This window comes from Microbacterium laevaniformans, from assembly GCF_016907555.1.
In the GTDB taxonomy this organism is placed as follows: domain Bacteria; phylum Actinomycetota; class Actinomycetes; order Actinomycetales; family Microbacteriaceae; genus Microbacterium; species Microbacterium laevaniformans.
The window spans coordinates 742,381-1,656,791 of record NZ_JAFBCE010000001.1 but is presented as its reverse complement, the minus strand read 5'-3'; the positions used below and the strand labels follow the sequence as shown (position 1 = coordinate 1,656,791).

Below are 914,411 nucleotides of genomic sequence, written 5' to 3'. Positions count from 1 at the left end.
ATGGCGCGGGCGAAGGATTCGGAGAAGCGCCCGAACCGGTCGCGAGAGGGTTGCGGGCTGCGGCTCAGCATGCCCGCGCGCCCGCGCGGCGCGTCCAGCGAGAACGTGCGGCGCTCCTTCGCCATCAGAGCCTCCTCGGAAGCGTCGCGGTGGTCGCGGGAGTGGTCAGCGCATCATCGTCGCCGTCGTGAGAGCGCCAGTCCTCGGGCAGCAGGTAGTCCAGGACGTCGTCGACGCTGACCGCCCCGACGAGTCGGTGCGCCGCGTCGACGACGGGGAGGGACACGAGGTTGTAGCTCGCGAGCAGGCGTGCCACTTCGGCGGCGGATGCCGTCACGGGCACCGGGTCGAGAGTGTCATCAATGATCGCGCCGAGTCGCTCGTGCGGTGGATATCGCAGCATCCGTTGGAAGTGCACGGTTCCCAGCAGACGCCCCGTCGGAGTCTCGTACGGGGGGAGCGTCACGAAGACCGCCGCGGCCAGGGCGGGGTGCAGCTCGTGGCGGCGGATCAGCGCGAGCGCCTCGGCGACGGTCGCATCGGCCGACAGCACGATCGGCTCGCTCGTCATCAGACCGCCCGCGGTGTCGGGGCCGTACTTGAGGAGAGCACGGACGTCTTCCGCCTCCTCGGGCTCCATCAGCTCGAGGAGCTCTTCACGCTGCTCCTCCGGCAACTGCGCCAGAACGTCGGCGGCGTCGTCGGGCTCCATCTGATCGAGGATGTCGGCGGCGCGCTCATCGCCGAGAGCTTCGAGGATATGCACCTGGTCGTCTTCGGGCATCTCCTCCAGCGCGTCGGCGAGACGGTCGTCGGAGAGCTCCTCCGCGACTTCGAGGAGGCGTTCGTCGGGCAGGTCGAGCAGGGTGTTGGCGAGGTCGGCCGGCTTGAGTTCGGAGAAGGTCGCCACCAGTTGCTCCGCCGACTGCGCCTGCCCGGGTACAGCCTGTTCGCGCACATCGCCCCAGCTCGCGAACGTCGTCGGTCCCTTCGCGAACGGGGAGGCGCTCGTCTTGGGCTTGCGGAGGAAGAGCTGACCGATGTCCCACTCGCCGAGACGGTTGCGCTCGATCGCGACGTCCTCGATCACGGCGTGTCCCGAGGCGTCGGTGAAGTACACGCGACGACCGAGAAGCTCGCTCATGACGCGCACCTCGCCGCCGCGCTGCTGGAAGCGTCGAACGTTGATGAGTCCGGTCGTGATGACCTGGCCGGACTGGATCGAGGTGACGCGCCCGATCGACAGGAAGACGTGGCGACGTCCCGGGATCTCGACGACCAGGCCCACCACACGCGGCGGGTCGTCTTTTCGGTAGATGACGACCACGTCACGGACTTTGCCGAGCCGGTCGCCCGCGGGGTCGAAGACGGTGCAGCCCACCAGGCGCGCCACGAAAACCCTCTGCGTACTCACCTGACCAGCGTAGTCCGCGCCCATGGGGAACCGGGGCCACACGCACGATGCGCCGCGGCGGATGCACAGGGTGCGCATGCCAAGATGGTCGGGTGAGCATGTTGGGCGGAATACCCCAGGAACACGGCGAGAAGATCGCCGACTTCGCGACGTACCCGGCGGCGCAGAAGGCGGTGTCTCAGCTCGTGGAGGCGGATATCCCCGCCCGCGACATCGCGATCGTCGGCCATGGCCTGCGCTCCGTGGAGACCGTCACGGGGCGACTCGGGTACGCGGCGGCCGCGCGCTCGGGAGCAGTGAACGGCATCCTTCTGGGTCTGCTCTTCTCTGCCATCTTCGTGCTGGGTACGCCGAACGCGGCGATCCAGCTCTTCATCGGCGTCATGCTGGTGGGTATCGCACTGGGCATGCTGATGAGCATCATCACCTACTCGATCGTCCGCCGCCGGCGCGACTACACGTCGATCACGCAGGTGCTGGCCGACCGCTACGAGGTGACGGTTCTCCCGCGCAGCATCCACCGCGCCCGCGAAGTCGTCGGCAAGACGGTGACGCCTGCCGCCGCGCACCGCCCACCCGCGGCGCCGGTCCCCGCACCCACGCCCGACACGAGCACGCCTCCGCAGTACGGTGAGCGCGTCGATCCGCCGCAGTACGGCGAACGCCTGGCACCGCCCACGACCACTCCGGCCGAACCGGCGACCCCTCCGACGGACGATGCCGCTGTCGGAGACGGCGGCGAACAGGGACCGACGCCGCCGGAGCGGTGATGGAGGTCGCGCTGCCGACAGGCGCCGTCGAGGTCTCGACGTCGCTGGACAAGGCGCTCGACCCGTGGGCCGTGATGGCGCTCGCTCACGGCGCGGGGGCCGGAATGGACCACCCGTTCTTGCTCGGCCTGGCCGCAGCCTGCGCACGCCAGGGCGTGAGCGTGATGCGCTTCGCGTTCCCGTACGCGCAAGCGGGCCGGAAGATGCCGGGCCCCGCCTCGCACGCGATCGCGACCTGGACCGCCGTTGAGGCGGCAGCGCGCCAGGCGGTTGACGGTGTGCCGTTCGTCGCGGCGGGCAAGTCCTACGGCGGACGCATGGCGTCGATGGCTGCCGCCGACGGAGCGATCGCGCCCGCGGCGCTGGTGTACCTCGGCTATCCGCTGCATCCGCCCGGCGCACCGGAGAAGCTCCGCGCCGACCACCTTCCGCAGATCACCGTGGCCCAGCTGTTCGTCGAAGGCACGAACGACCCGTTCATCCAGCCCCGTGCGCAGTACGATCAGGCCCTCAGCGGATGCCGAGACGCCAGCACCGTGTGGATCGACGGCGGCACCCACTCTTTCGAGGTCAAGGGCCGCCGCCGACCCGCCGACCAGATCGGTGCCGAGCTCGCGGACCTGATCGTCCCGTGGCTCCGTCAGCGCTTCTGAACGCCCTCAGCTGGTGACGGTACGCCCCGCGACCCAGGCCTCGACCTCGTCGGCGGTGCGCGGAATGCCCGCAGACAGGTTCACCGGGCCGTCGGCAGTCATGAGGATGTCGTCCTCGATGCGCACGCCGATACCGCGGAACTCTTCCGGAACGGTCAGATCGTCGATCTGGAAGTAGAGCCCCGGCTCGATCGTGAAGACCATTCCCGGCTCCAGAATCCCGTCGTAGTACATCTCGCGGCGCGCCTGGGCGCAATCGTGCACGTCGAGCCCCAGGTGATGACTCGTGCCGTGGACCATGTAGCGGCGGTGCTGACCGCCGTTGTCGGCATCGAGCGCTTCCTCTGCGGTGACCGGCAGCAGGCCCCACGCGGCCACGCGCTCCGCGATGACACGCATGGCCGCTTCGTGAACCGAACGGAACGTCACCCCGGGCCGTGCCGCCGCGAAAGCGGCGTCGGCCGCCTCCCGAACGGTCTCGTAGATCATGCGCTGGACGGGGGAGAAGGTGCCGCTGACCGGAATCGTGCGGGTGATATCGGCGGTGTAGAGGCTGTCGACCTCGGCGCCGGCGTCGATGAGAATGAGGTCGCCAGGAAGGACGGCGCCGTCGTTGCGCGTCCAGTGCAGGTAGCAGGCGTGCGGACCGGATGCCGCGATCGTGTCGTACCCCTCGCCGTTGCCCTCGATACGGGCGCGATGGTGGAAGATGCCCTCCACCGCACGCTCGCCGCGCGGGGTCTGGATGATCCGCGGGAGATCGGCGACGATGTCGTCGAAGCCGCGAGCGGTGACCTCGACGGCGAGGCGCAGCTGGGCGATCTCGTAGTCGTCTTTGACGAGCCGCAGCTCGGAGACGACGCGCGTCAGTTCCGGGTCCTCGTCCAGAACGAGGTCGCTCTCTGCCGCCGCGAAGTCTTCGATCGGGGCGGTGGTCAGTCCCAGCTCGCCGGCGACGCCCGCCAGGGCGGGGCGCGGCCCGATCCAGAACTCGCCGATGGTCGCGTCGCTGTAGAACTCGGCCGTGGTCCGGTCGGCGCGCTCGCGCAGGTAGAGCGTCACGTCGTGGCCGTCGCCGCTCTCACGCGGATCGAAGACGAGGACCGAGTCGGGCACGCTGTCGCTCGCCCAGCCGGTGAGGTGGGCGAACGCCGAGTGCGCGCGGAACGGGTAGTCGGTGTCGTTGGATCGCTGCTTGTATGTTCCTGCCGGCAGCACGAGGCGCTGCCCGGGGAAGGCTGCCGAGACGGCCGCGCGCCGCGCCGCCGTGTACGGGACCTGCGGTCGCGGCGAGGGTGTGAGTTCGGGCCGTTCGGCCCAGCCGGTCGAGATGGCGTCGAGGAAGCCGCGCGGGAACGGCTGCTTGCGGTTGGCGTTCTCAACGGGTGCGCCGGCGGTGTCGGTCGTGGCGATCGTGTCGCTCTCGCTCGTGCTCATGGGACAAGTCTCGCACCTCCTCCCTTCGTCGGAGGGCGGCCGGCGGCCCCGGGGCCTACCCTTCGGCCTCGTACTGCACGACGAGCGGACGGTGGTCGCTGCCACTCCCATCCAGCGAGCCGAGCACGACCGATCCGGTCGGCTTCCAGTTCGCCGTCGCCATGATGTGATCGATCGGGGTGCCGATCAGTGGGGGCAGCGACGTGGACCACGTTCCCACCGCCCCGGAACCGGTGCGTGCCGCGGCATCCGTGCATCGGCCCAGGTCGCCGCCGTCGACGCCGAGACGGGCCATGTTGTCGACCGTGGCGTTGAAGTCTCCTGCCATGATCACGTCATCGCTCGCGCACTGATTGGCGATCCAGGTCAGGTCGCTGCGCCAGTCCGACATGCGGTCCTGACGCGGCGCGACCGCGTGGACGGCGACGATCGTGGGTCCGCTGCCGTCGATGGGCATCGCGACGACGCTGGGGACGGCCGAGGTGTTGGTCGCGCCGTCGGAGGTGGACGCCACGACGGCGTAGTCGCCGAGGGTGGGGGAGATGAGCAGGGTCGTCGAGTTCGCGGCCCAGTCCGGATATCCAGGACGCTCACCGTAGTTCTCGTGATGCGCCCACATCGGTGCGCCCATCTCGCGCATCGCGATCGCCACGGCTTCACCGGTCTCGATGGTCGTCTCCGGTAGAGCGACGACGTCGGCCTTCATCGCCACAGCGGTTCGGGCGATGAGGTCGGCATCGGTGGCGGCGCCGGCGGTGTTCCAGGTCATCACGCGGATGCTGGAATCCGTCGCCGGCGGCAGGCTTCCGGTTTCCACGCCGCGCACGAGGAGGACGCCGCCGTTCGCGAGGGCACCGAGCAGGGCGATGACCGCGATCGCGCCCGCGAACGCCCGGAGCGGGCGCACGAGGGCGAGCAGCAGACCGAGCACGAACACGACCCCGAGAACCACGACGACGACGGGGCGCAGGGAGACGATCTGTGCGAACGGGAAGGTCTGCTCGAGGCGGAAGAACTGCGGCCACGTGACGACCGTGGTGGCGATCGCGGCGGCCACCGTCACGAGGATTCCGGGCAGGCGCAGCACGTGGGGGACTCTACGCCAATGCTCCTGGGAGTTCCCGGACCGCGAATGCCGCAGGCGGGAGCCCCGCACGAGCCGGCGGTACGCTCGGGGGATGGTCGTGTCGTCGGTTCAGGAGCGGATGCCGCGGTTTCGCGGGCCCAGCGACCTGCACCTGCACTCCGACCATTCGGACGGTACTGAGCCTCCGGCGCGGGTGATGGCCGCGGCGCATGCGGTGGGTCTGCACACCGCCGCCCTGACCGACCACGACACCACGTCGGGCTGGTCGGAGGCCGCGGAGGCGGCCGCCTCGCTGGGCATGACGTTGATTCCGGGCATGGAGCTGTCGGCTCGTCACGAGTGGCGCAGCATCCACGTGCTCGCCTACCTGTTCGAACCGGAGCATGCGGGGTTGCGTGCGCTGACCGACCGGATCCGCCACTCGCGTCTGACGCGCGCCCAGACGATGGCCGAGCGGATCGGTCGTGACTACGACCTCACCTGGGACGACATCCTCGCCCAGACGACGGTCGGGGCGACCGTGGGGCGGCCGCACCTGGCCGACGCGCTCATCGCGCGCGGCTACGTCCGCGATCGGGGGGAGGCCTTCGCCGGCATCCTGCACCCCGGCAGCGACTACTACGTCGACCTGTATGCGCCGGATCCGGTGACCGCGGTGTCCGCTGTCGTGGATGCCGGAGGTGTGCCGATCATCGCTCATCCGGCCGGCCGCGGCGGGCTGCTCCCCGCCCAGCTGCTGGGTCGCATGCTCGACGCCGGGCTCGCGGGATTCGAACTCGGTCATCGGGAGAATCGCGAGCCGGCTCTCGGGGCGCTGCGCACGCTCGTGGCGGAGCGGGATCTCATCGTGACCGGCTCCAGCGACTATCACGGGTTGGGAAAGCCGAACCAGCCGGGCGAGTTCACGACCGCCGACGAGATGGTGCAGCGCATCATCGAGAGGGCGACGGGCAGCGCGCCCGTCTTCGCCTGACGGCGCGATGCAGCAATCCGGCCTGCTCGAGAGGCTGTGGTGGCGGCGCCGGGCCGGGACGCGCGAACTCCGCAGATGGTGACGAACTCCGCATCGGATCGCCGATGTGGATGCGGAGGACGTGCGATTCTGCGGAGTTCGTGCGGCGTGAGCGTCCGGCGCGGTGGCCACCGCGGGTCTTGGCGTCAGGCGCCGGCGACGGGGGGAGCGGCCGGCGCGCCGCCAGCCGCGCCGCGGCGGCGCCGACGGCGACGCGCGGGGGCGGGCTTGCCGTCGTGGTGCTCGCTGCCGGTGCCGTCGTGCGTACCGGCGCCGTCGGCGGAGCGGGAAGCGTCGTCGGACGTGGATGCGGCGGCATCGGCGCCCGCCGATGCACCCTCGGCGAAGGTCGATCCGACCGCTGACGATCCGGAGCGACGGCGACGGCGACGACGCGTGCCGGCCTCACCGGTCCCGTCGGCCGCGGCATCCACCGCCCGCTCGGGTGCCGGGCGCTGCGTGCGCACCGCCTCCGTCTTGGGCGCCTTCGCGATGCGGCCCTTGGTCCCCGCCGGGATGTCCAGGTCGGTGTACAGGTGCGGGCTCGACGAGTACGTCTCGACCGGCTCCGGCTGCCCGAACTCGAGCGCCCGGTTGATCAGGGCCCACTTGTGCAGGTCGTCCCAGTCGACGAAGGTGATGGCGATACCCGTCTTGCCGGCGCGGCCGGTGCGTCCCGCGCGGTGCAGGTAGGTCTTCTCGTCGTCCGGGATCGTGTGGTTGATGACGTGGGTGACGTCGTCCACATCGATACCGCGGGCGGCGACGTCGGTGGCGATCAGCACGTCCTTCTTGCCGGCCTTGAACGCGGCCATCGACCGCTCACGCGCCTCCTGGCTCATGTCGCCGTGCACGGCACCCGCATTGAACCCGCGGTCGTTCAGCTCGTCCACCAGCTTCTGAGCGGCGCGCTTGGTGCGGGTGAAGACGACCGTCTTGCCGCGACCCTCTGCCTGCAGGATGCGGGCGATCACCTCATCCTTGTCGAGCGAATGCGCCCGGTAGACGAGGTGCTTGATGTTGGCCTGCGTCAGACCCTCGTCGGGATCGGTCGCCCGGATGTGGATCGGGTTGCTCATGAACCGGCGCGCGAGAGCGACGATCGGGCCGGGCATCGTCGCGGAGAACAGCTGGGTGTGACGCACCGGCGCGACCTTCTGGAAGATCTTCTCGATGTCGGCGAGGAAGCCGAGATCGAGCATCTTGTCGGCCTCATCGAGCACGACCTCCACCGCGCCGCTCAGATCGAGCAGGCGCTGGTTGTTGAGATCGATCAGGCGACCCGGTGTGCCGACGACGATCTGCGCACCGGCTTTCAGCTGGTCGATCTGACCCTCGTACGCCTTGCCGCCGTAGATGGCGACCACGCTCGTCGAGCGGTTCTGGGTGAGCATGTCCATGTCTTCGTAGACCTGGACGGCCAGCTCACGGGTCGGAACGACGATGAGCGCCTTCACACCCGGCGCCGGGTCGAGGCCGAGACGCTGGACCACGGGAATGCCGAAACCGAAGGTCTTGCCCGTGCCCGTCTTGGCCTGACCGATGATGTCCTGGCCCGGCAGCCCCAGAGGAATCGTCTGCTCCTGAATGGGGAAGGCGTCCACGATGCCCTTGGAGGCGAGGGCCTCCACGATGTCGGGATCGATTCCGAGTTCAGCGAATGTCGTCACAATACGTGCCTGTCTGGCGGTGAGAAGCCGCCGGTGAGGAAGTCCACGCCTTCTACTCATCCGCAGGCGCGGGGGTCTCGATCCATCGCCGAGACCTGACCAGCCTACCGGAGGGTGTCGTGACTACCTCGGAAGCGGCGGGTCGCATCTAGGCTGGGGGCGTGGTGACCTGGCCCTGGCAGCGCGACCGCACCGTCGCACGTACGCTGCGCGTGCGCTCTCGCGGCGACTTCGGCGACGTCCGGCGCGTCGACTTCGAAGAGCTCGCACCCGACATCGACACCTTCCTCGGGCAAGCTGCGTACCTGCAGCTCGGCTACTTCGAGACGCTCAGCGAGCTGATCGCACCGACCCCCGAGCTGACGCAGAAGGAATCGATCTCGGTGGCGGCCGGAGCGGCCCTGCACAAGCACCGCGCGATCCTCGCCCTCATCCGCGAACGCGGCGACGATCCCCTCGACCTCATGCTGCCCTTCCGTGAGCCCCTCGACGCATTTCGTCGGTCGACGCACGGTGCACGCTCGCTCGAGACGATGCTCTCGGTGCACATCACGGCGGGCATGCTCGACGACTTCTACCTCGCGCTGTCTTCCAGCTACGGCGTGACCGGCCGGCGGGTCGCGGACATCCTGCGCGGCGACGACGACCGGCAAGCCCTCGTCGACATCATCGCGGGCGCGATCGCCGCCGATGAGCAGTGGAAATCGCTGCTCGCTCTGTGGGGACGTCGCCTCGTGGGCGACACGCTCCTCATCGCGCGCGCCGCCCTTCGTCCTCAGACCCTGGATGCCGCGGAGGAGCGCAAGGTCGAGCCGGTGTTCACCGACCTTCTCGGTGCGCACTCGCGTCGCATGTCTGCGATGGGGCTCGACGCCTGACAGAGGGGCCGCGCCGTCGGCCCGGCGAGCTCAGGAGATCTTCAGCCGCAACCGCTCGCGCGCGTCGTGGTTCGCGCGCACTCGCGTGAGGATGGCGAGGGCCGCGGGTACGACGACCGCGGGGACGGCGATCGAAAGGATCCACAGCCACGGGTCCAGCGTCGTCAGACCGGCCCAGGTGAGGGCCATCCAGACCACTCCGCCCAGGACGGCACCGAGCACGGGGGCGACGGCGCTGCCACGCGAGGTGCGTCCGGGCATGAGGTAGTGCAGGACGCCGCCGTAGGCGCCGCCGAAGATGAACGCGAGCAGGATGTCCACGGTGGGATGCCGGTGCTCAGGCGACGAAGCCGACGCGCCGGGACTCCTCCGTGCCGACCTCGATGAACGTGATGCCGGTCGTGGGAACGATGTAGGTGTTGCCCTTGACGTCGGTGAAGGTGACGAAGGACTCCGAGGCCTCGAGAGCCTTCTGGATCGTGCTCGTCACGGCATCCGCCGACTGGGCCGACTCGAAGCTGAGCTCCCGAGCGGTGTTCGCGATGCCGATGCGGATCTCCACGGTGACTGCCTCACTTCTGTTCATGACCCCGCCGCCGTCGGCGTGCGGAGCGGACCGGTACGCCGGCCGCACCTCGACTCTACGACACCGGATCGGGTGCGGGATCGCGCGCAGGGCAGTGCGCCGCTCGCTGTGCGCGAACGCTCGTGTCGGCGCCTCCGGCTAGCGTGAGAGGCATGGATCGTGTGACGTGGGATGCCGCTCAGCGTGCCGTCATCGACCTTCCCGCCGACGCGTCGGGCGTCGTGGTGGGCGCCCCGGGATCGGGTAAGACCGCGACCGCGATCGCGCGGGTCGGCGCACTCGTCCGGCCGCCCGCGGGCCACACCCGCGGTGAGTTGCTGCCGGACGAGGTGCTCGTGCTGACGCCATCGCGCGCCTCCGCGACTGCGCTGCGAGACCGCCTCGCCCTCGCCGTCGGCGTCGCCACACCCGGCGCGTTGGCGCGCTCGATCGTGGCGTTCGGCTACCAGATCGTCCGCGCCGAGGCCGTCCATCGTGGCGAGCCGGTGCCCCAGTTGCTGACCGGTCCGGACGAGGACCAGGTGATCGCCGATCTGCTGGCCGGAGACGCCGAGGATGAGATCGACGGGATCGTGCGGTGGCCGCTCTCGCTGCCGGCGGCCGTGCGCTCCACGCGCACGTTCCGCGGCGAGCTGCGCGCTCTGCTCGCCGAGTGCGCGCAGCTCGGAGTCTCCGCCGATCACCTGGCGGATCTTGCGGCGCGACACGGCGTCGCGGAGTGGGCGGCGGCGGCATCCTTCTCGCGGGAGTACCTGTATGCGCGCGACCGCATGCGCGGAGCCCATCGCGACGCCGCGGGCCTCGTCCGTGAGGCGCTGGGCCTCGTCCGCACGCTTCCGGCCGGCGCGCCGGGGCTCGCCGCGCTGGAGCGACTGCGGGCGATCGTCGTGGACGACGCCCAGGAGCTGACTCTCGGCGGTGTGGAACTGCTGGAGGCCTGCCGCGCGCGTGGCGTGGCGGTGCTCGCCTTCGGTGATCCGGATGTCGGTTCGGGAAGCTTCCGCGGGGCCAGCCCGGAGAACTTCTCGCGCCTGGCAGCCGCCGGGCCCGTGTATGTCCTCGACCACATGCACCGCGGCTCCGAGGCCCAGCGACGTCTGATCGCCGCGGTCACGGCCCGGATCGGTGCCGCCGGGGTCGTCGCGCACCGCCTGCGCCCTCTCGCCTCCGGTGATGCTCCGGAGGACGGTGGAGACGGCAGCGTCCGCGCCGTCACGGCTCGCTCCGCGTCGGAAGAGCACGACGTCATCGCGCGCCTGCTCCGAGAGCGCCACGTCCACGACGCGGTGCCCTGGTCGGCGTGCGCCGTCATCGCCCACGACAGCCGACAGGTTGCGGCGCTCGAAGCCGAGCTCGCCGCCCGAGAGGTGCCCACGCGCACCCGCGGGCAGCGACCTCTGGCTCAGGCCCGCGCAGTGGCGGATCTGCTGCGCGTCGCGCTGCTGGCCGAGCTCGAGCCCGCTGCCTGGACTCTCGAGGACGCCGTCGACGCCCTCCGCGCCGGAGGGATGGACCCGGTCGAGATCCGGCGACTGCGCGCCGCCCTGCGGCTGTCGGCGTTGGCCGGTGGCCCGCCGGTGGGCGAGCGGGCCCCCGACGAGCCGGCCACCTCCAGCGCCGATCTGCTCGTGTCCGCACTGGGGCATCCCGTCGCGTTCGCGCTGCTCGACACGCGAGAGGGACGCCGCGCCGAACGGATCGCGCGCACCCTCGCCGACGTTCACGCCCAATGGGACCTCGTTCATGCCGGCGGCGCCGAGGCGCCCACCGCGCACGAGATTCTGTGGAGCGCGTGGCAAGGTCTGGGCGTTGAGCGGGCATGGGTCGCCGCCGCGGAGGGCTCCGGTCCGCTCGCCGCGCAATCCGGCCGCGAGCTGGATGCGCTTGTGGCCCTCTTCCAGGCCGCCAAACGTCACGGTGAGAGAGCGGACGGCACCTCACCCGGGGCGTTTCTGCGCGGCATCCTCGATTCCGACGTCGCCGAGGACCGGCTGGCCGACGATTCGACCGCGGATGCCGTCGACATTCTCACCCCGGCCGGCGCCGTCGGCGCCGAGTACGACACCGTCGTGGTCGCGGGCGTCCAGGAGGGCGTCTGGCCGAACCTCCGCGCGCGGGGGAGCCTGTTGCAGACCTGGCGGCTGGCAGCACTCGCCGCCGGCGCAGCGCCCGATGCCACCGAGACACTCGATCGGCGACGCGGCGTGCTGCACGACGAGTTGCGGCTGTTCGCCCGCGCCTGCTCCCGTGCGCGCCGACGACTCGTCGTGACCGCGGTCGACGATGACGATACGGGGCCGAGTCCGCTCTTCGAGCTTCTTCCGCCGGCTCAGCCGGCGGCGCGCTCCGCCGCGCATCCCCTGACCCTGCGAGGACTCGTGGCGCAGCACCGGCGCGCGCTCTCGGAGCGTCGAGCCGACCCGTCCGCGCAGCGCGCCGCCGCCGAGCAGTTGCGGCTGCTTGCTGCGGCCGGCGTCCCGGGCGCCGCCCCCGAGGAGTGGTACGGCATAGCGCCCGTGACATCCACGGCACCGCTGCGCGATCTCACGCGGGAGGACGTGCGCGTCTCGCCGTCGCGGCTCCAGAGCGTGGAGGAGTGCCAGCTCAACTGGCTGCTCGCCGACCTGGGGGCCGATGACGGGGGAGCTGTGGCGGGCCTCGGCACGCTGGTGCACGCGGCGATGGAGCGCGCAACGGGCTCCGACGAGGACGCGCTGTGGGCGGTCGTGGACGCGCGGTGGAGTGAACTGGAGTTCGAGTCCGCCTGGCGGGAGCGTGCGGAGCGCGCACGGGCACGCGAACTCGTCCGACGACTGTCGGTGTATCTGCGGCGGTTCGAGTCCGCGGGCGGAAGCGTCATCGGTTCGGAACCGCATTTCGAGGTTCCGGTCGCCCTCGACCCGGTCGGCAGCCACGGCGCCATCGTCAGCGGGTACATCGATCGCGTGGAGCGCACCGCCTCGGGGGAGGTGGTGATCGTCGACTTGAAGACGGGTAAGCGCGAACCGCAGACCGACGCGAAGGTGGTCGACAATCCGCAGCTCGCCGCCTACCAGCTGGCGCTCGATGCGGGCGCCATCCCCGAGGCTGCCGGTCTCACCCCCGGCGGCGCGAAGCTGCTCGTCTTGCGCCCGTCCGCGGCCACGAAGGACTACGTGGAACCCCGCCAGCCGCCGCTGGATGATGCCGCCCGCGACGCGTTCCTCGCCCGAGTGCGTGAGGCGGCGACCGTCATGAGCGGCGCGGAGTTCTCGGCCCCGTATGAGGAGCACTGTCGTGACGATCACTCCTGCGGCCTCTGTCGGATTCACACGATCAACGCGGTGAGCGCCTCATGAGCGCCGTCTCTCCGACCGCCCTCGCGGCCGCCCTCGGCCAGTTCCCTCCCACGGACGAACAAGCCCGGGTGATCGCCGCGCCTCTCTCGCCCGCGCTCGTCGTCGCCGGCGCCGGCAGCGGCAAGACCGAGACCATGGCGGGGCGGGTCGTCTGGCTCGTGGCGAACGGCCTCGTTCCGCGTGATGCGGTGCTCGGTCTGACGTTCACCCGCAAGGCCGCCGGCGAACTCGCCGAGCGCGTGCACCGGCGACTGCAGCGGCTTGCGGAGTTCGAACGCCGCGGACTCGTTCCCCATCTCGAGGCCCTGCACGCGCGGGGGCAGCTGGGGATCCTCGGCGAGCTCGAGCGCAGCGGTGCACCGTCGTCGTCGCGGTACGCCGTGCTCGATGAACTCGTCGTCGCCACCGGCGCCGTCGCGGTCCCCGATGAGGTGTCGGCCGACGCGCTGCTGGAGCGGCCGACCGTCTCCACGTACAACAGCTTCGCCGACAGCATTGTCCGCGAGCACGCCGTCAGACTCGGCCGCGACGCCGAAGCCGCCGTTCTCAGCGAGTCCGCAGCCTGGCTGCTGATGCGACGTGTCGTGCTCGAGTCCGACGATCCGCGGCTGGAGGTACGCGAAGAGGCGCTGCGTTCGATCATCGATGCCGCCCTGCGCATCGCCCGTGACGCTGCTGACAACCGCGTCGACCTCGAGCAGCTCGCGCGCTTTCCCGCGCGCTTCTCGGACGTTCTGGAACGGCCATCGACGTCGGCGCGCGTCACGGTGTACGCCGACATCGCGAAAGCGCAGGTGGCCGTCGGCGCACTGGACGTCCTCGCGGATCTTGCACGGGAGTACGCCCGGCGAAAGCTCCGTCGAGGGGTGATCGATTTCTCCGACCAGGTCGCGGGCGCCTGCGAGATCGTCGAAGCGCATCCGACCGTCGGAGAGGAGTTGCGCGATCGCTATCGCGTCGTGCTGCTGGACGAATACCAGGACACGTCCGTCGTGCAGACCCAGCTTCTCGCCTCCGCCTTCCGCGACGCGGCGGTGATGGCGGTCGGCGACCCCCATCAGTCCATCTACGGCTGGCGAGGGGCCAGCGCCGGCAATCTCGGCGACTTCGCGACGGCATTCAGCACCACCGGTGCGGCCGAGACCTTCGCTTTGATGACGAGCTGGCGCAACAGTGTCGACGTGTTGCGTGCGGCCGACGCCGTGCTGGCGCCCCTCGCCGAGAGCGTTCCGGTCGCCGTCGAAGGCCTGCGGCCGCGTCCGGGTGCGGGCTCGGGCGAGGTGGAGATCCACATCGACACCGACATCGACGCGGAGGCCGATGCGGTGGCGGACTGGTTCGCGCGCGTACGGCATGAGCGCGCGCGAGCGGGCGCCGCGACGACGGGGGCCGTGCTCTTTCGCAGCAAGAAGCACATGGTGCATTTCGCCGATGCCCTGGGCCGGCGCGGCATCCCGCATCGTATCCTCGGCCTCGGCGGGCTGTTGTCCACGCCGGAGGTGGTCGATGTCGTCGCGACGCTCCGGGTCATCAGCGACCCGCGTGCGGGGTCGTCGCTGATCAGGTTGCTCGCCGGTCCGCGCTGGGGGATCGGCGTGGCAGATCTGCGGGCGTTGAGTGAGCTGTCCCGGCGGATCAGCCGTCACGACGGCGCCCTCCAGCCGCTGCATCCGGACATCGTCGCGCGGATGCGGACGTCGGCGGGGGATGATCAGGGCTCGCTCGTCGACGCTCTCGACTTCTTCCTCCGTCACGGCGCCGACCACGGCTGGCTGAGCGACTTCACCGCGGCGGCACGAGAACGCCTGCGCGAGGCGGCGGCCGTCTTCGCCAGTCTGCGTCGGCACGCGACACTGCCGATTCCCGAGCTCGTGCGGATGATCGAGCTCGAACTCCGGCTGGATATCGAGCTGGCCGCGAACGAGGCACGCGGTCCGGCGCGGGTGGCCGGTGACCAGTTGCGCGCCTTCGTCGACGAGTTGCACGGCTTTCTGGCGACCGACGAGCGCGGGTCGCTGCCCAGCCTTCTCGCCTGGCTCGACCATGCCGAGCGTCTCGATGAGTTCGCGCCGCGCACCGAGCCGCCGGAGGACGATGTCGTGCAGCTGCTCACGATCCATGGATCGAAGGGCCTCGAATGGGATGCCGTGGCCGTCGTCCGACTGGTCGAGGATGAGCTGCCGACCCGGCCCAAAGACACACGCGGATGGCTCGGGTTCGGCGTTCTTCCGTACGAGTTCCGCGGCGATGCCGACTGGCTCCCCGCCTTTCGCTGGGGTGCTGACCAGTCCCCGACGCAGCAGGACCTCTCCCGTGCTCTGGACGACTTCGTCGCGGCCGGGCGCGCGCGCCAGCGGGATGAGGAGCGTCGGCTCGCGTACGTCGCCGTGACCCGTGCGCGGGATCACCTGTTTCTGAGCGCTTCGCACTGGTCGGGGACGAAGTCGCCGCGTCGCCCGAGTGCCTTCCTGGAGGAGATGGCCGCTGCTCTGGGCCGGACGATCGTGCCCGACGTCGACCCGGGCGACAACCCCTTCGAGGGTCGCCGCCGCCTCCTGCAGTGGCCGCTCGATCCCCTCGGGGCCCGGCGCGGCACCGTCGCCGCCGCAGCCGAGGAGGTGCGACAAGCTGCGCAGGCCGAGCCCACGACTGAACTCGCCCTCCTGCTCGCCGAGCGTGCCGAGCGGGAACGCAAGGCGCGACCGGCGGCGCCGGTGCGCATCCCGGCATCCCGCTTCAAGGACTTCCTCGGCGACGCGCCGGCCCTGCGCCGTCCGCTGCCCGAGCGTCCCTATCGCCAGTCGCGGCTCGGGACTGCTTTCCACTCGTGGGTCGAGCAGCGCTCGGGCGTCGTGGGCGCCGGCACCTCGCTCGATGACGCGCTGTGGGATGAGGACGCATCCGATACCGCGGCCGTCTCCGACGGCGGTCCGGCACCGACAGAGCTCGCCGAGCTGCAGGAGCGTTTTCTGGCCTCCGAGTGGGCATCGTTGCGGCCGTTGGAAGTGGAGACGGAGATCGACGTCACGATCGAGGACGCTCTCGGAGACGGTCGACCGCACGTCGTGATCTGCAAGCTCGACGCCGTCTACCGGCGCGGCGAGCGCATCGAGATCGTCGACTGGAAGACGGGCCGTGCGCCGCGCACCGCCGCCGAGCGGGAAGAGCGAATGATCCAGCTGCGCCTGTATCGCGAGGCGTACCACGCGAAGCACGGCATTGCGCGCGAGCAGATCGATGTGGTGCTCTTCTACGTCGCGGAAGGCCTCATCCTGCGCGATTGAGGTCGCGGCGGCGCGCGCCGGGTGTCAGGCCGTGCCGGTCCAGCGGCGCAGAGCGTTGCGCGCGGCAGTGTCGCGGTCGATGTCGTCGGCCGCGGGCTCGCCGGGGGCGTCCTGCGTGGCTGCCTCGCCCTGACCGGCCGCGGGCGCGGGTGCGGTGCCATCGTGAACAGGGATGTCGGAGGTGTGCACCGGAACCCGCGTCGTCGACGGATGCGCCGGCTGCGCCCACTCCGACATCTCGATCGCGACGGTGTCCAGGCGGCTCGTCTCGACCATCCCCGTCGCGTTCTCATCGGCGAGGAAGGTGGCGAGGGTCTCGGGGTCGAAGCTGTCGGTCTGCATCGAGGTGTCGGCGGCCTCGCCCGCACCGGCAGGGACACGCTGGGTCGCCGCAAGCGCCTGATCGAGCGTGACATCGTCGCGCGCCCGTACCGGTTCGTCGCGAACGTTGGCGTCGAGCGACTCCAACAGTGCCACGGCGTCGCGCACGACGTCCTGCTGCCCGGCTTCGTGACCGTGCACCAGCCACTTCGCGAACTCCAACTCGGCATGCAGCCGGGCGCGCTCGGCGAGGAGGGCGTCGGGTGCGCGGTGCGAACGGTGCGCGTACTCGTCGAGCACGTCGGCTTGAGCAGCCGGGGCCGACGCCGTCCAGCGCACGTCGATCGCCGGATCGCCGACGCCGAGTGCGCCCCAGCTCAGAAGACCGGTGACGGCGGGTGTGCCCTCAGCATCGTCCTCGAAGACGAAGGATGCCGGGTCGACCCCGCCGAGAACGACGGTCGTCTCGAAGCGCCACAGCGGATCGGATCCGATGGCGGTGCTCCAGCGTCGCAGCAGCCCGAAGGGCAGGAGCCCGGTCGCTTCCGCCCGATCCAGGAGGCGCTCGGCCTCGTCGCGCACCTGCGCGGAGGTCCGCATGGGCAGTCCCGCGTCACGGATCACGGTCACCGGAAGATCGTGGACCGCCGCGATCGCGGCGGCCAGAGCGGTGGCGACGCCCCGGCCCGCGGGCACGTGGGCCGCATCGACCCGATAGCCCGGCAGCAGCGTCTGGACGAGGGCGCTGCGGCCGTCGACCGTCGTCTGGCCCAGAACATCGGGGGCGCCGAACGGCAGCACACCCCGCACGCCGGCGGTCAGCGACGTCAGGGCACGCGCCTCGGACAGCAGATCCTGCTCCGCCTGGTCGTTGACGGGCACACGCACCACGACCCGCCGGCCGTCGTCGAGCGTGGCGATGGCGCTGTCGTAGCGGCCGGAGACGCCCTCGGTCAGCGGCGCCACACCGACCACCGCGACGCGGGGAAGGGCCGACGTGACCGACGCGGCTAGAGTGAGAGGTGAGCGTGCCATGCCCCCAGGGTAGGTGTGCCGCGCCCCGTCCCCGTGTGCGCCACGCCCGTCGAGGAAGGTCCCGGATGTCGCCATCGGCTGAGCCGCCTGTTCCCGTGCGTCCTCCCGCGCTTGCGCGCGGCGGTATCGACCGCTGCGCCGACGAACGCAGCGCACCGGATCTGCTCGCGCGTCTGCGGGGCGAGGCGTCGACGCGGGTTGTCGCGGTGCACGGCGATCGCGCCCCGCTCGACGGCGACGGCGCTCTGCTGACGGTACCCGTCGGACACATCCGCGAGGGGGTGTCGTGGGCGTTCCTCGGGCGGGATGCCGAGGGAGCGGCAGTGCTGCTCGCGGCATCCGGCGCCGACGAGGACATCCCCGTGGCCGCGCATCCCGCCGATGCATGGGGATCGTTGCGCGCGATCGGCGGCGAGATGTCGGCCACGGACGCCGGGTTGCTCGTCGAGGCGGTCGCCCTCGGGCGTTGGCTGGTCGAGGCGCCCTTCTGCTCCCACTGCGGTGCGCGCACCGAGGAGCGCGCGGGTGGGTGGGCGCGTCACTGTCCGGTGTGCGGGCGCGAGCACTTTCCGCGCACCGACCCCGCCGTCATCGTCGCCGTGATCTCTCCGGACGGCTCGTCGCTGCTGCTGGGCAAGAACGCGCTGTGGGCGGATCGCAATCTCTACTCGACGTTCGCGGGCTTCGTCGAGGCGGGGGAGTCGCTGGAATCGGCGATCGTCCGCGAGGTGCAGGAGGAAGCCGGCGTGCTCGTCGAGGCGCTGCAGTACCGGGGGTCTCAGTCCTGGCCCTACCCTCGGTCACTCATGCTCGGCTTCCATGCGACGGCGGCGGACATCTCCGCGGCCCGCGCCGACGGCGAGGAGATCGTCGACGTGCGGTGGTTCTCGCGCGAGGAGATCCGTGCGGCGCTGCGCGGCGACGGCGACATCCTGCTTCCCGGCACGACGTCCATCGCGCACCGGCTGATCGCCGACTGGGCGGGGGACCCGGCGTGAGCGGACGTGCGCTTGAGGGCCTCGACGACGAGCAGCGGGTCGCGGCGGCGATGCTGCGTGGACCGGTCTGCGTGCTCGCGGGAGCCGGCACCGGCAAGACACGCGTGATCACCCACCGCATCGCCCACGGGGTCGACACCGGCGCCTACTCTCCGTCGCGGGTGATGGCGGTGACCTTCACGGCGAAGGCGGCGGGGGAGATGCGCGGGCGTCTGCGGGCGCTCGGCGTCGAAGGGGTCGCGGCGCGCACGTTTCACGCGACCGCGCTGGCGCAACTGAACTTCTTCTGGCCGCAGCTCGCCCGCGATACGGCGCCGTCGATCATCGACAACAAGGTGCGTGTGCTCGGGCAGGCCGCCGACAGCCTCGGCCTCCGTCTGGACGGCACCACTCTGCGCGACGTCGCCAGCCGCATCGAGTGGCGGAAGGTCGCGATGCGAACGATTGATCAGGATGCCGCTGCGCACCCCGAGGGCCTGGGCAACACGCTGGATGCGCAGGTGCTGGCGGATCTGCAGCGGCGCTACGAGAAGGTCAAGGACGAGCGGCGTCAACTGGACTTCGAAGACGTGCTGCTGGCGTGCGCCGGGATGCTGGAATCGGAGCCGCGGGTCGCAGCCGCGGTGCATGAGCAGTATCGCCATCTGACGGTCGATGAGTTCCAAGACGTCTCGCCCGTGCAGCACCGCCTGCTGGAGCTCTGGCTCGGGGATCGGCGCGATATCTGCGTCGTCGGCGACGCGAGCCAGACCATCTACTCGTTCGCCGGGGCCGACCCGCGCTACCTGCTCGGATTCCCGGACCGCTACGAGGAGGCCACCGTGGTGCGCCTCGAACGCAACTATCGCTCCGACCCGGCGATTCTCGGGGTCGCGAACGCGCTCATGCGCGGCCGACCGGGCGCCCTCGCGCTGCGTTCGGATCGTTCAGCCGGCCCCGTCCCGTCGGTCACCGCCTATGACGACGATCAGGCGGAGGCCGAAGGTGTGGCGACGGCGGTGGCCGCCCAGCTCGCGTCGGGCATCGAGCCGAACGAGATCGCCGTGCTGTATCGAGCCAACGCGCAATCGGCGCCCGTGCTCTCGGCCCTGGCCGCGCGCGGAATCGCCGCGACCGTTCTCGGCGGCAAGCGGTTCTTCGATCTGCCCGAAGTGCGTCAGGCGGTCTCGCTGCTGCGGGGCGCCTCCGTCGCGCCCACCCCGAACGGTCTGGTCGCGGCGGTGCGCGACGTGCTGCGCTCGGTCGGCCTGACCGATGATCCGCCTCCGGCCGGCGGAGCGCTGCGTGACGCCTGGGAGGCACGCGCCGCCGTCCTGCGTCTGGCCGAGCAGGCGCCGGAGGGCACCACTTTGCGGGCATTCACCGACGAGCTGATGGTGCGCGGACGCGGTCAGCATGAGCCCACTCTGCGCACCGTGACACTCGCCACGCTGCATGCGGCCAAAGGCCTGGAATGGGATCACGTCCATCTCCTCGGCCTCGCGGAAGGACTCCTGCCGATCTCCTACGCCACCGGTTTCGACGAGATCGACGAGGAACGACGACTCGCGTACGTCGGCGTCACGCGGGCTGCGCGTACCCTCTCGATGAGCTGGTCGCAACGGTCGGGATCGCGCTCACGTCAGCGCTCCCGCTTCCTTCAGGAGATCGGCACAGGCACTGTGCGTGCGGCCGGTGCGCATGCCACGTCCGCCGGACGTGGGCGAGGCTGAGCCCGACCGACATGCTCGTGTGTGCCTGCCCGGAGCGCTCCGTGGGCGCGTCCAGGGCGTCGCGCAGGAGCCGGCCGGTGAGGACTCCGGCTTCGATCAGCAGACCGGGATCCGTGCGCACCGGATCACGACCGAGTAACTGGGCGGCGATGAGCGGCCACTGCGGGTCCTCGGCGGTGCGGCGTGCGTGCTCGCACGCGGTGCACGCCGTCGCACCGGGGATGACCACGGGTCCGACGCGCACGCGGTCACCGGCGAGCTCGATGGGGATGTGGGTGACGTCGGCGCGCATGAGCCGCGCGGCGCGGCGCGGGTCCATGAGCCGGTCGGCGACGACGATCACCGGCACCCCGCGCTGCGGCGCGTCGACGGCCCAGGTGCTGATCGAGACGCGCGCCAGGCCTGCGGCGTCCCACCCTGCCAGCAGCGCTTCACGCTCGGCGCTCGTCAGCGACTCGGGCACCTCCACCCGCACGGCACGCGGGGTCGGTGGTTCTCGGATGAGGGCCTGCTCGATTCGTCCCGTGAACTCCGCGGCCTCCGCGGCCGTGGCCCCGAAGCTGCGTGCCAGAGGTCCCAGTCCCGCATCGGCCACGCCGTCGGCAAGGGCGTCGAGGAGGCGCTCCTGCCAAGGGAGCACGCCGTCGACGCGGATCGCCGGATCCGTGCCGAGCTGGAGACTCGAGGGCGTGCGCCACAGCGGCGGGGACGAAGCGGCCAAGCGGAGCATGTCCCGATTCTGAGGCGAGACGGGCCCCCGTGCCGCGACTTTCCACAGCCGCGACACGTGCGGGTGTCCAGACCGGTGAGGGGGAGGAGGCCTCGTCGGATCACACCGGGCGCGGATCCTCCGGACCGTCGTCGTCGGAGGCTTGCGCGCCGGGGTCGCCGGTGGCGTGCTCCGCCTCCTCGGCCGCTTCGGCCAGCAGTGCGTCCAGCGCCTCGTCGAGGGCGTCCCGTTCGGGGTCCTCGCCGCGCTCGTGGGCCACCAGACGCGCCACGAGCGCCTGCGGGTCGTCGATGTCACTCGCCCCCGGCATGAGGTCGGGGTAGTCCCAGAGTCGGTCGCGGGCCTCGATGCCCACGGCATCCGTCACGGCGCGCCACATCGCCGCCGCTTCGCGCAGTCGTCGCGGGCGCAGCTCCAACCCGACGAGGGAGGCCATCGCCTGCTCGGCGGGACCGCCCACGGCTCGCCGGCGACGCACGGCCTCGGCGATCTTCGCCGCGGCGGGAAGGCGCGAGGTCGCGTCGGCGGTCACGACATCCACCCAGCCTTCGATGGTCGCCAGGAGGTTCTCGAGCCGAACAAGCGCGGCATCCTGCGCGGGCGTGCGTTGAGGAAGCAGCGCCCCGGACTCGAGGGCGGAGCGCAGCTCCTCCGGTGAGGACGGGTCGAAGCGCGACGCGAGGTCTTCGAGGGCGGTGGTGTCGACGTGGATGCCGCGGGCGAACTCGGTCACCTGGGTGATCACGTGCAGCCGCAGCCATCGGGCGTGGCGGAAGAGGCGAGCGTGCGCGAGCTCACGGGTTCCGAGATACAGCGCGAGCTGGTCGTCGGTCACGTCCAGGTCGCGGGCGAAGTCGGCGAAGTTCTGCGGCAGGATCGCCGCGACGCCGTCGGGCATGACGGGAATGCCGACATCGCCGCCGGACACCACCTCCTGCGACAGGCGTCCGATGACGCCGCCGAGCTGAGCGGCGAACAGCGAACCGCCCACGCGTCGCATGAACGTGCCCGCTCCGGCGACGAGCTGTCGCATCTCCTCCGGGGTCTGCTCGTCGATCGCCGCCGTCAGCGCCCCCGCGATCGAGTCGGCGACGGGCTCGGCGAGCTCCTGCCAGACCGGAAGCGTCGTCTCGACCCACTGTCCGCGGGTCATGGCCTGCGCCGGGGCCGCAAGGTCCGAGATCGTCGTGGCCTCGCTCAGCCAGAGGGTTGCGAGGGCGAAGGCCTGATCGAAGTCGTGGCGAGCGCCCGTCGTGATACCGAGCCCGTCCTTGTTCGCCAGGTGCAGAGCCTGCGTCTTCGCCGCGCTCCAGTCGATGCCGTCATCGCTGCCGGTGGCGAAGGCGTGCTGCATCTGCGCCATCATCTGCTGCAGCATGGCGGGATCCACGCCCATGCGCGAGAGGTTCTCGAGCTGTTCGGGGTCAAGGCCTGCGCCTCCACCACCGAGCAGGTTCCGCAGCAGTTCTTGGAAGTCGTCTTCGGGGCGGTCGGGAGTCTCATCAGCCATATCAGGCGCCTTTCAGCAGGCGGATACCGTCGCGTTCTACGCTAATGGCTGGACTTCCCCGCACGGCCGCCTCGGCCCGCCACGGAGGATGTCCCGTGTACGCCGATCGCGAACGATCGGCCGGGAGGATCTGCTGTGGCACTGTTCGACGAGGGCACGACCGTTGTGCCCGCTCGCCGCCGTCCGGTGTCCCGCCCCCTGCGCGTCGGAGTCTGGGCTCTCGCTGTCGCCCTCGTGGCGTTGCTGACGCTCACACTGCTGCCGAGCACCTACGTCATTCAGCGTCCGGGCCCCGTCTTCAACACGCTGGGGTCGGCCCCGGACTCCTCGGGCGCCGATGTGCCGCTGATCACCGTGAAAGGCGCGCCGACCTTCCCCACCTCCGGTGCACTGGACCTGCTGACGGTGCAGGTCGTCGGCAATCGCGAACGCACCCCGTCGTGGTTCGAGCTCGCCCTCGCCTGGTTCGACCCCGCGAAGGCGGTGCTGCCGCTGGACGACGTCTTCCCGCAGGGGCAGACGACGCAGCAGCGCAACCAGGAGAGCGCGGTGATGATGGTCGACTCGCAGAAGGAGGCGACGGCTGCCGCTCTCACGCAGCTCGGCTACGACGTCAAGCCGATGGTGGAGGTTTACGCACTCACCGACGACTCCGCAGCGCAAGGCATCCTGCAGAAGGGTGACGTCATCCGCAGCGCGAACGGTCAGGCGATCACCGAGACCGATCAACTGCGCACCATCATCAACGCCGGTGCGGGCGCTCCCGTGCGACTCGCGATCGAGCGCTCCGGCGCGAGCGAGAACGTCGAGGTGACCCCCAAGCAGGCGACCGTCGACGGCAAGAGCACGTGGCTCGTCGGCATCTCGACGATGCACGACTACGACTTCCCGATCGACGTCACCCTCCAGCTCAACAACGTCGGCGGGCCCAGCGCCGGCATGATGTTCGCCCTGGGGATCATCGACACGCTCAGCGATGGGAACCTCAACGGCGGCGCACAGGTCGCCGGCACCGGGACGATCGACGCCGCCGGCACCGTCGGGCCGATCGGTGGCATCCGCCAGAAGATGTACGGCGCGGTCGGCGCCGGAGCGACGTACTTCCTCGCCCCCAGAGACAACTGCGACGAAGTGGTCGGTCACGTGCCGTCCGGTCTTCGCGTGTTCTCGGTCGCCACGCTCAAGGACTCGCTGCAGGTGCTGTCGACGATCCGCGACAAGGGCGACCTGGACGCGCTGCCGACCTGCCGCTGAGCTCACGGCATCCTGGAAGGTTGGTCGGCGTCCCGCCAGAATCACCCCACCTAGGATGGTGGTGTGACCACGACCTCAGCGCCGAATCAGGCCACGCCGAACCCCGTCCGTCGCGCGATTGCCATCACGCTCGCGGTCATCGCGGTCGTCGTGGTGGGCTTCTTCGTCTTCGCGAGCCTCTACGCCGATTGGCTCTGGTACGACCAGCTCGGGTTCTCGAGCGTCCTGTGGACGCAGTGGACGGCGCGCGTGATCATGTTCGTCGTCGGCTTCCTGGCGATGGCCGTGCCCGTCTTCATCGCGATCCAGCTCGCCTACCGTCTGCGCCCGGTCTACGCGCGTCTGACCTCTCAGCTCGATCACTACCAGGAGGTCGTGGAGCCGCTGCGTCGCCTGGCGATGTGGGGCATCCCGGTCTTCTTCGGCTTCTTTGCGGGCTTCGCCGCCTCGGCGCAGTGGCAAACGGCCTGGCTGTGGTTCAACCGCGTCGACACCGGCGATCTCGATCCGCAGTTCCAGATGGACACGGGCTTCTACCTGTTCTCGCTGCCGTTCTTCAGTTCCGTGCTCGGGTTCGCGTCGGCCGTGCTGCTCGTCTCGCTGCTGCTCTCGGCACTCGTCGCCTATCTGTACGGATCGGTGCGCGTCGGGCAGCGTGAGCTGCGCATCTCCAAGGCCGCGCGCATCCAGCTTGCGGTGCTCGCGGGCCTCTACCTGCTGGTGCAGGGTGTGAGCATTTGGCTCGACCGCTACAAGACACTGACTCAGCAGAGCGATCGCATCACCGGCGCGAGCTACGTCGATGACCATGCGGTGATCCCCGGCCTGACGATCATCGCCATCGCGGCCGCGATCGTCGCCGTCCTCTTCTTCGTGACCGCGATCATCGGGCGGTGGCGGTTCCCGCTGATCGGTGTGGGCCTGCTCGTCGTCTCTGCCCTGGTCGTCGGCGTGGCGTACCCGTGGGTCGTGACCAACCTGCAGGTGCGTCCGAATCAGGAGACGCTGGAGAGCCCGTACTACCAGCGCAACATCGACGCCACGAAGAAGGCCTACGGCATCGACGGCCTCACCAAGAACGACTTCCAGGCGGTCACGAACGTCGCACCCGGCCAGCTCCGCTCCGATGCCCAGACGACGGCGTCGATCCGCATCATGGACCCCGCGATCATCTCGCCCACGGTGCGTCAGATCGAGCAGTACCGCGCGTACTACCAGTTCACCAACCCGCTCGATGTCGACCGCTATCAGATCGACGGCAAGTCCCAGGACACGGTCGTGTCGGTGCGTGAGCTGAACATGGCCCAGCTCGGTCAGGCCGCGTCGTGGTACAACTCGACCCTGGTCTACACGCACGGCTACGGGATGGTGGCGGCCAAGGGCAATGAGCGCACGGCCGACGGCAATCCCGTCTTCATCGAGCGCGGCATCCCGACCACCGGCGCGCTCACCACGAGCGAGAAGTACGAGCCGCGCATCTACTTCGGCGAGAACTCGCCACCGTACTCGATCGTGGGCGCCCCGGAGGGCACCCCCGACATCGAGCTGGACTACCCGCGCGGCACGGGCGATGCGGCGCAGACGAAGACGACCTTCGAAGGAAACGGAGGGCCGAACGTCGGCAACCCCTTCAACCGTCTGATCTACTCGCTGAAGTTCCAGTCGACCGACATCCTGCTTTCCGACGGCATCAACGCGGACTCGCAGATCCTCTACGACCGCGATCCGATCGACCGCGTCAACAAGGTCGCGCCGTACCTCGAGCTCGACAACGACCCGTACCCGTCGGTCGTCGACGGACGCATCGTCTGGATCGTCGACGGTTACACGCTGAGCGCGAACTACCCGTACTCGTCGATCGTGAGCCTGCGCGACGCGATCAGCGACACGACGAACACGACGCCGCGCGTGGCCCTCGACGACGTCAACTACATTCGCAACTCCGTCAAGGCCACCGTCGACGCGTATGACGGCAAGGTGACCCTGTACGCGTGGGATGACACCGATCCGCTGCTGAAGGCGTGGCAGAAGATCTACCCGTCGACGGTGAAGCCGCTGTCGGACATGAGCGCCGACCTCATGAGCCACGTGCGCTACCCGACCGATCTGTTCAAGGTGCAGCGCGCCATGCTCGGCACCTACCACGTGGACGATGCGGGGTCGTTCTACCAGCGTGACAACGCTTGGAAGACCCCCAACGATCCGACGCAGAAGAACCCGGTGCTGCAGCCGCCGTACTACCTGACGATGAAGATGCCGGGACAGGATGCCGCGAGCTACTCCATGTTCACGACGTTCATCCCGGGCGGTGACGACACGCGCAACGTGCTGATGGGATACCTGTCAGTGGACTCGGATGCCGGAGCCACGGCGGGTGTCAAGGACCCGAACTACGGCAAGCTGCGCATGCTGGAGATCAACGCCGAGACACCCGTCCCCGGACCCGGACAGGTGCAGAACACGTTCGATGCCGATCCGAGCGTGTCGGCGTTCATCAACATCCTGAAACAGGGACAGTCGGAGGTCATCAACGGCAACCTCCTCACGCTGCCGGTCGGTGGAGGACTGCTGTACGTCCAGCCGGTGTTCGTGCAGTCCTCCGGGTCGACGAAGCTCCCGACCCTGCAGAAGGTGCTGGTCGCCTTCGGCAACCAGGTGGCCTTCGAGAGCACGCTTCAGGATGCGCTCGACAAGCTGTTCGGCGGCGACTCGGGCGCGAGTGCCGGCGACGGCGACGTCACCCCGTCCGCGACACCGAGCCCGGCTCCGACCGACGGCTCGGGCTCCGGCTCGGGTGCGACCGGCGGCGGCACCGGGACGAGCGTTGAGTTCCAGGCGGCACTCAAGGACGCCCAGCAGGCGATGATGGACCGGCAGAGCGCCCTGACGCAGGGTGATTGGGCCAAGTACGGCGAAGCCGACGCGCGGCTGACGGCGGCGCTGCAGAAGCTCATCCAGCTGGAGGGTCAGGGCTGAGATCCGGACGCGCATGCACACGGGCCGGAGGCGGTGACGCCTCCGGCCCGTGTGCATGGGCGCGAGGATTCTCGCGGAGGGGTCAGCGGCCGAGCGCGTACCAGATCAGCAGCAGCGTGACCGCGAAGCCCGTGAACTGATTGAGCCAGAGGAAGCGATCCCACCCGCGGGTGGCACGCTCGGCATCCTGGTCCGCGACGTTGCGGTACGGCCAGACGGTGACGATGTAGGGCAGCGCGAGTACCGCTGCCAGTGGGCCCGGCCATGCGGCGCCGAGCATCACGATGCCCGCGGCGGCGTAGCCGGCGATGGCGAGGCGGACGGTGGTGCGGGCACCGAAGACCGTCGCGATGGACGAGATGTCGGCCTCTCGATCCGCCACGACGTCCTGCACGGCCCCGAAAGCGTGTGAGGCGATGCCCCAGAGGGCGAAGGCGACGATCACGGCGCTCAGCTGCCACGTCCACGTCGCGCCGGCGAGCACCAACCCGTACACGGCGGGGGAGAAGAAGTGGATGCTGCTGGTCACCGAGTCCGCGACGGGACGTTCTTTCAGACGAAGCGGCGGCGCGGAGTAGAAGACGACGAAGAAGAGGCTGATCGCGAGCACCAGCCAGGAGATGGGTGTGCCGACCAGTACGAGGTAGACGACGAACGGCAGGCACGACAGAGCGGCCGCCCAGAGCGTGGTGGCGTGCAGGCGACGCTCGAGCACGGCGCCGTGGGCGCCACCCTTGCGGGGGTTGCGCAGATCGGACTCGTAGTCGAAGACATCGTTGATCCCGTACATCGCCAGGTTGTAGGGGATCAGGAAGAAGACGGTGCCGACGATGAGGGTCGCATCGATCCTTCCGGTCGTGAGGACGGTGGCCGCCGCGAAGGGGTAGGCCGTGTTGATCCAGCTGACGGGTCGAGACGAGAGGAGGAGCTGGCGGGCGGTGGCGGTCGCGGTCATCGTGCGGAATCCGTCTCGGTGTCGGTGGGGGAGGAGGGGTCGCGTCGAGGCGGGCGGAGGAGCTCGGCGACCGCGGGGACGGCGAAGGCGGCCACGATCGGATAGGACAGATCCTCGATGGGGGCCAGGCCCACACGGATGCCGCTGATGAGCGCGTCGGGATAGGTGAACAGGCCGGCGGCGATCATCGCGTTGTCGAAGATCACGGTGAGCACGACCAGAACCACAGCGGTGATCACGCTCGCCGTCAGTCGCATGCCGAGCCCTGGACGGCGAGCCGTCGCGGCGAAGGCGATCGCCCCGGCGAGGGCGAACGGCGCGACGATCAGGGGATACGTCACGGCATCCTCCGCACTCGCCGGGCCCGTGCCGTCAGCGCGCGGATCGCTGCAGCATGCACCACGAGGGCCAGATAGCACAGGAAGGCGAGGAAGACGGGCTCTTCGACCGGAAGGTGCGGGGCCAGATCGATCCCCAGGAGATAGGGGCTGTCACCCTTGACGAACACGCCGGTGGCGATGCCGACGGCATCCCAGAGCAGGAAGAACGCCGTCGCGATGAGGACCGCGGCGATCGCGCGCCCGCGGCGGCGCTCGGACGTTTGGGATGCCGGCCACAGGACGAGGCGAAAGCGTGCATCCAGCGCGATGATCCCGCCCAGCGACACCAGGAGGACGAGCAGATAGGCGCCGGGCATCTCAGGCGTCGTCTCGGCCGGGGCCGACGCCCCGTCCTGCCCCGACACCGCTCGGTTCTGGCAGGCGGGCCGCTCCGTCGTCTCCACGAAGTCTCTTGACGACCAGCTCGGCCGAGATCAGGCACATCGGAAGGCCGATGCCGGGCAGCACGGAGGTGCCGGCATAGAAGAGCCCGTCGACCTTTCGTGACGCGTTCCGAGGTCGGAAGACGGCACTCTGGCCGAGCGTGTGCGCGAGCCCGAGGGCGCCGCCCCGCCACGCTCCCAGATCGGCCTCGAAGTCGGCCGGTGCGATGGTGCGCCGCACCCGGATGCGTGCGGCGAGGTCCGGGATGCCGGTCCATGCCGCGACCTGCGCGATGACGCGATCCGCGGCTGCCTCGATCAACGGCGCTCCTGCCCCGTCGACGCCGCCGTGCCCGAGTGACGGATCGGCGGGCATCGGAACGAGCACGAAGAGGTTCTCGCTGCCCGCCGGGGCGACCGATGGGTCCGTCGCCGACGGGCGGCACACGTAGAGCGAGGCGGGGTCGGGGATCCGCGTGTCACGGCCGAACACGTCGCCGAAGTTCTTCTGCCAGTCGCGGGCGAACAGCAGGGTGTGGTGGGCCAGCTGCGGAAGCTCGCCTTCGACGCCGAGCAGCAGCAGAAGGGCGCCGGGTCCGGGGTTGCGCCGTCGCCACCACCGTTGCGGGTAGGTCTGCAGCGACTCCGGCAGCATCGTCGTCTCCGTCGCGTGCAGGTCTGCGGACGACACGACGATGTCGGCTTCGTGCACCGTGCCGTCGGCCAACCGGATGCCGATCGCGTGCGCGTGCTGAGTGAGGATCTCCGCCACCGGCGACGACGTGTGCAGCGTGGCGCCCTGGGCCTCTGCGACACGGGCGACGGCCGCGATGACCTCCGTGAAGCCGCCCTGTGGGTAGAGGACCCCTTCGTCCAGATCGAGGTGGCTCATGAGGTGGTACAGGCTCGGTGCGTCGAAGGGTGACGACCCGAGGAAGACGGCCGGATAGCCCAGGATCTGGCGAAGGACGGGATCGGAGAAGCGGCGTGCGACGTGATCGTGGAGCGAGCGGGTGAGCAGGGGGGCGAGGCGGGGGAGCTGGCCGGCGACGGCCGGAGATCGCAGACCCTTCGTGGAGGCGTAGGTGTCGTAGAGAAACCGCGACACGGCGAGGTCGTACGCATCGTGGGCCGAATCGAGGTACTCGTCGAGACGTGCTCCGGCGCCCGGCTCGCGGCTCTCGAAGAGCTCCCGCGCCTGCGCGCGACCGGACACCACGTCGATCGGATCGCTGAGTGCGGCGCCGTCGGGCTCGGGATAGACGCGATAGGCGGGGGTCAGCGGCACGAGATCGAGCTGCTCGGCCGCTGTGGTGCCGCACAGGCGGAAGAAGTGATCGAAGACCTCGGGCATGAGATACCAGCTCGGTCCCGTATCGAAGCGGAAGCCGTCGCGCTCCCACGACCCCGCTCGACCGCCCAGCTCGGGGGAGGCCTCGTGGAGGTCGACTCTCCAGCCGTCGCGCGCGAGCAGGGCGGCGGTGGCGAGCCCGGAGATGCCTCCGCCGATGACGAGGGCCGTGCGGCTCATGCGGTGCTCCGTTTCGGGGGGCGGCCGGCGAGGGCACGGGCCGCGATGGTTGCTTTGACGGGGGTGGGCACGGAGACGCGCGCGGTCTCGTCGTCATCGCGCAGGCGGCGGGAGAGCTCCGCGAACAGGCCGTGTGCGGTGGTCACCGCGCGCCGGCAGTCGGCGGGCAGGTCGGCGATCGCCCGCGCGGCGGCATCCAGGTCGGCGTCGATGCGGTCGAGGACGGTGATCCGGTCCCGGTGTCCGTCCTGGAGGCCGAGGTAGTCGCGGCGCAGTCGGTTCTCGTCGTCCGCGCGGTCGCGGAGGAAGTTGACGTCCTGGAAGGCGGCGCCGAGGCGGCGGGCGCCCTCGACCAGCGTCGGGTCGGGGCTCAGCGGCGTGCTGCGACCGGCATTGACGAAGATCTGCAGGCACATCAGACCGATCACCTCCGCCGACCCGTACACGTAGGCGTCGTGCGAGGCGTCATCATGCTGCGTGCGCGTGAGGTCGGTGCGCATGGAGGCGAAGAAGGGGCGGATGAGATCATGACCGATCCCGCATTCGCGCGCCGCCAACGCGAACGCGTGAACGATGAGGTTGGTGCTGAAGCCGCGCGCGACTGCCGCCAGCGTCTCGGCTTCGAGCTCGTCCAGCAGCAGCCGCTGGGTGGGCGCCGGCAGGCCGGTCGCCTCGGCCGCGCCGTCGACGACCTCGTCCGCGACCCGCACGAGTGCGTAGACGCTGCGCACATGCGTGCGCACGCGCGGGCCGAGCAGGCGGCATGCCAGCGCGAACGACGTCGAGTAGGCCGTGATCACGGTCGCGGCCGCATCCTGCGCGCACCGGTCGTACAGGGATCCACCGCTCACGGGATGCGCCCCTCGATCGTGTTCGCGACTTCGGCCAGCAGTGCGACGGCGGCAGGCGGCAGCGACGGCGACGCGGCCCGCGAGCGCGCTCGGCTGAGGCGGTCGTGAATGAGGGCGACCAGGTCGTCGCGTGCGCCGCTGGCCTCGAGTTCGCGCTGTGCGCGCCGCACGGCGATCGGACCCGTATGCGCGACGGCGAGAGCCGAGCTGACCCGCGGCCAGGCGGCGGTGTCGCGCGCGAGCGCGATGAGAGGAGTGCGCTTGGCTTCGCGAAGGTCGGCCCCCGGGTCGCGGCCGGCCTGGCGACGTGAACCGAACGTCCCGATGAGGTCGTCGACCAGCTGGAAGGCGAGCCCGAGGTCGGCCGCGGCGAGCGAGAGCTGCGCGCGGGCGGCATCGGTCGCCCCGGCCATCACCGCTCCGGCCAGCAGTGGTGCTTCGAACGAGTACGCGGCCGTCTTGTCGTGGGCGGCGCCGAGCAGCGCGTCGGTTTCGGGATAGTCCGCGCGGGCGGCGTGCTCGACGTCGGCGAGCTCGCCGGATGCCGAGACGAGGATCGCGTCGTCGAGAATCTGAAGCAGGGCGACGCGGGTCGGAGCATCCACGGGGGCGCACGCGACCAGTCGGCTGGCCTCGAACAGCAGGAGATCGCCGGCGAGCACGGCCGCGGCGTCGCCGACGGTCGCCGCCTGGTCGCCCGACGCTCCGAAGGCTTGCGCACGAGTGCGGAAGCGACCCGCGACGTTCGGGATGCCGCGTCGCTCCAGATCGCGATCGATGAGGTCGTCGTGCACGACGAAGGCGGTGTGCAGCAGCTCGAGGGCGACGGCGACGTCCCAGACGGCCGCATCGGCGGCGTCGGACGACCCGCCGAACGCGCGGTACGCCGCGACGACGAGCGCCGGCCGCAGGCGCTTGCCGTCGGCGGTGGCCGCGGCGGTAGCGGCTGCCAGCGCCCGGGCGCCATCGCCGAGCGGCGCGGCCCGCCGTTCGAGGCGCTCGAGCGCGCCGCCGACGGCGGCGTCGATGCTCTGCCGCGCGTCGTCGTCGAGGAGCGTGATCACGACGCTCTCCGCACGCTGGCTTCTTCGAAGACGCCGAGCTGCTCGGCCTGGAGCACCAGCCACGGGCTGAAAGCCCAGGGGGTCGCCCGCAGCGAGACGGCGAGATCGGACGGATCGACCCAACGGGCCTCGGCGACCTCGAGCGGGTTCAGTCGCGGTTCGTCGTCGACGAGAGCGGTGTAGACCGGGCAGATCTCATGCTCGACGATGCCGCTCGCATCGACCGCGCGGTAGCGGAAGAGCGGCAGGGCGATCTGCACGTCGCGCAGGGCGACACCGAGCTCCTGCTCCGCGCGGCGGTGCACTGCGTCGATCACCGGCTCTGCCGGTCGCGGGTGTCCGCAGAAGGAGTTGCTCCACACGCCCGCCCAGGTCTTCTTGTCGAGCGCTCTGCGTGTGACCAGGGTTTCGCCGCGCGAGTTGTACACGTGGCAGGAGAATGCGAGGTGGAGTGCGGTGTCGGTGCCGTGGACGCTCGCCTTGGGTGCCGTGCCGATCTCATCCCCGTTGTCGTCGAGCAGGACCACGTATTCTGTCGGGGACACGATCTTCTCCTTATTGCTAGTTTAGCTAGCGATTTTAAGGGATACTACCTTTCGAGTGAGGGGGTGTCCAGCGTGACAGACCGATGGATCCCGACGACAGACCGCGACCAGCTCGTGCGCGACGCGCTCGTCGCCGTGCGCTCGTTCAGCGATTCTATGGACCGCATGCACGGCGTGCTGCGCAGCGACATGGACATGAACGGATCCGATCTGGCGGCGCTGCGCATGCTGATCGTGCGAGAGCAGCGGGGTGAGTGGGTGTCGCCCCATGAGATCGCGAGACACCTCGCGATCTCGACGGCCTCGACGACGAAGCTTCTCGATCGCCTCGCCGAGCGCGGGCATATCGAGCGCCGGCCTCGCCCCGCCGACCGACGCGCTCGCATCGTGATGCTCACCGACCGCGCCCGGAGCGACTTCTTTCGTCACCTGGGCGCGCGCATGGCGAAGATGCGCGATGTGATGAACGCCTACAGCGACGACGAGCTGCGTGTCGTCGCGCGCTTCCTCGACGACATGGACGACGCGATGGTCGACTGAGTCGCGCGTCGGGCTCAGAAACGAAGAAGGCGTCCCGATCGGGACGCCTTCTTCGTTGACCGGATGACACATCCGATCGATTGGTTGCGGGGACAGGATTTGAACCTGCGACCTCTGGGTTATGAGCCCAGCGAGCTACCGAGCTGCTCCACCCCGCGGCACAAGGAATAGCCTAACACGGGTTTCGCGTGCCGGAGTACACGGGCGGGTACGGCCGGTCATTGCTCCCGACGCGGTGGTCGGGGAGGATGGGACGAACGCCCGGCCGCCCTCCGAGAGGACACCACCGATGAGAACGGATGCCGTGGGTGTCGCCGTCGCCCAGTTCGCGCCCACGGCGGACAAAGCCGACAACCTCCGCGTCATCGACGAGCTGAGCGGCGAGGCCGCCGCTCGTGGCGCCGCGGTGGTGCTCTTCCCCGAGTACGCGAGCTACTTCGTCGATCCGTTCGATCCCACGCTCGCTGCCAACGCGGAGGACCTGGACGGAGCATTCGTCGCAGGGCTGACGGAGATCGCGGCACGTCGCGGTGTCGTGGTGGTCGCCGGCCTGGTCGAACGCGGCGCGGCCGACCGCGTGCGAAACACGGTGGTTGCCGTGGACGCTGCGGGAGTGCGGGCCGTCTCGCGCAAGCTTCACCTCTACGACGCATTCGGACAGCGAGAGTCCGATTGGGTCGAACCGGCACCTGTCAGCGCTCCCGAGACCTTCGACGTGGGCGGTCTGACGATGGCGCTCATGACCTGCTACGACCTGCGCTTTCCGGAGGTGGGGCGCGTGCTCGCCGACGCGGGCGCCCACGTGATCCTGGTGGCTGCGGACTGGGTCAGGGGACCGCTGAAGGAGCGCCACTGGCGGACGCTTCTGCACGCGCGTGCCATTGAGAACACCCTGTATGTCGCCGGCGCCGATCACCCGCCGCCGCTGGGCGTGGGCGCTTCGGTGGTCGTGGACCCTCAGGGCGTCGAGATCGCCGGGATCGGAACGGCGACGGATGTCGCGGTCGGTTTTGCGGATGCCGGCACCATCGACCGTGTCCGACGCGTCAACCCGGCTCTGCAGTTGCGCCGGTTCACGGTCGCGCCGCGCTGATCAGCGCGAGACGGAAGCTTGCCTCGGCGATGACCTCCATCCGCTTGCACGCGGCGAAGCGCACCAGCGTCGCGTAGTCGTGGCGGCGTTCACGAGCGACGAAGGCCGTGAGCGGAATGGCCACGACACCCGCGCGTGCCGGCAGCTCGCGGCAGAACTGGGCCGCGTCGATTCCCGGTTCCATCAGCGCCGCGGCATCCGCCACCGTGAAGTACGAACCGGCTGGCGTCGACACCGTGAACCCGGCGGCGTTCAGCCCTTCGGCGAGTCGGTCGCGTTTTGCCCGCAGCGTGGCCGCAATGCCGGCGAACACCGCGTCGGGAAGCCCGAGCCCGACGGCGACGGCGTCCTGGAACGGGGTCGCACACACGTAGGTGAGGAACTGCTTGACCGCCAGGACGGCATCGATCAGATCGGCGGGACCGGTGATCCACCCGATCTTCCATCCCGTCGTGGAGAACGTCTTGCCCGCGGAGGAGATCGACAGGGTGCGTTCGGCGGCGGCCCGATACGTCGCGATCGGAACATGGGCGCCGTCGAAGACGAGGTGCTCGTACACCTCGTCCGTCACGATGAGAGCGTCGTGGTGCTCGGCGAGTCGGACGATCTCCGCCCGGACATCGGCGGAGAAGACGGCGCCGGTCGGATTATGCGGATCGTTCACCAGGATGATCCGCGTGCGGTCGGTCACGGCGGCCGCCAGATCGTCGAGGTCGGGCTGGAAATCGGGCCAGTGCAGCGGCACGGTGACCAGTCGCGCGCCGGCCAGCGCCACGGCGGCGGCGTACGCGTCGTAGTAGGGCTCGAAAACGACGACCTCGTCGTCGGGCGAGTCGATCAAGGCGAGGATCGTCGCGGCCAGGGCCTCGGTCGCTCCGGCGGTCGTCACGACCTCGCGGTCGGGATCAAGACTCACCCCGTAGAAGCGCTCCTGATGCGCCGCGATCGCCCGCAGCAGCGTCGGGACGCCGCGACCGGGCGCGTACTGGTTGCGGCCGTTCGCGATGGCTGCACGGGCGGCATCGATCACCGCGGCGGGTCCATCCTCATCGGGAAAGCCCTGGCCGAGGTTGATCGCCCCCGATCGTGCGGCCAGAGCACTCATCTCCGCGAAGATCGTCGGCGCAGCGACACCTTCTGCCGACAGCAATCCCGCACCCTGTGCCGTACGGCGCCACGCGCCGGGAATCTCTCGCATCGCGCTCAGGCTACATGCATAGGCTGGGCGAGGTGCGGGCATAAGCAACACACAGAATCGCGCGACATCCTGGTCAGGTCTTGGGAAGAAGGAAGCACACATGAGCGAGAACATCCCCACCAACAGCGAACCGCAGGATGACGCCGTGCAGGGCATCGACGCCGCACAGCAGGGCGAGACCGTGCCGGAGCGTCCGCCGCTGCCCGAGCAGTCGGCCACGCACGCGGCCAAGAATTCGCCGGCAGGCGCCGCGGCCTCCGCGCCCGCCGGTGTGCCGGAGCCGGGCACCGGCTACGCCGCGCAGGCGCCGTACACGGCCCCGACCCCGCCGACGGCTCATACGCCTCGCCCGCAGGCGCCCCACGCGTCCTACCCGGCCCCGTCGTACGGCAGCCCGGCCTTCGGTACCTCGGCGTTCGGCACTCAGGCCACGGCCGTCTACCCGGCTGCGACGAACGCAACGGAGCACGCGCCGTCGGCGAAGCTCGGTGCGGGCAAGATCGTCGGCATCATGGTCGCGGCGGCGCTCGTCGGCGGTGCGGCCGGAATCGGGGGAGCCGCGGCGGGGGCGTCGTTCTTCCCGCAGTCGCAGACCGTGGTCAGCGGAGCACCCTCGACGGTGACGGTGAACAACACGGCCTCGGTCAATCAGACGACGGCGATCGCCGCGAAGGTCGTCCCGAGCGTGGTCACGATCTCGGCGACCGCGGGCTCTTCGGGCGGCACCGGGTCCGGGGTGGTTCTCACCTCCGACGGCTACGTCGTGACGAACACGCATGTCGTGACGCTCGACGGTCAGACCGCCGACGCGAAGCTGTCGGTCACCGCATCGAACGGCAAGGTGTACGCGGCGACCATCGTCGGCACCGACCCGACCTACGACCTCGCGGTGATCAAGCTCACTGATGCATCGGGGCTGACTCCGATCGAGTTCGGCGACTCGTCCAAGCTCAACGTCGGCGACGCGACGGTCGCCGTCGGAGCTCCGTTGGGCCTGTCGAACACGGTGACCACGGGGATCGTCAGCGCTCTCAACCGCTCGATCCAGATCGCCTCGTCGGCCGCGCCGAAGGGTGACTCGCAGGATCAGACCCCCCAGCAGGGTGACGGCAACGGCTCGCCGTTCCAATTCGACTTCGGCCAGGGGCAACAGCGGTCGACCGCGCAGAGCTCCATCTCCATCGCCGTGATCCAGACGGATGCCGCGATCAACCCCGGCAACTCCGGTGGTGCGCTCGTCGACGGCGAGGGCAAGCTGATCGGCATCAATGTCGCCATCGCCTCTGCTGGCGGCTCGAGCTCCAGCGGTCAGTCCGGGTCGATCGGTGTGGGCTTCTCGATCGAGTCCGACATCGTCAAGCGCATCACCGACGATCTGATCAAGAACGGCACCGCCACGCATGGTCTGCTGGGGGCAGGTGTCCGTGACGCCGCCACCCAGGAGGGCGCCACGATCGCCGGAGCCTACATCGCGGACGTGACTTCGGGCGGTGCCGCTGCTGCGGCGGGTCTGAAGAAGGGCGACGTCGTGACGTCGTTCAACGGAGTGCCGATCACCGATGCCACCGACCTGACGGCGCAGGTGCGGGCGCTCGCCGCGGGATCGAAGGCGACGATCGTCTACGACCGCGGAGGAAAGACGAGTTCCGCCGAGGTCACGCTCGGCCAGCTCCAGCAGTAGCGTCGCTCCCCGCCCGCGGCAGCCGGGCGCCACCGAAGGCCACCGTGCGAGTTCCTCTCACGGTGGCCTTCGTCGTCGCGCGAGAGCGGAGCGGAGTCAGTCTGCGAGCAGACGCTCGATCGCCGAGAGCGGGATCGCGAGCCAGGCGGGCCGATGCCTGGCCTCGTAGATGGCCTCGTAGACCGCTTTGTCGAGTTCGAGCGCGTTGAGCAGGATCTGGGCGGTCGCGCCTCCGGTGTCGGAGTATCCGTCGAGAAAGGCGGTACGTGCCGAGCGGGCCCAGGCGTCGGCGGCCCCGTCGACAGCGCCGTCGTGCTGCTGGGGCGCGCGCTGCAGTCGCAGCGATCCCGCGACGTAGTCGAACGAGCGCAGCATGCCGGCGATGTCGCGCAAGGCGAGATCCGGTGCGCGTCGCTCGGCGATCGGTCGCATCGGTTCCCCCTCAAAGTCGAGCAGCATCCAGCCCCGCGTCGGCGAATGCAGGACCTGGCCGAGGTGGTAGTCGCCATGCACTCGCTGCAGGGCGGGCCAGGAGGAGGCCTCGGCGGCGGCGTAGATCCGGTCGATTGCCGCCGCGTGGGCGGCGAGCGCAGGCACTTCCACCGCCGCGATGGCACGTCGTCGCCGCCACGCCGCGCTGATGGCGCGCCGGGCGACCCCGTCCGCGCGCGGGGTGGGGAACAGGCGGGCGAGATCTCGATGGACCGCGGCGGTGACCTGACCGAGGGAGGCGGCTTCGGCGGTGAAGTCGGTGTTGACGGCCGCCGCGGCCAGCGCCACCCGCCAGGCGTCCTCGACGTCGGGCAGGAACTCCTGCGCGAATGCCAGCGATCCCCGCTCTGAACCGCCGCCCGGCGCCATCGTCCAGCGGCCGTCGAGATGGCCCACGACGGGGGGAACGTGGCGGCTGCCGGCGGCTGCGAGGGCGGACTGGAGTTCGATGTCCGGGTTGATGCCCGGATGCAGGCGGCGGAACACCTTGCAGATCGTCGGCGCGGCGTCGCGTGGACGGTAGATGATCGAGGTGTTCGACTGCTCGCCGACCAGCACCTGCGACGGACCGTCCAGATCGCTGCGACCCAGTTCGGCGAGCAACGCCGAGGCGAATGCCTGATCGTGCGGTCCGTCGATCAACGCACGACCCTCGTGGACCGCGATCGTCCATGGCTCCGTGACATCGGCGGGACGGGTCACGAGCGGAACCTGATAGACGATGGCGTTCTCGTCGTCGCCGTCGGCGACGATCAGGACCTGAACGGCCGCATCCGGGTCGCCGGTCGTCAGCTCGCGTTCGTCGAGAATCCGCAGGCGGGGTGAGCGTCCGGTCGGCGAGTACCACCGCTGCTGCGGCATCCACACAGCCAGGTGCCCCAGCGTCGTCTGCATGCGTCGAGGCTAGTCAGGGGGTCACGGGCTGTCGAGGTCGCCGGTCTGATCGTTGCCGTCGCGGTCGGCCTCCGTCGAGGGCGATGACGTCGTGAGAAAGGTCTCGAGCGGAACCGAGATCGCGACGCCAGCAGCGCCGAACACACCGAGATCGTCGAACGGCGGCGGCAGCACTTCTGCCGGCTGCGGCCGTTCCCGCGGGTCTGCGGGCAGCCCGCCCCACTCGGACGGATCCTCGGGCCGACTCTGGAAGATACCCATGCGCCCATTGTGCGCGATGCGGCTGCGACGAGCGCTCGCCGCGCGGGATCACCCGGGTTCGCGGTCCCCGTCATCCGGTGTGAGGGGCCGTCCGGACTTGCGCGCGCCGCGCCGCGGAACGAGACCGGCGACGGCCGTCACGGCCGATCGCCCGCGCTCGCCGATAGTGCTGCCGGTGCGCCGGACGAAGCCGAACGCGGTGCTCTCGAGACGTGTCGCGCCCGGCCGTGGCTCGAGTTCGGCGGGGTACTGCAGCGGCGCTCCTCCGAAAGCGCGCCGGGATCCGACCACGACGCGTCGCCCGAGCAGGTGATTGCCGGTGCCGCCCACGGCGGCACCGATACCGAAGGGGAGAGCCGTGCCGATGACGGATGCGCCGCCCTTGGCGGCGAACTGACGGATGAACGCCGACTTCAGCCGGTCGACGAGAGGACCCACCGCGGCTCGAGGCAGCGACTTCGTGACGAGCTCACCCCAGTACGCGGGCCGAGACGCGCCGGAGCCGGCGATCTGCCGCCCGAGCTGGGCGACGAGATCGACGCCCTCCTTGCCGAGCATGAGCGTCAGCACGAGAGCGCGTGCGCGGTCGGGGTTCTCCACGCGGATGCCGTGCAGCTCCGCCAGCGACTGCGCGAACAGCGCCGTGGCCTCGAGGAAGCCCACCGTCTCGACGCCGGACAGCGCGAGGGTCATGCCGGTGCCGATGCCGGGCACCACGGCGGTGGCCCCCACGGCTGCGCCGCCGGTGGTCACCGCGGCGAGGTAGCGGCGTTCGAGCATGCGGACGATGTCGCTGGTCGAAGCGTCGGGGTGACGCAGGCGGATGCTGCGCAGATGTGCGATCACGGCGGGACGCTGAACCTGAAGGACCCGGTCGAGTGCGCGAATGGTCCGGGGGTGCTCGGGGGACCCCTCCGGGGGCAGGCCGCCGGCCCACGGCGCGTCATCGGGGAGCGTGTGGATGCGGGGAATCTTGGCCATGACGGCACGATCCTATGGACGGCCGCTGAAGAGCGGCTGAGCGTTGACGCGGGTGTGTGGACGATCGGGGCGATCGTCGGGTCGGCTTGCTAGGTTTGACGGGTGAGCGCCCCCCATCCGACCCCCGCGGACGACGACGACGGCGTGCACGCACTGCCGCCGCTGCCTGTCGTGCCCGCCGCCGAGGCGGCAGCTCAGCTCGATCGCCGCGACGGCGGGCGCGAAGACGAACCGGTCGCGCCGCCGCGACCGCGCCGGCCCGCGGCCACGCCCGCCGCCAAACGCGCGCCCCGGCCTCGTAAGCCGAAGGCGACACCGAGACCGACACCGACACCGCCGCCGCCGGATGTGCCGCCGGCAGTGGCGGCCGCACGATTCGAGGCCGCCGCCCCGCTGTCATCGATCGAGCCGGATGAACTCCCGCCGAGGCCTGCCGCACGGGACACCACCGCCGTGAGCGGTGCGGAGACGACGGCCGTGGAGATTTCGCCCGTCGAGCGAGAGCCCCAAACGGAGCAGCCGGAGCCCGCCGTCGAGGTCGAAGTCGACGTCGAGCACGAGGGCGATGCTGTCGCAGTGACCGAGGCGGCTGTGAGCGTCGAGGACGAGCCGGTGGGTGCGGACGACGTCCAGGCCGCACCTGAGGTTTCGCCCGAAGTCGAGGCTGACGTCGAGTCCCTCGTGGACCCGGAGCCTCTGCCCGATCCGGACGACGCGGCATCCCCGCTCGCGGAGATCCTCGCCGTCACGGCGTCGTCGACGGCGGACGACGAACGCACCGTCGACGAGTCCGTCGCGGACGAGCAGGTCGACGCGGTCCGCCTCAGCGGCGTGACGAAGACCTTCGGTGCGACCGTCGCGGTCGACGCGATCGACCTCCGGATCGCCGCCGGTACCTTCTATGGGATCGTGGGGCCCAACGGGGCGGGCAAGACGACGACGCTGTCGATGATCGCGGGTCTGCTCCGCCCCGACAGTGGCGAGATTCGCATCGCAGGTGTCGACCTGGCCTCCGCGCCGCGTCAGGCGAAGCAGAAGATGGGCATCCTCCCCGATCGGCTGCGCACCTTCGACCGGCTGACCGGTCGACAGCTGCTCCACTACTACGGCGTGCTGCGAGGGCTGCGGTCGGCGGTCGTGGAGAGCCGCACGGCCGAGCTGGCACGGGCGTTCGATCTTACCGATGCCCTGTCCCGACCGGTGTCGGACTATTCGGCCGGCATGACGAAGAAGATCATGCTCGCCGGTGCGATGATCCACTCACCGCGCGTCCTGGTGTTGGACGAACCGTTCGAGTCGGTCGACCCGGTCTCGTCCGCCGTCGTCCTCGACATCCTGTCCGCCTACGTCGCGCACGGCGGCACGGTGGTGCTCTCCAGTCACGGGATGGAGCTCGTGGAGCGCGTCTGCTCCGGACTCGCAGTGATCGTCGGAGGCCGCGTGCTCGCCGAGGGGACCGTCGACGAGGTGCGGGGGGAGCTCACTCTCGAACAGCGCTTCATCGAGCTGTCCGGCGGCATCAGCGATGCGGAGGGCCTCGAGTGGTTGCACACGTTCTCCGACTGAGGCTCGACCTCCTCCTCGGCGCTCTGCGCGCAGGTCGACGCCAGACCGTGCGCACCCTGGTCGGCGGCGCGGTGATCGCGGTGGTCGTGGTGGCGGTGTGCATCGCCGCATGGCGCCTGCACGCCTCCTCGGAGGATGCGGCTTTCGCGGTGACGATCGTCGCGGCATCCGCTCTCACCCTCGGGTTCTTCGTGACAGTCCTGGTGGGCGGCGTGGACGACCAGCTCGACCCGCGACGATTCGCCGTGGTCGGAGCCTCGCCCCGCGAGATCGCCGGGGTGACGCTGCTGGCCAGCGCGATCAGCGTGCCGGCGCTCGCCCTGATCGTCGTCGCGGTGGCGCTGAGCGCGCTGTGGACCGATCGCGGAGCTCCGGTGTGGGTGTCCATCGTCTCCGCCGTGTTGGGTGTGCTCACCTGCCTGCTGCTTGCGAAGATCGGCCTCGCCCTGGCGAGCATGGTCCGCGATCGCCGCTCGAGAGAGCTGACGGGCGTGTTCCTCATCGCCCTGATCGTCGTCGTCGTTCCCGTCGTCGTCTTCCTCGCGTCCCTGCAGTGGACGCAAGGAGTCCCGTCCGCCCTCGTCGCGGCCGTCGACCTGCTCGCGCTCACGCCTCTGGGGGCCGCCTGGGCGCTTCCCGAACGCGCGCTGAGCGGCGGCGCCGCTGCCCCCGCCGTGATCGCGGTGCTGTCGGTCGCGGTGCTTGCGGCGCTGTGGTTCTGGCTCGTCGACCGGCTGATGACGACGACGGAGCGCCCGGGGGCCGCACGTCAGCGACGCGGGCTCGGCTGGTTCGATCTGACCGGCGGCACGGCTGCCGGCGGCATCGCGGCGCGCAGCATCATCTACTGGTTCCGCGATCCGCGATATCTGGTCAACATCATCATCGTGCCGATCGCGGCGGCCCTGACGATCATCCCGCTCCTGCTGGTCGGCGTGCCGTTCGAGTTCGCGGTGCTGCTGCCGGCGCCGCTGATCGCGCTCTTCCTGGGATGGCTGCCGCACAACGACCTCGCTTACGACTCCACGGCCTTGTGGATGCACATCGCGGGGGCCGTGCGCGGTGCGGCCGACCGGGCCGGACGTCTCGTGCCGATCGCGGTCGTGGGCGTGGTCCTGTTGGCGGTAGCGGTGCCGGTGACGATCTCCCTGCATGGTCGTTGGGCGATGCTCCCCGCGATGGCGGGCGTGTGCGCCAGCCTCTTCCTGGGCGGTCTCGGATTGTCCTCGCTCACCTCGGTCATCGCCCCCTACGCCGTCTCCCGGCCGGGCGACAGTCCGTTTCAGCAGCCGCAGCGCACGGGCGGCGGACTCTCGCAGGCGGTGGTCATGTTCGGTGCGGTGCTCCTCAGCGTTCCGGCGTTGTGGTGGGCCTGGCTCGCGTTGACGGTGGACGAGAGCTGGGCGTGGACCGCGCTGTGGGGCGGCGTGGGGATCGGCGCGCTGGCGCTTTTGATCGGGATCTTCGCAGGCGGGGCCGTGTTCGACCGCACGGGCGAGCGTCTGATGGAGTTCGCCGAGTCGACGTGACCCTCTGTGCACGAACCGGTCCGGGGGCGCCCTACCGCCGATAGAATCGGTCACCATGAGCCCCCTCGACAGCCCCGACGCACCCGGTGACGGCGGCGTCGCCACCCTTGATCGCGAGCTCGAAGAGCTTCTGCGCGAGGAGAACATCGAGCCCGGCGACCACGAGCGGTTCTCGCACTACGTGAAGAAGGACAAGATCCTCGAGTCCGCGCTCACGGGCAAGCCGGTACGCGCGCTGTGCGGCAAGAAGTGGACTCCCGGTCGCGACCCGGAGAAGTTTCCGGTGTGCCCCACGTGCAAGGAGATCTACGAGTCGCTCATGAGCTGACCCGTCCCGCTCACGCGTCGATGTAGACCGTGGGCAAAGCCGGGTCGGACCGGCTCAGTGCGAGCCCTGTGACGGGAAGCTCTTCGCGAACGAGCGCGTGATGCTCCCTCGCGCGAGCGACGCCCTCGGCCCCCTCGAATGCGGGGTCGGGCTCACCGGCTTCGACGAGCGCCACCTGCAGGGCGCGCGCCTCGGGATGATCCGCGGTCGTCTGCATCTGCTCGAACCCGTCGGAGACGGCGATGAGCTCGCTCGTCGCGGTACCGCGGGACAGGGTGCGGAACGCGGCCTTGCGGCCGCCCTTGGACCCCTTGTCGGTCGAGGTCTTGGCCACTGCGACCCAACCACCCGCGGCATCCTGCCGAGCGACGAGTTTGTAGACCATCCCTGCCGTCGGCGCGCCGGAACCGGTCACCACCGACGTCCCGACGCCGTAAGCATCGACAGGGGATGCCGCGAGCGCTGCGAGGGCGAACTCGTCGAGGTCGCTCGTCACCGTGATGCGCGTTCCGGTCGCGCCGAGCTCGTCCAGCTGCGCGCGCACCTCCGCGGCGACGGTGGGCAGGTCGCCGGAGTCGATGCGCACCCCGCCCAGGCCCGTGCCGGCGACGCGAATCGCGGTCTCGACGCCGCGGCGGATGTCGTAGGTGTCGATGAGCAGCGTCGTGTCGGTGCCGTGTGCCGCGATCTGGCTGCGGAAGGCGTCCTCTTCGCTGTCGTGCAGCAGAGTCCACGCGTGGGCGGCGGTTCCCATCGTCGGGATGCCCCACTCCCGCCCTGCCTGCAGGTTGCTCGTCGCACCGAACCCGGCGATGTAAGCGGCGCGCGCGGCCGCGACGGCGGAACGCTCTCCGGCGCGGCGGGAGCCCATCTCGGCGAGGGGACGGTCCCCGGCGGCGATGCTCATGCGTGCGGCGGCGTTGGCCACCGCGGAGTCGTGGTTGAGGATGCTGAGGGCCAGCGTCTCGAGCACGACCGCTTCGGCGAAGGAGCCCTCGACGGTGAGTACCGGCGATCCCGGAAAGTACAGCTCGCCTTCGCGGTAGCCGCGGATGCTCCCGGTGAAACGGTAGTTCTCCAGATAGCGCAGGGTCTCGGCTCCGACGACGCGGTTGTCGCGGAGGTAGCGCAGCTCGTCGTCCCCGAACCGGAACGCCCGCAACTCCTGCAACAGCCGTCCGGTGCCGGCGACCACGCCGAAGCGGCGCGCTCCCGGCAGGCGCCGTCCGAACAGCTCGAACACGCAGCGGCGGGCCGCTGTCCCGTCCCGCAGGGCCGCATCGATCATGGTCAGCTCGTAGCGATCGGTGAGGAGGGCGGACGACGGGGCCTCGGCGCGGGTCATGCCGTCACTCTAGCGACGGCGCTGGTGACGTCGCCGTCAGTGCAGCGGCGGGTAGGGTGGAGAACCGTGAATGACGCACCGATCGGGATCTTCGACTCCGGTGTGGGTGGACTCACGGTGGCGCGCGCGGTCTCGCAGTTGCTGCCGCGCGAGTCGGTGCTGTACATCGGCGACACCGCGCATTCGCCCTACGGCCCCAAGCCGATCGCGGATGTCCGCCGCTACAGCCTCGAGGTGCTCGACACCCTCCTGGATCAGGGCGTGAAGATGCTGGTGATCGCCTGCAACACGGCATCCGCGGCGGTGCTGCGCGACGCGCGGGAGCGCTACGACGTGCCCGTCGTCGAGGTGATCGGGCCGGCGGTGCGGACGGCGATCTCCACCACGCGCAACCGCCGTGTGGGCGTCATCGGCACGGTCGGCACGATCGGCTCGGGCGTCTACCAGGACATGCTCGGCGTCAACGAGGATCTGTCGGTGTTCACACAGGCGTGCCCGCGGTTCGTCGAGTTCGTCGAGGCGGGTGTGACCGGGTCAGCGGAAGTGCTCACCGTCGCCGAGGAGTACCTCGCGCCGCTGCGCCACGCCGGAGTGGACACCCTGGTGCTCGGCTGCACGCACTACCCCTTCCTGGAGGGCGCCATCAGCTACGTGATGGGGCCGGACGTCTCGCTCGTCTCGAGCGACACCGAGACCGCCAAGGACGTCTACCGCCAGCTCGTCTCGCGTGACCTGCTGGCCGGGCCGGATGCCGTGGCCACCCATGTCTACGAAGCGACCGGCGACTCCGCCGACGACTTCATCCGTCTCGCCGATCGGCTGATGGGCCGCGGCGTGTCCAGCGTGCGCCTGGTGCAGACCGGCGCCATCGACCTCCCGCACCCCTGGAAGGGGACCCCATGACTGATTCCACCACCCGCGCCGACGGCCGCACCCCCGATCAGCTGCGTCCCGTCACCATCGAACGCGGCTGGTCCGCGCACGCCGAAGGCTCGGCGCTGATCTCCTTCGGCGGCACGAAGGTGCTGTGCACGGCATCCTTCACCGGCGGTGTGCCGCGATGGCTCACCGGCAAGGGCAAGGGGTGGGTGACCGCGGAGTACGCGATGCTGCCGCGTGCGACGAACTCACGCAACGACCGGGAAGCCGTCAAGGGCAAGATCGGCGGACGCACCCACGAGATCTCGCGCCTGATCGGGCGCGCGCTGCGCGCCGTCGTCGACACCAAGGCGCTGGGCGAGAACACGATCGTCATCGACTGCGACGTGCTGCAGGCCGATGGCGGCACCCGCACCGCCGCCATCACGGGCGCCTACGTCGCCCTCGCCGACGCGATCGAGTGGGGGCGGGCCAAGGGGCTGGTCGGCAAGAACGCCAAGGTGCTGCTCGACTCGGTCGCGGCGGTGTCGGTGGGCATCATCGACGGCGAGCCCATGCTCGACCTCGCCTACGTCGAAGACGTGCGCGCCGAGACGGACATGAACGTCGTGGTCACCGGGCACGGCCTGTTCGTCGAGGTGCAGGGGACGGCGGAAGGTGCGCCCTTCGACAAGCGCGAACTCGATGCTCTGCTCGAACTGGGCGTGGCGGGTTGCGCCGATCTGCGCGACGCGCAGATCGAGGTGCTCGCGTCGTGATCGGTGTTGCGAACTCCTCCGCGGCGGGCGACGGCGTCCGCCGCATCGTGCTGGCGACCCACAATCCGCACAAGGTGGAGGAGTTCGGTGCGATCGTCGCGCGCGTGCGCCCCGACCTCGAGGTGATCGGTTATGACGGCCCCGAGCCCGTCGAGGACGGCGTGACCTTCGCGGCGAACGCCCTCATCAAGGCGCGAGCCGCCGCGGCGCACACCGGGTTGCCGGCGCTCGCGGACGACTCCGGCGTGTGCGTGGACGTGCTCGGCGGTGCCCCCGGTGTGTTCTCCGCGTACTGGGCCGGGCACCGCAAGGACGCGCGGGCCAACCGGGAGCTGTTGCTCGATCAGCTCTCCGACATCGCCGACCCGCATCGCACCGCTCAGTTCGTCTCGACCATCGCTCTGGTCGTTCCGGGGCCAGGCGGTGTCTTCCGTGAGGAAACGGTGGAAGGCGTCTGGCCGGGAAGACTCGCGACCGCTCCGTCGGGTACGGGCGGGTTCGGCTACGACCCGATCTTCCTGCCCGACGACCAGGGCGGGCGATCGGCCGCTGACCTGTCGCCGGCGGAGAAGAACGCCGCATCGCACCGGGCTCGCGCCTTCGTCGCGCTGGCTCCGCTGCTGAGCACGCTGGAGCGATAACCGCTTTCATTCCCGACTAGGCGAAAGCTGCCGCGTGAAGGCTGAGCGCGGCCTAGCCTCGTTCCTATGCACGATCACGCACCGACCGGCATCCGTGGCGCGAGCAATCGCCGCCTGCTCACGATCTCGCTCTGTCTCACCGCAACCGTCATGCTGGTGCAGGTCGTCGGCGCCCTCCTGACCGGGTCGCTCGCTTTGCTGGCCGACGCGGCGCACATGTTCACGGACTCGTCCGCACTCGTGGTCGCACTGATCGCCTCGACCGTGGCCGCGCGTCCTGCGAACGACCGCAACACCTACGGCTACCAGCGCGCCGAGGTGTTCGGCGCGCTGGTCAACGCGGTGATCCTGATCGCGCTGATGGTGTGGATCGCCGTCGAGGCGGTGCAGCGACTGCTCGCTCCGTCGGAGGTCGAGGTGGCCGGAGCGCTGATGCTGCTCATCGCCGCCGTCGGCCTCGTCGCCAACGCCGTGTCGATGTACCTTCTCAGCGCCGCGCAGCGCCGCAGCATCAACGTGCGCGGCGCGTACATCGAGGTGCTCGGAGATCTCATCGGCTCGGCGCTGGTGATCGTCGCCGCCGTCGTCATCTGGACGACGGGATGGATGCCGGCCGACGCGCTGGCGTCGCTGCTCATCGCGGTGATGATCCTGCCACGCGCGATCGGACTGCTGCGCGAGGTGTTCTCGGTGCTGGGCGAGCGCGCGCCGCGGGGGACCGAGGTCGCGGAGATCCGCGATCACATCCTCGGCGAGGACGGCGTCGTCGACGTGCACGACGTGCACGTGTGGCAGCTCACCCGTGGCGCTCCGGTCTTCACCGCGCACGTCGTCGTCAGCGACGATCTGCTTGCCGGGGGATCGGCGGGAACGGGCGCGCTGCTGTCCCGCCTGCAGGGGTGCCTGTCCCGACACTTCGACGTGGAGCACTCGACCTTCCAGTTCGAGCCCGCCGGTCATCGGGAGCACGAGGCGCACGTCTGACACGCGCAACGGCTGCCAGCGACGCATCGCGTCGACGATATGTCACGATGCAGAGCATGGATGCCGCCACACGCGAGGAGTTCGCGACGCTGCGCCGACGCGCGTACGGGCCGACCCCCGACATCGCCGACGACCCGCCGGCGCTCGCGCGGCTTCGCGAACTCGAGCAGCGCCAGGGCCGCGGTTTTGCCGCCGGGCAGTCGGCACGGATGGCGGAGGCCGAGCGCCTGTTCGGACCGCCGGTGCCGCGACCGGAGAGTGCCGTGCCGGAGACGCCTGCGCCCGCCGGGGACGCGGCCGCTGTCGGCGTTGCTGAGCCGCACGGGCCCGGGCAGCACTATCGCTCGTCGCCGACCCCTCCGCCGATCGGCCGTGCGCTGCTCATCGGGTGGGCTGCGTCGATCGTGGTCGTCGCGATCGTCGTGGGCGCGCTCGTGTTCGCACTGGCGTCGCTGCGACCGGTGTCGGCGGTCACCGGTGCCCGTCAGGTCGCGAGCCTGGACCAGCCGACGGCGGACGTGTCGATGGTGCTGCCGTGGGCGCGCAACGGCGACCGGGGTACCACCTACAGCTTCGCTGGTCTGCTCATCGTCGTGTCCTCCGGCGAGAACCGCGGGTTCGAGGGGGAGTGCGTCACCGTGCTCCAAGACGTGCCGGACGTCGCAGGCTCCCAGATCGGCAACAGCGCGTGCAGCGCGAGCCCCTTTCACCCGGCGGTGTCCGTCCACGTCGACCGCGGCAGCTCGGAAGAACTGACGGCAGCCTTCCCCGTCGGCACGGTGCTTCAGTTTGAGTGGGACGGCACCGCCGTGGGGGTCTTCGCCGCGGACCCGCCTGCGCCGACTAGTGCGCCGGCGTGAGGGCTACTCCTCGCGGCGAACGTCCATCGGCTGCTTGTCGGTGCGGAGCCCTCGCCACCGGGCGTGACGGAGTGTGCCGTTCGGAGTGAACTCCGCGAACTCGACCTCGCCGACCAGCTCCGGGTGTAGCCAGAGAGCGTCCGCGGCGTCGGCCGCAGGGACACCCACGAAGGGGTTGGCGTCGGTGCGCAGCGGCTGCAGCCGGCTCTCCAGGCGGGCGAGCTCGCGGTCGGTGAACCCCGAGCCCACGCGGCCGACATAGCGCAGGCCTCCGGCATCCGGGATGCCGAGCAGCAACGATCCGATGCCGCCGCGTCGTTCGCCCTTTCCGGGACGAATGCCGCCGATCACGACCTCCTGCGTAGCCGTCAGCTTGACCTTGAGCCATCGTTCGGAGCGGATGCCGCGTCGATATGGCGACTGCGGATCCTTCACGACGACACCTTCCAACCGCAGGTCGGCGGCAGCCGTCAACGCGTCGGCGATGTCATCGGTGACGGGCGGCACGACGAGCGGCGATGCGGCGTCTGCCGTCACCGACTCGAGCAGTTCTCGTCTTTCGCGGAGGGGTCGCTCTGCGATGTCGTCGTCGCCGATGCGCAGCAGGTCGAAGACGAAGTAGTGCACGGGCGTGGCGGTGGCTTCGCGGGCGATGTCGCGGGCGCCGGTGAGATGCATCCGCGACTGCAGTCGCGTGAAGCTCGGGTGCCCGGCGGCATCGAGCGCGACGATCTCGCCGTCGAACACGGCGGGCAGCGCGCCGAGCCCGAGGTCTGCGGCGGTGAGCTCGGGATAGCGCTCGGTGATGTCGACGCCGCTGCGTGCACGCAGCCGCATCCGCTCGCCATCCCATGTCGCGACGGCCCGGATGCCGTCCCACTTGAACTCGACCCACGGGAGGCCGCCCCAGCGTCGGGCCGCGGAGGTGGCCAGCGCGGGTGTCGACGACACGGCGAGCATCGGCGCCGCGCTGTCGCGAGACGAGCGAGACGGCATGCGCTGACCGGCGCGGGCAGCGGCCACGGCGCCCGTCGCCGCATCCTTCCCCGCCGGCTTCGTGCGGTGCAGCAGCCACTGCGACTTCTCGCCGGCGCCCGACGTGCGGATCAGGGCGAGGCGCACGCGTCCGAGCGGTCCGCCGGGACGACCGGTGAGGGTCGCGATGACCTCGTCATCCCGCCATTTCTCCACGGTGAAGGTGCCGGAATCCCACACGGTCATGGCACCCGCCCCGTACTCGCCGGCGGGAATCTCGCCGGCGAACGTCAGGTACTCGATCGGGTGCGGTTCGGTCATCACCGCCAGGTGGTTGCGGTCGGGAGAATCGGGGATGCCGCGAGGCACCGCCCAGCTCACGAGCACGCCGTCGCGCTCGAGCCTGAGGTCCCAATGCAGCCGCGACGCGTGGTGCTCCTGAATCACGAACCGCCATGTTCGCGCCGAGCCGCCATGATTCGGCGCGTCAGAACGTGGCGGCTCGACGGAAGAATGGCGGCTCGGCGGGAAGGGCTCGGGCGTTGCGGAGGGGGTGCGCTTGGCCACGTACTCGGCGAGCGGATCGGGGGCGGCGGGGGCGAGGGGGGCGAGCAGGTCGCCGTCGACCGCGACGCGCGCGAGCACCTCGTCCAGGACGAGATGGTGCAACTCGGGGTCGTCGAGCTCGGCCCAGGTGCGCGGAGCCGCGACGGTCGGTTGGGCGCGCCCGCGGAGCGAATACGGGGCGATGGTGGTCTTCGCCGCGTTGTTCTGCGACCAGTCGACGAACACCTTGCCGGGACGGGCGGCCTTGCTCATCGCGCTGACGACGAGATCGGGATCGTCCGCTTCCAGGGCGCGTGCCAGTTCGCGGGCGAACGCCGAGATCTCGTCGCTGGATCGCGTCGTGTCCAGCGAGGCATACAGGTGAATACCCTTGGATCCGCTCGTCACCGGCGACGGCTCCATGCCCATGTCCGACAGGATGCCGCGGGCCCGTCGTGCCACCTCCGCGCATTCGGCGAGCCCGACGCCGGGGCCCGGGTCGAGGTCGAGCACGAGGCGGTCGGGGTATCCGCGCCCGCCGTGGTCGAAGCGCCACTGCGGCGTGTGGAGTTCGAGGCTCGCGACCTGCGCGAGGTAGACGAGTCCGGCGACGTCGGCGACCAGAGGGTAGTCCTTCGCTCCGCCGGAATGGTCGATCGGGTGTCGCGGCATCCAATCGGGCGCGCCGGCTTCGAGGTCTTTCGCGAAGAAGGGCGCCTCGCCCGTGCCCTCCGGCCAGCGCAGCCGCGTCACCGGCCTGCCGGCCAGGTGCGGCAGCATCACGGGAGCGATGCGCGAGTAGTAGTCGATCACCTCGGCCTTGGTGGTGCCGGTGGCAGGATAGAGCACCTTGTCGAGGTTGGTCAGACGCAGGCGACGCCCGCCGACGTCGACCACCTGCGCTGACTGTGCCATGGCGCCAGGCTAGCGTCCAGCCCCTGGCGTCGGCCGCCGCGAGCCGGTTGGATGGCCCCATGAGAGCGATCTGGAAGGGCGCGTTGACGTTCGGCCTCGTCAACGTGCCGGTGAAGGTGTACTCGGCGATCGAGGACCACGACGTGCCGCTGCACCAGGTGCACGCGGCCGACGGCGGGCGTATCCGGTATCAGCGCATCTGCGAGCTCGACGGCGAGGTCGTGCCCTACGCCGACATCGACAAGGCATACGACGATGGCGAGCGCACCGTGGTGCTCACGGCGGAGGACCTCGCCGCACTGCCGTCGGAGCGCAGCCGCGAGATCGAGGTGGTCGAGTTCGTCCCCAGCGACCAGATCGATCTGCTGACGCTCGACCGGCCGTACTATCTCGAGCCCGACTCGTCGTCGCCCAAGGCGTACGTGCTGCTGCGCAAGACCCTGGAACGCACCGATCGGACGGCCGTCGTGCGTTTCTCACTGCGGCAGAAGACGAGACTGGCCGCCCTGCGCGTGCGCGGCGATGTGCTCGTCCTGCAGACGCTGCTGTGGGCCGACGAAGTACGCGAGGCGACCTTTGCCGCTCTCGACGAGCCGGTGAAGATCTCCGACAAGGAACTGGAGCTGTCGGCATCCCTCGTGGAGAGCTTCTCGGCCGACTTCGATCCCGACCAGTTCGTCGACGAGTACCAGCAGGAGCTGCGCACCCTCATCGACGCCAAGCTGGAGAAGGGCGATGCCCTCGACACGTCCGAGACCTTCGGCGAGAAGGGCGAGAGGGATGCCGGGGGTGAGGTCATCGACCTGATGGCGGCGCTGAAGGCCAGCGTCGAGCGCAGTCGCGCGGCGCGTGCCGGCAACGACGAGGTGGCCCCGCCCAAGAAGGGCAGGGCCACCAAAGCATCCTGAGTCAGGCCGCGGGAGTGCCGTCTTCGAGGGGCTCGACCGTCTCGGCCGGCGTACCGGACTGCTGCTCGTTCTTCACCTTGCGGCGCTCGGAGAAGTAGTGCCAGACGGTCACCAGTGCGGTGCCGCCAACAGCCGCGAGAAGGATCAGGTCGATGTAGTGCTCGACGAAGGTGGCCACCGGCGGGATGAAGCCGATCAGGTACCCGAACATCGTCAGGCCGAAGCCCCAGAGGATGGCGCCGATCAGGTTGTACAGCGAGTACTTGCGCCACGGCATGTGACCGACGCCGGCGGCCACCGGGGCGAAGGTGCGGACGATCGGCACGAAGCGGGCGAGGATGACGGTCAGGCCGCCGTACCGCTCGAAGAACGCGTTGGTGCGCTCCACGTTCTTGCGGCTGAACAAGCCGGATTCCTTGCGCTCGAAGACGGCGGGTCCGCCCTTGTGCCCGATGAAGTACCCGACCTCACCGCCGATGAAGGCCGCGAGGCCGATGAGCAATGCCACCCACCACACGCTGATGCCGAAGATGCCGTGCGGCGTGGTCGCGGTGGCGTGCGACAGCAGGCCCGAGATGACGAGCAGGGTGTCGCCCGGCAGCAGGAAGCCGACGAGGAGACCCGTCTCGGCGAAGACGATGAAGCAGACCACCAGCAGGGCCCACGGGCCCGCGTTCTGGATGATGGCCGCAGGATCGAGCCAGGGGATGAGGGCGAGAGCGTGCACAGAGTTCCCGTCGGTAGATCGGCGGTGGAGGGGCCCGCTCCGAGAGGTGAGCGGTCGCGGTCAGTCTACCGGGGCGGTTCCCGAGTGATTGCGGTGAATCGGCTGATCAATCCAGGCGCGAATCGTTGAGCGGTCCCAGCTAGATTGCTAGCATGCTGTCATGCCCCTCGACCCCATCGCCGGTCGCGCCGACAAGGCGCAGTTCAACGTCTATCTCCCGCGTGCGCTCATCACGCAGGTCAAACACCGGGCAATCGATGAAGGGCTGAGTCTCAGCAGCTTCGTCGAGCGGGTGCTGCAGGCCTCTCTCGACACTCCATCCTCGACCCGTCAGAAGGGAGATCTCTCATGATCGTCAGTCGTCCCGTGCAGTACACCTCCGACGTTGCCGGATACCGGCGCCTGTTCGCGGCGCTGGGGCTGGTCGCTCTCGTGGAGGAGGCGGACTGGTCGGTCTACGCGGCGGGAGACGGGCGCGTCGCGCTGCACCGCGTGGAGCCGGGTGACCCGCTGGACGGCCTCGCCGCGTTGGGCTTCGAGTCCGACGACCTGGATGCCGCGGCCAACGCCTTCGGTGATCCGGCCCGGCGCTTCGTCGCGGACAACGGTGCATCGGGCGTCGCGATCGCCGGCGAGCTCGAGCTCGTGGTGCTCGAGCTCGCCCCGGGGGAGCGGCGCGGAACGCAGGGCTTGCGCGCGCTCGGCCTCTGGGTGAGTGCGCATGTGGATGCCGCAGCATCCGTGCTGGAGCGTCTGGGACTGCGCGCCGAGGTGCGCAGCGACAGCGGCCGGTGGGTGCAGCTCGTGGCGGATGCCGGGCTTGCGGCCGTGCACGACGGCGATGTGCCTGCGGCGCAGGTGTCGTTCGAGTACGAGGGTGATGTGGACGAGCTGGCCGCGCGGGTGCGCGCGGAGGGAGTGGACGCGCACGTCGTGGACGAGTCGTATGGGCGGACGCTTCTGATCCCGCGACCGGAGGGCGGCGAGCCGATCTGGATCAATGAACGCCAAAGCGACCTTTACGGCTACACCGCGCTCTGATCGGGCGTCGGTGCGCCCCTCCGTCCATGCTTCTGTGCGGAAGGTGGGACTTGAACCCACACGCCCGAAGGCACAGGAACCTAAATCCTGCGTGTCTGCCGATTTCACCACTTCCGCGCGGGAGTCAGTCTATCCGGCGGCGTCGGCCGTTTCGGGGGCGTGGGTGGCAGTGAGGGCCGCCACGCGGGGGCGACCGCCCACGATCCAGTAGCCGAGTCCGACGACGATGCCGCCGCCGACGAGGTTGCCGAGCCCCACCCACAGCATGTTGTTCGCGAACAGGCCCCACGTGAAGTGGGGGTCGCCGCTGAACAGGCCGATACCGTAGGTGGTCATGTTCGCCACGACGTGCTCGAAGCCCGAGCTGATGAAGGCGAGGATCGCGGCGAAGATCAGCAGGATCTTGGCCACGTCGGAGCGCACGCGCGCGCACATCCAGATCGCGAGGCACACGAGGACGTTGCAGAGGATGCCGCGGACGAACAGCTGCAGCGGTGCTTCTTCCGCCTTGGCGGCGAGCATGTCGGCGAGCATCTTGCCGGCGGGAGCGTTGGCGTGCAGCACGCCCGAGGCCACGATCAGCCCGGCGAAGATGAGGGCACCGACGAGGTTGGCGACGAAGGTCGCGAGCATTGTGCCGATCGCACGCCACCAGCCCACCGCGCCCATGAGCGCCCCCTGGGGGAGGATCATCATCGCGCTCGTGAGCAGGTCGGCGCCGGCGAAGACGACGAGCGTGAGGGCGACGCCGAAGACGAGTCCCGACACGAGCTTCGCGAGCCCGTCTCCGGCGGCCAGGAGCGGCCCGGCGGTCGCGACCATCAGCACGACGCCGATGCCGATATACGCACCGGCGAGCATGCCGGAGACGGCGAAGCGGCCGGGGGAGCGCACTCCCTCGGACTTGTGGACCGCGGCGTCGGCCTGCACCTGCAGAGTCTCGGGAATCGTGAGCACGGTGTGAGTCTACGAAGAGTGGTCGGACCACATGGGATGGATGGGCTGTGGATAATCGCTGCCGCTGCTGAGGCGCGATGCCAGGATGCCGGGGTGAGCCCCACCACGTACACGCCTGACGCGCCGCTCGCGTCAGCGCGCGCGTCAATGGCCGTCGTCCAGGCCATCGCCGAACGGGTGCGGGACCGACTTCGTGAGGACGAGTCCGACCCGCTCCGGCATCCTGATCGCGTCCATCAGGTGGCCGTGTCGGAGGTGCGCCGTCACAACGACTACGCCCTCGCTCGGGGTCTCGAGTTCGTCGACGACGAGGCCGCCGCTGTCCGCGACGTGCTCGCCCGGGTGACGGGCTATGGCCCGTTGCAGGCGCTGCTGGACGACCCCGAGGTCGAGGAGATCTGGATCAATGGTCCTGGCGCGGTCTTCGCGGCGCGCGCGGGGCGCAGCGAACGCGTTCTGATGAGCATCAGCGATGAAGCGGTACGCGATCTCGTCGAGAAGATGCTGCACGCCACCGGGCGGCGGGTCGATCTCAGCCAACCGTTCGTGGACGCGTCTCTTCCGGACGGAAGTCGACTTCACGTCGTCATCCCCGACATCACGCGCTCACACCTCGCCGTCAACATCCGCAAGTTCCTGCCCGCGCGGCGGAGCCTGGACGACCTCGTCGGCGCAGGATCGCTGCCCGCGCACGTCGCTGACATGCTGCGCGACGCCATGGTGGAGGGGCGAAACGTCCTGGTGTCCGGAGCCACGCACGCGGGCAAGACGACGATGCTGGCGGCCCTCATCGGCGCCTGCCGACCAGAGCAGAGGATCATCACGGTTGAGGAGACCTTCGAGCTCGCCGTCACCGCCCCCGACGTCGTCGCTCTGCAGGGGCGCCAGCCGAGTCTGGAGGGGACGGGCGCGGTCAGTCTGCGTCGCCTCGTGAAGGAGGCGCTGCGCATGCGCCCCGATCGCCTGATCGTCGGGGAGGTCCGTGACGCGGAGGCGCTCGATCTCCTCCTCGCCCTGCACACCGGCGTTCCCGGCGCGGCGACGATCCATGCCAACAGCGCCGACGATGCGCTATCGCGGCTCGCCACTCTGCCGTTGCTGGCCGGACGGAACATCGACGCCGCCTTCGTCCAGCCTGCAATTGCGACCGGCGTCCACCTTGTCGTGCACTGCCGTCGCGGGCCGAGCGGCGAACGGTTCATCGAGGAAGTGATCGAGACGACCGGACGCATTCATGAGGGCGTCATCGACACCCGCGTGGTCTACCGACGGGGCCGCTCATGACGGTCGTCTGGGGCGCGGCGCTTGCGGCCGGCATCCTCCTCGTCTTGTCGCCCTGGCTGTGGCCGGCGAACGAGCGCCGCGAGGCACCGCGCCGAGACGGACGTGTGTCGCGGATGCTCGATGAGGCCGGCTTCGCACACGCCTCCACCATGCGTCCGGTGTTGATCGCCGTCGTCCTCTGCGCACTGTTCTGCGCCATCAGCTGGCTGGTGACCGGACTCGGCGCGGTGGCGGTGGTCGCGGCGCTGGCCGGGGCGGCAGCGCCGTTCGCCTGGCTCCGCGGGCGTGCGCGGCGGCTTCGGAGGTCGCGCCGCGCGTTGTGGTCCGACGTGTGCGACCTCTTGATCTCCTCCGCCCGTGCGGGTGTGTCGCTTCCGGATGCCGTGGCGGCTCTCGCGACGAGTGGTCCGCCTCCGCTGCGAGCTGCGTTCGAGCGCTTCCACTTCGACATGGCGGCGTCCGGACACTTCGACTCCAGCGCCCTGCGCCTCAAGGCAGCCCTCGCCGATCCGGTGGCCGACCGCATCATCGAGACTCTCCGGATGGCGCGGCAGGTCGGCGGAACCGAGCTGACCGCCGTGCTCCGCGCGCTCTCGGCATCCGTGCGTGCCGACGCCACCCTTCGCGCCGAAGTCGAGGCGAGACAGTCCTGGGTGCGCGGAGCGGCGATCGTCGGGGTCGTGGCGCCGTGGATCGTTCTCGGCCTGCTGGCACTTCGCCCCGAGGGTGCCAGCGCGTACGCGAGCCCTGCCGGCGTCGCGGTGATCCTCGTCGGTGCGGTCGTCTCAGTCGGCGCGTACCGCCTCACCATTCGCATCGGTCGCTTGCCGGAACCGCGGCGGTGGTTCGCGTGAGCATCGTCAGCCTCGCCGCATCCGCCGTCGTCCTCGGTATCGCGCTGGGAGCGGGGCTTGTGCTGGCCATCGGCCGGCTTCCGCGGTGGGCGGCGGTCTCGCTCTCGCGTCGCGTCGCGCCGTATCTGCGCGACATCGCCGATCCGCTCGGCATCACTCCGCTCCCGCCCGCGGCGGTGACGTCGTCGTGGCGGCTTCTGCGGGACCGCCTGGCCTCCTCCTGGGTGGCACTCGGAGGAGGAGGAAGTGTCGCGCGTCGCCTGCGTCAGGCGGGGTGGCGTCAGGAGGTCGTGACCTTTCGTGCCAGGCAGCTCGGATGGGCTGTGGGTGGGCTCGGAGCGGGTGGACTTCTCGTCGTCGCACTGACCCTTCTCGGGCGTGGCGGGCCGACGCTCGCCGTGCTGCCTCCGCTGTTCGCCGCGGCCGGAGTTCTCGGCTGCGACTACCGCCTGACGAGAGCGGCGCGCCAGCGGATCGCGCGCGTCGAGGAGGAGCTTCCGACCGTGCTGGAGTTCCTTTCGCTGTGCCTGGCTGCCGGGGAAGGTTTGCGTGACGCGCTGCGTCGCGTGGGCGAGGTCAGCTCCGGCGTTCTGACCGGTGAGCTCCGCGCGGCCGTGCTGGCGAGCGGCACCGGCTCGAGCCTGCCGGATGCGCTGCTCTCGGTGTCGAGGAACCTCGACGTGCCGGCACTCGCGCGAGCAATCGAGCATCTGGTGGCGGCGATGGACCGTGGAGCGCCCCTCGCGCATGTTCTGCAGGAGCAGGCCGTCGACGCGCGAGAGGACGCCAAGCGGGGGCTGCTGGAGCTGGCCGGGCGCAAGGAGATCTTGATGCTTCTGCCGCTCGTGTTCTTGATTCTGCCCCTGTCGGTTCTCTTCGCGATCTTCCCCGGCATCGTCATGCTGCGCCTCGGTGTCGGCTGACAGGCTGAGCCGCGCCAGTCGTCGTCGCGTAGCGCGATACCTCGCGTCTCGTTCCCGCTGCTGTGGATAACTCCCGCGTGCGAAATCTCATCCGATCAGACTCGACGCATGGACAGTTCACACCGATCCGCACTGCGCGAGTTCGTCGACGATGAGACGGGTGACGTTCCGGGCTGGGTGCTCGTCACATTGATGACGGCCGGACTCGTCGTCGCGATCTGGACTCTCGCCGGCCCCGCGTTGGCTGCGCTGTTCGAGCAGGCGCTGAGCCGCGTCTCCGGTCTCTGATTCCGGGAGCCGGCGTGGAGAGCCTCCGCCACGATCAGCGCGGCTCGAGCACCGTCGAGTTCGTGCTCGTCGGAACGCTTCTGACTCTCTTGACCCTCGGCGTGCTGCAGCTGGCGCTCGCCGTGTACATCCGCAACGTCGTCCACGACGCGGCGGTGGAAGGCGCCTACTTCGGCGCTCTCGCCGACACGGATGCCGACGCTGGCGCCGCGCGCACGGCCCAACTGATCGCGACGGCTGTGGGTGAAGGCATCGGCGCGCGGGTGAGCGCGTCGGACACCGACACGGCGCGCGGACCCGAGGTGGAGGTCCGCGTGGTGGCGACGCTCCCGCTGGTGGGACTGCTCGGAGTGCCCTCCGGGATGGAGGTGAGCGCCCGTGCCCCGCGTGAGACTTTCGACTGACCCACCGCGGGCGATTCGGGGCGCGACGCTCGGAGACGACAGCGGCTCGGCATCCCTGGAGTTCATCACCGTCGGGCTCATCCTGCTCGTGCCCATCGTCTACCTCATCGTCGCGCTCGGCAGCATCCAATCCCAGGCGCTGGGAGCCGAAACAGCTGCACGGCAACTCGCCCGCACGATCGCCTCGTCATCCGACCGAGCGACAGCCGATGCCCGCACTCAGCGGGTCGTCGATGCCATCGTCGCCGAATACGGCATCGACCGCTCGACTCTCGACGTTCAGGTGCAGTGCGCCACGCCCGGGCCGTGCCCCGCGGCCGGCGCGATGCTCTCGGTCACGGTGACGGCAGAGGTGCCGTTGCCGCTCGTCCCGCCGGTGCTCGGTCTCGACCAGGCGGCGCGCGTGCCGGTCACCGCGACCGGGGTGCAGAAGGTCTCCCGCTATTGGGTCGAGCCGTGAGGGCGTTCGTGTCGCGACGTCACGATGACGACGACGGCAGCGTGCTGATCCTGGCACTCGGCTATTTCGTCATCGCGGTCGTGCTGGTGCTCGTCTGTGTCGACGCGACGAGTCTCTACCTCACGCAGAAGCGCCTGGATGCCGCAGCGGACGCGGCGGCACTCGCCGGCGCAGACGGCTTCACTCTCACCGTCGACGCCTCCGGTCCGGCTGCACGGTTGACGGACGCCGGCGTCTACGATCAGGCCGAGGAGCTGCTCGCGGCCACCCAGACGGCCGAGCTGGTCGCGGCATCCACACCCGATGGTGTCTCGGCGCGCGTGACCGTCGCGACGACCTGGCGGCCGCCGGTGCTGACGTTGTTCGTGCCGGAGGGGTGGCCGCTGCAGGCCACCGCGACCAGCCGCACGGCGCTGCGATAAGGGCTACTCCGTCCTTGTCCGCCGAGGCCACGCGCGCCACCCGGATGACAGCCGCCGTAGAACGGGCTTCGCCGCAGCAAGGCGTTCCGCAGGAACGGTGATCGCGTTCGAGAAGCCTCCCGACGAGCCGTTCGGGTATCGCACCTGGTACCACACCGCCGCTTCTCCGTCGCGTCGTTCGACGCTCTCGCGGTAATTGCCGCTGACGACGGCGAAGACGTGCTCCTCCAGCTCGTCGGCCTCGCGCTGCCATGTCGTGTCGCAGGCGTCGCATCCGCACAGCGGATAGGGGAAGTCGTGCAGCAGGCCCGCGTGCAGGAGCAGGCCCGGGAAAGCCGTGAACACGAACGTCAGCCCAGCGCAGTCCGGCTCGCGCGGGCGCACCCTGACGGCCCGCGGCACCTTCCGTAATCGATGACCTGCCCGTCGGCGTCGACGAACACCTGCGGTGCGATCGACGGGCGGGTGTAGGGGCTCATCCCGTCATCCTGCCGCAGCCGTGATCGGCGCGCACTCACCGCGTGCGCGGCACGAACCTCGGCACCCAGCGGATGAACCCGGCCGCCCCCGCGAGGCCGATCACGCCGATGACGCCGGTGGCGACCGAGAGGGAGACCACCGCGGCGACGGCAGAGACGAGCAGGGGAGCGATCGCGCCCCCGGCATCCGTCAGCGTCCGCCACGACCCGAGGAAGGCCGCCGGGTCGTCCTGCGGTGCGACATCGGCGCCGAGCGTGAGCAAGATGCCGCTGGAAAGACCATTGCCCACGCCCAGAACCGCCGCGAACAGGGCGAACCACATCGCCGCCTGCGAGAGGTCGTGCGTGAACGCGAGCGCGAGGAAACCCGACCCCATCAGCACCATCGCGGGAAGCGCGGCCCAGAGGCGGCCGAAGCGGTCCATCACCTGGCCGCTCGCGTAGAAGAGGGCGAAGTCGATCGCGCCGGAGATGCCGACGACGAGCGCGATCGTCTGCGCGTCGAGCCCGATCGACACGCCCCACAGCGGCAGCACAACCTGACGCGCCGATCGCACCGCCGAGAGGGATGCCGCCGCGAGCCCCAACCGCGACAGCACGCCGCGGAAGCGCCACATCGTGCGGAAGACGCCCACGCGTTCGGGCACGGGGATCGACCCGGTGACAGGTTCACCGGTGTCTTCAGCGAGCCTCGAGTCGCCGGACGAGCGCGTGACGCGGGGGACCGGTACGGCATCCTCCGGGTCGGCGCCGAACACGAGCAGTGCGATCGTGGCGAGCAGGCACGCGCCGAAGAACCAGACCGTCGAGTGCTCATCGCCGAAGATCGCAATGAGGGCGGCGGCGAGGAAGGGCCCGACGAACATGCCGAGGCGGAACGTGCCGCCCAGCAGCGACAGCGCCCGCGCCCGGTAGGCGACCGGCACGCGCGTCGTCATGAACGAATGCCGTGCCAGACCGAACGCGGCCGCGCAGAATCCGATGAGGAACACCGCGGCCGCCAGCACCGGCAGGCTCGGTGCGAACAGCATCCCGGCGACGCCGCCGAGTGCGAGCACCCCGCCGACGATCATCGTCATCCGCTCGCCGATGCGGCTCACGGCCCAGCCCGCCGGGATGTTGCCGCAGAGCTGCCCGACGACGAGGGCCGAGGCCACGAGTGCTGCGGTCGGAACGTCGGCGCCCAGCTGCGCCGCGATCACCGGGAAGAGCGGAACGACGGCCCCCTCGCCGAGGGCGAAGAGCACGGTCGGACCGTAGATCATGGGGGCCAGGCGCCAGAGCATCGGTCCCACGCCCGGCGCGGACGCGGGATCTGGCATGCGGGAGCTCACCCGATCCACGTTAGTCTGGAGTGTCATGCTTGATTTCGATCCTTCCGCCGACATCCAGGCCCTGCGTTCCACCTTCTCCGACATCCAGGCGGTGGTCGACGTCGAGGGACTGCGTGCGGAGATCGCGCGCCTGTCCGACGAAGCCGGTGCCCCCGACCTCTGGGACGACGTCGAGAAGGCGCAGAAGGTCACGAGCGCACTCAGCCATCGTCAGGCCGACCTCAAGCGCGTCACCGACGTCGAGCAGCGCCTCGACGACCTCGATGTGCTCGTCGAGCTGGCGCACGAGATGGACGACGAAGACACCGCGGCCGAGGCGCGCCGCGAGATCGCCGCGCTGCAGGACGTCATCGGCCAGCTCGAGGTGCAGACGCTGCTGGACGGCGAGTACGACGACCGCCCCGCGGTCGTCACGATCCGTTCCGGCGCCGGCGGCGACGACGCCACCGACTTCGCCGAGATGCTCCTGCGCATGTACCTGCGTTGGGCGGAACGGCACAAGTATTCCGTCAAGGTCATGGACACCTCCTACGCGGAGGGAGCGGGCATCAAGTCCGCCACGTTCGAGGTGGACGCGCCCTACGCGTACGGCACCCTGTCGGTCGAGGCCGGCACGCATCGACTGGCGCGCATCAGCCCGTTCGGCGGCGCGGACAAGCGCCAGACGTCGTTCGCCGCGGTCGAGGTCATCCCCGCGCTCGAAGAGGCCGTCGAGGTCGAGGTGCCCGAAAGCGACATCCGCGTCGACGTGTTCCGCTCGTCGGGCCCGGGCGGTCAGTCGGTCAACACGACCGACTCCGCGGTGCGCATCACCCACCTGCCGACAGGCCTCGTCGTCTCGATGCAGAACGAGAAGAGCCAGATCCAGAACCGCGCTGCGGCCATGCGCGTGCTCCAGACGCGTCTGCTGCTGCTCAAGCGCGAAGAGGAGGCCGCGAAGAAGAAGGAGCTCGCCGGTACCATCACGGCCAGCTGGGGCGACCAGATGCGTTCCTACTTCCTCTACGGCCAGCAGCTCGTCAAGGATCTCCGCACCGGCTACGAGGTCGGCAACCCCGCCGTCGTCTTCGACGGCGACCTCGACGGCCTCATCGCCGCCGGCATCCGCTGGCGCAAGCGCAAGGACGACGACGACTGATCAGTCGCGGCCCAGCCATGTCGTGACCGCGTCGCGGAACGCGGCGGGCTGCTCCACCCAGGGGTAGTGGCCGCACGCGGCGAGCCAGACGAGTTCGGCCCCGATCGCTGCGGCATAGTCGGCCACGGGCTGCACCCCGGTGAGCAGGTCGGCGTCGCCGGCGATGACCGTCATCGTTGGAAGAGGCGCCGAGCGGATGCGCTCGGCCGCCTCGGCTGGAATGTCGTGGAACCACGCGGATGCCGCCGCGAGAGACACCCGCCCGACACGGGCATGGTCGCGCTCACGCTCCGTCCATTTCGCGTAGTTGGCCGGCGCCTGTCGCTGGAACTGCTCGTCGACGTCGGCGTCGGTGGTCGCGGTGTCCTCGCCCAGCGCGACGAGCGCGGAAACCACCTCGGGCTCGGTGCGGGCGGCGCCGATGGCCGCGGCGTCGGATGGCGATCCGCACAGCCAGGTCGCCGGCGGTGTGATCAGCGCCAGGGACGCGACGCGGCCCGGGTGGCGCGTCGCGGTCGCCAGCGCGAGCCGCGTGCCGGCCGAATGAGCGAGCACGGAGACCGAGGGAACGTGAAGCGCGTCGAGCGGAGCGACGACGTCGTCGGCATCCGTCCACCATCCGCGTGACAGGCCGCCGGTTCGGCTCGTGCCGCGTGGGTGCAGCACGATGACGTGCGCGCTCTCGCCGATGCCGACGATCGAGCATGCGCACCCGGCCACGCTGTCGGGAGTGCAGTCGACACGCGGCGAGTGTCGCACCCGGCATCCGCAGGGGGGCGACGTAGGCTCATCGAGTCATGATCCGGTTCGAGCACGTCACCAAGAAATACCGAGGGACCAGCAAGCCGGCGCTGAGCGACGTCGACTTCGAGGTGCAGCGCGGGGAGTTCGTCTTCCTCGTGGGCGCGTCCGGCTCGGGAAAGTCCTCCTGTCTGCGCCTGATCCTGCGGGAGGACGGCCCGAGCGAGGGCCGCGTCGTCGTGCTCGGTCGCGACCTCAAGAGCCTCTCGACACGCAAGGTTCCGTACTTCCGTCGGCACATCGGGTCGGTCTTCCAGGACTTCCGTCTGCTGCCCAACAAGACGGTGTTCCAGAACGTCGCCTTCACGCTGCAGGTCATCGGCGCATCCCGCGCGTTCATCCAGCAGGCCGTGCCCGAAGCGCTCGCTCTCGTCGGCTTGGACGGAAAGCAGAAGCGCCTGCCGCACGAGCTGTCGGGTGGCGAGCAGCAGCGCGTCGCGATCGCGCGGGCGATCGTCAACCGGCCGCAGATCCTGCTCGCCGACGAGCCCACCGGAAACCTCGACCCGGCGACCTCCATCGACATCATGCAGCTGCTCGCCCGCATCAACGCCGGTGGCACGACGGTGGTCATGGCCACCCACGAGGCCGGCTTCGTCGATCAGATGAAGCGCCGCGTCATCGAGCTGCGCGGCGGTGTGATGGTGCGCGACGACCGCCACGGCGGCTACGGCGACACGTCATCGCTGCCCTCGCTGCAACCGCAGACGGAACGCGGCGCGGCAGCAACGGCCGCCCTGACCGCGGTGCTCGAACTGCAGCGCGAGATCGCGGAAGCTCCCGTCGAGCCCGTCCCCGCGCCTCCGACGGCGCCGGATGCCGCGGCGACCCCGCCCCTCACACGCCCGGCCGCTCCCGCGCCTGCAGCCACGACGCCTGCCGACCGGGCGGCGGACGCGTCGCCGCGACCGGCCATGCAGCGTCCCGCGCCTCTTCCGGCGAGCGGGGAGCCGGTGCCGCTCACGCGTCCGATCACCATCGCCGCCCCCGAGGTCGACCTCGGCGAGCTGGGCGTGGGTGACATCGACCTCGGCAAACTCGGGGTCGCCGACCGCCGCGGCCGCGAAGCCGACGAGAACGACGAAGTGGGACCGACCTCATGAGGATGCAGCTGATTCTCGGCGAGGCGCTCACGGGACTGCGCCGCAACGCGTCGATGGTGATCTCCGTCGTGCTCGTGACGTTCGTGTCGCTGACGTTCGTCGGTGCCGCGATGCTGATGCAGATGCAGATCGGCAAGATGCGCGACTACTGGTCCGAGCGTGCGCAGGTCTCGGTGATCATGTGCCGCGAGGATTCCACGGCCACGACGTGTGCCGACGGCGCCGCGACGCAGGAGCAGATCGATCAGGTCTCGCAACGACTGTCGAGCTCCGCGCTGAGCGGGGTTGTGCGCGACGTGCGGTTCGAGTCCTCCGACGAGGCCTACCAGAACCTGCTGAAGCTCTACGGCGACGAGTACAAGGACTATGTGACCCCTGCGCAGCTGGGCAACACCTACTTCGTCGGCCTGATCGACCCCGAGAAGGCGGACGTCATCACCGAGGCGTTCAACGGGATGGCCGGGGTGGAAGAGGTGAAGAACCAGCTGCAGTATCTCGAGCCTCTGTTCTCCGCCCTGACGATAGCGACGTACATCGCCGTGGGCATCGCCGTGCTCATGCTCATCGCGGCTGTCCTGCTCATCGCGACCACCATCCGGCTGTCGGCCTACGCGCGAAGACGGGAGGTCGGCATCATGCGACTTGTCGGTGCCTCCAACCGGTTCATCCAGACGCCGTTCATCCTGGAGGGCGTTTTCGCCGCGTTCATCGGCTCGCTCATGGCGGGCGCCGCGATCGTCGTGGGCGTGCACTTCGGTGTCGGCCAGTACCTCAAGGGTCGCGTGAGCTTCATCACCGACTGGATCGACATGGGGGATGCCGCGATCGTCATCCCCGTCATCGTGGTCATCGGCCTGGTGCTCGCCGCGCTGTCGGCGAGCTTCGCGATCCGCCGGTGGCTGCGGGCGTGAGATAGACTGACGGGCTGCCGTGTCCGCGGCATCCCGTCGTCCATCGGCGGAACAACGCCATCCACCACAGAGGATCAACCATGCCCAGGGAACGCGGGGAGAAGGTCGTCGCGACCAACCGTCGCGCGCACCACGACTACACCATCGAGAAGACGTACGAAGCGGGCCTCGTGCTCACGGGTACCGAGGTGAAGTCGCTGCGTCAGGGCCGGGCCAACCTGTCGGACGGATACGCCTACATCGACGGGGGCCAGGCCTACCTCGATGCCGTGCACATCCCGGAGTACTCGCAGGGGCACTGGACCAATCACGCCTCCAAGCGCACCCGCAAACTGCTGCTGCACAAGGAGGAGATCGTCAAGCTGTCGCACGCCGTCAGCGCCGGCGGGTACACGTTGGTTCCGTTGAAGCTCTACTTCTCCGACGGGCGTGCGAAGGTCGAGATCGCGATCGCCAAGGGCAAGCGCGAGTACGAGAAGCGGCAGACGATCCGCGAGCGCGAAGACAAGCGCGAGGCCGAGCGGGCGATGCGCAGCCGCAACCTCCGCGGCGAGTAGAGCCCACGATCCCCGCAGCCGACAGCGTGACCGGACGCGGAGGAGGTGTCGTTCTGTGGAGTCGAAGGGATGCCGTGCGCCGCAGGCGGCGCGAACTGACGAGACCTAGCTGTACTTCCCCGTGACGTTGTGAACGCGGGCTGAGGGGGTCTGGCCTCCGATCCCGGTGTGGGGTCTGTGGTGATTGTAGTGATGCAGCCAGGTCTCGTAGGCCGCGGCTCGCTCTGCTTCGCTGGCGTAGGGCTTGGCGTAGGCCCATTCGGCGGCGAGGGTGCGGTTGAAGCGTTCGACCTTCCCGTTGGTCTGCGGCCGATACGGCTTTGTCCACTTGTGCTTCACACCGTCGCCGAGCGCGTCCGCGAACGCGTGTGACCGGTAGCACGCGCCGTTGTCTGTCATCACGGCGGTGACCGTGACTCCGAGGCTCGCGAAGAACGCGTTCGCGCGGGTCCAGAACCCTGCCGCGGTCTCCTTGCGTTCGTCGTCGAGGATCTCCGAGTACGCGACTCTCGAGTTGTCGTCGACGGCGTGGTGCAGATACCGGTAGCCGCGGGAGCCGGCCGCTCCTGACCGTGCGGCCTTGTCACGGACGGATCCCGCGGCACGGTCCTGCGCCGATCCGCGGCCGAAGACGCGCCAGCCGCCGCCATCAGGGATCCGGCCCTGCTTCTTGATGTCGACGTGGATCAGCTGGCCCGGTCTTGCGACCTCGTACCGCTTCGGCGTCGGCTTGCGGACTGGCAGCCCGGTGGCCTGATCGATGTTCACGAGCTTCGGCATCCCATACCTGGCCAGCACCCGGCCGACCGTCGAGCGGGCAAGGCCCAGGTGATACGCGATCCGGTGCGGACCCCACCGGCGGGGTGAACCGCAACGACACGATCCTCCGCTCCGTCTTCCGCGGGAGCCGGTTCGGCGAGGTCTGCGGCCTGAAGCTGCGGTCCGTCAACGGCAGCCCGGCCCGATACCGGTCGACCCACCGTTTCGCCGTCGCGGGCGAGCACTGGAACCGTTCCGCTGCCCGCCGCAACGACCAGCCCCGATCCACGACGAGGACAGCAAGACGACGACGCCCTTCCGGCGTCAAAGGCGCGTTAGCGTGAGACACGAAGACCTCCGTGGTCAGGATGCGAGTGTGGTAACCCACATCCTGCCCGGAGGTCTTCGCCTACCTCACCCGTTCACAACCTCCCGAGGAAGTACACCTAGCGTGCGATGAAGCGGGCCTCGACTCCCGCCGACACGACGATCTCGTCGGGCCGGAACTCGACGGCGGCGGTCCGATCGAACTCGGCCATGCCGGCGACCTTCGCCATCACCCGCGGCGCGGGACCGGGGGAGGATGCCGCGCTCAGCAGCCCCAGGTCGGCGATCTCGACCGGGACGACCTCTCGCCGTCCGATCGCCGCGGCATAGGCGGAGGCCCGCTCGACCGCGACGGCGACGGCGTCCGTGGCGACGTCGCGCGCGACACCCGCGCGCGTCTCGGGCGTGAGCTGCCACTCGACCGCTCCCACCTGCAGCCCGTCGGTTCCGGCGATCGCATTGAGCCAGTCCGACAGGGCGACCGTGTCGGTGAAGGTCGCGGTCAGCTCCACCGACGCGTGGTGGACGAGGTCGAGCTGGCGGCCCTCGGTGTTCCACGGCCGGTCGGCCCAGACCGACATGCGCTGACTCGCCCAGTCCGCGATCGTGCCCGCCGTTGCGAGCGTGGCGAGGTGGGTGCGGACCGGCTCCGAGAGGCCGGCGACCCGCGAGACGACGGCGGCGCGCTCGGGTCCGTCGGCGGATGCCGTCACGTGCGCGACGGCGCGCTCGGGCAGCACTCGGGCGTGGCTCTCGCCGCGGACGGTGATCGTGACCTCGCTCATGGGGTAAACTGTAACGCTCGGGTGCCGACGGCAACCGAGAGACAACTCCACAGCGTGACAGTGGCTCATTCGCCGCACGGCACGTCGCCGTGACGCACACGGGGCTGATCGGTTTCGACAGCGTCTGTGAATCTGCGAGAAGCGGGCCGAGGATGCAGGGTTATCTCGTTAACGATCTCTGCGAACCTATAAGTGCCGAATCCAAGCGCACTGACTTCGCCCTCGCTGCCTAAGCGAGCCCGATAGTCCGTCAGACCGTGTGTGACCCCGCCACGGACCCTGGCGTCATCTAGGGGTCTTGCCGCGTGACGGCGCCTGGACGTCACGCGGGACTCTTCCCAGGCTGGGCTCGTCGACTTAGGTGTCTGTGACAAAGGTCGGAGCCGAGCAGAACGTCTTCACAGACTGCGCCCGGAGAAGACGCAGTATCCCAGCGTTGGACGGGGGTTCGATTCCCCCCAGCTCCACGACGCCACTGTCACCGGCGAAGGCCCCGGCATCCGATCGATGGATGCCGGGGCCTTCGTCGTCTGCGGGTGTCAGCCCGCCGTGCGCTTCGTGCGACGGCGCGCGAGCAGGATGCCTCCGGCCAGCACCAGTGCCGCGCCGATGCTGCCGACGAGCAGCGCAGTAAGCGCGGCGCGTTGACCACCTGGCTGCCCAGCCCGGTGAACGATCCGAGTTCGCGGCCGTTGACGAGGCCGGGGACGTCGGTGATGGCGTGGTCCTTCGCCGTCAGCGGGGCTGACTGGCGGCGTCGGCGGCGCTGGCGCAGGTGGCGCCGAAGCCGATGGAGCAGACGACGGCGGCGGCGACGAGGGTGGTCGCGCCGAGTCGGTCGATGAATCCGCGTCGGGTGCGGTGCGAGATCACGATTTTCCTTACAGTCGAGAGGGAGATGTCGCCCGCCTTCGCCCGCACCGATCAGGTAGGAGGGGGAAGGGGCGGCGATCACCCAGACTGCGGGCCGTGCGCGGGGCGCGCGGCAAATGGGGCGTGAATCGCGACTGACGTCGGCTGATGGGTCTCGTGAGCGTCGGTTGTGGACGCGCTGAGAAGGGTGGTCCCGAGGAGCGGTCGGCGCGTCAGCCGGCGGTGACCGGCATGAGCAGCAAGTTCTGCTTCGTGTCCGATACAGCGACCCAGCCGTCGCCGAACTGGTACGTCATGCCGTATCCCTTGTCATCCACGGTGATCACGCGCGACGGGTCCTGCGTGATGTAGAAGCCCGAATCGGCCGGCTCACGGCGCCAGCCCTCCTTCTCGAGCTGTGCGGCCACCGTCTCGGCGTCGGCGGTGCTGACGGGTGCCCAGCCGAACTCGATGAGGTTGCCCGATGCGACCGAGTAATTCGCCCAGGTGCAGATCAGTCCGCCGTCGATCGGTGCGCTCGGCGGCTGGGTTTCGAACGTGAAGGGCGTCTGCTTGGCTGTCCATCCCTTGCTCTTGAACTCGGCGAGGGTGTCGGAGACGATCATGCTGTCGCAGGTCACGGCGCCGCCCGTCGTCGGCGAGGTGTCCGGCGTCGGTCCGGGCAGCGCCTCGGTCGGCGTGGGTGATACGGCGTTGCCGGTGGGGGCCGGGCCGGCCGAGGGCGCGGCTGACGTGCAACCGCTCAGCAGAAGAGCCGTTGCGAGGGCGACGGTGGACAGCGCGAGGGGTGCGAAGCGTGCACGTGTCATCGGCGGGGGTCCGATCAGGAGATGGCGGGCGAAGCGCGGAGGAGGGAGAGGAAGTCGTGATGAAGACGTCCGTTGGTCGCGAGCGACGAGCGCGACGACAGCGAGTCGGCTCCGTCGATGTCGGTGAACCTTCCACCGGCTTCGTGGACGATCGGCACGAGGGCGGCGATGTCGTACTCCTTGACGCCGAACTCCGCCACGAACTCGAGTCGCCCCTCAGCGAGGAGCATGTACGGCCAGGTGTCGCCATAGCCGCGGTCGCGCCAGACTGCGCGGCTGAGGCGCAGCAGATCGTCGGCGCGGCCGACCTCGTCCCACTGCGCGATGGACTGGAAGCTCACGCTCGCTTCGGCGACGGCGTCGACACCCGAGACGCCCAGGCGGCGCGTGCCGCCGTTGGCAGTGTTGGTCCAGGCGCCCTGGCCGGATGCCGCCCACCAGCGTCGCCCGAGGGCCGGCTGGCTGGCCACCCCGACGCGGGGCACGCCGTCGATGGCGAGGGCGATGAGGGTCGTCCACATCGGAATGCCCTTGAGGTAGTTGGCCGTGCCGTCGATCGGGTCGATGATCCACTGCCGGGCCGCGTCGCCCGAGGTACCGTACTCCTCACCCAGGATGCCGTCGCCGGCCCGCTCGGTCGACAGCAGCTCGCGGAGCACACGCTCGGTGGCGAGATCGGCTTCCGTGACGTGGGAGGCGTCGGCCTTCACCTGGACGTCGAGATCGGCGGCATCGAAGCGCGCCATCGTCACGGCATCCGCCGCATCGGCAAGACGCAACGCGAGCCGGAGATCCTCGGTCAGGTCGCCGTCGAAGGGCGTGCTCCAGGCGGACGCGGTGGCGGGGGAGGTCACACCCTCAAGGATAAGGGGCGCGCGTCGTCTCGATTCGCGGTGTGACGTTCGGGATGGTAACGTTGTCCCTCGGTTCGCCAGTGATCTTCTCGAGAGATTCAGCGGCCGACGGAACGCACCTCTAGCTCAATCGGCAGAGCAACTGACTCTTAATCAGTGGGTTCTGGGTTCGAGTCCCAGGGGGTGCACCACAGCAAGGCCCGGCCCGCGAGTGATCGCGGACCGGGCCTTCGTCGTCGCTGACGCCCCTGCCCGCGCGCAGAACGGGAGGAGAAATCACCTCCGGAGGATGAACGCGCCGTTGCGCTCCTCCCGGGGTGAAATCTCCTCCCGAACTGCCCTCAAGCTCCGGCGAGGACGGCCTATGCCGCGTCGCCCACGAGCACCGCGGCTGCCTCTTCCGCGGCATCCGCATCGTGCGCGTCGATGCGCGCGAGCGCCCGACGGCCGATCAGGATCGTCGCCGCCGAGATCAGCACCGAGATGCCGGCGAACACGAACGGCACCGAAGCGTTGAACGCGTGCCACAGCGCAGCGGCGATCGGGGGAGCGGCAGCCCCGCCGAGGAAGCGGACAGCGGAGTACGCCGACGAGGCCACCGATCGTGGCAGGTCGGTCGCCTCCATCACCGACTCGGTGAGGATCGTGTTCATGAGACCCAGGAGCAGTCCGCCGACGATGATGCAGACGACCAGCCCCGCAGCCGAGGCCACGACGACCGCGGCTACGAACAGGTCGATCGCCAGCAACGGCAGCACGATGAGCATCGCCGTACTGCGCGACAGTCGACGCAGCAGGATCGGTGCGATCCACACGCTCGTGATCGCGAGGGCCACGCCCCAGCCGAAGAAGGTCAGACCGATCCCCATCGCGCCGAAGCCGAGCGGAAACGGCGAGAAAGCCAACAGGACGAAGAAGCCGATGTTGTAGAAGAGGGCCGCGATCGCGAGCACCGCCAACGCGGGCTGGCGAAGCGCCTGGAAGGGGGCGGACAGCCTCACGGGCGTCCGCTTCTCCTCGCCGCCGCGCAGCAGCACGAGCACCGCGAGGAAGGCGATCGCCATCAGCGCGACGACACCGAAGAACGGCCCGCGCCAGCTGAGCTCGCCCAGGATGCCGCCCAGCAGCGGCCCGATCGCGATCCCCAATCCGAGGGCCGCCTCGTAGAGGATGATCGCCGCCGCGCTGCCACCCGAGGCCGCCCCAACGATCGTCGCGAGTGCGGTCGAGATGAACAGGGCGTTGCCCAGGCCCCACCCGGCGCGGAAGCCGATCACGGCATCGACGCTTCCCGACACGGCGCACAGCAGGGCGAACACGACGATGAGGCCGAGGCCGATCAGCAGCGTCGCCTTCGTGCCGATGCGGGAAGAGATCCAGCTCGTCACGAGCATCGCAAGACCCGTGACGACGAGGTAGCTCGTGAAGAGCAGCTCGGTCTCCACGGGAGTGGCGCGCAGCGACTCGGCGATGGCGGGAAGGATAGGGTCGACCAGACCGATGCCCATGAAGGCGATGACGCACGCGAAGGCGACGGCCCAGACCTGAGCGGGCTGGCGCCAGATGGTGACCTTGTGGGACGTGTGGGTGTTGTTCATCGAGCCACCTCCGCCACGCGTGTACGCGCGTTGACGATGTCCGCGGCGCGGCGGATGGTGTGCCATTCGTCCTCGTCCAGGTCGGCGAAGCGCGGTGCGAGGGCTGAGCTCAGCACTTCCAGCCACTCGTCGAGGGCGGTCATGCCGGCCTCTGTGGCCGAGACGAGCGTTGCGCGGGAGTCGTCGGGGTCGCTCGTTCGCTCCAAGAGCCCGGCATCCGCCATCTGTGCGACCAGCCGCGTCATCGCGGGTTGAGTGACCCGCGAGAGCGTCGCCAGGTCGCCGATGCGCAGCGGTCCGTTGTCGCGGAGGAGCACGAGCGTGCGCCACTGGGCGGAGGGGGCGTCGGTGCGGGTGTCCAGGGCCGCCACCCGTGTGAGGGCATGCGCGCCGATGAGCAGTCGCAGGATGTCGTCGGAGTGTTGCATACCGCAAGCATATACCCGAGGTATGCAAAGAGGTTGTCGGATCGTGACCGTGCGTCGGTGCGCGCTGTTTGACACGGGGCGTCCGCCTGAACATGATTGCAGTACCTGAATCGGTTCTCAGGTCTTCCTTCCAACGGTGAAAGGCACGCACATGCGGGTTACGAAGAAGTTGCTCCACGTGAGTTTTGTGGCCGTCGTCGCGACGACGGCTCTCGCCCTGTCGGCCTGCGCGCCGCAGGACGCGACGACGGGTGGAGCGGCGACCGCCGGCGGCGGACCCGCGGAGGTCACGGTCGGCGTCGTCACGAGCGAGACAGGTCCGCTCGCCGGCTACGGCAAGCAGTATCTCGACGGCTTCAAAGCCGGTCTCGACTACGCCACGGACGGTTCCAACGAGGTGGACGGCACCAAGATCACCGTCGACTACCGCGACGATGCGGGCGACCCCGACACGGCCGTCGGCGTCGCAAAGGAGCTCATCGGTCAGGGGGTGAACATCCTGGCGGGCAGCGCCTCCTCGGGTGTCGCCGCTGCCGTCGCCGAGCAGGCGGGGCAGAACAAGGTCCTCTTCATCTCGGGCCCCGCCGCCGCCGACGCTCTGACGGGTGTGAATGCGTACACGTTCCGCAGCGGTCGTCAGTCCGCGCAGGATGTCGCGACCGCGGGCACCTTCCTCGGCGACCTCACGGGCAAGACCGTGACGGTCTTCGCCCAGAACAACGCCTTCGGCAAGGGCAACGAGGCCGCCGTCACCGCCATCCTCGGTGCGAAGGGCGCGACGGTGGACAGTGTGCTCGTCGCCGAAGACGTCACCGAGTTCACGCCGTTCGCCCAGCAGGTGCTCGCCGCGAAGCCCGACCTCGTCTTCGTCGCCTGGGCCGGTGCCACGTCCGGCGCGATGTGGCAGTCGATGAGCCAGCAGGGCGTGCTGGACGCCGTTCCCGTCGTCACCGGTCTCGGCGACTCGGCGACGTTCGGTGCCTATGGTGCGGCATCCGAGAAGATCAAGTTCCTGAACTACTACTTCCCGGGAGCTCCCGACAACGACGTGAACACCAAGATGGTCGCGGCCGTCACCAAGGCCGGCGGAACGCCCGACCTGTTCACCCCTGACGGCTTCAACGCGGCACTCATGATCGTCCACGCCGTCAAGGAAGGAAAGGGCGACGTCGAGGCGATGGTCAAGAGCCTCGAGGGCTACGCGTTCCAGGGCCCGAAGGGTGCGCTCACCGTGCGCGCCGGAGACCACGCCCTCATCCAGGACATGTATCAGGTCAAGCTCGTCGCCAACGGTGGCAGCTTCACACCCGCGCTCGTCGACACCGTTCCCGCCGATCAGGTCGCCCCGGCGAAGAAGTAGATCGCGACACGGCATCCCGAAACGAGGCGCATCCGCATGAGCACCCCCGTCCCGTCCGCGCTGCTGATCGAAGGCCTCGGCCTGCAGATCGGTGGAGCGACCATCCTGAAAGACGTCGACCTCGACGTCGCGCCCGGCAGCATCGTCGGCGTGATCGGGCCGAACGGCGCAGGAAAGACCACGCTGTTCAACGTGATCTCGGGCGTCGCGCGGCCGACCGCAGGTCGCATCGTGATGGACGGTGTCGACATCACTCGCGCGTCCATCGCACAGCGTGCGCGGGCGGGACTGGGGCGCACGTTTCAGACCTCCAGCCTGTTCCCGCGCCTCAGCGTGCTGGAGAACGTGCGCCTGGCGGCCCAGGTCGGCCGCGGTGGCAACTTCTCATTGCTGCGCTTTCCTCGCAGAACGGATGCCGCGACGGAGCTCGCTTTCGATCAGCTCGTGAAGGTCGGGCTCACCCACAAGCTCGACACGGCGGCCGGCGACATCTCCCACGGCGACAAGCGCAAGCTGGAGATCGCCGTGCTGCTCGCCACCGAGGCGAAGATCGTGCTGCTCGACGAGCCGATGGCGGGGGTCGCCTCCGGCGACGTCGCGGGACTCGTGGACACGATCCGCGAGATGCAAAACGCGACCGGGTGCACGGTGTTGATGGTCGAGCACCACATCGACGTGCTCATGGGCTTCGTCCAGAAGGTCGCCGTCATGTACTCCGGGTCGATCATCGCGTTCGACTCACCCGCACGGATCATGGAGAACCCCGTGGTGCAGAGCGCCTACCTCGGCCGCGGCCTGGAGCCGGCGGGGGAGTCGGCCGCATGAGCGCACCGATCCTCACGGTCACGCACCTGTCGGCATCCATCGCGGGTCAGCAGGTCGTCGAGGACGTCTCCTTCGAGGTCCCGGCGGCGGGGATCACCGCCGTGCTCGGCCGCAACGGGGTCGGCAAGACGTCGACCATGCGCGCCGTCCTGGGGCTCATCTCGCGCAAGGGGAAGGTCCTGCTCGCGGGCGAGCGCATCGACGGGTTGCCCACCCACCGCATCGTCCAGCGCGGCGTGGGCTACGTCCCGGAGGACCGCGAGGTGTTCGCCGGCCTGACCGTCGCCGAGAACCTCGCCCTCGCCGAGCGTGACAGCAAGCCGCGCCGGGAGTTCGTCGCCGAGCTCTTCCCCGACCTGATGGCGCGGCGGTCGCAGCTCGCCGGAACGCTCTCCGGTGGACAGCAGCAGATGGTGTCGGTCGCGCGAGCGCTGCTCAACGACAACCGCATCCTGTTGGTCGACGAGCCCACGAAGGGACTCGCCCCGAAGATCGTCGACGACGTCGCGCGAGCCCTGCAGGAGGCTGCCAAGATCGTGCCCATCCTGCTCGTAGAACAGAATCTCGACGTCGTGCGCGCTCTCGCCGACGACGCCATCGTCATCGCCGGTGGGCGCGTCGTCCACACGGGGAAGGCGCGCGACATCCTCGACGACGACGCCCTGACCACGCGCCTGCTCGGCGTCAGCGCGGAGGTGCACTCTTGAGCAGCATCGTCCTCATCCTCCTCACCGGTGTCGGGCTCGGCGCGCTGTACTTCCTCGTCGCGTCGGGGCTGAGCCTCATCTACGGCCTGATGCACGTGCTCAACTTCGCGCACGGCGCCTTCCTCACCCTCAGCGCCTTCATCGGATGGCAGGTGGCGCAGGCTCTGGGCACGGCCTCGTGGGGCTCGTTCGTCGTCTCGATCCTCGTCGGTGCCGCCGTCGGCGCGGTGTTCGCGACGCTCACCGAACTGGTGCTCATCCGCCCGCTCTACGAGCGTCATATCGAGCAAGTTCTCGTGACGGTCGGACTCTCCTTCGCCGCGGTCGCGCTGTTCGAGGGCATCTGGGGGACGGATGCCGTGAACATCGCCGGTCCTGCGTGGTTGAAGGAGACCACCGAGATCCTCGGGGCGCGCATCCCGAACACGTACTGGGTTCTGATGCTGGCCGCAGCCCTCGTGCTCGTCGCCCTCGTGCTGTTCCTGAAGAAGACGCGATACGGGATGATCATCCGGGCCGGCGTCGAGAACCGCGCGATGGTGACCGCCCTCGGCATCGACGTGCGCCGCAGCTTCACCCTCGTGTTCGCGATCGGGGGCGCGGCCGCCGGCATCGGCGGAGTCCTCGCCATGCACTACACGACGTTCGTGTCGGCACATCTGGGCGCGACGCTGCTCATCTTCGCGTTCATCGTGACCGTCATCGGCGGCCTCGGCTCGCTCACGGGCGCCGCGATCGCGTCGGTGCTCGTCGCGGTGCTGCAACAGTTCGCGAACGTCTACCTGAGCGGCACGGGCGACTTCATCGTGGTGGTGCTGCTGGCCGTCGTGCTCCTCGTGCGACCCACCGGACTCATGGGGAGGAAAGCATGACCGTCACCACCGGGGTTCCCACCCTCGTGCCGGGCCGCACCGGGGCCTTCATTCCCTTCGTCGTCGGTGCCGTCCTCGTCGTCGTCATGGCCGTGTTGCCACTGCTGAACATCTCGATCCCCGGCATCCTGCAGGGAGCGACGTACACACCGGGCTCGCTCGCTCTGCTTTCGCTCTGCATGGTCTTCGCCGCGCTCGCCCTCTCGTACAACCTGCTGCTGGGCACCTCCGGGATGCTGTCCTTCGGCCACGCCTTGTACTTCGGTGTCGGCGCGTACGGACTCGGGCTCGCGCTGAAGTTCTTCGGGGTGCCGCTGTGGCCCGGTGCTCTCATCGCTCTCGTCGGTGGGCTCGTCATCGCCGCATTCACGGGCGCCATTTCGATGCGCGTTTCCGGCATCCCCTTCGCGATGGTGACACTGGCATTCGCGCAGGCCGGGTCGGTGCTGGTGCGTCGCAATCAGGACATCACCGGTGGTGAGGAGGGACTGCGGCTGCCCGTCGACCAGGTGCCCTCCTGGCTCGTGGGCGTGTCGAACACCCGCAACCTGTATTGGGTGACGCTCTGCGTGCTGGTGGTCGTCTACCTCGTCGTGCTCTGGGTGGACCGCTCGCGGCTCGGACATCTCGCACAGGCGGTGCGTGAGAACGAGCTGCGCGTGCAGGTGCTCGGACTGCGCCCCTACACCGCGAAGCTGCTCGTCTTCATCCTCGCCGCCCTCTGCGCCTCGCTCGCCGGCATCGCGTACATGCTGCTGCAGTCGGGAACGCAGCCCAGCACCGTCGGCGCCGATCTCACGATCACCGTGCTCGTGATGGTGGTTCTCGGCGGCGTCGGGTTCCGGTGGGGTGCCATCGTGGGCGGTGTGCTGTACACGATCCTCGACCAGCGGCTCACGGTGCTGGCGCGCGCGGAGTGGATCCGCGACCTTCCCGACGTGCTGCGCATCCCGTTGTCGGAGCCGCTGTTCCTGCTGGGCGTACTGTTCATCCTCGTGGTGATGTTCCTGCCTGGCGGCATCGCCGGCACGATCGATGCGGCGGTGCGTCGTCGTCGAGGTGAGCGCACACGCTCGCAGCTGCGCCAGATCGACGACGCGGACGAGACCGTCGCGGAGCCCGCGGGGGTGCGCGCATGAGCGTCCGAACGAGGTGGAGATCGTGAACGGCGACCTCGACGGCGCGCACACGATCGGCCGCTGGCTCACCGATCGCGCCGGCGGCACACCCGACCGCACCGCCATCGACGACCGCGGTGTGCGCATCGGCTACGGCGACCTCGAAGCCCGGGCCCGCGAGCTCGCGGCATCCCTCCGGCGCGCGGGCTACGGCCCGGGCGACCGGCTCGCGACGATCACCGGCAACTCGATCGACCACGTCGTGGTGTTCTTCGCGTGTGCGAAGGCCGGCATCGCGATGGTGCCGCTGTCGTGGCGGCTGTCGTCACGCGAACTGAGCGAGGCGCTCGTGCACGCGGCCCCCGCGCTCGTGGCGATCGAGGACGAGTACCTCGGGGTGGCCGACGACGCGCTCGCGCGGCTGGAGGCACCCCCGCCCACGACCCTGCTCGGAACGACCGGTATCGAGGCCGCGGTTCCGCGACGCGGAGACGGGAGGGATACCGCGCCCGCCCGGGCCGTCCGCGACGACGATCCGCTTCTCGTCATCTACACCTCCGGCAGCGAGGCCGCGCCCAAGGGCGTCGTCCTCACCCACGCGAACTGCTTCTGGAACAACCTCGCGCTGGCCGGTGTCGCCCAGCTGACCGCCGAGGACATCGTGCTCGCGGTGCTGCCGCAGTTCCATGTCGCCGCGTGGAACTGTCAGCCGCTGCTGGCATGGTGGGCCGGCGCGACGGTCGTCCTCGAACGCTCCTTCCAGCCTCGGCGGGTGCTGCAGCTGCTCTCCGAGCGGGCTGTGACGGCGATGATGGGGGTGCCCACCCAGTACCGGCTGCTGATCGACGACCCCGGCTTCGCCGCGCTCGCGCGCGGACGGCTGCGCCAGGCGCTCGTCGGCGGGGCGACGATCCCACCGGCACTCGCGGCGCGGTGGGCCGATGCCGGTGTGCCGCTCACCCAGGGTTACGGCCTGACCGAGGCCGCTCCCAACGTGCTGTGCCTGCCGGCATCCGAGAGCCGCGCGCACCCCGGCGCCGTGGGACGGCCCTACCTGCACGTGGACGTGCGGGTGGTCGATCCCGACTCCGGTTTGGAGCTCGGCGGTGAGGCGACCGGCGAGCTGTGGGTGCGCGGTCCGAGCGTCTTCGCCGGGTACCTCCACGATGCGGAGGCGACGGCGCGGGCGATGGCCGGGCCGTGGCTTTGCACCGGCGACATCGTGCACCGTGACCGCGACGGCGTGTTCCGCATCGTCGACCGGCGCAAGGACATCTTCATCTCCGGCGGTGAGAACGTCGCGCCCGCGGAGGTCGAGCGCGCACTTCTGCTGCACCCCGCGATCGCGGATGCCGCGGTCGTCGGCGTGCCGGACGATGTGTGGGGCGAGCGCGGCGTCGCGTTCGTCGTGCGCGCGGAGGGGGCCGCTCTCGGCGCCGACGAGGTGCTGACCCACGCGCGTGCGGAACTCGCGGGTTTCAAAGTCCCCGTGCGCGTCGCCTTCGTGGACGAGCTTCCACGGTCCACGATCGAGAAGTTGGCCCGTTCTCGACTGCGCGCACGGGCCGCCGACCTGGTGAGAGGAAGTGCTCGTGAGCACAGTTGAGCAGTTCGAGCCCGAAGCGGCTTTCTCCGCGGCCGGCAAACCACTGACCAAGCGCGGAGAGGCGACCCGCCGCAAACTCCTCGAAGCCGCTGAGGACGTCTTCGCGCGGCTTGGCTACCACGAGGCCTCGATCGTCAAGATCACCGAGAGCGCCGGCATCGGCCTCGGCACCTTCTACCTCTACTTCGACAGCAAGCAGCAGATCTTCGAGGAGCTCGTCGTCGATCTCAACCGGCGTGTGCGACACGCGATGGCCGAGGCCATGGCGGGTACCGACAACCGCATCGACGCCGAACGCGCGGGCTTCGAGGGGTTCTTCCGCTTCACGGCCGCGCACCCGGCCCTGTACCGCGTGGTGCGTGAGGCGGAGTTCGTCTCGCCCGAGATGCTGCGGCTGCACTACACCCGCATCGTCGAAGGCTACGAGGCCGGTCTGCGCGCCGCCCAGGCATCCGGCGACGTCGACGCCGGTCTCGACCCGGAGGTGACCGCCTGGGCCCTCATGGGCGCCGGTGAGCTGATCGGCATGCGCTTCCTGCTGTGGGAGCGCGACGATGAGGGGCAGCCCCCGGCGGCGATCCCCGACGCGGTCATCGACGGCATGATGCGCTTCATCCGCAACGCGCTCGCGGCACGCGGCGAGAGGGGACAGGACCATGACTGAGCAGGATCTCGCCGGGCGTCGCGCCGTCGTGACCGGTGGCGCGAGCGGCATCGGCCTCGCGTGCGCCGAGGAGTTCGCCGCGCGCGGCGCGCACCTGGTCATCGCCGACTTCAACGGCGACGCCGCACACGAGGTGGCGCAGCGCCTCGGCGGTGAGGCGTGGGTCGTAGACCTCTCCGCGACGGAGGCGCTGGACGACCTGTCGCTGGATGCCGACATCCTCGTCAACAACGCGGGCGTGCAGACCGTCGCGCCGATCACGGAGTTCTCGCCGGAGCGGTTCCGTTTCATGCAGCGGCTCATGGTCGAATCGCCCTTCCTTCTCATCCGGGCCGTGCTGCCCGGGATGTACGAGCGCGGTTGGGGCCGCATCATCAACATCTCCAGTGCGCATGGTCTGCGCGCAAGCGCGTACAAGTCGGCCTACGTGACGGCCAAACACGCCCTGGAGGGGCTGTCGAAGGTGACGGCGCTGGAGGGCGGGCCGCACGGGGTGACCAGCAACTGCATCAACCCCGCGTATGTGCGCACGCCTCTGGTCGAGAAGCAGATCGCCGACCAGGCGAGCGTCCACGGTATCGCCGAGGACGAGGTCGTCGAGAAGATCATGCTCACCGAGTCGGTCATCAAGCGCCTGATCGAGCCGACGGAGGTCGCCTCGCTCGCCGGATGGCTCGCGAGCGATCACGCCGGGATGGTCACCGGCGCCAGCTACACGATGGACGGCGGGTGGACGGCGCGATGAGCACCCGCGTGGTGCGTGCGGTCGATGTCGCCGTCCCCGGCGGTTCGCTGCGGGTCGGTGTGTGGGAGGCCGACCCCGGCGCCCCGACGATCCTCGCCGTCCACGGGGTCACCTCGTCGCACCTCGCGTGGGAGATGCTCGCCGAGGCGTTGCCGCACGTGAGGATCATCGCGCCGGATCTGCGCGGCCGCGGTCGCAGCAACGGCGTGCAGGGAGCGGCGGGCATGGCGGCCCACGCCGACGATCTGGCCGCTGTCTGCGCGGCGCTGCACGCCGTGCCCGACCTCGTGGTGGCGCACTCCATGGGCGCGTTCGTGTCGGTCGTGTTCGCGCACCGGCATCCGGACTTGGTTGCGCGTCTGCTCCTCGTCGACGGAGGACTGCCGCTGGCGGCTCCGGCCGACCTGACGCCGGACGAGCTCGTCGCGGCGATCCTCGGGCCGACGGCTGCGCGGCTCTCGCGCCGCTTCGCCGGCGTGGACGACTATCTGGCGTTCTGGCGCGCGCACCCCGCGTTCGCGGACGACTGGTCGCCGGCGCTCGAGCATTACCTCGCGTACGACCTCGAACGCGAGCCCGACGGCTCGTACCGACCGGCGACGAGCTATGCCACGACGGTCGAGGACACCGTCGACATGAACACGCGTGACACGGTGCGCGACGCGCTCGACGCGCTCACGACGCCGACCACCCTCGTCACTGTGCCGCGGGGACTGCAGGACGAGATCCCCGGGCTGTATCCGCCGGTCCACCTCGCCGCCCAGCTGGCGGCCTATCCGTCGGTCGCGCATGTTGCCTGGCCGGAGTTCAACCACTACACGGTGGTGCTCTCCCACGCCGGTGCCGACCGCTTGGCCGCGCTGGTGGAGGAGCAGCTCGCCGCCTCCGTCCCGCACGCGCCGTAGCTCCGCCGCGTCCCGCGGCATCCCGAGAAACCATCGGCGTCTCGACACATCACCGCTGCGGTGGTTTCTCGTCGTCGAGGTGGTTTCTCGGCGGGGATGCCGGCGCGGCGGAGGCGGCTAGCGCGCGCCGGCGGCGATGCGGGTGGTCAGCTGGTGCGCGTGGGCGAGGAGCGTGCGTCCGAGGTCGGGAATGCGCTCGGGGGAGAAGCGGAAGTCGACACCCGTGAGGCTCAGCGCCCACTGCGGGTGCCCCGCGCGCGTGAACACGGCCGCCCCGATGCCGTAGCTGCCTTCCACGATGAGCCCCGGGTTGAGGGCGTAGCCGCGGGCCTGCGTCTCGCGGAGACGCGCGCGCAGGCGCGGCTCGGCGTGCGCCGTGCCGTGACGCTCGGCGAGCTCGGGGTGCCGCTCGAAGTACGCGTCCACATCGTGGGAAGGCAGGAACGCGAGGATGGCGAGCCCCGCCGACGCGACGCCCAGCGGGAAGCGGATGCCCTCCGACAGGACGAACGACCGGATGGGGAACGCGCCGTCCTCGCGGATGAGGCACACCGTCTCGTCGCCACGGCGCACCGACAGGAACGCGCTCTCCTCGGTGCGCACCGCGAGCGCGCGGACGATGTCGCGCGCGATGGCGGTGATGTCGTAGCGGGATGCCGCGACCGTGCCCATCAGATAGAGCTCCGGTCCCGGCATCCAGGCGCCGGAGTGCTCGTCCTGGTCGACGAGGCCCTCGTGTCTCAGCGCGGTGAGCAGGCGGTGCGTCGTCGGGCGGGTCAGCTCAGCGCGGCGTGCGATCTCCGCGACCGAGAGGCCCTGCTCGCCCGCCGACGTGACGAGCCGCAGGAGTGCCGCCGCGCGCGCCACCGACTGCGCACCGGGGATGGTTCGTCGAGCGGACTCCACGATGTGGACAGTACGCGCCGCGGCATCCACATGGCAAGCGCCGACGTGCGCGGCCGTGCGGGACGGCGGAGGATGGAGGCGATACGCGGTGACAAAGGAGTGATTCGTGATCGACAAGACCTACCCGTCGGCGGCCGATGCGGTGGCCGACATCCCGGACGGCGCCTCGCTGGCCGTCGGCGGATTCGGCCTCTCGGGAAATCCCATCGCGCTCATCGGGGCGCTGCTGGCTCAGGGCACGCGCGATCTGTCGATCGTCTCGAACAACTGCGGCGTCGACGACTGGGGCCTCGGCGTGCTGCTGAACGCGAAGCGCATCCGAAAGATGACCTCCTCCTACGTCGGCGAGAACAAGGAGTTCGAGCGGCAGTTCCTCTCCGGCGAGCTCGAATTGGAGCTGACACCGCAGGGCACACTCGCCGAAAAGCTCCGGGCCGGCGGCGCGGGGATCGCCGCCTTCTTCACCCAGACCGGCGTCGGCACCCAGGTCGCGGAGGGCGGACTGCCGCGCAAGTACGACGGCGCCGGGGGCATCGCGGTGGCCTCGCCGCCGAAGGACGTTCGCACCTTCGCCGTCACCGGAGAGGAACGGGACTACGTGCTCGAGGAGGCGATCGTCACGGACTTCGCGCTCGTGCACGCCGCGAAGGGCGACACCCACGGCAACCTCGTCTTCCACAAGGCCGCCCGCAACTTCAATCCGCTCGCCGCCATGGCGGGGAGGGTCTGCATCGCGCAGGTCGAGGAGCTCGTCGCCCCCGGCGAACTCGACCCCGACGGCATCCACCTGCCCGGCATCTACGTGCACCGCATCGTGGAGGTCGGCACCGATATCGAGAAGCGCATCGAGCGCCGCACCGTCACGGTCGACGACAGCGCCGATCGCGACATCCCGGAAGGAGCCTGAGATGGCGCGCACCCGCAACGAGATGGCTGCACGTGCGGCCGCGGAGCTGGCCGACGGGTCGTACGTGAACCTCGGCATCGGCCTGCCGACGCTCGTGCCGAACTTCGTGCCCGACGACGTGACCGTCGTGCTGCAGTCGGAGAACGGCATCCTCGGCGTCGGTCCGTACCCGACCGAGGCGCACGTCGACCCCGACCTCATCAACGCGGGCAAGGAGACCGTCACCGTCCTTCCGGGCGCCGCGTTCTTCGACTCGGCGCTGAGTTTCGGCATGATCCGCGGCGGCAAGATCGACGCGGCCATCCTCGGCGCGATGCAGGTGTCGGCCTCCGGAGACCTGGCGAACTGGATGATCCCCGGGAAGATGGTCAAGGGTCCGGGCGGCGCCATGGACCTCGTCCACGGTGCGGAGCGGGTGATCGTCCTGATGGAGCATGTCGCCCGCGACGGCTCGGCCAAGATCGTGAACGCCTGCTCGCTGCCGCTGACCGGACGCGGCGTGGTCGACCGCATCATCACCGACCTGGCCGTCATCGACGTCACGGACGGCGGCCTCGTCCTCATCGAGACGGCCCCCGGCGTGAGCGTCGACGAGGTCGTCGCCGCCACCGAACCCGATCTGATCATCGCCGACGCACTCAAGGAGATCGCATGAGCACCGACGACATCGTCATCGTGGCCGCCGCCCGCACGCCGCAGGGGCGGCTCAAGGGGCAGCTCGCCTCCTTCACCGCGGCGCAGCTCGGCGGGTTCGCCATCGCCGGCGCGCTCGCGCAGGGCGCCATTGCCGCCGAGGCCGTGGATGCCGCGATCATGGGGCAGGTGCTGCCGGCCGGTTCCGGACAGAACCCGGCGCGCCAGGCGGCCCTCGCCGGCGGACTCGGCTGGGACGTCCCGGCATCCGCCGTCAACAAGGTGTGCCTGTCGGGCCTCACCGCGATCATCGACGCCAAGCGGATGATCGCCTCCGGCGACGCGAGGGTCGTCGTCGCGGGCGGCATGGAGTCGATGACGCGTGCGCCGCACCTGCTCATGGGCTCGCGCGAGGGCTGGAGCTACGGATCCGTCGAGGTGCTCGACCACATGGCCTACGACGGTCTGACCGACGCGTACGACCGCGAGAGCATGGGCGCCTCCACGGAGCGGCTGAACCCGCGCTTCGAGGTCACGCGCGAGCAGCAGGACCGCGTCGCCACCCTGTCGCACCAGCGCGCCGCGGCGGCGCGGGATGCCGGGGTCTTCGACGCCGAGATCGTCGCCGTCGAGGTGGCGCAACGCCGCGGTCCCGCGGTGACGATCACCACCGATGAGGGCATCCGCGACGAGACCACCGCCGAGACGCTCGCCGGTCTTCGCCCCGCATTCGCGCCCGACGGGTCGATCACGGCCGGCAACGCGTCGCAGATCTCCGACGGCGCCGCCGCCGTGGTGCTGACCACACGCGCGCACGCCGACGCGAGCGGATGGCCGGTGCTCGCCGTGGTGGGCGCGGCTGGTCAGGTCGCCGGTCCCGACAACTCGTTGCACGCGCAGCCCGCGCGCGCGATCGCGCAGGCCCTGCAGCGGCAGCAGCTCGCGGCATCCGATCTGGATCTCGTCGAGATCAACGAGGCGTTCGGCGCCGTCGTCGCCCGCTCGCAGCGCGAGCTCGGTGTGGGGGAGGACGTCGTGAACATTCACGGCGGCGGCATCGCCCTCGGGCACCCGATCGGCGCCTCCGGCGCGCGGCTCGTCGTCCACACCGTGCACGAGCTCGTCCGCCGCGGTTCGGGCACGGCCGCGGTCGGCCTCTGCGGCGGGGGAGGCCAGGGCGAGGCGCTCCTGCTCACGCGCTGACGCGCGACGCCGGCGGTTCGCCGCACACCGCGCGCCGGCCGGCCCGGCTATCGTCGGGGTGACGCACGGGGAGGTGACCGCGTGGGCCGAGCGCGCGACGAACGGTCTGCGGCGTTCGCCCGGTACTGGACGGCGGCTGCGCTGAGCTCGTTCGGCACTGCCATCACGACGGTCGCGATGCCCGTTCTCGTGGTCCAGCTGCTCGGCGCGACACCGCTCGAGGTCGGTGTCGTCAACGCGGCGCAGTTCGTTCCGTACGCCGTGCTCGGCGTCATCGCCGGTGTGTACACGGATCGCTGGCGTCGCCGACCCATCCTCGTCTGGGCCAGCATCGCGCGGGCGCTGTCGCTCGGGGCGGTACCCGTACTCTGGGCATGCGGCATCCTCCAGGTGTGGATGCTGGTCGTCGCGCTCCTGCTGTTCGGGTCGTTCTCGGTGTTCGGCTTCGCCGCGGCACAATCCCTCCTGCCTCGTCTCGTGCCGCGTGACGGGTAGCTTCGCGCCAACATGAGACTGGGCCCGACGGATGCCGCGGCCCAGACGCTCGGCCCGAGCATCGGCGGCGGCCTCGTGGGGCTGGTCGGCGCTCCCCTCGCCATCGTCATCGACGCGGTGAGCTACCTCGCCGAGGCCGTGCTGAACGCCACCGTGAGGGTCGAGGAGCCGCGGGCGCCGCATCGCCCAGCCCGACTGGGCACCGAGATCGGCCAGGGGATGCGGTGGACGTACCGGCATCCGATGCTGGGCCCTCTCACCGTATCGACTCACGTCTGGTTCGTCGCCAACGGCGCGGCGTTGACGGCGCTGTCGCTGCTGGCGCTTCGCGAGCTGGGATTCTCCGCGCTCACGTACGGGTTGCTGCTGACGGTCTTCGGAGTCTCGAGCCTGATCGGAGCGTCGAGCGCCGCCGTGCTCACGGGACGCATCGGCGCGGGACGCGCGATCGTGGGCGCACGCTCGCTCTACCCGCTGGCGTGGATCCTGGTCGCCGTGGCGCCGCCGTCGGAGCTCGGCGCGGCTCTTCTGTTCGTCGCGATCGGCGTGCAGGGCGCCGCGATGGGCATCGAGAACACGCCGGAGCAGCTCCTCTGGCAGACGCTCACCCCCGATCGGTTCCTGGGGCGTACCAACACGACCGACGCGCGGGCAACCGGACGCTCGCCGCTGTCGGGGCGTTGTCGGCCGGCGTCGCCGTCGGCCTTATCGGGGATCGGGGCGCTCTGGCCGCGACCGTCGTGGTGTTCGCCGTCGCCGCGGCGATCGCGTGGTTCTCTCCGCTGCGCCGCCGCGGGGAAGAAACTCTGGCGTTCGATTGACGTCTCCGCCAGTGCACGGTCCGTCGAGACGTCCGCGCGACCCGTCAGCCGGCGCGCGACCGGGTCGCGACCGACACCGGCTTCGTGCACGACGAGATCGGGCTCTGATCTCGTCGTGGCTCTCGGTGCTCAGCGCCGAAGGCGCGTCGCCAGCAGCTTCTGTTCGCTCCCACTGATGGGGGAGTCGGTCGAGACGACGCGCCCGCGCGAGGCGCGGTACGTGTCGACGATCGTGCCGATCGACAGTGCGAGCGTGATGCCCCAGCTCAACCAGGCGAGCGCCTGACGCCAGGTGAACGGCACATCGCCGCGCAGTCCCCGCAGCAGTGCGAGGCCGCTGGTCACGGCGGAGATGATCCCGGTCCCGAACAGGTACTTGCGCATGGGACCACGTTAGCCTGGAAGAACGCCTGCCGAGAGGAGCCGCGTGAGCGACCCGAAGTCAAAAGCCGACATGATCGTCGTGTCCAACCGTTTGCCCGTCGACCACGACCCCAGCGTCGAGGGCGGGTGGCGTCGCTCACCCGGAGGTCTCGTCGCCGCGCTCGAGCCGGTGCTCCAGCAGACCGGGGGCGCGTGGGTCGGCTGGCCCGGGACCGCGGGGCTGGAGCTCGAGCCGTTCGAGCTCGACGGTATGGAGCTCGTCCCGGTGACGCTCACCGACGAGGACGTCGAGCTCTATTACGAGGGCTTCTCCAACGACACCATCTGGCCGCTCTATCACGACGTCATCTCGCCGCCCGCCTACCACCGCGAGTGGTGGGAGGCGTATGTCCGCGTCAACGAGCGGTTCGCCGCCGCCGCGGCATCCGTCGCTGCTCCTGGCGCCGTCGTCTGGGTTCAGGACTATCAGCTGCAGCTCGTCCCGCGGCTGCTGCGGGCGCTGCGACCGGATGTGGTGATCGGCTACTTCCGCCACATTCCCTTCCCGGCATACGGTCTGTTCGCGCAGCTGCCGTGGCGCAAGCACGTGCTGGCCGGTCTGGTCGGAGCCGACGTCATCGGCTTCCAGCGGGTGCAGGATGCCGGCAACTTCACGAACGCGGTACGGCGCCAGTTCGGGTTCGAGACGAAGTCGGGCGCGATCCGCGTGGTCGCGGATGATGGTTCCGTGCGCACGGCCGTGGCGAAGGCGTACCCGATCTCGATCGACACGCAGCTCTACGACGAGATCGCCCGGCGCCCCGAGGTCCAGGCGCGAGCGAAGGAGATCCGTGCGAGCCTCGGCGACCCGCGGACCGTGATCTTCGGCGTCGATCGCCTCGACTACACGAAGGGCATCGGCCACCGGCTCAAGGCCTACGGCGAGCTCCTCGAGGAGGGCCGCCTGGACGTCGAGGACGTCACGCTCGTCCAGGTCGCGAGCCCCAGTCGCGAGCGCGTCGCCGCATACATGCAGCTGCGCGACGAGATCGAGCTCACCGTGGGACGCATCAACGGCGACCACGACACCGTCGGCCACACCGCGATCAGGTATCTGCATCACTCGTACCCGCGCGAGGAGATGGTCGCCCTGTATCTCGCGGCCGACGTGATGCTCGTCACGGCGCTTCGCGACGGCATGAACCTCGTCGCGAAGGAGTATGTCGCCAGTCGCATCGACAGTCGCGGGGTGCTCGTGCTCAGCGAGTTCACCGGCGCCGCCGACGAGCTCTCGCAAGCCGTGAAGGTCAACCCCCACGACATCGACGGACTCAAGGACGCGATCATGGCGGCGGTCGAGATGCAGCCCGCCGAGCAGGCCCGCCGGATGCGGGGCCTGCGCCGGCGCGTGCGCGACCACGACGTCGCCGACTGGTCACGACGCTTCCTGGCCGACCTCGACGCCGTCCGGAAGCAGGACGCGTGAGCGCCTGGGAGCCCATCTCCGCCCTGGCGCGTGTTCCGCGGTTGCTCGTCGCACTCGATTTCGACGGCACTCTCGCGCCCCTGGTCGACGAGCCGATGGCGGCGCGCATGAGCCAGGATGCGCGGGCAGCGGTCGAGGCGCTCGCACAGGCGCCGGGGACGACGGTCGCCTTGGTCTCGGGACGGACGCTGCGCGATCTGCGGGTGATCGCCGAGTACGACGACGACTCGCCGCTGCTTCTGGCCGGCTCGCACGGCGCGGAGCAGTGGCCGCCTCCGGGGGAGGCGCCTGCTCCCGTGGACCCTCTGCTGCTCACGCGGCGCGACGACCTGCGCGCGCGTGCCGAGGCCATCGCCGCCGACGCCGACCGTGCCTGGGTCGAGCCGAAGGAGTTCGGCTTCGCGCTGCACACGCGCCTCGTGTCGGATGCCGCCGTCGCGCGCGGCGTACAGGAGAAGATCGCGGCGCTCATGGCCGCGGAGGCTTCCGACTGGCGTCGTCGTGACGGCCACGACATCCTCGAGTACGCCTTCCGCGCCGAGGGCAAGGACGGCGCGGTCGCGCGGCTGCGCGCGCAGACCGGTGCGAACGCGGTGCTGTTCGCCGGCGACGACGTGACCGATGAGGATGCCTTGCGCAGTCTCCAGCCGGGTGACGTGGGTGTGCGGGTCGGCCCGGGTGAGACCGCGGCGACTGTTCGTGTCACCGGCATCCCCGAACTGGCGGCGCTGTTGACACGTCTGGCGCGCGAACGGGACATCCTGCGGGAATAGACTTCGAGGATGCCGGACAGCGATCCCTCCATCGACATCAAGCCCCGCAGTCGTGTCGTCACGGACGGCATCGAGGCGACGACCTCCCGCGGCATGCTGCGCGCCGTCGGCATGGGCGACGAGGACTGGGACAAGCCCCAGATCGGCATCGCGTCCAGCTGGAACGAGATCACGCCGTGCAACCTGAGCCTGGACAGGCTCGCGCAGGGCGCGAAGGAGGGCGTGCACGCCGGCGGCGGGTACCCCCTGCAGTTCGGCACGATCTCCGTGTCGGACGGCATCTCCATGGGTCACGAGGGCATGCACTTCTCGCTCGTGTCCCGTGAAGTCATCGCCGACTCGGTGGAGACCGTGGTCATGGCCGAGCGGCTCGACGGCACCGTGCTGCTCGCCGGATGCGACAAGTCGATTCCGGGCATGCTCATGGCCTCTGCCCGCCTCGATCTGTCGAGCGTGTTCCTCTACGCGGGATCCATCGCGCCGGGGTGGGTGAAGCTGTCGGACGGCACCGAGAAGGACGTCACGATCATCGACTCGTTCGAAGCAGTCGGCGCGTGCCTCGCAGGGAAGATGAGCGAGGCCGACCTCAAGCGCATCGAGTGCGCGATCGCGCCCGGCGAGGGCGCGTGCGGCGGCATGTACACCGCGAACACGATGGCCTCCGTCGCCGAAGCGCTGGGGTTGAGCCTTCCCGGCTCCGCCGCGCCGCCGTCGGCGGACCGTCGCCGCGACTACTACGCCCACCGCTCGGGGGAGGCGGTGGTGAACCTGCTGCGCCAGGGCATCACGACGCGCGACATCCTCACGAAAGAGGCGTTCGAGAACGCCATCGCCCTGGCCATGGCCCTCGGCGGCTCGACCAACGTCGTGCTGCACCTGCTCGCCATCGCCCGCGAAGCCGATGTCGAGCTGAGCCTGCACGACTTCAACCGCATCGGTGACAAGGTACCGCACGTGGCGGATATGAAGCCGTTCGGTAAGTACGTGATGAACGACGTCGACCGTCACGGCGGCATCCCCGTCATCATGAAGGCCATGCTCGACGAGGGACTGCTGCACGGCGACGCTCTCACGGTGACGGGGAAGACCCTCGCCGAGAACCTCGCAGAGCTCGATCCCGACCCGATCGACGGCACCGTCATCCACACCTTCGATGACCCGATCCACGCGACGGGCGGCATCACGATCCTCCACGGCTCACTGGCTCCCGAGGGCGCCGTCGTCAAGACCGCGGGCTTCGATGCGTCGGTGTTCGAGGGGCCCGCGCGGGTGTTCGAGCGGGAGCGCGCGGCGATGGACGCCCTGGAGGCGGGCGAGATCGCCGCGGGCAGCGTGATCGTCATCCGCTACGAGGGGCCGAAGGGCGGCCCCGGCATGCGCGAGATGCTCGCCATCACGGCGGCCATCAAGGGCGCGGGGCTCGGAAAAGATGTACTACTGTTGACGGACGGCAGATTCTCAGGCGGCACAACCGGCCTGTGCATCGGCCACATAGCACCCGAAGCGGTGGACGCAGGTCCTATCGCCTTCGTGCGCGATGGTGATCTGATACGGGTCGATATCGCGGCTCGCACTCTCGACCTACTCGTCGACGACGCAGAGCTGAACTCCCGCCGTGCCGGCTGGGAGCCGCTTCCACCGCGCTACACCCGTGGCGTTCTGGCCAAGTACTCGAAACTCGTGCGCTCCGCAGCGGAGGGCGCGACGACCGGCTGAGGCCGTGACACCCAGGGCGGGAAGCCGTCCTCACACGCATCTGACACCCGAGGTACCACTATGTCTCTCGACACCGCGGCCGTGCCGCGACCACCCGCCCGCGGAGCTGCTGCTCCGGTGATGACCGGAGCCCAGGCCGTCGTCCGATCCCTCGACATGCTCGGGGTCACGGACGTCTTCGGCCTGCCCGGCGGCGCCATCATGCCGGTCTACGACCCCCTGATGGACGATGAGGCGGTACGCCACATCCTCGTCCGCCACGAGCAGGGCGCCGGTCACGCGGCCGAAGGGTACGCCGCCGCATCCGGACGCACCGGCGTCGCGATCGCGACGTCCGGTCCCGGCGCGACCAACCTCGTCACCGCCATCGCCGATGCCTACATGGACTCGGTGCCCCTCGTCTGCATCACGGGCCAGGTGTTCAGCCACCTCATGGGCACCGACGCCTTCCAGGAGGCGGACATCGTCGGCATCACGATGCCGATCACCAAGCACTCGTTCCTGGTCAAGACCGCCGAGGAGATCCCCGGCGCGATCGCTGCGGCGTTCGAGATCGCCTCCACGGGGCGCCCCGGTCCCGTCCTGGTCGACATCACGAAGGATGCGCAGCAGGCCTCGGCACCGTTCGTGTGGCCCCCGAAGATCGAGCTGCCCGGCTACCGCCCGGTCACGAAGGCGCACGGCAAGCAGATCCAGGCGGCGGCGCAGCTGATCGCGCATGCGAAGAAGCCCGTGCTGTACGTCGGTGGCGGCGTCATCCGCGCCCGTGCGGCGGCGGAGCTGCGCGTGTTCGCCGAAGCGACCGGCGCCCCCGTCGTGACGACGCTCATGGCGCGCGGGGCGTTCCCCGACTCGCACCCGCAGAACCTCGGCATGCCCGGGATGCACGGCACGGTCCCGGCGGTGCTCGCGCTGCAGGAGTCCGATCTCATCGTCGCGCTGGGTGCCCGCTTCGACGACCGCGTGACCGGAAAGGCCGACGAGTTCGCGCCGAACGCGCAGGTCGTGCACGTCGACATCGATCCGGCGGAGATCTCGAAGATCCGCACGGCCGACGTGCCGATCGTGGGGGATCTGAAGGAGGTGCTCGTCGACCTGGATGCCGCGTTCCAGAGCGCCCGCGTCGACCACACGCCCGACATCGAGGAGTGGTGGGCCTACCTCGACGGTCTGGTCACCGAGTTCCCGCTGGGTTACGCCGAGCCCGAGGACGGCCTGCTCGCGCCGCAGTACGTCATCAAGCGCATCGGCGAGCTCACCGGACCCGAGGCCGTCTACGCGGCGGGCGTCGGCCAGCACCAGATGTGGGCCGCGCAGTTCATCAGCTACGAGCGGCCCAACGCGTGGCTCAACTCCGGTGGAGCCGGAACGATGGGCTACTCGGTGCCGGCCGCCATGGGCGCGAAGGTCGCCGAGCCCGACCGTGTCGTGTGGGCCATCGACGGCGACGGCTGCTTCCAGATGACGAATCAGGAACTGGCCACCTGCGTCCTGAACGACATCCCGATCAAGGTCGCGATCATCAACAACTCGAGTCTCGGCATGGTGCGCCAGTGGCAGACGCTGTTCTTCGCGGGCCGTCACTCCAACACCGATCTCAACACCGGTCACGGCACGGTACGCGTGCCCGACTTCGTGAAGCTCGCCGACGCCTACGGCTGCCTCGGCATCCGCGTCGAGAAGATCGAAGAGGTGGATGCCGCCATCACGCTGGCACTGGAGACGAACGACCGGCCCGTCGTCATCGACTTCGTCGTGTCGGCCGACGCGATGGTGTGGCCGATGGTGCCGCAGGGTGTGAGCAACAGCTTCGTCCAGTACGCCCGCGATCATGCGCCCAGCTTCGACGGGGAGGACTGAGATGAGCCGTCATGTCCTGAGTCTTCTGGTCGAGAACAAACCGGGTCTGCTGACCCGGGTGGCCGGCCTGTTCGCTCGCCGCGGCTTCAACATCGAGTCGCTCGCGGTGGGCGTCACCGAGGTGCCCGGCCTGTCGCGCATCACGGTCGTCGTCGACGTCGAGGAGCTGCCGCTCGAGCAGGTGACCAAGCAGCTGAACAAGCTGATCAACGTGATCAAGATCGTCGAACTGGAGCCAGCGGCGTCCGTACAGCGCGAACACATGCTGATCAAGGTGCGCGCCGACAACCAGACGCGCTCCAACGTGATCGAGGTCGTGAACCTCTTCCGTGCGTCCGTGGTCGACTATGCGACGGACGCCCTCGTCGTCGAGGTCACGGGTGATCGCGGCAAGATCGACGCCATCCTTCGCGCTCTCGAGCCGTTCGGCATCAAGGAGCTCGCCCAGTCGGGCCTGTTGGCCATCGGCCGCGGCGGCAAGTCCATCACCGAACGCGTCCTGCGCGGCTGACCCCCTCACGGGCGCCTCGACTCGCTGCGCCCGCTCAATGACCGGAAAGAAATCAAGGAGAAACACACACCATGGCTGAGATCTTCTACGACTCCGACGCCGACCTGTCCGTCATCCAGAACAAGAAGGTCGCGATCGTCGGCTACGGCTCGCAGGGACACGCGCACGCGCAGAACCTCCGCGACTCGGGCGTCGAGGTCGTCATCGCGCTCAAGGACGGCTCGAAGTCGATCGCGAAGGCCCAGGAGGACGGCTTCGAGGTGAAGAACGTCGCCGACGCCACCGCGTGGGCCGACCTGATCATGATCCTCGCGCCCGACCAGCACCAGCGCGGCATCTACAGCGAGAGCATCCTGCCGAACCTGTCGGCCGGCAAGACCCTGGCCTTCGCCCACGGCTTCAACATCCGCTTCGGCTACATCGACGCCCCCGAGGGTGTCGACGTGATCCTCGTCGCCCCCAAGGCGCCGGGGCACACCGTGCGTCGCGAGTTCGTCGCCGGCCGCGGCATCCCGGACATCATCGCCGTCGAGCGCGACGCCTCTGGCCACGCCTGGGAGACCGCGCTGTCGTACGCGAAGGCGATCGGCGGCACGCGCGCCGGCGTCATCAAGACCACGTTCACCGAAGAGACCGAGACCGACCTGTTCGGTGAGCAGGCCGTGCTCTGCGGTGGCGTGTCCCAGCTCGTCCAGTACGGCTTCGAGACGCTGACCGAGGCCGGCTACCAGCCGCAGATCGCGTACTTCGAGGTGCTGCACGAGCTCAAGCTCATCGTCGACCTCATGTGGGAGGGCGGAATCGCCAAGCAGCGCTGGTCGGTTTCCGACACCGCTGAGTACGGCGACTACGTCTCGGGCCCGCGTGTCATCGACCCGCGCGTCAAGGAGAACATGCAGGGCGTTCTGGCCGACATCCAGTCCGGCGCTTTCGCCGAGCGCTTCATCGGCGACCAGGATGCCGGAGCTCCCGAGTTCCAGGAGCTGCGTGCGAAGGCCGCCGCCCACCCGATCGAGGCCGTCGGCAAGGACCTGCGCGCCCTGTTCGCGTGGAAGCAGCAGGACGCCGACTACACCGAGGGCTCCGCCGCGCGCTGACCTCGTCCAGACCTCGGCACACCCGCCGAGCAGGCTTGCGAAAGCCATACCGGCCCGGCCCCCACACAAGGGGGCCGGGCCTTTCGCTTGCTAACGTGACGGCATGATCGTCGCGCTGGAGGTCGCCGTTCAGGACGCCGCGGGCGCCCGCGCCGCCATCGACGCAGGAGCGGACCGGCTCGAGCTCTGCCAGGCGCTGGCTGTCGGTGGGCTCACGCCGTCGATCGCGCTGGTGGAGATGACGGTCGCCGCTGTCGGCGGGGAACGCGTGAACGTCCTCGTGCGTCCCCGCGCGGGAGGATTCGTCTACGACGACGACGAGATCGCCCTCGTCGCCGCCGACATCCACGCGGTGAGGGTCGCCGGGGCGGCGGGTGTCGTCGTCGGCGCACTGACTCGCGACGGGCACCTCGACGCGGCGGCGCTGCGGAGGTGGAGGGATGCCGCCGGCGACGGCACGCTCGTGTTCCACCGCGCGATCGACGCGGCCCCCTCACCGCTCGCCGTCTTCGACGAGCTCGCCGCGATCGGCGTCGATCGCGTGCTGACCTCGGGCGGCGCCGCCCGCTCCGTCGACGGCACGGATATGCTGCGACTCCTGGTCGCGGCGGACACCGGTATCGAGATCATGGCCGGCGGCGGCATCCGCGTCGGCGACATCGCGCGCATCGTCGCCGTGGGCGTCGACGCCGTGCATCTGTCCGCCCGCGCCGTCACCGGTCTCGACGCGCCCTCGGGGCCCGGGGGAGGAGCGGGCGGCCACGACGTCACCGACCCGGTCGTGGTGGCGGCGGCAGCGGCCGCCGTCCGCAGTACGCTTTCGGAGTGAGCACGCCACGTGATGACGACGCCCTGAGCTGGGACGGCGACGATGACCCGACTCTCGAGGTGGGCCACCGACCCGCCGCCGAGCCGGTGACCGCCCCGACGGCCGCGCCCGAGCTGGCCGCGCTTCCCGACGGATTCACGGCCGTCGGCAAGGGCAGCACCACCGTCGGCCACATCGACGCGGACGGCACCGTCACGATGCCCGACGCGCCGACCCAGATGTCGAACGCGATGCTCGTGACCCTCGGCATCCTCGCCGGCGCTTACCTGCTGTTCACCATCGGCTGGATCATCGGCGGGTTGCGTCTGCAGGGCACGGCGGAGTTCCTCGTCAGCCCGGTCGGGTACGCGGCCGCCCTGTGGCTCGCCGTCGCGGCGGCGCCGGTGTGGTTCCTCACGGTGTTCGTCCTCACCCGCGCCGCGAAGGCCTGGGTGCGCGTGCTGCTGCTGGTCGGCGGTCTCGCCCTGCTCGTACCGTGGCCCTTCATCCTCGTCGGGGCGGTGGGACGATGACCACGAGCGCCCCCACGCCCTCCCGCACGCGTGCCCTGCCCACCTGGCTGATCGTCGCCATCTCCGTCGTGTTCGGGCTGTTCTACGCGTACTTCGTGTGGAACGCCGTCGGCTTCCTCTCGCAGGCCGCATCGGGTGCTCAGCCGCTGAACGCCTACGGCTGGTTCGTGCTGCTGCTGTCGGTCGTCTTCCCGCTGATCGCGTTCGGCGTCGCCTTCGCCGTCGGCTGGCGGCGGACGTGGTGGGAGTTCGCCCTCGTCCTCATCACCGGTCTGTGTGTCGTGGCGGTGTTCTGGCTGAACATCCTGACGTACACCGTGGGGCCCTCCGGCTCGTCGATGCTCGGCTGATCCCACGCTTTTGCCCGGCCGTCATACGGTCGGGGGCAGGGGGGTCTGACCGGTAGGCTGGCATCCTTCCACCCGCTCCGATCCTGCGCAAAGGTCCTGCCGCTGTGTCCAAGCCTGTCGTCCTCATCGCCGAAGAACTCTCACCCGCCACGATCGATGCCCTGGGGCCGGACTTCGATGTCCGTCAGGTCGACGGCACCGACCGTCCCGCGCTCCTTTCGGCTCTGGCCGACGCCCACGCCATCCTGATCCGATCGGCGACGAAGGTGGATGCCGAGGCGATCGCAGCGGCTCCTGTACTCAAGGTCGTCGCGCGTGCCGGCGTCGGACTCGACAACGTCGACATCAAGGCCGCCACGGCCGCGGGGGTCATGGTCGTCAACGCGCCGACCTCCAACATCATCTCGGCGGCCGAGCTGACGATCGGGCACATCCTGAGCCTTGCCCGTCACATCCCCGCCGCTCACGCGTCGCTGGCCGCCGGCGCCTGGAGGCGCAGCTCGTTCACGGGCACAGAGCTCTTCGAGAAGACCGTCGGCATCATCGGTCTCGGCCGCATCGGCGCCCTCATCGCCGCTCGTCTGCAGGCATTCGGCGTGAGCGTCGTGGCGTACGACCCGTATGTCACGCCGACCCGCGCCCAGCAGCTCGGCGTCACGCTCCTGAGCCTCGATGACCTGCTCGCACAGAGTGACTTCATCACGATCCACATGCCCAAGACGCCCGAGACGACCGGCATGATCGGCGCGGCGCAGTTCGTGCGCATGAAGCCCACCGCCTACGTCGTCAACGTCGCGCGCGGTGGACTCATCGACGAGGAGGCGCTCTACACGGCGTTGACCACGGGGGAGATCGCCGGCGCCGGACTCGACGTGTTCACGAGCGAGCCCCCGAAGCCCGACGGCACCGCGTTCCCGCTGCTGTCGCTCCCGAACGTCGTGGTGACCCCGCACCTGGGCGCCTCCACCGACGAGGCGCAGGAGAAGGCCGGCATCTCCGTCGCCCGATCGGTCAAACTCGCCCTCGAAGGCGACCTCGTGCCCGATGCGGTCAACGTCGCCGGAGGAGTCATCGACCCGTTCGTGCGTCCCGGCATCGCTCTCGTCGAGCAGCTCGGTCAGGTCTTCTCCGGCCTTGCGACCAGCGCCCTCACGAGCCTGGACATCGAGGTGCGCGGCGAGCTCGCCGCCTACGACGTCAGCGTCTACCGCCTCGCGGCGCTGAAGGGCATCTTCACGAAGATCGTCAGCGAGAACGTGTCCTACGTGAACGCGCCGTTGTTCGCCGAGCAGCGCGGCATCGAGACCCGTCTCATCGTCGAGGCCGACAGCCCGCTCTATCGCAACATCACGATTCTGCGCGGCACGCTGTCGGACGGAACGGTGCTCGAGGTTGCGGGAACGCTTGCCGGCACGCGGATGGTCCCGAAGATCGTCGGCATCAACGGCTACGAGATCGAGGTGCCGATCGACAAGCACCACATCCTCATGCGCTATGCGGACCGCCCGGGCATCGTCGCGATCTACGGGCAGAAGCTCGGTGAGGCGGGGATCAACATCGCCGGTCTGTTCGTCGCTCAGCCCGACGCCTCGGGTCGCGCTCTCTCGGTGCTCACGGTCGACCAGCCCGTGCCGGACGCGATCCTCGACGACACGCGACAGGCGATCGGCGCCGACCTCTTCCGTCAGCTGGAGATCGTCGAGGCCTGATCCCGCGGCGCGGGGTTTCGGGGCGCCACGGCATCCTGTCGTCGGGCCGCCATGATTCCTCCGAGCCGCTATGGTTTAGCGCGCAAAACCATGGCGGCTCGGTGAGAACGTGGCGGCTCGGCAGGATGCGGGGGTCAGCGGACGGCGCGCTCGACCAGGGCCACCAGCGCGTCGAGCGCGTCGCCGCGGGGGACCGGACCGGGGATCGATCCGCCCGAGAGCGCATTGTTGAAGTAGAGGCCGTCCCCGACGAGCATCACGAGATCGAGCGCCGCGCCCTCGGGGGCGTAGGGACGCAGCGCGTCGGCCCACTTCTCCCGCACCTCCCGCAATGCCTCGGCGGCGTGGCCGTTGCCGCCCTGCGCGAGACGCGAGGTGGCGAGGATGACGCGGTCGATCGGGTCGTTCGACATGACGGATGAATGCAGATAGTGGGCGATGGGGCCGCCCGGGTAGCTCGACATCGCCGCGACGTCCTCGTCGACGAGGCTCTGGAGGCGTTCGATCAGGCCCGCCTCGAGCATCTCCTTCGAGGCGAAGTGGTAGAGCAGGCCACCTTTGGAGACCCCCGCTGCGCGCGCCGTGGCATCCATCGTCGCCGCGCGTTCACCCTCCTCCACGAGGATCGCCTCGAAGGCGTCGAGCACCTTCTCGCGGGCCAGGGGAGGGCGACTCATGGTGTCGATCGTATCGAGCGCTCGGTGTCCACGTCTGTTACTATACCGGCTGGACGGTTTACAAATGATGACACTGACTGAAGAGATCACCCTGGCCGAGTCGAACGGGAAGCGCGTGGGATGGCGCGGCTGGCTCGCACTGATCGTGCTCATGCTGCCGGTTCTGCTCGTCTCTGTGGACAACACGGTGCTGAGCTTCGCCCTGCCCGACATCGCCCTGAGCCTGAACCCCTCCAGCGCCCAGCAGCTGTGGATCATCGACGCCTACCCGCTGGTGCTCGCGGGGCTCCTGGTGACGATGGGCACGCTCGGCGACCGCTTCGGGCGTCGAAGGATGCTGCTGATCGGCGCGACGGGCTTCGCCGCCGTGTCCGTGCTGGCCGCCTTCGCTCCCAGCGCCGCCTGGCTCATCGCCGCACGTGCCGGTATGGGCGTGTTCGGCGCGATGCTGATGCCGTCGACCCTGTCTCTGCTGCGCAGCATCTTCACCGACCGTGACCAACGCCGCATGGCGATCGCGGTATGGGCGTCGATGTTCTCCGCCGGAGCGGCCCTGGGACCGATCGTCGGCGGCATCCTGCTCGAGCACTTCGCCTGGGGATCGGTGTTCCTCATGTCGGTTCCGGTGCTCGTCCCGCTGCTGATCCTTGCGCCGCTGCTGGTTCCCGAGAGTCGCGATCCGCGACCGGGCCGCATCGACCCGGTCAGCATCGCCCTGTCGATGCTGACGATGGTGCCGATCGTCTACGCGATCAAGGAGGTCGCGGTGCACGGCTTCGGGGTGCTGCCGGTGGTGCTGACGGCGGCCGGACTCGGCTTCGGTGTCGTGTTCGTTCGCCGTCAGCTCGCTTCCGCGCAGCCGATGCTCGACATGCGGCTGTTCGCCCGTGGCACCTTCAGCGGCGCGCTGCTGGTGAACCTGCTCAGCGTCGTCTCTCTCGTGGGCTTCCTGTACTTCGTCGCGCAGCATCTGCAGCTCATCGTCGGTCTGTCGCCGATGGAGGCGGGGTTCGCGCTCGTTCCCGGCATGGCGGCGATGATCGTCGCCGGTCTGCTCGTCGTGCCGATCGCCCGCCGCGTCTCGGCGCGCGTGGTCGTGCCGGTCGCGCTGACGTTCTCGGTCGTGGCCTACCTGCTCGTCCCCGGCGCGGTCGGCGACGGCGCCCTGGCCCTGCTGATCGCCGCCTTCGTCCTGCTCGGCATCGGCATCGGTGCCGCCGAGACGGTGTCGAACGAGCTCATTCTCGCCAGTGCGCCCCCCGCCAAGGCCGGAGCGGCCAGCGCCGTGTCGGAGACGGCCTACGAGCTGGGCGCCGTCCTGGGTACGGCGGTGCTCGGCGGCATCCTGACGGCGGCCTATCGAACCGGCATCGTGCTTCCGGCGGGGGTCGAAGGGGCGGCGGCGGATGCCGCGCGCGAGACTCTGGCGGGGGCGATGACGGTCGCGGGCTCGCTCGACGGCGCCACCGCCGATGGGCTGCGCGCGGCGGCCGCACACGCCTTCGACGCGGGCGTCGGCATCACCGCGGTGATCGGAGCCGTGCTCGTCGCCATCGCCGCGGTCATCGCGGCCACTACGCTGAAAGGGTCCCGCAGCGCCCACGTCGATCACTGACCGTCCCGACGGACGTCGACACCGACGGCGCCGCGCATGCCCGAGTACGAGCAGTGTCGAGGAGTTCCATGTCGCGTGTCATCAAGCTGGCCGTCATTCCGGGTGACGGCATCGGTCCCGAGGTCGTCGCAGAGGCGGAGAAGGTGCTCGATGCCGTGACCGCGGCATCCGAGGTCACCTTCAACAAGACGCGCTTCTCCCTCGGGGCGGCGCGCTACCTCGAGACGGGAGACACGCTCACGCACGATGATCTGGCCGCCATCGCCGCACACGACGCGATCCTGCTCGGTGCCGTCGGGGGCGTACCGGGCGATCCGCGTCTGAAGGACGCGAACATCGAGCGTGGGCTGCTGTTGAAGCTGCGGTTCTCGCTGGATCACTACGTCAATCTGCGTCCTTCGAAGCTCTACACGGGAGCACCGGGGCCGCTTGCCGATCCGGGTGAGATCGACTTCGTCGTCGTCCGCGAGGGCACGGAGGGGCCGTACGTCGGCAACGGCGGCTCGATCCGTACCGGAACGGCGCACGAGGTGGCGAACGAGACCTCCGTGAACACGGCCTTCGGCATCGAACGCGTCGTCCGGTACGCCTTAGCCCAGGCGGAGCGCCGACGCAAGAAGGTGACGCTCGTGCACAAGACGAACGTCCTCGTTCACGCGGGGGGGATGTGGAAGCGGATCGTGGATGCCGTGGCATCGGAGCACCCCGAGGTGACCGTAGACTATGTGCACATCGACGCGGCCACCATCTATCTGGTCACGAACCCGGGCCGCTTCGACGTGATCGTCACCGACAACCTCTTCGGCGACATCCTCACCGACTTGGCCGGCGCCGTCACCGGAGGCATCGGCCTCGCCGCTTCGGGAAACATCAACCCCGACGGCGCGTTCCCCTCGATGTTCGAGCCCGTGCACGGCTCGGCGCCGGACATCGCGGGACAGCAGAAGGCCGACCCCACGGCCGCGATCCTCTCCGTCGCCCTCATGCTCGACCATCTCGGGCTCGCCGACGAAGCCGCGCGCGTCACCCGCGCCGTCGAGGAGGACATCGCCCACAGGGGCTCCGCACCCCGCACCACCGCTCAGGTCGGCGACGCCATCGCCGCCGCGGTGCAGGCGTAGCCTGGAACCGCCGCACGTACGCCGACCGCTCACACCCTCAGGACACGACATGAGCCTCATCTACGAACCCGACGCCGGACTTGCCCCTCTGGAGTTCGCGGTCACCCGCAACCTCGCCGCGAAGGCGCCGGCGGAACGCGAGCAGCTGCTCGCCGACCCCGCCTTCGGCACGACCTTCACCGACCACATGGTCGACATCTGCTGGTCGGTGCGCGGCGGATGGCACCGCCCGCGCGTGCAGCCCTACGGCCCGCTCTCGCTCGACCCCGCCGCGGCGGTGTTGCATTACGGCCAGGAGATCTTCGAGGGCATCAAGGCCTACCGTCACGCCGACCGCTCGGTCTGGACCTTCCGACCCGATCAGAACGGCCGTCGCCTGCAGCGCAGCGCACGGCGTCTCGCGCTGCCCGAGTTGCCGGTGGAGTACTTCATCGAGTCTCTGAAGGCGCTCATCGCCGTCGACGGAGCCTGGGTGCCCTCGGGCGCCGACCAGAGCCTCTATCTGCGCCCGTTCATGTTCGCGAAGGAGGCGTTCCTCGGGGTTCGACCGGCCAACAAGGTCGGGTACTACGTCATCGCCTCCCCGGTGGGCGCGTACTTCAAGGGCGGCGCGAAGCCGGTGTCGATCTGGCTCAGCGAGGACTACGCCCGCGCCGGCAAGGGCGGGACCGGTGCCGCCAAGACCGGTGGCAACTACGCCGCCAGCCTGCTGCCGCAGGCCGAAGCCTACGAGCAGGGCTGCGACCAGGTCGTGTTCCTCGATCAGGATCGCAATGTCGAGGAACTCGGCGGCATGAACGTCGTCTTCGTCTACAAGGACGGGACGATCGTGACGCCGAAGTCCGACTCCATCCTCGAGGGCATCACGCGCGACTCGATCCTGCAGCTGGCGGCCGACCGCGGTCACAAGGTCGAGGGACGCGCGGTGTCGATCGAGGAATGGCGCTCGGGCGTCGCCTCGGGCGAGATCGTCGAGGTCTTCGCCTGCGGCACCGCTGCCGTCGTCGCGCCGATCGGCGTGCTCAAGGGCCGCGACTTCGTCGACGAGCAGCCCCTCGGACCGCTCGCGCAGTCGCTGCGCGACGAGCTGACCGACATCCAGTACGGGCGCCGCGAGGACACGCACGGGTGGCTCGTGCGCCTGGACGAGCCGGCCGGCGACGCGGAGTCCGCCGCGTGAGGGTCGTCCGCTTCAGTCACAATGACGCGATCCGCTTCGGGATCGTCGACGAGACCGATCTCGTCGTCCTCGCCGGCGACCCGCTGTTCGCGGGCTTCGAGACGACGGGGGAGCGGGTTCCGCTCGGTGAGGTGGCGTTGCTGGCACCGGTCATCCCGCGCTCGAAGATCGTGTGCGTCGGCAAAAACTACCGCGACCACGCCGCCGAGATGGGCGGCGAGGCCCCGGCCGCGCCGCTGCTGTTCCTGAAGCCGAACACCGCGGTGATCGGACCGGGAGATGCGATCGTGCGACCTTCGCAGTCCGAGCGCACCGATTTCGAGGGCGAGCTGGCGATCGTGATCGGCCGTGTGGCCAAGAATGTCCCGGCATCCGCTGCGCTCGATTACGTGTTCGGGTACACGATCGGCAACGACGTGACCGCGCGTGACCTGCAGAAGTCGGATGGGCAGTGGGCGCGCGCCAAGGGGTTCGACACGTTCTGCCCGCTCGGTCCGGCGATCGAGACGGAGTTCGACCTCGAGGGCGGCGCGCGCATCGTGACGCGGGTGGACGGCGACGTGCGCCAGGATGGCCCGATCTCCGACATGGTGCACTCGGTGCCGGAGATCATCGCCTACGCCTCGGCCGCGTTCACGCTGCTGCCGGGGGATGTGATCCTCACCGGTACGCCGGCTGGCATCGGGCCGTTCGACGCGGGCCAGACCGTCGAAGTCGAGATCACGGGGCTGGGCACACTGCGCAACACCGCGCGAAACGCGTGAGCGCCCTGGCGCCGGCGATGGACCCCGTCGCCGTCGCGCGTATCCAGCGACGCACCGTCACCGTCCTCGCCGCCGGACAGGTGCTGGGCGGCATCGCCTTCGGCGCAACGGTCTCGCTCGGCGCCCTGCTCGCGGCCGATCTGTCGGGCCAGGAGGCGCTGTCAGGGCTGGCGACGGCATCCGTGACGCTCGGAGCATCGTTGTGCGCCATCCCGCTCGCGCGGATGGCGGCACGGCGCGGGCGACGGGTGGCGCTGACGCTCGGCAACCTCTTCGCGCTGATCGGCATCGGGATCGTCATCACGGCGGCCACCGTGCGCAGCTTCCCGCTGCTGATCGTGGGCGTGGTGCTCATCGGCGCCGGCAACGCGGGCAATCTGCAGTCGCGCTTCGCCGCGACCGACCTCGCTCCCGCCGCGCGCCGGGGGCGCGACCTCGGCACCGTCGTCTGGGCGACGACCGTCGGGGGTGTGGTGGGCCCGCTGCTTCTGACACCGGGAGAGGCCGTCGGCGCCGCGCTGCGTATGCCGCCGCTCACCGGCTCCTACGCGTTCTCGATCGTGGCGCAGCTGATCGCTTTCGCGCTCTACCTCGCGGCGCTGCGGCCCGATCCGCTGCTGCTGGCACAGCGTCTGTCGCGCAGCGGCGATGCGCAGCGGGAGCACATCGACGATCTCGATCGGCCGGTGGCGGCGCGCTACGCGATCTTCGCGGTGGCGGGATCGCACGTGGTGATGGCGTCGGTGATGGCGATGACGCCGATCCATCTTGCGCACCTGGCACCCGAGCACGTCACGCTCGTGGTCGGAACCACGATCGCGCTGCACGTGTTCGGTATGTACGGCTTGTCGCCGGTGTTTGGGCTGCTGGCGGACCGATGGGGACGTATCGCGACGATCCTCCTGGGCCAGGCGCTGCTGGCGGTGTCGCTGATCGTGGCGGCGACCATGCCCGATTCGCAATGGGCGGTGCTGGTCGCGCTGTTCCTGCTGGGAGCGGGGTGGAGCGCTGCGACCGTGTCGGGCGCAGCTCTGCTCACCGAGAGCTCTCCGACGAGCCTGCGGCCGCGACGGCAGGGGCTCAGCGACACGATCATGACCTTCAGTGCCGCTGTCGGCGCCGTGCTCGCGGGCGTCGTCCTCAGTCAGATCGGCTACGGCGGACTCGCGCTCGTCGCCCTCGTGCTCGTCGTCGCGGTCACCGTGCTCTCGCCGTACGCGCGCCGCGGCTGACCCGCCCGGGGTGCCGCGGTTGCGGCGTCGTTGGGGCGGCTTGCGGCGCGGGGCATGCCGAGGAGATGCCGGATGCCGAGGAGATGGCGGATGCCGAGGACGATCTGACACGGAGCTGTCTTCGGATCCCGACATCTCCGCGGAATCGGCGTCCCGCGCACGCCCAGCGCAGCGCGCACGCCCAGCGCGTCCAGCCGATGCCGGCGCCGACTCCCGTGCCAGCTGGTCCCGCTTGCGTGCCGTACTCAGTCAGGGCGGTGGCGGCGGGTCTCGGCATCCGCGTGATTCCGCGGATGCAGGCGATCGGTCCTCGCGCGCAGACTGAATACGGCACGTCCACGCCGTGCGGCGGGGGAGAGAGAACGCCGTCGCTCGGGGGTCAGCGGCCGAGGGCGGTGACGGCTCGCTCGACGTCGTCGTCGTCGTTGAACACGTGAAAGGCGACGCGCGTGCGCCCGTTGCGGCCGGATGCCGTGATGCCGGCGGCCTGCAGACGCGCGAGGTCCGCTCCCTCGGGATCGAGCCAGGTGACGATCGCCGTCGGGATGTCCGGCTGCTCCAGCTCCTGCGCCCGACGAAGGCGGGACGCGAGACCCGTGGCGTGAGCGTGGACGGCCGCGATGTCGGCCTGCGCGAATGTCCGCAGCGCGGGCTCGGCGCCGACGAATGCCTGCCAGGCGGGGGAGACGTCGAAGCGTCGCGCGCAGGCGGCGAGATCCGCGTCACCGCCGTAGCACGACGTCCAGGGATCGTCGCCGGCATACCACCCGGCCTGTACGGGCGCGAGCGTGCGCGCGTAGTCCGCGCTCACCGACATGAAGGCGACGCCGCGCGGGCAGCACAGCCACTTGTAGGCGTGACAGAGCAGCGCATCGAATCGCCCGGCGTCGACCGGCATCCAGCCCACGGCCTGCGTGGCATCGCATACCGTGCGTGCACCGACCGCGGCTGCCGCGGTGCAGATGGCGTCGACGTCGGCGACGTGACCGCACGCGGACTGCACCAGGGAGAACGCGACGAGCGTCGTACTGGAGGTGATCGCGTCGGCCAGGCGCGACAGCGGAGCGGTGCGGACGCGGATGCCGCGGCCTGCGTGCACGAAGGGCAGGACGAGCGAGGAGAACTCGTGTTCCGGTACCAGGACCGTCGAACCCGCGGGGAGCGCCGCCGCGAGAAGTGCCACCTGAACCGACGTCTGGGAGCCGATCGCGACGCGCTCGGGGGCGACACCCACGAGCGACGCGAAGTGTGCTCGCGACTGCTCCACCGCGCGACTGTAGCTCGCGATGTCGGGGCGTCCGGCGAGGTCCGCGGCGACCGCGCGCCGCGTCGCGTCCATCGGCAGCCCCACCGTGCACGCGGCCAGGTAGCCGTCGGCGGAGCCGAACTCGGCGCGCACCGAGGCGAGGGGGTCGTGGACGGCGGTGATCATGGTTTCAGCTTCGCGCGTCGCGACGTATGCGTCTACGGCAGGTATTGCATGAGAAACATGCCATGCGATGATGTGTGCGTGAAGGAGATCGCCCCGGAACTGGACGTCCAGAGCCTGCGTACCGTGCGCGCGATCGCCGACACCGGCTCGATCACAGCGGCCGCCGCCGCTCTGGGATACAGTCAGCCCGCCATCAGCCAGCAGCTGCGGCGTTTGGAGAACCGGCTGGGGGTTGCGCTGATCGAGCGCGTCGGTCGCGGCGTGCGGCTGACGGAGGCCGGCCGCGTGCTCGCCCGTCATGCGCCGGCCGTGACGCACGCCTTCGACGCCGCCGCCGAAGAACTGGCACAGCTGAGGGGGCTGCGCACCGGTGTCGTCCGCCTTGTCGCCTTCCCCTCGGCTTCGCCCGTGCTCGTTCCACGGTTGCTTGCGACGCTGTCCGCCTCTCACCCCGGACTCACGCTCACCTATGTGGAGGCGGAGCCACCGGAGGCGGTGGAAGCGATTCGTGAAGACCGCGCCGACATCGCGCTGACCTTCAGCTACCCGGGGGACCGCGACGACCCGCACGGATCGAGCGCCCGGGGGCTCACCGTACGCAGCGCCGGTCGCGACGACCTGCTGCTCGTGCTGCCCGGAGGCCATGCGGGTGTGGCGGACGTCGCGGCACTCGCCGACGCGACGTGGATCGCCGGTTGCCCTCGCTGTCGCGGCCATCTGCTGGAGCTCTGCGGTCGCGCGGGATTCGAACCGCGCATCGGGTTCGAGACCGACAATGCCGTCGCGGTCGAAGGACTCGTGGCGCAGGGGTTGGGCGTGGCGACGCTGCCGCGGATGGCGGTCGAGTCCTTCCCGTTGCTGCCCGGCGTGCAGACCTCGCCGCTGCCGCCGGCCGAGGCGCGCGGACTCCACGTCGTCACGGCACGCGACGCCGAACGGGTGCCGTCGGTGAGCAGCGTGCTCGAGATGCTCGGGCGGGAACTCGCTGCGGTGCAATCCGTATCAGCCTGACCCGCGGCGTGATCGCCGGACCGCGCCGCGCGCTCGTCGTCGCGACGCGGGGGTGACGATTCGCTGGGCCCGCCCGCCGCCTAGACTGGAGGCGATGTCTGCCGCGATCCATCCCCGTACCACCACCGCTTCCGGAACCGACGTCCGCGTACGGTTCTGCCCGTCGCCGACCGGCCTTCCGCACGTCGGCATGGTGCGCACGGCGCTCTACAACTGGGCGTACGCGCGACACACCGGCGGCAAGCTCATCTTCCGCGTCGAAGACACCGACGCCGCTCGCGACAGCGAGGAGAGCTACCGTCAGCTCGTCGACGCGCTCACCTGGCTGAAGATCGTCTGGGACGAGGGCGTCGAGAAGGGCGGCCCGCACGAGCCGTACCGCCAGTCGCAGCGCCGCGACATCTACGCGGGCGTCCTCGAGACCCTGATCGCCTCGGGTGCCGTCTACGAGTCGTACTCGACGGCGGAGGAGATCGATGCGCGCAACGAGGCCGCAGGGCGAGCGAAGCAGCTGGGCTACGACAACTTCGACCGTGACCTCACCGAAGACCAGAAGGCCGCTTTCCGCGCCGAGGGCCGCGAGCCCGCGTGGCGCCTGCGCGTGCCCGATGAGGACCTGACGTACGTCGACCTCATCCGCGGCGAGGTGACGTTCCCTGCCGGCTCCTTCCCCGACTTCGTCGTCGTGCGCGCCGGTGGCCAGGCGCTCTACACCTTCACCAATCCGGTGGACGACGCGCTCATGGGCATCACCCACGTGATCCGCGGCGAGGACCTCATGCCGTCCACCGCGCGCCAGCTCGCGCTCTACGGCGCGCTCATCGAGGCCGGCGTCACGGACTTCATGCCGCGGTTCGGGCACATGCCTCTCGTGCTGGGCGAGACCGGCAACAAGAAGCTGTCCAAGCGCGATCCCCAGGCCGACCTGTTCCTCCATCGTGAGCGCGGCTTCATCCACGAGGGGCTGTTGAACTACCTCGCGCTCCTGGGCTGGTCGATCGCGGCGGATCGGGATGTGTTCTCTCTGGAGGAATTCGTCGCCGCGTTCGACATCGTCGACGTGAACCCCAATCCCGCCCGTTTCGACCAGAAGAAGGCCGAGTCGATCAACGGTGACCACATCCGAATGCTCGCCGCCGAGGACTTTGCCGCCCGGCTCGTTCCGTATCTGCATGCCGCGGGTCTGATCGAGAATCCGCCCACCGCCGTGCAGCAGGCGACACTGGATGCCGCCGCGCCTCTCGTGCAGGAGCGCATGCAGCTGCTCGGTGAGGCGCCCGGGCTGCTGGGCTTCCTGTTCCGCGACGATGTCGTGTACGAAGACGATGCGCTGAAGGGTCTGCCCGCCAATGCGGGAGAGGTACTCGTGGCATCCGTGGGAGCACTCGAGCTGGTACCCGAGCACGGATTCACCGCTGCGGCGGTGCAGGATGCGCTGTCGGCGGCGTTGATCGACGGTCTGGGGCTGAAGCCGCGAGTCGCCTACGGCCCACTCCGGGTTGCCGTCAGCGGACGACGCGTGTCCCCGCCGCTGTTCGAGTCTATGGAGCTGCTGGGCAAGGCAGAGTCGGTGCGTCGCCTCGGCGCGCTGGTTCAGCACCTCGGCTGAGCCGGGAGCCGCGGCGCATCAGGAGCCGCAGGAGTAGAGGCCTGACATCGGGGCGTCAATGACTTCGGTGCAGTTCGCCACGACCCACGTGCGGATCTGACCGGCCGTGGTGCTCGCGTTGTCGGTGCCGCCGAGCCCGCCCGATGGGCCTCCGCCACCGCCAAAGCCCCCGTTGCCGGCGATCACGTACCGCAGCTTCCCGTCGGCGATGAGCGTCTGGAATGCCGCGAGCGTCGGTGCCGGATCACGCTCGTCGAAGCCGCCGATGGGCAGGAACGACCCGCCGTCCGAGGCCAGGATGAGCGACGCCGCGCTCTGCGCCCCGAAAGTCGCCGCCAGGTACGCGGTGCCCTGTTGGTGCTCCGTCAGCCAGGCCACGGTAGCGGCGGCGCCTGTGCCCGCCTCGCCGGACGAAGCGGCGAAACCGCCGGAGTTGCGAGTGCCCGTGCCCGGCCCGCTGGAACGTTCGCGTGCTCCGTCGGTTGAGGCTCCGGTCTGTCCGCCGGACCGCGAGAACCCGTCCCCGGGGTGCCCCGCCCCGAGCGGCCCCGAGGTACCGCTCCCGGATCCGGAGGCCCCCGAACCGGGTCCGCCGAGGCCTGTTGCTCCCGGTGCGCCGCCGCCGGTACCGGGTCCGAACCCTCCGAACCCGCCGATGCCGGACACACTGGCGACGCCGGCCGCGGTCGGGTTGGTCGAGTTGGGCGACCACATCGTTACGACGGCCCAGCTCGCCGGCGTCAGCAGCATGGCGATCGCCGCGACGACGGCCGTCAGCAGCCGCGGGTGTGCCCGACGGTGGTCCACCACGACGGCTGCCACCACGGCGACGGCGACGAGAACCTGTGCCACCGCGATCGGCAGTGAGAATGCGGCTCCCCGGTCGGAGGCGACACTCAGGCTGATGATCAGCGCCGTCGTGGCCGCGACAGCCGGGAGTGCGATCTGCGCCCACAGGATGCCGCGTCGCCGCGCCCAGGCGAACGCGGCGCCGGTCAGCAGCGCCATCGGGATGGCCATTGAGGCGGTGTAGAACTGGTGCATTCCGGCCACGAGCGAGAACATTCCGGCGAACGTGACGAACCACACGGCCCCGAACACCAGCAACGGCAGGCGGAAGCGAAGGACCGCGAGGATCACGATGGCGAGGATCGCGGTCGGGATCAACCAACCGATCTGATCGGCCAGTGAACCGTTCAGCAGCCGCACGGCCGAGGGCGTTCCCGAGAACGGCGGAGTGAATGAGCGGTAGGCCGCGCTGTCGGCGGTCGTGGAGCCGAACCTGCCGAGTCCGTTGTAGCCGAACACCGTCTCCCACGGATTGTTCGTCAACGTGCTGCCGATATAGGGGCGGTCGGATGCCGGAACGAGCGAGACCGCGATGATCCAGCCCAACGACAGCACGAGGCTGAGCGCTGCCGACACGGCGACATGCCAGACCCGGCGCCACCACGGCTGTCGGGTGCAGAGATAGGCGACGGCGAGTGCAGGCCAGACCGCCCACGCCTCGAGCATGTAGGTCTGGAAGCCGGCGGCGATGAACACGCCCGCCAGTACCAGCCATCCGAAGCTGGCCCGGCGCAACGCGTGCGTCGCTGCCCACGCCGTCAAGGCGAGGGCGAGCACGAAGAACGTCTCTGGCTGGTTGGAGCGCGCGACCGCGACCAGGATGGGCGTCGTGGCGACGACCGCCCCGCCGACGAGGCCCGAGGTGATGCCCGCCCATCGCCGTGCGGTGATCGCGGTCACCACGGCCGCGATCGCCGCGGCCAGCGCGTTGGGAATGATGACCGCGGCGGGGGAGAAGCCGAAGATGCGCACGGTGAGAGCGGGGATCCAGAACGAACCGGGGATCTTGTCCAGGGTGATCGTTCCGGCCGGGTCGAACGAGCCGAAGAGGAAGTTCGGCCAGCTGCGGCTCATCGACAGCGCGATCGATGCGTAGTAGTCGGACATCGAACCGCCGACGCCCCAGGCTGTGAGGATCGCGGCCGCGACTGCCATGACGAGGAGAGACCAGTGCCACGGCGTGCCCATCCGCCGCCGGGTCGTCGCGGGGGTGTGGACGGGCGAGAAGGCGGAGGCGGCGGAGGCGGGGAGCGCGGTCACAACGGTCACCGTAGGACCGCTTCACCAGCGGCGTCGTTGTGCGGCCTATGAAATCGCCCGGATCGCGCCCGTCAGTCCGACGCCCACGTCGCCCAGATGACGTTCTGGCCGTCGATCTGTTGGGGACCGGCCCCCACCGCGTACCGTGCCGAGCTGGCGTCCTCACCGTCGAGCCACCAGATGTAGGCGCCGTAGCCGGTGCTCTGCTGGTACCCCGCGGCCGTCAGCGTGGCACCGATCTGCGCGACGGCGGCATCCGCGTCCCCGACGAAGATCGCTCCCTTGCGCTTCGTTCCGCCGTAGTCGTCCTCGACGTAGCAGGCGGGGGAGACGCCGGGTCTTCCCGCTTCCGGGAAGACGAAGCGCGCGGGATCGGCGGGAGTGGGGTTCAGGTATCCGTTGGCGTCCATGAACGAGATCATCGCGTCGGTGCAGCCGAACAACTGACCGGCGCCGACGGCCGCCGGTGTGCCGGCCTCGGCGGTGGGACCGGCGTCGTTCTCGGTGGCGGACGGCGTCGATGCGGGCGAGACCGCGCAACCGGCGAGCACGAGGACGGCGATGGCCGTGGCGGGCAGGAGCAACGGGGATTTCACACGGCTCAGTGTCCGATCTGCCCGGCGACAGGGCAATGCGTGGTCCGGCTGGTTTGGACTCGGTCCGCGCGTGGGCTAAGCTAGACCCTCGGTACGACTTCGGTCGTCACCCCCTGGGGTATGGTGTAATTGGCAACACGGCTGATTCTGGTTCAGTTGTTCTTGGTTCGAGTCCAGGTACCCCAGCGCTATTTTCCGCAGGATTCCGCATCAGAATCCACCCTCGTTTGGGGGCTTCTCGACCTGTCTGACGGGGTCCGGGGCCAGACACCCTCCGGTGCGTCCGTGCGCAGAGTCGGTATCCCGATCTCCACGCTCTCGTGGCGTCCCGTACGGGTGTCCACGGAGGATGCCGGCGCACCTGATGTGCATGGACATCGGCATATTCGGCATCGCACCGCCGAACTTCACGACGCAGGCGGAGATCGCCGACATCATCAAGGTGAATCGGCCTGACTTTCGTTCCTATCGGAGCCTTGTCCGGCAGGTGCCGCTTGGCCTGATTCTTGGTCAGCGTAGTACGCGTCCTCGACCTCGACGAGGGTACGCATGCTGAGCTCGCCGTGGAGGCGGGAGTTGTTCCACCACCACACCCATTCGCAACGCGCGATTATCGTGGGGATCGAGAGGAAGTCCCACCGGCAACGTGCCCAGGACTCCAGGTGTGCGCGGAAAACGCAGATCAGCACCTGGTTTCGGTGAGCGTTCGCGGCTCGCTCGTCAGATCGGGTTCTTCGGGAAGCCCCTTGACATGTGGTTCGTGGGGGCGTTCGCTGTCTCGCGGAGGGCCGGCGTTGTCGAGGCCCTGCCGAAGAAGCATCGAGCAACGCATCGGATCGGAGTGGACATGAAAGCAGTGGTGTACGAGGGACCCCGTCAGGTCAGCACGAAGGACGTCCCGGACGCGAAGATCGAGCGCCCCACCGATGTCCTGGTCAGGGTGACGACGACGAACATCTGCGGCTCGGACCTCCACATGTACGAGGGGCGGACGTCCTTCGAAGTAGGCCGGACGTTCGGTCACGAGAACATGGGGGAGGTCATCGAGGTCGGTAGTGGTGTGGAGAAGGTCAGGGTCGGAGACCGGGTTGTTCTCCCGTTCAACATCTCGTGCGGATTCTGTAAGAACTGCGAACGCGGCCTGACCAACTACTGCCTCACCACCCAGCCCGAACCATCATTCGCCGGTGCGGCCTACGGGTTCGCCGACATGGGTCCCTACGGCGGTGGCCAAGCGGAACTGCTCCGCGTGCCTTTCGGTGACCACAACGCGCTGCGCCTGGGCGAGGATGCGGAGGAGAAGGAGAACGACTACGTCATGCTCTCCGACATCTTCCCCACCGGCTACCACGCCACCGAGATGGCCGGCGTGGTCCCGGGCGACAGCGTTGTCATCGCCGGGGCGGGTCCGGTCGGGCTCATGGCCGCCCTGTCCGCGATGATCAAGGGCGCCGCGAAGGTGATGGTGGTCGATCGTCACCCTGACCGGCTCGCGTTGGCCGAGCAGATCGGCGCGATCGCCATCGACGACTCCAAGGTCGATCCCGTGCAAGCCGTCCTCGACGAGACGATGGGGCTGGGAGCTGATCGTGGCTGCGAATGCGTGGGTTACCAGGCCCACGATCCTCAAGGCAACGAGGACACCGCCGCCACGCTGAACATGCTCATCAACGCGGTCCGTTTCACCGGAGGAATCGGCACCGTCGGCGTGTTCGTCCCCCAGGACCCCGGAGCCAAGGACGACCTCGCCAAGCAGGGAAAGGCGGCCATCGACTTCGGAACGCATTGGTTCAAGGGGCAGACCATGGGAACCGGTCAGGCCCCGGTCAAGCGGTACAACCGCCAGCTGCGGGACTTGATCGCGGCCGGCAAGGCGACCCCTTCCTGGATCGTCTCCCACGAGATCTCGCTGGACCAGGCTGCCGACGCCTACAAGAACTTCGACGCCCGGTCCAAGGGTTGGACCAAGGTTCTCATCAAGCCCGGGATGTCGACTGAGAAGAAGGGAAACTGATATGGCCGAGACGCTGCAGGGCAAGAGAGTCGCCGTCCTCGCTGCCGACGGGGTCGAGCGAGTCGAGCTCGAGAAGCCCCGCGAGGCGCTGGAGCAGGCTGGTGCACAGACCGAGGTTCTGTCGATCCATGACGGTGAGATTCAGGCCCGTGAGAACGATCTGGATGCAGCAGGCACGTTCACCGTCGACGGGTTGGTCGCGGACGCCTCTGTCGCCCACTATGACGCCCTGCTTCTCCCGGGCGGCACGGTGAACCCCGACCAACTCCGGATTGATCCCGACGCGGTCTCCTTCGTCCGCGAGTTCGTCGAAAGCGGCAAACCCGTTGCGGCGATCTGTCACGGGCCGTGGACGCTGATCGAGGCGGGTGTGGTCAAAGGTCGCACCTTGACATCCTTCCCGAGCATCCGCACCGACCTGCGCAACGCCGGTGCGGACGTCGTCGACCAGGATGTCGTGGTGGACGGGAACCTGATCACCAGCCGCTCGCCCGATGACCTGCCTGCGTTCTGCGATACGATCGTGGCGAATTTTGCGAGCAATTCAACCCAGGACGAGGTGACGTCATGAGCGTGACGAAGGGACTGCTTGTCAGGCTGGAGGCCCTGCCCGGCAAGGAAGACGAGGTCCAGGAATTCCTCGGCATCGGGCGAGGACTCGTTGAGGAGGAACCGTCCACCATCGCGTGGTTCGCGATCCGTCTCGGCCCGTCCTCCTTCGGGATCTTCGACGTGTTCCCCGATGACGCCGGCCGCGACGCGCACCTGTCCGGCGCAGTTGCTGCCGCTCTCGGCGAGCAGACCGGCAAACTGTTCAGCGAGCCGACGATCGAGAAGCTCGACGTCCTGGCCTCGAAGCTCCCCGCCTGAGACCCACGACCTCGTCGAGCGTGCCGCTGTCCGATCCTCATATCGCACAGCGGCACGCTCGTCACGATGGGGTGACTTTGGTTGCTGCCTGCAGTGCCGCGGCGAGGTAGCCCGCGGATGCACAGACGCCCTTATCCGCGACGCAGGCTGGCCTACCAGCTGCGACCACGGTCCCGCCGAGTCCCCTCAGGTCCACGAAAATTCCCGGTAAAGCACCAAAAATACATTTCCCGATCAGGGAGTTAGCGGCACCGGTGCGCGGCCTTGACCGATGGCGAGGACGCCGCAGCCGAGGCAGCCGACTGGTCCCGGCGGTGACTCGACCGTCACGGTCAGCGCATTGCGGCCGCGGCGCTCGACCGCGATCACCCGCAGCCCGTCCAGGCCGACCAGCACGTCGCAGTAGTTGCCATCGGCAAGGCAGCAGGTCGTAGGCTCGGTCATCGTTGAGGTCCTCTCGAGCAGATGAGGTAGAAGTCCTCTGATCCTCGGGGACCTCGACCCATCTCCCGAGCAGCCCCGGCTACCGGCGCGTCGCCCGATACCCACATTCAACGGCGAAGCGCCGGTTATGCCCCTGACCTTAGCGTCGCGGCCTCGGCGAGGGCGGCGGCGAGATACGGTGCTGAAGCGCTGTTTCTCGACGCGGCGACCTCTGCTGGCGTTCCGGACGCGACCACTGTGCCGCCGTTGTCGCCGGCTCCCGGCCCGAGATCGATGACGTAGTCGGCTGCGCCGACCACTCGCATGTCGAGTTCCACCATCACGACCGTGTTGCCCGCATCGACGAGAGTCTGAAGGTGGGTAACTAGACGGTCTGCGTCGGCACAGTGCAATCCGGAGGTCGGCTCATCGAGCACGTACAGAGTGTCGCCGCGCTGCGCTCGTTGCAGTTCGGTGGCCAGCTTCACACGCTGCGCCTCCCCACCCGAGAGCTCTGTGGCCGGCTGTCCCAAGCGCAGATAACCGAGCCCGACATCGACCAGCGAGGTGAGGGAGCGCATCACATCGTACTCGCCGGCGAAGAACTCGTGAGCCTCTTCGACGCTCATCGCGAGGATTTCCGCGATGTTGCGCCCTCGCCAGGTGATCTCCAGGGTGCTCGATTGATAGCGGGTGCCATGGCAGTCGGGACACACGGTATAGACCGAGGGCAGGAAGAGCAGCTCGACCATCACGGAGCCTTCACCCTCACAGGTCGGGCAGCGGCCGCCTGCGACATTGAAGGAGAACCGGCCGGGCTTGTATCCGCGTGTCCGAGCTTCCGGCGTCTCGGCGAACCGGCGCCGCACATGATCGAAGAGTCCTGTGTAGGTCGCGACGTTGGAGCGGGGCGTGCGGCCGATGGGCTTCTGGTCGATGCTCACCACACGCCGGACGGTCGTGAGATCGCCCTCGACCGACCCTCCGAGTTCGTCGGACTCGTCAGTGAGGAGCAGGGCGTCGGCGTCAGCGCTTTCCTCCTCGACGCGAGGGGCGTCTCCTTGCCTGGCGCCGATGAGGGCGGGCAGGACTTGACTGACAAGGCTGGACTTCCCCGACCCTGACACGCCAGTGACAGCCGTGAGCGTTCCGAGCGGTAGCGCCACAGATACATCCCGCAGGTTGTTGCGAGTGACGTGCTCCAGCTGCAACCAGTCGTGGGCGGCGCGGGGCTGGCGCGGTGGAAGGCCGCTGCCCCCGAAGACGTAGCCGCGCGTCACCGACTCGTCGACCTCCGCGAGGCCGTCCGTGGGTCCGCTGTAGATCACGCGCCCGCCGCGTTCTCCGGCTCCGGGGCCGATGTCGACCAGCCAGTCCGCGTGCCGCATGACGTCGACGGAATGCTCCACGACGAAGAGGCTGTTGCCGCGCTGCTTCAGCCCGTCGAGGATACCCAGCAGCGCGGTGACGTCGTGCGGATGGAGACCGGCTGACGGTTCGTCGAGGACGTAGACAACACCGAACAGTTCCGACGTGAGCTGCGTGGCGAGTCGAAGTCGTTGTAGCTCCCCTCCGGACAGTGTCGGCGTAGTGCGACCTAGCGAGAGGTAACCGAGTCCGAGATCGATGATGGGGCGCAGGCGGTCCAGCAATTCTGCGCCCAGGCGGGCTGCCGCGGCGCGCTTCTCGACAGACTGATTCGGTGTGCGACGGACATCCGGCGCAGCGGAGCGCGCGGAGCCGCCAGCAGCAACGCGCTGCTCGACGGCTTCACGTCCAGTCGCGACGTCTACCACGGCGCCGGAGGTCTCGCCCCCCCGGTCAGACTCGGCGACGACGGACTCGAGGAGCGCAGCCAATTCACGCAGTGGCAAGGCTGAAAATTCCGCGATATCGAGTCCTTCGAACGTCACCGTCAGTGCTTCGGGTTTGAGCCGCTTCCCATGGCACACCGGGCAGACCGCCGCGCTCATAAACTGGGCTACGCGGCGCTTCATAGACGCGCTCTTCGTGTTCGCGAAAGTGTCGAGCACGTACCTCCGCGCGCCGACGAAGGTGCCCGAGTAGCTCGGTTCGATTCCTGCTCGGATTGCCCGGCGCGCCTCAGCGAGCGTGAGTCGAGAGTGGACGGGAACGAAGGGGGTCTCGTCGGTATAGAGGATCCAGTCCCGATCCTTCTTCGGCAGATCCCTCCACGGTACGTCGACGTCATAGCCGAGCGCGACGAGCACGTCCCGCAACTGGTGGCCGTGCCAGGCGGTCGGCCACGATGCGATGGCGCGCTCCCGGATGGTGAGTGAGGGATCGGGCACCATCCGCTCCTCGGTCACCGCGTACACTCTGCCGATGCCGTGGCACTCGGGGCACGCGCCCTGCACGGTGTTCGCGGAGAAGTCCTCGGCGTAGAGCATCGGCTGACCATCTCTGTATTCACCGGCTCGCGAATAGAGCATCCGAACCACACTCGACAGCGTGGTGATGCTGCCTACAGAGGAGCGCGCGCTGCGCCCTCCGCGCTGCTGCTGCAAGGCGACTGCGGGCGGCATCCCAGTGATGGAGTCGACGTCGGGGACACCCGCCTGGTCGATCAGTCGCCGCGCGTACGGGGCAACTGACTCCAAGTAGCGCCGCTGCGACTCCGCGTACAACGTGCCGAAAGCCAAGGAGGACTTCCCGGATCCGGACACGCCCGTGAACACAACCATCGCGTCACGCGGAACCGTGAGATCGACGTCCTTGAGGTTGTGTTCGCGGGCACCACGCACCCGGACATCGGGCTGGACGTGGGTGGACACTGAGGAAGGGTCATCCATCTGGGAACTGTACCAAGCGGGTCTCGTGGTAAGCAGGTTCATCGACCGTGGGAGGCAAGATGATGCGGCAGTAGTGCCCCGTAGCGTGGTGTAGCCCGCGATGGCCGGCTCGTCGTTCGTCGTTGCGGACTGCTACCTCGCCGGGGTCTCCACCCGTCGGATGGACAAGCTCGTCAAGACCCTCGGGATCCACTCCCTCTCCAAGTCCCAGGTCTCGCGGATGGCGGCCGAGCTCGATGAGCACGTCGACCAGTTCCGGCACCGGCCCTTGGGCGATGCCGGCCCATTCACGTTCGTCGCCGCCGACGCGCTCACCATGAAGGTCCGCGAAGGCGGGCGCGTCACCAACGCCGTGGTGCTCGTCGCGACCGGCGTCAACGCCGACGGGCGCCGCGAAGTCCTCGGCCTGCGTGTCGCGACGAGTGAGACGGGGGCGGCCTGGAACTCGTTCTTCGCCGACCTCGTCGCCCGCGGCCTGGGCGGCTTCCGCCTGGTCACCTCCGACGCCCACCCCGGGCTCGTCGAAGCGATCGCCGCGAACCTGCCTGGCGCGGTCTGGCAACGCTCACTCGTCAAGATGGGTAGTGGCGGGATCGTCCCGCTGGTTCATCCTCACCGTCGGGAGAGGACCTTGGCAGCGTGACCTTCGAGGTCCAGCGGCAGACCTGTCCCTCCCGGCGGTGGCGGATTCCGACTGGCTAGTGGGAGTCGTGCCCCGACAGCGGGAGCACCTGAGTGAGCGTCCAGAGGGGTCCGTCACGAGGCGGGCCTCGTCTTCGAAGGAGAAGCGCTCATGCCAGACCTCAACTTGCCAGCGTGGCCGGTATTCGCCGGCATCGACTGGGGCGGTGAGAACCACCAGCTCTGCGTTGTCGCGCCCGACGGGAAGCGGCTACTTGAGACACGTGTCAGTCACGACGTCGCCGGGCTCCACCAACTCGACCTGCATCTGAACGGCTTCGGGCGGCAGGTCCCGATCGCGATCGAACGCTCCGAAGGTCTCCTCGTCGAGCACCTTCAAGCGACCGGGCATGCGGTGTTCCCCGTGTCTCCGCGGATCTCCGCGAGGGCGCGGGAGCGTTACAAGGTCGCTGCGGTCAAGGACGACCGGTTCGACGCGTTCGTACTCGCCGACACGCTCCGCTTCGACCATGCGCACTGGCGCCCGCTGTCAGTCCCGTCACCGCTGCTCGCCGAGATCAGGGCACTCACACGCGACCGGGACCGGCTCCTCGAGACGCAGCAGGCGACGGAGAGTCAGTTGCGGATGATCCTCGAGGCCTACCACCCCGCACCCGTTCGGTTGTTCTCGTCCGTCGACCGGCAGATCACGCTGTCGTTCGTAACGGACTATCCGACACCGGCGAACGCGTCCCGGGTGAAGACCACCAGGATGGCAGGGTTCCTTTCCCGACACCACTACACCGGCAGAGTCCCCGCGCAGACCCTCGCGGACCGGATGAGACAGAACCTGCTCTCCGGCTCGCCAGGAACGGTCGCGGGCAAGAGCTTCTCCGCTCTCGCATTCACCCAGGTGCTGCAGCTTTTGAACACGCAGCTCGCCGAGTACGACGACGCAATCGCCGCAGCCACCGCGGAGCACCCGGACGCCCTGATCTTCGCCAGCTTTCCCGGCATCGGCCCCGTGCTCACTGCGGTGCTGCTCGCCGAGATCGGTGAAGACCGCGCAAGGTTCCCGCAACCTGAAGTGCTCCTCGCCGAAGCCGGCCTCGCCCCGGTCACCCGCTCGTCGGGCAGGTCCCGGTCGGTCAGGTTCCGCTACGCCGCGAACAGCCGCCTCCGAGAAGCAACCATGTGGTGGGCGTTCAACTCCATCAAGATGTCACCCTGGGCGGCCGCCGCGTTCCGCGACGCCCGGGACCAGAAAGGCCAGCGCTACCACCGCGCTCTCCGCGGACTCGCCGCACGCTGGACCCGCATCCTCTGGCGCTGCTGGACCAACCACGAAACCTACGACCCCGCCCGCCACGGCTCAGCCGCACTGATCACCGCCGCCTGACCGCGCGCTTTCGACACCCCCGCCCGACACTCGAGGCCGAGCGGCGCCTTCAGCGCGCCCACGCAAACACACCAAGATCTGCACCCAGTTGACAGTGGGAGTCTGCAGAACCCACTACGCCGCGAACCTGATGAGCGTGACGCCGAAGACGATGTGGCCGGCGGTGAAGGCGATGCTCCACTCCGTCTACGACCAACCCGACGCCGACGCCGTTCACGCCCAGTTCGACCGGCTGCTGGACTACGTCGACGACAAGCTCCCCGACGCGCACGAGCACCTCGACAACGCCCGAGCAGACATCCTCGCGTTCACCGGGTTCCCCGAGGGCCTCTGGCAGCAGATCTGGTCCAACAACCCCAACGAACGCCTCAACCGAGAGATCCGCCGCCGCACCGACAGCGTCGGCATCTTCCCCAACCGCGACGCGATCATCCGCCTCGTCGGCGCGGTCCTCGCCGAACAGACCGACGAATGGGCCGGAAGGACGCCGCTACCTCGGCCTCGACATCCTCGCCAAGTCCCGCCTGGGCGGGCACCTGCGTGATCGAGGGGCGTGGCCTAGGATGCAGGCGCTTGGATACCTGATTCGCGATGAGGCTCGTGATCCCGATGGCGGCCACCCCCCTCGCCGCGGCGCGCCGTGCGCGTGGGCGCCCCGTCAGCGCGAGCAGACCCGCGATCGCGATCCACAGCACCGACCGATCGGCGGCGCGCGTCAGCGCCGGCATCGTCGCGTCCACCAGCGGGCTGCGTGTGCGCGCGACGGCGGCGAAGGTCGCGATGTCGAGCGCATCCACCTGTCGACGGACGTCGCGCCACCTCCGGGTCGATCCCGCTTCGACGCGGGATCGGCGAGGCGTGGACGGTCGACGAGGCATGGGCGCTCCGATCACTTCATCGCGTTGCCGATGTAGGAGTACTTGACGAACACCTCCGAGGCCCACCCGGCCTCGTCGAGCACGCCCTGGACAGCCGTGAGCATGTACTTCGAGTCCCAGCCCATGTAGAGGTACTGGCCCTCTGCGAGCTCGTCCCACTGCCCGTTCCAGGCTCTGGCGGGATAGACCGGTCCGCCGCGACGCGCACTGAAGTCGATGACGCTCTGGCGCGAATCGGCCCACAGCCGTTTGAAGATCCGGTTGAACAGGTACCGGATGTCCGGCACCTCCCAGTGCTCGCCGCGGAACTCGACGTAGTCGAACTCCCGCTGCCAGCCTCGCGGCCAGCCGCGCCGCTTCACGGCGTCCAGGATCGGCGTCAGGTTGTCGTCGTCGATGCCCACGACCGCCGGCCGCCGCCACACGCCGAGGAAGACGTCCGTGAGCGCCTGCGTGCGGGCGGCGATGGCCGCGGTGCTCCATGCCGGGGTCGCCGCGAGCGCGCGGGTGATCGTCACGGCGCTCTCGTCGTACACCCGGCGCTTCTCCGGGAACGACGCGTCGAACGCGCGCTCGAACAGCTGCTCCTCGAGCAGGGTGAGATTGCCGAGCGTCGGGGCCAGGGCACGGAAGCTGTTCTGCTCGTCGTCGGACAGTTCGGCCCAGCGTCGGATGCCGTCGGGAGACCAATCGTCGGACGGCGCTGCCGGCACGACGTGCTCCAGTCCCATGTCGGGGAGGTCGATGTCGCCCGCCAGACGCTTCAGGACATAGGGCGGGTGGGGGAGGGCCGTGTACTTAAGGCCGACGCGCGTGCGTTCGTCCGACGGCGTGATGCGAGCGATCGCGTGCACCAGAGCGTCGCGGGACACGGCGGCGGCGCGGCACAGGCGCGCGACCAGTCGGTCGGTCGTGACACCGACGACGGTGCGCCGAAGCAGGAGCGACTGCACGTGCTCGAGCGAGACGAGCAGCTCGGCGGCCGTGAGCTCGCCCTCGCCGTGCTCGTGCAGCAGCCGCAGCGCAAGCGGGTAGATGCCGCGGCCGAACGTGTTCAGATACGTCAGCTGACGTGCGATCACCGGATCGTCCGCGCGCGCGGGGTCGAGCAGGATGCGGTAGATGCCCGCGTATCTGCGCCACTGACCGGCCCGGTCGCGCAAGGTCGCGACGTCCAGGCGGGGGAACTGGGCACGGAACGTGTCGTAGACGCCACGCTCACCGACCACCGTCACCTCGCGCCCGGTCAGCATCACGAGGTAGTGGCGCCAGAAGTCGCCGATCTGCTCTCCGGTGTCATGCTCGATCGGCACCCAGTACTCGTCTTCGATCTCCCCCTGCTCGGCGTGCGAGAGCCCCATCAGGACGTAGTTGTGGATCAGCTCGTGATCGCGCAGAGGCTCGCCGGTGGAGTTCAGGCTCTCGAAGGTCTGCTGCGCGTTCGCCTCGGGACCGAGGGTGATGGAGACGTGCTCGAGTCGCTGCAGGCCGCGCCAGATGTGCGCCGCCTCGTCGGGGCGGATCTGGCTGCGGAAGAACGCGTAGTTGTCGTCGAAACGCGACTCGCGCATCTCCTCGCCGGGTGAGCGGCGTCCGAGCACGACGCTCTCGAAGACGTCCGCCCAGGCGCGATGCGGGCGCAGCTTCGTCCGGGTGGGGTCGTCCGCGCGCACCAGCACCCGTTCGAGCTCGGCCGCGAGTGCGGGGTCGTCATCGCGGAGGGTGTGGTGGAGCGCGGCGACGAGGAGCATCAGGGTCGTGATGCGCTGCTGCCCGTCGATGAGCACGAGGTGGGCGTCGTCCTCGGACGAGCTCGACGCGGTCGAGAGGATCGAGCCGATGAAGTGCGTCTGCCCGGTGCCGGCGTCGGCGACGGCGCGCACGTCGGACAGCAGCTGCTCGCAACCGCCGATGTCCCACCGGTACTGACGCTGGTAGACGGGCACGACGATGGTCGTGTCGGATGCCGAGAGCCAGTGGATCGTTGCGACAGCGGTGGCCGAGACGTGTGCCGCCGCGACCGAGGGGGCGAGTTCCGTACCGCTGTTCATGCTGTCCGTGTCGCCTCCGCGCTCGCTCTCGATGACCGCCGTCGAGTCTAATCGCGTTCACATGGGCGCTCTGTAGGCTTGCCTCAGTCGGGCCTGTAAAGACTTCGCTTGTCCGGCAGAAAGGTTGAATCCGTCATGGGTTACATCAAGAGCGCGGCTCTCGAGGAGACCGGTTACGTCGTCCTCGACCGCTACAACAAGGAGATCGACCCGAAGGAGTGGCTCGACGTCGAGTACGTCGACTGGAAGTCCTCGGGCGACACCCGTTTCGCACCGTTGGCCTCCGCCAAGGGCGAGATCGAGTGCAACGGCTTCTGGAACCACAAGCCGCCGCGCACCGACAAGGACGGGGTTTGGATCGACTCGCAGATCGCCATCGCGCCCACGCTGACGGCGCGTGCGCAGGAGCCGGGTGCGAACGTCGGTCGTTGCCGGATCATCGAGCTGCAGCCGAACACCTATGCGGACTGCCTCTACAACCTGCACCAGGACGACAACAACCGCCTGAACCCCGATGGCACGGGCTGGGTGGTGCGTGGCTTCTTCAACCTCACGGATGACACCACGAGCTACTTCGTCCTGCGTGAGAACCGCACCGATCCGAGCGAAGAGACGCGGATCGCGCTGCCCGCCGGCGCGCAGCTCATCGTCGACACGCAGCGACTGTGGCACGCCGCCGCCCATTACGGCACGGAGCCGCGGTACTGCCTCATCACCTCGTGGGAGTCGGGTCCCGAGCTGGACACCTACATCGCGAAGTACAACGGTGTGAACAAGGTGGACAGCTACCCCGTCGACCAGGAGACGCTGGACGCCGGTCAGATCGAGCAGGAGCGCCGCATCGCCGCACGCGCTGCGGCTCTGGCCGCTCGTGGTCAGCAGGAGGTCACGGTGATGAGCGAGGCCTGAACCTCGGCATCCTGCCGCGCACGCCGCGGAACAGGAAGGGCCCCGATCCTCGGATCGGGGCCCTTCCGCGTGCCGTGTGGTTTTATCCGGCTTCGGGTGTTGATGCACCTGTGTTTGTGTTGTACTGTGTGGCTATTCAAGGAGGAACCGTGTACGCAACGGAGCGACAGCAGCTCATCGAGCAGCTGATCACCACTGAGGGACGGGTCGTCGTCGTCGACCTCGCCCGCCGCTTCGGCGTGACGACCGAGACGGTGCGCCGCGACCTGGACCAGCTCGAGACGGCGGGACTCGTCCGTCGCGTGCACGGCGGAGCCGTAGCCCGCACGCGCGTGAGCACGGCGGAGACCTCGTTCGTCGAGCGCACACAGCGCCGCACTGACGCGAAGCTCGCCATCGCGGCGCGCGCGCTGGATGCCATCGGCACGCACGGCGACGGATCGGTGTACATCGACGCGGGGACGACCACCGCGGCTCTCGCGGGACTGCTGGCGCAGCGCACCACGACGTCGCACCCGCTCGAGGTGGTCACCCACTCGATGACGGTGGCTCATCTGCTCGCCGGAGCGCCGGCGCTGAACCTCACGGCCATCGGCGGCCGGGTGCGCGGGCTCACCGCCGCCGCGGTCGGTGCCCAGACGGTCGACGCGATCTCGCGGCTCCGTCCCGATCTGGCCTTCATCGGCACGAACGGGCTGTCCGCCGCCTTCGGCCTCAGCACGCCCGACCCCGACGAGGCTGCCGTCAAGCGTGCCGTCATCGCCTCCGCCCGCCGTGTCGTCGTCCTCGCCGACGCGGAGAAGTTCGACGGCGAGCTCCTCGTGTCCTTCGGCCGCCTCGCCGACCTCGACATTCTCGTCACCGACGCCGAGCCCCCTGCCGACCTGGTCGCCGCTCTGGGCGACGCCGATGTGGAGGTGTGGATCGCATGATCGTCACTCTGACCGCCAATCCGTCCCTCGATCGCACGGTGACCCTGTCCGACGCGCTGCGCGTGGGGGAGGTGCAATCGGCGCTGGCGGTCCGGGAGGATGCCGGGGGCAAGGGCATCAACGTGACCCGCGTGCTCACCGGTTCCGGAGCCGCGAGCCGCGCGGTCCTTCCGTTGGATGCCGACGACCCGTTCGCGGCCGTGCTGCGATCCGCTCATGTGCCGGTCCTCGCGGTGCCGCTGCCGGGTGCCGCCCGGGCCAACCTGACGCTCACCGACGGTGAGGGCGTGACCACAAAGATCAACCTTCCGGGAGTGACGCGCGGCGCGGCCGACGCGGCGACCCTCATCGACGCGACCGTCCGGGCGTCGGAGGGGGCGGACTGGCTCGTCCTCGCCGGGTCGCTGCCGCCGGGCCTCGCGGACGACTTCTACGTCGACGTGATCACCGCCGTTCGTGCGGCGGGAACCGCGGCGCCCCGCATCGCGGTCGACACGTCCGGCCCGGCGCTGCGCGCGGTGGTGGAGCGCGGACGCCCCGAGCTCATCAAGCCCAACGACGACGAGCTCGTCGAGCTGACCGGGACTCCTCTCGACGCGACCCGACCGCTGCCCGAGGCCGTGCTCGCGGTCGCTCGCGAGCTCGTGCCGGCCCGCGTCGGTGCCGCCTTCATCACTCTCGGCGGCGACGGCGCCGTACTCGTCGACTCCGAGGGTGCCTGGTTCGGAACCCCTCCGCCCACCCGCGTCCGCAGCACCGTAGGCGCCGGCGACAGCTCGCTGGCGGGCTTCCTGCTCGCGGACATCGCGGGGGGCAGTCCCGCGGAACGTGTGCGCAGCGGCATCCGGTATGGGTCGGCGGCGGCATCGCTTCCGGGAACCCAGGCGCCGACCCCCGCAGATCTCCTCCCCGGCGAGGTGCCGGTGAGGGCCCTCACCCTCTGAAAACAACCCTGAACCCAAACGACCACTGGAGGTCACCGTGTCAGAGATCATCACGCCGGCGCTCGTCAGCCTTGACGAGTCGCTCGGCACCGACAAGCGGGCCGTCATCGACGCCCTCGCCGCGCGCGTCGCGGCGGCGGGGCGCGCGACGGACGCCGCGGCCCTGGCCGCAGACGCCTGGAAGCGCGAGCAGACCGACGAGACCGGCCTTCCGGGCGGCATCGCGATCCCGCACGCCAAGAGCGCAGCGGTGCGCGAGGCGACGCTCGCCTTCGCGCGGCTGAAGCCCGGCATCGACTTTGGCGCCGACGACGGCCCCGCCGACCTCGTGTTCCTCATCGCCGCCCCCGACACGGCGGCCGAGGAGCACCTGGCCGTGCTGTCGCAGCTCGCGCGCAGCTTCATGCGCGAGGACTTCACGGCAGGCCTGCGCGCCGCCGCGACGCCCGAAGAGGTGGTCGCCCTCGTGACCTCGGCGGTCTCGGGCACCGGCTCTCCCGCAGCGGCACCGGCTACCGCAACGGCCGACAGCGCCCATCTCATCGACGGCCGGCCGGCGCGTATCGTCGCCGTCACCGCCTGTGCCACCGGCATCGCGCACACCTTCATGGCCGCCGACGCGCTCACCGCGCAGGGCGGCAAGGACGGGGTCGATCTGATCGTCGAGCCACAGGGCTCCAGCGGCTACAAGGCTCTCGACCCGAAGATCATCGAAGCGGCCGATGCCGTCATCTTCGCCGTCGACGTCGACGTGCGCGAGCCCCAGCGCTTCGCGGGCAAGCCCGTCGTGCGCGCCAGCGTCAAGCGCGGCATCGAGGCTCCGGCGCAGCTGGTGGCCGAGGCGATCGCCGCCGCCAAGAACCCGAACGCGACGCGCGTCAGCGGGTCGGCAGCCGCCGCATCCACCTCGACGTCCGGTGCGGGGGAGTCGTACGGCGCGAGCATCAAGCGTGCCCTGCTCACCGGTGTCAGCTACATGATCCCGTTCGTCGCGGGCGGCGGTCTGCTCATCGCGCTCGGCTTCCTGCTCGGCGGCTATACGATCGCGTTCGACGCCGACAAGATCCTCGGTGCGTCGACGCTGTGGAACCTCGGCGACACATCGCTGATCGTCTACCTCGGCGCGGTGCTGTTCAAGATCGGTGCGCTCTCGTTCGGCTTCCTCGTGCCGGCACTGGCCGGCTACATCGCGTACGGCATGGCCGACCGCCCCGGTATCGCACCCGGTTTCGTGGCGGGTGCCGTCGCGGGCTTCATGGGCGCCGGCTTCCTCGGCGGTATCGTCGGCGGTCTGCTCGCCGGTGTCGCCGCACGTTGGCTGAACGGCCTGGACGTGCCGCGCTGGCTGCGTGGCCTGATGCCCGTCGTGATCATCCCGCTGCTGGGTTCGATCTTCGCCTCCGGGCTCATGCTGCTGGTCCTCGGTGGACCGATCGCGTGGCTGACCAAGGCGCTCAACGATTGGCTGTCCGGCCTCACCGGAGCCGGTGTGATCATCCTCGGCATCATCCTCGGCCTCATGATGTGCTTCGACCTCGGCGGCCCCGTGAACAAGGTGGCCTATGCGTTCGCGACGGGCAACCTGGCCGCGGGTATCGCCGGTGACGAGCGCTACCTGCAGATCATGGCCGCCGTCATGGCCGCCGGCATGGTGCCGCCGCTCGCGATGGCCCTCGCCTCGACCGTCATCGATCGCAAGCTCTTCACCGAGCCGGAGCGAGAGAACGGCAAGGCGGCGTGGCTGCTCGGCGCGGCGTTCATTTCCGAGGGTGCGATCCCGTTCGCTGCGGCGGACATCTTCCGGGTCATCCCGTCGATGATGCTCGGCGGCGCGGTCACCGGTGCCCTCTCGATGGCGTTCGCGGTCACGAGCAAGGCTCCCCACGGCGGCGTCTTCGTCTTCTTCGCGATCGACAACTTCTGGCTGTGGCTCGTCGCCATCGCGGCCGGTACCGTCGTCGCCGCGTTCTCGGTCGTCGCCCTCAAGCGCTTCGCGCGCCGCGGGTCGGCCGTCGACGAGGGTATCTCCGGCGCTGCCGCGGTTTCTCCCGAAGCCGTCAGCGCCTAGGCTCGAAGACAGAAGAATACGACCGATCCAAGGAGGATCCCATGGCAGAACGCCAGGCCACCGTCGCCAGCAGCTCGGGACTGCACGCGCGCCCCGCGAAGCTCTTCGTGCAGGCGGTTCAGCAGACCGGCGTCCCCGTGACGATCGCGGTCGAGGGCGGTCCTGACCTCAACGCCGGCAGCATCCTCACGCTGATGGGTCTCGGCGCCACACAGGGCACCGTCGTCACGCTCAAGGCCGAGGGCGAGGGCGCGGATGCCGCGCTCGACACGCTCGTCGCGTTCCTCGAGACCGACCACGACGCCGAGGCCTGATCGGCGCACACGCACGGATGCCGCGACTCCCGGAGTGACCGGGGGTCGCGGCATCCGTCGTCTTCGGGGTGTCAGAGATCGATCGCGTCGCCCGGATCGAGGGGACTGAACCGTCCGCCGCCCTGTTCGGTGGCCCAGTGCAGACGCCCGCGGTGCATGTCGAGCCCGATGCGGGACAGCGTCATGTCGTGCGTCGCGAACGAGTGCTCCGGCTTCACGGCGAGGACGAAGTCCATGGCCTCGCCGACCTTCAGCCACGGAGCGCCGACGGGGGCGGCGAGCAGCCGGACGTCCGCGCCCGCGGGGACGGCGTAGGAGTCGCCGGGGTAGTAGAACTCCTCGTCGACCAGCACGCCCACGTTGTCGACCACAGGGATCGACTCGTGGATGACGGCGTGGCGCCCGCCGAAGAAGCGGAGCGAGAAGGGGCCGACCGTCACGGCGTCCCCGGGAGCGACGACGGTGAGGCCGAACTCGGCGGCCGCGTCTGCGACGCCCTGGGGGCCGTAGATCGGCACGTCGGACGCGTGCTCCCGGATGCGGCGGAGATGCTCGGGCGTCCAGTGGTCGGGGTGTTCGTGGGTGAGCACGACTCCGACGGTCCCGGCGAGATCCTGCAGCGGAAGCGTGAAGGTTCCCGGATCGATGATCAGCTGGCTGCCCTCGCGCTCCAGACGCAGGCAGGCGTGTTCGTGTTTGGTGACGCGCATGTCGCTCAGTCAACGCCTGTCGTGCGATCGGGGCAAGCCGGGCGCCCGGTCCGGTCTCGATTTGGTGAGGCGTCGATCGTCATGGCATAATCGAACGGTTGCTTACGCAGCGAAAAAGGTACGGCCCCATCGTATAGCGGCCTAGTACGCCGCCCTCTCACGGCGGTAACGCGGGTTCGAATCCCGCTGGGGTCACCACGACAGAAGCCCGGTCCAGACGGACCGGGCTTCTGTGCGTCACCGCCGTCGTCGTGGAACCGATCACCTCTCCGCCGAAGCGTTCCGTCGGCTGTGACGGCGTCGACGCGCTCGCACGGCGAGCACCACGACGGTTGTGACGACGAGCCCCACGCCGAGCCACGGGAGCAGGAACCCGACCGCGACGACCAGGGCGTTGAGCGTGGCGATGAGTCTGTTCCACCCGGCCGCGACGCCATCGCCGAAGCCGGCCGGGTCGGCGGTCACGGCGGGGGACGGCTCCACGAGCGAGACCGTGAGCGTCGACATCGCGACCTGCGACTCGGTCCAGGTCAACTGCTGACGCAGGGAGTCGAGCTCCGATTGGCGTTCGGAGAGCGCGGACTCAGCGGCGATGAGATCGGCCGTCGAGCTCGACTGCTTCATGAGGTCGGTCAGGCGCGCGACCGAGGTCTCCAGCGCGCTGACACGAGCTCGAAGATCGAGGGTCTCGGTCGTCACGTCCCGCCGGTCGGTCTGCGATGCGGTGACGGTGCCGAGTGTGGACAGTCCTTTCACGACCTGTGACAGCGCATCGGCGGGGACCCGAACCGTGATCCAGGCGCTCGCCGGAGCGGGCATCATCTTGCCCATGTCGGGCAGCGGAGCGGCCGGTTGCCCGGGCGAGGTCCCCGTGCTCTGAGATTCGACGTATCCGCCCGCATCAGCTGCCGCCGTCGCGATCGCCTGCGCCGCGGATGCCGCGTTCTGCACGTCCACGGTGGCGGACGCGCTCACGGCGATCTGCCGGTCCGCGGTGTTCACCGCAGCAGTACCAGCGGAGGCTGCCCCGCCGCCTGAGGAGTCTGCGCCGCTCATGCCCTCGGCGCGGGTGTCCGGGGCGGTGGCGATCGCGCTGCCAGCCTCCAGCGAGACGGACGTCAGGGACGACGCTCCCGACGAGCCGGAGACTCCGTGCAGCACGGACGGAGCGATGATCGCTGACACCGCGACGAGCGCCGCTGCGGCGGCACCGCCCATCCAGAGACGTCCGCGGCGCACGGCGCGCGCACGCTCCCTCTCCGCCTTCTGCCACTGGGCGCTGCGTTCCTCCGCGATCTGGGCGAAGAGTCGCTGCTCAATGACTTCGACACGGTCGTCGGCGAGCTCGGGCAGTGCGTTGTCTTCCGTGGTCATGACCCCTCCGAGGTGATGGTGGTGCGCAGCGAGCTGCGGATGCGGGAGAGGCGGTTTCGGACCGCACCATGACTGACGCCGAGTCGGTCGGCGGCTTCGCGGTAGCCGTAGCCCTCGGCCGCGCACAGGCGGAAGATCTCCTGATCCAGTTCGCCGAGCGTCGACAGCTGAGCCGCGATCCGATCGGCGAGGTCGGCGTCGATGACCGCACGCTCGACATCGATCGTCGCCGGAAGGGTCTCGTCGACTCCTGTCGCCAGGTGCTCGCGGTCGCGCTTCTGACGCCGGACGCGGTTCGCGGCCTGGAAGCGGCAGATGGTGACGAGCCACGGCAGGAGGGATTCGCTCTCCAGCTGCAGAGCGCCGATCTTGCGCCACGCCACGAGGAACGTCTCCTGCGTGACGTCCTCGGCATCGGTCGCCGTGCCCACCAGCGCGTGCGCGACGGCGTAGACGGCGCGCACGTAGGAGCGATAGAGCGTACGGAAGGCGAGGTCGCTGCCCGCGGCCGCGGCCGCGACCAGCTCCGCGTCGGTGCGCAGGCCGGAGTGGTCGGTCGTGGTGTCCTCATCGTCTCTCACTGGATGAGTGTCCGCGAGCGGCGAATCGTCTCAGAGAACTCGGCATCCTCGAAGCCGGTATCCTGGTCGCAGCGAGAGGGAGTATCCCGTTCTCGCGCGCCCGTCACCACGGGCCCGACGTCGGGTTCCCGGGCGCGCGCCGCAGCACTGCTGACGGGGGAGAGACTTTCGACGTTTCGTCATCCCCTCGAAAGGCCTGCATGGACCTCCCCGTCTGGTTCGAGATCGGTTCGCTGATCGTTCTGGTGCTGATCCTCGTCGCCGATCTCGCCCTCATCGCACAGAGGCCGCACATTCCGACGCCCAAGGAGTCGAGCCTCTGGGTCGTCTTCTACGTCACTCTCGCGCTGATCTTCGCGGGACTGATGTGGCTGTTCGCCGGCGGGGAGTACGCCGGCCAGTTCGTCGCCGGCTGGCTCACCGAGTACAGCCTGTCGATCGACAACCTCTTCGTCTTCGTGCTCATCATGAGCCAGTTCTCCGTGCCGCGGCGCTACCAGCAGAAGGTGCTGATGGTGGGCATCATCATCGCGCTGGTCCTCCGCGGACTGTTCATCCTGGCCGGGGCCGCCATCATCGAGCAGTTCAGCTGGGTGTTCTACATCTTCGGCGCCTTCCTCATCTACACCGCGTGGAGGCAGGCGTTCCCGGGCGGCGACCACGACGAGGAGATCAAGAAGGAGTCCGTCGTCGTGCGGCTGCTGCGTCGCACGATCGACATCAGCGAGGACTACGACGGTCCGAAGGTGCGCACGCTCGTCGACGGCAAGCGCATGTTCACCCCGATGATCATCGTGTTCGTCGCGATCGGCATGACCGACCTGCTGTTCGCGCTCGACTCGATCCCGGCGATCTTCGGCATCACGCAGAGCCCCTTCATCGTCTTCACGGCGAACATCTTCGCGCTGATGGGCCTGCGCCAGCTCTACTTCCTGCTCGGCGACCTTCTCGACCGTCTGAAGTACCTGCACTACGGCATCGCCTTCATCCTCGCCTTCATCGGTGTCAAGCTCATCGCGCACGCGATGCACGAGAATGAGCTGCCGTTCATCAACGGCGGCGAGAACATCGCGTGGGCGCCCGACATCTCGACGTGGATGTCGCTCGGCGTCATCGTCGTCTCGATGGTCGTCGCGACGGGGGCGAGCCTCATCGCGGCGCGGAGGGAAGGGCGCGACGTCACGCTCGACGAGCAGTGACGATCCGGCGCCGATCGTCGCGGTGGTAGTCTGAGCCGGTGCGGATCGCTCGCCTCCTCCTTAGCCGCCGCGACGAGACCTCGTTCTGAGCCCTCTCTCGTCGCGGAGTCCGTCGCGGGCTTGATCCCCTTATCTGGAGAACGAGACAGCATGAGCACAACGATTCCCGACCGCCCGCGGACCCTCGCCGAGAAGGTCTGGGACGACCACCTCGTGGTGAAGGGCGAAGAGGGGCAGCCCGACCTGATCTACATCGACCTGCACCTCGTGCACGAAGTGACCAGCCCGCAGGCGTTCGACGGCCTCCGCGCCGAGGGGCGTCCGGTGCGCCGGCTCGACCTGACGATCGCGACCGAGGACCACAACACGCCCACGCTCGAGATCGACAAGCCGATCGCCGATCTCACCAGCCGCACGCAGATCGAGACCCTGCGCCGAAACGCCGAGGAGTTCGGCGTACGGCTGCACTCCCTCGGCGACAAGGAGCAGGGCATCGTCCACGTCGTCGGCCCCCAACTGGGTCTGACCATGCCAGGGATCACGGTCGTCTGCGGCGACAGTCACACCTCGACGCACGGTGCTTTCGGCGCCATGGCCTTCGGTATCGGTACCAGCGAGGTCGAGCACGTTCTGGCGACGCAGACGCTGCCGCTGAAGCCCTTCAAGACGATGGCCATCACGGTCGAGGGAGAGCTGAAGCCGGGAGTGACCGCGAAGGACATCATCCTCGCCATCATCGCCAAGATCGGCGCGAACGGTGGCCAAGGCTATGTGCTCGAGTTCCGCGGCAGCGCCATCCGGTCGCTGTCGATGGAGGGCCGGATGACGATGTGCAACATGTCGATCGAGGCCGGGGCCCGCGCCGGCATGATCGCCCCGGACGAGACCACGTTCGCCTACGTCAAGGACAAGCCGCACGCTCCGCAGGGTCAGGACTGGGACGACGCCGTCGCCTACTGGCGGACTCTCCCGAGCGACGAGGGCGCGGTCTACGACGCCGAGGTCTTCCTCGACGCGAACGAGCTCGAGCCCTTCGTCACGTGGGGCACCAACCCCGGCCAGGGCGTCTCACTGAGTGACGTCGTGCCCGACCCGGCATCCTTCGCGGACGCCAATGAGCGCGCGGCCGCCGAGCGCGCCCTCGCGTACATGGACCTTGCCGCCGGGACACCGCTGAAGGACGTGACGGTGGATGCCGTCTTCATGGGTTCCTGCACGAACAGCCGCATCGAAGATCTGCGCGCCTTCGCCTCGGTCATCGAGGGCCGCCACAAGGCCGACGGCGTCCGCGTCATGGTCGTCCCCGGCTCGGCGCGGGTACGTCTGGAAGCGGAGGCGGAGGGGCTCGACAAGGTCTTCACCGCGTTCGGTGCGGAGTGGCGTTTCGCGGGTTGTTCGATGTGTCTCGGGATGAACCCCGACCAGTTGGCCCCCGGGGAGCGGTGCGCATCCACGAGCAACCGCAACTTCGAAGGACGTCAGGGCAAGGGCGGCCGCACTCACCTCGTCTCGCCGCTGGTGGCCGCCGCGACGGCGGTGCTGGGGCGGCTCGCCAGCCCGTCCGATCTGCCCGCCGTCGAGAAGGTCGAGGCCTGACATGGAGAAGTTCACGACGCACACCGGTATCGCCGCCGCGCTGACGCGGTCCGCGGTCGACACCGACCAGATCATCCCCGCCGTCTATCTCAAGCGCGTCACCAAGACGGGCTTCGAAGACGCACTGTTCGCCAACTGGCGTCAGGACCCTGATTTCGTCCTCAACCAGCCGGCGTTCGCGCGCGCCTCGATCCTCGTGGCGGGCCCGGACTTCGGTACCGGCTCGAGCCGCGAACACGCCGTCTGGGCCCTGCGCGACTACGGCTTCCAGGTCGTGCTGAGCCCGAAGTTCGCCGACATCTTCCGGGGCAATGCGGGCAAGCAAGGCCTGGTCACCGGTGTGATCTCCGAGGCCGACGTGGAGGCCATCTGGGCCCAGATCGAGGCGCAGCCGGGGATCGAGATGACGGTCGACCTTCTCGAGCGCACGGCGGTGATCGGCGAGCTCCGGGTCTCGTTCGAGATCGACGATTACACTAGGTGGAGGCTCCTCGAAGGTCTGGACGACATCGGGCTGACTCTGCGCAATGAGGACAAGATCGCGCAGTTCGAGGCGCGCCGCGAGGCGTGGCGCCCGCGGACGCTCCCCGTTCGCTAGGACGGATCGCGCCTTCACCGGCGCCGATCATCTGTCTTTCGCTTCCCCGTCCTCGACACACACTGTGAGGTCCGATCCATGAACACCCTTCTGAGCGCTTCGGCGTCGACACCCGCCGGAGGCGAGGTTTCGGTCCTCGAGATCCGCGGAGGACGGCCGCTGAAGGGGCGCGTCGAGGTGAAGGGCGCGAAGAACCTCGCGACCAAGGCGATGGTGGCGGCGCTGCTCGGGGAGTCCGAGAGCGTGCTGCGCGATGTCCCCGACATCAGCGATGTGAAGGTCGTGCGCTCTCTGCTGGAGGTGCACGGGGTCACCGTCACCGATGAGGGCGAAGGGGTCCTGCGTCTCGACCCGCGCGGTGCGGTCTCCGCGCACATGGAAGAGATCGACGCGCACGCCGGCGCGTCCCGTATCCCGATCCTCTTCTGCGGCCCGCTGCTGCATCTGCTCGGGCAGGCGTTCATTCCGGATCTCGGCGGATGTCGCATCGGCGACCGTCCGATCGACTTCCACCTCGACGCTCTGCGCGCCTTCGGTGCGACCATCGACAAGCTGCCCAGCGGCATCCGGCTTTCCGCGCCGAACGGACTCAAAGGCGCGAACATCGCCCTGCCGTACCCCAGCGTGGGCGCCACCGAGCAGGTCCTGCTGACCGCGGTGCGCGCGAAGGGCACGACCGAGCTGCGAAACGCCGCGATCGAGCCCGAGATCATGGATCTGATCGCCGTGCTGCAGAAGATGGGCGCGATCATCTCCTACGAGCCCAACCGCGTCATCTTCATCGAAGGCGTCGACACCCTTCGCGGCTACGACCACCGGAGCATCTTCGACCGCAACGAAGCCGCATCGTGGGCGTGCGCGGCCCTGGCCACCGACGGCGACATCTTCGTCGGTGGAGCCAAGCAGCAGGAGATGCTCACCTTCCTCAACGTCTTCCGCAAGGTGGGCGGCGACTTCGACATCCACGAGGACGGCATCCGCTTCCGCCGCGGGGGATCCCTGAAGCCCGTCGTCGTCGAGACGGACGTCCACCCGGGATTCATGACCGACTGGCAGCAGCCGCTCATCGTGGCCCTGACGCAGGCCGAGGGCGTCTCGACGGTGCACGAGACCGTCTATGAGAACCGGCTCGGCTTCACGCAGGCTCTGAACAAGATGGGTGCCGACATCGTCGTGCACCCCGAGGGCATCGCCAGCCCCGACCGGCGCGTGGCGCGCCGCGCGCTGGAGCAGGCCGCGGTGATCACCGGTCCGACGCCGCTGCACGGCGCCGATGTGGTCGTTCCGGACCTCCGCGGCGGCTACAGCTATGTGATCGCGGCGTTGGCGGCGCAGGGGCGTTCGCGCGTGGCGGGCGTCGACATCATTCGTCGCGGATATGAGAAGTTCCTCGAGAAGCTCACGATCCTCGGCGCCGACTTCGACGTCGTCGGATGACGGGCACGGCGCGCCCGGCGCCGCGGCGCCGGGCCTCTCCGGAGAAGACGCGTCCGTCGGTCTTCTGGCCGCTCGCGGCCATCATCGTGCCGGCGGTCGGCTGGTTCGCGAAGATCGAGATCAGCGGTGCGGAGCACCTTCCGGCGGAAGGCCCCTACGTGCTGGCCCCGAATCACTACAGCGAGTTCGATCCGCTGATCATCGCGGTGGGCACGTGGCGTATGGGCCGCGCACCGCGGTTCATGGCGAAGGAGAGCCTGTTCCGCGTTCCCGTGCTCGGGGCGGCCTTGCGCGCGACCGGCATGGTCCCGGTCGCCCGGGCCTCGTCGTCGGCCGCGGCGAAGCAGACCCTTCAGCAGTCGGAGGATCTGGTGACCCATGGCCGCGGCGTCATCGTCTACCCGGAGGGCTCGCTCACGCGTGACCCCGACATGTGGCCCATGCGCGGCAAGACCGGCGCGGTGCGCCTCGCGCTGGCCGCCGGTGAGCCGATTCCCGTCATCCCGGCGGCGACGTGGGGCGTGCAGCAGATCCTCCCGCGGTACGGCAAGCTCCGCTTCTGGCCGCCGCGCCGTCGCGTTCGCCTTGCCCTCGGCCCGGCGACCGACCTCTCGGCCTTCACCGGCCCCGGCGCGACGGGGTCTGCGAACCTCATCGCCGCCACCGATGCCGTGATGGCCGACATCGCTGCGCTGTTGGGCACCTTGCGCGATGAACGGCCGCCGAGCGAACGGTGGAACCCGTCTGCGCACGGGCAGAACGAGACGGGCCGCCTTGACGCGTAGGGGCGAGTCGGCATTGCCGCGGGTCGCGGTGATCGGCTCGGGCAGCTGGGGAACCACGTTCGGCAAGGTGCTCGCCGACGGCGGTGCTCACGTGGTGATGTGGGCTCGCCGCGCGGAGCTCGCCCAGGAGATCCAGGAAGGGCACCGTAACAGCGAGTACCTGCCCGGCATCAACCTGCCGCGCACGATGTCGGCGACGACGCACCTCTCGGAGGCGCTGGAGGGTGCGTCGCAGGTCTACCTCGCGATCTCGAGCCAGGCCCTCCGGCAGAATCTGAAGGCGGTGCGCCCCCTGGTGCGCGACACCGATGCCCCGATCGTGTCGTTGATGAAGGGCGTCGAGAAGCGCAGCGGGCGGCGGATGAGCGAGGTGATCGTCGAGGAGCTGCACTGCGACCCGGCCCGCATCGCCGTCGCGTCCGGCCCGAACCTTGCGCTCGAGATCGCCCGGGAGCAGCCCACGGCAGCCGTCATCTCCTCCACCAGCCGTGACACGGCCGAGGCGGTCGCCCGGCGCGCTCGCAACGTCTACTTCCGGACTTTCGTGAACACGGATGTGATCGGCACCGAGTTCGGCGGTGTGCTGAAGAACCTCATCGCCGTCGCGATCGGCATCGTCGACGGCGTCGGTTACGGCGAGAACACGAAGGCCTCCATCATCACGCGCGGTCTCGTGGAGATGACCGACTTCGCCGTGGCCCAGGGCGCTCAGCCGGAGACGCTGCAGGGGCTGGCCGGTCTCGGCGACCTGATCGCGACGTGTCAGTCTCCGCTGAGCCGCAACAACACCGCCGGGCGACTCCTCGGCCAGGGCTACAGCTTCCAGGACGTCGTGAAGCAGATGAACCAAACCGCCGAGGGACTCGCCTCGGTGGCACCGGTGCTGCAGCTGGCCCGCGCCTCCGGCGTCCAGATGCCCATCGTGGAACAGGTCAAGATGGTTCTGGACGGCACGATGAATCCTCGCGACATCGCGCCGCATCTGACCACCGACGACGACAAGCCCACGGGCGAGAGGACCCAGCATGGACAAAGCGGTAGTGGCGGTGCTCTTCGGAGGGCGTTCCAGCGAGCACGCGATCAGCTCCGCGACGGCGGGCGGCGTGCTTCGGGCGATCGACCGTGATCGCTTCGACGTCATCCCGGTAGGCATCACGCGCGACGGCGCTTTCGTGCTCGAAGACGACGACCCCGACAAGTTCGCACTCAACCCGGAACGTCTGCCGGAAGTCGTCGACAACGGCACGCGCATCCTGTGGCCGGACTCCATCCGCTCCCGTGAGCTGCGCGTTCAGGATGCCGACGGCATCCGCTCGCTCGGCGACATCGACGTCGTCTTCCCGATCCTGCACGGCCGCTTCGGCGAGGACGGCACGATCCAGGGCTTCCTCGAGCTGCTCGATCTGCCCTACGTCGGCGCTGGGCTGCTGATGTCGGCGATCGGCATGGACAAGCACACCACCAAGAGCGTTCTGAAGGCTGCCGGCGTTCCCGTCGTTCCCTGGGTCACCGTCACCGAGGCGGCGCTGGCGCGTGACCGCGACCTGTGGCACCGGCGCATCCGCGCGCTCGGGCTGCCGGCGTTCGTCAAGCCGGCCCGCGCCGGGTCGAGCGTCGGCGTGTCGAAGGTGTCCGAGTGGAGCGAGCTGGATGCCGCTCTGGCGACCGCCTTCGCGGAAGACGGCACGGTGCTGGTCGAGCAGGCGGTCGTCGGCCGCGAGGTCGAATGCGGCGTGCTTGCCGGTCGAGACGGCGACGCCCCGCGTGTCAGCGTCGCCGGTGAGATCGTGATCACGGGACGGGACTTCTACGACTTCGAGGCGAAGTACCTCGATGCCGCCGGCATCGAGCTCGTCTGCCCCGCCCGGCTGCAGGGCGGTGAGCTCGCCGAGATGCAGCGCGTCGCTGCCCGTGCGTTCGAGGCGCTGGGCGGCGAGGGTCTGGCTCGAGTCGACTTCTTCTTCACCGGAACCGAGTTCTTCGTCAACGAGGTGAACACGATGCCGGGGTTCACGCCCATCTCGATGTTTCCGAAGTGCTGGATCGCGACGGGAATGAGCTACCGCGACCTCATCAGCGAGCTGATCGATCTCGCGCGCGTGCGCTGACGACCGGCACGGATCGTCTTAGGAGGACGGGCGGGCGATGCAGCTGCGGCCATCCGTGGGCAGCTGCTGTACAGCGGAGGACAGTGCGCTGAGCACGTCGCGTCCGCTGACGACGTCATAGTCGAGGTACACCTGCACCGCGGGGGTACGGCCGAACGTGGTGAACCGGTACTTCGGCGCCTCGGAATCATCCATCAGCCAGTCGATGCCGTCGACGGTCTGGCAGACGAGCGTCGACGGTCCCGGCGCGTCGAGCCCGCACGTCAGCAGGACGCTGGCGGGGCTGCCCCACGCACCCGTGGCCTGGGCGTCGGTCCATCGGCGCGGCTGGCCGTCGACGGTGGCCGGCAGACGAGAGGTCACCGCCGCACATGCCGGGTCGTTGGCTCCCTTCGCCGGTGTCATCGAGACGGTGGAGCTGCAGCCGGCGGTACCGAGGGCGATGCCGAGCGCCACTGCCACGCTCAGAGGGGCGACGATCAGGCGCGAGCGGGACATCACTCCAGGCTACCGTGGAGCGGTGAGCACACCGATCGCCCCGACCGTCCGCGACCTGGGGGAGCGGCAGCTCTTGTCGCGCATCTTCACCGTCCTCGACGGCTCGTCGCGCGCGCTCGTCGGGCCCGGCGACGATGCCGCGGTGCTGGCGGCTCCGGACGGCCGCGTCGTGGTCTCGACCGACACGCTCGTGCACGGCCCCGATTTCCGGCTCGCGTGGTCGAGCGGGGAGGACCTGGGCTGGAAGGCCGCCGCGGTCAACCTCTCCGACATCGCCGCGATGGGCGCCCGCCCGACCGCGCTGGTGGTGGCTCTCACGCTTCCCGATGACACGCCGGTCGCGTTCGTCGAGGCTCTCGCGCGCGGACTGCGGGCGGCGTGCGACGCACTCGCGCCGGGATGCGCGGTGGAGGGTGGGGATCTCGCGGCATCCGACACGCTGACGATCGCGGTGACGGTGCTGGGCTCACTGGACGGCGAAGCGGCCGTGCTGCGTTCGGGAGCGCGTCCGGGCGACATCGTCGCCGTCACGGGTGAGCTCGGCGCGGCAGCACGGGGGCTCGCCCTGCTGTTCGATCGATTCCGGGATGCCGAGGGCCGCCCCCTCGCCGTCGATCCGTCGGTCCTCACCGACCGTGAGCGCGCCGATCTCGCTGCCCAGCTGCGTCCGCGCCCGCCGCTCGCGCTCGGCCCTCTGGCCGCGCGGTCGGGCGCGACCGCGATGATGGACGTGTCCGACGGACTTCTGCTGGATGCGACGCGTATGGCGGAAGCGTCCGGCGTGCGGATCGATCTGAGCCCGGAGCTGGACGACATGGCGCTTCGAGGCGGGGAGGATCACGAGCTGCTCGCCACGTTCCCATCCGGAGCCGCCCTGCCGGAGGGTTTCCGGCGTGTCGGCACCGTGATCGCCGACGCGACGCCACACGTCACCGTCGGAGGTGCGTCGTCAGCCGGCGTCGGCGGGTGGGATCCGCACCGGGACTGGGACGCGGCCCGCGGCTGATGCGGCCGAGGCGCCGCGCACCGCGGCGACGGCGCGGGCGATCGCCGTCGTCTCAGGACTGCGGGCGTACCCACCACAGCGTCGTGTCGCCGTAGCTCTTGTCGCGCTCGTACTGCAGCGCGTCGGGCAGCGTGGGGGCGCCGGAGCGGGTCGCGCGCTCGACGACCACGAGCGCGTCGGGCGCCAGTCGCGGCGCGAGCATTTCCAGCACGCGAGCGAGTTCGGTGTCGGCGAGGTCGTACGGCGGATCGATGAAAACGAGATCAAACGTGCGGGCGGTGGCCCGCAGGTACGCCTCGACGGAGCTGCGGTGCACTCGGATCGGCGTGCCCGGGAGCACCTTCGCGACGGTGCGAGCGTTGCGGTCGGCGACGGCCGCGGCGCGCGGCGCCTTCTCGACGAGATCGACGGATGCCGCGCCCCGGCTGGCTGCCTCGAGCCCGAGGGCGCCCGAACCGGCGAAAAGATCCAGCACGGCGGCTCCGTCGACGATGTCGGCCGCGTCGAGAGCGCCGAAGAGCGATTCACGCACGCGGTCGCTGGTCGGGCGCGTCCCGGCATCCGGGACACCGAGCGTGAGAGAACCGGCGGCTCCGGAGATGATGCGCGTCACGTGTTCACCCTAACCGTGGTCTGACGGACCCGCCGCGCCCGTCTCGTCGCGGAGCCGGGGCTCGGTGCGGCGCTCTGGTCGAAAGCCCGCCTTGTCGGCGTAGAAGGCACGGATCGCGTCCATGTCGCGGGCCACGTCCCCCGTGAGAGCGAGGGTCGGCCCGAGCCCGGTCGTCATCGTCGTACGGTCGACGTAGCCGAGCGTCAGCGGCATGCCGGTCTCGCGGGCGATGCGGTAGAAGCCGTTCTTCCAGAACGCGTTGCGCCCGCGGGTGCCGTCGGGAGTGACCACGAGGCCGAAGACCTCCCCGGCGCGAATGCGGGCGACGATGTCCTCGACCACGCGGCCTGCGTCGGCACGGTCGACGGGGATGCCGCCGAGAGCGTTCATGACGGGTCGTCGCCAGCCGCGGAAGAGCGTGTCCTTGCCGAGCCAGTGGATGCGCATCCCCAGACGCCACGAGATGGCGAGCATGAACACGAAGTCCCAGTTGGACGTGTGCGGCGCGCCGATGAGTACGGTGGGGCGCTCCGGAGCGGGGGTCGTCGCCAGCCGCCACCGGCTGCACGACCAGAACACGCGGGCAACGGTGCGGCGGATCACGAGCCGACTCTACGGGTGTCTCCTGGATGATCCGTGCATGTCTGATCGCCCGGGGACGGCTACGGCGTCGGTGGGCCTCAATAGACTCGGAGCATGCCCGCGATCACGCTCGACACCGCTCTTGTCGATGCGCTGGGAGCTGCGACCGCGAAGCTGTTCGATCGGGCATTCGGCATGAGCACGGTGGCCGATCTCCTGACGCACTACCCGCGGCGATACGCCCGACGCGGCGAGCTCACGCCGATCGACTCGCTGCCGCTGGGCGAGCAGGTCACGATCGTCGCGGAAGTGCGCTCGGTGTCGTCGCGACAGATGCGTCAACGGCGCGGTTCTCTTCTCGAGGTCGTGATCAGCGACGGCGCGGGAGCACTGACGCTCACGTTCTTCAACCAGGCGTGGCGCGCCAACGATCTCCAGGTGGGCCGTCAGGGGATGTTCTCGGGGAAGGTCGGCCAGTTCCAGGGGCACCAGCAGCTGGCTCATCCCGATTACACGCTCTTCGACGATGCCGACGCGGCGAGGTTGAACGCCCAGGCGCAGCAGCACACCCCGATTCCCATCTACCCGGCGACCAGCACGGTGGCGACATGGCAGGTGCAGAAGGCCGTCGCCACGGTGCTGGCTGCGTTGGCGCCGGTCTCCGACCCGCTGCCCGACTCCCTGCGCGCCGATGAGGGTCTGCTCGATGCGACCACGGCTCTGCGGCGGATCCACGCGCCTGAGAGCTTCGAGCAGATCGACGACGCGCGGCGTACGCTGCGCATGCACGAGGCGTTCATCCTGCAGACCGCGCTGCTCCAGCAGCGGCAGACCGTGCGGGCGATGGCCGCGACCTCGCGTCCGGGCGGCGCACTGTTGGACGACTTCGATTCGCGCCTGCCGTTCACCCGGACCCCCGACCAGGAGGCTGTCGGTGCGCAGATCGCCGCCGATCTGGAAGGTCCGTGGCCGATGAACCGTCTTGTTCAGGGAGAGGTCGGTTCGGGAAAGACGCTCGTGGCGCTGCGCGCCATGCTGCAGGTCGCGCAGTCCGGTGGGCAGTCTGCGCTGATCGCCCCCACCGAGGTGCTCGCGGCGCAGCACGTGCGCTCGATCGCGCGGATGCTGGGACCGCAGCTCGCTGCGGATCTGATGCCTACTCTGCTGACCGGGCAGCTGCCCGCCGCCGAACGGCGCAAAGCGGCGTTGCGGGTGGCGTCGGGACAGGCGCGCATCGTCGTGGGAACGCATGCCCTGCTGAGCGCGTCGACGACGTTCGCCGACCTGGGGCTCGTCGTCGTCGACGAGCAGCACCGATTCGGCGTCGAGCAGCGCGAGACGCTGCGAGCGAAGGGGACGGCGCCGCACGTGCTGGTGCTCACCGCGACACCCATTCCTCGCACGGTCGCGATGACCGTGTTCGGAGACCTGGACGTTTCCACCATTCGCACCCTTCCGAGCGGGAGAGCGGGCATCGCGACGCATGTCGCACCGCTCGCGGAGAAGCCCGGCTGGTTCGGACGCGTGTGGGAGCGCGCCGCCGAGGAGGTGGCCGCCGGACACCAGGTCTTCGTCGTCTGTGCCGCCATCGACGCCGAAGCCGTCGGTACCACGGCGAAGGATGCCGCGGAGGACGTTCCCGTCGATGTGGGCGCGCCCGAGGGCGAACAGCCGCGCACACGATGGGGTGTCGTCCAGGTCTCACAGATGCTCGACGGCATCTCCCTCTTCGACGGCCTGCGCGTCGAGATCCTTCACGGGAAGATGCCGGGGGAGCAGAAGGATGCCGTCATGCAGGCGTTCGCGGCCGGCCAGATCGACGTCCTCGTGGCGACCACGGTGGTGGAAGTCGGCGTCGACGTGCCCAATGCCTCGACGATGATCATCATGGAGGCCGATCGGTTCGGCGTCTCGCAGCTGCACCAGCTTCGCGGGCGGGTGGGTCGCGGTGCGGTCGCCGGCTTGTGTCTTCTCGTCACGGAGGCGCCGGAAGGGACGCCGGCCCGGTCTCGCGTGGAGGCGGTCGCGTCCACGACGGACGGCTTCCTGCTCGCCGAGATCGACCTCGAACTGCGCGGAGAGGGCGACGTGCTCGGAGATACCCAGTCGGGGGCGCGCACCTCTCTGCGGCTTCTTCGGGTCGTCCAGGATGCCGATCTGATCGCGCGAGCCCGTGCGGCGGCGGCAGACGTGCTCTCCCGCGACCCGATGCTCGAAGACCACCCCGGCCTCGTCGCAGCGATCGAGCGGCGCATCGGGCAACAGGAACGGGCGGCCCTGTCCAAGAGCTGATGGGGCTCGAAAGTGACGCCGCTAGGCTGACGGCATGAACAACCGCATCGCGGTGGTCCCCGGTTCGTTCGATCCGCCGACCCTCGGACATCTCGACGTCATCCGCCGCGCCGCGGCCCTGTACGACGAGCTGCACGTGCTCGTCGTACACAACCCGGGCAAAGAGGCCATGCTGCCGATCGCACAGCGGCTGAGTCTGCTCGAGCAGTCGATCGGGGAGGAAGGCGTCGAAGGCAATGTCGTCGTCGCCTCCTGGAGCGTCGGGCTTCTGGTCGACTATGCCCAGGACGTCGACGCCGGCGTGCTCGTCAAGGGCATCCGGTCCCAGATCGACGTCGCCTACGAGACGCCGATGGCGATCGTCAACCGGCACCTGGCCGAGATCGAGACGGTGTTCCTGCTGCCCGACCCTGCGCACGCGCTGGTGTCGAGTTCGCTCGTGCGTCAGGTTGCCGCCCTCGGTGGCGACGTCTCACCGTTCGTCCCCGGGCCGGTCGCCCGCTTCCTCGACACGGGAGCACGGGCGGGCTGACGGCCTCGGCTGCCCACGAGGCGGCTACCATTGCGTGGTGGTCAGAAAGCATGTGAGCGGTCCGTTCGTGTTCCCGGTGCGCGATATCTCGCATCGTGCGGGGGAGATGCGCGAGTTCGACATCGAGGTCCCCGCGCCGGCGAAATGGGGCGAGGGACTCGTCTCCGTTGCCGAGGGTGAGCCCATCGAGCTGGGCGTTCGTCTCGAGTCGGTCCACGAGGGCATTCTGGTGACCGCCGAGATCGACACCGAGTACTCCGGGGTCTGTGGCCGATGCCTCACTGACATCGCCCGGCCTGTCGAAGTCGAGTTTCAAGAGCTCTTCGGGTATCCTGGGACGGAAGCGATCGACTTCGAGGTTCAAGACGACCACGTGGATCTTGAAACTCCGGTCAGGGATGCGATCGTCCTCTCGCTTCCGTTCCAGCCGGTGTGCCAGCCGGACTGCCCGGGGCTCGACCCCATCACGGGTGAGAGGCTGGCCGCAGGAACCGTGCCGGAGATTCCGATCGACGAGCGCTGGGCCGCGCTGAAGGCCCTCACCCCAGACCCTGACGACGAGGCCTCGAGCCGCGTCGCCACCGATACAGAGAAGAGCTAGCCATGGCAGGTAACCCCCCGAAGCGGAAGGTCTCCCGCTCCAACACTCGTTCGCGTCGCGCACAGTGGAAGGCCGAGGCGCCCACGCTCGTCAAGACCGTCGAGAACGGCAAGGTCGTCTACAGCCGTCCCCACCAGGCGAAGGTCGTGACCGACTCGCAGGGTACCGAGCTGTTCCTCGAGTACAAGGGCCGCAAGGTCGCTGACATCTGATCGCGGCGGCCATCTGATGGCGGATGCCGTGATCGAGCACCGTGTGCTCTCCGACAAGCTCGGGGTCGACATCGACCCCGAGCTTCTGTCGGTTGCGCTGACACACCGCTCGTTCGCCTACGAGAACGGCGGGATCCCGCACAACGAGAGACTGGAGTTCCTCGGGGATTCGATCCTCGGTCAAGCGGTGACGGTGCACCTGTTCGTGACGCACCCTGAACTGGAGGAGGGTGCCCTGGCCAAGCGCCGGGCGAGCGTGGTCTCCACCGTCGCTCTCGCCGAGGTCGCCCGCGGTATCGACCTGGGCGCGCACCTGCGTCTCGGACGCGGTGAGGATCAGACCGGCGGGCGCGACAAGGACTCGATCCTCGCCGACACGATGGAAGCGGTCATCGGCGCCACATTCCTCTCCTCCGGGCCGGAAGCGGCCACGGCACTCGTGCTGCGCCTCGTCGAGCCGCTGATGGCGGACCCCGACCGCTACGGCGCCGCGATGGATCCGAAGACGAGCCTCCAGGAGCTCGCAGCGCGGCTCACCCTCGCGCCGCCGTCGTACGTGATCACCGCCGAAGGCCCCGATCACAATCGCGTGTTCACCGCGACGGTGAGCGTCGGCGAGGCGTCTGCGGCGGGCGTCGGGTCCAGCAAGAAGCAGGCGGAGATGGCTGCGGCGCTGACGCTCTGGCGCCTTCTCAGCGATCGTGCCTGAGCTTCCCGAAGTCGAAGTCGTCCGCGCTGGACTCGCCCCGGCGCTTGCCGGCGCCCGCATCATCGGGGTCGATGCGCGGGACCCGCGAGCGCTGACGCGCCACGACGGCGACGCCGTCTCGTTCGAACGCGAACTGGTAGGTCGACGGGTGGCGAGTGTGGCGCGGCGCGGGAAGTTCCTGTGGATGCCGTTGGCTCCGGCATCCGCTACGGCCCGTCGTGCGATCATCGCCCACCTCGGGATGAGCGGTCAGATGCTGCTGCGTGCTCCGGGCGCGCCTGCGGAGCGTCACGAACGCGTGCGTATCGATATCGATCACCCTGAGCACGGAGAGCTCGCCGTGGTTTTCTCCGACCAGCGGACCTTCGGATCCCTCGCGATCGACGAACTGGTGCCCACCGCCGACGGCCATGCCGGCGGGTGGGGGAGCGCCGAGGCGCTCGTTCCCTCGCAGGTCGCCCACATCAGGCGAGACCCGCTCGATGACGCCTTCGATGACGCCGCCGTCCGGGATCGCGTGCGGACGAAGCGTTCCGCGATCAAACGCGTGCTTCTCGATCAGACCGTGCTCAGCGGCGTCGGGAACATCTACGCGGATGAGGCGCTGTGGGCTGCGCGGATCCACCCCGAGTCGCCCGCCGCTGCCCTCAACGAGCGCGACGTGACCCGCCTGTTCGCCGAGGTGCGCGCCGTGCTGCTGAAGGCCCTGGCCGAAGGCGGAACCAGCTTCGACGCGCAGTATGTGAATGTCAACGGTCAGGCCGGCTACTTCGCTCATTCGCTCAACGTCTACGGCAGGGACGGCTTGCCTTGCCCGCGATGCGGACGTCCCATCGTGCGCGCATCGTTCATGAACCGGTCCAGCCACTACTGTCCACGCTGCCAGCGGCTTAGCTGAGACTCTTCTGTCACTCGCCGGCACAGGACGCCGGCGTGAACCCGATGGCCTCGTTGATCACGAGCATCGGTCGATTCTCCTCGGCGTTGTAGGTCTCGACGTGCGTCACCTGCGGAAAGAGCTCGCGCAGGCGCGCGAGGGTCGCGCACTTGACCCACGTGCCCAGCCGTCGACCGCGATGTTCCGCGCGTACGAGCGTGTCGTTCTGGTGCGCGATCGTCGGATCGGCCGGTGAGACGTTCAGCTCCTTCAGCGCGACGAGCACTCCTGGCGGCTCATGCCGCACCGCCCCGATCAGGCGCCGCACACCGCCGACGGCGTCGTGTGCCTCGATGCGTGCGATGCGCTCGGCATCCCACTCTCCGTCTTCGACGTCGACGTTGCCCGAGGGGGCGTCGGTGGCCATTCGCGACTTGAGGTCGGCCAGCGCGGGCGCAAGAGCTGCGGGCGTGGGCGAGAGCCAGAACAGGTAGCGATAGTCGTCGCCGGCGTGGGTGCGCGCACGCGCGCAGAGCGCATCCGTGTGAAAGGCAGTGGACCTGAGGTCGAGGGCGCTCTGACGATAGACCTGCTCCAACCGGAACCCCCGTCGCCGTGCGAACATCGCCGTCGCATCGCGGGGCACGGTTCCGAATCCGGTCGATGCCCGCAGGCCCGCACCGCCGGAATGCCTGTGTTCGGTCCAGGACTGCAGCACCGAGCGGCCCAGCGCGGCAGCGATGGCCTCGGCCTCGCGCAGCAGACGCGTGCCGATGCCCTGACGGAGGTGTTCTGCGTGCACACGTACCATCACGCCCGCGGTCCGAGACTGCGCATCGGGGAGATGATCGACGCTCGCCGTACCGAGGATGAGGCCGTTGCGCTCCGCGAGACGTCCGATCACCGGGCGATCCGACTGATCCTGCCACGCGGCCAGAACCTGAGGGAGCGTCAGGTCATAGGCGCTCGAGCCATGCACGTGAGCGGCGTGCGCATTGCGCAATTGCCGCACCGCCTCGAGGTCCACGATCTCCGGCGCATCGATCGAGTGCGGTACCCGGATGGAGCGGACGGTGACATCGATCACGTCAGCACCTTCTTCCATGCCCCGTTGTAGGCGACGGGCACGAAGCCGATTCGCTCGTTGATGTCGAGCATCGGCCGGTTCTCCTCCGCGTTGTAGGTGATGACCTTCGGCGACTGCGGGGCGACGTCGCGGCGCCACGTCTGCAGGCCCGCGCACTTGACGAGCTGTCCGAGCCGATGGCCTCGGTGCTCGCGAAGCACCAGGGTGTCCTCCTGGTGACTCGGACCGGTCGCATCGGTGCCGAGGACGAGCTCGTTGAACGCCACCAGGTGACCGCTGTCGACATGCTGGGCCGCGGTGACGAGTTTGGTGCGGCCGGACTCGACGTACTTGGCGTCGTGGCGAGCGACCCGCTCGGCATCCCAGTTCTCCTCGTCGAAGTCGAGATCGGCGCTTGGTGCGTCCGTCGACATGCGGGACTTCATCCAGGCGTAAGGCTCGACGTGCGCCACCGGCGTCACGCCCTGCCATTGGACGACGCGGTATCCGCCCGATGCCGTCACGGCCTCGGTGAGCAGGCGCTCGATCTTCGTGTCGGCGCCCGCGAGGATCAGCTCGCTCTGACGCTCGATCTGTTCCAGGGTGTAGCCGTGGCGCAGGTAGAAGCGCGCCGCATGGTCGCGCGGAATCGTTCCGTAGCCGGTGGGTGCACTCATCCGCTCGCCGTCGGCATCCGGATGCTGCGCCCACGACTGCAGGATCGTGCGATCGTGTTCGCGTGCGGTCTGCTCGATCAGGGCGTAGCCGGCGGATCCGATGCCGCGCCCGTGGTGCGAGCGGAGCAGTTCGACAAGCCAGAAGGCGGTGCGAGATCCGTCTTCCAGCGGCAGATCGACGCCGACGCGACCGACGAACTCGCCGTCGACGATCACCGCCCACGCACGACGGATCTCGTTCGGATCCGGCTGGTAATGCGGCAGCAGTTCTTCCGGCGTCATCGCGTCGTCGTCGTTGCCGGCGATCTCGCGATAGACGAGGTTGCGTACACGGGTGAACTCGCGGAAGTCGGCGGCGTCGCCGGCATCCATGGAGGCAGGGATCGTGAGGGGGCGGAACTGGAGTCCGGGAATCGCGGTGGTCATGAGATGTCCTTGAGATGCGGCCGGGGCGTCGCGGTCGGACGCCCCGGCCCGGGGCGGATCAGAGGTACGGAAGGATCTGTCGGCGACGTTGCCATTCGAGCTCGCGCTGCTCGCGCTCGCGCTCGGCGAGACGGATGCGGCGGCGTTCGGGATCGTTGGCGTGCAGGACCGACGCGATGAAGGTATGCATCGTGGTGCTTTCGGTGGGTGCGCGCGAATGCGCGGCGGGCAGAGTGAGAGGCCGGGCTACGGCGGGGGCACACGCGACGAGAAGACGTGGGTGCCGGAAGGCTGTGTGCGAGAGCGAACTCGGACCTCGACGAGGCGAGGGCGGAGTTCTCCTCTGATCGCGTCAGCAGGCGCCGCGGAAGGCGTCGAAGGAGACGGCCCCCGCGGGCTCACGGAACCAGAAGGAACGCATCGCGGATGCGATGCGGCCGGTGGCGTTCATACGAATCATGTCGGGGACCTCCTTTCTCGACTTCAGACGCGATCTGTGACGATAGCGGGTGTTCTCGACGCGCGTCAAGCGAGGATCCGCGTGTCGTTCCGCTAGCGTGGGTGGACGATCACCCAGGAGGACCCGCGGATGCACCTGAAGAGCCTGACGCTCAAAGGCTTCAAGTCGTTCGCGCAACCGACCACTTTCGCGCTCGAGCCCGGCGTCACCTGCATCGTCGGTCCGAACGGTTCCGGCAAGTCGAACGTGGTCGATGCCCTCGCGTGGGTCATGGGGGAGCAGGGCGTGAAGACCCTTCGCGGCGGCAAGATGGAGGACGTCATCTTTGCCGGCACCTCCACGCGTGGCCCGCTCGGCCGTGCCGAGGTGCAGCTGACGATCGACAACAGCGACGGGGCGCTGCCGATCGAGTACAGCGAGGTCACGATCAGCCGCACGCTGTTCCGCAACGGAACCAGTGAGTACGCGATCAACGGTGCAAGCTGCCGCCTGCTCGATGTGCAGGAGCTGTTGAGCGACTCCGGGCTCGGGCGCGAGATGCACGTGATCGTGGGCCAGGGCCGTCTGGACAGCGTGCTGCAAGCGAGCCCCGAGGACCGTCGCGGCTTCGTAGAGGAGGCCGCCGGCATTCTGAAGCATCGTCGACGCAAGGAGAAGACTCTTCGCAAGCTCGAAGCGATGGAGGCGAATCTCACGCGACTCAGCGACCTTGCCGGAGAGCTGCGTCGACAGCTGAAGCCGCTCGGCAAGCAGGCGGAGATCGCTCGCGAGGCGGCGACGATCGCGGCAGTGGTGCGTGATGCCAAGGCCCGCCTGTTCGCTGATGAACTGGTCGGTCTGCGTGCGCAGCTCGCCGACCACGCCCGCACCGAGCAGGAGCGCAGCGCCGAGCGCCTCGTGCTGCAGGATCAGTCGGAGCAGCTGAAGCTGCGCATCGAGGCGCTGGAGGCACAGCAGCGCTCGGAAGCCGTGGATGCGGCGCGGGCGGTCGCCTTCGGTTTGGAACGCGTGCAGGAGCGACTGCGCGGTCTCTTCTCGCTCGCGGGCCAGCGTCTCGCTCTGCTCGAAGACGACGGCACGCTCGGGATCGAGGTCGCCACGGTCAGCCAGGCCGCGATCGACGAGGCACGGGCCGATATCGATGAGATCTCGGCCGGACTCGGAGGCGCCCAGGATGCCGCGGAGGCGGCCGCGCGCGACGTGATGCGGGCACGTGCCGAACTCGACGCGCTCGACTCCGACATCGCCGCCCAGAGCGCGCTCGTGTCCGCGCACGACATGCGCATCACGAAACTCCGCGGAGCCGCAGATGCCGCAGCATCCCGGCTGGAGGCCGTGCGCGCGGGCGTCGAACGCCAGCAGCGTGCGCTCGACGCGGCCCTGGCGCGGCGCGCAGAAGCGGAAGAGGCACTCGCAGGGGTCGATCCCGAACTGGTGACCGAGGGATCCTCTGCCGAGCACGCTGCCGCTTACGAGCGTGCGCAGCACGACGCCACCGCCGCCGAGAACGAGGTCGGGGCGATCCGTGAGCGGCTTCACGCCGCCGAACGCGAACGCGAATCGCTCACGGCGCAGACCGCGGCGCTCGGACGGGCGCTGGATGTCCGCAACGCCGCGGCCGAGATGATCGCGGTCGGAGGCGCCGGCATCCGCGGCCTGGTCGGCGACGCGCTCAAGGTGCGCTCGGGATACGAAGCGGCGATCGCCGCCGCGCTGGGTGCGCTCGCGGAGGGCCTGCTCGTCGACGACATCGACGCGGGTATCGCCGCCGCTCGCGCTGCGCGCGACGCCGATCTCGGACGGCTCGACATCACGATCGCCGACGTGGAAGCGGGCGCGCCGGCGGCGGCGATCCCCGAGGGAGCGATCGCCGCTGCGGAGGTGGTGACTGCACCGGCCGGCATCCTCGGCATCCTCGCCCGTGTCCTGATCGTCGACGACCTCGATTCCGCGCACGCCGTTCGCCGCAGGATCATCGACGTTCCGGATGCCGCGACGACGATCGTCACGCGTGCGGGCGAGCGGGTGACGTCCTACACGATCCACGCCGGCTCCGGGGCCGGACGCTCGCGGCTGGAGTTGGCGGCGGAGCGAGATGCCGCCGCCGAACGCCTCGCGGAGATCACGGTCGTCGCAGACTCGCTCCGCGAGGCTCTCTCGGACGCCCAGACGACCTGGAACGACGCACGGGCGCGGACGAAGGATGCGCTTCAGAGCCTGCGCGAACACGATGCCGCCCTGGCGGCGCACACCGAGCAGGTCAACCGCGCCACCGTGCGTCATGAGGCAGCCGTCGCGGAGTGCGAGCGGTTGGAGGCCGGGCTTGCTCAGGCGTCGTCCGCGGTCGCGGATGCCGAGAGAGCAGCACGCGTCGCCAACGACGCCTTCGAGGGTGCCCAGCAGGCTCCCCGTCCCATCCTGGACGCCTCCGCGCGTGACGGTCTGCTCGACGCTCTGGAGAGTGCGCGCGACCGCGAGATGCGCGCACGTCTGGATGTCGAGACGCTGCGCGAGCGCGTGCGCGCCGGAGAGGGACGTGTCGATCAGCTCGTGCGCCAGCGGGAACGTGAGCGCGCGGCGGCGGCGGAGGCCGCCCGTCGCGCCGTGATCCGTCGTGCACAGCGGGCGCTCGCGGCCGAGGTCGCAGATGCGCTGCCGCCGGTACTGGACTCGGTCGATCGTTCGGTCACCCAGGCACGCGTGGAGCTTCAGCTCGCCGAGCAGGCACGCACCGCGCTGACCGCCGAACTGACCTCACTGCGCGCCGAGGAGGCGACCGCGCGCGAGCGGCTCGGGCGACTCACCGAAAGCGTCCACGGACTCGAGTTGCAGATGCACGAGAAACGCCTGCACGTCACGAGTGTGCTGGACCGCGTCCGATCCGAGTTGAGCCTCGACGAACATATTCTGGTTGCGGAATACGGCCCCGACGTTCCTCTGCCCCCGGACGAAGGCGAAGAGGGCGTGGTGTACGACCGGGCGGCGCAGCGCAAGAGACTGCAGGATGCCGAGCGCAAGCTCGGCCAGCTCGGGCGCGTCAATCCGCTCGCGCTCGAGGAGTATGCCGCGCTCGAGCAGCGGCACGCGTTCCTCACCGAGCAGCTCGCCGATCTCGTGCAGACGCGCTCCGACCTGCAGACGATCATCGCGGATCTCGACGAACGCATGCAGACCATCTTCCTCGGGGCCTTCGAAGACACGCGCGTCGCTTTCGGCGAGGTGTTCCCGATTCTGTTCCCGGGCGGCTCCGGCAGCATCTCCCTGACCGACCCGGACAATCCTCTGACGACGGGGATCGAGGTCTCGGTGCGTCCGGTCGGCAAGAAGATCGAGCGTCTGTCGCTGCTGTCCGGCGGAGAGCGCTCTCTCGCCGCCGTCGCGCTGCTGACCGCGATCTTCATGGCGCGACCGAGCCCGTTCTACATCCTCGACGAGGTCGAAGCCGCCCTCGACGACGCCAATCTCGGCAGACTGCTCGGCGTGTTCGAGAAGCTCCGCGCGTCCAGCCAGCTGATTGTGATCACCCATCAGAAGCGCACGATGGAGATCGCGGACGCGCTCTACGGGGTCTCGATGCGGCAGGACGGCGTTTCCGCGGTGGTCGGTCAGCGCGTCCGCGAACGCGCCGACGCGTGATCCCCAGAACGCCGGCGTACGTCGCGGCGAGAGGGGTGGAGCGCGCCGACCCGTAGGCTGAAGTCATGGCGGAGAACTCCTGGTCGCTCGGCCGCGCTCTGCGCGGCATGTTTGTGAAGCCGACGATCGACGACAACACGTGGGACGATCTGGAAACGGCACTGCTTACCGCCGACTTCGGTCCTGACATCACCGAGCGGATCATCGACGAGCTCCGAGAGAAGGTCGAGCGGTTCCGCACGACGGATCCGCGTGACCTCCAGCGGATGCTCAAAGAGACTCTCGAAGAGCATTTCGCGAAGTTCGACACGACGCTCCGGCTCACCGAGCGCCCTGCGGTGGTCCTCGTCGTGGGAGTCAACGGCGTCGGCAAGACGACCACGATCGGCAAGTTCGCGAAGTTCCTCCAGCGCTATGGTCGTTCCGTCGTCGTCGGCGCCGCCGACACCTTTCGCGCTGCGGCCGTCGATCAGCTGGCCACGTGGGCAGAGCGGGGGGGAGCTGCGATCGTCCGCCCCCAGCACGAGGGCCAGGACCCGGCATCGGTCGCCTTCCAGACCATCGACTACGCCAAGCAGAACGGTGTCGAGATCGTCCTCGTCGACACCGCCGGACGCCTCCACACGAAGGGTGGGCTCATGGACGAGCTCACGAAGATCCGCCGCGTCATCGAGAAGCAGGCGCCCATCAGCGAGGTGCTGCTCGTTCTCGATGCGACCACGGGGCAGAACGGCGTCATGCAGGCCGAGGCCTTCCTCCAGCACGCCGGCGTCACCGGTCTCGTGATCACGAAGCTCGACGGTTCGGCCAAGGGCGGCTTCGTTCTCGCCGTTCAAGAACGCACCGGCATCCCCGTCAAGCTCCTCGGCCAGGGTGAAGGCATCGGTGACCTCACCGGCTTCACCCCGCACGTGTTCGCGTCCGCGCTCGTCGACTGATGGCGCGGCGGGGTCGCGCACGGACGCCGAGGATGGTTGCATAGGGTCATGGCGATCGAGCACGACTACTTCGGGCTGTTGGAGTCCGGGCCGGACGGATCCATCTTCTGGTCCGAGGTCGTCGACTTCGCCGACCAGCGGGTCACCGTCGATCTGACCGCACCCGATCAGGACGACGTCTCCGCTGCCGCACTCGATGTCGCGGCCGCCTTGATCCATGCGCTGGAGCAGATCGACCTGCAGGCCCGCAACGCGATGGTGGCCGAGCTCGACGACCGTACCAGCGAGGTCACCGAGTACCTCCTTCAGCAGCAGGAGGCGCTGGGAGAGGATCTGGAAGACGTCCTCGTTGACATCTCCGGCGACACGCACATCGACATCATCCGGTCGCTGCAGCTCGTGAGCATGACGATCCTCGCCGACGAGCACGGTGGAACGGATCCCTTCGCCGTCCTCGAGTACGCCCTCGACCCCGACGCCACCGATGAAGTGCTGCTGGTGAACCTGACCAGCGACGGCGACGTGCAGTCGGTCACCAGCGCCGACTGACCGTCGTCCGCGGTGCTGCGCGCCTTACACCGCTTGCGCGAAGCCGAGCTCGGTGTCGGCGAGGTGCGACAGGTGTGCCGGGATCTCCCGCCCCTTGGCGACCATCGACTGGGCCCACAGTCGCCCCGCCCGGTAGGACGATCGAACCAGGGGACCGGCCAGAACACCGAGGAAGCCGATCCGCTCTGCCTCCTGCTTGAACGCCACGAACTCGTCCGGCTTCACCCACCTCGCAACCGGAAGGTGCCGAGGCGAGGGCCGCAGGTACTGAGTGATCGTGATGATGTCGGTGCCGGCCTCGTGCAGGTCCTGGAGGGCCTGGATGACCTCCTCCGGCTCCTCGCCCATGCCGAGGATGAGGTTCGACTTCGTGATCAGCCCTGCGGCTCGCGCCTGCGTGAGCACGTCGAGCGAGCGCTCGTACCGGAAGGCGGGCCGAATGCGCTTGAAGATGCGGGGAACGGTCTCGACGTTGTGCGCGAAGACCTCGGGACGAGCCGCGAACACCTCATCGAGGAGACGAGGCTCCCCGTTGAAGTCCGTGGCGAGCAGTTCGACGCCGGTTCCCGGATTGACGGCATGGATCTGCCGGATGGTCTCGGCATTGAGCCAGGCGCCGCCATCCGGGAGGTCGTCGCGCGCGACGCACGTGACGGTGGCGTAGCGCAGCTGCATCCGACGCACGCTGTCGGCGACGCGTCGCGGCTCGTCCGTGTCGTAGTCGGCCGGCTTGCCGGTATCGATCTGGCAGAAGTCGCAGCGCCGCGTGCACTGCGACCCACCGATCAGGAAGGTGGCCTCCCGATCCTCCCAGCACTCGTAGATGTTGGGACATCCCGCTTCCTGGCAGACCGTGTGCAGCCCCTCTCCCTTCACGAGCGACTGCAAGGCCTGGTACTCGGGTCCCATCTTCGCCTTCGTGCGAATCCACTCGGGCTTGCGCTCGATCGGTGTCTGCGCATTGCGCACCTCAAGCCGCAGGAGCTTGCGCCCTTCCGGCGCGTTCGCGGGACCGGCATCAGCCCCGCCCGGCGTGACCCCGCAGGCGCTCATGCGGCGACCTCCCCGGACGCGGCGAACGATGCGCGGAAGGCATCGGCGACCGTGTCGAGCACAGCGGCGGGAGAGACGTCGCGACCCAGCACCTCGCTGATGGTCGTCACCCCGGCATCCGAGATGCCGCACGGCACGATCTGGGAGAAAGGACGAAGCGAGTTGTCGCAGTTGAGGGCGAAGCCATGCATCGTGACGCCGCGCTGGACGCGGACGCCGATCGCTGCGATCTTGTCCTCGGAGAGCGGGCGGCGCACCCAGACGCCGGAGCGTCCCTCGACGCGGTAGCCGTCGACGCCCAGCGTGTCCAGCACGTCGATGAGGATCTGCTCGAGCCGGCGCACGTGGGCGACGACGTCCACGGGTTCGGTGAGTCGAACGATCGGGTAGCCGACGAGCTGGCCGGGTCCGTGCCACGTGATCTTGCCGCCGCGGTCCACATCGACGACCGGCGTACTGTCGGTGGGCCGTTCGTTTCGCGCCGTGCGCGCACCCGCGGTGAAGACGGCCTCATGCTCCAGGAGCAGCAGCGTGTCGGGGCGCTGCCCGGCGACGACGTCGGCGTGGATCTCGCGCTGTAGCGCCCATCCATCGGTGTAAGGGACGACGTCGGGCGCGAGGCCGACGGTCTGCACGTCGAGCATGGTGGGCTCCTTCGCGGGGGAGTTCGAGGTTTGTGTACCGCGTCCAACAATACGCCACGCTACAGTGGGCAGATGTCCTCCGGCCGCCCGCGCGCCACGTCGCGCTCCACGATCGCGGAGGCGGCGACAGAGCTCTTCCTCGAACGCGGGTTCGCCGAGACGACGATCGCCGACATCACGCAGCGCGCCGGCGTGAGCCGCTCGAGCTTCTTCAACTACTTCTCGTCGAAGTCCGCGGTTCTGTGGGCCGCGCTCGATGACGCCATCCACAGCGCGGTCGAGGCGCTGCGCGCCGGCGCAGCGCCGAGCGCTGCCCTGCGCGCGGCGGCCGTCCACATCCAAGCCGACAGCCTCGCGCTGGCCATCATCCACGGCTCCGTGATGGGTCTGTCGGACGAGCTCGCCGACGAGCGTGCGATCCGCACCGGGATCCTCAGCCGTGCCGTGTCCGACAGCCTGGTGTCCACAGGCATGGCGCGCCTCGAGGCCGACGTGCACGCCGCTGCGCTGTCCGCCGCCGTCTTCGCCGCCATCTGGGCCTGGGCGGCGTCCGACGCGCCCCGCCCCGCCCTCAGCGGACTGGTCGACCGCGCGCTCGGGGCCGCCGGCGCGTCACGATGATGCACGACGGCGACCAGAGGCCGCGGCGCAGAGCCGGCTGAGGGGATTCCCGTAGAATCGGGGCATCATGGCGACTTTCGGCACCCTCAGCGACCGGCTGACAGAGACTTTCCGCAACCTTCGCACGAAGGGCAAGCTCACCCCCGCCGATGTCGACGGGACCGTCCGTGAGATCCGGCGCGCCCTGCTGGATGCCGACGTGGCGTTGGTCGTCGTCAAGGACTTCACGGCGAAGGTGCGCGAGCGCGCCCTCGGCGACGAGGTCAACCGGGCCCTCAACCCTGCCCAGCAGGTCGTGCAGATCGTGAACGAGGAGCTGGTGGCCATCCTCGGCGGGCAGCAGCGCCGACTGCAGTTCGCCAAGAACCCGCCCACGGTCATCATGTTGGCCGGCCTCCAGGGCTCGGGAAAGACGACCTTCGCCGGCAAGCTCGCCCGGCAGCTGGAGAAGGACGGGCACACCCCGCTCCTCGTCGCCGCCGACCTCCAGCGTCCGAACGCCGTCAACCAGTTGCAGGTCGTCGCCCAGCGTGCCGGCGCCGCGATCTACGCACCCGAACCGGGCAACGGCGTGGGTGACCCGGTGCGCGTCGCGCGCGAGGGCGTGGAGACCGCCCGCCGCCAGCAGCACGACGTGGTGATCATCGACACCGCCGGCCGGCTCGGTGTGGATGCCGAGCTTATGAAGCAGGCGGCGGACATCCGCACGGCGACCAACCCCGACGAGGTACTCTTCGTCATCGACGCGATGATCGGACAGGATGCCGTCAACACGGCCAAGGCCTTCCAGGATGGCGTCGACTTCACCGGCGTGGTGCTGAGCAAGCTCGACGGCGACGCGCGTGGTGGCGCGGCACTCTCGGTGGCGTCCGTGACGGGTCGCCCGATCATCTACGCATCGACCGGCGAGAACCTCGAGGACCTTGAAGCGTTCCATCCCGATCGCATGGCCAGCCGCATCCTCGACCTCGGCGACATCCTGACGCTCATCGAGCAGGCGCAGCAGGCGTTCGACGAGGAGGAGGCACGCAAGGTCGCCGAAAAGCTCGCGACCGAGCAGTTCACCCTGGAGGACTTCCTCGAGCAGCTTCAGCAGATGAAGAAGATGGGCTCGATGAAGAAGATGCTCGGCATGCTCCCTGGCATGGGCCAGATGAAGCAGCAGCTCGAGAACTTCGACGACCGTGAGATCGATCGCACCGAAGCGATCATCCGCTCCATGACCCCCGGCGAGCGTCGCAACCCGAAGGTTCTCAACGGCTCGCGGCGACTTCGCATCGCGCGTGGATCGGGAATGACCGTCACCGACGTCAATCAGCTCGTGCAGCGCTTCGAGCAGGCCGCGAAAATGATGAAGACCGTCGCTCGCGGCGGTGTGCCCAACATCCCCGGGATGGGTCCGATGGGCGGCAAGCCCGGCGCGTCCAGCAAGCGCGGCAAGCAGAAGTCGCAGGTGGGCTCACGATCGGGAAACCCCGCCAAGCGTGCCGCCGAGAACGCGGGACTCGCCGCCGCCCACACGGGCGCCCCGACGGGCTCGGGCTTCGGACTCGGTGCCGCCGCGACGCCGCCGAGCGAAGCCGATCTCGCCGAGATTCAGAAGCTGTTCGGCAAGAACTGAGCGTTCACAGGACGATTCCCGCATCGTCCAGCGCTGCCTCCACGGCGTCACTGAGGACGATCTGCCCGTCGCTGTTCGGGTGTTCGCCGTCCCACTGGAGCAGTTCCGGTCGGCCTCGCAGAGGTTGACCGAGAGAGAGGAACACGCCGTCGTCGTCGGCGACGGCGCGTTGCAGCGCATCGGTGGACCACCCGATCGCGTCGGGCTCATCCCAATCCAAATGCCACAGCGTCGCGATCCCGATCAGCTGCGCGTCCGGCAGTGCGGCGCGCAACTCGTCGACCGTCGCGCGCGTCGACGCGTCGATGTCATCCTGCGAGGCGCCGCTGTCGTTGTCCGAGGACTGGATGAGCACGACCGCGGGGTGCAGGGCGATCGCCTGCTGAACGAGACCGGCATAGTCATCGCCGCAGTCGCCGGTGATCGTGAACCCCGCACCACTGCATCCGAGGTTCAAGATGTCCGCGCCCGTGTCATGGGCGACCAGAGCCGGCCACGATTCGTCGGCGTCGAGACCGAGACCAGCCATGATCGAATCGCCGATCGTGACCACGACGCCGCCGCTGGCGCGCGGGGGCGGCGTCGCGGCGTCGACCGCGGCCACCGACAGTGAATCTGCCGGGGACGCGGGAACGCTCCGACCCGGCGCCGAGGCGCTGCATCCCGCCATGGTCACCACCGCGATGCCGGCGACGGCAACGCGAATCGCGATCATCGGGGGGAACCTGCGGGCGGACACCACGTCACTCTACGTCGGGCGGGATATGAAAGCCCCTTGTCCGAGACCTGCTCTTGTCGGGAGCCGATCACGGCGCCGGCGCGAGCCCGACGGCCGCCCTCAGAGAAGGCGGGAGGCGAGATGTTCGTGCAGCGTCGGGCCCGCCCGGAATTCTCTGATCAGGTGGTGGACCACGGCGCGAAGATCTCCGTCGGCGGCATCGGCGACCAACAGCTGACGCGCCGAGCTGCCGCCCTCGTCGAGGATGGTCCCGACGCCGGCGAACTCGCGAGCGCAGTGCAGGTCGCCGGCGACGTCGGCCAGGGCATCGATCGTCTCGCGCAGGTGCTCCGACACGGGGCGCTGCGTGCCGTCCCTGTCGACGATGACGCGCGCCTGGGTGCCGTAGCGCGCCGCGCGCCATTTGTTCTCCCGGACGAACCACGGCTGCAGCGTGGGCAGCTCGCGTCCGGCATCCAGCTCGCGCGAGAAGTGCTCGACGAGGACCTGGACCAGCGCGGCCACCGCTGCCAGCTCCGGCAGCGTGGACATGCCGTCGCATGCGCGCACCTCGATCGTGCCCCACTTCGGAGCCGGACGGATGTCCCATCGCACCTCGGTGGCGTCCTCCATCACACCCGTGCGCACCATGTCATCGAGGTACGCCTCGTACTGCGACCACTCCGTCAGCGGCCACGGCAGCCCGGCGGTGGGAAGCTGCTGGAACACGAGCGCGCGATTGGACGCGTACCCGGTGCGCTCACCAGCCCAGAACGGACTCGACGCCGACAGTGCCTGGAGGTGGGGGAGGTACGCGGTGAGCGCTCCGATGATCGGGAAGACCTTGTTGACGTCCTCGACACCCACGTGGACGTGGATACCCCAGATCATCATGTTTCGCCCCCACCACTGCGTGCGTTCGATGAGCTTGTGGTATCGGGTCTTGTCGGTGACACTCTGCTCGTACCACTGCGCGAACGGGTGGCTGCCCGCGCAGAGCAGGGCAATGCCGCGCGGGTCGGTCGCGGTACGGATCTCGGCGATCGCGTCGGCGATGTCGTCGATGACCGCCGCCACGGTGTCGCCGACACCACTGGTGACCTCGATCGTGTTGGTCAGCAGCTCGCCCGTGATCGTGTGACGCTCGAGGGCGGCTCCGCCGCCGACGGCTGCAAGGATCTCCGGAGCGCGCGGGACGAGATCACCCGTGCGCTCGTCGGCGAGCATCAGCTCCCATTCGACGCCGACAGAGGAACGGCGGGATGTCGCGAAGGGCACCGTCATGGGCACAGTCTGACACGCCAACAGCGATGGTTCGCGGCATCCGTCACGATCTGGCAAAATAGGACGCTGGACCGTCCGCTCGACCCTCTATCCGGCGAACACGTCCACCCTAGAGCCTCCGCCGGGTGTGCACCCCACAGCCCGAGCGTCGTTCATCACCTCACAACAGCATTCAGGAGAATTGTGGCTGTCAAGATTCGTCTCAAGCGCCTCGGCAAGATCCGCGCCCCCTACTACCGCATCGTCGTCGCCGACTCGCGCACCAAGCGCGACGGTCGCGTGATCGAGGAGATCGGCAAGTACCACCCGACCGAGGAGCCCTCGTTCATCGAGGTCGACTCCGAGCGTGCGCAGTACTGGCTTTCGGTCGGCGCTCAGCCCACCGAGCAGGTCGCCGCGCTGCTCAAGCTCACCGGTGACTGGGGCCGCTTCAAGGGCGACGCCGACGCCGTGTCCATCGTGAAGACGGCGGCGACCAAGGAAGAGTTCCAGGTCGACGCCGCCAAGAAGTCGGTCATCAAGCCCAAGGCGGAGAAGAAGGCTGAAGAGCCCGCCGCCGAGGCTGCCGAGGTCGAGGCTCCGGCCGAGGCCGAGTCGACCGACGCAGAGTAAGTCCGTTGCTCTCCGCCGCGCTCGAACACCTCGTCAAGGGGATCGTCGATCACCCTGACGATGTCACTATCCGTTCCTCTTCGTCGCCGCGAGGCGACGTGCTCGAGGTGCACGTGCACCCCGATGATCGAGGTCGGGTGATCGGGCGCGGCGGACGCACGGCCAAGGCCCTGCGGACGCTCGTGTCGGCCCTGGCCGACGGCGCACGCGTGCGTGTCGATGTCGCGGACGACTGAGATGGCTGCTGCAGGACCAGCGCGCACCCAACTGCGCGTCGGGCGTCTCGTGAAGGCCCATGGCCTGAAGGGCGCCTTCAAGCTCGAGCTCTACACCGACGATCCCGACGGCCGTTTCGTGCCCGGAGCTGTCTTCACGCTTCAGGTGCCGGAATCGTCGCCGTGGCACGGCAAGACCGTCACCGTGCGCGAGTTCCGGTGGATGAACTCCCACCCGGTCGTCTTCTTCGAAGATGTCGAGGACCGCACGGCCGCCGAGAGCATGGTGCGCGCGATCCTGTGGGTCGATCAGGACGAGAACCCCTCCGCAGAGGAGGACGCCTGGTACGACCACCAGTTGGTGGGCCTCACCGTACTGCGAGATGGCACCGATGTCGGCCGAGTCGTTCGCGTCGACCACCTTCCTGCGCAGGATCTCCTCGTCGTGCGCACGCACGAAGCGGAGGCCGAGATCCTCGTCCCCTTCGTCTCGGCCATCGTGCCCGACGTCGATGTCGCCGCGGGAACCGTGACCGTCACCCCGCCCGCCGGACTCTTCGAGGAGCTGCCCGGCGATGGCGACGATCGTGAGCCGTCGACGTCGGATGAGGATGACGACGACGCGGATCCCCCCGCCGCCGACTCCGAGGTCTGACGTGCGGATCGACGTCGTCACGATCTTTCCCGCATTCTTCGACGTCCTGGAGGTCTCGCTTCTCGGGCGCGCCCGCGATGCGGGCATCCTCGACGTGCGTGTCCACGACCTGCGGGACTTCACGCATGACCGCCATCGCACGGTCGACGACACACCGTACGGCGGGGGCGCGGGCATGGTGATGAAGCCCGAGCCTTGGGGGCAGGCGCTGGACGCCATCGCCGCAGACGCCACCGAGCCGATTCGGTTCGTCTTTCCCTCGCCCGCGGGTGCGGTCTTCACACAGGCGGCGGCGCGCTCCTGGGCGGCCAGCGGAGAGCATCTCGTCTTCGGATGCGGCCGCTACGAAGGCATCGACGAGCGGGTGTTCTCGTACGCGGCGACTCTGGGCGAGGTCAGTCTGACCAGCATCGGAGACTACGTCCTCAACGGCGGCGAGGTGGCGGCGATGGCGATGATCGAGGCCGTCGGCCGCCTGATTCCCGGCGTCGTCGGCAATCCCGAGAGCCTCATCGAGGAGTCCCACGAAGACGGCCTGCTGGAGTACCCCTCCTTCACGAAGCCCGCGGCGTGGCGCGGGTACGACGTTCCGGACGTGTTGCTCTCGGGCCATCACGGCCGTGTCGCCGACTGGCGCCGAGAGCAGCAGATCGAGCGCACCCGCGCGAGACGGCCGGATCTTCTCCCGGACTGACCGCGTCCCCACCGGCGGCCGCGCCGCCACCGGCGGCCTCAGTCGACGCCGAGGAACGAACGATCGGTGAGGATGATCGGACCGTCGGCGGTGATCGCGACGGTGTGCTCGGCGTGCGCGCCGCGTGAACCGTCGGCGCTGCGCAGCGTCCAGCCGTCCGGGTCGGTGACGAGCTCGTCGGTGGTCTGCAGGAACCAGGGTTCGAGGGCCAGCACGAGACCCGGACGCAGAGGGTAGCCGCGACCCGGCTTGCCGTCGTTGGGGACGTGCGGGTCGCCGTGCATCGTGCGTCCGACGCCGTGGCCGCCGAAGTCGGTGTTGATCTGGTACCCGTCGGCGTGCGCGACCTCGGCGATGGCGTGCGAGATGTCCCCGATCCGCCCCTCCGTGGTGGCGGCGCCGATCGCGGCATCCAGGGCGCGCTGTGTCGTGTCGATGAGGGCGAGGTCCTCGTCGCGAGGCGTCCCGACGATGAACGAGACGGCCGAGTCGGCGACCCAGCCGTCGACGGCGACGGCGAAGTCCAACGTCACCAGGTCGCCGTCGCGCAGCGCGTAGTCGTACGGCAGGCCGTGCAGCACGGCATCGTTGACCGACGTGCAGATCACCTTTCCGAAGGGGCTCGCGCCGAACGAGGGGTGGTAGTCGATGTAGCACGATTCAGCGCCTGCCCGCCGGATCAGGTCGTGCGCACGGCGATCGATGGTCAGCAGATTGGTGCCCACCTTCGTCTCGTCCCGCAGCGTCGCCAGAGTCTCTGCGACGAATCGCCCCGCGGGACGCATCGCCTCGATCTCGGCGGGAGTGCGCAGTTCGATCATCGTGATCCTTTCGTCAGGATCCATTCTGTCTGACCGGCGTAGCATCGAAGGTATGTGGCTGCGTCAGACGTTCTTCCGGTGGCTGATTCCGGCGGCGTTCGTGCTGCCGTTGTGGCTCGTCGTCGGCTGGATCGTCTTCGGCGCCAGTCCCTGGGCGCTGCTGTGGGTTCTGCTGTCGGCGCCGATCGTCTTCGTCTGGCAGCTGGTGCTCGCTCTGCTCGTGCGCGCCCGCGGAACCGTCCGCGCCGAACGTGCCGTCTCGTGGACGGATGCCGGCCTCATCGGAGCCTGGCATGTGCTCGTCGTCGCGCTGGGCATCTTCGACGGTCGGTGGTGGTGGCCCACGCTGGCCGTGACCATCGTCCTCGGTGTCGTCGCACTGTCGTCGGCGCTGCGGCAGCTGTGGCGCGAGACGGGGCCGAGCGTCTCGATCCTGCGCACTGCCAGCGGGGTGGGCTACGTGCCGCCCGCGCGCCCTGAGCACACGGGTGGGTCGAATCCCGAGGAGATCATCGTCATCCGCGAGAACACGCCGCCCGGATCGTGAGACGCCGGTTTTGATGCGCTCGTCATCCATGGCAGAATGGCTGTTTGTGCCCTGAACAGGCTCTGCCTCAGGGGAGTACGGCGCCGGCAACGGATGCCTCGGGCACACGATACCTTTCCCAATCCCCATCTCGCGATCGACCTGTGGCGGTCGCAGGAAGTGACGATCATGCAGATTCTCGACGCCGTCGATGCGGCTTCGCTGCGCAGCGACATCCCCGTCTTCGCCCCCGGCGACACCGTCAAGGTGCACGTCAACATCACCGAGGGCAACCGTTCCCGTATCCAGGTCTTCCAGGGCGTCGTCATCGGCCGCTCGGGAGACGGCGTTCGCGAGACCTTCACGGTCCGCAAGATCAGCTTCCAGGTGGGCGTGGAGCGCACGTTCCCGGTGCACAGCCCGACGATCGACCACATCGAGGTCGTCACCCGTGGCGACGTCCGCCGCGCGAAGCTCTACTACCTGCGGAACCTCCGCGGCAAGAAGGCCAAGATCAAGGAGAAGCGCGACCGCTGACGCGCTCTCGCCTCGGATGCCCCGGACCCTGCGGTCCGGGGCATCTGTCGTCCGCACGCCACGGCGCATCCCGTCGGATGCGCGCTGCGCACAGCCGGCATGTGCGACCCTTGAGAGACGGCACAGACGGGTGCCGGGACCGAAGAAAGACAGGCATGAGCTCGGACAACACAACGGCCCCGGATACGGTGCTTCCCTCCCGTCAGCGCCGACGCCGCGGCGTCTGGCTGCTTCTGCGCGACGTGCTGGTGATCGTGGTGATCGCGGTGGTCGTCTCGTTCGTCATCAAGACCTTCCTGGTGCGCTCCTTCTACATTCCGTCGGGCTCGATGGAACAGACGCTGCTCATCAAGGACAGGATCCTCGTCGACGAGCTCACGCCGCGTTTCGGGGGGTACCAGCGCGGTGACGTCGTCGTCTTCCGCGATCCCGGCGGATGGCTGCCGCCGGCGCCGGCGACCCCCGCCCAGCCGCCCCTGGCGCAGGCCGCCGATTGGCTGCTTTCACTCGTCGGCATCACCGCCTCGGATAGCGATGAGCACCTCATCAAGCGGATCATCGGCGTGGGCGGCGATCACGTCGTCTGCTGCAACGCGATCGGTCAGGTCACGGTCAACGGGACACCGATCGATGAGACCCCCTACCTGAATCTGGCTCCCGGCCAGAGCGCGCCGCAGCCGGTACCGTTCGATGTCGTCGTACCGCAGAACTCGCTCTGGGTGATGGGCGACAACCGCGACCACTCCCGCGACTCGCGCTACAACATGGATCAGCCCAACAAGGGGTTCGTGCCGTTGGGCAACGTCGTCGGGCGCGCTTTTCTCATCACGTGGCCGTTCGACCGCTTCGGCACCATCGACGGGCACCATGCCGTCTTCGCGGGGGTGCCGGCCCCCGGCGCCGGATGAGTGTCGTCACGCCGCGGCTGACCGTCGAGCGGCGCCTGCTGCGCGAACACGAGATCGTCATCGCGTGCGACGAAGTCGGCCGGGGTGCGCTCGCGGGCCCCGTCGCCGTCGGAGCCGCGGCGCTCGGACCGGCGGCGGCCCGACGGCGGATTCCGGAGGGGCTGCGCGATTCGAAGCTCGTGGCCGCGCATCGTCGGCACGATGTCGCCGCACGAGCCGCCGCCTGGCTCGACGCCTCCGCGGTCGGCTGGGCGAGTTCCGCCGAGATCGACGAGGTCGGGATCATGCGGGCGCTGGGCCTGGCGGCCCTGCGTGCACTCGGCGAGCTACGCGCACAGGGCTTCGTCCCCGACGACGCGATCGTCATTCTCGACGGCAATCACGACTACATCACCGCCTCAGGCGGGTCGGGTCTGCGCGTGCATCCGATCATCAAAGCCGACCGCGACTGCGCATCGGCCGCCGCCGCCTCGGTCGTGGCGAAGGTCGCCCGCGACGACCTGATGATGCGCCTGCACGAAGAGCACCCGGTCTATCTCTGGGAGCGCAACAAGGGCTACGCCAGCCTCGAGCACCGCAGCGCGATCCGTTCGCACGGTCTGAGCCCCCATCACCGGGCGTCGTGGGCCATCGCCGACGCTCCCACACTGTTCTGAGCGGATGCGGCGGCATCCGCTCGGCTCCTCCGGCCGCATAGGATGGGACCACCATGGACGACGAGGGCTTTGACGACTACGACCGCGAACTCGAGCTGGCGCTGTACAAGGAGTATCGCGATGTCGTGTCGCAGTTCGCTTACGTGATCGAGACGGAGCGACGCTTCTACCTCGCGAACGACGTGAACGTCGTGCGTCGCGACACCGAGCACGACTTCTATTTCGAGATCTCGATGACCGACGTCTGGGTGTGGGACATCTACCGCGCGGACCGCTTCGTGAAGTCGGTGCGCGTGCTCACGTTCAAGGACGTGAACGTCGAGGAGATGCAGCGCAGGGACTTCCAGCTTCCTGACGAGCTCGCCCTCGACTCCTGACCTCTCCACCTGCACGTCGACTCTTCCTCCCCACCGCACCGTTGAGCGGGCCTGTCCACCGACTGGCTGACATGGCACGATGCGCGGTCGAAGCGGGGGCACGCTCTCTTCCATGGCAGCCAAGGACGAGCGTGGACGGTCGGGGGAGCAGAGAGCGGCGCAGTATCTGAGCGAGGCGGGGTACACGGTCCTCGCCCGCAACTGGCGTTGCGCGTTCGGAGAGATCGACATCGTCGCCCTGCGCGGCGAGGAGGTCGTCATCGTCGAGGTGAAGTCTCGACGTTCCGACGCGTACGGCCACCCGTTCGAGGCCGTCGATGCGCAAAAGCGCGCCCGTCTGTGGCGTCTGTCCACGACGTGGGCGGCGGCGCACCCCGCCGCCGCCCGTGGTCGCCGCCTCCGCGTCGACATCATCGGTGTCACGGGCCGCGACACCGCGACGGCGCGCATCGAGCACCTCGAGGATGTGCGATGACGGTCGGCAGGACGTGGGCGGTGGTGCTGACGGGGCTGCACGGCGATCTCATCGAGGTCGAGGCAGACCTGTCGAGTCAGACGCCGGCCTTCGTCATCATCGGGCTCGCCGACAAGGCGATCGGCGAGGCACATCAACGGGTGCACAACGCCTGCGCCAACAGCGAGCTGCCGCTGCCGCGGCGCAAACTCACCGTCAACCTCTCACCGGCGAATCTTCCCAAACAGGGCTCCGCCCTCGATGTCGCGATCGCGATCGCCGCGCTCGCGACCGAGCACGCCCTCGATCGCGACTCGCTCGCGCAGACGGCGCACATCGGTGAACTCGGACTCGACGGCCGGCTGCGGCCCGTCCCCGGCGTGCTGCCGGCGGTGGCGGCCGCGGCCCGGATGGGGATCCGCAAGGCGGTCGTACCCTTCGCGAACCGGGAGGAGGCCGCCCTCGTCGAAGGAGTCGAGGTTCTGGGGGCCGTCAGCCTCCGCGACGTAGCACGCTGGCACGGCCTCGACATGGACGAGGTGCCACTCGAACCCGTTCCGCACCCGGCTGCGGGCGGCGCTCGTGGCCACGCCGACGTTCCCGATCTCGTCGACGTCATCGGGCAGGCTGACGCCGTCGACGCGCTCACGGTGGCCGCCGCGGGTGCACACCACCTGTTGATGAGCGGCCCGCCCGGAGCCGGCAAGACGATGCTGGCGCGGAGATTGCCCGGCATCCTTCCCGGCCTCGATGACGAGGATGCCGTGCAGGCCGCGTCGCTGCGGTCGCTGGCCGGCGAACCCGTCGACACACTGTGTCGCACGCCTCCCTTCGAGGCACCTCATCACAGCGCGAGCGCGACGGCGTTGATCGGAGGCGGAAGTCGCGCCGTGCGCCCGGGCGCCATCGCCCGCGCGAGCGGGGGCGTCCTCTTTCTCGATGAGGCCGGCGAGTTCGCCCCGCACGCGCTGGACGCGCTGCGCCAACCACTGGAGTCCGGCATGATCGAGATCCACCGGGCCGGCTTCCGTGCGGTGTTTCCGGCGCGGTTCCAGCTGGTTCTCGCAACCAACCCCTGCCCGTGCGGCAACTACGGGGTGCCGGCCGCTGAGTGCACGTGTCCCTCGCTGGCGATCCGGCGCTACCTCGGCAAGCTCTCAGGGCCACTCCGCGACCGCATCGACATCGAACTGGGACTGCGGCGCGTGTCGAGCGCGCAGCCGGGGACGGCGGCCGGGGCCACGACGTCGGCGCAGGTCCGGGAACAGGTCGGTGCCGCGCGCGAGCGCGCCCGCCATCGCCTCCGTTCCACTCCGTGGGCCACGAACGCCCAGGCGTCCGGTCCCTGGCTGCGCAACGGTCCTCTCGCCCCGGATGCTGACATCCGCCGTCCGCTGGACGCTGCTCTGCAACGCGGATCGCTGACACTGCGCGGCTACGACCGCGTGCTGCGAGTGGCTTGGTCGGTCGCTGATCTCGCCGGTCACGATCGGTTGCGCGCGGCCGATATCGGACGGGCGCTGTACCTCAAGAAGGGTGTGGGCTTATGAGCCTCGTGCCTGACGCCGGTGTCTCCCGCACAGCCCTTCGCGGGCTGGTCGGTGACGGGGTCTCCGACGACGAGGCGCGCACCGCGTACGCCGCAGCGATCTGGTCGACGCTCGTCGAGCCGGGCGACGGGACGGCCGGTGCGCTGATTGCGCACTACGGTGCCGCCGAGGCGCTGGAGCGTGCCGTGGGCGAAGCCACATCGGGCCTCGGCGGTGGCGCCGGCGTGACCGAGGAGGATGTTCGTGCTGCGCGCGCCCGATGGCTGCCCCGCCGTGGCGAGGTCGACCGTGTGCTGGCAGCCGCTCGCCGAGCGGGAGCTCGGCTCCTCGTGCCGGGCGAGGAGGTCTGGCCGCGCGCGCTCGATGACCTGGGTGTGCACGCACCCGTCTGTCTGTGGGCTCGGGGCGACGTCCGCGCGCTGTCGAGTTCTGCCACGCTGGCGCTCGTCGGCGCGCGGGCCGCGACGGCGTACGGCACGCACGTCGTGACGGAGCTCGCCGCGGACTCTGCGGCGAGGGGGGTCGTCGTGGTCTCCGGGGCGGCCTACGGCATCGACGGAGCGGCACACCGCGGCGCGTTGCGCGCCGACGGCACAACGGTCGCCGTGCTGGCCGGCGGAGTGGACCGGCCCTACCCGGCCGGTCACGATGACCTGATCGCGGCGATCGCGACGTCGGGGCTGGTGCTCGCCGAAGTGCCCTGCGGCACAGCGCCGACCAAGTGGCGCTTCCTCGCGCGCAACAGGGTGATCGCAGCGTTGGCGGGTGCGACGATCGTCGTCGAGGCTGCCCACCGGAGTGGGGCATTGAACACCGCTCACCATGCCGCCGCGCTCGGACGCGCCCTCGGCGCCGTTCCAGGGCCTGTGACCAGCGCCGCATCCGCCGGCTGCCACCGGCTCCTGCGCGAGGCGGACGCGGTCTGTGTGACCTCCGCCGCCGATGCGTGGGAGCTCTTGGGGATCTCTGGCGACACAGCCGACGAGCCTGATCCCGGCGACGGCGGGCGTACCGATGAGCGCACGCGAGTACTGGACGCGCTGAGCGGTCGTCGGGCGCGCGCGACCACGGAGGTCGCGCGCCTGTCGGGCCTCTCCGTCGCTGAGGCGAGCGGGATCCTTGCGCTACTCGAACTGGATGGACGTGTCGAGCGCAGCGGCGACGGATGGCGACGCCGGTCGGAGCCGCGACCCGCGCGACTGTGGTGACGAGCGGTGCCATGCGAACCGCGGTACGAGCCACGCACTGCGGTGTGCCGCCCGCCGCGCACCCTCGAGACGAGGGATGCTGGTCTGGTGAGACTCTCCGAAGCAGCCGACGCCTACACGCGCGAGCTCTCGGACGTACGGCGGCTGTCCGCGGCGACGGTGCGCGCGTACGCGGGGGATCTGCGCGATCTCGTCGCGGTGATCGGAGACCGCGATCTGGCGGATGTCGATCTGGAGCATCTGCGGGAATGGCTGTGGACCGCGACACGACGCGGCGACGCACGGGCGACACTCGCGCGGCGCACAGCAGCCGTGCGCGGCTTCTTCGCGTGGGCTCGGCAGACGGCGCGCCTCGAGGTCGACCCTGCGCTGCGACTGGTGGCCCCGCGCCGGGGGCGCTCCTTGCCGAAGGTGGCGACCGCGCCCGCCATGACCGCCGTGCTGACGGATGCCGAGACGCGCGCGCACGGCGGCGATGCCATCGCGTTGAGGGACGCCGCGCTCGTCGAACTTCTCTACGCCTCCGCTCTTCGCGTGTCCGAACTCTGCGGGACGGATGTCGACGACATCGATCGCGAGCGCCGCACGGTCCGTGTCGTGGGTAAGGGCAGCAAGGAGCGTGTCGTGCCGTACGGCGCTCCTGCCGCTCACGCTCTCGACGCCTATCTGGCGCGCGGTCGTTCCGTGCTCGTGGGACGCGGCTCCGGAACGGCGGCGCTGTTCGTCGGAGCCCGCGGCGCACGGCTGGGCGCGCGTTCCGCCTACGACGTCGTCTCGCGCGTCGTCTCCCCGACGGTCGGGCAGAGCGTCGGTCCTCACACGCTGCGCCACTCCGCGGCCACTCATCTGCTCGACGGCGGCGCCGACCTGCGCACCGTGCAGGAGATGCTCGGTCATGCCAGCCTCGGAACCACCCAGATCTACACACATGTCTCGGCGGAGCGACTGGCGGCCGCCTACCGGCAGGCGCATCCTCGCGCGTGAGTGCGCCGCGGGCCTGCTCTCGTGAAGACCCGCGCGCCCGCTGTCGATGCCCCCGTCATCGCGGCGTCTGTGCTCACCGGCTGTCCAGATGAGGCCGCCAGGGTCGCCGGCCACACCTATCCCGGCTGTTGAGCGGGCTCGCAGCACGGAAGCAGTACGGCCCGCGGCACCTCGCCCAACAGCCGCAGCGGATTGAGATAGACGTCGTCTCTCCGCGCTCCCAGGTGGATCTCGCCGGGCGCCGTGTGACCGCCCGTCGCCACGGTGCCCACCTGTTCACCCCGTTGCACACTCGTCCCCACCGGCACGATCGCGCTGACGGGCTCCATCGTCGAGACCAGTCCATCGCCGTGGTCGATCGTGATCAGCGGTCGATCGACGACGACGCCGGCGAAGGCGACGACGCCGTCGTCGGGAGCCCGTACGTCCGCACCGACTGCGCTGGCCAGATCGATGCCCCGGTGTCCGGGGCCGTATGCATGAGCGGGCGCTCGGTAGGCGACCGTGATGCGCGGCGGCGAGACCGGCCACGACCACCGCGCAGACGCCGCGCCGGCGCGCCCACTCGCCGGACGCAGCTCATGCCCGTCCGCCCCGGCGGCACCGGATGCACCGGAGACGACGGCGAGGGTCACCGCCAGCACCGTGCCTGCCACCCGGAGCACGCGTTTCACCATGCGACGTTGTCGATCTGCGTTCATCGCTCCACCCTCGCGGCCGCCTTCCATCCACGGCGGCCGCGACGGGCATCTGTGGGCGGCCGACGTCAGCGAGCGTCGGGGGAGGAGGCGCTGCGGCTGATACACTTGCTGAGCACCCCGCTGGTCGGGGTGACTCCGCGTGCCCACAGCGGCCCCGTCCCCGGACGGATTCCGCGGCATCCACACCTCGAGGTCTCACCGCGATAGCGGTGAGCGGGTGTGCGCCGGGCACCAGGCGCTCGGGCCGATCGGCCCACGCGATCAACCCAAAGAGAAGGAGAACGGCCATGGCCGTCGTCACCATTCGCCAGCTGCTCGACAGCGGCGTCCACTTCGGACACCAGACCCGCCGGTGGAACCCGAAGGTCAAGCGCTTCATTCTGACGGAGCGCTCCGGCATCCACATCATCGACCTGCAGCAGTCGCTGGGGTACATCGACAAGGCGTACGAGTACGTCCGCGAGACGGTCGCGCACGGCGGCACCATCCTGTTCGTCGGCACCAAGAAGCAGGCGCAGGAAGTCATCGCCGAGCAGGCGACGCGCGTCGGCCAGCCATACGTCAACCAGCGCTGGCTCGGTGGCCTCCTGACCAACTTCTCGACGGTCAGCAAGCGCCTCGCCCGCATGAAGGAGCTCGAGGAGCTCAACTTCGAGAACCCCGCCGACAGCGGCTTCACGAAGAAGGAGCTCCTGCTGAAGAAGCGCGAGCTCGACAAGCTGCACAAGTCGCTCGGCGGTATCCGCAACCTCACCAAGACGCCCTCGGCGATCTGGATCGTCGACGCCAAGCGCGAGCACCTCGCCGTCAGCGAGGCGCAGAAGCTCGGCATCCCCGTGATCGGCATCCTCGACACGAACGCCGACCCCGACGAGTTCCAGTTCCCGATCCCGGGCAACGACGACGCGATCCGCTCGGTGGGCCTGCTCACGCGCATCATCGCCGACGCCGCCGCGGAGGGCCTCATCCAGCGTCACCAGCCGACCGACGAGTCCGCCGACGCCGAGCCCCTCGCCGACTGGGAGCGCGAGCTGCTCGAGACGCCCGTCGTCACCGACGTCGCCGAGGTCGAGACCATCGCCACCGAGTCGGCCGCCGATGTCGCGGGCGCCGAGGCCAAGGCCGAGGGCGACGCCGCAGCGACCGCTGCCGAGTAAGACCACTTCTCCGGTGCGGAGCCGCTCCTGACGGGCGGCTTCGCACCGGCATCCCACGAGAACTCACGACACGCAAGGAGCCACCACCCATGGCAAACTTCACCATCGCCGACATCAAGGCCCTGCGCGAGCAGCTCGGCACGGGCATGGTCGACACCAAGAAGGCGCTCGAGGAGGCCGACGGCGACCTCGAGAAGGCCGTCGAGATCCTCCGCCTCAAGGGCGCGAAGGGCAACGCGAAGCGTGCCGACCGCTCCACCAGCGAGGGCCTCGTCGCCGCCGCCCTCAACGACGGCAAGGTCACCATCCTCGAGCTGAACACCGAGACCGACTTCGTCGCCAAGAACGAGCGCTTCATCGCTCTCGCCGACCAGGTGCTCGCGGCCGCCGCCGCCGTCAGCGCCGACTCCGTCGAGGCCGCGCTGGCCGCGGATGCCGAGGGCAAGACGGTTGCCGAGCTCATCTCCGATGAGGCAGCGATCATCGGTGAGAAGGTCGAGCTGCGTCGCGTGCGCACGATCACGGGTGACAAGTTCGAGATCTACCTGCACAAGACGAGCAAGGACCTTCCGCCGCAGGTCGGCGTCGTGCTCGCCTACACCGGTGACGACGCCGAGACCGCGCGCTCGATCGCGCAGCACATCTCGTTCGCCAACCCGACCTACCTCTCGCGCGAGGACGTCCCGGCCGAAGAGGTCGAGAAGGAGCGCGAGATCGTCACGGAGATCTCCCGCAACGAGGGCAAGCCGGAGGCGGCGCTGCCGAAGATCGTCGAAGGCCGCGTGAACGCGTTCTTCAAGCAGGTCGCTCTGCTGGATCAGGACTACGCGAAGGACAACAAGCTGTCCGTCGCCAAGGTCGCCGGCGACGCCGGCATCACGATCACCGACTTCGCCCGCTTCAAGGTCGGCGCGTAAGTCGCGTCAAGGGGTCCGCATTCACCGAATGCGGACCCCTTTTCCGTGCACCGCCTTCGGTAGTCTGCATCTCGACGAGAGGAACCCCCCGTGACCGATGAGAACACCGGACGCCGTCGCGTCCTCCTGAAGCTGTCCGGGGAGGCCTTCGGAGGAGGCCAGCTCGGTGTCAACCCCGACGTCGTCGGTCAGATCGCACGCGAGATCGCCGCGGCGGTCGACCGGGTGGAGATCGCCATCGTGGTGGGCGGTGGCAACTTCTTCCGCGGAGCGGAACTGAGCCAGCGTGGCATGGACCGCGGGCGCGCCGACTACATGGGCATGCTCGGCACCGTGATGAACGCGCTCGCGCTGCAGGACTTCCTCGAGCAGGCCGGCGCTGCCACACGTGTGCAGTCGGCCATCTCGATGACTCAGGTCGCAGAGCCTTACATCCCGCGTCGCGCCGAGCGGCACATGGAGAAGGGCCGCGTGGTCATCTTCGGCGCCGGCGCCGGTTTGCCCTACTTCTCGACCGACACGGTCGCCGCGCAGCGCGCTCTCGAGATCGGCGCGGACGAGGTCCTGGTCGCCAAGAACGGCGTCGACGGCGTCTACACGGCTGACCCCAAGACGAACCCGGATGCCGTCCGGATCGACACCATCACGTATCGCGACGCCCTCCAGCGGGGCCTGAAAGTCGTGGACTCCACGGCGTTCAGCCTGTGCATGGACAACGGCATCGACATGCGTGTCTTCGGCATGGAACCCGCGGGCAACGTCACGCGCGCGCTCCTGGGCGAATCCATCGGCACGCTCGTCACCGTCTGAGCCGCTCAAGGCTGCGCACTAGACTTTTCCCTGACGTACCGAACGAATGGAGTGACCGTGATCGCCGAGATCCTGGCTGACACGTCCGCCCGCATGGACCGCGCCGTGGAGGCTGCGAAGGATGACTTCGCGACCGTGCGCACGGGTCGTGCGAACCCCCAGCTCTTCCAGAAGATCCTGGTCGACTACTACGGTTCCCCGACCCCGCTCGCCCAGCTGGCATCCCTGAACACGCCGGAAGCGCGCACTCTGGTCGTCACGCCCTATGACAAGTCCGCTCTCAAAGCGATCGAGCAGGCGATCCGCGACATGCCGAACCTGGGCGCGAACCCGTCCAACGACGGCAACATCGTGCGTGTGTCGATGCCGGAACTGACGGCCGAGCGTCGCAAGGAGTACGTGAAGCTCGTTCGCACCAAGGGGGAAGACGCCAAGGTGCACCTTCGCGGCATCCGTCGAAAGGCGAAGGATGAGCTCGACGCGCTCAAGAGCGAGGTCGGCGAAGACGATCTCGTGCGTGCCGAGAAGGAGCTGGACGCCGTCACGCGCAGCCACGTCGACGAGATCGACGAGGCGCTCAAGCGCAAAGAAGCCGAGCTTCTCGAGGTCTGAGGACGTGCCGACCACCGACTCGCCGGGAGATGCCGGGCTCGGAGGCGCTCCGGACCCGGGGGGGGACCGCGCGCGCTCCGCAAGCTCGGCGAGCTTCCAGGCTCACGTCCGCGCCGCGCGCACCGAGATCGAGCACCAGATGGACCGGGCTCGCGCCGACTTCGAGGAAGTCACCGACCGCATCAATGCGCGCACCGGTCGCAATCTTCTGATGGCGATCCTCATCGGGTTGGCGGTCGGAGCCGTGGTGTTGGGCTCGTTGCTGTTCATCAAGTGGCTCTTCCTCGTGTTCGCGGTGCCGGTGTGTCTGCTCGGCGTGTTCGAGTTCAGCCGGGCGCTGCAGACCGCCGGCCGGCGCGTCGATGTGTGGCCGCAGATCGTCGCCGGCGCGGTCATCATGCTGTCCGCTTTCTTCGCGGGTCACCTGACGCATTGGGCGCTGACCTTCGGGGCGGTGACCGCGGTGATCGTATGGCGGCTGCTCGCGCAGATGGTCGCTCGCGACGGGCGTCGATACGGCGAGGTCCTCGGCGATGTGCTGATCGCCGGCTTCCTCCCGCTGTACGTCCCGTTCCTGGCGAGTCTCGCGCTGGTCCTGCTGCGCCAGGACCAGGGCGAGTACTGGGTACTCGGCATGCTGATCGCCGTGGTCGCGACGGACACCGGAGCCTACGCGTCCGGGCTCGCCTTCGGCTCGCACCCGATGGCGCCGCGGATCAGCCCGAAGAAGACATGGGAGGGGTTCGCCGGGGGAGCCCTGGCGACTCTCATCGCCTCCGTCCTGTGGGCACTGTTCGTCCTCGGCATCCCCTGGTGGGCCGGCGTGGTCTTCGGGCTGCTCATCTTGGGGTGTGCGACCGTCGGTGACCTCGGCGAGTCGATGATCAAGCGCGATCTGGGCATCAAAGACATGAGTTCATGGCTGCCGGGCCACGGCGGCGTGCTTGATCGGCTGGACTCGATCCTGCCCTCGGCTGCCGCCGCTCTGGCTCTCTATTTCCTCTTCTCTCCTCTGGTGGTCTCATGAACGACGCCGTCGCGACGAGCGCGCCGCCGTTCCCGCTGACGTCCGGCCGCACCCGCGGCTATCGTCCCGATGCCGTCGACGATTTCCTGGCCCGCGCCCGCGCGGCGTTCGAGTCGGGGCAGTCGACAGACATCGATGCGGCCGCCGTCCGCACGGCCGCGTTTCCGCTCGTGCGGCGTGGATACCAGGTGGTCGCGGTCGATGCTGCTCTCAGCCGCATCGAAGACGCGTTCGCCGCCCGCGAACGCGAACAGGCACTGTCTCGTCGCGGCGCACGAGCATGGGTGGGACAGTCGCGCAAGCTGGCCCAGGAGGTGCTGGATCGCCTCACCCGCCCCAAGGGCCGTCGCTTCCGCCGCGTCGGAATGCTGCGCTTCGGCTACCGGGTCGACGAGGTCGATCTGGTCGCCGACAAGATCGCACGCTTCCTCGAGAGCGGCGAACCGGTGACCGTCGACCAGGTGCGTTCGGTCGCTTTCCGGATGCAGCGGCGGGGCTACAGCGAGGCGCAGGTGGACGCTGTCCTGGACGCCACCGTCGAGGTCATGCTCGCCGTCGTCTGATCAGGACAGCCTGGCGGGCTCGGAGCAGCGCGCTAGAATCGGAGGACTGTGACTGCCGACGCCGAATCGACGCCCGCCCGCGTCGATGTTCCCGAGACGCGCGCCGCGCGGAGAAATCAGGTTTCCCCGCGTCGCGTGCGTCCGCCTGCCCCCACGGCGAAGTGGTCGCGCCGACGCGGCGTCATGAGCGGATTCGCCGTGCTGGCCGTTCTCGGATTCGGCGTCGCGTACATCGGACCGATGACGGCCACGAGCCCGCGCGCCCAGGCCGCCGAGGTCGCCCCCATTTCTCTCTACGCGTCGACGATCGCCAACGCCCAGGCGTACCTCGCGGCATCCGACCAGACAGTCGGCCTCGGACGCGACGGCGTCGTGTACAGCGTCTACGTCACGCCCAAGCCCACGCCGACGCCCACGCCGTCGGCAGCGAAGGGATCGTCGTCGTCGAGCTCGTCGTGGTCGCCCCCGTTCGTGGCTCCCGACCCGGGCACGGCACAGTCCATCGCGTACGGGATGGTCCAGCAGCGCGGCTGGGGCGACGACGAGTTCGCCTGCCTGGTCGCCCTGTGGAACAAGGAGTCCGGATGGCGTGTGGGCGCCTACAACGCGGGAAGCGGCGCTTACGGCATCCCGCAGGCGCTTCCGGGAAGCAAGATGGCGTCGGCGGGCTCAGACTGGGAGACCAATCCTGCAACGCAGATCGCCTGGGGCCTCGGCTACATCGGGGGACGTTACAGCAGCCCGTGCGGGGCGTGGTCGCACTCACAGTCCACGGGGTGGTATTGAGCACATGCCGCGCGCGAACCGACGGCAGCCCTCACCAGCCGACGATTCGTTCGATCGGCTGTTGAGCGGCTGGAAGCGTACCGAGTCCCGGCGCGGCGCCGAGTGGACCGTGCAACCGGTCAGTGCCGTCCAGGCGCAGAAGACCTACGTCTGCCCGGGGTGCGGCCGATCTATAGCGCCGCGCACGGCTCACGTCGTGGTGTGGCGCGCGGACGGCGTCCTGGGCGACGCCGCGGATCTGGCCGCGCGGCGGCACTGGCACACGGCCTGTTGGAAGGTGGCATGAGATGGAGATTCGCGGACCGGTACTTCTGCCCGCGCGGCGCGAGGAGATCGAGCTCGAAACGCTCGACGGGCTGACTCTCGTCGGAGAGCTGGCGCTGCCCGCGCACCGCGACCCGGTCGCCACGCTCGTGACACTGCATCCGCTGCCCACAGCCGGCGGGTTCATGGATTCGCACATCCTGAGGAAAGCCGCCGGACGCCTGCCGGCCCTCGCCGACCTCGCCGTCCTGCGATTCAACACGCGGGGCACGACGTCGCCCCGCGGCACGAGCGAGGGTGCCTTCGACGGCGGACGCGCCGAGGAGTTCGACGTTGCCGCGGCGCTCGCTTTCGTCGAGGCGCGGGCTCTGCCGCATCCCTGGCTCGTGGGATGGTCTTTCGGTACCGAACTGGCTCTGAAGTACGGGCGGGATCACGCGATCGACGGCGTCATCCTGCTCTCCCCGCCGTTGCATCGCGCCACCGCGGCGGACGTCGCCGCGTGGCGGGGAGAGACCAGGCAGGTGGTGGCTCTCATCCCCGAGTTCGACGACTACCTCCGCCCCGCCGAAGCTCACGACCGTTTCGCCCCCATCGACCATGCGCGGGTCATCGCCGTCGACGGCGGCAAGCATCTGTGGGTGGGGGAGACGCAGACGCGCCGCGTTCTCACGGAGATCGTCGCGGCCGTCAACCCCGACGCGCTGCCCCTCGCCACCGAATGGGACGAGCAGTAGGACTCATCGCTCGTTCTGACGAGGAATGATCACCTGACGGTAGATGATCAGGATGCTCGCGGCAACGGGAATCGCGATGAGCGCGCCCAGGAGTCCGAGCAGGGCGCCTCCGGCCAGCGCTGCGATCACCACGACGGCGCCGGGCACCGACACCGCGCGGTTCATGATGCGCGGCGAGAGGAGGTAGGCCTCCACCTGCATGTACACCACGTACCAGACGAGCGCCACGATCGCCGTCAGCGGCGAGCTGAGTCCGGGGATGAGGCAGGTGAGCACGATGATCGCCGAACCCGTGAGTGTGCCCACGAGGGGGATCAGCGAGAAGAAGAACGCGATCACCGCCAACACGGCCGGGAACGGGGCCCCGATGATCGAGAGGAAGGCGGCGCTGAGGACACCGTTGATGGCACCGAGCGTGACCTGCCCCATGACGTAGTGACCCACGGATGCGGTGATCTGCTCTGAGAGGTCGACGAAACGTGCCCGCTTCGAGGCGGGCACGAGCTGTGCGACCGACGCCTTCAGCGACGGCGTCGACGCGGTGAAGTAGATCGTGAGGATCAGGATGATGATCGCCCCGGTGATGAGCGAGATGATCGAGGCGCCGATGCCGAGGATCACGTTGCCGGCCGATGTTCCGATCTGCGCGAAGTCCAGGCTGTTGAACCAGTCGGACACGTACTTGAACGCCATGTCGACATCCAGCGCGGGGAAGGTGGCGTGCAGCCACTTCGACAGATCGTCGACGGGGTTCCACGAGCCGTTGACCGCGCTGTCGATGAGTCGCTGCACCTGCGTGATCAGCTGAGCGATCTGCCCCACGAGGACCGGGATGACGATCAGCACGATGCCGGTGAACACCGCCAGCACTGCCGCGAAGGTGATCAGCAGCGCCGCCCACCGCGGCAGGCGACGACGCTCCAGCCAGCTGACGAGAGGATCGAGCCCGAGCGCGAGGAACAGGGCCGTCCCCACGTACAGCAGGATCGTCGACAGCGACTGCACGCTGGTGATGAGCAGGATGCCGACGCCCACGCCGAGCGTGGCGACGAGAGCCGTGCGGAACGGATGCTGCAGCTTCATGGTGATGTCAGAATACGCACCGCGCGGCGCTTTCGCGGGCGACACGGCCGCGGCGGTCGTCGGGGGTATCACGGTCCTCCCGGGCGACGCACAGCAGGATGTCGCTAGGCTGGAACGTCGATTGCGCGCCGCGATCCCGTCTGCGGTGCGCGCGGGAGGTGTCTTACGTGCGTTTCGTCTGGGCTGTGACGGCCTTCGTGCTGGCTGCGGTCATGATCGGCGCCGGTATCGCCCAGCGCACCGTGCTGCAGGGTCCGCGGACCGAGAGCGAGACGATCTCCGTCACCGGCGACGCGCCGTACATCCTGATCGATGGCAGCGTGCTCAACAGCCACGCCGGCTCACAGACCCTCCGTGTCCAGGAGGCGGGCACGATCTTCGCCTCGTACGGGCGCACGGCCGACCTCGAAGCCTGGCTGACGCCGTCCTCGTACACCCACGTGACCGTCGATGGGGGAGCCACCACGACGACGGCCGTCGCGGCGAAGAACCCGCCGGCCGCCGGCAGCGCGCCGATCACCCCCGTCGGCTCGGATCTCTGGCTGGATGAGTTCCAGCAGGATGACGTCCTCATCACCCCCCTGCAGCTTCCGGCGGACATGAGCCTGCTCGTGGCCACCGACGGTGTGAAGCCGGCGCCGAGCAGCCTCACCGTGACCTGGCCGACGGGAGCGACGACCCCGTGGGCGGGTCCTCTCATCGTCCTGGGCAGCATCTTCTTGCTGATCGGCATCATCGTGTACGTCCTCGGCGTGCGGCATGCACGCCGATCGCGCGGCCCGCGCCGCAAGGGTCTGCCGATGCCGGTGACCGAGCCCATCGACGTCGCGGTCGCGGGGGCCGACAAGGGCGTCATCAGCGCCACGCCCTCGCGTCGTCAGTTGACCCGCGGCAAGCGCGCACTGCTCGCGGCTCCGGCCGTCGGCGTCGCCGCGTTGCTGTTCACCGGCTGCACCGCGGACGCATGGCCTCAGCTGGCCGGCACCCCGACCCCCACGGCATCCGAGAGCGTCGTCGTGCCGCAGGACCAGGGACAGCCCGCCGTGACGCAGCAGCAAGGCGAGCGCATCCTCACGCGGATCTCCGAGCAGGTGGCGAAGGCAGACGCCGCGAAGGATCCCGGGGCGGCCGCGCTGCGGTTGACGGGATCGGCACTGGCGGCTCGAGAGACCGACTACAAGTTGCGCGACGTCGCCGCGCACACGGCGCTGAACGCCGTGCCGGACAAGCCGGTGAAGATCATTCTCCCCGAGGCCTACGACGGGTGGCCGCGCACGTTCTTCGCTGTCATCGAGACGGGGGACGTCATTCTGAGCGTCACCCAGGAGGACCCCTGGTCTCCGTACAAGGTGAGCAGGGAAGCCGAGCTGGTGTCGCAGGCCAGTCTCAACCTCGCGCCCTCCTACGTCGGCGCGATCTCCATCGACCCGGACTCGCCGTTCCTCGCGCTGGCTCCCAACAAGGTGGCCGCGGCCTACGCCGACATCCTCACCAACGGCGACAGCAGCGCGTTCGCAGCACAGTTCGACTCGACGAACGACCCCTTCCGCAAGCTGGTCGCGGACAACCGCGCCACGCGACTGCAGGCGTTCAATCAGACCGGGGCGCAGACCGGGACGCTGACGTACGCCGCATCCGCCGGCCCGGACGAACCCATCTCGCTCGCCACGCTGGATTCGGGAGCGATCGTCGCGGTGACCGTGCATGAGAGCGACACGGTCAAGCCCACGAACACCGACGCGGTCATCAAGCTCGACAACAACGCAATCGTGCAGACCCTCACCGGAGTGAATCAGTCCTCGACCGGTTTCACGACGACCTTCGTTGACCAGCTCTTCTTCTTCGTCCCTTCTCAGAGTTCCAGCAAGCGCATTCAGCTGCTGGGATACTCGACCTCCATCCTCGACGCGAAAGTAGCCCCCTAAGTGAGCGATCCCACCTCGGGCGCCGTGCTGCGCGGTGCCGTCGACCTGTCGTCTTTGCGTTCGCGCCCGTCGGCACCCGCCGGCTCCGCAACGGCGCCCTCAGCGGGCCCCGGCCCGTCGTTGATCTTCGATGCGACCGACGAGAGCTTCGGTCAGGTGCTCGAGCTGTCGCGATCCGTGCCGGTCGTGGTGGATCTGTGGGCCGAGTGGTGTGGCCCCTGCAAGCAGCTGAGCCCGATTCTCGAGAAAGTCGTGACCGAGCTCGACGGACGTGTGGTGCTCGCCAAGGTCGACGTGGATGCGAACCCTCAGCTCGCCCAGGGCTTCCGCGCGCAGTCGATCCCCATGGTCGTCGCCCTTGTTGCGGGGCAGCCCGTTCCGCTGTTCACCGGCGCGGTGCCGGAGCAGCAGGTCCGCGACGTCTTCGCCCAGCTGCTGCAGCTGGCAGCCCAGAACGGCGTCACAGGCACCGTCCCCGTCGACGGCGCCGAGTCGGCTGAACCCGATGAGCCCGTCCTGCCCCCGCGGCACCAGGAGGCGTTCGATGCGATCGAGGCGGGTGACTACGCGCGCGCCGTTTCGGCGTATGAGGCGGCGCTCGCGGAGAACCCGCGCGACGAGGAGGCTCGGGCCGGTCTCGGCCAGGTACGTCTCCTGCAGCGCGTGCAGGGCCTGGATCTCCAGCAGGCGCGGGATGCCGCGGCATCCGCGCCCACCGACATCGAGGCCCAGTTCGCCGTCGCCGATCTCGACATCGCCGGCGGTCACGTCGACGACGCGTTCGCGCGCCTGCTCGATTTGTTCGCGGCGCTGCCGTCCGATGAGCGCGGCGCCGTCCGCGATCGCCTCATCGAGCTCTTCGGACTCATCGGGAACAGCGACGCGCGCGTCATCCGTGCCCGCGGCCAGCTGAGCTCACTGCTGTTCTGACACCGACTGTTCCGGCATCGGCCGCCGGCACCTACGCCGGGCGGCCGAGCCAGAGCACGCCGAGCGGCGGCAGAACGAGCGTCGCGCGCCCGTTGTCATCGGCGTGCACGGTCCCGAAGTTGCCCACTCCGGAGCCGCCGTAGGATTCCGCATCGGAGTTGAGCAGTTCCCGCCACGCTCCGCCGGCGGGCAGGTCCAGGGCGTAATCGTGAAGGGGAACACCGGAGAAGTTGCAGATGACGACCACGGTGTTGCCCCGGTCGTCATCCCGCGCGAAGGCGATGACGTTCGGGTTCCAGGTGGGGGCCCCGAGGCGCCGGAAGGCGGAGCCGTCGCTGTCGCGCGCCCACAACGGTGAGTTCTCCCGGTAGACGCGATTGAGCGCAGCCACGAAGTCGAGGAGCTGACGGTGCGGCGGCTGATCGAGCATCCACCAGTCCAGTCCTCGTCCCTCCGACCATTCGGACAGCTGCCCGAAGTCCTGGCCCATGAACAGCAGCTGCTTGCCCGGATGACCCCACATGTACGCCAGGAAGGCGCGGGTGTTGGCGAGCTTCTGCCAGTGATCACCCGGCATCCGTGTGAACAGCGTCCCCTTCCCGTGAACGACCTCGTCATGGCTGATCGGAAGGACGAAGTGTTCGCTGAAGGCGTACACGAAGGAGAAGGACAGTTCGCCCTCATGATGGCCGCGGTACATGGGGTCACGCTTGATGTATTCCAGCGAGTCGTTCATCCAGCCCATGTTCCACTTGAGACCGAAGCCGAGGCCTCCGGCGCTCGTGGGCGCCGTGACGCCCGGGTAGCTGGTGGACTCCTCCGCGATCATGGCGATGCCGGGGTAACGCTTGTATGCGGTGGCGTTGACCTCCTGAAGGAACCGGATGGCCTCCAGGTTCTCGCGACCGCCGTAGATGTTCGGCTCCCACTCGCCGGCTTCGCGCGAATAGTCGAGATAGAGCATCGAGGCCACGGCATCCACCCGCAGACCGTCGACGTGGAACTCCTCCAGCCAGTAGAGGGCGTTGGCCACCAGGAAGTTGCGCACCTCATTGCGGCCGTAGTCGAAGATGAGCGTGCCCCAGTCCTTGTGCTCGCCGCGGCGGGGATCGGGGTGCTCGTACAGCGGGTCACCGTCGAAACGGGCGAGCGCGAACGCATCCTTCGGGAAATGGCCCGGAACCCAGTCCATGATGACGCCGAAGCCGGCCTGGTGCAGTCGGTCGATCAGGTGGCGCAGGTCGTCGGGACTGCCGAAGCGGCTCGTCGGAGCGTAGTAGCCGCTGACCTGATACCCCCACGAGCCACCGAACGGATGCTCGGCCAGGGGCAGGAACTCGACATGGGTGTATCCGGTCTCGGTGAGGTAGGCGATCAGGGGCTCGGCCGCGTCCCGGTAGCCGAGTCCGGGTCGCCACGACCCGAGGTGGAGCTCGTACGTCGACATCGGCTGGGACAGGACATCGCGGCCGGCGCGGGCGGCCATCCACTCCTCGTCGCCCCAGCTGTACGCGCTTTCGGTGACGACGGATCCGGTCGCCGGCGGAACCTCGGCACGCTGGGCCATCGGATCGGCCTTGAGAATCCAGCCGCCGTGGCGCGTGAGGATCTCGTACTTGTAGACCGCGCCGGCCGCGAGCCCGGGCACGAACAACTCCCAGACACCGCTGGAGCCGAGGCTGCGCAGCGCGTGCCCCTGGCCGTCCCACGCGTTGAAGTCGCCGACGACACGCACAGCGCGCGCATTCGGCGCCCAGACAGCGAACGACACGCCGCTGATGCCGTCGTAATGACGCACGTGCGCGCCGAGTGCCTGCCAGAGCTGCTCATGGCGACCTTCGGCGATCAGATAACGATCGACGTCGCCCAGGGTCGGAAGATGACGGTACGGATCGTCGACGCGGTAGTCGGCGCCGCCCTCGTAGGTGGCCACCAGTTCGTACGCGCGGGGCTGCGCGGGGCTCTGGCCCTCCCAGATTCCGGCGCGCACGTGCTCGAGCGGGATCTCGGTGCCGTCGTCCGCTACGGCCGTGACCGATGAAGCCATCGGCCGACGTGCGCGGATCACCCAGGACCCATCGGCGCGTCGATGCGGGCCGAGGATGTCGTGCGGGGCGTGGTAGGAGCCCGTCGCGACCGTGTCCAGGACCTGGTCGGAGATGTCGCTCATCGGGTCTCCTTCACGTGCAGGATGTGGACGGGTTCGTCGAACGCGTCCAGGCGGACGAAGTTGTCCTGGTTCCAGGTCCACGTCGCGCCCGTGACGAGGTCCTCGACGACGTAGTCGGCGCCGCGCGCCACGCCGAACACGGTGGAGTCGATGTGCACCGTGGTCTGGCGGGTCGAATGCGGGTCGACGTTCGCGACGACGATGATCGTGTCGTCGACCCCGTCGACGCTCAGCGCCGCGGGCAGGTGCTTGACGAAGACGAGGATCGCGTCGTCGTCGCTCCAGTGGATCGAGATGTCGCGCAGCTGTCGCAGCGCCGGGTGAGCGCGGCGGATCTCGTTGAGGCGCGTCAGGTAGGGGGCGATGGTCAGTCCCTGGGATGCCGCGGCATCCCAGTCGCGCAGCTTGTACTCGTACTTCTCGTTGTCGATGTTCTCTTCCGACCCCGGCCGGGCCACGTTCTCGATCAGCTCGTAGCCGGCGTACACGCCGTAGGAGGCGCCGGCGGTGGCGGCCAGGGCTGCCCGGATCTTGTAGGCGGGGCGCCCCCCGTACTGGAGGTACTCGGTGAGGATGTCAGGCGTGTTGACGAAGAGGTTGGGCCGCATGAAGTCCGCGGTGTCGTGGGACACCCAGCGAAGGAACTCCTCCAACTCCGCCTTGGTGTTGCGCCACGTGAAGTACGAGTAGCTCTGCTGGAAGCCGGCCTGCGCGAGCGCCTGAAGAGGAGCTGGACGAGTGAAGGCCTCGGCCAGGAAGATCACGTCCGGGTGCTCGGCATTCACCGTGGCGATGAGCCATTCCCAGAACTGCAGCGGCTTCGTGTGCGGGTTGTCCACGCGGAAGATCTTCACGCCCTGCGCGATCCAGTGCCGGACGATGCGGAGGACTTCGGCGCGAATGCCCGCAGGATCGTTGTCGAAGTTGATAGGGTAGATGTCCTGGTACTTCTTCGGGGGATTCTCCGCGTAGGCGATCGTGCCGTCGGGCAAGGTGGTGAACCACTCCGGGTGAGCAGCGACCCACGGGTGATCGGGCGCCGCCTGAAGAGCGAGGTCGAGCGCGACCTCGAGTCCCTCGGTCCGCGCCGCACGGACGAAGGCCCGGAAGTCTGCGAGGGTGCCCAGGTCGGGGTGCACCGTGTCGTGGCCGCCGGCTGCCGACCCGATGGCCCACGGCGAGCCGGGATCGCCCGCGGCGGCGGTCAGCGTGTTGTTGGGTCCCTTGCGGTTGACCTCGCCGATGGGGTGAATCGGCGGCAGGTACAGCACGTCGAAGCCCATCGCGGCGACCGCCGGCAGCCGCTTGGTGGCCGTGCGGAAGGTGCCGCTCTTGATCGATCCGTCCGTCAATCGCTTCGCGCCCTCGGACCGAGGGAAGAACTCGTACCAGGCGCCGACGCCCGCGCGCTCTCGCTCCACGAGCAGCTCGAGATCGGGGCCCACGGTGACGAGCGACTGCAGGGGACGTGCGTCGAAGTACGCGGCGATCGCGGGGTCGCGGACGATGGCCAACGCCTCGTCATCGCTCGTCCCCGGGTCGCGCAGCGCGCCGGCGGCAGCCCTCAACGCCTTGCGTTCGGCTGCCGGGCGATCCTTTTCCCGCGCCGCATCGGCGAACAGTCTCGCGCCCATCTCGCGCATGAGCGGGGTGTCGACCCCCGCCGCGATCTTCAGGTCGGCCGCGTGCTCCCACGTCGCGACATCGTCGCCGAAGGCCTCGAAGCGAAACCGCCAGATGCCCTCTTCGAGTGGCGCGATGTCGACGCTCCAGCGATCGAAACCGTCACCGAGCGGAGACAGCCGGTGCAGAGACTCCTCTCCCGAGGGGGAGAAGAGCCGCACGTGCACCCCGATCCGGTCGTGCCCCTCGCGGAAGGCGGTGACGACGAACGGAACCGCCTCGCCGGAGAATGCGGACGGTCGAAACAGCGCGTCCGGAACGGACGGGTGCGCCAGCGCCATCGGGATCCGTCCCGCCCGCGTGTCGGTCACACCGCGCCACGCGGTGACCGGGCGTATCGGAATCGGTGCAGCGCTGCGCAGCGTCGTCGCGCGAGGAGGAACGGAAGAAGTGGAGCGCGTCGTCGAAGCCACGACTCGAACTTACCGCCGAACACCGAATGGGCACACCACTCGGCGTCCGGTTCGCGTCATTGCATCCGGAACAGATGCAGAGCGGTTCCGGGGAGGGTGAGCACGGCGCCCGGCGCGAACAGCGGCTCGGTCGTGTCGGGACGGTCAGGCACGCTGGACCACAGTGACACGTAGCCGCTCACGCCCTCGATCGTGGGGAGCGTCACGTCCACCGCGCTCTCGGTGCCGTGCACGACCAGCAGGATCCGGTTCGGATCCTCCTCTTCCGGTGTGGATGCCGCGTCGTACTGCAGGGTCCGGTGCGCGGGATCGGTCCACCGCTCGATCGACATCGTCTCGCCGTTCTCGTCGTACCAGTCGATGACCGACGCGCTGGGGACGACGTGAGCGTCACGCGCGAAACGACGCGGCCGCAGAGCGGGGTTGTCGCGGCGCAACCGGATGAGTCGACGCACGTGAGCCAGCAGGTCGTCCTGCCACGGAGCATGCTCCCAGCTGAGCCAGGTCAGCGGCGAGTCGTGGCAGTAGGCGTTGTTGTTTCCTCGCTGCGTCCGCCCGAACTCATCGCCCGCGGTCATCATCGGCACACCGGCCGACAACAGCAGCGTTCCCATGAGGTTGCGCATCGCCTTTCGGCGCGTCGCCAGGATCGCCTCGTCGTCGGTGCGCCCTTCGGCACCATGATTGAAAGAACGGTTCGTGTCGGCGCCGTCGCGGTTCTGCTCGCCGTTGCCGAGGTTGTGCTTGACGTCGTAGGAGACGAGGTCACGCAGGGTGAAGCCGTCGTGCGCGGTGACGAAGTTGACGCTCGCGAGCGGTCCGCGCTCGGCGCTGAACGTGTTCGACGAGCCGGCGAGCCGGGTGGCGAAACCCCCGATGCCGACGGGCGACGTCGAGGCGCGGCGGGCGTAATCGATGTCGCTCAGCCAGAAGTTGCGAACGCGGTCGCGGTAGCGGTCGTTCCACTCGGCCCAGCCCGTGCCGAAGTTGCCCGTCTGCCAGCCGCCCATACCGACGTCCCAGGGCTCGGCGATCATCTTCAGGCCCGCGAGCGACGGATCCTCCACGATCGCCCGAAGCAGCGGGTGCTCAGGATCGAACGCGTTGTCGCCACCACGCCCCAGGGTCACGGCCAGGTCGAAGCGGAATCCGTCGATCTGCACGTTGCCGGCCCAGTACCTCAGGGAGTCCAGCACGAGACGCGCGGCGGCGCCCGTCGCCGTGTTGACGGCGTTGCCGCACCCGGTGACGTCGAAGTAGGCGCCGTCATCCTGCTGCCGGTAGTAGCCGCGGTTGTCGATACCACGGAAGCTGGATCGCGGTCCGCCCAGACCGAGCTCGGACGTGTGGTTGTACACCACGTCGAGGATGACCTCGATGCCCGCGGCGTGGAGATCGCGAACCATCGTCTTGACCTCGCGCAGCACCGCGTCGGGACCGGCGGCGACGGCGTCAGCGGTCGCGTAGGGTGCATGCGCGCTGAAGAAGTTGAGGGTGTTGTAGCCCCAGTAGTTCGTCAGCCCCTGATTGAGAAGGCGCGGCTCGGTTTCGAACGCGTGGATCGGCAGGAGTTCGACCGCGGTCACACCCAGCCCGCGCAGGTGCGCGATCATCGCCGGATGCCCGAGTCCCGCGTACGTGCCGTGCAGCGCCGGCGGGATGTCGGGGTGCCGTTTGGTGAGCCCCTTGACGTGGGCTTCGTAGATCACCGTCCGGTCCATCGGCGTCTGCGGACGCGCGATCCCGTTCCAGTCGAACTCGTCGTCGACGACGCTCGCGCGCCACTGGCCGATACGCACCGGTACCAGGCCTCGCGCGTAGGGATCGAGGAGCAGGCTCTCGGGGTTGAAGGTCTGCCCGGGGCCGGCCGGACCCGTGACGCGAAGCGCGTAGCACGCGCCGACGCGCAGGTGCGGCGTCGTCACCTCCCAGACGTCGTCGCCCGCGGGGGTCAGCGGGATGCTCGCGGTGATCCAGTCGAGATCGTCCGCGTCGAAGACGACCAGCTCGATCCCTGTCGCGTCCTCCGACCACACACGAAGGGTGCCGCCCTCGGGGGCGAGGGTGACGCCGAGCCGGTCATAGGCAGGCCCGAGGAACGGTGCGGGCGGGGCGGGGTGGGCTTCGACGATACGGGACGGCTTCGGGCTGGCCATGCGCTCTAGAGTAGTGACGCGGTGAGTCCGCGTCGTCACGAGTGCGGGAGCGTCATGTCGATCTATCTCGACCATGCGGCGTCGACGCCCCTGCGCGAGAGCGCCCGCGAGGCATGGCTGGCAGCGGCGACGCTGACGGGCAATGCGTCGTCGGTACACGGTGCCGGGCAGGCGGCTCGACGGCTGCTGGAGCACTCGCGCGAGCGTATCGCCGCGGTGCTGGAGTGCGACCCGATCGAGGTCGTGCTCACCTCCGGCGGGACCGAGAGCATCAACCTGGCGCTGAAGGGTCTGTGGTGGGGCCGCGCCGACGACCGTGAAGCCGTGCTGCTGCCCGACGGAGAGCATCATGCGAGCATCGACACCGTCGACTGGCTGCGCGCGCGGGGCGCGCGCGTGCGCGCCGTCGCGCTCGACCCGGTCGGCCGCATTCCCCTCGACGGATTCCGGACGGCGCTGACCGCCCCCGCTCCCGCGGCGCTGGCGACCGCCCTGGTCGCCAACAACGAGGTCGGAACCGTTCAGGATGCCGCTCAGCTGGCGGCCGCCGCCGCCGCCGCCGACGTTCCGCTTCACCTCGACGCCGTTGCGGCCATGGGCCACCTGCCGGTGTCGTTCTCCGCCTGGCGCGGAGGTGCCGCGCCCGGCGTCGGTCTCGTCGCGCTCAGCGTCTCGGGGCACAAAGTCGGAGCGCCCGTCGGCACGGGCGCCGTCGTCGTGTCGCGTCACGCCCGCATCGCGGCGCTCCTGCACGGCGGCGGTCAGCAACGCGGACTGCGCTCGGGCACGCAGGACATCGCCGGCGCCGCGGCGCTGGCTGTCGCCCTCGAAGATGCCGAGGCCGAACGCGTCAGCGAGCACGAGCGACTGGTGGCGCTCGGCGATCGGCTCTGGTCCGGCATCCGCGCCGCGATCCCGGCTGCCGAGCTGCTGGGCGATGCTCGAGACCGCCTCGCCGGCAACGTGCACGTCCACCTGCCGGGAGCGGTGGGGGAGACGATGCTGTTCTTGCTCGACCAGGAAGGGATCTCGGTCTCGACCGGGTCAGCGTGCCAAGCCGGTGTCGCGGAGCCCTCGCACGTCGTGCTCGCTCTCGGGCGCGACCAGGACGTGGCACGGTCGGTGCTGCGTCTCACGCTCGGGCGCACCACCGTCACCAGCGATGTCGATGCGCTGCTCGCGGCCCTCCCACGTGCGTACGCCCGGGCGACGAGTGCCGCCCGGCCGCGTCGGCTCGGAGCCGAAGGCCTGCAGCCCTCGTAGACTGGACCGATGCGTATCCTGGCAGCCATGAGCGGCGGCGTCGACTCCGCTGTCGCCGCTGCCCGCGCGGTCGACGCCGGTCACGACGTCGTCGGGGTCCACCTCGCGCTCTCGCGTGCAGGGGGGACGCTGCGCACCGGAAGCCGCGGCTGCTGCACGATCGAAGACGCGATGGATGCGCGCCGTGCGGCCGACCGGCTCGGCATCCCCTTCTACGTCTGGGACTTCTCCGAGCGCTTCCGCGACGACGTGATCGACGACTTCATCGCCGAGTACCGCGCGGGCCGCACGCCGAACCCGTGCATGCGTTGCAACGAGAAGATCAAGTTCGCGGCCCTGCTCGAACGCGCGCTCGAGCTCGGCTTCGACGCGGTCTGCACCGGTCACTACGCGATCCTCGTCGACGGGCCCGAGGGATGCGAGCTGCATCGGGCGAGCGACGAGGCGAAAGACCAGTCCTACGTGCTCGGCGTGCTCACCGCGCCCCAGCTCGCGCACACCTACTTCCCGCTCGGATCGACGCCGTCCAAAGCCCTCGTGCGCGCCGAAGCGGCCGAGCGCGGGTTGACGGTCGCCCAGAAGCCGGACAGTCACGACATCTGCTTCATCCCCGACGGCGATACCCGCGGGTGGCTTGCCGAAAAGGTCGGCACGGCGCAGGGCGACATCGTCGACCGCGACGGCGCTGTCGTGGGAAGCCACGGCGGAGCCCACGCGTACACGGTGGGACAGCGTCGCGGTCTGCAGCTGGGCGTTCCCGCGTCCGATGGCAAGCCGCGATTCGTCCTCGAGGTCCGTCCCGTCTCGAACACGGTCGTCGTCGGTCCGAAGGAGGCGCTGGCCACGGCGGAGATCTCAGGCTCTCGCCACAGCTGGGCCGGCCGAGCCCCGGCGGATGCCGAGTTCTTCTGCCATGTGCAGATCCGTGCTCACGCCGAACCGGCGCCGGCGTCCGCGGTGGTCCGCGAGGGCACCGTGACGGTGCGTCCCGAGACGCCTTTCGACGGCGTCGCGCCGGGTCAGACCGCGGTGCTGTACGACGGCACGCGGGTGATCGGGCAATTCACGGTCGACCGCACGGTCTCGGCCGTCCCCATCGCGGGTTGAGCTCGACCCCCGTCAGCGTGCGACCGCGGGCACCGGGCCACGCGCGGCGCGCAAGGGGCAGGGCGATGTCGGCCGCCCCACCTACACTGGCCGGGTGACGGATGATGAAGTCTCCCTTCCGACGAACCTCGACGACGCCCGCCTCGACGCGGAGCGATTGACCGACCTCATCCTCGGCGCCCGCGACGCGTACTACGGGCGCGACGCTGAGATCGTCGACGACGCGACCTACGACGGGTGGATGCGGCGGCTCGAAGCAGTGGAGCGCGCCTTCCCCGAGGTGCAGGGACAGGATTCGCCGACGCAGTCGGTGGGCGCGGCGCAGAGCACGATGTTCGCGCCCGTCGAACACGCCGAGCGCATGCTCAGCCTCGACAACGTCTTCAGCGCGGACGAGCTGCGAGACTGGTGCACGAAGACATCGGCTGCCGCGGGACGACACGTCCGTTGGCTGCTGGAGCTGAAGATCGACGGCCTGGCCATCAATCTTCGCTACGAGCACGGCGTTCTCGTGTCGGCCGCCACCCGCGGCGACGGCCGGGTGGGCGAGGACGTCACCGTCAATGCGCTCCAGGTCGCGGGCATTCCTGCACGACTCGCGGGTGAAGGGCATCCTCCGATCGTGGAGGTGCGCGGCGAGGTCTACATCCCCGTCGCGGCCTTCGACGAACTCAACGCTCTCCAGGCCCGGTTGCGCGAGCGTGTCATCACGGACGGTCGTGAGCGCGGAGGCGACGAGGAGAAGCTCACCCGAAGCGCCGCCCGCCGATTCCCGGCATTCGCGAACCCGCGAAACGCGGCCAGCGGCGGCCTTCGCCAGCAACTCGACAAGAAAAGCGGCATGGAGCTCGAAGCCGGACGCGCCCGGCTCGCATCGCTGCGGCTGCTCGTCCATGGGATCGGGGCGTGGCCGGAGCCGCCCGTGTCCTCGCAGAGCGAGGTCTACGCCCTGCTCGCGACGTGGGGGCTGCCGACGAGCACGTCTTTCCGCACCGCGGACGACATCGACGGCGTGGCGGCGTTCGTCGCGTACTACGGCGAGCATCGCCACGACGTCGAGCACGAGATCGACGGCGTCGTGGTCAAGGTCGATGAGCTGGCGTTGCACGGTGAGCTGGGCGCGACCAGTCGTGCCCCGCGATGGGCCATCGCGTACAAGTACCCGCCGGAGCAGGTCAACACGAAGCTGCTGGACATCGTCGTCTCGGTCGGCCGCACCGGCCGGGCGACACCCTTCGCCGTGATGGCCCCCGCCCGCGTCGCGGGCTCGGTCGTCCGGCAGGCGACGCTTCACAACCAGGACGTCGTCGTGTCCAAGGGGGTTCTCATCGGTGACACCGTCGTGCTGCGCAAAGCCGGCGATGTCATTCCCGAGGTGCTCGGTCCCGTGGTCGAGCTGCGCGACGGCACGGAGCGGGCATTCGTCATGCCGACCCGGTGCCCGGAATGCGGCTCGACGCTGGCACCCGCGAAAGACGGCGACATCGACCTGCGCTGCCCCAACACGCGCGCCTGTCCCGCCCAGGTGCGGGGACGCGTCGAGCACATCGGCTCCCGTGGCGCCCTCGACATCGAAGCCCTCGGCGAGGTCACCGCAGCGGCCTTGACGCAGCCGTCGGTTCCCGCCGTGCCCCCGCTGATCACCGAGGCCGGTCTGTTCGACCTCACACTCGAACAGCTCGTCCCGATCGAGGTGATCGTCCGCGACAGCGAAACGGGGGAGGCCAAACTCGATGACGACAGCGGCGAACCGATCACCCGCGCACCCTTCCGTCGCCAGCCCACGTCGGCGGAGAAGAAGGAGGGACTCACAGGTCCCCAGCCGTCGGCCCAGGCGCTCACCCTTCTCGAGGAACTGGAGAAGGCCAAGACAAAGGACCTGTGGCGGTTTCTGGTCGCGTTGAACATCCGCCACGTCGGCCCGGTCGCCGCGCGGGCACTCGCGCAGTGGTTCGGTTCGCTGGACGCGATCCGCGCGGCCGAGCGCGACGCTCTCGCCGACGTCGACGGCGTCGGCGGCATCATCGCGGACTCGCTCCTGGAATGGTTCGCCGTCGACTGGCATCAGGAGATCGTGGAACGCTGGGCGGCGGCGGGCGCGGTCTTGGAGATTCCAGGTCACCCCGGCCCGGGAGCTGCCGTCGCCGCCGGCGGCGTGCTCGAGGGTGTCACGGTCGTTGCGACCGGCACGCTGGAGGGCTACACCCGAGAGGGCGCGCAGGAGGCGATCATCGCCGCCGGCGGGAAAGCAGCCTCTTCCGTGTCGAAGAAGACCGACTTCGTCGCCGCAGGCCCGGGCGCGGGCTCGAAACTCGCGAAGGCGGAGGAACTCGGCATCCGCATCATCGATGCCGCGCAGTTTCGCATCCTCGTCGAGCAGGGGCCCGCCGCGCTCGAGGCACTCGATCCCGACGCGGGCTGATCGGTTCAGTCTCCTCCGGGATGCGTGAGCTCGAGCAAGGACTCACGCACCTGGCGACGCAGCACCTTTCCGATCAGCGACTTCGGCAGCTCGTCGACGATGAAGATCCGGCGGGGCACCTTGTAGGGCGTGAGGATGCTGCGGGCGTAGTCCCGGATGGAGTCCGTGTCGACGCCGGCTCCGGACCCGTCGAGCACCACGGCGGCGACGACCTCTTCGCCCGAATGCTCGCTTGGCAGGCCCACGACAGCGGCATCCACCACGCGCGGGTGCTGCCTCAGTGCGTTCTCGACTTCGGTGGGCGCCACATTGAACCCGCCGGTGATGATGAGCTCCTTGATGCGATCCACGATGCGCACGAACCCCTCGTCGTCGATCTGGACGATGTCGCCGGTACGGAACCACCCGTCCACGAAGACCTCCTCGGTGGCTTCCGGCTTGCCGTAGTAGCCCTGGAAGACCTGCGGGCCCCGCACGATCAGCTCGCCCCGCTCACCGGAGGGCATGTCCACGGTGGGATCGTCCGGATCGACCACGCGACACTCGGTGCCGGGGAGGGGGAGTCCGACCGTTCCCGCCTTGCGATTGTCGGCGACCGGGTTCGCCATGAGAACCGGCGAGCACTCGGACAGCCCGTAGCCCTCGACGAGGTAGCCACCCGTTGCCTGCTCGAACGGCACGACGAGGTCATGCGGCAACGCCATCGCTCCGGAGATGGCGACCTCCGTGCCGGCCAAGGAGACGCCCTCGGCGCGCGCCGCGGCGAGCAGTCGGTCGGCGATCGGCGGCACCAGCGGCAAGAACGTCGCCGGGTGCTTCTTCGTCACTTCGAGGACCATCGCGGGTTCGAAGCGGGGAAACAGCACCAGACGGGCACCCATCGACATCGCGAAAGTGAGGCACAGGGTCAGCCCGTAGGCGTGGAACATCGGCAGCACCGCGTACACGACGCATCCCTTGCCGCGCTGGATCGACGGGACCCACGCTTGAGCCTGCCGCGCGTTGGCCAGGAGGTTGCGGTGGGTGAGCACCGCGCCTTTCGGCGTTCCCGTCGTTCCGCTCGTGTACTGGATGATGGCGACGTCGTCGGTGACCGGACCGGGGAAGGATGCCGCCAGTGCTTCGTTGCGTGCCAGGTGTTCCCAGGGCACGGCTTGCGACACGCGCGTGGTGAGCGCGTCGCGCGACTGACGGGCCTTCGCGACGGGAAGCCGCAGCGCGAGACGCAGCGAGAGCGGCATGGCGGTCGTGATGTCGACGCTGACCAGCGTGGTGACGGCGAGATCGGCGGGGAACGCCTGCACGGTGGCGGCGACCTTGCTCCAGACGATGGCCGTGCGCGCCCCGTGGTCTTCGAACTGCTTGCGCAGCTCCCGTGGAGTGTAGAGCGGATTGTGCTCCACCGCGATGGCGCCGAGGCGCAGAATCGCGTAGAAGGCGATGATGTGCTGGGGACAGTTGGGCAGTACGATCGCGACCGTGTCGCCTTTGCCGACCCCACGCTCTCGGAGACCCGCCGCCACGCGATCGATCGCCCCGACGAGGTCGCGGTACGAGGTCGTGCGACCGAAGAATTGCAGCGCGGGCGCATCCGGGTAGTCACGCGCCGACGCGGTGACGATGTCCAGGAGCGAGCCGGTGACCGGTTCGAGATCATCGGGGACTCCGGCGGCGTAGCTGGCGATCCACGGGCGGGGCGGGTCGTACGGGGCAGCGGCACTCACGCGGGCCAGCCTATCGGCCGTGAGAAGCGGGCCGAAGGGGGCCGACTAGAATCGACGGGTGTCTGAAATCACCCCTGAACTCGTTCGCCATCTCGGCGTTCTGGCCCGGATTCAGCTCGACGAGCACGAGGTGCAGCGCCTGACGGGGCAGCTCTCGGTGATCGTCGACAACATCGCGAAGGTGTCCGAGGTGGCAACGCCCGACGTCCCCGCGACGAGCCATCCCCTCCCGCTCGAGAACGTCTTCCGTCCCGACGTCGTCGGCCAGATGCTGACGGTGGAGCAGGTGCTGCAGAACGCGCCGGACGCCGCCGACGGGCGCTTCCGTGTCACGGCGATTCTGGGGGAGGAGCAGTGACCGATCTCACACGGCTGAACGCCGCAGACCTGGCCGCACGACTGGCCTCCGGTGACGTGTCCAGCGTCGAAGCGACGCAGGCCCACCTCGACCGGATCACCGCCGTCGACGGCGATGTGCACGCCTTCCTGCACGTGAGTGACCACGCCCTCGAGGTTGCCGCCGACATCGATCGCCGCCGCGCCGCCGGTGAAGCCCTGGGCGAGCTCGCGGGAGTTCCCCTCGCGATCAAGGACGTGCTCGTCACGACGGACATGCCCTCCACCAGCGGATCCAAGATCCTCGAAGGCTTCCTCTCGCCCTACGACGCCACCGTCGTCGCGCGTTCGCGTGCCGCCGGCCTGGTGCCTCTGGGGAAGACGAACATGGATGAGTTCGCCATGGGATCGTCGACGGAGCATTCGGCGTACGGTCCCACCCACAACCCGTGGGACCTCGATCGCATCCCCGGAGGCTCCGGGGGCGGATCGGCGGCCGCCGTCGCCGCCTTCGAGGCTCCGCTGGCTCTCGGCTCGGACACGGGCGGATCGATCCGCCAGCCGGCGCACGTCACGGGAACCGTCGGCATGAAGCCGACCTACGGCGGGGTGAGCCGGTTCGGCGCCATCGCGCTGGCGTCCTCACTCGACCAGGTCGGTCCGGTCTCGCGCACCGTGCTCGACTCGGCGCTCCTGCACGACGTCATCGGCGGCCACGACCCGCACGACGCGACGTCGCTGACCGACAGCTGGCCCTCCTTTGCGGCGGCCGCACGCGAAGGCGCCGCCGGCGCCGGTCTGGCGGGCCTGAAGATCGGCGTCATCCGCGAGCTGCCCGACAGCGGCTTCCAGGCGGGCGTGTCGGCGTCCTTCCGGGCAGCGTTGGCTCTCCTGGAGGCGCAGGGCGCGGAGATCGTTGAGGTCAGCGCCCCACACTTCGAGTACGGCGTCGCCGCGTATTACCTGATCCTTCCCGCGGAGGCGTCGAGCAACCTCGCCAAATTCGACTCCGTCCGTTTCGGCCTGCGAGTCGACGTTCCGGGCGGCACGGTCGAAGACGTCATGGCTGCCACTCGAGACGCCGGCTTCGGCGAGGAGGTGAAGCGTCGCATCATTCTCGGCACCTACGCGCTGTCGGCCGGATACTACGACGCCTACTACGGCAGCGCCCAGAAGGTGCGTACGCTCATCCAGCGCGACTTCGACGCGGCGTTCGCTCAGGTCGATGTCATCGCGACGCCGTCGGCTCCCACCACGGCGTTCAAGCTCGGCGAGAAGATCGATGACCCGCTGCAGATGTACCTCAACGATGTCACCACGATTCCGGTGAACCTGGCCGGCGTCCCCGGCATCTCGATTCCGTCGGGTCTGGCAGAGGAGGACGGGCTGCCCGTCGGCATCCAGTTCATCGCCCCGGCGCGCCAGGATGCCCGGTTGTATCGCGTGGGTGCGGCCGCCGAGGCCCTGCTCGTCGACTCATGGGGTGGTCCCTTGCTGGACCGCGCCCCGCTGCTGGGAGGGAACCGCTGATGGCTAAGGCCGCACTGATGGACTTCGACGACGCGCTGAAGCTGTACGAGCCGGTGCTCGGCTTCGAGGTGCACGTCGAACTCAACACCGAGACGAAGATGTTCTCGCCGGCGGGCAACCCGGCGCACGCCGCGAACCACGATGCTGCCCCCAACACGCTCGTGGCGCCTGTCGATATGGGCCTTCCGGGTTCGCTCCCGGTGGTCAACGAGACCGCGGTGCGTTTCTCGATCAGTCTGGGGCTCGCCCTCGGCTGCCAGATCGCCCCGTCGAGCCGCTTCGCCCGGAAGAACTACTTCTACCCCGACCTCGGCAAGAACTACCAGATCTCGCAGTACGACGAGCCCATCGCCTTCGAGGGCCAGATCGAGGTGGAACTGACCGACGGGACGGTCTTCGAGGTGCCCATCGAGCGGGCGCATATGGAGGAGGATGCCGGCAAGCTCACGCACGTCGGCGGCTCCACCGGCCGCATTCAGGGCGCGGAGTACTCGCTCGTGGATTACAACCGCGCCGGCGTCCCGCTCGTGGAGATCGTGACGAAGCCGATCTTCGGCGCGGAACACCGTGCACCCGCGCTGGCCGCCGCGTACGTGCGGGCGATTCGCGACGTGGTGCTCTCGCTCGGCATCTCGGAGGCGCGCATGGAACGCGGAAACCTCCGCTGCGATGCGAACGTGTCCCTGCGCCCACGCGGGCAGGAGAAGCTCGGCACGCGCACCGAGACGAAGAACGTCAACTCGATGCGCTCGGTCGAACGCGCCGTGCGTTACGAGATTCAGCGTCAAGCGGCGATCCTCGCCGCGGGCGGGACGATCACGCAGGAGACGCGGCACTGGCACGAAGACACCGGCACGACCTCTCCGGGGCGTCCGAAGTCGGATGCCGACGACTACCGTTACTTCCCGGAGCCCGACCTCCTGCCCGTCGCGCCGTCCTCCGCGCTGGTCGAGTCGTTGCGTGCTGCTCTTCCGGAGCCGCCCGCCGCGCGTCGGCGACGTCTGAAGGCCGAGTGGGGCTTCGCCGACATCGATTTCCAGGGAATCGTGAACGCGGGCCTGCTTGCCGAGGTGGACGCGACCGTCGTAGCGGGCGCTGCGCCTGCGGCCGCGCGCAAGTGGTGGATGAGCGAGATCTCTCGCATCGCCAACGCTCAGGGAGTCGAAGCTTCATCGCTCGTCACCCCCGCGTCGGTGGCCGCGCTGCAGCAGCTCGTGGACGCCGGCACGCTCACCGACAAGCTGGCGCGTCAGGTGCTCGAGGGCGTCATCGCCGGCGAAGGCACGCCGCAGCAGGTCGTCGACGCACGCGGTCTTGCAGTCGTCTCAGACGACGGCGCGCTGATCGCCGCGATCGACGATGCTCTCGCCGCGCAGCCCGACGTGCTGGAGAAGATCCGCGACGGCAAGGTGCGGGCCGCCGGTGCCGTCATCGGCGCCGTCATGAAAGCGATGAAGGGTCAGGCCGACGCCGCACGCGTCCGCGAGCTCGTTCTGGAGCGCGCGGCGCAGTAGTCGCACACGCTGCCTTCTCGGTGGCGCCGTAATGTCGGCGGCGTCACCGAGAATGGACTCATGGGACGGGGTGACGGGTCGGGGCGGGTCGTCTCGCCGCCCGGTGCCGACGACACCGGCACGCGGATTCTTCACGTGGACATGGACGCCTTCTATGCGTCGGTCGAGGTCCTCCACGATCCCTCCCTGGCCGGCAAGCCGCTGATCGTCGGCGGTATGGAGGGACGCGGTGTGGTCTCCAGCGCCTCCTACGAGGCTCGTCGATTCGGCGTGCGGTCGGCAATGGGCGTCGCACAGGCTCTCCGGTTGTGTCCGCAGGCCGTCGTGGTCACTCCGCACTTCGAGCGGTATGCGAGCCTGTCACGTCAAGTGATGGCGATCCTCCACGACATCACCCCCCTCGTGGAGCCGCTCTCGATCGATGAGGCGTTCCTCGACGTGTCCGGCGCACGGCGGCTCTGGGGAACTCCGGGGGAGATCGCCCGGATGCTCCGGGCCCGCGTGAAAGCGGAGACGGGACTGATCTGCAGCGTCGGGGTGGCGGCCACGAAGCATGTGGCGAAGATCGCCTCCACGCGCTCGAAGCCCGACGGGCTGCTCATCGTCAGCGAACCCGACACCGCCGCCTTCCTCGCCGCGCTGCCCGTCTCGGCGCTGTGGGGGGTGGGGCCGAAGGCCGCGGAGACGCTGGAGGGTCGCGGCATCCGGCTCGTCTCCGACATCCTCGCCTCGCCGCGGGCCGTCCTGGATCGCGCACTCGGACCCGCCGGCGGGGAGCGCATCTGGCAACTCGCGCACGGCATCGACCCTCGGACGGTCCAGACGCAGCGCACGGAGAAGAGCATCGGACATGAGGAGACCTTCCTCACCGACGTCGCCGATGCGGCGGTTCTTCGCAGCGAGCTTCGCCGGTTGTCCGACCGCGTGGCGGCGCGTCTGCGGGGCGGCGGCTGGCGCGCGGGCACCGTCGCGCTGAAGCTGCGCTACGCCGACTTCACCACGCTTTCGCGCTCGCTGTCGCTGGCAGAGCCGTCGGACGTCGGCCAGCGGATCGGCGACGTCGCCATCGGCTTGTTCGACGCGCTGGAGCTGAGCCAGCCGGTGCGCCTGATCGGCGTGCGCGCAGAGAAGCTGCGCGGCGGTGACGGTGGATCCGTGCCGCTCTGGGATGAGGATGCCGAGTGGCGACGGGTCGACGCCGCCTTGGACGACGCGCGTGAGCGTTTCGGTGGGGGAGCGGTCACCCGGGCGAGCGTCCTCGGCCCGCGCCGTGATGTGAATGCTCTGCCGACGAATCCGCGGCTCCCTCGCACCGAGTGAGCTTCCCGGCTACGGTGGGAACATGCCCAATCTCGCACTCGAACTCGGCAAGCAGTCGGCATCGCTCGGCGTCAACAGCGTCTACGGCGAGCAGCAGGACGTCGACGGCATCCGCCTCATCCCCGTGGCTCTGTCGTGGTCGGGCTTCGGCGCCGGCCAGGATGAGAGCGGCAACAACGGCGGGGGCGGCGGCGGCTTCGCGGTTCCCCTCGGTGCCTACATCCGCAAGGGCGACGATCTGCGTTTCGAGCCGAACCTCGTGTCGCTGGTCGCGGTGGCGATCCCCTTCGTGTGGGTTGCGGGACGCACGCTCAGCCGCATCATCCGTGCCCTCAAGCGCTGACGAGGTCGATGCGGCGCTCACGAGCGGGGTCGACCGCATCGAGTCCGCCATTGCGGCCTTGGAGCCGGAGATCACACCGATCGTCCTGATCGACGGACGTTCCGGCGCGGGCAAATCGACCCTCGCGCGACGGGTGCGCGAGCGGTGGGGGCGCCCCGTCAGCATGATCGGCCTCGACGAGCTGTATCCGGGGTGGGACGGGCTCTCGGCCGGTTCAACTCTGGCGCGGGAGTTCATCCTGATCCCCGTCAGCGAGGCAAGGGCGGCCGTGTGGCGACGGTGGGACTGGGCAGCCGATCGTCCGGGGGCCGAGGTGGAGACGCCCGCCGACGTCCCCCTGATCCTCGAGGGAGCAGGGGTGCTCACCCCGAGCACCGCGCCTCTGGCGCACGTGCGCGTGTGGGTGGAATCGCCCGAGAGTGCGCGGCGCGATCGCGCGCTCGCTCGAGACGGCGACACCTACCGTCCGCACTGGCGTCGCTGGGCCGACCAGGAAGAGGAGCACCTGCGCGCGCATCGCCCGCAATCGCTCGCAACGATCGTCATCGACGTCCCGTGAGGGCTGGGGGCGGTCAGTCCTCGATCGCCTGGAGCAGGCCTTCGAGGCGGAAGCCCAGCCAGTTGTAGACACCGAAGCGGGGGTCGTCGTCCTGCTCCTCTTCTGTGGTGATCCCGAGGCGTGTCGCGATCACCAGCCGCACCGCGGTCAACGTTCGCAACCACGCCGCGACAGCACCGGCATCCAGTTCGACGATCACCTCGGCCTCGGCGTCCGCGCGGTCCAGGTCTTGCGGACGCCGTGTCTGGCCATCGCGTTGCAGCGTCGCCAGCACCAGCGCCGCATCATCACGACGCCGATCGAGGAGGTCGTCCTGGGTCAGACGACGAAACTCCGCGGCATCCTCCGCAGCGTCCCGGTAGCCGTCGGGAACGAGGCGCGCGACGCCCGGATCATCGACTCCGTCGATGGCCTCGGTGAGCAGATCCGTGAACTGCAGGACGATGTCCGTGAGATGCGCGGCTTCCAGCGCGGACACCGCCATCCGCACCCTCGTCATGTGTCGGCCCTCCTGACGGTCGCCCAGAGGCCGTAGTCGTGCATCGCCTGGACGTGGAGCTCCATCTGCTCACGCGCGCCCTCCGCGACGACCGCGTGGCCCTCGTGGTGCACCAGCAGCATCAGACGCTCGGCATGCTCGCGGGTGTAACCGAAGTAGGTGCGGAACACATGGACGACGTAGCTCATCAAGTTGACCGAATCGTTCCAGACCACCGTCTGCCAGGGACCGGTCACCTCCGAGCGCTCCTCCAGGCGGACATCCTCGAGGGGAATCGTCATGCCCAACCCAACTCGTGCAGGCGCTCGTCGTCGATCCCGTAGAAGTGCGCGATCTCGTGCACCAGTGTGGTGTGCACTTCGTCCCGGAGCTCCACGATCGAGCCGCAGGCGTGCAGATGCGGCTCACGGTAGAGGATGATCCGGTCGGGCAGCTCCCCGGTGCCGTAACGGTCGCGCTCTGTCAACGCCAGACCGTCGTAGAGACCGAGCAGGTCGAGGGAACCGTCCTCGGGCCGGTCCTCGACGACGAAGACGACGTTGTCGAGTCCGACGAGCATACGCTCGGGCAGCAGATCGAGTTCGTCGGAGACGAGAGCTTCGAACGCGTCGGCGTCCATCTCGATCATGTCGACATCCCGATCGGGGAGAAAGTGGGGTGGCTAACGGGGCTTGAACCCGCGACCCCCGCGACCACAACGCGGTGCTCTACCAACTGAGCTATAGCCACCATGCGCCTGCTTCCAGGCAACCAGACGATTGTATTACACACCGGAGGCATACGACGACACGACGGCGGCCGCCGCGTCGCGTGCCTGGTCGCTGGAGGGCCCCGGCTCCGGAACGAAGACGGCCTGCCGGTAGTACGCCAGCTCACGAATCGACTCGAGGATGTCGGCCAGTGCCCGGTGGCCACCGTCCTTCGCCGGCGCGTTGAAGTACGCGCGCGGGTACCAGCGCCGAGACAGCTCTTTGATGCTGGAGACGTCGACGCTGCGGTAATGGAGCCAGCGGTCGACACGCGGCATGTACTTCGCAAGGAACATCCGGTCGGTGCCGATCGTGTTTCCCGCAAGCGGCGCCTTGCCCTCAGGAGCGAACCTCTGGATGTACTCGAGAGCTTCGAACTCCGCCTCGGCCAGGCTGATACCGTCCGGGATCTCGGCGAGGAGCCCGGAGGTCTCGTGCATACGCGTGACGAAATCGTTCATGTTCGCCAGCGCCGAGGCGTCGGGTTTGATCACCACCTGGAAGCCGGGGTCGAGGACGTTGAGCTCGAAGTCGGTGACCACGATCGCGATCTCGACGAGTTCGTCGACGTCGAGGTCGAGACCGGTCATCTCGCAATCGATCCAGACGAGACGATCGTTCTCCGCGGCATTCACCATGCGTTCATCCTAATGAGGGCCTGCGACCTCGGCGCCGACGCGTCACGATCAGCGTCGGGCCGGCGACCACAGTACGCTGGAAGAGCGCCTCCGTAGCTCAGTGGAAGAGCGACGGCCTTCTAATCCGTTGGTCGCAGGTTCGAATCCTGCCGGGGGCACCGCATCGAGCCGCCCGTCACGAGTCCGCGCCTGCCAGCTCGGCGCGTACGAGTGCTGCTCCGGCGGACAGTGCGCTCAGTTTGCCGAATGCGACCTCCCGTGACAGCGGGGCCATCCCGCAGTTCGAACTCGGAATCAGCTTGTCGGCGTCGACGAACGGCAACGCCCGCCGCAGCACCGCCGCGACCTCTTCCGGGGTCTCGACGTGCGCGCTGGCCACGTCGAGGGCGCCGAGCATGACCTTCTTGCCGCGGATGAGTTCGATGAGCTCGATCGGCACATTCGAGTGCTGGCTCTCCAGCGAGACGATATCGATGCGCGAGCGCTGCAGAAGAGGGAAGGACTCCTCGTACTGACGCCACTCGGATCCGAGTGTCGCCTTCCAGTCGGTGTTCGCCTTGATGCCGTACCCGTAGCAGATGTGCACCGCGGTCTCGACGCGCAGGCCCTCCGCGGCGCGTTCGAGCGCAGCGATTCCCCAGTCCTTCAACTCGTCGAAGAAGACGTTGAACGCCGGCTCGTCGAACTGGATGATGTCCACTCCGGCGGCTTCGAGTTCGCGAGCCTCCTCATTGAGGATCGTCGCGAACTCCCACGCGAGCTTTTCACGGCTGCCATAGTGCCGATCCGCCAACGTGTCGATCATCGTCATCGGTCCTGGCAGAGCCCATTTGATGGGCAGGTCGGTCTGCCCGCGCAAGAACGCCGCATCCTCGACGAAGACGGACGCGCGACGACCGACCGCGCCGACCACCGTCGGCACGCTGGCGTCGTAGCGGTTGCGGATGCGCACCGTCTCGCGGTTGTCGAAGTCGACGCCGTCGAGGTGCTCGATGAAGGTCGTGACGAAGTGCTGACGGGTCTGCTCGCCATCGGTGATGATGTCGACGCCGCGCCGTTGCTGCTCGTGCACCACGGCGCGCAGCGCGTCGCGTTTGCCATCGGCGAGCACGTCGCCGTGCAGCTGCCACGGCGACCAGAGCACCTCGGGCTCGGCGAGCCAGGCGGGCTTGGGGAGGCTGCCGACCGTCGTCACCGGCAGCAGAGGAGCCTGATGGACGGTGCCGTCGCCGGTCATGCGACGGGCTCCGCCACGCCGGCGATCCACTGTTCCAGGGTCTGGAGGTGGGGCTTCACGAAGTACTCCTCGGCGTAGCGGCCCTGGGTGACGGCCAGCTGGCTGCGCTCCTCACGGTCGTAGTCGATCTCGGTGCGGACGAAGTCGACATGATCCAGGGTGGGACGGTAGACCTCGCCGGCGGGGGTGAGTGCGTTGTACACCTCGGGACGATAGATCTTCTGGAACGTCTCCATCGTCGCGATCGTGCCGATCAGTTGCAGATCGGAGAAGTCGTTCAGCAAGTCGCCGCGGAAGTAGAACGCCAGTGGTGCGACGGAGCTGCGCGGCATGAAGTAGCGCACCTGCAGACCCATCCGGGCGAAGTATTCGTCGGTGAGAGAAAAGTCATCCTGAACGTACTCGGTGCCGAGCACCGGGTGGACGAGGCCCGTGCGACGGTACGTGCGGCTTGTCGACACGCTGATGCAGATCACCGGCGAGCCCGCGAAGCGCTGCCGGTAGGCATCCGACGCCAAGAACCGTTGGAAGAGCTCACCGTGCAGGATGCCGAAATCCTCCGGAACGGTGAACGTCCCCGCGGCGGCTGTCGCTGCCGGCAGCACGACGCTGAAATCGTAGTCGCGCAGATATGAGGAGAAATTGTTGCCGACGATGCCGCGGTGGCGCTCACCCGTGCGGTGATCGAGGATGCCGACGTCGAGAACCTCGATGATGGGGAAGCGCTCGGCCTCGGCCGTGTCGTCGAATTGCAGCTGCACCGTGACGATGTCGAGTTCGACCCGATAGCGCTCGGCGCCCTGATCGTCGCCGGCGGCGAGCTCGTTGAACCGACGGTCGATCATCGCGAGCGCGTTGCGGAGGTTCTGGCGGCGCCCGGCGCCACGCGCCAGATTCGCGAAGTTCGTCGTCACACGCGAATGTGCGGCGGGTGCGTAGTCCTCGTCGAAACGAGTGGTCGTGATGCTGAAAGCGATGTCGTTCGCCATGCGAGGGCCAATCCTGGGCAGGGGCCGGTACGGCCGCGAATGATGCTGATCCGAGCATGCGGGACGAGCGCTGTCATCGAGTAATGCGCTCAAACTATGCGCCCATATAGTCTGTGGCTATGTCTCGGCCCCCGATGGGAATCACACTGAAGCACCTCCAGTACTTCATCGAGGTCGCTGCGGAGGGGTCGATCAGTGCGGCGGCCGACCTGCTGTTCGTGTCGCAGCCGACGATGTCCGCTGCGATGCGCGACCTCGAGAAGAAGATCGGACGCGACCTGCTGCTGCGAACCGCCCGCGGAGTGAGCCTGACCACCGACGGCATCGAGTTCCTCGGATACGCCCGGCAGGTCGTCGAGCAGGCTGCACTGCTCGAACAGCGCTACCTCGGCGCTGCTCCCTCGCGGCGCCTGCTGGGCGTCTCCACCCAGCACTACTCCTTCGCCGTCGACGCGTTCGTCCGCATGGTCAGAGCAACGGACGCCGACGAGTACGAGTTCTCGCTGCGCGAGACGCGCACCTTCGACATCATCGAGGATGTGCGCACGCTGCGCAGCGAACTCGGCATCCTGTTTCGCAATGAGTTCAACCGCAACGTCATCGGAAAGCTCCTGCGCGACTCGGGGTTGGCATTTCACACGCTCTTCGTCGCTGCACCGCACGTCTTCGTCTCGCGCCGAAACCCGCTCTCGCTGCAGCGGAGCGTGAGTCTCGAAGACCTCTCATCGTTGCCTCGACTCACGTTCGATCAGGGTGCGAACAACTCGTTCTACTTCGCCGAAGAGATCCTGTCGACGCTGTCGAGCTCGCGCGAGATCCGCGTCTCGGATCGCGCCACGATCTTCAACCTGATGATCGGCTTGAACGGTTACACCATCTCGACGGGCATCATCAGCGACGACCTCGATCCCGAGATCGTGGCCGTTGCGCTCGACGTCGACGAGCAGATCGAGATCGGATGGATCGGGCGCACGGCGGTGCCGTTGACCGACCAGGCCCAGCGCTACCTCACCGAACTGCGCCAGGTGGTGGCCGGCTTCGGAGTGTCGCTCGTCGGATGACGGTGAGCCGACCCCTCGATAGTTCCGCCGCGAGCGCGTACCGTCGGCGGTGACGAGAGGAGTCATCATGACCTCGGCATCATCCACCTTGTGGGTCGCATACGGCACTGACGGCAACGTCGTCGGCACGGTGAGAAAGAGCGAGGAGGGCTACACGCCCACGGTCGCCGGCGCCACCGCGAGTGTCGGCACGTATCCGTCCATGGAGGTCGCGAAGAGCGCCCTCCACAGCCACCTTGCTCCCGGGTCCGACTGGCCGCAGTTCCGCCAGCACTAGGCGCTCTGCTGCGCAGCCCGCACCGCCACGGCGCGCCTCCCTGCGCGATCGGATCAGCCCACGCGCGGGGCGCCCGCCGCCGCGACCGGGTCTCGACCGGGGTCGACCTGGGCCGCGGCCCCGCGACGTGACACGTCGAGCAGTCGCAGAGCGACGTGGACCAGGGGACCGATGCCGGCTGCGAACAGCACCGTGCCGAGGCCCACGGTGCCGCCGAGGAGCCACCCGAACAGAAGCACGGTCGCCTCGATCGTGAGTCGACATGCCCATACCGGCCACCCGAGCCGGGAGTTCATGCCGGTCATGAGGCCATCGCGCGGCCCCGGCCCCAAGCGCGCTCCGATGTAGATTCCCGAGGCCAGCGCGACCAGCGCCATCCCGCCGAGGAACACGATCACTTGCGTCACGAATCCATTCATCGCCGGAAGCGCCAAGATCGTCAGCTGCATGCTGGTTCCGACGAGGAGGATGTTGGCAAGGGTGCCGATGCCCGGCCGTTGGCGCAGCGGAATCCACAGCAGCAGCACGAGCAGGCCGACGAGGTTCGTGATCCATCCGATGCCCGCCCCCGTCTGCACCGACAGTCCCTGCGCGAAGACCGTCCAAGGATCCACGCCGATCTGGGCCTGCACCATGACGCCGCAACCAACGCCGTAGAGGATGAGACCGATGAGCAGGCGAGCAAGACGTGCAGTCATGCAGCAATCCAATCTCACAATTGGACATCTACTACCAGTCCAATTCGGATACTGTGGCCACCATGGACTCGAGGATCGGGGCGCGGACGTTCGCCGGGATGCTGGGCGGGTGGCGCACGCGGGAGCCGGCGTATGAGGCCCTCGCCGACAGCATCCGCATCCTGTGCCTCGACAACCGCATCGCCGCGCACACCGCTCTTCCCGCCGAACGAGAACTCGCCGCTGCACTCTCGGTGAGCCGAACGACGGTCGCTGCGGCATATCGCAGCCTGCGCGACACCGGTCATATCGCAAGCCTTCGCGGATCGGGAAGCGTGACGACGGCGCGGCCGAGCCGTGACATCGGAGGCGCAGCGGCCACGACCGGCGCCATCGATTTGCAACAGGCCAGTCCCGCCGCGTGGCCGGGGCTCGCCGGCATCATCGCGGAGGCCGCGGCGGATGCCGCACGCATCGTCGCTCGGTCGGGCTATGACATCCGGGGCGCCATCGAACTCCGAGAAGCGATTGCCGACCGATACAGCGCACGCGGCATCCCGACCGACCCGAGCCAGATCGTCGTGACGACAGGTGCGCAGTCGGCGATCCACCTCCTGTCGACCGTTCTCGTCGGTCGTGGGGATCGGGTGGTCATCGAGACGCCGACGTACCCCCATGCGGCCGAGGCGATTCGTGCCGCCGGCGCGCGACTGGTAGCTGTGCCGGTCACGATCGGCGGAGGCTGGGACCTCGATCGCGCGGCTCAAGTGTTCACACGAACGCAGCCACGGATGGCCTATCTGATGCCACGCTTCCAGAACCCGACGGGCCGCTCGATGACGGACGAGGAAGAGGCAGCCTTCGCACACGCTGCCCGCGCCTCGCGCTCCACTCTCGTCATCGACGAGACCACCGCCGATCTGACCATCGACGTTCCCGCCGCATCACCGGCGTTCGGCCACGATGCCGTGGTGCGCGTCGGCTCGCTCGGCAAGATCGTCTGGGGTGGTCTGCGCATCGGGTGGATCCGCGCGGACGGGGAACTCGTGCAGCGAATCGTCGCGGCGCGCCCCGCCAGGGAACTGGGCACACCGGATTTCGAGCAGGCGGTCGCCGCTCGTCTCTTCAGCCACCTGCCGGAGATTCTCACGCAACGTTCTCTGCTGCTCAGATCGGGCCGAGACGCTCTCGTCGATGCGCTCACCCGCCGCCTGCCGGAGTGGAAGATCCCGCAGGTGCACGGCGGCGTGGCGCTCTGGGTGGAGCTGGATGCTCCTCTGAGCACGGGGCTCGTCCTCGCAGCCCGCGCCCATGGCGTTTCTCTCTCGTCCGGGTCGCGATTCGGGGTCGACGGGACGCACGACCGTCATCTCCGCCTGCCTTTCACGGCACCACCCGAGGAGCTCCGACGCGCCGTCGACACGCTCGCCGACGCGTGGCCCTCGGTGCGAGCCGCCGCCCCCGTGCACGGCGGCGAGATCCTCGACGCGGTGGTGTGACGAGCGCGGCTTGCTCGTCAGCGCAGATACGCCAGGCACTCGACCGCCTCGTCGAGCCTGCAGAACGAGCCCAGCTCGCGCATTCTGGCTCGGGCGAGTTCGAAGCGCTCCGCGTGAAAACGCGTCCCCTGCGCCGACTGCTCGCGCCGGACGTGTCCGATCACGATGCCGCGTCTGTCGATGACCCTCCACCGACGGTCGGACACCGCTCGCAAGGAACACCCGCGCACGGACCGAGGTAGGGCCGTTGCCGCACTGATCATGTCGCCACTCCCGTCACCGCCACTGACACCGCCACTTTCGAAGATACGTTCTCCCTCCGACATCGTCGGCACCCCCGGGCGCCGCCGTCGGACGACCGATCGACGCCTCCTCCCCATCTCTGCGCTTCGGCGCCGTCTCCACAATCTGCTCGCGCCTCGCGTCGACGCTCTGCGGCGAGAAGGACGCTGAGGGTGCCGCGGCGCACGAAGGATACGCCGGTCGCGGCGCCAGCCGGATCGTCCGGGCATCGAAGACAAGGAGAGTCATCATGAGCGATCGCATCACCGTCATCGGCAACGTCGCGTCCCAGCCCGAGCGTCGGGAACTGCCGGGCGGCATCCCCGCCATCAGTTTTCGACTCGCGAGCAGCGAACGACGCCTCGAGAACGGTCAGTGGGTCGACAGTCACACCAATTGGTACTGGGTTTCGGCATACAGGAAGCTGGCCGATCACGCCCTGGCATCGTTGGAGAAGGGGCAGCGGGTCATCGTCACCGGACGGTTCCGCGTCAAGCAATGGGAGTCGGGAGGAAAGAGCGGATCCTCCGCCGAGATCGACGCCGAAGGACTCGGCCATGACCTCATGTTCGGCACCACGAGCTTCCAGAAGGGAACCACACCGTCGGCGTCCGCGACTGTGGCGCAAAGCACGGGGTGGGCCGTGCCCGGCGACGGCCCCTCCGACATTCCACAGAGCACGGATGCTTCCAGCGACGCGGCCTCCTCACCCGAAGAACCGGATGTCGCCCTCGTCAGTGCCAGCGGGTGGGCCACAGCGGGCGAGGACACAACCCCGTTCTGACGCCGCCTAGACTCGTGACGTGCGAAACGTCGGTCAGCGTGCGGTCCCTTTCTCCCTCGCCGCATGCGTCGGCGTGGTCCTCATGCTCAGCGGCTGCACCACCGCAGCCCCCACCCCGACACCCACACTGTCGGTGTCCCTCACGCCCACGGCGACACCCACACCGACTCCGACGGGACCAGCGCTGATGCCGAACGGCTCTGCCACCCAGAATCTGCCCTACTTCACGTCGATCGTCGACGCGGTGGCGTCCGGTCCACAGGCGGCGCAGGGGCGGGCATACATCGACGCGCTCACTGCGGGCGGCTTCGACAAGTCGGCTATGGAAGTCACGCAGGATCTGACGACGGTCGGAAATCAGGCCGACTCGATCCAGTTCTCCGTCAAGTGGAAGGGCGAGTGCCTGGTCGGACAGGTCGGCCCGTCGGTACCCGGCCCGCAGGCGCGCGTGCTTCCGCTCGTGCCGGAGGGCACGTGCCTGGTCGGACAGACACGCCCGATCGACTGGTGACCAGCCGCCCGCACGCCGTGGAGGTCACCACGGCCGCGTAGACTTGGCCCGTTATGGCCGAATACATCTACTCCATGGTCCGTGCCCGCAAAGCGGTGGGCGAGAAGCTCATCCTCGACGACGTCACGATGGCGTTCCTCCCCGGGGCCAAGATCGGCATGGTCGGCCCCAACGGCGCCGGCAAGTCGACGATCCTGAAGATCATGGCCGGTCTGGACGCGCCGTCCAACGGTGAGGCCAAGCTGACGCCGGGCTTCACTGTCGGCATCCTGATGCAGGAGCCCGAGCTCGACGAGACCAAGACGGTCCTGGAGAACATCCAGGAGGGCGTGGCGATCAAGGCCAAGGTCGACCGCTTCAACGAGATCTCGGCGCTGATGGCCGACCCGGACGCAGATTTCGATTCCCTGCTGGCCGAGATGGGCGTGCTGCAGGAAGAGATCGACGCGGCCGACGGCTGGGACCTCGACTCGCAGCTCGAGCAGGCCATGGACGCGCTGCGCACCCCGCCCGCGGACGAGCCGGTGACCAAGCTCTCCGGAGGCGAGCGCCGCCGGGTGGCACTGGCGAAGCTGCTGCTGCAGAAGCCCGACCTGCTGCTGCTGGACGAGCCCACCAACCACCTGGACGCGGAGAGCGTTCTCTGGCTCGAACAGCACCTGCAGTCGTACAAGGGCGCGGTCATCGCCATCACCCACGACCGGTACTTCCTCGACAATGTCGCGGAGTGGATCGCCGAGGTCGACCGCGGCCGGCTCATCGGCTACGAGGGCAACTATTCGACCTATCTGGAGAAGAAGGCCGAGCGCCTCGACATCCAGGGCAAGAAGGACGCGAAGCTCGCCAAGCGCCTCAAGGACGAGCTCGACTGGGTCCGTTCCTCGGCGAAGGGGCGTCAGACGAAGTCGAAGGCTCGTCTCGCCCGATACGAAGAGATGGCGTCCGAGGCGGAGCGTACGCGCAAGCTCGATTTCGAAGAGATCCAGATCCCGGCAGGTCCCCGATTGGGCAGCGTCGTCATCGAAGCCAAGAAGCTCCAGAAGGGCTTCGGCGATCGCTCCCTCATCGACGGGCTGAGCTTCAGCCTGCCCCCGAACGGCATCGTGGGTGTCATCGGCCCCAACGGCGTCGGAAAGACGACGCTCTTCAAGACGATCGTGGGCCTCGAGCCGCTCGACGGCGGCGATCTCAAGGTCGGCGAGACGGTCAAGATCAGCTACGTCGACCAGAGCCGCGCCAACATCGACCCGAACAAGACGCTGTGGGAGGTCGTCTCGGACGGCCTCGACATCATCACGGTCGGCAAGACCGAGATCCCCTCGCGTGCCTATGTGTCGAAGTTCGGCTTCAAGGGCCCGGACCAGCAGAAGAAGGCGGGGGTGCTCTCCGGCGGTGAGCGCAACCGTCTCAACCTGGCGCTCACCCTGAAGGAGGGCGGCAACCTGCTCCTGCTCGACGAGCCCACCAACGACCTCGATGTCGAGACGCTGAGCTCGCTCGAGAACGCCCTCCTGGAGTTCCCGGGCTGCGCGGTGGTGATCACCCACGACCGGTGGTTCCTCGACCGCATCGCGACCCACATCCTCGCCTACGAGGGCACCGACGAGCACCCCGACAAGTGGTACTGGTTCGAGGGCAACTTCGAGGCGTACGAGGCCAACAAGATCGAGCGCCTCGGCCCGGACGCGGCCAACCCGCACCGCTCGACCCACCGCAAGCTCACCCGTGACTGAGCGACTGCACGTCCCCATCCACCTGCGATGGGGCGACCTCGACGCCTTCAACCACGTCAACAACGCGACGATGCTGAAGCTGCTCGAAGAAGCGCGTGTGCGGGTGTTCTGGACGCCGGTCTTCGGCGACGAAGCACCCGACACGGCGGTGATCGAGGCGGGTACGGATGCCGGTGTGCTGACGCTCATCGCTCATCAGGAGATCGAGTACCTCGCGCCGGTGCCGTACCGGCGCGAGCCGCTCGACATCCAGATGTGGTTCGGAAAGCTCGGAGGATCGAGCATCGAGGTCTGCTACGAGGTCTACAGCCCGCGCGGCGACGAGCGTCAGACGCTGTATGCGAAGGCATCCTCATCCGTCGTGCTCGTCGAAGCAGACACCTTCCGACCGGTGCGACTCACCGACACGATGCGTGACGCGTGGGCTCCCTACCTCGGTGACCCGGTGTCGTTCCGGCGGCACTGACAGCCCGACGAGTCAGCCGGTGTCAGGGGACGCGGACCATGATCTCCTGCCCGACCGAAGCGACGAGTTCGCCCTCGCGCGTGAAGATCCGACCCGAAGAGAGCCCGCGCCCTGCGCGCGCGCTGGGCGAGTTCTGCACGTACAGCAGCCACTCGTCGACGCGCACGGGCCGGTGCCACCACATCGCGTGATCGAGGCTGGCGACCTTCAGCCCGGGCTGCGACCAGGCGATCCCATGACCGCGCAGCACCGGCTCCTGGATGGTCAGATCGCTCATATAGGCCAAGACGGCGCGATGCAGCGCGGGATCGCTCCCGATAGGCCGCTTCGCCCGCATCCAGACGTTCTGGGCGGGAACGTGCTCGCCATGCACCGCGTCGTAGATCGCTCCCTCGGCATGCACGACCTCGATCGGGTTGCGATCCAGAAGACGCTGCGACAGCGGATGCCGCCGCGTCGTCTCCCATCGCGCGAGCGCCTCTTCGGGACCGAGGACGTCCTCCGGCATGCGGCTCTGGTGGTCCAACCCGGCATCCTCGTGTTCGAAGGAGCCGATCATCGAGAAGATCGGCACCCCGTCCTGGTAGACCTGCGTGCGGCGCGTGGAGAAGGAGCGGCCGTCGTGGATGCGATCGACCGACAGGGTGACTCCCCGCGTCGCGTCGCCGGGGCGCAGGAAGTACCCGTGCATCGAATGGGGCACGCGATCGTCGCCGGTCGTCCTGTCCGCGGCGATGATGGCCTGGGCCAGCACCTGGCCCCCGAAGATGCGGCCCGTCGGCATCGGGTGGGAGATCCCGGTGAAGATGTCCTCGGTGGTCCGGGCGTCACCGGAGGAGATATCCAGGACGTCCAGCATTTCGGCGACCGGATCGGTCTCGCCGCGCATCCCTGCTTCCACACGCTCTCCGTCCGTGATCCGTACCGCTTGATAGTTTAAGTCGGATGTCTGCACAGCTGTGGTTCCCCGACCCTTCGACGACGTCGGACGTCCTCACTTTCGCCGACCGCGCTGCGAGACTCGGTGACGGCGCCGTGCGCCTGCGCGCCGCAGGGGGGACACTCGCGCTGACGTCGGCGCCGCTCGCACCCCAGAGCCTGCTGGAATCCACCCCGACCGTGCTGGGGATGCGGTTCGTGCGCGTCGACCCCGAACTCGAGTGCGATCTCGTCGTGGATGCCGCGTCACTCACGATCGGCGACGACCCGCGCGCGGTTGTTCTCCCCGACTCCGCCGTCACGGCACCGTGGGCGGGAGTGTCTCCGCCGCGGGGCGGCTGGGTGGAGGAGAGCAGCATCGAGGCCGCCACACTCGTCTCGCGCGCGCAATGGGGCATCGCGGCCGTGGCCGAAGCGGTCCCCGAGGCCGCCGGCGAAGACGTGGTCCGGCTCGTGCGCGCCCAGGTCTGGGGGGAGGCCGACGGGGAGCTGGGCCAGCTGCCCCGTGGGGTGGCGTTCGCCGCCTTCGCTCTGGGCTTCATCGCCGGTGGCGAGACGGCCGCGGTTCGGCGCAGCGGCCCGTGGACGCGGATCACTCTGCAACGCGGGCACGTGCTGACACGGACGCGCGTGCACACGGGGCTGACGGAGGTTCGGGCGACGGGCGTCGCCTGAAACGTGATCTGACCCGCCCCGCGGCGATGGCACACTAACCGACTGCCGCCCGTCCCGCGATGCGACCGGAGAAGAGGCATCCGCCGACGAAGGTGCCCTCCAGAGCCCGGTAGCCGTGCACACCGCCGCCGCCGAAGCCCGCCGCCTCACCGGCGGCGAACAGCCCCGGGATCACGGAGCCCCGTTCGTCCAACGCCCGTGCCGACAGGTCTGTCTTGATGCCCCCGAGAGACTTCCGCGTGAGGACGTGGAGCTTGACGGCGATCAGCGGTCCGTTCGCCGGGTCGAGAATCCGGTGAGGTGCCGCGGTGCGGATGAGGCGGTCGCCGCGGAACGCGCGTGCGGATCTGAGCATCGCGATCTGCGCATCCTTCGTGAAGTCGTTGGCGATCTCGCGGTCGCGCGCCTCGATCTCGCGGCGCACGAGCTCCGGATCGAGCACCTCGCCACCGGGAAGAGCCCGCATGCCCTCGATCAACTCGTCCAACGACCTGCGGACGACGAAATCCGCTCCCCGGTCCATGAAGGCTTTGACGGGACCTGCGGCTGACTTGCCGAGTCGCGAACGCAGCAGCAGACGCACGTCTTTCCCGGTGAGATCGGGATTCTGCTCGCTTCCGGAGAGCGTGAACTCCTTTTCGATGATCTTCTGCGACAGCACGAACCAGGAATGGTCATGTCCCGTGCGCCGCAGGTGCGCCAGTGTGCCGAGCGTGTCGAACCCGGGGTACAACGGCACCGGGAGGCGCGCACCCGTCGCCTCGAGCCACACCGACGACGGGCCCGGGAGAATCCGGATGCCGTGGTTCGGCCAGATCGGACTCCAGTTCTGGATGCCCTCGACGTAGTGCCACATGCGGTCCCCATTGATCAGGTGCGCCCCGGCCGCCCGCGCGACGGGCTGCATGGACCCGTCGACGTACGCGGGGACGCCCGTGATCATCCGCGTCGGCGGCGTGCCCAATCGCGCCGGCCACTGTGCGCGGACGAGATCGTGGTTGCCGCCAATGCCGCCGGAGGACACGATCGTGGCGGCCGCGAGGATCTCGAACGAGCCGACGACGTCCCGCGACGTCTGCTCTCCTCGCGCGGCCGCTGAGGGGGCGAGCACGTCGCCGTGCGCGCCCGTCACACCCCCCGCGTGGGTCCTCAGTGCCGTGACGCGGTGACGCGGGAGGATCGTGATGCGCCCGGTCGCTTCCGCGGCCTCCACGGATGCCTGGAACGGCGCGACCAGTCCTGGGCCCGTTCCCCAGGTGATGTGGAAGCGCGGCACAGAGTTTCCCGGGCCCGTCGCGTTGTATCCACCGCGCTCCGCCCACCCGACGACGGGGAAGAAGCCGACCCCCTTCTCCCTCAACCAGGCCCGGTTCTCTCCGCTCGCGAAGTCGAGGTAGGCCTCGGCCCACTGGCGCGGCCAATGATCATCGTCGCGGTCGAACTGCGCCGTGGCGAACCAGTCCTGACGGGCAAGCTCGAGGGAGTCGGAGATTCCGAGCCGTCGCTGCTCCGGAGAATCGACGAAGAACAGGCCGCCGAACGACCAGAACGCCTGGCCGCCGAGGTTGGCGCGTGGTTCCTGGTCGACGATGATCACGCGCCGCCCGGCGGCGGCCGCTTCCGTCGCGGCCACGAGCCCGGCAAGGCCCCACCCGATCACGAGCACGTCCGCCTCGTGATGCTGTGACTTTGCGATCGTCGACTCCTTCGTCGTGGTCCCGTGCCGGAGGGGGAGCGTCAGCTCGTCGGATCCGAGGGATGAAGCGGTAGCGAGGATGCCGTGGGGGTCCGTTCGGGACCGATCCCACTCGGCTCGAATGTGTTCACCATGGCATGCGCGGCGCGCTGGAGGTAGTCCCAGAGTGTGGCTTCGTGCAGCGGAGACAGCTCAAGCTCGTCGACGGCACGGCGCATGTGCGTCAACCATCGATCCCGCGCGTCCGGATTGACGTGGAAAGGCATGTGCCGCATGCGCAGACGTGGATGCCCGCGTCGTTCGCTGTACGTCGTCGGTCCGCCCCAGTACTGCTCGAGGAAGAGGGTGAGCCGTTCGGCGGCGGGGCCCAGGTCGTCCTCGGGATACATCGGTTTGAGCACGTCGTCGGCGGCCACGCCGCGGTAGAAGGCATTCACGAGCCGCACGAAGGTCTCGTGCCCGCCGACCTGCGCATAGAACGTCTCCGCGTCGTCGCTCACGAACTCTCCTCATCCGTCTTCTTCGGTGTCGTCGTCGAGCCGTCCGGGGACGTCGCGGCATCCGCCCCGCCGGAGGCCATCGACGCGGGGGCCTCCTTTCCGCCGCGCTTGGGCTTCCAGATGCCCTTGCCGTCCGCCGTCGCGACGGGTGTCGGCCGCGTGCGCGGCGGGTTGGCGCCGCGCACGCGCTGGGCGCCCTCGAGGCCGGCCAGCATGACCGTGTTCATCGACGGAAGGGTGACGCCCATTTCGTCCATCGCCCGCTTCAGACGCATCCTCAGTTCCCGGGCGACATCGTCCTTCGCGTTGGCACGCGTCTTCATGACGAGACGGATGACGAGCGCGTCCCCCGTGATCGACTCCAGGCCCCACACCTCGGGCTGCTCGATCACGCGGGTGCGCCACTTCGGATCCTTCGCGAGGTTCTTCGCCGTGGCGAGCATGGTCTTCTCGACCTGATCGATCTCGACGTCGACCGGCAGAGCGAGGTCGATGATCACACGAGACCATCCCTGGGACATGTTGCCGATGCGGGTGATCTCGCCGTTGCGTACGTACCAGAGTGTCCCGTTGACGTCCCGGACGTGCGTGATGCGGACGCTGACGTACTCCACGATGCCGGTGGCCAGACCCAGATCGACGACGTCGCCGATGCCGACCTGATCCTCGGCGACGATGAAGATGCCGTTGAGCACATCCTTGACGATGTTCTGCGCACCGAAGCCGAGGCCGGCGCCGATCGCCGCCGACAGCAGCGCGAAGGAGCCGAGCGCGCTGGGAGCGAGCACGTTGAAGGTCAGCAGGATGGCGATGGTGACGATCGCGACGTTGACGATGTTCTGCAGGATCGACCCGAGCGTGCGGGTGCGCTGCACGAGCCGCATGGCGGCCAGCGGTGAGCGCTCCAACGCCTGCGTGTCATCGACGTTCGCCTTGCTCTTGGCGCCGGAGACGATCCGGTTGACGATCCTCCGGATGACCAGGCGCAGCACCCACGAGGCGATGAAGGCACCGACGATGATGCCCGCGATCGTGAGGAGGTTCACCCCGGCCTCGCCCAGCCAGGTGAGGATCGCCGTCCACACCCCGGGGTCGATCACGGGGGCCGTCGCTCCGCCGCCGGAGTCAGAGAAGTACCGCATCTCCTCGATCCTAACGAGGCCGGCTCTGTCCGTTCTGGGAACCCGCGGGGGAGTCATCGGCCCACCCACCCCAATGGGCGATGATGACGGCCTGAATGCGATCTCGCGCACCCAGCTCGGCAAGCACGCGACCGACGTGGGTCTTCACGGTCGTCTCGCTGAGAAACAGCTCGCGCGCGATCTCGGCGTTCGTCAGCCCGCGCGCCAGCGCGAAGAACACGTCCTTCTCCCGAGGCGTGAGCTCGCCGCTGGCCCCGGCATCCAGAGCGCCGAAAGCGTACTCGTCGAGGTCAAACGTCGTGAGCACCAGCACCCGCGTCTCCGGCGCCTCGGCGACGACACGCGCCGTCGCCGCCACACCATCGAGTCGCGGCATGCGAACATCCATCAGCACGACGTGCGGTCAGAGCGCTGTGCACATCGCGACGGCATCGGCGCCGTCGACCGCCTCGCCCACCCCGGCGATGTCCGCCTCGGCGTCCAGTACCAGGCCGAAACCCAGCCGGATGAGCTGCTGGTCGTCTCGGCGATGACGACACGAATCGGGTCGGGCCCGTCGCCGCACGGGCGCGCGCCGCATCCTCCGTGGCCGTGGCGCCCTCGGCCAACGCGACCATCACCGTGAGCGAGTGCGCCACGACATCGTGCATCTCGCGAGCGATGCGCGCACGCTCGGCAGCGGCGGCGTGCTCCGCGTGCTGCGAGCGTTCGGCCCACAGCTGACCGGAAGTCTCCATCAGCGCCTCGACGTAACGGGCGCGGTTGCCGATGTTCACGCCCACGAGGCACCCGAGCAGGAGGCCCACCGCAAGAGCGGCGCACCCGTTGACCGCCGTCGACCACGGCAACGCCCCGAGCAGGACGGCGGTGCCCGCGGCCATCGCCGCCCCACCGACGACGATTCCCGACGCGATCCACGCGGCCGAGGGCCCCGCGTACACGGCGACGGCGTAGACGGCGACGGCCGTCGTCGCCGCCCCCACACCCGCACCGGATGACACGGCGAGAACGGCGCCGACCGCCGCGAGCGAAAACGGCACCAGTGGGAGACGGCGACGCCAGAGCATCGCCACGCACGCGAGGGTGAGCACGACGACGACGATGGGACGCACCCCCGTCCACAGCCGCGCGTCGCCGGCGAAATCGTCCCGTCCTGGGGCGGGAAACGTCACCAGGGCGGTGAGAAGAGCGACGATGACGTCGGTCAGGCGAGGATGGCGCGCCCAGAAGCGGCGGATCACGCCGGGTGGACGCGGAAGCCGTCATCTCCTCCAGCTCAGGCGTCCCGACCGCGCAGGCTCGCCCAGGCTCCGAGAAGCAGCGCGGCAGGCCATGCCGCGAGGGTCGCCACGCCTCGCAGCACGTCCTCGCCACCGGCGGTGGTCGCGGACTGCGCCCCCGACACCGGCAGATAGGCGCTGGCATCCACGATCCACTTCCAGCCCTCGCCGGCGAAGGAGAACATGCTGAGGACGATCGGCAGGACGAACAGCACGCCCACGGTCGCCGCGATCGCGCCGGCACCGTTGCGCACGATGAAGCCGAAGCCGAGACCGATCAGGGCGAACATCGCCATGGCGAACACACCCGCCAGCAGCGGGAACCAGGACAGCGTGGGATCCGACCAGTCGATCGCCGTCTTGAGGATCGGTGCCGTCGTCAGCACGGCGATCGCGTAGGTCACCGCGGTCGTCAGGGCCAGGACGACCGCCACGACGAGGGCCTTCGCGATCAGCACGGCGCCACGACGCGGCTCTGCCGTCAGAGTCGAGCGGATCATCCCCGTGGAGTACTCCCCGGTGATGGCGATCGCTCCCAGGATGCCGGCGACGAGCATCGTGAACTGCATCGGCATGACGATGACCATCACCGGCGCGAACCCCGCGTCGAAGTCACGCAGGGCCGAGGCCATCAGCAACGAGATGCCCACCGAGAGCGCGACGGTGATCGCGAGCGACCACCAGGTCGAGCGCAGCGACAGCAGTTTGAGCCACTCGCTGCGAACGACGCGGGCGAACGTGAGGTGGTAGGGCGAGGCCGCGGCACGTGTCTGCGCAGCGGACGATGCCGTCGGGGCGGTCGCGGTGGTCATGCGATCTCCTTCGTCTTGTACTGGACGGCGCCTTCGGTGAGCGCCATGTAGGCCTCTTCGAGCGAACCGGTTCGTGGTGTGAGCTCGTGCAGGGGGATGCCACGCTCAGCGGCGAGATCGCCGATCGCGCGAGCGCTGACGCCCGCGACGAGCAGGCCTCCGTCGCCGGCATCGGTCACCGTGACGTCCGGCGAGCCGAGCGCTCCGGCGAGATCGGATGCGCGCGGGGTGCGGACGAGCACCTCATTGCGCGTCCATGCCCGCACCAAATCGGGAAGGGGCGCGTCGGCGATCACGCGTCCGCGACCGAGGACGATCACGTGGTCGGCGGTCTGCGACATCTCACTCATCAGGTGGCTCGACAACAGCACGGTGCGGCCTTCTCCCGCCAGATGACGCACGAGCTGACGCACCCACCGCACGCCTTCGGGGTCGAGGCCGTTGACCGGCTCGTCGAGAATCAGCGTCTGCGGGTCGCCGAGAAGCGCCGCCGCGATGCCGAGTCGCTGCCCCATGCCGAGGGAGAACTTCCCTGCGCGCTTGCCCGCGACAGCCTCGAGACCGGTGAGGGCGATGACCTCGTCGACGCGCGTGTTCGCGATGCCGTGGGTCGCCGCCATGGCACGCAGGTGCCCACGGGCCGAACGCCCCGTGTGCACGGCTTTCGCATCGAGCAGCACGCCGACCTCCGTGAGCGGTGAACGACTCTGCGTGTACCCGTGCCCACCGACGCTCACGCGGCCCGCCGACGGGGCGTCGAGCCCGACGATCATGCGCATGGTCGTCGACTTTCCGGCGCCATTGGGGCCGAGAAAGCCGGTCACCTGCCCGGGTCGCACCGTGAACGAGACGTCGTCGACGGCGGTGGTGCTTCCGTATCTCTTCGTGAGGTTCTCAGCAACAATCATGCTTCGACGCTACGGCGACCCAGGTCGGCACCACATCCTGCGAGAGGATGAGATCAGCCGCGCACCCTCGTCCGGACGGAGGATGCGCGGCTGAGCGTGGCGGGACGCGATCAGCTGTCGGCGTCGCGCTCCTGCACAGCGAGGGCGCGCTCGACGCCCGCGAGGTTCTCGTTCACGAGCCGGCGGAGGGCCGCCGGGGCCTCGGTGTGCGAGGCGAGCCACTGACGGGTCGCGTCGCGCAATGCCAGGGAGGCGAGCGGCGCGGGATACAGCCCCGTGATGAGGTAGTTCGCGATCTGGTAGGTCCGCGACTCCCAGACCGGCAGCAGCATGTCGAAGTACGGCTGGACGAACGATTCCAGCGCCGCGATGCCGGCGGGGTGCACGAATCCGAGAGCGGCGGAGCGCACGACGGTGTTCGGCAGGTCGGCGCTGTCGACGAGCGACGCCCAGGCCGCACGCTTGGCCTCGACCGTGGGCAGGGCCGCTTTCGCCTGAGCCGCGAACTCTCCGCCCTTCGCCGTGTTGTCCGCGGCCAGCGCCGCATCGATCTGCTCGGACGAGACGACCCCGCCGGCTGCCAACGACACCAGCAGCGCCCACGAGAGGTCGGCGTCGATCTCGAGTTCAGGCAACGTCAGCTCACCGTCGCGCAGAGCGCGCACCGTCTCCCACTGTGTGGCCGTCGCCGCTGCGGAGGCGAAGGCCGTGACGAACTGGAGCTGGCTGTCGCTGCCCGCCTCGGCGCCCTGAGCCAGCGCCCACAGGCCGTCGGCGACGCGCACCCGCGCAACCTCACGCTTGTCGGGGGCGACGTACGCGTTCGCCGCGAGCTGCAGCTGCGCGAGGGTGGTGCGCACCGTCGTGGACTCGGTTTCGGCGCCGATGTTGCGCAGGACCAGATCGATGTAATCGGATGCCGACGCCTCGGCATCCCGTGTCTGATCCCAGGCCGCACCCCACACGAGCGAGCGCGCCAGCGGATCGCTGATACCGGCGAGGTGGTCGATCGCGGTGGTCAGCGAGCGCGGGTCGAGACGGATCTTCGCGTAGGCGAGGTCCTCGTCGTTCAGGAGGATGAGGTCGGGTTGGCGCTCACCGACGAGTTTCGGCACCTCCGTGAGGTCGCCATCGACGTCGAGTTCGATGTGGCGTGTGCGCACGAGCGCCCCACCCTCGAGCGCGTAGAAGCCGACGCCGAGGCGGTGCGGTCGGATCGTCGGGTAATCGGCAGGCGCGGTCTGCACGATGGCGAACCGCGAGATGACGCCGTCATCGCTTACGCGAAGCTCCGGCGCAAGCGTGTTGACGCCCGCGGTCTCGAGCCACTTCTGCGACCAGCCGGACAGGTCGCGGCCGCTCGTGGCCTCCAGCTCGACCAGCAGGTCGGACAGCTCGGTGTTGCCGAACGCGTGCTTCTGGAAGTACTGACCGACGCCGGCGAAGAAGGCGTCGATGCCCACCCACGCCGCCAGCTGCTTCAGCACGGAGCCACCCTTGGCGTAGGTGATGCCGTCGAAGTTGACCTGCACGTCTTCGAGGTCGTTGATCGTGGCGACGACCGGGTGCGTGGAGGGCAGCTGGTCCTGGCGGTACGCCCAGGTCTTCTCCATCGCGTTGAAGGTCGTCCACGCCTCGGTCCACTCGGTCGCCTCCGCGGTGGCGATCGTCGACGCCCACTCGGCGAAGGACTCGTTGAGCCAGAGGTCGTTCCACCACTTCATGGTCACCAGGTCGCCGAACCACATGTGCGCCAGCTCGTGCAGGATCGTGACGACGCGGCGCTCCTTGACGGCGTCGGTCACCTTGCTGCGGAAGACGTACGTCTCGGTGAACGTCACGGCCCCGGCGTTCTCCATCGCGCCGGCGTTGAACTCGGGGACGAAGAGCTGGTCATACTTGGCGAAGGGATAGGGGACGCCGAACTTCTCCTCGTAGTACGCGAACCCCTCACGCGTCTTGTCGAAGATGTACTCGGCATCCAGGTGCTGCCAGAGGCTCTTTCGGCCGTAGACACCGAGCGGGATGACGGCGCCCGAGGCGCTGGTCAGCTCGCTGAAGGTCGCTTCGTACGGGCCGGCGACGATGGCGGTGATGTAGGACGAGATCCGCGGGGTGGGCTCGAACGCCCAGATCGCGGCGCCACCATCGCCGGCCAGCGGCTCGGGCGTGGGGGAGTTGGAGATCACCTTCCAGGCGGCGGGCGCCGTCACGGTGAAGCGGAACGTCGCCTTCAGGTCGGGCTGCTCGAACACGGCGAACACGCGACGGGAGTCGGGAACCTCGAACTGCGAGTAGAGGTAGACCTCGCCGTCGACCGGGTCGACGAAGCGGTGCAGGCCCTCGCCGGTGTTGGTGTACAGGCAGTCGGCGTCGACGATCAGCTCGTTCTGGGCGCGCAGACCCTCCAGGGCGATGCGGGAGTCGGCGAAGGCGGACACCTCCACGGCGTCACCGTTCAGGGTGATCTCGCGGACGTCGCGGGCGATCAGGTCGATGAACGTCGACGCACCTTCGGTGGCGCCGAAGCGCACGACCGTGCGTGAGCCGAACACCTCCGGGCCACGAGTGAGGTCGAGCGCGATGTCATACGACTGCGTGTCGACGATCGCGCGGCGCTCCTGCGCCTCGATGCGGGTGAGGTTCTCTCCAGGCACTGCGGTACTCCCGTGGGTGAGGGGTGGGGTCTGAACCATCCGGCACTGCTGGCGCCGACGGCAACCCATCCAGCCTACGCGGTCGTCGTTTCACGCTGCACGTGGCTGCGGGCGTGTGCGATGGCGGAGGGGAGGTCGGTGAACAGGTGGTTGTGGTGGCGCAGAGCGGCGAGCACGCCCACCGTGCGGAACAGATCCTCGTGTCGGGGCTGCACGCCCTTGATGAGCACGGTGATGCCGCGGCGCTCCAGCGTCTGCGTGATCTCGCCGAGCATGTGCGCCCCCGTCGCATCGACCAGTTCCAGCTGACTCATCCGCATGATGACGACCGAGACGCCGCGAACCGCGTCGACTTCGGCCGACACCCGATCGGCGGACGTGAACGACAGTGGCCCGTCGAAGCGCAGGATCGCGATACGGTCGTCGCCCGGTTGCGTCTGTCCGCGCACGTCTTCGCGCCGCACCTGCGACGCCTGCGACATGCCGCGCAGCGCGAAGAAGCCCGCGAAGGCGACGCCGATCACGACCGCGACGATCAGATCGAACGAGACGGTGATGACCGCCGTGGCGACGAAGGCCACGGCATCCGCCCGCGTGGAACGCAGGATGGCGCGGACGGTGTCGAGATGCACCATCCGGACGGCCGTGACCATGAGCACGCCCGCGAGGGCTGCCAGCGGGATCTGCCCGACGGGGCCGGCGGCCACGAGCACGACCAGCAGCAGAACGACGGCATGCGTCACCGCGGCCAGGCGACTGCGCCCACCCGATCGCACGTTGACGGCGGTCCGTGCGATCGCGCCGGTCGCCGGCATCCCGCCGAACAGGGACGAACCGATCGATGCGAGCCCCTGCCCGATCAGCTCCCGATCCGGGTCATAGGTCCCCGTGTCACCCAAGCTCGCGGCGACGCGCGCCGACAGGAGCGACTCGATGGCGGCCAGCGCTGCGACCGTCGCAGCCGGGGCCGTCAGGGCCGCGAGGCTGGAGAGGTCGAGCGCCGGCGGCGCGGGAGCGGGCAGTGTGCCGGGGAGGGCACCGATCCGGGCCAACGGGGCGCCGACGACGAGGGCCGCGACGGCGACGACGACGATGCCGACCAGAGACCCGGGCACACTGCGGTGCAGCCGGGGCGCACCCCACATACATGCCGTGACGACGGCCACTGCTCCCAGCGCCCACGCGGCATACGCAGGGTCGAGAGTGGCGAAGGCCTGCACGGCCGCGACGATCGCGTTGGAGCTGTGCTCGCTCGCACCGGCGACGTGGGACGACACGAGCGCGGGGATCTGCTGGGCGAAGATGATCACCGCGATGCCGAGCGTGAACCCCTCGATGACGGGCCACGGGATGAAGGAGACGGCGCGCCCCAGCCGGAGCACGCCGGCAAGGACCACCAGGACGCCCGCCAGGAGCGTCACCACCACGACGGCGCCCGGGCCGTGGCCGGCCACGATCGGAACCAGGACGACGACCATCGCCCCGGTGGGCCCGGACACCTGCACGTGCGAGCCGCCGAAGACCGCGGCGATCACGCCGGCCACGACGGCCGTCACCAGGCCCGCCTCCGCGCTGAGACCCGAGCTCACACCGAAACCCAGCGCCAGCGGGAGCGCGACGATGCCGACGGTCACGCCGGCGACGAGGTCACCGCGCCACGTGCGCCGCAGCCCCGCGTAGTCCCGACGCGAGGGCAGCAGGTTGCGGATCCGGACGTTCACGAGCGCGCCGCAGGCAGTGCGGGCAGGGACTGCGCATCGACGAGAAGCTCGCCATCCGCGCTCAGGATGCCGAGAAGCAGCTCACGAGCCGCGGTCAGCAGGTCCGCGACGCGGGGATCGGCCAACCGGTAGTAGACGTGGCTGGCGCGACGCTCGGACTCGACGAGTCGGTGACGGCGCAGCACGGCGAGGTGCTGGGACAGATGCGAAGCCTCCAGGCCCGTTTCGGACTGGAGGTCCGCGACGCGGACCTCCTCAGCCCCTGCGAGCAGTTCGAGAAGACGGATGCGGAGGGGATGCGCCAGCCCCTTGAACAGGTTCGCCTTGACCTCGTAGAGGGGGCGCTGGCTCTGAGTGAATGGCATGATAAAGCCATCATATCGTCTCTTCGCGCGCCGCCGCAGGCGCCCCGGGGGCTCCCTAGGATGGGGGCATGCGCATCCACATCGCCACCGATCATGCGGGTCTCGAGTTCTCCACGCAGCTGCAGCACCACCTCGCGGGACAGGGCCACGACGTCGTGGACCATGGGCCGATCGAGTACGACCCGCTGGACGACTATCCCGCGTTCTGCATCCGTGCCGCCCAGGCCGTCGTGCGCGACCAAGCCGCAGGGATCGAGACGCTGGGCGTCGTGTTCGGCGGATCGGGTAACGGCGAGCAGATCGCCGCCAACAAGGTGCACGGTGTCCGGGCGGCGCTCGTGTGGAGCATCGCCACGGCCGAACTGGCTCGGGAGCACAACGATGCCAACGTGATCTCCATCGGCGCCCGTCAGCACACCGTCGATGAGGCGATCGCCTTCATCGACCGCTTCATCGCGACACCGTTCTCGGGCGAGGAGCGCCACGCGCGCCGCATCGCCCAGCTCGCCGCATTCGAGACGGACGGCACTCTGGTTCCCGACCCGCGGGCGGGGACGCCGGCGCCGGCCGGTGGCGAGTCCGTCGACGCGATGGATCCCGAAGCCGGCTGATGCCCGAAGGTCACTCCGTACACCGCATCGCGCGCCAGTTCGATCGGAACTTCGTCGGACGAGAGATCTCGGCATCCAGTCCGCAGGGCCGCTTCGCCGAGGGCGCCGCGGTCATCGACGGCCGCGAAGCGATCGAGGTGCGCGCTGTCGGCAAGCAGATGTTCCTCGCCTTCGACGGAGACGTCTGGCTCCGGGTGCACCTCGGCATGTACGGCGCGTGGGACTTCGCGGGCGAAATCGAGATCGATCCCACGATCGCCTCGGCCAACGGGCGCATGGGCCAGACCAATCAGCGCGGGACCGATCTGGACGCCGTCTACGACGCCGCGGGCGAGAACTCCCTGAGCTCGATCGGCGCGCCGCGCAAGACCCGCGTGCATGTGCGGATGAGTGAGCAGACGCGCGGCCTGGAAGGCGCCGACGACACCGAGTGGCCGCCACCGGTCGTCGGCCAGGTGCGGCTGCGACTGCTCACCGCCGTCACGTCTGCGGATCTGCGCGGCCCCACCGCCTGCGAGCTGCAGACGCCGGACGACGTGCAGGCGACGATCGCGAAACTCGGACCCGACCCTCTGGTCGATGATCTCGCCGAGGGGGAGGAGCGCTTCGTCGCGGCCGTCCGCCGCAAGGCGACGCCGATCGGCCTTCTGCTCATGGACCAGTCCGTCGTCAGCGGCATCGGCAACGTCTACCGCGCCGAGCTGCTGTACCGCGCACTGCTCGACCCGCACACGCCCGGAAAGATGGTTCCCGAAGAGCTCGTCCGACAGCTCTGGCGCGATTGGACGCGCCTGCTCGTGATCGGAGTCGAGACGGGTCAGATGATGACCATGGACGACCTCGATCCCGAGGCCTACCGGCGCGCGATGGCGAGTCGCGATGATCGGCACTGGGTGTACCACCGCGCCGGGCTGCCCTGTCGCGTCTGCGGCACCGAGATCGTGCTCGAGGAGATGGCCGCCCGAAAGCTCTACTGGTGCCCGAACTGCCAGAAGTGAGGCATCGATGAGACAGAACCCGAGCTTCACCGTGACCGACGTCGCGGAGCTGTGTCGCATCCTCGACGAGAACCCCTGGATGACGCTCGTGAGCCACGGCCCTGACGGTCTGGTCGCCTCGCATTACGCCGTGCTCCTGGACGACCACGACGACCTCACGGTCGTCGGTCACGTCGGCAAGCCGGACGATGCGATCCACGGTCTGGGACAGCACGAGCTGCTGGTGATCGCCCAGGGGCCGCACGGGTACATCTCGCCGCAGTGGTACCTGCCGGGGCCGAACGTCCCGACCTGGAACTACGTTGCCGTGCACCTGTCCGGCATCCCCGAGATCCTCACCCCGGACGAGAATCTCCGTGTGTTGGAGCGGCTGGTGGCACGCTTCGAGAGCGCACTGCCCCAGCCGCGGCCGATGTGGCAGCCGCCCAACGACGAAGACTTCATCCGCCGACTGGAACGGGGCACGGTCGGCTTCCGCCTGACGCCCACGAAGGTGGTGGCCAAGCGCAAGCTGAGTCAGAACCGACCAGACGAGACCGTTGACGAGATCGTCGAACAGTTGGAAGCCGGCAGTCCCTACGCCGATCCACGGCTGGCGGGGGAGATGCGCCGCGCGCACGAGACGCTCCGGGCCGCGCGTGGTGCACAAGTCCGCCTGAACGGGCCGGGAGAGGCCTCACCTGCGCCGTCGACGCGTCCTGAGGAGGAGTTGTGAACGGGATGCCGCCGCGAGGCGCGACCGTCGACGTCATCGCCAACGCCCGCCTCACCGGTGCCGACCGGCTCGACCCGTTCGGTGACGACCCGGTCGACATCCACCTCGCCCAGGGGCGGATCGTCGACATCGCCCCGGTGCGCGCCCTTCCCCGACGCGGCGAGGTGCTCGACGCGGATGGCGGCTGGGTGATCCCGGGGCTCTGGGACCACCACGTGCACACCGTCCAGTGGGCGCTCGTCGCGCAGCGCGTGGCGCTGGGCGGAGTCAGATCGGCCGCAGAGGCCGCCGCTCAGATGGCCGGTGCGGCGCCGCTCGGCGACGGTCGACGTATCGGCACCGGCTTTCGCGATGCGCTGTGGCCCGACGAGATGACCGTCGCGGCTCTCGACGCGGCGACCGGCGATGTGCCCACGTACCTGATCAACGCCGACGTGCACAGCGTGTGGCTCAACACCGCGGCGTTGCGACGCGAGGGCTTCACGGCCGATGAGACCGGTGTGCTGCGGGAAGAACCCGCGTTCGAGATCTCCCGTCGACTGAACGCCGCCGATCCTCGCGTCGGCGACCGGCTGGTGACGGCGGCACTCGACGACGCCGCTGCGCGCGGGATCGTGGGCATCGTCGATCTCGACATGGCGTGGAATGCGGATGCGTGGCGCCGCCGCCTGGATGCCGGGTTCGACGCCGCCCGCGTCCGCTTCGGCATCTATCCGGCGCAGCTCGACCGCGCCCTGGCGGAGAGGCTGGCGTCGGGCGACGCGCTGGATCGGGCGGGGCTCGTCCGCGTCGGGCCGCTGAAGATCATCACCGACGGCTCGCTCGGCACCCGCACGGCAGCATGCTCGCACCCCTATCCCGGCGACCCCCACAACCACGGGCTGCTCACCGTGCCCCCGGAAACGCTCGCGGAGCTGATGACCCGCGCCACAGGGGGAGGGCTGGCGTGCGCCGTGCACGCCATCGGCGACGTCGCGAATTCGCACGCGCTCGACGCCTTCGCGACCACCGGTGCGACCGGCACCATCGAGCACGCACAGCTGGTCGCCCACGTCGACATCCCCCGCTTCGCGCGCCTCGGCGTCGGTGCCAGCGTGCAGCCGGAGCACGCGATCGATGACCGCGACATGACCGACACGATCTGGGCGACGCAGACCGGCATCCCGTACGCGCTGCGTTCGCTGGCGGCATCCGGCGCCAACCTCTTCTTCGGATCCGATGCGCCTGTCGCCCCGCTGGATCCGTGGGCAGCGATGGCTGCCGCCGTGTTCCGGACCCGCGACGGGCGCCCGGCCTGGCGCCCCGAAGAGGGCGTGGATGCCGCGACCGCCCTCGCCGCCTCCACCGACGGCGGATCGCACACCGGCTCGGCCCTGTTCCCCGGCGACGTGGCCGATCTCGTCGTGGTCGACCGCGACCCGCTGAGCGCCGATGAGGCAAGCCTGCGCGCGACTGTCGCCCGGGCGACCACGATCGAGGGCCGTCTCACGCACGTGTCATGAGCCCCGACGAACAACGAACGCCCCGGGATCTCGTTCCGGGGCGTTCGTGTCGAGCTGTGATTACGCGGCGAGGTGGGCCGAGAGGAACCAGCGGTCCTTCTCGAGGCCGGCCTTGATGGCGATCGCGACGTCCTGGCTGGTGAGGTCGGTCTCGTCGAGTCCGTCGATCGCGGCCTGCACGTCGGAGATGACGGCATCCATGTCCGAGACGATGGCGACGATCTCGTCCTGCCACTGCGCGAAGCCAGCCGGCACCGAGGTCGCTCCGGTCTTCTCGGCGACCGTGGACACACGCGCGTCGACCGGCAGACCGAGGGCGACGATGCGCTCCGCTGCGAGGTCGGCGAAGCCCTGAGCGTTGCTGACGACCTGGTCGAGGAGCTCGTGGATCGCGATGAAGTTCGCGCCGCGCACGTTCCAGTGCGCCTGCTTGCCGTTGACGGCCAGGGCCTGCAGTCCGAGCACGACGGGCGTCAGGAACTGGGCGGTGCCGGCGGCCGCCTCGGGGCCGGCAGCGGTCGTGGAAATGTTCTGCGTCTTGGTCATGATCTCGTCTCCGTTCGTCGGGGTTCTCCCACGTTGATGACAACGCTACCGAGCGCCCTGCATTCCGCAAGGTAGAAAAGGCTGGGCTTACGGATGGGCCGTGAATATGCCGCCGCGACTATCGTCGGCCAAATGACGATCGCCGAAGACGCCTCGATCCTGTCCATCCCGGCCGGTCGGCCGGTCGTACACGCGACCGCGTTCGTCGCCTCCGGCGCACGCCTGGTCGGCGACGTCACCCTCGAAGAGGGCGCAAGCGTCTGGTACAACGCCGTCGTCCGCGGCGACAGTGCTTCGATCACGCTGGGAGCCGGAAGCAACCTGCAGGACAACGTCTCGGTGCACGTGGATGCCGAGCACCCCGTGGTCATCGGGCGGGATGTGTCGGTGGGTCACAACGCCGTGGTGCACGGGTGCACGATCGGCGATGGCTCGCTGATCGGCATGGGCAGCGTGGTGCTGTCGGGTGCGGTCATCGGTTCGGGGTGCCTGATCGCCGGGGGAGCCGTCGTGCTCGAAGGGTCCGTCATCCCGGAGGGGTCGCTGGTTGCCGGCGTGCCCGCCAAAGTCCGCCGCGAGCTCACCAACGAGGAGAAGGCGGGGATCCTCCGCAACGCCCAGATTTACCGGGCGCACTCGACCGCGCACGCGACGGCATCCGACGGGCGCTGATGTTGCCGCGTTCGAGTTTCGTCGAGGAGTTGGCGCGGTTGCTGCCGGCTCCGGCCCCGGGCACGGCGTGCACCTTCATCGCCATCGACGGTGTGGACGGCGCCGGCAAGACCACGCTCGCGGACAACCTCGCGGAGATCATGCGACCGGCGAGAGCGGTCGTAAGGATCTCCATCGATGGGTTCCATCGGCCACGCGCAGCGCGACACGCGCGTGGTCGCGACTCACCCGAAGGCTTCTGGCTCGATTCCTACGACTACGCTGCCTTTTGGCGTGAGGTCGTCGTGCCGTTCCGCTCGGGGACGGGCACCTATCTAGCCGCGGTCCACGACGTCGACAGCGACGCGCTTGTGTCCGCTCCTCGGCTTCCGGTGATCGCCGGCGCAACGGTGATCACCGACGGAATCTTCCTCCACCGTGACGAGCTGCGCGACGTCTGGGATACGACTGTCTTTCTCGACGTCCCGGCCACGGAGTCAGTGCGGCGGCTCGCCCTCCGCGACGGCTCCTCGCCGGATCCCCTGCACACCAGTCAGCGACGGTATGTCGAGGGTCAACGTCTCTACCTCACGGCGTGCTCGCCTCGCGAGCGCGCATCGATCCTGGTCGACTACTCCGACATCGCTGCGGCGTCGATCGTTCGTGGATCCCGCGGTGCTGACCGGGTCGGGCCGCTGGCGTCGAGAAGGGCCAGTGCTCCGGATCAGTCATGTGGAGGGGATGACGGGAATCGAACCCGCACCATCAGTTTGGAAGACTGAGGCTCTACCATTGAGCTACATCCCCGAGGCCGCTTGCGAGCGGCATCCCGAAGAGTCTACAAGGTCTTGTCGGCTAGACTGACCAACGGCCGTTATTCGGCGCACGCGACCTGAAAAGGTGAGTGCGCGCCCGGGGCGTAGCTCAGCTTGGTAGAGCGCCCGCTTTGGGAGCGGGAGGCCGCAGGTTCAAATCCTGTCGCCCCGACACGAACGACCCCCAGACCTAAGAAACCACGGACGCGCACGTGTGCGTCCGGACACGAGGAGAACACAGGCATGGTCACCAGCACCGTCGAGAAGCTCAGCCCCACGCGGGTCAAGCTGCACATCACGGTCACCCCGGACGAGCTCAAGCCGAGCATCTCGCACGCGTACGAGCACATCGCCCAGGACATCCAGATCCCCGGTTTCCGCAAGGGCAAGGTTCCCGCCCCGATCATCGACCAGCGCGTCGGCCGCGGTGCCGTCATCGAGCACGCGGTCAGCGAGGGACTGGATGCCTTCTACCGCGAAGCCGTCACCGCCAACGAGGTGCGCATCGTCGGCCGTCCGTCGGCCGAGGTCATCGAATGGCCCAGCGACAAGGACTTCTCCGGTGACCTCAAGGTCGAGGTCGAGGTGGACGTGCGTCCCGAGTTCGATCTGCCGGCCCTCGACGACGTCACCGTCGAGATCGACGCCGTCGAGACCGACGCGGCCGCCGTCGATGCGGAGCTCGACCGCCTGCGCGGCCGTTTCGGCACGCTGGTGACCGTCGACCGTCCCGCAGCCAAGGGCGACTTCGTCGAGCTGAACCTCGTCGCAACGATCGACGGCGCGGAGATCGACCGCGCAGAGGGCGTGTCGTACGAGGTCGGCTCGGGCGAGCTGCTCGAGGGCATCGACGAGGCCGTCGAGTCGCTCACCGCCGGTGAGGACACGACGTTCCGCAGCTCCCTCGTCGGCGGCGACCACGCCGGCCAGGAGGCGGAGGTCTCGGTGACCGTCACCGCCGTCAAGGAGCGCGAGCTGCCCGAGGCCGACGACGACTTCGCGCAGATGGCCAGCGAGTTCGACACCATCGCAGAGCTGCGCGAGAGCCTCGCCGAGCGCGTCTCGGAGCAGTCGGTGTACCTCCAGGGCGCTGCGGCGCGCGACAAGCTCATCGAGGCGCTGCTCGCCAAGGTCGAGATCCCGGTGCCGGCGCAGCTGGTCGAGGACGAGGTGCACACGCACCTCGAGGGCGAGGGCCGCCTGGAGGACGACGAGCACCGTGCCGAGGTCACCGAGGCCAGCGAGAAGCAGTTCCGCACGCAGATGATCCTCGACAAGCTTGCCGAGGCGCACGACGTGCAGGTCTCGCAGGAGGAGCTGACGCAGTACCTCATCCAGTCGGCCGCGCAGTACGGTATGGCTCCCCAGGAGTTCGTCGACGCTCTTCAGCAGGGTGGGCAGCTGCCCGCCATGGTCGGCGAGGTCGCCCGCAACAAGGCGCTCGCGATCGCCCTCGGCAAGGTGTCGGTCGTCGACACCAACGGCAAGGCGGTCGATCTGACCGGCTTCGTCGTCGAGGATGAGGCCGACGCCGAGGCCGAGGTCGTCGCGGAGGCGGAGGAGATCGCCGACGAGGCTGCCGCCGCAGAGGCGAAGCCGGCCAAGAAGGCACCGGCGCGCAAGCCCGCCGCCAAGAAGGCCGACACGGATGCCGCCGAGGAGCCGGCCGCGAAGAAGCCCGCCGCCAAGAAGCCCGCTGCCAAGAAGGCGCCGGCGAAGAAGGCCGACGCGGAGTAAGTCCACGGGGACGCGTCCCCACGAAGGGTCGGATGCTGCGGCAACCGGCCCTTCGTCGTTCCCGCTCGTGACACCTGCGACACGAGGCTCCGCCGACGGCGAACACGGGCGAGGCGGCGTGCCTGCCCAGATAGATTCAATGGCGTACGGAAACCCGGAATCAGGAGTATCCATGGCTGAACCACTTGTCGCTACGAGCGTCTTCGACAGGCTGCTGAGAGACCGCATCATCTGGCTGGGGTCGGAGGTGCGCGACGAGAACGCGAACGAGATCTGCGCCAAGATCCTGCTCCTCGCGGCCGAGGACAGCGAGAAGGACATCTACCTCTACATCAACTCGCCCGGCGGCTCGATCACCGCCGGCATGGCGATCTACGACACCATGCAGTTCGTGCCGAACGACATCGTCACGGTCGGTATCGGCATGGCCGCGTCGATGGGCCAGCTGCTGCTGACCGCGGGCACGAAGGGCAAGCGCTACATCACGCCCAACGCGCGCGTGCTGCTGCACCAGCCGCACGGCGGTTTCGGCGGCACGGCGAGCGACATCCAGACGCAGGCGCAGCTCATCCTCGACATGAAGAAGCGCCTGGCGGAGATCACTGCCGCCCAGACCGGCAAGTCCGTGGAGCAGATCAACGCCGACGGCGACCGGGATCGCTGGTTCTCCGCCGAGGAGGCCCTGGCGTACGGCTTCGTCGACCACATCCGCGAGTCGGCCACCGATGTCATCGGCGGCGGCGGCACCAAGAACTGAAGGAACCGAGAATGAACATGCCCACCGCCGGCATCCCGCAGGGCTTCCAGATGCCCTCCAGCCGCTACATCCTGCCGCAGTTCGAAGAGCGCACCGCCTACGGCTACAAGCGCCAGGACCCGTACAACAAGCTGTTCGAGGATCGGATCATCTTCCTCGGCGTCCAGGTCGACGACGCATCTGCGGACGACGTCATGGCGCAGCTGCTCGTGCTCGAGTCGCAGGATCCCGACCGCGACATCATCATGTACATCAACTCGCCGGGCGGCTCCTTCACCGCGATGACGGCCATCTACGACACGATGCAGTTCGTGTCTCCGGAGATCCAGACGGTCGTGCTCGGCCAGGCGGCCTCTGCCGCGTCCGTGCTGCTCGCCGCCGGAGCCCCGGGCAAGCGTCTGGCGTTGCCCAATGCCCGCATCCTGATGCATCAGCCCGCCGTCGGCGAGTCGGGACACGGTCAGGCATCGGACATCGAGATCCAGGCCGCCGAGATCATGCGCATGCGCACGTGGCTGGAGGAGACGATGGCGCGCCACACCAACCGCACGCAGGAGCAGGTACACAAGGACATCGACCGCGACAAGATCCTTTCGGCCTCCGAAGCGCTCGAGTACGGCGTCGTCGACCAGGTGCTGACCTCGCGCAAGCGCGTTCCGGCTGCGCTCACCTCCTGACCGGACACCACCCGACACAGGCCCCGCCGTCACTTCGACCGCGGGGCCTCGTCAGGTGCGCAGAGTTTCACAACCGTGTCGCAATCCGGCGAGATGTCGGTCGCAGCGGTTAGGCTCGAAGCGCATCCCTGAGAGGTCTCTGGAGGAGGAGCATCATGGCTCGCATCGGTGAGAGCGCCGACCTGTTCAAATGCTCCTTCTGCGGCAAGAGCCAGAAGCAGGTGCAGCAGTTGATCGCCGGCCCCGGCGTGTACATCTGCGACGAGTGCGTCGAACTCTGCAACGAGATCATCGAAGAGCGCATGGCGGAGTCCGCCGACGGTGTCGTCAGCGACTTCGACCTCCCGAAGCCTCGCGAGATCTTCTCCTTCCTGGAGGAGTACGTCGTCGGTCAGGAGCCGGCGAAGAGGGCTCTCGCCGTGGCCGTGTACAACCATTACAAGCGGGTCCGCGCCCACGGGACCCTGCAGTCGGCCGAGCAGCGCGCCGACGAGGTGGAGATCGCGAAGAGCAACATCCTGCTGCTCGGCCCCACCGGGTGCGGGAAGACCTATCTCGCCCAGACGCTCGCCAAGCGACTGAACGTGCCCTTCGCCGTTGCGGATGCGACCGCACTGACCGAGGCCGGCTACGTCGGCGAAGACGTCGAGAACATCCTCCTGAAGCTCTTGCAGGCCGCCGATTTCGATGTCAAGCGCGCCGAGACCGGCATCATCTACATCGACGAGGTCGACAAGATCGCCCGTAAGGCCGAGAACCCGTCGATCACGCGCGACGTGTCCGGAGAGGGCGTCCAGCAGGCGCTGCTGAAGATCCTGGAGGGAACGGTCGCCTCCGTGCCGCCGCAGGGCGGCCGCAAGCACCCGCACCAGGAGTTCATCCAGATCGACACCACCAACGTGCTGTTCATCGTCGCGGGCGCCTTCGCGGGCCTCGAGGACATCATCTCCGCGCGTGTCGGCAAGCACGGCATCGGTTTTGGTGCACCACTGCATCGCAAGTCCGAGGACCTCAACCTCTTCGGCGAGGTCCAGCCCGAAGACCTCCACAAGTTCGGCCTGATCCCCGAGTTCATCGGCCGCCTGCCCGTGGTGACGTCCGTCGCGCCGCTCGACCAGGCGGCACTCATCGAGATCCTCACCGGACCGAAGAATGCGTTCGTGAAGCAGTATCAGCGCATGTTCGAACTCGACGGCGCAGAGCTGGAGTTCGAGGACGACGCCCTGCGCGCGATCGCCGACCTCGCCGTCGCCCGCAAGACCGGTGCCCGTGGACTTCGCGCGATTCTCGAGGACGTTCTCGGTCCGATCATGTTCGAGATCCCCTCTACCGAGGACGTCGCGAAGGTCATCGTGACGCGGGCGTCCGTCACCGAAGGAGCTCCGCCGACCCTCGTGCTGGAGCACAAGCGCAAGAGCGCCTGACGCGGTGTCCGCGCCGTACACGTCACGCGAGCAGCCCTCCAAGGCCGTTCGCGTGCTCCGCGTCACCGTGGCGATCGTGATGGCCACCCTCATCTTCGTCGGTGTCGGAGCCGTCACCTTCATGCACGCCTTCGGCCCGCGCGACGGAGAATCGATCGCGCATGCGCGCGTCGACATGGCGGCACGCGAGCTGCAACGGCGGGTGAACCAGCCGGGCCCGGGTGTGGATGCACAGACTCTCGCCGCCGCCGAGTTCATCGGGACGGTCGGGGGAGCCGACGTCCACGCGTATTCGTGGCGCGGGTCGACGTCCGATCCCGACGGGGCCCGCATCGACGTCCGCCTGCGCGTGAGCGTCCAACCGCAACCGTCCCGCGAACTCTTCCAGCCCGGTGTCGCCGCAGGAAGCGCCACGGAGTGCTTCCGGTTCCACGTGCGGCAGGGTCGCTCGTCCTATCGGCCGATCGAATGCCCCGCCTCGATTCCATCCTCGACGCCGACCCTCCCCGCGTCCGCAGCCCCCTCGCCGTCAGCGACGCCCCTTCCGATTCCCTCGGCGACACCCTGAGCGAGGCAGCGGGAGGTAGCGCCATCGCACACCGCCTCCCGCGCGCTCGTCAGCTTCCGAGTCCTCGCCGCACCAGCAGAGGCGCGATGTCGGCATCCCGCCCGCGGAAGTCACGGTACGCCTCCAACGGGTCCTTCGAGCCGCCCACTCCGAGCACGCGGTCGCGGAAGCGATCGCCACCGGCGCGGGTCAAGCCCCCGTTCTCCGCGAACCACTCGACCGTGTCGGCGTCGAGCACTTCGCTCCAGATGTACGAGTAGTAGCCCGCGCTGTAGCCGCCCGAGAACACGTGAGCGAAGTAGGTGGACGAGTACCGCGTCGGCACGACCGGATTGTGCAGACCGATGTCCGCCAGCGCCGCTGCCTCGAACGCGGCGACGTCCGTCACCGCATCGGCCTCCTTGACGTTCACGCCGTGCCATGCCTGGTCGAGCCACGCCGCGGCCAGGTACTCACTCGTGGCGAACCCCTGGTTGAAGGCTTCGGAGGCGTGCAGGCGGGCGACGACGTCGGCGGGCAACGGCTCGCCGGTGTCGATGTGCCGAGCGTACGAGGAGAGCACCTCCGGCCAGAGGATCCACATCTCGTTCACCTGACTCGGGAACTCCACGAAGTCGCGGAAGACCGCGGTGCCGGCGAAGTGCGGGAAGGTCACCGTCGCGAACAGACCGTGCAGCGCGTGCCCGAACTCGTGGAACATCGTCGTGACCTCGTCGAGCGTCAGGAGCGTCGGCTTGCCGGCGGCCGGCTTGGGCACGTTGAGGTTGTTCACGACGATCGAACGCGTACCGCGCAGGTGCGACTGCGTCACGATGGAGTTCATCCATGCCCCGCCGCGCTTGGTGTCGCGCGTGTAGAGGTCGAAGAGGAACAGGCCGAGCGCGGATCCGTCGGCGTTGTGCACTTCGAAGACGCGCACGTCGGGGTGGTAGGCGGGAAGATCGGGACGTTCGGTGAACGTGATGCCGTACAGCGAGGTCGCGGCGAAGAAGACCCCGTCGACGAGCACCCGCTCCGCCTCGAACCAGGGCCGCAGTGCCGTGCGATCCACGGCATACTCCGCTTCGCGCACACGCTCGGTATAGAACGCCCAGTCGTGCGCTTCGAGCGGGAACGGCTCGGGCTCAGCGTCCACCATCGCCTGCAGCGCCGCCTGCTCCGCACGCGCGTTGGCCGCCGCCGGTGCAGCGAGCTGCCGCAACAGCGCACGGACGGCCCCGGGAGAGCCGGCCGTCTCGTCGCTGGTCACGTAGGCGGCGTGGTTCTCGTATCCGAGGAGCGCAGCCCGCTGCGCACGCAGGCGCACGATCTGAGGCAGCACGTCGCGATTGTCGTTCGCGTTGCCGCGCGAGCCACGCGATCGCGAGGCCGCGAGCAGACGTCGGCGGCTCTCGCGGCGCGTGAGGCTCGACAGGTACGGATGCCCGGTGAAGAGCGTGAGCGTCACGACGTAGCGCCCCTCGAGTCCGCGGTCCGCGGCATTCTGCGCGGCGGCAGACAACTCACCGTCCGTCAGGCCGTCGAGCTCGTCCGCGGAGTCGAAGACGACGGCGAGGTCGTTCGTGTCCGCGAGCAGATTCTTCTCGAACGTCGTCGTGAGCACCGACAGCCGCTGGTTGAGATCCGTGAGCTGCTGCTTCTCGGCATCGTCGAGCCCCGCGCCGGCATGAGCCATCTCGCGGAATCGACGTTCGACCAGATAGCGCTCCTCTGCGCTCAGTGCATGTTCGTCGCGACTGTCGAAAACGGCCCGTACTCTCGCGAAGAGCGCGCCGTCCAATTGCACGGCATCGTGATGGGCGGCCATCAGCGGCGCGAGCGTCTCTTCGATCTCCTGGATCTCGGGCGACGCGTCGGCTGAGGAGACCGTGTAGAAGGTGCGCGCCACCTGGCCCAAGAGCTCTCCGGCGCGCTCCAACGCGACGATCGTGTTCTCGAACGTGGGGGCGGACTCGTCAGCGACGATGGCATCGATCTCGCTGCGGTGCCGCGCGAACCCCTCCATGAACGCGGGGAGATAGTGCGCCGGGGCGATCGACGAGTAGTCGGGGAGGCCGTAGGGCAGTGAAGAGGGTGCCAGCAGAGGATTGGAGTCGACGTCGATCATCCCTCCAGCGTAGGCCGGAAATCTCCAAAGATCTGGTTGCAAAGCATTCTTTGCAAGAGTAGCTTTGCATTATGATCCCCGATGATGCACCCGACGGATCCGTAACGGGACGCGCCGAAGAGCGCCGACTCGACGCCGGAGCGCTGCGCGCCCTCGCCCACCCGCTGCGGATCGAGATCTTCGACATCCTCAACCAGTACGGCCCGCAGACGGCCAGTTCCTTGGCGGCGATGACGGGGGAGTCGTCCGGGGCAACCAGCTACCACCTACGCGCACTCGCGAAGCACGACCTCATCCGAGAGCTCAGTGACCGCGGCACGGGACGCGAGCGCTGGTGGGAGCGGCCCCGCGGCGGCATCTCCTTCACCAACCCCGAGGCGATGAAGACGCCCGCCGGCAAGGCGTCCACGCAGCTCGTCATGAGCGAGTTCCTCACGCGGCGTCACCAGCAGTTGATGCGCTACGTGACCGAGAGCTTGGCCTCTCCCGGCGGCCTCGACGAAGCCAACGCGATGGTCGCGACCTCGACGTTGCGACTCACTCCGGCGCAGACGGAGGCGCTCATCACCGAGATGCACGAGCTCGTGCTGCGCTACGGCGACCTCTACCGCGATCAGACCGGCGAGGACCTCCAGCCCATCAGCATCCGCACCGATGTTTTCCCGCTCCCCGAAGATGGACTCAGCTCATGACGACGCCCGCCACGCACGAGGATGCCGGGGCACCGGCATCCTCGCCGCTGCCACCCGTCCACCGGGCCCCGCCCGGGCGGGGTTTTCGCACGCTGTGGTCGGCGGCGGTCTTCAGCAACCTCGCCGACGGTGTCGGACGCACGGCGGTGCCCCTGATCGCCATCACGCTGAGCTCCGACCCGCTGGTGATCTCGGTGCTGTCGGCACTGGCGTTCGTGCCGTGGTTGATTTTCGGCTTGCCCGCGGGGCTGATCGTCGACCGCCTGGATCGGCGCTACGTCATGGCGTTGGCGAACGTGATCCGGGGAAGCGTGGCGCTGTGGCTCGCCATCCTCGGTGCCTCCGGCAGCCTGAGCCTCTGGCGCTGTTCGTCGGCACGCTGGTGTTCGGTCTGGGCGAGACGCTGTTCGACAACGCCACGAATGCGGTCATCCCCGGCGTGGTCGAGCGTGATCAGCTCGATCGCGCGAACGGGTGGATCCAGGCTGCTCAGGTGACCGTCGACAGTTTCATCGCCACCCCGATCTCCGGCATCCTGTTCGCCGCCTCACTCGCCCTGCCGCTCTGGATCGGTTCGGCGGGGTACCTTGTCCCGGTCGTCCTCGCTCTGCTGCTTCCCCTTCCGGCGGCTCGGCCGCTTCGCACGCCGGCCGATCCCGACGACGCCGCTCGTCCTGCTGCACAGCGCTCGGGGGCGCGGGAGGCGCTCTCCTACCTGTGGCATCACCGCTATCTGCGCACGATGGTCGTGTTCACCTCGTTCACCGGAAGCGCGCTGGCTTTCGCGCAGGCGGTCATCGTCCTCTTCTTCGTCGACGCGCTGGCCGTCCCGGCCGCTGCCATCGGGTTCGTCACCGCCGGTCTCGGGGTAGGCGCCCTGTGCGGATCGCTGCTCGCGCCGCGTCTGGTGGCTCGATGGGGGCGGGGCCCGGTGATGTTCGCAGCAATCCTCAGCGGAGGTGTCGCGATGCTGCTCACCGGCATCGCACCGTCGGTCTGGACGGCCATCCTCGCCTTCGCAACCGCCGCGTGCGCGGTGTCGATCTGGAACGTGCCGTGGGGCAGCCTGCGTCAGCAGATCATCCCGCCCGATATGTTCGGCCGCGTGCTCGGCATCACGCGCACCCTCACCTGGGGGCTGTTCCCGATCGCCACGATCCTCGGCGGCCTCGTCGCGCGGATCGATCTGCGCCTGCCCTTCCTCATCGGTGGCGCCGCGACGGCGATCGTCGCGCTCCTCGGCATGCGACTGCTCATCGCGGGGACGCGACAGGCGGGAGCGGAGATCGCTTGACGGCGCTCGAGGCGGCCGGCGGGACCGACCCCGATCCAGACCTGCTCCCCCTCGAACGCCGGCGCTCTGGTGGAGGGGGCGACGACGTACGAGTGGGTACTCGCGGCGGAGGATCTGCTGGTGCGCCCCGAGCGCCGGCGAGACCTCTATGGCGGCGCTGCCGCGGATCCGCGCGTCGGCAGGAGACCGCGACATCTGGGTCGTGGGGGGGCGGAGACCTGGCGGGTCAGTTCTTCGACGCGGGTGCCCTCGACGAGATCGCCGTGTCGGTCGCGCCCGTCACGCCCGGCGCAGGGGCGCCGCCGCTGCCCCGGCGCAGCGAAGCAGAGCGCCTCTCCTTGCGCTCTGCTCACGCGGCTGGGCCCGTCGCCCGACTCGTCTACGACGTCGTGCCGCCCGACGCCGTCCTTCACCTAGGAGCGCCCGTTCTCAGCCGAACTCATCCTCGTCGTCGTGCCGCACGAGCACCTCACCGGATGCCGTGGCCTCCACGATCACGCCGGTGTCCAACTCGGCGATCGGGCGCCCCTCCAAGAAGGTCAGCGTCCAGCGAGGGCGCGGCTGGCCGAGGTCGTCGCCGGGAAGCGCGCGATCGACAGCGTGGATCTGCGGTCGCAGGACGGCAGGAACGGCCGCCGGCGGCTCGTCGCCGCTGGTCCATCGTGTCCCGAGCTGCATCTCACGCCTCCGGAGCGAGCTCGACGGCCTGCACGACCAGGCCTTCCCCGCCACCGACCAGCTCCAGCTCGGCGATGCGCCCGACAGCCTTGAGGTCGCCCTCTGCGAGACGGAGGGCGGCGATGGTCACGTCGTCGCCGCCGAGCACGAGGCGCGCCACCGGCGTCTTCTGAGACGCCTTGGCCTCGGTCTTGGCACGGCGGATGCCGATGAGCGCAGCGCTGGCCGCCGCGAGCACGCCCGGGTCACCGGGTGCGCCGCCCTCGACAGGCTCAGGCCAGGACGCGGTGTGCACCGAGCCGTCCTCGAACCATGACCAGGCTTCCTCCGTCGCGAACGCGAGCACGGGGGCGAGGAGACGCAGCAACGTCGACAGCGCCGTGCGCAACGCGAGTGCCGCGGAGGCCTGTCCGACGTCGGTCTGGTTGTAGGCGCGCTCCTTGACGAGTTCGAGATAGTCGTCGCAGAACGTCCAGAAGAACGCTTCGGTGATCTCCAGGGCGCGGGCATGGTCGTACGCCTCAAAGGCGGCCGTGGCGTCGCGCACCACACGGTCGAGAGTCGCGAGCATCGCGGCATCCAGAGCGTGGGTCACCTCGGCGCCCGCCGGCACGGGGAACGACAGCACGAACTTGGCTGCATTGAGTACCTTGATCGCCAGGCGTCGCCCGATCTTCACCTGCGTCGGGTTCTGGGGGTCGAACGCGGCATCGGCGCCGAGCCGGCTCGATGCGGCCCAGTACCGCACCGCGTCGGTGCCGTGCTGGTCGAGGATGTCGGCGGGGGTGACCACGTTGCCCTTGGACTTCGACATCTTCTTGCGGTCGGGGTCGACGATGAAGCCGCTGATGGCGGCATCCGACCACGGAGCGCGATCGTCTTCCAGGGCCGAGCGGACCATCGTGGAGAACAGCCAGGTGCGGATGATGTCCTGGCCCTGGGGACGCAGGTCGAACGGCGCGACGACGTTCCAGAGCTCTTCGTCGCGCTGCCATCCGCCGGCCAGCTGCGGCGTGAGCGAGGAGGTCGCCCACGTGTCGAAGATGTCCTTCTCACCCTCGAAGCCGCCGGGCACGCCGCGCTGGGACTCCGTGAAGCCGGGCGGCACGTCGGTCGTCGGGTCGACCGGCAGGCTCGCGACCTCGGCGGTGATCACACCGCCCTCGACCCGCTCGCCGTTCTCGTCGAGCGTATACCAGACGGGGATCGGCACGCCGAAGAAGCGCTGGCGGCTGATGAGCCAGTCACCGGTCAGGCCGTTGGTCCAGTTCTCGTAGCGCACGCGCATGAAGTCCGGATGCCACTGCATGCCCTGACCGAGTGCGATGAGCTTCTCGCGGAACGCCTCGTCGCGGGCGCCGTTGCGCAGGTACCACTGGCGCGTGGAGACGATCTCCAGCGCACGGTCACCCTTCTCGTAGAACTTCACCGGGTGGCTGAACGGCTTCGAAACCTGCAGCAGCTCGCCCGAGGCCTCCAGCAGCTCGACCATCTTCTTCTTGGCGCTGAAGACGGTGAGCCCGGCCAGCTCGGCGTAGGCGGCCTTTGCGGCATCCGTGGTCACGGCCTCGGGGGCGTCGGGAAGGATACGTCCGTCCTGGCCGAGGATCGTCCGGTTGGGCAGATCGAGCTCACGCCACCAGATGATGTCGGTGACATCTCCGAACGTACACACCATGGCGATGCCCGAACCCTTGTCCTGCTGGGCGAGCGGGTGCGCGAGGACGGGCACCTCCACGTCGAAGATCGGCGTGCGAACCGTCTGGCCGAAGTACGGCTGGTACCGCTCGTCGCCGGGATTGGCGACCAGCGCCACGCAGGCCGCGAGCAGTTCGGGGCGGGTCGTCTCGATGTGGATGTCTCCCGAGCCGTCGCTCTTGTGGAAGGCGAGACGGTGATACGACGCCTGCTGTTCGCGATCCTCGAGCTCGGCCTGGGCGATCGCGGAGCGGAAGTCGATGTCCCACAGCGTCGGCGCGAGCGCCTGATACGCCTCACCGCGCTCGAGGTTGCGCAGGAACGCGAGCTGGCTCGTGCGGATGGTGTCGTCCGAGATCGTGCGGTACGTCTGCGTCCAGTCGACCGAAAGTCCGAGCTGACGGAAGACAGCCTCGAACGCCTTCTCGTCTTCGAGCGTCAGCTCCTCGCACAACTCGATGAAGTTGCGGCGGCTGATGGGCACCTGATCGGCGGGCTTCAAGCTCTTCGCGTCGCCGCGGAACGGGGGAGTGAAGGAGGGGTCGTACGACAATGACGTGTCGCAGCGCACTCCGTAGAAGTTCTGCACGCGACGCTCGGTGGGCAACCCGTTGTCATCCCATCCCATGGGGTAGAACACCGTCTTGCCACGCATCCGCTCGAAGCGCACCTTCACGTCGGTGTGGGTGTAGCTGAAGACGTGGCCGATGTGGAGCGATCCCGACGCGGTCGGCGGCGGCGTGTCGACGGAGAAGACGCCGGCGCGACCCTTGGCCTTCGCTGCGTCGCGGTCGAAGAGGTAGGTGCCCGCCGCGCTCCACGCGGCATCCCACTTCTGCTCGAGGCCCTCCAGGGCGGGCTTGTCGGGAATCTGCGCGTCGGACATGGATCTCCTCGAGCGATATGTGCGGCACTGTGTGAGCGTGCCTGAGTGTGGAATGTGCGCCCCAGTCTACCGGGCGCGCGCCGGTAGGTTCCGACGAGATGGCGGATGCCGAGGAACGCCCGACCCGATCCGATCCTCAGTTCTCGACATCTCCTCGCGAACCAGTCGGCCGCGCATCGGCGTGGCGCTCCCACGCACTGCGGTCGACGGCGACGGCGAGGTGTGGCATGTCGACGCCGCGGTGGTGGGTGGTGAAGGTGCGGCGCACCGTCATGCCGAGTCGGATCGCGACGTTCATCGAGGCCACGTTCGTCGAGCGGATCTTCGCGTACAGCTCGTCGATCCCCAGCGTCGAAAACGCCCAGTCACGACACCCGGCGGCGGCCTCGACGGCGTACCCGTGACCCCAGTGAGCGCGCTGGAACAGGTAGCCGACCTCGACGATCTCGTCGTCATCGATCTGCTGCCGCGTGATGCCGCACTGCCCGATCATCCTGCCCGTCCCGCTGTGCGCCACCGCCCACAGCCCGAAACCGTCGTCCCGGTACCGCTGCTGCGTGCGACGCAGCCACGCCGACGATTCCGCATCGCTGAACGCGCCGTTGTACGCCGTCATCGCCTCCGGGTCGTGGAGGATCGCGCGCAGGTCCGGCAGATCCTCGTCGGTCATCTCTCGCAGCCGCAGCCGGGCCGTCGCGATGTTCACGCGACGATCCGGATGCCGAGAGCCTGCGCGAACGCGGGGGCGTGAAGCTCAGCCTGTCGGGGCTGGAGCCAGGCACCGGTGAGCGCACGAACATCGGTGAATGCGAGCGCTTCGAGCCCGCGCAGATCCACATCGTCGCCTCGCATTCCACGCGTGTCGACCTCGTCGACGCGGCATCCCTCGAAGGCGACCCGCGCGAGTCGCGCCTCAGGCAGATCGATCGAGCCGAAGCTGCAGTCGACGAAGAGCACGTCGGTGAGCTCGGCGGACGGCAGCGAGAGGTAGTCGATGTGCGCCCCTCGCACCACGACGCTGTCCCAGCGCACCCGCAGCCCGTCGAGCGTCGCGATACGCCCGCCGGTCAGCTCGACATTGCGCCAGCTTCCGTCACGGGCGACCAGCGCCATCGCGCGGAGCTGGTCGACCGCGACGTCGACGAACGTGGCGCCCGTGGCGTCGACGTGACCGGCGGCCGGTCCGGATGCCGCAGCCACCCGAGACTCGACGAGACGGCAGTGCGCGGCATCCACCTCGCCGCCCAGGCCGTCGACGAGAACGCCGAGCAGGTCGGCCCGGCTGCGCAGCGCGCTGACCGCGTCGAGGTCGGTGGGAACGTCGGGGGCGCTGATTCGCGGAGGCCGGGGGCCGAGAGAACCGGAGGAGCGGGCAGCCATCCCTCGAGCCTACGCGCCCGGTATGATGGTCTGATCAGCACCGATCCGGCCATCACCGGGGAGCTCGCGGAAGAACGCCCAGGGAACCCCCGGGGTCACTAGAACCGCGCGGGGCAGGCCCGTCACAGCCGTCGCATGAGTGGCCGACGATGGGTGTCGGCAAGCGGGGTGGTACCGCGGTCGCACGATCGTCCTCGCAGGAAGACTGCACGAATCCGATGCACGAGCACCTGCTGGAGTGACATGAGCTACCCCCGTCCCTCGACGAACCCCGCCGCCGGCGTCACGAGCCCCTTCGGGCCCGCCGCCGACGTGTCTCCGAGCCCGCGCTTTCCCGCGATCGAGCGCGACGTGCTCGACTTCTGGGCGCGCGACGACACCTTCCGCGCGTCGATCGCGCAGCGCGACGGCGCCGAGGAGTGGGTCTTCTACGACGGCCCGCCGTTCGCCAACGGACTGCCGCACTACGGACACCTGCTGACCGGATACGCGAAGGACCTCTTCCCGCGCTTCCAGACGATGCGGGGCAAGAAAGTCGACCGCGTCTTCGGCTGGGACACGCACGGCCTTCCCGCTGAGCTCGAGGCCATGAAGCAGCTCGGCATCACCGAGAAGAGCGAGATCGAGCAGATGGGGATCGCTTCCTTCAACGCGAAGGCCCGCGAGTCGGTGCTCGAGTACACGCAGCAATGGGAGGACTACGTCACCCGCCAGGCGCGCTGGGTCGACTTCGAACGCGGCTACAAGACGCTCGACACGGGCTACATGGAGTCGGTGCTCTGGGCGTTCAAGGAGCTCTGGGACAAGGGCCTCGCCTACGAGGGGCACCGCGTGCTGCCCTACTGCTGGCGGGATGAGACTCCTTTGTCGAACCACGAGCTGCGCATGGACGACGACGTCTACAAGATGCGGCAGGACCCCTCGGTCACCGTCACGTTCCCGCTCGTCGGCGTGAAGGCGGAGAGCCTGGGGCTCACCGGTGTCCGTGCCCTGGCGTGGACGACCACGCCCTGGACGCTGCCGACCAACCTCGCTCTGGCCGTCGGCCCCGACATCGAGTACGTCGTCGTGCCGGGCGGGCCGAACGGAGCGGCGGATGTCCCGGCATCCGGCGACGACGAGGGCGCGGCGGCACATCGCTACCTGCTCGCTTCCGATCTGCTCGGCGGTTATGCGAAGGATCTCGGATACGAGAACGCGGCCGAGGCGGCCGAAGCCGTGGAACGGACCATTCTCGGCAGCGAGCTCGCGGACGTGCATTACGACCGGCTCTTCGACTATTACGCGGATGCCGAGGTGTGGGGCACCGAGAGCGCCTGGCGCATCCTCGTCGACGACTACGTCAGCACGACCGACGGCACCGGCATCGTGCACCAGGCACCGGCGTTCGGTGAGGACGACCAGCGGATCACCGAGGCGGCCGGCATCCCGCTCATCATGAGCCTCGACGACGGCGGACGCTTCCTCCCGCAGGTCGGCGATGTCGCGGGCGAGCTGTGGATGGACGCCAACCGTCCGCTCATCCGTCTGCTGCGCGCCGAGGGTCGCCTGCTGCGCGAAGCCTCCTACGAGCACTCCTACCCGCACTGCTGGCGCTGCCGCAACCCTCTGATCTACAAGGCCGTCTCCAGCTGGTTCGTGCGCGTCACGGCGATCAAGGACCGTCTGATCGAACTGAACGAACAGATCACCTGGGCGCCGGAGAACGTCAAGCACGGCCAGTTCGGCAAGTGGCTCGAAGGCGCCCGCGACTGGTCCATCAGCCGCAACCGCTTCTGGGGCTCGCCGATCCCGGTCTGGCGCAGTGACAACCCGGAGTACCCGCGCGTGGACGTGTACGGGTCGCTCGCCGACCTGGAGCGCGACTTCGGCCGGCTCCCGCGCAATGCCGCCGGCGACATCGATCTGCACCGTCCCTTCATCGACGAGCTGACGCGCCCGAACCCGGACGATCCGACGGGTGCGAGCACCATGCGACGCATCGAGGACGTCTTCGACGTCTGGTTCGACTCGGGGTCGATGCCGTATGCCCAGGTGCACTACCCGTTCGAGAACCGGGAGTGGTTCGACGAGCACGCGCCGGCCGACTTCATCGTGGAGTACATCGGCCAGACGCGCGGCTGGTTCTACGTCATGCACGTCCTGTCCGGTGCCCTGTTCGACCGGCCAGCCTTCACGGGTGTCGCCTGCCACGGAATCGTGCTCGGAAGCGACGGGCAGAAGATGAGCAAGTCGCTGCGCAACTATCCGGATGTCAGCGAGGTGTTCGACCGCGACGGCTCCGACGCCATGCGGTGGTTCCTCATGGCGTCCTCGGTGCTGCGCGGCGGCAACCTCATCGTCACCGAGGAGGGGATCCGCGCCGGAGTGCGCGAGTTCCTGCTGCCGCTGTGGAACACGTGGTACTTCTTCGCGACGTACGCGAACGCCGCCGCCCCCGGGGGCTACCAGGCGACGTGGCGCACCGACTCGACGAACGTTCTGGACCGCTACATCCTCGCGCTGACCGGCGACCTCGTGCGCGGCGTCGCCGCCGACCTGGAGCAGCTGGATTCGACGACGGCCACGGCGAAGCTCCGCGACTTCGCCGAGGCGCTGACCAACTGGTACGTCCGCCGATCGCGCGACCGCTTCTGGGTGGGGGTGACTGACGACCCGGCATCCACCGACGCGTTCGACACGCTCTACACGGTGCTCGAGACGTTGACGCGCGTCGCCGCGCCGTTGATCCCGCTGATCTCCGAGCGCGTGTGGCAGGGCCTGACCGGTGGTCGCAGCGTGCACCTGGAGGACTGGCCGGACGCCGACGCGTTCCCGACGGCATCCGACATCCGCACCGCGATGGACGCCGTCCGTGAGGTCTCGAGCGTCGCGAACGCCCTCCGCAAGAAGGAGGGCAAACGCGTGCGCCTGCCCCTGCCGCGGCTCACGGTCGTGGTGCCGGACGCCGAGGCGCTCGCACAGTTCGAGGACATTCTGCGCGACGAGCTCAACGTGAAGGCCGTGGAGCTCGTCGAGCTCGAGGCGAGCACGGCGGTCGACTACGGCATCACGCACCGCCTGTCGGTCAACGCCCGCGCCGCCGGTCCCCGCCTGGGCAAGCAGGTGCAGCAGGTGATCGCCGCCGCCCGCGCAGGGGAGTGGACGGACGCCGACGGCTCTGTCGTCGTCGGCGGGATCGCCCTGGAGCCGGGGGAGTACGACCTCGTGCTCGAGACCGCCGGACGCCCCGACGGCGAGGCGCTCGCGGTGCTGACGGGTGCGGGAGACCGCCAGGGCGGCTTCGTGCTGCTCGACACCACCACGACGCCCGAGCTCGAAGCCGAGGGTCTCGCGCGCGACATCATCCGCGCCGTGCAGGATACCCGCAAGGCCGCCGGCTTCGACGTGAGCGACCGCATCCGCCTGCAGCTGCTGTTCTCCGCATCGGAGGATGCCGCGGCCGTCGCGGCCGCCTTCGCCACCGCGGACGTCGCGGGCGAGACACTCGCCCTCGACTACGCGGTCGTCTCACCCGAGGGCACCGCGCTCGTCGGAGAGGGATCGGTGTTGGCTGCCGCCGAGACGATCGACGCCGATCACACGGCGGTGGTCGCCGCCGGCACGTACGCCAACACCGGCGACGTCACCGTTGCCGTGACCCGGATCGGAGCGTCCTCGTGAACGACCGCCAGCGCGCCGACGCCGTCTACCGCGCCCTGTTGACCCGCCAGGGCGAGCAATGGGTGCAGCCCCGCGTCGAACGCACCCGCCGCGTGCTGGAACTGCTCGACGATCCGCAGCGGACCTACCGCGTCGTGCATGTGACCGGGACGAACGGGAAGACCTCGACCAGCCGCATCATCGAATCGATCGTGCGCGCCCACGGGTTGCGCACGGGGCTGTTCACGAGTCCTCACCTCGAACGCTTCACCGAGCGGATCATGATCGACGGGGAGCCGATCGAGGACGCACTCATCGCCGATGCCTGGGACGAGATCGCCCCGATCGTCGACCTCGTCGATGCCGAGCTCGCGGCATCCGGGGACGCCGCTCTCACCTTCTTCGAGCTGCTCACGGTGCTCGCCTTCGTGGCCTTCGCCGACGCCCCGGTGGACGTAGCGGTCATCGAGGTCGGGATGGGCGGAAGCTGGGACTCGACGAACACGGCCGACGGCGACGTCGCGGTGATCGCACCGATCGATCTCGACCACGCCGACAAGCTCGGACACACGATCGCCGAGATCGCCGCCGTCAAAGCGGGGATCATCAAGACCGACGCCGCCGCGGTGTCGGCACAGCAGGATCCCTCGGCCCTGGACGTCCTCACCACAGCCGCGGCCGCGCGAGGCGCGTCCCTCGCGGTCGAGGGGACCGCCTTCGGCCTCACGAGCCAGACGCTCGCCGTCGGCGGACAGCAGCTCAGCGTGCGGGGCCTCGCGGCGACATACGACGATCTCTACCTGCCGCTGTACGGCGCACACCAGGGGCACAACGCGGCCCTGGCCATCGCGGCCGTCGAGTCGCTCATCGGCGCCGGCCGACAGCCGATCGCGCCCGATGTGCTCACCGACGGACTCGCACAGGTGACCTCGCCCGGCCGTCTCCAGCTGATCGGTGTCGCGCCCACCGTGCTCATCGACAGCGCGCACAACCCGCACGGCGCACGCGCCCTGGTGGCCGCGCTGGGCGACTCGTTCGACTTCGACGAATGGGGCATCGTGCTCGGCGCGTTCGCCGACAAGGACATCGCGGGGATCGTCGCCACTGTCGCGCCGGCGGCGACCCAGGTGTTCGTGACGGCGCCGGACTCCGAGCGGGCGGCCGACCCCGATGCGCTGGCCGACCTGGTCGAAGCTGCGGGAGTTCCCGTCACCGTGCACCGCGACCTCGCCGACGCGGCCGAAGCCGCGCGCGAATGGGCGGCGGGCTCGAACCGACGCGCCGTCGTCATCGCGGGCAGCGTCGTGCTGGCGGGCGAGGCCCTGCAACTTGCTGCCGACGGTGACTGGAAGGCGGGGTGGAGCGCGTGAGCGGGCGCGTGCGACGCGCGCGCGGCGCGGAAGAGTCGCTCGCGCAGGTCGTGCTCGGATTCGAGTCGATCATCGTCTTCCTCGGCGGCCTGGCGATCTATGGCCTGAACGCCCTTCCCGACGGCATCCCCTCATGGTGGGGGATCGTCGGCGGCTCCGTCCTCGCGGCACTCATGGTCATCACCACCGGCCTGACCCGCTCACGTGTGGGCATCCTGCTCGGCTGGCTCTGGCAGGTCGTCGTCGTGCTCGGCGGACTGCTCGTGCCCGCACTCGTCCTCGTGGGAGTGATTTTCGGGGGCATGTACGCGTATGCGACCATCAAGGGCAGAGCGCTCGACCGCCGCAACGCGGTCCGCGCAGGCGCTTCCCCGCACGTCACGAACGGAGACTGAAATGCCCACCGAAGAGACCCTCGTCCTCGTCAAGCCCGACGGCGTGGCGCGCGGCCTGACCGGAGCGATCCTCGCGCGCATCGAGGCCAAGGGTTACGCCCTGGTCGACATCAAGCTGGTCGAGCCCGACCGTGACGTCCTCGAGCAGCACTACGCCCAGCACGCGGGCAAGCCCTTCTACGAGCCGCTTCTCGAGTTCATGCTCTCCGGGCCGTCGGTCGCGATCCGTCTCGCCGGCAACCGCGTCATCGAGGGCTTCCGTTCACTCGCCGGCACGACCGATCCCACGACCGCGGCACCCGGCACGATCCGGGGAGACTTCGGCCGAGACTGGGGACTGAAGGTTCAGCAGAACCTCGTCCACGGCAGCGACAGCCCCGAGTCGGCCGCACGTGAACTGGCGATCTGGTTCTGATCCCACCCTGCGCGATCCGGTGCCCTTCCGTCCCTGAGACGGGAGGGCACCGGCCGTTCGAGCGCCGGGCGCCGGCGACGCGGAATCTCAGAAGATGACGTCGAGCAGCTGCGGGACGGCGTCCAGCCTCAGCTGCGCGAGCAGGAGCACCACCGCATACGACACGAACGCCATGAGCGGGACCCACGCGGCCAGAGAGTCGCCGACGGCACGCACACGCGGGTGGGAGGAGATCACGCCCGAGCGCAGCAGCTGGACCGCCACGGCGTAGAACGTCGGGATCGTGACGAGCCACGTGACCATGCACCAGGGGCACAGCGTTCCGAGGAAGAAGATGCTCTGGGTGATCAGCCAGATCACGAATCCGAAGGCGAACGTGACGCCCGCGAAGAACGTGAGCCAGAACCAGCGGGCGAAACGGGCGCCGGCGAGAACAGCCATCCCCACCACGATCGGCGCCATCCATCCGGTGAGGCCCAGGATGGGGTTGGGGAAGCCGAAGACGCTGCCCTGAGCGGAGTCGAGGTTCGCACTGCACTGCACGACGACACTGAAGTCGCATGACGCCGGTGCGGTCGATCCGGTGGCCTTGTCGAATTTCTCCAACGTCAGGGCGAACGCCGCGATCCACCCGATGACTCCCGCGATCACCAGCCAGATGGCGAGGATCTTCGGGCGGGTGTCGATGGTCTGCGCGGACATGCTGGCGATTATCGCATCCACACGGACGGTCGCTGCTGGGAGACCGAGTGAGCGTCAGAGCACGGTCCGAGCGTCGCTCTGCTCAATCTTCGTCGGATGATGCGATAATGGTGGCCGATGCATCGCGGCCGCGCCGCACCACGCATCACCGAAGACTTCGGGCGATGAACGCCCTTGGCAGCACGAGTCCCGCCGACGAGCGGGTGAGGCTGCAGACCGAGTGAGTATGCGGTTCCCCACTATCGGGTGACGCCGCCAGAGTTCACCCGACGGCACGCGGAGCCGGCGGCGAGGAGTAAGCCAGAGATGGCCGATGAGAACAACGATCAGTCCACAATCCCTGCCGACGAGGTCCTGACCCCGTCGCTTCCCTCCATCGAGGAGGCTGGTGCGCCCACGGACGCCGGCACGCACGACGCCGCCGCCGGCACGCACGACGACGCCGCCGCCGAGGACGCGCCCATCATTGACGGCGCGCCGGTCGCGGAGGAGCACAGCGGCGAGGCGGAGGCCGCGGATGCTGAGAGCACCGAGGCCGCCGGCAGCGAGTCCGACGCCGCCGAGCCCGAAGCCACCGAGCCCGAAGCGACGGAACCCGAAGCGACGGAACCCGAAGCGACGGAGCCCGTCACGGCTGTGAGCCTCGGGCTCCTGCCCGCCGAGTTCGTCTCCGCCGTCTCGACGAAGCTGGTCTTCTACGCCCCGCAGATCGTGCCGCTTCCCGCGCGTCCCGGCATCCGTGTCGATCAGGGAGACGACCGGGACGAGGGGCCCTCCGAGTCCGGCACGAGCGCGCGCCGGCGCAACCGTCGACGTGGCGGCGGATCGTCGGCCAACGATGATGACACCCCGCGAGAGCAGAGCCAGCCTCGCCGGCGCGCCGTGGAGTTGATCACCGAGCCGCAGCGGATCAAGGGATCGACGCGCCTCGAGGCCAAGAAGCAGCGTCGCCGCGACGGCCGCGAGGCCGGACGCCGCCGCACCGTCGTCACGGAGGCCGAGTTCCTCGCCCGGCGCGAGGCCGTCGACCGCGACATGATCGTGCGCTCGAAGAACGGTCGCATCCAGATCGCGGTTCTCGAAGACAACGTGCTGGTCGAGCATTACGTCGCTCGCAGCCAGGAGTCCTCGCTCATCGGCAACGTGTACCTCGGCCGCGTGCAGAACGTCCTGCCGAGCATGGAGGCTGCCTTCGTCGACATCGGCCGGGGCCGCAACGCCGTGCTCTACTCCGGAGAGGTCGACTGGGATGCCGTGGAGACGGGCAACCAGCCGCGGCGCATCGAGCTGGCGCTCAAGAGCGGCGACCGCGTTCTCGTCCAGGTCACGAAGGACCCCGTCGGCCACAAGGGCGCGCGCCTGACGAGTCAGATCTCACTGCCGGGCCGTTACCTCGTGTACGTGCCGGGCGGCGCCATGAACGGCATCTCGCGAAAGCTCCCCGACACCGAGCGCGCGCGCCTCAAGCGCATCCTCAAGGAGGTGCTGCCGGAATCCAGCGGCGTCATCGTGCGCACGGCCGCAGAGGGCGCCACGGAAGAGCAGCTGACGCGCGATGTGCAGCGGCTCACCGCACAGTGGGAGCACATCTCGTCTCAGGTCGAGAAGATCGGCGCCCCTGCGCTCCTTCACTCCGAGCCCGACCTGCTCGTGAAGATCGTCCGCGATGTCTTCAACGAAGACTTCTCCAAGATGCTCATCCAGGGCGAGGACGCTTACCAGACGATCACGGCCTATCTGGCCGGCGTCGCGCCGGACCTTCTCGAGCGCGTGGAGAAGTACGAAGACGACCAGGACCCGTTCGACCGCTTCCGCGTTACAGAGCAGATCGAGAAGGCGCTGGACCGGAAGGTCTGGCTGCCGTCGGGCGGCTCGCTCGTCATCGATCGCACGGAGGCCATGACGGTGGTCGACGTCAACACCGGCAAGTTCGTCGGCTCCGGCGGCAACCTGGAGGAGACGGTCACCAAGAACAACCTCGAGGCCGCCGAGGAGATCGTCCGCCAGCTCCGCCTGCGCGACATCGGCGGCATCATCGTCGTCGACTTCATCGACATGGTGCTCGAGTCCAACCGCGATCTCGTGCTGCGACGCCTCGTCGAGTGCCTCAGCCGCGATCGCACCAAGCATCAGGTCGCCGAGGTGACCTCGCTCGGCCTCGTGCAGATGACCCGCAAGAAGCTGGGACTGGGACTGCTCGAGACCTTCAGCGAGGCCTGCGAGGTCTGCGCCGGTCGCGGCGTGATCGTGCATCACGACCCGGTCGTCAAGCACCGTGGCGCGCAGGCGCCCGCGTCGACCGGCGGCCGTCGGTCGCGACAGAGCTCCTCGCCCGCCGCCGCCGGCGGCAACGGCTCCGTGAGCGGCGGCACGCACGTGATCACCGAGAGTGCGAAGTCCGCGCTCGCGCAGATCGCCGCATCCACCATCCACACCGCAGCCGAGGATGCACCGGAGGCCTCCGAGGTCGCCGAGGTGACGCTGCCCGACGTCCAGCCGGAGGTCGCGCCCGAGCGCGCCAAGCGTCCCCGTAAGAAGCGCGAGCCGGCTTCTCGCTCCTCGGCCAACGAGCGGAGCGAGAAGGAGATCCTCCTCGACTCGGTGCTGAGCGCTCTTCCGGAGCCGAAGGCTCCTGGCCAGGGTCGGGGACGCCGACGCGTCACCACCGCCGCGCTGACCGGCACCCCGGTGGCGGCGACGCCGACGGCCGAGCCCGCCGCCGAGTGATGCTCGCGCGTGGCGGGGGAGCGGTCAGCCCTCGCGACGCTCGCGTGCCGTGATCCGCAGGCCCGAGGCGATCAGACGCTTGACGAGTTCGTGGCCGCTGACGTGCTCGGCACCGGCGGCGACGAGGCGCGTCAGCTCATCCTCGGGAACGTCGTAGTGATCGCGATCGAATCCGCGCCGCGGGATGCCGTTCGCGGCCGCGAAGGCGTGCAGTTCATCGAGGTCGCTGTCGCTGACCAGGTGCGCCCACAACCTCCCGTGGGCGGGCCAGCGCGGGTCGTCGATGAGGATCGCCATCCTCGCAGTCTAGGTCGACGCGCGACACGCCTTGCGTCGCTTTTGCCGATGGCCCCGGCATCCGGTAAAGTAGACCCTTGGTGCGTCGAGTTTCGCCTCCGCACTGGATATTTGGGTACACCCTCAGGGGACGTACTCGTCCCATGAAGACAGCCGGGGCCGTTGGCTCCGCAGAAGAAAAACAGGTGTGAAGTGGTTTACGCAGTTGTGCGCGCCGGTGGCCGTCAGGAGAAGGTGGAGGTCGGCACGATCGTCGTCCTCGACCGTCAGCAGGCCAAGATCGGCGACAAGCTCGAGCTGCCCGCGGTGCTGCTCGTCGATGGTGACGCCGTGACGACCGACGCCGACAAGCTCGCGAAGGTGACCGTGACCGCCGAGGTCCTCGGCGAGGAGCGCGGCCCGAAGATCGTGATCCAGAAGTTCAAGAACAAGACCGGCTACAAGAAGCGCCAGGGCCACCGTCAGGACCTCACGCGCGTCAAGATCACCGGCATCAAGTAAGCGGAAGAGGCAGACGAGATGGCACACAAGAAGGGCGCAAGCTCTACCCGTAACGGTCGTGACTCCAACGCCCAGCGACTGGGCGTGAAGCGTTTCGGCGGCCAGGCCGTCAGCGCGGGCGAGATCCTCGTTCGCCAGCGCGGTACGCACTTCCACCCGGGCGCCAACGTCGGCCGCGGCGGAGACGACACGCTGTTCGCCCTCGCCGCCGGTGCGGTCGAGTTCGGCACGAAGGGCGGCCGCAAGGTCGTCAACATCGTCGCCGCGGCGGAGTGACCGCGCGTTCGACCACGAACATGAGGTGAGGGGCGGGCTTCGGCTCGCCCCTCCTTCGTTACATCCCCTTTCCTCCTTCCCCACCTTTCCGTCAGGAGACCGACATGGTGACCTTCGTCGATCGAGTGACGCTCCATCTGCGCGCCGGCAAAGGCGGTAACGGCTGTGTGTCCGTGCGCCGCGAGAAGTTCAAGCCGCTCGCCGGCCCCGATGGTGGCAACGGAGGCCACGGAGGCGATATCGTCCTCGTCGCCGACCCGCAGGTGACGACGCTGCTGTCGTACCACCACTCGCCGCACCGGTCCGCCGGAAACGGCGGGTTCGGCATGGGCGACAACCGCTCCGGCGCCGCGGGCGAAAGCCTGGAGCTCGCCGTTCCGGTCGGCACCGTGGTGAAGGATGCCGACGGGGAAACGCTCGCGGATCTCGTCGTCCCCGGCACCCGCTTCGTCGTCGCCCCCGGCGGTCAGGGCGGGCTCGGCAATGCCGCTCTTGCGAACCCCAAGCGCAAAGCGCCCGGCTTCGCACTGCTCGGTACGCCCGGGTGGGAGGGTGACGTCCTCCTCGAGTTGAAGACGGTCGCCGATGTCGCCCTCGTCGGCTTCCCCTCCGCCGGCAAGTCCAGCCTCATCGCGGCGATCTCCGCAGCACGCCCCAAGATCGCCGACTACCCGTTCACGACGCTGCATCCGAACCTGGGCGTCGTGCAGGCCGGCGACACGCGCTTCACCGTAGCCGACGTACCCGGACTCATCGAGGGCGCGAGCGAGGGCAAGGGGCTGGGACTCGAGTTCCTGCGCCATGTCGAGCGCTGCACCGCACTCGTGCACGTCCTCGACTGCGCGACCCTGGAACCCGGTCGTGACCCGCTGAGCGATCTCGACGTGATCCGCGAGGAACTCGCGAACTATCCGGTTCCCGAGGGACAGACGCCGCTGCTCGATCGCCCGCAGCTCGTGGCTCTGAACAAGGTCGACGTGCCCGAGGCCAAGGATCTCGCCGACTTGGTGCGCCCCGATCTGGAAGAGCGCGGCTACCGGGTGTTCGAGATCTCGACGGTCAGCCACGAGGGTCTGCGACAGCTGACGTTCGCGCTGGGCGACATCATCGCGCAGCATCGCGTGCAGGTGGCGGAGGCCCCTGCAGCGGAGCGCATCGTGATCCGCCCCAAGGGCGCGCAGAAGGACTTCGAGATCCGCGTCGAGGGCGGGACCTACGGAAACGTCTATCGCATCCTCGGCGACAAGCCGCTGCGGTGGGTACAGCAGACAGATTTCCAGAACGAAGAAGCGGTCGGCTTCCTCGCAGATCGCCTCGAGAAGCTGGGCGTCGAGGACGAGCTGTTCCGCGTGGGGGCCGTCGCGGGCTCGACGGTCGTGATCGGGCCGGGCGACGGCATCGTGTTCGACTGGCATCCGTCGCTCTCGTCGGCCGCCGAACTGATGACGGCTCCGCGCGGCACCGACCCCCGCCTCGACCTGAACCCGCGCCGCACCACATCACAGCGACGCGAGCGCTACCACGAGCGGATGGACGCCAAGGCGGAAGCCCGGGCGGAACTCGAGGCCGAGCGCCTCGGGGTGCCGGACTTCTCCTTCGACGGAGAGGATGACGAGCAAGCGTGAGCGTGCACGATCGGTCCGGCATCGCGGGGGCGCGTCGCGTCGTCGTGAAGGTGGGCTCCTCTTCCATCAGCGGCGACAACCATCACCGCATCGAATCGATCGTCGACGCACTCGCGGCCGCACACGCCCGCGGCACGCAGGTCGTGCTGGTCTCCTCCGGCGCGATCGCCACGGCGCTGCCCCTGCTCAACCTCGACGGCCGGCCCTCCGATCTCGCGACCCAGCAGGCGGCGGCCGCGGTCGGTCAGAACGTGCTCATGTGGCGCTATCAGACCACGCTGGAGCGATACGGGCTTCTCGCCGGCCAAGTGCTGCTGACGGCCGGCGATCTCGAGAACGCCGCACACCGCGCCAATGCCCGCCGCGCAGTGGATCGGCTGCTGGGTCTGGGTGTTCTGCCCATCGTCAACGAGAACGACACCGTCGCGACGCACGAGATCCGCTTCGGCGACAACGATCGCCTCGCCGCCCTCGTGGCCGAGCTGATCGGGGCCGATGCGCTCATCCTTCTCAGCGACATCGCATCGCTGTACACCCGTCCGCCGTCCGAACCCGGCGCCGAAGCGATCCACACGGTGCCCTACGGCGACGACCTGAGTCGCTTCGAGTTCGGGTCGGTCGTCGTCAACAGCGTGGGCACCGGGGGAGCGGCCACCAAGGCATCCGCGGCACGCCTGGCCGCGGCATCCGGCATCGGCGTGCTCGTCACCAGTGCCGACCTCGTCGAGCAGGCACTGTCGGGCGACGACATCGGCACCTGGTTTGCTCCGAACCCCGAAACGCCGCCGCGCGTGGGCACCACGCCGTTGCCCACGGTGAGCTCCGTCTGACCCCGCCGCCCACGTCGGAGGCCGGGGCACCGCTCGGTAGAATGAGCGTATGACCACCGTCTCCGTCGACGCGCCCACCGCCGCACGCCACCGCATCGAACGTGCGCACGAGGCGGCACGCGGCGTGGGACTGCTGACCGATGCGCAGAAGGCCGAGGCGCTGCGCGCGATCGCGGACGCGATCGAGGCAGCCACCGACGACATCGTCTCGGCGAACACCGTCGATCTCGAGCGCGGACAGCGCGACGGCCTGTCCGACGGCCTCCTCGACCGCCTTCGCCTCGATGGCGTGCGGGTCGCGGCCCTAGCCGTTGCCGTGCGCGACGTCGCCGAGCTGCCCGACCCGGTCGGCCGCGTGCTGGACGAGCGCACGCTGAGCAACGGTGTGCGCCTGCAGAAGGTCTCGGTGCCGTTCGGCGTCGTCGGCTCGATCTACGAGGCTCGCCCGAACGTGACCGTGGACATCGCCGCGTTGGCGCTGCGTTCCGGCAACGCCGTCGTCCTGCGCGGTGGCACGGCGGCGCAGGCGACGAACGCCGCACTCGTTTCCGCCATGCGCGATGCCTTGGCGGGCCAGGGGATCGACCCCGAAGCGATTCAGACCGTCGACGACTTCGGCCGCGAGGGCGCGCAGGCACTGATGCAGGCACGCGGCCTCGTGGACGTGCTGGTCCCGCGTGGCAGCGCGCAGCTCATCGAGACCGTCGTCACGCAGTCAGCCGTGCCGGTGATCGAGACCGGTGCCGGTGTGGTCCACATCGTCCTGGACTCGTCGGCTCCGCTCGAATGGGCCGAGCAGATCGTCGTGAACGCCAAGGCCCAGCGGCCGAGCGTCTGCAACGCAGTGGAGACGGTTCTCGTCCTGCGTGACGCTGCCGAGCGGCTGGTGCCTCCGGTGGCCGCCGCGCTGCAGGAGGCCGGGGTCACCATCCACGGCGACGAGACCGTGCGCGAGCTCGTCGTGGACGCCGTGGCAGCGACGGATGCCGATTGGTCGACCGAGCACATGAGCCTCGACCTCTCGATGCGCGTCGTGGACGACCTCGACGAGGCACTGGCCCATATCCGTCGCTACTCGACCCATCACACGGAATCGATCGTGACGACGGATGAGGCCCGAGCAGAGCGGTTCCTCGCCGAAGTCGACTCCGCCGTGGTGATGGCGAACGCGTCGACGCGCTTCACCGACGGGGGCGAGTTCGGCTTCGGCGCCGAAGTCGGGATTTCGACACAGAAGCTGCACGCCCGAGGACCGATGGGCCTTCCCGAGCTCACCAGCACCAAGTGGCTGGCGCGTGGGTCCGGGCAGATCCGTATCTGACGGCCTAAACTGAACAGACCCGACTTTCGAAGGAGTCCGAATGACCCTCGCCACGACCCTCGCCCTCGCTGCGGCGCAGGCAGAGCCTCACGGCAACGTCCAGGCCCAGACGTTCATCTTCGGCCTGATCGCGTTCATCGTGTTCCTGGCGCTGGGACTGGTCACGGTGTCCTACCGCAACGTGGCGAACCGTCACTCGCACAAGGCCGAGGCCTACGCCAAGGCGCACCCCGTCGACCAGGCGCAGGTGGGGCACGGCCACCACTAGGACGCCGGCATGACCTCGATACGCGCCCCCCGCATCGGGGTCATGGGTGGAACCTTCGACCCGATCCACCACGGACACCTCGTGGCGGCGAGCGAAGTCGCTCAGTCGTTCGACCTGGACGAGGTGATCTTCGTTCCGACCGGCATGCCGTGGCAGAAGGACAAGGAGAAGGTCACCGCCGGTGAGCATCGGTATCTGATGACCGTCATCGCGACGGCATCCAATCCGCAGTTCACGGTCAGCCGCGTCGACATCGATCGCGCCGGACCCACCTACACGATCGACACCCTGCGCGACCTGAAGAACGCTCGTCCCGACGCCGAGCTCTTCTTCATCACGGGGGCCGACGCCATCGCTCAGATCCTCGGATGGCGCGACCACGACGGCCTCTGGGATCTGGCGCACTTCGTGGCGGTGTCACGGCCGGGGCACGTCCTTTCCACCGAGGGCCTTCCCGAAGACGTCGTGAGCAGACTCGAGATCCCCGCCCTGGCGATCTCCTCCACCGACTGTCGCGAGCGGGTGAACCGAGGCCACCCGGTGTGGTACCTCGTCCCCGACGGCGTCGTCCAATACATTGCGAAGCACCACCTTTACCGGAGCGAGGCATGAGCACACCCGACCAGCCCGATACTCCCCAGCTGACCCGCCGGCAGTTGCGCGAGATGCGCAACACCGCCTCGACGCCGGTGATCACCCACGCGGATGCCGAGAAGGCGACTCAGCCCGCCGAACCGACACCTCCTGTCGTCGCGCCGCTGCCGCGCGCGGCCGAACCCGTCGAGGTGGCCGAGGCACCGCCCGCGGCGGCAGATGTCGACGTCGAAGCGCCGTCGTTCACGCGCCGCGCCGCGCGCCGCCAAGAGCGGCTGCGGACGGCCTCGGTGCCGGTCGCCGACGAGACACCAGCCCCCGCCGCGACCAGTTCCGAGACAGGTTCCGAGGCCCGCCCAGAAGACGTCGCCCCGGCGGATGCCATGGCGGAGAACGCCCCCGAGATCGCACAGGACGAGGAACGTCCCGTGGTCGCGCCGACGTTCGGTTCAGGTCTCCTTGCCGGCGAGAGCGTGGAGATCGACCTCCCGGCATCCTTCGATCAGCTCTTGACGCGCGGCAGCACCGCCACGGGGGCACTGTCGGCGCCCAATGCGCTGATCCTGTCGCAGACACCGGAGACCGGTGCGCTCGTCTCGCCGATCACGGGCACAGGAGAAGTCCTCATCACTGGGACGTTCTCGCTTCCCGAGTCGTTCGGGTCGACCGGCACCATGCCGGGTCGCGCCGACAACAAGGAGACGGACGCCGTCCTCGTCGACGGCGAACTGCCCGCCTCCTCTTCACCCACCCCGATCGCGGCCAGTTCCGCGATCAGCACGATCAAGAGTGCCGAAGACATCATCAAACCGCCCGCGCCCGAGAAGGGGAGCCGGCTGATGCTGGCCCTCGTCATCACCGCGGGGGCGCTGGCGCTGGCCTTGACCGGCGTGCTGATCGTGGCCCTCGTGACAGGAGCATTCCGATGACCGCCGCCGACACCACCCGCACCCTCGTCAACGTCGCCGCGGCGGCGGCCGAGAGCAAGGGCGCCGAGGACCTGCTCGCCTTCGACGTCTCCGAGCCTCTGCCGCTGGTGGACGCCTTCCTCCTCGCCACCGGATCCAGCGAGCGCAACGTGGCCGCCATCGCCGACGCGATCGAAGAGGCGATGCTCGAGAACGGTGTCAAGCGTCTTCGCCGCGAAGGCCGCCACGAGTCGCGGTGGGTGCTCCTCGACTTCGGCGACCTCGTCGTCCACGTCTTCCACGAGCAGGAGCGTGTCTTCTACGGACTCGAGCGGCTGTGGAAGGACTGCCCGATCATCCCGATCGAGGTGCCCGCACCCGCCGTCGCGGACTGAGTCGTGTTCGTCGCACCCCTCGGCATGTAGTAAGCTTGAGGGGTTGCCGCGGAGCGGTGACAAACTGAAAATGGGCCTGTGGCGCAGCTGGTAGCGCACCTGCATGGCATGCAGGGGGTCAGGGGTTCGAGTCCCCTCAGGTCCACCAAAACTCCCGGTAAAGCACCGAAACTTCACTCCCCGATCAGGGAGTTTGAATGTTTGGTAGTCGTTTACTGGACACTTCGCCGAGTCGCCGCAGGGCGCTTTCGAGCCTTCTAGAGCTATCTGGAAGGTACGCGGTGACGCCCGCGCACCTTGGCTGTATGGATAGCGGTGGCACCTCAGAGTCGGGGCTCGGGAACTACGTCTCGTTGGCTGAGCTTGCCGCCGAGTTGAAGGTCTCCGTTCAGACGATCTACGACCTCCGAAGCAAGGGGCGCGGGCCGCACGGGTTCCGTGTCGGCACCCAGCTGAGGTTCCGCAAGGCCGAGATCGATGCGTGGGTCGAGCGCATGGAACAGGCTGACGTGCAGCGTCACGCCGGCGGCGCAGCATGAACGGCGGACGGCCACGCACCCTGATCGGCTCCTACGGGACCATCAGCGTCACCAGGCGCGGCACCTCGTACGTGGCGCTCGCGCGCATTCGTGACGCCGACGGGCGCCTGCGCCGCGTGACCGGGGCCGCGCGCACCGAGTCGGCGGCTCGAGCCAGGTTGAAGGAGCGTCTCCTCGACAGGCCCGGGTTTGGGGCCGGCGGCCTCCTCGACCTGAGCAGCTCTTTCCGTGACCTCGCTGATCTGTGGCTCGAGGATCTCGAGCTGCGCGATCTGTCGGACGGGACCAAGAAGAACTATCGCGACGATCTCCGTCTCCGAGTGAGGCCGCAGTTCGAGCACTTCTCACTTGGCGAGATCACCACGGGCCGCGTGGAGTGGTTCCTCCGATCCGAGAGCGCCGCGTCGTTCTCTCGCGCACACCACTCACGAACCGTCCTCAACCAGCTCTTCGCGTTTGCGCTCCGACACGACGCGATCCCGCGGAACCCGGTCCAGGGAACGAGTCCGTTGCGGCGGCCGAAGGGCGAGCGGCAGGCGCTGAACATCGAACAGATCAGCGCAATCCGCGACGCTGCCAATCGTTGGCGGACCGGCCCCGACGTCAAGGGGCCCAAGCCCGACGGTCAGGTGCGCGACATCATCGAAGTGCTCCTCGGCACCGCGCTGCGCATTGGCGAGTGCCTCGCGCTTCGCGTGTGCGACGTCGATGAGGGTCCCAACGGGATGACGATCTCCGTGACAGGAACGGTCGTGCTGCGCACCGGCAGCGGAGCGGTCCGGCAAGACCACCCCAAGACCGAGCACTCCATCCGCCGCATCGCGGTCCCCGACTTCGCAGCTGCCGTGCTTCGTGCACGGCTCGCCGGCATCCCAAGCGGCGAGCCGCATCGGACGATCTTTGCCAATCGCGCCGGCAAACCTCTCAGCCCGTTCAATGTGCGACGGACCTTTCGCGCGTTCCTCGAACTGGCGGACCTCGCAGGGGAGGGGATCACCCTTCGCTGGTATCGGCGAACCGGTGCGACAGTCATCGCACGCGGAGCTAGCGCCAATGCTGCCGCCACCTTCCTCGGCCACGGATCGACCGCGATCACCGAAGGGCACTACATCGAGCCCGACCGCACCGTGGATCGTGGGCTCGCAGGGATCCTCGAGCGGACCCTGCGCCGCGAGAGCCCCGATGCATCGCTGCTTTCGAACGATGATGGCGTGGCCGACTTCCCCGCGCTCGACTTCCTTGATCAGGAAGACATCGAAGCAGCGTAGGGCTTCTCGGCTATCGCTCTCATTTGCCCGCGCCCCAGCTCGCGATCGGTCCGCCGTTCGGACCGTGGCTGCGCAGGAACTCGGCGTGCAGTCGCTCACATGCGAGGCGGAGGGTTGTGGACCAGCCGATGACCTCGCCCCGGACGCTGACGCGGTAGCGGAGGTCGGTGGTGCTCACGCGACGCAGCTCGATGGTGCCGTAGACGCGGTCGTACGCGTCGAGCAAGCTCCATGTGCCCGTCGGACCTTCCTGCGCGGCAAGTAGCGGGTGCCATCGGCTCCGTTCGGCCATGAGCGTCCCCCCTCCGGCCGAACACGGATGAGCGTAGAAAGGGCCCCAGACATCGCCGAGCGGCTGCTGGGCGCGGTACGCGCACCTTTCTCCCATGAGCGATCGTGAACGCGTTGACGCTGTCCTGGAGCACGTGGCTGTGCTCGCGTTTCTGTACTACCCCGGCATCGAGGCGCATGATCCGGGCTACAGCCTCGCCGAGGACATCGAATGGTGCCTCGTACGGCTCGGTGACGTGTCCGACACCGAACGCGAAAGGATGGGCGGGCTCTTCGCGCGAGCGATCACCGACCCAACGGCGACGCGTGAGGAGCTGTTCACGGCGCTCGCGGAGCTCGACGGCGTGCTCACGGCGGATGGCCATGAGTGACGCGCAGCCGCGCGACGAAGAGCGAGCTGCGCGCCTCGCCGCGCAGCGGAAGGCATGGAACGACGCCCATCCGACGTACTACGCCGAGTACCGCGACCGGAACCGTGAGGAGATCCGCCGCAAGAACCGCGAGTACATGCGCGATCAGGCTCAACGCGAGCGCGACGAAAAGGAACGGCGCCAGAAGGGGATCGATCGCGCGAAGGCGTGGGCGAAGGAGCACCCCGAGGAACGACAACAAGCACGCGAACGGCACAAGCAGAAGCATCCCGAGGCGTACAAGCAGGCTCAGCGCGACTACTACCACCGGAATCGCGAGGCGATCGCCGAACGTCGGCGCGCTCGGGAGGCTGCCGACCCGGACAAGGCGAACGAGGCTCGTCGACGCGCGGTCGACCGTGCCCGGGAGGCCGGCCGCGATTCGGCCTGGTCACCGACCCCCGATCAGCGGGCGGCCTACCGCGAACGCGAGAACGAAGCGAGGCGCCAGGCGCGTCGCCGTGCCCGCGCCGGATTGCCGGACCGCCAACTCCACCGCGTGCACGCGCCGGAGCGTCGCCACAATGATGCCGCGGCCGACGCGTTCTTCGCGCAGAAGCGCTCCGGTGAGGACGTCGCTCGAATCCGTGCTCAGGACGAGCCGACTCCTCCCGAGCTGGTCCACGCCCTCCAGGAACGTTCGGACAACCGTCGAGTGGTGCGCGAGATCCTCGCAATCGCCGACGAGTACTTCGCCGAGCATGAGGTCGAGTTGCGGGCGCGCGTCGCCGAAGTATCACGCGCGCGATTCAGGGGCGGGATGCTGCCCCTCGACGTGTACACAGAGCCGCGTCGCCACGCGCTGGAGTTCGCCAGCCGCGGCTACCTCCGTGCAAGCGTCGCATCCCCGACATCGTCGTTGACGGTCTTCCGCTGGCTCACGACCGATCGTGCCAAGCGCGGACCCGAACTTTCGCTCTGATCGATCCTCATCGGGTCAGGCTCGGCCAGCGCTTCGCCAGCTGTGTCGCCGCGTACCCCTAGGCTGAGCGAATGATCGACTATGGGGAAGTCGTCGGCGACGGCATCGCCGCCGGGCTCGGGATGCTGTGGTCGGGGATCACAGCAAACCCGTGGACGGCGATCCTGTTCGTGGGGGCTATCGTCGGCGCACTTTGGCTGCAACTCACGCCCAACCGCCGGCGTCGCCGCCGATGACGGCGACCGAATCGGCCGGCGCCATCGGAGCGATCCCAGCTGCGGAAGTGATCACCGCATGCCTGCGCGCCCAAGCAGGGGTGCCCCGTCGGTCGAGAGCCGCCCGTGTCTTCGGTCGATCGCCGCTGTCGGAAGACTCCAGGCCGTGGTATCTCGGTGCCCTCGGCGAGCTGCAAGTCGCCGAACGATTGGCGAAGCTCGGTCCCGACTGGACTGTCCTGCATTCCGTACCCATCGGTGAGCGCGGGAGCGACATTGACCACGTCGTACTCGGCCCTGCAGGAGTTTTCACGCTCAACACGAAGTTCCACGAGGACGCCCGCATCTGGGTCGGAAGTACGCGGATACTTGTCAACGGACAGAAGACCGACCATCTGCGCAACTCCCGCTACGAGGCGCAACGGGTCGCCAAGAAGTTGACGGCGATGGCAGGTGAGCCCATCACTGTCCATCCGGCGATCGTGCTCGTCGGCGCCCGCAGCGTGACGTTTCGGGAGCGTCCTGCGGATGTCATGGTGCTCCGCGACACGGAACTGGTCCGCTGGCTCACTCGCCGAGCTGCGACGCTCGAACCCGGCCTGCGCGACCGCGTCGCTGAAATGCTGACGCGCCTGGAGACGCTGGCAACGATGTCGGGCACGCCAGCGGACGTAGACCTCTCAGCGTTTGCCGCTCTTCGCCACGAAGTGGGTGCTGCACGGCGCATTCGGATGTTGTGGGGAACGGCGATTCTGCTCGGCGGCGTCGCGGTGGCCGCGACTGTCGCCATCAACGCATACGCACCCCTCCTGGGAGGATAGGCCGGATGATGGACTCATGCCGCTGAGCTCGACCGTCGCGATGCTTCCCGATACTCCCGACTCACGGCTGCTCGCCGAACTGAGTTCCTACTCGGACGACTTATCCGAGGCGAGCGACGCGATCGACCAGGCGTTGCAAGCGGGCCACGACTCGCCCCTCTGGCAGCCGCTGACGAGCTACGCCGTGATCGCCTACATGCGCGCCTTCGCACACTCCAACGTCCGGTCCGGCCTGCTCGCCCACGTCCCCATCCCTGACGACCTGGTCGACACGCATGACATGATTCGCGGCTACCGGAACACGACGATCGCGCACTCGCAGTCGGAACTGTCGATGTCGCTGCCACTGGCCACGCTCACACCAGAAGGCAGCGTCAACAAGGTGATCCCGATCACCATCCGCCACAATCTTCCGCAGACCACAGCGCGTCGCGTCGCCGAAGCCATTGACCGGATGAGCGATCTTGTGTCTGAGATGATCAAACCGCTTGCCGAGCGGATGACCGTCGAGTACCAGGACGCAAGCCCCGACGCCGTTGCTGGCTGGCCCGTCCCCGATCTTGACCACGAGCACGCCGACCGGTTCACCGCGCAATCGAGAAGGCGGCGCCAGCCACGCTTCGTCGCGTATTGGGAGGTCGACGCATTGCCCCGCCAAGAACCTCGCTAGCGCAGCGGAGGCGCCGTCGACTGGAACCACTTTTGATGGCGGTCTGCTGGACCGCCATCAGAGACGTCTCAGGTATCTACCGCCCGGCGTTCTGCTCGATCAGCCGCAGCAGTAACTCGGGAGGTGTCATCTTGTTGACTAGCAACGCGTCTCGAGCCTCTTGCCCGCCGTGAACCGCGACGTAGGTAAGAGCCTCCAGCGATGCGTGCTCGTTTGCTGCGACAGCGGCGGCCGCTTTCGGATTGCGGCTGGACGCCGCGGCCATGATCCGCTGTTGATCCGTTCCCTCGGCGAATCCGATCAACATCGACTCCGGGAAGTTTGGATGTTTGATCGCGAGGTTGATCATGTCTTCGTCTTTGGTCCCGCCGTATGCGACCTGTCGAAGGAAGAACTCGGGTGCGTGCGGGTTGCGGATCAGCGCCTTTCGGACGGCGGCGTCGTTGCCGCGGTCGCCTCCGAATTGCTGGCGTGATGCAACAGCCTCGACGACATCCTTGTTGTTCGATCCCGCGAGACGGACAAGGAGGTCACCCTTCGTGTAATAGTCCTTCGCTACGAGTACGGCAGTCGGGGCGTCTCCCGTGTTCGCCAACTGTTCCAGGATCGCGAGCGGGAGCTCTCCATAGCGTGCGGCCAACGTCCGCCACGTCTCTGAGTTGCCCGTCTTGATCATGTGATCGAGCGCGGCTGCTGAGATTTCGAGGCCACCGAACACGTGATCCAATGAGCTGATCGACTTAAGGACCGCCGCTCGGACGGAAGGGTGCTCGTCGAAGGCCATGCGACTTCGAGCGGGCTCAGAGAGCGCGATCCAGAACGCGCCCGCGTTCGACGCTACCGCGGTGCGAATTTCGGGATCGATGTCTTGGGCCAATGTCTCGAACCCATCGCGGTATGCGACCTCACGAGGCTCTCGTGTATACCCGGAACGCTCATGCTCACGAATCGCGGCGTCCGGATGCGTCGCCCCTGCGGCGGCAACGCGAACCGAACGCTCAGCGTCCGCCGCGAGGCGCGCGAACGCATCGGCTGGCGTCGAACGATTCGCTGCGACTGCACTGCGAACTGAACTCGCCGGATCGCTGGCGAGCTCGTCGAGGATCTCCGGTGATGCGTCCGGATTGGCGGCAAATCCGAGCCGGTCGGCCTGACCATCCTCCCGCATCCAACTCCGACGAGAGATCTCGCGCCGAACCTTGCGCGCCATGTCGGCCTTGGCGGCGGCCGTTGCGCTGCCATCCCAGATCGTCCACGTGATGGTGTGACCGTCATCACGTTCGCTGCGTGTCGTAGTCCGACGCGCGACCCATTCGCCGTCGCTGAGGAACTCGAGAGTGCCGACCGCGGACCGCCGGTTATCCACGATGTCGCTCAAGATCCGCTCACGCGACCCCTCAAGATCGTGAGGCACACGATCAGGGTCGCCCTTCATCCAAAGCTCGCGATGAGCGCCGCGCGCCACAGCGTCGAGCACATCCGGAGGCGCTGCGTCATTCTTGGCCAGGGCTGCCCATACTTGCGCCTCCTCCGCGAGCCGTCGCTCATCGCGAGACGACGATGCCCGCGCGAGCACGCTCATGACCGACTCCACCAGCACGCTCATCGACTCAGCGGGTGTGTTCGAGTTGGCTGCAGCCGATATGAGCGGATCGAGTGGGAAAGCCTCACGCGCTGTGCTGTACGAGGGTCTCGGAGGTCGCGCCGATCTACGAGCAAGCTGGTCGCCCACGATCTTCGAGAGCACTGGTCCCGTGGCTGACGGATTGGCTGCCACTGCCGCGACAACGTCGGCCGCATCATCCACCGCGAGCCGCATCAGCAACTCGGGCGGCATAGACGCGTTGCCTGCAACGGATTTTCGTACGGCGTTGTCTGCGTCAGCCACGAGGCTGACGAGACTGGAGACCGGCATTCCCTGAACACGAGCCGCGGCCGCGCGAATGTTTGGCGCCGAATCGAGGGCGAGCATCTTTAGCACGTCCGAAGGCGCGACTGCCCGTGATGCAACGGCGAATCGCACACCGGCGCTCGAATGCTGTGCGAGGCGCCGCAACACGTCGGCCGGCGCGGACGTATCCTTGGCGTAGTCACGAAGAAGATCCTCACCAGCCGTGTCGAGAATCGCCAGGACGATCTCTGGCAGCAGCTCGGGCGGCGTACCCGAGTTACGTGCGATGGCCTCGAGAAGCACCGGATCCGTCGCGCGCGCCAGTCGCCGTATCTCAACGACGTCCTTCTCAAGTCGGCCTCGCGCCACGCCGGCGACACTCTCCGAAGAGTCAGCAGCGAGCAGCTCGAGAACTTCCTGCTTCGCGCCAGGTGCGATCGCTACGGCTCGGCGAACTGCCTCGTCTTTGTCGTTCGCGAGCAGCTCGAAAGTCGCCGAGCTTACGTATCCAGTGTTGCGCACATAGGAGATCCGCTTCGCAGGCGGTTCCATAGGGATCGTGGCCACGACGAGCGCGCGCAGATCAGCCTGCTCATACAGGTACGCTCGCGTCGATGTCGGGGTCGCGGGATTTTCGGCAAGGGCACGGGCAATCGCCCGCATCTTCGGCTTCTCCCGATCGTGCCAACTGAACAAGCCCCCCAGGGTCTCCGCCGAGGCGCGCGCGTTCCTCGCTACAGCCAGCTTGATTTCCAGCGGCGCGTCGCGCCAGGTGAGGCGGGAGAGAGTCGCTATCGGTGTGGCGGGATTGCCAGCCGCTGCAACCTTTTCTGCGAGAGTTACTCCCCGGCCGTTGATAACGTTCCTGAGAACAGCACCAGGCGTGCTCGGGTTTCCGAACGCGGCCGCGCGAACGTGCTCATCCCGGCTACTCGCGAGACGCTCGAGCGTGGCTTCAGGAGTGGAGGGATTACCGGCGACCGTGGCGACAATGCCAAGTATGCCGTCGCCGGCAAGAGCGGCCAGCGCGCTCGGGGGAGTGCTGGCGTTGCGCGCAACGAGCGCGCGAAGCTCCGGATTCCCGCTCCGAGCGAGCCTGGCCAAACGCGCTGGCCGAGTCTGCGGGTCTTGCGCCGCAGTACGGCCGAACATCACGGCATCCGACTTGTCGACACCCGAGACGTATGGCATCGACTTCCCGGTTGGGACCACGACGGGCAAGACGTTCCGGGCATTGACGCTCCTCGGGCAGCGGGCAACGTGGGTCAACACTATCGACAACGTGCGACATAGCGATCAACGCCGAGATGGATTGCCAGCCAGTCCGTGCCGCCTGAATCTACTGACGCAGTCATCGCAATGAGTAGCGTGGACTGTCATGGGCGGTGTTCAACGACTCCTCGACGAAATCGAATCGCGCGGATGGTCCGACGTCGAGAAGACAGTCTGCTCGGCATGCTTGACCGACTACGCGCTCAGCGCTGCGGTCCGTGAAGTCGGCGGACGCGCGCGATGCGACTACTGCCACAGCTCACCCAGTCACCCCGAGGCGAGCGCGTCCGTGAATATCGTGCTCGACCTAATCGTCGACGGCTTCCGCTACGAGTATGAGGATCCGGTCGAGCAGGTGGTCTACTCCTCCGCAGACGGTGGATACCAGATGGGCCTACTGGATCCGTGGGACCTCCTGGGAAACCACGAGGTCACGGAAGACGGCGATCTGTTCGAGGATCTTGCCACTGCGATTCAGCAAGACGCATGGGTCCAACGAGACCCCTACGCGGCGTCACCGACAGACGCACTGCGATGGGGATGGCAGTCCTTTCGCCAATATGTGAAGCATCGACGGCGGTACACGTTCCTGGTGCGCGACGCCACCTCCATGTATGGCGCAGGCGAGATCACGATGGATGCGATACCAGCCGCTATCGCCGACGCCGTGGAGACTGCGGGCCAAGTTCGAGTACTCGAGGCAGGAACGAAGTGGTGGCGTGTGCGTGTACACGCGCCGGGGGAGCAGCATCGTTCGGCGGCGGCACTCGGATCACCACCTGACCAGTGGGCCAAAGACAACCGCATGACCGCCAAGGGCATGGGAGCGTTCTATGGTGCGTCCACCGCAGTCGGCGCCCAAGCGGAAGTTGCTGGGTACGCGGACCCCACAGACGACGGAACGATCGGGGAGTTCGAACTACTCCGTGACATCACGGTGGTGGACCTGACGACCGTTGATGAGGTGCCCTCACTCTTTGATCCTGATCGACGCCACGAACGGGCACCGATCGCGTTCATGCGCGATTTTGTCGAGGACGTCGCTCGCGTAGCTGACCCCACGGATCACCAGAATCTGGACTACGTTCCCACTCAGATCGTGGCGGAGTACCTGAGGTACGAACTCCGGGGCCCAGCCGGTTCTGTGGGTGGCATCCTTTGGCGCTCTTCGAAAGACTCGACCGTGACGAGCTGCGTCGTTTTCGCGACGAACGAACAGATGGCCGAGGGAGGCTCCGCCGATGCCAACTCCACTCTCGTGCTCGACCCGATCACGGTTCGCGTTATAGCGGCACCCTTGTGAGGCGTCACCATGGGGTCGAGATTGATCGTCGCGAAAGTGTCGGTCAGCGTCCTTTGCCCGGAGTCGACCCAGCCGGCGTGATCACTGCGCCGTCCGTAGCAGGTCTTGGAACCTGGTCACGTGGATCGCAGATGCTATGAGTCGCGCGGCGACATTCCACAGGTGGATGCACCATCAATCCAACACCGCATTCCGCGTCACTCGTCGCGCCGGGTGTTCGCCGCGATGAAGGCGTCCTCCACAGCTCTGCGGCGGGCGACGTCCTCGACGACGAAGGTGCGGAAGTCGGCTGCTCGATCGTGGATCGGCGCTTCGGCGATCGCGGGCGCGGGTTCTTCTCCCGGCCAGGAGGTTTGCCGGGTGGCGCGGTCGCGGTCGAGGCGGGAACCGCAGGCGGCGACCCAGTCGTGCAGCCGCTCGCGTGCCTCGGCGAAGTCTTGGTGCCAGCCGAGTGGGGCGGAGCCGTTCTGCTGCTCGTGGTAGGCGCCGAGCCAGTGGAGGTGGAGGGCGGAGAGTTCCCAGACGAGCTCCGGGTGGCGGTGCCAGAGCGGGGGGATGATGGATGGTCCGAGCCCGTAGGTGCGGCGCAGCCAGTTCACCCATCGGTCGAGTTCGACCCACTCGAATGCCGCCTGGTCTGAAGTGAGCAGGTTCCAGTTCACGGGGCGCGGGACCGGGGGAAGACCTTCTGCCTCGGCATCCGGTTCGTCCTGCGGGGGAGGGTCGAACTGGAATCCAGGGAACTGGAGGGGCTCATCGGCAGCCATCGGTCTACCTCAGAGCGAGACAGGCCGCACGGCCGGCTTTGAGCTCGACGGTGCCGGCGGGGCGAGCTGCGGTGCGGTGCGTCGGCGCTGCAGGGTGTAGTTCGTCCGGGCCGAGTCATGCCCGAGGCGCTTTGCGACGAACTCCTCGGCCTCGACCGTCTCGCCGTCGCGCTGTCTCGATGAGGTGTGGGTGTACCCCTCGGCGATGAACGCGTCGCCCTTGTTGAACATGGCATAGGCGCGTTCCGCGTTCCGGCGGAACATCACGAGGTCGTGATAGGTCGTTTCGGTCTGGGTGAAGGTGCCGTCGTCGTTGCGTTCGAAGTGCTCCTGCCCGACGCGCACCCAGAATCGGGCCTCGCCCTTGGCGTTGAAGGCGAGCTGGGGCTCCGACGCGATGAAGCCGGAGAGGGACTGCTGGGTCTGAATCGTCATCGGATGCTCCTAGGGAGGCGGCCGCGGTTCGGCCATCAACAGGTAGGTGTGTGCGCTATCCCCGCCGCAGCTGCTCTTCGACCTGCGCGCGGTCCGCGCGCAGGTGAGCGCTGTCGGGCCGAGCCGTCCACTCACGCAGCTGCGTGACGATAGGCGGCGCCGCCCTCAGCATGAGCAGCGCGGTGCCGTACGGGAGCATGCGGATCACGTCGGGCGGCATGATCGGGACCCGTCGTGTCGAACGCTGATTCGAGCGCAACCCGCGCTCACCGACGGTGATCGAGTCGGTAACCTCGTCGCGATCGCCGATCAGTGTCGAGATGTCTTGGAGGTCGCGAGATCCGGATGCTCCGCCGAGCACGATCTTGGCGATGCTCGCGTCCCAGATCGCCGTCGCAGCGTTGTCGCCCCACCGCTGCCGAGCCTGAGCGAGCGACTGCAGCACCGGCATCGTGGTGATTCCAGTGCCGCCGCCCTCCGCCATCAACACAGGCAACGAGGGCAGAGGCGCAAGGTTTCCGATCTCGTCCAGAGCCAGGAGCAGCGGTGGATCAAGCCGCGAGCCCGGGGCGCGGGCGGCAACGCGTCGGGCAGTTTCGACGAGATCCTCGACGAGCGCGGCGACCAGGGACGACGAGGCGCCAGCACCCGCGCCCGTTGCCAGGAGGTAGAGGGTGCCGTTGTGGCGGAGGAAGGCTTCCGGGTCGAAGTGCTCGTCTTCACCGGGGCTGACGGCATCCAGTACGCGCGGGTCGGCCAGGGCCGAGAGTGCGAGCGAGACTCCCTGCCAGATCGAGTCCCGTGTTCGAGGGTCGGCGTCGATCATCGCCTCGAGGGACTCGGCCCAGCCTGTCGCCGCGCCCGGGGTCGTGGTGAGGATCGCGACCGCATCCTGTGCTGCTGCCGGGTCGAGGGTCCACCGGTACAGCTCAGCGGGCGACCGGCCGTCGAGGGCAGCCGCGTGCAGGAGCGCCTGGAGCGCAGTCCGTGTCTTCCCTTCCCAGAAGCCGCCGTTCTCGACTCCGACACTCGACAGGCCGGTTCCGGCCGCGAGTCCCGCAGCCCGAATCATCGCGGTGAGGGGGATCTCACACCCTCGCACCGGTGACCAGCGCAAACCGGCCGGGACGCCCGGGGCGAGTTGTTGAGGGTCGAATACAGCGACGGGTCCGCGTCTCATCCGTGAGCGAATGGTTGCGGTGAGGTTGTCTGGCCGGGTGGAGGTGGTCACGACCGCGCCCGGTGCGTCGAGGATCGAGTTGATGACGATGTGTGCGCCCTTGCCAGAGCGGGGTGGGCCGATCACGAGGATGGAGTCCTCGACCGAGGTCCAGACTTTGGCTCCGCGCGCCACACCGACGAGGTATCCGACGTCGCTGGGCTGCGGCTTGGTGACGGATGCCCGAAGGTGCGTCGCCCTCGACAGCAGTGCACGGTTCGAGGCTGCGCGGCGCACGTCTACCGACGTCGCGATTCCCGCGATGCGGTTGGGGTCCGAACGCGTGTGATGCGTGAGATTGCGGATGACTCGCCAGACCCACCACGCGGCGGTCGCGATCAGAGCAACGAGCACGGCAACGGCGGCCCAATAGACGATGGGGTTGAGTCCCGCGGAGCCCAGTGCGGCCCCAGGGTCGCCGGGTAAGCCGAAGACACCGATTCCGGCGGCGAGACCACCTGTCGGCTGTTCTGCTCCTGTCACGAACGCGGCGACGTTCCCGGCAACGCGGAGGACGCCGGCGACCGCGACAATTCCACCGAGAGCGAGGAGGGCGAGATTGGTCAGTGCGTCGTGCCCGGAGACATCGAGCCCGTTGTTGGCAGTCATGAGAGCTCCGCGATCACGCACGTTCCGGAGACTCGTCCGACGAGGACGACCTCGCCGTCGGCACTGACCCGGCAGATGCCCGGTTCCAGCAGCGCCCGGGCGGAGCCGTCCGTGGATGCCTTGGTGTGTCGCACGATGATCGCGACGGCGACCTCCTCCCCGGGGATGAAGCCGTCCTCGCCGAGCACCGTCCGCGGCGGCGCAACAAGCGGTGCGGCATCGATGAGGCCGTCGGCGACGGGCGTCGCGACGGCTTCGTCCCGGCGCGGCGGTTGCGCGGACGGATCAAGCTCCCTCTGCAGTGGCTGGGTGACGAGGTCGGTGAAGACGGTGCCGTCCGCTTCGTAGACCAGGACCCGCACCGGTGAGCCACGATCCTCCAGCACAGAGTCGATGACCGTCGCGAAGGATGAGCGTACCCAGGGCGGTCCGAATCGAGGGGGCTCGTACGGGGTCCCGTCGACCGCGACGGTCATCGTGCCGTCGGCGGCGATTGTCATTGCGACCACGGGCAGAACTGGCGGTACCGTGATCGCATTGGTCGCGGGTCGTGCCGCATGGATGATGCTCATTTCACGCCCTCCGTCATCCGGGTGGTGGTGTCGAACGCTGCGAGCTCTGCCGGGTGCAGCTGGTGCTGAACGACGAAGCTGCGGTCCTTGATCCGCCAGAGACCCTGCCCCGTGCCGAGCCCAGGCAGCAGGCTCTGCTCCGTGCCGGTGAGTCCCAGCGCGGTGGCGGTCGCGCCGAGCTGGTCGGCTTCCTGCCGGTAGATGATGCGGGTCTCGGCGTTCGCGAGCAGGGATGACGCGATCGCCCGCATCGCGGACCCCTGGTCGCCGACGTTGTCGAGGTCGGAGAGCTTGTGGAACACCAGCAGGTTGGCGATCCCATAGTGACGTGCGAGGCGCCACTGGGCGTCCATCCGTCGCAGCAGCGCCGGGTGTGACATGAGGCGCCAAGCTTCGTCGTAGATGACCCAGCGCTGCCCACCCTGCGGGTCGAGCAGCGCCGACTCCATCCACGCGGACGAGCACGTCATCAGCACGGAGACGAGCGTCGCGTTCTCTGCGACTCTCGAAAGGTCGAGGGAGATCATGGGGAGGCTGGGATCGAACGTGACCGTGCTGGGACCGTCGAACAGTCCCGCGAGGTCGCCGGCGACGAGTCTGCGGAGGGCGTGACCAACAACCCTGCCGTCTTCGACGAGGCGATGGTCGGCCCGGTGGGACTCGTCGGGGGAAAGAATCCGGTCGACGACCATCGGGAGGATCGGCGTCTCGCACGAGCGGACCGCATCGGCGAGCGCCAGGTCTATCGCGGTGTGCTCCAGCGGGCTCAGTGGTCGCTCGAGCACTGTTTCGGTGAGCGCTCCGATGAGATCGCGGCGCCGCGAGGCGACTTGACCCGCCCAGCTCTCGTCTGTGAGTCCGGATGGTCGGTGCCCCTCGTCCAGGGGGTTGAGGCGATTCGCCATCCCGTGTCCGAGCACGATCGCCTGGCCGCCGACTGCTTCGGCGACGGCGGTGTGCTCGCCCTTAGGGTCGCCAGGTACGTACACGCGTCGGGCGAAGGGGATCGACCTCGTGTAGAGGCTCTTGACGAGGGACGACTTCCCGGACCCGACGATCCCCGCGAGCACGATGTTCGGGGCAGTGATCATCCCTTGGGCGTACAGCACCCAGGGGTCATAGACGAACGACGCACCCGAGTAGAGGTCCTGCCCGACGAACACTCCCTGGGAGCCGAGTCCACCCTCGGCGAGGAACGGGTAGGCGCCCGCGAGCGTCGCGCTGGTGTCCTGGTGGCGGGGGAGGCGGAGGCTTCCCGGGGTGCGCAGCGCCGCGGACCTCGATTCGCCCGATGCGGGGAGATAGGTGGTTGCTCGCTGGTCGGCGCGCAGCGCCTCGGCCTCGGCGCGCTGAGCGGCGCTCGCCGCAGCTCGAGAGTCAGCGGTGAGTTTCTGGGACGCTGCCCGCCTGGCGCGCCGATCCTTTCGCCGTTCGCCTGCGGGGTCCACGAGAACGGCGGTGTGAAGCCGTTGGTCCTCGCGCCCGCTCATAGCGACATCCCGCTGTGTCGGCGGCTCTTCCATCTGAAGCCGGAGGAGGAGAAGGGAGAGGTGCGCACGAAGGAGTCGTCTGCATTGATCCGCGGCGCGATCGCCTCGGCGAGTGGGAGCAGTGCTCCCGGAGAAGCGGGCCCCCAGACGATGCGACCCGAGTGCTGAGATGCCCGATCCACGGCCAGTTCCGCCTGGGCGACAAGGGCGGATGCCCGCCGTAGCGCGGTTGCGGCCGCGTACGCTTCCTCGATGCCCGCCCCGAGATTGCCGTCTTCGGCGTGGGGGATCGCACTTTCGCTCGTATGGGCGGATGCCAGCTGACTAAGTACCTGCCCCAGTGATCTGAGGCCTCCCAGCACTTCTCCCACCACAGCGTAGGTCTCCTCCGGCTGGTCGAAGGATCGGGTTGCATGAGCGAGTGCTCGGAGCGCCTGGCAGGCTTCTTCGCCATCGACGACGGGATCTTGGAATGTAGGCATTTCGCTTCCCTTGCAACGGAGTCTCTGAGGAGGTGCGTGTGGGGTCCCCGCGGTCGGCCACGTCGGCTCAGATTGTTCGGCAGAGGGGGAGGGCGGCCGCGGCGAACGATTGCGCCTGCTGTCCTACCAGTCGGCGCGTCTCGCAGGCGGCCTGCACCGCAGCTTGCTCGACCGCGGCGACCGCGGCGTCGAGTTCATCGGCAGACGGGGCGGAGACCGCGACGAGGCCGGTATAGCGCAGCACGCCGTGCCCCGCGGTCAGGTCTGACTCCTGTTGGATGACGTCGTTGTACTCGGCTGTGCGCGCGGCATCCTCGATCTGACCGATCTTCGCTCGCTGAGCGGCGTCCGACAGAAGTCCCACCTTCTTCCTCCGGATGTCTCGCGCGGCGACGTCGGCGCGCACCGGGGTACAGATGAGGGTGAAGGTGCGCTGGATGCCGGAGGTGAGGAGCAGGGGAGAGAGAAACCCTGGGAAGACCTGGGATCGAGGCCATTCCGAGATCCACAGGACCGCGTGGTGCCCGGAGTCAGTGCGCAGCCGATCCCAGGACTCGGTGACGGCGACCGGTCCGGCTGTCGCAAGAGATCTGCCGATCTCGCCGTGGCGCTCAAGAGCGGGGGCAGCCGCAGGGTCGTAGGCGGACCGGAGCGTGACGGCCACCTCGCCCGGCGTGAGCCATTCGGTGGGGGTCAGGTCGGCGGCACGCAACGCCGTCGCGAAGGTGGTCATCTCCTGCCGGAGGACGCTCGCCGCGCCCTTCATCCCGCCACCCGCAGCCCGGATCTGCCGGGCGGCGGCACGCAGGTCCAGTGCGAGGGAGATGGTGGTCGCGTGGCGTTCGCCGGCGGGTCCGGCGCGTTCGATGAGTTCCTTGTACGTCACCGCCGGCCAGGTGTTGTCGTCGATGCCGTGACGTGCCCACCATTCGGCGAGGCCGCTTCCCGAGCTGGGGACGGTGCGTTCGGAGACCTGAACGCGGGCGATGCGCCCGGATCGGCACACGGTTGCGAGCACCCGACCCCAACCCGCCACTCGCCGTTCCTGCTCGCCGCTGTCGAGGAGGACGAACGCGGGATGGGTGATGCTCACGACGGCCGTCAACGTCTGGGCGTGTGGATCCTGGATCATGGCGGCGCCGGTTTCCGGATCCACCCATTCGCGGAGCGCTGCGGCGTCTCCGGGGAGAGCGAGCGTCCCGGCGGGACGTGGTCGCACGACGTCCACTCGGAATCTCAGCTGGCCTCCGATGCTCCGCCAACCCCAATGCAATGCGATCGGCACCCATTCGATGATCTTGCGTCCGCCGACGGGGACGAACGAGAACACGAGGCTGGTCGCCCAGATCGGTGAGGTAACGCCGAACAGGATGCCGCCGCCCATGTACACCGCGGTCGTGAACGCGATGAGTCCAATGGCGAGTGTCACGAGCTGTGCGAGCGACAGCCCGAGCAGTACGCCGCGCTTGGGTAGCCGGGAGAACTGAACCGGGCGGAGCTGATTCGTGCGCGTACTTGTGGCGGTCATGCGGGGGTCCTCTCGCGCGGAGTGGGAATCGGACGCGGCGGAGCAGCTGTGGGCTTCGGCTGTGGGGCCGGAACGGCGCCCGCCGGCGCACCCGTCATTGTCGGCAGCTCAGTCGGGACGGCGCCCTCGGCATGTCCGGATGCGGCGTGGCCGGCAGCAGCCCCGAGCTTCGGACCGGCGGTCGCCGCTTTGCTGAGCACCTGACCACCGATGACAACGGCTGCGGCGGGGCCGGCCGCCGCCGCGGCACCAGCTCCGCCTGCGCCCGCAGCTCCGGCTCCGGAAGCTCCCGCACTGACGGCGCCCGATGTGCCGGCGCTGGCTACCGCACCGCCCGCGGCGGGGGAGGGTGCCGTGGCGCCTGCTCCCGCGCTCTTCGAGGCGCCCGCACCGTCGAGGATCGATTTCGCCGCTCTCCCCGTCGCCGGTGTCACAGGCACAGGAACGGGACGGTTCATCGCGCCCTTCGCCTCCTGTTCCGTCGACATCGCGTGGTACATGTCGACTCCCACGAACGAGATGAACTTGTACGTCATGTAGGGGGCGAACGCCGCGACGAGCATGAGGACGACTCCGGCGATCGGGTCGCTGATGGAGGCGAGGTCGAGATCGATCGGTGCTGCAGTCTGGTTGACGGCGACGAGGAACAGGACGACGAGAACGAGTTTCGAGAACACGAGCGCGACGACGAACGCGACCCACTTGCCGAACCAGCCTCGCGCGGCATCCCACGAGAACCCCGCCAGCGCGATCGGGGCGAACACGATCGCGACGAGCAGGAGCGCTTTTCGGATAAGGAGCGAGAACCAGACGATTGCCGTCGCCGCTATCGCGAGCCCGGCGAGGAAGATCGTCAGGATCGCGCCGACACCCGGACTCGCGACGTTTACAGCCATCAGTCCGGTTGCCATGAGAGCAATGCGATCGCCCATCCCCTCCATCGTGTTGCCGGTGGCCTGGACGATCCCTATCGCCAATCGATCGGTGATCTCGAGGAGCGTCGCAGTGAGCGTGATTGCGACGAACGACCCGAGGACGGACTTGCCCAGTCCGATCGCGGCGCGTGAGAGCGCCGTCGGGTCGCGGTGCGCCAGCCCTGTGATCAGTTGGAGGCAGAAGAACACAAGCATGACGAAGAGCGCGACGCCGAAGAGGAGGTTGTACACCTGGATGTACTGCGCTCCCGTTACGTCGACGAGCGTTGTCGTGTCAAAGACCGTCCAGACGGCCTCGAAGAACCACGCAGCGGCGCCGCCGAGCGTGTGAGCGAGCCAGTCGAACGGCGCAGCGACGAGGGAAGCGACGCCGGAGCCAACGGATTGGCATACGTCGGCGATGACCGGGATGTCGCACACGCCAGCCATTCGGTCGGCCTCTCTTCGCAGATCAGGTCAGGTCAGACGGACTGGCCGACGCCCCAGAAGAAGTTCACGAGCGTGACGGACGCGCCGCAGATCACGGCAGCGCCGCAGGCGACAAGCACACCGAGCTTTCCCCTCGACGCGAGATGAGGGTTCGACGAGTTCGCTCCGTACCCCCATGCGACGGCGGCGATGATGAGTGCGAGCACGGCGAGGATGAGGCCGACAGTCATCACGGCGCCGACGATGACGCGGAGCTGCTCGATGCCGGGAAGTCCCGAACCGTTGGGTGCGATATCAATCACGGTCATGCTCCTTGTCTGGGCAGAATCGAACCTGCGTACAAGGTGCGCACGGCGTCCCCGCGATCGCGAACGGACGGTTACAGCTGCTGACCGATCCCGATGAGGAAGTTCATCCACGCAACGCCTGCGCCGGCGAGTGCCGCCGCGCCTACGGCGACGAAGAGACCGGCACGGGACCGCATGGCTGACTGGTAGTTGCCGCTCGATGCAGCGATCGCCCAGGAGACCGCGCAGATCAGAATTGCGAGCACAGCGAAGACCAGCACGTACATGAGGAGAGCACCGACGATCGCGCGAAGGTCGCCCGCGCCTCCGACGGCGCCGAAGTCAGGGAATACATCCAAAACGATCACCTCGCGACTGTCGCGACGCACGTGGAGGCGTCGGATTCTGCGGACTCGAGCCCCGCAGCACGGTGATCGGAGAGCCAGGATGCCGCGTCGATCGCCGGCTGGAAGGAGCCACCGGGACGGATCTCCAGGTGAAGGTGAGTTCCGGTCGACTTGCCGGCAGAGCCGACATCCGCGATGTGCTGGCCGGCTTCGACTCGCTCGCCCACGCTCACATGGATTCCGGTGGGCCACATATGCGCGTAGGCGGAAGCGACGCGCATCCCGTCAATCGTGTGCTCGATGATCACCAACTGGCCGTACCCGGGAGATGGGCCGGCAAAGCTGACGACGCCGTCGGCCACCGCCATGATGGCGGTTCCGCCGGCGGCCGCATAGTCCGTGCCGGCGTGAAATGCCCGCTGTCCCGTTACCGGATCCGTCCGCCAGCCATATCCGCTGCTACGAACCCAAGTCCCGGTGGCGAGCGGGAAAACTATCCGCGTGCTCTCCGGCACAGACGCCAGCGGGAAATCGCTCTCTCCGGCGCTGGCGACCGGTTTGGTCAACGCCGCGATCACCGCCTCTGCCACGGGTTGGTAGTTCTGGTAGCGATCGGGAAACGCGGAGCGTTCGACGGCCTGTGCGGCCGACCCGGGATCCGCTGTTTCCCACCCCGCGATATCAAGGAGTCCCGCCGGCGACGGGTAGTTGGGGCCGTCTGTGCCACCGAAGAACGCGCGCGCCTGGTAGTTCGGGTCCATGAGCTCCTCGACGTCGCCCCACCCGGAAGTTGGTCGCATCTGGAAGAGACCGAGCGAGTCGTGGTCGCTACCGACGCCGTCGTTGGGCATGTCGAGCGATGCGGGGTGCGCGGCGTTCGCCAGCATCCTCAGTGTCGACTCCGTGAGCGCCGCCATCAATGCGATGAGCACGCCTTGCCTCCCGACGCCCTCGACTCCGCTGCCGACGGTGATGATCGTCGCAGCGTGCGTGAGCTGTGCACGGCGAAGGGTCACGGACACGCCGTCGCTCGTGGCCGCGGTGAGCTCGTCTGGCACCTCGGAGACGACGAGCTGGCCGGATGCCTGGCATGCCGCAAGAGCAGCAGGAGAAAAGACGAGCGGCACCGCGAGCATCCCCGCTACGGGGAGCAGAAAGAACGCCAGGACGAGCCCGATGATGATCTTCTTCATGTTCGGTGCTGGTCATCGAAGCGGGTTGTCGACTTCGGAGAGCCGAAGCAGATGACATTCGTCGAAGCTGGGCTCGCAGGCGATGAAGAGCGTGAATGCGATCGGCCGGGAGGTCTCCTGCGCGTCGGTGCCGACGACGCCCGCCCGATGACGCGTCCCCGAGATCGTGTACGCGATCGTGCCGGGCAGCAGGTCGTCCTCGGCGCCCTGTTCGAGAGCGTCGTCCCAGGATGCCGGGATGAAGACATCGTCGAACGTCAGCCACTGGCGCGTCCCGTAGGTGCGCAGCTGCGCCCAGGCGTCGGGTGTCGGGTAGTAGCTCCGCACGTCGGACGCGAGCGCGGCCGTCTCGAAGCCGGACGGATCGCCCGCGTCGACGACGACCTGTGCGTAGTCGGTCAGCTCGAACTCCGTCGTGTCCCACGTGATCAGGGCATCAGCGGCGTCACGAGCGAAGGCTTCAGCGTCCGTTGTCGAGAGAATCGCGGGGAGTGCGGTGCGCGACGGAGCCGGCGTCGAAGCACCTGGCGCGGACGCCGGAGTTGTCGGATCGTTCGTCGGCGCGACTGCGTCGGGGGAGGGGGCGAGGACGAGTCCGTAGAGTCCGACCCCGACCAATGCAGCGACTACGCCGAAGGTCACCGCGAGCAGGACAACGAGGCGTCGACGATGTGGACGTTGTGTGGTTGCCATCACGCGATCTCCCGTCCCAGCTGAGTGCGCGCACTGCGCAACTGAGTGAAGAACTCGACCGTGGATGCGAGGGTCCCCTCGAACTGCGCGAGTTGCTCGTCGGTCAGCTCGGTGGCGACGGCTGCGACGTCGAAGTGGGTCCACCACTGGTCGAGGTCCTCCCACACGCGCACGAACGCGCGCACCGGGAACACATGCGCTGAAGCGTTACGGGCCTTACGCGCGTTGCGGCCGCGCTTCGCTTCCTTGACCCGTGCGAGCGCCGCGTTCGCCAACTGCTCGAGTTCGTCGGGAGGGTCGAAATCCTCGGGCGCTTCGAAATCCTCGATCGTTCGCGGGGTCGGCCGAATGACTTCTCGTATCCGCGCGTGCGCGGCCGTCACGCTGCCGCCGTCGTCGATGAGCCGCAGCTCTTCGACCGCCATTTCCCTCAGCGCGGGGTCGGTGGCGGGGCTTGCCACGAGCCGCTGAAGCTCTGCGATGCGATCGAGCGTTGTGTACGACGCTTTTCCCGTCACCATCAACGCTGCCTGCAGACGGCTCTTTCCCGGCTTGAATTGCGGTGGTGCCACCGTGGCACCACCGTGGTTTCCGCCGGAAGCGCCGTCTCGGCTGAACTGCGTCACCGTCTGTCGGCGCTGCGCGTCCTCGGCGATGTACTCCTTCAACTCGGTGTACAGCGTCGTCGCCTCGGTGGGTGTGAGTGGCTTGTGGAGCACGTTCTCGGCCTGCTCGGCGAGCAGCTCCGAAAGGCGGTCAGAGACGCCGGATCTCACCCAGACCTTGATGGTCTTCTCTCCGAGTTGTTTCAGGGCTTCGAGTCGTCGGGCGCCGCAGACCAGGATGCCCTCGGGCGTCACGGTGACGGGCTGCAGGAGTCCGTCGCGGGTGATGGACGCGGCGAGCTCGTCGATGTCGCCGTACTCCTGGCGGTGCCGATTCCCGACGGTGATCGACGCGATCGATCGTTCGAGCTCGATGTGGCCGACTCTCGCGCTCATGGTCACTGCCTCGCCTTCTCGGCGGGCGCGGCGAGACTAACTGCAAGGACGAGGTCGTCATCCGTCAGCAGGGACCGGAGGGGTTCACCGAGGAGCAGCCGAAGCAGGATGCCGCGACCCGCAGTCGTGCAGGCGACTTCCGGCTCAGGGTTCCCGAGCACCGCGCGCAGAAGTCCGTTCCATGACGCGGAGGACAGGTCAAGGAGTGTGCGGCCGTGGATGTCGCGCCGGAGCGACTCCCACGCGGTCGCACGGGAGGACACCTCACTGAGGCGCGCGCAGATGTACTCCGTCGCGGTGCGGGCGGGCGTGCGGGCCCAGCCGAGGAGTGTGAGGAACGCGATCGCACTCTCGACCGCCTCGACGATGCCGGTTCCTTCTTGCGGATCCTCTGCCTCGTCATCGTCGCCGAAGGACTCCACGCGCAGCGCCGGGTGGTAGTCACTCAGCGGGTTCTCCCGATCGCTGAACCGCTCAGGGTCGTGGAACGTGGAGAACTCGGGGCGACGCGCCTGATAGACCGAGCACAGCAGCCCGTTCGCGCGCTCCTCGGCGATCATCGTCACCTGCACGGCCCGCGTCACGACTGCCCACGGATCATCCGCGTTCCGGACCGCGGCCGAGCGCATGGCATCGAACGCGGCGGCCCCGGCATCCCACGGGTCCAGGCCATGCTTGCGGGCCAGCTTCGCGTACCGCTTGACTGCGTGCGCCATGAGCGCCGCAGCTTCTCGGTCGTGTCGCCAGGCGCCGTGATCCTGCCCGGCGAGACGTTCCAGGAGCGCGCGAAGCCCCTCCGAACTCTCGAACTTGTTACGCTCGCGCACCGGCTCGTCCCCGGCGTCTGTCGGAGATGACGATGCGCCTGTCGCTGACCATGAACGCTTGCTGGCCATGGCAACCCGCTATCGACCGATCCCGGAGCGCCGGACCGCGCCATGCGCATGCCGCCCACTGCCGAACGCGGTTACGGGCGGCAGATGGAGCGCCCGGTCACGGATGGCGCTCCGTGTCGCCGCGACGCCTTGGGTAGGCAGCGCGCGGGCGCGGCGCGCGATGGATGCCTCGAGGTCGATGCCCTGCCCGGCGACACGGCCAGTGACCGCCGGTACGAGTTCTGTCGGTCGCATCCAGACGACTTCGCTACGCACGCGCTCGGAACCCGACATGCTGAGCGGCTGTGTTACCAGCGAGGGGTCGCCGTGTCGCGCGAACTCGGACACCTCGTCGCCGGCAGACCGGGCGGAGTGGGCAGGATCGTCGGCTGAGGCGCGGAATCGCACGTCGGGCCGGTGGTCCCGGTCGTACTCGTTCATGGCGTGGCCCCTTTCTAAAGGTCAGGTGTGCCGAGCGTCCCCGCAAACCATCGACCGACTGTCGACGGGTGGACTCCCGTGGCGCTCGCAATCTCTTTGTTCGACATCCCGCGCTGACGCATCAGCGCCGCGATGTCTCTACGCGCACCCTTCTCCGGAACGTCCGGATGCGGGTGGAGTTGCACGACTTCTGTGGATGGCGTCCGAGCAGCGGATGCTGTGGAGGAGTGAGGCATCCGGAACCTCTGGGTGAGCACGACGGTGAGGTGCGTGATCGCGAGCAGGACCAGCGGCGGTACCGCCGCGACGGATGCAGCGAGCAGCGGTGGGACGTCCGCGTCTGCGGCGACGACGGCATGGATCGCATTCGCAGCGACGGAGACCGCCGCGCCCGCGATCAGGAGCATCCACGGGTACCAAGCCTCCCGGCCACCTGCGAGCGCGACGACAGAGACCGTCCCCACGACGATGATCCCGTCGACGATCAGCGGCCACGCCCAGGCTTGGCTGGCGGCGATGCCCGAGCGATGTGCAAGATCGGCGAGGGCAGTGAATGACAGCCAGAAGGCACCGATCGCGATGAACACCGTGCCCGCCACCGCCGTCCACACGGCGAGACGTCCCGATCGGATTGGCGCACTCTCGGAGATCATGAGATCACGCGCCCCTTCATCGACGGCGCGGTTCCGCGGGTGCGAAAGGGTGGTGTCGTCCCCACCACCGTTCGATACGCGGATCGGATAGTGGTGAGGATCTCGGCCTCGGGAAGGCCGACGCGCACCGCGGCGGGGCCGAGAACAGCTCGGGCGTTGTCATCGGGCACGCCGTTCTCCGCCAGGCGGCACGCCGCCCAGTAGAGCGCGCGGTTGCGCTCGCCCTCCATCCGCGTGCCAAGCCAGCCAGCGATCCGGTCTGCGTCGACATCCCGCTGGGCAGAGTTGGCAGTGCTCGGCGGGGGATCCGGTCGGGGGTCGAGGAATTGCCGAAGGGCAGCCGCGTCGAGCGGCACTGCGCCGGGGCGCCCCGCGCCGATCATCTCGTAACTCGACCTGTTGCCTTCGAACATCACCCGCGACGGTGGGACGATCACATAGCCGCCCTCACCACGGAAATCGATGCCACACCTCGCCGCCTGCCACGACGGCTGAGGTCTCTGCGGATCTGCGGGGTAGTACGCATGCATGCCGCCGGATGCTGTCTTCACCAGAACCTGCCAGCGGTCCACGAGACCCTCCCGGCGGGCGAGCTCGAACGGGCCGAACCCGCGCACGCGACCGTGCACATCGATGTCGACGACCTCGAGTCCGGATCGGGAGCCGGTCGGCATCCCGATGTTCGCGTCGGGCCATCGCGCCCACCACCCTCTGACCTGCTCGATATCTGAGGTCGCGTCGTGGAAGCCGTGTTGCGTCAGCGGACGCTTCTCAGCGGCCTTGCATGGAAATACCGGTACCCCGGCGTCCGCGAATCGTGCGGCTCCCTCCCCGGGAGGAAGCCCCAGAACCGAGGCAAACAGCGCTGCGGTGTCCATCAGAGCACCGGCCCAGCCGCTGCGGAGCGGGAGACGCGTCGCCGGGGAGATCCCGTGTAGGGGCTGGCATCGTAAGGTCGATCCCACGGTCGCCCCGGCGGCGCCTCTCTCGTCAGGCCCGGCGGATCACCGGCTCCCACCTGAGCCGTATGCAGCTGAGCAAGAATCGCGACCGCGGTCGCCCGCACGCGCTCACCCGTTGCCTGAACGACCTCGACCGGTGTCTTCCCGTCGACGGAGGTCGCCCAGGTCGAGACGTACGGGATTGTGTAGCTCGACGTGTCGAGCCCGTGCGCCGCGCCGATCATCAGCGCGACAGATTCGGCCTCCACCTCGCCGATTCCCCGATGAAGGGATGCCTCGGGATGATCGGGGCCGTGGAGCTCCACGTGAGCGAGTTCGTGAGCGAGGGTCTTCGCGCGCGCGGCGGGATCGATGTCGCCTCGGACGGCGACGCTCCGCGTGAGGTAATCGGTCATGCCGTTCGCTCCTCCCAGCTCCCGATCACTGTTGACAAGGCGCAACGAGTAGCCCATGGCGTGCACGAGCGTCGCGAGGCCGTCCCACATTCCCGGTGGCGCCTCACCCTCCAGCAGCTGTGGTCGGGGTTCCTCCGGGATCGGCGCACCGCTGGTCTGGGAGGCATCCCAGACGTACGCCGGGCGCACGCCCACCAAGCGCGACTGCACCGCCTCGCCTCCCTGGGGAGCCGCGCGTGGCGCGAGCCGGCGCCACGACTGGGCGATCTGCGGAGTGCGCGAAGCGAATCGGCCGACGACGGGCGCGAGGATCATGTAGCCGGACTGGCCGCGATCGACGGATCGCCCCAGCGTCAGCCACTGCCGGAAGCCAGCGACGTATGTCGGCATGGGGGCGGAGACCCTGCCCTGCTCGAACGCGGCTGCATGCTGCATCCAGATGAGCAGGGTGTTGTTGAACGAGCGGGAGCGAAACCGCGCCGCAAACGCGAGAGCGCGGTTCCAGTCGTCGCCCGTCACGAGGTCGGCTACCGCATCAGAAAGCTGAGCGTGCAGCCGGTCGAGCTTGGCCGCTGTGACGTCGTCGCCGGATCTCTGGTGAGCCATTGCGTGGTCCCCTCTTTCGCAGCCGCATGTGGCGGCTTCAACAGCAGAGGTACGTCTTGACTCACCGTTGAGGTCGTCACCGTGTCGGCGGCAAACGGGGGAGGGCGCAAGATCTGTGTGCGTACATAGGTGCAAGATACGCCTGATGTGCTGAAATAGATAGCAACGAGCGCGTTAGGCGTAGCGATAGCCTGTCGTCGTGGGTAGACGTTCCCAGGGCGAGGCCGGTGCGTGGTCAATGGACCTGGTGCGCGCGATTTCGACTCTTCGCGACGCGGCAGGCATGACCAATCAGGAGCTGATTGAGCGCTCCGAGATGTCGGCGAGCTACTTCTACGGGCGTTTGCGGGGCGCGGCGCCGTTCGACGCGAACGACATAGAGAAGCTCGCTCAAGCTTTGGGAACCCATCCGCACGAGATCTCTCGTGTCGCAGCATCCATCGGCGACGCTCGAGAGATCGAACCCATCCTCGACGCGGACGCGACGGAACTCGCGCGCAGGTTGTCCGCGGTATCGCGTGCGCCACGCTTGGACGGATCCGCATTCGATGTCGACGGTCTCGTCAGCGAACTCGCCGAACGTGGGGTCGCGCTGGACCGTGACGAGTGGGCGACACTGCTCGCGGGGGACTCGAGCACACCTATTCGTGTGAGGGTGCTTGAAGGCGTCGGGGCTTACGCCGGCGTCCCGACGGCGTACCTGCTCGACCTGGATGATGCTGCCGCAGTAGAAGCCGCGGAGGCGAACTTCGAGTTCCGCGAGGCGCTGAAGGCATCCGGAGCGGACTCCGTGTCAGCGCGGGCCGTCGGTGAAATCTCGCCTGCCGCGCTCCGCGCCATAGCACAGACCCTTCGTTCGATCTCTGCGCAGTAAAGTATTCACCTGACCTCGACTGCGCATTGGCGTACAGTGGGGACCATTCGAGCGATCGCTGTGTCGAGATCGTGATCGGAGGTCAGGCGTCATGAGCTACCGCGCTTCTCGAGATCATGAAGAGTTGCGCGCCCGCGCAGAAGCCCAGCTTGAACGCCTTGATCTCCCAGGTGATGTCGAACTGGAAGACATCGTCCGACAAGTCGCCAGGGCGACAGGCAAGAGGATTGACGTCGAACCCGTCGGCGATCGCGACTGGGAGAACATCACCGGTCTGGTTCTGTTGACGGCAGACTCCGCCAAGATCCTGGTGCGCAAGTCCGACCCTCGCTGGTACCAGTTCCACACGGTGCTGCACGAGCTGTCGCACGTCGTGTTCGAGCACAAAGGATGTGCGACTTTGCCCGTCAAGCATCCCGGATCTCGCCATGTACGCGCCGGTCAGACCGTGCTCGCGCGAGGCATCGTCACCCCGGACTTCGAACTCGACCTGGACTTCGCCGACACCGAATTGGTGATCGAAGCCGAGGCGGAGAAGTTGTCACAGCTCCTGTCACGGTTGCTCCTTCAGCCTCGCCACGGACACGACGAGGCGGTGTTCGGCTGATGACGCTCAGCATCGAGGCTGTCGCGTTTCTCGCGCTGCTGGTGCTCACGCTCATCCGGCTACCGTCCGCCATCCGCGAGCCCTCGAGCAGGCTTACCTGGATCGCCACGATCACGGGACTTGCAGCCGTGTTCATGGTCGGAGTGGTCGTTCCGTTGCCGATCGTTGACGGCTGGCTCGGCGGAACGAACGTCGCGAACCTCATCCAGAACATCCTCGCGACAACGGCTTTCTGGTTCGTCATGCAGGCGGCTCTCACGCTCGACGGCAGCAGGTTCAAGCCGCGCAGCCTCTGGGAGCTGCCCGCGATGTACCTCTCCTTCACCATCCCGTTCCTGCTGATCGCCGATCGTGGATCGACGACGGACGCGTTCGTCAAGGAGACGGCCGATCAGTTCGGGTTGTGGGCATACGCATCGCTCTACATGGGATGCGTCGTCCTGATCATGGCCCGGATGCTTCGCGGAGTCCGCGGACGGAAGCCGCGACCCTACATCCTCATCCGCATCGGCGCGTGGGCGATCCTCGTGGCGAGCCTTATCGAGATCGCCTATCTGAGCCTTCGCGTCGCCGGCCTGGGGCGGACGCCGAGCGTCGAAGCGATCGGAGCCCTGTTCACGATTCCGTTCTACGGCGGTGTCGTCCTGGTGTGCGCCGGCATCATCGTGTTCGCCGTCGCCCGCGCTGGCAGGAGATCGATGAACGCGACACTGGGACGGCTCCTTGCGAAGGCAAGCATCGACCGCGGGATGATCGTGAAGCCCGTTCCTGATGAGGATCCCGTACACGAGACATACCGTCTGGCAGTCCGTTTGACCGACGTCGCCAACAGTGAGGAGCTGACCACGCGTGAGCGAGTCCTGCTGCGGGCCGCGACCGAGATGCTCGATAGACAGATGCGAGCGCCGGCGGTGGTGCGGATGTCGAGCGCCGCAGGGGCGGTGAGCGCAACTTGAAGGTGTGCGGCGTTGTCGTCGCGATCCTTGGCGTGCTCGCAGCGGGTGCCGCAGTAGTGATCCGGATGCTGGCACGTCGCGTTGTCGGCGTTGAGCCGCGTCGCAAGACCGTGACCGTCCGTCGTGTAGGCGACGCGATCGAACTCCCGCGGAGCGACCTCACCATTGTCGACGGGAACTATGGCCTCTGGTTTGGGGAGCGATTCGAGCACCACGCGCTAATCGGGCCAGTGGTGTCGTCGGACGGAACACGCGTTACCCGTTTGCTGCTCAAGACGACCGCGCCGATGGACACGGAACCATTCGAGGCTCTGTGGACCGGCCACACCATGAGCGGGCCTGCCGAGATCGATCCCGATTGGGAGGACGTAACGGTGCCGTTGCGCGATGGCGCCTCGGCGCCGGCATGGCTCTTCCGGGGCACGTCGCTCGATGCGCCGTGGGTGATCCACGTTCAGGGCATCCGCACCTCCAGGCTCGTGACCCTGCGCTCCGTCGAGGTGGCGCAGACCGTCGGTCTGACTTCGCTCGCCATAACCTATCGAGGTTCCGGGGATGGGCCGCCGGCGTCCGCCTCGACGCTCGGGCAGCGCGAATGGACGGACTTGGCCGATGCAGTTGCCTATGCGCGTTCCCGCGGAGCTTCGTCCGTCTACGTGGTTGCGTGGTCGATGGGCGCGGGGCTCGCTCTCGAACTTCTGCGCCAAGATCCTGCGGCGTTCGACCGGCTTGCTCTGATAGCGCCTGCTACGAACTGGCGGGCGATAGTCCATAACGCCGTTCGGCGCGCGGGTCTCCCGCGCTCAGTCGCTCTCGTCTTGACCCGGCTACTTGAATCCCGCTTCGCGTGCCTTCTTCTGCGTCTGCCTGTACCGCTCGACTTCGACCGACTCTGTTGGAGTCGGGGCTTCACGATGAACTTGCCGACGATAGTGGTCCACTCCCGAGGAGACGAGGAGATCCCGTTCGAGCTCTCCCGTACCTTCGCCTTAGCAGGCGGAAACATCGCACTCGTGGAGACACGTCTCTCCCCACACGGGTGGGAGGCGAACGTCGATCCCGACACATTCGGCGCGGCGTTGAAGTCGTGGCTCAGCTGAACTACACGAACTATCCCTCACGTAGGGTTCCGCACCAGGAGCTTCGCGAACGGACAGGACGCATCGCGTGTTCCAACGCTGCTTTTGGCCGGGCCGAGAGCGCCGACCCGGTCCACCTCGGACAGGAGAATGAGGACGTTTCAAGGCACGGACTCTTGTGCGCGGTCTTCCGCCGCCGGCGCGACCGCCCAAACGTCCGACCTGTTGCCAAGTTCAACCTGCGAGCGCTGGACCCTCGAGCCACTAGCATCGGGTTGCAGGAAAACGTAGACACGTCCGAGCCAGGACGGTGGACGGGGAGATCGGCTCGATGGCAGAAGAACTGAGTGGGCTTTCGTGGGCACAGCAGCGGGTGCGTGACTTCCATGAGGAAGGTCACCATCCCGTTGCAGCACTTCCCACCGTGCTCGCCTCAGACCGAGTTGGCCGCCGAGTGGCGTGGATGCGAGAGGAGATCGACGAGTTCGAGCAGGCGAACACTGTCGTCGACCAGGCGGACGCCATCGTCGACCTAATGTACTTCGCGCTCGGGACACTCGTCGAGATGGGTGTCGAAGGCGAGCCTCTGTTTGAGATTGTTCATCGGGCAAACATGCGCAAGGTGTCTGGGGGCAGCGTGTCGACGCGTGCTGATGGCAAGATTCAGAAGCCCGCCGATTGGGTAACGCCGGAGGTCGAGATGGCGTCTGCAATCGTTATGGCTACTTCGCAATACAGTCTCGAGGTGGGCGCGCAAGACGGGTCCTGGGCTGCCATCAGTTCCATGATCGAGCCGCTAGTCGGCGCCGTTGACCGTCCAACTTCTGCCGTGTCGGACTTCGAGATAATTGGCGGTCCAATCGACACCGGACGTGACAACGCCGTGGACGATTTCCTGTCATACACGCTGATGAGTGAGGCCGACTTCCAGGACCACATCGACTTCTCCCTGACTGTGTATCCCGTCGTCGTGGCGGGGTTCCGGACCGGAGAGGTCTACCGCACCGATGACCCATTGCGTCGGTACGGCATTGTTGTGAAGCGTGTTGGAAATCGCGTGCTTTTGATCGACCCCTCGCCCGACGTGCTTGGCGCGCGGAGTGTGAACATCGACGACCTCTTCGTGGGAATGAAGTCGGCATTCGATGGCCTCCACCGGATTGGACCGGACGGTGACTAGGTTGGTTCCGGGCGAGAGCGCGCACGAGGTAGGTGGCAAGGCGCTCACACGGCTAATGCTGGCGATCGACGGCGAGCCGTGTCGATTTGGATGCACATATTGCTTCGCCCAGTTCGCTCAGTATGAGCAACCGAGGACGCTCTCTGAGCTCCAGGCGGAGCCCACGTTGGCGAGAGACGTCGACGTCATCTATCCCGCGTGTGATACCGACCTGTTTGCTCGGTCTGACTTCGAAGAGATCCTGCAGACGGTAGCTAAGTTTGGGAAGTCGATCAGTATCTCGACTAAGGCCTCCATCGGCCGCCGTGCCGTAGCTGCGCTCCAGGCCACCACTGTGCAGCTGGAGAAGTCCGGCGCTGTTCTGAAGGTGGGAGTCTCCGTTAGCACCAAGTACAGCGTCGCCGAAATCGAGCCACGAACTCCGGGGTACCGAAGCCGGGTCCGATCACTCGCGCAACTTAAGTCGGCGGGGATCGCCAACTCGCTGGTTTTTCGTCCGCTCTTGGCGGATGTGTCGGACAGAGAGTACGAAGAGATCATGCGTGACTGCGAGGGCCTAACGGAGCGCATCTTGCTCGGCGATGAGTGGCTAGACGCAGGTGACCGGTTCCGCGTAGCGCGAGGGGCTGATGCAACGCCGGTGATCTCAGTCCGATCGGTTGGCTGGGCTCGAAGCAACCCCGACTGGGCGCAGAGGTACATCCCCGGCCGCGCCCAAAGCCTTCAGTCGTACGGGGAGTCGCTTGGCTTCCGAGTGTTCGATTCCGACGCATCGTTGATGGGCGACGTCATTGGCTGACGGAGATGCGCTCGGCGCCGCAATCAACTCGGGATTCGGCGTTGCGACCGGAATCGTGCTCAACGTCGCGACACTTCTGGCCTTGGTCGTGTTGCTTGTCACCGCGCTCGCTGAGCTGAGAGATCGCTCCATCGAAGCCGGGTTTCTCGGTGGGCCCAAAGGGCGATGGACTCGCGGGTATCGGCGTCGTCGCGTGGCTGCGCTGTTGCCCGTGCTGGAGTCGCTCGGTATGGACGCCACTGCACAGAGGGCGATTCGGGAGGCGTCGAGTCAGCCGAAGAAGCCTACAAAGCCGATTGCGCGGCCGGATCTCGCCTTCGTAAACCGAGCATCGCGGTGGATTCGCGCTCTCGACTACCCGGTCTATGCCTATCACGGAACCCGCTACTACCTCGACCTGATGGGAGCGATCGACGGCCGTGCTGATCACGAGCAGGGCATCGATCAGATCTTCGATGCGTGGCTTGACAAGCTGCATCGAGAATCGGTGGTCGCTCGGCCAGACGTGCTGCTGGCCCCGAAGGACGGGAACGTGCTCCTGTGCAAGCAGCTCGCTGAGCGCATGCGGCTCCCGCTTATCCTCTGCAAAGGCGAAAAAGACAAGTCGCGCGTGATTGGGCCGGGCGGAGTAGTCCACGAAACCGACTTCGAAGGGTTACGGGCTTTTTGCGACCGCGAAGTGGAGCTACGTCCGGGGAGTGAGTCTCGCCCGTATCGGGCGATCATTGTCGACGACTCATGCAAGAACGGTGGCCAACTCCAATCTGCCGCCAATCGGTTCAATCAGCTTTCTGAGTCCGCCGAGTCGGGGCTAGCGCTCGCCTTCGAGCCGGTTGAAACTGCGGTGGTCCTATTCCGCTCGCTTGCGGGTGACGTCTCAGACAACGGCTTAGCAAGTGCCGGGCTCACGCTCCACTCGCTCGTCGCCGTCGGAGAGCCGCAATTGGAAGCACTGGTGAAGCAGAAGGTATCCGCCAAGCACATGATTCAATACAAGAACGACTCGTCGTGCGCACAATCCCGGTCGCTCTTCGGCGATGAGGTCAGCTATGTGTCAGAGCCAGTGAAGTCGCCCGACCAGGTCTCAGCGGGCTCGCCTGACGACGCGTCCTAAGCCGCGCCTCGGATTCGTCCGCCATCCCGCCATCGGCGGTGCGTCTCGGAAGTCTCTCGAGTGGCTACACGTCTTGCAGATCGAGGGCCGAGCCCGCGCAGCGGGCCCGGCTGAACCACCTCTCTGACGGAGGAGAGGCGGTGCCTGGTGTCGGTGTCGATGCGGGTGATGAGCGCGGGGGATGGGTACAAGTACCTCCTCCGCACCGTCGCCGCGGCCGACGGCGAGCGACCGCTCTCCACTCCGCTCACCCGCTACTACGCCGAGGCTGGCACCCCGCCGGGTCGTTGGCTCGGGAGCGGGCTGCCAGCGCTGGCTGACGGCCGAATCGACGCAGGATCACGGGTGTCGGAGGCTCAGCTCGAGTTGCTCCTGGGGATGGGTCGCGATCCCGGGACGGGCGCAGCGCTCGGTCGGGCTTACCCCGTGTACGCGGCATCCGATGCGAGCCCCGACCGCCCGAAGCCAGACTCCCCAGCGCCGACCCACCGCCGCGCCATCGCCGGCTACGACTTCACGTTCTCGCTACCGAAGTCGGCGTCGGTTCTCTGGGCTGTCGCCGACGCCAACACTCAAGCCACGATCGCTGCCGCGCATCACAAGGCGATCGGTGACGTGCTCGCCTTCATGGAGCGCGAACTCGCCGCGACACGAGCCGGCGAAGCGGGCCGTGACGGCGCTGTCGCGCAGGTCGAGGTCCAAGGCCTGATCGCCTCAGCGTTCGATCACTTCGACTCGCGCGCGGGCGACCCGCAACTGCACACGCACGTCGTGGTGAGCAACAAGGTGCGAACGGCGTTCGACGGCAAGTGGCGCTCGCTCGACGGACGCCCGCTGCACGCGGCGACGGTTGCGCTGTCCGAGCTGCACACAGCCGTGTTCGCCGACCACCTGTCGCGTGCGCTCGGCGTCCACTGGGAGCGGCGCGAGCGCGAAGCCGACCGCAACCCGGTCTGGGCCATCGCAACTGTTCCTGAGCATCTCGTCGCCGAGTTCTCCTCTCGCTCGCGTCACATCGACATCGAGAAGGACCGGCTCATCGACGAGTACATCGCCACTCACGGCCGCGCGCCGTCGAAGGTGACGATCATCCGCCTGCGTCAGCAGGCGACGCTCGCGACGCGTCCCGAGAAGCAGCTCCGATCGCTCGCCGATCTCACGCACGAGTGGCGCACCCGCGCGAGTCGTCTGCTCGGTCGCGACGCGACCGCCTGGTCGCGCACAGCCGTGAACCACCAGGACACCCTGAAGCCGCTGCGTGCCGAGGACATCGAGCGCGGCATCCTGAACCAGCTCGCCGAGCGCGTCGTCCAAGCCGCCAGCGAGCGCCGTTCCACATGGACCCGTTGGAACCTCTACGCCGAAGCCGCGCGTCAGACGATGGGGTGGCGCTTCGCCGCGACCGAGGACCGCGAGGCGATCGTCGGCATGATCACGGATGCCGCAGAGCAGCGCTCCACACGCCTCACGCCCCCCGAGCTCGCCGTCTCGCCCGCCGATTTCCAGCGCGCCGATGAGACGAGCGTCTTCCGCCCACGCAACTCCGCGCGCTACTCCTCGATTGCGCTGCTGGATGCCGAGGAGCGACTGCTCGCCGCTTCGCACGCGTCCGATGCGCCGGTGGTCAGCGCGGCAACTCTCGAGCGCGCGGAGCGTGCGCGCCGCAACCACGGGATTGTCCTTGGTGAGGATCAGCGCGCGGCACTCCACTCGATCGCAACCTCCGCTCGCTCGCTCGACGTGCTGATCGGACCGGCCGGTGCCGGCAAGACGACCGCGATGCACGCTCTCCGGCTCGCGTGGGAGCACGAGCACGGCCGCGGCTCGGTCATCGGGCTCGCACCGTCCGCGGCCGCCGCGCGCGAACTTGCCGACGACCTCGGCATCGCGACCGAGAACACCGCCAAGTGGCTGCACGAGCACCGCCACGGCAGAGCAAGCGTCGGCGCGGGTCAGCTCGTCATCATCGACGAGGCATCCCTCGCCGGCACCCTAACCCTCGATCGCATCAGCACGCTGGCGACGCAGGCGGTGGCGAAGGTGCTCCTGGTGGGGGACTGGGCGCAACTGCAGTCGGTCGACGCCGGCGGCGCGTTCCGGATGCTCGTCGAAGCGCGCTCCGATGCGCCTGAGCTCGCCGACGTGCACCGCTTTCGCAATGCGTGGGAGAAGAAGGCATCCCTCGACCTTCGCAACGGGCGACTGCACGCCCTCGACGCGTACGGCGCGCACGACCGGATCGTCGGTGGCGACGCTGACGCAATGGCGGATGCCGCGTACAGCGCCTGGCTCCAAGACAACGCTTCCGGCATGTCGTCGGTGCTCGTCGCCGAGACGGGCGAGGCGGTGGCCACGCTCAACCGGCGGGCGCGCGCCGAGCTGATCCTCTCCGGCGTGGTGGATGCCTCGGCCGAAGCCTCGCTGCGGGATGAGTCCGCAGCATCCATCGGCGATGTCGTCATCACTCGCAAGAACGACCGCAGCCTGCGCTCGGGACGCGACTGGGTCCGCAATGGAGCGCGGTGGAAGGTCGTCGCGGTTCGTCGCGACGGCTCGCTGCGCGTGCAGAACACCGATCACGCCTCCGCCCGACCGATCACGCTCCCGCCCGAGTACGTGGCCGAGAACGTCGACCTCGGCTAGCCGAGGTTCCGTAAACGCACCTACCTCTCACGAGAGCAGGAAGGTGGGCCGGAGATGGGCCACGAGCAGCAGGAACAGACCTCAGGATCAGCATCGTCGATGCGGGCGGTGGTGTACGTCAGGATCAGCGACGACCCGGAGGGCACAGAGCGCGGGGTGGATCGGCAGGAGGCCGACTGCCGCGCCTACGCCGCCGCCCACGGTTGGGAGGTTGTGGCGGTGTTCCGGGAGAACGACACGTCGGCGTTCAAGCAGCGCACGATCACGCTGCCTTCGGGTGAGCGGGTGCGGCGCGTGGTGCGCCCGGAGTTCCGCGCGCTGCTCAAGCACCTGAGCGAGGGTGAGGCGGAGGTGATGGTCGCGTATGACTTGGATCGTGCGGTGCGTGACCCTCGGGATTTGGAGGACTTGATCGACGCCAAGGTGCTCGGCGGGTTCGGGGTCCGCTCGGTGACCGGCTCGCTGCGGTTGGACACGGACTCGGATGTGGCGATGGCTCGGGTGTTGGTGGCGATGGCGAACAAGTCGTCAGCCGACACCGCGAGGCGTGTGGCGCGGGCGGCGAAGCAGCAAGCGATTGAGGGCACTTGGCATGGGGGCAGGGTGCCGTTCGGCTACCGGGCCGTCAGTGGCACGCTCGTCATCGACCCGGACACCGCCGAGTTGGTGCGGGAGGCCGCGCGGCGGGTGCTGGCTGGTGAGTCGCTGTACCGGATTCGCACGGATTGGAACGAGCGGGGCATCCTCACCACCCATGGGTGTGCGTGGTCGGACAAGACGATCAAGATGGTGCTGCGCAGCCCCTCGATCAAAGGCATGCGCGAGTACCGCCCGGTCATGCCGGACGGCTCCCGGGCGAAGTCGTCGCAGATGCAGGTGGAGGCGGTGTGGCCTGCGATCGTGGACGAGGACACCTGGCAGCAGGTCTCCGACGTGCTCGACGCGAGGAAGAAGGCGAGGAACTTTCATCAGCCCGGCAGCGGGGTCGCGAAGCGCATGTATCCGTTCTCTGGGCTGATCCGTTGCTCGGATTGCGGGCGGGCGATGGTGCATCGAGGCGGGGTGTACCAGTGCGTCCAGACTGTGCGGGGCGGCTGTCACCGTTCGATCCGCTCCGCCGACATCGAAAAGCTCGTGGAGGAAGCGGTGCTGGCGGCGTTCGAGCAGATCACTCTCAGCCCGTTCACGCGCAGGGCGTCCGGCACGGATCAGACGGTGCGTGTGGGTCTCGCGGCCCGGCTTGACGCCGCCCGGGAACGCCTCGCGCAGCTCGATGACGATCACTATGACGGGTTGATCGACAAGGCGATGTGGGTGCGGCAACGTGCTCGGATCGCGGAACGGATCGAGCAGACGCGACGCGAGTACACCGCGGCCACGCCCGATCAGGCTGGGCCGGGCATCGACGTAACCACCGTCGCCGCCGAGTGGTCAGGGCGCAGTCCGTTGTGGCAGTACCAGGCCGCGAGCCTGATCCTCGAAGCCGTGCTCGTCCACGCCCTCCCGGACGGCATGAACGGTGCGACCCCGGCGCGACGCCGCAACGAGACCGTCGAGGCGTTCCACGTCCGACGTACTGCGTACCGCGCCGATGTTCTCGCCTGCCGGGTCGAGTTCGTCTGGCGTGCCTGATCCCTCTGATGGGGTGCTGTTGGCCCCGCCCCTGACCGCCACAAGCGGTTCAGGGTGTGGGGCCTCGTCGCGTCGCAACCGGTACACACTTCGTGGGGTGAGGTGCGGCGCAGAGCCCTCGCAGTTCGGCCAGCACCGCCGGGTCGCTCACCATCGACGGGAACCCCTGCACCTGACGAGAGGCGGCAGCCAGGCGCGCGCCCAGCGTGGACCCCGCCACAGGTGGCGGAGGCGTGTAGTGGGTGGAGGGTTCGGCGGGGGCGCTCATACTGACAGGTGCGACGCCCTCCCCGCACGGCCTCCGACGAGACACAGAGAGCGGTCTACGTCCTCGGCTTCGCGGCCCAGATCGCGGCCAACAGAGCGGCGTCGCAGCGTAGGGAGTCGACGGCTTCGCCGCTGAGCAAGCGCAGTAGAACGCCGTCGCCGGTCGGGGTGCCCGCGTGTTTGCGGTCAGGATGCCCCAGCACGATCCGCAGTAGCGCGGCCCATGACTTCGCAGGAACGCCCAGCAGCACCGAGACGGTGTGGTCGCGGCGCAGCACCTCGACCGCGTTCGCGCGGGAGGTCAGATCAGCGAGCCGGTAGGCCAGATGCTCCACGCAATCGGCGACGAGCACAGCATCCCAGCCCGTGGAGGCGAACAGCTCCACCGTCTCCGACAGGGCAGCAGCGACCCGGACACGGTCGCCGTCGTCGGAGCCTTCGTCGTCATCGGTGGCGGGGTTGACAGCGAAGGCGGGGTGGTAGTCGGCCAAGTGCTCTCGCTCCGCGAACCGAATGGCGTCGTGGAACCCGGCAATCCTGGACGTGTGGCGGACCTTGCCCGTCGAGACAAGCATCCCCGCCGCCCGCACCTCGACGCCACAGGTGATCTGCACCGCACGAGTGACCACAGCCCACGGATCATCAGCCTTCGGCGTTGAAGGGGCGAGCATGACCTCGAACGCTGCCGAGGCAATCTCCCAGGGATCCAGCCCGTGTTTACGAGCCAAAGGCCGGTACTTGACGGCCGTGTACCGCATCAACTCGGCCGCTTCACGATCACGATGCCAGGCCCCAGGCCCAGCGCCATGCAACCGGATCAGCAGGGCGCGCAGCCCTTCCGGGGTTTCGAGGCCGTGGCTGGCCGAGCCACTCTGTGCAGCAGCATCGTCGCCTCCGGCTGGTGGAGTGTGTTTGGTCACGGTGGCACCTCCCGTGAAGGAGGTGGACCACCCAGATCCAGACGCGGACGCCCGCCTGCGCGCCCTTGCAGGCGCCGCCCGTCAGCAGCAGGAAAGCAACCAGTAACGGAGCGGTGGCATGAGCTGCCCGACAACCGTGGGTGCGGACGAAGCTCGACTTGGCAGCATTGCGCTGAGTACCAAGCACGCCACAGCTCGTCTCATCTACCCGCCAGGCCCGTCCGAACTGCGGCCGCCCCGTGTTGCGTGAATCGACGATTGCAAGGGTGTCTAGGGACAAGCGGGAAGACGACTGACAAGGAAGCATCGCTCTGACGCGGAGGCGTTCCAGAGAACTCCACGGCCCCTTACCGGCACGAGCAGAGACAGCGCGGTGTCAACCGTGACATCCGAGGTCTTGGGTGCTATCCGCGTAAGCAGAAGGTGTGCGCTTTTGTCCGGCGGATGCCGCCCATGCGGGGGAGCGCGCACGAGTCCGACGCAAGGTGCCGCGGAGACACGCTGAAGAACATGGTGGCGGTTCTTGGGCTACAGCCACGGAGCCTCGGCAGTCATGGTCAGCGGAGTTCCGCGAGCGCATGGGCGTCGAAGTCGCGAACTTCCCCGAATCGGTCGGAAAGCGCCTTTACCGCCCACTCGGAGTCGCCGAGTAGCGGCCGCCCGGCGGCGATGAGATCGAACTCTCCTTGCTGCATCCGCTCAACGGCACCTGTCGGTGCTGTTGCCTTTGCCCCCCGGCCCTGGAACACAGAGTGGAAGACTGCGCCGGTCGTTCCCACCGAGCCGACGGCGATCGTCGGCATACTGGTGATCTTCTTGGTCCATCCGGCCGCTGTGAGTGGCGATCCGGGGAAGAGCGGTTCCCACCAGCGACGTGTCGAGGCGTGGAACAGGTCGACGCCGGCGTCCGCGATCGGTCGCAGGACGCGCTCCAGCTCTCCAGGTGTCTTCGCAACCTGAGCCGCAAAATCGTGCATCTTCCATTGCGACCAGCGGAAGCTGACGATGAAGTCGGGGCCGGTCGATGCCCGGATGGCCTGGATGACCTCGACGGCGAATCTGCTGGGCTCGCGGTACTCGTCGTCGCGCGTGTTTGTCTTACCCCAGATGAACTGATCGATGAGGAAGCCGTGCGCACCGTGGACTTCCACTCCGTCGAAGCCCAGATGCTCGGCCGTTCGCGCGGATCGTGCAAATGCCGCGATAATCTCATCGATGTCGTCGGGGCTCATCGACTCTCCGTAGGCGCGTCCGTGCTGGTCAACGCCGCTCGGGCCGAGAATTCGCGCGGTTGGGTCGAGCGAGAAATCCGGGTTGCGGTCGGTGCCCGCGTGCTCGATCTGCAATAGAATCGGGGCCCCCGCGGCGTGAACGTCTCCGACGATGCGGCCCCAAGAGTCCTGTGCTTGCTGCCCGGCGATGCTGGGCAGCAGGACGTGGTTCGACGCGGTGGGATGGTCGATGAAGGTGGCGCCGGTGATGAGAAGACCGACACCGTTCTCTGCCCTTCTCCTGTAGAAAGCACGGAGGTCATCGTCGGGCGCACCATTGTCGCAGTGACCGACGCCCATCGGAGCAAGAACGATACGGTTCGCGAGTTCGGTGCTCCGGATTCTCAACGGACTGTTCAAACCGGTCGTCATGCCTCAGCGCTCCGAGTGGTCTTGTGGAGGCGGACGCCCGCGATGGCGGCAATGGCGTATCCAACGACGGTCAGACCGAACATCATCGGTGCCGCCGCGGCGGGACTCGCGGTCGTCGTCAGCAGACCCGCGGCGATCGCGACGCCGATGAGCGAGCCAAGCTGGCGGTTGACGTTCATCACGGCACCGGCGAGGCCAGTGTCCCGGGGTTCGATGCTGTTCATCATTGCGGATGTCATGGCCGGAGAGGCGACGCCCAGACCGAGGTGAGCGACGGCCAGACAGACGGCCAACCAGGGGTATGAGACATCGCGGATCGATACGAGGGCGAGGACCGCAACCGCGATCGTCGCGGCGCTCATGCCGATAATGATCGCGCCCCGTGGGCCGAGTCGGCCGCTAAGTCGGGAGAAGGCGAGATTCCCGATGACGAACACAACCATCATCGGCAGGAGTTGGAGCCCGGCAGTCAGCGGCCCCGAGCTCAATCCTTGCTGGAGAAGGATGGAGACGAGGAACACACCACCGAACAAGCCGACGTTCATGAACACGCCGACAACGTTCGCGAGCGAGAAGTCCCGGTTTCGCAGAATCCGACCCGGATAGACCTCTCCAGAACTGCGACTCTGCCACCAGGCGAAGCACACGAGGCCAACAATCGCCGCAGCGATTCCCGCAACCGTCACGGGCGCGCCCCACCCCGCGTCGGGACCTTGCATGAGCGCTACGGCAAAGCCCGCGATGGCGAGGGCGAACAGCAGATGCCCAGCCACCGGGATACGGCGGGCGCGCACCGGCAGAGCGGGGAGCACGACGAGCGACATCCAGATCGCAGCGATGCCGATGGGCAGGTTGACCCAGAAGATCCACCGCCATCCGAGCCCAGCTACGATGAACCCGCCGATCATCGGCCCGAGTGCAGCGGCTGCGGCCCCCATCGCCGCCCATAATCCGATCATGCGTTGGCGGACGCCTGTCTCGGGGTACGCGGCCCCGAGCAACACAAGCCCGGCAGGCTGGAAGAGCGCAGCTCCCACGCCTTGGGCCACGCGGGCACCGATGAGCATCGGAGCCGTGGTCGCCAGGCCTGCGAGCACGCTCGCGGCGGTGAACAGCACGAGCCCGCACACGTACAAGCGCCGCGCGCCGAAGCGCCCGGCCAGATCGCCGGCGAACAGCAGCAGAGCCGCCACAGCGAGGACGAACCCGTTGACCGTCCATGCGACGACAGTGGTGGAAGCGTCCAGATCAACACCGATCTGCGTCGTGGCTACATTGACTACGGTTGCGTCGAGATTGCCGACGAAGAAGCTGAGCCCGATCGCGAAGACCGGAGCCAGACGCACGGCTGTGCGCGTGGACGCCTGAGTGCTACTCACCTGTGTTTGCCTCCGATCGAGCCAACTCGTCGCTCGTGTCCAGAGCGGCGAGATCGGCGCGTGCCCGGTCGAGTGCTTCGTCGATGCTCATGATTTGCGGCAGCCTAAGCGTGGAGGCGATGCTTGATAAGCGCGTGGAAAGGTCGCCACCAATGACGTGCACGGGAATGGACAGTTCTCGCAGCGTGTCGAGCAGAAGGTCACTGGAGCGATGTCTGAACTCCTCCGAAACGGGCCGGTGTCCGTCTGCAACCAGAGGGAACTCGATGGGCAGATGGATGAACACGTCATACCCCCGCTTGGCGTGCCTCTTGGCGATTGCCCCGATGGCGTCCATCGATACCTCAAGTGCCTGTGCCTCTCCGGTTTCCCGAGATGGGACGCTCGTCGGGTCCTGAGGGTTGATGCCGACTTGTGCGCGCATCTTGCCGTACGACCATTCGTGCAGGGCCGATCCGTCAGAGACGAACCCGTCGGGCAGTTGGCCTTCGTGGCGATATCTCTCAGAGAAGCGCAGGATGCCGAGCTGGATTAGCTCCGGCACCCCGCAGTCTTCGAGTCGTCGGCCGGGTGCGACATCGGGCAGAAGTTCGCGCATCGTCTTCGCGTGCGTTCTGGGGATTCCTGTGAGATGCGACAGCGCATACGATGTGGTCGTCTTTCCCGTGGAGTACGTGCCGGAGATCGCGATCTTCATCCGTTCTGAGAACCTTTCGATGAGGGAAGTGCGTGAGCGAGGTTGTAACGGGCGGAGATGGGGCCGAAATGGCCAGTGAAGTCCGTTACCCGCCAGGTCTGGCCGTTCATCGGCAACAGCCGGGTGCGGGAGACGCGTGCCTCAGCGTCGAACTCGGCCTCGTGGTGCAGGTGCGGGCCGTGAGAGGTCAACTCGACGTGGCGCATCCAGAGGTTGTCCGACACCGATCTATCCATGTGATCGAGGGAGTACAGCATCAGCTGGCTGACTTGCGCCTGTCCGAGGATGCAGTTCACGAAGGTCGGGCTCAGCGTGTACGACGAACCGATGTCGAGATAGTCGCGCGCACTCGACCTGGACACCGGCACGTGGATCGTCGTCTCGTCGGTAAGCCACCCGTCCCCGATCGTGATCCGATCAGCTTTGAAGCCCTCTCCGTAGTAGCGCTCGCTTTTGCAGCCGAGTAGGTCATCTACGTCGCGATAGGACTGCGAGATGGTGCGTGCCTGCGCGACCGGAGAAACGATGTCCAGCTCGACACGGAGAGCCCCGATCGTGAAGCGAGTTCGGAGCAGCCGACTGTTCGAGAACAGCGGATTGTCATATGGCCGAGACTCCACCAACTCTCCGGCGACCTCGACCTCGCCAAGATCTTCGACAGCCTTGGCGCCGGCGCGGATGGTGGCTCGCTGTAACCAGACCCATCTCCTCTCGGCGGACGACAAGTCCATCGCGCTGACCAGGATCGCCTCCGCGAGTTGCGCCGCAGCCACAAGGGCGTCGAGCGTCGACAGATGCGGGCGGCGGGACTCCTGTCCTGCTTTCGAGGACCATGCCTCCGGGTAGCTCAAGCCCAACACGGCCTTCACCCGAGCGTTGGACTCCGGGGTTCGGCTGACCTCTATCCGACGCAAGCTCTGCTGCACAGCTCGGAAACCCTCCGCGAAGTATCGCTGGCCTGCGTCTCCCAGCAGCTCCGACACCAGCACATGCTGAGCACCGATCATGCCGTCACCTACTTCGCGTTGCTCGCCCATTCCGATGGTTGGATACTAGCATAGATTCCAATCATCGGAGGCGGGGTCGAGTCGGACAGTCTGGCTTAGGGCTTCCCTGCTACAGTCGGTACATGCTTGAACTTCGTGACACAACGTCCGTGCTCCGAGGGCTCCTCTTCAACGTCGCCGACGAGGTTCGCGACGAGGTCAAAGCCGTAGTCCACAGGCAGTCGCTGACGACCTCGCAGGCGAGCGCCCTGGTGGCTCTCGAAGAACCCATGACCATGCGCTCGCTCGCGGAGCGCGCTCGCTGCGATCCCAGCAGCGTCACCTACATCGTCGACAAGCTTGAAGAGGCGGGTCTTGTAGAACGAACTCCACACCCGACTGACCGGCGGTCGAAGGTGATCGTCGCGACAGACGAAGGCGCACGCGCTCGCGCCGCGATCATCACCGAGTTCTCACACGCCTCAGTGCTCAGCAGGCTCGACCAAGCCGAGCTGGATCAGCTTGAGTCACTCCTCGCGAAACTGACAGCCTAGCCAGGCCCGTCGCTGGCCGGCGGGAGTTTCACCCCCGGAGCACTTGTCGCGCCGTCGCCGTGAGCAGAATCCGATCTGGAGGATGCTGCATATGGTGCGCGATACTCAACGGTTTGCGAGTTAGCCTTCTTTGGCCTGAAGTTCAGGGGCGAGGTGTCAAGCGTATGCTGCTTCCTCAGCGACAAACGCATCGTGAGCTATTCCTCGATGGCTTCACTGCTGTCACTGCGACCGCATGGGTCCACGACCGGGCGGAGGGAGCCCGGAACTGGATTTCGTGGACCACCTCCACGCCATGGCCGTCCTTCCTTCGCCTCGGACCAGACGTCATCATCGTCAGCCCGCAACCCTTGGCGACGACTTCATGACGTACCTCGCCGCCACCCTCGACCACTACACCGACTGACTGACGCCCGCCTCTGGCTCAGGCGTGCTCGGCAACGACGATCTTGCCGATTACGTGCCCGGTCTCGACCAAAGCGTGCGCTTCGCGAAGGCTCGTCGCGTTCACGGGCACCAAGGTCTGAGTAAGCGTGGTGCGGATGCGGCCAGCTTCGATCAGCTCGGCGACGCGGTTCAGGAGGTTGTGCTGGGCTTCGAGGTCCCAGCCGTGACGGGGACGGGCGAACATGAACTCCCAGTGCCAGGAGATGGCCTTGTCCTTGAGTGCGTAGAAGTCGAGGTCACGCTCGTCATCGATGGCGACGATCTGCCCGAACGGGCGGACGACCTTCGTGAACAGCGGGACACGCCCCTTGCTCTGCGCGGTGAACACGAAGTCCACTCCGCCCGGCGCGGCCTTCAGGATGCTGCGGGCAACGTCCGGGGCCGTGTGATCGACGACGACATCGGCGCCGAGCTGTGCCACCCACGCGCGTGATTCCGGCCGAGAGGCCGTCGCGATGACCGTGACGCCGGTGAGCGCCTTGGCGAGCTGGATGACGATGGACCCGACCCCACCTGCCGCGCCGAGCACGAGGAGCGTGCCGGTGGTCTCGCCGGTCAGACGGAGCTTGTCGAACAGGGCTTCCCACGCGGTGATTGCCGTCAACGGCAGTGCCGCTGCCTCGGCATGGGTGAGGTTCGTGGGCTTGGTGCCGACGATGCGCTCGTCCACGAGCTGCCGGGAGGCGTAGCTTCCGGACCGGTCGATGCTTCCGGCGTAGAAGATCTCGTCGCCGGGCCGGAACAGGGTGGTCTCGTTGCCTGCCGCGAGGACGGTCCCGGAGGCGTCCCAGCCGAGAATCCGGTCCTTATGGGCACGGTTACCAGAGGCGCGGACCTTCACATCCACCGGGTTCACCGACACCGCCCGCACCCCGACGAGCAGATCCCTGCCGGTCGGCGCCGTCGGGCTCGGGACTTCGGCGCCGATGAGGCTGTCAGGATCGTCGATCGGGCCGCCCGCCCGGTTGATCACCGCGCGGATCGTCCGGCTATCTTCTGTCATCGGTTCTCGTCTCCGTTCCATCGTGGCCCACCGAGTGCGGGCGCCGTGACGGTGACGCTATCCGTTGGGCTGTGGTTACCCGCAAGGGAGACTAGTTACCCCGAGGAAACCGCTTGGAGAAGTCAGGAACCTGCGACGGCGTCATCATCTGCTGCCGCAGCATCGGCGTGGGCGCGGGCGAGCTGGTAGTTGCTCTCGGCCCACTCCCGCAGCGCGAACACCGGTTCGAGAGCGCTGAGCCCTGCGTTCGTGAGTGTGTACTCCACGTGCAACGGCACAGCTGGGATCACCTCGCGATGCACGAGCCCGAACCCTTCCAAGCGACGTAGCGTCGCGGTCAGCACCTTCGGGGAGACGCCTTCGAGCTGGCGCTGCAGCGCCCCGAAGCGTACCGGACCGTCCGCTAGCGCGCCGATCGCGAGAGCCGACCACTTGTTCGCGACTACGTCGAGCAGATCCCGGCACGGGCAGTCCGCCGAATACACGTCGCCGCGCGTCTTAATCGTCTCCACCAGCCGCAAACCGTCATGCAACGACATGAGCATCCCTCCTGAACTCGCAGAAAGCCGACGTGGCTTCCCTTTAGATAGTAGTGGCTCTTGCGGGTAAATAGCGCCGCGAACTTACGTTTTGGTCAGCACCGGCGCATCCTGCGCCGGTGTTTTTCCACCTCGTCGACAGGAGCACTTTCCGTCATGGCAACACCGATCATCTCGCCCGTCACTCTCACCCGCGCACAGGCGCACGCGGCGCTCGACGCGGGGTTCGCGAAGGCCGCTGAGCTGGGCATCCCGTTCACCATCGCTGTCGTCGACGGTGGCGGCAACCTCGTCGCTCAGGTCAAGGACGACGGGGCCGCACTGGCGTCCGTCGGCACCAGCTACGCCAAGGCGATCACCGCCGTCCATTTCGCCCAGCCCACCCAGGAACTCCAAGCCGCGGTCAACCCCGGTGCGCCGCTGTTCGCGCTCGGCACCCGCGACGCGGACTACGCCGGAGGCGTGCCGATCACGAACACGGACGGCACCGTGATCGGCGCCATCGGCGCCGGCGGTGGCTCGCCCGACCAGGACCACGAGGTCGCCTCTGCTGCACGCTCCGCTGCCGCGTGATCTCCGACATGCCGATGGTTCGGCCCCGGGCGCACCATCACCCGGGGCCGAACCGCCCGTTCCCGTTTGACCTCCTGCGCGCGGCCGCGCGCGCACCCCCTTCGCACCGATCTTGAAAGGACTCTTGATCATGGTCACTCTCATCTCCCGCACCCAACCCGACATCGCCACTGTCCACGTCCCACCCGGCGCAACAGCGCACCTGATCGTCGAGCACCTCGGCGACCTCCTCCTGCGCGCCGACGCCGTACTCACCCGCGAGCGGTTCACGTTCGACACGTTCACGAAGGCCGACGCGTACCAGCTTCCCGTACACGAACGGTTCGATGCCACCGTCGCCCGAGTCCGGAGCGATCTTCGTGCGTTCGCGCACAGGTCCCCCGACCGCAGTGAGCTGTCGGACGCTTTCACCTGGGCACTCGACGCAGCCGCTCAACGCGGCAGCATCGCGGATACCGAGACGACTTACCGGGCGGCACTGACCGTGTTCACCGGCGCCTTCGGGCCTGAGCCCACCGGCGACTCGCTCGCACAGGTCCGCTTCGCCAGCCACGGACTGATCGTCGATCTCCAGATCGACCACCCGCGCCGCGCTGACGGCGCCGAGAACTACCTCACCGCGGTGAGCGCGCTCACCGCCCGCCGCCGCGACGCCGAGGAGAACTTCCGCATCGACGAGCGCATCGCAGTTCGAGCCGGATACTGGCTCCTCGACCGCGGCGTCCACGTCCGCGGCGATTTCCCCTCCTGGGGTACGTCCGGGTTCCGCGACGTGCAGACCTACGCCTCGATCACCGATCCCGGCGAGGGACACCTCGCCGGGACGACCCGCTATCTCGGATTCCTGCATGGCGTGATCGTGCACGTCGAGCACCTCGAGCGGGGCGTCGACCGCAGCCGTGAGGAACTCGAGCCCTACCGCATGCCCTCGCCGCGCACCGTCGCCCGCGTCCGCCTCCACACGGGAGACGCCGCGCCGACGTCGAGCTACATCGGCAGGCCGTTGCTCGACGGCACGGTCGAGGACTCGCTGATCAAGACCAGTCGCACCTTCGCCGCAGCCGCGTCTTCGCTGCTGGCAGACGGGTTGGCCGAGGTGAAGTTCGCCGTCGAGCGCTTGACCGCCACCGAAGCGATCACGCTGCTGCGCGCCCTCGCCCAGGAAGTGCGACGAGACCGGCATGCACAGATCCTCGCAGCCGCGTTCAACATCAACACACCCATCCTCGACGACCGACCCGAGACCGTCGCAGAACACGGCGAGGCGGTCTGGGCACGAACGGCGGAGCAGATCGGGCTACTCGGCGTCCAGATCGTCACCGAAGGCGGATTCGACAAAGTCACGTGGGACGGCACCGCCGACACCTACCCGAGTCGGTGCATCACGGACCAGCTCACACCGCCTGTGGCGCTCACGCTCGTGCACCGCGCGCACGAGCACGGACTGTTGACCTACTTCTCCGCCGGATTCCGTTTCGCGAACATCCCCGACGCCGTCGTCACCGGCGTCGACGGAATCGGCATCGGCGGCGCGCAGATCCTCCGCTACATGGACAAGACCACCGGGAACCACGGCCCGTTCCTGCCCGACAACATCCACCGCATCCTCGCCGTCCGAGACGAAGCCGCCGCGTCCCTCCACGGCCGCGCCGCTCAGCTCCTCGCCCGGCTCGACAGGCTGCACTTCGAAGGCAGCATCGAGACGCACACGGAACCCCTCCGGCAGGAACTGTTCACCGCGCCGTGTGATCGTGAGGACACGAAGATCGATCAACTGGCACAGATCAGCCCGGCAGGCGTCGACACCGAGCACCCGCTGATCGCGTGGGCTCGCCGTCTTCTCGACAGCCCGGCGCCGCTCGCCGCCACACGAGTCGGCACCGGCGAATGGCTCGATCACCGCGACAAGCTCAACCGAGCCCTCGTCGCCCATGATCTCGTCGGACTCAGCGACCTCCTCCACCGCATCTCCGCACCCCACGCCGTAAAGCACAGCACCCCAACGCACACCTGAACCGCTGCAACTGACGAGGGCCAGGTCGAGTCTCCCCGACCTGGCCCTCGTCAGTTCTCTCACCTTGCACCCACCCCGCCCACAGACTCATTGATGCACGTATGCCACGGCGGGGCCGTGGTGCGCACCTCCCTCATGAGACGACTCATGAGGGAGGCCCAGATGAAGGGCGGGGTGATCTTGTTCCGTGGCAGCGGTGCCGCCGCGCGCCGCTATGTCGAGGCAGATCGCTCTCGCGCCGACGAGTACTACCTCGGCGCGGACGACGCCGTAGCCGAGTACGCGGTGCTCGATGCCCGCGGTGAGGTCACCGCTACCCGGTCGCTGTCGGCTGTCGAGTACGAGGGGTGGGTGGACTGGATCAACCCCGTCACGGGTGAGTCGATGGGCGCCCCACGCGCCGCAGCCGAGGGCACGAAGGGGTCGCCGTTGTTCGCCGAGATGACGATCAACGCCCCCAAGTCCCTGTCGGTCGCCGCCGCACTCCACCCCGACGTGTCGGTGGCGCTCGACGCCGCGCAGCAGGACGCCCTCGCGGAGATACGGCGGTGGCTCGGTCAGCACTCGGTGACCAGGGTCGGGCCGCGTGAGGCGCGGGAGGTGGTGCCCATCGAGCACATGCAGGTCGTCGGTATCCGTCACAAGACCTCCCGTGCGGGTGATCCGCACCGGCATATTCATATGCAGATCGGCGCGCGCGTGTGGGCGGCTGGGAAGTGGCGGGCACTGGACACCGCCGCGCTATTCAAGCAGCAAGGAGCGATCCGCGCCCTCGGCACGGCGGTGATCGCCGCCCACCCCCAGCTCGCGCGCACGCTCGCAGAGCATGGCCTGACCCTCGATTCGGCCAGCGGCGAAGTCAGGGAGTTGGAGCCGTTCAACGGGGTGATGTCGAAGCGGTCGGCGCAAATCAGGCGCAACCTCAACTGCCTCGAAGCCGAGTGGGAAGCACAGCATCCTGGCGAGGTGCTTGGTCCGGTGATGACGGCGAGGTTGCAGGGCATCGCGTGGACCCACCAGCGGCCCGGCAAGAAGCCTGCCGACCTCAAGGATGAGCAATGGTGGGTGCAGGAACTCCGCGACGCCGGATACGATCCCGCACGCCTCGAACGCCGGGCGGTGCAATCGGTGCTGTCGGTGGATGACCTCGCCGTGCAGGAGGTTGCATCGCGGGCGCTGGATCGGAGCGCGGCGAGTGCGTCGGCGTGGACACGGCACACTGTCCAGGAGCACGTCACCCGCATCACGACCGAGGCAGGCGTACAGGCGACGCCCGACGAGCTGCGGGAGTTCATCGCGGTGGCGACCGGGCTTGCCGTCTCGGATTGCTTCTCCGTGCTGCCGCCGGGCGCCGCGACGCCGGAGCATGTCGCGCACCTGACCAGCCTGAGCGTGGTTGCCGCCGAGGCCGCGCTGCGTGACCAGCTCGCCGCCGCGACACCGCAGCGAGAGCCAGGGCACCCCGACGTGACCGAACCCGCGCGCACCGCTGGACTCGATGAAGGCCAGACCCTCGCGGCCGCTGCGGTCGCGTCGGCCGATCCGCTGGTGATCGTGGAGGGTGCGGCGGGGAGCGGGAAGACCACGATGCTCCGCACTGCCATCGAGGTCGCGGCCGAGCATGGCACAGCGGCGCGGGTCGTCGCGCCGACATTGCGGGCCGCGCAGGTCGCACACGAAGAACTCGGCGTGCCCGCAACCAGTGTTGCGGCGCTTGTGCGCGCGCACGGGTGGCGGTGGAATCGCGATGGCGTATGGACGCGCCTGAGCCCTGGCGATACCGACCCCGAGAACGGGAACACCTACACCGGCCCGCCCGAAGACGCGCGTCTCACGCGGGGCATGCGCGTGATCGTGGACGAGGCCGGGATGCTCGACCAAGACACCGCCCACTCACTCCTCACCGTGACCGCCGAGGCGGGGGCGACGGTCGCGCTCGTCGGCGACCGCGCCCAGCTCCCAGCCGTTGGTCGTGGCGGGGTGCTCGACATGGCCGCGCAGATCAAGGGCCGCACCTACGACATGACCGAACTGCACCGCTTCCGTGATGCTGAGTACGCGGCTCTGACGCTTCGGATGCGCGACAGGGTAGGCCCCGGTGAGGTGTTCGACCGGCTCGCGAAGATGAACCTCGTCACGCTCCACGCCGACGATGAGCAGGTGCGCGAGCACATCACCGCACATGCGCGCGATGGTGAGGCGATCACCGTCTCCACGAACGACGGGGCGGCTGCGTTGAATGAGCGCATCCGTATCGGGCGCGTCGAGCATGGTGCGGTCGATGACATGGTGACGGCGACCGGCAGCGACGGCCTGCCCATCGGCAGCGGCGACATGATCCAGACCCGCAGGAACGACACCGCGCTCGGAGTCGCGAACCGACAGCAATGGATCGTCCAGCACGTCACCGACGACGGCACCGTTTACGCCCGAGAGGTCGGCAGCGGACGCAAGAACCCGCGCACCGTCACCCTGCCCGCCGAGTATGTTCGTGAGCACGCGCACCTGTCCTACGCAGCGACCGCCTACGGGGTCCAAGGCGCAACCGTCACCGCCTCGCACACGGTCCTGTCGGAGGCGACGAGCGCGGCAGGTGTCTACGTCGGGATGACGAGAGGCCGCGAGGCCAACCGGCTGCACGTCGTCGCTGAGAGCCTGGCGGATGCGCGGGCGCAGTTCATTGAGGCCATGGAGCGCGACCCCGCAGACCGGGGCCTCGACCACGCCACCGCTCAGGCCGCCGAAGCCGTGCGCGGCTTCGTCAGCAACGGCCCGGTCAAGCTCGTCACCGAAGAACTCGCCCGGCTCGACCAGGAAGCCGAGCGCGCCCACCGGCAGGCCGAACGGTGGGAGCAGATCGCCGCACGCCTCGACGCCCAGCGTGCCGCGCACCGGGCCGAGGAAGACGAGGCCGCGACCGTGCTCCGCACGGCAGAGGGCGAAGCGGACCGGGTGCGCGTCGAGGTCGCGGGACCGCTCACCAAACAGGCCGAGAACGACGGCGCGGCCTACCTCGCGACCATGCAGACCGAGGCGGCAGCGAGCGCCCGGCTCGCCACCACCGGACGGTTCGGCAGGCGTAGAGCGCGGACCGAGCACCACGCCGCGCTCGAACACACTGGCGCGGCTCGGGCGAGCGTGCGCGCGACCTGGGATGAACCGCCCCGCACCCCTGAATCGCTATCTGCATGGGCGGCGCAGGCAGCGGTACGACGAGCCGAGAGCGACCCCCGCGTGGCCGAGGCCCACCGCGCTGTCGAAACCGCGCGCGCCGGACACAAGGCGACGCAGCGGCGGCACAAGCAGGAACGCCTGGCGTTGCTGGTCAGCGAGCTCGGAGCCGACGAGGCTCGTCGCGACCAGTTCGGGATGCGCACGATCAGCCCGCACCGCAACGCCCAGGATGCTCGCGCGCGAGTCGCCCAGGCCCGTGCCGAGGCCGACGAACTCCGCAGTCTCTCTGTCAGCGAGGCTGCTCGGCGGATCGAGGCCAACCGCGCCGAACAGGAGTACGCGCGGCGACGTGCGGCACAGCGGGCGCGGCAGCTCGACCCGTTCGACCGCGAGCCGCGTCGCCACGATCCTGGCCGCAACGGGCCAGCACGCAGCCTGTAGTGAGCGCTCTGCGACAGCTACTACTCCCAGTGATGGAGCACGATCTTGCCGGTCACTCGTCCGCTCTCGACAGCCTCATGTGCTTCCCGGAGCGTCGCCGCGTTGATGGGGGTGATCGTCCGAGTGGTGGTGGGCCGTACACGGCCCTGGTCTGCGAGGTCGGCAATCTGGTTCAGCAGCCGGTGCTGCTCGACCAGATCGGGGGTCTGGTGGAGGGGGCGGGTGAACATGAATTCCCAGTGCCAGGCGATGCTCTTGGCCTTCAATGGTGAGACGTCGCGGGGGCCGTCATCGATGGCGACGATGTGCCCGAACGGGCGCACGATCCGTGCGTAGACGTCGATCTGCCCTTCGGAGTGCGCGGTGAACACCCAGTCCACGCCGTCTGGCGCGAGCGCGAGCGCCTGGGCGGCGAGGTCGCCACGGTGGTTCACCGTGTGCTGGGCCCCGAGACTGCGTACCCAGGTGCCGCGGTCGGGGTCGGAGGCGGTGGCGATCACGGTTACAGCGGGCAGGAGCGCGTCGGCGAGTTGGAGCAGGATCGAGCCGACGCCGCCGGTCGCCCCGACCACCAGCAGCTTGCCCGTGCTCTCCGGCGTCAGGCGCAGCCGGTCGAACAGGGCCTCCCACGCCGTGATCCCGGTCAGCGGAAGCGAAGCAGCGTCCGCGAACGACAGTATGGACGGCTTGCGGCCGACGATCCGCTCATCCACCACATGCAGACGCTGGTTCGTGCCGGGCCGGTCGATGCTCCCCGCATAGAACACCTCATCACCCGGCTGGAACAGCGTCACGTCCGCGCCGATGCCGCGGACGATCCCCGCGGCGTCGAAGCCGAGCACCCGGAAGCCGCCGCTGGGTGCCCCAGCGCGAAGTTTCACGTCCACCGGGTTCACCGAGACGGCTTCCACCTCGACAAGCAGATCGTGCGGGCGCAGTTCGGGCACGGGAACCTGCTCGGTAACGAGACTCTCGGGGTCGGTGGCGGGGAGATTGCTGTGGTAGCCGATGGCAGTCGTGGTCGTCATGCCTCTATGGTTCCCGCAGCCCTGTAGTTACCGTCAAGGCCATCTAGTTCCCATTCGGTATCATGGCGGCGTGGCGATAGTGACGGATGACTGTGAGCGCAATGATGTTTACGCGGCGATGTGCCCCTGCCGGGACATGCTCGACCTGCTCGCGAACAAGTGGAGCGCCCTGGTGATCGGTGCGCTGGAGGACGGTCCGCAGCGGTTCGGGTACCTGCGATCGAGGCTGCAAGGGGTCAGCCCCAAGGTTCTCTCGCAGACCCTCAAACGCCTCGAAGCACACGAACTGCTCACCCGCACCGTCTACGCGGAAGTGCCCGCCCGCGTCGAGTACGAACTCACCACCCTCGGCCACAGCGCCGCCGCACCGCTCAAGCACCTCCGCGACTGGGTAGAAGACAACATCACGACCGATTGACCCTCGGCGAGGCTCATTCTGAGCATGCCTTGCGGAGATGGACCAGCGGCTGAGCCGCTCCGGTGCGCCGCGCCGTAGCGCGCATGGCGCTGTGTGGCGACCTGCCAGCGGTCACGGGGCATCCACCGTCAGCGTGAGGATCGTCTTCTCGCCCGGCTCAGCGGTGGCTGCCGCAGAGAGAGCCTCTGGGTACTCGGCGAGCGAGGCGATCCGCGGGCGGGGCGGAACGAGTGTGCCGTTGCTGACCGCGGTGAACAGCTCGGTGAGTGCCTGTCGATACCGGGCGCGTCGTGTTGCCACGAGGATCGGCACGGAACAGATGCGTTCCCCCGGACGCGCATAGCGGCGTAGCGCAGAGGCGGCAAAGCCCGCTGCGGTACTGGCGCGCCCTCGTCCGGGTTCCCCACCGAACGCTGTGCGCACGACACGCCCGCCTGCACGGACGGCCCGCCGCACGGACTGGCCGCCCGTATGGTCGATCGCTCCGTCGACGCCACCTGCCGTCACGTCGAGAATCTGCTCGATCCATGTCGGATCGGCGTAGTCGAACACCGAGGCCGTGAACCGCTCGGCATAGGCGTGGGAGCGCGGCGACGCGGTGCCGTAGACGGTGAGTCCTCGGGTGGTCGCGAGCTGCGCAACCCAGGCGCCGACCGCGCCACCCGCGCCCTGCACGAGGACCGTTCCGGAACTCACAGCCAGCGCGTCGAGTGCGAACAGCGCGGTGACCGCATCCAGCGGGATCGTCGCCGCGATCGCGCTGTCGAGAAGGTCGGGCACAGGAACCAGCAGTGACGGTGCGATGCTGATGAGGCTTGCGTGCGCGCCCATTCGGGGCAGGATGCCCGCGACACGCTGCCCGACTTGCAGGCCGGACCGTTCGCCCGCTGGCAGACGCTCGATGACACCGATGAAGTCGTAGCCGGGGACGAACTCCCTCACGGGTTGCAGCAGATAGTCACCCCGGACAGCCATCACGTCGGTCACCCCCACCGAGGCATGAGTGACGCGGACGAGGGCGCGGCGGCTGCTCCGACTTCGTGGCATCCGTTCTCGGACCACCGCCGGGTAAGCCAGCCCGAACCGCTCCACCCGCGCCACATCACGGTCGAGCGACGAATCACTTAGGTAACATGTCATGCGGTCAAGGGTAGCGGAGATAGATGACATGTCACACGAATCGGGTGCGGCGGCGGTGCTCGCCTTCTCGTTCGAGGTCAAGAGCCTCGTCACCGAGCTGAACGCCGCCCTGGCCACACTGTTCCGGCCGCTCGGCCTGACCTGCGTGCAAGCCGAGGCAATCATGGCACTGGACGACCTCGGCCCGGTCACACTCAAACAGCTCGCCGCGCATCTGGTCGCCGAGTCCGGGCACCCGAGCCGTCTCGTCTCTCGCCTGGTCGAGAACGGTCTCGTGGCGCGAACCGGCTCCGAAAAAGATGGCCGCGCTGTCGTGCTCGAACTCACCGGCCCGGGCGCGCTGCTCGCCGCGCAAGCTCGCGCGGCACGAGCGCCGCTGCTCGCCGACTTCGCGGAGCACTACGGAGCGCGGCTGGACACTGTGACGACGCTCATCCGAGACCTCCGACACGACCTCGCGGAACGATAGACTGAGACCGCGCACACGCGCACGATCACAGGTGAGTGCGTTTGGGGCACCTCGGCTACGCGGTCACCGCCTACCGCGCGCAGGGGATCACGACCGACACCGCACACGCCGTCGTCGAGCCCGGAACGACGCGCGAGAACCTGTACGTCGCGATGACGCGGGGGAGAGCGTCAAACACCGCCTATGTGGTCGTGTCGCGCCCCGACGATAACCACTCCGCTCGGCACCCCGGCGAGCGTCCGGATGCCACGGCCCGCGACATCCTCGCAGGCGTCCTCGGCCACGTCGGCGCCGAGCTGTCGGCACACGAGACGATCGCCGCCGAGCAGGAGGCGTGGGGCTCGATCGCGCAGCTCGCCGCGGAGTACGACACGATCGCGGCGTCCGCACAGCGACCACGGTGGACGCGCCTCGTTCACGCCTCCGGCTTGCCTGCCGATCTGGTCGAGGCCGCGATCGCGTCGGACGCCTTCGGAGCTCTGACTGCGGGCCTTCGACGCGCCGAAGCGCTCGGTCACAACGTCGAGACGCTTCTCCCACGCATCGCTGCCGCGCGCGGATTCGAGGATGCTCAGGATGCCGCGGCCGTGCTTCACGCGCGTCTCGAGCGAGTCCTCGCACTGCCATCGAGCGGTAGCTCGCGGGGGAGTGAGCGCCGGCTGGTCGCTGGCCTCCTTCCGAAGGCGGTCGGGGAGATGGATGCCGAGATGCGACGTGCCCTCGACGAACGGGCACATCTCATCGAGGAGCGCGCGTCGGCTCTCGTCGATTCTGCAGTGGAATCGGGGGAGAGGTGGATCGATGCGCTCGGACGCATCCCCGTCGATCCGGCGCGAGCAGGTGCCTGGCGGCATCAGGCGCGCATCCTTGCCGCGTACCGTGACCGGTACGGCGTTTTCGAGGATGATGCGCTCGGCGCTCCCGCTACGTCGCCGAATCAGCGGATGGATGCCGCGGTCGCAGCCGTGGCGCGCGATCGCGCGATCTGGCTCTCGCGGGCGGATGCTCCTACACAGCCGCACCGGGCGCATCGGCCCACGCGCGCTATTCACAGCCTGTAGCGGATGGTCCTATCGACACCGCCGGGGCGAGCGTAGCCTGAGCGCAATCGCAGGATCCACGCCTGAAGGAGAGGCCTGGCCCATGTTCCAACTGCTCATCGCTTTCGTGAATCGCGTCTACACGTTCTTCCAGCGGACCATGCCGACGAACATGATCATCCGCGCCACGCACGCGCGCCGCGGCCTGAAGTGGGGCGTGCCTGCAACGCTGCTCGCGGTCGTGTACGTCGTGATCGGGGCTACGCTCTCTCAGTGGGTCGCCGACGGCGCGCCGGGCTGGATCAACCTGCTCGTGCTCATGTGCCTGTGGAACGCGCTCAAGTTCGTGGTGAACGGTCCGGTCTCGCTCGTGCGGCTGGTGCGCGTGCGGGGGATCGAGCGTCGCTACCGCGACGCCGGTGTGGCGTCGACTGAATCAATGTCGGTCGGCTGAGACTTCGCGCAAGTGCGCTGGCGTCGGCCCGCCACCACGGCTTGAGAGCCGTCCGCACACCGTGCATGTCACTCGACAGGTCATACGGTCGTCATTGGCACGCGCACGACCCGATCGCATCAGCACGCGCGAGGAGCGGTATGCGAGCCCTACGCGGACCTAGAACCCGGCGTCGCCTCGAGCACATAGTTAAAGCTTGGCGAGCCGGGACGGTCTGGATATCGCGCCTCGGCCCAACCAGCCGCCTCCCAACAGCCGCCGACATCAATTGAGACGAGGCTCAGCAAGTTACCTTCGTGTAGAGCAACGATTGCCGCGCTGATGTCACGTCCCCGTGTCCTGCGCCGATGCGTTCCGTGCATCAGGCACGGGCGCTAACGCATTGGCCATCCACAACTCCTATGGTGCGCTCAAAGTGATCGAGGCCACCAACTGAGTGATCAACTACCCACTGAGCAGCAACGGCTAGCCGCATGGTGAGGAGCGCCATGAAGACGCGCCGCAGCGTCACCTGGACCACACATGGTTCCCATCCGGCGGATGTCGCCTTCTCCATTTCCGCACGCTCGACTCCTGGGCCCGGTGTCGCGGACAGCCGAGCTCTATTGACTTCACGATCGCACTTTCGTACAAGTACGGACACGGGCGGCGCATCGACTTCGCCGCTGCCCTGTACCTTCCCGCGATCATCAAACCCATTGGAGAAGTCTTCCCACAGACGGGTCGTTCTTGGTGATCGCATCTGTCGCGCGCTGCTCTCGGGATGGACGCGCGCGGCTTCCACGACAGATGGGCGTCAGCCGTCCGAACCATGCTCCCTGCGAGGGGCGGTTCGGGCGAGCGCCGCTCAACGACTGTGGAAAACTATCCGCGGACGGACCCGCACCGCGTACTGTGATCGCGTGCTCATCGAGTTTCCCGGCGACCCGCTCCGCGACGCCACGATGAACTGCCCAGACTGCCTCGAGCCCATGGAACCCCGGCTCGCTGTCTGGTGGTGTGAGGCCTGTGGGCTTGCGCAGCCGTCGGACATCCACCAAGGCGATGTCGGAGACGGGATCTAGCATCGAACATCTCTACGGCAATGGAGATGATCAATGCGAGTTCCGGTCCGCGAGGACATTCAGGTTTGGTGTGAGCGAGAGGTGCCGAGCCGCCTCGTCTGGCGGTGAAAGCTGGCGCGCGATTGACACCCCCACGCTTCAGGCCCGCGGCGATCTGTGGGACAGCTGGCGCTTCACCGCGCGTTCCGATCAGGACCATCGCACCGTCGCTCGACGTCGAGCGCGTCGGAGACCGGTGGCTGCTCGTGGCTGCCTGGGACTAGCGGGACGTGGGGCAGAATCGTCGTAACGACTCCGTGAGCCGCGACATCGAGCGCTCGGACCGGATTCGCGCAGTTCCGATCGCCCACGTAGAGCCCCGTGAGGTTGACGCGGTGGCGATCGCCTGGACAGGCACCGCGGCGCTCGTGCGGTGGATCGGTGAAGATCAGCAAGAGCATCACGCCTGGGTCTATGCGGGGGCGGTGCGCCGGCGTGAGTGACGAGCGAAGGACGGGCGCGCTCGACACCCGTGCTATCCGTGCCGCTACGTTGATTGAATGGAACTCTGGGCTGCTGTTGTTGCAGTGATCGGCACCACCCTAGGTGCGCTCATTGGCATCGTGTCGGGGCGGTGGACAGCCGACACGGAGTGGAAGCGGTCCGAAGCGAAGCGACTCACCGAGCTTCGCAAGGTCGCATACGCGGCCTACGGTGAGGCGGTGAAACAAGACGTTCGCGTATCCCGGAAGATGGCCGCCGGACTCGGCGCAGCATCGAGCGACAATCCTCTTACTCGCGACGAGGGCAGAAGTCGTCTGGCTGACATTAACGAACGCAGGTCGGCAGCGCTCGAAGGAGTCTTGCTCGTCGGATCGCGGGCGACCGTGGATCATGCACGCATCTGGCAACACGCCGTATGGCACCTTCGCAAGCGCGTCCTGGCTGCCCCGGACATCACGAGTGACGAGTACAGCAGGCTCTACCGGATGGCCGGAAAGGCTCGCGAGAACTTCTACCGCGCCTCTCGCGCCGATCTCGACGTTGGCGGAGAGTCGGCTAACGCGATGCCGCATCATGACCTCGAGGCAGCGTGGCGGGCACTCGCCTGAAAGGCACTAATTCCGGTTCAGCCCATGCCGCCGTGAGTCGAGCGCCATCTTGAAGTGGCTTTCCGCGATGTCGATATCGCGCGTCGGCGTCCCTGGATCGCACACCCGGAGCAAGGAGCACCGGAAGGTACTTGGATCCAGGGTGCGCAACTCGACGTTTCCACCATGCCCGTTGGTCGCGTAGGCACTCCACCGCTGCCGGATGCTTTCTGCCCCGTCAGCCTTGCCGACGTAGTGTCGGCCGTCCCGCGTGTCCGTGATGAGGTAGATCCCGACGACGGACGACAGCGCCGTGCGCCACGACGCGTAGCGATACTCTCGCATCACTGCTTGGAGCTGCGGGTAGCTCAAGATCAGGCGATCGAAACCCGGGAACGGAATCGGCTCGGCGTCTGCGATGCCCATGACGTGGTGTTTGCCCGCCACGGTGCCACTCATGCGCCACGTGCGCGGAGAGTTCCACCCGATGACCAAGCGGCTGCAAAGATCCGCCATGTGGTCTGTCTCGACGAGGTCGAAGGTCCGCAGGATTCCGTCGTTGCTGAGCTCGCCGCGGTTCTCCACCACAGACCACAGCCGCGCCTGGTCCCCACCCTCCTTGATGAACACAACCCAGAGCGGCTGCGGAGTGTCCGGAAAGCTCCTCGTGCTGGCGGACTGCCGCCGCGTGTACTCGAGTATCTCCGCGTGAGTGGAGTCTGCGTGCAGCCCGGTCAGGCCGCTCTCTTCCGACTCCTGCGCGAAGGCGTGCCGAATGACGAGCGCCCGAGCCGGATCGATACCGGCGTCGACGAGAAGTGGGTGAGCGTCAAAGACATGGAACAGCCATCCTTCTTGTTGGACGTACTCGCGAGCGTCGGCCGAACGAAATCAGGCGCGGAACTGGATCTTCCGGAATGGCCATAGAACGATTCTCGCGGAGCCCAGATGCGCTCATCGAACCCGCGATGCTACAGATCCTCCTTGCCCGCGAGCCCGCTCGGCGAGTGAGGTTCGCCCACTCCGCGCAGGAAGACCGCGACCGCTTGGCGCTCCCGTTCGCTCAGTTCGTGCGCGCGTCCTTCGATCATCCGCATCACTGACTGCTGAAGCGCCGGTGGAACATCCTCGTCGCTGATCTCAGCATGCGCGATCAGCCATCGCTGCTTGGCGGCAAAGTCTTCCGCCAGCTTGAGCTGAAGTTGCGCGATGAGCAGGTCGCTACGCGTCACTAAGATTGGGCTTTCGCGGACCTCCAGGTCAGGCGAACGGGAAGCGTCTTCCTCCGGTTCCGCTTCGGGGACGGCGCTACTTGCAATCGCCTTTGCCTCCGCGCGCTCTAGCGCTCGGCTGCGTCGGCGTGCGACGAACTCATTGATCTTTGCCTTCGTGGCGGGCGCAGCAACGTCTCGGAGTAGGGGAACGAAGAACTCGCGAATGACGACGTCCGTGAGCTCGGCGACGCCGTCGAGGACCGCCTTCTGCCCAGGCGTTAGCTCCCGTGGCGACGAGCCAGAAGTGACATAGATCGGATCGCCTTGGTATCGCTGACGGAGTTCGTCCTCATCAACCGCGCGCGACTCGGTCGGGCCAGCCACGTTCCTGGTCTCTTTGCTGCGGAGCAGATCACTCTCGAACTCGTCCGACTTCGAGGAGTTCGATCGGTACGTGTCCTTCTTCCGCCGAACGACACGAATCTCCTCGACGTAATCTTCTTCGTCACTCACGTGCGCTCCCCGGTGATGCTGATCATCCCCACGGTAGCCGAGCACGTGCGCTGGGTCGTTCGTGAATGTGGGGCTGATGGGCTCGTAGCCTGAACTCATCATGACCGACGAATTCAAAGCGATCGCGGCTCGCATCGAGGCGAACCCGCTGGGTCGGCTCATGTACGGGCAGCGGGAGCTGTTCCACTCCAACCTCATCGGCTGGTACTTCGACCGGCTGCCAGACGCTGCCGACGCCACCTTCCGACCGCTCTCTGCGCCTGGGGAGGACTCGCGCCGCTTCGTGGAGCGCGAGCGCGGCCACATGGATCTCGTCTTCCATTGGTCGGATCGTGCGCCGCTCGTCATCGAGAACAAGGTCTTCTCGCTGCCGCACCGCGACCAGCTTGATGAGTACGAGGCGGCTGCCTCCAAGTGGCCGCACCGACCCGCCCTCGTGCTCTTGTCAGTCAGTGAGCCGGACTTCGACCTCGGCGAGTGGCACTACCTGAGCTACGCCGAATTCGCCGAGCGGATTCGGGAGGCGTTGCCGGCCTCAGACGCGTCCTACGAGGTTGAGACGATGCGCCGCTACGCCGCACTCGTCTCTGACCTGCATCAGCTCGTTTCGGCCGTAGACGTGCAGTCTGACGACGAGCGGGTGTGGCTCCCCGACAGCTTGCTCGGGGCGATCTCCAGCTCGCAGATGCGCGCCGCGCTCCGGAAGGCGCGAGCCCAGCGAGTAGCGCACGTCCTCAACGACCTTCTGCCGGGACTTGAGCAGCCGGCGGCGGGTGGCATGAGCAACGCCACACCGTTGGTCGAGTCCTTCGAGTACGTCTACACCCGCGGCATGCACCTGCACCTCGGCTGGCAGCTCCAGGGCGACCAGTTCCGCCGCGCAGCGGTCTATCACGACCAGTCCATCTCCGGCCGAAGCCAGGAGTCCCGGCGGCTTCGCGAGGACGTCAGTCGCGAGCACCCCGAGTTCTACTCGTTCCCCGCCCCGCTCCCGCAGGCGATTGGCGGGCGCAAGGAGTTCAACCACTTCGCGCCATCCTTCGTCTACAAATACGTCAAGGCGCCAGCGTTGACCATCGCGGAACTGAAGGCAGCGGCGGCCGCGGTGCACGCGGAGATCGAACGCTTCCGTCTGGAGGGGGCTGACGAGGACCGTCCGGCCGACGCCGTGCGCCGCGCACCGTAGCCGCGTCATCGCAGACGAGAGGTACGGGACGCCCGGGAGTCACTGTTTACGAAAAACACTGGTCATGCGATAATTAGCGTCAGACAGCCGTGGCTAGGTTGAGGCGTCGTCCTCCCGCCCGTACAACCCGTTTCGCGCCGTTCCGAACGACGCGCCCGGGGTGTGTCTGCACCCACCGGTACGGTGAGAGCGACACCTCGTCGACAACGTAACGCGCCTGGGGCGCAGGAGATAACTACATGGCACCGACAACGAAGGAAGCGCAGCGCGCCGAACTCCATAAGACGATTTGGCGCATCGCAAACGACCTTCGTGGCTCGGTCGATGGCTGGGATTTCAAGAGCTACGTGCTCGGGATGCTGTTCTATCGATTCGTCTCGGAGAACCTCGCGCTCTACATCAACAAGGGCGAGCGCGCCGCTGGCGAACCGAACTTCGATTACGCCCGGCTCCCGGACGCCGCCGCGGAGTTCGGTCGGAGCGAGACTGTTGCCGAGAAGGGGTTCTATATCCTTCCTTCCGAGCTCTTTGCGAACGTTCGGGAGCGCGCGGCAACCGACGAGAACCTCAACGAGACCTTGGAGCGCGTCTTCAAGAACATCGAAGGTTCAGCGCTCGGGACCGACAGCGAAGACGACCTGAAGGGGCTATTCGACGATCTTGACGTCAATAGCAACAAGCTCGGTGCCACAGTCGCGAAGCGCAACGAGAAGCTCGTCAAGCTGCTGCACGCGATCGGCGATCTGCCGCTGGGCGACCTCCAGGACAACTCAATTGACCTCTTCGGCGACGCGTACGAGTACCTCATGCAGATGTACGCAGCCAACGCAGGCAAGTCTGGCGGCGAGTACTACACGCCCCAAGAAGTATCTGAACTCCTTGCACGCATCACGGTCGTCGGGAAGACAGCCGTCAACAAGGTCTACGACCCCGCCGCGGGGTCTGGCTCACTGCTGCTGAAGTTCGCGAAGGTGCTCGGCAAGGAGAACGTGCGCCAGGGCTTCTACGGTCAGGAGATCAACCTGACCACCTACAACCTCGCGCGCATCAACATGTTCCTGCACGACGTCAACTACGAGAAGTTCAACCTCGCGCACGGTGACACACTCATCGACCCAGCGCACTGGGACGATGAGCCGTTCGAGGCGATCGTTTCCAACCCGCCGTACTCGATCAAGTGGGACGGAGACGCCAACCCGCTGCTGATCAATGACGAGCGCTTTGCGCCGGCAGGCGTCCTCGCACCTAAGTCGAAGGCCGATCTCGCCTTCACGATGCACATCCTCAGCTGGCTGGCCGTGAACGGTACGGCGGCAATCGTCGAGTTCCCGGGTGTGCTCTACCGCGGGGGCGCCGAGCAGAAGATTCGCAAGTATCTCATCGACAACAACTACGTCGATGCGGTCATCCAGCTCCCCGCCGATCTGTTCTTCGGTACGACCATCGCAACCTGCATCATCGTGCTGAAGAAGTCGAAGACCGACAACTCGGTGTTGTTCATCGACGCGTCGGCCGAGTTCACGCGGGTAGGCAACAAGAACAAGCTCACGCCGGATGATCAGCAGAGCATCTTGCTCGCCTACGAGAAGCGGGAAGATGAAGACCACTTCGTCAAGCTCGTACCAAACGGGGACATCGCCTCTAACGGCTACAACATCGCGGTCTCGTCCTATGTCGAGCAGGAGGACACCCGGGAGGCTATAGACATTGATTTGCTCGAACGAGACATCGAGCGCATCGTCTCGCGCCAAGCCGTACTCCGCACAGAAATTGACGCCATCGTGGCTGACCTGCGGGACTCGCGATCAGCCGGAGCCAGCTCGTGAGCGGCATTGTTCAAGTTGCCAAACAGTTCCACTCGGACACCGAGGCATGGGATCTGAAGTCGTACGTTCTCGGTGCGCTCTTCTATCGCTTCCTCTCTGAGGACCTTGCGGCGTTCATCAACGCCGAGGAGCTCGCTGCCGGGGCGACCGATTTCGACTACGCGGACCTTGACGACGCGACCGCTGAACAGGCTCGCCTCACGACGATCGACGAGAAGGGCTACTTCCTCCTGCCGAGCCAGCTTTATGAAACGGTGCAGTCAGGGGCAGCGAAGGACGAAAATCTCAACGAGACGCTGGTCTCGGTGTTCAAGGCGCTCGAGGCCACCGCCGTGGGAACCGCGAGTGAGAACGTCTACAAGGGTCTCTTCAGTGGGTTCGACCCGAACGCTCTCGTGCTCGGCGACACAGTCGATGCGCGCAACAAGCGGTTGGCTGGTCTCCTCACGGCGATCGCCGGTTACGAGATGAACAACGCGGCAGATGACTTCGATGAGCTCCTGCGCTACTACGTCACGACCGCAGGCAAGAAGGGCGGCGACCACTTCACGCCACCAACGATTGCGGAGTTGGTGGCCCGACTCGCGACCCAGGCCAATCCCGAGGCGCGAAGCGTCTACGACCCTGCATTCGGATCCGGTTCACTCTTGATTCAGACCCGGCAGCGGCTCGCGCATGAAGCGACCGTCAGCGGACAGGAGCTTGTGCGCACGAACTACAACATGGCGCGCATGAACCTTCTTGTGCACGGCATCGAGTTCGGCTGGATCGATCTCGACGGCGGCGCCAGCACGCTGACTGACCCCTCTCACCGCGACGACGAACCCTTTGACATCATCGTCTCCAACCCGAAGTGGTCGGCGAAATGGGTCGGCAAGGACGACGCCGTCCTCATCAACGACGATCGGTTCGCGCCGGCCGGCGTACTGGCGCCGAAGCAATACCACGACCTCGCGTTCACGATGCACGCCGCATCCTGGCTGGCCACCGACGGCGTAGCGGTGCTCGTGCAGTTCCCCGGCACCCTCTACCGAGGTGCCGCCGAGGCGAAGATCCGGCAGTACCTCGTGACCAACAACTTTGTGGACACCGTGATCCAACTGCCACCGGACTGGGGCTATGGCGTCACGGTTGCAGGCGTAGTCGTCATCCTCCGCAAAGCGAAGCGCGACAGTGCTGTTCTCTTCGTTGACGCATCGAAGCTGTGCGACCGCGTCGGCAACAAGAACGAACTGCTTGAACAGCACCAGACGGCGATCCTCGATGCCGTTGCGTCTCGCGGGGACATCGAGCACTTCACGCGCTTGGTGCCAAACGAGGACATCGCGCTCCAGCAGTTCGACCTCTCTGTCTCGCGGTACGTGCAGCCAGCAGACAACCGAGTTGCTGTCGACATCCGCGCGCTGAACGCGAAGATCGCGGGGATCGTCGAGCGTCAGAACGAGCTCCGCACCGGAATCGACGCGATCGTCGCTGATCTTGAAGGAGCCGCGTCATGAGCCGGATCGATGACCTGCTCGCAGAGCTGGCGCCGGACGGGGTTCCGACTGTGCCCCTTGGTGACATCGGTGTATTTGTGCGTGGCAACGGCCTCCAGAAGACCGACCTCACCCAGGAAGGCTTTCCGGCCGTGCACTACGGCCAGATCCACACGCACTACGGGATTTGGACGGTAGTGACGAAGTCCTTTACCGATCCCGCGCTCGCCAAGAAGTTGAGGCACGCCCACCCTGGGGACCTCATCATCGCGACTACAAGCGAGGACGACGAGGCCGTCGCTAAGGCGACCGCCTGGCTCGGAACGGGTGACGTGGCGGTCAGCGGGGACGCATACATATACCGCCACAGCATGGATCCGCGATTCGTTTCATACTTCTTTGCGTCTCGGAGTTTCCAGGAGCAGAAGGCTCGATTCGTTAGCGGCACGAAGGTGCGACGAATTTCAAGTGACGCTCTTTCTAAGATCCGAATCCCCGTACCGCCTGCCGAGGTGCAGTCGGAAATCGTGAAAATCTTGGATCAGTTCACACAGCTGGAGGCGGAGCTGGAGGCGGAGCTGGAGGCGGAGCTGGAGGCCCGTCGGACTCAGTATGCCTACTACCGAACCGTGTTGTTGGGGTCGTCCGATCAAGACGGGTCACGAGACGTCACACTGGGCGAAATTATTCGATTGAACTTCGGCGCGCGAATCACGAAGAAGGATGACGCTGGGACGCTGTTTCCGGTCTACGGAGGCGGAGGCGAGAGCTTCCGGACCGACGCGTTCAATCGCGAAGACGAATGGGTAGTGTCTCGCTTCGCGATGTCTGCGAACTGTGTTCGGCGCGTTGCGGGCAAGTTCTGGATGCTTGACTCCGGGTTTACATTCGACGTTATCGATCCTTTGGTCGAGAAAGACTTCGTTGGGCAGCTTCTCCTTAGCATGCAGCCGACGATCTTTGCGACGTCCACCCAATCGGCTCAAAAGAACATTGACGTTGCCGGGTTCAAGCAGTTGAGGGTTCAGATGCCGTCGCTCGAGACTCAGCGTCGGGTCGCATCAGAACTCGCGAGCTTCGATGACATGGTGAACGACTTGAGGAATGGCCTCCCCGCCGAACTTGCTGCTCGTCGCAAGCAGTACGAGTACTACCGAGACAAGCTCATGACCTTCGAGGGGGCATCGGCATGAGTGATGCAGTTGGCCGCAGGTACGATCCGATCGCAGTCTCTGGAGAGAGCACGGTCGTTGCTGAGTATGTGACCGAAGCCTCTCACGCGTCGGCCTACCAGTCCGAGTCTGATCTCGAACGCGAGATGATTCGGCTGCTCCAGTCGCAGGCCTACGAGTACCTCCCGATCACCTCTGAAGCTCAACTGGTTACGAACCTCCGCGTGCAGCTTGAGACGCTGAACCACATCGAGTTCAGCGACACCGAGTGGGACGACTTCTTCAAGAACAAGATCGCCAGCCAGAACGACGGCATCGTTGAGAAGACGACGCGCATCCAGGCGGACCACGTCCAGATCCTGACCCGCGATGACGGTTCGACCAAGAACATCTCGTTGATCGACAAGAAGACCATCCACAACAACCGCCTGCAGGTGATCAACCAGTACGAGATTGGCCAGGGCGAAGGCGGTGCGCAGTACGCGAATCGCTACGACGTCACAGTCCTCGTGAACGGCCTGCCGATGGTGCACATCGAGCTGAAACGTCGCGGCGTCGACATCCGCGAGGCCTTCAACCAGATCAACCGCTACCAGCGCAACAGCTTCTGGTCAGGCTCAGGTCTCTTCGAGTACGTCCAGTTGTTCGTCATCAGCAACGGGACGCTGACCAAGTACTACTCCAACACGACGCGCAACCGTCACATCGACGAAGGCAAGAAGGCGTCAGGCAGCAAGAAGAAGACCAGCAACAGCTTTGAGTTCACGTCGTGGTGGGCGGACGCGCAAAACAGGCCGATCCAGGAGCTCACGGCCTTCGTCAAGACGTTCTTCGCGAAGCACGCACTGCTCAACATCTTGACCAAGTACTGCGTGCTCACCGTCGATCGTGACCTGCTGGTAATGCGCCCGTACCAGATCGTGGCGACCGAGCGGATCCTGCAGCGCATCGAGATCGCGACCAACTACAAGCGGCTCGGCACCATCGAGGCCGGCGGGTACGTCTGGCACACCACAGGGTCGGGGAAGACCCTCACCTCGTTCAAGACCGCGCAGCTCGCGTCGAAGCTCCCAAGCGTCGACAAGGTGCTATTCGTCGTGGACCGTAAGGATCTCGACTATCAGACCATGCGCGAGTACGACCGGTTCGAGAAGGGGGCGGCAAACTCCAACGCGTCGACTTCGGTGCTCAAGAAGCAGCTCGAAGACCCGAACGCGCGGATCATCATCACGACGATCCAGAAGCTTTCGAACTTCGTTCGCGCCAACAAGGGTCACGAGATCTACTCGGGCCACGTCGTGATCATCTTCGATGAGTGTCACCGCTCGCAGTTCGGCGACATGCACACGGACATCACACGCGCGTTCAAGCGCTACAACCTCTTCGGCTTCACGGGCACGCCGATCTTCGCGGCCAACTCGGGCAGTGGCGGAAACCCGCGCCTGCGAACGACCGAGCAAGCGTTCGGCGACAAACTGCACACCTACACGATCGTCGACGCCATCACGGACAAGAACGTTCTGCCGTTCCGCATCGACTACATCAACACCGTCAAGGTGGGCGCTCCTGACGACAAGCAGGTCTCGGGAGTGGAGTCGGAAAAGGCGCTCCTGGACTCGCGGCGCGTGGCGCAGATCGTGGAGTACACGCTGCAGCACTTCGACCAGAAGACGAAGCGCGCCTCCAGCTACGAGCACTCGGTCGTCATCAACGTCGGTGAGTCCGTCCGTACCCGTCGCCGCGTCGAAGCCCTCCGTGAGAAGAAGCGTGTCCGCGGATTCAACGCCATTTTCGCCACCGCTTCTATCGAAGCCGCCCAGCGCTACTACTTAGAGTTCAAGACGCAGCAGAAGGGCCTGACGCCGGATCGTCGACTGAAGGTCGGTGTCATTTTCTCGTACGGTGCCAACGATGCTCAGGACGAGGACATCCTCGACGACGAGGCGTTCGACACCGAGGGACTCAGCGGCGACGCGCGGGAGTTCCTCGAGTCCGCGATCAAGGACTACAACGGTCTCTTCGGCACGAGCTACGACACCAGCAGCGACAGCTTCCAGAACTACTACAAGGATCTGTCGCAGCGGATGAAGAACCGCGAGCTCGATCTGGTCATCGTGGTCAACATGTTCCTGACGGGCTTTGACGCCACGACGATGAACACGCTGTTCGTGGACAAGAACCTTCGCTCGCACGGACTCATCCAGGCCTACTCGCGCACCAACCGGATCCTGAACTCCGTCAAGACCTACGGCAACATCGTCTCGTTCCGGAACCTCGAAGATGCGACCAATGCCGCCCTCGAGCTCTTCGGTAACAAGGACGCCCGAGGCGTCGTCCTGCTGAAGCCGTACCAGGACTACTACGGCGAGTACGTCGAAAAGGTGACCGAACTCCTGCAGAAGTACCCGCTCGGCCAGCAGATCATCGGAGAGTCGGCGCAGAAAGACTTCATCGCACTCTTCGGCGCCATCCTGCGACTTCAGAACATCTTGACCTCCTTCGACGACTTCGAGGGGCAGGACCCGCTCACCGAGCGTCAGGCGCAGGACTATCGCAGTTTGTACCTTGACTTCTACGCGGAGTTCCGGCGCGATCGTGACAGCGACAAGGAGCTGATCAACGACGACGTGGTCTTCGAGATCGAGCTCATCAAACAGGTCGAGATCAACGTCGACTACATCCTGATGCTCGTCGAGAAGTATCGCGCCAGCTTCGGAGACGGCGAGGACAAGGAGATCCGCGCTGAGATTTCGCGTGCCGTGCAAGCGAGCCCGAGCTTGCGCAGTAAGCGCGACCTGGTCGAAGACTTCGTCGACTCTGTATCCGTGACCGGGGCCGTCGACGATCAGTGGCAGGCCTTCGTCGCTGCCAAGCGTGAGGCCGAGCTTGACACGCTAATCACCGACCAGAATCTCCGCCCGGATGAGACGCGCGCGTTTATCGAGGCGGCGTTCCGTGACGGACAGCTCCGGACCACCGGCACGGCAATCACCAAGATCTTGCCGCCCGTCTCGAGGTTCGCCGTGGACGGCGGGCACGGTGAGAAGAAGCGCACAGCCGTTGAGGCACTTGCGCGCTTCTTCGAGCGATTCTTCGGCCTGGGATCTGGGGGCGAATCGTGAAGCTGACCCGAATCAAGCTGGAGAACTATCGCCGACTCGAAGACACCGAGATCGAAGTCCGCGACCACCTCGTCCTGGTCGGAGCCAACGATGTCGGGAAGTCTTCGCTCCTGCGGGCGCTCGACCTAACTCTTGGCGCAAGTACCGCGCAGCTGTACTCAAGCCTGAGCGCGGACGACTTCCGAGATTCCGACCAGGAACTTCGCTTCCAGGTCGAGCTCGTTGACTTCTCTGCGGACGAGAAGACGCTCTTCGCGGACGAGATCTTTGTTGACCCCGTGACGCGCAGGACTTCGCTCACCATCCAGCTCACCGCATCCGTCGATGCCAGCGAATCCCTCAGCATCACGCGGGTTGGCCCCCACGCAGGTACTGGGCGGCAGCTCTCCCGTGACCAGATCGCCGGGCTTGGGTGGAAGTTCCTCAGCGCAACCGCGCAGACCCGCGACCTTCGCGAGGATCGCCGGTCGGCGCTCGATGACATGCTCAAGGCCGTCGATCTCGGCACTGAGAAGGCTGGCTTCGACGCGATCGCGACAAGCTTTCAGGACGCGCTCGATGGCTCCGATACGCTCGGCGACCTGCGCAAGCAGCTCGCCGGCCAGCTTTCCAAAGCGCTTCCGGAGAAACTGAAGAAGAGGGATCTCTCCTTCGTGAGCGGCGCCTCAGCTGACGACGATCTTCTCAGCGATGTCCGTCTCCGTGTCACGAAGGGTGGGGTCGAGCACGAGCTATCTCAGCAGTCCGACGGCACGCGCGCGCTCTACGCGATCGCCCTCTACGACCTGATGAGCGCGGGCGCAAACGTCGTCGGCATTGACGAGCCCGAGATTCACCTCCATCCCACGTCCCAGCGCAGCCTTGCTCGCCTCCTTCGCGCGAGCAGCAATCAGAAGGTGCTTGCAACGCACTCATCGGACATCGTCGGCGCATTCGACGCGGACTCGATCGTTGTAGTGCGTCCCGGCGGCAAGATCGTCCAACCCGACGCAGGCTTCCTCGCTGCGGACGAACGTACCTTCGTGAAGTGGTGGGTTCGGGACAAGTTGGAGCCGCTCACCGCAACCCGCGTCGTCACGGTCGAGGGCCTCTCCGACCGCATCATCTTGGAACGCGTGGCAGACCTGACTGATCGCAATCTCGATCGCCTGGGCGTCTCCGTCATCGAGACGGACGGCTCGAGCGAGATCAAGCCGATCGCCAAACTCTTCGGCGCGATGGGCTTCAAATTGGCGGTTTCTCGTCTCATCGATCTTGATGCCGAGAGTGATGTGGCGGACGCGCTTGGCATCCCGGTCGCTGACCTCCGCGCCAACTCGGTGTTCACCTCGCAGCGTGACCTTGAAGATGAATACGTACGAGCGCTCGGCGGAACGAACGTCTATGCGGCGCTCGTCGGTGGCGGGCAGTTCTCAAAGAATGAGCTCGCCAACTGTGTGCCGACCGGGGGTGGCGGTACCTACACTGATGTCGACGTCGCCACCTTCTGTCGGGCTAACAAGCGAAAAGTGCGCGCAGCACTCTCGGTCCTACCCATCTTGACGAGTGCCAATGCTCGCGGCATCACGAGCATTGATGATCTTCTGACGGAGATCGCGCCGTAGATGATCCGACCGACTGCATCTCAGATATCGATCCGTGACGCTGCCGCTCGAGACCTACTTGTGATCGCGCCCGCAGGCTGCGGAAAGACAGAGGCGCTCGCGCTGCGTGTTCAGGGTCTGTTGCAACGCGGCGACGTCCGCGCTCCACAGCGGATCCTCGTCACCACCTTCTCGAATCGGGCGCGAGACAACATCCGGGAGCGGCTCCAGGACTACCTGCCGCTGGCGACGCTGCGAGAGCGCGTGACCATCACTAACTTCCACGGATTGGCTGCACGCCTCTTTCGCGCGCACGCCAACGTGATCGGACTTGATCCCGCGATGACTCTCCCCGACGGCGATTGGGTTGGAGCACAGTGCCGCGCTAGCAACTTCGACTGGAACACGATCACAGCGGTGCAAGCGACCTTGAGGAACGCCAAACAGGAGCCGCGCACCGACGAGGAGGTGGAAGCCTACTTAAGCGCGCCCGGCCGAGAAGCCGCGCTTGCCATTGAACGCCAACGTCTAGCGGAAGGGCGGTTGACCTACGACGATCTACCGCGCTTGGCAGAGCTGATCCTCGCGGACGATTTGGTGACGGATCTGTACCAGGCTCATTTCGGCAGCGTGATCGTCGATGAGTTTCAGGACCTCACTCCCCAGCAACTGCGCATCGTGAATCGAGTTGGCTACAAAAAGACAACGTTCGCGGGGGACTTAGCTCAAGGAATCTACGGCTTCGCTGGAGCCAAGCCATCAGATGTCGACGCGGCGGTTCGCGCTGAGTGCACTGAGGTTATCGAGTTCTCCGAGTCGCATCGGTCATCGCCCGCCGTGCTGGCGATGGTCAACTCCTTGAGCTCGCTGACGGCCGGGACGCCGCTTACGTCAGCGAACCCCACCTCATGGCCGAGTGGCGGACTTGCGGCTTCGGTTGCGCACCAGACGGCCGATTCCGAGGGGCTGTGGGTAACGCAAGTTGCGCAGGCCCTGACTACGCGTGTTCCAGACCAAAGAATCGGAATCATCGCGCGGACGCTCGGCCGTCGGCGTTTCGTCGAAGAGGCGCTGTCGACTGTGGATCTGCCGTTCTACCGTTGGGACGACGGAGTCCTCGATACAGAGACCGCGCGCAACATGAAGTCGATGCTCGCGCGATTCGATGCACGAGGGTACGACGCTTCGTCAGACAAGATGGCCTTTCTGCGTGAGGCAGCATCGTTTGATTCCGCCACGGATCCGTCTGTGCGCGAGAGCCTTCTCAACGCCCTTCACTGGTGCCATGACCTGCTTCGCGATGGCGTGACTCCAACCGACGTACGCTCGCGTATCCAGATCGGAGACGCCAACACGCTGATAACTGCGCCTGGCATCCACCTGCTCACTGGCCATGTAGGAAAGGGTCAGCAGTTCGACTGGGTCGTGGTTGTCGGGCTCGAGGACGGCGTGATTCCGGATTTCCGGGCCACCACTGTTGAGGAGCGAACCGAGGAGGCCAGGGTGCTTTCGGTGATGCTCTCGCGCGCCCGTCACGGCGTCATCGTCAGCCGTGCGGCGTCGGTTCCCACGAACGTGGGTCGTCCTATGAGCCGCACGCCATCTCCGTTCCTCTCAAACCTCGCTTCGGCCAATCCGCTCGATGACAGAGGTTTGGTTTCATGGTTCGACTCGGCAGACTGGGCCGCAATCGCAGGACGGTAGATCGGTCGGATGTCGGAACCGCTGGCTAACGTGGTCAGTCCGTACCCGAAGCGAGGAGATGTCCGATGTCATCCGATGCGTACCAGTTCCCTGTCGCGATCTCGCGACTGACCGAGGGCGAGACCTCCCGCGAGCCGCAGAACATGCGAGCCATCAAGTGGCTACTCGATCAGTCCGGTCGGTCCGTCGTGGTGGTGACGCCTCAGAAGCGATTCGACGGCGACAGTCTGAAACGCCTCGTCGCACAACCTGGAGTGCTGCACCTGACCTGGCGAGGACTCTCAACTGGATCGCTCTCGGGGTGCCGAGTGCTCTATGCCTGGCCGGATCGCCAGCACCTCAATGAGCTGTGGGACGTCGACGCGGACGCACTCGCCGTGATCGAGTGGAACGAGAGGGAGACAGCCGAGTGGATCGATGACGCGAACCCGATCCAGCTTCTGCGCGGCCAGACCGTGGCGCCTTCTCCAGTGAGTGACGAACCGGAAGCGCTGGATTCATTACCGAACGGCGTCGACGGGATTCTGGAGTACATCGCCGGGATGGCGGCGGGATATTCGTCGGGCTTGAAGTGGAACGAGGAGGACAAGCTCAAGGCCGACATGATGAACCGGCCCGACCGCTGGGCGCCCATCACGGTCGAGCAGGTTCGTGCGAAGTGCCGGGCGCTGGGCATGCGGCCGAACGACGTCGACAGCGTGACCGGGTTCCTACAGCGACGGAAGGACGGACGTCGCTTCAACGTGCAGAGCTCGTACCGTACGTTCCACTTCAACTGATCCGGTGGCTCGTCACATCAGTTTGCCGCGACCTCCGGGCGATGGTACGGTTGCCGGTTGCTCGAATTCGGAGAGGGGGGCAGCATGTCGAGTGCAGGACGCGAATATGACGCGATCGTCAAGCGCGCTGTCGAACAGCTTCGCCACGCTGGCTTCCTGTCGGTGGAGCATCAGGTGCGTATCGCCGGCACGCACTCCCGTCCAGACATCGTCGCGTGGGCGGCGAACCAGGACGGGAAAGTCGTCCCTTGGGTGGTCATCGAGATCAAGTCCGGTTCGAGCATCAGCAAGCCGGAGTTTGTGCTCCCGCAGGTCGCGCAGTACGCCGACACGCTTGGCACCGTGGACAACTACATCGTCATCGACGACAAGTGGTTCAAGGCAGATCGATCGTTCCGCCGTCTCGAGCTCGTCAGCGGACCGACGCCGCCACCGTTCGGATCTCACGGTGACGTTGACGACCCCACGGTTGTAGAACCACTTCTCACGAACTGGCTCGCGAGCCTCACCCGCGAGATGGCGCCGAGCGAAGTTTCCGTCAGCCTTCCAACACTCGATGGGTTCTCGGTCAGCAATGAGGCATACTGGCGCGCGGCAATGCGAGCCCTCGCCGACACGACGTCGCGGTCCGGGTTCGCACATCATTCGAGCAGCCCGCTCATTGCGTCGCTGGTTGCGCGCCTGCTCGGGAACCGGCTCGAAGGACTGGTGCTCGACCCCTTCGCTGGTGTCGGCTCCTTCCTTTGGGCCGTCGCCGATCGCGTGAGGGAGGCGATGCGACGAGGCGAGGGGCCGGCGGACGTCCGACTCGTTGGCGTCGAGTTGGAGGAGCGAACCGTCGCTATTGCTCGCGCGATCGGCGAGATGGCAGGCGTCCCAACAGAGATGGTGGCCGGCGACGCGTTCCGAGTCGAACTGCCAGTGGCGAGCGCGATCGTCACCGCCCCGCCACTCGGCATGCGGCTGTCGCAGCCCTACGAACTGCTCAACGGGCGCGTGACCACAGACATGGACCTGGCCGCAGTCGACCTATCGATCCGTCAGCTCGAAGATGGCGGTCGTGCGGTGATCCTGCTGCCGCGGTCATTTGTCTACCGGGCCAGCGGGCAAGAGTACCGGGACTACCTCGCCAACGAGTTCCGCGTCGGCGCGCTCATCGGCACGCCACGCGGCGCCGTGCCTGGTACGAGCGTCGCGGGCGTCGTGCTGGTGATCGACAAGAGAGATGCTCCTGGCGAGACATTCGTCGGCCAGGCCGCAGATGACGACTGGCAGGTGCAGCTTGGTGTGCAGGGGGCGCTGACGAAGGCAGCAGTCGATCACCTTGACGGGTTCAGTGAGGCCTGGTCATGAGCACGTGGGTACTCGCGGACCTCCGAAGCAAGCGGTCATGGAACATCGGAAGTCTCGGCGTCGATGCGTTCACATGGCCCGCTGATGCGCCACTTCGCCAACTTGGCGACGTCGCACACGTGCTATCTGCGGTCGAAGAAGTCGAACCGGAGTTCCCGGTCATCACGCCGCAGAGCATCGATAGCGTGACGGGTGTGCTTCGTCGTCGCCGTCGCGGCTACATCGGCGCTGCCTTCCGCGTCGGCGGCTTCGGTCGAGCCCTGCACTCTGGCGACATCTTGGTCCCACCGATCGATGTGCCAGCGCTGTTCGTGAACGAGACGCTCATCGGTTCCCTCGCGTCTTCGCAGTTTCTCGCAGTTCGCGCCGATCCTTCGCTGATCGATTCGAACTGGCTATGGGGTGCGCTCAACAGTCGTTCCGGGCGTGCGCTTCGGCGCCTCGTCACCGCGGAGTCCTCAGGCAAACTCGAGGCAACCGCGGCCCTGCTTCGTATGACGCTCCCCGTTCCGAGCCTTGAGGAACAGCGCGCTGCGGCGTACCCATTGGCAGCGATCGAGCAGCGGCTTCGAGGTCAGGAACAGGAGGGGCCCACGACGTGGTGGCGGGCCGCTGACCTGCGCGGCCAGCAATGGCGATTCGCACTGGCCTCGGCCAACCCTTCGCTCATGCAGGATGGTGAGCCGCTTGGCGACTACGGCGAAATCGCTCGCGGGCGCCAATCGCGTTCACGCGGAGACGAACCAGTGGACCCCGCCGCGGGCGTGCTTCCGCTCGCAACCGGTATGTACCTCGCGGGGAGGCGCGATGAAGTGGCGCCAGTGCTACCAGACTCGCTCATCGCCCAACCGGGCGATGTACTCGTTGCGGTCATTGGCGAGCGGCCAATGGCTCAGGTAGTCAGTCAGCCCATGCTGGTCAGCGACACCGTTTACCGCATCCGGCCAAACGAGTGGATACTCGCCCCGGCGATCGCGAGCTTCCTCAATAGTGCCATCGGCCTGGCGCGGTGGCGCTTCCTTGCGCTCGATGGGACCGTGCCGCAGATGCGGCTCAGCGACCTGCGGCAGTTCCCAGTTCCCACCGGGGCATTGGACACGCAGGCGGGGGACGTGCTTCCCATGGGACCACTCGACGCGCAGCTGGAGAGCATCCTGTGGCCGAGCTGAGCTGTCGCCTTTCGCCGCTGGTGTACGGCCTCCTCTATCGCCGCCTCGCTGACGATACTGATGCACATGCCGCCCTCGAGCCTCGGCTGGCGGAGATTGAACTCGATCTTGAATGGCTTGATTCGACGGCGGAGGCATACGGGTGCAAGTGGGCAGCCCACGCTGGGCAGCTCGGCGCGGGCGCTGCAACCGACACGATCGAACGTCTAGACCCGGCACACGCGCTTCTTGCGAGTTGGATTCTGACGGCGCTGCGAGGTCGCGGCAGCTCCGACACGTTCTCGACGGAGCTGAGGACAGAGATCCTTCAGCGTCTCGACTCCGACGGATTGGATGCCAGAGAACTCGGCATTCGCGAGGAGTTCACGCCGGTCATCGTGGGCTGGACGCTTGGGATGGTGGTGCAGAACGACATCGATCTGAACTTGCCCGCGATTCCGGCGACGCCTATCAAGAACAAGCACATTGCTGCGGCGTACGAGGGTTTAGTTCAGCACGTTGCGGTGCTACGGCTGGAGGCGGAGCCTTGGCCGGACTTGATCGGGACGTCGACGCTGGTACGCGGCGTCGGCTTAGCCGAGGCGCTGAGGCCGGAGGCTGGCTCCGCACGCACGGCGATCAAGGCGCTGCTCCTCGAGTCCGCCCGCTACGTCCCTTCACCCGTTCAGACGGCACTGGTGAATCACTGGGACCGCGGCGACGTCATCGGCAAGCGGAACGCGGTTGTTCACATCATGCCGACCTCGAGTGGGGGATCGGCATTCCTCGACGTGATGAACCCCGCCGACAACTGGGGCACGGTCAAGCCGACTGTTCAAGGCATCACACAGTTCGTCTTCCAGGAAGTTGCTCGCGAGTTGGCGGAAGAACCGAGCGGAGTCCACAGCGGAATCTGGGACCAGCAACTCAAGTGGGACGTGGAAGTCTGGTGAGCTCTGGGCGTCCGTCTTCGCACTCAGAAGGAACGCCCGACGATTGAGGGACGCCTGCGGATACGCCGAGCGGGTATCCCAATGGCCCAGTCGTCCTTCGTGGCAGCCTCGGAATGCTGGCGCTGCCCCGGCAAGCCCAGACTTGAGATGTAGACACTTACTCGACTGTTCAGACACCTCGAGATCTCTCCAGGAGCGTCCAGATCCATCGAAGCCCAGTCGCGTATGCTGGCTATCACCACCACCGGAGTGAAGCCGAAGCGCAAGATTCCGCGAGTTTTGGGCAGCCGCGAGGCCATCCGGGCCTGTGGCGCAGCTGGTAGCGCACCTGCATGGCATGCAGGGGGTCAGGGGTTCGAGTCCCCTCAGGTCCACCAAGAACCCCCGGGTCACCCCCGGGGGGTTTCGCGTTTTCGGCGGAGATTCGCCGATTCCTGAGTGAATGCTGTGCGTTTGGCCTGATCGGGGGTAGCGTCCCATGCGTGGCTCGCGCGACATCATCGATGTCGACAACTGCGCCACACGTCTACGGATGGAGATCGCCGACCCCTCGGGGTGTCGGCGGCGCCGCGATCGCCGCGGGTGCTGCTGCCGAGCAGCGGCTGGATTCGTGGCTCATCGCAATCGAGGGTGTAGGAGTGGTCTGAAGCCGCCGGCTTCGAGCAGCGACCGCGCGATGTAGTGAGTCAGGTTGCGGAAGCCCAGGGCCGATCCGCGGAGGTGTTCGAGGCGCCCGTTGATTGCCTCGGTGGGTCCGTTCGAGGTGCCGGGGCGGTCGAAGAACGCGAGCACGTCGGCTGCGCGCTGCTTCAAGGTCCGCCCGAGTCGGCGGATCTCGGTGAGAGCGGCGGGGACGCCGCTGCTGACGGCGTCGATCACTGCGCGCATCATCTCCTTGGCCTTGTTCTTGTCGGGTTCGCGGTAGGCCGCGACGATGCGCTGGTAGATGCCCCAGGTCGCTTCGACCTCGATGTGCTCCTCGGCGGCGAACACCGCGTCGAGGCGTGCGGTCTGCTTCTCGGTGAGCAAGCTCGCGCCGGTGTGAAGGGTGCGGCGGACACCGTAGAGCGGGTCACCGGCGTGGCCGCGGTGGCCGAGGTTGTCCTGCTGAACACGCTGCCGGGTGCGGTCCAGGGCGTCGCCGGCGAGGCGGACGACGTGGAACGGGTCCATGACGGGGACGGCGTCGGGGAGTTCCTCGGCCGCGGCGGTCTTGAACCCGCTGAACCCATCCATCGCGACCACCTCGATCGCCTTCGACCAGTCCGCGGGCCGGGCGGCGAGCCACTGCTTGAACACCTGCTTCGACCGCCCCTCGACCATGTCCAGCAGCCGGGCCGGGCCGCTCTTCTCGCGGACCGGGGTGAGGTCGATGATCACGGTCACGTACTTGTCGCCGAACCGTGTGTGGCGCCAGACGTGCTCGTCGACACCGATCGTGGTCACCCCATCGAACCGCGTGGGGTCGTCGATCAGCCGTCGCTTGCCTTCGGCGAGGATCGCGGTGTTCGCGGTGTGCCACGACACCCCGAGTCCTGCTGCGGCGCGGGAGACGGTGAGGTGGTCGACCACGATCGTGGTGAGTGCCCACCCGATCCCGCCGCGCGAGATCTTCGCCCGTGGCGCCGCCGCTTTCGTCGTGTCCTGCCGCCAGGTGCGCCGGCAGTGCGCGCACCGGTAGCGGCGCACCCGGATCAGCAGCGTCGTCGGCCGGTGCCCGAACGGCTCATGCGCGAGCGGCCGCGTGACCGTGTCACGCGCCACGCCCTCCGCACCGCACTTCCGGCACCACGGGTCATCATTGATGACACGGCACTCAAGCACTGCCCGGTCTGGCTCGAGCAGCTGTCCAACAGCCTCGAGGCCGAGCTCGTCGAGGCGGCAGAACGTGGTCAGGTCAGGGGTCGCGAACGTAGGGTGGTGCACGTCGAGGTCTTTCGGATGGGCAGCGTAGGAACTTCCATCCTGGAAGACCTCGACGCCTATCCGCGAACCACCAGCCGGCCCACGACTACACCCTCATCTGCGAAGAGCCGGATTCGTCGGTTCCGCCGGCGGTCCTGCAGCTTCGTCAACCGGTGGCGGGCCGCGTGCTCGCACTTTCCGAGGTTCCGGATGCGATGTTCACCCAAGGAACGATGGGCCCGGGCCTCGCGATCGACCCCACCGGAGACACCATCGTCGCACCGGCCGGTGGCACCATCGCATCGGTCTTCCCGACGGGACATGCGATCGGCCTCGCCCTCGCGGACGGAACGGAGCTTCTGATCCACGTCGGCATCGACACGGTCGACATGACGGGCGACGGCTTCGAGACGCTCGTGACAGCGGGGGACACCGTCGAGGCCGGTACGCCGCTCCTTCGCTTCGACGCGGAGAAGATCCGCCGCGCGGGGCACCCCGCGATCACTCCGGTGATCGTGCTCAACAACGAGGATGCGACGATCGAGTTCGCGTAGGGATCGAACGATCCTGCCGGATACGGCGGGGCGGACCTTCGGGTCCGTCCCGCCGTCCGTCACGAGAGCGGCGCGATCAGCTGCGGGCCGTTGTTGCGCACGTTGCCGACGGCGCGATCAACCTCTCGCATCAGCATCCCGTCCACCAGGGCCGGGGCAGCGTCGATCGTCGCGTCCAGCAGATCGCCGACGTTCTCCGTGGTGGGGTCGAGCCACACATCGGCGTAGTCCGCGTCGATGAACAGCGGCATGCGGTCGTGAATCGAACCGAGCTGACCCACGGCATCCCTGGTCATGATCGTGAAGCTCAGCACCCACCGCGAGGGGTCGTCCGCGGCCTTCGCGGGGTCTTTCCACCACTCGTAGAGTCCCGCGAACAGCAGCGGCGAGTCGTCGGCGGGGTGGATGTAGTAGGGCGTCTTCACGCCGTCCTCGGTGTGCCACTCGTAGTAGCCGGATGCCGGGATCACGGCGCGTCGCTTGATGAGCGCCTGCCCGAACATCGGCTTGTTCTCGACCTCTTCGGCGCGTGCGTTGATCGCCTTCGCGCCGATGCCCACATCCTTTGCCCACCCGGGGATCAGGCCCCAGCGCGCCGCCTCCAGGCGACGCGTCGGGGGCTCGGTCTTCGCGGAGTCGAGCACGATCGCCACGCGGTCGGTCGGCGCCACGTTGAACGAGGGCTGGGGAAGATCATCTCCGACGACATCCACTCTCAGCACACCGACGAGCTCGGAGCCGGAACTGCCCACGACGAATCGACCGCACATGCGGCCAGCCTACGCGGGGCCTCCGACGCCGTCGGCCGTGCCGCCCACGACACCGATCTCAGCCAGCCTGTCGAGAAGGGCGGCGCCGTCGTCCCCTGTCACCCACGGCACCGTGGCGGCGGTGTGATCGTCCACGGCCGTGCGTCCTCCGGCCAGCACCGCCTCCGCCGGCGAGAGCCGACGGATCGCGACGGCCGTGACGTGCTCGGGGTGCGCGCCCGTGAAAGCCGTGTACAGGGCATCGTCGTGTTGCCCGTCGTCACCGATCAGCACCCATTTCACTTGGGGGAACTCGCGCGCGAGGCGTCGGAGGTTCTCCTCCTTGTGTGCCCGGCCGCTGCGGAACCACCGGTCGTGCGTGGGTCCCCAGTCGGTCAACAGCAGTGCTCCGGGCGGAAAGAGGTGACGACGGAGAAAGCGCTGGAGCGTCGGAGCGACGTTCCAGGCTCCGGTGGAGAGGTAGACCATGGGCGCGCCCGGGTGCTCGCGCACGAGCCGCTCGAGCAGCACTGCCATGCCGGGCACCGGCTGGCGGGCGTGCTCGTTCACGACGAAGGAGTTCCACGCGGCGATGAGCGGCCGAGGCAGGGCCGTCACCATGACGGTGTCATCGACGTCGGAGACGATGCCGAAGCGGACATCGGAGCCCACCACGAACACGCGCGTCTCGAACGGCTCCGACCCCTCGACGGCCATCGACAGGGGCTGCCATCCCGCCTGCAGTCGAGCCGGCAGCACGGCATCGATGACGCCACCGCGATCGGCGATCACTTCGTGGGTGACGCCGTCGACGGTCACCGTCACGGTGGCATAACCGACGGGAACGGCGGCGAAGCTGCGCCAACCACGGACGCCGCCGTCGTCGCCGCGTCGACGACGCGCGCGGATGGGAGGGGCGATCAGCACACGGCCGAGGACACGAACCCAGTCCTCCCCGCCGTAACCGGGGTACGCGGACACACTGGCGCGCAGCCCACGGGCGCGGGCCCGACGTTCTCGCCACGCATGGAACCGGTACTCCAGTCGGGCGATCCAGAGCACCTTCACGCGTGGTGCGGGTTCGGCGGCCATCGTTTCAGTCTCCCATGCCGTCCGTGCGCTTCGTGCCGGGAGCCTCGTCGTCCAGTCGCATATGGCGTGCCTCGCGTGCCACGATCACGCGCTTGGCGACGTATGCGAGAAAGAGGAAGACGATGATCGCACCGACGAAGAAGTACCCCGCGGTGTGCAGACGGTCGGCCAACTCTCGATAGGTGCCCGCCGCCGCTGCCGCCACGCTCACGTAGGCCACGGCCCACACCGTGCAGGCCGGCGCGGTCCACGCGAGGAAGCGGCGATAGGAGAACCCGCTCATCCCCACCGTCAAGGGCACGAGCGAATGCAGAACCGGCAGAAAGCGGGAGAGGAAGATGGCCGGTCCGCCGCGCCGCCGCAGATAGAGCTCGGCGCGGGTCCAGTTGTCTTCGCCGATCCGACGTCCGAGCCGCGAGAACCGGATGCGGGGGCCCAGCCATCGACCGAGCCAGAATCCCACGCTCTCGCCGATCAGAGCGCCCACGACGACCACGACCATGAGCACGACGGCTTCGGCGACCGATCCGACGGCCGTGGCAGCGACGATGACGACGGTGTCTCCGGGCACGATCAGGCCGACCAGAACGCTCGTCTCCAGCATGATGGCGACGCCCGCGAGCACCGTGCGCAGGACGGGATCCACACTCTGCACGGCATCGAGCAGCCATGAGAGGAACTCGTTCACGGCTCCAGCCTATGGCGGGTGAAGGTGTGTGCATGCTGTGCATCCGCCGTCGGCGGCCGAACGTCGCGGCTAGCCTGGAGCGATGAGTTCGCGCCTCGTCGCCCGTCGGCACGACTGGGTCGATCCGGCCGTCGTCTTCGCGACGATCCTCTGCGACGACGAGCATGCGTTCTGGCTGGATGCCGGGCCGGGTGCGACGACGGGATTCAGCTGGCTGGGCGTCGGCGCTCCCGGCGCAGGACCCCGCGACCTTCCTCTCGTGGCGGACGCTCAGCAGGCGGCGGCGGTGCCGGGTCCGCTGCAGGGCGGCTGGGTGGGGTGGTGGGGGTTCGATGCGGCGGCCGCGGCGGTCGGAGCGCCCGCGCGCATCGACGACGCCGACGGGCCGCAGGAGCTGTGGCTGCGGATCGAATGGTTCATCGTCTTCGACCACGCCGCCCGTGACGTGTGGATCGCCGCGCCCGCCGACCGCGGCGAGACCCTCGCCGACGCGGTGGAAAGCGCACGATCGTCGGCTGCGCGTGTGGCGTCGCGCCGCCCCGCCGCCGCACGCCAGGCGGTCCCCACCGCATCGGCCCGTCAGACGCCGAAGGAGTATCGGGCGCTCATCGCGCGATGCCGAGAGGCGATCCGCGCCGGCGACGCCTACCAGCTCTGCCTGACGACACGGTTCACGGTGGCGGCATCCACACCCTTCGATCCCGTCTCCACCTATCTCGCGCTGCGCGACGCGCTGCCCGCGCACCACGGTGGGATCATCCGCAGCGGCGACACCGCGTTGCTCAGTGCAAGCCCGGAGCGTTTCCTCGAGGTCGCCGACGGCGTGGTGCGCACACACCCGATCAAAGGGACCCGTCCGCGCGGCCGCGACGCCGACGATGACGCCGCGCTGCGTCGCGCGCTCGTCGACAGTGTGAAGGAGCGGGCCGAGAACGTCATGATCGTCGACCTGATGCGCAACGACCTGCAGCGGGTGTGCCGGCCGGGGACGGTCCGCGCCGAACGTCTGCTCGAGGTGGAGTCGTATACGGCGGTCCACCAGTTGGTCAGCACCGTCGCGGGCCAGCTCCTGCCGGACGCCACCCTCGGACACCTGCTGGACGCCGCCTTCCCTGCGGGGAGCATGACGGGGGCGCCGAAGCTGTCGGCGATGACGATCCTGTCCGCGCTGGAGGGGGCAGGCCGGGGTATCTACGCGGGGTGCTTCGGCTGGGTCGGCACGGACGGTCGCGCCGACCTGGCGATGACGATCCGATCGATCGTCCTTCGGCCGCAGGGGGCCTACGTCGGTGCCGGCGGCGGCATCACCTGGCTGTCCGACCCCGACGACGAAGTCGCCGAGGTCGGACTGAAGGCCCGCGGCCCGCTCGCCGCACTGGGTGCGGATCTGCCGCCGGGATGGTAGGGCGGGTCCGCTAACCTGGAAGGACGCCTGTCGTGCGTTCCCGAGCTTTCAGATTGGTCTTCCCCTTCCCATGAGCAGCCCCACAGACATCGCCACCGCCGCCGAGAACGGACCGTACGACGTGCACGCCGTGCAGGAGAAGTGGCAGCGCATCTGGGCCGAGAAGGACCCGTTCCGCGCCGGCGGCGAGGATGACACCCGCCCGCGCAAGTACGTGCTCGCGATGTTCCCCTACCCGTCTGGCGACCTGCACATGGGTCACGCGGAGAACTACCTCTACTCCGACATCGTCGCGCGCTTCTGGCGTCACCGCGGATACAACGTGCTCAACCCGATCGGATGGGACAGCTTCGGTCTGCCCGCCGAGAACGCCGCGATCAAGCGTGGTGTCGAGCCGCGCGGCTGGACGTACGGCAACATCGCGCAGCAGCGATCCAGCATGCAGCAGTACGGCGTCTCGTTCGACTGGTCGCGTGTGCTGCACACCTCCGACCCGGAGTACTACCGCTGGAACCAGTGGCTCTTCCAGCGGCTCTATGAGAAGGGACTCGCCTACCGCAAGGACGCGCTCGTCAACTGGGACCCGGTGGACCAGACCGTGCTCGCCAACGAGCAGGTGCTGCCCGACGGCACCTCGGAGCGCAGCGGCGCCGTGGTGGTCAAGAAGAAGCTCACCCAGTGGTTCTTCCGCATCACCGAGTACGCCGACCGCCTACTCGACGACCTGAACCAGCTCGAGGGTTTCTGGCCGCACAAGGTGCTGCAGATGCAGCGCAACTGGATCGGACGCTCCGTGGGCGCCGACATCGACTTCGAGATCGAGGGTCGCGCGGAGAAGATCACCGTGTTCTCGACGCGTCCCGACACGCTGTACGGCGCGACGTTCATGGTCGTCGCTCCGGACTCCGACCTCGCCGCGGAGCTCGTGGCCTCGGCATCCCCGGAGGCGCGCATGCGCTTCCAGGACTACCTCGACACCGTGCAGAAGACGAGCGAGATCGACCGGCAGACCGCCGACCGCCCGAAGACCGGCGTGTTCCTGGAGCGGTACGCGGTCAACCCGGTCACGGGGGAGCGGCTGCCCATCTGGGCCGCGGACTACGTTCTCGCCGGCTACGGCCACGGCGCCGTCATGGCGGTTCCCGCCCACGATCAGCGCGACCTCGACTTCGCCCGTGCGTTCGACCTGCCCGTCAAGGTGGTCGTCGACACGACAGCCCCCGTGACCGGCGCGATCCCTGTGATCGAACTGGATGACGAGGGCGTGCCGATCGATCCGGGTGCTCCGGGCATCGACGAGATCGACCCGGCCAAGACCGGCGTGGCGCTCACGGGCGACGGCCGGATGATGAACTCCGGCCCCCTCGACGGGCTGAGCAAGCGCAACGCCATCGCCCGGGCCATCGAGCAGCTCGAGGCCGCCGGAACCGGTCGCGCCGCGAAGACCTATCGCCTGCGAGACTGGCTCATCTCACGTCAGCGCTACTGGGGCACGCCGATCCCGATGGTGCACACCGCCGATGGGCGCATCGTGCCCGTGCCGGACGAGCAGCTGCCCGTCGAGCTGCCGGCCATGGAGGGCCTCGACCTGACGCCGAAGGGCTCCTCTCCGCTGGGCGCCGCGACCGGATGGGTCGAAACCGTCGACCCCGAGACGGGCGCGCCGGCCCTGCGCGACCCGGACACGATGGACACGTTCGTCGACAGCTCCTGGTACTTCCTGCGGTTCCTGTCACCGGGCGACACGACGAAGGCGTTCTCCTCGAAGGACGCCGACCGATGGGGTCCGGTGGACTTCTACATCGGCGGCGTCGAGCACGCCATCCTGCACCTGCTGTACGCGCGCTTCATCACGAAGGCGCTGTTCGACATGGGTCTCGTCGAGTTCACCGAGCCGTTCTCCCACCTCATCAACCAGGGCATGGTCATCCTGGACGGCGCCAAGATGAGCAAGAGCAAGGGCAACCTCGTGCTCTTCCAGGACGAGCTGAACGCCCACGGTGCCGACGCCCTGCGGGTCGCGCTCGCCTTCGCCGGTCCGGTGGAGGACGACAAGGACTGGAGCGATGTCTCGACGACGGGAGCCGCGAAGTTCCTGGCGCGCGCCTGGCGCATCGCGCAAGAGGTGACCAGCGCTCCGGACGTCGTGTGGGCCGAGGGAGACCAGGCGCTTCGCCGTGTCACCCATCGCCTGTGGGCCGACGCTCCCGCGCTGATCGAGCAGACCAAGTTCAACGTCGTCGTCGCCCGCCTCATGGAGCTCGTCAACGCCACCCGCAAGACGATCGACGGCCCCGCCGGGGCGGGGGATCCTGCTGTCCGCGAGGCCGCCGAGGCGATCGCGATGGTCCTCGACCTGTTCGCCCCGCACACCGCCGAGGAGATGTGGGAGCAGCTCGGTTACGAGCCGTTCGTCGGTCTCGCCACCTGGCGTCAGGCCGATCCGACGCTGCTGGTCGAGGAATCGGTCACCGCGGTCGTGCAGATCGACGGCAAGGTGCGCGGCACGCTGACGGTGCCGGCGCGCATCTCGGCCGACGAGCTGGAGGCGCTGGCGCGCGCGGACGAGAAGGTCGTGCGCTCACTCGCCGGACGCGAGATCGCGCGCGTCGTCGTCCGCGCTCCCAAGGTCGTCAGCTTCACCACCGCGTAGTCTCCTCCCCATGAGGGCGGCGCCCGCCGCTCGTCCACGGATGCCGCGCGGGCGCTGATCCCGGCGGTACGCCGATGGCACGGTGTGGAGGTGAGTCCGCCCGGCATCGATCACGCACCGCGCACCGCCGCCGACGCGCATCGCGCGCGTCGGCGGCGCGTCGGCACCGGTGCGGCCCTGGTGCTGGTGCTGGCCGCCGCGGCGATCGCGGTCGCGGTGGGACTCGTCCGCTCGGTGGCCACCGCCGACACGGGCGTCGCAGTGGCGCCCGTCGAGATCTCGGCCGCGGCGCTCTACGTGCACGTGTCGGGTGCCGTGGAGCGCCCCGGGCTCTACCGCCTGGACGGCGGAGCGCGCGTCGTCGATGTGGTCTCCGCGGCGGGCGGGTTCACGGACACCGCCGATCGCACGGCGGTCAATCTGGCGCGACCTCTCGTAGACGGCGAACAGGTGCAGGTGCCGGAGGTGGGGGAGGCGCCGTCCACCGGCGCACCCGTCAGCGGTGACGGACGCGTGAACCTCAACACCGCCGACGTCGCCGCCCTCGACGCGCTTCCGCGCGTCGGACCCGCGATCGCAGAGCGCATCATCGCGTGGCGCGAGGAGAACGGCGGGTTCACCAGCGTCGACGACCTGCTGTCGGTTCCCGGCATCGGCGAAAAGATGCTCGCCGGCCTCCGCGACCTGGTGACGGTGTGACCGCAACCGCAGCGACGACGCCTCAGCCGACGCGAGCCGGCCGGGGCGGCCGCTCCCTGCGACGCCGGGACGTGCGCCTCGTGCCCGTCGCCGCCGGTGCGTGGGTGACCGCCGGGGTCGTCACCGGCACGGCGGATGCCGCGGCATCCGCGGCCGCGCTGCTCTGGGCGAGCGCACTCGTGGTCGTCCTCGCGCTGGTGCACCGGCGGCGACGCTCCGCTGCGTTCCGGGCGGGACGCAGCGCTCCTGCGCTCGCCCTGGTCGCCATCGTCCTGGCCGTCGCGGCGGGGATCGCCTGGCACGTCGCCTCCGCGCTGCCTGCTCGCGGAGCCGTTGCGGCGGCGGAGATCGCCGGGGGACGTGCGCTGACGGTCGACGTCGTCGCGGTCGGCAAGATCGAACGCGGCGCGGCCGGCTGGCGATTCGACGCCGTGCTGCAGCGGCTCGCCTACGGAGAGACCACGATCACGACACCGGTGCCGGTGCTCGTACGCACCGGCGACGTCCCGCCGGGACTCGATCTCGGCGCCCGCGTGAGCCTGACCGGAACGGCATGGGCCGCGGGCCCCGGCGAACGGGCCGTCCTCGTCATCGACGCGTCCGCGACGCCGACGCTGATCGCCGCACCGACGGGAGTGTTCGCTCTCGCCTCGCTCCTGCGCCACGGACTGACCACCGTCACGACCGGGCTCCCCGATCCCGGGGGCGGCCTGATCGCGGGTCTCGCGGTCGGCGACACCTCGGGAGTGTCGGACGGGCTCGATGCGGCGATGAAGTCCTCTTCGCTGTCGCACCTCACCGCCGTGAGCGGAGCCAACTGCGCCCTGGTCGTCGGGATCGCCTTCGCTCTGGCGGCCCTGTGCGGAGCGCGCCGAGCCCTCCGGGTGATCGCGGGCCTCGGCACCCTCGTCGCGTTCGTGATCCTCGTCTCGCCGGAGCCGAGCGTCATCCGCGCGGCGACGATGGCCGCCATCGCCATGCTGGGCCTGATGCTGGGTCGCACCGGGGCGGGGCTCTCCTTGCTGACAGCGTCGGTCGTCCTCCTGCTTCTGCTCGACCCGTGGCTGTCGCGCTCGATCGGATTCGCCCTCTCAGTCGCCGCCACCGCCGCGCTTCTCGTCCTCGCCGGGCCCCTCGCGGATGGCCTCTCGCGGTGGATGCCGCGCACACTCGCCCTTTTCGTCGCCGTGCCGCTGTCCGCTCAGCTCGCGTGCGGCCCCATCATCGTGCTGATCTCGCCCCAGGTGTCGATCTACGGTGTGGCGGCGAACATGCTCGCCGCGCCGGCCGCGCCGGTGGGCACCGTTCTGGGGCTCGCCGCCTGCCTCTGCGCCGGCATCCCCCTCCTGGGTGCGGGGCTCGCGGCGCTCGCCTGGGTGCCGGCCGCCTGGATCGCCGCCACCGCCACGACACTCAGCACCCTGCCGGGCAGCGCGATCTGGTGGCCCGAGGGCGTCGGGGGCCTGGCCGCCCTGACCCTTGCCAGCGCGGCCGTGGTCGTCCTGCTGCTGCGCACACCGCGACCGGCTCGGGTCGCCGCGGTCGTGATCCTGGCCGTCACCGCGGTCGTCGTGGCCGCAACCGGCCCCGCCGCGCAGGTCGGTCTTCGCGCCCGCCTTCCCGTCGCCTGGTCGATCGCGGTGTGCGACGTCGGCCAGGGCGATGCGATCGCGATCCGCGCCGCCGGTCGCGTCGCGCTCGTGGATACCGGCCCCGATCCGCAGGCGCTCACGAGCTGTCTGGAGACGCTCGGTGTGGACCGGGTGGACCTTCTGGTCCTCACCCATTTCGACCACGACCACGACGGAGGAACGCGCGCGGTCGCCGGCCGCGTCGACACCGTTCTGCACGGCCCGACAGGAGCGCCCGACGACCAACGCACACTGGCCCGGTTGAGCGACGCGGGAGCCCACCTCGTCCGTGCTGACGCGGGGATGACCGGCACCCTCGGCGATGCCCGCTGGCGCGTGCTGTGGCCGCAGCCGCGCACCGCCGCAGGAAACGACGGCAGCGTCGTGATCGATATCGCCGGCCCGACCGTGCCTCCGATGCTGATGCTGGGTGACCTCTCTGCCGAGGGTCAGCGGCGCCTGATAGCGACAGCATCCCTGCGCGCCGCCTACACGGTCGTGAAGGTCTCGCACCACGGTAGCGCCGACCAGGAACCGCGGCTGTACGGACGACTCCGCGCCGCGGTGGCGCTGGTCTCGGTCGGAGCGAACACCTACGGACATCCGCGAAGCGAGACGCTCGCAATGCTCGAATCCTTGGGCGCGCGGCTGGCCCGCACCGACACGGAAGGTCTACTCATGCTGTGGACCGAGGCATCGAGCGTACGACTGTGGCACGAGAAGGGAGCTCCGTGAGCTGCCGCCGAGCGCTGCCTCGGTGTCGCGAGCCGTCGGTAGGCTGGTGTTCATGCCTTCCGCGCCGCGTCGTCCCGCCTCTCGTGGAGGCGCGCGCACCGCGTCGGCGATCCCGCAGATCTCCTGGCGGTCGCCGCAGCCGGCGCCCGTCGTGCTCGTCTCCGGGCCCGAGGACGTCTGCGCGGAGCGGGCGACCGCCGGCATCCGCGAGTTCCTTCGCGCGGAGGATGCGAGCCTGGAGGTCTCCGACCTGCGGGCCGACGACTACACCTCCGGAAGCCTGCTGACCCTCACGTCGCCGTCGCTGTTCGGCGAGCCGCGGCTCGTGCGCGTCGGAGGCGTCGAGAAGTGCTCCGACGCTTTCCTGACCGAGGCGCTCGCCTACATCGAGGCCCCCCAGGACGGCGCCACGGTGGTGCTCCGCCACACCGGTTCCAGCGTGCGCGGCAAGAAGCTGCTCGATGCGATCCGATCCGGTACCGGTGGCGGCATCGAGATCGCGTGCCCGGCCGTCAAGCGCGACTCCGACCGCTTCGACTTCGCAGCTGGGGAGTTCCAGACGGCGCGCAAGAAGATCGCGCCGGTTGCTCTCCGCGCGCTCGTGGGCGCATTCTCCGACGACCTCACCGAGCTCGCCGCGGCCTGCCAGCAGCTCATCTCCGACGTGCCCGGCGACATCACCGAGCAGATCGTCGAGCGGTATTACGGCGGCCGCGTGGAGACCTCGGCGTTCGCGGTCGCCGACACCGCCATCGCCGGCCGCTACGGCGATGCTCTTGTGGCTCTTCGCCACGCCCTCGCCAGCGGCGCCGATCCGGTGCCGCTCGTTGCCGCGATCGCCTCGAAGCTGCGAACGATGGCGCGCGTCGCCGGCATCCGAGAGTCGTCCGCGTCGCTCGCGGCTCGACTCGGCATGAAGGACTGGCAGGTCGATCGTGCCCGCCGTGACCTCACGGGGTGGAACGAGGCGAGCCTCGGCCTCGCCATCCAGGCGGCGGCGCGGGCGGATGCCGAAGTCAAAGGCGCCTCACGCGATCCCGTCTTCGCCGTGGAGCGCCTCATCACGATCATCGCCACCCGCGCCCCCTACGGCGCCTGAGCGCGGGGGATGCCGCATCCGTCACCCTGCGGCGCATCCGACCCCGCGCTCATCCGTCCCGTCTGGTCGCATCCGTCACGAACGAACGACCAGACAGGACCGACGAACACGCGCTCGCGCACACGCGTGCACCGTGCCCACCGACGACGAAGGCCCGCCGCCGCGGATGCGGGGACGGGCCTTCGTCGATATGGACGCGGCTCAGAGAGCGGCGACCTGCTTCGCGATCGACGACTTGCGGTTCGCGGCCTGGTTCTCGTGGATGACGCCCTTGCTCACGGCCTTGTCGAGCTTCTTGGACGCCTTCGCCAGCGCCTTCTCCGCGGCAGCCTTGTCACCGGCGGCGATGGCCTCGCGGGTGCGACGCACTTCGGTCTTCAGCTCGCTCTTGACGGCCTTGTTGCGCTCGCGCGCCTTCTCGTTGGTCTTGTTGCGCTTGATCTGCGACTTGATGTTCGCCACGTTCGACGGCTCTTTCGTTCGGTTTTCGATGGATGTGCCGGGGTAGCGGTAGAGGGACGCCTCCGGCGGCGTGCGGGGTGGGACCCACACGCAAGCCAATCACCGAGTCTATCAGGTCGCCGCGCGCCGCCCCCGCAATGCGGCCCGCGGCGCCAGGCGTGCGGCATGATCGGCTCGTTCGGCCTCATCGACGAGGCCCGCCGACGACGGAGTCGCCGTGACTGCCGCCTCGCCAGACCCGAGCACCCGGAACGCGCCCCGACGCGCCGGTGCCGCATGGTTCACACTGTTCACCCTCGCGTGGCTGGCGATCTGGACAGCCCAGCTGACCCCGCTGCCCGCTCGCCGGCGGAATGAGCGATCGCACCCGCGGCGCCTTCGGCAGGCGTCGTCCGTGGGCGCTCGGGGGAGTGGTACTGGGCGCCGTCTCGCTGATCGGCCTCGCGTTCGCCACGGGCCCGTGGGCGGTGGCGATGTCGTGGATCGGCGTCTCCGTCGGTGTCGCCGTCGCATCCGCAGCGTTCACCGCGATGATCGCCGACCAGCTCACCGAGCAGCGCGGCACCGCTTCCGCCTCGATCTCGTCCTCGCAGGCCCTCGGAGTCGTCGTCGGCGTGGGGGTTATCGTCCTTCTCGGCCTGGGCGTGATCGCGGGCTATCTCGTCCTCGGCGGCGTCCTGCTGATCGCGGGCGGCCTCGGCGCCCTGCTGCTGCCCGACCCGCCCGCACCCGCCGCTTCCGCCACCGCACGCACCCGTCTCTCCGCCGCGGAGCGCTTCGCTGCCTTCCGGGACCGCGATTTCGCGTGGATGCTGTGGGGGCGTCTCGTCGTCAACATCGGCAACGCCCTCGGTACCGGCCTGCTGCTGTTCTTCCTCCTCTACGGGCTGCACCGCGACCCGGCCGACGCACAGGACGAACTGCTGCTGCTCATCGTCGTCTACACCGTCTTCGTCGTCGCGGCATCCGTCGTCGCCGGGGCGGTCTCGGATCGCACCGGACGCCGCCGCGGCATGACGGTCGCCGCCGCCCTCGTGCAGGGCGGTGCCGCCGTGTTGCTGGCGGCGTTCCCCTCGTTCGAGCTCGCCCTGGTCGCGGCCGCGCTGCTGGGCGTCGGGTACGGCGCATACATGGCCGTCGGGCTCGCGCTCGGCACCGACCTCCTGCCGTTTCCGGAGGACAGCGCTCGCGACTTGGGCTTCGTCACCGTCGCAGCGAGCCTGGGTCAGTTGCTCGGGCCGCTGGTCGGTGCCGGCCTGGTCGCCGCCGTCGGGGGGTTCTGGCTGCTGTTCCTGGGCAGCGCCGTGCTGTCGGTGGTCGGCGGACTCATGACCCTGATGGTGCGGGCGGTGAGGCGGCATCCATCGTCGCCAGCGCCACGTCGATCACGGCGTTGAAGACTCGTGGGCGCATCGCCGTGACCAGGTGCGAGGTACGTGGCACCACGATGAGCTCCGCGGCGGGCACCAGAGACGTGAACAGCTTCTCGTTGATGCGCAACTGATCGAACTGCCCGTTCACGAACCACGTCGGCACCGCGATGCGACGCAGCGCGGCGAGCAGGTCGAGCACCGACAGGCTGCGCAGCGCGGTGTCCTGCGCGTCATACGCATACCCACCGGCGCCGAAGTCGGCCCGCGTCTCGACGGGCAGCGTGCGATCGAGCACCCACTCGGCGATCGGTGCGCCGCGGCGGGGAAGCCGATCGAAGCCGCGAGCGAGCGTGCGATAGGTCTGCAGCGCCACACCGCGCGGGATCGCGGTGCAGGATGCCGCGATGAACGCGTCGACCGGCGGGCGATCCGCACCGCCGACGTACTCGAGGGACACGAGACCACCCATCGAATGGCCGACGAGCAGCACGCGACCTCGTTCAGCGGCGTCGCGCACGGCTCGGTCGATCGTCCCGAATGCGCCCTCGAGCGTGAAGGGCTCGCCCATCCGCGCACCGTGGCCCGGGAGGTCGAGGGCGACCGCGTCGATGCCGCGGCCACGCAGATGCTCGACCTGCGCGCGCCACATCGTCGCCGAGGTACGGATGCCGTGCACCATCACCACCGTCGTCGCCATGGTCTTCAGCCTAAGCAGTGGGCGCGGCCCGGGATCCGACCTGCGCGCAGACACGCACGAGGCCCCGGACACCCGCCGAAGCGGGGCCGGGGCCTCGGGTGCAAGCGATCAGCCCATGAGGCTCCGACGACGACGTGTCATCGCGAGCAGCAGGCCGGCCGCGAGCAAGAACGCTCCGCCGAGCGCGAGGCCCCAGGGGAGCTCGGCGCCCGTGGTGGCGAGGGTGCCCTCACCGACCACCTGCAGCGGAAGGTTCAGCACGACCCGTCCGTCGGCACCCAACACGATGAGGTGGTGGGTTCCGAGCGGCAGCGACTGCGGAACGTTCACCGTGAAGGTGACGCGACCGTTCGCATCGGCGGCGGGGATGCCCGTGATCACGATCGGGTCGCTGTTCAGCGTGGCCACGACCTGCTCGAAGGCGCCGAGGCCGGTCAGGGTCACGGTGAACGAAGACCCGCGCTCGATCCGCCCGTCCGCAGACAGGCCCGTGCTCGACGCACCCACCGTCACCCCGCCGGTTGCCGGCAGCGTGCTCGTCGGAGAGGGCGATGGCGCGCCGGTCGGCGACGCGGTCGGCGTTGCCGTCGGAGTCGCGGTCGGAGTCGGCGACGGGGTGGTGTCGCTGACCAGGACGGCGCGCCCCACCGACGACGGGGCGATCGGCTTGATCGCCTTCGCGTACGCAAGGGTCGCGTCGAGGTCGACCTGACCGGTGTCGGTGCGGTTCGTCCCCTGGGCGAACGGCGTGAAGCCGTCTCCGCCGTTGGCAAGGAACGAGTTCGTCACCACCGTGAAGGTGTCGGCGTCGGTGATCTTCTTTCCGTCCAGCGACATCGACACGATGTGTCCCGACCGCGAGGCCGTCTGACCGGCGGGCGGCGCATCCTCGGTGTACTCGTAGGTGAACCCCTTCGAGACACCCAGGTGCAGCTTGGGACGGTCGCCCGTCGCCTGCCACTGGCGCGTCAGGATGTCCTTCAGCTGGGCACCCGTGAGCGTCACCGTGACGAGCGTGTTGGCGAAGGGCTGCACGTCGGCGAGCTGCTTGTAGGTGACGGTGCCGTCACCCGTGTATCGCAGGTCGGCGCGCAAACCGCCCGGGTTCATCAGCGCGATCTGCGCCTTCGTGCCCGCGTAGGCCGGGTTGGTGCTGGTGGCCCAGAGATAGATGTCGGCGACGGTGTTGCCCATGGTCGACTCGACTCCACGGTCCGACCCGCTCGTGCCGCCACGCAGGATGTCAGCCGTGATGACGCCCACCGGCTTGGAACCGATCGTGCTGGCCTGCGCGGTGAAGGCGGCGACCATCGAGGCGACCGCCGCGTCGGCCGGGTAGGCCTTGGCGAGCGTCTGCGTGGATCCGGTCGCCGACACCAGCTCGTGAGCGTCGGTGTCGTACGTCAGCGAGAGCTGGCCGAGCGCCTTGCCGTACTCGGACGCCTGGATGACGGGACGCAGCTTTCCGGTGGAGCCCACCTGCACGTTGCACGCGTAGGTCTGGTGGGTGTGGGCCGAAACGATGGCGTCGATGTGGGCCGACGCTCCGCGGATGAGGGTGCCGAAGTCCGACGGGTCGGTGGCGACCGCATCGCACTGGTTCGACACCGACGATCCGGAGTGCGTGAGCAGCACGGTCACATCGGCGAGGTCGCCTGCGGCGATCTTGTCGGCGACGCGGTTGGCCGCTTCGAGCTGGTCGCCGAAGTCGATGTCCTTGATGCCCTGCGGATCGACCATGCGTGCCGTGTCGGTGGTGACCGTGCCGATGAACGCGACGCGCACGCCGTCGAGCGTCTTCACGGTGTACTCCGGCAGCGCCGGCGTCTTCGTGCCCCTCACGTACACGTTGGCACCGAGCGTGTACGGCGAGCCCGCCGTGATCTGCTCCGGTGTCGCCTTCGACGGGTCGGCGTTGCCACCGAAGCGCGGAAGCACCCGGTTCTTCAGGTCTGCGAAACCACGGTCGAACTCGTGGTTACCGACGGCCGACACCTCCAGCCCCGCGGCCTTCAGCGCGTCGATGGTCGGGCTGTCCTGCTGGATCAGCGAAGTGAAGGTCGACGCCCCGATGTTGTCGCCGGCCGAGACCAGCAACGTGTTCGGGTTCTTCGCCTTCTTGGCCGCGACCGCTCCGGCGAGCACGGCCGCTCCGGCCTCGCCCTGGCTGCCGGGCTCGATGCGACCGTGGAAGTCGTTGATCGTCAGGATGTCGATCGTCCTCGGAGCGCTCTTACGGGCCGACAGACCGACCTTTAGCGGATCGTGATCGCTGGAGCGGTACGGGCCGTCCTGCCAGAACAGCGTGCCGTGGTTGTTGTAGCGGCTGTACTCCAGCGCCACCGACTCCCCGGAGTTGATGTTCCAGACGTCGCCGCCCGTGACGCGCTTCCATGCCGCGCCGTTCAGCAGCACGTGGTCGAGTGAGCCCGAGAGGCCGTCGAACGAGTACGTGGACCGGCCCACCTTCAGCGCCGACTCGGCATCCGTGTAACCCGCGTCGTAGAGGACCTTCAGCGGGTCCTCCTGGGTGTAGGAGTTGAAGTCGCCAACGAGCACCGCCGCTTCTCCGTTCGCGGTGAGGGAAGAGACCCAGTCGCGCAGCGCGCTGGCCTGCGCGACCCGGGCCGGGTTCCACGCCCCCTGTCCGTCCTTCTGGTCGGCCTGCGCGCCGCTGGCTCCGCTGGAACCCTTGGACTTGAAGTGGTTCACGACGAAGAGGAACGACTCGCCGCCGCCCGCGGGCGCGAACTTCTGCGCGATCGGCTCGCGCGCGTTGTCGAAGGCCTGTCCGGATCCCGACTGCGTCCCGAGTGCCAGAGCCTCGCCGACGGGTGCGACGCGGGCGGGCTGATAGATGATCGCGTTGCGGATGACGTCCTGCTGCGACGCATCAGGCAGCTGTGCGGATGCCGGGACGTGGGCCCACTTCTCGCTTCCCGCAGCGGCGTTGAGCGCCGCGACGAGGGTCGAGACGGCCTTGTCCGGTGTCGCCGGCGTGGACTTGGCCGAGTTCTCGATCTCCATGAGACCGACCACCGAGGCGTCCAGCGTGTTGATGGCCGAGACGATCTTCGACTGCTGGCGGGCGAGGTCCGCCGCACCCCACGCGCCGCGCAGGTCGCAGCCGCCGCGCACGTTCGTGCCGACGCCGGCGCGGTCGCTGTAGGGCTGGCAGGACGCATCGGACGAGCCGAGCGTCGTGAAGTAGTTGAGCACGTTGAACGAACCCACGCTGAGGTCGCCGCCGACCGAGGCGGGAGCCGCGATGCGCGGGTTGGTGAAGCTCGCCTGCCCCTGCGTCTTGCCATCGCCGGCGAGGAAGGACACCGGGTTCAGCTTCCACGTGTTGTTGCGGTAATCGAGCACGAACGCGCCGCTCAACGATGCGGTGCCGCCGACGACGACCGGCTTGTCGAGCGAGACGTAGGCCGGAGTCAGGTCTCCGTTCAGGAGCGCACCGGTGCCGTTGTTGGCGCGCGCGGCATAGTCGAGCGAACCGCCGTCGTCGAGGACGACGCCGCGGGCAACGTTGTCCGCCGCGGCCGCGGCGGCCTCGGCGCTGCCGGGGCGGGCGACGTCCGTCGGCTGACGGAGCACGCCGCTGCCGGCGGCAAGACCCACTTCGCCATAGCGGTTGGTGTTGTTGGTGTTGGTCACCGTGAAGGTGCCGGTGACGCTCACGAGCATCGACTCGAGGCTCTCGCGCTGGGCGATCGAGGCCGGCCACGTCGTGAGCACGACGGGCTTCGGGGCCGCAGCCGCGTCGATCTTGCGAGCCGCGCCCGTGTCGACCGCGAGCTGGGTGAGGCCGTTGAACTCGGACACCTTGCCGGTGACGCGGACAGTGTCTCCGAGCGCGACCTCGTTGGCGACGGCCGGGGTCTTCGCGTAGACAAAGATAGCGTCGGATGCCGTGTGGGCGCTCAGATCGATCGCGCCGCCGGTCCCGGGCGTCTGGATGACGTAGCCGTTGTAGCCGCCGGTCGCATACTGAGCGGTGACGACGCCTTCGGTCGTGACGGTCTGGCCGTTCAGCGGGGTGCTGTCGCCGGAGCCTTGGATCGCCGCGATCGGTGTGATCGTCTCGGTCCCGGGGGTTCCCGTCGAGGTCGGCTGCGGCGTCGGGGTGGACGTCGTCGTGGGCTCGGGAGAGGGAGACGCGGTGCCGGTCGGCGCGGGCGTCGGCTCCGTGCCCGCACCGGAGTTCTGCGGAGTGGGGGCACCCACGGCGAAGTCCGCGCTGTTGACGGCGGTGTTGGTGTGCGACGCGTCGCGCGAGATGCTCGTCGGGTTCTCGGTGCCGGGTGCGGGCGAGCCGGCCGCGGGTGTCGCGGACGAACCCCAGGCCACGTAGTCGACGACGTCGGCGTCGCTCGGTCCGGTCACGATGGTCTCATTCGAGACGAGGGCCACCTTGCCGGTCGTCCCGCTCAGCGCGAGCGAGCCGACGGCATCCGGTGTCGGAAGGGGCGTCGTCCCGCCTTGCCCCTTCGCCTCCTGGACGAGGAAGGTGCGTCCGGCGGCGATGGTGCCGCTGAGGGGCTGCGCCGAGAACTTCTTGTCGCCGCCTGCTGCGGCGTACTGCAGCGTCCAGCCGTCGAGGCTGACCGGCGCCGACGAGACGTTCACGAGCTCGACGAAGTCGTGGGTGTAGGTGGCACCGGAGTTGCCGCCCCCGCCGTACACCTCGTTGATCAGCACGGCGGCGTTCGGCGAGACGGCCGCCTGCGCCGGAATGGTCGCGAATCCCGCGCCGCTGAGGGCGAGGGCTCCGGCGGTGATGGTGGCGACGATCGCGCGCCTGTTCCGCCTCTCGGCGGTGGGACGCGTGGCGTCCCGTGTCGGATCTGACACGTGTTCTCCCTGGTTTCGCATGCAACAGCGGACAGCCGCATACACGGCGGTCCTCTTCGGTGATTGAGTGCCGATGATGAGGTGGCTGTGAGACGAAAAGGTTTCACCGAAGTGAACGCCGCACGACATCCGGTCCCATCGAACGTGAGATCGAGCTTCCGTGGCGCGGATCGCGGCGGCAAGAGAAGGGGCGGTTAACTCTTTCTCATCCTGCGCGGCCCTGGCGCGTCGCGCGAAGGGGACGCTACAGTCCCGCGCGCAGCGGCGCGGGGGCGCCGCCGCAGACGCCGGTAGACTGCTCGGGACATGTCACCCCGCGCCCTGAAGCCTCTCGAGCCGTCTGCGACCCCTCCAGAGCTGATCCGCAATTTCTGCATCATCGCCCACATCGACCACGGCAAGTCCACGCTGGCCGACCGCATGCTGCAGATCACCGGCGTGGTCTCGGACCGCGATATGCGTGCGCAGTACCTCGACCGTATGGACATCGAGCGCGAGCGCGGCATCACGATCAAGTCGCAGGCCGTCCGCATGCCGTGGGCGACGACCGACGGCACCTTCGCACTGAACATGATCGACACGCCCGGCCACGTCGACTTCACGTACGAGGTCTCGCGCTCGCTCGCCGCCTGCGAGGGCGCCATCCTTCTCGTGGATGCCGCGCAGGGCATCGAGGCGCAGACCCTCGCGAACCTGTACCTGGCGCTGGAGAACGACCTTCAGATCATTCCGGTGCTCAACAAGATCGATCTGCCCGCCGCCGATCCGGAGAAGTACGCCGCGGAGCTTGCGAACCTCATCGGCGGCGACCCCGCCGACGTGCTGCGGGTCTCGGGCAAGACGGGCATGGGGGTGGAGGGGCTGCTCGACCGCATCGTCGAGCGCATCCCCGCGCCGGTCGGCGACGCCGACGCCCCGGCGCGCGCCATGATCTTCGACTCCGTCTACGACGCGTACCGCGGCGTCGTGACATACGTCCGCATGGTCGACGGCAAACTCGAGCCGCGCGAGCGCATTCAGATGATGTCCACGCGCGCGACGCACGACCTGCTCGAGATCGGTGTCTCCAGCCCCGAGCCGGTCCCGACCCGGGGCCTCGGAGTCGGCGAAGTGGGCTACCTGATCACCGGCGTGAAGGACGTGCGCCAGTCGAAGGTCGGCGACACGATCACCAACCACCGCAAGCCCGCGAGCGAAGCACTGGCCGGCTACACCGACCCCAAGCCGATGGTGTTCAGCGGGATCTACCCGATCGACGGCAGCGACTACGCCGACCTGCGTGAGGCGCTGGACAAGTTGAAGCTGTCCGACGCCTCGCTGCAGTACGAGCCGGAGACCTCCGTCGCCCTGGGCTTCGGATTCCGCTGCGGGTTCCTGGGCCTGCTGCACCTGGAGATCATCACGGAGCGCCTGTCGCGCGAGTTCGGCCTCGACCTCATCACCACGGCACCCTCGGTGACGTACGAGGTCACGACCGACACGGGCGAGTCGGTCACGGTCACCAACCCGAGCGAGTACCCCGACGGCCGCGTCGCGAGTGTCTCCGAGCCGGTCGTCAAGGTCGGCATCCTGTTGCCCAAGGACTACGTCGGCACGGTGATGGAGCTCTGCCAACAGCGCCGCGGAACGCTCCTCGGCATGGACTACCTCAGTGAGGACCGTGTCGAGCTGCGCTACAACATGCCGCTCGGCGAGATCGTCTTCGACTTCTTCGACCAACTGAAGTCCAAGACCCAGGGCTACGCGAGCCTCGACTACGAGCCTGCCGGATCCCAGGAGGCCGATCTCGTGAAGGTCGACATCCTGCTGCAAGGTGAGAAGGTCGACGCGTTCAGCTCGATCGTCCACCGAGAGAAGGCGTACGCGTACGGCACCCTCATGACCGAACGCCTGCGCAAACTCATCCCGCGCCAGCAGTTCGAGGTGCCCATCCAGGCCGCCATCGGCGCACGCATCATCGCGCGCGAGAACATCCGCGCCATCCGCAAGGACGTGCTCGCCAAGTGCTACGGCGGCGACATCACCCGCAAGCGCAAGCTGCTGGAGAAGCAGAAGGAGGGCAAGAAGCGCATGAAGATGGTCGGTCGCGTCGAGGTGCCCCAGGAAGCCTTCATCGCCGCGCTCTCCGGCGACGTCGAGGGCAAGGACAAGAAGTAAGCCGGACGCCCCGGTTAGGCTGGACATCATGCGTCGCGGAAGCTTTCAGGACGACACGGTCGACTACGCCGCCGTCGGCGCCACGCAGGCGCACGACCTCATGAGCTATCCGCCCGAGAGCAGCGTTCCGGCGGAGGATTCCTGGCTGCTCGGCAGCGGCCAGGCCCGCTTCGAGTCATCGGCCGACGCGCTGCTGTCGTGGACGGCGCTGCGCGGAGCGGGCCTCACGATCTCGGACGTGCGCCCGGCTGCCGGACCGATGTACACGGGCGTGGGCTACGACGTCGACGGCAATCCGATGGTCGCGAGTCGCCTGGACGCCGACCAGCGCTTCGACGCCGACGGGACCCCGTACGTGGCTGCGGGAACGACGGTGCGGGTGCGCGGACACGTCAAGGGCATGAACGCGGACGGCGAGCTGCGGGTCATCTACGCGATCGAGGAGCCGCGACGCGTCGGCTTCGCTCTCGGCACCGTCGGGGACTCGGTGGTCAGCGGCGAGGAATCCTTCGTCATCAGCTGGGCCGACAACGACGAAGTACGGTTCACGGTGCGCGCCTTCGACCGTCCCGTCGCCACGCTTTACCGCGTCGTTCCGGCACTGGTGAAGCGTCGCCGTCGCGAGCTGTTCCGCGGGTACCTGCGGGCCATCTCCCCGCTGTATACGACGCCCGCCTGATGGGCTCCGCCCTTCTCCTCGGCGATCCCGCTCCGCTCGACGGCGCGCTGCCGCCCGACATCTCGATCGACCCCGCCCGCGACTTCGGCGTCTACCTGCACGTGCCCTTCTGCCGGGTGCGCTGCGGCTACTGCGACTTCAACACCTACACCGCCACGGAGCTCCGGGGCGCGCGCCAGGACGCGTACGCCGACGAGGTGCTCCGCGAGATCGCGCTCTCACAGGGCGTGCTGTCGGCGCGGGGGCCCCTCCGCGCGGCATCCACCGTCTTCTTCGGCGGCGGCACGCCCACTCTGCTTCCCGCGGGAGATCTGGCCCGGATGCTCGACGGCATCCGCTCCGCCTTCGCGCTGGCCGCCGACGCCGAGGTCACCGTCGAGGCCAACCCCGACACGGTGACCGTCGCAATGGCACACGAGCTGGCAGAGGCCGGCGTGACCCGGCTGTCGATCGGCATGCAGTCGGCCGTGCCCCACGTGCTCGCCGCACTCGAGCGCACCCACGATCCGGCCGGCGTGCAGACGGCCGTCGACGCCGGACGCTCGGCCGGCCTCGATGTGAGCGTCGATCTGATCTACGGCGCGCCGGGGGAGTCGTTGGACGACTGGCGTCGTTCGGTCGAGGCGGCCGTGGCGCTCGCACCCGACCACATCTCCGCGTACGCGCTCATCATCGAAGAGGGCACGAAGCTCGAGCGCCAGATCCGCCGCGGAGAGGTCGCCGCGCCGGATGACGACCTCCAGGCCGACATGTACGAGCTGGCCGACGAGGCGTTCGCATCGAGCGGGTTCGGCTGGTACGAGGTGTCGAACTGGGCGACGGCGCCCCGTCACCGCTCCCGCCACAACCTCGCGTACTGGCGCGGCACCGACTGGTGGGGCTATGGCCCCGGCGCGCACAGCCACGTCGACGGCCTGCGGTGGTGGAACGTCAAACACCCCGCGGCGTATGCGCAGCGCCTCGCCGCCGGCACGTCGCCTGCGGCGGCGCGGGAGCGCCCCGATGCCGCTGCGCGGCGACTCGAGGACGTGCTCCTGCGGTCGCGGATCGCCGAGGGCATCGCGGTGTCCGAGCTGACCGGAGAGGGTCGTCACGCGATCGCGGCACTCATCGCCGACGGGCTCATCGACGGGTCCTCCGCCGTGCGCGGCCGCGTCGTCCTCACCCGCCGCGGCCGCCTGCTGGCGGATGCCGTGGTGCGCGCCCTCACCGTCTGACCGCGCGATCGCGGTAATATTGGCACTCGACGACCCTGAGTGCCAACAAGGAGGAGCGATGGTCTCGGAACGCGGCCTGCAGGTCCTCCGCGCGATCGTGCAGGACTACGTCGACACCCATGAGCCCGTCGGCAGCAAGGCGATCGTCGAACGTCACCAGTTCGGCGTGTCCGCCGCGACCATCCGCAACGACATGGCGCTCCTGGAGGACGAGGAGCTCATCGCCGCGCCGCACACATCCTCCGGACGTGTGCCCACCGATAAGGGCTACCGCGTTTTCGTCGACCATCTCGCCGACCTGCGGCCGCTGTCCACGGCGCAGCGCTCGGCGATCTCGTCGTTCCTCACCGACCCGGGCGACCTCGACGAGCTCCTGATGCGCACGGTCCGGGCCCTCACGCAGCTCACCGGCCAGGTCGCCATCGTGCAGTACCCGTCTTTCGCCCGCGCGAACGTCACACACGTCGAGTTCGTGCACCTGGGCGGAGCGCGCGTGGTGGTCATCGTCGTCACCGACACCGGACGCGTGTCGCAGCGCGTGGCCTTCCTGGCCGAGGAACTCTCCGAGGATGCCGCCCAGCAGGTCAAGATCGCGATCTCGCGGCTGGTCACGGGCAAGCCCGTCGCGGAGGCCGCGGCCGCGATCGTCGAACTCTCGGCATCGGCCCCTGACGGCACCCGCATCGACGCCGCGTTGCGCACCGTCGCGCGCATCGTCGGCGAGGAACTGGATGACTTCCGTCAGGACCGGCTCGTGATGGCCGGCAGTGCGACGCTCGCTCGGCGCGAGGGCGACTTCCGCGGCAGCATCTACCCGCTGCTGGAGGCCATCGAGGAGCAGGTCACCCTGCTGCGTCTGATGGGCGAGATGGTCGCCGACGAGCACGGTCTCGCCGCGAGCATCGGTCGGGAGAACGAGCCTTTCGGACTGACAGAGGCCTCCGTCCTCACGAGCGAGTACGACGCAACGGGCACCCGCGCCCGCGTCGGCCTTCTCGGCCCCACCCGAATGGACTACCCCACCAACCTCGCGGCGGTCCGCGCCGTCGCGCACTATCTGAGCCGACTGCTCGACGAGGACGACACGTCCCGCTGAGCGATCCGCTCCCGAACACCGACCCGCGCCCGCAAGGGCAGGAAAGGCGATTGTGGCCGACCACTACGAAGTCCTGGGCGTATCCCGCGATGCGAGCCCCGACGAGATCAAGAAGGCGTATCGGCGTCTCGCGCGCGAACTGCACCCCGATGTCAACCCGGGAGCGGACGCGTCCGAGCGCTTCAAGCTCGTGACCCACGCGTACGACGTCCTCAGCGACCCGGAGCAGCGCCAGCGCTACGACATGGGCGGCGACAGCTCGCCCTTCGGCGGAGACGGCGCAGGCTTCGGCGGATTCGGCGACATCTTCGAAACGTTCTTCGGCGGCGGGGGAGCACGCGCCGGCCGACCGCGATCGCGGCGTGAGCGCGGCCAGGATGCGCTGGTGCGGGTGACGCTGGATCTCGGCGATGTCGTCTTCGGCACCCACCGTGACATCGACGTCGACACCGCGGTGCTGTGCGAAACCTGCGAGGGATCGTGCTGCCAGCCGGGCACCCAGCCGGCGACGTGCGACATCTGCCACGGTTCGGGTCAGGTGCAGCGCACCGTGCGCAGTCTTCTCGGCAACGTCATGACCTCGCAGCCCTGCACCACGTGCCAGGGCTACGGCACGACCATCCCGTACCCCTGCGCAACGTGCCAGGGACAGGGCCGCGTGCGCGCACGGCGGACGGTGTCGGTCGACATCCCCGGCGGCGTGGAGACGGGCCTGCGCCTCCAGCTGCCCGGCTCGGGCGAGGTCGGCCCGGCGGGCGGTCCGAACGGCGACCTCTACCTGGAGGTCACCGTCGCCACCCACGAGGTCTTCAGCCGTGAGGGCGACGACCTGCTCGCCACCCTCGAGGTCTCGATGCCCGACGCGATCCTCGGCACCCACACGACGATCTCCTCGCTCGACGGCGAGGTCGACCTCGAGGTGCGATCCGGCGTGCAGTCCGGCGACGTCCTGACGATCAAGGGCCGCGGCATCACGCCCCTGCGCGGCGGAGCGCGCGGCGACCTCCGGGTCGGTGTGCAGGTCGTCACCCCGACGAAGCTCGACGCCAAGGAGCGCGCTCTCATCGAGGACTTCGCCAAGAAGACCAAGGCCCCGGCGCCCCGCCTGGCGCAGTTCCACCAGGGCATGTTCTCGAAACTGCGCGACCGGTTCCGCGGCTGAGATGGCACTGCACTTCCTCGTCGACGAACCGCCGACCGACGGGTCCGCCGTCGCCGATGCGGCTCTGGGCGACGAGATCATCATCACCGGCGCCGAGGCCCATCATGCGGCGGTCGTCCGCCGCGTCCGGGTCGGTGAGGAGGTCACCGTCGGCGATGGTGCGGGCGTCTGGCTCACGGGCGTCGTCGCGGCATCCGCCCCCAAGCGCGTCGCAGTGACGGTGACCGGCCGTACCGTCACCGAGGCGCCGACCCCACGTCTCCTTCTCGCCCAGGCGCTCGCGAAGGGCGACCGCGACGAGCTCGCCGTGCAGGCGGCGACCGAACTCGGCGTGGACGAAATCGTGCCGTGGCAGGGGGCGCGCAGCGTGTCGCGCTGGGGCGGCGACAAGGCCGTCAAAGGCGTCGCGCGTTGGCAGAGCATCGTCCGCGAGGCCGCGAAGCAGGCGCACCGCTCCTGGGTTCCGCGTGTGTCGACGCCGGTGTCCGTCGCCGGCCTCGCCGCACGTGCCGCACACGCCCGCGTGCTGGTCCTGGAGCCGACGGCGTCCGTGCCCCTCAGCACCCTGTCGCTGACCGATAGCGCGGAGATCGTGCTCGTCGTCGGCCCCGAGGGCGGCATCGCTCCCGACGAACTCGACGCCCTGGCCGATGCCGGAGCCACCGCCGTCCGCCTCGGCGACACGGTGCTTCGCACCTCGACGGCCGGGCCGGCTGCCCTCGCCGTCGTCAACGCCCGCCTCGGCCGCTGGTGACGGGCGCTGACTACACTCGGAGTATGAGCGAACCGTCCATCTTCACGCGCATCCTGGAGGGCGAGATCCCGGCCGAGATCCTCGCCGAGACCGAGAACGTGTTCGCGATCCGCGACATCGCACCACAGGCACCGGTGCACCTGCTGGTGATCCCCAAGAGCGCCGCCTACCGCGACGTCGTCGAGCTCGCGGCATCCGACCCGGCTCTCATGAGCGAGATGGTGGGGCTGGCGAACACACTCGCCGCCGAACACGCCGACGGCGACTTCCGCCTCGTGTTCAACACGGGGCCGGGCGCCGGTCAGACGGTCTTCCACGTCCACGCGCATGTGCTGGCCGGGGGACTGGACGAGGGGAGCCTCGGTGGCTGATTCCGCCGACGACGCGAACGCGACCGAGCACGCGGTCGACCGGATTCTCGCGGACGGAGTGGCGATGGTCCAGTTGCTCGGACCGCAGGACCGACTGCTGCGCGTCGTGGAGCGCGAACACCCCGACGTGCAGGTGCACGTGCGCGGCAACGAGATCACTCTCACCGGCGCCGCCGCGTCCGTTGCGCGGGCCCGCGCACTCGTCGACGAGCTGATCGCGATGGCGCGCGCGGGTCAGGGCCTGGAGCCCTCCGACGTGCAGACCTCGAATCGCATCCTCCGGGCCGACACCGGCGAACGCCCGTCCGACGTACTGGGCGAGGCGATCCTGAGTTCGCGTGGACGCACGATCCGCCCGAAGACACTCGGTCAGAAGCGCTACGTCGACGCGATCGACGAGAACACGATCGTCTTCGGCATCGGTCCCGCCGGAACCGGAAAGACCTACCTCGCGATGGCGAAAGCCGTTCAGGCCCTGCAGCGCAAGGAAGTCGACCGCATCATTCTGACCCGACCGGCGGTGGAGGCGGGGGAGCGGCTGGGCTTTCTGCCCGGCACCCTGACCGACAAGATCGACCCGTACCTGCGCCCGCTCTACGACGCGCTGAACGAGATGATGGACCCCGAGATCGTCCCCAAGCTCATGGCGTCGGGCACGATCGAGGTCGCCCCGCTGGCGTACATGCGCGGGCGGACGCTCAACAACTCGTTCGTCGTCCTCGACGAGGCCCAGAACACGACGCCGGAGCAGATGAAGATGTTCCTCACGCGTCTGGGCTTCGGCACCCACATGGTCGTGACCGGTGACATCACCCAGGTCGACCTGCCGCAGGGAGCCTCGGGGCTGCGGCTCGTGACGCGCGTGCTGAAGGACATCGACGACATCCACTTCGCGATGCTGACCAGCGAAGACGTAGTGCGCCACAGCCTCGTCGGCCGGATCGTCGACGCGTACAGCGTGTACGACGAGCAGCGTCTCGCCGCACGGCGAGAACGAGACGAAGCCGCCGAGTTCGCCAACCGCGCCGAGCGGCGCAGCGGCATCCCGCGCTCCGGCGGACCGCGAGACCACCTGCCACCCCGGGACAGCCGGGGACACCAAGGCCCCCACGGCACACAGCGAGGACGCTCATGACCATCGAGATCACCAATGAGTCCGGCGTCGAGATCGACGAGACCGTGCTGCTGCGCCTGACCGAGAACAACCTCGCGGAGCTGCACGTCAGCCCGGATGCCGACGTCGCGATCCTCCTCGTCGACGAGGGCGCCATGGAGGCTCTTCACGTGCAGTGGATGGACGAGCCGGGCCCCACCGACGTGCTCAGCTTCCCCATGGACGAGTTGCGACCGGGAACGCAGGAACAGCCCACGCCGCCGGGACTACTCGGCGACATCGTGCTCTGCCCCCAGGTCGCCGAGACGCAGGCTCAGGCAGCCGGCCACACGACCGTCGACGAGCTGATCCTGCTCACCACGCACGGACTGCTGCACCTCCTGGGCTTCGATCACGCCGAGCCCGAGGAGGAGCGCGAGATGTTCGGTCTGCAGCGCGACCTGATCGCCGCTTTCCACGTCTCGGAGCGTCGACGACGCGCATGACCGAGATCCTCCTGCTCATCGCGGCGGCCCTCCTTGTCGCGCTCGGCGGTCTGATGGCGGCGCTGGATGCGGCGCTCGGCGTCACCTCGCGCGCCGACCTCGCCGAGATGGCGACGACAGGACGCAGCGCGGCCGCTCTCGGGCGGATCGGCGCCGATCCCGAAGCACACGGCAACGCCGTCGTATTCATCAGGATCCTCGCCGAGACGACGGCGGCCGTCGTCGTGACCGTGGCGTTCACGATCGCGTTCGACAGCATCTGGTGGGCCATGCTGGCCGCTGCGGTGCTGATGACCGTGGTGTCGTTCGTCCTGGTCGGGGCGAGCCCCCGCGCCGTGGGCCGCCAGCACGCGCGCGGCCTGCTGCGGGCGTGCGCGCCGCTCGTGCGCGGCGCGCGCATCGTCCTCGGCCCCCTCGCACACCTGCTCGTCGTCGTCGGCAACCGGGTGACGCCCGGCATCCACCGCGGCGCCTCGTTCGCGAGTGAGGAGCAACTGCTGAGCATGGTCGACGAGGCCGCATCGCAGGACCTCATCGAAGAGGACGACCGCGAGCTCATCCACTCCGTGTTCGAGTTCACCGACACGTACGTGCGCGAGGTGATGGTTCCGCGCACCGACATGGTGACGATGGATGCCGCCGCCACGACGCAGCAGGCGATGCAGCTCTTCCTGGACAAGGGCGTGTCACGGGTTCCGGTCGCCGACGGCGAAGCCGACGACATCACCGGCGTCGTCTACCTCAAAGACCTCGTGCAGTTCGCGTTCCGCGATGAGACCGCATGGCGGGACGCCCCGGTCGCCCAGATCGCGCGGCCGGCGGTGTTCGTGCCCGAATCGATGAAGGCCGAGACGCTGCTGCAGCAGATGAAGCGGGATGCCGTCCATGTGTGTCTCGTCGTCGACGAGTACGGCGGCGTTTCGGGGCTCGTGACGCTCGAAGACCTGATCGAAGAGCTCGTCGGCGAGATCTCCGACGAGTACGATCCCCGCTCCAGCGAGATCGTCGAGTTGGGCGACGGACGGTACCGCGTGAGCGCGCGCCTGGGCCTCAATGAGGTCGGCGAACTGTTCGGTCTCGAGCTCGAAGACGAGGACGTCGACTCGATCGGCGGCCTGCTCGGGAAGCTGCTCGGCCGTGTGCCTCTGCCCGGTGCGACCGCGGAGTACTCCGGGCTGCGCTTGACGGGAGGCGCCTCCCGCGGGCGCGGGCGGGGCCTCGCCACGGTGTTCGTCGAACCCACCCCCAGCCTGCTCGCCGTCGACGCCGCCTTCGGCGACGATAACCGCACCGACCGGGAGGATGCCCACCGATGAGTCCCAGCCCCCAGACCCGCTCCGGGTTCGTCACCTTCGTCGGCCGTCCCAACGTCGGCAAGTCCACGCTGACGAACGCCCTGGTGGGTGAGAAGGTCGCGATCACCTCCGACAAGCCGCAGACCACCCGGCGCGCGATCCGCGGCATCGTCAACCGCCCGGCCGGCCAGCTCGTGATCGTCGATACCCCCGGCATCCACAAGCCCCGGACGCTCCTCGGCCAGCGCCTGAACGACCTCGTGGAGCAGGTGCTCGGCGACGTGGACGCGATTGGCTTCCTCGTGCCGGCCACGGAGAAGGTGGGTCCCGGCGACCGCCGCATCGCGGCATCCCTGGACGGATACCCGCGCGCGAAGAAGGTGGCCATCGTCACCAAGACCGACATCGCCTCCCGCGACGAGATCACCGAACGGCTGATGGAGGTCGACAGCTTGCGCGAGGACTGGGACGCGGTGATCCCGTTGTCGGCCGTCGCGGGCGAACAGCTCGACGTGCTCGCCGATGACCTGCTGACGCTCATGCCGGAAGGACCCGCCCTCTACGAGGAGGGGGTCGTCACCGACGAGTCGCTCGAGGACCGCATCGCCGAGATCATCCGTGAGGCGGCGCTGGAAGGCGTGCGTGACGAGCTGCCGCACTCGATCGCCGTCACGATCGACGACATCTCGCGCCGCGACGAGGGCGAGCTCACCGATATCTACGCGAACCTGATCGTCGAGCGCGACAGCCAGAAGGCGATCATCATCGGCCACAAGGGCTCGCGGCTGGCCGCCGTCGGCGCGCGGGCGCGCGCGCAGATCGAGCCGCTCATCGGCACGAAGGTGTTCTTGAAGCTGCACGTGCGCGTCGCCAAGGAATGGCAGCGCGATCCCAAGCAGCTCGGACGGCTGGGGTTCTGACATGACGCGGCGAACGGCGCGGCAGTGGCGGGCGGTACGGGCAGGCGGCCCCGAGGCGTGGGAGCTCTCGGAGGTCGAGGTTCCCGCCCCGGCCCGCGGCGAAGTGACGCTCCGTGTGCGCGCGGCGGGCATGAACCCCGCCGATGCGAAGCATGTTGCCGCCGAGAACGGGCAGTCCTGGCCCGTGCCGATCGGCTACGAGGTGTCGGGCGAGATCACCGCGATCGGTCTCGATACGGAGATCGGGTCGGGACCCGCGGCGAAAGGTGACGAGGTCGTCGCCTTCCGGGTGCAGGGCGGCTACGCGACGGAGATGACAGTGGATGCCGCGAAGGTGTTCCACAAGCCCCAGCCGCTCGGCCACCCCGAAGCCGCGAATCTGCTGCTGACCGGGACGACCGCCGCGGAGATGCTGCATGTCGTCGCGGCGAAACCGGGGGAGACGATCCTCCTGCACGGCGCGTCGGGGGCGGTAGGTGTGGCCGTGCTGCAGCTGGCGGCGCTGCGCGGCATCCACGTCATCGGGACGGCGGCGGAGAGTTCCTTCGAGCGGGTGCGTCACTTCGGCGGCGATCCCGTCGCGTACGGTCCGGGGCTGTTCGAGCGCGTGGTCACGATCGCCGGTGACGTTCCGATCGTCGCGGCGCTGGATGCCGTGGGCACCGATGAGGCCGTCGACGTGTCGCTTGCGCTGGTCGCCGATCGCGACCGGATCGTGACGATCGTGACGCCGTCGCGGGCGAACGCCGATGGGTTCCGCTGGATCGCCGGCGCCCTTCCGGCAAGCGCCCGCTTCCGCGACGAGGCGCGCGCGGGCCTCGTCGCGGCGGCGAACGCCGGTACGCTCACCGTCCCCGTGGCGCGGACCTTCCCGCTCGAGGACGCCCCCGCCGCGCTCGCGCTGCTGGCCGAGGGACACCCCGGGGGAGCCCTGGCGCTCATCCCGTGAGTTTCGTCGAGCTCGTCGCGCAGGTGTACGCTGTCCCCATGCGCGCGTTCGGCCTCCTTCTTAGCCGCCGCGACGAGACCTCGTTCTAGGGCCCTCCTCGTCGCGGAGCTTGTCATCGTCTGACACTCGGCCCGCACCATCTGACGAAGAGAAGCGAACCCCATGAAGAACATGCAGCAGCCTTCCGGCATGCCGACCCACAAGTACCGCCCGTTCCACGAGCAGATACGCGTCGACCTGCCCGACCGCATCTGGCCCGATGCCCGCATCACGACGGCTCCGCGCTGGTGCGCCGTCGACCTGCGCGACGGCAATCAGGCCCTGATCGACCCGATGAGCCCCGAGCGCAAGCGCATCATGTTCGAGCTGCTCGTGGGCATGGGCTACAAGGAGATCGAGGTCGGCTTCCCCTCCGCGAGCCAGACCGACTTCGACTTCGTGCGCCAGCTGATCGAAGAGAACCTGATCCCCGACGATGTGACCATCCAGGTGCTGACGCAGGCGCGCGAGCACCTGATCGAGCGCACGTACGAGGCGATCGCCGGCGCGAAGCAGGCGATCGTGCACCTCTACAACTCCACGAGCGTGCTGCAGCGCGAGGTCGTCTTCCGCAGCGACAAGCAGGGCATCATCGACATCGCGCTGAACGGCGCACGCCTGTGCCGTGAGTTCGAGAAGCGCATCCCCGAGACCGCCGTGTACTACGAGTACTCACCCGAGTCCTACACCGGCACGGAGCTGGAGTTCGCGGTCGACATCTGCAACCAGGTGATCGAGATCTTCGAGCCGACCCCGGAGCGCAAGGTCATCATCAACCTGCCGGCGACCGTCGAGATGGCCACGCCCAACGTGTATGCCGACTCGATCGAGTGGATGGGCCGTCACCTCGCCCACCGCGAGAACGTCATCATCTCGCTGCACCCCCACAACGACCGCGGCACGGCCATCGCCGCCGCCGAGCTCGGCTACATGGCCGGAGCGGACCGCATCGAAGGCTGCCTGTTCGGAAACGGAGAGCGCACCGGCAACGTCGACCTGGTCGCCCTGGGCATCAACCTGCTGACGCAGGGCATCGACCCGCAGATCGACTTCAGCGACATCGACCAGGTCAAGCGCACCGCCGAGTACTGCAATCAGCTGCCCGTGCCCGAGCGCAGCCCCTGGGCGGGCGACCTCGTGTTCACCGCGTTCAGCGGGTCGCACCAAGACGCGATCAAGAAGGGTTTCGAGTCGATGGAGGCGCGGGCCGCGGCATCCGGGGTCACCGTCGACGATATCGAGTGGGCGGTGCCGTACCTGCCGATCGACCCGAAGGATCTCGGTCGCTCCTACGAGGCCGTGATCCGCGTCAACTCGCAGTCCGGCAAGGGCGGCGTCGCCTACCTGCTGAAGACGGATCACGCGCTGGATCTGCCCCGCAAACTCCAGATCGAGTTCTCCGGTGTGGTGCAGGCCAAGACGGATGCCGAAGGCGGCGAAGTCTCCAGCGACCAGATCTGGGACATCTTCACCGACGAGTATCTGCCGGCGCGCAACGCGGACGAGAAGTGGGGCCGTTTCGAGCTGCTGTCCACGCGGACGCAGAGCGACATGTCCGGCGAGGTGTCGCTGGAGGTCACCCTCCGCGACGGCGAGGAGACGATCGCGACCCGTGGCGTCGGCAACGGTCCCGTCTCGGCGTTCCTGGAGATCGTGCGGACGCAGGGTTTCGACGTGACGCTCTACGACTACGTCGAGCACACGCTCAGCGCCGGCGGCGACGCGCAGGCCGCGTCTTACGTCGAGCTGCAGGTGGATGGTGAGCGCTTGTGGGGCGTCGGCATCGACGGTGACATCTCGACCGCGTCGCTGAAGGCGATCGTCTCCTGCGTGAACCGCGCTATCCGCACGCGCGAGCGCTCCGGCTCGCTCGCCGCCGTCTGACGCCGCGTTTCGACTCGTCGCTGCGTCGAAACGCCTCAGGGCCGGATGATCGGGATCGCGCTGGTCTCCACCGCGACCTTGCGCCGGTACAGCGCACGCTGTTCGGGCAGCGAGATGTCGAAGATCACCGCGAGCAGTCGGATCACGGTCGTGACCACGACCGAGGCGATCGCCGCGGCCACCAGCGGCGCACCGACGGCGTGTGCGAACGCGAGCAACGCGCAGCCGACCGCGGCCGCGACGGCGTACAGCGATCCGACGTGCATGATCGCCACCGGCAGGCCCATGATCACGTCGCGAAGGATGCCGCCGCCCACCGCGGCGCAGACCCCGACGAAGACCGCCGGGACGGGGGGAAGGCCGAGCGCCAGCGCCTTGGAGGTGCCGAAGGCGCCGAACAGGCCGATGACCACCGCGTCGAGGGCAACGATCACCGCGTTGAGGCGCTCGAAGATGTTGGCCAGCAACATGCCGACCAGAGCCGCGCCGACGGCCGTGATCAGGTACCAGTCGCTCTTGAGCGTCGCGGGTTCGACGTTGAGCAGGAGGTCGCGGATGATGCCGCCACCCATGCCCATCACGGTGCCGACGATGACGACGCCGAGCAGGTCGAGTCGGCGCTGTCCGACGAAGCCCGACGAGAACAGGGCGCCCTGTACACCGCCGAGTCCCACGGCGAGGAGGTCAGCCCAGAGGGGGATCACGAACAGCTGCTCCGTCACCTGACCATTGTCTCCAATGCCGCCCGATGTCGGCACCGGCGGGGATAATCGAGGGGTGCCCACCTACCGCGACGAGGTCGTGGTCCTGCGCACCCACAAGCTGGGTGAAGCGGACCGCATCGTGACCATGCTCAGCCGTCGCCACGGCAAGGTGCGTGCTGTCGCGAAGGGTGTGCGCCGCACGTCGTCGAAGTTCGGGGCCCGCCTCGAGCCGTTCATGGTCGCCGACGTCCAGCTCTACCAGGGGCGCTCGCTCGACATCGTGCAGCAGGCCGAGTCGCTCGGCTCTTACGGGGCCGCGATCGTGGCGGACTACGACCGTTACACGGCTGCGCATGCCATGGTCGAGACCGCCGACCGGCTGAACGAAGCCGAAGCCACCCCCCAGCAGTACCTGCTGCTCGTGGGAGGACTGCGTACCCTCGCCCAGGGCGGACGGGAGTCGCGTTCCGTGCTCGACTCGTACCTGCTGCGCGCGATGTCTCTGTCGGGCTGGGCCCCGGCGCTGTTCGACTGCGCCCGGTGCGGGGCCGCCGGTCCGCACGACTGGTTCGTGGCGCAGCTGGGCGGTGTCGTGTGCGGCGACTGCGCCCCGGCCGGCTCCGCGCGGTTGCGACCCGAGACCGGTGCGCTGCTGCGCGCGCTGATCGCGGGAGAATGGGACGTCGTGGATGCCGCGACCCACGCCGCCACCGCCTCGGCATCCGGCCTCGTCGCCGCCTACGCGCAGTGGCATCTCGAGCGCGGCATCCGTTCCCTGCCCCATGTGGAGAGCACCCGTTGAGCCCCAAGCCCTACACACACCGCGATGCCGTGCCGTACCGCCCCCTCGATTGGACCGGCATCCATCCGCCGCGTTTTCCGAAGGGCGGTGTGCCGAACCACGTTGCGATCGTGATGGACGGCAACGGACGGTGGGCCAACCGCCGGGGACTGACACGAATCGAAGGACACCGGGCGGGCGAGGAGGTGCTCCTCGACGTCGTCGCGGGAGCGATCCAGGCGGGCGTGAAACACCTCAGCGTCTACGCCTTCTCGACCGAGAACTGGGCCCGCTCGCCCGAGGAAGTGCGCTTCCTCATGGGCTACAACCGCGACGTGCTGCACCGCCGCCGCGACCAGCTCAACGAATGGGGCGTCCGCATCCGGTGGGCCGGCCGCAAGCCGCGCCTGTGGGGATCGGTCATCAAGGAACTGCAGTACGCCGAGCAGCTCACCGCCGGCAACGACACGCTCACGCTGACGATGTGCATCAACTACGGCGGCCGTCACGAGATCGTCGACGCCATGCGGGCGATGGGCGAGCAGATCGCCGCCGGACGGCTGAAGCCGTCCGCGATCACGGAGAAGACGCTGCGCAGACATCTCTACGTGCCCGACATGCCCGACGTCGACCTCTTCCTGCGTTCCAGCGGCGAGCAGCGCACCTCCAACTTCCTGCTGTGGGAGTCCGCCTACGCAGAGATGGTGTTCCTCGACACGCTGTGGCCCGACTTCTCGCGTACCGACCTCTGGGGAGCGATCGACCTGTACCTCGGACGCAGCCGCCGCTTCGGTGGAGCCGTCGACGCGCCGACGGCCGATTCCGCGGAATAGACCCGCGCACGAGAGAGGTTGCACCAGGCATGACAGACAAGATCACGATCGACGTGTGGAGTGACATCGCCTGCCCGTGGTGCTACATCGGCAAGCGCAACCTCGAGGCCGGCCTCGCACAGACGGCGGCCGACCCCGACGCGCCGCAGGTCGAAGTGACCTTCCACTCCTTCGAGCTTTCGCCGGACACACCGGTCGACTTCGAGGGCGATGAGCTGGACTTCCTCGCCGGACACAAAGGGATGCCGCGGGAGCGCGTCCGCGAGATGCTCGACCAGGTCACCGGTGTGGCCGCCGGGTCGGGGCTGGAGTACCGCTTCGACCTGCTGCAGCACACCAACACGGTGAAGGCCCACGAACTGCTGCACTTCGCGAAGGCACAGGGCCGTCAGAACGAGATGGCCGAGCGGCTCATGTCGGCCTACTTCACCGAGGGCAAGCACGTCGGGCGCGTCGACGATCTCGTCGCCCTCGCCGCCGAGGTCGGCTTCGACGCCGATGAGGTGCGCGATGCCCTCGAGTCGAGCCGGCATCTCGCCGATGTGCGCGCTGACCAGGCGCAGGCGCAGGCCTACGGCATCCAGGGCGTGCCGTTCTTCGTGATCGACGGCAAGTACGGCGTCAGCGGCGCGCAGCCCGCCGATGCGTTCGCGCAGATCACCCGCCAGGTGTGGACGGAGAAGCAGGACGCCTGAGACGTCGCGTTTCGAATCGTCTGCGTTTCGACTCGTCGCTGCGCTCCTCGCTCAACGACCGGGGGTCACGCCTCCCGGTCGTTGAGCGAACGCAGCGAGTCGAAACGGGCCGCAGCAGGGCTCAGGCGGGGAGGCTGGCCTCGATCGCCGCGATCACCTCGGGCGCGTCGGGCTTGGTCTGTGGCCGGAAACGGTGCACCTCGCCGGTCGGCGTGACCAGGAATTTCTCGAAGTTCCACATGACCGGGCCCCTCGCCCCCTCCACGTTCTTCGCCTTCTTCAGCGCCTTGTAGAGGGGAGCGGCGTGCGAGCCGTTCACCCGCACCTTGTCCATGATCGGAAAGCTCACACCCCAGGTCACCGAACAGTATTCGAGGATCTCCTCCATCGAGCCGGGCTCCTGACCCATGAACTGGTCGCAGGGGAAGCCGATGACCTGCAGACCCCGGTCGCCATAGGTGCGCTGCAGCTCTTCGAGCTGCTCGTATTGCGGCGTCAGACCGCACTTGGATGCGACATTGACGAGGAGAACGGCGCGATCGCCGAACTCGGCGAGGGTGTGCTCTGCGCCGGTAGCGTCGGTGTAGGGGATGTCACGAAGCTGCGCTGTCTGTGTGTCGGCCATGTTGTCCACGATAGAGGCGCAGACCGGCGCACCGGCCGCGTGAGTCTGGGAGAATGGACAGGATGTCCCTCTCCGTCTCCACCGGCGCCGCGCTGCGCATCGGCCCCATCGCGCTCGATGCACCCGTGGTGCTCGCGCCGATGGCCGGTATCACCAACACCGCCTTCCGTCGGCTCTGCCGCGAGTACGGCGCGGGACTCTACGTCTCGGAGATGATCACCACTCGCGCCCTGGTCGAGCGCAACGCGACCACGATGCGTTTGATCACGCACCACGAGTCGGAGACTCCGCGCTCGATCCAGCTCTACGGTGTCGACCCAGCGACCACCGAAGCGGCCGTCCGACTTCTCGTCGACGAGGACCGCGCCGACCACATCGACCTCAACTTCGGCTGTCCCGTGCCCAAGGTCACGCGCAAGGGCGGGGGAGCGGCACTGCCGTGGAAGCTCGGCCTGTTCCGCGAGATCGTCACGCGCGCCGCACGCGCCGCCGGCGACGTGCCGCTCACCGTCAAGATGCGCAAGGGAATCGACTCCGACCACCTCACGTTCCTCGACGCCGGCCGCATCGCGGAGGATGCGGGCGTCGCCGCGGTGGCCCTCCACGCGCGCACGGCTGCGGAGTTCTACTCCGGCCAGGCCGACTGGGCGGCGATCGCCGAGCTCAAGCGGGCCGTGACCAGCATTCCGGTGCTCGGCAACGGCGACATCTGGTCGGCGGACGACGCCGCGCGGATGATGGCCGAGACCGGGTGCGACGGCGTCGTGGTCGGTCGTGGCTGCCTCGGGCGTCCCTGGCTGTTCGGCGATCTCGCCCGCGGTCTCGGCGGCCCCGCTGCCGCCGCCGCAGCGCCCGTGGACGCGACACTCGGTTTCGTCGCCGCCGCCTTCCGGCGCCACGCGGAGCTGCTCGTCGAGTTCTTCGAGGACGAGGGCCGCGGATGCCGCGACATCCGCAAGCACGTCGCCTGGTATTTCAAGGGCTATCCGGTCGGCGGTGAGACGCGGGCACAGCTGGCGACCGTGTCGACCCTCGCCGAGATCGACGATCTGCTGGCGACGCTGGACCTCGACGCACCGTACCCCGGTGCAGCCGCCGAGGGCCAGCGCGGGCGTGCCGGCACGCCGAAGCGGCCGGCGTTGCCCGACGGCTGGCTGCAGAGCCGCGAGATGACCGGCGACGCGGCACGCGCCCTCGCCGACGCGGAGGTCGACACCAGTGGCGGGTGACGCGAGCGGTGTGGCCATCGCCTCGGGCCGCCCCTCCGGATACGACGACCACGACGCCGAACGCTTCATCCCCGAGCGGCATCGCTCACAGCGCGACGGGTTCGCCCGTGACCGGGCTCGCGTGCTGCATTCCGCGGCTCTGCGCCGTCTCGCGGCGAAGACGCAGGTGCTCAGCCCCGCCAGCCCCGCCGACTTCGCCCGTAACCGTCTCACGCACTCGCTGGAGGTCGCGCAGGTCGGTCGGGAGCTGGCGATCGCGCTCGAGCTGTCGCCGGACGTGGTCGACACCGCGTGTCTGAGCCACGACATCGGGCATCCGCCGTTCGGCCACAACGGCGAACGCGCACTGAACGATTGGGCTGAGGGCATCGGAGGGTTCGAGGGCAACGCCCAGACCCTCCGGATCCTCTCCCGCCTCGAACCGAAGGTGCTCGACGCCGAGGGTCGCAGTGCAGGGCTCAACCTGACCCGTGCGAGCCTCGACGCGACATGCAAGTACCCCTGGACCGTCGAGCATGGCGTTCCCGACCCCGGCGGGCGCGAGAAGTTCGGCGTCTATCCCGAGGACGAGGCCGTCTTCCGTTGGATGCGACAGGGGGCGCCGGGTCGCGTCCGCTGCATCGAGGCCGAAGTCATGGACCTCTCCGATGACATCGCCTACTCGGTGCACGATTTCGAGGACGCCGTGCTCAACGGCTACCTGGATCCCGCGCGGCTCGCGGACGTGCGGGAGCACGAGGCGCTGCTGACCGCCATCCAGGCCTGGGTGGGCTTCGGATTCACCCGCGACGAGCTCGCGGACGCACTGTACCGACTCACGCGGATTCCCGAGTGGCTGCCCGGCTTCGACGGGTCGCGCGCGGCGCTGGCGGGGCTCAAGAACCTGACCTCCGACCTCATCGGTCGCTTCGCACGCGCGGCGACGACGGCGACCCGAGAGCACTACTCGGCGCCCGTCCTCACCCGGTATCACGGACGCGTCATCGTGCCGCGCGTCATCGAGGCCGAGATGGCGGTGCTCAAGGGCATCATCGGAGCGTTCGTCGTGACGATCGACGGCCGGCGCGGCCTCTACAAGGAGCAGCGTCGGGTGCTCAAGCGTCTCGCAACGGCGCTGTGGGAACGCCCCGAGCACCTCGACCGGCTGCACGCGGAGGACTTCGCCGCGGCATCCACCGATGCCGCCCGCAAGCGCGTGGTCGTCGACCAGGTCGCGAGCCTCACCGATCGCTTCGCCATCGAGTGGCACGCCCGACTGATCGGCCCGGTCGATCTGCGCGAGCTCGGCCTGCGCTCCGGCGACGACCGCACGATCGCACCCAGCGGTTTCGCCCTTCCCGAGCCGCTCGCCGGGCTGTGGCCGGCGGAGGGTCACTGATGGCACGGATCCGGCAATCCGACGTCGACGAGGTCAAAGCCCGCACCAACATCGGTGACATCGTCGGCGAGCGGGTCGCCCTCAAGTCAGCCGGCGTCGGATCGCTGAAGGGCCTGTGCCCGTTCCATGACGAACGAAGCCCGAGCTTCCACGTGCGCCCGCAGGTCGGCTACTACCACTGCTTCGGGTGCGGCGAGTCGGGCGATGTCTACTCCTTCCTGCGCGCCATGGACCACCTGTCCTTCACCGAGGCGGTCGAACGCCTGGCCGCGCGCATCGGCTACACGCTCCACTACGAAGACGGCGGCGCGGCGCCGGAGACCAGCGGCCGCACGCGTCTCTATCAGGCCAACTCGGCCGCTGCGGAGTGGTTCCGCACGCAGCTGTCGTCAGCGGAGGCCGACGCCGGCCGCCGCTTTCTCGGTGAACGCGGCTTCGACGCCGGAGCCGCGGCCCACTTCGGTGTCGGCTACGCGCCGAAGGGCTGGAACAACCTTCGCGACGCGCTGCACAGCCAGGGCTTCACGGACGAGGAGCTGTCGGCCGCGGGTCTCGTCTCCCAAGGCCAGCGCGGCGTGTACGACCGCTTCCGTGGCCGTGTCGTGTGGCCGATTCGCGATCTGACCGGCCAGACGATCGGTTTCGGGGCGCGCCGTCTCTACGACGACGACCAGGGTCCGAAATACCTCAACACGCCCGAGACCACGATCTACAAGAAGGCGCAGGTGCTCTACGGCCTGGACCTCGCGAAGAAGGATGTCTCACGTTCGCACCGCGTCGTCGTCGTCGAGGGATACACCGACGTGATGGCCTGCCATCTGGCGGGCGTCACGACGGCGGTGGCCACCTGCGGGACGGCGTTCGGCTCCGACCACATCACGGTCCTGCGACGGGTCATGGGCGATGACAGCGCCGCCGGCGAAGTCGTGTTCACGTTCGACCCCGATGCCGCGGGGCAGAAAGCGGCCCTGCGCGCCTTCGCCGACGCGAAGCGCTTCAACGCGCAGACCTACGTGGCGACCGGACCGCAGGGACTGGATCCCTGCGATCTGCGACTGGAGCGCGGCGACGCGGCGGTGCGTTCGATGCTCGACACGAAGATTCCGATGTTCGAGTTCGTCATCGATCAGCGCCTCTCGGGGTTCGATCTCGCGAGCGTCGAGGGCCGCGTCGGGGCCCTGCGAGCCGCCGCACCGGTCGTGGGTGAGCTGCGCGACCCGCTGCTGCAGCCGGAATACACCCGCGTGCTGGCCCGCCGCCTCGGGATGGACACCGAGGATGTGCGGCGCGAGGTCGACCGCGCAGCTCGCGACAGCGTGCGGCGCGAGGGCGACATCCCCCGCTCCTCCTCGACGGCGTCCGTGAGCGCAACGGCCGGGGCCGACGGCTCCGCTCCCACGCCGGTGGTCGATGAGCCCGCACTCCGGATGAGTCTGCGGACGCTGCCGCGCACCGCCGATGCAACACTGGAGCGCGACGCCCTCATGGGAGTGCTGCAGTACGGTCACCTCGTCGACGGCGAGGAGGTGGATGCCGCGCTCGCGCTGCCCATGCAGATCCCCGCTCTCGACGCGGTGCGCCAGTCCCTCGTCGCGCAGGGAGACCGCAGACGCATCGGCTGGGCGTCGACGGCGGTGGAGTCGGTGCGTGAGCCCTACCGGTCGCTGGCGGTGGAGTTGCTGACGGCCGATTTCCCTGCATTGACGGAGGCGGAGGCCGCGGCCTACACACGCGGACTCGCGCGCAAGCTGCGGGTGCGCGCGGTCGACCGGGAGAAGAGCGAGTTGCTCGGCACGATCCAGCGGCTTCCCGCCGATTCGGAACAAGGGCGGGCGGTCCGTCTGGCGCTGCGCGAGCTGGACGCGCGCCGGCGCGCTCTCACCGAGGCGTCGCTCTGACCCCGTGGCGCGGTCGCACGGTGGCGCCCACGGGCCAGAGCGGGCAGGATGAGCGCATGCCGCGTCGTGCCCCCACCGACAATCCTCCCGCGCTTCGTTGCGACGACCTCTCGATCGCGCGCGCGGGAGTGCGCGTCGTCGATGGCGTCAGTTTCCGGGTCGACCCCGGCCGCGCGCTGGCGGTCATGGGCACGACCGGATCGGGCAAATCGACCCTCGCGACCCTGCTCGCTGGCACGAGCGACGACTCGCTGTCGGTGGTGGGAGGCGACGCCTGGGTCGATGGCACGGCCGTACGGCGCAGGGGGCGCGCTGCGCGTGTGCGCGCGTACCACACCGGGTATGTCCCGCAGCGCGCGGGAGCCGCCCTTCCGGCTCGACTGACCGTCGGAGACGTCATCGGCGAGCCGATCACGAGCCGAGATCGACGCGTCAATCAGCGCGCGCTGGCCGTCCGCGTCGCGGGGTTGCTGGACGAGTTCGAACTCCCGCTCGGCGCAGCCACCCGGTATCCCTATGAGCTGAGTTCGGGGATGCGCCAGCGTGTCGCGATCGCTCGCGCCCTCGTGCTCGGCCCGAAGGTCTTCATCGGCGACGATCCGTATGCGAACCTCGACGTCGAGGTGAGACATGCCGCGCGCGACGCGCTGCTGCGCCGGCGCGACGAGAACGGCATGGCGATTCTCATGGTGACCAACGACGCCGAAGCCGTGCGGGAGCTCGATGCCGACGTGCTGGTGCTCCGAGCAGGTCTGCCCGTCGCCTACGGGCATGGCATCGCGGATCTGCTCTGGACTCCTGACGGCGGTGCCCGTCTCGTGTCGTGAAGACGCGTATCGTGTCACGAGCACACTCCGACGTTTGCTAATATGGACGGGTTGCCCGCTCGCGGGTGATTGATCCTCGGTAGCTCAATTGGCAGAGCAGCCGGCTGTTAACCGGCAGGTTCTTGGTTCGAGTCCAAGCCGGGGAGCGAACGGCCCCAGACTCCACTCTGGGGCCGTTTTCGTTGCCCGGCGCGAGGCTTCAGACTGGACAGCTCGCGCAGCGTCGATCGAAGATCAGGCGTCGAGATCGTCGATTCCCGGCGTCCAGGACGCCCCCGGACGACCCCAGCCGCGCTTGCGGGCGATCTTCTGGACGGTCTTCCAGTCGCCGTCGTCCAGGCGGTCCACATACAGAATGCCGTCGAGGTGGTCGAACTCGTGCTGCATGATGCGCGCGCGCCAGCCATCGACCTGGATGCGGATCGGCTCACCGTCGAGATCGATGCCGGTGACCAGGACCTCATCGGAGCGGCGCAACGCGAAGCGCTCGCCCGGGAACGACAGGCACCCCTCTGACTCGTCGTCCGGGTCTGGTGCCCCGGGCACCGACGGACGCATCCACAGTTCGGGGTTGAGGATGACTCCGCGCCAGGGCTGCCCGTCATCGTCCTGGTAGCTGTACGTGTAGATGCGCAGACCCACCCCTACCTGAGGGGCCGCGAGACCGACGCCGGGGGCGGCATCCATCGTCTCGAACATGTCGGCGACCAGTGTGCGGATCTCATCGGTGATTTCGGAGACCGGGTCGGCGGGGGAGTGCAGGACGGGATCGCCCATAATGCGAATCGGAAGAACAGCCACGTCCTGAGCCTATCGAGCACACCCGGCGGTTAGTGTCGAGGGGTGCATGCCGCCCTCAACGACCTCGGAGACGTGACCGACAAGCTCGTCGGCGTCTTCGCGGACCCCGGCATCCTCATCGGCATTCCGCTCGCCCTGCTCGGCGCTGTGTTCATGTCCTTCGGCGCGCAGTATCAGCACCGCGGGGTGCACAAGGTCGAACGTCTCACGGCGACCGCCGGGGGCACCGGTCTCACCGGCGGCCAGATCTGGAATCTGCTGCGCCGTCCGTCGTGGGTAGCCGGCACCGTGATGCTGGGGCTGGCGATCGTCTGCCAGCTGTCCGCCCTGTCGTTCGCCCCCCTCATCCTGGTGCAGCCGCTCGGCGCCGTCTCGTTGGTCATCACGACGCTGCTGAACGCGCGAATCAGCGGCCTGAAGCCGACGCGGCGCTCGCTGAGCGCCATCGGGCTCTGCGTCGCCGGCATCTTCGTGTTCGTCACGATCGCCGCCCTGTACGCCACGGAGACCCCGATCAGCGACGGACAGCTGATCACGGTGCTGCTGATCCTCGCCGGTGTCGCCATCGTCCTGACCGCACTCTGGCTGTGGCTGCGCACTCGCATGGGAGCACTGTTCTACATCGTCGCCGCCGGCATCATGTACGGCTTCGTCGCGACGCTCGCGAAGGTCGTACTGAGCCGCATCCGCACCGGCGACTTCGAGTGGCTCACGATCGTGTGCATCGTCGCCCTGCTCGCCGGCACTGCGATCGGCGCCTACTTCGTGCAGACTGCCTACGCGTCCGGCCCGCCCGACCTCGTCATCGCCGGTCTCACCGTCATCGATCCGATCGTCGCCATCGTGATCGGCCTGGCCGTGCTGCGCGAAGCCGACGGCGCCCCCCTCTGGGCCTACGGCGGCTTCGTCGTCGCCGGCGCGCTGGCCGTCACCGGCGTCTTCCAACTGGCTCGCCACCACCCGCAGGTGATCAGCGACAGCCAGGAGATCCCCATCACACGCGGGAGCGGCGAACAGGTCTCGCCCGGATCGCAGCGCCTCACGGATGCCGTGGCGAAGGTGTGGCCCGAGCCACCCGTGCGCGATCGGGACGACCCGCGCCCCCGCTAGACTTCCGGGGACAGGGGGCGGTGGCCAAGCTGGTCAAGGCAGCGGGCTCATAACCCGACGATCGTGGGTTCAAGTCCCACCCGCCCTACCAATGACACGGTTGTGATTCCGCGTCGTTATCGGCCATAATGGGCCCACAACCACATAGGCGCCACGCATCCGACACTCAGGTCGTAGGGGAAGACGTACCTGAAGAAACGGAGACTCGCGATGGCGACCACGTCGACCCCACAGGCGCGCGGAGTGATCTACATCCACTCCGCGCCACGTGCGCTGTGCCCCCACTTGGAGTGGGCCGTCGGTCGCGCCCTCGGGCGCGCGGTGAGCTTCGAGTGGGCGGATCAACCCGTTCTCACGGGAAGTCGCCGCGCGGAGTTCTATTGGGAGGGTCCCGCCGGCACCGGCGCGGCCCTGGCGACCGCGATCCGCGGATGGGAGCATCTGCGGTTCGAGGTGAGCGAAGACCCCACGCCGCGCTCGGACGGCGGGCGGTGGATGCACACTCCTGATCTCGGCATCCACTTTGCGCAGACCGACACCGCGGGCAACGTCGTGATCGGGGAGGATCGCATCCGCTACGCAATGGAGATCGCCGCCGGCGACCCGTACGACCTGCAGCGCGAGCTCCAGGTCGCGCTCGGGTCGACCTGGGACGAGGAGCTCGAGCCGTTCCGTCACGCCAGCGACGACGCACCGGTCGTCTGGCTGCACAAGGTGGGCTGACAGACCCGCCACGGACCTCAGACGGGTGGAGGCACCAGTACCGGCTTCGGACGGCTTCCCGGAGACCGAGACCGCGCATCCCCGTCTGACACGAAAGACGCCCCCGCCATCCTCACGGATGCGGGGGCGTCTTCACGCGCGAATGCTCAGACCGAAGCGAAGGCGGCGACGGCGTTGTGGCCGCCGAAGCCGAACGAGTTGCTGATCGCGAGCTGCGGACCGTCGCCCAGCGGCGTCGGCGCGCCCGACAGACGGAACGGGACTGCGGGGTCCTGCTCGGTCATGTTGATCGTCGGGGGCGCGACGCGATCGCGGATGGCCAGAATCGTGAAGATGGCCTCCAGAGCGCCGGTACCGCCGAGGAGATGACCGGTCGAGGCCTTCGTCGCCGAGACCGGGATCTCATCGATGCGGTCGCCGAACACGCTCTTCAACGCGACGTACTCGTTCGGGTCTCCGACCGGCGTCGACGTGGCGTGGGCGTTGATGTGGGTCACGTCGTCCGGGGACGCGTCGGCCATGGCCAGCGCGAGGTTCACCGCGCGCGCGGCGCCGGTACCCTCGGGATCGTTCGCCGTGATGTGGTACGAGTCGGCCGTGACGCCGCCGCCGACGACAACCGCGTAGATCTTCGCGCCGCGCGCCTTGGCGTGCTCCTCGGTCTCCAGGATCAGCACACCGGCGCCCTCGCCCATGACGAACCCGTCGCGGTCGATGCTGCCCGGACGCGATGCCGTCTCGGGGGAGTCATTGCGCTTGGACAACGCCTGCATCGAGGAGAAGGACGCGATGGTGACGGGATGGATCACCGATTCGGTGCCTCCCGCGATCACCACGTCGGCGAGGCCGTCACGCAGGTGCTCGATGGCGTTGACGATCGACTCCGTGCTGGAGGCACACGCACTGGCGACCGTGCGCGCATAGGCGCGCGCACCGAAGTGCAGCGACAGGTTGCCCGCAGCAGCGTTGGGCATGAGCATCGGAACCGTCATCGGGAGCACCCGACGCGGGCCCTTCTCCCGAAGGGTGTCCCACGCGTCCAGGAGGGTCCACAGGCCGCCGATGCCGGTCGCGAAATCGACGCCGAGCCGCTCCGGGTCGACCTCCGGGCTCCCGGCATCCGCCCACGCTTCCATCGCCGCGACGAGCGCGAACTGCGACGACGGGTCGAGGCGCTTGGCGATCGGACGCTCGAGCACGGTGTCGGGACGCACCGCAGCCTGGGCCGCGAACGTGACGGGCAGGTTGTACTGCTCGACCCAGTCGTACTCGAGGGTGCGGGCGCCGGATGCGCCACCCAGCAGCGCGGACCAGCTCTCCGGCGCGGTCCCGCCGATGGGACTGGATGTGCCGATGCCGGTGACGACGATTCGGGGAATGCTCATGGTCTCCTCGGATGCTCCGGTGGGGGCACGACGGCCCCCACCGGGGTGCAGGTGGCGAGGCCTGAGGTCAGGCCTGGTTGGTGGTGATGAAGGTGACGGCGTCGCCGACGGTCTTGAGGTTCTTGACCTCTTCGTCGGGGATGGTCACGCCGAACTTCTCCTCGGCGTTGACGACGATCGTCATCATCGAGATCGAGTCGATGTCGAGGTCGTCCGTGAACGACTTCTCCAGCGCGACCTCGTCCGCCGAGATGCCGGTCTCGTCAGTGATGAGCTCGGCGAGTCCTGCGAGGACCTCGTCGTTGCTGAATGCCATGGGATTCTCCTTGTTTATCGGGGTTTCACCGGCCCTGCGGGGCCGACGTTCAGTCTAGGTGCGGCGACCGCCGCGACCGGGTATCTCGGGCCGTCAGGGAAGGACGACGACCTGTGCGCCGAAGACGAGTCCCGCGCCGAAACCGATCTGCAGTGCGAGGCCGCCCGACAGCTCCGGGTGCTCGGCGAGCAGGCGGTGCGTGGCGAGGGGGATGGATGCCGCTGAGGTGTTGCCGGTGGTCTCGATGTCGCGGCCGATCACGACGGTATCGGGAAGCTTCAGCTGCTTGGCGAACTCGTCGATGATGCGCATGTTGGCCTGGTGGGGCACGAACGCCGCGAGATCCGACGGCTGCACACCGGCTTCCTCGAGAGCTTGACGCGCGACCTTGACCATCTCCCACACGGCCCAGCGGAAGACCGTCGGCCCCTCCTGGCGGAGCGTCGGCCAGGGCGCCGTGCCGTCGCGGAACTCGGTGAGGGTGTGGTTCATCCCGACGGCATCCGACTTCGATCCGTCCGAGCCCCACACGGTCGGTCCGATGCCGGCGAACTCGCTGGGGCCGACGACGGCGGCTCCCGCGCCGTCGCCGAGCAGGAACGAGATGGAGCGATCGGTGGGGTCGACGACGTCGCTGAGCTTCTCCGCACCGACGACGACCGCGTAGTGCGCGGCACCCGCACGGATGAGGGCATCTGCCTGCGCCACGCCGTAGGCGAACCCGGCACACGCGGCGTTGAGGTCGTAGGCGGCGGCGGGGTTGGCGCCGATGCGGTCGGCGACGATCGCCGACACCGACGGCGTCTGCTTGGGGTTGGAGATCGTGGCGACGATCACGGCGTCGACGAGCGACGGGTCGATGCCGGCGGTGGCGATCGCTTCGGCAGCCGCGTCGGCGGCGAGGTCGATGGCGGTGGTCCCGGCGTTCGCGCGGACGCGCGTGATGATCCCGGTGCGCTGGCGGATCCACTCGTCGCTGGAGTCGATCGGGCCGACCAGGTCGTCGTTGGGTACGGCGTTCTCGCCGCGGGCCGCACCGTACGCGTAGATGCGGGTGTGGGCCGGTCCCGTCGGTTGCACGAGGGCCGGGCGGGTGGGCGCGTCGGTCACGCGTCGCCTCCTGTCAGCAGGGCGGCCGCAGCCGCGAGGTCATCGGGTGTCTTCACGGCCACGGTCGGAACTCCGCGCAGCGCACGCTTAGCGAGCCCGGTCAGGGTGCCGGCCGGCGCGAGCTCGATGATGCCGGTGACGCCCGCATCCGCGAAGGATTCCATGCACAGATCCCAGCGGACGGGAGAGGACACCTGCGCGACGAGCAGGTCGAGCGCCTCGCGACCGGAGGCCACACGGGCGCCGTCACGGTTCGTCCAGAGGGCGAGCACCGGGTCGGATGCCGTGAGCTCCGCGGCCGCCGTGCGCAGCGTGACCACCGCCGGTGCCATGTAAGAGGTGTGGAACGCGCCGGCTACCTGCAGCGGAATCACACGGCTGCCCGCGACGGGGTGAGCGGTGAGCTCTGCGAGAGCGTCCTGGGCGCCTGCGGCGACGATCTGGCCGGCGCCGTTGTGATTGGCGGGGGTGAGCTCCAGCTCGTCGAGAAGCGCGAGCACGCCGTCGCGGTCGCCGCCGAGGATCGCACTCATTCCGGTCTGCTCCTGCGCGGCCGCATCGGCCATGGCCCGACCACGCAGCCCGACCAGACGCATGCCGTCGTCCTCACTGACGACGCCGGCCGCGACCAGGGCAGCGACCTCGCCGACCGAATGACCGGCGACGCCGGCAGGCGCGGCGCCCGCGGCATCCTGGAGAGCCGAGTAGGAGAGCAGGCTCGCCGCCACGATCAAGGGCTGGGCGACCGCCGTGTCACGGATGCGTTCGGCATCCCACTCGGTGCCGGCGGCCACGAGGTCCACCTGCGCGGCCTCGGCGTAGCGCTCGAGGCGCTCGCGGGCACCCTCGAGTTCGAGCCAGGGTGTCAGGAACCCCGGGGTCTGCGAGCCCTGCCCGGGGAAGACGGTGATGATCACGTGCCTATCCTTCCAAGTTCTTCGCCGCCGCGCTGGCGACGACGTCACAACAAACGCGAAATGCTTTGTATCAGCTCGACAACGGCACGAGGCTCAGTCCGCGCGCGCGGACCGTCGCGCGGCGCTTCCGCGGCGGCGGGTCGCCTCCGTGCCGATGGAGCCGATGATGAGCGCCGTCTGCAGGATGAGCGCCTCGCGCGGCCCGGTCGCGTCCCATCCGATGACGTCGGAGACGCGCTTCAGCCGGTAGCGGACGGTGTTCGGGTGCACGAACAGCTCGCGCGCCGTCGCCTCCAGGGAGCGACCGTTGTCGAGGTAGCTCCACAGGGTGGTGACGAGGTCGGCGGAGTGCGCTTGCAGGGGACGGTAGATGCGGTCGACGAGGGTCGCCTTCGCCATGGCGTCACCCGCGAGGGCGCGCTCGGGCAGCAGGTCGTCGGCTTCCACCGGACGCGGCGCATGGCGCCACGCGCTGGCCACCGCGAAGCCCGCCAGCGCGGCGCGCGCGCTGAGCCCGGCATCCACGAGTGCAGGAACCGTCGGACCGAGCACGAGATGACCCGGGCCGAAACCCGGCTCCAGACGCAGGGCGATCTCCGGGAACGGCAGCTCCTCGGCGACGGGCTCTCGCCCCGGCAGCACGGCACGGCCGATCACCAGAACGAGACGGGAACCCTGCACGCCGATGAGGACGTCGACACCCAGCTTGCGTGCCACTCGACGCAGATGATCGACGTCCAGTTGCGGCGGAGTGGTGCCGACGAGAACCGCGACCTCGCCGTGGCCGTGCCAGCCGAGGGCGGCGATGCGGCTGGGCAGCTCCTCGTCGGCTTCGCCGGTGAGGATGGAGTCGACGACAAGGGCCTCCAGGCGCGCATCCCACAGCCCGCGCGCCTCCGCCGCCCGCGCGTACACGTCCGCGGAGGCGAAGGCGACCTCGCGGGAGAACAGCAGGATGCTCTCGCGGAGATCCTCCGCCTTTCCCGCGACGCGTTCCTCCGTGACGGCGACGGTGACGCGGATCAGCTGGAGAGTCTGCGTCAGGCTGACACTGCGCAGCAGCTCACGGGGAGCAGCGGCGAAGATGTCGGCAGCGATCCACGGCGTCGAGCCGGGATCCTCGTACCACTGGATGAACGACGCGATGCCCGCCTGCGCCACCAGGCCCACCGCCGAGCGACGGGCCGGAGGCATGTCGGCGTACCAGGGCAGCGACTCTTCGAGCCGCTTGATGGTCGCCGTGGCCAGGTCTCCGGAGACCCGGCGGAGCCACGCGAGTGTCTCCGCCTTCTCCTGAGGGGTGGGGCGGGCGGGCATCGAATCGATCAGCTTTCGCCGCCGGCGTTTCCGCTCGTTCCGGCGGTCACATCGTGCAGGCGGTACTTCTCGATCGCCTGTGCCGACAGCGACCGGTCGACGAGCCCTTCGTCGGCCAGCGCCTGCAGGGCACGGACGACGATGGACGGTCCGTCGATCTTGAAGAACCGACGCGCCGCGGCCCGGGTGTCGGAGAAGCCGAAGCCGTCCGCACCGAGGGTGACGTAGCGACGGGGAACCCACTCGCGGATCTGGTCCTGCACCGCGTGCATGTAGTCGCTGACGCCCAGGACGGGGCCCGCGGTGTCGCGAAGCTTCTCGGTGAGGTACGCGGTGCGCGGCTCGGCCAGCGGGTTCAGGAAGTTGTGCTCGTCGGCGGCGAGTCCGTCGCGGCGCAACTCCGTCCAGCTCGTGACCGACCACACATCGGCGGCCACGCCCCAGTCCTCGCGCAGCAGCTGCTGGGCCTCGAGCACCCACGGCACACCCACACCGGACGCGAGCAGCTGCACGCGATGTCCGTCACCGGCGCCCTCCGAGATGCGGTGGATGCCGCGGACGATGCCCTCGACGTCGACGCCCTCGGGCTCGGCCGGCTGCACCAGCGGCTCGTTGTAGAGCGTGATGTAGTACATGACGTTCGGATCGGGGTGGTTGCCGCCGTACATCCGCTCCAGGCCGGAGTGGACGATGTGGGCGATCTCGTACCCGTACGCGGGGTCGTACGACACCGTGGCCGGGTTCGTCGACGCGAGCAGGTGGGAGTGGCCGTCGGCGTGCTGAAGACCCTCACCGGTCAGCGTCGTGCGGCCGGCGGTGGCACCCATGATGAAACCCCGCGCCATCTGGTCGGCGGCGGCCCACTGGGCGTCGCCGGTGCGCTGGAAGCCGAACATCGAGTAGAAGATGTAGACCGGGATCAGCGGCTCGCCGTGCGTGGCATACGAGGTGCCCGTGCCGGTGAACGCCGCCACCGCTCCAGCCTCGTTGATGCCGACGTGCATGATCTGACCCTGCGGGCTCTCCTTGTAGGCGAGCAGCAGCTCCCGGTCGACCGACGTGTAGTTCTGACCGTTCGGGTTGTAGATCTTGGCGGTCGGGAAGAAGGCGTCCAAACCGAACGTGCGCGCCTCGTCGGGGATGATCGGCACGATGCGGTTGCCGAAGTCCTTCGAACGCAGCAGATCCTTCAGCAGGCGGACGAACGCCATGGTCGTGGCGACCTCCTGCGTTCCGGATCCCTTCTTCGGCAGTGCGTACGCGCTGTCGTCCGGGAGGCTGATCGGCACGTGGTGGATGCGGCGCTCGGGCAGGAACCCACCGAGCGCGCGACGCTTCTCCACCATGTACTGGATGGTCTCGTCCTCCATGCCCGGGTGGAAGTACGGCGGGGCGTACGGGTTCTCCTCGAGCTGGGCGTCGGAGACGGGGATGCGCATCGAGTCGCGGAAGTGCTTGAGGTCGTCGAGCGTCATCTTCTTCATCTGGTGCGTCGCGTTGCGCCCCTCGAAGTGGTGACCGAGCCCGTAGCCCTTGATGGTCTTGGCGAGGATGACCGTCGGCTGTCCCTTGTGCTCGGTCGCCGCCTTGTACGCCGCATAGAGCTTCTGGTAGTCCAGGCCGCCGCGGCGGAGCTTTCCCCAGATGTCCTCGTCGGACCAGTCGGTGACCATCGCCGCGGTGCGCTCGTCGCGACCGAAGAAGTGGTCGCGGATGAACTTGCCGTCCTCGGCGCGGTACGTCTGGAAATCACCGTCGGGGGTGGTGTTCATGAGGCGAACGAGCGCGCCATCGGTGTCCACCTGCAACAGCTCGTCCCAGCCGCGACCCCAGACGACCTTGATGACGTTCCAGCCCGCGCCGCGGAAGAACGCCTCGAGCTCCTGGATGATCTTGCCGTTTCCGCGCACCGGGCCGTCGAGGCGCTGCAGGTTGCAGTTCACGACGAACGTGAGGTTGTCCAGGCCCTCGTTGGCCGCGACCTGGAGCTGTCCGCGGCTTTCGACCTCATCCATCTCACCGTCGCCGAGGAAAGCCCACACGCGCGAGTTCGAGAGATCCTTGATCCCTCGGTTGGTGAGGTACTTGTTGGTCATCGCCTGATAGATCGCGTTGATCGGGCCGAGACCCATCGACACGGTCGGGAACTGCCAGTACTCCGGCATCAGGCGGGGGTGGGGGTAAGAGGGGATGCCGTCGGGCGCCTTCGACTTCTCCTGCCGGAAGCCGTCGAGCTGATCGGCCGACAGCCGTCCCTCGAGGAACGAACGGGCGTAGATGCCGGGGGAGGCGTGCCCCTGGATGAAGATCTGGTCTCCACCGTTGGGGTCGTCGAGACCACGGAAGAAGTGGTTGAAGCCGACTTCGTACAGCGAGGCGGACGACGCGTAGGTGGAGATGTGACCTCCGACGCCGATGCCCGGACGCTGCGCGCGATGCACGGTCAGTGCAGCGTTCCAGCGGATCCACCGGCGATACCGGCGCTCGAGCTCCTCGTCACCGGGGAACTCGGGCTCGTTCTCCGGGGCGATCGTGTTGATGTAGTCGGTCGTGGGCACCTGGGGAACGTTCAGCTGCAGCTCGTGCGACTTGTTGAGCAGGCTGAGCATGATTTCGCGGCCACGCCCGGCGCCCTTGCTGTCGACGAGCTGCTGGAGCGATTCCTGCCACTCGTGCGTCTCCTCGGGGTCGCTGTCCTGCGGGCCCTGGGAGTACGGATCCTGATCGTTGACCGTCACGAGACACCTTTCTTCGTCTGGCAGATCATGCCAGGGACGGGGCTTCTGATACGCGCGGCTTTGTGCAGCGTCGACAACGCATCCTGGATCAGCCTAGTCACATCTCGATGGAGTGGATCGCGACCGCGGCGAGTGAACCCGACCCGACCCGAAGTTCGTCAGATGACGGGGCCCCGCGAGCCCCGAGCGAACGGTGAGTGGGCCCTGCCGGGATCGAACCGACGACATCCACGGTGTAAACGTGGCGCTCTACCAGCTGAGCTAAAGGCCCTGACCTCGACAGTCTACGAGTTGGTGGCGCTCACCCGTCGCGTCCGACCACCTTCGGCTCGGCGGGGTTGAGGTACGGATCGCCGTCCTTTCCGAGCCGCGAGTGGCGGCGCGAGTAGGCGAAGTACACCACGAAGCCGATGACCAGCCAGATGAGGAACCGCAGCCACGTCTCCACGGTCAGGTTGAGCATCAGGTACACGCAGATGATCGCGGACAGTATCGGGAGCACCGGGCTCCACGGGACGCGGAAGCCGCGCTCCAGGTCGGGCCGGGTGCGGCGGAGCACGACCACGCCGACGGAGACGAGCACGAAGGCCGAGAGCGTGCCGATGTTCACCATCTCCTCGAGCACGCCGACGGGCGTGAGCCCGGCGACCAGGGCAACGATGACGGTGACGATGATCGAGATGATCCACGGGGTCCGACGGGTCCGATGCACCTTCGCGAGACGGGGGGGGAGCAGACCGTCGCGCGACATCGCGAAGATGATCCGCGTCGCGCCGATCAACAGCGTCAGCACCACCGTCGTCAGGCCCGCGACCGCTCCCGCCGAGATGACCGTCGCCATCCAGGTCTGCCCGTGGAAGGCGAAGGCGTTCGCGAGGGCAGCGGCCGGGTCGAGTTCGTCGAAGCGGACCATGCCCGTCACCACCAGTGCCACCGCACAGTAGAGCAACGTGCAGATCGCGAGCGACGCGATGATGCCGATGGGCAGATCGCGCTGCGGGTTCTTGGTCTCCTCCGCTGTGGTGGCGACCACATCGAAGCCGATGTAGGCGAAGAAGACGAGTGCCGCGCCCGCGAAGATGCCGCCGACGCCGAAGGCCATGGGCGCCGAGCCGGAGATGAACTGCAGCAGCGGCTGCATCAGGCCCGTCGCGGCCTCGCGGGGCGCGGCATCCGGCACGAACGGCGCGTAGTTCGCGGGGTTGACGAACATGATGCCCGCGACGATCACGAACAGGACGATGAAGAGCTTCACGCCGACCAGCACCAGGTTGACGCGCATCGACTCCCGGATGCCGATCGTCATCAGCACGCCGAGGACGATCACGAGGAGGATCGCCATCACGTCGACGGTGCCGCCGTAGCCGATCGCCTCGGGAAGAGGGATGCCGAGTTGCCCGAGGAGAACGCCGAGGTAGGCGCTCCACCCCTGAGCCACGACACTCGCGCCGAGGAACATCTCCAGGATGAGGTCCCACCCGATGATCCAGGCGAACAGTTCGCCGAGCGACGCGTAGGAGAAGGTGTAGGCGGAACCCGAGACCGGAACGGTGGAGGCGAACTCGGCGTAGCACATCGCCGCCAGCGCGCACGCGATCGCCGCGACGACGAAGCTGACCACGACGGCGGGGCCGGCCACCTCGTGGGCAGCGCGACCGGTCAGCGTGAAGATGCCGGCACCGATGACGACACCGACACCGAAAACCGTGAGATCGAGAGCCGACAGCGATTTGCGCAGCCGGAACTCCGGCTCTTCGGTATCGGCGATGGACCGCTCGATGGACTTCGTGCGCATCAGGCTCATGCCGTCTCCTCCGCGAGAACGAACGACGCCCTCGCGGCGCCGCGGTCGGTGTGGTCATGCTAGTGCGGCTCGGCCGCGCCCGGGGCTGGCTGTCCACGTGTCGCGGTAGGTTGGGACCGTGAAGTCCCGACCCGCAGACCAGCAGCTCCTGCTCGAACTCGCGAGCCTCGACGGCGTGATCAGCGCCGCCGAACGCGCCCGACGCTCGCCCGAGCAGGCGCGCCGCGTTCAGGAGCTGCTCGCTCGCCGTCAGAGCATGTCGGCAGAGCTCACGACCCTGCTCGGACAGCGCGACGACATCACCGCCGAACTGGCGCGTGTGGAGTCGGATGTGGCCGTGGTCGACGTGCGGGCTGCCCGCGACACCGAACGACTCGCGTCCTCGGCGAACGCGAAGGAAGCCCAGAGCCTCGAGCACGAGTTGGCTTCGCTCGCAAAGCGCAAGAGCGATCTCGAGGATGCCGAAATCGAACTCATGGAGCGGCTCGAGACGGCCCAGTCCGCCGTCGCCGTGCAGGAAGAGGCGATCTCCGCGGTGAACGAGGAAGGCGCCCGCCTCAGTGCCGCGGCGAAGGAAGCCGTCACCGCGGCCACTGCCCGCGCAGAAGCGTCCTCGCGCGACCGTGCGGTGGTCGCAGCGCGCGTGCCCGCCGATCTGCTGGCGATGTACGACCGTCTCGCTGCCCGCGGCGTCGGGGCCGGGCTCCTGCACCGGAAGACCTGTGAGGCGTGCCGAATGGTCCTCTCGGGAACCGATCTGCAGACGATCCGGCAGGCGTCCTCCGACGACGTCGTGACCTGTCCGGAGTGCGGCGCGATCCTGGTGCGCACCGACGAATCGGGGTTGTGACGACCAGCAGCGCGGCCACGATCGCGCCGCGCTGGCGCCTCGTGGCGAGCGAGGGGGACACCGTCGTCATCACCACGGTCGACACCGACCTCGAGGTCACACACGTGGAGCGTCGCCCGCGCGCACAGTGGTGGGACACGGATGACACCCGCACGCGATGGGTGTGGTCGGACACGAACCGTTGGTATCCCGGCATCCTGGCCGCGCACTCGGTCGTCGCGCGCTGCCACGATCTCCGCCTGGCGCACGCGATCCTCCACCGCAGTGCGCTCGTCGCCGATCAGGATGCCCTGCGGGCCGCACCGAGATGGGATGTCGCCGGCGCGGAGGAGACGCCGCCGCCCCGCGCTCCGACCCTGTTCGACGTCGAGGGGGCGCCGGCGAGCGGTGTGCCCGATGATCCCGACGAGGTGCTCGCCGAGTTCCGACGCCAGCAGCAGGCGATACGCGGCTCATCCGAAGCCGCGCGGTTGCGTCTGCTCGTGGCCGCCGAATCCGCCGGCGCGCTCTTGGCCGTCGAGATGCACAGCGCCGGTGTGCCGTGGGATCGTCGGACGCACGAACGCATCCTTGAGGAGACGCTCGGTACACGGCCGTCGCCGGGAGAACAGCCCGAGCGTGTGCGCGAGGCTGCGCAGCGCGTCCGCGCCGCGCTCCAGGACCCGTCCGCCAACCTCGACTCCCAGCCCAAGCTCCTGCGGAGCCTTCACCGTGTCGGCATCAGCGCCGAGTCGACCAACAGGTGGGAGCTCGCGGAGTACGACCATCCGGCGATCGCCCCCCTTCTGGTCTACAAGAAGCTGACACGGCTGATGAGCGCGAACGGCTGGGTGTGGCTGGACGAGTGGGCCGCGGACGGTCGGTTCCGTCCCGTGTACGTTCCCGGTGGCGTGGTCACCGGGAGATGGGCATCGTCCGGGGGAGGAGCGCTGCAGATCCCACGCCAGCTGCGTCCCGCGGTGCGCGCAGACCCGGGCTGGACTCTCGTCGTCGCCGACGTGGCACAGCTGGAACCCCGCGTCCTGGCGGCGATGGCGTCGGACGAGGCCCTGGCCGGCGCGGCACGCGGCCAGGACCTGTACGAGGGCATCGTCAATAGCGGCGTCGTCCGCACGCGGCAGGAGGCGAAGATCGCCGTCCTCGGGGCGATGTACGGAGCGACCACCGGCGACAGCGGACGCCTGGTACCCGCGCTGCGACGCGCCTACCCGCGCGCCATGGGTCTGGTGGATGCCGCGGCCACGACCGGTGAGCAGGGCGGCGTGGTCTCGACGTGGCTCGGACGGACCAGCCCGCGGGCGACGGCGCAGTGGCGTGATGTCCAGGCTGCGGCCGCACTGCCGGAGGCGACGGAGAGCGATCGGACGCGGGCACGCCGCGCCGCGCGCGATCGCGGGCGCTTCACTCGCAATTTCGTGGTCCAGGGCACGGCAGCCGAGTGGGCGCTCGCGTGGCTCGCCGACCTCCGTGGTCGTCTGGCGGCTCTCCCGCCGGTCGGCGCGAACGATGCGGCGCGGAACTCCGCCGCCGTGTTCGAGAGGCGCCCGCACCTGGCCTTCTTCCTCCACGACGAGATCATCGTGCACACGCCAGTCGTCTACGCCGACGCCGTGGCAGACGCCGTGCGCCAGGCCGCCGACGGAGCGGCTCGCCTGCTCTTCGGACGATTCCCGATCGATTTCCCCCTCGACCTGCGTATCGCACAGGACGCGGCCAAAAGCTGACGCAGCGCCGGGGCGCTCGCTGCCCGACGTGCTCAGCCGCACGCAGGGGTGGCCGCCTCCGCGACACGGACGTCGTTCATCATCGGCGTGTGCACGAGCACCGGTCGCAGCTGCGCGCCGTTCTTCGCGACGAACCCGAACGCGAGCGTCCTCTGCTCGCCGGGGCGCAGCGTCACCCGCGCCAATGAGGCGGAGGAGTCACTGCCATCGGCCGCGGTCGCCGAGACGTCCGCGCCGTCCAGCGTCACACCGCCGACGAACCACTCGCGGGGGACCATCACCGTCACGTCGGTCGTGATGTCTCCGGGCTCAGCGGGGTTGGCCGCACCCGTCATCGACTCAGCGAAGGTCCGCGCGTTCGCCGGGGCTGCGCTCGCGAGCCGCACGGAGACCGTCACATCGGCGGCGCCGTCCGCACGGCAAATTCGCACGGACGTCGCGAGATCGACATGGAGGAAAGTGTCCATCTTTCCGGTCGTCGCGTCGTTGAAGTAGACGCCCACGGCATCGGGCCCGGCGGCCCGGAGCCTTCCCCGCGTCCCCGAAAACGCCCCGTTCGCCACCGCGGATTGTTCGTCCCCGTGCGCACTGAAGATCGAGATGCGCCCCTCGGCGATCGGCTTCGCGAGAGCGCGCATCCAGCGAAGAGGATCGATCGGTGACGACGTGATCTGAGCGAAGAGGCGGTCGAAGAGATCGCGTTGCACCGCCGTCTGCTCGGCTGGCGTCTTGTCGAGGTACGGCCTGACGAGCACGTCACCGACGACGTCGGACGGATCGACGGTCGTGCCGTCGGCGAGGGTAATCGGCCCGCTGATCGTGAGCATCGCGGTGAGCACCGCAGGGTCGATGGCGACCACGGCATCCGGTGCCGGACGACCGATCGACTGCCACCAGGCAGAGGCCAACCGCGCACTCAGGGCGAAGTCGGCAGTCATGGTCGCGTTCATGACGAATCGTCCTGGGGCCTGACCGTACAAGGCGACGAGATCGCCGGGTAGCTCGGCGATCGGCGCCTCCCGATGTGGGAAGACGCTCGAGTCGACCTGGTCGACCACCGTGAGCCGATCGCCGTCGGCGCGCAACAGGATGAACGATCCCGTGATGCCGCCGCCGGTGCGCGCTTCGGCTGTGTTCTGCACCATCACCAGGATCGTGCGGGCCCCGTTCGCTCCCATCATCGCCGGCATGACCTGCACCGCAGAGGCTGCGTCCGCCACCGTCGGAGCCGCCGCAGCGACCGCCTCGCGGATCCGCTCGGTCGCCGCCCCCACCGGTTCGATGAGATCGTCGGTCGACACGGCACCCAGTGAGGCATCGACACGAGAGAAGACGGCAGCGAACTCTTTCACGGGGTCCGCCGCCGCCGACACCGCCGACAGGTCGAGCGCTCCCTGGCCGTCGTGCGCCTGCATCGCCGCGCTGAGCACCGGAAGCGCGGCAGCGGCTATGTCGCGAACGCTCTCCGCGACGATCCGCATCGCCGCGGTGTTGGCTCCGACGACAGGGACCGACTCGGTGGTGCGCCACAGCGGATCGGACGTCAGCTCAGCGGCGCGACGCGCGTGCTGTTCGGCGTCGGTCACGACGGCGGCGAGTACGCCGGCGTCGCCCGCCGCGATCGCCGAGGTCAGCCGAGGTTGGAGGGCGGCGAGGTCATCGAGCTCGCCTTTCGCCATCCACCCGCGGATCCCGAGCCATGCCGCCGCCAGCACCATGACGCCCACCGCACCCGCGACGACGACCGCGATGCGCCGCCGACGCAGACGCCGGCGGACGCGATCGGGAGCTCCCGCTGAGCCGGTCGCGGCGTCAGTCACGGGCGCGACGGGTGCGGCGCACGTACAGCAGCACGCCTCCACCGACGACCAGGATGACCGCGCCGCCGAGGAGCGGAAGCACCGCGGCGATGTTGCCGCCCGTCGCCGGCAATGACATGCCGGCCGCAGCGACGGCGCCCGACGTGCCCACGCCCGCCGGATCGGTCAGACAGGCCGACGTCGACGGCGGGTACGACAGCGCCACACGCAGCGTCGGGTTCACCTCGACCACGGCGGAGATGTCACCCCGGGTCCAGGCGAAGTTTCCGGGCGACGCGACCCATTGACCGTTCTCGAACGACCACCCGGGCCATCCGTTGCCGACGCCGTTCGCGTCGACCGACGCGCCGGGCCACAGGACGCGCCCCGACAGTCGCCCGTTGACCAGCTCTCCGAGCGGAATCGTCGTCGATTGGCTGCCGTCGCTCAGCACGAGCCTCGCCGTGTGGCTCGTGGCGATCCCGTCGGGATCGTCGAGCACGACCGAGTAGTCGATCCACGGCACGTTGGCTTCGCACGACGGCGCGACCATGGTCCCGCTCAGCGACGGCGACGGCGGCGTATCGGGTCCGTACCCGTCGGTGTCTGCAGCGGCCGCGGCCGTCGCACCCCCCGACAGCATCAGGACAGCAAGAACAGCGGACAGTGCGTACTTACGCATGATGAATGCCTCCCCCAGGCGATCCGAGCCCAAACCCCCCAGCCGGGTCTCGTGGCGCCACCGTACCACGATCGAGCGGTGCGGACCAGTAGGATCGGGGGAGCGAATGGGTCGGCTGGACGGTCGCGTGGCGGGGTCACCCGCACCGAGGAACGTCCGGGCTCCACAGGGCAGGGCGGTGGGTAACACCCACCCGGAGCAATCCGCGAGACAGTGCCACAGAGAGCAGACCGCCCCGGACTCCGCTGGTCGGAGGGCCGGGGTAAGGGTGAAAGGGTGGTGTAAGAGACCACCGGGATCGTGGTGACACGATCCGCACGGTAAACCTCGCCCGGAGCAAGGCCAGACAGGGGATGCCGACGCGGCTCGCCGAGTCCCCGGGTAGGCCGCTGGAGCGGCGCGGCAACGTGTCGCCGAGAGAGATGACCGTCCACGGAGCGTGAGCTCCCGGACAGAACCCGGCGTACAGGCCGGCCCATTCGCCCCCGGTGGTCAGACCGCCAGAGCGGCGGCGCCGATGATGCCGGCGTTGTTGCGGTGCGTCGCGGGCACGATCGGTGTCGTGAGCTTCAGCATCGGAAGGAACTCATCGGCGTGCTTGGAGACGCCGCCGCCGACGATGAAGAGGTCGGGGCTGAGCAGGAACTCGAGGTAGCTGTAGTACCACTGCAGGCGCTTCGCCCACATCTTCCACGTCAACTCGTCGCGCTCCATCGCCGAGTACGCGGCCCACGCCTCGGCATCCTTGCCATGGTTCGCGCGCTGCAGGTGGCCGAGCTCCGCGTTCGGGATGAGCGCGCCGTTGTAGAGCATCGCCGTGCCGATGCCCGTGCCGAGCGTGGTCAGCAGCACGAGGCCGGGCACGTCGCGCGCGGCACCGTAGCGGGCCTCGGCCACACCGGCGACGTCCGCATCGTTGGCGAAGTGGATCTCTCGCCCCAGGCCGTCCTCGAAGAACTTCTCCGCCTCGAACCCCACCCACGTCTCGGCGACGTTCGCCGCAGACAGGGTCTTGCCATTCTTGACGATCGCCGGGAAAGCGACGCCAAGCGGAATGTCGGCATCGCTGACACCGAGCGTCTCGAGGACCGTCTTGACGGCGGCCAGCACATCGTTCGGCTCGGCGCCGGCGGGCGTCGGCACCTTGACGCGCTCGCTGAGGAGGTTTCCCCCTTCGAGATCCACGAGGGCACCCTTGATGCCGGTTCCGCCGATGTCCACACCGACCGCGCGGGTCGCCTTCGTCGTCATGGCATCCAGCCTATCCAGGTCGTCGGCACCGCTCGTTAGGATCGAGCCAGAGCCCGCGGATCGGGAATGGTGGGCGAACGCCCCGACAGGAAGGACGCGCCATGACGTCAGGCGAAGACAAGTACTGGTACAACTTCACCACCGGCGCCGTGGAGCGCGGCTTCGAGTCGCCGGCGATCGACCGCGCAGGTCCGTTCGACACTGCGGAAGAGGCGGCCAAGGCGCCGCAGCTCCTCGCCGAACGCTCTCGCGAATGGGCCGAGGAAGACGCCCGCGAGAACGACTGACGCGCGCCCGACGACACGTCGGACACGAGCGGGGACCGATAGTCTGGGCGTGGGCCCGGCTTCCCTTCGAAGCGGCATCCGAGAAGCGGCATCTGAGAGGACGCGATGGACAAGCAGCGGGACTTCGTACTGCGCACGATCGAGGAGCGCGGGGTCAAGTTCGTCCGCCTGTGGTTCACGGATGTGATCGGCACGCTCAAGTCCGTCGCGATCGCGCCTGCCGAGGTGGAGGGCGCGTTCACCGAGGGGCTCGGCTTCGACGGGTCGGCGATCGAGGGTCTGACGCGTTCGTACGAGTCGGACCTCCTCGCTCATCCCGACCCGACGACCTTCCAGATCCTGCCCTGGCGGGGCGAGATCGACCCCACGGCGCGGATGTTCTGCGACATCACGACGCCTGACGGGCAGCCCGCCGTCGCCGATCCGCGTCACGTCCTCAAGCGCACCCTCGCGAAGGCGGCGGATGCCGGGTTCACGTTCTACACCCACCCCGAGATCGAGTTCTACCTTCTGAAGTCGTCCTCGTTCGGCGCCGACGGCCCCGAGCCGGTCGACTCCGCCGGCTACTTCGACAACGTGCCCGGCGGCACCGCGCACGACTTCCGTCGTCGGAGCGTCCGGATGCTGGAAGACCTGGGCATCTCGGTCGAGTACAGCCACCATGAGGGCGGCCCCGGCCAGAACGAGATCGACCTGCGCTACGCCGACGCGCTGGCCACCGCCGACAACATCATGACCTTCCGGACGGTCGTCAAAGAGGTGGCGATCGAGCAGGGTGTGTACGCGACGTTCATGCCCAAGCCCCTCTCCGGCAAGCCCGGCAGCGGCATGCACACCCACATGTCGCTGTTCGAGGGCGACCGGAACGCGTTCTACGAGGAAGGGGCGCAGTACCAGCTGTCGAAGGTCGGCCGCCAGTTCATCGCCGGGCTCTTGACGCACGCGAACGAGATCGCCGCGGTCACCAACCAGTTCGTCAACTCGTACAAGCGCCTCTGGGGCGGCGACGAGGCGCCCAGCTTCATCTGCTGGGGTCACAACAACCGCTCCGCCCTCGTCCGCGTTCCGATGTACAAGCCGAACAAGGGTCAGTCGACCCGCGTCGAGTACCGCGCGCTGGACTCGGCGGCGAACCCCTACCTCGCTTACGCGCTGCTCTTGGCGGCGGGCCTGAAGGGCATCGAGGAGGGGTACGAGCTGCCCCCTGAGGCCGAGGACAACGTGTGGTCGCTGACCGACGCGGAGCGCCGCGCCCTCGGCTATGCGCAGCTGCCGGCGAGCCTCGATCACGCGCTGGAGTACATGGAGGACTCCGAGCTCGTCGCCGAGACGCTCGGCGAGCAGGTCTTCAACTACGTCCTGCTCAACAAGCGTCGCGAATGGCAGGAGTACCGCGCGCAGGTGACGCCGTTCGAGCTGAAGAGCAACCTGGAGATGCTGTAACCCGCCATGTCCGCAGGCGAGCGCGCATCCGGCCGCACCGCACTCGCGCGCGCAGGGTTCAGCGAGCTGGATGACGCCGATCGGCTGCTGACCGAGCTGTCCGAGAGTCTCGACGCGCCGCGCGACGGGATCCTCGTCGGCGCCGACGGGGCGGCCGACCCCGATGCCGCGCTCTCGGCGCTGGCGCGCATCGCCCGCCGAGACGCCGCTGCGCTCGCGCGCGCCGTCCACCGCGTCGGCCCGACGCTGTGGATGCTGCTCGGCGCGTCCCACGGCTTCGCTGACTTCTATCTGCGCCACCCCGACGAGCTCGACCATGTTCCCGACCCGGGCGGAGCGCTGCCCGCGCGCGAAGAGCTCGACGCCGAACTGCGCGAGGCGGTCAAGGCGGATGCCGACGGGTTCGCCGCCCGCGGTGACGAAGCCGCCTGGGTGGCCCTCCGCGTGCGCTACCGGCGTCTGCTGGCGCGCATCGCGGCGTTCGACCTCGGCGCTCCCGACGCGGTCGAGGTGCTGCCGCGGGTCGCCGCGGCTCTCGCCGATGCGGCCGGCGCGGCGCTCGAGGCATCCCTCTGCGTTGCGCGCACGCGCGTCGCCGACGGCGGACTCTTCCCCCGCGAGCAGGTCGCGGCGACGCGCCTGGCGATCATCGGCATGGGCAAGACCGGAGCACGCGAACTGAACTATGTCAGCGACGTCGATGTGATCTTCGTCGGCGGCGGCACCGACGCGCTCATCGAGCGGCTGGGTGAGAGTCGCGTCATCGACATCGCCACGCGCCTCGCTGTGCAGACCATGCGCGGCATCTCGGGCATGGAGGTGGAGCCGCCGCTGTGGGAGGTCGACGCCAACCTGCGCCCCGAAGGCAAGCAGGGCGCCCTCGTGCGGAGCCTCGACTCGCACCTGGCCTACTACGACCGGTGGGCGAAGAGCTGGGAGTTCCAGGCGCTGCTGAAGGCCCGTCCGCTCGCCGGAGACCGCATACTCGGCGCGGAATACGTCGAGTCGCTGCAGCCGAAGGTGTGGACGAGCGCCGCGCGCGAGAACTTCGTCGACAGCGTGCAGCGTATGCGTGAGCGCGTCACCGAGTTCATCCCCGCCGATGAGGTGCCGTATCAGCTGAAGCTCGGACCGGGTGGCATCCGCGACATCGAGTTCACGGTACAGCTGCTGCAGCTCGTGCACGGGCTGGCCGACGACCGCATCCGCCAGCGCGGCACGCTCGACGCGCTGGAAGCCCTGGTCGCGGAGGGGTACATCGGGCGGGCCGATGCCGCGGCGTTCGCCCGCGACTACCGCATGCTGCGGGTGCTCGAGCACCGGGTACAGCTGCGGGACCTGCGTCGCACACACCTCATGCCGCGAACGCCGGACGGTCTACGCGCCCTCGCGCGCGCCTCGCATCTCGCCTCCGACGATGCGGGTGTCTGGGCGCTCTGGGAGGGGATCAAGCGCGAGGTGCGTGAAATCCACGTGCGCCTGTTCTATCGGCCGCTGCTGTCGGCGGTTGCGGGCCTGCCGGCCGAAGAGCAGCAGCTCTCCACCGCGCAGGCGCACGACCGGCTGGCGGCGATCGGCTTCCGCGACCCAGCCGGCGCGCTTCGGCACATCGGCGCGCTCACGGGCGGGCTGAGCCGCAAGGCGACGATCCAGCGCCATCTCATGCCGATCATGATCCGATGGTTCGCCGACGGGGTCGACCCCGACTACGGCCTGCTCGCATACCGTCGGATCAGCGAGCGGCTGGGGGACACCCCGTGGTTCCTGCGGATGCTGCGCGACTCGTCGGGCGCGGCCGAGCGTCTCACGCACGTGCTGTCGGGGTCGCGCTACATCGGTGAGCTCATGGAGTGGATCCCCGAATCGGTGGCGTGGCTCGATGCCGACGATCAGCTGCGCCCGCGCAGCGGCCTCGCTCTGCAGGACGAGGCCCGTGCGATCCAGACCCGTCACGAGACCATCGGCGACGCGATGCGCGCGGTGCGCAACCTCCGGCGCCGCGAGCTGCTCCGCCTCGCCTTCGGCGCGATCCTCGGCACGCTGACCATCGAAGAGCTCGCCGAAGGTCTCACGATCGTCAGCGAGGTGACGATCCAGGCGACCCTGCGCGCCGTGCGGCGCGAGGTCGTTCCGCCCGAGGACTCGGCGCTCGATTTCTCGGTGATCGCCATGGGACGGTTCGGTGGGGGCGAGCTCGGCTTCGGGTCCGATGCCGACGTGCTCTACGTCTATGACCCGAACGGCGTCGACCCGGAGCGCGCACACGAACTCTCGCGGCAGCTGGTCGCCGGCCTGCGCAGCTACTCCGAGGATCAGCGCGTTCCGTTCGACCTGGACGCGGACCTGCGCCCCGAGGGACGCAACGGTCCGCTCGTACGATCGCTCGACTCGTACGCCGAGTACTACCGGCGCTGGTCGCTGTCGTGGGAGGCCCAGGCGCTGCTGCGAGCGCGCGGGGTGGCGGGCAGCGTGAACCTCATCCGCCGGTTCATGGCCATCGCCGACGAAGTCCGCTACCCCGAACACGTCGCCGTGCAGGATCTGCGTGAGATCAAGCGGATCAAGGCCCGTGTCGAGAACGAGCGGCTCCCGCAGGGCGCGGACCGCACCCGACACGTCAAGCTCGGGCCGGGCGGGCTCAGCGACGTCGAGTGGCTCGTGCAGCTGATCCAGCACGAGCACGCCCACGACCTGGCGGGCCTGCGCACCACCTCGACCCTCGGGGCGCTCGAGGCGGCCCGCCAGGCGGGACTGGTGCCGGATGCCGCGGCCGCGCGCCTGGCCGCCTCGTGGCGCCTCGCGAGTCGCCTGCGCTCGGCGAACACGCTGCTGTCGGGGCAGACCAGCGACGTGCTCCCGACCGACCGGGCGAAGCTCGACGGCATCGGCCGCCTGCTGGAGTATCCGGCGCGCTCGGCGACTCTCGTCGAGGAGGAATGGCTGCGCACCGCGCGCCGCGCTCGCCGCGACTTCGAGAGGCTCTTCTATGGGTGATGGTCAGTCACGGGAGGTACGGGGCCCGACGGGCCGTCTGCACTCGTCGCGCCGCGGGCCCCGCACTCGTCTCGCAGCCGCAGCGCTGCTGATCGCGTGCACCGCATCGACGGTCGGCTGCGGCGCTGGCGACCAGGCGCGACTGGCCTCTGCGGAGTCGGCCATCCGGGCTCTCGCGGGCGACGACGCCGCGGTCGAGCTCACTCTCATCGACCGCGGGTTCGGAACCGGCGTGACGTGCGAGGCATCGGTGGCGTGGTCAGCCGAGCCCGAACGGGCGACGTACCTGCGCATGGTGAACGAGATCGGTCCGATCATGGCGGAGAGCCCGATCGCCACATGCGCCGATCTCCAGATCACCACCCCGGGGACCAAGCTCACCGTGGAAGGCCATACCTACGCCGAAGCGAGCATTCCCTGGACGGACCTCGCAGTGTACGTCTTCGACACTCACCCCGACGCTGCTGCGGTGAGATGGAACTGGGGCGATGACCGTGAGCCGTACGGCATATCGATTCTCCGCTCTGTATCAGGTACTTCCTTCGACGTCATCGCGCGTGTGGGGGGCTCGATCATCCAGTCGCCCGACGCGGCCGGGATACGCGCGGCGACGACATGGCGGTTCAGCAACTGCGTCGCCGCAGACAACTCCTGCGCCGACGAGCAGATCGCAGTGACGATGCGCGACACTCCCAACGATTGGCAGGCCGAGATCCTGCGCTCGATGAACCGCATCACCGCGGAGGTGCTTGGTGAGGGGAGCTCGATCAGGGGAGAGATGGAATTCGACGATCCGCGTCTGCTGAAGGCGCGCCTCACTCTGTGGACGCCTTCGTGGCCGCCGGGGACCGCGACGGACGCGGACCGGGAGCAGGCGCTGCCCGGCAGCGCGGCAGAGGCAGCCGCCGGAGAGGTGCGCGCCGCCTTCGACGTCGCCGGCAGTCCGTATACGCTCTCGATCTGGGTGCCGCACGCGATCCCTGTGCTCAGTCACAGCACGTACGAGCACGAGCACGAGGACTGAGCTGCCGCGGAGCGTCCCGTCAACGCCGAACGCCCCGGCATCCATAGGCAGGATGCCGGGGCGTTCGTGTGGTGCGAGTCGTCAGACGCCGAAGTACAGCTCGTACTCGAACGGGTGCGGGCGCGCGGCGAGCGGCTTGATCTCGTTCTCGATCTTGTACTCGATCCAGGTCTCGATCAGCTCGGGCGTGAACACACCGCCGGCGAGGAGGAACTCGTGGTCTGCACGCAGCGCCTCGAGCGAGTCGAGCAGCGAGTTCGGCACCTGCGGGATGTTCTTGGCCTCCTCGGGCGGCAGCTCGTAGAGGTCCTTGTCGACCGGCTCGTGCGGCTCGACGCGGTTCTTGATGCCGTCGAGGCCCGCCATCATCTGTGCGGCGAACGCGAGGTAAGGGTTACCCGAGGCGTCGGGCGCGCGGAACTCGATGCGCTTGGCCTTCGGGTTGCTGCCCGTGATCGGGATGCGGATCGCCGCCGAGCGGTTACCGGCCGAGTAGACCAGGTTGACCGGAGCCTCGTAGCCCTTGACCAGACGCTTGTAGGAGTTCAGCGTCGGGTTGGTGAAGGCGAGGACGGCCGGCGCGTGCGCCAGCAGACCGCCGATGTACCAGCGGGCGATGTCGGAGAGGCCGCCGTAGCCCTTCTCGTCGTAGAAGAGCGGCTTGCCCTCGAGCCACAGCGACTGGTGGGTGTGCATGCCCGAGCCGTTGTCTCCGAAGAGGGGCTTGGGCATGAAGGTCGCGACCTTGCCCCACTGCTCGGCGACGTTCTTGACGATGTACTTGAACTTCAGGATGTCGTCGGCCGCGTGCACCATCGTGTCGAAGCGGTAGTTGATCTCCTGCTGACCACCGGTGCCGACCTCGTGGTGCGCACGCTCGAGGATCAGACCCGCGTCGATGAGGTGCAGGCTGATGTCGTCGCGGAGGTCAGCCGTCTTGTCGACGGGGGAGACCGGGAAGTAGCCGCCCTTGTACGCCGTCTTGTTCGCCAGGTTGCCGCCCTCCTCGGCGCGGCCCGTGTTCCAGGCGCCCTCTTCGGAGTCGACGCTGTAGAAGCTGGCGTTCTGCTTCACCTCGTAGCGGACGTCGTCGAAGATGTAGAACTCGGCCTCGGGAGCGAAGAACGCGGTGTCGGCGATGCCGGTCGAGGCGAGGTACTTCTCGGCCTTCTTGGCGACCTGGCGCGGGTCCTTGCTGTAGATCTCGCCGTTGCGCGGGTTGTAGATGTCGAAGAGCATGATGAGCGTCTTCGCCTCGCGGAACGGGTCGATGTAGGCGGTGGACACGTCGGGGATGAGCTGCATGTCCGACTCGTGGATGTTCGCGAAACCGCGGATCGACGAGCCGTCGAACAGCTGGCCGACCGTGAAGAACTCCTCGTCGACGGTCGAGGCCGGGATGTTGAAGTGCTGCTGCACACCAGGCAGATCCGTGAACCGGATGTCGAGGAACTTGACGTCCTCGTCCTTGATGAACTTCAGAACCTCGGATGAATCTTTGAACATGGAGTCTCCAAGATCGGGTGTGGAACACGCCTGAACGGGATCAGGCCCGCCTCGACGCTATCGATGACCGGTTGCCCGGCAGTATCCCCCGTGTTTCGAGGATGTTACAGCGACGCGGATAAGCTGACCCGGTGACGGCAGGTACTTCCGACAATACGGGACATCACGACAGCACCTATCCCGGAGAGCGGCTCGGGATGCCCCCTTCGGGCCCGGGCAGCATCGCACGACTCGGTCGACGCATCGGCGCTCTCGCCGTCGATCTGGCAACAGCGACACTGATCGCCTACGCATTCTTCCCGGTCCTGGACGAGGTCACGGGGTTGCGGTACGCCAATCCGGTCGCGTCGAACCTGATCTTCCTCGCTGTGCAGGTGCTGTTCATCCCGACGCTCGGGGGAAGCCCGGGACATCGGCTGTTCGGCATGCGGATCGTCCGTGTCGAAGGCGGCTGGAGCGGCCTCTGGCGTCCGCTGGTGCGCACGCTGCTGCTCGCCGTGATCATCCCCGCCGTGATCTGGGATGGCGATCACCGCGGCCTTCACGACAAGATCGCCGGGACGGTCCTCGTTCGCGGTTGAGGCTCAGCGTGGGCGCGGCGCGCGGGCTCGCATCGGATCGATGCCCTTCGGGATCGGCAGCGAGGTGACGGACTGCGAGACCGAGTCCACGCGCTTGACGACAGCCGCCATCGTCGTACGATCGACCTTCTTGGGGAACGACTTGATGGTCGCCGAGAGCTTCGAGATGGGCACGTCGCCCTCGCCGTGGCCGATGTACAGCACATTGATCGGCACGCCTGAGGCCACGCGCTGGACCTTCATCTTCTCGTCGTTGACGAGTCGGGTGAGCCGCCCGCGTGCGCCCTCGCCCACGATCACGACGCCACCGCGGCCGATCACGCGGTAGACCGCGTCCTGCGTCTTCGGGTTGACCCCGACGGGCATCTCCGAGGCCACCCAACTGCGGCCGAGCGAGGTCGACAGCACGTGACCGGCAGCTCCCGGCATCCCGTCGAGCTTGATGTACATCGCGCGGGTGGACAGACGTGTGAGCACGATCATGGCGCCCAAGAGACCGAACAGCAGGCCGGTGACACCCCACAGGATGACGCTCCAGATGGCCGCAGGCGGGATGAGGAACCCGATGAGGACGCCGATGCCGATTCCGACGACCACGACAGCGGCCAGCACCCACGGCAGCCACGAGAATTCGGCCTTCGTGAAGGTGTAGAGCGAGCGGATCTGGGAGAAGAAGCCAGGGCCCTTGTCGGGTGCGGAACTGCGGGATGCCATGGCACACAGCCTACCGTCGCGGCGACACGGCGCACGCGCACGCGGTGCGACGAGAACTCCTCCCCAGCGTGGCGAACCCGTGGCGTCTGCACAGTTGACCCGCGCGGCGGCCGGCCCTGTCCACGAGCGGCGACACTCACGATATGAGCATCGATTCCGGTGTGCTCGCCCCGCCGCCGCTGCTGAGGACGCTGGGCGCCGCCGACGCCCCGTTTCCCGGCGACCTGCGCGCGGGCACGCCTCCGAGAGTGTGGGTGCCCCTGCAGGATCTGCCGAGCGAGATCTGGCGGGTACGGGGCGGCGAGCATGTGCTCGCCCCCGTCGACCTGGCGCGCACTCCGGACGGTCACGCTGCCCTGCTCCCGCACTGCCCGCACCGACTGATCACTCTCGTCGCCGGGCGTGCGTGGGAGGCGGGAGCGCTCGTCACCGCCGCCGTCAGTGTGCTGCGTGGCGCCGCCGAGGCAGAGCGCTGCGGGTTCACCGTCGGCTCCTGGTGGGTGGATGCCGAAGGGTGTCCACTCCTTGCTGCGACCGGACCGGCCTGGCGGGACAATTCCGTCGCACTGCTGAAGGAGCTCGCCGAGGCTGCCGCGCCGGGTCTGCGGCAGGCGGTGCTCGACGCCGCGGAACTGATCAGCGAGGGTCGCATCACGCCGGGGCGGCGCGAGCGTGCGGAAGATGAGCTCTTCGCCGCCGCTGAACCGGCTCCTCTGCCGACCGCCGACGCGAACAGGGGGGTCGCGGCCATCCCGGCGCCGCGTCGGGCCGTACACCGCGGTCGGACCGGCGACGACCGAGCCTCGGATGCGTCGAGCTGGGTCGCGCCGCTCGTCGAGCGCGACCTCGCCGCTCGTGCGCTGAACGTCCTGGGCGATGTTCGCTCCGCGCTGAGGCGCACGATGCGCGCGACGCGCAGGCACGGGCTGACGGCGGTACGAGACCGGGCGGGACGCCGCGCTCTGTCGGCGACGACCACACGGGCGCACAAGGATCATGCGCCACGCCGCCGCCGGCGATCCCCGCTGCTCGTGGCCGCTGCCGCGGCCGCGATCGTCATCGCCGTGGGTCTCGCGTGGCCGGTCGACGAGAGCGCTTCATCCACGACGCCCGCGGCATCCACACCGTCGCTGGACAGCGGGGCCGTGTCCACCCCGGCAGCGACCCCCGACTCCGGCGCGTCGGATGCCGCAGCGCCTGCGCCGTCGCAGAGCGCCGACGAAGGCGACATCGCGCGCCGCCTCCTTGCCGATCTCGCGTCATGCACCCGGGAGCAGGCCGCCGACTGCTCCGACATTCTGGAGGACCCGAGCGCCGGCGTTCCTGACAGCGTCGTCGTCGAGGACGCTGAACTGCGCGAGGTCACCCTCCTCGACGAGTACGGCGGCGTGGCCGCCTATCGCGTCTCCGGCGGACAGCAGCCCAGCCAGGTGCTCGTTCTCGTGCAGGTCGACGGAAAATGGCTGATCCGCGACGTGTACGACGTCGCGGATCAGCCATGACATGCGAGCCCGTTGGCCGGGCGCGCCCTCAGATTCCCAGATTGGCCTCGAAGTCCGCCGTCTCCAGGCGGGTCTTGACCGCACCCAGGAAGCGGGCCGCGTCGGCGCCGTCGACGATGCGGTGATCGTACGACAGTGCCAGATAGACGTAGGAGCGCACGGCGATCGCCTCGACGCCGTCGACCTTGACCACACCGGGCTCCTTGACGACCGCGCCGGTGCCGAGGATCGCGGACTGCGGAAGGAAGACGACCGGGGTGTCGAAGAGAGCGCCGCGGGAGCCGGTGTTGGTCACGGTGAACGTGCCACCGGCGAGCTCGTCGGGCTTCAGCTTGTTGTCGCGCGTGCGAGCGGCGAGGTCGGCGATCTCGGACGAGATCCCCGCCAGCGTCTTGGCGCCCGCGTCACGGAGAACGGGGGTCAGCAGGCCGCGCTCGGTGTCGACCGCGATCGAGATGTTCTCGGTGGCGGGGTAGACGATGTCGGTGCCGTCCACCGTCGCGTTGATCACCGGGAACGCCTGCAGCGCCTCGGCGGCAGCGAGGACGAAGAACGGCAGGAACGACAGCTTGCCGCCCGTCTTCGCGACGAAGTCCTTCTGGACCGCCGTGCGGTACGACGCGACCTTCGTGACGTCCACCTTCACGACCGTGGTGAGCTGGGCCGTCTGCTGCATCGAGGCAACCGCGCGCTCGGCGAGCACCTTGCGAAGTCGGGACATCGGCTGGGTCGTGCCGCGCAAGGGCGAAACCTCGAGCGGGGCGGCCGCCGCCGGAGCGGGCGTGACTGCCGCGGCTGCAGGAGCGGCCTGGGCAGCCTCGGCCGCCTTGAGCACGTCCTCCTTGCGGATGCGACCACCGACACCGGTCCCGGTGACGGACGCCAGGTCCACACCCTGCTGCTGCGCGAGCCGGCGCACGAGGGGAGTGACGTAGGTCGCCGTGTCGTCCGCAGGGGCGGCAGCGGGAGCAGCGACCGGCGCAGGCGCCGCAGCGGGTGCAGGCGCGGCAGCGGGAGCAGGAGAAGCGGCCGGTGCAGGCGCCGCAGCGGGTGCAGGCGCGGCAGCGGGGGCAGGAGCGGCCGACGCTTCGGCAGCCGGAGCAGGCGCAGCTGCCGCCGGAGCAGCGGCTGCAGGGGCACCCGAACCGATGCGCGCGAGCACAGCGCCGACGGCGACCGTCTCATCCTCGGCGACGAGGATCTCCTGCAGCGTGCCGGCGATCGGAGAGGGGATCTCGGTGTCGACCTTGTCGGTCGAGATCTCGAGGAGCGGCTCGTCGACGGCGACCTCTTCGCCGACCTGCTTGAGCCAACGCGTCACCGTTCCCTCGGTGACGCTTTCACCCAGCTCGGGAAGAACGACGTCCTTCGCATCGCCGGACGGCGCAGCGTTGGCCTCAGGAGCCGCGGGAGCCTGTTCGGGGGCGGGGGCCGCTTCGGCAGGAGCCTGCTCAGCGGCGGGCTGCTCTGCGGCGGGCGCATCGTCGGACGGTGCGGCAGCCGAGCCGTCTCCGATCTTCGCGAGAACGGCGCCAACCTCGACGGTCTCGTCCTCAGCGACCAGGATCTCCTCGATCACGCCGCTGACGGGAGAGGGGATTTCGGTGTCGACCTTGTCGGTCGAGATCTCGAGCAGCCCTTCGTCGGCCTGGATCGTGTCACCGACCTTCTTGAGCCAACGGGTGACCGTTCCCTCGGTGACGCTCTCTCCGAGCGCGGGGAGGACCACGGATGTGCTCATGACTGTGTCTCCTTCAGAAGTTCGATGTCCGACAACTAGCTTAGTGACCCTCACGGGGCCGAAGCGGTGACGTGTTGGACGGGGGAGGAATGGTGGGGGTTTTCAGAGGGCGTGCAGAGGCTTGCCCGCGAGGGCGAGGAACGCCTCGCCGAGCGCCTCGCTCTGCGTCGGGTGCGCGTGCACGTACGGCGCGATGTCTTCCGGGTACGCTTCCCAGGCGACGGCCAGCTGGCCCTCGCTGATGAGCTCGCCGACGCGATCGCCGACCAGATGGATGCCGATCACGGGCCCGTCGACCAGGCGGACGATCTTGACGATGCCGCCCGTGCCGATGATCTCGCTACGGCCGTTGCCGGCCAGGTTGTACTCAGAGACGGCGACCGCGTCACCGTGGGCGGCACGCGCGGCTGCCTCGGTGATGCCGACGGAGGCCACCTCGGGGTGCGAGTACGTGACCCGCGGGATGGTGTGCTCCGCGACCATGACGGGGCCGAGGCCCGCGATCTCCTCAGCCACGAAGATCCCCTGCTGAAAGCCACGGTGGGCCAGCTGCAATCCGGGGACGATGTCGCCCGCCGCCCAGACGTGCGGGACCGATGTCCGCAGGCGCTCGTCCACGCTCACGAAGCCGCGCTCCAGAGCCACCCCCGCCTCATCGAATCCCATCCCGGCCGTCGACGGACCGCGTCCGACGGCCACGAGGAGGTAGTCCGCGCTCAGCTCGCTGCCGTCGGCCAGGACGATCGTGACCCCGGCATCCGTCTGCGAGACGGAGGCGAAGCGGGAACCAAGTCGAGAGACGATGCCGCGCTTGCGGAAGGCGCGCTCCAGGGCTTTGCTCGAGGAGACGTCCTCCGCGGGCAGGAGGTGGTCGAGCGCCTCGACGATCGTGACCTCCGCACCCATCGATCGCCACGCGCTCGCGAACTCGACGCCGATGACCCCGCCGCCGAGGACGATGACCGACGCGGGCACCTCTGCGAGCGCGAGGGCCTCTTCGCTGGAGAGGACCCGGCCGCCGATCTCGATGCCGGGCAGGGTGCGCGTGTGCGAGCCGGTGGCGAGAAGGACGTCGGTACCGCGATAGGTGTCCTCGCCGACCGTGACGGCGGGGCCGTCGTCGTCGACGACCAACTGTCCCTCTCCGGTGACCACCGTGATCCCGCGCGCCTTGATGAGGCCGGTGAGTCCCGCGAACTTCTTGGCGACGATGCCCTCGCGGAAAGCCGTGACCCCCGCCACGTGGATGCCCTCGAACGTCGCCGCCACGCCGACGCTCGACGCGTCACGGACGGCATCAGCGATCTCTGCCGCATGCAGGATCGCCTTGGTCGGGATACAGCCGCGATGAAGGCACGTGCCGCCGAGCTTGTCCTTCTCGACGAGGGTGACCGAGCGACCGAGCTCGGCCGCGCGGATCGCCGCTGCGTATCCGGCCGATCCGCCGCCCAGGACCACGAGATCGGAGTGGTGTGCGGTCATCGTGCGTCTCCTTCGACGAATGCGAGCAGGGATCGAACGGTGGCCGCGGTGGGGCCCTTGTCCGTGGCACCGGTCGCGGACTTGGTGCTCCCGCTGCCGGCGATGTCGAGGTGCACCCAGGGGATGCGAGGCGCGTCCGCGTCGTCGGAGACACGCCCGACGAACCGCTGGAGGAAGAGTCCAGCGAACAGCGAACCGCCCGTCGGGTCGCCGATCTTCGCGTTGACGAGGTCGGCGATGGGGGAGTCGAGCTCCTCTTCCATATGCGCCGGCAGCGGGAGCGGCCAGGCCAGCTCGTCCGCGGACTCCGCCGCATCCAGGTACTCGGCAACCGCTTCCTCCGAGCCCATGACGCCGGTGTGGCGAGAGCCCAGCGCCACCGAGATGGCTCCGGTGAGCGTGGCGACGTCGATGATCACGTCCGGGTGCGTGCGGCTGGCCGCGACGAGACCGTCGGCCAGGACGAGCCGTCCCTCGGCGTCGGTGTTCAGCACCTCGACAGTGGTGCCGCCCAGAATCCGCAGCACGTCTCCGGGACGCGTTGCTCGTCCCGACGGCATGTTGTCGGCGAGACAGAGCCATCCCGACACGCGCACCGGCAGACGCAGCTGCGCGGCCGCACGGACGACGGCCAGCACCGTCGCCGCGCCGGCCATGTCGTACTTCATGCCCACCATTCCCGCGGGCGGCTTGAGCGAGAGCCCACCGGTGTCGAACGTGATGCCCTTGCCGACGATCGCGACATGGCGCTCGGCATCCGCAGGGGCGTAGTCGAGTCGCACGAGACGGGGCGGTCGTTCCGAGCCCTGCCCCACGCCGAGGATGCCCCCGTAGCCGTCGGCGGCGAGCTGCTTCTCATCGAGGACGACGACGTCCACGGGAAGCTCCGCCAGCGCCTCCCGAGCGGCATCCGCGACGTCCTGCGGCCCCAGCCACTCGGCCGGGGTGTGGACGAGATCCTTGACGAGCGCGGCGGCGTCGCCGACGGCCTGCGCTCGCGCCAGCGCCGAGGCGGCGGGGGGCCGCTCACCGCGAATGACCACGTGTGACGCGCGAGCAGCAGCGGCAACCGACTTGTATCCATCGAAGCGATACGCGCCGAGCACGGCGCCCTCCGCCACGGCTCGCCACCCGTCGTCATCGACTGCCGGGGCTTCGACGGCCACGGTGTCGAAGCCGATCGTCGTTCTCAGAGCGGCGCCGACCGCTTCACGCAGCGCCGCGGTGTCGGGCGCGGGCCCGGTGCCGACGACGATCAGGGGCAGCGACGTCGCCTCCGGCGCGTACGCGCGCACCGTTGCGCCGAGCGCGCCCGAGAAACCCACGCCGTTCAAAGCCGAGGCCAGCCCCGGCCACTGGTCGAGAGCACCCGCATCGTGATCGAGGGGAGGGAGGGCGAGCACGAGGGCATCGGCCTTCGTCTCACGCAGCGGATCGGTCGTGTACGACAGCTCGGGAAACGCCATGACCTCCATCCTAGGTTTGCGTCGTCCGGGGTCGGCGACGCCCGAGGGCGGCAAGCCGCACCCCGCGTGTTCGCTGTCAGCGGCACGCGGACCTGCGCCCGGGGAAGGCTCGTACAGTGGACTCATGCCCTTGAGCGGTCCCCTGTACGAGCGTGTGGCGTCGTCCCCGCCGGTCCCTGCCGACCTTCCGCTGGTGATCGTGCTGACCGGGTTCACGGATGCCGGGGGCGCCGTCTCGCAGATGGTGGAGATGTTCCGCGACGACCTCGAGCCCGCGCCGATCGTGACCTTCTCGGCCGACGTGCTGCTGGATTACCGCGCGCGCCGCCCGACGATCACCTTCGACGCCGACCATCTCGCCGACTACCGCCCGCCGCGCCTGGAGCTCTCGCTCGCGCATGACGCGCTCGGTCAGCCCTTCGTTCTGCTGGCGGGGTACGAGCCGGACTTCGCCTGGGAAGCATTCACCGAGACGGTCGTGGGCTTGGCCGAAGGATTGCAGGTGTCGTCGGTGACGTGGGTGCACGCCATTCCCATGCCTGTACCGCACACGCGCCCGATCGGCACGACGGTGAGCGGGACGCGCGCCGACCTGACACAGGCGCACTCGGTGTGGCAGCCTCACACGCAGGTGCCGGCGACGGTCGGTCATCTCCTGGAGCACCGCTTCGCGCAGAGCGGAGCCTCCGTCGCAGGATTCGTCCTTCTGGTCCCCCATTACCTCGCCGACACTGACTACCCCGCCGCCGCACTGGCGGGATTGGACAGCCTGTCGGTGGCCAGTGGCCTCGTTTTCAACGTCGACGATGTGCGCGAGGAGAACCGGGAATACGTCGCGAAGGTGGACGACCAGGTGGAGGGCAACGCCGAACTGACCTCCATGCTGCACGCTCTCGAAGAGCGGTACGACGCCTACATGGCCGGATCGAACCTCGGCCAGCCGATCATCCACCCCGGCGATCTGCCCAGCGCGGACGAGCTCGCCGCGGAGCTGGAGCGCTTCCTGGCCGACCGTCGCACCGACGATCACCGCCGGGACGACGACCGCCGCGGCGACGAGTGGCGAGGCGACGACCGCCGCGGTCGACGCTGAGCGGAATGCCCACCGTCCCCGCGACGTTATGGGTGCTGTGGGGATCCTGATGGACTGTTGCGCACGGTCTGTCCGATGATGTATGCGACAATGGATCCCTGACCCGTTGTCGAATCGCGGTCGGCTCGTGACGAGGCGACCACGGACTTGACAAGGGTCTTACTCCTGTCCGAAAACCCGACGCCTGCGTCGGTGAAAGGCAAGACGTGACCTCAGGCACGAAGACCACCCGCTCCCGCAAGGTCGAGGAGGAGGAAGCCCCGGAGTCCGCCACGGAACAGGCGACGACCACGACCGCCGCCAAGAAGGCGGCGTCGAAGACTCCGGCCAAGTCGAAGGCGGCCCCGAAGAAGGTGTCCAAGAAGACGGCGTCCGATGACGACGAGGAGATCGACGACGACGTCGAGCTCGACGACACCGACATCGAGGACGCATCGGACGACGATTCCGGCGACGACGCCGCCGAGTCATCGACCGGGGCCGACAAGAAGGGCGATGACGACGAGGACGATGAGGACGGCACCACGAAGCCGGCCTTCTCCGAGCCCCTTCCCACGGGCGCCATCGTCATCTCCTCGAGCGACGAAGACGATGTCCCTGTCTACTCGACGCAGATCACCGGTGCGACCGCCGATCCGGTAAAGGACTATCTGAAGCAGATCGGCAAGGTGCCGCTGCTGAACGCGGCCGAAGAGGTCGAACTCGCAATGCGGATCGAGGCGGGACTGTTCGCCGAAGAGAAGCTCTCGCACATGTCGGCGTCGGAGAAGTCCAGCCAGCTCGGCCTGGACCTGCAGTGGGTCGCACGCGACGGCCAGCGCGCCAAGAGCCACCTGCTCGGCGCCAACCTGCGCCTGGTCGTCTCCCTCGCCAAGCGCTACACGGGCCGCGGCATGCAGTTCCTGGACCTGATCCAGGAAGGAAACCTCGGTCTGATCCGCGCGGTCGAGAAGTTCGACTACACCAAGGGCTTCAAGTTCTCCACGTACGCGACGTGGTGGATCCGTCAGGCGATCACGCGCGCGATGGCCGATCAGGCACGCACCATCCGTATCCCGGTGCACATGGTCGAGGTCATCAACAAGCTCGCCCGTGTGCAGCGGCAGATGCTGCAGGACCTCGGACGCGAGCCCACGCCCGAGGAGCTCTCGCGCGAGCTGGACATGACCCCGGAAAAGGTCATCGAGGTGCAGAAGTACGGCCGCGAGCCGATCTCGCTGCACACCCCGCTCGGCGAGGACGGCGACAGCGAGTTCGGTGACCTCATCGAGGACACCGAGGCCGTCGTCCCGGCGGATGCCGTCGGCTTCACCATGCTGCAGCGGCAGCTCGAGTCGCTCCTGGACTCACTGAGCGAGCGCGAGGCGGGTGTGATCCGCATGCGCTTCGGCCTGGGCGACGGACAGCCCAAGACGCTCGACCAGATCGGCGATACCTTCGGCGTCACGCGCGAGCGCATTCGTCAGATCGAGTCGAAGACCATGGCGAAGCTCCGACACCCCTCGCGATCGCAGTCGCTGCGGGACTACCTCGAATGAGCGGGGAGCTTCCCAACGACGGCAAGGCGCTCACCGTCACCATCGAGGGGACGACGTTCGCACGGATTCCGATCCGCACGCGCGTCGTCATGCCCGGCGACAGCCTCGATGAGGTGATCGCGGAGTACGCGGCCGACCAGGTGACGGACGGCGACCTGCTGTTCATCACCGAGAAGATCGTCGCGATCACGCAGGGCCGTTCGTACACGCTGGACGAGATCCGCCCCCGCCGCCTGGCGCGCTTCCTGTCGAAGTACGTGACGAAGACCTCCTACGGCATCGGGCTCGGCATGCCGGAGACGATGGAGATGGCCCTTCGGGAGTGCGGTACCCCGCGCATCCTCTTCGCTGCGGCGATCAGCGCGATGACGAAGGCGTTCGGACGCCGGGGCGACTTCTACCGCATCGCCGGCGACAAGGCGCGCGCGATCGATGGTCCGACCAACGGCACCATCCCGCCCTACGACCGTGCGGTCGTTCTGGGCCCGACGCGCCCGGCCGAAGTGGCCGCTCGCATCAAGTCGCTGCTCGGCCGGAACGTGCAGGTCGCGGTCGTCGACATCAACGACATCGGCGGGAACATTCTCGGCTCCACACTCGACAGGGCCGGGGAGCGTCGACTCGTGCGGATCCTTGCCGACAACCCTCTGGGCCAGGGTCGCGAATCCACCCCCCTCGGAATCATCCGGGCGGCGTGAGACCGCGCCGACAGACGCGAAACGCCGGCGACCTCGTGTGAGAGCGCCGGCGTTTCGCGTCGGCGATCAGAAGCCCATCGCGGCGCGGTAGCGAGGAAGGTGACCGTGGCGGATCCCCGTCGCGGAAGGCTTGTTCTCGAAGACACCCGCGCCCCAGTTGCCCTCGACCAGGACCGGTCCGGTGGGGGTGACGACGACGTCCCAGCCGACGTAGCGCACCTCGGGGATCACGAGTGCGACGTCCGTGATGAGCGCACGCACCTCTTCCATCATCGGAAGCCGGTAGTCGGCGATGCGGAAGCCGGTGTCGGGGTGGGTCTCGAAGAGTTCGCCCGCGGTCGAGTAGCCCATGCCCATGGCTCGCCCGTCCTCGTGGAGCGCGGTGTAGAAGCCGCCGAACGACGCCTGGTCGCTGACCTGACCGCGACCGAACTTCTGCGCCATGTTGATGATCTCGACCGCGCCGTCGTCCTTGACGAACGTCGTGACTCGGGTCGTGTTCGCCGTTCCGGGAGCGATGGCTTCCAGGTCCGGGTGCTGCACGATGCGCTCCTCGATGAGCACCTCACCCTTCGCCAGCAGCTCGGCGTGGAACGCGGGCCAATCTCTGACGGCGCTCGCATCGTAACGACGAACCCCGAGCCCGGACTTGCTCACGGGGACTTTGGCGATGAACACGGGATGCCGCTGGGCGAAGGCCTCCAGCTCGTCGGCGTTGCCATCGACGAGCTCCAGCCACTGACGTCCCAGGAAACGGTCGAAGTCGCGGTTGAAGTCGACTTTGTTGTGGAAGCGATGCACCTGGGCGGGATCGTCGTAACGGTTCGAGAGCTCCAGCGCGAGGGGACTGGTGACCCAGGTGGCCCGCTCGGCACGTGTCAGGATCGCGAAATCGAACTCCATGTAGTCGTTGAATCCGACGCGATGGCGCGCCGCCGACCAGAGCATGTCGACGAACACCAGCGGATAGCTCTTCCCGTGCACGCGCGCAGTGAACCGCGCCCTCTCACGCACCGATGCGATATCGAGCCCGCGGGCACGCTCGAAGAGCACTTCGAAACGGTGCAGGAGAGGAAGGCCTCGAGGCGCCATGACAGAGTCCTTCCGGGACGGACGGAAAAGGGGAACTCCGCCAGTCTACGTGTGAGGGCTCAGCGCGCGTCGGCCAGACGAGCCGTCTCGTCGTGCCACGACGTCGCGATTGCGCGCAGCTTCTCTTCGTACTTGCGTCCGTGGTGCGCACAGAACAGCAGTTCGCTGCCGTTGACCTCGGCCGCGATGTAGGCCTGCGCGCCACACGAGTCGCAACGGTCCGTCGCGGTCAGTCGGTACTCGAGGACGTCAGGCTCAGCGGTGGTCGACATGCTCATTTCGGTTCCTCCTCGGTACATGAGATGCGGTGCGATGTCATGACATACAACCACGCCGTGGGGTCAGCAATGCCGCGATCCGGTCACATTTCGCTGTGCGCGTACCCCGCCTCCGCGCTCAGCGTCCGCGGTGGTCGGGGCCTCTGTGTGTCGCAGCCGAGGTGTCCGCGGGGCTGGATACGCTTGAGGATTGTGACCGCCGAGTATTCCGCCCACCACCTCCAGGTGCTCGAGGGCCTGGAGGCTGTCCGCAAGCGTCCCGGCATGTACATCGGCTCGACGGACTCGCGCGGGCTCATGCATTGCGTCTGGGAGATCATCGACAACTCGGTCGACGAAGCCCTCGCGGGCTACGGCTCGCGAATCGACATCGTCCTGCACTCCGATGGCAGCGTCGAGGTCCGCGACCGTGCGCGCGGCATCCCGGTCGACGTCGAGCCGCGAACCGGGCTGAGCGGCGTGGAGGTCGTCTTCACGAAGCTGCACGCCGGCGGGAAGTTCGGCGGCGGCTCGTACGCGGCGTCGGGTGGCTTGCACGGCGTCGGCGCCTCCGTCGTCAATGCCTTGTCCGAGCGCCTGGATGTCGAAGTCGATCGCGACGGCAAGACCTATGCGATGTCGTTCCGTCGTGGAGAGCCCGGCCAGTTCGCGGGGCCCGGGCCCGAGTCGCCGTTCACCCCGTTCGAGAAGGCCTCGCAGTTGCGGGTCGTCGGCAAGGCTGCCAAGGGCGTCACCGGAACGCGCATCCGCTACTGGGCCGACCGTCAGATCTTCACCAAGGATGCGACATTCCACGCCGAGGAGCTGGAGCAGCGGGCGCGTCAGACGGCGTTCCTCATCCCGGGTCTGGAGATCGCGATCATCGATCAGCGCGGAGAGGAGATCGTCGAAACGTCCCATCGCTACGACGGCGGCATCTCCGAGTTCGCGGACTTCCTCGCGCCCGATGCGGCGATCACCGACACCTGGCGACTGACCGGGTCGGGCACGTTCACTGAGACCGTGCCCGTGCTGCAGGCGGGCGGAGCGATGGTACCGACCGACGTCGAGCGCGAATGCGAGGTCGACATCGCGCTGCGCTGGGGGACGGGCTACGAGACGGTCACGCGCTCGTTCGTGAACATCATCTCGACACCCAAGGGCGGGACGCATCAGGCGGGCTTCGAGCAGGGCCTGATGAAGGTCGTCCGCAGTCAGGTCGAGCAGAATGCTCGACGCCTCAAGGTCGGCGCGGGGGAGAAGCTCGAGAAGGACGACATCACCGCCGGTCTGACGGCCGTTCTCACTGTGCGACTGCCCGAACCCCAGTTCGAGGGCCAGACGAAGGAGATCCTGGGCACGCCCGCTGTTCGCGCCATCGTCGCGAATGTGGTCGCCAAGGAGCTCGCCGAGCGATTCTCTTCGAGCAAGCGCGACGACAAGGCACAGACCGCGCTGCTGCTCGACAAGGTCGTGTCCGAGATGAAGGCGCGAATCTCGGCCCGCACGCACAAAGAGACCCAGCGCCGTAAGAACGCCCTCGAGTCGTCGTCATTGCCCGCGAAGCTCGCCGACTGTCGGACCTCGGACGTCGAGCAGTCGGAGTTGTTCATCGTCGAGGGCGACTCGGCCCTCGGCACGGCGAAGCTCGCGCGCAACAGTGAGTATCAGGCGCTGCTGCCCATTCGCGGCAAGATCCTCAACGTCCAGAAGGCCTCGATCAGCGACATGCTCTCCAACGCGGAATGCGCGGCGATCATTCAGACGATCGGGGCGGGGTCCGGTCGAAGCTTCGACCTCGATGCGGCGCGCTACGGCAAGATCATCCTGATGAGCGACGCCGACGTCGACGGCGCGCACATCCGCACGCTTCTGCTGACGCTGTTCTTCCGCTACATGCGGCCGCTGATCGAGGCGGGTCGCGTGTACGCCGCCGTCCCGCCGCTGCACCGCGTCATCGTGGTCAATCCGGGCTCGAAGCCGAACGAGACGATCTACACGTACTCGGAGCAGGAGCTGCATACTCTCCTCGCGAAGGTGCAGAAGTCGGGACGGCGCTGGCAGGAGCCGGTGCAGCGCTACAAGGGACTCGGCGAGATGGATGCCGATCAGCTCGCCGAGACCACGATGGACCGTGCGGGGCGACTGCTGCGGCGCGTACGCGTTCAGGATGCCGAGGCGGTCTCGGGAGTGTTCGAACTGCTCATGGGCAGCGATGTGGCACCGCGACGCGACTTCATCGTCACCTCCAGCGACCGACTCGACCGTGAGGCCATCGACGCCTGACCGCCGGCCTCATCGGGGCCCGCTCTCGCAGAGCCGAAAAAGACGCGGGGCCCGAGACCGATCTGGGGGGATTCGGTCTCGGGCCATCGCCGCGGCTACGGGGGACATCCGGATGACGTCGAGCCCCGAACGGTCTCTTCGTCCCCGAAATCACGGACGTCTCGCGCCGTGCCCTGTGAAGAACCGACTGGGGATCAGTTCTTCGGCTAGCAAAAGGTTAGGCGCGCATAGGCGCCGCCAACGTGGACCATCGGCGGATTCGACTGCGACTTTTGTCTACTTTGACGCTGTGCGCAGAAATGTCGTACTGATCAGCCCGAGAGCGGAAGTGAGGCGCTGACGACCCAACCCTGGGACTTTCGTTCCGATTCGAAAGTGCCACCGAAAAGTCGGAAGCGCTCACGAAGACGCATGATGCCGTAACCCGACGCGGGCAGCCCCGCTGTGCGTGCAGGCGGCGAGTCGTCGGCAAAGGTGAGGTGCACCCAACCATGCTCGACCCGAAGGACGATGGAGACGGTGCGGGCGCCGGTGGCGTGCTTGAGCACGTTCGTCGCACTCTCGCGGATCACGCGGGTGAGAGCGACGAGGGATGCACTCGGCAGTCGGAGGTCAGAGGGGACATCCGCGGTCACCGCAATACCCGCCTGTCCGAGTTCTTTCGTGACGGCAGCGATGGTGCCCGTGATCCCGTCCGGCGAAGACACACGTTCGGGGGAGAGGTTCTCTTCACCGCGAACCATCCCGAGCACGCGACGGATGTCGGTGAGCGCCTGAACCGCCGCTTCGCGGATCGCCGTCTGCGACTGCGACCGCGTCTGCATGTCTTCGGTGCGGTCCAAGACCGCGGCGTGCAGAGCGACGATGGTGATCTCGTGCGCGACGATGTCGTGCAGCTCGTCCGCGATGAGGTCTCGTTCGTGTTTGAGCTGCTCCGCGACCTCTCGCTCGCTCACCTCGAGTTGTAATGCCAAAGATTGAGCCCTCTCGAACTGTCGCCGGATCGCCAGCCCGATCGAGAGACTGACGAGGCTGAGGAGGGCTATGACGAAGGCGCCGAGGGGTTGGAACCCGGTCTCGGGCCGAGCAAGAACGGCGGCGAGCCATGCCGCCAATGTCACGACGTACACGGCGGTGAGCATCGCGCTGCAGGTGAACGCAACCAGCCCCACGACTGCTGCCCCCGCAAGGAGGCTGTCGGAGACTCCGGTGATGCCGGCGATGAGAGCAGCCACGGAGAGGACGACTGCCGCGACCGGCGGCCGCCACGCGAAGATAGCGACAGCCAACGTGATGGTCGTCGTCACGATTGCTGAAACCACGCTGTTCGCGATTCCCGTACTCGCCCGGAAAAGCGAGTCGATCACAACCGCCGCAGCGACGAGAATAATGACAAGCCGACGCGCCAACGGGCGTAGTGGCTCGTATGCCCAAAAGGGCGTCCGCACATAACGGAGCAGGTTCTGACGGACGGAGGTCACATCGCGATTATCTCGCGAATGCGCCGCCACTTACTTCCAGAGACCCAGCTGCTGTCCGATCCAGTACCACATGTGTTTCACCTCCTGCAATCTCTCGAATCGATTCTTCAAACAGAGGTCATCGCGCACGACCGACGTATGGCTACATCAATGGCGACTTTCGTCGACATCGATCGGAAGAGTGCACATCGCGCGGTTCGTAAGATGGTGCTGTGACCGAACCGATTCGCGTGATCATCGTCGACGACGAGTCGCTGGTGCGCGCAGCACTGCGCGTCTTCCTGGACTCTTCAGACGGGTTCGATCTCGTCGGCGAGGCCGACAACGGCATCGACGCCATCGCGCTGGTGCGCAGCACGCACCCCGATGTCGTGCTCATGGACGTGCAGATGCCCAAGATGGACGGCATCGAGGCGACCCAGCGCCTCACGCGGGAGTTTCCCGGGATCAAGATCGTGGCGCTGACCACGTTCTCCTCGGAGCGGGTCATCGTCCCGATGCTCAGTGCCGGCGCCGCGGGCTTCCTGGTGAAGGACACGTCGCCCGACCGCATCCTCGACGCCGCGCGCCTGGCTCACGAGGGCGGCTACGTGCTTTCGCCACGCGTCGCGAAAGAACTCGTCAGCTCGGTGCAGCAGAACGAACCTCCCGCGCCGCGCCAGCTGGGCCGAGAGGAGGAGCTCACCGAACGGGAGCTGGAAGTGGTCACGCTTCTCGCGCTGGGAATGTCCAACGCGGAGATCGCCGCGGCGATGTTCGTGTCCGAAGCGACGGTCAAGTCACACCTCGGCCGCATCACGGCGAAGTGGGGCGTGCGCGATCGCATCCAAGTGCTGATCCGCGCAACCCAGTACGGTCTCGTCTCTCTGGGCTGACGACCGTCAGGCGATCGCCGTGCCGACGGCCGCGACGACCGCATCCAGTGGCTGTCCGGAGGCATCCCGCTTCGCCCCCGGCTCCGGCAGGGTACGCACGGCGCCGTCCGCCGCCAATGCCCGCGGCTGCGCACCGATCCACGCGAGAGTGAGGACGTCCTCGCCCTTCAGAAAACGCTGAGCGCGCACGCCGCCGGTCGCGCGACCCTTCGGCGGGAACTCGTCGAACATCGACACCTTCGCGCTGCCCGCGTCGGTCCCGGCGATCGCCTGGGATGAACCGGCGATCGTGACGACCACGGCATCGGCCGGTTCGGTCACCACGTTGAAGGCCACGACGGCGGCTCCCGCGCTCAAACGGATGCCGGCCATGCCGCCCGCCGCGCGCCCCTGCGGCCGCACGCTCGCAGCCTCGAAGCGCAGGAGCTGGGCGTCGGAGGCCACGAAGACGAGTTCAGCGCCGTCGGGGGCCACGGCCGCACCCACAACGAGGTCGCCGTCCTTCAGCGCGATGATCTCGGCCTCGTGCTTTCCGGGCGCGAGCTCCGAGGTCGCGACGCGTTTGACGACTCCCTGTGCGGTGCCCAGCGCGATGACGACGTCACCCAACGGCACGACAGCCACGACGTGCTCACCCGATCCCAGACCCAGGTACTGGTCGGCGCGGGTGCCCGCTGCGAGCTGGACGGCATTGGCCGGCACCGACGGCAGATCGATGGGCGAGAAGCGCACCAGCCGGCCGCGCGTCGTCACCGCGCCGAGCTCACCCCTCGTCGTCGTGTCGACAGCGGACAGGATGCCGTCGTGCTTCGCCCGCCGCGTCGGAGCGACGATCTCGCCGGACTCGCCGAGTTCGGCGCGCACCATCCGCCCGGTCGCGGACAGGAGCACGCGGCAGGGGGAGTCGGCGATCTGCAGGTCTGCCGGTGCGGCGCTGCGTGAGCGCGGCGCGACGGGTCCGCCGTTGAGCAGAAGGGTGCGACGGGGTGTGCCGAAGGTCTCGGCCGCGGCATCCAGCTCTCGGGCGACGTGCTGCCGGAGGAGCACATCGCTGGCCAGCAGAGCCTGGAGGTCGGCGATCTCCTTCTTGAGCGTGTCCTGCTCGGACTCCAGCTCGATACGGGAGAAACGCGTGAGACGCCGCAGGCGCAACTCCAGGATGTACTCGGCCTGTACCTGCGACAGGTCGAAGACGCTCATGAGCTTCGCTCGCGCCTGCTCGGTGTCGTCGGAGGTGCGGATGACCTGGATGACCTCGTCGATGTCGAGGATCGCGATAAGAAGACCCTCGACGAGGTGGAGGCGTTCCTGCTTGCGCGCGAGGCGGTAGCGGCTGCGGCGCGTCACGACCTGGATACGGTGATCGAGGTACACCCGCAGCAGCGGCTTGAGACCGAGGGTCTGCGGCTGCCCGTCCACGAGGGCGACGTTGTTGATGCCGAAGGAGTCCTCCAGCGGGGTGAGCCGGTAGAGCTGCTCGAGGACGGCCGCGGGATCGAAGCCGGTCTTGATGCCGATGACGAGGCGCAGGCCGTGGTTGCGGTCGGTGAGATCGTTGACGTCCGCGATGCCCGTGAGCTTCTTGGCGTTGACCGCGTCTTTGATCTTCTCGATGACGCGCTCGGCGCCCACCATGTACGGCAGCTCCGTCACGACGATGCCGGTGCGGCGGGGGCCGAGCGACTCGATCGATGTCTTCGCCCGCGTGCGGAAGGTTCCGCGTCCGGTCTCGTACGCCTCGGTGATGCCGTCGAGTCCGACGATGATGCCGCCGCCGGGGAGGTCCGGTCCGGGGACGAACTCCATGAGCTCGGCGGTGGTGGCGTCGGGGTTCTCGAGCAGATGGATCGCAGCGGCGACGACCTCGTTGAGGTTGTGCGGAGCCATGTTGGTCGCCATGCCCACCGCGATGCCGGAGGCGCCGTTGACGAGCAGGTTGGGGAAGGCGGCGGGGAGGACGGCCGGCTGCTGGAACTGTCCGTCGTAGTTGGGCACGAAGTCCACGACGTCCTCGTCGAGGTTCTCCGTGAGAGCGAGCGCGGCCGGAGCCAGGCGCGCTTCCGTGTACCGCGCCGCCGCGGGCCCGTCGTCGAGCGAACCGAAGTTGCCGTGGCCGTCGACCAGGGGCACGCGCAGCGCGAACGGCTGAGCGAGGCGCACGAGCGCGTCGTAGATCGCCGAGTCGCCGTGCGGGTGCAGCTTTCCCATGACCTCGCCGACGACACGGGCGCTCTTGACGTGCCCCCGGTCGGGTCGCAGCCCCATATCCGCCATCTGGAACAGAATGCGCCGCTGCACCGGCTTGAGACCGTCGCGGGCATCGGGGAGAGCGCGCGAGTAGATGACCGAGTACGCGTACTCCAGGAACGAGTCCTGCATCTCGGCGGAGACATCGACATCCTCGATGCGGCCGTGGTCTTCAGGAATGGACGCGGTGCGCGAAGCTGCCATGGATCTGCGGTTCCCTCGGTGCTCGGGTGGGCCGGGAAGTGGGGCCGCGCGCCATGTGCGAGACTGGCCCCGATGTCGTTCAGCCTACCCGCGGACCCGCCAGCAGCCCGGAGCCTCACCGCCATCGTGCCGCAATTGCTTGCGTCGCTGACGGGCGACGGTGACTGGTTCGCGCCGGCCCGATCGGCGATCCTGATCCTCGTCGACGGTCTCGGTCGCGGGAACCTCACCGCCCGGGCCGGACACGCCCGGTTTCTGACGGGCGCGATGACGAAGAAGGATGCCGCGCGCAGCACTTTTCCCTCGACGACGGCCACGGCCCTCACCGGGCTTCTCACGGCGACCGACGCCGGCGCCCACGGAATCGTCGGATACCGTGCCCGTATCCCGGGGACCGATATCGCGCCCAACCAGCTCAAGGGGTGGGAGAGCGACGGACTCGACCCGATGACCTGGCAGCGCTCGGCGCCCCTGCTCGAACGGGAAGCCCACGCCGGACGTCCCACCTTCGTGGTGACCAAGGGGCTGTACCGCGACAGCGGCTTCACGCAGGCGATCCAGCGCGGGGCGGAGTTCGTCGCCGCCGCGACGCCGTCCGAGCGTCTCGCCGCTGCCGCGGAGCGCGCGGCCGCGCACCCCGGCGCACTGGTCTACGTGTACATCCCGGAGCTCGATACCCTCGGACACGCCTACGGGTGGGAGTCCGCACAGTGGCTGCAAGGACTGGAGGAGCTCGACGCGGACCTTCGCCGGTTCGACGCTCAGCTCGCCCCGGGTGTCGGCGCCCTCGTCACGGCTGACCACGGCATGGTCGACGTGCCGGCTCATCGGCAGGTGCTGCTGCGGGACGGCGATCCGCTGCTCCAGGGTGTGCGGCTGGTGGCGGGGGAGCCTCGAATGCTGCAGCTCTACACGGAGGACCGCGAGTCTCGCGCCGTCGCGGAGCGCTGGAGTGAGGCCGAGCAGTCGCGCTCGTGGGTGATGACGCGCGACGAAGCGATCGATGCCGGCCTGTACGGCGCCGCGGTGCACCCCGACGTCCGCCCCCGCATCGGCGACGTGCTCGTCGCGGCCCGCAGCGCGGTGGCCTACTACGACGACCGCCTGGCCGACAAGAAGCCACAGCGGATGATCGGCCAGCACGGATCGTTGACAGATCAGGAACGCATCGTCCCGCTCATCAGACTCGGCGCGCTCGCGAAGGGCTGAGCATCCGTCCCGCGCCGACCTCGACGCGACTCACCCGTCTTCGGTGCGCGCTCCGAAGACGATCTCGTCCCACGACGGCATCGAGGTGCGCCCCTTGCGGCGAGACGAATCGCTGATGACGGTGTCTTCCATCGCGGATGCCGAGTCCTCGGCATCCGTCGCCGATTCGTCGTAGCCGGGCTCGAGTGCGTCGAACAGGGCCACGGGGGAGTGCGGACGCTCCGTGGCCGACTCCTCCGCGGGCATGGGCTCACGCTGGCCGCGACGGCGGCGCAGCGCCTCGAGGAGGTCTGCTGTCTCGGCCGATGTGACCGCGTGGTCGGGAGCGCGCTTGATCGCGGCATCCTGAACCGCGGGCGCGACGGGCACGCGCACGTCCGGCCGCGTGATGTCCGCTTCGGGAGCGAGGGAATCGGCGTCCAGACGCCGCGGGCCGAACGCACCGGAGTCGAACCGCGACGCATCCTTCAGCGGCGACGCATCGAGCGCGCGCAGGCGGGGGATCAGTCCTTCGGGGAGCGACCCCTGACGAGAGAGCTGGGTCGCATCGGCGTTGAGCGGAGCGAGACTGCTGCGGCGCGGGTCGAAGCCCCACCGTGCGTCGTGGTCGACCTCGTTCGCCGTGAACTCGAGCTTGACGACCCAGCCGTCCTCGTCCTTCCAGCTGGTCCACCGTTCACCGCTCGCGCCCGCTTCGGCGAGCTTGGCCCGCACCGCGACACCGAACGTCGGCTGCGCCGCGGCATCGAGCTCTCCCGCGATCAGCACCGGGACGGCCAACGCCTGGCCCACGATGTGCTCACGCTCGGCGAGAACGGGACGCTCGAAGCGCTGCACGTCCTCCAGACGAGCGCCGAGCAGCTCCGCGACCTCCTGCGCCGACATACCGGAACGGATATGCGCCTGGATGTCGCGAGGGCTCGGTCGCGCTGCACGCGGCTCGTTGTCGCGCTGTGCGCGGCGCAGCTGGCTGCGCAGCGTCTCGTCGATCGGCAGCGCGTACCGTTCGCCGGACTCCGTGGCGAGAACGAGGACACCTTCCTCGGTTCCGATCACCTTGAGCTGTTCCATGCGAAACACCCTCCCGTTCCCTGTTCGGGCACGATTCGATTGCCGGGGCCATGCTGTCACAGCACTTCGCCGCACTCGGGAATATCGCGGGCGCGCCGCGAGTTCCATGCGACGCACCCGCCGGAAGCGGGCACGCACACGACGATCATTTGCGAAATCCGAACCCGTCGTGCAAACTATCGCCGCCCCACGTCGGTCCCCCCGGCCGCGAGTCGGCACTTTGGCAACACACCTGGAAGTTGAGAGCATGGCGACCGATTACGACGCCCCCCGTAAGACCGACGACGACAGCGAGTCGATCGAGGCTCTGAAGGAGCGCGTTCCCGACAAGATGTCCGGGGCCGTCGACGTCGAGGATGCCGACAACCCCTCCGGCTTCGAGCTGCCCGGCGCCGACCTCTCCGACCTGGAGCTGGACGTGGTCGTCCTGCCGCCGCAGGAAGACGAATTCACCTGCGTCGAGTGCTTCCTCGTGAAGCACCGCACCCAGATCGACCACGAGATCGCGGGCGGCGCCGTCTGCATCGAGTGCGCCTGAGAACCCTCGGCCCCGCAGAGCCGATCCCGCTGCCGAGCTGATCTCAGCGCGACTGCGCACGCGTGATCGCGGCGACCACCCGGTCAGGCGTGCGCGTCGCGAACACCCACTCCGTGACGGGGTCGCCGGGATCGAGGACGGGAACGCGGACCACGGGGTCGATCCCGCCGCGGAACATGTGCCATGCCTTCGCGGACAGCTGAGGACCACGCGCAGCACGCGCCTCGTCTGCCCACAACGGCTCGGCGGTGCCCAGCTGATCGACCGGGATATGCGCGCGACCGACTCGCAGCTCGCCGCCTCGCACCTCCACGACCGGAGACGCGAAGACGAGCAGGCAGATCAGGACCGCACCCACCGCGATTCCCGCGGCGAGGGCGACAGTCGGATCCAGCGGGACGAACACCAGTGCGACCATCGGCGCCACCACCGCCGAGCTGAGCAGCGTCCACAGCGACGGACTGAGCCGTTCGCGGTAGCGGACGTCGGAAACGGGAGCGGCTGGAGCGGCGATGTGCATTACCCTCGTGGAGTGATCGAATCCGTGGACGTTCCCATTATCGCGCCGCAGGTTCCCGTCTACGCACATCCCGGCGACGCCGGCGCAGATCTGGTCTCCTCCGAGAGCGTAAGACTCGAACCGGGCGCCCGCGCACTGGTGGGCACGGGCGTGCGCATCGCCCTGCCGGACGGATACGCCGCTTTCGTCGTGCCCCGCAGCGGTCTGGCCGCGAAGCACGGCATCACCATCGTCAACGCGCCCGGAACGATCGACGCGGGGTACCGCGGTGAGATCAAGGTCGCGCTCCTGAACACCGATACGCGCGAGGCGTACGACATCGCCGTGGGCGACCGCATCGCACAGCTCATCGTCATGCCCGTCCCGCGCGTCCGCTTCCTCCCCGTCGATGACTTGCCCGACACCGCACGCGGCGAGGGCGGGTTCGGCTCGACGGGCTATCAGACAGGAGTCACCGCATGAGCGATGAACTGCAGCCCACCGGCACAGGCGACCGCGCGTCGACGGGGCCCTTCGACGAGGCGGAGGCGAACCCCGTTCGCCCCTACATCGATCTCGGTGGCATCAAGGTGCTCCCACGCGAGGGACTGAACCTTCGCCTCGAAGTCGAGGAGCAGACCAAGCGCATCGTCGCGGTCGGGCTCGACTACGCCGATTCGACCCTGCAGGTGCAGCCGTTCGCCGCCTCGCGCTCCAGCGGGCTGTGGGAGGAGACCCGCGACCAGATCCGCCAGCAGATCCGCCAGCAGGGCGGGCGCGTGGAGGAGCGCCACGGCCCGCTCGGCGCCGAACTGCTCGCGGAGGTTCCCGTGGTGAGCGGGCCCGACGCGGTGGCCGGCAAGCGCCTGGCACGGTTCGTCGGCGTCGACGGACCCCGCTGGTTCCTGCGCGGTGTGATCGGGGGAGCGGCCACGACCGACGTCGAGGCGGCTGCGCGTGTGGAGGATCTCTTCCGCTCGATCGTCGTGGTGCGCGGCGGTAGCCCCATGCCGCCGCGCGATCTCATCCCGCTGAAGATGCCCGCCGCCCCCGGCACCGCATGAGCTCGCCTTCGCAGGAGCCCCAGGACGCGGCATCCGATCCGCTCACGCCGCCACCGCCGTCGGCGTCGGATCTTCTCGGAAGCGCACTGGGCAATGCGGCGCGACGGGCCGGCCTCGATCCGTCCCGACAGTCGCACACGGGACACGTCGTCTGGGCCGCCATGGGCGGCTGGCGAGGCGTGCTGGAGAGCGTGCTGCCCGGACTCGCGTTCGTCATCCTGTTCACGACCACGGCTGACCTCACGCTCTCGCTCGCGATCTCCGTGGGCGCAGCGGCGATCTTCACGATCGTCCGCCTCATCCAGCGCTCGCCCGTCAGTGCCGCACTGGGAGGACTCATCGCCACCGGTGCCGCCGCCGCCCTCGCACTGTGGACCGGCCGAGGACAGGACAACTTCGTCCCGGGCCTCATCACCAACGCTGCCTACGGGACTGCGTTTCTGATCTCGGCTCTCGTCGGGTGGTCCTTGATCGGACTGGCCGTCGGCTTCCTCATGAACGAGAGCACACGCTGGCGCAGCGATCCGCGCAAGCGCCGGGTGTTCTTCTGGCTGGCGATCGCCTGGGCCGCACTGTTCTACCTGCGCCTCGCGGTGCAGCTTCCCTTCTACTTCGCTGGCGATGTCACCACGCTCGGCACCTTGAAGCTCGTGATGGGACTGCCGTTGTTCGCTCCGCTCGTCGCCGTCACCTGGCTGGCCGTGCGGGCGGTCTATCCGCGCCACCACGACGCCAGCGCGGCATCCGAGGCGTGATAGATTTATCTTGACATCAAGATAAATTCCTTCGCCCGTGATGCGCCCGAGGCGCCATCCACGGGTAAGGACAACCTCACTAGCCCGCCGCCGCGGCGGCGGGGATGATGGAGAATCAGGCGACGGCCGTCCATGCCCGACCCTGACCCCGCCGACCGACTGAGCCCGCGGCCTCAGGAACTCCCAACGAAGGAGAGCAGACGTGTCCACTGTTGACAGCTTCGGAGCCAAGAGCACCCTCACGGTCGGTGGCACCGACTACGAGATCTACCGGATCGACACCGTTGCCGGGTACGAGAAGCTCCCGTTCAGCCTGAAGGTGCTGCTCGAGAACCTCCTTCGCACCGAGGACGGCGCCAACGTCACGAAGTCGCAGATCGAGGCCCTCGGCAACTGGGATGCCGATGCGGAGCCCGATACCGAGATCCAGTTCACCCCGGCGCGCGTCGTGATGCAGGACTTCACCGGCGTGCCCTGCATCGTCGATCTCGCCACCATGCGCGAGGCCGTCACGGCCCTCGGTGGCGACCCGGCGAAGATCAACCCGCTGTCGCCGGCCGAGATGGTCATCGACCACTCCGTCATCGCCGACCTTTTCGGCACCGAGAACGCACTCGAGCGCAACGTCGAGATCGAGTACGAGCGCAACGGCGAGCGTTACCAGTTCCTGCGCTGGGGCCAGACCGCGTTCGACGACTTCAAGGTCGTCCCGCCGGGAACCGGCATCGTCCACCAGGTGAACATCGAGCACCTCGCGAAGGTCATCTACGACCGCACGGGCCGCGACGGCGTGCTGCGCGCCTACCCCGACACCTGTGTGGGCACCGACTCGCACACCACCATGGTCAACGGCCTCGGCGTGCTCGGCTGGGGCGTGGGTGGCATCGAGGCCGAGGCCGCCATGCTCGGTCAGCCCGTCTCGATGCTCATCCCGCGCGTCGTCGGCTTCAAGCTGACCGGCGACATCCCCGCCGGCGTGACGGCGACGGACGTCGTGCTCACCATCACCGACATGCTGCGCAAGCACGGCGTGGTCGGCAAGTTCGTGGAGTTCTACGGCGCGGGCGTCGCTTCGGTACCGCTGGCCAACCGCGCCACCATCGGCAACATGAGCCCGGAGTTCGGCTCGACGGCCGCGATCTTCCCCATCGACGACGTCACACTCGACTACCTGCGCCTCACCGGTCGCGACGAGCAGGCGGTGGCCCTCGTCGAGGCGTACGCCAAGGAGCAGAAGCTCTGGCACGACGCCGACAGCGAGCCCGTGTTCAGCGAGTACATGGAGCTCGACCTGTCCTCGGTCGTCCCCTCCATCGCCGGGCCCAAGCGCCCGCAGGACCGCATCCTGCTCAGCGAGGCCAAGTCGCAGTTCGAGAAGGACATCGTCAACTACACCACCCCGTCGGTGTCCAACTCGATCGTCGACCTCGACTCGATCCACTCGTTCCCGGCATCCGACCCGGGCTCCACCCCGGGCGAGGAGGAGCCCGCGACGCGCGACGTACGCATCTCCAGCGGCGCCCCCGCCGCGGCATCCAACCCGGTGCCGGTCACGTCGCCCGCGGGCGACTCCTACCTGCTCGACAACGGCGCGGTGACACTCGCCGCGATCACCTCGTGCACCAACACGTCGAACCCGTCGGTGATGATCGCCGCCGGCTTGCTCGCCCGCAAGGCGCGCAACAAGGGCCTCAAGCAGAAGCCGTGGGTGAAGACGACGCTCGGCCCCGGTTCCAAGGTCGTCACCGATTACTACGAGAAGTCCGGCCTCGACAAGGACCTCGAAGGCCTCGGCTTCTACACGGTCGGCTACGGCTGCACCATCTGCATCGGCAACTCCGGACCTCTCATCGAAGAGGTCTCGGCGGCGATCAACGAGAACGATCTCGCCGTCACGGCCGTGCTGTCGGGCAACCGCAACTTCGAGGGCCGCATCAGCCCCGACGTGAAGATGAACTACCTCGCCTCGCCGCCCCTCGTCGTCGCCTATGCCCTCGCCGGCTCGATGCACTTCGACTTCGAGACCGACCCGCTCGGGAAGGACTCGGAGGGCAACGACGTGTTCCTCAAGGACATCTGGCCCTCGCCGGACGAGGTCCAGGAGGTCATCGACTCGTCGATCTCGCGCGACCAGTTCATCAAGCAGTACGCCACCGTGTTCGACGGTGACGAGCGCTGGACGAGCCTGCCCACCCCCGAGGGCCCCATCTTCGAGTGGGATGCCGATTCGACGTACGTGCGCAAGGCGCCGTACTTCGAGGGCATGTCCATGGACCTGACCCCGGTCACGGACATCCACGGCGCTCGGGTGATGGCGACCCTCGGCGACTCGGTCACCACCGACCACATCTCGCCCGCGGGGAACATCAAGGCCGGCACGCCCGCCGCGCAGTACCTCACCGAGCACGGTGTCGCACAGAAGGACTTCAACTCCTACGGCTCGCGTCGTGGCAACCACGAGGTCATGATCCGCGGCACGTTCGCCAACATCCGCCTCAAGAACGAGCTGGTCGCCGCGGTCAACGACGGTCAGATCGTCGAAGGCGGCTTCACCCGTGACTTCACGCAGGAGGGCGGCCCGCAGTCGTACATCTTCGACGCGTGCGAGAACTACCGCGCCGAAGGCACCCCGCTCGTCGTCTTCGGTGGCAAGGAGTACGGCTCGGGCTCATCGCGCGACTGGGCCGCGAAGGGCACGTCGCTGCTGGGCGTCAAGGCGGTCATCACCGAGAGCTTCGAGCGCATCCACCGCTCCAACCTCATCGGCATGGGCGTCGTGCCGCTGCAGTTCCCCGAGGGCCAGAGCTGGAAGTCGCTGGGCCTGGACGGCACCGAGATCGTCTCGATCGAGGGCCTCGAGAAGCTCAACGAGGGCGTCACCCCGAAGACCGTGAAGGTCACGGCGGCCCCCAGCGAGTTCTCGCCGGAAGGCAAGGAGACGATCGTCTTCGACGCCAAGGTGCGCATCGACACCCCCGGTGAGGCGGACTACTACCGCAACGGCGGCATCCTCCAGTACGTGCTGCGTTCGCTGGTCTGAGCGCCGGTTATAACGCCCCGGCATCGGTCCCTGCAAGGGGACGCCGATGCCGGGGCGTCGGCGTTTGGGCGACGTAGACTCGGAGGATGAGTCTGCTCGCTTCGATCACCGGTCCGCGCGACCTGGACTCCCTGTCCACCGAGCAGCTCGAGCAGCTCGCGCACGAGATCCGTGACTTCCTCGTCGAGAACGTGGCGCGCACGGGCGGTCATCTCGGACCGAACCTCGGTGTCGTAGAGCTCACCATCGCGCTGCACCGGGTCTTCAACTCACCCGACGACCCCTTCGTCTTCGACACCGGCCATCAGTCGTATGTGCACAAGCTGCTCACCGGCCGCCAGGACTTCCGCGGCCTGCGCTCGCGCGGCGGACTCGCCGGCTACCCGCAACGCGCGGAGAGCGTCCACGACGTCGTCGAGTCCTCGCACGCGTCGAGTTCGCTGAGCTGGGCGGACGGCATCTCGCGCGCGCTGACCCGCACCGGCCGCAAGGATCACCACGTCGTCGCTGTCGTCGGTGACGGCGCGCTGACGGGCGGGATGACCTGGGAGGCACTGAACAACATCTCCGACGACAACGATCGCAATCTGGTGATCGTCGTCAACGACAACGGACGCTCCTACGCTCCGACGATCGGGGGGATGGCTCGCTATCTGAACCGGGTGCGCACCACCGAGGGCTATGAGAGCCTGCGCAAGAGTTCGGCATCCTTCTTCCGTCGACTCGGGCCCATGGGGCGCGCCGTCTACCGTGGTGTCCGCGGCGCCACGCATGGATTCCTCTCGCGCTTCTCCAACAACGAGGCGCTGTACTCGAACCTGGACATCAAGTACCTCGGGCCGATCGACGGACACGACCTCGTCGCGCTGCAGGAGACGTTGCAGCTGGCCAAGGACTACGGTGCCCCGGTGATCGTGCACGTCATCACCGAGAAGGGCCGCGGCTACGAGCCCGCACGCAACGACGAGGCCGATCAGTTCCACGCCGTCGGCAAGATCGACCCGGCGACGGGCGAGCCGCTGGGCTCCTCGGATGCCGTCGCCTGGACCGACGCTTTCGCCGACGCACTCGTGGCGGCGGGGGAGCGACGTGACGATGTCATCGCGATCACGGCGGCGATGCTGCGTCCGACGGGCCTGCAGCCGTTCGCGCAGCACTTCCCCGACCGCGTCTATGACGTGGGCATCGCCGAGCAGCACGCGGTGGCCTCGGCGGCGGGCCTCGCCTTCGGCGGACTGCACCCGGTGGTCGCGATCTATGCGACGTTCATGAACCGCGCCTTCGACCAGGTGCTGATGGATGTGGCCCTGCATCGCGCGGGCGTGACGTTCGTTCTCGATCGCTCCGGTGTGACCGGCCCCGACGGCCCCAGCCACCACGGTGTGTGGGATCTCGCGATGCTGCAGCTGGTGCCCGGCATCCGCATCGCCGCGCCCCGCGACGAAGCGCGGTTGCGGGAGGAGTTCGACGAGGCGATCGCCGTCGATGACGCGCCCACGGTGATCCGCTTCCCGAAGGGCGCCGTCGCGGTGGATCAGCCGGCCCTCAAACGCCTCTCCGACGGCGTCGACGTGCTGTGGCAGGACGGCGCCGAGGATGTTCTACTCGTCGGCATCGGCCCGATGACGCAGCTCGCGGTCGAGGTCGCCGAGCGCCTCCGTGCCCAGGGGATCGGAGCGACCGTCGTCGACCCGCGCTGGGTCGTGCCCGTGCAGCCCTCGATCGTGAAGCTCGCTGCCGCCCATCGCCTGGTGATCACGATCGAGGACGGCATCCGCGTCGGTGGCGTCGGAACGCGCGTGCGTCAGGTGCTGCGCGAGGCGGGCGTGGACACGGCGGTCGACGAGCTCGGCCTGCCCGACGCCTTCATCGATCACGCGAGCCGGGAGCAGATCCTCGAGGATGCCGGCCTGTCGGCCGCGAAGATCGCGCAGGACGTCGTCGCGCAGGTGCTCGGCACCCGCATTCCGATCGCCCGCCCCTCGACCGAAACGGGCGCCATCTGGACCGTGCGTGGCGGCGCCGACAACTCGGAGCACGCCGACCACGGCGATGGTCGGGGCTGAGCCGGAGTCAGGGGACGACCGCGCGCCGCTGTCGCGTGCGCACGATCACCGCCCCGCCTCGGCGATGAGTTCGAGCAGGTCGCGCACCACGCCGCGCACCAGCGGCAGCCGCGCCAATGGCAGCGTCGTCCGCAGCAGCGCCAGGCCGAGATCGAGCAGGCGCCGCGTCCGCTGCTGACCGTCGGAGCGGTCGTAGACCCAGAAGAGCGCCAGCAGGAGATGCCCGAGGAAGAGCACCGTGGGCAGCGCCTGACGGAGATCGCTCGGGACGGTTCCGGAACGTGCGCCGTCCACCGCCTCCCCGAAGAGTGCTTCCGTGATGGCGCGCGCCTCGCCGGATGCCTCGGCGAGCGGGTTGATCTCCGAGCGTGGGGAGACGGCGGCAGAGAGAAACTGCGCCGCATGCTCGTGGTACGCCGTCAGCTCGTCGAGCCCGGTGCGATAGACGATGGCGATGCGTTCGACGAGATCCTCCGTCTCGGCGAGGGCCGGTTCGGCAGCCGCACGATGGCGGCGTTGCACGTCGAGGTACAGCTCCTGGACCAGGTCGTTCTTGGTGGCGAAGTGGTAGTAGGCGTTACCCACCGACACGCCCGCCTCCTGCGCGATGAGGCGCATGGTCGTCGCTTCGTATCCGCGCTCGCGAAACGAGGCGAGCGCCACCTCGCGAAGCCGGCCACGCGTGCGTTCGCTTTTGGACGCAGGCCCTTCAGAAGTGAACATGTTCGGAAAATATCACAACGTCCGGCGTGACAGCATGGAGCAATGAGTTCCGCCAACCTCACTCGCGAAGAGACGGCGGCTCGCGCCGCCGGCGTCCGACTGCACACCGTCGAGGTCGACCTCGACCTGCGTTCAGCCCCGGATGCCGCGGTGACGACGTTTCCCACGCGGTCGACGTTCGCGTTCACGGCCGTGACCGACACCACGTGGGTCGACTTCATCGGTGAGAGCGTCATCGAGGTGATCGTCAATGACCGTGCGCAACCGGTCGAGTGGGACGGTGCGCGCATCCGCCTGCGCGGGCTGGTGGCCGATGGGGCGACGCCGAATGTGGTGCGCATTGACGCGGCGGCGCGGTACAGCACGACCGGCGAGGGTCTGCACCGCTTCCGCGACCCCGTCGATGACGCCACCTATCTGTACACCCAGTACGAGCCTGCCGACTGCCGTCGCGTCTACCCGTGCTTCGAGCAGCCGGATATGAAGGCGCGCTGGCGCTTCACCGTCGCCGCCCCGACGGGCTGGGAGGTGCTGTCCAACGGCGCTGAGGCCTCACGCGACGAGGTCGCGGGGGGAGTGCGCGTGCACTTCACGGAGACGCTGCCACTGTCGAGCTACATCACCGCCGTCGCCGCGGGTCCCTACCATCGCGTCGACGGCACGCATCGCGGCACGCAGGCCCCCATCGCTCTCGGTGTGCTCTGCCGCGCGTCGCTGGCCGCTCACTTGGACGCCGCCGAGATCCTCGACATCACCCGACGGGGCTTGTCGTTCTTCGAGAACGCGTTCGACTTCCCGTACCCCTGGGGGAAGTACGACCAGATCTTCGTCCCCGAGTACAACCTCGGGGCCATGGAGAACCCCGGATTGGTGACCTTCACCGAGGCGTACGTGTTCCGCGGTGCGTCGACGACCGCGCAGCACGAAGCCCGAGCGAACACGATCCTGCACGAGATGGCCCACATGTGGTTCGGCGATCTGGCGACGATGCGGTGGTGGGATGACCTGTGGCTGAAGGAGTCGTTCGCCGACTACATGGGCACGCATGCTGCCGCGGCCGTGGGGGGCTTCCCGGACGCGTGGGTCAGCTTCGCCACCCGGCGCAAGGGATGGGCATACACGCAGGACCAGCTGCCCACCACGCACCCGATCGTCGCCGATATCCCTGATCTGGAAGCCGCCAAGCTCAACTTCGACGGCATCACGTACGCAAAGGGCGCGTCGGTGCTCAAGCAGCTCGTCGGCTTCGTGGGGGAGGAGGCCTTCTTCCGCGGAGCGCAGCGCTACTTCGCCCGACACGCCTTCGGCAACACCACCCTCCCCGACCTCCTCACGGCTCTCGAGGAGGCATCGGGGCGTGATCTGGCGGCGTGGAGCGCGGCGTGGCTGCAGACGACCGGTGTCACCGAGCTCAGTGCCGAGCGCACGTCGGACGGCCTGGAGCTGGCCGTCTCGACGGTACGCCCCGACCGGGTGACCGTGGGGCTGTACGGCGACGCGGGCGGGCGTCTCGTGCGCCGCGGCGAGATCGCGACCGATGTCGTCGCACCGCGCACGCCGCTCGAGGGGGCCCGGCACGATGACGTCGTCCTCGTCGTCCCCAACGACGACGATCGCACCTATGCGAAGGTCCGTCTGGATGCCGCGTCCACCGCGGCCGTCGCACGCGGCCTCTCGACGATCGACGACGCGCTCGCGCGCGCCGTGATCTGGGCGGCACTGTGGAATGCGACGCGCGACGGCATCCTGCCCGCGCGGCGCTACATCGACATCGTCGCGCGACATGCGCCGGAGGAGACGGATGCGGCGCTGCTGACGGATGCGACGGTGCGTGCCGCGTTCACGGTCGGCCATTTCGCCGCGGATGACGACCGTGCCCCGCTGGCCGCGCAGTGGCTGGACACGGCGTGGAACGCGCTGAGCCAGGCGACACCGGGCTCTGACGCTCAGCTCATCTGGGCACGTACGGTCGGCACCGCGGCATCGGTCTGCGGCGACCGCGCCGCCGACCTGCGGGCAGTGCTGTCCGGAACCACCCCGCCTCCGGCGGGGCTGCCGCTGGACCCCGAGCTCCGCTGGGCGTGGCTCATCGCCCTCGCGACGAGCGGAGAGGCCGACGAGGCAGACATCGCACGCGAGCTGCGCACCGATGACACGGCGTGGGGACGCGTGGCCGCGCGGACCGCGCGGACGGCTCACCCCGCGGCATCCGTCCGCGCCGCAGCGTGGCAGGCGGCATGGAGCGACGACACACTGACCAACGATCACCTCGATGCCACGATCGCCGGCGTGCGCGCCGGCGGACGCCGTGACCTGGTCGCCGACTTCGACGACGACTACTTCGCACGTATCCTGCCCACGTGGCAGTCACGGTCGATCGAGATCGCCCGTCGCCTGGTGATCGGCCTGTTCCCGGCATCCCCGTCGCTCGACGCCGCCGACGCCTGGTTGCGAGATCACCCGGACACGCCGGGGGCCCTCGTCTCGTGATCGAGCAGCGCGATGGCCTCGCGCGCGATCTCCGCGTGCGGGCGGCACAGCCCTCGCGCTGAGCCTGCCCGGGCGTCGCCACCGGACGCGGACATGAAGAACGGAATCGGATGCCGCGACGTGCGGCATCCGATTCCGTTGCGTTCCTCCGAATCCGTGACGACGGATCCGGCAGTATCAGCCGCCGATACCGCGAATCTGCGGCGTGTGGAACGAGCCGCCGAACGCGCGCTCGGATGCACCCTCGCGATCGAGGTACGGCGAAGCCCCGCCGTCGATGAACGGCCAGCCGGCGCCGAGGATCAGGCACAGGTCGATGTCTTCGACCTCGGGAACGACGCCCTCGTCGAGCATCAGCTTGATCTCGGTGGCCAAGCCGTCCTGCACGCGCCGAAGAATCGTGTCGGCGGATGCCGGGGCCGAGCCCACATGCCCCTTCAGCGCCTTCTCCGCCGCCTTCGAGAAGCCGGTGACGCGCCCGCCCTTGTCCTTCTCGACGACCTCCGGCAGCTCGGCGAGCTGGTGGAAGTTCTCGTTCGCGTAGAAACGGTCGGGGAACGCGTGGACCATCGTGTCCTGGACGTGCGCCGCGACCTTCCACCCGACCAGATCGATGAGCTGGAAGGGTCCCATCGGCAGTCCGAGCGGCGCGAACGCCTTCTCGACATCCGCGACGGGGGTGCCCTCGTAGACGGCACGCGCTGCCTCGCCCATGACCTTGGCGAGGAGGCGATTGACGACGAAACCCGGAGCATCCGCCGTCAGCACGGCGTTCTTGCCGAGGCCCTTCGCCACGACGAAGGCCGTCGACAGCGCGGCATCCGTCGTGGTCGGCGTCTTGACGATCTCGATCAAGGGCATGACGGCGACCGGGTTGAAGAAGTGGAAGCCGACGAGCCGCTCGGGGTGCGCGAGCTTCGAACCGATCTCCGCGACCGACAGCGACGACGTGTTGGTCGCGAGAATCGCATCCTCGGCGACGATCTTCTCGATCTCGCCGAAGACGGCCTGCTTGACGCCGACCTCCTCGAAGACGGCCTCGATGACGAAGTCGCAATCGGCGTACAGGCTCTTGTCGGTCGTCCCGGTCACGAGCGCGCGCAGCTTGTTCGCCGCATCGGCATCGAGGCGGCCCTTGGCCTCGAGCTTTCCGATCTCGTCGTGGATGTAGGCGACGCCCTTGTCGACGCGCGCCTGGTCGAGGTCGGTGATGAGCACCGGCACCTGGAGCTTGCGCACGAACAGCAGGGCGAACTGGCTGGCCATGAGTCCGGCGCCGATGATGCCGACCTTCGTGACCTTCTTCGCGAGCGCCTTGTCGGGGGCGCCGACGGGTCGCTTGGCCCGCTTCTGCACGAGATCGAACGCGTACATGGATGCCGCGAACTGGTCGCCCGTGACGAGATCGGCCAGGGCCTCGTCTTCGCGCGCGAAGCCCTCGGCCTTCGTTCCGCCCTTCGCCTTGTCGAGCAGCTCGAGTGCGGCGTAGGGTGAGCGTGGGACGGTGCCGATCTTGGATTCGAGCATGCCGCGCGCGACCTTGATCGCGATGGGCCACTTGGTGAGCCGCTCGATCTTGCCCGGCTCGTTCTTCCGCTCGACCTTGACGGCCCCCGTCAGGACCCCGTCGGCCCAGGCGAGCGAGCTCTCGAGGTAGGTCGCAGCAGGGAAGATCGCGTCGAAGATGCCGTAGTCGTATGCCTGCTGCGGCTTCAGCATGCGGTTCTGCTTCAGGGGGTTGCTGATGACGACCTCGAGGGCGTTCTCGATGCCGATGAGGTTCGGCAGCAGGTACGCGCCGCCCCAGCCGGGGATGATCCCCAGGAACACCTCGGGCAGGGCGATCGCGGCTGCGGAGGCGTCGACCGTGCGGTATGTCGAGTTCAGCGCGATCTCCAGCCCCCCGCCGAGGGCGAGACCGTTGACGAAGGCGAAGGAGGGCACTCCGAGCTCGCCGAGCGACCCGAGCACCTTGTGCCCGAGCTGCGCGACCAGACGGGCGTTGTCCTTGGAGCCGACCCGTGTGATGTCGGAGAGGTCCGCGCCGGCGGCGAGGATGTACTGCTTGCCCGTGATGCCCACGGCCTGGATCTCGCCGGCCTCCGCACGGGCCTTGAGGCTCGCCAGCGTCGCCCCGAGCTCGGTCAGTGTGGCCGGACCGAGCGTGTTGGGCCGCGTGTGGTCGCGACCGTTGTCGAGCGTGATGAGCGCGAGGACCTTGCCCGAGGGCAGGATGATGTCGCGCACCCGCGAATGGGTGACGACCTCGCCGTCGGCGAGCGCGGTGAGGGGGGAGAAGTCGATCTCGTCGTAGTTCGTCATGTCCGTCGTCCTCTCAGCGCTTGCGGCCGTTGTAGTGCGGGTTCTCCCAGATGACCGATCCGCCCTGCCCGAGCCCCACGCACATCGCGGTGAGTCCGTAGCGGACATCCGGTCGCTCGGCGAACTGCGCGGCGAGCTGGATCATCAGCCGCACACCCGATGCGGCCAGCGGGTGGCCGAGGGCGATCGCCCCACCCCACTGATTGACCCGCGGGTCGTCGTCGGCGATGCCGAAATGATCGAGCAGGGACAGCACCTGCACCGCGAAGGCCTCGTTCAACTCGAACAGACCGATGTCGTCGATCGTGAGCCCGGCCTTCTTCAGCGCCTTCTCCGTCGACGGGATCGGGCCGATGCCCATGATCTCGGGTTGCACGCCGGCGAAGGCGAAGGAGACCATGCGCATCTTGGGGGTGAGCCCGAGCTCCTTGACGGCACCGCCGCCGGCGAGCAGCGACATCGTGGCGCCGTCGGTCAGCGGCGAGGACGTTCCTGCCGTCACCCGCCCGTGCGGACGGAACGGCGTCTTCAACGCCGCAAGGTCTTCCATCGTCGTCTGCGGGCGACGACCCTCGTCCTCCGTGGCCAGGCCCCAGCTTCCCTCGGCATCCTTCACGGCGACGGGAACCAGATCGGGCTGGAACTTGCCGGCCTCGTAGGCGGCCTGCGCCTTGTGCTGGCTGAGCATGCCGAAACGGTCGGAGCGCTCCTTGGTCAGCTGCGGGAACCGGTCGAAGATGCGCTCGGCCGTCACGCCCATGTTCAGTGCGCCCGGATCGACCATCTTCTCGGCCACGAACCGGGGATTCGGGTCGGCGTTCCCGCCGATGGGGTAGTGGCCCATGTGCTCGACGCCGCCGGCGAGGGCGACGTCGTACATGCCGGCACTGATTGAGGCACCCATCATGGCGACGCTCGTCATGGCGCCGGCGCACATCCGGTCGATCGCGAAGCCGGGCACGGTCTGCGGAAGGCCGGCGAGGATGGCCACGGAGCGCCCGAGCGTCAGGCCCTGCTCTCCGGTCTGGCTGGTCGCGGCGATGGCGACGTCGTCGACGCGAGCGGCGGGAACAGCGGTGTTCCGGGCCATGAGTCCGATCGTCGCCTTGACCGCGAGGTCATCCGCGCGGGTGTTCCAGTACATGCCCTTCTCGCCGGCGCGACCGAACGGGGTGCGCATTCCATCGACGAAGTAGACGTCCGAGAGCTCGGCCACACTGCCTCCAAGGGTTGAGATTCAGTCCAGCGTACGATGAAACTCAGTCTCACGGAAACGCTTGGAACGATTCTACGACGCGAGGTCGGAGGCAGCCTCGGCGCTCTGCACGGATTCGACAAAGGCGCCGGCGATCACCGCCGCCGTGGCCTCGATCTGCCAGGGCCGGGCGCCGTGGGCCGCGAGCGCGTCACCGATGGATGCCGGGTCGATCTCGGCCGGGGGAGCCCATGCGACACGACGCAACGTGTCGGGGGTCAGGAGATTCTCGGTCGGCATCCGCAGGTCGGCGGCAAGCCGTTCCACGAGCGGGCGCGCCGCCTTCAGCCGGAGGTCCGCTGCCGGGTTGCGCTCCGCCCACGCGCGCGGAGGCGGCATTCCATCACCGGAGGCGCGCTCGGCGGGCAGCGCGGGATCGGCGCGGCCGGCCTCGATCGCGGCCCACCACCGGTCGAGCTGGCTGCGGCTCGCTCGGCCGGTGAAGTCCTTGACGCGGGCGAGGTCCTGCTTGGTCTTGGGGTCGGCGATGACGACGGCCACCAGCGCCCGATCCGGGACGAGCCGACCGGGCGAAGTGTCCTGCTCGCGCGCGTACTCCTCCCGCGCGATCCACAGGGCCCGAGCGACGGCGAGGGCGCGGCGACCGCGCACGGTGTGCAAACCGCTGAGGCGTCGCCAGGGCTCCTCCCGAGCAGGCTTGACCGGTCGCGTGCGCACCGTCTCGAACTCCTGCGCCGCGATGTCGGTCTTTCCCTGCTCCTCGAGCTCGTCGCGCAGCACGTCGAAGACGTCGACGAGGTGGAGCACGTCCAGCGCGGCGTACTCGAGCCAGGGCTGCGGAAGCGGACGGGTCGACCAGTCCGCCGCCGAATGCGCCTTCGCGAGGGTGATCCCCAGGGCGTCCTCGACGACGGCGCCGAGGCCGACCCGCTCATGCCCGAGCAGACGTGCAGCGAGTTCGGTGTCGAAGATCTGCGGCGGCTCGAGGTGCTCTTCGCGCAGCGACGGGAGGTCTTGGCTCGCGGCGTGGAGGATCCAGGTGATGCCACCGATCGCATCCTGCAACGGCGACAGATCGCCCACCGCCGGCGGGTCGATGAGGAAGACGCCGGCATCGCGCCGGTACACCTGGATGAGGTACGCCCGCTGGGAGTATCGGAAGCCGGATGCACGCTCCACGTCGACGGCGACGGGGCCGGTGCCCGCGGCGAGCGCGGTGGCGGCGGCGGCGAGCCCGGCGGCATCCGTGATGACGTCGTACTCAGCCACGCGTTCCCCTTCCTGATGCACTCCGCTGCGAACCGAACACGGCGATGCCCTCTGATCCCGGCGGCAGACCCGCCAGCATGCACACGAGCTCCGCCCACGCCTCCACGTGGGCGCTCAGGTCGCCCGCGGGCGTCCAGGACGACCGCAACTCGATCTGCGCCCCGTCACCCTCCTCGGCGAGCGAGCCGAACCCCTTCGACAGGGTCTTGGTCGCCGTTCCGGACTCTGCATGGAAGGCCGCCCCGCGCGTCTGAAGCGCATCGACGAGCCATGACCAGGCGACGTCCGCGAGCAACGGGTCGACGCCGATCTCGGGTTCGAGCGGAGCTTGCGCAAAACACACGATACGCCACGGACCGCCCCAGGAGTCCGGTTCGGCCGGGTCGTGCATGAGGACGAAGCGCCCGGTTCCATACGGCGAGTCCAGCCCGTCCGCATCCGGACGGACGTCTCCCGCGAAGGCGATCGCCTCCGGCGCGAGGCTCGTCGGGGCGGCGATCTCACGCACGGAGAAGTCGGACCGGAAGGTCAGGGACCGCAGCTGTTCTGCGGCGCGCGCGAAGGCCGGTGTCTCAGCGGCGGGACGGGTGTCATCCACGGTCACAGACTAGGATGGGCCCACGATGAAGGCACCCAGGCGCGCCGCCCTCGGCGCCTCACGAATCGGCGCTCCGGCCACCCTGCGGATGCTTGCCCTCTCCCTTGCGGCGGCGTTGTTGGCAACGGCCGCGATGGCATTCGCCGTCGCCCTTCGCATGGCCCGACGCGTGGTGACGCCCTCACGGCGCGTGCCCGACACACGCATCGTCGACATCGACGTGCCCGCCCAGACCATCACGCTGGCGCGCACGCCCGACACGGTGCTGCCGGGGCGCTACGGCCTGTTCACGACCGGCTCCGCCGACTATCTCAAAGTGGGCTCTGTGCTGGCCAGCGACGGCGAGACCGTCAAGCGGAAGCTCCTCACGCAGGTCGGCGGCGAATCGAGCCTCGCCGCCGATGCGGCGTTCAGCGGCTGGTATTACGAGCGGCCGGAAGAGCTCCATCTGCCTTTCACGCACGAGCACGTGCCTGCCGCGATCGGCGCCTGTCCGGCCTGGCTGTTCCCGGCCGAGCCGCGGAGCGACGCGGACCACGAGACCTGGGTCATCCAGATCCACGGTCGTGGCACGACGCGAGCCGAATGCCTGCGCGCAGTGCCGGTGTTCCACGCCCTGGGCATCACGTCGCTCGTCGTGTCGTACCGCAACGACGGTGAGGCTCCGCGAAGCCGTGCCGGAGCCTACGCGCTCGGCGCCACCGAGTGGCGCGACGTCGATGCCGCCGTCAGCTGGGCCCTGCGCCATGGTGCCCGCCGCATCGTGCTGATGGGCTGGTCGATGGGGGGCGCGATCGCCCTGCAGACATCGCTCGGCTCCGCGCACCGCGAGCAGATCGAAGGGGTCATCCTCGATTCACCCGTCGTCGACTGGCGCACCGTCCTCACCTACCAGGCCCGGGCGCTGCACGTGCCCACGCCGGTGACCGATCTGGCGATGGGGGCCCTCCGCACCGGATGGGCGGCTCCCGCCATCGGCGCCGACGGACCCATTCCGCTCGACCGGCTCGACATCGTGGCGCGCGCCGCCGAACTGCGCCACCCCGCCCTGATCCTGCACAGCGACGATGACGGATTCGTTCCGTCGAGCGCATCGCATCGTCTGGCCGATGCGCGACCCGATCTCGTCGAGTTGCAGGTGTTCCGCACCGCCAGACACACCAAGCTCTGGAACTACGACCAGCAGCGCTGGACCGACGCGATCGGCGATTGGCTGCGCGCACACGACCTGGTGAGCGCACCGGCGGTCGACGAGGGAGAACGATGACATCCACCGACTCCGGCACGATTCGCCTCGTCGATCGTCAGCCGGCGGTGTCCGGCGCAGAGATGGTCGCCGCACTCGTGCCGCCGCCGCAGTTCGACGGTGCGACCTTCGACACGTATCGCGCCGATCCGTCTTTTCCTTCGCAGCACGAGGCCAAGGAACGGCTCATCGCGTTCAGCCTCGGCGGGGGTCCGGCTGAGCGCGGCGGACTCTTCCGCCGCGCGAAGAAGGTGCCGGAGATGAAGCCGGGCGTGTATCTCGACGGCGGGTTCGGCGTCGGCAAGACCCATCTGCTCGCGGCCATCTATCACGCGATGCCGGCGCGACGGAAGTACTTCGGATCGTTCATCGAATACACCGCATTGGTCGGAGCACTCGGGTACCAGAAGACGGTCGAGCTCTTCCGCGGAGCGGACCTGCTGTGCATCGACGAGTTCGAGCTCGACGACCCGGGTGACACCATGGTGATGACCCGACTGCTGGGGGAGCTGGTCCCCACCGGAACGCGGCTCGCGGCGACATCGAACACCCCGCCCAATGCGCTCGGCGAAGGGCGATTCGCCGCGCAGGACTTCCTCCGCGAGATCCGCGCCATGGCATCGAGCTTCGAGACCATCCGCATCGACGGCACAGACTACCGTCAGCGCGCCCTCGATGGGCACGCCGAGGTGTGCGACGACGCCGCCTACCGCGCGGCCATCGATGGCGCCGCGGCATCCGGTGTCGTCTCGGACGACGCGTTCGCCGAACTGATCCGCCACCTCGCGACGGTGCACCCTTCGCGCTACGTGCGCCTGATCGAGAACCTGTCGATGATCGGCCTGCGTGACGTGATCACTCTTCAGGACCAGTCCGCCGCACTGCGCTTCGTCGCCTTCGTGGACCGGGCATACGACGCGCAGATCCCGGTGCGCGCGACCGGTCGCCCCCTCGACGAGGTCTTCGGCGAAGAGATGCTCGCGGGCGGCTATCGCAAGAAATACCTGCGCGCGATCTCGCGCCTCAACGCGCTCACGCATTCCTGATCGCCCTCAGCGGCGATGCCCGCCACCCCGAAACGTGATGTTTACCTGGACGCGGCGCGCGTAACCAACGCGAAACACGACGCGGATACCGGCGGTAACCGCGTACCGCAACACTGAGTGCGCTGGGACGCCCCGACCCCGAAACCGCGGCGACCCGGTCCGAGTTACACAACACATCAGTGAGGACCTTCATGGACAGCGGAAATCTCGCTTGGTATATCGCCGCTACGGCTCTCGTGCTCTTTATGACGCCGGGCGTGGCTTTCTTCTACGGCGGCCTCGTCAAGGCGAAGAGCGTCATCAGCATGATGATGATGAGCTTCGGCGCGATGGGTCTCGTCGCGGTGCTCTGGATCCTCTACGGATACAACATGCAGACCGCCGACTGGTGGGGCGGCATCCTGGGCAACCCCTTCTCCGACTTCGGCCTCGGCGCGATGGCGACCGGTGAGAACGCGACCGTGAACCTCACGGCCGTCGCCTACGGCGCCACCTTCGCGATCATCACCGTGGCCCTCATCTCCGGCGCCATCGCCGACCGCGCCCGCTTCGGCTCGTGGATGATCTTCGCGTTCTTCTTCGCGACGATCGACTACTTCGCCGTCGCCGGCTGGGTGTGGAACACCAACGGCTGGATCTTCAACCTCGGAACCACCCTGGGCTTCTCGACCGAGGTGATCGACTACGCCGGTGGAACCGCTGTCCACATCAACGCCGGTGCAGCCGCCCTCGCTCTCGCCCTGGTGCTCGGCAAGCGCGTCGGCTTCCAGAAGGGCATCCACAAGCCGCACAACGTGCCGCTGGTGATGCTGGGAGCAGCGATCCTGTGGTTCGGCTGGTTCGGCTTCAACGCCGGCGCCGCGGCCTTCTACGCCGCCCCCGAGGGCACGAGCGGTGACATCCTCTCCGGCATCGCCGGCGTCGGCTCGCCCGCCGGCCTCATCGTGCTGAACACGCTGGGCGCCACCGCGGCGGCCATCCTCGGTTGGGCGATGGTCGAGAAGCTCAAGGACGGCAAGCCGACCGCCGTCGGCGCCGCCTCGGGTGCCGTCGCCGGCCTCGTCGCCATCACGCCCTCCTGCGCCAACCTGGCGCCGGGCTGGTCGCTGCTGCTCGGCATCATCGCCGGTGCGGTCTGCGCCCTCGCGGTCGAGCTCAAGTGGCGTCTCGGCTTCGACGACTCGCTCGACGTCGTGGGTGTCCACCTCGTCGGTGGTCTGATCGGAACGCTCTACCTCGGCTTCTTCGCCACGGGTACGGGCCTGTTCCTCGGCGGCAACGCCGAGCAGCTGATCCTCCAGGCGATCGCCGCCGTCACGGTGCTGGTGTTCTCCTTCGTGGTCGCCTACGTGCTGGGCTTCATCATCGAGAAGACGATCGGCTTCCGCGTGAAGAACGAGGACGAGATCGCCGGCATCGACACCGTCGTGCATGGCGAAGAGGGCTACGCGCTCGTCGACTGACTCGCACCCATCGAAGGGGCGTCGGATCTCACGGTCCGGCGCCCCTTCGCCGTGCGAAGACGTGCGACAGCGGTTGGTAGCGTGAAGCCATGGCATCTCGCGACGGCCGCGGCCCCCTGACGTCCCTCGTTCGGGGGATCCTCGGCCTCCTCGGTGGCCGCTCACGCTCCTCGGCGCCGGCGAAGAGTCCCCGGTCGCGCCCCACCACCACACCCACGCTCAGTCCCGGTCAGGGCGGGCAGACGGCGACCCGCGAGGTACGCCCACCGGCGCGGGGCAGGCTGACGATCACATACGCCCCGCAGCGCGACGGCGCTCCTGATGCCGGCGAGATCGTGTGGACCTGGGTGCCATACGAGGAGAACGACGGGCGCGGCAAGGACCGCCCCGTACTGGTGATCGGCCACGACGGGGCCGACCGTGTGTTCGCGATTCGTTTGACCAGCAAGGCGCACGACGGCGACCGCGACTACCTCTCCATCGGCACCGGGCCGTGGGACTCGCAGGGGCGCCCCTCGTGGGTCGACATCGAGCAGCTGTACAGCGTGCACGTGCGAGGGATGCGGCGCGAGGCCGCAGCGCTGGATCGCCGACGGTTCGCCGCCGTCGCCGCGGCTCTGCAAGGGCGCTACGGCTGGCTGAACGAGGGCTGAGGCGGCGGGGGCTTCGGAGGTTACTCCGAAGTACGCTGGAGCGCAGGGGCGAAGATGATGATCGCGGCGCCGAGCAGGGCCACAGCCGAGCCCACATAGTCCCACAGCGTGGGTGTGAAGCCGTCGATCACGATTCCCCATGCGAGCGAGCCCGCGACGAAGACGCCGCCGTACGCGGCCAGCACGCGCCCGAAGTGCGCGTCGGGCTGGAAGGCCGCGACGAACCCGTAGCCACCGAGGGCGATCACGCCGAGGACGGCGAAGAGCCAGCCGCGATTCTCGCGCACCGATTGCCAGATGAGCCAGGCGCCGCCGATCTCGGCGATCGCCGCGAGGACGAACAGAACGATGATCCGGGCGGTGGTCATCACGCCAGTGTGTCAGGCTGGCGTGTCGGTCGTGTTTCCCACTCCCGTGCGCGATCGTCTCGGCATCCGCGCGAAGAAGGGCTGCGGCCACGCACCGAGCGCCAGCACGGCGAGCACCGTCTGCACCAGCTCGGTGAGGAAGTACACGCCGTGCAGTGGCGACCACACCAGCAGCGGGGCGATCTCGACGAATATCCAGATCATCATCACGAGACCGGATGCCGCGTGCAGCCCCCACGCGAGCACGTACCGTCGTCGCTGCGCGATGAGCGCCACCAGCTGAGTGCCGCCGACGATGACACCGAGGATGAGTCCCGGCCACGCCCAGGAGGGAAAAGGCGTGCGCGCGAGCCATTCGTTCGGCATTCCGACACTGTCGCCGCCCGCGACCACGAGGAGCACACAACCGGCGAGAGCCGAGACCAGGTTGAAGAGGGCGACGACCACCAGCGTCACGCGGATGCCGGGGGAGACGCTCATGACAGCGACGCTACGCGGCGTGCGGTGCCGGGCGTCCGGCGGTACGCCGTGAGGAGAAAACCCCCGGCTGAGCCGGGGGTTCGATGGTGGGCGATACCAGACTCGAACTGATGACCTCTTCCGTGTGAAGGAAGCGCGCTACCAACTGCGCCAATCGCCCAAGACCCATGCGGGCCGAGACTCGATGCTACCGGATGCCGGGCTCCGGCACGAATCGTCCGGCATCCGACACACCGGGACACGCGCGGGGCGCGCTCAGTTTTGCGATGGCGAAATAGTCGGCTAGAGTCGATCGAGTTCCCGGGGCAACCAGGGAGCACGCGGATGTAGCGCAGTTGGTAGCGCATCACCTTGCCAAGGTGAGGGTCGCGAGTTCGAGTCTCGTCATCCGCTCAAGTGCAGGGATCGTTTTTCGAAGCGATCACGGCACGTGGGGTCAAACCACACGGTTAATCCACACGGTGGCGTGGCCGAGCGGCTAGGCACCGGCCTGCAAAGCCGTTTACACGGGTTCGAATCCCGTCGCCACCTCGCCTCATAACTGAATAAGCCTGTATAGGCGCGATTGGCGCAGCGGTAGCGCGCTTCCCTGACACGGAAGAGGTCACTGGTTCGATCCCAGTATCGCGCACAAGAACAACCCCGGTCAGCCGGGGTTTTTTTGTGCCCGGATGCGGGCCGTGCAACATGCGGATTCGACGCTGGAAACGCAGAGATGCGGGATGCGGCACTGCGACCCGCCTCTCCATAGCTCGCATCAGCTATCGAAAGTGGAACTCGATGACCCCCAGGCCATCAGGATCACCATAGGGCGTCGCGATGCCGCGAGGCAACGAAAAAGGCGGGACGTTGCATCTGACGTCCCGCCTTGCGCAGCTCATCGTCGCGAGACGACTCTGCGATGTGATGGTCCCCAGACCGTTCACCTTCTCACCGTAGCTACCTCAGATCGTCCCGCACCGCAGGTGATGCGGCGTGCCGCTGTCACACTCGGGGTGCTTTCTTGGCGCCGTCTTGGAGCGATGCCGACATCATCGGAGAGTGCCTGACCTGCGCGACCTGCCCGATCAGCTTCCTCCGCCGGCTGCACAGTCGCGCGTACCCGAGCCGACCCTGATCTTCTGGGGCACGAAGGCCACGTCGACCGCTCTGGGTGAAGCCGTCTCCGACTACTCCATCCGCATCATGGCTCCCGAGCTCGCGGTTCTTCTCGGCTTCGCCTTCTTCGTCGGCGCCGTCGGCTTCCAGCTCACGCGCCGGCGATACGGCCCAACCGCGTACTGGACGGCCGTCGCCGCCGTCGGTGTGTTCGGCACGATGGCCGCGGATGTGATGCATGTCGCCCTGGGCGTGCCGTACATCCTCACCGCGGCAATCGGCGCGGCCGGCCTGGCGGTCGTCTTCGCGGCGTGGCGGCGCACGGAGGGGACCGTGTCCGTGCACGCGATCACAACGGCACGCCGTGAGCTCTTCTACTGGGCCGCCGTCGTCGGAACCTTTGCGCTCGGCACCGCCGTCGGAGACCTGACGGCGGTGGGCCTCGGCATCGGCTACGTCGGCTCCATCGCCCTGTTCACGCTGGCGATCGCAGCGATCGCCGCGGGTTTCCGGTGGGCCCGCTGGCCCGCGGTGCCGACGTTCTGGGCGGCGTACGTCCTCACACGACCGTGGGGCGCCTCCGTCGCCGACGCCCTCGCGAAACCGGCCGCCGACGGCGGCGCGGGCATCGGATCCGGCTGGGTGGCGTTTGCTCTGGCCCTTCTGATGGTCGTTCTCGTGGCGATGATGGGGCGGCGTGCGGCGACGCTCGCACCCGCCGCAGCCTGAGCGTTAGGCTCGCCGCATGGCCCACCTCGTGCTCACCGTCGTCGGCGACGATCGCGCCGGACTCGTCAGCGCTCTCGCCCGCACCATCGCCGATCACGGCGGCAACTGGGAGCAGAGCGAACTCGCCGAGCTGGCCGGCGCGTTCGCGGGCATCGTGCTCGTCGCGGTGCCCGACGATCAGCAGCGGGCCCTCACTGCCGCTCTCGGCAGCCTTGACGGGCTGTTGCGCGTCACGACGCACGACGCTCCGTCCGCGGCATCCGTCGACGCGCCCCACGCCGTCTCCTTCACCGTCCTGGGCAACGACCGCCCGGGCATCGTCCGCGACGTCACCGCCGCCATCGCCGCGCACGCGCTCAGCATCGACACCTTCCGCAGCCGCACCCTCGAGGCCCCCATGGCCGGCGGCACGCTTTTCGAGGCGACCGTCACCGTCAGCCTGCCGGCCGCAGCGGATGCCGAGACGCTCACCGCCGCGCTCGAAGCCCTCGCCGGCGAGATCCAGGTCGATCTCACCGTCGCCTGAGCCGAGAGGGCATCTGCGTGAGCAGTCGTCAGTGCAACGCGAGCGGGATGACGGCGAGCGCGACCGTGAGCGGGGCGACGACGAGACCCAGGAGAATGTAGCGATTCCAGGGCACATCGACCCCGACGGCGTGCAGACGCTCGTGCCAGAGCAGGGTCGCCAGCGACGCCCACGGCGTGATCAGCGGACCCGCGTTGACGCCGATGAGCAGAGCGGCGAGCCGCACGGGGGAGCCGGCGGCGGATTCGAGAGCAAGGTAGGCCGGCAGGTTGTTCACCACGTTCGCGCCCAGCATGCCGACCCCGGCGACCTGCCAGAGCGAGACGAGGTCTTCTCCCGAACCGGTCGCCGCGGCGAGGAGGGCGCCCGACCCGAGAGCCTCGGCCGCACCCACGGCGAGGAACAGGCCGGACGCGAAAACGACGAGCTGCCACGGCACGAGCGCCCAGCGCAGGGCCGTCGGCGAGCGCCACGCGAAGACGATCGTGAGCACGACGGCGGCACCCAATGCCGGCATCCACGGTGCGATGCCGATGACCAGCAGCGGCATCATGACGACGAGGACGATGGCGGAGATCCGCAGAAGCACGGGGTCGGACACCCGGGGCGGACGGGCGGGGGTAGAGCGACCCCGCAGGTCACGCCGGTTCGTGAGCCACAGCAGGATCACCGTGACGACCGTCGCGATGATCGCCGACGGTCCCAGAAGGCCCAGGAAGCCGAGCGCGTCGAGATCGCCGAGCCGATGCGCGGCGAGCAGGTTGGTGAGGTTGGACACCGGCAGGAACAGCGACGCGGTATTGGCCAGCCACACGGTCGCGAATGCGAAGGGCATCGGCGAGAGCCCATTGGCGCGGGCGACCGCGACGACCACCGGCGTCAAGAGCACAGCCGTGGTGTCCAACGACAGGAACGCCGTCACGACGGCGGCGAACACCACCACCATGAGCCACAGCACGATCACCCGACCTCGCGAGAGGCGCGCCAGGCGCGCTGCGGCGGCGTCGAACACACCGGCGCGCGCCGCGAGCTCCGCGACGATCGTCACGGCGACGACGAACAGAAGGATCGGCCACACGCGGTCGCCGATCTCCAGCGCCGCGTCCACCGGCAGAACTCCGAACACGACGGCTGCGCCGCCCAGGAGCAGCAGCACCGCTCCGATCACGGCAAGCAACACGGCATCCATCATGGACCCTCATCGACCAGTCCCGGGCGGCGATAGACTGCACACATGGAACTGAGCCGGATCACCGCCTTCGCGACCGGCGCGCGCACGCCCGGCGTACGAACGATCTGGGCCTGAGCGGGCGGGGCGCACGGCGCCCGAAGCTGAGCATCCCATCCGATCCCTCTTCTGGAGACCTTCCCTTGACCGATGTCTCACCCGCGGCGGACGTGACCTATCCCGCCGACGGCTTCGCCCTGTTTTCCGACCGTTCCGTCGTCGCTCTGCGCGTCAACGGCGACCTGAAGGACCTCTCCACCGTCGTCACGGCCGATGACGCGGTCGAGCCCGTGCTGGTCGACAGCGCCGACGGTCTGTCGATCCTGCGCCACTCCACCGCGCACGTCATGGCCCAGGCCGTGCAGCGCATCAAGCCGCAGTCGAACCTCGGCATCGGCCCCCCGATCACCGACGGCTTCTACTTCGACTTCGGCAACGTCGACCCGTTCACGCCCGAAGACCTCAAGGCCATCAAGAAGGAGATGGAGCGCATCGTCCGCGAGAATCAGCGCTTCGTCCGCCGCGTGGTCGACGAGACCGAGGCGCGAGAGCTCATGGCCGGCGAGCCGTTCAAGCTCGAGCTCATCTCCCTCGCCGGCGGCCCGGGCTCGGGCGCCAACGCCGCCGAGGGCGCGTCCGCCGAGATCGGCGCGGGCGAGCTCACGGTCTACGAGAACGTGAACCGCGAGGGCGAGGTGGTCTGGCGCGACCTCTGCCGCGGGCCCCACGTTCCCGGCACCCGCTACGTCGCGAACGGATGGGACCTCACCCGAGTGGCCGGCGCGTACTGGCGCGGCAGCGAGAAGAACCCGCAGCTGCAGCGCATCTACGGCACCGCGTGGCCCACCAAGGACGAGCTGCGCGCCTACCAGCAGCGCCTCGAAGAGGCCGCCAAGCGCGACCACCGCAAGCTGGGCAAGGAACTCGACCTCTTCTCGTTCCCCGACGAGATCGGCCCCGGCCTCAGCGTGTTCCACCCCAAGGGCGGCATCATCCGCTACGAGATCGAGCGCTACATGCGCGAGCGCCTGCTCGCCAGCGGCTACGAGGTCGTGAACACCCCGCACATCACCAAGGGCGACCTGTTCATGACCAGCGGTCACCTGCAGTGGTACGCCGACGGCATGTACCCGCCGATGGTGCTCGACGAGGTCGTGGATGCCGACGGTCACGTCAGCCGCGAGGGCCAGGAGTACTACCTGAAGCCCATGAACTGCCCGTTCCACAACCTCATCTTCCGTTCGCGCGGACGCTCCTACCGTGAGCTGCCGCTGCGCCTGAGCGAGTTCGGATCCGTCTACCGTTACGAGAAGAGCGGCACCCTCTCCGGCCTCACGCGCGTGCGCGGGATGACCCAGGACGACACCCACATCTACGTCACGGCCGACCAGGTCAAGGGCGAGCTCACCCACAGCCTCGACTTCGTGCTGCAGACCCTCCGCGACTACGGCCTCAACGACTTCTACCTCGAGCTCTCGACGAAGGAAGACGGCAACCCGAAGTTCATCGGGGCCGACGCGCTCTGGACCGAGGCGACCGAGACGCTGCGCGAGGTCGCCGAGGGCTCGGGCCTCGAGCTGGTGCCCGACCCTGGCGGCGCCGCCTTCTACGGACCGAAGATCTCCGTGCAAGCACGCGACGCGATCGGGCGCACCTGGCAGATGTCGACCATCCAGCTCGACTTCAACCAGCCCGAGCGTTTCGAGCTCGAGTACACCGGCCCCGACGGCGAGAAGCACCGCCCCGTGATGATCCACCGTGCTCTGTTCGGCTCGGTGGAGCGCTTCTTCGCGATCCTGCTCGAGCACTACGCCGGCGCGTTCCCCGTGTGGCTGGCTCCCGTGCAGGTCGTCGGCATCCCCGTCGCGGACGACTTCGCCCCCTACCTCGACGAGATCGTCGCGCGGCTGCGGGCCGCGGGCGTGCGCGCCGAGGTCGACCACTCCGACGACCGCATGCCGAAGAAGATCCGCACGCACACGACCCAGAAGGTGCCGCTGCAGCTCATCGCGGGGGAGCAGGATCGCTCCGCGGGCACGGTCTCGTTCCGCTTCCGCGACGGGTCGCAGACCAACGGCATTCCGGTGGATGAGGCGATCGACAAGATCGTCGCCGCGATCTCGGGCAAGCTGCTCGTCAACACTGCGGAGGACCTGGCGTGAGCGCGGGGGACGCCGACGGTGATGCCCGCCTCGAGCAGGCGAGCGCTTTCGCCGGCGTCCCCGACGGTTTCCAGCGGCTCTGGACGCCGCATCGCATGGCGTACATCAACACCGGTGCCGACGCCCTGCGCGGATCGGGGTGCCCGTTCTGCGCCGCCCCGCAGAAGTCGGATGCCGATGGGCTCATCGTCCACCGCGGCGTCACGTCCTACGTGCTGCTGAACCTCTTCCCGTACAACTCGGGACACATGCTCGTGTGCCCCTACCGCCACATCGCGACGTACGACCAGGCGACCCCCGAAGAGGTTGCCGAGATCGGTGAGCTGACCCAGGTCGGCATGAGGGTGCTGCGCGCCGTGTCGCGCTGCGACGGCTTCAACATCGGGATGAACCAGGGTGCGGTCGCGGGGGCGGGGGTCGACGAGCACCTGCACCAGCACATCGTTCCGCGGTGGAGCTCGGATGCGAACTTCTTCCCGATCATCGCCCGCACCAAGGCCCTGCCCCAGCTTCTCGGCGAGGTGCGCGAGGCCGTCGCGGCGGCCTGGCCGGCGTGAGCGCGGGCGGTCCCGACGACGGCGCGGACCCGTTCGCGGTCGACGCCAGCAGATTGAGCGCGCTCCCGGCATCCACTGCCGAGCTGTGCGGCGACATCACCGCCTTCGACGCCCGCCCAGCCGAGGCAGAGACGAGCGAGCGTCAGGACCCGCTGTACTGGGTGGATCTCGAGGTAGCCCGAGGGTGGGTGCTCATCGGCGACAACGGGCAGGGCGATGAGTGGTGGCTCGGGCCGCACAGCGACGTGTGGTTCTTCGATCACACCGACGGCGAGCGTGCCGTGTCACGCTTCACGCCGATGCACCTCTCGATCACGGAGTGGCTGATGGTGGGGCACGTGCTGCACGCGCTCGAGCAGATCGACGAGCCGGCCGCTCGTGACCACGACCGCATCCGTGCCGCGCTCGACGCGATCTCGCCCGAGCTCAGTGTGCGCTGGCCGTACGAGCTGTTCTGACCGGGCGCGGCGTTTCGACTCGCTGCGCTCGCTCAACGACCGGGGTGCAGACACCCACCCGTCGTTGAGCGAGGCGCGCAGCGCCGCGTCGAAACGCCGCCGCGTCGAAACGCCGAACCTCAGCGCACCCGCGTGACGGGGAACTGCAGCCGCGGGTGGGCGTAGAACTCCTGCGCCTCGACAAGCTGCAGCTCGCGCTGCCCGGAATCGAACGTCGTCTGCAGCAGGTCGTAGACGCTCGAGACGGTCTTCGCCAGCGCGTCGGCGGCGTCACCGCTCGCACGGTAGTGGGCCGTGAACAACGCCGCCGTGACATCGCCCGACCCGTTCGCCTTCATCGGGATGCGGGGCGTCTGCACGATCCACGCACCATCGTCGGTGACGGCCAGCATCTCGATGGTGCCCTCCGGTGCGTCCGGGCGCTCGACCGAGGTGACGAGCACGGTGCGCGGGCCCATCGCGCGCGCGGCATCCGCCGACGCGAGCGTCGAGGTGAGGTCCGTCGGCTCTGTTTCCGTGAGGAAGCCGAGCTCGAACTGGTTGGGCGTGATGATGTCGGCCGCCGGCACGACGCGATCGCGGAGCAGCACGGGGATCGCCGGAGCGACGAAGCACCCGCTCTTGGCGTTGCCCATCACGGGATCGCAGGAGTACACCGCCGCAGGATTGGCCGCTTTCACGCGCGCCACCGCGTCGAGGATGACGTCCGCGATGCCCTCACCGCCCTGATAGCCGCTGAGCACGACGTCGATCTCCCCGAACACGCCCCGCTCCTCGATGCCCGTGATGACGTCGCGGACGTCGTCGGGGGAGATGAGCGGACCGCGCCACGCGCCGTAGCCGGTGTGGTTCGAGAAGTTGACCGTGTACACGGGCAGCACCTCGACGCCGATGCGCTGCAGCGGAAACACCGCGGCGGAGTTGCCGACGTGACCGTACGCGACGGCGGACTGGATGGAGAGGATCTTCATCGGGCGATCATCCTGCTTTCGAGGTCGCGGCCGCCGCGGGGATCGCCGCGGCCAGGTCGGAGGCCAGACGCTCGAGCTCGGCGTCCGAGAGGTCGTGGACGGTGATGCGCAGATGGCGGGCGGCGCGCGCGCCTTGGAGCACGAACTCGTCGCCCGGACGCACGAGCCATCCGCGACGCATGAGCTGCTCGGATGCCGCGCGCGCCGGCACCGGCAACGGCACCCAGAGGCTCAGACCGTCGCCCGCGACCACCGGGACGCCCGCCGCGGTGAACGCCGCGGCGGCCGCGCGGTTGCGCGCGGCGTAGTGGGCGGATGCCGCGGCCACCGCCGCGACCGCGTCCGGATCGGTGAGGTGTTCGAGCGCCACGCGCTGGAGGAGGTGGCTGACCCACGTCGCGCCCGGGTTGAGGCGCTCAGCGAGCCGCTCGGCCGTGTCGGGATCTGAGGCGACCACGGCGAGGCACATGTCGGGCCCCAGGAACTTCGAGACGGACCGGATGAGCGCCCAGCGCCGATGCGACGCGGAGATCACCGAGTGAAAGGGCTGCGCCGACAGCATCGAGAAATGGTCGTCTTCGATGACGAGGACATACGGCTGGTCGGCCAGCAGTGTGCGCAGCGCCGCAGCGCGCTCGGCACTGAGGCTCGCCCCCGTGGGGTTCTGGGCGCGAGGAGTGAGCAGCACGGCGCGCACCCCGGCATCCAACGCCGCCTGGAGCCCGGCGACGGTCATGCCCTCATCGTCGACGGGGACGGCGATGGGGCGGTAACCGCCGAGGCGAACCGTGTTCAGGCTCGCGAGGAAGCACGGGTCTTCGAGAGCCACCGCATCGTCGCGCGTCAGCGTCTGAGCGAGCAGACGTTCGATCGCGTCGGAGGCGCCGCCCGTGATCGTGAGACGCAGCGCGCGGTCGTCTCCGACGGCGGCCCGCATCCACCCTTCGGACCACGCTGCCAGGTCGCGGTCGATGACGGGTTCGCCGTACAGCACCGGCCGACCCGCGATGCGGCTGAGGGCTGGATGCAGATCGGGGATGAGCGCCGGGTCGGGGTTACCCGCCGCGAGGTCGCGCAGCACCGTGCCGCGTGCGAAGCCTTCTTGCGCCACGGGGGTGCGTTCGGCGACGCGCGTGCCGGCGCGGCCGCGGGCCTCGACGAGCCCGGCCTGCGTCAGCAGACGATACGCGGACACGACGGTGTTGCGATTGACCCCCAGCTCGTCGGCGAGGGTTCGCACCGGAGGAAGTGCCGAGCCGGGCGCCAGCTCGCCGCGCTCGATCCTCTGTCGCACACTGTCGGCGATATCGGTCGCGGTGGCCCCGGCGATGCGCAGCACGGTGCAGGCATCGGGGACGGCGTTCACGGTGATCAGTGTATGTGACAGGACATGCTACGTTTTGGCCTAGGCCAATAGCTGCGGCATCTCGCTCCGCCGCACCGAGCGACGTCCACACCCGAAGGAGAAACCCGTGTCCACTCCCGTCACCGGATCGTCCCGCGTCAAGCGCGGACTCGCCGAGATGCTCAAAGGCGGCGTCATCATGGACGTCGTCACCCCCGATCAGGCGAAGATCGCCGAGGATGCCGGTGCCGTCGCGGTCATGGCACTCGAGCGCGTGCCCGCCGACATCCGCGCCCAGGGCGGCGTGTCACGGATGAGCGATCCCGACATGATCGACGGCATCATCGAGGCGGTATCGATCCCCGTCATGGCGAAGGCGCGCATCGGCCACTTCGTCGAGGCGCAGGTGCTCCAGGAGCTCGGCGTGGACTACATCGACGAGTCCGAGGTGCTCTCACCGGCCGACTATGTGAACCACATCGACAAGTGGAACTTCACCGTCCCGTTCGTCTGCGGCGCGACCAACCTCGGGGAGGCGCTGCGGCGCATCACCGAGGGGGCGGCGATGATCCGCTCCAAGGGCGAGGCGGGCACCGGCGACGTGTCGGAGGCCATGAAGCACATCCGCAAGATCCGCGGCGAGATCGCCGCGCTCGGGGCGCTGTCGCGCGACGAGCTGTATGTCGCGGCCAAGGAGCTGCAGGCACCGTACGAGCTCGTCGCCGAGATCGCCGAGACCGGCACGCTCCCGGTCGTGCTGTTCGTCGCCGGCGGGGTCGCCACACCCGCCGATGCAGCGATGATGATGCAGCTCGGCGCCGACGGCGTCTTCGTCGGCTCGGGGATCTTCAAGAGCGGCGACCCGGCGGCCCGTGCCGCCGCGATCGTGAAGGCGACCACGTTCTTCGACGACCCGAAGGTCATCGCGGATGTCTCGCGCGGCCTCGGCGAGGCCATGGTCGGCATCAACGTCGCCGACCTGCCGGCTCCGCACCGGCTCGCCGAGCGCGGATGGTGACGTCCGGGATGCCGCGAGTCGGCGTCCTCGCCCTCCAGGGGGACGTCCGCGAGCACGTCCGGAGCCTGGAGACGCTGGGCGCGGAGGTCGTCGCGGTGCGCCGCCCTGAGGAGCTCGCAACCGTCTCGGGGCTCGTGATCCCGGGCGGCGAGTCCAGCGTGATCGACAAGCTGGCGCGGACGTTCGGTATGCAGCAGCCGATCCGTGAGGCCCTCGCAGGCGGGATGCCGGCGTACGGCACGTGCGCCGGGCTCATCCTCCTGGCGGACCGCATCACCGACGGCATCCGCGGACAAGAGACCTTCGGGGGGCTCGACATCACCGTGCAGCGCAACGCCTTCGGCTCGCAGGTCGACTCCTTCGAGACGGAGCTCACGGTCGCGGGGTTCGATGAGCCGGTGTCCGCCACCTTCATCCGCGCGCCGCGGGTGGTGGAGACCGGACCGGCCGTCGAGGTGCTGGCTTCCCTGTCGGACGGAGCGATCGTCGCCGTCCGGCAGGGAGCGCTGCTCGGCACCGCGTTCCACCCCGAGGTGTCGGGGGAGACGCGGTTCCACGAACTGTTGCTCGATCTCGTCGCCGCACGCGCGAGCTGAGCGGATGCCGCGACCCGCATCTGCGGATGCGTAGGATCGCGCCATGACACGACGTGCATCGCGGATGATCGGCAGCGCCGCGGCCGGTGCGATCGCGGTCATCGTCCTCACGGGGTGCGCGGCCCACGAGAACGCGGCGGACGCGGCCGCACGCGACGCGGTCGCGGACCTCATCGGCGAGATCTCGCATCGGCAGGCGCCCGACATCGACGGATGGGCGCGGCTGGCTGCGCGCAAGCCACGGGTGACCGGAGCGCGATCACGCTCATCGGCATCACCCCGCAGACCGCGCAGAACCCGATCGACCCGCTGGGCACGCTGTCCTTCCGCGTTGAGATGACCGCGCGCCGCACCGGCATGTGGTCCGCCGAGACCGTGTCGAGCACGTCGTGCTACGCCGTCGACTTCACGAGATACGGCCCGGTCGCGAACGATCGGCCGTGGAGCGATCCCCGCACGGTCCGAGCGAGCGCGATCCTCGCCCGACTCACTGCGCCCACCGGCCCCTACGAGCAGCTCGCCCCCCTCGAGGTCGTGCGGACCGCCGACGGCGCGATCGGCGCCTCGATGGGCACCGAGCGCAGGTGCGTGCTCGTGCGCCGCGTGGACGGCGTCACCGAGCGGGTGTATGCGCCGCGCGTGTACCTGCTGCCAGGCGAGCTCGGCTGCCGCGGAACGACCGCACGCAGCGATCTGCGCCCGCCGCACTGATCCTCGACTCGCGCGCGGTGGCGGCGCGGCGGGCTAACGTGGCGGCATGACGACCTGGGTGGCGTTGCTTCGCGGCGTGAACGTCAACGGCATCACGATCCGCAGCGCGGAGCTGGCGGCGTTGCTGCGCGGGCTCGGATTCGAAGAGGTGAAGACGGTGCTCGCCAGCGGCAACGCCCGTTTCACGGTCGATGTCGACGTCGCCCGGCGCGCGGAGCTGAAGACTCGCATCGAAACGGCCCTGCGTGACCGCTTCGACTACGACGCGTGGATCGTCCTCGTGACGCTCGACGAGCTCGCCGCGGCCGTCACCGCCTACCCCTTCGATGCGGCAGAGCCGAGCCGGCAACCGTACGTCGTCTTCTGCATCGACGTGGCCGTGCGCGATGCGCTGGCGGATGCCGCGGCATCCCTCGACCCGGCGGAGGACCCCACGCACCCCGGAATCGGGGTGGTGTACTGGAGCCCCGAGGTCGGCCGGACGATCGACACCCCGTTCGGAAAGCTCCTCGGGCGCGCGGCGTACAAGCCGACGACGACCACGCGCAATCTGCGCACACTCGTCAAGATCCTCGGCTGAAAAGCAACGGTGTCGCCTGAGTAAACTGGAGACCATGTCCGGACACTCCAAATGGGCCACGACCAAGCACAAGAAGGCGGTCATCGACTCCCGCCGCGCGAAGTCGTGGGCGAAGCTCATCAAGAACATCGAAGTCGCCGCGAAGCTCGGCGGCCCGGACCTGCAGGGGAACCCGACCCTGTTCGACGCGGTCCTCAAGGCCAAGAAGACCTCGGTGCCCAAGGACAACATCGACCGCGCCATCAAGCGCGGCGCCGGCATCGGCGGCGAGTCGGTTGAGTACTCGTCGATCATGTACGAGGGCTACGGACCGAACGGCGTGGCCCTCATGATCGAGTGTCTGACCGATAACAAGAACCGCGCCGCCGCCGAGGTGCGCACCGCCCTCAGCCGCAACGGCGGAACGCTCGCCGACCCCGGCTCGGTCGCCTACAACTTCTCCCGCAAGGGCGTCATCGTCGTGTCCGAAGAGAACACCAGCGAAGACGACGTCATGCTGGCCGCCCTCGAGGCCGGCGCCGAGGAGATCGAGCCGCACGCGCAGGGCTTCGAGGTCATCACCGAGGCATCCGATCTCGTTGCGGTCCGCTCGGCACTGACCGATGCGGGCATCGAGTACGAATCCGCCGACGTCGAGTTCGTGCCGAACCTCAAGGTCGAGATCGACGCCGAGACGGCACGCAAGATCTTCCGCCTGATCGACGCGCTCGAAGACAGCGACGACGTGCAGAACGTCTTCAGCAACTTCGACCTCACCGCCGAGGTTCAGGCCGAGCTCGAGGACGACGAGTAAGCCGCGTTTCGACTCGCTCCTCTCGCGCAACGACCGGGGGCACCGGTCGTTGAGCGAGGGGCGCAGCCGCGAGTCGAAACGCCCCCATCCGCGTCGAGCGCTTAGCGTGGGGGAGTGGCATCCGCTGTGCGCGTCCTCGGCATCGACCCGGGCCTGACCCGGTGCGGCGTCGGCGTCGTCGACGTGCGCCCCGACCGGTCGGCGGCACTCGTCCACGTGGGCGTGGTCCGCTCGGGCGCCGAGCTTCCCGTCGCCGAACGTCTTGCCCTCATCGCGCGGGGGCTGCGGGAGGTGCTCGCGACACACCGCCCGGACGTGGTCGCCGTCGAGCGGGTGTTCGCCCAGCAGAACCGCAGCACGGTGATGGGCACCGCGCAGGCCAGCGGCATCGCACTGCTCCTCGCCGCCGAACACGGCCTGCCCGCCGCCACGCACACTCCCTCCGAGGTCAAGGCGGCGATCACCGGCTACGGCTCCGCCGACAAGCTCCAGGTGCAGACGATGGTCGCCCGGGTATTGCGCCTGAACGCCCTGCCGCAGCCTGCCGACGCCGCGGACGCCCTCGCCATCGCCCTGTGCCACGGGTGGCGGAGAGGTGCCCCGTCGGGCAGCGCCGCCGCCGGGGCGCTCACGCCGGCGCAACGGGCGTGGGCGGATGCCGAGAAGAGAGCGACGCGACGCTGACGACTGCGCACCCCGCACGCGTGTCGATCGAACAAAACTGCGAACGACTGTCTAGGGTGGTGCCATGATCTCCTCGCTGCGCGGCCATGTGCTGCATCTGGACGCCGAGTCGGCGATCGTCGATGTCGGCGGCGTGGGCTTCAGCGTCGCGGTGCCCGCCTCCGTGGCCCGCTCGCTCCACGTCGGCGACGAGACGACGCTGCACACCGCGCTCATCGTACGGGAGGACGCCCTGTCGCTGTTCGGCTTCGCCGATCGCGACGAGCTCACCGTGTTCCATCACCTGCTCAGCGTGTCGGGGGTCGGTCCCAAATCCGCCCTCGGCGTGCTGTCGTCGCTCAGCGTCGACCAGATCGCGCACGCCGTCGCCGACGAGGATGACGCCCCGTTTCGGCGCGTTTCCGGGATCGGTCCCAAGACGGCCAAGCTCATCGTGGTGCAGCTCGCCGGCAAACTTCACGTGACCTCCGCAACAAGCCGGCAGGCTGCCGGCTCCGCCGCCGGCGAGATCGCCGGCCAGGTCGTCGCGGCGCTCACGGCCCTCGGGTGGAACGAGCGCACGAGCGTCGAGGCGGTGACGCTGGTGCTGGATGCCGCGACCGACGCCGACAGGCGGTCGGTGCCGGTGCTGCTCAAGCTCGCTCTGGCCCAGCTGGGTCCCGCCCGTCCGGAGCGCGCCGGTGTCTGAGCCGCACGATCCCGCCCTGGCGCAAGACGATACCGAGCTCGCCGTCGAGGGCGCGCTGCGACCGGCATCCCTCGCCGAGTTCGTCGGTCAGCAGAAGGTGCGCGGACAGCTCCAGCTGCTGCTCGATGCGGCGCGCATCCAACAGCGTCCGCCGGACCACATCCTGCTGTCCGGGCCGCCCGGGCTCGGAAAGACGACTCTCGCGATGATCGTGGCGCACGAGAGCGAGCGCCCCCTGCGACTGTCCAGCGGACCGGCCATCCAGCACGCCGGCGATCTCGCTGCACTGCTGTCGAGCCTGGTGCCCGGCGAGGTGCTCTTCATCGACGAGATCCACCGGATGGCGCGCTCCGCCGAAGAGATGCTCTATCTGGCGATGGAGGATTTCCGCATCGACATCATGGTCGGCAAGGGAGCGGGGGCGACCAGCATCCCACTCGACCTGGCGCCGTTCACCCTCGTCGGCGCGACCACCCGGTCGGGCCTGCTGCCCAACCCGCTGCGCGACCGGTTCGGATTCACCGCGCACCTGGAGTATTACGAACCCGGCGAGCTCGAACAGGTGATTTCGCGCTCGGCAGCGGTCCTCGGCGTCGATCTGCCCCGCACCGCTCGCGCCGAGATCGCCCGACGTTCGCGCGGCACACCCCGCATCGCCAACCGTCTCCTGCGGCGGGTACGCGACTACGTCATCGTGCACGGAAAGAGCGCGTCGTCGGCGACCGATGCGCACGTCGCGGCCGCCTTGGAGCTCTATGACGTCGACGCGATCGGTCTCGACCGCCTCGACCGTGCAGTGCTGGACGCCGTCGTGCGGCGGTTCCGCGGGGGACCGGTCGGCCTCAGCACGCTCGCGGTGACTGTCGGCGAGGAGGCGGAGACGATCGAATCGGTCGTCGAGCCGTACCTGGTGCGGATCGGATTCCTCGGGCGCACGCCGCGAGGACGGGTTGCCACGCCGGAGGCTTACGCGCATCTGCGCGTGCCTCGTCCGGACGGGGCGCTCAGATTCGATGACCTATAATCACAGAAGGCTTCCTGCCGCCCTCTTCAGCGTCGATCCGGCGCGCTCCCGAAAGGTGTATCCGCATGGATTGGATTCTGCTCGTCGCGATGGTGGCGCTGCTCGGCTTCATGTTCTGGAGCTCTCGCAAGCGCGCCGCCAAGATGAAGGCGGAGCAGGAGGCCAAGGCACGGGCGATGCTCCCCGGCGTCAAGGTGCTGCTGCAGGGCGGCCTGTATGGCGTGCTCGTCTCGTACGACGGCGAGGACCTGTCCAAGGCGGCAACCGTCGAGCTCGCGCCCGGGGTCGCCGTCGAGGTCCACAGCCAGGCGATCCTGCGCGTCGTGGATGACGAGGACGGCACCGTCACCGAGGACGAGTTCATCGAAGCCGAGGCCGACCAGGCCGAGTACGAGGGCGATGTCGCCAACGGCGTCATCTCGTCGGTGAGCGACGACCGTGCCGCAGAAGCCGCCGAGAAGGTCGCCGACACGTCGGCCGATTCCGGCGACGCGAAGCCGCACGCCTGATCTCGCTGCACGTTCCCGAAGAAAGCTGACCCTCCGTGGCCACACCCACCCCGGTGCGCCGTGCTTGGCGCGCACTGACCGGACTTCTCGTCATCACGGCACTGCTGTTCGGAGTGAACGCCCTGGGCGTCTACGTCTTCGGCAAGAGCTCCTGGGCGCCTGAGCTCGCGCTCGACCTGCAGGGTGGCACGCAGATCATCCTCGAGGCGAAGACGCCCGACGGCGCCGCACCGACGACCGACCAGATGAACCAGGCCGCGGCCATCATCCGTCAGCGCGTCGATGCGTCGGGTGTCGGCGAAGCCGACATCACGACCCAGGCCGGCAACCAGATCGTGGTTCAGATCCCGGGACAGGCCGACGAGGAGACGCGCAAGCGCATCGAGTCCTCCGCACAGATGCAGCTGCGAGCCGTGCTCGCCACGACAGCGGCGAGCACGTCGTTCGTCGGCCAGGACGGCAACTCCACGCCGTACCCGACGCCCGACCCGTCCCTGCCCGCCACACCCACGGCATCGCCCACCAACGGCAGCGACCTCAGCTGGATCACCCCCGCGCTGCAGGCGAAATTCCTCGCCTACGACTGCGCGAACAAGGAGAACGACCCGGCGAACAGCCCTGCAAACCAGCCGCTGATCGCGTGCGACCCGACCGGCACGGCGAAGTATCTTCTCGGTCCCGTCGAACTCGACGGCTCGTCCATCAGCGATGCCACGAGCGGCATGAACACTCAGAACGGTCAGTGGGTCGTCAACATCGTGTTCGACGATCAGGGAACAAAGATCTTCGGCGAGGTCAGCCAGCGGCTCTACGCGTTCACCCAGGCGGGCAAGACCCCGCAGAACCAGTTCGCCTTCGTTCTGGACGGAGCGGTCATCTCGGCTCCGTCCATGAACGGTGTGATCCTCGACGGCAAGCCGCAGATCAGCGGCTCCTTCAATCAGGAGAGCGCCAAGACGCTCGCCGACCAGCTGAAGTACGGCGCGCTGCCGCTCAGCTTCGGCATCGTGAGCGACAACGCCATCTCGGCGACGCTGGGCTCGCAGCAGCTGCAGATCGGCCTCATCGCGGGCCTCATCGGTCTCGCGCTCGTTGCCCTGTACTCGCTCATCGTGTATCGCGCGCTGGGCTTCGTCATCATCGCCTCTCTCGGCGTGATGGGGGTGCTCACCTACATCACCCTCTGCATCCTGGCCTGGCGCATGGGATTCCGCCTGTCGCTGGCCGGCGTCGCGGGTCTGATCGTCACGATCGGATTCACCGCCGACTCGTTCATCGTCTACTTCGAACGCATCCGCGACGAGCTGCGCGACGGCAAGTCGATCACCGGCGCTGTCGAAGACGGGTGGGGTCGCGCGAAGCGCACCATCTACATCTCGAAGTCGATCAACGTCCTCGCCGCCGTGGTGCTCTACATCCTCGCCGACGCCACCGTGAAGGGCTTCGCGTTCACGCTGGGCCTCACGACGTTGATCGACATCCTGATCTTCATCCTGTTCACCCACCCGGTGCTGCAGCTGCTGGCACGAACGCGGTTCTTCGGCGGGGGCCACCCACTGTCGGGCCTCGATCCCGATGCCCTCGGCGCCGTCTATCGAGGGCGCGCGCAGTTCCGCGCCCCGGTGCTCGACGGCGCGAAGGGCTCGGCTGCGCGACGCGCGGGCCGCTCGCGCGGTGAGGCGGAACGGCGTCAGACCATCGCCGAGCGCAAGCAGGCGGAGCTCGCGGCGAAGAACGCCGGCAGACCGACTTCGACGACGGAGGGAGACGACTGATGCGCTCCATGAACGAGTTCGGTAACGACCTCTACACCGGCAAGACCTCTTTCCCCTTCGTCGGACGTCGCCGCCTGTGGTTCATCATCGCCGCAGCCCTGGTCATCGCGGCCGCCCTCGTGCCGCTGTTTCGGCCGATCCAGTTCTCGATCGAGTTCACCGGCGGATCGCAGTTCACCGTCAACCAGGTCGCGAACCCCGACCAGACGGCCGCGACCGCAGCGGTGCAGTCCGTGGTTCCCGGAGCGACGACGAAGGTCACGACCATCGGTTCGGACGCGCTTCGCATCCAGACCGACCAGATGACCAACACGGAGACCCAGGCCGTCACCACCGCCTTGGCGCAGAAGTTCGCCGTGCAGGAGTCCGACGTCAGCTCGTCCTTCATCGGACCGAGCTGGGGTCAGGACGTCACCCGTCAGTCGCTGTGGGGGCTCGCGATCTTCCTCGCGCTCACGTTCGTGATCCTCGCCATCTACTTCCGCACCTGGAAGATGTCGGTCGCGGCGATCATCGGCCTGATCGATGTTCTGGTCGTCACGGTCGGCGTCTACGCCCTCTTCGGCTTCGAGATCTCGCCCGCGGCCGTCATCGGCTTCCTCACGATCCTGTCGTACTCGCTGTACGACACGACGGTCGTCTTCGACAAGATCCGCGAGAACACCCGCGAAGACGGCGAGAAGTCGGGGCGTACTTTCGGCGAGTCGGTCAACCTCGCGGTGAACCAGACGCTGATCCGATCGATCAACACGACGGTGGTCGCCGCGCTTCCGACGGGAGCGATTCTGTTCATCGGAGCACTGTGGCTCGGCGCGCAGACGCTGACCGACATCTCCCTGTCGATCTTCGTCGGAACGATCGTCGCCGCATACTCGACGCTGTTCGTCGCGGCGCCCCTGTACTCGCTGCTGCGTGAGAACGAGTCGGACCTCAAGGCGCGCGATGCGCGCGTTCTCGCTGCACGCGAGCGCGCCCGCGTCGACGCATGAGCAGGGCACGGTCCGGCCGGGCGTAGGATTGACGGATCATTCAAGGCGGAGGTGAGCGGATGGCCGAGACGGTTCCCACGTCTGCCGGAAACGTCGCGCCCCCGCCCAGTTCCACTCTGCGCCGCCTGGTGCCTCGCATCTTCTCGCGTGCACCGTCACGCAACGGCGTCGAACAGCTGATCCGCACCGTCCGCACGCACCACCCGAAGGGTGACGTCGCGATCATCGAGCGCGCCTATCAGGTGGCGGCTCGGGCGCACGCCAGCCAGAAGCGGCAGAGCGGCGAGCCCTACATCACGCACCCGCTGGCCGTCGCGCAGATCCTCGCCGACCTCGGCCTCGGTCCGCGCGCCATCGCCGCCGCCCTCCTGCACGACACCGTCGAAGACACCGACTACCGGCTCGACGAGCTGACGGCGGATTTCGGCGACGAGGTCGCCATGCTCGTCGACGGCGTCACCAAGCTCGACAAGGTCAAGTACGGAGACGCCGCGCAGGCGGAGACCGTCCGCAAGATGATCGTCGCGATGTCCAAGGACATCCGGGTGCTGATCATCAAGCTGGCCGACCGGCTGCACAACGCACGCACCTGGGGCTTCGTGCCGCCGGAGAAGGCGGCGAAGAAGGCGACCGAGACGCTCGAGATCTACGCGCCGCTGGCTCATCGGCTCGGCATCCAGGCGGTCAAGAGCGAGCTGGAGGATCTGTCCTTCGCCGTCCTGCACCCGAAGCTGTACGCCGAGATCGACAGCCTCGTGAAGCAGCGCACGCCTCAGCGCGAAGAGTACGTCCACAAGGTGATCGAGGCCGTCGAGGCCGACCTGCGTGACCTCCGCATCCGGGGGCGCGTCATGGGGCGGCCCAAGCAGCTGTACTCGGTCTACCAGAAGATGGTCGTGCGCGGCCGCGAGTTCGATGACATCTACGACCTCATCGGCATCCGCGTGCTCGTCGGGACCGTGCGCGACTGCTATGCCGTGCTGGGCTCGATCCATGCGCGGTGGACGCCGATTCCGGGTCGCTTCAAGGATTACATCGCCACCCCGAAGTTCAACCTCTACCAATCGCTGCACACGACCGTGATCGGCCCCGGCGGACGCACTGTCGAGATCCAGATCCGCACCAACGAGATGCACCAGCAGGCGGAGTACGGCGTTGCCGCGCACTGGAAGTACAAGGAGCGGATGGCGGGCGGGAAGTCCGACACGAAGGCCGTCGACACCGACATGGCCTGGATCGCGCACATCTCCGACTGGCAGGCGGAGACGGCCGATCCGGGGGAGTTCCTCGACTCGCTGCGCTTCGAGATCGGCGCGAAGGAGGTCTACGTCTTCACGCCGAAGGGGAGGGTCATCGGTCTTCCCGCGGGGGGCACACCGGTGGACTTCGCGTATGCGGTGCACACCGAAGTCGGTCACCGCACGATGGGCGCGAAGGTCAACGGTCGACTCGTGCCGCTGGAGTCAGAGCTGCACTCCGGCGATGTCGTCGAGGTCTTCACGTCGAAGAACCCGGATGCCGGGCCGAGCCAGGACTGGCTGAGCTTCGTCAAGAGCACGCGGGCGCGCAACAAGATCCGCGGATGGTTCACGAAGGAGCGCCGCGAAGAAGCGGTGGAGCAGGGTAAGGACGCCATCGCGCGGGCCATGCGCCGGCAGAACCTGCCGCTGCAGCGACTGATGAACCAGGACTCGTTCACCGAGGTCGCCCGTCAGCTGCGCTACGAGGACGTCACGGCTCTGTATGCCGCCGTCGGCGAGGGGCACGTATCGACGCAGTCGGTGATCGAGAAGGTCACAGCGCTCGTCAGCTCTGAGGAGGACACCTCCACGGGCCCGATCGAGATCCCGCACATCGGACGCTCGAAGGCGCCCCGCGGCGGCGACTCTGGTGTCCTGGTGCGCGGCGCCCCCGACATCCTGGTCAAGCTCGCCAAGTGCTGCACGCCGGTGCCGGGCGACGACATCGTCGGGTTCGTCACGCGGGGCAGCGGCGTGTCGGTGCACCGCGCGGACTGCACGAACGTCCGGTCGCTGCAGGATGATCCGGACCGCATGATCGACGTGGCCTGGGCGCCGACGACCAAGAGCGTGTTCCTGGTTCACATCCAGGTCGAGGCGCTGGATCGCTCCGGGCTGCTGAGCGACATCACGCGAGTGCTGAGCGAGCACCACGTCAACATCCTCTCGGCGTCGGTCCAGACCACCAACGACCGCCTCGCGCTCAGCCGCTACGTGTTCGAGATGGGCGACATCGTGCATCTCGACCGGGTACTCAACGCCGTCCGCCGCATCGACGCCGTGTACGACGTCTACCGGGTGACCTCTTCCTGAGCGCACGTGCGCAGCACGGCGATGGCCGCGCGCTTGTGGTGCAGCGGTGGGCCGTCGGCCAGGACCTGCGCGGCCATGGAGGCAAGACCCGGAGACCAGCGGAGAACAGCGGCGATCTCCGCCGCCGTGTCGACGCCGCCGCACTGCTCCCGCACGAGATCAGCGAGCGTCCGGGCCGGTGTGGTCACGGCGACACCCGAGATCGCCATCACGTCCTCGCCACGCAGCGCGACGTCGCGATAGACCAGTCGGTTGTCGACCACGGAGTGGATCCGCCGCGCTGAGAACCGCTGGACGTCATGGCGCACCGGCGGCTCCGCCAGCGCACCGTGCACCCAGGCCGCCGATCGCCGCGTCAGCGCGAGCGCTGCCGACATCAGCGGACGCAGGGATCCCGCGCGCAGTTCCCGTGTCTCCACGGCATCCGTCGGCATGTAGGCCTCGCCGACCTCGACGAGGTCGCCGTCCAGTCGAGCCGCGCTCAGCTCAGCGGTCGACAGCCGATCTCCGGCGAAGTAGAGGAAGGGCCAGCCCATGAGGGCAGTCTCCCCGTCGCGCGCAGTGCGCGGACGGGGAGACGGCGATCTGTGGACAGACGAGGACGAAGGGTCCTCCGGGAGGAAGCGTGCTCAGCCGCCGAGCGCCTTCAACCAGCTCTTGCGTGCCTCGAGGGCCTCGGTGGCCTTCGCGATCGCCCCGGCGTTCTTCGACGCCTTCGCCTTCTCGAGATCGGCCTCGAGAGCGGCGATGGCATCGCGCAGCTGCTGCGTCATGTCGTTCTGACGCGCCTTGGTCTCCGGGTTGTTGCTCTTCCAGTCGGCATCCTCGCGAGCCTTGACGCCGTGCTCGATCTTGCGCAGTTCGTCGTCGAGGCCCCGTTCGGCCTCGCGCGGGAAGATGCGGCCGATCTCGTCCCAGCGCCGCTGGATACCGGTCAGCAGCGTCCGCGCCTTCACGAGGTCTTTCTCCTGCGGCACGGCTGCAGCCTCAGCGAGGAGCGCGCGCTTCGCCTCGATCTTCTCGCGCGACTCCTCGGCATCCGCCTGCTCACGTTCGCTGCGCGCGGCGTACAGCGCATCGCCGGCCGCCTTGAAGCGCGCCCACAGCGCGTCGTCGGCCTTCTTGCCGGCGCGACCCGCGCTCTTCCACTCGTCCAGCAGCGTGCGGTAGGCACCGATGCCGTCCTCGCCCTTGCTGGCCAGCGCCTCGGCGCGCTCGACGAGGCGAGCCTTCGCGTCGCGAGCGGCGCGGTGCTGTTCGTCCATGCCCGAGTAGAACTCGCGGCGGTGCTTGTCGAGTGTGGCGCGCGCATCGCGGAAACGCTTCCACAGCTGCTGACCCGTGCTCTTGGGCAGACGCGGCCCGGTGGCCTGGTGGGCCTGCCACTGTGCGAACAGCTCGCCGATCTCGGCGGTCGTCTGCTTCCACTGGATCGACTTGGGGTCGCGGGCGGCCAGGGCTTCGATCCGCTCGACGAGCGCCGCCCGCTCTGCGATGGCGGCGTCGATCGCCTCGCGCTGGGCCTGCGCCTCTTCGGCCGATGCCTCGCTGAGGGCGGCATCCAGCGCACTCAGCCGCGCCTCCAGTGCGGCGAGGTCGCCCACGGCGGCGGCACCGACGACGCGCTCACGCACGGTCGCCAGCGTCGTGCGCAGGTCCGATGCCGATGCTCCACCGTTGCGGTGACGAACCTCGAGCAGAGTGACCTCGCCGGCGAGATCGACGTACTTGCGCTCGAAATAGGCGAGAGCCTCGGCGGGCGTGCCATCGGGGTACTGACCCACGACACGCCAGTCGTCGCCCTCGCGGACCGAGACGGTACCGTCGTCGTCCACGCGACCGAACGAATCGGGCGCAGACGCCGGAAGCGGCGCGACCGCGGCGCGTCGGGCGGGAGGGCGCGGAACCGGCATCGCCCGAGGCATCGGAGTCGGAGCCGGCGCGCCCGGAGCCGGCGCGGCGTCCGCAGCCGTCGCCTCGTCGACGAGGGGCGCGGCCTCTTCGGCGGCAACGGTGGCGGTGTCCTCGACAGGGACCTGTTCGGCAGGCTCGTGGTCGGGCTGGGAAGGAGAGACGTCAGTCACGGATAGCACCTCGTCGCGGCGCACGCCGCATGGGGGTTCGGTCGGCATAAGCCTATACGGGCACGCCCGTCATCCGCGGAGCGCCCATCCCGGACGCTCGCCGAGGGCCAGGACGGTCAGGGAGCGGTCGTCGGCGTCGGGGTCGGGGCGGGGATCTCGGACGAGCCGGGCAGCTCGACCGGAGTCGGAGCGGGTGTGCCGGCGTCTGTCGGAGCGGGTGTGGGAGCGCCCGGACCCGCCGTGTAGTACGCGACCTGCCCGCCGACCACCGCGAGGATGAGGAGTCCGCCGGCGACGCCGGCGATGACGTTGTCGCGGCGCCGGCGCGCGATGAGGCTCGCGTGGAACTCCTGGCGTGCCCGATAGACGCGTGCGCGTTCTTTCTCGTCGCGCGATTGCTTCTTGCCCGCCGCAGCCACCCGGACCTCCTTCGTCGTCGCGCACCACGACCGCGGTCATCCGGGCCGCGCGGCGCTCTGGGAAGACTACGTCCCGGCGAGCGCTGTCGACAAACGCGGTCGACCCCGACGTCGGCGGGCACGGATAGCCTGGTTCGGTGGCATCGGCATCCGCTCTCTTCCAGGGTCAGACCCCGCTGGCCGTGCGGATGCGACCGACCTCGCTGGAGGAGGTGGCCGGTCAGGGGCATCTGCTGCGACCCGGATCTCCCTTGGTCGCCCTCGCCGACCCTGCGGGCGCCGCGAAGACGGCCGTCTCGGTGATCCTGTGGGGGCCGCCCGGCACCGGCAAGACGACGCTCGCGCAGGCGATCGCGCGCACGTCCGGACGTCGGTTCGTGGAGCTCTCGGCGGTCACCGCCGGGGTGAAGGACGTGCGCGAGGTGATGCAGGAGGCGATGACCCAGCGCGACCTGTACGGCATGTCGACGATCCTCTTCCTCGACGAGATCCACCGCTTCACCAAGGCGCAGCAGGACGCGCTGCTGCCGGGTGTGGAGAACGGCTGGGTGATCCTGATCGCCGCGACCACCGAGAATCCGTCCTTCTCTGTCATCTCTCCCTTGCTCTCGCGCTCGCTGCTGCTGACACTGAAGCCGCTCACCGACGACGACCTCGGCCTGCTGCTCGATCGCGCGGTGTCCGACGCGCGCGGCTTGGACGGCGCCGTGGTGCTGGATGCCGAGGCGCGCACGGCGCTCGTTCAGCTGGCCTCCGGCGACGCACGCCGGGCACTCACCTCGCTCGAAGCAGCGGCGGCGATGGTCGCCGACGCCGATCCAGACGGCGACGAACGCCCGGTCGTGACAGCGGCCCACGTGGCCCAGGCCGTCGACCGTGCGCTGCTGCGCTACGACCGCCAAGGGGACGAGCACTACGACGTCATCAGCGCGTTCATCAAGTCGATCCGAGGCTCCGACGTCGATGCTGCCATGCATTATCTGGCGCGGATGATCGAGGCGGGGGAGGATCCGCGCTTCATCGCCCGGCGTCTCGTGATCTCGGCATCCGAGGACGTCGGCCTCGCCGATCCGCAGGCGCTCGTCATCGCGGTCGCCGCCGCCGATGCGGTCGCCTTCATCGGCATGCCGGAGGGCCGGATCCCACTGGCGGAGGCGACCGCCTACCTCGCGACGACCGCCAAGTCCAACGCCGCCTACCTCGCGATCGACAAGGCGATCGCCGACGTTCGCGCCGGCGGGTTCGGGCGTGTGCCCACTCACCTCCGCGACGCGCACTACCCGGGCGCGAAGCGGCTCGGTCACGGCAAGGGCTACGTCTACCCCCACGATCTCGCGGTCGGCGTCGCCACTCAGCAGTACCTGCCGGACGAGCTGCGGGGCCGCCACTACTACGAGCCGACCGGACGCGGGCTCGAACGCGACATCGCGGCGCGCGTCGAAAAGATCCGCAAGATCCTGGGCGACTGAGCGCGTCCGAGGGCGCCGATGAGGGCGCGCCGCCGGCCGGTGCGAGGATCGACGTATGGACGCCGAGAGCGCGCAGCCCTGGGAGCTGCTCACCGAGACCGAGGCCTACGACGGTTACACGCGCGTGCGTAGGGACACCTACCGTCTCCCGGACGGCTCGGTCTCCGAATGGGACGTGATCGAGCAGGGCGACACCGTCGCGGTCGTGGCTCTCACCGACACGGGTGATGTGATCCTGTTCGAGCAGTACCGCGTCGGTCCGCGCGCGCTGGTGCGTGAGCTCCCCGGCGGCCTGATCGACGCGGGGGAGGACGCCCTCACGGCGGCGGCGCGCGAGCTGCTCGAGGAGACGGGTCATCGCGCCGCGGCGCTGTTCCACGCCGGGAGCGAGTGGTCGGGAGCCAACTCCACTCGACGCAAGAACGTGGTCGTCGCCGCCGGCTGCCGCCGCGTCGCAGACCCGCACTGGGAAGACGGCGAGTCGGGTGTCGTCCGCACGATCGGGATCGACGAGCTCGTCGCGCACCTGCTGGCGGGCGGTTTGAGCGACGCGGGGGAGGCCGCGCGCGGGCTGCTCGTGTTCGCGCGGGCATCCGTCACCGACCCCGTGCTCCGCCGTGCACAGGAGCGTGTGCGCTCCGCGCTGGATCGTGCGCTGCGATCGGCGCCGGTCGCTGATCCCGTCGATGAGCTCGCACTGTTCTGGGATCGCTTCGATCCGGCGGACCCCGCGACGGCGCACGCAGAGCTGGGACGCCTCCTCGACGCGCGTGGACAGGAGGATGCCCGCGCCGCATTCGAGCGGGCGTCGCTGCATGACGCGCTCGGCGAGGAAGAAGCCGCGATCCCGCTGTACCGGCAGGCTCTCGATCGGGGCCTGGCCGCTGCGCACCGCACGGAGGCGGTCATCCAGCTGGCGAGCTCGCTGCGCAACGTGGGCGACGCCTCCGCCGCGATGGCGCTCCTGCGCACGGTCAGCGACGACGACCCGCTGATCGCCCCCGCGCGCGCCTTCCTGGCCCTCGCGCTGCACGACGACGAGAAGCCGACCGCGGCGGTGCGCACGGCTCTACAGACGCTCGCGCCGATGCTGCCGCAGTATCGCCGGGCCGTCGACGCGTACGCGGGGGAGCTGGCGAGCCTCGCCCGCATCCGCGCGATCGCCGTCGGGCTGGTGGTCCAGGACGGCCGTGTGCTGCTGGAGTCGTACCCGGAGACCGACCGGCACGGCGAGTTCCTCCGTGCTCCGGGTGGCGGCATCGAGTTCGGCGAGACCGCGGCGCGCGCCGTCGTCCGGGAGTTCGCCGAGGAGCTTGCGGCGGAGTTCGACGACGCCGTGCTCGCGGCCGTCACCGAGAACATCTTCGACAGCGGCAGCGGTCGCGGGCACGAGATCGTGCATGTCTTCCGGGGACGTTCGCCGCAGCTGGCCGCGCTGCCGGTGGGTGAACGGCTGCCCGTGCGGGACAGCCACACGACGGTGGGCTGGTACGAGATCGCGGCGCTGTGGGCTGCGGATGCGCCGCCCGTGTACCCGGTCGGCGTCCTCGACCTGCTGCGCTGAGTGTCGACTGTGACAGGCTGACGGGATGTCGGCTCTGCTCATCGGCGTCATCGCCGTCACGCTGCTCAACCTGTACGCGGCCGTCCTGATCGTGCTGCGCGCGGGTCTACGGCGTGAAGCTGTACCGGCCGATGCTGCTGAACATCGGACTCTCCTTTCTTCCTGTGCTGCTCGCGGTCGTGCTCGGCGCAGGCCTGCTTCTGCTGACCCCCTTGATCGGGCGGGCGACCGAGGCGATCGCCGGGGCGGGCACGTTTGCCGTGTGGGCCTACCTGATCGTCGCGACGCTGCTGTGGCTCGTGTTCTTCCCGAACTCGGTGTACCTGATCACGGAGCTCAACTTCAGCCATCGAGCCGAGACCACACCGGTACCCCTGTGGTACGACATCGTCCAGACGCTGGCGCTGACGCTTTCCGGCATCGCCAATGCGGTCCTCAGCCTGGCCGTCGTGCAGACGATGGGCCTCGTTCTCATCGATCGCCCCGACGGACGCATCCCCGCCGCCAGCTGGGGCTTCGCCGCGACCGTGATCCTGCTCGGTGCCATCGGCGTCTATCTGGGGCGCTACCTGCGGCTCAACAGCTGGGACATCCGGCATCCGGGATCCATGATCCGCAAGCTGCGTGACCATCTGCGTCATCGGGGCAAGGCTCTGGAAGCGTTCGGCTTCGTCCTCACCCACGCACTGCTCATCGCCATCCTCTACGTGCCGCTGTTCGCGCTGGGCTGGTCCGCGTTGCGCGCGGACGCCCTCTGATACAGTGGATTGGCTCGAAACCGGTTTTCGGGCATCCCCTCTTTTCTTCACCGACCTTCCGGCATGCCCCGGCGTGCAGTCCGGACAGGGCGAGGAGAGGCGATACGTCCGCGAGGCGCGACAGTCGCGTCCGCGTAACGAAAGGAACACTTCGTGGCTACGAAGTCCCAGGACCGCCGCAAGGTGCGTCTGTCGCGCGCCCTCGGCGTCGCGCTGACCCCCAAGGCAGCCAAGTATCTCGAGAAGCGCCCGTATGCTCCCGGCGAGCACGGCCGCACCAAGCGCAAGCAGGACAGCGACTTCGCCGTCCGCCTCCGCGAGAAGCAGCGTCTGCGCGAGCAGTACGGCATCCGCGAGAAGCAGATGCGCAACACCTTCAACGAGGCCCGTCGCCAGGACGGCCTGACCGGTGAGAACCTCGTCGAGCTGCTCGAGATGCGCCTCGACGCCCTCGTGCTCCGTGCCGGCTTCGCCCGCACCACGGCGCAGGCGCGCCAGCTCGTCGTGCACCGCCACATCCTCGTGGACGGCCAGCTCGTCGACCGCCCGTCGTTCCGCGTGAAGCCGGGTCAGACCATCCACGTCAAGCCCAAGAGCGAGTCGCTGGAGCCCTTCCAGGTCGCCGCCCTCGGTGGCCACGCCGAGGTTCTGCCCCCCGTCCCGGGCTACCTCGAGGTCGAGCTCGACAAGCTGCAGGCCAAGCTCGTGCGTCGTCCGAAGCGTGCGGAGGTCCCCGTCACCGGTGACGTCCAGCTCGTCGTCGAGTACTACGCCGCGCGCTGAGCGCGTGCACATCCGAAGGGCGTCGGGGTTCTCCCCGGCGCCCTTCGGCGTTCCCACAGACCCACCGACACGAGCCGTGCACCTAACATGGAACGCATGAAGAAGGTGCTGTGGTTCGTCGTGGGTCTCGCGGGAGGCTTCGTCGCCGCCCACTTCGTGAACAAGGATCCGCGCGGCCACGAGGTTCTCGCCGAGGTCGACGCGCGCATCACCGAGTTCACCGACCGCATCGGCGAGGCATATCGCGCCCAGGAGGCGAAGATCGACGGCATCGCCGAAGACGTCAAGGATGCCGCCGCGAACGCCGTCGAGGCCGCGAAGGACGCGGCATCCAGCGCCGTGGACGCCGCGCACGACGTCGTCAAGAACGCCGACTGACCACACACCCGCACCGTCCCGTACGGGACCGTCCGTCCCGCACGCCCGTGCTCTGCCGAGGAACCCACAGATGAAGACCGCCGAGATCGCCCAGCGCTACCTGGACTACTTCGAGAAGAACGGGCACACGATCGTGCCCTCGGCATCCCTGGTCACCGACGACCCGGCGCTGCTGTTCACCGTCGCCGGAATGGTGCCGTTCATCCCCTACCTGTCGGGTGATGTGCCCGCGCCGTACCCGCGCGCCGCCGATAACCAGAAGTGCATCCGCACCAACGACATCGAAGAAGTCGGCAAGACCCCGCGGCACGGCACCTTCTTCCAGATGCTCGGCAACTGGTCGTTCGGCGACTACTTCAAGGAAGGCGCCATCCGCTACGCCTGGGAGCTGCTGACCACATCCGAGGACGACGGTGGACTGGGCTTCGACCCGAAGGATCTGTGGGTCACGGTCTACGAGGAGGATGACGAGGCGCACGACCTGTGGCTGCGTCTGACCGACCTTCCCGAGGAACGCATCCAGCGCCTGGGCAAGGACACGAACTACTGGTCGACGGGCCTTCCCGGCCCCGCGGGCCCGTGCTCGGAGATCTTCTTCGACCGCGGTCCGGCGTACGGGATCGACGGCGGACCGGCGACCGACGACGACCGCTACGTCGAGATCTGGAACCTCGTGTTCATGCAGTACGAGATCACGGATGTGCGCAGCAAGTACGACTTCACGATCGTCGGAGAGCTGCCCAACAAGAACATCGACACCGGCATGGGCCTGGAGCGCATCGCGTTCCTCAAGCAGGGCGTCGACAACATGTACGAGACCGATCAGGTGCGCCCCGTGCTCGATGCCGCCGTGGCCCTGTCGGGAAAGTCCTACGGCGCGAACCACGACGACGACGTCCGTTTCCGCGTCGTCGCCGACCACGTGCGCTCCTCGCTCATGCTGCTGAGCGACGGCGTGACCCCGGCGAACGAAGGTCGCGGCTATATCCTCCGCCGCCTCATGCGCCGCGTCATCCGCTCCATGCGTCTGCTGGGTGTGGACGGAGCGACGTTCGCGACCCTGTTCGCGGCGTCGCGGGATGCCATGAAGGATGCCTACCCGGTGGTCGGCACCGACTATGACCGTCTCGTGACCTATGCCCTCGCGGAGGAGGCCACGTTCCTGCGCACTCTCGCCGCCGGCTCGGAGAACCTCGACGCGTCCATCGCGGCGGCCAAGGATGCCGGGACCACCTCGATCGGCGGCGCAGAGGCGTTCCTGCTCCACGACACGTACGGCTTCCCCATCGACCTCACGATGGAGATCGTCGAGGAGGCGGGGCTCACCGTCGACCGCGATGCGTTCGACACCCTGATGCATGAGCAGCGCGCTCGTGCGAAGGCCGACGCGCGCTCGCGCAAGCGCCAACTGGCCGACACCAGCGTCTACCGCGACTTCCGCGCGAAGGGCGAGACCGTCTTCACCGGCTACACCGATTGGGAGACCGAGTCGACCGTCCTCGGACTCCTCGTCGACGGTGCCCCCGCACAGCGGGCGGTGCAGGGGCAGATCGCGGAGGTGATCCTCGCCGAGACCTCGCTGTACGCCGAGAGCGGCGGTCAGGTGGCCGACAAGGGTGTGATCGTGGGTCCCGGCTACGAACTCGAGGTCCTGGACGTGCAGCGCCCGGTGCCGGGGCTGGTCAGCCACACGGTCGAGGTGACCTCGGGCGAGGTCGGCGTGGGCCAGCCCGCGACGAGCGTCGTGGATGCCGTCAACCGCCGCGCGGCACAGCAGGCGCATTCGGCGACCCACCTCGTGCACGCGGCCCTGCGCGACACGCTCGGAAAGTCGGCCACGCAGGCCGGATCGCTCAACCGCGCCGGCTACATGCGGTTCGACTTCTCCTGGGGTCAGACCCTGTCGGAGGCGACCAAGTCGGAGATCGAGGAGATCGCGAACAACGCCGTGCGCGACAACCTGCAGGTGACCACGCGCGTGCTTCCGCTCGATGAGGCCAAGGCGGCCGGCGCGATGGCGCTGTTCGGCGAGAAGTACGGCGACACGGTGCGGATGGTCGACATCGGCGGGCCCTGGTCGCGCGAACTGTGCGGCGGCACACATGTGAACTCCAGTGCGGAGATCGGCCTCATCAACCTCGTCGGGGAGTCGTCCGTGGGCGCCTCCACGCGACGCGTGGAAGCTCTCGTCGGTCTGGACGCCTTCCGGGAGCTCGCTGCCGAGCGTGCCATCGTCTCGCAGTTGTCGACCTCGCTGAAGACGCCCAAAGACCAGCTCGCGAGCCGCGTCGCCGATCTCGCCGCGAGCCTGAAGGCCGCTGAGAAGCGCATCGCCCAGTTCGAGGCCAAAGCTCTGGAGAGCCGGCTGCCGGAACTGGCCGGGTCGGCGCAGGCGACCGGCGCGTTCCGCCTCGTCGCCCAGTCGCTGGGTGTCGCGGCGTCGGCGGACGATGTGCGCACGTTGGCCCTGCAGGTGCGCGAGCGCGTGGGCGCCGGTGCCGTCGTCGCCCTCGGCGCCGTCGTCGGCGGCCGGCCCGTCGTCATCGTCGCCACCGACGACGCTGCCCGCGCGGCGGGAGCGAAGGCGGGCGTGCTCGCGAAGAACGCCGCAGCCGTGCTCGGCGGCGGCGGCGGCGGACGTGACGACGTGGCCCAGGGCGGCGGAACCGATCCGGATGCCCTCCCGCACGCGCTCGCAGCGGTGACGCGCGCACTGGAGACACCCGGCGCGTGAGCGGCTTCCGACCGGGCGTGCGCCTCGGGATCGACGTCGGCAAGGCGCGGATCGGGGTCGCCCGGTGCGATCGCGACGGACTGCTCGCCGTTCCCGTCGAGACGGTTGCGCGAACGGATGCCGCGGCCGCGCACATCGCGCAGCTCGCCGAGGAATACTCCGCGATGGAACTGCTCGTCGGGTTGCCGATCAGCCTGTCCGGTGGAGAGACCGCGTCCACCGACGATGCCCGCGCCTTCGCGAGGGAGGTGCGCGCGGCATCCGGACTGGAGGTGCGCCTCGTCGATGAGCGCCTCAGCACGGTGAGCGCGCACGCGGCGCTGCGCGATGCCGGACGCTCCCAGCGTTCGTCTCGTAGGATTGTCGACCAAGTCGCCGCCGTCGTCCTGCTGCAGCAGGCGATCGACGTCGAGAAGAGCACCGGTGCCCCCGCCGGTGCCGTATTGCCCGACCCGCAGGAGCCCGCCTGATGTCTGACACCCCGCCGAACGACGACGAGTTCGCGGACCTGTTCAGCAAGCTGCCGACCCCGCGCACGCAGGCGCCGTCATCCGGTGGCGCGGCATCCGTGCCGCCATCGCGCCGCGCCGCTCGGGAGGCGGCCGCGGCGGCGAACGCCGCGTCAGAGACCCCGCCGTCGCCGCAGAGCGCACCGATCGCAGCACCGATCTCCGCGCGCGCCGCGGACGAGACCGCGGATCCCCGCCCCGAGACCGCCGCGGCAGCGCCACCGGCACCGGCGTCGCCAGAGGCCGAGGCCGTTCCGGTGCATCAGCAGGTCGACGCGCTCTTCAGCGGGGACTCGCACTCCGATCGCGGGCGCGGCAAGAGCCACGACCGCGATCGCCGCAAGAGCCGCATCGCGGGCTGGGTGATCTTCGGGGTGATCCTCGCAATCCTCGGCGGCATCGTGGGGGGCGGCTTCTACGTCTGGAACACCTACGAGGACAAGATCCGCGCGTTCATGGGGTGGGAAGAACCCAAGGACTACGAGGACGGCATCGCCGAGGGCGACGCGACGGTGACGATCGTCACGGGCGACACCGGATCGACGATCTCGACGTCGCTGTTCCAGGCGGGCGTCACGAAGACGGACACCGCCTTCTACGACTACTTGATCAAGACCGGCCAGAACCCGGACTTCCAACCGGGCGTGTACACGCTCAAGCAGAAGATGTCGTCCGCGGCGGCCCTGAAGGCTCTGGAAGACCCCAGCAGCCGACGCGAGAACACCGCGCAGCTGCCCGAGGGCTTGACCATGGGCTCGACCCTGACGCGACTCGCCGACGGAACCGGCATCCCGCTCGCCGATCTGCAGTCGGCGGTCGCCGATCCCTCGCAGTACGGCGTCAGCGCGACGACGCTCGAGGGCTGGCTGTTCCCGGCGACCTATACGTTCGATCCCGGGAGGACGGCGCAGCAGGTCATCAAGACGCTGGTCGATCGCACGGTGGCCTCTCTCGACAAGGCCGGCGTGCCGACCGACCAGCGCGAGCGCATCCTCACCGTCGCGTCGATCATCCAGCGCGAGGCACGATTCACAGCCGACTTCTACAAGGTGTCCCGAGTGATCGAGAACCGCCTCGATCCCAACAACGAGGAGACCCACGGCCTGCTGCAGATGGACTCGACGGCGCAGTACGGCTACAACGAGATCAACAAGGGCACGGCCAGCTCCTCGGCAGAAGCCCTCGCCAACGACAACCCGTGGAACACGTATCTGCACCCGGGTCTGCCGATCGGGCCGATCGCCAACCCCGGCGACCTGGCCATCGACGCGGCGATGCATCCGGCAGACGGGCCGTGGCTGTACTTCGTGACGGTCAACCTCGACACCGGCGAGACGATCTTCAGCACCACGTATGCCGAGCACGAGAAGGCCGTGGCGCAGTGGCAGCAGTGGTGCGCCGCCAATGACAGTGCCGACTGCTGAGGTCCCGACCGGATCGCTCCTGGAGGTGTGGGGCGACCCGATCGCTCACAGCCTCTCGCCCCGGATCCACGCCGCGGCGTACGCCGCGCTGGGATGGGACTGGAGCTATGGACGCCGACGAGTCGCAGCGGCCGACTTCTCGCGCGAGCTGGGCGGCCTGGGTGCGGCGTTTCGGGGCCTCTCGCTGACGTTCCCGCTGAAGACCGAGGCCTTCGCCGCCGCGACGCACCGCGATCGCACGGCCGAGCTCACCGGCGCCGTCAACACGCTCGTCCGCGTGGGCGGGCAGTGGCGCGGCTTCAACACGGATGTCGGCGGAATCGTCGGCGACGTGCGAGCCCATGGTCTCGATGCGATCGAGACCGGCCGCATCGTCGGCGCGGGGGCGACGGCGACGTCGGCGCTCGTCGCGCTCGCGCAGCTCGGCGCGCGCACGGTCGAGGTGGTCGCGCGACGCCCCGACGCGGCTCATGCCCTCGCCGAGCTGGGGGAGCGTCTGTCGGTCGCCGTCTCGATCGCGGCGCCGGACACGGTGGCGCCGGCATCCGTCCCGCTCACCGTCTCCACCCTGCCCGGCGGCGCCGCGCTGCCGGACGACACCTCCCGACGGATCGCGTCCGACGGGGGGCTGCTCTACGACGTCGTGTACGGCCACTGGCCGACCCCGCTGGCCGTCGCATGGCAGGCGGCGGGTGCTCCCGCCGTCAACGGCCTCGGCATGCTGGTGCGACAGGCCGTCCTGCAGATCCGCGCGTTCCGAACGGGCGACGTCGACGAGCCACTGCCCGATGAGGGTGCCGTCGTGGACATCATGGCCCGCGCGCTCATGGGAGACTAGGCGAATGCTCCGCGTGCTCACGGCCGGCGAATCGCACGGCCCCGAACTCGTCGCCTTCATGGAGGGACTGCCCGCCGGCGTCCCCGTCTCCCGCGCCGCGATCCAGGCGGATCTCGCGCGGCGCAAGCTCGGCTACGGCCGCGGCTCGCGGATGAAGTTCGAAGAGGACGAACTGACGATCTCCGCCGGCGTCCGACACGGGCTCAGCATGGGCAGCCCGATCGCGCTGCGCATCGGCAACACCGAGTGGCCCAAGTGGACCGAGGTCATGAGCGCCGAACCGGTCGAGATGACCGAGATGTCTCGCGGCCGCGGCGCCGCGCTCACCCGCCCCCGCCCGGGCCACGCCGACCTGGTCGGCATGCAGAAGTACGGGTTCGACGAGGCGCGTCCGATCCTCGAACGCGCGAGTGCTCGCGAGACCGCGGCGCGTGTGGCTCTGGGTGCGATCGCCCGCTCTTTCCTTGGTGAGCTCGGCATCCGCCTCGTCAGCCACACGCTGTCGATCGGCCCCGTTCACGTGCCCGCAGGCGCTGCCCTTCCGACTCCGGACGACGTCGCCGCGCTCGACGCTGATCCGCTGCGGTGCTTCGATCCCGCGACGTCTGCGGCCATGGTCGCCGAGGTGGATGCCGCGAAGAAGGACGGCGACACCCTGGGCGGCATCGTCGAGGTCCTCGCCTACGGTCTTCCGCCCGGTCTGGGCTCCCATGTGCAGTGGGACCGCCGCCTCGACGGCAAGCTGGCACAGGCACTGATGAGCATCCAGGCCATCAAGGGCGTGGAGGTCGGCGACGGCTTCGAGACCACACGCCGACGGGGTTCGGCGGCTCACGACGAGCTGTTCGCGGCATCCGAGGGCATCACGCGCTCCTCCGACAAGGCCGGCGGCACCGAGGGTGGAATGTCCACCGGGACGGTGCTGCGCGTGCGCGCCGGCATGAAGCCGATAGCGACCGTGCCGCACGCGCTTCGGACCATCGACGTCACGACGGGCGAGGCCGCCACCGCGCACCATCAGCGCTCCGACGTCTGCGCCGTGCCCGCCGCGGGCGTGGTGGCCGAGGCCATGGTCGCGATCGTGCTCGCCGAAGCGGTGCTGGAGAAGTTCGGCGGCGACAGCGTCGCCGAGACGGCTCGTAATCTCCGCAGCTACCTCTCCGCGATCCCCGAGACCCTGCAGACGGCCTCGGACAGCGACGACGCCCTCGGATGACGAGCCCTGCGATCGTCCTCATCGGCCCGATGGGGGCCGGGAAGACGAGCGTCGGCAAGCGCGTGGCCAAACGCCTCGGCCTGCCGTTCACCGACAGCGACGCCGTGATCGCTCGTGAGCACGGCCCGATCGACGCCATCTTCGCCGCGCACGGCGAGGCGCACTTCCGCGAGCTGGAACGCGAGGCTGTGGCCGACGCGCTCAAGAGGGGCGGCATCGTCGCACTCGGCGGGGGAGCCGTGCTGCACCCCGGCACTCAAACCGCGCTCGCCGGTCACCGCGTCGTGCTCCTGACCGTCGCGCCGCACAATGTGGCCGCACGCATCCGCGGCGGCGCGCGCCCCCTCCTGCAGGAGGGCGACGCCGTCGAGCGCTGGCAGGAGATCTACGCCGCACGGCGCCCCCTCTACGAACGGCTCGCCCAGGTGAGCTTCGACACGTCCGCCGGTCCTCTGCAAGACACGGTCGACGCCCTCGCGGCGTGGATCGAGGCGGAGCTGCCCGGTGACGATCACGCGCGAGGAGCACAGGAATGACCGAGACCACCGTCATCAGCGTCGCCGGCGACCAGCCCTACGACATCACGATCGGCCGGGGAATCCTCGATGCGGTCGGCGCGGCGCTGCCCGCGGCGGCGCAGAAGGTGCTCGTGGTGCATCCGCCGACGCTGTCGGCTCAGGCGACCGAGCTGCGCGAGCTGCTGCTCGCGTCGGGGGAGCGTCAGGTGCTGCTCGCCGAGGTTCCGGATGCCGAGCAGGGCAAGCGCGTCGAGGTGGCGGCCTTCTGCTGGCAGGTCATGGGCCAGGCCGACTTCACGCGCACCGACGCCGTCGTCGGGTTCGGCGGCGGAGCCGTGACCGACCTGGCGGGCTTCGTCGCGGCGACGTGGCTGCGCGGCGTCGCGGTGGTGCAGGTGCCCACGACGGTGCTCGGCATGGTCGATGCCGCCGTCGGCGGCAAGACCGGCATCAACACGGCGGAGGGCAAGAATCTCGTCGGCGCCTTCTGGCCGCCGCGCGCCGTCATCTGCGACCTGACACAGCTCGATACCCTCAGTCGCAACGAACGGGTCGCCGGATTCGCCGAAGTCGTCAAGGCCGGCTTCATCTGGTACCCGGAGATCCTCGATCTCATCGAGGCGGATCCCGACGCCGCCGTCGATCCGCAGTCCCCGGCGTTCCGACGCTGTATCGAGCTGGCGATCGAGATGAAGGCGCGCGTCGTCGGCGAGGACCTCCGCGAAGCCGGGCTACGCGAAGTGCTGAACTATGGACACACGCTCGGCCACGCGATCGAGCACGCCGAGCGGTACCAGTGGCGCCACGGCGCGGCGATCTCGATCGGCATGCTCTTCGCCGCCGAGCTCTCACGACTGGCCGGCCGACTGTCCGACGATGCCGCCGCGCGCCACCGCCGCATCCTCGAACTGCTGGGACTGCCGACCTCGTATCGCGCGGGCGCGTGGAAGCAGCTGCTGGCCACCATGCAGCGCGACAAGAAGACGCGCGGTGCGATGCTGCGCTTCATCGTCCTCGACGACATCGCGAAGCCGACCATTCTGCAGGCGCCGGACGAGTCCCTCCTGTTCGCGGCCTATCAAGAGGTCGCCGAGTGAGCGTTCCCGTGGTCCGACGCATCCGCGCGGCGGAATGGCGGGAGATCCGCGACCTCCGCATCGAGGCCGTCGGCGATCCGGCGGCATCCATCGCTTTCCTGTCCACCGTCGAACAGGAGCGTGCGCACGACGAGGTGTTCTGGCGCGAGCGCGCCGCGGGCGCGTCGCTGTCCGACGAGGCCGCTCAGTTCATCGCCGACGACGACGGGCGGTGGGTCGGCACGGTGACCGTCCTTCTCCGGGCGGCGGGCACCACCGATCATCTGGGTCGACCCGTGACCGAGGCGCGCGCAGACATCGTGGGCGTCTACGTGGCGCCGTCGCACCGGGGTACGGGACTGCTCGGGCGCCTCGTCGATGTGGCCGGGGCATGGGCCCGGGATCGTGGGGCCGACGAGCTGACGCTCGATGTGCACGCCGAGAACCATCGCGCGCAGGGTGCCTATCGCAAAGTCGGCTTCGTCGCGACGGGGGAGAGGCTCACGAGTGTCATCGGTTCCGAGCTCGTGATGGTGCGTGCCGGTAGGGTGAGCGCGTGACGACCCCTCGACGCCTCCTGCTGGTGAACGGCCCCAACCTCAACCTGCTCGGCATCCGCGAGCCCGACGTCTACGGGCACGACACCCTCGCCGACGTGGAGCGGATCGTCCAGGATGCCGCGGCTGCGCGCGGCTTCGACGTCGAGGCGGTCCAGAGCAACCACGAAGGTGTGCTGATCGACGCGATCCACGAGGCGCGCACCACCTGCGCCGGGATCGTGATCAACCCGGGAGGTCTCACCCACACCTCCGTCGTGCTCCGCGATGCGCTGTCGGGGGTGTCGCTGCCGGTGGCCGAGGTGCACATCAGCAACATCGCCGAGCGCGAGGAGTTCCGTCACCACTCCTACGTCGCCGACGTGGCGGTCGTGCACGTCGTCGGCGAGGGAGTGGCCGGCTACGCGCGCGCGACGGCGCTGCTCATCGACGTCATCTCAGGACGCGCCGACGGCTGAGCGGTTGCACGATCCGCGCGCGACGCAAGGGGGTGCCCCCACGTGCTCGAAGGCGTATACCGTCGCCGCCATGAACATTCGTCGGACCCCCGCTGCCATGTTCCTCGTCGCCGCCGCACTCACCCTGGGCGCCTGTGCCTCTGCGGGTGATGCCGCCACGGATGCCTCGTCGAGCGCGCCCTCCGCCGTGGCGACCCCGACCCACACCGCCACGGCGACTCCCACACCGTCCACCTCGAGCACGCCCGCCGCACCCACCCGCGCCGACCTCGACGGAACGTGGTGCCGCGCGTCGGACTCGGCCACGTGCATGACCATCGAAGACGGCAAGACCACCGATGGAGCCACCGCCGGAGACGCGACCAACGACGAGGGCGCTCCGTGCCTCACGGTCACCATCGGTTCGGACGGCGGCTTCGTCGCCTATTACTGCCCGAAGGGTGTGAGCCCGGCGACGCCCGTCACCACCGACGCCGGCGCCGCGGTGAACCTCGACAACACGGCGTACGAGCGCCTGTTCGCCACGCAGAACCCGCCCTACGTCGACACGTGGTACCGCGAGGCAGATCTGAGCGCCGCTACCGCCCAGTGATGGATTCACCCGGTTCGGTCCAAACGTACTGAGTGCACTCATTAATGAGTATGATCAATATGTGAGTGAATCGATCTCGCGCCGCGAGCGCAACATGGCCGACAAGAGTCGGCGCATCTTGCTCGCCGCCGCGGAGCTGTTCGACGAACACGGCTACGCCGGTGTCACGACGCAGCAGATCGCCAACCGTGCCGACGTCGCCGCCGGCACTGTATTCCGCTACGCCGACAGCAAGGCCGAGCTGCTGCTCGCGGTGTTCAACGAGCGCCTCGCCGCGGCCGTCGACGCGGGTGCGCGTGCTGCGGCGACGGTCGGGGACCCCGTCGAGGCGGTCGCCGCTCTGTTGCGGCCCCTCCTGCACGCCGCGGCGCTGACGCCCCGAGACACCGCCCTCTACCAGCGCGAACTCTTGTTCGGCGACAGCACGGCGGGGCGTTACCGGCGCGAGGGCCTGCGCGTGATCGACGACCTCGAGCGGCGTATCGCCGAGATCGTCGCGCCGAGGTCGGCCGCCGCATCGGCCCGGGTCGCGGCCCGCTCGATCTTCGCCGCCACACACATCTTCCTCGTGCAACCGAGCCTGGGGCTCGGTCGCGACGCCGCCGATCTCCGCGCGCAGATCGCGCAGATCGTCGCCGGCGCGCACGCCGAGGCTTATCCCGACGCGTCCACCCCGCCGCGCCCGCACGAGAGTGCATATGAAGGCGGTACCCCGCCAGAAGGAGATCACCATGAGTGACATCACCACCGTCGCCGTGCTGGGCACCGGCGTGCTCGGCTCGCAGATCGCGTTCCAGACCGCATACAGCGGCTTCGACGTGATCGCCTACGACATCAGCGACGAGGCTCTCGCCGCCGCGAAGGAGCGCTTTCAGCGTCTCGTCGCGACCTACAAGGCCGAGGTTCCCGGCGCCGCCCGCGGAAAGGCCGACGAGACCCTCGGTCGGCTGACGCTCACGACCGATCTCGCCGAAGCGGCTCAGGCCGACCTCATCATCGAGGCCGTTCCCGAGATCCTCGACGTCAAGCGCGAGACCTACGAGAAGCTCGCCCAGCTCGCTCCCGCAGAGACCATCTTCGCGACCAACTCCTCGACCCTGCTGCCGAGCGACCTGGTCGAGTGGACCGGTCGCCCGGAGCGCTTCTTGGCGCTGCACTTCGCGAACCGGGTGTGGAAGTTCAACACCGGCGAGGTTATGGGAACGCCCCAGACCGACCCCGCCGTGTTCGATCAGATCGTGCGGTTCGCGGGCGACATCGGCATGGTTCCCATCCCGATCCACAAGGAGAAGGCGGGCTACGTGCTCAACACCCTCCTCGTGCCGCTGCTGAACGCCGCCATGGGGCTCGCCGGCGGCGGCTACGCCGAGGTCGAAGACATCGACTGGACGTGGCGGATCGCCACCGGTGCGCCCATGGGCCCTTTCCAGATCCTCGACATGATCGGTCTGACCACGCCGTACAACATCCTCACCCACGGTCCTTCGGGCGACCCGAAGATCGCCGCGTGGCTCAAGGAGAACTACATCGACAAGGGCCTGCTGGGCGTCGCCACTGGCGAAGGCTTCTACAAGTACGCCTGATCGCTCGACCGGCAGACAGCGGCTGAGCGGGCGGCATCCCGTAGAATCGGGTGTCGGCCGCTCGGCCGCTTCTTCAACGAACGGACATTCCACACTCATGGCATCGACCGCAGACATCAAGAACGGCGTCGTCCTCAGCATCGACGGACAGCTCTGGAGCGTCGTGGAGTTCCAGCACGTCAAGCCTGGCAAGGGCGGTGCGTTCGTGCGCACCAAGCTGAAGAACGTCATGACCGGCAAGGTTGTCGACAAGACGTTCAACGCGGGCGCCAAGGTCGAGATCGAGAACGTCGACCGCCGTGACTTCACCTACCTCTACAACGACGGCGAGGGCTTCGTCTTCATGGATGTGGCCGACTACGACCAGATCACGGTCGGCGCCGCAACGGTGGGCGATGCCGCGAACTTCCTGCTGGAGAACCAGCAGGTGCAGATCGCCCTCAACAACGGCAACCCGCTCTACATCGAGCTGCCGGCCTCCGTCGTGCTGGAGATCACCTACACCGAGCCGGGTCTGCAGGGCGACCGCTCGTCGGCGGGAACCAAGCCCGCCACCGTGGAGACCGGCTACGAGATCCAGGTGCCGCTGTTCCTGGAGACCGGCACGAAGGTCAAGGTCGACACCCGCACGGGCGACTACCTCGGCCGCGTCAACTGACGACCGGTCTTCGAAGCGATGAGCGCACGGTCCAAGGCGCGCAAGCGCGCCCTCGACATCCTCTTCCAGTCCGACGTCCGCGGCGATGAGCTTGCGGTCACCCTCGCCGCGGAGGCGAAGCGCGCGGCGAATGAACCCGCTCGCGAAGCCTCGTGGCTGTACGCGCGCGAGATCGTCGACGGTGTCATCGACAACCGCGACGACATCGACGAGCAGATCGTCACCCACGCGCGCGACTGGAAGATCGAGCGGATGCCGGCGGTCGACCGCGCCATCCTGCGGCTGGCGGTGTGGGAGCTGATGTTCAACGATGAGGTGCCCGCCGCGGTCGTGATCGACGAGGCCGTGGAACTCGCGAAGGAGTTCTCGACCGACGACTCGGGTTCGTTCGTGCACGGGGTCCTCGGGCGCATCGCCCGCACCGCCTGAGCCGGCTTGTGCCGAGGAGGGAGCGCGGGTGACGTCCGTTCTCACCCTCCGCATCGTCGACCCCTGGCTCATTGTCAGCCTGTGTGCCGCGAGCGCGGCCGCCGTCGTGTTCTTGCTGCTGCGTCGCCGCCCCGCGCCCTGGCCCCTGTGGGCGGCCGCCGCGCTCTTCTCCGGCAGTGCGCTGACCGTGCTGTTCGCCCTCGTCGCACGCGCGACACGCATGTTCGGCATGCCGCTTCCGTGGCAGGTCGTGGCGTGGGGAGCGGCGGGCGTGGCCGCGATCGCACTCGCGATCGCCAACTTCTGGAAGGCGCGATGGGGACGCAGGGCGATCGCGGCGGGAGCGATCCTCCTTTTCGCCGTGACGACGGCGCTCGGGATCAACGCCTACTACGGCCTGAACACGACGGTCGCGGGACTCTTCCACATCCAGGTACACCGCCCGATCAGCGTCCCGACAGGGTCCGCCGGTTCGGGCCCGGAATCGCACACACCGCTCTACGAGCGCTGGCGTCCTCCCGCCGACATGCCCGCCACAGGCCAGCAGGCGACGATCGAGATCCCTGCGACGCAATCGGGCTTCTCCGCGCGGCTGGCAGGTTTCTACAAGCCCCCGGCTGCACTCACGGCGCACCCGCCCCGCTTGCCGTTGGTGATCATGATGATGGGCCAACCGGGTGATCCCGACCCGCAGTACATCGCGAAGATCCTGGACGCGCAGGCGCAGAAGAACAACGGCCTCGCACCGTACGTGCTCGTTGTCGATCAACTCGGCGACCCGACGAGGGATCCGGCGTGCGCGGACTCGGCGACGTACGGCAATGTGGAGACGTACGTGACGAAGGACGTCGTCACCTTCGCCCGCACTCTGCCGGTGCAGCAACGGCCGCATCAGTGGGTGATCGCCGGCTACTCCAACGGCGGTGGGTGCGCCTTCAAATACGCCGCCGAGCACCCCGAGGTCTGGGGCAACCTGCTGGCGATCAGCGGTGAAATCGTCCCCGGATCGGAGCATCCCGACGAGACGATCGCCGATGTCTACGGCGGCTCGCGCGCCGCGTTCGACGCGGCAGCGCCCGCCGGCATCCTCGCCTCGGGCTCCTTCTCCTGCCCCGACGAATGGGCACTGTTCACGGCTGGCGAAAACGACCCGGCGTACATCGATCAAGCCCGACACGGCGCGGCCGCCGCGTTCTCGGCAGGTTCGCAGGCCGACAGCTACGTGGTCCCCGGCGCCGGTCACGTGGTCGACGCTTTGGAGGGCGGGCTCGCCGAAGGCTTCGCCCGACTGTATCCCCGCCTCGGCCTCTCTGCACCCTGAATCGCCCGCACCGCCTGAGCGGCGGCTCAGGCTCCCACGCGTAGACTCGGGAGCTGTTCGACCAGGAGGACCCATGCGGATCACAGGCCTCGGCCACGCCGGAATGTTCATCGAGACGACGGGCGGCAGCATCCTCTGCGACCCCGTGATGGGTCCGAACTTCTTCGGCTCCTGGTTCCCGTTCCCCGACAACCGCGGCCTGGACTGGGAGCGCTTCGGGAAAGCCGACTTCCTCTACATCTCGCACCGCCACCGCGATCACTTCGACCCGGCGCTGCTGGAACGGTACGTGCCGAAGGACATTCGCGTCCTGCTCCCGGAGTACCCGACGGACGACCTCGAGGTGGACCTCCGCCGCCTCGGCTACGACAACATCGTCTACACGCAGGCGGGGCAGACTCTGGAGTATCCGGGTGGCCTGAAGATCATGGTGACGCCGCTGCGGGCGCCCAGCGACGGCCCCATCGGCGACTCATCACTGAGCGTGGACGACGGCACCGCCAGCATCCTGAACCAGAACGACTCGCACCCCCTCGACCTCGAGCGCCTGCTCTCGTTCTCCAAGCCCGACGCCTACTTCACGCAGGTCTCCGGCGCGATCTGGTGGCCCATGGTCTACGACCTGCCGCAGGACTCGAAGCAGCACTTCGCGAAGCTCAAGCGCGACGCGCAGAACAAGCGGGCGATGTACTACATCGAGAAGGTGGATGCCGAGCACGTCTTCCCGATGGCGGGACCGCCCATGTTCCTGCGCGAAGACCTGTTCCGCTTCAACGGGTGGGGGCTGGAGGACGACTCGATCTTCACCGATCAGCGCCAGTTCCTCGCGCACATGCGCGCCGAGCGTCCGGATCAGAAGGGCTACGAGTTCGTGCCCGGCACGCAGGTCGACCTCAACGGTGGCACGATCGAGATCACGCAGACCCTCTACACGCCGGATGAGATCGACCGGGTCTTCGACGACAAGTGGGCGTACCTCGCCGAGCAGCGCGACAGCCGCCAGGCGGAGGTCATCGCGGAGATCGAGACGCGGGCCGAGCCGATGGCACCGGACGAGATGCTCGCCGCGCTGCAGGAGTGGTGGGAGCCGCTGCTGCGTCGCGCCCGTACGATCCGCACCGGAGTCGGCGGCAACGTGCGTTTCCGCATCGGCGAGCTCGACATGGTCGTCGACTTCCCGAAGGCCAAAGTGCGGGAGTACGCGGACGAGGAGTGCATCTACTGGTACACGATCCCCGCCGACCTCGTCTCGACGAACATTCGCGACCACGAGATCGACTGGTCGAACTCGATCTTCCTGTCGATGCAGTTCGAGGTCGGCCGCAGCGGCAAGTTCAACGAATTCCTCACCACGTTCCTGAAGTGCCTGTCGCGCGACCGCATCGAGTACGTCGAGAACTGGTACGCCGAGCAGTCCGATCAGACCGAGGATGCCGAGATCGGCGAGTGGACCGTGCAGCGCCGCTGCCCGCACCTGCGCGCCGACCTTACCAAGACAGGCAAGATCGAGGACGGCGTGCTCACCTGCGCCCTCCACGACTGGAAGTGGGATCTGGCGAGCGGGCAGTGCCTCACCGCACCGGGCCACCCGATCCGCGCGTCGCGCGTCGTCGAGACGGCATCGGCGCCCACCGCCTGATACCTCGCAGAGGCGCGTTCACGTCGTCAGAATGCGTTTCGCACGTTTCTTGAGCCGTACCGGCGAGGTGGTGACGACGCGCCAGCGGTGATCGGTGCCGTGCCACGGTGGGGCTTTGACCTCGGGAACCCCGCCGTTCATGCGGATCTGCCACCCGACCCGGTCAAGGAACCGGTGGTGGTACCAGCACAACAGGACGCCGTTGTCCGTGTCTTGTTAGTCTGACCTTTATGAGCAACGAGGTGGGGTTGGGTCGTCCGGTGGCAGTGTACGCGCGGATTTCTGCGGACAAGACGGGCGAGGGGCTGGGCGTCGCACGTCAGGTCGAGGACTGTATGCGGCTCGTCGCGGACCGGGGTTGGTCGGTATTCGACACGTATGTGGACAACGATGTGTCGGCGTTCACAGGGGCCAAAGGACGTCCCGAGTTCGCCAGGATGCTGGCCGATATCGAGGCGGGCCGGGTCGGTGCGGTGGTGGTGTATCACCAGGATCGGTTGACGCGGCGTCCGGGTGAGTTCGAACAGTTCGTGGAAGCGTGCCAGCGCAACGGCGTCGACCAGCTCGTGACGGTCACGTCGGATATCTCGTTCGGGAACGACAACGGGATGCTGGTCGCGCGGATCACCGCAGCCGTCGCGGCGAATGAGTCGGCACGGAAACGGGCGCGAATCCTGCGGAAGATCGAGCAGAACGTCGCGGCCGGGAAGCCGAATGGTGGAGCGACGCGCCCGTTCGGATACGAGGAGGACCGGATCACGATCCGGGAATCGGAGGCTGCTGTCATCCGGACGGTGGCGGATCGGTTCATTCAGGGCGAGTCGTTGCGGTCTCTGGTCGCGTGGTTGAACGAGGAGCGCGTGCCGACCTCGGGGAAAGCAACGTCGTGGCGGTCACCGACGCTGCGGGGCCTGTTGCAGTCCGGGCGGATCGCCGGGTTGCGGGATCACCGCGGCGAAGTCGCGGGCGAGGCGGCATGGGAGCGGATCATCACCCGGGAGCAGCGGGAGCGAATCCTTGCCGTGTTCGCGTCACGGAAACGGACAGGGCGGCGGGCACCGCAACGGTATCTGCTGACGGGGTTGTTGAGGTGCGGGAAATGCGGCGGAAAGCTGTTCTCCGCAGCGAGGCAGACTCCGCAGGGGAAGACCGAGCGCCGGTACGTGTGCCAGTCCGGGCCGGACCACGGCGGCTGCGGAAGGCTGACCATCTCGGCGGTCCCGGTGGAGACGTGGCTGACTGAGGCCGCGTTGTACCGGCTCGACACCCCGGAGGTGACTGAGGCGTTGGAGGGGCGGCACGAGACGGACGCACGGCACGCGGACGCGGTGGCGGTGCTGGACGCGGCGCAACGGCGGTTGACAGACGTGGCGGAGATGTTCGCCGCTGGGGACATCAGCAAGGCCGAGTACTTGGCCGCGCGTCCGGTCGCGGAGACGAAGGCAGCGGAGGCCGCGCGAGTGCTGGAGTCGCTGGCGACGAAAGACACCCTGGGCAGCCTGGTCGGCAACGGTACCATCCTCCGTGAGCGGTGGGACACCTACTCGCTGGACCGGCAACACGCGATCATCCGGGCAATCCTGCCCTCGGCGACGATCGCCGCGGGGTCCCCGGGTCGAGGGAACTTCGACCCGGAACGGGTCCAACCGCACTGGGCGGCCTGACGGGTGATGCGGTGAGGAGCGTGGACATGGACAATCACGAACCGGGTCGACCATCGCCACAGGCGAGCAGGGTGCCGACGGTCGTGTTCTACGACATCATGCACGAGGCTGCGACCAGGGTCCGCGGGGCACTCGTCGGGCTGTATGACGACGGGGTGATCGATCAGGAGCAGTCACTGCGAGCCAGTCTGGCCGTCGCGGAACGGGTTGACCGGGTTCCACCTGAGGATCGGGGTGCGATCATCCACATGACGACCCGGTTGCGTGCGTACTCCGCGCGGCTGGAAGCCCGGGGCCGTTCTAGAGAGCGGCCAGTTGCCATTGATCTTCGATGGTGAAGCGGAGTTCGGTGACGAGCTTTCCGGTCCAGTCGAAGGATGAGCCGTGCCCGAGCACGAGGATCGAGTCGGATTCGATGTTCGTGAGGCGGTGCCGGTCGGGGTTCAGGGGTTCGGCGACGCTGAGGAACAGCTGATGGCGCGGATTGTCGAGGAGTGGTCTTTCGTAAGTGTCGACGCGCATGTACCGGTAGGTCGCGCTTTCGCGTCGCTCCTTGACGGGGAAGATCACCGCGGCAGGTGGCGTGCGGTCGCCGTCGCGTTGGAGCCGGCGAAGGTACTTCAGTGCTTCGGGTGAGCGGGCTTCGAAGCAGAAGTCGGCCCAGAACATGACGGAGATGTCTCCGCGGTGGTCGCGGTAGCGGATCATGAGCCGGTTGAGGAGATCGCCCGGGTCGTCATATTGCTTCAGGAATCGGGCGATCGCCGTCGCCGAGTTCATCGTCGCCGTCCACGTGTCCCCGTCGCCGCCGCCTCCTACGCGGCGCTTGGTGCTCTGCTTGTTCTTGAGTCGCTCTTCGTCCGGTAGGTGTAGGTAGAGGATCTTGTCTTCGATGGAGATCGTGTCCGGGTGAACCTGTTGCAGGTCGGCGTGCAGCGTTTCGATGTTGAGCCGGCAGTCGGCAGCATGATCGGTGTGCGGGTAGAGGCTCAGATATGCGGGTACTTCGGTGCCTGATCCTCGGGTGAACGAGGAGGTTTTGCGCATCGGCACCGGGCAGCCGACGCAGATCAGGTCGCCCTTCGCGGGCGAATCCGCGATCTCGCTAGGAAGGACTTCAATCCACTCCCCGCGCCCATTGTCGCCGGTGATGCGCAACCGCGCCTTCTGGTACTTCGCCGTCTTCACCACGTTGCCCCCTCCGTGTCGAGATCGAGTATGACCCGTGACCTGTGCATTTCAATCAATTGATTCCGTGGCTTCACGAACCGCGAGGAGTCAGATGAGCCGGCGTGGTGTCGAAGAGCGCGCCGACACGGTGCGTGAAAGTGTCGGGGTCGAGGCGTTCAGGGACACCCTGGGCCGCAGTCGTGCGCTGCACCCACGCGATGAGTTCGGGGCTGTAGATGTGGCCGGTCATGGTTCGCCCTGCCTCTGCCCGTTTACGTCGTCGGCCATATGGGCGGTGCGGAGTTGTTCACGGTGTTTCAGTGCGGCTGTGACAGCGAGGTAGCGATGCCCGGGGGTCTTGTGTCCGGAGCGGGTGTACTGCCAGTCGGCGTCGTCCGCGTCCGGTTCGAAGCCGCGACCTGGCTCAGTGGCATGCGCGGCGCGCCATGCGGCGCGGTGCTGCTTCTGTGCTGTCATGGTCGTGGAGAATGTGCGGGACTTCGTGGTCGTGTGCCCGCGCCAGCCGAACGTGCCGAGCCTGTCAGCCATGCCCGCGTACTCGTCGGGGAGTAAGGTCGCGAGACGAACGAGCATCGATATGACGCGCTTGTGGTGCTCCGGGATCGGCAGAAGGTCGATGTTCGCGGCGGGTATCCGTGCGGGCAGCGCCGTGCTGGTGATGCCCTTGGTGACGTATTTCGCGAGATACCCGCCGACCCGTCGCGTCTGCTCGTCGTGCGTGAGCGGCTGCACGTCCACTTGGGCACCGAAGCGCAATGTCCCGGTCCCGGAGGTTGCGGGCACGTCGACGCGGACCATGGACGCGGCGGCAGCGGCGAGAGTCGCCAGAGTGTCGAGACCGATGCCGGGAGTGCCGGGTTCGTTGTTGGCGCGGAGGATGGCGTGGTAATGCGGGGCAAGGCGTGCTTGCATCTCCATGACCTTCACGAACGAGACTTTCACACCCGGGGCGTGCCGGGTGACGAGGCGTCGCAGGGTGCGGGTGTACCGGTTCCAAAGCGCCGGGAACCACCAGGTGGTCAGTACGTGCGTCTCGTAGTCGTAGCAGTCCGCGCACAGCGGGCTCCCGACAACAGGATCCCCGCGCTGGTGAGCCACCGGGCACCCCATCGGTCTGCCATGAGTGCAGGTGCCCGTCACGACTGGATGGCAGGGGCGAGCGGGGTCGTCGGCGTGATGTGCGTGGACGGTCCCGAACGATGGTGCGGTGAGGGTGACGAACACGGCGGTGGCGTTGGTGAGGTGTTCGGGGGTGAGGCCGCCGGTGACGATGTGCCAGGTGTCGAGGGCGTACAGGTCGGAGCAGGCGGGGCAGACGGCCTCGCGGCGGTTTTCGCACCGTGCGTAGATCGTGGTTGTCTGCCCCGCGAGGGTGCGGGTGAGGTGGATGGGGTGGGCGCAGTATCCGGAGGACCGTACCCGCCCCCACCATTCCTCGTACCCGGTTGAGGATGCGGCGGCGACGATTCCGGCGAGGGTGTCCGGGTCGAGGGTTCCGAGCGGGTTCGTGTTCGCCATCATCGTGTTCCTTCCTGCCGGGTTCGCGTGTCGATCAGAACCGGGTGGCGTCGCCGCCGTCAGGCGCTTCCATCGGCCAGGACGGTACGGGGTACTGGTCGGCGAGGGCACGGATGTCCGTGTCGGTGACGTGGAACGCGCGGGCGCGGAGGGGACGGGCGGTGCCGTCCTCGATCTGGTAGCCGACACCGGGCAGGGAATCGGGGATCTGGTCGCAGAGTGCCCCCGCGGCGCGGGCACCCTGCCCGAGGACCATGTCCACCTGCGTTGCTTCGGTGAGTCGCAGCCCGATCCGAGTCGGGAACAACTGCCGCATGCTCAGCACGTCTTTCGAGGGATCCTGCGCGGCCGCGATCACAGTCACCCCGACCGCACGCCCCTGGGAGAGGACGAGGGAGAGCAGTTGGATCGTCTCGGCCGCAACCTTCCGGTCGGTCTCGTACGCGGTCAACGAGGCGAGCTCGTCGATCACGACCACAACCTGCGGTTCCACGGTCGTCGCAGTGTGGGAGCGGGTGACGCCCCGATACCGGTCCGCACGCTCCTGCACGAGCGCGGCAGCGGCGCGGAGCAGCTCCAGCGTCGGTGCCCCGGTAGTGTGCACGAACCGGTCGAACAGGGCCGTCGCGGCACCGAACTCCATCCCGCCTTTCGGATCGACCACCCACAACCGCACCACACCGGCGTGCACGGCCGGAGCAAGGCCCGCGAGGATCGACCAGACCACCGATCCTTTGCCCGCACCGGTTGCGCCGGCGACGAGGAGATGCCTGCCCGCGACCTGCACAACCCACGGCAGGCCATCCTCGGTCACGCCGAGCGTCACGGCTTCGAGATCCGTCGCGGCACGGGCAGGGAGGGGAATCACGGTGGTGAGATGGTCGCGAGTGCGGACGGTGAGCGTGATCCATCCGGGCGCGGGGGTGGTCGCGGTGACAGTCTGAGCGCGCCAACCATGCGCGAGCGCGTCACACAGCCGGGTCCAGTCCGCGAGCGTCTGCCCTGCGATCATTTGAACGGTGAGGACGTCCACCGACGGGTGGATGCGGATTTTCCGCAGCCGGGGGATCAGGGGCGTCCCGTCGAGGGTGGGGGCGAGGCCGTTCAGCGCGCAGACGGCCGCCCACCCGTGCCGGTAGCGGTAGCGACGGTAACGGGCGCGGATCCGGGCATGCACGACGGCCCGGAACGATGCCGGGTGCAGGTACCACCAGAGCGCGAGGACCACGATGCCGACCAGGGCGGCGCTGGCCCCGGCCTCCCACCCGAAGCTGATCCATGCCCAGACGGCGGCGGTGACAGGGGCGGAGAACACCGGGAACAGAACCGCCCACCAGGCGAGCCGTGTCCCGAGCTCTATCGCTTCCCAGGCGATCTGAGCGACCGCGACGATCACGTCGGAGACGGTGTCGCTGCTCGAGTTCGACGGGGTGGGCGATGTTGAGGTTATGCGAGCCATCCGAGGGCTCCTTCCAAAGAGGCGGATCAAGGGGACACGGATGTGTTCCCGAGGCGGCGGTGTCAGGTGTTGTCGCCGTCGCCCCGGTTACACATGCGCGGTCAGTCGGTGGGCTTGCCCGGGCGGGTCTCAGCGCCGCGGAGGGCGGTGGCCCGGTAGGCAACACCGGAGCGGTCGCCCTGAGACCACGGGATCGCAACCAGCCCCTCCACCGTCACCGGTGCACCGATCGTGATCCCGGACGGCTGGCCCGGGACCGACACAGCGAGGACTTCACCGCCGGAGGAATCCAGGGCAGCGACCTGCACCTGGAACATCGGCAGCCCCGTCTCCTTATCGATGCGAGCAGCGCCAGTGTCGCGGTCGGTGCGGGGCTCGGGCAGCCGCGTCGCGAGGAACTGAACCCCCGCCGTGTTGATGTTCAAACGCATGAGCATGCTTCCTTGTCTGTCGTCGTCTTGCCCCTGCCGGTTGGCGGGAACAAGGACAGACAAGCGAGCAAGAACCGCAGCAACCACGCATCAACAGCGCAGGATCACGCAACATCTCGTCCGCAACAACGGCAGCGAAGCAGGGCCCGATGCAGGATGCGCTCGGGGCGTGTTGCAGAATGAGCGAGAGCACTCCCGCAACGAAAGCCTTGTATGACGGACCACGACGACATCACCCCGGCGCCTGCCGAGAACTCGGGACGGTTCCTGCGCGCGGCGATGGCGGAGCAGCGCATCAGCGTCCGCAAGCTCCACGACCTCAGCAACGTTGATGAGCGAACGATCCTGAAAGTGCTGGACGGCAAGAACTCCCGTGACACGACAAAGGAAGCAATCGCCCAAGCACTCAACATGCCCGTTACGGACCTGTGGCCGGATGCGACAGTCAGGGGCGGGGCAGGCGTGCCGACCGTGTCATCCCGGCTGTTTCCCTCACGCGCGGAGGTTCCCTCAGCGTTCTGGGTCGAGGTGTTCAGCGCCGCCAGTGAGCGGATCGACATCCTCGTATACGGCGGAACGTTCCTGTTCGACTCCGTGCCGGGCTTTCCCCGTATCCTCACCGACGCTGTGACGCGAGGTGTGTTGGTGCGGTTCGCTGTTGGTGATCCCGCCTCGGCGGCGGTGCATGAAAGAGGCAGTGAGGAAGGTCTCGGCGTGGACCTTGCGAGCCGGTGCCGGATGACGCTGAGGCGCCTGGCCCCGCTGAGGAACATCGAGGGCATCGAAGTGCGCGTGCACCGGACACCGTTGTATACGTCGGTGTTCTTCGCCGACGACGTTGTCTATGCGAACCATCACATCTACGGGCTACCGGCGGGCGATAACCCCGTGATCGAACTCGCCCGCGCCGACCACTCGGACTTGTTCGACAAGTACGCGGACACGTTCACGCATGTCTGGAACACGGGCACCCCGGACCAAACGACACCCCGCTACTGAGGAGAACACCGGCATGGCACGCATCGACCACTTCAACAACCCGGACGCCCCCAAAGCGAACAGCGTCGTCCCCTCCACAACCGCCGTCGTCACCGACACCGAAGGACGGATCCTCCTGGTCCACCGCGTGGACAACGGGCTCTGGGCGCTCCCTGGCGGCGGCATGGAACTCGGCGAGTCCATCGAAGACTGCGCGGTCCGCGAAGTGAAAGAAGAAACCGGACTCGACGTCGAGATCAGCGCGCTCGTCGGGATCTACACGAACCCGAACCACGTCATCGAGTACACCGACGGGGAAGTTCGCCAACAGTTCTCCCTCTGCTACACCACCCGGCTTCTCGGCGGCACGCTCGCGCACGATGACGAGTCCACCGACCTGCAATGGGTGCAGCCCGACGACATCGCAGCGCTGACCATGCACCCGAGCATGCGACTCCGGATCGACCACTACCTCACCGGTAACCCAGCCCCCTACCTCGGCTGAAACACCTACCGCGCAGCCGCCAAGCGAGACTCAACACGGCTGACGGAAGCCAGCAGCCGAGGCGCCGACGCGGACACAGCCAGATGCACGGGGTCGCCTGGCTCGTACCGGTCCAGGATCTCCGCAATCCGCGCGTGAGCGTCCGTCAGAACGCCGTCAACACTGGTTGTCAGGTCACAGAACGTCACCACATCCAGCGCCTCCGCGGCAGGGGCTGCGAACTCACCCAGCGCTGTGGAAAGTCCCCGCTGGGTTGCTTCCTCCTCGGCGCCCGTATGGAACGCGATCAACGACACGACAAGCTCCGGAAACCGCTCACCACGCGCGAACAGGGCGCCATCGACCGGATGGAAACCCGATACAGCGACCGAGTCCGCATAGCCCACGTCATGGAGCCACGCCGCCGCGACAATCTCCTCCGCCGACCGGCACCCAAGAGACAACGTGACCCCGGTTGCACGAGCTGCAACACCCTGCACATGAGCCCATCGGCGCGGCAACGACACGAGACGGTCTTCAGCAACCGCCCGAGCACGCACCACCAGATCGGAACCCATCACGCCCAGACTACGGATCCGCCTCAGGACACACCAAGCGAAACCTACCCGCGTCAGCACCAGCGCGCTCGATCTGATCAGCCGCGAGCTGCCGCCATCCGCTCCGCGGATGTTTGCCATCCCAATGCGAATTCATCGCGAGCAGGAAGCCCAACGTCGTCCACGCAGGAGAACACGAACGAGAAGAAGAGAAGAGAGATGGATATCTCGGCGGGACGAAGGGGTCAGGCGTCGCGCTCCGCTCCGCTACGCGCGCCACCCTCCCCAAGGCGGAGGGCAGGAAGCCGAGCCGGATCGAGCGGGCCAAGCGTCTGCCGGTCCAAATTTCCCCTACTTAGTCAAGCGCTTTTCGATGCGTGATTGTTGAGGGAAGGCCGGCTTCTACAGGATCCCGCCGATGATCGTCGGGACGAGAACGGCGCCGATGACGGCGGTGCTCACGGCACTGATCGCGTCCGATACGGCATCGCTGGTGGTCGTGTCGGCGTCGAGCTCCCGCACGCGGGCGGCGAACTGATCGCGATCCATCCCCGCCGCCTCGGCGCGCAGGATCCGCGGAGCATCCGCCCCCGCGTTCAGCAGCGCGAGCAGGCTGGTGTCGGCGACGGTCGCGCGCTCACGACCCGCCAGCACGGCGGCCAACCGAGCCCGGAGCGCCTCCTCCGGCGCCGGGTCGACCGTGGGGGTCCGATCGAAACGTAGCCCCAGAACGCCGCGTGACTTCCGCTCCAGGATGCCCGCCGCGACCAACGACTCCTCCACCGTGCCCCCCGGGTCGAGCTCGGGTCGCCGCACCAGCTCGCCGACCGTGCCCGGGCCCCCTTCCGCCAGCGCGCTCCACCCCTGACGCAGCACCGGATGCTCCGGCCCGCGCGCGTCCTCCTGCGCCGCCACCGTCTCCTTCTCTCCCACTGTCACCGCGCCCGCTACCGCGAGGTCCACGAGCAACGCGGCCGTCTCGGCGTAGGCCCGGTATGCGGGAACCGTCTCCAGTCCCCCCTCCGGCTTCACCAGCAGCAGATGCAGCTCCTCGACGATCAGCAGCCGGTCATTGCTCCCCTGCGACATGCGCAGTCTCCTCTCGGTAGGTGCCCTCGCCCTGATCGATGCCACCGAGCTCACGTCCACCGCCTCGGGTCATGGCCTCCGCGACGATCGTCCATTGCTCGGAGTGGTCCTGCCTCACGCCGCGCCAGAAGCGTTCGGCGTGCTCCACCGTGCGGCACCAGAGAGGCAACTGCACCTCGAAACCCCGCCCGCGCTGCACGACGACGGTATCGAGGGTATGCGTCGCCAGCGCCCCATTGCCATCGGGCAGGTCGGCGAGTCGCCCCTCCCACCCGTGCGGAAGCACGAGACCCCCGCCCGCCGCCAGCCTCGGCAACAGCGCACCGGCATCGCGCATCGCCGCGGAGATCAGCGCGCGCTGCGTGTCCTCCGCTGTCAGCTCCCGCGCGGCGGTGGCGGCGTCCCGCGGCGCATCGAAGCCCCCCAGCCGGAGCCGATGCGGGCGAGGAGTCCGGTGCCGACGCGTCGCGGTGTCGAGCGACACGATCGCCGTCGGCGCGATCGACGAGACGAACCGCGCCCCGCCGTCGGTGAACCGTTGCCACAGGTCCCAATCCTCCAGGCCCGGGCCGTCCGCCCAGCCACCGACGTCAGCGAGCAGGGCGCGGCGGTGCGCGGCACGCGACGGCTCGAAGATCGGATTCATGACCTGCAGCCACGGATGCCAGGTCGAGCCGAACGGCGTCGAAGGCGACGACGCACCCGTCGCCCGGTCGTTGCGGACGCAGCCCGTGAAGGCCACGTCCGCTCCCTCTTCGAACAGGGCCAAGAGCTCGGCGAGGTGCCCCGCGGCCCACAGGTCGTCGTGATCGAGATAGGCGATGAGATCGCCGTCGGCCTCCGCGACACCACGGTTGCGGGGCTCGGCCGGATGCCCGTGCGCCGGGGTCTCGACCAGCCGCACCCTCCGATCCGCGGCGGCCAGCTCTGCGACGACAGCGACGGTGTCGTCGGTACACCCGTCGGCCACCACGATCAGCTCGATGTCGCGCACGGTCTGCTCCAGGACCGAGCGGATGGTCGGCTCGATCAGGCGCGACCTGTTGTGCGTCGGGCAGACGACCGAGATCACGGGATCGGTCACGACGACACCGCCGCGAGGAAGGGGAACCCCGGCGCATCCCCGTTCCCCACCGCGATGGCATGCATCACGCCCGCGTTTCCCGTGGCGTAGTCCAGGCTCAGCCGCAGGGCGTTATCGCCGAGCATCCCGGCGCCCTGCACCCCCTCGACCGCATGCAGCCAGAGGTCCGCGCGATGCACGTCAAGGTGGCGTCGAACAGCCCCGGGCACAACGTCGCCTGCCCACAGCGCCTGCGCGGCCAACAGTAGCCCCGCCCGTCCCCGCAGCACCCCGACGTGCTCCAGGAACTCCGCCCCGAACAGGCCGGGATGCTCGTTACTGCCGCGCACGGCATCGATGAGCCTCCGCAGCTCCGGGGTCGGCCGATGCCGGTGCAGCTCCCGCGCGGCGAGTGCCGCCCCCACTGCCGGCGAGGCGAGCAGAGCGGGATTGAGACCGGGCTCCTCGGCGACGAAGCCTGCGACGAGCGCGTCCGCCCGGTCCAGCCACGCGTGCTCGCCGGTCGCCTCGAACATGCGCACCATCAACAGCGCGATGCCCTCGCGGCCGTGGAAGAGCCCCGGGGCCCTGGCCGTCGCCGCCCGCGAGAACGCGGCCTCTGCATGCCGCCCGATAAGATCGAGGTCGCCCTGCGACACGCCCCCCAGCGCGCTGAGCGCCACCCCCGCGCTGCCGCCGATCAACGACGGCTCCTCCTGCACCCGGGTCAGCGACGCCGCCCGGTGCCGCCCAGCCAGCTCGGTCTCGCCCAGCACGTCCAACGCCAGGGCCACCCCGGCGCTGCCCATGCCGAACCCCGGAGCGAGCGAGGCGGGGTCGCGCACGGCATCCACGAATCTGGCGAGGTGTGCCGACGGCACCGGCTCTCCCGTCGACTGCAACGCCCACAGCACCCCCGCGGCGCCGAACAGGAACCCGCGCGCGTCATCGAGCAGCAGCTGCTGGATGTCGCCGGGATACGTGCGTCGCTCACTGTCGAGGTCGGCTGCCCCCAGCACGAAACGGCGCAGTTCGACGAGCGCCCCGTCCGGCGTGCTCGTGTGCCCTTGCCCCTCGGCAACCCGGGCCTCCTGGATCGTGCGCACCGCGGCCTCGCCCGTCGCGGTCGGGACCGGGAAACGCGCCCGCACCCACTCCCAGATGCGGACGGGCTGGGCGCGGTCCCAGTCCATCGTCTGCGCGAGTGGGAGGAAGGCGGTCAGCAGCAGCACGGCCAGCGCGTACTCGTCGACCCGCGGCCCCGTGCAGTCGGTCGGGGCACGGAACCCCGGGACTCCGATCCGTTGCGCGGCATCGTCGGCGACGTCGCTACTGGACTCGAAGTCGATCAGCGTGAGAGCGCCGTCGGGTCCTACGAGGACGTTCCCCGGATGCAGGTCGGCGTACACGACCCCGCGCGCGTGCACCTGCGACACGATCTCCCGCACGCGCGCCCAGACGTCGAGCACGAAGTCGGCGAACTCGGCGTTCGTCAGCGGGGAAGCCGGATTGATCAGCGGATTTCGCTGCCGCAGCAGCTCACCGAGGGTGGTGCCCGGCGAATAGGCGCGCACTAGGAACAGGTGCTCGTGGCCCCGTCGAAGTTCGACGAACTCGGGGATGCCGTCAATCCCGGCGAGCGTCTGCAACGCCTCCGCCTCGCGGATCAGCCGGGCCGTCGCCGTTTGCCCGGCCTCATCGAGCCCGGCGTGTGGGCGGGCCTCCTTCAGGATCACCTCGCGCCCGTCGCGGTCGGTGCCGCGATAGACGCCACCGCCGTTCGAGAAGTGCAGTGCCGCGGTGACCGTGTAGGGGAAGTCCTGCAGCGTGCCGCCGCGGCGCGCGGCGAGGGCGGGTTCGAGGAACTCCGGGATCTCTGCCCACTCCGGCGGATGGAACCCCGGGCGGCGGTCCTCGGGCACGAGGTCGCCCTCCGGGGTGCGGATCGACGGCACCAGGCGCCCGTGCCGGTCGGCGCTCCGGTGCAGCACGAACGCACCGTAGCGAACGGACAGCGGGCCTGCGCCCCACCGCAGATCCGAGAGCACCGCGGGGCCGGGGCTGCCGCCGTGCCGCGCGTCCAGTTCCCGGAGCGTGCGCTCGAGCTCGGGGTTCGTGCGCGGATAGATCGTGAGGAACTTGCCGCTCGCACCACGGTCGGCGTATTTGCTGTTGCGGGCGATCAGCATCGCCGGGCTACGCAGGAACTTGAAGGCGATGCCCCGCGCCGTGCAGTACTCCGCCACGGATTCGAGGATCGCGGTCGCGGTGTCCGCGGTCGCGGTGACGTGGATCTTCCACCCCTGCTCCGGCAGCGCGACCGACTCGGGCCGCCGCACGCACCACACCTCGTCGATGGATCCCTGCCACCCCTCGGGAAGGGCCCCCTCGACCAGCGGGAAGTCCTCGCCCCGGTGCAGGGGACGCGAGTAGAACGCGTTCCCCGGCTGACAGAACTCAAGATAGGCCGGTTCCATGCATCCCTCGTTCCCTCGTGGTGCCCCGACCTATCCGGCTCATCCGGACAGCCCGATCCGCTGCAGCAGCCAGACCCCCAGGGGAACGTCGCCGAGCTCGACGACCGCGACCCCGTGCGACACCGCAGGCTCCTCCACCAGAGTTATCGGCAGGATCGTCACCGGGATCCTCGGCTCGACGTCGGTCACCGCGAACAGGGAGTAGAACGGACGGGTGCTTGCCTCGGCCGCATCGGCGGATGCGGCCACGGTCGCCACGCCGATCTCGCCCTGCAGCACGATCCCGGCCTCGCGCAGGCTCACCCGGTCGCCCGCCTCCAGCAAAGACAGCGATGCAGACGCGGGCAGCAGCAGCTCAGAATCCGATTCCTCCACGATGTATCCGCCGCTGAGCGTCTGCGGCACCGGGATGACCGCCAGCGCGACAGCCGCCCCGGCCGCCACCACGGCGGCGACGCCGACCGCCCGCACGCGTACCGCCGTCGACAGCGTCTTCCACGAGAAGCCCGAGAACAACTCCTTGCCGAGACCGAACAGTGCGGCGACAAGGGCGAACAGGAGGATGCCCGAGCCGGCGGGGCCGAGCCGCTGCAGCGTCGTCGACCAGATCAGCAGCGCGTTGGCGACGATCACGAGCGGGAAGATCATGCAGCCGATCCCGAAGAGGATGGCCCAGCGGAACTGGGGAAGCTGCCGCGGCGGCGGCGTGACGCCCAGCAGGAGGCGCAGCGTCCAGCCCCGCGCATCGGCGATCGCCTTGTCGCGCAGGTGCGACACGTCGACGTGGTTCATCAGCGCGATGTACCCGTCGAGCTTGACGAAGGGGATGAGGTTCATCAGCGACGCGGTGAACGTGATGACGGTGAAGATCATCAGCCCCTGAGACCAACCGTCGAGCACGGGGACGAGCGTCAGCAGCGCCGAGGTTCCGGCGATCATCCACTGCACGGCGATCCCGGCCATGGCCACATGCACGCGCTGACTCGGCTTCGGCAGCCGCCATCCGTCGGAGACGTCGCAGAAGAACGCGGGCAGCAGGTAGAACAGCATCACGCCGAGTCGGTTCGGGGCGGCGCCGTACGCGGCGAGGACCAGGCCGTGGCCGACCTCGTGCAGGGCGGTGGACACCAGGATGCCGAGGAAGAGGGCGAACAGCGTCGCATACGATACGGGCTGGCTCAACGCGGCCACCAGGGCGTCGCCGCGGAGGAGGAGGACGACGAGACCGGCGACCGCAACGCCGACCGACACCGACAGCAGCACCGGCGACTTGACCCACGGCATCAGACGCGCCAGCCATGTCAGCATACGAGATGGGTTGCACAGTGTCAGCTGGATCGTTAGCGGGGGGACGAACCGCAGCGGCCCCCGTTGCCTCGGGGGACGCTGGCCCTCCAGCACGTCGGCCTTCGCGAGCAGCTGCAGGCCGAGATCGACCTGGGCGAGATCCCACGGATCGCCGAGCTCGTCCACGATCTGCTTTTTCGTCGTCGTGCCGTCGATCGTGGTGACAAGATGGGCCAGGTCCGGTTTGATCTTAAAGTACTGCTGGGTTCCGCGCCGGATGAACCAGTCGGCCGACCCCTCCATCGGAGGGAGTAGCTCGATCTCCCGCGACAGCCGCGGCGGGTCCGCCGCGACCGCCGCGGAGCGATCGAGAGAAGGAGTGCGTCTCACCGAAGGTCCCGTCGACGGAACGTGAGGAACGAGGCCGCGAGCAGCACGACTATCCACGCCAGCGCGATCACGGTCGCGAACGGGACGGCGAGCAGCTCCGGTTTCTGGTCGAGGTAGATCGACGACAGCGCGATGGAGAAGAAGCCGTTCGCCGCCTCGGGCCACAGCCGCTGCAGCCCCGGCTCCACCAGCAGGATGAACAGCACGACTATGGCAACGGACGCCAGCCGGCTGCGCAGCAGCCATCCGACCCCTGCCCCCCACAGCGCGGCGAGCAGACCGCACGCGCCGACGCCGAGCACGGTCAGGGTGGTCGACGCCGTCCATTCGACTTCCAGGCCCGCCATCGGCAGGAACACGAACGGCGAGATCACGGCGGCGATCATCGCGACGAGTCCGTAAAGGATGCCGATCGTGCCGACCACCGCGAGCTTCGTGGCGAACACCCGGGTGCGCGTCTGCCCGAGCAGCACCGTGCGCACGATGGCCCGGGAGTCGAACTCTCGAGAGATGAAGACCGCTCCCGCGATCGCGGCGAACAGGAACAGGGTCATCCAGGCACGCGGGACTTCGTCCGTCGCGAGGGCGAGGGTGGTCGCGCCCGCCTCGATGCCCTTCTTCCCATCGTCCGCATACCCGTACGCGGTCAACGCCGAGAAGCCAGCGCCTCCCAGCAGCAGGAACCAGGTCGAACGCGGTGCGAACGCCTTGCGCAGTTCAGCGCGGAACATCACTCGTCTCCCGTCAGCTCGAAGAAGCGGTCTTCCAGCGACGACGCGCCCTGCGACGTCAGCTCATCAAGCGTGCCGTCGAAGAGCACCCGCTGCTGCATGATGACGACGTCATCGATGGTCTGCTGCATCTCCGAGAGGATGTGGCTCGACAGCAGCACCGTACCGCCCTTGTCGGCGTGCGCACGGATCAGCTGGCGCATCCAACGGATGCCGACGGGGTCGAGCCCGTTGCTCGGCTCGTCGAGGATGAGCAGGGGCGGCTCGGCGAGCAACGCGATGCCAAGACTGAGCCGCTTCTTCTCGCCCGTCGACAACGACTTGACTTTGCTGCCGACGTGCTCGCTCAGTCCGACGTTCTCGATGACCTCGTCGACGCGAACCGGGGGCACGCCGATCGTCGTCGCCCAGACGCCCAGCTCGAAGCGCACCGTGGCCCCCGGCAGGAACGACATGTCGTCGAGGGCGACACCGACGTGGCGGGCGGCGTCGACGGTGGTCGAATACGGCCGTCCGTTGATCTCGGCGGTCCCCCGCTCCGGACGGACCAGATCCAACAGCATCTTGATAGTCGTCGTCTTGCCCGCTCCGTTCTTCCCAAGCAGGCCGAGCACGCGCCCAGACCGCCCGGCGAAGCTGACGTCGTCAACCGCGGCGCGACCTTTATAGGTCTTCGACAGATGAGAGGCGACGAGGGGCGAGGTCATAGGTGCTGGCTCCCCTTTCGCAGTGCGAAGAGGGTCGCACCGGCGGCGACGGCTGCGAGGAGGGCCACGCCGAGGGCGATCCAGCGGATCGGACCGGTCACGACCACCGCGACCACCGCGGCGGTGATGACCAGGACGCTGACGAAGATCAGCAGAATCGACAGGGTGGGATTTTTGTTCATGATTTTCGTTTCCTCTCAAACAGGGCGCTGAGGGCGGTGCCGCGCCCTTCGACACGGCACCGCCCGTTCATCAGGTGGCCACGAGCGCGGCGGCACCAAGGTACAACCCGGCACCGGCGACACCGGCGCCGACGACACCGGCACCGATGGCGAAACCGGTCCAGAAGCCGGGCGCTTCAAGAGCTTCGAGCTCCTGCAGGCCCATCTCAAGCGTGGTTGCGGTCATGAATTTCACCTCCGTCGTCGTCTAGATCCTGTGATGGTCGGTCGCGACTCAGGTCGCGATGAGAGCCGCCGAAGCGGCCCATCCGCCGTAAACGGCAGCACCAGTCACGACGACGCCGGCAGCGATGCCCGCAGCAGTCCACCAACCGGGCGCCTCGAGGGCCTCAAGCTCCTGCATAGCCAGCTCCAGTCCAGGGGTGCTTGCTTCCATGTGTTCACCTCCTCCATCTTCAGTCGGGTCAGAGCGCCGACGGGATCGTTGGCACCGGGGTCGCCACCCGCGACGACATCGATCGTCGCCGGAGTGGACGCGGGGGACGCGACGCGTCGCGCACAAGGCGCTGTACGTCGGCGGAATCGAGATCGGGCAGCATGGGAAGACCCTGCCCCCAATGGCGCAGGATCCGCTCGGCCAGCGCGGGCACGGTCGCAGCGGGGACGCCGATGGTCGTCGCCAGTCCCGCGCCTTGCAGGAGTCCAGTCAGCCAGTCGGAAGCCGTCCTCCCCGAGGCATCCAGCTGTCCGCGCAGCGCCTCCAGACGCTGCGCGGAACCCCAGCGTTCGTCGCCCGCTTCGATCAGCCGCCAGGCCGCAATGGTCACGGCGGGCAGCACCGCCATCTTGCGCAGGCCGAGCTCGGCGGACAGCTCCGTGCCGACGTACCAGGCCCGGGCGCCGTACGGGTTGCCTGGGGGCAGCTCGCCGTGGTGGCTCAGTGCCCCAGCACGGAGCACGAGGTGGCGCGCCGCGTCGCCGAGGTCGCGGTGTAGCACGTCGATCACCGCACGGCACAACGTCGGCACCAGGGCGTCTCGCAGCGGATCGCCGTCGACATCGCCGACGAACGAGCTCGCGAGGCGGAGCAGAACCTCCACGACGCCCTCGCGTTGCAGGGGATCGGGAAGGGTGGACGCCGCATCGCCGAGCAGCACGCAGGAGTCCGGCCGCAGATGCGCACCACTGACCAGACGCCGCCTTCCGGCTACGTCGGCGATGGCGACGGAGCTCGACTCGCTGCCGGTGCCGAGTGTCGTCGGCACCGCAACAAGTACCGTCGCAGGCTGCGCCATGGTGGGGCGCAGGGCCACGAATCCACTGCGCGTGCGCGCCGTCAGCCGTTCTCGAAAGCCGCGCTGCGCCCATAGCCGAGCGAGCTTGGCGGCATCCAGGAGGCTCCCCCCGCCGATCGCGACCGTCGCCGCCGACGTCGACATGAGGTCATGCAGTTGCGCGACCGTGTCCAGACCGGCGTGCGGCGCCACCCGGCGCACGACGGGATTCCTGCCCAGAGAGCTGATGACGTCGCCCACCGTAGTCAGGAACGGCGCGGATTCCGGCACACCGGAGTCGACCAGCACGGTCACGTCGCCCGCACGCGCGGTCAAAAGTGCGTGCGCGGCGGCGCTCCACGCCGTCAGTGTCGGGGCGTAACTCACGATGTGCGTGCGGCGAAGGCGGCGAGGCCGATCCGGATGCCCGAGAAGAGGGCGGCGAGGGCGTCCTCGGTCATGGTCAGAGCGGGGGCCAGCTGTATACCGGCGAGTCCGGGATGGACGATCACCCGGCCCGTCGTGCGCAGCGCGGCCACGACGTCCGGGACCTGTGCCTGTGGCAGCGCGGAGCCGTCCGACAGCGACAGGCTCAGGGCGCGGAAGCATCCCCTGCCCTGCACCCCCGTGATGCTCGGCGTCGTCGCGATCAGGTCGTCGATTGCGGTGTCGAGGCGGGCGGCGAGCCGGGCGCCGCGCGCCAGGGCGTCCAGTTCGGCGAAGCGCTGCACGGTCGCGGAGATCGCGGCGCACGATGCGGCGTTGCCGGCCTGGGTCTCGGCGTGCACGAGCACCGCCCCGGCATCGTGGAAGGTGCGCGCGACGCGCGGGGCGACCAGGATCGCCGCGATGGCGGAGGTGCCGTTGCTGAGGCCCTTCGAGGTGACCAGCAGGTCGGGTGCCCAGGGCCACTCGGAGGAGGCGAACAGGGGCCCGGTGCGGCCGAAGCCGGTGGCGACCTCATCGACCACGAGCAGGACGCCGTGGGCGTCGCGGGCCGCACCGAGCGCCTCGACGAACTCCGCCGTCAGCACGGTGTTGCCGGTGCCGAGCACGGGTTCGACGACGAGCGCGCCGATCGTGCCGCCTGCACGCGACATCAGCGCCGTCAACGCGTCGACGTCGTTCGCCGGGATGTGCCGCACCAGGCGCGTCTCGGCACCGTAGAGGCTGCGACCGAGATCTTCTCCGGTCAGGCCGAAGGCGCCATAGGTGAGGCCGTGGAAGCTCTGCTCGAGTCCGGCGACGATCTTGCGGTGGGGCATGTCGCGCAGCGCCCAGAACTGGCGGGCGATCTTGAGCACGGCGTCGTTGGCCGACCCGCCGGAGGTGGTGAAGACCACCGTGTCGAAGCGCTCGTCGGTGAGGCGGATCAGGTCCTCCGCCGCCTGTCGAGCGTAGACGTTCTCATAGCGGAACACCCCCGCGTAGGAGGAGGCCGTCGTCGCCTCGGCGATCGCTGCCGCGATCGCCGGATCCCCGTAGCCCAGATTCACGTTCCAGAGCCCGCTCGTCCCGCACACCAGCCGGCTCCCATCGGCCATCTGCACCGTGGTGCCGTGCGCCGAGACCACGCAACGCCCGTCGTCGCCGTGGGCATCCCATCCGGTCAGCGACGGCCACAACGGACGAAGGCTCCTGGCGCGCGCCACCAGCAGCGTATTGCGGTATTCGGGCGGGGTCCCCGGGATCTCGACGGCCTCCTCGATGAGGAACCCTGCGGCGTGGAGCTCGTCGCGCAGCGTCCATTGGCTGATGCTGCCGACCGAGGACTCGAAGACGCCGCCCTCGACGGCGATCTGGATCAGCCGCCGGGTGCGATCCCCGTTCGGGGTCTCGGTGAGGGTGGCCCCGTCGAGCTCAACCCTGCGCGCGGCGGCGCTCTCGGTCAGCTCGACGTTGGTCAGCACGAAGACGCCGTCGTCAGCCAGGTGCTCCCTGACCCGGTCGAAGACCCGGCGCCGTGCCGCTGCGTCGGGCAGCAGCGAGAGCGAGGTGGTGCCGACCACGACGGCCCCGAACCGGGTGTCGAAGCGGAAGTCGGTCATGTCGCCGACGACCGGTGTGCAGCGCTCGGCGAGGCGCCGGGCGTCCGTCGCCAGGCGCTCGCGGAGCAGCGCGATCATCGGTTCGGAGAGGTCCAGCGCGGTGACCGGGCGGCGCAGGGTGAGCAGCGGAAACGTGATCCTCCCGCTGCCAGCGGCGAGCTCGAGGATGGGGCCTTGGGAGCGCATCGCGGCGCGCAGGATCTCCGGGATCTCCGCGTTGTCGCCGCGGGTGATGGCGTCATAGACCCCGCTGCCGCCGACGCTGTAGAGATCGTCGCGGGACAGGGTCGCGGGCGAACCGCTCACAGGGCCACTCCCGCGCCGGCGAGCAGATCGGCTACGGCGACCACCTGTTCCCGCGGCGAGAACTCGGCCGCATCGTTCACGGAGCCGACCGTGAGCAAGGCGTCCGCCGCCGACGCGAAGGCCGGGGAGACGCCGAAGGCGCGGCCCGTGTCGGTGTCGACGAGGAAGTGCGCGTCGTCGCTGACGGCGATCGTGACCGCACGAGGCGACCCATGCGCGTGGGGGGCGAGGGCGTCGTTCACGCGCATGCCATAGCCCGAGACGCAGACGTGCTGCATCCCCCGCGCGCGCAGGGCTCGCACGGCGCTCACCGCGGTCAGGAAGCGCCGCAACTCATCGGGACGCTCGAGGATCGCATCGCCCTCGGCCGTCGGCACCGCCTTCGCGAGCGCCACGGCGTCGCGGTGGGGAGCGTGTGCGTTGAGCTCGGACCAGTGCCGATGCAGGTCGGCGAGGCGGGGTCCGTCTAGCTGTACTTCCCCGTGACGTTGTGAACGCGGGCTGAGGGGGTCTGGCCTCCGATCCCGGTGTGGGGTCTGTGGTGATTGTAGTGATGCAGCCAGGTCTCGTATGCCGCGGCTCGCTCTGCTTCGCTGGCGTAGGGCTTGGCGTAGGCCCATTCGGCGGCGAGGGTGCGGTTGAAGCGTTCGACCTTCCCGTTGGTCTGCGGCCGATACGGCTTTGTCCACTTGTGCTTCACCCCGTCGCCGAGCGCGTCCGCGAACGCGTGTGACCGGTAGCACGCGCCGTTGTCTGTCATCACGGCGGTGACCGTGACTCCGAGGCTCGCGAAGAACGCGTTCGCGCGGGTCCAGAACCCTGCCGCGGTCTCCTTGCGTTCGTCGTCGAGGATCTCCGAGTACGCGACTCTCGAGTTGTCGTCGACGGCGTGGTGCAGATACCGGTAGCCGCGGGAGCCGGCCGCTCCTGACCGTGCGGCCTTGTCACGGACGGATCCCGCGGCACGGTCCTGCGCCGATCCGCGGCCGAAGACGCGCCAGCCGCCGCCATCAGGGATCCGGCCCTGCTTCTTGATGTCGACGTGGATCAGCTGGCCCGGTCTTGCGACCTCGTACCGCTTCGGCGTCGGCTTGCGGACTGGCAGCCCGGTGGCCTGATCGATGTTCACGAGCTTCGGCATCCCATACCTGGCCAGCACCCGGCCGACCGTCGAGCGGGCAAGGCCCAGGTGATACGCGATCCGGTGCGGACCCCACCGGCGGGTGAACCGCAACGACACGATCCTCCGCTCCGTCTTCCGCGGGAGCCGGTTCGGCGAGGTCTGCGGCCTGAAGCTGCGGTCCGTCAACGGCAGCCCGGCCCGATACCGGTCGACCCACCGTTTCGCCGTCGCGGGCGAGCACTGGAACCGTTCCGCTGCCCGCCGCAACGACCAGCCCCGATCCACGACGAGGACAGCAAGACGACGACGCCCTTCCGGCGTCAAAGGCGCGTTAGCGTGAGACACGAAGACCTCCGTGGTCAGGATGCGAGTGTGGTAACCCACATCCTGCCCGGAGGTCTTCGCCTACCTCACCCGTTCACAACCTCCCGGGGAAGTACATCTAGCGGAGCACCCCAGGGTGAGGTCGACACGGCATCTTCGCCGAGCCACAGCCGGTTCGCGGGGCCGGACTGATCGAGGCCGTCACCGCTGATCGCCGGGATGTCGGCGAGCTGCACGGCCGGGTTAGTCAGGAAGTCGGGAAAGACACCGTCTACCACGCAGCTCTCGGCGTCGGCGACGAGCGTGGCCAGATCATCGGCATCCGTGATGCGGATCAGGGTCGGTCCGACGATGCTGAGGAACTCGCTGACCGCGTACGACTGCACCTGCAGTCGAAACGTGTCGCCCATGCGGACCTCCGTGCCGACCGCGTCGAACCGCCCCTGGAAGGTCGTGGCCGCGGAAGCGATGGTGGAGGACGTGGCGTGGGCGACGTCATCACGCACGAAAAGTCGCGTCGACTCGTCGACAACGCCGTGTGCCGCTGCCCTGTCGAGGGCGTCTGCGCTCTCGGCGACGACGACAGCCGCGCCGCCCGTGTCGTTGGTCAGCGGCGGAACCCCAAGCGGTTTTCCCGCGCCCACGGCCCACAGCATCAGCGTGCCAGAGCGCCGGAGGTAGGGCTGCTGCGCGGTCATCGCGTCACTCCCACGTCGCGATGTTTGGTGCCCATGACGGGTTTACTGATCTGACTGCGCATCCGGTTGATCCCCCACAATTCGTCGTTTCGACGAGATCGGTGTTGTCGTGTCGAAGGTTCACGGGCGGATCCGTCTCGCCGCGAATCCAACGGATCCGAGCGGCGCCGGAAAGCGTAGATTACGTTCGCGATCCCCGCCAGCAAGCAGATCGCACTGCTCACATAGCCCTCGACTTGCCCGTCGGCGTTCACAAAGATAAGAACGGCGTTGATGAGCAGGATGACACCCAGCAAGAGTGCCCAATATCGGATGCGCAACACGGATATCCCCCGGATTCCCTCCAAACGGACCGTCCGCTATTCCCAGATGATTGGGGTCCGCTGCGGCCCGAAGACTGGGTTCCGACCATACGTATCCGTGATCGTGAAATCCAATTCTTGGGTGCAGTTCATCAATTTCCTAGACAAAAGTCTCCATTGAAGCCAGCGGAAGTCCCAACCACAGGTATCAAGATCAAGGCTCTTCGACAAACCCAGGGCGACTAGACGGGCGCTGGGCGCTGAAAAAGGTGCCCTTAACAAGTTGTGCCATTGTCGGTGTGCGTGGGACCGCCCCGGGCATGTTCGGTGACGTGGTGGATCTCGCACCAACCGGCAGGAACGCCGCAGCCGGGGATGATGCACCCGCCGTCGCGAAGTGCGATCGCGCGACGCTGGTGCCGGTTGAAGACGCGCTCCTCGATGCCGATGGCGACGATCCTGCCGTCTGCCCGGCTGCTGATGCGCTGGACGGCACCCGCGCACGCGATGTGACGGGCGGCCGCCACGTCGACCGGCTGATCGCATCCCTGCGCGTGCGCGAAGCCCGTACCCGCGACGAGATCGTCGGCGTCGACGGAGACCACGAGAGTCGGCGCATGTCCGCCGATCGTCGGCAGGAGGCCGCTGGATGCCGCAACGCCGAGCGCCGCAGCGAGCGCATCGTGCTGTTTCTGCGCACGAGTCCGGTCGTCACGGGCCGGGAGCGGCTCATCGTCCGTCGCGGCGGGATCGTCGAAGGCGACGGCGGGGGACAGGTGCGCATCGAAGATCGTCTGCAGCTGCGCGGCCACCTCCGGCAAGAGCGTTCCGCGGATCGGAACTCCACCCGCGGTGGCCACCCCGAGCACGACCGAGCGCGTCCGCTCCGCGATCCGCTCGCGCGGCTCGGCGCCGTCCTGGTCGAGAGCGAGAGCCCAGGTCTGCGCGTGGATGCGCAGGAGTTCGGCACACGCGGGCGGTGCGGCATCCGGGCCCTCACCGCGCGCCTCGGCGACAACGATGTCCGCGGCATCCCTCCGCGCGGCAGCGGAGACGCGCGGCGCTGTCTGCTGGAGCGGACCCGTGATCGCCAGAATGCCGTCGACGCCGATGACGCCGTCGACCATCGCCGCGCGCACGGATGGGAAGGGTGCCTCGAGCACCTCACCAGTCGTCGGCGACACATCGGACCGCACCGCTGCGGCCGCCCGCTGCAACCGCGCGGCCGACCGCGGCTCGATCCGCGTGAGCGTCTGCAGCAGCTGCGTGACGTCGCGGCATCCGAGGTGCGAGGTCATCCGCTCGTCACGCACGGGGTTGTCCGAGCGTCGCATGACCTCGCCGGTCGCGTCGATCAGGAGCGCCTCGAGCAACCGGCCGACCTCGGCGATGGCGGCGATCTGCCGAGCGAGCTCACTCTCGCTCGCCCGCTCGAAGACGCGATCCTCCGACGCTCCGCGCAGCATCATGGCGGCCTGCGACCGCAGGTCGTCGAGGTGTGCTGCGAGGAGGTCCATACCCCCATTCTGCCGACGGCCTCCGACATCACAGGCTGGAAAAGTCCAGATCGAGAGAGAAAACATCACATGTCGCGTGAGAGTGTTCTCATGCGATTCATCGGCCTGCCCTAGAGTGAGCGCGACCACTGCGCCCGGGTGCGCGAGGGGAGCTGTGACATGAGAATCGACCCGCTGCACCTCGTGGACGTCACACGCCTGCGCGCGGCGTCGTTCTGGTCGGTGACGCTGCTGGTCCTCGCCCTCACCGCCGCCCGCGCCGGCGTGCGGCGCGCGATCGCGCCGGGGAGACCCACAACCTGAGGCGCCGCCCGGTTCGGGTAGAGTGGGACCGAACCACAGCAACCTTTAACACCGTCCAGAGAGGCGGAGAAGGGAGCGGCGGATGAGCACCGGTAACACGCGTACCGTGATGCAGACAGCCGACATCGCCCGCGCACTGACTCGGATCTCCCACGAGATCCTGGAGTCCAACAAGGGGGCCGATGATCTCGTCCTCCTCGGCATCCCGACCCGGGGAGTGACGCTCGCCGGACGCATCGGCGCTCTCCTCGGCGACATCTCCGGCACCTCCGTGCCGGTCGGTGCCCTCGACGTCACGATGTACCGCGACGACCTGCACCGCAATCCCACGCGGACTCCCCGCCCGACGCAGATCCCGGCCGGAGGCGTCGACGGCAAGACCATCGTCCTGGTCGACGACGTGCTCTTCTCCGGACGCAGCATCCGTGCGGCCCTCGACGCGCTCGGCGACATCGGGCGGCCGGCCGCCGTGCGGCTCGCGATCCTCGTCGACCGCGGGCACCGCGAGCTGCCGATCCGGCCCGACTTCGTCGGCAAGAACCTCCCGAGCGCGCGCAGCGAGCGCGTCAACGTGCACCTGGCCGACGTCGACGGCATCGAAGAGGTGACGATCGCGTCATGAGGCACCTGCTCGACACCCGGACGCTCTCCCGAGAGGATGCCCTGCGCATCCTCGACGTCGCCGAGGACATGCGCGACACCCAGTCGCGCGAGATCAAGAAGCTGCCGACCCTGCGCGGCAAGACGATCGTCAACCTCTTCTTCGAGGATTCCACCCGCACCCGCATCTCGTTCGAGGCAGCGGCCAAGCGCCTGTCGGCCGACGTGATCAACTTCTCCGCCAAGGGCTCCAGCGTCAGCAAGGGGGAGTCGCTGCAGGACACCGCCCAGACGCTGCAGGCGATGGGGGCGGATGCCGTGGTCATCCGTCACGGCGCCTCCGGTGCTCCGCAGACGCTCGCGACCAGCGGATGGATCACCGCCGGCGTCGTCAACGCCGGAGACGGCACCCACGAGCACCCGACACAGGCGCTCCTGGACGCGTTCACCATCCGCAAGCGCCGCTTCGGCGACGACAGCCGAGGCCGCGACCTCGCCGGTGTGCGGGTCGCGATCGTGGGGGACATCCTGCACTCGCGCGTCGCCCGCTCCAACGTGTGGCTGCTGCACACGCTCGGGGCCCAGGTCACCCTCGTCGCTCCGCCGACGCTGGTTCCACAGGACGTGTCGCGATGGCCGGCTCGCGTCGTCTACGACCTCGACGAGGCACTGGCGGCACGCCCCGACGCCGTCATGATGCTGCGAATCCAGCTGGAACGCATGAGCGCGGCGTATTTCCCGACTGAACGGGAGTATTCCCGTCGATGGGGACTGGACGCGAGGCGTCTGGCCACTCTGGCGGACGGTAGCATTGTGATGCACCCGGGCCCCATGAACCGGGGCTTGGAGATCTCCGCCGACGCCGCCGATTCCCCCCGATCGACCGTGCTCGAGCAGGTCGCGAACGGCGTGTCGGTGCGGATGGCGGTGCTGTACCTGGTGCTGGCCGGAGAACGTTCCGGCGAGCGCGACACGAACGCAGAGGAGCACACCCCGTGACGGTTCGACACCCCTCTGCGCGCGCGACGATCATCCGCGGGGCCCGTATCGGCGACGGGGCGACGACGGATCTCCTTCTCGAAGACGGCCGGATCAGTCAGGTCGGCAGCGGCCTGAGCCGCGCCGGCGCCGACATCGTGGATGCCGACGGCCTGATCGCCCTGCCGGGCCTGGTCGATCTGCACGTGCACTTGCGCGAGCCCGGCTACGAGGCGTCGGAGACGGTGCTCACCGGCTCGCGCGCCGCGGCCGCCGGTGGCTTCACGACCGTTTTCGCCATGCCGAACACCTCGCCCGTCGCCGACACCGCCGGCGTCGTCGAGCAGGAGCTCGCCCTCGGCGAAGCGGCCGGCTACGTGCACGTGCAGCCGATCGGCGCCGTGACCGTCGGCCAGAAGGGCGAGCGGCTCGCGGAGCTCGGTGCGATGGCGTCCTCGCGGGCCCGCGTGCGCGTCTTCAGCGACGACGGCTTCTGCGTCTTCGACCCGCTCATCATGCGTCGCGCACTCGAATACGTGAAGGCATTCGACGGCGTCGTCGCCCAGCACGCGCAGGACCCCCGCTTGACCGAGGGCGCCCAGATGAACGAGGGCTCCGTGTCGGCCGAGCTCGGCCTGACCGGATGGCCGGCGGTCGCCGAGGAGTCGATCATCGCCCGTGACGTCCTTCTCGCCGAGCACGTGGGCTCGCGCCTGCACGTGTGCCACCTCTCGACGGCCGGTTCGGTCGACATCATCCGCTGGGCCAAGAAGCGCGGGGTGAACGTGACCGCCGAAGTCACCCCCCACCACCTGCTGCTGACCGAGGAGCTCGTGCGCGGCTATGACGCCCGCTACAAGGTCAATCCGCCGCTGCGGCGCGACGAGGACGTGCAGGCGGTGCGCGAAGGCCTCGCGGACGGCACGATCGACATCGTCGCGACCGACCACGCGCCGCATCCGGCGGAGGCGAAGTCGTGCGAGTGGCAGGCGGCGGCCAACGGCATGGTCGGGCTGGAATCCGCCCTGCGCGTCGTGCACCAGGCGATGGTGCAGACGGGGATGCTGTCCTGGGACGACGTGGCCCGCGTGATGTCGGCCGCCCCGGCGCGCATCGGACGGCTCGACGACGCCGGCACGCCGCTGGCGGTGGGAGCTGCGGCATCCCTCACGCTGTACGACCCCGCCCCGGTGCGGACGTTCGGCCGCGACGACCTGAGGGGACGCAGCATCAACTCGCCCTACCTCGGACGGGAGCTTCCCGGCGAGGTGCGGTGGACGTTCTTCCGCGGAGCCGCGACGGTCACCGACGGCGTCGTGGCCCCGACCATGGGGGAGGAGCGCGCATGAACCGCGAAGGTGCCCTTCTCGTCATGATCGCCGTCGCAGTCGCCCTGCTGGCGCTGGGAGCATTCGCCTGGCGACGACGATCGCGGCGGGATGCCGGGATCACCGCCCCCTTCGGGGAGGTGCCGGATGCCGCCGCCGTCCAGACCGTGGCGACCGGCTTCTACGTCGCCACGACCAGGCACGGCGACGCGCTCGAACGGCTCGCCATCCGCGGACTGGGCTTCCGCTCTCGCGTCGACGTCACGGTCACCGACCGGGGCGTCGCGCTCGACCTCGTCGGTCAGCCGCGGATGTTCGTCGCCACCGCGAGCATCGACTCGGTCGGCCTGGCCACCACGGCCATCGACCGCGTCGTCGAGCCGGGCGGTCTCGTCCGCCTCTCGTGGCGCGCCGAGCGCACCGACGGAACGTCCGAGACGGTCGACAGCTACCTCCGCCCGCAGGACCAGTCCGCTCAGGGGCTCGCCGCTGCGATCACCGCCATCCTGCCGCCCTCCACCGCGACAGATCAGACCTCCACACCTTCGACGGGAAACGCCGCATGACCTTCTTGCTCGACCCCGCCGTCCTCGTCCTCGAAGACGGTTCACGCCACCCCGGACGCGCGTACGGCGCGCGGGGCACCACTCTCGGCGAGGTGGTCTTCTCCACCGGGATGACCGGATACCAGGAGACGCTCACCGACCCCTCCTACGCGGGACAGATCGTCCTGCAGACCGCGCCGCACATCGGCAACACCGGCATGAACGGCGAAGACCCCGAGTCGCGCCGCATCTGGGTCGCCGGCTACATCGTGCGCGACCCCTCGCGTGTCGTGTCCAACTGGCGCGCCGACGAGTCGCTCGACGACGCGCTCGTGCGCGACGGCATCGTCGGCATCGCCGGCGTCGACACCCGCGCGGTCACGCGCGTACTGCGCTCGTCGGGTTCCATGCGCGGCGGCGTGTTCTCCGGAGAGGCCGCGACGCTCGACCCCGAGGAGCAGCTGCGCATCGTGCGGGAGGCACCGCAGATGGCGGGACAGAACCTGTCGGCTGAGGTGTCGGTCCGCGAGGTCGAGGTCACGCCCGCAGCAGAGAACGTCGAACGCCTCGGCGCGCTCGCGGTCCTCGATCTCGGTGTCAAGCGCGCGACCGTGCTGAACCTCGCGGCCCGCGGGTTCGACGTGCACGTGCTGCCGCAGTCGGTCACGATCGACGAGATCCGCGCGATCGATCCGGTGGCGGTGTTCTACTCGAACGGTCCGGGTGACCCGGCGGCATCCGACGACCACGTCACGCTGCTGCGCAACGTGCTCGACGACGGCCTGCCCTTCTTCGGCATCTGCTTCGGCAACCAGCTGCTCGGCCGCGCCCTCGGCTTCGGCACCTACAAGCTGCCGTTCGGACACCGCGGCATCAACCAGCCGGTGCTCGACAAGCAGACCGGCCGGGTGGAGATCACCGCCCACAACCACGGCTTCGCCGTCGATGCACCGCTGGAGGGCGAGACCCTCAGCCCGAACGGCTACGGCCGCGTCGAGGTGAGCCACGTCGGGCTCAACGACAACGTCGTCGAGGGGCTGCGCGCCCTCGACATCCCGGCGTTCAGCGTGCAGTACCACCCCGAGGCCGCCGGCGGCCCGCACGACGCCAACTACCTCTTCGACCGCTTCGCCGACATGGTGCGGTCGCACCGCGCCGCGGCATCCAGCCATGTCCCACTTTCTGCTGCCTCCGCAGGCTCCGGAGAGCACCAATCGGGACATCAAGGGACAGAAGTGGGACACGCACAGCAAGAAGTGGGACACGAAGGAGAGGGCAAGAACTGATGCCCAAGCGCGACGACATCAAGAGCGTCCTCGTCATCGGCTCCGGCCCGATCGTGATCGGTCAAGCCTGTGAATTCGACTACTCGGGAACCCAGGCCTGCCGCGTGCTGCGCGAGGAGGGCGTGCGCGTCATCCTCGTGAACTCGAACCCGGCGACGATCATGACCGACCCCGACTTCGCGGACGCGACCTACATCGAACCCATCACGCCCGCCGTGATCGAAACGATCATCCAGAAGGAGAAGCCGGACGCGATCCTGCCGACCCTCGGCGGACAGACGGCCCTCAACGCGGCGATGGCCCTTCACGAGCAGGGGATCCTCGAAAAGTACGACGTCGAGCTCATCGGCGCCAAGGTCGACGCCATCCGCAAGGGTGAGGACCGTCAGATCTTCAAGCAGCTCGTGCTGGATGCCGGTGCCGACGTCGCCCGCAGCGTCATCTGCCACACGATGGACGACCTGATCGCCGGCGCCGCCGAGCTCGGCTACCCCCTCGTCGTGCGGCCCTCGTTCACAATGGGCGGCCTCGGCTCGGGCTTCGCCTACGACGAGGACGACCTCCGCCGCATCGGCGGCGCCGGCCTGCGCGACTCGCCGACCACCGAGGTGCTCCTGGAGGAGTCGATCCTCGGGTGGAAGGAGTACGAGCTCGAGCTCATGCGCGACATGGCCGACAACACCGTCGTCGTCTGCTCGATCGAGAACGTCGACCCCGTCGGCGTGCACACGGGCGACTCGATCACGGTGGCGCCCGCGCTGACCCTCACCGACCGCGAGTACCAGAAGCTCCGTGACATCGGCATCGACATCATCCGCGCCGTCGGCGTGGACACCGGCGGCTGCAACATCCAGTTCGCCGTCGACCCGGCATCCGGACGCATCATCGTCATCGAGATGAACCCGCGCGTCTCGCGCTCGTCGGCGCTCGCGTCGAAGGCGACGGGATTCCCGATCGCCAAGCTCGCCGCGAAGCTCGCCATCGGCTACCGCCTCGACGAGGTTCCCAACGACATCACCCAGGCGACGCCGGCGAGCTTCGAGCCGACGCTCGACTACGTCGTCGTCAAGGTGCCCCGCTTCAACTTCGAGAAGTTCCCGAACGCCGACGCGACGCTGACCACCACCATGAAGTCGGTCGGCGAGGCGATGGCCATCGGCCGCAACTACACGACGGCGTTGCAGAAGGCGCTGCGCTCGCTGGAGAAGCGGGGATCGAGCTTCCACTGGGGCGAGGAGCCCCGCTCGGTGGAGGAGCTGCTGGAGATCGCGAAGACGCCGACCGACGGCCGCATCGTGACGCTCCAGCAGGCGATGCGCAAGGGCGCCACGATCGCGCAGGCCTTCGAGGCCACCAAGATCGACCCGTGGTTCCTGGACCAGATGGCCCTCATCAACGAGGTCGCTGCGTTCGTGCAGGCGGCGCCCGAGCTGGATGCCGCGACGCTGCGTCTCGCGAAGGAGCACGGCTTCAGCGACGCCCAACTCGCGCAGCTGCGCGGCGTCACGGAGGCGGAGATCCGCGGAGTGCGCTATGGCCTCGGCATCCGCCCGGTGTACAAGACGGTCGACACGTGCGCGGGGGAGTTCCCGGCGCTCACGCCGTACCACTACTCGAGCTACGACCACGAGACCGAAGTCACGCCGAGCGAGCGCACCAAGGTCGTCATCATCGGCTCGGGGCCCAACCGCATCGGTCAGGGCGTCGAGTTCGACTACTCCTGCGTGCACGCCTCCTTCGCCCTCTCGGATGCCGGCTACGAGACGATCATGGTCAACTGCAACCCGGAGACGGTGTCGACCGACTACGACACGAGCGACCGGCTCTACTTCGAGCCGCTGACGCTGGAGGACGTGCTCGAAGTGCTGCACGCCGAGGCGAAGTCGGGAACCATCCTGGGCGTCGTCTGTCAGCTCGGCGGCCAGACGCCGCTGGGCCTAGCGAAGGGCATCGAGGAGGCCGGGTACACGATCCTGGGAACCTCGCCCGCCGCGATCGACATCGCCGAGGAGCGCGAGCTGTTCTCGCAGCTGCTCGACCGGGCCGGACTGATCGCCCCGCGTCATGACACCGCCATCGACGAGGCGGGCGCCGTCGCGATCGCCGAAGAGATCGGCTACCCCGTGCTCGTGCGCCCCAGCTTCGTGCTCGGTGGCCGTGGAATGGAGATCGTCTACGACACCGAGAGCCTGCGCGACTACTTCGTCCGCACCGCCGGCGAGGTCGTCATCGAAGAGGGCAAGCCGCTGCTGGTCGACCGCTTCCTCGACGACGCGATCGAGCTCGACGTCGATGCGCTCTACGACGGTAACGAGCTCTACATCGGCGGCGTCATGGAGCACCTGGAGGAGGCCGGCATCCACTCCGGCGACTCGTCGTGCACGCTGCCGCCGATCTCGCTCGGTCGCACCGAGATCGACCGCGTCCGTGCCGCGACTCATGCGATCGCGGAAGGCGTCGGTGTCCGCGGACTGCTGAACGTGCAGTTCGCCGTCTCGGCCGGGGTCCTCTACGTCATCGAGGCGAACCCGCGGGCTTCGCGCACCGTGCCGTTCGTGTCGAAGGCGCTCGGCATTCCGCTCGCCAAGGCCGCCTCGCGCATCATGGCGGGCGCCACCGTGGCCGAGCTGAAGGCCGAGGGGCTGCTTCCGCTCGTGGACGGATCGCGCGTGCCGCTGGATGCCCCCGTCGCTGTCAAGGAGGCCGTGCTGCCGTTCAAGCGTTTCCGCACCGCCGACGGCCACACCGTCGACTCGGTGCTGGGCCCGGAGATGCGCTCCACCGGCGAGGTCATGGGCATCGACCGCGACTTCCCGACGGCGTTCGCGAAGAGCCAGGCCGCGGCGTACGGCGGCATGCCGACGTCGGGGACCGTGTTCCTGTCGGTCGCCGATGACGACAAGCGTGCCGTCATCCTGCCGGCCCACCGCCTGCAGGAGCTCGGCTTCCGCCTCATCGCGACCGAGGGCACCGCCGAGATCCTGGCCCGTAACGGCATCCGCGTCGGTGTGGTGGGCAAGTACTCCGAAACGCAGGAGTCCGGCGAGCGCAACGTCGTCGATCTCATCAACGCCGGGGAGATCGACATCGTCGTGAACACCCCGTCCGGAGGAATCGCCCGTGCCGACGGGTACGAGATCCGCGCGGCGGCGGTGGCGGCCGACAAGGCACTGTTCACCACGATGGCCGTCCTGGGCGCCGCCGTGAGCGCACTGCCCGTCCTGCGTGAAGGCTTCTCGGTGCGCAGCCTCCAGGAGTATGCGCGCGACCGGTCGGACGCTCTCGCCGCCGCCGAGCAGCGGGCGGCCGTGTGATCTCGTCCGGTTCTCGACTGCCGTTCGGCTCTCGACTTCAGAAGGCCGTCGCGGCGCGCGGACGCCTGTGCGTCGGCATCGACCCCCACGAAGCGCTCCTGCGCGAGTGGGGTCTCGGTGTCGACGCCGCCGGCGTCCGCGAGTTCGGGCTGCGCACGGTGGATGCCGCGGCATCCACCGTCGCCGTCGTGAAGCCCCAGGTCTCGTTCTTCGAGCGATTCGGCTCGGCCGGCTACGCCGCCCTCGAAGAGGTGATGGCGGCGGCGCGCGCCGCGGGTCTGCTGGTGATCGCCGACGCCAAGCGGGGCGACATCGGCACCACGATGGACGCGTACGCCGCGGCGTGGCTCACGCCCGGCTCTGCGCTGGAGGCCGATGCGCTGACCGTCAGCCCGTATCTGGGCGTGGGTGCACTGTCGTCGACGTTCGCGTACGCGCTCGCGCACGACAAGGGCGTCTTCGTCCTCGCCGCCACCAGCAATCCCGAAGCCGCGGGACTGCAGTCCGCCCGGCGTGGGCAGGAGACGGTGGCCGCGACGGTGGCCGCCGAGGTCGTCGCCGCTGATCCGACGGGTGCCGACGAGTGGGCGTCGCTGGGGCTCGTCGTCGGTGCGACGGTCGATCTCGCCGCGCTCGGGCTGCGTGCGTTCGAGCGTCCGGTTCCGCTTCTGGCGCCGGGCTTCGGCGCGCAGGGGGCGCAGCCGGCCGACCTCCCGCGTGTTTTCGGCGATCTCGCCGCGGCCGTCATCGCGAGCGAGAGCCGCAGCATCCTCTCGGCCGGCCCGGAGGGCCTCGCCGCACGCATCGCGGAGCGCGCAGAGCTGTACCGTGGAAGATCCCATGGCTGATTCCCGCACTCCTCCCGAGGTCGACCGCGTCGCGGCATCCCGTCGCGCTGTCGCGGCCCGACGCGAGCGCGCCGCGCTCAAACACGATGTCGCGATGCGCGTCATCACGCCGCAGGAACTGCTGCAGCGCGCCCTCGACGCCCCCGACTCGCCCGCCGGTGCGATGCGGATCACCGAGTTCCTGACGGCGCTGCCCGCCATCGGCGAGGGCAAGCGCGACCGCGTGCTCGCCGAGCTCGAGATCGCGCCCGTGAAGCGGCTCGGCGGACTCGGGACGCGCCAGCGCGCCGCGCTCACGGCGTGGCTCGACGGCCGCTTCCCGCCGCTCCAGCCGCGCAGCGGCCGCAGCCGCCTCATCGTTTTGGCCGGCCCGACGGCCGTCGGCAAGGGCACCGTCGCCGCGTACATCAAGGATCACCACCCCGAGATCCTGCTGTCGGTGTCGGCGACCACGCGCGCACCGCGCCCGGGAGAGGTCGACGGCGAGCACTACTTCTTCGTGGACGATGACGGTTTCGACGCCCTCATCGCCGACGACGCCCTCCTCGAGCACGCGACGGTCCACAACGCGTTCCGTTACGGCACGCCGCGCGCGCCCATCGAGAAGGCGCTGGCGGAGGGGCGCACGGTGCTCCTTGAGATCGACCTGCAGGGTGCCCGCCAGGTGCGCGCTGCCGCCCCGGACGCGACCCTCGTGTTCCTGACCCCGCCGAGCTGGGACGAGCTGGTCAACCGCCTCGTCGGGCGCGGCACGGAAGGTCCGGAGGAGCGGGCGCGCCGCCTCAAGACGGCGAAGGTCGAGCTGGCCGCGCAAGGGGAGTTCGATTACCGCGTCGTCAACGACGACGTCGCCCGCGCCGCCGCCGAGATCGCCGCGCTCGCGCGCTGAGTCGGCGGGTTCATCCGTCCGCAGCCGCCGCCTCGACCACCCCGAAGCGGCGTGTCGGGACGGATGAACGGCATTCAGCAACGGCAAACATCGATGAGCTCGGCGCCGGCGCGGCGCTGATAGAATGAAAAGATGCCGCGGCATCCTGCGGCCACGATTTCTCCCGCGTGGGCATTCCCCGCGAGTTTTCCCACCGCCATTCGATCCTGGAGGTTCATCATGGCCGGACGTGACAAGGGCATCATCGACCCGCCCATCGACGCGCTGCTCGACAAGGTCGACTCCAAGTACCAGCTCGTGATCTACGCGTCCAAGCGGGCACGTCAGATCAACGACTACTACTCCGATCTGCACGAGGGCAACCTCTTCGACAACGTCGGTCCGCTCGTCGACTCGAGCGTCGAGGACAAGCCGCTCACGATCGCGCTGCACGAGATCCACGAGGACAAGCTGCGCCTGCGCGCGGCGGAGTGATCCCCGCCTGACATCATGACGCCGTATGGCGTCGACATGCCCGTGACCCCGACCGCGACGACGTCGTGTCGGAGATCACGGGCATGATTGTCGAGTACCCGAAGTCGTCTGGAGCCCCGATGAGCGCGCTGCGTCTGTTCACGTCCGAGTCCGTCACCGAGGGCCACCCGGACAAGATCTGCGACCAGATCTCCGACTCCGTGCTGGACGCCCTGCTCACCGTCGATCCCGGCAGTCGCGTGGCCGTGGAAACCCTCGTGACGACCGGGCTCGTCCATGTCGCGGGGGAGGTCCGCACCGACGGGTACGTCGACATCCCCGGCATCGTGCGCCGTGTCGTCAACCGCATCGGCTACACCTCGAGCGAGACCGGCTTCGACGGCGACTCGTGCGGCGTCACCGTCTCGATCGGCGAGCAGTCGAGCGACATCGCCGCGGGCGTCGACACCGCGATCGAGCACCGGGAAGGGGGCTCGGACGACCCGATCGACGCTCTCGGCGCCGGCGACCAGGGCATCATGTTCGGCTACGCGACGAATGAGACGCCGCAGCTCATGCCGATGGCCATCTGGACGGCGCACCGACTCGCCGAACGGCTCACCGACGCCCGCCGCTCCGGCGCTCTCGGATTCCTCCGCCCCGACGGCAAGACGCAGGTGACGCTCGGCTACGACGGTCACGTGCCCCGCACCGTCGACACCGTCGTGCTGTCGACGCAGCACAACCCCGACATCTCGCTGCCCGCTCTGCGCGCCGCGGTGCAGGCCGAGGTCATCGACCCCGTGCTCGCCACGACCGGCCTGGACGTCTCGAACGTGCGCTACGTCATCAATCCGGCCGGCCCCTTCGTCACCGGCGGCCCGAAGGGCGATGCCGGCCTCACCGGACGCAAGATCATCATCGACACCTACGGCGGCGCCTCCCGCCACGGCGGCGGCGCGTTCAGCGGCAAGGATCCCTCCAAGGTGGATCGCTCCGCCGCCTACGCGATGCGGTGGGTCGCGAAGAACGCCGTCGCCGCCGGTCTCGCCGATCGGCTCGAGGTGCAGGTCGCCTACGCGATCGGTCGCGCCGAACCGGTGGGCCTGTACGTCGAGACGTTCGGCACGGGCCACGTCTCCGACGAGAAGATCACGTCCGCGATCCGCGAGGCGTTCGACCTGCGTCCGCAGGCGATCATCGACGACCTCGACCTCCTCCGCCCGATCTACGCGCAGACCGCAGCGTACGGGCACTTCGGCCGTGAGCTTCCCGACTTCACGTGGGAGCGCACCGACCGCGTCGAGGAGCTGCGCGCCGCCGCCGGACTCTGAGCCGCGCCGTGATCGTCGTCGCGCGGGTTCTCATCGACTCGCCCCTGCCGCAGCTCGACCGCCTGTTCGACTACGAAGTGCCGGCGGAGCTCGTGGCCGATGCGGTTCCGGGCGTGCGCGTGCGCGTACCGCTGCGCACCGCGGGGCGCGTCGTCGACGGCTACCTGGTGGACGTGGTCGCCGCGGAGGCGCCCGAGCGCCCGCTGTCCGCGCTCGACGCGATCGTGTCGCCGGTTCCGGTCCTCACCCCGGAGCTCTACGCGCTCGCCCGGCGCGCCGCTGATCGCGCTGCGGGCTCCGCCAGCGACATCCTGAGGCTCGTCATCCCGAAGCGCATGGTGAGGGCGGAGAAGGCATGGCTGGCGGCGCAGTCGGCGGCATCCGACACGGAGCCCTCGCCGACGGCATCACCGGTCACCGCGGATGCCGCGGCGTGGGCCGACACCGTCCTGAGCCCGTACCCGGGGCTCGCCGACGCCGTCGCCGCCGCGGAGCGACTGGCCCTCGATGCGCCGCCCCGCCCGAGCACGGAGCTGCCGATCGGCGCCTGGGCCGAACTGCTCGCGGCGATCGCCGTGCGCCAGCTCGGAGCCGGCCGCAGCACCGTCGTCGTCGTGCCCGATCACCGTGACGAAGAACAGCTCCTCGCGGTGCTCGCCGCCCGCGTGGGCGAGGATGCGATCGTGCGCGACGACGCCCGCCGCTCGGGGCCGGAACGGTACGCCGCCTACCTGCGCCTGCGCACCCCGAGGCCCTGCATCGTCGTCGGCAACCGCTCGACGGTGTACGCGCCCGCGCACGACACCGCCTGCGTGATCGTCTGGGACGACGGCGACCCGCTGCTCGCCGAACCGCTCAGCCCGGGGGTACACGCTCGCGACGCCGCACTCATCCGCCAAGAGCTGGAAGGGTCGTCGCTTGTGTTCGCGGGCCATACGCGCACGACCGACGTCGAGCGACTCGTGCAGCTGGGGTGGGTGCGCGAGCTGCCGGCGGCACGCCGCGCGAGCCCCACGGTCGTGCTCTCGGCGACGCGCGAAGGCGAGTCGCACGGGGCACGCGTGCCCTCCAGCGCCTTTGCGGCCGCCCGGGACGGCCTGCGAGAAGGCCCCGTCCTCGTCCAGGTCGCACGGCCCGGCTACGCTCCCGTGCTCGTGTGCGCCGAATGCCGCACGCCGGCCCGCTGCCGTCATTGCACCGGTCCGCTCCGCGCCCGCCGACCGGGGGCGACTCCCGACTGCGGATGGTGCGGTCGATCCGATCCGGCGTGGACGTGCGTGCAGTGCGGCGCCGCGAGGCTGCGCATGGCGTCGTCGGGGAGCGAGCGCACCGCCGACGAGCTCGGCCGCGCCTTCCCGAACACCCGCGTCATCGTCGCCGACGGAGCCCACCCCGTCACCCGCGTCGAGGCGCGCCCCGCCCTCGTCATCGCGACACGCGGCGCCGAACCGCACGCGGTGGGGGGCTACCGGGCGGTGATCCTGCTGGACGGCGATCGCATGCTGCTGGCCGAGCAGCTGCGCATCGGCGAATCGGCGCTGCGCTGGTGGTCGAACGCCGCGGCCCTGGCCGCCCCGTCCGCGCCCGTACACCTCGTCGGCGTGGCTGGTCCGGTGGCGCGGGCTCTCGCGACGTGGACGCAGCCCGCGTACGCGCGCGCGGAGCTGGCCGATCGCGGACCGCTCGCGATGCCGCCGGTCGTCCGGGTCGCCGCGGTCGAGGGGACCCTCACCGCGGTCGAGGGCGCCCTCAACGACCTCCGAGACGCCGTCCCGACGCTCCCGGCGGCGCCCGGGTCGATCCTGGGCCCCGTGCCCGTCGGTGACGATCTGGTGCGTGCGCTCGTCCGCTTCGACTACGCGCACGGCAGGACCGTCGCCGAGACGCTCCGCGCCGCCGTGGTCGCCGAGGCGCTCCGTGGTCGGCGTGCCGCCCAGCGCGCGCGGAACCGGAGCGGCCCGGGCACCCGCACTACACTGCGGGTGCGGCTCGACGTCCCCGAACTGGACCTGTGACGTCCTCTCGCCACCATCGCCTTCGTCATCCGAGGAATCCCATGCGTATCGTCTTCGCCGGCACCCCGGCGCCCGCTGTTCCGTCTCTGCGTGCGGTCGCGGCATCCGCTCACGACCTCGTCGGCGTGGTGACCCGCTCCGACGCCCCTCTCGGCCGCAAGCGCGTGCTGACGCCGTCTCCGGTCGCCGAGGCCGCCGACAGCCTCGGCGTTCCGGTCATCAAGGCCGATCGTCTGGATGCCGAGGCCACCGCCGCCGTCGAGACGCTCGCACCGGATCTCGGCGTCATCGTCGCGTACGGCGGGCTGGTGCGCGAACCGCTCCTGTCGGTGCCGCGCCACGGCTGGATCAACCTCCACTTCTCGCTCCTGCCGCGGTGGCGCGGCGCCGCCCCGGTCCAGCACGCCCTCATCGCCGGCGACCGCACGACAGGCGCCAGCGTCTTCCAGCTGGTGGCCGCACTCGATGCCGGCGACGTCTTCGGCGAGGTGCGCTACGACATCCCCCGCGGCGCGACGGCCGGGGAGGTTCTGACGGACCTGGCCGATGCGGGCGCCGAACTGCTGGCCCGGGTGATCGACGAGATCGCCGCGGGGACGGCGCGCGCCGTCCCTCAGCGCGGTGCGGCGACGCTCGCTCCGAAGCTGTCGATCGCCGACGGCGCGCTCGATCTGACTCGCCCCGCCGATGTCGTCCTGGACCGCTTCCGCGGCACGACGCCCGAGCCCGGCGCCCACGTCGGCATCGCCGGCGCGCGGCTGAAGGTCCTGGCCGCGCATCGCGGGCCGGACACCGACCTCGCGCCGGGAGTGCTCAGCGTCTCGGGCAAAGACGTGCTGCTGGCGGCGGGGGAGGGCACGACGGTCGTGCTGAAGACCGTCCAGCCGGCGGGCAAGGGCGCGATGGCGGCGGGCGATTGGTGGCGCGGTCTGCGCCTCGACGGTCCCCGCGTGGAGCTGCCGGGCGCGCAGGTGGCCTCGTGAGCGCGTCGCCGCGCTGGGTCGCCTACGACGTCCTGCGCGCCGTCGACGAGACCGACGCGTACGCCAACCTCCTGCTGCCGCGCGCGATCGCGCGGGCGGGGCTCACCGGGCCGGACGCGGGGCTCGCGACCGAGTTGACCTACGGGACCCTCCGCCGTCTCGGGACCTACGATGCGATCATCGCGGATGCCGCACGCCGGCCGATCGCCGACGTCGATCCCGCCGTGCGCGATGCCCTCCGCCTGGGAGTGCACCAGCTCATCGCGATGCGCACGCCGGCGCACGCCGCGGTCAACGAGACGGTCCGGCAGGTGAGGAAGGCCGTCGGCGCCCCGGCCGCCGGGTTCGCCAACGCGGTCCTGCGCCGTGTCAGCGAGCGGACGCCGCAGGAGTGGGACGACCACCTGGCCGCCGCCGCGCGCTCCGACGATGAGCGCCTGGCGGTGCGCTTCGCGCATCCTGCGTGGGTGATCCGCGCCTTCCGCCGGGCGCTGGCCGCCGAGGGGCGCGCGGACGAACTGGAAGAGCTGCTGGCGGCGGACAACGCCGCACCCGTCGTCACCCTCGCCGCGCTGCCCGGACTGGCAGAGCGACCCGCCGAGGCGACGTTCACCCCGTACTCGCCGCTCGGGTTCCGCTCCGCCGGCGGTGATCCGGGGGCGCTGGTCACAGCATCCGGGGGACTCGTCCGGGTGCAGGACGAGGGCTCGCAGCTGGCCGCGCTGGCCCTGGCACGCGCACAGCCTGTCGCCGACGGCGAGCGCTGGCTCGACCTGTGCGCCGCCCCGGGCGGCAAGACGGCCGTCCTCGCCGCCGAGGCGCTCGCCCACGGCGCCACGCTCGAGGCGAACGAGCTGTCACCCGCGCGCGCCGGGCTCGTGCGGGACTCCGTGTCCGCCGTGCCTCTGGAGGTCCCGGTCTCGGAGGAGGACGGCCGGATACGCGCGGGGCGTGGACGCTACGACCGCATCCTGGTCGACGCCCCCTGTACCGGGCTCGGTGCGCTCCGCCGCCGCCCGGAGGCGCGATGGCGAAAGCAGCCCGCCGACGTGCCCGAGCTGGCGGCGCTGCAATCCGAGCTTCTGTCGGCGGCTCTCGCCGCACTGCGTGGTGGCGGCGTCGTCGCGTACGTGACCTGCTCCCCGCATCTCGCGGAGACAGCCGCGATCGTGGCCGACGCGCTGCGGACCGCCGACGGCGCCGTCGAAGAGCTGGACGCGCGTGCCGTCGTCGCCGCGATCGCCACGGATCCGATCGACCTCGCCGCCCCGGCGGACGGGTCGGGCCGTGCACAGCTGTGGCCGCACCGCCATGGCACGGACGCGATGTCGATCTCTCTGCTGCGCAAGCGGTGATCGCGGCGCCGACTAGGGTGGTGCCGTGACCGGCGACATCCGCATCAACCCCAGCATCCTGGCCGCCGACTTCGTCAACATGCAGGCGGAGTTGGCGCGCATCGCGACCGCCGACTTCGTGCATGTGGACGTCATGGACAATCACTTCGTGCCGAATCTGACGTTCGGTCCGCAGATGGTGGAGCGCATCCAGGCGACGAGCCCCGTGCCGCTGGACGTCCACCTCATGATCTCGGATGCCGACCGGTGGGCGCCCGGGTACGCCGAGCTTGGCGCGGCATCCGTCACCTTTCATCTCGAGGCGGCGACCGACCCGATCACTCTCGCGCGGCGACTCCGCGCGATCGGCTCCCGCGCCGGCGTCGCGGTGAAGCCCGCCACCCCGGTGGAAGGGTTGTACGACGTGCTCGACGAGTTCGACCAGATCCTCGTGATGACGGTCGAGCCCGGCTTCGGCGGACAGTCCTTCATGGCCGATCAGATGCCGAAACTCGCCCGCCTGCACGACGAAGCGCGCCGTCGGGGCTCCCAGGTGTGGCTGCAGGTCGACGGCGGCATCTCCGAGTCGACGATCGCCCAGGCTGCCGAGGCCGGGGCCGATACCTTCGTCGCAGGATCCGCGGTCTTCGGCGCCGACGACCCCGACCGGGCCATCGCCGCGCTGCGGAGCCTCGCCACCGAGCATCACCGCCACTGAGCACCGCCGCCCGCGGCTGGCGGCGCGCGGGCGCGCCGAGGACCGGTAGACTGAGAGGGTGAAGACGTTCGACGCCCTGTTCGCGGAGCTGACGACGACCGCCGAGACCCGTCCCGAAGGCTCCGGCACGGTCGCGCAGCTCGATCGCGGCGTGCACGCCATCGGCAAGAAGATCGTCGAAGAAGCCGCCGAGGTCTGGATGGCCGCGGAGTACCAGTCCGACGACGAGACCGCCGAAGAGATCTCGCAGCTGCTGTACCACCTGCAGGTGCTGATGCTCGCCAAGGGCCTCACGCTGCAGGACGTCTACCGACATCTCTGAGCGCGCTCCCGCCCCGCTCCTCCCGACACCGAAAGCTCTTCACCCATGCTGCGCATCGCCGTGCCGAACAAGGGGTCGCTCGCCGACACCGCCGCCGAGATGCTCGCGGAGGCCGGATACACCGGCCGTCGCGACCCCAAGGATCTCCACGTCATCGACCCGATCAACGAGGTCGAGTTCTTCTACCTGCGCCCCAAGGACATCGCGACCTACGTCGGCTCCGGCGCCCTGGACGTCGGCATCACCGGCCGCGACCTGCTCCTCGACGCCCGGATGCCGGGTGCCCGTGAGATAGAGCAGCTGGGCTTCGGCGGCTCGACGTTCCGCTTCGCCGGCCCTCCCGGGCGCTTCGCGCACGTCGCCGACCTCGAGGGCCTGCGGGTCGCGACGGCCTATCCGGGCCTCGTCGACGGGTTCCTCGACGAGCAGGGCGTGGCCGTGGATCTCGTGCCGCTGGACGGCGCGGTGGAGTCGGCGGTGCAGCTCGGCGTCGCGGATGCCGTCGCGGACGTGTTATCCACCGGCACGACGCTCCGCCAGGCGGGTCTGGAGATCTTCGGCCCGGTGGTGCTCGAGTCGGAAGCGGTGCTCATCGGCGCTCCGAGCGAGGCCGAGGGCACCGAGACCCTGCTGAGGCGACTGCGCGGCGTCATGGTAGCCAGGCGTTACGTCCTCATCGACTACGACCTCCCGGCGTCGCTGGTCGACGACGCGGTCGCCATCGCTCCCGGCATCGAGTCGCCCACGATCTCGCCGTTGCGCGATCCCGAGTGGGTCGCCGTGCGGGTCATGAGCCCCCGCAAGACGGTCAACCAGGTGATGGACGCGCTGTACGCGATCGGCGCGCGCGCGATCCTGGTGACCGCGATCCACAACGCGAGGCTCTGACGTGTCGCTCGCACGACGGGTCATCCCCTGTCTGGACGTGGCCGCCGGCCGCGTCGTCAAGGGCGTGAACTTCGAGAACCTCCGCGACATGGGTGATCCCGTCGAACTCGCCGCCCTCTATTTCGCTCAGGGCGCCGACGAGCTGACCTTCCTCGACGTGACCGCGACGGTCGATGATCGTTCGACGACCTACGACGTCGTGCGCCGCACGGCCGAGGAGGTCTTCATCCCCCTGACCGTCGGCGGCGGTGTGCGCAGCGCCGACGACGTGGCCCGTCTGCTCGCGGTCGGGGCCGACAAGGTCGGCGTCAACTCCGCGGCCATCGCGCGCCCCGACCTGCTGGGCGAGATCGCCGATCGCTTCGGCGCGCAGGTGCTGGTGCTGTCGCTCGACGTCAAACGCGCGCCGGGCACCCGCTCCGGTTTCGTCGTCACGACCCACGGCGGTCGGACCGCGACCAGCCTCGACGCGCTCGACTGGGCGCGAGAGGCGATCGACCGGGGAGCGGGGGAGCTGCTGGTCAACTCGATCGACGCCGACGGCACGAAGGACGGGTTCGACCTCGAGCTCGTCGGCCTGATGCGCGAGCTGTCCTCCGTGCCCGTCATCGCCTCCGGAGGCGCCGGAAGCGTCGAGCACTTCGCCCCGGCCGTGCACGCGGGCGCCGACGCGGTGCTCGCGGCATCCGTCTTCCACTCCGGGCAGCTGACGATCGGCGACGTCAAGGACGCGCTCAGCGCCGACGGCATCGAGGTGCGCCGGTGACCGTCGTCGACGACCCGCGAATCGGTCGCGTCACGTTCAACGCCGACGGTCTGGTGCCCGCGATCATCCAGCAGCACGACACCGGCGAGGTGCTGATGCTCGGCTGGATGGATGCCGAGGCTCTCCGTCGCACGCTCACGGAGGGGCGCGTGACATTCTGGTCGCGCTCCCGCCAGGAGTACTGGCGCAAGGGCGACACGTCGGGTCACGCGCAGTACGTGCGCGGCGCCCGGCTGGACTGCGACGGCGACACCCTGCTGATCGCCGTCAAGCAGATCGGTGCCGCCTGCCACACCGGCGATCACACCTGCTTCGACGCCGACGACCTCTCTCCCGTCGTCGCCCTCGCACCGCTCGATCACGGCGGCGACCCGTCGTGACGGCGCGCGCACGCAGTTACGCGGTCCTCTCGATCATCGCCGGCGGCGCCCTCGCGATCATCTCGTCGACCCAGACGTGGCTGGACGTCGCCTTGGATGCCGGTGCCACCGCATCCCTCACCGTCGCCGGCGCGAAGGGGTTCACCCTGCTCGCTCCGCTCAGCCTGGCGGCGCTCGCGCTGGGCCTCGCCCTCACGGTGGTCGGACGCGTGCTGCGTTACGCGTTCGGAGCGGTTGCGGTCATCATCGGCGGCACACTGCTGATCGGTGCAGGACGCATCGCGATCGAACACCCCGTGGATGCCGTCTCGGCCGCGGTGACGACGGCCACCGGCCTGTCGGGAACGGACGCGATCGACGGGCTGGTCGCCTCGATCACGTCGACGCCCTGGCCGTGGCTCACGGTGGTCGCGGGCGCACTGGTCGCCGTGGGCGGCGTCCTGACGCTCGCCACGTCGCACCGCTGGCGCGGCAGTGGACGCCGGTATCGTACGGACAACCCGAGCCCGTCGGCGGCGGGATCGGCCACGGGTGCCGCCGCGTCGCGCCCGCACGACGCGATCGACTCCTGGGACGACCTGTCGCACGGCGACGATCCCACCGCCCGCTAGACTGGCGGGTAACCCCCGAATGACACCGAGGAGCAGCATGAGCAACAGCATCGACGACCCCGGCCACGGACACTCGCCCGCCGCCTGGACGGCTGTGGTCATCATGCTGCTCGCCGTCACGCTCGGCACGGTCTTCTACTGGTTCGACATGCCGGCGCTCGTCTGGGCCTCCGCCGGGCTGCTCGTCGTGGGCGCGCTCGTCGGCTGGGGCATGGCGAAGGCCGGCTACGGCGCCAAGGGTCCGAAGTACGCCCCGAAGCAGCACTGACATGCTCGATGGCCTGACGGCCGGCGCGGTGGAGGATGCCCGGTCGCGGGAGGACGCACGTCCGCTCCGCGACGTCGAGCGCGACGCTCTCGCGCAGGCGCCCGCTCTCGATGCCCGCGCCGCTCTCGCACCCGCCGAGCGCGTGAAGATCATCGCGGAGGTCAAACGCGCCAGTCCGTCACGCGGCAACCTCGCGGCCATTCCCGACCCGGCCCTGCAGGCGTCGCTGTACGAGAAAGGCGGCGCCTCGGCGATCTCGGTGCTCACCGAGCAGCGGAAGTTCAAGGGTTCCCTTGCCGACCTCGAGGCCGTCAAGCAGCGAGTCGCGCTGCCGGTGCTGCGCAAAGACTTCATCGCGACGCCCTACCAGGTTCTGGAGGCGCGGGCTTCCGGGGCCGACCTGGTGCTGCTGATCGTCGCCGCGCTCGAACAGCCCCTGCTGCGGCAGCTGCACGAGCTGGTCCTGCAGCTGGGCATGACGCCTCTCGTCGAGACGCACTCACGCGAGGAGCTGGACCGCGCCGGCGACCTCGGCGCCACGCTCATCGGCGTCAACGCCCGCAACCTCTCCACGTTCGAGCTGGACCGCGACCTGTTCGGCTCGCTCGCGGAGCATTTCCCCGCGGACGCGATCAAGATCGCCGAGTCGGCGGTGCTTGCGCCCGCCGACGTCGCGCACTATCGGGCCGACGGCGCCGATGTCGTGCTCGTCGGCGAAGCGCTCGTCACCAACGACCCCGTGACCACCCTGCACGCTTTCCTGGAGGCCGGATCATGAGCCTGCGCGACCAGCACGGACCCTTCTTCGGCGACTTCGGGGGACGGTACATGCCCGAGTCGCTCATCGCCGCCATCGACGAGCTGACGGCGGAGTACGAAGCGGCCAAGGCCGACCCTGCCTTCGCCGCCGAATTCGAAAGCCTGCTGCACTCCTATGCGGGCCGGCCGTCGGCTCTCACCGAAGTGCCCCGCTTCGCCGAGCATGCCGGAGGCGCGCGCATCTTCTTGAAGCGCGAGGATCTGAACCACACCGGCTCGCACAAGATCAACAACGTCATCGGTCAGGCGCTGCTGACGAAGCGACTCGGTAAGAAGCGCGTGATCGCCGAGACCGGCGCCGGTCAGCACGGCGTCGCAACCGCGACCGCAGCGGCCCTGTTCGGTTTCGAATGCACCGTCTACATGGGCGAGGTGGACACCGAGCGCCAAGCGCTCAACGTCGCCCGCATGCGGCTGCTGGGCGCCGAGGTCATCCCCGTCACGACCGGATCGCGCACCCTGAAGGACGCCATCAACGAGGCCTACCGCGACTGGGTGGCATCCGTCGAGACGACCAACTACATCTTCGGCACGGCCGCGGGTCCACACCCGTTCCCGGCGATGGTGCGCGACTTCCAGAAGATCATCTCGGAGGAGGCCCGCGCACAGCTGCTCGCCGAAACGGGACGCCTGCCCGATGCGGTCGTCGCCTGCGTCGGCGGCGGCTCCAACGCGATCGGCATGTTCGACGCGTTCCTCGATGACGACGGCGTCAAGCTCTACGGCGTCGAGGCGGCCGGCGACGGCGTCGACACGCCCAAGCATGCGGCATCCATCGAGCGTGGCCGACCCGGCATCCTCCACGGCGCCAAGACGTTCGTCCTGCAGGACGAGGACGGCCAGACGGTCGAGTCCCACTCGATCTCCGCCGGCCTCGACTACCCGGGTGTCGGTCCCGAGCACGCGTGGCTCGCCGACATCGGCCGCGCCGAGTACATTCCGGCGACGGATGCCGAGGCGATGGACGCGCTGCGTCTGCTGTCGCAGACGGAGGGCATCATCCCGGCGATCGAGTCCGCGCACGCGCTGGCGGGCGCCCTGCGCTTGGGCCGCGAGCTCGGACCCGACGCCCTCATCGCCGTCAGCCTGTCGGGACGCGGCGACAAGGACATGGACACGGCTGCGCGCTGGTTCGGCCTCTACGACGAGGGGGCAGAGGCATGACCTCGCGCGTGGCGGCCGCGATCGACGCGGCGAAGGCGGACGGTCGCGGCGCCTTCGTCGGCTACCTGCCGCTCGGCTACCCCGACCTGCAGACGAGCATCGACGCCGCCGTGGCTCTGGCGGAGAACGGCGCCGACGTCCTCGAGCTCGGCCCGCCCTACTCGGACCCCGTCATGGACGGTCTCGTCATCCAGGAGGCCACACAGGCCGCGCTGGCGGCGGGATTCCGCCTCCGCGACACCTTCACCGCGGTGCGGGCCATCGCCGACCGGGTCGATGTCCCCATCCTCGTGATGACGTACTGGAACCCGGTCCTGCAGTACGGCGTGGACCGCTTCGCCGACGACCTCGTGGCCGCCGGCGGCGCGGGTCTGATCACGCCCGATATCACCCCCGACTCCGCACCGGACTGGATCGCCGCCTCCGAGCGCACCGGTCTCGACCGCGTCTTCCTGGCCGCCCCGACCTCGACCGACGAGCGACTGCGCATGATCGCCGAGGCGTCGACCGGCTTCGTCTACACGGTGTCGACGATGGGTATCACGGGCGAACGCGCGGAGCTGGATGCCGCGGCGCGCACGCTCGTGGCGCGACTGCGCACCTTCGGTGTCGACCACGCCTGCGTCGGCATCGGCATCTCGACGCCCGAGCAGGTCAGCGGCGTCCTGGAGTACGCGGACGGCGCGATCGTGGGAACGGCCCTCGTCCGGGCGCTGCGCGACGGGGGCGTGGAGGCCCTCGCCGCAGAGACCCGCGCCCTGACGGCCGGCGCCGGGCGCTGACGCCTCCGCGGCGACACGTGACGGCACCGGCGGCGAAGTAGACTGCCCCTCGTGCTTTCCTCCGCCTCCGTCGTCGCCAGCATCCCGAGCCCGCCGATCAGTTCCTTCCAGGTCGGCCCGCTGACGATTCACTTCTACGCCCTGTGCATCCTCGCGGGCATCGTCGTCGCGGCTTTCATGACCAACCACCGTCTCACCAAGCGTGGCGCGGAATCGTGGGTCGTCATCGACATCTGCCTGCTCGCCGTGCCCCTGGCGATCATCGGCGCGCGCGCCTTTCACGTCGTGACCCACTGGGGGTTCTACTTCGAGCAGGGACGCGAGTGGTGGAACCCGTTCGTGCGCGACGCGATCTGGAACGTGTGGGACGGCGGCATCGCGATCTTCGGCGCGCTCATCGGCGGCGCGATCGGCGCGTGGCTCGGCTGCAAGTGGACCGGCATCCGGTTCTGGACCTTCGCCGACGCGCTCGCTCCGGGCCTGCTGCTCGCGCAGGCGCTGGGCCGCTTCGGAAACTGGTTCAACCAGGAGCTGTACGGGCTTCCCACCGATCTGCCCTGGGGCCTGCAGATCGACTACCCGAACCCGGCCTGGCCGGTCGGCCTCCCCGCCGGAACGCTCTTCCACCCCACTTTCCTCTACGAGGTCATCTGGAACACGATGGGCGTGATCGTGCTGCTGTGGGCTGGTCACCGCTTCCGCCTGCAGTGGGGTCGCCTGTTCGCGTTCTACCTCGTCTGGTACAGCGCAGGTCGCATCGTGTGGGAGAGCATCCGCATCGACCCGAGCGAGGTGTTCTTCGGTCTGCGCACCAACGTCTGGGCGGCGATGTTCGGCGTGCTGGTGGGAATCGTCATCTTCGCCGTGCAGACCCGCCACCACCCGGGCTTCGAGCCGTCGCCGTACATGCGCGGTCGTGAGCGGGGCGGGGCTGTACAATCGCAGAACACCGATGAATTCGTGGACGTCAGCGCACCCCCGACAGCCGAATCCATCGCGGACGCAGCCACAAGCACTGTCACGTCGAAGTAGCACCGCCCCGATGCGCACGATGCTTCGACTTCTCCTCCGCTGAATACACCTCCGCTGAATGCCCAGGGCCGACGTCGTCCCCGATCAGTTTGACCATGAGGACGGTTGCCATGGCTTCGAGCCCCCGTCGTGAGAAGACCCACGAAGAACCCGAGATGCGCCCCGCATCGGGTTTCCCTGCCAAGCAGGGGATGTACAACCCCGCGTTCGAGAAGGACGCCTGCGGCCTGGCGATGGTCGCCACGCTGCGCGGAGAGCCCGGCCATGACATCGTCGAGCTCGCGCTGACGGCGCTGCGCAACCTCGAGCACCGCGGGGCCATCGGCTCCGACGCCGGTACCGGTGACGGTGCCGGCATCCTGACCCAGATGCCCGACGCGTTCCTGCGGGCCGTGGTGGACTTCGAGCTGCCCCCGGTCGGGCAGTACGCCGCCGGCATGGCGTTCCTTCCGCTCGACGAGGCAGCCCGCGCCGACATCAAGGCGGGCGTCGAGCGCATCGCCGAGACCGAGGGTCTGACGGTGCTCGGCTGGCGCGACGTGCCGACCGAGCAGGAGCACCTCGGCAAGCTGGCCTTCGAGGCCCGTCCGCACTTCGAGCAGTTCTTCGTGTCGCGCCCCGCGGTGGGCGACGCCCCCGCGCTCAGCGGGATCGAGCTCGACCGGCGCGTCTACCGCCTGCGCAAGCGGGCCCGTCGCGAGCACGACGCCTACTTCGTGTCGCTGAGCTCGCGCACTCTCGGGTACAAGGGCATGGTCACGACGCTCCAGCTCGAGCCGTTCTACCCCGACCTGCAGGACGAGCGCTTCCAGAGCGAGCTCGCCGTCGTGCACTCGCGCTACTCGACCAACACGTTCCCGTCGTGGCCGCTCGCGCAGCCGTTGCGGATGCTCGCGCACAACGGCGAGATCAACACCGTCGGCGCCAACCGCAACTGGATGCGCGCCCGTCAGTCGCAGCTCGAGTCCGAGCTGATCGGCGACATCCGCCCGCTGCTGCCGATCTGCACCGAGGGCGCGAGCGACTCGGCATCCTTCGACGAGGTGCTCGAACTGCTGACCCTGACGGGACGCAGCCTGCCGCACGCGGTGATGATGATGGTGCCCGAGGCCTACGAGAAGCAGGCCGACATCGCGCCGGACCTTCGCGCGTTCTACGAGTACCACTCGATGCAGATGGAGCCCTGGGACGGCCCCGCCGCCCTCATTTTCACCGACGGCACCCTCGTCGGCGCGACGCTCGACCGCAACGGTCTGCGCCCGGGTCGCTGGACGGAGACCACCGACGGACTCGTCGTCATCGGCAGCGAGACCGGTGTGCTCGACTTCGCCCCGGAGCGCATCAAGCGCCGGGGGCGTCTGCGCCCCGGACGCATGTTCGTGGTCGACACCGCCCAGCGTCGCATCATCGAGGACGACGAGGTCAAGGCTGAGCTGGCCGCACTGCAGCCGTGGCAGGAATGGCTGGATGCCGGTCGCGTGCGCCTGAAGGAGCTGCCCGAGCGCGAGCACATCGTGCACCCGATCGCCTCGATCACCCGCCGTCAGCGCACCTTCGGATACACCGAGGAGGAGGTGCGCATCCTCCTCACGCCCATGGGACAGAACGGCGCCGAGCCGCTCGGCGCCATGGGATCGGACACGCCGATCGCGGTGCTCAGCGAGCGTCCGCGCCTGCTGTTCGACTACTTCGTGCAGCAATTCGCGCAGGTGACCAACCCGCCGCTGGACTCGATCCGTGAAGAGGTCGTGACCTCGCTCGCCCTCGGGCTCGGCCCCGAGCGCAACCTCCTGGAGTGGGGGCCCGAGCACACCCGCACGATCACCCTCGACTTCCCGGTGATCGACAACGACGAACTGGCGAAGCTGCAGAACATCGACAAGGCGCTGCCCGGGCGTCGCTCCGTGACCATCCGCGGTCTGTACCACCTGGAGCACGGCGAGGATGCGCTCGAGCGCCGCCTCGAGGAGATCTCGGCCGAAGTGGATGCCGCGATCGCCGACGGCGCCGAGTTCATCATCCTGAGCGACCGCGACTCCAACAAAGATCTGGTGCCGATCCCGTCGCTGCTCATGCTGTCGGCCGTGCACCACCACCTCATCCGCCAGGAGAACCGGATGAAGGTCGGTCTCGTCGTGGAGGCCGGGGACGTGCGCGAGGTGCACCACGTGGCCACGCTCATCGGCTACGGCGCTTCGGCCGTCAACCCGTACCTGGCGATGGAAACCGTCGAGTACCTCGTTCGGGCCGGGTTCATCACGGGGATCACCCCCGAGAAGGCCGTCAAGAACCTCATCTACGCGCTCGGCAAGGGCGTGCTGAAGATCATGTCGAAGATGGGCATCTCCACGGTGTCGTCGTATGCCGGGTCCCAGGTCTTCGAGGCCGTGGGCCTGTCGGAGGAGTTCGTCCGCAAGTACTTCACGGGTACCGAGACGAAACTCGGCGGCGTCGGGGTGCGCGAGATCGCGGTCGAGAACCAGGCCCGCCACGATTACGCGTATCCCGAGGACGGCGCGGCACGCGCACACGAGCGGCTGTGGACCGGCGGCGAGTACCAGTGGCGCCGCGACGGTGCACCGCACCTGTTCACGCCCGACACGGTCTTCCGCCTGCAGCACTCGACGCGCACGCGGCGCTACGACATCTTCCGGGAGTACACGAAGCTCGTCGACGACCAGGCGGCAGAGCTCAAGACGCTGCGCGGGATGTTCCGACTGAAGACCGGCGTGCGTCCGCCCGTGTCGATCGACGAGGTGGAGCCCGTCTCCTCGATCGTCAAGCGTTTCTCCACGGGTGCGATGAGCTACGGCTCGATTTCGAAGGAAGCGCACGAGACCCTCGCCATCGCGATGAACTCGATCGGGGCGAAGTCGAACACGGGTGAGGGCGGCGAGGATGTCGAGCGCCTCCTCGACCCGCAGCGTCGCAGCGCCATCAAGCAGGTCGCCTCGGGGCGTTTCGGTGTCACGAGCATGTACCTCACGCACGCCGACGACATCCAGATCAAGCTCGCCCAGGGGGCGAAGCCGGGCGAAGGAGGCCAGCTGCCTCCCGGAAAGGTCTACCCGTGGATCGCGCGGACGCGCGGCGGCACCCCCGGCGTCGGCCTCATCTCGCCCCCGCCGCACCACGACATCTACTCGATCGAAGACCTCAAGCAGCTCATCTTCGACGTCAAGCGTGCGAACCCGAAGGCGCGCGTTCACGTCAAGCTCGTGAGCCAGTCGGGCATCGGGGCCGTCGCCGCGGGAACCGCGAAGGCTCTCGCCGACGTCATTCTCGTCTCGGGACACGACGGCGGCACGGGCGCGAGCCCGCTGAACTCGCTGAAGCACGCCGGCACGCCGTGGGAGCTGGGTCTGGCCGAGACGCAGCAGACGCTCATGCTCAACGACATGCGCGACCGTGTCGTCGTTCAGGCTGACGGTCAGCTCAAGACCGGCCGCGACGTCGTGATCGCCGCGCTGCTGGGCGCCGAGGAGTTCGGCTTCGCCACCACCGCGCTCGTGGTCGAGGGCTGCATCATGATGCGCGTCTGCCACCTCGACACCTGCCCGGTCGGTGTGGCGACGCAGAACCCGGTGCTGCGCAGCCGCTTCACCGGCAAGCCGGAGTTCGTCGTCAACTTCATGGAGTTCCTCGCGCAGGAAGTGCGCGAGTACCTCGCCGAGCTGGGCTTCCGCTCGATCGAAGAGGCCGTCGGCCACTCCGAGATGCTCGACATGAACGGCGCGATCGACCACTGGAAGGCCAGCGGACTCGATCTGACGCCGATCCTGGAGGGCCCGGCGTTCGCCCAGGACGTGCCGCGTCGCCACCTGCGCAACCAGGAGCACGAGCTGGATCACCACTTCGATGTACCGCTGATCGAGCGCGCTCAGGACGTCATCGCCCACGGCGGGCACTTCTCCATCGACCTGCCGATCCGCAACACCGAACGTGCCGTGGGCACGATGCTCGGCAACCGGGTCACCCTCGCTCACGGCGAGCACGGCCTGCCGGCGGGCACCATCGAGATCAATCTCACCGGCTCGGCCGGTCAGTCCTTCGGCGCCTTCCTGCCGTCGGGCATCACCCTGCGACTCGAGGGCGACTCGAACGACTACGTCGGCAAGGGATTGTCGGGAGGCGAGATCATCGTCCGCCCGCCCCGCGGGGCAACCTTCGATGCGGCACAGAACGTCATCGCGGGCAACGTGATCGGCTACGGCGCCACGCAGGGCACGCTGTTCCTGCGCGGAGTGGTGGGGGAGCGCTTCCTCGTGCGCAACTCGGGGGCGACCGCCGTCGTCGAGGGTGTCGGCGACCACGCGCTCGAGTACATGACCGGCGGCCTGGCCGTCATCCTCGGACCGACCGGGCGCAACCTCGGAGCCGGCATGTCGGGCGGCACCGCGTACATCTACAAGCTCGACCGCGCTCTCGTGAACCGCGAGGCGCTCGCCAGCGGCGAACTCGAACTGCTGGAGATGGGTTCGGGTGACGTCGAGATCCTGCGCGATCTCCTTCAACGGCACGTGACCGAGACCGACTCGGTGCTCGCAGCCGCTCTCTTGGACGATCTCGAGGCCGAGGCCGCGAATTTCGTCCGTGTCCTGCCGCGCGACTACGCCGCGGTACTGCAGACCCGCCAGGAGGCTGCCGCCGAGGGGCTCGACCCCGACAGCGACGTCGTCTGGACCCGCATCCTGGAGGTGACCGGTGGCTGACCCGAAGGGCTTCCTGAAGACCACCGAGCGCGAGCTCCCGGCGCGCCGGCCGGTTCCCGTGCGCATCATGGACTGGAAAGAGGTCTACGAGCCGGGCGACACCGCCGTCCTGCGTCGTCAGGCCGGCCGCTGCATGGACTGCGGCATCCCGTTCTGTCACAAGGGCTGCCCGCTGGGCAACCTGATCCCGGAGTGGAACGACCTCACCTGGCGCGGCGAAGGTCGCGCGGCGATCGAGCGCCTGCACGCCACGAACAACTTCCCGGAGTTCACGGGACGGCTCTGCCCCGCTCCGTGCGAGAGCTCGTGCGTGCTGGGCATCAACCAGCCGGCGGTGACGATCAAGCAGATCGAGGTCTCGACGATCGACGAGGCCTTCGCCAACGGCTGGGTGGAGCCTGAGCCGCCGGCGCGGCTGACCGGCAAGACCGTCGCGGTCGTCGGCTCCGGTCCGGCCGGACTCGCCGCAGCCCAGCAACTGACACGCGCGGGCCACACCGTCGCGGTGTACGAGCGCGACGACCGCATCGGAGGCCTGCTGCGCTACGGCATCCCCGACTTCAAGATGGAGAAGCGCCACCTCGAGTCGCGCCTGCGTCAGATGCAGGACGAGGGCACGCGGTTCCGCGCGGGCGTCGAGATCGGCAAGGACATCTCGTGGAGCGATCTGCGCGCCCGCTACGACGCGGTCGTCATCGCGACCGGCGCCACCCTGCCCCGAGAGCTCGCCATCCCCGGACGTGACCTCGCCGGTGTGCACTTCGCGATGGAGTACCTCATCGAGTCGAACAAGGCCGTCGCCGGCGACCAGGTGCCGCAGCAGATCCACGCCGAGGGCAAGCACGTCATCGTCATCGGCGGGGGTGACACCGGTGCGGACTGCATCGGGACCGCACACCGCCAGGGTGCGCTGAGCGTCACGAACCTCGCGATCGGCAAGCAGCCGCCGGCCAGCCGGCCCGATCACCAGCCGTGGCCGATGACACCGACCGTCTTCGAAGTCTCGTCGGCACACGAGGAGGGCGGGGAGCGCAGCTTCCTGGCCTCGACGGTGGAGTTCCTGGGCAACGAGGCGGGAGAGGTGCGCGCTCTCCGCGTTGCGGAGACGGAATACCTGCCCGACGGCCGCCGGGTTCCGCGCAGCGGCACCGAGCGCGAGATCCCCGCTGACCTCATCCTCATCGCGATGGGTTTTACCGGCCCCGAACGCGCTGAACTCGAATCGCAGCTCGGTACCGTGTTCACGGGCCGCGGCAACGTCGAGCGCGGCGATGACTACCAGACGACCGCGCCCGGCGTGTTCGTCGCCGGAGACGCCGGTCGTGGACAGTCCCTGATCGTCTGGGCGATCGCGGAGGGTCGCGCCGCGGCGGCAGCCGTCGACGAGTACCTCATGGGACGCACGAGCCTGCCGTCACCGGTGCGCCCGACCGACGTCGCGATCGGCCTTCAGCCCGCGTAGGCTGAAATCACCCCCGAACAACCCATAGAGACCGGAGAGTCTTCAGTGAGACGCGCGAAGATCGTCGCAACCCTGGGTCCGGCCACCGAATCGTATGAGATGATCCGCGCGATCATCGATGCGGGCGTGGACGTCACCCGAATGAACCTGAGCCACGGCTCCTACGCCGAGCACGAAGTCCGCTTCGCGAACGTGCGCAAGGCCGCTGACGACGCGGGTCGCGCCGTCGCCATCCTCGTCGACCTGCAGGGCCCAAAGATCCGCCTCGGCAAGTTCAGCGACGGACCCCACGACCTCGCTGTCGGCGACACGTTCCGCATCACCACGGAGGACGTCGTCGGCACGCGCGACCTCGTCGGCACCACCTTCAAGGGCCTCGCCGGCGACGTGAAGCCCGGTGACTTCCTCCTCATCGACGACGGCAAGGTGCGCGTCCAGGTGGAGAGCGTCGACGGCCCCGTCGTCACGACCAAGGTCATCGTGGCGGGCACCGTCTCCAACAACAAGGGCATCAACCTTCCGGGCGTCGCCGTCAGCGTCCCGGCTCTCTCCGAGAAGGACGAGTCGGACCTGCGCTGGGGCCTTCAGGCCGGCGCCGACCTCATCGCGCTCTCGTTCGTGCGCGATGCGGCCGACATCACCCGCGTACACGAGATCATGGCGGAGGAGGGGCGCAAAGTCCCCGTCATCGCCAAGATCGAGAAGCCCCAGGCCGTCGACAACCTGGAAGAGATCATCGACGCGTTCGACGGCATCATGGTCGCCCGCGGCGACCTCGCGGTCGAGCTGCCGCTCGAAGCCGTGCCGGTCGTGCAGAAGCGTGCCGTCGAGATGTGCCGCCGCATGGCCAAGCCCGTCATCGTCGCGACGCAGATGCTCGAGTCGATGACCCACGCTCCGGTGCCCACGCGCGCCGAGGCCTCGGACGTCGCCAACGCCGTCCTCGACGGCGCGGACGCCGTCATGCTCTCCGGCGAGACGAGCGTCGGCGACTACCCGGTCGTCACCGTGCAGACGATGGCCCGCATCGTCGAGTCGACCGAGGAGCACGGACTCGAGCGGATCCGCCCCTTCAGCGCCAAGCCGCGCACACAGGGCGGCATCCTGACCCTCGCCGCGAACGAGGTCGCCGAGTTCATCGAGGCGAAGTACATCGCCATCTTCACGGAGTCCGGGGACACCGCCCGTCGGATGTCGCGGCTGCGACCCGGCATCCCGATGATGGCCTTCGCCGTCGACCCGGCCATCCGTCGCCGCATGGCGCTCACATGGGGCGTGCAGTCGACGCTCGTGGAGCACGTCGCGCACACCGACATGATGTTCATGCAGGTCGATGAGTTCTTCCTCGGCCAGGGCCTCGCCCAGGAAGGGGACAAGGTCGTCGTGATCTCGGGTTCCCCTCCCGGAATCATCGGCTCGACCAACGACATCCGGGTGCACCGGATCGGCGACGCCGTTCACGGCAAGGCGCCGATCTACCAGTCGGAGAAGTAGGTCGCAGAGACGCCAGAGGGCGGATGCCGGGATTGCCGGCATCCGCCCTCTGGCGATCGTGCCGGTGGTGGGAGTCGTCCCCACGGCCCCTCCACACGCCGCTGCGCGGCGAGCGGAGCCTCCGGCCGCGTGGGCCCACCCACACGCGCGCCCGCCCGCGACACCACCGCAACGCAAGATGCGGCGCCCACAGGCACCGCATCTTCCGTGCCGGTGGTGGGAGTCGAACCCACACGTCCGAAGACAACCGAGTTTGAGTCGGTCGCGTCTGCCATTCCGCCACACCGGCGCACGCGGACGTTCATCAGCGCACGTCCGGGATTGACCATACCGTAGGATTCAAAGGTGACTGAGCAGGAACCGAGCACGACTCCCACGGCATCCTCCCCGCGACGCGTCGTCGTCGCCGAGGACGAATCGCTGATCCGCCTCGACATCGTCGAGATCCTCCGCGACAACGGCTTCGACGTCGTGGGGGAGGCCGGGGACGGGGAGACCGCCGTGCAGCTGGCGACCGAGCTGCGCCCGGACCTCGTCATCATGGACGTGAAGATGCCCGTCCTCGACGGCATCAGCGCCGCCGAGAAGCTCAGCAAGAACCACATCGCCCCCGTCGTGCTGCTGACCGCGTTCAGCCAGAAGGAGCTCGTCGAGCGGGCCAGCGAGGCCGGCGCCCTGGCCTACGTGGTCAAGCCCTTCACCCCCAACGACCTGCTCCCGGCGATCGAGATCGCCCTCGCGCGGTACGAGCAGATCATCACCCTCGAGGCCGAGGTCGCCGACATGGTCGAGCGCTTCGAGACCCGCAAGCTCGTCGACCGCGCCAAGGGCCTGCTCAACGAGAAGATGGGCCTGAGCGAGCCCGAGGCGTTCCGCTGGATCCAGAAGGCCTCGATGGACCGCCGCCTGACGATGCAGGACGTCGCCAAGGCGATCATCGAGCAGCTCTCGCCAAAGAAGGGCTGACCCGCGCCTCGAGGCGCGGACGCGCCGGCTCAGGACGGCGTGCGCTCCCTGATCATGTTCGTGATGCGGATCGTCGAGCAGCGCCGCCCCTGATCGTCGGTCACGACGATCTCGTGGACCGTGAGGCTGCGGCCGAGATGCACAGGGGTGCAGACCCCGGTGACGACGCCGCTCGTGGCCGATCGCGTGTGGGTCGCGTTGATGTCGACGCCGACGGCGAGTCGACCGGGGCCGGCGTGGAGATTGGCCGCCATCGAGCCGAGGGACTCCCCGAGAACGACGTACGCGCCGCCGTGCAGCAGTCCGACAGGTTGGGTGTTGCCCTCGACCGGCATCGTCGCGACGGAGCGCTGGATGCTGAACTCCGTGAACTCGATGCCCATCTTCTCGGCGAGGGCGCCCATTCCGCGCTGACGCGCCCAATCCATGCCGTCGTCGACAGGGGAGTTCTCAGCGGTCATCGTCCACCTTCGGAAGTGATCGGGTTGAAAGTTCCGGTGTCCGCCCCCGCGTCTAGAGTTGCAGGGTGACGGACTCCGCAAAGCCTACTCTCCTCGTCGTGGACGGCCATTCGCTGGCCTACCGCGCCTTCTTCGCCCTTCCGGTGGACAACTTCACGACGCGCGACGGTCAGCACACGAACGGCATCTACGGCTTCCTGTCGATGTTCGTCAACCTCGTCAAGGCGGAGCAGCCGACGCATCTCGCCGTCGCGTTCGACACCTCCCGTCACTCGTTCCGTACCGACGAGTACCCCGAGTACAAGGCGAACCGCTCCGAGTCGCCGGCGGAGTTCAAGGGCCAGATCCCCCTGCTGCAGGAGTGCCTCGCCGCGATGAACGTGACGGTGCTCACGAAGGAGGGCATCGAGGCCGACGACATCCTCGCGACCCTCGCCACGCAGGGTGCGGCCGAAGGCTATGACGTCCTCGTCTGCTCCGGCGACCGTGACACCATCCAACTCGTCACCGACGATGTGACGCTGCTGTACCCCAGCGTGCAGGGCGTGTCGCAGCTCAAGCGCTACACGCCGGATGCCGTCGTCGAGAAGTACGGCCTGCCGCCGGCCAACTACCCCGACATCGCCGCGCTCGTGGGCGAGACCAGCGACAACCTGCCGGGGGTGCCGAAGGTGGGCGAGAAGACGGCCGTCAAGTGGCTCACGCAGTGGGGGAGCCTGGACGCTCTGCTCGAGAACGCCGACAAGATCACGGGTGTCGTGGGGGGCAACCTGCGCGACCACCTCGACGACGTGCGCCGCAACAGGAACCTGAACGCGCTGCTGCGCGATGTCGAGCTGGGCGTCGGACCGGCCGACCTTGCGGTGCAGCCGATCGACGCGCAGGCCGTTCGCGACATCTTTGCTCGACTGGAGTTCCGCACCCTTCTGCCGCGCGTTTTCGAGGCCGTCGGCGCCGACCTCGACGACGGCGCCGACCACGCGGCGAACACGGTCGCAGCGCCCAAGCCCGTCGAGGTCGACGCCGCCGCGCTCGAGCAGTGGATCACGGCTCGCTGCGCGGCATCCGAGTCCGCCGAGGTGGCCCTCACGCTCACGACGGAAGGCGGTCTTCCGGCGCGCCTGGGGCTCGCAACCGGCGACGAGGCGGTCGAGACGACCTGGGCGGCGGACGTCTCCGCGGTGCTCGGGCCGTGGCTGAGCACCGAAGCTCCGAAGGTAATGGCCGACGCGAAGCCGCAGGTGAAGGCCCTCCGACGCGCGGGCGTGCGCCTGCGGGGACTGGTGTTCGACCCGATCCTCGCCGGGTGGCTGCTGCGCCCCAGCTTTCCCGACAAGGGGCTCGGTGACCTCGTCGACCGCTATCTCGACGAGAAGCTGCCCGAGGCCGATCCGACGCAGCTGGTACCCGAGACCGAAGGCGCCACCCCGGGTCAACTGTCGTGGTACGCACTGCGCGTCGCCGACGCCATGCGGGCCCAGATGCCCGCGTCGGTCGCCCGTGTGATGACCGAGATCGAACTGCCCACTCTCGACACCCTGGCCGACATGGAAGTGGCCGGCGTCGCCGTCTCGCACGAGAAGCTCTCGGGGTTCTCTGCGGAGCTGGGCGCGCGCGCCGAGGCCGTTGCCCAGCTCGCCTACGCCGAGATCGGTCGGGAGGTGAACCTGGGTTCGCCCAAGCAGCTGCAGGACGTGCTGTTCGAGCAGCTCGAGCTGCCGAAGACCCGCAAGACGAAGACGGGCTACTCTACGGATGCCGCGGTGCTCGCCGACCTGCAGGAGTCGAATCCGCACCCCTTCCTCGATCTTCTCCTGCAGCATCGCGAGGCGACCAAACTCCGACAGATCATCGAGTCGCTCGATGCGTCGATCGGCAATGATCGCGCCGCCGGCTCCGACGGCCGCATCCATACGACGTACGTGCAGACGGGCAGCCAGACGGGGCGTCTGTCGAGCACCGACCCGAACCTGCAGAACATCCCGATCCGCACGGAGGAGTCTCGGCGCATCCGCGCCGCGTTCGAGGTCGGCGAGGGCTACGAGACCCTGCTGACGGCGGACTACTCGCAGATCGAGATGCGCATCATGGCGCATCTGTCCGGCGACGAGGGTCTCATCGAGGCCTTCAACTCGGGCGAGGACCTGCACCGGTTCGTCGGCGCACGGGTGTTCGGCGTCGAGCCGGCCGACGTGACCCCGGCCATGCGCACGAAGGTCAAGGCGATGAGCTACGGCCTCGTGTACGGCCTCAGCGCGTTCGGTCTGTCAAAGCAGCTGCGCATCGATCAGTCTGAGGCGAAGCTGCTGATGACCGAGTACTTCGCCCGCTTCGGCGCGGTGCGCGACTACCTGCGCTCCTCCGTCGAGCAGGCCCGTATCGACGGCTACACGGAGACGATCTTCGGACGCCGCCGTCCCTTCCCCGATCTCGCGAGCCCCAACCGGGTGCTGCGTGAGAATGCGGAGCGCGCGGCGCTGAACGCCCCGATCCAGGGCAGTGCCGCGGACATCATGAAGATCGCCCTCTTCCGCATCCACGACGAGTTCCGCGCTCAGGGTGTCGCGTCTCGGGTGCTGCTCCAGATCCACGACGAGCTCGTGGTGGAGGTGGCACCGGGGGAGTGGGACACGGTCGAGAAGATCGTCCACGACCGCATGGGTGATGCCGCAGAGCTGTCCGTGCCCCTGGACGTACAGATCGGTCGCGGGGAGAACTGGGACGTCGCCGGCCACTGAGCTCGCCCGAGGAGGATCGCAGGCCGCGGGGGAGCACGGCTGAGATCGCGTGCCGTCCGCCCCGGCATCCGAACCCACGCCAGTGCCGCGTCGGGATTAGGCTCGAAGAATGACTGACTCCCCACGTACCCCCACGCCGATCGACGCGATCGCCGAGGCATGGGTCGACACCTCTGCCGAGCTTTCTCCGGGACTGGCCACCTACATCGGACGCTTCGAGCACAACGGCCGTCTCGACGACCTCTCACCCGCGGGCACGGCGGCGCGCATCGACGCCACGCGTGCCACGCTGTCGGCCTTGCAGGCGGCCGAGCCGGTCGACGACGTGGACGTGGTCACCAAGGCCGACCTCGCCGGCGACCTCGAGCTCTCGCTCGCGCTGCACGAGGCCGGTGCGCACCTGCGCGACCTCAACGTGATCGCCTCGCCCGCGCAGGAGCTGCGCAACGTGTTCGACCTGATGCCCACCGACACGGTCGAGGACTGGTCGGTGATCGCTGCGCGACTGTCGGCCATCCCCGACGCGATCGGCGGGTACATCGAAACACTGCGCGAGGGCATCGCGACGGGCGTCGTTCCCGCCCGCCGTCAGGTCACGGAGGTCGTGGGCCAGATCGCCCGCTATACCGCCGACAACGGCTTCTTCGCGACGTTCGCGGCTGACGCGGCCCCGGCGCAGGGACAGCTCCCCGCCTCTCTCGCGAAGACCCTCTCCGGCCACGCGGGCGCCGCCCGCGTCGCGTACGACGAACTCGCGAACTTCCTGCGCACCGAGCTGGCGCCCGCGGCATCCGAGAACGATGCGGTCGGACGCGAGCTGTACGCGCTGCACTCGCGCGGCTTCCTCGGGGCCGTGATCGACCTCGACGAGACCTACGAGTGGGGTCTCGAGGAGCTCGCCCGCATGGTGGCGGAGCAGGAGTCGATCGCCAACGAGATTCTGCCGGGCGCGACCGTCGAAGAGGCCGTGGCTTTCCTCGAGAATGACGAGGCGCGCAAGCTGCGCGGCACGCGGGCCCTTCAGGAGTGGATGCAGGCCACGAGCGATCGTGCCGTCGAGGAGCTCGGCAAGACGCACTTCGACATCCCGGAGGAGATCCGTCGGCTCGAGTGCATGATCGCGCCGACCAACGAAGGCGGCATCTACTACACCGGACCGACCGACGACTTCTCGCGTCCCGGCCGGATGTGGTGGTCGGTGCCCGAGGGCGTCGACTCCTTCGACACCTGGCGCGAGCTGACCACGGTCTACCACGAGGGCGTTCCCGGCCACCACCTGCAGATCGCCCAGGCGGTCTACAACCGCGCGGAGCTCAACTCGTGGCGGCGTCTGCTTGCCGGCTCCAGCGGACACGCGGAGGGCTGGGCCCTGTACGCCGAGCGCTTGATGGAGCAGCTCGGCTACCTCGACGACCCGGCCGACCGGCTCGGCATGCTGGACGGCCAGCGGATGCGGGCCGCCCGCGTCGTGCTCGACATCGGCGTGCACCTGGGCAAGCCTCGTCCCGACGGCGAGGGCATCTGGGACGCCGACTTCGCCCTTGAGTTCATGCGTCGAAACGTCAACATGTCGGACGAGTTCATCCAGTTCGAGGTCAACCGCTACCTCGGCTGGCCGGGGCAGGCACCGTCCTACAAGGTCGGCCAGCGCATCTGGGAACAGATCCGCGAAGAGACCGCCGATCGCGAGGGCGCCGACTTCGACATCAAGCGCTTCCACATGCGCGCGCTGCGTCTCGGTGGGGTCGGTCTCGATACGCTGCGAATGGCCCTCGCACAGGGCTGAGCACGACCACACCGCGCACGGAATGATCACGGCACAGGGAGGGTTCTCATTCGTATGAATGTAGAACTGGGACTGGACACCTTCGGCGACGTCACCGTGGGCGAGGACGGCGAGCGCCTGAGCGACGCTCAGACGATCCGCGACATCGTGGATCAGGCGGTGCTCGCCGACCAGGTGGGGCTCTCCTTCTTCGGGGTAGGGGAGCACCACCGCCACGAATTCGCGGTGTCCAGTCCGGAACTGGTGCTGGCTGCGGCGGCGGCCCGTACCGAGAGGATCCACCTCGGTACGGCCGTCACCGTCCTCTCCAGTGATGATCCGGTGCGCGCGTACGAACGCTTCGCGACGCTGGACGCGCTGTCGTCGGGTCGCGCCGAGGTGATTCTCGGCCGGGGTTCGTTCATCGAGTCCTTCCCGCTGTTCGGCTATGACCTGGGCGACTACGAGGTGCTCTTCGAGGAGAAGCTCGACCTCTTCTCACAGTTGCTCACCGAGAAGCCCGTGACCTGGGAGGGCACGACCCGGGCGGCGCTGACCAATGCCGACGTGTTCCCGAAGACCGAGAACGGCATTCGCGCGTGGGTCGGCGTCGGTGGCTCCCCGGAGTCCGTCGTGCGCACGGCCCGCTACGGCTACGGGCTCATGTTGGCCATCATCGGCGGCTCGGCCGATCGCTTCCGCCCCTACGTCGACCTCTACCACCGCTCGCTCGCGTCGTTCGGGCACAGCGAGGCGATGCCCGTCGGCATCCACTCGCCCGGTCACATCGCCGACACCGACGCGCAGGCGTGGGAGGAGCTGTACCCGGCGATGGAGGCCAACCGCAACGCCATCGGCGCCGAGCGCGGATGGCCGCCGTACAGCCGGCTGCAGTTCCAACATGACATCGGCCCGGAGGGCGCCGTCTACGCGGGATCGCCGGAGACCGTCGCTCGAAAGATCGCGGCCACAATGAAGACCCTCGGGGCGACGCGCTTCGACCTCAAGTACGCCAACGGCACCCTCTCGCACGCGAAGCTCATGCGCTCGATCGAGCTGTACGGCACGAAGGTCGCGCCGCTGGTGTCGGAGATGCTCTCGACATCCTGAGTAGCATTCAGGCATGACGGATGCCGCTGCCTCTCCCTCTGCGCCGACGCTGACCGGCACCGACGTGGGGGAGCGGCTGGACGCTCTCGCGTTCACCCGCCGGCACCTGCGGGTCTTGACCGGTTCGGGTCTCGGCTGGGCGCTCGACGCGATGGACGTCGGCCTCGTGTCATTCGTGCTGACCGCGTTGATCGCACAGTGGTCGTTGACCGGCGAGCAGGCGTCGTGGATCGCGTCGGCCGGTTTCGTCGGCATGGCGGTGGGCGCGAGCCTGGGCGGCCTCCTGGCGGACCGTTTCGGCCGCCGCTCGGTGTTCGCGGTCACGCTGCTCGTCTACGGTCTGGCGACCGGGGCGAGCGCCCTGGCCGGGGGACTTGCGGCGCTCATCGCGCTGCGCGTCATCGTCGGGCTCGGTCTGGGAGCCGAGCTGCCGGTGGCGAGCACCTACGTCAGCGAGATCGCCCCGGCACGCATGCGCGGGCGACTCATCGTCATCCTCGAGGCGTTCTGGGCCCTGGGATGGACGGCGGCGGCGCTGATCGGCTTCTTCGTGATCCCGGCATCCGCCGACGGATGGCGCTGGGCCTTCGCGCTGGGGGCGATCCCCGCGATCTACGCGCTCATCGTCCGCTGGTCGCTGCCGGAGTCGCCGCGATGGCTCGCGCGACGCGGACGCGACCGCGAGGCCGACGCGGTCACCCGCACGTTCGAGTCGTCGCCGGCGCTGCAGGGAACGCCTCGTCGCCATGCCCCGCTGGGCACCGCGGCCGGCGCACAGCTGGCGGACCGCGGCCTGCGCGCACTGTGGTCGGGCGAGTTCCGCGTGCGCACGGGGGCGCTGTGGATCGTCTGGTTCTGCGTCAACTTCTCGTATTACGGCGCGTTCATCTGGATGCCGACGATCCTCTTCGCGCAGGGGTACGGGCTGGTGAAATCGTTCGGCTTCACCCTGATCATCACGCTCGCACAGTTGCCGGGCTACGCCGTGGCGGCCTGGCTCATCGAGGTATGGGGGCGGCGCGTGACGCTGTCGGTGTTCCTCGCGGGATCGGCGCTGGCCGCGATCGCTTTCGGGACCGCGACGGGCGAAGGCATGATCATCGCCGCGGGGATGGCGCTGTCGTTCTTCAACCTCGGTGCCTGGGGCGCACTGTATGCCGCGACCCCGGAGAACTACCCCACGTCGCTGCGTGCCACCGGAGCCGGATGGGCCGCGGGCGTCGGCCGTATCGCGTCCATCGTCGCGCCGTTGAGCGTGCCGCCCCTGCTCGCCGCCGGTGGCGCGCCGCTGCTTTTCGTCGTGTTCGCCACGTTCTTCGTGCTCGCGGCGACGGCCGCGTGGGCCCTCGCCGACCACCGCGGCGCGGCTCTCGACGACCGCTGAGGCCGCGGCATCCGCGGCATCCGTCCGCATCTGCCGCTTTCGCGCTCCCGACGCGACCAGAGCGGAGCGATGAACCCCGGGTGGGTCGCGGCGTAGGCTGAGCGGATGGCAGAGGTGCGGTTCGTGGCGATCGGGGACTCGTTCACGGAGGGTGTCGGCGATGAGCTGCCCGACGGCCGCGTACGCGGGTGGGCCGATCTGACCGCGCAGGGTTGGGCGGACTCCCGGGGCGAATCCATCCAGTACGCCAACCTTGCGATCCGCGGCAAGCTCATCTGGCCGATCGTCGCGCAGCAGCTCGAACCGGCTCTCGCCCTGAAGCCCACCCACCTGTCCTTCAATGGGGGCGGCAACGACATGCTGCGGCCGCGCACCTCGATCGGCCACATCGCCGACGCGTTCAGCCAGGTACTCCGGCGGTGCGACGAGGAGGGCGTCACGCTCATTCTGCTGTCGGGCGCGAATCCGTCGGCACAGCTGCCCCTGAGCCGGGTCATCCAGCGCCGCGGTGATCTCATGTCGGATGCCGTCGTGCAGCGCGTCGGCGAACGCCCCGATGTCATCCGCGCGCTGAACTGGCCGGATGCCGAGCTGTCGGATCCATCGTTCTGGTCTCAGGATCGCCTGCATATGAACAGTCGTGGTCACCACCGTGTCGCCGCCCGCGTCCTGGAAGCCATCGGGGAGACGGTCCCCGACGGCTGGTGGGCCATGCCGGAGCTGCCGGATGCCGTGCGCCTGGCGGAGCGCGAGTACCTGCGCGAACACCTGGGTCCGTGGGTGCGCCGGCGCCTGACCGGCACCTCGTCGGGCGACGGCCGGGAGCCGAAGTTCGGCGGGACCTGGAGCCTGGTGGAGCCTCACTAGCCGTCGGGAGCCGAGCCTGTCAAGGGCATGGGCGAGCGTCGTGGGTTCCGCCACCATGAGGACGTCCCATCCCCGAACAAGGAGACGCACTCATGAGCATCGGAGCCGGAATCGCACTGTTCGTCATCGGAGCGATCCTCGTGTTCGCCGTCAACGTCGACGTCCCCTACGTGAACCTCGACATGATCGGCTACATCCTGATGGGCGCGGGCGTGCTCATCTTCGTCATCGGACTCGTCCTCATGCTGCGACGTCGCTCCACGCAGCAGGTCACGCGGACCGTCGAGCCCGGTGTGGGCGAGCGGATCACGCAGACCGAGTCCCGCACCTCGGGCGACGGAACGGTCTGAGGCTGTCGGCTGCCACGTCGGCCGCGCGACGATCACTCGGCGCTCGGTCGGCGCGGCGGGTCCATCCCCAGCAGCACCCGCGTCTTGCGCCGCTCGATCACGATGAATGTCCAGCCGAGCGCCCAGAGCGGAACCTGTGCGAGGAACGCCAACCGGAACGCATCGAGTCGGTAGGTCTCCGGCGTGCCGGCGCCCTGTAGGTCGAGGGCGATCCCGATCGCGAAGATCGCGACCAGCGCGGCGAGGAAGCCGCCGACGTTCGTGATTCCCGTCGCGGTGCTCAGACGGTGGGCGGGGTTGTGGGTGCGCGCGTGATCGAAGGCGATCATCGAGGCGGGTCCACCCATCGCCAGCGCCACGGCAAGTCCATAGAGCAGCCACAGCGGGGCGGGCCCGGGCCACGCGATCACCACCGTCCACGCGACGAATTGGGTGCCCACGGCCGGAAGCACCAGCGCCCGCGAGCGCAGGTGGGGAATGCGGCGAGAGATGTCGCCCATGATCGGTCCGAGGGCCATTCCCACCACGACATAGGTCGACAGCACGCCCGCGGCTTGCGCGAGGCTGAGTCCCTCGCCGGCGGTGAGGAACGGCGTTCCCCAGAGCAGCACGAACGCGGTGCCGGCGAACGGCGCCGTGAAGTGCGACCAGAACGCGAGGCGGGTTCCCGGGTGCGCCCAGGCGGCGCGGATGCCGACGCCGGTGTCCATCGACGAACGCACGACCCGGATCGCGCCGGTGTTCGTGTCGACGGAGACGTCCGCTCGCAGCTGGGGCGGGTGGTTGCGGATCACCGCCCACACCAGGATGCCGAACAACACACAGAGTCCGGCGATGCCGCCGAACACGATCTCCCAGCTGGTCGCATGGAGCATCGCCGCGAGCGGGGCCAGCGCCAGGAGCTGTCCGGCTTGGCCGACGAGACCCGTCAGCTGACTCATCAGCGGACCGCGCTGCGCGGGGAACCACACGGCGACCAGACGGAGCACGCCGGGGAAGATCGCGGCGTCCCCGGCACCCAGCAGCATGCGGGCGAAGATCGCGACGCCGACGCTGGGGGAGAAGGCGAGGGTGAGCTGCCCGGCTGCCATCAGCAGCATCCCGATGGTCATGATGGGGCGGGCGCCGTAGCGGTCGAGGAAGAGCCCGATCGGAATCTGCATGCCGCCGTAGACGGCCAGCTGGACGACGGCGAACATCGACAGCGTCGCGGCATCCGCTCCGAAGCGCTGGGCGGTATCGACCCCCACGGCCGAGAGCGAGCTGCGATTGATCACCGCGAGCATGTAGGCAGCGACACCGACTCCCCAGATGATCCATGCCCGGTAGTCCGGTCCGGCTGACGCAGGAGAGGGGCGGGTCGTAGTCACCCCTCCACGCTACTCGTGCGTTCGCACGTGTTCGGACCCGGATGCCGTGCGGCGAAGGAGCCCGTGATCGACCAGGTAACGCCGAAGCACGGCGACGTCGCCGTTCGGCGCGTCTGGCTCTAGCTGCTCGTTGACGTCGCGCTCGCTCAGGACAGTGTCGGGGGAGAAGGCGCGCCCGGCGACGTGCCGCAGGACCGCGAGGCGATCAGCGGCCTGTGCGGGGTAGCGATCGATGCGGCCGTCGCTGTCGAGGAAGCGCTCAGGACCGCGCGGGCGCGGCGGCGCGGCCAGCAGGGCGGTCAGCGGCGCCGCGTCGAAGCGGATCCGGTCGCCGTCCACGGAGACGACACCCAGCGCCTGCAATCGCTGTAGAGCGCGCGCACGCCGCCGCGCGGTGAGGGGAGCGGATGCCGTCTCGCCCAGCACCGCGCGGACGTCGTCATCGCGCAGCGCGGCGATGATCGCCCGCCACGCCTCGGGGGAGTCGGTCACGCTTTCAGGGTCGCGACGCGACCGATCTGACCTCGAACCGGACGTCTCACGAAGTTGCGAGATCTTTGCGGCGCGGAAGCGAGCGAGCATCCCCGAGATCGTCCATGACGTCATGGTAGGCCACTGAACAGCGAGCTCGCCGTCACCGCCAAGATCGCGCGCGAGAGGCTCTTTCCCCTCGTGCGGCTGGAGCGGGGGAAGACCCATTCCCGTGACTGGATAACGGGGCTATCGACCCGGGGTGTATTGCGGCAGACGTCGGAGTACGAGGAGCAGGCCGACGAAACCGATGATGTTCGCGGCGATGACCACGGTGATCGCGAGCGTGATGCTGGAGCTGTAGGCAGCGCCGAGCGTGGCGCCGGCGATGAGGAGCGAGCAGCCGCGGACGAAGGCGAGCCACCCGAACGCGATCGCCCGTGATGCACTGGAGACGAGTTCGGTGACGACGGCCTTGACCGTGGAATCGAGGACACCGTTGACGAGACCCCAGACGGCGACGCCGATCCAGATGAGGAGCGTGCTGCCCCCGAAGGCGATCGCTGCGATCCCGGCGGTGACGGGAACCGCGAGGAGCACGAGGGGCCCGTATCGGTCATGGAGGTGTCCGACGAGGAGTCCGCTGAGCCCATCGGTGGCCATGGCCACAGCGAACACGACGGGCACGAGCGCGTCGCTGAGCAGCCCGTGGGTTTGGGCATGGAACGCGAGCAGGGGGAACGGGGCGACTCCGAGCGACAGCACCGCGACGGCGGCGATGTACTGCCAGAACCGTGCGGGGAGGCGCCGTGTCGAGGCCCCGGTCGTCGCCTCCTCGGCGTCGCCGTCGCCGAACTTTCTCGCGTCGTCGGGCCCCTCGTAGACGATCGGGTCAGGGACCCGGTGGCGTAGCCAGAAGAGGAGCGCGAGGACGAGGATCCCGGGCACGATGAGCACGCCGAACGCGAGCCGGTAGTCCCCTCCGTTCCACACGAGAACGGCTGCCAGCAGGAGCGGTCCGAGCATCGCGCCAGTCTGGTCCAGCGCCTGGTGCACCCCGAACGCGCTGCCGCGGCCGGTCTTCGCGGACGCATGCGAGAGGAGTGTGTCTTTGGCGGGGGAGCGGACCGCCTTGCCGAGTCGTTCCGTCCCGTACAGGAGGAGCGCGGGCGCCAGGATGCCGGTGGCGCCGATGAGGGGCACGCTGAGAACCGTGAGCGCGTAGCCGAGGATCGTCCAGCTCCAGTAGTGCCGGGTGCGGGTCACGGCGTACCCGGTGACCACCCGGAGCCCGTATCCGATGAACTCGCCGGCGCCGGCGACGATGCCGACGACGGTCGCAGAGGCGCCGAGAGCGGCGAGATAAGGGCCGATGATGCTGCGTGCGCCCTCGTAGACCATGTCGGCGAGCAGACTCACGATTCCGAACACGAGCACGAAGTGCCACGGGCGCAGGAGCCGTGTGACGCCGCGCGCCGGGGCTGGGTGCTGCTCAGTCATGTGGGCCCCTCAAGGGTCGGATGTTCGTTCAGAATCTAACGGCCGTTAGATAATACACATGACGATGCGAGCGAGTACGGCATCATGGGTGGGATGAGCGATCGAGAGCCGTCGTGGCTGCTGCTGGTGTATCGGATCCCGAGCGAGCCGACGCGTCTCCGCTCCGGAGTCTGGCGTCGCCTGAAGGCGCTGGGGGCGATCTACGTGCAGAACTCGGTCGCTGCCCTTCCCGTCGACGCGGCCGGGGAGCGCGCACTGCGAACACTTCGCGCCGAGATCGCCGGGATGGAGGGCGGATCCGCGCAGCTGTTGACCGCGGACCCGCTGGCCGGGGGAGCGGACCTGGTCGCGATGTACAACGCAGCCCGAGACGACGAGTACGGCGAGATCGTCGACCGGTGTGCGGGCTTTCTCCGCGAGATCGAGGACGAGACGGCGAAGAGCCACTTCACGTACGGGGAGCTTGAGGAGAACGACGAAGACCTCACCAAGCTTCGAGGCTGGTTCGAGAAGGTGCGGGCACGCGACCGGCTCGAAGCCAGCGGTCGAGCCGCCGCAGAGCGGGCGCTCGTGCAATGCGACACCGCTCTCGCGGTGTTCGCTGACGCCGTCTACGCCGCGGACACGACGGACGCCTGATTCGCGGTCATACATCCAGCCTGCCAGCCATGCGGATACGCGCCGTACGAGAGCGGGTCCATGCCGGTCCTCTGCATGGCTCCGTGCGCCGTCGCACGCCATCGGGGAGGGTGTATCTGCAAATCCTGCCAATACACCCGCTACTTTCTGACATAATGCGCATTATCGGCAAAGGCTCTACAGGCGCGACGCCGGTCGGGCGGCATCACTGCTCATCCGGCGCGAACGGGCGTATTCCGCACCGCCGAGCGACAGAACGGGCCCGATGACGCGTGCGGCGCGTCTTGGATCGCACGACCGAGCTGTCAGCGCTAACCTGAGAACATCTCCACTCACAGGAGATTTTAGAGAGGGCTTCGCCATGACTGCTGAACCTACCCTCGAGAAGACGGCGACCAACGGCATCCGGACCGCTCTCGGTCTGGGCGGCGCGCTGTCCGTCATCCTCGGCATCGTCATTCTCGTCTGGCCAGGAAAGACCGCGATGGTCGTGACCGCGATCATCGCGATCTACGCCATCGTCGCCGGACTCGTGTACGCGGGAATGGGAATCTTCGCAACCGGAAAGGGCGGGTGGTCGCGCGTCGGTCACGTGCTCCTCGGCGTGCTCTACGTCGTCGCCGGTATCGTCGCGTTCTCCAACCTCGGCCTGGCCGCACTCGCGCTGGCCGTCTTCCTCGGCATCCTCGTCGGCATCATGTGGGTCATCGAGGGCGTCGTGGCGCTCTCGACGCTCGATCTGGCGCCCTCCCGGGGATGGACGATCTTCTACGCGATCATCTCGATCATCGCCGGTGTCACGCTGCTCTTCTCGCCGCTGTGGGGCGCCGTCGTGCTGTGGTGGCTCATCGGAATCTCCGCGGTCGTCATGGGCATCATCCAGATCGGACGCGCCTTCTCGTTCGGCAAGTGATACGACACGAAGCGCCCCGCTCGCCGTGAGGCAGCGGGGCGCTTCGTCGTGGCGGATGCCGTGACTCAGTCGGCCGGGAGGTGACGCGACCACCAGTCGAGGACCGCGTCGAATCTCTCCACGCGATGGCGAGGGCGTCCCGAGCGCGTCAGTTCGTGGTTCTCCCCCGGGAAGATGAGCATCTCGGCATCCGTCCCCTGCCGCTTCAGCGCCGCGTAATAACGCGTCGCCTGCTCGAGGGGGCAGCGGAAGTCCAGCTCGGAGTGCAGGACGAGAGTCGGCGTGCGCACGTCGTGCACGACGGCCATCGGGCTTTGCCGTGCCATGTCCTCCGCATCGGTGCCGACGTATTCGTCTCCGAAGAACGATCCGATATCGCTGGTGCCCTGGAAACTCACCGGGTCGAGGAAGCCGCGCTCGACGATGGCGCCGGCGAACCGGTGGTCGTGTGCGATGGTCCACGCGGTGAGATAGCCGCCGTACGACCCGCCCTGGATGCCGACGCGCGCGCCGTCCAGACGAGCATCGCCGGCGACGACACCGTCGAGGAAATCGAGGACGTCCGTCATGTCGACGGTGCCCATGGCGCCGCGAATGCTCCGACCGTGCGCCCGACCGTATCCGGCGCTCCCCCGCGGGTTGCAGTAGACGACGGCGTAGCCGGCATCGACGAGAACCTGCGTCTCATCGAACAGATGTATGCCGTACGACGCATACGGCCCGCCGTGGATCTGCAAGATCACCGGGAAGGGGCCCTCCCCCGCTGGGACGGCGACCCACCCGTGAACGGGATAGCCGTCACGGGCGACGATCTCCCGTTCCTCGGGCCGCACGATGGCCCGGGCCGCGGCGGCCGCACCGAACGTCGTCAGCGGGCCGGACCCGAGCAGTGACACCTCGCCGAGGCTGAACGGCGTCGCGTGGGAGAAGACGATCCGCTCCCCCGCCGCCGCGTGACCGACGACCTCGACATCGCCGTCGACCAGCACCGAGACGTCCCCGGCACGCGTCACGCGCAGGAGCTCGACGCGGCCACGCGTGCGGTTCTGGACGAGGAAGTCTTCTCCGAACGGGGTGATGTGGGAGCCCACCTCTCCGAGGTCGACGGCGTCGGGGTCGGTGAGCGCGCGCGGCGAGGGTGCAGACAGCGGTCCCTCGAGGACGTAGAGCGCGACGTCCGGAGCGATGAAATCGATGCCGGACTCCGGTCGTGATGCCAGGATGGCGATCGTGCCGTCGTCGGCGACGCCCACGTCGTCGACGGAGTAGCCCGGATCGCGAGAGAGCACCTCGATCGCGCCCGAGCCGTCGACGGCCACGGCGACCAGCGGCGTCCGCAGATCGCGACGATCGTCCTCGATCTCGTCGACGACCGTCAGCAGATGAGCGCCATCGGCCGTGAACACGACGCCGTGATGCGAAGCGGCGCCCGAGGTCAGCGCGGTCGCCTGTGCCCCGACTCGCCGCTCCTTACCCGCCTCGCCCGCAGCCGTCGGCGCGGGCGCATAGAACGGCTCCGCACCGGTGTCGGGGGCATCGATGATGAAGAGATGCGACGGACGGTCGGCGAGGTAGCCAAGACCGTTGGCATGCCAGCGCACACCCGTGATGCGGCGCGGCGATTCCGCCTCTGCCGAGCGGCCCTCGACGGTGCCGTAGCGCCCCTGCTCGGGGACCCGCGCCGTGAACGCGATGCGTCCTGCGTCGGGCGACCACGCGAAGGAGCTCACGCCACCGCGGGCCTCGGTCGTCTGCACCGGCTCGCCACCGGATGCCGGAATCACGAAGATCTGCGGGATTCCGTCGGCACCGGCGCGCACGAAAGCGACGTGCTGGCCGTCGGGCGAGACCTGCGGCGACGAGTCCGACACTCCGCGCGTGAGGCGCCGCGGTGCGCCGTCCGGCAGGTCGATCCGCCAGATCTGACCCACGTTGCGGTCGGCATCGAGGTCGGGACGCGAAGTGGCGAAGACGGTGAAGGATCCGTCCGGGGCGAGGCTGGGGCGCCCGACGCTGACGAGGGAGGCGATATCTGCGGCGCGCATGCTCACTCTCCGCCGAACGAGCTCACGTCTCCGACGAGACGCGTGTTGTCGGCCGGAACCGGTTCGACGGCCGCGAGGGCGACCTCCGCGGCGAACTCCGACACGTTGTACAGCTTGCCGGCCGACTCGCGGCGATCGGCGATCGCGCCGGGGTTGGCGCGCTCGAGCAGCGTCGCCGTGATCGTGCCCTCGATCATGTCACCGGAAACGACCACGAAGTCGATGCCCTGCGCCGCCAGGGCGGGGATCCGCTCGCGCAGCGCGTCTTCACCGGCACGCTTGGACAACGCGACCGGCTCGTACTCGGGCATCGTCGGTGTCGTGCGGATGAAGTGGGCCTGGTGGCTCGTGACGAAGACCACCCGAGAGCCGTCGTGCAGCAGGGGCAGCGCCGCGTCGAGGACCCCCAGCTGGGCGTCGCGGTTGAGGACGAGCGCATAGTCGGCACCCATCCCGCTCTCCATGCCGCCGGACGCGTTGAGGACGAGCAGATCGAGAGTCCCGAACGTCTCCTTGACGGCTTCCATCATCGCCGCGACCGAACCGGCATCGGTCAGATCGGCGCCGACGACCAGCACCTCGACGCCGAGTTCCCGCAGCTCGGCAGCGAGCTTCTCGGCCCGCGGCGCCTTGTTGCGGAAGTTGATGACGACGTTCGCGCCACCCTCGGCGAGGTAGCGAGCCGTGTCGGCACCGATGCCGCGCGAAGATCCGGTGACGAGGGCCGTCCGTCCGGCGAGCGAGCCGGCGGGGATGGGCTGGGACATGATTGCTCCTGCAAGAAGACGGATGCCGGGCGGATGTCGCCGCAGCCTTCTCGACACTATCAACCGGTGCCCGACGAACACCCGGCGGCTGGCCACCGCATCGAGACGGCCGGGTGTTAGGGTTCGAACAAGACCCACGAAGGGAGCGCGCATGCTGCCCGATCTCACGCAATATCTCTGGATCGCCTGGATCGTGCTCGCCGTGGTCTTCGTGATCATCGAACTGCTGACCCTCGAGTTCACCTTCCTCATGCTCGCCGCCGGCGCGGTCATCGGCGGCCTCGGCGTGAACCTGCTCGGCGGCCCCTGGTGGCTTCAGGTACTCATCGCCGCTGCCGTGTCGGCACTGCTGCTGTTCACGATCCGCCCGCTCCTGCTCACCGCGCTGCGCCGATCGAGCCAGCCGCACCCGACGAACGTCGACGCGCTCTACGGCATGGCCGCACGCGTGACGGCGCCCTTCGTCGATGGTCGCGGCTTCGTCCGTCTCGACAACGGCGAGCAGTGGACGGCAGAGCTCGCCCCGGCGGCCACCGCACTGTCTCCCGGCGACCGGGCTGTGGTCACTGCGGTGCGCGGTGCCACGGTCGAAGTGGCACCTGTCCCCTCCTCCCCCGCCACCGGCTCCCCGGCGGCATCCGACTCTCCCGAAAGGAGCACCGACTGATGGTCGACGTCGGAGCGTTCGTGGGTCAGATCTTCGTGATCGTCCTGCTCGTCGTGGTCGCGATCTTCGTGATCGTGGTCCTCTTCCGATCCATTCGGATCATCCCGCAGGCCTACTCCGGTGTCGTCGAGCGCCTGGGCCGCTATCAGCGCACCCTCTCCCCCGGGCTGAACCTCCTGGTGCCCTTCATCGACCGCCTGCGACCCCTCGTCGACATGCGCGAACAGGTCGTGTCCTTCCCGCCGCAGCCGGTCATCACCGAGGACAACCTCGTGGTCTCCATCGACACCGTCGTCTACTTCCAGGTGACCGACGCGCGCGCCGCGACGTACGAGATCGCCAACTACCTGTCGGCCGTCGAACAGCTCACGACGACCACGCTCCGCAACGTCGTCGGCGGTCTCAACCTGGAAGAGGCGCTGACGAGTCGGGACAACATCAACGGGCAGCTGCGCGTCGTCCTCGATGAGGCAACCGGCAAGTGGGGCCTGCGGGTGTCGCGCGTCGAGCTGAAGGCCATCGACCCGCCCCACTCCATCCAGGACTCGATGGAGAAGCAGATGAGGGCCGAGCGCGAGCGTCGCGCGACCATCCTCACCGCCGAGGGATCGAAGCAGTCGCAGATCCTCGAGGCGGAGGGACGCCGTCAGGCGGCGATCCTGGGCGCAGAGGGTGACAAGCAGGCCGCGATCCTCCGTGCCGAGGGCGAGGCCGCCGCGATCCAGAACGTCTTCTCCGCGATCCACGCGGGCCGCCCCGACGACAAGCTCCTCGCGTATCAGTACCTGCAGACCCTGCCGAAGATCAGCGACAGCGCGTCGAGCAAGCTGTGGATCATTCCCAGTGAGTTCACGGAGGCGATGAAGGGTCTCGGAAGCGCGTTCGCCGCGCGCGCGGATGCCGGCGACGCACCGAGGCCGCCCGCGACGACGGCCACGCCTCCTACTGATCTCTCGTGAGCCACCTGTGGTTCGCCGCCAGCGCCGCTCCGCGTGTGCTGGCTCATCGCGGCTTCGTCCCGACGGACGCCGAGGGCATCGTGGAGAACACGGTCGCCGCGTTCGCCGCCGCGCACGCGATCGGTGCGAAGTACGTGGAGTCGGACTGCCACCTGACCGCTGACGGCGTCGTGGTCTTCTTCCACGATGACGATCTGCTCCGGGTGACTGGTGATCCGCGAAAGATCGCGGCCGTGCGCCACGACGAGCTCGTGGAGATCATGGCCGACCGCGGGGGGCTCGCGAGCGCCGCCGACACGATCGAGGCGTTTCCGACGCTGCGCTTCAACATCGACGTCAAGTCCCCCGATGCCGCCCTTCCGCTGGGGCGCATCGTCGCCGGGCACGCGGATCGCGTGCTGGTCACGAGCTTCTCGGACGCGCGCCGCAGGCGAGCGCTCGATGCGGCACGTCGTCTCGGCGGCGAACCGGCGACCTCGGCCGGCCGCGAGACCATCGCGAGACTGCTGGCTGCCGTGTCGACGGGATCGAGCGCTCTGGTCAAACGCGTACTTCGCGGGGTGGATGCCGTGCAGATCCCCGAGCGCCAGGGACCGATGCGCATCGTGACACCACGCCTGCTGCGCCTCGTTCACGACGCCGACGTCGAGGTGCACGTCTGGACGGTCAACGACCGCCACGACATGGATCGACTGCTGGCTCTCGGCGTCGACGGTCTCGTCACCGATCGCGCCGACCTCGCACTGAACGCCACCGCCTCGCGCCCCTGATCAGGGCTGGGGATCCCCTGTGAAAGGGCGATTTGGCACGGCCGTTCGGATGAGGCACACAGGTCCGCACGTTATACCTGACACGACGAGAGGACCACACAATGGCAGATCGCAGCCTGCGCGGCATCCGACTCGGCGCCTCGAGCCTACAGAGCGAAGAAGGCGTCGTGTTCCATGAGCGCGCCAACCACACCTATGTCTGCACGCAGTGCGGACGCGAGACCGTGATGACCTTCGCGGCCGACGCCGAGCTTCCCGAGGCCTGGGAATGCCGCACCTGCGGCGCCGAGGCCGTGCTCCGCGTGGGCGACTCGGTCGTCGAGGTCGACCACTCCGGCGACAAGGCTCCCCGTACCCACTGGGACATGCTGCTGGAGCGTCGCACCGTTCCCGAGCTGGAGGAGCTCCTCAAGGAGCGCCTCTCCCTGCTGCGCGCCCGTCGCGGCGCCGCGGACGACTCGCGCCTGAGCGCCTGACGCTCACTCCCCCGCTTCGACGCCGGCCCCTTCGGGGGTCGGCGTCTTCGGCGTGCGCGCGCGACGGCGGACGATGAGACCGACCAGCGCGAGCGCCACCACACTGCCCCATCCGAGCAGGCTCTGCACGGCATCGCCGAGGAGGATGCCGGGGGTCAGCCCGGTGCGCAAGGGCACATCGGTAACCATCGCCCCCGGCTCGTCGGCGGGCAGCGCGTCGATCGTGCCGCCGTCGGGTCCGATGACCTGACTGGTGCCGACGGTCGACAGGTTGACGACGGCGCGGCCGCTCTCGACGGCTCGAATGCGGGCGAACGCGAGTTGCTGGAGGTTCTCGTCGGTTCCGCGGAAGTCGGCGTTGTTCGTCTGGAACATGTACACCTGGGCCCCGGACACGGCGCCCTCGCGGATGACATCGTCGTAGATCACGTCGAAGCAGATGGCGAGCCCGACTCCCACACCGTTCACGTCGAACATGGGCGTCGTCGTCCCCGGCGTGTACTCGCGCCGGATGAGGCCGATGAGATCCGGGGCGAGCATGTTGTAGAACCAACGGTCCGGCACGTACTCGCCGAACGGAACCGGGTGGCGCTTGTCATACAGCGCCGTCGGGTTCTGGGCCCCGGCCTTCCACAGCAGCGAGGAGTTGAAGTACTGATCGCCGCGTTGGGTGACGCCGCTGACCAGCAGCGGTGCGCCCACACGGTCTGCCAGAGCGTCCAGAGCTGTGCGCACCGACGTATTCGACAGCGGGTCGGCATCGATCCCACCCTCCGGCCAGAGCAGCAGATCGATGTCGCGGTCTTCGATGGGTCGCGTCGCCGCAAGCTGCGCGCGGAACACGTCGTAGGCGGCACGCTGATCGAAGTAGCCGGCCGGCCCGTTGCCCTGCACGGCCCCCACGCGGATGCTGCCGGCATCCGTCGTGGGAAAGGCGGGAAGAAGAAAGAGCACCAGGACGGTGATCGCCGCCGGCAGGATCCGCAGCGCCGCGGCGGGCACACCGCGGGATCGTCCGAGCCGCGCCGCCTCGATCGCCGTCGCACAGGCGAAGACGATGAGGAACGACAGACCGCTCATTCCCGTCCACGACGTGACGTGCGCGAGCGGCGAGTCCGCCTGCGTCACGGCGATGCGGGTCCAGGGAAAGCCTCCGTAGGGGAAGGTGCCCTGGAGCTCCTCCCGCGACACCCACAACCCGGCCACGAGAGCCGGCAGCGCGATCAGTCTTCCCGCGGTACCGGGGGCCCAACGAGGCATCCAGCGATACGCCCAGGCGATGGGGATCGCCATGACCGCCGTCAGCACCGACTCCAGCGCCGACAGGGCGATCCACGGCACCGGTCCGAGGTAACGTGCGGTGAAGGAGAAGTTCACGAAGAACAGCCCCGCGCCGAAAAGGAGCCCGACCACGAACGCGCCTCCGGTGCGCCGTCCGACGAGCGTCAGCAGCGCCAGCGGCACAGCGACGAAGACCACCGGCCACCACGACAGAGCGGGAAACGCGAGCGTGAGCACCAACCCCGCGGCGGTCGCCACGACAGCGGCGGCCCACAGCGGAAGTAGCGGTCGCGCCGACGCGGCAGGGCGAAGTCGTTCGGACACGGATCGAGCCTAGGCGAGCAGATTCAGGACGAGCCGTATGCGACGATCCCGCGCCGGACGGCGTCGAGGGCCGCCCGGGCCGTCGTGGCGAGCGGAGCGTCAGCGACCATCGACAGCTGATCGAGCAGGTCGATGGTCTGCTTCGTCCAGCGGACGAAGTCGCCGGCGGCGAGATCCGCCTCCTGCAGCACGCGGTCGAGCGAAGTCCCCCGCGCCCAGGAGTGCATCGCCTGGGCAAGACCGGTGGCGACCGGTGACGACCCGGGCAGACGATGGTCCTGCTCCAGATCGTCCAGACGCGCCCACAGCTCCTGCGTCGCCGTCAATGCCCCGCGGAATGCGCCGCGTGGAAGTCCGTGCTCTCCGGGGCCGCTCTCGTCGCGACGCGGCTCGTAGACGAGGCAGCAGGCAAGAGCGGCAAGACCCGCCGGGTCGAGGTCTTTCCAGATACGGGTGCGCAACGACTCCGCGACGAGGAGATCACGTTCGCCGTAGATCCGCTTCATCGTCGCGCCGGCGGCGGTCAAGGCGGTGGCGCCGTGAGGATCGAGATGCACGTAGTCCAGCGCGGTGAGCACATCGACGACCCGGTCGAAGATGCGGGCGACGGTGCCGGTGCGCATGTCGATCTGCTGACGCAGTTTGTCGGTATGGCGCCGGAGTTTGTCGTACCGCTCGGCCCACCGGGCGTGCTTCTCACGATCGGGACAGCTCTGGCACGGGTGCCGCTTGAGGCTGCGCCGCAGCGACTCGATCCGCTCCTGGCGCTGCTGGCGCACCTTCGGTGGTCCGGAGCGGTCGCCCTTGCGTTCGAGATCGCCCAGCTCGCGCCTCATCCGCGCGAACTCGGCGAAATCGCCCCTCTCACATGCCATCGACGCCGCATAGCCGGCGAGGGACTCCTCGGCATCCTTGACCTCGCGCGCCAGCCCCACCACGGCCCGGTCGGCCTGGAACTGGGCGAACGACGACTCGAGGATCTCGCGCGCCCGGGCCCGACCGAACTGGTCGATGAGGTTGACCGCCATGTTGTACGTCGGACGGAAGCTCGAGTTGAGCGGGTAGGTGCGCCGCGAGGCGAGGGCCGCGACGGCCTGGGGATCGAGACTCTCGCTCCACTGGATGACCGCGTGACCTTCGACATCGATGCCGCGGCGTCCCGCACGTCCCGTCAGCTGCGTGTACTCGCCGGAGGTGATGGCGACCCGCGCCTCGCCATTGAACTTCTCCAGCTTCTCGAGGACGACGGTGCGTGCCGGCATGTTGATGCCGAGCGCGAGCGTCTCGGTCGCGAAGACGACTTTGACGAGCTTTCGCTGGAAGAGCTCCTCGACGATCTCCTTGAACGCCGGGAGCAGGCCTGCATGGTGGGCGGCGACACCGCGTTCGAGGTTCTCCCGCCACTCCCAGAAGCCGAGGACGGCAAGATCCTCGTCGGGAAGCGTCAGCGTGCGCTCGTCGACGATGCGACGGATCTCATCGCGCTCGTCGCGGTCGGTTAGACGCACCCCGGAGCGTCGGAGCTGCTGCACCGCTGCCTCGCACCCCGCGCGACTGAAGATGAAGAAGATCGACGGCAGGAGGTTCGCCCGCGCGAGCAGTTCCACCACCTGCGGGCGGTCGATGCGCTCGATGCGCTGCGCGTTGGCGGAGCGCAGGGGGCGCACTCCCCCCTTCGGAGGCCGCGGACCGCCCGATCGATCGCCCTGCATCCGATGACGCTGCGAGCGATAGTCCTGCGCCCGCCGATTGCTCTCGAAGGTGGAGCCGCGCACCGATCGCAGGCGCATGAGCTCCTGATTGACCTGCGCGGTCGCGATGCCGGCCCGGTCGTCGAACAACGGCAGTAGATCGCCACGGACCAGCACATGCTGTTCGAGCGGAACAGGGCGGGTCTCGGAGACGATCACCGCGGTGTCACCGCGCACGGTGTCGAGCCAGTCTCCGAACTCCTCTGCGTTCGACACGGTCGCCGACAGCGATACCAGCTTCACGCGCGCGGGCAGATGGATGATGACCTCCTCCCACACCGCCCCGCGGAACCGATCGGCGAGGTAGTGGACTTCGTCCATCACCACGTACCGCAAGCCGCGCAGTGCCGGTGAATCGGCGTAGAGCATGTTGCGAAGAACCTCGGTGGTCATCACGACGACGCGGGCGTTGCCGTTGATGTTGGTGTCCCCCGTGAGCAGGCCCACCTCGTCCTCGCCGTAGACCTGCTGCAGCTCGCGGAACTTCTGGTTCGACAGCGCCTTCATCGGGGTCGTGTAGAACGCCTTCTCATCGGGTTCGCGCATGGCCAGATGCACGGCGAACTCGCCGACGATGGTCTTTCCCGCGCCGGTGGGCGCCGCCACCAGCACGCTGCGTCCGTCCTCGAGGGCGTGGCATCCCGCGGTCTGGAAGGGATCGAGGTCGAAGCGCTGGCCGTCGGCGAAGGAGGCCGTGATCGGATGCGCCTGACGGGCCTGCGCCTGCGCGTAGCGGCTGGCGGGATCCGTCACAGGTCGAGCCCGAGCGCCTTCTCGCGTTTGGCGCGTCGGCGATCGAAGATCACCGAGAGCCCGGCGGCGGCGAAGTAGAGCACCGTCAGGATGCCGGCCAGCAGCAGCATGCTGACGATGTCGGCGGCGGGCGTGGCGAGGGCTGCGAACAGCGACGCCACGAGAACGGCCACTCGCCAGCCCTTCAGGATCGCCATGCCGCTCATCACACCGGCGAGGTTCAACGCGACCAGGAAGACGGGAAGCACGAAGGAGACGCCGACGACGAGCAGCAGCTTGAAGACGAAGTCGTAGTAGTACTTCGAGTCGTAGATGTTCGACGCGCCCTGCGGAGTGAACGAGGCCATGAGCTCCACGATGTGGGGCATGATCAGCCACCCGACGAACACGCCGGCGGCGAAAAGGGGCACGGCGGCGCTCACGAACCCGATGGTGTAGCGGACCTCCTTGCGGGTGAGGCCCGGAACGAGGAAAGCCCAGATCTGCCAGACCCACACCGGTGCGGAGAAGATGACGCCGACGGCCAGCGCGATGCGCAACCGCATATCGAACGGACCCGTGATGCTCTGGTACATCAGAGTGACAACGTCGCCGTCGCCGCGTTGCGCGGCGACGACCCGGATCGGCTCGGTCATCGCCCAGATGATGGCGTCGGTGAAGATCCACGCGATGATCATGCCGACCACGAGCGCGATGATGCCGATGATGAAGCGTCGGCGCAGCTCCGTGAGGTGCTCCGCCAGCGACATCCGGCGATCGCGACGGGGCGCGTCGTCCTCGCCGAGACGAGCGGACTCGACCGTGGCCACCGACGTCAGGGCTTGGCGTCGGGTCCGGGCTCGGCGCTCGAGGCGGCCGTCCCGGCTGCGCTTCCGGTCACCGGCGGTGCGGGCGGCGCCGCGGCGGCGTCGTCTTCCTTCATCGCCTTCATCTCGCCCTTGAAGACGCGTGCGGACTGACCGACGCTCTTGGCCAGCGCAGGGAGCTTCGCCGCTCCGAACAGGAGCAGGATGATGACGACAAGGGCCAGCAGGTGCCAGCCGGTCAAGCCTCCGAGCATGAGGGTCTCCTCGGGTCTGGGGATATCGCCCAGTCTACCTGTCGGTCCCGCCGCCGGGCTCAGGCGTACTGGGCGAGCCCCGCCTCGGCCCACGCCGCGGCTGCGTGACGCGCGGCATCCGGTCCGACGATCTCCAGATCTCCGCCGAGCTTCGCCGCGACACGCTTCAGGCTGCGGGCATCCCCCACGCGCACCCGTGCCGAGCGCACCGCGGCGCCGGCATCGGCCGGGTCGTCGATCACGACGTAGTCGGCCAGCAGGGGCGCAGCCGATGCCCGATAGCGGACGACGACTTCAACGTCGCGGGCGGCGCCCTCGAACAGTCCCGGAACGCTGTCGTCACCGTGGGTGCTCACGATGTCGGTGAGACGCACGTCGGAAACGCGGTCGAGGTGGAAGGTGCGCATCGCCTGACGCAGGTGGCACCACCCCTGCAGGTACCACTGACCGCCCGCGAGGTGGACCTTGACCGGGTCGACCGTGCGGGTGGTGGGCGCGGCATCCGGAGCTTGGTAGGTGAAGGCCACGGCGACGCCGTCGCGCAGCGCGCGATCGACCGTCAGACGGACGTCGTCGACCTCGCCGGACGCGACGATGACATCGGCCGGCACGCCCGAAGCGCCACGCGCGAGCTTGGCGAGCAGCCCCTGGATCACGCCGCTGTCGCCGACGCCGGGCAGCGATGCCGCGACGCGGAGTCCGGCGAGCAGGGCCGCCGCCTCCGGTGCCGTCAGGCGCGGGGTGCGCTCGAGCCCGACGGTGTTGGTGATGACGATGAGATCCTGCTGATCGAGAAGATCCCAATCGATGTCGAACAGATCGTTCGCCATCTGCCAGAAGCCGCCGTCGCCGGGTAGCCCGATGACGGTCAGCTTCTCCACCATGGTCCGCATCTGCTCGACCGTGACGTCGAACTCCTCTGCCGCCTCGGTGAGCGAAACCTCGCCCTTCCCGATCAGGTAGGGCACCAGCTGGAGGATCAGGGCAGCGCGATCGGTGGCGAGAAGAGGCTTACGCCGCGCACTCATGATCGCTCCCCCGCGCCGGTGCCGTGCACACGTAGCGTGCGCTCCAAACGCGCGATCACCTGGTCGCGCAGTTCTCCCGGTTCGACCACGCGCACCTCCGGGCCGTACGAGGCCAGCTCGTCGGCGAAGATGTGGACGTCGACGTAGGGCACGCGGATTCCCTGGTCGGCGGGCGTCGCCCGGCGCGTGAGTCGCAGAGCGGCCTCGGTGCCCGGGGCGATCTCCAGCAGCGCCTGCTGACGGGCGGCGAGCTCCGCCAGTCCGGTCAGCGCACGCTCGCCGGCGCCCTCGCGCAGGGCGAGATCGAACGACGTCCGCGTGATCGCGACATCCGACACGATCCGCGACAGCAGGAACGTGCGCACGTCACCCTGAATCAGATCGAACCCGTAGACGTGCCACCGCGCCTCGTACTCGATCAACGCGTAGGGCTGCACGCGACGCACGCGCGCACTCTCCTCTCCCGCCTTCAGATAGGAGAACTCGACGACGCGGCCCTGTTCGATCGCGCGCTGCATCGGCGCGAAGGCGGGCTCGCGCAGGTTCACGCGCGGCGAGTAGCCGATGATGGGCGCGTCGACGTCGATGCCCAACGCCCGGATCTTGCGCAGGCCGCTGCGCGCATCGGCCGACATCGAGCTCTCGCTCCACACGCCGCCGGCGAGGTTCAGCACGGCGAGCTCGGCCGGCGTGAACTCGATGTCGGCGGGAAGCTCGTATTCTGCGGTGGGGATGCGGTACCGCGCCTCACGGAGATCGTCGGGGTCGGCGTAGTCGCCGATGGTCTCCACGGGGATGCCGAGCGAGCGGAGATTCTCCTTGTCGCGCTCGAACATCTTCTCCAGCGCGTCTTTGGAAGCCCCCGCGGAACCCTGCTCGCGGTAGCCGGCCACCGACGAGAGGATCGTGTCCTTCGTCAGCCCCTGCTCCGTCGCCATGAGTGCGACCACCAGGTTGACGAGGCGCTCCTCGGGCGCGCTGCGGCTGGTCTCGGTGGGCACCCGTCAATCTTAGGCGCCGCCTGTGGAGCGACGGCGGTGCCGCGCGGCCGTGAGCGGACCGTGGGCGATCAGCACCCCGGTCGGGTCAGGGAGCGGCGGGAGTGTCGACGCCGAGGACGTCGATCACGAAGACGAGCGTCGAGCCTGCCGGGATGGACGAGGTGGCCTTGTCTCCGTATCCGAGGGACGGCGGGATCACCACGAGGATCTGAGATCCGACGGTCTGCCCCTTCAGAGCCTGTGCGAAGCCCGGGACGACGGCGTCGAGCGTGACCGCGGTGGAGGCCCCCTTGTCCCATGTCGAGTCGAAGACCTTGCGGTCGGCCCACGTGACGCCGGTGTAGTTGATCCGGATCTGATCGCCGTCGCCGACCGCGGGGCCGTCGCCCTTCTTGAGAACCTCTACGGCCAGCTCGGACGGCGGCGCGGTGTCGGGGATGATGATCCCCGGTGTGCCGTTCGGAGCCAGCACCACCGAGGGCATCCCCCGGCGATCGTTGTACTGGGGCGTGCCGTCCGCAGCGGCCAGGTAGACCTTCTGCAGGTCGATCGCGACGACGATCGAGTCGGCGCCGGTGAGACCCCACCCCTGAGCGGCCGGGGCCGACAGCGCGCTGGCCGGGACGGCGCCGAGGATGCGGGAGCCCTCGGTCGCACAGGTCATCAGCTCGGCGAACCCGGCGTACTGCTCGCGCCACTTCGACAGCGGAGTGACCTGCGTGCCCGACGTCAGGATCTTCTGACCGGTCGACCCGCTCATGATCGTGATGGCGAACTGCACATCCTGCATATCGGATGTGACCCGCGGTCCGGAGCCCACGCTCTCGTCGACGGCGACGGTGTGATCGACGTAGACCGGAGCGCTCAAGGTCACGTCCGGGGCGCCGGCGGCGCCGGAGACGCTCACCGTGTTCAGCACGCCCGAACTGTCGGCCGGGCGGTCGCAGGACGCCGCCGATCCGGGCGTCGACGCGCATCCGACGAGGGTCAGAGCAGACAGGCCGATGACGGCGAGGACAGCAGGGATCCGGCGCACCGGATCAGTCTACGTCGTCCGCTGCGCCGCCCCCGGCCGCGACGATGTCGGCCGACGCCTGCCGAGCGCCGTCGGCCGCGCGCTGAGCCTCGCGCACGCGCTTGCGGAGATTCTTGTCCGTGATCTGGCGATCGCCGACGGCCCCGGGCGTCCAGAGTTCGACGTCCTCGTCGGCATAGCTCGGCTTCTTCAGCGCGCGCTTGCGCACGTCGGGGGGCATCGCGCCCGGTGCAAGGCGGCGCGCCGTGATGAGGAACCCCGTGTGGGCGATCATCCGGTGATCCGGTCGCACCGCGAGTCCCTCGACGTGCCATCCACGCACCATCGTCTCGGTCGCTTCGGGCTCCGTGAACAGACCGGTGGCGCGGATGTACTCCGCGACACGGCTGAGCTGAGTTGCTGTGGCGATGTAGCAGAGAACGACGCCGCCGGGCGTGAGAGCGTCAGCGACCGCGTCGATGCACTCCCACGGAGCGAGCATGTCCAGAACGACGCGGTCCACGGATGCCGGGCGCACCGCGGCGGGAAGCTCCTCGACGAGGTCTCCCACGACCACGTCCCAGCTGTCGGGTGTGTGCCCGAAGAAGGTCTCGACGTTGGCCCGGGCCACTTCCGCGAACTCGTCGCGCCGCTCGAAGGAGACCAGCCGCCCGGCCGGACCGATCGTGCGCAGCAACCACATCGACAGCGCACCAGATCCGACACCCGCTTCGACGACCGTCGCGCCGGGGAAGATGTCGGCCGAGGCCAGGATCTGTGCGGCATCCTTCGGGTACACGATGGCCGCGCCACGCGGCATCGACATGACGAAATCGCGCAGCAGCGGCCGCAAGGCCAGGTACTCGTGGCCGCCGGAGTTGGTGACCACCGAGCCGTCGGGCTCGCCGAGGAGCTGTTCGTGCTTGAGCACCCCGTGGTGCGTGTGCAGCTCGCCACCCTCCCGGAGGGTGACGGTGTGCAGGCGCCCCTTGGGACCGGTCAGCTGCACGCGATCTCCGAGGCGGAACGGGCCGCTCGGACGGAGGTCCACGAGGGAAGTCGGCGTGGTCATACGTGCTCTCCTGTGCGGTGGGTGCGGTGCGCCGCGTGGACCGCGGCGATGTCGTCGGGTGTGCGCCCCGCGAGCGTCGGCCACAGGGCGTGGGCGCCCGTGCCGACGAGCGAGACCATCAGCGGCACGCCGATCGTCGTGACCCCGGCGGCGACGGCGGCCCGCACGCCTGTCGGTGAGTCCTCGATCGCGATCGCATCGACGGGATCGACGCCGAGGGCACGGCACGCCTGCAGATACGCGTCCGGGAACGGCTTGGGCCGCGCGACGTCATCGCCCGCGACGATGATCTCGAACAGCTCGGGAAAGGGCGCCACGACCTGTTCGGCCATCCGCCGCATCGACATCGTCACCAGCGCACAGCGAATGCCGGCGCCGCGCAGCGCCGCGAGCAGCTCGTGGGCTCCGGGGCGCAGCGGGCTCCCCCGCTCGGCCAGCAGGCGCGTCACCTCGCCGGTGAGGTGATCGATGATGCCGGCGACCGGCATTCGCACGCCCGCCTCCTGCAGAATCGCGCCAGAGGTCTCGAGTCCCTGTCCGACGAGCGTCAACGCCTGTTCGTGCGTCCAAGTGCCGCCGAAGCTCTTGACGAGAGCCGTCTCTGCTTCCATCCAATAGGGCTCGGTGTCCACGAGGGTGCCGTCCATGTCCCAGAGAACGGCGGCGGGAAGGGCGGAACTCATCGGACCATGCTACCCAGGCGCCTCGACGCTGCTGTTGCGTGCGGCACGCGGCACGTCCGCCCCCGGGTCGGCCCCGGCGCGTATCGTGGAGGAATTGATGCACCGTGCGAGAGGGGCGGAGTGGACGAACTGGGTAACCGCGTGCTGATCGTAGCCTTCGACGGCTGGAATGACGCGGGCGAAGCCGCCTCGGCCGCCGCGGCACACATCAAGGAGTCCGGCGCGTACCGGGAGGTCTTCGCCGTCGACCCGGAGCTGTACTTCGACTACCAGTACACCCGCCCGCAGATCACGCTCGACGCCGACGGCTCGCGCACGCTGACCTGGCCGGACGCGACGCTGTGGCGGCCTCTCCATCCCGCCGACGGCACCCGCCTCTGGGTGCTGTCCGGGGTCGAGCCGGCGCGGGCCTGGCAGTCCTTCGCCGCCGAGCTGGTGGATGCCGCGCTCACGGAGGGGATCACCGGCATCGTCGCGCTGGGCTCAATGATGTCCGATGTTCCACACACCCGGCCGATCTCGGTGTTCGCCGGCAGCGACAACGACAGCCTCCGCGCCGCCCTCAGCCTGGAGAAGCCCACCTACGAGGGCCCGGTGGGCATTCTCAGCGTGCTCACGGCCGCCGCCGAGACCGCCGGCATCCCGACCGCAGCCCTGTGGGCCAATGTGCCTCATTACGTCGCCGGTCACACCCCGTCGCCCAAGGCGACGCTCGCTCTGCTGGACCGCGTCACCGATCTCACCGGGGCGGTCGTGGCGCGTGGGGAGCTGCCCGCCCAGGCGCTGGCCTGGGAGGCGTCGATCGACGCCGCCGCGGCCGACGATGAGGAGATGACGGAGTACATCCGCCAGCTGGAGCAGACACGCGACACGTGGGATTCGCCCGAGGCGTCCGGCGACGCCATCGCGCAGGAGTTCGAGCGCTATCTCCGCCGCGGCGGCGAAGGCCCGGGCAAACCCGGTCCGCCGGACCCCCGCCGCTCCTGATCAGAAGGCCTGCAGCACGCCGACGCTGAGCAGGATGATCAGCAGGATGCCGAGCGCGAGCCGATACAGCACGAACGGCAGGAAGCTGCCGCGCTTGAGGTAGCGCATCAGGAACGCGATCACGGCCAGACCCACCCCGAACGCGACGACCGTGGCGACGCCCGTCTCGAACATGTTGTACACCTGGTCGCCCGGGTCTTTGATGGCCTGCACCAGCTCGTAGAGTCCGCTGCCGAACACGGCCGGCACCGCAAGCAGGAACGCGACCTCCGCCGCGGCCGGACGGGTGTAGCCCAGGGCCAGGCCCATCGTCGTCGTCGCACCGGAGCGCGAGACACCCGGGACGAGGGCGAGCATCTGGGCCAGGCCCAGAGCGAGGCCGTGCCCGTACGTCAGATCCTCCTCCGTGCGGGTACGGCGTCCGAGAGCGTCGGCCGCCCCGAGGAGCAGACCGAAGACGATGAGAACGGTCGCCACGAGCCAGAGATTGCGGAACGTGTCGCGGATCACGTCCTGGAAGAGGTAGCCGGCGATGCCGATCGGGATGGTGCCGATGATGACGATCCATCCCATGCGGGCATCGGGATCGTTGCGCGGCACGCGACCGGTCAGCGACTTCGCCCACTGCGAGATGATGCGCACGATCTTGCCCCAGAAGTACACGAGCACCGCGAGTTCGGTGCCGATCTGGGTGATGGCGGTGAAGGTCGCGCCAGGGTCTTCGGCCGACGGGAGGAACTCGCCCATGATGCGCAGGTGGGCACTGGAGGAGACGGGGAGAAACTCGGTGAGTCCCTGGACAAGGCCCAGGATGATCGCCTCGAACAGATGCATGGGGGGCCTTTCAGTACGTGCGGATCAGATCGGTGAGCACGCGCTGCCCGAAGACCAACGCGTCGATGGGGACGCGTTCGTCCACACCGTGGAACATACCGGTGAAATCGAGATCCAGGGGAAGCCGCAGCGGAGCGAAACCGTATCCGGCGATCCCGAGCTCGGCGAGCGCCTTGTTGTCGGTGCCGCCGCCCATGAGATACGGCAGAACGGGCACGCCCGGATCGTGGCGTTCCAGGGCCCCGACCATCGCGTCCACGAGCGGTCCCGCGAACGGCACCTCCAGCCCGATGTCGCGATGCGACACCTCGACCACGATGTCCTCGCCCACGATTCGCTGGATCTCGGCCAGCACGCGCTCTTCATGCCCCGGAAGGGTGCGCACGTCGATCGTGGCGACCGCGGCATCCGGGATCACGTTGTGCTTGTACCCCGCGACCAGGCCCGTCGGGTTGGCCGTCGTCCGGAACGTGGAGCGCAGAAAACCGGATGCCGGTCCCGTCGCGTCCGCGACGGCGTCGGGGTCGGCCGGGTCGACGCCGCAGAGGGCCGCCAGCCCGTCGACGGTCTGGCGCGTCGTGGTGGTCAACTCCAGCGGCCACGAGGAACGTCCGAGGGCGGCGACCGCCTCGGCCAGACGGGTGACGGCGTTGTCCGGGTGGAATCGGCTGCCGTGCCCCGCGGCACCGTGCGCGCGCAGACGCAGCCAGACCAGGGCCTTCTCCCCCACCTGCAGCAGGTAGGCCCGACGGTCGCCCACCGGGATCGAGTAGCCGCCGACCTCGCTGATCGCCTCCGTGGCACCGGCGAACCACTCCGGCCGATCGCGCACGACCAGCTGCGAGCCCTCGACGCCGCCGTTCTCCTCGTCGGCGAAGAACGTGACGATCAGGTCTCGAGCAGGCTGCTCCCCCGCGCGCAGCAGGTCGGCGACGGAGGTGAGGATCATCGCGTCCATGTCCTTCATGTCGACGGCGCCACGTCCCCACAGCATCCCGTCCTTCACGACGCCGCCGAACGGATCGACGCTCCAGTCCTCGGCGACGGCCGGGACGACGTCGAGGTGTCCGTGCAGCACCAGGGCGGGCTTGTCGCGGTCACGGCCCGGCACGCGGACGGTGAGGTTCGTGCGCCGCGGGATGGGCTCGTAGTACTCGGGGCGCAGTCCGAGGCCTTCGAGGTAGGCACCGATGTACTCCGCGGCCTCCCGTTCTCCCCGCGAGCGCCCCTCGCCGAAGTTCGTCGTGTCGAAGCGGATGAGATCGCGCGCGACGCAGGCGACCTCGGGCAGTTCGGAGTCGGACATGCCTCCACGCTAGCGCGCCCGACGCCCCGAACGGAGAACGCACGAGGACTCTCTTGACAAAAGAAAAAGGCCCCTGACGGGACCTTTTTCCTTCTGTGCGCGAGGGGGGACTTGAACTGCACTCGACCCTCCCGCGCGCAGCATCACCAATCGGCATTTTCCCCCGGAATATCAACGATCTCGAGCGCATCACCTGTGGATAACTGCATCGAGGAACACCCGCCTACACGTTCCTTAGCACCTGAGTTAGCACTTTTAGCACCGCTGGCCGGCCGATCGAGAATCGACCGCGGGTGCGGACCGCTGAAGACGCCCCGTCGAGCTGGGGTCAGGGGATCCGTTCGTGGTCGTCGCGGGACGCGACATACCGGTTCTGGTGCTCCGCCGGTCCGTGCTCCACGTGTCCGCGACCATGCCCATGGCCGCCTGAGCGATTCATGAAGAACATCATGGCGATCATGCTCAGCGGGCACGCGATGGCGAGTGCGACGGGCAGGGCCTGGCTGACGTTGACGCCGAACGTGAGCAGTGCGACGAGCGCGAGCGCCCCACCGCCGACAAGGAGGAGGAGGTGCTTTTTCATCGTGTTCCCTTCATGGTGGCGGGCATGGAGTCGTTCACGGCTGCGCGGAGGTTCTGGTAGGTGACGAGATCGATCTCGCCCTGAGCCAGCCGCGCGTCCAGTAGCGCCTTCGGGTCGGAGATAGGAGTGGACGGAGCAGGGAACATGCGGCGCACAGCCCACACGACTACGGCGAGGACTGCCGCCCAGGCGGCGATCATGCCGACCCAGCCGCCGATCCCCATCTGGTCGCACCACATACTCACGATCGCCTCCTGCTTTGCTCCACCTCCGGACCATGACCTTCGGCGCTTCCTCCAGCCTGAGCGACCCAGATCAAGAACCTGCGGCGGACCGATGAAGGTTCGCTGAAGATCTGCGCGCGCTGTCGGAGCGGACACGCGCTGGACGGTTCGCGGCGTTTAGTCCGAGCGCGCTGACAAGGATCTGACGCAGCTCGACTGGGCTCGTCCATTCACCGTTGCAATGGGCACGGTGAACAAGATGTCGTCGCTCTGTCGGCGCGCCATCGATGTCGTTGACTGAAGCTCGCGCGGTTCCAGTGCGGCACTTGCCTCGTGTTGCGTCCGAGCACTGACCGTGGCGGCGGACGTCCAGGAACCATCTGCTCACTGTCGCCGATGGCCGCGAATCCACGCTTCAGCAGGGCGCCGCGGTATAGGTGCGGCGCCCGCGGTGAGGGTCAGTGGTGGTCGGCGTGGGCGGTGGGGTGGCCGTAGCGGTGCGGATCTGCGTCGAAGGTCTCCGCGCAGCTGAGCGAGCAGAAATAGAACGTGACGCCGTCGTGGACGCGGGTCGCCGCGGCTTTGGCGGGATCGATCTTCATGCCGCAGACGGGGTCGATGACCATCTCGACAGTCGGCTTCTTGCTGAACAGTCCCATGATGGGTTCCTCTCGGTGGTGATTGATGGGGGTTGTGGCAACCGGGCTGCCTCCGACTTCAACGACCGGGATCGTGGCGATGCTGACGGGGTCAGGTGCGGGGATGGGCTCGGGTGCGAATCGGCGCAGTCGGTTCGCATTGCCCACGACCGAAAGTGACGACAGTGCCATCGCGGCGGCAGCGATGATCGGGCTGAGCAGGATCCCGAATGCCGGGTAGAGCACGCCCGCGGCAACGGGGATGCCGATGATGTTGTAGACGAACGCGAACATGAGGTTCTGACGGATGTTGCGCATGGTCGCCCGTGACAGGTCGACCGCGGTGACAACTCCGGACAGGTCGCCCGAGATCAGCGTGATGTCGGAGGATTCGATCGCCACGTCGGTGCCTGTCCCGATCGCCGACCCCACGTCGGCCTGAGCCAGTGCGGGGGCGTCGTTGATGCCGTCGCCGACCATGCCGACGATCTTGCCTTCCGCCTGCAGGCGGCGGACCGCGTCGGCTTTGTGCTCGGGCAGGACTTCTGCAACGACCCGGCGGATGCCGACCTGGGCGGCGATCGCTGCCGCGGTGGCGCGGTTGTCGCCGGTCATCATGATGACTTCGATGCCGCGCACGTGGAGGGCGGCGATCGCGGCGGCGGAGCTCTCTTTCACGGTGTCGGCGACGCCGATCACTCCGGCAGCGCGTCCGTCGATCGCGACGAGCATGGGCGTCTTGCCTTGATCGGCGAGTGTGTCGTGAGCCAGTTCGAGCGGGCGGGTGTCGACGCCGGCAGCTTCGAGGAGTCGGCGGTTCCCGACCAGCACGAGCTGTCCGTCCACGCTGCCGCGCACGCCCTGGCCAGTGACCGAGGCGAAGTCGACGACCTCGGCGAGGCCCAGCCCGCGGTCGCCGGCGTCGGTGACGATGGCGGCCGCGAGAGGGTGTTCGGACGCCTTCTCGACGGCTGCGACGAGGGCGAGCAGGCGGTCTTCTGCGACTCCGTCGACCGGGAGCACGTCCGTGAGTGCGGGGATGCCGCGGGTCACGGTGCCGGTCTTGTCGAAGATGATCGCGTCGAGCTTGTGTGCGGTCTCCAGTGCCTCAGCCGAGCGGATCAGGATGCCGTGCGCGGCTGCTTTGCCGGTGCTCACGGTGATAGACAGCGGGGTCGCAAGCCCCAGCGCGCACGGGCACGCGATGATCAGCACGGACACCGCGGCGACGAGGGCGAAGATGAACGCCGGCGGCGGGCCCACCAGCAGCCACGCGACCGCAGTCCAGATCGCGATCACGATCACCACGGGAACGAACCAGCTGGACACCGTGTCAGCGAGTCGCTGGATCGGAGCTTTCGAGCCCTGGGCTTCGCGGACGAGCTTGATGATCTGGGCGAGCATTGTGTCGGCGCCGACACGCGTCGCGGTGTATCGAAGCGAGCCCGTGGTGTTGATCGTGGCGCCGATGACGGTGTCGCCCACCCGTTTGCTGACCGGGATCGACTCGCCGGTGACCATCGATTCGTCCACGGTGGACGCCCCGCCGACGACTTCACCATCGACGGGCAGCTTCTCGCCGGGACGGATCTCCACGATGTCGCCGACGACGACCTCCTCGACCGGCACCTCGGACTCGGCACCATCGCGAACGACACGGGCGGTGCGCGGCTGCAGGCCGATCAGCTTGCGGATCGCCTCGCCTGTTCCGGCCTTCGCCTTCGCCTCGAGGAGCCGCCCGAGCAGGATCAGGGTGATGATCACCCCGACCGCTTCGAAGTAGACCTGTCGTAGCTCCTCCGGCAGCAGCTGGGGCGCCGCGGTGACGATGAGGCTGTAGCCGAAGGCCGCGGTGGTTCCGAGCGTGATCAGCGAGTTCATCTCGGCGCTGCGATGCACGAGCGCTTTCCAGCCGACACGGTGGATCGGCCAGCCCGCGTACAGCATCACCGGGGCGATGAGAGTCAACTGCACCCACGGGTTCATCAGGAACTCCGGCACCCAGGTGGCATGGAAGATCTCGGCGGCCATCACCGCGAACAGCACCGGCGCGGTCAAGACCCCGCCGACCAGCATCCGCCTGGTCAGATCCTTGATCTCCGCGGCACGCTCGGCGTCCTCGACATCGGTGTCGGTCGGCGTGATTGCGGCCGAAAGCTCGACAGTCGCGGGCGCGGTGTCGCCAGCCGAGGCAACCGGCGGCTCCCCTTGCACGCGGATCGTGCCGGACACCATGTTCATGCCGCACGCGAACCGATACTCGCCGGCGGCGGCCGGCACGAATTCGACAGCGGTCGTCTGGAATGCGGGCAGGGCCGCGTTCACCTTGAATCCCGGGATCACCACCCGCGACGTGCACTCACCGCCTTCACGCCGGTCGAACAGCATCCGCACCGGCACTCCGGGGCGGACGCCTTCGATGAGATCCGGAGAGTATCCGCCGTCCACGGTCACGCGGACGACTTGCACTCCATCCTGAAGCTCGACTTTCCCTGCCTGCCTCGGCCCGAAGAAGAACCAGCCCAGCAGTGCGGTCAGAAGAACCGCGACACCGACAATCAACCAGCCCATGGAAGTCACCTCGCCATAGATGAACCTATCTACGTTGAACCGTATACCCCTCTGGGGTATTCCTCAATGGGAACCGTCGGTCGTTCCCGTTGGTGATCGCACCCGTCGGCGCCGCGCCGCAGGAACGCTCAGGACACGAAGGCGGGGACGCCGACAGGCGCAGCCCGAGGCTGATCCGCCGGGCCGGGAAGTCGATCGAAGCGGCGCAGCCGGAGGCTGTTGGTGACCACGAACACACTGCTGAACGCCATCGCGACGCTCGCAAGGATCGGGTTCAGCAGAGCCAGCATGGCGATGGGGATCGCCGCGACGTTGTATGCAAAGGCCCAGAAGAGGTTTCCCTTGATGGTGCCCAGTGTGCGACGGGCCAACCTGATGGCGTCTGGCACGAGCAGGAGATCGCCGGACACGACGGTGAGGTCGCTCGCGGTGATCGCCGCGTCGGTGCCGGTTCCCATGGCGATGCCCAGATCGGCTGCGGCCAGCGCCGCAGCGTCGTTCACGCCGTCACCAACCATCGCCACAACCCGACCGGCGGCCTGCAGCTCGCGGATCGTGTCGAGCTTCCCCTTCGGCGTTACACCGGCACGGACATCCTGAATGCCCACGCCGGCCGCGACAGATCGGGCTGCGCCCGCGTTGTCGCCGGTGAGCAGAACGGGCGTCAGGCCGAGCCGTCGCAACCGGGAAATCGCTTCGGCACTCGTGGGTTTGATGGTGTCGGCGACGCTGATCGCCCCTCGAACCCGCCCATCCCAGGCGACCACTGTGACAGTGGCCCCGGCCTCCTCGTCCTCTGCCACCAAGGCAGCGAGCTGCGCGGGCAGCGCAAGCGCCCACCGACCGCGGATCCACGATGCGCGACCCGCGACGACCGAACGCTCGGAGACGATTCCCTGCACGCCCTGACCTGCTTCCGCGGCGAAAGCCTCTACCGAAAGCACGTCACCCGTTGCGGAAGCGACGATGGCGCGACCGATCGGATGCTCGGAGCCGTTCTCGACCGCGGCGACGAACAGGATCAGCTCGTCGCGGTCGACGCCGTCCACGGGGTGAACGGCTGTGACGGTCATCCGTCCTTCGGTGACAGTCCCGGTCTTGTCCAGCACGATGGTGTCGATGCGGCGTGTCCGCTCGAGCACCTGCGGGCCACGGATCAGGATGCCCAGCTGCGCACCGCGCCCGGTGCCGACCAGCAGCGCCGTGGGCGTGGCGAGTCCGAGTGCGCAGGGACAGGCGATGATCAGTGTCGTCACTGCGGCAGTGAAGGCGATCTCCACGCCCGCGCCTGTGATCATCCAGCCGGCGAAGGCAACGACGGCGAGAAGGAACACGATGGGCACGAACACCGCTGAGACCCGATCGGCCAGTCGTTGCACGTGTGCTTTTCCGGTCTGGGCCTCCTCGACGAGCTTCGCCATCTGAGCCAGCTCGGTGTCGGCCCCTACTCGGGTGACCTCCACGAGTAGACGCCCACCGATGTTGATCGTCGCGCCGACCACTCGAGAACTGACCGCGACCTCCACGGGCACCGACTCGCCGGTCAACATCGACTCGTCGACCGCGGAAGCACCCTCCACGACGAGGCCATCGGCGGGGATCTTCTCGCCCGGTCGCACGACGACCACATCGCCCGGGAGGAGCTGGGCGACGGGGATGCGGCACTCCGCGCCCTCTCGCAGGACGATCGCGTCTTTGGCCCCGAGTTCCAGCAGCGCGCGAAGCGCCTCGCCGGACTTCCGTTTCGCCCGAACCTCGAGATACCGCCCGGTGAGGATGAACACGGTCACCAGCGCGGCGACTTCCAGGTAGATCTCCTGGCTGCCCGACGATGGGGCGCCGAAGAAGGTGACCTCCATCTGCATCCCGGGCATCCCCGCGCCGCCGAAGAACAGGGCGTACAACGACCAGCCGAAGGCAGCCAGAACCCCCACGCTGATGAGGGTGTCCATCGTGGCGCTGCCGTGTCTGGCATTGATGGCCGCGGCACGGTGGAAGGGCCACGCCCCCCACACCACCACCGGCAGGGCGAGCGCGAGCGCAAACCACTGCCAGTACGGGAACTGCAGCGCGGGGATCATCGACATCGCCGCGACCGGCACCGCAAGCACCGTGGAGACGAGGAGTCGTCGCCGCAATGTCCGCAGCTCGTCCCGCGATTCATTCGTGAGGGCGTCCTGAGGTTCATCGACGGCCGGGGTGGGCAGGCTTGCCTCGTACCCGGCTTCCTCGATCGCCGCGATCAACTCGGCGACGCCGACCTCAGGGTCGGCCTGCACGCGCGCCTTTTCTGTGGCGAAGTTCACTGTCGCTGCCACGCCCGGTAACTTGTTGAGCTTTCGCTCGATCCGCGCCGCACACGACGCACAGGTCATTCCGGTGATGTCGAGGTCGACATCGACAGTGCTCATGAGGTCGGCGCGAGGTGGTATCCCGCCTCTTCGACGGCGGCTCGCACCAGACCGCGCTCAAGCGGGATCGCGCTCGACACGGTCAGCGTCGAGACGCCGTTCGCATTGAGGGAGACCGCCACTTCGGAGACTCCGTCGATGGCTGTGACCTCTTCGGTGACGCTGCGGACGCAGTGACCGCACGTCATCCCCACCACCAGGAACTCTGCAGAAACCGAACGCGTGACGGCCTCACGTTCCGGCGCCGTCGGCGCGTCCGCCGCGTGAGAGTTGGGAGTGCAGCAGGCGCATCCGCCGCCGCGCGTCTCCTGCAGCCCGAGGTCCTGGTACGTCGGTCCAGCCATTCTTGTGTGCTCCTTTCGCGAGCCGATTCGTTGGTTGGAAGTTGTGAGGTGCCGGTCAGGACCGGACAAGCCGCGCAATCGCCGCGTTCGCCTCGCGGAGCTTCTCCTCCGCGACCGGCCCACCTTCCGCCGCCGCCTGCGCGACGCAGTGGGCAAGATGCTCTTCCAGCAGCGTGAGTGCAACCGACTCCAGCGCTTTGGTCGCCGCGGAGACCTGCGTGAGGATGTCGATGCAGTAGGCATCCTCGTCCACCATTCGCGCGATCCCGCGGACCTGTCCCTCGGCCCGACGCAACCGCGTCAGCAGTGCATGCTTTTGGTCGACATATCCGTGTGCCATACCGACCGCCTCCATCCAGTTATACCCTCTAGGGGTATAGCCTACACGGCCCCGTCGCGTGCGGTCGAGTTCAACGGATACGAGGTCGCGTCAACGCTCGGCGGGGCGCGACAAGCTCACTCGTGGTGCCCCTCATGGTCGATGACGGTCGGCGCTTCGGGTGTGGGTACTGAACCCGCAGGGTTGATGAGGGGTCCGACGACGAAGGTGGATAGCGCGAACAGGGCGGTGAATACGAGGACCCCGAGGAGTGGTGCCCGCCAGGTGTTGAACCGTTTCCGCAGCCGGTTGAGCAGGGGGATGCTGAGCGCGAGGCCGACGATGTAGAGGACGGAGTTGCCGAAGACGCCGGAGAGCACGGCGGCACCGGCGAGGAGACCGATGTGGTGCATGACGTGGGGGGCGAGTCCCATCAAGGCCCCCAGCGCGGCGCGTGTGGCCGCCCAGATTCCGCGCCACGGTCGGATCTTCTCGGCCTGATCGGACGGCGGAGAATTCTCGGTGATCTCGTCCACCTCTGCCATTCGTGTGGCGTCCATACCTTGACGCTGATCTCGCCGCTCCGTGGATCGTGACGGTGAAAAGGCTGCGTGCCGTTGTCGTGGCCCGGGTCCGGCGGTCTGGTGCGGTTGTCATCGCTGCGGCTCGCGCGTGACGACGGGTGAGCGGCTCTCCGACCTCCGTGGTGCCCGGTCCTGGTTGGATCGGCACCCCACGGCGGTCCGGCACCGGTCGAACCCTGGTCACAGCTCCTGAGTGACGATCTTGAGCAGTTCGGCGGGCTCGATCCACATGGAGGGGTAGTCGCCCTGCCAGACCTGGTTGCCGTCAGCGTCGATGAGCACGAATCCGTGGCCGGGAAGGCCTTCGTGCATGCCGGTGCCGAGGGTGCCGTACGCGTCGGAGACCGTGCCGTCGTCCAGGAGGAACGGGGCATCGACTTCGAGGCGTTCGCGGTCGGAGTTGATCTGGTCGGCGGTGTTCATCACGATCGGGAGGACTTTGATGCCCGCGTCGGCATACCCGGGGTCGTCTTCGATGGCGGCCATCTGCAGAATGCACGCGTCGCAGCCGGCGCCTTCGTTGAAGTACAGCAGCACCGGTTCGCCTTGGTAGTCGGACAGCGAGACGGTGGAGCCGTCGGAGGCGGGGAGGGTGAAGCCGGGTGCCGTGCGGGTCGCGGCGGACTCTTCCGGTGCTGCGGACAGCAGCGCGGCAGTACCTACGGCGACGGCGGCGATCGTGGCGACGCCGCCGATCGACCAGCGGACGATTCTGCGTCGGCGGGTCGCGGACTTGTTCGCGGCCTGATCGGCGGCGGCGTGCGCGGTGATCTCGGCCCGAGCGCGCTTGGTGGCGGATCCAGAAGTCATGAGTAGGGGCCTTCCTGGTCAGTGGCAGGACGCGGACGGGGCGTCGTGGTCGGTCGCAGTGCCGGGTTTCGTTGTGGTCATCGACGCGCCGACGGTTGCTGCTCCCTCGACGGTGAGCACCTCACCGGCTGAGCCGGCACCGTCCATCTGCGGTGCGGAATGATCGGCGCCGGCGCTGTGCGTGCGGTGCCGGCGTCGTCCGATCAGGGTGACCCAGATGAACACGCCCGCGATGGCGAACAGGATGAGCGCCTGGACGGGCTCCGGGATCGGCGCAACCCACTGCTGGATGACGAGGAAGAAGTCGGTGAGCGCGTCTGCGATCGCGGTCTGCGCGGCGGTGCCGCCGGACATGTCGGTCTGGTTCGCGAGTGTGATGATGCCGATGCCCATCACGGCGAAGCCGGCGGCGACGACGATGTTCAGCGTGTTGGTCACCAGGGTGCGGGCACCCAGACGGATCCGGATCGGCTTGGCGCGCCAGAAGGTGCGTTCGTTGAGCTTGAGTGCGTCCCACAGCAGTGCCATGAGGAACAGTGGGAACACCATCCCGAACACATAGGCGATTCCGAGGACGAGCCCGCCGGCGGGCGTGGCGGAGATCGCAGACAGCGCCATCACCCCGATCAGGACGGGGGCGCAGCACGCGGACGCGATCCCGGAGAACACTCCGAGTGCGAAGAAGCTGCCGGTGTCGGATCGGCTTGTGTCGGGGGCGCGAACGAAGCTCGGCAGCGACCACATCATCCCGGTCAGGGTGAACGCGGCCAGCACGAACATCAGCGCCCCGCCGGCGTAATACAGCACCTGGTGGTACTGGGCGATCGCGCCTGCGAGCAGGCTCGCGCCCAGGGTCAGGGGCACCAGGATGACGCTGAGTCCGGCGGCGAACACGAACGTCAACGGCAGCAGCCGCCACTTGCGATTCTTCACGGCCGCCGCGAGATAGCTCGGTGCGAGGAACACGATGCAGCACGGCGCGAACAGCGCCACGCCGCCGGCGAGGAACGCCGCAATCACGCTGCCCGTCGTCAGAAGCTCACTGCCCACGATGCACCCCGTTCATCAGCGCCAGCGTTTCGGCGTCCGACGCGCGGCGGGACAGCATCCGGATCATCTTCCGCCGCGGCAGGCGACCGGCGCTGAAGAACTCCCCGTCGACGAGTACGAGCGGGGTCATCGCGGGACGGTGCTCGGCGACCAGGCGTGCGCCCTCGGGGCTCTCGATCGCGAGGTGCTCCACCTCAATGGCGAAGTCCTGGCCGATGGCCTCGATCGCAGCGTCTGCGTCTTCGCAGAAGTGGCACGCCGGAGCGGACAACACCGTGATCCGGGCGGAAGGAGAAGTGGCCGGCGTGCGCACGGTGCCTCCTGTGGGGTTCATCGCGCCGAATTTCGGATCAATCGGCGTCGTCCTCTCGATGGTTTCAACCCCGGCCTGCGGGGCCGATTGTGGTTGTGTGAAGTTTCGATCAAGACGAGGGCGTGGTCGGGGCTGATTCTCGGAGAAGCACCGGCCTGTTCGGAGACAACACCGCGACCGGGGGCCAGACTGGGGGGATGAACGCCTCCGCTGCGCGCCGGGCCCTCGTCGTCGACGATGAGAAGCCTCTTGCGCAGGTGGTCGCCGGATACCTGGAGCAGGACGGCTTTGAGGTCGACATCGCACATGACGGCACGAGCGCCGTCATGTTGGCCAGGCAGCGCGAACCGGAGATCGTGATCCTGGACCTCGGCCTGCCGGGGATCGACGGCCTGGAGGCATGCCGGCAGATTCGCACCTTCTCGGACTGCTACATCATCATGCTCACCGCTCGCGTCGAGGAGGTGGACAAGCTGATCGGCCTGTCGGTCGGGGCGGATGACTACATCACGAAGCCGTTCAGCCCTCGCGAGCTCGTCGCTCGGGTCGGCGTGATGCTGCGCCGGCCGAGGACGAGCGTCACCACCGATTCGACCATGCGCGCGGTCTCATTCGGTGCGCTGAGCATTGACGACGCGGCCCGTGAAGTGCGACGAGACGGCGAACTGGTCGAGTTGACACGCACCGAATTCGACGTGCTCGCCGCCCTCGCCGCGGCCCCTGGCCAGGTGTTCACGCGCAGGGCGATCATCGGCGAGGTGTGGGGTGACGACTGGGTCACCGACGAGCACCTCGTCGACGTGCATGTCCTTCACCTGCGGCAGAAGCTCGGCGACACGGCCCAGGAGCAGAAGTACATTCGCACGGTCCGCGGCGTCGGATATCGGATGGGCACCGGGCAGTGAGCTTTCTCGCCGCACTCGGGAGACCGAGGGGGATCGCGCGCCGTCTCGTGCTCACGCTGATCCTGATCGCCCTGGTCGGCGCGGTGACCGGCTGGGTGGTCGCACAGGTGGTGGGTCCCGCCGTCTTCAACTCGCACCTCCTCGAAGCCGAGTCCTCGCCCGGCACCACATTCGAACACGCGAGGCAGGCGTTCACCTCGGGGAGTACGGTGACTCTCGCTGTCGCGTTGGGCGCGTCTGCGGTCGCGTCCCTCGCCGTGGGCCTGGTGGCGGCGCGACGGATCGTAGCGTCGCTGAGCACCATGTCGGCCGCTGCCGCTCGAGTGGCGTCTGGGCATTTTGAACAACGCGTGGAGGCGTCCGGCATCGGATCGGAGTTCGATCAGTTCGCGGAGTCGTTCAACGAGATGGCCGCCCAACTCGACCACCAGGAGTCCCTCCGTCGCCGACTCATGGCGGACGTCGCGCACGAGCTGCGTACCCCCGTCGCCACGATCTCGGTCGTGCTCGAGGCTGTGGAAGACGGCATCCGGCCCCTCGACTCCTCCACGACCGAGATTCTGCGGGACCAGTCATCACGACTCACCCGGCTCGCCGAGGACCTCGCCGCGGTGTCGCGCGCGGAAGCCGGGACGCTTCAGCTGACGTTGCGACGCGTGTCTCCGGCCGCTCTGCTCGCGAACGCGGCAGGCGCCGCCCGCGAGCGATACGCGGCCGCGGGCGTGAACCTCACTGTGGACGCAGATGAAGCCCTGCCCGCCATCCCCATCGACCCGGACCGTTTCGGTCAGGTGCTGACGAACCTGCTCGAAAACGCGCTGCGCCACACCCCCGCCGGCGGGCAGGTCACTCTCCGCGCTGCCGTCTCGGGGACGACCGCGCGGATCACGGTCGCCGATACCGGCGAGGGCATCGCGGCAGCGGACCTTCCCTACATCTTCGAGCGCTTCTACCGCGTCGACACCGCCCGCTCCCGCGCCCAAGGCGGATCAGGCATCGGTTTGACGATCACACGCGCGCTCGTCCACGCGCACGGTGGCACGATCACCGCGTTCAGCGACGGCCCGGGCACCGGAACACGTTTCATCATCGAGCTTCCCGGCACACCCGCGTCCGACACGAAACGCGTCTGAGCGCTGCGGATCCTGCCCGTGCGCAGGTGCCTGGGCGTGGCGTTCGTCGGTGCGCCGATGATGGCGGGCGGCGGCATGAGCCTGATCCTCGACGAGCAGCACGGCCGGGACATCGGCTCCCACGCTGGTGCGCCCAGCAGATGCTCGACGCCGCGCGTACGCGATTCCCCTGATTGGGCGCCCGCTCCGCTTGCGCCACCTCAGGGCTGTGGACTTGGGTCGACCGGCTCCTCTGCGGTGGAGCTTTCGTCGGCCGCGACCGGCGCCGGGCCCCTGCCGGGACGGAATGGGGACTCTTCGGGCTCCGGGTGTCGCCGCGTCTGCACGATGATCAGCGTGAGCCCGGCCAGCGCAACCAGAAGCGCGGTGAGCATGTTGATCTTCATGCCCCAGAGTACGAAGCCGGTGGGGTCGATGCGCAGCGACTCGAGGAACGCGCGGCCTGTGCCGTAGATTCTCAGGTAGAGGCCGAACGCCTTTCCCCATCGCAGCGCCACTCTGCGTTCGAGCAGCAGGATCACGGCGGCACCGGTCAGGTTCCACAGCATCTCGTAGAGGAACAGCGGGTGGAACAGCGTGTCGGCGGGAAGCCCGGGCGGGAACGCGTGACTGGCAGGGTCGATCTGCAAGCCCCATGGCAGGGTCGTCGGTGCACCGAACAGCTCCTGGTTGAAGTAGTTGCCCAACCGCCCGATCGCCTGGGCGATGAGCAGGCCCGGGGCCAGTGCGTCGGCGAACGAGAGGAATCGGATGCCGGTGCGACGGCATCCGATGTATACGCCGACACCACCGAACAGCACGGCACCGAAGATCGCCAGACCACCCTCCCAGACATACAGCACCGTGAGCAGATCGGCTCCCGGGTAGAAGTAGTCGGTCGGGTGGGTCACGACGTGGTACAGCCGTCCCCCGATAATCCCGAACGGGACCGCCCACAGTGCGATGTCGATGGCCTCATCGCCACGCGCTCCGCGGCGCTTCAGCCGCCGCGAGGTGAGCCACGTCGCGACGACGATCCCGGTGATGATGAACAGTGCGTAATAGCGGATGGTGAACGGACCGAGAGAGAACCCACTGATATCGGGGCTCGGAATCGAGAGTGGAAGCATGCTGATCCTTCAAGAGAGGGCGCGTCGGGTGCGGGCAACGACATACGCGGTCGATCGACCGCTCGTCGGCGCGTTAATCGTGTGCGCGTCGGTTATCGCTGATAGCCGAGGACGGTCGTCATGCCCGATTCGGCGTGGTAGATGTTGTGGCAATGCGCGACCCACAGCCCGGGGTTGTCGGCGTCGAAGTCCACCGCGAGGGTCTGCTTGGGCAGGATGATCGAGGTGTCCTTCCTCGGGCCGCCATCCGGATGCTGATAGGTATGCCCGTGCAGATGGAACGGGTGCCACATCGTGGTGTCGTTGGTGATCCGGAACCGCACCCGCTCGCCCTCGCGGATCGCGTGCGCACCCGCCAACGGTTCAGCCATATCGAACCGACGCCCGTCGATCCCCCAGTCGTATGCGGCCATGCCCCCGGTGAGCGTGATCGATACCTCGCGATCGGGCGACCGCGAAGGCAGCGCGACCCGCTCTGAGGCGGTGAGAGCGCCCGCGGTCGCGAGGCGCTAACTGGACAGCTCGGGGATGTCCGCGTCGGGGGTCGGCGCAGCAGCTTCGGCGGTGCGGACGATCGCGAAGCCGCGGTCCCTCTTGCCCTCGGCTTGAGCGACGAGAGGGAACGCGCCGTCGCCGAGAGTCACCAGCACGTCGTACCGTTCCCCCATTCCCATCAGGACGCTGTCGAACTCGACCGGATCCACAGGGAACCCGTCGGTGTGGGTGACGGTGAGCGTGTGGCCGCCGATCGCGACGCGGAACGCAGTGTCGCTGCCGGCGTTGATGAGACGGATGCGCACCCGCTGGCCCGGAGTTCCGACGAACTGCGCAGGGTCCGCGACGGGCTTGCCGTTGATGAGGTAGTGCGGGTAGTAGACGTCACCCGCGTCGCCGCCCAGAGCATCGGACGTGGCGCCCATGAGCGTGTTGCCCATGCGCATGAACATCCCGTCCATGCCATCCATCCCGCCCATCCCGCGGGACAGTTCCGTGAGGACGTCATCCGGAGTCGCGGTGACGCCGTCGAGCCAGTCGTCAAGGATGACGACCCATTCGTCGTCGTACGCGAGCGGTTCCGCGGGGTCTTCGACGATGAGCGCGCCATACAGGCCGCGGTCCAGCTGGACGCCGACATGGGGGTGGAACCAATAGGTGCCGGGGTCGGGGGCGATGAACTCGTATTCGAAGGCCGCGCCGGAGGCGATGGGCGGCTGCGTCACGGGGGCGACGCCGTCCATGTCGTTGCGCAGGGCGAGTCCGTGCCAATGGACTGAGGTGTCGTCGGGTAGCTCATTGTGGACCGTGGCCTTCAGCGTGTCGCCGGCGCCGAGCCGGATCACCGGAGCCGGCACGCTCCCGAACGCCCACGTGGACGCCGGCTTCCCGGCGAGATCGAGGCTGGTGGCGGCGGCGGTGACCGTGGCCGTGGTGACCCGCCCCGTTCCGCCGCGGCGCCGTTCGGTGCGGCTGACCTGCCTGCCGTCCGGAAGGACCCAGGTCGCGTCGGGCGAGGCGCACGACGCGAGTGCCACAGCGGTCACCGTCCCGACACCGAGTGCGAGGAAGGTGCGGCGGCTGACACCGACAGTCGACAGGCGTGTGACGGGACTCATTTCTGGTGCTGCCTTCCGTTGATCGGTGCGGTGGTGGGCTGCGCGGGCAGACGCAGTCGCTTCAAAAGGAGGGCGTTGACGGCGACGATGACACTGGATCCGGACATCGTGATCGCTGCGATTTCGGGGGTGAGCATGATGCCGAACGCCGGGTAGAACAGACCCGCTGCGATCGGCAGGGCGATCGCGTTGTATCCGACGGCCCAGCCCAGGTTCTGCCGCATCTTTCGCAGAGTCCCCTTTCCGATCCGCAGGGCGATCGCCACATCGAGCGGATCGGAGCGCATGAGCACCACATCCGCCGTCTCGATGGCGACATCGGTTCCGGCGCCGATCGCGATGCCGAGGTCGGCGCGCGCGAGGGCGGGTGCGTCGTTGACGCCGTCGCCGACCATCGCCACCTTCCTCCCCGACTGCTGCAGCTCGGCGATCTTGGCGGCCTTGTCCTCGGGGAGCACCTCGGCGATCACACGGTCGATCCCGAGCAGCGCGCCGATCCGTTCCGAGGTCGGCTGATTGTCGCCGGTCAGCATCACGACCTCCACGCCTTGTTCATGGAGGGCCTGGATCGCCGCTCTCGCGGTCTCGCGGGGGGCGTCGGCCAACGCGATGACACCCGCGACCATCCCGTCGACGGCGAGCAGAATCGCGGTGCGCCCGCCTTCCGCAAGCGACTGGTGAGCAGCGGCGACCGGGCCGATGTCGATGCCCTGGGCGGCCAGCAGGCGGGCGTTCCCCAGGACGACCTGCCGCCCGTCGACGGTCGCCAACGCACCCTGGCCGGTCACGTTCCGGAACATGGTCGCCGTTCGACGCGGAATCGGGCGAGCATCCGCGTACGCGACGATCGCCTTCGCGAGCGGATGCTCGGACTCGCGCTCTGCGGCCGCGGCGAGCGAAAGCAGCTCGAGGTCGTCCATCCCGACGGGCAGGTAGTCGGTGACCTCGGGTTCGCCCTTGGTGAGCGTCCCGGTCTTGTCCAGGACCACGGTGTCGATGTGCGCGGCGCTCTCAATACCGGTTGCGTTCTTGAACAGGACACCCCGCTTGGCGCCCAGACCGGTGCCGACCATGATCGCGGTGGGGGTTGCAAGCCCGAGCGCATCCGGGCACGTGATCACGACAACCGTGATCGCGAACTGGATCGTCACCGCGACTGCGGCGCCCGCGGCCCACCACGCCGCGAATGTGAGAGTCCCGCCGATTAGAGCGACGAGCACAAGCCAGAATGCAGCCCGGTCGGCGAGCCGTTGACCAGGCGCCTTCGAGTTCTGCGCTTCCTGCACAAGAGCGACGATCTGGGCGAGCGCCGTCTCGGAGCCGACCCTGGTGGCACGCACCCGGAGGGAGCCGACGGTGTTCACAGTCGCACCGATCACCGCTGAGCCGGGGACCTTCTCGACCGGCATCGACTCGCCGGTGACCATCGACTCGTCGATCTCTGACGTGCCGTCTTCGACCTCCCCGTCGGTTGGGACCTTGGCTCCCGGGCGCACGAGCATCAGGTCGCCCGGAACGACGTCGGCAGTGGGGATCTCGAACTCTCGCCCATCACGGATGACGACAGCACGTGCCGGGGCGAGTTCGAGGAGGCTCCGGATCGCCTCGTTCGCCCCGCCGCGGGCCCGCATCTCCACCCAGTGCCCGAGCAGCACGAAGGTGGCCAGCACCGTCGCGGCTTCGTAGAACACCTCCCCACCCCCGGTGAGGGTCACGACCACGCTGTACAGCCAGCCGGCACCGACGCCGACCGCGACAAGCACCATCATGTCGAGGGTGCGGGCACGCAGCGCTCGCCAGGCCCCATCGAAGAAGATCCACGCCGAGTAGAAGATGACCGGCAGCGACAGGATCAGTGCGAACACATCGTCGCGAAGCCCGAACGGCGCCGGCACCTCGAACCCGAGCACTTCGCGGCCGATCGGCGACCACAGCGTGATCGGGATCGAAAGGATCAGCGCCACCAGGAAGCGGTTGCGCATGTCGCGGATCATCTCTTCCATAGACATGCCCGCGCCGTGCCCGCCGTGCCCCATCACATCCTGCGGATCGCGGGCGCGGGCCGCATGCTCGGCATGCACGCCCGGTCCCGCGGAGTGATCGTGAGCCGCATGATCGTGGGGCCCGTGATCGTGGGCCGGGAACCCCTGCGACACGGGCTGGTGGGCCGAGTGCTCCTGGGGCTCGTGGCTCGGATCGCAGATGTGTTCTGGCACTGACACCCCGGCGCAGTGGTATCCACACTCGATCACCCACTCTCGCAGCTGCGCGATCGTGGTGACCCCCGGGTCGTAGGTGACGTTCGCGGTCTGCGCGGCCGGATTTGCGTCCACCGAGATCACACCGGGTCGACGGGTCAGCACGGACTCGACGACCGACTTCGAGGATGCCCCGTGCACACCCGCTACTTCGAGGACGATGGTGGTCAGTTCGCTCATGTGGACCTCACATTCAAAGACGGATCGCCGCGAATCAGAGGGACTCGAGGATCTGCTTCATCTGCGAGATCTCGGCAGTCTGCCCGTCGACGATCTGCTGAGCGAGTGCGGCCACGTCGGGATTCTGCCCGCCGTCGAGGACGACTTCGGCCATGTGCAATGCGCCTTCGTGGTGCACGATCATGCCTTCCAGAAACAGGCGCGTCGCGTCGGCACCGGTCGCGGCCTCGAGTTCGTCCATGTCGGCGGCGCCCATCATCCCGTCGCCGTGGTCCATTCCCTCCATCGAGTCCGACATGGAGTCGTCGACGGGGATCCCCCAGTCCTCGAGCCACCCCTTCATGGTTTCGATCTCAGGCGCCTGCGCGGCCTCGATCTGCTCGGCGAGAGTGACGACGCGATCATCGATGTCCTCCTTCGCGAGTAGCGCGTCGGCCATCTCGATGGCCTGCTCGTGGTGGGGGATCATCATCGTGACGAACATCTCGTCGACGGCGTTGAACTCCGCGGAAGCCTCTGGGGTGGAGTTCATCATGTCGGAATCCATGCCCGACGTGGAGCCGTCAGTCGGGGCGCAGCCGGCGAGTGCGAGAGAAGCAGCGAGGGCCATGGATGCCGCGCCAGCGGCGACAGCAATAGCGCGGAAACGCATGTGGGTTTGTCCTTGTCGGTCGAGTCGAATCGGTCTCTGATCACCGCCCGGGCAGGGCGGAAGCGTTCTCCCGGTCACAAACACCGGGAAAATCGCCAATCAGGTCCGACTGACCGACAGCAACGACAAGGGCGGTGGAGCTGGACGCAAGAGAGCGGCACCGAGCAACAGGCCCGGTCCGTACGCATCGAGCAGAGTGACGCGCAGACGAGCGAGTGGCGCGGGCGCCAGGACGACGATGTCCGCCGCGAGCAGCGCGAGCACGCATGCCGCAACGAACATCGAATGCTCGGGCGCTTCACCTGGCATCGAATCGTCGCTGGCGGCTGCCGCAACTCCAGCCGCCGACACCCCGCCAGCATCGAATACGCTCGCGGATGCTGCCGACGGCACGGGCGACTCGGAGTGGTCACCCGCGAAAGTGTGCATGGCCATGAGGGCCGCGATCAGCACGAGGGCCGCGCCCGCCGTCAGGAAGAGACGATGCGCGCGCGAGCGGACGCCTGCCAGCGCCCTGATCGCCTCCATCGCCCGCCTCCTCAATCCAAGGCTAACGCCCGGAAAACTCCTGCGGTCTCGGCGACGAACGAGAGTGCGTCGCCCGGCAGTCTTCCAGCGCTTCCCAGCGTATACCCCTTAGGGGTATTGTGCACGCGAACGTGGAGAAGATCCTGCGCGGGTCGGAGTCCGCATGGTCGTTGCCGAGGTGCTCCCCGAGCACAAGGCCGACGCGGTCGGGCGGCTGCAGGCCGAAGGCAAGGTCGTCGGCATGGTCGGCGACGGCATCAACGATCCCCCGCCCTCGCCCAGCCGGCCGTCGAGATGGTCATCGACCCCGTCTGCGGCATGAAGATCGATCCCGCCAAGGCCGCGGCGACCCGCGTCCACGACGGCGTCACGTTCTATTTCTGCTCGCTCAGCTGCGCGGAGACCTTCGACGCAGATCCGCACCGGTACGGGCACCCCCAGCCCCACGCCGCCTCGCACTGACCCTGCGGTCTGCGGTCATTCGGATCTGTCGGGCGGTGTCGCGGATTCTCCATCGCAACGCCGTGACCGCGGGCCCAGTGGCCGATCTTTCCGCGGTGGCGGAACGCGACCCCGCCGACCGTGACGTGCAGCCCGACTGCGACGATCGTCCCGAGAATGATCACGGCGAGGGCGGCGGCGCCCCAACGGGCCCACGCGGACGCGACGACCGACGCACCCAGGAGGCCGAGATGGACGATGACCGCCGCCGCGGCGATAGCGGCCAGAACCAGGAGAGGCGTCTTGCGGGGCGACTGCCGTGCCCGCTCGGAGGCTGCGGGCCCCGCCGGCAATGCGCCGGAATCGTCGCCATGGGTGTCGACTCTGGGGTGGGGCTCTTCGCTGGACGGCGCCCAATCGACCTTGAGGCGATCGCGCCGGCCGATCGTTTCCACCCGTCGGCCGATACCTGACCGGAGTCGCCCGAGGGCATCCGCGTCCTCCGCCTGAATGCGGACAGTCAGCATGTCGCTCGTGGCCCAGAGGGTGCAGGTGCCCCGGTCGAAGCGGATGGTGCCGGCGGTCTCCGACCAGTCCACTTCCTGAACGGCCGGCGGCATCTGACCGCCGTGGCTGGCCAGTGACCCGTGCGGCATTCCGCGCATCTGTCCGAGGTGACGGCATAGCTGGACAAGGTACCGGCTGGCGCGGTCCGTCGGGATGTGCGCTTCGGCGAAGAGCATCGGGATCCTCCCATCCAGGCGGGAGCCGACGATGCGGTCATCCCGTTCAAGTTAGTCGGGACATCGTAGGCACAACGGTGCGCCCGCCGATGACGGCCAACACCCGTAGCGTCGATCGCTGGCGGTATAGACCCTACGCGCGAAACACGGCGGCCCGGGTCTCCGTCACGGCACCGGATCGGATCCTTATCCGACAGTTCCCCCTTGCGATGTCGCTTCACTTAGCGGTCCCTCAGCGAGCGCCTCGAGGGTGAACGAGATGCCGGGCACGGGCGATTGGCGACACGTACCCGATTGTCGCCCCAGCCGCGATCCTCTTTTAGTGTGCAGAGTGGTCTCCTGGCGAGTCGGGCAGTTTCCTTCTGTGGACGTGATCGCGCGCCTCGATTCAATGAGCGTCCCGCGCGACGCGTACAGCGTCGGTCAGAATTCCGATGAGTGCTATTCGGGACGGGTGGGGCGAGTCGCCGTTGGCAGGCTCGGGGACATGCCCGATGACGGTGCGCCTCTTGCGACCCGCGGCTGAAGCCCGACGACGAAAGTGGCGCGACACACCTCGAGGACCGGCCCCGCACGAGCTCCGACGGCCCCCACGCTGGCGACCGCCGCGAACACGGATCCACCGCCAGGCTGCCCACCATAGGCCGCGACGACGGAGACGTCCCGACGAACCAACCGTGCAATGCACGCAGGCACCAGTCGGTGAAGGAGTCAGCCTGAGCGACATCGAGAAGCATTCCCCTGCATGTACCTGCATGTGTAAAAAAGTGCTGGCTATGGGTAAAAAAGGGTCGTACTCTGGCGGCGTGCGTGGAGGGTTGGAGCGGTGGAAGAGGGGTGTCGGATCCCGTGGGGTCGGGCACGCGATCGACTATGCGCTGAACGGCACCTGCGACGCCCACCTGCACCCGTCCGCCGGCTCCGATGCGCTCGAGGCGTACAGCAATGCAGCCGCCGCGTCTGTCACCCGGTTCGTGGTGACCGACAGGAGGATCACGGCGGACGATCTGTCCGCGGGCGCACTCCGCGTGTGGGTGACCGGTCATGATCCGGTCACGGGGCAGGAGCGTGGTACTCAGCGGTTGAGTGCGGACGCGGATCTGCTGTTGGACGCGACGCTGAATCATCCGAAGTCGTTCAGCATCGCGGCGTTGCTGCATCCGGAGCTCGCGTCGGAGTTCGAGGCGTTGCAGGATCGGCTCCGCGACCGGATCCTGGTCACCTGGCTGGCTGAGTTGAACGCACGCCGCGGGCACGCCGGTCTCATCCGGGAGGACCTGGCCCGGGTCGAGGTCGTCGAGCTGCAGCACCGTCGCTCCCGGGCGTTGGACCCGCATGCGCACCGGCATTTGTGGTTGAACGTGAAGGTGCAGGGCGTGGATGGGAAGTGGTCGAACGTGGACTCGCGGGTGGCGATGAAGCTGCAGACCCTGATCAACGCCGAAGGCGAGCTCGCCGCGCACACCGACCCGCAATGGATCGCCGCGCTCGCCCGGCATGGGTTCACGCTCGGCGAGGACGGTGAGGTTGCGGAGCTGGCGGGCGTGGTGCGGCCGTTCTCGCGCCGGTCGGCGCAGATCGAAGCCAACAGGGCAACGCTGATCGCAGAATGGTCCGCTGAGCACGACGGGGCGAACCCGAGCATCCGGGTGCTCATGCAGATCGACCGTAGAGCGTGGGCGATGTCACGCCCGAACAAGCCCGCCACCCTGGACGAGCAGTCCTGGGAAGACACCATCCGCGACGAACTCGCGACCCTCGACCCCGGACTCACCCGAGACCGCGCACCGATCGGCATAGTCGCGACGCCGATCGCCGCCCTCGACCTGGATCTGCTCGCGGAGGCGGCGGTCATTGACGCCGACGAGCGGTCCACCCGCACGGGCGGCCGGTTCAGCTTGTTCGACCTGCGCGGCGGCGCGGTGCGCGCCCTCTCCCGCTCAGGTGTGGTCGCGCCGCGCGGCGAGCTGACCGCGACGATCGAGGAGATCGCGGGTCGCGCGAACGCGAAGGTGGTTCGGCTTGTGAAGGAGACCGGCCTTCCCGGGCATGTGAAGGCGTTCATGGCGACCGAGACGATGCGCCTGAAGGTGCGCCTCGCCGGCCGCCTGGATGCCCTGGCCACCCCGGGCCGTTCACGCCTGCCGGACGAGCTGCGTCGGGCCGCCGCATCCATGGATGGCTTTGACACGCTGGATGCGTCGCAACTCGCGGCCGCGGGGGCGATCGCCGGCACCGGGGGCCTGGCCGCGATCACCGGGCCGGCTGGGGCGGGGAAGACGACGATGCTGCGGGTCGCGTACGCGGCCCTGGCGGGGCAGGGGCGGCGGATGCTGGTGGTCGCGCCGACCCGGAAGGCGGCATCCGTCGCGTCCCGCGAGGTCGGCGCCGACGCGTCCAGCCTGCACGCCCTGCTCGCCGACCACGGCTACCGGTGGAACACCACCCCCGCCGGCGCCCAGGCCTGGACACGACTCGCGTACGGCGAGGCAGACCCCGCGAGCGGGGTCGTCTACGCGGGGCCGTCGCGGTTCGTGCTGCGGCGGGGGGATCGGATCGTGGTCGACGAGGCCGGCATGGTCGACCTGCACACCGCGACCGCGCTCGTCGACCTCGCCCTCGAACAGCGCGTCGGCGTCGCGATGGTCGGCGACCCGCACCAGGCCCTCCCGGTCGGGCACGTCGGGGCGATGGCCTCCGCGGTGCGGTACGCGACAGCATCCGTCGAACTGCACACCGTGCACCGGTTCACCGACCCCGACTACGGTGCACTCAGCCTGCGCCTGCGCAACCCCCGCAACCAAGACGACGCCCTTCGTGTTGCGCGGGAGATGCTCGAGCGCGGGCACGTGCACCACGTGCACAGCACAGAAGACGCACGCAACGCGATGGTCGCGGCGTACCTGAACGGGCATGCGCGCGGGAAGCGGGTCGCGCTGGTGTGCGGCACGAATGGGGAGGCGGATGCGATCAACGATGCGATCCAGCAGCACCGCATCGACAGCGGCGAACTCGACCCCACCGTGCTGGCGCTGGGGATGGGGGAGCAGCGCATCCTCGTCGGCGACACCGTGCAGACCCGCCGCAACGACCCCCGCGCCGGGGTCGAGAACCGCGCGCAATGGGTCGTCCGCGGGATCCGCGACGACGGCATCACGCTCATGGCGACCAGCGACAGCGGCGAACTGCGCCGCGTCAGCCTCGACTACGCCCTCGAACACGTGCAACTCGCGTACGCGTCGACCGTGCACGGCATCCAAGGCGAAACGACCGATGCCGCCGTGGTCGGGCCCGACGTCGACGCAGCCGGACTCTACGTCGGACTCACTCGGGGACGCCACCAGAACACCGCGATCACCGTTGCGCGCGACGACGAGGAGGCGATCGCCAACCTCGGTGCGACCATGATGCGCGGCACTACCGAACTCACCATCCAGGATGCCATGCGTGCCGCGGACGCCGAACTGCAGCGGGCCGCACGGGAGCGCGCGATACAGGCCTCCGCGTCGTGGGCCGCGCCGCGCTCATCACCCTCACGGGGCGGGATCTCGCTCTGATCGGTGGCGGTGCCCCTCACGTGGTACCAGTGGGGAGTGCGCGAGGCTTCCGCATATCTACGGATCCACGTTCCGCAATTATGTGAATAACGGCCTTGACCATCGCTTTACTGGATATTAATATCCAGAATATGAGAACAGAGGCGCCGCTTCTCGCTCCGATCTTTCGGTCGGACGGACAGGCGCGCCTGCTGTCGGCGCTGCTTCTCAGCGCCGACGAGATCAGTCTGACGGAGCTGGCGTTGAGAGCGGGCGTGGCGTACCCGTCGGCGCATCGCGAGGTGGGTCGTCTGCTGGATGCGGGCATCGTCGTGGAGCGACTGGTTGGGCGCACGAGGCTGCTGCGCGCGAACGCGGACAGTCCGCTGGTGCCGCCGCTGCGGGAGATCCTGCTGATCGCGACCGGCCCGGTGGCGCTGCTGTCTGCGGAGTTTGCCGGGATCGAGGGCATCGAGTCCGCGTTCCTGTACGGGTCGTTCGCTGCGCGGATGCAGGGGGTCGAGGGTGCCGCTCCGAACGACATCGACGTGATGGTGATCGGCGCCCCCGACCCTGATCTCGTCTACCAGGCGTGCGACCGAGTGGAGGATGTCGTTCGTCGCCCCGTGAACCCGACGATCCTGAGCCGATCCGAGGCCGGAGCAGACTCGGGCTTTCTCGCTCAGGTGCGGGACGGCGCGGTCGTGCCGATCGTCGGTGAGCTGCCGTGGGCGTGACCTCGCTGACCGCGGCGCAGCAGCAGGCGGTGGATGCTCTCGTCGCGGCCCGGCGCATCGAGAAGGTCCTCCCCGACGCTGGCCGTGCGCGAGCGTTCCTCGCGGCGGCGGCCGATCGGATCAGTCAGCTGCCGTTGCTGACCAGCGTGGGCGTGCGGTACGACATCGCCTACGACGCCGCGCATGATGTGGGTGAGGCGCTGCTCGCGGCGCACGGGTACCGGACTCGGAGCGGCTCGGGTCAGCACGAGGCTCTTGGTCGCTTCCTGCGTGCCGTGCTCGACACTCCGCCCGGAGAGGTGGCGGCGAGACGGTACGACCGGCTGCGCCGCGCGCGAAACCAGAGCCACTACGACGCGAACCCGGTCGGCGCCGCAGAAGCCGACCTCGCCCAGCGCACCGCTCAGGAGCTCTACGAGGCTGCGGTCGCGCGAGGCGTGGAAACGTAGGCGATCAGGCCAGCACTGTTGACTGCCCGAGAAGCAAGGCCAGCCGCAGTCGTTTCCAGCGGGACGACGTTCTCTGCCGCCCCCGCGGGCGGCTCACTTATCGACGCCGAAGATCCGCAGCAGGGCCGCACGAGGAATCATGCGACGCGGACCGAGCGTGACGGTGGGAATCGTCCCACTGTCGATGCCGAGTTTGATCGTGCGGTAGTCAACCCCGACGAGCTGGGCGGCATCCTTCATCGTCAGGGCGAGCGACTCATTCGACTTGTTCATTCTCCATCTCCTTGAGTGTGCGCAGTTCGTGTCAGCGCTTGCGCACAAGATACACCCGGTGCGAGCAATTCGCGACATGGATTGCCCGTGTCGGTGATTCGTGGAAGAGTGTTGGCGTGCCTGATCAGTCCCCGCAGATGAGGCGATACATCACTGATGTGTCGCCTGAGCGGGTGAGCGTCGGCGACGGCGTGAGCATCCCGCGAGGGTGGACCACGGTCATCGAGGGCGATGCCGCGATCCCCGGGACAGCGAAAATCACCGCGGAGTACGACACTTCCCTGAACCGCGCGGTCGTCACAGCCGTGGTCGTCGAACGGGGCGGAGAGGGTGTGGAGATCACCTCCGCGATCCTTCGCGAAGTCAGTGTGCAGTCTGCTCTGCAGGATTCAGGCTTCTTCGTCACACGAATCACCGAGGCCGGCCGAGAGCCGGAAACCGTGCGGGACTATGTGCACCGCGTGATGAACGACGGCGGGCAGGTGGACATGATGCGGCTGTGCACCACCGTCTATCGGGCGGCGTACACCGTCAGCCTGCCCCCGCTGAAGTTCGTCGCAGACCAGGTCGGCATGAGCGTGAGCACCGCAACACGTTGGATGTCGCGCGCGCGCAACGCAGGCCTTGCCGAAGATCTGATCACGCGGGAGACCTACAACCGCATGCAGGCCGATGAGCGCAACGAAGCGCAGCGTCGGGCCTTCCAAAGCGGCCCCGTTGCCCGACCCGGCGGCGGACGCGGTGGCCCGTCGATGGGGATGTAGGTCGACCCTCCACGCCAACGGAAGGAGATGGCGATGAGCGGAGCTCCGGATCCAGCCGATGAGGCGCAGGGACGTGAGAAGAAGCAGCGACGCTCCCGCTCACGCCAGCCGGGCTCTCTTCAGGAGTACCCGACATGTGAGGGCAAGCGGTGGCGGTTCCAGATCTACGTCCCGAAGGACCCCGAGTACCCCGAGCTCGGCTCGCGCCGGCTCACTCGCTCCGGGTTCACGAGCACCGAGGCGGCGAACGACGCCCTGCAGGATGCGCTGAAGCAGCGCAAGCAGAACGACAAGTTCTCCGGTCAGGTGCCGCTCATCGGCCCGTACGCCGACGAATGGGTGGCCGGGCTGAAGCTCGCGGACTCGACGATCGCGGGCTACAAGAAGATCATCCGCAACCACATCACCCCGCAGTTGGGAGACATCCGGCTCGACAAGCTCACCGCCACCCGGGTTGCGCGGCACTACCGTGACCTCGAGAAGCACGGTCGCGCCGACAAGCTCGGCAAAGGTCAGCCGCTCTCGGCCAACAGCGTCCACAAGATTCACGTGGTCCTCGGCGCGATCCTCGACGCCGCGATCGAGGACGGGCACCTCACGGTGAACCCGACGAAGAAGAAGCGCACCGTGAAGGCGCCGACCTCGAGCGAGGTCCGGGCGCAGAAGCCCGAGATCGCCACGTGGACCGCGGAACAGCTGTCCACGTTCCTCGCCTGGGACCGTGACGTGCTCGAGGACGAACTGTTCCCACTGTGGCGACTCATCGCCTTCTCCGGCATGCGCCGTGGCGAGGCGCTTGCGCTGAGGTGGAACGACATCAACACCAAGACCATGCGCATCAGCATCCGTCGCGCGGTAAACACGGAGAACTGGTCGCAGACCAAGACCACCAAGACCGGCAGCGCCCGCGTCATCGACATGGATGCGGAGACACTGAAGGTGCTCGCCGCCTACAAGGTCGCTCGCGCCGAACTGTCGTTCGAGCTGGCAAAGGCCGATGCCTTCGTCTTCTCAGACGACGACGGCAGACTGCGATCGCCCGACGCGATGACGAGCCGATGGGATCGCCGCCTCAAGTCGGCCACGGCCACCTTCGAGAGCCTCACCCGCGTCACACTCAAGGGGCTTCGGCACACGCACGCGACCCTGCTGCTCGAACTCGGAGAGCACCCCAAGGTCGTGCAGGAGCGCCTCGGGCACTCCACGATCACCACGACGATGAACATCTACAGCCACGTCACCCCGACCATGCAGAGGTCGGCGGTCGACCGCTTCGCGGCCCATCTCGGAAAGGCCTAGCACTTTTTCTAGCACTTCGACCAAGAATGGCCTCTGACCGGAACTATGAAATCCCAGGTCAGGGGCCATTCTTACTTTGTGCGCGAGGGGGGACTTGAACCCCCACGCCCTATACGGGCACTAGCACCTCAAGCTAGCGCGTCTACCTATTCCGCCACCCGCGCAGGTGGTTTTCGGTTTCGCAACCGAAGATCGACAGTACCAGATTCCGAGCCAGACGCGGAATCGGGGCCGGGCTCATCCCGCCGAGACACCGAAGAGCAGACCGAGCACGTACGTCACCGCCGCCGCCCCGAAACCGATCGCCAGCTGCCGCAGCCCTCGCCGCAGCGGCGGCGCACCCGACAGCAGGCCCACCATCGCTCCCGTGCCCAGCAGCGCCGTCCCGACGAGCACGAGGGCCAGGACGACGGCGGGGAGCCCGCTGAGCCCGAAGATCCAGGGCAGCACCGGGATGATCGCGCCGGACGCGAAGAAGAGGAAGCTCGACCCGGCGGCGCCCAGAGCACTGCCGACCACTTCGTGATCGGCTCCGGCGGCGCGGTGCAAGCGGTACGGCTCACTGCGGTCGGCGGCCTGCGCGGCCTCGACGATCTGGCGCGCACGCTCCTCGGCGTCGCGTTCACCGACACCCCGCGCACGGTAGACCAGAGCGAGCTCGTTGGCATCGAGGTCGAGGTCCGGCAGCACATGGTCGGCGTAGTCACTCGGCTCCGTGGCATCCAGCAGTTCCCGCTGTGAGCGCACCGACACGTACTCCCCCGCCCCCATGGACAGGGCGCCGGCGAGAAGGCCGGCGACGCCGCTGAACAGCACGAACTGCGCCCCCACGCCGGTGGCGCCGATGCCCATCACGAGAGCGAGGTTGGAGACGAGGCCGTCGTTGGCGCCGAACACCGCGGCGCGGAACGTGCCGGACAATCGCCGCCGCCCGCGCGCGGCCAGACCTCGCACGACCTCACGATGGATCTTCTCGTCAGCGACCATGCGTGCCGTCGCGAACGGCTCGCTCTCGTACGGCGAGCGCCCTTCCGCGTTCTGGGCCAGAGCGAGCACGAAGATGGAGCCGAACCGCCGAGCCATCCATCCCAGCAGGAGGGAGCCGAGGCCCGGAGAGGGCAGGCGCGACGGTTCGCCGCCGAGCAGTTCGAGCCAGTGCGCCTCGTGGCGCCCCTCGGCGTCGGCCAGGGCCAGCAGGATCTCGCGCTCCTCGCCTTCGCGGCGCTGCGCGAGGTCGCGGTACACCTGCGCTTCCGCGCGTTCGTCGGCGAGGTAGCGCGCCCAACGGCGGCGGTCACGAGGCGTGGGAACGGGCTGCGCGGTCACGGGAGTTCACGCTAGCCGCGCGTGGTGCCGGGTGACTCCCGATCGCCGGGATTGCCAGCATTTCGGACGTCCGAACCCCGCGCGATCTCGGCCAGGAGTCCGCGCTCGCCGCGGCGCATCACGATCGCGTGCGCGGCAGCGAACGCGGGCCGCAGAACGGGGCTCGCCACCCGCATCCACCGGCGGACGAGGGCCACCTCCCACACCCACGTGAGCCCCGTCCGCGCACCGGCGGCGCCGCCTTCGGGCGTGAGCCGGAGACTCCCCCGACCGGCCAGGTCGCCCGTGCTCGCGGCCGCCAACAGTCGGGGCGGCGTAGCGGCGGTGATCGTGAGCGCGACCCGCAGACGATACCCCCACGGGCTGCGCACCTGCAGCCGCACGACGTCGCCGGGCGTGGGCAGGTGGGGCTGGGGCTCGACGCGGACGGCCGGCCACCACGCGACGACGCCCGTCGTCAGACTCCGCTCGCACAGGCGCCAGCACTCCTCGGCGGACACCGGCACGAGCCAGTGCGAAGTGAAGGCGTACTCCCGCGACATGCGCGCGAGTGTAGCCGTCGCCGAGGCTCGATCAGGAGCGCACGCGCGAGCGCAGCACCTCGATCCGCGCTTGCAGTTGTGCCACCGTCGCTCGCGCGACCTCGGGTCCCCCGCAGATCCGGCGGAGTTCCGCGTGCACGGCCCCGTGCGGCTCTCCGCTCTGGCGCGCGTAGAGACCGACGAGGCTGTTGAGCAGCTGACGCTGTTCGCGCAGCGTGCGGTGCAGCGCCGGCGGCAGTGTCGACTCGGCATCCGGTGCCTCGGTGACCGCCGCACCCTCCTTCGCCTCGCGGGCGCGGCGGTGCCGGCTCTGGCGGGACTGGCGCTGCATGAGCAGTTCGTGGACGTGCTCGGGCTCGAGCAGTCCCGGAAGGCCCAGGAACTCCTCCTCCTCGGGCGTTCCCGGCACCGCCAGCTGACCGAACTCCTTGCCGTCGTAGAGCACACGGTCGAAGTGGGCGACCGAACCGAGCGCCTGATAGGAGAACTCCTGCTCGAGTTCGTCGGAGGCCTTGTCCTCTCGTTCCGCCTCGGCGAGCAAGGTGTCTTCGAGCCCGTCGTCGTCGCCGCCCTCGCGGTCGAGGGCGTGGTCGCGCTCGCGCTCCATCTCCCCGGCGAGCGTGAGCAGCACCGGCACGTTGGGAAGGAAGACGGATGCCGACTCGCCCCGGCGCCTGGCCCGCACGAAGCGGCCGATCGCCTGCGCGAAGAACAGCGGCGTCGACGCGCTCGTGGCATAGACACCGACCGCGAGGCGAGGAACGTCGACGCCTTCGGACACCATGCGCACGGCGACCATCCAACGGGTCGTCGCCGTGCCGAACGTCTCGATGCGGCCCGAGGCGGCCTTGTCGTCGGAGAGCACGACGGTCGGCGCCTCGCCGGTGATCTCGCGCAGGATCGCGGCGTACGCGCGCGCCGCCGTCTGATCCGTGGCGATCACCAGTCCCCCGGCATCCGGGACGTCCTGGCGCACCTCGCTCAGCCGGCGGTCGGCGCTGCGGAGCACGGCGGGGATCCAGTCGCCCTCCGGATCGAGGGCGGTGCGCCAGGCTTGGGCGGTCACGTCCTTGGTGTTGTCCTGACCGAGGTGGGCTTCCAGCTCGTCGCCGGCCTTCGTGCGCCAGCGCATCTTGCCGGCGTAGACGAGGAACAGCACGGGACGCACGACGCCGTCCGCGAGCGCGCGCCCGTAGCCGTAGTTGTAGTCGGTGCGCGAGAGGCGGATGCCCTTCTCGTTCGGGTGGTACTCGACGAACGGGATCGGTGCCGTGTCGCTGCGAAACGGTGTGCCCGACAGCAGGAGGCGGCGCGTCGCGCGACCGTATGCCTCGCGCAGCGCATCGCCCCAGCTGAGCGCGTCACCGCCGTGGTGCACCTCGTCGAGGATCACGAGCGTGCGCGCGTCCATCGTCAGACGTTGATGCACCGACGCCTTCACGGCGACCTGAGCGTAGGTGACGGCGACGCCGTGGAAATGACGAGCGGGCGCGCTCTGACGGTTGGTGAACCGCGGGTCGAGTCGGATGCCGACACGAGCTGCCGCATCTGCCCACTGGGTCTTCAGGTGCTCGGTGGGCGCGACCACGACGAGGCGGTCCACGATGCCGCGGCGCAGCAGTTCACTCGCCAGACGCAGCGCGAAGGTCGTCTTGCCGGCGCCCGGGGTCGCGGCGGCGAGGAAGTCGCGTGGGCCGGAACCCACGCCGTCTGGTCCGTCGGCGGAGAAGTACGCCTCGAGCGCTTCGGCCTGCCACGCGCGGAGATTCTGCGCCGTTCCCCAGGGGGCGCGCTGCGGGAAGGCGGGCGAAAGGTGTTCGGCGGCGAAGCTGCCGAAGTGCTCCTGTCCTCGCTCGTCCGTCCCGTCCACGACTGACCACCCTAAACGACGCCTCCCCCACGGCGGCTCTCTGCGGGAAGGCCTCTGGCCGGTAGCCTCGAAGAAGACCACGAGTCAGGAGAGTCATGCGCAGGAACGAAGCCACCCCCGACGAGCACCGTTCGCCGTACATCCCCAACGAGAGCGCGCACCCCTGGCGTCGCATGGTCTCGATCGGCGACTCCTTCACCGAAGGCATCGGCGACCCCATTCCCGGCACGGCCGACGACCATCGGGGGTGGGCCGACCGCGTCGCCGAGGTGCTCGCCGCCCAGGTGGACGATTTCGCCTACGCCAACCTCGCCGTCCGGGGCAAGCTGATCGCGCAGATCATGGCCGATCAGGTCGAGCCCGCGCTCGCACTCAACCCCGACCTCATCACGTTCTCCGCCGGCGGAAACGACGTCCTGCGTCCCAACGGAGACCCGGACGCCGTGGCGCAGCAGTTCGAGGATGCCGTCGCCCGGCTGAGTTCGCAGGGTGCGACGCTTCTCGTCTTCACCGGTGTGGACACCGAGTTCACGCCGGTGTTCCGCGGCATCCGCGGGCGCGTCGCCATCTACAACGAGAATATCCGGGCGATCGCCGACCGCTACGACTGCATCGTGGCTGACCAGTGGGCGCTGAAGGAGGTGCAGGACATGCGATTCTTCGACGACGATCGCCTGCACTACAACGCGCTCGGCCATCACGAGATCGCCCGCATGGTGCTGCGTGCGCTCAACGTGCCGAACGAACTGCAGCCGATGCAGCCCGACCCCCTGCCGCAGCTCACCTGGCGCGAGGCGCGCACCAACGACCTCGTCTGGGCGCGCACGCACTTCGTTCCCTGGGTGCTGCGTCGCCTTCGCCATCAGTCCTCGGGCGACAACATCACCGCGAAGCGCCCCGAGCCGCTGCCGGTCACCGTCGAGGCTCCGGCCCGCGACCGCACCGCGGGCCCCGGTCGGCAGGCTTAGCGCAGGGCCCAGAGCGCCACGGCCGCGGCCGCCGCGACGTTGAGGGAGTCGACGCCGCCGGTCATCGGGATCGTGACGACCGTGTCGGCCGCGGCCAGCGCGCGCCGCGAGAGCCCGTCGCCTTCGGCGCCCATGAGCAGCGCGACCTGCGGCGGACGAGCGGCGGCGAACGCGTCGAGGGCGACCGCATCGTCGGCGAGCGCGAGGGCGGCCAGGTGGAGCCCGGCATCGTGCAGCAGGTCGCGGCCCGCGCTCCAGCCCCCGTCCGCCTCGTCGGGCAGACGGGTCCACGGCACCTGGAACACCGTCCCCATGCTGACGCGAACGCTCCGACGGTAGAGCGGGTCGGCGCAGCGCTGCGTGACCAGCACGGCGTCGGCGCCGAGCCCGGCGGCCGCGCGGAACGCCGCGCCGACATTGGTGTGGTCGACGATGTCCTCCAGGACGAGAACCAGGCGCGCACCGGCGACGGCCTCCTCGACGGGCGGCAGAGACGGCCGGTGCATCGCCGCGAGTGCTCCGCGGTGCACGGCGTAGCCGGTGAGTCGCTCGGCCACGTCGTCGTCGACCAGGTAGACGGGGGCGTCACCGGCGAGGTGCGCCGTATCGTCCAGCCACTTCTGCTGCACCAGCAGGGATCGTGGCCGGTGGCCCGCGGCGACGGCGCGGGCGATCACCTTCGACGACTCGGCGATGTACAGACCGCCCGCGGGCTCCAGCACACGCCGCAGGGCGACGTCGGTCAGGTCGCGGTAGTCCGCGAGACGGTCATCGGTCGGATCGTCGATGCGCACGACAGGCATCCGTCCATGCTGTCACGCCGCGCGCGGGTGCAGCGGGCCACGGCGTAACCTCCGCGAAAAGCGGGGCGCGTAGTCTCGAGGTGGGATCGATGGAGGGAGGACGCCATGTCGACGCTGCTGGATCACTCGCACGAGGCCGTACCGCACCTCGATCCGGAGACCGCGGATGCCGTCGAGCGCGCTGTGGATGCCCTCTCGGGTCGGCGCATCGCAGTGCTCACCGGCGCGGGTGTGTCGACGGACTCCGGCATTCCCGACTACCGCGGCAAGGGCGCTCCCACACGCACCCCGATGACGGCGCAGCAGTTCCTCTCCAGTGCGTCCTCTCGCCGACGGTACTGGGTCGGCAGTCACCTGGGATGGCGCGCTTTCGCCGCCGCGCAGCCGAACGACGGCCATCTCGCCCTCGCCGAGCTGGAGAGCCGCGGTATCGCGAGCGGGGTCATCACCCAGAACGTGGACGGCCTGCACGTGCGCGCGGGCAGCCGCCGTGTCGTCGAACTGCACGGCACGATGCGCCGCGTGCTCTGCACGCACTGCGGGCAGGTGTTCGATCGCCGCGACCTGGCGGCGCGCGTCGAGGCGGACAACCCCTGGATCACGGTGCCGGATGCCGTCGAGCTCGGCCCCGACGGCGACGTCCTCCCCTCCTCGAGCGACGGCTTCGTCGTGCCGGATTGCAGCGTGTGCCACGGGATGCTCAAGCCCGACGTCGTCTTCTTCGGCGAGTACATCCCCGTCGCCAAGTTCACCGAGGCCGAGCAGCTGGTACAGACCAGCGAGGCCCTCGTCATCGCCGGCTCGTCTCTCGTCGTCAACTCCGGCATCCGACTGCTCGAGCGCGCCCGACGTCGCAAGCTCCCGGTCGTGATCGTCAACCGCGGCCAGACACGCGGCGATGCGCGGGCGACGGTCAAGATCGACGCGGGCACGACCGAGGTGCTGCGCGCGTTCGCCCGCGCGCTGCCGGCGGCGCGCTGAACCCACGCCGACCTCGCCTAGGCTCGAAGCGTGACGACCCTCATCCTCGTGCGCCACGGCGAGACCGACTGGAACGCGACGAGACGCATCCAGGGCTCCACCGACATCCCCCTCAACGACACCGGCCGCGCTCAGGCGCGAGAGGTCGCCGAGCGACTTCAGCAGGAGCTCTCGGCGGTCGGGCCCGTGGTCGTCGCCTCGAGCGACCTGTCGCGCGCCGTCGAGACCGCTCGGATCATCGCCGCCACTCTGGCAGTGCCGGCGCCGCGAACCTACCGGCAGCTGCGCGAACGTTCGTACGGCATCGCCGAGGGCGCGAGCGTCGAGGAGTTCCGCGACCGGTGGGGATCGTGGGCCGAGGCAGAGGTGCCGGAGGCGGAGACCTGGCCGCAGGTGCGCCGCCGCGCGCTCGCGGGTCTCCAGCGCGCCGTCCGGGACGCCCGCCGCGACGCCGCACCGCAGGCGCCCACCGTGGTCGTCGTCTCCCACGGCGCCCTCATCCGCGAGGTCATCCGGCACGCGTCTGCCGGTGCGTTCCCGCTCGAGGGCGAGCGTCTGGCCAACGCGTCCACGCATCGCTTCCTCGTGGAGCGCGACCGTCTCAGCGTGCAGTCCTACGCCGCGATCCCGATGACCTGACCTGCGCGCGATCGCTCCGTGGATGCCGCGGCATCACATTCCGCGGGCGAGGAGGGTGCGGGCGTGACGCAGCACCGGTTCGTCGATCATCCGACCACGGAACGCGAAGGCGCCACGCTCGCCGACGGCGGCATCCAGCACGTCGCGGGCCCAGGTGAGCGTATCGGGGTCGGGCCGGTAGGCGGCCCGGATCGTCGGGACCTGCGCCGGATGAATGCACGCGGTGGCCCGAAAGCCGCTCGCGGCGGCATCCCGCGCCTCCTTCGCCAGCCCCTTCTCGTCGGCGATGTCGAGGTGCACCGCGTCGATCGCCGCGATACCCGCCGCTCCCGCCGCCAGCAGAAGACGCGAACGGGCGGCACGTGCGACATCGCGGTAGCGCCCCTTCGGCGTGCGACTGGATGTCCCTCCGAGCGAAGCGACGAGGTCCTCCGCGCCCCACATGAGGGCGACGACGTTGTCCTGAGCGGCGATCTTCTCGGCCGCGACGATGCCGCGAGCGGTCTCGCACAGCGCGATGACGTCGAACCGCGGGTCGATGCGGGAGATCGCCGTCGCCGATTCCGCCTTGGCGACCATCACGCGGCGGTAATCGGTCTGCGAGAGCGAGGCGAGGTCGGAGACGATCTCGGCGGACCCGAGGGCATTCACTCGGACGATGACGCGCTCGGGGTCGAGCTGTGAGTCGATCAGCGCGACCCTCGCCGCCACCTTGTCGGCGGGTGCGACAGCGTCTTCGAGGTCGAGGATGACGCCATCGGCGCGATCGAGGGCCTTCTCGAAGCGTTCCGGACGATCAGCCGGGCAGAACAGCAGAGCGGGTCCGAGGGTGAAGTCGGCGGTCATGCGTTCACGCTACCGGGCCGGTCGCGCGCCCGATCCGAGGCTGGTCAGTCCGAGGGCACGAGCGATCAGGAGGAGCTGCACCTCGGTGGTCCCCTCGCCGATCTCGAGGATCTTCGCATCGCGGTAGTGGCGCGCGACGGGGTACTCGTTCATGAAGCCGTTGCCACCGAAGATCTGCGTCGCATCCCTCGCATTGTCCATCGCCGCCTCCCCCGCCGTGAGCTTGGCCAGCGCGGCAGCAGTCGCGAAGGGCCGTCCGGCATCACGCAGGCGCACGGCGTGCAGCCACGCCAGGCGCGACAGATGCACGCGCTGCTGCATCCGTGCCAGCAGGAACTGGATCGACTGGCGCGAACCCAGCGGTTCGGCGAACACGATGCGACTGCCGGCGTAGTCCAGCGCCGCCTCCAGACAGCCCTCCGCCGCGCCGGTGGCCAGAGCCGCGATGGCGATGCGGCCCTCGTCGAGGATGCTGAGGAAGTTGGCGAAGCCGCGGCCGCGCTCGCCGAGCAGGTTCTCCGCCGGGACGCGGGCGCCCGAGAAGCTCAGCGGATGGGTGTCGGACGCGTGCCACCCCACTTTGTCGTACGCCGGGCCCACCGTGAAGCCGGGGGTTCCGGAGGGCACGATGATCGTGGAGATCTCTTTGCGCGCGCCGCTGTGGCCGGTCACCGCCGTGACGGTGACGAAGCGCGTGATGGCCGTGCCGGAGTTCGTGATGAACTGCTTGGCTCCATCGATGACCCACTCGCCGCCTTCGAGACGAGCGGTGGTGCGGGTCGCGCCGGCATCCGATCCTGCTTCGGGTTCGGTGAGACCGAATCCGGCGAGCGCACGCCCGGCCAGCAGGTCGGGAAGGAGCGCCTTTCGCTGTCTGTCGCTGCCGAAACGGTACACGGGCATGGCGCCGAGGCTGACGCCGGCCTCGAGCGTGATCGCGATCGACTGGTCGACGCGGGCCAGGGCCTCGATCGCGAGCCCGAGCGCGGTGTAGTCGCCGCCCTGGCCGCCGACGTCTTCGGGGAAAGGGAGTCCGAACAGCCCCATCTCCCCCATCTCGGCGACGATGTCCAGCGGCAGGGTCTTGGTGCGGTCGGCTTCATAGGCCTGCGGTGCGACTCGCTCGTCGGCGAAGGCACGGACCATCCCCGCCAACTCCCGCTCTTCGTCGCTCAATCCGTAGTCGTGGGGGTCGAGGATCGCCATGCCATCTCCTTCGATGTCGCGTAACGGCTCGCGCGCGCGTGGCGAACGGACGAGCGTGTGGGTTAGTGTTCATTAACCCACCGGTTCAGGTTATCGAGGATTAACTGGAATGACAACGCACTCCCGGGCATCGCGCACCACTCGCGAGCGCGCCAAGGCGGAGCGTGCGGACGCACTCGTCGAGGCGGCAGCACGCCTGTTCGCCCAGCACGGGTTCGACGGCGTGAGCCTCGAAGAGCTCGGCTCGGCCATCGGCGTCAGCGGGCCCGCCGTCTACCGCCACTTCGACAGCAAGCGCGCGCTCCTCGGCGCCATCCTCCTGCGAGCCAGCGACGATCTGCTCACCGGCGGTCGCCGCGTGACGGCGGCAGGGTACGACGCCCAGCGCTGCCTCCGTGAGCTCGTCGATTTCCACGTCGACTTCGCAGTGCGAGGCGCCGATGTCATCCGCGTGCAGGACCGTGACCTCACCCGATTGAGCGATGAGGATCGCGGCACCGTCCGCCGACTGCAGCGCGAGTACATGGAGTTGTGGGTCGACGTGCTCCGCGCCGTGCACCCGGACCGCGGCGACACCGACCTGCGCGTCCGGGCCCACGCGGGGTTCGGGCTGATCAACTCCACCCCCTACGTCGTGCGCACACGTCGGGAGGTGGCGGTGGATGCCGAGACGGACGCACTCCTGCGTCAGATCCTCTCCGAGATGGCTTACGCAGCACTCGCCAGCCCCTGAACCGCGCGACACCGCTCACCCGAACAGCAGCGCACGCCCCGGCTCGCGCAGGATGTCACCGACCGCCGTCAGGAAACGCGACGCCTGCTGACCGTCCACCAGCCGGTGGTCGAATGACAGGCTCAGCGTCATCACGTCACGCAGCACGATGTCGCCCTCGTGCTCCCAGGGCCGACGGCGTACCGACCCCAGACCGAGAATGCCGGCCTCGCCGGGGTTGAGGATGGGCGTACCTGCGTCGATCCCGAAGACGCCGAAGTTGGTGATGGAGAACGTCCCGCCGCTGAGGGCGGACGGGCTCGTGCGTCCCGAACGCGCGGTCTCCGCCAGACGACCGATCTCATCGGCGAGCTCGATCAGACTGAGGCTGTCGGCGTCGGCGACGTGCGGGACGACGAGGCCGCGCTCCGTGGCGGCGGCGATGCCGAGGTTGACGTAGTGGTACTGCACGATCTCACCGGCCTCCTCGTCCCACGCGGCGTTCAACGTCGGCTCGGCACGCAGCGCCAGACACACGGCCTTCGCCGCCACCGCCATGATGCCGACGCGGTGACCGTCCAGTCGCCGGTCGGTGCGCAGGCTCGCGACGAACCGCGTCGCCTCCGTGACATCGACCTCCAGGAACGTCGTGACATGCGGGGCGGTGAAGGCGCTGCGCACCATCGCCGCGGCCGTGTGCTTGCGGACGCCGCGGATCGGCAGGCGCGTCTCCCGGTCTCCGGCCGCCCGTCCGGCCCCAGCGGGCGGCACCCGCTGCGCATCAGCCGGCGACGCGCCCGGTGCGCTCAGGGTGCGACCGGCGAGGAACTGGTCGATGTCGTCGCGTCGGATGATCCCGGTGACCCCGGATGCCTCGACGAGCGCCAGGTCGACGCCGCGCTCACGTGCATAGGCGCGCACCGGCGGAGTCGAGCGCGGACGCTCATCACCTACGTCATCCCTCAGCGGCGTCACCACGTCATGCGGGGCGTCGTGCATGACCTGTGCGGCGGCCGTCTGGGTGACCTGGAGCTCGTCGGGGCGCGCGCCCGCGCGGGCGCGGCGCTGCGGGCGTCCCGTGCCGCGTGGCGCAGCGCCGTATCCGACGAGGTTCGGCAGCGGGGGCTCGGGCTCCGCTCGCCCGGCGCCCGCGGGCCCCGGCTCGGGCGCGGCACCGGGTGTCGACGCGGGAGCCTCGACCTCGAACGCGATCAGAGGAGAGCCCACCTCCACGACGTCGCCGGCGGCGGCGTGGAGCGCGCTCACGGTGCCGGCGAAGGGCGAGGGCAGCTCGACGATCGCCTTGGCGGTCTCGACTTCGGCGATGGGCTGATTCAGACGCACGTCATCGCCCTGGGCGACGAGCCACTGCACGATCTCCGCTTCGGGCAGCCCCTCGCCGAGGTCGGGAAGGAGGAACTCCGCGATCATCGTTCCACCCCTGCCGCCGACGTGAGGCTGTTCGGCCGGTCGAGAACGCGATCGACGGCGTCGAGGATCCGATCGAGGTCGGGCAGGTGGTGCTTTTCCAGCTTGGCCGGCGGATACGGGATGTCGTGTCCCGTCACACGCTGCGGAGGCGCTTCGAGATAGTGGAAGCACTGCTCGGTGATACTGGCGATGACCTCGGCGCCCACGCCGGCCTCACCACCGGCCTCATGCGTGACCACGACGCGACCCGTCTTGCGGACGGATGCCGCGACCGTGCGGTAGTCGACGGGTGAGAGCGAACGCAGGTCGATGACCTCGATGGAGATGCCGTCGTCCTCGGCGGCGAGCGCGGCATCCAGCGCCGTCGCCACCTGCGCGCCGTAGGCGATCAGCGTGACGTCGGAACCTTCTCGCTCGACGCGCGCGAGACCCATGGGAGCGGCATCGGCCACGTCGCCGTCGAGATCGACCTCGCCCTTCGTGTGATACAGCCGCTTGGGCTCGAAGAAGACCACCGGATCGTCACTCGCGATCGCCTGCTGCAGCATGGTGTACGCATCCTGGGGATTCGAGACGGCCACCACGCGCAGCCCCGCCGTGTGCACGAAGTACGCCTCGGGCGACTCCGAGTGGTGCTCGACGGCGCCGACGCCTCCCGCCCAGGGGATGCGGATGGTCAGCGGCATGTGAACGCGCCCGCGCGTGCGGTAGTGCAGCTTGGCCACCTGACAGACGATCTGGTCGAAGGCCGGGTACACGAACCCGTCGAACTGGATCTCAACGACGGGGCGGAACCCGCGCATCGCGAGTCCGACCGCCGTGCCGACGATGCCGGACTCTGCGAGCGGGGTGTCGATGACGCGCGTGGGGCCGAACTCATCGAGGAGGCCGTCGGTGATGCGGAACACGCCGCCGAGGCGGCCGATGTCCTCGCCCATGACGATCACGCGCTCATCGGCCGCCATGGCCCGGTGCAGGCCCGCCGTCAGCGCCGCGCCCATCGTCAGCGACGTCATCGCGCACTCCCCGCGTCGGCGGCGAACGAGTCCAGATACGCCGCAAAACGCGCGCGCTGATGCTCGAGGCCGGTGTGCGGTTCGCAGTACACGTCATCGAAAACCTCGATCGCCGGCCGGGTGCGCGCCGTGAGCACCGCCTCACGCATCTGCGCGGCGAGCCCGTCGGCCTCCCTCCCGATCGCGGCGATCGTCTCATCGTCGAGGTCACCGGCGGCGCGCAGGAACGCCTCCAGGCGCGTCAGCGGGTCGCGCGCCCGCCACGCCTCGAGTTCTTCGCGGTCCCGGTAGCGCGTGGGGTCGTCCGAGGTGGTGTGGGGACCCATGCGATACGTCACGGCCTCGAGGAACACGGGACCTCCACCGCGACGGGCGTGCTCCAGCGCCCAGCGCATCGCCGCTGTGCACGCCAGCACATCGTTGCCATCCACCCGCATGCTGGGGATGCCGAAGCCGGGGGCGCGACCCGCGATCGGGAAGCGCGACTGCACCGCGACCGGCTCGGAGATCGCCCACTGGTTGTTCGAGCAGACAAAGACGACGGGGGCCGTGAACGACGACGCGAACACCATCGCCTCGTTGACATCGCCCTGGCTTGACGCTCCGTCGCCGAAGTAGGTCACCGCCACCTGATCGCCACCATCGCGCTGGATACCCATCGCGTATCCGACGGCATGGAGGGTCTGGGCGCCGATGATGATCTGCGGTGATGCCAGGCGGAGCTCGAAGGGGTCGTACGTGGAGTGCACCTCGCCGCGCCAGGCGAGAACGAGGTCGGCGGGCACTCCGCCGCGAAGGATCGCGATGCTCAGCTCGCGGTAGCTCGGAAAGAGGAAGTCGTCGGCGCGGCAGGCGCGCGCCGTCCCGACGGCGATCGCCTCCTGTCCCTGAGCGGGCGCCCACAGTCCGAGGTGACCCTGGCGCTGGAGCGCCACACCCTCGGCATCCATCCGGCGCGCGATCGCCATATCGCGGTACAGACTGCGCAGCGCGGCGCCGTCCAGGTCCTCGACCCAGGGGTCCAGCCGCGCGTCCGCGATGCGGCACCCGTCGGGGGTCAGCAGTCGCGCCGTGTCGTCGAGCGCGGTCATCGCTTCGTCTGTCGTCAGGGTGTACATCGTCGTCATCCCTCTCTGGCTCAGCCGCTGTCTTGTGGACCGCGGCGGCCGCCCGGGCCGGCCTCGTCGCCGGTTGCGTGGAAGATTACGTCGAACTGGCACCTAGCTCAAGCATCTTTGCTCGCACTGATCATGTTGCCCATGTGGCACCGGCTGCTGCTGGTACAGTTGGGCAGTATGGGACCTCTTGACCGCGTCGACCTCGACTTGTTGAACGCGCTCGCCGACGATCACCGCGCCACGGTCGTGGCGCTCGCCGAACGGCTCGGGCTGTCCCGCAACACCGTGCAGGCGCGGCTGGCGCGCCTGGAGCGCGGCGGCGTCTTCCAGTCGTTCGAACGGGCCATCCCCCCGCTCGCACTGGGCCTGCCGATCGAAGCGATGGTGAGCGTCACCGTGCGCCAGGCGGAGTTGCCTCGCATCACGCAGGCGATCGCGACGCTCCCCGAGGTGGTGCAGGCCTACGGCATGAGCGGGCAGGTCGACCTGCTGGTGCGCGTCGCTGCGCGCGACACCCAGCACCTGTTCGACGTCGACGCGCGGATCCTCGCGATCGACGGGGTCGAACGCACCGAAACGTCGTTGGTCATGGGCGAAGTGATCGGATATCGGATCCGCCCACTCCTGGAGTCGGCACGGGAGGACGCGATCCGCTGACCTCGCCGGGCGAGAACTCGGGCGTCGGCGGCAGCACGGCATCCGCCGCAAGCGGGGCGCGAGGTGCGGCGCCGGCATCCATTCGCACGAGCACCACCCCCGCCAACAGCACCGCACCGCCGATGATCTGGACCGGCGATGGGGCCTCGCCGAGGAGGAGCCAGGCGAAGCCGAGCGCGAAGAGCACTTCGCTGAGGCCGATGAACGACGCCAATCGAGCGCCTACGCGAGGCACGGCCATGACCCCGAAGGCATAGCCGAGGGTCGTTCCGACGGCTCCGACCCACCCGAGGGCGAGGATGCCGGGAACATCGATCCCTCGGAACGTGAGCGTGACGGCCGGCGCGGACAGGGGCATCGCACCGACGACCGCCAGCAGGAGCACGAGACCGGCCCCGACCATCAGCCCGCCGGCGGCCAGCGCGAGCGGAGGCAGGTCGTCGCCGGTGCGCTCGCTCATCACGAAATAGACACAGACGCAGAGTGCCGCGCCCAGGGCCAGCAGCGTGCCCAGCAGGTCGAATCGGGCGCCGGTGACGTCGACGACGAGCACGAGTCCCACGATCGCGACGACGGATCCGATGATCACGAGTCGCGACGGGGCGCGTCGCGTACGGATCCAGACGAATCCGACGAGCATCACCGGCGCGAGGTACTGGATGAGAAGCGCGACGGCGACGGGCATGCGCTGCATCGCGGAGAAGAACAGCAGCTGACACCCCAGCACCGGGATGAGCCCGAACGCGACGAGCGAGAGGGCGTGCCGGCGGAGGAATCCGCGCTCACGCCGCGCCGCACGCACGAGAGCGGGCGACAGGATCAGCGCGGCGAGTCCCATGCGCACGACCAGCGCCGCCGAGAGCGACCACCCGGCCTCGAGCAGCGGCTTGACCAGCGGTCCGCTCGAAGAGAAGGCGAGGGCCGAGACGACGGCCATGACGATCCCCGTCGTGCGGGCGGATGAAGCGGTGCGAGACACCGGCGGTCCTCGGGTTCGAGTGCGGGCTGTCATGACTGAACAGCGAATACACTGGTGACACTATCGCCCGGCGAGGTCAGGAGTCAACGTGGTCTTCATCCATGACACCCAAATGTCTCTGCGTGCCGCCGCAGCCCTGGTCAACACCCTGCCGGACACCGACACATCCGGCGTCGACCGCCTCCAGACGCAGGCGGATCTGGCAGCCTACCTCGCCGAGTTCTCCTACACCGGAGCCTTCCGCCGAGATGCCGCCGAGCTCACCGCCGTCCGCGCGAACCGCTCGCGCCTTCGGGCGCTGTGGGACGTCGATCGCGACCGCGCCGTGCCGCTCGTCAACGCGATGCTGCGCGATGGTCGGGCACTGCCCCAACTCGTCATCCACGATCAGTTCGATTGGCACATCCATGCCACGGCGCCCGACGCCCCCCTGGCGATGCGCATGCTCGTGGAATCGGCGATGGCGTTCGTCGACGTCATCCGCTCCGATGCGTGGGATCGCGTCCGCGTCTGCGCGGCGGACGACTGCGAGTCGGTCTATGTCGACTTCTCGAAGAACGGTTCGAAGCGCTACTGCGACACCGGAAACTGCGGCAACCGCATGAACGTCAACGCGTACCGTCGCCGGAAGGCGCGAGAAAAAGCCTGACCGCCTCTGCGGCCACCTGCGGAGTCTCGTAGTGGATGAGGTGGCCGACCGCGGGGATCTCGACCAGCTCGGCGTCGGGGAACATCCCTTGCAGCCGCCGCTCGGCCTCGATCGGCGTGATGTCGTCCTTTTCCGCGGCGATCAGCAGCGTCGGCTGCGCGATCGCCGGTGCGAAGCGGCGGACGTCGTTCGAGACGGAGGTGACGAAACCCTCGTACAGCACGTCACGATCGTGGAAGAGGGAGAAGTAGGTGTCGTGCTGGTCGTGGATGAAGCGGCGCAGCAGCGGGTCACGGGTCTTGGCCATCGAGACGCTCATCACGCGGACGATCATGCGGTTTCGCAGGAGCGCGTCACCGATCCGCTTCGGCAGCTTCGCGCCGAGGCGGTAGTAGAGCACCGCCAGTCGCGTGAGGACGCCGCGCGGCCCCTCCAGTGCCGGGGCACCGATCGGGTTGACGAGGATCACGCGCGGGGTCTGCAGTCCTGCGGCGACCGCCGCGGCGACGACGATCGACCCGAAGGAGTGCCCCAGCACGACGGCTCCCGGCGCCACGGCATCCACGAAGACGCGCAGCCACTGCGCGTAGGCGTCGAGTGTGTGCTCCACTCCCGGAAGCGGTGGCGTCTCACCGAACCCGGGGAGGTCGGGCGAGATGACGCGGATGCCGTCGAGGTAGGCCACGACCGGCTCCAGTCCGTGGTGGTCACCGCGGTATCCGTGCACGGCGACGAGCGTGATCGGCGCCGCGGGATCTCCGTACACCCAGTACGCCGTCCGCGTCCCGGAGATCTCGATCTCGTCGCGCCCCACGGCGATGGCGGCCAGGCGGTCGGCGTAGGGCGAGGCGACGGTCATCCCAGAAGTCTAGAAGGCTGCCCCCTCGCCGGCGGTCGTGCCCGCGCGCCTGCGCCGCGATGTCGGCGCCCACGCATAACCTCGGGGGCATGCAGACGTGGCAGACGATTCCCCTGTGGGAGGAGGATCCGGCCGCCGCGATCGCTCCCACCCGGCCTGCCCGCCTCGGCTGGGCGGATGCCGTGGGCGTCTTCGATCTGGAGACGACCGGCGTCGACGTGACCTCCGACCGTATCGTCACGGCCCATGTCGGTCTCCTCGACGCCAGCGGCACGGCCGTTCGGGCGCGGTCATGGCTTGCCGATCCGGGTATCGACATCCCCGAGGGCGCCACCGCCGTCCACGGCATCACGACGGCACACGCCCGCGCGCACGGCTCGGCCGCGCCCTCCGTGATCGCGGAGGTCGTCTCTGCACTGCGCGATCTGCTGGACGCCGGCATCCCGGTGGTGGCCTACAACGCCCCGTTCGACTTCTCGCTGCTCAAATACGAGGCGCTCCGACACGGCATCCCGCCGATCCTGGAGCCGTCGCCGGTCATCGATCCCCTCGTGCTGGACAAAGCACACGACCGCTTCCGCCGCGGCAAGCGCACCCTCGAAGCCGTCGCGGCGCATTACGCCGTGCCGCTCGTCGGCGCGCACGACGCGGCCGCCGACGCGATCGCGGCGGGCCGGGTCGCACAGGCGCTGGCACGACGGTTCGAGCTCGATGCACCCGTCCACGAGCTGCACACCCGTCAGATCGGGTGGGCACGCGCGCAGGCCGACAGCCTCACCGATTACTTCATCCGCATCGGCCGACTCGACCCCGACGACCGCCTCGACGGCAGCTGGCCGATCCGCTGATCGACCGCTCGCGTCGTGGTGGGCGTTCGACGCCCACCACGACGAAAGCCCCGCCGGAGCGGGGCTTTCGCGGGATTCGGATTACTTGCTCGAACCGCCGAAGTTCTTGAAGCGCTGGTTGAACTTCTCGACGCGACCGGCCGAGTCCATGATGCGCTGCTTGCCCGTGTAGAACGGGTGCGAGGCCGAGGAGATTTCGACGTCGATGACCGGGTAGGTCTCACCGTCGAGCTCGATCGTCTTGTCGCTCGTGACCGTCGAACGGGTCAGGAAGGTCTCGCCGGAGCCGAGGTCGCGGAACACGACCGCCTGGTACTCGGGGTGGATGTCAGTCTTCATGGGGTTCCTAACGTGGTGCCCTGGATTTTGCCAGGGCGAGGGAAGTCTGTGATGCGGGCGCGGGCGCGCATGCACCAAGGATCGATCATACCAGCCTGAGGCCGCTCGGAAGAATCCGGATCTCAGTCGCCGTGCGTAGCCCGCGCGGCGTAGCGCCCGCCCTCCTCGGTCAGGGCGATCGGCATGCCAAAGGTGGCCGAGAGGTTCTCCGCGGTGAGCGTCTCCTGGAGCGGTCCCGCGGCCACGACAGCGCCGTCGCGAAGGAGCAGGACGTGGGTGAATCCGACGGGGATCTCCTCGACGTGATGGGTCACCATCACCATAGCCGGCGTCGTCGGCGCCTGCGCGTAGCCGCTGAGCAGCTCGAGAAGCTCTTCGCGCGCGCCGAGGTCGAGGCTCGCCGTCGGCTCATCGAGCAGCAACAGCTCCGGATCGGTCATCACGGCGCGGGCGATCTGCACCCGCTTCTGCTCGCCGTCGGACAGAGTCCCGAAGGTGCGCTCGGCGAGGTGGTCCAGCTTCCACTCGGCCAACACGCGGCGTGCGCGACGCTCGTCGATCGTCTCGTAGGTCTCGTTCCAGCGCCCGAGCACGGAGAACGCAGCGGTCAGGACGACGTCGAGCACCGTCTCCTCCGGCGGAACCCGGCGGGCCATCGCCGACGACGCGAACCCGATGCGCGGCCGCAGATCGAACACGTCGGTGCGTCCGAGACGCTCGTCCAGGATCGTGACCTCACCCGATGTCGGGTGGATCAGCGTCGCCGCGAGCTGCAGGATGGTGGTCTTGCCGGCACCGTTGGGTCCGAGGACCACCCAGCGCTCATCGTCGGCGACGTGCCAGTCGATGCGATCGATGATGTTGCGAGCATTGCGGCGGACGACGACATCGACGAATTCGAGCACCTGAGGCATGCCCCCAGCCTATCGGGGGCATCCCGGCCATCCCGGCGGTACGCGCCGGACGCGCACGCAGTCCGCGCACTCAGTCCGCGCGCTCGGCGACCTCACGGTAGAGAGCCTCCGTGGCGTCGGCGATCGCCTGCCAACTGAAGGCCGTGGCGGCGCGTTCCCGGCCGGCCGCGCCGTACGCGCGCGCTCTCTCGGGGTCGGACACCACGTCGGTGAGCACGGCCGCGAGATCGGCGACGAAGCGGTCGGGGTCGACGGGCGTCCCGGTCCCGTCCTGCACCTGCTCGATCGGAACCAACCGCCCGGTGACCCCGTCGACGACGACCTCGGGGATGCCGCCGGTCGCGGTGCCGACGACGGCGGCACCGCAGGCCATCGCCTCGAGGTTCACGATGCCGAGCGGCTCGTAGACGCTCGGGCACACGAAGGTGGTGGCCGACGTCAGGATCGCGCAGAGCTGGTCGCGCTGCAGGAACTCGTCGATCCACACCACGCCGTCCCGGCGCGCCTGGAGGTCGCGGACGAGACCCTCGACCTCGGCCATGATCTGCGGCGTGTCCGGAGCGCCGGCGCAGAGGACGATCTGCACGTCTGCGGGCAGCTCGGCGGCGGCCCGAAGGAAATAGGGCAGGCCCTTCTGCCGGGTGATACGACCGACGAACACCACCGACGGGCGGTTCGGATCGATGCCGTAGCGCTCGAGAAGCGCAGGGTCCTCCCGCGGATGCCACGCCTCCACGTCGATCCCGTTGTAGATCACGCGCACTTTCGCGGGATCGAGCGAGGGATAGCTGCGCAGGATGTCGCGGCGCATTCCGTCGCTGACCGCGATCACGGCAGCGGCGTTCTCGTACGCGGTCTTCTCGATGTAGCTCGACACGGCATACCCGCCTCCGAGCTGCTCCGCCTTCCACGGTCGCAGCGGCTCGAGTGAGTGGGCCGTCACGACGTGCGGGATGCCGTGCAACAGCGAGGCGAGGTGCCCCGCGAAGTTCGCGTACCACGTGTGCGAGTGCACCACATCGGCGCCCGCGACACCGCCGACGATCTCCAGGTCCGTGCCGAGCGTCTGCAGCGCGGGGTTGGCGCCGGCGAGCTCGACCGGCACGCCGTAGGACGTCGTGTCGGCCTCCTCGCGGTCGCCGCCGAACGCACGCACCTGCACCTCGATGCTCCGCCGCAGCGCCGAGACGAGTTCGGTGACGTGGACACCCGCACCGCCGTAGATCTCGGGCGGGTACTCCTTGGTGACGATGTCGACGCGCATGTCACGAACGCTAGTACACGGTCGAACGGGGGCCTAGTGTGGTGACATGCCTGCAGCGCCGAAGGTCTTCGGAATCATCCTCGCCGGCGGCGAGGGAAAGCGCCTCATGCCTCTGACGGAGGACAGAGCCAAACCCGCGGTGCCCTTCGGCGGCCAGTACCGGCTGATCGACTTCGCGATCTCGAACCTCATCAACTCCGGGCTCCGCCAGATCGTCGTGCTGACGCAGTACAAGTCACACAGCCTCGACCGGCACGTGTCCCAGACCTGGCGGATGTCGGCTCTGTTGAACTCGTACGTGGCGTCGGTGCCCGCCCAGCAGCGTCTCGGCAAGCGCTGGTTCTCGGGCTCGGCAGACGCCATCCTGCAGTCGCTGAACCTCATCCACGACGAGAAGCCCGACATCGTGGTGGTGATCGGCGCCGACCACGTGTACCGGATGGACTTCGAGCAGATGCTCGCCGCGCACATCGAGTCGGGAGCCAAGGCGACGGTCGCCGGCATCCGCCAGCCCATCGGGCTCGCCAACCAGTTCGGGGTGATCGACCTCGACCCCAGCGACAACGTGACGATCCGCGACTTCCTCGAAAAGCCCCAGATCCCGACCGGGCTGGCCGATGCGCCGCACGAGGTCCTGGCATCGATGGGCAACTACATCTTCGACGCCGACGCCCTCATCGCTGCGGTGGAGGCGGACGGTGAACTGCCGGGCTCGAACCACGACATGGGCGGCGACATCATCCCCTATTTCGTGGGGCGCGGCGAGGCGGCGGTCTACGACTTCAAGCGCAACGACGTGCCGGGCTCGACCGACCGCGACCGCGATTACTGGCGGGATGTGGGCACGATCGACTCGTTCTTCGACGCGCACATGGATCTCATCTCGACGCTGCCGATCTTCAACCTCTACAACATCGACTGGCCGATCCACTCGCAGTCGGTGAACTCGCCGCCCGCCAAGTTCGTGCGCGACGGCGTCGGCCGGATGGGCAACGCGATCGACTCGATCGTGTCACTGGGCTCGGTGCTGTCGGGAACCCATCTGGAGCGCTCCGTGGTCGGCCCGTGGACGTTGTCGGGCGGCGGCTCGACCATCACCGATTCCGTGCTCTTCGATCACGTCCAGGTCGGTGCTGGCGCGCGGGTGCATCGCGCGATCCTCGACAAGAACGTCGTGCTGGAGCCGGGGGCGACGGTCGGCGTCGATCGCGCCTTCGATCTCGCGCGCGGCTTCACCGTGACCGACAGCGGCATCACCGTGGTGGGGAAGAACGCCTACGTCGCACGCTGACGGCCGATAGGTTGGACGGGTGCCTGACGCCCGCTTCCTCGTCGTGTTCGACGCCGACTCCACTCTGCTGCGCAACGAAGTCATCGAGCTCATCGCCGACGAGGCCGGCCGTGGCCCCGAAGTCGCGGCGGCCACCGAGGCGGCGATGCGCGGTGAAGTGGATTTCGCGACGAGTCTGCGCTCGCGCGTGGCGGAGCTGCGCGGCGTCCCGCTGAGCGCCTTCGACCGCGTGCGGGCGCGCGTAGAGCCCACCCCGGGAGCGGTCGAGCTCGTCGCCGCCATTCACGCCCGCGGCGGGCGGGCCGCCGTCGTATCCGGCGGATTCCACGAGATCCTGGACGTCATCGCACCCCCGCTCGGAATCGACGAGTGGCGCGCGAATCGACTGGCCGTCGACGGCGGCGTGCTGTCCGGCCTCGTCGATGGCGAGATCGTGGATGCCGCCGGCAAAGCGGCAGCACTGCGCGAGTGGGCCGCGGCATCCGGTGTTCCCCTCGCCCGCACGATCGCCGTGGGCGACGGCGCGAACGACCTGCGGATGATGGCCGTCGCCGGACTCGGTGTCGCGTTCAACGCCAAGCCCGCGGTGCGACGGCAGGCCGACCTCGTCGTCGGACCCGTCGACCTGCGGGAGCTCATACCGCTGCTTCCCTGACCCGACGCGAGCGCGTCCGCTGGCACCCCTGCCGCGATGTCGGTGGCACGGCGTACCGTCAGCGCATGGACGTCATCATGATTCCCGGCCTCTGGCTCGATGCATCGTCGTGGGACGATGTGCTTCCCCCGTTGCGAGCGGCAGGATTGCGCCCACGCCCCTTGACGATGCCGGGCCTGGGTGCCCCCGGCGACGAGAGCGCCGGTATCGGCATCGCCGACTGGGTTGCTGCGGCCGTCGCCGCGATCGACGAGTCCGCCGGCCCGGTTGCGGTCGTCGGCCACAGCGGGGGTGGCAACGTCGCATGGGGTGCAGCGGATGCCCGCCCGGAACGCGTCACCCGCGTCGTCCTGGTCGATACTGCGGTGCCGCACGACGGGGGCATGATCTCGGAGTTCGACGTCGTCGACGGCGTCGTGCCGTTCCCCGGCTGGGACTTCTTCGACGAGGACGACGTGGCTGATCTCGACGCGCAGACGCGGGCGCGCACCGCACCGCTGACCCGCTCGGTGCCGGCTCGGGTCCCCACCGATGCCATCTCACTCACGGACGAGCGTCGCTATCGGGTTCCCGTGACGGTGCTGTCGGGCTCACTGAACGACGAGGAGTTCCGTGGCTTCTTGGCACAGTGGGGCCGGTATGCCGACGAGTTCGCCGCCATCGATGACAGCGAGATCATCCGGCTCGGCAGCGGCCATTGGCCGCAGTTCTCCCAGCCACAGCGGCTGGGCGACGCGATCGCCGCCGCCATCACGCGAACACCCTCCGCGTCCTCGCCGCGGTGAGCGGGCAGCGCAGCCACGCGTCGAAGCACTGACGCCGCTCAGTGCCCCATGCCGAGGCCGCCGTCGACGGGGATGACAGCACCCGAGATGTAGGCGGCATCCTCCGACGCCAGCCACGTGACGACACCCGCGACCTCGTCGGGCGTCGCGAAACGGCCGGCGGGGATGTTCCGCTTGTACTCGTTCTGCGTGTCTTCGGGCAGTTCGGCAGTCATGTCGGTCTCGATGAACCCGGGGGCGACGACGTTGGCGGTGATGCCACGACCTCCGAGCTCGCGGGTCAGCGAGCGCGCGAAGCCGACGAGCGCAGCCTTCGACGACGAGTAGTTGATCTGGCCCGGCGAGCCGTACAGGCCCACGACGCTGGAGATGAGGATGACACGCCCCCACTTGGCCCGCAGCATGCCTTTGGACGCGCGCTTGACGACGCGGAAGGTGCCGCCCAGGTTCGTCGCCATGACGGAGTCGAAGTCGTCCTCCGTCATCCGCAGCAGCAGCGTGTCCTTCGTGATCCCCGCGTTCGCGACCACGATCTCCACGGGACCGAGCTGCTTCTCGACGTCGGTGAACGCGGCATCCAGCGACGCGGCATCCGTCACGTCCGCGCGTACGGTGAACGTGCCCTCAGGACCCTCGCCGGAGCGGGCGGTGACCGCCGTGCGGTACCCCTCGGCGACGAAGCGCTCGGCGATCGCGCGGCCGATGCCGCGGTTTCCGCCGGTGACGAGGACGACGCGATCGTGCGACATGGGGGCTCCGTTTCGCTGGGGAGTAACCGCCCCAGCCTACTCGGCGCACACGGCGGCTCCCCTCTCGGGCGCTGTGCCCGATAGGCTGGCACGGCGAGACAGGAGAGATCATGACCGACGCGACGAACCCTCAGTCCCCGGATGCCGCGGCCACCCCGCCGGTGACGCCCCCGACTCCGGCTCCTGCGGCGGATGCCCCCTACACGCCTCCGGCTCCGCCCGCCTACCAGCCACCGCCCTACCCGCAGGCGTCCTACCCTTCCGCGCCTCCGGCGTACGGCGCGGGCGCCGGAGCGCCGGTGCAGCCTGCGCCCGGCGCACCCCCCGTCTACGGATCCGCCCCCTCCTACGGGGCGACCGCGCCGAAGACGAACGTCCTCGCCATCATCTCGATGATCGCCTCGATTCTTGGCTTCGTCTGGATCCTGCCTCTGATCGGATCGGTCGGCGGCGCCGTCATGGGTCACCTCTCGCTGAACCAGATCAAGCGCACGGGCGAGGGCGGTCGCGGCATGGCCCTCGCGGGCGTGATCGTGGGATGGGTCGGCGTGGCGATCTCGCTCTTGATCATCGGCTTCTTCGTCTTCTTCATCATCCTCGGGGCCGCCGCCAGCTCGCGTTACGGCTCGTACTGATCCCTGCGCCGCCACGCTGGCGCCGCACACGCGGCGTAGGCTGAGGGGACCGTGAAAAGCTCCCGTCCTCAGTCCGCCACCTCGTTGCCGCGCGCACCGCGTGACGACGCCAGCGCGCGCATGACGAAGTACTTCACGATGATGGTCATTCGCGTGATCTGCTTCGTCCTGATGGTGGCCGTCACCCCCTACAGCTGGTACACCTGGCTGTTCGGAGCGGGAGCGATGTTCCTTCCGTACTTCGCCGTGGTGATCGCCAACGTCGCCGCCGGATCGGCCGAACGTGCCATCGCCCCCGAGCGCGCGATCGAGGCCTCTCCGACCCCGCGTCCACCGTCGGACGCCCCGACCGCCGCGGTCGACGAGACGCCCCGCGTGATCAGACTGAGCGAGTCCTCGCGGCAGCCGCCCGCGCCCCGGACACCGTCGGACGACACATGACCGCGGCCATCTGCTCGAGGACAGGCTGCCGCGCGCCCGCGTCGTGGCAAGTGCAGTGGCGCAATCCGCGCATCCACTCCCCCGAACGACGCAAGATCTGGACCGCCTGCGACGACCACGTCGCCTACCTACGCGACTATCTCGCCGCCCGCGACTTTCCGGTTGACGTCGTCGCTATCGATGCGGAGGCGACGAGATGAGCGGGCGCACGGCCCGACAGCAGACCGCGCTGCGCTGGGCGGGGTACGTCGCGATCGCGATCGTCTTCGCCATCGTCTGCGCCTTTCTGTCGAACTGGCAGTTCACGCGCAACGCGGACCGCAGCAGCCAGCTCGCGCTGGTCGCCGCGAACTACGACGCCGCTCCCGTGCCACTGGACCAGGTGATCGGCACCGACGGGACGTTCCCGCCCGCAGACCAGTGGCGCCCCGTCACCCTCACCGGCGAGTACCTGACAGACCGTACGCTGTTGGCCCGCAATCGCGCGCACGGCGGGACCAGCGCCTTCGAGGTGCTCGTCCCGTTCCGAACCGTGGAGGGAGCGGTCTTCCTCATCGACCGCGGGTGGCTGCCGCCGGGCTCAGCCCAGCCGGAGCCCGACACGATCCCCGCTCCCCCCTCGGGCCAGGTGCAGGTCATCGCCCGCCTGAAGCCGGGCGAGCCACTGCCGAACTCCGGACGCTCCGCGCCGGACGGTCAGGTGCCCACGATCAATCTCCCTCTGGTCGCGGAGACCACCGCTCAGCCCACGCTGATCACCAGCGCGTACGGACTGCTGGTATCGGAGCAGCCCAGCCCCTCGCAAGCGCCGAACGCCCTCGAGTCGCCGTCGGACGACCCAGGACCGTATCTTTCGTACGCCATCCAGTGGATCCTCTTCGCACTGATGGGGTTCGTCTTCATCTGGTACATGATCCGCACCGAGATCCGTCACCGGCGAGAGGATGCGGAAGACGCGGCGGCGGCGTCCGCGGCTGAGGTGACCGAGACCGCGGCGGCGGACGGGGCGGAGCCGTCCGCGACAGCCCGTCGACGTCGACAGCAGCGCGAGACCCGGCGACGCGACCGCGACATGCAGGAAGAGGACGCCCTGCTCGACGAGCTCACGCCCCGCTGAGCGCCCCTGTTCTCACGTCGGCGCTCAGGCGAGCGTGATGAGGTCGACGTAGTCGCGGCCCCAGATGTCCTCGACACCGTCCGGCAGGATCAGCACCCGCTCGGGGTTGAGTGCCTGAACGGCGCCCTCGTCGTGGGAGACGAGAACGACGGCGCCTTCGTAGTGGGCGAGCGCGCCGAGGATCTCCTCGCGCGAGGCGGGGTCGAGGTTGTTGGTCGGTTCGTCGAGCAGCAGCATGTTCGCCGAGGAGACGACCAGCGTCGCCAGCGACAGGCGGGTCTTCTCACCGCCGGAGAGCACACCGGCGGGCTTGAGAACGTCGTCGCCGGTGAACAGGAACGAACCGAGCACCTTCCGCGCCTCGGTGGCGTTGATGTCCGGCGCCGCCGACATCATGTTGTCGAGGACCGAGCGGTTGACGTCGAGGTTCTCGTGCTCCTGGGCGTAGTAGCCGATCTTCAGGCCGTGGCCGGGCTCGATGACGCCGGTGTCGGCCTTGTCCACACCGGCGAGGATCCTGAGCAGTGTGGTCTTGCCGGCGCCGTTGAGGCCGAGCACGACCACCTTCGACCCGCGATCGATGGCCAGGTCGACGTCGGTGAAGATCTCCAGCGATCCGTACGACTTGGAGAGGTTCTTCGCCATGAGCGGCGTCTTGCCGCAGGGCGCCGGCTTCGGGAAGCGCAGCTTCGCGACACGGTCCTCCTGGCGGACCTCTTCGAGGCCGGAGAGCATCTTCTCGGCGCGCGCGACCATCTGGTGCGCCGCGGCGGCCTTGGACGCCTTGGCACCGAAACGCGCGGCCTGCAGCTGCAGCGCCGTCGCCTTCTTCTCGATGTTGACGCGTTCCTTCTTGCGGCGTTCCTCGTCGGCGACCCGCTGACGCAGGTAGTTCTTCCAGTTCATGTTGTAGACGTCGATGACCTGGCGCATCGCGTCGAGGTAGAAGACACGGTTGACCGTCTCGCCGACGAGTTCGACGTCGTGGCTGATGACGATGAGCCCGCCCTTGTAGTTCTTGAGGAACTCCCGCAGCCACACGACGCTGTCGGCGTCGAGGTGGTTGGTGGGCTCGTCGAGGATCATCGTCTGCGCATCGGAGAAGAGGATCCGCGCAAGCTCGATGCGGCGACGCTGGCCGCCGGACAGCGTCTTCAGCGGCTGGTCGAGGATGCGATCCGGCAGCGAGAGGTTGTGGGCGATGGATGCCGCTTCGGACTCGGCCGTGTAGCCGCCGAGCGCCTCGAAGCGCTCCATGAGGTTGCCGTAGCGGCGCATCGCCTTCGCGGCCACCTTCTCGTCGGCATCCCCCATCTGCATCGACGCCTCCTGCATCTGCAGCGCCAGGGTGCCGAGTCCGCGTGCATCGAGGATGCGGGTGCGCGCGAGCATCTCGGGGTCGCCGGACCGCGGATCCTGCGGAAGGTAGCCCAGCTCGCCCGAGCGCTCGACCTTGCCGTCGGCCGGCAGCAGGTCGCCGGCCAGCACCTTCGTCAGCGTGGTCTTTCCGGCACCGTTTCGGCCGACGAGACCGATCTTGTCGCCGTCAGAGACACGGAACGACACCTCCGACATGAGCGTGCGAGCGCCCACGCGGATCTCGAGATCGTGCACGGCGAGCACAGCGGACGTCCGTTCGTCGGGGATGGGGAACGGCCCGGAGACGGACCAGCCTCCCATTCTACCGTCCACGTCCGGCGTCGGCCGCCGCTCGAGTCCAGAGGTGCCAGACTCGGGACCATGCGATTGCGCCCCTTCACCGACGGCGATCTGACGCTGCCCTTCCTCGGCACGATCGCGTTCCGCGCCGATCGATGGCGTGATGCGCATACCCGCTCGAGCGTGCTGGAGGTGGACGGGCACCCCGTGGCCGCCGGCATCACTGCGAGATGCGCCACTGACCTTCATGACGCGCGGGTACGTCGACGACGATGCACTCGGCTTCGCCGACGCCCTGGGAGCACGGACCATACAGGTGGTGCCACCCGCGGACGTGCCGGCGGCGTCTCGCGCGGTTCTGCGGCCGCACCCGGCGGTGCAGAGCGTCCGCGATCTGCCCTGGGACGACGTCCTCGATGCCAACGCGGCCGTCTACGCCTGGACGCACGAGGGCTGGTCGCCCGTCGCTCCGGATTTCGCGGCGGCTCTCTCGGAAGACCTCGAGGCCGAGGTCGACCGCGACGCGAGCAGCGCCGCCGTCGTCGACGGCGAGATCGTCGCGCTGGCGCTCGTCTATCACGACTCGACACCCTCGTGCCTCACGGCGGAGACCACGAGGAGGGAGACGGCCGACGGTGAGCGCTTGATCGAGGCCTGCGTCCGGCGCTCCCTCGACGTGCTGGCAGCTCGCGGCGTCGAGTGGGTCACCTTCGACGGCCATGTCAGCGATCCGCACTTCCTCCCCGTATGGGCGCGCCTCTCACCGAGGGGCCGCTGGTTCCGCCTCGTCGAGATCCCTCCGGCCGGCGGCTGACGAGCGAGCAGGACGGGTCATCCTCTGCTCGCGCACGCCGTCGTCGACACGCACGGTTCCGTCGGGCACGAATCCGTGCTTCGCATAGAAGGCCTGCGCGCGAGGATTGGGATCGGCCACCCACAGCATGTGCGCTGCGGATGCTGGGGCCACCGCGTCCAGGAGAGCGGCGCCGACGCCGGTGCCGTGGTGATCGGCAAGGACGTAGAGCACGTGGAGCGCACGATCCGGAGTGCCATCCGTCCGGTCCTCTTCCGGGGTGGGACCGGTCATCGCGATCCCCACGACCTCGTCGTCGACGAGGGCGACGGCCGCAGCGACCTGCGCGAAGCGGGGGTCGTCGCCCAGCACCGCGGTCCAGAAGCGCTCGCGGCGGTCCACGAAGTCGGGCGCGTCGAGGATCTCGTCAGCCATGAGGCCGCGGTACGTCTGCCGCCACCCCTCCACGTGCACGCGCGCCATACCGGCGGCATCCGCGGGACGAGCGGAGCGAACGGTGAAAGTCATCATGCGGCGAGTGTAGTCAGCGAGGCGGGACCGGGATCGCGACGGGCTATCGCCGTCAGATTGTCTCGATGCGACAACGAATCGTCCTCTCTTCCATCGATCTCGGCCAGGTGGCCCGCGTGGGGAGACTCTAGGCTGAGCCGTGACCCGTCCGCCTCTCGAAGGAGACCGCATGTCCCTCGCCGCCGCAGGCCGCCGCCTCGTGCTCGCCGATCTCATCGCCCGCCCGACCGACCGGGCCCGCGCCGCCGCCCTGGACACAGCCCTCGTGATCGCGGGCGCCGCCGTGGTCGCGGTGCTCGCGCAGGTCGAGGTTCCGCTCTGGCCCGTGCCGATCACGGGACAGACTCTCGCCGTCGTCGTCGTGGGCGCCGCCCTCGGCGCCCGTCGCGGCGCCGCCGCTCTCTTCACCTACCTCGTCGCCGGCCTCGCGGGTCTGCCGGTCTTCGCCGGGTTCACGGGAACCATCGCAGCCGTCGCCAAGCCGAGCTTCGGGTTCATCATCGGCTTCGTCTTCGCCGCCTTCGTCGCGGGATGGTTCGCGGAGCGCGCGTGGGACCGACGTCCCGTCCTCGCGTTCGTCGGCTTCGTGGCGGCGAGCGTGATCCCGTTCCTGTTCGGTGTGCCCTACATGGCCTTCATCCTGAACACCGTCCTCGGCAAGGGACTCGGTATCGAGGCGATCCTCGCCGCCGGTGTCACCCCGTTCATCCTTGGCGGCATCGTCAAAGCCGCGCTCGCTGCGCTGCTGATCCCCGCTGCCTGGGCGGGCGTCCGCGCCCTGGAGCGCCGCTCCGGTCGCTGACCCTCACCGCGCAACGACGACGGCCCCGACCACTGCGGTCGGGGCCGTCGTCGTGTCTCTCGCGGCGTCAGCCGTTCGCGACCGCCACCGCAGCGGCCAGCCTCTGCGTGATGGTCGGCAACGCCCAGGGCAGCGCCAGCGCGGTCGGCGAGACTGCCGCCACGTTCTCCGCGCCCACCATCGCCGCCACGGCCCCCTTCTTCACGGCGGGGATCAACTGACCTCGCGCGGAGCCGAGGAACTCGTCGAGCGTCTTCTGGTCCTCGCCCTGCGTGAAGATGACCTGAGCATCGATCTTGTCGAGGTTCTCCTGGCTGACCGTGGTGTAGAAGGTGCCCTCGCCCTTGTCCAGGGAAGTCACGCTGGGCGGCGAGACGAAGCCGAGGTCCTGCAGGACCTCCACCCGGGGATCGGCCGGGAGATACATGTAGAAGGTATCGACGTCGTCGTCCACGTAGGCGATCGTGACACCGGCGAACTCGGGGTGAGCGGCGGCCGCGTCCTTCACCTGCGCGTCGAGGCTCGTCAGCAGGTCGGCAGCCTGCGTGCTCATGCCGAGAGCCTTGCCGGTGATCGTGATGACATCACGCCAGGGGGTCGCCCACGGCGCGGTCGGGTAGGCGACGACGGGGATACCCGCCGCCGTGATGGCGTCGTAGTCCTTCTGCGTGAGCCCCGAGTAGGGGGCGAGCAGCACATCCGGGTTCGTCTTCAGCAGTTCCTCGAGGGGGATGTCGTTCGAGCTGACGTCGAGGATGGTGGGCTTGGCGCCTCCGAGCTTGTCGACGGCATCCGCGATCCACGGCGGCATCTTGTCGTCGCCGCCCGAGTAGTTGTCGGCGGGGATCGCAACGGGCTGGATGCCGAGAGCGAGGACGGCATCCGTCGCCCCCCACCCCCATGTCGCGATGCGCTCGGGCTTCTTCGTGATCGTCGCGTCGCCGAGCGCGGAGGTGATGGTGACGGGGAAGCCGTTACCCGCAACGCTTTCGGAGCTGGCGGGCGCCGCTTCTCCGGCGGCGCAGCCCGACAGCAGGAGCGCGGTCACTCCGGCGATCGCGGCGAGTCCGAGTGCTGTGCGGAGTCGTCTCATGGGTCTTCCTTTCTCAGGGACGTGCAGGGTGGCCTCGTCGACGAGCGCAGCGGAGCTCGTCGACGGGACGGGGATGACGATCGGGGTGGCGGTGAGGGGGTCGGGGATCACCAGTGCGGACAGTCCGAAGGCACGGCGGATCGTCTCGGCGGTCATGACCTCGGTGGGAGCGCCATGGGCGATGATGGCGCCGGCGTGCATGACGACGAGGTCGTCGGCGTAGCGGGCCGCCAGATTGAGGTCGTGCAGCACGGCAACCACAGTCGTCCCGCGCTCGCGGTTGAGTTCGCGCAGCAGGTCGAGCACCTCGAGCTGATGGCTGAGGTCGAGGAAGGTGGTGGGCTCGTCCAGCAGCAGGATGCGCGGATCCTGCGCCAGGGCCATCGCGATCCAGACGCGCTGACGCTGACCTCCCGACAGATCCCCCACCGGACGCTCGGCGAGCTCTGTGATCCCCGTCCACGCCATCGCCTCGTCCACCCGCGCCGTGTCCTGGGCGCTCCAGCGCTGCAGCAGCCCGCGATGGGGATGCCGCCCCCGACCGACCAGCTCGGCCACCGTGACGCCGTCGGGCGCGGTCGGATGCTGCGGAAGAAGACCGACCGTCTGGGCCAGCTGACGGCGCGGGATGCCGCGGACATCCGCGTCGTCGATCTCCACGCGACCCGCGAGCGGCGGGTGGAGTCGGGCGAGCGTTCCCAGCAAGGTGGACTTGCCCGACGCGTTGGCGCCGATGATCATCGTGACGCGCCCGGGAGCGAGCTCGAGGTCGAGGTCGTCGATGACACGTCGGGAGGGGTAGCCGGCGGCGAGGGCACGCGCGGCGAGGCGCGGTGCCTCCGGAGACGACGTCATAGCTGGCGTCCTTTCGATGTGGCGAGCAGCCAGAGCAGGAAGAGGGCGCCGACCGCACCGGTCACGATGCCGACGGGCATGCTGACGCCCGGGATGGCGTACTGGGCGACGAGATCGGCGGCCGACAGCAGAACTGCGCCCAGCGCAGCGCTGGTGCCGACCCCGACGGCGCCGTGCCGCAGGAGCCCGCGGGCGATGGCGGGAGCGCACAGCGCGATGAAGGAGATCGGTCCGACGAAGGCGCAGGTCACGGCGGTGAGGAGCACCGCGCTGGTCACGACGACCAGGCGAACCGGCGCGCTGGCGACGCCGAGCCCGTGCGCGCTCTCCCGCCCCAGCTGCACGAGCGGCAACCACCGCGATGCGACGACGAGCGCCGGAAGCAGCGCGATGATGACGATCACGACCAAGACCACCTGCCACCACGGCGTCGAGGACAGGCTTCCCGTGAGCCACAGCAGCGCGAGTCGCGCCTCCTCGACCTTCGCACGCACCATCAACAGGTTGATGAGAGCGGCGGTGAGGAACGAGACGGCGATGCCGGCCAGGATGAGGCGGAACCCGCCGTCGCGCAGTGAGCGTCCGGCAAGAGCGAGCAGGACGGCGACAGCGGCTCCGCCGGCGAAGGCGAACACCGCCAAGAGCGGTCCGGTGGTCCCCAGGACGAGGATCGCGGTGACGGCGGCGAGACCGCTTCCACCGGCGATGCCGAGCAGGTCGGGACTGGCCAGAGGGTTGCCGAGGAAGGACTGCAGGAGCGCTCCGGCGGCGCCCAGCGCGGCCCCGACCACCAGCGCCATGGCGGCGCGCGGCGCCCGCACCTGGAAGACGACGTACTGCTCGATGCGCGTCCCGGACCCGGTCAACGTCGCCCAGAGACGGTCGGGGGCGATCGGGTAGTCGCCCACCGAGACGGCGACGACGACGGCGACGACGGCGAAGACGATGACCGTGCTCACCACGATGCGGTGACGGCGGGCGGCGGCGCGGCGGACGGCCAGGGTGGCACTCACAGCATGCTCCGACGCGGCTGCAGCACGAGTGCGATCAGGACGGGGGCGCCGATGATCGCGACGACGATGCCGGCCTGCACTTCGCCGGGTGGCGCGACGACGCGTCCCACCACATCGGCCAACAACAGGAAGACCCCGCCGTAGAGCATCCCGAGAGGCAGGAGTCGCCCGTAGCTGCCCCCGACGACGGCACGCAGCGCGTGCGGGACGAGCAGCCCGAGGAAGACGATCGGGCCGGCGATCGCGGTCGCCCCGCCGCACAGGAGCACGGTCGCGACGATGCCGAGCACGCGACTGCGACCGACGTCGTGCCCGAGGCCGGCGGCGGTGTCCGCACCGAGAGCGAAGAGGTCGAGGCCGCGGGCGGATGCCAGGGCGAGAACGGCACCGACGACGAGTGCGGGCAGCACGAGTGCGACGGCATCCAGACCTCGAGTCGACAGGCCTCCGGCCGCCCAGTACCGGTAGACGTCGAGCGCGGAGGAGTTGGTGTTGAGGATCAGGAAGGTGACCGCGCTGAGCCCGGCAGTCACGGCCGCGCCGGTGAGTGCGAGTCGCGCAGGCCCGGCCTCGTTCCCGCGGCCTCCGATCAGCGCGACCGCGACCGCCGCCACGGCGGCGCCGCCGAACGCGAACCAGACGAAGCCGTCCGGCGTCGACATCCCGAACAGCGTGATCGCGGCGAGCACGGCCACGGAGGCCCCCGCGTTCAGACCGAGCAGTCCGGGATCGGCAAAGGGGTTGCGCGTGAGGCCCTGCATGACCGTTCCCGCCAGGGCGAGCGCGGCGCCCGCGCAGACGCCGATGACGGTGCGGGGCACGCGCTGTGTGACGACCACGATGTGATCGGGGTTGGCGGCGTCGAACGACGCCAACGCGTGCCACACGTCGACCGGGGCGATCTGCCGCGCTCCGACTCCCAGCGAGAGCAGGACGAAAACGGCCAGGAGGGCAGCTCCGGTCACCGCGACGACCAAGGTTCGGCGCGGTCGTACCGGCGCGCTCATTCGACGCGCTCGGACTGACCGCGTCGCCAGTAGCCCATGAAGGCGACACGCTTACGGTCGACGCCGCACTCCGACACGAGAAGCCGCCGGAGAGTCTTGACCGTCGCCGACTCCCCCGCCATCCACGCATAGAACTCGCCGTCGCCATCCTCGGGGCTGTCCCAGAGCAGGTCGCGATCGACGTCGATCTCCTCGAGCGACTGAGGTCGCGGCGCTGCCGCGCGGGCAAGGACGTCGGCGTGGCGCGTCGTCCACGCGGTGACCGCCTCGATGAGGGCGTCACCGTGCGGACGGTCGCCGCGCGCGAGCCAGGTCAGGCGCACACCGGATGCCGCGGGAAGCTCCGGCCGGAGCGCATCCTCGGCGCGGGGCACCTCGACGAACGCGTCGAGCTCGCATCGTGGATCGAGTGACTCCAGGATGCTGCAGATCGCGGGCGCGGCGGTCTCGTCTCCGGCCAGCAGCAGCCGTCGGGCGGTGCCGGGATGCCAGTCGCGTCCGACACGGGAGTGGGGGCTCCGCTCGTCGGGACCCACGATGACGAGCTCGTCGCCGACGGCAGCGCGCGCGGCCCAGGATCCCGCCGGACCGGCATCGTGATGCACGACGAAATCGACGGCGAGCTCGCGAGCGGCGGCATCCGCCCGACGCACCGTGTAGGTGCGGAAGGGGTTGCGCCGCGCGGAGGGCAACGCACGCCATCTGTCGTACCAGTCACCCGCGTGCTCGGCCTGACCGAAGTCGGAGTAGCCGCCCGGGACGTCGGGCAGGGGCAGGACGATCTTGATCCGCTGATCGAGACCCGCGGTGCCGAACCACTCCAGCTCGGGACCGGTGAACCATACCCGCACGAAGTGCGCAGAGAGCCGCTCGACGGCGCGGACACGGACGACGTACGGGCGGTAAGCCGGACGGACGACGGTGGCGGATTCGGTCACTCCATAAGGTTAGCCTTACCTTCTTCAGATGTCACACCGGCGACGCGGACCTGCGCTCGTGGGGCGCACGCCTCACGCGCCGACGAGACGCCCGATCCGCGCGATGGCTTCGGTGAGAACCTCCGGCCCGCAGCCGAAGTTCACGCGGACGTGGCCGGCGCCCTGCGGCCCGAACTGCGGTCCATGATGGACGGCCACTCGCGCCTCGGCGAGGATGCGGGTGGCCGGGTCGTCGCCCCAGCCGTAGGCGCTCAGATCGACCCAGGCGAGATAGCCCGCGTCCGGCACGCGATAGCGAGCGCGCGGGAGGTGCGCGGCCAGCAGATCGGCAAGCAGACGGCGGTTGAGATCGAGTCGGGCGCGCAGGGCGTCGAGCCACTCATCGGATGCCGCGTCCAGTGCCGCGACACTGGCGATCGCGCCCAACAGCCCCGTGCGCCACTCCACCTCCGACGGCAGGCCGCGCACGACGGCGGCGGTCCGTTCGTCTCCCGCCACCATCACCGCGCACTTCAACCCCGCGAGGTTGAACGCCTTGGAAGGGCTGGTAACCGCATAGCCGACCGCGGCGGCTTCCGCCGATGACGCGAGAAACGGGGTGAAGGTCGCATCGTCGTAGACGAGCGGCGCATGGATCTCGTCACTGATGACCGCGGCACCGTGACGCGCCGCGATCCGGGCGAGAGCGGCCAGCGTCTCGCGCGAATGGACGGTACCGGTGGGGTTGTGGGGATTGCACAGCAGCACGGCGCGCGCGCCGTCGGCCAGCGCCGCGTCGATGCCGTCCAGGTCGAGTGCCCAGGTCGCACCCGTATCGCGCAGCGGCACGGGTGCCACACGGCATCCGGCTTCTTCCACCGTCATCGTGAAGGGCGGATACACCGGTGGGGTGATCACGACCGCGTCACCGGGCGCGGTGACCGCGCGCAGGATCTCGACGACGCCCATCATCACGTCACCCGTCGTCCGCACGCGGTCGGCATCGACCACCCAGTCGAAGCGGCGAGCGGCGAACGATGCGAAGGCATCGCGCACGCCGGGATCGGGTGGTGTGTACCCGGTGTCGCCGAGCTCCACCGCCGTGCGCAAGGCGCTCGTGATCAGCGGCGCGAGGGGGAAATCCGTCTCAGCCACGAAGAGGGGAAGGACATCGGAACCGTACGTCCGCCACTTCGTACTGGAGCGCCGTTGCAGGGTCTCCAGCGGAAGTGCTTCCAGAGGAATGATGCTCACCCCTCGAGCCTAGCGACGGCGACGCTGCGGCCGCGCAGACGCCGACATCTGATGACGATCAGATAGCGAACCCCAGCGCGCGCATCATGTCGCGTCCGTCGTCGGTGATGCGTTCCGGTCCCCACGGCGGCATCCACACCCAGTTGATGCGGAAGCGATCGACCACGTCGTCCAGAGCCTGCGCGGTCTGCTCTTCGAGCACGTCGGTGAGCGGACAGCCGGCGGAGGTCAGCGTCATATGAATGACGAGGGCGTCGTTCTCCTCGTCCCAGCTGAGATCGTAGATGAGACCGAGGTCGACGACGTTGATTCCGAGCTCGGGATCCATCACGTCCTTGAGCGCCTCGGTGACGTCGTCGTACTTCTCCGGACTGAGGGTCGCAGTCATGCGTTCGATCCTATGCCTCGACGATATCGGAGGGCTCGAGGTAGCGGTCATAGCCCTCGTCCTCCAGACGCTCGGCGAGTTCCGGGCCGCCCTCCTCGGCGACGCGGCCCTTCACGAGCACGTGCACGAAGTCGGGCTTGATGTAGCGGAGGATGCGCGTGTAGTGCGTGATGAGCAGGACGCCGAGGTCGGTGGCCTCCTTGGCGCGGTTCACGCCCTCGGAGACGATCTTCAGCGCGTCGACGTCCAGCCCCGAGTCGGTCTCGTCGAGCACGGCGATCGCCGGCTTGAGCAGCTCGAGCTGCAGGATCTCGTGGCGCTTCTTCTCGCCGCCGGAGAAGCCCTCGTTGACGTTGCGGGCAGCGAACTTCGGATCCATGCGGAGGTTCTTCATCGCCTCCTTGACGTCCTTCGTCCACGTACGGATCGCGGGCGCCTCGCCCTCGATCGCGGTCTTCGCCGTACGCAGGAAGTTCGTGACGGTCACCCCGGGAATCTCGACCGGATACTGCATCGCGAGGAAGAGCCCCGCACGCGCACGCTCGTCGACCGACATCGCCAGCACGTCCTCGCCGTCCAGAGTGATCGTGCCCTGGGTCACGGTGTACTTGGGGTGACCGGCGATCGTGTAGGCGAGGGTCGACTTTCCGGAGCCGTTGGGACCCATGATCGCGTGGGTCTCGCCGGTACGCACCGTCAGGTCGACGCCATTGAGGATGGGGGTCTCCCCCGCGTCGGTCTCGACCGTCACGTGGAGGTCGCGGATCTCGAGAACAGCCATGTCAGTTACCTTCTTCAGTTCACATCTTTGAGGACAGCGGGATCGATCAGGACGTCATTCCCGTCGATCGTAACCGCGTACACGGGCACCGGCTCATAGGCCGGAAGGTTCAGGGGGCGGCCGGTGCGCAGCGAGAAGGCCGAGCCGTGGGCCCAGCACTCCAGGGTCTCGCCTTCCACGAACCCGTCCGACAGCGAGATGTCGCCGTGCGTGCAGGTGTCGCCGATCGCATGGACCTCACCGTTCGAATCCAGGACGACGGCCATCGGAACGCCGTCGATCTCGACGCGCACCGCGGTGTCCTGGGTGAGGTCGCTGAGGCTGAGGGCCTTCTGCGCGGTCATGCGTGTTCTCCTTCGGCCGTCGTCGCCAGAGCCAGCTCGTCCTCGATCGCGGCGATGAGCTCGTCCTGCAGGGCCGGCACATCGATCTTCTGGACGATCTCGGCGAGGAATCCCAGCACGACCAGACGACGAGCCTCGTCCTCCGCGATTCCACGCGCCTGCAGGTAGAACAGCTGCTCATCGTCGAAGCGCCCGGTCGCGCTCGCGTGTCCCGCGCCGCGGATGTCGCCCGTCTCGATCTCGAGGTTGGGGATCGAGTCGGCGCGTGCACCGTCGGTGAGCACGAGGTTGCGGTTGGCCTCATACGAGTCGGTGCCCACGGCATCCGGTCCGATGAGCACGTCACCGACCCAGACGCTGCGCGCGGACTCGCCCTGCAGCGCTCCCTTGTAGAGCACGTCTCCGAACGTCTGCGCACCCTTGTGGTGCAGGTAGACCTGGCTCTCCAGGTGCTGACCGGCGTCGGCGAACGACAGACCGTAGAGTCTGCCCTCCGCACCTGCTCCCGCGAGCTCGACAGACGGGTTCACGCGAACGACGCGTCCGCCGAGACTGACCACGACGTGGGTCAGCGTCGCGTCGCGGTCGACCCGCGCCTGGTGAGATGCCAGGTGAATGGCGTCATCGTCCCAGCGCTGTACCGAGACGACCGTCAGCGCGGCGCCGTCACGAACGATGATCTCGACGTTCTGCGCCTGCTGTGCGGTACCGGCGTGGCGCAGCACGACGGTCGCCCGTGAGTGCGCCTGTGCCTCGATCACGACGTGCGCATGCGCGACACCGCCGCGTCCGGTCAGCTGCACGACGATCGGCTCCTCGAGTTCGACGCCCGAGGGGATGCGAATGAGCGGAGCCTCGTCCTCCTGCGCCCAGGCGATCGCGCTGACACGGTCCTCGGGACGGAAGACCTCACCGCGTGGGGCCTCCCCGACGCGCAGACGGATCTGCTCGACGGACGAAGGCGCACTCACGTTGACGCCGATGACGTCGTGGGGGGCCGGCTCGTCCCGCAGCAGGTCGCCCAGGAGCGCCAACGGGGTGTGCTTCCAGTTGACCTCGCGACCGGTCGGCACGGCGAAATCGGCGGGATCGAACGACGTCGGCCGCTCCGATCGGGTCTGCACCGGTACGAAGCCGGAGACCAGCGTGGCCGCAGGGTCGATGTGACCCTCCGCCCGGATGCTCTCGCCGGCGGGGGTCTGAGTCGCTGTCGTCATCAGCCGACGGATCCTTCCATGCCCATCTCGATGAGCTTGTTGAGCTCGAGGGCGTACTCCATGGGCAGTTCACGCGCGATGGGCTCGATGAAGCCGCGCACGATCATCGCCATCGCCTCATCCTCCGGCATGCCGCGGCTCATCAGGTAGAACAGCTGCTCTTCGCTGACCTTGGAGACCGTCGCCTCATGACCCAGCTGCACGTCGTCGACGCGGATGTCGATCGCGGGGTAGGTATCCGAGCGCGAGATCGTGTCGACCAGCAGAGCGTCGCAGCGCACCGTGTTCGCGGAATGGTGCGCGTTCGCGTCGACGCGGACTTCACCGCGGTATCCGGCACGGCCGCCTCCACGCGCGATCGACTTGGAGACGATCGAGGACTGCGTGTAGGGCGCCATGTGGATCATCTTCGCCCCGGCATCCTGATGCTGTCCGGGACCGGCGAAGGCGACCGACAGGGTCTCCCCCTTGGCGTGCTCACCCATCAGGTAGATGGACGGGTACTTCATCGTGACCTTCGACCCGATGTTGCCGTCGATCCACTCCATCGTCGCGCCCTCGTGGGCGATCGCACGCTTGGTGACGAGGTTGTAGACGTTGTTCGACCAGTTCTGGATCGTCGTGTAGCGCACGCGCGCGTTCTTCTTCACGATGATCTCGACGACGGCCGAGTGCAGCGAGTCGCTCTTGTAGATCGGGGCCGTGCAGCCCTCGATGTAGTGGACGTAGCTGCCCTCGTCGGCGATGATCAACGTCCGCTCGAACTGGCCCATGTTCTCCGTGTTGATGCGGAAGTAGGCCTGCAGCGGGATCTCGACGTGCACGCCCTTGGGGACGTAGACGAACGATCCGCCCGACCAGACGGCCGTGTTGAGGGCGGCGAACTTGTTGTCACCGGCCGGGATGACGGTGCCGAAGTACTCCTCGAAGAACTCGGGGTGCTCGCGCAGCGCCGTGTCGGTGTCCATGAAGATGACGCCCTGCTGCTCCAGGTCCTCGCGGATCTGGTGGTAGACGACCTCGGACTCGTACTGTGCGGCGACGCCGGCGACGAGGCGCTGACGCTCCGCCTCCGGGATGCCCAGCTTCTCGTACGTGTTGCGGATCTCCTCCGGGAGGTCCTCCCACGACTGCGCCTGCTTCTCGGTGGAGCGTACGAAGTACTTGATGTTGTCGAAGTCGATGTCCGAGAGGTCGGCACCCCAGGTCGGCATCGGCTTGCGGCCGAACAGCTGATATCCCTTGAGGCGGGTCTTCAGCATCCACTCGGGTTCGTTCTTGAGAGCCGAGATCCCGCGGACGACGTCCTCGTTGATCCCGCGCTGGGCGACGGCGCCGGCGGCGTCTTCGTCGTGCCAGCCGAATTCATAGACACCCAGTCCCTCGAGTTCGGGACGGTCGATGAGCACATCCGACATGGGGTTTGCCTCCTTCGTGCCCGGCGGTGTCATCCGCTCCGGCATTCCTGCGCCTGCGCCTGTCTCACGATCGGAGTGTCGTGGGCGAAGGTCGGATGCCGCTTCCAGGGCCGTTTTCGTGTCGTTTTCTCCGACGGGGTCTTCGTCGGGGCGCGCACCGCGCGCGCCTAGACTGTAGGGGGCGTGACGCGCTTCGCGCGCCGCTGTTCCCACCCTTTCAGTCTATAGGCAACACCCCGACGCGGGCGTGGCCGGCGCCCGTCCGGGCGCGCATCCGGGAGGCGACCCCACCATGTCCGCACCGCAGACCTCCAGCCCCGAGACCGAGGCCGCGGCGTCCGACGCCCCGGTCGGGCGCGGACTCCTGACGCGACTTCCCGCGCGTGTCGGACGGCCGACGCGCGTGCTCGCGTGGCTCGTGCTGATCAGCAACATCGTGATCGTCGGCACCGGTGGTCTCGTGCGTCTGACCGGTTCGGGGATGGGCTGCGAGACGTGGCCGTACTGCACCTCGGATTCGCTCGTCCCGACGCAGGAACTCGGCATCCACGGGCTCATCGAGTTCGGCAACCGCACCCTCACGGGGGTTCTCGTGATCGTCGCACTGCTCGCCTTCCTGTCCGTCGTGCGATCGTGGCGCACGCGCCCGGAGCTGCCCCGCCTCGTCCTGGCCATCGGCATCGGCATCATCCTCCAGGCCGTCATCGGCGGCATCACGGTGTGGCTGCACCTGCACCCCAGCATCGTGGGGTTGCACTACCTGCTGTCGGCGGCGCTGGTCGCGATCGCCGCCGCGTACGTCGTCCGCGTCTACTCCCGACCCGGCACGCGCGTCCTCGTCGTGCCGCGCGGGTATGCCGTCGTGGTGCACGTGACGAGTGTCGTCGTGCTGGTCACCGTGATCATCGGCATCCTGCTGACCGGCTCCGGCCCGCACGCCGGCGACACAGCCGCCGCCCGCAACGGCCTGGATCCGATCTTCTGGCAGCACGTGCACAGCTGGCCCGCATACGCCCTCTTCGCGCTCACGCTGGTGCTGTTCGGATGGTCGTACCGGCTGAGCCCGGCGACCGGCATGAGGAGATGGACCGGTCTGCTGCTGGGCGTGGAACTCGTGCAGATCGCGATCGGGCTGTGGCAGGCGCGTACGGGCCTTCCGATCGCGCTCGTGAACATCCACATGATGCTCGCCGTCACGCTCGTGGCGGCGATGACCGCGGTGATCCTGCACATGAAGCAGCCGCGTGACATGCTGGATGCCGGCGACCGGTCCACAGCGATCTCATAGCCGGCGCATCACTGCTCCTCTGGTGGTTCGCAGATAGTCGAAGTGTCGTCGCGCGTGCGGCGACGTGACAGAAGGAGCTTCCCCATGCCCAACACCGCCCGTGTGATCCGCAGCATCCCGTTCTGGGTGCTCGTGGGCGGCTCGCTCGTCGCCGTCGGCGGCGGCGTCTACCTGCTCGTCGACAAGCTGACCGTCATGGCCAGCACGCTCGCCGACGGCACCGCCACCGGTGTCGAGGTCTACGCCGGTCAGATCTGGGCCGTTCTCGGCGCGATCCTCATCGGCGTCGGCCTCATCGGTCTGGCTCTGGCCCTCACCCTCGGTACCATCGGCTCGCTCGCGCGCGGCGTCACGCCGAGCGTCGTCGCCGAAGAGATCGACGTGGTCGAGGTCGTCGAGCCGGCAACGAGCGCCGCACCCGTGGCCGAGACGGTCACCTCGCCGGTGTCGAAGACCGACGAGCCCGCTCAGGCTGCCCCCGAGCGTCCCACCGTCTGATCCCGCACCCGAAGAGAAGACACGAAGGCGCCGATCCCCGCGGGGACCGGCGCCTTCGTCGTCCGATCAGAACGGCAGCAGCGGGTCGATCGCGATGGCGACGAACAGGAGCGTGAGGTACGTGATCGACGCGTGGAAGACTCGCATCGGACGACTCTGCTCCCCGCGGACGGCGCGGTTGTAGAGCACATGGGACTCGACGATGAACCAGCCGCCGAAAACGAGTGCGGATGCCGTGTACACGAGTCCCATACCCGCGACCGGGATGAGCAGGAGCGAAGAGGCCACGGTGGCCCAGGCGTAGAGGATGACCTGCAGCCCGACCTGCCGACCGTTGCGGGTGGCGCCCAGCATCGGCACGTCTGCTTCTCGGTAGTCACCCTTGTACTTCATCGAGAGCGGCCAGTAGTGAGGCGGAGTCCAGAGGAAGACGAGGAGGAAGAGGACGAAGGGAGCCCAGGTCAGCGATCCCGTGACCGCAGACCACCCGATGAGCACGGGGAAGCACCCGGCGATCCCACCCCAGACGATATTCTGTTCGGTGCGGCGCTTCAGCAGCATCGTGTAGATGACCACATAGAAGAAGATGGCGACGGCGCTCAGTGCCGCGGCCAGCCAGTTGGTGGTCAGCAGCAGCCAGAGCGTGGACCCCACGGCCAGACTCCACGCGAACACCAGTGCGCCCCGCGGCGTCACCTCGCCCGTCACGAGTGGCCGGTTCTCGGTGCGCCGCATATGCGCATCGATGTCGCGATCGAGGTACATGTTGAAGGTGGCAGCCGATCCCGCGCTCATCGCGCCGCCGATCACCGTCGCCAGCACGAGCCAGAGGCTCGGCATCCCCCCTTGCGCCAGGATCATGACCGGAACGGTCGTCACCAGGAGCAGCTCCAAGACGCGCGGCTTCGTCAAGGCGACGTAGGCGCGGACCTTCTGACCGAGGGAACGAGCGACCGCGACGTCGTTCACCGCGGACACGCTCGACTGCACCATGTCCGCTGACCCCTTCCCCGGCTCACTCCAGATCCTCGTCCAGTCTAGGTCACGACCAATCGGGTGATCGCCCGGGCCATGGACGCCCTGCGACCGACCGGCATCCGCCGACGAATTCTCACGGAGGACACATGCGGCCTGCGACCCGCGGCACTTCGCTAAGCTGAAAACACAGGCGTCGCCGAGCGCCGGCAGGTAGCGGTTCGACGCCGCCGCGGCCGGCTGGAGAGTCGGACGCACTCCCCTCTTTTCGAAAGGGCACCACGTGTCGGAACTGGTTTGGGATGAGATCGATCGGCGCGCGGTGGACACCGCTCGCGTGCTGGCCGCGGATGCCGTGGAGAAGGTGGGCAACGGACACCCCGGCACGGCGATGAGCCTGGCGCCGGCCGCGTACCTGCTGTACCAGCGGGTGCTGCGCCACGATCCCTCGGACACGCACTGGATCGGCCGCGACCGCTTCATCCTCTCCGCGGGCCACTCGTCGCTGACCCAGTACGTCCAGCTCTATCTCGGCGGTTTCGGACTCGAGCTGTCCGACCTGGAATCCCTCCGCACGTGGGGCTCCTTGACCCCCGGACACCCCGAGTACGGGCACACGAAGGGCGTCGAGATCACCACGGGCCCGCTCGGTCAGGGTCTGTCCTCGGCCGTGGGCTTCGCCTACGCGTCCCGCTACGAGCGCGGCCTGTTCGACCCCGAGGCGGCCGCCGGCACGAGCCCGTTCGATCACTTCGTGTACGTGATCGCGGGCGACGGCGACCTCCAGGAAGGTGTCACGAGTGAGGCCTCGAGCCTGGCCGGACACCAGAACCTCGGAAACCTCATCGCCATCTACGACTCGAACCAGATCTCCATCGAGGACGACACGAACGTCGCGTTCACCGAAGACGTCGCGAAGCGCTACGAGGCGTACGGCTGGCAGGTGCAGACGGTCGATTGGAAGAAGACCGGCGAGTACGTCGAGGACGTCGCCGAACTGTACGCGGCCATCGAAGCCGCGAAGGGCGAGACCGACAAGCCGTCGCTCATCATCCTCAAGACGATCATCGGCTGGCCCTCGCCCGGCAAGCAGAACAGCGGAAAGATCCACGGCTCCGCCCTGGGCGCCGACGAGCTGGCAGCGACGAAGAAGGTCCTCGGGTTCGACCCGGAGCAGTCCTTCGTCGTCGACGAAGACGTGATCGCGCACACGCGCGCTCTCCAGGAGCGGGCCACCGAGGCGCGCGCGGCCTGGCAGGTCGCCTTCGACGCGTGGGCTGCGGCCAACCCCGAGCGCAAGGCCCTGCTGGAGCGCCTGGAAGCCGGCGAGCTGCCCGCCGATGTCTCCGTCCCGGAGTTCACGTCCGGTAAGGACGTGTCCACGCGCGCCGCTTCGGGTCAGGTCATCAACGCGCTCGCCGCGCAGCTTCCGGAGCTCTGGGGCGGTTCCGCCGACCTGGCCGAGTCGAACCTCACGACGATCAAGGACGCCAAGTCGTTCATTCCCGCCGAGTGGTCGACCCACGAGTGGTCGGGCGACCCGTACGGGCGTGTGCTGCACTTCGGCATCCGCGAGCACGCGATGGGTGCGATCGTCAACGGCATCAAGCTGCACGGCCCGACACGCCCGTTCGGCGGCACGTTCCTGATCTTCAGCGACTACATGCGCCCGCCGGTGCGCTTGGCCGCTCTGATGGACATCCCCTCGATCTTCGTGTGGACGCACGACTCGGTCGCCCTCGGCGAGGACGGACCGACGCACCAGCCGATCGAGCAGCTGTCGACGCTGCGACTCATTCCGAACTTCACCGTGGTGCGCCCGGCGGATGCGAACGAGACGTCCGCGGCCTGGCTGGAGATCGTCCGTCGCACCAGCGGCGGGCCGGTCGGCATCGCGTTGACGCGTCAGAACATCCCCGTGTTCCCTCGCGGCGAGGCGGGCTTCGCGACGACCGACGGCGTGGCGAAGGGTGCGTATGTGCTCATCGACGCCGAGGGCGGACAGCCCGACGTGATCATCATCGCCACCGGCTCTGAGGTACAGCTGGCCGTCGCGGCCCGCGAGACCTTGGCCGCCGAGGGCATCCAGGCGCGCGTCGTCTCGGCCCCGTCACTGGAGTGGTTCGCCGAGCAGGATGCCGCCTACCGCGAGAGCGTGCTGCCGGCCGCCGTCACGGCGCGCGTGTCCGTCGAGGCCGGGTCGACCCCGCTCTGGCGCGGCATCGTGGGCGACACCGGCCGTACGGTCGGCATCGACCACTTCGGCGCCTCCGCCGATTACAAGACCCTGTTCGAGAAGTTCGGTATCACCACCGATGCGGTCGTGGAAGCGGCCCGCGCAACCGTCAAGGAGAACGCATGAGCACCCCCACCCCGGGCTCGACCCCGACCCAGCAGCTCGTCGACGCCGGCGTCAGCATCTGGCTCGACGACCTCTCCCGCGCGCGCATCGCGTCGGGCAACCTCGCCGACCTGATCTCGTCGCGCAATGTCTCAGGCGTCACGACGAACCCGTCGATCTTCCAGGCCGCCATCGGCAACCAGAACGACGACTCGTACGACGCACCGCTGGCCGCGCTGGCCGAAGGCGGCGCGGATGTCGACGCCGCGATCTTCGAGCTGACGACCACCGACGTGCGTGACGCCGCCGACATCTTCCGCGGCGTGTTCGACGCGACGGGCGGCGTAGACGGCCGCGTGTCGATCGAGGTCTCCCCCGATCTCGCTCACGACACCGACGCCACCGTCGCCGAGGCGGAGAAGCTGTGGGCCAAGGTCGACCGGCCCAACGCCCTCATCAAGATCCCCGCGACCAAGGCCGGCCTGCCCGCGATCACCGCGGTCATCGGCGCGGGCATCTCGGTCAACGTGACGCTGATCTTCTCGCTCGAGCGGTACGCCGAGGTCATCGACGCCTACCTGGCGGGCCTGGAGCAGGGGAAGGCGGCCGGGCATGACCTGTCCGGCATCCACTCCGTCGCCTCGTTCTTCGTGTCGCGCGTGGACACCGAGGTCGACAAGCGTCTGTCGGCTTTCGAGAGCGAGGATGCCGAGGCACTGAAGAGCCGCGCGGGCCTGGCGAACGCGCGTCTGGCCTACGAGCTGTTCGAGCAGCAGTTCGCGACCGCGCGCGCTCAGGAGCTCATCGCCGGCGGCGCGAACGTGCAGCGTCCGCTGTGGGCCTCGACCGGTGTGAAGGATCCCGCGCTGCCCGACACGCTCTACGTCACCGAGCTCGTCGCACCCGGCACCGTCAACACGATGCCGGAGAAGACGCTCGAGGCCACCTTCGACCACGGTGTCGTCACCGGCGACACCGTCACCGGTGCCTACGAAGACGCTCACCTGGTCTTCTCGCAGCTCGCCGAACTCGGCGTCGACATCAACGATGTCACCCAGACGCTCGAGGACGAGGGCGTCGCGAAGTTCATCGCCTCGTGGCAGGACCTCAAGAAGACCGTCGCCGAGGCTCTGGCGACGGCCCCGGAGACCAGCCGGTGAGTTTCGAGATCCACGTCTCGGGTCACGTCAAGCAGGTCGTCGACCAGACCGTTCCGGGTCTGGTCGACAGCCTGATCGCCAGCGGTATCACCGCCGGCGACCCCGACCTGTGGGGACCCGAGGCGGCATCCGAGGCGGCTGTCCGCCTCGGATGGGTGAACGCGGTCAGCATGTCACGCCCCCTCGTCGCCGAGATCCTCGCGCTGCGCGAGAATCTCGTCGCGCGCGGTCTCACCCGCGTCGTGCTCGCGGGGATGGGGGGCTCTTCGCTCGCGCCCGAGGTCATCGCGCGCACGGCGGGCGTGCCGCTCGTGATCCTCGACTCGACCGACCCGGCACAGGTCCTGTCCGCGATCGACGGGGATGCCGAGTCCGGCAGCCTCGCGCAGACGGTGCTCGTCGTCGCATCGAAGTCGGGGTCGACCATCGAGACCGACTCCGCGCAGCGCGCCTTCGCGGCTGCCTGGTCCGATCTCGGCATCGATCCCGCCGAGCGCATCGTCGTGGTCACCGACCCGGGATCCCCGCTCGAGCAGTCCGCCCACGACGCCGGGTACCGCGTGTTCACCGCCGACCCGAACGTGGGAGGACGCTATTCGGCGCTCACCGCTTTCGGGCTGGTGCCCTCGGGGCTGGCGGGCGCGGACATCGCGGAGCTGCTGGACGAGGCGGAAGCCACGCTTCTGGAGGTCGCCATCGACGACCCCCGCAACCCCGCGCTCACACTCGCCGCGGCCATCGCCGGCGGGGACCCGCGCCGCGACAAGCTGGGCCTGATCAGTGACGGCACGCACATCGCCGGCCTGCCCGACTGGATCGAGCAGCTCGTCGCGGAATCCACCGGCAAGAACGGCACCGGCATCCTTCCCGTGGTGCTGCTGCCGCTCTCCCCGGAGGTCGACCAGACCCCGGCAGACCTGCAGCTCGTGCGTCTCGTGGATGATGCCGTGCATTTCCGGCTGATCGAGCAGCACCCCGACGAGGTGCTCGTGAGCGGATCGCTGGGCGCCCAGTTCGTCGTCTGGGAGTATGCGACGGCCATCGCGGGACGCATGCTGGGCATCAACCCGTTCGACCAGCCGGACGTCGAGTCCGCCAAGGCCGCGGCTCGCGCGCTGCTCGAAGCGCGTCCCGACGTCGGCGCACCCGCCTTCACGGTGAACGGCGTCGAGGTCCGCGTATCCGATCCCGTGCTCGCGGCGTCCGGCACACTCGCCGGGGTGCTGGACGCCCTGTGGGCTCGTCTCGGTCCCGACGGCTACGTCGCCGTGCAGGCCTACGCCGATCGCACCTCGGTGCCTCAGCTTTCCGGCATCCGCGAACTCATCGCCGCCGACACGGGCCGTCCGACGACGTTCGGCTGGGGTCCCCGCTACCTGCACTCGACGGGGCAGTTCCACAAGGGCGGACCGGCCAGCGGCGTGTTCTTGCAGATCATCGGAGCCGGAGAGGTCGATCTGGAAATACCCGGTCGCCCGTTCACGTTCGGTCAGTTGATCACCGCTCAGGCGGCCGGCGACGCGGATGTGCTCGTCGCGCACGGACGACCCGTGGTCACCCTCACCCTGACCGACCCTCAGGTCGAGGTGCTTTCCCTGTTCGAGGCCGCGCAGTAGCGCGACCAGGAGGAGTCTTTCTCGATGATTGCCGAGATTTCGCGCGACCACAATCCGTTGCGCGATCCCGATGACCGCCGCCTCAACCGCATCGCCGGTCCCAGCGCACTGGTGATCTTCGGCGTGACAGGCGATCTGTCGCGCAAGAAGCTGATGCCGGCCGTGTACGACCTCGCCAACCGTGGACTTCTGCCTCCCGGTTTCGCCCTCGTGGGCTTCGCGCGTCGCGACTGGGAGGATCAGGACTTCGCGAACGTCGTCCACGATGCCGTCCGTCAGTACGCGCGCACGCCGTTCCGCGAGGAGACGTGGAAGCAGCTGCTGCAGGGCATCCGCTTCGTGTCGGGCGAGTTCGGCGACGACGACGCGTTCCGCCGTCTGCGCGAGACGGTGGAGAAGCTCGACGTCGAACGGGGAACGATGGGAAACCACGCGTTCTACCTGTCGATCCCGCCGCGCGATTTCCCGATCGTGGCCAAGCAGCTGAAGGCGTCCGGACTGGTCGACGACAAGTCGAACAACCCGGATGCGTGGCGTCGGGTGGTCATCGAGAAGCCGTTCGGCAGCGACCTGCAGACGGCTCGCGAACTCAACGCCACACTCGAGGTCGCCTTCCCGGCCGACTCGATCTTCCGCATCGACCACTACCTCGGCAAGGAGACGGTGCAGAACATCCTCGCACTGCGCTTCGCGAACGAGCTGTACGAGCCGCTGTGGAACGCCAATTACGTCGATCACGTGCAGATCACGATGGCCGAGGACATCGGTGTCGGCGGACGCGCGGGCTACTACGACGGAATCGGCGCGGCACGCGACGTGATCCAGAACCACCTTCTCCAGCTGCTCGCACTGACCGCGATGGAGGAGCCCATCTCGATGGACGCGAAGGATCTGCGCGCGGAGAAGGAGAAGGTGCTCGCGGCGGTGCGCCTGCCCGATGATCTGTCCACGGCCACGGCACGAGGTCAGTACGGTGGCGGCTGGCAGGGTGGCGAGAAGGTCACCGGCTTCCTCGAAGAGGACGGGATGAACCCGGACTCGACGACCGAGACGTACGCGGCCGTGAAGCTCGAGATCGCGACCCGCCGCTGGGCGGGGGTGCCCTTCTACTTGCGCACGGGCAAGCGCTTGGGGCGGCGGGTGACGGAGATCGCCGTCGTCTTCAAGCGTGCGCCGCAGCTGCTGTTCCAGCGCAATCAGACGCTCGAGCTCGGACAGAACGCGCTCGTGATCCGCGTGCAGCCGGACGAAGGAGTGACGATCCGGTTCGGCTCGAAGGTGCCCGGTGCGGGCAACGAGGTGCGCGACGTCACGATGGACTTCGGCTACGGCCACGCATTCACCGAGTCCAGCCCCGAGGCGTACGAACGCCTCATCCTCGACGTGCTGCTGGGCGACCCGCCGCTGTTCCCCCGTCACGAGGAGGTCGAGCTCTCGTGGAAGATCCTCGACCCCGTCGAGGAGTTCTGGAGCTCCGAGGGCGGACCGCTCGAACAATACTCTCCCGGCTCGTGGGGCCCTCCCTCAGCCGATGAACTCCTGGCCCGCGACGGCCGCGTCTGGAGGCGTCCATGATCGTCGACCTGCCCGACACCACGGTGTCGAAGATCGCGCGTTCGCTCGTGAGCGTGCGCGAGGAGGGTGGCGCCGTCGCCCTCGGTCGGGTGCTGACCCTGGTGATCGTCACGACCCACGGCCTGCACGAAGAGGCGATCGAGGCCGCCAACGACGCCTCGCGCGAGCACCCGATGCGCGTCATCGTGCTGATCGCGAACCCCGACGGCGACGCCAAGCTCGACGCCCAGATCCGCGTCGGTGGCGACGCCGGCGCCAGCGAAGTCGTGGTGCTGCGCGCGCAGGGCGATGTCGCGAGCAACCAGGAGGGCCTCGTGACGGGGCTCCTGCTGCCGGATGCGCCCGTCATCGCGTGGTGGCCGGACTTCCCGCCCGTCGAGCCCGCGGCATCCGACATCGGACGCATGGCCCAGCGCCGCATCACCGACGCGTCGACGAAGCCCTACGCCAAGGATCGCCTCTCGCGTCTCGGGCCGTCGTACGAGCCCGGCGACACCGACCTCGCGTGGACACGCCTGACGCACTGGCGCGAGCAGTTGGCGGCGGTGCTCGACCAGCCGCCCTACGAGCCGGTGACGAGCGTCGAGGTGGTCGGAGCCGGCAGCTCGCCCTCGACCGGTCTGCTCGCCGCATGGCTGCGACTCAAGCTCGACGTGCCGGTCACCTGGCGCTACTCGCCCCCGGAGGAATGGGAGCACGGCATCCAGAAGGTGCGGCTGACGCGTGCGAGCGGCGACATCGTGCTCGAGCGGACGAACGACATCGACGCCACGCTCACGCAGCCCGGACAGCCGTCGCACGACATCGTCCTCCCCCGCCGGACACTGCGCGAATGCCTCGCGGAGGAGCTGCGCAGGCTCGATCCGGACCTCCTGTATGGTCGAGTGATCACGGAGGGCTGGGAGCTTCTCGGCCCGGCGACCACGAGCGAGTCCTAGGAGTTCCGATGGCGCAGATGTGGACCGAGAAGCGCGTCGTGATCAGCCCCGACGCGCCGACGCTGGCGGCGGCGGTCGCCGAACGCCTGCTGTCCCGTCTCGCCCGTCGATCGGCCGCAGGCAAGACGACCCACATCGCTCTGGCGGGCGGCCAGATCGGCACTGCGGTGCTACGCGCCGCCGGCGACAGCCCTCGACGTGCCGACATCGACTGGTCGCTCGTGCACATCTGGTGGGGCGACGAGGTGTTCACGACGCCGGACGACGTCGATCGCCACGACAGCGCCGCCCGCGCCGCGCTCTTGGACCGGGTCGCGCTGCCGGCGAGCAACATCCACGCGATCGCGGCCAGTGACGTCGCCGCCGATCCGGATGCCGCCGCGGCCGCGTACGCCGACGAGCTGTCGCGCTTCGGCACGCCGGAGCAGGCGTGGCCGGAGTTCTACGTCTGCTTCCTCGGCGTCGGCTCCGATGGACACGTCGCGTCGCTCTTCCCCGATCGGGTCGAGATCCAGCTGACGGACCGTACGGTGGTCGCCGTTCGTGACGCCCCGAAGCCGCCCCCCGTGCGCGTCACGATGACCCGCCCGGTGATCAACTCGGCGCGCTGCGTCTGGCTCGTCGTCTCTGGTACCGACAAGGCCGCCGCCCTCGGGCTGGCCCTCGCCGGCGCCAGCTATGAGACCGTGCCGGCGGCCGGCGCCAAGGGGCGCAAGAAGACCATGTTCTTCGTCGACGAGGCCGCCGCCGCGAACGTGCCCGCCGAGCTCATCGACCAAGACTTCTGATCGACCCTCAGCTCACAGCAGAAGCCCTCGTGCGCGACGATCGTTCGTCTCGCACGAGGGCTTCTGCGCGGGCCTCGGGCCGGAAAGGTCAGGCTTGGCCGCGGCGTTCCCGCAGCTGCTGCAGGGCGTCGTCGAGAAGGGCATCGGCCTCTTCGTCGGTGCGACGCTCCTTCACATAAGCCAGATGCGTCTTGTAGGGCTCGGTCTTCGCGAGAGCCGGGGGGTTGTCCTTGTCACGTCCCGCCGGCAGTCCCGAGTGCGGAGAATCGATGACTTCGGGGATCTCCTCCTCCGCGATTCCCGCGGCGAAGTAGCGGACGGTCTCGTTTCCCAGAGCGTCCCAGTACGACACGGCGATGCGGTCGGCGTGATGGCCGTGGTCCTGCTCGCCCATGGGTCCGGCACCCACTCGGGTGCCGCGAATCGCGTTTCCGCCGGTTGCCATCAGAGCCCCTGGAACTTGGTGATGAGTCCGAGCGCGACGATCGCGACGAACCAGACGAGTGCGAGGACGACAGTGAACCGGTTGAGGTTGCGCTCCGCGAGACCCGACGATCCGAGGGCGGAACTCATGCCGCCACCGAACATGTCGGACAGGCCGCCACCGCGCCCCTTGTGCAGGAGGATCAGGAGGGTCAGCAGGAGGCTGGTGATGCCCAGCACCACCTGCAGTACGAACTCGAGGATGTCCACAGTCGAAAATGCCTTTCGCGGCGCCCGCGTCATCGAGCGCACAAAGGTCGAGTATACCGAGGTTTGCACTCGCGCCCTGCGGTGCTCGCTCAACGACCGGAGGCTCTCCTCCGGTCGTTGAGCGAGCGAAGCGGGTCGAAACGCGGAGCGCAGCGCGTCGATTGACCCGTGTCAGACGCCGACGTGCTTCTGGTAGCGGATGATGGCGGCGAACTCGTCGGCCACCAGGCTCGCCCCTCCGACGAGCGCGCCGTCGACATCGGGCTCCCGCATGAAGCTGGCGATGTTGCCGGACTTCACCGAACCGCCGTAGAGCACACGGGTACGCGCCGCGGCATCCGCACCGAGAGTCTCGGAGAGCACCTGGCGCAGCGCCGTGCACACCTCCTGAGCCTGTTCGGGCGACGCCACCTGACCGGTGCCGATGGCCCAGACGGGCTCGTAGGCGACGACGATGTCCGCGTCGGCCGCAACCCCGGCCAGAGCCGCCTGCAGCTGCGCGACCGAGACCGCCGTGGGCCCCGACTGCTCACGCTGCTCGAGCGTCTCACCCACGCAGATCACCGGGACCAGGCCGTGCCGCAGCGCCGCCTGAACCTTCTCGGCGACGATCGCGTCGGACTCGTGGTGGTACTCGCGACGCTCGGAGTGACCGATGATCACGTACCGGCAGGCGAGCTTGCTCAGGAAGGCTCCCGAGACCTCGCCCGTGTAGGCGCCGGAGTCGTGCGTCGACAGGTCCTGCGCGCCGAGCGCGAAGGGGATCTTGTCGGCATCCAGCAGCGTCTGGACCGTACGCAGATCGGTGAACGGCGGGAAGACCGCCACCTCGACCGATCCGTCGTCGTGCCCGGCATCCTTCAGTGTCCAGTGCAGCTTCTGCACGAACGCGACCGCCTGAAGGTGGTCGAGGTTCATCTTCCAGTTGCCGGCGATGAGCGGTGTGCGCGACATCAGGCCTCCCATCCCAGGATCTCCAGCCCGGGGAGCTTCTTGCCCTCCAGGAACTCCAGGCTTGCGCCGCCACCGGTCGAGATGTGACCGAACTGGTCGTCGGCGAAGCCGAGCTGACGAACGGCTGCTGCGGAGTCGCCGCCACCTACGACGGACAGACCATCGACCTCGGTCAGCGCCTGCGCGACCGTCTTCGTTCCGGCTGCGAACGCCGGCATCTCGAACACGCCCATCGGCCCGTTCCAGAACACCGTCTTCGCGCCGCGGATCGCGTCGGCGAAGATCTCCGCCGTACGCGGACCGATGTCCAGGCCCATGCCGTCGGCGCCGAAGGGAGTGTCCTCGAGCGCGTCGGCGGAGGCGACGACGTGATCGGCGTCGGCGGCGAAGCCGGATGCCATGACCGCATCGACCGGGAGGATCAGCTCGACGCCGCGCGCCGCGGCATCCGCGATGTAGCCCTTGACGGTCTCGATCTGATCGGTCTCGAGCAGGCTCTTGCCGACCGGGTGGCCCTGAGCCGCCAGGAAGGTGAAGAGCATGCCGCCACCGACGAGGATCTTGTCTGCGCGAGGCAACAGATGGGCGATGACACCCAGCTTGTCGCTGACCTTCGACCCGCCGAGGACGACGGCGTATGGGCGCGCGGGGTTCTCCGTGAGGCGGTCGAGCACGTCGACCTCCTTTTCGATCAGATACCCCGCGGCCGACGGCACCAGCTCGGCGAGATCGTAGACCGACGCCTGCTTGCGGTGCACGACACCGAAACCATCGGAGACGAGGACGTCGCCGAGGGCGGCGAGCTGCTCCGCGAAGGCGCGACGCTCGGCGTCGTCCTTCGCGGTCTCACCGGGGTTGAAGCGCAGGTTCTCGATGACGGTCACATCGCCGTCCTCGAGGGCCGCGACGGCCTCCTGCGCGGACCTCCCCACCGTGTCGCGGGCGAAGACGACGGGCTTGCCGAGCAGCTCGGAGAGGCGCTGAGCGACCGGCTCGAGGCTGTACTTGGGGTCGGGCGCGCCGTCCGGGCGTCCGAGGTGGGAGCACGCGATGACGCGCGCGCCCTGGTTGATGAGCTCGTTGAGGGTCGGAAGAGCCGCCCGGATACGGCCATCGTCCGTGATGACGCCGTCCTTCAGAGGGACGTTGAAGTCAACACGGACGATGACACGCTTACCGGCCAGCGACCCGAGGGATGCAAGGGTGCGCAAAGCCATGGTGAAGCCTCAGAGCTTGTCGGCGACGAGCTCGGTGAGGTCGACGAGGCGGTTCGAGTAGCCCCACTCGTTGTCGTACCAGGACGACACCTTCACGAGGTTGCCGGAGACGTTCGTCTGACCCGCGTCGAAGACCGACGAGTGCGGGTCGAGCTGGATGTCGCTGGAGACGATGGCGTCCTCGTTGTACTTGAGGTAGCCGACGAGCTCGCCCTCCTCCGCCGCCTTCTTGTACGCGGCGTTGATGACCTCGGCCGTGAGGCCCTCGGTCGGGGTGATGATCGTGAGGTCGACGATCGAGCCGGTGGGAACCGGCACGCGGTACGACGAACCGCTCAGCTTGCCGTTGAGCTCGGGCAGCACGAGACCGATCGCCTTGGCCGCACCGGTGGAGGCCGGGACGATGTTGATCGCGGCGGCGCGGGCGCGGTGCAGGTCGCTGTGCGGGCCGTCCTGCAGGTTCTGGTCGGCCGTGTAGGCGTGCGCCGTCATCATGAACCCGCGCTCGATGCCGAAGTTGTCGTTGAAGACCTTGGCGAGGGGCGCGAGGCAGTTCGTGGTGCAGGAGGCGTTGGAGATGATGTTCATCGTCGCCGAGTCGTAGTCGCCGTCGTTGACACCCATGACGAAGGTGCCGTCGACGTCGGTGCCGGGAGCGGAGATGATGACCTTCTTCGCGCCGCCTTCGATGTGCTTCTTCGCGTCGACGGCCTTGGTGAAGCGACCGGTCGACTCGATGACGATGTCGACACCGAGCTCGCCCCACGGGAGGTTCGCCGGGTCGCGCTCTTCGAAGACCTTGATGGCCTTGCCGTTGACGGTGATGGAGTCAGCATCGTACGAGACCTCGGCGTCGAGGCGGCCGCCGACGGAGTCGTACTTCAGCAGGTGGGCGAGGGTCTTGTTGTCGGTGAGGTCGTTCACCGCCACGATGTCGAGGTCAGCTCCCTGCTCCAGCGCGGCACGGAGGAAGTTGCGGCCGATACGGCCGAAGCCGTTGATTCCGATCTTGACAGACACGTTGTCTCCCGGTTCATGTCGCGACGGCGACGACGTTTCGACGCGCCACTCGCGAACTTGGTGTGTGAAGGAAAAAGGATGCCGGGTCACCGCCCGTCGCCGGGAGGGACCCGGCATCCTCACCTGGTCTTGAGACTACTACTTGAGCAGTCCGGCCGTCTTCTCGCGCGCCGTCGAAAAGCGCTCGGCGACGTTGCCCCAGTTGGCGATGTTCCAGACGGCCTTGACGTAGTCGGCCTTGACGTTGAGATAGTCCAGGTAGAAGGCGTGCTCCCACATGTCCAGCTGGAAGACCGGGATGGTTCCCTGCGCCGTGTTCGACTGCTGGTCGAACAGCTGCTGGATGATCAGCTGCTCGCCGATCGTGTCCCAGCTGAGCACCGCCCAGCCCGAGCCCTGGATGCCGGTCGCGGCAGCCGTGAAGTGCGCCTGGAACTTGTCGAAGCCGCCGAAGAACTCGTCGATGGCCGCCTTCAGCTCGCCCTCGGGAGCCCCGCCGCCGCCGTCGCTGGCCGGCGCGAGGTTGGTCCAGAAGATCGAGTGGTTGACGTGCCCGCCGAGGTTGAAGGCGAGGTCCTTCTCGAGCTTGTTGACGTTCGCGAGGTTGCCGCTCTCACGGGCCTCGGCGAGCTGCTCGAGCGCGGTGTTCGCGCCGGTCACGTACGCCTGGTGGTGCTTGTCGTGGTGAAGCTCCATGATTTTGCCGCTGATGTGCGGCTCAAGAGCTGCGAAGTCGTAGGGGAGGTCGGGCAGCGTGTAGATCGCCATGTTCTCTTCTTCCTGTCGTCGGCGCCGCAACTGCGCTGCGGCGATGGGACATTGCCATCCTATTGAGGTGCAACGCGAGGGCGAGGGGGTTGTTCCCGCCGAGCACGACGTGTAACGAACTCGGGCGGCGTCAGTCCTCGAGGCCTTCAGGAACCGCCGAGTCTGTGCCGGGGATGCCGTCGGCGACGGCCTTCTTGTCGGCCATGGCGAGAAGACGCCGGATGCGGCCGGCCACGGCATCCTTGGTCAACGGCGGATCGGCGTGGTGCCCCAGTTCGTCCAGGCTCGCGTCGCGGTGGGACAGACGCAGCTCTCCCGCTTCGCGGAGGTGGTCGGGGACCTCGTCGCCGAGGATCTCCAGGGCGCGCTCGACGCGCGCGCACGCGGCGACGGCGGCCTGCGCCGAGCGACGCAGGTTGGCGTCATCGAAGTTGACGAGTCTGTTCACGCCGGCGCGCACTTCGCGGCGCTGGCGCATCTCCTCCCAGGCCTGCGCCGTGCGCACCGCGCCCATCTCCGCGAGGGCGACGCGGATCGCCTCTCCGTCGCGCACGACCACGCGAGGCACGCCGCGCACCTCGCGGGCCTTGGCTGCGATGCCGATGCGATGCCCCGCCCCGACGAGCGCCATAGCCGCTTCGCCCGACGGGCACGCGATCTCCAAGGCGGCCGATCGGCCGGGGTCGGAGAGCGTGCCGCTCGCAAGGAACGCGCCACGCCAGACGGCGGCCAGATCGTGGCGAGCGCCCGTGGTCAGCTTGTTCGGGAGGCCGCGCACCGGACGACGACGCGCGTCGAGCAGACCCGTCTGACGTGCGAGCGTCTCGCCACCCTCGATGACGCGGACGGCGAAGTGGCCGCCGGCGCGACCGCCCGACGCCTGGACGCGGTGCAGTTCGGGACGGACCCCGTAGATCTCCATGATGTCGCGGGCGACACGACGCGCGAGCGGGTCGGTCTCCAGTTCGGCCTCCACGGCGACGCGGCCCGCGATCGAGTGCAATCCCCCGGAGAAGCGGAGGATGGCGGTGAGTTCGGCCACCCGCGCCGTGGGACGAGGGTCGCGGACCGCGGCCAGCTCTGACTTCACGTCAACGGTTGGCGACACAGCGATCCTTCGTTCGGGGAGTGCGGGACAAAGGACTAGCCTACTCGCGACCGAGGTCGCGGTGCTTCACACGAACGGCGACCCCGGGCACCTGTGCCAGCTTGTCGGCGAGCTCCAAGGCGGTCACGACCGAACGATGCTTGCCCCCGGTGCAGCCCACCGCGAGCACCGAGTGCCGCTTGTTCTCGCGCTGATAGCCCTCGAGCACGGGGTGCAGTGCGCGGGCGTACGCGTCGATGAACTCGCGCGCACCCTCTTGGGCCAGGACGAAGTCGCGCACAGGTTCTTCTTCACCCGTGTGTCCCTTCAGCTCGGGGATCCAATAGGGGTTCGGCAGGAAGCGCATATCGGTGACGAGGTCGACGTCGGTCGGTAGACCGTACTTGAAGCCGAAGCTCATCACCGTGATGGTGTGGCGCGCCTCTCCGGCCTCGCTGAAGAGGTCGACGACGCGCGAGGCGAGCTGATGGATGTTCATCTCGCTCGTGTCGACGATGACGTCAGCACTCTCACGGATGACCCGGAGGCGATCGCGCTCACGCAGGATGCCGTCGAGGATCGTCCCGTCGCCCTGCAACGGATGCGGTCGCCGCACCGACTCGAAACGACGCACGAGCACATCGTCTGCGGCGTCGAGGAACAGCACCCGCAGCTGTCGTCCGGCCCGCAGCGCGTTGGTGACCGCCGGCAGCGCCTGGAAGAGATCGCGTCCGCGGACGTCGACGACAGCGGCGAGCTTCGGTAGCGCTCCGCCGGCCATCTCGGTCAGTTCGAGGAGATGCCCGAGCATCTGCGGCGGCAGATTGTCGACGACGTACCAGCCCAGGTCTTCGAGGGCGTTGGCCGCCGTCGTGCGCCCCGCTCCCGACATGCCCGTGACGATGAGCACCTCACCGGCGCGCTGCTCGTCAGTCACGTGCTCTCCCTGGGTGTTCGAGGGCCGGTGCGGATGAGCACAGCCTAGCGATTCGCAAGGCGTTGCTCGATCGCGGCGGCCAGCTTGGGGCCGATTCCGGGCAGCGCCGTCATCTCGTCCGCGGACGCATTGCTGAGCGCGGCGACGGAGCCGAAGTGCCGAAGCAGGGCCTTGATCCGTGCATCACCGAGCCCCGGGACCTCACCCAGCACGGTGGAGATGTCGCGCTTGCGGCGCTTTCGTTGATGGGTGATCGCGAAGCGGTGCGCTTCGTCGCGCAGGCGCTGGATCAGGTAGAGGGCCTCGGAGGTGCGGGGAAGGATCACCGGGAAGTCCTCCCCCGGCAGCCAGATCTCCTCCAAGCGCTTGGCGATGCCGCACAGTGCGATCTCGGCGTGCCCGGCATCCTCGAGGGCGCGTGCGGCAGCCGCGACCTGTGGCGCACCGCCGTCGACGACCAGCAGCTGCGGACGGTATGCGAACCGCGGTCGTTTGCGCTCGGTGACCACCGGCGACTCGCCATCGGCGGGATCGACCCCCGCCACCGCCGTTTCCGCAGCGGCGGCAGCGGCCTCGTCGCGGTCGACGTGGGCCAGGCGACGCGTCAGCACCTGATAGAGCGAGTCGGTGTCGTCGGTCGTCTCCGCGATGCTGAAGGAGCGGTACTGATCCTTGCGCGGCAGCCCGTCTTCGAAGACCACCATGGAGGCCACGACGTTGGTTCCCGACAGATGCGACACGTCGTAGCATTCGATCCGCAGCGGCGCCTCGTCCATGCCGAGGGCGAGTTGCAGGTCGGTGAGAGCTTTCGTGCGCGACGTGTAGTCGGACGTGCGGCGCGTCTTGTGCAGCAAGAGCGCCTGCTGCGCGTTGACGGTGGCGGTGCGCATCAGGTCGGCCTTGCGCCCGCGTTGGGCGACCTGCAGGCTCACGCGCTTGCCGCGCCGCTCCTGCAGCCACTGCTCCAGCTCCGCGGCATCATCCGGCAGGCGCGGCACCAGGACCTGGCGAGGGATGTCGGATGACTCAGCGTCACCGTACGTGCGCTGGAGCACCTGATCCACCAAGTCGGCGGAGGAGATGTCGAGCTCCTTGTCGATGGTCGTCGCACGGACACCGCGTACGCGACCGCCCCGGACGACGAAATGCTGCACCGCCGCCGAGAGTTCGTCCTCCGCGATGCCGAACAGATCGGCATCCGTGTCCTCGGCCAGCACCAGAGAACTGCGACTGAGCACCGCATCGATCGCCTGCAGCCGGTCGCGGTAGACCGCGGCCGATTCGTAGTCCATCGCCGCCGCCGCCTCGCGCATGCGCGCGGTGAGGTCACGCGCGAAGCGCTGGTCTCCGCCCGCCATGAAAGCGACGAAGTCGTCGACGATGGCGCGGTGCTCCTCGATCGTGACCTTCATCGAACACGGTCCGCCGCATCGACCGATCTGTCCCGGAAAGCACGGTCGTCCGGTCGCCATGGCCTTCTTGTACGACGCGTCGGAGCAGGTGCGGATGGGGAAGACCTTGATCATCAGGTCGATCGTGTCGTGCACCGCCCACACCTTCGGGTACGGGCCGAAATAGCGCGCTCCGGGAATGCGCCGATTGCGGGTCACGATGACGCGCGGCGCCTCGTCGGCCAAGGTGATCGCCATGTAGGGGTACGACTTGTCGTCCTTGTAGCGCACGTTGAACGGCGGCGAGAACTCTTGGATCCACATGTACTCCAGCTGCAGCGACTCGACATCGCTGCCGACCACCGTCCACTCCACGGACGCCGCCGTGAGCACCATCCGGCGGGTGCGCTCGTGCAGGGTGTGCAGCGGCGCGAAGTAGTTCGACAACCGGGCGCGCAGATTCTTGGCCTTGCCGACGTAGAGGACGCGGCCGTCCGCGTCGCGGAAGCGGTAGACCCCGGGCTGCGTGGGGATCTCCCCCGGCTTCGGCTTGTAAGGAAGCGCGTCGGCCATCGTCACCCGGCCTTCCGCACCGGCCCCCGCGCCGTCGCTGCCGCGTCAGACGGCCCTGCCGCGAGGATCTCGGCCAGGAAGGCGCCGGTGTGGCTCTCTTCGACGCGCGCCACCTGCTCGGGCGTCCCCGTCGCGACGATGCGGCCGCCGCCCGAACCACCCTCGGGCCCCAGGTCGATGATCCAGTCGGCCGACTTGATCACGTCGAGATTGTGCTCGATGACGACGACCGTGTTGCCCTTGTCGACGAGACCGCCCAGCACCTTCAGCAGCAGGGACACGTCCTCGAAGTGCAGACCGGTCGTCGGCTCGTCGAGGACGTAGATGCTGCGCCCGTTCGAGCGACGCTGCAACTCGGTCGCGAGCTTGACCCGCTGCGCCTCGCCGCCGGAGAGGGTCGTCGCCGACTGTCCGAGTCGGACGTAGCCGAGACCGACGTCGACGAGCGTCTTGAGGAAACGATGGATCGCCTGGATCGGCTCGAAGAAGTCGGCCGCCTCCGAGATCGGCATCTCGAGCACCTCGGCGATGTTCTTGCCCTTGTAGTGCACGGCGAGCGTGTCACGGTTGTAGCGCTTTCCGTGGCAGACCTCGCAGTCGACGTAGACGTCGGGGAGGAAGTTCATCTCGATCTTGATGGTGCCGTCGCCCGAACATGCCTCGCAGCGGCCGCCCTTGACGTTGAAGCTGAACCGGCCGGGCTGATAGCCGCGCACCTTCGCCTCGGGCGTCTCGCTGAACAGCGTGCGGATGCGATCGAACACCCCCGTGTACGTTGCGGGGTTGGAGCGCGGCGTCCTTCCGATGGGAGCCTGATCGACGTGCACGACCTTGTCGAGGTTGTCGAGCCCGGTGATGCGGGTGTGCTTGCCCGCCACACGCCGCGCCCCGTTGAGCTTTGTCGCGAGGACTTCGTAGAGGATGCCGTTGACCAACGTCGACTTGCCCGAGCCGCTGACGCCCGTCACTGCGGTGAGCACACCGAGCGGGAACTCGGCCGTGACGTTCTGCAGGTTGTTCTCGCGCGCGCCGACGACGGTCAGCATTCTCTTCTTGTCGACCTTGCGACGCTTCTTGGGCGTCGCGATCGACCGTCGCCCGCTGAGGTAGGCGCCCGTCAACGAGCGCTCTTCCTCGAGCAGCGACGACAGCGGACCCGAATGCACGACCTCGCCTCCGTCGACACCCGCGCGGGGCCCGATGTCGACGATCCAGTCCGACGCCTGCACGGTCTCCTCGTCGTGCTCGACGACGATGAGGGTGTTGCCCAGATCCTTCAGCCGGACGAGGGTCTCGATCAGCCGGCGGTTGTCTCGTTGGTGCAGCCCGATGGAGGGTTCGTCGAGCACGTACAGCACGCCCGTCAGCCCGGAGCCGATCTGCGTCGCGAGCCGGATGCGCTGGGCCTCCCCACCGGAGAGCGAGCCCGCGGAGCGTCCGAGGCTCAGATAGTTGAGTCCGACCTGCACGAGAAAGTCCAAGCGCGCGCGGATCTCCCTGAGGACGGCGGCGGCGATCTTGGCTTCGCGGTCGGTCAGCTCGAGCTGCGCGAAATACTGCTGGGCGTCGGCCAGACTCATGCGCGACGCATCGGCGATCGAATGGTCGTGCACCAGGACGGCCAGCACCTCGGGCTTCAGACGGTCGCCGTGGCACACGGGACACGGGACCTCACGAAGGTACTCCGCCCATCGCTGGCGCTGCGCGTCGGTCTCGGCCTGGGTGTACTGACGCTCGATGTAGGGCACCACCCCCTCGAACCCGGACGAGTAGCGCATCTCCCGGCCGTAGCGGTTGCGCCACTTCACCGTGACCTTGTAGTTCTCGCCGCGAAGGATCGCATCCTGGACGTCGGTGGACAGGTCTCGCCACGGTGTGTCGAGCGAGAAGTCGAGGTCATCGGCCAGGCCCACCAGGAGGCGCTCGTAATACTGGTACAGCCCCTTGCCTTGTGTCGTCCATGGGATGATGACGCCGTCGTTGATCGACAGTTCTTCATCGCCCAGCATCAGCTCGACGTCGACCGACATCCGCGTGCCCAGACCCGAGCACGTGGGGCAGGCACCGAACGGGGCGTTGAACGAGAAGGTGCGTGGCTCGATTTCGGTGAGCTGCAGCGGATGCCCGTTCGGACAGGCGAGCTTCTCGCTGAAACTCACCCACGCGTCGTCGCCTTCTTCGTCGACGAAGTTGATCTGCACGATGCCGTCGGCGAGGCCGAGCGCGGTCTCGACCGAGTCGGTGACGCGGCCGAGGATGTCGCCACTTGCCACGAGCCGGTCGACCACGACCGCGATGTCATGCTTGTAGCTCTTCTTGAGCGTCGGGGGCTCGGCGAGCTGGATCAGCTCGCCGTCCACCACGGCGCGGGCGTATCCCTTGGCCGACAGCTCCTTGAAGAGGTCGACGAACTCGCCCTTCTTCTGCGTCACGACCGGGGCCACGATCTGATAGCGCGTGCGCTCGGGCAGCTCCATGAGCTGGTCGGCGATCTGCTGCACGGTCTGTCGCTGGATCTGGGCGCCGCACTCGGGACAGTGCGGAACACCGATGCGGGCCCACAGCAGACGCATGTAGTCGTGGATCTCGGTGATCGTCCCGACCGTCGAACGCGGGTTGCGGTTCGTGGACTTCTGATCGATCGAGACGGCGGGACTCAATCCCTCGATGAAGTCGACGTCCGGGCGGTCGACCTGACCGAGGAACTGCCGCGCGTACGCGCTCAGCGACTCCACGTAACGACGCTGACCTTCGGCGAAGATCGTGTCGAAAGCGAGGCTGGACTTGCCCGAACCGGAGAGGCCGGTGAAGACGACGAGGGAGTCGCGCGGGATGTCGAGATCCACGTTCTTGAGGTTGTGGACGCGGGCTCCGCGCACGCTGAGTTTCGACGAGGCAACAGGGACGATGGGCACCGGATAAGTCTAGGTGTGGCCTCCGACACCGGATCCGAGGTGCGCTCTCGGCGTACCCTCCTCAGTCCGGCCGACGGCCGGCGAAGGGGGCGAGACCGTCGCGCAGTGCCGCAAGTTGGTCGGCATCCATCCCGACTCTCGCCATGATCTGCGCCGGCACGTCGAGAGCCCGTGCCCGCAGAGACGTGCCGTCGGCGGTGAGCGCGATATCCAGCACCCGCTCGTCGTCAGTGCGGCGCGTGCGACTGACCCGCCCCTGCGCCTCGAGGCGCTTGACGAGCGGCGACAGCGTGGCCGGTTCCATCGCAAGCTCCTCCGCGAGCTCGCCCAGCGAGCGCGGCGAGTGCTCCCAGAGGGCGACCATCACGAGGTACTGCGGGTGCGTCAGGCCGAGGGGATCGAGGACAGGACGATAGATGGAGACGACGTTGCGTGCGGCCGTCACGAGAGCGAAGCACAGCTGGTTCTCGAGCTTCAGCAGATCGTCGCGCGCATCCATGCCTCTACTGTACTCATTTCGTTAGTACACTAATGTTCATGACACGAAACGATGCCGAGCGGCCACCGCTGCGTCAACGGGTGCGCGACGCCGGCGGGTGGTACACGTACCTCAACACGCGGCTCATCCGCCTGGCCGGTCCCGCGTCGGTCGGTCCGTACGAAAGCGAGCCCGAGCCGGCGCGCGCCGAACGGGCCTGCCCGCTCTGCGGCCACGCGATGTCCCAGCACACGTTCGACCGCAGCGGCCCGAAGCCGCTCATGCACTGCCCCTGATCAGGATCGCCCGTCAGGCGCGCTCGAACGTCATGATCGCGCGCGCTGCCGCAGCGCCCACTCCACCTCGTCGGGGTCGCTGTGCGGAACGATCACGCCGTCTCGCATGATCTGGTGACGCTCGTCGCCCTTCCCGACGATGGCGATGAGGTCGCCCTCCCGGGCGAGTTCGACGGCCTTGTGGATCGCCTCGGCTCGGCCGCCCACGTCGAAGACCTCTGCGCGCGAGCCGCGCGTACCGGCGACGACGGCTCGCCTGATGGTCGCGGGGTCCTCGTCGGCGGGATTGTCGTCGGTGACGATCACGATGTCCGAGGCCATCGCGGAGAAGCGGCCCATGAGCGGGCGCTTGTGCGCATCGCGATTGCCGTTGGATCCGATCACCGTGATGATGCGCCCCGGCGTCAGAGGCCGCATCGCGCGCAGTAGCGCGTTGATCGCCTCGGGCTTGTGGCCGGCGTCGATGACGACCTGGAACTCGGCATCCACGGGGACGAACTGGACCCGCCCCTCGACGCCCGCGAAGTTCGCAATCCCCTCCACGGATGCCGAGAGAGGATGACCCACGATGTCGAGGGCCGCGACCGCGGCCAAGATGTTGCTGACGTTGAACTCTCCCACCAGGGGTGTGGTGAAACGCTCCGTCTGGCCATCGGGTCCGATCACCGTGAACGAGGAGCCGTCCAGCCGCAGGTCGATGTCGACAGCGCGCCAGTGCGCGTCGCGACCCGTCACCGAGAACGACTGCGTGTTCAGGTCGGCATCGGCATGCAGGCGCCGCCCGGCCCGGTCGTCGACGTTCACCAGCGCGACATAGGACATCGCCGGCGTCAGCAGCTCGCGCTTGGCCAGCAGATAGGCCTCCTGCGTGCCGTGGAAGTCGCGATGGTCGTGGCCGAGGTTGAGGAAGATGCCGACGTCGAAGCGGAGGCCTTCCACGCGACCCATCGTGATGGCATGGCTCGACACCTCGGAAGAGACCACCTCGACACCGCGCTCGCGCATGAGCGCCAACAGCGCGTGCATCTGCGGGGCTTCCGGAGTGGTGAGAGTGGACGGAACGGCGACGCCGTCGATGCGCGTTCCCATCGAGCCGATCACCCCGGTGTGCCGGGACTGACGCGCTGCATCGACGAGATAGGTCGTCGAGGTCTTGCCCTGCGTGCCCGTGATGCCGATCGTCTTCAGCGCACGCGCAGGCTGGTCGTAGAACCAGGCGGCGAGCCCACCCAACACCCGACGGGGGTGCCCATCGACGACGATCCGTGGGAGCGCGGAGAGTCCTGTCGTGGCGTCGATGATGTCGGCGCCGGCGGCGTCGGTGAGCACCGCGACCGCCCCGGCTTCCACGGCGTCGGCGAGATAGCGGGCGCCGTGAGTCCGGGCCCCCGGCTGGGCGAAGAACAGATCACCCGGCTGCGTCGAGGCTGCGCTGAGAGCGATACCCGTGACGAACGCGTCACCGGCGACGAGAGACGCACCGACCTGATCGGCGATGTCGGCGAGTGAGCGAGCAACGACGTTCTGCGGACGGTTCGCGGCGGGCTGCGCAACCCCCATTCCGGCCTCCGAAGGAACCGACGGGGAGGACTGCTCGATGCTCACTCGGCGACGATAGCAAAACAGTGCGAACCCGGCTGTCAGCATCGCCGTGCGAAGCCCGAGTCCACCCTGCCGGCGACACCGCCTGCACGTCGTTCAGGTGGTGCGGCGCGCTGGACCTGCTTACGCGTGGCCGGCATTCACCATGGCCCGCAGCTCCTTCTTGAGATCCTGCACCTCGTCGCGGAGCCGCGCGGCCAGCTCGAACTTCAGCTCACCGGCCGCGGCGAGCATCTGCTGCGAGAGATCCTCGATGGTCGCCTCGAGCTGCATGGCACCCTCTGCCGCGATGCCCTCCCGCCGCAGGCGCGGCGTCGGCGAGCCTGCGCGACCCGAGCCGCCGCCACGAGCCAGAAGCGCCTTGGTATCGGACGCCTCGCGTGCCAGCACGTCGGTGATGTCGGCGATCTTCTTGCGCAGGGGCTGCGGATCGATGCCGTGCGCCGTGTTGTACGCGATCTGCTTCTCCCGGCGACGCTCGGTCTCCTCGATCGCCGATCGCATCGAGTCGGTCATGTTGTCGGCGTACATGTGGACTTCACCGGAAACGTTTCGCGCCGCTCGACCGATCGTCTGAATCAGTGACGTCCCGCTGCGCAGGAACCCTTCCTTGTCGGCGTCGAGAATGGCGACGAGCGAGACCTCGGGCAGGTCGAGCCCCTCACGCAGCAGGTTGATTCCCACCAGCACGTCGTAGACACCCTGTCGAAGCTCGGTGAGCAGCTCGACGCGACGCAGCGTGTCGACGTCGGAGTGCAGGTATCGCACGCGCACACCGTGCTCGCCGAGGAAGTCCGTCAGCTCTTCGGCCATCTTCTTGGTCAGGGTGGTGACGAGCACGCGCTCGTCTCGCTCGACCCGCACCCGGATCTCCTCCAGCAGGTCGTCGATCTGCCCCTTGGACGGCTTGATCACGATCTGCGGATCGACCAGACCCGTCGGTCGGATGATCTGCTCGACGACGCCATCGGCGATACCCATCTCGTAGCGGCCCGGCGTCGCGGACAGATACACCGTCTGACCGACGCGGTTCTTGAACTCGTCGAAACGCAGCGGGCGGTTGTCGAGCGCGCTCGGAAGCCGGAAGCCGTGGTCGACCAGCGTGCGCTTGCGCGACGCGTCGCCTTCGTACATGGCGCCGATCTGCGGCACCGTGACGTGCGACTCGTCGATGACGAGCAGGAAGTCGTCGGGAAAGAAGTCGAGCAGCGTGTGCGGCGGCTCGCCGGGCTCGCGACCGTCCATGTGTCGGGAGTAGTTCTCGATGCCGGAGCAGAAACCGAGCTGCTGCAGCATCTCGAGATCGAACGTCGTGCGCATCCGCAGGCGCTGTGCCTCCAGCAGCTTGCCCTGGCCCTCCAGCTCCGCCAGCCTCTCGGCCAGCTCGGCCTCGATCGTGCCAATGGCGCGATGGACGGTATCGGTGCCCGCGACGTAGTGCGACGCCGGGAAGATGGGCACACTGTCGAGCTTCTGGACGACGTCTCCGGTGAGGGGATGGAGCATGTAGAGCGCTTCGATCTCGTCGCCGAACAGCTCGATGCGGACCGCGTACTCCTCGTAGACGGGAATGATCTCGATCGTGTCGCCGCGCACACGGAAGTTGCCGCGCGAGAAGTCGACGTCGTTGCGGTTGTACTGCATCGCGATGAACTTGCGGATGAGCGCATCGCGGTCGTACCGCTCGCCCACCTGCAGGGCGACCATCGCGCGGAGGTACTCTTCGGGCGCACCGAGACCGTAGATGCACGACACCGTGCTGACCACGACCACATCGCGACGGCTCAGCAGCGAGTTCGTCGTCGAGTGACGCAAGCGTTCGACCTCGGCGTTGACGGACGAGTCCTTCTCGATGAAGGTGTCCGTCTGCGGCACATAAGCCTCGGGCTGGTAGTAGTCGTAGTAGCTGACGAAGTACTCGACGGCGTTGTGCGGCATCAGCTCACGGAACTCGTTGGCCAGCTGCGCCGCGAGGGTCTTGTTGTGGGCCAGCACCAGCGTGGGACGCTGTACCTGTTCGATCAGCCACGCCGTCGTCGCCGACTTGCCGGTACCGGTCGCGCCGAGCAGGACGACGTCGGTCTCCCCCGCGTTGATTCGAGCCGCGAGCTCGGAGATCGCCTGCGGCTGATCACCGCTGGGCGCATACTCGCTGACGACCTCGAACGGCCGGACGGATCGCGTGGTCTGCATGCCTCCAGCGTAGGCTCGGCCTCCGACATCGGCCGCGTCGTTCGCCCTCGGCGTCCTCGTTCGCCCAGGCCCTCCCGAGGCGCTCGGCCCGCTCGGCCCCGTACTGTGGAGCCATGCTGGAGTTCCTCGTCGGGTCCGGCCTCGCCGCGGCCGCGGGGCTGAACGCGTGGATGCCGCTGTTCGCACTGGGGCTGTTGGACCGTTTCGTGCCGGTGATCGATCTGCCCGCCTCCTGGTCGTGGCTTTCCAGCGACGTCGCCCTCTGGATCACCGGTGTGCTGCTGGTCGTGGAGATCGTGGCCGACAAGATCCCCGCTGTCGATTCCGTGAACGACGTCCTGCAGACCGTGGTGCGCCCGGCATCCGGGGGCATCGCCTTCGGCGCCGGTGCGAGCGCGCAGACGGTGCGCGTCGACGACCCGAGCCTCTTCGCGGGCGCCGCATGGGTGCCGATCGTCGTCGGCGTCGTGATCGCCCTCGCGCTGCATGCCCTCAAAGCGTCGGTGCGCCCTCTCGCCAATGTCGCCACCGCGGGCGTCGCCGCCCCCGTCCTGTCGGCGGCGGAGGATGTATCGGCGGGAGCACTCATCGTGGCCGCGATCTTCGCGCCCGTTCTGGCCGGAGCGCTCGTGGTCGCCCTCATCGTGTCGGCCGTGCTTCTGCTGCGTCGTCGACGCCGCCACCGCTCAGGGACGTCCGTCGCCTCCGTACCGCGACCGTGAGCGCGCACCTCAGCGCGAGGGGTGCAAGCGCCTCCACAGCGCCTCGACCTGCGCACTGGTCTCGGCCAGCGACCCGGCTGTGTCGATGATGACGTCGGCGACGGCCAACCGCGTGTCATCGTCGACCTGCGACGCCAGCCGCGCGCGGGCATCGGCGAGGGTGAGCCCGCGCAGCGCGACGAGGCGCTCCTCGCGCAGGGATGCCGGGGCGTGCGCCACGACGATCAGATCCCACGGGTCGTCGGCCCGCGCCTCGACCAGCAGCGGCACGTCGTAGACGACGACCGCATCGGGATCGGCGGCGAACGCCGCGGCGAAGCGCCGGCCCGACTCTGCCGCCACGGCCGGATGGATGAGGGCGTTGAGGCGGCGACGGGCGTCGTCGTCGGAGAAGACGACCGCTCCCAGCGCTGCGCGGTCGAGGTTGCCGTCACCGGCGATCACTCCCGGACCGAACGCGGCGGCGATCTGGTCGAGCACCGGAGACCCGGGAGCCTGCAGCTCGCGGACGATGGCGTCGGCGTCGACGATGACTGCACCGTGTTGGGCGAGGAGGCGCGCGATGGTCGATTTGCCGGAGGCGATGCCGCCGGTGAGCGCGAGAAGGGGCATGCCTACGAGGATGCCACGTCGGCGTCGGCCGGAGCCGTCGACGGCGGCGCCACGAAGACGGAGGCCTCTGCGATGCGCGCCGCGCGCAGTGCGGCCGAGCGCGCAGCGCTCATGAGGATTCCCGGGTCGTACCCGAGCGACGAGGTGAGTCCCACTCCGACGCCCACCGACGCGAGACGGCCGTGAGCGACCGCGGTGAGCTCGTCGATGGCGCCCCGGAACAGCGCGCTGCCGACGCGGCGGGCATCGGCGGTCGATTCGGCGAGAGTGCAGATGACGAGCTGCCCGTCCCCGTCCTCGCCGACCAGAGCCGCGGCCGGCGCGAAGGATCGAGCCGCATGACGGCAGGCGGCCGAGATCGTATCGACCACGTCACCGCCGAAGGCGTCGCCGATCTCGTCGAGCCCGTCTGCACGAAGCACGATGACGGCGATGCCCTCCTGCCGCCACGAGGCTCGCTCCACGATGTCGGCGAGGGCTCCGGCGAAGGTTCGCGGCAGCATGACACCGTCGGCGGCGACACCGTTGGAGGTCAGCCACTCGTAGCGCTGCCGCGTCGTGCGCTGCGAGCGCAGCACCGACATGACGATCGCCGCCACCATCGTCAGGATCACCGTGACGATGTTCGCGCTGATGGAGCCGAGCCACCGCGAGAACAGCTCGCTCTGCGGCCCGAGCGTCACGAAGACGACAAGGCGCACGGCGTAGAACACCCCCGCGGCCGCGAGCACGGTCGACAAGGCCCAGGCGCTGCGCAGTCCGCGCATCGGGCTGCGCAGCGATTCGGCGGCACCGGCTCCGAAGAACACCACGAGCGATGCCGCCATCGCCCACCAGCCACCCCAGCTGCCCCGCGTCGGGTACTCGATGAGCGCGGCGACGAAGGTGATGACCGCAAGCGTCCCGACCGTCACCGACGAGACGAGAACGGAGCGGTCGTTGAACCGTCGGCATCCCAGAAGCATGAATCCCGGCACCGAGACGAACAGGGCGTTGCCGACCGCGACCGAGACCGCACCGCCTACACCCGCAGACCACGCCATGTAGGCGAGCGTTGTCGCCAGCCCGCAGAAGAACGCCACCGCCCACAGCCGTCCCGGGCCGGTATCGCGGCGCAGCAGGGTGTCGAGGATGAAGGTCAGACTGGCGACCGACGCAACGACGGCCGTCATGACCGTGACGCTGAACAGATCGAGATTCATGCCCCGTCCTTGTCGGTGAGCTCGGCCGATCCGGGCGGGAGTCCGGTGGACGTCTCCCGGTCGAAGACCTCGCGGGTCGCCGGCAGGACCACGGTGAAGACGCTGCCCTCCCCCGCGGTCGATTCGACGGCGATGGATCCGCCGTGAGCGGCGACCAGATCACGTGTGATCGTCAGACCCAAACCGTTGCCCGGCACGGACGGCACGGCGCGGAAGAACCGCTCGAACACTCTCGCGGCCGCATCGGGGGCCATGCCGATACCGGTGTCGGCGACCCGAACCGTCGTATGAACGCCGTCCGTCGAGGTGGATGCCGTCACCCGGCCACCGTCGCGATTGAACTTCACCGCATTCGCCATCAGATTGTCGATCACCTGTCGGATGCGGGCCGGATCGGCGTACGCCTCGGCCGCGCCCGACTCCTCCACGCGAAGGTCGACGAAGCGCCCCTCTGCGACCGGCTCGAGCCCCGCCGCTGCAGCGCGCACGATCTCGGTCATGTCGACGACGCGAGGGTGCAGGCGCGTATCGATCGACGACCCCGACCGCGACGACGCCGACAGGATGTCGGTGACGATGCCGAGCAGCCGCTCGCTGTTGCGGTGCGCGGTCTCGACGTGCCTGCGCGCGGCATCCGAGAGTCCGCCGCCGTCGAGGACCAGCTCGAGATACCCGAGGATGGACGTCAGCGGGGTGCGAAGCTCGTGCGAGACCGATGCAACCAAGTCGTCACGCACCCGCTGGGCGTCCCGCTCCGCGGTCACGTCGCGCGCGATCAGCACCGCTCCAGCCGGGGCGCCGTTGTGATCCGTGAGGGGGCGCCCGGCGAAGGCGAACGCGCGTCGGCGACCGTCGGGCAGTGCAAACCACAGGACGGCATCGTCGAACGACTCCTGACGCTGCAGACGCACGAGAGGGTGCTGCTGAGGGTCGAGAGGCACCAGCTTCTCGTCGGTGACGGCGGAGTCGCCGGCGCCGCCAGGAAGGAATCCGGGTATGCGGCCGAAGCGGAGGAGCGCATCGTTCTCGAGCACGACCTCGCCCGCCGCGGAAAGGCGGATGACTCCGAAGTCGACCGTGTCGAGGACTTCGCTGACCAGCTGCTCCTGACGCAGCGCCTCGCGGTGCGCCGCCGACACGCGCACCGCTTGACGGTCCAACAGCGTTCGCTGCGCACGGAAGCGGCGCGAAGACGAGTAGCAGGCGACACTGACCGCGACGATGACGACCGGAAGCAGGACCACCGCGTACGTGCCCGCCGGCGATGCCCCGGTCCACAGGATGCACCAATACACGACGGGGATGCCGACCACCGAGATCGCGAAGCCGGCGCGGCCGATCACCGACAGCCACATCGCCGGAAACACCCACAGCAACCCGAAAGCAGCGTTCGGTTCGGCGATGCGCATGAGCGCGATGGCGACGATATCGACGACCGGAAGGACGATCACGGCGTACGGCGGCAAGCGCGACCAGGGTACGGCAAGGCCGGCCACTCCTCCGAGGACGACGAGCAGCACCGCGATCCCGAAGAGACCGCCATCGGTGAGGGACGCCGTGGCGATGCCGATGAAGAACAGCACGCCGACGACGGCGCACAGCACGAGCTGATTGCTCGCCGCGGCGCGGTCGCGCAGTTGGCCGCGGATGCGGCCGTCTGCGGGGCCGGTGGGGCTCGGGGTGCTCGCCATGGGATGACGTTACAGCCGGGGAGCGCGCGACGGCAGGATGCGACGGCACAGGGCCGCCGCCCGGACGGATCCGGGGCGACGGCCCTGTGCGAATGCGGTGCGGCTCAGCGGCCCGACAGCTTCTCGCGCAGAGCCGCGAGAGCCTCGTCGTCGGCCAGCGTTCCGCCGCCGTTCGAGGAGTCGGACGAGAACGACGATCCGCCGGTCTCGATCGGAGCGGCAGCCTCGGCCTCGAGCGTCTTGGCGACGGCGAGCTTGTGCGCCTCCCAGCGAGCCTGGGCAGCGGCGTACTCCTGCTCCCACTTCTCGCGCTGGGCGTCGAAGCCCTCGAGCCAGGCACCCGACTCGGGGTCGAAGCCCTCGGGGTACTTGTACTCGCCGTTCTCGTCGTACTCGGTCGCCATGCCGTACAGCGCCGGGTCGAACTCGGTGCCGTTGGGGTCGACCGACTCGTTCGCCTGCTTGAGCGAGAGCGAGATGCGACGACGCTCGAGGTCGATGTCGATGATCTTGACGAAGACCTCTTCGCCGACCGACACGACCTGCTCGGCGAGCTCGACGTGCTTGCCGGAGAGCTCCGAGATGTGCACGAGGCCCTCGATGCCGTCCGCGACGCGAACGAACGCACCGAAGGGGACGAGCTTGGTGACCTTGCCCGGTGCGACCTGACCGATCGCGTGCGTGCGGGCGAAGACCTGCCACGGGTCCTCCTGCGTCGCCTTCAGCGACAGGGAGACGCGCTCGCGGTCGAGGTCGACCTCGAGGATCTCGACGGTGACCTCCTGGCCCACCTCGACGACCTCGGAGGCGTGCTCGATGTGCTTCCAGGACAGCTCCGACACGTGGACGAGACCGTCGACGCCGCCGAGGTCGACGAACGCACCGAAGTTGACGATCGACGAGACGACACCCTTGCGGACCTGACCCTTGTGCAGGTTGTTGAGGAACGTGGTGCGCGACTCGGACTGCGTCTGCTCGAGCAGGGCGCGGCGCGAGAGCACGACGTTGTTGCGGTTCTTGTCGAGCTCGAGGATCTTCGCCTCGATCTCCTGGCCGAGGTAGGGCGTCAGGTCGCGGACGCGACGCAGCTCGATGAGCGACGCGGGCAGGAAGCCGCGCAGGCCGATGTCGACGATGAGACCACCCTTGACGACCTCGATCACGGAACCGGTGACGACACCGTCGTTCTCCTTGATCTTCTCGACGTCACCCCAGGCGCGCTCGTACTGCGCGCGCTTCTTGGAGAGGATGAGGCGGCCTTCCTTGTCCTCCTTCTGGAGAACGAGGGCTTCGACCTCGTCGCCGACCTTGACGACCTCGTTGGGGTCGACGTCGTGCTTGATGGAAAGCTCGCGCGAGGGGATGACACCCTCGGTCTTGTACCCGACGTCGAGGAGGACCTCGTCGCGGTCGATCTTCACGACGGTGCCTTCGATGAGGTCGCCGTCGTTGAAGAACTTGAGGGTCTTCTCGACCGCGGCCAGGAAGTCCTCAGCAGATCCGATGTCGTTGATGGCGACCTGCTTGGTGGCCGGGGCGGTCGTTGCGGTAGTCATGTAGTGGGTTGTCCTTGTTGGGTTGGATGTCGGGCTCCGGCGCGAGATGATCGCGCAACGGCACACGGACGAAGACGAACGAATGCCCCGCCGGAGCGGTCGGTCAGGGATTGCGTGTCATGAGCGCGCAGCACAGCGCCACACGCATGACACTCCAGGGTATCAGAATCACCGGCTCGCCGTCGGGGGCATCCCGCGCGGCGACGGGTCCGTCGCCTAGCCGCGCAGCGGGTCGGCGGGGTCCGCCGGATCCAACGCCGGAGCCCCCGGTCGAGACAGCGTGAGCACCGCCCAGGCGACGCGCGGGCTCTCGGCCAGACGATCCTCGACGGCATTCAGCTGGGCGGCGACCGCATGCTCGGGGACGTCGCCCACGAGGTCGACCGCGGCGACGACGAACACCCGTCCGGGGCCGACGTATTCGATGTGCAGGTAGGTGATCTGCGCGATCTCCGCCTGTTCCAGCAGACGCTGCAGCGCGGCGGCCCGCACGCGCGGCTCGACCGCGACGCCCACCAGGAAGCGGCGGTTCTGGCGGATCAGCACGATCGCGACGACGGCCAAGAGCACGCCGACCAGAATCGATCCGATCGCGTCCGGGGCCGCAGATCCGGTGAGCTGATGCAGCAGGATGCCGAGGAAGGCGATCACCAGACCGATCAACGCCGCGGCATCCTCGAAGAAGACCGCACGCAGCGTGGGGTCGGACGTGTCCATGACGTACTCGAGCACGTCCTTCGCGCTCTCCCGTGCGCGACGACGCGACTGGCGCAGCGCCTGGAGGAACGAAACGCCCTCCAAGACGAACGCGACACCCAGGACGGCGTAGGAGACGCCGAACAGACCGGCCGGCTCAGGCGCGAACAGCTCCTGCACCCCGTGCATGATCGAGACGCCGGCGCCGACGGCGAACAGACCGAACGCCGCGAAGAGCGACCACACGTACGCTTCCCGTCCGTACCCGGTGGGATGCCGCGCATCGCGCGGACGCGCCGACCGGCGGGTCGCGACGAAGAGGAAGATCTCGTTGCCGGTGTCCGCCCACGAGTGCGCGGCCTCGGCGAGCATGCTCGCCGCACCGGTGAGCACCGCCGCGACGGTCTTCGCGACGGCGATGAGGAGGTTCGCTCCGAGCGCGACGAGAACCGTCAGCAGCGACTCCGCATCGCCGGCTGCGCCGTCCGGCGCAGGGAGCGCCGCGCGGCGGGACGATCGGGAGGGCGCCATGCTCACACGCTACGCGGGGTCGACGACGCCGTCGACGTACAGCCAGCGACCGTCGAGACGGCGGAAGCGACTGCGCTCGGTGAGCACTCCGCACGCGCCGGTGCCGCGCTGCCACCACGACGCCCGGAAGGTGACCGTGGCGCGGACGTCGTCCACCCCTCCGTGGGTCTCATCGATATCGAGGCGCTCCCAGCACAGGTCGTCGTCGAGCTCCAGTCGATCGGGGCGGGTGGCCGGGTGCCACGACGCCAGAAGATGAGAGGCGTCGCCCAGCGCGAACGCCGTGAACCGTGAGCGCATGAGCTTCTCCGCCGTCGCGGCCGCGAGACCGTCGAGAACAGGGCCGCAGCATGCGGCGAACGCGCCGCCGCCGCACGGGCACGGCGATGCCGCAGGAGGACGGCGACCTCGTGGTGGGGAGGCGGCGCCGAAGGACATTCCCCGACTCTACGACACGCCCACGCTCGCGCGCGCCGAGTGTGCGGCTGTGGAAAACCGCGGTGAGCGCACGGCGCGGTGGCTACCGTGAGGGACATGACGAGGCGAAGACACGTGCTGTCGGCAGTGGTGGCGTTCGCGCTGGCCGGGAGCATCGTCGGATGCACACCGCAGAGCACGCCGTCGCCCGCGCCGAACTCCAGCTCCTCGGCGTTCTCCTCGGATGCCGAGGCCTTCGCCGCCGCCGAGGCGACCTACCGCGCCTACGTCGATGCCACGAACGCCCGCAGGGTGGACCCGACATCCCTTCCCAACCCCAACGACTTCCTGAGCGGACAGGCACTGGACGACGAGATTTCAACTGCAAGCACACTAGACGAGCGTGGTTGGCGCATAACCGGTGAGACAAAGATCGCGTCGATCAGGCATGTCACTAACGAGTTGGGTTTTCCTCTCCTGCGGGTCTGCCTAGATGCATCAGCTACCAGAGTGCTGGACCGTTCAGGCTCGGATGTCACACCCACGGACAGAACGACCGTGCAGTCACTCGCAGTGAAATTCGCAAAACGCTCTAGCGGCGTTCAAATTGTCGACTCAGTGACGAGCGCCGAATCATGTTGACGATACTCATCTTCGCTGCGCTCACTAGCGCGACAGCCTGTAACTCGAATGCTCAAGCAGCTGGGCTCTGCTCCATCTCGAACACGGGATCATCGGTAGAGATCGGCGCGACGCGGCCGGGCGGATCTGGCGGTTCCGGGGGTTCCCGCGGCGATGGCGGCGATGCCGAGGCCGCACCGGCGCCACCCCCGCCGGCATGCACCGACAGCCTGTGCCGGGGCAATTACTCGGTCTCGGTGCTGCGGCCGACCCTCACCGACGTGGCGTCGTTCGCTCCGGCATCCGCGCCGTTCGTCGACGAACCCGACGGGGTGGGCATCGTCGGCATGCCGATGAACTTCGTCGCGGCGGCGGGCGTTCATGAACAGGCGGGAACGCTCTTCGATCTTCCGGTCACGGTCCGCTTCATTCCGACGTCGTACCACTTCATCTACGGCGACGGCACGTCGCGCGACAGTCCCACGGGCGGCCGGACCTGGGCCGCGCTCGGACGCGCGCAGTTCAGCGCCACCGACACCAGCCACGCCTATGCCGCGCGCGGCACCTACACGGCAACGGCGACGGTCCGCTACGCGGCGCAGGCGAACTTCGGCAACGGCTGGATCGACGTACCCGGCCTCCTCGACATCACCGCCGGCACGACGACGCTGCAGATCGTCGACGTCAAGACCGCGCTCGTCGACAAGACCTGTCTCGAGAATCCACGCGGCCCCGGCTGCTGACCCCGCACGAGCTCGCAACGCCGTGACAGGATGAGCGCGTGGCCGATCGCCTGATGCTCCTCGACACCGCGTCCCTCTACTTCCGTGCGTTCTACGGCGTGCCGGACACGGTCACAGCGCCCGACGGCACCTCGGTCAATGCAGCACGCGGACTGCTCGACATGATCGCCAAGCTCGTGTCGACCTACGAGCCGACCCACGTGATCGCCTGTTGGGACGACGACTGGCGTCCGCAGTGGCGGGTCGATCTCATCCCCACGTACAAGACCCACCGCGTCGCCGAGGTCGTCGCCGACGACACCGACATCGAAGAGGTCCCCGATCCGCTTACGGCCCAGATCCCTGTCATCCGTGACGAGTTGGCAGTTCTCGGCATCCCCGTGGTCGGTAGGGCCGATCACGAAGCCGACGATGTCATCGCCAGCTACGCGACTCAGCACGCCGGTGCCGTCGATGTCGTGACGGGCGACCGCGACCTGTTCCAACTCGTCGACGACGCCCGGTCGGTGCGCGTGATCTACACCGGACGCGGCATGAGCAAGCTCGAAGTCCTCGACGAAGCTGCCGTCATCGAGAAGTACGGAGTGCGGGCCAGCCAATACTCGGACTTCGCCGTCCTGCGCGGTGACGCCTCGGACGGGCTGCCCGGCGTCGCCGGTATCGGCGAGAAGACGGCTGCGGCCCTGCTCGCCAGTCACGGCGACCTCGCCGGCATCATCGCCGAGGCAGCCCGCGGGGGCCTCGCGGCGGGCGTTCGGGCGAAGATCGTCGCCGCAATCGACTACCTCGCCGTCGCCCCGCGGGTCGTCGAGGTCGTCCGCACGCTCGACCTTCCCGCCCTCGGCGCACCGCTGCGTTCCCCCGACCCCGACGCGGCCGCCCGGCTGGATGCCGAGTGGAACCTCGGTGCACCGCTTGCCCGGGCGATCGCCGCGATCACCGCCCGCGCCTGACGATCAGCGCGCGAGCCACGCGCGCAAGCGGTCCAGCGGCCACGTGGTGATGATCCGCTCCGGCGGGACGCCGGTTCGCTCCGCACGAGCGGCCCCCTCATCGATCAGACCGAGTTGGCCGGGCGCGTGCGCATCGGAGTCGAGGGAGAAGAGGCACCCCTCCGCCAGCGCGAGAGCGATGAGCCCCGACGGCGGATCCTCACGCTCGGGTCGTGCGTTGATCTCGACGGCGACGTCATGAGCCGCGCAGGCCGCGAACACGGCGCGCGCATCGAAGGTGGAAGCCGGCCGGGTGCCCCGCTCGCCCCGCACGAGCCGGCCCGTCACGTGGCCGAGGACGTGCGCCTGGCCCGAAGAGACCGCCGCCACCAGACGGCGGGTCATCGCCGAGGATTCCATCCGCAGCTTCGAGTGCACCGAGGCGACGACCACGTCCAGCCGCGCCAGCAGCATCCGCTCCTGATCGAGACGCCCGTCGTCGAGGATGTCCACCTCGATGCCGCTGAGCAGCGTGAAGCGATCGTCGCAGAACGACGGTACTTCGTCGAGCTGCGCACGCAGTCGTTGCGCGCTCAGACCGTTGGCCACGCGCAGACGCGGCGAGTGATCCGTCAGCGCGAGGTATTCGTGACCGAGGGCGCGCCCCGCGTCGACCATCTCGCCGATCGAGGTCGTGCCGTCCGACCAGTTCGAGTGACAGTGCAAGTCGCCACGCAGCATCGCTCGCAGCGTCGAACGTGCAGGGGCGAATCGGTCACGCAGCTCCGCGAGGTAGGCGGGCACCTCGCCGGCCAGCGCCTCGTGGATCACTCGGAACGACGAGTCCCCGATGCCCGCGCGCCTGCGGAGGCTCGCGTCATCACGCAGCTCGTCGTCCGAGAGATCCTCGATCGCTGCCGCCGCCCTGCGGAAGGCGGCAGAGCGGTATCGCGACGCCCGCTCGCGCTCGAGCAGCGTCGCGATCTCCCGCAGCGCGTCGATCGGATTCATCTGCACGCCATCATGACAGCGAAACGGGCCCGCGCGGCGCGCGAGCCCGTTCCAAGGGGACGATCTGTGAGGCGTCAGGACCGAATCACGGCAGACCGCCGCACGACGACAGGCACCGAGGCCAGCCGAGTGAGGGCCGCACCGAAGAGGATGGACAGGATCCCCACCCCCATCGCGAAGGCGGCGACACCGAACGAGACGACGGAGGTGAACAGCGAGGCGCGCAGGAACGACGCGTTCATCATGGTCGCGCGCACCGGATCCTCCCTGTCGAGTTCGGCATAGGTCTTACCGCCCGACGCCTTCAGCGCGTGGTGCTGGATGATGTCGGCTTGCACGTAGGCGGTGAACGGGCCCTGGACGGTCTGCCCCTGGAAGGCCATCGCATCGTCGGGCACCGTGATGTTCTCCGCGCGCAGCTGGCTGGACACCGTGAGCCAGACGACAAGACCCACCACGATGAGCGCGATGCCGCCGAGGATGCCGAGAACGCCGGCGATCTTGACGAAGCCGACCTTCTTCTGCGGGGGTTCAAGGGTGTCGGCGGTGGCGATGTTCTCTGACATGGCGGGGCCTCTCTTCGGTGCCGTGCTGTTGCCTCACGGTATCGCTCTCACGAGGGCCGGGACCAGGCGAACGGGCCGGAGAAAACCCTGTGGTCAGTCCACAGCGCGAGTCGTTGCCTCGACCCAACGGTCGAGGACACCGCGAGCCGAGCCGTCGTCGATCGCCGCCGCTGCCCTGTCGCGAGCGTCGGCGAGACGCTCGACGATCGGCAGCTGCACCTGCGTGGCATCGCGGAACAGGTCATACGAGACGATCCCCGCGGCCGCGTTGAGCAGGACGATGTCGCGTACGGCGCCCTTTTCGCCGTCGAGCACCCGTCGCACGACCTCGGCGTTGTGCTGCGCATCGCCGCCGAGCAGGTCGTCGATATCCGCCAACGGGATGCCGAGGTCTCGCGGATCGAGGTCGTGCTCGTGGATGTCCCCCCGACTGATCTCCCACACACGGCTGTGACCGGTGGTCGTGAGTTCGTCCAGACCGTCGTCCCCGCGGAAGACCAACGCCGTGGCTCCGCGCGTCTGGAAGACGCCGGTGATCAGAGGGACGCGATCGAGAGCGGCGACCCCGACGGCATTGGCCTCGGCGCGAGCGGGGTTGCAGAGCGGTCCGAGGAAGTTGAAGACGGTGGGCACGCCCAGTTCCGCTCGCGTCGGTCCGGCGTGACGGAAGCCGGGATGGAAGGCGGACGCGAACGCGAACGTGATGCCGGCCTCGGTCAGGACCTCGGCGACCCGCTCCGGCGACAGAGCGAGGTCGATGCCGAGCGCGCCGAGCACATCGGAGGAGCCCGAAGCCGAACTGGCAGCCCGGTTGCCGTGTTTGACCACCGGGATACCGGTCGCAGCGGCCACGATCGCCGACATGGTCGAGATGTTGACGGTGCCGAATCGGTCTCCCCCGGTGCCGACGATGTCGAGCACGTCGGCCGATACGGGCAGGGGCAACGCCGCCTCGAGGATCGCGTCACGGAAGCCCACGATCTCGTCGACCGTCTCCCCCTTCGCACGCAGGGCGAGCAGGAATCCGCCGAGCTGCGACGGGGTCGCCGTGCCCTGCATCACCTGCCGCATGGCCCACGTCGACTCCGACACGCTGAGGTCGCGCCGCTCGAGCACGGCAGTGAGGATTTCGGGCCAGGAATAGAGCTCCGCCATGAGCCCCGATCCTATCGGCACTCTGCCAGCCAACTCCCGGCGCGCCCGAAGGGCCCTCCAATCCCCCCGAAAGTCGAACGCACCTTCAGTGATGCGAAAACCGGCTGTGAAATCAGCCATAATGGGGAGCGTGACGACCACTCCAGCGACCTATTCCCAAGCCTTGCGTTCCGTCAAGCGGCCGGATCCGGTCGCCGTCGGCACCATCGTGTGGCTCGGCAGCGAGGTCATGTTCTTCGCGGGTCTCTTCGCGATCTACTTCACGCTGCGCAACGCCTCCCCTGACCTGTGGGCCGCCAGCACCGGGGACCTCAACGTGCCGTTCGCGGCCGTGAACACCGGCATCCTGGTGCTCTCCTCGTTCACCGCCCAGGCCGGTGTGTTCGCCGCCGAGCGCTTCCAGCCGTATCGTCGCGGCTCCATCTGGCAGTTCCGCCAGTGGGGAATGGTGGAGTGGTTCTTCCTCACGTTCGTGATGGGCGCCGTCTTCGTCTCCGGCCAGGTGTGGGAGTACGCGACGCTCGTCGCAGAGGGCATGCCGATCAGCGCGAGCTCGTACGCGTCGGCCTTCTACATCACCACCGGTTTCCACGCGCTGCACGTGACGGGCGGCCTCCTGGCCTTCCTTCTCGTCATCGGCCGCGCCTACGCCGTCAAGAACTTCGGACGCAAGGAGATGACGTCCGCGATCGTCGTCTCGTACTACTGGCACTTCGTCGACGTGGTGTGGATCGTCCTGTTCTTCGTCATCTACGTCGTCAAGTAAGAAGCGGAGCTGAGTTCCTCCATGGCAACCAAGACCACCCGGCAGAAGACCGGTCGTCGCAGCAAGTGGGCTGCCGCCGCGCTCATCGGCATCGGCCTTCTCGTCACCGGCGGCGTCTACGCCGGCGCGTCGGCGGCAATGGCCGCGACGGAGCCCGCGTCCGCGTCGTCCACCACGCTCACCGTCGAAGACGGCAAGAAGCTCTTCCAGGCCAACTGCGCCACGTGCCACGGCCTCAACATGGAGGGCACCGCTGACGGGCCCTCGCTCTACGGGGTCGGAGAGCTGGCCGTCGAGTTCCAGATGTCGACGGGACGCATGCCGCTGCAGATGCAGGGGCCGCAGGCACCTCAGAAGCCGGTGCAGTTCACCGAGGACCAGATCCGTGCGATCGCGGCCTGGGCACAGTCGGTCGCGCCCGGCCCGACCTACCCGGATGCGCGCATCCTCGACGGCAAGGGCGATGTCGCCAACGGCGCCGAGCTCTTCCGCGTCAACTGCGCCATGTGCCACAACGTCGCCGCCGCCGGTGGTGCACTCACCGAGGGCAAGTACGCCCCGGCACTGACCAAGACCAGCCCCCTGCACATCTACGCGGCGATGGTCACCGGCCCGCAGAACATGCCGGTCTTCAACAACATGACCATCACTCCGGACGAGAAGCGCGACATCATCTCGTCGCTGATGTACCTGCAGGAGAACGAGTCCGCCGGCGGTTTCAACCTCGGCTCGCTCGGCCCGGTCTCGGAGGGTCTGTTCATCTGGATCTTCGGCATCGGCGCGCTCATCGGCATCACCGTGTGGATCACGGCGAAGTCGAACTGATCGGGCACACGTGGACAACGGCACTGACGTAGGGAACGGACGAGACATGGCACACGAGGAAGACGCACTCGAGCACGAGAGGGCTTCATGGAAGCCCTCCCCCGGGCTCGCTGTCGCCGTCCCCGACCCCGTGCAGAACCCGGGCCTCCCGCCCCACCGGGAGCGCATCACCGATAAGGACCCGGCGGCCATGCAGCGCGCCGTTCGCACGGTCTACACGCTGTTCTACCTCTCCCTCGCGGGCAGCATCTGGGCCGTCGCCGCCTACATGCTCTTCCCGATCGAGAGCGGTCAGATCGTCGACATCCGCCACAACAACCTGTTCATCGGGTTGGGCATCGCGCTCGCGCTCCTCGCAATCGGCATCGGTGCGATCCACTGGTCAAAGGCCGTGATGAGCGACAAGGAGCACATCGAGCCGCGTCACGCCACGCGCGGACGCGACGTGACGCGAGAGGGCGCCGTCGCCGTCTTCCGCGAGGCGAACGAGGAGTCCGGGTTCGGACGCCGCACCGCCATCCGCGGATCGCTGATCGCCGCTCTTGTCGCCTCGGTGCTTCCCGGCATCACCCTGTTCCGCGGTCTGGCTCCCGAGTCCAGCCCCGAGAACCCGATCGCCGGCGACCCGGTCGCCCTCCTCAGCCACACGATGTGGAAGAAGGGTGAGCGTCTCGCGCACGACCCCACCGGCGAGCCGATCCGTGCTGCCGACCTCACTCTGGGCTCCGCGGTGCACGTGATCCCCCAGTCTCTCGCCGAGCTCAGCCACAGCGATGGCTACCTCGAGGAGAAGGCGAAGGCGATCGTCCTGCTGATGAGGATGCTGCCCGAGCAGATCGTCGAAGCCGAAGACCGCAAGAGCTGGTCGTACAACGGCATCGTGGCGTACTCGAAGGTCTGCACGCACGTCGGCTGCCCGGTCGCGCTGTACGAGCAGCAGACCCACCACCTGCTCTGCCCCTGCCACCAGTCGCAGTTCGACGTGACCCACGGCGCCGCGGTGATCTTCGGACCGGCCGCTCGTCCGCTGCCGCAGCTGCCGATCACCGTTGACTCCGAGGGGTACCTGATCGCGCAGAGCGACTTCACCGAACCCGTCGGCCCGAGCTTCTGGGAGCGCCATTGAGCACCGCGACTGTCACCGAGACAGGCCCTGACACCACGCCTCAGACCTCCCGCGACGAGAAGCCGCTGGGCGGCCGCTTCGTCGCCGGCGCGGCGAACTACCTCGACGAGCGCACCAGCATCTCCGGCCTGGTCAAGGAGCTCGGTCGCAAGATCTTCCCGGACCACTGGTCCTTCATGCTCGGCGAGATCGCGCTGTGGAGTTTCGTCGTCGTCCTGCTGTCGGGAACGTTCCTGACGTTCTTCTTCCAGGCATCCATGGTCGAAACGCACTACGACGGGGCGTTCGTCCCGCTGCGCGGCGTCGAGATGTCTGCCGCTCTCGACTCGGCGCTGCGCCTGTCGTTCGACATCCGCGGCGGCCTGCTGGTGCGTCAGATCCACCACTGGGCGGCTCTCGTGTTCGTTGCCGGCATCGGCGTGCACATGCTCCGCGTGTTCTTCACGGGTGCGTTCCGCAAGCCGCGCGAGCTCAACTGGGTGATCGGCTTCATCCTCTTCATCCTCGCCATGGCCGAAGGCTTCACCGGCTACTCGCTGCCGGACGACCTGCTCTCGGGCAACGGCCTGCGCATCATCGACGGCATGGTCAAGGGCATTCCGGTCATCGGCACCTGGACCTCCTTCCTGTTGTTCGGTGGTGAGTTCCCGGGCACTCAGATCGTCGGGCGCCTCTACACGCTGCACATCCTGCTGCTGCCGGCCATCCTGGTGGCGCTGCTCGCCGTGCACCTCATGCTCATGATCGTGAACAAGCACACCCAGTTCGCCGGTCCTGGCCGCACGAACAGCAATGTCGTGGGCTTCCCCATGGTCCCGGTCTACATGTCGAAGATGGGCGGCTTCTTCTTCATCACGTTCGGCGTGATCGTCCTGATCGCCTCCCTGTTCACGATCAACCCGATCTGGAACTACGGTCCGTACGACCCGTCGCCGGTCTCGGCCGGCACGCAGCCCGACTGGTACATCGGGTTCGCCGACGGCGCGCTGCGTCTCGTGCCGCCGCACCTCGAGTTCGTCCTGTGGGACCGCACCTGGTCGTTCAACATCCTCATCCCTCTGACGGCTCTGGGCCTGTTCATCGTGATCGTGATGCTGTACCCGTTCATCGAGGCCTGGATCACGGGCGACAAGCGCGAGCACCACATCGCCCAGCGTCCGCGCAACGCCGCGACGCGCACCGCGATCGGTGCCGCCGGTGTGACGTTCTACGCGGTGCTGTGGGCCGCGGCATCCTCGGACATCATCGCCACCCACTTCTGGCTCACGATGGAAGGCGTCATCCACACGCTGCAGGCGCTGTTGTTCGTCGGGCCGGTGCTCGCGTACTTCATCACGAAGCGTCTGTCCATCGCGCTCCAGAAGAAGGACCGCGAGATCGCCCTGCACGGCTACGAGTCCGGCCGCATCGTCCGTCTTCCGGGCGGCGAGTACATCGAGGTCCATCAGCCGGTCGACCAGTACGAGATCGTCAAGCTCGTCGACTTCGAGACCAACCAGCCGCTCGTGGTGCGTCCGAACGATCAGGGTCGCATCCCCTGGCACGAGAACTTCCGCGCCTCGCTGTCGCGCTGGTTCTTCGAGGACCGGCTCGCTCCGGTCACTCAGGCGGAGCTCGAGGAAGCGCGTGCCCACCAGCATCACACGCTGGATCACATCGCCGCTGAGGAGGATGCCGAGATCCAGGGCATGCACGAGCGGGCGGGAGTCGGCGACGCGCCGCACCACCCGATCGACGATGGTCGCCAGAGCGAGACCGCCGTCCGCCCGTCGAATGTGATCGTCCCGGATGGCGACACGAAGGACGCGAAAGACAAGGACTGACACCCGCTCAGGCTGGCAGTCAAGCGGCGAGGAGTGACCGTCCCGGTCCTCCTCGCCGCTTCGTCGTTCGCGTAGCGTCGAACCATGACTGACGCCCTCTCCTACTTCACCGGCAAACTCGCACACGAGACCGACGCCTCGGACGTCTACGCGGCTCAGCGCGACGGAGAAACCTTCGTACTCGTCGACGTGCGCGGCGCCGACGCCTGGGCCCAGGGCCACCCCGTCGGAGCGATCCACATGCCCTACCGCGAGATCGCTCAGCGTGCGGCGAAGGAGATCCCCCTGACGACGCCGGTGGTCGTGTACTGCTGGAGCCCCGGCTGCAATGCCGGCGCAAAAGGCGCCGTGGAGTTCGCCCGACTCGGCTACGCCGTGAAGGAGATGATCGGCGGATACGAGTACTGGGTGCGCGAGGGACTGCCCACCGAGAACGCTCAGGGCGCGCTCCCCCGCGTGTTCGACCCGCAGGTCATGTATGTGCGCCCGTGATCACTCCGCCTGCGCGACAGCGTGACACCGGGGCTTCAGCCGGCGATCGGTTGCGCGTCTTCGCTGAAGCGCTCGGTGGCCGCTCCCGCGAAGACACGACGGAACCCCCGCGGCGACGTCTGCAACGACGGCGGTCACATTGTCGCGTGAGCCGGCCTGCAGGGCCGCCGCGACGATGATCTCCGCGGCATCCTGTTGCCCGTCGACGTCTCGCAGGATCTCACCGATCGCGTCGTCCGGCAAGTAGTCGCTGACACCGTCGCTGCACAGCAGCCAGCGATCCCCGGCCACCGGCGTGTGCGCGGTCACGCTGACCGTATCGGACGGCTCGCCGCGAAGCGAGGCGGTGATGATGTTGCGGCGCGGATGCGTCATCGCGTCGGATTCCGTCACCAGCCCCTGATCGACGAGCACCTGGACGAACGAGTCGTCACGGGTCTGACGCAGCAGTCGTCCCGAACGAAGAAGATAGCCTCGAGAGTCTCCCGCGTGCGCAAGGAGCACGGTCCCGCCATCACCGAACCAGATCCCCGTGAACGTGGTCGCCATACCCGCCAGCGAGGGATCCCGCCGCACATGCGCGCCCAGATCCCAGTTGGCCACCCGCAGCCGAGTGGTCAGCTCTGCGGCATCGCCCGCTCGCCAGCCTCCTGCGACCAGCCGATGGACGAGAGCCGCCGATGCGAGATCGCCGGCGGGGCCGCCGCCGACACCGTCCGCCACGCCCGCGCCCCACGACGCGATGAACGCCGCATCCTGATTGACATCGCGAAACGGGCCGACGTCGCTGGAGACGCCGGCCCGAATCGAATGAGCCATCACCGCAGAACCGGCACCGCTCAGCGTGCGAAGTACCCGCGATAGTACTCGAAGACCCACCCGACGATGGCGACGACGAACACGCCGAGGCCGATCGGCAGCAGGAAGGTCCCGACCGCGAGACCCAGGATGCCGAGCGCCGCAGAGAACGCGAGCACCAGCGGCCACCACGACCACGGGCTGAACTCACCCATCTCGGGGTCGCCGTCATCGATGTCGGCCGTCAGCGAGTCCTCGGGCAGCTCGCCGCCCTGGGCGCGGTGCACGCGGTCGACGTAGAAGCCGATCATCGCGGCCATGAACACCGTGAACAGCAGCGCGACGCTGCCGACCCACTCGATCGCGTGGAACCACTGCCGGTCGGAGTGCTCGATGATGTTCCACCCCGTGTACAGGGCGAAGCAGAGGAAGAAGAACCCGGAGAGGATCCACCAGAGGTTGACGTTGGTCTTCACTTACTTGACCTTCCCCTCGGCCGTGTCCATGACGGGAGCATCGGGAGCGTCCTTCGCCGGACCGACACCGACCGGGAGCGCTGCTTCGGGGTGGTTGAGGTCGAAGGCAGGGCGCTCACTGCGAATGCGCGGAATCGAAGTGAAGTTGTGACGCGGGGGCGGGCAGCTGGTGGCCCACTCGAGCGATCCGCCGTAGCCCCAGGGGTCGTTGACCGTGACGCGTGGTGCCTTGCGCGAGGTGATCCAGACGTTCAGGAAGAACGGGATCATCGAGGCACCCAGGATCATCGCTCCGATCGTGGACACCTGGTTCTGCCAGGTCCAGCCGTCCGCTGCCGAGTAGTCGGCGTAGCGGCGCACCATGCCGTCGACGCCCAGCCAGTGCTGGATGAGGAAGGTCATGTGGAAACCGATGAACAGCATCCAGAAATGGACCATGCCGAGTCGCTCGTTCAGCATGCGCCCCGTCCACTTGGGCCACCAGAAATAGAACCCGGCGAACATCGCGAACACGACCGTGCCGAACACCACATAGTGGAAGTGAGCGACGACGAAGTACGAGTCGGAGAGGTGGAAGTCCAGCGGCGGCGACGCGAGGATCACACCGGTCAGACCACCGAAGACGAACGAGACCAGGAAGCCGAGCGAGAACACCATCGGAGTCTCGAACGTCACCGACCCACGCCACAGGGTACCGATCCAGTTGAAGATCTTCACGCCCGTCGGCACCGCGATCAGCATCGTCATGAGAGCGAAGAACGGCAACAGCACCGATCCGGTCACGTACATGTGGTGAGCCCACACCGAGACCGACAGCGCCGCGATGGCGATGGTCGCGTAGACAAGCGTCTTGTAGCCGAAGATCGGCTTGCGGCTGAACACCGGGAAGATCTCGGAAACGATGCCGAAGAACGGCAGCGCGATGATGTAGACCTCGGGGTGACCGAAGAACCAGAAGAGGTGCTGCCACAGCAGCACGCCGCCGTTGGCCGGGTCGTAGATGTGGGCGCCGAGAACGCGGTCGGCTGCCGCCGCCAGGATGGCTGCGGCCAGCACGGGGAACGCCATCAGGATCAGGATGCTCGTGACGAGCGTGTTCCACGAGAAGATCGGCAGGCGCCACATCGTCATGCCGGGCGCGCGCATCGTGATGATCGTGGTGATGAAGTTCACCGCACCGAGGATGGTGCCGAAACCGGACATACCGAGTCCGAGCATCCAAAGATTGCCACCGGCGCCCGGCGAGAACGACGCTCCCGCCAAGGGCTGATAGGCGAACCATCCGAACGCGGCCGCACCCTGAGGAGTCAAGAAGCCGGCGACGGCGATCACCGATCCGAAGATGAACAGCCACAGCGCGAACGCGTTCAGACGCGGGAACGCCACGTCCGGCGCGCCGATCTGCAACGGCAGGATCGCGTTAGCGAATCCGGCGAACAGCGGCGTCGCGAACATGAGCAGCATGATCGTGCCGTGCATCGTGAACAGCTGGTTGTACTGCTCCTTCGTCGGAAGGATCTGCATTCCCGGCTCGAACAGTTCGGCTCGGATGATCAGCGCCATCACGCCGCCGAGCAGGAAGAAGATCACCGACGCGATGAGGTACATGTACCCGATCGTCTTGTGGTCCGTGGAGGTGATCCACTTGACGATGATGTTGCCCTTCTGTCCCACGCGCGTCGAGCTCATCAGAGCCGCCTGACGCGGGGGCAGCGTGGTCGGGCGTGCGGAAGTCTCGCCCTGGAGAGGAAGCGTGGTCGCCATCAGTGTTGTCCCTCAGATTCGACGGGGGCTCCCGTGCCCGGGAAGTTCTGCAGTCGGTCGTAGGCCTTGTTGATGTCGCCGGTCTGACCGGCGGCGCGCAGGCCTGCGAGGTACTGCTGGTACTCGGCCGGCTCGACGACCTTGACCTTGAAGAGCATCATCGAGTGGTACTGGCCGCAGAGCTCGGCGCACTTGCCGTCGTATTCACCTACGCGTGTCGGGATGAACGACCAGTAGTTGTCCTTCCCGATGTACATGTCCTTCTTGTAGAGGAAGTCGACGATCCAGAAGGAGTGGATGACATCGCGGGAGGTCAGCTTGATCTTGACCTTCTCGTTGACCGGCAGGACCAGGGTCGGCAGATCGCTGGTGATGTTGCCCTGGGCGTCGGTCTGGGCCTGAACGCCCATGGTCCAGACGGCGTTGTCGCCGGCCTGGCAGTCTGCCTGGTCGTCGTTGTACTGGAAGTCCCAAGCCCACTGCTTGCCGATCGCCGTCACGCAGACGTCGGGGTTGTCGTACTGGGTCTCGAGCACCGCCTGGTCGCGCGCCGTGAAGGCGAAGAAGCCGAGCACCAGGATCAACGGGACAACCGTGTAGAAGATCTCGACCGGCATGTTGTAACGAAGCTGCACCGGCAGGCCGCGCTGGCCGCGACGACGACGGTAAGCGATGGCCGCCCAGGCCATGAGCGTCCACGTGATGACACCGACGGCGAGCAGGACGATCCAGGAGTTGACCCACAGACCCGACACCATCTCGGTGTGGTTCGTGGCCTGCGTGCCGTCGTCGGTGAAGCCCGGCAGGAAGCCGTTCAGCTCGGTGGGAGTGCATCCCGCGAGGGTGATCGCCGAGGCGATCCCGATCGGGATGACGGCGAGCCGGAGTCGGCGTTTGACGCGCACGGTGCACCTTTCGGGGTCATGAAGGTCGAACACCGTTCAGTCTAAGGCAAGCTCCCACCCGATTCAGGCCATCCGCCCAGGATGTCTGCCACTATCGGAGGGGTTTTTCCCGCCTGATCAGCGACGCCCGTCTCAGTGGAAGCTATCACCGCACGCGCAGCTGCCCGCGGCGTTCGGGTTGTCGATCGTGAAGCCCTGCTCAGAGATCGTGTCCTTGAAGTCGATCGTCGCGCCATCCAGGTACGGCACCGACATGTCGTCGACGATGACCTCGACGCCGTCGAAGTCCACGGCCTGATCGCCGTCGAGGAAGCGCTCGTCGAAATACAGCTGGTAGATCAGACCCGAGCACCCGCCGGGCTGCACCGCGACACGGAGGCGCAGGTCGTCGCGACCCTCCTGCTGAAGGAGGTTCTTCACCTTCTCGGCCGCGGCGTCCGTCAGGAGAACGCCGTGTGCAGCCGTGGTGGCCTCGACGGGGGTGTTGGTGGCGATGTCGGTCATGGCACTCTCCGGAACCTCGTTGCGATCGAAGCCGTTATCAGACGGCGGGTCGTGCTCGATTCTACGCGGCAGCGGAGACGTCGGGCCGATGACGCCCGCGCGCCGGCACGGCGGCGAGCCGTGTCACCCGCGATCGAGCTCCTCGAGCAGCAGAGCCTCGGACACGAGTGCGCGGCGGAACGTGTCCAGGTGGAGCGACTCGTTCGGGCTGTGGGCCCGTGCATGTGGATCCTCCACGCCGGTCACCAGGATCTGCGCGCCCGGGAACTCGCGCACCAGGTCCGCGATGAACGGGATCGATCCTCCGACGCCGATGTCGACCGGTTCGACGCCGTATCCCTCCCGCAGCGCGTCGCGCGCCGACGTCACCGCGGCCCCGGTGGTGTCGACCAGGAACGCATCGCCGCAGTCGACATCGCGGAAAGTCAGCTCCGCGCCGAACGGGGCGTGTGCGCGAAGGTGGGCCTCGAGCGCGGCGTAGGCCTCGCGGGCGGGCTGGCCGGGGGCCACCCGCATGCTGATGACGACGGAGACCTCGGGAGAGAGCGTGTTCGACGCGTTCTTCACGCTCGGCGCATCGATGCCGGTGACGGTGATCGACGGCTTGTTCCAGATGCGGCTGAGGATCGAGCCGCGTCCGATCGGGCTCACACCCTCGGGAAGCCCGGCCTCATCGCGCAGGGTCTCCTCGGAGTAGTCGGGAGTCGCTGCCGCGCGCTCGGTGAGCCCGGCGACGCAGACCGCACCGTCGTCGTCCCACATCGTGGCGAGCAGCTTCACCGTCGCCAGCATCGCATCGGGCACCGCACCGCCGAACATGCCGGAGTGGGAGGCGTGCTCCAGTGTGCGCACGGTCATCGTGAAGCGTGCGTTGCCGCGCAGCGATACCGTGAGGGCCGGAGTCGTCGCATCCCAGTTGCCGGAATCGGCGACGACGATGACGTCCGCGCGCAGCGCGTCGGCGTTGTCGCGGAGGAACTGCGCGAAGGATGCCGAACCGGCTTCCTCTTCACCCTCGATGAAGAGGTTCACACCGAGATCGACGTCGCCGCCGCACGCGTCGACGAGAGCGCGGAGGGCGCCGATGTGCGCCATGATCCCGGCCTTGTCGTCGGCGGCTCCGCGTCCGTAGAGGCGTCCACCGCGTACCGTCGGCTCGAAGGGCGGCGTCTCCCAGAGCGACTCGTCGCCGACGGGCTGAACGTCGTGGTGCGCGTACAGCAGAATCGTCGGACGCCCGTTGCGCGCTGCACGCGTCGCGAGGACCGCGGGCATCCCCTCCGCTCCCGTCTCGGGAACGATCGCGGTCTTCACCTCGACGCGCTCGAAGATGCCGAGCTGCTCGAGAAGTTCAGCCACCGCATCGGCGCTGCGTGCGACCTCGGCCCGATCGAAACCGGGGAACGCCACCGACGGAATGCGCACGAGTCGCCCCAGATCGGCGAGGGCGGCGGGGACGGCCGCCTCGGCGGCATCGCGGACGGCGGTACGACGGGACAGCTCCGAGCTCATGCGGGTAATCTTAGAGCGCAGCTGCCGCGCGTTCCCGCGCGTGCGCACCACCCGTGATGACAACGAGGATCCACACCGTGGCCAAGAACCCCGCCGCTCCCGACGCCGACGCCACCGTCCCGACCGGACCCGGCAAGCACCGTCCGACGCCGTCGCGAGCCGAGCAGGAGGCCGCCCGCAAGCGTCCTCTCGTCGCCGACACGAAGGAGGCGCGGGCCCGCGCGAAGGCCGAGCTGGCCTCGCAGCGCGAGCGTGCCCGCATCGGCATGGCGAACGGCGAGGAGAAGTACCTGCCGGTTCGCGACCGCGGCCCGCAGCGCCGATTCGTCCGCGACCTCGTCGACGGCGGATGGCACCCGGGCGAGCTGCTCATGCCGCTCATGCTGATCGTGATCCTGCTCAGCCTCGTTCCGAACACCGCCATCGTCTACTACGGGTTCGCCGCGCTCTGGCTGTACATCCTCGTGGTCGTCGTCGACATGATCATCACGAGCGCGCGGGTCAAGAAGCTCGCGCGCGAGAAGTTCGCCGACCGCACCGAGAAGGGCCTCGGCTGGTACGGCGCCATGCGCACCATTCAGATGCGCTTCATGCGCCTGCCCAAACCGCAGGTCAAGCGCGGCGGCCGACCCGTCTGAGACGTCCTCGACGATGCCGGACTCCCCTACCGACGGCGCGACGACGAGTCGGGGGCCGACGGAGCAGTCCACTCCTCGCGCCGCGCACCAGTGGCGAGTCTGGTTCGTCGTCGTGCCCGCGCTCATGGGCGTCGTGCTCTGCGCCGCGGGCGCACTGCTCGTCACTCCGACGAGCGACGGCGGATTCTCGGCCTACCTCTGCGTCATCATCGGCGGCTGGGCAGTCGGTTTCGCCCTCGTCAATGCGCTGAACGCCTGGCCAGAGCGGTGGCAGTGGGGAGGGCACGTCGCACTCGCCCTCGGGGGCATCGCGCTGCTGGCATCGACCACTCCTCTCATCCGGACCCTCGGATCGCTGCCGGAACCGTGGCCTCGCTCACTTTCCGTCGTCGCGCTCGGCATCCCACCGGCCGGTGGATGGGTGCTGATCACCCTCCTCGGTCGAATCTCCGGACGGTTCGACCGCGCCGCCGAGCGACGCGCGGCGGCCCTGGCGGAGCCCACGTGGAGCGGGGCGGATCGTCGTCCCGAAGTCACGGTGAACGCCGCGCGCTTCACGACAGCGGCGCTGACGGCTCTCGCCGTCGGAGCGGTGGTCGTCGTCGGCGCGCTCAGCGCGGTGGTCGTGATCGTCACCGAACGCTGGCTCCTCCGCCTGCCCCCGCTCATGATAATCGTCGCTTTGGGCCTCTTCGTCGGGATGCCGGTGTACGCGGCGATCTGGGGAGTCGTCAACAGTCGGCGCCTGCCCGTGACGCTTCGGTGGCACACCGGGGCGCTCGTCGTGGATGCCGAGGACCGCTGGACCGTTCCGTACCCGATGATCCAGAGCGTGATCTGGCGCTCGCAAGGCGGTACTGCGCGCTTCGAGGTGCACACCGCGACCCGCAGCGAGACATTCCTCGTGGGCATGGTGCGCCAGCGAAACGGTAGAGCTTCACAGCTGCCGCCGCTCATGCACCGGATGCGCCGGGTACTCGAGGAGTCTGGACTGCGCCCCCACGAGCGGCGCGGCACTCTGCGCTACACGCGGAGCGCGCCGACGAACACGGTCAGCGGGTCCGGCGCGCCGCCACCAGCCCTCGGTTGATCTGACGCGCCCAGAGGGGCCCGCGGTAGATGAAGCCGGTGTATCCCTGTACGAGGGTGGCCCCGGCATCCAGCCGCTCCTGGACGTCGGCCGCACTCTCGACGCCCCCGGCGGCGATGACGCAGAACTCGTCGGGCACGACCGCGCGGACGACCCTCAGCACGTCCAGCGCCCGACCGCGCAGCGGGGCCCCGGAGAGGCCGCCCGCACCCATCGCCGCAACAGCGGAGGCGTCCGCCGTGAGGCCTTCGCGTGAAATCGTCGTATTGGTCGCGACGAGCCCGGCCAGGCCGAGGTCGACCGCCAGACGCGCCACCGCTTCGACCTCGTCGTCGGGAAGGTCGGGAGCGATCTTCACGAGCAGCGGCGTGGTGCCCGCGGCATCCCGAACCGCCTCCAGCAGAGGGCGCAACGTCTCCACGGCCTGCAGCCCACGCAGACCGGGGGTGTTGGGTGAGGAGACGTTGACGACGAGGTAGTCCGCGACGGGGGCGACCAGCTTCGTGCTGGTGACGTAGTCGGCGGTCGCGTGCTCGACATCGACGACGCGACTCTTGCCGATGTTCGCCCCGAGCACGGCGCGGCGGGGTCGACGTCGCGAGCGGCCGAGCCTTTGGGCGGCGGCGGCGGCACCGGCGTTGTTGAAGCCCATCCGGTTGATGAGGCCCCGGTCGGCGATGAGGCGGAACAGCCGCGGACGCGGGTTCCCCTCCTGCGGCACTGCCGTCACGGTGCCCACTTCGACATGACCGAAGCCGAGCGCGTACAGCCCCTCGCTCATGACGGCGTTCTTGTCGAAGCCGGCGGCGACGCCGAACGGTGAATCGAAGTCGAGCCCCAGTGCACGCGTGCGCAGCGACGGGTCGGGTGCCGTCAGCGCGCGCATGATCGGACGCAGCGGCCAGATCCCGAACGCACGGATCACGGGGATGACGAGGTGATGGGCCCGCTCGGGGTCCATGTGCGCGAAGACGGTGCGGAAGATGAAGGCGTACATCGGATCTCAGCCTAGGGCGCGCTCAGGGTCGCCCCGCGCGCGATGGCCGTGACTACTCCGTCGCCTCCGCCGCGTGGTCGGCACGCAGCTGTGCGATCGACGCCTCGAAGTCCTCCAGCGAGTCGAAAGCCTGGTACACGCTGGCGAAGCGCAGATAGGCCACCTCGTCGAGGTCGCGCAGCGGGCCGAGGATGGTCAGACCGATCTCGTTCGTGTCGATCTGCGACGCGCCGGTCTGGCGTACCGCCTCCTCCACCGCTTGAGCGAGCATCGCCAGATCGCCTTCGGTCACCGGACGTCCCTGGCAGGCTTTGCGAACGCCGGACATCACCTTCTCGCGGCTGAAGGGCTCGATGACGCCGGAGCGCTTGATGACGTTGAGACTGGCGGTCTCCACGGTCGTGAACCGGCCTCCGCACTGCGGGCATTGGCGGCGACGGCGGATGCTGAGACCGTCATCGCTGGTACGGGAATCGATCACGCGCGAATCGGCGTGACGGCAGAACGGGCAATGCACGCGTCACTCCCCCGCCGAAAGGTCCGCGAACCGCGCAGTGACCGCTTCGCCGTGCGCCGGCAGCGCCTCGGCGACGGCCAGAGCGACGATGTCGTCGTGGGCCGCCCGCAGCGCTTCGCGGTCGTACACGATGACCTGCTGCGGACGCAGAAACGTCGCCGCCGACAGGCCCGCCGCGTACCGCGGCTGCCCGCCCGTCGGGAGCACGTGGTTGCTACCGGCCAGGTAGTCCCCGAGACTCACGGGCGAATACGCACCGACGAACACCGCACCGGCATTGACGAAGTCCTCCGGACGAGGGTCGCGCAGGTGCAGTTCGAGATGCTCCGGTGCGTACGCGTTGCTGAAGGCCGTGGCTGCCGCGAGATCATCGACCAGGACGACTGCCGACTGCGGACCGTTGAGCGCCTCGGTCGCGCGGGCCGCGTTGCGGGTGCGTGAGACCCGCTCCACGACCTCAGCACGCACACGATCCGCCAACTCCTGCGACCAGGTGACGAGCACCGCCGATGCCTGCTCGTCGTGCTCGGCCTGACTGATGAGATCGACGGCGACCAGTGCAGCATCGGCGTGCTCATCGGCGACGATCAGGATCTCCGTCGCGCCGGCTTCGGAATCCGTTCCGACGAGCCCGCCGACGGCGCGCTTGGCCGCTGCGACGAAGTTGTTGCCAGGGCCGGTGACGACGTCGACGGGCTCCAGGCCTATGCTGTCCACGCCGTACGCGTAGGCGCCGACCGCGCCGGCCCCGCCCATGGCGTAGACCTCCGTCACGCCGAGAAGTCGCGCGGCGGCGAGGATGTCGGGATGCACCCTTCCGTCCGCATCGGCTTGGGGCGGCGACGCGAGCGCGACCTCGCCGACGCCGGCGACCTGAGCGGGAACGACGTTCATGACGACGCTCGACGGATACACCGCCTTGCCGCCGGGCACGTAGACACCCGCGCGGCGAACGGGCTGCCAGCGCTGTTCGACGCGGCCACCGGGGACGATCTCGGTCATCGCCGCAGCGGGAACCTGGGCGGCAGAGGCCAGCCGCACGCGGCGGATCATCTCCTCGATCGCTCGCCGTACCCCCGGGTCGAGACGCTCGAGCGCGTCGTCGAGGTGCGCGGCGGGAACGCGAATGGCGTGATCCTCGACGCGATCGAAGCGCGCCGCCTGCTCCCGCAACGCCGCTTCTCCGCGCAGGCGCACGTCGTCGACGATCTCGAAGGCCGCCTGGAGGGCTGCGGCGCGGGCGGCTTGAGCACGGGGCACAGCAGCAATCCACTGCGCGGTCGTCAACTCGCGACCGCGCACATCAATGGTGCGGAGCATCGTTCCAGGCTACCCGCGTGTGACGCCGGAGACGTCCGTGAGGTAGCCGATGCGGCCGTCCTCGTGACGGACGACGAAGCGATCACCGCGATCCTCGATGACCAACGCCCAGGCGGTGGGTCCGATGCGAAACAGCGGTGTGCCGTGTTCATCGACGACGTCGCGCTCGACGGGAACGAGGGCCCAGAAGGCCTGCGACGGGCTGGGGGCGAGCACCGTCTCGTCCAAGACGGTGGTTTCCGACGTCGGCTCCGCGACGGGTGCGGCGCCATCGCTCTGGGCCCCGTCAGCGTGGGCGTCGGTCAGCGGCGTCGCGACGGGGCCCGAGTACGGCGCCCGCTGCGTTGCAGGACGGGCTACGACAGGGCGAGCGGGGCTCGCATACCGGTGGGCGGGCACCTGCGAGCGATGCTGGAAGTCCTCGCCGATGGTCGGCAGAAACCCCGCGAAGACGGTGAGCACGACGCCGGCCAGCATGAGGATGAACTCCGCCCAGACGACCCAGGTCGCGAGGAAGACGCTTCCTCCGCCCACCGAGACGAACGAGCTCCAGAGGATGCCGAGCCAGATGATCGACGAGACCGAGAAGGCGACCGAGGCGAACTGATCGATGCCGAGCGAGCCGACTCGGCGGATGCCCTGGGGCGACAGCCGGCGCAGGCCGATGAGGAACACCGCGACGGTCGGCACGCCGATCGTGAGCAGCCAGTCGATACCCGTCCACACCGACTTTCCCCACCCGCCGTTGCCGTAGCTGTAGATCGGGAAGAAGGAGACGACGAACGCGACGAGCCAGACCGCACCGAGAGACACCTCACGGATCGAGAACGGCCCCACCCCGTACTGCGCAGGAGCAGCCTCGTCTACGCCGGCCGGCCCGTCGGTCATCGCCTCGAACGCCTCGGCGAAGGTGACGGTCGAAACGTCCGGCGTGGGGGTCGCGGCAGGCTCATCGGACTCGGGGCTGGCGGCGGCGTGCGAGACCGGGGTCTCATCGTCGGCACGCGCCTCAGCGCCTGCGGACTCCGCGATCGCGGGGGCGTCGTACTCGTCCGGTGTGCTTTCACCGGCGGTCTGGGGGGTGGGCTTCTCGTCGGTCACGTCACGCATCCTTCCGGAACAGAACTCGATTGGGATCCTACTCGGCCGATCCCAGGCTCACCCCAGACACTGCGGTCCGAGAAGCCCCTTCAGCTCTCCGTACAGGTCGACGGTGACACGCACCTGGGCCGGCACCTCGAACACCTTCGCGACACCGCTCTTGTGCAGCTTGAGGGTGACCTCCGTGTCGCCGGGGTGCCGTGAGAACACCTGAGCCAGTTGCGTCACCGTCGTCTCCGTCGCGCGGTGCTCGGGCATGAGGAGCACGAGGGAACCCGTGGCGTCGACGGAGCCGAGGTCGGGCGAGAACGCCGACTGGCCGTGCAGGTTCAGCCCATCATCGCGTCGGGAGACACGACCGCGTACCACCAGGATGCTGTCGGCGATGAGCATGGACTGGAACTCGGTATAGGTCTTGCCCATGAACATCACGGTCACTTCGCCGTCGAAGTCCTCGACCGTGATCATGCCGTACGGGTTGCCGCTCTGCTTCGCGACGCGGTGCTGGACGCTCGTCACGAGGCCCGCCACCGTGACGATATCGCCGTCGTTGACGTCATCCGAGGCCAGAAGATCGTGGATGGACGTGGAGGCGTGCTTGGCCAGCGGGATCTCGAGCCCGGCGAGCGGATGGTCGGACACGTACAGCCCGAGCATCTCGCGCTCGAACGCGAGCTTGTCCTTCTTGGTCCACTCCGGTCGGGGCGGCACCTTCGGAGGCACCGCTTCCTCTGCCGCGTCGTAGAGCGAGTCGAAGTCGAAACCGATCGCCCCCTGAGCCTCGTTGCGCTTGCGGTCCACGGCCGCTTCGACCGCGTCTTCGTGCACCTCGAGGAGGGCCCGCCGTGTGTCGCCCATCGAGTCGAACGCGCCGGCCTTGATGAGGGACTCGACGGTGCGCTTGTTGGCGACGTGCATCGGCACCGTGTCGAGGAAGTGGTGGAAGCTGGAGAATCCCTCGTCGCCGCGGGCCTCGACGATGCCGTCGACGACGTTCGCCCCGACGTTGCGGACGGCGCCCAGCCCGAAGCGGATATCTTCGCCCACGGCCGCGAAGTAGCGGATCGACTCGCTGACATCGGGCGGGAGCACCCGGATACCCATTCGCCGACACTCGTTGAGGTACACGGCCATCTTGTCCTTGGAGTCTCCGACGCTCGTGAGCAGCGCCGCCATGTACTCGGCGGGATAGTGGGCCTTCAGGTACGCCGTCCAGTAGGAAACCAGACCGTAGGCGGCGGAGTGGGCCTTGTTGAAGGCGTAGTCGGAGAAGGGCAGCAGGATGTCCCAGAGCGCCTGAACGGCACCTTCGCCATAACCGCGTTCCTTCATGCCTCCGGAGAAGCCCTCGTACTGCTTGTCGAGTTCGGACTTCTTCTTCTTCCCCATCGCGCGACGCAGGATGTCGGCCTGTCCGAGGGAGAACCCGGCGACCTTCTGCGCGATCGCCATGACCTGCTCCTGATAGATGATCAGGCCGTAGGTGGTGTCGAGGATGTCGCGCAACGGCTCTTCGAGCTCGGGATGGATGGGAGTGATCGGCTGCTGACCGTTCTTGCGCAGCGCGTAGTTGGTGTGCGAGTTCGCGCCCATCGGGCCGGGACGGTAGAGGGCGATGACGGCGGAGATGTCCTCGAAGTTGTCCGGTTTCATCAACCGCAGCAGGGCACGCATGGGACCACCGTCGAGCTGGAAGACACCGAGGGTGTCTCCTCGCGTGAGCAGGTCGTACGCCGCGCGATCGTCGAGCGTCAGGTGCTCCAGGTCGAGTTCCTCCCCGCGGTTCATCCGGATGTTGTCGAGCGCGTCCGAGATGATCGTGAGGTTGCGAAGCCCGAGGAAGTCCATCTTGATGAGGCCGAGCGCCTCACACGACGGATAGTCGAACTGGGTGACGATCTGGCCGTCCTGCTCGCGGCGCATGATCGGGATGATGTCCAGCAGCGGCTCGCTGGACATGATCACACCGGCAGCATGCACACCCCACTGCCGCTTCAGGCCTTCCAGGCCCAGCGCGCGGTCGAAGACGGTCTTCGCGTCGGGATCGGTGTCGATGAGCGAGCGGAACTCGCTCGCTTCCTTGAAGCGCGGATGAGCGGTGTCGAACATGCCGGACAGCGGCATGTCCTTGCCCATGACGGCGGGCGGCATCGCCTTGGTCAGCCGCTCCCCCATGCTGAACGGGAAGCCGAGCACGCGACCGGCATCCTTGAGCGCCTGCTTCGATTTGATCGTGCCGTAGGTGACGATCTGGGCGACGCGTTCGGAGCCGTACTTGGCGGTGACGTAGTCGATCACCTCGCCGCGGCGACGATCGTCGAAGTCGACGTCGAAGTCGGGCATGGACACACGGTCGGGGTTGAGGAAGCGCTCGAAGATCAGCCCGTGCTCGAGCGGGTCGAGGTCGGTGATGCGCATGGCGTACGCCACCATGGAGCCCGCTCCCGATCCACGACCGGGCCCGACACGGATGCCGTTGTCCTTCGCCCAGTTGATGAAGTCGGCGACGACGAGGAAGTACCCCGGGAAGCCCATCTGCAGGATGATGCCGGTCTCGTACTCGGCCTGCGTGCGGACCTTGTCGGGGATGCCCCCCGGGTAGCGGTAGTGCAGGCCCGCCTCGACCTCTTTGATCAGCCAACTGTCCTCGGTCTCGCCCTGCGGCACCGGGAAACGCGGCATGTAGTTCGCCGAGGTGTTGAACTCCACCTCGCACCGCTCCGCGATGAGCAGCGTGTTGTCGCACGCCTCGGGGTGGTCGCGGAAGAGCTGACGCATCTCCGCAGCGGTCTTGATGTAGTACCCGTCGCCGTCGAGCTTGAACCGATTGGGATCGTCGAGCGTGGACCCGGACTGCACGCACAGGAGCGCCTCGTGGGCGTCGGCCTCGTGCTGGTGGGTGTAATGCGAGTCGTTGGTGGCAACGAGCGGGATGTCGAGATCCTTCGCGAGGCGGATCAGGTCGGTCATCACGCGACGCTCGATCGACAGGCCGTGGTCCATGATCTCGGCGAAGTAGTTCTCCTTGCCGAAGAGGTCCTGGAACTCCGCCGCGGCCGCACGAGCGGCGTCGTACTGCCCCAAGCGCAGACGCGTCTGCACCTCTCCCGACGGGCAGCCGGTCGTCGCGATGAGTCCTTTGCCGTAGGTCTGCAGCAACTCCCGATCCATGCGCGGCTTGAAGTAGTAGCCCTCCATGCTCGACAGCGAGCTCAGCCGGAAGAGGTTGTGCATCCCCTCCGTGCTCTGGCTCCACATCGTCATGTGGGTGTACGCGCCCGATCCCGAGACGTCATCGCTCTTCTGATCGGGCGATCCCCACGCCACTCTCGACTTGTCGCTGCGGTGCGTGCCCGGCGTCACGTACGCTTCCAGCCCGATGATGGGCTTCACGCCGGCCGCCTTGGCCGCGTTGTAGAACTCGAACGCCGCGAAGGTGTTGCCGTGATCGGTGACAGCGATCGCTGGCATCCCGTACTCGGCCGCGGCCTGCGTCATCGCCCCGATCTTGGCCGCTCCGTCGAGCATCGAGTACTCGCTGTGCACGTGCAGATGAACGAAGGAGTCGGTTGCCACACATCGAGTCTACGAAGGCCTCCGACATCCCCGGGCGGACGCCCCGTCGGCGGCGTCGAGCCCGCCTCACCCTCAGCCTGAGGGTGGGGCGCTTAGGCTGAGGCCATGGTCACTCCCGAGTTCGTCCTGTCGCTGCGCGAGAAGATCGGCACGGCGCCGCTGCCGCTGGTGGGCGTGACAGCCGTGGTGTTCAAGGACGAGAAGGTGCTCCTCGGCAAGCGGGCGGACAACGGGGCATGGCAGTGCGTGTCGGGCATCGTCGATCCCGGCGAGGAGCCCGCCGACGCGGCCGTGCGCGAATGCCGAGAAGAGGCGGGAATCGGCGTGCGCGCCGTGCGTCTCGCTCTGGTCCAGCAGCTGCCCCGCACGACCTACGCCAACGGCGACCAGGTCGACTACCTCGACCTCGTCTTCCGCTGCGACTGGGTGTCGGGCGATCCGTTCCCCGCCGACGGCGAACTGACCGAGGTGGGCTGGTACGGACTCGGCGAACTGACCGAGGTTGCTCCGGCCCACGTCCGCAAGATCGCGTTGGCCGTCGCCGAGGACGATCCGGCTTCGTTCTCCGGCGGGCGCTGACGCGTCAGCGCCCGCGGGCGGCGAGGATGTCCGCGCGCACCTGACGGCGGATGACCTTGCCGACCAGAGAGCGCGGCAGCGCCGGCACCTGGACGACCGAGCGCGGAACCTTGTACGCCGCCAGGTGGGCGCGTGCGAACGAGCGCAGCTCTTCGGCGTCGAACACCGTCCCTTCGCGCATCACCACGGCCGCCGTCACCGTCTCCGACCCGTCCGAGCGCGGGATGCCGACGACCGCCGCGTCTGCGACGTCGGGATGCAGCAGCAGCGCGTTCTCGACCTCACTCGGGCTGATGTTGAACCCGCCGCTGATGATCAGCTCCTTGAGACGATCCACGACGGTCACGAAGCCCTCGGCATCCACCGTCACGATGTCGCCGGTGCGCAGCCAACCGCCCGCCAGCAGCGTGCTGGCGGTCTCTTCCGGTCGGTTCCAGTAACCCTGGAAGACCTGCGGTCCGCGCACGAGAAGCTCGCCCTCGGCGCCGTCGACGACGTCACGGGTGGGATCCGCGGGGTCCACGACGCGGATCTCGGTGCTGGGAAATGGCACGCCGACCGTGCCCGGCCTGCGCAGCGGCCCCATCGGGTTGCCGACGCTGATCGGCGACGACTCGGTCATGCCGTAGCCCTCCACGATGATGCCGTGGGTCGCCTCCTCCCACCGCAGCACGGTCGACGGCGGCAGCGCCATGGCGCCGGAGATCGCATTGCGCAGGCTCGAGAGGTCGATGCCCGCGCGCACGGCGGCGCGCGCCAAGGCGTCGTAGATGGGCGGTACGGCGGCGAGGAAGGTCGGCGGCGTACGGCGTATCGCGTCGAGGGTGAGGGTGACGTCGAACGTCGGAAACAGCACGATGCGGGCTCCGAGCGACAGTGCCGTGGTCAGGCAGAGCGTCAGTCCGTAGGCGTGGAAGAGCGGGAGGACGGCGTAGAAGACCTCGCGCCCCGGCACCAGATCCGGCACCCAGGCCGCCGATTGGGCCGCGTTCGAGCGGAGGTTGCGGTGCGTGAGCATGGCCGCTTTGGGCGTACCCGTGGTGCCGCTCGTCAGCTGCAGCGCGGCGAGATCGTCGAGGCGGGGGCGGGGCGTGCGTCTGCGCACCGGGCGATGCGACGCGACCCGTGACCACGAGAGCACGTCCTTCGCGTCGGGTGTGACCGTCAGCGCCGCCCGCGAGGCACGCGCCTTCGCGACCGGAAGGCGCAGCGCGGCCCGCATGCGGGCCGGCATCGCGTCGGTCATTCGCACCGCGATGACGTGGCGGGGACGGATGTCGGAGGGAAACTCCGCGATCGTGTCGGCGACGGCATCCCACACGATCGCCACCCGGGCGTGATGCACCTCGAACTGATGTCGAAGCTCCGGTGCTGTGTATCTCGGATTGTGCTCGACGACGATCGCACCGAGCCGCAGCACGGCGTAGAAGGCGACGACATGCTGCGGGCAGTTCGGGAGGATCAGCGCGACGCGGTCGCCGGGCGCGACGCCCAGGCGTCTCAAGCCCTCGGCTGCCCTGGCGACCCGGTCTCCGAGTTCGCGATACGTGGTGACCGCTCCGAAGAACTCCAACGCGGGGCGACGAGGATAGCGTCGGACGGAGTCGTCGAGCATGTCGACGAGGGTCTGCGCGACCGGTTCGATCTCGGCGGGCACCCCCGGCGCGTAGGAGGAGAGCCAAGGACGGTCGGACAGCGACATCCCTCCAGGCTAGGCACCCTTACGTACGTCCGCCGGCATGAGTCGAAGCTCAGCCCCGGAGGACGTCGAGCGCGTGTGCGAGATCGACCGGATAATCGCTCCTGAACGTGACCCATTCGGTCGTGGCCGGGTGCGCGAAGGAGAGCTCGTGCGCGTGCAGCCACTGCCGGGTGAGCCCGAGACGCGCCGACAACGTCGGGTCTGCACCGTAGAGCGGGTCTCCGACGCACGGGTGGCGATGGGCCGCCATGTGCACGCGGATCTGGTGCGTGCGTCCCGTCTCCAGATGGATCTCCAGGAGGGATGCCGAGGGGAACGCCTCGAGCGTTTCGTAGTGGGTGACCGAGTCCTTGCCATCAGGCGTGACGGCGAACTTCCACGAATGCGAAGGGTGGCGTCCGATGGGAGCATCGATCGTTCCGGCCAACGGATCGGGATGCCCCTGCACGACCGCGTGGTAGATCTTCTCGACCTCGCGCTCCTTGAACGCCCGCTTGAGTGCGGTGTACGCACGCTCCGATTTTGCGACGACCATGAGGCCGCTGGTACCGACATCCAGTCGATGGACGACGCCCTGGCGCTCGGCTGCTCCCGTGGTGGCGATGCGGAAGCCGGCGGCCGCCAGCGCGCCGAGCACCGTCGGGCCTTCCCACCCGAGCGACGGGTGCGCGGCGACGCCCGCGGGCTTGTCGACGACCACGATGTCGTCGTCGTCGTAGACGATCGCGAGGTCCGGAACGGCGACCGGGACGATCTCCGGTTCGCGCCGCTCCTCCCACTCCACCTCGAGCCAGCCCGCTGCACGCAGGCGGTCGGATTTGCCCAGCGCGCGGCCGTCCATCCGCACCCCGCCGGCCTCGGCGACCTCAGCGGCGAAGGAGCGGGAGAACCCCAGCATCTTGGCCAGCGCGGCATCCACACGGGCGCCGTCGAGGCCGTCGGGCACGGGCAGGACGCGAGACGGCATCAGGCCTCACGCGGGGCGGTCGTGGTGTCGTCTTCGCCGGGGGCGGCGGGCTCCATCGCGGCGGACTCGTCGGCTGCGCGGCGCTCGCGACTGCCGTCGAGGCGAACGCCGATCAGTACCAACAGCGCGACGCCGATCATCATCGTCACGATGAACATGTCGGCGACGTTGTAGATCGCCGGATTCATGCCCAGCCACATCCAGGGCGTGTTGATGAAGTCGACGACGTGGCCGACCAGGAAGCCGGGGTCGCGGAAGAGCCGGTCGCTGAGGTTCCCGAGGATTCCGCCGAGCAGCAGACCCAGCACGATCGCCCACACGCGCGCACGCACCCGCGTCACCGTCAGGGAGACGATGACGACGGCGGCGACCGTCATGACGATCGTGAAGATCCACGTCTGCCCTTCGAGGAGGGAGAAGGCGGCGCCGGGGTTGCGTGTCAGATAGAACTGGAGTGCGTCGCCCCAGACCGGCACGGGCTGCTGGAACGGAAGAGTGGTGAGGGCCAGATACTTGGCGAACTGGTCAGCGGCCAGCACCAGCGCCGCGAGAATCGCGACGATGGCACCGGCCGCTGCCCTGTTCAGGCTCCGACGCGGAGCACTGCGCTCTGTGGCGTGGTCCGTCACCGGGCTCAGGAAGCCGAGACGGAGGACGCGCCCGAGGTGGCGCCGGCGACGTCGAGGTCGCGCAGCTTCTCCTCGATGAACCCGCGCAGCTGCGAGCGGTAGTCACGCTCGAACTGACGCAGCTCGCTGATGCGGCCTTCGAGCGTCACGCGCTCGCTTTCGAGGCGTGCCATCTCGTCGCGGCCCTTGGCCTCGGCCTCGGCGAGGATCGAGGCGGCCTTGGCCTGTGCCTCGGAGATGAGCTTGTCGCGCTGGGCCTGGCCTTCGGCGACGTGCTCGTCGTGCAGGCGCTGGGCCAGTTCGATGATGCCGGCAGAAGCGGCCACGCCGCCGGCGGCGGGAGCCTCGACCGCCGGAGCGGGAACGGACTCGACGACGGCGGGAGCAGACTCCTCGACGACCTCCGCAGGAGAGGACTCACCGGACTCGTACGCAGCGAGCTTGGCCTTCAGCTCTTCGTTCTCGGCGATCGTCTTGCGCCACTCGACGACGATCTCGTCGAGGAAGTCGTCGACCTCATCCGGGTCGAAGCCCTCCTTGAATCGCACGTGCTGGAACTGCTTCGTGACGACGTCTTCCGGGGTCAAAGCCATGGTGTTTCCTCTTTCGGGGCTCACGACGCGGGCCGATTCGGTCGGCCCGCCACCGGCGAGCCGTACTGACCAAGTGTAGTCGGCGGTGGTGGGGCGTGCGACGGGGGGCTAGAGACGCTCGATGACGCGGACGATCGTCAGCAGCACGAAGCAGGCCAACATCGTCACCGGAAAACCGAGGTCGAGGGCGATAGGGCCGATCCGCAACGGAGGAATCAGCCGGCGGAAGAACCGTAGCGGCGGATCGGTGAGAGTGAAGACGGCCTCGGCGAAGACGAGACCGAATCCCCGCGGACGCCACTGGCGGTTGAACATCGGGATGTACTCGAGAACGAGTCTCGCCAGCAGCACGAGGATGTAGAGCAGGAGAAGGACGTCGACGACGAATGCCGCCAGGCGCACGAACTCCACGACTACTGAGTGAAGGGCGCGGACTCGGGGTCGGCCTGAGCCACCGTGCCGTCACCGGAGATCGCGACGTTCTCGGGCGAGAGGAGGAACACCTTGCTCGTCACGCGCTCGATGCGACCGTACAGGCCGAGCGACAGCCCACTCGCGAAGTCGATGAGGCGCCGCGCGTCGGCATCGCTCATCTGCGAGAGGTTGATGATGACCGGGATGCCGTCGCGGAAGTTCTCCGCGATGATCTGCGCGTCGCGGTACTGCTTGGGGTGCACCGTGAGAATCTCGCTGACGGTGCCTGCGGTGGGCTGACGCACGACGGCGGGACGGTGAAGCGGGGTCACAGGGGCCGCCTTCTCGATCGGGCGCTCGCTCGAGCGCTCACGGCGAGCAGGCGTCTCGGCAGCGGGCTCTTCGTAGACCTCTTCCTCATCGGCGAGGCCCAGGTACACCATGGTCTTCTTGAGCGGGTTCGACATCGCATTCCTCCGTTTGCTCGTCTGTTCTGAGGCTAGCCGCGGTCAGGGCGCGGTCCCGTGATTGCAGTGCCGATCCGCAGGTGTGTCGCGCCGGCGGCGATCGCTTCGGCGAAATCTCCCGACATCCCCGCCGACATCCACGCGGCATCCGGAACGACGCGACGTACCGTCGCCGCCGCGCCGGCGAGACGTTCGAACGCCTCCGCGGGCGCCGCCGCGAGCGGAGCGACGGCCATGACGCCGCGAAGGCGCAGCGACGCGCACCGCGCGGCGATGTGCGTCGCCAGGGCCTCGACCTCGCTCGGGGCCGCTCCCCCACGGGCGGGATCGTCCGTGAGATTGACCTGGAGGAACACGTCGAGAGGACTGCCCTCGGGATCGGCGGCATGCAGGGCGTCGGCGACGCGATCGCGGTCGACGGAGTGCACGCAGTCGGATGCCGCGCGCACCGCCTTGGCCTTCTTGGTCTGCAGCTGCCCGATGAAGTGCCATCGCACATCGCTCACAGCGTCGGTCGTCTCGCCGCGTTTGGCGGTCAGCTCCTGCTGTCGGCTCTCGCCGACATCGTGCACGCCGAGCACGGCGAGGTCGACGACCAGGCGCGCGGGATGGAACTTGGTGACGACGATGCGCGTCAGCTCTCCGGGGTCGCGACCGACCGCCCTGGCCGCATCCGCGATGCGGGCGTCCAGGGCGGCGAGTCGTTCGGCCAGCGCGGTCACTTCAGGAAGTCGGGAATGTCCAGGTCGTCGTCGCCGTACACCGAGTCGTAGGACTCCGCCACGGGGGCCGACACGGTGACAGCCTGCTTGTCCTCGACCGCCGCACCCTCTCGTGCGGCCTCTTCGGCGGGCACGGCCGGCACCAGGGGCGCCGCCGGGCGCGCCGCGGTGATGGGCTCGATGCGCGCCTGCGGCTCGCCACCGTCGAAGCCCGCGGCGATCACCGTGACCCGCACCTCATCGCCCAGCGTGTCGTCGATGACGGTACCGAAGATGATGTTGGCCTCGGGGTGCGCGGCCTCCTTGACGAGCTGTGCGGCGTCGTTGATCTCGAAGATGCCCAGATTGGACCCACCCTGGATCGACAGCAGAACGCCGTGCGCCCCTTCGATGGACGCTTCCAGCAGGGGGGACTCGACCGCGAGCTCCGCGGCCTTGATGGCCCGGTCGGCACCGCGCGCAGACCCGATGCCCATGAGGGCGGAGCCGGCACCCTGCATGACGCTCTTGACGTCGGCGAAGTCGAGGTTGATCAGACCCGGCGTGGTGATCAGGTCGGTGATGCCCTGAACACCCGCGAGCAGCACCTGGTCGGCGGTGGCGAAGGCCTCGATCATGGAGATGCCGCGGTCGCTGATCTCCAGCAGCCGGTCGTTGGGCACGACGATGAGGGTGTCGACCTCTTCCTTGAGCTTCGCGACGCCCGCCTCGGCCTGGCTCTGCCGGCGGCGTCCCTCGAAGCTGAAGGGCTTGGTGACGACACCGATGGTCAGCGCGCCGATCGACTTCGCGATGCGTGCGACGACGGGTGCGCCGCCGGTTCCCGTACCGCCGCCCTCGCCCGCGGTGACGAAGACCATGTCGGCACCCGCGAGGGCTTCCTCGATCTCCTCCGCGTGATCCTCGGCGGCGCGACGGCCCACCTCGGGATCGGCGCCGGCGCCGAGCCCGCGAGTGAGCTCACGACCCACGTCGAGCTTGACGTCCGCGTCGCTCATCAGCAGAGCCTGAGCGTCGGTGTTCACCGCGATGAACTCGACACCCCGCAGCCCGAGCTCGATCATCCGATTGACGGCGTTCACGCCGCCGCCGCCCACACCCACGACTTTGATCACCGCGAGGTAGTTCTGGTTCTGGCTCATGCCGGCCTCCATTGTGTCCCGAACCCTGACTGCTAAACCTTGAACCTCTAGTTGAGGTTTAAAGAATTGCTCAGTATGCAATTCCTTGATTGAAGGTATGCGGCAGCCCTCCCGCGAACCGAGAGGCTGGGGGCGTGTCGCGCAGAAAAGCGTGTCGAGTGCTACCGAACGACGATCGTGCTCGGCGACGACACGTCGTAGCTGCGCGCCCCGGGGCGCGCCGTCATGATCGCGGCGAGATTCTTGGCCTTCAGCGGCGAGTCATCGGCGTTGCCCCAGACCACCGTGGTTCCGCCGGAGCCGAGGGTGAGGGTGACGTCATTGGGAGAGGTCGCCGCGATCGCGGTGACCTGAGCCCGGATGTCGCCCGGGAGGGCTCGGAAGACCGTTCCGACGGCAGAGAAGGCGGGTGAGGAGAGCCCGCCGGTCACGGTGAGCACGGGATGCCCTGCGGCCGGCTGGGGCGCGGTCGACAGGGCGACACCCGCGGCATCCACCAGAGTGAAGCCGGCGGGAGTCTGAATGGATCCGATCGGAGTGCGCTCGACGATGCGCACCACGAGCTCGTGCGGTGGGCGGGCCTCGAGTGCGTAGGACTCCACGAGCGGGAACTTCACGAGGGCGGCTTTGACGGCGGAGGAGTCGACCAACGGCAGCGGAGTGCCCAGCTGCCCTTCCAGCGCGGTCTCGACGGACGCCGGGTCCAGCGTGGACGTGCCGACCACGGTGATCTGCTGCACCGCGAAGAGCGGGCTGTACGCGACGCCGAGCGTGCCCAGCACGAGCAGCAGCACTGCCGAGCCCGCGACGATCCAGGTCATCCGCCGTCGCCGCTGACGCGCGGTGAAACGCCGCACCTCCGCGCGCAACGCGCGTCGTCGCGCGCGCGCCGCCGCCCACACCTCGCGCACGCCGACGGGCGCCGCCTCCTCCCCGATCGGGGAGTCCGTCGGCTCATCGATTCGTGGCGACGACGACACCCAGAGGGGCATCAGCGGGGCGGTGAGATGATCGTCGCGGTCCGCGACGTCTTCCTCGACGGGAGCGTCCGCCCGGCGGGGCGGACCGACCTGACGCACGGGCGGCTCGACGCCACGATCCTGCGCCGACTCACGGTCGGGCGCCGCCTGATCCGGCGCCGGGAGGGGCGTCGGCCGCCGCATGGACTATGCCTCCGCCGTCGGCGTCGGCGTCGACAGCGCCTCGAGCACCTGCGGGATGATCTGGTACACGTTGCCGCAACCGAGCGTGATGACGTAATCGCCCTCCCGCGCGACGGTCGCGGTGTACTCGGCCGCCTCCTGCCAGTCGGCCACGTAGTGCACCTTGGAGGGATCGCGGAAGGCTCCGCTCACGAGCTCCCCCGTCACGCCGGGCACCGGGTCCTCGCGCGCCCCGTAGACGTCGAGCATGACGGTGTGATCTGCGTACGACTCGAGCACGTCGGCGAACTCGCGGTACATCTCCTGCGTTCGCGAGTACGTGTGCGGCTGCTGGATCGCGATGATGCGACCGTCGCTGACGACGCTGCGCGCCGCGACGAGCGCGGCGGCCACCTCGGTGGGATGGTGCGCGTAGTCGTCGTAGACGCTCACCCCGCGCTCGACGCCGTGGAGCTCGAAGCGTCGCACCGTACCCCCGAACTCCTCCACCGCACGCAGAGCCGGCTCGAGGGAGTAACCGAGCGTGAGCAGCACCGCCACGGCCCCCGCCGCGTTGACCGCGTTGTGGGCGCCCGGAACGGCGAGCCGCCCGGTCACGGTCTCGCCGTCGTGCGTGAGCGCGAAGGAGACGGGGCCTTCGGTCACGATGTCGCTCAGGCGGACATCTGCGTGGGCGTCCTCGCCGAACGTCACGATCCGCTCATGGCGAAGAGCTTGAGCGACCCGGCGAGCGCCGGAGTCGTCGGCGGAGATGACGACGGCCTCTCCAGCCGCGTCGCCGAAGCGGACGAAACCGTCGTAGAAGGCGTCGCGCGACTCCCAGTGGTCGAGGTGGTCGGGATCGACGTTGGTGATCAATGCGACTGACGTGTCGTACAGCAGGAACGTGCCGTCGGACTCGTCGGCTTCGATGACGAACAGCTCATCCCCGCCCGTGCCGCTGGAGACACCGAGATCGGCGATGACGCCCCCGTTCACGAACGTCGGCGCCGTTCCGAGTGCACGCAGCGCCGTCACGAGCATGCCGGTGGACGTCGTCTTGCCGTGAGCCCCCGCGACGCTCACGAGCCTGCGCCCTCCGATCAGCCAGTACAGCGCCTGGGAGCGGTGGATCACGGGCAGCCCGCGCTCCTTCGCGAGCACGTACTCCGGGTTCTGCGGCCAGATGGCGCCGGTGTGGATCACGGCGTCGACATCGTCGGGGAGATTGGCCGCATCGTGCCCGACATGCACCGTGGCGCCCCGCGCAGCGAGAGCGCGCAGGGCGGCGCTGTCGGCACGGTCGGAGCCCGAGACGCGGATGCCCCGATCGAGGAACATGCCGGCCAGCCCCGACATGCCCGATCCACCGATCCCGATGAAGTGGGCGGCGGTGATGTCGTCGGGGATGGGCAGGCTCAGGTCGGGTCGAATCATGGCTCGTCAAGTCTAGGTCGACGCCGCCTGGGCGGATGCTGCGGCGCGCGGCGCACGAACGTGCCGCCGCCACCGCCATCCAGCTTTTGTTATGACACATTTGGTACGGACGGTGGTACAATTCGAACATGACCGACCCGGATCACCCGAACATCGTGCTCGGGACTCTCGTCGGCGCCATCACGGTGTCCGGCGCGATCGGCGCGTTGAACGCCTGGCGTGGGCGTTCCCTGGGAGAGCGCGCCCTGGCACGCTTCGCGGACCGCGCGGCGCTGCCGGTGCCGACGGCCTCGGCGGCCGCTCTGGAGGCGTACATGCGACGCCGAAAGCTGGTGGACTACCTTGCATTGTCCTCTGCCGGCGCCGTCGGCGGACTGCTTCTGCTCACCCCGCTCGGGTTGGCCACGTTCTCCCCACTCGGCATCCTCATCCCGGCGATGTACGTGACCATGCTCGTCGTCTCCTGCTGGTCGACGCTGCACGAACGCCTCTTCGCGCCGACGCAGGGTTCGATCCGGATCGCGCGATCGCGTGGAACCACCGTCGGCGACTACCTCGCCGGGCTCCCCCGCGCGCTCACCTGGATCCTCCTGGGAGTCGCGCTGACGTGCGGTGTAGGGGTGGCCTCGAGCCTCGCCGCAGGCAGCGTCTCCCGTATCGATCTGGCTGCGGTCGCGCTCGAGGTCACCGCGGTCGCCCTCGCAACGTGCGTCGTTCTCCCGCGCCTCGAGGCCGCGATTGTCCGCCGCCCGCAACCGGCCGGTTCCGAACTCGAACTGGCCTGGGACGATGCCCTCCGCGTCGCGGCACTCAACGGGTGCCGTCAAGGTGCGGCTGCGCTCTGCATCGCCGCGGCGCTGATCGCCGGCGTCGCCATGTTCTCGGGACCCGACGGCGATCCCGGGTGGACCGCGAGCGTGTTCGTGATACTCCTGCTGCCTCTCACGTACCTCTACCCCACGCAGGGCGCAGCCGTTCCCCGACGACTCCATCCGGACGGCATCCACGTGACCGCGAGGAGCATCGCATGATCGTCATCGACCCGGCATCCGCAGTCCCTCCGTTCGAGCAGCTGCGGCGACAGCTCATCGACGACGTCTCGACCGGAGCGCTCGCACCGGGCACCCGTCTGCCGACCGTGCGCCGACTGGCCGAGGATCTCGGCCTCGCGCCCGGCACCGTCGCTCGCGCCTACCGCGAGCTCGAATCGGCCGGCATCATCGAGACGCGCGGGCGCAACGGCACCTTCGTCTCACCTCAGGGTGACGCGGCCCTCCGGGAAGCGCAGCGCGCCGCCGCGAGCTTCGTCGACCAGGTCCGCACGCTGCGCATCGATCCCGAGCAGGCTCTCGCGCTCGTTCACGCCGCGTTGCGCAGCGCGCCGACCGCTTCCTGAGCCTCATCCGTCCCCACTTGTCGCGGTGCGGCACGCGCAGCGACAGAACAGGACGGGCGAAACCGATCGGCCCCGCCATATACGCTCAGCCCGCGAGCGCCCGATCCAGCATTGCGATCACCGAGGCCGTGCCGGCACGCGCGGCGGCGGTTCGCGCCTGCGCCGCGGCACGCATCGCCGACAGCGCCGCGTCGTCGCGCAGCAGCGGCACGATCTGCTCACGCACGCGGTCGGGGCTGAACGCGGCATCCTCGATCAGCTGTGCGGCGCCGGCGGCCACGGCTCCGCGCGCGTTGAGCGCCTGTTCTCCGTTGCCGACGGCGTACGGCACGTACACCGCGGGGATGCCGAGAGCCGACACCTCGCTCACGGTGGCCGCGCCCGAGCGCGAGACCACGAGATCCGCCAGCGCCAGCGCGAGGTCCATCCGGTCGAGGTAGGGAACGATCCGGTAGTCGGGGTGTCCCGGGTCGACGATCGGGTCGCGCTCCCCCGCGGCGTGCAGCAGCTGCCAGCCGGCGTCGATGACCGCGGGCCATGCCGCGGCGAACGTCTCGTTGAGCCGGCGCGCGCCCAATGATCCGCCGAACACGAGGAGCACGGGACGGGCCGGGTCGAGGCCGAAGAAGCGCGCCGCCTCGTCGCGCATCGTCGTGCGATCGAGCTCGACGATCTCCGCGCGCAACGGCATACCGACCGTCTGGGCGCGGCGCAGCGGGGTGTCGGGGAACGCCGCTCCCACGCCCGCCGCGCGGCGGGCGCCCAAGATGTTCGCCAGTCCAGGGCGCGCGTTCGCCTCGTGCACGACATACGGCACCCCCTCGCGGCGGGCGGCCACGTACGCGGGAGCCGACGCGTAGCCGCCGAACCCGGCGACCACATCGACGTGATGATCGCGGATGTGCCGCCGCACCTGCCCGACGGCGCGATGCCACGCCAGCGGGAACCGGAGCGCGGCGAGGTTCGGCCGTCGCGGGAAGGGGACCTTGTCGACGATCAGCAGCTCGTATCCGCGTTCGGGCACGAGACGGGCTTCGAGCCCTTCGCGCGTGCCGAGGACGAGCACGGATGCCGGGGCATCCCTCGCGCGCAACCCGTCGGCGACCGCGAGCAGCGGATTCACATGCCCGGCGGTGCCGCCGCCGGCGAGGAGATAGGTCGTCGAGGAAGCCGGCATCGTCACCCGAGAGAGCCTACCGGCGGCGGGACAGCGACTCAGCGGCGGTCGCGGTCGAAGCGGGACCGACGGGGGATCGTCCGCGCGAAGGACAGCAGCACACCGCAGGCGAACAGGACCGACAGCAGCGAGGTACCGCCCTGTGACATGAACGGCAGCGGCACCCCCAGAACCGGCAGCAGACGCAGGACGACACCGATGTTGACGAGGGCCTGCCCGACGATCCAGACGATGATGCCGCCCGTGACGATGCGGATGAAGGGGTCGCGGGTCTTACGGATGATCTGGAAGGCGGCGATCGCGAACACCGTGAACAGCAGGAGCACCACGGCGCAGCCGACGAGTCCGAGTTCCTCACCGAGGATCGCGAAGATGTAGTCGTTCGACCGCGCCGGCAGCCAGCCGTACTTCTCGCGGGAGTTTCCGAGCCCGAGTCCGAACAGCCCCCCGTTGGCGAGGGCCCACACGCCGTGCACCGCCTGATAGCAGTCACCGACAGCCGCGTTGTAGCAGTCCATCGAGTCGAAGTTGACGAAGCTGCTCATGATGCGCGCCATGCGGTTCGAGTTGGTCACCGCGAAGAACACGGCGGCCACAACGACGACGACGAGCGGGATGATGAAGATGCGCAGCTTCACACCCGAGAAGAACAGGCAGCCCAGCAGGATCGCCATGAGGATCATTCCCGTGCCCAGATCCTCGCTGCCGACCGCGACCAGTCCGATCACGAGACCGCCGACGGGAACGACCGGGATGAACACGTGGGCCCAGGACCCCAGCAGCGTCTGCTTGCGAAACAGCACGTAGCCGAGCCAGAGCGCGAGGGCGAGCTTCAGGAACTCGGAGGGCTGCGCCTGAATGCCGCCGATCTGGATCCAGTTCTGGTTGCCGTCGTTGGCCACGCCGAGGCCCGGGACGAACACGAGCATCTGGAAGCAGGTGGCCGCGATCAGAGCGGGCCAGGCGATCCGCTTCCAGAACGTGACGGGCAGCCTGCTCGCGATGAACATGAGCGGGATGCCGATGACGGCGAAGATCGCCTGCTTCATGACGACCTCGAACGGGCTCTGACCGGCGGCCATGGCGGAGGCCATCGTCGCGGACAGGACCATCATGAGTCCGAACCCCGTCAGCAGCAGAGCGGTCGAGGCGACGAGCAGGAACTCGCTGGACACCGGAGCGAACACGCGTCCCAGGGAGACGCGTGCGGCGAAGCCCGACGTCGCGGCGTCGTCGGGATCGTCAGCGGCCGGACGGGTCGGCGAGGTCGTCGTGGTCATCGGCTCCCCCTCCGTCTGTCGCGCCGGTCTCGTTCGGTGTCTGCGGGGCGGACGAGGAGGTCCATTCCCGCACGGCCTTCGCGAAGCGGCGACCGCGGTCGGCGTACGAGTCGAATTGGTCGAAGGATGCCGCGGCGGGGGCGAGGAGGACCACGTCACCGTCACGGGCGATCCGTGCCGCCGCAGCGATCACGTCTGCCATGACGTCTTCAGTCTGAGCGTGGTCGACTTCGATGACGGGAATGGCCGGCGCGTGTCGCGCGAACGCCTCCGTGATCGGCGCACGTTCGACGCCGATGACGATGACCGCCTTGACACTCGGACCGCGTGCGGCGACGAGATCGCCGATGTCCACGCCCTTCATGTCGCCGCCGACGACCCAGACCGCTCCTGGGAACGCCGCCAGCGATGACGCGGCCGCGTGCGGGTTGGTCGCCTTGGAGTCGTCGATCCACGTGATGCCGCCTGCGGTGGCGACGACCTCGATGCGGTGGGCATCGAGCCGGAAGCTGCGCAGGGCCTCCGCGATGCGCGCGGGCGGCACATCCAGCGCGCGGGCCAGCGCGGACGCGGCGAGGATGTTCGCGACGATGTGTGGAGCGTTCAGGCCCTGAGCGGCGAGCTCGTCGAGCGTGGTGATCTCCAGCGCGCTGGTGCGTCGATCCTCCAGGAAGGCGCGGTCGACGACGATCCCGTCGACGATGCCGAGATCGCTCGGACCTGGAACCCCGAGATCGAAGCCGATCGCGCGACACCCGTCGACGACATCGGCTTCTTCGACCATGATGCGGGTCGCGACGTCGGACTTGTTGTAGACACAGGCGACGCGCGTGTGCTGGTACACGACCGCCTTCGCATCGCGGTACGCGGCGAATGAGCCGTGCCACTGCAGGTGGTCATCGGCGAGGTTCAGGCACACGCTCGCGAAAGGCGACACCGGCTCCGATCCCTCCTGCAGTGAGAGGTACCACAGCTGATGACTGGAGACCTCGACGACGAGCACGTCGAACCCGCTCGGGTCACGCACGGCGTCCAGGATCGGTACGCCGATGTTGCCGCACGGCGCGGCACGCAGTCCGCCGGCGACGAGCATCGTCGCGGTGAGCTGGGTCGTCGTCGTCTTGCCGTTGGTACCGGTGATCAGCACCCAATCCGCGGGCGTGCCGTCCGGGCGCAGAACCTTGTCGCGAACGCGCCAGGCGAGCTCGATGTCTCCCCACAGCGCCGTGCCCCGCTCGCGTGTCCAGGCGATGACCGGATGGTGGGGCGCGAAGCCGGGCGAGGCGACGACCACTTCGGGGTCGAAGTCGACGAGCTCGGCCGGAACGGAACTCAGCGCACCCACGTGCAGGCGCGCTCCGATCACGGGCAGAAGCCGTGCGTACTCCTCGCTCGCCGACTCGCTGAGCACGAGGACCTCCGCGCCGAGCTCCGCGAGGGTGTCGGCGACGGAGAACCCGGTCATCGACAGACCGAGGACGGCGACGCGCAGTCCGCGCCAGTGCGCATTCCAGCTGCGCAGGGCGTCGAGGTCGCGGGTGCCGGTCACAGCGCCGACAGCCATTCGACGTAGAACAGGGCGACGCCGGTCACCGCGAGCATGCCGGCGATGATCCACATGCGCACGACGATCGTGATTTCGGGCCAGCCGCGCATCTCGAGGTGGTGGTGGAACGGGCTCATCAAGAACAGACGCTTGCCGCCGGTGGCCTTGAAGTAGATGCGCTGCAGGATCACCGACCCCGGCCCGATGATGAAGACGCCGGCGATGATGACGGAGAGCAGCTCGGCGCGCGCGAGGATCGCCATTGCGGCGATCACACCTCCGATGGCCATCGAACCGACATCTCCCATGAAGATCTTCGCCTTGGGCGCGTTCCACCAGAGGAAGCCCACGAGGGCACCCACGAAGGATGCCGCGATGATCGTGAGGTCCATCGGGTCGGGCGTGGCATAGCAGCCGCCGACGTAGGCGTTCACGAGCGCCTCACTCGCACAGCGCTGCTGGAACTGCCAGAAGGTCACGAGACTCAGCGCGGAAACGGTGAAGATGCCGGATCCGGTCGCGAGGCCGTCGAGTCCGTCGGTGAGATTGGTCGAATTCGACCACGCGACAGAGATGAACGTGATCCAGATCAGATACACGATCCAGCCGACGACCGCTCCCAGGGCGAAGAACGACAGCATGGGGATGTCGCGGAAGAAGGAGACGTACGGGGACGCCGGCGTTTCCCCCCGTGCGTCGGGGAAGTTCAGCGCCATGATGCCGAAGGGCACCGCGACGAGCACCTGGCCGACGATCTTGCGCCACCCCGACAGACCGAGGCTGCGCTGCTGGCGCACCTTCATGAAGTCGTCGATGAAACCGACGATGCCGAATCCGACCATCATCCAGATCACGAGCAGGCCCGAGATCGACGGCGGCGCTCCTCCGGTCAGCGTGCCGACGACGTAGCCGACGATCGAGCCCACGATGAAGACGATGCCGCCCATGGTGGGTGTTCCGCGCTTCGCCTGATGGCTGGGATTGTGCGCGTTCTCGGGGGTGCGGATGACCTGACCCCAGCCGAGCTTCTCGAACAGCCGGATGAACAGCGGCGTGAGAAAGAGGGTGAACGCGAGCGAGATCGTCGCAGCCGCCAGCAGTGATCTCACGAGAACGATTCTCCCAGACGATCGCCGAGGTGCCGCAGGCCCGCGGAGTTGGACGATTTCACGAGCACTCGGTCGCCGTCGCGGAGCTCACCGCGAAGATACTCGAACGCGTCGTCGGACGTCTCGAAGAAGACCGCTTCGCCGTCCCACGAGCCCTCGCCGATGGCGGCGAGGTACAGACGGCGGGCGTCGCGGCCGACGACGACGATGCGTTCGATGCGCAGACGCACCGCGAGCAGGCCGACGCGGTCGTGCTCCTCGCCAGCGAGCTCGCCGAGCTCGCTCATCGCTCCCAGCACGGCGACCTTGCGCTCGCCCGGGCCGGCGATCTGTGCGAGCGTACGCAGGGCCGCGGCCATCGAGTCGGGGCTCGCGTTGTACGCGTCGTTGATGATGCGGACCCGCTCCGAGCCCATCGGCTGCATCCGCCAGCGTTCGGCGATCTCGAGCGTCTCCAACCGTGCGATCGCCGCGTCGAGTGCGACCCCGAGCTCGCGCGCGGCGGTCAACGCGGCCAGCGCGTTCATGACGTGATGTTCCCCGAGGACACGCAGCCGCAGCGGCCACCGCCCCTCGGGGGCCACGATGGTGCACGTCGTGCCGGCGGCCGTGACCTCGACGTCCTCGGCGCGCACATCGGCGGCGGATCCCCTCCCGAACCACCGCACGTCCACACCGCGGGATGCCGCAACGTCGGCCATCGTGGCGACACGCGCGTCATCTCGGTTGAGGACGGCGACTCCACCGGGGCGCACCGCCTGGACGAGTTCGGTCTTCGCCTTCAGCGTCGCCTCGACGCCGCCGAAGCCTCCCGCGTGGGCCAGTCCCACCATGAGGACGACGCCGACGTCGGGGGTGACCAGTCCGGCGAGCTTCGCGATCTCTCCGGGGCCGGATGCGCCGAACTCGCTGACCAGGAAGCGGGTGTCTTCCCCGACCCGCAGCATCGTCAGGGGCGCGCCGACCTCGTTGTTGAACGACCCGCGCGGGGCGACGGTCTCGCCCTCTCCCTCGAGGATGCGGGCGAGCATGTTCTTCGTGGTGGTCTTGCCGTTGGATCCGGTGATGCCGATGATCTTGAGTCGCCCGCGATCGCGCACGGCGGCGACCACCGTGCGCGCGAGGTCGGACAGGGCGGCGACGGCGTCCGCGACGACGATCTGACTGACCGGCGCCTCCACGCGTTGCTCGACGATCGCGAGGACGGCGCCGGAGGCGACGGCCCCGGCGACGAAGTTGTGGCCGTCGGTGACTTCTCCGGGCTTGGCCACGAAGATGTCACCGACGCGGATCTCGCGGGAGTCGGTGTCGACGTTGCCGTCGACCACCGTGTCGGGGGTGTCGTGGGGGGCCGGGTGCAGGGTGCCCGCCACAGCGGCGGCGACCTCGGCGAGCGTCATCCGGATCATAGGCTTTGTTCCTCACGCGCGGTGGCGCGTCACGGTGTCGTCATTGTGTCACGGGCAGCAGCGGGGTGTCCGAGCCCGAGGGCATCACCCGGTAGTGCGCCAGCACCTGGGTCATGGCCTTCTTGAAGACCGAGCGGTTGGCCGAAGACATCGTGTTGGTCTTCGGCTCGTTGAAAAGGGTCAACACAACGTACTGCGGATCATCAGCCGGGGCGTAACCGGCCAGCGAGGTCATGAAGAGGTTGTCCTTGTAGCCGCCGTGGCCGTCCGGAATCTGAGCGGTACCCGTCTTGACGGCCAGTCGGTAGCCGGGGATCTTGATGTCATCGGCGAGCGTGCCCTGGGCGTAGACGTTCTCGAGCATCTGGGAGACTTCGGCCGCGGTCTGCGGCTTGATGACCTGGACGGGGGCGGGCAAGGTCGGCGTGACGACGGTGCCGTCGGGCTTCGTGCAGGATTCCACGAGCTGTGCCGGCATCCGCACTCCGCCGTTGGCGATCGTCTGGAACAGGCTCGTCACCTGCGTCGGGGTTACCGTGAAGGCCTGCCCGAAGGTCGTCGTGTAGAAGGTCTGGTTGTCCCAGGTGGAGGCGTCGCGGATTTCTCCGGTGGGCTCGCCCGACCAGTTCAGCGCTGTGCCGTCGCCCACGCCGAAGCGCTTCAGGTAGTCGTAGCGCGTCTCGGCGGGAACCTGCGCGCCGAACTGCGACATGGCGACGTTGGAGGACTCCACGAGCCCGCCGGTGAGCGTCAGGTTCTGCGTGGGGTGACTCTCGGAGTCGTTGATCACCGCACCGTTGGGGAACTGGATGCGGTCTGGCGTCTCGACCGTGGAGGTCGGCGTGAGACCGCCCTGCTCGATGACGGTGGCGGCCGTCACGGGCTTGAACGTCGATCCCGGCTCGTAGGAGACGCGAAGCAGCCGCGAAGCGCGATTGTCGGGGTCGGAGGCGCCGGGATCGTTGGGGTCGACCGTGTTGGTCTCGGCCAGGGCGCGGATCTTGCCGGTTTTCGCCTCCATGACGATGATGCCGCCCCAGTCGGCCTGGTAGCGCGCCGTCTCCTCGGAGATCAGCTGCTGCATGAACCACTGCAGATCGCTGTCGATCGTGAGCTTGAGCGTGCCGCCGTTGACGGCCGGCTTCTCGACCTCGGTGCCGGGGATGATCACGCCGTCGGCACCGCGCTGGTAGGTCAGCGAGCCGTCCGTTGCCTGGAGGCACGAGTTCTGCAGAGACTCCAGTCCCTCCAACGGGTCGCCGTCGGAGCCGACGAAGCCGATGAGGTTGCCGGCGACCGCACCGTCGGGGTAGGCCCGGGCGGGGTGGAGGGGGAAGGTGAGGAACGGGAGCTTCAGCGCCGCGAGCGCGCGATACTCCTCGGTGGAGACGTACCGCTTCACATACGCGAAGCGCGACGCCGAGTTCTCGGCCAGCGCGTCGGACACGATCTTCTCGACGTCGGCGGTCGACTGGCCCGTGATGGCGGCAATCTTGGGGGCCACGTCGGTCCACGGAGTCATGATGTTCTTGCCGTCGGCATCCGTCATCGCGTTGCCGCTGGCATCGGTCTGCACGGCTCCCTGCGCCGCGAGCATGGGGTCGATCTGCACGTCGTAGAGCGTCGTGCTGCTGGCGAGGACGACGCCGTTGTCGTCGACGATCTCGCCGCGCGCGCCGTAGAGCGTGGTCTTGGCCCCGGTCGCGAACTGCTCGGAATCGTCGACGTGCTCGCGCGCGTTGACCACCTGGATGTCCACCAGACGCACGACGAAGGCGGACAGCACCACCAGGACGACGGCGAGGGCGACGACGGTGCGGCGCCGCGGGCTGCGAGTTGCTCGTGTCGTCATGGATTCAGTGTGTGGCGGGGACGGGTAGACCGTCGGCGATGGCGGGGGGTGTCGGCGTATCAGGGATGGCCTTGTCGACCACGGAGCTGCCGCCGGTCGCGCCGAGGCTCGCCGCGGGGTCTCCGACGAGCGGACGCCCGCTGACGAGGGCGTTGCCGACGGCGGCCTTGCTCAGCGCGTTCACCGCGCTCGCACCGGTCAGGCCGGCGGCCGTGCCGATGACGGCGTTGTCGCTGAGCCGCAGATAGGTCGGCGCCTGGCCGGTGACCATGCCCATCGCCTCCGCATTCGCGGCGAGGTACTGCGGCGAGCTCAGGCCGGCGATGCTGTCCTGCAGCATCTGCTTCTGCCAGTCGAGACTGCGCTGCTGATCGCTGAGCGTCGACAGCTCGTAGGAGGACTGCGTCGTCAGGATCGACAGCCCCATCTGCGCGCCGCCGATCAGGAGCGCACCGCTGACCGCGACGATGCCGTAGACGAGCCGAGGACGCCGTCGCGGCGCGGGCTGCTCGACCGCGTGGAGGCGTCGCGCCGGCTCCCCCGGGGTGCGCAACGGAAGGGGAGCCGCCCCCACGAACGGATCGAGGTTGCTCTCTGCCGGCACGCTCATGCCGCCTCCCGGATGCGTTCGGCCGCGCGCAGGCGCACGGGTGCGGCCCGCGGATTGCGTGCCTTCTCTTCTTCGGAGGCCAGCTCGGCGCCCTTGACCATGAGCCGGAATCGCGGAGCGTGCTCGGGAAGCTCGACGGGTAGTCCCACCGGCGCGGTGGATGCCGCGGCATCCGCGAACACGCGCTTGACGAGACGATCCTCGAGCGACTGGTAGCTCATGACGACGATGCGTCCGCCCACGTTCAACAGGTCCATGCTCGGCGGGAGGGCACGCTCCAGCACCGACAGTTCGGCGTTCACCTCGATGCGAAGGGCCTGGAAGACACGCTTGGCGGGGTGGCCGCGTCCCTCGCGCTGCACCGCGACCGGCGTCGCCGCCACGAGGATGTCGACCAGCTGCCCGGAGCGCTCGATCGCAGCGTCGGCGCGCGCGGAGATGATGGCCCGTGCGTAGCGTCCGGCGAGCTTCTCTTCGCCGTAGCGTTCGAAGATGCGGCGCAGATCGCCTTCGCCGTAGGTCGCGACGATCTCCGCTGCCGTCGTGCCGGCTGTCTGGTCCATGCGCATGTCCAACGGCGCATCCTGTGCGTACGCGAACCCGCGATCGGCCTCGTCGAGCTGCAGCGAGGAGACACCGAGGTCGAAGAGGATGCCGTCGACCCGGTCGACGCCGGCGGAGCGCACGGCCGCGGCGATCCCGTCGTAGACGGTGTGCACGAGCGTGACGCGGTCGCCGAAGCGCGCCAGCCGCTCCCCCGCGATCCGCAGGGCGTCGGTGTCGCGATCGAGCCCGATGAGGCGGATGTCGCCGAAGCGCTCCAGCAGGGCCTCGGAGTGCCCGCCCATTCCCTCGGTCGCATCGACCAGAACGGCGCCCGGGTGGGCGAGGGCCGGAGAGAGCAACTCGACGCAGCGCTCGAGGAGGACCGGGGTGTGAATGTCGGAGGTGCTCATGATGAGGGGGGTGTGGGCCGGAGTCGTGATCCCCATCCGCCTGACCTGACACCGGGGAAGTGCGTCAGGGCGTGCGGCTGGGAGTCACGGCCACGGCTCAGAACAGACCCGGGATCACCTCCTGCTCCATGTCCGAGTAGCTGTCTTCGTTGCTGTCTGCGTAGGCGTTCCAGGCCTGCGCATCCCAGATCTCCGCGTGGGCCCCGACGCCCGTGACCACGAGTTCGCGGTCGAGGTTGGCGTAGGCACGCAGGTGCGGCGGGATCGTGATGCGGCTCTGGCTGTCGGGCTTCTCGTCGCTGGCGCCCGAGAGGAACATGCGCTGGAAGTCGCGCGCCTGCTTGTTGGTGAGGGGCGCCTCGCGGATCTTCTCGTAGACCCGCTCGAACTCCTTCGTGCTGAACACGTAGAGGCAGCGCTCCTGGCCTCGCGTCACGACGACCCCGTCACCCAGGTCGGTTCGGAACTTCGCCGGAAGGATGAGGCGGCCCTTGTCGTCGAGCTTGGGGGTGTAGGTGCCCAGCAGCATCGGCCACTCCCCCTTCCTCCGGCCCGATCAAGGTGCGCACCACTTTACTCCACTTTCCTCCACTTGACTATGGTTTCGGGGGCGCAACGCTCCCCTGGGCTCCCCCGCTGCGAATCGACGGGAGCGCCCGGCGCCGCGCAGCGCCGTCGCCGGGCACAAAAAAGAGCACCGACCTCGTGGTCGGTGCTCTTCGCGTCGTGCGCGGCGCTGCGGTCAGGATCCGTCTTGGCGGCGGTCCCAACGGTCGTTCATGCGGTCCATGAAGGACGACGATCCGGCACGGGAGGGCTTGCGCTGCCCCTTGTGCTCCGGCGACGTCTTGAGCGCGGCAAGTCCCTTCGCGGGAGTGGCGGCCAGAACGACGCCACCCACCATCACCAGGAAGGCGATCACGCCGATGGGGATGATGCCGGTGGACACACCCGCGATCAAGCCTCCGAGACCCACGAGCACGAGGATGGTGCCGTAGACGATGTTGCGATAGCTGAGGGTGCGGCCGTCTCGGGACGCGCTCACGACGTCTGCGTCCTTGTTCATGAGATGGCGCTCCATCTCATCGAGCAGACGCTGCTCCTGCTCTGACAGCGGCATGCTGCCCCCTCCTCGCCGTTTCGGACCGGCATCTCGTGCGGTCGATTCTACGCGTGCGGTCGAGAACTAGGCTAGGCCCGTGCACGCTTCCGCCGACCCGATCGAGGCCATTTCCCAGCGACTGGCAAGGTTCGTGACAGCGCAGCGCCTCGCGTGGGCGGATGCCGGCCCCGAAGCGCAGGTCTTCCTGGATGCCGCGACGCGCACCCTGGCCGGGGGAAAGCGTCTACGAGCGCGGTTCTGCGTCACAGGCTGGCGCGCGGTCGCGAACGCCGGCGGGGACGCGAAGGCGATCCCGGACGCCGTGCTCGATGCCGCCGCCGCGCTCGAGGTGTTCCACGCCGCCGCGCTCGTGCACGACGACATCATCGACAACTCGGACACCCGGCGCGGACAACCCGCCGCGCACCGTGCGCTGGAGGCGGCGCACGCGGAGTCCGGTTGGGCGGGCGACGGCTCGGCGTTCGGGCGGTCCGCCGCGATCCTGCTCGGCGACCTCCTCGTCGCCTGGAGCGACGATCTGCTCGAGCAGGGACTCGCGCACGCGTCACACGCGGCATCCGCGCGGGAGGTCTACGCGCTCATGCGCCGTGAGGTCACCATCGGGCAGTTCTTGGACATCGCCGAGGAGGCGGCGTTCACGACGGCTCCCGACGAGGAACATGCCGAGCGCGCCCTCCGCGTCGCCTCGCTGAAGTCCGCGCGTTACAGCATCCAGCATCCCCTCCTCCTGGGCGCGGCGCTCGCCGGCGCCGACGCCGCCCAGTCGGCGGCTCTGGCCGCCTTCGGACACCCGCTGGGACTCGCGTTCCAGCTACGCGACGATGTGCTCGGCGTGTTCGGCGACAGTGCTGTCACCGGGAAGCCGTCGGGTGACGATCTGCGTGAGGGCAAGCGCACGCTCCTCGTCGCCTACACCCGAGAGGGACTGACCGGCGACGCGCGTGCCGCGCTCGACAGACTCATCGGCGATTCCGCACTCACGGCGGAGCAGATCGCGCAGATCCAGGAGACCATCGTCGCCACCGGTGCGCTGCAGCGGGTCGAATCCGCGATCAGCGCTTACGCCGCCGAAGCGCAGCGGGCGCTGCACGATGCCCGACTGTCTCCGTCAGCGGTCGACGAGCTGCGCGAACTCGCGGAGGCATCGATCAGCCGCACGGCGTGAGACGCGTCAGCGTCAAGCGAGCGTCTGCGCGACGCGGCGGACCTCGCTCTTGCGCCCCTGCCGGAGTGCGGAGATCGGTGCCTGGCCGATGGAGTCCTCCTCGCTCAGCAGCCAGTCGATGGCCTCGTCGTCGGTGAACCCGGCATCCTGCAGCACGATGATCGTGCCGCGCAGCGACGAGAGCGGGTGTCCGTCGACGATGAAGATCTCCGGCACCGCGAACGCGCCGCGGCGGCGCGAGCCGATCAGGTGCTTGTCGTCGAGCAGTCGACGCACGCGGCCGAGCGGTTCGTGGAGAACCTCGACCAGGTCGGGGAGAGTGAGCCAGCGGGTGGACGCGGGGACGATGTCGTCGGTCACCCTTCCACTATCGCATCTCGCGAGCGCACCATTGGTGCGATCATCGCCGTCGACACGATTCTCACTTCTGTCACAGCAGTCACTTCTTATAGCACCCGTTGACATGAATTTACTTCCATGACACGGTGGCGACGGTACGAATCGGGTGCGAACAGGGAGAAGACCGTTGTCACGACTCGACCACCGCCCGAGCGCGGCGCGCGCGGCCACCACCGGTGTGATCGGCACGATCGGCACACTGGCGTTGACGCTGAGCGTCTCCCCCGCCTCGGCGGCGACGGCCGATCCGCGTCCGGCAGCCCGCGATCAGACGCGCATCGGCGCGCCGACGCCCCTCACTACCGCCCGGCAGGCGGTCGCACCGGCTACCTACACCGTGGAGAGCGGCGACACGCTGTGGGATATCTCCCGACGGGTCGGAATCGAGCTGTCCGCCCTGCGTGCGGCGAACGGGCTCGAGGCCACCACGGTGATCCATCCCGGGCAAGTGCTCGTTCTTCCCGGCGGGATCGCCCCGGCCGCGGAGTCTTCGGCTCCGGTCGCGAGGGCCGATACGTCGACCGGCGCGACCGCGACCTACGGAGTGAACGCGGGTGACACCCTGTGGGCCATCGCCGACGCGCACGGCGTGAGCCTCGACGCGCTCCTGCAGGCCAACGGGCTGGGACGGGACGCCATCATCTACCCCGGACAGACGCTCACGATCCCCGGCGCGGATACCGTGCTCCGAGCGACCCCCGCCGCGGTCGAGACGCCCGTGCCCACGGCGGCGCCGGCCACCGATCTCGATGCGGAGCAGATCGAGAACGCGCGGACGATCATCCGGGTCGGGCGCGAACTGGGCGTCCCCGATCGCGGCATCGCGATCGCTCTGGCCACGGCGATGGTCGAGTCGTGGATCCGCAATCTGGACTGGGGTGACCGCGACTCGCTCGGGATGTTCCAGCAGCGACCCAGCACCGGATGGGGAAGTCCCGACCAGGTGCGCGACCCCGTGCTCTCGACCACCGCGTTCTTCGAAGGGGTTTCGGGCCCCGACGGTCTCATCACACGCGGACTGCTGGATGTGCCCGGGTGGGAGTCGATGGACTTCGGCGCCGCCGCCCAGGCCGTGCAGGTCTCGGCGTATCCGGAGCGTTACGGGCCGTGGGAGCAGACCGCCTACGCGTGGCTCGCGGCACTCGGCTGAGCGCCCGCGCGCCGCGGCATTGCCTGCGCACATGCCGTGAGGGGTGAGCCGCTCCCGGACCGGAGCGTTCCGGCTCCCTAGAATCACAGGGTGAGCACGAGCCAGCAGACCGACCCGCTGATCGGCCGTCTGGTCGACGGACGGTACCGCGTCCGGGCTCGCATCGCTCGCGGGGGGATGGCGACGGTGTACGTCGCGACCGATCTGCGCCTCGAGCGCCGCGTCGCCCTGAAGGTGATGCACAGCCATCTCTCCGATGACACGGTCTTCCAGAGCCGTTTCATCCAGGAGGCGCGGGCGGCGGCCCGTCTCGCCGATCCCCATGTGGTCAACGTCTTCGACCAGGGCCAGGACGGCGAGATGGCGTACCTGGTGATGGAGTACCTTCCCGGCATCACCATGCGCGAACTGCTGCGTGAGCAGAAGCGTCTCAGCATCCCGCAGACGATCACGATCATGGATGCCGTGCTCTCCGGTCTCGCGGCCGCGCACCGCGCAGGCATCGTCCACCGCGACGTCAAGCCCGAGAACGTACTGCTCGCCGAGGACGGCCGGATCAAGATCGGCGACTTCGGACTCGCGCGCGCGACCAGTGCGAACACGGCGACCGGGCAGATGCTCCTGGGAACGATCGCCTACCTCGCGCCCGAGCTCGTCACCCGCGGAACCGCCGACGCACGCAGCGATATCTACGCCCTCGGCATCATGCTCTACGAGATGCTCGTCGGCGAGCAGCCGTACAAGGGCGAGCAGCCCATGCAGATCGCTTACCAGCACGCGACCGACTCCGTCCCGCGCCCGAGCGCGCGCAATCCCGGCATCCCGGAGCAGTTCGACGAGCTCGTGATGTGGGCGACCGAACGCAACCCCGACGACCGGCCGGTCGATGCGCGCGCGATGCTCGAGCGTCTACGCGAGATCGAGAAGGAACTCGGCGTCTACCCGCATGTCGTCCGAGCGCCGGCCGCCGGCGTGGTCGCGGTCGACGACGGGGCCGACTCGGGTGAGCTCACCAAGGTCATGCCGGGGACCTTCACGGCTCCGACGGTCACCGAGACGGTGGACAACTCCACGCGCCTGCGGCTGCGCAGTCGACGCCGAGCGCGACGGGGCGGATGGCTGGTGGTGCTCGTACTGCTGCTCGCGGCGCTCGCGGGCGGAGCCGGCTGGTGGTTCGGGTCCGGACCGGGTTCGCAGGTCGGCGTTCCGGACGTGGCGGGGCGCACCCTGGACGAGGCGACGACTGCCCTCGCCGCCGAAGGGCTGACCGCGGTGCCCGCCCAGGATCACAGCCGCGACGTGCCCGTCGATCTCGTCATCCGCACCGACCCCGGCGCCGGCGCCCGCGTCGACAAGAACAGCGCCGTGAACGTCATCATCTCGCTGGGCCCGGCATCCCACGACATCCCCGCTCTGGCAGGACAGAGCCTGCAGGCGGCGACCACCTCCCTCGGCACGATCTACATCACTCCCTCGGGCGATCCGACGCAGATCTTCACCGATGCTCCCGCGGGCACCGTGGTGAGCGCGTCGATCACCCCGCCTGGAGGGGGCGCCGCGGTGGACTGCTCGAAGGGCTGCACGGCGCTGGAGGGGTCGACCGTGGCGTTCGAGACCTCCGCGGGGCCCGTCCCGGATGTGGCCGGCAAGACCGTGGATGCCGCGACCGCCGCACTCTCGGCCGTCGACCTGAACGCGACGACGACGCAGGCCTACGACGACGAGGTCGCCGAGGGCCGTGTGATCCGGATAGCGGACAAGGACGGCGGCGCGCCGTTCCGACCGGGCGACACCGTCACCCTCGTCGTCTCGAAGGGGCCGCAGCCGATCGCCGTCCCCGACGTCACCGGCAAGACCGTCGCGCAGGCGATGGACCAGTTGAAGCAGGCGGGCTTCGAACCGGGAACGGCGCTCCCCGAGATCGTCTGGGGCATCTTCACCGTGTCGAGCACGAGCCCTGCCGCCGGCACCATGCAGCTGCCCGGAACCAAGATCACGGTCCGCTCCACCGGCTGAGCTGGAGCGCCCATGGCGCACACACGACCGCACCCGCTGCAGAGGATTCGGCAGCGGGTGCGGTCGTCTGCAGCAGGGCGCTGCCGCGGATCAGCGCTTCTCGAGCTCCTCGGCGACGAGGAACGCGAGCTCGAGGCTCTGCATGTGATTCAGGCGCGGGTCGCACAGGCTCTCGTAGCGCGTCGCGAGAGTGGCCTCGTCGATGTGCTCCGACCCGCCGAGGCACTCGGTGACGTCGTCACCCGTGAGCTCGACGTGGATGCCGCCCGGGAACGTTCCGACCGCACGGTGTGCCTCGAAGAAGCCGCGCACCTCGTCGACGACATCGTCGAAGCGACGCGTCTTGTAGCCGGTCGGGGTCGTGATGCCGTTGCCGTGCATGGGGTCGGTGACCCACAGCGGTGTCGCACCGGAATCGCGGACGGCCTCGAGCAGCGGCGGAAGGGCATCGCGGATCTTGCCGGCACCCATGCGCGTGATGAAGGTCAGCCGGCCCGGCTCGCGCTCGGGATCGAGCTTGTCGATGAGCTCGAGCGCCGTCTGCGGTGACGTCGACGGGCCGAGCTTCACGCCGATGGGGTTGCGGATCTTCGAGAAGTAGTCGACGTGGGCGCCGTCCAGCTCGCGCGTACGCTCACCGATCCACAGGAAGTGCGCCGAGGTGTTGTACGGCGTGCTGGTGCGCGAGTCGATGCGGGTCATGGGGCGCTCGTAGTCCATCAGCAGACCCTCGTGCCCCGTGTAGAACTCGACGCGGCGCAGCTCGTCGAAGTCGGCGCCCGCCGCCTCCATGAACTTGATCGCTCGGTCGATCTCGGTTGCGAGACGCTCGTACTGCTGGTTGGCCGGGTTCTGCGCGAAGCCCTTGTTCCAGCTGTGCACCTCGCGAAGGTCGGCGAATCCGCCCTGCGTGAACGCGCGGATGAGGTTGATGGTCGATGCCGCCGTGTGGTACCCCTTCAGCAGGCGCTGCGGGTCTGCGGTGCGGGAGGCTTCGGTGAAGTCGTAGCCGTTCACGATGTCGCCCCGGTACGCGGGCAGGGTGACGTCGCCACGGGTCTCCGTGTCGCTCGAGCGGGGCTTGGCGAACTGGCCGGCCATCCGCCCCATCTTCACGACGGGCATCGAGGCACCGTAGGTCAGAACGACGGCCATCTGCAGCACCGTCTTGATGCGGTTGCGGATCTGCTCCGCGGTCGCGCCGGCGAAGGTCTCTGCGCAGTCACCGCCCTGCAGAAGGAACGCCTGGCCGGATGCCGCGCGCGCGAGGCGGTCGCGGAGGTTGTCGACCTCGCCGGCGAAGACCAGCGGCGGCAGTGTGGCCAGCTCCGCCGACACCGCGGCGACGGCATCCAGGTCGGTCCAAGAGGGCTGCTGCTTGATGGGGAGCGTGCGCCAGTGATCGAGATCGGCGTGCAGGGTGGGCATCCGCTCAGTCTAGTGGCGCCCCGGACGGCGCGGATGCCGCGTGACGACGGCTCACGCGCGCGCTGCGCGCTCCTTCACCGTGGACGCGTAGACGTCGTCGTACTGCTGCTCCCCCAGCCGCTGCAGCGCCACCATGATCTCGTCGGTGACGGAGCGCAGCACGTAGCGGTCGGATTCCATGCCCTGGAATCGGGAGAAGTCGAGGGGCTCGCCGATCACCATGCCCACTCGACCGACGCGGGGGATCGTACGGCCGATCGGCATGACGGCATCCGTGTCCACCATGACGACGGGGATGACCGGTACGCGCGCCTCCAGCGCCATGCGCGCGAGCCCGGTGCGTCCGCGGTAGAGCTTGCCGTCCGGGCTGCGGGTGCCCTCCGGGTAGATGCCCAGGAGGTCTCCCCGCCCGAGCACCTGCAGTCCGGTGTTCAGCGATGCCTCCGACGCCTTGCCTCCCGTGCGATCGACGGGGATCTGCCCGGTCGCCTTCATGAACATGCGGGTCGCCCAGCCCTTGAGCCCCGTGCCGGTGAAGTAGTCGCTCTTGGCGAGGAAGCTCATCGGCCGGTCGATCATCAGCGGCAGGAAGATCGAATCGCTGACGGAGAGGTGGTTGCTGGCGAGGATGGCCGCCCCCGACGACGGGACATTCGTCCGCCCGACGATCCACGGTCGGAAGATCGCTTTGACGATCGGGCCGATCACGATGTACTTCATGACCCAGTAGAACATCAGCCGGGACTCACCTCTCTGTGACGTCTGTCCGTGTCCACGATGCGACGAGGATATCCCGACGGCTCACTGGCTGCGCAGCCCCGCGAGATCGGCGACGCCCACCATGCCGGCGTCGTTGCCGAGTGTCGCCGTGACGAAGCGCGCGGTCGGTCGATTGCCGAAGCCGGGCAGCGAGGTCTCGTACGCCAGCCGCGTGGGCTCCAGCAGAACCTCGCCGAGGTCGGCGACGCCGCCGCCGATGACGTAGAGGTCGGGGTCGAGAACCGCCTGAAAGGCTCCGCAGGCCTCTCCGAGCGCGGTGGCCACGCGGCGCACGGCCTCGACGGCACCCGGGTCGTCCTCGGCGAGGAGGCGCGCCAGGTCGGGCCCGTGGACGATGCCGTCCGCATCGCGGTGCGCGGCCACCCGCTCGCCGATGCCCCCGGCCTCGGCGATGTCACCCAGCTCGCGCTGCAGGGCGCGCCCCGACGCGTACTGCTCCAGACAGCCGTTCTGTCCGCAGCCGCACGGGCGACCACCGCGGACGAACCGCAGGTGACCGAGCTCCGCCGCGCTGCCGTTGGCACCGATGAGGAGACGTCCGTCATTGATGACGGCGCCGCCCACGCCCGTGCCGAGGGTCACCATCACCATGTCGGTGGATCCCTGACCCGCTCCGAAGCGGTACTCGCCCCACCCGGCGGCGTTGGCGTCGTTCTCCAGCGTGACGGGACGGCCGATGCGTGCTTCGAACTGGGCGCGCAACGGCTCGTCGTGCCAGTCGATGTTGGGCGAGAGCAGCATCACCGATCGGCTGCGGTCGATGTAGCCGGCGGCGGCGACACCGACCGCCGCGACCTCGTGACGCGAGGCCAGCTCGTGCACCATCGCGGCGACGGCGTCGGCGAGCTCGCCGGTGTCCACCGGCGTGGCGACGCGGGAGCGCTCGATGATCGCACCCGTGTCGTCGACGACACCTCCGGCGATCTTCGTCCCCCCGATGTCGATGCCGACGTTGAGCACGGCGCTCCCTTCCGGCCGGCCCGGGCGGCACGGCATCCGAGAGTCTAGTGTGGACAGGACGGACCCACGATCGGGGCAGGCCGTGCTTTTCGGGCGACGCTGTCTTCTGTGGGACTGAGTTCCACCAGGAGTTAGACTCGATTCCAGCCGTCGATCGCCGACGCCACCCGGTACCGAAGGAGTTGCCGCCCATGAGCGCCGTACAGTTCGAAGTCCCCGCCGTCGTTCCCGCCGACCCGCAGGCCAACATCGCCGATCTGCTCGTCGAACGCGTCAAGGCGACACCGTCCCTGGCCCTGTTCGCCGTCCCCGATGGTGACGGCTGGCGAGACATCACCGCCGCCGAGTTCGAACGAGAGGTGATCGCGCTCGCGAAGGGCTTCGCCGCCGCGGGCATCGCCCCGGGCGACAAGGTGGGCTTCATCGCCCGCACCACGTATGAGTGGACGCTCGTGGACTTCGCCCTCTTCTTCGCCGGCGCCGTCATGGTGCCCATCTACGAGACGAGCTCGGCGGCGCAGATCAGCTGGATCCTGTCCGACTCGGGCGCCGTCGCGGTGCTCGGCGAATCGAGCGAGCACGCGGCGCGCATCGCGGAGATCCGCTCAGAGGTGCCGCTCGTCCGCGAGGTCTGGTCGATGGAGGCCGGCGATCTCGACACTCTCCGCGCGGGCGGCAGCGCCATCGAGGATGCCGAGATCGAGCGTCGCCGCCGCATCGCCGTCGGCTCCGACATCGCCACGCTGATCTACACCTCGGGCTCGACGGGGCGACCCAAGGGATGCGTCCTGACCCACAGCAACTTCGTCGAGCTCTCCCGCAACGCCGCCAAGGTCCTCGCCGAAGTGATGAACACGCCCGGCGGCGCATCGACACTGCTGTTCATCACGACCGCGCACGTCTTCGCCCGCTTCATCTCGATCCTCGACGTGCACGCCGGCGTGAAGACCGGGCATCAGCCCGACACCAAGCAGCTGCTGCCGGCCCTCGGCTCCTTCAAGCCCACCTTCCTGCTGGCCGTACCCCGCGTCTTCGAGAAGGTCTACAACTCGGCGGAGCAGAAGGCGGAGGCCGGCGGCAAGGGAAAGATCTTCCGCGCCGCGGCCCACACGGCGATCGAGCACTCTCGACTGCTCCAGGAAGGCAAGAAGATCCCGCTGGGCACGAAGGTGAAGTTCGCCCTGTTCGACAAGCTCGTCTACGGCAAGCTCCGCGAAGCCATGGGTGGACGAGTCACCTATGCCGTCTCGGGGTCCGCTCCCCTGGGCCCCCGTCTCGGCCACTTCTTCCACAGCCTCGGCGTGACCATCCTCGAAGGCTACGGACTCACCGAGACGACGGCGCCGGCCACCGTCAACCTCGCGACGAAGTCCAAGATCGGCACGGTGGGGCCGGTGCTCCCCGGCGTCGGCGTGCGTCTGGCCGACGACGGCGAGGTCGAGGTGCGGGGCGTCAACGTCTTCAAGGAGTACTGGCGCAACCCCGATGCCACGGCCGCCGCGTTCGACGACGGCTGGTTCAAGACCGGTGACATCGGCGCGTTCGACACCGACGGCTTCCTCACGATCACCGGACGCAAGAAGGAGATCATCGTCACCGCCGGCGGCAAGAACGTCGCTCCCGCGGCACTGGAGGACCCGATTCGAGCGAACCCGATCGTCGGTCAGGTGGTCGTCGTGGGCGACCAGAAGCCGTTCATCTCGGCGCTGATCACCCTCGACCCCGAGATGCTCCCGGCCTGGCTCACGAACAACGGCCTCCCGGCGGACATGTCCCTCTCGGATGCCGCGAAGAACCCGCAGGTGCGGGCCGAGGTGCAGCGTGCGGTGGACATCGCGAACAAGAACGTTTCGCGCGCCGAGTCCATCCGCAAGTTCACGATCCTCGACAGCGAATGGACCGAGGCGAGCGGACATCTCACGCCCAAGATGAGCATCAAGCGCAATGTCATCCTGAACGACTTCGCGAACGAGATCGAGGAAATCTACACCGTGCCGGTGACGACGACCAACGTGTCGCTGGGCTGATCGGGCGCAAGCGACGACGGGGCGGGCCGCACGGGCCGCCCCGTCGTCGTTTGTCCAGCGGTCAGAACCAGGAGGACTCGCGGATGCGACGCATCGCGACCTTGCGCTCCTCGGGACTCAGCCGGGAGATGTAGAGCATGCCGTCGAGATGGTCGGTCTCATGTTGCAGCGCCTGCGCCATGAGTCCCTCCCCCTCGAGCACGATTTCGTCGCCGTCGAGATCGATGCCGACCACGCGAGCCCAGGGATAGCGCAGGGTCTCGTGCCAGAGATCGGGCACCGACAGGCATCCCTCACCGACCAGCGCCGGCTCACCCGACACCTCGGTCAGAACCGGGTTCAACACGTACCCGATGTCTCCGTCGATGTTGTAGCTGAAGGCGCGCAAACCGACGCCGATCTGCGGCGCCGCCACTCCCGCACGGCCGGGCAATTCGACCGTGTCGAGCAGGTCCTGCACGAGCGACCGGATGCCGTCGTCGATCACGTCGATGGACGCGCTGGGAGCGCGCAGGACGGGGTCTCCGAACAGTCGGATCGGGCGGACGGCCATCAGGCGGCGACCCGCTGACGCAGGCTTTCGACGACGATGGCGGCCAGCTCGCGCGCAGCCTCACGCGTCTCGGGCTGCAAGTCACGGAAGACGATCGCGCTGCCCGATGCGATGTGCGCGTCGTAGGGCACGCGGACCACGTGCCCGACCCGTGTCTGGAAGTGGGACTGGAGCTCACCCGCCCGCACGAGGGCAGCGCCTGGACGTGCCGTGTTCAGCACGACCACGGCGGAGCGCACGAGATCGGCGTAGCCGTTGCTCTCCAGCCAGGTCAGCGTCTCCGAGGCCAGGCGCGCCTCGTCCACGCTCAGCCCTGCGACGACGATGAGCTGATCGGCGCGCGCGAGGGTCGCCCCCATGACGGAATGGACGATGCCGGTGCCGGTGTCGGTGAGCACGAGCGAGTAGAAGTGCGCGGCGACGTCGGCCACCGCGTCGTAGTCGCTGTCGTTGAAGGCCTCGGACACATGCGGGTCGGTGTCGGAGGCGATGATGTCGAGGCGGGTGTGATCGCGCGCGACGATCTCGGAGATGTCGTTGAACCCGCGGACGTCTGCGTGGGCTCGCACCAGATCGCGGACGGTCTTGCCGCTCGAGCGGCCGATGCGCTCGGCGAGCGTGCCGCGGTCCGGGTTCGCGTCGACGGCGATCACCCGGTCCTCACGGGCGTCCGCGAGCGCCATGCCCAGCAGGGTCGTGATCGTGGTCTTTCCGACGCCGCCCTTTCGTGAGAGCACGGGGACGAACTTCGCGCCGCCGTGCAGCGGGGCCGCAATGCGCCGGTCGAGAGCCTTGCGCGCACGCGCGCGCTTGCTGTCGCCGAGGTTGATCCGACGTCCCGACAGCGTGTAGACGAGGTGCTGCCACGCACCGTCGGGCTCCGGGCGCACTGCGTGGGCGGGATCGAGCAGCCGGTCGGGGGTGAGCAGGTCGGAGCTCTCCCGCCCCGCCTCGAAGTCGCCGAGACGGCGCGACTGCAGGGTGATCTCGGACGTGCGAGGACGCAGGCGCTCGTGCTGCGCGGCGTCTGCGGTCGCGACGGAGACCGAGGTCAGCGCGACCGCTGCAGCATCGGCCATCTCCACCTCGTCCGTCTCATCGACGTCCTCGACGTGCTCGACGACATCCACCTCCTCGACGTCCTCGACGACGAGAGAGGATGCCGCGGCGGCATCCGGCCGTTCGACGAGACTCCCGTGGATCTCGACCTCGTCATCGAGCACGACATCGTCGTCGAAGTCGTCGTCGTCGACCGCGACGGGCAAGGCGACGTCGATCTGCGCGGTGGCTCCCTCGACGATGCCGATCCCGGTCGTCTCGGCGCCGGTCACGCTCTCCAGCACGCCGTTGTCGGCGTCCTCGCTCGCATTCTCGTTGCGGTCAGGCACGGCTACACACTCCAGTTCCGGGCCGGCGCCGTCGGGCTCCGGCCGATTCGGGTCGTCCTCGGGACGGCGCAGCCGCGGCGTCACCGCCGGGCCGCGGGGCGGGGTCCCGACCCCCATGGCTCGCGGGACGACTCACGCCCCCGCTCCAGGCTACTCGGAGGGTCGGACCACCAGCAAAAGATCGCCGGCCTCCACCGCGGTCGCCGCGCCGATGACGAGACGATCGACGATGCCGTCCATCGGCGCTGTGATGGCTGCCTCCATCTTCATCGCCTCGATGGATGCCACCGGCTGACCCGCCGAGACGCGATCGCCCACCGCGGCCTTCGGGGTGACGACACCCGAGAACGGGGCGGCCACGTGGCCCGGTACGGTCGCATCGGCCTTCTCCGACTGACGCACCTCGACCGCGACGGCGTGGTCGCGCACGAAGACGGGACGCAGCTGCCCGTTCAACGTCGTCATCACGGTGCGCATGCCGCGCTCGTCGGCGTCGCCGATCGCTTCCAACCCCACGTACAGCTGGACGCCGCGCTCGATCTCGACGACGTGCTCGGTTCCGGGCGCGAGCCCGTACAGATAGTCCGCCGTGTCGAGGACGCTGAGATCGCCGTAGGTGTCGCGGGTCTCCCGGAAGGCCGCCGTGGGGGCGGGAAACAGCAGGGAGTTCAGTGTGGCGCGCCGGGTCGCACTGTCGGCTTCGAGGTTCGCGGCATCGGCGTCGGAGATCTCGGTGATCCCGCCGCGGATCTCGCGACCACGCAGCACCTTGGTGCGAAACGGCTCCGGCCAGCCGCCCGGAAGCTCACCCAGCTCCCCCGCCATGAAGGCGACGACGGAGTCGGGGATGTCATAGGTATCGGGGTTCTCGGCGAAGTCGGCGGGGTCTGCGCGCACCGCGGCGAGGTGCAGGGCAAGATCGCCGACGACCTTCGAGGAGGGCGTCACCTTCGGGACGCGCCCGAGGATCGCGTCCGCGGCGGCGTACATGTCCTCGATCAGCTCGAAGTCCTCCGACAGGCCGAGAGCGATCGCCTGCTGGCGGAGGTTCGAGAGCTGACCGCCGGGGATCTCATGCCGATACACGCGTCCCGTCGGCCCGGGAAGACCCGACTCGAACGGGCGGTAGAGGCGGCGCATCGCCTCCCAGTACGGTTCGAGTTCCGAGACGGCACCCAGGTCGAGTCCGGTGTCGCGCTCGGTGTGCGCGAGGGCGGCGACGAGCGCGGACAGCGAGGGCTGGCTGGTCGTTCCCGCCATCGGCGCCGCAGCGGCATCCACGGCGTCGGCGCCCGCGGCGGCCGCGGCCAGCAGGGTCGCGAGCTGTCCGCCGGCGGTGTCGTGCGTGTGCACATGCACCGGGAGGTCGAAGCGGTCGCGCAGTGCCCGCACGAGGCGGGCGGCGGCGCCCGGGCGGAGCAGCCCTGCCATGTCCTTGACGGCGAGCACGTGCGCCCCGGCATCCACGATCTGCTCCGCCACGCGCAGGTAGTAGTCGAGGGTGTAGAGGTCCTCGGTCGGTGACAGGAGGTCGCCGGTGTAGCAGAGGGCGACCTCGGCGAGTGCGGTGCCGGTGTGCAGCACGGCGTCGATCGCGGGGCGCATCTGGGAGACGTCGTTGAGGGCATCGAAGATGCGGAAGATGTCCACTCCGGATGCCGCGGCCTCCGAGACGAAGGCATCGGTCACGCGCGTCGGGTAGGGCGTGTACCCCACCGTGTTGCGGCCTCGCAGGAGCATCTGGATCGCCACGTTCGGCAGAGCGGCGCGCAGAGCGTCCAACCGCTCCCAGGGGTCTTCGCCGAGGAAGCGCAGCGCGACGTCGTACGTGGCGCCGCCCCAGGCCTCCACCGAGAGCAGCTGAGGGGTGAACCGGGCGACGTAGGGCGCGACCGTCACCAGGTCCCGTGTGCGCACGCGCGTGGCCAGCAGCGACTGATGTGCGTCTCGGAACGTCGTCTCGGTGACGGCGAGCGGCGTCTGAGCGCGCAGCTGCGCCGCGAACCCGGCCGGGCCCTGGCTGAGAAGGCGCTGTCGCGAACCGGCAGGAGGAGGCGTGGACAGATCGACGGACGGGAGCTTCGCGCGCGGGTCGGTGACGGCGGGGATCTCTCCGTGCGGACGGTTGACGGTGGTCTCGGCCAGCCACGCCACGATCTTCGATCCGCGGTCCTTCGACCCGCGACCACGCAACAGCTCGGGGCGCTCATCGATGAACGACGTGCTGACGTCACCGGCCACGAAGGCGGGATCGTCCAGCACCGCCTGCAGGAAGGGGATGTTGGTCGAGACCCCGCGGATGCGGAACTCGGCGAGGGCTCGACGCGATCGCACGACCGCGGCGCCGAAGTCCCGTCCGCGGCACGTGAGCTTGGCCAGCAGCGAGTCGAAGTGCGCACTGACCTGGGAACCCGCGGCCGTCGTCCCCCCGTCGAGGCGGATGCCGGCGCCGCCCGGCGAACGGTAGGTGGTGATCTTCCCCGTGTCCGGACGGAAGCCCTGCGTCGGGTCCTCGGTCGTGATGCGACACTGCAGCGCCGCCCCGCGCAGGCGGATCTGATCCTGACGCAGTCCGAGGTCGGCGAGCGTCGCGCCCGCGGCGATCCGCATCTGCGACTGCACGAGGTCGACGTCGGTGACCTCTTCGGTCACCGTGTGCTCGACCTGGATGCGCGGGTTCATCTCGATGAAGACGACCTCGCCGGCGCGAGGGCCTGCCGTTTCGAGCAGAAACTCCACCGTTCCCGCATTCTCGTAGGCGATCGACCGGGCAAACGCGATCGCGTGCGCGTGCAGCGCCGCGGCGATCTCGGGGGCGAGGTTGGGGGCCGGCGCGATCTCGACGACTTTCTGATGGCGCCGCTGCACCGAGCAGTCCCGCTCATACAGGTGCACCGTCTCGCCCGTCTTGTCGGCGAGGATCTGCACCTCGATATGGCGCGGCCGCTGCACGGCCTGCTCGAGGAAGACGCGGGCGTCACCGAACGCGGCGTCGGCCTCGCGCATCGCCTCCGCGATCGCCGGGGCCAGTTGCGCCGCGCTCTCGACGCGGCGCATGCCCCGTCCGCCGCCGCCGGCGACGGCTTTCACGAAGATGGGAAAGCCGATCTCGTCCGCGTGCGCGACGAGATCGTCGACGTCATCGGACGCGGGCGTCGAGCGCAGCGCCGGCACGCCGGCGGCGATCGCGTGCTCCTTGGCGGTCACCTTGTTGCCTGCCATCTCGAGCGCGCGGGACGGCGGACCGATGAAGACGATGCCGCTGCGCGCGGCTGCCGCGGCGAGCTCGGGGTTCTCCGAGAGGAAGCCGTAGCCGGGGTAGATGGCGTCGGCGCCCGCCTGCTCGGCCACGCGGATGATCTCATCGACGTCGAGGTACGCGCGCACGGGCTGGCCGACGGTGCCGATCTGGTACGCCTCGTCGGCCTTGAGCCGGTGCAGCGAGTACCGGTCCTCGTAGGGGTAGACCGCCACCGTCCGCGCACCCAGTTCGAAGGCGGCACGAAAAGCACGGATCGCGATCTCTCCGCGGTTGGCCACCAGGATCTTGCGGAACATGCGGACCTCTTCTCCGAGCGGCTCCCGAGTGCCGAGAGACCAGATTCCCCGACGAGCCCCCTTTTCACGAGGGCCTGAGTGTCCTCACAGCCTAGAGGACGGTAACGTAGAGCCTCGTGCACGTACTCTCCGTCTCCTCACTCAAGGGGGGTGTCGGCAAGACCACCGTGACTCTCGGCCTCGCCTCCGCGGCGTTCGCCCGAGGGGTGCGGACTCTCGTCGTCGACCTCGACCCGCAATCTGACGTATCGACGGGCATGGACATCCAGGTGGCCGGCCGGCTGAACGTGGCCGACGTGCTCGCCAACCCCAAAGAGAAGGTGGTCCGCCAGGCCATCACCTCAAGCGGCTGGGCCAAGGTGCACCCGGGCACGATCGACGTCATGATCGGCAGCCCGTCGGCGATCAACTTCGACGGCCCGCACCCGAGCGTGCGCGACGTCTGGAAGCTGGAAGAGGCTCTGGCCACCATCGAGGCCGACTACGACCTCGTGCTCATCGACTGCGCGCCCTCGCTCAACGCGCTGACGCGCACCGCCTGGGCGGCTTCTGACCGGGTCATCGTGGTGACCGAACCGGGCTTGTTCTCGGTCGCCGCCGCCGACCGCGCGCTGCGCGCGATCGAGGAGATCCGTCGTGGTCTGTCTCCGCGCCTGCAGCCGCTCGGAATCGTCGTGAACCGCGTGCGGCCGCAGTCGATCGAGCACCAGTTCCGCATCAAGGAGCTGCGCGACATGTTCGGTCCGCTCGTCCTGTCGCCACAGCTGCCCGAGCGCACGTCGCTGCAGCAGGCGCAGGGCGCCGCGAAGCCCCTGCATATCTGGCCGGGCGACTCGGCTCAGGAGCTCGCCGGAGACTTCGACGCACTGCTGGACCGTGTCATGCGCACGGGCCGGATCACCGCGGGCGAGCAGCGCGCCTGAGCCTCACGACCGGTCGTTGAGCGAGCGCCGCCGCAGACGGGAGTGGAAACGCAGCGCGTCGACGCGTCTCAGGCGGACTTGACGGCGCGACGAGCGGCGAGTTCGTCGACGGGGTCCGGAGCCTGCGGATCGAAGTCGAGCAAGGTCGATTCGACCTCGTGCAGCACTTTGCCGACGGCGATGCCGAACACGCCCTGCCCTCGACTGACGAGGTCGATGACTTCGTCGTTCGAGGTGCAGAGATAGACGGACGCGCCGTCGCTCATCAGCGTGGTGCCGGCGAGATCGCGGATGCCGGCGGCACGAAGCTGCTCGACCGCCGTGCGGATCTGCTGCAGGGAGATGCCGGTATCGAGAAGCCGCTTCACCAGTTTGAGCACGAGGATGTCGCGGAAGCCGTAGAGACGCTGCGATCCCGAACCGCTGGCGCCGCGGACGGTGGGCTGGACGAGTTCGGTGCGCGCCCAGTAGTCGAGCTGACGGTAGGTGATGCCGGCTGCGCGTGCGGCGACCGCACCGCGGTAGCCGACCTCGTCATCCATCTGCGGCAGACCGTCGGTGAACAGCAGCTCGGTGGCGAAGCGGACCTCATCAGGCGCATCGTGCGCGGTCATGCTCGCCTCCATGTGGACAGTGCGTCGTTTCCTCCACGGTAGATCAGCAGAGTGCCTGCGGCAACGACATCCGCATCCCGACGCTCGGCGTGTCGCGTCGCCGTCACGGCGCGATGCGGTCGAGCGCCGCGTGCGCGAACGCCGCGCGCACTTCGTCCAGGCGACGAAGCAGCTCGGGCGCGAGCTCGCTCGCGCGTGCGCGCGACACCGCATCCGAGCGCCGCAGCAGAGGTGTCAGAGCGCTCTCCACGAGCGCGACCTCGCGCTCCGCGGCCTGCCGGATGCCCCGCACGTGCCGGGGTTGAATGCCGTGCCCGTCGAGCGCCACGAGCGCCCGCAGCACGCCGAGTGTCTTCTCGTCGTAGCTGTCGGCTGCCGCGATGAGCCCGGCGCGCACGGCATCGTTCAGCAGCGCCGCCGACGCGCCTGCCGTCTGCAACAGTTCCTCGCGGCGGTAGCGGCGCGGGGCGGTGACGATGGACGCCGTCGCCGGCGGCGCGACGGTGCCGCCGTGCTGTTCGTCGAGATACTCGCGAATTCGCGCAAGGGGCATGTAGTGGTCGCGCTGAAGCGTGAGCGCCGTGCGCAGTCGCTCGACGTCGAGAGGCGAGAACTTGCGGTACCCCGATTCGGTGCGAAGCGGCGTGACGATGCCCTGCACCTCGAGGTAGCGCAGCTTGCTCGCGCTGAGATCGGAAAACTCCGGCGTCAGGCGTGCGAGCACCTGACCAATGCTGAGATAACCCGAGGACGACGCACGTCCACGGGGCGAGGCAGCCGGGCTCACCCGCTCGTCACCTGACCGCGGTCGGCCGGCGACGCGAAGAAGTTGAGACGGAACTTGCCGATGCGCACCTCGGAGCCGTCGACGAGCACGGCGCGGTCCACGCGCTCGCCGTTGACGTAGCTGCCGTTCAGAGAGCGCTGATCGACGAGCTCGAAGACGGCGCCGGTGCGGGTGATCTCCGCGTGACGACGAGAGACGGTCACGTCATCGAAGAAGATGTCGGCCTCGGGGTGGCGCCCGACGGTGGTGACGTCGGTGTCGAGCAGATAGCGCGCGCCCGCCGTGGGGCCAGAGCGGACGAGCAGCAGCGCGGCGCGCGACGGAAGCGCATCGATCGCCTCACGCTCCACGTCCGTCAGATCTGTGCCGAACGGCACGAAGGACAGGTCGGAGTCGTGACCGAACGTCTGGGTGGTGTCGGCGGAGCCGCCACTCCCGGCGTCACGTCGGATACCGCTGACACCAGCGTCTCGAGCGTTCTCTTCCACCATGGCCTCCTTCCCCTTCACCCTAACGGATCGGCCCGGGCTGCGAACCCCCGCGCACGACGCGGTTTCGCGTAGCGTGCTCCCCGATGTCGCCGAGCGGTGAACACGGCGGCGTGTGTCGATGTGTGACGACGCCCGCGTGGCCGGCGATCCGCCCGACGTAGCCTGATCGCACCGCCGACACCGGCGGCGTCCACGAGAGGAACCCCGTGTCCGCGAAGCAGAACCGCCTCACGCCCGACCCGGTGCGTCAGGATGCCATCTGCATGTGCGCGACAGGAGGATCCTGCTCCTCGTTCGCCGCCGGTCACGCCGTCCACCTGATCCAGTCGAGGCTGGTGTCGGCCACGCCCAGCGAGTGGGTCGACGCGATCGCGGTGCACTCCACGACGGATGGCACGCTCACCGTTCTCACTCTGGAGGGCCGCGAGATCGAACTGTGGAACGGATCCGGGGCCGCGGCGTCCGTGCCGCAGGGCGCGCCCGTGGCACTCCACCCGCGCTATCACGCCCTCCACGCAGGGGGACGACTCTACAACGTGCTCGTGGGCTGAGCCGCGAGAGACAGAGGCCCGCTCAGGCGGCGGCCATCATCGCGTCCTTGACGGCCATGCACGCGTCCATGCAGGCGCGGCAGGAGTCCGCGCACATGGCGCAGACGGCGCTGTCGTCGGCGTGCATCATGCACATGTCCATGCAGGTCTGACACATCGCGATGCAGGCGTCGAGCATCGCCATCATCGACGCCGGCGTCATGCCCGGCATCCGCAGCATCGCACGCATCATGGTGTTGCACATGTCTGCGCAGTTCATGCACGACGGGGCACAGTCCATCATCTGCATCGAACACACCGTGCATGCCTGCTCGCAGGCGGCGCAGGCGTCCATGCAGGCCTGCATGACCGCGGCATCCATCGCGGGCATCTCGGCCATCGACATCTCGCCGGCCATCGCTTCCATCATCCTGGCGTCCATCTCGCACCGTCCTTCCGGTCACGGCGAGCGCGACGCTCGCCTGCCGCCATGCTAGGACTCCGACCCGGCGCACAACAGGCGCGGATAGGGTCGAGGACGTGATGTCACACAGAGTTCATACGTTCCGTTCGGTCCTGGTCGGCCTCGTCGCGCTCCTGCTCGGAGGGCTCTCCATCGCCGTGGCCACTCCTGCCTGGGCGCATGATGAGCTGATCGGCGCCGACCCGAGCATCAACGCCGACGTCGGCGCACTGCCCGCCCAGATCACCATGACGTTCAGCGGCGTGCTGATGGACGAGCCCGGCGCGACGCAGGTCGTGGTCACGGATGCCGCGGGAGCCTCGCTCACCGACGGCGATCCGACGCTGGACGGCACGCATCTGACACAGGGGCTCGCCGGCAACGCGTCCGGCCCGGTGACGGTGACCTGGCGCGTGGTCTCCAGCGACGGCCACCCGGTCGCGGGGCAGTACACGTTCACCGTCGCCGGCGGTGCCACGCAGAGCCCGTCGACCGGCGAGACGACGACCACGCAGACGCTGACGGCGACGCCGACATCGAGCGGCGACGCAGGCGTTCCGGTGTTCGTCTGGGTGCTGCTCGGCCTGGTGGTCGCGGCCGCGCTCGGCGCCCTCGTGGCGGTGCTTCTGCGGAAGTCCCGAGCCACCCCCGAGGACTAGGCTGAGAGCATGCCTCATTTCAACGTCGTCGTCCTCGGTGCCGGCCCTGGTGGCTATGTCGCGGCGGTCCGCGCCGCCCAGCTCGGCCAGTCCGTCGCCATCATCGAAGAGAAGTACTGGGGCGGTGTCTGCCTCAACGTCGGCTGCATCCCCTCCAAGGCGCTCCTGAAGAACGCCGAGATCGCCCACACCCTGAAGCACAAGGCCGACTTCTTCGGCATCACTGGTGAGTTCAGCCTCGACTTCGGCACGGCGTGGGACCGGTCGCGCGTCGTGGCCGACGGCCGCGTCAAGGGCATCCACTACCTGATGAAGAAGAACAAGGTCACCGAGTTCGAGGGCCGGGGCACCTTCACCGGCCCCAAGGCGATCTCGGTCGCCAAGAGCGACGGCTCCACCGAAGAGGTCACCTTCGACAACGTCATCATCGCGACCGGCTCGACGGTGCGCCTGCTCCCGGGCGTGACGCTGAGCGAGAACGTCGTGACGTACGAGGAGCAGATCCTCACCCGCGACCTGCCGAACTCGATCGTCATCGTCGGCGCCGGCGCCATCGGCATGGAGTTCGCCTACGTCATGACGAACTACGGCGTGAAGGTCACGATCATCGAGTTCCTCGACCGCGCCCTCCCGAACGAGGACGCGGACGTCTCGAAGGAGATCGCGAAGCAGTACAAGAACCTCGGCGTCGACCTCCTCGTCTCGACCAAGGTGGAGTCGGTCGTCGACTCCGGCGACAAGGTCACGGTGACCTACACCGACAACAAGAGCGGCGCGCAGGGCTCGATCGAAGCCGACAAGGTGCTCATGTCGATCGGCTTCGCTCCCCGGGTCGAGGGCTTCGGCCTGGAGAACACCGGTGTGAAGCTCACCGAGCGCGGCGCCATCGAGATCGACGACTTCATGCGTACCAACGTCGAGGGCATCTACGCCATCGGTGACGTCACGGCCAAGCTGCAGCTCGCCCATGTCGCCGAGGCGCAGGGCGTCGTCGCCGCAGAGACGATCGGTGGCGCGGAGACCATGGCCCTCGGCGACTACCGCATGATGCCGCGTGCGACCTTCTGCTCGCCGCAGGTGGCGTCGTTCGGCTACACCGAGGCGCAGTACAAGGAGACCGGACGCGAGTACAAGGTCGCGACCTTCCCCTTCATGGCCAACGGCAAGGCGCACGGCCTCGGCGAGCCGGTCGGCTTCGTCAAGCTCATCGCGGATGCCGAGCACCTCGAGCTCGTCGGCGGCCACCTCATCGGCCCCGACGTGTCGGAGCTGCTGCCGGAGCTCACCCTCGCCCAGAAGTGGGACCTGACCGCTCTGGAGCTGGCGCGCAACGTGCACACCCACCCGACGCTGTCCGAGGCTCTGCAGGAGGCCTTCCACGGTCTCGCGGGACACATGATCAACCTCTGAGCTCCGTGAGCTCTGGAGTACGCTGACTCCTACGACTGACGCCGCCCCAACCGAAGCCGGGGGCGGCGTCAGTGGTTTCCGGCATCCGAGTGACGTTCGTCGGTCCCTTCTCGACGTCATCCGCAGGCGGAAGCGACCGGACGGGACCGACGAGCGTCAGAGTCCGAGGGTGCGGGCAAGTTTCGAATCGGATGCCGCGGGGCGTCCGCCGACCGCCGCGACGGCGGCGGTGACGGCGTCGAAGAGCGCGGTGCGGGCACCGTCGGCCGGCGCGGCAGGACCCAGCTCGAACTCCCACTCGCGCCACGTCGTCTGCACACCGCGGACCTCGTCGGTCGCGACGACGTGGTCGTCGACGAACTCCGCGACGAGCGCGCCCACCTCGTCGCGGAGGGCGTAGGCATGGCGGTCGTTGACGATGCGGGCAATCGGCGCCAGGTCTCCGGCGGCGATCTCGGCCACGGCGTCGGCGACGGCATCCGGGACGGTCACCTCACCGGCGGGCGCGCTCGCTGGCGCCTCATCGAGCGGCCAGTGCGTCTCGAGCCGCCCGCCGTCGGCGGTCTTGGGCCCCTTGATGTGCCATCCCTCGTCCGGTCCTCCGGTGCGGCGGCGCACCGCGTAGCCGGCGCGCCCCAGGGCGAAGCCCGGCACGTCCAAGTACCGGGCATCGAGGTCGCGACGCGCGGGCCCATCGACGACGGCGACATCCGGCAGACCCGACAGGTCGGGCAGCGGGGTGTCGCCGTGGACGTCGAACGTCAGCTCGATCTCGAGCGCGCGCTGGGGCTGCGGCGTCACTCGTCCCGGCCGTCGGGGTCGGGATCGATGTCGTCCTCCGCCTCCACGAAGTGGAACTCGGCGGACGTCGGGCCGTCACCCTCGCCGGTGTTCTCGGCCGCGCCGGTGCGCTCGTAGACGATCTGGGTCTCGCTGTAGGGCAGGATCAGCCGGTCCTGGCTCTCGTCGTCCAGGGGAAGGACCTGCCCGTCCAGCGGGCCTCCGTGCAGTCGTGCGATCGCCATGGTGTACCTCCGACGATGGAGCGGAATGTGGAACTCCAGCCTATCCTGGACGATTCAGTGGGTCGGGAAGCCCAGGCTGATCTGGCTCTCGCTGGGGTCGGGCCACCGCGTCGTGACGACCTTCCGGCGCGTGTAGAAGTTGAACGCCTCCGGGCCGTACATGTGCGTGTCGCCGAACAGCGAGTCCTTCCAGCCGCCGAACGAGAACGCCCCGATCGGCACGGGAATGGGGACGTTGACCCCGACCATTCCGACCTCGATGTCGTACTCGAACTGGCGGGCGGTCTTGCCGTCGCGGGTGAACACCGCGGTGCCGTTGGCGTAGCGGTTGTCGTTGATCAGCGCAACGGCGTCGTCGTAGGAGGCGACACGCACGACCGAGAGCACCGGCCCGAAGATCTCCTCGTCGTAGACGCGCATGCCCGGCGTCACGGCGTCGACGAGCGACGGTCCGATGAAGAACCCGTCGCCGTCCACCGCGAGCTCGCGGCCGTCCACCACGATGCGGGCGCCCTCGTCCGCAGCTCCCGCGACGAAGCCGCGGACACGCTCGAGGGCATCGCGCGTGATCAGCGGGCCCATGTCGCTGTCGGGGTCGGTGCCGTCGCCGACGACGAGTCCGCCGATGCGCTCGGCGACCTTCGCGACCAGCGGGTCGGCGACGTCGCCGACCGCGACGACGACCGACACGGCCATGCAGCGCTCCCCCGCCGAGCCGTAAGCCGCCGAGACCGCGGCATCCGCGGCGGCGTCCAGATCGGCATCGGGCATGACGATCATGTGGTTCTTCGCTCCGCCCAGCGCCTGCACGCGCTTGCCGTTCTCGGCGGCACGCGCGTAGATGTACCTGGCGATCGGGGTCGAGCCTACGAACGACACGGCGCGCACGATCGGGTCGTCCAGCAGTGCGTCGACCGCCTCCTTGTCGCCGTGGACGACGTTCAGGATGCCGTCGGGAAGCCCCGCCTCGGCGAAGGCCTCGGCCAGCCACACCGCCGCCGACGGGTCGCGCTCGCTGGGCTTGAGGATCACGGCGTTGCCGGCGGCAATGGCGGTCGTCACCATCCACAGCGGCACCATCGCGGGGAAGTTGAACGGCGTGATGCACGCGACCACACCCACCGGCTGACGCACCTGGTGCACGTCGACGCCCGACGCGACCTGCTCGGAGTAGTCGCCCTTGAGGTGGTGCATCAGACTGGTGCAGAACTCGACGTTCTCGAGCCCTCGAGCCACTTCGCCGAGGGCATCGTCCACCGTCTTGCCGTGCTCCGCCGTGATGATGCGGGCAAGCTCCTCGGCGCGGGAGGCGACGACCTCGCGGAGGCGGAACATCACCTGCTGACGCTTGCCGAGGCCGGTGTCCCGCCAGCCGCGCTGAGCGGCCTGGGCGCGCCGGGCCGCATCGTGGACGAACGCGGCCGAGGCCAAGGCGACCTCTGCGCTCTGCCGGCCCGTGGCGGGGTTGAAGACGGAACCGGTGCGCCCTGTCGGGCCGACGCGTTCGCCCGCGACGACGTGCGGGATCACGGTGACCGAGCCGGTGGGATCGGCGGAGGTCTGCGGTGCGGATGCGGTGGTCATGGATTGCCCTCTCGATCGGGGTGTGCAGGGGATGGCGGGTCAGGCGGCGGACGCGCCGTCGCGGGACGGGTCGTAGCCGCGGAGGGTGCCGTCCGGCGAGGCGAACCGCGCGACCAGCGTGCAGTCCTTGCCCCCCAGGCCTTCGGCGATGAGGTCGTCGAGCTGGCCGAGCGCGAGACGCGCCGCCGGCAGGTGCACGCCGGTGTCGTCTCCGGCCTGTACGGCCAGTGCGCAGTCCTTGCGGGCGAGCTCGACGGAGAAGGTCGCGTCGAAATTCTTGTTCGCCGCCGCCTTCTCGACGATGCCCGGCACCGGATACCAGGTGCGCAGCGCCCACGAGTCGGCCGACGAGACGCGGGCGACGTCCCAGAACACCTGCGGATCCAGACCGAGCTGCTCCGCGAGTTGCGAGCCTTCCGACACGGCCATGACCGAGATGAAGAGCATCATGTTGTTGACGAGCTTCGCGGCGATGCCGGCTCCCGCCTCACCGCAGGCGATGACGTTGCCTGCCATCGGCGCCACGACCTCCCGCGCCCTCTCCACGTCGGCGGCACCTCCGCCGAGCATGAACGTCAGCTTGCGCGCCTCCGCGCCCGCGGTTCCGCCGGAGATCGGCGCATCCACGAACGACAGACCGCGCTGCTGCGCTCCGGCGTGGCACCAGCGCGATGTCTCCACGTCGACGGTCGAGGTGTCCAGCAGCAAGGTCGACGGCGCCGCGTGCGCAAGGATGCCGTCGATGCCCCCGTACACGCCGCGGACGTGCTCGGGCTTGGGCAGCGAGGTGATCGCGGCATCCGCGCCGTCGATGGCCTCGGCAACCGAGGAGACGATCTGCACTCCCCGCTCGGCGGCGGCCGCCGCAGCAGCGGGGTTGAGGTCGACGCCATGGACGGTGTGCCCCGCGGCAACGAGGTGCGCCGACATGGGCGCACCCATGTGACCCAATCCGATGAAGGCGATCGTGGACATGAGACTCCCTTCGACACCGGCGACGGTCGTCGTCGCGGGCAGTGGCCGCCGTCGTCCTCGACGTCGCCCGTGGCCAGCGTAGGCACCGCGTGACCGTGGATCAATGCACACACTCGCCGCAAACTTGCACCGCAGGTGTGCACTGGTGCACACTCGTCGGCATGCCTGCCGCTCCCCCGGATCCCCCACTGGACGCGCTGATGACATTCCTGTCGGTCGCGCGCCTGGGTCGCTACACGGCCGCCGCCGAGGTTCTCGGGGTCAATCACTCCACGGTGTCCCGTCGGGTCACGGCGCTCGAGTCCGCGATGGGAGGACGTGTCCTGGTCCGCACCGCCGGCGGCTGGGAGGTCACCGATCTCGGTCACCGTGCGGTGACGATCGCCGAGCGCATCGAAGCGTCACTGCGCGAGCTCATCGACGGGGAGAACGCCGATGCCGTGCACGGCATGGTGCGCGTCTCCGCCCCCGATGCCTTCACCTCGGTCTTCCTCGCACCGGCGATGACCGCTCTGCGACGCGAGCACCCGCAGCTCGCGGTCGAGCTGCTCTCGGCGACGCAGCGTGTCCGCCAGAACCGCTCCGGCGTCGATCTGGAGATCGTCGTCGGTCGACCTCAGGTGCTGCGGGCGTACGCGACGCCGGTCTGCGCGTACGCGCTTCGTCTCTACGCGACACCCGACTATCTCGACGAGGCGGGTAGGCCCGACTCGATCGCCGAGCTGGCCGCACACCCCCTCGTGTACTACGTGGAGAGCTCGCTGCAGGTCGATGAGCTCGACCGCGCACTGCAGGAGCTGCCGGACTCGCCGGCATCCGTCCGTTCCACGAGCGTCTTCGCACACGTCGAGGCGACGGCGGCCGGAGCGGGCATCGGCATCCTGCCCGACTTCCTCGGCGACGCCGACCCGCGCCTGACCCGGGTGCTGGACGGCGCCTACGCGCATCCCCTCGCCTACTGGGCCGTCGCTCGCGACGAGGGGCCTCGAAACCCCGCCGTCGCCGCCACCTTGGAAGCCCTCATCTCCTACATCGAAACGGTCCGAGGATGAAGCCGTTCCTGCTGCTCGCGACCCGGGCGGAGGACGTACCCGCCGACGAGGAGTACCGCCTCTTTCTCCGCTTCACCGGGCTGTCGCCGGACGAGCTCGTCCGCGTACGGATGGAGGCAGAGCCCCTCGGAAAGGTGGACCTGGACGCATACTCGGGCATCTTCGTGGGCGGCGGGCCGTTCAACGCGTCGGACCCGATCGAGAAGAAGTCACCCGCACAGCGGCGGGTCGAGGCGGAGATCGCCGCCCTTCTCGACGAGGTGGTGGCGCGGGACTTCCCCTTCTTCGGCGCCTGCTACGGCGTGGGAACCCTCGGCGCACATCAGGGCGCTGCCATCGACGGCACCTACCGGGAACCCATCAGTGTCATCGAGGTCGACAAGACCGGCGCCGGGCACGACGACCCGCTCCTGGCCGGCCTGCCCGACCGCTTCGCGGCATTCGTCGGCCATAAGGAGGCGATCTCCGCGCTGCCGCCGACGGCGACACTGCTCGTTCGAGGCGAAGCGTGTCCCGTGCAGATGTTCCGCGTGGGCCGCAACGTCTACGCCACACAGTTCCACCCGGAGTGCGACGTCGAGGGCATCAGCACACGCGTGCGTGCCTACGCCGGTTACGGGTACTTCGCGCCCGACGAGTTGGATCTCACCCTCGACGCCGTGCGGCGTCTGCCCGTCGTGCACACCGGCAACATCCTGCGTGCGTTCGTCGAACGCTACGCCCGCTGACACCGCGTGCACAGGCGCGAGCCGAAATGCAAGGGATGCCGCGCGACACGCCGCCGCATCCCTCGCGGAGGCGGCGTGCCGGTCAGCACGCCTTGCAGTTGCGGACAGGCAAGGCAAGGCGAGGCGAGGCGGCGCGCTTCGACTCGTCGCTGCGCTCCTCGCTCAACGACCGGGACGCGCGGCGGGCCGGTCGTCGAGCGAGCGCAGCGAGTCGAAGCCGCTGACAGCTCTCAGAGCAGGGGCGGCGTGTGCCAAATGCGCTCGATATAGTCGCGCATCGAGCGGTCGGACGAGAAGAAGCCGGAGCGCGCGACGTTCAGGATCGCGGACCGGGTCCACGCATCCTGGTCGACGTAGGCGGCATCCACCCGCTCCTGCGCCGCGACGTACGACGAGTAGTCGGCCAGCACCATGAAACGGTCGTCGTAGAGCAGGTTCGACACGATCGGCTCGAACACGCTGCGATCGCCGCCCGAGAACGCGCCGGAGGCGATGAGATCCATCGCCCGGCGGAGGTTCTCGTCACCCTGGTAGAAGTCGGCGGGCTTGTAACCCCGGGCCCACAGCGCCTCCACCTCGGGCTCGCTCATGCCGAAGAGGAAGAAGTTGTCATCGCCCACGAGCTGACGGATCTCGACGTTCGCGCCGTCGTCCGTGCCGATCGTCAACGCCCCGTTGAGCGCGAACTTCATGTTGCCCGTGCCCGAGGCCTCCTTGCCGGCCAGCGAAATCTGCTCCGACAGGTCGGCCGCGGGGATCACCCGCTCGGCAAGTGTGACGTTGTAGTTCGGCGGGAACAGCACCTTCAGACGCCCCTCGACGCGCGGATCGGCGTTGACCACTTCTCCGACGGCGTTGATGAGGTGGATGATGCGCTTGGCCATGGCATAGCCGGGCGCCGCCTTCGCACCGAAGATGACGGTGCGCGGGAGCACGTCGGATGCCGCGACCCGCCCCGACACGATGCTCTCGTACTGCGTGACCACGTGAAGGAGCTTGAGCATCTGCCGCTTGTACTCGTGCAGACGCTTGACCATCACGTCGAGCATGTGCCCGTCGATGATCTCCAGTCCGTCACGCGCGCGCAGCACATCGCCCAGGCGACGCTTGTTGGCGGCCTTGACCTCGGCGAACGCCTGACGGAACTGGGGATCCTCGGCGTACGCCTCGAGCTCCCGGAGACGCTCGAGGTCGGTGAGCCAACCGGTACCGATCGCTTCGGTGATCAGCTCGGACAGCCCGGGGTTCGCGAGCCGCACGAAGCGGCGTGGCGTGATGCCGTTGGTGACGTTCGTGAACTTGCCCGGGAAGAAGTCGTTGAAGTCCGGGAGCACCTTGTCGCGCAGCAGCTGCGAGTGCAGTTCGGCCACGCCGTTCACCTTGGCGCTGGCGACCGTGGCGAGGTACGCCATCCGGACGCTGCGCTCCGGGAACTCACCGATGATCGACATGTTGCGGATACGCATCTCGTCATCGCCGTAGCACTCACGCACCGCCTCGAGGAACTCCTCGTTGATCCGGTAGATGATCTCCAGGTGACGCGGCAGCAGGCGTCCCAGAAGGTCGACCGACCACACCTCCAGCGCCTCCGGCAGCAGCGTGTGGCAGGTGTATGCGAAACACTGCTGTGTGATCGCCCACGCGGCATCCCACTCGAGTTTGCGCTCGTCGACGAGCACACGCATCAGTTCGGGGATGCCGATCACCGGGTGGGTGTCGTTGAGCTGGAAGATCACTCGATCGGGGAGCTTGTCGATCTCGAAGTCCGCCCGGAGGGTGTGCTGCAGGAAGTCGCCGATGGATGCCGCGACGAAGAAGTACTGCTGCTGCAGGCGCAACTCCTTGCCCTGGGGCGTGGAGTCCTCGGGGTAGAGGACCTTGGAGATGTTCTCGGCGAACGTCTGGGCACGGACGGCCTCCTCGTAGTCGCCGGAGTTGAAGACACGGAGGTCGAACGAGTCGGTCGCCTTGGCACTCCACAACCGCAGCGTGTTGACGCGCCCGTTGAGGTAGCCGGGCACCATGTAGTTGTAGGGGACGGCGAGCACGTCCCAGCCCGGCACCCAGCGCGACCGGGTGACGCCGGCGTCGTCGTAGGTCTCGGTGTGGCCGCCGAAGGAGATGCGGCGTGCCGCCTCGGGGTGCGGGAACTCCCAGGGCGAACCGAGCGTCAGCCACGCGTCCGGCTGCTCGACCTGCTGGCCGTCGACGAACGTCTGCCGGAAGATGCCGTACTCGTAGCGGATGCCGTAGCCGATGTTGGGCACGCCCATCGTCGCGAGCGAGTCGATGAAACAGGCCGCGAGGCGCCCGAGGCCGCCGTTGCCGAGCCCGGGTTCGACCTCCTGGGCGCGCAGGTCGTCGATGTCGATGCCGCACGCCGCCATCGCCTCGGTTGCGATCTCGGTGAGGCCGCTCGCGAGCAGGTTGTTGTCGAGTTGACGGCCCAGCAGATACTCGGCGGAGAGGTAGCAGACGCCCTTGGCCTGGACGACGCGCTGTCGGCGGAGATCCTCGAGCCACCGCGCCATCAAGTAGTCGCGCACGGTCATGGCGAACGCGAAGTAGCGATCGTTGGGGCTGGAGGCGGACAAGGCCACGCCTCGCTCGTAGTTGAGGTTGCGCAAGAACTGTCGCACGAATCCGTCCACGGAGCTCGCGGGCCCGGTCACCGGCGCGAGCGCCAGAGGATGGGTGGCGTGGAGCGGGTGAGGCGCGGAGGTGGGACCGGTCACAGCTTCGGGTTCTGACACAGATCACACGCTAACGTGCGCCCCCGCCGGATGCACATCGACGGGAGTCATCTTCACGAGGCGCTTACCTCGTCGTTACACGGCATCCTCTGGAGCGCTGGCGCGCTCGCGCTCATCCTGCTCCGCGCGCCGCGCCGCATCCAGGTCGGCGGCGGCCCGCGCGAGCGCGTTCTCGGCTGTCTGCACGCGGCGCTGCGCGAACGTCGACGCGCCGTAGCGGGTTCGGACCCGGTCGTCCTGTTCCTCTACGAGCGTGAAGACGTAGGCCGTAGCGATGAGGATCACCTGCGCGGAGAGATTGATCCAGAGCAGCAACGCGATCAGCGCGGCAAACGATGCCAGAAGGGGGTTCGCCGACGCGCCGCCGACGAACAGACCCGACAGCAGCTGAAGGACCGTGAGCCCGACGGCACCGAGCACCGCGCCCGTCCAGAGCGCCTTCGCCGGGGCGCGTACACCCGAGAGCACACGGAACAAGACCGCGATGACCGCGGCATCCAGCACGAACGTCACGAGGATCGCGAGCAGTCGCGTGCCCCAGGCGATGGCCACACCGTCGCGGGCAACACCGAACCACTGTGCGACCAGATCGAGGCCGGCCGTACCCAGCATCGTGACGAGCGCCGAGGCGACCAGAGCCACCCCGACGACGACGGCGAGCGCGACGTTGCGCAGCAGGACGAGCCAGAAGGGCACGTCGTCCGTCAGCTTGTCGCACATGATCCGCATCGCGGCGCGCAGCGACCCGATCGCACCGATCGCCGCCCCCACGAGGCCGACGAGCGAGACGATGCCGGCGATCGACAGACCGATCGACACATCGATCTCATCCACCTTGATCAGGCCGTTCTCCCCCACGAGACCGGGGATCGTGCGGTCGACCGACGCGATCAGCGCCTGCCATGCCTCCGGGTTGCCGGAGAGCCAGAGGGCAGCGGCGGAGAAGCCGAGCAGTGCCGCGGCGAACACGCTGAACAGCGTGCGATAGGTGACACTGTCGGCGAGCATGGCGCCGCGGCGCTCGCTGTAGCGGAGGAACGCGCGAACGGGCGTCAGCGACAGTGCGCGAGCGACGACGCGAGAGATGTCCATGGCGCCCAGACTATGCGGCCGCACCGTCGCGCCGGGGGGCCTTGACAGCGCCCACCGCGGTCAGTGGGCGGCGGCCAGCAGTCCGATCCACGTCCCCGCGACGAGGAAAGGACCGAACGGGATGCGCGTCGAGCGCGAGGCGCGTCGCGTCAGCAGGAGGACGATGCCGACGACACCGCCCAGCAGGAAGGCGGCGACGACGCCGAGGAGGACAGCCGACCAGCCGACCCAGCCGAGGAGCACCCCCACGAGCGCGGCGAGTTTCACGTCGCCGCCGCCCATCGCGCCCCGCCCGATGATGCGCAGCATCAGGAAGAAGGCGAACAGCACCGCCCCGGCCGCAGCCGCCCGCAGGAACGCCGCCCAGGGGGCACCGACCGCACAGGATGCCGCGAACAGCGCGAGCGTGACGGCGAGCGCGGGAAGCACGAGGGCATTGGGCAGGCGGTGGGTGCGCAGATCGACGATCGTGAGGATCACGCCGACGACCGCGGCGACGACGAAGGCGGCCGCGGCGAGGGCGGCGGCCGGATCACCCATCCTGCACCTCGAGGTGGACGTGGACCGGGGCTGCGAGGTCGATGGCTTCCGCTTCGCGCACCGAGCGTTTCAACGGCAGCACGTAGCGCCCGCGCTCGGCGTCGGGGAAGACCGAGGTGCGCCAGCGCGACCCACCGATGCCGACCTGCACGCGTACCGCGCCGAACCCGCGCGGCGGTCGTGGCAGCTCGCGGATATCGGCGCTGGCCTCGGCCGGCAGCTCGACGAAGTACCAGTCCTCCTGTCGGGCCGACCAGCGGAAGATCTCACCGTCGAACTCGAAGCGCACCCGGTCATCGTAGCGATCGCACGCTCGACGCGAACGGCCCCTGTGGAGGGCAGTCCTCGCCGGCACGGGGCCCACCGCGGCGACCAGCGGATGACGCGGAGCGGGTGTCGGGGCCCCGTGAGAGCATCCCGTATGCGAACCGATCCGATGCGACCGCCCGAGGCACCCCGCGACGAGGTGCCTCCACCTCCGCGTCGACTCCCGGTGTTCGACGACGAGTTCCACGACGGCATCGACGAGAGACGGTGGATCCCCGCCTACCTGTCGCATTGGACCACGGCGCGGCGCGCGGCCGCACGCACGCTCTCCGTCGCAGACGGGCTCGAACTGCGCATCGAGAGCGATCAGCCCGATTGGCGGGCCGAGGACGCACCGCTGCGCGTCTCCAACCTGCAGACCGGCGCGTTCTCCGGCCCGGTCGGCTCGCCGAGGGGAACACACCGCCATCGCGGCGACGGGCTGCTCGTGCGCACCCACACGCCCACACGACTGCTCTTCGCGCCCTCTCGCGGCCGCATCGAGATCACGCTGAGCGCAAGCACAGATCCGGGCTGCATGACAGCGGCCTGGCTGGTGGGAACCGAGCATCGCGCTCCCACGGAGGCGGGAGAGATCTGTATCTTCGAGATCGATGCGGCGGCGGTCGGCATGCCGACGACGGTTCGCGCCGGCGTCAAGAGCCACCACGACCCGCGGCTGATCACGGAGATGCGGGGGATCGAGGTGCCGGTGGATGCCGCGGCGGCGCACACCTGGACGGTGATCTGGGACGGGCGCGAGACGCTCATCGGCTGCGAGGGCAGACTGGTCGGGCGATGGGCGCAGTCTCCCTCCTATCCCGTCTTTCTCATGCTCGATCTCTTCGAACTGGGCGGGAGCGGCGGCGCTTACCCCAAACGCGCAACGCTTCATCGCGTTCGGGGGTGGGACGTGCCCTACGGGTAGACGATCACGGGGGTCCCCGGCGGCAGCTGCGCGAGCCGATCGGTGGCCGGGCCGTCGAGGTAGATGCAGCCGAACGAGTTCGCTCCGGAGCGCTCGCGGTAGTAGTGGAAGGCGGTCACGGCGACCGTGCCGCCGTCGAAGCCCGCCATCGTCGCGGACTGCACCCCGAGATACACGAGCGGATGGCCCTGTGTGTAGGCGAACTCCGGGACGACGCGCGTCAGCATCACGAACGTGCGCCCCACGGGCGTCGGCGTCGACGGCTTGCCCCACGCGAAGTCGCTGGCGACCCGTTCCACACCGGATGCGGAGACGATATCGATCGTGTGGTCGGCCAGGTGCACCTCGACATAGGCGGTCACGGGCGTCAGCTCGATATCCGCGGCGCGAAGCCAGCCGACCGTCTGCGCGGGGTTGCCGTCCGGCGGAACACCCTGCCGGCCGGCGAGCAGGACCTTGACCCAGTGCGATTGGCGCTCGACGACGGGAACGACCGTGCCGCCGTACGCGGCGTCGCGCGGCAGGTACCCGAGCGGCTGTCCGGCGGGGTCGGCGAAGATGGGGGCCGCCGTCAGCGGCGTGGCGAGCTCACCGGTCGTCGGCGCGAACGGCGCGTCATCGACGGGGATGCCGGGCGTCACCGACCACACGTCGATCTGCCGAAGCGCGGCGATGTCGTACGCGGTCGTGTTCTCGGGGGCTCCGACCCGGGCCGCCGTCGGCGACGCCGAACCGGGTGGCGCCGCCGCTGCAGCGGTCTCCGCTCCGGGCGGCGTCGCGGGAGCCGCGGCACCCGCCCCCAGCGCGACCAGCCCCAGGACGATTGCTCCGATGGCGGCGAGCGCCGTCACGGCCCAGGGGGCGATGTCCCCGAACCGCAGACGGCGTGGCATGTGCATGCCTCCAGGGTACGGAGATCGAGCGGGCGCGGAGAAGGGGGCCGGGTATGCTCCCCCGGCCCCCCTCGTTCCGCAGCGTCGGTCAGGCGCTGGTCTTGGCCTTCTTGGCCGTCGCCTTGGCGGGCGCGGTGCGGACGGTTCCCGTCACGGCCTCGCTCTCGGCGTGGGCGACCTTGCGGGCCGCACGGACCTCCTCGAAGGACGTGCCGTAGTACGCGGCCTCCATGAGGGTCTTCATGTCATCGATCATCGGCATCCGCGGGTTCGCCGGGGCGCACTGGTCGCGGTAGGCGGCCAGGGCGAGCTCCTGCAGGCCCGAGATGAAGGTGGTCTCGTCGACACCCTGCTGCTGGAAGGACCGCTCGATGCCGACCCGGTCGCGCAGCTCCTCGACGGCGCGGGCATAGCTCTCCACGCCCTCTTCCGGCGTGGATGCCGGAAGGCCCAGGTGCTTGGCGATCTCCTGGAACCGCTCGGGCGCGATGTAGCGCTCGTACTTCGGCCAGCTCGTGAGCTTGGTCGGCACGGTCCCGTTGTAGCGGATCACGTGCGGCAGGTAGACGGCGTTCGTGCGGCCGTGCACCAGGTGGTAGGTCGCGCCGGTCACGTGCGCCATCGCGTGCACGATCCCGAGGAAGGCGTTTCCGAAGGCCATGCCCGAGATGGATGCCGCGTTGTGCATCTTCTCGCGGGCTTTGATGTCCTCGGCATCCGTCGAGTTCGGCTGGGCCTTCGTGCTGCGCTCGATGTTCTCGAAGATGAGCTTGATCGCGTGCAGGCACAGACCGTCGGTGTAGTCGTTGGCGTAGACGGAGACGAACGCCTCGGTGGCGTGGGTCAGGGCGTCGAAGCCGGCGTCGGCGACGAGGAAGCCGGGCAGCACCTTGGTGAGCACGGGGTCGATGATCGCCACCGACGGGGTCAGGGCGTAGTCGGCGAGCGGGTACTTCATGCCCGTTTCGTCGTCGGTGATGACGGCGAACGGGGTCATCTCGCTGCCGGTGCCCGACGTGGTCGGAATGCAGACGAGCTTCGCCTTCTTGCCGAGCTCCGGGAACTTGAATGCGCGCTTGCGCACGTCGAAGAACTTCTCGCACATGTCGGAGAACTCGATCTCGGGGTTCTCGTAGAGCAGCCACATCACCTTGGAGGCATCCATGGGCGATCCGCCGCCGAGGGCGATGATCGTGTCGGGCTGGAACTGACGCATCAAGTCGGCGCCGGCACGGACCTCAGAGACCTTGGGCTCCGGCTTGACCGTGTTGATCAGCTGCACCTGCACACGGTTCTCGCGGCGGTTCAGCACATCCATGATGCGGTCGACGTAGCCGAGCTTGGTCATGGTCTCGTCGGTAACGATCGTGACGCGCTCGAGACCGCGCATGTCGCCGAGGTAGCGGATCGCGTTCGGCTCGAAGTACGTCTTCGCGGGGATCTTGAACCACTGAAGGTTGTTGTTGCGACGCCCGATGCGCTTGACGTTCAAGAGATTCACCGCCGAGACGTTGTTGGAGACCGAGTTGTGACCGTAGGAGCCGCAGCCGAGGGTCAGTGACGGCATGAAGGCGTTGTAGATGTCACCGATGCCACCGAGCGCCGACGGGCTGTTCTCGATGATGCGGACGGCCTTGACGACCTTGCCGAACTCGGCGATGACGTCCTGGTCGTTGGAGTGGATGGCGCCGGAGTGGCCGAGACCGTCGAAGTCGACCATCTGGCGGGCGAGGTCGATGCCCTCCGCCGGCGTCTTCGCGCGCAGCACCGCAAGCACCGGGGCGAGCTTCTCACGCGTCAGCGGCTCGTGCGGGCCGACACCGGAGACCTCCGCGAGGATGATCGACGTGTTCTCGGGAACCGTGAAGCCGGCGTGCTCGGCGATCCACTGCGGCGACTGGCCGACGACGGTGGGGTTGAGCTTGGCGCCGGCGCAGTTCTCACTGCCGGCAGTGACGCCGAAGATGAATTCCTCGAGCATCCGCTTCTCGTCCGCGGTGGCCATGTAGGCGTGCAGTCGCGCGAACTCGGCGAGCGCCTCGGCGGCGATCGGCTCGTCGAGGATGACGGCCTGCTCGCTCGCACACACCATGCCCATGTCGAACGACTTCGACAGCACGATGTCGTTGACGGCGCGTCCGACCTTCGCGGTGCGCTCGATGAAGGCGGGCACATTGCCGGCGCCGACGCCGAGGGCGGGCTTGCCACAGGAGTAGGCGGCCCGGACCATCGCGTTGCCACCGGTGGCGAGGATGAGGGCCACGCCCGGGTGGTTCATCAGCTCGCCGGATGCCTCCATCGAGGGCTCCTCGATCCACTGGATGCAGTTTTCGGGGGCGCCGGCGGCGATCGCCGCATCGCGGACGATCTTCGCCGCGGCCACGGAGCACTTCTGGGCGGCGGGGTGGAAACCGAAGACGATGGGGTTGCGGGTCTTCAGCGCGATGAGCGACTTGAAGATGGCGGTCGAGGTCGGGTTGGTGACGGGGGTCAGCGCGCAGATGACCCCGACCGGGTCGGCGATCTCGGTGATACCGGTGATCTCGTCGTGCGAGATGACGCCGACGGTCTTCTGGTTGATGATCGAGTTCGTCACGTGCTCGCACGCGAACATGTTCTTCACGGCCTTGTCTTCGAACAGACCGCGACCGGTCTCTTCGACCGCCATGAGCGCAAGTTCGCCGTGGAAGTGCAGGGCCGCGACGCTCGCCTTGCGGACGATGTGGTCGACCTGTTCCTGCGTGAAGGATGCGTACTCTGCGAGCGCGGCTTGTGCGCCTTCGACCAGAGCATCGATCGAGGTGGACATTGTGGGTTCTCCTACCCGGCGCGGACACGGTGTCCGCGTCATCGCTTTCCGGGTCCGAGGGCTCTCGGGCCTGTCTGAGATCAGTATGACATATGTGGTCTGACCACACAAGCGACGTGGATGCGGCCGCCGCCGAGGGTTTGTCACGCCGATGCGGCGAGCGGACGCGGCGGCATCCGATGAGACTGTCGACATGCGGAAGATCCCCGTGTACTACTACTCCTCCTCGTCGAACCTCACCGGCCGGTTCGCGGAGGCTCTCGCGCGGATCGACGGTCGGCGGGTGCTCAATCTCGCCCGCTCCGACGTGAGGCGCGGCGAGCCGAGCGGCCCCTGGGTCCTGCTCACGCCGTCGTACAAGGCCGGCAACGCCGACGAGGTCACCCTGCCGGCCGGCGTGCGGGCGTTCCTGCGCTCGCCCATGACGCGACGACGAATGGTCGGGATCATCGGATCGGGCAACCGCAACTTCGGCGACTACTATCAGGCCGCCGCGCGGCAGCTGTCACAGACGTCGGGGCGCCCCGTCCTGTTCGAGTTCGAGCTGGCCGGCACCCGCGAGGATGTGGAGCGGTGCGCGGCCATCCTTGCGACGCTGGATGCCGCGCTGGACGAGGTCCGCAACGCAGGTTGAACCAGCCGATCAGGTCGGCGGGCGCCCCGAGCGCGTCACCGACCCGGGCGCGGCGCCCGCTGCCTGCGTTCCCGTCGGCGAGAACGACGCGCGGCCCGACGCGACCGCGGCGGCGGCCGCGAGGGCTCCAATGGTGATGATCGCGCCGAGCACGAGCGCAGCCTGCTCCCCCGCGGCGAGCGCGCCCGTCTCGGCGCCGATCGTCGCTGCGGCGATGGGAACGCCGAGTTGCGCCGCCGCGATGACGGCCCACAGTGGATGCTGGTGCATCAGCGCGCCGACGAGGTGCGCGATCAGTGCACCGACGCCGAGCAGCAGTCCGAGCAGGAGGTACGACGGCGACGCCAGGAGACTGCCCAGCGAGAGCGACGATCCCAGCCACACGAAGTAGAGCGGCGACAGGAACCCCTCCGTCACCGCGAACAGCTGGCGCGCGAGCCGCCGCGGCTCGCCGGCGCTGGCAACAGCCAGGCCCCCGGCGAACCCGGCCAGCAGCACGGAAACGTGCGACACCGTCGCGAGCGCGCCGAGGCTGCAGACGAGGATCAGGCTGACGCGCAACTCGATCGCAAGCTCATGCGCTTTGCTCGTCTCGCGCAGACGCTTCCACCGGTCGCCACGATCCGCCCACCTCAGGGCGAGGGCGAGCAGCGAAGCGACGGCCGCGATCCCGAGCGCACCGACGGCGGCGACCGGTGCGCGCTCGGGATCCATCGCCAGCGGCAACGCGACGATGCAGGCGGTGTCGGCGATCGCGACCTGCGCGATCGTGGGCAGGAGCTGCGCACCGCCCAGGCGCGTCTGCTGCACGGCCGGCAGCACGAGCGCGGCGGAGGAGGAGGCCATCACGACGGCGTAGATGGCAGCGTGGCCCGTGTCGAAGACAGCGGCGAGGGCCCACCCCGCACAGGCCGCAGCGATGCCGACGACGATCGCGTGCAGCGCGCCGCGGCCGAGGGCGGGCCGCAGACGGGCGTCACGCAGAGGCACATGCGTCCCCGCGACGAACATCGTGAGACCGAATCCGAGCGTTGCCAGAAAGCTGAACGTGGCGTCGGTGGTGTCGACCAGATGCAGGCCCGACGCACCGATGATCATGCCGGCGACGAGCTCGCCGATCACGACCGGCACGCGCCATCGCGTGCCCGCTGACAGGAGGGGGCCGAGCAACGCGACCGCGCCGACGAGCGCGAGCGTCTCCAGGGTCATGCGCTCACGCCGCGGCGTCGGGGCCGACGATGCGGCACGGGATCTCGGTGTTCTCGTCGAGATACCAACTCGCGCAAACCCGGTGATAGCCGTCGGCGATCTGTGCGGGAAGACCGCGCGTGAGGTCCCCGTGCACGATAAGCACGGGCGACAACGGCTTTCCCGCACGGACCTTGCGGAGATCGTCGGCGACGTGCGGGTTGTCCGTGGGGAGAATCGGCAGACCCGCCGCACGGAGGATGTCCTTCGCCTTCTTCGTCACCGTCGCCCTTGTCCGCAGAGCGGCGATGAGAGAACCTGCGCGCTCAGGGGCGGCGATCAGGCGGAGATAGTCCTCCGCCGCGGGGAAGTCGTGCTCGTCGGGGTCGTTCTTCCAGATCGGGTCGGCCATGAGGACATTGTGCTCCGCGGCAGCGTCAGAGCCGGGTGCGACGCGTCATGAGTCGTGCGCGCGACGTTTCCCGTCGCGGTGCACGGCGAAGTCGGCGAGCGCCGTCGAAGTCGGCAGATCCACCCACAGCCGGAGGCTTCCCGGTCGGGACCCGACGCCGTTGATGAGAGCGGCGCCTCCGAGGCGGTGCAGGATCGGTGCGACCGAGACGGCGACCTCGTGCGGCAGTGAGCCGACACCTCGCCCGTTGGAGGAGACGGCGACCGAAGCGACGTCGTGCCGGGTCGGAGCGACGTGGCGCATGACGTAGGTGCGCCGCTCATCACCGCGCCGCTCGCGGTCGTTGACCAGGAAATGCGTCTTCTCGAGCGCGACCCGACGCGTCGCGAGCCCCCGCAGATCGGGCAGATCGTCGTGTCGGCTGACACGACCGGTCACGATGTGCAACATCTCTTCCCACCAGGCAGGCATGGCACCGTCCCTTCAGGTCGGTATGCCATCACCGCAGTGGAGCATGTCCCCACCATCTCACAGCGGCCTGTGGGAGTGCTGACCGCGCCTCTCGGGCGCCGGTCCGCACGATCCGGCCCGCCGGGCGGGAAAGGCGCGTAGGGTCGGGACCATGTGGACCGTACTCATCATCCTGCTCGTCGCCTGGGCAGTACTGTCCATCGTCGGCTTCGCCTTCCCGGGCCTGCTGTGGCTCGCCATCATCGGCATCGTGCTGTTCATCGGCACGATCGTCTTCGGCATCATCCGGCAGCGTTCGCGCCGGCCCCGAAGCTGACCGAGGCGGCGAGGGCGACGACGGCCGCGGCTCGCTCGCGCTCGCTCTCCGCCGTCTTCTCGTCGCGCCGCGCGGCCGCATCGCGACGCTCGTGCGCGTGGTCACTGATGGCGGCGAGACGTTCGGCGAGCACGCTGCCCAGGCCGTCGCGGAGCTCTTCGAGAGTGGTGTTCGCGATCTCCAGCCGACGGTCGGAGACCGTGAGCTCGACCGTGGGATACCCCTCACGGACGAGGGTCTCCCGCGTCTCATCGCCGAGGATCTCGGCGATCTCCTCACGCTGCGGGCGCCGAGTGAACACCGCCTCGACGGTGTAGCGGGCGGGGGCGTCGGCAGTCATCAGCGCGGACGGCAGAGAGCCGACCAGCACCGATCCGAGGCCGAGGGGGGCGCTGGCGGACGAGGTCGTGGTCGTGCTCGGTGTACTCATGGCCTGACGGTACGCCCCGAAGATGTGCGGCTCACAGCTTCGAGGCGCACGGACCGTCGATCAGGCGTCAGCGCGGGACGGCAGCACCCAGCCCGCTCGCGGGAAGTGGCAGGTGTAGCCGTTCGGATAGCGCAGCAGGTAGTCCTGATGCTCGGGCTCCGCCTCCCAGAACGATCCAAGGGGCTCGATCGTGGTGACGGCGGGAGCCGGCCACAGGCCGGAGGCGTCGACGTCGGCGATGGTGTCACGAGCGACGCGCTCCTGCTCGGGCGTGAGGGGGAAGATGGCCGAACGGTAGCTCGTACCGATGTCGTTGCCCTGGCGGTTCAGCGTCGACGGGTCGTGGATCTGGAAGAAGAACGCCAGGATGTCACGGTAGGTGGTCGCGCTCGGGTCGAACACGATCTCGACCGCCTCGGCGTGACCGGGGTGATTGCGGTAGGTCGCGTGGTCGTTCTGACCCCCCGTGTACCCCACGCGGGTGCTGATCACTCCGGGCTGGCGACGGATCAGATCCTCCATTCCCCAGAAGCAGCCGCCCGCGAGAATCGCGGTCTCGGTGCCGGCCGGCTGGGTGATCGCTCCGGTGTCGCTGGGTCCGCTGGTCATGCTGCATCCTCCTCGGAAGTGGGGCTGTCGGGGGTGGGGAAAAGGCCGAGATACTCACCGTAACCCTGGTCTGCGAGCTCATCGACGGGCACGAAGCGCAGCGACGCCGAGTTCATGCAGTAGCGCAGTCCGCCCTCGGCGCGCGGGCCGTCGTCGAAGACGTGACCGAGGTGGCTGTCCGCGCCGGAGGAGCGCACCTCGGTGCGCGTCATCCAGAGCGTCCGATCGGTGGTCGTGACCACGGCATCCGGATCGATCGGGCGGGTGAAGCTCGGCCATCCCGTGCCGCTGTCGAACTTGTCGTTCGACGAGAACAACGGCTGCCCCGAAACGACATCAACGTAGATGCCGTCGTCGTGCAGGTTCCAGTACGCGTTTCGGAACGGAGGCTCGGTGCCCTCGTCCTGTGTCACGGCGTACTGCTGTTCCGTGAGGCGGCTGAGCGCCTCGGGCGACTTGTGGTAGTCCTTCGACATGGTGCCTCCTCTGCGATGCCGCTGGCTGCGGCATCACTCGTTCCAACAGAGGATGCGCCCGATTTGGTCCCGTGAGGCTGGGCGCCGGCTGTGAGTTCTGGCCGCCTTGTCTGGCAGGAATACGTCGAGGCTCGACCGGCCCCGGCATCCTCTGTGGGCGCGTCCGTCGCGAGACTGGATCCATGCACCTCACCGACTTCCACGCACCCGACACCCTGGCTGCGCGCGGAGCGCTCGAACTCGCCCGCCAGTACCAGTCGCCCGCGATCACGGCCCACGCCCTGCGCTCCTGGCTGTGGGCCGAAGCGTTCGCGCGCATCGACGGCATCGGTGAGGTGGACCACGAGCTCCTCTACGTCGCCGCCGTGCTCCACGACATCGGCACCGTCACCGCGTTCGACAACCACACCGTCTCGTACGAGCACGCCGGGGGTCACGTCGCTGTCGCGCTCACGGCCGGGGTGGGGTGGCCGGTGGAGCGTCGCGCCCGCGCGCTCGATGTGATCGTGCGGCACAACTGGCCGCGGGTCGATCCGGCGATGGATGCCGAGGGATACCTCTTGGAGGTCGCGACCGGTCTCGATATCTCGGGTGCCCGGCCGGAGGCGCTTCCCGAAGCGTTTCGCCGTGAGGTGCTCGCGGTCTATCCCCGGGGAGCGCTCGCCGCGGAGTTCGGCGCCTGCGTGCTCGACCAGGCGGCACGCAAGCCCGACACCGCGGCACAACGCCTCGTCGACGGCGGCGTCATCGAAAAGCTCGCGGAAAATCCGCTGGAACGGCTGTCGATCTGACCAGGCTTCCGCGCCCGAGCGTGCGGATCGGTCAGCGCGGGACGAGGAGGTCGCGGCCGAAGCGGACCAACACGTCCGACCCGGCATACGAACCGAACAGCGGGATAGGCGCGTATCCCTCGCGCTGGTAGAAGCGGATCGCGTCGGGCTGAGCCGTACCGGTCTCCAGCACGAGACGTCGGGCACCGAGGGGACGAGCGTGCTCCTCCAACTTGCGAAGCACCGCGCTGGCGACCCCGGAACCACGGACCGACGGCGCCGCACCCGGTTCGTGATCGCCGGAACCGTAGCGCGCGTCGAGCTCCTGGCGCTGGCCCTGTCTGAGGCGGTCAGCGTCGGAGTCGTCGAACGGGGTGAGCTCGAGAGTCCAGGGCCCGGGCGCTCGCGCATCGGCACGCGCCTGGAGAACGGCGATGACGCCGATCATGTCGAGCTCTCCCCTGCCGTCGGCGACCGCGCTCTCGTAGAGCTCGCGACTGGCCGTGATCAGCGGGTGGGCGGAGCCGGCCGCGTCTGCCGCCGTCTCGGCGAGCCGCGCGTTCTTGAGCACGTCGGCGATCGCCGCCTGCGCCGCCAGGTCGTCGTCGGTAAGCTTCTGAGCCTTACCCCGCGATACGACCGACGCCATGGGTCCGGCGTCGAGCACGTCGCGCAGAACGTTCGCGTCGATGCCGGCGCGTTCGGCGAAGTGAAAGGCAGCCGACGACGACGACGAGATGTGACGCTACCCAGATAGTTCCTTGCATCGGTTGAGACATTAGCGGGATCGCGTCGGTGTGAAACCGGCTCTTTGTTGCGTTCCCCATTCTGCTTTCCGCCGGGTGACGGCGCGGACGAGGCCGATGGTGCGCCACCACGCGTGGGCGGCGTGGAACCAGACGGGTTCGATGGCGCCGGCAGCAAGCAGGTTGAGGACGTCTCGAGTCCTTGAGAACCGGTGGTACGCCGATTCTTCGAGGAGGACGGCGAGAGCGGAGTTGAGGAACCCGAGGCCCGCGGACGCGGCGACGACGAGCCAAAACAGGCTCCACGGGGCGAAGCCGAGCAGAGACGAAAGGAAAACCGTGGCGAACGCGACTCCCCCGATGAGTGGACCGAGGGGGTCTGCCCCGAGTTTGGTTGACATCTGAACTGTGAGGATTCGTCCTCGCTGGAGGGATGTTCTTGTGGCAACGCCCTATCCCCGAGAGTTCCGCGATGATGTCGTGGCCGTGGCCCGGAAGGGTCGGGCGCCGTTGGCGCAGATCGCGAAGGAGTTCGGTATCTCCGAAGGTTCGTTGAGCAACTGGATGAAGCAGGCCGACGTCGGGGACGGCAAGCGTGCCGGCCTGACCGACGACGAGCGCAAGCAGCTGCGTGAGGCGAATAAGCGGATCCGGTTGCTGGAGCAGGAGAACGAGGTGCTGCGGCGGGCCGCGGCGTATCTGTCGCAGGCGAACCTGCCGGGAAAATAGTCTTCCCGCTCGTCCACGAGATGGCTGCGGCCGGCGCTCCCGTGCGGGTGCCGGTCGCGGTGGCGTTGCGGGTCCTGGGTCTGTCCAGGCAGGGGTACTACCAGTGGCTCAAGGACCCGGTCTCTCAGCGGGACTGGGACGACGCGCACCTCATTGACGTGCTCTACGACCTGCATGCGGATGACCTCACCCTCGGGTACAGGTTCCTCACCGACGAGCTCGACACCGAGCACGGCATCATCGCGAGCGAGAACCGGGTGCACCGACTCTGCCGGATCGCCGGGATTCACGCATCGCACCATCGCAAGCGCAGCAAGCCCGGCAGTACCGGGCCGGCGCCGCACGACGATCTCCTCGCGGTCGTCGACGAGCACGGCGTGGTCCGGCACGAGTTCGTCGCCAACGGGCCGAACAAGGTGTGGCTCTGGGACATCTCGGAGCACCCGACGAGGGAGGGCAAGCTCTACATCTGCGCGATCAAGGACGTCTGGTCGAACAAGATCGTCGGCTACTCCATCGACACCCGCATGAAGTCCTCCCTGGCACGTGCGGCGATGCGCAACGCGATCGCGTTGCGCTCACCTGACGGCACGATCTGCCACTCCGACCGGGGCGGTCAGGGTGAATTCAACTGGTCGTCGCAACACCTCTATCAGGAGGTGTTCGATGGTTCGTCGTCAGCAGGCCGCGGACAGGGCTGTTCGTCCGAAGCTCCGCTCGCCGGGGCATCCGAAGTTTCAGAAACCCGTCGAGGCGGCGTTCTGGGGCGAGATCGCGAAAGGGCTGCTCGCTGAGGAAGCCGCGGGGGTTGTCGGCGTGGCGCCCGCGGTCGGCGCAAGATGGTTCCGACACGCTGGCGGCATGGCGCCATTCGACATCGCCCAGCAGTCATCGGGCCGCTACCTCTCGTTCGCTGAGCGCGAGGAGATCGCGATTCTCAAGGAGAAGGGCAAGGGCGTTCGCGAGATCGCTCGCGCCATGGGCCGCGATGCCGGGACGATCTCTCGTGAGCTGCGGCGGAACGCGGCCACGCGGGGCGGGAAGCTGGAGTATCGGGCGTCGGTCGCGCAGTGGAAAGCAGACATGACCGCGAAGCGACCCAAGGTCGCGAAACTCGTCGCGAACCCGCGGCTGCGCGCGTATGTCGAGGAGCGCCTGTCGGGGAAGATCACCCGCCCCGATGGCACGATCGTCACCGGCCCCCAGCCGCCGCGGTTCACCGGGAGAGGCAAGCCGCATCGGAAGGACAGGGCCTGGTCCTGGGCTTGGAGTCCGGAGCAGATCTCACACCGGTTGAAGATCGACTTCCCGGATGATGAGTCCATGCGCATCAGCCCAGAGGCGATCTACCAGTCGCTCTACATCGAGGGCCGCGGCGCGCTCAAGCGCGAACTCGTCTGGAACCTCCGCACGGGCAGGGCGCTACGCGTCCCCCGAGAGCGGTCGCGGCGCAAGACCTGGGCGCATGTCACGCCGGAGACGCTGATCAGCGAGCGACCGGCGGAAGCCGACGATCGCGCCGTCCCCGGGCACTGGGAAGGCGATCTGCTGATCGGGTTGGAGCGCTCGGCGGTCGGCACGGTCGTCGAGCGCAAGACCCGTTACACGCTGCTCGTCCATCTCCCGCGGGAAGAGGGCTATCGGCACAAGGAGACGCCGAAGAACGGGCCGGCGTTGGCCGGCTATGGCGCGATCACGATGAAGAATGCTCTCGCCAACACGATGTCGGCGCTGCCGGCGCAGCTGGCGCGCTCGTTGACCTGGGACCGCGGCAAGGAGATGTCCGCTCACGCGCAGTTCCGCGTCGAAACCGGCATCCCGGTGTTCTTCGCCGATCCGCAGTCGCCCTGGCAGCGCGGTACGAACGAGAACACCAACGGGCTGCTGCGTCAGTACTTCCCGAAGGGCACCGACCTGTCCCGCTGGAGCGCCGAAGACATCGAAGCCGTCGCATTCGCGCTGAACACGCGCCCTCGGAAGTCGCTCGGATGGATGACTCCCGCTGAGGCCTTCAACGAGCAGCTATTGTTGCTCCAACAAGCCGGTGTTGCATCGACTGGTTGAGCCCGGTCAGTTCCGCGCGAAACGCACCCAGAACCTGCTCCGCAACAACGGCCTCGTCGGCTCCATGGGCAGGTCTTACGGGGCCGGAGACAACGCAAGCATGGAGAGCTTCTTCAGCCTGCTCCAGAAGAACGTGCTCAACACGACTCGGTGGGACACCCGCGCCGATCTTCGCCTCGCGATGGTCACCTGGATCGAGACGAAGTACAACCGCCGACGCCGTCAGCGCGGCCTCGGCAAACTCACCCCCATCGAGTTTGAGATGATCTACACAGACGCAGAAGCGGCCTGATCACCCCAACCCCCGACTGTCAACAAGACTCGGGGCAGACCCAGGTATTCGAAGAGGAGGAAGTAGGGCATTGCCAGTGTTCCGACTGCTCCGTACCGGGGATTGCCGAGCATCTTGCGGTGTTTGTGGAGGATCTTCTTCTGCCTGCAACTCATCACCGGGCTGATCCGCCGCGACCCGACCGCGCTGTCCAGAGCCGCGCTCGGCGCGGCGAAATCGGTGCTGGGCGCGTTCGTGGTCGTCACGCTGACCGCGCTCGCACTGGAAATCGTGGACCAGCTCAGCATCGGCATCATCCAGACGTCCGGCGAGACCACCGAGACGATGGGCGACAAGATCATCCTGCTCGCCGCCGGGCTCAGCGGCATCAACATCGCCGCGCCCGGCGTCGGCGCGATCGTCACGATCTTCCTGGCCGGGCTGATGATCGCCGCCGTCGCGATCGTCTGGTTCAGCCTGCTGATCCGCAAGGCGCTGCTGCTGGTCGGCGTGGTGCTGGCACCGATCGCGTTCGCCGGCGCGTCCTGGGACGCCACCAAAGGATGGATCGGGAAATGGGCGGCGTTCGTGATCGCCCTCATCATCAGCAAGCTCGTGCTCGTCGTCATCTTCTTGCTGGCGATCACGCAGATCGCCACCCCGATCGAGCTGGACATCGCCGCCGTCACCGAACCGATCACCGGCATCGTGCTCATGGGCATCGCGGCCTTCGCGCCCTACATGGTCTACCGCTTCGTGTCGTTCGTGGGCTTCGACCTGTACCAGCAGATGGGCACCGAGCAGGAGGCCAAGAACGCGCTCAACCGTCCCGTCCCGATCCCCTCCAAGCCCCAAGGCGGCGGCGAGCCCAAGAAGGTTCTCGAAGACCCCAATGACGGCGCGTCGGACGCAGGATCAGGTGGCACGCCTCCGCCGTCGCCCGCCCCGGCGCAGGCACCTGCCGCGGCCGGCGGTGAAACCGTGGGCGCCGAAGCCGGCGCCTCCGCCGCGGGCGCGGGACCGGCGGCAGCCGTCGTGGTCGGAGCGAAGGTCGCCAAGGATGCCGCCGAGGCCGGGCCGAAGGCCGGGCACGCGGTGGCCGGTCAGGCCGAGACCGCCGCCGACGCCGCAGGCGGGCAGAACGGCGGCACCCCGCCGCCGTCGCAGACGCCCCCGCCGTCCACGCCGCAGCCGAGGACGCCCACGGAGCCGTCCAACCCCACGGCATCGCCGTGGGGCAAGGAGTGACCACCCATGCCCACCACGGACCAGAAGACACCCGGTAGCGAGCTGACGCCGATGAAGTTCAGCCGACTCACCCGCCGAGGGGTGCTGCTCGGCCTCTCGGTCGCGCAGCTCATCACCCTCGGCATCGGCGGCCTGGCGCTGCTGGCCGCGTTCTACGGCGGCGCCGGGATGCTGCTGGTCTACACCGCCCCGGTCTGGCTGCTCGCGGTCGTGCTGACCTGGGTGCCCATCGCTGGGAGGCCGATGGTCGAATGGCTCCCTGTCGCGCTCTGGTGGCTGTGGCGCTCCACCGGCGGGCAACTGCTCTACCGGCGGCGGATCGTCAAGCCCCGCCCTGCCGGAAGTCTCGCGCTGCCCGGTGACATGGCCCGGCTTCGGGAGCACCTGGACCCCGAGACCGGGGCGTGCATGATCCACGACCCCCGCCAGGCAACCTTGACGGTCGTGACGGAAGTGACCCATCCGGCATTCATCCTGCTCGACCCCGGCGAGCAAGAGCGCCGCGTCACCTCCTGGGGGCGAGTGCTCGCCACGGTCTGCCGGTCCGGGCGGATCGCGACCCTGCAAGTGCTCGAACGAACCCTGCCCGACTCCGGTAGCGGGCTGGCCGAGTGGTGGGCCGAGCACGGCACCGACGACGGCTCCTGGGCCGCGACCACCTACCGCGAACTGATCGAGCGGGCCGGCCACGCCGGGGAACGGCACGCCACCACGGTCAGCCTCTCCCTGGACATGAAGGTCGCCTCCCGGCAGATCAGGACCGCCGGCGGCGGCATCCGCGGCGCCGCCGCGGTGCTCCGGCAGGAGATGGCGACGCTGGTCGCCGCGCTGCGTTCGGCGGACTTGACCCCTTCGGGGTGGCTCGGCCCCGGTCAGGTCGCGGTCATCCTCCGCTCGGCGTATGACCCGGCCGTGGCCGCCACCTTGGAGCGCCACGGGCGGCTCGGGCAGGAGCTCGCCGCCGCCGGCCCGGTCGCGGTCACCGAGACCTGGGGCAACCTGCGCACCGACTCCGCCTGGCACACCGTGCTGTGGGTCTCGGAGTGGCCCCGCAGCCTCGTCTATCCGGGGTTCCTCGCGCCGGTGCTGCTCTCCACCGGCATCCAACGGGCTGTGTCGCTGATCTACACCCCGATGCGCTCGGACCAGGCGGCCCGCGACATCCGCAAGAAGAAGGTCGAACACATCTCCGATGCGGCCCAGCGCGCCCGAATCGGGCAGATCGAGGACGCCGCGCAGACCGCCGAATACCAAGACGTTCTCCAGCAGGAAGCCGACCTGACCGCCGGCCACGGGATTCTACGGGTCTCCGGGCTCATCTCCGTCTCCGCCCCCAGCGTCGACGAGCTGGAAGCCGCAGTCGCCGCGATCGAACAAGCCTCGATCCAAGCCTCCTGCGAGACCCGAAGGCTCGTCGGCCAGCAAGCCGTCGCGTTCACGGCGGCCGCGCTGCCGCTGTGCCGCACGGTGTGACCGGCGCGCTCACCTGGCAGGCATCCCACCCTCGTTGAAGGAGGCCCGTGATGCCGACATACACGAACCCGACCAGCGATGCCAGCGATGCCTACGAGGCGTTGCGCGGTCTGGCTCACGCCAGCCGTAGCTTCGAGGACCCGTCCGAGACCTACGTGGTGATCGGTGAGCTGTTGGGCGGGCTGCGATCGCTGCGGCAGGTGCTCGACCAGCTCGCCGCCGCCCATCTGAGCCGGCAGCATCACGTCACCGACGAGTCCCGCGAGTACAGCGGCGGTGCGGCCGAGGCGCTGGCCGCAGCGGATGAGCTGCACCAGGCCGGCACGCTCATCGACCAGGCCGACGACCGCCTGAGCGCGGCCATGACCCACTCGGGCCGGATCGTGTGGAACCCGCAGGACCGGATGGTGGAGCGGTGGGTTGGCGTCGTGTTCCTCCAAGGCGAGGAAACCGACCGGGTGATCGACCTCATCGACGCCCACGGGGTCGAGGCGGGGATCGAGCATCTGTCGGCGTGGGACTACGGCGAGGAGACCACGAACGCCGCCTTGGAGAACGGCGACGTTCACGACACCGCCCCGGTCTATCCCGGTGACCGGCAGGCCGAGACCGGCGACTACGCGATGACCTACAACGCGATGGCCGGGCACGTCGCCCTGTACCGGCGGCACCTGATCCGTGCCGAGGACGCCATCGACAAAGAAGCAGGGGCGCACGTCCCGGCCCGCCGCCCGACGACAGGCCGTGAGCGAGAGACGGCCGGGCGGCGTAGCGCCGTCCGTGACGGGGGCTGGTTCGAGCATCCCGGCGTCGCCGCCGTCAAGCAGGCCCGCGGGCTGTCGCTCTGACATAGCCACCACGGAGACGTGCCGGCGCGCACCTGCCCGCCATGAACAGCGCAGACCCCACCGCTTCGATGTCCCGGCACGTCGGGACGCTCACCTTGACCGTCTGGCCGGACTCGCCGCTGGGCGAGCACCAGCGATATGCCTACCGCATCGAGGACACCGCGACCGGGCAGACGCTCGTCGGCCGGGACCTGTTCACCGGCGCCGGAGCGCCGGTCGCCCCGGACCGCGCGATGCGCGACCTCGCCGCCTTCCTGGCAGCGGCCGGCGACGCCCGCCAGTACGCCATCGACAACCCCGGCAGCAGGCCCGAGCATGAGTGCCTGTTTCCCGGATGGGTCGCGGAGGCCGCTTGCCAGAACGCGGACGCGCTGGCACCGCTCGGCATCGAGGGCCCGCCGCAGCCCAAGCCGGACATGCCACAGCAGCCTCGCCCGGCGCCGGACTCGTCATGGTTCGACCGTCCCGCCGGCGGTTGGGTCTCCGGGACGCGGGGGCGGTCGTTGTGAGCCGGGGCGAGAAGCTGCACACCGCTGTCCTCGTCACTCCCGCCTCGGAGCGGCGCCGGCTGCGCAAGCAGCGGCGGCAAGCCGCCGCCCGCCTCGTCGCCGAGCAGCGTCACGTCGAGAAGGAAGCGGCCCAGGCCAAGGCCGCCGCCGAACGGGCTGAACGCCGTGCCACGGTCTACCTGCCCGCCGCCGGCGAGCCCGGCCCGGCCGCGCTGAGGACACCGGGCCGCTTCCGGGTGGCCCGGCATCAGGACACCAGCGCCGTGCTCGCCGGGCAGTACCCGTTCCTGGCCGAAGCCGGGCTCGGAGCCGCGGGAATCTTCATCGGCCAAGACCTCTACAGCGGCTCCTCGTTCGTGTACGACCCGTGGGAGTTGTACCGCAGGGGCATCATCACCGCGCCGAACCTGATCTTGGCGGGGATCGTCGGCTCCGGGAAATCGTCGCTCGCCAAGAGCCTCTACACCCGCAGTCTGCCCTTCGGGTACCGCGTCTATGTCCCCGGCGACCCCAAAGGCGAGCACTCCGGCGTCGCCGAAGCAGTCGGCGGGAAAGCGATCATCCTCGGGCACGGGATGGGCAACAGGCTCAACCCCTTGGATGAGGGCTACCGGCCCGGCGGCCTGTCCGACCAGGAGTGGGCCACCACCCTCGCCGCGCGACGCCGCGATCTGCTCGGAGCCTTGACGGAGACGGTGCTGGATCGGCGGTTGGCGCCGTTGGAGCACACCGCGATCGACACCGCCCTGGCCGGCGCGGTCCGCGACGCGGACGTGCCGATCCTGCCGATGGTGGTCGACCGGCTGCTGCGCCCCGACCCTGCCGACGACCCGGACGGCCGGCTCACCGAGGACGGCCGCCAGGTCGGCCACGCGCTGCGCCGCCTGGTGGCCGGGGACCTGGCCGGCCTGTTCGACGGGCCGAGCACCGTCAGGTTCGACCCGTCGCTGCCGATGGTCAGCCTCGATCTTTCGCGCGTCACCGAGAACAGCACGTTGATTTCGGTGCTGATGACCTGCTCGTCGGCATGGATGGAAGCCGCCCTGCTCGACCCCAACGGGGGCCGCAGATGGGTCGTCTACGACGAGGCATGGAGGCTCATGTCCCACCCGGCGCTCCTGCGCAGGATGGACGCCCACTGGCGTCTCGCCCGGCACTACGGGCTGGCCAATCTCTTGGTGTTCCACAAGCTCACCGACTTGGAGAACGTCGGCGATGCCGGATCGGCGAACCGGGCGCTGGCGAACAGCCTGCTGGCAAACGCGGAGACGAAGATCGTCTACCGGCAGGAGACCGATCAGCTCGGCCCCACCGCCGTCGCGCTCGGGCTGACCGGCACCGAACGCCGCCTGCTGCCCGGACTCGGCACCGGGCAAGGGCTCTGGCGGATCAAGGACCGGGCCTTCGTCGTGCAGCACCAACTCCACCCCGCCGAGCTCGCCGCGTTCGACACCACCGCCCGCATGACCGGCAAAGGCTAGAGCCGTCGCCCGCGATCGATTCCCATTCTACGCCTGTCCGCATAGCGTCCCGCTTACGCTGGAAGCATGGCTGTGGACCCCGCACTTTCCGAGCTCGCTCGCCCGATTGAGGACGGACAGCCGTGGCCGCGGCCTGCGTGCCCCAAGTGCCAGACCGGATACATCGGATTCTCAGCGCCCACCGAGGATGAAGGACACGATTCAGCTTCCGCGCGCAACCACCCTGCGTTCGAGCCGGAGTGGATTTCCGGCACGTTTGTCGTCCGCGGTCAGTGCGAGAATCCCGAGTGTCGACAGGCTGTGCTGTCGACGGCGCTCGAAAACTGGACAGTAGCGGCGCTTGAAAAGTGAACACTCAACGATTGGAGAGTGATCACTTTGGAGGACTGGGCGTTGATCCGGAGGCTGGCCGGCGAGGGCGTGCCGAACGCGCATATTGCCGAGCGGTTGGGGATCTCGAGGACCACGGTCATCAAGGCGGTGAACTCGGAATCGCCGCCTCACTATGAGCGGACAGCGGCGCCGACGTCGTTCACACCGTTCGAGTCGCGGGTGCGTGCGTTGCTGCTGGAGACGCCGACGATGCCGGCGACGGTGCTCGCGGAGCGGGTCGGGTGGACGGGCTCGATCCGGTGGTTCCGTGACAACGTGAAGCGGTTGCGGCCCGAGCAGCAGCGTCTCGATCCCGCGGATCGGATCACGTGGGCGGCGGGGGACGCGGCGCAGTGCGATTTGTGGTTCCCGCCGAAGAAGATCCCGCTCGAGGACGGGACAGCGAAGCTGTTGCCGGTGCTGGTGATCACCCCGGCGCATTGCCGGTTCACGACGGGAGTGATGATCCCGACTCGGAAGACCGAGGATCTGCTGCTCGGGACCTGGCAGCTGATCGAGCAGCTCGGCCGGGTTCCGCGTCGGCTGATCTGGGACAACGAGCCCGGCATCGGGCGAGGACGCCGTCACGCGGACGGAGTCGACGCGTTCATGGGAACCCTCGCGGCCAAGCTCGTGCTGCTGCCGCCGCGGGATCCGGAATCGAAAGGGATCGTGGAACGCCGCAACGGTTGGTTCGAGACATCGTTCATGCCGGGCCGGTCATTCGCCTCGCCCGCGGACTTCAACGAGCAGTTCACCGACTGGCTCGGAGTCGCCAACCAGCGGAGGGTGCGCACCCTGGCCGCCTCTCCGATCTCGCTGCTGCCTGCGGATCTGGCGGCGATGTTGCCGTTGCCGCCGATCCCGTTGCATCTGGGCTGGCGGAACCGGATCCGGCTCGGCCGCGACTACTACGTCCGCATCGACACGAACGACTACTCCGTCGACCCGCGCGCGATCGGCAGGATCGTCGACGTCACCGCGGACCTGGACCGGGTCCGCGTCCGCCTCGATGGACGGATCATCGCCGACCACACCCGTGTCTGGGCGCGAGGAATGGTGATCACCGACCCCGCGCATCGAGAAGCTGCGGCCGTCCTACGACGCGAGTTCCAGCAGCCGCGACTTGTTCCAGTCGGCGACGATCTGACTCGGGATCTCGCGGACTACGACCGCGCGTTCGGGCTCGTCGAGGGGAGCAACTGATGGCCGGCAAGACCGACGTCGCAAAGCAGATCACCTATCTCGCCGGCGCACTCAAGGCACCCCGGATCACGGAGGCCGCAGCCCGGATGGCGGACCAAGCACGCGACGCCGGTTGGTCGTTCGAGGACTACCTCGCCGCCGTCCTCGAACGCGAAGTGAGCGCTCGCAACGCCTCCGGCGCGGAGCTGCGGATCAAAGCCGCTGGCTTGCCGAGCCGGAAGACGCTCGAGGACTTCGACTGGGACGCGCAACCGGCCACTCGGCAGCAGATCGCCGCGCTCGCTTCAGGAGGGTTCCTCCTCGAAGCGCAGAACGTGGTCCTGCTCGGCCCTCCCGGGACGGGGAAGACGCACCTCGCGACCGCGCTCGGGATCGTCGCTGCCCGCCACGGGCACCGGGTGTTGTTCGCGACTGCGACGGACTGGGTCACCCGCCTCACCGACGCCCACCGGCAAGGCAACCTGCCACGAGAGCTCACCCGGCTTCGCCGTTACGGACTGATCATCGTCGACGAAGTCGGCTACCTCCCGTTCGAACAAGACGCCGCCAACCTCTTCTTCCAGCTGGTCTCGTCACGCTACGAACACGCGTCGCTGATCCTGACCTCGAACCTGCCGTTCTCCAGCTGGGGTGGCGTCTTCGGCGACCAGGCCGTCGCCGCCGCGATGATCGACCGCATCGTTCACCACGCCGACGTCCTCACCCTCAAAGGCGCCAGCTACCGCCTCCGCGGCAGAGGCATCGACAGCCTCCCCAGCATCCGCACCACCACCGACGAAACACCTAGCTAGACTGCCCGCAACCGTTCACTTTTCGAGCGCCGAAAGTGACCAGGATTCACGCGCCGCCGACAGTCCGCGAACACCACTTGCCGTGAAGTACTCAACGATCGATGCGTATGGCATCGTCACGCCCTCCCCGGAAGGCAGCTCTATCCGCTCGTAACGATAGAGGTCGTCTCCATGGCGCCGTTCGCGCGTGTGGTGCGTCTGATACAGGAAGTTCGACATCTCACGGATCTTCACGCGCCAACGAGCGGGAATCCACGGGTCCACGTTTGAACGCTGAAGACCGCGTAGAAGGAGATAGGGCAGGTCGTACCAGCGAAGCCCCTTGCCGATCTCGCGAATCGCTGTCTCACTGGAGGGCTCGTCAGCGACGTCTTCGGTCCCGGTGGCCGCGGCTGCTGGGGGCCATCCTTCTGGGGGGCCTTGTGGCCGTCGCGCTCTCCGTGGCTTCATGCTCTGTCCGAATCTCTCAGTCACCGACTTTCCCATAGTGCAACGGGCACGCCATCACGTGTCACCTCAACACAGCGTGAGAGTGCATGGACCCTGTTCCGCGGCCGCGTCGATGTACTCGCGCCACGCGACGCTCGCATGCCGCCCCGCCTCATCCATCGAGCCACCCCGCGATGCGAGACCACCCACAGAGCGCCCCGGGCGGACGGCGAGAGAGTGGGTGCGCACCTGACTGGGAGAAGCCCACGTCCCCGTGAACAGTCAGGAGCACCCATCGTGATCGACATCGACCCCAACAGCTCGGGCCTTCCCGGCATCGAGCAACTGCGCATCATCGTCGGCGCCGTGATGACCGTCGGCCTCATCCTCTCCGTCCTCGCCCTGATCGTCTCCGCGATCGTGTGGGGCTTCGGCGCGAACTCCTCCAACCCGCACCTCGCCAGTCGCGGGAAGGTCGGCGTCCTCGTGAGCTGCGGGGCGGCGATCATCTGCGGTGCCGCGGTGACCCTCATCAACTTCTTCTGGGGCGTCGGGCAGGCCGTCTGATGACCACCCCAACAACGTCGTACCCGCAGCGGGGGTGGTGGCGGTGAGCATCTGCGATGTCCCGGTCATCTCCAACGTGTGCGACGCGGTCGGCGAGGCGACGGCGACGCTCATCTCTGCCCCGTTCGACTGGCTCGGCCAGGCGATGGCCGGGGCTGCGGCGTGGCTGTTCGAGGCTGTGTGGTGGGTGTTCGACACCACCACCCTCGTCGATGTCACCAGCCCGGAGTACGTCGGCGTTTACAACGTGCTGTTCGGCGTGGCGATCTTCGTGATGCTGGTGTTCTTTTGCCTCCAGCTCATCACGGGCCTCATCCACCGCGACCCCACCGCCCTCAGCCGTGCCGCACTCGGCTTGGCGAAGAGCGTGCTCGGGTCGTTCCTGGTCATCACGCTCACCGCGCTGCTGCTGGAAATCACCGACCAGCTCGCGGTCGGGATCGTGCAGGCCACCGGGAACACGATGGAAGGGATGGGGACCCAGATCGGGCTCCTCGCCACCGGGCTGGCCGGGATCAACATCGCCGCCCCTGGTGTCGGCGCGATCCTGACCATCTTCCTCGCCGGCCTCGCCATCAGCGCGGCCGCGATCGTGTGGTTCTCCCTGCTGATCCGCAAAGCCCTCCTGCTCGTCGCGATCGTCTTCGGCCCCATCGCCCTCGCCGGGGCCACGTGGGATGCGACCAAGGGCTGGTTCGCCAAGTGGGCGGCGTTCGTGATCGCGCTGATCTTCTCCAAGCTCGTGCTCGTCGTGATCTTCCTCGTCGCTATCGGCCAGGTATCCGCACCGATCGTCGCGGACCTTGCCTCCATCTCGGACCCGATCGCTGGGGTCGTGCTGATGTTCATCGCCGCGTTCGCGCCCTACATCACCTACAAGTTCATGTCCTTCGTCGGGTTCGACATGTACCACGCGATGAGCAGCGAGCAGGAGGCGAAGTCGGCGCTGAACCGGCCCGTCCCGGTTCCCGCATCGCCGACGGGCGACAGTACCAAGAAGGTGCTCGATGGCAGCGGCGGTGACACCAGCGGCAAGCCCACCGGCGGCGGTAGTGGCGGAGGCGGCGGATCGACGCCGCTATCCTCCGGCGCCCCGGCGGCAACGGCCGGAACCGCAACGCCTGCCGCAACGGGCGGAGCCGGTGCCGGGGCGGGAGCCGGGGCCAGCGCGGGTGCAGGTGCGGCGGCGGGCCCGGTTGGGGCGGCGGTTGTCGTCGGCGGTGCGGTGGTCAAGGGCGCAGCGACCGCAGGGCCCAAAGCCGGCGTCGCGGTCGGCGGTGCCGCTGAGGGCCATGCCGGGGCGGCGACCGAACAGGCATCCCCGCCGCCGGTGCCGCCCGCGCAGGCGAACTCGGCACCGATCACCCCGCCACCGTCCGCCCCGGCGGTGCCGCGGCGATCGCAGCCGGCACCGCCGCCGTCCTCGAAGCCGTCCGGGAAGGAATGAGCCAATGGTCAGCCACACCACGAACGAGTACCCGCTGGGGGCGGTGCAGTTCTCCCGCCTCACCCGGCGTGGCATCCTCCTGGGGCTGTCGCTGCCGCAGCTCATCGTCCTCGGCATCGCGATCCTCACCGTCGTCACCGCCCTCTACATCGCCGGCGGCATGGGCCTGGCCTGGACCTCCCCGGTCTGGGCTGGTGCCGCGCTGCTCGCGGTCATCCCCGCGGGCGGGCGGAAGGTCATCGAGTGGGTGCCGGTCCTCACCCGCTGGGCCGCCCGCACCCACCTCGGCGAGCTCATCTACCGCCGACGCATCACCAAGCCCCGCCCCGCCGGCACCCTCGCCCTTCCTGGCGATGCCGCGCCGTTGCGGGAATGGGAGGACCCGGAGACGGGCGCGGCGATGATCCACGACCCCCACGCCCAGACCCTCACCGTGATCCTCGGCGTCTCCCACTCAGCATTCGTGCTCCTCGATCCCGGCGAGCAGCAACGCCGCGTCGCAGGGTGGGGCCGCGTGCTGGCCGCCGCCTGCCGGTCCGGGCGGATCGCCCGCATCCAAGTCAGCGAGCGGACCCTCCCGGACTCGGGGACGGGGTTGGCGGAGTGGTGGACCACGCACGGCACCGACGACGGCTCCTGGGCCTCCACCACCTACAGAGAGCTGATCGACCGTGCCGGGCCTGCCGGGGAGCGGCACGCGACCATGATCAGCCTCGCCCTGGACATGCGCGCCGCCAGCCGGCAGATCAGAACCGCAGGCGGCGGGATACGGGGAGCCGCGGCGGTGCTGCGGCAGGAGATGACCACCCTCACCACAGCGCTGCGTGCCGCCGAGCTCACCGGCACCGGGTGGCTGACCCCGGGCGAGGTCGCCGTGATCCTCCGCGGAGCGTACGACCCGGCGGCCGCTCCCGCGCTGGAGCGTCACGGCGACCTCGGCCGCGACCTCGCCACCGCCGGCCCGGTCGCGGTCACCGAGACGTGGGACCGGTTGCGCTCCGACAGCGCCTTCCATGCGGTGCTGTGGGTCATCGAATGGCCCCGCTCGCAGGTGTATCCGGGGTTCCTTGCACCGCTCGTGCTCTCTAACGGCATTCTCCGCACGTTGTCGCTGCACTACACCCCGGTGCGTGCCGACCAGGCCGCACGGGACCTGCGGAAGAAGAAGACCGAACTCATCTCCGATGCCGCCCAACGCCGCAAGATCGGCCAGATCGAAGACGCCTCCTCCACCGCCGAGCTCGATGACGTGCTGCAACAGGAAGCGGACCTGACCGCCGGGCACGGCGTCCTCCGCGTCTCAGGCCTTGTCTCCGTCTCCGCGCCCACCGTGGAGGAGCTGGACGCGGCGGTCGCGGCGGTCGAACAGGCCGCGATCCAAGCGAGCTGCGAGACCCGCCGCCTCGTCGGGCAGCAGGCCCAGGCGTTCACCGCCGCCGCCCTGCCCCTGTGCCGTCCGGTCTGACCCACACCCTGTCAACCACATTTCTTGTGAGGAGCCCGATCATGCCGACCTTCGACAACCCCGTGACCGACGCCGCGGAGGCATCCGCCGCGCTGCGCGGTCTCGCCCACGCCACCCGCACGTTCGAGGACCCCGCCGACACCTATACGGTGCTCGGCGACCTGCTCGCCGGGGTCAGATCGCTACGTCAAGTGTTCGACCAGCTCGCCGCCGCCCACATCACCGCGCGTTCCCGCGCCCATGACGACGCCGGCACTCAGGCGTCCGGGGCGACCGCGGCCCTCGCTGCCGCGGACGAGCTGCACCAGGCCGGCACGCTGCTGGATGCCGTGCACGATCGGGTGGACGCCGCGATGAGCCAGTCCGGGCGGATCGCCTGGCACCCCGAACCTGCACCCCCGGACCCTGCCGCACGCGCGAGCGTGGAGTCCGGGGAGCTGCGGCTGACGGTGTGGCCGGACACCCCGTTGGGTGAGCACCAGCGCTACGCCTACCGCATCGAGCACCCCGCCACCGGGCAGAGCGTGGAGGGCCGGGACCTGTTCACCGGGGCCGGCGCGCCCGTCTCACCCGCACGAGCAGTCCGCGAGCTCGCTGTGTTCCTCGCAGCGGCAGGCGAGGCCCGCCAGTTCGCGATCGACAATCCCGGCCAGCACACCGACAACGAGGGCGCGTTCCCCGAATGGGTGACCGACACCGCCCGCCAGCACCAGGACGAGCTCGCGATGCTGATCGACCGCGACCCCGACCTCGTAGAACAAGCAAGCCGCCGGTGGATCAGTGTCGTGTTCCTCCAAGGCGATGAGGCTGACAAGGTGCTCGACATCATCGACCACGACGGCACCGATGCCGCGATCGACCACCTCGCCGGATACGACTTCGGTGAGGAGACCACGCAGGCTGCGCTCGAGAACGGGTACGTCTACGATCAGCCCCCGACCGGCGCCCTGGACCGCACCGCGACCAAGGACGACTACACCCTCACCTACAGCCCCTTCCTCGGCCACGTCTCCCTGCTCCGCACCCACGACACCACCCCCGACCCGACCCTCCGGCACGCCGTCACGCCCGACCCCGCGCGGCGCACCGTCGAACGGGAGCCGGCGCGGGCAGGGCGCCGTGCGGAGGGAACGGACTGGTTCGCCCGCAGGCCCGGCGCATCCGCATTGACGGGGCGGGGGCTGGGACTGTGAGCGGGCGGGAGGAGGGCCGTTTGCACACTGCGGTGCTGGTCGGCCCGGAGGGCGAGCGTCGCAAGCATCGCAAGGCCCGCCGGAAGGCCGCGACCCGGATCGAGACCACCGCCCGCGACACTCGGAAGGCCGACGCGAAAGCGAAGTGGGAAGCCGAGCAGGCGGAGAAGCGCGCGACAACCTACCTGCCCGCCGCCGGGGAACCCGGACCCAGAGCGCTGCGGACCCCCGGCAGGTTGCGGCTCCCGAAGCACCAGGACACCTCCGCAACGTTGGCCGGGCAGTACCCGTTCCTCGCCGAAGGGGGCCTCGGCTCGGCGGGGGTGTTCGTCGGCCAGGACCTCTACTCCGGCGGGTCGTTCGTGTACGACCCGTGGGTGCTGTACCAGCGGGGTCTCATCACCGCCCCCAACGTCGTGCTGGCCGGCATCGTCGGCTCCGGTAAGTCCTCGCTCGCCAAGTCCCTCTATACCCGCTCTCTGCCGTTCGGCCGCCGCGTCTACGTCCCCGGCGACCCCAAGGGTGAGCACACCGCCGTCGCCGAGGCAGTCGGAGGGCGGGCGATCGTCCTCGGCCACGGCCTGTCCAACCGGCTCAACCCGCTCGATGAGGGCCACCGGCCCTCCACCGTGTCGGATGCGGAGTGGGCGATACAGGTCGCCTCCCGCCGCCGCGACCTGATCGGTGCCCTCGCAGAGACGGTGCTGGATCGGGTGTTGTCGCCGTTGGAGCACACCGCGATCGACCTCGCCCTCCGCGACGCCGTGCGGTCGGCGGAGGTGCCGATCCTGCCGATGGTCGTCGACCGCATCCTCACCCCCAACCCCGACGACGACCCCGACGGGCGCCTCGCGGAGGACGGACGGCTGGTCGGCCACGCGCTGCGCCGTCTGGTCGCCGGCGACCTCCAAGGACTCTTCGACGGGCCCTCCACCGTCCGGTTCGATCCGTCGCTGCCGATGGTGTCGCTGGACCTGTCCCGTGTGGCCGAGAACTCGACGCTCATCTCGGTGCTGATGACCTGCTCCTCGGCATGGATGGAGTCGGCGCTGTCGGACCCGAACGGCGGGCAACGCTGGGTGATCTACGACGAGGCCTGGCGACTCATGGCCTACCCGAGTCTGTTGCGCCGCATGGACGCCCAATGGCGGCTCGCCCGCCACTTCGGGATCGCGAACATGCTGATCTTCCACAAGCTCTCCGACCTGGACAATGTCGGCGACCAGGGTTCCGCCATGCGTGCCCTCGCCTCGTCCCTGTTGGCGAACGCGGAGACCCGGATTGTGTATCGGCAGGAGGCCGATCAGCTCGGCTCCACCGCCCTCGCGCTCGGCTTGACCGGCACCGAACAGAAGCTCCTCCCAGGGCTCGGCACGGGGCAGGGACTGTGGCGGATCAAGGACCGCTCCTTCGTCGTCCAGCACCAGCTCCACCCCGCCGAGCTGACCGCGTTCGACACCACCACCCGCATGACCGCGGAAACCCGCAGGTTCAGCAATCCCGACGCTGCTTCGGGAATCGTGAACGATCGGCAGGAATCCTGATGGCCCGCCCCCGTTACAAGCGCACCGGCCCCGAGCCTGAACCCCGAGACGAGCCCGTCCCGGTCTCGCTCCCGCACGTCGTCATGGACATCGCCCCGGACGGGCGGATGACCGTCACCGTCGACGGGACACCCTACGAGCCGGAGCCGTTCGCCCTGGCGTGGCGGCGGGAAGACTTCGCCCGCGTCCTGGACCAGCTCACCGCCCAGCACCGTTCGCCGCTGCGAGTCGAGGTGCATGAGGCGGACGGGACGACGTTCACCGACATCATCACCCCCAGCACACGCCGCCGCCCCCAACCAGAGCCCGCACCGCCCCCGCCACCGTCGCGACAGGTGATGCCGGAGCTCGTCACGCTCCACGGGGAGGGGTTCGTGCCCGGCGAGGACGTGGGAATCGCGATCGTGATCGCGCACGGCGACGCCGCCCCTGACGGCACCATACGCGCCCTCCTCACCGCCGAACAAGCCAACGCAAGCCCGACCCGCGAAATCGTCCTGCTCGGCCGCATCTCGGGAACCCTCACCATCGGACACCCCGAATGAGCACCCCACGCCCCGCCGGGTCACTCGGTGACGAGCTCAGCAACCTCGGCATCGGCATCCTCATCGCAGCCGCGCTGATGGCCGGCATCCTGCGCGCGGCCGGATCGGTCGCCGCCTGGATCACCGGCACCGCCCAGCCCGCAGGCGGCATCGAGGCGGGCCTGGGGGTACTGCTGAACCCCGCAGACCCGGCAGCCGCGCTCGACGCAGAAGGGCTGCACGTCGTGGCGTACTGGATCACCGCGGGCCTGCTGATCCTTGCTGCCGGGGCGGGCGGCTGGTGGGGGTGGCGGCTCTTCCGCGAGCACGGCCGCCAGGTGAAGGCCGACCCGTACCGCATTGCCGGGATCGCCACCAAGGGTGAGGTCGCCCGGGCCGCCTCCGAACCCGCACTGCTACGCCGCGCCGGACACCTGCGCCCGTCCCTCGACAAGCCCGCACCGCAGGATGTCGGATACCGCATCGGCGCCTCCCGCGGGCGCGGGGGGCTTGACCCCTGATCTTGGACACGCTGATTCCAGCACGATGCTGGGGAAGCGAGAATCTGAGGGATGGCAAGGAAGAACTACACGGACGAGTTCCGGCAGCGTGCGGTGGATTTGTACGAGTCCACGCCGGGCGCGACGCTGAAAGCGATCGCGGCCGATTTGGGGATCTCCCGTGGTGCGTTGAAGGAATGGGTCGACAAGCTCGGATCCGGGACCGCTGCGGCCGGTTCGGTGTCGCCGCCGGTGTCGGTGCGGTCGGAGTCGCAGGCGGCGAGGATCATCCGGTTGGAAGCCGAGTTAGCGGTCTCGAGAGCGGAGCAGGTCAAGCTCGAGACGGAGCGGGACATCCTCCGTCAGGCGGCGAAGTATTTCGCTGCGGAGACGAACTGGTGAACCGCTTCCAGTTCGTCGAGGACCACAAGGACGCCTACGGCGTGAAGCGGTTGTGTGAGGTCATCGAGATCGCCCGGTCCTCGTTCTACGCGTGGCTGGCCGCAGCCCCGGGACGGGCCGCGCGAGCCGCGGACGACGCCCGGTTGGCGGCACGGATCCGGGTGCTGCAGGACCCCGCGCAGGGTGGTGACCGCGCCTACGGGGCACCGAGGATCACTGCCGACCTCAACGACGGCGTCCCCGCCGCCGGGCGGGTGAATCATAAGCGGGTCGCTCGGGTGATGCGGGAACACGCGCTCGCGGGGATCCGACTGCGCCGCCGGGTGAAGACCACGATCCCGGACCAGTCCGGACGGAAGTTCCCCGACCTGGTCGGGCGGGACTTCAGCACCGGGGAGCCGAACCGCAGGTATGTCGGCGATATCACCTACCTCCCCATCGCGGACGGCAGCAACCTGTATCTGGCGACCTGCATCGACCTCGGGTCGCGCAAGCTCGCCGGCTGGCAGGTCGCCGACCACATGCGCACCGAACTCGTCGAAGGCGCTCTCCGCGGCGCGCACCGCGACCGCGGATCGCTGGCCGGCGCAGTGTTCCACAGCGACCACGGCTCGGTCTACGCGTCGAAAGCCTACGCAGCACTCTGCGAGCAGCTCAAGGTGACCCAGTCCATGGGCGCGGTGGGCACGAGCGCCGACAACTCGCTGGCCGAGAGCTTCAACGCCGCGCTCAAACGCGAGCTCCTCCAAGGCGCGTCGGCGTTCCCCGATCAAGCCACCGCCTACCGGGCCGTGTTCCGGTGGACGAACCGATACAACACGCGCCGACGCCACTCCGCGATCGGCCAGATCACCCCGAACAGCTACGAGAACACCTACGCGGCCGCGAGATCAGCTACCCTCACGGAAGCGGCATAACCGAAATGACACCGTGTCCACGATCCGGGGTCAAGGCCCCGGCGTGTGGGCGTCGGTCGAAGACTCGATCCTGCTGCTCGGCCCGCCCCGATCCGGGAAAGGCGCAGGGATCGTCATCAACATGATCCTCGACGCGCCCGGCGCGGTCGTCACCACGAGCACCCGGCCCGACAACCTCACCGCCACCCTCCGCGCCCGCAAGAAGACCGGCCCGGTCGCAGTGTTCGACCCCCAGCACCTCGCCGAAGGCGTACCCGCCGGACTCAGATGGTCACCCATCCGAGGGTGCGAAGACCCTTTGACCGCGATGATCCGCGCCACCGGGCTCGCCGCCGGCACCGGGCTGTCCGCCGGAGGCGTCGAAGGCGGCGGGTTCTGGGAAGGCAAGACCCGCACCGCACTCCAAGCCCTCCTCCACGCCGCCGCCCTCGACCACCGGCCACCCTCAGAGTTGTTCCGCTGGACCCTAGACCCCTCCGCCGCCGCAGACGCGGTCGCGATCCTCGCCGCGAACCCGCACGCGGCCGTGGGCTGGGCGGAGTCGTTGCAGGCGATGATCGACTCCGACCCCCGCACCCGCGACTCCGTCTGGCAAGGCGTCTCCCTCGCCCTGGCCGCTCTCGCAGACCCGCGCGTGCTCGACGCCGTATCGCCGCGGGAAGGCGAGGACTTCGACCCCGAAGCGTTTCTCCGCGCCAAGGGCACCCTCTACCTGCTCGCCACCGGCGCCGGAGCTAACAACAGCGCAGCGCTGGTGGCGGCGTTCGTGGAAGACCTCGTGGAAGCCGCCCGCCGCATCGCCGCGACCAGCCCTGGCGCCCGCCTCGACCCGCCTCTGCTGCTCGCCCTAGACGAGGTCGGCAACCTCGCCCCGCTGCCGTCGTTGCCGACGCTCATGGCCGAAGGCGGCGGCACCGGGATCACGACCATGCCCGTGCTCCAGTCGCTCGCGCAGGCGCGGGAGAAGTGGTCGGAGAACGCCGCCGGCGCGATCTGGGACGCGAGCATCGTGAAGATCATCCTCGGCGGGGCATCGAACTCCAAGGACTTGCACGATCTGACCACGCTCATCGGGGAACGCGACGAGGTGACCGACTCCACCACGATCGGCGACCACGGCTCCCGCTCCGCGCAACGCTCCATCCGCCGCGTGCCGATCATGCCGCCCGACACCATCCGCACCCTCCCGTTCGGCACCGCACTTGTCCTGCTGCGCGCAGCACCGCCCATCGTCACCCGCACCCGGATGTGGACCGACCGGCCCGACGCTATGACGCTGCGCGCCGACCGAGCCGACATCGAGGTGCTGCTGCAACGCCGCCCGCTGGGGAGCTCTGACGCACCTGCCTGACAAGAGCGGTTCTGTCATGGGGCCGCCGATGCCAGGAAGGGACGGTCGTCATGGCGATCCACACGCAGGAGTCGTTCACAGGCTTCATCGCCTCGGACCCGCAGCTCAGCCACACCGGCAAGGGCGAGGCGAGGTTCTACGCCCGCGTCGGGCAGGAGCACTACCGCAAGGAGCCGGACGGGTCGTTCACGGAGCTGGACACCACCTTCCACGACCTCGTGGCCTATCGAGCAACGGCTGAGCGGGCGCACGAGCGGTTCGCGAAGGGCGACAGCTTCGTCGCCGAGGGCTACACGCACCCGTACGAGTACGAACGGGACGGGCAGACGGTACAGGGTGAGGAGTTCGTCGCCAAGAAGATCGGCCACGACCTCGCCCGCACCAGCTACGAAGTCGACCGCAGCCAGCGCAACACCCGCACCGCGGAGCAGGAGGCTCCGGCAGCAGCGGCAAGCAGAGAGGCCGTCCGAAACGATGATCCGCGTCGTATCCGCGAATCTGCCGCGCCGGGGCCCGGGCTGTGACCGAGGAGACGATGATGGCCGTGGTCAATGACATCCCCGAGCAAGAGGAGCCAGAGCCCGCTCCCCTGGACGACGACACCGACGACACCGAGGCACCGGAGGAGGACGTCGGCGTACTCGCGGAGCCGCCGCATCCGGTGAACTGGAACCTCCTCACTGCCGAGGAGGCCGCCGGCGAGTGGGCCGAGCTCGACAAGTGGGTGACCTGGCTGCGCCACACCTACGGGCTCCCCGCGTCGGTGGTCCCGCCGTTCTGGCACCGCCACCCGGAGCTGGTGTGGGAGCTGTCCGCCCTGCACCTGCACTGGCTATGCGCGTACGACCCGGAGGAGAACGGGTCAGCACCGAACGGCTGGCACCGCGACTTCGCCGACGCCCGACAGCGCCTGCGCGACTGGGTGGCCGCCTGCGGCACCCGTCTGGACCGCGACCGCGCCACCCGGCAGACCGCATGGCCCGGCGAGACGCCCATCGAGGCGATCGAGGACGTCGTGATCCCTAATCGGGCGTCGGACTTCCGGGCGTTCGTCAAGGCCGATGTCGCCCGACGCCAGGCCGCCGAGGACGCCTTCTACGCCAGCCTCGGCGCAGCCCCGGAAACCGGCGAGGTGCCCGACGATGACGAGCCCACTCAGTGACCGCGGCAGCGGCAACGTCGAGCCGCTGTGGTGCCCCAGGGAGGCGTCGGAGTTCCTGACCGTCTCCCAGGCCACCCTCTCCCGGTGGCGACGGGAGAAGGTCGGCCCTCCGTTCGTCCAGGTCGGCGGTGTCTACCGCTACACCCCGGCGACCGTCCGGGCCTGGGTCAGCGAGCAGGAGACCGCGCATGGCTGACCCTCGCAACCACAGGATGCCGCCGGTCGGCGTCAAGCTCACCACCGATGTCGAGCGGCGCACCGAGGGCTTCCGCGCCCGCGTGCGCTGGACCGACCCCTCGACCAAGAAGCGCGTCGGCCGAGTCTCACACGTGCGCACTGCGGAGGAGGTCGAGGAGTTCTTCGAGCAGATGCGCGCCGCGACCGAGACGGGCAACGACACCACCGTCACCCTCGCCGCCTACGCAGCGTCGATCGGTGACAGGTGGCAGCGGGGCCTCGATCCCACGTCCACGGCTGAGCTCTATGACACCGGGCTTCGGCTCCGCGTGCTGCCCGCGCTCGGGCACATCCGGGTCGCGAAGATCACCGCCGGGATGATCGACCGCACCATCGACGGTTGGGAGGCTGAGCACTCCGCCTCGACTATCAAGAACTCCATCGCCCCGCTCGTCCGCGTCTTGGACGAGGCCGTCCGTGACGACATCATCTCGATCAACCCCGCCAAGCATCGCGCCCGCCGGAACCTCGGCAAGCACGTCACACACACCACCGGAGCGCTCCGCCAGTACGCCCTCCCGGACCTTCCCACGTTGCAGAGGCTCGCCACCGCGTGTGGGAAGGTGCACCAGTCGTATTCCGATCACGTCATGCTCGCCGCCCTTCTGGCTGCCCGCGGCTCTGAGGTCGCAGGGCTGCGAGCCGGGGACGTGGACTGGGGCAACCGCATCGTCTGGATCAGACGACAGCACTATCCCGGCAAAGGCGGCCTCGTCATCAAGCAGACCAAAGGCCGCAGAGACCGCCCCGTGCCGATGCTCGACGCGCTCGAACCCACCCTCGAACGTCTCACCGAAGGCAAGGCGCCCGACGATCCGCTCCTGCGCGGGCCGCGCGGTGGCGTCCTCACCACCGCCACCGTCCGCGACGCGACGCACTGGGACGACCTCGTGGCGAAGCTCGGGTTCGACAACCTCACCCGGCACGGGCTGCGCCACACCGGAGCGACCTGGATGGCCGACGCCGGAATAGCCCTGCACGTGCTCCAAGAGATCCTCGGGCACCAGTCGATCGAGACCACCAAGGGCTACCTGCACCCCGACCATCGACACCTCGCCGAAGCCGCCAGACAGGCCAACCAGTTCCTCTCCGCAGCCCCCACCAGAAGGGACACCACCCGCCGCGACGGACCCCGCCTGTGACCGCCCGTGAACCCACGCTCCGACCCTCCAAGAGAGGGCCGGAGCACCGTCCTGCCCGGATTCTGGTCCACTCCACGGGCACCTTCTGGTGCACTTCGCGGGCGAGAACGCCGAACAGGATTGGTCCACTTCGGCGGCGGCCGGATCGAGCAGCCCGAGCGAGTGGACCAGCCAGTGACCACTCCCAGAAACGACGAAGCCCTGGTGAAAGTTGCCTCTCACCAGGGCTTTTTGTCGGGATGACAGGATTTGAACCTGCGACCCCTTGACCCCCAGTCAAGTGCGCTACCAAGCTGCGCCACATCCCGTTGTTTAGTTTTCGTGCTGCCCCGCCGCTCCAACTCACCTGACCCCCAGTCAAGTGCGCTACCAAGCTGCGCCACATCCCGGTCTGCTGTCCACTCGCGGACAACTCCCCTATCCTACCGGTTTCGTGGAGCACTCGCGAACGCGTGTCGCAAGTCAGGAGTACGGTCTGCTCATGAGCCAGATCGAGATCCTCCCGGCATCCGTCGATCGCTTCGCCGACGCGGAGCACGCTCTCACCGGCGGAGGCGACGGCGCCTCGTGCTGGTGCCAGTGGTGGATGCTGCGCAACAAGGACTTCCAAGCCGCCACGACCGACGAGCGTCGCGAACTGCTGCGGGGCGACCTCGCCACTTCCCCGGCCTCCGCGCTCATCGCGTACCTCGACGGCGTCGCCGCCGGGTGGGTCAAGGTGTCACCACGACCGGATCAGCCGCGTCTGGCCGCCACGCGCGCTTTCCAGCAATCGCCAGAGCCGTTCGACGACGAGTCCGTCTGGGCGATCACGTGCTTCGTGGTCCGGAAGGAGTTCCGTGGGCAGGGTCTGGCGGGGCGCCTGCTCGACGCCGCCGTCGACCACGCGCGTACGCACGGCGCACGGGTCGTCGAGGGCTATCCCGTCGACACCAGCGCCGGCAAGACCTCCTCGAACGATCTCTATCACGGCGCGCTCTCGAGCTTCGTCGACGCGGGCTTCGTCGAGGTGGCCAGACCCGGCCCCACACGACCGATCGTCTCGCTCACGGTGGCGTGACTGGACACGAGATCGACACGGCAGAATCGAGGGATGAGCGAGCCGTCCGTCCGCATCGACAGCTGGCTGTGGGCCGTGCGCGTTTACAAGACCCGTTCCGCCGCAACCACGGCATGCCGCGCCGGCCACGTGCGCATCGGCGGAGAGAAGGCGAAAGCCTCACAACCCGTGCGCATCGGCGATGAGATCCGCGTACGCATCGCCGGCTTCGACCGGATGCTGGTCGTGCGACAACTGCTGACGAAACGTGTGGGAGCGCCGATCGCCGCCCTCGCCGCCGAAGACCGCACGCCGCCACGCGAGCGCGTGGCGCTGCTCGCCGTCCGCGACCGCGGCGCAGGAAGGCCCACCAAACGCGAGCGCCGCGACATCGATCGGCTGCGCGGACGCGACGCTGTCACCGGCTACGCGACCGACGACGACTGACCGCCCGGCGACCTCAGTCGAGGTCGAGCCACGACGGCCCGTGCGCCGCCGCACCGAGCGCGCCCACGCGCGCCCGCAGTTCCCGATCGCTCGTTACCACGACCACACGCCGCCCCGCAGCAGTGAGCGCGGCCACTTCCGCGACGATCGCGTCGTCACCCTCAGCGTCGGCGCGCACGACAGCGACGCCCGGAACCTCCTCGACCGCTCGCGCCTGCCCCTCGACCACGACACGCAGCTCGGGGAACCACACGTCCGCGACAAGCCCCAGCCGCCCGGCATCCATTCCCTGCACCGACAGTGCGCGCAGCCGTTCCAGCAGCCGCGCGGTCGCGCCGGCCCGATCCTTCCACCAGCCGTCCGGCACCGATCCGACCACGTTCGCCGCGTCGACCACCACAGCGGGCCGCACCTTCAGCAGCGACCGCAACAGCGGCCATGACGCGGCGAACCCCGGATGCAGCGGGTAGGAGTCGACGGCATCCACGGGCACCCACGCCAGCTCACGGCTCTCCGGATCGCTGATCACCGGCTCGAACGGCACGACGACATCCGCGACGACCGTGGCGTAACTCCACACGCCCACGTCGTAGACACTGATCAGGCGCGGCTGCACGGCGGATGCCGGCACTCCCGCCTCTTCCGCCGACTCGCGCAACGCCCCCTCGCACGCGGACTCGTCCTGATGGCGCGCACCACCCGGCAACCCCCACGTGTCGCCGAAGTGGCTCCAGGCCACGCGGTGCTGCAAGAGCACGCCGCGCTGCGGATCGACGGCGAGCAGACCCGCCGCGCCGAAACGACCCCAGTAGCGCGTCCCGTCATCGGTCACCACCCACGTGTCACCGGGATCGCGCGGCCCATCGGGGCGGCGCGGCTCACCGGGGGCGGGAGGCACGATCGTCATCCGCCCAGCCTGTCACACCCCGGCGCCAGCGACCGCCGTACGGCGAAGTTTTGCACGGCGCATGACTCCGCGACACGCCCACATCTGGACGCGACAGCGACTCACACCCCCACATATTGTGGTCAGACCAAGCTCGCCTCCCTAGATATCGAAGGCAGGATCATCATGACCTCCCCCCGTTCCGTCTCCGTCGCCGAGACCATCGACGAGTACCTCGCCCGCGCCGACTGGCGGGTCAACGCGAACGCGAACCAGGGGTACTCGCTGGGCGGCATGATCCTGAACGCGGCGGGAAAGCTCATCGCCAACTACTGGCTCGACGAGGTCTACGCACCCGAGGCGGGCACCGCACACCGCGAGGGCGACCTCCACATCCACGACCTCGACGTCTTCGCCGGCTACTGCGCCGGGTGGTCGCTGAGGATGGTGCTCGAACAGGGCTTCAACGGCGTGCCCGGCAAGATCGCCTCGGCACCTCCCCGCCACTTCTCCAGCGCCCTCGGCCAACTGGTCAACTTCCTCGGGACGCTCCAGAACGAGTGGGCCGGTGCGCAGGCGTTCAGCTCGTTCGACACGTATCTGGCCCCCTACGTGCGCATCGACGACCTGAGCTACGACGACGTGCGCCAGGCGATGCAGGAGTTCATCTTCAACCTCAACGTGCCGTCCCGCTGGGGCACGCAGACACCGTTCACCAACCTGACCTTCGACTGGGTCTGCCCCGACGACCTCGCCGATCAGCATCCCCTCGTCGGCGGCCGGGTGCAGGCGTTCGCCTACGGCGACCTGGCCGCAGAGATGGCCGTCATCAACCGCGCCTTCATCGACGTGATGACCGAGGGCGACCAAGACGGCCGCGCCTTCACGTTCCCCATCCCGACCTACAACATCACGAAGGACTTCGACTGGCACGGCCCCAACACCGACGCCCTCTTCGCGATGACCGCCAAGTACGGCCTGCCCTACTTCCAGAACTTCGTGACCTCCGACCTCGACCCGCACATGATCCGCTCGATGTGCTGCCGGTTGCAACTCGACCTCACCGAGCTGCTCAAACGCGGCAACGGTCTGTTTGGCTCCGCCGAGCAGACCGGATCGATCGGCGTCGTGACCATCAACTGCGCACGCCTCGGGTTCGTGCACTCCGGCGACGAGGATGCCGCCATCGCCCGCCTCGACGAGCTGCTCGAGATCGCGCGCGACAGCCTCGTCGCCAAGCGCGCCGTCATCGCCCGCCACCTCGACGGCGGCCTCTTCCCCTACACGCAGCGCTACCTCGGCACGCTCGACAACCACTTCTCCACGATCGGCGTCAACGGCCTCAACGAGTACGTCCGCAACTTCACGCGCGATGCCGACGACATCACCACCGCACGCGGCATGAGCCTGGCCACGCGCCTGCTCGACCACGTCCGCGCGCGCATGGTCGAGTTCCAGGAGCAGACCGGGCACATGTTCAACCTCGAGGCCACGCCCGCCGAAGGAACGACCTACCGGTTCGCGAAGGAAGACATCGCGCGCCTTCCCGGCATCCGCCATGCGGGCACCGCCGACAACCCCTACTACACGAACTCCTCGCAGCTGCCCGTCGGCTACACCAGCGACCCGTTCCTCGCGATGCAGATGCAAGAGGCGCTGCAGGCGAAATACACCGGCGGGACGGTGCTGCACCTCTACATGGGAGAAGCGATGCCGTCGGCCGAGGCCTGCCGCGACCTCGTCCGCCGGTCGCTGTCGCGCTTCCGACTGCCGTACATCACGGTGACGCCCACCTTCTCGATCTGTCCCCGTCACGGCTACCGGTCCGGCCACCACGAGCAGTGCCCCGACTGCGGAGCCGCGTGCGAGGTGTGGACGCGCGTGATGGGTTACTTCCGGCCGATCGCCAGCTTCAACATCGGGAAGAAGGGCGAAGCTGAGGAGCGGGAATACTTCTCCGCTGCCCTTCCCGCCGAGGAGGCGACATGGTCCGCACCGCTGCAGCCTGTGAACTGAACATCGCGGGGGTCACGGCGTTCTCGACCGTGGACTGGCCCGACATGATGACCGCGACGGTCTTCCTGCAGGGCTGCCCGTGGAACTGCTTCTATTGCCACAACCCGGCGCTCATCGATCCGCGGGCGGAGGGCGCCGTCACGTGGGCTGACGTCACCGACCTGCTCTGCGAACGGATGGGACTGCTCGACGGCGTCGTCTTCTCCGGCGGCGAGCCCACCCTGCAGCACGCGCTGGTTCCGGCGATGCAGATGGTGCGCACGCTCGGCTTCAGGGTGGGCCTGCACACCGCGGGCGCCTACCCGGGGCTGCTGGCTCGTGCGCTGCCCTACGTCGATTGGGTGGGACTGGACATCAAAGCCGTGCCCGACGACTACGCCACCGTCACCGGCCGCGCCCCCAGCGGCGGACACGCCTGGCGCTCGCTCGAACTCGTGCTCGGCAACCGGCTGCTGCGCGCCGGATCGGATCACCCGCTCGACTACGAGGTGCGCACCACCGTGCACCCGGCGGCGATCGACGACGCGGGACTCCGCGAACTCGGATGCCGTCTCGCCGACGCGGGCGTCGACACGTGGGCCGTGCAGCGGTTCCGCGAGACGGGAGCGCGACAGCCGCTGCCCCGCGTGAGCACGACGGATGCCGAGGCTGCTCCCCTGCGCTTGGACGACCTGCCGGTGGAGCGGTTCCGCTCGCTGGTCATCCGCTGACGCCCGCGCGTTTCGACTCGCGGCTGCGCCGCTCGCTCAACGACCGGGACCGGGGCGAGCGCGCGTGGCGCCGTCGCGCTGGCCACTGCCCGAACTACAAGCCCTCCGCCCGGCCGCCCACCCACCCGAACTGCAAGGGATGCGGGGCGACACGCCGCGGCATCCGCGCACCACACCGCATGTCGGCGCTGAGGCCTTGCAGTTCGGGTGACACCGGCCGGCGCCATTCGCGGCTCATCGCAATCGAGGGTGTAGGAGTGGTCTGAAGCCGCCGGCTTCGAGCAGCGACCGCGCGATGTAGTGAGTCAGGTTGCGGAAGCCCAGGGCCGATCCGCGGAGGTGTTCGAGGCGCCCGTTGATTGCCTCGGTGGGTCCGTTCGAGGTGCCGGGGCGGTCGAAGAACGCGAGCACGTCGGCTGCGCGCTGCTTCAAGGTCCGCCCGAGTCGGCGGATCTCGGTGAGAGCGGCGGGGACGCCGCTGCTGACGGCGTCGATCACTGCGCGCATCATCTCCTTGGCCTTGTTCTTGTCGGGTTCGCGGTAGGCCGCGACGATGCGCTGGTAGATGCCCCAGGTCGCTTCGACCTCGATGTGCTCCTCGGCGGCGAACACCGCGTCGAGGCGTGCGGTCTGCTTCTCGGTGAGCAAGCTCGCGCCGGTGTGAAGGGTGCGGCGGACACCGTAGAGCGGGTCACCGGCGTGGCCGCGGTGGCCGAGGTTGTCCTGCTGAACACGCTGCCGGGTGCGGTCCAGGGCGTCGCCGGCGAGGCGGACGACGTGGAACGGGTCCATGACGGGGACGGCGTCGGGGAGTTCCTCGGCCGCGGCGGTCTTGAACCCGCTGAACCCATCCATCGCGACCACCTCGATCGCCTTCGACCAGTCCGCGGGCCGGGCGGCGAGCCACTGCTTGAACACCTGCTTCGACCGCCCCTCGACCATGTCCAGCAGCCGGGCCGGGCCGCTCTTCTCGCGGACCGGGGTGAGGTCGATGATCACGGTCACGTACTTGTCGCCGAACCGTGTGTGGCGCCAGACGTGCTCGTCGACACCGATCGTGGTCACCCCATCGAACCGCGTGGGGTCGTCGATCAGCCGTCGCTTGCCTTCGGCGAGGATCGCGGTGTTCGCGGTGTGCCACGACACCCCGAGTCCTGCTGCGGCGCGGGAGACGGTGAGGTGGTCGACCACGATCGTGGTGAGTGCCCACCCGATCCCGCCGCGCGAGATCTTCGCCCGTGGCGCCGCCGCTTTCGTCGTGTCCTGCCGCCAGGTGCGCCGGCAGTGCGCGCACCGGTAGCGGCGCACCCGGATCAGCAGCGTCGTCGGCCGGTGCCCGAACGGCTCATGCGCGAGCGGCCGCGTGACCGTGTCACGCGCCACGCCCTCCGCACCGCACTTCCGGCACCACGGGTCATCATTGATGACACGGCACTCAAGCACTGCCCGGTCTGGCTCGAGCAGCTGTCCAACAGCCTCGAGGCCGAGCTCGTCGAGGCGGCAGAACGTGGTCAGGTCAGGGGTCGCGAACGTAGGGTGGTGCACGTCGAGGTCTTTCGGATGGGCAGCGTAGGAACTTCCATCCTGGAAGACCTCGACGCCTATCCGCGAACCACCAGCCGGCCCACGACTACACCCTCATCTGCGAAGAGCCCCATTCGCTCGACGACCGGGACGAAGCACCTGGCGTGACCAACCCCCCGCGAGCCGACAGACCAGCCGGCTCGGCCGAGCCCGCTCGGCGCGCGGCCCGGCCGGCCACCCACCCACCCGAACTGCAAGGGATGCGGGGCGACACGCCGCTGCATCCGCGCATCACACCGCGTGTCGGCGCAGAGGCCTTGCAGTTCGGTCAGCGGCGCGCCGCCGCCACAGCCCGCGCCGGCACCACAGACGGCCCGCCACGGCGACAGCGGGACTCAACGCTGGCGACGCTCGCGCACCCGCATGTTGACGACGATCGGCGTACCTTCGAAGCCGAAGATCTCGCGCAGGCGCCGCTGGATGAACCGACGGTAACCCGGGTCGAGGAATCCGGTCGTGAACAGCACGAAGGTCGGCGGACGGGTGCCCGCCTGCGTGCCGAACAGGATGCGCGGCTGCTTGCCTCCGCGCAGCGGATGCGGGTGCTCCGCGATGAGCTCGGCGAGGAACGCGTTGAACTTTCCGGTCGGAATGCGCTGATCCCACGACTCCAGCGCCGTCTCCAGCGCCGGGACGAGCTTGTCGAGGTGACGACCGGTGCGCGCGGAGATGTTCACGCGCGGAGCCCACGCGACGTGTGCGAGGTCCTGCTCGATCTCGCGCTCGAGGTAGCGGCGCCGGTCGGAGTTCTCCATGTCGTCGTCGTTCAGGCGGTCCCACTTGTTGAAGGCGAGCACGAGCGCACGGCCCGACTCGAGCACCAGGTCGATGATGTTGAGGTCCTGCACGCTGATCGACTGCGAGACGTCGAGCACGACGACGGCCACTTCGGCCTTCTCGAGCGCGGCGGAGGTGCGAAGCGACGCGTAGAAGTCGGCGCCCTGCTGCAGGTGCACACGGCGGCGGATGCCGGCGGTGTCGACGAAGCGCCACAGCTTGCCGCCGAGCTCGACGATCTCGTCCACCGGGTCGCGGGTGGTGCCGGCGAGCTCGTTGACGACGACGCGCTCCTCACCGGCGGCCTTGTTCAGCAGCGAGGACTTGCCGACGTTCGGGCGGCCGAGGATCGCGACGCGACGCGGGCCGCCGAGCTCGCCCTTGGCGACGGCCGAGACCTCCGGGAGTACCTTCATGACCTCGTCGAGCAGGTCGGCGACCCCGCGACCGTGAATGGCCGACACGGGGTGCGGCTCGCCCAGGCCCAGGTTCCACAGCGCCGCAGCCTCGGGCTCCTGGCGGGCGTCGTCGATCTTGTTGGCGACGAGGAAGACGGGCTTCTTGGTCGTGCGCAGCAGCTTCACGACGGCCTCGTCGGTCGCGGTGGCGCCGACCATGGCGTCGACGACGAACAGCACGACGTCGCAGAGGTCGATGGCGACCTCTGCCTGCGCGGCGACGGAGCGATCGATGCCGCGGGCGTCGGGCTCCCACCCGCCGGTGTCGACGAGCGAGAAACGGCGGTCCATCCACTCGGCCTTGTAGGTGACGCGGTCTCGCGTCACGCCCGGGGTGTCTTCGACGACCGCTTCGCGGCGGCCGAGGATGCGGTTCACGAGCGCCGACTTGCCGACGTTCGGCCGTCCGACGATCGCGACGACCGGCAGCGCGGGCAGCATCTCGACGACCTCGCCGCCGGCGGTGAAGCCCGCGAGCAGGTCGTCGTCCTCATCGTCCAGGTCGTAGTCGGCGAGCGAGGCGCGCAGCGCCGCCGCCCGCTGTTCCGCGAGTTCCTCGTCGAGGTTCGCGAGCTTCTCCTCGATCTGGTCGGGACCGGCCTCGTACTCGTCTTCAGCGGCCATCGTGGTTCTCCTGTGGGGTGGGGTCAGTCGCAGAGATCACGTCGAGGACGGCCTCCACGGTCTGAGCGAAATCAAGTTCGGTCGAATCGACGACCGTGACGCCGTCGGCGGCGGTGAGGAAGTCGACGACGGTGCTGTCGGCGGCATCCCGGCGGTGAAGTGCCGCGGCGACGGCATCGGCATCCTCGCCGGACAGCTCGGCGCTGCGCCGGGCGGCGCGCACCTCGGGTGCGGCGGTGAGGAGGATCCGCACCGGCGCGTCGGGGGCGACAACGGTGGTGATGTCGCGGCCTTCCACGACGACCCCGGGCCGGCCCGAGTTGCGGACGAGCCGGCGGAACAGCTCGTTGACCTGCGCACGCACGGCGGGAACGCGGGCGACGCCGCTGACGGCGGCGGTCACCCGCGGCTCGCGGATCGCGGCGGTGACGTCGGTCTCCCCCACCCGCACCCAGTAGTCGTCGGGGTCGAGCGAGATGGCGTAGGGGAAGTCGGATGCCGCGGCCACCACGACCGCCTCGTCCGCCGTGTCGGACGCGGCACCGGCGCCCCGCGCCAGCACGTGCCATGCGAGGGCTCGGTAGGCGGCGCCGGTGTCGAGGTAGCCGTAGCCGAGGGCGCGCGCCACCTGCTTGGACACGCTGGACTTGCCCGAGCCCGCGGGCCCGTCGATGGCGATCGTGACGGTCATGAGGGCAGGCTCGCGATCTTCCAGCCGCGCGCCGTCAGGCCGTCCTCGGCGTGACGGAGGATCGTCGGGTCGACACTGATCTCGGCCAGACCGAACTGCGCACCGGGCGAATGCTCCAGGCGCAGGTCTTCGACGTTGACCCCCAGCTCCCCGAGCTCGCCGAACAGGCGGCCCAGCTGACCCGGCGTGTCGTCGACCATGACGACGAGGCTCTCGTACCGGCGGTTCTGCCCGTGCTTGCCGGGCAGGCGCTCCACACCGTCGTTGCCGCGGCGGATGGTGTCGGCGACGGCGCGGCGCGCGCCGGGGGCCTCGGGGGCGCGCAGGGCGTCCGCGACGGCACGCAGGTCGTCGGAGAGAGCGTCGAGCACGTCGACGACGGGGGCGGAGTTCGCACCGAGAATCTGCACCCACAGCTCCGGCGCGGAGGCCGCGATACGGGTCGTGTCGCGCACGCCCTGTCCGGCCAGCCGCAGCGAGCCGTCGGGCGCGTCGACGAACCGGCCCGCGAGCAGCGACGCCACCAGCTGCGGCACGTGCGACACGAGCGCGACCGCGCGGTCGTGCTCGTCGGGCGTCATCTCGATGGGCGTCGCGCCGAGGTCGAGCGCGAGCCCTTCGACGAGTGCGAGATCGGATGCCGGGGTCTCCTCGTCGCGGCACACGACCCAGGGGCGGCCCACGAAGATGTCGGCGCGCGCCGAGATGGCCCCGCCGCGCTCGCGCCCGGCCATCGGATGCGAGCCGATGTAGTGCGTGAGGTCGACGCCGCGTCGGCGCAGTTCGCGGAGCGGATCGAGCTTCACGCTCGCGACATCGGTGACGACGGCATCCGGGAACGCGGCCAGTTCGCGCTCGACGACGTCGGCGACGACGTCCGGCGGGACGGCGACGACCACGAGCAGCGGGCGGTCACCGTCACGCGCGGCGCGGCCGGCACCGTAGTCGATCGCCAGACGCAACTGGGCGGGCGATGCGTCGGCGAGCGCGACGTCGACGCCGAGCGCGCGCAACGCATGGCCGATGCTGGCACCGAGCAGCCCGGCACCGACGATCCGGACCGTGCCGGAGGTGCGGGCCGCGCGGGTGCGCAGATCGGCAACGGCCTGTTCGGTCACTGTTCTCCGCCTCAGCTGTCCCCGGGCGGCGTGGGCGCCGCCTGGCGCGCCACGGTGAGCAGTGCGCCGCGTTCCACTGTAGTCAACTCGCGGGCCCGCCCCGCCGGGAGGGTTCCCAGGTGGAGCGGCCCGAACTGACGTCGCACGAGGTCGACGACGGGGTGGCCGACGGCCGCCATCATGCGCCGGACGATGCGGTTGCGCCCGGAGTGCAACGTGAGCTCCACCAGAGAGGTGCCGCCGGAGGTGTCGAGCAGGCGCGCCTTGTCGGCGGCGATGGGTCCGTCCTCCAAGTCGACGCCCGCGGTCAGCTGCGCGATCGTCTGGGCGGTCACGCGACCGGTGACCTTCGCGATGTAGACCTTGGTGACGCCGAACGAGGGGTGGGCCAGCACATGGGCGAGCTCGCCGTCGTTGGTCAGCACGAGCAGTCCCGAGGTCTCGGCATCCAGCCGGCCGACGTTGTAGAGCCGCTCGTCCCAGTCCTTCGTGAAACGGCGGAGGTCGGGGCGGCCCTGCTCGTCCTTCATCGACGAGACGACGCCGGTCGGCTTGTTGAGCATGACGTAGCGCTTGGTGGTGTCGAGTTGGATCGCTGTGCCGTCCACATCGACGAGGTCGGATGCCGGGTCGATGCGGCGTCCGAGCTCGGTGACGACCTCTCCGTTCACCCGGATGCGGCCCTCCACGATGTACTGCTCGCAGACCCGACGCGAGGCGACTCCGGCATTGGCGAGCACCTTCTGCAGGCGCACGCCCTCGGCATCCGGTGTGTTCGTCATCGCAGCACCTCCGCATCGAAACCGTCCGAGCCGTCGTCGAGCAGCGGCGAGATGTGCGGCAGCTCGTCGAGGGAGTTGATGCCCAGGTTCACCAGCAGCGCGTCGGTCGTGCCGTAGTTGATCGCCCCGGTCTCGGGGTCGGTGAACAGCTCGGTGATGAGGCCTCGCGCCAGCAGCGTGCGCACCACCGAGTCGACGTTGACGGCGCGGATCGAGGCGACCTGGCTGCGAGTGACGGGCTGCTTGTACGCGATGACGGCGAGCGTCTCCAGCGCCGCCTGCGACAGGCGCGACGGGGCCTGGCCGCCGACGTACTCGGCGATGAGGTCGTCGTGCTCATCGCGCACGTACAGCCGCCAGCCGCCACCCACTTCGCGAAGCTCGAAACCACGGCGAGGGCCGCCCGTCTCGCCGTCGTAGTCGGCGACGAGTCCCTCGACGGCCTGACGCAGGGCCGGCACCGGGGCACCGACGGCGGCGGCGAGAGCGACGAGGCTCTGCGGCTCGTCGACGATCAGCAGGATGGCCTCGATGCGGCGCGCGACGTCAGCGGGCGCCTGTGAGCGCACCGGTGGGGCGGTGTCGCTGTCGGTCTCAGTGGTCATAGTCGGCTCCCAAGGTGGCGAGGTTCTCTTCGGACCACCGCTCGGCGGTCCAGCGCAGGGTCAGCTCGCCGAGCGGCTCGAGCTGCTCGAACGAGAGGGCGGCGTGACGGTAGAGCTCGAGCACCGCGAGGAAGCGCGCGACGACGACGCCGGTCTGCGCGACCCCGGCGACGAGCTCTCGGAAGTTGAGGGTTCCGGCGTCACGCAGCAGCGTCACGACGATCGCGGCCTGCTCGCGGATGGATACGAGCGGCGCGTGCAGGTGGTCGATTCCGACGTGCGGAATCTCCTTGGGGGCGAAGGCGAGCATCGCGAGGGCGGCGAAGTCCTCTTTCGACAGCGTCCAGACGAGCTCGGGAACGGCGCGACGGTACTTCTCGTCGAGGCGCACCGCGCGCACGTGCCGCCGGTCTTCGCGACGCAGGCTCCGTTCGAACCAGGCCGACACCTCCTTGAACGCGCGGTACTGCAGCAGCCGCGCGAACAGCAGGTCGCGCGCTTCGAGCAGGGCGACGGACTCGGCATCCACGAGTTCACCCTGCGGCAGCAGGCCCGCGACCTTCATGTCCAGCAGGGTCGCGGCGACGACGAGGAACTCGGATGCCTGGTCGAGCTCGTCGTCGGATTCGAGGCCCTTCAGGTACGAGATGAACTCGTCGGTGACTTTGCTGAGCGAGATCTCGGTGATGTCCAACTCGTGCGTGCCGAGCAACGTCAGCAGCAGATCGAACGGACCGTCGAAGTTGCCCAGCGAGACCCGGAACCCGGTCGGCTCGCCCTCCGGGGCGGTCGGAGTCTCGGCGGTGATGACCTCGGGGTCCTCAGGCGACGGCGCCACGAGCCACCAGCTCCCGCGCGAGGCGCAGGTAGGCCTGGGCGGCGGCGTGCTCCGGGGCGAACGTGGTGATGGGAACGCCCGACACCGACGCGTCCGGGAACTTCACCGTGCGCCCGATCACCGTCTCCAGGACGTCGTCGCCGAACGCTTCCACGACCCGCTCGAGCACCTCGCGCGAGTGGAGCGTCCGCGGGTCGTACATCGTCGCGAGCACACCGTCCAGCTCGATCGCCGGGTTGAGCCGGTCGCGCACCTTGTCGATCGTCTCGATGAGCAGGGCGACCCCGCGCAGGGCGAAGAACTCGCACTCCAGCGGGATGAGCACACCATGGCTCGCCGTGAGGGCGTTGACCGTGAGCAGTCCCAGCGACGGCTGGCAATCGATGAGGATGACGTCGTACTCCCCCGCGACCTTGCGCAGCACGCGCGCGAGGATCGTCTCGCGGGCGACCTCGTTGACGAGGTGCACCTCCGCCGCCGACAGGTCGATGTTGGCCGGGATGACATCGAGACCCTCGACCGAGGTGTGGACGATCGTCTCGTGCGGATCGCGCTTCGTGTCCAGGAGCAGGTCGTAGATCGTGGGGATGTCGTGGGTCTGGATGCCCAGGCCCGCCGACAGCGCACCCTGGGGGTCGAAGTCGATGGCGAGCACGCGACGCCCGTACTGGGCGAGCGAGGCGGCCAGGTTGATCGTGGTCGTCGTCTTGCCGACGCCGCCCTTCTGGTTGCAGAGGGCGATGATGCGCGCGGGGCCGTGCGCCGACAGCGGCGGCGGGGTCGGGAAGCCCTGGTACGGCCGACCGGTGGGACCGATGGGCACGTCCTCCGAGAGGGCCTTCTTCGTCCCCCGCGTCTTATCCGCCACCGACACTCCTGCTTCCTGATGCCCTTCCCAGGGCCTGGCGGACCTGCGCCGCCGTGTTCCTCGATTCTCGCACAGGGTGGCGGCGGCTCAGCCGAGGCCCCGCAGGGTGTCGACGTCGACGAGCCCGGCGTGAAGCCCTCCACCGGCGATCAGCGACGGGATCGATACGGTCCGGATCTCGTTCTCGACGGCGTCGCGTGCGTGCTGGAGGGATGCCGCGACCTCCGGTGACCCGGTGAGCTCGACGATCCGCGCGATGTCGTCCGCGGTGTAGCCGTCGTCGCTCAGCCACTGCTGCAGACGCAGGGTGGCGTCGGCGGCGCTCGCGCGGTTCATCCACTCCTGGGTCGTGGTGCCGTCGGCCGCCTGCGTCGTGAACAGCTGCTCGAGGATGAACCAGTCACCGGTCTCGGCGGCGGCGTTCGTCGAGCCGGCCGGCGCGCGCTCGGCCTCGAACGCACGGATCGCGGTGAGGTAGGTGGCGATCAGCTGCGAGTTGGCGAACTTGTCGCCGACGCCGGCGCGGATCGGATAGGCGAGGTAGGTCACGTTGTGCGTCTGATCGAAGCCGGCCTCGCGCATGTTGCGGAACAGCTGCGCGCAGTAGTGGCAGCCGGGATCGAGCACCTCCAGCGCCGTGGGACGCCCGGCGGTGTACCCGCCGAGGTAGGTGGCATCGGCGGGGGCGAAGTCCGCGGCATCCCAGGTGCGCAGCCGACCGGGGACCGTCGCGATCGTGTCGCCCACCGACGCGAACTCGCGGCCGAAGGCGCCGAACACGTCGCCCTCTCCGATCGACTCCCAGAACCCGGGCTGGATGGAGTCGATCGAGCACGCCTGCGCGGCGAGTGAGCAGGCCTGCGCGTTCTGCTTGTCGCACGTGCCGTAGACGAGGAGGTTCAGGCCGCTGCGCCCGACGAGATAGAGGCTGACGATGAGGCTCAGCACCATGAGCCAGGCGAGGACCTCGATCGCGATGCTGGCCGGCCGTACGAGGCGGGGCGCGCGCACCGCCAGGGGCGCCAGGAGCGAGTTCTTGACGTCGTCGCGGAAGGTCGTGTCGCACGGGCGCAGCGTCACCCGGCGCCACGCGCACCCCCACGCCTTCCCGAGGAGCTTGCGATATTTCGCCGACACGGCAGAGAGCACGAGCACGACGAAGAACGCGACGATGCAGACCACGTCACAGTCCCTTCATCATCGCGGTCATGACCTCGAGGGTGCGGTCGATGTCCGCGTCGGTGTTGTGGGCGCCCACGCTGAAGCGCACGAGCGGGCCGAGGCCGCGACGCTCCAGAATCCAGTAGTGCGCGCAGAACGCGCCGCTGCGGACGGCAATGCCGCCGCGCGCGAGGAAGGCGGCGAGCCGGTGCCCGTCGACGCGCTCGGGCAGCACCGAGATCACGGGCGACGCGTCACCGATCATCTGCAGGCGCGGGAGCGCGGCGAGCCCCGCGTGCAACCGGGCACCGAGCCGCGCCTCGTGGGCGGCGAGCGTCTCTCCCGCGCCGCTGCGGAAATCGCCGATCCACTCCAGGGCGGCGCCGAAGCCGATGATCTCCGCCCATGCCTGCAGACCCGGTTCGAGCCGGGTGTGCGGATCGGGCAGCAGTGCGAAGTCGTCGGCGGTCACGGCACTCACTTGGCCGCCGCCGACCATGACGGGCTCGAGCGAGAGCAGCAACTCACGGGTGGCGACGACGACGCCGAGCGACGGTCCGTACATCTTGTGTGCCGAGAAGCAGATCGCGTCGGCGTCAAGACCGCGCAGAGACTCCAGGGCGTGACCGGCCGCCTGCGCGGCGTCGACGATCACGATGCCGCCGACGCGGTGCACGCTGGTGATGAGTTCGCGGAGGTCCGGCGTCACCGCACCGATCACGTTGTCCATCGCCGACACGACCACGACCGCGTCGCGCATCGTCTCCGCATCGACGAGCACGCGTGCATCGTCGTCCCGCTCCACGACGACGCGAGGGATGCCGGCACGCCGCGCGGCCGCGATCGTCGAGAGGAACACCGCATTGTGCTCGGTGACGGTGGTGACGATGCGGGCGAAGCGCCCGGGCGCCAGCGCCGACAGGAGCAGGTTGAGTCCGTAGGTGGTGTTCAGCGTGAAGGCGCACGAGTAGCGGCGAGGTGACAGTTCCAGGGCGGCGAGCGTCCGTTCTCGCACCCGTGCCACCTCGGCATCCACCCGCCGCCCCGCGTCATAGCGCACACGCCCGCCGCAGGCGTAGAGGTGCAGGTAGTAGTCCTGGACGGCGTCGATCACCGGCTGGGGTCGCAGCGTCTGGCAGGCGGAGTCGAGGTAGACCTCGTCGCTGTCCAGATAGTCGAAACCCGGACGGCCCGCGGATCTCGCCTCGGCAACGCGGGTGACGGGCGCTTCCTCGGCGCGCCGACCGAAGAGCCCTCGTCGGGTCGGGCGGCGCGCGGCATCCATGCCGCCATTGTGGTCGGAACCCCCCTTCCCGCGGCGGCGCTCCGGCCGTGAAAGATCCGGGCGCCGCCGAGGCTCAGATGAGGCTGCCGATGACGTCCAGCCGCAGCTGGGCCGCCACCGCGATCACGAGGTAGTCCAGCACGACGACCAGAGGCAGCCACGACAGCACCACGGCGCCGATGCGCCGCGCGACGTCCGCGCCGCCCCAGACGCCGTCGGCGAGAGTCCAGCCCAGCACCGTCCAGAACAGCGGGATCGTCACGAGCCAGATCACCATGCACCAGGGGCAGAGCGACCCGTACTCGAAGACGCTGCGGTACGCGAGCACGTGCACGAACACGAACGCGCCCGCGACGAAGATCGCATACACCCGCCAGAACCAGGTGCGCAGCCCCGCGGGGGCGGCCAGTGCCGAGACGCCCGCATAGATGGGCCCGAAGAACAGCATGATGCCGATGATCGCGTTGCTGAATCCCAGCAGGTTGCCCCCCGGTGACAGCAGGTTCGGGCCGCACGTCACGATCGGGCTGATGCTGCAGCTGATGAGCGGCGTCCCGCCCGTCAACTGGCCGATGTACTCGAGGTACAGCAGGAACGCGACGATACCGCCGAGTGCTCCGGCGACGATCCACCAGATCGCCAGGCCCCGCCGCGGACGGTGGAGGCGAGGCGCCGCGGGAGCGGTCGCGAGGGGAGAAGGCGCAGCGGTCATGGCGCCATCGTCTCTCGCCGCGGGTCGCCGTGCGGTCTGGATGCGCCGGATTTATCCCGCCGACATGGCCCGATTGCGGCCGTGGGCGAGTCAGCGCGCCCGCGGGTGCGACGTGAGGTACACGTCACGCAGGGCGTCGACGGTCACGTGCGTGTAGATCTGCGTCGTCGCGACGGAGGCGTGACCGAGCAGCTCCTGTACGACGCGCACATCGGCCCCGCCCTGGAGGAGGTGCGTCGCGAACGAGTGCCGGAAGGTGTGCGGCGACACGTGCGCCTGCAGGCCGGCGCGTTCGGCCGCCGCCTGGATGATCAGCCACGCGCCCTGGCGCGACAGCGGCGCCCCGCGAGCGCCGAGGAACAGGCGCGGGCTCGCGTGCCCGCGACGTGAGAGCTCCGGGCGAGAACGGGCCAGATAGGCGTCGACGGCGGCGCGGGCGTACGAGCCGACCGGGACGATGCGCTCCTTCTGCCCCTTTCCGCGCACGCGCAGCAGTTCGGTGTCGCCCGCGATGTCGTCGACGTCGAGCTGCATCAGCTCCGAGACGCGCGCGCCGGTGGCGTAGAGCAGTTCGAGCAGAGCGCGGTCGCGAAGGCGGATCGCGTCGGTCTCGGTGGCGATGCCGGGCGCGGGGCCGGCGGCATCCAGAAGCGCCGCGATCTGATCGATCGTCAACGCCTTCGGAAGGCGTTGGGGCGTCTTCGGCGGGGTCAGACGATCGCTCGCGTCGGAGACCTCGATCCCCTCCCGCACCAGGAAGCGGTGCAAGCCGCGCACCGACGATTGCAACCGCGCCAGAGACGTCGCCGCCGGCGGCGGATCGGCGGCGGCGCGCTCGGCGGCGAACTGCGCGACGACAGCCGGGGTGATGTCGGATGTGTCCTCGACGCCGGCGGCGGCGAGCCACTCACCATAGCCTTCGAGATCGCGCCGGTACGCCGCGATCGTATGCTCCGAAAGGCCGCGCTCGATCGTGATGTGACGCAGGTACGCGTCGATCGCACGCTCGAGCTTCACCGCATCATCCGCTCCGACGCATGCTCACCGATGCCCGTCACCGCGCGTGGCCGGATCCGTCCTCGCCGATGCTCCGTGACCGCCGCGGCCAGGGTGCGTCGCCCGGAGCCAGCGTCGCCCAGTCCCGCGCGCGGGACGCGTGGGCGGCGAGCGCCCCGACGACCAGTGACGGATTCTGCACGCGGCGCGCGAGCACGGCGTCGACGACCTCGTCCAGCGGCACCCACCGCACCTCGATGTCGGCTTCTTCCGCCTCCCGGGCGAACGTCTCCTCCGCCGCACGCAGATCGCGTGCGAGGTAGATGCGGATGGTCTCGTCGCTGCCGCCGGGCGAGGTCATGAACTCCCCCAGCACGTGCCAGGATGCCGCGACAAGGTCCGCTTCTTCGGCCAGCTCGCGCTGAGCCGCCACGAGCGGCGACTCACCGCCGATGTCGAGCAGCCCCGCCGGGATCTCCCAGTCACGCAGCCGCACCGGGTGGCGGTACTGCTTGATGAGCAGCACCCGATCGTTCTCATCGAGCGCGAACACCGCCACCGCGCCGGAGTGATCCATGTACTCCCGGACGATGGACGCCCCGTTGTAGGCGACCTCGTCGCGACGGATGTTCCACACCCGTCCGACGAACGGCGTCTCGCTGCGGACGACCTCGACCTCGACCGCCTCGTCGGTCAGTGGCGCCGCCGCCGCCGGGTCAGTCACCCTCGACCTCGAAGAGCTCGCTCGAGCGGTGCCGGTCCAGTGCAGCCGCGATGAGCCCGCGGAACAGAGGGTTCGCTTCGGTCGGCCGCGAACGCAGCTCGGGGTGCGCCTGCGTGGCGATGTAGTACGGGTGCACGTCGCGCGGCAGCTCGACGTACTCGACGAGCCCGTGGTCGGGCGACAGACCCGAGAACCACATGCCGGCGTCGGCGATCTGATCGCGGTAACGGTTGTTGACCTCGTAGCGGTGGCGGTGACGCTCGCTGGCGCGCTCGGCGCCGTACACCTCGGCCGCCAGCGACCCCGCGGCCAGTTCGGCCTCGTAGAGCCCGAGCCGCATCGTGCCGCCCATGTCGCCGTGGTCGATGATGTCGACCTGCTCGGCCATCGTCGCGATCACCGGGTGCGTGGTGTCGGGATCGAACTCGCTGGAGGAGGCTCCCTCGATGCCGGCGACGTTGCGCGCGTACTCGATGACCATGCACTGCAGTCCCAGGCAGATGCCGAGGGTCGGGATGCCCTGCTCGCGGGCGAAGCGCAGGGCGCCGAGCTTGCCCTCGATGCCGCGGATGCCGAAGCCACCGGGAACGACGATGCCGTCGAGCGCGCCGAGCGCCTTCTCCGCGCCCTCCGGCGTCTCGCAGAGGTCGGAGGCGATCCACTGGACCTGCACCTTGGTCTCCTGCGCGAAACCACCGGCCTTGAGCGCCTCGGTGACCGACAGGTAGGCGTCGGGCAGGTCGATGTACTTGCCTACGAGACCGATCGTCACCTCGTGCTTGGGGTTGTGCACGGCGTTGAGGACCTTGCTCCAGCGCGTCCAGTCGACCTCGGCCGCCTTGGCGCCGAGACCGAGCGCATCGACGATGTAGCTGTCGAGGCCCTGCTCGTTGAGCATCGTGGGGATGTCGTAGATGGAGGGCACGTCGATCGCGTTGACCACGGCATCCTCGTCCACGTCGCACATCAGCGCGATCTTGCGCTTGTTCGACTCGGTGACGGGGCGGTCGCTGCGCAGCACGAGAGCGTCGGGCTGGATGCCGATCGAACGCAGGGCCGCCACGGAGTGCTGGGTGGGCTTGGTCTTCTGCTCGCCCGACGCGCCCATGAACGGCACGAGCGACACGTGCACGAAGAACACGTTCTTGCGTCCGAGCTCATGGCGGATCTGACGCGCCGACTCGATGAACGGCTGCGACTCGATGTCGCCGACGGTGCCGCCGATCTCGGTGATGATCACGTCGGGCTTGGGCGTCTCGTCGGCCTGCAGGCGCATGCGGCGCTTGATCTCGTCGGTGATGTGCGGGATGACCTGCACCGTGTCGCCGAGGTATTCGCCGCGGCGCTCGCGCGCGATCACCTGGGAGTAGATCTGCCCCGTGGTCACGTTGGCGGCCTGACTCAGCTCGATGTCGAGAAAGCGCTCGTAGTGCCCGATGTCGAGGTCGGTCTCCGCACCGTCGTCGGTGACGAACACCTCGCCGTGCTGGAACGGGTTCATCGTGCCCGGGTCGACGTTCAGGTACGGGTCGAGCTTCTGCATCACCACGCGCAGTCCGCGCGCCGTCAGCAGATTGCCCAGAGACGCGGCGGTCAGACCCTTCCCCAAAGACGAAACGACACCGCCCGTCACGAAGATGTGCTTGGTGGTGTCGCTTGAAGTCTTGCCCGCCGTCTTACCTGCTGAATGAGTGTCCGTCACGGGCTTTCATCCTATCAGTCCGGAGTGGCCGAGGCTCAGAAGCTCCCGGGCGTGCTCGAGTGCGGTCGTCGAATCGGCCAGCCCCGACAGCAGTCGCGCCATCTCGGCCTCACGGTCGGCGCCGGTGAGCGCGCGCACGCTCGAGGCGGTGACCGAGCCGTCGCCGGCTTTGACCACGCTGAGGTGGTTCGAGGCGAAGGCCGCCACCTGGGCGAGATGGGTGACGACGATCACCTGACTCGTCTCCGCGAGGCGTGCCAGGCGGCGCCCCACCTCGATCGCGGCGGCGCCGCCGATCCCGGCATCCACTTCGTCGAACACGAAGGTCGGCACGCCGCCGGTGCCCGCGATGACCACCTCGATCGCGAGCATGACGCGGCTGAGCTCGCCCCCGGACGCGCTCTTGGCGACCGGGCGGGGCTCGGCGCCCGGGTGCGGCGCCAGCAGAATCGTCACCTCGTCCCGACCGGATGCCGACGCCCCGCCCTCCTCGACGGCGACGACGACGCGCGCGTCGGGCAGCGCGAGCGCGTGCAGTTCCTCGGTGACGGCGGTCGCGAGCCGCTCCGCCGCCGCGCGACGAGCGGCCGTGAGCCGTTCGGCGGCCGTGTCCAGGACGGCCGCGGCGTCGCGCTCGTCGCCGCGCAGACGCGCGATGCGCTCTCCGTCGTCGTCGAGCTCGGCGAGACGGAACGCCCCCGAGCGAGCCAGCTCGAGCGCGGCTTCCAGGCTGCCGTGGGCACGCACGATGCTCGTCACGGCGGCCCGGCGCTCCTCAACCGCGGCGAGTTCGTGGGGGCCGGCATCGTCCAGATCCGCCAGGTACACGCTCAGCTCGGTGGCGAGATCAGCGACCCGATATGAGATGTCGTCGAGGATCGCTGCATGGGAGGCCAGCACGGTGTCGGCGCGGACCACCCTCTCCAGCGCGCGACGCGCCTCGGCGACGAGCAGTCCCACATCCGGGACGTCACCGCCGCCCGACAGCGCATCGTGGGCGATGGCGGCCGCCTGGCGCAGTTCCTCGACGTTCGACAGTCGTTCGGCACGTTGGGCGAGCTCGACGTCTTCGCCCGGCTGCGGATCGACCTGCTCAATCTCGGCAAGAGCAGCACGCAGTTGTTCGGCTTCGGCAGCGCGCGCCTCGGCGTTGCCGGTGATCTCCGCGATCTGGGCGGCGAGCTCACGCTGCGCGGCGTAGGCCCGCCGGTACTGCTCCAGGACGGGCCCGATCTCCGCGGCGCCGAAGCGGTCGAGCGCATCGCGCTGGGCTCCGCCCGAACGCAACCGGAGCTGATCGGACTGGCCGTGGACGACGACGAGCTGCTCGGCGAGATCGGCGAGCACGCCCGCGGGCGCGGCGCGACCGCCGACGCTCGCGCGGCTGCGTCCCTCCGCGGTGACCGTGCGGCCCAGGTACAGCTCGGCGCGCCCGTCACCGATCGGTTCGACCTCTCCCCCGGCATCCGCCACGCGGTCAGCCACGGCGCCCGACTCGGGGACCAGCCACACGCCCTCGACGGCCGCCTGGGCCGCGCCGGCGCGGACGACGCCCGAGTCGGCGCGCGCGCCGAGAAGGAGGCCGAGCCCGGTGACGACCATCGTCTTTCCGGCTCCGGTCTCTCCGGTGATGGCGGTGAAGCCGGGACCCATCGGAAGCGTCGCGTGAGCGATGACACCGAGGTCCCGAAGCGTCATCTGCTCGATCACGCGCGCCCCTCCGCGCCCATCGGCCGTGATGCTGAGGTCTCATCGGGACCGCGCCATCCGGTCACCGGCAGCTGGAACTTCCGCACCAGCCGGTCGGTGAACGGAGCCGGATGCAGGCGCGCAAGGCGCACGGGCTGCGAGGACTTGCGTACGACGACGCGAGCCCCGGGCGGCAGGTCGTGAGAGCGTCTGCCGTCGCACCACATGATTCCCGTGCCGTCCGTGCGCGCGAGCACCTCGATCGCAACAGTGGCTTCTGGTCCCACCACCAGCGGGCGCGCGAACAGCGCGTGAGCCGACAGCGGAACGACGGCGATCGCGTCGACGGTGGGCCAGATCACCGGGCCGCCGGCTGAGAAGTTGTAGGCGGTGGAGCCGGTCGGGGTGGCGATCACGACGCCGTCGCAACCGAAACTCGACAGCGGTCGGCGGTCGATCTCCATGACGACCTCCATCATCCGCTCCCGCGCCGCCTTCTCGACGGTGGCCTCGTTGAGGGCCCAGGTCTCGTAGATGACGTCTCCGCCCGCGTCCTTGACGCGCACGGAGAGCGTCATCCGCTCCTCGACCTGATAGTCGCAGGCGATGATGCGACGCATCGCATCGTCGATGTCGTCCGGATCGATCTCGGCAAGGAAGCCGACGTGCCCCATGTTGATGCCGAGGATCGGGGCGGCACCGTCGCGCACGAGCTCGGCGGCGCGCAGAATCGTGCCGTCGCCGCCCAACACCACCGCCAGCTCGATGTCGGTGACCGCGACGTCGGTCCCCAGGGCGGCGAGGGGGCCGAGATCCGACAGCGCATCCACCAGCTGCGGATCGTCCACCGCGAGCACCGGACGAGCATCGGCGGCGATGAGCGCGGCGATCACGCGCCGAGCCGCTGCCACCGTGTCGTCGCGGCGCGCGTGCGCCACGACGAGGATGGAGCGCGGCGTTGTCGGATCTGTCATACCGCTCCCGTCGCTTCGTCGATCGTCCTCAGCCATTCTGTCGGATTGCCATGGGAGGCCAGCGCGTCGCCATCATCCGGTGGACGCTGATCGCGCGGGCGCAGGTGGACGAGGTACTCGTGATTGCCGTGCGTGCCGGTGAGGGGCGAAGAGATGAATCCCGCCGTCGCCAGCCCCGCATCCCACGCAGCCCACAGCACCCCGGCCGCAGCGTCGGCGCGAGCCGCGGCATCCGTGACCAGGCCCTCACGCACACCGGTGCGCCCCACCTCGAACTGCGGCTTGATCAGCAGGATGATGTCGCTGTGCGCCGGCGCGACAGCCGCAATGGCCGGCATCACCAGCGTGAGCGAAATGAACGACAAGTCCGCAACGATCACATCGGGGTGGATGGGAAAGCCGGCCGCGTCGGACACCGACGCGGCCGTCATGTACCGGACATTGAACCCCTCCACGACGCAGACGCCCGCATCGCTTCGGATCAAGGGAGCCAACTGGTCGTGGCCGACGTCGACCGCGACGACCCGACTCGCTCCACGCTCGCGCAGTACCTGAGTGAACCCGCCCGTCGACGCCCCGAGGTCGAGCGCTTCGCGACCCGCGACCTCCACGTCGAAGGCGTCGAGGGCTGCCAGGAGCTTGTGTGCTGCCCGGCTCACGTAGTGATCGGCGCCGTCGACCACGAGCACAGCGTCATCCGACACCGGCATCGACGGCTTGAGCACGTAGACACCGTCGACGGTGACCAGACCCGCCTCGATGTCGCGGGCCGCCTGCGTGCGCGACCGGGACAGCCCGCGAGAGGCCAAGGCCGCGTCGAGTCGAGCCGTCACTGCGCGCCGTCGCGCGGACCGGACTCGAGCCGGCGCGCGAGATCGTCGTGCAACGCGACATAGGCGGCCGCACGTTCAGCGAGCGGCTGCTCCTCGATCACTTCGAGCGCGGACAGCAGATCCTCGCGGCGGGCGTGCGAGTCGTCGGCGTTCATGGACATACCCTCCACGATAGTCGCCGACGCCGACACGACCGCGGCGACAGCGAAGCCGCCGGCATCGTTCATGGCGATGCTTCGGGTCGTGTTAACGGGAAATGGCCACCCAGCGTTGGGTGGCCATTTCCTGAAAAGAAGTCCGGCGGTGTCCTACTCTCCCACAGGGTCCCCCCTGCAGTACCATCGGCGCTGTGAGGCTTAGCTTCCGGGTTCGGAATGTGACCGGGCGTTTCCCTCACGCTATGGCCGCCGAAACACTATTGATGTTTCATCAAGCACACAACGATCAAAAATGATGTTTGTGTGTGTTCTCGACCGTACATCGAGAACCACTCAGTGGACGCAAGCACCAAAACGGTGTGTTATCAAGTCATCGGCTTATTAGTACCGGTCAGCTTCACGTGTTGCCACGCTTCCACATCCGGCCTATCAACCCAGTAGTCTGGCTGGGAGCCTCTCACCCGAAGGTATGGAAATCTCATCTTGAGGCCGGCTTCCCGCTTAGATGCTTTCAGCGGTTATCCATCCCGAACGTAGCTAACCAGCGGTGCTCCTGGCGGAACAACTGGCACACCAGAGGTTCGTCCAACCCGGTCCTCTCGTACTAGGGTCAGATCCTCTCAAATTTCCTACGCGCGCAGCGGATAGGGACCGAACTGTCTCACGACGTTCTAAACCCAGCTCGCGTACCGCTTTAATGGGCGAACAGCCCAACCCTTGGGACCTACTCCAGCCCCAGGATGCGACGAGCCGACATCGAGGTGCCAAACCATGCCGTCGATATGGACTCTTGGGCAAGATCAGCCTGTTATCCCCGAGGTACCTTTTATCCGTTGAGCGACAGCGCTTCCACAAGCCACTGCCGGATCACTAGTCCCGACTTTCGTCCCTGCTCGACCTGTCAGTCTCACAGTCAAGCTCCCTTGTGCACTTACACTCGCCACCTGATTGCCAACCAGGTTGAGGGAACCTTTGGGCGCCTCCGTTACTTTTTGGGAGGCAACCGCCCCAGTTAAACTACCCACCAGGCACTGTCCCTGAACCGGATCACGGTTCGAAGTTAGATATCCAGAGTGACCAGAGTGGTATTTCAACAACGACTCCACGGTAACTAGCGTCACCGCTTCACAGTCTCCCACCTATCCTACACAAGCCACACCGAACACCAATACCAAGCTGTAGTAAAGGTCACGGGGTCTTTCCGTCCTGCTGCGCGTAACGAGCATCTTTACTCGTAGTGCAATTTCGCCGAGTTCGCGGTTGAGACAGTTGGGAAGTCGTTACGCCATTCGTGCAGGTCGGAACTTACCCGACAAGGAATTTCGCTACCTTAGGATGGTTATAGTTACCACCGCCGTTTACTGGGGCTTAAATTCTCAGCTTCGCCTTGCGGCTAACCGGTCCTCTTAACCTTCCAGCACCGGGCAGGCGTCAGTCCGTATACATCGTCTTGCGACTTGGCACGGACCTGTGTTTTTAATAAACAGTCGCTACCCACTAGTCTCTGCGGCCACCACACCCTTTTTGAGGCAAGCTCATATAAGCGGATGGCCCCCCTTCTCCCGAAGTTACGGGGGCATTTTGCCGAGTTCCTTAACCACGATTCTCTCGATCTCCTTGGTATTCTCTACCTGACCACCTGAGTCGGTTTGGGGTACGGGCAGCTAGAACCTCGCGTCGATGCTTTTCTTGGCAGCATAGGATCACCCACTTTTTATCCGCATCGTGTCTCAGCCGTAACGAGTCACGGATTTGCCTATGACTCGGCCTACGCACTTGCACCAGGACAACCATCGCCTGGCTTGGGCTACCTTCCTGCGTCACACCTGTTAATACGCTAACCGCACCAGCATGGGGTCGTGCGCTAGCCCTGAAGCTCTCACCCCGAAGGGATCGATACGACAGGATTCGGGCACTTAGCACCACTGGATTAGCTTGGGCGGTTCTTCGCCGGTACGGGAATATCAACCCGTTGTCCATCGACTACGCCTGTCGGCCTCGCCTTAGGTCCCGACTTACCCAGGGAAGATTAGCTTGACCCTGGAACCCTTGGTCTTTCGGAGGACGTGTTTCTCACACGTCTTTCGCTACTCATGCCTGCATTCTCACTCGTGTAGCCTCCACGGCTGGTTCACACCGCCGCTTCGCTGGCCACACGACGCTCTCCTACCCATCAACACGGCTGGACCACGAAGGCCTACCAAAAATGTCAATGCCACAACTTCGGTGGCGTGCTTGAGCCCCGTTACATTGTCGGCGCGGAATCACTTGACCAGTGAGCTATTACGCACTCTTTCAAGGGTGGCTGCTTCTAAGCCAACCTCCTGGTTGTCAAGGCAACTCCACATCCTTTCCCACTTAGCACGCGCTTTGGGACCTTAGTTGGTGGTCTGGGTTGTTTCCCTCTCGACTATGAAGCTTATCCCCCACAGTCTCACTGCTGCGCTCTCACTTACCGGCATTCGGAGTTTGGCTGACGTCAGTAACCTTGTAGGGCCCATCGGCCATCCAGTAGCTCTACCTCCGGCAAGAAACACGCAACGCTGCACCTAAATGCATTTCGGAGAGAACCAGCTATCACGAAGTTTGATTGGCCTTTCACCCCTATCCACAGCTCATCCCCTCAGTTTTCAACCTAAGTGGGTTCGGCCCTCCACGACGTCTTACCGTCGCTTCAGCCTGGCCATGGATAGATCACTTCGCTTCGGGTCTAGGACACGCGACTGAATCGCCCTATTCAGACTCGCTTTCGCTACGGCTACCCCACACGGGTTAACCTCGCCACGTATCGCTAACTCGCAGGCTCATTCTTCAAAAGGCACGCTGTCACCCCTACTAAGGAGGCTCCAACGGTTTGTAAGCAAACGGTTTCAGGTACTATTTCACTCCCCTCCCGGGGTACTTTTCACCTTTCCCTCACGGTACTTGTCCGCTATCGGTCATCTGGGAGTATTTAGGCTTATCAGATGGTCCTGACAGATTCACACGGGATTTCTCGGGCCCCGTGCTACTTGGGATACTCTTCGCGCCAAGAGAAGCATTTCGACTACGGGGTTGGCACCCTCTATGACCCGCCTTTCAATGCGGTTCGTCTATACCTTCTTGTAACGCCGACACATCGGCAGACATGTCTGAAAAGTCCCACAACCCCCAACGTGCAACGCCTGCCGGCTATCACACACGCTAGGTTTAGCCTGTTCCGGTTTCGCTCGCCACTACTAACGGAATCGCGGTTGCTTTCTCTTCCTGTGGGTACTGAGATGTTTCACTTCCCCACGTTCCCTCTACCCGCCCTATATATTCAGGCGGGAGTCACCAGGTACGCACGCGCCCTGGCGGGGTTTCCCCATTCGGACACCCTCGGATCAAAACTTGCTTATCAGTTCCCCGAGGCTTATCGCAGATTGCTACGTCCTTCTTCGGCTCCAGATGCCAAGGCATCCACCGTTTGCTCTTAAAGACTTGAAATCACATGAGTTCGAATCGTCAATCAAAATTGACTAATGATCTTTAAGATCATCTTCACGAGATGAAAAATCATCTCGAAGATGCTCGCGTCCACTGTGTAGTTCTCAAAGTACGGGCGGTACCCTCCCCGCACCAGCACCAGCCGGCAACAGAAAGAGTCCTGAGGTTCGTCTGCTCCCCATCCGAAGATGAAAGCGCATCCGGTCCCTCAGGACCCAACAGCGTGCATGTGCCGACGCAATCACCCCCAGCTTTCCCAACCCGAAGGCCGTACTCACCAGAAACTCAATCCCCGACACCCCATCAAATGTTCCACCCATGAGCTCCCTGCAGAGACATTCGCTCTGATCAGGGCTCTGTCACTCCGAAGAGCGCAGTGCTCCTTAGAAAGGAGGTGATCCAGCCGCACCTTCCGGTACGGCTACCTTGTTACGACTTAGTCCTAATTACCGATCCCACCTTCGACGGCTCCCTCCACAAGGGTTGGGCCACCGGCTTCAGGTGTTACCGACTTTCATGACTTGACGGGCGGTGTGTACAAGACCCGGGAACGTATTCACCGCAGCGTTGCTGATCTGCGATTACTAGCGACTCCGACTTCATGAGGTCGAGTTGCAGACCTCAATCCGAACTGGGACCGGCTTTTTGGGATTCGCTCCACCTCACGGTATTGCAGCCCTTTGTACCGGCCATTGTAGCATGCGTGAAGCCCAAGACATAAGGGGCATGATGATTTGACGTCATCCCCACCTTCCTCCGAGTTGACCCCGGCAGTATCCCATGAGTTCCCACCATTACGTGCTGGCAACATAGAACGAGGGTTGCGCTCGTTGCGGGACTTAACCCAACATCTCACGACACGAGCTGACGACAACCATGCACCACCTGTTTACGAGTGTCCAAAGAGTTCTACATTTCTGCAGCGTTCTCGTATATGTCAAGCCTTGGTAAGGTTCTTCGCGTTGCATCGAATTAATCCGCATGCTCCGCCGCTTGTGCGGGTCCCCGTCAATTCCTTTGAGTTTTAGCCTTGCGGCCGTACTCCCCAGGCGGGGAACTTAATGCGTTAGCTGCGTCACGGAATCCGTGGAATGGACCCCACAACTAGTTCCCAACGTTTACGGGGTGGACTACCAGGGTATCTAAGCCTGTTTGCTCCCCACCCTTTCGCTCCTCAGCGTCAGTTACGGCCCAGAGATCTGCCTTCGCCATCGGTGTTCCTCCTGATATCTGCGCATTCCACCGCTACACCAGGAATTCCAATCTCCCCTACCGCACTCTAGTCTGCCCGTACCCACTGCAGACCCGAAGTTGAGCCTCGGGATTTCACAGCAGACGCGACAAACCGCCTACGAGCTCTTTACGCCCAATAATTCCGGATAACGCTTGCGCCCTACGTATTACCGCGGCTGCTGGCACGTAGTTAGCCGGCGCTTTTTCTGCAGGTACCGTCACTTTCGCTTCTTCCCTGCTAAAAGAGGTTTACAACCCGAAGGCCGTCATCCCTCACGCGGCGTTGCTGCATCAGGCTTGCGCCCATTGTGCAATATTCCCCACTGCTGCCTCCCGTAGGAGTCTGGGCCGTGTCTCAGTCCCAGTGTGGCCGGTCACCCTCTCAGGCCGGCTACCCGTCGACGCCTTGGTGAGCCATTACCTCACCAACAAGCTGATAGGCCGCGAGCTCATCCCTGACCAAAAAATCTTTCCAACCGTTGAAGATGCCTCCACGGTTCGTATCCAGTATTAGACGCCGTTTCCAGCGCTTATCCCAGAGTCAAGGGCAGATTGCTCACGTGTTACTCACCCGTTCGCCACTGATCCAGCAGAGCAAGCTCCGCTTTCACCGTTCGACTTGCATGTGTTAAGCACGCCGCCAGCGTTCATCCTGAGCCAGGATCAAACTCTCCGTAAAGAAATGTTGCTGCGATCAGCCGGAAATTGACTGAAGCAGCGAGTTTGATCTGACCAAAGGGATGTCATTACTGACTTCCGTTGCCGGCACCGGAGTGCCGGACTTTGATCCAAAGGAATCTCATTCAACCGAGGTTGAATCGAGGTTTTTTGGCATTTGACAAGTGCACGCTGTTGAGTTCTCAAGGATCGGATGCTCCTGCCGTTCAGGCTCTCGGCCTCCCCCGCAGGGCAACTTCTCTATCTTATACTTCGTGTTTCGCTTGTCAAATCGGCGTTTCTGACGAAGTCAGGACACGATGACGCGCATCTCACGAAGCTAGATCGGCTCCCCGTCGTTTCGGCTTCAAGCCAGCCCGGCGGGCAACTTCTCTATCTTATCCCTTCTCGCTCTGCCTGTCAAATCGGCCGCTGTGACTGTTTCTGTCGTCTCCAGCAGCACTCATTCACGGCGGTGAGGAGTGGGATCCCATCCTAGACCAGAAGGTCTTGTTCTCTCTACGAGAGGTTTGGGATGGGGTGGTTCTCCGCTTGAGGGGGCGAGGCCTTCCGGCCCTTCGCTCTTCCCTGTGGGGCGAACAAGTAATAAGTTACGTGGGTTCCGACGATCCGGCAAATCGGGCTCGCATCCCGGGCGTGTCGCGCCGGGCGCCGACCCGCGACACGCCGTGACTTCCCCGGTCAACACCGAATTCCGTGACTCGCCGTCGTCGGTCGGCGCCGGACGCGATTGGAGACGGCACGGGGGCCGCATCACGACCCGAGTGACAGATCGGCCAGCCGCAGCTGGGTCAGGGAGTCAACGATTCGCAGCCCGGGCTGGGGTCTCACGGGCAGAGCCGTCTCCACGGCGATGACGCACGCGCCCACTGCCCGCCCGGCAGCGATCCCCGAAGGAGAGTCCTCGAGCACGACCGTATCGCGGGGGTGTACGCCCAGGTCCGCGGCCGCCTGTCGGTAGGGCGCCGGATCGGGCTTGGGCTGCGAGACGTCGTCCCCCGAGACGACGACGGCGAACACGCCCGCCGCCCGGGCGACGGCCGAGGCGACCTCGATCGGCGACGACGTCACAAGCGCCTGCGGAATGCCCGCCGCCGCGACCTCCGTCGCCAGCTCGATCGCCCCGCGATGCCATGGCGCGACTCCGCCTGCCGCTGCGTGGTCGATTCGACTGGCCACCTCCTGCGCCATGACACGCACGATTCGTTCCGGGGGCAGGGCAACGCCGCGCTCATGCAGACGGCGTGCCGTGTTGATCAACGGCGTGCCGACGACAGCGAGCGCATCCTCATGGGTCCACTGAGCGCGGTATCGCTGAGCGAGCCGCAGCTCGGCTTCCAGCCACAACGGCTCTGTGTCGGTAAGGGTCCCGTCCATGTCCCACATCACGGCGGTCGGCATCGTCATGCGCGGGACCCCCCCTGGGCAGGGCGCCACTGGCTCGCGCCGGTGATGGCGGCGATCACATCCTCGTACCGGGTGGTTCGCGCGTCGAACGCGCCGTTGTTGCGGCCGTGTCGGAGCACTTCGATACGGTCGGCGACAGCGCGCACATCGCTGATGCTGTGGCTGATCAGGATCACGCCGACTCCCAGTTCGCGCAGGTGCTCAATGTAGCTCAGCACCTGTGCCGTCTGCGCGATCGACAGCGACGCCGTGGGTTCATCCAGAACGACCAGTCGCGGCGAGCCGACGAGCGTGCGTGCGATCGCCACGCACTGGCGTTGCCCCGCGGACAGCTCGGAGACCGGGGCGTGCAACAGCGGGATGCCGCCACCGAGCTGGTCGAGGTAGATGCGCGCGAGATGATCCATCCTGTCGTTGTCCATCAGACCGCCACGAATCACTTCATGCCCGAGGAAGATGTTCGCCACGACGTCGAGGTTCTCGGCCAGCGCAAGCTCTTGGAACACGGCGGCGACGCCATGCCGGAACGCACTGGACGGGCTCGCCAGCTCGGTGACGACGCCGTCCAGGCGGATCGTGCCCTCGTCGGGCACGTACACGCCCGACACGATTCTCGCCAGCGTCGACTTTCCTGCGGCATTGTCCCCCACCAGTGCCACCACCTCGCGACGGTGCACCACGAGATCGGCGTCCACGAGCGCCTCCACCGCACGGAACCGCTTCGTGACCCCCGTGAGCTCAAGCACGGGCGCATCATCACGAGCCATGTCTACTCCTTCCCCCCGAGAACAAGACCCGTCGATCGCGCGTGGTCGAACGCGAGCGCGACCAGGCCCCGTACTTCTGCCTGCAGGCCGAGCTCCCCGCGCACCACGTCGACGCCGTCATCCCCGGTCAGCGGCACGCGACGAGTGACCGCGTCGCGCAGCGGCGCGAGCAGGAGTTCCCCGGTCTCGGCCAGTTCACCGCCCACGACGACACGTTGCGGATCGAGTGCGAGCGCGAGACCGGCGACGACCGCACCGATGGCGGCTCCCGCGTCCGCGATCACTTGGCGGCACCCGGGATCGCCTTCGACGGCCAGCCTTATGAGGTCGCGCAGGGTGATCCCGCCGCGAGACATGCGCAGCAGACCGGTCAGCGCCTTGGCTCCAACCACCGTGTTCAGGCACCCGCGACTCCCGCACGGGCAGATTGCGCCCGAGGGGTCGACCTCCACGTGTCCGATCTCTGCGACGATGCCCCGCCGACCGCGGTGCGCCTGTCCGTTCACCACGAGTCCGGCGCCCACCAGGTACGAGGCGCGAACGAACGCGACGTCGGAGTAGCCGCGACCCGCACCGAAGCGACTCTCCCCGATCACGCCGGCCGTGGCATCCTTCTCGACGACGACCGGGACTCCGAGCCGGCGCGCGAGGACATCACGTACGTCGACGTCATCCCATCCGTCCAACACCCAGCGCGCCCTGATGACTCCGGCGCGGGGGTCGACCGCGGCCGGAAGTGCCACGCCCGCGCCGACGACCTCTGACAGCTCTGCCCCGAGCGCCTCCACGAGGTCGACGACCAGCAGGGCCGCGCGGTCGAGAGTCGTGTCCACGCGATGGTCGGGGGGAAGTGGCAGCACTCGTTCGGACAGGGCGTCATGACCGCTGTCACCGACGAGCACGCGCAGCGACCGCTGGCCGATGTGGATGCCGACGGCGAGTCCGGTACGTTGCGCGAGAGTGACGAGCTGCGCGCGCCGACCGGTTCGGACGGTGGTGCGGGTGTCCACCACCCCTTGACTGAGCAGGAGTTTGACGATCGTGGACACCGTCGCCTGCGACAGCCCGGTCGTCGCGGCGATCTCCACCTGAGTGAGGGCACCGTGGCGCCGGATCGCTTCGACGATGCGCTGGCTGTTGGCCTCACGCAACGCCGACTGCGACCCGAACCGGGGCGTCGACGTCCTCACACCCGGCATCGTAGCCTGGCGGTGGCGCGCAGGGTTCAACTCTCGAATCGAATCGCACAGATGAGTTCATCTCTTGAAGACATACTCCGTCAGCGAGGCGGGTACGACGCGACGACGGGCACCGACTGCCGGTGATCCCGCTGTCAGACGCCGGAAATGTCGCATCCTCGCGAGCGGTTGGCGGTCTTGGCATCGAGTCTCGAAGGTAACAGTTTGATATCGCCTACGAAACTCGATTGCGCAAGCGGCCTCGCGACTCTACCTTCGGGACTGTCAACAGCGACGAACAAGATCGACACAAGGACGTTGAGATTCTCATGGCAGACAACTCGGTCATCCTCGAGATGCGCCACATCGTGAAGGAGTTCCCGGGCGTACGGGCGCTCGACGACGTGACGATGGCTGTGCGCAGAGGCGAGATCCATTCGATCTGCGGCGAAAACGGCGCGGGCAAGTCGACGCTGATGAAGGTGCTCTCGGGTGTCTACCCCCACGGTACCTACGAAGGCGAGATCCTCCTCGACGGCGAGGAGATGCAGTTCCACGACATCAAGGCATCCGAACGCTCCGGCATCGTCATCATCCATCAGGAACTCGCTCTCATCCCCGAGCTCTCCGTGACGGAGAACATCTTCCTCGGTAACGAGATCGTCCGTCGCGGTGTCATCGACTGGGACGGGGCTCGGCTCCGCGCGCTCGAGCTCATGGCGCGCGTCGGGCTCGAGACGGATCCGAACACCCCGATCAAGAGCCTCGGTGTGGGCCAGCAGCAGCTCGTCGAGATCGCCCGTGCGCTGTCCAAGAACGTTCGACTCCTCATCCTCGACGAGCCGACCTCAGCGCTCAACGAAGAGGACTCGGCGAACCTGCTGGAGCTGATGAGGGGCCTGCGCGCCCGCGGCATCGCGCAGATCATGATCTCGCACAAGCTCAACGAGATCGCCGCGGTCTCGGACTCGGTCACCGTGATCCGCGACGGCCGCACGGTCGAGACGTACGACGTCGAGGCGGGCCATGTCGACGAGGACCGCATCATCCGCGCGATGGTCGGGCGTTCTCTCGACCACCGCTATCCCGACCACACACCGCAGATCGGCGAGGTGCTGTTCGAGGTGCGCGACTGGGTCGTCGAACACCCTCAGCTGCCCGGTCGACTGATCTGCAAGAACTCCAGCTTCACCGTCCGCCGCGGCGAGATCGTCGGCTTCGCGGGCCTGATGGGCGCGGGACGTACGGAGCTCGCTCGCTCGCTGTTCGGTCGCTCGTACGGTCACTACCGCTCGGGCGAGATGTTCCTCGGCGGCAAGGAAATCCACCCCACCACGGTGCACCAGGCGATCGAGGAGGGTCTGGCGTACGTCCCCGAAGACCGGAAGAGCCTCGGGCTGAACCTGCTCGACACGATCAAATCGACGATCGTGTCGGCCAACCTCGGCGCCATCGTGCGTCGTGGCCTCATCAACTCCGACGATGAGTTCCGCATCGCCAGCGACTACCGCCACTCGCTGCGGATCAAGGCGCCTTCGGTGGACGTCGGCGTCTCGACGCTGTCAGGCGGAAACCAGCAGAAGGTCGTGCTCGCCAAGTGGATGTACCCCGACCCCGACGTGCTGATCCTCGACGAGCCGACGCGAGGCATCGACGTCGGCGCGAAGTACGAGATCTACAAGCTCATCCAGCGGCTGGCCGACGCGGGCAAGGCCGTGATCGTCATCTCTTCCGAGCTGCCGGAGCTGCTCGGCATCAGTGACCGGATCTACACGATCTGCGAGGGCCGGATCACCGGCGAGCTCCCCCGCGAGGAAGCCGACCAGGAGTCCCTCATGCGCCTCATGACCACCACGTCGGCCGATGCCGCGTAACACCACCAACAATCGACTCCGCAACACAGACGAAGGACAAGGACGATGAAGTCACTCAAGCAGGTGCTGGGCGGCGACCTCCGCCAGTACACGATGGTCTTCGCATTGATCGCGCTGCTACTCGCGTTCAATGTCTGGTCGGGAGGACGGATGCTCACCTCCTCCAACTTCCAGAACCTGCTCTCCGGAAACGCCTACGTGCTCATCCTCGCGATCGGCATGGTGATGGTGATCGTCATCGGCCAGATCGACCTCTCCGTCGGCTCCGTGGCCGGCGTCGTCGGGATGAGCGCAGCACTGTCGGCGCGAGATCTCGGCTTCACCTGGTGGATGGCGATGCTGGCCGGACTTCTCATCGGCGCGGTGATCGGCGCCTGGCAGGGCTTCTGGCTCGCCAAGCTCGGCATTCCCGGATTCATCACGACCCTCGCGGGAATGATGATCTTCCGCGGCGCCGTGATCTGGATGAGCGACTCCATCAGCGTGCCCGTGCCCGACGAGTTCCGGTACTTCGGTGCCGGCTACCTGCCCGAGTGGGGGCCGGCCTTCACCGGCATGAACAACTCGACCCTCCTGCTCGGAATCATCGCCATCCTGTTCTTCGGCTGGTCCGAGCTGCGCCGCCGCCGCGCCCTGGCCCGCTCCGGCGCCGAAGCGCCGCCCGTGTGGGTGAGCGTGACGCGCTTCGGCCTGATCGCGGTCGTCCTCGGCTACCTCACGTGGATCTTCGGGTCGGGCCGACCCGGCACGTCCTTCCCGGTTCCCGGCCTGATCCTCGTCGTGCTGATCATCGTCTACCACACCATCACCCAGCGCACGGTGTTCGGCCGCCACATCTACGCCGTGGGGGGCAACAAAGCCGCCGCCGCACTGTCCGGGGTAAACACGCAGCGCACCTACTTCCTCGTGATGATGAACATGTCGATCCTGGCTGCCCTCGCTGGCCTGCTGTTCGTCGGTCGTTCCACCTCGGCGGGCCCATCCGACGGCACCATGTGGGAGCTCGACGCCATCGCGGCCGTCTTCATCGGCGGCGCGGCCGTCTCCGGTGGCATCGGAACCGTCATCGGCTCGATGGTCGGAGGCCTCGTCATGGCGGTGCTCAACTCGGGACTCATGCTCATGGGGGTCGGCGCCGACAAGACCCAGATCATCAAGGGACTCGTCCTGCTGGCGGCGGTCGCCTTCGACGTCTACAACAAGCAGCAGGGCCGGCCGTCCATCACCGGACGCCTCTTCGCCAGCAAGCAGCCGGGGTCGGTCGGCGGCACGTCGGCCCCCGAGACCCCCGTCGCCGTGTCCGCCGGACTGCGCGACGACCCCTCAGCCCCGAAGGAGACCGAGGACGCCTCGCGTCGCTCCTGACCCCACCCGTACGCGGCCGGAACCGAGCCCTCGCAGCGGAGGGCATGGTCGAGTGCGCGCACGAACCCGCAGTAACCACCACCACAGTAAGGAAAACACTATGAAGCTCAAGAGAACGAAGCTCGGCACCGCGGCCGCGCTTCTCGCCGTGGGTGCTCTCGCCCTGAGCGCGTGCAGCGGCAGCACCCGTGGCGAGGCGGACCCGTCCGAGAGCGCCGGCGCCGGGTTCGCGGCCGACGCGACGATCGGTGTGTCCCTGCCCTGGCTCGGCACACAGAACTGGAAGGAGGCGGAGACCCTCTTCACCAAGGACTTGAAGGATGCCGGGTTCAACCCGCTCGTGCAGGCCGCCGACAACAAGGTTCCGCAGCAGCAGCAGCAGATCGAGGCCATGATCGAGCAAGGCGCGAAGGTCATCGTCGTCGGCCCCGTCGACGGCACCCAGCTGGGCACCGTGCTCGAGACCGCACACGACGCGGGCGTCACCGTCATCGGTTACGACCGCCTGATCGAGAACACCGCTGCGGTCGACGCCGTCGTGCAGTTCGGCAGCATCCGTACCGGCGAACTGCAGGGCCAGTCGCTGCTGGACGGTCTCGCCGAGCGCAAGGGAGCCGGCCCATACAACATCGAGCTGTTCGGCGGCGGTCCCGCCGACCCGAACGCGCCGAACTTCTTCAAGGGTGCGATGTCGGTCCTGCAGCCGAAGATCGATGACGGCACGCTCGTCGTGGTCTCCGGTCAGACCGACTTCACGCAGGCCGCCACGCAGGACTGGGACAACGCCAAGGCCCAGTCGCGCATGGATTCGCTGCTGTCCGGCTTCTACAGCGACAAGAAGATCGACGGCGTCCTGTCGCCCAACGACGGTATCGCCCGTGCGATCCTGACCGCGTCGGAGCAGGCCGGCCAGGAGCTGCCCGTGGTGACAGGTCTGGACGCCGAGAACGAGTCGGTCGTGTCCATCTGGGAAGGCAAGCAGTACTCCACCGTGGCCAAGCCCACAGAGGAGCTGGTCGGAAAGACGATCGATCTGATCAAGGACCTGCAGTCCGGCAAGGGTCTGCCCACGCCCGACGAGACGGCAGACAACGGCAAGAAGGATGTCGACGTCTACCTGCTCGACCCGGTCGTGGTCACGAAGGCCAACGCCAAGGAGGTCTTCGCAAACGACCCCGCGCGGCTTGCGCTGCTCAAGTAGTCGCATCGTTCGAACAGTGGCCGACAGGAGCTCTCCTGTCGGCCACTGCGTCGTTCGACGGTCACGGTCGCGTTGTACCCCCCCCCGCGACGGGACCATTCGTGCGGCGAGCGGCGGCCGTTACGCGCGGCTTCGCCGGCGGACCACGACGACCACGCACAGCGCCAGGGTCACCGCACCCCAGACCGCGCATGCCGGCGGGAGCACGCGGTAAGCGAGGTGCTGCGCCGTCCACGTGGGGCTGAGGGGTCCGTATGCCGCGAGCCCGATGAGCCATGCGATGACGAGGATGCCGGGGAGTGACAGCCACCACGCGATGCGGATACCCGGCGCGAGGACGCGATCGACGGGTGCTCCGTCGTCGCGGCGGCGCAGCCACGACACGGCGAAGGCGCCCAGGATGACCAGGCCGCCGAAAGATGATCCGTACTGCATCCACTTGTAGCCGAGGAGCGGCCCCCACTGCTGTTCCAGTGCGGGGAAGGCGGCGAGCCCCCAGCGGCCCTCGTGCGTGAACGCGTCCCAGACGATGTGCGAGACGACACCCAGCACAAGCGAGAGGGCCACCAGCACGGAGAACACCGCCGAGTCTCGCCATACGTCATGGCGGGCGCCCTCCCGCGGCACCCGCACGCTCTCCCAGACGGCGCGGCCCACGGCGTCCCAGTCGGTCGGCAGACGCCCGGCCAGCCACCCGGGCGACAGCTCGCGCACGGCCGGCCGCAGCACGGCGTACCAGAGCGCGAGCAGCACGAGAGCGATCAGCGCGGTGAGCGCCACGTTCGTATGCGTTTGCTGGTATGTGAGCGGGGTGCCGCGCAGGAACAGCGGCAGGTCGGGTGCCATCGCGCCCACCGCGATCGCCGCCGGCAGCAGGGGCGTGCGCACGAACGGCAGCGCGACGACGGCGTGGCTCGGAGTGAAGGGCACGGGTGGGTCTCCCCCGATGCGAGGGCGTCAGCGCGCCACGAAGAGGCCGGCGAGGGTCTTCTTGCCGCGGCGCAGCACCGAGACGTCGCCCGGGAGCGCACCCGTCACCACGGCTGCGTCGTCCTCGACCTTGGCGCCGTCGAGCGACACCCCTCCCTGGGCGATCGCGCGGCGCGCCTCGGACAGGCTCGCGACCAGGCCCGTTTCGACGAGCGCCTGCACGACCGGTGTGCCCGGCGCGACCTCGGCGTGCGGCAGCTCCTCGAGCGCGCTGCGCAGCGTCTGCGCGTCGAGCACGGTGAGGTCACCACTGCCGAAGAGCGCCTCGGATGCCGCGATGACCGCCTCCGCGGCATCCGCACCGTGGACGAAGGTCGTCACCTCGAGGGCGAGTCGCTTCTGCGCGGCGCGACGGAACGGCTCGGACGCGACCAACGCGGCGTACTCCTCGATCTCAGCGCGCGTGAGGAACGTGAAGATCTTCAGGCGGTCCACGACGTCGGCATCCGCCGTCGACAGCCAGAACTGGTACATGCGGTACGGGCTGCACATCGCTGCGTCCAGCCAGATCGCGTTGCCCTCGCTCTTGCCGAACTTGGTGCCGTCGCTGTTCGTGATCAGCGGCGTGCCGATCGCGTGGACGCTCACGCCCTCGACCCGGTGAATGAGGTCAGCGCCGCTCGTGAGGTTGCCCCACTGATCGCTGCCGCCGGTCTGCAGCACGCAGTCGTACTGGCGGTAGAGCTCCAGGTAGTCCATGCCCTGCAGGATCTGGTAGCTGAACTCGGTGTAGCTGATGCCGGCCTCGGAGTTCAGGCGGGCGCTGACGGCATCCTTCTTGAGCATCGTGCCGACGCGGTAGTGCTTGCCGATCTCACGCAGGAAGTCGATCGCCGACAGCGGCGCCGTCCAGTCGAGGTTGTTGACCATGCGGGCCGCGTTGTCGCCCTCGAAACTCAGGAATCGCTCGACCTGCGCACGGAGGTATCCGACCCACTCGGCGACGGTGTCCTTCGTATTGAGCGTGCGCTCCGCGGTGGGCCGAGGGTCGCCGATCAGCCCGGTCGAGCCACCGACGAGACCCAGCGGCTTGTGCCCGGCCAGCTGCAGCCGGCGCAGCAGCAGCAGCTGCACGAGGTTGCCCAGGTGCAGGCTCGGCGCGGTCGGGTCGAAGCCGCAGTAATACGTGATCGGGTCCCCGGCGAGCAGGGCGCGCAGCGCCTCCTGATCGGTGGACACATGCACCAGGCCACGCCACACGATCTCGTCCCAGACGTTCTCGAACGACGGGTCGTTGGCGGGCGCCAGAGCGCTCACAGCGACGGTTTCAGACACGCGGTCCAGGCTATCAGCGGCGGGCACGGCCCCGTCCGAGGGCCGTGCCAGACTGACGCCATGGACATCCAGGCCGAGGCGATCGCCATCGCCGTGCTGACGATCTTCCTGTTCCTCGCGCTGTGCGCCGCGCTCGTGCTCGTCACGGTGGCGCTGCGCACGCCGGCGGCCGCACCGCTCGGCGTCGCGGGCGGACTGGTCGTGCTGTGCCTCATCGTCGTGGCGGTGCTGCCGTACGACGTGCCAGTGCTGTTCGGCGCCGTCCTCGCCGTCCTCGGCACGGCGCTCGCGACGCTCGGCGGCAACCCGTTCACCCGGTGGATCCTCGGCGTCGCCGACGGCGGGCGCACGGCGGAGGGGCCTCGCGGCGGCATCCTGGTCGAGCTCATGGCGGACAGCGCCGCAGCGACCCCGCCTCGGCAGGAGGAGATCCTGCGCGGGGGCACCACGATCGGCTACCTGGAACGGGCATCTGTGACGCTCGGCATCCTCGCCGGCTTCCCCGGCGTCGTCGCCGTGGTCGTGGCACTCAAGGGCGTGGGCCGGTTCACGGAGCTCGCGACCCCCGCCGCACGCGAGCGGTTCATCGTCGGCACGATGGCGAGCCTGCTGTGGGCGTGCGCGGTGGCCGGTGTCATCCGGCTCGCGATCTGGTGACGCGGCTCGAGTCTCAGGCGCTGCCCGGCACGCGCGCGACGGGGTCTCAGCCGCTGCGGCATGCGCATCGCGGGGTCTCAGGCGCTCCCCGGCATGGCGCCGAGCGCGCGCAGCCCTTCGATGAGGGCCGCGCCGTCCGCTGTCGCCAGCGCCTGGGACACCGCCGGCTGGGTGATCCCCTCGGCATCCGCCAACTCGCGCTGGGTGCGTCCCTCCCAGCGCCCGCGGACGAGGCGCCGGGTGCGAGGAGTGAGCTGAGCAAACGCGCGGTCGCGCACCAGCAGCCCGGCATTGGCCACCCGCACCAGCTCGGCAACCTCCGCGGGGGCCTCGTCTGGGGCGGCGACCCAGGTGCGCGCGCTCGGGGCGGCACGACGCGCGAGGCGCTCGACGTGCTCGATCGCCGCGCGGGCCGCCCACCACGCCTCCCCCTCCGACAGCGGACCCGCCGCCGACGGGATGGACTGGATCTCGCCGAGGCCGATGCCGAAGCGCAGTTCGATCGTCTCGGGCAGGGTGAGCTGGAGGAGCAACGTCGCCGTCAGGGCTCCTGCGAGATCGGGATACACCCCCTGCAGTTCGTCGCCCACGGTCGGGAGCATGGCACGCACAGCCCGGGGCCCCGCTGCCGCAAGGTCGGCGAGCGCCGCGTCGAGCGCGCGCTGCGCCGCGACACGGTCCTCGAGCTCACGCGAGCCGACGATATCGGCGATGACGGCGGCGACCATGACATCAGTCTTCCACTGATGTCGACGTAAGATCAAGCTTTTGCTGATAAGTCCGATTCGAGAAGCTCAGGACTTATTGCTTGCAACGAGTTCAGCCAGCCTCACCGCGCAGCGCATGCAGCGCCGCCTGCGCGCGGGCGATGAGCTCGGCGCGTTGCTCCGCCACCCTGACCCCGGCCGTGCCGCCGACGCCGGTGCGGCTCGCCACCGAACCCTCGATCGACAGGACATCACGGACCGCCGGCACCAGGTGTGCGGAGACCTGCGCGAGCAGCGCGTCGTCGGCATCCTCGAGCCCGATCCCCCGCTCTTCACAGGCGCGCACCAGCGCGCCCGAGATCTCATGCGCATCGCGGAACGGCACGCCCTGCTTCACGAGCCACTCGGCGACGTCGGTCGCGAGGGAGAAACCCGCCGGGGCGAGCTCGGCCATCCGGTCGGTGTCGAAACGGAGAGTCGCGATCATGCCGGCGAAGGCGGGCAGTACGACCTCGAGGGTCGCGACGGAATCGAAGACCGGCTCCTTGTCCTCCTGCAGGTCGCGGTTGTATGCGAGCGGCAGCGCCTTGAGCGTGGCGAGCAGGCCCGACAGGTTGCCGATGAGGCGCCCTGCCTTGCCGCGGGCGAGCTCGGCGATGTCGGGGTTCTTCTTCTGCGGCATGATGCTGGAGCCCGTGGAGTAGCCGTCGTCGAGCGTGACGAAGCCGAACTCGCGGGTGTTCCAGATGATGACGTCCTCAGCGAAGCGCGAGATGTCGACGGCGATCATCGCCGCGATGAAGGCGAACTCCGCCACGACGTCGCGCGAACTCGTGCCATCGAGCGAGTTCTCCGCGGGTCGCGCGAGGCCGAGCCGGTCGGCGACGAGCTGCGGATCGAGGCCGAGGGTGGCGCCGGCGAGCGCTCCCCCGCCGTAGGGCGAGACCGATGCCCGCGCCGCCCAGTCACGGAGCCGCTCGAGATCGCGAACGAGGGGCCAGCCGTGGGCCTGCAGGTGGTGGGCCAGCAGGATCGGCTGCGCGTGCTGCAGGTGGGTGCGCCCCGGCATGATCGCCTCGGCGTGCGCCTCGGCCTGCGACACGATGGCATCGACGACACGCAGGAGATCGCGGGCGATCACGCGGGCGTGGTCGAGCAGGTACAGCCGCACGAGAGTGGCGATCTGATCGTTGCGGCTCCGACCCGCGCGGAGCTTGCCGCCGAGCGCCGGACCGATCTCGGCGATGAGGGCGGCTTCCAGCGCGCCGTGCACGTCCTCATCCGTCGGCTGGGCGACCAGTGAGCCGTCGGCGACCGCCGCCGCGAGGGCATCGAGCCCCGCGTGCATCCGCGCCTCTTCGTCGGCGGTGAGGTACCCGGCGGCGGCGAGCGCCGCGGCGTGCGCGTGCGAACCGGCGATGTCGTAGAGCGCGAGCACCCAATCGAAGTGCGTGGAACGGCTGAGGGTCGCAAGTTCCGGTGAGGGCCCCGACGCGAAGCGTGCCCCCCAGAGTGCGCCGTCGTTCGTGCCGTGCGGTGTCGTTTCGCTCACCGCACCAGCCTAGCGAGCACCGCGCCGACGCTCCGCCCGGTGCGCTCCGCACGGCGCAGAGCCCGCCGCAGCGCGTTCATCCGTCCCGACGTGCCGCATCGCGGCATCCGATGCGACCAGACGAGACGGATGAGCGAGCCGCGGACCCCTCCCCACACCGCCCCGCCGCTCACGTATGCACAGATGCCGCCGCCCGACCCGTCGCGCGCGAGGAGGCGCGCCACGCTGCGATGATGAGTCGTCGCCCGTCGCCGCTGCCCGACAGCCTTCCGGAGTCGTTCTCCGTCGCGCAGGCGCAGGATGCCGGGGTATCGCCGCGCCGGCTCCGCGCGCGCGATCTGGCCTCGCCGTTCCGGGGCGTGCGATCGCGGCCTCCGGCGGAGTCCGCGGCTGCGGTGGACGATGACGCGTCGCCCGCTGCGAACGAGAATGCGCGGCTGCGGCTGACGATCCAGCGGGCGGCGCGCGCGTATGCGGCCCGGGCGGTCCCCGGCATCCTGTACACCCACGTCACGGCGGCGGTGATCTGGGATCTGCCGCTTCCGCTGCGGCTGCTGCGTCGCGGCGCCGAAGCGATCGACGTCGCCGTGCTCGGCGAGCGGCGAGCACCGAAGGGCGTGGGTGTGCGGGGCCATCAGCTGCGCGCCGAGCTCACGAGGACCGGCGTGCGGCGCGGGTTGCGCGTGGCCGCGCCGGCATCGGTGTGGGTGCAGCTGGCTCCGCTGCTGTCGGTGGGCGAGCTCGTCGAGCTGGGCGACGCCGTCGTGCACATCCCGCGGCGACGGGGGATGCATCGCGGCACGCCCGCTGACGCCTTGGCGGCGCGTGACGACCTGGTGGAGGCGATGGAGGCCGGCCGCCGCGTCGGTGCTGCGCGACTGCGCGCGGCGCTGGGGCTGATCCGGGTCGGGGCGGCCTCGCCACCGGAGACGCGGATACGTCTCGCGTGCGTGCGCCGGCAGCTACCCGAGCCTCTCCTCGACGTCGACGTGTTCGGCGTGGACGGCAGACCCATCGGCTTCACCGAACTGGCTTTCCCGGACCACGGCGTCCTCGTGGAGTACGAGGGCGATCACCACCGCCGATCGCCGAAGCAATGGCAGCGCGACATCGAGAAGCACGCGGCCTGCGTGGCCGCGGGATGGGAGGTCGTGCGCCTGACGGCCGCAGACCTGCATCGGGACGCTGCGCCCGCTGCCGCGAAGATCGCCGCAGCGTTGGCTCGCGGCGAGCTTCGCCGTTCATCCGTCCCGTGGGGTCGTGTCGCCGCTGCAGATGCGGCGGGAGGGGACGGATGAACGACTCAACCGCGGATGACCGCGCGGGTGGCGTATGCCAGGGCGCGTTCCAGGGGGCCCCGACCGACGACGAGGGCCCACGCGGTGCAGAACACGAGCGTCGCGCCGACGAACGGCCAGAACGGCTGCAGGGCGCGAAAGCCCGACAAGTCGCCGACGTCGCCCAGGGCAAGGGAGGCCCACACGGCCCACGCGACGATCTGGCCGACGTACGCGGTGAGCGGCATCGATCCCACGGCGCGCACGGGCAGCAGCACGATGCGCGCGGGCGTGCGGCAGATCAGCAGGCACAAGCCCACGACCGCCAGGGCGAAGCCGCCCGACCCGACCGTCTCGAGCACACCGCCGGAGTGGGCACCGTCGGCCAGCACACGTCCGAGGTAGGAGTCCTCGGGCAGGTCGATGACCGTGGATGCCGCGGCGGCGGCCATCGCGCACGCCGCGCCACCGACGACCAGCGCGACGAGAGTGCGCAGGGAGCGCAAGTCGGAGCGTGCGGCGGCCAGCCCCGCGATCAGGAAGGCCGCCCACACGAGGAAGGGATAGTGCCAGCCCAGCAGCAGAACGAGGTCGCCACCGATCGTCCCGGCGTCCACGAGCGCCCGATCCGCCAGTGGCAGAACCCAGGGGGCGCCGACGCCGATGACGGCGGCGAGCACCCAGAGGGTGGATGCCGACAGGCGCAGCAGCGGCACCGCGAGGAGGAACAGGATGCCGTAGGCCGGCAGGATCATGTAGACCGGCACACCCGTGGCATTCAGCAGCATCCCGATGCCCCAGATGATCGCCGCCCGCACGACCAGGCGTCGCCGCGCGACGACGAGCGCGCGACCCGTCGCGGGCCTGCTCCCCGCGCTCGCCCGCGCACCGGTCATGAGAGCGATCGAGACTCCCGCGAGCGTCGCGAACAAGATCGAGGACCGCCCGTTGACGAGATCGACCCACGTCGCGGGCTGCGCAGCATCGAAATGGGCGATCACCAGCAGGTGCGCGGCGAACATCCCGAACACCGCGAGACCCCGCGCGAGATCGACGCCGGCGAGCCTGCCGTCGCCATCCAACGTGCGCGCGCGGAGCGGACGGGGGGCCGTCATCGTCGTCCCACCGTCCGCATCCCGATCACTGCTGGCGCAACAGCCAGACCAGCAGGGCCTTCTGGGCGTGCAGCCGGTTCTCCGCCTCATCCCAGACCACACTCTGCGGTCCGTCGATGACCTCGGCATCCACCTCGTAGCCGCGGTCGGCGGGGAGGCAGTGGATGAAGATCGCGTCGGGATCGGCGAGGTCCATCGTCTCCTGCGTGACCTTGTATCCGCCGAGGTCGTGGACGCGCTGGATCTTCTCCTCCTCCTTGCCCATCGACACCCAGGTGTCGGTGACGATGACGTCGGAGCCGGCGGCCGCCTCGGCCGGATCGGTGAAGAGCGTGACCGAGCCGCCGGTCGTCGCCGCGATGCGATCGGCATCGGCGATGACGTCGGCGCGGGGGGCATACGCGGCGGGCGAGGCGACGCGCACGTGCATGCCGGCTGTGACGCCGGCCAGCACATAGGAGTGCCCCATGTTGGAGGTGCCGTCGCCGAAGAACGTGAGGGTCAGACCCTTCAGCTCGCCCTTGTGCTCGCGGATGGTGAGCAGGTCGGCGAGCAGCTGGCACGGGTGGAAGTCATCGCTGAGGGCGTTGATCACCGGAACGGTCGTGCCGCGCGCCATCTCCTCCAGGCCCGCCTGCGCGTAGGTGCGCCACACGATGGCCGCGACCTGGCGCTCCAGCACCCGCGCGGTGTCGGACGGCGTCTCCTTGCCCCCGAGCTGGCTGTTGGCGGTCGAGATGATCAGCGGCGATCCGCCGAGATCGGCGATGCCCACCGCGAACGACACGCGCGTGCGCGTCGAGCTCTTGTCGAAGATGACCGCCACGGTCTGGGGGCCTTCGAGGGGCTTCAGCTTCCAGCGATCCTTCTTCAGGGCGACGGCCAGATCGAGGATCTCGGCCTGCTCGGCCGGGGTGAGATCGTCATCGCGGAGCAGGTGGCGGGTCATGCGGAGGCCTCCGGGGTCGAGGGGTCGGACGCGTCGAGCACGAGGGCGTCGGCGACGGTCGCGAGGGAGCGGGTGAACAGGTCGATGAACTCGTCGATCTCGACGTCGCCGATGGTCAGCGCGGGCGCGATGCGGATCGTGCTGTCGTTGGCAGCGTTGACGATGAGGCCGTGCTGCTGCGCGGCGGCGACGAGCGCGCCGGCCACGGGATGCCGCAGCGCGACGCCCAGCAGCAGACCGCGTCCGCGGCATCCTTCGATCAGTGCGGAGTCGATCTGAGCGATCGCGGCGCGCAGCTGCTCGCCGCGGACGGCGGCGTTGGCGACGAGTCCCGCGCGATCGATCTCGCCGAGCACGGCCAGGGAGGTCGCCGTCGCGAGCGGATTGCCGCCGAAGGTCGAGCCGTGCGTGCCCGGGTAGAAGAGGTCGCTGGCGGCGCCGAAGGTGATGAGCGCGCCGATCGGGAAGCCGCCGCCGATGCCCTTGGCGACGGTGATCGCGTCGGGCACGATGTCCTCGTGCTGGAAGGCGAACCAGGCGCCGGTGCGACCCGCGCCCGTCTGGATCTCATCGACGATCAGCAGCGCACCGTGACGCGCGGTGATCTCGCGTGCCGCGGTGAGGTATCCCTCCGGCAGCGGCACGACACCCGCCTCACCCTTGATCGGCTCGACGAACAGGGCCGCCACGTCGTCGTCCATGGCCGCCTCGAGGGCTTCCACCGTCGAGTCGAGGAACTCGACCCCGGGGACCATCGGCAGGAACGGTGCCTGCATGTACGGCTTTCCGGTGAGGGCGAGCGTTCCCATCGTGCGGCCGTGGAACGCATCCTTCAGCGCCAGGATGCGGGGGCGCGCGGCGCGCGCGTCCGTCGCCGCGCCGTGCAGGCGGGCGAGCTTGAACGCGGCCTCGTTCGCTTCGGCGCCCGAGTTCGCGAAGTACACGCGTCCGGTGTCTGCGGCACCCGACAGGCGCTTGAGCTCGGCGGCCAGTGCCAGCTGCGGCGGCGTCGCGAAGAAGTTCGACACGTGCGACAGCGTCGCGGCCTGGCGCGACACGGCCTCCACGAAGACGGGGTGTGCGTGACCGAGCGAGGTGACGGCGATGCCGCCGAGGAAATCGAGGTAGCGGCGTCCGTCCGCGTCCCACAGCGACGACCCCTCGCCGCGGACGAACAGAGCCATCCGGTCGCCGGCGTTGCGGACGAGGTCGCGCCCGGCGTCCTCCTGCCACATCGTCGCTGCCGTCGTCTGCTCCTGTACGCCGCTCACTGCGCCACCACCTCTGTTCCGATTCCCTGTTCCGTGAAGACCTCGACCAGCACCGAATGGGGCTGGCGTCCGTCGATGATCGCCGCCGTGTCGACGCCGCCGTCGACGGCGTCGAGGCACGCCTGCATCTTCGGGATCATGCCCGACTCCAGCCGCGGCAGCATCGCGCGCAGCTCATCGGCGGTCAGATGCGAGACCAGCGAGTCGCGATTCGGCCAGTCGGCGTAGAGGCCCGCGACATCCGTGAGCACGACGAGCTTCGCCGCGCCCAGCGCGACGGCCAGAGCGGCTGCCGCGGCATCCGCGTTGACGTTCAGCGAGTGCCCGGGGTTGTCCAGGTCGGGTGCGATCGAGGAGACCACCGGGATACGACCGGCGGCGAGCTGGTCGAGCACCGGCTGCGGGTCGACGCGGACGACATCGCCGACGGCGCCGAGGTCGTGCTCGGTGCCGTCGATCACCACGCCGCGCCGCCGCCCCTGGAAGAGCCCCGCATCCTCCCCCGACACCCCGACGGCGAAGGGGCCGAACGCGTTGATGCGCCCGACCAGCTGCGGGTTCACCTGACCGGTGAGCACCATCCGCACGACGCTGATCGCCTCGGTCGAGGTCACCCGGTAGCCGCCCTTGAACTCGCTGGGGATGGCGAGCCGATCGAGCATCTGCGAGATCTGCGGGCCTCCCCCGTGCACGACGACCGGCTTGACACCGACGAACCGGAGGTACGCGATGTCCTGCGCGAACGCGTCCTGCAACTCTTCGGAGACCATGGCGTTGCCGCCGTACTTGATCACGATGATCTGCTCGCGGAAGCGCTGCAGCCACGGCAGCGACTCGATGAGGACGGCGGCCTTCTCGGCGGCTTCCTCGGGCGTGGTCTGCTGGATCTTGCCAGTCATGAGCTGTACGCGCTGTTCTCGTGCACGTAGTCGTGCGTCAGGTCGTTCGTGAAGATCGTCGCCTCCTCCTCGCCCTCCTTGAGGTCGATGAGCACGTCGGTCGCGCGCGGCGTGAGGTCGACCTCCTCCCGGGGGCGGTCCGGTGCGCCCGCGCTGCACAGTCGCACCCCGTTGAAGCTGACGTCGACGGCGTACGGATCGAAGGCCGCCTGCGTCGTCCCGATCGCGGCCAGCACGCGGCCCCAGTTGGGGTCGTTTCCGAAGATCGCGGCCTTGAAGAGGTTGTTGCGTGCGACGGAGCGCCCCACCTCGACGGCGTCGTCCTCGGATGCCGCGCCCACCACCCGGATGGTGATGTCGTGGCTCGCACCCTCGGCATCCGCCTGGAGCTGTCGAGCGAGACTCGTGCACACCTCGACGAGAGCCGCACGGAACGCGTCCGCGTCGGGCGTCACGCCGCTCGCGCCACTGACCATCAGCGTCACCTGATCGTTGGTCGACATGCAGCCGTCGGAGTCGAGTCGGTCGAAGCTCACCCGGGTGGCGGCGCGCAGATGCGCATCCGCCTCGTCGGCCGACAGCACCGCGTCGGTCGCGATGACCACGAGCATCGTGGCAAGGCCCGGAGCGAGCATCCCCGCACCCTTGGCCATCGCCCCGATGGTCCACCCGTCACCGGCGAAGACAGCGGTCTTGGGTACGGTGTCGGTCGTCATGATGGCGCGCGCCGCGTGGTCGCCGCCGTCGTCCGAGAGGGCGGAGATCGCCGCCTCGGTACCGGCAAGGACCTTCCCGCGGAAGACCTCGTCGCCCGTGCCGATGAGCCCGGTGGAGCACACGAGCACGTCGCCGGGGCTGATGCTCAGCAGCTCGGCGGCCTTCTCCGCCGTCTGATGAGTGGTCTGGAAACCGAACGCCCCGGTGAAGCAGTTGGCGCCGCCCGAGTTGAGCACGATCGCCTCGACGGTGCCGTCCTGAATGGCCTGCTGCGACCACAGGATCGGGTTGGCCTTGGCACGATTGCTGGTGAACACGGCGGCTCCGACCTTCAGCGGGCCGCGGTTGACGACGACGGCGACGTCGGGCCTGCCGGTCGATTTGAGACCGGCCACGACGCCGGCGGCGGCGAATCCTGCAGGGGCGGTGACGCTCACGGTGCCACTCCGTTCACGGTCAGACCCGTGGCCTCGGGAAGGCCCAGGGCGATGTTCATCGACTGGATGGCGGCACCGGCGGTGCCCTTGACGAGGTTGTCGACGGCCGTCACGACGACGACGCGGTTCGCGGCGCGGTCGACCGCGAGTCCGACGAGGGCGGTGTTGGCGCCCAGAACGTCCGCCGTGCGGGGGAACTGCCCCTCGGGCAGCAGCTGCACGAACGTCTCACCGTCGTACGCGCTCTCCCAGGCCGAGCGGATCTCGGCATCCGTCACGCCGTCCACGATCGGTGCCGTGGAGGTGGCCAGGATGCCGCGGGCCATCGGCACCAGCACCGGCGTGAACGAGACGCGGGCATCGGGAGCACCGGCGGCCGCGAGCGCCTGCTGGATCTCGGGGATGTGGCGGTGCGTGCCGCCGACGGCATACGGGTTCGCGGTGCCGAGGATCTCGGAGGCGAGCAGGTTCGTCTTCAGGCTCTTACCCGCCCCGGAGGACCCCACGGCCAGCACGCTGACGATGTCGCGGGCATCGATGACGCCGGCCGCGACGCCGGGGACGAGGCTCAGCGCCACCGTGGAGGCGTTGCAGCCCGGGGCGGCGATGCGGGAGGCGCCGACGAGGTGCTCACGCTGCTTCTGCCCGCCCGCGCCGACGATCAGCTCCGGCACGCCGTAGGTCCACGGCTCGTGGAAGGCGCCGCCGTAGAACGCGTCCCACGCCGCCGGCGAGATCAGACGGTGGTCGGCACCGGCGTCGATGACCAGGGGCGTGTCGGCGAGCGCGTCGGTGTACTGACCGGACTGACCGTGCGGGAGCGCGAGGAAGACCACGTCGTGGCCCGCGAGCACCTCGGGCGTCGTCGGCTGCAGGGTGAGGTCGGCCAGCGAACGCAGGTGGGGCTGATGCTGGATGAGCGCATCGCCGGCGTTGCTGTGCGCGGTGACGGTGCGGATGTGGACGTCGGGATGAGCGGCGAGGAGGCGCAGGATCTCGCCGCCGGCATAGCCGGAAGCGCCGGAGACGGCGACCGAAAGGGTCATTGTTCAACCTTATTGTGACGTGAGTCGGCAAACGGTGGGCTCGAAGCGGCGACACCGGCGACTCGACCCGTCACGACGACAGGGAGCTCGCGGGGTCGCCTAGAGTCGGCGGCCGTCCTGACGTCGGCGCGCGCGCAGCACCGTGGCAACGGTGACGGGACCGGCGGCGTGCATGCGGAGACGCTATCGCGCGGCGCGTCGTCGCCGCAAATCGATGCCGTCACTGCGCAAGGGCATCGAGGAGCTCGCGCTCGTCGGCGCGCGTGAGCCCGGCGGAGCGGGGACGGTCCAGTCCCCGTTCGCGCTCATCGGCGAGCACGCGCCGCAGCACGTCCTCCAGCGGCCTGTGGCGTCCGCCGAGAATGCGATAGGTGCCATTGGCGCGAGTCGCGAAGCCGGGCACATCGTCGGGCAGCCACAGCGGCAGCGATCGCTCCCCCGCCCAGTACCCCACGCCGTGCGCGACGAGCCACGGCGCGGATGCCGGGACGAGCGCACCGGTGTGACCGGCGACGCTGCGAGCGATGGCGAGCACCGCCTCCAGCGGAAGACTGTCGCCGACGGCATTGACGGCACCGGTGAAGCGCGCCGCGCCCACCTCGACCACGAAGTCGGTCAGGTCGTCGACGTCGATCACCTGCACCCGCGCGCCGGGTGCGTCGGGAATCAGCACGGGCTCGGCCGCCGCGGCGGCGAGGCGGGCGACCCCGTAGCCGAAGCGATCGGTGGGGTCACCCTGGCCGACGATCAGTCCCGGGCGCACCACGGCCGCACGGCGGCCGAGGGCGGCTGTCACGGCCTGCTCGGCGGCGGCCTTCTCGCGCCGGTAGTCGTACGGGTCGCCGGGTTCGGCGGCGACGGCGAGGGCGGCGGACTCGTCGGCGCCCGCCACGTCCCACTCGCGATCCGCGACGGCGGTGTAGGCATCGTCGCGCTCCCGATCGGCGACGACCAGCCGGGTGCCGGCCGGCGCGTCGCGGCCGCCGCGGGCGAGTACCGTCACGGCGGCACCGGCATCCCGCCAGCGCCGGGCGATCCGGCCCGAAAGCCAGCCGGTGCCGCCGAGGATCAGAACATCGGTCATGTCGTCGGGAAGGCCCTGATGCGCTGGAGCAGGTCAGGACCGGTGCGATCCAGCGTCCGGCCGCCGAGCCACACCCCCAGGACCGCGGCGCCCCCGCCGACGACGATGCCGACGACGAGCGCCACCCACCCCCAGACGGCCGCGCCGGTGATGAACCCGGCGACGGCGAACGCGATAGCCGGCGCTCCGATGACGAGGCAGGCGCCCATCACGACGAACACGAGCAGACCGGTCAGGAACGTCTGGCCCGGCACGCTCTTGAACGGGCTGTCGCCGGGGGCGGCGACCGGCGTCACGAGCAGAGCGGAGGACACGGCCGAGACGCCGTAGCCGCCGAGCACCAGCCCCAGCGAGGCGCCGAGGATGCCGGGCAGATGTTCGAGCCGGCCGCCGACGGCCGTGGTCACGACGGCGAGCAGCACGATCAGCGGGATGCCGATGCTCGCGGCGCCGAGAAGGCGTCCCAGGCGGTCGTCGCGGCCGCGGATGCCGGTCGCGAGCACCGAGGCGAAAGCGGTGCCGTCGTAGGAGACGTCGGTGTAGCCGGAGAGGCACAGCACGAGAGCGACGAGCACCGCCGAGCTCGAGAACATGAACCCGTCGATACCGCTCGTGAACGCGAACAGCAGCGGGAACAGCGGCACGATCAGCAGTTGGCGGAGGTATCGCGGATCGCGCAGCCACGCCGTGAGCGATCGCGCCCAGGTCGCGCCGACGCCGCCGGTGGGCATGCGGCCGAACAGCCCCAGCGCCCCCGAGCGGGCCACCTTCGCCGCGCGCTGCCGCGGCGTCGTGACGGCGCCGCGAAGAGCGCGCGCCCACAGCAGCCAGAGCGCGGCGAGCGTCGCCGCGGCGATGAGCAGACGTGCCACGGCGCTCACCCCCTGTCCGGCCGCGACGTCGGCGGGGACGGCCCACACCGCGCCGATGGGCGTCCACCCGAGCACGTCCGCGATCCGCGGTATCCGGTCGCGGACGTCGGCGGTGGAGGTGAGGGCGAGGGTCCCGGTCACCATCGGGCCGGCCATGATCAGCAGGATGAGCACGATCGTGCCCACGAACTCGCGGCCGCGGCGGTTGCCGCCGAGACCGCTGGACAGCGCCGAGACGAGTCGGGAGGCGACGACGCACGTGAGCACGCCGAGGACGATGCAGACGACCGCGGCGATCGCGGCGAGGGGCCAGCGCACCCACAGCGCGATCGTCGCGAGAGCGGCGATCGACGTGGCGATCCCGGGGATCCCGGTGACGCCTGTGGCGGTCAGTGCAGCCATGATCTGCGTCGCGCTGAGCGGGAACGGGGCGAGCTTCTCGGCATCCACCGTCGTGTCCATCCCCGCGATCAGCACGGGTCCCAGCACCCACCCGAGCACGAGCGCGGATCCGCCGATCACGACCGTGGCCCGCGCCGCCTCGAGGCCCTGGAACACCGCGACGGCGACGAGGCCCGCGACCACGGACGTGAGGATGCCGAGCGCCCAGAGAATGCCGAAGCAGAAGCCGACCAGCTGCCAGGGGCGACGCGCGAGGCTGTTGCCGAGGATGCGGTACCTCAGCCTCAGGACTGTCGCAACCACTGCGGTCCCTCCGACGTGTGGCGACCTCCCACGAGCGAGAGGAAACGGTCCTGCAGGCTCTCACCCGCGCGCACCTCGTCGACCGTTCCGGCGGCCAGGACGCGACCGGCCGCGATGACGGCGACGTGGTCGCACATACGCTGCACGAGGTCCATCGAGTGGCTGGAGATGATGATCGTGCCGCCCGAGGACGTGTAGGAGCGCAGGACGTCCTCGATGTTGGCCGCCGAGACCGGGTCGACCGATTCGAACGGCTCGTCGAGCACCAGGAGACGCGGCGCGTGCACCAGTGCGCACGCAAGCGCGACCTTCTTCGTCATGCCCGCGGAGTAGTCGGCGACGATCGTTCCGGCGGCCTCGCCGAGGTCCATCAGAGCGATCAGGTCGGCCACGCGAGGCGCGATCTGATCGCGCGGCACCGAGAACATCATCGCCGTGTAGGTGATGAGCTGCTCGCCCGTGAGTCGATCGAACAGACGGACGCCGTCAGCGAGGTTGCCGATGAGGGCTTTGGCGCGCACGGGGTCGGCCCACACGTCGACGCCGTGCACCCAGGCGCCGCCGGCGTCGGGTCGCAACAGGCCGGTGGCCATCGACAGTGTCGTCGTCTTTCCGGCCCCGTTGGGCCCGACCAGCCCGTAGAACGATCCGGCGGGAACGACCAGGTCGACGCCGCCCACCGCGGTCTTGTCGCCGAAGCGCTTCACGAGGCCTGCAAGCTGCAGGGCGGGCACCATCTGCGTATCAGTCATCCCCGCCGAGCCTAGCCCGACCTCTGCGGGGTGTCGGAAGGCTCCGGCACGATGACCGCATGCTGCAGACCCTCGCCGTCGCCGGTTACCGCTCCCTCCGGGATGTCGTGGTGCCTCTGGGCGGGCTCACCGTGGTCACCGGCCCCAACGGGTCGGGAAAGTCCAACCTCTACCGCGCACTGCGCCTTCTCGCCGCCGCAGCGCGTGGCGAGGTGATCGGTGCCGTGGCGCGCGAGGGAGGACTGCCGTCCGTCCTGTGGGCGGGTCCGGAGAACGGCGGCACTCAGGGCACGGTGCGCCGTGGCCCGATCGCCCTCAGGCTGGGGTTCTCCTCCGACGAGCTCGGCTACCTCATCGACCTCGGCATCCCGCAGTCCGACCCTTCCGTCGCCAACCCGTTCGCCCGCGACCCGGAGATCAAGCGCGAGCAGGTCTTCGCCGGTCCGGTGGCCAAACCCGCGGCGCTGCTGATCGATCGGCGGCGACAGAGCACACGTGTGCGCGAGGGCGGATGGACCGAGCTCGACCAGCGTCTCGCGCCCTACGAGAGCATCGTGACCGACCTGGCCGACGGCGATACCGCGCCCGAGCTGCTGGCGCTGCGGCGCACGATGGGCGGGTGGCGGTTCTACGACCATTTCCGCGTGGATGCCGAGGCTCCCGCGCGCCGGCCGCAGGTCGGGACGCGCACCCAGACGCTGTCGCACGACGGGGCGACGCTGGCGGCCACGTGGGCTACGATCGTGGATGCCGGCCACGGCGACGCCCTGGACCGGGCCGTCCGCGACGCCTTCCCGGGGTCCCGCGTGGAGGTCCAGGCGAACGAGGGCCTGTTCCGTCTGGTCCTGCACCAGAGCGGCCTGCTCCGCCCGCTGGAGGCGGCGGAACTGTCGGACGGAACGCTGCGCTATCTCCTGTTGTGCACGGCCCTCCTGCCGGCGCGGCCCGCGCCGCTGCTGGTGCTCAACGAGCCGGAGGCGAGCCTGCATGTGTCGCTGCTCGCACCCCTCGCCCGGCTGATCCAGCATGCCGCCCAGCACACGCAGGTGCTCGTCGTCTCGCACGCGCGGGAGCTGGTCGAGGCACTCCCGGCGACGGCTCGCGTCGAGTTGCGCAAGGATCAGAACGGCACCGCCGTCGTCGGCCAAGGGTTCATAGACGTTCCCGCCTGGCATTGGGGGTCGCGGTGAACGGACCCCGAGGCCGCACTACTCCCGGATGCTCGCCCCGAAACGCTCGGCGGCCACCGCCACGCCGGCCAGCTTGGCCTCCGTGGCTTCGGCAGCGGTGAGCGTGCGGTCCGGTGCCCGGAACCGCAGCGCGAACGTGAGGCTCTTGGTGCCCTCGACGAGCCCGCCGCCGCGGTAGTCGTCGACGAGGCGAACGGCCTCCAGCAACGCGCCCGCGCCCTCGCGCAGTGCCGACTCGACATCTCCCGCGACGACGTCTTCTGCGACCACGAGGGAGACGTCCTGCGTCGCGGCCGGATACCCCGACAGCGACGGCGCCACGTCGGGCGCACCCGCGAGGCGCAGGATGAGGTCGAGGTCGAGCTCGGCGACGTAGACGGCTCCGTGCAGGTCGGCGTCGGCGGCCACCTGCGGCAGCACCTGTCCGACGTAGCCGACCTCCTGACCGGCGACCGTCAGGATGCCCGCACGGCCGGGGTGGAGCGCGGCGCGCTGCCCCTGCGCGACCTCGATCCGCACGCCCGCGCCGGCCGCGATAGCCTGCACGGCGCCGAGGACGTCCGAGAGGTCGGCGGCGACGGGGCTGTGGCCGGGCTGCTTGGCCACGACGTCGCCGGTGAGCAGGACGGCCACGTGGCGCGGCTGCGGCGGCAGCGCGGTGTTCAGAGCGGCGAGCGTCTCGTCGTCCGGACGCACGGCCAGCGGCGGCACGGTGTCGGTGCCGTAGACGACGCCCTCCTCGGGCATGAACACGAGCCCCGTCTCGAACAGCGCGAGATCGGCGAAGCCGCGCGCCTGGTTGCGGTGCGCGACCTGAAGCAGCCCCGGGACGAGCGAACGGCGCAGATACGGAGCCTGGCCGTCGAGGGGGTTCGCGAGCTTGACGGACGCCATCGGGTCCCCCGACGCCGACCCGTGCAGCGCGTTGGCCTCCGCCGTGGAGAACGGGAAGGACGGAGTCTCGACGAAGCCGGCGGCGGCGAGCGCGTTGGCCACGCGACGTCGCCCCTTTTGCAGCGGTGTGAGGCCGCGACCGGAGGGCGGAGTCGGCAGCACCGACGGGATCCGCTCGAGTCCGTGGATGCGCGCGACCTCCTCGGCGAGCGTCCACTTGTCGGTGAGGTCCGGACGCCACGTCGGCGGGATGACGAACCATCCCCCACCGGGGATGTCCGCCGGCTCCTCCCCGTCGAGCACCAGGGCCTCGGCGAAGGCCTGGTCGACGTCGGTCACCTCACAGCCCACCATCTCCAGCGCGTCGATGATCTCGGCATCCGTGTAGTCGACGCCGATGAGGCCCGGGATGAAGGGCCGAGGCAGCTCGATGCCGTCGACGACGACCTCGCCGAACACCGCACCGCCGAACTCCGGATCGAGAGTGCCGCCGGCAAGCTCGACCATGAGGTCGGCGACGCGGCGGGCTGCCACGAACGGCAGCAGCGGGTCGACGCCGCGCTCGAAGCGGCGGGAGGCCTCCGAGGGCAGCTTGTGGCGACGGGCCGTCCGGGCGATCGTGGTGGGATCGAAAATCGCCGCCTCGACGAGGACGTTGCGCGTGGCGTCCGTCATCTCCGTCGTGCCGCCGCCCATCACGCCGGCGAGGCCGATCGGGCCGGAATCGTCGGTGATGAGCAGGTCCTCGGCGCTGAGCGTGCGCTCTTTGCCGTCGAGGGTTGTGAGCTTCTCCCCCTCGCCGGCGCGCCGGACGGTGATGCCGCCCTGCAGCCTGTCGAGGTCGTACCCGTGGATCGGGTTGCCGAGCTCCAGCATGACGTAGTTGGTGATGTCGATCAGGATGCCGAGCGAGCGGATGCCGGCGAGGGCCAACCGCGCCACCATCCAGGGCGGTGTCGGCCGCGCCGGGTCGACCCCGCGAACCACGCGGGCGACGAACTCGCTGGCCCCGACGCGGCCGCGCAGCGGCGCACGGTCGTCCACGACGATCGCGAATCCGGAGCCGGGCTGGACGTCGTCCCACGCGTGGGCGGCGGGGTCGGAGAAGGCGGCACCGGTCGCGTGCGAGTACTCACGGGCGATGCCACGGATCGACAGGGCGTAGCCACGGTCAGGGGTGACGTTGACGTCGACGGCGACGTCGTCGAGGCCCAGCAGGGCGATCGCGTCGGTGCCGACCTCCGGATCGAGGCCCAGCTCGACGAGCCGCAGGATGCCGTTGTGCTCGTCACCCAGCCCGAGCTCGCGGGCCGAGGCGATCATGCCGTCCGAGACGTGACCGTAGGTCTTGCGCGCGGAGATCGGGAAGGGCCCCGGAAGGGTGGCACCGGGCAGGGAGACGACGACCTTGTCCCCTTCGACGAAGTTGGACGCGCCGCAGACGATGCCGCGGACGCCACCGTTCGCCGCGCCGACATCCACCTGGCACCAGCGGATCGTCTTGCCGTTGGACTGCGGCTCCGCTTCGAAGGAGAGCACCTGGCCGACCACGACCGGTCCGCTGATCTCGAAGCCGATCGCCTCTTCCTCCTCGAAGCCCACCGACACGAGCGCCGCGAAGACGTCGTCGGTCGTGGCGCCCTCGGGAAGCTCGACGTACTCACGCAGCCACGACAGAGGGACGCGCATCAGACCACCATTCCGAACTGCTCACTGAAGCGGACATCGCCCTCGGCCATGTCACGCATGTCCTGCACGTCCGAGCGGAACATGAGCGTGCGCTCGATGCCCATTCCGAACGCGAACCCCGAGTAGACCTCGGGGTCGATCCCGGCCGCGCGCAGCACGTTCGGGTTGACCATTCCGCAGCCGCCCCACTCGATCCAGCGCGGCCCGCCCTTGAACGTGGGGTGCCAGAGATCGAGCTCGGCGGACGGCTCGGTGAAGGGGAAGTAGTTGGTGCGAAAGCGCGTTTTCGCCTCGGCGCCGAAGAGCACCTTCGCCGCGTGATCCAGCGTGCCCTTGAGGTTCGCCATCGTGATGCCCTTGTCGACGACGAGGCCCTCGAACTGGTGGAAGGCCGGCAGGTGCGTCGCATCGAACTCGTCGGTGCGGTAAACACGTCCGGGCGAGAGCACGTAGATGGGAAGGTCGCGCTCGAGCATCGATCGCATCTGCACCGGGCTGGTCTGCGTGCGCAGCACGAGGTGCCGCGCGATCGGATCAACGAAGAAGGTGTCCTGCAGCTGGCGCGCCGGGTGATCGATGTCGAAGTTCAGCCCGTCGAAGTTGTACCACTCGTGCTCGAGCTCGGGCCCCTCGGCGATCTCCCATCCCATGCCGACGAACAGGTCGGCGATCTCCTCCTGCAGAAGAGACACGGGATGCCGAGCCCCGACACGCGCTCGCGGTGAGATCGCGGTGATGTCGACGCGCTCGGCTTCGAGCCGGGCAGCAGACTCCGCGGCTGCGAGCTCCTCCTCGCGGGCGGCGAGCGCCTGCGCGAGGCGGCCGCGAGCCTGGCCGACGAGCTTGCCGAACGCCGCCTTCTGATCGTTCGGCACATGGCGCAGCTGGGCGTTCAGCTGGGCGAGTGGCGAGCCCTCGCCGGCGTGAGCGGCACGAGCGGTCTTCAGCTCGAGCGTGGAGCCTGCCGCGGCGACCGCTGACAGCGCGTCCGCGACAGCGGCATCGACGTTCTCTGGAGTGATCTCGGGTGCGTCAGACACAAGAGAGGAGTCTACCGGGGGGGGCGGGCAACCATCCCCGCCGCGCTGATCCCCGCCGATCAGTGCGGTCGGCGCGGCAGACGGCCGGGCCCGCCGCCCTCGTTGCCCGTGGCGCGATCGGTCGCCTGCTGCAGACCGATCAACTGGGTGTCGGTCGTTGCGCCCACCGGGTGGTGCAGCGCGCCTCCTTCCGCGGCCTGCTGCTGCTGACGACGCTTCGTGCGCTGCTCGATGCGGTACGCGACGTAGCTCAACGCCAGGCACATGGCGACGTAGATCGTGCCGCCGACGATGGCCGTCTGTATCAGCGGTGAGCTGTACACCGCGTTCGAGCCGAGCAGCTTGATGACGTACAGCAGCTCGGGGTAGGTGATGATGAAGCCGAGCGCGGTGTCCTTGAGCGTGACGACCAGCTGGGCGACGATCACGGGCATCATGGCGCGGATCGCTTGGGGCAGCAGGATGAGGCGGAGCACCCCGGCCTTGCGCAGACCGATCGCGTAGCCGGCCTCGCTCTGGCCGCGCGGCAGCGACTCGACGCCGGCACGGATCACCTCGGCGAGGACGGAGCCGTTGTAGGCGACGAGCGCGATCACGACCGCCCAGTAGGGCTCCATGCGGATGCCGACAACGGGAAGTCCGTAATAGAGGAGCATCATGAACACGAGCACCGGAACCGCGCGGAGAACCTCGGTCACCCACCCGACGGGCGTGCGTATCCAGGCACGATCCGACAGACGCCCGATTGCGAGGACCAACCCCAGCGCGAGCGCACCCGCCGCCGCCGCCGCGAAGGCGGCGAGCGTCGCGAGGGCACCGTCGAGCAGACGCTGCCAGATCGTCCCGTAGGTGAAGATCTCCCACTTGTCGGCGGCGAACTGACCGGTGGCGGCGAAGCGCCAGATCACCCATCCCGCCGCCGCCGCGATCACGACGATCGTCACCGCACCGAGCACCCGGTTGCGGGTGATCGCCTTCGGCCCGGGGACGTCGTAGAGGACGGAACTCATCGGGCGACCTTCCATCTGCGCTCCATCGCCCGTTGCAGCCACGCGAGCAGCAGCACGAGGGCGACGAAGATGACCATGACCCACAGAAGCGTCACGAGCTGGTTCTCGCCGCGCTCGCTGAGGTTGCTGCGCACGGAGCCGAGGTTGAGCACCGAGAAGCCCGCGGCGACCGTCGTGTTCTTCAGCAGGGCGATGAACACGCTCATCATGGGCGGGATGACCGAGCGCGTCGCCTGCGGTAGGACGACGAGCGTCATCACCTGACCGAACGTGAGCCCGAGAGCGCGCGCGGCCTCAGCCTGCCCCAACGGGACCGTATTGATCCCCGAACGCAGCGTCTCGGCGACGTAGGTCGCCGTGTAGACGCCGAGGGCGAGCGTTGCCAACAGGATCGCATCGATGCGCTCACGCAGCAGGATCGGCAGACAGAACGCGAAGAAGAACATGACGAGGGTCAGCGGTGTGTTGCGGATCCAGTTGACGTAGACCGTGCCCACCGCCCGCGCCGCGGGGATCGGCGAGACGCGCATGGCACCGACGATGAAGCCGAGCACCAGCGCGAGAATGCCACCGCCGATGAACAGCACCATCGTTCCTCTGAGCGCCTCGCCCCAGAGATCGAGGTTGTTGGTGATGATCTCCACCGCCCCGCCTTCCGTCGTTCTCGTTGTCGTCGTCTCGGTGCCGGATGCCGGCGGCAGCGCGGTCGTCGCTGCCGCCGGCCCCGCTCAGCTCGCGGCGTCGACCGGGGGCTGCGTCGCCTTCACACCGGAGGCGCCGAGGTTCTTGTCGAAGATCGCCTGCCAGGTCGACCCGCCGTCGGTGAACATCGTGTTGATGAACGTCTGCAGCGCGGTGTCGCCCTTGGCGATGCCGACGCCGTAGCGCTCCTCGCTGAACGGTTCGCCGACGACCTTGAGCTTGTCGGGAGCCTGGGCCGCGTACCCGATGAGGATCGCTTCATCGGTCGTGACCGCGTCGACCTGACCGTTCTTGAGGTCTTCGACGCACGCCGAGTAGGTGTCGTACTCCTTGGTCTTGGCGGGAGTCTGATCCTTGATCCGCTGAATCGAGGTCGAGCCGGTCGCCGAGCAGACGGTGTCGTCCGCGGTCAGAGAGTCTTTGCCCGTGATCTTGTCGTTGTCGGCGGCGACCAGCAGGCCCTGTCCGGTGATGAAGTACGGACCGGCGAAGGAGATCTGCTGCTTGCGCTTGTCGGTGATCGAGTAGGTGCCGACGTAGTAGTCGATGTCACCGTTCACGAGGGCCTGTTCCCGGTTGGCCGAGGCGATCGGCTGGAACTGGATCTTGTCCTCGGCGACGCCGAGCGAGGCGGCGATCCAGCGCGCGATGTCGACGTCGAAGCCGCTGCGCGTGTTGGTCACCGGGTCCAGGTAACCCAGGCCCGGCTGGTCCTCCTTGACGCCGACGGTGACGGTGCCGGAGCTCTTGATCTTGTCGAAGGTGGGGCTGCCCTCGATCGTCACGTCGGTGGCGACCGTCCAGGGATTCTCGGCGGCACCCGAGGCACCGCCGGTGGAGCCCGGCTCCGCGCCGGGCGTACCGCTGTTGCACGCGGTGAGGGCGAGCGCGGCGAGGGCGATCCCCGCGATGCTGCCGGCGATTCTGTTCTTCTTCAGCATGTGATCCTCCTGTTTCGTATCCATCTCTCGTTGACCGCGCCGGTGCCAGGCGCGGACGTCTCGGTCAGTGCGTGATCAGCTTGGAGAGGAAGTCCTTCGCCCGGTCGCTCGTGGGGGCCGTGAAGAACTGGTCGGGGCGTGCCTGCTCGATGATCTGGCCGTCGGCCATGAAGACCACTCGATCGGCCGCTTTACGCGCGAACCCCATCTCGTGCGTGACGACGATCATCGTCATGCCGTCCTGGGCGAGACCGACCATGACGTCGAGCACCTCGTTGATCATCTCCGGGTCGAGCGCGCTGGTGGGCTCGTCGAACAGCATGACCTTGGGCTTCATCGCCAGCGCCCGGGCGATCGCGACACGCTGCTGCTGACCGCCGGAAAGCTGTCCCGGCAGCTTGGATGCCTGATGCCCGACGCCCACGCGCTCCAGCAGCACCTTGGCTTCGGCTTCGGCATCCGCCTTCTTCATCTTCTTGACCTTGATGGGGCCGAGCGTGACGTTCTCGAGGATCGTGAGGTGGGAGAAGAGGTTGAAGGACTGGAACACCATGCCCACGTCTGCACGCAGAGCCGCGAGCGCCTTTCCCTCCTTCGGCAACTCTTTGCCGTCGATGGTGATCGTGCCGCTCGTGATCGTTTCGAGGCGGTTGATCGTGCGGCAGAGCGTCGACTTGCCCGAGCCGGAGGGGCCGATCACCACGACGACCTCACCGCGGTTGACCGTCATATCGATGTTCTTCAGCGCGTGGAAGTCGCCGTAGTGCTTCTCGACGTTGCTGACCACGACGAGGGGATCCCCGCGGCGCACGGTGATGTTGGACGTCGCCGGGGTCGCATTCGGAATCGACATGCGGGCCAGCCTAGGCAGATCCTGTGGAAGACGACCAACTTATGCACAGGATCTTGACCGAGTCGTAACCGACCCGGAACAATTCGCGTCAGCGATCGCCGCGCTGTGCGAAGGCCGTCTCGTACAGGCAGACGCTCGCCGCGGTGGCGAGATTCAGCGACTCGGCGCGACCGTAGATCGGCAGTCGCAGGGAGAGGTCGGCGAGCGCCAGCGCATCGTCGTCCAGGCCCCGTGCCTCGTTGCCGAACAGCCAGGCCGTGGGTGCGGCGAGCACGTCTCGGCGGGCGAGGAAGTCCTCTCCCCCGACGTCCGCGGCGACGATGCGCAGGCCCGCCGCATGTGCCCGTTCGACGGTGGCCGGCAGCTCCGCGGCGACGGCGACGGGCACGTGGAACAGCGAGCCGGTCGTGGCGCGCACGACCTTGGGGTTGTAGGGATCGACCGTGCGTCCGGTCAGCACGACGGCATCCGCACCGGCGGCGTCGGCGGCGCGGATGATGGTGCCGAGGTTGCCCGGATCGCGTACCTCTTCGCAGATCGCGATGAGGGTCGGCGATGCGGCGAAGATGTCTTTGAGTGACGTCGGCGACTGTCGCGCGACGGCGACGATCCCCTGCGGGGTCACCGTGTCGGCCATCGCATCCAGCACCGCCTCGGTCGTGAAGACGATGTCCAGGCCTGCGTCCGCGGCCGCATCCCGGATGTCTTGATGTCGCTCCATCGCCGTGGGCGTGGCGAAGAGCTCGACGAGGGTGTCGGGGCGGAAGGCGAGAGCCTCGCGGGCCGCCTGGGGTCCCTCCAGCAGGAATAGCCCGGTCTCCTGTCGGGCGCTGCGCTTGGTCAGCTTGGCGACGGCGCGCACACGGGGAGAACGAGGATTTTCGAGCACGATCTCATCCTAGGGAATGAAGAAGGGGCGTCCCCCGTTCGGAGGACACCCCTTCTCGTGCTGTGTGGGCAGTGATTACGCCTTGGGCGCGTTCACGTCCGCCGGCAGCGCCTTCTTCGCGGTCTCGACGAGCGAGGCGAAGGTGGCCGGCTCGTTGACGGCCAGCTCGGCCAGCATGCGACGGTCGACCTGCACGCCCGCCAGGCCGAGGCCCTGGATGAAGCGGTTGTAGGTGATGCCGTTCTGACGGGCCGCGGCGTTGATGCGCTGGATCCACAGGCGGCGGAAGTCGCCCTTGCGCTTGCGGCGGTCACGGTACGCGTAGACCAGCGAGTGGGTGACCTGCTCCTTGGCCTTGCGGTACAGGCGCGAACGCTGCCCGCGGTAACCGGATGCGCGCTCGAGGATGACGCGACGCTTCTTGTGGGCGTTGACGGCCCGCTTGACTCTAGCCATTTTCTTCTACTTTCTCGTCTGCGTCAGCGCTCAGATGCCGAGGAGCTTCTTGGCGACCTTCGCGTCGCCGGGAGCCAGGATCTTGTCGGCCGACAGGCGGCGCGTGCGCTTGGTGGGCTTGCCTTCGAAGTTGTGGCGGAGGTTCGCCTGCTGCTTCTTGATCTTCCCGCTACCGGTGACCTTGAAGCGCTTCTTGGCACCCGAGTGGGTCTTCTGCTTCGGCATGTCTCTATCCTTCGTTGTGGTTCCCGCGGGGCGGGAGCTCTGGGGGCCGAGAGGCTGCGCCTCCGGCCGGCGGCCTTACTCCGCGGGAGCGGGCTCGGCGGCGGGGGCGGCCTCGGGCTCGGCGCCCGTGGTTCCGCGCGCCTGGCGCGCCGCCTCCTTGTTCGCAGCACGCTGGGCGTTCTGCTCGGTCTTCACCTCGGACTTGTTCTTGTGCGGGGCGATGACCATGACCATGTTGCGTCCGTCGATCGTGGGGTTCGACTCGACGGTTCCGTACTCGGCGACGTCCTCGGCGAACTTGCGCAGCAGCCGTACACCCTGCTCCGGACGCGACTGCTCGCGGCCTCGGAAGAGGATCATGGCCTTGACCTTGTCACCGGCCTGCAGGAAGCCTTCGGCACGCTTGAGCTTGGTCGTGTAGTCGTGCGCTTCGATCTTCAGTCGGAAACGGACCTCTTTGAGAACCGTGTTCGCCTGATTGCGACGCGCTTCCTTCGCCTTCTGCGCCGCCTCGTACTTGAACTTGCCGTAGTCCATGATCTTGACCACGGGCGGCTTCGAGTTGGGGGCGACCTCGACGAGGTCGAGATCTGCTTCCTGAGCGAGGCGCAGAGCGACCTCGATGCGGACGACGCCGACCTGCTCACCCGCGGGTCCGACGAGGCGGACCTCGGGAACGCGAATGCGGTCATTGGTGCGGGGATCGCTGATGCGGAACTCCTTAGTCGTACGGGTGGGTGCCACCGGACACAGGGATGTGTCTCGGGCGGAAGATCGTCACGTCCACCCCGCACGACGCGCACGTCGGCTTCGTTCCTGCACCCTCACCCGCACCGATTGCTCGGTGCGACAACCTCGACGGACGAGGCGGAGCGCGTGACCCGGTAGCCTGGAGCGGCAAGCGCGGGTGGGATGTGATCCTCTTTCGTTCCGGAGCAGAACACTCCGGCGCCCGCACAGTCTAGCAGAGAGCAGCACGTGGACACGATTCCTTCCTCCCCCGACCGTCACGAGGCCGAACGGCTCGCCCGATGGGAGGAACAGGAGCGTGCCTCCGCCGCCGCCACCCGCGACATCGCCGACGTGCCGGCGGTGGAGGTCATCACGACGGCCGCGGTGCATCTCATGAGCGCAGCCGCCGTCAAGACCGGTCTCGCGGACGATCCCGAGACGCAGCTGGATCTCGACGAGGCACGCAAGCTGATCAACGCCCTGGCGGGGCTGATCACGGCCGGAGCGCCGGAGATCAGCGACATGCACGCGCGGTCACTGCGCGATGGACTGCGCTCGCTGCAGCTCGCGTTCCGCGAGGCCTCGGTCATCCCCGACCCGATCGGCAAGGGCCCGGGCGAGAAGTGGACCGGGCCCGTCACGTGAGACCCGGCGCGGCGCTCAGCCGCGGACGAGCTTGACCGTGAGCGAGTCGAGCAGCACCGCAATGCGATCGTCGGCGGCCCACCGTGCCGCCAGCCGCTGCAGGGTGGCGTCGAGCTGAGACTGGTCGAGCCCATCCACGAGCTGCAGACGGACGATCAGTTCCGGGCCGCGCAGACGCGCCTGCGGATCCCCCGGCGCCACCGACAGGTCGAGCACGCCCAGCTCGGAGCCGATCGAGTCCTGCAGCCCGGCATAGACCTCCGGCGAGGTGTGCGCGGGTTCCCAGGCCAGCCCTTGACCGAGGGCCCACACCGCGGGGCGACGCAGAACGAACTCGGTCTCGGATGCCGGGTCGATCACGATCAGGTCCGTATCGTCGGCAGCGGCGGCCAAGGCGGTACGGATGCCGTCGGCCGGCACCGGTCGCGCTTTCGGATCCCACGCCGCCATCGTGCGCACCGACGTGAACACGGGCAGCACACGCCGCCCGTCGGGCGCGGCGACCGTTACGATGGACAGCTCCTGCGTCTTGTCGACGGTGTGGCCGGACGGGGCGACGCCCACATCGCCGGCCTCGGCGACCAGCGGGATCAACAGGCGTGCCGTGCGGTAGGCGTCGACGACCGCACGAGCATCACCCTCGCCCCGGCGGAAGCTCAGCAGTGCCGACAGCAGCGCAGCGTCTGCAGAGCCGTCGTCGCCGGCGTGCGGATTGGGCTCGAAGGAGCGCCCCTCCCAGGGGACGCCTGCGGAATCCGCGGCGCAGGCGTGGGCTGCGGCGTCGTCGGGACTCTCAGCCTGCGGCGACATCCAGCGCCTCGGCGAGGGTGAAGGCCCCCGCATAGAGTGCCTTACCCACGATGGCCCCTTCGACGCCGAGCGGAACGAGCTCGCGCAGGGCCGCGATGTCGTCGAGGTTCGAGATGCCCCCCGAGGCGACGACCGGCTTGACGGTGCGGGTGGTGACCTCGCGCAGCAGCTCGAGGTTCGGGCCCTTCAGCGTGCCGTCCTTGGTGACGTCGGTGACGACGTAACGGCTGCACCCGGCGTCTTCGAGGCGCTGGAGCACCTGCCAGAGGTCGCCGCCGTCGCGCGTCCACCCGCGCGCAGCGAGCGTGGTTCCACGCACGTCGAGTCCGACCGCGATCGCGTCGCCGTAGCGGCCGATGACGTCCGCCGCCCACTCCGGGTTCTCCAGCGCCGCGGTGCCGAGGTTGATGCGGCTCGCCCCCGACTCGAGGGCGGCCTCCAAGGTCGCATCGTCGCGGATTCCTCCGGACAGCTCCACCTGCACGCCCTTGAGCTGCTTGATGACCTTGCGCAGCACGGCGGCGTTGTTGCCGCGTCCGAAGGCGGCATCCAGATCCACGAGGTGGATCCACTGGGCGCCGTCGCGCGCCCAAGCCAACGCCGCGTCGACGGGATCGCCGTAGCTCGTCTCGGTGCCGGCCTCACCCTGCGTCAGACGTACCGCCTTGCCGTCGGCGACGTCGACGGCGGGCAGGAGGATCAGTTCGGGGGTCGACGCGAAATCGTTCATGGCTCCAGGAAGGGTTCAGTGCCCGCCATGCGCGGACACGAGGACACACAAGCAGAGAGACTACTACCGGGTGCGGGTGAGGTCTTGCGGAAGCGAGGAGATCCAGTTCGCGAGAAGCCGGATGCCGGCCTCGCCGCTCTTCTCGGGATGGAACTGCGTCGCCGACAGCGGCCCGTTCTCGACGGCGGCGAGGAACGGCGTGCCGTAGTCGCACCACGTGAGGGCGGGTTGACGGAACGGCCGCGTGACCTCGAGCGACCAGTGCTGGGCGGCGTAGGAGTGCACGAAGTAGAACCGTTCGTGCTCCAGGCCGCGAAAAAGAGTCGAGCCTTCGCCCACCCGCACCGTGTTCCAGCCCATGTGCGGGAGCACCGGCGCGTCGAGTTCGGTGACCGCGCCGGGCCACTCGCCGAGCCCCTCGGTGTCGTCACCGCGTTCCACACCGTGCTCGAACATCACCTGCATGCCGACACAGATGCCCAGCACCGGCAGACCTCCGGCGAGACGACGTTCGATGATCTCGTCGCCGCGCGTGGCGCGCAGGGACTCCATCACGGCCCGGAAGGCTCCGACGCCGGGTACGACCAGACCTGCGGCGTCGTGGATCAGGCCACGATCGGCCGTGAGCCGCGCATCGGCTCCCGCGGCGACGAGGGCCTTCACCGCGGAGTGGACATTGCCCGACCCGTAGTCGAGCACAGCCACGAGAGGCCGCTCCTCGATGCGGGTACCGGCCTCGAGCCCTGCGGTGGCGTCGGTCATAGGGCGCCCTTCGTACTGGGGATGCCGTGGACCAGGGGGTCGAGCGCCTTCGCCTGCCGGAAGGCCCGCGCGAACGCTTTGTACTCGGCTTCGGCGATGTGGTGCGGGTCCCGTCCGCCGAGCACCGTGACGTGCATCGTCAGACCGGCATTGAAAGCGAGCGCTTCGAACGTGTGACGCACGAGCGACCCGGTGAAGTGGCCGCCGATGAGATGGTGCTCGAACCCGACCGGCTCCCCGGTGTGGACCAGATAGGGGCGCCCGCTGATGTCGACCACGGCCTGGGCCAGCGCCTCGTCCAGGGGAACGAGCGCATCCCCGTAGCGCGAGATGCCGCTCTTGTCGCCGAGCGCCTGACGGATCGCCTGACCCAGGACGATCGCGGTGTCTTCGACGGTGTGGTGCGCATCGATGTCGGTGTCTCCCGAGGCGCGTACCGTGAGATCGGTGAGCGAGTGCTTTGCGAAGGCTGTGAGCAGGTGGTCGAAGAACGGCACCGTGGTGTCGATGCTGCTGTGCCCGGTGCCGTCGAGGTCGAGATCGAGTTCGACCGTGGACTCGCTGGTCGCGCGTCGCAAGGATGCCGTGCGGGGGGCCGGGGTGCTCATGAGCCGAGTCTACCGAGAGCCCGCGCGCCGGCCCGGCGTGTTACCCCGGCGTTCACCGTCAGTGCGCGCCGGAACCGCCCGGGCCGAGTGAGGCGAGCGCGTCGAGGAACGCCGTCGACTCCTCCGCGGTGCCCGCCGTGACACGCAGACTGTGGGCGATGCCGACATCGCGGATCAGAACGCCGCGGTCGTAGAGCCCCTGCCACGTCGCCGCAGGATCTTCCACACCGGAGAAGAGCACGAAGTTCGTCCAGCTCTCGAAGGGGCGGTAGCCGAGCGCGTCGAGTGTCGCGGAGATACGGTCGCGCTGAGCGACGATCTCGTCGACCATCGCGAGCATCGCCGGCGCGTGACGCAGCGCGGCCGATGCCGCCGCCTGCGTCAGCGCACTGAGGTGGTAGGGAAGCCGCACCAGACGCAGAGCATCGATGACGGCGGGGTCGGCCGCGAGGTAGCCGACGCGAGCGCCGGCGAATGCGAAGGCCTTGCTCATCGTGCGAGACACGACCAGCCGCGGCCGATCGGGCAGCAGCGTCAGTGCCGACCGGGAATCGCGGGGCGCGAACTCCTGGTAGGCCTCGTCGACGATCACAATGCCCGGTGCGGCGTCATAGACGGCCTCGATCACATCGAGTCCGAGTGGCGTTCCGGTCGGGTTGTTCGGCGCGCACAGAAAGACGACATCCGGCTGCGCACGGTCGACCTGAGCGGCCGCGTCTTCGGGGGCGAGTGTGTAGTCGACGCCGCGCGTCCCGCTCACGTACGTCGCGCCAGTGGCACGAGTGAGCAGCGGGTACATCGAGTAGGTCGGTGCGAAACCGAAGGCCGTCCGACCGGGGCCAGCGAACGCTTGCAGAAGGTGCTGCAAAACCTCATTGGATCCGTTCGCCGCCCAGATCTGCGCGGCCGACAGGCCATGACCCAGGTAGTCCGCGAAGCCCTCCCGCACGGCGGTGAACTCGCGATCCGGATAGCGGTTCACCTCCCGGAGCGCACGGGCGATGCTGTCGAGGATGTCGTCCGCGACCGCTTCGGGCACCGGATGCGTGTTTTCGTTGACGTTCAGCGCGACGGGCAGCGGAGCCTGGGGAGCGCCGTAGGGCGTCAGGCCGCGCAGGTCGTCTCTGAGGGGAAGGTCATCGAGTCGAACGCTCACCCTCACCATCGTAGAGGTCACCGTGATGAGCGGACGAGGCTGATCAGTGGCCGGCGGAGTACTCGGCGGGGATCGCGATGCTCTGTCCGGCATCGAGGCTGCCCGAGTCCAAGGCGTTGAGTCGAACGATCGCGTCGACGGCGTCGCGCGGGTCGACGTCAGGTGCGACCGCGCGTGCGATCGACCAGAGCGTGTCGCCCGGCTGAACCGTGACGTGGGTGAACGTGACTCCCGAGGATCCCTCATTGGAGGCCAGCGCGCCGCCGCCGGACACGATGCCGATACCGAGCGCGACGATGACGGGGATGGAGGCGAGGAAGGCGAGCACCCGGCGACCACGAACCGTCAGGCGCAGACGGGTGGCGGGGGCCGCCGCGATGACACGGCCGCGGGGCGAGGCGCCGAGGATGTCGATCGTGGTCATGGGTTCCTCCTTGAGACGTGTCCCGCGCCGCGGCGTCGGGGGTGAGAGCGTCACCTCGAAGATTCGAGTCGAGATTCGCATCCGCCTCTCGGCCGGGAGAGCCGGATGCGAATCTCTGTTCCGAATCTATCTTCGATAGTATTCGAGTGTCAAGCGATACGGTTCTCGCAGATGAATCGAATCCGACACGCGCACGCGTGCCGTCCGACCGTGCGAAAACCGGATACGGTTTCGACAAGACGACCCCATCACCAACCTCCGACATTCGAAGGCTCTGCCTTCCGGGGACGCGATCGAAGGAGCGCGCGATATGGCCGAGAAGCCTCAGACACGCAGGCGGAAGAGCCTCAGCGACAAGCAGCTGAAGATCCTCGAGGTGATCCAGACCTCCATCGCGCGCCACGGCTACCCGCCGAGCATGCGCGAGATCGGCGATGCCGTGGGCCTGAAGTCGCTGTCCAGCGTCACCCACCAGCTCAACCAGCTGGAGCTGAGCGGCTACCTCCGCCGCGACGCCGGCAAGACGCGCGCGATGGAGGTCCTCATCGATCTGCCGGGTGCCGCCGCCGAGAATCCCGCCGACCTCGCTCCGGCCGTGGGCGATGCGGCACTGGTCCCTCTGGTGGGGCGCATCGCGGCGGGCGTGCCGATCACGGCAGACCAGCAGGTCGAGGAGATCTTCCCCCTCCCCCGCCAGCTCGTCGGCAAGGGCGACCTGTTCATGCTCAAGGTCAGCGGCGAGTCGATGATCGACGCCGCCATCTGCGACGGCGACTGGGTCGTCGTGAGATCGCAGCCGACCGCGGACAACGGCGACATCGTCGCGGCGATGCTCGACGGCGAAGCGACGGTGAAGACCTTCCGGCAGCGGGACGGCCACACGTGGCTGCTCCCCCGCAACTCCTCCTTCGAGCCCATCCTCGGCGACGACGCGGTGGTCCTCGGTCGCGTCGTGGCCGTCCTGCGCGCGATCTGATCATGTCGCGGGCGCGCGCCCTCGCATCGGCCGTCGCGATCGTCCTGGCCGTCGTCTGCCTCCCGTTGTCCATCCTGAGCGTCTGGGCGCGGGTGCAGCTGGCGGCGGCTGCAAGCGCCCGCCGCCGCCGCCGCGCAGGGTCTCGTGCACGACACGATCGCCGGTGCGATCCGCTCCGACAGCTTCGGGGCACTGTGGGACCGGCTTCTTCGACAGTCTCACCGCGCGCTCACGCTCGCCGCGACCTCCGATGGCTCCGGCGTCGTGGTGCAGACCAAGGCCGGACTCGGCATCCAGGTCGGCGCCGTGGTGGCGGGCGTGAAGGAAAGTCTGAGCGCGCAGGGCGTGGCGTGGGCGACGCTCATCCCCTCCGTCGATCACGTCGTGGTCATCGGCTCCGGAGACGCCCTGGCCGCCATTCGAACGGGATATGCGCTCGGCGTGAAGGCCGGATGGTGGATGCCGGTCGCCACCGCGATCCTGTTCCTCACCGGGATCGCGCTCGCTCGGCGACGCTTCGACGCCCTGCGGCGGGCCGCGCTCGCGGCGGCGGCGGGCCTCGGAGCGCTGCTGATCGCGGCCGCGGCGGGCCGGGCGGCCGTATCGTCCGCCGCAACCGGGACGGCCCTCACGCCGGCCGCGGCGGCCGCCGTCTACGACCAGCTGGTGTCGGCGGCGGTCGGCGCCGCCGGGGCAGCTCTGGCGATCGCTCTCGCCGTCGCCGCCGGAGCGTGGCTCGCCGGTCAGTCCGCGCGGGCGGCGGCTCTTCGCCGCGCGTGGAGTCGTTGGGGTCTTCGCCGCGCGGCGGCGGACGAGTCGTCCGACTGAGCGGACGGCGTCACGGGCTCGCTTCGGGGATCAGCTCTGCGGCGCGCAGCACGCCCAGAACGGTGTCGTGGTTGTTGAAGGCGTAGAGGTGGGTGCCGTCGGCGCCGCCGGCGACAACGGACCGCGCGAGGTCGGCGGCATGGGCGAGGCCGACGGCGCGCTGCGCGGCGGCATCCGGAGCCGACTCGAGCGCCGCGGCGAGGGAGTCGGGGCGCGCATCCCCGGTGAGCTCGAGCACTCGGCGCAGTCGCCCCGGAGAGGTGATGGGCATGATCCCGGGCACGATCGGGATGACGACCCCGGCGGCGCGGGCGCGCTCGACGAAGTCGAGGTACTCGTCGGCGTGGAAGAAGAGCTGTGTCAGGGCGGACGTCGCCCCGGCGGCCTGTTTGGCCAGAAGTGCGTCGATGTCCTCGTAGCGGTGACGCGAACGCGGGTGACCGTTCGGGAACGCCGCGACGGCGATCTCGACGCGGTCGCCGTCGGTGACCTGCACGGCTCCCGGAAGCCCCGGGATCTCACGCTCGCGATACGGCGAGCGCTCCGCCTGCACCCGGCCGATCAGCTGCACGAGCTGAGCGGCCGACTCCAGATCGCCGACCACGATGTCGTCCTCGCCGACGCCGGCGGGCGGGTCGCCCCGCAGCGCCAGGAAGCGGGTGATGCCGGCATCGAGGAAGTCGCGGATGACCGTCGTGGCTTCGGCGTAGCTGCTGCCGACACAGGTCACGTGCGCGACGGGCGGAACGGTCGTCTCGCGGAGGATGTGCGTCAGCACGGTGAGCGAGCGGTCGGTCGTCGAGCCGCCCGCGCCGAACGTCACGGAGATGAAGCGCGGACCGGCGGCGGCGAGCACGCGAATGGTCTCGTAGAGAGCAGGCAGCTGCTCGGGGGTGCGCGGAGGGTAGATCTCGAACGAGAACGGTACCCGCGGCGAGGCCGTGCCGGCGACCGCCGGAGCGTCGACGCGGGGTTCGTGGGACATCATCGCTCAGTTCCCTCTCGGGTCGGGGTCCTGCAGCCGGTCGGCCGCGGCCTCGATGCCCCACTGTAGAGCCAGCGCCGTTCCCTCACCCGCGTGTGACGGCACGTGTCTGCCGACGTGGCAGGTCGCACACGCGTAGCGTGGCAGCCATGGTCGATGTGCACCCCTATGGATCCTGGCCCTCCCCGTTCACCGCCGCCTGGGCTTCTTCGGCTTCTCCCCGGATCGACGGCGCCGCACTCGTGGGCGACGAGGTGTGGTGGGCGCAGTCGGTGGCCGAAGAGGCCGGCCGCACGGCCGTGTTCCGGCGCGATGCGACCGGCACGGTGCACCTCGTCCTGCCGGCGCCGTGGAACGCCCGATCCGGCGTCCACGAGTACGGCGGCGGGTCGTGGGCGGTCGACGATGCCGGTCGGCTGTTCTTCGTCGAACGCCGCGATCAGCAGGTGTGGGTGCGGGAGCCCGGCTCGGACCCTCGTCCCCTGACGGACGATGCGGATGTCCGCTACGGCGGACTTCGCGCGACCGGCGGGATGCTGCTCGGCATCCGCGAGCGCGCCGGCCGCGAGCGGGCGATCGTGCGCATCGACCTCGACGGTGCGGGAGCGAGCGACCTTGTCGCGGGCAGCGATTTCGTCGCTCAACCCGCACTGTCCCCGCGCGGGGACCGGCTCGCGTGGGTGGCCTGGAACCACCCCGACATGCCGTGGGACCGCACGACGCTGCGTATCGGTCGCCTCGAGGACGGCGCCGTGGTCGAGTGGGCCGACGTGACCGACGGCAGCACGGCAGCGCTCCAGCCCGAATGGACCGACGAGGACGCCCTGCTCTACCTGGACGACGCGACCGGTCGGTGGAACATCTGGAGCCTGCGCCTGGATGCCGACCTGCCGCGGGCGCCTCTCGCCCCGGCCGATGCGGACACGGGGGGCCCGCTGTGGTCACTCGGCAGCCGCTGGTTCGGTGCGACGTCCGACGGCGGGGTGATCGCTGTCCGCACGAACGGCGCGGACGAGCTCGTCTGGCGGGATGCCGCGGGCACCGAGACCGTGATCGACATCCCCGCCACCGCATCCCTCGCCGTCGAGGCGGTCGTCGGCCACCGGGCGCTGATCTCCGGCGTGGCACCGGGCCTGAGCGGCATCTGGCTGGTGGACTTCGATGCGCCGGGGGCGACGGTGCACGTCGATCTCATCGTCGGATGCCGTGCAGAGATCGCGGGTGAGGATCTCGATGCGTGGCTTCCCGAGACGCGCCCGTTCTCTGTGGAGGGTCCGACGGGGACGGTGCACGCGTTCGTGCACCCTCCCCACCATCCGCGTGTCGCGGCATCCGACGCAGAACGTCCGCCCTATCTCGTGCTGGTGCACGGCGGTCCGACAGGCCACGAGGGCGGCGTCGCCGATGCGAAGACGCTGTTCTTCACGAGTCGCGGCATCGGAGTACTGGAGGTGAACTACGGCGGCTCGACCGGGTACGGCCGCGCGTACCGGGAGCGCCTGCGCGGACAGTGGGGCGTCGGCGACGTGGCGGACGTCGCGGCGGCCGCTTCCGGCCTGGCCGCCACCGGCGCCGCCGATGGCGCCCGCCTGGCGATCAAGGGCGGATCGGCAGGCGGCTGGACGGTGCTCGCGGCGCTCGCGCGCACCGACGTCTTCCGCGCGGGCATCTCCCGCTACGGCGTCGGCGACGCCCGCACCCTGGCCGCCGATACGCACGATTTCGAGTCACGGTATCTCGACGGACTCATCGGGCCCCTGCCGGATGCCGAGGAGCTCTACATCGAGCGCTCCCCGTTGACGCATATCGACGGGTTCCGCGTGCCCGTGCTGCTGCTGCAGGGCGCGGATGACGCGGTCGTGCCTCCGTCGCAGGCCGAAGCGATCCGCGACGCTCTCGCCGCGCGCGGCATCCCGCACGCCTACGTGCTCTACGAGGGCGAAGGACACGGGTTCCGCGGCGCTGAGGCGGTCGTGCACGCGCTGGAGAGCGAGCTCGCTTTCCTCGGCCAGGTGTTCGGCTTTCCGACGCCCGGCGTGCCGGCGATCGAGCTGACGGCAGGCTAGGCGTGCGTCAGAGCGCGTAGGGTGCGAGCTCCGCCGCGAGTCGCTCCGAGACGTGCGCGTGCACGGCGGTACCGCCTTCCTCGTGGGCCGTCGAGACGATGTGCCCCGACTCGTGCACCGCGTTGATGAGGTCTCCACGCTCATACGGCACGAGCGCGCGCACCTCGACCGCCGGCAGCGGCAGGGCGTCCTCGATGACGGTGCGCAGCTGATCGATGCCCTCGCCCGTGCGCGACGACACGAACAGCGCGCTCGGCTCAAGACCGCGCAGCACCAGTCGGGTGTCGTCGTCGACGAGGTCCGCCTTGTTGAAGACGACGATCTCGCGCGTCGAGCGCGCACCCACGTCGCCCATCACATCGCGTACGGTCGCGAGCTGCGCCGCGGGGTCGGGATGGGAGCCGTCCACGACGTGTACCAGCACGTCGGCGTCGCCCACCTCTTCCAGCGTCGAGCGGAACGCCTCGACGAGCTGGTGCGGCAGGTTCCGCACGAAGCCGACCGTGTCGGTGAGGGTGTAGACGCGCCCGTCGACCGCTTGGGCACGGCGCACCGTCGCGTCCAGCGTCGCGAACAGCGCGTTCTCCACGAGCACGCCGGCGCTCGTGAGCCGGTTGAGCAGGCTCGACTTGCCGGCGTTGGTGTAGCCGGCGATCGCGACGGACGGGATCGTGTTGCGCTTGCGTTCGCTGCGCTTGGCCTCGCGAGCGGGCGCGAAGTCGCGCAGCTGCCTGCGCAGCTGCGCCATCTTCGTGCGGATGCGCCGGCGGTCGAGCTCGATCTTGGTCTCACCCGGTCCGCGTGAGCCCATGCCGGCGCCTCCGGCCCCGACCTGGCCACCGGCCTGACGGCTCATCGACTCACCCCAGCCGCGCAGACGCGGAAGCAGGTACTCGAGCTGGGCGAGCTCGACCTGCGCCTTGCCCTCGCGGCTCTTGGCGTGCTGGCTGAAGATGTCGAGGATGACGGTGGTGCGGTCGATGACCTTGACCTTGACGACGTCCTCCAGCGCGCGACGCTGGCTCGGAGCGAGCTCCGTGTCGGCGATGACGGTGTCGGCGCCGACCGCGGCGACGAGGTCGCGCAACTCCGCCGCCTTGCCGCGGCCGATGTAGGTCGCCGGGTCGGGGTGCGGACGTCGCTGCAGCACCCCGTCGAGAACGACCGCGCCGGCGGTCTCGGCGAGCGCGGCGAGCTCGCGCAGGGAGTTCTCCGCGTCTTCCTGCGACCCCTGGGGGTAGACCCCGACGAGCACGACGTTCTCCAGCCGCAGCTGGCGGTACTCGACCTCCGTGACGTCTTCGAGTTCCGTGGACAGACCCGGCACGCGGCGCAGCGCCGCGCGCTCCTCACGGTCCCACTGATCGCCGTCGGTGTCGCCATAGGCGACGGTCGCCGCATCCTGCAGCGCCTGGGCGGCACCGAAGACGCTCGCGCGGGAGCGGCCCTCGGTACGTGCCAGCACGCGATCCACCGGATCGAGCGGCGTGTCCTCGCCGTGCGCGTCGGTGGTCTCGGTGGTGTGGGTCATGGATTCCTTCCAGGTCAGCCTTGCAGTCTAGCCTCCCGCACAGGCCGGTGGCTCCGGTACGCTCGCAGGATGGGGAGTGACCACTACTTCAGCGCCTCCCCGTCCAGCGCCGAGAGCCTCCGTCGCATCCGTGTGTCCCTCGGCGGACGCACCGGCGAGGTCACGACCGCGGGCGGGGTGTTCAGCCCCGACCACGTCGACGGCGGGACGGCGGTGCTACTCGCGAATACTCCGCCGCCCCCTCCGGGCGGCCACCTGCTCGACCTCGGCTGCGGCTGGGGGCCGATCGCGCTCAGCCTCGCCGTGCAGTCGCCGCACGCCACGGTGTGGGCGGTGGACGTGAACGACCGCGCTCTCGACCTGGTGCGACGAAACGCGCAGGAGTGGGGTCTCACCAACATCAACGCGGTGCGTCCCGAGGATGTTCCGGGCGACGTCCGCTTCCGCGGCATCCGGTCCAATCCCCCCATCCGCGTCGGCAAGAACGAGCTTCACGGTCTGCTGGAGACGTGGCTGCCGCGCTTGGACGAACGCAGCGACGCGTGGCTGGTCGTGCAGCGCAACCTCGGGTCCGACTCCCTGCAGCGGTGGCTGGCGGCGACATTCGACGACGGACACTCGGTGACGCGTGCGGCGACCGGACGCGGCTTCCGGGTGCTGAAGGTGCGCCGGCACGGCGCGGTGCCGACCGGCGCGATCGAACTTCCCTGAGTCGCCCGCGATCGACCGCGCGTCAGGCCAGGCGCACCTCGCCCGAGTAGACGAGGGTCGCCGGACCCGACAGCAGCACGTGGTCGCCGTCGCCGTCGGCGACGATGCGAACGCCCAGGATGCCGCCGGGCACCTCGACACTCCAGCGATCGGGCGCCGCGGGTCCGGCCCAGTGGCGGACGGCGAGCGCCGCTGCTGCGACACCCGTGCCGCAGGAGAGCGTCTCACCCACACCGCGCTCGAAGACCCGCATACGGATGCTGCCGACGCCGTTCTTGACGAGCGGATCGGCCGGAACGACGAACTCCACGTTCGCCCCGGCGACCGGCTCCGGATGCAGCAACGGCTGCACGGTGAGGTCGAGCTCCTCGAGCTCACCCGCGCTGGAGAGCGCCACGACGACGTGCGGGTTGCCGACATCGACGCCTTGACCGGGGCGGGCGACGTCGAGTCCCCGCGCCTTGACGACGGTCTCGCCGTCGATGGCGAAGACGCCGAGGTCGACCTCGAACCCGGGGTCGCTGCGGGTGAGGGTCTTGATGCCGGCGCGCGTGCCGATGCGCAGCGGTGCGGCGTCGATGTCGGCGCGACCGGTGTCGACGAGGTACTTCGCGAAGACGCGGATGCCGTTGCCGCACATCTCGGCGGCGGAGCCGTCGGCGTTGCGGTAGTCCATGAACCACTCGGCATCCGTCATCGCCTCGCCCTCACGGATGCGGGCGCTGCGGACGACCCGCAGGATGCCGTCGCCGCCGATGCCGAAGCGGCGGTCGCAGAGCGCGGCGATCTGGTCGGCCGACAGGTCGAGGACGCCCTCGTCGTCCGGGACGATCACGAAGTCGTTGCCCGTGCCGTGACCCTTGGTGAATGCGATCGACTCTGCCACCCGGTCAGTCTACGGTCCACAGCCCGAGGCCCGGCCGGCCGCGCGCGAGCGACGTGGCAGGATCTGAGGGTGGCAGAACCCGCTCTCTCCTCTCACGCGCTCCCCCTCGACAGCGATGCTGCGGCCGCGATGTGGGAGGCCTACCGCGCCGCGCGGCCCGAAGCGGTGCTCGCCGGGGGCGAGTACACCGTCGAGCACTTCGGTGACAACGTCCGGCTCGCCGACGAACTCCTCGACATCGTGCTGTCGGGGCGGAAACGAGCGACGGCAGAGCTCGTGGCCGACTTCGTCGCTCGGGGCGATCTCGTGCCGCGCATCGGATCGCACTGGATCGCGTGCGACAGCTCCGGCGCACCGCGCATCATCATGCGCACGACCGAACTGAGGTTGGGTCCTTTCACCAGCGGCGACGCGGCATTCGCCGCCGACGAGGGCGAGGACGACGGATCGCTGGAGAGCTGGCAGCGCGAGCACCGCCGCTACTGGACGCGCGTCGCCGCCGCCCGCGGAGCCGAATGGTCGGAGGAGGACGAGATCGTCTTCGAACGCTTCCGCGTCGTCTGGCCCCCCGAGCACGCCGACTGAACGACGAGGAGCGGCTCGGGCTGCACGGTGAGTGTGCGGACTTCGCTCACGCCACCGATGCTGCCAGGACGACCGCGTCGACGTCGGGCGCGACCCAGCGCACGTCGGCATACCGGCGAAACCACGACACCTGGCGCCGCGCGTAGCGTCGGGTGAGCGCCTGCGTCTGGGCGATGGCCTCGGACGCATCGAGCTCACCCGCCACGTGCGCCAACGCCTGCGCGTAGCCGATGGCCCGGCTGGCCGTCACGCCCTGCTCGAGACCGCGGTCGCGGAGGGCTGCGACTTCGGTGAGAAGGCCCTCGCGCCACATGCGGGTCACCCGCTCGTCGAGGCGCGCGACGAGGGTTGCACGCTCGACCTCCACACCGATGAGGGTCGTCGGCACGTGCCAGAGCACGGGATCTGCGGGCAGGACGGCGCCGTGACCGCGGTCGCCCTGCACGGCGACCTCGAGGGCGCGCACGATCCGCCGAGCGTTGCGCGCATCGATACGGTCGGCGGTCGCCGGGTCCAGTGCGCGCAGACGCTCCAGGAGCGGCCCGGGGCCGCCCTCTTCGAGATCCGCTTCCAGCTGTGCGCGCAGGATGTCGTCGTGCGGCGGGAAACGGAAGTCGTAGACGACACTCGAGACGTAGAGGCCCGAGCCGCCGACGAGGATGGCGTCCGCTCCGCGGTGGAAGATCTCTGAGATGACGGTACGGGCCGCTTCCTGGTACGCGGCAACCGCGGCCTCATCCGTGACCTCGAGCACGTCGAAGAGATGGTGCGGGATGCCGCGGCGCTCGGCGACCGACAGCTTGGCGGTGCCGATGTCCATCCCGCGATACAGCTGCATGGCGTCGGCGTTGACGATCTCCGCCGGGCGACCGCGGGCGGTGAGCGCTTCCGCGAGCCGCAGGGACAGATCGGACTTGCCCGTGCCCGTGGCGCCCACGACGCCCCACAGACGCCCGGTCACCCGAGGCGGAGCGTCGGCAACCCGAGCGACACCGCGCGGGGTGCGCCCGTCTCGCCCGCGACGCCCGAGGATGTCGGCACGCCGCATGACTCCGCCTGGGTGCGATCCCAGGCGTCGCCCGCGCGCGTGCGCCGAACGCGCAGCGGCGCCCCGTCGGGGCTATCGGCGAGCAGGTGGAACGGAGCGGCGTGCGTCACGGTCACCGTCACGACGTCTCCGGGGCGCGGAACGGCCGAGCCCCGAGGCAGCTCGAAGTGGACGAGCCGATTGTCTTCGGCGCGGCCGGTCAGGCGGTGGGTCTCGGCATCCTTCTTTCCCTCGCCGGTCGAGACCAGCACCTGCAGCTCGCGGCCGATCTGGGCCTGGTTCTCTTCGAGGCTGATGCGCTCCTGCAGGGCGATGAGCCGCTCGTACCGCTCTTGCACCACGGCCTTCGGCACCTGGTCGGGCATCGTCGCGGCGGGGGTGCCCTCACGGATCGAGTACTGGAAGGTGAAGGCGCTGGCGAACCGTGCCTGCGCGACGACACGCATCGTGTCCTCGAAATCCTCATCGGTCTCACCGGGGAAGCCGACGATGATGTCGGTGGAGATCGCCGCGTGCGGGATGCGGTCGCGGACCCGCTCGAGGATGCCGAGGAAGCGGTCACTGCGGTAGGAGCGCCGCATCGCCCGTAGGACGCGATCGGATCCGGACTGCAGCGGCATGTGCAGCTGCGGCATGACCTGAGGAGTCTCGGCCATGGCATCGATGACGTCGTCGGTGAAGGCGGCCGGGTGCGGACTCGTGAAGCGGATGCGCTCGAGCCCCGGGATCTGCCCGGCGGCACGCAGCAGCTTGCCGAACGCCTGACGATCACCGAACTCGACCCCGTAGCTGTTCACGTTCTGACCGAGGAGCGTGACCTCGATCGCGCCGTCCTCGACGAGGAGCCGGATCTCGTTCAGGATGTCGCCGGGGCGGCGGTCCTTCTCCTTGCCACGCAGGCTCGGCACGATGCAGAACGTGCACGTGTTGTTGCAGCCCACGGAGATCGACACCCAGCCGCTGTGGACGGCGTCGCGCTTGGTCGGCAGGGTCGAGGGGAAGACCTCGAGCGCCTCGAGGATCTCCAGTTCTGCATCGCCGTTGTGGCGCGCCCGCTCGAGGAGGCTGGGCAGCGAGCCCATGTTGTGGGTGCCGAAGACGACGTCGACCCACGGCGCCTTCTCGAGCACGGCCTCTTTGTCCATCTGAGCCATACAGCCGCCGACGGCGATCTGCATGCCCTCGTGACGATCCTTGCGACTCTTCAGATGCCCGAGGGTGCCGTACAGCTTGCCGGCGGCGTTGTCGCGCACCGCACACGTGTTGATCACGACGACATCGGCCTCGGAGCCCTCCTCCGCTCGCACGTATCCGGCGCTCTCCAACGAGCCGGAAAGTCGCTCGGAATCGTGCACGTTCATCTGGCAGCCGAAGGTGCGCACCTCGTAGGTCCGGGCACGACCGTCGGCGGCGACGGCGGCGTCCGATGGCGCGATCAGCGTGGGGGCGGCGGACGGAGAAGTCATGATGCGTTCATTCTACGATCCGTCACCATGCACGAACCCGAGGTCCCGCGCACCGGGCAAACGGCTCACTCGAAGCGCACGGTTCCCGCCGGCGCACGCCGAACCGGTCGCCCGAGTTCTTCGAGGGCCTGCCGCGCTGCGGTCAGCGCGCTCGCACCGTACCCGCGCCGCGCGAGTTGGCCCGAGAGCCGCCGCAGCGCCGTATCGCGATCGAGGTCGCGCATCGTCCGGGCCTTCTGCCGCGCGAACTCGAGAGCACGGTCCGCATCATCGTCAGGCAGCGCATCGAGTGCCTCGTCGATGACCTCGCGCGGGATGCCGCGGGCCGACAAGGTCTGCACGAGCATCGCGCGCCCCTGTCCCTTTCGTTCGACGCCACTGTGCACGAGCTGCTCCGCCAGTGCCGAGTCGTCGAGATATCCGAGGCTCCTCATGCGGTCGATGACGTGGTCGATCGCCGCATCGCCGAGCTCGCGTTCGCGCAAGAATCGCGATGCCTCCCGTTCGGACAGGGAGCGCGTTCGCAAGCGCTTGATCAGCGCGGCCTCCGCATCATCGACGACGGTCGCGATGTCGTCCTCCCACGCCGCGTCGACGGGCTCCTCCGTCCAGGTCGGATGCCAGCTGAGATCGCCCACACCGCCTCTACGCCCGGACGGACCAGGGAACACGGGGGGTGTCGCGGGTTGCGGGTCGCGCGGACCTGCCTCATCCTGTGGCTGGTTCGCGGAGGCGGAGGAGACGCGTGCGTCGGCGGCATCTCCACCGAACAGCGGGATCACGGGGGCGAGCCGCTCGGACTCGCCCCCGTGTCGCGACGTCGTCATCAGGCCGGTCGGCGCGCGGCCAGATCATCGGCAGGCGCGACCTCTGCCCCGCCGCGCGGCTGACCGATTCCCAGCTTCTGCTTGATCTTGGTTTCGATCTCCGCCGCGATGTCGGGGTTCTTCAGCAGGAAGTTGCGGGCGTTCTCCTTGCCCTGACCGAGCTGCTCACCGTCGTAGGTGTACCAGGCGCCGGACTTCTTCACGAGGGCGTGCTCGACGCCGAAGTCGATGAGCGAGCCTTCGCGCGAGATGCCGGTGCCGTAGAGGATGTCGAACTCGGCCTGCTTGAACGGCGGCGCCATCTTGTTCTTGACGACCTTGACGCGCGTCCGGTTGCCGACCGCGTCGGTGCCGTCCTTCAGCGTCTCGATGCGACGGATGTCGAGACGCACCGAGGCGTAGAACTTCAACGCCTTTCCGCCGGCGGTGGTCTCGGGTGAGCCGAAGAACACGCCGATCTTCTCGCGCAGCTGGTTGATGAAGATCATCGTCGTATTGGTCTGGTTGAGGCCACCGGTCAGCTTGCGCAGCGCCTGAGACATGAGGCGAGCCTGCAGGCCGACGTGGGAGTCGCCCATCTCGCCTTCGATCTCGGCCTTGGGGACGAGCGCAGCGACGGAGTCGATGACGACCAGATCGATCGCTCCCGAACGAACCAGCATGTCGGCGATCTCCAGCGCCTGCTCCCCCGTGTCGGGCTGCGACACGAGCAGCTGATCGATGTCGACACCGAGCTTCTGCGCATAGTCGGGGTCGAGCGCGTGTTCGGCGTCGATGAAGGCGGCGATGCCGCCGGCGCGCTGCACGTTGGCGATCGCGTGGAGCGTGAGCGTCGTCTTACCCGAGGATTCGGGACCGTAGATCTCGATGATGCGCCCGCGGGGAAGACCTCCCACGCCGAGAGCGACATCGAGGGCGATCGAACCGGTGGGGATGACTTCGACGGGGGCACGGTCGTCGCTGCCCAGTCGCATGACCGAGCCCTTTCCGAACTGCCGGTCGATCTGGGCGAGGGCCGACTCGAGGGCCTTCTCGCGGTCAGCGGGTGAGGGCATGACGTGCTCCTTGTGCTCTGCCGTGGACGGCGCTGCCGGCCTCGGGATTCCGTCGCCTGTAGGCTGTCACGCCCCCTCCCGGCGGGAAGGATGCTGCGACAAGGCGGAGGTGTCGTGATGACGGTGTCCACGCTAGAGACGGTCTCCGACATCGGTGGGCGACAGGCCTCGAATGTGGACAAACGTCCCGAGTCACCTCATGTGCAGGAGCCTACGCCCATCGAACAGAGTTTCGATCACGCGACACGCCGCGCGTCCGTCGCGGATCAGCGTCGACGCGGCTCCATCAGGCCGACGCCGTGGCGCCGCGAAGCGGGGACGTCCGTCTCGTCGCACAGAGCAAACCAGATCTCGCGCGGCTCGACGCCGTCGGCGAGGGCTTCGGCTGCGGTCCGGTGACCCACACCGGGCAGAGCGAGGTCGGCGACCAACATCGCTGCGCGATTGCCGAACTCGTCCTCGACGGCTCGCGTGAACTCGCTGCGCCGCACGTCAGCGCAGCGACAGCTCGGGCTGGACGAGGCCGTCCTCGAGCCCGGCGAGATCGTCGGGAACCACGTCGGGGAAGACCTGCAGGCCCTCCAGCACCGACAGCCGGTCTCCGACCTCGCGCATGATGGTCGAGATCGGGACGTCCAGCGCCTCGGCGACCGCGGCGAGGATCTCGCTCGAGGCCTCCTTCTGACCGCGCTCGACCTCGCTGAGATATCCGAGGGCGACACTCGCACGGCCGGCGACCTGGCGGAGGGTACGACCCTTCTGCAGGCGGAAGTCGCGAAGCACTTCGCCGATCTCCTGACGAACCAGGATCATGTTCGGGCCCCCTCCTCTACTCGAGATTCCCACCGGGTATCGGTGCCCGGGTGGACAACAGTACCCCACGTGCTGGTCACGATAGCCCCCTCGTGCTGGGTAATGAATGGGAATCGCTGTCATGTAACGGCGTCGACACGAGCGGTATTCCCCGCATCATCTGAGGGCTCAGAGCGCGTCCAGCACCAGCCGGACGGCGCGCGCCGCCGTCTCGGTGCGGATGGCGGCGCGGTCGCCGTCGATCAGCACGGACTCGACCCGTGAGCCCAGCGGAGTGGCGACGGCGATATGCACCGTGCCGACGGGCTGGCCGTCCGGTGATAGCGGGCCCGCGATGCCGGTCGTCGCCACGCCCACGTCGGCGGGCACGCCGTCACGTCCGAGCGCGCGGCGCACACCCTCCGCCATCTGGCTGGCGACCCGGGGATGCACCGGCCCGTGCGCGTCGAGCAGATGCTGCTCGACGCCCAGAAGGCTCGCCTTCACGTCCGTCGCGTAGGCGACGATCCCGCCGCGGAAGACGCGCGAGGCCCCCGATACCGAGACGATGGAGGCGGCGAGCAGTCCCCCGGTCAACGACTCGGCCGCCGCGATGCTCCAGCCGAGGTCGGCGAGTCGGGCGACGAGGCGCTCCGGCTCGCTACTGCGACGACCCGCGGAGACCAGGGTGCTCTCGAGGTCGTCTCCCTCGGCATCCGGATGTTCGTCGTGCGCGCCCCCACGCCGGGACGAGGCGCTCATCGACGCGTGCCCGTCACGGTGCCGCCGCGGGCGGCTCGGGCTCCACGGATTTCGGTGACCACGTAGTCGACGCCGCTCGCCACCGTGAGGACCACCGCGATCCACATCGCCGCGGTGTTCACGACGTGGACCCACTCACCGACCACGTTCCACAGCGGCAGCAGCGCGAGGGAGAGCGCGACCGCCTGCGCGACGGTCTTCAGCTTGCCCATCCACGCCGCCGCGACCACGTGACTGCTCGCGACGATGAGGCGATGCACTGTGATGCCGACCTCGCGGACGAGAACAACGATCGTGACGGCCCAGGGGAGCTCGCCCAGGAGGGAGAGCCCGACGAAGGCACAGCCGGTCAGAGCCTTGTCTGCGATCGGGTCGAGGAGCTTGCCGAGGTCGGTGACGATCTCGTACGTGCGCGCCAGGTAGCCGTCGATGCCGTCCGTCGCGATCGCGACGATGAACAGCACACCTGCCCACCACCGCAGCGGGCCGTCGCCGCCCTGATCGGCCAGGAGCATCCAGAGGAAGACCGGCGCGCACAGGATGCGGACGATCGTGATCGCGTTGGGGAGCTGCCGGGGAATCGCCACGAGGCGAGCCTACTCGGGGCCGGTGGTCCGCACGGGCCCCAGGCGAGCTCAGTCGCGGCCGGTGAGGCTCCACGCGTCTTCGGACCCGTCGTCGCCATCGACCACCGGAAGCCCGTCGAACTGGGCACCGACCGCATCCGGCCCGTACGGGTCATTCGCCGGCGCCGCGTGGGTAGCCGGGGGGTCGTCGCCGCGCAGGCGGGCGAGCACCTCGGGCAGCTGATCCGGCGTGACGAGCACGTCGCGAGCCTTCGACCCCTCCGAGGGGCCGACGACCTCTCGCGACTCCAGCAGATCCATGAGACGACCGGCCTTCGCGAAGCCGACGCGGAGCTTGCGCTGCAGCATCGAGGTCGAGCCGAACTGCGTCGAGATGATCTGCTCGGCCGCCGCCAGCAGCAACTCGAGGTCGTCACCGATGTCGGCGTCGATCTCCTTCCTCTCGGCGACCGCGGCGACATCGGCGCGGTACTCCGGCCGAGCCTGGTTCTTGACGTGCGTGACGACCTTCTCGATCTCGCTCTCCGCCACCCACGCGCCCTGCACGCGGATCGCCTTCGACGCCCCCATCGGCAGGAACAGGCCGTCGCCCTGGCCGATGAGTCGGTCGGCACCGGGCTGGTCGAGGATGACGCGCGAATCGGTGACGCTCGTGACGGCGAACGCCAGGCGCGAGGGCACGTTCGCCTTGATCAGACCCGTGACCACGTCGACGGAGGGCCGCTGCGTCGCGAGCACGAGGTGGATGCCGCTGGCGCGGGCGAGCTGGGTGATCCGCACGATCGAGTCCTCGACGTCGCGCGGGGCGACCATCATGAGGTCGGCGAGCTCGTCCACGACCACGAGCAGATAGGGGTAGGGCTTGAGCACGCGCTCACTGCCGACGGGGAGGTTGATCTCCCCCGCGACCACCGCGCGATTGAAGTCGTCGATGTGGCGGAAGCCGAACGACGCGAGGTCGTCGTACCGCATGTCCATCTCCTTCACGACCCACTGCAGCGCCTCCGCGGCCTTCTTCGGGTTCGTGATGATGGGCGTGATCAGGTGCGGGACGCCGGCATAGCTCGTGAGCTCGACACGCTTGGGGTCGATGAGCACCATGCGCACCTCGGAGGGCTTGGCGCGCATCAGCAGGCTCGTGATCATCGAGTTCACGAAACTCGACTTGCCCGAGCCGGTGGAACCGGCCACGAGCAGGTGGGGCATCTTGGCCAGGTTCGCGACGACGTAGCCGCCGCCGACGTCCTTGCCGACGCCGATCGTCATCGGATGCGTCTGACTGGTCGCCGCCTGCGAGCGCAGCACGTCTCCCAGGGTGACGATCTCACGGTCGGTGTTGGGAATCTCGACACCGATGGCGCTCTTGCCGGGGATGGGCGCGAGGATGCGCACCTCGTTCGACGCGACGGCGTACGCGATGTTGTTGGTGAGCGCCGTGATGCGCTCGACCTTGACGCCGGGGCCGAGCGAGATCTCGTACTGGGTCACCGTCGGCCCGCGCGAGAAGCCCGTGACGCGCGCATCGACACCGAACTGCTCGAAGACGCCTCTGATGGCCGCGACCACGCGGTCGTTCGCCTCCGATCGCGCCTTCGGCGGGTCGCCCTGCGCCAGCGCGGCCACCGACGGAAGGCGATACGGCGCCTGCGGCGGCTGACCGTCGTGGTCGTCCCCCAGGGCGGAGATACCCGGGAGGATCCCGTCGTCGAGGATGATCTCGCCGCTGTCCTCGCGGATGCCGGTGTCGGCGCGACGCGCGGCCTTCTTGGCGTGGGCGATCACGGCCGGATCGATGATCTCGGTCGGCGCCTCCGGAAGCGGCGGGACCGGCGGAACAGCGGCCGGCATCGCGACGGCCTGCTCGAAGCTGCCGTCGCCGCTGGTGTCCAACAGCGCCGTCAGGTCGTCCGAGCCGAGGTGGCCGTCGACATCCTCCTCACGGCCGGACTTGTTGCGGCGCCACCACGGCAGGTCCTTCTCCGCGGCATCGTCCGTCTCGCCGAAGGCGACCGTGGGTGCGTCGGCCGCGGGCGCGTCGGGGCGCTCGGCGCCGAACATCCACGCGTACAGGTCTCCGAGACGGCGGCCGATGCGGTTGGGCGGGGTCTTGGTGAGGATGAGAATGCTCAGCAGTGTCAGCGCACCCAGGAGGATGTAGGCGCCGATCGGCGTGAGCAGCGACAGCGGCTCGCCGATGGTCCACCCGAACAGACCGCCCGCGGCGCTGAGCGCCGGCATGCCCTGCGACGGCTGCGGCCGACCGCCCGCAACATGGCAGAAGCCGGCGATCGAGAGCACGAACAGTCCGAAGCCGATGCCGATGCGCCCGTTGTCGTGGATGGACGGCGGGTGCCGGAACAGCCAACCCGCCAGCACCAGCAGGAGCACGGGCATGATGAAGGCGACGCGGCCGACGAACAGCCCCACGGTGTAGGCGCTGATCTGCGTCGCGGCGTCGTTGCCGATGAAGAACCATTCGTTGACGGCGCCGAGCGCGGCCAGCACGACGAGCAGGAACGGGAAGCCGTCGCGGCGCTGGTCCTTCTCGAGCGTCTCGAGGCCGAAAGCGCGGAACATGCCGCCGACGGCGTGCGCGACGCCGAGCCAGGCGCGGACGGCGAGCGGCGGGCGGTCGGTGTCGTCGACGTACTTCGTGGGAGCCGGCGCGGGCTTGCGGGCACGGGTCGATGAGCCCTTCGCGGACGCGCGGGCGTTCGTGGGCGTGCTCGTGGATCGTGCCATTACTCCACGGTAGGCGCAGGGACGCCCGGATCCGCGGATTGACGCGGCCCGAGACGTGCCCGGCATCCGCGGCGCCGCCGCGTCAGCGCAATCGCTTGACCATGGTGTCGCGACCGTGACCGGCCTGGGTGAGCGCGAAGCCCTCGCTGCGATAGAGCGTCTGGGCGTAGTTGCCCCGTTCCACCGACAGACTGATGCGGCCGTAGCCCTCGGCCCGCGCATGCTCGCACAGTCGCTGGAGCAGGGCGCGTCCGACGCCGTGCGCGCGCCAGAGCGGCCTCACACCGATGATGAGCTCCGGCACGCCCGTGCCGATGTACCCGAAGCCGGGGTCGCTGCGCGGCAGCATCCGATACCACGCCGCGCCGACCGGGCTGTCCTGCGCGTCGATCGCGACGAAGCCGGCGTCGCCGGGACGCATCCACCCCGAGATGTAGCGGTTGTGGTCAGGATGCGTCAGCACCTCGTGCCGCAGGCGCGCGCCCCCCTGCCGCCAGTTCGCCGCTTCGACGACCATGTCGCCCAGGAACGCCCCATCGGCCTGTGTCGCGGGGCGCACACGAAAGCTGACGGGCATGGAGCCGATCGTAGCGCTGCGCCGCGACCGCTCAGGCTTCGATGACGAGGGGGACGATCATCGGGCGACGACGCAGCCGCTGGTTCACCCACCGACCGATCGTGCGGCGCACGACCTGCGACAGCGCGTGGGTGTCGCGGACGCCCGATTGAGCCGCCTCAGTGAGGGCCGCGGCGATCTTGGGCTTGACGTCGTCGAACACCTTGTCGTCCTCCGCGAAACCACGCGCGTGGATCTCGGGGCCGGTGATGATCCGCCCCGTCGCGGCATCGACGACGACGATCACCGAGATGAAGCCCTCCTCGCCGAGGATCCGGCGATCCTTGAGGTCGGCGTCGGTGATCTCACCCACGGTCGATCCGTCGACGTAGACGAAGCCGAGATCGAGCTGGCCGACGACGCGGGCGACGCCGTCCTTGAGGTCGACGACGGTGCCGTTCTCGGCGATGATCGTGTTCCCCGCGGGGATGCCGGTGTCCTGCGCGAGCTTCGCGTTCGCGATGAGGTGACGGTACTCGCCGTGCACCGGCATGACGTTGCGCGGCTGGAGGATGTTGTAGCAGTACAGCAGCTCGCCCGCCGCCGCGTGACCCGACACGTGCACCTTGGCGTTGCCCTTGTGCACCACGTTGGCTCCCAGCTTGGTGAGGCCGTCGATCACGCGGTAGACCGCGTTCTCGTTGCCCGGGATCAGGCTCGAGGCGAGGATGACCGTGTCACCCGGCCCGGGCTCGATCGCGTGGTCCAGGTTCGCCATGCGGCTGAGCACGGCCATCGGCTCGCCCTGCGACCCGGTCGACATGTAGACGATCTTGTCGTCGGGAAGATCCTGCGCCTTCTTGTAGTCGATCAGCACGCCGTCGGGAACGCGCAGATAGCCGAGATCCTCGGCGATCGTCATGTTGCGCACCATCGAGCGCCCGAGGAACGCGAGACGACGCCCGTTCGCCGCGGCCGCGTCGATGACCTGCTGCACGCGGTGGACGTGGCTGGAGAAGCTCGCCACGATGACGCGCCGGGGAGCCTTGGCGATCACCTGGTCGAGCACCGGACCGATGTCCCGCTCGAGGGGGGTGAAGCCGGGCACGTCGGCGTTCGTGGAGTCGACGAGGAAGAGGTCCACGCCGTCCTCGCCGAGGCTCGCGAACGCGCGGAGGTCCGTGAGGCGGCCGTCCAGGGGCAGCTGATCCATCTTGAAGTCGCCGGTGGCCAGCACCGTACCGGCGTCGGTGTGGATCGCGACAGCGAGTGCGTCGGGGATCGAGTGGTTGACGGCGACGAACTCGAGGTCGAACGGACCGACCTGCTCTTCCTGCCCTTCCTGCACGGTCAGCGTGTAGGCCTTGATGCGGTGTTCCTTGAGCTTCGCTTCGACGAGCGCGAGGGTGAGCTTGGAACCGATGAGGGGAATGTCGCTCTTCAACCGCAGCAGGTAGGGCACCGCGCCGATGTGGTCCTCGTGGCCGTGCGTGAGCACGACGCCCACGACGTCGTCGAGCCGGTCCTTGATCGGCTCGAAGTCGGGGAGGATGAGGTCGACACCGGGCTGGTGCTCCTCGGGGAAGAGCACACCGCAGTCGACGACGAGGAGCTTGCCCTCGTATTCGAAGACCGTCATGTTGCGACCGATCTCGCCCAGCCCGCCGAGCGGGATGACGCGAAGGGTCTGCGGGGCGAGCGCGGGGGGCTCGGAGAACGTCGTGGGCATCGTCTGCCTTTCGTGGATGCCGCGGCATCCACCGGTATCGCGGTCGCTCAGCGGGTGGTGCCGTGGACCTTGGGGAGCGCGCCGCCGGCGGCGGCGTTGCGGTCGGGTCGGAAGTTGGAGAAGTCGGCCCCGTCGACGCCCTTGACGAGTGCGAGCTCGTCCTCGATGAGGGCGGCCTCCCACTCTTCGGGGCCGACGAGCGGCAGACGCACGCGCGGGCTGGAGATGCGGCCCAGGCCGTGCAGTATGTACTTCGCGCTCACCGTGCCGGGCACATGGGTCATGACGGCGCGGACGAGCGGTTCGAGCTGCTGGTGCGCGGCGGTGGCGGTGGCCAGGTCGCCGCGGTTCACGGCATCCACGATGACGCGGTAGGGCGTCGCCGTGATGTTCGCCGTCACGCCGATCAGGCCCGACGCGCCGATCGACAGGTGCGGCAGGACGTTCGCATCGTCACCGGAGAAGTACATCAGGTCGGTCTGGTTGAGCACCCGGCTGACCTCGCTGAAGTCACCCTTCGCGTCCTTGACCGCGAGGATGTTCGGGTGGTTGGCGAGCCGCAGGATCGTCTCGTACTTGATCGGCACGCCGGTGCGACCGGGGATGTCGTAGAGGATGACGGGAAGGTCGGTGGCGTCGGCGACCAGACGGAAGTGCGTCAGGATGCCGGCCTGCGTCGGCTTGTTGTAGTACGGCGTGACGATCATGATGCCGTCGGCGCCGGCCTTCTCGCTGGCCTTGTAGAGCTCGATCGCGTGGGCGGTCTCGTTCGAGCCGCCGCCGGTGATGATCTTCGCCCGGCCGGCGGAGACGGACTTTCCGACCTCGACGAGCTTCAGCTTCTCGGGATCGGTGAGGGTGCTCGTCTCGCCGGTGGTGCCGGTGACGACGATGCCGTCGGCTCCGGCGGTGATGACGTCGTCGATGTGCTTCTCGACGGCGGGCCAGTCGACTTCACCGTCGGCCGTCATCGGAGTGACGAGCGCGACGAGGACCTGTCCGAAGGGATTGCCCGAGTGCGTCATGCCTCCAGGCTACCGGCTCGCGGCGACCCCGTCGGAGCAGACCACGGGCGCGTCATCCCCGTCCGTCACCGTCCGGTGCGGGCCGTCACCGTCCGGTGCGGGCCAGACGGGCGGCCAGGGGGCTCGGCAGCAGACGCATCGCCGCCACGAGCAGCTTGTAGCGCACCGAGGCGCAGCCCTTCGCGGACGACGTCCGCGGCGTCGAGCCACATCACCGACGGGATGCCTTCCCGCCCCTGCGGCAGTCCCAGTCGCTCGTGGAAGTTCGTGTGCGTGAAGCCGGGGCAGAGCGCCGTCACGCTGACGCCGCGCGGCGCGTAGACCACGTTGGCCCACCGGCTGAAGGAGATCACCCACGCCTTGACCGCGCCGTACGTTCCGCGAGGCATGAATCCCGCGACCGAGGCGACGTTGACGATGCGCCCGTGTCCCCGCTCGAGCATGGCGCCCAGCGCGGCGTGCGTCAGGTGCATCGTCGCGCGCACGTGCAGATCGAGATGACGCTGCTCGTCGGTGATGTCGCCCGCCGCGAAGTCGAGATCGAGTCCGAATCCGGCGTTGTTGACCAGGATGCCGATCGGCCGATCGCGGTCGGCGACGCGGGCGACGACCGCGGCCAGACCGTCATCGGCGACGAGGTCCGCCGCCAGCACCTCGACCTGAACACGGTAGTCGGCGCCCAGGCGCTCGGCGATGTCCCGGAGTGCGGCGCGGTCACTGCTGGTCGCTGCTGCTCGCCGTGCGAACCGCTCAGGGACGGATCAGCGTCAGGAACCGGTAGGGGATGCCTGTGCGCGAGACCGACCATCCGTCCTTCGGGTCCACCCGCGCCACGCTCCAGCCGTGCCGCTCGGGGGCGAACGTGTCACCGTCGACCTCGAGATCGAGCTCGGTGACCTCGAGCACGTCGGCGCGCGCGATCGCCTCGGCGAACAGCCCCGCTCCCCCGATGACCCAGGCCGATTCTTCCCCGTGCACGAGCTCCAGCGCCTGATCGAGCGAGACGGCCCGCTCGGCGCCGTCGTCCTGCCAGGAGTCGTTGCGCGTGACGACGATGTTCCGGCGACCCGGAAGGGGCCGGAAGCGGGGCGGGAAGGACTCCCACGTCCGGCGCCCCATGATGACCGGATCCCCCATCGTCGCGGCGCGGAAGTGCGCGAGGTCTTCCGGCACATGCCACGGCATTGCGCCGTCCTTACCGATGACGCCGCCGCGCGCCTCGGCCCAGATCAGGCCGAGCCGGGTCATACCGCGACCGCGGCCCGGATCGTGGGGTGGTGCTGATAGCCCTCCACGACGATGTCCTCGTACGTGTAGTCGAAGATCGACTCGGGCGTCCGTGCGAACGAGAGGCGGGGATACGGATACGGCTCCCGCGTGAGCTGCTCGCGGACCTGCTCGAGGTGGTTGTCGTAGACGTGGCAATCACCGCCGGTCCACACGAAATCGCCGGGCTCGAGCCCCGTCTGCTGGGCGATCATCATCGTCAGCAGCGCGTAGGACGCGATGTTGAACGGCACACCGAGAAACATGTCGGCGCTGCGCTGATACAGCTGGCACGACAGCTTGCCGTCCGCGACGTAGAACTGGAACAACGCGTGGCAGGGAGCGAGTGCCATCTGCGGGATGTCGGCCGGGTTCCACGCCGACACGATGAGCCGGCGCGAGTCGGGGTTGGCGTGGATCTGGTCGATGACCTGTGAGATCTGGTCGATCTGCTCGCCGGACGGCGTCGGCCACGAGCGCCACTGCACTCCGTAGACCGGCCCGAGCTCGCCGTCGGCATCCGCCCATTCGTCCCAGATGGTCACACCGTGCTGCTGGAGCCACGAGACGTTCGACTCACCTCGCAGGAACCAGAGCAGTTCATAGGCGATCGACTTCATGTGCACACGCTTTGTCGTGATGAGCGGGAAGCCCTGCGACAGGTCGAAACGGATCTGGCGTCCGAACACACTCGTCGTGCCGGTGCCGGTGCGATCGTCCTTGTGTACGCCGTCGGCGAGCACCTCGCGGAGGAGTTCTTCGTAGGGGGTGGGGATGGATGCCGCGCTCACGCCAGCCACCCTACCCTCGCCCGCCAACGCCGGGACTGTTACGCACGGCCCGTCATCGGAGCCGGTGCACCTCCGGAGGCGGTATCGTGGCAGACCGTGAACATCGTCGATGCCGTGCTCGTGCTGACCGCACTGCTCGCCGTGACCCTCGCCGTCGGACTGCTGCTGCGGTGGACGCAGAATCGTCCCCGCCGCGCCTCGACCGATGAAGTCGTGGAACCGCGACGCCTCGGAGCCGACGCCCTCGGCGAGCGGGCCACCCTGCTGCAGTTCAGCACGCAGATGTGCGCGCGCTGCCCCGGCGTGCACCGCGTGCTCGGATCGATCGCCGACACCCATGACGGCGTTATGCACCTGGACGTCGACCTCACCGACCGTCCCGACATCGCGAAGCACTTCCACGTGCTCCAGACGCCGACGACGTTGATCCTCGACCGCGACGGGGCCATCCAGACCCGCTTCGGCGGCACCCCCAGCCGCAGCGCGATCGAGCTGGAGCTCGGACGCGTCACCGGCACCCCCGCCGCCGTCTGAGGGGCCGCTCCTGCCACCAGCCCGACCGGTTCCGTGGGGGCACGGGCCCGTCTAGGCTCGGATGCACACCGCCGCCACGCGGCCCGCATCCGACACGAGGAGCACACATGAGCGTCACGAGCGAAGCGTCCACGAGCTGGAAGGGCTCCCTCACCGACGGATCCGGCGAGGTCGCCCTGGAGAGTTCGAACCAGGGTCCGTTCGCCGTCAACTGGAAGGCCCGCAGCGAAGGCTCCTCATCGGTCACGACGCCGGAGGAGCTGCTCGCCGCGGCGCACTCCTCGTGCTTCAGCATGGCCCTCTCGCACGCGCTCGCCGGCAACGGAACGCCCCCGGAGAGCATCGAGACCACGGCATCCGTCACCTTCATCCCGGGCACGGGCATCACCGGCTCGCACTTGAACGTCAACGCGGTGGTCCCGGGACTGTCGGCCGAGGACTTCGCCCGCATCGCGGGCGAGGCGAAGACGGGCTGCCCCGTCTCGGCCGCCCTGGCCGGCATCGAGATCACGCTCGAGGCGACGCTTGCCTGAGAACGACCCATCGCGCGCCGAGGGGCGCGTCGTCGTCGCGGGAGCCTCCGGTCTCATCGGCCGCGCTCTCGTGGCGAGCCTGCGCGCCGACGGCATCGCCGTGACGCGCCTCGTGCGCCGCGTGAGCGCCGCGCCCGACGAGATCTCCTGGGATCCGGCCACCCAGCCGCTGCCCGCGGCCGCACTCGAAGGCGCGCGAGCCGTCGTCGGGCTCAATGGCGCAACGCTCGGGCACTTTCCGTGGACGCGACGGTACAAGCACGATCTCGTGTGGTCGCGGATCGCGCCGACCCAGGCATTGGCGGCAGCCGTGCGCGCCCTCGGCGATGATGCCCCGCACTTCGTGTCGTCGTCCGCGGTCGGCTACTACCCATCGGCGGCGGGAGTCACCTTCACGGAGTCGTCGCCCCGCGGAGACTCCTTCCTCGCAGACCTCTGCGGCGAGTGGGAGACGGCCGCGACGCGCGGCGCCGGGGATCGTGCCCGCGTGTCCCTGCTGCGGACCGCGCCGGTCGTGCACGCCGACGGTGTTCTCAAGCCGCTTCTGCTGCTGACCAAGCTCGGCGTGTCGGGCCCGATCGGGCGCGGAACCCAGGTCTGGCCGCTGATCTCTCTCGACGACGAGGTCCGCGCGATCCGCCACGTCATCGACAACGGCCTCGTCGGCCCGGTCAACCTCGCAGGACCCGAGCGCACGACCGCCAACGATCTCGGGTTCGCTCTCGCGAGGCGGATGAATCGCCCTTACCTCCTGCGCGTACCGGAGTGGGCGCTGAAGCTGGTCCTCGGGCGTGACGCGGCAGAGGGACTGCTCACGTGCGACATGAATGTGGTTCCCGAGGCGCTCACGGCATCCGGCTTCGTCTTCTCGCACCCGACGGTCGAGGATGCCGTGGCCGCCGCGGTGCCGGCCTGATCAGCACGTCGGCGGGTTCTTCTCGAGCGTGATCGCCCGTCGGATGGCTTCGCGGGCGCGGCGTCGATCACCGGCGCCGTCGTAGGCCAGCCCCAGCCGGAACCAGACGCGCCAATCGGTGGGGTGCGCCTCGACGTCGTGCCGGTAGTGCGGGAACACCGCATCGGCCTGCGCACGGTCGGGACGGCCGCTCACACGGACATCCATCTCCTCGCTCGGGAGCGCGCCTTCGGCCTCCAGCCGCCTGGCGAGGCGCTCGGCGCTGCTCCCGAATGAGAGCTCCCGCCAGAGCGCCCACCCCGCGATGACGGGCAGGACGAGCAGCGCCACACCCATGGCGACGCCGATGATCTGCCCCGAGATCAGCAACAGCCACGCGCGCTGCGCGACGAGGACGATGTAGAGGACGAGCAGCGCCGCCATGACGGCGACGCCCGCGCGGGCCTTCATGCCCCGGTGGCGCGGGCGACTTGCCCGGGAACGGCGCCCTCGTCGACGACCTCGATGACCGGCGCTGCGGGGCGCGGCGCGCCGAGACCGAGATCGATGAGCGCGTCGAGGCCGATCGTCACCCCGCGCGCGTCCCGCGCCGCCGCAAGGGCGACGCGGATGCCGGGCGCGTACGCGCGCGCCGGCTCGATCGTGTCGTGGACGATGGTCAGCGACTCCCCCGGCCCCGACAGGATCGTCTCCTGCTTCGCGATGACACCGGGTCGTCGCAGAGAGTGGATGGGAACACTGGCGACCTGCTGGCCGCGCGCCCTCTGGTCGACGTGCGGCGATTCGACCGGGCCGACCCCGACGCGAGCGTCGGCGATGAGTTCGGCGGTGCGCACCGCCGTGCCACTCGGCGAGTCGACTTTCGTCTCGCGATGCGTCTCGACGATCTCGACCGAGGGGAACAGAGGTGCCGCCGCCGCCGCCAGTGCCGTCGCGACGACCGAGCCCAGGGAGAAGTTGGGAATGAAGACCGCCCCCGTACCCGCCGCCTCGACGAGGGGGCGCACCAGCGCGATCCGTTCGGTCGACCAGCCCGAGGTGCCGACGAGCACGTTCTTCCCGCGTTCGATCGCCGCCCGCACCACATCGATCGACACGCCGGGTGTCGACGCGTCGACGACGAGATCGGCCGCGTCGATCTCGGCGAGATCGCTCGCAGAGCCGAGAACGGCGACCGTCTCGAAGTCGTCGAGCTCATCGATCACGCCGGCGATGATCGCACCGAGCTTGCCGGTGCCGCCCACGAGGGCCACTCTCGTCGTCATGGTTCCAGCCTAGGCCGTGCGACCGACACGGTTACGCTCGAGGGATGGTGCTGCTCCACGCCCTCGCCGCCGACGACCCGCGCGCACGTGCCGTCCTGGAGGAGTACTTCCGGATGCGCGCCGACGCGTTCCCTCAGGGGCAGGCGTACCGTCCGGTCTTCCCCGCGGCATCCGTCTTCACGCCGCCGGCAGGCGTCTTTCTCGTGCTCGTCGACGATGACGGGGCGGATGCCGGGTGCGGCGGCATCCGCAGGGTCGAGGACGGACCGGCGGGCGTGCGGTACGAGGTCAAGCATCTGTACCTGCAGCCGCGCACCCGCGGTCGCGGCTGGGGTCGGCTGCTGCTGGACGCGCTCGAGGAGCGGGCCCGCGCGTTCGGCGCGGCAGAGCTCGTGCTCGACACCCACCACACGCTGGAGGCCGCCGGCGCGCTCTACGCACGGGCCGGTTTCACCGCCATCGAGCCCTACAACGACAACCCGAACGCGACGCGCTGGTACGGCAAGGTGCTCTGAGCTCGGGCGGCTGCATCGACTGACCGGCCGAGGCGCGTGGAAGGATGTCGACATGCCCGCTGGGGAACACGACGTCACCGAACTCGTGGAGGCCATGGCCTGGTGGCGCGCCGATCTGCCCCGCGCACGAACACTGCTCGCCGACGCGGCAACGGCGGCGCTGATCGCCGGCAAAGGCGGCGACGACCTGGTGCAGCTGGCGCTGATCGATGAAGCCGCAAGCCGGTTCGACGTCGACACGTTGATCGACCGGGCAGCGATTGACGCGGGCATCGCCGAGGCCGTTCACGCGGACCTCGACCCGGTCGTCACGCGTCGGCTGTGCCGCCTCGTTCTCTGTGATCAGCTGAGCCCGCGTGAACTCACACGGTGGGCACACTCCCGGTACCATCACGACTCCGGCGACCAGGCGATCGATCTGCTGGCGGTGCTCGACGACGAGTACGACGACATCGCCGAGGTCGACGGGGAGCTGGCGCCGCTCGTCGCGGAGATCCGCCGCATCGCCACGCGGATCCTCGCACGCAGCGACTGATCAGCCACGCGGCGTGTTCACAACTCCGGAGTTTCGTCGACTCGCGCCCGGGTTTCCGCGCGGGGGCGCAGGCGTCCCGACGGCCCGGCGAGAATCTCCGGAGTTGTGAACGCGGACGACCGATCGCGCAGCGGCGGATGCCGGGCCCCTGAAGCGGTCGCCGCTCATGCCGCGTTCGCTCAGACCGGAGGAACCTCGGGCAGGCCCGTACGCAGCTCCATCGGCAGATGGGCGAGGTCGTTGTGGGTCACGAGAGCCCAGGGTCGTCCCTTGCGCTGCGCGAGCACCGTCAGCCCGCAATGGGCCTGGTTGATGGTCATCCAGCGCCAATCGGGCGCGTCGAGCACCTCGCGGACGAACCAGGCGATCACCGCGTTGTGGGTGATGAGCAGCTCGTGGGCCGCGGGCTTTCGCACGAGGAACTCCGCGACCGCGTCCCCCATCTGCGCCCGCCCGGCCTCGACCTCCGCCTCGGTGTAGGACCCGAAGAACGGCTCGTAGATCGACGGCGTCTCGGGCAGCATCCCGGTGGGGATGCAGTCGAACAGCAGTGCGGACGGCTTCGGGGTCACCGAGGGAAGGCGGCCCGACACGGCGCGAGCCGTCTCGGCCGCGCGCTCCAGGGGCGAGTGCCACACAGCATCCAACGGCACGCCGGAGAGGCGGTCGGCGAGAAGCTCCGCCTGGCGTCTCCCCCGCGGCGACAGCGGCCCGTCTTCCAGACCGTGCTCCGCGTCGAGATGTTCTCCGTGTCGCACGAGGTACAGGTAATGCGTCACGTCATACTCGTCTCGCCTGGGGGTGGGGCAGCTCCCAGCCTACGTCAGGCGGTCGACGTCGACCCGGGTCTTGACACGGGAGGCCGCGCCGCCTCTACTGCGTGGCGCGCGAGATCTCGCCCAGGTGGGAGCGACTGAGCCGCGCGCCCACACCCTGCACGAGTTCTTCGACGTGGGCCACGGCAAAGACGTTCACGATGGGGGCGACCACCGCGCGCTGCGCCAGCAGCCAAGCGATGGCGACGGCGGACGGCGGCACCGACAGTTCGTCACCGATCCGGTCCAGCGCACGCAGCGTACGCGATCCGCGCCGGTTCATGGCCGCAGCCAATTGGATGCCGCGTACCGAATACGCGACCTGCGCACGGTCGCGGTGCACCCCGGCGAGATAGCCGTGCTCGAGCGCCTGCGAGGGCGTCACGGCGATACCCTGCGCGCTGGCCACGAGACGCAGATCGCCATCGAACTCGGACTGCCGAAGGATGTTGTACGGGACGTCCAGCACCGTGAGGCGGGGGTAACCCGCCGATGCGAGAATCCGGGCTTCGACCAGCTGGGCGGCCGTGTGGCCGTAGGCTCCCACGGCGCGCACCTTTCCCGACTCGATCAGCCATTCCACCGTCGCCAGGGTGTCTTCGAGGGTTGTCGCGTCATCCGACAGCGCGTCGAGGTAGAGCAGGTCGATCCGGTCCGTGTGCAGGCGCGTCAGCGACGCCTCGACCGCGCGGATGAGGTTCACCGGTCCGAGCCCGGGGTGGTCGGGGTTGGCTCCGACACGAACGGCGACGACGATGTCGTCGCGGATGCCGCGGCGCTGCAGCCACTGCCCGACGATGTGCTCGCTGCGCCCCGCCGCATATCCGTCGGACGTGTGCACCGCGTTGCCACCACGCGCGTGGTACGCGTCGAGAATCGCGTGCGCGGCGGTGAGATCGACATGCCAGCCGAACTCGGCGGCACCGAGGAGGAACGGAAAGACCTCAAGCCCGGACTCGCCGAGCGGAACGCGGATGCCGGCTCCCACGGGTGCCCCCTGAACGGGAATGGGAGCGGAGGGATGCGCGGGCGGCGCGGTTCTGACGGCCGTCGGTGTCGCGCCGATACCGAAGTAACCCATCCGTTCACCCCCTTCACGAACCGCGGATGCGGTGTCGCTCTTCTTGTCTACCCACCCCCCGATGCGTAGTTCCGAGGGTAGGGCAGACGCGGGTACGGTCCGCGCATTGAGCCCAACGAACGGTAAACATTCCATAACGCTTGCGTCACGGCGTCGCTGTGTGCGGGGGCGGTGTCCCCCATCCGGCGGACACCGGATGAACGAACGGATGCCCGCCCCTCCGAGACGGGAGGAAGCGGGCATCCGTGTCCGGGTCGCCGCCGCGGCACGCTCAGGGTGCATCCCTCAGCGCCGGGCGACGAAGAACTCAGCCTTCGGCGGGGGCCTCCGGGCCTTCGCTGGCCGCCGCACGGCCTTCCTGGTCGGCGGCCTCTTCGAGCACCGGCTCGAGCGAAAGCTTGCCGCGGTCGTCGATCTTGGTGATCTTGACGAGCAGCTTCTGGCCGACGCCGAGCACGTCTTCGACGTTCTCGACGCGCTTGCCACCGGCGAGCTTGCGCACCTCACTGATGTGCAGCAGGCCGTCCTTGCCGGGCAGCAGCGAGATGAAGGCACCGAACGCCGCGAGCTTGACGACGGTTCCGAGGAACTGCTCGCCCACCTCCGGGTTGGTGGGGTTGGCGATCGCGTTGACCTGAGCGCGCGCGGCCTCCGCCGACGGGCCATCGGTCGCGCCGATGTAGACGGTGCCGTCCTCCTCGATGGAGATCTGCGCGCCGGTCTCGTCCTGGATCGCGTTGATCGTCTTGCCCTTCGGGCCGATCAGCTCACCGATCTTGTCGACGGGGATCTGCACGCTGATGACGCGCGGCGCGGTCGGCGCCATCTCGTCCGGTCCGTCGATGGCGGCGTTGAGGACGTTCAGGATCGTCATGCGCGCGTCCTTGGCCTGCGTCAGCGCGGCCGTGAGCACCGACGACGGGATGCCGTCGAGCTTCGTGTCGAGCTGGATCGCCGTGACGAACTCGCTCGTGCCTGCGACCTTGAAGTCCATGTCGCCGAGGGCATCCTCGGCGCCGAGGATGTCGGTCAGCGCCGCATAGCGGGTCTGGCCGTCGACCTGGTCGGAGACGAGGCCCATCGCGATGCCGGCCACGGGGGCGCGCAGCGGCACACCCGCGTTGAGCAGCGACAGCGTCGAGGCGCAGACCGAGCCCATCGACGTCGAGCCGTTGGAGCCGAGAGCCTCGGAGACCTGACGGATCGCGTAGGGGAACTCCTCGCGGCTGGGCAGCACCGGCACGAGGGCGCGCTCGGCGAGGAAGCCGTGCCCGATCTCACGACGCTTGGGCGAGCCCACGCGGCCGGTCTCACCGGTCGAGTACGGCGGGAAGTTGTAGTGGTGCATGTACCGCTTGCTCGTCGTGGGCGACAGCGAGTCGATCTGCTGCTCCATCTTCAGCATGTTCAGCGTGGTGACACCCAGGATCTGGGTCTCGCCGCGCTGGAAGATCGCGGAGCCGTGCACGCGCGGGATGACCTGGACCTCGGCATCCAGCGGACGGATGTCCGCCAGGCCACGGCCGTCGATGCGCACACCCTCGGTGAGAATGCGGCTGCGCACGATGAGCTTGGTGACCGACTTGTAGGCGCCGCCGAACTCGGCCAGTGCGCTCTCGGGCAGCTCGCCCGCCTCGACGGCGGCCACGAGCTGCGCCTTGACGTCGTCCTTGACGGCGTCGTCGGCGTTCTGGCGCTCGATCTTGTCGGCGATCTGGTAGACCGGCACGAGGCGATCGTAGGCGCGACCGGCGACGAAGTCGTAGGTCTCCTTCGCGTACGCCGGGAAGACCGGGTAGGGCTGGATCTCCTTGGCCGCGGTGTTCGCGACGACGTTCTGCGCGGCGACGAGCTCCTTGATGAAGGGCTTGGCGGCCTCCAGACCCTGCGCGACGATCTCCTCGCTGGGCTTGGTCGCGCCGGCCTTGATGAGGTTCCAGCTGTTCTCGGTCGCCTCGGCCTCGACCATCATGATCGCGACGTCGCCGTCCTCGAGGACGCGACCGGCGACCATCAGGTCGAACACGGCCTCCTCGACCTGCGCGGCCGTCGGGAAGGCGACCCACTGGTCGGCGTGCTCGCCGTGGCCCGGGATGAGCGCGAGGCGGACACCGGCGATGGGGCCGGAGAACGGCAGGCCGGAGATCTGCGTCGACAGGGATGCCGCGTTGATCGCCAGCGCGTCGTAGAACTCGCCCGGGGCGATGCTCAGCACGGTGACGACGATCTGGACCTCGTTGCGCAGGCCGTCGACGAACGACGGGCGCAGCGGGCGGTCGATGAGGCGGCACACGAGGATCGCCTCGGTGGAGGGACGGCCCTCGCGGCGGAAGAACGATCCCGGGATCTTGCCGGCCGCGTACGAACGCTCTTCGACGTCGACGGTCAGCGGGAAGAAGTCGAAGCCCTCACGCGGGTGCTTGCCCGCGCTCGTGGCCGACAGCAGCATGGTCTCTTCGTCGAGGTAGGCGGCGACGGCACCCTGTGCCTGCTGCGCCAGTCGTCCGGTCTCGAACCGGATCGTGCGGGTGCCGAATCGGCCGTTGTCGAGAACGGCTTCGGCGGCGGTGATTTCTGGACCTTCCAAGAGGTCTCTCCTTCTTTGTTTAGACTCGCGCGCGCGTTTCGCGCACGAGATCGTGCGAAGGAGCAGGAACAGGCAGATCCAGACGCGCGGCGGCTCCGCGTGCGGCGCCGCCGGGACGATCAGCGCTGGCCACCAGTAGAAAGCCACCGTTCGCATCGGATCGTGTCGAACGGGAACCCACCACAGGGGACCAGCTTCCTGCCGGCCTGCTCCGGATGCCGCGGAAGATCCACGGCAACCTGCTCAACCCTATCAGTCGCACCTCGGCGTGCGTATGGTTGATGCCATGAGCACCGACGACACGACGGCATCCGAGGAGATGAAGCGCAAGTTCAAGGAGGCGCTCGACAAGAAGAACGCGCAGCGTCGCACCGGAGAGGCCCACCTCGACGGCGACTCCGCGGTGCACGGCACCCACGGCGCGGTCACGAAGCGGGAGTTCCGACGCAAGAGCGGCTGACGTTCGCTCCTCATGGCTGCGCCGCGCGCGTGCGCGCGGTGGATCCTCCGGCCGGCAGTTCGATGTAGTCGGTGTGCTTTGCGGTGATCTCGTCGCCCGCTGTGCGTCCGCGCAGGCGCCGCCAGACCCAGGGCAGAGCGTCGCGCAGCAGCCAGGTCCCGGAGACCGGGCGGTCCTCTTCCGCGTGCAGGGCGGCATCGAGCGCCCCGAGCGTTTCCACATCGGGCAGCCCGAGCACCTCCGCGGCGCGGTACGAGACGAAACGGTGGCCCCGCGAGCTCAGGTGCACCTTGTCGTGCGCCCACTTCTCGAGTTCCCCGACGTCCGGATCGCTGTCGAGGTCGAGCAGGAACGCCCCGTGGGCCGACGCCGTCTCGCGCAGCCGCTCGGCGAAACGGGCGAACCGGCGCGCGAAAAGGCCCGATGCGCGACGAGCGGGAAGAAACGGTGTCACGAGCAGCACGTCGCTGCCGGCGGCCCGCAGCGCGCCGACGGCGTCGTCCAGGCGATCGGCGAGCGCGTCGGGATCGGCGCGATGCGACACGAGGTCGTTCGCGCCGATCAGCACGGTGGTCAGATCCGGCGCGAGCTCGAGAGCCCGTGGCAGCTGCTCCTCGAGGAGATCCCCTACTCGGCGGCTGCGGACGGCGAGGTTCGCGTAGCGCACCGTCGACGACGACCGCTGTGCAAGGAGCGTCGCCAGACGGTCGGCCCAACCGCGGTACTGGCCTTCGGGCATCCGTGACGTGTCGCACAGGCCCTCGGTGAGCGAGTCGCCGAGCGCCACGACGCGGCTCCACGACCGGGGTGAGGGCGCGGGCGCGAGGGATGCCGGGTGCGGCCCCGGTGTGCGCGCCGCGTCGGCGGCATGCAGCTGCTGCGCCTCGAGGTAGTAGCCGTGGAGCACGTCGACGAGTGCCGGCCAGGTGCGTCCTTCGACGCCGGCGCGCGCCGCCGTACCGAAGGCGCGCCGCTTGGTCACGTCTCCGACGAGGTCACGCACGCGCTCACGCAGATCGCCGAGATCTCTGGGCCGGTAGAGCCAGCCGTCCACGCTGGAGCGGACCAGGTCGACGGGGCCGCCACGTCCGGTGGCCACCACGGGAACCCCGCTGGCGTGCGCCTCCTGGATCGTCTGACCGAACGTCTCGCTCTCCCCCGGGTGCACGAAGACGTCGAAGCCGGCCATCGCCTGGGCGAGCTCCAGACCCGAGAGGTGGCCGAGGAACACCGCGCCCGGCAGCGTGCGCTCCAGCCGTGCACGCGCGGGCCCGTCGCCGACGATGACCAGCCGCACGCCCGGCATCCGGGCGATCGCGGCCAGATCCTCCACCTGCTTCTCGGGGGCGAGGCGCCCGACATAGCCGACGATGACCTCGCCGGGAGCGATCCAGTGGCGCCACGCGTCACTGCGGCGGTCGGGGTGGAAACGCTCGGTGTCGACGCCGCGACCCCACAGGCGGGTGCGATCGACGCCGAGCTCGTGCAGCTGCGCCAGCGCCGACGACGACGGGGCGAGGGTGAGAGTCGCACGCGCATGCAAGCGGGCGACGTGCGCCGCGGTGACGGCCGTCGCCCGCGGCAGACCGTACTTTCTGGCGTAGGCGATGACGTCGGTCTGGTAGACGGCCACGGTCGGCAGGTCCAGGCTCGCCGCCGCTGCAACGGCACGCCAGCCCAGCACGAACGGCGAGGCGAGGTGCACGACGTCGGGACGGTAGTCGCGCAGGATGCCGGCCAGGGTTCCGGTGCGCCCGAGCGCCACGCGGACCTGTGGGTAGCCCGGCAGCGGCATCGAGGGCAGCAGACGAGTCTGAGCGTCAGAGCGCGCCCCCGGAGCGCCCGGGGCGACGACGAGGGCCTCGTGCCCGCTCGCGGTGAGATGGCGAACCGACTGCAGCACCGAACCGGTGACCCCGTTCATATGAGGCAGGAACGACTCGGCGACGAACGCGACTCTCATGGGTCCAGCGTTGCGGCTGCAGCGCGTGCGACGGGGCCGAATCGGCCTCGGGAACACAGTGTTCGCCGAACGGTCCCGCGGCGGCCATCCCGACGTCACCGTCGCACGCGCCGTTCCCCGCGCGTTCACGACGGCGTGCTATTCCGAAGGCGTGACCGACGCGTGGCTGCAGGCCCTCGCCCAGAGTCCCTGGGCCCTCCCCGCGATGGCCGCCCTCGTCGTCGGCGACGCCTTCCTCGTCGTCATCCCCGGCGAAGCCGCCGTCACGACGCTCGGGGCGCTCGCCGTCGCGGAAGGCTCTCCCCCGCTCGCCGCCGTCATCGTCGTCGCGGCGGCAGCCGCACTGATCGGAGACCTCGGCTGCTACCTCGTCGGCCGCACCGCGGGCCTCGAACGATGGCGCTGGATGCGCGGTCCGAGAGTGGCGGCGGCTCTCGGCGGGGCGCGCAGCGCCTTGGACCGCCGCGGCGCGACGTTGATGTTCACGGCCCGCTTCATCCCGTTCGCCCGCCTCGCCGTGAATCTCGTCGCGGGCGCCTCGCGGATGCCGATGCGGCGATACCTGCTGCTGGCGGCGCCGGCGGCGAGCGCGTGGGCGCTCTATCAGGCCCTGCTGGGGGCGGCCGTCGCCGCACTGATCCCGGGCGGCACCGTCGCCGCGGTCATAGCCTCGGTCGTCGTGGCGATCGTGCTCGGCGCGGCGGCGGACGCGATCGTGGCCCGCGCACAACGGCGCCGCGCCCCCGACGCGTGATCGGGGGCGCGGCGCCGTTGTAGGCGGTTCGGGTCAGCGGACCCCGGCGCGCTCGCGGGCACGCTCCTGCTTCGCCTCGGCTTCGGCGATCGCCGCCTCCTCCAGCCCCTGGGTGCCGACCGCCGCGGTGTCGGTCGACATGCCATCGTGACCGTCGCCGGTGAGGGTGGCCTCGTCGAAGGGGATGCGGCCGGCGAGCACATCGCGCACGCGGTCACGGTCGATCTGCTTCGTCCAGGTGCCGATGAGGAGAGTGGCCACCGCGTTGCCGGTGAAGTTGGTGACCGCGCGACCCTCGGACATGAAGCGGTCGATGCCGACGATGACCCCGACACCGTTGACCAGATCGGGGCGGAACGCCTGCAGACCCCCGGCGAGGGTCGCCAGGCCCGCACCGGTGACGCCCGCGGCGCCCTTGGAGGCGATGATCATGAACACCAGCAGGCCGATCTGCTCGGGGATCGACATCGGCATCCCCATCCCCGTCGCGATGAACAGCGACGCCATCGTCAGGTAGATCGCGGTGCCGTCGAGGTTGAAGGAGTAGCCGGTGGGCACGGTGATGCCCACGACGGGCTTGGACACACCGATGTGCTCCATCTTTCCGATCAGACGCGGCAGAGCCGACTCGGAGGAGCTGGTGCCGATGATGAGCAGGTACTCGCGCGCGAGGTACTTGATGAGGCTGAAGATGTTGACCCGGGTGACCGCGTACAGCAGCGACCCGAGCACGCCGATGATGAACACCGCGCACGTGATGTAGAAGGCGATCATCAGGATGCCGAGGCTCACGATGGCCGAGACGCCGGTCTTGCCGACGACCGCCGCGATCGCGCCGAAGGCGCCGATCGGAGCGAGCCAGAGGATCATTCCGAGGATGCGGAACACCAGCACCTGCAGCTGCTTGACCGCGAACATGATCGGCTCGCCCTTCTTTCCGAGCTGCTGCAGGGCGAAGCCCACCAACAGCGCGATGAAGAGCACCTGCAGGACGCTCGGGCCGGTGAAGGCGCTGAAGAACGTCGTGGGGATGATCCCGAGGAGGAAGCTCACGGTGTCGGTGGCCTCTCCGGACTTGCCGGCGTCGTACGTGGCACCGGCCATGTTCAGCCCTTCACCCGGGTGGATGATGTTGCCGACCACGAGGCCGATCGCGAGGGCGAAGGTCGACATCACGAGGAAGTAGAGCAGTGCGAGGCCCCCGATCTTGCCGACCGTCGCCGCTTTCGCGATCGATCCCACCCCGACGACGATGGTGCAGAAGATGATCGGCGCGATCATCATCTTGATGAGGTTCACGAAGGCCTTGCCGACCGGCTCGAGCCCCTTCGCGAACTCCGGCCAGACGAGGCCGACCACCGCGCCCAGGACCACCGCGATGATCACCGCCACGTACAGCCAGGTGTGCTTGTCCCACGAGCTCTTGCCGCGGCGCCAGTTGTAGCCGGGGAGCTTGAAAGATGATGTGAGGGCCATGTCCGCCTCCAGGTGTGAACGGGTCGTTGTTCGGGTGGCGCCGACGCTGGCGGCCACACGCACAGAGTACAGCGTCGGCCGCCTCGTGGTTCACTTGTGGTCGTATTGGTCCCGGCGGCCGCTCCGATACTCGTCGGGACGGCCGACGACCCGCCATCGACCGCCGAGGACGCCATGACCCGAAGAATCGGACGCAGCGCCGCGTCCCGGATCTTCCTGTGGCTGGCCGGCGCCGCTCTCGTGCTGGCTCTGGCCACCGCCGGACTGCTGGTTCTGGAGGCGCAGCGCACGGCACGCGCCGAGGCCGAGCGTGTGACGCAGGCGGTGTCGGCCACCCTCGCCGACCTGGAGGAGGTCTCCACGGCTCTCGCGCACAGCGAAGACGTCGCCGCCAGCCAGGCGCTGCAGCCGATGGCGACGGCGGTCATGTCGGACGCGGGTGTCGACTTCGTCACGATCATGGATGCCGACGGCATCCGCGTGACGCACCGCGACCCGGCGCAGATCGGAAAGCGCTACATCGGCACCATCCCGAACACGCCGACAGCCCTCACCGAAGAGTTCAGCGGGACCCTCGGACCGTCGCTGCGCACGATCGTGCCGGTGGAGGCGGGCGGACGCCTCGTCGGCTGGGTCTCGGTCGGCGTGACGATCCGAACGGTCACCGCGCACGTGGTGCCGCGGCTGCTCGTGGTCGCCGCCGTCGGCCTCGTGCTCGTCGGCGCCGGGCTCGCCGGCGCGGTGCTCGCCCGCCGCGCGACGCGCTTGGTCGCCGGCGACCTCCCCGCCGGCGCCATCCGCGACACCCTGGCATCCGCCGAGTCGATGCGCACGCTCGGCGAGGCCCTGCGCGCACAGACGCACGAGCACGGCAATCGCATGCACGCTGCCGTCGCACTCATCGAACTGGGACGCACGGATGATGCGATCGGCATCCTGACGGATTCGGCGCGTCAGAGTCAGGCGCTGGTGGACCAGGTCGCGGCCCGCACCGAGGGCGATCCCACCGTCGGAGCGCTGCTGCTCGGCAAAGCCTCGCAGGCGATGGAACGCGGGATCGACTGGTCGACCGACATCGCCCCCGACGCTCCCCGCTCGCTGCTCAGCCCGATCGACGCGGTCGCGCTGGTCGGCAACCTCATCGACAACGCCCTGGACGCTGCCGCGAGCGGTCCGGCGCCGAGGTGGGTGCGCGTGCACATGTCGCGCACGGCGGAGGACGAACTGCTGCTCACCGTCTCCGACTCCGGGGACGGCCCCGACGAGGAGGTGCGTGCACGAATGTTCGAGCGAGGATTCTCGACAAAACCGGCCGGCAGCGACGGTCGGGGCGTCGGGCTGGCGCTGGTGCGTGCCGTCATCGACGAGATCGGCGGGACGGTCACCGTCGAGATCTCCCCGACGACGTTCCGCGTCGTCCTGCCGACGGTGCGGTCATGATCGGCGTCCTGCTCGTCGACGACGAGGCGCTGACGCTCGAGCTGCACCGCTCGTACATCGAGCGGGTCGACGGTTTCGAGGTGGTCGCCGAGTGCGCGGGCGCGCGGGCCGCTGTCTCGGCGATTCTGGACGCGCCCGACCGGGAGCGCATCGACCTCGTCCTTTTGGACATGACCATGCCCGACGGCTCGGGCCTGGACGTCCTGCGCCACGTGCGCGCACACGCCGCCGACGTCGACGTCATCGCGATCACCTCGGTACGCGACGCCGGCGTCGTCCGTCAGGTGGTCGCCCTCGGCGCGGCGCAGTACCTCGTCAAGCCGTTCACCTTCGCGACCTTCCACGACCGGATGGAGCAATATCGCGCATATCGCGAGCGCGCCCGCGCGACATCGGGGGCAGCGACCCAGTCCGAGATCGACGCGATGCTGGGGGCGCTGCGTCCGACGGGCACGATCGGACTGCCGAAGGGGCTGTCCCCCGCGTCGCTGGAACGGGTGTCCCACGCCGTCCGCGACGGCGGCGGACTCTCGGCGACCGAAGCCGCCGACGCCTTGGGAATGTCGCGCGTGGCAGCCCGGCGCTACCTCGAGCACCTCGCCGAGGCCGGCCGTGTCGAGCGCACGCCCCGCTACGGCACGCGCGGACGGCCGGAGACCGAGTACCGCTGGAGATGACTCAGGAAACGCCCCACCCGTCGGGACCGTCCGATCCGGCAGGGTAGTCGTCCATGGGCACGTCGCCACGCCGCCACGCGTCGCGGACGGGCTGGATGATGCGCCAGCACTCCTCGGCGGCGTCGCCGCGCACGGCCAGCATGGCGTCGCCGTCGAGGATCGCGGCGAGAACCTCCGTGTACGCGGCGTGCGCGCCGAGGCCGAGGTCGGCCTCGAGCGTCGCACGGTGCAGGGCGAACGGCTCGTCACCCCCATTGACCGAGATCTCCATCGTGAGCTTGTCCGGCCCGAGTCCGAAGCGCAGGACGGCACCGCTCGCATCGCCGGTGAACCCCAGCGGCAGGTGGCGCACGGGACGCAGGACGACGTCGACCTCTGCCCGCTTGGCGGCCAGGGCCTTCCCGGAGCGCAGGGTGAACGGCACGCCCGCCCACCGGGCGTTTCGCACCTCGACGCGCACCTGGGCGAGCGTCTCGGTCTCCCGCGCGGGATCGACGCCCGGCTCGTCGACGTACGACGGCATCCGTTCCTCGCCCGCCGTGCCGGCCGTGTAGCGCGCGCGGTGCGAGGAGCGCACGGCGTTGTCGTCCCAGACGTGCGTCGCCCGCAGCACCGCCGCGGTGGCGTCACGCACGTCCGTCGCGGTGAGGGCCGCGGGGGGCTCCATCGCGACGACGGCCATCACCTGCAGCAGATGGCTTTGGATCATGTCGATGAGTGCCCCGGCGTGATCGTAGAAGCCCGCACGCCCCTCCAACCCGAGGGTCTCGTCGAAGCGGATCTCGACCCGCTCGATGTGCTCCGCTGACCAGATGGGCTCCAGAAGCCGGTTCGCGAACCGGGCGCCGAGCACGTCGAGAACGGTGGAGCGGCCGAGGAAGTGATCGACGCGGAAGACCTGCTCCTCGGGCAGCAGCTTCAGCAGTACCGCATTGAGTTCACGCGCGCTGGCTTCGTCCTCACCGAACGGCTTCTCCAACGCGAGGATCGTCCCCTCGGGCAGATCGGCCGGAGACAGCGCCGCGCAGGCGGCCGCCGCCGCAGCGGGCGGCACGGCGAAGTAGAGCACGAGCCGCCCCTCCGGGACGGCGCCGATCACCGCGCGCAGGCCCGCGGCGGTCGTCGCGTCGGCCGTGATGAACGGCGTCGACGCGACAGCGGAGAAGGCATCGTCCGCTCCGGCTTCCCGGAACGCGGTCCGCACACGTCGCCGCCACTGCGCGTCGCTGATCTCGGTGCGACCGACACCGACCAGATGCAGCTGCCGTTGCGGTTGTCCTCGCAGCAGATCGGCGAGCGCCGGCAGCAGCAGTCGCTGCGTCAGATCGCCGCTTGCCCCGATGATCACCAGTGTCGACACGTCAGCCATGTGCACACCCTATGTCGCCCGGTGCGGGGCGGCGAGGGGGCAGAATCATTCCGTGGCAGATGCATACGCGGGCCGGATCCCCTCCCCCACGCCCATCGAGGATTACGCGCTCCTGAGCAGCTGCCGCACGGCGGCGCTGGTCTCGCGCGACGGATCGATCGACTGGCTGTGCCTGCCGCGGTTCGATTCGGCATCCGTGTTCGCCGCCCTCCTCGGCGACGACCATCAGGGACGATGGGCGCTGCGGCCCGCCGATCCCGACGCGCAGGCGACACGGCACTACGACGGCGACACCTTCACCCTTATCACGCGCTGGGAGAGCGCGGACGGCGTGGCCGAGGTGCACGATTGTCTGCCCGTCGATCCCCGGCATCTCGACGTCGTACACCGCGTCGACCTGGTGCGCCGCGTCGTCGGCATCAGCGGCCGCGTCGCGTTCGAGCAGCAGGTGCGACTGCGCTTCGACTACGCCCGCGCGCTGCCGTGGGTGCGCCAGACCGGGACGGCCGACGCCCCCGAGGTGACGGCGATCGCCGGACCGGATGCTGTGGCCCTGCGCGGTGCACCGTTGACGGCCACCGACCACGTGCACCGCGGCACGCTGAGCGTCGCCGCCGGCGAGCACCGCGACCTCACGCTCACCTGGCATGCCTCGCACCGCCCTGTCCCCGCCCCGCTGGACGTCGAGGATGCCCTGCAGTGCACGCGCGAATGGTGGAGCGCGTGGGCCGAACGCATCGACGTGCACGGGCCGCACCGCGACGTCGTCGTGCGTTCGCTGTTGACCTTACGCGCGCTCACGCACCGCGACACGGGCGGCATCATCGCCGCACCCACCACGTCGCTGCCCGAACAGTTCGGCGGCGAGCGCAACTGGGACTACCGCTTCGTCTGGTTGCGAGACGCTTCGCTGACGATCGAGGTGCTGCTCGGCCAGGGCTTCGCGCACGTCGTGGCGCACTGGCAGCGCTGGCTGCTGCGGGCGATCGCGGGCGACCCGGCCGACCTGCAGATCGTCTACGGCATCGCCGGCGAGCGCGACCTCATGGAACGGGAGCTCGGCGACCTGCCCGGTTACGGGGGTGCCGCGCCCGTGCGGATCGGCAACGGTGCGGCGCAGCAGTACCAGGCCGACGTGACCGGTGAGGTCATGACGTGCCTGTTCGCCGCGCGTGCGGCCGGCATCGAGCAGTCGGCGATCTCGTGGCCGTTGGAGCGCGCGCTGCTGCGCCGTGCCGAGGAGCGCATCGACGAACCCGATCAGGGCATCTGGGAGATCCGCGGTGCGCCGCAGGTTTTCGTGCACTCCCGGGCCATGGTGTGGGCGGCATTCGATCGCGGCGTGCGCTCGGTGCGCGAACACGGTCTGCACGGCCCCGACGCGCACTGGGAGCAGCTGCGCGACCGGGTGCGCGCCGACATCGACGCTCACGGAGTCTCCCCACGAGGCCATTTCGTGCAGCACACCGCGACGGACGCGGTCGATGCCTCGCTGCTGTTGCTTCCGACGGTCGGATTCTGCGCCGCGGACGACCCGCGCATGCTGGCCACCGTGGCCGAGATCGAGCGCACCCTCGTGGTCGACGGCCTCGTGCTGCGCTATCGCACCGAGTCGGGGGTGGACGGGCTGGAAGGCACGGAGAACCCGTTCCTGGCGTGTTCGTTCTGGCTCGTCGAGCAGTACGCGGCGAGCGGCCGTCTCGCCGATGCGCGGGCGCTCATGGACCGCGCCTGTGCCCGCGCGAACGATGTCGGCCTGCTGTCCGAGGAGTACGACGTGGCCGAGAAGCGGCAGGCCGGCAACACCCCGCAGGCGCTCTCGCACCTGGCTCTCGTGCGCGCGGCATCCGCCCTCGCCCGCGCCGAGGCCGCAGCCGGCTGAGACGGCGATGCCCCCGATCGCGCCGGAGCGTGATCGGGGGCGTCGTCAGGAGTCACTCCCCGGCGAGACCGCCGAGCAGGTGACCGAAGGAACGTCCCTCTCCGAGGTAGTTCGCGGGGTCGAACGGGTCGTCGCTGCCGGCGGGCTGACGGCGCGCGACGGCCTCGGCCAGTTCGCGGGCACCGCGCTCGACGCGCGAGCTCAGCGGCGCGACCTGATCGGCTGCGGCGCCCCAGTCGCTGGATGCCGCGAACACACCCGTCGAGACGGCTTCGGCGTGCAGGTAGGCGAACAGCGGGCGGATGGCGTAGTCGATCGCGAGCGAATGCCGCGCCGTGCCGGCATTGGCGCCGATCAGCACGGGCTTGCCCGTGAGCGCGTCGGGGTCGAGCACGTCGATGAACGACTTGAACAGCCCCGAGTAGCTCGTGGAGAAGATCGGGGTGACCACGATGAGGGCGTCAGCCGACACGACCGTGTTGATGGCCGACTCCAGCGCGGGTGGAGCGAAGCCGGTCAGGAGGTTGTTCGTGATGTCGTGTGCGAGATCGCGCAGTTCGATCGTGTCGACGGTGGCCTGGATGGGCGCGCCGTCAGGACCCGTCAGCTCAGCCAGCGCCGCGACCGTCGCCGCCGCCAGGCGGTCGGCGAGCATGCGCGTGGACGAGGGATTCGACAGGCCGGCCGAGACCACGGCGATGCGACGCGCGCTCATCGGGTCGCCCCCACTCCGAACGCGGCACCGGCGGGGGCGGGGGCGTCCTGGTAGGGCGACGGCCCGCTCAGGTTGTCACCGCGGTTGGCGCGCGGCGTCGCCTGGCGTGAGGGTCCGTCGCCGTAGGCGGCGCGGACCAGAGAGGCGTGCGTCGGGGCGTCCGGCACGTTCTCGGGACGGTCCTTCGCGAACTCCTTGCGCAGCACCGGCACGACCTCGCCGCCGAGGAAGTCGAGCTGCTCCAGCACCGTCTTCAGCGGCAGGCCGGCGTGATCCATGAGGAACAGCTGGCGCTGGTAGTCGCCGAAGATGTCGCGCATCCCCGCGTAGCGGTCGATGACCTGCTGCGGCGAGCCGACGGTCAGCGGCGTCATCTCGGTGAAGTCCTCCATCGACGGGCCGTGGCCGTACACCGGGGCGTTGTCGAAGTACGGACGGAACTGGTTCACGGCATCCTGCGAGTTCTTCGCCATGAACGCCTGGCCGCCCAGGCCCACGATCGCCGTCTCCGGTGCGCCGTGGCCGTAGTGCTCCCAGCGCTGGCGGTAGAGACCGATGAGGCGCTGGTAGTGCTCGGCCGGCCAGAAGATGTTGTTCGCGAAGAAGCCGTCGCCGTAATACGCGGCCTGCTCCGCGATCTCGGGCGTGCGGATCGAGCCGTGCCAGACGAAGGGCGCGACGCCGTCGAGGGGCCGCGGGGTCGCGGTGAAGCCCTGCAGCGAGGTGCGGAACTTGCCCTCCCAGTCCACGACGTCCTCACGCCACAGCTTGTGCAGCAGCGCGTAGTTCTCGATCGACAGCGGAAGGCCCTGACGGATGTCCTTGCCGAACCAGGGGTAGACAGGCCCCGTGTTGCCGCGGCCGAGCATGAGGTCCATGCGGCCACCGGAGAGGTGCTGCAGCATCGCGTAGTCCTCGGCGATCTTCACGGGGTCATTCGTGGTGATCAGCGTCGTCGAGGTCGAGACGATGAGCCGCTCGGTCTGGGCGGCGATGTACGCCAGCGTCGTCGTGGGCGACGACGACCAGAACGGCGGGTTGTGGTGCTCGCCGAGCGCGAAGACGTCCAGGCCCACCTCTTCGGCGTGCTTCGCGATCTCCACGGTGGCGCGGATGCGCTCGGCCTCGCTCGGCGTGTGGCCCGTGGTGGGGTCCTGCGTGATGTCGCTGACGGTGAAGATGCCGAACTGCATCTGCGGGCTCTTCTCGTTCACGGTGTCCTTCGCCTTCCGGATGCCTCGGCATCCATTCCATGCAAGTGAATGTATCTCGTACAACACCGCGGTGTCCAAGTTATTCCCGACCCGCACACCGGTAACCGGACGCAACATGCCGCCGGCGCCGGCACCAGGACGCCTACCCTCGCCTCATGAGCGATCCCACTCTCCCCGTGCTCGACCTCTCGCTGCTGGACGCGGGGCCGGCGGCGGCAGCGCGCTTCCGCGACGAGCTGCGATCGGCGACGCACGACGTCGGGTTCTTCTATCTCACCGGCACCGGCGTCACCCCCGAGCTGGAACAGCGCCTGCATCGCGCAGCGCGGGACTTCTTCGCCTTGCCGGAGGCCGACAAGCTCGCGATCGAGAACGTGACGAGCCCGCACTTCCGCGGGTACACGCGGGTGGGCGGGGAACGCACCCAGGGAAAGGTCGACTGGCGCGAGCAGATCGACATCGGGCCGGAACGGGAGGCGGTCACGGACCCCGCCGCTCCCGACTTCGCGCGACTGATCGGCCCGAACCTCTGGCCGGCGGCTCAGCCAGAACTGCGCGAGGTCGCCGCGCTGTGGCAGGAGCACCTCACCGGCGTCGCGCGAAAGCTGCTGCGCGCGTGGGCGCTCGCCCTCGGCGCCTCCGAAGGATACTTCGACGACCACTTCGGAGAACCCTCGACGCTGCTGAAGATCGTGCGCTACCCCGGCTCGGCCTCCCCCGAGCCCGCGCAGGGCGTGGGTGCGCACAAAGACTCAGGCGTCGTCACACTGCTGTGGGTCGAGCCCGGCAAGGGTGGGCTCCAGGTCGAGCGTGACGGCGAATGGGTCGACGCGCCGCCCGTGCCGGGAGCCTTCGTCGTGAACATCGGCGAGATGCTCGAGTACGCGACCGGCGGCTATCTCATCGCCACCAATCACCGAGTCGTCTCGCCGCGGCATCCGGACGACCGCATCTCGGTGCCCTTCTTCTTCAACCCCGCCCTCGATGCGCGGCTGCCGCTCATCGAACTGCCGCTGGAGATGGCCGCGCAGGCGCGCGGGGTGACGCAGGACCCGACGAACCCGATTCACGGCCTCTACGGCGAGAACGCCCTCAAGTCGCGCCTGCGCGCGCATCCCGACGTCGCCGAGCGCTGGCACGCCGACCTGCTCGCCGCCCGCGCCTGACGCCGGCGCCGGGCGTCAGCGCCTCACGATGCCGTGGAATGACGAGAGCCTCCCCACACCGTGGGGAGGCTCTCCAAGAATGTTTTGCGCGATTGAACGCTGGGCGCGAAGCCTTAGCGGCGCAGACCGAGACGCTCGATGAGCGAGCGGTAACGGTTGATGTCGATGTCCTGCAGGTAACCCAGCAGGCGACGACGCTGACCGACGAGCAGGAACAGGCCACGACGCGAGTGGTGGTCGTGCTTGTGCTCCTTGAGGTGCTCGGTGAGGTCCTTGATGCGCTGCGTCAGCATCGCGACCTGCACCTCGGGGGATCCGGTGTCACCGGGGTGCGTCGCGTACTCTTCGATGATCGCCTTCTTGACGTCTGCTTCCAGTGCCATAGGTGATCCCCTTCCTCTTCGTTGCGCGGCGCCCGACGCCTGATGCGTGGGCTCTCTTTATCCGCGGCCGATCGAACGGCAACCTCAGGAGTCTACCAGCGCCGAGCCCGTCGCGGAAACTCGGCGCCGCGGCCCGGGCGAATCCTCTTAGGCTTCAGGCGTGCAGTTCTCCGTCCACGTCAAACCCGGCAGCCGCAAGGGCCCCCTCGTCGAGCAGGATGCCGAGGGCCTCACGGTCTTCGTGCGCGAGCGCGCCGTCGACGGCGCAGCCAACGACGCGGTGACGCGCGTACTCGCCGATCACTTCGGCGTGGCGCCGCGCGACGTCACGATCCTCCGCGGACACGCCTCGCGTCACAAGCGCGTCGAGGTGGACGCATGAGCGGCAGCCACCTGATCGATCTGACGCCGTTCCGGCACAGCCCTGCGTTCGCGCGGCTGTGGATCGGCTCGACGCTGTCGGGGCTCGGCGGCCAGCTCACGATCATGGCCGTCATGCTGCACATGTACGCACTGACATCGTCGACGTTCGCCGTCTCGATGATCGCCGTGGCGGGTTTGGTGCCGATGGTGCTCGCGGGCATCTACGGCGGCATGCTCGCCGACGCCTTCGACCGACGCACGGTGGCTCTGACGGCCGCGACCGTCACCTTCGCCTCCACGCTGCTGCTGGCCGTTCTGGCCTGGACGCAGCAGGAGGCGGTCTGGTCGCTCTATGTCCTCAGCGTCGTCAACGCGGCCGCCAACTCCATCGTGATGGCGAGCCGCTCCGCGATCATCCCACGCCTTCTCCCCCGCGAGCTGCTGCCCTCCGCAGCGGCCCTGCAGGGCGTCACGGTGGGCATCATGGTGATGGCCGGCCCCGCACTGGCGGGGATCCTGGTGGCGACCACCGGATACGCCTGGACCTACTCGATCGACGTCATCCTCATGCTCAGCCTGTTCCTCGGGCTCTGGACACTGCCCGCCATGCGCCCCGAGGGCGAGACGGTGCGCCCGGGACTGGAGTCGCTCAAGGACGGGATCGCGTTCCTGAAACGCGCGCCGAACATCCGCCTGCAGTTCGTGATGGACACCGTCGCGATGACCTTCGGCCAGCCGCTCGCCCTCTTCCCGGCACTCGGCATGGTGCTGCTCGGGGGCGGGCCGGTCACGGCCGGCATCCTCACCGCCGCGATCGCGGCCGGCGCCTTCCTCTCGAGCCTGTTCTCCGGGCGCGTCGGCGGATATCGCTGGCATGGACGAGGCATCGCGCGCGCGGTCGAGGTGTACGGCGCGGCCATCGGCGCCTTCGCTCTCGCGTTGGTGCTCGCCGCGGTCGGCGTCGGCGCCCCGAATGCAGTGGATGCCGACCACGCGAACATCGCGATGATCGTCGCCGCCTGCGTGGCGCTGGCCGTCGGCGGCGCCGCCGACAACGTGAGCGCGATCTACCGCTCCACCATGCTGCAGGCTGCGGTGCCGGATGCCGTGCGGGGACGGCTGCAAGGAATCTTCATCGTCGTCGTGGCCGGCGGCCCCCGCATCGGAGCCCTCTACGCGGGGACGCTCGCCACGATCACCACGCTCTGGTTCCCGCCGCTGGTGGGCGGCATCCTGATCGTCGCGATCGTCGCGACCCTCGCGCGTCTGTACCCGGGGTTCCGCAGCTACGACGCCGAGAACCCCGTCCCCTAACGCTCGATCCCTGACGCCCGATGCCGCGGCCGATTCCTGCCAGGCTTCGGCGGGTTTCGGACGTGGCATACCACGGGCGCCGACGGCGTCCGTGGCCGCCGCTAGAGTCGGCGCGTGACCCGCTCGCCCGCTCCCACCCCGGTTCGCCCGGGGCCGTCCTCGGCGGCGATCGCCGTCCAGTTCGTCCTGATGGGGATCATCTGGGGATCGAGCTTCCTGTTCATGAAGGTCGCCCTCGGCGGCATCTCTCCCGCGCAGGTCGCGTGGGGGCGTCTCGTGCTGGGCGCGGCCACGCTCGGGGTCTTCGTCCTCATCCGTCGCGACCGACTGCCCGGTCTGGGCCGCGAGAACGCGCGGGTGTGGGGCCATATGACGGTGCTCGCGGTGAGCTTCTGCGTCGTGCCGTTCCTGCTGTTCTCGTGGGCCGAGCAGCACGTGTCGTCGGGCCTCGGAAGCATCTACAACGCGACGACGCCGATCATGACCGCGATCATGGCAGCGCTCGTGTTCCGCGTGGAGCGTCTGAAGCCGGTGCAGATCGCGGGCATCGCCCTCGGCATCGGCGGGGTGGTCGTGATCATCGCACCGTGGACCGGCCTCGACCTCACGCAGAGCCTGCTCGCTCAGCTCGCCCTTCTCGGCGCGACCGCGTGCTACGGCTTCAGCCTCGCGTACATGCGCCGCTTCCTCGCGAACTCGGGCATGAGCCCTCTCGCCTTCTCGTTCGTGAACATCGGGATCGCCGCGGTGATCATGACGATCGTGGCGCCGGCCGTGGCCCTCACGCCCGTACGGCTGGACCCGTGGATCGTGGTGAGCATGGTGCTGCTGGGCTGCCTCGGCACGGGCGTGGCCTACATCTGGAACCAGAACACGCTGCGGGCCTGGGGGCCCACGGCCGCGTCGACCGTGACGTACATCACGCCGGTCGTGGGCGTGGCGCTGGGCTTTCTCGTCCTCGGTGAACGCATCGGCTGGCACGAGCCGGTCGGCGCCGGGATCGTATTCCTCGGCATCCTCCTCGCGCAGAACCGACTCCGAATGCCGCAACGGCGGCCGTCCCGCGGGAACGGGAACGACCGCCGTCGGACGGAGGGACTCAGGCCTGGAGCGAACCCTGCAGGTCGAGCGTGATCGTGACGTCCTTGCCGACGAGCACGCCACCGGTCTCGAGGGCCGCGTTCCACGTCAGACCGAAGTCCTCGCGGTTGATGACGCCCGTCGCAGTGGCACCGGCCTTGTAGTTGCCGTAGGGGTCGGTGCCGAAGCCGCCGAACTCGAGCTCGAAGGTCACCGGCTTGGTGACACCGTGGATCGTGAGGTCGCCGTCGACGAGGAAGTCGCCGTCCTGGTAACGAACACCGGTGGAGACGAACTCGATCGTCGGGAACTGCGCCACATCGAAGAAGTCGGCGCTGCGCAGGTGGTTGTCGCGGTTCTCGTCGTTCGTGTTGATGGAGGCGACGTCGACGGTCGCGCTGACCTTCGCCTCGAGCGGGTTCTCCGGAGCATCGATGGTGGCGCTCTTGAGACCGAAGACGCCGCGCACCTTCGAGATCATCATGTGGCGGAGGCTGAAGGTGACCTCGCTGTGCGCGGGGTCGAGCACCCAGGTGCCGGCCTTGTAGCCAGGGATCTCGGGAACGGTGGTGGTGTCGGTCATGTCTGCCATCCTTCGTCGGGGAAACGGTCTGCGGCTAGTCAACACGCGGAATCCGTATGTATTCCCACACATGGAAAAACTCTCGAGGAACAATCCGGGAGAGACGAGGAGGGGGTGGATGCCGCGGCATCCACCCCCTCCCCACGAAAGCGTCCGATCAGCCGACCTTGAGCAGATCGATGATGAAGATCAGCGTCTTGCCACCGAGGAAGTGACCACCGGCGGGGCCGTAGGCCAGGTGGGGCGGGATGATCAGCTCGCGACGTCCGCCCACCTTCATTCCGGGGATGCCGTCCTGCCATCCCTGGATCAGTCCGCGCAGCGGGAACTGGATCGACTCGCCGCGACCCCACGAGGAGTCGAACTCCTCACCGGACTCGTACTCGACGCCGGCGTAGTGCACGGTGACGTTGTCGCCGGGCTTCGCCTCGTCGCCGTCACCCACGATGATGTCGCGGATGACGAGGTCGGCGGGAGCAGGTCCTGCGGGGGCGTCGAACTCGGGCTTGGTGCGCTCTTCGGTCATACCCCCATCCAAGCATGCGCGGATGGGCCGGGCACCCTCTTGACACCCTCCGAGAGCTCGGAACACAATGAATGCAGGCCAACTCAGCGCCCGGGAGACACGCAGGCATCGCCGCGGCACCGGGCGCTGAGTCTGTGTATGAGCAGAATCTGTACGGCAGATGCGCGGTGACCGAAATCACCAAAACCTGCGGAGTTCATCGCCCCGCACTACCCTGGAGGGATGCGTTTCGCCCACGTCCTCCTGCCCGAAACGGACGATCCGCAGCTGGTCGTCGTGGTCGCACCCGGACGGATCGCCCCCGTGGCGGACCTGTTCGACGCGGCTCCGCGCACGCTGCAGGCCCTGATCGAGGGGGGCGACGAGCTCCTCGCTCGCGTGCGCGAGGCTGCCCGCGATGTCGACGGCATCCCTCTGGACGGCCTGACATTCGGCCCCGCGGTCGACGCGCCGCCCATCGTCCTGGCCGTCGGTTTGAACTACGCGGCGCACTCCAGCGAGCTCGGACTCAAGGCCGACACTGCTCCGACCGTGTTCGCGCTCTGGCCGAACTCGCTGTCCGGACACGACGCCACGACCTCGTGGCCGCGATCGCTCAGCGAGTCGGTCGACTACGAATCGGAACTCGGAGTCGTGATCGGTACGTCCGCCAAGGACGTCGCCGCGGAGGACGCGCTGGCCCATGTCTGGGGGTACACGGTGGTCAATGACATCACCGCGCGCGACATCCAGTTCTCAGAAGCGCAGTGGTCACGCTGCAAGTCGTTCGACGGCTTCACCCCCAACGGTCCCTTCGTCGTCACCGCCGACGAGATCGCCGACCCGCAGAACTTGCACATCTGGGCGGTCGTCGACGGTCAGACCGTGCAGGACGCCTCGACGGGACAGATGATCCGCTCGGTGGCAACCCTGATCGCGCATCTGTCGCAGTCGGCGACGCTGCTGCCCGGCACCCTGATCTCGACCGGAAGCCCAGGAGGGGCGGGGTATTCTCGCGATCCGCAGATCTTCCTGCGCGACCGCTCGATCGTGACAGTGGGTATCGACGGCATCGGTGAGCTCACCACTCACTGCCGCATTCTCGACTGAACGCACGACGCCCCGGTGATCCGCGTCGGCGGACACCGGGGCGTCGTCTGCGGGCGACTCAGCCGCCGTTGCAGGTGATGGTCTTGCCGTTGAGCTCGTACACCCCGCTCGGGTTGTTGGCGCAGAACTGGATGAGGTCGCCGGCCGTGTTGGCGAACACGACCGCGACGACGATGCCGATGATGATGCCGATCACGATCAGCACGGAGCTGACGATGATGGCGGCGACCGCCATGCCGTTCTTCGCGCCGGCCTTCTTGGACTGCACGAGGGCGACGATGCCGAGGATGAGGCCGATCAGCTGCAGTCCCACAGGGACGATGGCGAGGACGAGGGCGACGATCCCCAGCGTGCGTCCCGGCACGGCCGTGGATGCCGCGGGTCCGCCGTTGTACGCGGGAGCGGCCGCGTAGCCGCTCTGCTGGTACGGCGGCGGCGCGGCGGGCGGCGCGGCGGGCGGCGGAGTCTGCGGATTCACAGGGGGCTGGGTGGGGTCGGTCATGCGTCTCTCCTCGGTCGGCCGGTGCGGCGCGTTGCTGACAGCGACGTTATCGGCCCGCGCGCGTCTCGCGCAAAGGATTCGTCAGCTCTCGACGAGGTTCTCGGCGGGCTGTACGACGGGAATGGCCTGCGTGATCGCCTCCAGGCCCGACAGCCGCGCCGGAGAGAGCTGCTTGTCGACCTCGTCGCGAGTCATGAGCCCGGCTTCGACGACGAGGTCACCGACGTTGCGGTGGGTCAGCAGCGCGGTCTTGGCGAGAGCCGCCGACGCCGCGTAGCCGATGAACGGGGTGAGGGCCGTGACGACACCGACCGAGGAGCCGACCATGG

Annotated in this window: 860 protein-coding genes, 21 tRNA genes, 3 rRNA genes, 2 other RNA genes and 12 pseudogenes (2 of these 898 only partly in view); 470 read left to right on the top strand and 428 right to left on the bottom strand. The window is 68.7% G+C overall.

Going from position 1 to position 914,411, the window contains the following annotated elements; genetic code table 11:
* Both JOE53_RS07825 and JOE53_RS07820 read right to left on the bottom strand, forming a co-directional pair.
* Positions 1 to 125, bottom strand: partial view of a DUF1003 domain-containing protein gene (locus JOE53_RS07825; protein WP_005053667.1) — the 5' portion only. The gene continues 415 nt to the left of window position 1, outside the view; 125 of the gene's 540 nt are visible here — the first part of the coding sequence; it begins with the start codon at positions 123 to 125; the stop codon falls past the left edge of the window.
* Complete coding sequence (locus tag JOE53_RS07820; protein ID WP_036283619.1) at positions 125 to 1,414, bottom strand: magnesium transporter MgtE N-terminal domain-containing protein; 1,290 nt, start codon at positions 1,412 to 1,414, stop codon at positions 125 to 127. Before JOE53_RS07820 ends, JOE53_RS07825 begins: the two co-directional genes overlap by 1 nt.
* Before the next feature lie 98 nt (positions 1,415 to 1,512).
* Between JOE53_RS07820 and JOE53_RS07815 the strand changes: the two genes are divergently transcribed.
* Complete coding sequence (locus JOE53_RS07815) at positions 1,513 to 2,184, top strand: general stress protein (RefSeq protein WP_005053663.1); 672 nt, start codon at positions 1,513 to 1,515, stop codon at positions 2,182 to 2,184.
* On the top strand, positions 2,184 to 2,837 hold the full coding sequence (locus JOE53_RS07810) for an alpha/beta hydrolase family protein (RefSeq protein WP_005053660.1): 654 nt from the start codon (positions 2,184 to 2,186) through the stop codon (positions 2,835 to 2,837). Before JOE53_RS07815 ends, JOE53_RS07810 begins: the two co-directional genes overlap by 1 nt.
* A 6-nt stretch (positions 2,838 to 2,843) precedes the next feature.
* Here JOE53_RS07810 and JOE53_RS07805 read toward each other — a convergent pair whose 3' ends face one another.
* Both JOE53_RS07805 and JOE53_RS07800 read right to left on the bottom strand, forming a co-directional pair.
* A complete protein-coding gene (locus JOE53_RS07805; protein WP_016464730.1) occupies positions 2,844 to 4,274 on the bottom strand; it encodes an aminopeptidase P family protein in 1,431 nt (476 codons plus the stop codon).
* Between the two features lie 55 nt (positions 4,275 to 4,329).
* Complete coding sequence (locus JOE53_RS07800) at positions 4,330 to 5,361, bottom strand: endonuclease/exonuclease/phosphatase family protein (RefSeq protein WP_005053656.1); 1,032 nt, start codon at positions 5,359 to 5,361, stop codon at positions 4,330 to 4,332.
* A gap of 91 nt (positions 5,362 to 5,452) precedes the next feature.
* Between JOE53_RS07800 and JOE53_RS07795 the strand changes: the two genes are divergently transcribed.
* Positions 5,453 to 6,334: a PHP domain-containing protein gene (locus tag JOE53_RS07795; RefSeq protein ID WP_005053654.1), complete on the top strand. Its 882-nt coding sequence runs from the start codon at positions 5,453 to 5,455 to the stop codon at positions 6,332 to 6,334.
* A 185-nt stretch (positions 6,335 to 6,519) separates the two neighbouring features.
* On the opposite strand, the gene JOE53_RS07790 is transcribed toward JOE53_RS07795, so the two are convergent.
* Complete coding sequence (locus tag JOE53_RS07790) at positions 6,520 to 8,043, bottom strand: DEAD/DEAH box helicase (RefSeq protein WP_204947343.1); 1,524 nt, start codon at positions 8,041 to 8,043, stop codon at positions 6,520 to 6,522.
* Positions 8,044 to 8,204: 161 nt separating this feature from the next.
* Here JOE53_RS07790 and JOE53_RS07785 point away from each other — a divergent pair, with 161 nt between their 5' ends.
* Positions 8,205 to 8,921: a ferritin-like fold-containing protein gene (locus tag JOE53_RS07785; protein ID WP_204947342.1), complete on the top strand. Its 717-nt coding sequence runs from the start codon at positions 8,205 to 8,207 to the stop codon at positions 8,919 to 8,921.
* Between the two features lie 30 nt (positions 8,922 to 8,951).
* Here the strand turns inward: JOE53_RS07785 and JOE53_RS07780 are convergent, their stop codons facing one another.
* Together JOE53_RS07780 and JOE53_RS07775 are read right to left on the bottom strand one after the other, a co-directional pair.
* Positions 8,952 to 9,242: a hypothetical protein gene (locus JOE53_RS07780; protein WP_204947341.1), complete on the bottom strand. Its 291-nt coding sequence runs from the start codon at positions 9,240 to 9,242 to the stop codon at positions 8,952 to 8,954.
* A gap of 16 nt (positions 9,243 to 9,258) precedes the next feature.
* Positions 9,259 to 9,483, bottom strand: coding sequence for a DUF3107 domain-containing protein (locus tag JOE53_RS07775; protein WP_036283262.1), 225 nt, complete (start codon positions 9,481 to 9,483; stop codon positions 9,259 to 9,261).
* Positions 9,484 to 9,659: 176 nt separating this feature from the next.
* On the opposite strand from JOE53_RS07775, the gene JOE53_RS07770 reads away from it, so the two are divergent.
* Both JOE53_RS07770 and JOE53_RS07765 read left to right on the top strand, forming a co-directional pair.
* On the top strand, positions 9,660 to 12,845 hold the full coding sequence (locus JOE53_RS07770; protein WP_233449510.1) for a UrvD/REP family ATP-dependent DNA helicase: 3,186 nt from the start codon (positions 9,660 to 9,662) through the stop codon (positions 12,843 to 12,845).
* The gene (locus JOE53_RS07765) at positions 12,842 to 16,129 is read left to right on the top strand and encodes an ATP-dependent DNA helicase (RefSeq protein ID WP_204947340.1); all 3,288 of its coding nucleotides are present in this window, start codon (positions 12,842 to 12,844) and stop codon (positions 16,127 to 16,129) included. The genes JOE53_RS07770 and JOE53_RS07765 overlap by 4 nt, the downstream gene beginning before the upstream one ends.
* 24 nt (positions 16,130 to 16,153) lie before the next feature.
* Here JOE53_RS07765 and JOE53_RS07760 read toward each other — a convergent pair whose 3' ends face one another.
* Entirely contained in the window at positions 16,154 to 17,485 is a 1,332-nt protein-coding gene (locus tag JOE53_RS07760) for a phosphotransferase (protein WP_005053638.1), read from the bottom strand.
* Between the two features lie 65 nt (positions 17,486 to 17,550).
* Between JOE53_RS07760 and nudC the strand changes: the two genes are divergently transcribed.
* Both nudC and JOE53_RS07750 read left to right on the top strand, forming a co-directional pair.
* Positions 17,551 to 18,483: an NAD(+) diphosphatase gene (nudC, locus tag JOE53_RS07755; protein ID WP_005053634.1), complete on the top strand. Its 933-nt coding sequence runs from the start codon at positions 17,551 to 17,553 to the stop codon at positions 18,481 to 18,483.
* A complete protein-coding gene (locus JOE53_RS07750) occupies positions 18,480 to 20,195 on the top strand; it encodes an ATP-dependent helicase (protein ID WP_005053632.1) in 1,716 nt (571 codons plus the stop codon). The genes nudC and JOE53_RS07750 overlap by 4 nt, the downstream gene beginning before the upstream one ends.
* A gap of 830 nt (positions 20,196 to 21,025) precedes the next feature.
* On the opposite strand, the gene JOE53_RS07745 is transcribed toward JOE53_RS07750, so the two are convergent.
* Entirely contained in the window at positions 21,026 to 22,435 is a 1,410-nt protein-coding gene (locus JOE53_RS07745; protein WP_005053628.1) for a zinc-dependent metalloprotease, read from the bottom strand.
* Positions 22,436 to 22,570: 135 nt separating this feature from the next.
* Between JOE53_RS07745 and JOE53_RS07740 the strand changes: the two genes are divergently transcribed.
* Together JOE53_RS07740 and JOE53_RS07735 are read left to right on the top strand one after the other, a co-directional pair.
* On the top strand, positions 22,571 to 23,689 hold the full coding sequence (locus tag JOE53_RS07740) for a YlbL family protein (protein ID WP_005053626.1): 1,119 nt from the start codon (positions 22,571 to 22,573) through the stop codon (positions 23,687 to 23,689).
* A 63-nt stretch (positions 23,690 to 23,752) separates the two neighbouring features.
* The gene (locus JOE53_RS07735; RefSeq protein ID WP_204947339.1) at positions 23,753 to 26,665 is read left to right on the top strand and encodes a UPF0182 family membrane protein; all 2,913 of its coding nucleotides are present in this window, start codon (positions 23,753 to 23,755) and stop codon (positions 26,663 to 26,665) included.
* Positions 26,666 to 26,747: 82 nt separating this feature from the next.
* Here the strand turns inward: JOE53_RS07735 and JOE53_RS07730 are convergent, their stop codons facing one another.
* The 7 genes from JOE53_RS07730 to idi are packed head-to-tail and all read right to left on the bottom strand — an operon-like array spanning position 26,748 to position 32,374.
* The gene (locus JOE53_RS07730) at positions 26,748 to 27,620 is read right to left on the bottom strand and encodes a prenyltransferase (protein ID WP_204947338.1); all 873 of its coding nucleotides are present in this window, start codon (positions 27,618 to 27,620) and stop codon (positions 26,748 to 26,750) included.
* Positions 27,617 to 27,961 (bottom strand): lycopene cyclase domain-containing protein, encoded by a 345-nt coding sequence (locus tag JOE53_RS07725; protein ID WP_204947337.1) that lies wholly within the window; start codon positions 27,959 to 27,961, stop codon positions 27,617 to 27,619. The genes JOE53_RS07730 and JOE53_RS07725 overlap by 4 nt, the downstream gene beginning before the upstream one ends.
* A complete protein-coding gene (locus tag JOE53_RS07720) occupies positions 27,958 to 28,317 on the bottom strand; it encodes a lycopene cyclase domain-containing protein (protein WP_204947336.1) in 360 nt (119 codons plus the stop codon). Before JOE53_RS07720 ends, JOE53_RS07725 begins: the two co-directional genes overlap by 4 nt.
* A gap of 1 nt (position 28,318) precedes the next feature.
* Positions 28,319 to 29,914 carry a phytoene desaturase family protein gene (gene crtI / locus JOE53_RS07715; protein WP_204947335.1) on the bottom strand — a complete coding sequence of 532 codons (1,596 nt, stop codon included), beginning with the start codon at positions 29,912 to 29,914 and terminating at the stop codon, positions 28,319 to 28,321.
* Positions 29,911 to 30,765, bottom strand: coding sequence for a phytoene/squalene synthase family protein (locus JOE53_RS07710; protein WP_204947334.1), 855 nt, complete (start codon positions 30,763 to 30,765; stop codon positions 29,911 to 29,913). The genes crtI and JOE53_RS07710 overlap by 4 nt, the downstream gene beginning before the upstream one ends.
* Positions 30,762 to 31,829: a polyprenyl synthetase family protein gene (locus JOE53_RS07705; protein ID WP_204947333.1), complete on the bottom strand. Its 1,068-nt coding sequence runs from the start codon at positions 31,827 to 31,829 to the stop codon at positions 30,762 to 30,764. The genes JOE53_RS07710 and JOE53_RS07705 overlap by 4 nt, the downstream gene beginning before the upstream one ends.
* Positions 31,826 to 32,374: an isopentenyl-diphosphate Delta-isomerase gene (idi, locus tag JOE53_RS07700; protein WP_204947332.1), complete on the bottom strand. Its 549-nt coding sequence runs from the start codon at positions 32,372 to 32,374 to the stop codon at positions 31,826 to 31,828. Before idi ends, JOE53_RS07705 begins: the two co-directional genes overlap by 4 nt.
* A gap of 72 nt (positions 32,375 to 32,446) precedes the next feature.
* On the opposite strand from idi, the gene JOE53_RS07695 reads away from it, so the two are divergent.
* Positions 32,447 to 32,914 (top strand): MarR family winged helix-turn-helix transcriptional regulator, encoded by a 468-nt coding sequence (locus JOE53_RS07695; protein ID WP_204947331.1) that lies wholly within the window; start codon positions 32,447 to 32,449, stop codon positions 32,912 to 32,914.
* Between the two features lie 81 nt (positions 32,915 to 32,995).
* On the opposite strand, the gene JOE53_RS07690 is transcribed toward JOE53_RS07695, so the two are convergent.
* Positions 32,996 to 33,072: transfer RNA gene (locus JOE53_RS07690), tRNA-Met, on the bottom strand.
* 131 nt (positions 33,073 to 33,203) lie between these two features.
* Here JOE53_RS07690 and JOE53_RS07685 point away from each other — a divergent pair.
* Positions 33,204 to 34,007: a carbon-nitrogen hydrolase family protein gene (locus JOE53_RS07685; protein WP_204947330.1), complete on the top strand. Its 804-nt coding sequence runs from the start codon at positions 33,204 to 33,206 to the stop codon at positions 34,005 to 34,007.
* Here the strand turns inward: JOE53_RS07685 and JOE53_RS07680 are convergent.
* Positions 33,988 to 35,205, bottom strand: a complete 1,218-nt coding sequence (locus tag JOE53_RS07680; RefSeq protein WP_204947329.1) for an aminotransferase class I/II-fold pyridoxal phosphate-dependent enzyme — start codon at positions 35,203 to 35,205, stop codon at positions 33,988 to 33,990. The genes JOE53_RS07685 and JOE53_RS07680 overlap by 20 nt on opposite strands.
* A gap of 100 nt (positions 35,206 to 35,305) precedes the next feature.
* Here JOE53_RS07680 and JOE53_RS07675 point away from each other — a divergent pair, with 100 nt between their 5' ends.
* Positions 35,306 to 36,886, top strand: a complete 1,581-nt coding sequence (locus JOE53_RS07675; RefSeq protein ID WP_204947328.1) for a trypsin-like peptidase domain-containing protein — start codon at positions 35,306 to 35,308, stop codon at positions 36,884 to 36,886.
* Positions 36,887 to 36,982: 96 nt separating this feature from the next.
* Here JOE53_RS07675 and JOE53_RS07670 read toward each other — a convergent pair whose 3' ends face one another.
* Genes JOE53_RS07670 through JOE53_RS07660 form a run of 3 tightly spaced genes read right to left on the bottom strand, consistent with a single transcriptional unit; the run spans position 36,983 to position 39,514 of the window.
* Positions 36,983 to 38,272 carry a maltokinase N-terminal cap-like domain-containing protein gene (locus JOE53_RS07670; RefSeq protein ID WP_204947327.1) on the bottom strand — a complete coding sequence of 430 codons (1,290 nt, stop codon included), beginning with the start codon at positions 38,270 to 38,272 and terminating at the stop codon, positions 36,983 to 36,985.
* A 21-nt stretch (positions 38,273 to 38,293) separates the two neighbouring features.
* Positions 38,294 to 38,533 (bottom strand): hypothetical protein, encoded by a 240-nt coding sequence (locus JOE53_RS07665; protein WP_204947326.1) that lies wholly within the window; start codon positions 38,531 to 38,533, stop codon positions 38,294 to 38,296.
* Between the two features lie 48 nt (positions 38,534 to 38,581).
* Positions 38,582 to 39,514: a hypothetical protein gene (locus JOE53_RS07660; RefSeq protein WP_204947325.1), complete on the bottom strand. Its 933-nt coding sequence runs from the start codon at positions 39,512 to 39,514 to the stop codon at positions 38,582 to 38,584.
* Positions 39,515 to 39,616: 102 nt separating this feature from the next.
* Here JOE53_RS07660 and JOE53_RS07655 point away from each other — a divergent pair, with 102 nt between their 5' ends.
* The 3 genes from JOE53_RS07655 to JOE53_RS07645 are packed head-to-tail and all read left to right on the top strand — an operon-like array spanning position 39,617 to position 42,937.
* Positions 39,617 to 41,080 (top strand): ABC transporter ATP-binding protein, encoded by a 1,464-nt coding sequence (locus JOE53_RS07655; protein ID WP_204947324.1) that lies wholly within the window; start codon positions 39,617 to 39,619, stop codon positions 41,078 to 41,080.
* Positions 41,056 to 42,609 carry a hypothetical protein gene (locus JOE53_RS07650; protein ID WP_204947323.1) on the top strand — a complete coding sequence of 518 codons (1,554 nt, stop codon included), beginning with the start codon at positions 41,056 to 41,058 and terminating at the stop codon, positions 42,607 to 42,609. Before JOE53_RS07655 ends, JOE53_RS07650 begins: the two co-directional genes overlap by 25 nt.
* A gap of 55 nt (positions 42,610 to 42,664) precedes the next feature.
* Positions 42,665 to 42,937, top strand: a complete 273-nt coding sequence (locus JOE53_RS07645) for a DUF3039 domain-containing protein (protein WP_005055043.1) — start codon at positions 42,665 to 42,667, stop codon at positions 42,935 to 42,937.
* A gap of 10 nt (positions 42,938 to 42,947) precedes the next feature.
* On the opposite strand, the gene JOE53_RS07640 is transcribed toward JOE53_RS07645, so the two are convergent.
* Positions 42,948 to 44,282 carry a nicotinate phosphoribosyltransferase gene (locus JOE53_RS07640; RefSeq protein ID WP_036288451.1) on the bottom strand — a complete coding sequence of 445 codons (1,335 nt, stop codon included), beginning with the start codon at positions 44,280 to 44,282 and terminating at the stop codon, positions 42,948 to 42,950.
* A gap of 66 nt (positions 44,283 to 44,348) precedes the next feature.
* Between JOE53_RS07640 and murI the strand changes: the two genes are divergently transcribed.
* The 5 genes from murI (at position 44,349) to JOE53_RS07615 (ending at position 48,404) form a co-directional block, all read left to right on the top strand.
* Complete coding sequence (gene murI / locus JOE53_RS07635; RefSeq protein WP_036288448.1) at positions 44,349 to 45,185, top strand: glutamate racemase; 837 nt, start codon at positions 44,349 to 44,351, stop codon at positions 45,183 to 45,185.
* Complete coding sequence (gene rph / locus JOE53_RS07630; protein ID WP_036288445.1) at positions 45,182 to 45,919, top strand: ribonuclease PH; 738 nt, start codon at positions 45,182 to 45,184, stop codon at positions 45,917 to 45,919. The genes murI and rph overlap by 4 nt, the downstream gene beginning before the upstream one ends.
* Positions 45,916 to 46,560, top strand: a complete 645-nt coding sequence (rdgB, locus tag JOE53_RS07625) for an RdgB/HAM1 family non-canonical purine NTP pyrophosphatase (RefSeq protein ID WP_051498810.1) — start codon at positions 45,916 to 45,918, stop codon at positions 46,558 to 46,560. Before rph ends, rdgB begins: the two co-directional genes overlap by 4 nt.
* A gap of 66 nt (positions 46,561 to 46,626) precedes the next feature.
* Positions 46,627 to 47,544 carry a cation diffusion facilitator family transporter gene (locus JOE53_RS07620; RefSeq protein WP_204947322.1) on the top strand — a complete coding sequence of 306 codons (918 nt, stop codon included), beginning with the start codon at positions 46,627 to 46,629 and terminating at the stop codon, positions 47,542 to 47,544.
* A gap of 56 nt (positions 47,545 to 47,600) precedes the next feature.
* Positions 47,601 to 48,404, top strand: coding sequence for a spermidine/putrescine ABC transporter permease (locus JOE53_RS07615; RefSeq protein WP_233449509.1), 804 nt, complete (start codon positions 47,601 to 47,603; stop codon positions 48,402 to 48,404).
* Between the two features lie 3 nt (positions 48,405 to 48,407).
* On the opposite strand, the gene JOE53_RS07610 is transcribed toward JOE53_RS07615, so the two are convergent.
* On the bottom strand, positions 48,408 to 50,840 hold the full coding sequence (locus JOE53_RS07610; protein WP_204947320.1) for an ATP-dependent DNA ligase: 2,433 nt from the start codon (positions 50,838 to 50,840) through the stop codon (positions 48,408 to 48,410).
* 59 nt (positions 50,841 to 50,899) lie between these two features.
* Between JOE53_RS07610 and ku the strand changes: the two genes are divergently transcribed.
* Complete coding sequence (ku, locus tag JOE53_RS07605) at positions 50,900 to 51,748, top strand: non-homologous end joining protein Ku (RefSeq protein ID WP_204947319.1); 849 nt, start codon at positions 50,900 to 50,902, stop codon at positions 51,746 to 51,748.
* 1 nt (position 51,749) lies between these two features.
* On the opposite strand, the gene JOE53_RS07600 is transcribed toward ku, so the two are convergent.
* The gene (locus JOE53_RS07600) at positions 51,750 to 52,475 is read right to left on the bottom strand and encodes a DedA family protein (RefSeq protein WP_204947318.1); all 726 of its coding nucleotides are present in this window, start codon (positions 52,473 to 52,475) and stop codon (positions 51,750 to 51,752) included.
* A gap of 160 nt (positions 52,476 to 52,635) precedes the next feature.
* On the opposite strand from JOE53_RS07600, the gene JOE53_RS07595 reads away from it, so the two are divergent.
* Together JOE53_RS07595 and JOE53_RS07590 are read left to right on the top strand one after the other, a co-directional pair.
* On the top strand, positions 52,636 to 52,827 hold the full coding sequence (locus tag JOE53_RS07595) for an Arc family DNA-binding protein (protein ID WP_204947317.1): 192 nt from the start codon (positions 52,636 to 52,638) through the stop codon (positions 52,825 to 52,827).
* Positions 52,824 to 53,516, top strand: coding sequence for a hypothetical protein (locus JOE53_RS07590; protein WP_204947316.1), 693 nt, complete (start codon positions 52,824 to 52,826; stop codon positions 53,514 to 53,516). Before JOE53_RS07595 ends, JOE53_RS07590 begins: the two co-directional genes overlap by 4 nt.
* A gap of 35 nt (positions 53,517 to 53,551) precedes the next feature.
* Here JOE53_RS07590 and JOE53_RS07585 read toward each other — a convergent pair.
* Both JOE53_RS07585 and JOE53_RS07580 read right to left on the bottom strand, forming a co-directional pair.
* Positions 53,552 to 53,633, bottom strand: a tRNA-Leu gene (locus tag JOE53_RS07585).
* 12 nt (positions 53,634 to 53,645) lie between these two features.
* A complete protein-coding gene (locus JOE53_RS07580; RefSeq protein WP_204947315.1) occupies positions 53,646 to 54,473 on the bottom strand; it encodes a formate/nitrite transporter family protein in 828 nt (275 codons plus the stop codon).
* Positions 54,474 to 54,566: 93 nt separating this feature from the next.
* Between JOE53_RS07580 and JOE53_RS07575 the strand changes: the two genes are divergently transcribed.
* From JOE53_RS07575 to JOE53_RS07545, 7 genes are all read left to right on the top strand, one after another.
* On the top strand, positions 54,567 to 55,757 hold the full coding sequence (locus JOE53_RS07575) for a CpaF family protein (protein ID WP_204947314.1): 1,191 nt from the start codon (positions 54,567 to 54,569) through the stop codon (positions 55,755 to 55,757).
* Positions 55,754 to 56,611, top strand: a complete 858-nt coding sequence (locus JOE53_RS07570) for a type II secretion system F family protein (protein WP_204947313.1) — start codon at positions 55,754 to 55,756, stop codon at positions 56,609 to 56,611. The genes JOE53_RS07575 and JOE53_RS07570 overlap by 4 nt, the downstream gene beginning before the upstream one ends.
* Positions 56,608 to 57,534 (top strand): type II secretion system F family protein, encoded by a 927-nt coding sequence (locus JOE53_RS07565; protein WP_204947312.1) that lies wholly within the window; start codon positions 56,608 to 56,610, stop codon positions 57,532 to 57,534. Before JOE53_RS07570 ends, JOE53_RS07565 begins: the two co-directional genes overlap by 4 nt.
* Before the next feature lie 108 nt (positions 57,535 to 57,642).
* Positions 57,643 to 57,822: a hypothetical protein gene (locus JOE53_RS07560; RefSeq protein WP_005055077.1), complete on the top strand. Its 180-nt coding sequence runs from the start codon at positions 57,643 to 57,645 to the stop codon at positions 57,820 to 57,822.
* Between the two features lie 14 nt (positions 57,823 to 57,836).
* Entirely contained in the window at positions 57,837 to 58,226 is a 390-nt protein-coding gene (locus JOE53_RS07555) for a TadE/TadG family type IV pilus assembly protein (protein ID WP_204947311.1), read from the top strand.
* Entirely contained in the window at positions 58,210 to 58,686 is a 477-nt protein-coding gene (locus JOE53_RS07550; protein WP_309297565.1) for a TadE family protein, read from the top strand. The genes JOE53_RS07555 and JOE53_RS07550 overlap by 17 nt, the downstream gene beginning before the upstream one ends.
* Entirely contained in the window at positions 58,683 to 59,108 is a 426-nt protein-coding gene (locus tag JOE53_RS07545; RefSeq protein WP_204947309.1) for a pilus assembly protein TadG-related protein, read from the top strand. Before JOE53_RS07550 ends, JOE53_RS07545 begins: the two co-directional genes overlap by 4 nt.
* A 3-nt stretch (positions 59,109 to 59,111) precedes the next feature.
* On the opposite strand, the gene JOE53_RS07540 is transcribed toward JOE53_RS07545, so the two are convergent.
* The 3 genes from JOE53_RS07540 to JOE53_RS07535 are packed head-to-tail and all read right to left on the bottom strand — an operon-like array spanning position 59,112 to position 60,873.
* On the bottom strand, positions 59,112 to 59,492 hold the full coding sequence (locus tag JOE53_RS07540; protein WP_271171016.1) for a DUF6226 family protein: 381 nt from the start codon (positions 59,490 to 59,492) through the stop codon (positions 59,112 to 59,114).
* Complete coding sequence (locus JOE53_RS14975) at positions 59,459 to 59,587, bottom strand: hypothetical protein (protein WP_267911558.1); 129 nt, start codon at positions 59,585 to 59,587, stop codon at positions 59,459 to 59,461. Before JOE53_RS14975 ends, JOE53_RS07540 begins: the two co-directional genes overlap by 34 nt.
* 35 nt (positions 59,588 to 59,622) lie before the next feature.
* Positions 59,623 to 60,873, bottom strand: coding sequence for an MFS transporter (locus JOE53_RS07535; RefSeq protein ID WP_081768019.1), 1,251 nt, complete (start codon positions 60,871 to 60,873; stop codon positions 59,623 to 59,625).
* 73 nt (positions 60,874 to 60,946) lie between these two features.
* On the opposite strand from JOE53_RS07535, the gene prfB reads away from it, so the two are divergent.
* Positions 60,947 to 62,059 carry a peptide chain release factor 2 gene (gene prfB / locus JOE53_RS07530; protein ID WP_036288717.1) on the top strand — a complete coding sequence of 371 codons (1,113 nt, stop codon included), beginning with the start codon at positions 60,947 to 60,949 and terminating at the stop codon, positions 62,057 to 62,059.
* Here the strand turns inward: prfB and JOE53_RS07525 are convergent, their stop codons facing one another.
* On the bottom strand, positions 62,060 to 62,818 hold the full coding sequence (locus JOE53_RS07525; RefSeq protein WP_325168491.1) for an alpha/beta fold hydrolase: 759 nt from the start codon (positions 62,816 to 62,818) through the stop codon (positions 62,060 to 62,062).
* 38 nt (positions 62,819 to 62,856) lie between these two features.
* On the opposite strand from JOE53_RS07525, the gene ftsE reads away from it, so the two are divergent.
* The 3 genes from ftsE to smpB all read left to right on the top strand — a co-directional run bounded on the left by ftsE (position 62,857) and on the right by smpB (position 65,431).
* Positions 62,857 to 63,963 (top strand): cell division ATP-binding protein FtsE, encoded by a 1,107-nt coding sequence (ftsE, locus tag JOE53_RS07520; protein WP_036288714.1) that lies wholly within the window; start codon positions 62,857 to 62,859, stop codon positions 63,961 to 63,963.
* Positions 63,960 to 64,874: a permease-like cell division protein FtsX gene (ftsX, locus tag JOE53_RS07515; RefSeq protein WP_036288711.1), complete on the top strand. Its 915-nt coding sequence runs from the start codon at positions 63,960 to 63,962 to the stop codon at positions 64,872 to 64,874. Before ftsE ends, ftsX begins: the two co-directional genes overlap by 4 nt.
* An 80-nt stretch (positions 64,875 to 64,954) precedes the next feature.
* Positions 64,955 to 65,431 (top strand): SsrA-binding protein SmpB, encoded by a 477-nt coding sequence (smpB, locus tag JOE53_RS07510; RefSeq protein ID WP_036288708.1) that lies wholly within the window; start codon positions 64,955 to 64,957, stop codon positions 65,429 to 65,431.
* A gap of 105 nt (positions 65,432 to 65,536) precedes the next feature.
* Here smpB and JOE53_RS07505 read toward each other — a convergent pair.
* Positions 65,537 to 66,539: pseudogene (locus JOE53_RS07505) on the bottom strand (IS481 family transposase).
* 97 nt (positions 66,540 to 66,636) lie between these two features.
* A complete protein-coding gene (locus JOE53_RS07500) occupies positions 66,637 to 67,302 on the bottom strand; it encodes an SIMPL domain-containing protein (RefSeq protein WP_204947308.1) in 666 nt (221 codons plus the stop codon).
* 100 nt (positions 67,303 to 67,402) lie between these two features.
* Between JOE53_RS07500 and ssrA the strand changes: the two genes are divergently transcribed.
* Positions 67,403 to 67,772, top strand: a transfer-messenger RNA (tmRNA) gene (gene ssrA / locus JOE53_RS07495).
* A 265-nt stretch (positions 67,773 to 68,037) separates the two neighbouring features.
* On the opposite strand, the gene JOE53_RS07490 is transcribed toward ssrA, so the two are convergent.
* The 3 genes from JOE53_RS07490 to JOE53_RS07480 form a co-directional block, all read right to left on the bottom strand.
* Positions 68,038 to 68,175: a hypothetical protein gene (locus JOE53_RS07490; RefSeq protein ID WP_204947307.1), complete on the bottom strand. Its 138-nt coding sequence runs from the start codon at positions 68,173 to 68,175 to the stop codon at positions 68,038 to 68,040.
* 212 nt (positions 68,176 to 68,387) lie between these two features.
* Positions 68,388 to 68,984 carry a hypothetical protein gene (locus tag JOE53_RS07485; protein ID WP_036289820.1) on the bottom strand — a complete coding sequence of 199 codons (597 nt, stop codon included), beginning with the start codon at positions 68,982 to 68,984 and terminating at the stop codon, positions 68,388 to 68,390.
* Between the two features lie 14 nt (positions 68,985 to 68,998).
* Positions 68,999 to 69,838: an inositol monophosphatase family protein gene (locus JOE53_RS07480; RefSeq protein ID WP_204947306.1), complete on the bottom strand. Its 840-nt coding sequence runs from the start codon at positions 69,836 to 69,838 to the stop codon at positions 68,999 to 69,001.
* Between the two features lie 115 nt (positions 69,839 to 69,953).
* On the opposite strand from JOE53_RS07480, the gene JOE53_RS07475 reads away from it, so the two are divergent.
* A tRNA-Lys gene (locus JOE53_RS07475) sits at positions 69,954 to 70,029 on the top strand.
* A gap of 171 nt (positions 70,030 to 70,200) precedes the next feature.
* Here JOE53_RS07475 and JOE53_RS07470 read toward each other — a convergent pair.
* Both JOE53_RS07470 and JOE53_RS07465 read right to left on the bottom strand, forming a co-directional pair.
* Complete coding sequence (locus tag JOE53_RS07470; RefSeq protein WP_204947305.1) at positions 70,201 to 71,436, bottom strand: MFS transporter; 1,236 nt, start codon at positions 71,434 to 71,436, stop codon at positions 70,201 to 70,203.
* A complete protein-coding gene (locus JOE53_RS07465) occupies positions 71,433 to 71,864 on the bottom strand; it encodes a MarR family winged helix-turn-helix transcriptional regulator (protein ID WP_204947304.1) in 432 nt (143 codons plus the stop codon). Before JOE53_RS07465 ends, JOE53_RS07470 begins: the two co-directional genes overlap by 4 nt.
* 151 nt (positions 71,865 to 72,015) lie before the next feature.
* On the opposite strand from JOE53_RS07465, the gene JOE53_RS07460 reads away from it, so the two are divergent.
* From JOE53_RS07460 to JOE53_RS07420, 9 genes are read left to right on the top strand one after another with little or no spacing between them, the layout of a single operon-like run.
* On the top strand, positions 72,016 to 73,224 hold the full coding sequence (locus JOE53_RS07460) for a substrate-binding domain-containing protein (protein ID WP_204947303.1): 1,209 nt from the start codon (positions 72,016 to 72,018) through the stop codon (positions 73,222 to 73,224).
* A 36-nt stretch (positions 73,225 to 73,260) separates the two neighbouring features.
* The gene (locus tag JOE53_RS07455; protein WP_204947302.1) at positions 73,261 to 74,049 is read left to right on the top strand and encodes an ABC transporter ATP-binding protein; all 789 of its coding nucleotides are present in this window, start codon (positions 73,261 to 73,263) and stop codon (positions 74,047 to 74,049) included.
* Positions 74,046 to 74,756 (top strand): ABC transporter ATP-binding protein, encoded by a 711-nt coding sequence (locus JOE53_RS07450; protein ID WP_204947301.1) that lies wholly within the window; start codon positions 74,046 to 74,048, stop codon positions 74,754 to 74,756. The genes JOE53_RS07455 and JOE53_RS07450 overlap by 4 nt, the downstream gene beginning before the upstream one ends.
* A complete protein-coding gene (locus JOE53_RS07445; RefSeq protein WP_204947300.1) occupies positions 74,753 to 75,628 on the top strand; it encodes a branched-chain amino acid ABC transporter permease in 876 nt (291 codons plus the stop codon). Before JOE53_RS07450 ends, JOE53_RS07445 begins: the two co-directional genes overlap by 4 nt.
* Positions 75,625 to 76,767, top strand: coding sequence for a branched-chain amino acid ABC transporter permease (locus JOE53_RS07440; RefSeq protein WP_204947299.1), 1,143 nt, complete (start codon positions 75,625 to 75,627; stop codon positions 76,765 to 76,767). The genes JOE53_RS07445 and JOE53_RS07440 overlap by 4 nt, the downstream gene beginning before the upstream one ends.
* A gap of 22 nt (positions 76,768 to 76,789) precedes the next feature.
* Complete coding sequence (locus JOE53_RS07435; protein ID WP_204947298.1) at positions 76,790 to 78,352, top strand: class I adenylate-forming enzyme family protein; 1,563 nt, start codon at positions 76,790 to 76,792, stop codon at positions 78,350 to 78,352.
* Positions 78,339 to 79,016, top strand: coding sequence for a TetR/AcrR family transcriptional regulator (locus tag JOE53_RS07430; RefSeq protein WP_005050076.1), 678 nt, complete (start codon positions 78,339 to 78,341; stop codon positions 79,014 to 79,016). The genes JOE53_RS07435 and JOE53_RS07430 overlap by 14 nt, the downstream gene beginning before the upstream one ends.
* Positions 79,009 to 79,761 carry a 3-hydroxybutyrate dehydrogenase gene (locus tag JOE53_RS07425; protein WP_204947297.1) on the top strand — a complete coding sequence of 251 codons (753 nt, stop codon included), beginning with the start codon at positions 79,009 to 79,011 and terminating at the stop codon, positions 79,759 to 79,761. The genes JOE53_RS07430 and JOE53_RS07425 overlap by 8 nt, the downstream gene beginning before the upstream one ends.
* Positions 79,758 to 80,666: an alpha/beta fold hydrolase gene (locus tag JOE53_RS07420; RefSeq protein ID WP_204947296.1), complete on the top strand. Its 909-nt coding sequence runs from the start codon at positions 79,758 to 79,760 to the stop codon at positions 80,664 to 80,666. The genes JOE53_RS07425 and JOE53_RS07420 overlap by 4 nt, the downstream gene beginning before the upstream one ends.
* 117 nt (positions 80,667 to 80,783) lie before the next feature.
* Here the strand turns inward: JOE53_RS07420 and JOE53_RS07415 are convergent, their stop codons facing one another.
* A complete protein-coding gene (locus JOE53_RS07415; protein ID WP_204947295.1) occupies positions 80,784 to 81,572 on the bottom strand; it encodes an IclR family transcriptional regulator in 789 nt (262 codons plus the stop codon).
* 106 nt (positions 81,573 to 81,678) lie between these two features.
* Between JOE53_RS07415 and JOE53_RS07410 the strand changes: the two genes are divergently transcribed.
* The 14 genes and pseudogenes from JOE53_RS07410 to serA all read left to right on the top strand — a co-directional run bounded on the left by JOE53_RS07410 (position 81,679) and on the right by serA (position 96,837).
* A complete protein-coding gene (locus tag JOE53_RS07410) occupies positions 81,679 to 82,479 on the top strand; it encodes a CoA transferase subunit A (protein ID WP_204947294.1) in 801 nt (266 codons plus the stop codon).
* Between the two features lies 1 nt (position 82,480).
* Positions 82,481 to 83,134, top strand: a complete 654-nt coding sequence (locus JOE53_RS07405) for a 3-oxoacid CoA-transferase subunit B (protein ID WP_197017308.1) — start codon at positions 82,481 to 82,483, stop codon at positions 83,132 to 83,134.
* Positions 83,131 to 84,315, top strand: coding sequence for an acetyl-CoA C-acyltransferase (locus tag JOE53_RS07400; protein ID WP_036290468.1), 1,185 nt, complete (start codon positions 83,131 to 83,133; stop codon positions 84,313 to 84,315). The genes JOE53_RS07405 and JOE53_RS07400 overlap by 4 nt, the downstream gene beginning before the upstream one ends.
* Before the next feature lie 81 nt (positions 84,316 to 84,396).
* Positions 84,397 to 85,917, top strand: a pseudogene (locus JOE53_RS07395) (MFS transporter).
* Positions 85,918 to 86,085: 168 nt separating this feature from the next.
* Positions 86,086 to 87,480: an alpha,alpha-trehalose-phosphate synthase (UDP-forming) gene (locus JOE53_RS07385; protein ID WP_204948192.1), complete on the top strand. Its 1,395-nt coding sequence runs from the start codon at positions 86,086 to 86,088 to the stop codon at positions 87,478 to 87,480.
* Positions 87,477 to 88,253: a trehalose-phosphatase gene (otsB, locus tag JOE53_RS07380; RefSeq protein ID WP_204947292.1), complete on the top strand. Its 777-nt coding sequence runs from the start codon at positions 87,477 to 87,479 to the stop codon at positions 88,251 to 88,253. The genes JOE53_RS07385 and otsB overlap by 4 nt, the downstream gene beginning before the upstream one ends.
* 9 nt (positions 88,254 to 88,262) lie before the next feature.
* On the top strand, positions 88,263 to 89,969 hold the full coding sequence (gene ilvD, locus JOE53_RS07375; RefSeq protein WP_204947291.1) for a dihydroxy-acid dehydratase: 1,707 nt from the start codon (positions 88,263 to 88,265) through the stop codon (positions 89,967 to 89,969).
* A 60-nt stretch (positions 89,970 to 90,029) separates the two neighbouring features.
* Positions 90,030 to 91,829: an acetolactate synthase large subunit gene (locus JOE53_RS07370; RefSeq protein WP_204947290.1), complete on the top strand. Its 1,800-nt coding sequence runs from the start codon at positions 90,030 to 90,032 to the stop codon at positions 91,827 to 91,829.
* Between the two features lies 1 nt (position 91,830).
* Entirely contained in the window at positions 91,831 to 92,340 is a 510-nt protein-coding gene (ilvN, locus tag JOE53_RS07365; RefSeq protein ID WP_036290481.1) for an acetolactate synthase small subunit, read from the top strand.
* A 71-nt stretch (positions 92,341 to 92,411) separates the two neighbouring features.
* Positions 92,412 to 93,437, top strand: coding sequence for a ketol-acid reductoisomerase (ilvC, locus tag JOE53_RS07360; RefSeq protein WP_039415608.1), 1,026 nt, complete (start codon positions 92,412 to 92,414; stop codon positions 93,435 to 93,437).
* A 103-nt stretch (positions 93,438 to 93,540) separates the two neighbouring features.
* Positions 93,541 to 94,266, top strand: a complete 726-nt coding sequence (locus JOE53_RS07355; RefSeq protein WP_204947289.1) for a copper homeostasis protein CutC — start codon at positions 93,541 to 93,543, stop codon at positions 94,264 to 94,266.
* The gene (locus JOE53_RS07350) at positions 94,263 to 94,778 is read left to right on the top strand and encodes a DNA polymerase III subunit gamma/tau (protein ID WP_204947288.1); all 516 of its coding nucleotides are present in this window, start codon (positions 94,263 to 94,265) and stop codon (positions 94,776 to 94,778) included. The genes JOE53_RS07355 and JOE53_RS07350 overlap by 4 nt, the downstream gene beginning before the upstream one ends.
* Positions 94,775 to 95,128, top strand: a complete 354-nt coding sequence (locus JOE53_RS07345; protein ID WP_204947287.1) for a bacitracin resistance protein — start codon at positions 94,775 to 94,777, stop codon at positions 95,126 to 95,128. Before JOE53_RS07350 ends, JOE53_RS07345 begins: the two co-directional genes overlap by 4 nt.
* Before the next feature lie 104 nt (positions 95,129 to 95,232).
* The gene (gene serA, locus JOE53_RS07340) at positions 95,233 to 96,837 is read left to right on the top strand and encodes a phosphoglycerate dehydrogenase (protein ID WP_204947286.1); all 1,605 of its coding nucleotides are present in this window, start codon (positions 95,233 to 95,235) and stop codon (positions 96,835 to 96,837) included.
* Between the two features lie 134 nt (positions 96,838 to 96,971).
* On the opposite strand, the gene JOE53_RS07335 is transcribed toward serA, so the two are convergent.
* Positions 96,972 to 97,514: a TetR/AcrR family transcriptional regulator gene (locus JOE53_RS07335; protein WP_204947285.1), complete on the bottom strand. Its 543-nt coding sequence runs from the start codon at positions 97,512 to 97,514 to the stop codon at positions 96,972 to 96,974.
* Between the two features lie 64 nt (positions 97,515 to 97,578).
* On the opposite strand from JOE53_RS07335, the gene JOE53_RS07330 reads away from it, so the two are divergent.
* The 5 genes from JOE53_RS07330 (at position 97,579) to JOE53_RS07310 (ending at position 103,426) form a co-directional block, all read left to right on the top strand.
* Positions 97,579 to 99,129, top strand: coding sequence for an MFS transporter (locus tag JOE53_RS07330; protein ID WP_204947284.1), 1,551 nt, complete (start codon positions 97,579 to 97,581; stop codon positions 99,127 to 99,129).
* A 68-nt stretch (positions 99,130 to 99,197) separates the two neighbouring features.
* The gene (locus JOE53_RS07325; protein WP_204947283.1) at positions 99,198 to 100,250 is read left to right on the top strand and encodes a 3-isopropylmalate dehydrogenase; all 1,053 of its coding nucleotides are present in this window, start codon (positions 99,198 to 99,200) and stop codon (positions 100,248 to 100,250) included.
* Positions 100,251 to 100,299: 49 nt separating this feature from the next.
* Positions 100,300 to 101,430: a branched-chain amino acid aminotransferase gene (locus JOE53_RS07320; protein ID WP_204947282.1), complete on the top strand. Its 1,131-nt coding sequence runs from the start codon at positions 100,300 to 100,302 to the stop codon at positions 101,428 to 101,430.
* On the top strand, positions 101,427 to 102,194 hold the full coding sequence (locus JOE53_RS07315) for a fumarylacetoacetate hydrolase family protein (RefSeq protein WP_204947281.1): 768 nt from the start codon (positions 101,427 to 101,429) through the stop codon (positions 102,192 to 102,194). Before JOE53_RS07320 ends, JOE53_RS07315 begins: the two co-directional genes overlap by 4 nt.
* 17 nt (positions 102,195 to 102,211) lie before the next feature.
* A complete protein-coding gene (locus JOE53_RS07310; RefSeq protein WP_204948191.1) occupies positions 102,212 to 103,426 on the top strand; it encodes an MFS transporter in 1,215 nt (404 codons plus the stop codon).
* A 379-nt stretch (positions 103,427 to 103,805) separates the two neighbouring features.
* Here JOE53_RS07310 and JOE53_RS07305 read toward each other — a convergent pair whose 3' ends face one another.
* Positions 103,806 to 104,858: an aminotransferase class V-fold PLP-dependent enzyme gene (locus tag JOE53_RS07305; protein WP_204947280.1), complete on the bottom strand. Its 1,053-nt coding sequence runs from the start codon at positions 104,856 to 104,858 to the stop codon at positions 103,806 to 103,808.
* 48 nt (positions 104,859 to 104,906) lie between these two features.
* Between JOE53_RS07305 and JOE53_RS07300 the strand changes: the two genes are divergently transcribed.
* Both JOE53_RS07300 and gltX read left to right on the top strand, forming a co-directional pair.
* On the top strand, positions 104,907 to 105,869 hold the full coding sequence (locus JOE53_RS07300) for a LysR family transcriptional regulator (RefSeq protein ID WP_204947279.1): 963 nt from the start codon (positions 104,907 to 104,909) through the stop codon (positions 105,867 to 105,869).
* A 94-nt stretch (positions 105,870 to 105,963) separates the two neighbouring features.
* A complete protein-coding gene (gene gltX, locus JOE53_RS07295; RefSeq protein ID WP_204947278.1) occupies positions 105,964 to 107,478 on the top strand; it encodes a glutamate--tRNA ligase in 1,515 nt (504 codons plus the stop codon).
* Between the two features lie 18 nt (positions 107,479 to 107,496).
* On the opposite strand, the gene JOE53_RS07290 is transcribed toward gltX, so the two are convergent.
* Positions 107,497 to 109,587 carry an ArnT family glycosyltransferase gene (locus JOE53_RS07290; protein ID WP_271171093.1) on the bottom strand — a complete coding sequence of 697 codons (2,091 nt, stop codon included), beginning with the start codon at positions 109,585 to 109,587 and terminating at the stop codon, positions 107,497 to 107,499.
* Positions 109,588 to 109,658: 71 nt separating this feature from the next.
* Positions 109,659 to 110,183: a hypothetical protein gene (locus JOE53_RS07285; RefSeq protein ID WP_204947276.1), complete on the bottom strand. Its 525-nt coding sequence runs from the start codon at positions 110,181 to 110,183 to the stop codon at positions 109,659 to 109,661.
* Positions 110,184 to 110,297: 114 nt separating this feature from the next.
* Between JOE53_RS07285 and JOE53_RS07280 the strand changes: the two genes are divergently transcribed.
* From JOE53_RS07280 to JOE53_RS07265, 4 genes are all read left to right on the top strand, one after another.
* Positions 110,298 to 110,369: transfer RNA gene (locus JOE53_RS07280), tRNA-Gln, on the top strand.
* Between the two features lie 661 nt (positions 110,370 to 111,030).
* The gene (locus tag JOE53_RS07275; RefSeq protein WP_061683672.1) at positions 111,031 to 112,197 is read left to right on the top strand and encodes a glutathione-independent formaldehyde dehydrogenase; all 1,167 of its coding nucleotides are present in this window, start codon (positions 111,031 to 111,033) and stop codon (positions 112,195 to 112,197) included.
* Position 112,198: 1 nt separating this feature from the next.
* Complete coding sequence (locus JOE53_RS07270) at positions 112,199 to 112,768, top strand: type 1 glutamine amidotransferase domain-containing protein (protein WP_204947275.1); 570 nt, start codon at positions 112,199 to 112,201, stop codon at positions 112,766 to 112,768.
* The gene (locus JOE53_RS07265) at positions 112,765 to 113,067 is read left to right on the top strand and encodes a putative quinol monooxygenase (protein ID WP_061683674.1); all 303 of its coding nucleotides are present in this window, start codon (positions 112,765 to 112,767) and stop codon (positions 113,065 to 113,067) included. Before JOE53_RS07270 ends, JOE53_RS07265 begins: the two co-directional genes overlap by 4 nt.
* A 234-nt stretch (positions 113,068 to 113,301) precedes the next feature.
* Here JOE53_RS07265 and JOE53_RS07260 read toward each other — a convergent pair whose 3' ends face one another.
* Both JOE53_RS07260 and JOE53_RS07255 read right to left on the bottom strand, forming a co-directional pair.
* Positions 113,302 to 113,511: a hypothetical protein gene (locus JOE53_RS07260; protein ID WP_157557072.1), complete on the bottom strand. Its 210-nt coding sequence runs from the start codon at positions 113,509 to 113,511 to the stop codon at positions 113,302 to 113,304.
* A 125-nt stretch (positions 113,512 to 113,636) separates the two neighbouring features.
* A complete protein-coding gene (locus tag JOE53_RS07255) occupies positions 113,637 to 116,303 on the bottom strand; it encodes an excinuclease ABC subunit UvrA (RefSeq protein ID WP_061683675.1) in 2,667 nt (888 codons plus the stop codon).
* Between the two features lie 118 nt (positions 116,304 to 116,421).
* On the opposite strand from JOE53_RS07255, the pseudogene JOE53_RS07250 reads away from it, so the two are divergent.
* The 3 genes and pseudogenes from JOE53_RS07250 to JOE53_RS07240 all read left to right on the top strand — a co-directional run.
* A pseudogene (locus tag JOE53_RS07250) lies at positions 116,422 to 116,868 on the top strand (IS256 family transposase); the annotation flags it as partial.
* A gap of 228 nt (positions 116,869 to 117,096) precedes the next feature.
* Positions 117,097 to 118,323 carry an IS110 family RNA-guided transposase gene (locus JOE53_RS07245; protein WP_204947274.1) on the top strand — a complete coding sequence of 409 codons (1,227 nt, stop codon included), beginning with the start codon at positions 117,097 to 117,099 and terminating at the stop codon, positions 118,321 to 118,323.
* Positions 118,324 to 118,426: 103 nt separating this feature from the next.
* A pseudogene (locus JOE53_RS07240) lies at positions 118,427 to 118,850 on the top strand (transposase); the annotation flags it as partial.
* A 362-nt stretch (positions 118,851 to 119,212) separates the two neighbouring features.
* Here the strand turns inward: JOE53_RS07240 and JOE53_RS07235 are convergent.
* Entirely contained in the window at positions 119,213 to 121,252 is a 2,040-nt protein-coding gene (locus tag JOE53_RS07235) for a DUF262 domain-containing protein (protein ID WP_204947273.1), read from the bottom strand.
* 135 nt (positions 121,253 to 121,387) lie between these two features.
* On the opposite strand from JOE53_RS07235, the gene JOE53_RS07230 reads away from it, so the two are divergent.
* From JOE53_RS07230 to JOE53_RS07210, 5 genes are all read left to right on the top strand, one after another.
* The gene (locus tag JOE53_RS07230; protein WP_204947272.1) at positions 121,388 to 122,161 is read left to right on the top strand and encodes a hypothetical protein; all 774 of its coding nucleotides are present in this window, start codon (positions 121,388 to 121,390) and stop codon (positions 122,159 to 122,161) included.
* Between the two features lie 149 nt (positions 122,162 to 122,310).
* Positions 122,311 to 123,093 carry a DeoR/GlpR family DNA-binding transcription regulator gene (locus JOE53_RS07225; RefSeq protein ID WP_061683678.1) on the top strand — a complete coding sequence of 261 codons (783 nt, stop codon included), beginning with the start codon at positions 122,311 to 122,313 and terminating at the stop codon, positions 123,091 to 123,093.
* Complete coding sequence (locus tag JOE53_RS07220; RefSeq protein ID WP_061683679.1) at positions 123,090 to 124,037, top strand: 1-phosphofructokinase family hexose kinase; 948 nt, start codon at positions 123,090 to 123,092, stop codon at positions 124,035 to 124,037. The genes JOE53_RS07225 and JOE53_RS07220 overlap by 4 nt, the downstream gene beginning before the upstream one ends.
* A gap of 37 nt (positions 124,038 to 124,074) precedes the next feature.
* Positions 124,075 to 126,105 (top strand): PTS fructose transporter subunit IIABC, encoded by a 2,031-nt coding sequence (locus JOE53_RS07215; RefSeq protein ID WP_204947271.1) that lies wholly within the window; start codon positions 124,075 to 124,077, stop codon positions 126,103 to 126,105.
* Between the two features lie 41 nt (positions 126,106 to 126,146).
* A complete protein-coding gene (locus JOE53_RS07210) occupies positions 126,147 to 126,419 on the top strand; it encodes an HPr family phosphocarrier protein (protein ID WP_036318222.1) in 273 nt (90 codons plus the stop codon).
* Between the two features lie 71 nt (positions 126,420 to 126,490).
* Here JOE53_RS07210 and JOE53_RS07205 read toward each other — a convergent pair whose 3' ends face one another.
* Positions 126,491 to 127,129 carry an MBL fold metallo-hydrolase gene (locus tag JOE53_RS07205; protein ID WP_061683681.1) on the bottom strand — a complete coding sequence of 213 codons (639 nt, stop codon included), beginning with the start codon at positions 127,127 to 127,129 and terminating at the stop codon, positions 126,491 to 126,493.
* 122 nt (positions 127,130 to 127,251) lie between these two features.
* Between JOE53_RS07205 and JOE53_RS07200 the strand changes: the two genes are divergently transcribed.
* Positions 127,252 to 127,327 (top strand) — tRNA-Glu (locus tag JOE53_RS07200).
* A gap of 63 nt (positions 127,328 to 127,390) precedes the next feature.
* Here the strand turns inward: JOE53_RS07200 and JOE53_RS07195 are convergent.
* Together JOE53_RS07195 and JOE53_RS07190 are read right to left on the bottom strand one after the other, a co-directional pair.
* Entirely contained in the window at positions 127,391 to 128,503 is a 1,113-nt protein-coding gene (locus JOE53_RS07195; RefSeq protein WP_204947270.1) for a DUF4349 domain-containing protein, read from the bottom strand.
* The gene (locus JOE53_RS07190; protein ID WP_271170969.1) at positions 128,500 to 129,084 is read right to left on the bottom strand and encodes an RNA polymerase sigma factor; all 585 of its coding nucleotides are present in this window, start codon (positions 129,082 to 129,084) and stop codon (positions 128,500 to 128,502) included. Before JOE53_RS07190 ends, JOE53_RS07195 begins: the two co-directional genes overlap by 4 nt.
* 200 nt (positions 129,085 to 129,284) lie before the next feature.
* Here JOE53_RS07190 and JOE53_RS07185 point away from each other — a divergent pair, with 200 nt between their 5' ends.
* The 7 genes from JOE53_RS07185 to JOE53_RS07155 all read left to right on the top strand — a co-directional run bounded on the left by JOE53_RS07185 (position 129,285) and on the right by JOE53_RS07155 (position 136,807).
* Positions 129,285 to 130,283 (top strand): TerC family protein, encoded by a 999-nt coding sequence (locus JOE53_RS07185; RefSeq protein ID WP_204947269.1) that lies wholly within the window; start codon positions 129,285 to 129,287, stop codon positions 130,281 to 130,283.
* Positions 130,284 to 130,433: 150 nt separating this feature from the next.
* Complete coding sequence (gene leuC / locus JOE53_RS07180; RefSeq protein WP_204947268.1) at positions 130,434 to 131,879, top strand: 3-isopropylmalate dehydratase large subunit; 1,446 nt, start codon at positions 130,434 to 130,436, stop codon at positions 131,877 to 131,879.
* 1 nt (position 131,880) lies between these two features.
* On the top strand, positions 131,881 to 132,477 hold the full coding sequence (leuD, locus tag JOE53_RS07175) for a 3-isopropylmalate dehydratase small subunit (protein WP_005050185.1): 597 nt from the start codon (positions 131,881 to 131,883) through the stop codon (positions 132,475 to 132,477).
* A gap of 78 nt (positions 132,478 to 132,555) precedes the next feature.
* Positions 132,556 to 133,914, top strand: coding sequence for a UDP-N-acetylglucosamine 1-carboxyvinyltransferase (gene murA, locus JOE53_RS07170; RefSeq protein WP_204947267.1), 1,359 nt, complete (start codon positions 132,556 to 132,558; stop codon positions 133,912 to 133,914).
* Positions 133,911 to 134,699 carry a lysophospholipid acyltransferase family protein gene (locus tag JOE53_RS07165; protein ID WP_204947266.1) on the top strand — a complete coding sequence of 263 codons (789 nt, stop codon included), beginning with the start codon at positions 133,911 to 133,913 and terminating at the stop codon, positions 134,697 to 134,699. Before murA ends, JOE53_RS07165 begins: the two co-directional genes overlap by 4 nt.
* Positions 134,689 to 135,825, top strand: coding sequence for an NAD(P)H-dependent glycerol-3-phosphate dehydrogenase (locus JOE53_RS07160; protein WP_204947265.1), 1,137 nt, complete (start codon positions 134,689 to 134,691; stop codon positions 135,823 to 135,825). Before JOE53_RS07165 ends, JOE53_RS07160 begins: the two co-directional genes overlap by 11 nt.
* On the top strand, positions 135,725 to 136,807 hold the full coding sequence (locus tag JOE53_RS07155) for a D-alanine--D-alanine ligase family protein (protein WP_204947264.1): 1,083 nt from the start codon (positions 135,725 to 135,727) through the stop codon (positions 136,805 to 136,807). Before JOE53_RS07160 ends, JOE53_RS07155 begins: the two co-directional genes overlap by 101 nt.
* Before the next feature lie 18 nt (positions 136,808 to 136,825).
* Here the strand turns inward: JOE53_RS07155 and JOE53_RS07150 are convergent, their stop codons facing one another.
* Positions 136,826 to 137,305, bottom strand: a complete 480-nt coding sequence (locus tag JOE53_RS07150; protein ID WP_036318211.1) for a DUF3515 family protein — start codon at positions 137,303 to 137,305, stop codon at positions 136,826 to 136,828.
* Positions 137,306 to 137,327: 22 nt separating this feature from the next.
* Here JOE53_RS07150 and thiL point away from each other — a divergent pair, with 22 nt between their 5' ends.
* Positions 137,328 to 138,311 (top strand): thiamine-phosphate kinase, encoded by a 984-nt coding sequence (gene thiL / locus JOE53_RS07145; RefSeq protein ID WP_271170970.1) that lies wholly within the window; start codon positions 137,328 to 137,330, stop codon positions 138,309 to 138,311.
* A 52-nt stretch (positions 138,312 to 138,363) separates the two neighbouring features.
* Here thiL and rsmD read toward each other — a convergent pair whose 3' ends face one another.
* Together rsmD and JOE53_RS07135 are read right to left on the bottom strand one after the other, a co-directional pair.
* The gene (rsmD, locus tag JOE53_RS07140) at positions 138,364 to 138,924 is read right to left on the bottom strand and encodes a 16S rRNA (guanine(966)-N(2))-methyltransferase RsmD (RefSeq protein WP_204947262.1); all 561 of its coding nucleotides are present in this window, start codon (positions 138,922 to 138,924) and stop codon (positions 138,364 to 138,366) included.
* A 9-nt stretch (positions 138,925 to 138,933) separates the two neighbouring features.
* Entirely contained in the window at positions 138,934 to 139,527 is a 594-nt protein-coding gene (locus tag JOE53_RS07135) for a 1-acyl-sn-glycerol-3-phosphate acyltransferase (protein WP_204947261.1), read from the bottom strand.
* Positions 139,528 to 139,620: 93 nt separating this feature from the next.
* On the opposite strand from JOE53_RS07135, the gene JOE53_RS07130 reads away from it, so the two are divergent.
* Genes JOE53_RS07130 through mutM form a run of 6 tightly spaced genes read left to right on the top strand, consistent with a single transcriptional unit; the run spans position 139,621 to position 144,750 of the window.
* Entirely contained in the window at positions 139,621 to 141,798 is a 2,178-nt protein-coding gene (locus tag JOE53_RS07130; RefSeq protein WP_204947260.1) for an ATP-dependent DNA helicase RecG, read from the top strand.
* Between the two features lie 34 nt (positions 141,799 to 141,832).
* Positions 141,833 to 142,330, top strand: coding sequence for a pantetheine-phosphate adenylyltransferase (coaD, locus tag JOE53_RS07125; RefSeq protein WP_204947259.1), 498 nt, complete (start codon positions 141,833 to 141,835; stop codon positions 142,328 to 142,330).
* A 52-nt stretch (positions 142,331 to 142,382) separates the two neighbouring features.
* Positions 142,383 to 142,931: a YceD family protein gene (locus JOE53_RS07120; RefSeq protein WP_204948189.1), complete on the top strand. Its 549-nt coding sequence runs from the start codon at positions 142,383 to 142,385 to the stop codon at positions 142,929 to 142,931.
* A 2-nt stretch (positions 142,932 to 142,933) separates the two neighbouring features.
* Positions 142,934 to 143,143, top strand: coding sequence for a 50S ribosomal protein L32 (gene rpmF / locus JOE53_RS07115; RefSeq protein WP_005050211.1), 210 nt, complete (start codon positions 142,934 to 142,936; stop codon positions 143,141 to 143,143).
* 16 nt (positions 143,144 to 143,159) lie between these two features.
* A complete protein-coding gene (gene rnc / locus JOE53_RS07110; protein WP_204947258.1) occupies positions 143,160 to 143,852 on the top strand; it encodes a ribonuclease III in 693 nt (230 codons plus the stop codon).
* Positions 143,845 to 144,750: a bifunctional DNA-formamidopyrimidine glycosylase/DNA-(apurinic or apyrimidinic site) lyase gene (gene mutM / locus JOE53_RS07105; protein WP_204947257.1), complete on the top strand. Its 906-nt coding sequence runs from the start codon at positions 143,845 to 143,847 to the stop codon at positions 144,748 to 144,750. The genes rnc and mutM overlap by 8 nt, the downstream gene beginning before the upstream one ends.
* A 10-nt stretch (positions 144,751 to 144,760) precedes the next feature.
* On the opposite strand, the gene JOE53_RS07100 is transcribed toward mutM, so the two are convergent.
* From JOE53_RS07100 to JOE53_RS14970, 3 genes are read right to left on the bottom strand one after another with little or no spacing between them, the layout of a single operon-like run.
* A complete protein-coding gene (locus JOE53_RS07100; RefSeq protein WP_204947256.1) occupies positions 144,761 to 145,816 on the bottom strand; it encodes a GNAT family N-acetyltransferase in 1,056 nt (351 codons plus the stop codon).
* Positions 145,813 to 146,898 (bottom strand): GNAT family N-acetyltransferase, encoded by a 1,086-nt coding sequence (locus JOE53_RS07095; RefSeq protein WP_204947255.1) that lies wholly within the window; start codon positions 146,896 to 146,898, stop codon positions 145,813 to 145,815. The genes JOE53_RS07100 and JOE53_RS07095 overlap by 4 nt, the downstream gene beginning before the upstream one ends.
* A gap of 58 nt (positions 146,899 to 146,956) precedes the next feature.
* A complete protein-coding gene (locus JOE53_RS14970; protein WP_255266054.1) occupies positions 146,957 to 147,088 on the bottom strand; it encodes a hypothetical protein in 132 nt (43 codons plus the stop codon).
* Positions 147,089 to 147,487: 399 nt separating this feature from the next.
* Here JOE53_RS14970 and smc point away from each other — a divergent pair, with 399 nt between their 5' ends.
* The 3 genes from smc to JOE53_RS07080 all read left to right on the top strand — a co-directional run bounded on the left by smc (position 147,488) and on the right by JOE53_RS07080 (position 152,481).
* Complete coding sequence (gene smc, locus JOE53_RS07090) at positions 147,488 to 150,994, top strand: chromosome segregation protein SMC (RefSeq protein WP_036285315.1); 3,507 nt, start codon at positions 147,488 to 147,490, stop codon at positions 150,992 to 150,994.
* A 65-nt stretch (positions 150,995 to 151,059) separates the two neighbouring features.
* The gene (ftsY, locus tag JOE53_RS07085) at positions 151,060 to 151,932 is read left to right on the top strand and encodes a signal recognition particle-docking protein FtsY (protein WP_036285318.1); all 873 of its coding nucleotides are present in this window, start codon (positions 151,060 to 151,062) and stop codon (positions 151,930 to 151,932) included.
* A 48-nt stretch (positions 151,933 to 151,980) separates the two neighbouring features.
* The gene (locus tag JOE53_RS07080) at positions 151,981 to 152,481 is read left to right on the top strand and encodes a DUF2004 domain-containing protein (protein ID WP_036285320.1); all 501 of its coding nucleotides are present in this window, start codon (positions 151,981 to 151,983) and stop codon (positions 152,479 to 152,481) included.
* 24 nt (positions 152,482 to 152,505) lie between these two features.
* Here the strand turns inward: JOE53_RS07080 and lipA are convergent, their stop codons facing one another.
* Positions 152,506 to 153,534, bottom strand: coding sequence for a lipoyl synthase (gene lipA, locus JOE53_RS07075; RefSeq protein WP_051498726.1), 1,029 nt, complete (start codon positions 153,532 to 153,534; stop codon positions 152,506 to 152,508).
* Positions 153,531 to 154,178 (bottom strand): lipoyl(octanoyl) transferase LipB, encoded by a 648-nt coding sequence (lipB, locus tag JOE53_RS07070; RefSeq protein WP_036285323.1) that lies wholly within the window; start codon positions 154,176 to 154,178, stop codon positions 153,531 to 153,533. Before lipB ends, lipA begins: the two co-directional genes overlap by 4 nt.
* A 72-nt stretch (positions 154,179 to 154,250) precedes the next feature.
* On the opposite strand from lipB, the gene JOE53_RS07065 reads away from it, so the two are divergent.
* Positions 154,251 to 154,799: a TetR/AcrR family transcriptional regulator gene (locus JOE53_RS07065; RefSeq protein WP_036285326.1), complete on the top strand. Its 549-nt coding sequence runs from the start codon at positions 154,251 to 154,253 to the stop codon at positions 154,797 to 154,799.
* Positions 154,800 to 154,866: 67 nt separating this feature from the next.
* Complete coding sequence (ffh, locus tag JOE53_RS07060; protein ID WP_204947254.1) at positions 154,867 to 156,420, top strand: signal recognition particle protein; 1,554 nt, start codon at positions 154,867 to 154,869, stop codon at positions 156,418 to 156,420.
* 4 nt (positions 156,421 to 156,424) lie between these two features.
* On the opposite strand, the gene JOE53_RS07055 is transcribed toward ffh, so the two are convergent.
* Both JOE53_RS07055 and JOE53_RS07050 read right to left on the bottom strand, forming a co-directional pair.
* The gene (locus JOE53_RS07055; RefSeq protein WP_204947253.1) at positions 156,425 to 157,135 is read right to left on the bottom strand and encodes an SGNH/GDSL hydrolase family protein; all 711 of its coding nucleotides are present in this window, start codon (positions 157,133 to 157,135) and stop codon (positions 156,425 to 156,427) included.
* A gap of 123 nt (positions 157,136 to 157,258) precedes the next feature.
* Complete coding sequence (locus JOE53_RS07050; RefSeq protein ID WP_036285335.1) at positions 157,259 to 158,422, bottom strand: glutamate--cysteine ligase; 1,164 nt, start codon at positions 158,420 to 158,422, stop codon at positions 157,259 to 157,261.
* Positions 158,423 to 158,605: 183 nt separating this feature from the next.
* Between JOE53_RS07050 and rpsP the strand changes: the two genes are divergently transcribed.
* Genes rpsP through trmD form a run of 4 tightly spaced genes read left to right on the top strand, consistent with a single transcriptional unit; the run spans position 158,606 to position 160,598 of the window.
* Positions 158,606 to 159,034, top strand: a complete 429-nt coding sequence (rpsP, locus tag JOE53_RS07045) for a 30S ribosomal protein S16 (protein WP_036285337.1) — start codon at positions 158,606 to 158,608, stop codon at positions 159,032 to 159,034.
* 5 nt (positions 159,035 to 159,039) lie between these two features.
* Complete coding sequence (locus tag JOE53_RS07040; protein ID WP_061683697.1) at positions 159,040 to 159,270, top strand: RNA-binding protein; 231 nt, start codon at positions 159,040 to 159,042, stop codon at positions 159,268 to 159,270.
* Position 159,271: 1 nt separating this feature from the next.
* Positions 159,272 to 159,904 carry a ribosome maturation factor RimM gene (gene rimM, locus JOE53_RS07035; RefSeq protein WP_061683698.1) on the top strand — a complete coding sequence of 211 codons (633 nt, stop codon included), beginning with the start codon at positions 159,272 to 159,274 and terminating at the stop codon, positions 159,902 to 159,904.
* Position 159,905: 1 nt separating this feature from the next.
* Positions 159,906 to 160,598: a tRNA (guanosine(37)-N1)-methyltransferase TrmD gene (gene trmD / locus JOE53_RS07030; protein ID WP_061683699.1), complete on the top strand. Its 693-nt coding sequence runs from the start codon at positions 159,906 to 159,908 to the stop codon at positions 160,596 to 160,598.
* A gap of 38 nt (positions 160,599 to 160,636) precedes the next feature.
* Here trmD and map read toward each other — a convergent pair whose 3' ends face one another.
* Positions 160,637 to 161,419: a type I methionyl aminopeptidase gene (map, locus tag JOE53_RS07025; RefSeq protein WP_061683700.1), complete on the bottom strand. Its 783-nt coding sequence runs from the start codon at positions 161,417 to 161,419 to the stop codon at positions 160,637 to 160,639.
* Between the two features lie 52 nt (positions 161,420 to 161,471).
* Between map and JOE53_RS07020 the strand changes: the two genes are divergently transcribed.
* From JOE53_RS07020 to JOE53_RS06980, 9 genes are all read left to right on the top strand, one after another.
* Positions 161,472 to 161,966: a hypothetical protein gene (locus tag JOE53_RS07020; RefSeq protein WP_061683701.1), complete on the top strand. Its 495-nt coding sequence runs from the start codon at positions 161,472 to 161,474 to the stop codon at positions 161,964 to 161,966.
* Between the two features lie 168 nt (positions 161,967 to 162,134).
* Positions 162,135 to 162,482: a 50S ribosomal protein L19 gene (gene rplS, locus JOE53_RS07015; protein ID WP_036317132.1), complete on the top strand. Its 348-nt coding sequence runs from the start codon at positions 162,135 to 162,137 to the stop codon at positions 162,480 to 162,482.
* 155 nt (positions 162,483 to 162,637) lie between these two features.
* Positions 162,638 to 163,390, top strand: coding sequence for a signal peptidase I (gene lepB / locus JOE53_RS07010; protein ID WP_204947252.1), 753 nt, complete (start codon positions 162,638 to 162,640; stop codon positions 163,388 to 163,390).
* A complete protein-coding gene (locus tag JOE53_RS07005; RefSeq protein WP_204947251.1) occupies positions 163,387 to 164,046 on the top strand; it encodes a ribonuclease HII in 660 nt (219 codons plus the stop codon). The genes lepB and JOE53_RS07005 overlap by 4 nt, the downstream gene beginning before the upstream one ends.
* A gap of 53 nt (positions 164,047 to 164,099) precedes the next feature.
* Complete coding sequence (locus JOE53_RS07000; RefSeq protein ID WP_005050243.1) at positions 164,100 to 164,423, top strand: DUF2469 family protein; 324 nt, start codon at positions 164,100 to 164,102, stop codon at positions 164,421 to 164,423.
* Positions 164,424 to 164,535: 112 nt separating this feature from the next.
* Positions 164,536 to 164,898 (top strand): YraN family protein, encoded by a 363-nt coding sequence (locus JOE53_RS06995; protein WP_061683704.1) that lies wholly within the window; start codon positions 164,536 to 164,538, stop codon positions 164,896 to 164,898.
* A complete protein-coding gene (locus tag JOE53_RS06990; protein WP_061683705.1) occupies positions 164,895 to 166,427 on the top strand; it encodes a YifB family Mg chelatase-like AAA ATPase in 1,533 nt (510 codons plus the stop codon). The genes JOE53_RS06995 and JOE53_RS06990 overlap by 4 nt, the downstream gene beginning before the upstream one ends.
* Positions 166,424 to 167,635: a DNA-processing protein DprA gene (gene dprA / locus JOE53_RS06985; RefSeq protein ID WP_204947250.1), complete on the top strand. Its 1,212-nt coding sequence runs from the start codon at positions 166,424 to 166,426 to the stop codon at positions 167,633 to 167,635. The genes JOE53_RS06990 and dprA overlap by 4 nt, the downstream gene beginning before the upstream one ends.
* 87 nt (positions 167,636 to 167,722) lie before the next feature.
* Positions 167,723 to 168,619 (top strand): tyrosine recombinase XerC, encoded by an 897-nt coding sequence (locus JOE53_RS06980; RefSeq protein WP_204947249.1) that lies wholly within the window; start codon positions 167,723 to 167,725, stop codon positions 168,617 to 168,619.
* A 116-nt stretch (positions 168,620 to 168,735) separates the two neighbouring features.
* On the opposite strand, the gene JOE53_RS06975 is transcribed toward JOE53_RS06980, so the two are convergent.
* Positions 168,736 to 169,263, bottom strand: a complete 528-nt coding sequence (locus tag JOE53_RS06975) for a peptidoglycan DD-metalloendopeptidase family protein (RefSeq protein WP_204948188.1) — start codon at positions 169,261 to 169,263, stop codon at positions 168,736 to 168,738.
* Between the two features lie 344 nt (positions 169,264 to 169,607).
* Here JOE53_RS06975 and rpsB point away from each other — a divergent pair, with 344 nt between their 5' ends.
* The 9 genes from rpsB (at position 169,608) to JOE53_RS06935 (ending at position 176,193) form a co-directional block, all read left to right on the top strand.
* Complete coding sequence (gene rpsB, locus JOE53_RS06970; RefSeq protein WP_061683708.1) at positions 169,608 to 170,477, top strand: 30S ribosomal protein S2; 870 nt, start codon at positions 169,608 to 169,610, stop codon at positions 170,475 to 170,477.
* Positions 170,478 to 170,566: 89 nt separating this feature from the next.
* Positions 170,567 to 171,394, top strand: coding sequence for a translation elongation factor Ts (tsf, locus tag JOE53_RS06965; protein ID WP_061683709.1), 828 nt, complete (start codon positions 170,567 to 170,569; stop codon positions 171,392 to 171,394).
* Between the two features lie 90 nt (positions 171,395 to 171,484).
* A complete protein-coding gene (gene pyrH, locus JOE53_RS06960) occupies positions 171,485 to 172,204 on the top strand; it encodes a UMP kinase (RefSeq protein WP_016465040.1) in 720 nt (239 codons plus the stop codon).
* A gap of 57 nt (positions 172,205 to 172,261) precedes the next feature.
* Positions 172,262 to 172,816: a ribosome recycling factor gene (gene frr, locus JOE53_RS06955; RefSeq protein ID WP_005050254.1), complete on the top strand. Its 555-nt coding sequence runs from the start codon at positions 172,262 to 172,264 to the stop codon at positions 172,814 to 172,816.
* A 4-nt stretch (positions 172,817 to 172,820) separates the two neighbouring features.
* The gene (locus JOE53_RS06950) at positions 172,821 to 173,843 is read left to right on the top strand and encodes a phosphatidate cytidylyltransferase (RefSeq protein WP_204947248.1); all 1,023 of its coding nucleotides are present in this window, start codon (positions 172,821 to 172,823) and stop codon (positions 173,841 to 173,843) included.
* Positions 173,840 to 174,406 (top strand): DivIVA domain-containing protein, encoded by a 567-nt coding sequence (locus tag JOE53_RS06945; protein WP_061683710.1) that lies wholly within the window; start codon positions 173,840 to 173,842, stop codon positions 174,404 to 174,406. Before JOE53_RS06950 ends, JOE53_RS06945 begins: the two co-directional genes overlap by 4 nt.
* A 183-nt stretch (positions 174,407 to 174,589) precedes the next feature.
* On the top strand, positions 174,590 to 175,192 hold the full coding sequence (locus JOE53_RS06940; RefSeq protein ID WP_061683732.1) for an aggregation-promoting factor C-terminal-like domain-containing protein: 603 nt from the start codon (positions 174,590 to 174,592) through the stop codon (positions 175,190 to 175,192).
* 4 nt (positions 175,193 to 175,196) lie between these two features.
* Positions 175,197 to 175,478: a hypothetical protein gene (locus JOE53_RS14700; RefSeq protein WP_005050258.1), complete on the top strand. Its 282-nt coding sequence runs from the start codon at positions 175,197 to 175,199 to the stop codon at positions 175,476 to 175,478.
* 1 nt (position 175,479) lies between these two features.
* Positions 175,480 to 176,193, top strand: coding sequence for an alpha/beta hydrolase (locus JOE53_RS06935; RefSeq protein WP_005050260.1), 714 nt, complete (start codon positions 175,480 to 175,482; stop codon positions 176,191 to 176,193).
* A 3-nt stretch (positions 176,194 to 176,196) separates the two neighbouring features.
* Here JOE53_RS06935 and JOE53_RS06930 read toward each other — a convergent pair whose 3' ends face one another.
* Complete coding sequence (locus JOE53_RS06930) at positions 176,197 to 177,276, bottom strand: AI-2E family transporter (protein ID WP_036283736.1); 1,080 nt, start codon at positions 177,274 to 177,276, stop codon at positions 176,197 to 176,199.
* 167 nt (positions 177,277 to 177,443) lie between these two features.
* Here JOE53_RS06930 and JOE53_RS06925 point away from each other — a divergent pair, with 167 nt between their 5' ends.
* Both JOE53_RS06925 and JOE53_RS06920 read left to right on the top strand, forming a co-directional pair.
* On the top strand, positions 177,444 to 179,201 hold the full coding sequence (locus JOE53_RS06925; RefSeq protein WP_204947247.1) for a glycosyl transferase: 1,758 nt from the start codon (positions 177,444 to 177,446) through the stop codon (positions 179,199 to 179,201).
* The gene (locus JOE53_RS06920; protein ID WP_204947246.1) at positions 179,202 to 180,131 is read left to right on the top strand and encodes a tetratricopeptide repeat protein; all 930 of its coding nucleotides are present in this window, start codon (positions 179,202 to 179,204) and stop codon (positions 180,129 to 180,131) included.
* Positions 180,132 to 180,162: 31 nt separating this feature from the next.
* Here JOE53_RS06920 and glgB read toward each other — a convergent pair whose 3' ends face one another.
* The 3 genes from glgB to glgX form a co-directional block, all read right to left on the bottom strand.
* Positions 180,163 to 182,301 (bottom strand): 1,4-alpha-glucan branching protein GlgB, encoded by a 2,139-nt coding sequence (gene glgB / locus JOE53_RS06915; protein WP_204947245.1) that lies wholly within the window; start codon positions 182,299 to 182,301, stop codon positions 180,163 to 180,165.
* Positions 182,298 to 184,265 (bottom strand): alpha-1,4-glucan--maltose-1-phosphate maltosyltransferase, encoded by a 1,968-nt coding sequence (locus tag JOE53_RS06910; protein ID WP_204948187.1) that lies wholly within the window; start codon positions 184,263 to 184,265, stop codon positions 182,298 to 182,300. Before JOE53_RS06910 ends, glgB begins: the two co-directional genes overlap by 4 nt.
* A 188-nt stretch (positions 184,266 to 184,453) precedes the next feature.
* Entirely contained in the window at positions 184,454 to 186,553 is a 2,100-nt protein-coding gene (glgX, locus tag JOE53_RS06905; protein WP_204947244.1) for a glycogen debranching protein GlgX, read from the bottom strand.
* Between the two features lie 54 nt (positions 186,554 to 186,607).
* Between glgX and JOE53_RS06900 the strand changes: the two genes are divergently transcribed.
* From JOE53_RS06900 to ligA, 3 genes are all read left to right on the top strand, one after another.
* Entirely contained in the window at positions 186,608 to 187,816 is a 1,209-nt protein-coding gene (locus tag JOE53_RS06900) for a cysteine desulfurase family protein (RefSeq protein WP_204947243.1), read from the top strand.
* A 9-nt stretch (positions 187,817 to 187,825) separates the two neighbouring features.
* A complete protein-coding gene (gene mnmA / locus JOE53_RS06895) occupies positions 187,826 to 188,923 on the top strand; it encodes a tRNA 2-thiouridine(34) synthase MnmA (protein WP_204947242.1) in 1,098 nt (365 codons plus the stop codon).
* A gap of 94 nt (positions 188,924 to 189,017) precedes the next feature.
* Entirely contained in the window at positions 189,018 to 191,345 is a 2,328-nt protein-coding gene (gene ligA, locus JOE53_RS06890; protein WP_061683717.1) for an NAD-dependent DNA ligase LigA, read from the top strand.
* 5 nt (positions 191,346 to 191,350) lie between these two features.
* On the opposite strand, the gene JOE53_RS06885 is transcribed toward ligA, so the two are convergent.
* Entirely contained in the window at positions 191,351 to 193,069 is a 1,719-nt protein-coding gene (locus JOE53_RS06885; RefSeq protein WP_204947241.1) for a long-chain-fatty-acid--CoA ligase, read from the bottom strand.
* Positions 193,070 to 193,127: 58 nt separating this feature from the next.
* Between JOE53_RS06885 and gatC the strand changes: the two genes are divergently transcribed.
* The 6 genes from gatC to JOE53_RS06855 are packed head-to-tail and all read left to right on the top strand — an operon-like array spanning position 193,128 to position 198,671.
* Positions 193,128 to 193,427, top strand: a complete 300-nt coding sequence (gatC, locus tag JOE53_RS06880) for an Asp-tRNA(Asn)/Glu-tRNA(Gln) amidotransferase subunit GatC (protein WP_036285370.1) — start codon at positions 193,128 to 193,130, stop codon at positions 193,425 to 193,427.
* On the top strand, positions 193,424 to 194,935 hold the full coding sequence (gene gatA, locus JOE53_RS06875) for an Asp-tRNA(Asn)/Glu-tRNA(Gln) amidotransferase subunit GatA (RefSeq protein WP_061683719.1): 1,512 nt from the start codon (positions 193,424 to 193,426) through the stop codon (positions 194,933 to 194,935). The genes gatC and gatA overlap by 4 nt, the downstream gene beginning before the upstream one ends.
* Positions 194,935 to 196,449, top strand: a complete 1,515-nt coding sequence (gatB, locus tag JOE53_RS06870; RefSeq protein ID WP_204947240.1) for an Asp-tRNA(Asn)/Glu-tRNA(Gln) amidotransferase subunit GatB — start codon at positions 194,935 to 194,937, stop codon at positions 196,447 to 196,449. The genes gatA and gatB overlap by 1 nt, the downstream gene beginning before the upstream one ends.
* Before the next feature lie 60 nt (positions 196,450 to 196,509).
* Positions 196,510 to 197,769: a DNA polymerase IV gene (gene dinB, locus JOE53_RS06865; protein WP_204947239.1), complete on the top strand. Its 1,260-nt coding sequence runs from the start codon at positions 196,510 to 196,512 to the stop codon at positions 197,767 to 197,769.
* 22 nt (positions 197,770 to 197,791) lie between these two features.
* Positions 197,792 to 198,112, top strand: a complete 321-nt coding sequence (locus JOE53_RS06860) for a hypothetical protein (RefSeq protein ID WP_204947238.1) — start codon at positions 197,792 to 197,794, stop codon at positions 198,110 to 198,112.
* Positions 198,096 to 198,671 carry a nucleoside/nucleotide kinase family protein gene (locus tag JOE53_RS06855; RefSeq protein ID WP_036285384.1) on the top strand — a complete coding sequence of 192 codons (576 nt, stop codon included), beginning with the start codon at positions 198,096 to 198,098 and terminating at the stop codon, positions 198,669 to 198,671. Before JOE53_RS06860 ends, JOE53_RS06855 begins: the two co-directional genes overlap by 17 nt.
* 13 nt (positions 198,672 to 198,684) lie before the next feature.
* On the opposite strand, the gene JOE53_RS06850 is transcribed toward JOE53_RS06855, so the two are convergent.
* The 5 genes from JOE53_RS06850 to orn all read right to left on the bottom strand — a co-directional run bounded on the left by JOE53_RS06850 (position 198,685) and on the right by orn (position 200,557).
* Positions 198,685 to 199,170: a DUF2017 family protein gene (locus tag JOE53_RS06850; RefSeq protein WP_204947237.1), complete on the bottom strand. Its 486-nt coding sequence runs from the start codon at positions 199,168 to 199,170 to the stop codon at positions 198,685 to 198,687.
* On the bottom strand, positions 199,167 to 199,451 hold the full coding sequence (clpS, locus tag JOE53_RS06845) for an ATP-dependent Clp protease adapter ClpS (RefSeq protein WP_204947236.1): 285 nt from the start codon (positions 199,449 to 199,451) through the stop codon (positions 199,167 to 199,169). The genes JOE53_RS06850 and clpS overlap by 4 nt, the downstream gene beginning before the upstream one ends.
* Positions 199,448 to 199,798 (bottom strand): metallopeptidase family protein, encoded by a 351-nt coding sequence (locus tag JOE53_RS06840; protein WP_036285558.1) that lies wholly within the window; start codon positions 199,796 to 199,798, stop codon positions 199,448 to 199,450. The genes clpS and JOE53_RS06840 overlap by 4 nt, the downstream gene beginning before the upstream one ends.
* Positions 199,799 to 199,823: 25 nt before the next feature.
* A tRNA-His gene (locus tag JOE53_RS06835) sits at positions 199,824 to 199,899 on the bottom strand.
* A gap of 34 nt (positions 199,900 to 199,933) precedes the next feature.
* Positions 199,934 to 200,557, bottom strand: coding sequence for an oligoribonuclease (gene orn, locus JOE53_RS06830; RefSeq protein ID WP_036285393.1), 624 nt, complete (start codon positions 200,555 to 200,557; stop codon positions 199,934 to 199,936).
* 86 nt (positions 200,558 to 200,643) lie between these two features.
* Between orn and JOE53_RS06825 the strand changes: the two genes are divergently transcribed.
* A tRNA-Arg gene (locus JOE53_RS06825) sits at positions 200,644 to 200,715 on the top strand.
* Positions 200,716 to 200,732: 17 nt separating this feature from the next.
* Here the strand turns inward: JOE53_RS06825 and JOE53_RS06820 are convergent.
* Entirely contained in the window at positions 200,733 to 201,794 is a 1,062-nt protein-coding gene (locus JOE53_RS06820) for a methionine synthase (RefSeq protein WP_112931424.1), read from the bottom strand.
* On the bottom strand, positions 201,791 to 202,783 hold the full coding sequence (locus tag JOE53_RS06815) for a putative oxygenase MesX (protein ID WP_204947235.1): 993 nt from the start codon (positions 202,781 to 202,783) through the stop codon (positions 201,791 to 201,793). Before JOE53_RS06815 ends, JOE53_RS06820 begins: the two co-directional genes overlap by 4 nt.
* A 119-nt stretch (positions 202,784 to 202,902) precedes the next feature.
* On the opposite strand from JOE53_RS06815, the gene JOE53_RS06810 reads away from it, so the two are divergent.
* Both JOE53_RS06810 and JOE53_RS06805 read left to right on the top strand, forming a co-directional pair.
* Entirely contained in the window at positions 202,903 to 203,844 is a 942-nt protein-coding gene (locus tag JOE53_RS06810) for a LysR family transcriptional regulator (protein WP_204947234.1), read from the top strand.
* 67 nt (positions 203,845 to 203,911) lie between these two features.
* The gene (locus JOE53_RS06805; protein ID WP_036285410.1) at positions 203,912 to 204,121 is read left to right on the top strand and encodes a hypothetical protein; all 210 of its coding nucleotides are present in this window, start codon (positions 203,912 to 203,914) and stop codon (positions 204,119 to 204,121) included.
* Positions 204,122 to 204,174: 53 nt separating this feature from the next.
* Here the strand turns inward: JOE53_RS06805 and yczE are convergent, their stop codons facing one another.
* On the bottom strand, positions 204,175 to 204,819 hold the full coding sequence (gene yczE, locus JOE53_RS06800; RefSeq protein WP_061683243.1) for a membrane protein YczE: 645 nt from the start codon (positions 204,817 to 204,819) through the stop codon (positions 204,175 to 204,177).
* A gap of 62 nt (positions 204,820 to 204,881) precedes the next feature.
* On the opposite strand from yczE, the gene yczR reads away from it, so the two are divergent.
* Complete coding sequence (gene yczR, locus JOE53_RS06795) at positions 204,882 to 206,297, top strand: MocR-like transcription factor YczR (protein WP_204947233.1); 1,416 nt, start codon at positions 204,882 to 204,884, stop codon at positions 206,295 to 206,297.
* Between the two features lie 17 nt (positions 206,298 to 206,314).
* On the opposite strand, the gene JOE53_RS14695 is transcribed toward yczR, so the two are convergent.
* Positions 206,315 to 206,461, bottom strand: a complete 147-nt coding sequence (locus JOE53_RS14695) for a hypothetical protein (protein ID WP_231477064.1) — start codon at positions 206,459 to 206,461, stop codon at positions 206,315 to 206,317.
* 368 nt (positions 206,462 to 206,829) lie between these two features.
* Between JOE53_RS14695 and JOE53_RS06785 the strand changes: the two genes are divergently transcribed.
* Genes JOE53_RS06785 through JOE53_RS06770 form a run of 4 tightly spaced genes read left to right on the top strand, consistent with a single transcriptional unit; the run spans position 206,830 to position 210,073 of the window.
* The gene (locus JOE53_RS06785; protein WP_204947232.1) at positions 206,830 to 207,363 is read left to right on the top strand and encodes a single-stranded DNA-binding protein; all 534 of its coding nucleotides are present in this window, start codon (positions 206,830 to 206,832) and stop codon (positions 207,361 to 207,363) included.
* 19 nt (positions 207,364 to 207,382) lie between these two features.
* A complete protein-coding gene (locus tag JOE53_RS06780; RefSeq protein ID WP_036316709.1) occupies positions 207,383 to 207,874 on the top strand; it encodes a DUF6993 domain-containing protein in 492 nt (163 codons plus the stop codon).
* A gap of 53 nt (positions 207,875 to 207,927) precedes the next feature.
* Positions 207,928 to 209,607, top strand: a complete 1,680-nt coding sequence (gene ettA / locus JOE53_RS06775; protein WP_061683240.1) for an energy-dependent translational throttle protein EttA — start codon at positions 207,928 to 207,930, stop codon at positions 209,605 to 209,607.
* A complete protein-coding gene (locus JOE53_RS06770) occupies positions 209,600 to 210,073 on the top strand; it encodes an acyl-CoA thioesterase (RefSeq protein ID WP_204947231.1) in 474 nt (157 codons plus the stop codon). The genes ettA and JOE53_RS06770 overlap by 8 nt, the downstream gene beginning before the upstream one ends.
* A 22-nt stretch (positions 210,074 to 210,095) precedes the next feature.
* Here JOE53_RS06770 and JOE53_RS06765 read toward each other — a convergent pair whose 3' ends face one another.
* Positions 210,096 to 210,962 carry an acyl-CoA thioesterase gene (locus JOE53_RS06765; RefSeq protein ID WP_204947230.1) on the bottom strand — a complete coding sequence of 289 codons (867 nt, stop codon included), beginning with the start codon at positions 210,960 to 210,962 and terminating at the stop codon, positions 210,096 to 210,098.
* A 56-nt stretch (positions 210,963 to 211,018) separates the two neighbouring features.
* Between JOE53_RS06765 and JOE53_RS06760 the strand changes: the two genes are divergently transcribed.
* A complete protein-coding gene (locus JOE53_RS06760) occupies positions 211,019 to 211,687 on the top strand; it encodes a hypothetical protein (RefSeq protein WP_204947229.1) in 669 nt (222 codons plus the stop codon).
* 34 nt (positions 211,688 to 211,721) lie between these two features.
* On the opposite strand, the gene JOE53_RS06755 is transcribed toward JOE53_RS06760, so the two are convergent.
* The 10 genes and pseudogenes from JOE53_RS06755 to JOE53_RS06710 all read right to left on the bottom strand — a co-directional run bounded on the left by JOE53_RS06755 (position 211,722) and on the right by JOE53_RS06710 (position 222,768).
* Positions 211,722 to 213,383, bottom strand: coding sequence for an FAD-binding dehydrogenase (locus JOE53_RS06755; protein ID WP_204948186.1), 1,662 nt, complete (start codon positions 213,381 to 213,383; stop codon positions 211,722 to 211,724).
* 41 nt (positions 213,384 to 213,424) lie between these two features.
* Positions 213,425 to 213,883 (bottom strand): globin, encoded by a 459-nt coding sequence (locus JOE53_RS06750; protein WP_204947228.1) that lies wholly within the window; start codon positions 213,881 to 213,883, stop codon positions 213,425 to 213,427.
* Complete coding sequence (locus tag JOE53_RS06745; RefSeq protein WP_204947227.1) at positions 213,880 to 215,025, bottom strand: mechanosensitive ion channel family protein; 1,146 nt, start codon at positions 215,023 to 215,025, stop codon at positions 213,880 to 213,882. The genes JOE53_RS06750 and JOE53_RS06745 overlap by 4 nt, the downstream gene beginning before the upstream one ends.
* 10 nt (positions 215,026 to 215,035) lie before the next feature.
* Positions 215,036 to 215,568 (bottom strand): annotated as a pseudogene (locus JOE53_RS06740) (response regulator transcription factor).
* A gap of 29 nt (positions 215,569 to 215,597) precedes the next feature.
* Positions 215,598 to 215,762, bottom strand: a pseudogene (locus tag JOE53_RS14965) (histidine kinase); the annotation flags it as partial.
* Between the two features lie 539 nt (positions 215,763 to 216,301).
* Entirely contained in the window at positions 216,302 to 217,117 is an 816-nt protein-coding gene (locus JOE53_RS06730; RefSeq protein WP_036285443.1) for an ABC transporter permease, read from the bottom strand.
* A complete protein-coding gene (locus JOE53_RS06725; protein ID WP_204947226.1) occupies positions 217,114 to 218,025 on the bottom strand; it encodes an ABC transporter ATP-binding protein in 912 nt (303 codons plus the stop codon). Before JOE53_RS06725 ends, JOE53_RS06730 begins: the two co-directional genes overlap by 4 nt.
* Positions 218,026 to 218,135: 110 nt before the next feature.
* Positions 218,136 to 220,682, bottom strand: a complete 2,547-nt coding sequence (pepN, locus tag JOE53_RS06720; RefSeq protein WP_204947225.1) for an aminopeptidase N — start codon at positions 220,680 to 220,682, stop codon at positions 218,136 to 218,138.
* A 74-nt stretch (positions 220,683 to 220,756) separates the two neighbouring features.
* A complete protein-coding gene (locus JOE53_RS06715; protein ID WP_204947224.1) occupies positions 220,757 to 222,403 on the bottom strand; it encodes a SulP family inorganic anion transporter in 1,647 nt (548 codons plus the stop codon).
* A complete protein-coding gene (locus JOE53_RS06710; RefSeq protein WP_204947223.1) occupies positions 222,400 to 222,768 on the bottom strand; it encodes an ArsR/SmtB family transcription factor in 369 nt (122 codons plus the stop codon). The genes JOE53_RS06715 and JOE53_RS06710 overlap by 4 nt, the downstream gene beginning before the upstream one ends.
* 68 nt (positions 222,769 to 222,836) lie before the next feature.
* Between JOE53_RS06710 and JOE53_RS06705 the strand changes: the two genes are divergently transcribed.
* The 4 genes from JOE53_RS06705 to JOE53_RS06690 are packed head-to-tail and all read left to right on the top strand — an operon-like array spanning position 222,837 to position 226,594.
* The gene (locus JOE53_RS06705) at positions 222,837 to 223,379 is read left to right on the top strand and encodes a ribose-5-phosphate isomerase (RefSeq protein WP_204947222.1); all 543 of its coding nucleotides are present in this window, start codon (positions 222,837 to 222,839) and stop codon (positions 223,377 to 223,379) included.
* Entirely contained in the window at positions 223,379 to 224,377 is a 999-nt protein-coding gene (locus JOE53_RS06700; RefSeq protein ID WP_204947221.1) for an Fpg/Nei family DNA glycosylase, read from the top strand. Before JOE53_RS06705 ends, JOE53_RS06700 begins: the two co-directional genes overlap by 1 nt.
* Before the next feature lie 7 nt (positions 224,378 to 224,384).
* Positions 224,385 to 225,092, top strand: a complete 708-nt coding sequence (locus JOE53_RS06695; protein WP_204947220.1) for an FMN-binding negative transcriptional regulator — start codon at positions 224,385 to 224,387, stop codon at positions 225,090 to 225,092.
* 5 nt (positions 225,093 to 225,097) lie between these two features.
* Positions 225,098 to 226,594 (top strand): amidohydrolase, encoded by a 1,497-nt coding sequence (locus tag JOE53_RS06690; RefSeq protein ID WP_233449854.1) that lies wholly within the window; start codon positions 225,098 to 225,100, stop codon positions 226,592 to 226,594.
* A 60-nt stretch (positions 226,595 to 226,654) separates the two neighbouring features.
* Here the strand turns inward: JOE53_RS06690 and JOE53_RS06685 are convergent, their stop codons facing one another.
* Positions 226,655 to 227,140, bottom strand: coding sequence for a Dps family protein (locus JOE53_RS06685; protein ID WP_061683228.1), 486 nt, complete (start codon positions 227,138 to 227,140; stop codon positions 226,655 to 226,657).
* 132 nt (positions 227,141 to 227,272) lie between these two features.
* Here JOE53_RS06685 and JOE53_RS06680 point away from each other — a divergent pair, with 132 nt between their 5' ends.
* The gene (locus JOE53_RS06680; protein WP_204947218.1) at positions 227,273 to 227,812 is read left to right on the top strand and encodes a gamma carbonic anhydrase family protein; all 540 of its coding nucleotides are present in this window, start codon (positions 227,273 to 227,275) and stop codon (positions 227,810 to 227,812) included.
* Between the two features lie 712 nt (positions 227,813 to 228,524).
* Here the strand turns inward: JOE53_RS06680 and JOE53_RS06675 are convergent.
* Positions 228,525 to 228,598: transfer RNA gene (locus JOE53_RS06675), tRNA-Gly, on the bottom strand.
* Positions 228,599 to 228,704: 106 nt separating this feature from the next.
* Here JOE53_RS06675 and JOE53_RS06670 point away from each other — a divergent pair.
* From JOE53_RS06670 to JOE53_RS06645, 6 genes are all read left to right on the top strand, one after another.
* Positions 228,705 to 228,778, top strand: a tRNA-Pro gene (locus JOE53_RS06670).
* Positions 228,779 to 228,849: 71 nt separating this feature from the next.
* Positions 228,850 to 230,343 carry a trigger factor gene (gene tig / locus JOE53_RS06665; protein ID WP_204947217.1) on the top strand — a complete coding sequence of 498 codons (1,494 nt, stop codon included), beginning with the start codon at positions 228,850 to 228,852 and terminating at the stop codon, positions 230,341 to 230,343.
* A gap of 172 nt (positions 230,344 to 230,515) precedes the next feature.
* Complete coding sequence (locus JOE53_RS06660; RefSeq protein ID WP_016465111.1) at positions 230,516 to 231,100, top strand: ATP-dependent Clp protease proteolytic subunit; 585 nt, start codon at positions 230,516 to 230,518, stop codon at positions 231,098 to 231,100.
* A gap of 11 nt (positions 231,101 to 231,111) precedes the next feature.
* Positions 231,112 to 231,777, top strand: a complete 666-nt coding sequence (locus JOE53_RS06655; protein WP_016465112.1) for an ATP-dependent Clp protease proteolytic subunit — start codon at positions 231,112 to 231,114, stop codon at positions 231,775 to 231,777.
* 155 nt (positions 231,778 to 231,932) lie between these two features.
* Positions 231,933 to 233,201 (top strand): ATP-dependent Clp protease ATP-binding subunit ClpX, encoded by a 1,269-nt coding sequence (clpX, locus tag JOE53_RS06650; RefSeq protein ID WP_061683225.1) that lies wholly within the window; start codon positions 231,933 to 231,935, stop codon positions 233,199 to 233,201.
* Between the two features lie 4 nt (positions 233,202 to 233,205).
* A complete protein-coding gene (locus JOE53_RS06645) occupies positions 233,206 to 233,769 on the top strand; it encodes a hypothetical protein (protein WP_231860893.1) in 564 nt (187 codons plus the stop codon).
* A gap of 49 nt (positions 233,770 to 233,818) precedes the next feature.
* Here the strand turns inward: JOE53_RS06645 and JOE53_RS06640 are convergent, their stop codons facing one another.
* Positions 233,819 to 235,876 carry a M3 family metallopeptidase gene (locus JOE53_RS06640; protein ID WP_204947216.1) on the bottom strand — a complete coding sequence of 686 codons (2,058 nt, stop codon included), beginning with the start codon at positions 235,874 to 235,876 and terminating at the stop codon, positions 233,819 to 233,821.
* Between the two features lie 71 nt (positions 235,877 to 235,947).
* Here JOE53_RS06640 and JOE53_RS06635 point away from each other — a divergent pair, with 71 nt between their 5' ends.
* Both JOE53_RS06635 and JOE53_RS06630 read left to right on the top strand, forming a co-directional pair.
* A complete protein-coding gene (locus JOE53_RS06635; protein ID WP_204947215.1) occupies positions 235,948 to 236,568 on the top strand; it encodes a winged helix-turn-helix domain-containing protein in 621 nt (206 codons plus the stop codon).
* Positions 236,565 to 237,862: pseudogene (locus JOE53_RS06630) on the top strand (MFS transporter). The gene JOE53_RS06635 and the pseudogene JOE53_RS06630 overlap by 4 nt, the downstream one beginning before the upstream one ends.
* 429 nt (positions 237,863 to 238,291) lie before the next feature.
* Here the strand turns inward: JOE53_RS06630 and JOE53_RS06625 are convergent.
* The 4 genes from JOE53_RS06625 to JOE53_RS06610 all read right to left on the bottom strand — a co-directional run bounded on the left by JOE53_RS06625 (position 238,292) and on the right by JOE53_RS06610 (position 242,504).
* Positions 238,292 to 238,540, bottom strand: coding sequence for a hypothetical protein (locus JOE53_RS06625; protein WP_036285474.1), 249 nt, complete (start codon positions 238,538 to 238,540; stop codon positions 238,292 to 238,294).
* Position 238,541: 1 nt separating this feature from the next.
* Positions 238,542 to 241,124 (bottom strand): valine--tRNA ligase, encoded by a 2,583-nt coding sequence (gene valS, locus JOE53_RS06620; RefSeq protein WP_204947214.1) that lies wholly within the window; start codon positions 241,122 to 241,124, stop codon positions 238,542 to 238,544.
* 136 nt (positions 241,125 to 241,260) lie between these two features.
* Positions 241,261 to 241,830 carry a GNAT family N-acetyltransferase gene (locus JOE53_RS06615; RefSeq protein ID WP_204947213.1) on the bottom strand — a complete coding sequence of 190 codons (570 nt, stop codon included), beginning with the start codon at positions 241,828 to 241,830 and terminating at the stop codon, positions 241,261 to 241,263.
* Positions 241,827 to 242,504 (bottom strand): hypothetical protein, encoded by a 678-nt coding sequence (locus JOE53_RS06610; protein ID WP_061683220.1) that lies wholly within the window; start codon positions 242,502 to 242,504, stop codon positions 241,827 to 241,829. Before JOE53_RS06610 ends, JOE53_RS06615 begins: the two co-directional genes overlap by 4 nt.
* Positions 242,505 to 242,747: 243 nt before the next feature.
* Between JOE53_RS06610 and ileS the strand changes: the two genes are divergently transcribed.
* From ileS to ndk, 4 genes are read left to right on the top strand one after another with little or no spacing between them, the layout of a single operon-like run.
* Positions 242,748 to 246,167, top strand: coding sequence for an isoleucine--tRNA ligase (ileS, locus tag JOE53_RS06605; protein WP_204947212.1), 3,420 nt, complete (start codon positions 242,748 to 242,750; stop codon positions 246,165 to 246,167).
* Positions 246,164 to 247,516 carry a bifunctional folylpolyglutamate synthase/dihydrofolate synthase gene (locus tag JOE53_RS06600; protein ID WP_204947211.1) on the top strand — a complete coding sequence of 451 codons (1,353 nt, stop codon included), beginning with the start codon at positions 246,164 to 246,166 and terminating at the stop codon, positions 247,514 to 247,516. Before ileS ends, JOE53_RS06600 begins: the two co-directional genes overlap by 4 nt.
* On the top strand, positions 247,504 to 247,911 hold the full coding sequence (locus JOE53_RS06595; protein WP_204947210.1) for a DUF4233 domain-containing protein: 408 nt from the start codon (positions 247,504 to 247,506) through the stop codon (positions 247,909 to 247,911). The genes JOE53_RS06600 and JOE53_RS06595 overlap by 13 nt, the downstream gene beginning before the upstream one ends.
* A 1-nt stretch (position 247,912) precedes the next feature.
* Positions 247,913 to 248,326 (top strand): nucleoside-diphosphate kinase, encoded by a 414-nt coding sequence (ndk, locus tag JOE53_RS06590; RefSeq protein WP_204947209.1) that lies wholly within the window; start codon positions 247,913 to 247,915, stop codon positions 248,324 to 248,326.
* A gap of 87 nt (positions 248,327 to 248,413) precedes the next feature.
* Here ndk and JOE53_RS06585 read toward each other — a convergent pair whose 3' ends face one another.
* Positions 248,414 to 249,028 (bottom strand): vitamin K epoxide reductase family protein, encoded by a 615-nt coding sequence (locus tag JOE53_RS06585; protein ID WP_204947208.1) that lies wholly within the window; start codon positions 249,026 to 249,028, stop codon positions 248,414 to 248,416.
* A 306-nt stretch (positions 249,029 to 249,334) separates the two neighbouring features.
* On the opposite strand from JOE53_RS06585, the gene JOE53_RS06580 reads away from it, so the two are divergent.
* Entirely contained in the window at positions 249,335 to 251,755 is a 2,421-nt protein-coding gene (locus JOE53_RS06580) for an Rne/Rng family ribonuclease (protein WP_061683215.1), read from the top strand.
* 24 nt (positions 251,756 to 251,779) lie between these two features.
* On the opposite strand, the gene JOE53_RS06575 is transcribed toward JOE53_RS06580, so the two are convergent.
* On the bottom strand, positions 251,780 to 252,052 hold the full coding sequence (locus JOE53_RS06575; protein WP_061683214.1) for a DUF4031 domain-containing protein: 273 nt from the start codon (positions 252,050 to 252,052) through the stop codon (positions 251,780 to 251,782).
* 192 nt (positions 252,053 to 252,244) lie between these two features.
* Here JOE53_RS06575 and rplU point away from each other — a divergent pair, with 192 nt between their 5' ends.
* The 12 genes from rplU (at position 252,245) to JOE53_RS06515 (ending at position 260,577) form a co-directional block, all read left to right on the top strand.
* Entirely contained in the window at positions 252,245 to 252,553 is a 309-nt protein-coding gene (gene rplU, locus JOE53_RS06570; RefSeq protein ID WP_005053490.1) for a 50S ribosomal protein L21, read from the top strand.
* A gap of 18 nt (positions 252,554 to 252,571) precedes the next feature.
* Entirely contained in the window at positions 252,572 to 252,829 is a 258-nt protein-coding gene (gene rpmA / locus JOE53_RS06565; protein ID WP_005053492.1) for a 50S ribosomal protein L27, read from the top strand.
* Positions 252,830 to 252,933: 104 nt separating this feature from the next.
* Entirely contained in the window at positions 252,934 to 254,454 is a 1,521-nt protein-coding gene (gene obgE / locus JOE53_RS06560; RefSeq protein WP_204947207.1) for a GTPase ObgE, read from the top strand.
* The gene (proB, locus tag JOE53_RS06555) at positions 254,451 to 255,284 is read left to right on the top strand and encodes a glutamate 5-kinase (RefSeq protein ID WP_036318567.1); all 834 of its coding nucleotides are present in this window, start codon (positions 254,451 to 254,453) and stop codon (positions 255,282 to 255,284) included. Before obgE ends, proB begins: the two co-directional genes overlap by 4 nt.
* Positions 255,285 to 255,333: 49 nt before the next feature.
* Positions 255,334 to 256,605 carry a glutamate-5-semialdehyde dehydrogenase gene (locus tag JOE53_RS06550; RefSeq protein WP_204947206.1) on the top strand — a complete coding sequence of 424 codons (1,272 nt, stop codon included), beginning with the start codon at positions 255,334 to 255,336 and terminating at the stop codon, positions 256,603 to 256,605.
* A 40-nt stretch (positions 256,606 to 256,645) separates the two neighbouring features.
* Positions 256,646 to 256,873 (top strand): hypothetical protein, encoded by a 228-nt coding sequence (locus JOE53_RS06545; RefSeq protein WP_039416779.1) that lies wholly within the window; start codon positions 256,646 to 256,648, stop codon positions 256,871 to 256,873.
* A 9-nt stretch (positions 256,874 to 256,882) separates the two neighbouring features.
* A complete protein-coding gene (gene nadD, locus JOE53_RS06540) occupies positions 256,883 to 257,485 on the top strand; it encodes a nicotinate-nucleotide adenylyltransferase (protein ID WP_005053506.1) in 603 nt (200 codons plus the stop codon).
* Positions 257,482 to 258,396: a hypothetical protein gene (locus JOE53_RS06535; protein WP_204947205.1), complete on the top strand. Its 915-nt coding sequence runs from the start codon at positions 257,482 to 257,484 to the stop codon at positions 258,394 to 258,396. Before nadD ends, JOE53_RS06535 begins: the two co-directional genes overlap by 4 nt.
* Positions 258,393 to 258,770 (top strand): ribosome silencing factor, encoded by a 378-nt coding sequence (gene rsfS, locus JOE53_RS06530; protein ID WP_204947204.1) that lies wholly within the window; start codon positions 258,393 to 258,395, stop codon positions 258,768 to 258,770. Before JOE53_RS06535 ends, rsfS begins: the two co-directional genes overlap by 4 nt.
* Positions 258,771 to 258,842: 72 nt before the next feature.
* Positions 258,843 to 258,918: transfer RNA gene (locus JOE53_RS06525), tRNA-Ala, on the top strand.
* 205 nt (positions 258,919 to 259,123) lie between these two features.
* The gene (locus JOE53_RS06520; RefSeq protein ID WP_204947203.1) at positions 259,124 to 259,309 is read left to right on the top strand and encodes a helix-turn-helix transcriptional regulator; all 186 of its coding nucleotides are present in this window, start codon (positions 259,124 to 259,126) and stop codon (positions 259,307 to 259,309) included.
* A 71-nt stretch (positions 259,310 to 259,380) separates the two neighbouring features.
* A complete protein-coding gene (locus JOE53_RS06515) occupies positions 259,381 to 260,577 on the top strand; it encodes a site-specific integrase (protein WP_204947202.1) in 1,197 nt (398 codons plus the stop codon).
* A 19-nt stretch (positions 260,578 to 260,596) separates the two neighbouring features.
* On the opposite strand, the gene JOE53_RS06510 is transcribed toward JOE53_RS06515, so the two are convergent.
* Entirely contained in the window at positions 260,597 to 260,869 is a 273-nt protein-coding gene (locus JOE53_RS06510; RefSeq protein WP_204947201.1) for a hypothetical protein, read from the bottom strand.
* Positions 260,870 to 260,963: 94 nt separating this feature from the next.
* Here JOE53_RS06510 and JOE53_RS06505 point away from each other — a divergent pair, with 94 nt between their 5' ends.
* The 5 genes from JOE53_RS06505 to JOE53_RS06485 all read left to right on the top strand — a co-directional run bounded on the left by JOE53_RS06505 (position 260,964) and on the right by JOE53_RS06485 (position 263,906).
* A complete protein-coding gene (locus JOE53_RS06505) occupies positions 260,964 to 261,239 on the top strand; it encodes a hypothetical protein (protein ID WP_204947200.1) in 276 nt (91 codons plus the stop codon).
* Positions 261,232 to 262,200, top strand: coding sequence for a hypothetical protein (locus JOE53_RS06500; protein ID WP_204947199.1), 969 nt, complete (start codon positions 261,232 to 261,234; stop codon positions 262,198 to 262,200). Before JOE53_RS06505 ends, JOE53_RS06500 begins: the two co-directional genes overlap by 8 nt.
* 71 nt (positions 262,201 to 262,271) lie before the next feature.
* Positions 262,272 to 262,436: a hypothetical protein gene (locus tag JOE53_RS06495; RefSeq protein ID WP_204947198.1), complete on the top strand. Its 165-nt coding sequence runs from the start codon at positions 262,272 to 262,274 to the stop codon at positions 262,434 to 262,436.
* Positions 262,433 to 263,236: a nuclease-related domain-containing protein gene (locus JOE53_RS06490; protein ID WP_204947197.1), complete on the top strand. Its 804-nt coding sequence runs from the start codon at positions 262,433 to 262,435 to the stop codon at positions 263,234 to 263,236. The genes JOE53_RS06495 and JOE53_RS06490 overlap by 4 nt, the downstream gene beginning before the upstream one ends.
* 16 nt (positions 263,237 to 263,252) lie before the next feature.
* The gene (locus tag JOE53_RS06485; protein ID WP_204947196.1) at positions 263,253 to 263,906 is read left to right on the top strand and encodes a hypothetical protein; all 654 of its coding nucleotides are present in this window, start codon (positions 263,253 to 263,255) and stop codon (positions 263,904 to 263,906) included.
* Between the two features lie 76 nt (positions 263,907 to 263,982).
* Here JOE53_RS06485 and JOE53_RS06480 read toward each other — a convergent pair whose 3' ends face one another.
* Entirely contained in the window at positions 263,983 to 266,988 is a 3,006-nt protein-coding gene (locus JOE53_RS06480) for a variant leucine-rich repeat-containing protein (protein ID WP_204947195.1), read from the bottom strand.
* Between the two features lie 187 nt (positions 266,989 to 267,175).
* Here JOE53_RS06480 and JOE53_RS06475 point away from each other — a divergent pair, with 187 nt between their 5' ends.
* Complete coding sequence (locus JOE53_RS06475) at positions 267,176 to 268,372, top strand: HEPN-associated N-terminal domain-containing protein (RefSeq protein WP_204947194.1); 1,197 nt, start codon at positions 267,176 to 267,178, stop codon at positions 268,370 to 268,372.
* 197 nt (positions 268,373 to 268,569) lie between these two features.
* Here the strand turns inward: JOE53_RS06475 and JOE53_RS06470 are convergent, their stop codons facing one another.
* The 18 genes from JOE53_RS06470 to JOE53_RS14680 all read right to left on the bottom strand — a co-directional run bounded on the left by JOE53_RS06470 (position 268,570) and on the right by JOE53_RS14680 (position 284,291).
* Positions 268,570 to 269,139 (bottom strand): hypothetical protein, encoded by a 570-nt coding sequence (locus tag JOE53_RS06470; RefSeq protein ID WP_204947193.1) that lies wholly within the window; start codon positions 269,137 to 269,139, stop codon positions 268,570 to 268,572.
* Positions 269,140 to 269,148: 9 nt separating this feature from the next.
* On the bottom strand, positions 269,149 to 269,574 hold the full coding sequence (locus JOE53_RS06465) for a single-stranded DNA-binding protein (protein WP_204947192.1): 426 nt from the start codon (positions 269,572 to 269,574) through the stop codon (positions 269,149 to 269,151).
* Positions 269,575 to 269,629: 55 nt separating this feature from the next.
* Positions 269,630 to 271,402, bottom strand: a complete 1,773-nt coding sequence (locus JOE53_RS06460; protein ID WP_204947191.1) for a TraM recognition domain-containing protein — start codon at positions 271,400 to 271,402, stop codon at positions 269,630 to 269,632.
* Positions 271,399 to 271,974, bottom strand: coding sequence for a hypothetical protein (locus JOE53_RS06455; RefSeq protein WP_204947190.1), 576 nt, complete (start codon positions 271,972 to 271,974; stop codon positions 271,399 to 271,401). The genes JOE53_RS06460 and JOE53_RS06455 overlap by 4 nt, the downstream gene beginning before the upstream one ends.
* On the bottom strand, positions 271,971 to 273,464 hold the full coding sequence (locus JOE53_RS06450; RefSeq protein ID WP_204947189.1) for an ATP-binding protein: 1,494 nt from the start codon (positions 273,462 to 273,464) through the stop codon (positions 271,971 to 271,973). The genes JOE53_RS06455 and JOE53_RS06450 overlap by 4 nt, the downstream gene beginning before the upstream one ends.
* Positions 273,461 to 273,946 (bottom strand): hypothetical protein, encoded by a 486-nt coding sequence (locus tag JOE53_RS06445; RefSeq protein ID WP_204947188.1) that lies wholly within the window; start codon positions 273,944 to 273,946, stop codon positions 273,461 to 273,463. Before JOE53_RS06445 ends, JOE53_RS06450 begins: the two co-directional genes overlap by 4 nt.
* 67 nt (positions 273,947 to 274,013) lie before the next feature.
* Positions 274,014 to 275,474: an SCO6880 family protein gene (locus JOE53_RS06440; protein WP_204947187.1), complete on the bottom strand. Its 1,461-nt coding sequence runs from the start codon at positions 275,472 to 275,474 to the stop codon at positions 274,014 to 274,016.
* Positions 275,471 to 276,838: a conjugal transfer protein TrbL gene (locus JOE53_RS06435; RefSeq protein ID WP_204947186.1), complete on the bottom strand. Its 1,368-nt coding sequence runs from the start codon at positions 276,836 to 276,838 to the stop codon at positions 275,471 to 275,473. Before JOE53_RS06435 ends, JOE53_RS06440 begins: the two co-directional genes overlap by 4 nt.
* A 32-nt stretch (positions 276,839 to 276,870) precedes the next feature.
* Entirely contained in the window at positions 276,871 to 277,146 is a 276-nt protein-coding gene (locus JOE53_RS06430; RefSeq protein ID WP_204947185.1) for a DUF6112 family protein, read from the bottom strand.
* A 71-nt stretch (positions 277,147 to 277,217) separates the two neighbouring features.
* On the bottom strand, positions 277,218 to 277,484 hold the full coding sequence (locus tag JOE53_RS06425; RefSeq protein WP_204947184.1) for a DUF6112 family protein: 267 nt from the start codon (positions 277,482 to 277,484) through the stop codon (positions 277,218 to 277,220).
* 5 nt (positions 277,485 to 277,489) lie between these two features.
* Complete coding sequence (locus JOE53_RS06420; RefSeq protein ID WP_204947183.1) at positions 277,490 to 278,665, bottom strand: M23 family metallopeptidase; 1,176 nt, start codon at positions 278,663 to 278,665, stop codon at positions 277,490 to 277,492.
* A 12-nt stretch (positions 278,666 to 278,677) separates the two neighbouring features.
* Positions 278,678 to 279,358 (bottom strand): hypothetical protein, encoded by a 681-nt coding sequence (locus JOE53_RS06415; protein WP_204947181.1) that lies wholly within the window; start codon positions 279,356 to 279,358, stop codon positions 278,678 to 278,680.
* Positions 279,358 to 280,359 (bottom strand): ParB N-terminal domain-containing protein, encoded by a 1,002-nt coding sequence (locus JOE53_RS06410; protein WP_204947179.1) that lies wholly within the window; start codon positions 280,357 to 280,359, stop codon positions 279,358 to 279,360. The genes JOE53_RS06415 and JOE53_RS06410 overlap by 1 nt, the downstream gene beginning before the upstream one ends.
* A 2-nt stretch (positions 280,360 to 280,361) precedes the next feature.
* Positions 280,362 to 281,075: a hypothetical protein gene (locus tag JOE53_RS06405; RefSeq protein ID WP_233449502.1), complete on the bottom strand. Its 714-nt coding sequence runs from the start codon at positions 281,073 to 281,075 to the stop codon at positions 280,362 to 280,364.
* A 189-nt stretch (positions 281,076 to 281,264) separates the two neighbouring features.
* Positions 281,265 to 281,675, bottom strand: coding sequence for a hypothetical protein (locus JOE53_RS06400; protein WP_204947176.1), 411 nt, complete (start codon positions 281,673 to 281,675; stop codon positions 281,265 to 281,267).
* 14 nt (positions 281,676 to 281,689) lie between these two features.
* The gene (locus JOE53_RS06395; RefSeq protein ID WP_204947174.1) at positions 281,690 to 282,328 is read right to left on the bottom strand and encodes a DUF2637 domain-containing protein; all 639 of its coding nucleotides are present in this window, start codon (positions 282,326 to 282,328) and stop codon (positions 281,690 to 281,692) included.
* Positions 282,325 to 283,206: a bifunctional DNA primase/polymerase gene (locus JOE53_RS06390; RefSeq protein WP_204947172.1), complete on the bottom strand. Its 882-nt coding sequence runs from the start codon at positions 283,204 to 283,206 to the stop codon at positions 282,325 to 282,327. Before JOE53_RS06390 ends, JOE53_RS06395 begins: the two co-directional genes overlap by 4 nt.
* Positions 283,206 to 284,291 carry an ArdC-like ssDNA-binding domain-containing protein gene (locus JOE53_RS14680; protein ID WP_233449501.1) on the bottom strand — a complete coding sequence of 362 codons (1,086 nt, stop codon included), beginning with the start codon at positions 284,289 to 284,291 and terminating at the stop codon, positions 283,206 to 283,208. Before JOE53_RS14680 ends, JOE53_RS06390 begins: the two co-directional genes overlap by 1 nt.
* Positions 284,292 to 284,490: 199 nt before the next feature.
* On the opposite strand from JOE53_RS14680, the gene JOE53_RS06380 reads away from it, so the two are divergent.
* The 9 genes from JOE53_RS06380 (at position 284,491) to JOE53_RS06340 (ending at position 295,175) form a co-directional block, all read left to right on the top strand.
* The gene (locus JOE53_RS06380) at positions 284,491 to 285,165 is read left to right on the top strand and encodes a helix-turn-helix domain-containing protein (protein ID WP_204947169.1); all 675 of its coding nucleotides are present in this window, start codon (positions 284,491 to 284,493) and stop codon (positions 285,163 to 285,165) included.
* A gap of 91 nt (positions 285,166 to 285,256) precedes the next feature.
* The gene (locus JOE53_RS06375) at positions 285,257 to 285,772 is read left to right on the top strand and encodes a hypothetical protein (RefSeq protein ID WP_204947167.1); all 516 of its coding nucleotides are present in this window, start codon (positions 285,257 to 285,259) and stop codon (positions 285,770 to 285,772) included.
* Positions 285,772 to 286,728: a hypothetical protein gene (locus JOE53_RS06370; RefSeq protein ID WP_204947166.1), complete on the top strand. Its 957-nt coding sequence runs from the start codon at positions 285,772 to 285,774 to the stop codon at positions 286,726 to 286,728. Before JOE53_RS06375 ends, JOE53_RS06370 begins: the two co-directional genes overlap by 1 nt.
* A 2-nt stretch (positions 286,729 to 286,730) precedes the next feature.
* A complete protein-coding gene (locus JOE53_RS06365; RefSeq protein ID WP_271170976.1) occupies positions 286,731 to 287,828 on the top strand; it encodes an alpha/beta hydrolase family protein in 1,098 nt (365 codons plus the stop codon).
* Between the two features lie 289 nt (positions 287,829 to 288,117).
* On the top strand, positions 288,118 to 288,987 hold the full coding sequence (locus JOE53_RS06360; protein ID WP_204947164.1) for a pyrophosphohydrolase domain-containing protein: 870 nt from the start codon (positions 288,118 to 288,120) through the stop codon (positions 288,985 to 288,987).
* Complete coding sequence (locus JOE53_RS06355; RefSeq protein ID WP_204947162.1) at positions 288,953 to 289,786, top strand: radical SAM family protein; 834 nt, start codon at positions 288,953 to 288,955, stop codon at positions 289,784 to 289,786. The genes JOE53_RS06360 and JOE53_RS06355 overlap by 35 nt, the downstream gene beginning before the upstream one ends.
* Entirely contained in the window at positions 289,779 to 290,900 is a 1,122-nt protein-coding gene (locus tag JOE53_RS06350; RefSeq protein ID WP_204947160.1) for a hypothetical protein, read from the top strand. Before JOE53_RS06355 ends, JOE53_RS06350 begins: the two co-directional genes overlap by 8 nt.
* Before the next feature lie 159 nt (positions 290,901 to 291,059).
* Positions 291,060 to 293,543 carry a MobF family relaxase gene (gene mobF, locus JOE53_RS06345; protein ID WP_204948185.1) on the top strand — a complete coding sequence of 828 codons (2,484 nt, stop codon included), beginning with the start codon at positions 291,060 to 291,062 and terminating at the stop codon, positions 293,541 to 293,543.
* Between the two features lie 54 nt (positions 293,544 to 293,597).
* Complete coding sequence (locus JOE53_RS06340) at positions 293,598 to 295,175, top strand: recombinase family protein (protein WP_196323280.1); 1,578 nt, start codon at positions 293,598 to 293,600, stop codon at positions 295,173 to 295,175.
* A gap of 323 nt (positions 295,176 to 295,498) precedes the next feature.
* Here the strand turns inward: JOE53_RS06340 and JOE53_RS06335 are convergent, their stop codons facing one another.
* The 5 genes from JOE53_RS06335 to JOE53_RS06315 form a co-directional block, all read right to left on the bottom strand.
* Complete coding sequence (locus JOE53_RS06335; RefSeq protein ID WP_196323281.1) at positions 295,499 to 296,362, bottom strand: exopolyphosphatase; 864 nt, start codon at positions 296,360 to 296,362, stop codon at positions 295,499 to 295,501.
* 557 nt (positions 296,363 to 296,919) lie between these two features.
* Complete coding sequence (locus JOE53_RS06330; RefSeq protein WP_196323282.1) at positions 296,920 to 298,005, bottom strand: oxidoreductase; 1,086 nt, start codon at positions 298,003 to 298,005, stop codon at positions 296,920 to 296,922.
* Complete coding sequence (locus JOE53_RS06325; RefSeq protein WP_204947159.1) at positions 298,002 to 299,384, bottom strand: MFS transporter; 1,383 nt, start codon at positions 299,382 to 299,384, stop codon at positions 298,002 to 298,004. The genes JOE53_RS06330 and JOE53_RS06325 overlap by 4 nt, the downstream gene beginning before the upstream one ends.
* Positions 299,377 to 300,081: an ATP/GTP-binding protein gene (locus JOE53_RS06320; RefSeq protein WP_196323284.1), complete on the bottom strand. Its 705-nt coding sequence runs from the start codon at positions 300,079 to 300,081 to the stop codon at positions 299,377 to 299,379. The genes JOE53_RS06325 and JOE53_RS06320 overlap by 8 nt, the downstream gene beginning before the upstream one ends.
* The gene (locus tag JOE53_RS06315) at positions 300,078 to 301,088 is read right to left on the bottom strand and encodes an AvrD family protein (protein WP_204947157.1); all 1,011 of its coding nucleotides are present in this window, start codon (positions 301,086 to 301,088) and stop codon (positions 300,078 to 300,080) included. The genes JOE53_RS06320 and JOE53_RS06315 overlap by 4 nt, the downstream gene beginning before the upstream one ends.
* Before the next feature lie 122 nt (positions 301,089 to 301,210).
* On the opposite strand from JOE53_RS06315, the gene JOE53_RS06310 reads away from it, so the two are divergent.
* The gene (locus tag JOE53_RS06310) at positions 301,211 to 301,621 is read left to right on the top strand and encodes a MarR family winged helix-turn-helix transcriptional regulator (RefSeq protein WP_196323286.1); all 411 of its coding nucleotides are present in this window, start codon (positions 301,211 to 301,213) and stop codon (positions 301,619 to 301,621) included.
* 424 nt (positions 301,622 to 302,045) lie between these two features.
* Here the strand turns inward: JOE53_RS06310 and JOE53_RS06305 are convergent, their stop codons facing one another.
* Together JOE53_RS06305 and JOE53_RS06300 are read right to left on the bottom strand one after the other, a co-directional pair.
* Positions 302,046 to 303,071, bottom strand: a complete 1,026-nt coding sequence (locus JOE53_RS06305; protein ID WP_196323287.1) for a zinc-binding alcohol dehydrogenase family protein — start codon at positions 303,069 to 303,071, stop codon at positions 302,046 to 302,048.
* 122 nt (positions 303,072 to 303,193) lie between these two features.
* Complete coding sequence (locus JOE53_RS06300; RefSeq protein ID WP_196323288.1) at positions 303,194 to 303,610, bottom strand: winged helix-turn-helix transcriptional regulator; 417 nt, start codon at positions 303,608 to 303,610, stop codon at positions 303,194 to 303,196.
* Positions 303,611 to 303,766: 156 nt separating this feature from the next.
* Here JOE53_RS06300 and JOE53_RS06295 point away from each other — a divergent pair, with 156 nt between their 5' ends.
* The 3 genes from JOE53_RS06295 to mobF (JOE53_RS06285) all read left to right on the top strand — a co-directional run bounded on the left by JOE53_RS06295 (position 303,767) and on the right by mobF (JOE53_RS06285) (position 309,812).
* Positions 303,767 to 304,183 (top strand): GlcG/HbpS family heme-binding protein, encoded by a 417-nt coding sequence (locus JOE53_RS06295; RefSeq protein WP_196323289.1) that lies wholly within the window; start codon positions 303,767 to 303,769, stop codon positions 304,181 to 304,183.
* A gap of 130 nt (positions 304,184 to 304,313) precedes the next feature.
* On the top strand, positions 304,314 to 306,197 hold the full coding sequence (locus JOE53_RS06290; RefSeq protein WP_204947155.1) for a hypothetical protein: 1,884 nt from the start codon (positions 304,314 to 304,316) through the stop codon (positions 306,195 to 306,197).
* Positions 306,198 to 306,371: 174 nt separating this feature from the next.
* On the top strand, positions 306,372 to 309,812 hold the full coding sequence (mobF, locus tag JOE53_RS06285; RefSeq protein WP_325168476.1) for a MobF family relaxase: 3,441 nt from the start codon (positions 306,372 to 306,374) through the stop codon (positions 309,810 to 309,812).
* Positions 309,813 to 309,832: 20 nt separating this feature from the next.
* Here the strand turns inward: mobF (JOE53_RS06285) and JOE53_RS06280 are convergent, their stop codons facing one another.
* The gene (locus tag JOE53_RS06280) at positions 309,833 to 310,840 is read right to left on the bottom strand and encodes a zinc-binding alcohol dehydrogenase family protein (protein ID WP_204947151.1); all 1,008 of its coding nucleotides are present in this window, start codon (positions 310,838 to 310,840) and stop codon (positions 309,833 to 309,835) included.
* A gap of 79 nt (positions 310,841 to 310,919) precedes the next feature.
* Here JOE53_RS06280 and JOE53_RS06275 point away from each other — a divergent pair, with 79 nt between their 5' ends.
* Positions 310,920 to 311,258 carry a winged helix-turn-helix transcriptional regulator gene (locus JOE53_RS06275; RefSeq protein WP_325168475.1) on the top strand — a complete coding sequence of 113 codons (339 nt, stop codon included), beginning with the start codon at positions 310,920 to 310,922 and terminating at the stop codon, positions 311,256 to 311,258.
* Between the two features lie 111 nt (positions 311,259 to 311,369).
* Here JOE53_RS06275 and JOE53_RS06270 read toward each other — a convergent pair whose 3' ends face one another.
* Positions 311,370 to 312,305, bottom strand: coding sequence for a quinone oxidoreductase family protein (locus JOE53_RS06270; RefSeq protein WP_325168474.1), 936 nt, complete (start codon positions 312,303 to 312,305; stop codon positions 311,370 to 311,372).
* 121 nt (positions 312,306 to 312,426) lie between these two features.
* Here JOE53_RS06270 and JOE53_RS06265 point away from each other — a divergent pair, with 121 nt between their 5' ends.
* The 5 genes from JOE53_RS06265 (at position 312,427) to JOE53_RS06245 (ending at position 316,516) form a co-directional block, all read left to right on the top strand.
* Positions 312,427 to 312,867, top strand: a complete 441-nt coding sequence (locus JOE53_RS06265; protein WP_196323296.1) for a MarR family winged helix-turn-helix transcriptional regulator — start codon at positions 312,427 to 312,429, stop codon at positions 312,865 to 312,867.
* A 35-nt stretch (positions 312,868 to 312,902) separates the two neighbouring features.
* Complete coding sequence (locus JOE53_RS06260; protein WP_204947147.1) at positions 312,903 to 313,928, top strand: C-terminal helicase domain-containing protein; 1,026 nt, start codon at positions 312,903 to 312,905, stop codon at positions 313,926 to 313,928.
* Positions 313,929 to 314,010: 82 nt separating this feature from the next.
* Positions 314,011 to 314,361, top strand: coding sequence for a sulfate permease (locus JOE53_RS06255; protein WP_204947145.1), 351 nt, complete (start codon positions 314,011 to 314,013; stop codon positions 314,359 to 314,361).
* A gap of 1,360 nt (positions 314,362 to 315,721) precedes the next feature.
* Positions 315,722 to 315,907 (top strand): hypothetical protein, encoded by a 186-nt coding sequence (locus JOE53_RS06250; protein ID WP_204947143.1) that lies wholly within the window; start codon positions 315,722 to 315,724, stop codon positions 315,905 to 315,907.
* 57 nt (positions 315,908 to 315,964) lie between these two features.
* The gene (locus tag JOE53_RS06245) at positions 315,965 to 316,516 is read left to right on the top strand and encodes a hypothetical protein (protein ID WP_204947142.1); all 552 of its coding nucleotides are present in this window, start codon (positions 315,965 to 315,967) and stop codon (positions 316,514 to 316,516) included.
* 6 nt (positions 316,517 to 316,522) lie between these two features.
* Here JOE53_RS06245 and JOE53_RS06240 read toward each other — a convergent pair whose 3' ends face one another.
* Positions 316,523 to 317,125, bottom strand: coding sequence for a GIY-YIG nuclease family protein (locus JOE53_RS06240; protein ID WP_233449500.1), 603 nt, complete (start codon positions 317,123 to 317,125; stop codon positions 316,523 to 316,525).
* 78 nt (positions 317,126 to 317,203) lie between these two features.
* Between JOE53_RS06240 and JOE53_RS14675 the strand changes: the two genes are divergently transcribed.
* Positions 317,204 to 317,422 carry a hypothetical protein gene (locus JOE53_RS14675; protein ID WP_233449499.1) on the top strand — a complete coding sequence of 73 codons (219 nt, stop codon included), beginning with the start codon at positions 317,204 to 317,206 and terminating at the stop codon, positions 317,420 to 317,422.
* Positions 317,423 to 317,466: 44 nt separating this feature from the next.
* Here JOE53_RS14675 and JOE53_RS06235 read toward each other — a convergent pair whose 3' ends face one another.
* Entirely contained in the window at positions 317,467 to 318,222 is a 756-nt protein-coding gene (locus JOE53_RS06235) for a hypothetical protein (protein ID WP_204947141.1), read from the bottom strand.
* A 100-nt stretch (positions 318,223 to 318,322) separates the two neighbouring features.
* Here JOE53_RS06235 and JOE53_RS06230 point away from each other — a divergent pair, with 100 nt between their 5' ends.
* From JOE53_RS06230 to JOE53_RS15185, 13 genes are all read left to right on the top strand, one after another.
* A complete protein-coding gene (locus tag JOE53_RS06230; RefSeq protein ID WP_204947139.1) occupies positions 318,323 to 319,408 on the top strand; it encodes a PD-(D/E)XK nuclease family protein in 1,086 nt (361 codons plus the stop codon).
* Between the two features lie 239 nt (positions 319,409 to 319,647).
* Positions 319,648 to 321,234 (top strand): type I restriction-modification system subunit M, encoded by a 1,587-nt coding sequence (locus tag JOE53_RS06225; RefSeq protein WP_204947138.1) that lies wholly within the window; start codon positions 319,648 to 319,650, stop codon positions 321,232 to 321,234.
* Complete coding sequence (locus tag JOE53_RS06220) at positions 321,231 to 322,733, top strand: type I restriction-modification system subunit M (protein WP_204947136.1); 1,503 nt, start codon at positions 321,231 to 321,233, stop codon at positions 322,731 to 322,733. The genes JOE53_RS06225 and JOE53_RS06220 overlap by 4 nt, the downstream gene beginning before the upstream one ends.
* Positions 322,730 to 323,905 carry a restriction endonuclease subunit S gene (locus JOE53_RS06215; protein ID WP_204947134.1) on the top strand — a complete coding sequence of 392 codons (1,176 nt, stop codon included), beginning with the start codon at positions 322,730 to 322,732 and terminating at the stop codon, positions 323,903 to 323,905. Before JOE53_RS06220 ends, JOE53_RS06215 begins: the two co-directional genes overlap by 4 nt.
* A 68-nt stretch (positions 323,906 to 323,973) precedes the next feature.
* The gene (locus JOE53_RS06210; protein ID WP_407663955.1) at positions 323,974 to 327,006 is read left to right on the top strand and encodes a type I restriction endonuclease subunit R; all 3,033 of its coding nucleotides are present in this window, start codon (positions 323,974 to 323,976) and stop codon (positions 327,004 to 327,006) included.
* Complete coding sequence (locus JOE53_RS06205) at positions 327,003 to 328,610, top strand: ATP-dependent nuclease (protein ID WP_204947131.1); 1,608 nt, start codon at positions 327,003 to 327,005, stop codon at positions 328,608 to 328,610. Before JOE53_RS06210 ends, JOE53_RS06205 begins: the two co-directional genes overlap by 4 nt.
* On the top strand, positions 328,611 to 330,293 hold the full coding sequence (locus JOE53_RS06200; protein ID WP_233449498.1) for a UvrD-helicase domain-containing protein: 1,683 nt from the start codon (positions 328,611 to 328,613) through the stop codon (positions 330,291 to 330,293). It abuts the gene before it with no gap.
* A gap of 65 nt (positions 330,294 to 330,358) precedes the next feature.
* Positions 330,359 to 331,072: a hypothetical protein gene (locus tag JOE53_RS06195; protein WP_204947128.1), complete on the top strand. Its 714-nt coding sequence runs from the start codon at positions 330,359 to 330,361 to the stop codon at positions 331,070 to 331,072.
* 84 nt (positions 331,073 to 331,156) lie between these two features.
* Positions 331,157 to 332,425, top strand: coding sequence for a restriction endonuclease subunit M (locus JOE53_RS06190; RefSeq protein ID WP_204947126.1), 1,269 nt, complete (start codon positions 331,157 to 331,159; stop codon positions 332,423 to 332,425).
* Entirely contained in the window at positions 332,422 to 333,594 is a 1,173-nt protein-coding gene (locus JOE53_RS06185; RefSeq protein ID WP_204947124.1) for a restriction endonuclease subunit S domain-containing protein, read from the top strand. The genes JOE53_RS06190 and JOE53_RS06185 overlap by 4 nt, the downstream gene beginning before the upstream one ends.
* Positions 333,582 to 334,526: a hypothetical protein gene (locus JOE53_RS06180; protein WP_204947122.1), complete on the top strand. Its 945-nt coding sequence runs from the start codon at positions 333,582 to 333,584 to the stop codon at positions 334,524 to 334,526. Before JOE53_RS06185 ends, JOE53_RS06180 begins: the two co-directional genes overlap by 13 nt.
* A 301-nt stretch (positions 334,527 to 334,827) precedes the next feature.
* Positions 334,828 to 334,903 (top strand) — tRNA-Ala (locus JOE53_RS06175).
* Positions 334,904 to 335,004: 101 nt separating this feature from the next.
* Complete coding sequence (locus JOE53_RS15185) at positions 335,005 to 335,208, top strand: PTS transporter subunit EIIB (RefSeq protein ID WP_204947120.1); 204 nt, start codon at positions 335,005 to 335,007, stop codon at positions 335,206 to 335,208.
* Here JOE53_RS15185 and JOE53_RS06165 read toward each other — a convergent pair.
* Positions 335,142 to 336,452, bottom strand: a complete 1,311-nt coding sequence (locus JOE53_RS06165) for an ISL3 family transposase (protein WP_204946571.1) — start codon at positions 336,450 to 336,452, stop codon at positions 335,142 to 335,144. The genes JOE53_RS15185 and JOE53_RS06165 overlap by 67 nt on opposite strands.
* A 95-nt stretch (positions 336,453 to 336,547) precedes the next feature.
* Between JOE53_RS06165 and JOE53_RS06160 the strand changes: the two genes are divergently transcribed.
* Complete coding sequence (locus JOE53_RS06160; protein WP_325168513.1) at positions 336,548 to 336,985, top strand: PTS sugar transporter subunit IIA; 438 nt, start codon at positions 336,548 to 336,550, stop codon at positions 336,983 to 336,985.
* A gap of 59 nt (positions 336,986 to 337,044) precedes the next feature.
* On the opposite strand, the gene JOE53_RS06155 is transcribed toward JOE53_RS06160, so the two are convergent.
* From JOE53_RS06155 to JOE53_RS06145, 3 genes are read right to left on the bottom strand one after another with little or no spacing between them, the layout of a single operon-like run.
* Positions 337,045 to 337,755, bottom strand: a complete 711-nt coding sequence (locus tag JOE53_RS06155; RefSeq protein WP_204947119.1) for an SOS response-associated peptidase — start codon at positions 337,753 to 337,755, stop codon at positions 337,045 to 337,047.
* Positions 337,756 to 337,764: 9 nt separating this feature from the next.
* Entirely contained in the window at positions 337,765 to 338,826 is a 1,062-nt protein-coding gene (locus tag JOE53_RS06150; RefSeq protein WP_204947117.1) for an App1 family protein, read from the bottom strand.
* Positions 338,827 to 338,830: 4 nt separating this feature from the next.
* A complete protein-coding gene (locus JOE53_RS06145; protein WP_204947115.1) occupies positions 338,831 to 339,514 on the bottom strand; it encodes a DedA family protein in 684 nt (227 codons plus the stop codon).
* An 82-nt stretch (positions 339,515 to 339,596) separates the two neighbouring features.
* Between JOE53_RS06145 and JOE53_RS06140 the strand changes: the two genes are divergently transcribed.
* From JOE53_RS06140 to holA, 5 genes are all read left to right on the top strand, one after another.
* Positions 339,597 to 340,919 carry an anthranilate synthase component I family protein gene (locus JOE53_RS06140; protein WP_204947113.1) on the top strand — a complete coding sequence of 441 codons (1,323 nt, stop codon included), beginning with the start codon at positions 339,597 to 339,599 and terminating at the stop codon, positions 340,917 to 340,919.
* A gap of 70 nt (positions 340,920 to 340,989) precedes the next feature.
* Positions 340,990 to 343,572 carry a leucine--tRNA ligase gene (gene leuS, locus JOE53_RS06135; RefSeq protein WP_204947112.1) on the top strand — a complete coding sequence of 861 codons (2,583 nt, stop codon included), beginning with the start codon at positions 340,990 to 340,992 and terminating at the stop codon, positions 343,570 to 343,572.
* 84 nt (positions 343,573 to 343,656) lie between these two features.
* A complete protein-coding gene (locus JOE53_RS06130; RefSeq protein ID WP_204947111.1) occupies positions 343,657 to 344,271 on the top strand; it encodes a ComEA family DNA-binding protein in 615 nt (204 codons plus the stop codon).
* Entirely contained in the window at positions 344,268 to 346,637 is a 2,370-nt protein-coding gene (locus tag JOE53_RS06125; RefSeq protein ID WP_204947109.1) for a ComEC/Rec2 family competence protein, read from the top strand. Before JOE53_RS06130 ends, JOE53_RS06125 begins: the two co-directional genes overlap by 4 nt.
* Positions 346,638 to 346,689: 52 nt before the next feature.
* Positions 346,690 to 347,736: a DNA polymerase III subunit delta gene (gene holA / locus JOE53_RS06120; RefSeq protein WP_204947107.1), complete on the top strand. Its 1,047-nt coding sequence runs from the start codon at positions 346,690 to 346,692 to the stop codon at positions 347,734 to 347,736.
* Between the two features lie 201 nt (positions 347,737 to 347,937).
* Here the strand turns inward: holA and rpsT are convergent, their stop codons facing one another.
* Positions 347,938 to 348,198, bottom strand: coding sequence for a 30S ribosomal protein S20 (rpsT, locus tag JOE53_RS06115; protein ID WP_036285140.1), 261 nt, complete (start codon positions 348,196 to 348,198; stop codon positions 347,938 to 347,940).
* A 353-nt stretch (positions 348,199 to 348,551) separates the two neighbouring features.
* Here rpsT and JOE53_RS06110 point away from each other — a divergent pair, with 353 nt between their 5' ends.
* Positions 348,552 to 349,595 (top strand): MFS transporter, encoded by a 1,044-nt coding sequence (locus JOE53_RS06110; protein ID WP_233449497.1) that lies wholly within the window; start codon positions 348,552 to 348,554, stop codon positions 349,593 to 349,595.
* On the opposite strand, the gene JOE53_RS06105 is transcribed toward JOE53_RS06110, so the two are convergent.
* Positions 349,525 to 350,268 carry an alpha/beta fold hydrolase gene (locus JOE53_RS06105; RefSeq protein ID WP_204947106.1) on the bottom strand — a complete coding sequence of 248 codons (744 nt, stop codon included), beginning with the start codon at positions 350,266 to 350,268 and terminating at the stop codon, positions 349,525 to 349,527. The two genes, JOE53_RS06110 and JOE53_RS06105, sit on opposite strands and share 71 nt — an antisense overlap.
* Positions 350,269 to 350,376: 108 nt before the next feature.
* On the bottom strand, positions 350,377 to 355,125 hold the full coding sequence (locus tag JOE53_RS06100; protein ID WP_204947105.1) for an ExeM/NucH family extracellular endonuclease: 4,749 nt from the start codon (positions 355,123 to 355,125) through the stop codon (positions 350,377 to 350,379).
* Between the two features lie 306 nt (positions 355,126 to 355,431).
* On the opposite strand from JOE53_RS06100, the gene lepA reads away from it, so the two are divergent.
* The 13 genes from lepA to leuA all read left to right on the top strand — a co-directional run bounded on the left by lepA (position 355,432) and on the right by leuA (position 369,247).
* Positions 355,432 to 357,282 carry a translation elongation factor 4 gene (gene lepA, locus JOE53_RS06095; RefSeq protein WP_061683199.1) on the top strand — a complete coding sequence of 617 codons (1,851 nt, stop codon included), beginning with the start codon at positions 355,432 to 355,434 and terminating at the stop codon, positions 357,280 to 357,282.
* 28 nt (positions 357,283 to 357,310) lie between these two features.
* Positions 357,311 to 357,961 (top strand): DUF1990 family protein, encoded by a 651-nt coding sequence (locus JOE53_RS06090; RefSeq protein WP_061683198.1) that lies wholly within the window; start codon positions 357,311 to 357,313, stop codon positions 357,959 to 357,961.
* The gene (gene hemW, locus JOE53_RS06085; protein ID WP_061683197.1) at positions 357,961 to 359,178 is read left to right on the top strand and encodes a radical SAM family heme chaperone HemW; all 1,218 of its coding nucleotides are present in this window, start codon (positions 357,961 to 357,963) and stop codon (positions 359,176 to 359,178) included. The genes JOE53_RS06090 and hemW overlap by 1 nt, the downstream gene beginning before the upstream one ends.
* A 58-nt stretch (positions 359,179 to 359,236) precedes the next feature.
* Positions 359,237 to 360,274, top strand: coding sequence for a heat-inducible transcriptional repressor HrcA (gene hrcA / locus JOE53_RS06080; RefSeq protein WP_061683196.1), 1,038 nt, complete (start codon positions 359,237 to 359,239; stop codon positions 360,272 to 360,274).
* Positions 360,275 to 360,326: 52 nt separating this feature from the next.
* Positions 360,327 to 361,436, top strand: coding sequence for a molecular chaperone DnaJ (dnaJ, locus tag JOE53_RS06075; protein WP_061683195.1), 1,110 nt, complete (start codon positions 360,327 to 360,329; stop codon positions 361,434 to 361,436).
* A 1-nt stretch (position 361,437) separates the two neighbouring features.
* A complete protein-coding gene (locus JOE53_RS06070) occupies positions 361,438 to 362,190 on the top strand; it encodes a 16S rRNA (uracil(1498)-N(3))-methyltransferase (protein ID WP_061683194.1) in 753 nt (250 codons plus the stop codon).
* 23 nt (positions 362,191 to 362,213) lie between these two features.
* On the top strand, positions 362,214 to 362,561 hold the full coding sequence (locus JOE53_RS06065; RefSeq protein ID WP_061683193.1) for an HIT domain-containing protein: 348 nt from the start codon (positions 362,214 to 362,216) through the stop codon (positions 362,559 to 362,561).
* Positions 362,554 to 363,696 (top strand): PhoH family protein, encoded by a 1,143-nt coding sequence (locus JOE53_RS06060; protein ID WP_061683192.1) that lies wholly within the window; start codon positions 362,554 to 362,556, stop codon positions 363,694 to 363,696. The genes JOE53_RS06065 and JOE53_RS06060 overlap by 8 nt, the downstream gene beginning before the upstream one ends.
* Positions 363,693 to 364,160: an rRNA maturation RNase YbeY gene (ybeY, locus tag JOE53_RS06055; protein ID WP_061683191.1), complete on the top strand. Its 468-nt coding sequence runs from the start codon at positions 363,693 to 363,695 to the stop codon at positions 364,158 to 364,160. The genes JOE53_RS06060 and ybeY overlap by 4 nt, the downstream gene beginning before the upstream one ends.
* Complete coding sequence (locus JOE53_RS06050; protein ID WP_061683190.1) at positions 364,157 to 365,476, top strand: hemolysin family protein; 1,320 nt, start codon at positions 364,157 to 364,159, stop codon at positions 365,474 to 365,476. Before ybeY ends, JOE53_RS06050 begins: the two co-directional genes overlap by 4 nt.
* Positions 365,473 to 366,375, top strand: a complete 903-nt coding sequence (gene era, locus JOE53_RS06045) for a GTPase Era (RefSeq protein ID WP_204947103.1) — start codon at positions 365,473 to 365,475, stop codon at positions 366,373 to 366,375. The genes JOE53_RS06050 and era overlap by 4 nt, the downstream gene beginning before the upstream one ends.
* A 1-nt stretch (position 366,376) precedes the next feature.
* Entirely contained in the window at positions 366,377 to 367,324 is a 948-nt protein-coding gene (locus JOE53_RS06040) for an NADP-dependent oxidoreductase (protein ID WP_204947102.1), read from the top strand.
* Between the two features lie 162 nt (positions 367,325 to 367,486).
* Positions 367,487 to 369,247 carry a 2-isopropylmalate synthase gene (gene leuA, locus JOE53_RS06035; protein WP_204947101.1) on the top strand — a complete coding sequence of 587 codons (1,761 nt, stop codon included), beginning with the start codon at positions 367,487 to 367,489 and terminating at the stop codon, positions 369,245 to 369,247.
* Positions 369,248 to 369,282: 35 nt separating this feature from the next.
* Here the strand turns inward: leuA and JOE53_RS06030 are convergent, their stop codons facing one another.
* The gene (locus JOE53_RS06030) at positions 369,283 to 369,969 is read right to left on the bottom strand and encodes a trimeric intracellular cation channel family protein (protein ID WP_204947099.1); all 687 of its coding nucleotides are present in this window, start codon (positions 369,967 to 369,969) and stop codon (positions 369,283 to 369,285) included.
* A gap of 55 nt (positions 369,970 to 370,024) precedes the next feature.
* On the opposite strand from JOE53_RS06030, the gene recO reads away from it, so the two are divergent.
* From recO to JOE53_RS06015, 3 genes are read left to right on the top strand one after another with little or no spacing between them, the layout of a single operon-like run.
* The gene (recO, locus tag JOE53_RS06025) at positions 370,025 to 370,753 is read left to right on the top strand and encodes a DNA repair protein RecO (RefSeq protein WP_204947098.1); all 729 of its coding nucleotides are present in this window, start codon (positions 370,025 to 370,027) and stop codon (positions 370,751 to 370,753) included.
* Positions 370,750 to 371,565: an isoprenyl transferase gene (locus JOE53_RS06020; RefSeq protein WP_204947096.1), complete on the top strand. Its 816-nt coding sequence runs from the start codon at positions 370,750 to 370,752 to the stop codon at positions 371,563 to 371,565. Before recO ends, JOE53_RS06020 begins: the two co-directional genes overlap by 4 nt.
* Positions 371,566 to 371,594: 29 nt before the next feature.
* Positions 371,595 to 372,260: a DsbA family oxidoreductase gene (locus JOE53_RS06015; protein WP_005049437.1), complete on the top strand. Its 666-nt coding sequence runs from the start codon at positions 371,595 to 371,597 to the stop codon at positions 372,258 to 372,260.
* A 121-nt stretch (positions 372,261 to 372,381) separates the two neighbouring features.
* On the opposite strand, the gene JOE53_RS06010 is transcribed toward JOE53_RS06015, so the two are convergent.
* Entirely contained in the window at positions 372,382 to 372,885 is a 504-nt protein-coding gene (locus JOE53_RS06010) for a glutathione peroxidase (RefSeq protein WP_204947095.1), read from the bottom strand.
* Between the two features lie 62 nt (positions 372,886 to 372,947).
* Between JOE53_RS06010 and dusB the strand changes: the two genes are divergently transcribed.
* From dusB to JOE53_RS05985, 5 genes are all read left to right on the top strand, one after another.
* The gene (gene dusB, locus JOE53_RS06005; protein WP_204947093.1) at positions 372,948 to 374,114 is read left to right on the top strand and encodes a tRNA dihydrouridine synthase DusB; all 1,167 of its coding nucleotides are present in this window, start codon (positions 372,948 to 372,950) and stop codon (positions 374,112 to 374,114) included.
* Entirely contained in the window at positions 374,104 to 375,492 is a 1,389-nt protein-coding gene (locus JOE53_RS06000) for a deoxyguanosinetriphosphate triphosphohydrolase (protein ID WP_204947092.1), read from the top strand. Before dusB ends, JOE53_RS06000 begins: the two co-directional genes overlap by 11 nt.
* Positions 375,492 to 377,390 carry a DNA primase gene (gene dnaG / locus JOE53_RS05995; protein ID WP_061683182.1) on the top strand — a complete coding sequence of 633 codons (1,899 nt, stop codon included), beginning with the start codon at positions 375,492 to 375,494 and terminating at the stop codon, positions 377,388 to 377,390. The genes JOE53_RS06000 and dnaG overlap by 1 nt, the downstream gene beginning before the upstream one ends.
* A 56-nt stretch (positions 377,391 to 377,446) precedes the next feature.
* Positions 377,447 to 378,217: an ATP-binding cassette domain-containing protein gene (locus JOE53_RS05990; protein WP_061683181.1), complete on the top strand. Its 771-nt coding sequence runs from the start codon at positions 377,447 to 377,449 to the stop codon at positions 378,215 to 378,217.
* Between the two features lie 73 nt (positions 378,218 to 378,290).
* Positions 378,291 to 378,363, top strand: a tRNA-Asn gene (locus tag JOE53_RS05985).
* Positions 378,364 to 378,451: 88 nt separating this feature from the next.
* On the opposite strand, the gene def is transcribed toward JOE53_RS05985, so the two are convergent.
* Positions 378,452 to 379,018: a peptide deformylase gene (def, locus tag JOE53_RS05980; protein WP_081767948.1), complete on the bottom strand. Its 567-nt coding sequence runs from the start codon at positions 379,016 to 379,018 to the stop codon at positions 378,452 to 378,454.
* A 42-nt stretch (positions 379,019 to 379,060) separates the two neighbouring features.
* Here def and JOE53_RS05975 point away from each other — a divergent pair, with 42 nt between their 5' ends.
* From JOE53_RS05975 to JOE53_RS05965, 3 genes are all read left to right on the top strand, one after another.
* Positions 379,061 to 380,128 (top strand): DMT family transporter, encoded by a 1,068-nt coding sequence (locus JOE53_RS05975; RefSeq protein ID WP_204947090.1) that lies wholly within the window; start codon positions 379,061 to 379,063, stop codon positions 380,126 to 380,128.
* 14 nt (positions 380,129 to 380,142) lie between these two features.
* Positions 380,143 to 380,219 (top strand) — tRNA-Ile (locus JOE53_RS05970).
* 119 nt (positions 380,220 to 380,338) lie between these two features.
* Complete coding sequence (locus tag JOE53_RS05965; protein ID WP_204947089.1) at positions 380,339 to 380,851, top strand: DUF3145 domain-containing protein; 513 nt, start codon at positions 380,339 to 380,341, stop codon at positions 380,849 to 380,851.
* A 146-nt stretch (positions 380,852 to 380,997) separates the two neighbouring features.
* Here JOE53_RS05965 and JOE53_RS05960 read toward each other — a convergent pair whose 3' ends face one another.
* From JOE53_RS05960 to JOE53_RS05925, 8 genes are all read right to left on the bottom strand, one after another.
* Entirely contained in the window at positions 380,998 to 382,236 is a 1,239-nt protein-coding gene (locus tag JOE53_RS05960) for a beta-ketoacyl-[acyl-carrier-protein] synthase family protein (protein ID WP_204947087.1), read from the bottom strand.
* Positions 382,237 to 382,303: 67 nt separating this feature from the next.
* Positions 382,304 to 382,552, bottom strand: coding sequence for an acyl carrier protein (locus JOE53_RS05955; protein ID WP_005049448.1), 249 nt, complete (start codon positions 382,550 to 382,552; stop codon positions 382,304 to 382,306).
* A 93-nt stretch (positions 382,553 to 382,645) separates the two neighbouring features.
* Positions 382,646 to 383,662: a beta-ketoacyl-ACP synthase III gene (locus tag JOE53_RS05950; RefSeq protein WP_061683178.1), complete on the bottom strand. Its 1,017-nt coding sequence runs from the start codon at positions 383,660 to 383,662 to the stop codon at positions 382,646 to 382,648.
* Positions 383,659 to 384,579: an ACP S-malonyltransferase gene (locus tag JOE53_RS05945; protein ID WP_204947086.1), complete on the bottom strand. Its 921-nt coding sequence runs from the start codon at positions 384,577 to 384,579 to the stop codon at positions 383,659 to 383,661. Before JOE53_RS05945 ends, JOE53_RS05950 begins: the two co-directional genes overlap by 4 nt.
* A gap of 93 nt (positions 384,580 to 384,672) precedes the next feature.
* Positions 384,673 to 385,896, bottom strand: coding sequence for a PucR family transcriptional regulator (locus tag JOE53_RS05940; RefSeq protein ID WP_204947085.1), 1,224 nt, complete (start codon positions 385,894 to 385,896; stop codon positions 384,673 to 384,675).
* Positions 385,897 to 385,904: 8 nt separating this feature from the next.
* Positions 385,905 to 388,634, bottom strand: coding sequence for a pyruvate dehydrogenase (acetyl-transferring), homodimeric type (aceE, locus tag JOE53_RS05935; RefSeq protein WP_204947083.1), 2,730 nt, complete (start codon positions 388,632 to 388,634; stop codon positions 385,905 to 385,907).
* Positions 388,635 to 388,832: 198 nt separating this feature from the next.
* Positions 388,833 to 388,905, bottom strand: a tRNA-Val gene (locus tag JOE53_RS05930).
* Positions 388,906 to 388,935: 30 nt separating this feature from the next.
* On the bottom strand, positions 388,936 to 390,438 hold the full coding sequence (locus JOE53_RS05925) for an amino acid permease (protein ID WP_204947082.1): 1,503 nt from the start codon (positions 390,436 to 390,438) through the stop codon (positions 388,936 to 388,938).
* Positions 390,439 to 390,556: 118 nt separating this feature from the next.
* Here JOE53_RS05925 and JOE53_RS05920 point away from each other — a divergent pair, with 118 nt between their 5' ends.
* Entirely contained in the window at positions 390,557 to 391,288 is a 732-nt protein-coding gene (locus JOE53_RS05920) for a zinc ribbon domain-containing protein (protein ID WP_204947081.1), read from the top strand.
* The gene (locus JOE53_RS05915; protein WP_204947080.1) at positions 391,285 to 393,012 is read left to right on the top strand and encodes a bifunctional 3'-5' exonuclease/DNA polymerase; all 1,728 of its coding nucleotides are present in this window, start codon (positions 391,285 to 391,287) and stop codon (positions 393,010 to 393,012) included. The genes JOE53_RS05920 and JOE53_RS05915 overlap by 4 nt, the downstream gene beginning before the upstream one ends.
* Before the next feature lie 32 nt (positions 393,013 to 393,044).
* Here JOE53_RS05915 and JOE53_RS05910 read toward each other — a convergent pair whose 3' ends face one another.
* Entirely contained in the window at positions 393,045 to 394,832 is a 1,788-nt protein-coding gene (locus tag JOE53_RS05910) for a DUF4012 domain-containing protein (protein WP_204947079.1), read from the bottom strand.
* Complete coding sequence (locus tag JOE53_RS05905; protein WP_204947077.1) at positions 394,825 to 395,493, bottom strand: LPXTG cell wall anchor domain-containing protein; 669 nt, start codon at positions 395,491 to 395,493, stop codon at positions 394,825 to 394,827. The genes JOE53_RS05910 and JOE53_RS05905 overlap by 8 nt, the downstream gene beginning before the upstream one ends.
* Before the next feature lie 107 nt (positions 395,494 to 395,600).
* Here JOE53_RS05905 and rnpB point away from each other — a divergent pair.
* Positions 395,601 to 395,975: RNase P RNA component class A (gene rnpB, locus JOE53_RS05900), an RNA gene on the top strand.
* Positions 395,976 to 395,985: 10 nt separating this feature from the next.
* Here rnpB and ppgK read toward each other — a convergent pair.
* Complete coding sequence (gene ppgK, locus JOE53_RS05895; RefSeq protein ID WP_204947075.1) at positions 395,986 to 396,744, bottom strand: polyphosphate--glucose phosphotransferase; 759 nt, start codon at positions 396,742 to 396,744, stop codon at positions 395,986 to 395,988.
* Positions 396,745 to 396,845: 101 nt separating this feature from the next.
* Here ppgK and JOE53_RS05890 point away from each other — a divergent pair, with 101 nt between their 5' ends.
* From JOE53_RS05890 to JOE53_RS05875, 4 genes are all read left to right on the top strand, one after another.
* Entirely contained in the window at positions 396,846 to 397,031 is a 186-nt protein-coding gene (locus JOE53_RS05890) for an SPOR domain-containing protein (protein ID WP_204947073.1), read from the top strand.
* A 105-nt stretch (positions 397,032 to 397,136) separates the two neighbouring features.
* On the top strand, positions 397,137 to 398,474 hold the full coding sequence (gene glnA / locus JOE53_RS05885; RefSeq protein ID WP_204947072.1) for a type I glutamate--ammonia ligase: 1,338 nt from the start codon (positions 397,137 to 397,139) through the stop codon (positions 398,472 to 398,474).
* Positions 398,475 to 398,480: 6 nt separating this feature from the next.
* Entirely contained in the window at positions 398,481 to 401,468 is a 2,988-nt protein-coding gene (locus tag JOE53_RS05880; protein WP_204947071.1) for a bifunctional [glutamine synthetase] adenylyltransferase/[glutamine synthetase]-adenylyl-L-tyrosine phosphorylase, read from the top strand.
* On the top strand, positions 401,461 to 402,492 hold the full coding sequence (locus JOE53_RS05875) for a hypothetical protein (protein ID WP_204947070.1): 1,032 nt from the start codon (positions 401,461 to 401,463) through the stop codon (positions 402,490 to 402,492). Before JOE53_RS05880 ends, JOE53_RS05875 begins: the two co-directional genes overlap by 8 nt.
* An 81-nt stretch (positions 402,493 to 402,573) precedes the next feature.
* Here JOE53_RS05875 and glnA (JOE53_RS05870) read toward each other — a convergent pair whose 3' ends face one another.
* A complete protein-coding gene (gene glnA, locus JOE53_RS05870; protein ID WP_204947069.1) occupies positions 402,574 to 403,998 on the bottom strand; it encodes a type I glutamate--ammonia ligase in 1,425 nt (474 codons plus the stop codon).
* A 131-nt stretch (positions 403,999 to 404,129) separates the two neighbouring features.
* Here glnA (JOE53_RS05870) and JOE53_RS05865 point away from each other — a divergent pair, with 131 nt between their 5' ends.
* Positions 404,130 to 404,579 (top strand): RDD family protein, encoded by a 450-nt coding sequence (locus JOE53_RS05865; RefSeq protein ID WP_204947068.1) that lies wholly within the window; start codon positions 404,130 to 404,132, stop codon positions 404,577 to 404,579.
* A 3-nt stretch (positions 404,580 to 404,582) separates the two neighbouring features.
* Here JOE53_RS05865 and JOE53_RS05860 read toward each other — a convergent pair whose 3' ends face one another.
* Entirely contained in the window at positions 404,583 to 405,293 is a 711-nt protein-coding gene (locus JOE53_RS05860) for a DUF4191 domain-containing protein (RefSeq protein ID WP_005049467.1), read from the bottom strand.
* 143 nt (positions 405,294 to 405,436) lie between these two features.
* Here JOE53_RS05860 and JOE53_RS05855 point away from each other — a divergent pair, with 143 nt between their 5' ends.
* Complete coding sequence (locus tag JOE53_RS05855) at positions 405,437 to 406,795, top strand: hypothetical protein (protein ID WP_204947067.1); 1,359 nt, start codon at positions 405,437 to 405,439, stop codon at positions 406,793 to 406,795.
* A 28-nt stretch (positions 406,796 to 406,823) separates the two neighbouring features.
* On the opposite strand, the gene sucB is transcribed toward JOE53_RS05855, so the two are convergent.
* The 3 genes from sucB to JOE53_RS05840 all read right to left on the bottom strand — a co-directional run bounded on the left by sucB (position 406,824) and on the right by JOE53_RS05840 (position 411,484).
* Positions 406,824 to 408,536 carry a 2-oxoglutarate dehydrogenase, E2 component, dihydrolipoamide succinyltransferase gene (gene sucB / locus JOE53_RS05850; protein WP_204947065.1) on the bottom strand — a complete coding sequence of 571 codons (1,713 nt, stop codon included), beginning with the start codon at positions 408,534 to 408,536 and terminating at the stop codon, positions 406,824 to 406,826.
* A 102-nt stretch (positions 408,537 to 408,638) separates the two neighbouring features.
* On the bottom strand, positions 408,639 to 410,018 hold the full coding sequence (lpdA, locus tag JOE53_RS05845; RefSeq protein ID WP_204947064.1) for a dihydrolipoyl dehydrogenase: 1,380 nt from the start codon (positions 410,016 to 410,018) through the stop codon (positions 408,639 to 408,641).
* Complete coding sequence (locus tag JOE53_RS05840) at positions 410,015 to 411,484, bottom strand: leucyl aminopeptidase (RefSeq protein WP_204947062.1); 1,470 nt, start codon at positions 411,482 to 411,484, stop codon at positions 410,015 to 410,017. The genes lpdA (JOE53_RS05845) and JOE53_RS05840 overlap by 4 nt, the downstream gene beginning before the upstream one ends.
* A 124-nt stretch (positions 411,485 to 411,608) precedes the next feature.
* On the opposite strand from JOE53_RS05840, the gene JOE53_RS05835 reads away from it, so the two are divergent.
* From JOE53_RS05835 to JOE53_RS05825, 3 genes are all read left to right on the top strand, one after another.
* A complete protein-coding gene (locus tag JOE53_RS05835; RefSeq protein ID WP_204947061.1) occupies positions 411,609 to 412,577 on the top strand; it encodes a proteasome assembly chaperone family protein in 969 nt (322 codons plus the stop codon).
* 206 nt (positions 412,578 to 412,783) lie between these two features.
* Positions 412,784 to 414,115 carry an RNA polymerase sigma factor gene (locus tag JOE53_RS05830; RefSeq protein WP_204947060.1) on the top strand — a complete coding sequence of 444 codons (1,332 nt, stop codon included), beginning with the start codon at positions 412,784 to 412,786 and terminating at the stop codon, positions 414,113 to 414,115.
* A complete protein-coding gene (locus tag JOE53_RS05825) occupies positions 414,112 to 414,813 on the top strand; it encodes a coenzyme F420-0:L-glutamate ligase (RefSeq protein WP_061683148.1) in 702 nt (233 codons plus the stop codon). The genes JOE53_RS05830 and JOE53_RS05825 overlap by 4 nt, the downstream gene beginning before the upstream one ends.
* 66 nt (positions 414,814 to 414,879) lie before the next feature.
* Here JOE53_RS05825 and JOE53_RS05820 read toward each other — a convergent pair whose 3' ends face one another.
* Positions 414,880 to 415,905, bottom strand: coding sequence for a sugar-transfer associated ATP-grasp domain-containing protein (locus JOE53_RS05820; RefSeq protein ID WP_061683146.1), 1,026 nt, complete (start codon positions 415,903 to 415,905; stop codon positions 414,880 to 414,882).
* Positions 415,906 to 415,964: 59 nt separating this feature from the next.
* Positions 415,965 to 416,183 carry a DUF7455 domain-containing protein gene (locus tag JOE53_RS05815; protein WP_005049478.1) on the bottom strand — a complete coding sequence of 73 codons (219 nt, stop codon included), beginning with the start codon at positions 416,181 to 416,183 and terminating at the stop codon, positions 415,965 to 415,967.
* A 192-nt stretch (positions 416,184 to 416,375) separates the two neighbouring features.
* On the opposite strand from JOE53_RS05815, the gene JOE53_RS05810 reads away from it, so the two are divergent.
* Positions 416,376 to 418,448: a DNA gyrase/topoisomerase IV subunit B gene (locus JOE53_RS05810; protein WP_036289858.1), complete on the top strand. Its 2,073-nt coding sequence runs from the start codon at positions 416,376 to 416,378 to the stop codon at positions 418,446 to 418,448.
* Between the two features lie 311 nt (positions 418,449 to 418,759).
* On the opposite strand, the gene JOE53_RS05805 is transcribed toward JOE53_RS05810, so the two are convergent.
* Positions 418,760 to 419,755, bottom strand: coding sequence for a sensor histidine kinase (locus JOE53_RS05805; RefSeq protein ID WP_271171063.1), 996 nt, complete (start codon positions 419,753 to 419,755; stop codon positions 418,760 to 418,762).
* A 386-nt stretch (positions 419,756 to 420,141) separates the two neighbouring features.
* Between JOE53_RS05805 and JOE53_RS05800 the strand changes: the two genes are divergently transcribed.
* Complete coding sequence (locus JOE53_RS05800) at positions 420,142 to 420,804, top strand: response regulator transcription factor (protein ID WP_204947058.1); 663 nt, start codon at positions 420,142 to 420,144, stop codon at positions 420,802 to 420,804.
* Positions 420,805 to 420,810: 6 nt separating this feature from the next.
* Here JOE53_RS05800 and JOE53_RS05795 read toward each other — a convergent pair whose 3' ends face one another.
* Complete coding sequence (locus JOE53_RS05795; protein ID WP_204947057.1) at positions 420,811 to 423,255, bottom strand: DNA gyrase/topoisomerase IV subunit A; 2,445 nt, start codon at positions 423,253 to 423,255, stop codon at positions 420,811 to 420,813.
* A gap of 72 nt (positions 423,256 to 423,327) precedes the next feature.
* Between JOE53_RS05795 and JOE53_RS05790 the strand changes: the two genes are divergently transcribed.
* Positions 423,328 to 424,464 carry an alkaline phosphatase family protein gene (locus tag JOE53_RS05790; RefSeq protein ID WP_204947056.1) on the top strand — a complete coding sequence of 379 codons (1,137 nt, stop codon included), beginning with the start codon at positions 423,328 to 423,330 and terminating at the stop codon, positions 424,462 to 424,464.
* A 30-nt stretch (positions 424,465 to 424,494) separates the two neighbouring features.
* On the opposite strand, the gene sepH is transcribed toward JOE53_RS05790, so the two are convergent.
* The gene (gene sepH, locus JOE53_RS05785) at positions 424,495 to 425,535 is read right to left on the bottom strand and encodes a septation protein SepH (protein ID WP_204947055.1); all 1,041 of its coding nucleotides are present in this window, start codon (positions 425,533 to 425,535) and stop codon (positions 424,495 to 424,497) included.
* A gap of 247 nt (positions 425,536 to 425,782) precedes the next feature.
* On the opposite strand from sepH, the gene JOE53_RS05780 reads away from it, so the two are divergent.
* Complete coding sequence (locus JOE53_RS05780; protein WP_005049487.1) at positions 425,783 to 426,073, top strand: DUF4193 domain-containing protein; 291 nt, start codon at positions 425,783 to 425,785, stop codon at positions 426,071 to 426,073.
* A 43-nt stretch (positions 426,074 to 426,116) separates the two neighbouring features.
* On the opposite strand, the gene JOE53_RS05775 is transcribed toward JOE53_RS05780, so the two are convergent.
* On the bottom strand, positions 426,117 to 426,593 hold the full coding sequence (locus JOE53_RS05775) for a DUF3093 domain-containing protein (RefSeq protein ID WP_204947054.1): 477 nt from the start codon (positions 426,591 to 426,593) through the stop codon (positions 426,117 to 426,119).
* Positions 426,594 to 426,605: 12 nt separating this feature from the next.
* On the opposite strand from JOE53_RS05775, the gene dut reads away from it, so the two are divergent.
* From dut to dxs, 5 genes are all read left to right on the top strand, one after another.
* On the top strand, positions 426,606 to 427,055 hold the full coding sequence (dut, locus tag JOE53_RS05770; protein WP_051498858.1) for a dUTP diphosphatase: 450 nt from the start codon (positions 426,606 to 426,608) through the stop codon (positions 427,053 to 427,055).
* Entirely contained in the window at positions 427,052 to 427,636 is a 585-nt protein-coding gene (locus tag JOE53_RS05765) for a DUF3710 domain-containing protein (RefSeq protein ID WP_005049491.1), read from the top strand. The genes dut and JOE53_RS05765 overlap by 4 nt, the downstream gene beginning before the upstream one ends.
* Positions 427,633 to 428,391: a DUF3159 domain-containing protein gene (locus tag JOE53_RS05760; RefSeq protein ID WP_204947053.1), complete on the top strand. Its 759-nt coding sequence runs from the start codon at positions 427,633 to 427,635 to the stop codon at positions 428,389 to 428,391. Before JOE53_RS05765 ends, JOE53_RS05760 begins: the two co-directional genes overlap by 4 nt.
* A gap of 202 nt (positions 428,392 to 428,593) precedes the next feature.
* The gene (locus tag JOE53_RS05755; RefSeq protein WP_204947052.1) at positions 428,594 to 431,431 is read left to right on the top strand and encodes an aconitate hydratase; all 2,838 of its coding nucleotides are present in this window, start codon (positions 428,594 to 428,596) and stop codon (positions 431,429 to 431,431) included.
* Positions 431,432 to 431,517: 86 nt separating this feature from the next.
* Positions 431,518 to 433,497: a 1-deoxy-D-xylulose-5-phosphate synthase gene (dxs, locus tag JOE53_RS05750; protein ID WP_204947051.1), complete on the top strand. Its 1,980-nt coding sequence runs from the start codon at positions 431,518 to 431,520 to the stop codon at positions 433,495 to 433,497.
* A 45-nt stretch (positions 433,498 to 433,542) separates the two neighbouring features.
* On the opposite strand, the gene JOE53_RS05745 is transcribed toward dxs, so the two are convergent.
* A complete protein-coding gene (locus tag JOE53_RS05745) occupies positions 433,543 to 434,160 on the bottom strand; it encodes a TetR/AcrR family transcriptional regulator (RefSeq protein WP_325168471.1) in 618 nt (205 codons plus the stop codon).
* Between the two features lie 102 nt (positions 434,161 to 434,262).
* On the opposite strand from JOE53_RS05745, the pseudogene pepN (JOE53_RS05740) reads away from it, so the two are divergent.
* Positions 434,263 to 436,772 (top strand): annotated as a pseudogene (gene pepN, locus JOE53_RS05740) (aminopeptidase N).
* Positions 436,773 to 436,887: 115 nt separating this feature from the next.
* On the opposite strand, the gene JOE53_RS05735 reads toward pepN (JOE53_RS05740), so the two are convergent.
* From JOE53_RS05735 to JOE53_RS05720, 4 genes are all read right to left on the bottom strand, one after another.
* Positions 436,888 to 439,032 (bottom strand): 3-hydroxyacyl-CoA dehydrogenase NAD-binding domain-containing protein, encoded by a 2,145-nt coding sequence (locus JOE53_RS05735; protein ID WP_204947049.1) that lies wholly within the window; start codon positions 439,030 to 439,032, stop codon positions 436,888 to 436,890.
* A gap of 13 nt (positions 439,033 to 439,045) precedes the next feature.
* Positions 439,046 to 440,248, bottom strand: coding sequence for a thiolase family protein (locus tag JOE53_RS05730; protein WP_061683123.1), 1,203 nt, complete (start codon positions 440,246 to 440,248; stop codon positions 439,046 to 439,048).
* A gap of 72 nt (positions 440,249 to 440,320) precedes the next feature.
* Positions 440,321 to 441,517 (bottom strand): ribonuclease D, encoded by a 1,197-nt coding sequence (locus JOE53_RS05725; RefSeq protein WP_204947048.1) that lies wholly within the window; start codon positions 441,515 to 441,517, stop codon positions 440,321 to 440,323.
* Positions 441,510 to 442,115 carry a DUF3000 domain-containing protein gene (locus JOE53_RS05720; RefSeq protein WP_061683248.1) on the bottom strand — a complete coding sequence of 202 codons (606 nt, stop codon included), beginning with the start codon at positions 442,113 to 442,115 and terminating at the stop codon, positions 441,510 to 441,512. Before JOE53_RS05720 ends, JOE53_RS05725 begins: the two co-directional genes overlap by 8 nt.
* Before the next feature lie 25 nt (positions 442,116 to 442,140).
* Between JOE53_RS05720 and JOE53_RS05715 the strand changes: the two genes are divergently transcribed.
* The 4 genes from JOE53_RS05715 (at position 442,141) to JOE53_RS05700 (ending at position 446,523) form a co-directional block, all read left to right on the top strand.
* The gene (locus tag JOE53_RS05715) at positions 442,141 to 443,382 is read left to right on the top strand and encodes an alpha/beta hydrolase family protein (protein ID WP_204947047.1); all 1,242 of its coding nucleotides are present in this window, start codon (positions 442,141 to 442,143) and stop codon (positions 443,380 to 443,382) included.
* Positions 443,379 to 444,407, top strand: a complete 1,029-nt coding sequence (zapE, locus tag JOE53_RS05710; protein WP_204947046.1) for a cell division protein ZapE — start codon at positions 443,379 to 443,381, stop codon at positions 444,405 to 444,407. Before JOE53_RS05715 ends, zapE begins: the two co-directional genes overlap by 4 nt.
* A gap of 191 nt (positions 444,408 to 444,598) precedes the next feature.
* Positions 444,599 to 445,870: an ammonium transporter gene (locus JOE53_RS05705; protein WP_204948182.1), complete on the top strand. Its 1,272-nt coding sequence runs from the start codon at positions 444,599 to 444,601 to the stop codon at positions 445,868 to 445,870.
* An 89-nt stretch (positions 445,871 to 445,959) separates the two neighbouring features.
* Positions 445,960 to 446,523, top strand: coding sequence for a type II toxin-antitoxin system PemK/MazF family toxin (locus JOE53_RS05700; protein ID WP_204947045.1), 564 nt, complete (start codon positions 445,960 to 445,962; stop codon positions 446,521 to 446,523).
* A gap of 20 nt (positions 446,524 to 446,543) precedes the next feature.
* Here JOE53_RS05700 and JOE53_RS05695 read toward each other — a convergent pair whose 3' ends face one another.
* The 3 genes from JOE53_RS05695 to JOE53_RS05685 all read right to left on the bottom strand — a co-directional run bounded on the left by JOE53_RS05695 (position 446,544) and on the right by JOE53_RS05685 (position 447,531).
* Positions 446,544 to 446,891, bottom strand: coding sequence for a YnfA family protein (locus tag JOE53_RS05695; protein WP_204947044.1), 348 nt, complete (start codon positions 446,889 to 446,891; stop codon positions 446,544 to 446,546).
* Between the two features lie 12 nt (positions 446,892 to 446,903).
* A complete protein-coding gene (locus tag JOE53_RS05690) occupies positions 446,904 to 447,371 on the bottom strand; it encodes a hypothetical protein (protein WP_204947043.1) in 468 nt (155 codons plus the stop codon).
* Between the two features lie 84 nt (positions 447,372 to 447,455).
* Positions 447,456 to 447,531: transfer RNA gene (locus tag JOE53_RS05685), tRNA-Val, on the bottom strand.
* Positions 447,532 to 447,691: 160 nt separating this feature from the next.
* Between JOE53_RS05685 and JOE53_RS05680 the strand changes: the two genes are divergently transcribed.
* From JOE53_RS05680 to JOE53_RS05660, 5 genes are all read left to right on the top strand, one after another.
* Positions 447,692 to 447,764: transfer RNA gene (locus JOE53_RS05680), tRNA-Gly, on the top strand.
* Between the two features lie 67 nt (positions 447,765 to 447,831).
* Positions 447,832 to 447,902 (top strand) — tRNA-Cys (locus JOE53_RS05675).
* Between the two features lie 28 nt (positions 447,903 to 447,930).
* A tRNA-Val gene (locus tag JOE53_RS05670) sits at positions 447,931 to 448,002 on the top strand.
* 410 nt (positions 448,003 to 448,412) lie between these two features.
* Positions 448,413 to 449,198 carry a COG4705 family protein gene (locus tag JOE53_RS05665; protein WP_204947042.1) on the top strand — a complete coding sequence of 262 codons (786 nt, stop codon included), beginning with the start codon at positions 448,413 to 448,415 and terminating at the stop codon, positions 449,196 to 449,198.
* Between the two features lie 16 nt (positions 449,199 to 449,214).
* Positions 449,215 to 449,724: a glycine cleavage system protein R gene (locus JOE53_RS05660; protein ID WP_204947041.1), complete on the top strand. Its 510-nt coding sequence runs from the start codon at positions 449,215 to 449,217 to the stop codon at positions 449,722 to 449,724.
* Positions 449,725 to 449,752: 28 nt separating this feature from the next.
* On the opposite strand, the gene JOE53_RS05655 is transcribed toward JOE53_RS05660, so the two are convergent.
* Entirely contained in the window at positions 449,753 to 450,913 is a 1,161-nt protein-coding gene (locus tag JOE53_RS05655; protein WP_204947040.1) for an ArsB/NhaD family transporter, read from the bottom strand.
* A 182-nt stretch (positions 450,914 to 451,095) separates the two neighbouring features.
* Between JOE53_RS05655 and thrS the strand changes: the two genes are divergently transcribed.
* From thrS to JOE53_RS05640, 3 genes are read left to right on the top strand one after another with little or no spacing between them, the layout of a single operon-like run.
* A complete protein-coding gene (thrS, locus tag JOE53_RS05650; RefSeq protein ID WP_204947039.1) occupies positions 451,096 to 453,114 on the top strand; it encodes a threonine--tRNA ligase in 2,019 nt (672 codons plus the stop codon).
* A complete protein-coding gene (locus tag JOE53_RS05645; protein WP_204947038.1) occupies positions 453,111 to 453,671 on the top strand; it encodes an HIT family protein in 561 nt (186 codons plus the stop codon). Before thrS ends, JOE53_RS05645 begins: the two co-directional genes overlap by 4 nt.
* Positions 453,668 to 454,129, top strand: coding sequence for an SMI1/KNR4 family protein (locus tag JOE53_RS05640; RefSeq protein WP_204947037.1), 462 nt, complete (start codon positions 453,668 to 453,670; stop codon positions 454,127 to 454,129). The genes JOE53_RS05645 and JOE53_RS05640 overlap by 4 nt, the downstream gene beginning before the upstream one ends.
* A gap of 119 nt (positions 454,130 to 454,248) precedes the next feature.
* Here the strand turns inward: JOE53_RS05640 and pdxY are convergent, their stop codons facing one another.
* A complete protein-coding gene (gene pdxY / locus JOE53_RS05635; RefSeq protein ID WP_204947036.1) occupies positions 454,249 to 455,100 on the bottom strand; it encodes a pyridoxal kinase PdxY in 852 nt (283 codons plus the stop codon).
* Between the two features lie 7 nt (positions 455,101 to 455,107).
* A complete protein-coding gene (locus JOE53_RS05630) occupies positions 455,108 to 456,466 on the bottom strand; it encodes an aminotransferase class I/II-fold pyridoxal phosphate-dependent enzyme (protein WP_204947035.1) in 1,359 nt (452 codons plus the stop codon).
* A gap of 106 nt (positions 456,467 to 456,572) precedes the next feature.
* On the opposite strand from JOE53_RS05630, the gene pdxS reads away from it, so the two are divergent.
* From pdxS to JOE53_RS05570, 12 genes are all read left to right on the top strand, one after another.
* A complete protein-coding gene (gene pdxS / locus JOE53_RS05625; protein ID WP_005049522.1) occupies positions 456,573 to 457,463 on the top strand; it encodes a pyridoxal 5'-phosphate synthase lyase subunit PdxS in 891 nt (296 codons plus the stop codon).
* Entirely contained in the window at positions 457,457 to 458,059 is a 603-nt protein-coding gene (gene pdxT / locus JOE53_RS05620) for a pyridoxal 5'-phosphate synthase glutaminase subunit PdxT (RefSeq protein WP_204947034.1), read from the top strand. Before pdxS ends, pdxT begins: the two co-directional genes overlap by 7 nt.
* A gap of 213 nt (positions 458,060 to 458,272) precedes the next feature.
* Entirely contained in the window at positions 458,273 to 458,770 is a 498-nt protein-coding gene (locus JOE53_RS05615; RefSeq protein ID WP_233449493.1) for a hypothetical protein, read from the top strand.
* Positions 458,771 to 458,816: 46 nt separating this feature from the next.
* Positions 458,817 to 459,350: a DUF1697 domain-containing protein gene (locus JOE53_RS05610; RefSeq protein ID WP_204947033.1), complete on the top strand. Its 534-nt coding sequence runs from the start codon at positions 458,817 to 458,819 to the stop codon at positions 459,348 to 459,350.
* Between the two features lie 34 nt (positions 459,351 to 459,384).
* Complete coding sequence (locus JOE53_RS05605) at positions 459,385 to 460,143, top strand: YebC/PmpR family DNA-binding transcriptional regulator (RefSeq protein WP_121190413.1); 759 nt, start codon at positions 459,385 to 459,387, stop codon at positions 460,141 to 460,143.
* A gap of 114 nt (positions 460,144 to 460,257) precedes the next feature.
* Positions 460,258 to 460,827 (top strand): crossover junction endodeoxyribonuclease RuvC, encoded by a 570-nt coding sequence (gene ruvC, locus JOE53_RS05600; RefSeq protein WP_204947032.1) that lies wholly within the window; start codon positions 460,258 to 460,260, stop codon positions 460,825 to 460,827.
* Positions 460,828 to 460,891: 64 nt separating this feature from the next.
* The gene (ruvA, locus tag JOE53_RS05595) at positions 460,892 to 461,515 is read left to right on the top strand and encodes a Holliday junction branch migration protein RuvA (RefSeq protein WP_204947031.1); all 624 of its coding nucleotides are present in this window, start codon (positions 460,892 to 460,894) and stop codon (positions 461,513 to 461,515) included.
* Complete coding sequence (gene ruvB, locus JOE53_RS05590; protein WP_204947030.1) at positions 461,508 to 462,539, top strand: Holliday junction branch migration DNA helicase RuvB; 1,032 nt, start codon at positions 461,508 to 461,510, stop codon at positions 462,537 to 462,539. Before ruvA ends, ruvB begins: the two co-directional genes overlap by 8 nt.
* 65 nt (positions 462,540 to 462,604) lie before the next feature.
* Positions 462,605 to 463,048: a preprotein translocase subunit YajC gene (locus tag JOE53_RS05585; RefSeq protein ID WP_204947029.1), complete on the top strand. Its 444-nt coding sequence runs from the start codon at positions 462,605 to 462,607 to the stop codon at positions 463,046 to 463,048.
* A gap of 35 nt (positions 463,049 to 463,083) precedes the next feature.
* Positions 463,084 to 464,823, top strand: coding sequence for a protein translocase subunit SecD (gene secD, locus JOE53_RS05580; RefSeq protein WP_204947028.1), 1,740 nt, complete (start codon positions 463,084 to 463,086; stop codon positions 464,821 to 464,823).
* Entirely contained in the window at positions 464,823 to 465,812 is a 990-nt protein-coding gene (gene secF, locus JOE53_RS05575) for a protein translocase subunit SecF (protein WP_039415986.1), read from the top strand. The genes secD and secF overlap by 1 nt, the downstream gene beginning before the upstream one ends.
* A 59-nt stretch (positions 465,813 to 465,871) precedes the next feature.
* Positions 465,872 to 468,145: a RelA/SpoT family protein gene (locus tag JOE53_RS05570; RefSeq protein WP_204947027.1), complete on the top strand. Its 2,274-nt coding sequence runs from the start codon at positions 465,872 to 465,874 to the stop codon at positions 468,143 to 468,145.
* Here JOE53_RS05570 and JOE53_RS05565 read toward each other — a convergent pair.
* The 3 genes from JOE53_RS05565 to JOE53_RS05555 form a co-directional block, all read right to left on the bottom strand.
* Positions 468,124 to 468,681 carry an SAM-dependent methyltransferase gene (locus JOE53_RS05565; protein ID WP_204947026.1) on the bottom strand — a complete coding sequence of 186 codons (558 nt, stop codon included), beginning with the start codon at positions 468,679 to 468,681 and terminating at the stop codon, positions 468,124 to 468,126. The two genes, JOE53_RS05570 and JOE53_RS05565, sit on opposite strands and share 22 nt — an antisense overlap.
* A gap of 93 nt (positions 468,682 to 468,774) precedes the next feature.
* Complete coding sequence (locus JOE53_RS05560; RefSeq protein WP_204947025.1) at positions 468,775 to 470,229, bottom strand: DUF349 domain-containing protein; 1,455 nt, start codon at positions 470,227 to 470,229, stop codon at positions 468,775 to 468,777.
* 116 nt (positions 470,230 to 470,345) lie between these two features.
* Positions 470,346 to 470,648 (bottom strand): hypothetical protein, encoded by a 303-nt coding sequence (locus tag JOE53_RS05555; protein ID WP_036315111.1) that lies wholly within the window; start codon positions 470,646 to 470,648, stop codon positions 470,346 to 470,348.
* A gap of 188 nt (positions 470,649 to 470,836) precedes the next feature.
* Between JOE53_RS05555 and JOE53_RS05550 the strand changes: the two genes are divergently transcribed.
* From JOE53_RS05550 to JOE53_RS05445, 22 genes are all read left to right on the top strand, one after another.
* Positions 470,837 to 472,117 (top strand): replication-associated recombination protein A, encoded by a 1,281-nt coding sequence (locus JOE53_RS05550; RefSeq protein ID WP_204948181.1) that lies wholly within the window; start codon positions 470,837 to 470,839, stop codon positions 472,115 to 472,117.
* A 55-nt stretch (positions 472,118 to 472,172) separates the two neighbouring features.
* Positions 472,173 to 473,681, top strand: coding sequence for a tetratricopeptide repeat protein (locus JOE53_RS05545; RefSeq protein ID WP_204947024.1), 1,509 nt, complete (start codon positions 472,173 to 472,175; stop codon positions 473,679 to 473,681).
* A gap of 113 nt (positions 473,682 to 473,794) precedes the next feature.
* A complete protein-coding gene (locus JOE53_RS05540; protein WP_271171061.1) occupies positions 473,795 to 474,439 on the top strand; it encodes a DUF1361 domain-containing protein in 645 nt (214 codons plus the stop codon).
* A 153-nt stretch (positions 474,440 to 474,592) separates the two neighbouring features.
* The gene (gene rpsD / locus JOE53_RS05535; protein ID WP_005049541.1) at positions 474,593 to 475,222 is read left to right on the top strand and encodes a 30S ribosomal protein S4; all 630 of its coding nucleotides are present in this window, start codon (positions 474,593 to 474,595) and stop codon (positions 475,220 to 475,222) included.
* 96 nt (positions 475,223 to 475,318) lie between these two features.
* Positions 475,319 to 475,600 carry an ATPase gene (locus tag JOE53_RS05530; RefSeq protein ID WP_231477285.1) on the top strand — a complete coding sequence of 94 codons (282 nt, stop codon included), beginning with the start codon at positions 475,319 to 475,321 and terminating at the stop codon, positions 475,598 to 475,600.
* A gap of 70 nt (positions 475,601 to 475,670) precedes the next feature.
* A complete protein-coding gene (gene alaS / locus JOE53_RS05525) occupies positions 475,671 to 478,334 on the top strand; it encodes an alanine--tRNA ligase (protein WP_204947023.1) in 2,664 nt (887 codons plus the stop codon).
* The gene (gene ruvX, locus JOE53_RS05520) at positions 478,331 to 478,804 is read left to right on the top strand and encodes a Holliday junction resolvase RuvX (protein WP_061683470.1); all 474 of its coding nucleotides are present in this window, start codon (positions 478,331 to 478,333) and stop codon (positions 478,802 to 478,804) included. Before alaS ends, ruvX begins: the two co-directional genes overlap by 4 nt.
* Positions 478,804 to 480,267, top strand: a complete 1,464-nt coding sequence (mltG, locus tag JOE53_RS05515; protein WP_204947022.1) for an endolytic transglycosylase MltG — start codon at positions 478,804 to 478,806, stop codon at positions 480,265 to 480,267. The genes ruvX and mltG overlap by 1 nt, the downstream gene beginning before the upstream one ends.
* The gene (locus JOE53_RS05510; RefSeq protein WP_061683468.1) at positions 480,248 to 481,105 is read left to right on the top strand and encodes a shikimate dehydrogenase; all 858 of its coding nucleotides are present in this window, start codon (positions 480,248 to 480,250) and stop codon (positions 481,103 to 481,105) included. Before mltG ends, JOE53_RS05510 begins: the two co-directional genes overlap by 20 nt.
* A gap of 4 nt (positions 481,106 to 481,109) precedes the next feature.
* Entirely contained in the window at positions 481,110 to 482,321 is a 1,212-nt protein-coding gene (gene aroC / locus JOE53_RS05505; protein ID WP_039415998.1) for a chorismate synthase, read from the top strand.
* The gene (locus JOE53_RS05500) at positions 482,318 to 482,857 is read left to right on the top strand and encodes a shikimate kinase (protein WP_061683467.1); all 540 of its coding nucleotides are present in this window, start codon (positions 482,318 to 482,320) and stop codon (positions 482,855 to 482,857) included. The genes aroC and JOE53_RS05500 overlap by 4 nt, the downstream gene beginning before the upstream one ends.
* Entirely contained in the window at positions 482,854 to 483,936 is a 1,083-nt protein-coding gene (aroB, locus tag JOE53_RS05495) for a 3-dehydroquinate synthase (RefSeq protein ID WP_204947021.1), read from the top strand. The genes JOE53_RS05500 and aroB overlap by 4 nt, the downstream gene beginning before the upstream one ends.
* Positions 483,933 to 484,475, top strand: a complete 543-nt coding sequence (locus tag JOE53_RS05490; RefSeq protein ID WP_204947020.1) for a GNAT family N-acetyltransferase — start codon at positions 483,933 to 483,935, stop codon at positions 484,473 to 484,475. Before aroB ends, JOE53_RS05490 begins: the two co-directional genes overlap by 4 nt.
* Positions 484,472 to 484,930 (top strand): type II 3-dehydroquinate dehydratase, encoded by a 459-nt coding sequence (aroQ, locus tag JOE53_RS05485; RefSeq protein ID WP_204947019.1) that lies wholly within the window; start codon positions 484,472 to 484,474, stop codon positions 484,928 to 484,930. The genes JOE53_RS05490 and aroQ overlap by 4 nt, the downstream gene beginning before the upstream one ends.
* Positions 484,931 to 485,000: 70 nt before the next feature.
* Entirely contained in the window at positions 485,001 to 485,522 is a 522-nt protein-coding gene (locus tag JOE53_RS05480; RefSeq protein ID WP_204947018.1) for a hypothetical protein, read from the top strand.
* A 61-nt stretch (positions 485,523 to 485,583) separates the two neighbouring features.
* Positions 485,584 to 486,261 (top strand): TetR/AcrR family transcriptional regulator, encoded by a 678-nt coding sequence (locus JOE53_RS05475; protein ID WP_204947017.1) that lies wholly within the window; start codon positions 485,584 to 485,586, stop codon positions 486,259 to 486,261.
* Entirely contained in the window at positions 486,254 to 487,105 is an 852-nt protein-coding gene (locus tag JOE53_RS05470; protein ID WP_196384332.1) for a 3-hydroxyacyl-CoA dehydrogenase, read from the top strand. Before JOE53_RS05475 ends, JOE53_RS05470 begins: the two co-directional genes overlap by 8 nt.
* Positions 487,106 to 487,202: 97 nt before the next feature.
* On the top strand, positions 487,203 to 487,763 hold the full coding sequence (efp, locus tag JOE53_RS05465) for an elongation factor P (protein WP_036283795.1): 561 nt from the start codon (positions 487,203 to 487,205) through the stop codon (positions 487,761 to 487,763).
* An 18-nt stretch (positions 487,764 to 487,781) separates the two neighbouring features.
* On the top strand, positions 487,782 to 488,192 hold the full coding sequence (gene nusB, locus JOE53_RS05460) for a transcription antitermination factor NusB (protein ID WP_036291068.1): 411 nt from the start codon (positions 487,782 to 487,784) through the stop codon (positions 488,190 to 488,192).
* A gap of 28 nt (positions 488,193 to 488,220) precedes the next feature.
* The gene (locus tag JOE53_RS05455; protein WP_204947016.1) at positions 488,221 to 489,513 is read left to right on the top strand and encodes an alpha/beta hydrolase; all 1,293 of its coding nucleotides are present in this window, start codon (positions 488,221 to 488,223) and stop codon (positions 489,511 to 489,513) included.
* 73 nt (positions 489,514 to 489,586) lie between these two features.
* Positions 489,587 to 491,152, top strand: a complete 1,566-nt coding sequence (locus JOE53_RS05450; protein ID WP_204947015.1) for a Rieske 2Fe-2S domain-containing protein — start codon at positions 489,587 to 489,589, stop codon at positions 491,150 to 491,152.
* A gap of 230 nt (positions 491,153 to 491,382) precedes the next feature.
* Positions 491,383 to 492,816: a recombinase family protein gene (locus JOE53_RS05445; RefSeq protein WP_204947014.1), complete on the top strand. Its 1,434-nt coding sequence runs from the start codon at positions 491,383 to 491,385 to the stop codon at positions 492,814 to 492,816.
* Positions 492,817 to 493,116: 300 nt separating this feature from the next.
* Here JOE53_RS05445 and JOE53_RS05440 read toward each other — a convergent pair whose 3' ends face one another.
* The 5 genes from JOE53_RS05440 to JOE53_RS05420 form a co-directional block, all read right to left on the bottom strand.
* Positions 493,117 to 494,007, bottom strand: coding sequence for a hypothetical protein (locus tag JOE53_RS05440; RefSeq protein WP_204947013.1), 891 nt, complete (start codon positions 494,005 to 494,007; stop codon positions 493,117 to 493,119).
* Positions 494,008 to 494,077: 70 nt separating this feature from the next.
* Complete coding sequence (locus JOE53_RS05435) at positions 494,078 to 494,236, bottom strand: hypothetical protein (RefSeq protein WP_204947012.1); 159 nt, start codon at positions 494,234 to 494,236, stop codon at positions 494,078 to 494,080.
* Positions 494,233 to 495,525, bottom strand: a complete 1,293-nt coding sequence (locus tag JOE53_RS05430; RefSeq protein WP_204947011.1) for a replication initiator — start codon at positions 495,523 to 495,525, stop codon at positions 494,233 to 494,235. Before JOE53_RS05430 ends, JOE53_RS05435 begins: the two co-directional genes overlap by 4 nt.
* A 34-nt stretch (positions 495,526 to 495,559) precedes the next feature.
* Positions 495,560 to 496,984, bottom strand: coding sequence for an FtsK/SpoIIIE domain-containing protein (locus JOE53_RS05425; protein ID WP_204947010.1), 1,425 nt, complete (start codon positions 496,982 to 496,984; stop codon positions 495,560 to 495,562).
* A 101-nt stretch (positions 496,985 to 497,085) separates the two neighbouring features.
* Positions 497,086 to 497,415 carry a hypothetical protein gene (locus JOE53_RS05420; RefSeq protein ID WP_204947009.1) on the bottom strand — a complete coding sequence of 110 codons (330 nt, stop codon included), beginning with the start codon at positions 497,413 to 497,415 and terminating at the stop codon, positions 497,086 to 497,088.
* Between the two features lie 213 nt (positions 497,416 to 497,628).
* Between JOE53_RS05420 and JOE53_RS05415 the strand changes: the two genes are divergently transcribed.
* Both JOE53_RS05415 and JOE53_RS05410 read left to right on the top strand, forming a co-directional pair.
* Complete coding sequence (locus JOE53_RS05415) at positions 497,629 to 498,414, top strand: helix-turn-helix domain-containing protein (protein WP_204947008.1); 786 nt, start codon at positions 497,629 to 497,631, stop codon at positions 498,412 to 498,414.
* Positions 498,415 to 498,427: 13 nt separating this feature from the next.
* Positions 498,428 to 498,898 (top strand): NUDIX hydrolase, encoded by a 471-nt coding sequence (locus JOE53_RS05410; protein ID WP_204947007.1) that lies wholly within the window; start codon positions 498,428 to 498,430, stop codon positions 498,896 to 498,898.
* Positions 498,899 to 498,903: 5 nt separating this feature from the next.
* Here JOE53_RS05410 and JOE53_RS05405 read toward each other — a convergent pair whose 3' ends face one another.
* From JOE53_RS05405 to JOE53_RS05330, 16 genes are all read right to left on the bottom strand, one after another.
* Positions 498,904 to 499,575, bottom strand: coding sequence for an HD domain-containing protein (locus tag JOE53_RS05405; protein WP_204947006.1), 672 nt, complete (start codon positions 499,573 to 499,575; stop codon positions 498,904 to 498,906).
* A 261-nt stretch (positions 499,576 to 499,836) separates the two neighbouring features.
* Complete coding sequence (locus JOE53_RS05400; protein WP_204947005.1) at positions 499,837 to 500,523, bottom strand: GOLPH3/VPS74 family protein; 687 nt, start codon at positions 500,521 to 500,523, stop codon at positions 499,837 to 499,839.
* Positions 500,504 to 501,607: a glycosyltransferase family 2 protein gene (locus JOE53_RS05395; protein ID WP_204947004.1), complete on the bottom strand. Its 1,104-nt coding sequence runs from the start codon at positions 501,605 to 501,607 to the stop codon at positions 500,504 to 500,506. The genes JOE53_RS05400 and JOE53_RS05395 overlap by 20 nt, the downstream gene beginning before the upstream one ends.
* Positions 501,604 to 504,063, bottom strand: a complete 2,460-nt coding sequence (lanKC, locus tag JOE53_RS05390; RefSeq protein WP_204947003.1) for a class III lanthionine synthetase LanKC — start codon at positions 504,061 to 504,063, stop codon at positions 501,604 to 501,606. The genes JOE53_RS05395 and lanKC overlap by 4 nt, the downstream gene beginning before the upstream one ends.
* Positions 504,064 to 504,102: 39 nt before the next feature.
* Complete coding sequence (gene mpaP, locus JOE53_RS05385) at positions 504,103 to 505,740, bottom strand: daptide biosynthesis intramembrane metalloprotease (RefSeq protein WP_204947002.1); 1,638 nt, start codon at positions 505,738 to 505,740, stop codon at positions 504,103 to 504,105.
* Positions 505,737 to 506,471, bottom strand: a complete 735-nt coding sequence (locus JOE53_RS05380) for an ABC transporter permease (RefSeq protein ID WP_204947001.1) — start codon at positions 506,469 to 506,471, stop codon at positions 505,737 to 505,739. Before JOE53_RS05380 ends, mpaP begins: the two co-directional genes overlap by 4 nt.
* Positions 506,471 to 507,178: an ABC transporter ATP-binding protein gene (locus JOE53_RS05375; protein WP_204947000.1), complete on the bottom strand. Its 708-nt coding sequence runs from the start codon at positions 507,176 to 507,178 to the stop codon at positions 506,471 to 506,473. Before JOE53_RS05375 ends, JOE53_RS05380 begins: the two co-directional genes overlap by 1 nt.
* Positions 507,175 to 507,360, bottom strand: coding sequence for a hypothetical protein (locus JOE53_RS05370; RefSeq protein WP_204946999.1), 186 nt, complete (start codon positions 507,358 to 507,360; stop codon positions 507,175 to 507,177). Before JOE53_RS05370 ends, JOE53_RS05375 begins: the two co-directional genes overlap by 4 nt.
* A gap of 70 nt (positions 507,361 to 507,430) precedes the next feature.
* Positions 507,431 to 507,586 carry a hypothetical protein gene (locus JOE53_RS05365; RefSeq protein ID WP_170214285.1) on the bottom strand — a complete coding sequence of 52 codons (156 nt, stop codon included), beginning with the start codon at positions 507,584 to 507,586 and terminating at the stop codon, positions 507,431 to 507,433.
* 48 nt (positions 507,587 to 507,634) lie between these two features.
* Positions 507,635 to 507,796: a daptide-type RiPP gene (locus JOE53_RS05360; RefSeq protein ID WP_170214284.1), complete on the bottom strand. Its 162-nt coding sequence runs from the start codon at positions 507,794 to 507,796 to the stop codon at positions 507,635 to 507,637.
* A gap of 28 nt (positions 507,797 to 507,824) precedes the next feature.
* Positions 507,825 to 509,021, bottom strand: a complete 1,197-nt coding sequence (gene mpaC / locus JOE53_RS05355; protein ID WP_204946998.1) for a daptide-type RiPP biosynthesis dehydogenase — start codon at positions 509,019 to 509,021, stop codon at positions 507,825 to 507,827.
* Entirely contained in the window at positions 509,018 to 510,988 is a 1,971-nt protein-coding gene (mpaD, locus tag JOE53_RS05350; protein WP_204946997.1) for a daptide-type RiPP biosynthesis aminotransferase, read from the bottom strand. The genes mpaC and mpaD overlap by 4 nt, the downstream gene beginning before the upstream one ends.
* Positions 510,985 to 511,383, bottom strand: a complete 399-nt coding sequence (locus tag JOE53_RS05345) for a hypothetical protein (protein ID WP_204946996.1) — start codon at positions 511,381 to 511,383, stop codon at positions 510,985 to 510,987. The genes mpaD and JOE53_RS05345 overlap by 4 nt, the downstream gene beginning before the upstream one ends.
* A 71-nt stretch (positions 511,384 to 511,454) precedes the next feature.
* Positions 511,455 to 512,456, bottom strand: a complete 1,002-nt coding sequence (locus JOE53_RS05340; protein WP_157557070.1) for an IS481 family transposase — start codon at positions 512,454 to 512,456, stop codon at positions 511,455 to 511,457.
* Positions 512,457 to 512,521: 65 nt separating this feature from the next.
* A complete protein-coding gene (gene mpaB, locus JOE53_RS05335; RefSeq protein WP_204946995.1) occupies positions 512,522 to 513,133 on the bottom strand; it encodes a daptide biosynthesis RiPP recognition protein in 612 nt (203 codons plus the stop codon).
* Between the two features lie 577 nt (positions 513,134 to 513,710).
* Positions 513,711 to 514,952, bottom strand: a complete 1,242-nt coding sequence (locus JOE53_RS05330) for an HNH endonuclease signature motif containing protein (protein WP_233449491.1) — start codon at positions 514,950 to 514,952, stop codon at positions 513,711 to 513,713.
* A gap of 159 nt (positions 514,953 to 515,111) precedes the next feature.
* Between JOE53_RS05330 and JOE53_RS05325 the strand changes: the two genes are divergently transcribed.
* The 28 genes from JOE53_RS05325 to pyk all read left to right on the top strand — a co-directional run bounded on the left by JOE53_RS05325 (position 515,112) and on the right by pyk (position 546,580).
* On the top strand, positions 515,112 to 515,255 hold the full coding sequence (locus JOE53_RS05325; protein WP_155947559.1) for a hypothetical protein: 144 nt from the start codon (positions 515,112 to 515,114) through the stop codon (positions 515,253 to 515,255).
* Positions 515,256 to 515,337: 82 nt separating this feature from the next.
* Positions 515,338 to 515,877 (top strand): bifunctional pyr operon transcriptional regulator/uracil phosphoribosyltransferase PyrR, encoded by a 540-nt coding sequence (pyrR, locus tag JOE53_RS05320; RefSeq protein ID WP_204946993.1) that lies wholly within the window; start codon positions 515,338 to 515,340, stop codon positions 515,875 to 515,877.
* Positions 515,874 to 516,854, top strand: coding sequence for an aspartate carbamoyltransferase catalytic subunit (locus JOE53_RS05315; protein WP_204946992.1), 981 nt, complete (start codon positions 515,874 to 515,876; stop codon positions 516,852 to 516,854). Before pyrR ends, JOE53_RS05315 begins: the two co-directional genes overlap by 4 nt.
* On the top strand, positions 516,851 to 518,182 hold the full coding sequence (locus JOE53_RS05310; RefSeq protein ID WP_204946991.1) for a dihydroorotase: 1,332 nt from the start codon (positions 516,851 to 516,853) through the stop codon (positions 518,180 to 518,182). Before JOE53_RS05315 ends, JOE53_RS05310 begins: the two co-directional genes overlap by 4 nt.
* Entirely contained in the window at positions 518,179 to 518,727 is a 549-nt protein-coding gene (locus JOE53_RS05305) for a PH-like domain-containing protein (RefSeq protein ID WP_204946990.1), read from the top strand. Before JOE53_RS05310 ends, JOE53_RS05305 begins: the two co-directional genes overlap by 4 nt.
* A complete protein-coding gene (gene carA / locus JOE53_RS05300; protein WP_233449490.1) occupies positions 518,724 to 519,992 on the top strand; it encodes a glutamine-hydrolyzing carbamoyl-phosphate synthase small subunit in 1,269 nt (422 codons plus the stop codon). Before JOE53_RS05305 ends, carA begins: the two co-directional genes overlap by 4 nt.
* Positions 519,992 to 523,306 (top strand): carbamoyl-phosphate synthase large subunit, encoded by a 3,315-nt coding sequence (gene carB, locus JOE53_RS05295; protein WP_204946989.1) that lies wholly within the window; start codon positions 519,992 to 519,994, stop codon positions 523,304 to 523,306. Before carA ends, carB begins: the two co-directional genes overlap by 1 nt.
* A complete protein-coding gene (pyrF, locus tag JOE53_RS05290; RefSeq protein WP_197017295.1) occupies positions 523,303 to 524,154 on the top strand; it encodes an orotidine-5'-phosphate decarboxylase in 852 nt (283 codons plus the stop codon). Before carB ends, pyrF begins: the two co-directional genes overlap by 4 nt.
* Positions 524,147 to 525,043, top strand: coding sequence for a guanylate kinase (gene gmk / locus JOE53_RS05285; RefSeq protein WP_204946988.1), 897 nt, complete (start codon positions 524,147 to 524,149; stop codon positions 525,041 to 525,043). The genes pyrF and gmk overlap by 8 nt, the downstream gene beginning before the upstream one ends.
* Before the next feature lie 219 nt (positions 525,044 to 525,262).
* Positions 525,263 to 525,517, top strand: a complete 255-nt coding sequence (gene rpoZ, locus JOE53_RS05280) for a DNA-directed RNA polymerase subunit omega (protein ID WP_005055218.1) — start codon at positions 525,263 to 525,265, stop codon at positions 525,515 to 525,517.
* Positions 525,518 to 525,636: 119 nt separating this feature from the next.
* On the top strand, positions 525,637 to 526,830 hold the full coding sequence (gene metK / locus JOE53_RS05275; RefSeq protein ID WP_204946987.1) for a methionine adenosyltransferase: 1,194 nt from the start codon (positions 525,637 to 525,639) through the stop codon (positions 526,828 to 526,830).
* 8 nt (positions 526,831 to 526,838) lie between these two features.
* On the top strand, positions 526,839 to 528,845 hold the full coding sequence (locus tag JOE53_RS05270; protein WP_204946986.1) for a primosomal protein N' family DNA-binding protein: 2,007 nt from the start codon (positions 526,839 to 526,841) through the stop codon (positions 528,843 to 528,845).
* Positions 528,846 to 528,886: 41 nt separating this feature from the next.
* A complete protein-coding gene (fmt, locus tag JOE53_RS05265) occupies positions 528,887 to 529,828 on the top strand; it encodes a methionyl-tRNA formyltransferase (protein ID WP_061683453.1) in 942 nt (313 codons plus the stop codon).
* On the top strand, positions 529,825 to 531,183 hold the full coding sequence (locus JOE53_RS05260) for an RsmB/NOP family class I SAM-dependent RNA methyltransferase (RefSeq protein ID WP_204946985.1): 1,359 nt from the start codon (positions 529,825 to 529,827) through the stop codon (positions 531,181 to 531,183). Before fmt ends, JOE53_RS05260 begins: the two co-directional genes overlap by 4 nt.
* Positions 531,184 to 531,208: 25 nt before the next feature.
* Positions 531,209 to 531,880: a ribulose-phosphate 3-epimerase gene (gene rpe, locus JOE53_RS05255; RefSeq protein WP_204946984.1), complete on the top strand. Its 672-nt coding sequence runs from the start codon at positions 531,209 to 531,211 to the stop codon at positions 531,878 to 531,880.
* Positions 531,881 to 531,938: 58 nt separating this feature from the next.
* Positions 531,939 to 532,202, top strand: coding sequence for a phosphoribosyl-ATP diphosphatase (locus JOE53_RS05250; RefSeq protein WP_005055234.1), 264 nt, complete (start codon positions 531,939 to 531,941; stop codon positions 532,200 to 532,202).
* Between the two features lie 45 nt (positions 532,203 to 532,247).
* Positions 532,248 to 533,090, top strand: coding sequence for an ATP phosphoribosyltransferase (gene hisG, locus JOE53_RS05245; protein WP_204946983.1), 843 nt, complete (start codon positions 532,248 to 532,250; stop codon positions 533,088 to 533,090).
* Between the two features lies 1 nt (position 533,091).
* Entirely contained in the window at positions 533,092 to 533,856 is a 765-nt protein-coding gene (gene hisF, locus JOE53_RS05240) for an imidazole glycerol phosphate synthase subunit HisF (RefSeq protein WP_204946982.1), read from the top strand.
* Entirely contained in the window at positions 533,853 to 534,236 is a 384-nt protein-coding gene (hisI, locus tag JOE53_RS05235) for a phosphoribosyl-AMP cyclohydrolase (protein ID WP_204946981.1), read from the top strand. Before hisF ends, hisI begins: the two co-directional genes overlap by 4 nt.
* A complete protein-coding gene (locus JOE53_RS05230; protein ID WP_112931572.1) occupies positions 534,233 to 534,847 on the top strand; it encodes a Trp biosynthesis-associated membrane protein in 615 nt (204 codons plus the stop codon). The genes hisI and JOE53_RS05230 overlap by 4 nt, the downstream gene beginning before the upstream one ends.
* 37 nt (positions 534,848 to 534,884) lie before the next feature.
* Positions 534,885 to 535,115 carry a DUF6704 family protein gene (locus JOE53_RS05225; RefSeq protein ID WP_036289479.1) on the top strand — a complete coding sequence of 77 codons (231 nt, stop codon included), beginning with the start codon at positions 534,885 to 534,887 and terminating at the stop codon, positions 535,113 to 535,115.
* A 1-nt stretch (position 535,116) separates the two neighbouring features.
* On the top strand, positions 535,117 to 535,893 hold the full coding sequence (gene trpC / locus JOE53_RS05220) for an indole-3-glycerol phosphate synthase TrpC (protein ID WP_061683446.1): 777 nt from the start codon (positions 535,117 to 535,119) through the stop codon (positions 535,891 to 535,893).
* Positions 535,890 to 537,098 (top strand): tryptophan synthase subunit beta, encoded by a 1,209-nt coding sequence (gene trpB / locus JOE53_RS05215; protein WP_204946980.1) that lies wholly within the window; start codon positions 535,890 to 535,892, stop codon positions 537,096 to 537,098. The genes trpC and trpB overlap by 4 nt, the downstream gene beginning before the upstream one ends.
* Complete coding sequence (gene trpA, locus JOE53_RS05210; protein ID WP_204946979.1) at positions 537,095 to 537,880, top strand: tryptophan synthase subunit alpha; 786 nt, start codon at positions 537,095 to 537,097, stop codon at positions 537,878 to 537,880. Before trpB ends, trpA begins: the two co-directional genes overlap by 4 nt.
* A gap of 51 nt (positions 537,881 to 537,931) precedes the next feature.
* A complete protein-coding gene (lgt, locus tag JOE53_RS05205; RefSeq protein WP_204946978.1) occupies positions 537,932 to 538,912 on the top strand; it encodes a prolipoprotein diacylglyceryl transferase in 981 nt (326 codons plus the stop codon).
* Between the two features lie 110 nt (positions 538,913 to 539,022).
* Complete coding sequence (gltB, locus tag JOE53_RS05200) at positions 539,023 to 543,624, top strand: glutamate synthase large subunit (protein ID WP_373876953.1); 4,602 nt, start codon at positions 539,023 to 539,025, stop codon at positions 543,622 to 543,624.
* On the top strand, positions 543,617 to 545,086 hold the full coding sequence (locus JOE53_RS05195) for a glutamate synthase subunit beta (protein ID WP_204946977.1): 1,470 nt from the start codon (positions 543,617 to 543,619) through the stop codon (positions 545,084 to 545,086). Before gltB ends, JOE53_RS05195 begins: the two co-directional genes overlap by 8 nt.
* Before the next feature lie 45 nt (positions 545,087 to 545,131).
* The gene (gene pyk / locus JOE53_RS05190; RefSeq protein WP_112931578.1) at positions 545,132 to 546,580 is read left to right on the top strand and encodes a pyruvate kinase; all 1,449 of its coding nucleotides are present in this window, start codon (positions 545,132 to 545,134) and stop codon (positions 546,578 to 546,580) included.
* Positions 546,581 to 546,788: 208 nt separating this feature from the next.
* Here the strand turns inward: pyk and JOE53_RS05185 are convergent.
* Positions 546,789 to 546,869: transfer RNA gene (locus tag JOE53_RS05185), tRNA-Leu, on the bottom strand.
* Between the two features lie 56 nt (positions 546,870 to 546,925).
* Here JOE53_RS05185 and JOE53_RS05180 point away from each other — a divergent pair.
* Entirely contained in the window at positions 546,926 to 547,546 is a 621-nt protein-coding gene (locus JOE53_RS05180; RefSeq protein ID WP_036315320.1) for an ANTAR domain-containing response regulator, read from the top strand.
* Between the two features lie 29 nt (positions 547,547 to 547,575).
* Here the strand turns inward: JOE53_RS05180 and JOE53_RS05175 are convergent, their stop codons facing one another.
* Positions 547,576 to 548,007: a hotdog fold thioesterase gene (locus JOE53_RS05175; protein WP_036315323.1), complete on the bottom strand. Its 432-nt coding sequence runs from the start codon at positions 548,005 to 548,007 to the stop codon at positions 547,576 to 547,578.
* 65 nt (positions 548,008 to 548,072) lie between these two features.
* Here JOE53_RS05175 and polA point away from each other — a divergent pair, with 65 nt between their 5' ends.
* The 6 genes from polA to JOE53_RS05145 all read left to right on the top strand — a co-directional run bounded on the left by polA (position 548,073) and on the right by JOE53_RS05145 (position 556,221).
* Positions 548,073 to 550,745: a DNA polymerase I gene (gene polA / locus JOE53_RS05170; RefSeq protein WP_204946976.1), complete on the top strand. Its 2,673-nt coding sequence runs from the start codon at positions 548,073 to 548,075 to the stop codon at positions 550,743 to 550,745.
* A 109-nt stretch (positions 550,746 to 550,854) separates the two neighbouring features.
* Positions 550,855 to 552,531: a DUF885 domain-containing protein gene (locus tag JOE53_RS05165; RefSeq protein WP_204946975.1), complete on the top strand. Its 1,677-nt coding sequence runs from the start codon at positions 550,855 to 550,857 to the stop codon at positions 552,529 to 552,531.
* Between the two features lie 54 nt (positions 552,532 to 552,585).
* Positions 552,586 to 553,620 (top strand): LLM class flavin-dependent oxidoreductase, encoded by a 1,035-nt coding sequence (locus JOE53_RS05160; protein WP_204946974.1) that lies wholly within the window; start codon positions 552,586 to 552,588, stop codon positions 553,618 to 553,620.
* Between the two features lie 13 nt (positions 553,621 to 553,633).
* Positions 553,634 to 555,004, top strand: a complete 1,371-nt coding sequence (locus tag JOE53_RS05155) for an MFS transporter (RefSeq protein ID WP_204946973.1) — start codon at positions 553,634 to 553,636, stop codon at positions 555,002 to 555,004.
* Between the two features lie 105 nt (positions 555,005 to 555,109).
* Complete coding sequence (locus JOE53_RS05150; protein WP_204946972.1) at positions 555,110 to 555,871, top strand: SGNH/GDSL hydrolase family protein; 762 nt, start codon at positions 555,110 to 555,112, stop codon at positions 555,869 to 555,871.
* 92 nt (positions 555,872 to 555,963) lie between these two features.
* On the top strand, positions 555,964 to 556,221 hold the full coding sequence (locus JOE53_RS05145) for a DUF6458 family protein (protein ID WP_036291267.1): 258 nt from the start codon (positions 555,964 to 555,966) through the stop codon (positions 556,219 to 556,221).
* Between the two features lie 32 nt (positions 556,222 to 556,253).
* On the opposite strand, the gene JOE53_RS05140 is transcribed toward JOE53_RS05145, so the two are convergent.
* The 3 genes from JOE53_RS05140 to JOE53_RS05130 form a co-directional block, all read right to left on the bottom strand.
* Positions 556,254 to 557,507, bottom strand: a complete 1,254-nt coding sequence (locus JOE53_RS05140; protein WP_233449784.1) for an MFS transporter — start codon at positions 557,505 to 557,507, stop codon at positions 556,254 to 556,256.
* Positions 557,508 to 557,600: 93 nt separating this feature from the next.
* Entirely contained in the window at positions 557,601 to 558,083 is a 483-nt protein-coding gene (locus tag JOE53_RS14670; protein ID WP_271171046.1) for a DUF2087 domain-containing protein, read from the bottom strand.
* Between the two features lie 228 nt (positions 558,084 to 558,311).
* Positions 558,312 to 559,562 (bottom strand): MFS transporter, encoded by a 1,251-nt coding sequence (locus JOE53_RS05130; RefSeq protein ID WP_204946971.1) that lies wholly within the window; start codon positions 559,560 to 559,562, stop codon positions 558,312 to 558,314.
* Between the two features lie 93 nt (positions 559,563 to 559,655).
* Here JOE53_RS05130 and JOE53_RS05125 point away from each other — a divergent pair, with 93 nt between their 5' ends.
* Together JOE53_RS05125 and JOE53_RS05120 are read left to right on the top strand one after the other, a co-directional pair.
* Positions 559,656 to 560,201, top strand: a complete 546-nt coding sequence (locus JOE53_RS05125; protein WP_197461967.1) for a Chromate resistance protein ChrB — start codon at positions 559,656 to 559,658, stop codon at positions 560,199 to 560,201.
* Positions 560,202 to 560,562: 361 nt separating this feature from the next.
* Positions 560,563 to 561,114: an HdeD family acid-resistance protein gene (locus JOE53_RS05120; protein ID WP_204946970.1), complete on the top strand. Its 552-nt coding sequence runs from the start codon at positions 560,563 to 560,565 to the stop codon at positions 561,112 to 561,114.
* A gap of 65 nt (positions 561,115 to 561,179) precedes the next feature.
* On the opposite strand, the gene JOE53_RS05115 is transcribed toward JOE53_RS05120, so the two are convergent.
* Complete coding sequence (locus JOE53_RS05115; protein WP_204946969.1) at positions 561,180 to 563,159, bottom strand: S9 family peptidase; 1,980 nt, start codon at positions 563,157 to 563,159, stop codon at positions 561,180 to 561,182.
* Between the two features lie 2 nt (positions 563,160 to 563,161).
* A complete protein-coding gene (locus JOE53_RS05110) occupies positions 563,162 to 563,926 on the bottom strand; it encodes an SDR family oxidoreductase (RefSeq protein WP_061683425.1) in 765 nt (254 codons plus the stop codon).
* 151 nt (positions 563,927 to 564,077) lie between these two features.
* On the opposite strand from JOE53_RS05110, the gene JOE53_RS05105 reads away from it, so the two are divergent.
* From JOE53_RS05105 to JOE53_RS05090, 4 genes are all read left to right on the top strand, one after another.
* On the top strand, positions 564,078 to 564,593 hold the full coding sequence (locus tag JOE53_RS05105) for an NfeD family protein (RefSeq protein ID WP_036287740.1): 516 nt from the start codon (positions 564,078 to 564,080) through the stop codon (positions 564,591 to 564,593).
* The gene (locus JOE53_RS05100; protein ID WP_204946968.1) at positions 564,593 to 565,552 is read left to right on the top strand and encodes an SPFH domain-containing protein; all 960 of its coding nucleotides are present in this window, start codon (positions 564,593 to 564,595) and stop codon (positions 565,550 to 565,552) included. The genes JOE53_RS05105 and JOE53_RS05100 overlap by 1 nt, the downstream gene beginning before the upstream one ends.
* Positions 565,549 to 566,322 (top strand): glycerophosphodiester phosphodiesterase family protein, encoded by a 774-nt coding sequence (locus tag JOE53_RS05095; protein ID WP_204946967.1) that lies wholly within the window; start codon positions 565,549 to 565,551, stop codon positions 566,320 to 566,322. Before JOE53_RS05100 ends, JOE53_RS05095 begins: the two co-directional genes overlap by 4 nt.
* 101 nt (positions 566,323 to 566,423) lie before the next feature.
* Positions 566,424 to 566,798 (top strand): RNA polymerase-binding protein RbpA, encoded by a 375-nt coding sequence (locus JOE53_RS05090; RefSeq protein WP_204946966.1) that lies wholly within the window; start codon positions 566,424 to 566,426, stop codon positions 566,796 to 566,798.
* 3 nt (positions 566,799 to 566,801) lie between these two features.
* Here JOE53_RS05090 and lnt read toward each other — a convergent pair whose 3' ends face one another.
* The 9 genes from lnt to JOE53_RS05045 all read right to left on the bottom strand — a co-directional run bounded on the left by lnt (position 566,802) and on the right by JOE53_RS05045 (position 576,766).
* Positions 566,802 to 568,403, bottom strand: coding sequence for an apolipoprotein N-acyltransferase (gene lnt / locus JOE53_RS05085; RefSeq protein WP_204946965.1), 1,602 nt, complete (start codon positions 568,401 to 568,403; stop codon positions 566,802 to 566,804).
* A gap of 23 nt (positions 568,404 to 568,426) precedes the next feature.
* Positions 568,427 to 570,907, bottom strand: a complete 2,481-nt coding sequence (locus JOE53_RS05080) for a DEAD/DEAH box helicase (RefSeq protein WP_204946964.1) — start codon at positions 570,905 to 570,907, stop codon at positions 568,427 to 568,429.
* A complete protein-coding gene (gene tatC / locus JOE53_RS05075) occupies positions 570,904 to 571,656 on the bottom strand; it encodes a twin-arginine translocase subunit TatC (RefSeq protein ID WP_204948177.1) in 753 nt (250 codons plus the stop codon). Before tatC ends, JOE53_RS05080 begins: the two co-directional genes overlap by 4 nt.
* Before the next feature lie 65 nt (positions 571,657 to 571,721).
* Positions 571,722 to 571,967 carry a twin-arginine translocase TatA/TatE family subunit gene (locus tag JOE53_RS05070; RefSeq protein WP_036287757.1) on the bottom strand — a complete coding sequence of 82 codons (246 nt, stop codon included), beginning with the start codon at positions 571,965 to 571,967 and terminating at the stop codon, positions 571,722 to 571,724.
* A 59-nt stretch (positions 571,968 to 572,026) separates the two neighbouring features.
* Positions 572,027 to 572,995: a helix-turn-helix transcriptional regulator gene (locus JOE53_RS05065; RefSeq protein WP_204946963.1), complete on the bottom strand. Its 969-nt coding sequence runs from the start codon at positions 572,993 to 572,995 to the stop codon at positions 572,027 to 572,029.
* Positions 572,992 to 573,996, bottom strand: a complete 1,005-nt coding sequence (locus JOE53_RS05060; RefSeq protein ID WP_061683418.1) for a helix-turn-helix transcriptional regulator — start codon at positions 573,994 to 573,996, stop codon at positions 572,992 to 572,994. Before JOE53_RS05060 ends, JOE53_RS05065 begins: the two co-directional genes overlap by 4 nt.
* A gap of 85 nt (positions 573,997 to 574,081) precedes the next feature.
* Entirely contained in the window at positions 574,082 to 575,032 is a 951-nt protein-coding gene (locus JOE53_RS05055; protein WP_204946962.1) for an FKBP-type peptidyl-prolyl cis-trans isomerase, read from the bottom strand.
* A gap of 4 nt (positions 575,033 to 575,036) precedes the next feature.
* Positions 575,037 to 576,083: a tRNA (adenine-N1)-methyltransferase gene (locus tag JOE53_RS05050; RefSeq protein WP_005049348.1), complete on the bottom strand. Its 1,047-nt coding sequence runs from the start codon at positions 576,081 to 576,083 to the stop codon at positions 575,037 to 575,039.
* A complete protein-coding gene (locus JOE53_RS05045) occupies positions 576,080 to 576,766 on the bottom strand; it encodes an HAD family hydrolase (protein ID WP_204946961.1) in 687 nt (228 codons plus the stop codon). The genes JOE53_RS05050 and JOE53_RS05045 overlap by 4 nt, the downstream gene beginning before the upstream one ends.
* Positions 576,767 to 576,886: 120 nt before the next feature.
* On the opposite strand from JOE53_RS05045, the gene JOE53_RS05040 reads away from it, so the two are divergent.
* Entirely contained in the window at positions 576,887 to 577,753 is an 867-nt protein-coding gene (locus tag JOE53_RS05040) for a PAC2 family protein (protein ID WP_005049346.1), read from the top strand.
* Here the strand turns inward: JOE53_RS05040 and JOE53_RS05035 are convergent, their stop codons facing one another.
* From JOE53_RS05035 to JOE53_RS04980, 12 genes are all read right to left on the bottom strand, one after another.
* Positions 577,754 to 578,587, bottom strand: coding sequence for an undecaprenyl-diphosphate phosphatase (locus tag JOE53_RS05035; protein ID WP_204946960.1), 834 nt, complete (start codon positions 578,585 to 578,587; stop codon positions 577,754 to 577,756).
* Between the two features lie 10 nt (positions 578,588 to 578,597).
* A complete protein-coding gene (locus JOE53_RS05030) occupies positions 578,598 to 579,893 on the bottom strand; it encodes a M20/M25/M40 family metallo-hydrolase (RefSeq protein WP_005049342.1) in 1,296 nt (431 codons plus the stop codon).
* Between the two features lie 328 nt (positions 579,894 to 580,221).
* Positions 580,222 to 580,476, bottom strand: a complete 255-nt coding sequence (locus JOE53_RS05025) for a hypothetical protein (RefSeq protein ID WP_061683414.1) — start codon at positions 580,474 to 580,476, stop codon at positions 580,222 to 580,224.
* A complete protein-coding gene (locus tag JOE53_RS05020) occupies positions 580,473 to 580,721 on the bottom strand; it encodes a hypothetical protein (protein ID WP_061683413.1) in 249 nt (82 codons plus the stop codon). Before JOE53_RS05020 ends, JOE53_RS05025 begins: the two co-directional genes overlap by 4 nt.
* A 437-nt stretch (positions 580,722 to 581,158) precedes the next feature.
* On the bottom strand, positions 581,159 to 583,909 hold the full coding sequence (locus tag JOE53_RS05015) for a heavy metal translocating P-type ATPase (RefSeq protein WP_204946959.1): 2,751 nt from the start codon (positions 583,907 to 583,909) through the stop codon (positions 581,159 to 581,161).
* A gap of 128 nt (positions 583,910 to 584,037) precedes the next feature.
* The gene (locus tag JOE53_RS05010) at positions 584,038 to 586,320 is read right to left on the bottom strand and encodes a heavy metal translocating P-type ATPase (RefSeq protein ID WP_204946958.1); all 2,283 of its coding nucleotides are present in this window, start codon (positions 586,318 to 586,320) and stop codon (positions 584,038 to 584,040) included.
* Complete coding sequence (locus JOE53_RS05005; RefSeq protein WP_204946957.1) at positions 586,317 to 586,664, bottom strand: heavy-metal-associated domain-containing protein; 348 nt, start codon at positions 586,662 to 586,664, stop codon at positions 586,317 to 586,319. The genes JOE53_RS05010 and JOE53_RS05005 overlap by 4 nt, the downstream gene beginning before the upstream one ends.
* Positions 586,665 to 586,719: 55 nt before the next feature.
* On the bottom strand, positions 586,720 to 587,004 hold the full coding sequence (locus JOE53_RS05000; RefSeq protein ID WP_061681765.1) for a metal-sensitive transcriptional regulator: 285 nt from the start codon (positions 587,002 to 587,004) through the stop codon (positions 586,720 to 586,722).
* Positions 587,005 to 587,120: 116 nt separating this feature from the next.
* On the bottom strand, positions 587,121 to 587,543 hold the full coding sequence (locus tag JOE53_RS04995; RefSeq protein WP_231860788.1) for a CPP1-like family protein: 423 nt from the start codon (positions 587,541 to 587,543) through the stop codon (positions 587,121 to 587,123).
* Positions 587,544 to 587,747: 204 nt separating this feature from the next.
* On the bottom strand, positions 587,748 to 588,377 hold the full coding sequence (locus tag JOE53_RS04990) for a peroxiredoxin family protein (protein WP_061681471.1): 630 nt from the start codon (positions 588,375 to 588,377) through the stop codon (positions 587,748 to 587,750).
* An 18-nt stretch (positions 588,378 to 588,395) separates the two neighbouring features.
* Positions 588,396 to 589,427: a cytochrome c biogenesis CcdA family protein gene (locus JOE53_RS04985; RefSeq protein ID WP_082784223.1), complete on the bottom strand. Its 1,032-nt coding sequence runs from the start codon at positions 589,425 to 589,427 to the stop codon at positions 588,396 to 588,398.
* Positions 589,417 to 589,761 carry a thioredoxin family protein gene (locus JOE53_RS04980; RefSeq protein ID WP_061681473.1) on the bottom strand — a complete coding sequence of 115 codons (345 nt, stop codon included), beginning with the start codon at positions 589,759 to 589,761 and terminating at the stop codon, positions 589,417 to 589,419. Before JOE53_RS04980 ends, JOE53_RS04985 begins: the two co-directional genes overlap by 11 nt.
* Before the next feature lie 176 nt (positions 589,762 to 589,937).
* Here JOE53_RS04980 and JOE53_RS04975 point away from each other — a divergent pair, with 176 nt between their 5' ends.
* Positions 589,938 to 590,645: a response regulator transcription factor gene (locus JOE53_RS04975; protein WP_061681476.1), complete on the top strand. Its 708-nt coding sequence runs from the start codon at positions 589,938 to 589,940 to the stop codon at positions 590,643 to 590,645.
* A gap of 47 nt (positions 590,646 to 590,692) precedes the next feature.
* On the top strand, positions 590,693 to 591,778 hold the full coding sequence (locus JOE53_RS04970; protein ID WP_325168470.1) for a sensor histidine kinase: 1,086 nt from the start codon (positions 590,693 to 590,695) through the stop codon (positions 591,776 to 591,778).
* Positions 591,779 to 591,978: 200 nt separating this feature from the next.
* Here the strand turns inward: JOE53_RS04970 and lgt (JOE53_RS04965) are convergent, their stop codons facing one another.
* The 6 genes from lgt (JOE53_RS04965) to JOE53_RS04945 all read right to left on the bottom strand — a co-directional run bounded on the left by lgt (JOE53_RS04965) (position 591,979) and on the right by JOE53_RS04945 (position 598,118).
* On the bottom strand, positions 591,979 to 592,887 hold the full coding sequence (gene lgt, locus JOE53_RS04965) for a prolipoprotein diacylglyceryl transferase (RefSeq protein WP_204946955.1): 909 nt from the start codon (positions 592,885 to 592,887) through the stop codon (positions 591,979 to 591,981).
* A 92-nt stretch (positions 592,888 to 592,979) separates the two neighbouring features.
* Positions 592,980 to 593,351 (bottom strand): multicopper oxidase domain-containing protein, encoded by a 372-nt coding sequence (locus JOE53_RS15100; RefSeq protein WP_309297573.1) that lies wholly within the window; start codon positions 593,349 to 593,351, stop codon positions 592,980 to 592,982.
* 45 nt (positions 593,352 to 593,396) lie between these two features.
* Entirely contained in the window at positions 593,397 to 594,500 is a 1,104-nt protein-coding gene (locus tag JOE53_RS04960) for a multicopper oxidase family protein (protein WP_309297572.1), read from the bottom strand.
* Entirely contained in the window at positions 594,497 to 596,938 is a 2,442-nt protein-coding gene (locus JOE53_RS04955) for a heavy metal translocating P-type ATPase (RefSeq protein WP_204946954.1), read from the bottom strand. The genes JOE53_RS04960 and JOE53_RS04955 overlap by 4 nt, the downstream gene beginning before the upstream one ends.
* A gap of 34 nt (positions 596,939 to 596,972) precedes the next feature.
* A complete protein-coding gene (locus JOE53_RS04950) occupies positions 596,973 to 597,590 on the bottom strand; it encodes a DUF305 domain-containing protein (protein WP_204946953.1) in 618 nt (205 codons plus the stop codon).
* Positions 597,591 to 597,689: 99 nt separating this feature from the next.
* Entirely contained in the window at positions 597,690 to 598,118 is a 429-nt protein-coding gene (locus JOE53_RS04945) for a DUF6153 family protein (protein WP_204946952.1), read from the bottom strand.
* Positions 598,119 to 598,281: 163 nt separating this feature from the next.
* On the opposite strand from JOE53_RS04945, the gene JOE53_RS15095 reads away from it, so the two are divergent.
* Together JOE53_RS15095 and JOE53_RS15090 are read left to right on the top strand one after the other, a co-directional pair.
* A complete protein-coding gene (locus JOE53_RS15095) occupies positions 598,282 to 598,440 on the top strand; it encodes a hypothetical protein (RefSeq protein ID WP_325168469.1) in 159 nt (52 codons plus the stop codon).
* Positions 598,413 to 598,493: pseudogene (locus JOE53_RS15090) on the top strand (hypothetical protein); the annotation flags it as partial. The gene JOE53_RS15095 and the pseudogene JOE53_RS15090, both read left to right, overlap by 28 nt.
* Here JOE53_RS15090 and JOE53_RS04935 read toward each other — a convergent pair.
* Positions 598,493 to 599,302 (bottom strand): DUF2218 domain-containing protein, encoded by an 810-nt coding sequence (locus tag JOE53_RS04935; RefSeq protein WP_061681490.1) that lies wholly within the window; start codon positions 599,300 to 599,302, stop codon positions 598,493 to 598,495. The pseudogene JOE53_RS15090 and the gene JOE53_RS04935 overlap by 1 nt on opposite strands.
* 806 nt (positions 599,303 to 600,108) lie before the next feature.
* Here JOE53_RS04935 and JOE53_RS04930 point away from each other — a divergent pair.
* The 3 genes from JOE53_RS04930 to JOE53_RS04920 all read left to right on the top strand — a co-directional run bounded on the left by JOE53_RS04930 (position 600,109) and on the right by JOE53_RS04920 (position 604,024).
* The gene (locus tag JOE53_RS04930) at positions 600,109 to 602,859 is read left to right on the top strand and encodes an AAA family ATPase (RefSeq protein WP_061681492.1); all 2,751 of its coding nucleotides are present in this window, start codon (positions 600,109 to 600,111) and stop codon (positions 602,857 to 602,859) included.
* Between the two features lie 131 nt (positions 602,860 to 602,990).
* Positions 602,991 to 603,575, top strand: a complete 585-nt coding sequence (locus tag JOE53_RS04925; protein WP_204946951.1) for a winged helix-turn-helix domain-containing protein — start codon at positions 602,991 to 602,993, stop codon at positions 603,573 to 603,575.
* A complete protein-coding gene (locus tag JOE53_RS04920) occupies positions 603,572 to 604,024 on the top strand; it encodes a hypothetical protein (RefSeq protein ID WP_157556961.1) in 453 nt (150 codons plus the stop codon). The genes JOE53_RS04925 and JOE53_RS04920 overlap by 4 nt, the downstream gene beginning before the upstream one ends.
* A gap of 93 nt (positions 604,025 to 604,117) precedes the next feature.
* On the opposite strand, the gene JOE53_RS04915 is transcribed toward JOE53_RS04920, so the two are convergent.
* Complete coding sequence (locus JOE53_RS04915) at positions 604,118 to 604,297, bottom strand: helix-turn-helix domain-containing protein (protein ID WP_061681499.1); 180 nt, start codon at positions 604,295 to 604,297, stop codon at positions 604,118 to 604,120.
* A gap of 38 nt (positions 604,298 to 604,335) precedes the next feature.
* Between JOE53_RS04915 and JOE53_RS04910 the strand changes: the two genes are divergently transcribed.
* Positions 604,336 to 605,061: a hypothetical protein gene (locus tag JOE53_RS04910; RefSeq protein ID WP_157556963.1), complete on the top strand. Its 726-nt coding sequence runs from the start codon at positions 604,336 to 604,338 to the stop codon at positions 605,059 to 605,061.
* Between the two features lie 33 nt (positions 605,062 to 605,094).
* Positions 605,095 to 606,360 (top strand): tyrosine-type recombinase/integrase, encoded by a 1,266-nt coding sequence (locus JOE53_RS04905; RefSeq protein WP_204946950.1) that lies wholly within the window; start codon positions 605,095 to 605,097, stop codon positions 606,358 to 606,360.
* A 79-nt stretch (positions 606,361 to 606,439) separates the two neighbouring features.
* On the opposite strand, the gene JOE53_RS04900 is transcribed toward JOE53_RS04905, so the two are convergent.
* The 4 genes from JOE53_RS04900 to JOE53_RS04885 all read right to left on the bottom strand — a co-directional run bounded on the left by JOE53_RS04900 (position 606,440) and on the right by JOE53_RS04885 (position 610,098).
* Positions 606,440 to 606,524: transfer RNA gene (locus tag JOE53_RS04900), tRNA-Leu, on the bottom strand.
* A 73-nt stretch (positions 606,525 to 606,597) separates the two neighbouring features.
* Complete coding sequence (locus tag JOE53_RS04895) at positions 606,598 to 607,686, bottom strand: VIT1/CCC1 transporter family protein (protein WP_204946949.1); 1,089 nt, start codon at positions 607,684 to 607,686, stop codon at positions 606,598 to 606,600.
* 11 nt (positions 607,687 to 607,697) lie between these two features.
* A complete protein-coding gene (locus tag JOE53_RS04890) occupies positions 607,698 to 608,228 on the bottom strand; it encodes an SRPBCC family protein (protein WP_204946948.1) in 531 nt (176 codons plus the stop codon).
* A 31-nt stretch (positions 608,229 to 608,259) separates the two neighbouring features.
* Positions 608,260 to 610,098 carry a DEAD/DEAH box helicase gene (locus tag JOE53_RS04885; RefSeq protein WP_204946947.1) on the bottom strand — a complete coding sequence of 613 codons (1,839 nt, stop codon included), beginning with the start codon at positions 610,096 to 610,098 and terminating at the stop codon, positions 608,260 to 608,262.
* A gap of 95 nt (positions 610,099 to 610,193) precedes the next feature.
* Between JOE53_RS04885 and JOE53_RS04880 the strand changes: the two genes are divergently transcribed.
* A complete protein-coding gene (locus tag JOE53_RS04880; protein WP_061681509.1) occupies positions 610,194 to 611,066 on the top strand; it encodes an SGNH/GDSL hydrolase family protein in 873 nt (290 codons plus the stop codon).
* Here the strand turns inward: JOE53_RS04880 and JOE53_RS04875 are convergent.
* On the bottom strand, positions 611,063 to 611,869 hold the full coding sequence (locus JOE53_RS04875; protein WP_204946946.1) for a TrmH family RNA methyltransferase: 807 nt from the start codon (positions 611,867 to 611,869) through the stop codon (positions 611,063 to 611,065). The two genes, JOE53_RS04880 and JOE53_RS04875, sit on opposite strands and share 4 nt — an antisense overlap.
* Before the next feature lie 105 nt (positions 611,870 to 611,974).
* Here JOE53_RS04875 and JOE53_RS04870 point away from each other — a divergent pair, with 105 nt between their 5' ends.
* Both JOE53_RS04870 and JOE53_RS04865 read left to right on the top strand, forming a co-directional pair.
* Complete coding sequence (locus JOE53_RS04870) at positions 611,975 to 612,850, top strand: Sir2 family NAD-dependent protein deacetylase (protein ID WP_061681513.1); 876 nt, start codon at positions 611,975 to 611,977, stop codon at positions 612,848 to 612,850.
* 30 nt (positions 612,851 to 612,880) lie between these two features.
* Complete coding sequence (locus JOE53_RS04865; protein ID WP_061681515.1) at positions 612,881 to 613,489, top strand: histidine phosphatase family protein; 609 nt, start codon at positions 612,881 to 612,883, stop codon at positions 613,487 to 613,489.
* 33 nt (positions 613,490 to 613,522) lie between these two features.
* Here JOE53_RS04865 and JOE53_RS04860 read toward each other — a convergent pair whose 3' ends face one another.
* Both JOE53_RS04860 and JOE53_RS04855 read right to left on the bottom strand, forming a co-directional pair.
* Positions 613,523 to 614,335 carry an HpcH/HpaI aldolase/citrate lyase family protein gene (locus JOE53_RS04860; protein WP_036289289.1) on the bottom strand — a complete coding sequence of 271 codons (813 nt, stop codon included), beginning with the start codon at positions 614,333 to 614,335 and terminating at the stop codon, positions 613,523 to 613,525.
* A 9-nt stretch (positions 614,336 to 614,344) separates the two neighbouring features.
* Positions 614,345 to 615,541, bottom strand: coding sequence for an acyl-CoA dehydrogenase family protein (locus JOE53_RS04855; protein ID WP_082784227.1), 1,197 nt, complete (start codon positions 615,539 to 615,541; stop codon positions 614,345 to 614,347).
* 109 nt (positions 615,542 to 615,650) lie between these two features.
* Between JOE53_RS04855 and JOE53_RS04850 the strand changes: the two genes are divergently transcribed.
* The gene (locus tag JOE53_RS04850) at positions 615,651 to 616,274 is read left to right on the top strand and encodes a TetR/AcrR family transcriptional regulator (RefSeq protein WP_204946945.1); all 624 of its coding nucleotides are present in this window, start codon (positions 615,651 to 615,653) and stop codon (positions 616,272 to 616,274) included.
* Between the two features lie 15 nt (positions 616,275 to 616,289).
* Here JOE53_RS04850 and JOE53_RS04845 read toward each other — a convergent pair whose 3' ends face one another.
* From JOE53_RS04845 to pdhA, 3 genes are read right to left on the bottom strand one after another with little or no spacing between them, the layout of a single operon-like run.
* Complete coding sequence (locus tag JOE53_RS04845; RefSeq protein ID WP_204946944.1) at positions 616,290 to 617,684, bottom strand: dihydrolipoamide acetyltransferase family protein; 1,395 nt, start codon at positions 617,682 to 617,684, stop codon at positions 616,290 to 616,292.
* Positions 617,681 to 618,700, bottom strand: coding sequence for an alpha-ketoacid dehydrogenase subunit beta (locus JOE53_RS04840; RefSeq protein WP_204946943.1), 1,020 nt, complete (start codon positions 618,698 to 618,700; stop codon positions 617,681 to 617,683). The genes JOE53_RS04845 and JOE53_RS04840 overlap by 4 nt, the downstream gene beginning before the upstream one ends.
* On the bottom strand, positions 618,697 to 619,818 hold the full coding sequence (gene pdhA / locus JOE53_RS04835; RefSeq protein ID WP_204946942.1) for a pyruvate dehydrogenase (acetyl-transferring) E1 component subunit alpha: 1,122 nt from the start codon (positions 619,816 to 619,818) through the stop codon (positions 618,697 to 618,699). Before pdhA ends, JOE53_RS04840 begins: the two co-directional genes overlap by 4 nt.
* Positions 619,819 to 619,995: 177 nt before the next feature.
* Here pdhA and JOE53_RS04830 point away from each other — a divergent pair, with 177 nt between their 5' ends.
* The gene (locus tag JOE53_RS04830; RefSeq protein WP_039416182.1) at positions 619,996 to 620,475 is read left to right on the top strand and encodes an Lrp/AsnC family transcriptional regulator; all 480 of its coding nucleotides are present in this window, start codon (positions 619,996 to 619,998) and stop codon (positions 620,473 to 620,475) included.
* On the opposite strand, the gene JOE53_RS04825 is transcribed toward JOE53_RS04830, so the two are convergent.
* Positions 620,405 to 621,412, bottom strand: a complete 1,008-nt coding sequence (locus JOE53_RS04825; RefSeq protein ID WP_204948176.1) for a DMT family transporter — start codon at positions 621,410 to 621,412, stop codon at positions 620,405 to 620,407. The two genes, JOE53_RS04830 and JOE53_RS04825, sit on opposite strands and share 71 nt — an antisense overlap.
* A gap of 130 nt (positions 621,413 to 621,542) precedes the next feature.
* On the opposite strand from JOE53_RS04825, the gene JOE53_RS04820 reads away from it, so the two are divergent.
* Positions 621,543 to 622,103: a CGNR zinc finger domain-containing protein gene (locus JOE53_RS04820; RefSeq protein WP_204946941.1), complete on the top strand. Its 561-nt coding sequence runs from the start codon at positions 621,543 to 621,545 to the stop codon at positions 622,101 to 622,103.
* On the opposite strand, the gene JOE53_RS04815 is transcribed toward JOE53_RS04820, so the two are convergent.
* A complete protein-coding gene (locus tag JOE53_RS04815) occupies positions 622,063 to 622,962 on the bottom strand; it encodes an alpha/beta fold hydrolase (RefSeq protein ID WP_204946940.1) in 900 nt (299 codons plus the stop codon). The two genes, JOE53_RS04820 and JOE53_RS04815, sit on opposite strands and share 41 nt — an antisense overlap.
* An 89-nt stretch (positions 622,963 to 623,051) precedes the next feature.
* Between JOE53_RS04815 and JOE53_RS04810 the strand changes: the two genes are divergently transcribed.
* Positions 623,052 to 623,810 (top strand): exonuclease domain-containing protein, encoded by a 759-nt coding sequence (locus JOE53_RS04810; RefSeq protein WP_373876954.1) that lies wholly within the window; start codon positions 623,052 to 623,054, stop codon positions 623,808 to 623,810.
* Between the two features lie 81 nt (positions 623,811 to 623,891).
* Here JOE53_RS04810 and JOE53_RS04805 read toward each other — a convergent pair whose 3' ends face one another.
* The 3 genes from JOE53_RS04805 to glgA all read right to left on the bottom strand — a co-directional run bounded on the left by JOE53_RS04805 (position 623,892) and on the right by glgA (position 626,327).
* Positions 623,892 to 624,149 (bottom strand): type B 50S ribosomal protein L31, encoded by a 258-nt coding sequence (locus JOE53_RS04805; RefSeq protein WP_036289266.1) that lies wholly within the window; start codon positions 624,147 to 624,149, stop codon positions 623,892 to 623,894.
* A 122-nt stretch (positions 624,150 to 624,271) separates the two neighbouring features.
* Positions 624,272 to 625,063 carry an ABC transporter ATP-binding protein gene (locus tag JOE53_RS04800; protein WP_204946939.1) on the bottom strand — a complete coding sequence of 264 codons (792 nt, stop codon included), beginning with the start codon at positions 625,061 to 625,063 and terminating at the stop codon, positions 624,272 to 624,274.
* 70 nt (positions 625,064 to 625,133) lie between these two features.
* The gene (gene glgA, locus JOE53_RS04795; RefSeq protein WP_204946938.1) at positions 625,134 to 626,327 is read right to left on the bottom strand and encodes a glycogen synthase; all 1,194 of its coding nucleotides are present in this window, start codon (positions 626,325 to 626,327) and stop codon (positions 625,134 to 625,136) included.
* Between the two features lie 46 nt (positions 626,328 to 626,373).
* Between glgA and JOE53_RS04790 the strand changes: the two genes are divergently transcribed.
* The 3 genes from JOE53_RS04790 to JOE53_RS04780 all read left to right on the top strand — a co-directional run bounded on the left by JOE53_RS04790 (position 626,374) and on the right by JOE53_RS04780 (position 629,058).
* Positions 626,374 to 627,618, top strand: a complete 1,245-nt coding sequence (locus JOE53_RS04790) for a glucose-1-phosphate adenylyltransferase (protein ID WP_204946937.1) — start codon at positions 626,374 to 626,376, stop codon at positions 627,616 to 627,618.
* Between the two features lie 19 nt (positions 627,619 to 627,637).
* The gene (gene serB, locus JOE53_RS04785; RefSeq protein WP_204946936.1) at positions 627,638 to 628,273 is read left to right on the top strand and encodes a phosphoserine phosphatase SerB; all 636 of its coding nucleotides are present in this window, start codon (positions 627,638 to 627,640) and stop codon (positions 628,271 to 628,273) included.
* A 65-nt stretch (positions 628,274 to 628,338) separates the two neighbouring features.
* On the top strand, positions 628,339 to 629,058 hold the full coding sequence (locus JOE53_RS04780; protein WP_233449488.1) for an alpha/beta fold hydrolase: 720 nt from the start codon (positions 628,339 to 628,341) through the stop codon (positions 629,056 to 629,058).
* A gap of 38 nt (positions 629,059 to 629,096) precedes the next feature.
* Here JOE53_RS04780 and JOE53_RS04775 read toward each other — a convergent pair whose 3' ends face one another.
* Positions 629,097 to 629,807 carry a beta-ketoacyl-ACP reductase gene (locus JOE53_RS04775; RefSeq protein WP_204946935.1) on the bottom strand — a complete coding sequence of 237 codons (711 nt, stop codon included), beginning with the start codon at positions 629,805 to 629,807 and terminating at the stop codon, positions 629,097 to 629,099.
* A gap of 110 nt (positions 629,808 to 629,917) precedes the next feature.
* On the opposite strand from JOE53_RS04775, the gene JOE53_RS04770 reads away from it, so the two are divergent.
* The 4 genes from JOE53_RS04770 to JOE53_RS04755 are packed head-to-tail and all read left to right on the top strand — an operon-like array spanning position 629,918 to position 632,000.
* The gene (locus JOE53_RS04770) at positions 629,918 to 630,442 is read left to right on the top strand and encodes a DUF4190 domain-containing protein (RefSeq protein WP_016465314.1); all 525 of its coding nucleotides are present in this window, start codon (positions 629,918 to 629,920) and stop codon (positions 630,440 to 630,442) included.
* 51 nt (positions 630,443 to 630,493) lie between these two features.
* The gene (locus tag JOE53_RS04765; RefSeq protein ID WP_204946934.1) at positions 630,494 to 630,883 is read left to right on the top strand and encodes a DUF3099 domain-containing protein; all 390 of its coding nucleotides are present in this window, start codon (positions 630,494 to 630,496) and stop codon (positions 630,881 to 630,883) included.
* Entirely contained in the window at positions 630,880 to 631,083 is a 204-nt protein-coding gene (locus JOE53_RS04760; RefSeq protein ID WP_005049304.1) for a hypothetical protein, read from the top strand. The genes JOE53_RS04765 and JOE53_RS04760 overlap by 4 nt, the downstream gene beginning before the upstream one ends.
* Positions 631,080 to 632,000 (top strand): SURF1 family cytochrome oxidase biogenesis protein, encoded by a 921-nt coding sequence (locus JOE53_RS04755; RefSeq protein WP_204946933.1) that lies wholly within the window; start codon positions 631,080 to 631,082, stop codon positions 631,998 to 632,000. Before JOE53_RS04760 ends, JOE53_RS04755 begins: the two co-directional genes overlap by 4 nt.
* A gap of 24 nt (positions 632,001 to 632,024) precedes the next feature.
* On the opposite strand, the gene JOE53_RS04750 is transcribed toward JOE53_RS04755, so the two are convergent.
* The gene (locus JOE53_RS04750) at positions 632,025 to 633,623 is read right to left on the bottom strand and encodes an ABC-F family ATP-binding cassette domain-containing protein (protein ID WP_036290590.1); all 1,599 of its coding nucleotides are present in this window, start codon (positions 633,621 to 633,623) and stop codon (positions 632,025 to 632,027) included.
* Positions 633,624 to 633,906: 283 nt separating this feature from the next.
* On the opposite strand from JOE53_RS04750, the gene JOE53_RS04745 reads away from it, so the two are divergent.
* Positions 633,907 to 634,473, top strand: coding sequence for a hypothetical protein (locus tag JOE53_RS04745; protein WP_204946932.1), 567 nt, complete (start codon positions 633,907 to 633,909; stop codon positions 634,471 to 634,473).
* On the opposite strand, the gene JOE53_RS04740 is transcribed toward JOE53_RS04745, so the two are convergent.
* Positions 634,420 to 634,983, bottom strand: a complete 564-nt coding sequence (locus JOE53_RS04740; RefSeq protein WP_051498885.1) for a GNAT family N-acetyltransferase — start codon at positions 634,981 to 634,983, stop codon at positions 634,420 to 634,422. The two genes, JOE53_RS04745 and JOE53_RS04740, sit on opposite strands and share 54 nt — an antisense overlap.
* A 169-nt stretch (positions 634,984 to 635,152) precedes the next feature.
* Here JOE53_RS04740 and JOE53_RS04735 point away from each other — a divergent pair, with 169 nt between their 5' ends.
* Positions 635,153 to 635,785 (top strand): biotin transporter BioY, encoded by a 633-nt coding sequence (locus JOE53_RS04735; RefSeq protein ID WP_204946931.1) that lies wholly within the window; start codon positions 635,153 to 635,155, stop codon positions 635,783 to 635,785.
* A 67-nt stretch (positions 635,786 to 635,852) separates the two neighbouring features.
* Here JOE53_RS04735 and JOE53_RS15180 read toward each other — a convergent pair whose 3' ends face one another.
* The 10 genes from JOE53_RS15180 to sufB form a co-directional block, all read right to left on the bottom strand.
* The gene (locus tag JOE53_RS15180; RefSeq protein ID WP_373876955.1) at positions 635,853 to 637,733 is read right to left on the bottom strand and encodes an ATP-binding cassette domain-containing protein; all 1,881 of its coding nucleotides are present in this window, start codon (positions 637,731 to 637,733) and stop codon (positions 635,853 to 635,855) included.
* On the bottom strand, positions 637,730 to 638,746 hold the full coding sequence (locus tag JOE53_RS04720) for a FecCD family ABC transporter permease (protein ID WP_204946930.1): 1,017 nt from the start codon (positions 638,744 to 638,746) through the stop codon (positions 637,730 to 637,732). The genes JOE53_RS15180 and JOE53_RS04720 overlap by 4 nt, the downstream gene beginning before the upstream one ends.
* Entirely contained in the window at positions 638,743 to 639,711 is a 969-nt protein-coding gene (locus JOE53_RS04715) for a FecCD family ABC transporter permease (protein ID WP_271171049.1), read from the bottom strand. The genes JOE53_RS04720 and JOE53_RS04715 overlap by 4 nt, the downstream gene beginning before the upstream one ends.
* A gap of 38 nt (positions 639,712 to 639,749) precedes the next feature.
* Entirely contained in the window at positions 639,750 to 640,691 is a 942-nt protein-coding gene (locus JOE53_RS04710; protein ID WP_204946928.1) for a siderophore-interacting protein, read from the bottom strand.
* A 72-nt stretch (positions 640,692 to 640,763) separates the two neighbouring features.
* Positions 640,764 to 641,924: a MalY/PatB family protein gene (locus tag JOE53_RS04705; protein ID WP_157556974.1), complete on the bottom strand. Its 1,161-nt coding sequence runs from the start codon at positions 641,922 to 641,924 to the stop codon at positions 640,764 to 640,766.
* Between the two features lie 58 nt (positions 641,925 to 641,982).
* Positions 641,983 to 642,312 (bottom strand): metal-sulfur cluster assembly factor, encoded by a 330-nt coding sequence (locus tag JOE53_RS04700; RefSeq protein ID WP_005049292.1) that lies wholly within the window; start codon positions 642,310 to 642,312, stop codon positions 641,983 to 641,985.
* Between the two features lie 10 nt (positions 642,313 to 642,322).
* Positions 642,323 to 643,093 carry a Fe-S cluster assembly ATPase SufC gene (gene sufC / locus JOE53_RS04695; protein WP_005049291.1) on the bottom strand — a complete coding sequence of 257 codons (771 nt, stop codon included), beginning with the start codon at positions 643,091 to 643,093 and terminating at the stop codon, positions 642,323 to 642,325.
* 14 nt (positions 643,094 to 643,107) lie between these two features.
* A complete protein-coding gene (locus tag JOE53_RS04690; protein ID WP_061681565.1) occupies positions 643,108 to 643,437 on the bottom strand; it encodes a non-heme iron oxygenase ferredoxin subunit in 330 nt (109 codons plus the stop codon).
* The gene (sufD, locus tag JOE53_RS04685) at positions 643,434 to 644,654 is read right to left on the bottom strand and encodes a Fe-S cluster assembly protein SufD (protein ID WP_204946927.1); all 1,221 of its coding nucleotides are present in this window, start codon (positions 644,652 to 644,654) and stop codon (positions 643,434 to 643,436) included. The genes JOE53_RS04690 and sufD overlap by 4 nt, the downstream gene beginning before the upstream one ends.
* A complete protein-coding gene (gene sufB / locus JOE53_RS04680; protein WP_061681569.1) occupies positions 644,654 to 646,072 on the bottom strand; it encodes a Fe-S cluster assembly protein SufB in 1,419 nt (472 codons plus the stop codon). Before sufB ends, sufD begins: the two co-directional genes overlap by 1 nt.
* Before the next feature lie 292 nt (positions 646,073 to 646,364).
* Here sufB and JOE53_RS04675 point away from each other — a divergent pair, with 292 nt between their 5' ends.
* Positions 646,365 to 647,360, top strand: coding sequence for a COX15/CtaA family protein (locus JOE53_RS04675; protein ID WP_204946926.1), 996 nt, complete (start codon positions 646,365 to 646,367; stop codon positions 647,358 to 647,360).
* An 84-nt stretch (positions 647,361 to 647,444) separates the two neighbouring features.
* Positions 647,445 to 647,858 (top strand): dinucleotide-utilizing enzyme, encoded by a 414-nt coding sequence (locus JOE53_RS04670; protein WP_204946925.1) that lies wholly within the window; start codon positions 647,445 to 647,447, stop codon positions 647,856 to 647,858.
* Between the two features lie 66 nt (positions 647,859 to 647,924).
* On the opposite strand, the gene JOE53_RS04665 is transcribed toward JOE53_RS04670, so the two are convergent.
* Positions 647,925 to 648,851 (bottom strand): heme o synthase, encoded by a 927-nt coding sequence (locus JOE53_RS04665; protein WP_061681572.1) that lies wholly within the window; start codon positions 648,849 to 648,851, stop codon positions 647,925 to 647,927.
* A gap of 265 nt (positions 648,852 to 649,116) precedes the next feature.
* Between JOE53_RS04665 and tkt the strand changes: the two genes are divergently transcribed.
* The 6 genes from tkt to pgl are packed head-to-tail and all read left to right on the top strand — an operon-like array spanning position 649,117 to position 657,251.
* Positions 649,117 to 651,195 carry a transketolase gene (tkt, locus tag JOE53_RS04660; RefSeq protein ID WP_204946924.1) on the top strand — a complete coding sequence of 693 codons (2,079 nt, stop codon included), beginning with the start codon at positions 649,117 to 649,119 and terminating at the stop codon, positions 651,193 to 651,195.
* Entirely contained in the window at positions 651,192 to 652,334 is a 1,143-nt protein-coding gene (gene tal / locus JOE53_RS04655) for a transaldolase (protein WP_204946923.1), read from the top strand. The genes tkt and tal overlap by 4 nt, the downstream gene beginning before the upstream one ends.
* Positions 652,331 to 653,950, top strand: a complete 1,620-nt coding sequence (locus JOE53_RS04650; protein WP_204946922.1) for a glucose-6-phosphate isomerase — start codon at positions 652,331 to 652,333, stop codon at positions 653,948 to 653,950. The genes tal and JOE53_RS04650 overlap by 4 nt, the downstream gene beginning before the upstream one ends.
* Before the next feature lie 24 nt (positions 653,951 to 653,974).
* Positions 653,975 to 655,525 carry a glucose-6-phosphate dehydrogenase gene (zwf, locus tag JOE53_RS04645; protein ID WP_204946921.1) on the top strand — a complete coding sequence of 517 codons (1,551 nt, stop codon included), beginning with the start codon at positions 653,975 to 653,977 and terminating at the stop codon, positions 655,523 to 655,525.
* Complete coding sequence (locus tag JOE53_RS04640; protein WP_061681580.1) at positions 655,522 to 656,463, top strand: glucose-6-phosphate dehydrogenase assembly protein OpcA; 942 nt, start codon at positions 655,522 to 655,524, stop codon at positions 656,461 to 656,463. The genes zwf and JOE53_RS04640 overlap by 4 nt, the downstream gene beginning before the upstream one ends.
* Before the next feature lie 8 nt (positions 656,464 to 656,471).
* Positions 656,472 to 657,251 (top strand): 6-phosphogluconolactonase, encoded by a 780-nt coding sequence (gene pgl / locus JOE53_RS04635; protein WP_061681588.1) that lies wholly within the window; start codon positions 656,472 to 656,474, stop codon positions 657,249 to 657,251.
* 88 nt (positions 657,252 to 657,339) lie between these two features.
* Here the strand turns inward: pgl and JOE53_RS04630 are convergent, their stop codons facing one another.
* The 11 genes from JOE53_RS04630 to JOE53_RS04580 all read right to left on the bottom strand — a co-directional run bounded on the left by JOE53_RS04630 (position 657,340) and on the right by JOE53_RS04580 (position 669,305).
* The gene (locus tag JOE53_RS04630) at positions 657,340 to 657,696 is read right to left on the bottom strand and encodes an RNA polymerase-binding protein RbpA (RefSeq protein WP_005049266.1); all 357 of its coding nucleotides are present in this window, start codon (positions 657,694 to 657,696) and stop codon (positions 657,340 to 657,342) included.
* Positions 657,696 to 657,944: a preprotein translocase subunit SecG gene (secG, locus tag JOE53_RS04625; RefSeq protein ID WP_036283588.1), complete on the bottom strand. Its 249-nt coding sequence runs from the start codon at positions 657,942 to 657,944 to the stop codon at positions 657,696 to 657,698. Before secG ends, JOE53_RS04630 begins: the two co-directional genes overlap by 1 nt.
* Before the next feature lie 171 nt (positions 657,945 to 658,115).
* A complete protein-coding gene (gene tpiA, locus JOE53_RS04620; RefSeq protein WP_005049262.1) occupies positions 658,116 to 658,898 on the bottom strand; it encodes a triose-phosphate isomerase in 783 nt (260 codons plus the stop codon).
* Positions 658,898 to 660,115 (bottom strand): phosphoglycerate kinase, encoded by a 1,218-nt coding sequence (locus JOE53_RS04615; protein WP_204946920.1) that lies wholly within the window; start codon positions 660,113 to 660,115, stop codon positions 658,898 to 658,900. Before JOE53_RS04615 ends, tpiA begins: the two co-directional genes overlap by 1 nt.
* 9 nt (positions 660,116 to 660,124) lie before the next feature.
* Entirely contained in the window at positions 660,125 to 661,135 is a 1,011-nt protein-coding gene (gene gap, locus JOE53_RS04610) for a type I glyceraldehyde-3-phosphate dehydrogenase (RefSeq protein ID WP_036287920.1), read from the bottom strand.
* A 138-nt stretch (positions 661,136 to 661,273) separates the two neighbouring features.
* On the bottom strand, positions 661,274 to 661,903 hold the full coding sequence (locus JOE53_RS04605; RefSeq protein WP_121190226.1) for a superoxide dismutase: 630 nt from the start codon (positions 661,901 to 661,903) through the stop codon (positions 661,274 to 661,276).
* 130 nt (positions 661,904 to 662,033) lie between these two features.
* On the bottom strand, positions 662,034 to 663,011 hold the full coding sequence (gene whiA / locus JOE53_RS04600) for a DNA-binding protein WhiA (protein ID WP_005049255.1): 978 nt from the start codon (positions 663,009 to 663,011) through the stop codon (positions 662,034 to 662,036).
* A gap of 40 nt (positions 663,012 to 663,051) precedes the next feature.
* Positions 663,052 to 663,927: an RNase adapter RapZ gene (gene rapZ, locus JOE53_RS04595; protein WP_005049253.1), complete on the bottom strand. Its 876-nt coding sequence runs from the start codon at positions 663,925 to 663,927 to the stop codon at positions 663,052 to 663,054.
* 44 nt (positions 663,928 to 663,971) lie between these two features.
* The gene (gene uvrC / locus JOE53_RS04590) at positions 663,972 to 665,891 is read right to left on the bottom strand and encodes an excinuclease ABC subunit UvrC (RefSeq protein WP_204948173.1); all 1,920 of its coding nucleotides are present in this window, start codon (positions 665,889 to 665,891) and stop codon (positions 663,972 to 663,974) included.
* 2 nt (positions 665,892 to 665,893) lie between these two features.
* Positions 665,894 to 668,806, bottom strand: a complete 2,913-nt coding sequence (uvrA, locus tag JOE53_RS04585) for an excinuclease ABC subunit UvrA (protein WP_204946919.1) — start codon at positions 668,804 to 668,806, stop codon at positions 665,894 to 665,896.
* 61 nt (positions 668,807 to 668,867) lie between these two features.
* Positions 668,868 to 669,305 carry a MarR family winged helix-turn-helix transcriptional regulator gene (locus tag JOE53_RS04580; protein ID WP_204946918.1) on the bottom strand — a complete coding sequence of 146 codons (438 nt, stop codon included), beginning with the start codon at positions 669,303 to 669,305 and terminating at the stop codon, positions 668,868 to 668,870.
* 32 nt (positions 669,306 to 669,337) lie between these two features.
* On the opposite strand from JOE53_RS04580, the gene JOE53_RS04575 reads away from it, so the two are divergent.
* Positions 669,338 to 669,580, top strand: a complete 243-nt coding sequence (locus JOE53_RS04575) for a hypothetical protein (RefSeq protein ID WP_036287935.1) — start codon at positions 669,338 to 669,340, stop codon at positions 669,578 to 669,580.
* 30 nt (positions 669,581 to 669,610) lie between these two features.
* Here the strand turns inward: JOE53_RS04575 and JOE53_RS04570 are convergent, their stop codons facing one another.
* Both JOE53_RS04570 and uvrB read right to left on the bottom strand, forming a co-directional pair.
* Positions 669,611 to 671,185 carry a UDP-N-acetylmuramoyl-L-alanyl-D-glutamate--2,6-diaminopimelate ligase gene (locus JOE53_RS04570; protein WP_271171050.1) on the bottom strand — a complete coding sequence of 525 codons (1,575 nt, stop codon included), beginning with the start codon at positions 671,183 to 671,185 and terminating at the stop codon, positions 669,611 to 669,613.
* Positions 671,186 to 671,305: 120 nt separating this feature from the next.
* Positions 671,306 to 673,375 carry an excinuclease ABC subunit UvrB gene (gene uvrB, locus JOE53_RS04565; protein WP_204946916.1) on the bottom strand — a complete coding sequence of 690 codons (2,070 nt, stop codon included), beginning with the start codon at positions 673,373 to 673,375 and terminating at the stop codon, positions 671,306 to 671,308.
* A 113-nt stretch (positions 673,376 to 673,488) separates the two neighbouring features.
* On the opposite strand from uvrB, the gene JOE53_RS04560 reads away from it, so the two are divergent.
* Positions 673,489 to 674,097, top strand: a complete 609-nt coding sequence (locus JOE53_RS04560; RefSeq protein ID WP_036287943.1) for a DUF4126 domain-containing protein — start codon at positions 673,489 to 673,491, stop codon at positions 674,095 to 674,097.
* A 9-nt stretch (positions 674,098 to 674,106) separates the two neighbouring features.
* Here the strand turns inward: JOE53_RS04560 and coaE are convergent, their stop codons facing one another.
* The 6 genes from coaE to JOE53_RS04530 all read right to left on the bottom strand — a co-directional run bounded on the left by coaE (position 674,107) and on the right by JOE53_RS04530 (position 680,823).
* Positions 674,107 to 674,709: a dephospho-CoA kinase gene (gene coaE / locus JOE53_RS04555; RefSeq protein WP_061681625.1), complete on the bottom strand. Its 603-nt coding sequence runs from the start codon at positions 674,707 to 674,709 to the stop codon at positions 674,107 to 674,109.
* A 2-nt stretch (positions 674,710 to 674,711) separates the two neighbouring features.
* Positions 674,712 to 675,911 (bottom strand): nucleotidyl cyclase domain-containing protein, encoded by a 1,200-nt coding sequence (locus JOE53_RS04550; RefSeq protein ID WP_061681626.1) that lies wholly within the window; start codon positions 675,909 to 675,911, stop codon positions 674,712 to 674,714.
* Positions 675,908 to 677,602 carry a sensor histidine kinase gene (locus JOE53_RS04545; RefSeq protein ID WP_204946915.1) on the bottom strand — a complete coding sequence of 565 codons (1,695 nt, stop codon included), beginning with the start codon at positions 677,600 to 677,602 and terminating at the stop codon, positions 675,908 to 675,910. The genes JOE53_RS04550 and JOE53_RS04545 overlap by 4 nt, the downstream gene beginning before the upstream one ends.
* A gap of 104 nt (positions 677,603 to 677,706) precedes the next feature.
* On the bottom strand, positions 677,707 to 679,158 hold the full coding sequence (rpsA, locus tag JOE53_RS04540) for a 30S ribosomal protein S1 (RefSeq protein ID WP_005049227.1): 1,452 nt from the start codon (positions 679,156 to 679,158) through the stop codon (positions 677,707 to 677,709).
* A gap of 216 nt (positions 679,159 to 679,374) precedes the next feature.
* On the bottom strand, positions 679,375 to 680,385 hold the full coding sequence (locus tag JOE53_RS04535; RefSeq protein WP_233449487.1) for a cation diffusion facilitator family transporter: 1,011 nt from the start codon (positions 680,383 to 680,385) through the stop codon (positions 679,375 to 679,377).
* A 9-nt stretch (positions 680,386 to 680,394) separates the two neighbouring features.
* Positions 680,395 to 680,823, bottom strand: a complete 429-nt coding sequence (locus JOE53_RS04530) for a YchJ family protein (RefSeq protein ID WP_233449486.1) — start codon at positions 680,821 to 680,823, stop codon at positions 680,395 to 680,397.
* 114 nt (positions 680,824 to 680,937) lie between these two features.
* Here JOE53_RS04530 and JOE53_RS04525 point away from each other — a divergent pair, with 114 nt between their 5' ends.
* The 3 genes from JOE53_RS04525 to JOE53_RS04515 all read left to right on the top strand — a co-directional run bounded on the left by JOE53_RS04525 (position 680,938) and on the right by JOE53_RS04515 (position 683,119).
* Entirely contained in the window at positions 680,938 to 681,444 is a 507-nt protein-coding gene (locus tag JOE53_RS04525) for a hypothetical protein (protein WP_204946914.1), read from the top strand.
* A 236-nt stretch (positions 681,445 to 681,680) separates the two neighbouring features.
* Positions 681,681 to 682,166: a hypothetical protein gene (locus tag JOE53_RS04520; protein WP_233449485.1), complete on the top strand. Its 486-nt coding sequence runs from the start codon at positions 681,681 to 681,683 to the stop codon at positions 682,164 to 682,166.
* A 38-nt stretch (positions 682,167 to 682,204) separates the two neighbouring features.
* Positions 682,205 to 683,119 carry a 5'-3' exonuclease gene (locus JOE53_RS04515; RefSeq protein WP_204946912.1) on the top strand — a complete coding sequence of 305 codons (915 nt, stop codon included), beginning with the start codon at positions 682,205 to 682,207 and terminating at the stop codon, positions 683,117 to 683,119.
* A gap of 3 nt (positions 683,120 to 683,122) precedes the next feature.
* On the opposite strand, the gene JOE53_RS04510 is transcribed toward JOE53_RS04515, so the two are convergent.
* The 3 genes from JOE53_RS04510 to trpD all read right to left on the bottom strand — a co-directional run bounded on the left by JOE53_RS04510 (position 683,123) and on the right by trpD (position 685,830).
* Positions 683,123 to 684,109: a PHP domain-containing protein gene (locus tag JOE53_RS04510; RefSeq protein ID WP_204946911.1), complete on the bottom strand. Its 987-nt coding sequence runs from the start codon at positions 684,107 to 684,109 to the stop codon at positions 683,123 to 683,125.
* Between the two features lie 74 nt (positions 684,110 to 684,183).
* Positions 684,184 to 684,675, bottom strand: a complete 492-nt coding sequence (locus tag JOE53_RS04505) for an aromatic ring-opening dioxygenase LigA (protein ID WP_204946910.1) — start codon at positions 684,673 to 684,675, stop codon at positions 684,184 to 684,186.
* A gap of 93 nt (positions 684,676 to 684,768) precedes the next feature.
* Positions 684,769 to 685,830, bottom strand: coding sequence for an anthranilate phosphoribosyltransferase (gene trpD / locus JOE53_RS04500; protein WP_204946909.1), 1,062 nt, complete (start codon positions 685,828 to 685,830; stop codon positions 684,769 to 684,771).
* Between the two features lie 121 nt (positions 685,831 to 685,951).
* Between trpD and ctaE the strand changes: the two genes are divergently transcribed.
* The 5 genes from ctaE to JOE53_RS04475 all read left to right on the top strand — a co-directional run bounded on the left by ctaE (position 685,952) and on the right by JOE53_RS04475 (position 690,862).
* Positions 685,952 to 686,596: an aa3-type cytochrome oxidase subunit III gene (gene ctaE, locus JOE53_RS04495; RefSeq protein WP_005049205.1), complete on the top strand. Its 645-nt coding sequence runs from the start codon at positions 685,952 to 685,954 to the stop codon at positions 686,594 to 686,596.
* A 21-nt stretch (positions 686,597 to 686,617) separates the two neighbouring features.
* The gene (gene qcrC / locus JOE53_RS04490; RefSeq protein ID WP_005049203.1) at positions 686,618 to 687,421 is read left to right on the top strand and encodes a cytochrome bc1 complex diheme cytochrome c subunit; all 804 of its coding nucleotides are present in this window, start codon (positions 686,618 to 686,620) and stop codon (positions 687,419 to 687,421) included.
* Between the two features lie 46 nt (positions 687,422 to 687,467).
* Positions 687,468 to 688,547 carry a cytochrome bc1 complex Rieske iron-sulfur subunit gene (gene qcrA, locus JOE53_RS04485; protein WP_036287972.1) on the top strand — a complete coding sequence of 360 codons (1,080 nt, stop codon included), beginning with the start codon at positions 687,468 to 687,470 and terminating at the stop codon, positions 688,545 to 688,547.
* Positions 688,544 to 690,370, top strand: a complete 1,827-nt coding sequence (gene qcrB, locus JOE53_RS04480) for a cytochrome bc1 complex cytochrome b subunit (protein ID WP_204946908.1) — start codon at positions 688,544 to 688,546, stop codon at positions 690,368 to 690,370. Before qcrA ends, qcrB begins: the two co-directional genes overlap by 4 nt.
* 84 nt (positions 690,371 to 690,454) lie before the next feature.
* Entirely contained in the window at positions 690,455 to 690,862 is a 408-nt protein-coding gene (locus JOE53_RS04475) for a rhodanese-like domain-containing protein (RefSeq protein ID WP_204946907.1), read from the top strand.
* Here the strand turns inward: JOE53_RS04475 and JOE53_RS04470 are convergent, their stop codons facing one another.
* The 6 genes from JOE53_RS04470 to JOE53_RS04445 all read right to left on the bottom strand — a co-directional run bounded on the left by JOE53_RS04470 (position 690,863) and on the right by JOE53_RS04445 (position 696,821).
* On the bottom strand, positions 690,863 to 691,681 hold the full coding sequence (locus tag JOE53_RS04470) for a PP2C family protein-serine/threonine phosphatase (RefSeq protein WP_233449484.1): 819 nt from the start codon (positions 691,679 to 691,681) through the stop codon (positions 690,863 to 690,865). It lies immediately after the preceding gene.
* A 20-nt stretch (positions 691,682 to 691,701) separates the two neighbouring features.
* Entirely contained in the window at positions 691,702 to 692,136 is a 435-nt protein-coding gene (locus tag JOE53_RS04465; RefSeq protein WP_005049192.1) for a cytochrome c oxidase subunit 4, read from the bottom strand.
* Positions 692,137 to 693,900, bottom strand: coding sequence for an aa3-type cytochrome oxidase subunit I (gene ctaD, locus JOE53_RS04460; protein ID WP_061681646.1), 1,764 nt, complete (start codon positions 693,898 to 693,900; stop codon positions 692,137 to 692,139). It abuts the gene before it with no gap.
* Complete coding sequence (ctaC, locus tag JOE53_RS04455) at positions 693,900 to 694,805, bottom strand: aa3-type cytochrome oxidase subunit II (protein WP_204946906.1); 906 nt, start codon at positions 694,803 to 694,805, stop codon at positions 693,900 to 693,902. The genes ctaD and ctaC overlap by 1 nt, the downstream gene beginning before the upstream one ends.
* 132 nt (positions 694,806 to 694,937) lie before the next feature.
* Entirely contained in the window at positions 694,938 to 695,309 is a 372-nt protein-coding gene (gene erpA, locus JOE53_RS04450; RefSeq protein WP_036287992.1) for an iron-sulfur cluster insertion protein ErpA, read from the bottom strand.
* 123 nt (positions 695,310 to 695,432) lie between these two features.
* On the bottom strand, positions 695,433 to 696,821 hold the full coding sequence (locus tag JOE53_RS04445) for a dipeptidase (protein WP_204946905.1): 1,389 nt from the start codon (positions 696,819 to 696,821) through the stop codon (positions 695,433 to 695,435).
* Between the two features lie 77 nt (positions 696,822 to 696,898).
* On the opposite strand from JOE53_RS04445, the gene JOE53_RS04440 reads away from it, so the two are divergent.
* Both JOE53_RS04440 and JOE53_RS04435 read left to right on the top strand, forming a co-directional pair.
* Entirely contained in the window at positions 696,899 to 697,459 is a 561-nt protein-coding gene (locus tag JOE53_RS04440) for a DUF3043 domain-containing protein (RefSeq protein WP_204946904.1), read from the top strand.
* 13 nt (positions 697,460 to 697,472) lie between these two features.
* Entirely contained in the window at positions 697,473 to 698,549 is a 1,077-nt protein-coding gene (locus tag JOE53_RS04435) for a hypothetical protein (protein ID WP_204946903.1), read from the top strand.
* On the opposite strand, the gene JOE53_RS04430 is transcribed toward JOE53_RS04435, so the two are convergent.
* The 5 genes from JOE53_RS04430 to dnaE are packed head-to-tail and all read right to left on the bottom strand — an operon-like array spanning position 698,512 to position 706,012.
* Positions 698,512 to 699,546, bottom strand: a complete 1,035-nt coding sequence (locus JOE53_RS04430; RefSeq protein ID WP_204946902.1) for a quinone-dependent dihydroorotate dehydrogenase — start codon at positions 699,544 to 699,546, stop codon at positions 698,512 to 698,514. The genes JOE53_RS04435 and JOE53_RS04430 overlap by 38 nt on opposite strands.
* 52 nt (positions 699,547 to 699,598) lie before the next feature.
* Positions 699,599 to 700,063, bottom strand: coding sequence for a transcriptional regulator NrdR (nrdR, locus tag JOE53_RS04425; protein ID WP_036288013.1), 465 nt, complete (start codon positions 700,061 to 700,063; stop codon positions 699,599 to 699,601).
* 3 nt (positions 700,064 to 700,066) lie between these two features.
* Positions 700,067 to 701,383, bottom strand: a complete 1,317-nt coding sequence (hisD, locus tag JOE53_RS04420; protein ID WP_204946901.1) for a histidinol dehydrogenase — start codon at positions 701,381 to 701,383, stop codon at positions 700,067 to 700,069.
* Between the two features lie 9 nt (positions 701,384 to 701,392).
* Positions 701,393 to 702,493 carry a hypothetical protein gene (locus JOE53_RS04415; RefSeq protein ID WP_233449483.1) on the bottom strand — a complete coding sequence of 367 codons (1,101 nt, stop codon included), beginning with the start codon at positions 702,491 to 702,493 and terminating at the stop codon, positions 701,393 to 701,395.
* A gap of 48 nt (positions 702,494 to 702,541) precedes the next feature.
* Positions 702,542 to 706,012 carry a DNA polymerase III subunit alpha gene (gene dnaE, locus JOE53_RS04410; RefSeq protein WP_233449758.1) on the bottom strand — a complete coding sequence of 1,157 codons (3,471 nt, stop codon included), beginning with the start codon at positions 706,010 to 706,012 and terminating at the stop codon, positions 702,542 to 702,544.
* A gap of 153 nt (positions 706,013 to 706,165) precedes the next feature.
* Between dnaE and JOE53_RS04405 the strand changes: the two genes are divergently transcribed.
* The gene (locus tag JOE53_RS04405) at positions 706,166 to 706,639 is read left to right on the top strand and encodes an NUDIX hydrolase (RefSeq protein ID WP_204946898.1); all 474 of its coding nucleotides are present in this window, start codon (positions 706,166 to 706,168) and stop codon (positions 706,637 to 706,639) included.
* A gap of 4 nt (positions 706,640 to 706,643) precedes the next feature.
* Here JOE53_RS04405 and JOE53_RS04400 read toward each other — a convergent pair whose 3' ends face one another.
* The 10 genes from JOE53_RS04400 to murC form a co-directional block, all read right to left on the bottom strand.
* Positions 706,644 to 708,341 carry a long-chain-fatty-acid--CoA ligase gene (locus tag JOE53_RS04400; protein WP_204946897.1) on the bottom strand — a complete coding sequence of 566 codons (1,698 nt, stop codon included), beginning with the start codon at positions 708,339 to 708,341 and terminating at the stop codon, positions 706,644 to 706,646.
* A 49-nt stretch (positions 708,342 to 708,390) separates the two neighbouring features.
* The gene (locus JOE53_RS04395) at positions 708,391 to 709,308 is read right to left on the bottom strand and encodes an RluA family pseudouridine synthase (RefSeq protein ID WP_204946896.1); all 918 of its coding nucleotides are present in this window, start codon (positions 709,306 to 709,308) and stop codon (positions 708,391 to 708,393) included.
* Positions 709,308 to 709,937, bottom strand: coding sequence for a signal peptidase II (locus tag JOE53_RS04390; protein WP_061681671.1), 630 nt, complete (start codon positions 709,935 to 709,937; stop codon positions 709,308 to 709,310). The genes JOE53_RS04395 and JOE53_RS04390 overlap by 1 nt, the downstream gene beginning before the upstream one ends.
* A gap of 5 nt (positions 709,938 to 709,942) precedes the next feature.
* A complete protein-coding gene (locus JOE53_RS04385; RefSeq protein ID WP_036288027.1) occupies positions 709,943 to 710,530 on the bottom strand; it encodes a DivIVA domain-containing protein in 588 nt (195 codons plus the stop codon).
* A gap of 108 nt (positions 710,531 to 710,638) precedes the next feature.
* Positions 710,639 to 710,941: a YggT family protein gene (locus tag JOE53_RS04380; RefSeq protein ID WP_061681675.1), complete on the bottom strand. Its 303-nt coding sequence runs from the start codon at positions 710,939 to 710,941 to the stop codon at positions 710,639 to 710,641.
* A 2-nt stretch (positions 710,942 to 710,943) separates the two neighbouring features.
* Entirely contained in the window at positions 710,944 to 711,411 is a 468-nt protein-coding gene (locus JOE53_RS04375; protein WP_005049149.1) for a cell division protein SepF, read from the bottom strand.
* Positions 711,412 to 711,443: 32 nt separating this feature from the next.
* Positions 711,444 to 712,133 (bottom strand): YggS family pyridoxal phosphate-dependent enzyme, encoded by a 690-nt coding sequence (locus JOE53_RS04370; protein ID WP_204946895.1) that lies wholly within the window; start codon positions 712,131 to 712,133, stop codon positions 711,444 to 711,446.
* Positions 712,130 to 713,275 (bottom strand): cell division protein FtsZ, encoded by a 1,146-nt coding sequence (ftsZ, locus tag JOE53_RS04365; RefSeq protein ID WP_036288033.1) that lies wholly within the window; start codon positions 713,273 to 713,275, stop codon positions 712,130 to 712,132. The genes JOE53_RS04370 and ftsZ overlap by 4 nt, the downstream gene beginning before the upstream one ends.
* A gap of 161 nt (positions 713,276 to 713,436) precedes the next feature.
* Complete coding sequence (locus JOE53_RS04360; protein WP_204946894.1) at positions 713,437 to 714,438, bottom strand: FtsQ-type POTRA domain-containing protein; 1,002 nt, start codon at positions 714,436 to 714,438, stop codon at positions 713,437 to 713,439.
* A gap of 3 nt (positions 714,439 to 714,441) precedes the next feature.
* The gene (gene murC, locus JOE53_RS04355) at positions 714,442 to 715,854 is read right to left on the bottom strand and encodes a UDP-N-acetylmuramate--L-alanine ligase (RefSeq protein ID WP_204946893.1); all 1,413 of its coding nucleotides are present in this window, start codon (positions 715,852 to 715,854) and stop codon (positions 714,442 to 714,444) included.
* Positions 715,855 to 715,982: 128 nt separating this feature from the next.
* On the opposite strand from murC, the gene JOE53_RS04350 reads away from it, so the two are divergent.
* A complete protein-coding gene (locus JOE53_RS04350; protein WP_204946892.1) occupies positions 715,983 to 716,885 on the top strand; it encodes a hypothetical protein in 903 nt (300 codons plus the stop codon).
* Positions 716,882 to 717,250, top strand: a complete 369-nt coding sequence (locus JOE53_RS04345) for a GntR family transcriptional regulator (protein ID WP_204946891.1) — start codon at positions 716,882 to 716,884, stop codon at positions 717,248 to 717,250. Before JOE53_RS04350 ends, JOE53_RS04345 begins: the two co-directional genes overlap by 4 nt.
* Before the next feature lie 85 nt (positions 717,251 to 717,335).
* Here JOE53_RS04345 and JOE53_RS04340 read toward each other — a convergent pair whose 3' ends face one another.
* The 10 genes from JOE53_RS04340 to JOE53_RS04295 form a co-directional block, all read right to left on the bottom strand.
* Positions 717,336 to 718,427 (bottom strand): UDP-N-acetylglucosamine--N-acetylmuramyl-(pentapeptide) pyrophosphoryl-undecaprenol N-acetylglucosamine transferase, encoded by a 1,092-nt coding sequence (locus tag JOE53_RS04340; RefSeq protein ID WP_204948171.1) that lies wholly within the window; start codon positions 718,425 to 718,427, stop codon positions 717,336 to 717,338.
* 38 nt (positions 718,428 to 718,465) lie between these two features.
* Positions 718,466 to 719,707 carry a putative lipid II flippase FtsW gene (gene ftsW, locus JOE53_RS04335; protein WP_204946890.1) on the bottom strand — a complete coding sequence of 414 codons (1,242 nt, stop codon included), beginning with the start codon at positions 719,705 to 719,707 and terminating at the stop codon, positions 718,466 to 718,468.
* Positions 719,670 to 721,271, bottom strand: coding sequence for a UDP-N-acetylmuramoyl-L-alanine--D-glutamate ligase (murD, locus tag JOE53_RS04330; protein ID WP_204946889.1), 1,602 nt, complete (start codon positions 721,269 to 721,271; stop codon positions 719,670 to 719,672). Before murD ends, ftsW begins: the two co-directional genes overlap by 38 nt.
* A complete protein-coding gene (mraY, locus tag JOE53_RS04325; RefSeq protein WP_061681704.1) occupies positions 721,253 to 722,362 on the bottom strand; it encodes a phospho-N-acetylmuramoyl-pentapeptide-transferase in 1,110 nt (369 codons plus the stop codon). Before mraY ends, murD begins: the two co-directional genes overlap by 19 nt.
* Positions 722,359 to 723,771 (bottom strand): UDP-N-acetylmuramoyl-tripeptide--D-alanyl-D-alanine ligase, encoded by a 1,413-nt coding sequence (locus JOE53_RS04320; RefSeq protein WP_204946888.1) that lies wholly within the window; start codon positions 723,769 to 723,771, stop codon positions 722,359 to 722,361. The genes mraY and JOE53_RS04320 overlap by 4 nt, the downstream gene beginning before the upstream one ends.
* A gap of 40 nt (positions 723,772 to 723,811) precedes the next feature.
* Positions 723,812 to 725,623, bottom strand: coding sequence for a peptidoglycan D,D-transpeptidase FtsI family protein (locus JOE53_RS04315; protein ID WP_204946887.1), 1,812 nt, complete (start codon positions 725,621 to 725,623; stop codon positions 723,812 to 723,814).
* 4 nt (positions 725,624 to 725,627) lie between these two features.
* Complete coding sequence (locus JOE53_RS04310; protein WP_039416149.1) at positions 725,628 to 726,233, bottom strand: hypothetical protein; 606 nt, start codon at positions 726,231 to 726,233, stop codon at positions 725,628 to 725,630.
* Positions 726,230 to 727,189, bottom strand: a complete 960-nt coding sequence (gene rsmH / locus JOE53_RS04305) for a 16S rRNA (cytosine(1402)-N(4))-methyltransferase RsmH (RefSeq protein ID WP_204946886.1) — start codon at positions 727,187 to 727,189, stop codon at positions 726,230 to 726,232. Before rsmH ends, JOE53_RS04310 begins: the two co-directional genes overlap by 4 nt.
* A gap of 97 nt (positions 727,190 to 727,286) precedes the next feature.
* The gene (gene mraZ / locus JOE53_RS04300; protein WP_036316618.1) at positions 727,287 to 727,718 is read right to left on the bottom strand and encodes a division/cell wall cluster transcriptional repressor MraZ; all 432 of its coding nucleotides are present in this window, start codon (positions 727,716 to 727,718) and stop codon (positions 727,287 to 727,289) included.
* Positions 727,719 to 727,931: 213 nt separating this feature from the next.
* Positions 727,932 to 728,309 carry a DUF3040 domain-containing protein gene (locus JOE53_RS04295; protein WP_061681715.1) on the bottom strand — a complete coding sequence of 126 codons (378 nt, stop codon included), beginning with the start codon at positions 728,307 to 728,309 and terminating at the stop codon, positions 727,932 to 727,934.
* Positions 728,310 to 728,388: 79 nt separating this feature from the next.
* Between JOE53_RS04295 and JOE53_RS04290 the strand changes: the two genes are divergently transcribed.
* Positions 728,389 to 729,477, top strand: coding sequence for a polyprenyl synthetase family protein (locus JOE53_RS04290; RefSeq protein WP_204946885.1), 1,089 nt, complete (start codon positions 728,389 to 728,391; stop codon positions 729,475 to 729,477).
* Positions 729,478 to 729,489: 12 nt separating this feature from the next.
* Here JOE53_RS04290 and JOE53_RS04285 read toward each other — a convergent pair whose 3' ends face one another.
* A complete protein-coding gene (locus JOE53_RS04285; RefSeq protein WP_061681719.1) occupies positions 729,490 to 729,837 on the bottom strand; it encodes an Rv2175c family DNA-binding protein in 348 nt (115 codons plus the stop codon).
* Between the two features lie 166 nt (positions 729,838 to 730,003).
* Here JOE53_RS04285 and JOE53_RS04280 point away from each other — a divergent pair, with 166 nt between their 5' ends.
* Complete coding sequence (locus JOE53_RS04280) at positions 730,004 to 731,026, top strand: LysM peptidoglycan-binding domain-containing protein (RefSeq protein WP_204946884.1); 1,023 nt, start codon at positions 730,004 to 730,006, stop codon at positions 731,024 to 731,026.
* Between the two features lie 90 nt (positions 731,027 to 731,116).
* Positions 731,117 to 733,042 (top strand): Stk1 family PASTA domain-containing Ser/Thr kinase, encoded by a 1,926-nt coding sequence (gene pknB, locus JOE53_RS04275; RefSeq protein WP_204946883.1) that lies wholly within the window; start codon positions 731,117 to 731,119, stop codon positions 733,040 to 733,042.
* A 90-nt stretch (positions 733,043 to 733,132) separates the two neighbouring features.
* Here the strand turns inward: pknB and JOE53_RS04270 are convergent, their stop codons facing one another.
* From JOE53_RS04270 to JOE53_RS04260, 3 genes are all read right to left on the bottom strand, one after another.
* Complete coding sequence (locus tag JOE53_RS04270; RefSeq protein ID WP_036286495.1) at positions 733,133 to 734,470, bottom strand: class II 3-deoxy-7-phosphoheptulonate synthase; 1,338 nt, start codon at positions 734,468 to 734,470, stop codon at positions 733,133 to 733,135.
* 51 nt (positions 734,471 to 734,521) lie between these two features.
* Positions 734,522 to 735,205, bottom strand: a complete 684-nt coding sequence (locus JOE53_RS04265) for a lysophospholipid acyltransferase family protein (protein WP_005049096.1) — start codon at positions 735,203 to 735,205, stop codon at positions 734,522 to 734,524.
* A gap of 66 nt (positions 735,206 to 735,271) precedes the next feature.
* Positions 735,272 to 736,210, bottom strand: coding sequence for an ROK family glucokinase (locus JOE53_RS04260; protein ID WP_204946882.1), 939 nt, complete (start codon positions 736,208 to 736,210; stop codon positions 735,272 to 735,274).
* A gap of 191 nt (positions 736,211 to 736,401) precedes the next feature.
* Here JOE53_RS04260 and JOE53_RS04255 point away from each other — a divergent pair, with 191 nt between their 5' ends.
* Positions 736,402 to 738,237, top strand: a complete 1,836-nt coding sequence (locus JOE53_RS04255) for an AMP-dependent synthetase/ligase (RefSeq protein WP_204946881.1) — start codon at positions 736,402 to 736,404, stop codon at positions 738,235 to 738,237.
* Positions 738,238 to 738,298: 61 nt separating this feature from the next.
* Here JOE53_RS04255 and JOE53_RS04250 read toward each other — a convergent pair whose 3' ends face one another.
* Genes JOE53_RS04250 through JOE53_RS04240 form a run of 3 tightly spaced genes read right to left on the bottom strand, consistent with a single transcriptional unit; the run spans position 738,299 to position 743,736 of the window.
* Positions 738,299 to 738,790, bottom strand: a complete 492-nt coding sequence (locus JOE53_RS04250) for a peptide deformylase (RefSeq protein ID WP_204946880.1) — start codon at positions 738,788 to 738,790, stop codon at positions 738,299 to 738,301.
* The gene (locus JOE53_RS04245) at positions 738,790 to 740,295 is read right to left on the bottom strand and encodes a MinD/ParA family ATP-binding protein (RefSeq protein WP_204946879.1); all 1,506 of its coding nucleotides are present in this window, start codon (positions 740,293 to 740,295) and stop codon (positions 738,790 to 738,792) included. Before JOE53_RS04245 ends, JOE53_RS04250 begins: the two co-directional genes overlap by 1 nt.
* Positions 740,296 to 740,328: 33 nt before the next feature.
* Positions 740,329 to 743,736: a pyruvate carboxylase gene (locus JOE53_RS04240; RefSeq protein ID WP_204946878.1), complete on the bottom strand. Its 3,408-nt coding sequence runs from the start codon at positions 743,734 to 743,736 to the stop codon at positions 740,329 to 740,331.
* A 116-nt stretch (positions 743,737 to 743,852) separates the two neighbouring features.
* Here JOE53_RS04240 and JOE53_RS04235 point away from each other — a divergent pair, with 116 nt between their 5' ends.
* Positions 743,853 to 744,659 (top strand): ParA family protein, encoded by an 807-nt coding sequence (locus JOE53_RS04235; protein WP_005049082.1) that lies wholly within the window; start codon positions 743,853 to 743,855, stop codon positions 744,657 to 744,659.
* Between the two features lie 68 nt (positions 744,660 to 744,727).
* On the opposite strand, the gene JOE53_RS04230 is transcribed toward JOE53_RS04235, so the two are convergent.
* The 3 genes from JOE53_RS04230 to JOE53_RS04220 all read right to left on the bottom strand — a co-directional run bounded on the left by JOE53_RS04230 (position 744,728) and on the right by JOE53_RS04220 (position 746,551).
* Complete coding sequence (locus JOE53_RS04230; RefSeq protein ID WP_036286573.1) at positions 744,728 to 745,273, bottom strand: MerR family transcriptional regulator; 546 nt, start codon at positions 745,271 to 745,273, stop codon at positions 744,728 to 744,730.
* A gap of 103 nt (positions 745,274 to 745,376) precedes the next feature.
* Positions 745,377 to 746,060, bottom strand: coding sequence for a transcriptional regulator FtsR (gene ftsR, locus JOE53_RS04225; protein ID WP_204946877.1), 684 nt, complete (start codon positions 746,058 to 746,060; stop codon positions 745,377 to 745,379).
* The gene (locus JOE53_RS04220) at positions 746,057 to 746,551 is read right to left on the bottom strand and encodes an FHA domain-containing protein (RefSeq protein WP_183043632.1); all 495 of its coding nucleotides are present in this window, start codon (positions 746,549 to 746,551) and stop codon (positions 746,057 to 746,059) included. Before JOE53_RS04220 ends, ftsR begins: the two co-directional genes overlap by 4 nt.
* Before the next feature lie 206 nt (positions 746,552 to 746,757).
* Here JOE53_RS04220 and JOE53_RS04215 point away from each other — a divergent pair, with 206 nt between their 5' ends.
* Positions 746,758 to 747,102 (top strand): hypothetical protein, encoded by a 345-nt coding sequence (locus tag JOE53_RS04215; RefSeq protein ID WP_005049071.1) that lies wholly within the window; start codon positions 746,758 to 746,760, stop codon positions 747,100 to 747,102.
* A gap of 22 nt (positions 747,103 to 747,124) precedes the next feature.
* Here JOE53_RS04215 and JOE53_RS04210 read toward each other — a convergent pair whose 3' ends face one another.
* The gene (locus tag JOE53_RS04210) at positions 747,125 to 747,523 is read right to left on the bottom strand and encodes a hypothetical protein (RefSeq protein ID WP_204946876.1); all 399 of its coding nucleotides are present in this window, start codon (positions 747,521 to 747,523) and stop codon (positions 747,125 to 747,127) included.
* 101 nt (positions 747,524 to 747,624) lie between these two features.
* Between JOE53_RS04210 and JOE53_RS04205 the strand changes: the two genes are divergently transcribed.
* Positions 747,625 to 748,203, top strand: coding sequence for a copper resistance CopC family protein (locus tag JOE53_RS04205; RefSeq protein ID WP_204946875.1), 579 nt, complete (start codon positions 747,625 to 747,627; stop codon positions 748,201 to 748,203).
* A 9-nt stretch (positions 748,204 to 748,212) separates the two neighbouring features.
* Positions 748,213 to 749,613: a dihydrolipoyl dehydrogenase gene (gene lpdA / locus JOE53_RS04200; RefSeq protein WP_204946874.1), complete on the top strand. Its 1,401-nt coding sequence runs from the start codon at positions 748,213 to 748,215 to the stop codon at positions 749,611 to 749,613.
* A gap of 156 nt (positions 749,614 to 749,769) precedes the next feature.
* Here the strand turns inward: lpdA (JOE53_RS04200) and JOE53_RS04195 are convergent, their stop codons facing one another.
* Genes JOE53_RS04195 through JOE53_RS04180 form a run of 4 tightly spaced genes read right to left on the bottom strand, consistent with a single transcriptional unit; the run spans position 749,770 to position 753,197 of the window.
* A complete protein-coding gene (locus tag JOE53_RS04195) occupies positions 749,770 to 750,414 on the bottom strand; it encodes a CYTH domain-containing protein (protein ID WP_204946873.1) in 645 nt (214 codons plus the stop codon).
* On the bottom strand, positions 750,411 to 750,638 hold the full coding sequence (locus JOE53_RS04190) for a hypothetical protein (RefSeq protein ID WP_061681743.1): 228 nt from the start codon (positions 750,636 to 750,638) through the stop codon (positions 750,411 to 750,413). The genes JOE53_RS04195 and JOE53_RS04190 overlap by 4 nt, the downstream gene beginning before the upstream one ends.
* 54 nt (positions 750,639 to 750,692) lie before the next feature.
* Positions 750,693 to 752,222 (bottom strand): CoA-acylating methylmalonate-semialdehyde dehydrogenase, encoded by a 1,530-nt coding sequence (locus JOE53_RS04185; RefSeq protein WP_204946872.1) that lies wholly within the window; start codon positions 752,220 to 752,222, stop codon positions 750,693 to 750,695.
* 39 nt (positions 752,223 to 752,261) lie between these two features.
* Entirely contained in the window at positions 752,262 to 753,197 is a 936-nt protein-coding gene (locus tag JOE53_RS04180; protein ID WP_204946871.1) for an NAD(P)-dependent oxidoreductase, read from the bottom strand.
* A 200-nt stretch (positions 753,198 to 753,397) separates the two neighbouring features.
* On the opposite strand from JOE53_RS04180, the gene JOE53_RS04175 reads away from it, so the two are divergent.
* Complete coding sequence (locus JOE53_RS04175) at positions 753,398 to 754,249, top strand: LysR family transcriptional regulator (RefSeq protein ID WP_036286540.1); 852 nt, start codon at positions 753,398 to 753,400, stop codon at positions 754,247 to 754,249.
* Positions 754,246 to 754,977 carry a glutamine amidotransferase gene (locus JOE53_RS04170; RefSeq protein WP_204946870.1) on the top strand — a complete coding sequence of 244 codons (732 nt, stop codon included), beginning with the start codon at positions 754,246 to 754,248 and terminating at the stop codon, positions 754,975 to 754,977. The genes JOE53_RS04175 and JOE53_RS04170 overlap by 4 nt, the downstream gene beginning before the upstream one ends.
* A gap of 230 nt (positions 754,978 to 755,207) precedes the next feature.
* Here JOE53_RS04170 and JOE53_RS04165 read toward each other — a convergent pair whose 3' ends face one another.
* From JOE53_RS04165 to JOE53_RS04150, 4 genes are all read right to left on the bottom strand, one after another.
* Positions 755,208 to 757,664, bottom strand: a complete 2,457-nt coding sequence (locus JOE53_RS04165; RefSeq protein ID WP_204948170.1) for a glycogen/starch/alpha-glucan phosphorylase — start codon at positions 757,662 to 757,664, stop codon at positions 755,208 to 755,210.
* Between the two features lie 141 nt (positions 757,665 to 757,805).
* Positions 757,806 to 758,822: a YihY/virulence factor BrkB family protein gene (locus JOE53_RS04160; protein ID WP_005049042.1), complete on the bottom strand. Its 1,017-nt coding sequence runs from the start codon at positions 758,820 to 758,822 to the stop codon at positions 757,806 to 757,808.
* Positions 758,823 to 758,882: 60 nt separating this feature from the next.
* The gene (locus JOE53_RS04155; protein WP_061681750.1) at positions 758,883 to 759,362 is read right to left on the bottom strand and encodes a prepilin peptidase; all 480 of its coding nucleotides are present in this window, start codon (positions 759,360 to 759,362) and stop codon (positions 758,883 to 758,885) included.
* Entirely contained in the window at positions 759,355 to 759,651 is a 297-nt protein-coding gene (locus JOE53_RS04150) for a DUF1905 domain-containing protein (RefSeq protein WP_005049039.1), read from the bottom strand. Before JOE53_RS04150 ends, JOE53_RS04155 begins: the two co-directional genes overlap by 8 nt.
* A gap of 132 nt (positions 759,652 to 759,783) precedes the next feature.
* Here JOE53_RS04150 and JOE53_RS04145 point away from each other — a divergent pair, with 132 nt between their 5' ends.
* On the top strand, positions 759,784 to 760,596 hold the full coding sequence (locus tag JOE53_RS04145; protein ID WP_233449481.1) for a hypothetical protein: 813 nt from the start codon (positions 759,784 to 759,786) through the stop codon (positions 760,594 to 760,596).
* On the opposite strand, the gene JOE53_RS04140 is transcribed toward JOE53_RS04145, so the two are convergent.
* Both JOE53_RS04140 and adhE read right to left on the bottom strand, forming a co-directional pair.
* Positions 760,587 to 761,495, bottom strand: coding sequence for a L,D-transpeptidase (locus JOE53_RS04140; protein WP_231477125.1), 909 nt, complete (start codon positions 761,493 to 761,495; stop codon positions 760,587 to 760,589). The two genes, JOE53_RS04145 and JOE53_RS04140, sit on opposite strands and share 10 nt — an antisense overlap.
* A gap of 82 nt (positions 761,496 to 761,577) precedes the next feature.
* Positions 761,578 to 764,298, bottom strand: a complete 2,721-nt coding sequence (adhE, locus tag JOE53_RS04135; RefSeq protein ID WP_005049030.1) for a bifunctional acetaldehyde-CoA/alcohol dehydrogenase — start codon at positions 764,296 to 764,298, stop codon at positions 761,578 to 761,580.
* A gap of 193 nt (positions 764,299 to 764,491) precedes the next feature.
* On the opposite strand from adhE, the gene nrdI reads away from it, so the two are divergent.
* Positions 764,492 to 764,932 carry a class Ib ribonucleoside-diphosphate reductase assembly flavoprotein NrdI gene (nrdI, locus tag JOE53_RS04130; RefSeq protein WP_005049028.1) on the top strand — a complete coding sequence of 147 codons (441 nt, stop codon included), beginning with the start codon at positions 764,492 to 764,494 and terminating at the stop codon, positions 764,930 to 764,932.
* A 9-nt stretch (positions 764,933 to 764,941) separates the two neighbouring features.
* Here nrdI and JOE53_RS04125 read toward each other — a convergent pair whose 3' ends face one another.
* The 3 genes from JOE53_RS04125 to JOE53_RS04115 are packed head-to-tail and all read right to left on the bottom strand — an operon-like array spanning position 764,942 to position 767,003.
* Positions 764,942 to 766,141, bottom strand: coding sequence for a cation:proton antiporter (locus tag JOE53_RS04125; protein ID WP_036286557.1), 1,200 nt, complete (start codon positions 766,139 to 766,141; stop codon positions 764,942 to 764,944).
* Positions 766,142 to 766,145: 4 nt separating this feature from the next.
* Entirely contained in the window at positions 766,146 to 766,532 is a 387-nt protein-coding gene (locus JOE53_RS04120; protein ID WP_036286560.1) for a hypothetical protein, read from the bottom strand.
* 45 nt (positions 766,533 to 766,577) lie between these two features.
* Entirely contained in the window at positions 766,578 to 767,003 is a 426-nt protein-coding gene (locus tag JOE53_RS04115; RefSeq protein ID WP_061681754.1) for a hypothetical protein, read from the bottom strand.
* Between the two features lie 151 nt (positions 767,004 to 767,154).
* Between JOE53_RS04115 and JOE53_RS04110 the strand changes: the two genes are divergently transcribed.
* Positions 767,155 to 767,319 (top strand): hypothetical protein, encoded by a 165-nt coding sequence (locus JOE53_RS04110; RefSeq protein ID WP_005049019.1) that lies wholly within the window; start codon positions 767,155 to 767,157, stop codon positions 767,317 to 767,319.
* Here the strand turns inward: JOE53_RS04110 and JOE53_RS04105 are convergent.
* The 3 genes from JOE53_RS04105 to msrB are packed head-to-tail and all read right to left on the bottom strand — an operon-like array spanning position 767,285 to position 768,834.
* Positions 767,285 to 767,749: a hypothetical protein gene (locus tag JOE53_RS04105; RefSeq protein ID WP_005049017.1), complete on the bottom strand. Its 465-nt coding sequence runs from the start codon at positions 767,747 to 767,749 to the stop codon at positions 767,285 to 767,287. The genes JOE53_RS04110 and JOE53_RS04105 overlap by 35 nt on opposite strands.
* A gap of 60 nt (positions 767,750 to 767,809) precedes the next feature.
* Entirely contained in the window at positions 767,810 to 768,358 is a 549-nt protein-coding gene (gene msrA, locus JOE53_RS04100) for a peptide-methionine (S)-S-oxide reductase MsrA (protein ID WP_204946869.1), read from the bottom strand.
* Positions 768,355 to 768,834: a peptide-methionine (R)-S-oxide reductase MsrB gene (msrB, locus tag JOE53_RS04095; protein ID WP_061681755.1), complete on the bottom strand. Its 480-nt coding sequence runs from the start codon at positions 768,832 to 768,834 to the stop codon at positions 768,355 to 768,357. Before msrB ends, msrA begins: the two co-directional genes overlap by 4 nt.
* Before the next feature lie 182 nt (positions 768,835 to 769,016).
* Here msrB and JOE53_RS04090 point away from each other — a divergent pair, with 182 nt between their 5' ends.
* Positions 769,017 to 769,625: an HD domain-containing protein gene (locus JOE53_RS04090; protein ID WP_204946868.1), complete on the top strand. Its 609-nt coding sequence runs from the start codon at positions 769,017 to 769,019 to the stop codon at positions 769,623 to 769,625.
* A 31-nt stretch (positions 769,626 to 769,656) separates the two neighbouring features.
* Here the strand turns inward: JOE53_RS04090 and JOE53_RS15085 are convergent, their stop codons facing one another.
* Both JOE53_RS15085 and JOE53_RS04075 read right to left on the bottom strand, forming a co-directional pair.
* Positions 769,657 to 770,343 carry a GNAT family N-acetyltransferase gene (locus JOE53_RS15085; protein ID WP_271171053.1) on the bottom strand — a complete coding sequence of 229 codons (687 nt, stop codon included), beginning with the start codon at positions 770,341 to 770,343 and terminating at the stop codon, positions 769,657 to 769,659.
* Positions 770,344 to 770,382: 39 nt separating this feature from the next.
* Positions 770,383 to 770,751, bottom strand: a complete 369-nt coding sequence (locus tag JOE53_RS04075) for a hypothetical protein (RefSeq protein WP_204946867.1) — start codon at positions 770,749 to 770,751, stop codon at positions 770,383 to 770,385.
* 40 nt (positions 770,752 to 770,791) lie between these two features.
* On the opposite strand from JOE53_RS04075, the pseudogene JOE53_RS14660 reads away from it, so the two are divergent.
* From JOE53_RS14660 to istB, 11 genes and pseudogenes are all read left to right on the top strand, one after another.
* Positions 770,792 to 771,699 (top strand): annotated as a pseudogene (locus JOE53_RS14660) (IS3 family transposase); the annotation flags it as partial.
* A 46-nt stretch (positions 771,700 to 771,745) separates the two neighbouring features.
* Positions 771,746 to 773,143, top strand: a complete 1,398-nt coding sequence (locus tag JOE53_RS04065) for an IS30 family transposase (protein ID WP_204946865.1) — start codon at positions 771,746 to 771,748, stop codon at positions 773,141 to 773,143.
* A gap of 7 nt (positions 773,144 to 773,150) precedes the next feature.
* A pseudogene (locus tag JOE53_RS04060) lies at positions 773,151 to 773,435 on the top strand (integrase core domain-containing protein); the annotation flags it as partial.
* Between the two features lie 123 nt (positions 773,436 to 773,558).
* The gene (locus JOE53_RS04055) at positions 773,559 to 774,662 is read left to right on the top strand and encodes a type IV secretion system protein (RefSeq protein ID WP_231477296.1); all 1,104 of its coding nucleotides are present in this window, start codon (positions 773,559 to 773,561) and stop codon (positions 774,660 to 774,662) included.
* A 6-nt stretch (positions 774,663 to 774,668) separates the two neighbouring features.
* A complete protein-coding gene (locus tag JOE53_RS04050) occupies positions 774,669 to 776,135 on the top strand; it encodes a PrgI family protein (protein ID WP_204946863.1) in 1,467 nt (488 codons plus the stop codon).
* A 50-nt stretch (positions 776,136 to 776,185) separates the two neighbouring features.
* Positions 776,186 to 776,983: a hypothetical protein gene (locus JOE53_RS04045; protein WP_026529671.1), complete on the top strand. Its 798-nt coding sequence runs from the start codon at positions 776,186 to 776,188 to the stop codon at positions 776,981 to 776,983.
* Between the two features lie 41 nt (positions 776,984 to 777,024).
* The gene (locus JOE53_RS04040; RefSeq protein ID WP_204946862.1) at positions 777,025 to 777,492 is read left to right on the top strand and encodes a hypothetical protein; all 468 of its coding nucleotides are present in this window, start codon (positions 777,025 to 777,027) and stop codon (positions 777,490 to 777,492) included.
* Positions 777,489 to 778,973 (top strand): ATP-binding protein, encoded by a 1,485-nt coding sequence (locus JOE53_RS04035; protein ID WP_204946861.1) that lies wholly within the window; start codon positions 777,489 to 777,491, stop codon positions 778,971 to 778,973. The genes JOE53_RS04040 and JOE53_RS04035 overlap by 4 nt, the downstream gene beginning before the upstream one ends.
* Before the next feature lie 66 nt (positions 778,974 to 779,039).
* Complete coding sequence (locus JOE53_RS04030; RefSeq protein ID WP_204946860.1) at positions 779,040 to 779,324, top strand: hypothetical protein; 285 nt, start codon at positions 779,040 to 779,042, stop codon at positions 779,322 to 779,324.
* A gap of 18 nt (positions 779,325 to 779,342) precedes the next feature.
* Positions 779,343 to 780,551: an IS21 family transposase gene (gene istA / locus JOE53_RS04025; RefSeq protein ID WP_204946859.1), complete on the top strand. Its 1,209-nt coding sequence runs from the start codon at positions 779,343 to 779,345 to the stop codon at positions 780,549 to 780,551.
* The gene (gene istB, locus JOE53_RS04020; RefSeq protein ID WP_204946858.1) at positions 780,551 to 781,342 is read left to right on the top strand and encodes an IS21-like element helper ATPase IstB; all 792 of its coding nucleotides are present in this window, start codon (positions 780,551 to 780,553) and stop codon (positions 781,340 to 781,342) included. The genes istA and istB overlap by 1 nt, the downstream gene beginning before the upstream one ends.
* 15 nt (positions 781,343 to 781,357) lie before the next feature.
* Here the strand turns inward: istB and JOE53_RS04015 are convergent, their stop codons facing one another.
* Positions 781,358 to 781,561: a hypothetical protein gene (locus JOE53_RS04015; RefSeq protein ID WP_204946857.1), complete on the bottom strand. Its 204-nt coding sequence runs from the start codon at positions 781,559 to 781,561 to the stop codon at positions 781,358 to 781,360.
* Positions 781,562 to 782,068: 507 nt separating this feature from the next.
* Here JOE53_RS04015 and JOE53_RS04010 point away from each other — a divergent pair.
* The 13 genes and pseudogenes from JOE53_RS04010 (at position 782,069) to JOE53_RS03945 (ending at position 794,222) form a co-directional block, all read left to right on the top strand.
* On the top strand, positions 782,069 to 782,338 hold the full coding sequence (locus JOE53_RS04010) for a DUF6112 family protein (protein ID WP_062764860.1): 270 nt from the start codon (positions 782,069 to 782,071) through the stop codon (positions 782,336 to 782,338).
* A gap of 43 nt (positions 782,339 to 782,381) precedes the next feature.
* A complete protein-coding gene (locus JOE53_RS04005; protein WP_204946856.1) occupies positions 782,382 to 783,785 on the top strand; it encodes a conjugal transfer protein TrbL in 1,404 nt (467 codons plus the stop codon).
* Between the two features lie 4 nt (positions 783,786 to 783,789).
* On the top strand, positions 783,790 to 785,250 hold the full coding sequence (locus JOE53_RS04000; RefSeq protein WP_204946855.1) for an SCO6880 family protein: 1,461 nt from the start codon (positions 783,790 to 783,792) through the stop codon (positions 785,248 to 785,250).
* A 41-nt stretch (positions 785,251 to 785,291) separates the two neighbouring features.
* Complete coding sequence (locus JOE53_RS14655; RefSeq protein ID WP_233449479.1) at positions 785,292 to 786,443, top strand: hypothetical protein; 1,152 nt, start codon at positions 785,292 to 785,294, stop codon at positions 786,441 to 786,443.
* The gene (locus tag JOE53_RS03985; RefSeq protein ID WP_204946854.1) at positions 786,440 to 787,987 is read left to right on the top strand and encodes a TraC family protein; all 1,548 of its coding nucleotides are present in this window, start codon (positions 786,440 to 786,442) and stop codon (positions 787,985 to 787,987) included. The genes JOE53_RS14655 and JOE53_RS03985 overlap by 4 nt, the downstream gene beginning before the upstream one ends.
* Entirely contained in the window at positions 787,987 to 788,532 is a 546-nt protein-coding gene (locus JOE53_RS03980; protein ID WP_204946853.1) for a hypothetical protein, read from the top strand. Before JOE53_RS03985 ends, JOE53_RS03980 begins: the two co-directional genes overlap by 1 nt.
* Positions 788,529 to 789,032, top strand: a complete 504-nt coding sequence (locus JOE53_RS03975; RefSeq protein ID WP_204946852.1) for a hypothetical protein — start codon at positions 788,529 to 788,531, stop codon at positions 789,030 to 789,032. The genes JOE53_RS03980 and JOE53_RS03975 overlap by 4 nt, the downstream gene beginning before the upstream one ends.
* A gap of 51 nt (positions 789,033 to 789,083) precedes the next feature.
* Positions 789,084 to 790,330, top strand: a protein-coding gene (locus tag JOE53_RS03970) for an IS3 family transposase (protein ID WP_204946851.1) whose coding sequence is annotated in 2 segments (ribosomal slippage) — positions 789,084 to 789,396 and positions 789,396 to 790,330 — 1,248 coding nt in all. Because the reading frame shifts where the segments join, the coding sequence is not laid out codon by codon here.
* A gap of 31 nt (positions 790,331 to 790,361) precedes the next feature.
* Positions 790,362 to 791,681: pseudogene (locus tag JOE53_RS03965) on the top strand (type IV secretory system conjugative DNA transfer family protein); the annotation flags it as partial.
* A gap of 50 nt (positions 791,682 to 791,731) precedes the next feature.
* Complete coding sequence (locus JOE53_RS03960; RefSeq protein ID WP_204946850.1) at positions 791,732 to 792,205, top strand: single-stranded DNA-binding protein; 474 nt, start codon at positions 791,732 to 791,734, stop codon at positions 792,203 to 792,205.
* Between the two features lie 14 nt (positions 792,206 to 792,219).
* A complete protein-coding gene (locus JOE53_RS03955) occupies positions 792,220 to 792,843 on the top strand; it encodes a hypothetical protein (protein ID WP_204948168.1) in 624 nt (207 codons plus the stop codon).
* Positions 792,824 to 793,039, top strand: coding sequence for a helix-turn-helix domain-containing protein (locus JOE53_RS03950; RefSeq protein ID WP_204946849.1), 216 nt, complete (start codon positions 792,824 to 792,826; stop codon positions 793,037 to 793,039). Before JOE53_RS03955 ends, JOE53_RS03950 begins: the two co-directional genes overlap by 20 nt.
* Positions 793,032 to 794,222 (top strand): tyrosine-type recombinase/integrase, encoded by a 1,191-nt coding sequence (locus JOE53_RS03945; RefSeq protein WP_233449478.1) that lies wholly within the window; start codon positions 793,032 to 793,034, stop codon positions 794,220 to 794,222. The genes JOE53_RS03950 and JOE53_RS03945 overlap by 8 nt, the downstream gene beginning before the upstream one ends.
* 234 nt (positions 794,223 to 794,456) lie before the next feature.
* Here the strand turns inward: JOE53_RS03945 and JOE53_RS03940 are convergent.
* Positions 794,457 to 794,530 (bottom strand) — tRNA-Pro (locus tag JOE53_RS03940).
* Positions 794,531 to 794,703: 173 nt separating this feature from the next.
* Between JOE53_RS03940 and JOE53_RS03935 the strand changes: the two genes are divergently transcribed.
* Together JOE53_RS03935 and JOE53_RS03930 are read left to right on the top strand one after the other, a co-directional pair.
* Complete coding sequence (locus JOE53_RS03935) at positions 794,704 to 795,282, top strand: GNAT family N-acetyltransferase (RefSeq protein ID WP_061681275.1); 579 nt, start codon at positions 794,704 to 794,706, stop codon at positions 795,280 to 795,282.
* Between the two features lie 33 nt (positions 795,283 to 795,315).
* Positions 795,316 to 795,708, top strand: coding sequence for an RNA-binding S4 domain-containing protein (locus tag JOE53_RS03930; protein ID WP_061681273.1), 393 nt, complete (start codon positions 795,316 to 795,318; stop codon positions 795,706 to 795,708).
* A 13-nt stretch (positions 795,709 to 795,721) separates the two neighbouring features.
* Here JOE53_RS03930 and JOE53_RS03925 read toward each other — a convergent pair whose 3' ends face one another.
* Positions 795,722 to 796,615, bottom strand: coding sequence for an NUDIX domain-containing protein (locus JOE53_RS03925; RefSeq protein ID WP_204946848.1), 894 nt, complete (start codon positions 796,613 to 796,615; stop codon positions 795,722 to 795,724).
* 165 nt (positions 796,616 to 796,780) lie between these two features.
* Here JOE53_RS03925 and JOE53_RS03920 point away from each other — a divergent pair, with 165 nt between their 5' ends.
* Both JOE53_RS03920 and JOE53_RS03915 read left to right on the top strand, forming a co-directional pair.
* A complete protein-coding gene (locus JOE53_RS03920) occupies positions 796,781 to 798,610 on the top strand; it encodes a ribonucleoside triphosphate reductase (RefSeq protein ID WP_204946847.1) in 1,830 nt (609 codons plus the stop codon).
* On the top strand, positions 798,580 to 799,320 hold the full coding sequence (locus JOE53_RS03915; protein WP_204946846.1) for an anaerobic ribonucleoside-triphosphate reductase activating protein: 741 nt from the start codon (positions 798,580 to 798,582) through the stop codon (positions 799,318 to 799,320). The genes JOE53_RS03920 and JOE53_RS03915 overlap by 31 nt, the downstream gene beginning before the upstream one ends.
* Before the next feature lie 234 nt (positions 799,321 to 799,554).
* Here JOE53_RS03915 and JOE53_RS03910 read toward each other — a convergent pair whose 3' ends face one another.
* The 24 genes from JOE53_RS03910 to JOE53_RS03795 all read right to left on the bottom strand — a co-directional run bounded on the left by JOE53_RS03910 (position 799,555) and on the right by JOE53_RS03795 (position 826,642).
* Positions 799,555 to 800,865, bottom strand: coding sequence for an ISL3 family transposase (locus tag JOE53_RS03910; RefSeq protein WP_204946571.1), 1,311 nt, complete (start codon positions 800,863 to 800,865; stop codon positions 799,555 to 799,557).
* Between the two features lie 374 nt (positions 800,866 to 801,239).
* A complete protein-coding gene (gene der, locus JOE53_RS03905) occupies positions 801,240 to 802,763 on the bottom strand; it encodes a ribosome biogenesis GTPase Der (protein ID WP_005055156.1) in 1,524 nt (507 codons plus the stop codon).
* Positions 802,753 to 803,454 (bottom strand): (d)CMP kinase, encoded by a 702-nt coding sequence (cmk, locus tag JOE53_RS03900; protein ID WP_005055158.1) that lies wholly within the window; start codon positions 803,452 to 803,454, stop codon positions 802,753 to 802,755. The genes der and cmk overlap by 11 nt, the downstream gene beginning before the upstream one ends.
* Positions 803,451 to 804,572: a prephenate dehydrogenase gene (locus JOE53_RS03895; RefSeq protein ID WP_204946845.1), complete on the bottom strand. Its 1,122-nt coding sequence runs from the start codon at positions 804,570 to 804,572 to the stop codon at positions 803,451 to 803,453. The genes cmk and JOE53_RS03895 overlap by 4 nt, the downstream gene beginning before the upstream one ends.
* 11 nt (positions 804,573 to 804,583) lie before the next feature.
* Positions 804,584 to 805,354 carry a pseudouridine synthase gene (locus JOE53_RS03890; protein WP_036285188.1) on the bottom strand — a complete coding sequence of 257 codons (771 nt, stop codon included), beginning with the start codon at positions 805,352 to 805,354 and terminating at the stop codon, positions 804,584 to 804,586.
* Positions 805,351 to 805,959 (bottom strand): SMC-Scp complex subunit ScpB, encoded by a 609-nt coding sequence (gene scpB / locus JOE53_RS03885; protein ID WP_204946844.1) that lies wholly within the window; start codon positions 805,957 to 805,959, stop codon positions 805,351 to 805,353. Before scpB ends, JOE53_RS03890 begins: the two co-directional genes overlap by 4 nt.
* Complete coding sequence (locus JOE53_RS03880) at positions 805,949 to 806,797, bottom strand: segregation and condensation protein A (RefSeq protein ID WP_204946843.1); 849 nt, start codon at positions 806,795 to 806,797, stop codon at positions 805,949 to 805,951. Before JOE53_RS03880 ends, scpB begins: the two co-directional genes overlap by 11 nt.
* Complete coding sequence (locus JOE53_RS03875) at positions 806,781 to 807,665, bottom strand: ParA family protein (RefSeq protein ID WP_036285194.1); 885 nt, start codon at positions 807,663 to 807,665, stop codon at positions 806,781 to 806,783. Before JOE53_RS03875 ends, JOE53_RS03880 begins: the two co-directional genes overlap by 17 nt.
* An 87-nt stretch (positions 807,666 to 807,752) precedes the next feature.
* Positions 807,753 to 808,847: a hypothetical protein gene (locus JOE53_RS03870; protein WP_204946842.1), complete on the bottom strand. Its 1,095-nt coding sequence runs from the start codon at positions 808,845 to 808,847 to the stop codon at positions 807,753 to 807,755.
* A 1-nt stretch (position 808,848) separates the two neighbouring features.
* Positions 808,849 to 810,111: an aminotransferase class V-fold PLP-dependent enzyme gene (locus JOE53_RS03865; protein ID WP_204946841.1), complete on the bottom strand. Its 1,263-nt coding sequence runs from the start codon at positions 810,109 to 810,111 to the stop codon at positions 808,849 to 808,851.
* A 73-nt stretch (positions 810,112 to 810,184) separates the two neighbouring features.
* Entirely contained in the window at positions 810,185 to 810,823 is a 639-nt protein-coding gene (locus JOE53_RS03860; RefSeq protein ID WP_204946840.1) for a vitamin K epoxide reductase family protein, read from the bottom strand.
* Between the two features lie 90 nt (positions 810,824 to 810,913).
* Positions 810,914 to 811,840 carry a site-specific tyrosine recombinase XerD gene (xerD, locus tag JOE53_RS03855; RefSeq protein WP_005055177.1) on the bottom strand — a complete coding sequence of 309 codons (927 nt, stop codon included), beginning with the start codon at positions 811,838 to 811,840 and terminating at the stop codon, positions 810,914 to 810,916.
* A 37-nt stretch (positions 811,841 to 811,877) separates the two neighbouring features.
* Complete coding sequence (locus tag JOE53_RS03850; RefSeq protein ID WP_016465409.1) at positions 811,878 to 812,543, bottom strand: NUDIX domain-containing protein; 666 nt, start codon at positions 812,541 to 812,543, stop codon at positions 811,878 to 811,880.
* Positions 812,536 to 814,245, bottom strand: coding sequence for a CTP synthase (locus JOE53_RS03845; RefSeq protein ID WP_204946839.1), 1,710 nt, complete (start codon positions 814,243 to 814,245; stop codon positions 812,536 to 812,538). Before JOE53_RS03845 ends, JOE53_RS03850 begins: the two co-directional genes overlap by 8 nt.
* A gap of 6 nt (positions 814,246 to 814,251) precedes the next feature.
* Complete coding sequence (gene recN, locus JOE53_RS03840; protein ID WP_204946838.1) at positions 814,252 to 815,955, bottom strand: DNA repair protein RecN; 1,704 nt, start codon at positions 815,953 to 815,955, stop codon at positions 814,252 to 814,254.
* Positions 815,952 to 816,908: an NAD kinase gene (locus JOE53_RS03835; protein WP_036285162.1), complete on the bottom strand. Its 957-nt coding sequence runs from the start codon at positions 816,906 to 816,908 to the stop codon at positions 815,952 to 815,954. The genes recN and JOE53_RS03835 overlap by 4 nt, the downstream gene beginning before the upstream one ends.
* The gene (locus tag JOE53_RS03830; protein ID WP_204946837.1) at positions 816,905 to 817,741 is read right to left on the bottom strand and encodes a TlyA family RNA methyltransferase; all 837 of its coding nucleotides are present in this window, start codon (positions 817,739 to 817,741) and stop codon (positions 816,905 to 816,907) included. Before JOE53_RS03830 ends, JOE53_RS03835 begins: the two co-directional genes overlap by 4 nt.
* The gene (locus tag JOE53_RS03825; RefSeq protein ID WP_005055189.1) at positions 817,738 to 817,896 is read right to left on the bottom strand and encodes a hypothetical protein; all 159 of its coding nucleotides are present in this window, start codon (positions 817,894 to 817,896) and stop codon (positions 817,738 to 817,740) included. The genes JOE53_RS03830 and JOE53_RS03825 overlap by 4 nt, the downstream gene beginning before the upstream one ends.
* A 140-nt stretch (positions 817,897 to 818,036) precedes the next feature.
* Positions 818,037 to 818,153 (bottom strand): 5S ribosomal RNA (gene rrf / locus JOE53_RS03820).
* 107 nt (positions 818,154 to 818,260) lie between these two features.
* Positions 818,261 to 821,367: ribosomal RNA gene (locus JOE53_RS03815) — 23S ribosomal RNA — on the bottom strand.
* A gap of 387 nt (positions 821,368 to 821,754) precedes the next feature.
* Positions 821,755 to 823,279: ribosomal RNA gene (locus JOE53_RS03810) — 16S ribosomal RNA — on the bottom strand.
* The 16S, 23S and 5S rRNA genes sit together here, the layout of an rRNA operon.
* Positions 823,280 to 824,031: 752 nt before the next feature.
* The gene (locus tag JOE53_RS03805) at positions 824,032 to 824,685 is read right to left on the bottom strand and encodes an HAD family hydrolase (RefSeq protein ID WP_204946836.1); all 654 of its coding nucleotides are present in this window, start codon (positions 824,683 to 824,685) and stop codon (positions 824,032 to 824,034) included.
* Positions 824,682 to 825,452, bottom strand: coding sequence for an ATP-binding cassette domain-containing protein (locus tag JOE53_RS03800; protein WP_204946835.1), 771 nt, complete (start codon positions 825,450 to 825,452; stop codon positions 824,682 to 824,684). Before JOE53_RS03800 ends, JOE53_RS03805 begins: the two co-directional genes overlap by 4 nt.
* 2 nt (positions 825,453 to 825,454) lie before the next feature.
* Positions 825,455 to 826,642 (bottom strand): ROK family transcriptional regulator, encoded by a 1,188-nt coding sequence (locus tag JOE53_RS03795; protein WP_373876956.1) that lies wholly within the window; start codon positions 826,640 to 826,642, stop codon positions 825,455 to 825,457.
* Between the two features lie 317 nt (positions 826,643 to 826,959).
* Here JOE53_RS03795 and mmsA point away from each other — a divergent pair, with 317 nt between their 5' ends.
* From mmsA to JOE53_RS03780, 3 genes are all read left to right on the top strand, one after another.
* Positions 826,960 to 828,504, top strand: coding sequence for a multiple monosaccharide ABC transporter ATP-binding protein (mmsA, locus tag JOE53_RS03790; protein ID WP_204946833.1), 1,545 nt, complete (start codon positions 826,960 to 826,962; stop codon positions 828,502 to 828,504).
* 45 nt (positions 828,505 to 828,549) lie between these two features.
* Positions 828,550 to 829,869, top strand: coding sequence for a sugar ABC transporter permease (locus tag JOE53_RS03785; RefSeq protein ID WP_204946832.1), 1,320 nt, complete (start codon positions 828,550 to 828,552; stop codon positions 829,867 to 829,869).
* Positions 829,870 to 829,969: 100 nt separating this feature from the next.
* Complete coding sequence (locus JOE53_RS03780) at positions 829,970 to 831,070, top strand: substrate-binding domain-containing protein (RefSeq protein WP_204946831.1); 1,101 nt, start codon at positions 829,970 to 829,972, stop codon at positions 831,068 to 831,070.
* Positions 831,071 to 831,190: 120 nt separating this feature from the next.
* Here JOE53_RS03780 and JOE53_RS03775 read toward each other — a convergent pair whose 3' ends face one another.
* Together JOE53_RS03775 and tyrS are read right to left on the bottom strand one after the other, a co-directional pair.
* The gene (locus tag JOE53_RS03775) at positions 831,191 to 832,000 is read right to left on the bottom strand and encodes a DUF4184 family protein (protein ID WP_204946830.1); all 810 of its coding nucleotides are present in this window, start codon (positions 831,998 to 832,000) and stop codon (positions 831,191 to 831,193) included.
* Between the two features lie 27 nt (positions 832,001 to 832,027).
* Positions 832,028 to 833,335: a tyrosine--tRNA ligase gene (gene tyrS / locus JOE53_RS03770; RefSeq protein ID WP_204946829.1), complete on the bottom strand. Its 1,308-nt coding sequence runs from the start codon at positions 833,333 to 833,335 to the stop codon at positions 832,028 to 832,030.
* 60 nt (positions 833,336 to 833,395) lie between these two features.
* Here tyrS and JOE53_RS03765 point away from each other — a divergent pair, with 60 nt between their 5' ends.
* Complete coding sequence (locus JOE53_RS03765; RefSeq protein WP_204946828.1) at positions 833,396 to 833,992, top strand: hypothetical protein; 597 nt, start codon at positions 833,396 to 833,398, stop codon at positions 833,990 to 833,992.
* Positions 833,993 to 834,069: 77 nt separating this feature from the next.
* Here the strand turns inward: JOE53_RS03765 and JOE53_RS03760 are convergent, their stop codons facing one another.
* Together JOE53_RS03760 and argH are read right to left on the bottom strand one after the other, a co-directional pair.
* Positions 834,070 to 834,720, bottom strand: a complete 651-nt coding sequence (locus tag JOE53_RS03760) for a SatD family protein (protein WP_204946827.1) — start codon at positions 834,718 to 834,720, stop codon at positions 834,070 to 834,072.
* A 91-nt stretch (positions 834,721 to 834,811) separates the two neighbouring features.
* A complete protein-coding gene (gene argH, locus JOE53_RS03755) occupies positions 834,812 to 836,251 on the bottom strand; it encodes an argininosuccinate lyase (protein WP_204946826.1) in 1,440 nt (479 codons plus the stop codon).
* Positions 836,252 to 836,484: 233 nt separating this feature from the next.
* On the opposite strand from argH, the gene JOE53_RS03750 reads away from it, so the two are divergent.
* A complete protein-coding gene (locus JOE53_RS03750) occupies positions 836,485 to 837,549 on the top strand; it encodes a hypothetical protein (RefSeq protein ID WP_233449476.1) in 1,065 nt (354 codons plus the stop codon).
* 5 nt (positions 837,550 to 837,554) lie between these two features.
* Here the strand turns inward: JOE53_RS03750 and JOE53_RS03745 are convergent, their stop codons facing one another.
* The 9 genes from JOE53_RS03745 to JOE53_RS03705 all read right to left on the bottom strand — a co-directional run bounded on the left by JOE53_RS03745 (position 837,555) and on the right by JOE53_RS03705 (position 847,375).
* Positions 837,555 to 838,643, bottom strand: a complete 1,089-nt coding sequence (locus tag JOE53_RS03745) for a DUF418 domain-containing protein (protein ID WP_204946824.1) — start codon at positions 838,641 to 838,643, stop codon at positions 837,555 to 837,557.
* A 25-nt stretch (positions 838,644 to 838,668) separates the two neighbouring features.
* A complete protein-coding gene (gene argF / locus JOE53_RS03740) occupies positions 838,669 to 839,592 on the bottom strand; it encodes an ornithine carbamoyltransferase (protein WP_005048953.1) in 924 nt (307 codons plus the stop codon).
* Positions 839,589 to 840,863, bottom strand: a complete 1,275-nt coding sequence (locus tag JOE53_RS03735; protein ID WP_269454331.1) for an acetylornithine transaminase — start codon at positions 840,861 to 840,863, stop codon at positions 839,589 to 839,591. Before JOE53_RS03735 ends, argF begins: the two co-directional genes overlap by 4 nt.
* Positions 840,860 to 841,762: an acetylglutamate kinase gene (gene argB / locus JOE53_RS03730; RefSeq protein ID WP_005048948.1), complete on the bottom strand. Its 903-nt coding sequence runs from the start codon at positions 841,760 to 841,762 to the stop codon at positions 840,860 to 840,862. The genes JOE53_RS03735 and argB overlap by 4 nt, the downstream gene beginning before the upstream one ends.
* Complete coding sequence (gene argJ / locus JOE53_RS03725) at positions 841,759 to 842,916, bottom strand: bifunctional glutamate N-acetyltransferase/amino-acid acetyltransferase ArgJ (RefSeq protein ID WP_204946823.1); 1,158 nt, start codon at positions 842,914 to 842,916, stop codon at positions 841,759 to 841,761. The genes argB and argJ overlap by 4 nt, the downstream gene beginning before the upstream one ends.
* On the bottom strand, positions 842,913 to 843,962 hold the full coding sequence (argC, locus tag JOE53_RS03720) for an N-acetyl-gamma-glutamyl-phosphate reductase (RefSeq protein WP_204946822.1): 1,050 nt from the start codon (positions 843,960 to 843,962) through the stop codon (positions 842,913 to 842,915). The genes argJ and argC overlap by 4 nt, the downstream gene beginning before the upstream one ends.
* Positions 843,963 to 844,182: 220 nt before the next feature.
* A complete protein-coding gene (locus JOE53_RS03715; protein WP_204946821.1) occupies positions 844,183 to 845,046 on the bottom strand; it encodes a Rossmann-fold NAD(P)-binding domain-containing protein in 864 nt (287 codons plus the stop codon).
* Positions 845,043 to 846,623, bottom strand: a complete 1,581-nt coding sequence (locus JOE53_RS03710) for a hypothetical protein (protein WP_204946820.1) — start codon at positions 846,621 to 846,623, stop codon at positions 845,043 to 845,045. The genes JOE53_RS03715 and JOE53_RS03710 overlap by 4 nt, the downstream gene beginning before the upstream one ends.
* Positions 846,605 to 847,375, bottom strand: a complete 771-nt coding sequence (locus JOE53_RS03705) for an ABC transporter ATP-binding protein (RefSeq protein ID WP_204946819.1) — start codon at positions 847,373 to 847,375, stop codon at positions 846,605 to 846,607. The genes JOE53_RS03710 and JOE53_RS03705 overlap by 19 nt, the downstream gene beginning before the upstream one ends.
* Positions 847,376 to 847,434: 59 nt before the next feature.
* On the opposite strand from JOE53_RS03705, the gene JOE53_RS03700 reads away from it, so the two are divergent.
* Positions 847,435 to 848,565, top strand: coding sequence for an AAA family ATPase (locus tag JOE53_RS03700; protein WP_204946818.1), 1,131 nt, complete (start codon positions 847,435 to 847,437; stop codon positions 848,563 to 848,565).
* An 18-nt stretch (positions 848,566 to 848,583) separates the two neighbouring features.
* Here JOE53_RS03700 and pheT read toward each other — a convergent pair whose 3' ends face one another.
* The 10 genes from pheT to infC all read right to left on the bottom strand — a co-directional run bounded on the left by pheT (position 848,584) and on the right by infC (position 858,008).
* Positions 848,584 to 851,148 (bottom strand): phenylalanine--tRNA ligase subunit beta, encoded by a 2,565-nt coding sequence (pheT, locus tag JOE53_RS03695; RefSeq protein WP_204946817.1) that lies wholly within the window; start codon positions 851,146 to 851,148, stop codon positions 848,584 to 848,586.
* Entirely contained in the window at positions 851,148 to 852,188 is a 1,041-nt protein-coding gene (pheS, locus tag JOE53_RS03690; protein ID WP_005048929.1) for a phenylalanine--tRNA ligase subunit alpha, read from the bottom strand. The genes pheT and pheS overlap by 1 nt, the downstream gene beginning before the upstream one ends.
* A gap of 59 nt (positions 852,189 to 852,247) precedes the next feature.
* Positions 852,248 to 853,198, bottom strand: a complete 951-nt coding sequence (locus tag JOE53_RS03685) for an amino acid ABC transporter permease (protein WP_233449475.1) — start codon at positions 853,196 to 853,198, stop codon at positions 852,248 to 852,250.
* The gene (locus JOE53_RS03680; protein ID WP_061682097.1) at positions 853,195 to 853,842 is read right to left on the bottom strand and encodes an amino acid ABC transporter permease; all 648 of its coding nucleotides are present in this window, start codon (positions 853,840 to 853,842) and stop codon (positions 853,195 to 853,197) included. Before JOE53_RS03680 ends, JOE53_RS03685 begins: the two co-directional genes overlap by 4 nt.
* A gap of 84 nt (positions 853,843 to 853,926) precedes the next feature.
* Entirely contained in the window at positions 853,927 to 854,841 is a 915-nt protein-coding gene (locus JOE53_RS03675; RefSeq protein WP_005048921.1) for a glutamate ABC transporter substrate-binding protein, read from the bottom strand.
* A gap of 64 nt (positions 854,842 to 854,905) precedes the next feature.
* Positions 854,906 to 855,694: an amino acid ABC transporter ATP-binding protein gene (locus JOE53_RS03670; protein WP_005048918.1), complete on the bottom strand. Its 789-nt coding sequence runs from the start codon at positions 855,692 to 855,694 to the stop codon at positions 854,906 to 854,908.
* Between the two features lie 88 nt (positions 855,695 to 855,782).
* On the bottom strand, positions 855,783 to 856,583 hold the full coding sequence (locus tag JOE53_RS03665; protein ID WP_005048914.1) for a TrmH family RNA methyltransferase: 801 nt from the start codon (positions 856,581 to 856,583) through the stop codon (positions 855,783 to 855,785).
* Positions 856,584 to 856,658: 75 nt separating this feature from the next.
* On the bottom strand, positions 856,659 to 857,039 hold the full coding sequence (gene rplT / locus JOE53_RS03660) for a 50S ribosomal protein L20 (RefSeq protein ID WP_005048911.1): 381 nt from the start codon (positions 857,037 to 857,039) through the stop codon (positions 856,659 to 856,661).
* Positions 857,040 to 857,069: 30 nt separating this feature from the next.
* Positions 857,070 to 857,264 carry a 50S ribosomal protein L35 gene (gene rpmI, locus JOE53_RS03655; protein ID WP_005048908.1) on the bottom strand — a complete coding sequence of 65 codons (195 nt, stop codon included), beginning with the start codon at positions 857,262 to 857,264 and terminating at the stop codon, positions 857,070 to 857,072.
* Between the two features lie 75 nt (positions 857,265 to 857,339).
* Positions 857,340 to 858,008: a translation initiation factor IF-3 gene (infC, locus tag JOE53_RS03650; RefSeq protein ID WP_005048905.1), complete on the bottom strand. Its 669-nt coding sequence runs from the start codon at positions 858,006 to 858,008 to the stop codon at positions 857,340 to 857,342.
* 234 nt (positions 858,009 to 858,242) lie between these two features.
* Between infC and JOE53_RS03645 the strand changes: the two genes are divergently transcribed.
* On the top strand, positions 858,243 to 858,641 hold the full coding sequence (locus tag JOE53_RS03645) for a DUF1844 domain-containing protein (RefSeq protein WP_061682104.1): 399 nt from the start codon (positions 858,243 to 858,245) through the stop codon (positions 858,639 to 858,641).
* A gap of 15 nt (positions 858,642 to 858,656) precedes the next feature.
* Here JOE53_RS03645 and JOE53_RS03640 read toward each other — a convergent pair whose 3' ends face one another.
* The 6 genes from JOE53_RS03640 to JOE53_RS03615 all read right to left on the bottom strand — a co-directional run bounded on the left by JOE53_RS03640 (position 858,657) and on the right by JOE53_RS03615 (position 863,131).
* Positions 858,657 to 859,451, bottom strand: a complete 795-nt coding sequence (locus JOE53_RS03640; RefSeq protein WP_204946815.1) for an SseB family protein — start codon at positions 859,449 to 859,451, stop codon at positions 858,657 to 858,659.
* On the bottom strand, positions 859,435 to 860,181 hold the full coding sequence (gene priA, locus JOE53_RS03635; protein WP_121190519.1) for a bifunctional 1-(5-phosphoribosyl)-5-((5-phosphoribosylamino)methylideneamino)imidazole-4-carboxamide isomerase/phosphoribosylanthranilate isomerase PriA: 747 nt from the start codon (positions 860,179 to 860,181) through the stop codon (positions 859,435 to 859,437). The genes JOE53_RS03640 and priA overlap by 17 nt, the downstream gene beginning before the upstream one ends.
* 63 nt (positions 860,182 to 860,244) lie before the next feature.
* Positions 860,245 to 860,943 carry an imidazole glycerol phosphate synthase subunit HisH gene (gene hisH, locus JOE53_RS03630; protein WP_005048896.1) on the bottom strand — a complete coding sequence of 233 codons (699 nt, stop codon included), beginning with the start codon at positions 860,941 to 860,943 and terminating at the stop codon, positions 860,245 to 860,247.
* Positions 860,940 to 861,551, bottom strand: a complete 612-nt coding sequence (gene hisB / locus JOE53_RS03625) for an imidazoleglycerol-phosphate dehydratase HisB (RefSeq protein ID WP_204946814.1) — start codon at positions 861,549 to 861,551, stop codon at positions 860,940 to 860,942. The genes hisH and hisB overlap by 4 nt, the downstream gene beginning before the upstream one ends.
* 58 nt (positions 861,552 to 861,609) lie before the next feature.
* Positions 861,610 to 862,716 carry a histidinol-phosphate transaminase gene (locus JOE53_RS03620; protein WP_204948166.1) on the bottom strand — a complete coding sequence of 369 codons (1,107 nt, stop codon included), beginning with the start codon at positions 862,714 to 862,716 and terminating at the stop codon, positions 861,610 to 861,612.
* 34 nt (positions 862,717 to 862,750) lie between these two features.
* Positions 862,751 to 863,131 (bottom strand): LysM peptidoglycan-binding domain-containing protein, encoded by a 381-nt coding sequence (locus JOE53_RS03615; RefSeq protein ID WP_016463242.1) that lies wholly within the window; start codon positions 863,129 to 863,131, stop codon positions 862,751 to 862,753.
* Positions 863,132 to 863,441: 310 nt separating this feature from the next.
* On the opposite strand from JOE53_RS03615, the gene lexA reads away from it, so the two are divergent.
* Positions 863,442 to 864,107: a transcriptional repressor LexA gene (gene lexA / locus JOE53_RS03610; RefSeq protein ID WP_005048887.1), complete on the top strand. Its 666-nt coding sequence runs from the start codon at positions 863,442 to 863,444 to the stop codon at positions 864,105 to 864,107.
* A 144-nt stretch (positions 864,108 to 864,251) separates the two neighbouring features.
* Positions 864,252 to 864,935, top strand: a complete 684-nt coding sequence (locus tag JOE53_RS03605; RefSeq protein ID WP_233449474.1) for a hypothetical protein — start codon at positions 864,252 to 864,254, stop codon at positions 864,933 to 864,935.
* Positions 864,936 to 864,945: 10 nt separating this feature from the next.
* On the opposite strand, the gene JOE53_RS03600 is transcribed toward JOE53_RS03605, so the two are convergent.
* Positions 864,946 to 865,920: a methylenetetrahydrofolate reductase gene (locus tag JOE53_RS03600; RefSeq protein WP_233449473.1), complete on the bottom strand. Its 975-nt coding sequence runs from the start codon at positions 865,918 to 865,920 to the stop codon at positions 864,946 to 864,948.
* A gap of 149 nt (positions 865,921 to 866,069) precedes the next feature.
* On the opposite strand from JOE53_RS03600, the gene JOE53_RS03595 reads away from it, so the two are divergent.
* Entirely contained in the window at positions 866,070 to 867,986 is a 1,917-nt protein-coding gene (locus JOE53_RS03595; RefSeq protein ID WP_204946813.1) for a S9 family peptidase, read from the top strand.
* A 7-nt stretch (positions 867,987 to 867,993) separates the two neighbouring features.
* Here the strand turns inward: JOE53_RS03595 and hflX are convergent, their stop codons facing one another.
* Positions 867,994 to 869,517: a GTPase HflX gene (hflX, locus tag JOE53_RS03590; protein WP_204946812.1), complete on the bottom strand. Its 1,524-nt coding sequence runs from the start codon at positions 869,515 to 869,517 to the stop codon at positions 867,994 to 867,996.
* Positions 869,518 to 869,586: 69 nt separating this feature from the next.
* Between hflX and JOE53_RS03585 the strand changes: the two genes are divergently transcribed.
* Complete coding sequence (locus JOE53_RS03585; RefSeq protein ID WP_204946811.1) at positions 869,587 to 870,228, top strand: class I SAM-dependent methyltransferase; 642 nt, start codon at positions 869,587 to 869,589, stop codon at positions 870,226 to 870,228.
* A 22-nt stretch (positions 870,229 to 870,250) separates the two neighbouring features.
* Here the strand turns inward: JOE53_RS03585 and dapF are convergent, their stop codons facing one another.
* Complete coding sequence (dapF, locus tag JOE53_RS03580) at positions 870,251 to 871,114, bottom strand: diaminopimelate epimerase (RefSeq protein WP_204946810.1); 864 nt, start codon at positions 871,112 to 871,114, stop codon at positions 870,251 to 870,253.
* Positions 871,115 to 871,243: 129 nt separating this feature from the next.
* Between dapF and JOE53_RS03575 the strand changes: the two genes are divergently transcribed.
* Positions 871,244 to 871,699: an ASCH domain-containing protein gene (locus tag JOE53_RS03575; RefSeq protein ID WP_204948165.1), complete on the top strand. Its 456-nt coding sequence runs from the start codon at positions 871,244 to 871,246 to the stop codon at positions 871,697 to 871,699.
* Positions 871,700 to 871,745: 46 nt separating this feature from the next.
* On the opposite strand, the gene miaA is transcribed toward JOE53_RS03575, so the two are convergent.
* From miaA to JOE53_RS03500, 15 genes are all read right to left on the bottom strand, one after another.
* Complete coding sequence (gene miaA, locus JOE53_RS03570) at positions 871,746 to 872,660, bottom strand: tRNA (adenosine(37)-N6)-dimethylallyltransferase MiaA (RefSeq protein WP_112932990.1); 915 nt, start codon at positions 872,658 to 872,660, stop codon at positions 871,746 to 871,748.
* The gene (gene miaB / locus JOE53_RS03565; RefSeq protein WP_204946809.1) at positions 872,657 to 874,213 is read right to left on the bottom strand and encodes a tRNA (N6-isopentenyl adenosine(37)-C2)-methylthiotransferase MiaB; all 1,557 of its coding nucleotides are present in this window, start codon (positions 874,211 to 874,213) and stop codon (positions 872,657 to 872,659) included. Before miaB ends, miaA begins: the two co-directional genes overlap by 4 nt.
* A gap of 65 nt (positions 874,214 to 874,278) precedes the next feature.
* On the bottom strand, positions 874,279 to 874,851 hold the full coding sequence (locus JOE53_RS14950) for a regulatory protein RecX (protein WP_231477143.1): 573 nt from the start codon (positions 874,849 to 874,851) through the stop codon (positions 874,279 to 874,281).
* 188 nt (positions 874,852 to 875,039) lie between these two features.
* Positions 875,040 to 876,095, bottom strand: a complete 1,056-nt coding sequence (gene recA, locus JOE53_RS03555; RefSeq protein ID WP_039416593.1) for a recombinase RecA — start codon at positions 876,093 to 876,095, stop codon at positions 875,040 to 875,042.
* A gap of 266 nt (positions 876,096 to 876,361) precedes the next feature.
* Positions 876,362 to 876,586 carry a DUF3046 domain-containing protein gene (locus JOE53_RS03550; protein WP_036282560.1) on the bottom strand — a complete coding sequence of 75 codons (225 nt, stop codon included), beginning with the start codon at positions 876,584 to 876,586 and terminating at the stop codon, positions 876,362 to 876,364.
* A 1-nt stretch (position 876,587) separates the two neighbouring features.
* Positions 876,588 to 876,908 (bottom strand): helix-turn-helix domain-containing protein, encoded by a 321-nt coding sequence (locus JOE53_RS03545; RefSeq protein WP_005048854.1) that lies wholly within the window; start codon positions 876,906 to 876,908, stop codon positions 876,588 to 876,590.
* A 168-nt stretch (positions 876,909 to 877,076) separates the two neighbouring features.
* On the bottom strand, positions 877,077 to 877,649 hold the full coding sequence (locus JOE53_RS03540) for a CinA family protein (RefSeq protein WP_061682129.1): 573 nt from the start codon (positions 877,647 to 877,649) through the stop codon (positions 877,077 to 877,079).
* A complete protein-coding gene (gene pgsA, locus JOE53_RS03535; protein WP_036287240.1) occupies positions 877,646 to 878,236 on the bottom strand; it encodes a CDP-diacylglycerol--glycerol-3-phosphate 3-phosphatidyltransferase in 591 nt (196 codons plus the stop codon). Before pgsA ends, JOE53_RS03540 begins: the two co-directional genes overlap by 4 nt.
* Before the next feature lie 48 nt (positions 878,237 to 878,284).
* The gene (locus JOE53_RS03530; protein ID WP_204946807.1) at positions 878,285 to 880,978 is read right to left on the bottom strand and encodes an FtsK/SpoIIIE family DNA translocase; all 2,694 of its coding nucleotides are present in this window, start codon (positions 880,976 to 880,978) and stop codon (positions 878,285 to 878,287) included.
* A gap of 82 nt (positions 880,979 to 881,060) precedes the next feature.
* The gene (locus JOE53_RS03525) at positions 881,061 to 881,555 is read right to left on the bottom strand and encodes a GNAT family N-acetyltransferase (RefSeq protein WP_204946806.1); all 495 of its coding nucleotides are present in this window, start codon (positions 881,553 to 881,555) and stop codon (positions 881,061 to 881,063) included.
* Positions 881,556 to 881,586: 31 nt separating this feature from the next.
* Positions 881,587 to 883,263 (bottom strand): ribonuclease J, encoded by a 1,677-nt coding sequence (locus JOE53_RS03520; RefSeq protein ID WP_204946805.1) that lies wholly within the window; start codon positions 883,261 to 883,263, stop codon positions 881,587 to 881,589.
* A gap of 47 nt (positions 883,264 to 883,310) precedes the next feature.
* Positions 883,311 to 884,288, bottom strand: a complete 978-nt coding sequence (gene dapA, locus JOE53_RS03515; RefSeq protein WP_036287248.1) for a 4-hydroxy-tetrahydrodipicolinate synthase — start codon at positions 884,286 to 884,288, stop codon at positions 883,311 to 883,313.
* Between the two features lie 65 nt (positions 884,289 to 884,353).
* Positions 884,354 to 884,971 (bottom strand): SDR family NAD(P)-dependent oxidoreductase, encoded by a 618-nt coding sequence (locus tag JOE53_RS03510; RefSeq protein ID WP_233449720.1) that lies wholly within the window; start codon positions 884,969 to 884,971, stop codon positions 884,354 to 884,356.
* A 67-nt stretch (positions 884,972 to 885,038) separates the two neighbouring features.
* Entirely contained in the window at positions 885,039 to 885,536 is a 498-nt protein-coding gene (locus JOE53_RS03505; RefSeq protein WP_036287254.1) for a dihydrofolate reductase, read from the bottom strand.
* Entirely contained in the window at positions 885,533 to 886,354 is an 822-nt protein-coding gene (locus JOE53_RS03500) for a thymidylate synthase (protein WP_204946804.1), read from the bottom strand. Before JOE53_RS03500 ends, JOE53_RS03505 begins: the two co-directional genes overlap by 4 nt.
* A gap of 87 nt (positions 886,355 to 886,441) precedes the next feature.
* Here JOE53_RS03500 and JOE53_RS03495 point away from each other — a divergent pair, with 87 nt between their 5' ends.
* From JOE53_RS03495 to JOE53_RS03485, 3 genes are all read left to right on the top strand, one after another.
* On the top strand, positions 886,442 to 886,879 hold the full coding sequence (locus JOE53_RS03495) for a TlpA family protein disulfide reductase (RefSeq protein WP_061682139.1): 438 nt from the start codon (positions 886,442 to 886,444) through the stop codon (positions 886,877 to 886,879).
* A 107-nt stretch (positions 886,880 to 886,986) separates the two neighbouring features.
* Positions 886,987 to 887,412 carry an OsmC family peroxiredoxin gene (locus JOE53_RS03490; protein WP_061682140.1) on the top strand — a complete coding sequence of 142 codons (426 nt, stop codon included), beginning with the start codon at positions 886,987 to 886,989 and terminating at the stop codon, positions 887,410 to 887,412.
* Complete coding sequence (locus JOE53_RS03485; RefSeq protein ID WP_061682143.1) at positions 887,405 to 888,328, top strand: TIGR01777 family oxidoreductase; 924 nt, start codon at positions 887,405 to 887,407, stop codon at positions 888,326 to 888,328. The genes JOE53_RS03490 and JOE53_RS03485 overlap by 8 nt, the downstream gene beginning before the upstream one ends.
* Here JOE53_RS03485 and JOE53_RS03480 read toward each other — a convergent pair whose 3' ends face one another.
* Together JOE53_RS03480 and dapB are read right to left on the bottom strand one after the other, a co-directional pair.
* On the bottom strand, positions 888,329 to 888,778 hold the full coding sequence (locus tag JOE53_RS03480; protein ID WP_061682145.1) for a hypothetical protein: 450 nt from the start codon (positions 888,776 to 888,778) through the stop codon (positions 888,329 to 888,331). It lies immediately after the preceding gene.
* Positions 888,775 to 889,593, bottom strand: coding sequence for a 4-hydroxy-tetrahydrodipicolinate reductase (gene dapB / locus JOE53_RS03475; protein ID WP_204946803.1), 819 nt, complete (start codon positions 889,591 to 889,593; stop codon positions 888,775 to 888,777). Before dapB ends, JOE53_RS03480 begins: the two co-directional genes overlap by 4 nt.
* 44 nt (positions 889,594 to 889,637) lie before the next feature.
* On the opposite strand from dapB, the gene JOE53_RS03470 reads away from it, so the two are divergent.
* Both JOE53_RS03470 and JOE53_RS03465 read left to right on the top strand, forming a co-directional pair.
* Entirely contained in the window at positions 889,638 to 890,108 is a 471-nt protein-coding gene (locus JOE53_RS03470) for a GNAT family N-acetyltransferase (RefSeq protein ID WP_204946802.1), read from the top strand.
* 52 nt (positions 890,109 to 890,160) lie between these two features.
* Positions 890,161 to 890,643 carry a hypothetical protein gene (locus tag JOE53_RS03465; RefSeq protein WP_204946801.1) on the top strand — a complete coding sequence of 161 codons (483 nt, stop codon included), beginning with the start codon at positions 890,161 to 890,163 and terminating at the stop codon, positions 890,641 to 890,643.
* Between the two features lie 179 nt (positions 890,644 to 890,822).
* On the opposite strand, the gene JOE53_RS03460 is transcribed toward JOE53_RS03465, so the two are convergent.
* The 3 genes from JOE53_RS03460 to JOE53_RS03450 all read right to left on the bottom strand — a co-directional run bounded on the left by JOE53_RS03460 (position 890,823) and on the right by JOE53_RS03450 (position 895,126).
* Complete coding sequence (locus JOE53_RS03460; RefSeq protein ID WP_061682152.1) at positions 890,823 to 891,422, bottom strand: histidine phosphatase family protein; 600 nt, start codon at positions 891,420 to 891,422, stop codon at positions 890,823 to 890,825.
* A gap of 94 nt (positions 891,423 to 891,516) precedes the next feature.
* Positions 891,517 to 892,539, bottom strand: coding sequence for an aldo/keto reductase (locus JOE53_RS03455; protein ID WP_204946800.1), 1,023 nt, complete (start codon positions 892,537 to 892,539; stop codon positions 891,517 to 891,519).
* 307 nt (positions 892,540 to 892,846) lie between these two features.
* Positions 892,847 to 895,126, bottom strand: a complete 2,280-nt coding sequence (locus JOE53_RS03450) for a polyribonucleotide nucleotidyltransferase (protein ID WP_061682154.1) — start codon at positions 895,124 to 895,126, stop codon at positions 892,847 to 892,849.
* Between the two features lie 286 nt (positions 895,127 to 895,412).
* Between JOE53_RS03450 and JOE53_RS03445 the strand changes: the two genes are divergently transcribed.
* On the top strand, positions 895,413 to 895,586 hold the full coding sequence (locus tag JOE53_RS03445; protein WP_162722461.1) for a DUF5302 domain-containing protein: 174 nt from the start codon (positions 895,413 to 895,415) through the stop codon (positions 895,584 to 895,586).
* Positions 895,587 to 895,596: 10 nt separating this feature from the next.
* On the opposite strand, the gene JOE53_RS03440 is transcribed toward JOE53_RS03445, so the two are convergent.
* Positions 895,597 to 897,549: a GDSL-type esterase/lipase family protein gene (locus JOE53_RS03440; RefSeq protein WP_204946799.1), complete on the bottom strand. Its 1,953-nt coding sequence runs from the start codon at positions 897,547 to 897,549 to the stop codon at positions 895,597 to 895,599.
* Here JOE53_RS03440 and JOE53_RS03435 point away from each other — a divergent pair.
* Positions 897,548 to 898,303 (top strand): DedA family protein, encoded by a 756-nt coding sequence (locus tag JOE53_RS03435; protein WP_233449471.1) that lies wholly within the window; start codon positions 897,548 to 897,550, stop codon positions 898,301 to 898,303. The two genes, JOE53_RS03440 and JOE53_RS03435, sit on opposite strands and share 2 nt — an antisense overlap.
* Before the next feature lie 33 nt (positions 898,304 to 898,336).
* Here JOE53_RS03435 and JOE53_RS03430 read toward each other — a convergent pair whose 3' ends face one another.
* A complete protein-coding gene (locus tag JOE53_RS03430; RefSeq protein WP_036320258.1) occupies positions 898,337 to 899,779 on the bottom strand; it encodes a cation:dicarboxylate symporter family transporter in 1,443 nt (480 codons plus the stop codon).
* Between the two features lie 174 nt (positions 899,780 to 899,953).
* Here JOE53_RS03430 and JOE53_RS03425 point away from each other — a divergent pair, with 174 nt between their 5' ends.
* Positions 899,954 to 901,219, top strand: a complete 1,266-nt coding sequence (locus tag JOE53_RS03425) for a sensor histidine kinase (RefSeq protein ID WP_204946798.1) — start codon at positions 899,954 to 899,956, stop codon at positions 901,217 to 901,219.
* On the top strand, positions 901,216 to 901,896 hold the full coding sequence (locus tag JOE53_RS03420; protein WP_204946797.1) for a response regulator: 681 nt from the start codon (positions 901,216 to 901,218) through the stop codon (positions 901,894 to 901,896). The genes JOE53_RS03425 and JOE53_RS03420 overlap by 4 nt, the downstream gene beginning before the upstream one ends.
* A gap of 1 nt (position 901,897) precedes the next feature.
* Here JOE53_RS03420 and JOE53_RS03415 read toward each other — a convergent pair whose 3' ends face one another.
* A complete protein-coding gene (locus tag JOE53_RS03415) occupies positions 901,898 to 903,265 on the bottom strand; it encodes a glucose-6-phosphate dehydrogenase (protein WP_204946796.1) in 1,368 nt (455 codons plus the stop codon).
* 52 nt (positions 903,266 to 903,317) lie between these two features.
* Here JOE53_RS03415 and JOE53_RS03410 point away from each other — a divergent pair, with 52 nt between their 5' ends.
* On the top strand, positions 903,318 to 905,147 hold the full coding sequence (locus JOE53_RS03410; RefSeq protein ID WP_081767994.1) for a glycoside hydrolase family 15 protein: 1,830 nt from the start codon (positions 903,318 to 903,320) through the stop codon (positions 905,145 to 905,147).
* 52 nt (positions 905,148 to 905,199) lie between these two features.
* On the opposite strand, the gene JOE53_RS03405 is transcribed toward JOE53_RS03410, so the two are convergent.
* Complete coding sequence (locus JOE53_RS03405; protein WP_036287646.1) at positions 905,200 to 905,862, bottom strand: CE1759 family FMN reductase; 663 nt, start codon at positions 905,860 to 905,862, stop codon at positions 905,200 to 905,202.
* A complete protein-coding gene (locus tag JOE53_RS03400; RefSeq protein ID WP_187289899.1) occupies positions 905,859 to 907,055 on the bottom strand; it encodes an LLM class flavin-dependent oxidoreductase in 1,197 nt (398 codons plus the stop codon). The genes JOE53_RS03405 and JOE53_RS03400 overlap by 4 nt, the downstream gene beginning before the upstream one ends.
* 176 nt (positions 907,056 to 907,231) lie before the next feature.
* On the opposite strand from JOE53_RS03400, the gene JOE53_RS03395 reads away from it, so the two are divergent.
* Positions 907,232 to 908,242, top strand: coding sequence for an isopenicillin N synthase family dioxygenase (locus JOE53_RS03395; protein WP_036287650.1), 1,011 nt, complete (start codon positions 907,232 to 907,234; stop codon positions 908,240 to 908,242).
* A gap of 113 nt (positions 908,243 to 908,355) precedes the next feature.
* Here the strand turns inward: JOE53_RS03395 and rpsO are convergent, their stop codons facing one another.
* Positions 908,356 to 908,625, bottom strand: coding sequence for a 30S ribosomal protein S15 (gene rpsO / locus JOE53_RS03390; protein WP_005048780.1), 270 nt, complete (start codon positions 908,623 to 908,625; stop codon positions 908,356 to 908,358).
* A gap of 160 nt (positions 908,626 to 908,785) precedes the next feature.
* Between rpsO and JOE53_RS03385 the strand changes: the two genes are divergently transcribed.
* The 3 genes from JOE53_RS03385 to JOE53_RS03375 all read left to right on the top strand — a co-directional run bounded on the left by JOE53_RS03385 (position 908,786) and on the right by JOE53_RS03375 (position 911,436).
* Positions 908,786 to 909,007, top strand: coding sequence for a DUF167 domain-containing protein (locus JOE53_RS03385; protein WP_036287653.1), 222 nt, complete (start codon positions 908,786 to 908,788; stop codon positions 909,005 to 909,007).
* Complete coding sequence (locus JOE53_RS03380) at positions 909,004 to 910,302, top strand: MFS transporter (protein ID WP_204946795.1); 1,299 nt, start codon at positions 909,004 to 909,006, stop codon at positions 910,300 to 910,302. Before JOE53_RS03385 ends, JOE53_RS03380 begins: the two co-directional genes overlap by 4 nt.
* 114 nt (positions 910,303 to 910,416) lie before the next feature.
* Positions 910,417 to 911,436, top strand: a complete 1,020-nt coding sequence (locus JOE53_RS03375) for a DMT family transporter (protein ID WP_204946794.1) — start codon at positions 910,417 to 910,419, stop codon at positions 911,434 to 911,436.
* On the opposite strand, the gene JOE53_RS03370 is transcribed toward JOE53_RS03375, so the two are convergent.
* Both JOE53_RS03370 and JOE53_RS03365 read right to left on the bottom strand, forming a co-directional pair.
* Complete coding sequence (locus JOE53_RS03370) at positions 911,402 to 911,965, bottom strand: YceI family protein (protein ID WP_204946793.1); 564 nt, start codon at positions 911,963 to 911,965, stop codon at positions 911,402 to 911,404. The two genes, JOE53_RS03375 and JOE53_RS03370, sit on opposite strands and share 35 nt — an antisense overlap.
* A 157-nt stretch (positions 911,966 to 912,122) precedes the next feature.
* A complete protein-coding gene (locus JOE53_RS03365) occupies positions 912,123 to 912,491 on the bottom strand; it encodes an FKBP-type peptidyl-prolyl cis-trans isomerase (protein WP_135948361.1) in 369 nt (122 codons plus the stop codon).
* Positions 912,492 to 912,713: 222 nt separating this feature from the next.
* On the opposite strand from JOE53_RS03365, the gene JOE53_RS03360 reads away from it, so the two are divergent.
* Positions 912,714 to 913,580: a fumarylacetoacetate hydrolase family protein gene (locus tag JOE53_RS03360; RefSeq protein WP_204946792.1), complete on the top strand. Its 867-nt coding sequence runs from the start codon at positions 912,714 to 912,716 to the stop codon at positions 913,578 to 913,580.
* Between the two features lie 58 nt (positions 913,581 to 913,638).
* Here the strand turns inward: JOE53_RS03360 and JOE53_RS03355 are convergent, their stop codons facing one another.
* Complete coding sequence (locus tag JOE53_RS03355; RefSeq protein WP_204946791.1) at positions 913,639 to 914,082, bottom strand: DUF4190 domain-containing protein; 444 nt, start codon at positions 914,080 to 914,082, stop codon at positions 913,639 to 913,641.
* An 81-nt stretch (positions 914,083 to 914,163) separates the two neighbouring features.
* Positions 914,164 to 914,411, bottom strand: partial view of an aspartate ammonia-lyase gene (locus JOE53_RS03350; protein ID WP_036287668.1) — the 3' end only. It continues 1,210 nt past the right edge of the window; the window shows 248 of its 1,458 coding nt (coding positions 1,211-1,458); the start codon falls outside the window, past its right edge; the stop codon is at positions 914,164 to 914,166.

Coding starts and splice junctions, on each gene's coding strand:
- JOE53_RS07205 (WP_061683681.1), bottom strand. CDS start 127,129: ATGCGCGTCACCAAACACGAACACGCCTGCCTGCGTCTGGAGCGCGAG.
- valS (WP_204947214.1), bottom strand. CDS start 241,124: ATGTCCGACGCGCAGATTCCCGACAAGCCCGCCCTGGAGGGCCTCGAG.
- ettA (WP_061683240.1), top strand. CDS start 207,928: ATGGCCGAATACATCTACTCCATGGTCCGTGCCCGCAAAGCGGTGGGC.
- sufD (WP_204946927.1), bottom strand. CDS start 644,654: ATGACGACAGCGACTCAGACCCCCGCCGGCGAGAGCATCCGGGCGGAG.
- JOE53_RS06280 (WP_204947151.1), bottom strand. CDS start 310,840: ATGACGACCACGACTGCCATCGGCTACCACAGCAATCTCCCCGCCACC.
- JOE53_RS05570 (WP_204947027.1), top strand. CDS start 465,872: ATGGCCGAGACGGTTCCCACGTCTGCCGGAAACGTCGCGCCCCCGCCC.
- JOE53_RS03975 (WP_204946852.1), top strand. CDS start 788,529: ATGAGCACCCCACGCCCCGCCGGGTCACTCGGTGACGAGCTCAGCAAC.
- JOE53_RS04560 (WP_036287943.1), top strand. CDS start 673,489: ATGCTGGAGTTCCTCGTCGGGTCCGGCCTCGCCGCGGCCGCGGGGCTG.
- JOE53_RS04530 (WP_233449486.1), bottom strand. CDS start 680,823: ATGTCCTTCGGCGCCGCCTCCCCACCACGAGGTCGCCGTCCTCCTGCG.
- JOE53_RS06480 (WP_204947195.1), bottom strand. CDS start 266,988: ATGCCATACGTCTCGGGTGTCGACAAGTCGGATGCCGTGATGTTCGGC.
- JOE53_RS03930 (WP_061681273.1), top strand. CDS start 795,316: ATGAGCGAGCCGTCCGTCCGCATCGACAGCTGGCTGTGGGCCGTGCGC.
- JOE53_RS05470 (WP_196384332.1), top strand. CDS start 486,254: ATGAGTGACATCACCACCGTCGCCGTGCTGGGCACCGGCGTGCTCGGC.
- ftsY (WP_036285318.1), top strand. CDS start 151,060: ATGGCGGAGAACTCCTGGTCGCTCGGCCGCGCTCTGCGCGGCATGTTT.
- metK (WP_204946987.1), top strand. CDS start 525,637: ATGAGCGCGCTGCGTCTGTTCACGTCCGAGTCCGTCACCGAGGGCCAC.
- JOE53_RS04400 (WP_204946897.1), bottom strand. CDS start 708,341: ATGTCGCTGTCCGACCGTCCTTGGCTCTCCTCCTACGCGCCGGGGGTG.
- JOE53_RS07770 (WP_233449510.1), top strand. CDS start 9,660: ATGGATCGTGTGACGTGGGATGCCGCTCAGCGTGCCGTCATCGACCTT.
- JOE53_RS06900 (WP_204947243.1), top strand. CDS start 186,608: ATGTCGATCTATCTCGACCATGCGGCGTCGACGCCCCTGCGCGAGAGC.
- JOE53_RS03405 (WP_036287646.1), bottom strand. CDS start 905,862: ATGAGCGCGCGTCGCATCGCCGTGGTCTCGGCCGGCCTGTCGAATCCC.
- JOE53_RS05610 (WP_204947033.1), top strand. CDS start 458,817: ATGACGACCTGGGTGGCGTTGCTTCGCGGCGTGAACGTCAACGGCATC.
- JOE53_RS03530 (WP_204946807.1), bottom strand. CDS start 880,978: ATGGCACGATCCACGAGCACGCCCACGAACGCCCGCGCGTCCGCGAAG.
- JOE53_RS06370 (WP_204947166.1), top strand. CDS start 285,772: ATGACGCTCAGCATCGAGGCTGTCGCGTTTCTCGCGCTGCTGGTGCTC.
- erpA (WP_036287992.1), bottom strand. CDS start 695,309: ATGACCGACATCGCCACCAACACCCCCGTCGAGGCCACCACGGCTGCA.
- JOE53_RS04810 (WP_373876954.1), top strand. CDS start 623,052: ATGCAGACGTGGCAGACGATTCCCCTGTGGGAGGAGGATCCGGCCGCC.
- JOE53_RS04545 (WP_204946915.1), bottom strand. CDS start 677,602: ATGGCGAGCACCCCGAGCCCCACCGGCCCCGCAGACGGCCGCATCCGC.
- JOE53_RS05655 (WP_204947040.1), bottom strand. CDS start 450,913: ATGGATGCCGTGTTGCTTGCCGTGATCGGAGCGGTGCTGCTGCTCCTG.
- JOE53_RS04140 (WP_231477125.1), bottom strand. CDS start 761,495: ATGCACATGCCACGCCGTCTGCGGTTCGGGGACATCGCCCCCTGGGCC.
- JOE53_RS06355 (WP_204947162.1), top strand. CDS start 288,953: ATGGCCTCCACCGGATTGGACCGGACGGTGACTAGGTTGGTTCCGGGC.
- JOE53_RS06430 (WP_204947185.1), bottom strand. CDS start 277,146: ATGACCGTGATTGATATCGCACCCAACGGTTCGGGACTTCCCGGCATC.
- JOE53_RS06685 (WP_061683228.1), bottom strand. CDS start 227,140: ATGACCAAGACGCAGAACATTTCCACGACCGCTGCCGGCCCCGAGGCG.
- JOE53_RS06785 (WP_204947232.1), top strand. CDS start 206,830: ATGAGCGATCGCATCACCGTCATCGGCAACGTCGCGTCCCAGCCCGAG.
- JOE53_RS04245 (WP_204946879.1), bottom strand. CDS start 740,295: ATGGGGGTCGGGACCCCGCCCCGCGGCCCGGCGGTGACGCCGCGGCTG.
- JOE53_RS03480 (WP_061682145.1), bottom strand. CDS start 888,778: ATGAAGGCCCGCGCGGGCGTCGCCGTCATGGCGGCGCTGCTCGTCCTC.
- JOE53_RS04000 (WP_204946855.1), top strand. CDS start 783,790: ATGGTCAGCCACACCACGAACGAGTACCCGCTGGGGGCGGTGCAGTTC.
- JOE53_RS06585 (WP_204947208.1), bottom strand. CDS start 249,028: ATGTCCGCGCAGACCATCGACACCCGCCCGAAGATCCTCGCCATCTGG.
- zwf (WP_204946921.1), top strand. CDS start 653,975: ATGATTGCCGAGATTTCGCGCGACCACAATCCGTTGCGCGATCCCGAT.
- JOE53_RS04505 (WP_204946910.1), bottom strand. CDS start 684,675: ATGTCAGAGAACATCGCCACCGCCGACACCCTTGAACCCCCGCAGAAG.
- dusB (WP_204947093.1), top strand. CDS start 372,948: ATGTCCCTCTCCGTCTCCACCGGCGCCGCGCTGCGCATCGGCCCCATC.
- JOE53_RS07420 (WP_204947296.1), top strand. CDS start 79,758: ATGAGCACCCGCGTGGTGCGTGCGGTCGATGTCGCCGTCCCCGGCGGT.
- hisB (WP_204946814.1), bottom strand. CDS start 861,551: ATGAGCACCCCGGCCCCCCGCACGGCATCCTTGCGACGCGCGACCAGC.
- JOE53_RS07320 (WP_204947282.1), top strand. CDS start 100,300: ATGAGCCTCATCTACGAACCCGACGCCGGACTTGCCCCTCTGGAGTTC.
- JOE53_RS07055 (WP_204947253.1), bottom strand. CDS start 157,135: ATGATCGCGATTCGCGTTGCCGTCGCCGGCATCGCGGTGGTGACCATG.
- JOE53_RS05815 (WP_005049478.1), bottom strand. CDS start 416,183: ATGAGCATGTCGACCACCGCTGAGCCTGACGTCCTCGAGTACCGACTG.
- JOE53_RS03640 (WP_204946815.1), bottom strand. CDS start 859,451: ATGTCGCCGCAGGCTGAGAGTCCCGACGACGCCGCAGCCCACGCCTGC.
- JOE53_RS03760 (WP_204946827.1), bottom strand. CDS start 834,720: ATGGTCGCCGCCGTCATCGCCGATATCGTCGGCTCGCGTGAGCTCGAG.
- JOE53_RS04935 (WP_061681490.1), bottom strand. CDS start 599,302: ATGCTCTTCGCCGAAGCGCACATCCCGACGGACCGCGCCAGCCGGTAC.
- JOE53_RS06330 (WP_196323282.1), bottom strand. CDS start 298,005: ATGACGACCGGTTTGAACAGTCCGTTGAGAATCCGGAGCACCGAACTC.
- JOE53_RS04040 (WP_204946862.1), top strand. CDS start 777,025: ATGAACAGCGCAGACCCCACCGCTTCGATGTCCCGGCACGTCGGGACG.
- trpD (WP_204946909.1), bottom strand. CDS start 685,830: ATGGCGGAGCTCTATTCCTGGCCCGAAATCCTCACTGCCGTGCTCGAG.
- JOE53_RS05565 (WP_204947026.1), bottom strand. CDS start 468,681: ATGGGCTGGCCCTTCCTCTACTTCGCCGGAGATCGGCTGTCGACCGCT.
- JOE53_RS15095 (WP_325168469.1), top strand. CDS start 598,282: ATGGTCGTTGCCGAGGTGCTCCCCGAGCACAAGGCCGACGCGGTCGGG.
- JOE53_RS05065 (WP_204946963.1), bottom strand. CDS start 572,995: ATGAGTGCGCGGCGTAAGCCTCTTCTCGCCACCGATCGCGCTGCCCTG.
- JOE53_RS04640 (WP_061681580.1), top strand. CDS start 655,522: ATGATCGTCGACCTGCCCGACACCACGGTGTCGAAGATCGCGCGTTCG.
- JOE53_RS05380 (WP_204947001.1), bottom strand. CDS start 506,471: ATGTTCCGCGCTGAACTGCGCAAGGCGTTCGCACCGCGTTCGACCTGG.
- JOE53_RS07080 (WP_036285320.1), top strand. CDS start 151,981: ATGGCGATCGAGCACGACTACTTCGGGCTGTTGGAGTCCGGGCCGGAC.
- JOE53_RS07275 (WP_061683672.1), top strand. CDS start 111,031: ATGAAAGCAGTGGTGTACGAGGGACCCCGTCAGGTCAGCACGAAGGAC.
- JOE53_RS05160 (WP_204946974.1), top strand. CDS start 552,586: ATGAATGTAGAACTGGGACTGGACACCTTCGGCGACGTCACCGTGGGC.
- JOE53_RS06495 (WP_204947198.1), top strand. CDS start 262,272: ATGATCGACTATGGGGAAGTCGTCGGCGACGGCATCGCCGCCGGGCTC.
- JOE53_RS04855 (WP_082784227.1), bottom strand. CDS start 615,541: ATGGCGATCCTCGACCCCCACGACTACGGATTGAGCGACGAAGAGCGG.
- lpdA (WP_204946874.1), top strand. CDS start 748,213: ATGCCTCATTTCAACGTCGTCGTCCTCGGTGCCGGCCCTGGTGGCTAT.
- JOE53_RS06465 (WP_204947192.1), bottom strand. CDS start 269,574: ATGACGATTCAGACCCAGCAGTCCCTCTCCGGCTTCATCGCGTCGGAG.
- JOE53_RS07590 (WP_204947316.1), top strand. CDS start 52,824: ATGATCGTCAGTCGTCCCGTGCAGTACACCTCCGACGTTGCCGGATAC.
- carA (WP_233449490.1), top strand. CDS start 518,724: ATGACCTTCTTGCTCGACCCCGCCGTCCTCGTCCTCGAAGACGGTTCA.
- JOE53_RS07645 (WP_005055043.1), top strand. CDS start 42,665: ATGAGCCCCCTCGACAGCCCCGACGCACCCGGTGACGGCGGCGTCGCC.
- yczR (WP_204947233.1), top strand. CDS start 204,882: ATGGACTCGAGGATCGGGGCGCGGACGTTCGCCGGGATGCTGGGCGGG.
- rph (WP_036288445.1), top strand. CDS start 45,182: ATGACTGATTCCACCACCCGCGCCGACGGCCGCACCCCCGATCAGCTG.
- rsmH (WP_204946886.1), bottom strand. CDS start 727,189: ATGAGCACCTCCGACATTCACACCCCGGTCCTCCTCGAGCGCTGCGTC.
- JOE53_RS07815 (WP_005053663.1), top strand. CDS start 1,513: ATGTTGGGCGGAATACCCCAGGAACACGGCGAGAAGATCGCCGACTTC.
- JOE53_RS04805 (WP_036289266.1), bottom strand. CDS start 624,149: ATGAAGACTGACATCCACCCCGAGTACCAGGCGGTCGTGTTCCGCGAC.
- JOE53_RS05145 (WP_036291267.1), top strand. CDS start 555,964: ATGAGCATCGGAGCCGGAATCGCACTGTTCGTCATCGGAGCGATCCTC.
- JOE53_RS03435 (WP_233449471.1), top strand. CDS start 897,548: ATGGGTCCAGCGTTGCGGCTGCAGCGCGTGCGACGGGGCCGAATCGGC.
- JOE53_RS06550 (WP_204947206.1), top strand. CDS start 255,334: ATGACCACCGTCTCCGTCGACGCGCCCACCGCCGCACGCCACCGCATC.
- JOE53_RS04230 (WP_036286573.1), bottom strand. CDS start 745,273: ATGACCGCGCACGATGCGCCTGATGAGGTCCGCTTCGCCACCGAGCTG.
- JOE53_RS04435 (WP_204946903.1), top strand. CDS start 697,473: ATGCCGGACTCCCCTACCGACGGCGCGACGACGAGTCGGGGGCCGACG.
- hisH (WP_005048896.1), bottom strand. CDS start 860,943: ATGACCGACGCCACCGCAGGGCTCGAGGCCGGTACCCGCATCGAGGAG.
- JOE53_RS05905 (WP_204947077.1), bottom strand. CDS start 395,493: ATGCGTAAGTACGCACTGTCCGCTGTTCTTGCTGTCCTGATGCTGTCG.
- JOE53_RS03745 (WP_204946824.1), bottom strand. CDS start 838,643: ATGACGGCCCCCCGTCCGCTCCGCGCGCGCACGTTGGATGGCGACGGC.
- JOE53_RS06625 (WP_036285474.1), bottom strand. CDS start 238,540: ATGCAGCTCGGGACACGATGGACCAGCGGCGACGAGCCGCCGGCGGCC.
- tal (WP_204946923.1), top strand. CDS start 651,192: ATGAGCACCCCCACCCCGGGCTCGACCCCGACCCAGCAGCTCGTCGAC.
- sepH (WP_204947055.1), bottom strand. CDS start 425,535: ATGGAACAGCTCAAGGTGATCGGAACCGAGGAAGGTGTCCTCGTTCTC.
- JOE53_RS05130 (WP_204946971.1), bottom strand. CDS start 559,562: ATGACTGAGCAGCACCCAGCCCCGGCGCGCGGCGTCACACGGCTCCTG.
- JOE53_RS03685 (WP_233449475.1), bottom strand. CDS start 853,198: ATGAGTTCCGTCCTCTACGACGTCCCCGGGCCGAAGGCGATCACCCGC.
- JOE53_RS07685 (WP_204947330.1), top strand. CDS start 33,204: ATGAGAACGGATGCCGTGGGTGTCGCCGTCGCCCAGTTCGCGCCCACG.
- ybeY (WP_061683191.1), top strand. CDS start 363,693: ATGACCATCGAGATCACCAATGAGTCCGGCGTCGAGATCGACGAGACC.
- JOE53_RS03955 (WP_204948168.1), top strand. CDS start 792,220: ATGGCCGTGGTCAATGACATCCCCGAGCAAGAGGAGCCAGAGCCCGCT.
- JOE53_RS06315 (WP_204947157.1), bottom strand. CDS start 301,088: ATGATCGGTGCTCAGCATGTGCTGGTGTCGGAGCTGCTGGGAGACGCA.
- JOE53_RS07155 (WP_204947264.1), top strand. CDS start 135,725: ATGGACAAAGCGGTAGTGGCGGTGCTCTTCGGAGGGCGTTCCAGCGAG.
- trpB (WP_204946980.1), top strand. CDS start 535,890: ATGAGCCTGCGCGACCAGCACGGACCCTTCTTCGGCGACTTCGGGGGA.
- JOE53_RS03980 (WP_204946853.1), top strand. CDS start 787,987: ATGGCCCGCCCCCGTTACAAGCGCACCGGCCCCGAGCCTGAACCCCGA.
- JOE53_RS07150 (WP_036318211.1), bottom strand. CDS start 137,305: ATGTCCCGCTCGCGCCTGATCGTCGCCCCTCTGAGCGTGGCAGTGGCG.
- der (WP_005055156.1), bottom strand. CDS start 802,763: ATGGCCGCTGAAGACGAGTACGAGGCCGGTCCCGACCAGATCGAGGAG.
- JOE53_RS04045 (WP_026529671.1), top strand. CDS start 776,186: ATGCCGACATACACGAACCCGACCAGCGATGCCAGCGATGCCTACGAG.
- JOE53_RS03865 (WP_204946841.1), bottom strand. CDS start 810,111: ATGGATGCCGCGCGCCGCCCGACCCGACGAGGGCTCTTCGGTCGGCGC.
- JOE53_RS06050 (WP_061683190.1), top strand. CDS start 364,157: ATGACCGAGATCCTCCTGCTCATCGCGGCGGCCCTCCTTGTCGCGCTC.
- JOE53_RS07720 (WP_204947336.1), bottom strand. CDS start 28,317: ATGCCCGGCGCCTATCTGCTCGTCCTCCTGGTGTCGCTGGGCGGGATC.
- JOE53_RS04925 (WP_204946951.1), top strand. CDS start 602,991: ATGAGAACAGAGGCGCCGCTTCTCGCTCCGATCTTTCGGTCGGACGGA.
- JOE53_RS05360 (WP_170214284.1), bottom strand. CDS start 507,796: ATGGAAGCAAGCACCCCTGGACTGGAGCTGGCTATGCAGGAGCTTGAG.
- glgA (WP_204946938.1), bottom strand. CDS start 626,327: ATGCGCGTCGACATCGTCACCAAGGAGTACCCGCCCGAGATCTACGGC.
- JOE53_RS04790 (WP_204946937.1), top strand. CDS start 626,374: ATGCCTGCAGCGCCGAAGGTCTTCGGAATCATCCTCGCCGGCGGCGAG.
- smc (WP_036285315.1), top strand. CDS start 147,488: ATGCACCTGAAGAGCCTGACGCTCAAAGGCTTCAAGTCGTTCGCGCAA.
- JOE53_RS14680 (WP_233449501.1), bottom strand. CDS start 284,291: ATGGCTCACCAGAGATCCGGCGACGACGTCACAGCGGCCAAGCTCGAC.
- JOE53_RS05115 (WP_204946969.1), bottom strand. CDS start 563,159: ATGCGCGCCGCAGATATCGCCTCCCTCGTCAGCGTCGGGCGCCCCAGC.
- JOE53_RS05605 (WP_121190413.1), top strand. CDS start 459,385: ATGTCCGGACACTCCAAATGGGCCACGACCAAGCACAAGAAGGCGGTC.
- JOE53_RS03825 (WP_005055189.1), bottom strand. CDS start 817,896: ATGAACGCCGACGACTCGCACGCCCGCCGCGAGGATCTGCTGTCCGCG.
- JOE53_RS06255 (WP_204947145.1), top strand. CDS start 314,011: ATGTTCCAACTGCTCATCGCTTTCGTGAATCGCGTCTACACGTTCTTC.
- JOE53_RS04550 (WP_061681626.1), bottom strand. CDS start 675,911: ATGAATCTCGATCTGTTCAGCGTCACGGTCATGACGGCCGTCGTTGCG.
- JOE53_RS04840 (WP_204946943.1), bottom strand. CDS start 618,700: ATGACGTCGCTGACGATGGGCGCGGCGCTGACGGCGGGCCTGCACCGG.
- JOE53_RS06415 (WP_204947181.1), bottom strand. CDS start 279,358: ATGGCAACCACACAACGTCCACATCGTCGACGCCTCGTTGTCCTGCTC.
- nusB (WP_036291068.1), top strand. CDS start 487,782: ATGAGCGCACGGTCCAAGGCGCGCAAGCGCGCCCTCGACATCCTCTTC.
- JOE53_RS04320 (WP_204946888.1), bottom strand. CDS start 723,771: ATGATCCGGATGACGCTCGCCGAGGTCGCCGCCGCTGTGGCGGGCACC.
- miaB (WP_204946809.1), bottom strand. CDS start 874,213: ATGACTTCTCCGTCCGCCGCCCCCACGCTGATCGCGCCATCGGACGCC.
- JOE53_RS04240 (WP_204946878.1), bottom strand. CDS start 743,736: ATGTTCCGCAAGATCCTGGTGGCCAACCGCGGAGAGATCGCGATCCGT.
- JOE53_RS04415 (WP_233449483.1), bottom strand. CDS start 702,493: ATGCGTGACGTGACCGACGAGAAGCCCACCCCCCAGACCGCCGGTGAA.
- JOE53_RS04890 (WP_204946948.1), bottom strand. CDS start 608,228: ATGTCGCGGGAGTACGCCTTCACTTCGCACTGGCTCGTGCCGGTGTCC.
- JOE53_RS05960 (WP_204947087.1), bottom strand. CDS start 382,236: ATGAGCATTCCCCGAATCGTCGTCACCGGCATCGGCACATCCAGTCCC.
- JOE53_RS14655 (WP_233449479.1), top strand. CDS start 785,292: ATGCCGACCTTCGACAACCCCGTGACCGACGCCGCGGAGGCATCCGCC.
- JOE53_RS04120 (WP_036286560.1), bottom strand. CDS start 766,532: ATGGCCGACCCGATCTGGAAGAACGACCCCGACGAGCACGACTTCCCC.
- JOE53_RS06455 (WP_204947190.1), bottom strand. CDS start 271,974: ATGAGCATCATCCATGCGGCACGACCCGCGACCAATGCGATCACGGTA.
- sucB (WP_204947065.1), bottom strand. CDS start 408,536: ATGAGCACATCCGTGGTCCTCCCCGCGCTCGGAGAGAGCGTCACCGAG.
- JOE53_RS04295 (WP_061681715.1), bottom strand. CDS start 728,309: ATGCCGCTGTCAGAGCAGGAGCAGCGTCTGCTCGATGAGATGGAGCGC.
- coaD (WP_204947259.1), top strand. CDS start 141,833: ATGAACAACCGCATCGCGGTGGTCCCCGGTTCGTTCGATCCGCCGACC.
- JOE53_RS04995 (WP_231860788.1), bottom strand. CDS start 587,543: ATGGACGCCACACGAATGGCAGAGGTGGACGAGATCACCGAGAATTCT.
- JOE53_RS06110 (WP_233449497.1), top strand. CDS start 348,552: ATGAGCGATCGCACCCGCGGCGCCTTCGGCAGGCGTCGTCCGTGGGCG.
- recA (WP_039416593.1), bottom strand. CDS start 876,095: ATGCCCTCACCCGCTGACCGCGAGAAGGCCCTCGAGTCGGCCCTCGCC.
- JOE53_RS03800 (WP_204946835.1), bottom strand. CDS start 825,452: ATGGCTCGTGATGATGCGCCCGTGCTTGAGCTCACGGGGGTCACGAAG.
- leuD (WP_005050185.1), top strand. CDS start 131,881: ATGGAGAAGTTCACGACGCACACCGGTATCGCCGCCGCGCTGACGCGG.
- rplS (WP_036317132.1), top strand. CDS start 162,135: ATGCAGATTCTCGACGCCGTCGATGCGGCTTCGCTGCGCAGCGACATC.
- JOE53_RS06725 (WP_204947226.1), bottom strand. CDS start 218,025: ATGATTGTTGCTGAGAACCTCACGAAGAGATACGGAAGCACCACCGCC.
- JOE53_RS03750 (WP_233449476.1), top strand. CDS start 836,485: ATGAGTCGTCGCCCGTCGCCGCTGCCCGACAGCCTTCCGGAGTCGTTC.
- JOE53_RS07730 (WP_204947338.1), bottom strand. CDS start 27,620: ATGACCGCGACCGCCACCGCCCGCCAGCTCCTCCTCTCGTCTCGACCC.
- JOE53_RS07760 (WP_005053638.1), bottom strand. CDS start 17,485: ATGGCACGCTCACCTCTCACTCTAGCCGCGTCGGTCACGTCGGCCCTT.
- JOE53_RS05125 (WP_197461967.1), top strand. CDS start 559,656: ATGAGCGATCGAGAGCCGTCGTGGCTGCTGCTGGTGTATCGGATCCCG.
- pgl (WP_061681588.1), top strand. CDS start 656,472: ATGGCGCAGATGTGGACCGAGAAGCGCGTCGTGATCAGCCCCGACGCG.
- JOE53_RS07610 (WP_204947320.1), bottom strand. CDS start 50,840: ATGGCACAGTCAGCGCAGGTGGTCGACGTCGGCGGGCGTCGCCTGCGT.
- JOE53_RS06445 (WP_204947188.1), bottom strand. CDS start 273,946: ATGCCTACATTCCAAGATCCCGTCGTCGATGGCGAAGAAGCCTGCCAG.
- JOE53_RS04375 (WP_005049149.1), bottom strand. CDS start 711,411: ATGTCGAACCCGCTCAAGAAGACCATGGTGTACCTGGGCCTCGCCGAT.
- zapE (WP_204947046.1), top strand. CDS start 443,379: ATGACATCCACCGACTCCGGCACGATTCGCCTCGTCGATCGTCAGCCG.
- JOE53_RS05765 (WP_005049491.1), top strand. CDS start 427,052: ATGAGCGATGAACTGCAGCCCACCGGCACAGGCGACCGCGCGTCGACG.
- JOE53_RS07675 (WP_204947328.1), top strand. CDS start 35,306: ATGAGCGAGAACATCCCCACCAACAGCGAACCGCAGGATGACGCCGTG.
- JOE53_RS07005 (WP_204947251.1), top strand. CDS start 163,387: ATGAGTGTCGTCACGCCGCGGCTGACCGTCGAGCGGCGCCTGCTGCGC.
- JOE53_RS04945 (WP_204946952.1), bottom strand. CDS start 598,118: ATGGAGGCGATCAGGGCGCTGGCAGGCGTCCGCTCGCGCGCGCATCGT.
- JOE53_RS04470 (WP_233449484.1), bottom strand. CDS start 691,681: ATGGCTCATTCGATTCGGGCCGGCGTCTCCAGCGACGTCGGCCCGTTT.
- JOE53_RS06320 (WP_196323284.1), bottom strand. CDS start 300,081: ATGAAGATCGCGATCTCCGGCACGTACTCCACGGGAAAGACGACCACA.
- ilvN (WP_036290481.1), top strand. CDS start 91,831: ATGAGCCGTCATGTCCTGAGTCTTCTGGTCGAGAACAAACCGGGTCTG.
- JOE53_RS04110 (WP_005049019.1), top strand. CDS start 767,155: ATGTGGACCGTACTCATCATCCTGCTCGTCGCCTGGGCAGTACTGTCC.
- JOE53_RS05035 (WP_204946960.1), bottom strand. CDS start 578,587: ATGCATCTGTTCGAGGCGATCATCCTGGGCCTTGTCCAGGGACTCACC.
- JOE53_RS04155 (WP_061681750.1), bottom strand. CDS start 759,362: ATGGGTGATCCGGCCGCCGCCCTCGCCGCGGCCGCCTTCGTCGTCGCC.
- uvrB (WP_204946916.1), bottom strand. CDS start 673,375: ATGCAGACCACGCGATCCGTCCGGCCGTTCGAGGTCGTCAGCGAGTAT.
- qcrA (WP_036287972.1), top strand. CDS start 687,468: ATGGCACACGAGGAAGACGCACTCGAGCACGAGAGGGCTTCATGGAAG.
- JOE53_RS06545 (WP_039416779.1), top strand. CDS start 256,646: ATGACCCTCGCCACGACCCTCGCCCTCGCTGCGGCGCAGGCAGAGCCT.
- JOE53_RS03420 (WP_204946797.1), top strand. CDS start 901,216: ATGATCGGCGTCCTGCTCGTCGACGACGAGGCGCTGACGCTCGAGCTG.
- JOE53_RS07370 (WP_204947290.1), top strand. CDS start 90,030: ATGTCTCTCGACACCGCGGCCGTGCCGCGACCACCCGCCCGCGGAGCT.
- JOE53_RS03525 (WP_204946806.1), bottom strand. CDS start 881,555: ATGCCCGTCAGCTTTCGTGTGCGCCCCGCGACACAGGCCGATGGGGCG.
- JOE53_RS06930 (WP_036283736.1), bottom strand. CDS start 177,276: ATGAAGCTGCAGCATCCGTTCCGCACGGCTCTCGTCGCCACGCTCGGC.
- leuA (WP_204947101.1), top strand. CDS start 367,487: ATGAAGAACATGCAGCAGCCTTCCGGCATGCCGACCCACAAGTACCGC.
- JOE53_RS06680 (WP_204947218.1), top strand. CDS start 227,273: ATGACGATCGCCGAAGACGCCTCGATCCTGTCCATCCCGGCCGGTCGG.
- JOE53_RS05090 (WP_204946966.1), top strand. CDS start 566,424: ATGGCAGATCGCAGCCTGCGCGGCATCCGACTCGGCGCCTCGAGCCTA.
- JOE53_RS04015 (WP_204946857.1), bottom strand. CDS start 781,561: ATGTCGAACTTCCTGTATCAGACGCACCACACGCGCGAACGGCGCCAT.
- JOE53_RS03545 (WP_005048854.1), bottom strand. CDS start 876,908: ATGATCCTGGTTCGTCAGGAGATCGGCGAAGTGCTTCGCGACTTCCGC.
- murC (WP_204946893.1), bottom strand. CDS start 715,854: ATGATTCGACCCGACCTGAGCCTGCCCATCCCCGACGACATCACCGCC.
- JOE53_RS06340 (WP_196323280.1), top strand. CDS start 293,598: ATGGGCCACGAGCAGCAGGAACAGACCTCAGGATCAGCATCGTCGATG.
- JOE53_RS07570 (WP_204947313.1), top strand. CDS start 55,754: ATGACGGTCGTCTGGGGCGCGGCGCTTGCGGCCGGCATCCTCCTCGTC.
- argC (WP_204946822.1), bottom strand. CDS start 843,962: ATGACCCTTTCGGTCGCCGTCTCCGGCGCTTCCGGCTATGCCGGCGGC.
- JOE53_RS06375 (WP_204947167.1), top strand. CDS start 285,257: ATGAGCTACCGCGCTTCTCGAGATCATGAAGAGTTGCGCGCCCGCGCA.
- JOE53_RS05120 (WP_204946970.1), top strand. CDS start 560,563: ATGACTGCTGAACCTACCCTCGAGAAGACGGCGACCAACGGCATCCGG.
- JOE53_RS04990 (WP_061681471.1), bottom strand. CDS start 588,377: ATGACTTCTGGATCCGCCACCAAGCGCGCTCGGGCCGAGATCACCGCG.
- JOE53_RS05105 (WP_036287740.1), top strand. CDS start 564,078: ATGCTGCCCGATCTCACGCAATATCTCTGGATCGCCTGGATCGTGCTC.
- JOE53_RS07385 (WP_204948192.1), top strand. CDS start 86,086: ATGATCGTCGTGTCCAACCGTTTGCCCGTCGACCACGACCCCAGCGTC.
- JOE53_RS04510 (WP_204946911.1), bottom strand. CDS start 684,109: ATGAATCCGATCGACGCGCTGCGGGAGATCGCGACGCTGCTCGAGCGC.
- JOE53_RS06440 (WP_204947187.1), bottom strand. CDS start 275,474: ATGACCGCCACAAGTACGCGCACGAATCAGCTCCGCCCGGTTCAGTTC.
- JOE53_RS07640 (WP_036288451.1), bottom strand. CDS start 44,282: ATGACCCGCGCCGAGGCCCCGTCGTCCGCCCTCCTCACCGATCGCTAC.
- JOE53_RS04315 (WP_204946887.1), bottom strand. CDS start 725,623: ATGACGACACGAGCAACTCGCAGCCCGCGGCGCCGCACCGTCGTCGCC.
- JOE53_RS05735 (WP_204947049.1), bottom strand. CDS start 439,032: ATGACGAACTACGACGAGATCGACTTCTCCCCCCTCACCGCGCTCGCC.
- prfB (WP_036288717.1), top strand. CDS start 60,947: ATGCTTGATTTCGATCCTTCCGCCGACATCCAGGCCCTGCGTTCCACC.
- JOE53_RS05415 (WP_204947008.1), top strand. CDS start 497,629: ATGACGGACCACGACGACATCACCCCGGCGCCTGCCGAGAACTCGGGA.
- JOE53_RS04395 (WP_204946896.1), bottom strand. CDS start 709,308: ATGCCGTCTCGCGTCCTGCCCGTGCCCGACGGCCTCGACGGCGCCCGT.
- dnaE (WP_233449758.1), bottom strand. CDS start 706,012: ATGCTCGACGGAGCGGCCAAGATCGGGGCGATGACGCAGGCCGCGGCC.
- JOE53_RS06990 (WP_061683705.1), top strand. CDS start 164,895: ATGACGGTCGGCAGGACGTGGGCGGTGGTGCTGACGGGGCTGCACGGC.
- JOE53_RS07230 (WP_204947272.1), top strand. CDS start 121,388: ATGGGTTACATCAAGAGCGCGGCTCTCGAGGAGACCGGTTACGTCGTC.
- JOE53_RS06700 (WP_204947221.1), top strand. CDS start 223,379: ATGCCCGAAGGTCACTCCGTACACCGCATCGCGCGCCAGTTCGATCGG.
- holA (WP_204947107.1), top strand. CDS start 346,690: ATGCCTTCCGCGCCGCGTCGTCCCGCCTCTCGTGGAGGCGCGCGCACC.
- JOE53_RS15180 (WP_373876955.1), bottom strand. CDS start 637,733: ATGACGTCGTCTCCGGAGGCACCGCGCCTCGCCGCGCGTGCCCTCGCC.
- JOE53_RS03675 (WP_005048921.1), bottom strand. CDS start 854,841: ATGCTGAAGAAGAACAGAATCGCCGGCAGCATCGCGGGGATCGCCCTC.
- JOE53_RS06640 (WP_204947216.1), bottom strand. CDS start 235,876: ATGATCGACGTCGACTCCAATCCTCTGCTGGCACCCTCTTCACTGCCC.
- JOE53_RS07665 (WP_204947326.1), bottom strand. CDS start 38,533: ATGGGTATCTTCCAGAGTCGGCCCGAGGATCCGTCCGAGTGGGGCGGG.
- lpdA (WP_204947064.1), bottom strand. CDS start 410,018: ATGACCGCACACCACTCCGATCTCGTGGTCCTGGGCGGCGGATCGGCC.
- JOE53_RS06230 (WP_204947139.1), top strand. CDS start 318,323: ATGACCGACGAATTCAAAGCGATCGCGGCTCGCATCGAGGCGAACCCG.
- lanKC (WP_204947003.1), bottom strand. CDS start 504,063: ATGGAACCGGCCTATCTTGAGTTCTGTCAGCCGGGGAACGCGTTCTAC.
- JOE53_RS05315 (WP_204946992.1), top strand. CDS start 515,874: ATGAGGCACCTGCTCGACACCCGGACGCTCTCCCGAGAGGATGCCCTG.
- hrcA (WP_061683196.1), top strand. CDS start 359,237: ATGGTCTCGGAACGCGGCCTGCAGGTCCTCCGCGCGATCGTGCAGGAC.
- JOE53_RS04665 (WP_061681572.1), bottom strand. CDS start 648,851: ATGGTGCAGTCGAGCGTGTCCGCGGTGAACGACGTCGCGGTCGCTCGT.
- JOE53_RS03920 (WP_204946847.1), top strand. CDS start 796,781: ATGACCTCCCCCCGTTCCGTCTCCGTCGCCGAGACCATCGACGAGTAC.
- JOE53_RS14970 (WP_255266054.1), bottom strand. CDS start 147,088: ATGCATACCTTCATCGCGTCGGTCCTGCACGCCAACGATCCCGAACGC.
- JOE53_RS06090 (WP_061683198.1), top strand. CDS start 357,311: ATGCGTCGCGGAAGCTTTCAGGACGACACGGTCGACTACGCCGCCGTC.
- JOE53_RS04205 (WP_204946875.1), top strand. CDS start 747,625: ATGTCACACAGAGTTCATACGTTCCGTTCGGTCCTGGTCGGCCTCGTC.
- JOE53_RS04180 (WP_204946871.1), bottom strand. CDS start 753,197: ATGTCCACGATCGCCTTCATCGGATTGGGTCACATGGGTGCGCCCATG.
- JOE53_RS05410 (WP_204947007.1), top strand. CDS start 498,428: ATGGCACGCATCGACCACTTCAACAACCCGGACGCCCCCAAAGCGAAC.
- JOE53_RS07345 (WP_204947287.1), top strand. CDS start 94,775: ATGACCACGAGCGCCCCCACGCCCTCCCGCACGCGTGCCCTGCCCACC.
- JOE53_RS06400 (WP_204947176.1), bottom strand. CDS start 281,675: ATGAACGAGTACGACCGGGACCACCGGCCCGACGTGCGATTCCGCGCC.
- ilvD (WP_204947291.1), top strand. CDS start 88,263: ATGCCGGACAGCGATCCCTCCATCGACATCAAGCCCCGCAGTCGTGTC.
- JOE53_RS07400 (WP_036290468.1), top strand. CDS start 83,131: ATGAGCACCGACGACATCGTCATCGTGGCCGCCGCCCGCACGCCGCAG.
- JOE53_RS03425 (WP_204946798.1), top strand. CDS start 899,954: ATGACCCGAAGAATCGGACGCAGCGCCGCGTCCCGGATCTTCCTGTGG.
- JOE53_RS05855 (WP_204947067.1), top strand. CDS start 405,437: ATGAGCATCGATTCCGGTGTGCTCGCCCCGCCGCCGCTGCTGAGGACG.
- dprA (WP_204947250.1), top strand. CDS start 166,424: ATGAGCCTCGTGCCTGACGCCGGTGTCTCCCGCACAGCCCTTCGCGGG.
- JOE53_RS04860 (WP_036289289.1), bottom strand. CDS start 614,335: ATGACCGCCGACTTCACCCTCGGACCCGCTCTGCTGTTCTGCCCGGCT.
- JOE53_RS07210 (WP_036318222.1), top strand. CDS start 126,147: ATGGCAGAACGCCAGGCCACCGTCGCCAGCAGCTCGGGACTGCACGCG.
- JOE53_RS05110 (WP_061683425.1), bottom strand. CDS start 563,926: ATGTCCCAGCCCATCCCCGCCGGCTCGCTCGCCGGACGGACGGCCCTC.
- JOE53_RS04430 (WP_204946902.1), bottom strand. CDS start 699,546: ATGTACGCCTTCATCTTCCGCACCGTCTTCGCGCACATGGACCCCGAG.
- JOE53_RS03765 (WP_204946828.1), top strand. CDS start 833,396: ATGGACATCCAGGCCGAGGCGATCGCCATCGCCGTGCTGACGATCTTC.
- JOE53_RS04670 (WP_204946925.1), top strand. CDS start 647,445: ATGCCCAACACCGCCCGTGTGATCCGCAGCATCCCGTTCTGGGTGCTC.
- JOE53_RS07300 (WP_204947279.1), top strand. CDS start 104,907: ATGAGAAACATGCCATGCGATGATGTGTGCGTGAAGGAGATCGCCCCG.
- JOE53_RS05430 (WP_204947011.1), bottom strand. CDS start 495,525: ATGGCGAACACGAACCCGCTCGGAACCCTCGACCCGGACACCCTCGCC.
- JOE53_RS06305 (WP_196323287.1), bottom strand. CDS start 303,071: ATGACAGAAGATAGCCGGACGATCCGCGCGGTGATCAACCGGGCGGGC.
- JOE53_RS07335 (WP_204947285.1), bottom strand. CDS start 97,514: ATGAGTCGCCCTCCCCTGGCCCGCGAGAAGGTGCTCGACGCCTTCGAG.
- argF (WP_005048953.1), bottom strand. CDS start 839,592: ATGACCCGCCACCTGCTCCGCGATGACGATCTCACCCCGGCCGAGCAG.
- JOE53_RS06155 (WP_204947119.1), bottom strand. CDS start 337,755: ATGTGCGGTCGATTCGTCGTGGGCAGTTCCGGCTCCGAGCTCGTCGGT.
- JOE53_RS07425 (WP_204947297.1), top strand. CDS start 79,009: ATGACTGAGCAGGATCTCGCCGGGCGTCGCGCCGTCGTGACCGGTGGC.
- JOE53_RS05840 (WP_204947062.1), bottom strand. CDS start 411,484: ATGGCGTTTCCCGAGCTGTCGTACACGACCGATCCGCTGCGTGAGACG.
- JOE53_RS06995 (WP_061683704.1), top strand. CDS start 164,536: ATGGCAGCCAAGGACGAGCGTGGACGGTCGGGGGAGCAGAGAGCGGCG.
- JOE53_RS07795 (WP_005053654.1), top strand. CDS start 5,453: ATGGTCGTGTCGTCGGTTCAGGAGCGGATGCCGCGGTTTCGCGGGCCC.
- JOE53_RS04090 (WP_204946868.1), top strand. CDS start 769,017: ATGCACCTCACCGACTTCCACGCACCCGACACCCTGGCTGCGCGCGGA.
- JOE53_RS03465 (WP_204946801.1), top strand. CDS start 890,161: ATGCCCGCTGGGGAACACGACGTCACCGAACTCGTGGAGGCCATGGCC.
- rsfS (WP_204947204.1), top strand. CDS start 258,393: ATGACCGCCGCCGACACCACCCGCACCCTCGTCAACGTCGCCGCGGCG.
- mraZ (WP_036316618.1), bottom strand. CDS start 727,718: ATGCTGCTGGGCACCTACACCCCCAAGCTCGACGACAAGGGCCGCCTC.
- clpX (WP_061683225.1), top strand. CDS start 231,933: ATGGCTCGCATCGGTGAGAGCGCCGACCTGTTCAAATGCTCCTTCTGC.
- JOE53_RS06420 (WP_204947183.1), bottom strand. CDS start 278,665: ATGAAGAAGATCATCATCGGGCTCGTCCTGGCGTTCTTTCTGCTCCCC.
- JOE53_RS04700 (WP_005049292.1), bottom strand. CDS start 642,312: ATGACTGCGACCCTCAGTCCGGAGAAGTACGACGACGTCACCGAGGCG.
- JOE53_RS03505 (WP_036287254.1), bottom strand. CDS start 885,536: ATGACCCGGCTCGGCCTGATCTGGGCCGAGGCGCGCGGCGGCGTCATC.
- JOE53_RS06490 (WP_204947197.1), top strand. CDS start 262,433: ATGACGGCGACCGAATCGGCCGGCGCCATCGGAGCGATCCCAGCTGCG.
- ctaD (WP_061681646.1), bottom strand. CDS start 693,900: ATGGCGACCACGCTTCCTCTCCAGGGCGAGACTTCCGCACGCCCGACC.
- JOE53_RS04675 (WP_204946926.1), top strand. CDS start 646,365: ATGTCCGCACCGCAGACCTCCAGCCCCGAGACCGAGGCCGCGGCGTCC.
- JOE53_RS05005 (WP_204946957.1), bottom strand. CDS start 586,664: ATGGCTGGACCGACGTACCAGGACCTCGGGCTGCAGGAGACGCGCGGC.
- JOE53_RS06470 (WP_204947193.1), bottom strand. CDS start 269,139: ATGGCTGCCGATGAGCCCCTCCAGTTCCCTGGATTCCAGTTCGACCCT.
- JOE53_RS05585 (WP_204947029.1), top strand. CDS start 462,605: ATGGATTGGATTCTGCTCGTCGCGATGGTGGCGCTGCTCGGCTTCATG.
- trpA (WP_204946979.1), top strand. CDS start 537,095: ATGACCTCGCGCGTGGCGGCCGCGATCGACGCGGCGAAGGCGGACGGT.
- JOE53_RS06190 (WP_204947126.1), top strand. CDS start 331,157: ATGTCGAGTGCAGGACGCGAATATGACGCGATCGTCAAGCGCGCTGTC.
- JOE53_RS07245 (WP_204947274.1), top strand. CDS start 117,097: ATGCCAGACCTCAACTTGCCAGCGTGGCCGGTATTCGCCGGCATCGAC.
- JOE53_RS05330 (WP_233449491.1), bottom strand. CDS start 514,952: ATGGACCTCCTCGCAGCACACCTCGACGACCTGCGGTCGCAGGCCGCC.
- lipA (WP_051498726.1), bottom strand. CDS start 153,534: ATGAGCGCCTGCGGGGTCACGCCGGGCGGGGCTGATGCCGGTCCCGCG.
- JOE53_RS06485 (WP_204947196.1), top strand. CDS start 263,253: ATGCCGCTGAGCTCGACCGTCGCGATGCTTCCCGATACTCCCGACTCA.
- JOE53_RS05715 (WP_204947047.1), top strand. CDS start 442,141: ATGAAGGCACCCAGGCGCGCCGCCCTCGGCGCCTCACGAATCGGCGCT.
- JOE53_RS04270 (WP_036286495.1), bottom strand. CDS start 734,470: ATGCCCACCCTGCACGCCGATCTCGATCACTGGCGCACGCTCCCCATC.
- JOE53_RS07670 (WP_204947327.1), bottom strand. CDS start 38,272: ATGCAGACGACGCTGGGGCACCTGGCTGTGTGGATGCCGCAGCAGCGG.
- JOE53_RS06745 (WP_204947227.1), bottom strand. CDS start 215,025: ATGCGGTACTTCTCTGACTCCGGCGGCGGAGCGACGGCCCCCGTGATC.
- JOE53_RS03935 (WP_061681275.1), top strand. CDS start 794,704: ATGAGCCAGATCGAGATCCTCCCGGCATCCGTCGATCGCTTCGCCGAC.
- JOE53_RS04185 (WP_204946872.1), bottom strand. CDS start 752,222: ATGACCACCGCATCCGCACCGCAGACCTCCGCCGATCCCACCGGCTCG.
- JOE53_RS06505 (WP_204947200.1), top strand. CDS start 260,964: ATGAGCGATCGTGAACGCGTTGACGCTGTCCTGGAGCACGTGGCTGTG.
- ku (WP_204947319.1), top strand. CDS start 50,900: ATGAGAGCGATCTGGAAGGGCGCGTTGACGTTCGGCCTCGTCAACGTG.
- JOE53_RS07310 (WP_204948191.1), top strand. CDS start 102,212: ATGGACCCCGTCGCCGTCGCGCGTATCCAGCGACGCACCGTCACCGTC.
- JOE53_RS03780 (WP_204946831.1), top strand. CDS start 829,970: ATGAAGCTCAAGAGAACGAAGCTCGGCACCGCGGCCGCGCTTCTCGCC.
- JOE53_RS14975 (WP_267911558.1), bottom strand. CDS start 59,587: ATGAGCCCCTACACCCGCCCGTCGATCGCACCGCAGGTGTTCGTCGAC.
- murD (WP_204946889.1), bottom strand. CDS start 721,271: ATGGCTGTCGGCGCTGTGACCGGCACCCGCGACCTCGACGCCCTGCGC.
- JOE53_RS07500 (WP_204947308.1), bottom strand. CDS start 67,302: ATGAGCGAGGTCACGATCACCGTCCGCGGCGAGAGCCACGCCCGAGTG.
- JOE53_RS04770 (WP_016465314.1), top strand. CDS start 629,918: ATGACCGACGCGACGAACCCTCAGTCCCCGGATGCCGCGGCCACCCCG.
- JOE53_RS05510 (WP_061683468.1), top strand. CDS start 480,248: ATGACAGTGCCGACTGCTGAGGTCCCGACCGGATCGCTCCTGGAGGTG.
- JOE53_RS03925 (WP_204946848.1), bottom strand. CDS start 796,615: ATGACGATCGTGCCTCCCGCCCCCGGTGAGCCGCGCCGCCCCGATGGG.
- JOE53_RS07235 (WP_204947273.1), bottom strand. CDS start 121,252: ATGAACAGCGGTACGGAACTCGCCCCCTCGGTCGCGGCGGCACACGTC.
- ruvA (WP_204947031.1), top strand. CDS start 460,892: ATGATCTCCTCGCTGCGCGGCCATGTGCTGCATCTGGACGCCGAGTCG.
- JOE53_RS04075 (WP_204946867.1), bottom strand. CDS start 770,751: ATGTCAACCAAACTCGGGGCAGACCCCCTCGGTCCACTCATCGGGGGA.
- JOE53_RS04580 (WP_204946918.1), bottom strand. CDS start 669,305: ATGGATGCGCGCGACGATCTGCTGAAGCTCGAGAACCAGCTGTGCTTC.
- JOE53_RS06450 (WP_204947189.1), bottom strand. CDS start 273,464: ATGAGCGGGCGCGAGGACCAACGGCTTCACACCGCCGTTCTCGTGGAC.
- JOE53_RS05165 (WP_204946975.1), top strand. CDS start 550,855: ATGACTGACTCCCCACGTACCCCCACGCCGATCGACGCGATCGCCGAG.
- JOE53_RS06730 (WP_036285443.1), bottom strand. CDS start 217,117: ATGACCACCGCGACCGCCCCGACGGCATCGTCCGCTGCGCAGACACGT.
- JOE53_RS05955 (WP_005049448.1), bottom strand. CDS start 382,552: ATGGCATTCAGCAACGACGAGGTCCTCGCAGGACTCGCCGAGCTCATC.
- msrB (WP_061681755.1), bottom strand. CDS start 768,834: ATGTCGAAGGACTACCACAAGTCGCCCGAGGCGCTCAGCCGCCTCACG.
- JOE53_RS07450 (WP_204947301.1), top strand. CDS start 74,046: ATGAGCGCACCGATCCTCACGGTCACGCACCTGTCGGCATCCATCGCG.
- adhE (WP_005049030.1), bottom strand. CDS start 764,298: ATGTCCACCTCGATCGATGCTCTGGTCGAAGGCGCACAAGCCGCGCTC.
- rpoZ (WP_005055218.1), top strand. CDS start 525,263: ATGGCCGGACGTGACAAGGGCATCATCGACCCGCCCATCGACGCGCTG.
- JOE53_RS04775 (WP_204946935.1), bottom strand. CDS start 629,807: ATGTCGCACGATCGCGTCGTCCTCGTCACCGGCGGAAACCGCGGCATC.
- rplT (WP_005048911.1), bottom strand. CDS start 857,039: ATGGCTAGAGTCAAGCGGGCCGTCAACGCCCACAAGAAGCGTCGCGTC.
- JOE53_RS04265 (WP_005049096.1), bottom strand. CDS start 735,205: ATGTTCTACTGGGTCATGAAGTACATCGTGATCGGCCCGATCGTCAAA.
- nadD (WP_005053506.1), top strand. CDS start 256,883: ATGACCTCGATACGCGCCCCCCGCATCGGGGTCATGGGTGGAACCTTC.
- JOE53_RS03415 (WP_204946796.1), bottom strand. CDS start 903,265: ATGGCTGACGTGTCGACACTGGTGATCATCGGGGCAAGCGGCGATCTG.
- cmk (WP_005055158.1), bottom strand. CDS start 803,454: ATGACCGTCACGATCGCCATCGACGGGCCCGCGGGCTCGGGCAAGTCC.
- JOE53_RS05550 (WP_204948181.1), top strand. CDS start 470,837: ATGCGACCGACCTCGCTGGAGGAGGTGGCCGGTCAGGGGCATCTGCTG.
- JOE53_RS06765 (WP_204947230.1), bottom strand. CDS start 210,962: ATGCGCGGCGAGACCGATCCGGTCGCCGAAATGCTGGACGTCCTGGAT.
- JOE53_RS06270 (WP_325168474.1), bottom strand. CDS start 312,305: ATGCCACGAAGTCGGAGCAGCCGCCGCGCCCTCGTCCGCGTCACTCAT.
- JOE53_RS03400 (WP_187289899.1), bottom strand. CDS start 907,055: ATGCAGTTCGGCATCTTCACCGTCAGCGACATCACGCAGGACCCCACC.
- JOE53_RS05480 (WP_204947018.1), top strand. CDS start 485,001: ATGAACATTCGTCGGACCCCCGCTGCCATGTTCCTCGTCGCCGCCGCA.
- JOE53_RS03365 (WP_135948361.1), bottom strand. CDS start 912,491: ATGACCGAAGAGCGCACCAAGCCCGAGTTCGACGCCCCCGCAGGACCT.
- msrA (WP_204946869.1), bottom strand. CDS start 768,358: ATGACCAGCGGACCCAGCGACACCGGAGCGATCACCCAGCCGGCCGGC.
- JOE53_RS06435 (WP_204947186.1), bottom strand. CDS start 276,838: ATGGCTGGCGTGTGCGACATCCCGGTCATCGCCGACGTATGCCAATCC.
- JOE53_RS06840 (WP_036285558.1), bottom strand. CDS start 199,798: ATGATCGAGATGGACGCCGACGCGTTCGAAGCTCTCGTCTCCGACGAA.
- tig (WP_204947217.1), top strand. CDS start 228,850: ATGGTCACCAGCACCGTCGAGAAGCTCAGCCCCACGCGGGTCAAGCTG.
- JOE53_RS05705 (WP_204948182.1), top strand. CDS start 444,599: ATGGACAGCGGAAATCTCGCTTGGTATATCGCCGCTACGGCTCTCGTG.
- secF (WP_039415986.1), top strand. CDS start 464,823: ATGCGCTCCATGAACGAGTTCGGTAACGACCTCTACACCGGCAAGACC.
- JOE53_RS04955 (WP_204946954.1), bottom strand. CDS start 596,938: ATGAGCGAACTGACCACCATCGTCCTCGAAGTAGCGGGTGTGCACGGG.
- JOE53_RS03430 (WP_036320258.1), bottom strand. CDS start 899,779: ATGGCCCTCACATCATCTTTCAAGCTCCCCGGCTACAACTGGCGCCGC.
- JOE53_RS03950 (WP_204946849.1), top strand. CDS start 792,824: ATGACGAGCCCACTCAGTGACCGCGGCAGCGGCAACGTCGAGCCGCTG.
- JOE53_RS03355 (WP_204946791.1), bottom strand. CDS start 914,082: ATGACCGACCCCACCCAGCCCCCTGTGAATCCGCAGACTCCGCCGCCC.
- JOE53_RS05425 (WP_204947010.1), bottom strand. CDS start 496,984: ATGGCTCGCATAACCTCAACATCGCCCACCCCGTCGAACTCGAGCAGC.
- JOE53_RS06405 (WP_233449502.1), bottom strand. CDS start 281,075: ATGGCGCACGCAGTCAAGCGGTACGCGAAGCTGGCCCGCAAGCATGGC.
- ileS (WP_204947212.1), top strand. CDS start 242,748: ATGAGCTACCCCCGTCCCTCGACGAACCCCGCCGCCGGCGTCACGAGC.
- pdhA (WP_204946942.1), bottom strand. CDS start 619,818: ATGTACACCCTGACGACAGACGAAGCGATGACCGCGCTCGACGACACG.
- JOE53_RS06010 (WP_204947095.1), bottom strand. CDS start 372,885: ATGGCCGACACACAGACAGCGCAGCTTCGTGACATCCCCTACACCGAC.
- JOE53_RS03805 (WP_204946836.1), bottom strand. CDS start 824,685: ATGACGATGCCGACCGCCGTGATGTGGGACATGGACGGGACCCTTACC.
- JOE53_RS06805 (WP_036285410.1), top strand. CDS start 203,912: ATGACCTCGGCATCATCCACCTTGTGGGTCGCATACGGCACTGACGGC.
- JOE53_RS03370 (WP_204946793.1), bottom strand. CDS start 911,965: ATGACCGACACCACCACCGTTCCCGAGATCCCTGGCTACAAGGCCGGC.
- JOE53_RS04780 (WP_233449488.1), top strand. CDS start 628,339: ATGGACGTCATCATGATTCCCGGCCTCTGGCTCGATGCATCGTCGTGG.
- JOE53_RS07680 (WP_204947329.1), bottom strand. CDS start 35,205: ATGCGAGAGATTCCCGGCGCGTGGCGCCGTACGGCACAGGGTGCGGGA.
- JOE53_RS06195 (WP_204947128.1), top strand. CDS start 330,359: ATGTCATCCGATGCGTACCAGTTCCCTGTCGCGATCTCGCGACTGACC.
- aroC (WP_039415998.1), top strand. CDS start 481,110: ATGCTCCGCGTGCTCACGGCCGGCGAATCGCACGGCCCCGAACTCGTC.
- pheT (WP_204946817.1), bottom strand. CDS start 851,148: ATGCGCGTCCCTCTGTCGTGGCTGCGTGAGTACGTCGAGCTTCCCGAG.
- JOE53_RS05155 (WP_204946973.1), top strand. CDS start 553,634: ATGACGGATGCCGCTGCCTCTCCCTCTGCGCCGACGCTGACCGGCACC.
- JOE53_RS05400 (WP_204947005.1), bottom strand. CDS start 500,523: ATGTCGCAGGGGAGCAATGACCGGCTGCTGATCGTCGAGGAGCTGCAT.
- gmk (WP_204946988.1), top strand. CDS start 524,147: ATGGCTGATTCCCGCACTCCTCCCGAGGTCGACCGCGTCGCGGCATCC.
- sufB (WP_061681569.1), bottom strand. CDS start 646,072: ATGTCGGATGTGCTCATCGACCGTCCCGAACTCGAGGGACTGGGTGTC.
- gltB (WP_373876953.1), top strand. CDS start 539,023: ATGGCTTCGAGCCCCCGTCGTGAGAAGACCCACGAAGAACCCGAGATG.
- mpaB (WP_204946995.1), bottom strand. CDS start 513,133: ATGACCGCGCAGCAGCCCTACCTCCGGCGCTCTGGCACGCTGATGCTG.
- smpB (WP_036288708.1), top strand. CDS start 64,955: ATGCCCAGGGAACGCGGGGAGAAGGTCGTCGCGACCAACCGTCGCGCG.
- JOE53_RS05375 (WP_204947000.1), bottom strand. CDS start 507,178: ATGACCTCGCCCCTCGTCGCCTCTCATCTGTCGAAGACCTATAAAGGT.
- coaE (WP_061681625.1), bottom strand. CDS start 674,709: ATGCCCCTTCTCGCGCTCACCGGCGGCATCGCCTCCGGCAAATCGACC.
- JOE53_RS05365 (WP_170214285.1), bottom strand. CDS start 507,586: ATGACCGCAACCACGCTTGAGATGGGCCTGCAGGAGCTCGAAGCTCTT.
- JOE53_RS06695 (WP_204947220.1), top strand. CDS start 224,385: ATGAGACAGAACCCGAGCTTCACCGTGACCGACGTCGCGGAGCTGTGT.
- JOE53_RS03615 (WP_016463242.1), bottom strand. CDS start 863,131: ATGACCACGATCGACATCCTCGGCGCCTCGCCCCGCGGCCGTGTCATC.
- glgB (WP_204947245.1), bottom strand. CDS start 182,301: ATGAGCGACATCTCCGACCAGGTCCTGGACACGGTCGCGACGGGCTCC.
- JOE53_RS06810 (WP_204947234.1), top strand. CDS start 202,903: ATGTCTCGGCCCCCGATGGGAATCACACTGAAGCACCTCCAGTACTTC.
- JOE53_RS07470 (WP_204947305.1), bottom strand. CDS start 71,436: ATGAACAACACCCACACGTCCCACAAGGTCACCATCTGGCGCCAGCCC.
- JOE53_RS05700 (WP_204947045.1), top strand. CDS start 445,960: ATGGCATCTCGCGACGGCCGCGGCCCCCTGACGTCCCTCGTTCGGGGG.
- JOE53_RS07000 (WP_005050243.1), top strand. CDS start 164,100: ATGGACGACGAGGGCTTTGACGACTACGACCGCGAACTCGAGCTGGCG.
- JOE53_RS04975 (WP_061681476.1), top strand. CDS start 589,938: ATGAACGCCTCCGCTGCGCGCCGGGCCCTCGTCGTCGACGATGAGAAG.
- JOE53_RS04475 (WP_204946907.1), top strand. CDS start 690,455: ATGACTGACGCCCTCTCCTACTTCACCGGCAAACTCGCACACGAGACC.
- JOE53_RS04385 (WP_036288027.1), bottom strand. CDS start 710,530: ATGGCTTTGACCCCGGAAGACGTCGTCACGAAGCAGTTCCAGCACGTG.
- JOE53_RS04065 (WP_204946865.1), top strand. CDS start 771,746: ATGGTTCGTCGTCAGCAGGCCGCGGACAGGGCTGTTCGTCCGAAGCTC.
- JOE53_RS05990 (WP_061683181.1), top strand. CDS start 377,447: ATGCCGCGTCGTGCCCCCACCGACAATCCTCCCGCGCTTCGTTGCGAC.
- JOE53_RS04905 (WP_204946950.1), top strand. CDS start 605,095: ATGAGCGGAGCTCCGGATCCAGCCGATGAGGCGCAGGGACGTGAGAAG.
- JOE53_RS06225 (WP_204947138.1), top strand. CDS start 319,648: ATGGCACCGACAACGAAGGAAGCGCAGCGCGCCGAACTCCATAAGACG.
- JOE53_RS06575 (WP_061683214.1), bottom strand. CDS start 252,052: ATGGCGATCCTCATCGACGACCCGCGCTGGCCCGCCCACGGGAGGTTG.
- JOE53_RS07560 (WP_005055077.1), top strand. CDS start 57,643: ATGGACAGTTCACACCGATCCGCACTGCGCGAGTTCGTCGACGATGAG.
- JOE53_RS06215 (WP_204947134.1), top strand. CDS start 322,730: ATGAGCCGGATCGATGACCTGCTCGCAGAGCTGGCGCCGGACGGGGTT.
- JOE53_RS04830 (WP_039416182.1), top strand. CDS start 619,996: ATGGGACCTCTTGACCGCGTCGACCTCGACTTGTTGAACGCGCTCGCC.
- JOE53_RS04250 (WP_204946880.1), bottom strand. CDS start 738,790: ATGGCCGTCCGCCCGATCCGACTGTTCGGAGACCCCGTCCTGCGCGCT.
- uvrC (WP_204948173.1), bottom strand. CDS start 665,891: ATGGCCGACGCGCTTCCTTACAAGCCGAAGCCGGGGGAGATCCCCACG.
- JOE53_RS06690 (WP_233449854.1), top strand. CDS start 225,098: ATGCCGCCGCGAGGCGCGACCGTCGACGTCATCGCCAACGCCCGCCTC.
- crtI (WP_204947335.1), bottom strand. CDS start 29,914: ATGAGCCGCACGGCCCTCGTCATCGGCGGAGGCATCTCCGGGCTCGCC.
- JOE53_RS05940 (WP_204947085.1), bottom strand. CDS start 385,896: ATGCCCGCCCGCCCCACCCCTCAGGAGAAGGCGGAGACACTCGCGTGG.
- JOE53_RS07620 (WP_204947322.1), top strand. CDS start 46,627: ATGCACGATCACGCACCGACCGGCATCCGTGGCGCGAGCAATCGCCGC.
- JOE53_RS05690 (WP_204947043.1), bottom strand. CDS start 447,371: ATGAGCGTCTCCCCCGGCATCCGCGTGACGCTGGTGGTCGTCGCCCTC.
- JOE53_RS03455 (WP_204946800.1), bottom strand. CDS start 892,539: ATGGGTTACTTCGGTATCGGCGCGACACCGACGGCCGTCAGAACCGCG.
- JOE53_RS03960 (WP_204946850.1), top strand. CDS start 791,732: ATGGCGATCCACACGCAGGAGTCGTTCACAGGCTTCATCGCCTCGGAC.
- dapB (WP_204946803.1), bottom strand. CDS start 889,593: ATGACGACGAGAGTGGCCCTCGTGGGCGGCACCGGCAAGCTCGGTGCG.
- JOE53_RS04960 (WP_309297572.1), bottom strand. CDS start 594,500: ATGAGTCCCGTCACACGCCTGTCGACTGTCGGTGTCAGCCGCCGCACC.
- map (WP_061683700.1), bottom strand. CDS start 161,419: ATGATCGAACTGCGCACTCCCGCCGAGATCGAGGCGATGCGTCCCGCG.
- JOE53_RS03540 (WP_061682129.1), bottom strand. CDS start 877,649: ATGAGCGCCTCGTCCCGGCGTGGGGGCGCGCACGACGAACATCCGGAT.
- dxs (WP_204947051.1), top strand. CDS start 431,518: ATGAGTCTGCTCGCTTCGATCACCGGTCCGCGCGACCTGGACTCCCTG.
- JOE53_RS05660 (WP_204947041.1), top strand. CDS start 449,215: ATGGCCCACCTCGTGCTCACCGTCGTCGGCGACGATCGCGCCGGACTC.
- JOE53_RS06910 (WP_204948187.1), bottom strand. CDS start 184,265: ATGGCGCTGGCGCACCCGTCCGTTCCGGACGCGCTGTTTCGACCGTCC.
- rpsA (WP_005049227.1), bottom strand. CDS start 679,158: ATGACTACCGCAACGACCGCCCCGGCCACCAAGCAGGTCGCCATCAAC.
- JOE53_RS07330 (WP_204947284.1), top strand. CDS start 97,579: ATGATGACACTGACTGAAGAGATCACCCTGGCCGAGTCGAACGGGAAG.
- JOE53_RS04760 (WP_005049304.1), top strand. CDS start 630,880: ATGACCGCGGCCATCTGCTCGAGGACAGGCTGCCGCGCGCCCGCGTCG.
- tpiA (WP_005049262.1), bottom strand. CDS start 658,898: ATGTCGCGCACACCGCTCATCGCCGGCAACTGGAAGATGAACCTCGAC.
- JOE53_RS05780 (WP_005049487.1), top strand. CDS start 425,783: ATGGCGACCGATTACGACGCCCCCCGTAAGACCGACGACGACAGCGAG.
- JOE53_RS07130 (WP_204947260.1), top strand. CDS start 139,621: ATGCCCGCGATCACGCTCGACACCGCTCTTGTCGATGCGCTGGGAGCT.
- ftsW (WP_204946890.1), bottom strand. CDS start 719,707: ATGACCACGACGACCTCGCCGACCCGTCCGGCCGCTGACGATCCCGAC.
- qcrC (WP_005049203.1), top strand. CDS start 686,618: ATGGCAACCAAGACCACCCGGCAGAAGACCGGTCGTCGCAGCAAGTGG.
- sufC (WP_005049291.1), bottom strand. CDS start 643,093: ATGGCTGTTCTCGAGATCCGCGACCTCCACGTGACGGTCGAGACCGAC.
- hisD (WP_204946901.1), bottom strand. CDS start 701,383: ATGCTCCGCACCATTGATGTGCGCGGTCGCGAGTTGACGACCGCGCAG.
- JOE53_RS07485 (WP_036289820.1), bottom strand. CDS start 68,984: ATGACACGTGCACGCTTCGCACCCCTCGCGCTGTCCACCGTCGCCCTC.
- JOE53_RS07615 (WP_233449509.1), top strand. CDS start 47,601: ATGGATGCCGCCACACGCGAGGAGTTCGCGACGCTGCGCCGACGCGCG.
- nrdI (WP_005049028.1), top strand. CDS start 764,492: ATGCGGAAGATCCCCGTGTACTACTACTCCTCCTCGTCGAACCTCACC.
- dapA (WP_036287248.1), bottom strand. CDS start 884,288: ATGACGCACTCGGGCAATCCCTTCGGACAGGTCCTCGTCGCGCTCGTC.
- JOE53_RS03595 (WP_204946813.1), top strand. CDS start 866,070: ATGGTCGATGTGCACCCCTATGGATCCTGGCCCTCCCCGTTCACCGCC.
- JOE53_RS07465 (WP_204947304.1), bottom strand. CDS start 71,864: ATGCAACACTCCGACGACATCCTGCGACTGCTCATCGGCGCGCATGCC.
- obgE (WP_204947207.1), top strand. CDS start 252,934: ATGGTGACCTTCGTCGATCGAGTGACGCTCCATCTGCGCGCCGGCAAA.
- JOE53_RS04310 (WP_039416149.1), bottom strand. CDS start 726,233: ATGAGCGTGCCGGCAGAGAGCAACCTCGATCCGTTCGTGGGGGCGGCT.
- JOE53_RS05695 (WP_204947044.1), bottom strand. CDS start 446,891: ATGACCACCGCCCGGATCATCGTTCTGTTCGTCCTCGCGGCGATCGCC.
- JOE53_RS05305 (WP_204946990.1), top strand. CDS start 518,179: ATGAACCGCGAAGGTGCCCTTCTCGTCATGATCGCCGTCGCAGTCGCC.
- JOE53_RS06200 (WP_233449498.1), top strand. CDS start 328,611: ATGATCCGACCGACTGCATCTCAGATATCGATCCGTGACGCTGCCGCT.
- JOE53_RS04210 (WP_204946876.1), bottom strand. CDS start 747,523: ATGGACGCCAGGATGATGGAAGCGATGGCCGGCGAGATGTCGATGGCC.
- JOE53_RS05150 (WP_204946972.1), top strand. CDS start 555,110: ATGGCAGAGGTGCGGTTCGTGGCGATCGGGGACTCGTTCACGGAGGGT.
- JOE53_RS04745 (WP_204946932.1), top strand. CDS start 633,907: ATGACGCGCGGGTACGTCGACGACGATGCACTCGGCTTCGCCGACGCC.
- aroB (WP_204947021.1), top strand. CDS start 482,854: ATGACCGAGACCACCGTCATCAGCGTCGCCGGCGACCAGCCCTACGAC.
- JOE53_RS06760 (WP_204947229.1), top strand. CDS start 211,019: ATGTCTGCACAGCTGTGGTTCCCCGACCCTTCGACGACGTCGGACGTC.
- JOE53_RS04575 (WP_036287935.1), top strand. CDS start 669,338: ATGTTCATGACACGAAACGATGCCGAGCGGCCACCGCTGCGTCAACGG.
- JOE53_RS06860 (WP_204947238.1), top strand. CDS start 197,792: ATGCCCAATCTCGCACTCGAACTCGGCAAGCAGTCGGCATCGCTCGGC.
- era (WP_204947103.1), top strand. CDS start 365,473: ATGAGTCCCAGCCCCCAGACCCGCTCCGGGTTCGTCACCTTCGTCGGC.
- JOE53_RS03890 (WP_036285188.1), bottom strand. CDS start 805,354: ATGACGAACACACCGGATGCCGAGGGCGTGCGCCTGCAGAAGGTGCTC.
- JOE53_RS05835 (WP_204947061.1), top strand. CDS start 411,609: ATGCCCTTGAGCGGTCCCCTGTACGAGCGTGTGGCGTCGTCCCCGCCG.
- JOE53_RS03600 (WP_233449473.1), bottom strand. CDS start 865,920: ATGTCCCACGAACCCCGCGTCGACGCTCCGGCGGTCGCCGGCACGGCC.
- glnA (WP_204947072.1), top strand. CDS start 397,137: ATGGACAAGCAGCGGGACTTCGTACTGCGCACGATCGAGGAGCGCGGG.
- rpsO (WP_005048780.1), bottom strand. CDS start 908,625: ATGGCACTGGAAGCAGACGTCAAGAAGGCGATCATCGAAGAGTACGCG.
- JOE53_RS04220 (WP_183043632.1), bottom strand. CDS start 746,551: ATGGTGGAAGAGAACGCTCGAGACGCTGGTGTCAGCGGTATCCGACGT.
- JOE53_RS04880 (WP_061681509.1), top strand. CDS start 610,194: ATGCGCAGGAACGAAGCCACCCCCGACGAGCACCGTTCGCCGTACATC.
- JOE53_RS07185 (WP_204947269.1), top strand. CDS start 129,285: ATGGACCTCCCCGTCTGGTTCGAGATCGGTTCGCTGATCGTTCTGGTG.
- JOE53_RS05880 (WP_204947071.1), top strand. CDS start 398,481: ATGTCCGCAGGCGAGCGCGCATCCGGCCGCACCGCACTCGCGCGCGCA.
- JOE53_RS05795 (WP_204947057.1), bottom strand. CDS start 423,255: ATGGCAGCTTCGCGCACCGCGTCCATTCCTGAAGACCACGGCCGCATC.
- JOE53_RS06395 (WP_204947174.1), bottom strand. CDS start 282,328: ATGATCTCCGAGAGTGCGCCAATCCGATCGGGACGTCTCGCCGTGTGG.
- nudC (WP_005053634.1), top strand. CDS start 17,551: ATGTCGCCATCGGCTGAGCCGCCTGTTCCCGTGCGTCCTCCCGCGCTT.
- mmsA (WP_204946833.1), top strand. CDS start 826,960: ATGGCAGACAACTCGGTCATCCTCGAGATGCGCCACATCGTGAAGGAG.
- JOE53_RS04105 (WP_005049017.1), bottom strand. CDS start 767,749: ATGAGTACACCGAGCACGACCACGACCTCGTCCGCCAGCGCCCCCCTC.
- JOE53_RS06040 (WP_204947102.1), top strand. CDS start 366,377: ATGACGCGGCGAACGGCGCGGCAGTGGCGGGCGGTACGGGCAGGCGGC.
- lgt (WP_204946955.1), bottom strand. CDS start 592,887: ATGCTTCCACTCTCGATTCCGAGCCCCGATATCAGTGGGTTCTCTCTC.
- JOE53_RS14700 (WP_005050258.1), top strand. CDS start 175,197: ATGCCGCGCGCGAACCGACGGCAGCCCTCACCAGCCGACGATTCGTTC.
- rpmA (WP_005053492.1), top strand. CDS start 252,572: ATGGCACACAAGAAGGGCGCAAGCTCTACCCGTAACGGTCGTGACTCC.
- JOE53_RS05175 (WP_036315323.1), bottom strand. CDS start 548,007: ATGACCGCTGAGAACTCCCCTGTCGACGACGGCATGGATTGGGCGCGT.
- tsf (WP_061683709.1), top strand. CDS start 170,567: ATGGCAAACTTCACCATCGCCGACATCAAGGCCCTGCGCGAGCAGCTC.
- JOE53_RS07325 (WP_204947283.1), top strand. CDS start 99,198: ATGTCGCGTGTCATCAAGCTGGCCGTCATTCCGGGTGACGGCATCGGT.
- JOE53_RS06580 (WP_061683215.1), top strand. CDS start 249,335: ATGGCCGATGAGAACAACGATCAGTCCACAATCCCTGCCGACGAGGTC.
- JOE53_RS06290 (WP_204947155.1), top strand. CDS start 304,314: ATGGTCACTCTCATCTCCCGCACCCAACCCGACATCGCCACTGTCCAC.
- JOE53_RS06660 (WP_016465111.1), top strand. CDS start 230,516: ATGGCTGAACCACTTGTCGCTACGAGCGTCTTCGACAGGCTGCTGAGA.
- JOE53_RS03915 (WP_204946846.1), top strand. CDS start 798,580: ATGGTCCGCACCGCTGCAGCCTGTGAACTGAACATCGCGGGGGTCACG.
- JOE53_RS07165 (WP_204947266.1), top strand. CDS start 133,911: ATGACGGGCACGGCGCGCCCGGCGCCGCGGCGCCGGGCCTCTCCGGAG.
- JOE53_RS05965 (WP_204947089.1), top strand. CDS start 380,339: ATGGCGACCACGTCGACCCCACAGGCGCGCGGAGTGATCTACATCCAC.
- alaS (WP_204947023.1), top strand. CDS start 475,671: ATGAAGACCGCCGAGATCGCCCAGCGCTACCTGGACTACTTCGAGAAG.
- JOE53_RS04875 (WP_204946946.1), bottom strand. CDS start 611,869: ATGCCTGTCGTGCGCATCGACGATCCGACCGATGACCGTCTCGCGGAC.
- rpsB (WP_061683708.1), top strand. CDS start 169,608: ATGGCCGTCGTCACCATTCGCCAGCTGCTCGACAGCGGCGTCCACTTC.
- ftsX (WP_036288711.1), top strand. CDS start 63,960: ATGAGGATGCAGCTGATTCTCGGCGAGGCGCTCACGGGACTGCGCCGC.
- JOE53_RS06245 (WP_204947142.1), top strand. CDS start 315,965: ATGGAACTCTGGGCTGCTGTTGTTGCAGTGATCGGCACCACCCTAGGT.
- JOE53_RS05445 (WP_204947014.1), top strand. CDS start 491,383: ATGAGCAACGAGGTGGGGTTGGGTCGTCCGGTGGCAGTGTACGCGCGG.
- JOE53_RS03380 (WP_204946795.1), top strand. CDS start 909,004: ATGAGCGGCAGCCACCTGATCGATCTGACGCCGTTCCGGCACAGCCCT.
- JOE53_RS07195 (WP_204947270.1), bottom strand. CDS start 128,503: ATGACCACGGAAGACAACGCACTGCCCGAGCTCGCCGACGACCGTGTC.
- JOE53_RS07405 (WP_197017308.1), top strand. CDS start 82,481: ATGGCGCGCACCCGCAACGAGATGGCTGCACGTGCGGCCGCGGAGCTG.
- JOE53_RS06410 (WP_204947179.1), bottom strand. CDS start 280,359: ATGAGCGCGAGAGTCGGCCACATCGAGCTCGAACGATCGATCGCGTCG.
- hemW (WP_061683197.1), top strand. CDS start 357,961: ATGGGCTCCGCCCTTCTCCTCGGCGATCCCGCTCCGCTCGACGGCGCG.
- JOE53_RS06940 (WP_061683732.1), top strand. CDS start 174,590: ATGAGCGGATTCGCCGTGCTGGCCGTTCTCGGATTCGGCGTCGCGTAC.
- JOE53_RS04535 (WP_233449487.1), bottom strand. CDS start 680,385: ATGGCGCCCTCCCGATCGTCCCGCCGCGCGGCGCTCCCTGCGCCGGAC.
- JOE53_RS05325 (WP_155947559.1), top strand. CDS start 515,112: ATGAGAATCGACCCGCTGCACCTCGTGGACGTCACACGCCTGCGCGCG.
- hisG (WP_204946983.1), top strand. CDS start 532,248: ATGCTGCGCATCGCCGTGCCGAACAAGGGGTCGCTCGCCGACACCGCC.
- efp (WP_036283795.1), top strand. CDS start 487,203: ATGGCATCGACCGCAGACATCAAGAACGGCGTCGTCCTCAGCATCGAC.
- leuC (WP_204947268.1), top strand. CDS start 130,434: ATGAGCACAACGATTCCCGACCGCCCGCGGACCCTCGCCGAGAAGGTC.
- JOE53_RS05420 (WP_204947009.1), bottom strand. CDS start 497,415: ATGCGTTTGAACATCAACACGGCGGGGGTTCAGTTCCTCGCGACGCGG.
- fmt (WP_061683453.1), top strand. CDS start 528,887: ATGCGTATCGTCTTCGCCGGCACCCCGGCGCCCGCTGTTCCGTCTCTG.
- JOE53_RS04825 (WP_204948176.1), bottom strand. CDS start 621,412: ATGGCCGTCGTCTCGGCCCTCGCCTTCTCTTCGAGCGGACCGCTGGTC.
- JOE53_RS15185 (WP_204947120.1), top strand. CDS start 335,005: ATGCGTGGCTCGCGCGACATCATCGATGTCGACAACTGCGCCACACGT.
- ilvC (WP_039415608.1), top strand. CDS start 92,412: ATGGCTGAGATCTTCTACGACTCCGACGCCGACCTGTCCGTCATCCAG.
- JOE53_RS04740 (WP_051498885.1), bottom strand. CDS start 634,983: ATGATGACTTTCACCGTTCGCTCCGCTCGTCCCGCGGATGCCGCCGGT.
- gatB (WP_204947240.1), top strand. CDS start 194,935: ATGGCTAAGGCCGCACTGATGGACTTCGACGACGCGCTGAAGCTGTAC.
- JOE53_RS06635 (WP_204947215.1), top strand. CDS start 235,948: ATGATCCCCGATGATGCACCCGACGGATCCGTAACGGGACGCGCCGAA.
- rimM (WP_061683698.1), top strand. CDS start 159,272: ATGGCTGCTGCAGGACCAGCGCGCACCCAACTGCGCGTCGGGCGTCTC.
- JOE53_RS05615 (WP_233449493.1), top strand. CDS start 458,273: ATGGGCGCGGCTGGCTGCGCGCAAGCCACGGGTGACCGGAGCGCGATC.
- gltX (WP_204947278.1), top strand. CDS start 105,964: ATGTCTGCCGCGATCCATCCCCGTACCACCACCGCTTCCGGAACCGAC.
- JOE53_RS04050 (WP_204946863.1), top strand. CDS start 774,669: ATGCCCACCACGGACCAGAAGACACCCGGTAGCGAGCTGACGCCGATG.
- JOE53_RS06310 (WP_196323286.1), top strand. CDS start 301,211: ATGCTTGAACTTCGTGACACAACGTCCGTGCTCCGAGGGCTCCTCTTC.
- JOE53_RS07535 (WP_081768019.1), bottom strand. CDS start 60,873: ATGCTCTGGCGCCTGGCCCCCATGATCTACGGTCCGACCGTGCTCTTC.
- JOE53_RS03945 (WP_233449478.1), top strand. CDS start 793,032: ATGGCTGACCCTCGCAACCACAGGATGCCGCCGGTCGGCGTCAAGCTC.
- JOE53_RS05760 (WP_204947053.1), top strand. CDS start 427,633: ATGAGCTCGCCTTCGCAGGAGCCCCAGGACGCGGCATCCGATCCGCTC.
- JOE53_RS03520 (WP_204946805.1), bottom strand. CDS start 883,263: ATGCCCACGACGTTCTCCGAGCCCCCCGCGCTCGCCCCGCAGACCCTT.
- JOE53_RS05140 (WP_233449784.1), bottom strand. CDS start 557,507: ATGCTCGCGGTGATCAATCGCAGCTCGCTCTCGGCCGTGGGGGTCGAT.
- mnmA (WP_204947242.1), top strand. CDS start 187,826: ATGCGTATCCTGGCAGCCATGAGCGGCGGCGTCGACTCCGCTGTCGCC.
- JOE53_RS07660 (WP_204947325.1), bottom strand. CDS start 39,514: ATGGCCAAGATTCCCCGCATCCACACGCTCCCCGATGACGCGCCGTGG.
- JOE53_RS07765 (WP_204947340.1), top strand. CDS start 12,842: ATGAGCGCCGTCTCTCCGACCGCCCTCGCGGCCGCCCTCGGCCAGTTC.
- rpmF (WP_005050211.1), top strand. CDS start 142,934: ATGGCAGGTAACCCCCCGAAGCGGAAGGTCTCCCGCTCCAACACTCGT.
- JOE53_RS04980 (WP_061681473.1), bottom strand. CDS start 589,761: ATGAACCCCACAGGAGGCACCGTGCGCACGCCGGCCACTTCTCCTTCC.
- JOE53_RS06705 (WP_204947222.1), top strand. CDS start 222,837: ATGCGCATCCACATCGCCACCGATCATGCGGGTCTCGAGTTCTCCACG.
- lepB (WP_204947252.1), top strand. CDS start 162,638: ATGAGCTCGGACAACACAACGGCCCCGGATACGGTGCTTCCCTCCCGT.
- JOE53_RS04405 (WP_204946898.1), top strand. CDS start 706,166: ATGGTCACTCCCGAGTTCGTCCTGTCGCTGCGCGAGAAGATCGGCACG.
- JOE53_RS06535 (WP_204947205.1), top strand. CDS start 257,482: ATGAGCACACCCGACCAGCCCGATACTCCCCAGCTGACCCGCCGGCAG.
- JOE53_RS07305 (WP_204947280.1), bottom strand. CDS start 104,858: ATGATCACCGCCGTCCACGACCCCCTCGCCTCGGTGCGCGCCGAGTTC.
- JOE53_RS04160 (WP_005049042.1), bottom strand. CDS start 758,822: ATGGACATCTCTCGCGTCGTCGCTCGCGCACTGTCGCTGACGCCCGTT.
- JOE53_RS05875 (WP_204947070.1), top strand. CDS start 401,461: ATGGGTGATGGTCAGTCACGGGAGGTACGGGGCCCGACGGGCCGTCTG.
- JOE53_RS06510 (WP_204947201.1), bottom strand. CDS start 260,869: ATGGCCGAACGGAGCCGATGGCACCCGCTACTTGCCGCGCAGGAAGGT.
- JOE53_RS05530 (WP_231477285.1), top strand. CDS start 475,319: ATGAAGAAGGTGCTGTGGTTCGTCGTGGGTCTCGCGGGAGGCTTCGTC.
- JOE53_RS06295 (WP_196323289.1), top strand. CDS start 303,767: ATGGCAACACCGATCATCTCGCCCGTCACTCTCACCCGCGCACAGGCG.
- JOE53_RS05790 (WP_204947056.1), top strand. CDS start 423,328: ATGTCGTTCAGCCTACCCGCGGACCCGCCAGCAGCCCGGAGCCTCACC.
- JOE53_RS04690 (WP_061681565.1), bottom strand. CDS start 643,437: ATGACCGCGCAGAAGGCCCTCAGCCTCAGCGACCTCACCCAGGACACC.
- JOE53_RS03445 (WP_162722461.1), top strand. CDS start 895,413: ATGAGCACCGACGACACGACGGCATCCGAGGAGATGAAGCGCAAGTTC.
- JOE53_RS06070 (WP_061683194.1), top strand. CDS start 361,438: ATGGCACTGCACTTCCTCGTCGACGAACCGCCGACCGACGGGTCCGCC.
- JOE53_RS03490 (WP_061682140.1), top strand. CDS start 886,987: ATGAGCGTCACGAGCGAAGCGTCCACGAGCTGGAAGGGCTCCCTCACC.
- JOE53_RS04340 (WP_204948171.1), bottom strand. CDS start 718,427: ATGCCGGCTTCCTCGACGACCTATCTCCTCGCCGGCGGCGGCACCGCC.
- JOE53_RS04350 (WP_204946892.1), top strand. CDS start 715,983: ATGACCGACCCGGATCACCCGAACATCGTGCTCGGGACTCTCGTCGGC.
- JOE53_RS04445 (WP_204946905.1), bottom strand. CDS start 696,821: ATGAGCTCGGAGCTGTCCCGTCGTACCGCCGTCCGCGATGCCGCCGAG.
- JOE53_RS06820 (WP_112931424.1), bottom strand. CDS start 201,794: ATGACCGGCGACGGCACCGTCCATCAGGCTCCTCTGCTGCCGGTGACG.
- clpS (WP_204947236.1), bottom strand. CDS start 199,451: ATGACGATTCCCCTCGAGGATGTCCGCCTGGAGGAGCGCTCGGAGGTG.
- JOE53_RS06265 (WP_196323296.1), top strand. CDS start 312,427: ATGTCACACGAATCGGGTGCGGCGGCGGTGCTCGCCTTCTCGTTCGAG.
- JOE53_RS04605 (WP_121190226.1), bottom strand. CDS start 661,903: ATGGCGATCTACACGCTGCCCGACCTCCCCTACGACTTCGCAGCTCTT.
- JOE53_RS07810 (WP_005053660.1), top strand. CDS start 2,184: ATGGAGGTCGCGCTGCCGACAGGCGCCGTCGAGGTCTCGACGTCGCTG.
- JOE53_RS07595 (WP_204947317.1), top strand. CDS start 52,636: ATGCCCCTCGACCCCATCGCCGGTCGCGCCGACAAGGCGCAGTTCAAC.
- lepA (WP_061683199.1), top strand. CDS start 355,432: ATGTCACCCCGCGCCCTGAAGCCTCTCGAGCCGTCTGCGACCCCTCCA.
- JOE53_RS05010 (WP_204946958.1), bottom strand. CDS start 586,320: ATGAGCACTGTCGATGTCGACCTCGACATCACCGGAATGACCTGTGCG.
- leuS (WP_204947112.1), top strand. CDS start 340,990: ATGAGCAGCCCCACAGACATCGCCACCGCCGCCGAGAACGGACCGTAC.
- JOE53_RS04630 (WP_005049266.1), bottom strand. CDS start 657,696: ATGGCAACCGGCGGAAACGCGATTCGCGGCACCCGAGTGGGTGCCGGA.
- JOE53_RS03715 (WP_204946821.1), bottom strand. CDS start 845,046: ATGACCGATGTTCTGATCCTCGGCGGCACCGGCTGGCTTTCGGGCCGG.
- hflX (WP_204946812.1), bottom strand. CDS start 869,517: ATGACCCACACCACCGAGACCACCGACGCGCACGGCGAGGACACGCCG.
- JOE53_RS05025 (WP_061683414.1), bottom strand. CDS start 580,476: ATGAAAAAGCACCTCCTCCTCCTTGTCGGCGGTGGGGCGCTCGCGCTC.
- mobF (WP_204948185.1), top strand. CDS start 291,060: ATGCGGGTGATGAGCGCGGGGGATGGGTACAAGTACCTCCTCCGCACC.
- JOE53_RS05925 (WP_204947082.1), bottom strand. CDS start 390,438: ATGAGCCTGATGCGCACGAAGTCCATCGAGCGGTCCATCGCCGATACC.
- JOE53_RS05890 (WP_204947073.1), top strand. CDS start 396,846: ATGACGTCAGGCGAAGACAAGTACTGGTACAACTTCACCACCGGCGCC.
- JOE53_RS05435 (WP_204947012.1), bottom strand. CDS start 494,236: ATGACCGGCCACATCTACAGCCCCGAACTCATCGCGTGGGTGCAGCGC.
- JOE53_RS06945 (WP_061683710.1), top strand. CDS start 173,840: ATGAACGACGCCGTCGCGACGAGCGCGCCGCCGTTCCCGCTGACGTCC.
- JOE53_RS04190 (WP_061681743.1), bottom strand. CDS start 750,638: ATGGCGATCGCACGACTGCACGGAGGCCCGCTGGACGGGCAGGTCCTT.
- istB (WP_204946858.1), top strand. CDS start 780,551: ATGGCCGGCAAGACCGACGTCGCAAAGCAGATCACCTATCTCGCCGGC.
- JOE53_RS04255 (WP_204946881.1), top strand. CDS start 736,402: ATGAGCGCCGTACAGTTCGAAGTCCCCGCCGTCGTTCCCGCCGACCCG.
- JOE53_RS06500 (WP_204947199.1), top strand. CDS start 261,232: ATGAGTGACGCGCAGCCGCGCGACGAAGAGCGAGCTGCGCGCCTCGCC.
- JOE53_RS05225 (WP_036289479.1), top strand. CDS start 534,885: ATGAGCAACAGCATCGACGACCCCGGCCACGGACACTCGCCCGCCGCC.
- lipB (WP_036285323.1), bottom strand. CDS start 154,178: ATGCTCGACGTGCAGACCGTCGGCCTCGCGCCCGACGTCGTCCCTTAC.
- JOE53_RS03360 (WP_204946792.1), top strand. CDS start 912,714: ATGCGTTTCGCCCACGTCCTCCTGCCCGAAACGGACGATCCGCAGCTG.
- JOE53_RS04950 (WP_204946953.1), bottom strand. CDS start 597,590: ATGCGTTTCCGCGCTATTGCTGTCGCCGCTGGCGCGGCATCCATGGCC.
- JOE53_RS04115 (WP_061681754.1), bottom strand. CDS start 767,003: ATGCCTGCCTGGTGGGAAGAGATGTTGCACATCGTGACCGGTCGTGTC.
- JOE53_RS05030 (WP_005049342.1), bottom strand. CDS start 579,893: ATGTCCGACTCCGAACTGCCCGAGGTCGCCTGCGTCGCGCGCGATCTC.
- JOE53_RS06140 (WP_204947113.1), top strand. CDS start 339,597: ATGAGTTCGCGCCTCGTCGCCCGTCGGCACGACTGGGTCGATCCGGCC.
- JOE53_RS03700 (WP_204946818.1), top strand. CDS start 847,435: ATGCTGCAGACCCTCGCCGTCGCCGGTTACCGCTCCCTCCGGGATGTC.
- JOE53_RS07095 (WP_204947255.1), bottom strand. CDS start 146,898: ATGACCACCGCGATTCCCGGACTCCAGTTCCGCCCCCTCACGATCCCT.
- JOE53_RS07220 (WP_061683679.1), top strand. CDS start 123,090: ATGATCGTCACTCTGACCGCCAATCCGTCCCTCGATCGCACGGTGACC.
- JOE53_RS07260 (WP_157557072.1), bottom strand. CDS start 113,511: ATGACCGAGCCTACGACCTGCTGCCTTGCCGATGGCAACTACTGCGAC.
- JOE53_RS06150 (WP_204947117.1), bottom strand. CDS start 338,826: ATGGCCGCCGAACCCGCACCACGCGTGAAGGTGCTCTGGATCGCCCGA.
- murA (WP_204947267.1), top strand. CDS start 132,556: ATGAACACCCTTCTGAGCGCTTCGGCGTCGACACCCGCCGGAGGCGAG.
- JOE53_RS07355 (WP_204947289.1), top strand. CDS start 93,541: ATGATCGTCGCGCTGGAGGTCGCCGTTCAGGACGCCGCGGGCGCCCGC.
- JOE53_RS06460 (WP_204947191.1), bottom strand. CDS start 271,402: ATGACTGCCAACAACGGGCTCGATGTCTCCGGGCACGACGCACTGACC.
- lexA (WP_005048887.1), top strand. CDS start 863,442: ATGGCCGAGAAGCCTCAGACACGCAGGCGGAAGAGCCTCAGCGACAAG.
- tatC (WP_204948177.1), bottom strand. CDS start 571,656: ATGTCGCTGGCGGAGCACCTCACGGAGCTGCGCCGACGCTTCATCATC.
- JOE53_RS03395 (WP_036287650.1), top strand. CDS start 907,232: ATGAGCGATCCCACTCTCCCCGTGCTCGACCTCTCGCTGCTGGACGCG.
- JOE53_RS04175 (WP_036286540.1), top strand. CDS start 753,398: ATGACATTCCTGTCGGTCGCGCGCCTGGGTCGCTACACGGCCGCCGCC.
- JOE53_RS07805 (WP_016464730.1), bottom strand. CDS start 4,274: ATGAGCACGAGCGAGAGCGACACGATCGCCACGACCGACACCGCCGGC.
- pdxT (WP_204947034.1), top strand. CDS start 457,457: ATGGTGACGTCCGGGATGCCGCGAGTCGGCGTCCTCGCCCTCCAGGGG.
- JOE53_RS05050 (WP_005049348.1), bottom strand. CDS start 576,083: ATGACCACGCCGACTTCCCTCGTGGACCTCCGTCCGAGCGGCCCGTTC.
- JOE53_RS05500 (WP_061683467.1), top strand. CDS start 482,318: ATGACGAGCCCTGCGATCGTCCTCATCGGCCCGATGGGGGCCGGGAAG.
- JOE53_RS03835 (WP_036285162.1), bottom strand. CDS start 816,908: ATGACAGATCCGACAACGCCGCGCTCCATCCTCGTCGTGGCGCACGCG.
- mltG (WP_204947022.1), top strand. CDS start 478,804: ATGTCTGACACCCCGCCGAACGACGACGAGTTCGCGGACCTGTTCAGC.
- JOE53_RS06300 (WP_196323288.1), bottom strand. CDS start 303,610: ATGTCGTTGCATGACGGTTTGCGGCTGGTGGAGACGATTAAGACGCGC.
- JOE53_RS04145 (WP_233449481.1), top strand. CDS start 759,784: ATGCGAACCGATCCGATGCGACCGCCCGAGGCACCCCGCGACGAGGTG.
- argB (WP_005048948.1), bottom strand. CDS start 841,762: ATGACTGGCAAGATCCAGCAGACCACGCCCGAGGAAGCCGCCGAGAAG.
- JOE53_RS04915 (WP_061681499.1), bottom strand. CDS start 604,297: ATGAACAAGTCGAATGAGTCGCTCGCCCTGACGATGAAGGATGCCGCC.
- dnaG (WP_061683182.1), top strand. CDS start 375,492: ATGGCACGGATCCGGCAATCCGACGTCGACGAGGTCAAAGCCCGCACC.
- JOE53_RS03575 (WP_204948165.1), top strand. CDS start 871,244: ATGTGGGAGGCCTACCGCGCCGCGCGGCCCGAAGCGGTGCTCGCCGGG.
- JOE53_RS06185 (WP_204947124.1), top strand. CDS start 332,422: ATGAGCACGTGGGTACTCGCGGACCTCCGAAGCAAGCGGTCATGGAAC.
- JOE53_RS05070 (WP_036287757.1), bottom strand. CDS start 571,967: ATGCTCGGAGGCTTGACCGGCTGGCACCTGCTGGCCCTTGTCGTCATC.
- JOE53_RS05370 (WP_204946999.1), bottom strand. CDS start 507,360: ATGAACAAAAATCCCACCCTGTCGATTCTGCTGATCTTCGTCAGCGTC.
- JOE53_RS07440 (WP_204947299.1), top strand. CDS start 75,625: ATGACCGTCACCACCGGGGTTCCCACCCTCGTGCCGGGCCGCACCGGG.
- rnc (WP_204947258.1), top strand. CDS start 143,160: ATGGCGGATGCCGTGATCGAGCACCGTGTGCTCTCCGACAAGCTCGGG.
- JOE53_RS05100 (WP_204946968.1), top strand. CDS start 564,593: ATGGTCGACGTCGGAGCGTTCGTGGGTCAGATCTTCGTGATCGTCCTG.
- ftsE (WP_036288714.1), top strand. CDS start 62,857: ATGATCCGGTTCGAGCACGTCACCAAGAAATACCGAGGGACCAGCAAG.
- ppgK (WP_204947075.1), bottom strand. CDS start 396,744: ATGACGACGAAGGCGACCCGCGCGGTCGGTGTGGACATCGGCGGAACC.
- JOE53_RS03785 (WP_204946832.1), top strand. CDS start 828,550: ATGAAGTCACTCAAGCAGGTGCTGGGCGGCGACCTCCGCCAGTACACG.
- JOE53_RS06610 (WP_061683220.1), bottom strand. CDS start 242,504: ATGGCTGCCCGCTCCTCCGGTTCTCTCGGCCCCCGGCCTCCGCGAATC.
- JOE53_RS06935 (WP_005050260.1), top strand. CDS start 175,480: ATGGAGATTCGCGGACCGGTACTTCTGCCCGCGCGGCGCGAGGAGATC.
- JOE53_RS05450 (WP_204947015.1), top strand. CDS start 489,587: ATGCGGATCACAGGCCTCGGCCACGCCGGAATGTTCATCGAGACGACG.
- JOE53_RS07270 (WP_204947275.1), top strand. CDS start 112,199: ATGGCCGAGACGCTGCAGGGCAAGAGAGTCGCCGTCCTCGCTGCCGAC.
- JOE53_RS06390 (WP_204947172.1), bottom strand. CDS start 283,206: ATGGACACCGCAGCGCTGTTTGCCTCGGTTCTGGGGCTTCCTCCCGGG.
- JOE53_RS03470 (WP_204946802.1), top strand. CDS start 889,638: ATGGTGCTGCTCCACGCCCTCGCCGCCGACGACCCGCGCGCACGTGCC.
- JOE53_RS04850 (WP_204946945.1), top strand. CDS start 615,651: ATGACAACGCACTCCCGGGCATCGCGCACCACTCGCGAGCGCGCCAAG.
- glgX (WP_204947244.1), bottom strand. CDS start 186,553: ATGGCCAGCCCGAAGCCGTCCCGTATCGTCGAAGCCCACCCCGCCCCG.
- JOE53_RS07745 (WP_005053628.1), bottom strand. CDS start 22,435: ATGGCTGATGAGACTCCCGACCGCCCCGAAGACGACTTCCAAGAACTG.
- JOE53_RS07455 (WP_204947302.1), top strand. CDS start 73,261: ATGAGCACCCCCGTCCCGTCCGCGCTGCTGATCGAAGGCCTCGGCCTG.
- JOE53_RS06475 (WP_204947194.1), top strand. CDS start 267,176: ATGGGCGGTGTTCAACGACTCCTCGACGAAATCGAATCGCGCGGATGG.
- JOE53_RS03440 (WP_204946799.1), bottom strand. CDS start 897,549: ATGAGAGTCGCGTTCGTCGCCGAGTCGTTCCTGCCTCATATGAACGGG.
- JOE53_RS07065 (WP_036285326.1), top strand. CDS start 154,251: ATGTCCTCCGGCCGCCCGCGCGCCACGTCGCGCTCCACGATCGCGGAG.
- glnA (WP_204947069.1), bottom strand. CDS start 403,998: ATGTTCAAAGATTCATCCGAGGTTCTGAAGTTCATCAAGGACGAGGAC.
- JOE53_RS06655 (WP_016465112.1), top strand. CDS start 231,112: ATGAACATGCCCACCGCCGGCATCCCGCAGGGCTTCCAGATGCCCTCC.
- ndk (WP_204947209.1), top strand. CDS start 247,913: ATGCCCACCGAAGAGACCCTCGTCCTCGTCAAGCCCGACGGCGTGGCG.
- JOE53_RS05825 (WP_061683148.1), top strand. CDS start 414,112: ATGAGCGGGGAGCTTCCCAACGACGGCAAGGCGCTCACCGTCACCATC.
- JOE53_RS04845 (WP_204946944.1), bottom strand. CDS start 617,684: ATGATCGCGGAGTTCCTCCTTCCCGACCTCGGCGAGGGGCTGCCCGAA.
- JOE53_RS06710 (WP_204947223.1), bottom strand. CDS start 222,768: ATGCCATTCACTCAGAGCCAGCGCCCCCTCTACGAGGTCAAGGCGAAC.
- rpmI (WP_005048908.1), bottom strand. CDS start 857,264: ATGCCGAAGCAGAAGACCCACTCGGGTGCCAAGAAGCGCTTCAAGGTC.
- JOE53_RS06015 (WP_005049437.1), top strand. CDS start 371,595: ATGACAGACAAGATCACGATCGACGTGTGGAGTGACATCGCCTGCCCG.
- JOE53_RS05015 (WP_204946959.1), bottom strand. CDS start 583,909: ATGGGCTGGTTGATTGTCGGTGTCGCGGTTCTTCTGACCGCACTGCTG.
- JOE53_RS04800 (WP_204946939.1), bottom strand. CDS start 625,063: ATGCCTCAGGTGCTCGAATTCGTCGATGTCGTCGTCCGCCGCAATGCT.
- ffh (WP_204947254.1), top strand. CDS start 154,867: ATGGCGACTTTCGGCACCCTCAGCGACCGGCTGACAGAGACTTTCCGC.
- pyrR (WP_204946993.1), top strand. CDS start 515,338: ATGAGCACCGGTAACACGCGTACCGTGATGCAGACAGCCGACATCGCC.
- JOE53_RS03620 (WP_204948166.1), bottom strand. CDS start 862,716: ATGGTGAGGGTGAGCGTTCGACTCGATGACCTTCCCCTCAGAGACGAC.
- JOE53_RS06105 (WP_204947106.1), bottom strand. CDS start 350,268: ATGGCGACGACGGTGGTGATGGTGCACGGCATCCGTACCTCGGCGACG.
- JOE53_RS07265 (WP_061683674.1), top strand. CDS start 112,765: ATGAGCGTGACGAAGGGACTGCTTGTCAGGCTGGAGGCCCTGCCCGGC.
- JOE53_RS06815 (WP_204947235.1), bottom strand. CDS start 202,783: ATGGCGAACGACATCGCTTTCAGCATCACGACCACTCGTTTCGACGAG.
- JOE53_RS04360 (WP_204946894.1), bottom strand. CDS start 714,438: ATGCGGCGGCCGACGCCCCTCCCGGCGCCGGATCAGGCGGCGCCCGAC.
- JOE53_RS07460 (WP_204947303.1), top strand. CDS start 72,016: ATGCGGGTTACGAAGAAGTTGCTCCACGTGAGTTTTGTGGCCGTCGTC.
- JOE53_RS04345 (WP_204946891.1), top strand. CDS start 716,882: ATGATCGTCATCGACCCGGCATCCGCAGTCCCTCCGTTCGAGCAGCTG.
- JOE53_RS04170 (WP_204946870.1), top strand. CDS start 754,246: ATGAAGCCGTTCCTGCTGCTCGCGACCCGGGCGGAGGACGTACCCGCC.
- JOE53_RS05775 (WP_204947054.1), bottom strand. CDS start 426,593: ATGCACATCGCCGCTCCAGCCGCTCCCGTTTCCGACGTCCGCTACCGC.
- JOE53_RS04870 (WP_061681513.1), top strand. CDS start 611,975: ATGTCGACGCTGCTGGATCACTCGCACGAGGCCGTACCGCACCTCGAT.
- orn (WP_036285393.1), bottom strand. CDS start 200,557: ATGGTGAATGCCGCGGAGAACGATCGTCTCGTCTGGATCGATTGCGAG.
- JOE53_RS05045 (WP_204946961.1), bottom strand. CDS start 576,766: ATGAGTTCCGCCCTTCCCGCCGCCGTTCTCTGGGACATGGACGGCACC.
- priA (WP_121190519.1), bottom strand. CDS start 860,181: ATGAACGATTTCGCGTCGACCCCCGAACTGATCCTCCTGCCCGCCGTC.
- JOE53_RS05405 (WP_204947006.1), bottom strand. CDS start 499,575: ATGGCAAACATCCGCGGAGCGGATGGCGGCAGCTCGCGGCTGATCAGA.
- scpB (WP_204946844.1), bottom strand. CDS start 805,959: ATGACCACTGAGACCGACAGCGACACCGCCCCACCGGTGCGCTCACAG.
- JOE53_RS05545 (WP_204947024.1), top strand. CDS start 472,173: ATGGACGCCGAGAGCGCGCAGCCCTGGGAGCTGCTCACCGAGACCGAG.
- pdxY (WP_204947036.1), bottom strand. CDS start 455,100: ATGAAGATCCTCTCCATCCAGTCCGCCGTCGCGTACGGTCACGTCGGC.
- JOE53_RS04735 (WP_204946931.1), top strand. CDS start 635,153: ATGTCCCTCGCCGCCGCAGGCCGCCGCCTCGTGCTCGCCGATCTCATC.
- JOE53_RS04030 (WP_204946860.1), top strand. CDS start 779,040: ATGGCTGTGGACCCCGCACTTTCCGAGCTCGCTCGCCCGATTGAGGAC.
- JOE53_RS07255 (WP_061683675.1), bottom strand. CDS start 116,303: ATGGATGACCCTTCCTCAGTGTCCACCCACGTCCAGCCCGATGTCCGG.
- trpC (WP_061683446.1), top strand. CDS start 535,117: ATGCTCGATGGCCTGACGGCCGGCGCGGTGGAGGATGCCCGGTCGCGG.
- ftsZ (WP_036288033.1), bottom strand. CDS start 713,275: ATGAGCCAGAACCAGAACTACCTCGCGGTGATCAAAGTCGTGGGTGTG.
- JOE53_RS03585 (WP_204946811.1), top strand. CDS start 869,587: ATGGGGAGTGACCACTACTTCAGCGCCTCCCCGTCCAGCGCCGAGAGC.
- JOE53_RS05000 (WP_061681765.1), bottom strand. CDS start 587,004: ATGGCACACGGATATGTCGACCAAAAGCATGCACTGCTGACGCGGTTG.
- JOE53_RS04125 (WP_036286557.1), bottom strand. CDS start 766,141: ATGACCCTGGAGACGCTCGCGCTCGTCGGCGCGGTCGCGTTGCTCGGC.
- dinB (WP_204947239.1), top strand. CDS start 196,510: ATGGGACGGGGTGACGGGTCGGGGCGGGTCGTCTCGCCGCCCGGTGCC.
- JOE53_RS04815 (WP_204946940.1), bottom strand. CDS start 622,962: ATGACCGTCGCCTCGCCCTACGCCGACCGCCTGGCCGCCATCGCCGTG.
- JOE53_RS04615 (WP_204946920.1), bottom strand. CDS start 660,115: ATGGCTTTGCGCACCCTTGCATCCCTCGGGTCGCTGGCCGGTAAGCGT.
- JOE53_RS04755 (WP_204946933.1), top strand. CDS start 631,080: ATGAGCGGGCGCACGGCCCGACAGCAGACCGCGCTGCGCTGGGCGGGG.
- JOE53_RS05860 (WP_005049467.1), bottom strand. CDS start 405,293: ATGGCATCCCGCAGTTCCGCACCCGACAAGGGCCCTGGCTTCTTCTCC.
- JOE53_RS03670 (WP_005048918.1), bottom strand. CDS start 855,694: ATGTCGATTCCGAATGCGACCCCGGCGACGTCCAACATCACCGTGCGC.
- JOE53_RS05820 (WP_061683146.1), bottom strand. CDS start 415,905: ATGGCGCCTCGAGGCCTTCCTCTCCTGCACCGTTTCGAAGTGCTCTTC.
- JOE53_RS06850 (WP_204947237.1), bottom strand. CDS start 199,170: ATGACGAGGGTGCGGATGGCGGTGTCCGCGCTGGAAGCCGCGCATCTC.
- JOE53_RS06065 (WP_061683193.1), top strand. CDS start 362,214: ATGAGCGAACCGTCCATCTTCACGCGCATCCTGGAGGGCGAGATCCCG.
- yczE (WP_061683243.1), bottom strand. CDS start 204,819: ATGACTGCACGTCTTGCTCGCCTGCTCATCGGTCTCATCCTCTACGGC.
- JOE53_RS03705 (WP_204946819.1), bottom strand. CDS start 847,375: ATGACTGATACGCAGATGGTGCCCGCCCTGCAGCTTGCAGGCCTCGTG.
- JOE53_RS07020 (WP_061683701.1), top strand. CDS start 161,472: ATGTGGCTGCGTCAGACGTTCTTCCGGTGGCTGATTCCGGCGGCGTTC.
- JOE53_RS07050 (WP_036285335.1), bottom strand. CDS start 158,422: ATGACGGTGCCCTTCGCGACATCCCGCCGTTCCTCTGTCGGCGTCGAA.
- JOE53_RS03860 (WP_204946840.1), bottom strand. CDS start 810,823: ATGACCGCTGCGCCTTCTCCCCTCGCGACCGCTCCCGCGGCGCCTCGC.
- carB (WP_204946989.1), top strand. CDS start 519,992: ATGCCCAAGCGCGACGACATCAAGAGCGTCCTCGTCATCGGCTCCGGC.
- ctaE (WP_005049205.1), top strand. CDS start 685,952: ATGGGGAGCGTGACGACCACTCCAGCGACCTATTCCCAAGCCTTGCGT.